This is a genomic window from Streptomyces sp. NBC_00425 (genome assembly GCF_036030735.1).
GTDB lineage: Bacteria > Actinomycetota > Actinomycetes > Streptomycetales > Streptomycetaceae > Streptomyces.
Genome location: NZ_CP107928.1, coordinates 4,756,901 through 5,666,839, shown reverse-complemented (window position 1 = coordinate 5,666,839; position 909,939 = coordinate 4,756,901). Strand labels below are relative to the sequence as shown.

Here is a 909,939-nt window from a genome sequence, read left to right as displayed (position 1 = left end):
AAGTGGATCATGGAGCAGTTGATCATGATCGATGCGCTGAAGCGGGCTTCGGCGCGTTCGATCACCGTGATCGTGCCGTTCTACGGCTATGCGCGTCAGGACAAGAAGCACCGTGGGCGTGAGCCGATCTCGGCGCGGCTGATCGCCGATCTGATGAAGACGGCGGGTGCGCACCGGATCCTGACCGTGGATCTGCACACGGACCAGATCCAGGGGTTCTTCGACGGTCCGGTGGACCACCTGTTCGCGTTGCCGCTGCTGGCGGACTACGTGGGTCAGAAGGTGGACCGCAACAAGCTCACGGTGGTGTCGCCGGACGCGGGCCGGGTGCGGGTGGCGGATCGCTGGTGCGACCGTCTGGGCGCGCCGCTGGCGATCGTGCACAAGCGGCGCGACAAGGACGTGGCGAACCAGGTGACGGTCCACGAGGTCGTGGGCGAGGTCAAGGGCCGTGTCTGCGTGCTCGTGGACGACATGATCGACACGGGTGGCACGATCTGTGCGGCCGCGGACGCGTTGTTCGCGCATGGTGCGGAGGACGTCATAGTGACGGCGACGCACGGTGTGCTGTCGGGTCCGGCGGCGGACCGTCTGAAGAACTCGAAGGTGAGCGAGTTCGTGTTCACGAACACGCTTCCGACGCCGGGTGAGCTGGAGGTCGACAAGATCACGGTGTTGTCGATCGCGCCGACGATCGCGAACGCGGTGCGTGAGGTGTTCGAGGACGGTTCGGTGACGAGCCTGTTCGACGAGCAGTGACGGCTGCCGTCGGAAGCAGGGTCTAGATCGATTTCGTGTACGGCCTTCCCGCTGCGTAAACTGTGACAGTTGCTCGGCGAGGGAGGCCGTACGCGTGTGTGTGTGGCGCGTGTGTACGGCGGTCCGTTATCGACGCGCTCTTCGTAGCAGGCCGATGGTTGGCCGGGTGACCACCTTTCCCCCGTTCTACGAGGAGTGAACATGGCTGAGCTGAAGCTTGCCGCCGAGTCCCGGACCGAGTTCGGCAAGGGCGCTGCCCGTCGTATCCGTCGTGCCAACAAGGTTCCGGCCGTGGTGTACGGCCACGGTGCCGACCCGGTGCACATCACGCTGCCGGGCCACGAGCTCCAGCTCGCGCTGCGCACCCCGAACGTGCTGCTCAGCCTGGAGATCGACGGCAAGACGCAGCTGGCGATCCCGAAGGCCGTGCAGCGTGACGCGATCAAGGGCTTCCTGGACCACGTCGACCTGCTGCTCGTGAAGCGCGGCGAGAAGGTCAACGTCGAGGTCTTCGTGCACACCGAGGGCGACCTGGCCCCGGGCGCCTACCTGCTCGAGCACGTGCTGAGCACGCTGACGGTCGAGGCCGAGGCGACGCACATCCCGGAGTCGGTCACCGTCTCCATCGAGGGTCTCGAGGCCGGCGCGTCCATCCTCGCCAAGGACATCCCGCTGCCCAAGGGCACGACCCTGGCGATCGACGAGGACGCGGTCGTCCTGCAGGTTCTGGCCGCTCAGGCGGAGGAGGCTCCGGCGGACGCCGAGGCCGAGGCCACCGAGGCCTGATTTTTCCCGGTACCTCATTTCGTCGGCCGCCGCTCCCTTCGGGGGGCGGCGGTCTGCGCGTATCAAGGAGACATGCAGGTGACGACCGATGCGAACGCGCCGTGGCTGATCGTGGGTCTCGGCAATCCGGGCCCGGAGCACGCCATGAACCGGCACAACGTGGGTTTCATGGCCGCCGATCTGCTGGCGACGCGGCTCGGGGGGCGGTTCAAGCGGGCGGGGAGGGCGCAGGCGCAGGTGGTGGAGGGCCGGATCGGTCCGCCGGGGACGGGGAGCCGGCGGGTGGTGCTGGCGAAGCCGATGTCGTTCATGAACCTGTCGGGCGGCCCGGTGAACGCGTTGCGGGACTTCTACAAGGTGCCTCTGGCGAACGTGGTGGCGGTGCACGACGAGCTGGACATCGACTACGGCGTGCTGCGGTTGAAGCTGGGCGGCGGCGACAACGGGCACAACGGTCTGAAGTCGATGACGAAGGCGATGGGTGCGGAGTACCACCGGGTGCGGTTCGGGATCGGGCGCCCGCCGGGGCGGATGCAGGTGGCGGACTTCGTGCTGAAGGACTTCTCGTCGGCGGAGCGCAAGGAGCTGGACTACTTCGTGGACCGGGCGGCGGACGCGGCGGAGGCCCTGGTGCTGGAGGGGTTGGAGCGGGCGCAAAGCACGTACAACTCCTGACTTGTCACCCACCGAGGTTGACGTTGGTTCAGTGATGGCTGATGATCCCGGCCATGTCTGGCTCTGCAGTCTCGTCGCACCGCCGTGGGGGTCCGTCCCGCAAGCACTCGGCCAAGGGGTCCGCCCGGGGCCGGGGCCGGGGCCGGGCCGTGGGCTCGGGGTCCGCCGAGGGCCCGGCCGCGGCCGGGGGGTCCGGCCGGGGGGCGGCCGGGGGTTCGGTCTCCGTGGCGGTGCTGCGGTTCGGGCGGTTCGTTGCGATGGGCGCGGTCGCGGTGCTGATCCTGGTGGCGGGGGTGTGGGGTTCCTGGGGTTCGGCGCAGCACGTGATGCTGACGAAGGGGCGGGAGCAGGGCACGGTCGAGGTGACGCGGTGTGCCGGGGGGAGTTGTGCGGGGCCGTACTCGCCGTTGTCGGCGGGGTCGACGGCGCGGGCGCGGGTGGTGCTGGATCAGTCGGTGGCGGTGCGCAAGGGGCGGACGTACACAGTGGTGCTGAAGCCGGGCAGTGATCGGGCGGTGCGTTCGGGGCCTGCGGGGGTGTTGTACGCGTGGGTGCCGTTCGGCGGGGCGTTGTTGTTGGCGTCGGTGGTGGTGGCGGGGGGTCTGGGGCGGGTGCGGGCCGGTTGGATGCTGGCGGGGTCGGGGGTGGCGTTGCTGACGGCGGCGTTCCTGACGGTGTGAGCGGTGTGAGCGGGGACGGGTGAGGGGCGCCTCCGGGTTCGTACGAGCCTGGGGGCGCCCCTCGTGGTGCGGGGTGGGTCAGCCGGTGTTGCGCAGGCCTGCCGCGACGCCGTTGACGGTGAGGAGGAGGGCGCGGGAGAGCAGCGGGTCGGGTTCGGCGCCGGCGGCGGCTTCGTCGCGCTGGCGCTTGAGCAGGGTGACCTGGAGGTGGGAGATGGGGTCGAGGTAGGCGTCGCGGATGCTGAAGGTCTGCTTGAGGGCGGGGGTGGCGTCGAGCAGTTCGCGTTCGCCGGTGACCTTGAGGACTTCGGTGACGGTGAGGGCGTGTTCGGCCTTGATGGCGTCGAAGACGTGGCGGAGCTCGTCGGGGACGAGGGTGTCGACGTAGTGCTGGGCGATGCGCAGGTCGGTCTTGGCGAGGGTCATCTCGACGTTGGAGATGAAGTTGCGGAAGAAGTGCCACTGTTCGTGCATCTCGTCGAGCACGGTGTCCAGGCCCGCCTCGCGCAGGGCCTTGAGTCCTGAGCCGACGCCGAACCAGCCGGGGACGATCTGCCGCGACTGGGTCCAGCCGAACACCCAGGGGATGGCGCGCAGGCCGTCGAGGGAGACGCCGGAGCCGGGGCGGCGGGAGGGCCGGGAGCCGAGGTGCAGGTCGGCGAGCTGGTCCACCGGTGTCGACGCGAGGAAGTACGTCGGCAGGTCCGGGTCCTCGACGAGGGTGCGGTAGGCGGCGTGGGCGGCGTCGGAGACGACGTCCATGGCGGCGTCCCAGCGGGCGAGGGACTCGTCGGACTGGCGGGGGGCGGTGTGCAGGGCGGAGGCCTGGAGGGTGGCGGCGACGGTCAGTTCCAGGTTCTCCCTGGCGAGGGAGGGGATGAGGTACTTGTCGGAGATGACCTCGCCCTGTTCGGTGACCTTGATCTCGCCTTCGAGGGTGCCCCAGGGCTGGGCGAGGATGGCGTTGTGGGAGGGGCCGCCGCCGCGGCCGACGGTGCCGCCGCGGCCGTGGAAGAGGCGCAGGCGGACGCCGTAGCGGTGGGCGACGTCGCGCAGGCGGCGCTGGGCGCGGTGGATCTCCCACTGGCTGGTGGTGATGCCGCCGAACTTGGAGGAGTCGGAGTAGCCGAGCATGACTTCCTGGACGTCTCCGCGCAGTGCCACCAGTCGGCGGTACGACGGGTCGGAGAGCATGTCCTCGAGGATGGTGTCGGCGGCCTTGAGTTCGTCGGTGGTCTCCAGGAGGGGGACGATGCCGATCCTGGCCCAGCCGGCGTGCAGGTCGACGAGGCCGGCTTCGCGGGCGAGGACGGCGGCGGCGAAGACGTCGTCGGCGCCCTGGCACATGGAGATGACGTAGGACTCGATGACTTCGGGTCCGAAGACCTCGAGGGCGCGCTTGACGGTGAGGAAGACGCCGAGGGTCTTCTCGCCGGCGGCGTCGACGGGGGCGGGGACGGGGGCGAGCGGGCGGCGGGAGCGCAGTTCCTTGGCGAGGAGCTTGGTGCGGTACTCGCGGGGCATGTCGGCGTAGCGCCAGGACTCCTCGCCGAGGCGGTCGAAGAGCTGGCCGAGGGCGTGGTGGTGGGCGTCGGCGTGTTCGCGGACGTCCATGGTGGCGAGCTGGAGGCCGAAGGCGGCGAGGGTGCGGATGGTGCGGTTCATCCGGCCGTCGGCGAAGAGGCCGCCGCGGTGTTCGCGCAGGGAGGTCTGGATGAGGGTGAGGTCCTGGAGGAGTTCGCCGGTGCCGAGGTAGTCGCGTCCGCTCTCGTGGGGGGTGCCCTTGGCGAGGCGCTGCTTGGTGTTCTCGAGCTTCTGGCGGATGCAGGTGGCCTTGAGGCGGTAGGGCTCTTCGGCGTTGAGGCGCTTGTAGCGGGGGCTGATCTCGGGCAGTTGTTCGAGGTCGGCCCGGAGGGAGGTGAGGAGTTCCTCGGTGGCTCCGGTGTAGCGGATGGAGTTGGAGAGGAAGCCGCGCAGTTCGTCGATGGTCTCGAGGGCGTCGTTGATGCCGTGTTCGTGCTGGAGGATGAGGACGTCCCAGGTGACCTGGGGGGTGACGTTGGGGTTTCCGTCCCGGTCGCCGCCGATCCAGGTGCCGAAGGTGATGGGGCGCGTGTCGTCGGGGAGCTTCACGCCGACGCGCTCCAGTTCCGACGTGAGGTCCTCGAGGACGTCGCCGACGGCGCCGGCGTGGAGTTCGTCGAGGTAGTAGATGGCGTTGCGGGCCTCGTCGGCGGGTTCGGGGCGGACGACGCGCAGTTCGTCGGTCTGCCAGACGAGGTCGATGTTCTCGGCCAGGCGCGTGTCGTGGCGCCGGCGGTCGGACTCGATGACGGGGGTCTCCAGAAGCGCGGCGATGCGCCGGAGCTTGTTGAGTACCGACCGGCGCGCGGCTTCGGTGGGGTGCGCCGTGAAGACGGGGCGGACGTTGAGGTGGCGGACCGTCTGCAGGACGTGCTCGGGGTCGGCGTCCTTGAGGCGGTCGGCGGTGCGGGCGAGGAGGCCGCCCTCGGCGGCGCGGCGTTCGCGCAGTTCGCGGCCCCGGTGGACCTGTTCGGTGACGTTGGCCAGGTGGAAGTAGGTGGAGAAGGCGCGGACCAGCTTGGCCGCGGTCGTAAGTTCGATGCCGCGCAGCAGCTCGGCGGCGGCGTCGCCGTCCTCCCGGGTGAGGCGGCGGACCTTCTCGACCAGGTCGAGGAGCTCGGGGCCCTCCTGACGGACGAGGGTCTCGCCGAGGAGATCACCGAGCCGGCGGATGTCGGCGCGCAGCTCGGGGCTGGTCGTGGTCTGGTCGTCGGCACTGCTCACAGGTGCGGCTCCTTGCAGTGTTGAAGCTCGTCCAAGAGGGAACTCGGACATCCTCCCCGCGGGCAGGCGTCGCATACGGGGTCGGACATCCGGGAAGAAAACTAAGCGGACCGCGCTGTCCGACCGATTCCAAGGATAGGTGTCTACGGGGACGCGCAGGTCGGCGGGCTCTTGCCGCGAGGCGGTGCACTGCCATACTTACGATGCCGTAGGTTACGGGACCGTAGGAAATACCGTGCGGTTCCGGCGGTACGGCTTCTCCCCCATTCCCATACCCCCCAGGGGACGCGCATGACCACAGGCTCCAACGTGATCGAAGACCCTTCCAAGGCACCCGACGACAGCACCGCGCCGCTCGCCACGCTCGGTGGTGAGCAGAAGCGTTCCATCGAGCAGATCACCCTGCTGCTCTTCATCGTCGTCCCGTTCCTGGCAGTGCTGGCGGCGTTCCCGCTGGCCTGGGGATGGGGGGTGAGCTGGCTGGACCTCGGGCTGATGGTCTTCATGTACTTCCTCGGCTGCCATGGCATCACGATCGGCTTCCACCGCTACTTCACGCACGGTTCGTTCAAGGCGAAGCGGCCGCTGCGGATCGCGTTGGCGGTCATGGGTTCGATGGCCGTGGAGGGCCCGCTGGTGCGCTGGGTGGCGGACCACCGCAAGCACCACAAGTTCTCCGACGCGGAGGGCGACCCGCATTCGCCGTGGCGGTTCGGCGAGACGGTCCCTGCGCTGGTGAAGGGCCTGTGGTGGGCTCATATCGCCTGGATGTTCGACGAGGAGCAGACCTCGCAGGAGAAGTACGCGCCGGACCTGATCAAGGACCCGGCGATCCGTGCGATCTCGCGCCAGTTCATCCTCTTCACGTTGGTGTCGCTGGCGATCCCGCCACTGGTGGGCGGTCTGGTGACGATGTCCTGGTGGGGCGCGTTCACGGCGTTCTTCTGGGGCTCCCTGGTGCGGGTGGCCCTGCTGCACCACGTGACGTGGTCCATCAACTCGATCTGTCACGCGGTGGGCAGGCGCCCGTTCAAGTCCCGGGACCGCTCCGGCAACGTGTGGTGGCTGGCGGTCCTGTCCTGTGGCGAGTCCTGGCACAACCTGCACCACGCCGATCCGACGTCGGCGCGGCACGGGGTGATGCGGGGCCAGGTGGACTCCTCGGCCCGGTTCATCCGGTGGTTCGAGATGCTCGGCTGGGCGTACGACGTGCGCTGGCCGTCACGCTCGCGTATCGATTCACGCCGTATCACGGACGGGGACGGCTCCCAGCAGGGGAAGGCGGCCGCCGAGGCTGCATGATTGACGGCGTGGCGACCGATCCCAGCAGTAACTCCAGTCCCAGCAGTGATGTGAAGCCGCGGCGCGCACGACGCACCCGCATGACGGGGGCCGAGCGCCGGCAGCAGTTGCTGGAGATCGGTCGCACCCTGTTCGCCGCGAAGGGCTTCGAGGGCACGTCGGTGGAGGAGATCGCGGCCAAGGCCGGGGTGTCCAAGCCGGTGGTGTACGAGCACTTCGGCGGCAAGGAGGGCCTGTACGCGGTCGTCGTGGACCGGGAGATGCGCCGTCTGCTGGACATGGTCACGTCGTCGTTGACGGCGGGCCATCCGCGGGAGCTCCTCGAGCAGGCGGCGTTCGCGCTGCTGGACTACATCGAGGAGTACACGGACGGTTTCCGCATTCTGGTGCGCGACTCGCCCATCCCCCAGTCGACGGGGTCCTTCGCGTCGCTGATCTCGGACATCGCGACGCAGGTGGAGGACATCCTGGGCCGCGAGTTCAAGAACCGCGGGTTCGACCCGAAACTGGCGCCTCTCTACGCGCAGGCCCTGGTCGGGATGGTGGCGCTGACCGGTCAGTGGTGGCTGGACGTGCGCCGTCCGAAGAAGGCGGAGGTGGCGGCCCACCTGGTGAACCTGTCCTGGCACGGCCTGGACGGCATGGAGGCCAAGCCGCGGCTGATCGGGCACCGCAAGAGCTGAGCAGGCGAGCGGCCCGTACCGGCATGCGGCAGGCCCCCCTTCCCACAGGACGGGGGGCCTGCCGCATGCCGGTACGGGCTCAGTGCTTGAAGACGTCCTTCGTCTTCTCCTTGGCCTGCCGGGCGTCGCCCTTGGCCTGCTCGGCGCGGCCTTCGGCCTCGAGCCTCTCGTTGCCCACGGCACGCCCGACCGTTTCCTTCGCCTTGCCCTTGGCCTGTTCCATCTTCGCCTTGGACTTCTGCTCGCCTGCCACTGTCCATCACTCCCAGTCAGGTCTGCGTGTGGTCTCTCCACTGCGAGTGACCCGCCTGGCGCCCCTCAAACACGCCGGCTTCTCGCACCCCGTGCCGCTCTCACGGCTCCGCGGCCGCCCCCGCCCCGCGGCGGTCGGGTTCCAGGAACTCCAGCCGGTTGCCGACGGGGTCCAGGGCGTGGAAGCGGCGGTGTCCGGGCAGCGCGTCGTCCCACTCGATCCGGACTCCGTGCCGTGCCAGCCGGGCCGCGTACGCCTCGATGCCGGTGACCCGCAGCCCGGGGTGTGCCTTGCGGGAGGGCCGGAAGCCGGGCTCGACGCCCAGGTGGAGCTGGACCGCGCCGGCCTGGAACCAGCATCCTCCGCGTGCGGCGAGCGCCGGCGGCTTGGGGATCTCGGTCATGCCGAGTGCGGCGGTGTAGAAGCTGCGCAGGAGGTCTTCGGAGCCGGGCGGGGCGGCGAGCTGGACGTGGTCGACGGCGGTCAGCATGCCGGCCCGCCTTCCTTCGTGGCTACGGCGAACAGACGGCGGAACGGCAGGACGGTGCCGTAGGGCGTGCTCGGGTAGGCCTCGCGGAGCAGGTCGCGGTAGGCGGCGGTGAAGGCGTCGCGGGCCTCGGGGTCGTCGGCGAGGGCGTCGAGGACGGGGCGCAGCCCGGTGCCGCTGACCCAGTCGAGGACCGGGTCCTCGCCCTGGAGGACGTGCAGGTAGGTGGTGGTCCAGACGTCGGCGGTGCAGCCGGCGCGGGCCAGCCGGTCGAGGTAGACGCCGGGGTCGTGGACGGAGTCCTCGCGGCGCAGGACGTGGCCGAGGCGGCTCTTCCAGCGGGGGCTGTCGGCGAGGCCGCGCATGAGGGTGTGCAGGGGCGCGTCGGTGTTGTGCGGGACCTGGAAGGCGAGGGTGCCGCCGGGGGCGAGGCCGTCCAGCCAGGCGGGGAGGGCCTCGAGGTGGCCCGGCACCCACTGGAGGGCCGCGTTCGACACGAGCAGGCCGTAGGCCTCGGGGGGCGTCCAGTCGGCGAGGTCGGCGTGGGCGAAGGCGAGGCGCGGGCCGGCGTGGGCGGCGGCGTCGGCGAGCATCTGCGGGGAGTTGTCGTAGCCGATGACGTGGGCGGTGGGCCAGCGGTCGGCGAGGAGGGCGGTGACGTTGCCGGGGCCGCAGCCGAGGTCGGCGATGCGGGGCGGGTCGCCGGGCAGGTCGGGGACGCGGGCGAGGAGGTCGGCGAAGGGGCGGGCGCGGTGGCCGGCGTGACGCAGGTACTGGGCGGGGTCCCAGGTGGGGTTGGCCGTCATGCTCGTCACTGTCCCCCGCACTTTATCTTGATGTCAAGATGCTCTACATCAAGAGACTTCATGTCGACAGAACCACTACACTGATCGTCATGGAGGACGAGGTCGATCGGCTGGTCGCAGCATGGCGCCGGGAGCGCCCGGACCTCGACGTGGAGCCGCTCGAGGTACTGAGCCGGGTGAGCAGACTGGCCCGACACCTGGACCGGGCACGCCGGCTGGCGTTCTCCGAGCACCAGCTCGAGCCCTGGGAGTTCGACGTCCTGACGGCGCTCCGGCGCGCGGGGGCGCCCTACCAGCTCTCGCCGGGACAGCTGCTGACGCAGACGCTGGTCACCTCGGGCACGATGACCAACCGCATCGACCGGCTCGCGAAGAAGGGTCTGGTGGAGCGGTTGCCGGACCCCAGCGACCGGCGCGGGGTGCTGGTCCGCCTCACGGACGACGGCAAGGACCGCGCCGACCAGGCGCTCGCCGGGCTGCTCGACCAGGAACGGGCGATCCTGGCCGAACTCTCCTCGTCCCAGCGCGGCGACCTGGCGAGCCTGCTACGCCAGCTGACCGCCCCGTTCGACAACATCCCCGGCTGAGGCCAGGTCCACCGGCCCGACCCCCGCCCGGCGCGCCAGGGCGACCGCGGCGAGTGTGGAGTGCACGCCCAGCTTGCCGAGCACGTTCTGCATATGGGTGCGGACCGTGTGCGGGGAGAGGAACAGACGTTCGGCGACCGCCTTGCGGCCCAGGCCCGCCACCATGCAGCGCAGCACCTCCCGTTCCCTCGGCGTGAGGGACTCCACCAGCCGCTCGCTCTCGGTGCGGTGCTTGCGGGCGGCCGTCAGCTCCCGCAGGACGCCGGTGAGCAGGGCCGCGGGCAGATGCGTCTCGTCGCGCAGCACGCCGCGGATCACCGTCAGCAGGCGCGACAGCGAGCAGTCCTTCGCCACCCAGCCCGACGCGCCGGCCTGCAGGGCGAGGGCCGCGCGACGCGGGTCGTCCTTCTCGGCGAGGACGACGATGCGGATGTGGGGCTGTGCGCCCCGGACGCCCGCGACCAGGGAGATCCCGTCGACCGGGCCGTCCTCCCCCACCTCCTGCACGGGCACCGCGGGCCGTATGCCCGGCAGCCCGCCGCCGAGGTCGGCGTCGACGAGCAGCACGTCGTACCGGCGTCCCTCGGCGACCGCGCGCTCCAGGCTGCGCAGCGCCGCCGGGCCGCTGCCGGCCGCGGACACGTCGACGTCGGGCTCGGCCGCCAGCGCCGCGGCGAGCGACTCGGCGAAGATACGGTGGTCGTCGACGACCAGTACACGGATGCGAACCACGAAACCCCCTTCCCCGAGCTCCTTGGCGGAGCAGGGGATACCCCAAAGGTCCGGAGACGGGAAACGGACGACCACTGCGGGTACGACGCCCCGACGGGGAGTCCAGGACCGCCCGGCCGCCGCCGTGCAGAGACTGCTACCCCCACCACGGGCGTCGTACCCGACTGTCTCGTCCCCTGATCGACACCGGCCCCCACCGGTGCTGTTCACAGGGTAGGGCTGTGGGCGTGGAGCGGAAGGCAAATGGCAGAACTGGTTGGCCAGCGCGTTTATGGTGTGCCGCATGTTTCGTCTTGAGACAGAAGTCGACAGGACCCGGCGCGATCTTCTCCGTTCGCGGCTGCTGGACGCGAACACGGAGAGGTCCCCGGTCCTGCGCGCGCTGCGCGGCACGCCGGCCGGACGCGAGGTCCCGCTGCACGTGTGGGTCTCGGACCGCGAAGGCGGGCTGGCCGGCGGGCTGGTGGGCCACACCTGGACGACGTGGCTGCACGTCGCGCACCTGTGGGTCGACGCCCGGCACCGCGGCGCGGGGCTGGGCTCCCGGCTCCTGGCCGAGGCCGAGCGCGTCGCCCGCGACGAACGGGGCTGCACCCGCGTACGCCTGGAGACCTGGGACTTCCAGGCGCCGGACTTCTACCGGGAGCGGGGCTACGAGGTGGTGTGCGTCATCGAGGACTACCCGCCGGGCGTCACGGAGTTCACGCTGACGAAGCGGCTGACGCCGGAACCGGGGTGATCCGGCAACCGGGAAGGGACGGCAACCGGGGTGCGGCGGGAGACCGCCGCACCCCGGTGACGTGACGCCGAACGGCTCAGCTCAGCCGGCGGGCGCCCGCCGACGGCACCGCCTCGAACACGCGCGGGGCCTTGTACCCGGCGGCCGCGAAGGCCTCCTCGACGGCCTTGGTCAGGGTGTCGACGTCGGCGGCGTCCGCGAGGACGATCGCCGAGCCGCCGAAGCCGCCGCCGGTCATCCGCGCGCCGAGGGCGCCGGCCGCGACGGCGGTCTCGACGACCAGGTCCAGTTCGGGGCAGGAGACCCGGAAGTCGTCCCTGAGGGAGGCGTGGCCCTCGGTGAGGACCGGGCCGACGGCGCGGGTGTCGCCCGACTCCAGCAGCCGCACCACGCGTTCGACGCGCTCGTCCTCGGTGACCACGTGCCGGACCAGCCGGCGGACCTCCTCCTCGTCGCCGAGGCGGGCCAGTGCCGCGTCGAGTCCGTCGAACGGGACGTCGCGCAGCGCGTCGACGCCGAGCAGGGCCGCGCCCTTCTCGCAGCCGGCCCGCCGCTTGCCGTACTCGCCGCCGCTGTGCGCGTGCGTGACCTGGGTGTCCACGACCAGCAGGCGCATGCCCTCGGCCGCGAGGTCGAGGGGGATCTGCTTCTGGGAGAGGTCGCGGGTGTCGAGGAACAGCGCGTGGCCGCCCTCGCAGCAGGCGGAGGCCGTCTGGTCCATGATGCCGGTGGGCGCGCCGACGTAGACGTTCTCCGCGCGCTGGCACAGCCGGGCCAGCTTCCAGCCCGGCAGGCCCAGTTCGTACAGGTCGTTGAGCGCGAGCGCGACCACGACCTCCAGGGCCGCCGACGAGGACAGGCCGGCGCCGGTCGGCACCGTCGAGGCGAGATGGACGTCCGCGCCGGTGACGGGGTGGCCGGCCTCGCGCAGCGCCCAGACGACGCCTGCGGGGTAGGAGGCCCAGCCGGCGTCCGATCCGGGCGTCAGGGAGTCCAGCTCCAGGTCGACGACGCCGCCCTCGATGTCGGACGAGTGCAGGCGCAGCCGGCCGTCCGCGCGCCGGGAGACCGCGGCGACCGCGGTGTGCGGCAGCGCGAAGGGCATCACGAAGCCGTCGTTGTAGTCGGTGTGCTCGCCGATGAGGTTGACGCGGCCGGGCGCCGCCCAGACGCCCTCGGGCTCCGCGCCGTACAGCTCGACGAAGCCGTCCCGTACCTGCTGTGCCCCCATTACCGCTCCCTCGTCGTGCTGTCGGCGATCTGCTGGGCGAACGCCCAGGCGTCCGCGACGATGCCCGCGAGGTCCGCGCGGGACGGGTTCCAGCCCAGCTGTTCGCGGGCGGTGGCCGCCGAGGCGACCAGGACGGCCGGGTCGCCGCCGCGGCGCGGGGCCACGACCTCGGGGATCGGGTGGCCGGTGACCTTGCGGACCGTCTCGACGACCTCACGGACGGAGAAGCCGTTGCCGTTGCCGAGGTTGCAGATGAGGTGCTCGCCGGGCTCGGCGGCGGCGACGGCGAGGAGGTGCGCCTCGGCGAGGTCGGCGACGTGGATGTAGTCGCGGATGCAGGTGCCGTCGGGGGTCGGGTAGTCGTCGCCGTAGACGGAGATGGCCTCGCGGCGGCCCTGCGCGACCTGGAGGACGAGCGGGATGAGGTGCGACTCCGGGTCGTGGCGCTCGCCCTGCGCGCCGTACGCGCCCGCCACGTTGAAGTACCGCAGCGAGACGGCGCCGAGCCCGTGGGCGGCGGCCTCGCCGCTGATCATGTGGTCGACGGCGAGCTTGGAGGCGCCGTAGGGGTTGGTCGGCCTCGTGGGCGCGGACTCGACGATCGGAACCTGTTCCGGCTCGCCGTAGGTGGCCGCCGTGGAGGAGAAGACCAGCTTGCGCACGCCGGCCTCGCGCATCGCGCCGAGCAGCGCCATGGTGCCGCCGACGTTGTTGTCCCAGTACTTCTCGGGCTTCGCGACGGACTCGCCGACCTGCGAGAACGCGGCGAAGTGCAGCACGGCGTCGAAGGAGGCGTCGAGGTGCTTGGCGGCGTCGCGGATGTCGCCCTCGACGAACGCGGCGCCGGCGGGGACGCCCTCGCGGAAACCGGTGGAGAGGTTGTCCAGGACGACGACCTCGTGCCCCGCCTCCAGCAGGTGCTGGGCGACCACGCTGCCGACGTATCCCGCGCCGCCCGTGACCAGATACTTGCCGCTGCTCATCAACTCGCTACCTCTCGCAGTCGCTCGGCCGCGCGCTCCGGCGGCACGTCGTTGATGAAGACGTTCATGCCGGACTCGGAGCCCGCGAGGAACTTCAGCTTGCCGGACGTGCGGCGGATGGTGAAAAGCTCGAGGTGCAGCGCGAAGTCCTCGCGGTTGACGCCCTCGAACTCCTCCAGCGCGCCGAACGGCGCCTGGTGCCAGGCGGAGATGTACGGCGTCTGGGACTCACCGTCGCCGCCCTTCCCCCCGTCCCCCTCGTCGAAGATCCGGTCGAAGCGCCTCAAGAGTTCCAGATACACCTGGGGGAACTCTGTGCGCGCGTCCTCGTCGAGGGCCAGCAGGTCCGGGACCCGGCGTCTGGGGTAGAGGTGCACCTCGTACGGCCAGTGGGCGGCGTACGGCACGAACGCGACCCAGTGTTCACCCTCCAGGACGACCCGCGTGCCGGCGAGTTCACGCTCGAGGACGGCGTCGAAGAGGTTCTCGCCGCCGGTCGCCTCCTTGTGCGCGGCGACCGAGCGCAGCATCAGCGCGGTGCGCGGAGTGGTGAACGGGTAGGCGTAGATCTGCCCGTGCGGGTGACCCAGCGTCACACCGATCTCGGCGCCGCGGTTCTCGAAGCAGAACACCTGTTCCACGGCAGGCAGATGCGACAGCTCGGACGTCCGGTCCGTCCACGCCTCGAGGACCAGGGCCGCCTGCTCCTCGGTGAGGTCGGCGAAGGACGCGTTGTGGTCCGAGGTGAAGCAGACCACCTCGCAGCGCCCGGAGTCGCCGGCGAGGGAGGGGAACCGGTTCTCGAAGACGACGGCGTCGTACGACGAGTCGGGGATCTCGCTCAGCCGGTCGCCCTCGGAGGGGCAGAGCGGGCACTCGTCGGCCGGGGGGTGGTACGTGCGCCCCTGCCGGTGCGAGGCGATGGCGACGGAATCCCCGAGCAGCGGGTCTCGCCGTACCTCCGAAGTGGTGACCGTGCGCTCGAGCGGACGCCTGTCCACCGCGTCGCGCACCACGTCGTCGCGCCGGTCGTAGTAGATCAGCTCACGACCGTCGGCCAGCCGGGTCGAGGTCTTCTTCACCGCGACTCTCCATCCGTACCCCGGGCCCGCGGACCCGGATCAGTACACCTAGCGAAGCTTCAAACAGAACCGAACACATAAAACCATAAACCCCCACGCGAGTCACCGTCACAACCAAACAAAGAACACCAAGCGAAGCGAGCGGTACATGCGAACCCCCACCTCTCTGGCGGCAGAGCTACGGCTCCCCACGAACTGGCTCGACTACACGATCCTCGGCATCTACTTCGTCGTGGTCCTCGGTATCGGCTTCGCCGCCCGGCGCTCGGTGAAGACCACCCTCGACTTCTTCCTCTCGGGCCGCTCGCTGCCCGCCTGGATCACCGGTCTCGCGTTCATCTCGGCGAACCTGGCCGCCACCGAGATCCTGGGCATGGCCGCCAACAGCGCCCAGTACGGCGCGTACACCGTCCACTGGTACTGGATCGGCGCCATCCCGGCCATGGTGTTCCTCGGCCTGGTGATGATGCCGTTCTACTACGGCAGCAAGGTCCGCTCGGTGCCGGAGATGCTGCTGCTGCGCTTCGACAGGGCGGCCCACCTGCTGAGCTCGATCCTGTTCGCGTTCGCCGCGATCCTGATCGCCGGGGTGAACCTGTACGCGCTGGCCATCGTCGTCGAGGCGCTGCTGGGCTGGCCGCAGTGGGTGGCGATCGTGGTCGCGGGCTTCTTCGTGCTGGCGTACATCACGCTCGGCGGCCTGTCCTCGGCGATCTACAACGAGGTCCTGCAGTTCTTCGTGATCCTGGCGGCGCTGATCCCGCTGTCGGTGCTGGGCCTGAAGAAGGTGGGCGGCTGGGACGGCCTGACCGACAAGCTGACCGCGACCCACGGGGACGACTTCGTGACCGCGTGGGGCGGCACGGGCATCGGCAGCGCCAACCCGCTCGGCGCGAACTGGCTGACGATCGTGCTGGGCCTCGGCTTCGTGCTGTCCTTCGGCTACTGGACGACGAACTTCGCCGAGGTGCAGCGGGCCCTGTCGGCGAAGAACCTCTCGGCGGCCCAGCGCACCCCGCTCATCGCGGCCTTCCCGAAGATCTTCATGGTCTTCCTGGTGATGATCCCGGGCCTGGTGGCGGCGGTGCTGGTGCCGAAGATCGGCACCGCCGACTCCGACCTCCAGTACAACGACGCCATCCCGTACCTGATGGAGCGGCTGCTGCCGAACGGCGTGCTGGGCATCGCGGTGACGGGCCTGCTGGCGGCGTTCATGGCCGGCATGGCCGCGAACGTGTCGTCCTTCAACACGGTGTTCACCACCGACATCTGGGCGAAGTACGTGGTGCGGGGACGGGAGGACGCGTACTACGTGCGCTTCGGCCGGCTGATCACGGCGATCGGCGTGGCGGCCTCGGTGGGCACGGCGTTCCTGGCGTCGTCCTTCTCGAACATCATGAGCTACCTGCAGACGCTGTTCAGCTTCTTCAACGTGCCGATGTTCGTGGTCTTCGTCGTCGGCATGTTCTGGAAGCGGGCGTCGAAGAAGTCGGGCTTCTGGGGTCTGCTCGCGGGCACCACGGCGGCGATGGTCAACTACTTCGTCCTCTACAAGCAGGACGTCATCGGCATCCCCACCGACCAGGGCGCCAACTTCGTCTCCGCGATCGCCGGCTTCGTGGCGGGCGCGGTCGTGATGGCGGCGGTGTCGCTGTTCACGGCCCCCAAGACGGACGAGGAGCTGCAGGGCCTGGTCTACGGCACCGTCTCCCCCGGGATGGCCGAGCCGCCCGCGCCGGGCGACGACGCCTGGTACCGCCGGCCCGCGCTGCTGGGCTGGAGCGCGGTGATCCTGGCCGCCCTCTGCTACATCCCGTTCTCGTTCTGAGCCCTCGCGACACCTGCGGGAGGATGGAGACACCATGTCCGAGCACTTCGAACCGTCCGAGCGCGACGAGGCCGCCGAGCGGCTGCGGCGGGCGGGCTGGTCCGAGGCCGACGTCCAGCGCGAGGTCACGGAACTCGAGGAGAAGTCCGCGACCGCGGCCCGGATCTTCGACCTGCGCCGCATCATCGGCGGTCTGTTCGTCGTCTACGGCGTGATCGTCACGATCGCCGGCCTCACGGACGGCGACGCGGAGATCGACAAGGCCCAGGGAATCAACATCAACCTGTGGACGGGCCTCGGGATGCTGGCCCTCGGCCTCTTCTTCCTGGCCTGGCTGAAGCTGCGGCCGGCGGCGCCGGTCACCCCGAAGCTCCCGCCCGAGGCGATGGAGGGGGAACCGCCTCAGGGCGGATAGCAGCGGGGCGGACGGCAGCGGGGCGGCTGCGGGATCCGCGTGCACGGAACCCGGAGCCGCCCCACGTCATGGCCGTGACCGACCGGACCGGTCCTCGGTCCTAGTCGTCCCGGTCGGCGACGTTCACGTTGACGGCGTCGTCGCCGTTGTTGCAGATCTGCTGGGTCGCCGTCTGGTTCGACGAGGAGCCGAGGAGGGGGAGGTTCAGGTTCGGGATGTTGATGAGACCGAACGAGATGTTCTCCACGTGGTTGGCGCACTGCCGGGAGTCGCCGTCGGAGCCGGCGACGCCGGCGGAGGCGATCCCGGCCCCGGCCATGCCGAGGCTGGCGATCATGGCAGCCACGAGAGCGGTCTGGTGAAGCTTGCGCATTTACATTCCCTTTTCGGCTGAGTGGCGTGTTTCGTCACCGAGTGACGCGATCCGTCACTGAACGAAACGGTACGGTTACACACCGTATATGCCGATTGTCCGATTCGCACCTCAGCCACCGCGGATCAGCTCCGTTCGAAGCAGTGCGAGCGGCCGACGACACGGAATCCGCGACGCTCGTACCAGTGGCGTGGCCAGTCCGCCGCGTCCGCGGTCAGGAACCGGGTCCCGCAGCCCTGGTCGGCGGCCATGCGCAGGGCGGTGCCGAGGACGGCGTCGCCGTGGCCGCGCCTGAGGTGTGCCTCCGAGGTGACCAGGTCCTCGATCTGCGCCGTGCCGGACGCCGGGTCCATATAGAGGTCCGCCCAGGCGGCGACCTCGCCCTCCTCCGTGCGGGCGCCGAGGAACCGGACGACGTCGGCCCCGCGGCGACGCGCCTCGCGCCGGTCGACGAGGTGGCGGACGACCTCGTCGTCGACGTCCGGGAGGAAGCCCCGCCAGCGCCGGGCCAGGGGGACCCGCAGCGCGTCGAGGCCCACTTCCCGGGCCGCTCCGCCGCCTGCCGGCACCGGGCCCGTGTGCAGCATGACCAGCAGGACGGAGTGGGTGTACCCGGCCCGGATGAGCGGCTGCGCGCACGCGCCGGCGACGTCGTCGTCGAGGACGGAGATCATGCGGAACGGCAGATGCCCCAGCGCCCGCTCCGCGAGGGCGGGCAGCGCCTCGGGGTCCACGGCCGCGTCGACGACGACCTGGTTGTCCGCGTGGGAATGCGCGAAGGAGTCGTTGTGCACGGCGAACCCGCCCGGCAGGTCGACGACGCGCGCGGCCTGACGGCGGGCGAAGGCCGACACAAAGGCGTGGATCCGCTGCAGTTCCGGGGTGGGCATGGAGAGAGCCTAGACAGCCCCGGACCCGGCCCGCCCCGAATTACCCCTCGCCCGGGCCCCGCCCGGGCGAGGGGGACACCGGCGACGGGGACCCGGGCGTCGGGGACCCTGGCGTCGGCACGAACAGGCACAGCCGGTACGTGGTGGGACGGTCCGAGCGGCCGCACAGCGTGTCGATACGCACCGCCGCCGCGTCGATCCGCGGCTGCGCCGCACGCACGCGCAGCAGCGCCGCGCGCAGCTCGGACCGGTCCCGCGTCTCGAGCAGCACGTCCCAGCGGCCGTCAGTGCGCTGTGCCGGCGCCGGGCTCCGCTGCCGTTTCCGCTTCCGCTGACCCGGCATCGCGGCTCGCCCCGTTCGTCGTCGCATCGGTGCCGCACCCGGCGATCTCACCGCTTCGTGCCGCCGCCACCAGGGCGATCGTCAGGATGACCGCCCAGCCGACGAAGTGCGACGACAGCGGGTAACTCGCCAGGGTGTAACCGTCTCCGGTCAGGAAGGCGACGTACAGCGCCGCGACCGGCAGCCCCGCGGTGAGTGCCGCCAGCAGGCCGCGCAGCGGGGCCCGCGCCAGCAGGCGGCGCGGGGCGATCGCCAGGGCGAGACCGGTGGCCGTGCCCAGGGCGACGCCCACCGCCATGCTGCCCAGCGCCGCGTACCCGCCCGCGGTCGTCAGCGCCCACGCGGTTCCGTACAGGCCGCCGGTCAGGAAGACGAAGGCAGCGACCAGGCACAGCAGGCCGAGCGTCCCCGCGGGCCACGCCCCGATGAGGACGCCGAGGCGTGCGCCCCGCCCGACGACCGTACGTGCTCGCACCGGCCCTACTCCGCTTCCGTCGCACGGTCGCGGGAGGTGTGCGGCAACGGCCCCGCGCGGTCCAGCAGACCCGTGCGCGCCGCGAGCGCCGCCGCCTCCAGGCGGGAACCCACGCCGAGCTTCATCAGGACCCGCTGCACGTGGGTGCGGGCCGTGGACGGGGCGATGCCCATGCCGGCGGCGATCAGCCGGGTGTCCTCGCCGTCGGCTACGCGGACCAGGACCTCCACCTCCCGCGGGGTGAGCATCTGCAGCAGCCGCTGGCCCTCGTCGTCCGGCTGGGCCACCGGGTTCAGCAGTTCGCCGAACGCGCCCTGCAGCAGCTGCGGCGCCACCGCCGCCTCGCCCGCCCGCGCCTTCATGATGGCCCGCTCCACGCCCTCTATGCGCTCGTCATGGCGTACGTAGCCGGAGGCGCCCGCCGCGAAGGCCGCGGCGATGCCGCGCGGGCTCGGCACCGGTCCGAGGACCAGGACCGCCACCTGCGGGCGCTCCCGCTTGATGCGGACCACGGGATCGAAGACGCCCGGTTCGGCCGGCGCCGCCGTGCCCAGCAGACACACCTCGGGCGCGCGGGTGATCACCAGCTCCGCCGCCCCAGCGGTCGGCGCCGCCGCGGCGAGCACCCGGTGCCCCCGCAGTTTGAGCGCCGAGGCCAGCGCCTCGGCGAGCAGGCGGTGGTCGTCGACCACCATCAGCCGCACTCCCATCGAGCAACCCCCCCAGTCCCCCCATGGATGCCCACACGGATCCACGCGGACCCACACGCACCCACGCGGACCCACGCGGACGAACAAAGGGCGCCCCCCGGCACCCCTGTCTTCATGCCCCCGGAAGCTACACGCTTGTTCGACGTTGCGCTCCCCCTACCGGCGAGAACTGCCCGGATCGCCGAAATTCCTCTCACGAGGGCGACGTTGGCGATAAATGAGCGGGCCCCGCCCCCGAGCTCGCATCTGCTCGGGGGCGGGGCCGTCACGGCGATCCGTACGATCAGCTGCCCGCGGTGCCGAATCCGACCGCGAGGTACTCGGGGTCGCCGCCCGAGGAGGCGTCGTCGTCGACGTACACCTCCGACATGTACAGGCGTCCCTGTGCGAAGAGGACCTCGGAGTACTCGGGGGACAGGCCGGTCTCCAGGTCGTGCACCGCGTCCGTGGCCGCGTTCTCCAGCAGCACGGTCTCCTTGAAGGAGCCGCCGTCGACGCTGACGACCTGTCCGCCCTTGTCGTACGGCGGCCTCTTGTACGCGATCAGGTTGCTGCCGTCCATGCGCAGCGGGTAGATCGTGTAGCCGTCGCCGGCGTCCGCGCGCTGACCGGTCTGTTTGCCGGTGGCCAGGTCGAAGGCGACGACCTCGTTCGTCCGGCCGTGGCTGCCGCTGCCGTCGTGCTCCTCGGTGGGCACGTAGATGCGGTCGTTGCCGACGGCCAGGCCCGTGCAGGCCTCGATCCTGGTGATGCCCTCGCAGTCGGCCGCGTACTCGGCCCCCGGCACCGAGATGCGGGTGCGCAGCTTGCCGGTCTTGTTGTCGATGGAGAAGAAGTCCGAGATGCCGCTGCCGTCCCCGGCGCTGTCGCCGACGTCGGCGGCCACCACCAGGGGCTCGGTGGAGACCACGGACGCGTAGTCGATGCCCGTGGCCAGCTTGTACTCGGAGAGCACCTTCCCGGAGACGGGGTCGATGGTCTGGATGTGCAGCTCGGGGTTGTCGTACGCGCCGCACTTGCGCACGGCCACCAGCTTGGGGCCGCCGCCGTAGCCGGCGTCGTAGCAGGTGTCGGCCGGCTTCGGCGACCAGAGCACCTTGCCGGAGTCGACGTCGAAGGCGGCGCCGCCCTCCGTGCTGCCCACGGCGACCGTGTTCGCGCTGACCGTGACGTTGTCGAAGTCGATCGCGTAGTCCCCGGAGGTGACGGTCTTCTTCCACAGCTGCTTGCCGGCGGCGAGGTCGATCGCCGCGATCTGGTCGCAGCGGGCCGTCTTGGCGGTGCTCGACTGGAAGACGACCGCCGTGCGGTGGTCGTCGGTGGCGAACCTGCTGGCCTCGCACACCGGGCCCGGCAGCGCGATCGACCAGAGCTTGGTGCCCTTCGCCGGGTCGTAGCCGGTGATCCCGTTGACGCCCGTCTTCACGTACGCCTTGTCGGTGAGCCAGGAACCCCGGACGCCGACGTTGTCGTCCTTCTTGACCACCGGCATCGCAAGCTTGAAGAGCACGTCGGAGGACGGGTCGGCCGGCGCCTTCTCGCTGCCGCCCGAGGTCGTGCCGCCGGTGCCTCCTCCCGTGTCCCCCTTGTCGCCCCCGCCGCCGTTCGCGCCGCCGGAGCTCGCCGCCTCCTCCTTCTTGCCGCCGCCGGAGTTCGCGTACCAGACGCCGCCGCCGACGATCAGCGCGATCGCGACGACCGCCGCGACGATGATCGCCACCTGTGCGTTGATCTTCCGGCCGGGACCCGCGGGGCCGCCGCTCCCGACGACCTGCGGCTGCATGGGCACGGTCGGCTGCCCCGGGTAGCCGTAACCGGGCTGACCCGGCTGTCCGGGCTGACCCGGATAGCCGTAGCCCGGCGGCTGGCCGTAGGGGTTCGTCTGGGGCTGGCCGTAGGGGTTGGGCTGCGGCTGGCCGTACGGACTCGGCTGCGGGTGGCCGTACGCGGACGGGCCCGGAGCGGGAGCGCCCGGCTGGGCCGGATAGCCGTAACCGGGGCCGGCCGGGGGCGCGGCGGGCCCGCCCGGTCCGCCGGGGGCCTGCGGGTAGCCGTAGCCCGGCTCGGGCTGCGGCGGCCCGGACGGGGCCGGCGGCGGAGGCGTCGACGGCGAGGCCCCAGCCCCCTGCCCCGGGGCCGGGGGTTGGGGCGGGGACTGCGGCTCCGGGGCCTTCGACAGGTTCGGCGCGGGCGGCTGCGGCGCGGCGTTCTGCGGTACGGAGTCCTGCGGTACGGAGTCCTGGGGCGTCGCGTCCTGCGGTGGCTGCGGCGGGCCGAAGCCGCCCTGCTGCGGGGGCTGGTTCGGGGGCTGGTTCGGCGGCGGGGGCGGCGGCTGCGTCATGGTGTGGGTACCTCAGGGGAAAACTCGGGGAGCCCGGAAAGGCGGAGGAAGCGGAGAAGGCGGGGAAACACGCAAGGCGGCCCCGGACGGACGACGGCGGAAGCCGGGAGGGCGGCGGCTCGCCTCACTTGCCGTAGGCGAGCATCAGCTTCTCCTTCGTGTCGTCGTTGCCCGTCAGCCGGGTGGTGGAGATGTAGAAGCGCCCGCCGACCCAGTCGACGGCACGCGAGTAGAAGCCGTTCTCGATCTTGACCGTGCTCTCGGGCAGCTGGAGCAGCTTCGTGGGCGTGTGCGCGGAGCCCGCCGTGGGGATCGCCACCACCTGACCGGGTGCGTCGTACGACGGCTGGACGTACGCCACGAGGTTCCCGCCGTCGACCCGCACCGGCTGCATGGCCTCGTCGGCCGGGGACTTCACCCGCCACTTCTCCTTGCCGGTGGACAGGTCGATCGCCACGATCTCGCCCGGACCGCTCTTCGCGTCGGTCGGCAGGTAGAGCGTGTCGGCGTCGGACGCCGTGCCCTGGCAGCCGGTCAGATTGCGCTGCAGGAAGCTGGAGTCGCAGTCGGGCGCGAAGTCCTCGTCGAAGCCGACCTGCGAGCGGTAGGAGCCGTTCGCCTTGAACGTCGAGATGTTCCAGGAGTTCTTGTCCTTGTTGGTGCTGTAGACGACCAGCGGGTCGACGGAGTACGTCTTGCCGACGCTCCACCCCTTGTCGAACTTCTGGGTCCACTTGACCTTGCCGGTGGCCGGGTCCAGCTCCTGGATCTCGTCGTGCTCGGTGGTCTTGGTCGCGTCGCAGGACGCCACCGAGATGAGCCGGGTTCCGCCCGCGAACGCCGTCGGGAAGCACGCGTCGCCGTACTTCTGCTTGTCGTACAGCTTCTTGCCCGTGCGGACGTCGTACGCCGTGCCGGACTGCGAGCGGCCCACCATCAGCGTGTTGCCGGCCAGCGACAGTTCGACGCTGATGGCGCTGTCGAACAGCGCGCCGTCCGCGACCACGCCCGTCCAGCCCTTGGCGCCGGTGCCGAGGTCGACCTGCTGGAGCTGGTTGCACTTGGCGCGGTCGCTGGTGCCGCTCATGTAGGCGACGACGACCTTGTCGTCGGCCGTCTTCTGCGGGGTGACCGCGCAGATCTTCTGCGGGAACGTGAGGGCGGGCCAGGTCGGCCTGCCGTCCGCCACGTTGTACGCGACGACCTGCTTGTAGGCGGCCTTCACGGCTGCCTTCGGGGTGATCCACATGCCGGGGGCGTCGGCGCCGGAGGCGGGCGCGTCGGGCGCCTCCTTGTACCAGAGCACCTTCGCCTCGCCGGACTTGCGGCCGGCGTTGAAGTCCTGGTCGTCCTCTTCGCCGTCGCCGCCGCCGTCACCGGGGTTGACCGGGGCCGCGCTCGTGCCCTTGTCGTCGCCGCTCGGGCCGGCGACGGGCTTCTTCGGGTCCTTGTCGCCGCCGTTCGTGACCGCGAACACCGCGCCGCCGATGACCAGCAGCGCCACGACCGCGGCCCCGACGACCAGTGCGGGCCGCCCCTTGAACGGGTTGCGTCCGCCCGCCGGGACGCCGGGCGCGCCGGGGAACTGGGGCTGCTGCGGGTAGCCGTAGCCGGGCTGCGGGGCGTAGGGGCCGGCGGCCTGACCGTACGGCCCCTGCTGCCCGTAGGGGCCGGGCTGTCCGTAGGGGCCGGGCTGCTGGGGCTGTTGCCCGTAGGGGCCGGGCTGCTGCGGGTAGCCGTAGCCGGGCTGCGGCGGCTGGGCGGGCGGCCCCTGGGGCGGCTGCGGCGGTATCTGCGGAGCACCGAAGCCGCCTTGCGGCGGCTGCTGCTGCGGCGGCCCCGGCTGCTGGTGCGGCTGATCCTGCGGTGCTCCGAAACCGCCGGGCTGCGGCGGCTGACTGGGCGGCTGGGCCATCGGCGTGTTCCCCCTGGTCACTGATTTTTAGCCACGCCTCCGGGCCAGTGACCACCCGGAGCCGTCCTCAGAAGGTTCTCGGACGGCTCTTTCTATCACCCGGCGCCGACGGCCCCCGGGGCCGCTCCACCCCTGTTCCCAAGGGAGGACCGCCCCGTGATGCCGTCGTTATGCGTCTTCACGCACCCTTCACGCGTCCTCGGCGAGATCCAGCCACCGCAGCTCCAGTTCCTCCCGCTCACCGGCCAACGCGCGCAGTTCGGCGTCGAGTTCGGCCACCTTCGCGAAGTCGGTGGCGTGGGCGGCGATCCGGTCGTGCAGCTTGGTCTCCTTCTCGGAGACCTTGTCCAACTGCCGCTCGATCTTCTGCAGTTCCTTCTTGGCGGCGCGCTGGTCGGCGGCGCTCTTCTCGGGCGCGGCCTTCTGCGCCACCGCCGGGGCGGCGGAGGCGGCCGCGGCCTCCTCCATGCGCTGCCGGCGCTCGATGTACTCGTCGATGCCGCGCGGGAGCATCCGCAGCGCGGCGTCGCCGAGGAGGGCGAAGACGCGGTCCGTCGTGCGCTCGACGAAGAAACGGTCGTGAGAGATGACGATCATCGAGCCGGGCCAGCCGTCGAGCAGGTCCTCGAGCTGGGTGAGGGTCTCGATGTCCAGGTCGTTGGTGGGCTCGTCGAGGAAGAGGACGTTGGGCTCGTCCATCAGCAGCCGCAGGATCTGCAGTCGGCGGCGCTCGCCGCCGGACAGGTCGCCGACCGGCGTCCACTGCTTGTCCTTGTTGAAGCCGAACGTCTCGCAGAGCTGCCCGGCGGTCATCTCCCGGCCCTTGCCGAGGTCGACGCGTTCGCGCACCTGCTGCACGGCTTCCAGCACCCGCAGGTTCGGGTCGAGTTCGGCGACCTCCTGGGACAGGTAGGCGAGCTTCACCGTCCTGCCGACGACGATCCGGCCGCCCACCGGCTGGGTCTCGCCCTCGGTGCGCGCGGCCTCGGCCAGGGCCCTCAGCAGGGAGGTCTTGCCGGCGCCGTTGACGCCGACCAGACCGATGCGGTCACCGGGGCCGAGGTGCCAGGTGATGTGCTTCAGCAGCACCTTGGGGCCGGCCTGCACGGTGACGTCCTCGAGGTCGAAGACCGTCCGGCCGAGCCGCGAGGAGGCGAACTTCATCAGCTCGCTGCTGTCGCGCGGCGGCGGCACGTCCGCGATGAGCTCGTTGGCGGCCTCGACGCGGAAGCGCGGCTTGGACGTGCGCGCGGGCGCTCCGCGCCGCAGCCAGGCCAGCTCCTTGCGGACCAGGTTCTGCCGCTTGGTCTCCTCCGTCGCGGCGATCCGCTCACGCTCCGCGCGCGCGAAGACGTAGTCGGAGTACCCGCCCTCGTACTCGTGGACGGCGCCGCGCTGCACGTCCCACATGCGGGTGCAGACCTGGTCGAGGAACCAGCGGTCGTGGGTGACGCAGACGAGCGCGGAACGGCGCTCGCGCAGATGCCGGGCGAGCCACGAGATGCCCTCGACGTCGAGGTGGTTGGTCGGCTCGTCCAGGACGATGAGGTCCTGCTCCTCGATCAGCAGCTTGGCGAGCGCGATCCGGCGGCGCTCACCACCGGAGAGCGGGCCGATGACGGTGTCCAGGCCCTGCGGGAAGCCGGGCAGGTCGAGTCCGCCGAAGAGCCCGGTGAGCACGTCCCGGACCTTCGCGTTGCCGGCCCACTCGTGGTCGGCCATGTCCCGGATGACCTCGTGACGCACGGTCGCGGCCGAGTCGAGCGAGTCGTGCTGGGTGAGCACGCCGAGGCGCACCCCGCCGGAGTGCGTGACCCGGCCGGAGTCCGCCTCCTCCAGCTTGGCGAGCATGCGGATCAGCGTGGTCTTCCCGTCGCCGTTGCGGCCGACGACACCGATCCGGTCCCCTTCGGACACGCCGAGCGAGATGCCGTCGAGCAGCGCACGGGTCCCGTACACCTTGCTGACGTTCTCGACATTGACCAGATTGACGGCCATTTCACTCCTGCGCATCGGGGTCGGACAGCCTTTAAGCCTACGGCCTGACGGGTGAGGCACCGGGCGCGAGGGGTTGGTCACTCTTTGTGATGACATCGTTCGGGACCGGGCCGCTACCGTGGAGGTCGGGCAGCAGGATCCCGTCCATGGGAGGAACCATGACCGCCGAGTCCGTCAAGCGCCGCGTTCAGTGGCCGGTGCCGCCGCAGGACGGCTACACCGTGGACGACCTGTTCACCCTGCCTGATCTCCCGCCGCACACCGAGCTGATCGACGGGAGCCTGGTTTTCGTGAGTGCCCAGCGCATCTTCCACGCTGATGCCATCGACATGCTGATCAGTGGTCTTAGGCGCACGGCACCGCCCGAGCTGAAGATCAAGCGTGAGATGACTGTCGTGATCGACAGCCGCAACGGGCCTGAGCCGGACATCTCCGTGGTGCGCGCGGAAGCCGTCACCGACCGACGCCAGACCCACTTCAAGGCGTCCGACGTGCTGCTCGCCGTCGAGGTGGTGTCACCGGATTCCGAGGCGCGCGACCGCGACACCAAACCGCACAAGTACGCGGCGGCCGGTATCCCGCACTTCTGGCTCGTCGACATGGCGGGCCAGAACGACCACCCGGTCGTCCAGGTCTACGAACGCGGCGAGGCCACCGGCACCTACGCGCTGACCGGCATCTACCACGACCACGTCAAGGTCAGCGTGCCGTTCGACATCGACATCGACCTGACCTCCATCGACGCGCTCTGAACCCCTGGTGACATCCCCGTGACGCCCCCGGCGAGACCCCGCTGAGACCCCCGGGCGGCGGCCTCAGAGGACCGTCGCCCCGGGGACCGGCCCGGACGCAGTCCGCACCGCACGGCACGTGCCCGACGCCCGCAGCGCCCGTGCCGTCTTCTCCCCCGCCTCCGCGTCCCGCACGAGGAAGGCCGTCGTCGGCCCCGAGCCCGAGACCAGTGCGGCCAGCGCTCCCGCCCCTCGCCCCGCGTCCAGGGTCTCGGCGAGTTCCGGGAAGAGCGAGAGCGCGGCGGGCTGGAGGTCGTTGGAGACGGTGGCCGCGAGGGCGTCGGGGTCGCCCGTGGCGAGGGCGTCGAGGAGCGCGCCGGAGGCGACCGGTTCGGGGACGTCCGTTCCCCGGGTGAGCCGGTCGAACTCGCGGAACACCGCCGGCGTCGACAGCCCCCGTCCGGCCATCGCGAACACCCAGTGGAAGGCTCCGCCGGTCTCCAGGACCGTCAGCTTCTCGCCGCGCCCGATGCCGAGAGCCGCCCCGCCGACCAGGCTGAACGGCACATCGCTGCCCAACTCGGCGCAGATGTCGAGCAGTTCGTCCCGGGTGGCGCCGGTGTCCCACAGCGCGTCGCAGGCCAGCAGCGCGCCCGCGCCGTCCGCGCTGCCGCCCGCCATGCCCCCGGCGACCGGGATGTCCTTGGCGATGTGCAGATGCACGTCGGGAGTACGGCCGTACCGCTCGGCGAGGGCGATCGCGGCCCGCGCCGCCAGGTTCGTGCGGTCCAGGGGCACCTGGGCCGCGTCCGGGCCCTCGCAGGTGACGCGGAGCCCGTCGGCCGGGGTCACCGTGACCTCGTCGTACAGGCCGACCGCCAGGAACACGTTGGCCAGGTCGTGGAAGCCGTCCGGGCGGGCCGCGCCCACCGCGAGCTGCACGTTGACCTTGGCGGGCACCCGTACGGTGACGCCGGCGCTCACACGGAGTCCTTCTGTCGGTGCTCGGCGATCCGGGCGAACTCCTCGACGGTGAGGGCCTCGCCGCGCGCCTGCGGGGACACCCCGGCGGCGACCAGGGCCGTCTCGGCGGCGGCCGCCGACCCCGCCCACCCGGCGAGCGCGGCCCGCAGGGTCTTGCGGCGCTGGGCGAAGGCCGCGTCGACGACGGCGAAGACCTCGCGCCGGGACGCCGTGGTCACGACCGGCTCGGACCGCCGCACCAGCGAGACCAGCCCGCTGTCCACGTTCGGCGCCGGCCAGAAGACGTTGCGGCCGATGGCTCCGGCCCGCTTGACGTCGGCGTACCAGTTCGCCTTCACGGACGGCACGCCGTACACCTTCGAGCCGGGGCCCGCGGCGAGCCGGTCGGCGACCTCCGACTGGACCATGACCAGGGTGCGTTCGATGGTCGGGAACGTCTCCAGCATGTGCAGCAGCACGGGCACGGCCACGTTGTACGGCAGGTTCGCGACGAGCGCGGTGGGGGCGGGGCCCGGCAGCCCGGTCACGTGCATCGCGTCGGAGTGCACCAGCGCGAACCGCTCCGCGCGCTGCGGCATGCGGGCGGTGATCGTCGCGGGCAGCGCGCCGGCCAGGACGTCGTCGATCTCGACGGCCGTGACCCGGTCGGCGGCCTCCAGCAGGGCGAGGGTGAGGGAGCCGAGTCCGGGGCCGACCTCGACGACCACGTCGTCGGGCCGGACCCCCGCGGTGCGGACGATCCGGCGGACGGTGTTCGCGTCGATCACGAAGTTCTGGCCGCGCTGCTTGGTGGGCCGCACGCCGAGGACGGCCGCCAGCTCACGGATGTCGGCGGGGCCCAGAAGGGCGTCGGAAGGGGGGCTGCTGCTCACGGGGACAAGGGTACGGGGCTGCAAGGACGCCCCCGCACCCCCGCCGTCCCCCGTGCCGGGGTGGGCCTGTGCGGTGGGGTCAGCCGTGCAGTCGCCGTCCGCAGTGGGGCCAGGGGCTCGCGCCGCGTCGCACGTACAGCTTCTTCGCGCGGAGCGTCTGCTCCGCCGCCGGGGCGTCCTGGGGCCGTCCGCTGCCGCCGAGGCTCTGCCAGGTGCGGGTGTCGAACTGGTAGAGCCCGCCGTAGGTGCCCGAGGGGTCGACGGCGCCGGGCCGGCCGCCCGACTCACAGGCCGCGAGTGCGCGCCAGTCCAGGCCGTCGGCTCCCTGCACCGACGACGGCAGCGGCTTCGTGCCGACCCTCACGCGTTGCTCGCGCGGCTCGCGCACGATCTCGTCGCTGATCCGCCGGGGCTTCTGCCGCACGCCGTTCACGGACCGCAGGGCGTAGGTGATGCGCCGCAGTCCCGGCTGTCCGGCCCGTTCCACCACTTCCGTGCCCTTGAACAGCGAGGGGTCCTCGGTGCGGCGCACCTCGAACGGGATCTGCTCCTCGCGGACCTCCTGGGAGCCGGTGATCCGCAGCACGGTGACCGTCTGGCCGTCGCGCGGGAAGCTGCCGGGCTCGACGGAGGTGGTGTCCTCGCCGCGCAGGGTGATCCCGGCGGCCGCGACCGCCTCGCGCACGGTCGCCGCGTTGGTGCGGATGGTGCGGGCCCGGCCGTCGGCCATGACCGTGACGGAACGCTCGGTGCGCACGTCCAGCGCCAGCCCCGCGCGTCCGATGCGCTGGGAGCGCGAGACGGACATGTACGCGCCCTCCGCCCGCACCCCGAGCTGCCTGAGCGCCTCCTCGACGGTGTGCGCGGTCGTCCACCACTCGTGCCGCTGCCCGTCCAGGGTGAGCCGGACGGGCCGCCCGTAGTGCACGGTGATCTCGTCGCCGCTGGCGAGGTCCGTGCCCGCGGCGGGTGCGACCACGTCGTGCTCGCCCACCCGCACGCCCTCGTCCGCGAGGAGTTCGCCCACGTCGTCGGCGAAGGTGTGCAGGGTGCGCGGCTTGCCGTCGACGGTCAGCTCCACCGCCTTGTCGTCGGCGACGAACGCGGTGGTGCCGCCGGCCAGGAACGCGACGACGAGGGCCTGCGGGAGCAGCCGTCGCATCGCGGACTCCGGACGCTCGGCGTCACGGGCGCGGCGTCGGCGGTCGGCCCGCCGACCCGTGCCCGGCGCCTGAGCCGGCAGCGCCGGTACCGCGAGCGGGAGAACCGGCTCGGTCAGCTGCAGCGTCCGTGGGGGCTCGGCCGGGGCGGGCTGCGCGTCGTACGCCTCGTCCGCCGCGTACTCCTCGTACGAGGGGCGGTACGTGTCGTCGTACGTCCCGGGCGCCGCGTACACGCCGTACGCGACCGTCTCGGCGTTGTGCAGGTCGACCTGCGTCCCGCCGCCGTACGGCCCGTACTCGAGGTACTGCGAGTTGCTCACGCCGACACTCCAGGGGTGGGGTCCGGATCGGGCCCCCAGAACCTAGCGGAGCGACGGTCACTCTCCAAAGTGGCGCGGCTACCGAGCGTGGTGTTCGACGCGTGTGTGCGGGTCAGTACCCGAACGCACGTGCCGTGTTGGCGGCGAGAGCGGCGGCCAGGACGTCCTCGCCGACGCCTCGCACGGCGGCCATGGCACGCACGGTGACGGGGATGAGGTAGGGGGCGTTCGGGCGTCCGCGGTAGGGCGCAGGGGTGAGGAACGGGGCGTCGGTCTCCACCAGGAGCAGTTCCGCGGGGGCCGCGGCGACGGCGTCCCTGAGGTTCTGGGCGTTCTTGAAGGTGACGTTGCCGGCGAAGGACATGAAGTAGCCGGCGCGGGCGCAGATCTCGGCCATCTCGGCGTCGCCGGAGTAGCAGTGGAAGACGGTCCGCTCGGGGGCGCCCTCCTCCTTCAGGACGCGCAGGACGTCGGCGTGCGCGTCGCGGTCGTGGATGACCAGGGCCTTGCCGTGCCGCTTGGCCATCTCGATGTGGGCGCGGAAGGAGCTCTCCTGGGCTTCCCTGCCCTCGGGGCCGGTGCGGAAGAAGTCGAGTCCGGTCTCGCCGACGCCCTTGACGTGCGGGAGCGCGGCGAGGCGGTCGATCTCGGCGAGCGCCTCGTCGAGCGCCGCCATGCCGCCCGCCTGGCGCACCTCCTGCCGAGACCGGCCTCCCCCGGCCCCTGGGGGCTGGGAGGCGCCACCGGAGTCTCCCTGCACGATCCGCGGCGCCTCGTTGGGGTGCAGGGCGACGGCGGCGTGCACGCTGTCGTGCGCCGCCGCGGTCTCGGCCGCCCACCGGGAGCCCCGGACGTCGCAGCCGACCTGGACGACCGTGGTCACGCCGACCGACGCGGCTTTCGCGAGGGCCTCCGCCACCGTGCCCGACTGCATGTCGAGATGGGTGTGGGAGTCCGCGACCGGCACCCCGAGGGGGGCCGGAAGCGGCGGCGCGGCACTCTTGTCGGCGCGGTCGCCGGCGTTCGAAGACATGCCCCGATCCTACGGAAAGGGCCACGGAGAGGGCCGGGGAAGGGTCCGCCCTCCCCGGCCGGTTCCCGGCTAGCTCGCCTTGCGGAAGGGGTGCAGCAGGTCGGACAGGTGCCAGTGGTGCTGCGGCTGTCCCGCCGGGCGCCCCTCGGGCTGCCCCTCGGCCGCCGTCACCGGCGCCTGGACGGGTCCGGCCGGGGACGCCTTGCGCTGACGGGCGGCGCTGAGCACCGAGGAGACCTGACCCGCCCGCATGATGCGCACGACGTGCCCGTCGCAGTTCTGACAGGCCGGCCGGCTCAGCGGCGACGGCACGACACGCCCGTTCGCCACGTAGAGGACGAACTCGTGGCCGTCGGCGTCGGTGTGGTGCTCGATCTCGTACGACTGTTCCCAGCCGTGCCCGCAGCGCATGCAGGCGAAGGAGTACGACTCGTTGACGACGGCGCTCGCACCGCCGCGGAGGCCGGTCTGCCCTGTGATGTCACTCATGGCCGCTCCCGTGGTCCGCTGGTGGGACGGTTCACGTCCCGTCGTCCAGTGGACGCCTCCCCCACGGCGAATGCACTCGACCTGTGCACTGTTGAAGGCGATTTGGGTGTCCCTTGCCCCAGGACCCGGGGTCCTTTGCCCGCGCATGGGGCGCACGCTCAGACGACATGCGCCCTGCTCAGAGGGGGTGTGAGCCCCTTCACAACACCTCGGTATCAGCCGTCACAGCACGGCCGGGACAGCGGTCACAGCATCGCCGGGACAGCGGTCACAGCACGGCCGGGACAGCCGTCAGAGCGCACCGGAGTTCTTCGCCGCCACCACCGCGTCGAACACCTCGCGCTTGGGGAGTCCGGCCTCCGCCGCGACCGCCGCGATGGCCTCCTTGCGGCGTTCGCCCGCCTCCTCGCGCACCCGCACGCGCCGCACCAGTTCCGTCGCGTCCAGCTCCTCGGGTCCGCGTTCCGGCGCGCCGGTGACGACGACGGTGATCTCGCCCCGCACGCCCTCGGCCGCCCACTCCGCCAGTTCGCCCAGCGGGCCGCGCTTCACCTCTTCGTACGTCTTCGTCAGCTCACGGCAGACGGCGGCGCGCCGGTCCGCGCCGAACACCTCGGCCATCGCGGCGAGGGTGTCGTCGAGCCGGTGGGGGGCCTCGAAGTAGACGAGCGTGCGGCGCTCGTCGGCGACGTCGCGCAGCCGCGACAGCCGTTCGCCCGCCTTGCGCGGCAGGAACCCCTCGAAGCAGAACCGGTCGACGGGCAGTCCGGACAGGGCCAGCGCGGTGAGCACCGCGGACGGCCCGGGGACGGCGGTGACGCGGACGTCCTTCTCCACGGCGGCGGCGACCAGCCGGTAGCCGGGGTCGGAGACCGAGGGCATCCCGGCGTCGGTGACCAGCAGCACCCGTGCGCCGCCGACGAGTTCCTCGACCAGCTCGGGGGTGCGGGCGGACTCGTTGCCCTCGAAGTAGGACACCACCCGCCCCTTGGGCGTCACGCCCAGGGCCTGGGTCAGTCGGCGCAGTCGGCGGGTGTCCTCGGCGGCGATGACGTCGGCGACCGTCAGTTCCTCGGCGAGGCGCGGCGGGGCGTCCGCGACGTCGCCGATCGGCGTGCCGGCGAGGACGAGGACTCCGGGGGCGGTTCGGGGCGTAGCTGTCACGTTTCCATCCTCGCAGGGGGAGAGACACGGGACTCACACAGACGTGTTCCCTACGATGGCGCGGTGACCAGTACCGCGTCCTCCATGGACTCCACGGACTACCGGCAGGACCCGGCGCCGCACGACCGGCGGCCGTCGTGGCAGCAGCGGCTGCGCCGTTTCGGCTACCCGGCGCAGTCCTCCGCCGATGTCCGGGAGCGTCTGCTGCCGCCGTTCGCGCAGCCCAGCCCGCGGCTGTGGCAGGCGCTCGGCGTCCCGTACCGGTGGGCGGACCGGATCGTCCGCTGGTCGTCCTGGCTCGGTCCGCTGCTGGTCACGCTGCTGGCGGGCGTGCTGCGGTTCTGGCACCTGGGCAGCCCCAGGGCGGTGATATTCGACGAGACGTACTACGCGAAGGACGCGTGGGCGATCGTCCACCGCGGGTTCGAGGTCAACTGGGACAAGAACGCCAACGACGCCATCCTCTCCTCGGGCGGTCATGTCACGATCCCGGGGGACGCGGCGTACGTCGTGCATCCGCCGGTCGGCAAGTACGTGATCGGGCTGGGCGAACTGCTCTTCGGGTTCGATCCGTTCGGCTGGCGGTTCATGACGGCGGTGCTCGGCACGCTCAGCGTGCTGATGCTGTGCCGGATCGGCCGCCGCCTCTTCCGCTCCACGTTCCTCGGCTGCCTCGCGGGCGCGCTGATGGCGGTGGACGGCCTGCACTTCGTGATGAGCCGCACGGCCCTGCTCGACGGGGTGCTGATGTTCTTCGTGCTGGCGGCGTTCGGCTGTCTGGTGGCCGACCGGGACCAGGCGCGCGCCCGGCTGGCGGCGGCGCTCGAGCCGGACGCCGACGGCCGCTGCCGCCCGGACGCCCACGTCGCGGAGACGACCCGCATCGGGTGGCGCCCCTGGCGCTGGGGGGCGGGCCTGATGCTGGGTCTGGCCATCGGCACGAAGTGGAACGGCCTGTACATCATGGTCGCGTTCTGCCTGATGGCGGTGTTGTGGGACGTCGGCTCGCGCAAGGTGGCGGGCGCCCGGCGTCCGTACCTGGCGGTGCTGAAGCGGGACACGGGCTTCGCGTTCCTCGCGACGGTGCCGGTCGCGCTGGTCACGTACCTGGTGTCGTGGACGGGCTGGATCCTGTCCGCCACGGACGGCAAGGGCGGTTACTACCGCAACTGGGCGGCCACCGACGGCAGGGGCGGCAGCTGGACGTGGCTGTTCCCCGACTGGTGGCGCAGCCTGTGGCACTACGAGCACGAGGTGTACGAGTTCCACACCCACCTCACGTCGCCGCACACGTACCAGTCGAACCCGTGGAGCTGGCTCGTCCTCGGCCGCCCGGTCTCCTACTTCTACGAGTCCCCGGCGCCCGGCGCGGACGGCTGCCCGACGGACGCGGGCGAGAAGTGCGCGCGCGAGGTGCTGGCCATCGGCACCCCGCTGCTGTGGTGGGCGGCCTGTTTCGCGGTGCTGTTCGTGCTGTGGCGCTGGCTGTTCCGCCGTGACTGGCGTGCGGGGGCGATCGTCTGCGGCATCGCGGCCGGCTACCTGCCGTGGTTCATGTACCAGGAACGCACGATCTTCCTCTTCTACGCCGTCGTCTTCCTGCCCTTCCTGTGTCTGGCCGTGGCCATGATGATCGGCGCCCTCGTCGGTCCCCCGGGTTCCAGCGACACCCGCCGTGTAGCGGGCGCCACGGGCGCGGGCGTCCTGGTCCTCCTGATCGCCTGGAACTTCATCTACTTCTGGCCGCTCTACACCGGCCAGGCCATCCCGATCGACGACTGGCGTTCACGGATGTGGCTGGACACGTGGGTCTAACGATTGCGGAAACTCCCGCCCCGTGCGCCACGTCAGCGCTTACTGTGAGGCTGAGCGCGGTTTTCTGAACGCGTTCAGAAAAGACCCGCGAGGGTCGCCACGGGGAGGACGGGGAGGACGCGGACCATGCGTAAGGGGGCCAAGGCGGCCATAGTCGGCTCGGTGTTCGCCGTGATGGTGGGCGGGGCCGGCTACGGGGCGTTCAACATCGTGAGCGCGCTGAGCGACACCGGCGGGAGCGGCGGGTCGGGAGGCGCGGAGCCGGTGGCCGTGAAGAGCGGACCACCGAGCGACTCCGAGGTGAAGGACACCAGCGCCGCGTTCTTCGCCGCCTGGGAGAAGGGGCAGGCCACCACCGCCGCCGATCTCACCAACAACGCGGCGAAGGCCGGGCCGCTGCTGACCTCGTACGGCCAGGCCGCGCACATCACGGCCGTGAAGATCACACCGGGCAGAGCGGCCGGCGACAGCGTGCCGTTCTCCGTGAAGGCGACGGTGTCGTACGACGGGAAGTCCAAGCCGCTCGCCTACCGGAGCCGGCTGACGGTCGTGCGGGGCGTCACCACCGGCAAGGCGCTGGTCGACTGGCAGCCGTCGGTCGTCCATCCCGCGCTCAAGAACATGGACGACACCCTGGTCACGGGCGACTCGTCGGCGCCGTCGATCGAGGCCGTGGACCGGGACGGCAAGGTGCTGACGAAGGACAAGTACCCCTCCCTCGGGCCGGTCCTGGACCAGTTGCGCGCCAAGTACGGGGCGAAGGCGGGCGGGACGCCGGGCATCGAGCTGGCGATCCGGCACGCCACCGCCGAAACCGCCGACACCCCGCTGCTGACCCTCGCCGAGGGCAAGGCGGGCAGGCTCCCCACGACCCTCAGCGCGAACGTGCAGGCGGCGGCGGAGAAGGCGGTCCAGAAGTACCCCGAGTCGTCGGTGGTGGCGGTCAAGCCGAGCACCGGCGAGATCCTGGCCGTCGCCAACAACCGCGCCGACGGCTGGAACGCCGCGTTCCTGGGCGAGGTCGCACCCGGCTCCACGATGAAGATCGTCAGCGCGGCCACCCTCATCGACAACGGGCTCACCACCGCGAACGGACCCGCGCCCTGCCCGTCCTCGGCCGTCTCCGAGAGCCAGACCTTCAAGAACATCAAGGGCATGAAGCCCGACGAGGGGGCGACCCTCTCCGAGAGCTTCGCCCGCTCCTGCAACACGGCGTTCGTGAAGTTCGCGGACGAGGTGAAGGTCGACTCGCTGACGAACGAGGCCCGGGACCACTTCGGCATCGGCCTCGACTGGCAGACCGGCATCCCGTCGTTCGACGGCTCCGTCCCGGCGGCCGGCGGCCCGGACACTGCGGCCGGCCTGATCGGCCAGGGCAAGGTCCAGATGAACCCGCTGAACATGGCCTCGGTGACCGCGACCGCGATGACCGGAGCCTTCCGGCAGCCGGTGATCGTGCCGCTGGGCCTCGACGGCCGCGACCCGGCCCACGCGAAGGGACTGTCCGCGGGCACCGTCCAGCAGCTGCGCTCCATGATGAACCGGACCGCGACCAGCGGCACCGCGGCCCAGGTCATGGCCGGTCTGAGCGGCCGCATCGGCGCGAAGACCGGCTCCGCCGAGGTCGACGGACAGGCCCGGTCCGACAGCTGGTTCACCGGCTACCGGGGCGATGTCGCGGCCGCCGCCATGACCCAGGACGGCGGCCACGGCGTCGACGCGTCGGGGCCGATCGTCGTGGAGGTGCTGCGGGCCGGCTGACCCGGAACCGAAGTGGCCGACGTCACCTATGACGTCACTCCCCCGCGACGGGACTCTAGGCTGTTGCCGTCGTTGGGGTCGGTGAGGGCAACGAGGGCAGCGGGGCGGGGGGAAGCCCCAGGGGATCCGGAGGATCGCACGCAGTGGGCAAGAGAAGGCGCGTCGAAGAGCAGCGCAGCAAGCGGCGTCCCGCCGTGGCCGGCGGCATGATCGCCGTCGTGGTCGCGGGCGCCGGGTTCGGCGTCTACGCCCTGTACGGCGGCGGGGCGGCGGCCGACGACGGTTCCGCCGCGGCCGCAAACGGCAAGCAGGTGCCGCGGGTCAGGGCCGACCCGCCGTCGGCGGCCGAGGCCAAGGCCGTGGCCGAGCGGTTCCTCACGGCCTGGCAGGGGGGCAAGGTGGCCCAGGCGGCCGCCGCCACGGACGACTCCGCGGCCGCCTCCGCCCTGCTGACCGGCTACGGCAAGGACGCCCACGTCATGGGCGTCGCCCTCGGCGCCGGGGAGGCCAAGGGCGCCAGAGTCCCGTTCTCGGTGAAGGGCACGGTGACGTACAAGGACGTCAGCAAGCCACTGTCGTACGCCAGTGCGCTCACCGTGGTCCGCAATCCGAAGAACGGGAAGGCGCAGGTCGACTGGCACGCCTCGGTCGTCCACCCGGATCTGCAGGACGGCGACCGGCTCGTCACCGGCGCGTCCGGGACCCCGCCGGTCAAGGCCGTCGACCGCGACGGCGGTGAGCTGACGACCGCGAAGTACCCCTCCCTGGCACCGGTGCTGGACGGACTGCGGGAGAAGTACGGCAAGAAGGCCGGCGGCAAGGCGGGCGTCGAGCTCCAGGTCGTCCGAGGCAAGGCGGCCAAGGCGAAGAAGGCCTCCGACAAGACGCTGCTGGAGCTCAGCAAGGGCACGCCGGGCACCGTGAAGACCACGCTGAGCGCGGCCCTCCAGGCGGCCGCCGAGCAGCAGGTGGCGAAGACCGCGAAGTCGTCGGTCGTCGTGCTGCGCCCCTCCACGGGCGAGATCCTCGCCGTGGCCAACGCCGGTCACGGCTTCAACACCGCGTTCAACGGCTCGCTGGCGCCCGGCTCCACGATGAAGGTCGTCACGTCGTCGCTGCTCATCGAGAAGGACCTGGCGTCGGCGGACAAGACGCACCCCTGCCCCAAGACGTTCACCTACGGCGGCTGGAAGTTCCACAACGACGACGACTTCGAGATCACCGGCGGCACGTTCAAGGCGAGTTTCGCGCGCTCCTGCAACACCGCCTTCATCAGCCAGGCGCCGGAGCTGGACGACGACAGCCTGACCAAGCAGGCGCAGCAGGTGTTCGGTCTGTCGATGAACAACTGGGCGATCGGCGTCCCGTCCTTCGACGGTTCGGTGCCGGTGCAGTCGAAGGCGCAGATGGCGGCCTCGCTGATCGGCCAGGGCGGGGTCCGGATGAACCCGCTGAACATGGCATCGGTCGCCGCGACCGTGAAGTCGGGCTCCTTCCACCAGCCGTACCTGGTCGCCCCGTCCGTGGACGACCGCGCGCTGGCGAAGGCGTCACGCACGATGTCGGCGGCCACGCTGTCCCAGCTGCGGGAGCTGATGAACTACACCGCCGCGGCCGGCACCGCCGCCGAGGCGATGTCCGGCCTCGGCCCCGACTACGGCGCCAAGACGGGCTCCGCAGAGGTCGACAACCAGGACAAGCCCAACGGCTGGTTCACCGCCTACCGCGGCGACCTGGCGGCCGCGGGCGTCGTCCAGGCGGGCGGCCACGGCGGGGACACGGCCGGCCCGATCGTGGCGGCGCTGCTGCGGCTGGGCGGCTGACAGCCGGGACCGCGCGAACGGGCCACGGACCCGTTCCCGCGGCGCCGGGGGCCTCGGAAGGCCTCGGGGCACACCGGGGCATCGGGGTGTGCAACGCGCCTAGTGACTGACGGTCTGCTGCCGTGACGTGGCCGAGGCCTTGGCGGCGGTGGCCGTGTAGGTGCGGCGCAGGAACCGCAGCAGCGTCTTCGACTCGAACTGGACGACCGAGACGCCGTGCGCGGAATGGAACTCCACGATCGCCTGGACGCGCCCGCACGGCCAGACCCGGACCTCTCCGGTGCCGGTCGGGGCGCGCAGGCCCTGTTCGAGGAGCGTGCGGGAGAACGTCCACTCGTGGCGGTCGGGCAGTCCGACCCGCACCGAGCGGGGGTCGCTGTCCGGGTCGTAGCGCAGGACGACGGGAACGGCCGTCCGTTCCTCCTCGACCTGGTCGGCGTCGGTGACGATATGGGCTCGCGCGTACTGTTCGACTACGGACATCGGCCGACCCTCTCACGCAGCGTGACCTGTGCGGAAGCTGTGCGTCCACTCCCTTCCAATGTCCCACATTTTCCGCAATACGCTCCTTCGAGCAGGCGTATCTCATCTGTGCGATGCGCTGCGGATCCACTGCGGATCACCGCGGATTCACCGCGGATTCACCGCGGATTCACTACGGATGCCCCGCGACGCGCTCCGGCGCACTGCAACGCTCTGCGATACACAAGGTTCTCGCTCTTGCGAATGGTTCGCATCAAGCCACTATCATCGTCGGGTGCACGTACCCGACGGATTCATCAACGCCCCGACCTCCGCCGTGACCGCAGTCGTCGCCGCCGGCGCCATCGCCGTGAGCCTGCGGGGTGCGCGGCGCGAGCTCGACGACCGGACCGCGCCCCTGGCCGGCCTCGTCGCGGCCTTCATCTTCGCCGTGCAGATGCTCAACTTCCCCGTCGCGGCGGGGACCAGCGGCCATCTGCTCGGCGGCGCGCTCGCCGCGATACTGGTGGGCCCCTTCACCGGGGTCCTGTGCGTGTCCGTCGTCCTGCTCATGCAGGGCGTCCTCTTCGCCGACGGCGGACTCACCGCCCTCGGCGTGAACATCACCGACATGGCCATCGTGACGACGGTCGTCGCGTACGCCGTCTTCCGCGGCCTGGTGAAGGTGCTGCCGCGCGGGCGCCGGTCCGTCACGGCCGCGTCGTTCGTCGCCGCCGCGCTGTCCGTGCCCGCCGCCGCCGTGGCCTTCACGTTCCTGTACTGGATCGGCGGCACCACCGACGTGGCGATCGGCAAGGTCGCCACCGCCATGATCGGCGTGCATGTGCTGATCGGCATCGGCGAGGCCGTGATCACCGCGCTGACCGTGGGCGCCGTGCTCGCGGTGCGGCCGGACCTCGTCCACGGCGCCCGCGACCTGCGGCAGACCCTCCGACTGCGGGTGAACGGCGAACTCGTCGACGCCCCGGCGGCCGACAGGGCGCCCGCCGTCCCGGCGGCGGCGCGCACGTCCCGGCGCACGCTGTGGGCGACGGGCCTGGTCACGTCCCTCGTGCTGGCCGGATTCGTCAGCTTCTACGCCTCCGCGAGCCCCGACGGCCTGGAGAAGGTCGCCGCCGACAAGGGCATCGACGCGAAGACCGGGAAGCACGCGACCTCCGACTCCCCGCTCGCCGACTACGGCGTCAAGGACGTCACGAACGCCCGCCTGTCCGGCGGCCTCGCCGGCGTCATCGGCGTCGGCGCGACCGTCGTCGGGGGCAGCGCGGTGTTCTGGGCGGTGCGCAGGCGACGCGGCGCGGACGCGTCCCCCACGGCCGTAGAGAGCGTCTGACGGCCATGGGAGCAGGTCACGCCCACCGCCTCTACCTGCACGGACACTCGCCCGTGCACGGTCTGCCGCCGCACACCAAGCTGGCCGCCGTCCTCGCGTTCGTGGTCGTCGTGGTGTCGACGCCCCGGGAGGCGATGTGGGCGTTCGGCCTGTACGCGCTGCTGCTGGCCTTCGTCGCGCATCGCGCGCGCGTGCCCGCCGGCCTCCTGCTGAAGCGGCTGCTGATCGAGGCCCCCTTCGTCGCGTTCGCCGTGCTGATGCCGTTCGTGGCGGAGGGCGAGCGGGTGGACGTCCTCGGGCTGTCCCTCAGCGTCGACGGACTGTGGGGCGCCTGGAACGTGCTCGCGAAGGGCACCCTGGGCGTCGCCGCGTCCGTGCTGCTGGCCTCCACCACCGAACTGCGCGAGCTGCTGCTCGGGTTGCAGCGGCTGAGGCTGCCGCCGCTGCTCGTGCAGATCGCCTCCTTCATGATCCGCTACGGCGACGTCATCGCGGACGAGATGCGGCGCATGCGGATCGCCCGGGAGTCACGCGGCTTCGAGGCCCGGGGGGTGCGGCACTGGGGGGTCCTCGCGAAGTCGGCGGGCGCGCTGTTCATCCGCTCCTACGAGCGCGGCGAACGCGTGCACCTGGCCATGATCAGCCGGGGGTACGCGGGTTCCATGCCGGTGATCGACGAGGTGACCGCGTCCCGGGCCCAGTGGTCGTACGCGCTGACCCTCCCGTTCACCGCTCTCGTCGTCTGCGTGTTGGGATGGACTCTGTGACCGATGTGACGCCCTCCCCCGACATGACGGCATCCCCCGACATGACGCCCTCCTCCGACCTGGCTGCCTCCCCCGAGGTGGCGGCCTCCCTCGACGTGGCCGGCCTCGCCTTCGCCTACCCCGACGGCCACCAGGCCCTGTTCGGCGTGGACTTCTCCGTCGCGCGCGGGGAGCGGGTCGCACTGCTCGGGCCGAACGGCGCCGGCAAGACGACGCTCGTGCTGCACCTGAACGGCATCCTGACCGGCGGAGCGGGCACGGTGACGGTGGCCGGACTGCCCGTGGACAAGCGGCACATGGCCGAGATCCGGCGCAAGGTCGGCATCGTCTTCCAGGACCCGGACGACCAGCTGTTCATGCCGACCGTCCGCGAGGACGTGGCGTTCGGGCCGGCGGCCGCCGGACTGAAGGGGGCCGCGCTGGAGGCGCGGGTCGACCACGCGCTCACGCAGGTGGGCATGGCGGAGTTCAAGGACCGTCCGCCGCACCACCTCTCCTTCGGGCAGCGGCGTCGGGTGGCCGTCGCGACGGTCCTCGCGATGGAACCGGAGATCCTCGTCCTGGACGAGCCGTCCTCCAACCTCGACCCCGCCTCACGCCGTGAACTGGCCGACATCCTGCGGGCGTTGGACGTCACGGTGCTGATGGTCACGCACGACCTGCCGTACGCCCTCGAGCTCTGCCCGCGCGCCCTGGTCCTCAGCGAGGGCGTGATCGCGGCGGACGGCCCGACGGGCGAGCTGCTCGCCGACGACGCCCTCATGCGCGCCCACCGCCTGGAGCTGCCCTTCGGGTTCGACCCGCGCTCCGCGACAATGGGCGCGTGACTGACGAGGAACCCGCCGCCGACCGTTCGCTGCTGCTCCTCGACGAGCAGCTCTGCTTCGCGCTGTACGCGGCCCAGCGCGCGGTGACCGCCGCCTACCGGCCGCTGCTGGACGAGCTGGGCCTGACCTACCCGCAGTACCTCGTGCTGCTGGTGCTGTGGGAGCGGGGCGAGACGAGGGTCAAGGACCTGGCGTCGGCGCTGCGGCTGGACTACGGCACTATGTCGCCGCTGCTGAAGCGCCTGGAGGCGGCGGGGCTGGTGCGCCGGGAGCGCGCGGCGCACGACGAGCGCTCGGTGCTGGTGGCGTGCACCGGCCCCGGCGAGGAGCTGAGGCGGCGTGCGGAGCGCGTCCCCGGGGCGCTGCTCGCATCGACGGGACTGGAGACGGCGGAGGTCGCGCGGCTGCGCGAGGAGCTGTGGGGTCTCGCGGAGCGGGCCCACCCGACGGCGGACCGCGCCCGCTAGCCCCCGGCGGCGGTCTGTCCGGCGGGCCGGACACGTCCGCGCCCGGACCGAAGTTACCGGGGGTTACCTGCCCCTGCCCGGGACGCACCTACCTACCGGCCGGTACCTTGTGCACGATGTAATTGGGGAAGATGTTTGGGGAGGGACCGCCGTGACAGAGGGCGCCGCAGCCGGCACGACCGAGACCGCGGGGACGGCCGGCACGGCCGGCACCGCCGACACCCGTCCGACGAAGATCATGTACGTCGCCGAGGCCACCGCGCACGGGGGCCGCGACGGGTTCGTGACCAGTCAGGACGGCCAGATCGAGCTGAAGGTGGCGATGCCGCCGCAGCTGGGCGGCGACGGCAACGGCACCAACCCGGAGCAGCTCTTCGCGGCCGGCTACAGCTCCTGCTTCCACAACGCGCTGATCCTGGTCGGCAACCGCGCGGGCTACGACCTGACGGGGTCGACGGTGGCGGCCAAGGTCGGGATCGGCCCCAACAGCACCAAGGGCTACGGGCTCGCGGTGGCGCTCAGCGTCTCGCTCCCCGTGCTGGACCCGGGCCTCGCGGAGAAGCTGGTGGACGCGGCGCACCAGGTCTGCCCGTACTCGAACGCCACACGCGGCAACATCGATGTCACGATCATTCTCGGCTGACGGGACGAAGGAATCGCAGGCTCGCCCCGGGCGTTCCCCGAGGAGTCGAAGGCGAACTGCGAGAGGATGTGCGGGCGTGGACGTGAGCGGTGCGGTGGCCGAGGGCTTCGAGCCGGTCAGGGAGGCGTTCGCACGGAACTTCGAGGCGCTCGGCGACCGGGGCGCGGCGGTCTCCGTCTACCGGGACGGCCGCAAGGTCGTCGACCTGTGGGGCGGCACGAAGGACGTCGACGGCACGGCCCCCTGGGAGCGGGGCACCGCCCAGATCGTGCGCTCGGCGACAAAGGGCGTGGTCGCCGCCGGCCTCCTGCTGCTGCACCAGCGCGGCGAGCTGGACCTGGACGCGCCCGTTGGGACGTACTGGCCCGAGTACAAGGCGGCCGGCAAGGAGCGCACCCTCGTACGGCACGTCCTCGCGCACCGCGCGGGCGTGCCGGTCCTCGACCGGCCGCTGACGCCCGCCGAGGCCGCCGACCCCGACCTCGGCGCGGCGGCGGTCGCGGCGCAGACCCCGGTCTGGGAGCCCGGGACGGACCACGGCTACCACGCGCAGACCTACAGCTGGCTGACCGGTGAGCTGGTGCGGCGGATCACCGGACGGCCGGTCGGCGAGTGGATCGCCGACGAGATCGCCCGGCCGGTCGGCGCCGACCTGTGGCTCGGACTGCCGGCCGCGCAACGCGGGCGGGCGGGACGCGTGGGCCAAGTGGATGCGCCGGTGCAGGCGGGCGCGCTGAGGACCCGGCCCAAGCCCGCCGTCACCGCCGCCTACGCCGATCCGGCCTCCCTCACCCGGCGCGCCTTCGCCGCGATCACCCCGCTGCCCGACGAGAACGACGCCGCGTACCGGGCCGCCGCGCTGCCCGCGTCCAACGGCATCGCGACCGCCGAGGGCCTGGCCCGCTTCTACGCGTCGCTGATCGGCGAGGTGGAGGGCGGGGTGCGGCTGCTGCGGCCGGAGACGGTGGAACTCGCGCGCGGCGAGCAGTCGTCGGGCCCGGACCGGGTCCTGGTGGTGAACACCCGGTTCGGCCTCGGGCCCATGCTGCACGGCGCCGCCTCCCCGCTGCTGTCGCCCCGCGCCTTCGGCCACCCGGGCCGCGGCGGCGCCCTCGGCCTCGCCGACCCGGAGTCGGGGATCGCCTTCGCCTATGTCACCAACGGCTTCCGCGCGAGCGTGACGGCGGACCCGCGGGCGCAGGCGTTGCTCCGCGCGCTGCGGACGGCGACCACGGCGACGTCGTGACGACGACGGTGGCGGTGGCAGCGGCGGTGGCCGTGACCGCGGCGTCGACACCGATGCCGATGCCGATGCCTGCACCGACGTCGGTGACGTCTACACGTTGATCGAGTGCGACGTCCGCCCCGAGGCGTCGTCGATCTCGGTGTGCGCCTTGGTCAGCAGCTGCATGGCGATCTCGTTGAGCGCGCGGGCGCCGGCGATCTCCTCTCCGACCCGGGGCTGGTCGGCGTCCACGGTGTGCCGGCTGGCGTGCCCCTGGGACCGCACCTCGGTCCCGTCGGGCAGCCGCACCAGCGCGACCGCGCGTGTGTGCCGGTCGTCCTCCTCGAACTCCAGCTCGACATGCCATCCGACGGTCGTGCGCGTTGCGGTGTGCGTCATGACGGTCACCTCCGAAGCCTCTGGTTCCAGGGTGCGCCTCGCAGCGGACGGCCGCACCCAGCGGACGGCCCGGACCGAAGGGCGTCAGCCGGGGTGGAGCATCAGACCGATGCCGACGACCAGCAGCCCGGCGGCGACGAGACGGGGCACCCCGAACCGCTCCTTGAAGAACAGCGCCCCGATGGCGGCCCCGACCAGGACCGACGACTCGCGCAGGGCCGCGACCAGGGCGAGTTCGGCGCGGGTCTGCGCCCACAGCACGAGGGCGTACGCGAGGACGGACAGGGCCGAGCCGAGCAGGCCGAGGGCGGCGAAGGGACGCAGGACGGCGAGGGTCCGCCCGCGCCGGCGGTGGGCGGCGTAGGCCGGGACCACGGCTCCCTGCACGGCCATCAGCCAGGCGATGTATCCCAGGGAGGAGCCGGAGGCGCGGACGCCGAGACCGTCGACGACCGTGTACGCCGCGATGGTCACGCCGGTCGCGAGGGCGGCTCCGATCGCCGCCCGGTCGGGCCGCCGCCCGCGCAGTCCCCAGACGGCGACGCCGGTCAGCCCCGCGCAGGACAGTGCGATCCCGGCGGCCGCCCGGGCGTCGGGCGCCTCGTGCGCGAAGACGGCGGCGAGGACGGTGACGACGAGGGGCGCGGAGCCGCGTGCGAGCGGGTACGCCTGGCCGAAGTCGCCGAGCCGGAACGACCGCATGAGCAGCGCGTAGTAGGCGATGTGGATCACCGCGGAGGACAGCAGGTACGGCCAGGCGCGGGCCGCCGGGAAAGCGGTGAACGGCGCGAGGGCGAGGCCGATGAGCATGCCGCCGCCGGAGATGAGCGCGAACCCGGCGAGCTTGTCGGTGATCCGGTGCGCGATGGCGTTCCAGCCGGCGTGGGTGACGGCGGCGAGCAGGACGGCGGCGGTGACCAGCGGGGTCACGCGGTGCGTTCGCGGACGTCCACGAGGGCCGCGCCGGCGTGGTGGATCAGGGCGTCGGGGGCGATGGGGAAGACGGCGTGCGGATCGCCGGCCGCCGCCCAGACGACGCCGTGCGCAAGGAGGCCCCGGTCGGCGAGGACACGCGTGCGTGTGCGGTGGCCGAAGGGCGGCACCCCGCCGATCGTGTACCCCGTCGTCTCCCGTACGACGTCGGCTGCGGCCCTCGTCACGCGCTGCGCGCCGAGTACCTGCCGTACCCGCTCGACGTCGACCCGGGAGGCGCCGTCCATCAGCACGAGGACCGGCGCGCCGTCCGCCGCGAAGACGAGGGACTTGCAGATCTCGGCCGGTTCGCAGCCGATCGCGGCGGCGGCCTCGGCGGCGGTGCGGGTCGCGTCGGGGAAGCGGCGGACGCGCGGGGTCAGTTCGTCGAGGCCGAGCTCGCTCAGGGCCTGGGCGAAGCGAGGGTGGGCGCCGGTGGTCGTCATGCGCGGCACGCTAGCGAGGGTTGCGCCGGGCACGCGAGCGGGTTTGTCCGGTAAGCGTCCAGGGCTGGGCGGAAATCCCGTCCCTGTTGTCATTGCCATGCCATACGCTGCTGCTCTGCCGCGTTCACGCGCCCGCTGCGGGCGCGAAGGGGGGACGCAGGCGTTTCACCACGCCCGGCGGACACACCGGGCTCTTTTTCCTGGGGGTTCCCATTTCTGTGCGCAGGCGCAGCATCTCGGCCGCGACGACGCTCGCGGTCGTTCTCAGCTCCGCGGTACTCGCCGCGAGTTCGGCGGGAGTGGCCGTGGCCGACTCCGCCACCGTCCTTCCGGTGGAGTCGGTCGGCGACATCGTCGTGGACGGCGCCCACCAGCGCGTCTACGTCTCCGACCCGAGCGGCGGAAAGATCGTCGTCACCGACTACGCGGGCACCGTCAAGGCGACCCTGACCGGGTTGTCCGGCGTGACGGGCCTCGCGCTGTCCGCCGACTCCGGGCAGGTGTACGCGGCCGTCAAGAACGCCAACCGGATCATCGCCGTGGAGACGGGGACGTACAGCGAGACCTCGAGCTACCCGCTGGGCGTGGCTCCGGGCGACCTGGAGGTGGTGGACGGCCGCATCTGGTTCGGCTACGGCTCCGACTTCGGTTCGCTCGACGTCTCGGGCGCCGAACCCGCCGTCCACCTCTCCCAGCGCGGGGACGGCGACTTCTCCGGCACCGCGCTCCTGGGCGCCGACCCGGCCGTCCCGGGCGTCCTGGTGGCCGGCAACGGCGGCCGGGTCGCCGTCTACGACCTCTCGGCCGACGGGGCCACGCTGCGGGCCAAGGGCGACATGGACGGGTCCGTGAAGCAGCTGGACCTGACGCCCGACGGCAAGCAGGTCCTCACCTCGTGGGGCTCGCCCGGCTTCGGCTACGGCATCGGCGCCTACTCGGCCACCGACCTCGCCGAGCAGCCCGGCTACGCCATCGACGCGTACCCGAACGCCGTGCGGGTCGCACCCGACGGCAGCGTCGCGGGCGGCAGCTTCTCCTGGTACGACCCCGACGTCCACGTCATCCGGCCGGGCGCGACGACGCCGGTGCGCGAGTACGACTTCCCCAACACCGGCAACAGCAGCGGCGCCGACACCCTCGTCGACGGCGCGCTCGCCTGGGCGCCGGACAGCAGCCGGGTGTTCGCGGTCTCCGTGAACACCGCGGACGTCTTCACCCTGCGCGCGCTGACGGACCCGACCAAGGAACTGCCGGCGCTGAAGGTGACGGCTCCGGTCAAGGCGGAACGCGCCAAGAAGCTCACCGTCACAGGCCGACTGACCTCGGCGACGCCGCTTCCGGCGGGCACCGTCCTCAAGGTGACCCGGGCGGACCTGGAGTCGCCCGGCGGCAAGGTCCTCGCCCCGGTCAAGACCAAGGCCGACGGCTCGTTCGCCTTCACGGACGTCCCGCCCGCCGGCGGCAAGGTCACCTACCGGGTGTTCTTCGCGGGCGACGCCGGTCACGCGGCCACCGTCGGCTCCGACGTGGTGGCCGTCTCGCGCAAGGCGACCGCGCTCAGCGTCACCAACAACGGCAAGCTGTACGCGTACGGCAAGGACGTCACGTTCACGGCGCACCTGGGCGCGACGTACAGGAACCGCACGGTGGCGATCTACGTCGACCCCGCCGGCTCCGACAAGCCGAAGAAGCTGGTCAAGAACGCCAAGGTCAACTCGCAGGGCAACCTGTCGGTGGTCGTCGACATGACCCGCGACACGGCCGTCACCGCCGTCTTCGCGGGCGACTCGCGCAGCGCCGGCAAGACCGCGAAGTCCACCGCGGGCGCCTACGCGAAGGTGTCGACCACCGTCTCCCGGCACTACAAGACGGGGAGGATCGGCTCCACGACGTACTCCTACTTCCGCAAGAACACCGACCCGTTGTTCACCACGACCATGAACTACTACGCGGGCCGCCAGCAGCGCCTGCAGGTCCAGGTCTACTACCAGGGTTCCTGGTACGACTCCGGGTCCCAGTACTTCCCGGTGGGCGCGAGCGGGAAGTCCGCCGTCACGCTGGAGGCCCCCGGCGAGGCGGGCATCCGCGCCCGGATCCGCTCGTCGTACATCGACGGCTCCTCCGGCGACAACGTCAACGCGACGACGCACGGCGCCTGGAAGTACATCGTCTTCACCAACTGAGCACGGGCCGCGGGAGGATCCGCGGCATGACACGGCGACGCGCCCGCCCCGGAAGGGGACGGGCGCGTCGCGCGTGATGGGGCGGGGTCAGCGGCGGTCGTCGCCGTGGTGGCGGTTGTCCCCGTGGTGGCGGTTGTCCCCGTGGTGGCGGTTGTCCCCGTGGTGGCGGTTGTCCCCGTGGTGGCGGTTGTCCCCGTGGTGGCGGTCGTCGCCGTGGTGGCGGTCGTCGCCGTGGTGGCGGTTGAAGCCCCAGGACTCCTGGTCCACGCGGCGGCCGTGGTCGTCGCGCAGGGTGGCGGTGTCGGAGCGGTTGTCCCACACCTCGCGGCGGCGGTCCTGGTACAGGTCGGTGCGGGTGTCGCGGCCGATGCCGGTGTGGACGCGCACCGTGGAGCGCGGGGCCAGCCGGTAGTTGCGGAAGGTGTACTTGTCGCCGCGGTCATCGGAGAGCGTCCACCCGTCCAGGTTGACGCCGTGACGGGTGGTGTTGGTCAGCTCCACCCACTCCTTGTTCAGGGAGAAGGCCGAGCGGTCGTCCCGACCCGGTGCGTCGTAGTGCACGGCGCTGATCTCCACCTGCGGCCGGTTCGGACGCGAGGCGGCGGCGGCCGACGCCGGCAGTGTCGCCGCTCCGGTCACAGCGGCGGCGACGATCGCGACGGCGGTGAGACGACGGGCGGAAACAGAGGAAACGGACACAAGGTCTCCTTGCTTGGTGCGGTGTGCGGCCCCTCGGCCGCAGAACCAGATTGCCCACCCTGCCCGCCCCAAGTGGCTCAATACCGCTGCACGTTACGAATCATGCACATTCCGGTGACAGTAGCCTTCCATGTCCATCTATGTCCTGAACACACCGGATCCGTTGGGCCACCCGCCCCGTGCGGCCCGAGTGTGTGACGCCGTCACCCGATAGTGGGTCACGAGACGGGTCGTCAAGAAAAAGGCCGGTGAGGGCGCCCCGTCCCCACGGAGCCCTCACCGGCGGTCTTTTCGGACGGTCCGACGTGTCACGGACGGTCCGACGTGTCAGACGCGGACCAGTTCGCGGTCCTCTTCGCCCGCGTCGGAGGGGGTGCGCAGTCCCTCGCCCTCGACGTCCACGTTGGGCAGGGCGCGGTCCAGCCACTTCGGCAGCCACCAGGCCCTCTTGCCGAGCAGCGCGAGCACCGCCGGGACGATCGCCATGCGGACGACGAACGCGTCGAAGAAGACGGCGATCGCGAGGCCGAAGCCGATCGTCTTGATGATGGACTCGCCGGAGCTGATGAAGCCGCCGAACACGGCCATCATGATGATCGCGGCGGCGACCACCACCTTGGCGCTGTGCCGGAAGCCGGTGACGATGGCCTGGCTCGGGCTCTCGCCGTGGACGTACGCCTCCCGCATCCGGGTCACGAGGAACACCTCGTAGTCCATCGCGAGGCCGAACACCACGCCCACCATGAAGATCGGCGTCATCGACATGATCGGGCCGGTCTCCTCGACGCCGATCAGGCCGCCGAGCCAGCCCCACTGGAAGACCGCGACCACGGCGCCGAGCGCGGCGAGCACGCTGAGCAGGAAGCCGAGGGCCGCCTTCAGCGGGACCAGGACGGAGCGGAAGACCACGATCAGCAGCAGGAAGGCCAGGCCGACGACCAGGCCCAGGTACGGGATCAGCGCGTCGTTGAGCTTCTGCGAGAAGTCGATGTTCATCGCGGTGGTGCCGGTGACCAGCACCCGCGCGCCGGTGTCGGCCCTGACGTCGGCGCCCTGGTCACGGATGGCGTGCACCAGGTCCTCGGTCTGGGTCGAGGACGGCTTGGAGCCGGGGATCACGGTGATGGTGGCGGTGTCGCCGGCCTTGTTGAACATCGCCGGGGTGACCGTGGCGACGTCCCCGAGCTTCTTGATCCCGTCGGTCACCGAGGTGGCCGCGGCCTTGGGGTCGTCGCTGTTCGCGGCGTCGACCACGATCAGCAGGGGGCCGTTGAACCCGGGGCCGAAGCCCTCCGACAGCAGGTCGTAGGCCCGGCGCTGGGTCGTGGACGTCGGCTGCGAGCCGTCGTCGGGCAGACCCAGCTCCAGCTGGGCGACCGGGACGGCGATCGCGCCGAGACCGACCACGCCGAGCAGCAGCACGACGGCCGGACGACGGACGACGAAGCTGGCCCAGCGGACGCCCGGCCCGGGCTTGTCCTGCTCGCCCTGCTCGCCCTTCACGGCGGCCGGCCTGCGCTTCTCGCCGGTGGCGCGGACCTTCCTGCCCGCGTAGCCGAGCAGCGCCGGGACCATGGTCAGCGCGATGAGGACGGCGACCACGACCGTGCCCGCCGCGGCGAGGCCCATCTTGGTCAGCATGGGCACGTTGACGACCGCGAGGCCCGCCAGGGCGATGACGACCGTGAGGCCGGCGAAGACGACGGCCGAGCCTGCGGTGCCGGTGGCGCGGCCGACGGCCTCCTCGCGGTCGCGGCCCTCGGCGAGCTCGCTGCGGTAGCGGGAGACGATGAACAGCGCGTAGTCGATGCCGACCGCGAGGCCGATCATCAGCGCGAGGGTGGAGGTGGTGTCGCCGAGGTCGAGCGCCTTGGCGAGGACGGTGATGGTGGAGACGCCGATGCCGACGCCGATGATCGCGGTGAGCAGCGGCAGCCCGGCCGCGACCAGCGAGCCCAGGGTGAGGACGAGGACGACGGCGGCGATCGCGAGGCCGATGACCTCGCCGATCGCACCGGGTTCGGCGCCGGCCTGGAGGGCGTCGCCTCCGACGTCGACGGTCAGCCCGGTGGCCCGTGCCGTGTCGCCCGCCGCCTCGAGGGCGTCCCGGGTCGAGTCCTGCAGCTCCATGCCGGGGACGTCGTACTTGACGGAGGTGTAGGCGACCGTCCCGTCCTTGCTCACGGCGTGCGTCGTGAAGGGGTCGGTGACGGAGGTGACCTCGGAGCCGTCACGGAGGGCCTTGACGGCCTTGTCGACGGTCGCCCGGTTGGCGGCGTCGGTCATCTTCTGGCCCTCGGGCGCCTTGAAGACGATGCGCCCGGTCCCGCCGTCGGCGCTGGCCCCGGGGAAGCGCTGTTCCAGCAGGTCGAAGGCCTTCTGGGCCTCGACTCCCGGTATGGAGAAGGAGGTTGTCCCGGCGGCGGGCGCGGAGGCGGCGCCGACGCCGGCGAGGGTCAGCAGCGCCACCCATATGAGGGCGACGAAGTGGCGGCGGCGGAAGGCGAGCCGGCCGAGTCGGTAAAGGAACGTGGCCACGGAGGCGTACTCCCGGTCAGGTCGTGGTGTAGGGGCCGCGGCTGCGGCACGGGCCCCGGGGGCAGGGTTGACCAACCCGGCGGGGAGGCAGGGGTGATCGGCCCGACGACGTGAGCGGTGACGTCAGGTTGGGCGGACCGTGGGGACGGTCAGGTGGCGGGATTCGGCGCGCAGAGGGCGGGGAGCACCACGGCGTCGATGTACGAGAGGAGGAATTCCTGCGTCGGGGGCTGCTCGTCGAGCAGTGTCCGGGCCGCGAACGCCCCGATCATCATGTGCATCACGAACTCGGCCGCGGGGTTGTCCGCGCGGACTTCCCCCCGGTCGATCGCCCGTGACAGCACCCGGCGGAACTCGGCCAGCTCCGGTTCGATGAGGTGTTCCTTGAACGCCTTCAGCAGGTCCGGGTTGTCGTGGACGGCCATGGCCAGCCCTCGCATGAGCGCGGAGTTCTGCTCCATCTGGCAGTCGTCCGAGCGCAGGGTGAGGGCGTGCAGGTCGCCCCTGAGGGACCCGGTGTCGATCGCGTCGAGGGAGCCGCCCGGCTTGCTGTGCCGGACCGCCTTCGCCACCAGCTCGGGCTTGCCGCCCCACTGGCGGTAGAGCGTCGCCTTGCTGGACCTGGTGCGGGCGGCGACGGCGTCCATGGTGAGGGCGTCGTAGCCGACTTCGCGGAGGAGTTCGAGCACGGCCTCGTACAGCTCGGCCTCACGCTCGGGAGTGATGCGGCTGCGACGCGCCGTCGAGACCTCGGTCATTCCGCTCACCTTCCCACTCCGCACCGCCACAGTCTCCTGTTCGTACACGCCGAATGTAGCGCATCCCGCTGCGAAACGAAACAGTTTCGTACGTGTCCTGGCTCACGCGGTCTCCGGCCGATCGTCCACGTGATCGTCCGCGACGCGCCTTTGTCATAAGTTGCTCCGGTCCATCCCCCGGAAAAGCATGGGGAGGTGAGCTATCTGCGTCTGCCCCATCTCAGCGGTGACCTGTTGTGCTTCGTGGCCGAGGACGACCTCTGGCTGACCCCGCTCGACGACCCCGGGCGTGCCTGGCGGCTGACCGTCGACCGCACGAAGGCCGGGCACCCCCGCTTCTCCCCCGACGGCCGCCACATCGCGTACACGACCTGGCGCAGCCTCGTCCCGGAGATCCACGTGGTCCCGGTGGACGGCGGTCCGGGGCGGCGCCTCACGTACTGGGGCAGCTCCGACACCCAGGTCCGCGGCTGGACGCCCCCCGACCCGGACGGGAACGCCGACATCCTCGCCGTCGCCTCCCACGGCGAGCCGTTCTCCTACTTCACCTGGTCCTACAAGGTCCCCACCGACGGCTCGCCCGGCCGCAAGCTCCCCTGGGGCCCGGTCTCCGACCTCCAGGTCGCCGACCTCGACGGCGAGCGCCGCACCCTCCTGCTCACCGGTACTCCCCCGCACGAGCCGGCCGCCTGGAAGCGCTACCGCGGCGGCGCCACCGGACGTCTGTGGCTGCACGGGCAGCGCCTGCTGGAAGGCCTCGACGGGCACCTCGCCTGCCCGCTCTTCGTCGGCGACCGCATCGCCTTCCTCTCCGACCACGAGGGCGTCGGCAACCTGTACTCCTGCGCCCACGACGGCTCCGACCTGCGCCGGCACACCGACCACGACGCCTTCTACGCCCGGCACGCCGCCGGCGACGGCACCCGCGTCGTCTACCAGTGCGCAGGAGAGCTGTGGATCGTCGACGACCTCGCCGCCGGCTCCGCGCCGCGCCGCGTCGACGTGCGCCTCGGCGGGCCGCGGGCCGGCCGGCGGCGCTACCAGATCCCGGCCGCCCAGCACGTGGACGGCATCTCCGTCGACGAGACCGGACGGGCGAGCGCCGTCGTCGTCCGCGGCAGCCTCTACTGGCTGACCCACCGGGACGGACCCGCCCGGACGATCGCCGACACGCCCGGGGTGCGGGTGCGGCTGCCGGAGATGCTCGGCTCGGGCGGCCAGGTCGCCTACGTCACCGACGCGGACGGCGAGGACGCCGTCGAGATCGCCTACCTGCCGCGCGCCAGCGGCGACCGCGCGCCGCGCCGGCTGGCCTCCGGAAGGCTCGGGCGGGTCCTCGAGATGGTGTCCGACCCGGCGGGCGAGCGGCTCGCGATCGCCTCGCACGACGGCCGGCTGCTGCTCGTCGACGTGAGCGAGGACCCCGAGGGCGGCTCCCCGGCGGAGCCCGGTGAGGACGCGGTCACCGAGCTGATCGCGTCGGTCAACGGTCCCGTCCGCGACCTTGCGTTCTCGCCGGACGGCGGCTGGCTGACCTGGTCGCACCCCGGCATCGGCCGCTCCCTGCGGCAGATCAAGATGGCCCGCGTCCTTGGCGTGGCGAAGGGCGAACGGATGGTCGTCGACGTCACCGACGGACGGTTCGAGGACGAGAACCCGGTCTTCACCCGGGACGGCCGCTACCTCGCGTTCCTGTCCTGGCGCGGCTTCGACCCGGTGTACGACGTGCACACCGGCGACCTGTCCTTCCCGCTGGGCTGCCGCCCCTACCTGGTGCCGCTGTCCTCGGCCACCCCCTCGCCCTTCGCGCTGACCCCGGAGGGCCGTCCGGCCGCCGGCGGCCTGGACCCGCTGCAGGACGGCGAGGGCGGGGAGGCCGGCGACGGGACCGTGACCGTCGAGGCCGAGGGGCTGGAGAGCCGGGTCACCCCCTTCCCCGTGCCGGCGTCCAAGTACTCCGCCCTGTACCCGGTCGCGGGCGGCGGACTGGTGTGGCTGCGCTGGCCGATCTCCGGCGCGCTGGGCGAGACGTTCGCGAACCCGGACGACACCAGCGGCCGGCCGACGCTGGAGCACTTCAGCATCGGCAAGGCCCGAAAGTCCGAACTCGTCGACCACCTCGACTGGTTCGCGCTCAGCGGTGACGGCAGCCGGCTGGTCGTCGTCGACGAGGGCGACCTGCGGGCGGTGCCGTCGTCCGAGACCGGGGACCCGGACTCCACGGTCTGGATCGACCTGCGGCGCATCCTGCACGAGGTGGACCCCGGCGCCGAATGGCGACAGGCGTACGAGGAGGCCGGCCGGCTGATCCGCGCCTACTTCTGGGACCCGGGGATGTGCGGCATCGACTGGGACGCGGTGCTCGACCAGTACCGCCCGCTCGTCGAACGCGTCGCGTCACCCGACGAGTTCGCGGACCTGCTGCGCGAGGTGCTGGGCGAGCTCGGCACCTCGCACGCCTATGTCACCGCCGCCCGCCGCAACGAGGGACCGCCGCACTACCAGCGCCTCCAGGGCCTGCTGGGCGTGAGCCTCGTCCGCCGGGACGCCGGCTGGGCCGTCCGCCGGATCCTGCCCGGCGACTCCTCCGACTCCAAGGCCCGCTCACCGCTGGCGGGCACCGGCATCCGCGAGGGCGCGGTGCTCACCCACGTCGACGGCCGGCCGGTCGATCCGGTGACCGGCCCCTACCCGCTGCTGGCCGGGGCCGGCGGCACCACGGTCGAGCTGACCTTCGCCCCGGCCGAAGGCGAGGCGGGCCGGGCGCGCCGGGTGGCCGTCGTCCCGCTCGTCGACGAACGCCCTCTGCGCTACCAGGACTGGGTCGCCAAACGCCGGGCCGTCGTCCGCGCGTTGAGCGGCGGCCGCTGCGGTTACCTGCACATCCCCGACATGGGCGGCTCGGGCTGGGCCCAGTTCAACCGGGACCTGCGCATGGAGGTGTCCAGGCCCGCGCTGATCGTGGACGTGCGCGGCAACGCGGGCGGCCACATCAGCGAGTTGGTCGTGGAGAAGCTGACGCGCACGATCCTCGGCTGGGACCTCACCCGAGGCGCCCAGCCGGTGTCGTACGCCTCGAACGCGCCGCGTGGTCCGGTGGTGGCGCTCGCCGACGAGGCGACCTCCTCGGACGGCGACATGATCGCGGCCGCGTTCAAACTGCTGAAGCTGGGCCCGGTGGTCGGCCAGCGCACCTGGGGCGGCGTGGTCGGCATGACCGGCCGCCATCAGCTCGGCGACGGCACCGTCATCACCGTCCCGATGAACGCGGCCTGGTTCGACGCCTACGGCTGGTCGGTGGAGAACCGGGGCGTCACCCCCGACCTGGAGGCCCTGCGCACGCCGCTCGACTGGGCCGAGGGCCGGTACGCCCAACTCGACGACGCCGTGAGGCTGGCTCTCGACCTCCTCGCCCTGACACCTCCGGCGACCCCGCCGGACCTCACCGACGTCCCCGACCGGTCCCGGCCGCGACTGCCGCCGCGCGGCGCGCAGAGCTGAGGACGCAGAGCCGAGACGCATCGGCGGCACGCGACGCCGACACGCATCGCCGACACGCGACGCGCTCGGGGCGCCCCTCCGGAGAAGGGCGCCCCGAGTGACCGGCCCGGCCGACTCAACTCGTCAGCGACGACTACATGTCGTAGTCGTGCGCGAGACGATCGTCGTCCTCGCGCCGCATCCGCTCGGTGTCCTGACCGGGACGCTCACCGGGACGCTGACCGGAGCGCTCGCCCGGACGCTCACCGGGACGGTCGCCGGAGCGGTCCGCGGGACGCTCGCCGGGGCGCTCGCCCGGGCGCTGCTTGCTGCCGCGCTGCTGGACCTGCTCCTTGGCCTGCTGGGCCTTCTGCTTGCCCTGCTGCTGCCACTGTTCGGTCTTGTCCTGGAACTTGTCCTTCATACCCATGTGGGTTCACTCCTGTAGGAGATGAGGGGGTTCGAGGCCCCGTGGTGGGGCCTCGACCAGATTCACACGGGCGGTCACGGCACGCATGTCGATCAACTACGCTGCGTAGCCTTCGTCTCCTCGTCGGCGGACCCGCCCGCGCCCACCAGCCCCGTGCGCATCCCCTGCAGCCGGGGCGCGAACCGCCGCATCTCACGCTGTCCTACGGTCCCGATCAGACCCGGCAGATATCCGCGCACGCCCTGCATGCCGCGCAGCCATCCCTGGCCGTACACGTGCGCCGAACGCCGCTCGATGCCGGCCACGATCCGGTCGACGGCCGGACCGAGCGGGTACGTCTTGTTCGCCGGCCAGGGCAGCCGCTGCCGCAACTCCCGCATCACCTCGTCCTGATCGGCCCCGCGCACCATGTCGGTGTCGGTCCACGACAGATAGCCGACGCCCACCCGCACGCCCTGGTGGCCGACTTCGGCGCGCAGACAGTGCGCGTACGCCTCCACGCCCGCCTTGGACGCGCAGTACGCGGTCATCATCGGCGCCGGCGTGATCGCGGCCAGCGAGGCGATCTGCAGGAGATAGCCGCGGCTCTCCTGCAGCAGCGGCAGGAAGGCGCGCGCGGTGACCGCGGAACCGATCAGGTTCACCTCGACGACCCGGCGCCAGACCTGCGGATCGGAGTCGGCGAACGGACCGCCGCCCGCCACGCCCGCGTTGGCGACCACGATGTCCACCTTGCCGAAGCGCTCCTTCACCTCCGCCGCGACCCGGGCCATCGCCTCGTGGTCGGTGACGTCGGCGTACCAGTGGTCGCTGTCGCCGTGCAGCCGCTCGGAGACCTGCTTGAGCGCGTCCGGCTCCAGACCGACCAGCGCGATCTTCGCGCCGCGCGCGGAGAGCTTGCGGGCCAGCAGCTCGCCCACGCCGCGCGCGGCCCCCGTGACGACGGCGACCTGCCCCTCGAGGCTCACCCTGCTCATGCGCCCTCCTTCAACTGCGAGTAAGTGCTGACGAGTTCCCGGATGCGGCCGGTGACGACACCGGGCGCCTCGACCGGCGTCATATGGCCGAGGCCGGGCAGTTCGGTGACGCCCAGGCAGTTCGGCAGCGCCGCGGCGATGCGGTGGGCGTGCACCGGCGGGGTCAGCCGGTCGCCGGTGCCGACGATCACCGCCGTCGGCACGCTCAACTCCCGTACCCGGTGGTCGAGGTCGAGCAGACTCAGCACATGCGACCAGGCGTGCCGCACCTTGCGCGGACAGGCGTGCACGATGCGGGCGCAGGCGTCCACCATGTGAGGGGCCGAACCGGCGCCCATCGTGGCGTACTTGAGGATCCGCTTCGCGACGGGCGTGACCGGTCCGAGGGGCGCCCTCGAGCCGAGGACGTGCCCGGTCAGCCAGGTCCGCAGCCGGCCGGCCCGCAGGGGCAGCACGGTGGACTCGGCGACCAGCCCCGAGGCGCCGGTGCTGCACAGCAGGACCGCCGCCGCATGCTCCCGGAAGGCGTCCCTGGTGGCCGCCGCGAGGACCGTCATGCCGCCCATGGAGTGCCCGGCGATCACGGCCTTCTCGCCGCGCGCGAGCGTCGCGGTGAGCACCGCCTCCAGGTCGTCGGCCAGCGTGTCCGTGCTGCACGCCGGGCTCGCCGGGGTGCGGCCGTGGCCGCGCTGGTCGTAGGCGATGACACGGTGGTCGGCGGCGAGCTCCCGGATCTGGTCCGCCCAGAACGCGGTCGAGCAGGTCCAGCCGTGCGCGAGGACGACGGCGGGCGCGCCCTGCGGCCCGTACACCTCGACGTGCAGGGACGTGCCGTCGGCGGAGACGGCGGTCAGGTCGCGGCGGGCGCTCACACCGTCACCCCGCTGTCGGCCGTGCGGGGGCCGGCCGGGGCCACGGGCGCGCGCAGGACCTCGTACTCGGCGAGGTCCACCCCTCGCGTCGCCCGCCGGAACTCGGAGGTCGTGCCGGGCCAGACGGTGGTGTTGCGGCCGTTCGCGTCCAGGTACCAGCTGGTGCAGCCGCCGGTGTTCCACACCGTGCGCCGCATCCGGTCCTGCACCCGGCGGTTCCAGGCGTGCACGGCGCTCGGGCGGGCGTCCAGGGCCACCCGGCCTCCGAGGACGTCCAGCTGGCGCAGATAGTCGGCCAGGTAGTTCAGCTGGGACTCGATCATGAGGATCATGGAGGAGTTCCCGAGGCCCGTGTTCGGGCCGATGACCGTCATCCAGTTGGGGAAGCCGGCGGCGGAGGCGCCGCGCAGGGCCTCCATGCCGTCCTTCCAGCTCTCCGCCAGCGTCCGCCCGTCGGCGCCCACCACCCGGTCGGCGATCGGCATGTCGGTCACGTGGAAGCCGGTGCCGAAGACGATCACGTCCGCCTCGGCCTCGCTGCCGTCGGCGGCCACCAGCGTGGACCCGCGCACCTCGCTCAGCCCGCTCGCGACGACGTCCACGTTGGGCTGCGCGAGCGCCGGATAGTAGGCGCTGGACAGCAGGATCCGCTTGCAGCCGATGCGGTAGTCCGGGGTGAGCCTGGCCCGCAGGGCCGGGTCCTTGATGACCCGGGCCATGTTCTGCCGGGCGAGCTTCTCGACGAGACCGAGTTGGTTCGGCCGCTTGGTGAACGCCTGGACCTGCAGCTCCCGGATGCCCCACAGCAGCCCGCGGCGCGCCTTCGCGGTGACGGGCAGGGCCCGGTGCAGGGCGCGCTCCGCGCCGCTGATCGCCCGGTCGACACGGGGCATCACCCACGGCGGGGTGCGCTGGAACAGGGTCAGCCGGGAGACGTCGGGCTGCAGGGCGGGCACGATCTGGATGGCGGAGGCGCCGGTGCCGATCACGGCGACGCGCTTCCCGGCGAGGTCGGCGTCGTGGTCCCAGCGGGCCGAGTGGAAGACCTCCCCGGGGAAGGAGTCCAGGCCGGGGATCTCCGGGATCTTCGGGTCGGACAGCGGTCCGGTGGCCGACACGACGACGTCGGCGAAGTAGCGCCCCGCGCTCGTCTCGACGTCCCAGCGCAGCTCCTGCGCGTCCCAGGTCATCCGCAGCACCTCGGAGTCGAGCCGCAGGTGCGGCCGCAGCCCGAACACGTCCGTGACGTGCTCCAGATAGGCGCGGATGTGCTCCTGCCCGGAGAAGGTGCGCGGCCAGTCGGGGTTCGGGGCGAAGGAGAAGGAGTACAGGTGGGAGGGCACGTCGCAGGCGCAGCCCGGGTAGCTGTTGTCCCGCCAGGTCCCGCCGACGCTGCTCGCTCGTTCCAGGATCACGAAGTCGGTGATCCCCTCCCGGCGCAGCCGCACGGCGGCCCCCAGCCCGCCGAAGCCGGACCCGATCACCGCCACCCGTACGTGTTCGGTCATCCCGACACCTCCTGCCGTGCGACTCTCGCGACTCTGCCAGTGACTACTGGCGCAATGGGAGCGTAGAGCAGCTCCGTACTGATGGGTAGGCCCTGGGAAGGAAAGTTACCCGCGGTACAACATAGGCTTCGGCCGTGACGGAGAAGAGGGAGTACCGAACGGAGGAGCTGGCCGCGAAGGCCGGCATCACGGTGCGCACCCTGCGCTTCTACCGCGAACGCAAACTGCTCGCGCCGCCCCGCCGCGAGGGCCGCATCGCCTGGTACGACGACCATCACCTGGCCCGTCTGCGCACCATCGCCGCCCTGCTGGAACGCGGCCACACCCTCACCGGCATCGCGGAGCTGGCGGACGCCCTCGACCAGGGCCGCGACGTCGCCGACCTCATCGGCGTCGGCGGCCCCACCGAGGAGGAGCCGGTCCGCCTCACCCCCGAGGAGCTCGCCGCCCGCTTCGAGGGCCAGGCCACCCCCGAGAACCTCGCCGCCGCCCTCCAACTCGGCTACCTGGGCACCGACGGCGACGAGATCGTCCACATCAGCCGCCGCCTGCTGGACGTCTCCACCGCCCTGGTCCGCGAGGGCATCCCGCTCGCGGAGGTCCTGGCGGCGGGCGTGCGCGTCCGCGCCCACGCCGACGCTCTGGCCGAGCTCTTCACCGAACTGATCCTGCGCCACGCCACCGAACAGGAACTCCCCCGCCTGCGCCCGCTGGCCCGCAGCGTCGTCGAGGCGGAGGTCTCCCTCGCCATGGACCGACGACTGCGCAAGGAGACGCCGGAAGCGAAGGACGAAGGCGGCCGGCCCTGACGATCCCTCGCGCGAGGGAACCGATGCCGACGGCCCAGGTCACGACGGCCTACGTCACGACGCCCTTCCGCCCGGCGGCCGCCTCCCGCCGATGCCGTCGACCACCGCTGCCGTCAACCGCCGCTGCGCCGGAGCACTTTGCCCTTCCCGTCCGCCTCCAGCGTTCCCGTGCCCCCGTCGCCGGTGACCACGATCCTGAGCGTGAGCGACCCGGTGACGCCGTCGGCCGTCAACTGCCAGCTCCGCGGGGAGCCGACGCCGAGGCCGGTCCGGGCCTCCTCGACCAGCGCGGGGAAGCGATCGTAGGGCAGGGAACGCGGGTCGAACCCGGCGCTCTTCACACCCGTGGGGGAGAAGACGACCGTCAGCAGGCGGTCCTGCACGACGACGACGAGTGCCCGGCGCTTGTCCGCGCCCCGCGTCAGCGACTCGACGGCCTGGCGCAGTTCGCCCTGGTCGAGCATCGACCGGCCAGGACCGACGGTGACGGTGCCCGTCGCCGACGTCACGGTCGCCGTGGACGACGAGGAGGAGACGGACGGCCCGGGAGCGCCGCGCTCGCCCTCGTGGGAGTCGCACAGGTCGCCGCGGAAGAGCAGGAGCACGGCCGCCGTGCCGAGCAGCAGACCGAGGAGGACGAGGAGACCGCCGGCACAGCCCACCGGGGTGTCGCTCTTCATGGCCGGACCGGGCGCCGAGTCCACGCGGGCCGCGGCCGCCCGCTCCTCCCACTGCCGCGTCGGCCGCTTCACGATCCGCGTCTTCCACGGCCGGTCCGGCGGATACTCGACCACCACGATCCCGCGCGGCCGGTAGTCGGGAAGCTCGACGAGATTGACGTCCTGCCGCACCTCGACGCGGAACGCGGGCGCGTCGTCCGGCGCCACGGTCAGTTCGAACCGCACCGGTACGTCGCTGCTCTCACCCCCGACGGCCTTCAGGCTCTCGATCATCGCGACCGCCGTGCACGGTACGACGGCCGCCTCACGGGCCCGGCGCGGCAGCGTGGCGAGGAGGAAGAGAAGCCCGTAAACCGCGGGCAGGACCAGCCCCACGACGACCAACGCCACCTTCTCGACGACGCACCCGCCGATGAAGGCCGTCAGCGACGCCCCGGTCACCCCGCCCGTCAGGAACGCCCGGCCGAGCCCGGCGGTGTGCTGTGCGTGGGCGGCGCGCCCGCGGCTGTCGTCATGCGGCCGATTGTTCACGCCGCGGGCGTCGCGGTCAGCGGCGCCCCACGCCCGTCCTCGTCACAGCGCGAACACCACGGTCACCGGGGCATGGTCCGACCACCGTTCCTCATGGCTGGCCGCGCGCTCCACGACCGTCTTGACGGCCCGCGCCGCAAGACCGGGCGTCGCAACGGCGAGGTCGATCCGCCAACCTGAATCGTTGTCGAAGGCCCGTCCCCGGTAGGACCACCAGGTGTACGGGCCCGTCGCCTCCGGGTGGAGTTCGCGCACGACGTCGACGTAGCCGCCGTCCGTCGGGGTGAGGACCCGGGTGAGCCAGGCGCGCTCCTCGGGCAGGAAGCCGGAGTTCTTGGCGTTGGCGCGCCAGTTCTTCAGGTCCGCCTGCTGGTGGGCGATGTTCCAGTCGCCGCAGACGAGGACCTCGCGGCCGTCGGCGGCGGCGCGGGCGCGCAACTCCTTGAGGTACGCGAGGAACTCGCCCATGAAGCGGAGCTTCTCGTCCTGCCGCTCGGTGCCCACCTCTCCGGAGGGCAGATAGAGGGAGGCGACCGTCACACCGGGCAGATCGGCCTCCAGGTAGCGGCCGGACCCGTCGAACTCGGACGAGCCGAAGCCCACGCGGACGGCGTCCGGCTCACGGCGGGTGTAGAGGGAGACGCCGGCGCGGCCCTTGGCGGCGGCCGGGGCATGGGTGACGTGCCAGCCCTCGGGGGCCCGGACCGCCTCCGGCAGTTGCTCCGGCTCGGCTCGCACCTCCTGCAGGCACAGCACGTCGGCGGAGGTGTCCGCGAGCCACTCGACGAAGCCCTTCTTCGCGGCGGCGCGGAGTCCATTCACGTTCACGGAGGTCACGGTCAGCACCCGGGCACGATACCGGCCGCCGGGCGCCGCGCCGGACCTGGTCCCGTTCCCGGCCGTACGGGGACGCCGAAGGTTCGGTTGTGCCTACACGTACTGTGTTCGGCGTGAGAATACGTCCGGTCCCCTTCGACCATCCCGACGCGGTCAAGCTCAACGACGAGGTCCAGGCCGAGTACCACGAGCGATACGGCGACGGCGGCGACGCCACCGTCCTCGCGCCCGCCGACTTCCAGCCGCCGCGCGGCGTCTATCTGATCGCCTACGACGAGGCCGACCGCCCGGTCGCCACCGGCGGCTGGCGCAGCCAGGACGAGAACGGCGAGGGCAACCAGGACGGCGACGCCGAACTGAAGCGGATGTTCGTGGTCCGGGACATGCGCGGACGCGGCCTGGCACGGCGGATGCTCACCGCGCTGGAGGAGAGCGCGCGGGACGCGGGCCGTGTCCGGATGGTGCTGGAGACCGGCACCGAGCAGCCGGAGGCGATCGCCCTGTACACCTCCAGCGGGTACGAGCCGTGCACGAAGTTCGGCTACTACCGCACGTACGACGCGAGCCGCTGCTTCGCCAAGCCGCTCGCCCACTGAGGGCGCGCCTTCTCGGACTTCCTCCGCGCCTGGGGCCGCACCCGCGGCCTCAGGCCCCGACCAAGAAGGCCGGCCGCCGCACGTCACTGCCGTACGACATGGCCAAAGCCCCGGTCGGGAATCCCGACCGGGGCTTTGAGCTGCAGTGGACCTGTGGGGATTTGAACCCCAGACCCCCTCGATGCGAACGAGGTGCGCTACCGGACTGCGCCACAGGCCCTTGCAACGAGTGAAACTCTAGCATCCCCGTCGGCGTGCTTGGAAATCCGTTCCCCGAGGCCGGAGGCGGGGAGCCGGAGATCATTCGTTGGCGGCCCGCGGACGCTCGCCGTCCTCGTACTGGTCGAACAGCGGGGTGCGGCCGCGCTCGCGGGAGCGCCGGGCCGAGGCCGCGCGCCGGGCGTCGCTGCGTTCGCCGTCCTCCGCGCCCCTGTCCTCCGCCGCGGCGTCGTCCCGCGCATGGTCGGGGTCGTCCGATCCGGTGGCCGTCGCGTCCCCGGCGTCCGCCGTGTCGTGCTCGGGGGCGACCGAGCTGGAGCGGGCCGAGCTCCAGGCGTCCGCCGCTCCGAGATCGACGTCGGAGGTCGCCCGGGGCGCGACCGGGGCGGTCACGTACGTCGGCAGCGGCACCGGGACCGGGTCCCAGCTGTCGCCGTGGCCGGGGCGGCGCTGCCGCTCGCGCTGCTGGTCGATCCACTCCGCGTGGTCCGTCTGCTCGACGAGCGCCCTGCGGTCCGCGGCGAGCGCCAGCAGGCCCGGGTCGGTCTCCGGTTCGGGGCCCGCGTGCGGTTCCTCTGCGCCGGCGCCGGGGCCGGGGTCCGCGGACGACGCGTTCGCCGGGGCGGGCGCGCGCCTGCGCGGCTGACGCTCCCGCAGCCGCTGCGCGGCGACCTCGGCGCGCCTGCGGTCCATGTGGAACGCGAAGCGGCGGCGCTCCTGGGCGCGCAGGTATCCGATGTACGCGCTGAGCAGGACGGCGGGCACGGCGGGCGCCCAGAGGAAGGCGAGGCCGCCGACCGCCGCGACGACCGCGCCGATCGTGAAGGCGAAGAAGAGCATCACGGTGGTGCGCCGGCGGCGGGCGAGCGACTTCGAGCGCTGGGCGCGCGCTGCGGCCGCCTGCGCGGAGGCCGTGCGCCGGGCGTCCGGCACCCGCCTGCCGGCGGCAGCGGAGCCGCCGGCCGAGCCCGCGTCACGGGCGGCGGCGGAAGCCGTGCCGTGGGCGGCGGACGCATGGCCCGCGGACGCGTCGTCGTGCGTCTGCCGGGCGTTGTGGTCGCGCTGTTCCCGGGCGGCGACCCTGCCCGCCTGCTCGCGCACCGGTTCGCGCGTCTGCTCACGGGACTGGTCCCGCGCCGGTTCCGAGCGGCCGGGCGCTCTCTCCTGGCCGCGGTCCGCACCGCGGTCCTGGCCGCGCTCGTGGACGTGGGCCGTCACCTGCGGTCGGGTCGGGGGCATGGCGAAGGACCGGACGTCCACCGAGTCGGTGACGGCGTCCGAGGCGTCGGCGACGGGCTCCCCCTCCTCGGTGGAGCGCGACTTCAGGTCCCTGGCGTACCGGCGCTCCATACCCGCCCGTCCGGACAGCAGCCGGATGGCGGTGCTGAAGCGTTCCGTAGGACGGGCCTCGTTCAGCTCGTCCTGCCTACGGAGCCACATAGGCACCAAGTAGGCGGCCCAGGCCCCGACGATGACTGCGTAGATGAGGCCGCTGCTGCTCACGCCTCACACGGTAGAGGGGTTTGCGTGAGGCCATCCGCCAATTGAGTCGGTGTGTCGCACGATCCGGCTGATATTTCGAACTTTTTTTGTGACCGATGCGATCAGCAGGCCGCCTAGGGCGCGAATTCCCCGCCCCAGACGGTCAACCTTCGATCACTTTCGAACATTTATTCAATTTCCCGGACCCTGGCGATTCCCGTCGGCATTCGCCGAGGTGTTCGGGTTCAGCGGTTCGCCGCCAGACGCTGAACGCCGGACGTCCGGCGTCAGACGTCAGGTGTCAGGCGTTGCGGTGGTCGCGGGGGACGCTGGTGGAACGGGTGCGCCGCCACCGGCTCAGCAGACCCTCCGGGACCTCCTCCGCCGTCAGCGCGAACACGAGGTGGTCCCGCCAGGCCCCGTCGATGTGGAGATAGCGCGGCCGCAGCCCTTCCTCGCGGAATCCGAGTTTCTCCACCACCCGGCGGCTGGGCCCGTTCTCGGGCCGAATGCAGACCTCGATGCGGTGCAGTCCGACAGTGCGGAAACAGTGGTCGACGACGAGCGCCACGGCGGTCGGCATCACTCCGCGGCCGGCCACCGACTCGTCCACCCAGTAACCGACGTGCCCGGAGCACATGGAGCCCCAGGTGATCCCCGCGACGGTCAACTGTCCGACGAGCCGCCCCTGGTACTCGATGACGAACGGCAGCATCCGTCCGGCGTGCGCCTCGGTGCGCAGGTGCCGGACCATCTGACGGTAGGTCGGCCGGTGCGCGATCGGTCCGCTCGGCGCGGGCGGCGGGATGGTCGCCTCCCAGGGGCGCAGCCAGTCCCGGTTGCGCCGGTTGACCTCACGCCAGACCCGCTGGTCGCGCAGCTTTATCGGCCGCAGGACGATGTCGCCCTCCACCAGTTCCACGGGCCAGGACGGGCTGTTCAGCTCGCACCTCCCCGGCTCGGTCCGGGGTGGTCGCCGCCCCGGATCTGGTCGACGGCGTGGATCAGCAGGGGTTCGAGGACGGCGAGGCCGTCCTTCACCCCACCGGTCGATCCCGGCAGGTTGACGATCAGCGTGCCGCGCGCCAGACCGGCCAGGCCGCGGGAGAGCGCCGAGGTGGGCACCTTGTCGCGGCCGTAGGCCCGGACGGCCTCGGCGATGCCCGGGATCTCCAGGTCGAGCACCGCGCGGGTCGCCTCCGGCGTGCGGTCGGTGGGCGAGACGCCGGTGCCGCCGGTGGTGACGATGACGTCGTAGCCCGCCTCGACGCCGGCCCTCAGCGCGGCCTCGACCGGGTCGCCGTCCGGCACGACCTGCGGGCCGTCGACGGCGAATCCGAAACCGCGCAGGCCCTCGGCGACCAGGGGGCCGCCCCGGTCCTCGTAGACGCCCGCGGCCGCGCGGTTGGACGCGGTGACCACCAGCGCGCCGTACGGCGCGAGCAGCGCCGGTCCCGTGTCGCCGGCCGACGCGCCGGGGTTCGCGTCCTGTGTCATGTCCGGCTCCAGTCGCCCGACTTGCCGCCCGTCTTCTCCTCCACGCGCACGTCCGTGATGACCGCTCCCTTGTCGACCGCCTTGACCATGTCGATCACGGTGAGCGCGGCGACGGAGACCGCGGTGAGGGCCTCCATCTCGACGCCCGTGCGGTCCGTCGTCTTCACCGTGGCGGTGATCTCCACGGCGTCGTCCGCGACCGACAGGTCCAGTTTCACACCGGAGACGGCGAGAGGGTGGCAGAGCGGGATCAGGTCGGGAGTGCGCTTGGCGCCCATGATCCCCGCGATCCGCGCGGTGGCCAGCGCGTCCCCCTTGGGGACCCCTTCGCCGCGCAGCAGCCCGACCACGCGGGGCGAGACGAGGACGCGCCCACTGGCCCGGGCGGTGCGGGAGGTGACGTCCTTGCCGGAGACGTCGACCATGCGGGCGGCGCCCGCGTCGTCGATGTGCGTCAGTCGGTCCTGCGTACTCATGGTCGTGTGGCGCTCCCGGTCCGGGCCCGGCGCGGTGCGGCGCGGGGGCCTGTTGTGCGCGACACGGTACCCCCAACCAGGAGGCCTCAGCCGAGGAGGACCACCTCGACGTCGGCGCCCGGCTCGACGGACTCCGTGTCCTCGGGGACGACGATCAGCGCGTCGGCGTGCGCGAGGGCGGCGACCAGGTGGGAGCCGGCGCCGCCGACCGGGCGGACGGCGCCGTCGGCGTAGGTGGCGCGCAGGAACTGTCTGCGGCCCTTCGGCGAGGTCAGGGCCTCGTCGGCGGTCAGCTTCGCGCGCGTGGTGGGACGGTGGACGTCCTCGAGTCCCATCAGGGTGCGGATGGCGGGCCGCACGAAGAGCTCGAAGGAGACGTACGACGACACGGGGTTGCCGGGCAGGGCCAGCAGGGGGATGTGGTCGGGGCCGACGGTACCGAAGCCCTGGGGCTTGCCGGGCTGCATGGCGAGCTTGCGGAAGTCGACGCCGCCGCCCTCCTCGTCCTCGTCGCCGACGTGCTCCAGGGCCTCCTTGACGACGTCGTACGCGCCCACGCTGACCCCGCCGGTGGTGACCAGGAGGTCGGCGCGGACGAGCTGGTCCTCGATGGTGGAGCGCAGGGTGTCGGCGTCGTCGGCGACCGCGCCGACCCGGTAGGCGATGGCCCCGGCGTCGCGAGCGGCGGCGGTGAGGGCGAAGCTGTTGGAGTCGTAGATCTGACCGCTGCCGAGCGGCTCGCCGGGCTGGACGAGTTCGCTTCCGGTGGACATCACGACCACGCGCGGGCGCGGGTGCACGCGCACCGAGCCGCGGCCGATCGCGGCGAGCAGGGCGATCTGGGGCGGGCCGAGGACGGTGCCGGCTTCGAGGGCCCGGTCGCCCGCCCGCACGTCGCTGCCCTTCGCGCGGACGTGCGCGCGTGCCGCCGCGGGCCGGTACACGCGCACCTGCCCGGAAGCCTGCTCGGGGGCGAGACTGCGGGCCCGCATGCCGCCGACCGGGCCCTCGCCGAGCCCGCCGTCGGTCCACTCCACGGGGACGACGGTCTCCGCGCCCCCCGGCAGCGGGGCGCCGGTCATGATCCGGGCGGCCTGGCCCGGCCCCACGTGCAGCAGGTCGGCCTGGTGGCCCGCCGCGATGTCCCCGACGACGTCCAGCGCCGCGGGGAACTCCTCGCTCGCGCCCGCGATGTCCGCGACCCGTACCGCGTAGCCGTCCATGGAGCTGTTGTCGAAGGGCGGCAGCGAGACCGGCACCGTGACGTCCTCGACGAGCACACAGCCCTGGGCGTCGGGCAGTTGCAGCTCGATGGGCTCCAGCGGGCGGACGGCGGCGAGGATGTCGTCCAGATGCTCGTCGACCGACCAGAGTCGGTCCTGGCCGGCGGGGCGGGGCGCGGCGGTGCTCAAAGTTGCTGCATCTCCTCGGTGACGTAACGGCGAAGCCAGGAACGGAAGTCCGGACCCAGATCCTCACGTTCGCACGCGAGTCTGACAATGGCACGCAGATAGTCGCCGCGGTCGCCGGTGTCATAGCGGCGGCCCTTGAAGACGACGCCGTGGACCGGACCGCCGACCTTCTCGTCCAGCGCGAGCTGCTGGAGGGCGTCGGTCAGCTGGATCTCGCCGCCGCGGCCGGGCTCGGTCTCGCGCAGCACGCCGAACACGCCCGGGTCGAGCACATAGCGGCCGATGATGGCGTAGTTCGAGGGGGCGTCCGCCGGGTCCGGCTTCTCCACGAGGCCCGTCACCTTGACGACGTCGCCGTCCACGGTGGTCTCCACGGCCGCGCAGCCGTACAGGTGGATCTGCTCGGGGGCGACCTCCATGAGGGCGACGACGCTGCCGCCGTGCTGCTCCCGCACCTCGATCATCCGCCGGAGCAGCGGGTCGCGGGGGTCGATCAGGTCGTCGCCGAGCAGGACGGCGAACGGCTCCTGTCCGACGTGCGGGGCCGCGCACAGGACGGCGTGGCCGAGGCCCCTGGGGTCGCCCTGGCGGACGTAGTGCATCGTCGCGAGGTCGCTGGACTGCTGCACCTTGGCGAGCCGCGCGGCGTCGCCCTTCTTCTGCAGGGCCGACTCGAGTTCGTAGTTGCGGTCGAAGTGGTCCTCGAGGGGGCGCTTGTTGCGGCCGGTGACCATGAGGACGTCGTCGAGGCCGGCGGAGACGGCCTCCTCGACCACGTACTGGATAGCGGGCTTGTCCACGACCGGCAGCATCTCCTTGGGAGTGGCCTTGGTCGCCGGCAGGAACCGGGTGCCGAGACCGGCTGCGGGGATGACAGCCTTGCTGATCCGTGGGTGCGACTGAGTCATGGCGGCAACACTATCCGGTGACTTTGAGAGGAATCTGTGACTCTGCTCAATTAATGATCATATGAACATATTGAAGCTGTGCGGGAGTGCCGCGAGAGCGGTGCGCAAGCGGTGCGGGAGCGACACATGAGCCATCTCGAAGGCGAACCGGAGCCTGACAAACGTACGTTGCGGCGGGGTTTCCTCGCCGCGCGGAACGCGTTGACGACCGACGACGTGCGCACGGCGGCCCTCGCGCTGGCCGAGCACGCGGGAGAACTGCCCGAGTTGGCGCACGCGCGCACGGTGGCGGCGTACGTCTCCGTGGGCGGCGAACCCGGCACCCTGACGCTGCTGGACGCGCTGCACGCGCGGGGCGTGCGCGTCCTGCTCCCCGCGCTGCTGCCGGACAACGACCTGGACTGGGGCGCCTACGCCGGGGAGGGCTCGCTCGCGCCCGTCCGGCACGGTGGCCGGACGGCCCTGCTGGAGCCGGCCGGCGAGCGCCTCGGCCCGGACGCGGTGACCGGCGCCGACGTGGTGCTGCTGCCCGGCCTCGCGGTCGACGCGGGCGGCATGCGGCTGGGACGCGGCGGCGGATCGTACGACCGCGTGCTGGCCCGGCTGGCGGCCGCCGGCGCCCGTCCGCCGCTGGTGGTGCTTCTGTACGACGGCGAGGTCGTCGACCGGCTGCCGACGGAGGCGCACGACCGGCCGGTGCACGCCGTGGTCACGCCGTCCGGGGTGCGGCGCTTCGTCTGAGACGACGACGGGCCCGCCACGCGCGCGTGGAGGGCCCCTCGTCCGCCGGGTCGCTCAGGGTTCGAGCACCAGGGTGTCGACCGTGCTGCCGTCGACCGCCTTCTTGCGGAAGGACCAGTCGAGCAGCTCACCGTCGGCCCACTTGCCGGTCTGGTCGGTGTAGTGGGCGCTGAAGGCATGCCCCGAGGCGCCGGTGAGGTTGATCCACTTCGACTTGTCGAGGTCGGCGAGGTTGACCACCATCCGCATCGACGGCACCCACACCACGCCGTAGCCGCCGGCCGCGTTCCAGCCGGTCGCGTCGACCGTCGCCTCGCCGCCGCCGAGCTTCCAGGGGCCCCGGTTGAGGATGTACTGCAGGAAGCCGGGGCCGCTGGTGCCCAGGGTCTGGTTCTTCAGGAACAGGCGGTGCAGCCGGCCCCAGCTCCAGGTGTCGATGTCCTTGCCGAGCTTGGCGGTCAGCTCCCAGCGGGCGTCGATCATGGCCCGCTCGAACAGCTTGTCCCGGTCGTGGACGGCCTCGGGGCGGGTGCCGACGGCGGGCGTCGTCCACCACGGGCTGTCCTTCTTCTCCACGAGCCGGCGCACCACCTCGAACCAGCGGTCGCCGCCGTCCGGCTGCGCCTGGTCGGCGTCGCGCTGCCCGCACTCGCGGACCTTGTCCGTGTCGTCGACGGGTCCGGTGGTGTTGACCGGGTCGACCCACAGGCACTGGCCCTTGACGCGCAGCTCCTTGGGCAGCTTGTTGCCGAAGGCCAGCTTCAGGATGTTGCGCCAGACCGCGTTGAAGTAGGCGGCGGCGGCCGAGTCGGCGTCCTGGCTGTAGTCCCAGCCCTGCAGGAGGTTCTGCGCCTCACGGACGTCGGGGTCCTTCAGGTTGATCTTCAGCAGGTACGGCCTCAGCAGCTTCGCGATCTGGCTGTCGTCGTCCAGCTGCATCTGGCGCATGTCGTCCGTGGAGATCTTGCCGCCGCCCTTGATCTTGCTCTTGATCAGGTCGGTGATCCGCTGGCTGCGCGCGCCGTAGCCCCAGTCCGTGGTGAGCGTGTAGGGGTACTTGTCCTTGTCGATCACGGCCTGGTTGGCGGTGACGATGTACCCGCGAGCGGGGTCGTACTCGTAGGGCAGCTCGTCGAACTTGATGTAACCCCGCCACCGGTACCTGGAGTCCCAGCCCTCCGCCGGCACCGCGCCGTCCACGCCCTTCGCCCGCGTGGGGATCTTGCCCGGCAGCTGGTACCCGATGTGGTTCTGCCTGTCGGCGTAGACGAGGTTCTGCGAGGGGACGTCGAAGAGCTCGGCCGCCTTGCGGAAGTCCTTCCAGTCCTTCGCCTTGTCCATGGCGAAGACGGCGTCCATGGTGGTGCCCGCTTCCAGCGCGGTCCACTTCAGGGCGACGCCGTAGCCGTCGCCGCGGTCGGGCGCCTCGCCCTCGACGGAGGCCTTCTTCCCGACGTCGACGAGTTCGTCGTCACGGTCGGACAGCAGGGGCATGTTGTCCTCGGTCTGCCGGACGACGATCTTCTTGGAGTCGCCGCCCGCGACCTTGATGGTCTCCTCGCGCGTGCGGAACGGCTTCACCTTGCCGTCGTACTGGTAGCCGTCGTCCCCGGAGAGCTTCTCCAGGTAGAGGTCGGTGACGTCGACGCCGGAGTTGGTCATCCCCCAGGAGATGTCCGCGTTGTGGCCTATCACCACGCCGGGCATCCCCGCGAAGGTGTAGCCGGCGACGTCGTACTGGCACGTGCTGGAGACCTTCCGGCAGTGCAGGCCCATCTGGTACCAGACGGACGGCAGCGAGGCCGACAGGTGCGGGTCGTTGGCCAGCAGCGGCTTGCCGGTGATCGTGTGCGCGCCGCCGACGACCCAGCTGTTGGAGCCGATGCCGTTGCCGTTCACGCCGACGGCGGTGGGCAGGTCGTCCAGGACGTCGTACAGGCCCGAGAGCTGGCTCTGCAGGGCCGAACCCGAGCCGCCCGACGTGCCGCCGCTGCCGGACGCGTCGCCGGGCCCGGAGCCGCCTCCGTCGCCGGAGCCGCTGCCGCCCTCGCCGTCGCCGTCGCTCTGCTCGAACGTCCGGGTCAGCTTGTCGTACTGGCCTTCCTGGACGATCGGCTGATTGGCCCCGTAGCGGTACTCCGGGTACAGGTCGGCGATCTGCTGCGGGCCGAGGCGGCTGGTCATCAGGGCGCGGTCGATCTCGTCCTGCATGTTGCCGCGCAGGTCCCAGGCCATCGCCTTCAGCCAGGACACCGAGTCGACCGGCGTCCACTCGGCGGGCTTGTAGTCGTTGGTGAACCCCAGGGCCGCGTACTCCAGGGAGATGTCCGCGCCGTCCTTGCCCTGGAGGTAGGCGTTGACGCCCTGGGCGTACGCCTGGAGGTACTTCTTGGTGGAGGCGGAGAGCTTGGTGTCGTACTCCGTCTTGGCGATCCGGTCCCAGCCCAGGGTGCGCAGGAACTCGTCGTTGTCGACCTGGCTCTCGCCGAACATCTCCGACAGCCGCCCGGCGGTCATGTGCCGGCGGACGTCCATCTCGTAGAAGCGGTCCTGGGCCTGTACGTAACCCTGCGCCATGAACAGGTCGGCGTCGGAGTCCGCGTAGATCTGCGGGATGCCGTAGCCGTCCCGCTGGACGCTCACGGGCCCGGCGAGGCCCTTGAGCGTGATCGAACCCGTGGTCTGCGGGAAGGACGCGCGGACCGTGCTGATGGACCAGTAGGCGCCGTAGGCGATGCCTCCGATGATGGCCAGCACCAGTACAAGAACGATCAAACGGGCTTTGCGCCCCTTCTTCCTGCCGGACTTGACGGGCTTGTCACCCGATGTGGCGGTGGTGTTGGGGGGCATCGCTGTCCTTGCTGTCCTAACGCGAGCGGCAGGCGGGCTGTCCTTTGAATGAGCGCTGGAGCAACCATAGGCGCAGGGGTTCGCGCCACTTGACGCGGAGTCGGGTACCGGCGCGGAAGGATGTTCGATCTCACGGTCGCGGAGCGTCAAGAAATCGTCAAGAGTTAGGTAAGGTAATGAAGTACCTGGGCCCGGGGCGTGCAGCTTCGTGTCCCATGTGACCAGTGCACATGTGCGCCCGTGCCCGAGGCGCGCGCGCCGGTGAAGGGAACCGCCGCTGACTGTCCACCACCTCAACCAGCTCCTGCTCGTCTGCTCCCTCGTACTGCTCGTCGCCGTCGCAGCGGTCCGGATCTCCTCGCGCAGCGGGCTCCCCAGCCTGCTCGTCTACCTGGGGATCGGCATCGCCATGGGCCAGGACGGCATCGGCGACATCCACTTCGACAACGCCGAACTGACCCAGGTCATCGGCTACGCCGCCCTGGTCGTGATCCTCGCCGAGGGCGGCCTGGGCACGAAGTGGAAGGAGGTCCGGCCGATCCTGCCCTCCGCCACGGCGCTGGCGCTGGCCGGGGTCGCGGTGAGCGTCGGCGTCACGGCCACGGCCGCGCACTTCGTGACGGGGCTGGAATGGCGGCAGGCGCTGATCATCGGCGCGGTGGTGTCCTCGACGGACGCGGCGGCGGTCTTCTCCGTCCTGCGCAAGATCCCCCTGCCCGCGCGCGTGACGGGCACCCTGGAGGCCGAGTCCGGCTTCAACGACGCCCCGGTGGTCATCCTGGTCGTCGCCTTCTCCACGGCGGGCCCCGTCGAGCACTGGTACCTGCTGCTCGCCGAGATACTCCTGGAGCTGGCGATCGGCGCCGCCATCGGCCTCGCGGTCGGCTGGCTGGGCTCCTGGGGCCTGCGGCACGTGGCGCTGCCCGCCTCCGGCCTCTACCCGATCGCCGTCATGGCGATCGCGGTCACCGCGTACGCGGCCGGCTCACTGGCCCACGGCAGCGGCTTCCTCGGCGTCTACCTCGCCTCGATGGTGATGGGCAACGCCAAGCTGCCGCACTGGCCCGCCACGCGCGGGTTCGCCGACGGCCTCGGCTGGATCGCCCAGATCGGCATGTTCGTGCTGCTCGGCCTGCTGGTCACCCCGCACGAGCTCGGGGACGACGTGCTGCCCGCGCTCGTCATCGGCCTGGTGCTGACCATGGTCGCCCGCCCGCTCAGCGTCGTGCTGTGTCTGACGCCGTTCCGGGTGCCCTGGCAGGAGCAGACGCTGATGTCCTGGGCGGGGCTGCGCGGCGCCGTGCCCATCATCCTGGCGACGATCCCCATGGTGAACGGCGTCGACGCCAGCCGCCGCATCTTCAACATCGTCTTCGTCCTGGTCGTCGTCTACACCCTGATCCAGGGGCCGACGCTGCCCTGGCTGGCGCGCAAGCTGCGGCTCGGCGGCGACCCCGAGGCCGCCGACCTGGGCGTCGAGTCGGCGCCGCTGGAGCGACTGCGCGGGCACCTGCTGTCCGTGGCGATCCCCGAGGGGTCGAAGATGCACGGCGTCGAGGTCGACGAACTGCGGCTGCCGGCCGGGGCCGCCGTCACCCTCGTCGTACGCGACGGGACGTCGTTCGTGCCGCTGCCCGCGACCGTCCTGCGGCACGGCGACGAACTCCTCGTCGTGGCCACCGACCCGGTCCGCGACGCGGCCGAGAAGCGGCTGCGCGCCGTCGGGCACGGCGGAAAGCTCGCCGGATGGCTGGGCACCGGCGGCGACACCCGTTAAGTGCATGTTTCGCACCGTTCACACCCCCCGCATTCCGAGGGCGACCGGCCCGGCGGTGCTCCTTTTCACAGGTGGGGAGCGCCTTGATCCCTGTACGATGAAGGCGCACCTTGATCGAACCAACTCTGCCTGACGCAGAGCTGGCGCGACCGTATGGCGGCCGGGACACCCTCGCAGCGGAGACCGGCATCTACCGCAGCACGCGCAAGAGGACAGCTCTCGGCGCCCCCGCACGGGCGCGCTACCAGGCGGCAGAAAGGCACGGCCGTGGCATCCACGGTCACCACCGAGCCGTCGAAGGACTCGTCGGCATCCGCCCGCCCGGGATACGGGCAGCTGCTGCGCACCCGCGGCGCCTGGACGTTCCTGCTGCCCGGCTTCGCCGCCCGCCAGCCGTTCGCGATGCTCACCCTCTCCATCGTGCTGCTCGTGCAGCACACCACCGGCTCCTACGGGGCGGCCGGCGCCGCCGCGGCCGTCACCGGCGTCTCCATGGCGCTGTTCGCCCCCTGGAGCGGCCGTCTCGCCGACCGCTACGGGCAGCGCGCCGTGCTGGTACCCGGCGTCCTCGTGCACACCGTGTCGGGCCTGGCGCTCACCGCCCTCGCCCTCGCCCACGCGCCGCTGTGGGCGGTGTTCGCGGCGGCCGTGCCCACGGGCGCCTCGGTGCCGCAGGTCGGCCCCATGGTGCGGGCCCGCTGGGGCGTGCGGCTGAAGGGCTCGCCGCTGATGACCACCGCGGCGGCCTTCGAGTCCGTCACCGACGAGCTCACCTTCGTCTTCGGCCCGCTGCTGGCGACCGCCCTGTGCACCGCCGTGCACCCGGCGGCCGGTCTGCTCACCGAGGCCTCGCTGACCCTGCTCGGCGGGCTGCTGTTCGCCGCACAGCGGAGCACGCAGCCCCAGGTCGCCGCCGCCGGGCACGCGCGCGTGGAACACTCCTCGGCCCTGCGCGTCCCCGGGGTGCGCGTGCTGATCGTGACCTTCCTGGGCATCGGCTCCGTCTTCGGCGGCATGCAGGTCTCGCTGGCCGCGTTCACCGAGTCGATCGGCGAGCCCGGCCTGAACGGCGTCCTGTACGGCACCTTCGCCGCGGGCAACATGCTCTCCGGCCTGGTCTGCGGCGCCGTCGCCTGGAAGGCCGCGCCGCAGCAGCGCCTGGTCGTCGCCTACGCCGCGCTGGCGCTCGTCGCCTCCGGGCTGTGGGCGGCGCACTCGGTGCTCGTGCTGGCAGGCCTCGGCCTGCTGGTCGGCATGTGCATCGCGCCCGCGCTGATCACCGGCTACACCCTGGTCGAGGGCCTGGTCCCGGCCGGCGCCCGCACCGAGGCGTTCACCTGGCTGACCGGCGCGGTGGCACTCGGCCAGGCGGCCGCCGTCACGATCGCCGGACAGCTGGAGGACCGCCTCTGGGGCGGCTCCGGTTTCCTGGTCCCGATGGGCGGCACCCTGCTGGCCCTGGCCACCCTGCTGGCCCTGCGGTCGCGGCTCGCGGCGCGCCCCCGCGAACGCACCGTCGCACGTGGCGTCGGTCACCGCGTGCCGGTGACAGTGGACTGAACCCGGGGAATGCGTCAAGATAGACCGTCGTTAGCACTCACTGAGTGAGAGTGCCAGGAGGAAGACAGTGCCGACCTACCAGTACCAGTGCACCGAGTGCGGCGAGGGCCTCGAGGCGGTGCAGAAGTTCACCGACGACGCCCTGACCGAGTGCCCCAACTGCGGTGGCCGCCTCAAGAAGGTGTTCTCCGCCGTCGGCATCGTCTTCAAGGGCTCCGGTTTCTACCGCAACGACAGCCGCGGCTCCTCGTCGAGCAGCTCGCCGTCGTCGTCCTCGAAGCCGTCGACGTCCGGTTCCGACACGAAGTCGTCGAGCACGAGCTCCTCGTCCTCCTCGGACTCCAAGTCGTCGAGCAGCGGCACCTCCGCCGGCAGCAGCTCCGCCGCATAGGACGCCTCTCTTACAGGACCCTGTCGTCGTCCGACGGCGGGGTCCTCGGCGTTCCCCCGTGCGGTTAGGGTGCCGTGCATGGCGAACAAGGCGAACGCAGAGATCGGTGTGATCGGCGGCTCCGGTCTCTACTCGTTCCTGGACGACGTGACCGAGCTCCAGGTCGACACCCCCTACGGGCCGCCGAGCGACTCCCTCTTCCTCGGCGAGGTGGCCGGCCGGCGGGTCGCCTTCCTCCCCCGGCACGGACGCGGCCACCATCTGCCGCCCCACCGCATCAACTACCGGGCCAACCTGTGGGCGCTGCGCTCGGTCGGGGTGCGTCAGGTCCTCGGCCCGTGCGCGGTGGGCGGCCTGCGCCCCGAGTACGGGCCCGGCACGCTCCTCGTGCCCGACCAGCTGGTCGACCGCACCAAGTCGCGGACCGGAACCTACTTCGACGGACTGCCGCTGCCCGACGGCACGGTGCCCCAGGTGGTGCACGTGTCGCTGGCCGACCCCTACTGCCCCGCCGGACGGGCGGCGGCGCTCAAGGCGGCGCGCGGCCGTGAGTGGGAACCGGTGGACGCGGGAACCCTCGTCGTGATCGAGGGGCCGAGGTTCTCCACCCGTGCCGAATCGTTGTGGCACCAGGCGCAGGGCTGGTCGGTGGTGGGCATGACGGGCCACCCGGAGGCCGCGCTGGCCCGTGAACTCGAGCTCTGCTACACCACGTTGACCCTGGTCACCGATCTGGACGCGGGCGCCGAGAGCGGCGAGGGCGTCTCCCACGAGGAGGTGCTGCACGTGTTCGCGGCGAACGTGGACCGGCTGCGGGGCGTGCTGTTCGACGCGGTGGCGGCTTTGCCGTCGACACAGGACCGCGACTGCGCGTGCGGGAACGCACTGGGCGGAATGAACCCGGGGTTCGAACTGCCGTAGACGGGAGTGCGCGGGGGCGCGGGGGCGGTGCCGGGACGGCATGAAGGCGGGGGCGGTACCGGGGCGGTACCGGGGCGGCGGCCTGGAGGCGGGTGATGCCGGTTGCTCCAGCGAGGGTCGCGGGGGCGCGGCGGGCACGCGAGGGCCACGGGGGACGGAACTCCTCGTTCGGGCGAGGGAGTTGTCCACAACCCGTGGATGGTCCACCGGCTCCGGCGAGTGGGGGCGCGAAGGGCCATCGTGGCTGTGCAAGCCCGTCCCTCGTCGCAGGTGGTGACCTCGTCGTGTCCCTCACTCCCTTCTCCGCTCCCCTGTCCTGCGCACCGTTTCCCGCCGGGCCCGGCTCCCGGTCTCCGGCCCTGTCCCCGCCCTCCTCGCGACCGCCGGGGGCGGAGGCGCCCGCCAACCGGGAGGTGCCGCCCTTTCCTCCGGTGCGCGTCCGCGGCGGGCGCTACCGGCTGAGCCCGATGGGCGGGCGGGCCCGAGGTCGCAGGCGCGCCCTCGCGGCCGGTCTCGCGGTCACCGCCGTCGCGCTGGTGGCGGCGGGCCCGCGGATCGGCGATCCCGTGCGCGGGCACCCGTCGGAGGGAAGCGGCGCAGGCGCGTCGGCCCGCGCACAGTCGGCGATGCGCGCCCCCGCCCCGAGCGCACGCGCCGCCCGGAAGGTGTCGGCCCCGGTGCGGATCGCCGACGCCGCAGCCGTCCGGTTGCTGCGCCCCGGTGACCGGGTGGACGTCATCGCCGCCGAACAGACGGCGCGGGGGGCCACGGCCCGGGTGGTCGCCCGTGGAGCGCTCGTCACCAAGGTGCCCGAGCCGCTGGACGCCCGGTCCGGGGGCCCCGGGCCGGGCGGTGACGCGGGCGCGCTGGTCGTCCTGTCGGTGCCCCGGTCAACCGCGGCACGCCTGGCCGGCGCGAGCGCCGCTGCGCGACTGTCGGTGACCCTGTGGTGACGTCAAGTCCCCCCTTCGGGGAACCTCGCTGGACGCGCATGCCGAGCGTTGACGTAGGTTGCGGAGCTGTTTGTTCCACAGTCTGTACATGCGAGGAGTGTCCCCGAGGTGAGCGAACAGAAGGCAAGCATCCTGCAGGGTTTCAAAGCCTTCCTGATGCGAGGCAACGTCGTCGATCTGGCCGTCGCTGTGGTGATCGGCGCGGCTTTCTCGAACATCGTCAACTCGATCGTGAAGGGGATCATCAACCCGGTCGTCGGAGCGATCGGCACCAAGAACCTGGACAGCTACTACTCCTGCATCAAGGAGCCCTGCAAGGGGACGGGCGACAGCGCGACCGGTGTCCGGATCCAGTGGGGGTCCGTCCTCGGCGCGACCCTCACGTTCGTGATCACCGCGGCGGTCGTGTACTTCCTGATGGTCCTGCCCATGGCCAAGTACCTGGCGAGGGTCGAGGCCCGCAGGAAGGCCAAGGAGGGCACGCGGGAGATCATCGAGGTGACCGAGCTGGAGGTGCTCAAGGAGATCCGCGACGCCCTGGTCGCCCAGCGGGGCAACGGCCACAGCGAGCGGTAGCGGCGGCGCTGCCGGGGGCCGCGCGACAAGGCGTCCGGCAGGCTGTGCGGGCGGTGTGGCCCGGGCTGCCGGTGCGGCCCTGGCGGCGTCAGATGTGGTGGGGCGGCTTCTCGTCGAGGAACCGCCTGAGGTCGGCGGCGCTGTCGCCGTCGGCGGCCGGGCGCTCGCCCCACCCCTGGTCGGTGTCGTCCGAGGACTGCCGGTCCAGCGGGTCGTCGAAGTTCAGCGCGGCCTTCGGGTCGCGCGGCTCGGAGGCGGAGGGGCTGCTCATGCGTCAAGGGTACGGCCCCGGCAGCCGGCCGCGCCGGGGCCGGATCCTCCGACGGGGAGTCCGCGCGACGGCCCACGACGACCGCCGGCGGGTGGCCCGCGGAGAGGACTTTCCCGCCGTCATCTGCTGTGCTGGGGCCCATGACGCCCCGTACGACTCCGCCGGCCCCTCTCTCCGGCGCACCCTCCCCCGCCCGCAGGAGACCCGTCCGCACGCTCACCTCGCGCGGGAGGGACGAGGCGCATCGGGTGGCCTCGCCGCTCGAGCTCTTCTTCGATCTCTGTTTCGTGGTCGCCGTCGCCCAGGCGGGCGTCCAACTGGTGCACTCCGTGGCGGAGTCCCACGCGGGCGAGGGAATCCTCGACTACGCGATGGTCTTCTTCGCCATCTGGTGGGCGTGGATGAACTTCACCTGGTTCGCCTCCGCCTACGACAACGACGACGTCCTCTACCGCGTCGTCACGCTGGTGCAGATCGCCGGAGTGCTGGTCCTCGCCGCGGGGGTGTCCAGGGCGTTCGAGAGCCACAGCTTCCTGGCCGTCTGGCTGGGCTACGCCATCATGCGCGTGGCCATGTCCTCGCAGTGGCTGCGGGTGGCGCTGTCGACGCAGGGCGCGGAGCGGACGGCCGCGCTGCGGTACGCGGGCGGCGTGCTGCTCTGCCAGGTCGGCTGGCTCGGGCTGCTGATCCTGCCCGAGGGCGGCAGGACATGGCTGTTCCTGGCGATGGCGGTGGTGGAGATGTGCGTGCCGCTCTACGCCGAGAAGGACCGGCCGACGTCCTGGCATCCGCACCACATCGCGGAGCGGTACGGGTTGTTCACGATCATCGTGCTCGGCGAGACGATCGCGGCGGCCACGGTCGCGGTGAAGTCCGCCATCGACGAGAACGACGCTCTGGGCGAGCTGCTGCCGATCGCGGTGGGCGGGCTGCTGATCGTCTTCGCCGCCTGGTGGATCTACTTCGTGGTGCCCATCCACGGCCGTCTGCGCTCCAGCAGGCAGGCGTTCCTGTGGGGGTACGGGCACTACTTCGTCTTCGCCTCCGCCGCCGCGATCGGCGCGGGCCTGGAGGTCGCCGTCGAGCAGGCCATCGGCGAGGCCCGCCTCTCGACCTCGGCCGCGTCGGCCGCCGTGACGCTGCCGACGGCACTGTTCCTGTCGACGGTCTGGGTCCTGCACGCGCGGCACTTCAAGGTGGGCCTCGCCCAGCAGTCGGTGCTGCCCGTCACCGCGTTGCTGGTGATCTGCTGCACCTTCCTCGGCGAGTGGGCGGTCCTGGCGGCGGGCCTGGTGACGGCGCTCGCCGTCGCGACCGGGACGACGCTGACGGCGCGTACGCAGGCACGGGAGTCCCGGACGGCGGGGGAGGCCGCGGAAGCCCGGCAGGGCGCGGAGGAACAAGAGGGCACGGAGGAACAAGAGGGCACGGAGGCACAGGGGAGCCGGGAGGCGGCGGAGAGCCGGGGGGCCTCGGACCGGAAGGCGCCGGACAGCCGGGAGGGCTGACTTCGGCCGGGAGAGGGGCGTGTTGGGCAAGACTGCCCCCATGACAGTTGACGCTCTGACGGACGTCGCCGGCCTGCGGGTGGGGCACGCCACGCGGACGGGCGACGGGTGGCTCACCGGCGCCACGGTCGTCCTCGCGCCGGAGGGCGGCGCCGTGGCCGCCGTCGACGTACGCGGCGGCGGTCCCGGCACCAAGGAGACCGACGCCCTCGATCCGCGCAACCTGGTCCAGCGGGTCGAGGCGATCGTGCTGACCGGCGGCAGCGCCTACGGGCTGGACGCGGCGTCCGGGGTGATGGCCTGGCTGGAGGAGCGGGGCCGCGGGATCCCGGTCGGCCCGGACCCTCGGCACGTCGTGCCGGTGGTGCCGGCCGCCTGTGTCTTCGACCTGGGCCGGGGCGGCGACTTCCGGGCCCGCCCGGACGCGGCCACCGGACGGGCGGCCGTGGAGGCGGCCGCGGCCTGCGAGCCGGGAGCACCGGTGCCGGAGGGCTGCGTCGGCGCGGGCACGGGCGCGGCCGTCGGGGCGATGAAGGGCGGGGTGGGGACCGCCGGCGTCGTCCTCGCGTCGGGGATCACGGTGGCCGCGCTGGTGGTGGCCAACGCCGTCGGGTCGGTGCTGGATCCGGAGACGGGGGTGCTGTACGGGGAGTTGTTCCAGGGGCGCGTGACCTACCCGCGCGCGCGGGTGCACGAGGCCGCGCGCCGTCGGCTGGCCGAGAGCGCGGCGAGGAACGCCCCTGCGCCGCTCAACACGACGCTCGCGGTGGTGGCCACCGACGCGGACCTGTCGAGGGCTCAGGCGCAGAAGCTGGCGGGGACGGCCCACGACGGCATCGCGCGTGCCGTGCGGCCGGTGCACCTGCTCCATGACGGCGACACGGTCTTCACGCTGGCGACGGGCGCGCGTCCGCTCGACGTCGGCAACCCGCTCGCCCTGAACGAAGTGCTCGCGGCGGGTGCGGACATGGTGACGCGGGCGATCGTGCGGGCCGTGCGCGCCGCCGAGTCGGTGGAGGTGCCGGGCGGGACCTGGCCCTCGTACCGGGAGTTGTACGGCGAGGCCTGAGTCCGCACGGTGGAAGCCCCCCTGCCCCGCTCCTACCCGGACCGCGATTGTCCGGGTTCTGTCACGCGACGGCGTCAAGCGGGACCGGAGGGAACCCCGTCCGCCGCCGGGCACCTCCTTGTCCACGTACCGGAGCGGATACCGGAGCGGATCACTCACCTCACACGAAGTCGGAGCAGCCCGTGACAACAGCGGACAAAGCAGCGCGGCGCGCGGTGGGAGCCTGTGCGGCCCTGATCGTCGGGGCCCTGACCCTGACCGCCTGCGGGGGCACCGCCAGCGCCGAGGACGAGAACGCCAAGGGCGGCAGGAACGGCACCGGCGGCACGAGCGCCGTCCGGACGTCCACCGCGAAGATCGTCATCTCGGCGAAGGACGGCTCGACGGGCGCGTCGATCAACGCGACCGGGGTGAAGGTCAGCGAGGGCCGGCTCACCGGGGTGCAGATGACGGTGGCCGGGTCCGGACGGGCCGTCGAGGGCGTCCTGTCGGCGGACGGCGCCGGCTGGAAGCCGAAGGAGCAGCTGGAGCGCGGGACGAAGTACCGGATATCGGCGACCGCGAAGGACGCGGACGGCAGGACGGCCGCCGCCGACTCCGTCTTCACCACGGTCTCCTCGGCCGACAGCTTCATCGGCACGTACACGCCGGACGACGGCACGACGGTGGGCGTGGGGATGCCGGTGTCGTTCACCTTCGACAAGGCCATCGGCGACCGGAAGGCCGTGCAGTCGCACATCACGGTCACCTCCAGCAGCGGACAGCAGGTGGTGGGGCACTGGTTCGGCGCGCAGCGGCTGGACTTCCGGCCCGAGGAGTACTGGAAGGCCGGCTCCAAGGTCACGATGAAGATCGACCTGGACGGCGTGGAGGGCGCGAACGGTCTCCACGGCGTGCAGAAGAAGACGGTCACCTTCACGGTCGGGCGTTCACAGGTCTCCACGGTCGACGTGAACACGCAGACCATGACGGTGGTGTGGGACGGCCGGACGCTGAAGACGATCCCGATCTCGTCGGGCGACGCCGAGCACACCACGTACAACGGCCGGATGGTGATCTCCGAGAAGTTCACGCAGACGCGTATGAACAGCCGGACGGTCGACCTGGGCTCCGAGTACGACATCCCGGATGTTCCGCACGCAATGCGGCTGACCGCGTCCGGGACCTTCCTCCACGGCAACTACTGGTACCGGAAGGGCAATCCGCCCTTCGGGCGCACCGGCACCAGCCACGGGTGCGTGGGGCTCGCCGACGTTCAGGGCGCGCGGGGCGACACTCCCGCCAAGTGGTTCTACGACCAGTCGCTGATCGGTGACGTGGTGGTCGTCGAGAACTCCCCCGACAAGACGGTGGCCCCGGACAACGGGCTCAACGGGTGGAACCTGTCATGGGCGGATTGGACCGCCACAAGCGCGGTCTGACCGTATGACCGGCGGTTTTTGAGGGTACGTCGGGCCGTGCGGGAACCGATCGCGCGGCCCGAGCGTTTTCCTCGACGTACGTTTTCTCGGTTCCCGGACATGATGTCCGACCGAGGGGCTACGGTATGCACCCACAAGGTGACATGCAGCAACGCCGGGAGAAACCTTGAGCGTTCCGTACGAGACCACAGCGTACGAGCCAGCCGAGTCGCCCGAGTCTCCGGAGGAGCACCTCGCGCGACTGCTGGGTCGCGCCCTGAACTCCTTCGAACTGCCCGACGAGGCCCTGCGCCGGCTCGACTGCGCGCTGGCCCACGACAGTTCCCTGCACTCGGCGCACCACAGCGCGGGCCTGCACCGGGAGACCTACCGGCACACCTGGCTGCTGGCCGACGGCTGCGCGCTCACGCTGTGGGAGCTGGTGCACAACACCGCGCCGGGCAGCGAGCCGCAGCACGAGGTGTACGTCGACGAGGAGGAGCTGCGCGCCGCCACCGCCCGGCTGCCGCTGCCGTCGGACACGCCGGACTTCGAACTGCCGGTGCTGGTAAAGCTGTCGCCGGTGCCCGCACCCCGGCACATGTACGTGCCGGACGACTCGGCGGACCACGCGCGCCGACTGCTGCGCCGCGCCGAGAACCCCGACCGGCCCGGTGCGGACACGACCGCGCTGCTGAAGTCGGCGTTCGCGCACCAGATCACCCAGGCCTTCGGGCGTCCCTGCCGTGCGGGCCGGATCGGCCTCGGCTACTCGCTCTACGAGCACGCGTTCCTGCTGCGCGACGGCAGGGAGATCTCCCTGTGGGAGGTCGAGCACACGGCCACGCCCGACGGCCGTCACATGTGCGAGGTGTACGCGTCGGAGGACGCGGCACGCGACGCGATGGAGCGCCGGGCGGCCCAGGTCTCCTGAGGAGCGGGGCGTCCGGCCGGGGTTCAGCGTCCGTCGCCGAGCCTGCGCACGAGGCCCGCGAACGCGTCCTCCTCCGCCACGGAGAGTTCGACGGTCTCCCGGTGGGGTCCGGTCCGCTCCCGGCCCCCAAGGACGGGAAGAGCGGGAAGGACGGGGAGAACCGGAACGGCGTGCAGTGCCGCGTGAGCCGCAGCGCGGGCCCGCATACGGCGCAGGACCCGGGTCAGGACGAGCAGCCAGACGACGGACGCCGCGGCGAGAACGGTCAGGGCCGTCAACTGTGCGGGCGTGAGATGCACGGGCATACCGCCAGTACACACCACGGTCCGGGACTTCGGCCCCGAACCGTGACGTATCTCGCAGGTCACACGTGCAGGCTTCGGTGTGGGCGTTATGCGGCTACCGGTCGCTTCGGCTCCGCCGGCGTCGCGGCCGGGGCCTGCGTCGTCCCGGGTTCCGCCGCCGCCGCACCGGCGAGCGGCTTGCGCAGCCCCTTGAGGACGACGACCACGGCCGTCGTCACGCACACGCCCGCCGCGACGGCGAGCAGGTACAGGAACGGGTCGCCGATCAGCGGGACCACGAAGATGCCGCCGTGCGGGGCGCGCAGGGTGGCGCCGAAGGCCATCGACAGGGCGCCGGTGACCGCGCCGCCCGCCATGGAGGCGGGGATGACGCGCAGCGGGTCGGCGGCGGCGAACGGGATCGCGCCCTCGGAGATGAAGGACGCGCCGAGCACCCAGGCGGCCTTGCCGTTCTCGCGTTCGGTCGGCGTGAAGAGCTTCTTGCGGACGACGGTCGCCAGCGCCATGCCCAGCGGCGGGACCATGCCCGCCGCCATCACGGCGGCCATGACCTTCATCGCGGAGTCGCTGGGGTCCTGAACGGCGATGCCGGCCGTGGCGAAGGCGTACGCGACCTTGTTGACCGGGCCGCCGAGGTCGAAGCACATCATCAGGCCGAGCAGCACGCCCAGCAGGACGGCGTTGGTGCCGGAGAGCCCGGCCAGCCAGTCCGTCATGCCCTTCTGGGCCTCGGCGATGGGCTTGCCGACGACCACGAACATCAGGAAGCCGACGACCAGCGACGAGATCAGCGGGATCACCACCACCGGCATGATGCCGCGCAGCACCGCCGGAATCCTGACGCGCTGGATCGCGAGGACGACGCCGCCCGCCAGCAGACCGGCCACCAGGCCGCCGAGGAAGCCGGCCGCGATGTTGGAGGCGATCATTCCGCCGACGAAGCCGGGGACCAGTCCGGGGCGGTCGGCCATGCCGTAGGCGATGTAGCCGGCGAGGACCGGGATGAGGAAGCCGAAGGCGACCCCGCCGATCTGGAACAGCAGCGCGCCCCAGCTGTCGACCTGGGTCCAGGAGAAGTGCTCCATGACCGAGGGCGCCTTGTTGATCTCCCAGCCGCCGACGGCGAAGCCCAGAGCGATCAGCAGACCGCCCGCGGCGACGAACGGGACCATGTAACTGACGCCGGTCATCAGCCACTTGCGCAGCTTGGTGCCGTAACCGTCGCCGGATTCGCCGGCCCGCTCGACGGGCGTGCCGCCGCCCTTGGCGCTCGCGGTGACCTCTCCGCGCTCGGCCTTGCCGCGCACGTCGGCGATCAGCTGGGCGGGCTTGTTGATGCCGGCCTTCACGCCGACGTCCACGGTCGGCTTGCCGGCGAACCGTTCCTTCTCCCGTACGGGCACGTCGTGGGCGAAGATCACACCGTCCGCGTCGGCGATGACCGCGGGGTCGAGCCGGGTGAAACCGGCGGAGCCCTGCGTCTCGACGACCAGTTCGACGCCTGCCTCGCGGCCCGCGTTCTCCAGGGACTCCGCCGCCATGTAGGTGTGGGCGATGCCGGTGGGGCAGGAGGTGACGGCGACGATCCGGAAGGGGCGGGCGCTCCCCGGAGCGGGGGCGGCCGGGTCCGCGGCGGGAGCCGTGCCGGCGTCGGCGGAGGCCGCCGCCGACGCCGGCACGGAGTCTGCGGAGGCGTCTGCGGCCTCGGCTGCGGGGCCCGCAGCCGTCTCGAAGGCCCCCGACGCGGTTCCAGTGGTCCCCGACATGGTTCCGGGGGGCTCCGGGGTGGCTCCCGGGGTCCCGGGTGTCGTGGAGGCCGGGGCCTCGTCACCGCGGATCAGCGCCGCCGCGGCCGCCGGGTCGCCCGCCGCGCGCAACGCGTCGGTGAACTCGGCGTTCATCAGCTGGCGGGCCAGGGACGACAGGATCGTCAGATGGGCGTCGTCGGCGCCGGCCGGGGCGGCGATGAGGAAGATCAGGTCGGCGGGGCCGTCCGCGGCGCCGAAGTCGACGCCCGCCGCGCTGCGGCCGAAGGCGAGGGTCGGCTCGGTGACGTGGGCGCTGCGGCAGTGCGGGATGCCGATGCCGCCGTCGAGACCGGTCGGCATCTGGGCCTCGCGGGCGGCCACGTCGGCGAGGAAGCCCTCGAGGTCGGTCACCCGGCCGAGGGCCGCCATGCGCTCGGCGAGGGACCGCGCCGCCGCTTCCTTCGTTTCGGCGGACAGGTCGAGATCGACCAGATCCGCGGTGATCATGTCGCTCATCGCGGGCTCCTTCGCACGCGTATCGCCCGGGGCGTGGTGTGGTGGGCGGGAGGGGGGACGGAGAGGTGGGTGGAGACGGGCAAGCGGGTGGAGACGGAGGGACGGGGGGAGACGGAGGGACGGGGGGAGACGGACCGTCGGCGAACCGCGCAGGGCAGTACGGGGAGGCCGGAGGCGGGGCCGGGGAAACCCCGCCTCCGGGGGGTCGCAGGAGGGTTCGGTTCCTGCTTCCCCCGGTCGGCAGGGCGGCTCAGGATGCCCTGCCGACCGTACGGGGCGGCGGGCGACGGGACGCCTCGCCGTTCACGGGCCGGTCCGCCGAGCTCCGCGGGGCGCGCGTGAGTCGTCGTCATGACACCGGCTCCTCGAGTCGACGGTCCACCGGCACCTGTGCCGTGACCGTCACCGCCGCCGGGTCCAGGTCGGACGGGGTCGGCATCACGCTGCCGGGCAGCTGGACGGCGGCCGCGCCGTGCGCGACGGCGGAGGCGAGTGCCGCCGGGCCGCTGCCGCCGGCGACGAGGAAGCCCGCGAGGGAGGAGTCGCCCGCCCCGACGTTGCTGCGCACGACGTCCACGCGGGCGCTCGCGAACCAGGTGCCGGTGTCCTCCACGAGCAGCTGCCCGTCGGCGCCCAGACTGGCGAGCACGGCGCGGGCGCCCATCGCGCGCAGTTCCTCCGCCGCCTTCACCGCGTCGCCGACGGTCGCCAGGGGGCGTCCGACGGCTTCCGCGAGTTCCTCGGCGTTCGGCTTCACCACGTCGGGACGCTCGCGCAGCGCCTCGAGCAGGGCACGCCCCGAGGTGTCCAGCGCGATGCGGGCGCCTCCGTCGTGCGCCCGTGCGACCACCTCGGCGTACCAGGAGGGCATGAGCCCGCGGGGCAGGCTGCCGCAGCAGGCGATCCAGTCCGCGCCGTGGGACTGCTCCCGCACCGTCTCCAGCAGCCGTTCCTGCTCCTCGGCGGACAGCTCGGGTCCGGGCGCGTTGATCTTCGTCAGGACGCCGTCCGACTCGGCGAGGGCGATGTTCGAGCGGGTGGCTCCGGCGACCGGGACCGGCGCGACCTCGATGCCCTGCGCGTCGAGCAGTTCGGCGACGAGCGCGCCGGGCGCGCCGCCCAGGGGCAGCACGGCGACCGTGCGCCGCCCGGTGGCCGCGACCGCGCGCGACACGTTCACGCCCTTGCCGCCGGGGTCCATCCGCTCACCGGTGGCGCGGATGACCTCGCCGCGGTCCAGGGCGGGAACCTCGTAGGTACGGTCGAGGGAGGGGTTGGGGGTGACGGTGAGGATCACGCCCGCGCCGCCGTGGGTGCCGCGGGTGCCCTTGGTGCCGCTCATGCTCGTACCACTTCCGTGCCGCCGCGCTCGACGGCGGCCGCGTCGTCGTCGCTGAGCCCGCTGTCGGTGATCAGCAGGTCCACGTCGCTCAGGTCGCCGAAGCGGGCGAAGTGCTCCTGGCCGTGCTTGGAGGAGTCGGCGAGCAGCACCACGCGACGCGAGGCCGCGACGGCAGCCCTCTTCACCGCGGCCTCGGCGAGATCGGGGGTGGTCAGCCCGTGCTCGGCGGAGAAGCCGTTGGCGGCGAGGAACAGGACGTCGGCGCGGATCTCGCCGTACGCGCGCAGCGCCCAGGCGTCCACGGCGGCGCGCGTGCGGTGCCGTACGCGCCCCCCGATGAGATGGAGCTGCATCCCGGGGTGGTCCGCGAGCCGGGCCGCGATGGGCAGGCTGTGCGTGACGACGGTGAGCTCGGCCTCCAGGGGCAGGGCCGCGGCGAGACGGGCCACCGTCGTGCCGGCGTCGAGGATCATCGTGCCCTCGGCCGGCAGTTCGGCGAGGGCCGCCTTGGCGATGCGGTCCTTCTCGTCGATGGACGTGCCCTCGCGTTCGGCGAGGTCCGGCTCGAAGTCGAGGCGTCCGACCGGTATGGCGCCGCCGTGGACGCGGCGCACCAGGCCGGCGCGGTCGAGGGCCTTCAGGTCGCGGCGGACGGTCTCCGCGGTGACCTGGAACTCCTCGGCCAGTGACAGGACGTCCACCCGGCCGGCGTCGCGGGCGAGCCGCAGGATCTCCTGCTGCCGCTCCGGTGCGTACATGTCCGTTCCCCTCCTGCCGCCACCACGATTTGTGCCCGAACTTGTGGTTTGGTCACGGAGACTACGCCCGGAATTCCGAGAAGTAAACAAGTTCGGGCGTGATTCGGGCACGAACGGGCACGAGCGGGCAGGGGCGGGCACGAACGAGCATGGGCCCGATATCCCCGGAGTCGTTGCCGGGCGTCCATGCGGCGAGGGGCCCGTCACCGTTGCGGTGACGGGCCCCTCGCCGGGAACGTGCGGTCGGCGGGCTCGGTCGGACCCACCTCGGACCCGCCCGGGATCGCCCGGGATCGCCCGACGAACTCCAGCTCAGCCGTACGCTCAGCGACCTGCTCAGCCGGCGAACTCGTGCTCCTTCTCCTGCTCCAGGCCCTCGGAGGAGGCCGCCTCCGGCAGGTCCTCGAGACCCTCCAGGTGCTGCGCCGACCGCTTCGGCAGAGCGAACATCAGCAGGAAGATCCCGAACATCACGAGCGCCACCCAGCCCAGCGCGTGCTGGAAGGCGTTCACGAAGGTGGGTCCGACCTCGGCCGGGGTCAGCCGGTCGCCGATCTCACCGAAGAAGACCACCGCGACCAGTCCGAGACCGAGCGCGTTGCCCATCTGCTGCACGGTGTTGATGAGTCCCGACGCCGAGCCCGCGTGCTCGCGCGGCACCTCCGACAGCACCGCGTCGGTCAGCGGGGCGAAGATCAGGCCCATGCCCGCGCCCATCACGACCAGCGGCAGCGCCATCTGCCAGGGGGCGATGCCGAGGCCGTAGCGCTCGGACTCCCAGATGTAGAGGAGCACGCCGACGGTCATCGTCAGGGCGCCCGCCTGGAGCACCTTGCGCCCGAAGCGCGGAGTCAGCTTCTGGACGGACATCCCGGCGGCCACCGACACCGCGATCGAGAACGGGACACCGGTCAGCCCCGCCTTCAGCGGGCTCCAGCCGAGGCCGGTCTGCATGTACAGCGTCCACACCAGGAAGAAGACGCCGAGGCCGATCCCGAAGACCGTCTGCACGGCGACGCCCGCCGCGAAGCTCCGCACCCGGAAGAGGGAGAGCTCGATCAACGGCGAGCCGTCCCGCGCGCCCTTGCGCCGCTCGTAGGCGACCAGCGCCCCGAAGACGCCCAGCGCACCCGCCATCGACACGTACCCCCACAGCGGCCAGCCGAGCTCACGGCCGCGGGTGAGCGGGTAGAGGAGCATGAGCAGGCCCAGGGTCACCAGGACGACGCCCACCAGGTCCAGCTTCAGCGCCTTCGGGGCCTTGGACTCCGTGATGAACCGGCTGCCGAGGATCAGTCCCGCGATGCCGACCGGCAGGTTGATCAGGAAGATCGGCCGCCACTCCAGCCCGAACAGGTTCCACTCCGTCAGCAGCGCGCCGAGCAGCGGACCGGAGACTGCTCCCAGCCCCACGATCGCGCCGAAGAGCCCGAACACCTTCCCCCGCTCGTGCGCCGGGAAGGTGGCGTGCACGATCGACAGCACCTGCGGGACCATCATCGCCGCCATGCCGCCCTGCAGGATGCGGGAGGCGACCAGCATCTCCGGGTTCACCGCGAAGCCGCACAGCGCGGAGGCGAGGGTGAAGCCGCCGATGCCGATGAGGAACAGCCGCTTGCGGCCGTGGATGTCGCCGAGCCGTCCGCCCGTGATGAGCCCGGCGGCGAAGGCGAGCGCGTATCCGGCGGTGATCCACTGGATCTGGCTCCAGGAGGCGCCCGCGTCCTCCCGGATGGAGGGGATCGCGATGTTGACGATGGTGACGTCGACGAGGTCCATGAAAGCCGCGGTCATCACGATCGCGAGCGCGAACCATCGGCGGCGGTCGCCCGGCGTGCCGGCCTCGCCCGATGTCGTGGCGGCGGTCCCGGAGTCGGTGGCCCGAGCGGCGGGCGCGGCCGCGTTCTCGTTCCCGGTGGAGGTGTCCGTGTCGTTCATAGTGCGACTGTAGGACCGCAATAGGTCAGATCATGTCCTAGTGGTGCGGCATTCTCGATGCATGACGACGGACACTCCGGCTCGGCTGCTGCAACTCCTCTCCATCCTCCAGACGCCCCGCGAATGGCCCGGCGGCGAGCTCGCGGACCGCCTCGGGGTCTCCCGGCGCACCGTCCGGCGGGACATCGACCGGCTGCGCGAACTCGGGTATCCCGTCGAGGCCAGCAAGGGCTCGGACGGCGGATACCGGCTGGTCGCGGGCAAGGCGATGCCGCCGCTCGTGCTCGACGACGAGGAGGCCGTGGCGATCGCCGTCGGCCTGCGGGCCGGCGCGGGACACGCGCTGGAGGGCGTCGACGAGGCCTCCGTACGGGCCCTCGCCAAACTGGAACAGGTGCTGCCGGCCAGGCTGCGCCACCGCGTCTCCACCCTCCAGGCCGCGACCACGCCGTTGACCAGCGGAGACGGCGCGAGCATCGCACCCGAGACGCTGACCGTCATGGCCTCGACGGTCGCCGGGCAGGAGCGGCTGCGGTTCGCCTACCGCGCGAAGGACGGCACCGAGTCGCGGCGGCTGACCGAGCCCTACCGGCTGGTGTCCACGGGCCGGCGCTGGTATCTCGTGGCGTACGACCTCGACCGCCAGGACTGGCGGACCTTCCGCGTCGACCGGGTCCGGGACCCCTTCGCGACCGGCTCCCGCTTCGCGCCGCGCGAGCTGCCGACGGGCAGTGCGGCGGAATACCTCCGGCGGTCCATCCAACGGCGCCCCGACATGGACGAGTACGCGTACGACGTCACCTTCGACGCGCCGGCCGAGCTGGTGACGTCCCGGCTGCCGTCCTGGCTGAGCACTTCGGTCGTGGCGGACCCGCCCGCGGCGGGAGACGGGGAGGACGCAGGCGTGCGCCGATGCCGGCTGCGGGGGACCACGAGCGATCCGGTGGAGTGGCTGGCGGTCCGGTTCGCGATGCTGGGGTACGAGTTCTCCGTCCAGGAGCCGCAGGAACTGGTGGACTGCGCACAGGAGTTGAGCGGACGCCTGGGACGAGCGGCACGGACCGGATCCCCGAGCGACACGAAAGCGGCCCCGGCCGACGGCAAACCGCCCCGGGCACACTGAGCCGACCCGAAACCGGCGAGCCCGGTCGGGGGCGGCGAGCCCGGCCGGGGGCGAGGCGGGCCTGAGGCAGTGGGCCCGATCGAGGGTGAGGCGGGCGCCGGGGGCGTGGGCCCTGTCAGGAGCTGGGCGGGGCGGGACAGGGGCGGGGGGACCAGGATCTGGGGCACGGTCGCGCTGCCCCGTCCGGTGTCACGTCCGCTTCGCCGGGCCCGCTTCCCACGCGAACCCGTGCAGGGCCCGCAGGTTGTGCAGAGCCAGCTCGGCCGGGCCCTGCGGACCGGTCGGCGCGGCGTCGGTCACCGCCCAGCTCTCCACCGCGACCCGGACGGCGGCACTGGCCACGGCGGCGGTGAAGCGCCGGCGCGCGGAGGCCACAGGCGCCTCGGCGGCATCGGGCGCTTCGGAGGCGAGGACACCGGCACCGGACAGGTCGCGGCCCTCGGGCGGGGCGCCGGCGTCGGCATCGGCTGCTGCTGCTGCGACGGCGGCGACCGTCCTGCCGGCGGCGTCGGCGCCGTTCGACGTATGGGCCCCATGCGAAGCGCCGGGCGCGTCAGGAGCGTCGGGGGGTTCCGCGGCGGTCGAGGCGGAGGCCTGCGGGGAGGACGTCCTGGCCTCGGTGGCCGCCGCCCGTTCCGCCAGGACCTCCGCGATCGTCGTCTCCGAGGTGTGGCAGACCTCGGCCCACACCTTCCCGAGGGCGGGGCTGGCGACGGCCAGCCGGATCAGGGTGCGGACCCATTCCCAGGAGGCCGCCGAGACTCCACGGCCGGTGACGAGGGTGTGCCGCACTGCGTGTTCGAGAGCCTGCGGCACCGGCAGTTCGGCCGGGGCCTCGCGCAGCGCCTCCGCCCAGCGCTCGGCGCCCGCCGAGTAGAGGGGGGCGACCGCCTCCTCCTTGGTAGCGAAGTACCTGTAGAACGTGCGCGGGGCGATGCCCGCGGCCTGGGCGATGTCCTCGGCGCGGGTGGCCTTCAGGCCCCGGCTGACGAAGAGGCCGGCCGCCGCCCGGGCGATCTCCATCCGGGTCGCCGCTTTGCGCCGCTCGGTCAGCGAAGCCGGGCCGGCGGAGGGGGTCGAGCTGATCACTTCGGCAGGCTATGCCCATGTGGCACAATCTGCCATTCGGGCGGGCCACCCCGTGGTTCAGGTACGGGGTGCCCCGCCTCTTGGCGTGCCCGCGTGCGCCGTGATCGGGGGCAGGTCATGTGCGCCCGCAACCCCGTGCGCGCCGAAAAGGAGCCGGGCCCGGCGCCTGGGGGGAGAGGCGCCGAAGCCCGGCTCTGGACAGTCCCGGCACCGGGGGATGTGCGTCGGGACTTGGCTCACTCGCGTGGTGCGAAGGTCTCGGGAAGAGCTACAGGGTCCGGTCGGCCCGAACTCCCGTGCTCAGAAGTCTTTTTCCCCGCATCTGCCGGTTGAAGCGGCGTTCCCGCGCCATGTTTGCGCGGTCCCCGCCACCCGGCGCACGCGGGCGGAAACCCCACACCACAGCACGCCCACGGCACCCTCACAGCACCGGACCGCCCTTGCGTGACCGAAGCGATCCGGCCTTCGCCCACGTCACCGACGGCCCCAACCGGCCGGCGCCCGCACCACCGGCCGTCCGGAAGACGTCCGGAAGAAGACGTCACAGCCGCCGGAGCGACCGCACCCGCGCACCCCCGCGGCGCGGCGGCACCGCACCGCGGGGAGGGCAATTCAGCGATCCGCGGTGCCGCCGCAGGCCGCCCCTCGCCCGGCATGCCCGCCCGGCGTCGCCCGGCATGCGCGCCCAGCGGCAACTCCCGTCAGGGCGGAGGCCGGTGACCGGTTACGCCGCCGCCTCGAAGCCCGTGTCGCGGGCCAGCTTCTTCAGTTCCAGCAGGGCGTGCTTCTCGATCTGGCGGATGCGCTCCCTCGTCAGCCCGTGCTCCTTGCCGACCTCTGTCAGGGTGCGCTCGCGGCCGTCGTCGATGCCGTAGCGCATCTTGATGATGGAGGCGGTGCGCGGGTCGAGACGGTCGATCAGGCCGTCCAGCTCCTCGCTGCGCAGCAGGGTGAGGACGGACTGCTCGGGCGAGACCGCGGAGGTGTCCTCCAGCAGGTCGCCGAACTGCGTCTCGCCCTGGTCGTCGACCGACATGTTCAGCGAGACCGGGTCACGGGCCCAGTCCAGGACGTCGGTGACGCGCTCGGGCGTGGAGCCGAGCTCCGCTGCGATCTCGGCGGGCTCCGGGTCACGGCCGTTCTCACGGTTGAACTCGCGCTGTACGCGGCGGATCCGGCCGAGCTCCTCCACCAGGTGGACGGGCAGACGGATCGTGCGCGACTGGTCGGCTATCGACCGGGTGATGGCCTGACGGATCCACCAGGTCGCGTACGTGGAGAACTTGAAGCCCTTGCGGTAGTCGAACTTCTCGACCGCTCGCACCAGGCCCGCGTTGCCCTCCTGGATGAGGTCGAGGAGGGGAAGACCGCTGCGGGGGTAGCGGCGGGCGACCGCGACGACCAGGCGGAGGTTGGAACGGATGAAGACGTCCTTGGCCCGCTCGCTGTCCACGACCAGAGCCTCGAGCTCCTCGCGGGAGGCGTCCGCCCTGGACTCCTCCTCCCCGTCGAGGACCTGCTGCGCGAACACGCCGGCCTCGATGATCTGGGACAGCTCGACTTCCTTCGCGGCGTCGAGCAGGGGTGTGCGCGCGATCTCGTCGAGGTACATGCCGACCAGGTCGCGGTCGGCGATCTCGCCGCCATGGGCGCGAACACTGCGGGCCGCGCTGCTCGTCTCGCCGGTGGCGGACTTGCGGCGGGCGACGGCACGGGTTGCCATGCGTGCTCCCTTGCGATGGAGGTTCGGCGGGTGGCCCTTCAGACGCCCGGTCACTCTCGGAACTTGCGACTCTCCTCGGGTGCCCGGCATCTGATGGAAACAACGACTGGAATCAGGACAGAATTCCCAACCCGCACCCCGATTTTGATGATCTTGCAGTACCCTGTCCGACCACGCGAGGAGGGCCGATGTCGTCGGAACGTACAGAGGTGCAGGTCAGGCCGGGAATCGAGAGTGACCTCGAAGCCCTCACCAGCCTCTACAACCACTACGTACGTGAGACGCCCATCACATTCGACACCGCGGTCTTCAGTCCGGAAGAGCGACGTCCTTGGCTGCTCTCCCACCCTGAAGACGGGCCGTACCGCCTGATGGTTGCCACGGAAACGGACTCACAGGACATCCACGGCGCCTCACAGGCGATCCTGGGTTACGCCACATCCAGCCCTTTCCGCCCCAAGGCGGCCTACTCCACGTCGGTGGAGGTGACGGTCTACGTCGCCCCGGACGCCGGCCGGCGGGGCATCGGCACGCTGCTCTACAAGGCGCTCTTCGAGGCGCTCGCGGGCGAGGACCTGCACCGTGCCTACGCGGGCATCGCACAGCCCAACGAAGCGTCCGCGCGGCTGCACGAACGCTTCGGGTTCCGGCACGTCGGCACCTACCGGGAGGTGGGCCGGAAGTTCGGCCGCTACTGGGACGTCGCCTGGTACGAGAAGGACCTCTGAGCGCCGGCGGAGCCGTCGTCGGATCCGCCGGCCGAGGCGCGCGGGCGCGTCAGCCGAACTGCACCGACCGCTTCGCCAGCCCCATCCAGAACCCGTCGATCACGGACTTCTGCGCGTCCAGCTCGCCGGTCACCTCCGCGGTGCCCATGGTCACGAAGAGCGGGGCGAAATGCTCGGTGCGCGGATGGGCGTACCGGCCGGCCGGGGCCTTGTGGAGGAAGTCGAGCAGACCGTCCCAGTCCCGTGTCTCCAGCGCGCGCCGGCCCCAGTCGTCGAACTCCGAGGACCAGCTGGGCACTCCCCCGCCGGGGTGCCGCAGTGCGGCCAGGTTGTGGGTGAAGAAACCGGAGCCGACGATCAGGACACCCTCGTCACGGAGCGGCGCGAGCTTGCGGCCGATGTCCATCAGCTTCACGGGGTCGAGCGTCGGCATGGAGATCTGCAGGACCGGGATGTCGGCGGCCGGGAACATCTCGACGAGCGGGACGTAGGCGCCGTGGTCGAGGCCGCGGTCGGGGATGTCCTGTACGGGGACGCCCGGAGCGCGCAGCAGCTTGCGCACGCTCTCGGCGAGTTCGGGCGCGCCGGGTGCGTCGTACTTCACCCGGTAGTAGTGCTCGGGGAAGCCCCAGAAGTCGTAGACCAGGGGGACGGGGTCGACGGCGCCGAGGGCGAGCGGGGCCTCCTCCCAGTGGGCGGAGACCATCAGGATCGCCTTCGGGCGGGGCAGACCGGCCGACAGGGCGGCGAGCTCACCGGGCCAGACCGGGTCGTCGGCGAGCGGCGGGGCGCCATGACTGAGGTAGAGCGCGGGCATGCGTTCCTGGGGGAGGGCGCGCTCCTGAGTTGCGGCGGACATGGCAGCTACTCCTTCCAGGGTTCGGACCGAGCCGGGTTGCGGGGACGACGTCGATCGCGATGGTTGATTGAAATCTAAAACGTCAACGGCCATGAGCATATTCCCAAATGATTTAAATTTCAAGGAGCTGACGTCTACAGTGGAGTACATGAAGAAGGCACCCACATCCGTCGACGAGCCGCACCCGCGCTGGCTCACCGCAGAGGAGCAGCTCGTCTGGCGCTCCTACGTGCACGCCACCACCCTCCTAGAGGACCACATGGACCGGCAGCTGCAACGGGATGCGGGCATGCCGCACGTCTACTACGGCCTCCTGGTCAAGCTCGCCGAGTCCTCCCACCGGCGACTGCGGATGACCGAACTGGCCATGCACGCCAAGATCACCCGCTCCCGCCTCTCCCACGCCATCGCGCGTCTGGAGAAGAACGGCTGGGTGCGCCGTGAGGACTGCCCCTCCGACAAGCGCGGTCAGTTCGCCGTGCTGACGGACGCGGGACTGGACATGCTCAAGCGCGCCGCGCCCGGCCATGTCGCCGTCGTGCGCAACGCGCTTTTCGACCGGCTCTCCGCGGAACAGCAGAAGTCCCTCGGCGAGATCATGCAGATCATCGCCGAGGGACTTCAGCCCAACGAAGCGGGTGCGGACCTGCCCTGGCTCCGCTAGACCCGTGGGCGGGTCAGCCGCCCGGGCCGGTGGGACGTCCCGGGCGGGTCGGATGTCCCGGGCGGGTCAGTGGACCATCACCGGGACCGCGTCCTCGGCGTCCTTCGACCCCGAACCCGCGACCGCGCCCATGTCCGGCTTGCCGGCGTTGATGAAGGTGAGGGCGATCGCGGCGGCCGCCACCAGGATGCCGACGGCGAACCAGATGGCGCTGGTGTAGCCGTGCACCATGCCCTCCAGCTGCACCAGCTGCTGCTGGGGCTTGGAGGCGGCGCCGGCGATGTGGTCCTTGATGTACGAGGTCGTCGCGGACGCGGCGATGGTGTTCAGCAGGGCGGTGCCGATCGCGCCGCCCACCTGCTGCGAGGTGTTGACCATCGCGGAGGCGACACCGGCGTCCCGCGGCTCGATGCCGTACGTGGCCAGGGACATGGCCGGCATGAACGCCGTACCCATACCGAGGCCGAGCAGCAGCATCGCCGGCATCAGCACGGCCGTGTACGAGGAGTCGATCTCCAGCCGGGTCAGGAGCAGCATGCCGAGGGCGGCGACCAGGAAACCGGGACCCATCAGCAGACGCGGGGCGACCCGGGTCATCAGACGGGTACCGATCTGGGTGGAGCCGGTGATCATGCCCGCGATCATCGGGAGGAAGGCGAACCCGGTCTTGACCGGCGTGTAGCCCTTCACGATCTGCAGGTAGTAGGTCAGGAAGAGGAACAGGCCGAACATCGAGATGATCGCGAGGCCGAGGGAGAGGTAGATCCCGCCGCGGTTGCGCTCGGTGATCACGCGCAGCGGCAGCAGCGGGGCCTTGACCTTCGACTCGACGATCACGAAGGCGGCCAGCAGGACGGCCGCCGCGACGAACATGCCGATGGTCACGGAGTCGCTCCAGCCCTCCGACTCGGCGCGGGTGAAGCCGTAGACCAGGGAGACCAGACCGAGGGTGGAGAGGATGACGCCCGGGATGTCGAGCGGCGAACGGTTGCGGCCGCCCTCCGGCTCACGGATGACGAAGTACGCGCCGGCCGCGGCGACGATCGCGAACGGGATGTTCACGAAGAACGTCCAGCGCCAGTCCAGGTACTCGGTGAGGAAGCCGCCGAGGATCAGGCCGACGGCGCCGCCGCCACCGGCGATCGCACCGTAGATGCCGAACGCCTTGGCGCGCTCCTTGGCGTCGGTGAACATCACCGCGAGCAGGGAGAGCGCGGCGGGCGCGAGCAGCGCACCGAACGCGCCCTGGAGCGCGCGGGCGCCGAACATCATCGCCTCGTTGACGGCGGCGCCGCCGAGCGCGGAGGCGGCGGCGAAGCCGCCGAGGCCGACGACGAAGGCGCGCTTGCGGCCCCACAGGTCGGCTATGCGGCCGCCGAACAGCAGCAGACCGCCGAAGGCGAGGGCGTAGGCGGTGACGATCCACTGCCGGTTGCCGTCGGAGATGCCGAGGTCCTGCTGGGCCGAGGGCATCGCGATGTTCACGATGGTCGCGTCGAGGACGACCATCAGCTGGGCGAGGGCGATGAAGGCCAGCGCTTTCCAGCGGTTGGCGTCCGGCCCGCCCCCCTTGCCGGGGGCCGGGGCCGAGGCCTTCTGGACTGTTTCAGACATGGGAATACCCGCTTCGGTACTTCGTGACGGAAAAAACGGAAGAAGCTGGAGCCAAGAGACGAAAAGTGGACGAAGAGCAGGTGGAGCGACGTGGCGGCACATCTTCACTGACGGCCGGTCGCCCGCCTTTGTGACGGCCGCGCGGTGCCGAGTTCTCGGCGGTGACTGCTCGGTGATGACTGCTGCTCGGTGATGACTGCTGCGGTACGGGAAACCAATCGGTCAGGGACCGGCCGTCAGAGCCGGCGCAGATCCTCCATGGTCACGGCCGCCCCCGGCAGCACGGAGGGGGCGGGGGCCCGCAGCCCGTCCAGGAACAGCTGCAGGTGGCGGTGGAGGAAGCGGTCGGCGCTCGGGCAGGCCGTACCGGCCGGGGGCCGGCTGAGCTGGGCCACCGCGATCATCACGTCCCCCACGCCGACGTCGGGCCTGAGCTGCCCGGCCGCCCTCGCGCGGTCCATGACCTCCTCGATGATCCGCTCGCACCGTTCGCGGGCGGCCTCGAGGTCGGGGTGGTGCTCGTCGAAGGTGCTGGAGATCATCGGGCACAGCGCGCTGATCCGTTCGTCGGCGGAGACGTGCACGAAGCGCTCCAGCGCCTCGAACGCGTCACCGGTCTCGGCGAGGGCGGTCTGTCCGGCCCGGACCGTGCGGTCCAGCACCGAGCAGACGACCTCGCGGACCAGCGCGTCCCGGTCGGGGAAGTTGCGGTACACCGTGGCATTTCCCACGCCGGCCCGGCGGGCGATCTCGTCGAGCGGCACGTCGGGGCCGAACTCGGTGAACATCTCGCGGGCGGCGGAGACGATCCGCTCCCGGTTGCGCAGGGCGTCGGCGCGGGGCCGGGTCGCCTTGCGCTCTGCGGGGACAGCGGTCGCGGTCTGCACGGCGTACTCCTGTCTGAGGTTCGTGTGACGCGTGGTGCGACACGGACGTCTGTGGCTGCGATCCGGGGAGCGAGTCCCCGTTTCACTCGGACACCTAGCTAAACGGGGACGGCATCCCCGCTTATTTCCCGGACCCGGAAGTTTTCGATGTGACCTGGGCCACACGTCTGCCGACCCCGTTCCACATCCGCTCCACATCCGCTCCACATCCGCTCCGCGCCTGCCCCGCACCCGCTCCGCGGCCGTTCCGCGCCCGTCGCCCCGCCGCTTCGCCGCAGTCCCTTACCTGCCGGTAACCCACGATCGGTCTCCTCCAGCGCGCGCCCGAGTGCGCCCTCAAAGAGGGTGATCAGGAGGTGATCAGGACGCAGCCGGTGACCGGTGGCTGCCCGGAGCGAGAGGCCCCCGCATGCAGCCGCAGTCCGCGCGCACTGCCCGGGACCTCCGCCACCGCCGGATACGCACGCGCCGCGCCGCCGCGCTCGCCTCGGTCACCGTCCTGACGCTCGCCCTCAGCTCGTCCGCGGGCAGCGGGCGCCTCACCCCGGACCCCGGCTCCACGACGGCCGGCGCCGGCCCCCTCACCGTGGCCCCCACCGCCGCCCTCGCCCCGTGCATGATCAGTGGGGGCGCCTCCGTCCAGATGTCCGAAGGGGTGCCCACCGCAGGCGGCTACTCCCGCTCCACCGGCGTCGTCCGCGCCCTCACTCTCATGATCGACTTCTCCGATGCGCACGGCCGGGGCAGCGCGCTGAGCCGCTACCGCGAGTTCTTCCCGCAGACCGAGCAGTGGTTCCGCACGGCCTCCTACGGGCGTCTCGACTACCGCGCCGAGACGCCCGTCCGGCACTGGCTGCGCATGCCCAAGTCGTTCCACGCGTACGGCATAGAGCGCGGCGCACCGTTCGAGCCCGGCTACCGCGAACTCGTCCAGGACATCGTGGGCGCCGCCGACCCGACGGTGGACTTCCGCGACTACGACCTCCTGAACGTGCTGATCACCCCGAATGCGGGCCCCTCCGCGCTGGACACGGTCCTGTCGGTGACGTTCGCCGGGAACGCGGAGGCCCCGGTCGCCGACGGGGTGTCGGTGGCGAACGCCTCGTTCGTGTACTCCCGCCAGGACGACGGCTCCGGTTCCTACGACCGGACCGGCTACCGGGTCCTGCCCCATGAGAACGGCCATGTCTTCGGCCTGCCCGACCTCTACACCCAGGAGGGCGGCGGGGCCGTCGGCCACTGGGACATCATGAGCGAGGACTGGGGGGCCAACAACGACCTGCTCGGCTGGCACAAGTGGAAACTGGGCTGGCTGGACGCCTCCCAGATCGCCTGCGCGGCGACACCGGGCACGACGGAGTACCCGTTGACGCCCCTCGCGCGCGCGGGCGGACCGAAACTCGTCTTCGTCCCGCTCAGCGACCGCACCGGCTACGCCGTCGAAATGCGCGCACGCGGCGGGAACGACGAGGCGGTGTGCCGCCCGGGCGTCCTCATCTACAAGGTGGACGCCGACGTCGACACCGGCATGGGCCCGGTGACGGTCTACGACTCCCACCCCGACAGCGGTGGCTGCACCCGCAGCCCCAACGTCCACGCCGAGCTCTCCGACGCCCCCTTCGCCCCGGGCCAGTCCTTCAAGGACCCGAAGAGGGGCATCCGGATCACGGTCACGGGGACGGACTCCGAGGACGGATACCGGGTGCGGGTGACCCGACGGTAGGCAGGACACGTCCGGTCGGCCCCGGCCGATGAGGGGACGGCCCCGGGACTACCGTAGGGCGGCAACCGCGCGGCGGCAGGCAGGCCGCCCCGCCACCCCCGCAGTGCGCGGCGCCCGGTCCCCCGTACCGGCGCCGCACCCCCGTACCGCCCGTATCGGAGAACCCACCGCATGCCCGCGACCAGGACGCCCGCGCCCGCCCCGTCTCCCGGGGCCGGCGCGCCCGCCTCGTCCGCCGGGGCCGCCGCGCCCGCTCCGGCGGAGGCGGTCACGCCGCTGATCCGCGGAATCGCCGTGCTGCGCCGGCTGACCGACGCGGGCGGCACGGCGAGTCCGAGCGAACTGGAGCGGAGCACAGGTCTGGCGCGTTCGACGGTCGACCGGATCGTCGCGACCCTCGCCCGCATGGGATACGTCCGCCTCGACGGCCGGGACGCCGTGCTGGCCCCCCGCGTCATGGAACTGGGCAACGCCTACCTGGCTGCCCTGCGCCTGCCGGCGCTGCTGTCGTCCCGGGCGGACGCCCTGGCCGACGAACTCGACGAGTCCGTGTCCCTCGCGGTCGCCGACGGCGACGGCATCCGCTTCATCCACCAGGCGACCCGCCGCCGCGCGATGTCCCTGAGCTTCCGCATCGGCGACCTGCTGCCGGCCGAACGCACCGCGCCGGGACCGCTGTTCGCCACCGAGTGGACCGACGAGGAGTGGCGGTCCTGGCGCGCCCGCCGCACGGCGGACCCGGACGACCGGGCCTTCCCGGCCGTCCCGCCACCGCCCCCCGCACTCTCGGACGACGACGGCTTCGCCCGCCGGACGGCCCTGGCCGCGGACGAGGACTGCGCCCTGGACGACCAGCTGATCGAGCCGGGCCTGGTGGCCGTGTCCGTCCCGGTCCGCGACCCGCGCACCGGGCGGATCGCGTGCGTGGCGAGCGTCGTCAGCCACACGAGCCGGCACACGGCGAAGGATCTGCGCGCCACCCTGCTCCCACGGCTGCGGACGGCCGTCGTGGCGATGGAGGACGACCTGCGCAGCGCGCCGGCCGCGGAGTCCGGCCCGCCGCCCGCGGGACTGGCCGTCTGGACGGGGGCGTCGAAACAGGAACTGGGCCGCGAGTTCGTCGAGTCCCTCGCCCGGGGTCTGACCGTCCTGACGGCGTTCGGCGAGGGCAGGGCCGAGCTCACCCTCACCGAGGTCGCGAAGGCGACCGGGCTCGCGCGGGCGACGGCCCGCCGGGCGCTGATCACCTACCAGCACCTGGGCCTGGTGACACCGGCCACCCCCCGCACCTTCGCCCTCACCCCACGGGTCCTCGCCCTCGGCTTCCCGCCGCTCTCCCGCACCTCGCTCCCCCGGATCGCGGCTGCGCACATGGCGGCGCTGGCGGACGAGGTCCGGGAGACGACGTCGCTGGCGGTGCTGACCGCGTCACGCGAGGAGATCCAGTACACGGCCCGTGCCGCCGCGAGCCACGTCATGAGCGTGGACGTCGGCGTCGGCACACGACTGCCCGCCCGCGCGACATCGCTGGGACGGGTGCTGCTGGCGGCGCCCACGGACCCCGCCTCGTCGTACGCCCTGGCGGACGAGGAACTCGAACAGGGGGTGCGGGCGATCGCCGTCCCGATCCACGACCGTGCGGGCCGCACCGTCGCCGCCCTGAACGCGGCCACGCATGTCGCCCGCCGTACGGCCGAGGAGTGCGTGCGGGACGTCCTCCCGGCCCTGCGGTCGACGGCCTCACGCATCGAGGCCGACCTCCACACGGCAGCCCGCTTCACCCACGTCCCGCTGACCTGACGGACCGTCGCTCCCGAACTGCTCCGAGCCGCTTCCGACACGCCTCCCGCTCGCCGCCTCCCGCCCCCTGTCCCCAGCCGCCGCGCGCCTGTGTGCGCTCGGCGCCTCGGCGCGGACGACAGCTCTCGAAAGCTCTCACAGCTCTCGAAAGCTCTCGACGGTGACAGCGATCGAACCGGTTCGACGAACCTAGCACCGGAGCCACCGGCCGACAACACTCCGGACGCGACCCCTCCCACGGGGCCCTCCCACGGGACCCTCCGCCACCGGACGCCGCCCGAGGCCGTCCCTCGCCGACCCTGAGGTCGACCTGAGGGCAGAGCCGGGCCTGGCGGGGCCGGCGGCGAGGGCCGCCCCGACGCCGCCCCCTCTCCCTGACGGCGCCGGGCACCCGCCGGGACGAGGGCTTTTCGCCCGACGGACCATCCCCCGGCCCGGCGGCGGGCGCGGTCCACGCGCTGTCGGATCAGGCCGCGCCCCGCCACCACCGACGTTTCCGGGACGTTACGAGAAATCCGGCGCGAGGCGTTGACACCCGTCCGGGTTGCTCCTACCTTCACTTCACGCGAACCGGTTCGATGAACGGCCACCCGGCCGCGGTCGTTCCCCGGAACAGTCGAACCGATTCGATCAACCCGGCAAGGAGTCCCGTGAACATCGGTGAGATCGCCAAGCGGGCCGGTGTCTCGCGGAGCACCGTGTCGTACGCCCTCAGCGGGAAGCGCCCCGTGTCCGAGGAGACCCGCGACAAGATCCAGCGGGTCATCGACGAGCTGGGCTACCAGCCCAACGCGAGTGCGCGGGCCCTGGCCAACGGCCGGACCAACACCATCGGTCTGGTCTTCCCGCCCGCCGGCAACCACTACACCGGCATGCAGCTGGACTTCATCGGCAGCGTGACGGAGGCCGCCGCGGCCTACGACTACGACGTGCTGCTCTCGCCGAGCGGCATGGACAGCGACCGCTCGTTCCAGCGGCTGCTCGGCGAACGGCGGGTCGACGGAGCGATCCTGATGGAGATCCGGCTGCAGGACGACCGGCTCGACCACCTCACCGCGCTGGACTTCCCCTCCGTCGCCATCGGCCGCACCGCCCACCCGCAGGGCAGCTGGTGGGTGGGCCTGGACCACACGGCGCTGGCGGCGGCCTGTGTGCACCACCTCGCGGACCTGGGCCACCGCAGGGTCGCCTTCGTCAACCGGCCCGAGCAGCTGCTGCGGGCCGGCTACGAATCGGCCCACCGGGGTCTCGACGGGTTCACCAAGGCCGCCGCGGAACGCGGCCTCACCGTCAGGACGTACTGCTGCGGTGACGACGCCGCCTCGGGTCTCGCCTGCCTGGAGCGGATCCTGCACGACGATCCCGCCACCACGGCGCTGGTCACGCTGAACGAGGCCGCGCTCGGCGGCCTCTACCGAGGCCTGGCGCAGGCCGGCCGTCATGTGCCGCGTGACTTCTCCGTCACCGGGGTCGTGGCCGGCCGGTGGGCGGAGACGGTGACGCCGCAGCTCACGGCGGCCGACGTGCCGGCGGAGCAGATGGGCCGCCTGGCCGTCGACCTGCTCGTGGAACGGCTCGACCACCCCGACACACCAGCCCGGCACCACCTCCTCGCACCGCCGATCTCGCTGCGGGCCAGCACCGCACCCGCCGGACCCACCTCCGCCGGACCCGGACCCGCCGGACCCGGCCCCGCCGAAGCCACTCCCGCCGAGCGGGGAGCGGACCCCGCGGCCTCCACGCACCCCTAGCCGTCACCGGGGGCGCCCCGCCGGCGCCCTCCGCTCCACCCACCGCACCCGGCCGTCACCCCGGCCTCCCTCCTCCCTCCTCCCCTCCCCGCCCGGGTTCCGTGAACCCGGCGGCCCCGGATCACCCCTTCCCCGGCACACCCGTGCCGCTCTCACGGCACACCCATGTCTGTGCCGATCTCCCGGGCACATCCGTGCCGATCCCAGGGCACACCCGTGCCGAAAACCATTGAGGACACGCCATGAACAGATCCGCCGGACGGCGTCTCACCGCCGCAGTCCTGACCGTCGTCGCCGTCACCGCCGGCGCCACCGCGTGCTCCTCCGGAGCGAGCGGCACGTCCACGAAGGGCTCGGACGGCGGCACGTTCACCATCTGGGACCCCTACCCCCAGTTCGACAAGAGCTCGGCGTGGGCGAAGCTGCTGGACGGCTGCGGCGCCAAGGCCGGCGTGAAGGTCAAGCGGACCGCGTTCGACACCGGTGACCTGACGAACAAGGCGCTGCTGGCGGCGCAGCAGGGCAACTCCGCGGACGTCCTCATCGTCGACAACCCGGTGGTGTCGACCCTGGCGGAGGCGGGCGTGCTGACCTCCACGGACGACACGAAGCTGGACGTCTCGAAGGTCGACCACAACCTGCTCGCGGCGGGCCAGTCGGGGGGGAAGACCTACGGCACGCCCATCGGCGCCAACACCCTCGCCCTGTACTACAACAAGGCGGTGCTGAAGGCGGCCGGGGTGGACGTCTCCTCGGTCAAGGACTGGAAGTCGCTGACGGCGGCGCTGGCGAAGGTCAAGACGGCGGGCAAGAAGGGCATCACGTTCTCCGCGATCGGCACGGAGGAGGGCAGCTTCCAGTTCCTGCCCTGGTACTGGGGCGCCGGAGCCCAGCTGACCGCACTCGACTCCGACCAGGCGGTCTCCGCGCTGGCGCTCTGGAAGGGCTGGCTGGACAAGGGCTACGCCCCCAACTCGGTGATCAACAACACCCAGACGACCAGTTGGCAGGAGTTCGCGACCGGCGACTACGCGTTCGCGGAGAACGGCACGTGGCAGCTCGCGGGCGCCGCGAAGGCCGGCTTCGACTACGGCGTCATCCCCGTCCCCGCCGCCACCGGAGGAGACGCCGCGGCACCGACGGGCGGCGAGTTCGTCACCGTCCCGGTGCAGGACGACACCGGCCGCTACGCCACCACGCAGAAGCTGGTGTCCTGCCTGAGCAGCAGCCAGAACCTGCTCGCCACCGACACGACGCTGTCCTACGTGGCTCCCACCGCCGAGGTCCAGGCCAAGCAGGTCGCGGCCGACCCCGGACTGGGGCCCTGGGTCGACGCGGTGCACGCCGCCAAGGGACGCACCAGTGACGACCTGGGCACCAAATACCCCAAGATCTCGGAGCAGTTGTGGAAGGCCGTGCAGTCCGCTCTCAGCGGGTCGGCGTCGCCGAAGGACGCGCTGACCGCAGCCCAGTCCGCCGCCGCCAAGTGACCAGGACCCCGGCCAGCCGATGAAGCACACGACAACGTCGCCGGACCGCCGGCCGGTACGCGACCGGAACGGGGCGGCGACCGTCGCCCCGCCCCCGGCCCGCACCCCGGCCCGGCGTCGTCCCGCCTCCCCGCAGTGGGCCGCCTGGGCGTTCCTCACCCCGGTGACCCTCTACCTCGTCCTCTTCTACGCCTATCCGCTCTACCGCAACATCGACCTGAGCCTGCGCCACTACACCGTGCGTTCCTTCGTCCGGGGTGACGCGCCGTTCACGGGCCTGGCCAACTACCGGATCGTGTTCGACGACCCGACGTTCGCTCCGGCGCTGCTGCACACGGCGGCGTTCACCGCGGTGTGCCTGGTCTTCCAGTACGCGATCGGCCTGGCGCTCGCCGTCTTCTTCAACCAGAGCTTCCGGCTCTCCGCCACCTTGCGGGCGCTGTTCCTGGTGCCGTGGCTGCTGCCGCTCATCGTGTCGGCGTCGACCTGGTCGTGGATGCTCAACAGCGACTCCGGCATCGTCAACGCCGCCCTGCACGCCGTCGGCATCGGTCCGGTGAACTGGCTGACCTCGCCGTCCTGGTCGCTGGCCTCGGTGATCATCGCGAACATCTGGATCGGCGTCCCCTTCAACCTCGTCGTGCTCTACAGCGGTCTGCAGTCCATCCCCGCCGGCCTGTACGAGGCGGCCGCGCTCGACGGGGCGAACGCCTGGCAGCGCTTCTGGCGCATCACCTTCCCCCTGCTGCGGCCGGTGTCCGCGATCACCCTCCTGCTGGGCCTCGTCTACACGCTCAAGGTCTTCGACATCATCTGGATCATGACCAAGGGCGGCCCGGCCGACTCGTCCACCACCTTCGCCACCTGGTCCTACCGGCTCGGCTTCGGCAACCTGCTGCCCGCCTTCGGCCCCGGAGCGGCCGTCGGCAACCTGCTGGTCGTCGCCGCCCTGGTCTTCGGCCTGATCCACGTCCGGGTCCAGCGAAAGCAGGCACTGTCATGACGCACGCACGGACGGTCCCGAACCGTCGCCGCCGCACCTGGGTGAAGACGGCCGTCGGCGTGCTGCTGACCGCGGTCATGCTGTTCCCGGTCTACTGGATGCTCAACGTGTCCTTCACCCGCGACCAGGACATGCGCAAGAGCCCGCCGGACCTGTTCCCCGCGCACCCGACCCTGGAGGGCTACCGGGCCGTCGTCGACCAGCAACTGCCCTACCTCGGCACCAGCCTCGTCATCGGCCTCGGCACGGTGGCCCTGACCGTGGCGCTGGCCGCACCCGCCGGCTACGCGCTGGCCAAACTGCGCCCGCGCGGCCGCGGCATCCTCAACTTCGTGCTGCTGGCCGCCCAGATGATCCCCGGCATCATCATGGCGATGGGCTTCTACGCCATCTACCTGCAGCTCGGCATGCTCCAGTCCGTGCCCGGCCTGATCGTCGCCGACTCCACGCTGGCCGTCCCGTTCGCCGTCCTCATCTTCACCGCGTTCATGTCCGGCATCCCCGGCGAACTGCTGCAGGCCGCGAAGACGGACGGGGCCGGACCACTGCGCACGTTCTGGGCGATCGTCCTGCCGATGAGCCGCAACTCCGTGGTCACGGTGTCCCTGTTCGCCTTCCTGTGGTCGTGGTCCGACTTCGTCTTCGCCAGCACGCTCGTCAACGGCGGCGCCCACGAGCCGATCACCCTCGGCATCTACCACTACATCGGCAACAACAACCAGCAGTGGAACGCCATCATGGCCACCGCCGTCGTGGCCTCGCTGCCGGCCGCGGTCATCCTCGTCCTGGCCCAGCGCTACGTCGCCGCCGGCGTGACCGCCGGCGCGGTCAAGGACTGACCCCGGCACCACCCGTGTCGCCGCGCTCCCCACGAGCCGCCGCGCGAGCACCGTCGCCCCGTCCGGCGAACCGCGAACCGCGAACCGCCGACCGCCCCCGCACAAGAAATGAGTGCCGCCTCCATGACCGCCGCACCGGCCGGCCCGGCCTTCTCCGTCCTCGACATACCCTTCAGCACCCACGGCTCCTGGTTCGGCGTCTCCCCCGTGCTGGCGGAGCGGACGCTCGCCGAGGACCTCCACCTCGTCTCGCACCAGAACGGCATGCACGCCGTCCTGCGCCTCGTTCCCCTCGACGCGGCGACGGGCGAGCGGGCGGAGACCTCCGTCGAGGCGACGCCGGGCCTGCTCGGCTGGAGCGGCGCGGCCGGGCGGGTGGACCTCGCCTACGAGTCGCCCGACACCGTGCGCGTGCGGGGCGAGGGACTGGACCTGCGGGTCACCGCGGCGGCGCACGCCCTGACCCCCTTCGGCGGGACCTACTTCTACCGCGATCCGGTGGACGGCGCGCACGTGTTCACCTCCTACGAGACCGGCCGCCGCTACCGGATCACCGTGCTGTCGGGCACGGTCACCGCCGTCTTGGGATCCCAGGCGCTGGGCGACGGCGACCGCGGTCTGACGGTCGCCGCCGGGGCCGACGGCTCGTGGGAGATCGCGATCGAGGAACACGAGACCGCACGACCGCCCTTCCACTCCCCGGCGACGTTCGGCGAGGTCCGGGAGGCGGCGCGCCAGCTGTTCGCCGGCTTCGCCGGCACCGTCGCGCCCTGGCGCTCGGAGGCCACCCCGGCCGCCGAACTCGCCGCCTACGTGGTGTGGTCGGCGACCGTGCTCCCGGCCGGACTCGTCACCCGGCCCGCCGTGCTGATGTCCAAGCACTGGATGGACAAGGTGTGGAGCTGGGACCACTGCTTCAACGCCCTCGCCCTGGCGCCGGGTTGTCCCGAGCTGGCCTGGGACCAGTACTCCCTCCCCTTCGACCACCAGGACGCCGCCGGCGCGCTCCCCGACTCCGTCACCCACTCCGAGGTCCTCTACAACTTCGTCAAACCGCCCATCCACGGCTGGGCCCTCGGCAACCTGCGCCGACGGCTCCCCGAGCCGCTCACCCGAGCCCAGCTGACCGAGGCGTACGACCGGCTCACCCGCTGGACGGACTTCTGGCTCACCGCGCGGCGCGCACCCGACACCGCCCTGCCCCACTATCAGCACGGCAACGACAGCGGCTGGGACAACGCCACCACCTTCGACCCGGGGCGTCTCGCCGTCACCGCCGACCTCACCGCCCTGCTGATCCTGCAACTCGACGAACTGGCCCGGCTGGCCGAGGAACTGGGCTTCCCCGAGGACGCCCGGCGGCGCGCCGCCACCGCCGACGACCTCCAGGCGGCCCTGCTCGACGAACTGTGGGACGGCGAACGGTTCCTGAGCCGCCCGGCCCACGGCGGAGCCCGCACCCCCAGCGCCAGCCTGCTCGACCTGATGCCGATCGTGCTCGGCGACCGGCTGCCCGCCGCGGTCCGCGACCGGCTGGCCGAACGGATCGAGGCCCACCTCACCGCGTTCGGCCTGGCCACCGAACACCCCGGCTCCCCGCACTACGAGCCCGACGGCTACTGGCGCGGCCCCATCTGGGCCCCGGCCACCGTGCTCGTCGAGGACGGCCTGCGCCGCGCCGGGCACGTTCGCCTCGCGGACGAGATCAGCGCCCGCTTCCGCGCCCTGTGCGAGTCCTCGGGCTTCGCCGAGAACTTCGACGCCCTGACCGGCGAGGGACTGCGCGACCGCGCCTACACCTGGACCGCGAGCAGCTACCTCCTCCTCGCCCGGGACCACGAACGTCGCGGCGCGGAAGCCGGGGCGAGCGTCACCACCACCGTCGCCTGACCCTCGGGCGACACCCACCCACACGTCCGGCACGGGGGCCGACGCAGCGACAACCAGCCCCATCCCTGAAGGGACGCAAGCACATGCCAAGACTCGGGCAGAGGCGCTCGGCCAAGAGACGCCTCCTCCACGGCATCACCAGGACGCTGCTCCCGCTGACCGTGGTGGCCGCCGTCACCACCGTGACGGCGACGCCGGCCTCCGCGGCCACCCCCACCCTCACCGTCGACCTCGCCACCTCCACCGGAGCCTTCCGCGGCGGCGCGTCCGGGGCGCTGTACGGCCTGTACGGACCGGACGTGCCGACGAACAACCTCATCGAGGGAATGGGGCTGCAGACCACCAACACCAAGTACCAGGACGGCCAGCAGCACCCCGGCTCGGACGCCCTGGAGGTCGCCGAGCCGTTCGTCGACAGCGGCGGCAGGGACGTCATGATCTACATGACGGACGTGTACCGAGGGGTCTACGAACGGACCAGCTACGCGCAGTACCAGGGGTACATGAGAACCCAGGTCGAGCAGGCGAAGGCCAGCCCCTACGCGAGCCACATCGTCTTCGTGCCCTACAACGAGCCCGACATAGGCTGGTTCAACGGCATGCGCACCAACGCGAGCGCGCTGGCCAACTTCAACGCCGAGTGGCGCCAGACGTACGACTTCATCAAGGGCATCTGGCCCCAGGCGCGGCTGGCGGGACCCAACAGCGCCGGTTACAGCGACTCCTCCCTCAAGGGGTTCCTCACCTACTGCAAGGCCAACAACTGCCTGCCCGACGTGGTGACCTGGCACACCCTGGGCAGCCCGGCCGGCGTCCGCAGCACCGTCGACGCCTACCGCGCGGTGGAGACCGCCGCGGGGATCACCTCTCCCCTCACCGTCAACCTCAACGAGTACGCCCACCGCTACCACCTGACCGACCCCGGCCAGATGGTCCAGTGGATCGCGGCCCTCGAGGACGAGAAGGTCGACGGCAACCTGCCGTACTGGAACATCAACGGCAACCTCGGCGACTCCGCCGCCGCCCAGAACACCCCCAACGCCCAGTGGTGGCTGTACAACTGGTACAGCTCCATGAAGGGCGGCAACACCGTCAAGGTCACCAGTACCGAGGCCGACGCCGCGTACACCCTCCAGGGCGTGGCGAGCCTGGACACGGCCAAGAAGCAGGCCCGCGTGATCCTCGCCGGCGGCGGCACCAGCGGCGCCTCCAGCACGGTGATCAAGAACATCGACCCCGCGGTCTTCGGCAGCACCGTGCACGTCAGCGTGTTCCAGGACCGCTACAGCGGCTACATCGGCGCGGCGGCCACCCCGACCCGGCTCTCGGACGCCGACGTCGCCGTGGGCTCCGACGGCTCGATCACCCTCCCGCTCACCCTCGACGCGATGTCCGCGTACCAGGTGATCGTCTCTCCCGGGGGCACCGGCAGCGCCACCGCCTCCGACAGCACCTGGACCGGCACGTACGAGGCCGAGAACGCCACGCTCAGCGGCAGCGGCTACAACATCAACACCGAGGGCACGACCGGCAACGTCGGCAAGTTCGCCACCTCGGGCACCAAGGACGTCGGCGGTCTGCGCACCGGCTCGACCACGGTGATCTCCTTCCCGGTCTCCGTGCCCACCACCGGCGACTACGACCTGTCGGTGTTCGGCAACAGCTACGCCAAGGACGCCGACGTCAAGGGCCCGACGGACGTGTACATGCGGGTCGACGGCGGCGCCTCGACCAGGATGGACCTGCCGGTGGGCTTCCAGTGGGTGGTCTGGGGGCACAGCGACACCACCGTGCACCTCACCTCCGGCAGCCACACCGTCACCCTGGCCACCACCGGTGACAACGGCGCGAAGACCACCGGCGACGCCCTCGTCGACAAGATCGACCTGAGGTACCGGAACGCCGCGGTCCAGGGCACCACGCTCTACGAGGCCGAGCAGGCCGCCCTCTCCGACAGCGGCACCGCCGCCTACGCCTCCCAGGGCCAGTCCGGCGCGGGCTCGGTCAACCTCACCTCCGGAAAGTCCGCCACGTTCTGGGTCTACTCCGCGCAGGACGGCTACGCCGACCTGACAGCCCGCTACCGCAACACCGGCCGGGCCTCTCTCACGGTCAACGGCGCGAGCGCCGACGACCAGATCCTCTCCGGCACGACGACCAGCGCCTGGTCCACCTCCGGCAACCGGGTCCACCTGACCGCCGGCATCAACAAGGTCCAGGTCACCGGCACCGGCGGCACCCTGACCCTGGACGACCTGGCCGTCACCCCGTTCGGCGCCGGCGACGCCGTCACCACCGGCAACGTCGTCACCTACAAGGCCGAGAGCGGCACCCTCACCGGCGCCGCGGCCGCCGACGCCACCTACAGCCAGGCCGACGGCAAAGTCGTCACCGGCATCGGCAACGGAACCGCCAACTCCCTCACCCTCGCCGTCGACGCGCCCACGGCCGGCACCTACGCCATGACCATGCGCTACGCCAACGCCGAGGAACTGCCCTCCAACCACTACAACCCCGACCTGTACGCCGAGCACGCCGACGTCAGCGTCAACGGCCGCGCCGCCACCCGCGTCAACTTCGCCAGCACCCTGCACTGGAACCAGTTCGCCACCCACACCGTCCCCGTGACCCTGGCCAAGGGCGCCAACACGGTCAAGTTCACCGCCTCCCAGCTCTACGACTACGACGGCACGACCATCGGCGTGGTCTACTCCGGCGGCGGGAGCGACATCGGCCAGCCCATGCGCTCCAGCTCCGCGCCCCACCTGGACGAGATCTCCTTCGCGCCGCAGAACCTCCACACCGGCGCCGCGACCGGCTTCTCCTCCACCGCCGTCGCCCAGCACAGCTCGCTCTGCCTGGAGAACCCCGGCCAGTCCGCCGCCGACGGCACCCAGTACCGGCAGAACACCTGCACGAGCGGCCAGGAGCAGATCTTCGACTTCCACCCCGTCAGCGGCACCACCGACACCTACACCGTCGTCAACCACTCCAGCGGCAAGTGCCTCGACATCTCCCGGATCTCCACCGCCAACGCCGCCGCCGTCCAGCAGTGGACCTGCACCGGCGCCGACAACCAGCGGTTCACCCTCCGACCGGTGACCGCACTCGGCAACAGTCACGACTACCAGCTCGTCGCCGTACACAGCGGCAAGTGCGTCGACGTCAGCACCGTCTCCACCGCCCCCGGCGCCCTCGTCCACCAGTGGACCTGCGACACCGGCAGCACCCTGACCACCAAGAAGAACCAGATCTGGCGCCTGCTCGGCAGGTCATGACCGCCCGCGTGTGACGGCTCCCGACTCCCGTCCCGTCCGAACCGGAGGTGCAGTGGGCTACGCCTCCGGCTCGGGAGGGTGCTCCCTCGTGGCGACACGCGTGCCACACAGCCTGGCCACCCCCTCCGCTCCGATACACCAGCGCCCGTCCGAGCCTCGATCCGGTAGTCTGTTGATCGAGCGCCCCGACGGGCGCTGCGGCGTGTCACGCGGGCTCCGCCCACCGCCTCGCCGCAGCTGCCGCCTCAGGTCGCTCAGGGCTTGACCGAGAGACCTGGCCACGACTCGTGCACCGAGTCCCGCGCAAGGTTTCACCCAAGCCCCGCCTTCGTAGCTCAGGGGATAGAGCACCGCTCTCCTAAAGCGGGTGTCGCAGGTTCGAATCCTGCCGGGGGCACCAGTTCAGAAGGGGTCCACCTCCGATTTTTCGGAGGTGGACCCCTTCTGACATCCAGATCTGACATCAACGACAACGGTCACTGACGACCGGGGCGCCTCTTCCGCAGCAGCCGGTCCATGTGGCTCATGGCTTCCCGTTGCGTGTCCTGCACGACGTGCGTGTAGACGTCCATGGTGATGCTGATCTGCGAGTGCCCGAGGATCTCCATCACGACGCGCGGTGCGACCCCGGCCGCCGTGAGGAGCGTGGCGGTGCCGTGCCGGGCGTCGTGCAGCCGGATCACGCGGAGGCCGGCGGACTGGGCGACGCGGGTGAAGGAGCGGTAGACGTTCCGCGGCTCGACCTGACGACCGGTACGGGTGGTGAAGACGTAGCCCGACTCCTGCCAGGTCTCCCCCGCCTTGGCCCGAGCCGCCGCCTGCCGCATCCGGTGCCAGCGCAAGGGCGCGATGCAGAGCGCGGGCAGCGGGACGACACGACGACGGCGGCTCTTGGGGTCGTCGTCGTAGAGGACGCCGCGACGGCGCTGGGTCTGCTGGCGGACGTAGAGGACGCGGTTGTCGAGGTCGAGGTCGGACCAGCGGAGACCGATGATCTCGCCCCGCCGCAGGCCCATGGCGATGGCGAGGACGAAGGCCGCGTAGAGCGGATCCTTACGAGAGGCCGCGAGGAAGTCGAGCGTCTCGTCGAGGCTCCAGGCTGCAACTCCCGATTGTCCGTGCGCGGCGGCTCGACGAGCTTGGCGACGTTGCGCGTGATGAGTTCCTCACGGCAGGCGGAGGTCAGCGCCGAGCGCAGAACCCGGTGCGACTTCTTGGCGGTTGCGGCGGTCGTCTCCTTCTCCAGGCGCATGAGGAAGCGGCGGACGTCGGCGACGCCGAGGCTTTCGAGCCGCTTGCCACCGAGGAGAGGCACCAGGTAGAGGCGGACGTGCGCTTCGTACTTGTCGAAGGTGCTGAGCTTGCGCCGGGGCTTGATGACGTTGTCCAGCCAGTACGGCAGCCACTCGGAGAGCTTGGCCGACTTGGTGGGCACGGCCACGCCCTGGTCCACCTTGTCGAGCAGCTCCCGGCGCTTGGCGTCGCACTCGGCCCATGTCTTGCCGTAGGCGAACTTGCGGGCGCGGGTGCCGTCCGGTTGGAGCACGTAGACCACGCACTGAAAGCGGCCGTCCTTGCGCTTGGTGATGGTGCCGGCGCCGTTCGGATTGCGCTTGCGCTGACTGGCCATCAGGCAGCCTCCTCGATCTGGCCGAGGACGAAGTCGGTGACGGCGTGGGCAGGGATGCGGCGGGCGCCGTCGATCTTGATGGAGGCGAGGCGGTGCGAGTCCGTACTGCCAACACCGTCCCTGCTGCCACCAGGGGCTTCGACGCGGGCAAGAAATTGAAGGGCCGCAAGCGGTTCATCGTCGCCTACACCCTCGGCCTGCTCCTGGCCGTCCACGAGACCAGCCCGGCCCACGACCGCTTGTGCGGCAATCCTCGTAGACAGTCCGCCAGCCCCTCGCCGACGGCAGCCGTTGTCGGTGGTTCGCCTCAAACAAGCCCAGGTGTCGCTCCGGCGCAGGTGCATGCTTTGCCGTTGGGGTGCAAGCTGGAAGAAGACCCAGCTGGAGTCGAATCGGCTGTGAGGGATGGAAATGTCTAGGCTGAATCCACCGACTCGAGAAAATGCCTTAAGTGCGAGCGATGTGGCCCAGCGGCAATTTGACACCTATAGACGCCTTTATCGAGAGGCCCCGTCACTCTCCGATACATTTCAGGTGAATAGTGCGGCGTTCGAATACTGCCGCAGGGTGAATCATTTCTCTCTGATCGTTCCATATGTAATCGACCATAGAATCCTGGTCGAGAGGATATTTATGAATGAAGGCATATTGTGGACTCTTTTGGGTGAGGGCCTGAGGCAGGATGCGCAAGAAGACTTCATCGTTGCGGCCAATGAGATCGCCCAGGAGGCATTGTCGGGCGTCCAGTTGGCCGATATTGTTCCTATTGCTTTCTTGTCTCATGTCTTTCAGTGCGAGGGGCGCGAGTGGACCCATAAAGGCATTGCTTTTATGGGTAGGATACGGGGTCGAGACACCGATCAGAAGTTGCGAAGCGTGAAGCGAACTCGCGCTCAGCTCGTCGATATCGACACCCCTCTCGGTTCGGTCACCCCTTTGCAGAACGCGAAGGTTTTGGGCGTGGCGCAAGAGTGCCTGGCAAGTAAAGAGCGGGGCCGGATTCCATTCCATGACAATGAAATATCCCGGAATGAGCTATATCGAAACCGGTATCAATTTCATGACACGGTCGTCAAGCCAGTCATGCGCGCCGCATCTGAATATGTGTGCGAGCAGAGTCTTGGCGATGTGGCCAAGGTGATTGACGAGGCCATACGGGAAGTTAGTCCGCATTCGATAATCGATGTAGCATGCGGCGAGAATGGGCTATGTAATGCGCTGGCAGAGAGGGGGGATATTCCGATCGTGGTCGGAAACGATGTGGCGTGGAGTCAGATCGAATTGATTCGAAAGACGCGCAGCTTGCCGCACCCAGCATCCTCGCTGCTTTACACAAACCACGACGCCACGGATCTCCCTTTTGCCGACAAGACATTCTCCGTCGCCATCTGCAAGAATGTTTTGCATCATATGGCTTCGGCGGAGGCTGTGAGGGAATTGATTGGCGAGTGTATCAGAATTGCCCATCGGGCGATAATTATCGAAGTTGCGGATCCAGTCGCCGAGCATTTGGGGAGTCGAATCATGCGCCACTACTATATTGACTTCCTCAGGGATGGAGCGGTCAAGTTCTATTCGAGACGGGAGCTTGAAGAGTTCACGGATAAAGATGAGCTTCGTGAGCGATTCCTCATGTCGACCGTTCAAGGCGTATATCAGTTTGCTGTATTTGACTCTTAGGCCATCCGGCAGATACCCAACCCCAGAACCACTCACGCGGGGCTCATCGCCCCCACCCAGCCCGGGATACGGCAGATCTCAAACGCAGACTCAGGAAGAGCTACTCACAGGAGACGCACATTTCGGAGCTGGGGCGGCTGGCGGCAAGGGGATCAATCGAGTCTCAACTCATCGCTTCAGGATCCTCTCTGCGCGCACGAAGCACTTCAATATCGTCAACGAAATCAAACATGTCCTTGCGTTCTTCTGGGTCATGCAAGGGATACATGACTACATGCCCGAAACTAGGACGCACTTCTGTTGACCGCAGTCGCATGCTGAGGTGTTTGGTGTCTAGCTCAAAACCAACCAGATTCAAATCTCGCGCATAGAGTTCAGCCAAGGGCTTTGCAGACGCCTGCGGGAATGTCTTTTTTAGCTGCACGTTATAAGGGGGTTGAAAATACTTAATCAAGCACCCTTCCAGGAAGTCGACGATCATCTCCTCTCTAAGCGGGCCGCTCAGGGCTCGCTCTAGGTGCTGATCATCTTCCAAGTCCGCAGCATCACCTCTTTCACCAGATGGCACAATCGACGTGAAGAGTGTTTGCGAGTCGCTATTTAGCAGAACAATCCAGGCTTCCATATCCCGAGGAAGTTCAGTCAGAATCCTCTGGAGTGTACTGTGCGACTGAAGCCGGGTTATCGCCCCTCGACTACCTTCCGCACCGTAGGCCTTCCCCACGTAGTCGACCATCAGATCTAGAAACTGGGAATCTACTGGAATCCTTTCCATGTCCGAATCTGTCTGGGCCATGGCATAAGCCAGAAAATAACTGGCGTTCCCTCTCGCGATCTGACGCCCCGAAGAGTCCTTCATCTTCAGCACATTGTGCGGCCAGTCCGATTCAATACTTACAGCACCCGACAATCCCGGCTGCCTCCAGAAGCACTCCACGATCGCATCTTCGGACTGTTCATAACTAATGAATCGTGCCGTGATTAGATCGTCATCCACGCTGAGCGAGTCAGGGTCAACGACAGTAAGCGGACGATGCCCGATCAGATAGAGATGACACTCATTCGCGTATTCGAGCAATTCTTTCGGAATGCTCTCATCGCGCAGTGCACGAGGCTCAAGCATGATTGACCTGGTGAGTTCGGCGACCATGCCGAACTCTGTGATGCGTCGCTGAGGGGTCACGACTACAGGTTGTCACGGCGCCTAGACCCAAGTAGTCAAGTCGTTGAAAATAGCAGGTCCCCGACCGCGGGGGAGCACGGTGGGTACAGCCCAGCCCGACGCCACGGACCGACCGTTCGCCCAGGTCAACGTCCAAGCTGGCCGTAGTTGATTGCAGCTCCCCAAGCTGGGAGCTCGCGCACCATCCTCACGGGGCCGACCGTCGTGGCCCGCTCTGGTCGACGACACAAGCCAGTAACGTGGCTGAGGCCAGTGGGGGCGCAGCGAGGCACACGCGTGCGTGGTCGGCTGGCGCACCCGCCGTCGTGGCGGACTGTCGTCGGCTGATGTTCGTGCCACTGTCGTGCCAGATGCAGGGGTCAGCCACGGTCAACGGGGGTGTCTCGCGGTCGAGTTCTCGGCAGGCTGACCAGGTATCGAAGCTCCAGGTCAACGCCCACACTCACCCGCCTCTCTCCTAAAGTGGTGCTCCAGAAAACACCAGCGCCTTCTGAAGGTGCGGTCGCTAGGCTCGGCTCGTGAGCGCAGAAGCCCAAGTCATGGCGAATCACCGTGTCCACGTCGTACCTGTGGTCTTGGCTCTGGCCAATCCACCGTGGCAGCGGGACGTGTGGCTCGACCCTTCGGAGTTCGAGAACATCGACCACGTCTTCCACGCGCTCTTCGATGACTTCTGTGACGCCGATGAGCCTGAGCGGTTTCTCGGCATCAGCTTGAGAACGGAGGAAGAGGTAACTCTCATGCGGGCCCTCGGCGTCGCGCTCAACGCTGCCGCCGCGGAGGCACCCCACGACACCGACGCTGAGTACCTTCAGGCATCAGCCTGGCCCGAAGTCGTGGCCATCGCCGGACGCCTCGCTCAGGTCATGGTCTCGAACGACCTGCGCTTGCTGAGCTGTGGGCAGCATGCGTGAGTGTCTAACTGCGTGACAACGCCAGCAGACAGCGGCGGACGAGCGCGGACGCTTACGGACCATCAGCACAGGTGCGCGGCACACCAGCCCAAGGCGCAGACATCGCCCAAGTTGCTTCGGGACGAAGAAGTCGTCACCCATGTCTCGCCGTACAGTTCTCGCCGTCGCGTCCGGCCCGGAGTACGCGATGCTTGGAGTATGTCCCCTAAACCCAGCGCTGCTCCGTCGATGACCACTCACGTGAGTGCGGCGACCGATGGAGTCACCAGAGTTTTCACGTGGGAGGAAGGCGCACGCATCGAGGTCCGCAACCTGGGCGGTGAGATCGTCATAGAGGCAAACGCTGCCGGGTTGAAGACCCTGGCCGGCCACCTCCTCACGCTCGCCCAGGATGGCACGCCGGACGGTGCTCATCTCCACTTGGAGGAGAACAACGGGCTCGAAGAGGGCTCCGTAGGCCTGGTCTTGGAGCGGTGTGACGACGAATGACTCGTGCCAGACGCGTGCCAGATCGTGCGGGGAATCACGGGGAACAGCGGGGAACTAATCGGCCGTCCACCGCACGTCTGCGTCCCGCCGCCGCAGGTCAGGCCTGGAGCAAGCCCCAGACGCCCTGAGCTTCCCAAGCTCAGTGCTCTACGCCCTCGTTCCCGCGGGTCCCTGTGTAGTGCTCGCCGTCGTCCCCGACGAGGTTCGCTGCCAATTCTGCTGCGAGGTCGGCCAGGGAAGCCCGGTCAACATCAGGGGCATGCGCGCCGGACAGCGTCACACTTCCCTCGTACCAATGGAGCCCGACAGAGGCACCCCCCGGGCTGCTCCAAGTGAAGCCCGGCTGCCGACCGACGTCGACCAGGTCGAGGTACCCATCCTCGCGGAGCCCTGGGCAGCCCCGAGCGAACGCGATCCACTCATCGAACGCGATCGGGTACTCCTCGCTGTCCATCCAGTCCGATGCCCGCGTGATGTGAAGCTCGTATCCCATGCCAGGGATCATTCACCATGGGTCTGACAAGGCACGCTGTCCGCCGGCCGCCGTCTCAGTTTCCGTCTCATTCAGCTCCGTTCACGACGGTTCAGGCGAGACCCCGAGCCGTCCCCGCCCGGACAGCCAACCGCTCATGAACGCAGGTGAACGCTTCTGCACAGAGCTCAACGCCCCACCAACACAGTTGGAAAGCGTGCGCCCCCAAGCAACCTCCCTGGGCCGCCGTGCACCGCTGCGCGGGGCAGTGCACCTTCCATGGAAGACATGTGCACGGCAATCCTGCACTGGTCCGCACAACGGCCGAGACCGGAGGTGGGAGACGTGGCTCCTACGCAGTCCAGGTGTGGAGCGCTCACGGAGAAGGGCACTCGGTGCCGGCGGCTGGCGATGGTGGGTGCGTCGCGATGCAACCTGCACCGTGGCGAGTGGTCGTCGTACACCATCGAGAAGCGCAAGGAAGCCGAACGCAAGGCGAAGGCACGCAGGCGTCGAAAGTGATCCCCAGTCTGTGTGAGATGACGTCCAGGGCTGACATCAACGACATGATCCCCTGACCGCTGCACAGCAACGGAGTACAGCAACCACCGAAACCTCAGCTGACCGCTAACGCCCCTCCGTGGCCAGCTGACCACCCCACCAGACCTCAATGACCCTCCAGCCGAGAGTTCGGGACGAAGAGGTCGCTCCGCAAGGGAGCCGAGGCCAAAACGGCAATCAGCTGGCCAGGAAGTCTCGTTGCTCTCACGATGAGTGCATGGACCGATTGCAGGACAGCGCTTGGCGGTATGTGGCGGAGATACTCCCACCCGAGGAGCTCCCGATGCTTGCTGCTCATGCACTCGTCGACGGGCGTGATTCCCCCGCCCTGCGTTCACTGGCCGGCCTGCCACGCAGGAGCGACGAGACCGAGATCCGTGAACTGTACGTCCAAACCCTGCACGAACTCGGCGTACCCCTTCCCGACGATGAGACGGCCGGCCGCTGGCTCCTCGTAAGCCTCGCGGTCGGTCTCGCGAATGCCGAGCTGAGCCCCAAGGACGTGGTCGACCGGCTGTCGATGACAGTCGCAGCCCGCACCCCGGAGGAGACACAGTTCCTCTCCATCGCAGCGGGCTACAGCAAATGGATGGACGCGGACGAACTCCCGGGATGGGAGAACGGTCTCAGGGCCGCGGCCCACTCGTTGACCGCCTCCACCGATCTCAGATCCGGTATCGGCGTGCCAGGGCCGCGGCGCGACTGACTAACCCGCCTGAACGCGCCCCGTGCCAGACTCGTGCCAGATACTGCGGGGAGCCACGGGGAACAGCGGTCACCCACTCAGAGACGCCCCCAGGCCATGACACGGATCGACAGCAGGTCAGCGGGATTGTCGAGCCCGTAGAACCCAAGCTTCCCAAGCTGAGGGCTCAGGCGGCGTCGTAGGTGGGCCGGAGCGTGCTGTCGCGCTCCTCGAAGGCGACCGGTGTACGAGCTCGTGCTGGGTGGCGCCGCGAAGCCTGCGGGTGACCCTGGCGATCGGGTGCCTCGCCGGTGTGGCGTCAGCTCGTTTCGGTGTCTGTCGGTTGCCATGGACCAGGTGAGGAGCAATACAGGCCGTGGAAGACCGAGTCGGATCGCTCGCAGTCGCGCGGTCGGACAACGGCGCCGCAGCCGCAGTGCGGGCATGCAGGGTGCCGGCGGCTTGGGCCGGGCCCAATGGCTCGGGCTCATGGTGGCCACCTTGCCTGGCCTGGCCGCAGTGCTGGCGCTGCTGTTCACCTGGCGGGAAGTACGGGTCGCCGAACAGGCACAGCTCACCAGCCGGTTCAACGACGCGATCACCAACCTGGGGTCGCCGTCGTTGGACGTGCGCTTCGGAGGGATCTACGCGCTGGAGCGCATCATGCAGGACTCGCCTCGCGATCAGCCCAGGATCATCTCGGTCCTGTCGGCGTACATGCGAAGCCACGCACCCGTACCGCCCAGCGGCTTCGTGAAAGAGCCCAAGGACCTTGCGGTGGCACTCAAACGTCGACCGTCCACTGATGTGGCAGCCGTGATGAATGTACTGGCCCGCCGCCCACCTGGCCACGACAACGGTGCGCAGCTCGACTGGAACCAAACGGACCTGCGGGGCCTGACGCTGTCCACCTGGGACATCAAGGACATCGCGAAGATCTCCAAGGGCGGCGAACTTCCCCGCACGCGTTCCTCATTCAGTTACGCGATCATGGAGGGTGCGGACCTACGGCATGCAGTGGTTGCGGGAGTAGATCTGCGCAACGCGTTCGCTGGCGAAGCCGACATGAGCGGAGCGACATTCCTGCGCGTAAGCCTGGCCAATGCCCAACTGTACGGAGCAGACCTGACCGGCGCGGGACTTGTTGAGACGGACCTGACCGGTGCAGACCTCAGCAGCGCGAACTTGCACGAGGCCGAGCTGGGGCGACGACCGGACGCGCCAATCGGCACCGAATCGTCCAATCTCACCAATGCTGTTCTCTGGGACGCGGATCTCACAGGTGCAAGCCTTCAAGGAACAAACCTGACCGAGGCAATCCTGGTTGATGCCAACCTGCAGGGCGCGGACCTGACCGGCGCGAAGCTGCACGGCGCGAAGCTCAGCGCTGCTGACAAGTCACTACAATCCAAGATCATCTCTGGTGCCGTCACGGACAGCGCGAATCTGTCGAACGCCAACCTTAGCGGCGCCGACCTAACAAGTGCTGACCTACGCGGTGTGAACCTGACCGGAGCAAACCTCACCAATGCCGACCTGCGAGGGGCGCGGCTCACCGGAGCCAAGCTCACCAGAGCCAAGACCCACGGGGCGCGCGGACTGCCACCCTCGTCCTCCCCGAACTGATCTTGCCAGCAGTGTCCTATCCGTGGCCTCGTCCGGCCTGCACTGCCCCGTGCAAACCCGTGACCTGCTGCGTTGCCCAAGACCCAAGCCCCGGAGCTGTGTGTTCTTCAGCCTGCCGCCGGAAGGCTGGCCCACGGCCACCGAAAGCGTGGCTGAGGTCGGTGGGAGTGCAGCGAGACATACGCGCGCCTGGTCGGTCAGTCGGCGCACCCGCCATTGTGGCGGACTGTTGTCGGCTGAGGCGCAAACGCTGTGGGGAGGGGAGCCCAGGTTGGTGCTTGGGCTCCCCTCCCCGCTTGGAAGGACTGTCCTCGGTCAACGCCGTTTCGCGTCGGCCCCTCAGATCCCCTGCAGTTCGCTCACCGCCAGGAGGTGACCGCGGCTGGTCGCGACGCGGAGGACGTCACACAGAGCTCCGGTCAGTTCTGTTGCCAGGCGCCGTGTCTCATCCGGGTTCGCGTCTGGGTCGTCGAGGGCTTTCGAGGCCTGTTCCAGCAGATCGGCCGCAGCGCCGAGTTGGGCCGCTTCGATGTTGTCCGCTAGGCGGGAGATGTAGCCGCCCCGGTCGTCGGTGCTCAGGTAGCAGGGCTTTCCTTCCGGACCCGCCCACGGGAGAAGCCGCAGTTCATTCGGCGCCGTCATCCTTGAGTCTGCCTTTCATCGATCACGTGGTGGGTGGTGAAGACCGCGTCGACGCGATCTCTTGGGAAGGCCAGGAGCGCGGCTTCGACGACGCGGCCAGTGGAGTCGGTCGCGATGCGGGTGATCGCGAGGACGACTGCTGCGGGGCTGATCCGGAGAGCTGCGGCTTCGTCCGGCGTCGCTGGGCGGGCGCACACCGTCTCCCGGACAGCGGCCGGCGGAGGGCCGAGGACGGCGAATCTTGTGACTGCCTCTTGGCACGCGGAGTCGTCGTCGAGCACTCCGGCCGGAGCCAGGTCACGCGGCAGGTAGATGCGGGCCAGCCCGTGCGGTGACTCCCCTTCGAGGCTGAGGCAGAAGAACTCTGCGAGAGGGCTGCCCGTGGGCACCTTCAAGAGAGTCGTGAGGTGCCCGTCGGCCTGAACGGTGTTGCTGCGAACGGTGACGCGCAAGGCCGGGCTGGCCGCGGTCCACGGGTCCAGCGTTCCCCAGCCCCCGACGTACATGATCTTGCGAAGAGGGCGGCGGACGAAGTTGCCCTTTCCGTGGATCTTTTCGACGAGGCCTTCGCCCTGGAGCATCGCGAGAGCATGCCGCAGCGTCACTGTGCTGACCGCGTACCGGTCGGCCAGGACGCTTTCGGAAGGAAGGCGTTCGCCGGGTTGCATGCGCCCGCTCGTGATCTGGTGGCGCAGGTCGTCGGCGATGTCTTGGTGGCGGGAAGGCATGGGCCCGGTCACCGCCTTCTCAGTGTCCGCACGGCTACGAGCCGGGTGCGGGTGTGTATGGTCAGCAACTCTCCCGACTCGAAGACCAGTTGCTTTGCTCCCTGGGGGAGTTGGAAGAGGTCTCTCACCCGACAGGCACGACCGCCGAGTTGGATGATGTCGCCGCGCTGCACGGTGGTCGCGGTGACCTCGATGTTGGAGACCAGTGCGCCGCCGAAGGCCCGGTTGCTCACTGCGTCACCCCCTCGAGTGTGGACCGGTCGGGCAACAAGTGGCACGGGCAGTCGCACACTTCGTAGACCACCGGGAGGTCGTCCGGTACCGAGGCCGGCGAGGACTCCGCGCAGGCGAGGTGCGTGCCGATCCGGCAGGCCGTCGAGCGGTAGGGGACGGCCGAGGTGTCCGTAAGGTGCGGCTGTCGACGAGGCGGCATCAGCTGACCCCCGCGAGGGCCGACCAGGCGTCGGCCGACAGGTGAGGGGCAACAACCACCGCGCGGGTCCGCACGCGGCTTTCCCAGGCCAGCACGTACGGGCGGACGAGCGCGACGTCCTCCCCCGTTAGCACGGGTCGATGAGCCGCGTCGCCAGCGGGGGCCCGGCTCAGGACGGGGGGCGACACGTCAACGGGGGCGGGAAGGAGCGCCGGAGGCGTGGAGGGCGTTAACGGGCGGCGGTGCTTGCCCCTTGTGGAGTTCCGCACCCTGGTGAGGGAGAGGGCACGGCGGATACGGTTGAGCACGCTGTTCAGCTCCTATCGCTGAAGGCTCGGTCCCCCGACATCGCCCGTCGTGGGGACCGCTTTGCGTACGACCGCCCAGAGGGTGCGGCCGTTCAAACTGGTGGCCAGGAGCCCGAACCGGTCGGCCTCAGCCATCACGTCCAGGACCTCCCGCCATGACTCGGCGGAGAGCGCGTCCGGCACCTCCGCTTCCACCGACGTGTGCCGGGGGTGTTCCTCCACTCGCGTGTGCAGCCCGAGGGCGGACAGCCGGGCGGCGATGGCCGCCGCGCTAACTCCCGAAGCGGGCACAGGACAGCCTCCGTCACCAGCGATCACTTTGAGTGAAGCTAGTTAACTAGATTAGAGCTAGTGGACTAGATTTTCCATATGCCTGAGCAACCGCCCTATCTCCGTATCGCCGAGGAACTCCGGCGGCGGATCGTGGAGCACGTCTGGGAGCCGGGAGACCGCCTGCCGTCCCGCGCTCAGATCGGCCAGGAGTGCGGCGTGGGCGAGAACGTGGTCCGTCGGGCCCAGGAGTTGCTGATCTCCCAGGGCGTGCTGGAGGGCCGCGCGGGGTCGGGCACGTACGTCGCCGAGCCCCGGCAGCGCGTGCGAGTCGTCCGCTCCTCGGCGCGCGAGCAGCCAGCCGGGTCTCCGTTTCGCACGGACATGAAGGCGGTAGGCAGGCAGGGCGATTGGGAGAGCCGGACCGACGCCAAGGTGCCGGCTCCGACGGAGATCGCGGCGCGTCTCGGTATCGCCGAGGGCGAGCTGTGCGTCCGCACGACCTACGAGTTTCTGGCCGACGGCAGGCCGGTGCAGCTTTCGACGAGCTGGGAGCCGTACGACCTCACCGCTGGCACTCTCGTCGTCCTGCCCGAAGGAGGGCCCCATGCGGGGACAGGCGTCGTGAACCGCATGGCCGCGATCGGAGTCACCGTCAGCCACGCCGTGGAGCAGCCCGAGCCGAGGCAGGCGAACGCCGAGGAGGCGTCGCTACTCGGCATCCAGAAGGCCGCACTCGTCACGCACATCCGGCGGACGTATTACAGCGACGAGGGCCGTCCCGTGGAGACGGCCGACATTGTGGTGCCCGCCGCCCTGTGCGAGGTCGTCTACGAGATCCCCATCAATCGGTAGCCCATAGGCAGGCAGCACATGCGCAACGAGCGGCACGAGGAACGGTTGTCCGACGAGGAACTGGAGCTGTTCCTTCAGTACCTGCATCGGTTCGCGAACCATCACCTAGATCTGTTCGCCCTCATGGAGGTCGGCGACTTAAAGCACCCCGCTTACGTGACCTTCGGTAGGACGCCTGAGCATGGCGTCGACGCCTCTGCCTACCATCGGCCCTAGAGAGGGCGGATGGGGTGAACGAACCTGACATCCAACGCTGACATCAACGAGGCCGGACGGCGGCACACACCAGCACCCCCGCACGACCGTCGGACCAGCCGACGACGGCCCCAGGGGCGGGCGTAGATCGAACTCCTAAAGCGGGTGTCGCAGGTTCGAATCCTGCCGGGGGCACAGAGGAAAGGGCCAGCTCAGGAGGAGTTTCCTCCCGTGCTGGCCCTTCTTCGTTTCCCACCCCGTGCCACAGGCGTGCCACATCATCCGGCAGAGGGCTCGTCGCCCCGGCAACCGCTCAAGGGCGACACACCATCCGTCCCGCCGCCACAGGTCACTCTGCGTCCACCGGCTGCTCCGCGATAGCGCGACGCCACCGATAGGCCTTCTGCCGACAAGCAGCGGAACAGTAGCGGCGAGGCCGTCCACGAGGCCGAGAGAGCGGAGCGTCTCGGCAGAGGACGGCTTCGAAGTCGACGTGCGTCACTCTCGTCGGCAAGGCGTGGTCACACCACTCGCACCATGGCGCCCAAAATTCCACCATGCTTCGCCGGATCAAGCGCCGTAGCTCCTCGTCAACCAACAGGGTGCCGCCGCGCCCCTTCAGTTCCTCCTCAAGGAGCCGGTTGAGACTCGCGTACGTTCTGGCGATCTGCTGGTCAACGGCACGCCCGTCTCGGCGCAAGCGCGCGGCTATGTCCCTGGTCGAGTAGCCGTACAGGACATGCATCAGGAAGGCCACCAGGTCACCTGTGCTCAAGCTTCCCAGCACCGTACTGAACAGTTGCGTGCTCGCAGTTGGGCACTCCTCGTTCCTACGCCTTGTCACCCGTCGGCCCTCTCCCCGGCAACTAGATTCCTAGCACCGTTGGCCTGCATGACTACGACGATGCCCGTACTGGGTGCAGAACCGGACTCGGTTGCCGACAACTGCGGGGGTGAAGACGGCCGCCCCCACGGAAGGAGGCCACACATGGACGAGATGACGTGACTCAGCCCGAGAAGCACTTGGGAGAGGTCTCTGCGATCAGCGCGTCGCACCGCCAGACAGCCAATGAAGGCGGCCAGCAGTAGCACGGCCAGCAAAGCAAAAACAGCGAGCGCCAGCAGCCAAATCGGCAGGCCGAGAGCAGAAGCCGATACGAAAGTGGGCAACAGCAACCTCCTATATGACGAAGGGCCCCCGAACAGGTTTCGGGGGCCCTGGGGCACGAAAAAGGGCCCCTGCTCCTTGAAGGAGAAAGAGACCCATACTCGAACTGGGCGCACTTGGCGCCCAGTTGAGTGCATCATAGCACGCGCTCCAGACCACATCAGTCACTAAAATTCGCAGGTCAGAGCCCTGGCCATCCAGTCAAATGTTTTCGTCACAGCAGCTGATGCAATATTACGAGCGGTACGTTGGAGAGCCCTGTCTGGCTCCTCCGTGTCTGGCTCTGTGGTGCTACTTCGATACTTCCAGATCAGACGAGCCTGATGGCTCTTCCACGCTTCTGCGGATCATGGCTCCGAGCCGATCAGCGATGGCCCGGTCACGGTCGCTGGTCATGTGCTGATAGATCAGCGCGGCGCGCGAGCTGCTGTTGCCCATGCGGGTCATCAGCTCACGGGTGCTGGCACCGGCAGTCGAGGCCAGCGTGTTGCCGGTGTGGCGGAGATCGTGAGAGTGGAGTTCCGACGTGATCCCCGCGGCCTTCCTGGCCGACACCCAGTCGTCACGGAAGTTGCTCCGCCGGAGCTGGCCGCCCTGCGGACCGACGAAGACATGCCCGTCGCGGCCAGACGCGGCGAACTGATCCAGGTGGCGTGTCACGTCGTCGAGCAGCTCGGCGGGGAACGAGATGGCACGTACCCCGGCAGCGGTCTTCGGCGCTTTGTCGAAGAGCCGGCCGTCCTGCAACTCGGCTTGAGAACGACGGACACTGACGGTCAGCCCCTCCAAGTCGATGTCCCGACGACGGAGGGCGGCGAGTTCACCGAAGCGCAGAGTGGTGAACGCGGATAGGAGGACGAGCAGCCGGTAGCGCGGCGCAATGGCGTCGGCGACGGCGAAGACCTCGGCGACCGACAGGACCGGCCGCTCGGGCACGTCATAGCGATCGGCGCCCTTGATGCGGCACGGCTTGCGCCGGATCAGTTCGTCGTCCACGGCCGTGTTCATCAGGGCCCGCAGCAGTTGGTACGCCTTGACCACCGTCGGCTCACCGACGCCGGCCGCGAGGAGCTTTCCCCGCCAGCTCCGCACACGAGTCGTCGTCACGTCAGCCATGGTCCCGGCACCGAAGATGGGAAGGATGTGCAGCCGCACGACGGACTCAGACCGCTCACGGGTGCGGTCGGCAAGCTTCCGGTCTCGCAGCCATGCCGTGGCGTACTCCGCGAAGTTCACCGCCCCGGCGTCCGGGTCCGACCACTGGCCGCGCGTGATGTCGGCCTCGATCTGGGCAAGGGCGACTTGGGCGTCGCTCTTGGTCGGATAAGTCTTCTCGGCCGGACGAAGTAGCCCCGTCTCGGTGTCGCGGTAGCGGACCTGCCAGCGACCGGACTTGAGCTGTCGGACCGACCCGAAGCTTCTGCGCTGCCCCTTCTTGTTGGCCATCGGGCAACCCTCCGCAGCGAGCCTCGCCGGTGGCTGATCGGCTGCACTGTGTTGGCGTCGATGAACGCGCTCAGCTCACGCTCCGGGATGCGGACGTGACGGCCGACCTTGACGAACGTGATGCGTCGTTCGGCGATCAGACGGCGCGGGAAGCGCTCCGTGGTGCCGAGGAGTTCGGCCACCTGCGCCACAGTGAGGTAGCGGTCAGCCACGAGTCGGTTCTCCTTCCGTTCCGGGGGCGGGCTCGATGGACGCAGCCAGCCAGGCTTCGGCGTCGGAGAGGCCGGTTCCGGCGAAGACCCAGTGCGCGAGTACGTATGTCGTCTCGGGAGTGGGTTCGCTTGCTGCTGCCTGGGCTCGTCGCCATTCGGCGCGGGCGTCGCGGAGTGCGCCGAGGGTGGTGGAGTAGCGGTGGGACTTGGTGGAGAAGTGGCCGCGGAAGCCGAGCATGTGTGCCCAGGCGCGCAGGCGGAGGTGTTCGAGGTCCTTGCGTGCGCCGAGCGCCCAGGCGGTTCGGATCAGGCGGCGCGCGTGCTCGCGAACGCGCCGTCGCCGCCTATGTCGCCGAGGGCCGTCTTCGCGGAGGCTTCGTCATTGACGCGGTGGCGGACGCGGCCGGTCAACTGGGCCCGGAGCATGGTCGCGCCCTTGCCCAGTTCAGCGCCGAAGCGCTGCCCGCAGACCTCGAGGTAGATGCCGGCCGCGCGGCCGAGCTGGGCGAGGCGGATGAGCTGGGTGACCATCTCGTCGCGCCGTTCCTCGTCCTTGCGGGTGGCGATCAGGAAGAGCTCGGCCACCTCGTCGACGAACAGGACGACGGGCACAGGCCGTTCACTCTCTTGCAGGCCCCAGATGTCGGAGGTGATCTCTTCGTCGGGGAGATCGGGGGCGATGCCTTGCCTGACCTTGATCAGGTCGTATCGGTCCTCCATTTCCTTGATCAGGACGGGCAGCAGTTCGGCGGCTTCGTCCCGGGTCGGTGGCGAGCGCGGAGAGTCGCGGGGCGAACGGGGCCAGTTCGACACCGCGCTTGCAGTCGATGCCGACGAGGGCGACGGGCTGTCGGGCGAGTCCGGCGGCCAGGTGACGGAGGTACATGCACTTGCCCGACAGCGTCGCGCCGAGGGTGAGTTGGTGCGGCACGGCCCGGTAGTCCCGCACGAAGGGCATGGCGTCCTCCCGCAGCGCGACCGGCACTTTCCAACGGGCCGTGCACCTCGGTAGCGCGAGGACACCGGTCCCGCAGCCGATGTCCAGAACGCGGCGAGCCCCGACCCCCTCCGCCATCCGGAGGTAGGGGTCGAGGTCGCCGCGATCGGGGTCGAGGGCGTCGTAGATCTCGGCGAGGCGTGGATTCCCGAAGCATTCGTCAGGTTCGTCAGCCATGCCATGGAACCTACGGGAGGACCTGTGTCAGGAGGTATGCCTTCAGGATCGTCACCGTGTACGTATTGCCGGTGGTGTCGGTCAGGGTGGCCTTGAAGGAGACCGACCTGGCCGTCTTCGGGTGGGTCAGGGTGAGGGTCCTCTTGCCGTTCCTGGTGGTGACCGGGGCGTTGGACCAGGTCGTTCCGCCGTTGTAGGAGACCTTCACCGCGAGGGACTTGAGGTGGGTGGCGGCCGGGCCCTCGATGGAGAGGGGGACCGTGGTGCGGTGGCCGGCGCGGGCCGTGCCGGCCGGGGTCAGCTTCGGGTGGAAACGGACGGTGGAGAGGGGCATCGCCTTCGAGTCGGCCGGCTGGGCGGGCTGCTTCGAGGTGAAGGTCCAGGCCGCGGTCAGACGGCTGGTGGTGCCGGCGACCGTGGCCGGCCGGGTCAGGTCCGTGCCGATCGTGTAGCGGGTGGACGCCGCCGGGAGGTTCTCCACCGTCTGGCAGAGGTCGCCGTCGTTGTCGAGCAGGGTACGGCCGCCCGCGGTGACCGTCGTGTGTCGTGCGGCGACGGAGGACGCGGGGTGTCCGGCGCCGTCGACGAGGTCGGGGACACACAGGTCGAGGGTGTCGCCGACCCGCTGCGCGCCCCACCCCTGGCCGACCATGGGGCTGAAGACGCCGACGTTGTACGTCGACTCGTACGTCCGGCCCGCCTGGTAGGACACCCGTTGGTCGTCGTAGAACACGTCGGTCTCTTCACCGGCGGCGTTCAGCTGGCCGACGTTGACCGTCCACCGGAAGCCCTTGGGCGTGGTGACGTACGTCTTCGCCGTCGTCGGCAGCGGGAACGGGTCGCTGATCGTGCCCAGCCCCAGCTCGGGGCCGTACCACAGGGCGTTGACGGAACCCTTGCGGTGCGCGACGGAGGAGCCGATGTTCCGCTTCAGCAGGGCCAGTTCGCTCATCCGCGCCGTGTGCTGGTAGCCGGTGGGGAAGCGGTCGGGCAGGTTGTAGAGCAGGTTGTAGGTGGTGCTGCCCTTCTGCCACAGGCCGCTGAGCTGGGTGCTGAGCCTCCCCGCGGCGGGCGCCGGGCCCAGGCTCGCGGTGCGCAGGTCGGTGAAGGAGTCCGAGAACAGGAGGGTGGTGTTGTAGCGGGTGCCGCCGGTTTCCATGCGGTAGTTGAGGTAGCCGGCCGACATCTTCGCGCCGCCGGGGGCGGTGATCCGGACCGGCTTGGTCTTACGGGCGTCGAAGGTGACCGTGGCGTCCTTGGTGAGCGAGAGCTTCGGCCGGACGAGCGCCGAGGTGCCCTCGCTGCCGCCGTCGCCGATCAGCGTGTCCAGGACGTAGTCGCCGCGCGGGACGCGCACCTTGTAGACGCCCTTGGCGATCTGCTGGGAGTCCTCCAGGACATTGGTCTCGTACTCACCCGAGTAGCCGATGATCTCGGTCAGCGGCGAGCTGACGGGCCTGCCGCCACGGTCGAGGAACTTCAGGGTGAGCTCGTACGCCTCCGCCTCGCGGATCACGCCGAAGGAGGTCCGCACGGACCTGCCGTCGCCGTCGCCCTGCGCGGTGGCGGCGACCGTGCCCGAGTACGCGCCGTCCGCCGCCTCGGTGCGGGTGTCCGAGGTGAGGTCGACGCTTGCGGTGCCGCCCGCGGGGACGGTGAGCTGCCGTGTGCTGAGCGTGAACATGCCGTCGGGAGCGGCGCTGCCCCCGGGGCCGGTCGCGGTGGCCGTCAGGTCCAGGGTGACGGGGCGGTCGCCGTCGTTGCGGTAGGTGACCCGCCGGGTGGCCGGCCGGTCGTCGGTGTGGGGCCACAGCTGCTTGCCGAAGGACACCGACATCTGCTCGCCGACCACGCTCTGGCCGAGCGCCCGGGCCACGTCGAGCCTGCCGGTGCCCTGCTGGTAGCCGGTCAGGCCGGCGGTCGGCGTGGTGGACGCGGTGAGTGCCTGCTTGATCCGCGCCCCCGTCCAGTCCGGGTGCCGTTGCGCCAGGATCGCGGCGGCGCCCGCGGCATGCGGTGTCGCCATCGACGTACCGGACATGGAGACGTAGCCGTCGGCGGCCGGGTCGCCCAAAACGCCGTTCGCCGCCTTCGCCGCGACGATGTCGACGCCCGGCGCGGTGAGGTCCGGCTTCAGCGCGCTGTCGGCGGTCGGGCCGACGCTGGAGAACTCGGCGATCCGGTCCTCGCCGTCGACCGCTCCCACGGTGAGCGCCGACTCCGCGGCGCCCGGGGAGCCGACGGTCCCGGCGCCCGGGCCCTCGTTGCCGGCCGCGGCGACGGTGAGCATGCCGGTGCTCTCGGAGAGGGCGTTCACGGCCGTCTCCACCGGGTCTGCCCCCGGGGCGTCCGTCTGGCCGAGGCTGAGGTTGGCCACCTCGGCGCCCTGCGCGGCGGCCCACTCCAGGCCGGCGATGACGCTGGAGTCGGTGCCCTCGCCGTCGTCGTTCAGCACCTTGGCGTTGAGGAGCCGCGCGCCCGGTGCGACGCCCTTGTAGAGGCCGTCGGATCTGGCGCCCGAGCCGGCCACCGTCGCCGCGACGTGCGTGCCGTGGCCGACCCTGTCGTCCGTGCTGCCGGTGCCGCTGAAGTCCTTCGACTCCGTCACCACCGAGGCGAGGTCCGGGTGCGTGGTGTCGATGCCGGTGTCCAGGACGGCGACCTTGACGCCCTTGCCGTCGTACCCGGCGTTCCAGGCGGTCGGCGCGCCGATCCGCGTGACGTTGTCGCTGACCTTGTCACTGTCGCCCTGAACAGCAGCCGCTTTGAACCGGCCGTCCAGCCAGACCCGTTCGACGCCCGGTGCGGATGTGAGGGCCTGCCAGGTGTCCTCGGCCTCCTCCTTGCGGACGCTGAGCGCGGCGCCGTCCACGCTGGGCAGTTCACGGCGGACGGTGACGGCCCCTTGTCCGTCCGCGAGCAGCGACCTCTGGGTGTTCCTGCGCTGGGCGGCCTTCCCCTCGTACGACACGATCAGGGGGAGTGTGCCGCGCCGGGTGTCGTCGTAGCCGGCCCGTATCAGACCGCTGACGTCGAACAGCCGCTTGTCCAGGACGCCTTGGCCGATGAGGGCGGCGGCGTCGGCGGGGATGACGTACTGGTCGTCGCCGAGGCGGCGCACGGACAACGGGACGTGTCCACGGCCAGGGGCCCGCCGGACGCCGGTCACCTGGCCCCAGGCATCCAGTTGGACCCGGTCGCCGGTGACGAGGGTGACGTACCGGGCCGGGGAGCCGGTGTCCGGCCGGGCGGCGGTGGCCGCCGCGGCGGTCCGCACGCCGAGGCCGGAGCCGGTGGCCGACACCGAGACGCCCGTCATCACTCCCGCGACCAGCAGGGCGGCCAGCGCCGCCGAGGAGGAACCGAGGCGCACGTCAGCTCGCCTTCCCGGGGACCTGCTTGTTGGCGTCGACGACCGCGCGCTGGGTGATCGCGGAGGTGAACAGGACGGTGCCGGGCTTGAACTCCCCGTCCTTTTCGGCTTTGACCTGGACGGTGCGGTCGCCGAGCAACTGGAGGGTCTTCTTGTCGAAGATCCACTCGGTGCGCTGGCCGTCGGTGTCGTTCTGCCGCGCGATGGCGACCCCGTGGCGGCCCAAGGCGTCGACCGCGTCGTCCACCGCGACGACCCCCGGGATCTTGGCGGCGGCCTTGTACAGGGCGACGGCCACGTCCGCGGGCGGGTAGCTCTCGTTCAGCAGATCGCCGATGGCGACGAAGGCCGCCTGGTCGCGGGGGACTTCGGGGTCCCGGACGGCGTCCGACTCCTTGTAGATCTGCTTCAGCAGTACGTCGGGGTCGGTGGGCAGCTTGACCAGGCTGTCGTACGCCCCGGTGAGCGGGGTGGACCCGGCCAGGGTGATGTCCTCCTCGCCCGCTTCGATCAGCCAGCCGTCCTTCCCGTCGGTGGACATCCAGACCTGGCGGGAGTGCAGCTCTTTGCTGACGATCGTGGTCTTGTCGTCGACGGTCTTGGAATAGGTGCTGGCCACCTTCGAGGCGATGTAGATGTACTGGCCGTCGTGTGCCGTCGGTCCGGAGGTGTCGGCGGCGGCGAGCGAGATGCGGTCGAGCAGCTGGGGGGCGCCCTTGGTGTCGACGGCGCCGATCTGGGTGGTCAGGGCGGGGCCGGTGGCCACGGCGGTCCTGCCGCCGTCTCCGTCGCCGCCGGACAGGGCTAGGCCGGCCACGACCGCGCCGGCCACGGCGAAGGCGGCAGCGGGCACCAGGATCGCGCGGCGCAGGAACGGGTTGCGCTGCCGCTGCGGGGCGGGGGTGCGGCTGCCGCGGAGGTCTTCGTGGATCTGGGCCATCATGTGCTCCTTGTGGAACTGGTGGCGGCCCGCCGGCAGATCCCGCTCGACGGAGGGCAGGAGGTCCTGGGTCTCCGTCCACTCAGCCGGGTGCGGCTGGGAGGGGCTGGCGTTCATCGGTTTCCTTCCTGTGCGGACCGGATCACGTATCCGCGATCACCTGTTATCTGCCGGTCTGTGCGGGTGAGTTCCGTTTTTTTCCCGCCGAGTTCGCTTTTTTTTCGGAGCAGTTCCGCGTCGGCGAGTTTTCGCAGCTTGCCGCGGGCGCGGGACAGCCGGGAGCGGACGGTGCCGACGGGGATGCCGAGGGCGCGGGCGGCCTCGGCGTACTCCATGCCCTCGCACAGGCACAGGGTCAGGACCTCGCGTTCGGGGCGCTTGAGCGAACTGAGGGCGGTGAGCGTGGCGCTGATGCGGCGCCGGTCGTCCAGCCGGCCTGCGGTCTCCTCGGCGTGGTCCTCGACGTGCTCGTCCGCGGCGTTGGCGGCGGCTGCCGCGCTCGCGGCGTTCCGGTAGCGCCGGTTGCTGCGGTACTGGGCGCGGGCCACGTTGGTGGCGATACCCAGCAGCCAGGGCCGCAGCGAACCCCCTTCGGCCTCGACCGACGCACGGCGCCGCCAGGCCTCCATGAACGTCGTCGACATGACGTCCTCGGCCGCGGACCAGTCGGCGGTCAGCCTGAAGGCGTGGTTGTACACGGCGCGGGCATGGTCGTCGAAGAGTTCCGCAAACGCGTTCGGATCTCCGGTTCGCACCCGGGTTCGCATATCTGTGGTCACGTTATGAACTGACTGTCGGAGCAGGCGAGTTCCGGTGACCTACGTCACATCAGCCCCGGGCGTCCCGTACGTCACCAGGGAAGCGCGCGGGCGTGGACCACGTCCAGCCGGGACACCGCGCGGGTCAGGACGACGTACAGCCGGTTCAGGCCGCGCGGCTCGGCCTCCGCGATGGCCGCCGGTTCGACGGCGACGACATGGTCGTACTCCAGGCCCTTGACGAGGGTGGCGGGGATGACGGTGATCCGCGGGAAGGGGGTGAGACCGGCCGCGTCGAGGGCCTCGCGCACACGGGACGCCTCGGCGTCCGCGGCCACGACCCCTACCGAACCCCCGTGCGCGAGCGCCTCCCGTACGACGGTGGCGACCGGGTCGGCGGCGCCGTCCGCGTGGCGGATGCGCAGGGCGCCGTCGCGGCGGAGCGAACGGGCGCGGGGTACGTCGGTGCCGAGGCGGTCGAGGAGGCGGTCGGTTGCTCGCGAAGGGCCGCCGCCCGCATGCGCAGGAGATCATCAGCAGGAAGCCCTGGTTGTATCCACCCGCAGCGTTGTTCACACGGCTGATGGGTGGCCGGCCTCCGAGGGCGGTGTGGCAGCGATGGCAGTTGTAGCCGTGGAGGAAGTCGTCCAGGGCGGCCGTGCGTTCGTCGTCGCTGGTGCAGGGCCGCAGGTAGGCCCATTCGTCGAGCAGGGTGTGGTTGAAGCGTTCGACCTTGCCGTTGGTCTGGGGCCGGTAGGCGCGCGTCAGCTTTCCGGTCGCGCCGATCTCGGCGAGGGCCTGTTTCCGGGCCAGGCCCTCGCGGCAGGCCCAGGCGTTGTCGGTGAGCACGCGTTCGATGCGGGTGATGCCGTGCGTGTGGAAGCACGCAGCCGCGCGGGTGAGGAAGCCCGCGCAGATGGCGACCTTCTCGTCCGGGTGGTGAGTCAGGGGAAATGGACGTCGCTGTCGAGCAAGGTGATGCGTTCCCTCATCCGGTCCGGGCTCCGAAGGGGGAGCCATCCCGGATTCCAAGTGGATCCCGCTTCCCTCGCCCTCGCGCCCGGGCCATGTGGCGACCCGTCACGAACGTCGTCGGTCCGGGCGAGTGCGGGGCTTCGCTGGATCGGGCTGCCGCGAGGGGGAACTGTTCGGCTCCGTCATACGAGCCATCTCCGCGGTCGGCGCACGTGGTGCCGTACTCGAGCGGTCGCCTTGAGTGCTTCACGTACCCTGCGATGCCTCGGACAGGCGCGCGCCACCACGTTTCTGCTCCGTCCACATCCTGGGACCGGGCGGCTTCGGACCGTCCACCACACGGCGCGAGGACTACACTGCTGCACAGACGTCCCAGACCCCGGCGGCATGCCGTTGCTGAACACAGATGGCTGCGGGGTGCGGACTGTTCGTCTGTCACCCGGCGCATCCCTGGAGGGAACTGGGTGGGTCCTCTGTCCTGCTGCGCAGACTGTCGGACCGGCCGTTGCTCCGCCTCCGCCGAACGTACGCCCCTGCCGGGAGCACGCCCAGGATGCCGGGACTCCGGCACCACCGCGCCCACTGCCGGATGGTCTTCTGAACCGAGGCGTCATGCCCCTTCCCCAGCTCACCGTGTACCGCCAGGACCGAGAGATTCGGGCCCTGGTCACCCTGTCCGGTGAGATCGACCTGGAATCCGTGCCCTTGGTGCGCGCGTCCCTGGAGCGCTGCCTGCGGGACGGTATCCGCGCCATCGACGTCGACCTCGTCTCCGTCACCTTCTGCGACTGCACCGGACTCAACGCATTCCTCCGCGCCGCGCAGCAGGCCACCGTGGTCGGCGGGACCCTGCGACTGCACCATCCGCCACCGACGCTGGCTCGGATTCTCGACGTCGTCGGCTGCGGGTTCCTGCTCCTCGGCCTACCGTTCGGACACCTGCAACCTCCCCTCGTGGACGCCTCGGCCCCGCCCGTTCCAGCCCCGCCGCAGCGGACTGTCCCGCTTGCGCCTCTTCTCTCGGGCGATGTGCGATGACGGCCGAACCCGCGCGGGGACAGTCACGGAAGCCTGCGGAGGGCGATCCCTCCGCCATCGCTCCGGTGCGGTCGCGTCGGCTGAACCGTTGGCCGGTGGAGAGCCTGCGTGAAGAACTGGCGGATCTGTATGTGGAGTCCCGCGTAACGGCGCCGGGTGACGCATACCGCCGTCCCGGCCGCCAGAACTTATCGGCCCGTCCCGCCACGGACATGCGCCGACCGGGATTCGCCATGGTGATCGGCGAGAATGACAGACCGATGGGATGCGCCTTCGGATTCCCGGTGCGCGGCGACGGCTCCTGGTGGTTCGACTTCGAGGGTGCATTGCCGTGCCGCATCGATCAACCCACGGTGTCCGGCGGTGTCTTCGCGTTCGGCGACATCATGATCCGGCCGCACCCGCAGGACCGAGGTCTGGCCCGTCGTCTGCTGGAGCGGCTGCTGACCGACCACCAGGCATCACTCGGCGCCACGCTGGTGGACCGGGCCGATCGCCCCACTCTCGCTGCGCTCCGCTCCTGGGGGTGGACGGACGTCGGAGAGCTTCGCAGGCCGGCCGGTGCCACCACGTTCCGCGCGCCGGCATGTCCCGTCGGGGAACGAACCGGGGCGAAGGTGGACGGCCTTGTCGTGACGCGTGGAGGCGGTGGCCCTGGTGGGGCCTGACAGGCGGTCGGCCCGCATTCGGATGCTGGTGGCCGAGCAGGCGGTCAGGCGTGGTGCCCGGGTCGGTGTGGTGGACGTGTGCACCGCGGCCGTGGCCGCGCTGCCGGTCGGCGGGGCCGGGATGTCGGCGATGTCCCGGTCCGCGCCGAGCCATCCGTTGTGCAGCACCGACGACGTCAGCGAGCAGCTGGAAGAGCTCCAGCTCACCCTGGGCGAGGGACCCTGCGTGGACGCCTTCCTGCACGGCTCGGCCGTCCTGACACCCGATCTGCTCACCCGTGATCTGCAGGACCGCTGGACGGTGTTCGCCGACGCGGCCCTGGAAGCCGGAGCCCGCGCGGTCTTCGCGCTCCCCCTGCAGATGGGGGCGATCAGCCCGGGAGTTCTGGACCTGTACGCCGACGTGCCGACCGCGCTGGACGCGGAGGAACTGGCCGACGCACTGGCGTTCGCCGATCTGGCGACGTTGATCCTGCTCGATACAAGGATCGACGAGACAGGTGCGCCGACCGGCGGACCGATTCCGGAACAGAGCTTCGAGGACCTGGGCGCGTACCGGGCGGAGATCGACCAGGCCAACGGCATCCTGACCGTCCAGCTCGGCGTCGGCATCGAAGAAGCCTTCGTCCGGCTTCGCGCCTACGCCTATGCGCGGGGACGCCGGCTCGCCGACGTGGCCGCGGACGTGGTGGCCCGTCGGCTTCGCTTCTCACCGGACGCGGAGCCGGACCGGACCGATGAGGAAACCTGACGTATGGGTGCCGACCGACGAACATGCCGCACTTCCCGCCCCTTCAGGCAGGGATTAGTCTCAATCGAGGGTGCCCACGATGGATCAACAGCTTCTGGCCAAGACCTTCGTCGAGCTGGCCGACAACCTGGTCGCCGACTTCGACCTCATGGACTTCCTGCGCCTGCTGACCGACCGCTGCGTGGGCATGCTCGACGCGAGCGCCGCCGGGGTGCTGCTCGCCGACCGTGACGGCAAACTCCGCGTCATGGCCGCCTCCGACGAACAGGTGCGGCTGTTGGAGCTCTTCCAGCTCCAGAACGACGAAGGCCCCTGCCTCGAGAGCTTCCACACCGGCGCACCGGTGATCATCCACGACCTGACCCGGGAGATCGACCGCTGGCCACGCTTCGTCACCGCGGCCCACCGCAGCGGCTTCGGGGCAGTCCAGGCCCTGCCCATGCGCCTGCGGGACGAGACCGTGGGCGCCCTGAACCTCTTCCGCGCCGCCCCCGGCCCCTTCGACCCACCCGCCACCCTCATCGCCCAGGCGCTGGCCGACGTCGCCACCATCAGCCTGCTGCAACAACGCACCGTCCACCGCGGCACGGTGCTCAACGAACAGCTGCAGACGGCGTTGAACAGCCGGGTACTGATCGAACAGGCGAAGGGGAAACTCGCCGAACGGCAGGGCATCGACATGGAGCAGGCGTTCACCGCGCTGCGTGGTTACGCCCGCGCCCACAACCGGCGCCTGGCCGACGTGGCCCGCGCATTCATCAGCGGATCCGAACCCCTCGCCGGTCTGGGGGCCTGACCGGCGTCACGGCAGGGCCGCCAGCCTGCACGGCCGCAGGGGCCCGGCCACACTTCGGTGTGCGTCGCCGATGGGCAGTCGGGCGTCCCCGGCACGACTGTTGCGTTGCGCAACCACTGCTGGATGCTACCGGATGCCCGAAATGTGCACCAGACATAGCATGAAAGCGGGTCGGCACACTCTCACGTGCGACCGGCCCGGAAGGGCGACCCCGGTGTGTATACGCCGGGGTCGTTGGAGCACGACGCACGCGGCCGCCGGGGGCAGGGCGTGATCCGTTCCGCCGATGTCCGAAGTGGTGCGACCCACGACGTCGTGGACCCGAAGGGGGCGCAGGATCGGCACTCCGGAAGCGGTCTGCACGAACACCGAACACCACGACCGACCGGCCATGGCCACCGTCTGCCACTTCGGTCGGGACCGGACCCTCACCCTGGCCCGCTCACCGGCCGACGTGCCCAGGTCCCCGTCGAACCGATCCCCTTGTGGTGACTGGCGTTGAGGGGCGACGTGCCGGCCATGACGTGATCGGCGGGGAGCCGGTCAGCGGGCCGGGCGCCGGGTGGAGCGCCAGATGGAGCGGGCCGCCAGGTAGAGCAGATCGACGACGAGAAGCAGTACGCCGGTGGACATCAGGTAGGGCATGCCGCCGACGGCCGCGCCGATGGCGACCAGAGCGATTCCGGCGATGAGCAGGATCAGGAAGAGAACCATGACGGGATGCCTCCTGGAAGGAACCGTGCGAGATCTGCGCGCTCTCTCGGCTACGGCAGGACACGCCGTGCCTCTGCTCGATGTCGCGTCGGCCGAGGGGTGATACGTGACGGCCCCGGCCCAAAGCCGCCGCCAGGGCGCCTCCGCCGACGGCGTGCCCCACCGACGCCAGGGTTCTCAGGGCGATGCCGACGACAACCAAGGCCGGTGTCTTCGCGCACGCCGTCAGCGAAGCGAGTGCGCCGGGCAGCGTGCTGTTGGTTTGATCCTCCGCGTGCCGAAACGCTCGGGTTCCAGGAATCCTGGGCGCCCGCCTCGCAGCCGATACCCCCATGAGGCTCGGCCCAGGGGGTCCTAGGTGGCGCGTTCGGCGCGGTGGCGGACTTCACGGAGTCGGACCTTCGACGGGAGGCGGTCCAGGCCGGCCGAGTCTCGTGCGTGTGCGAGCGTTTCCCGGCTCAGTCGCCTCAGGGTCCGCGCCGGGTCCGCGTGAGGCTCCAGCAGCAGCCGTACGCGTGCGGTGGGAGCGGTACGTCGGCCCGTCAGCCGGACGTGAGCCCGTGAGACCCCGTCCAGGGCTTGTGCCTCTTCCTCGATGACCCTCTCCAGCGTGCGGCCGTTGAGCCGGGCCGGCGCGCCGTCTTCGCTGTCGACGAGGACACGGTCCAAGCGGTGTCTGCGTTGCGCGAGGAGCCACCACAGCAGCAGGGCCAGCAGCACGGCGAGCACCGCGATCACGGTCGGCCACCACCAGTCCTCTTCCCGCCACCGGGTGCGTCCCTCGCTGCCCAGCACCACGTCGTCCGGCCCGCGGAAGGGCCACCAGCCCGGCACGTCGAAATCCCAGTGGCGCTGCAGGTCCAGTGCGCCCAGCAGCACGCCGCCGCCCAGGACGAACAGTCCGAGGCCGAGCAGTGCGAGCAGCACCCGGTTCGCCGTCTTGAGCATCGGATCACCTCAGCCCTTCTTCGGGCGCCGGACGCGCACGACCAGTGCGGGTTGCCGGGCCAGGCCCAAGGACGTCACGGCTTCGCCAAGCTCGGCGTCCAGGTCCGAGCGGACCTCCTCGAGGTCGCGGAAATGTGCCCGTGCCCGGGCTTTGACCTTCCGGCGGCCGACAGCGACCTGTGCCGACTGGACGCCGGGCACCAGCATGGCCCGGTCGCGCAGAACCAGGGCGGCCGCGCGGCGGTCGAGCCCGGCTCGGACGTCCTCTGTCCCAGGGATACCGGTGGGCCGCCGCATGGGCAGCAGCCTGCGCAGTCCCGGCGTGACCGCCAGCAGGAAAAGCCACAGGCCGAGGGCCATCGCCACCGCGGCCCCGACGATCATCCAGACGTCGTCCAGGGGCCGTGTGGCCAGTTCCTCTGCGAGACGCCGCCGCCAGCGCAGCGCATTCCGGCCTGCCCGCACCGCGACCACGTCGTACAGGAGAAATCCGACGGCCGCGGCAGACAGCAGGGCTGCCAAGGCCGCGGGAATCCGCCGCGACGACCAGAAACGGTGCGCCGACCGGCCTGATCCGTCGATCACCTTCGTATTCGTAGCGCCCTCGGCCGCCCCCGGGGTGCCGTCGGCGGGCGGTGCCGCCTGTCCCGGACCGGGGGAGAGGTCGCTGTCACCGGTCGGCTGCCGCGAGGCGTTCGCGCTCATCGCACCCTCTCCCGGTCCGTGTGCCGCGTATGCGCCGAGTGCAGTTGCTCGACCGACACCGCGAGGTCGGACACCTCCATGGCGGCCCATGCCCTGATCCGCTCGGTGACCTCCCGGCGCACCGCGGCGCACTGCGCCCCGATGTCGGACGGGTAGCCGAGCTCGACGGTGATGTCCAGCCGTGCCTCGCCGAGCACCGCCTGCCGTCCGGCGGCGGACTCGGCGGCCCGTCCTGCGCTGGTCCGTTCCGGCGCCCGCCGTACGGATGCGTTCACGTGCGGCGTCCGGCGGCCGGGCGGTACGTGGCCGACCGACTCGGCGAAACGGCTCAGCGCCTCGCGCGCCACCCGGGCCGCGATCTTCGCGACGACCCGGTCGGTGACGGTGGTCGCCCCACGCTCCTCGCGGGGGACGCCCGGACGCTCATCGACTTCTCCGCTCACCGCCCCCAGTCTCCCCGAGCCTGTCGCCGGTCGTCGCGAATCCGATCCTGCCGGTCCCGACGGCGGACGAAGTCGCCCGGTTCGAGATCACCCTCCATGAACCGCCCGATGACAAGACCGACGAGGCCCAGCACGAGCACCAGCAGGAAAGCCCAGAAGTCACCGAAATACGCGGCGAAACCCAGCGCCATTCCGGCCATCAAGCCCACCACGGCCCTGCTCATCACGCGCTCCTTCACTCACGCGGGCTGGTCCGCCCGGCTACTGGATCCGCTGCCGCTCCTCCTCTTCGTCCTCCTCGTCGGGCAGCTTCACGTCGCTGACCGTGATGTTGACTTCCACGACTTCCCGACCCGCCATCCGCTCCACCGCGGAGATCACGTTCTCCCGTACCGCGGCGGCCACGTCCGTGATGGAAACGCCGTAGTCGACGACGATCTCCAGATCGATGGCCGCCTGCAGCTCCCCGACCTCGACACTGACCCCGCGCGTGGCGGATTTGCCACTGCCGGCACCGGGCATCCGCTCTCGCATGGATCCCATCGAGCGGGCGAATCCGCTGCCCAGGGCGTGGACGCCGCGCACGTCCTGTGCCGCCATTCCGGCGATCTTCTCCACCACCACATCGGCGATGGTCGTCCGGCCGCGAGAACCGGGCGCAGCGCCGAGCCTGACGCCGGTGTTCTCAGTCATGGGGTATTCCTCCCTCGCGAGGCCACAGAGCACCCATTACTTGGATTATAGTCTTTTTAGTACCTTTTACCCGGTTATCGAGAGCGAGACGGGGTGGTTCGACGAGTGGCCTGAGGCCCCTGCCCCGAGCTCTCGCGGACACTCCGGGCAGATGGCCGCGGGATGAGAACCGCGGCCATGGAGAAAGAAGGGTGAGAGGCCAGTGACGGAGGCGTGGACGCAGGCAGTACGAAACCAGCTCGAGCTGGGCCGTCTCCTCCCGCTCGGCGGGCCCCACGACGGGACGTGGATCACCGAGCAAGCGGCCGTCCAGGCTCTCGAGCGCGCTACCGCCGAGGTCCCCGGTGTCCGGCTGGAGTCCCTGCGCGTCGGGTCGGCGCCGCTCCAACCCGTGTCCGAGCCGGCCGTCCGTCCGCCGGCCGGCGCCCTGCCGCCTGGCCCGCTCACCATCGAGGCCGCCTTCACCGCATCCCTCGTGCGGCCGCTGCCGGAGACCGCCGACGAACTGAGGAGCACACTGCTGGGCGCGGCCGCTGAACAGCTCGGGCTGGCCACGGTGACGGCTGACATCCGCGTAACGGATCTCCGCGAGATCCCGAAGGCAGGTATGACGTCTCGGACCGCGGCGACGGCCATGAGGCCCACGCCGGAATCTGCGGCCGCGCGGAGCGCGCCCCCGGTGACCGGAACGGGGTCCATGCGGGGACTCGTCAGGGAGCTGGCGGACGTCGCGACGGGCGTGTCGGGCGTAGCCCGCCTCACGGCCGTGCTGGGCAGCCGCCCGGTCAGGGTGGAGGACCATGATGATCCACCCGGCCGACACATCGAGGTTCACCTCGCGGTCGGCCCGGGACACCATCCATTGCACGTGGCCCGCGCCGTCAGGGAGGCCGTGGCCGAGGCAGCCACCGCTGACACCCCGGGCCCGGCCACCGTCGCCGTCCTCATCACGGAAACCGCGGCTGGCGACGGACCTCGCCGGTCACCGTGACGAGTGCCCTCCAGTGATCAGTCGCCCCCCTTCTCCGACCTTCCCGGTTCTTCCCTGAGAGCGCGCGGCCGTCGCTCCGCCAGCCCTGTCGCTGCCACGGTGTGAGACCTGCCTGGCAGGGAACCCGCATGTCGAGAGGGACGACGTCCCTGCTCCTCGCTCGATGTGCATCCGCAACGCCGGAAGCGCATCCCCACCTGTGGCCCGGTCTCAGCAACTCCCGAGGCGGCGCCTGACCAATCTGCCTCCTTCGGAGAGAGTTTCAGCAACATGACCACCGACACCACCGTCCGCCCCCCGCCCTCGGAGACGTCCGGCAGTGACTTCGCCCGATTGTCGAGAAAGATCGCTGATGCCGGCCTGCTGAGACGCCGCCCCGGCTACTACGCCCTGCGGATCACAGTGGTGACCGCGCTCTACGTCAGCGGGTGGGCCGCCGTCGCGCTCATCGGCGACAGTTGGTGGACGCTGACGGTCGCCGGCTTCTTGGCCGTCGTCTTCGGCCAGGTCGCCCTGATCGCCCATGACGCGGCCCACCGCCAGGTGTTCCGTCGACGCCGGGCCAGCGAAGCATCCGGCCGGATCGCCGGCGCCGGCGTCGGGATGGGCTACGGATGGTGGCAGGACAAGCACACCCGCCACCACGCCAACCCCAACCACGAGGAACTCGACCCCGACCTCGACCCCGACCTGCTGGTCTGGTCCCAGGACCAGGCTCGGGCCGCCAAGGGGCTCCCCCGCCTCATCGGCCGCTGGCAGGCGTTCCTGTTCTTCCCGCTCCTCACCCTGGAGGGCTTCAACCTGCACGTGTCGAGCGTGAAGGCGCTGGCCAACCGCTCGCTCAAGCACCGAGCGCTCGACGGCACCCTGCTGTTCGCGCACTTCGCGGCATACCTGACCGTCCTCCTCTGGCTGCTGCCCCCCGGCATGGCGATCGCCTTCCTCGCCGTCCACCAGTGCCTGTTCGGCGTCTACCTCGGCTCCCTCTTCGCACCCAACCACAAGGGCATGCCGATCCTGACGGGCGATGACCACCCGGACTTCCTCCGCCGCCAGGTGCTCACCTCACGCAACGTGCGCGGCGGCCGGTTCACCGACATCGCACTGGGCGGGCTGAACCACCAGATCGAGCACCACCTGTTCCCCAGCATGCCCAGCCCCAACCTGCGCAAGGCCCGAACCATCGTCCGCCGCTACTGCGAGGAACTGGGCGTGGAGTACGTCGAGACCGGGCTGATCACCTCCTACCGGCAGGCTCTCACCAGCCTCCATCGGGCCGGGGCACCGCTCAGGCACCCCCTCGCCCCGGCCTAGAGACGCGCTGCCGCAGCCGTCGGTGCCCGTGATGCGGTGACCGACACGGCACACATCGGTCTCCAGGAGCACGGCTTATCTGGTTCTGCTTGACGCCCAGCGAGGTCACGATCGACCGCTGTGGTAGCGGACCTTGTCGTGCTCGTGACGGGCGTGGTCTTTCACGCCGTTGATGTCCGTGAACAGCACGTCGAAGAGCGAGGCGAGCCGCGGGGTGACCGGCAGCTCCACCGTGGTCAGCGCGTGTGGGGGATGTGCGGAGCCGCACTGCCGGCGTCCATGTCCGGGAGTGCGCGTCGCCTGGCGGACTGGGCGAGTTGCTCGGCGGCGGCCATGGCGCGCATCAGGGGCAGGCGGGCGAGGGTGTCGCGGACTCGGCGCCCGCCGGCAGTCTTGGGCACCATGAGGCGGACGTTGGGTCCGATCTGCTGCTTCTTGCGGACCAAGGGGTTGTGGGCGGCGTGGTAGCGCGCGAAGGCGGTCGCGTGGTCCTCGCGGTGGGCGACGATTTCCCTGGCGAGGTGATACGCCCCGACCAGGGCCAGTTCGGCGCCGGCGCCGGAGGCAGGTGAGGCGCACCAGGCGGCGTCGCCGACGAGGGCGACGCGGCCGGTGGACCAGGTGGGCATGTGGACCTGGCTGAGAGCGTCGAAGTAGAACTCCGGGTCGTCCAGCGCACCGGCGAGGAGTTCGGGCACGCGCCAGAAGGTGTCCCCACCGAACGCATCGCGGAGGAGGCGCTTGTGCTGGGCGGTGTCGCGGCGGTCGTAGGCGAGGGGCGCGGAGCGGAACATGAAGTACGCCTTGGCCTGGGCGTGGTTGCCGGAGCGGTAGACGCCGGTCATCCTGCCGGGGGTGTTGTGCATGGTGACCCGGCGGTTCTCGCCGAGCGCGGAGTCTGCGTCGGCGAAGGCGAAATAGTGGTCCTTGAAGCGGAGGAACCGCTCTTCGGGCCCGAAGGCGAGGCTGCGCACGTTCGAGTGCAGGCCGTCGGCCCCGACGACCAGCTCGAAGCGGCGCGGGGCGGCGTTCTCGAAGGTGACGCTGACACCGTTCTCGTCCTGTTCCAGGCCGCGGACCGAGTCGCCGAAGAGGTACTCGACGTCCGTATTCTCCAGCAGCAGGGCAACCAGATCACCGCGCATGATCTCGATGGCACCCGCGGTGCGGGTGTCGACGCGGGCGGTGACGCGGTCGCGGGCGTCGACGAACTTCATGCCGTGCACGTCGGCAGCCGCCGCCTGAACAGCGGGCCAGATGCCCATGCGGTCGACGACGTCCACCGCCAGGTCGCGCACGTCGACGCCGTTGCCACCCGTCCGCGGGGCGGGAGCGCGTTCTACGACGGTGGGCTGGAAGCCGTGGCGGGCCAGCCAGTGCGCGAGAGTGAGGCCGGCGATGCTGGCGCCGGAGATGAGGATGCGCTCGTTCATGGTGCCCTCCCCTAAGATAATTGGAACCGAGGTTCCAGATGATTATGTGGAAGGTGCGTTCCAGATGTCAACGCCGGGAAAGGGCGGCCTGCGGGCCGACGCGGTCCGCAACAGGCAGCTCGCGTTGGAGGCCGCCACGGAGCTATTGGCCGAGCCGGACACCGTGCTGACGGTCGAGGCGATTGCGAAGCGCGCGGACCTTGGGGCCGGAACGGTCGTACGGGCCTTCGGCGGCAAGGACGCGCTTCTCGACGCCGCCGTGGCCGAACTGCTCCAACCGATCGTCAGGCGCGCACAGGACCTCTGCGAGGGGGAGGCCCCGGATGAAGCCCTCCGCACGTTCCTCGCGGAACTCATCGACTTCCAAGCAGCACACCACGGCATCAACGACAAGCTCACGGACCTGAACCTGCCGTCCACCACAGCACGGCGCGCCGAACTGGTCGCCGCCGTCGAGGAGATGATCGGCCGCGGGCGCCGCGCCGGAGTCGTACGGTCCGACCTCGACGCCGGGCTGCTGACCACACTGGTCGGGCAGACCGCCTTCGCCATCGCACGGACCCGGCCCGCCGTGCGGGAGCTCACCGACGCCTACCTCACCGTGCTGATGGACGGCCTGCGCCCGCGGTCATAGCCCTGCGAATCCGAGCTCCCGCGGCGGCCACCGGCCATAGCCGTGTCGCCGCGTTACGGACCGCGATGCCCGTGCGGGTGACGGGGACCATGAGGGCGGAGGCGGTGGCGACGTTGTTCTGCCGGGGGTCGACGAGCTTGCGGTGCCGGGTCTCGTAGCGCGCGAACGCCGCCTCGTGGTCCGCGGGCGAGGCCGCCAGTTCCTCGGCGAGGGTGCGGGCTCCGGCCATGGCGAGGGTGGAGCCGTCGCCGAAGAGTGAGACCGATGAGGCGGCGTCGCCGAGGAGGGCGATCCGGCCGTTCGCCCAACTGCCGAGGCGAACGCGGCTGACCGAGTCGAACCACAGGTCCTCGGCGGCCCGGACCCGGTCAAGGAGTTCGGGCACGCGCCAGCCGTCGCCGGCGTAGGCATCCTTGAGTGCCCGCTTGTGCTGGTCGAGATCGCCGGGGCGGAAGTCGGCGATGCCCGGGTGGCGGAAGATGAACGCGGCCAGCGCGCGGCCGTGCACGGGATGCAGGGAGGCCATCCGGCCGGGTGCGTTATGGAGGACGACGTCCGTGGGGCTGTCGGCCGGGCCGTCCAGCGACATGGTCGCCACGTACAGGCCCATGTGCTGGACGAAGTCGACCTCCGGGCCGAAGGCGAGGCGGCGGGTCGTCGAGTGCAGTCCGTCCGCGCCGATGACCAGGTCGAAGCGGCGCGGTGCGGCGTCGGCGATCGTGACGTCCACGCCGCCGCCGTCCTGGTGGAGCGCGGTGACCGTGTCACCGAACAGGATCTCGGCGGAGTCGCTGCTCGCCTCCAGGAGGATGCGCGCGAGATCGCTGCGGGTCACCTCCACCTCGCCGCTGTCCGCGGCCCGCTGCAGGGCCCGCGTGTTCACCCGGCCCAGCTGGCGGCCCGAGTCGCTGACGAAGCTGAGCGCGGTGACGTGGGTGGCGACCTCGCGCAACCGCGGCATGACGCCCATGAGTTCGGCCACCTTGACGGCCGGTCCGCGTACATCCACCGGGTTGCCGCTGGAGCGCAGGGCGTCCGTGCGCTCGACGATCGTGGGCCGGAACCCGTGCCGGGCCAGCCAGAAGGCCAGCGTCGTCCCGGCGATCCCAGCGCCGGAGATCAGAACCGTCGGGTGGGGCGCGCTACTCATCGTTCACTCCCGTCACAGGCCGTCCGCCGGGGGGGTCCGGCGGCTGACGGCGTGACCATATGACGAATTTCGAAAGTTGGTCAACAACTTTGTGACTGAATTGCAGATCTGGTCATATGCTTGCCTCGTGACCACATCCACCGGACGACTCCGCGACCCGCAGCAGCGCGCCGAGCGCGCCGCCCGGATCCTCGACACCGCCGCCGACCTCCTGCTCCGCCACGGCTACCGCAAGGTGTCCATCGACGACGTGGCCGCCGGCGCCGGGATCGGCAAGGGCACCGTCTACCTGCACTGGAAGACCCGCGAGCAGCTGTTCTCCGCTGTCTTCGCACGCGAGGTCCTCGCGGCGACCGGCGAACTGCGCGACGCGCTGGCGCGGGATCCGTCGACTTGCCTGCTCCATCGCTTCGCCCGCACGTACTTCCTGGCCGTCATCGACCGCCCCTTGCTGCGTGGCTTCCTTCTGACCGACCCCGATCTGCTCGGCAAGCTGACCAGCGCACCGGACACCGCCCGGGACGAGCGGCACGCCGGCGTGGCACTCGGCTACTTCGAGCTGCTCGCCCGGCACGGCCTGCTGCGCGAGGGCATGAGCGTCGAGGAGGTCGGCTACGCCTACCAGGCCACCTTCGAAGGGTTCCTGCGTGCAGAGGACGGCGCCGACGGCCGTGAATCGCGCGCGGACCTGCTGGCCTGCGTCGTCGAGCGCTCGCTGGTGAGGCAGGAGCGTCCCGAGGAGTCCGTGATGGGCGAGGTCGCCTCCGCGACCGTCGCCCTGCTTGACGGCCTCGTCGACGCCGACCGCGAGGAGTTCGGGATACCGGCGTGACCGCGCCCGCCAAGGCGTCAAGGCCCCGCATGCGTGAGCGGACGGCGGAACAGCATGGCGAATTCCCGGGGCCTTTGACATCCACTTCTGCCATCACCGCGGGCGGTCAGCCACGACGGATCTCCGTCACGACGCGGGGTGCGACTCCGGCCGCCGTGAGGAGGGTGGCCGTGCCGTGCCGTGCCTTGCATCGTGCATCGTGCAGCCGGATGACGGGGGCCGGCGGACTCGGCGACACGGGTGGAGGAGCACCGCCGGAGCGTCCAACTGCCGCCGCACACATCGGGCTTCAGGCATGCCCCCGCTCCCGGGGAAGCGAGCTCAAACCACCCCCGCTCCAGGTGTGTCGGTCGGCGGCAGGCGGAACGGGAGCCGGGGTGAGTGGTGGGTGAGGGAGAGGATCAGCCCTGCCGCGGTTCCCAGTCGGCCACGTCGGACAACCAGAAGCCGAACAGCATCACGACAACGCCGCACACTTTCACCGCCGAGCCGAGGTGCGGCGTGCTGGACACGGAATCGCCAACCAGCTGGATGACGAGTCCGGCAGCCACGGTCAGCTGTGCCCAACCGAACGTGACCGGACGGCGGACGCTGCTGCGGTACCAGGTCGGCAGCCAGCCCCCACCAAGTGTGGCGATTCCCCCGACGAGCAAGACCGTCGCGGCGACCACCTCAACACACTGCCAAAACATGATCGGCCTCCACTTCGGAGCGGGATCCTGGCACACTCCCTGCGAGTTGCCCAGCCGACCGCACGCAGCCCACAACGCACGTGCCGATCCCGTGCCCGTTCAACCGGGCAGCAGCGGAGTCGGTCGTCGGCGGGCAGGCGAGAGTGCCGAGGACAGCTGGGTCATGATGATCCGATGAGCATGGACACGGACGGCGTGGCTGAGGCGATCGCGCGCGAGTTGCAACTGATGAGTCCCGGCGTCCGGACATCGAGGGCACTCGCGGATCAGTTTCTCGATCCGGAATTCGTCGAGGTGGGTGCCTCGGGGCGCAGGTGGAGCCGTGAGGCGATGCTCTCTGCGATGCCGGAGATGCAGGGTGCGGACGAGGATGGTCCGACTTATGAACCCACGGGCATGACCGGCACCGTCCTGGCACCCGGGTTGGTGCATCTCACGTTCGAAACCACGCTCGATGGACGGCGAGCGCGGAGAAGTTCGATCTGGCGGAAGTTGGATGACGCTTCTGGTTGGCGGATGTACTACCACCAGGCCACTCCTGTTCCAGGCGAACAGACACGGGCTGGTGATCGCCGGGCTGGTGGAGCCGTGCTGTCCGTCAAGAACACCCCGAGTGTCTGACGCCGACGCCTGACACCGACAACCGCGTACACCTCCGATCGACACCGAATCACACGGGACGACCTCGGCCGGGCTCGTGCCGCACAGGTGTGCGTCCGTGCGATTCGGTGCTACGTCCTGCGGGCATGATTGCCGTCTGTTCCGGGACAAGTGTCCGGAGCGGGCGCTACATGGCGTTCGGAAGCAGCATCGTCATGCATCAGCCGAGAACGATGTTCGCCCAGCATCCGACGTCCGCACTTCGGATTTCGGATTTCGGATTTCGGACGTCGGGCTTCGGGCCGTGGGCCCCCGGTGTCGGGGGGGGCAGGATCACCCGCGTCGGGTGAGGCCGCGGCGCCTTCGGCGTGCGCACGCTGGAGGCGGGCACCGGACCGGATGCCCGGGCCGCCGGGCGGACGCCCGGAACGGAGGGCGACATGAGCGACATCGGTCAGCACAGCGCGCAGAACTATCTCGCGTACGACTTTCCCCTGCTGAGCGTCTTCTGGAGTGTGCTCTGGCTCTCCCTGTGGGTCATGTGGTTCGTCCTGCTCTTCCGGATCATCGGCGACATCTTCCGCGACGACGACCTGGGCGGCTGGGCGAAAGCCGGCTGGCTGGCGCTCTGTATCGTCCTGCCCTTCCTGGGCGTGTTCGTCTACGTGATGGCCCGCGGCAGGAACATGGGCCGCCGGGAGATCGCGCAGGCGCGTGCGCAGCAGGAGGACTTCAACGCCTACGTCAGGCAGGCCGCGGCCGGCGGCGGGTCCGGCAGCGTCGACGAGCTCGCCCGGCTGTCCGAGATCCGCGCCCGCGGCGACATCACGGACGAGGAGTTCCGCAGGGCCAAGGAACTGGTCCTGAGCGGTCACGGACCGGCGGAGCACCCGGGCTCCGCCACCCTCCCCGCCTCCGGCCGCTGAGCGTCGGGCCGACGACGCTGCCGACGCGGGCGACACCGGGGGCGGACGCGGACGCGTTCTGGGAGCGCGAGAGAAGGGCCGGCGAGCGGGACGACGAAAGGGCGGCAGGTGGGACGACACGTCGGGCACACCGACGGGCCCGGAGCGGCAGGGTCCGGGAGCGTACGCGCGGGCGGTCCCGGAGGCGGCGCCGGATGGGCCCGCCTCGCCCTGCTGGCCCTGCTGGCCCTGCTGGGCAGCATCCTGGTGCCGCTCGTCGCCGCCGGTCTGCGGAGCGCCCTCTGGTTCCTGGTCGGCCTCGCCGGGCTGGCGCTCGCCCGTCGTCGGCGTGTGGTGGGCGCTGGCGCACACCGGCGCAGACAGCGGCTGGACTCGGGCGAGCTGGGCGTGGTGGGCGTGCGGGTCGACAACGCCGCCGACGCGGCGAGCCTGGTGCGCGGTCCGCACGCGCGCCGGGATTCATGCGGCTGAGTGCGAAGGAAGTCGTCGTCGAAGGCGACTCGGCGACCCTGCCGGTCGGCATCGACGGGGAGCACACGGTGCTGACGTCACCCGTCGTGTGCCGCAGCGCGCCGGGATCGCTGCGGGTCCGCGTGCCACGCCGTCGCCCCGGCGGGGCCGGCACGACCGCCGCGTCGGTGAACTGGCCGCGCGCGGCCCGCCTGGCGCTCGGTCGTGCCCGTCCCCGGTCTCTCGCGGCCCGTCACGCCCGTCCCCCTGGCTCGTCCCCCGCCGGCCCGTTCGACGACAGCCGCTGACTTCGGCCGCCGGTCGTCGACGACCCGACCACCGACCACCGACCACCGACCGCCGACCGCCGACCACCAGGTGGGCCGGAAGGGGGCTGCCGGCTCGCGCCCGGGCCGGCAGGACGTCCGCCCCGTACCGCTACTTGAGTTCGGCGGCGGTGTAGTAACCGCCCGCGACCAGCACGTAGTTGTAGTTGTCCTTGTCCACGCTGGTCGGCTGCAGCAGGTAGGCGGACACGGCCTTGACGCCGTTCTTGTAGCCCAGGCGGTTGTTCACCTTCGGCGTCTTGCCGGTGAGGATGTCGTTGGCCATGTCGGCTGCCGCGGAGGCGAGTTGGCGGACGTCCTTGTACACGGTCTGCGACTGCTCGCCCGCGATGATCGACTTGACCGACGCCAGCTCGGCGTCCTGGCCGGTGATGATCGGCAGGGGCTTGCTGTTGGAGCCGTAACCGTCCGTCTTCAGCGCGTTCAGGACGCCGATGGAGATGCCGTCGTACGGCGACAGGACCGCGTCGACCTTCTTGCCCCCGTAGGAGTCGGAGAGGATGCCGTTCATGCGCTTCTGCGCGGTGGGGCCGTCCCAGCGCAGGGTGGTGACCTCCTTGAGCGCGGTCTGGCCGGACCGGACGATCAACTGCTTGTTGTCCAGGTACGGCTGCAGAAGGTGCATCGCACCCTCGAAGAAGTACTGGGTGTTGTTGTCGTCGGGAGAACCGGCGAAAAGCTCGATGTTGAACGGTCCCTTTCCGTCCTCCAGGCCGAGCTTGTCGATGATGTAAAGCGCCTGCAGCCGGCCGACCTGCTCGTTGTCGAAGGAGACGTAGTAGTCGACGTTGGCGGTGCCGAGGATGAGCCGGTCGTAGGAGATCACCGGTATTTTCGCGGCGGCGGCCTGTTCGAGCACGCCGTTCAGCGACTTGTTGTCGATGGCCGCGATGATCAGTGCGTCCACGCCCTGCTTGATCAGGGCCTCGATCTGGGAGACCTGCGTCTTGGGGTTGTCCTGCCCGTAGACCAGCTGGGTCTGGTACCCGTAGCCCTTCAGGTCCTTGACGACGCTCTTGCCGTCGGTCAGCCAGCGCTCGGAGGCCTGGGTCGGCATCGCGATGCCGATGGTGCCGCCCTTGGACTTCTCCCCGCTGCTGCTGGTCTCGCCACAGGCGGACAGGGTGAGGGACAGGGAGGCGACTCCCGTGAGGGCGGCGAGGAAGGCTCTTCGGTTGCGCATGGATCGTTCCTAGTTTCTCGTCGTTGAGGGGGGTGGGTGACGGAGTGTCAGCCGTCGGTGGGGAACAAGCGGTGGGGCGGCGGTGGGGCCGGAGAACGGTCGGCGAGCGGGTCGCGCACGGGTCGCACGCGCCGCACCCGGTCCCGATCCCGCACCCGGTCCACGCGCCCCCGGTCCGGGGGGTGTGCGGGAACGGGTTGCACGGCGGGGGCGCGGCACGGGCGGGCGCCGGGCGCGCGCCCGGCCCGGCCGGGGCGGCGGGCGGAGGGACTTCCGGTGGCGCGGTGCGGCGCGGGCGGGGTGATCGCCGTCCTCGCGGACGCACGCCGCCGCCGAGGTCGTCGGGGTTCGCGGTGCGTCGGATCCCCCAGCCGTGAACGGTCGGCGGATTGCGCAGAAGTCGACCGAAGGGCATGCGGGGCATGAGGAGCGAGAGGTGCGTCAGGGGCCTGACGTGCGCGAGGGGCACGAACGGGGAGGGGAGCGCGAGGGGCGGATCGCCCGGCGGGTCGCGGGAGTCGAATTTCGGACGCCCCGGTGGCCCGCAGTTCGCCGAAAGGTGTCCCGGCGCGGCCCCGCACGCGGATTTCGCCCACTCCAGTCACCGGTTTGCCGATACGCACCTGTAAATACATCAGGCTGGGCCACCGGTTTCCGGTCACGGGTGTGCTGACTCCGGTGATGCGCAGGGCACTTGCCTCTCAGCCGTTCGAAATCTCGTCACCTGGTCAGAATGCTGGCGCGACCTTAAAAGGGGGTGCGCAAGGTGTCAACGGGACGAACGAAACCGTTTTCTGAAGGTGTTTAAAATCGCTTTCGGTCGCCCGTAGAGCTGCCGGAAGATGGCATTCCGGGGACGAAGGGCGATGCCCCCGCCCTGACCGGGAGCGGTCCCGTCAGGCCGCCGCGCGGTCCTGGGCGGCGCCGTCGCGCCGGAAGGCCCAGTCCGCCCTCGGTTCCATCGCCCGGCGCAGGGCCCGTCGCCCGGGCCGGGTGCACAGCAGTGTCACGGTCACAGCCGCAACGAGGGTGACGAGGAGGAGGCCGAGCGGCCGGTGGACCGGGAACCGGTCACCCGGTCACCCGGTCACCCGGTCACCCGGTCACCCGGTCACCCGGTCACCCGCAACCATGGTGCAGACCCCGAGCAGACGTCGGTCGGACGTCGGGTCGGACGTCGGTCGGACGTCGAGCACCGCGACACGAGTGCGCGCCACGGCTTGCCCGAGATACCCCCCAGGGGTATACAGGAGTCATGCCTCAGGACAAGCGCGCCGAGCACGACCAGCACCACCGGCCCGATCAACACCACCGACCCGACCACTCGCCCCGGTCCGAGCAGCACCGCGGCCACGCCTCCTGGGCCATGGCCGTGACGGCGACGCTGCACTGCCTGACCGGGTGCGCCGTCGGCGAGATCCTCGGCATGGTCATCGGCACCGCCCTCGGCTGGGGCAACGTGCCGACCATGGTCGTCGCGATCCTGCTCGCGTTCCTGTTCGGCTACTCCCTCACCCTGCTCTCGGTGCGCAGGGCGGGCCTGGACCTCCGGGCCGCCGTCAAGGTGGCCCTGGCCGCCGACACCGTCTCGATCGCCGTGATGGAGCTGGTCGACAACGCCATCGTCGCCTTCACTCCGGGCGCGATGGACGCCCAGCTGTCGGACGGGCTGTTCTGGGCGACCCTCCTCGGCGGCTTCGCGGTGGCCTTCCTGATCACGACGCCGGTGAACAGGTGGATGATCGCCCGCGGCAAGGGCCACGCCGTCGCCCACACCCACGCCCACGGCTGAGGCGCGATCATCGCTCGGCGGGGCCCGTGCGTGCCGTGAGCCGTTCGCCGGCTCGTCCCGCGGAGTGCAGCGCCAGGGTCACCGCGATCGACGTCAGCGCCGTCGCCGTCATCGCCGTGGCCGGTGAGGTGAGTTGGGCCGCCGTGCCGGCCAGGGCCGCGCCCACGCCCTGCATGGTGAGCATCCCGGACGAGTGCAGCCCCAGGGCGTGGCCGCTGAGTTCGGGCGGGGTGAGCGCCATCAGCCGTTCCTGCTGGACCAGGCTCGCGCCGAAGCCGACGGAGGCGAGGGCGGCGCAGGCGCCGGCGAGGGGAAGCGCGGGATGCAGGGCGAACAGGGCGTAGGGCGCGGCCAGCAGGAGCAGCAGCGGGGTCGCCAGCCGGGTGCGCACCGCCGGCGGGACGAGCCTGCCGATCGCCACGTCGCCCACCAGCATCCCCAGCGCCGCGCAGGCGAACAGGGTGCCCGCCGCGCCGGGGGCGTACGGCACGAACAGGGCCTCGCAGCCGACGACCAGACCGTTGGGCACCCACAGCCCGAGGTAGGTGAGGCGGCGGGGGCGGGAGGACCACAGGACGGCGTTGGTGCGCCGGGTCACGGCGGCGGAGGGGCGGCCGGCGGCGCGCGGTGGGCGGGCGGTCAGCCCCAGCCGGGCGACCGCGGCGGCGACGGCGTAGAGCAGGGCGGCGAGCAGCAGGGTCCGGCGTGCGGAGAGGACCGCCACCAGGACGCCGCCGGCCGCGTATCCGGCGATCTGCATCAGCCCGTGCGCGATGTTGAACAGCGAACGCCCGGGCAGATAGCCGTCCTTGGTGAGGATCTCGTTCAGCAGTCCCCAGCGGACCCCGCCGCCGAGCGAGGCGATCAGTCCCTGCAGCAGGACGACCGCGAAGACGCCGTGGACGGGCAGGCCCGGGGCGGCCAGGACGACCGTGGTGACGGCGAAGCCGAGTGAGATCCCCGTCAGCGCCGCCCTCGGGGGCAGCCGGTCGGAGCCGGAGAGGAGCAGGGTCGCGCCCAGCACCTGGACGAGCGAGGGTCCGAACATGCTCATCGCCGAGAGCAGCGGTGAGTCGGTGGCCCGGTAGACCAGCGTGCCGAGCGCCGGCCCGCCCACCGTCGAGGCGGCGGTGTGCGCGGCGGAGGAGAGGAAGAGGGGCGTGAACTCGGGGGTGTGGAACAGCGGTCGGTAGCGAGGCATGCGCGGAGTCTCGGACGGCGCCCGGCGGGCCGGTTATTGTTTCGCGGTCGTGCGAAAGGTCGTGCGCAGGGTCGTCCAGGACGGAGGGGTCACGTGGGCTGGTGGCAGGTGAACGCGGACACCCTGGCGGGCAGCCGGTTCGTGATCTCGCCGCTCACCGAGACCTTCGCGAGTCTGAAGCTGCTGCACGCGGGGGTGGGGGACCATCCCGGTGAGCGGGAGTGGCTGCGCGCCCACCTCCCCGGCTACCGGGCCGCGCTGGCCGCCGACCCGGTGACGGCGCTGCTGGTGCGGACGGGGCTCGGGAGGAGCTGGATCGCCGACTTCCTCACGCCGACGCCGAGGGACGGCGAGAGCTTCGAGGAGGGCGTGGCCCGGGTGCGGTCGGCCGGCCCGGCGGAGGCCCGGGCCCATCTGCGGACGTCGCTGGGCGGGCCGCTGCCCGCCGCCCTGGACCGGGACGACCTGCCCGAGCGGGCGGCCACGCTGCTGGAACACGTGTGGGAGACGGACGTGCGGCCGGACTGGGAGCGCCGTCGGCGCGTCCTGGAGGCGGACGTCGTCGCGCGGACGGCGCAGGTCAGCCGGGGCGGCTGGGCGGCCGTGCTGGACTCGTTGCGGCCGGGGACGCGCTGGCTCGGCGAGAGCCGCTTCCAGGTGAACCTGCACGAGTATCCGCCCCGGGAGATCTCCGGGGCGGAGCTGCTGTTCGTGCCGGTCACGCCGAAGGCCGGCTGGGTGTCGTGGGAGGGACGGGAGCGGTACGCCGTCGTCTACCCGTGCACCGGCGTGCTCGCCGAGGACCGCCGCGGCCGCGCGCGTGCGGCGCCCGCCGCGCTCGGTGCGCTGCTGGGTCCGGGCCGCGCCGCGGTGCTGGTGCTGCTCGCCGGCCCGCTGAGCACCACCCAGCTGGTCGCCCTGACCGGCCAGGGCCTCGGTTCCGTGGGCCGCCATCTGCGGGTGCTGCTGGACGCGGGCCTGGTGCGGCGGCGGCGCGCGGGGCGGTCGGTGCTGTACTCGCGGACGGCGGCCGGAGACGCCCTGGCGGAGGCGGCCGGGGCGACCGGGGCCGACGGCGGTGCCCGGAGTTAGCATCCGGAGCATGACTACTGATGCCAATACCTCTCCCCTCGACGTCCAGATCGACGCCCTCAAGGGCGGCTCCGCGGAGCTCTCGCAGTACACGGGCCAGGTCGTGCTGGTGGTGAACGTGGCCTCCAAGTGCGGTCTCACCCCGCAGTACACCGGCCTGGAGCGGCTGCAGGAGCGGTACGCCGGGCAGGGCTTCACCGTCCTCGGCGTGCCCTGCAACCAGTTCCTCGGGCAGGAGCCCGGCAGCGCCGAGGAGATCGCGGAGTTCTGCTCGGCGACCTACGGCGTGAGCTTCCCGCTGACCGAGAAGGTCGAGGTCAACGGGGACGGCCGGCACCCGCTGTACGAGCGGCTGGTCGGGTTCGCGGACGGCGAGGGCCACACCGGCGACGTCCGCTGGAACTTCGAGAAGTTCCTGATCGGCCGGGACGGCTCCGTCGTCGCCCGTTTCTCCCCGCAGACCGAGCCGGAGGCCCCCGAGGTGGTCGCGGCGATCGAGAGCCGCCTGGGCTGAGCAGGCGGCTGGGCGGCCGGGCGGCGCCGCCCGGGCACGCGACGGGCCCCCTCGGCTAGGACGGCGATCTGGACGAGAGGGCCCGTGGGTGGTTCTTCTGCAGTTGTGTTCGGTATCCGGCTGAGGGTCAGGAAGTCCTCCGCCCTACGCCTTGACCGACGCCACGAAGTCGCTCCACGCGTCGGCGGGGAAGACCAGGGTCGGACCGTCCTGGACCTTGGAGTCACGGACGAGCAGGGCCTGTACGGCCGGCGACTTGACCTCGACGCACGCACCGTTGCCCGTGGAGTAGGAGGACTTGGTCCACGTGTGCGCGCTGCCCTGACGAATTGCCATTTTTGCTCCGGAGTGCAGTTGTTGAGTTGCTGTCTTCACGCCAACCTTGTTGCTTGATGGCGTGATCGACGCTACTCGCCAACATCGACTGACGAAGCGACTATTCACTCGACCGGATGACATATTCCAGTGGAAACTTCCATACCGGTGGGGTTAACGCGTATCATGCGCCACTTCCCGCCGGACCTCATCGCACATAGCCCTTGGCGATGTCGGCGATGAACTGGCGGGACTGTTCCACGTTCAGGGCCTGGGCGCGCAGGTGCTCGTACATCACGCTGTACTTCTGCACGTCGTTCGGCTTCTCCAGATAGAGGTCGCTGGTGACGCCCTCGATGTAGACGACGCTGGAGTCGGCCGTGTCCGGGAACTCGAGGATCGCGTACTGGCCGTTGAGGCCCGGATGCGCGCCCATCTCGAACGGGATCACCTGGACCGTCACATGCGGCAACTGGGACTGCTCGACGAGGTGTTCCAGCTGGGCCCGCATCAACTCACGGCCGCCGACGACGCGCCGGAGCGCCGACTCGTCCATGACGCTCCACAGCCGCAGCGGGTTCTCGCCCGACGAGACCCGCTCCTGCCGGCGCATGCGCACCTGCACCCGCTTGTCGATCTCCGTCTGCGCGGTCTCCGGCAGCGCGCCCGAGATCAGCGCCTCCGCGTACTGACGGGTCTGCAGCAGCCCGGGCACCACCTGCGGGTCGTACACGCGCAGGCTCGCCGCGTCCGTCTCCAGGCCGATGTAGACGCTGTACGGGACATCGCCGAAGGCGTGCCACCAGCCCTGCTGTCGGGAGTCCTTGGCCATCTCCATCAGCGAGTCGACCATCCGCTGGTCCTCGACCTCGTACACCCCGCACAGGTCGCGGACGTCGCGCTGGCTGATGCTGCGCCGGCCGTTCTCCAGCCGGCTGATCTTCGACTGGGACACCAGCAGGCGCTCGGCCACCTCTTCGGCCGTCATGCCCTTGAGCTCACGGAGCCGGCGCAGCTCCTGGCCCAACCGGCGTCGTCTGACGGTGGGATTGACATTGGACGCCACGGGACGTGCACCTCCGGCTGCGTGTCTGTCTCAAACACTTTGCGTATCTGCTGTTCAGCAGACTGCCACCAAGGCGCTTCGCACCGCTAGAAAACGGTGGATATGCGGCTGCTGCGCGCCAGTTCGGGCGGGACCCCCCAAGGGTTCCCGACGGCTCCCGACACACGTCCGCGCGGGGCGGCAGATGCACCGCCCCGCGCGGGCCGCGTCGGCTCCCGAACAGGTCTCAGGTCTGACGGCTCAGAGGGCCACCACACGCGCCATGGGGTTGCGGTGCGGCTGCGCCGGAACGCCACGGGCGGGTTCCGGAGCGGGCCTGGCTCCCGGTCCGGCCTGCCGGCCGGGGGGCGCCTGGTTGCGGCGCGGCTGTGCCGCCGCGCCGTTCTGGACGTCCATCACGGCGTGCGCCACGAGGCCGCCCATGGGGTCGTGCCTGATCAGGTCCCGCAACCGGGATCGGGACGAGCGTCCCTCGTTACCCGGGTACAGGTGTTTGCCGAGGCCGACCGCATGCGCCAGGGCGGCGAGCGCCGCGGTCCGCGGGTCCGGCGGAACGCCGGTGCGGATCGCGGAGTCCAGCCGGGCCTTGATCTCCCGGCTGATGTCGGTGTCCGTCGCCTGGTAGCGAGTCGTCGGCAGCACTCCGCACATCTGGCCCGCCACGGCATGCACCATGCCGCACCGCTCCAGATGCGAGAGGTAGATCTGGCGCAGCCCGAGACGCGGCCCGCCGATCCAGTGGACAGCCCGTACGGGAGCGCCACGCCTTCGCAGCAACTCCAACGCGCAGTCCAGCGTTGGGTCTCCAGTCGGCCGTGGGGACACCACGGCGATACGATCCCCGTCAGGGGCTATCCGCCCGGCCAGCGCCAGCTCCACTAGCTGTGCTCCGGCCAGACCAAGGTCGAGCGACTGCGGCTGTGCGGTGGTACCCGTGGTCGGGTCCAACGCCAGCAGAAGAAGCTCTTCCGGAATCGTTCTGCGGCTCCTGCCCATCCATGCCTCCCCGCGTGGATGAATGACAGGGTGACCCCTCTCACATTCATCTGTCGAGGGTGCGTGACCTGTTTGTAGTGGAACCAGTAGGTATGTCGTTCTCGTCTACCGCAGGAGCCAAGCCCTCTACACAGGACACTGGTACATGGTTCGGACAACGCCGCGAGGCGGGTCCGGGGCGGGCTGTTCACGGTTCGGCAGGCGCGCTGACGGCGTGCGGCACACGAGGAGGCATCGGTGGCGGGCGAGTCCCCCGACAGGTCGAAGCAGCGCGAGTCGTCGGCAGAACCGACGTCGGGGAGCGCGGGCACGGTTCCCGAGGCACGGGAATCCCGCGAGATCCGCGATCCGCGGGTCGCGGTGGCGCGGGACAGCGAGCCCTCGTCGGCCCGCGGCGGCGTGGACACGGCGACGCGGGTGTTCTCGGTACGGGATCTGAAGACCGAGGACGCCGAGGAGTCCGGGGCCGGGGAGTCCGGGGCCGGGGAGTCCGGGGCCGGGGAGTCGGAGCCCGAGGAGTCCGGGGCCGCGAAGGCCGAAGCCGCGGAGACCGACGCCGACGCCCCCGGGAGCGAAGCCGAGGCCGCCGGGACCGGGTCCGCGCGGACCGAGCCGGCCGGGGAGCCGGAGGACGCCGAGGAGACCCCTGCGGAGACGTCGGGCGGGTCGGACGACTCCGGGGACGCGAAGGACGCCGAGACGGCCCCAGCGGCCGCGCAGACCGCCGACGACGGGGCCGGGGACGGCCCTGAGGGCGCCGCCGAGGCCGGAGGCGTCGCAGGGACCGCCGGGAAGGCTCCCGCGGGCGGCGAGGACCGTCTGCGGGCGGCCGTGGCCCAGTGGGTCGCCACGGCGGACGACAAGAGCCCCGAGGACGGCCCCGCGGCCGGTCCGGCCGGCGGCGAGAAGCAAGAGCCCGCGGACGAGATCGCGGACGCGGTCCCGGACACCGCCCCGGACGACGCCCCCGGCGCCGACGCGGACGCCGACCCGGACGACGCCGACCCGGACGCCACGGACCCGGACGACGCCGACGCGCGTCCGAAGAGCACCGCGAAGGCCGGTGAGCGCCCCGACACCGACGCCGACGCCACCGACGAGCCCGAGGACACGCGGCCCGAGAACGCCGACGAGCCCGACGAGGCCGACGCGTCCGCCGAGGTCGCCGGGTCGCAGGACAAGGCCGAGGTAGACGCCGAGGCCGGGCAGGCCGCCAAACGCGCGCCGAAGTGGGCGTCGGACGCCGGCGAGCCCGAGAAGGCCGACGCCGAGCCCGACGCCGGGCCCGAGGACGCCAAGGCCGACCGCACCCCCGTCGACCAGCCGACCGCCGTCTTCAAGACCCCCCGGCCCAAGCCCGCCGTCGACCAGCCGACCACCATGCTGAAGCTCGGCGACGTCAAGCCCCGGCCGAGCGAGGAGAAGGCCGACGCGACCGACGCGACCGGCACGGCCGACGCGACGGACGAGGCCGGCACCGCCGGGAAGACCGCCCGGGCCGACGAGAAGCCCGCGGCGCCGGCCGAGCGGACGAGCAAGTTCGTCGCGCTCAAGCCGCTCGACGAGCCCCGTCCGCCGAAGTCCGCTGCCCAGCCGGCCGCCGACGTCACCGCTTTCGTCCCGCAGGTCGGCCCCGAGCGGACCACGCAGCAGCCGCTGCCGCCGAAGCCGCCGCTGGACCTGCTGGCCGAGCTGACGAACACCCCGCCGCCCCCGCCGACCCCGCTGCGCACCCTCGGACGGCGGCTCAAGATCTGGACGCCGCTGGTCCTCCTGCTGGTCGTCGTGTTTGCGATCGTGCAGGCCGTGCGGCCGCTGCCGGCGACCGCGCTCACGCTGACCGCGAAGAGCTCGTACACCTTCGAGGGCGGCAGGACGCAGCTGCCCTGGCCGAACGAGGGGCAGGGCCGGATCGACGCCGACGGCGTCGGGACGATGGGCACCTTCGGCAAGCAGACGCCCGTGGCCATCGGCTCCGTCGCCAAGACCATGACCGCGTACATCATCCTCAAGGACCACCCGATGAAGGCCGGGGAGGAAGGCCCGGAGATCGAGGTCGACGCGTTGGCGGAGAAGGAGGGCGGCTACGACGTCACGTCCGGCGAGTCGACGCTCAACACCGTCAAGGCCGGCGACAAGCTCACCGAGAAGCAGGCCCTGTCCGCCGTCATCATCCCCTCCGCCAACAACATCGCGCGGCTGCTCGCTCGCTGGGACGCGGGCTCGGTGGAGGCGTTCGTGAAGAAGATGAACGCCACCGCCAAGGAGCTCGGGATGACGAAGACGACGTACACCGACCCCTCGGGCCTGAAGGAGACCACCGTCTCCACGGCTGAGGACCAGGTGAAGCTCGGCCGCGCGTTCGTGGAGGTCCCGGCCCTCGTCGCCATCTCCAGCGCGGCCAGCTGGGACGACCCGTCCGGCAAGAACTGGCCCAACTACAACGAGCTGCCGTTCAGGATCGGCGCGATCGGCATCAAGACCGGCAGCACCAGCGCGGCCGGCGGCAACCTGCTGTTCGCCTCCCGCAAGAAGGTCGACGGGAAGTCGGTGACCCTCGTCGGCGCGATCCTCGGCCAGCACAAGCGCGAGATCCTCAAGACGGCCAACGTGGTCAGCCAGGCGGCGCTGCTCGCCGCCGAGGACGCGCTCACCTCGGCGAAGATCCTGAAGAAGGGCGACGTCGTCGGGTACGTGGACGACAAGCTCGGCGGCCACACGCCCGTCGTCATCACCAAGGACGTCTCGGCGGCCGGCTGGGCCGGTCTGACGGTGAAGCTCTCGTTCACCGCCGGCGAGGTGCCGCACACGGCCAAGGCCGGCACCCAGGTGGGCACGCTCACCGTCGGCGACGGCTCCAGCAGCGCGGTGAAGGTGCCGGTCGCCCTGCAGACGGACCTGGCCGAGCCGGGCTTCTCGGACAAGCTGACCCGCGTCGGCTGACCCGCGACGCCCGTCCGCACGCCTTCCGCACCCCGTCGGGCAGCCGCCCGACGGGGTGCGTGCTAGCGTCGCGAAACGGGACAGGCCGCCGGTCGCAAGGGCGTAGCCGTGAAGCGGACGCGAACGGTACGCGGCCGAGAACAGAAGACGGGACACGGGGAGTGCCTTCAGGTGGCCACTGCGGAACCGACACGCGCCGACGACGCCGGTCCGGACCGGGACGCCGGCTCGCGCGCCAGGGTGCCCGCACCCCAGTCGGGCGAGCACGACCGTGACCCGGCGGGCGGCGCGATGGTAGACCTCGGCCAGGACCGGGTCCCGGACAGCGTGCGGGAGGACCGTACCGGGCCCGCGCGCGGGACGTCCCGGATACGCGGCGCCCTCGGCCGCCTCGGCGCGCCTCTCGGCCGCCATCTCGTCCTCTCCATGACGGCGCTGTCCGGCGTCCTGCACCTCGTCTGGTTCTTCACGTTCGCGAACAGTGGCGGCGACCTCGCGGCGCAGGACGCCTGGGCCGAGTTCGTCGGCCGGCATCCCGACTCGGCGTACAACCTCGCCTGGTACGGCGGCATGCACCCGGTGTCGTACAGCATGGTGTCGCCGTATCTGATGTCCCTGCTCGGCGTCCGCACGACGATGATGATCGCCGGGACGCTCTCGGCGGGGCTGCTCACCCTGATCCTGCTGCGCTGCAGGCCGGTGAAGAACCCCGTGTGGCCCGCGCTCGCGGGGATCTTCGCCCTGCTGTGCAACGCCGCCTCGGGCCGGGTGACGTTCGGCCTCGGCAACATGTTCGCGCTGGGCGCGGTCGCCGTCGTGTTCTGCTGGCCGCACCGCTGGCGCTACAAACGGTGGGCGAAGGCGCTGTGCGCGGCGCCGCTCGCCGCGCTCGCCACCATGGGCTCGCCGGTGGCCGGGCTCTTCGTGGGCATAGTCGCCGTCGCGATGTTCCTGCAGAAGCGGCGGCCTGGCGCGTGGGCGCTCGGGCTCGCCCCGACGGTGGTGGTCGCCCTCTCCGCCTGGCTGTTCCCGTTCTCCGGCACCCAGCCGATGTCCTTCGGCTCGGCGTTCCTGCCGCTGCTGTCGGCGATCGTCGTCTTCGCCGTCGTCCCGCGCGACTGGAGGACGGTGCGGATCACGGCGGCGGTGTACGGGCTCGGGGTGCTGCTGGTGTGGCTGATCAGCTCGCAGATCGGGTCCAACATCACCCGGCTCGCGATGATGTTCACGGGTGTGGTGCTGATGGCGGCGCTGCCGTTCGCCGTGCCGCGCAGCCGCAAGTGGTACGTGATCGTCCTGTCGTCGCTGACGTTCGTGGGCTGGATCGGCTTCAAGTCGGTCGACGACGTGGTGCGGACGACCCCGGCGGCCTCCTGGGCGCGCGAGCTGGCGCCGCTCGTCAACGAACTGCAGGGGGTCGGCGCGGAGAAGGGACGGGTGGAGGTCGTGCCGGCCCGTTCGCACCGCGAGGCGTCCGCGCTCGCGCCGTACGTCAACCTCGCCCGCGGCTGGAACCGGCAGGCCGACATGGAGCGCAACCCGCTCTTCTACGACGACACCCTCAACTCCGCGAACTACCACGACTGGCTGAAGCGGTGGGCCGTGCACTTCGTCGTCGTCCCCAAGGAGGCGCTGGACGGGGACGGCGGCGAGCGGGAGCGGCAGCTGGTGCAGCGGGGGCTGCCCTATCTGGAGCAGATCTGGGGCGACGCCAACTGGCAGCTGTTCAAGGTCGTCGATCCGGCCCCGCTCGCCGAGCCGAACGCGGTGGTGCAGCGGGCCGAGCAGGGCGAGATGACGATCGACGTGAAGAAGGCGGGGCGGATCCTGATCCGGATCCCGTACTCGCCGTGGCTGAGCGTGGTGGACGCGCAGGGCAAGAGCCTGAAGCCGCCGCAGGAGACGCAGGAGTCCAAGGACCGTTCCGACGGCGAGCCGAAGACGTTCGACAACGTCAACGGATGCCTGTTCGAGACGGCGGAGGACGCGGACGGCGACAAGTGGACGGTGCTGCTCGCGCCGAAGGCGGGCACGTACCGGCTGGCGGCGCCCTACCAGCTGCCCCGGGGGACGCCGTGCCCGGACGAGCTGAAGGACCGGCGGTGATCAGCGCAGCCGGTCCACGTGCCGGTCGGTGCCCGGCACCGTGGGGATGAACGGCGCGACCAGTTCCACGCGCCCGAGGCCCGACTCCGCGACCGCCTCCTCCAGACCGGTGAAGTACGGGTCCCAGCAGTCGCCGGGGGCCGTCTCCAGGAACCACAGCAGGGTCAGCCGGGTGTCGACGCCCTCGACCTGCTTGACGTAGGTCATGCGGTCGCCGGGGAGCGGGGTGGGGCGAAAGACGGTGACCATGGCGGCCGGGGAGCCGGCCAGCCGGCGCGGGAGGTGGCGGGCGCGCAGCCAGTGCAGGAGTTCGGCGCGCTGCTGCGCCGAGTCGGCGTCGATCACCTCGACGACGAGGCCCGCGTAGGGGTGGTCGAGGGCGTGGAAGTCCCTCGGGCCCGCCGCGCCGTCCCGGTAGACCGTAGTCGCGTGGTCCTGGAACGCGGTGAACACGTGGGTGCGGTCGTGGTAGACGCGGGCGTCGCGGTTGAGGCGTTTGTTGATGGCGACCGTCCACTTCATGTGGTCGCCGTGGCGTCCGTCGGTGATCCAGTAGGTGGAGAGGTAGCAGCCGGCGGTGACGGGCTGGGCGACCGCCGACTTCTCGGGGTAGCGGAGCAGTTGCAGGTCGCGGGTGGCCACCCATCTGCGGCCGGCGTACATCCACGGCATGGCCATCGCGCCGGCGTAGTAGTGGTCGTCCTCGTACCAGCGGTTGTAGGCGTACTCGTGGCCGGGGTGCGGTTCGACCATGGTGATCAGGGCGTGCCCGGGGTGGACCCCGTAGGGGCCGACGGCGGCCAGTTCGGCGTACGTCTCGCTGTGCGTGCCGCCGTGCTTGTCGCGGTGCGTCTCCTCGCTCATGCTCTTCCCCATCCTCGGTGACTGGCCCATACTCTGACGCTCCGTCAGATAGAGCGGAAGAGGCAGGGAGGCCCTATGTCATCGCTCGAGGGCAGGACCGTGGTCGTGTCGGGGGTCGGCGCCGGGCTCGGTCACCAGGTCGCCGCCGCGGTCGTGCGGGACGGCGGGAACGCCGTGCTCGGGGCGCGGACCGAGGCGAACCTCGCGAAGAGCGCCGCCGAGATCGACCCGGCGGGGGCGCGCACCGCGTACCGGGCCGCCGACATCACCGACGAGCAGAGCTGCGAGGCGCTGGCCGCACTGGCGCGGGAGCGGTTCGGGGGGATCGACGCGGTGGTGCACGTGGCGGCCTGGGACTCGTACTTCGGCGGGGTCGAGGACGCCGACTTCACCACATGGCAGTCGGTGCTGGACGTCAACCTGCTGGGCACGTTGCGGATGACGCGGGCCTGTCTGCCCGCGCTGAAGGAGCGGGGCGGGTCGGTCGTCTTCATCGGGACGCAGTCGGCCGTGGCGGCGCCCTCACAGGTGCGGCAGGCGGCGTACGCGGCCTCCAAGGGGGCGCTGACGAGCGCGATGTACTCGCTCGCGCGGGAGCTCGGGCCGCACCGCATCCGGGTCAACACGGTGCTGCCGGGATGGATGTGGGGGCCGCCGGTGCAGGCCTATGTGCAGTTCACCGCACAGACCGAGGGGGTGCCCGAGGAGGAGGTGCTGGGGAGGCTCACGGGACGGATGGCGTTGCCGGAGCTCGCCACGGACGGGGACGTGGCGGATGCGGCGGTGTTCCTGGCGTCGGACCGGGCACGGGCGATCACCGGGCAGTCGTTGCTGGTCAACGCCGGGGAGCTGATGCGCTGAGTTCATATGAGTGAACACAAGACATCATACCGAATTCTTTTACCTCCCTTTGACCTCGCGGTTACTTGTCGTGTCCACGCATGAGCGCCCACGATGAGCGCCGGGCTGATCCCTGGGAGGGCGCACATGAACGGTCTCGACTGGGCCGTGCTCATCGGCTATTTCGGCGTGATGGTCGCGATCGGCGTCTGGTCGCACAAACGCGTCGACGACGTGAGCGACTTCTTCACCGCCGGCGGCAAGATGCCCTGGTGGCTGTCCGGCATCTCGCACCACATGTCGGGCTACAGCGCGGTGATGTTCACCGGGTACGCGGGCATCGCCTACACCTACGGCGTCACCTCCTTCGTCACCTGGTCCTTCCCCATCGCACTGGGCATCGCGATCGGCTCGAAGCTGTTCGCGCCGCGCATCAACCGGCTGCGGTCGCGGCTCCACGTGGCGTCCCCGCTGGAGTACCTGAAGAACCGGTACGACCTGAAGACCCAGCAGGCGCTCGCCTGGTCCGGGATGATGCTGAAGATCGTGGACGTGGGCGCCAAGTGGGCTGCCATCGCGACCCTGTTGTCCGTCTTCACCGGCATCTCCCTCAACCAGGGCATCCTCATCACGGGCGCGATCACCGCCGTCTACTGCACCATCGGCGGCCTGTGGGCGGACGCGCTGACCGAACTCGGCCAGTTCGTGATCCAGTTGCTGGCCGGCATCGCGATGTTCGTGGCCGTCGTGCTGAAGCTGAACGACAAGGGCATCGGGTTCCTGGACGCCTGGGACCAGCCGGCGCTCCAGGGCCACGACAAGCCGCTCGTCGCCCAGTACGGCACGGTGTTCCTGCTCGCGTTCCTGTTCATCAAGCTCTTCGAGTACAACGGCGGCATGCTGAACCAGGCCCAGCGGTACATGGCCACGTCCGGCCCGAAGGAGGCCGAGCGCTCCGCTCGGCTGTCGGCCGCGCTGTGGCTGGTGTGGCCGCTGGTGCTGTTCTTCCCGATGTGGATGTCCCCGCTGCTGGTGACGTCGAACAAGCCGGACGGCTCCGACTCCTACGCCCTGATGACCGAACAGCTGTTGCCGCACGGCCTGCTGGGGCTCGTCGTCGTCGGCTTCTTCTCCCACACGATGGCGATGTGCTCCTCCGACGCGAACGCCATCGCCGCGGTCTTCACCCGGGACTGCGCGCCCGTCATCTGGGCCAGGGCCAGGGAGTGGAACCAGCGGTCGGGACTGATCGCGGCGCGCGTGACGACCGTCGTGTTCCTCGGCCTGTCCATGGCGGCGGCCACCCAGGTCAACTCCCCCGCCTTCAAGGACATCATCACGGTCGTCATCAAGTGGGTCGCCGGCCTGATGGGCCCGATGGCGATCCCGATGATGCTGGGTCTGCTGCGCCCGTTCCGCCGCTCCGGTCCGACGGCGGCGCTCGGCAGCTGGTCGATGGGCCTGCTGGCCTTCTGGCTGGTCAACTACCCGATCAACTGGAACGTCGACGGCGGCGTGCCGCTCCAGTACCAGGTGTCGATCCCGCTGGCCGTGTCACTGGTCCTCTACATCGTCATCGGGTTCGTCAAGCCCGAGGACACCCCGGAGCGCCTCGCGATCATCGAGACCATCAACACCGACGGGGACGGAGACGGGGGCTCGGCGGGAGCGGCCGCGGCGCCGGAGCCGCGGGACACCGTGGAAGGGAAACTCATCAGCCCGTCCGGGGGCGCCCCCTCCGGCGGAGCCTGACGAACCCGCACCCCCACGCGCCCGTACCCCGAGCCGGCCCGTACCCCGAGCCGGCCCCGCCCTCAGCTCGGCCCGCCCCTCGGATACCTGGCCAGCCATCCCGGCGAAGCCCCCGCGGGGCCGTGCAGGGCGGGGCCCTGGGTCATCTCCATGGCGAAGTCGTCGGCGAGTTCCAGGATCGTGGGACGGCCCTCCAGCTCGGCCAGCCAGGCCGGCGGGAGGGCCGTCTCGCCGTGCAGGGCGCCGAGCAGACCGCCGGCGAGGGCCGCGGTCGGGCCCGAGGGCGCGCCGTGGTTCACGGCGAGCCGCAGCCCGTGCCGGACGTCCTCGGCGACCAGCGCGCAGTAGACCGCTCCGGAGAGCACCGCCTCCGCGGTCCCCGCCCCCGCCAGCTCCTCCACCCGCGCCGGACCCGGCAGCCCCTGCCGCACGGCGCCCAGCGCGCGTTGCAGCGCCTCCGACACCGGCTCGTGCCCGGGCCGTGCCGCCAGCAGCGCGAGCGCGTGCTGCACCGCGCCGTCCAGGCTCTCGCCGCGCGCCAGCGCGTGCACGGTGACGGCGTACGCGCCCGCCGCGAGATACGCCGTGGGATGGCCGTGGGTCTGGGCCGCGCACTCCACGGCGAGCTGCACGACGAGCTGCGGCTCCCAGCCGACGAGCAGCCCGAACGGCACCGAGCGGGGCACGACCTCCGGACCGGCCGCGCCGGGGCTCTTGGGCGATTCGAGGGTGCCCATCACGTCGTCGCCCAGCCCGAGCAGCAGGGTGCGGGTCGGATCACGGCGGGCGTACAGCCACTCCTCGCGGGCGAGCCAGCCGTCGTCCTTGCGCCGCAGGTCGGGCCCCCAGTCGCGCTGGGTGGCCGCCCATCGCAGATACGCCCGGTGCAGATCGGTCGGCGGATGCCAGGCGCCGGTGTCCCGCCGCACCTGGGCACGGATCAGGCCGTCCACCGTGAAGAGGGTGAGCTGGGTGAGATGAGTGACCGCGCCGCGCCGCCCGTAGGCGGACACCAGGTCCACCACGCCCTCGGGCCCGTGTCCCTGCCGGATCTCCTCGAGTCCCAGTCCGTCGACGGGCGCGCCGAGCGCGTCGCCTACGGCCGCGCCCAGCAGCGTGCCGCGCACCCTGCTGCGAAAGTCCTGTTGTTCGGCGCGGCCCCAGACGGGCCCGGCAGTCGCACCCACCAAGTCCTCCCGGCCACCGTCCGTACGTACGACGTCCGTCACTGTAATCGAACGCCGCCCGATTCCCGGCCGGTGCGACGGCTGACGGGTGGAGGGGTTGTGAACCGAGTGACCGTGGGCTGCGGGACCCGTCCTACTCGACGACCCTGACCTTCGTGCCCGTCTCGCCGAACGCCCACAGCGCCGTCCCGTCCGCCTTGGCCATCCGGATGCCGCCTGTCCGCGCGCCGGCGGCGGCCGGGGGCGGGGAGGAGCCGTCGACGGCGTTGGAGAAGGCGATGTTGACGCCCGACGCGACGGAGAAGTACATGACGTGCTCGATCTGCACGCCGTCGGACCCCTTGAGGGCGTCCTTGCGGAGCGAGACCGTGTAGGTGCCGACGGCCGGGTTCACCGTGCCGGGCCAGACCGTGAAACTGCGCCGGGCCGTGTCGTCCGCGTCGACCAGCCAGACGCGGTGCTGCCCCAGGGAGTAGACGACCCGGCGGCCCGCGCCCGACTTCGCGGGCACCCCGGCCGCCTGCGGCGAGGCGGACGGCTTCGGCGAGGCCGGCGGTTTCGCGGACGCGGACGCCGAGGCGTTCGGCCGCTTCGCCGCCGACGCCGTCGGGTGCGGGCCGTTCTCGGCCTGTGCCGTCAGCACGACGACCGCGGCGATCGCACCGGCGGTCAGGCCGGTGACCCAGGCCCAGGAGGGAAGCCGTCGGGCAGGCACGGGCACGCATCTCCTCAGCTACGGGACCCCCCGACCACGAGGGGTCCGATCATCGTACTGTGGGGATCCTGTAGGACCGTCCCTCAGTCGAGCACGGGCAGCAGTTCCGGCAGGTGCCCGTCCGACGCCGCCGCGGCCCGCTGCCGCTCCTCGGACACCTCGCCGTACAGCGTCGTGCGCGGCTTCGCCGGACGGCCCGCCGCCTCCGCGACGGCGATCAGGTCCTTGACGGACTTGTACGAGCCGTAGGACGAGCCCGCCATCCGCGAGATCGTCTCTTCCATCAGCGTGCCGCCCAGGTCGTTCGCCCCCGAGCGCAGCATCTCCGCCGCACCCTCCGTGCCCAGCTTCACCCAGCTGGTCTGGATGTTGGGGATGTGCGGGTGCAGCAGCAGCCGGGCCATCGCGGTGACCGCCCGGTTGTCCCGCATGGTCGGGCCGGGACGGGAGATGCCCGCCAGGTAGACCGGCGCGTTGGTGTGGATGAACGGCAGCGTGACGAACTCCGTGAAACCGCCGGTGCGTTGCTGGATGCCGGCGAGGGTCCGCAGGTGCCCCAGCCAGTGCCGGGGCTGGTCGACATGGCCGTACATCATCGTGGACGAGGACCGGATGCCGAGCTCGTGGGCCGTCGTGACGACGTCGATCCAGGTCGCCGCCGGCAGCTTGCCCTTGGTCAGGACCCAGCGGACCTCGTCGTCGAGGATCTCCGCCGCCGTGCCGGGGATCGAGTCGAGGCCCGCCTCCTTCGCCGCCGTCAGCCACTCGCGGACCGACAGACCGGTGCGGGTCGCGCCGTTGACCACCTCCATCGGCGAGAAGGCGTGCACATGCATGCCGGGGACCCGGGACTTGACCGCCTTCGCGATGTCGAAGTACGCCGTGCCGGGCAGGTCCGGGTGGATGCCGCCCTGCATGCAGACCTCCACCGCGCCCAGCTCCCAGGCCTGTTGAGCCCGGTCCGCGACCTGGTCGAGGGAGAGCGTGTACGCGTCGGCGTCGGTGCGGCGCTGGGCGAACGCGCAGAAACGGCAGCCGGTGTAGCAGACGTTGGTGAAGTTGATGTTCCGCGTGACGATGTAGGTGACGTCGTCGCCGACCGCCGAGCGGCGGACGGCGTCCGCGATGCGGCAGACGGCGTCCAGGGCCGGGCCGTCCGCGTGCAGCAGGGCGAGCGCCTCGTCGTCGGTGAGCTTCGTCGGGTCGTCGGCGGCGGTGCGCAGGGCCTCGCGCACGTCGGTGTCGATGCGCTGCGGGGCCATGCCGGGGGCGGCGGCCTCGCGCAGCGCGCCCCAGTCGCCGTACACCTCGTCGAAGTCGTCGCGGCGGTCCGAGGTGCGGCCTTCGGTGTCGATCGAGGCGTGCAGATCCGTACGCCCCGACGACACGAACACCTCCTCCGGCTCCTGCCACGGGTGTCCTTCGACGACGGCGTCCGGCAGGGCGAGCCCGGTCTGCGGGTCGGCCAGCGCGCGTACGTGCGGAAGCAGCCGCGGGTCCAGCCAGGGCTCGCCGCGCCGCACGAACTCCGGGTAGGCGCAGAGGCGTTCGCGCAGGGTGAAGCCGGCCGCCGCGGACTGCGCGGCCAGTTCCTCGATCTGCGGCCAGGGCCGCTCGGGGTTGACGTGGTCGATGGTGAGCGGCGAGACCCCGCCCCAGTCGTCGATGCCCGCGCCGATCAGCCGCCCGTACTCGCTGTCGACGAGGTTGGGCGGGGCCTGGAGGCAGGCGGACGGGCCCATGATGTGCCGGGCCACGGCCACGGTGGCGACCAGCTCGTCGAGTTCCGCGTCCGGCATGCCGCGCATCGCGGTGTCCGGCTTGGCGCGGAAGTTCTGGATGATCAGTTCCTGGATGCCGTGGTAGGCGCGGGAGACCTTGCGCAGCGCGAACAGCGACTCGGCCCGCTCCTCGTAGGTCTCGCCGATGCCGATCAGGATCCCGGACGTGAAGGGGACGGACGAACGGCCCGCGTCCTCCAGCACGCGCAGGCGGACGGCCGGTTCCTTGTCAGGGGAGCCGTGGTGCGGGCCGCCGGGCTCGGACCACAGCCGGGTGGCGGTGGTCTCCAGCATCATGCCCATGGAGGGCGCGACGGGCTTGAGCCGCTGGAAGTCGGTCCAGGACATCACGCCCGGGTTGAGGTGCGGGAGCAGTCCCGTCTCCTCGAGGATGCGGATGGAGACGGCGCGCACGTAGGCGATGGTGTCGTCGTAGCCGTGGGCGTCGAGCCATTCCCGGGCCTCGGGCCACCGCTCCTCCGGCTTGTCCCCGAGGGTGATGAGGGCTTCCTTGCAGCCGAGGGCCGCGCCCTTGCGGGCGATGTCGAGCACCTCGTCGGGGGACATGAACATGCCGTGCCCGGCGCGGCGGAGCTTGCCGGGGACGGTGACGAACGTGCAGTAGTGGCACTTGTCCCGGCACAGCCGGGTCAGGGGGATGAAGACGCTCTTCGAGTACGTGATGACCCCGGGCCGGCCGGCCGCCTCCAGGCCGGCGTCCCGCACCCGGGCGGCCGACGCGGCGAGGTCGTCGAGGGCCTCGCCGCGCGCCTGGAGCAGGACGGCCGCCTCACCGACGTCGAGGGCGACGCCGTCCCGGGCGCGTTTGAGGGCGCGACGCAGGGAGTTCTCGGTGGGGCCGGTGTGCGTACCAGGAATGGAGCCGGGGCCGGTACCGGAGCTCTCGGGAGTCGTCATCCTTTGAGCATACGTTCGGGCTGATCAGAGCCGACGGGACGCCCGGTCCGTCCCTCGCGCGAGGTCATTGCACGGTGTCACTGGCGTCGGACAGGTACGCGCTGTACCCGTCGAGGAGGCCGAGCACCTCCGCCTCGCCGGCGGGCGGAAGCTGGACCACGACCTCGTCGATGCCGAGCTCCGCGTAGTGGGCGAGCTTGCCCGGGGACGGGTGGACGGCGTACGGCACGACCTGGAGCGCGGCCGGCTCGCGGCCCGCGTCCGCCCAGGCGGCCCGCAGGACGGGCAGGGACTCGGAGAGGCCGCGGCCGCCGATCGGCAGCCAGCCGTCGGCGTACTCGCAGATGTGGGAGAACAGCTTCGGCCCGGCGGCCCCGCCGACGAGCGTGCGCGGGCCGGCGACCGGTCCGCGCGGCTTCTGCACGGGCTTGGGGTACGCCGAGCTGGCCCGCACACTGCCGTACTCGCCCTCGTACGCCGTCGGCTCGTCCGCCCACAGCGCCTGCATCAGCCGCATCCGGTCCCGGACCAGCTCGCGCCGCGTCCGCCACTCCACCCCGTGGTCGGCGGCCTCCTCGACGTTCCAGCCGTAGCCGAGACCCAGGGTGAACCGGCCGCCGGAGAGGTGGTCGACGGTGGCGATCTGCTTGGCCAGGTCGATCGGGTCGTGCTGGGCGACGAGCGTGATGCCGGTGCCGAGGCCCAGCGTCTGCGTCACCGCCGCCGCCTGCCCGAGCGCGACGAACGGATCGAGGGTGCGGCCGTACTCGCGGGGCAGGTCGCCGCCGGCGGGATAGGGGCTGGTGCGCTCGACGGGGATGTGCGTGTGCTCGGGAAGATAGAGCCCGGCGAACCCGCGCTGCTCCAGCTCACGGGCGAGGCGGACGGGCGTGATCGTCTCGTCGGTGAGGAAGATCGTGACGGCGATGCGCATGGGCGGGCCTTTCGCTGCGTGCGGCTCTGTCGACGGCGTCGTCGCGGGGTGGCGACCCCCGGGTGTGCGGGTGCGATCCCCATCTGTACCGGGCGACACGACAACTGTCCATACCGACTGGTCGGCATTACCGCTGCGGCCCCACAGCGCCGTGCGCGCCCGAGGCCCAGGGAGCCTCGGGCGGGCGCGGGCTCGGACGTCAGCGCTTGACCTTGGCCTCGTACTGGCCGACCTCCAGGAAGTAGCGCAGTTCCTCCGGCGTGCCGTTGATGGCCTTCTGGGCCGCGGCGCGCAGGGTCTTGCTGATCTTCGGGTCGGCCAGGATGCGCGCGACGGCGACCCGGTCGTCCTCGGCCCTCGCGAGACGGAACCCGGTCTCCAGGAACGTGCGCAGCGCCTCAGGGGTATTGGCGTCCAGCGCCTTGTTGGCCTCCCGGACCACCGCCTTGCCGGAGGTCTTGTCGCCGAGGATGCGCGCGATCGCGACCCGGTCGTCCTCGGCCCGCGCGAGACGGAAGCCGGTCTCCAGGAACGCGCGCAGCGCCTCAGGGGTATTGGCGTCCAGCGCCTTGTTGGCCTCCCGGACCACCGCCTTGCCGGAGGTCTTGTCCCCCAGGATGCGGAAGACGGCGACCCGGTCGTCCTCGGCCTGCGCGAGACGGAACCCGGTCTTCAGGAACGCGCGCAGGGCGTCCGCCGTGCCGGCGTCCAGCGCCTTGTTGGCCTCGCGTACGACGGCCTTGCCGGAGGCCTTGTCCCCGAGGATGCGCGCGACCGCGACGCGGAGGTCGTCCAACGACATGTCGTCGACAGGCGTGTCGGTCGCCGCCGCAGCGGTCGTCGCGGTCGCCGTCGTCGCCGCCGCGCCGGTGGCGAACGCCGGGGTGGCGAGGAGCAGGGCCGGGGCCAGGGCGGTGGCCGTGACGAGCAGGGCAACGCGGTGCTGTCGCATGAGTGTGTTCCTCCGTGAGGTGGCGGTCGCTGCGAGAATCCTCGCCCCCGTTCGCCACGTGATGCACTGCCGGAAACCGGCAGTCCCCGTCGGCTTTCGATGCCGTGTTCGCACATCATCGAACCGCCCGGAGGGAATCTCAACTCCCTTTGGCCACAGCGGGGTTACCCACGACGGGCCGCGGCCGGCCGGGGGGGGTGACCGGGGCGCGGCTCAGCCCGGCCAGACGACGGCCTGCACCTCGCTGTAGGCGTGCAGCGCGTACGAGCCGACATCGCGGCCCACGCCGCTCTTCTTGAACCCGCCGAACGGGGCCTCCATGTTGCGGCCCACGGTGTTGACGCCGACGCCGCCAGCCCGCAGCCGGCGGGCCACGCGGAAGGCGCGGGCCACGTCGGCCGACCAGACGTAGTCGATGAGGCCGTAGTCGCTGTCGTTGGCGAGGGCGACGCCCTCCTCCTCGTCGTCGAAGGGCACGACCGTCACGACGGGGCCGAAGATCTCCTCCCGCACCGCCCGCATGTCGTTCGTGCAGTCGGCGAGGACGGTCGGGGCGACGTAGAACCCGCCTTCCGACGCCGGGCGTTCTCCGCCCACGACGACCACCGCGCCCTCCTTGCGCCCCAGTTCGACGTAGGACTCCACCCGGTCCCGGTGCGCGGCCGAGATCACCGGGCCGACCACCGTGTCCGCCTCCCTGGGGTCACCGACCTTCAACCGGCGTGCGTAGAGCGTGAGTTGCTCCACCAGCCGGTCGTACACCCCGCGCTGCGCCAGCACCCGCGTCGGGGCCGTGCAGATCTGGCCGCTGTAGAAGGAGAACGTGGTGCCGATGCCGGCCACCGCCGACGCGAGGTCCGCGTCGTCGAGGACGATCGCGGCGCCCTTCCCGCCCAGCTCCATCAGCTGACGCCGCATGTCCCGGCCGCACACCTCGGCGATGCGCTGTCCGACGGCCGTCGAACCGGTGAAGCTGACCATGTCGACGTCCGGCGAGGACACCGCCGTCTCGCCGACCGCGACCGCGCGTCCGGAGACGACGTTGACCACGCCGCGCGGGACGCCCGCCTCCTCCAGCGCCTCCGCCATCCGGTAGACGGACAGGGGGTCCTGCGGGGCCGGCTTCACGACAACCGTGTTGCCCATGGCCAGGGCGGGCGCGACCTTCCCCGCCGGGTTGGCCCACGGGTTGTTGTACGAGGTGACGCAGGCGACGACGCCGACCGGCTGGCGCACGGCGAGCGCGCCCATCACGCCCGCCTTCCCCATCGGTCCCGCCTCGTTGATCTGCGGGGCGATCGGCCACTCGGAGGGCTCCACGCGCGCGTACCGGCGGAAGCGGGCCGCGGCCACCCCGACCTGCATCGCGCGCGCCGTCCCGGTGGTGGCGCCGGACTCCGCCTGCGCGAGTCCCGCGTAGGGCAGCAGCCGGGCCCGGATGAGGTCGGCCGCCCGGGCCAGCACGGCCGCCCGCTCCTCCGGCGGGGTGCGCGACCACGGGCCGAGGGCCTCGCGGGCCGCCGCGCAGGCCTCGCGCACCTGATCGGGCGAGGCCTCCGGCGCCAGGCCGACGGTCCCCTCGGTCGCCGGGTCGACGACCTCGTAGTGTCCGCCGTCGGGCTCGATCCAGTCCCCGCCGACGAACAGTCGCTGCGCTGCGCCGGCGACCGGCCTCTGCGCGTCGTTCACCTCGTGCTCACCGTCCTGGTGTCCCGCCCCGAGCGCAGCACCCGTCCGGGCACGGCGCCCGTCACCACGTCGTCGCGGATGGCGGCCACGCCGTTCACCCACACCGCGCGCACCCCGAGGGCCTTGGAGTCCAGCCGCGGACTGTCACCCGGCAGGTCGTGCACCAGGGTGGCCTTGCCCGCGTCGATCCGTTCCGGGTCGAACAGGACGAGGTCGGCATGGAAGCCCTCCTGGATCCGGCCCCGTTCCCGCAGCCCGAACAGCCTCGCCGGGTCGTCCGTCAGCATCTTCACCGCCTGCTCCAGGCCGGCCAGCCTCCGGCCGCGCAGACAGTCGCCGAGGAAGCGGGTGGTGTAGGGCGCCCCGCACATGCGGTCCAGGTGCGCGCCCGCGTCGGACCCGCCGAGCAGGACGTCCTCGTGGTTCCAGGTCTCCGCCCGCAGGGCCCACGAGGCGGGGTCGTTGTCCGTGGGCATCGGCCACAGGACGGTGCGCAGCGCGTCGGCGGCGCAGATCTCGACCAGACACGCGAAGGGGTCCAGGCCGCGTTCGGCGGCGACGTCCCGTACCACCCGTCCGGTGAGGCCCGCGTTGGCCTCGCTGTAGGTGTCGCCGATGACGTACCGCCCGAAGTCGGTCAGCCGGCGGAAGACCCCCGCCTCCTTCGAGTCCGCCCTCCGCAGCAGCTCCGCCCGGACGGCCGGGTCGCGCAGCTGCTCGATGCGCTGCGGGACCGGCAGGGCGAGGACCGGCCCCCAGCCCGGGATCAGGTTCAGCGCGCAGAACGTGCCCAGGGACATGTTCATCGGCGTGAGGATCGGCATGGTCAGCGCCACGACCCGGCCGCCCGCCTTGCGTGCCCGTTCGCTCGCCGTGAGCTGCCGGGGCACCCGCTCCGGCACGGCCGCGTCGACGGTGAGGACGTTCCAGTTCAGGGGGCGTCCGGCGGCGGCGCTCATCTCCGCGAAGAGATCGATCTCGGCGTCGCTGAACTGGTCGAGACAGCCCGCCACGATCGCCTCGATCTGCGTGCCCTCGTGCTCGCCCACCGCACGGGACATCGCCAGCAGCTCCTCGGGCCGGGCGTGACGGGAGGCGACGGGCTGTCCGTCCCCGTCGGAATGGGTAGAGGACTGGGTGGTGGAGAACCCCCAGGCGCCCGCCTCCATCGCCTCGTGCAACAGCTGCACGATCTGCCGCAGTTGCTCCTCGCTGGGCTGCCCGCCCACCGCGTCAGGGCCCATCACGTACCGGCGCAGCGCGCAGTGCCCCACCATGAAGCCGGCGTTGACGGCGATCCGCCCCTCCAGGGCGTCCAGGTACTCCCCGAAGCCGCTCCAGTTCCAGGGCGCGCCCTCCTCGAGGGCGACCAGCGACATGCCCTCCACCTTGGACATCATGCGGCGGGTGTAGTCGGCGTCCTCGGGGCGGTCCGGGTGGAGCGGCGCGAGTGTGAAGCCGCAGTTCCCGGCCGCGACCGTGGTCACCCCGTGGTTCAGGGACGGGGTGGCGTACGGGTCCCAGAACAGCTGGGCGTCGTAGTGCGTGTGCGGATCGACGAACCCGGGCGCGAGGACGAGGCCGGCGGCGTCCTCGGCGGTACGGGAATCCTCGGTGACCGTGCCGACGACGGCGATCCGCCCGTCCCGGATGCCGACGTCGGCCGTGAAGGCGGGCGCACCGGTCCCGTCCACGACGGTCGCCCCCTTGATGACGTGATCGAGCATGAGAGCTCCTCCTCAACTCCGTTGCGGGCAGCACCGCTCAGGGGGGCGCGGGACTGTATCGATGTGCGGCTCCGCCGCGCGGGCGCGACCGGCCGCGACGGGCTCGCGACCGCCGAACGGCCCGCACGCCTACGGCGCGTACACGCCCCGGCCGGTCCGCGACAGCGGCTACGCGCCCTGCCGGAACCGTGTGGTGCGGTGCACGGGATCCGTGTCGATCTTCGGGATCACGTGCTCCCCGATCAGCCGGATCGTCTGCAGCGTCTCCTCCTTCGGCACCCCCACCGGCAGCCCGAAGGACAGCTGGTCGGCGCCCGCCTGTTCCCACCGCTTGCACTGCCGCGTCACCTCGTCGGGGTCGCCGCAGATCAGCAGCTCCTCCTCGATGAGCAGTTCGACGAACTCGGCGTTGTACTCGGGCAGGGTCTCCGGCCAGACCGGGAAGCCCTCGGGCCGCGGGAAGGTGTCGTGGTAGCGGAACACCAGCGAGGGCAGGTAGTGCAGTTCGCCCTCGACGGCGATCCGGATCGCCTCGTCGTGGGTGGGCGCGCAGATCGCCGTCGTCGTCACCATCACGTTGTCGTTGACGAAGTCGCCGATCGGCTCGGCGTTCACGACGGCCGTCTTGTACTGCTCCAGCACCCATTCCATGTCGGAGACCTTCTGGATGCTGAAGCCCAGCACGCCGAGGCCCTTGCGGGCGGCCATCGCGTACGAGGGCGGCGAACCGGCCGCGTACCACATCGCCGGGTGCGACTTCCCGTACGGCTTCGGCAGGATCTTGCGCGGCGGGAGCTGCCAGTGCTTGCCCTGGAAGCCGACGTACTCGTCCTGGAGCCACATCTTCGGGAACTCGGCGATGGCCTCCTCCCAGATCTCCTTCGTGTGGTTCATGTCGGTGATGCCGGGGAGGAAGCCGAGGATCTCGTGGGAGCCGGCGCCGCGGCCTGAGCCGAACTCGAAGCGGTTGCCGGTGAGGTGGTCGAGCATGGCGACCTTCTCGGCGACCTTCACCGGGTGGTTGACCTGGGCCAGTGGGTTGAAGATGCCCGAGCCGAGGTGGATGCGGTCGGTCGCGTGGGCGAGGTAGCCGAGGAAGACGTCGTTGGCGGAGAGGTGCGAGTACTCCTCCAGGAAGTGGTGCTCGGACGCCCAGGCGTACTTGAACCCGGACCGGTCCGCCTGGATGACGTACTCGGTCTCCTCCATCAGCGCCTTGTGCTCGGCGAGCGGATCGGTCTCGGCGCGCTTGCCCACGTATCCCTGTACAAAGAGCCCGAATTCCAAGGAGGTTCACCGTCCCCGGTTCTGAAGTCCACGGATCTGAGTCTGACGGTCCGTCAGATCAGCTGGCCCCGACTGTCGCACCACCCGCAAGGAGGGTCAATAGCTGACGTACAGTCAGATGACGGCGACTCCCGCGAGCCATCCCCCGTCGATCACGAACGGCTGCCCGGTGATGTAGGAGGAGTCCTGCGAGGTGAGGAACAGCGCGAGGCGGGCCACCTCCTCCGGGCGGCCGATCCGGCCCAGCGGGACGAGCTTGCGGTACAGCCCGTCGATGGCCTTCGCGGTCTCCTCCAGGTCGGCGTCCGGGTCCAGCATCGAGGGGTTGGACATCGCGGTGTCGACCGCGCCCGGGCACACGGCGTTGACCCGGATGCCACGCGGCGCGAGCTCCAGCGCGGCGACCCTGGTGAGCCCGAGGATCGCGTGCTTGGTCGCCGCGTACGCGCCCACCGCCGCCATCCCCGTCACCGCGGTGTACGAGGCCGTGTTGACGATCGTGCCCCCGTCGGACATCACCGGCGCGACCGTCTTGACGCCCAGGAAGCAGCCGACCTGGTTGACCCTCACGACCTGCATGAACTCGTCGAGGGGGGTGTCGGTGAGCGCGTTGAAGCGCAGGATGCCGGCATTGTTGACCAGGCCGTCGACGCGCCCGTACGCCTGCTGCACGGCCCGCACGGTCGACTGCCAGGCCTCCTCGCTGCCCACGTCGAGCGGGAGGAACAGGGCGCCGATCTCCTCGGCGAGCGCCCGGCCCTGCTCCTCGAGGACGTCGGCGACGACCACCCGCGCGCCCTCCTCGGTGAAGAGCCGCGCCTCCTGTTCGCCCTGGCCGCGTGCGGCTCCGGTGACGATGACGACGCGACCGTCCAGCTTGCCCTTGCCCATGACTGTCCTCCGTGCCGTCGGGTTCACAGGTGCGGGGCGACCTCGGCCCCGAACGCGGTGATCTGGTCGATGAGTTCGGATCGGTCGCGGCAGCGGAACCGGACCTGGATCTGGTCGACGCCCATCGCCGGGTAGGCGCGCAGCGACGCGGCGAGGGCCTGCGGGGGCCCGGTGAGGGTGCGGCGGCCGACGTTCCAGGAAGGCGTGCCGACGTACAGGGGCTCGGTGATGGCGCCGACGGTGAAGGGCCCCTCGACGCCGGCCTCGGCGCGCAGCCGCCCGATCCGCTCGATCTGCGCGGGGAGCCGGTCGCGCGGGTCGCCCTGGGGCAGCCAGCCGTCGCCCTTGAGCGCGGCGCGGCGCACGGCGGCCGGGGAGGAGCCGCCGACCCACACGGGGACACGGTCCTGGGCGGGCCGGGGCCGCTGCCCGAGCCCCTCGAAGTCGTACGCCTTCCCGTGGTGGGAGGGGAACTCGTCCGGCCCGAGGGCGGCGCGCAGGGCGTCGATCGTCTCGTCCAGGACCGTGCCGCGCCGCTCGAAGTCGGCGCCCAGCGCCTCGAACTCCTCCCGCACGTGTCCCGCGCCGACCCCGAGGACCAGACGGCCCCCGCTGAGGTGGTCGAGGGTCGCATACTGCTTGGCGGTGACGAGGGGGTGGCGCAGGCCGACGACGGCGACGTGGCTGAGCAGCCGGACGCGGGTCGTCACGGCCGCGAGGTGGGCGAGGGTGGCCACGGGGTCGTACCAGACCGTGCTCATGGCCTCGGCCAGCCGGCGCGGGATCGCCACGTGGTCGCAGGCGGCGACGTAGGCGAAGCCGGACCGGTCGGCGGCCCGGGCGATCTCGACGAGGTCGGCGGGGCCGGCGTCGGCCTCCCACGGTTCGGCGAACATCGTCGACTGGGACTGGACCGGGAGCTGGATGCCGTAGGCGGGGCTCACCGGGGGCTCCACAGGCCGTCCTCTGTCAGCCCCAGCAGCTTGATCGCGTTGCCCCGCACGATCCGCTCCACCACGTCCGGGGCCAGGTGTCCCATCTGCGCCTCGCCGACCTCCCGCGACTTGGGCCAGGTGGAGTCGGAGTGCGGGTAGTCGGTCTCGTAGAGGACGTTTCCGGCGCCGACGGAGTCGAGGTTGCGCAGCCCGAAGGCGTCGTCGAAGAAGCAGCCGAAGACGTGGTCGGCGAACAGCTCGGACGGCGGCCGGTGGACCTTGTCGGCGACCCCGCCCCAGCCGCGGTTCTCCTCCCACACCACGTCCGCGCGCTCCAGGATGTACGGGATCCAGCCGATCTGGCCCTCCGCGTACATCACCTTCAGGTTCGGGAAGCGCTCGAACTTGCCGCTCATCAGCCAGTCGACCATCGAGAAGCAGCAGTTGGCGAAGGTGATGGTGGAGCCGACGGCGGGCGGGGCGTCCTCCGACGTGGACGGCATACGGCTGCTGGAGCCGATGTGCATGGCGACGACCGTGCCCGTCTCGTCGCAGGCGGCGAGGAAGGGGTCCCAGTAGTCGGTGTGCACGGAGGGCAGGCCGAGGTGCGGGGGTATCTCGGAGAAGGCGACCGCGCGCACCCCGCGGGCCGCGTTGCGCCGGACCTCGGCGGCCGCCAGCTCCGCGTCCCACAGCGGGACGAGGGTGAGCGGGATCAGCCGCCCCCCGGCCCGGGGGCCGCACCACTCCTCCACCGTCCAGTCGTTGTAGGCGCGCACGCACAGCAGGCCCAGCTCACGGTCGGCGGCCTCGGTGAAGGTCTGTCCGCAGAAGCGCGGGAAGGTGGGGAAGCAGAGGGCGGACTGGACGTGGTTGACGTCCATGTCGGCGAGCCGGGAGGGGACGTCGTACGAGCCCGGGCGCATCTGCTCGTAGGTGATGACCTCCAGCTTGATCTCGTCCCGGCTGAAGCCGACGGCGGTGTCGAGGCGGGTGAGCGGGCGGTGCAGGTCCTCGTAGACCCACCAGTCGCCGATCGGTCCGTCGTCGCCGGGCTCGCCCATGACGGGCTTGAAGCGGCCGCCGAGGAAGGTCATCTCCTTCAGCGGGGCCCGGACGACACGGGGTCCGGTGTCGAGGTACCTCTTCGGCAGGCGGTCCTGCCAGACGGTGCTCGGCTCCACGGTGTGGTCGTCGACGGAGATGATCGGCGGGAGCGGCGTGGCGGCGGGCGAGGCGCCGGACCGGACGGCGGGCGAGACGGCGGATGAGGTGTCCATGGAAGGCACGGTAGCGCCGATCTGACGGTGCGTCAGCTAGCCTGCGGCCGCCGCCTGCCTGCCGACGGTGGCCGGATGTGTGCGCGCGGACCGCGCCCGGCCGGTGGACTCCCGTGCGCCGCACTGTGATCGGCGTCTCGCGCGACTGACGGTTCCGGCATGGACAGGGCAAACTGGGCCTCGGTACTTCGGATGCCTAAGGGGAGCCCTGATGGACGACCGCGCAGAGCACGGCGGCCCGCGTGTGCCGCAGCAGAGGCGCTCCGGCGCGGCCGGGGAGCCGGCCGCGCTGCGCTTCGATGTGCTCGGCCCGGTGCGCGCCCGCCGCGGCGAGCAACAGCTGACCACCGGCAGTCCCCAGCAACGCGCGCTGCTGGCCGCCCTGTTGCTGCGCGAGGGCCGTACCGCGACGGCCGGCGAGCTGATCGACGCGCTGTGGGGCGAGGATCCGCCCTCGCAGGCGCTGGCGGCGGTGCGGACGTACGCCTCCCGGCTGCGCAAGGCCCTTGACCCGGGCGTCCTGGTGACCGAGTCCGGCGGATACGCCGTACGCGGACTGGGCGAGGGCGCCCTGGACCTGGCGGTGGCGCAGGAGTTCGCGGCGGAGGCGGACAAGGCGAGGGCGGCCGGCGACCTGGGCCGGGCCCGGCAGACGTTGAACCGGGCGCTCGGCCTGTGGGACGGCGAGGCGCTGGCCGGCGTCCCCGGACCCTATGCGGAGGCGCAGCGCGTCCGGCTGGAGGAGTGGCGACTGGGGCTGCTGGAATCCCGCCTGGACATGGACCTGGAGCAGGGCTGCCACGCGGACGCCGTGTCGGAGCTGACCGCGCTGACGGCGGCCTACCCGCTGCGCGAGCGGCTGCGCGAACTGCTGATGCTGGCGCTGTACCGCAGCGGCCGGCAGGCGGAGGCGCTGGCGGTGTACGCGGACACCCGGCGGCTGCTGGCCGAGGAACTGGGCGTGGACCCGCGGGCGGGGCTGCGGGAGCTGCAGCGCCGCATCCTCCAGGCCGACCCGGAGCTGGCGGAGCCGTCGGCGCCCGCCGCGGAACCGGCGGTGGTGCGGGTACGTCCCGCGCAACTCCCGGCGACCGTGCCGGACTTCACCGGCCGGGCGGCCTTCGTGGCGGAGCTGACCGAGGTACTGGCGGCGGCCGGCGGCGACGGCGCCGGCGGAGTGATGGCCGTGTCGGCTCTGGCGGGCATCGGCGGCGTGGGCAAGACGACCCTCGCGGTGCACGTGGCGCACCGGGCCCGCCCGGTCTTCCCCGACGGGCAGCTGTACGTCGACCTGCAGGGCGCCGGAGCGCGGGCGGCGGAGCCGGAAACGGTCCTCGGCGCCTTCCTGCGCGCCCTCGGCACCGCGGAGTCGGCGATCCCGGACTCCCTGGAGGAACGGGCCGCGCTGTACCGCTCGCTCCTGGACGGGCGTCGCATCCTGGTGCTGCTGGACAACGCGCGGGACGCCGCCCAGGTGCGTCCCCTGCTGCCGGGCACGGAGGGCTGCGCGGCGCTGGTCACCTCCCGGGTGCGGATGGTGGACCTGGCCGGCGCCCACCTGGTCGACCTGGACGTGATGTCCCCGGACGAGGCGCTGTCCCTGTTCACCCGGATCGTGGGCGAGGAGCGGGTGGCGTCGGAGCGGGAGGCGGCCCTGGACGTGGTCGCCGCCTGCGGCTTCCTGCCGCTGGCGATCCGCATCGCGGCGTCCCGGCTGGCGTCCCGGCGCACCTGGACGGTCTCGGTGCTCGCCGCCAAGCTGGCCGACGAACGGCGGCGGCTGGACGAGCTCCAGGCGGGCGACCTCGCGGTGAAGGCGACGTTCGAGCTCGGCTACGGGGCGCTGGAGCCGGCCCAGGCCCGCGCGTTCCGTCTGCTGGGCCTCGCGGACGGCCCGGACATCTCCCTGCGGGCGGCCGCGGCGGTCCTCGACCTGCCGCCGGAGGAGGCCGAGGACCTGCTGGAGTCCCTGGTGGACACCTCCCTGCTGGAGTCGGCGGCGCCCGGCCGCTACCGATACCACGACCTGGTCCGGCTGTACGCCCGGTCGTGCGCGGAACGGGACGAGCAGGCGGCCGGCGAGCGGGGGGTGGCGATGTCGCGGCTGCTGGACTTCTATCTCGCGACCGCGACGGGCGTCTACGCGATCGAGCGGCCCGGAGAACGGGTGCTGGAACACCTGAGCCGCGGCAGCTACCCGGGTCTGTCCTTCGCCGACCGGGGCCAGGCCCTGGACTGGCTGTTCACCGAGGCGAGCGGACTGCTCGCGGCGGTGCAGCAGACCGGAACGGCGGGCATGCTGCGCCGGGCGGCCGATCTGCTCCTCGCGGCCGTCGACCTCGGAGAGTCGGGGATCAGCTCACGCCAGTACGTGCTGGCCGCCACGGCGGTGGTCGCGGCCGCCCAGCGGACCCGGGACCCCTACGCGGAGGGCCGGGCGCGCCTGATGCACAGTCACATTCTCGGTGTTTCCGGCCAGTTCGCGGAGTCGGACCGCGAGGCGGGCGCGGCGCTGACGCTGGGCCTCGCCGCCCAGGACCCCGTGGTCTGCGCCCAGGCGCCCAACCAGCAGGGCATCATCGCCCTCTACAACGGGCGGCACGACGAGGCCGAGCAGCACCTCACGAAGGCGCTGGCCGCCTTCCGCGCCGACCGGAACACCCCGGGCGAGGCCAGCGCCCTGTGCAACCTGTCCCGGGTCCACCTGGCGACCGGCCGCACCGAGAGCGCCGTGTCCCTGGCCCGGCAGGGCGTCACCATCTACGAGCGCGACGACACCGGCATGGCGCTGCGCCTGGCGAACGGGAAGTACGCGCTGGGGCTGGCCCTGACCAGCGCCGGCGAGATCACGCCGGCGCTCCGCGCGCTCACCGACGCGCTCGGCATGTTCCAGGACGCCCGCCAGCAGCTGTGGCACGGCATGACCCTGTTCCGGCTCGCCGAGCTGCATCTCGCCGACCACGGCCCGGCCCGCGCCGCGGCCTGTGCCGAACAGGCCCTCGCCGTCCTGCACGGCATCGGCGGGGACTGGCGGCGCGCCAACGTCCTCACGGCCCTCGGCCGCGGCCTGCACGGCGTCGGCCAGCTCGACCGGGCGAGGGTGTGCTGGCAGGAGGCGCTGTCGGTGTTCGAGACGCTGAGGTCCCCGGAGGCGGCGGACGTCCGCACGCTGCTGGCCTCGGCGCCGGTGGGGTGACGGACCACAGGGCGGCGCCCGTCCTGCGGGGGCGGTCCGTCCCGCCTCGGGAGTGCCCGTCCGGCCGCCTCGGGGCGCCCGTCCGGCGGTCCGGGGGTCGTCCGCATCCGACGGTCCCGGGGGCTCGTGCGGCGGTCCGGTTCGTCCGTCCGGCGGTCCCGAAACGCGTTCATCGTTTGTTTATCGCCGTCCGGCACTGTCAGTTGCGCCGGACCGTCGTGTCGGGGGGCAGACGGCTCGGTACGACGGCCGCGCCAGTGGGCGGGGGTCCTGTGAATCAGGCCACGGGACACCCCCTAGGGTGAACGGCCTTGCGGGACCCACCCGGCAATCCACGGGGGAACTGCCGGGTGAGTCCCGCCCCACTCCGTTCCATCCCGCTTCACGTTCCTAGGAGTCACCTCATGGCCGACAACACCGGCACCGTCAAGCCCGCCGACTTCCACGCGACGAGCGAGAAGGCCGAGGCCCCGGCGGTCGTCACCGAGTCGAAGCCGGCCGCGGAGGCCGCCGGCGAGGAGATCACCACCAAGGACTTCCACGCCACGACCGAGCCGCTGAACAAGCCGGCCGACTTCCACGCGACCGGCGAGACGGCCTGACACAGAGCCACATCGCACGGGGATCGGCCGCGGCGGCGCGGAGGGGAGCCGCCGCGGCCGAGGCGTGTCCGGAGCCGGCCGGCTGCCCGCGGCAGGTCACGCCACCGTGTAATGCGTGTCCCCGAAGTCCGCGACGATCCTGAGTTCGCCGCCCAGGGCCCGCACATAGGAGCGCAGGGTGGCGACCTCCGTACGATCGATCTCCCCGTGCTCGATCGCCGAGATCCGGGGGGCGGACACCCCCATCGAGTCGGCGATGTCACGCTGGGTGAGATCCTGCTCCCGGCGGAGCTCGGCGAGCTTGTAGGCCCGGACCTCGGCGAGCAGGCGGTCCATGTCGGCCCGCTTCTCTTCCGGGGACCGAACGGGCAGCCCTGCGGCCCGTCGACTCTCGTCCGCCCGCCGCTTCACTTCCTCCCAGCCGACGGTGCTCATTCGTACTCCCTCGTTTCCAGCTCGGCGATGTGCTCGCCGTAGCGCTTCTCGGCGATCGGGATGTTGGACTCGTACCAACCGTTCCGCCGTCCTGCTTTGTCACCGGCGACCAGAAGGACCGCCCGGCGTGCCGGGTCGAAGGCGAACAGAATGCGGATCTCGGTGTTCCCACCGGACCCGGGCCGCAACTCCTTCAGATGGCGCTGTTCCGCACCTTTGATCCGGTCGACGAGAGGCCGGCAAGCGCAGGTCCGAAGTACGAGAGCGCGTCGATGGCGTCCTCCACCTGATGGGCGCTGCCGTCGTCGGCCCGCACCAGTCCGTCGAACCACGCCGCCACTTCGGCGACCAGAACCACTTCCCATCGAGCCATGCCACGGAAATTAATGCAAGCATTAACTCCGCCGGGCGGGTTCCGGGTCTGTTCACTCCTGCGGGGGACGCCGGCGCAGCCCCCGCAGTTCGCCCTTCAGCACCTTGCCGCCGGCGTTGCGCGGGAGCGCGCTCACGAACTCCACCGACCTCGGCACCTTGTAGTTCGCCATCTCCCGCCGGGACCAGGCGATCAGGTCGTCGGACGTGGACACCGCGCCCGGCCGCCGCACGACATAGGCCCTGCCCACCTCGCCCAGGCGGGCGTCGGGCACGCCGATCACGGCGACGTCGGCCACGTCCGGGTGCAGGCCGAGGAGTTGCTCTATCTCCGCCGGGTAGGCGTTGAAGCCGCCGACGATGAACATGTCCTTGATCCGGTCGGTGATGCGCAGGTTGCCCGCCGCGTCCAGGACGCCCACGTCCCCGGTGCGCAGCCAGCCGTCGGGGGTCAGCGTCTGAGCCGTCGCCGCCGGGTCCTCGTAGTAGCCGCGCATGACGTGGAAGCCCCGGACCAGCACCTCGCCGGGCATCCCCGGGGCCGCGTCCACGCGTACCTCGGTGCCCGGGATCGCACGGCCCGAGGTGGCGGCGACGACCGTGGGGTCGTCGCCGCGGCGGCACATCGTGACGACGCCGCTCGCCTCCGAAAGGCCGTACGCGGTGAGGACCGTCTCCACGCCCAGCTCGCCCCGCAGCCGTTCGACGAGCCGCAGCGGCACCACCGCCGCACCCGTCACCACCAGCCGCAGCGCCGAGAGGTCGTGCTTGTCGCGGGAGGCGTGGTCCAGGAGCGACTGGTGCAGGGTCGGCGGCCCGGGCAGCACCGACACCCGTTCCGCGGCCACGTTCGCCAGCACCGTGTCCACGTCGAACACGGGCTGCGGGATCATCGTCGCGCCCCGCATCAGGCTGGCGATCACGCCGGCCTTGTAGCCGAAGGTGTGGAAGAAGGGGTTCACGATCAGGTAGCGGTCGCCGTGCCGCAGCCCGGCCAGGTCGGTCCAGATCCCGTACGCCCGCAGGGTCTGCGCGTGCGTGATCACCGCGCCCTTGGGACGGCCCGTGGTGCCCGAGGTGAAGACGATGTCCGACGGATCCTCCCCGCGCACCGCGTCCGCCCGCTCCCGCACCTGCGCCCGCCCGACCCCCTCCCCGCTCGCCAGGAAGTCCTTCCAGGCCCGGAAGTCGGCCGGGGCGTCGTCGGAGAGGACGACGACCTGTTCCAGGGCGGGCAGTGCGGGCAGCGGGCCGGGCCCGGTGGGCGCCCCCTCGCCCGCCGCCCGGCGCAGCGACGCCACGTACGAGGTGCCGAGGAAGGCGCCCGTCACGAACAGCAGCCGCGCCCCGCTCCGGCGCAGCACGTCCACCGCCTCGACGCCCTTGAAGCGGGTGTTGACCGGGACCAGCACGGCCCCCGCCGACACCGCGCCCAGCGCCGCGACGATCCAGTCCAGCGAGTTCGGCGCCCAGATGCCGACCCGGTCGCCCGCCTGGACCCCGTTCGCCATGCAGGCCGCCGCCGCACGCTCGATCCGGGCGCCGAGCTCCGCGTAGCCGATCCGGGTGCGGCCCTCCACCACCGCCTCGGCGTCGGCGTACCGCTCGGCCGCCGCGCGCACCAGGCCCGGGATGCTGCCCCATTTCACGTCTGCGCGCATCACGTCCGCGTCTTCGCGCATCACGGCCTCCCCGCCATTAGCTGACTACCCGTCAGATTAGCGGTAGCCTGACGGCCTGTCAGCCGCCATTTCGCATTGCGGAGGTGCGTGCAGCGTGACCCTCAAGGACGCCACCGCCATCGTCGGCATCGGCCAGACCGCGTTCGCCAAGCACCTCCCCGAGTCGGAGCGGGCCCTCGCCTGCCGGGCGGTCCTCGCCGCCCTCGACGACGCCGGGATCGACCCGGGCGAGGTCGACGCCCTCGCCTCCTACACCATGGAGGAGACCGACGAGGTCGAGCTGGCGAAGGCCGTCGGCTTCGGGGACCTGACCTACTTCAGCAAGGTCGGCTTCGGCGGCGGCGGTTCCTGCGCCACCGTCGCGCACCTCGCCGGCGCCATCGCCGCCGGACAGGCCACCGTGGGCGTCGCCTGGCGCTCGCGCAAGCGGGGCAGCGGGCCGCGCCCGTGGACCAACACATCCGTCCAACTGCCCACCCCGGCCCAGTGGACGCGCCCCTTCGGCCTGCTGCGGCCGGCCGACGAGATAGCCATGCTGGCCCGCCGCTACCTGCACGAGTACGGCGCCACCCGCGACCACCTGTTCAACGTCGCGCTCGCCTGCCGCAACCGGGCCAACCGCAACCCGGCCGCGATCATGTACGACAGGCCGCTCACCCGCGAGATGTACATGACCGCCCGGTGGATCAGCGAGCCGCTCTGCCTCTACGACAACTGCCTGGAGACCGACGGCGCGCTGGCCTGCGTGATCGTCGGCCGGGAACGTGCGCGGGACTGCCGCAGCACACCGGTCTACGTCCACTCCGCCGCCCAGGGCCTGCCCGCCCAGCACCACGGCATGGTCAACTACTGGAACGACGACCCGCTCACCGGGCCCGCCTGGGCGGCAGCCCGACACCTGTGGAAACACGCCGACTTCACCCCCTCCGACGTCGACGTCGCCCAGATCTACGACGCGTTCACCCCGCTGGTCCCGCTCTCCCTTGAGGGCTACGGGTTCTGCGGTCGGGGCGAGGGCGGCGCGTTCACCGAGGGCGGCGCCCTGGAGACCGGCGGACGGCTGCCCCTGAACACCGGCGGCGGCGGACTCAGCGAGGCCTACGTCCACGGCTTCAACCTCATCAACGAAGGCGTCAAGCAGCTGCGCGGGACCAGCACCTCCCAGGTCCCCGGCGCCGCCACCTGCCTCGTCACCGCCGGCGAGGGCGTCCCGACGTCCGCCCTGCTGCTCCGCAACTGAACGCGCCGAGGAGGCGACCCACGATGCTCACCCCCGTCCCCGACGCCGACGGCGCCCCCTTCTGGGAGTACGCCGCCCGAGGCGAACTGCGGGTCCAGACCTGCGCCGACTGCGGCGAGCCCCGGTTCCCGCCCCGCCCCTGCTGTCCGCACTGCCGGTCGTTCGCGAGCGAGTGGCGGGAGACCTCCGGACGCGGGCGGATCTGGTCCTACGTCGTCCCGCATCCGCCCCTGCTGCCCGACTACGCCGCGCACGCCCCCTACGTCGTGCTCCTCGTCGAACTGACCGAGGCGCCACGGATCCGGCTGGTCGGCAACCTGGTGAGCGAGCCCGGGGCGGCCCTCGGCTCCGTCCCGCCGGACCGCGTGCGCATCGGCGCCCGGGTACAGGCCGTCTTCGACGCGGACGGACTTCCGCAGTGGGTCCTGGAGCGCCCGTGAACGAGCCCGGGAGCGAGCCCGTGAGTGAGCCCGTGAGTGAGCCCGTGAGCGTGCGGCTGGACGTCGACGAGAAGACCGCGGTCGCCGTCGTCACCCTCGACCGGCCGGAACGACTGAACGCCGTCGATCTCGAGACGGCCGACGCGTTCCGGCGGATCTGGCGCGAGCTGCGCTTCGACGACTCCGTGCGGGCCGTCGTCCTCACCGGGGCCGGCGGCCGGGCGTTCTCCACCGGGATCGACCGGGACGCCGTGGTGCCGCAGCCCGGCTCGCCCTTCATGCAGGACGATCCCCTGCTCACCGTCGGCCCCAAGGCGAACGACCTGTGGAAACCGGTCGTCGCCGCGGTCGAGGGGATGGCCTGCGGGGGCGCCTACTACCTGCTCGGGGAGTGCGAGTTCGTCGTCGCGGGCGCCGACGCCGCGTTCTTCGACCCGCACACCACCTACGGGATGGTCAGCGCGTACGAGTCGGTGCTGCTCGCGCAGCGGATGCCGTACGGGGAGGTCGCCCGGATGATGCTGATGGGCAACGCGGAACGGATCTCCGCCCGGCGCGCGTACGAGGTCGGCCTCGTCTCCGAACTCACCGAGGCAGGAGGTGCGCTGCCGGCCGCCGTGGCCTGCGCCGCGATCGTCGCCGGGTATCCGCCGGGCGGCGTCCAGGGCACCGTGCGGGCGCTGTGGTCGGCGAGGGAGGCGGCCCGCGCGACGGCGTTCGCGCAGGCCCCGCATCTCATCGCGCTGGGCAACCTGCCCGCCGGGCGGCAGGCGGAGCTGTTCGCCGGCCGGCGGGCTGCGGGGTTCCGGGTGCGGTGAGCGGCGTCACGTGGCCGGCGCGTACGGGTCCGGGATGCAGTGGTGGACCCGGGCGGCTGTGTCGGCGCCTGACAGGTCCACCCGTACGGTCGTCGTTTCGTAGCCCGCCACGTACTGCTGCGCGCTCTGCCTCTCCAGCCGTGCGGAATCGGCGTCGAAGAAGACGACCGTCACGGTGAAGCGGGCGCCGGCCGCGCGCGGGTTGGTCATCTCGACCGTGGCGTAGGGCCGGCTCGGCGAGGCGCAGCTCAGCAGCTTCACGGTGGCCTCGTGCAGCGTCGTGGACGGGCTGGAGGAGCCGGAGCCGCCGGACGTGCCGGACGTGCCGGACGTGCCGGACGTGTAGTCGTCGTCATCGTCGTAGTCGCGGTAGCGCGAGCCCGAGGTGCCGCCGCTCGACGACGAGGACGAGCTGTCGTGGTCCTGGCCGGAGCTGCTGCATCCGCCGCCGCTGCCGTGACCGCTGCTGTGCCCGTGCCCGTGACCCCGGCTGGTGGAGAAGCCGGTCAGCGCCAGCACCACCAGCACCGCGACCGCTGTGAACCTGAGTTTGCGCCCCCGTCGATCCATCCCGCCAGCCTAGGGGGACGCTGTCACGGTCATGTCACCGCATGGCGACCGGCCGGTCTCCGGCGTAGCGTCCGGGGTGAGAGCGACCGGCGGGCCGCTCCCCGCAGCGACGGCCGCCGTCCGGACCCCTTCCGCACCCCCGGCACGACGGCCGTCCCGGACGCGGGTCGAACCGGCCTGCCGGGGCCGGGGCCGGGCGGGGCGCCGTGGTCAGGCCGTGCGGGCGGTGCCCGTGCCCTTCTCGGCGTCCAGCGCGTACACGCAGCGGTCCTTGCTGCACGCGTACACGACGCCGTCGCGGACCACCGGGGAGCCGGTGATCTCGCCGCCGGTCGCCAGCTTCCAGCGCAGCCGTCCGTCGTCGGCCTTCAGGGTGTACAGCAGGTGGTCGGTGGAGCCGAAGTGGATACGGCCCTCCGCGACCGCCGGGGCGCCCACGATGTCGCCGCCCGCCTGGAAGCGCCACTTGGGGGTGCCCGTCACCGCGTCCAGGGTGTAGAGGCCCTTGCCGCTGCCGACGTGGACATGGCCGGCGGCCACCAGCACGGGGTCGACGGAGGAGCGGGCCTCGGTGGCGATGCGCCAGCGGTCGCGGCCGTCGGCGGCGTCGATCGCGTACACCGTGCCCAGATAGTCGGCGAGGTAGACGCCGCCGCCGGTGACCGCCGGCCCGGGCACGAAGGTCGGCGCGGAGAGGAACACCGCCGGGGCCTCGAAGTGCCAGCGCACCATGCCGCTCGCGACGTCGACGGCGAGCACCCGGGTGCCGGCGGAGAGGTAGACGTGACCGTCGGGGGCGGGGGTGACGCGGACCGGGACGCCGCCACAGGAGGCGGTGTCGCCGATCGGGTAGGACCAGCGCTCCTCGCCGGTGCGGGCGTCCAGGGCTCTGAGCCGGGCGTCCTGCCACACGTAGACCGTGCCGTCGTGCAGCGCCGGGCCGGCCTCCGGGGACTCGAAGTCGGTCTGGCAGCCGGTGATCTCCCAGAGCTTGCGACCGCTGGACGCCTCCCAGGCCTGGACGCCGCCGCCGCGGGTGCCCGTGACGAGCGTCCCCCGGTCGGCCTTGAGCGAGTACACCCAGGCGTCCGTCGACAGCCGCCACAGATCGCCGCCCTCTCGGGCGTCCAGCGCGAACAGGGTGGGGCCGTCGGAGGCGTGCACCCTGCCGTCGGCGACCGCCATCGACCAGGCCACGTCGCGCGTCTTGAAGCGGCGGCGGCCGGTCGCCACGTCCAGGGCGTGCACCTCGAAGGAGGTGACGTAGACGAGGTCCCCGGCGACGGACGGCGTGCCCCACACGTCGTTCGACATGCGGAACCGCCAGGGCCGCCAGCCCGCCGGGGTCTCCGCGGGCGCGTTCTGCGGGGCGGGCACGGTGGTGTCGGCGCCGTTGACGCCGGGTCGCGGGCGGGACCAGCCGGCGACCAGGCCGGGCTCCGCGACCGGCGCCTTCACCGCGGCCGTGGCGCGGACGTCGGCGACCCGGGGACCGGGGCCGATCGGCACCGCCGCGCCTGCCAGCCGGACCGGGCCGGTGTCGGGGGCCCCGACGGGTGCGGGCGCCGGACGGGAGAGGACCACGGGGTCGTGGGAGGGCGGGGGCGGCACGGGCGGGCCGACCGGCCGTGCCATCCCGACGCCTCCGCCGCTGCGAGGGCTCGGGGGTGCGGCCTTCACCGGGGGACGGCCGCCGCGGCGCGTCTCGATGAGGGTGACGGCCTTCTCGGGCAGCCACGCCGACGCCGTACCGCTGTCGTCCGAGCCGGAGCCGAAGAGGTGGGGGGCGAGCTGGGCCTGGAGGTCGGCCGGGTTGGGGCGGGCCGTCGCCTCCATCTGCATACAGGACTCGATGAGAGGGCGCAGCTCGTCGGGCAGGCCTTCCAGGTCGGGGCCCTCGCGCAGCAGCATGAAGACGGTCTCGACCGGGTTGGCGCCGTGGAAGGGCGGGTGGCCGGTGGCGGCGAAGACGAGCATCGAGCCGAGCGAGAAGACGTCGCTCGCGCCGGTCACGCTCCGCGAGTCCTTGGCCTGCTCGGGCGACATGTAGGCGGGGGTGCCGACGGCCACGTTCGTCATCGTCAGGCGCGTGTTCGAGACGCCGGACGCGATGCCGAAGTCGATCACCCGCGGACCGTCCTCGACCACCAGCACGTTGGACGGTTTCAGGTCGCGGTGGACCAGCCCCGCGCCGTGGATCGACTGGAGCGCCTCGGCGACGCCCGCCGCCAGCCAGCGCACCGCCTGGGCCGGCATCGGGCCGCAGTCGTTCACTATCTCCTCGAGGGAGGGCGCGGGCACGTACGCGGTGGCCAGCCAGGGCACGGCGGCACGCGGATCGGCGTCGACGACCGCGGCCGTGTAGAAGCCGGAGACCGCCCGGGCCGCCTCCACCTCGCGCGTGAAGCGCACGCGGAAGAGCTGGTCCTCGGCGAGCTCCGTGCGGACCGTCTTGATCGCCACGCGCCGGCCCGAGGCCGAACGTGCCAGATAGACCAGCCCCATGCCGCCGGCACCCAGCCGTCCCAGCACCTCGAACGGCCCGATCCGCCGAGGATCGTGCTGCGTCAGCTGATCCACCACTTGCCTGCCACCTCCCCGTACGAGCCGCGCCACCCACGTGTGTGCACGGCCCCGTGCAGCGTCTCACCACCGCACCGCCATGGCGGCACGCACCCTGATTCTTCCTGGCCGGGCGGCCGGTTGCGAACCCGGGGGCAATCGGGGTGTCTCATTCCATATCCGAGCAAAAAACACGGCTCAGCGCTGCAGAAGCGCGAACGACGCCCCTTGATTGTCTGTGACGACGGCCACGATTCCGTACGAAGCGGTGAACGGACCCGCCTGCACCCGCCCGCCGAGCCGGCTCACCGCGCCCAGAGCGGCCTCGCAGTCCGTGACGCCGAAGTGGACGAGGAAATGCGCCGGCATGATCTCCGGGAAGACGTCGCCGACCGGCGCCCGCCCGAAGTCGGGCTCGGCCTGCGGGCCGAACAGCGCCTCGTGGAAGAGGTGCCCGTAGAAGGTGTTGGCGGCCTCGGTGTCACGGGCGTAGAGCTGCGCCCACGCGAACGCGCCGGGTCGGTGCCGCACGCCGAAGCCGGGGTGGCCGGCCGCCTGCCACAGGCCGAAGACCGCGCCCTCGGGGTCGGCGGCCAGCGCGGCGGAGCCCGCCCCGTCGACCGGGAGCGGCGCCGTCACGACCTGGCCGCCGGCCCGCTGGATGCGACGGGCGGTCGCCTCCGCGTCCGGGGTGGCGAAATAGACCGTCCAGACGGTGGGCATCCGCCCGTCCGTCTTGTGGGCGAGCCCGGCGACCCGGGCGCCGTCCAGCCGGGCCCACACCGAGGAGCCGTAGGCCTCCTCGAAGTCCCATCCGAAAAGTTCACCGTAGAACCGCTTGCCCGCGTCCACATCGGGGAGCTGCGCGTCCACCCAGCAGGGGACGCCCTCCGCGTACACCGATGCCCTGTTTTCGGCCATGCAGCCAAACTAACGGCGCTTCACGCAAGCCGCAGACCAGGCACAGCCGCCTCCGCACCCCCGTGCACCCCATTTGCAGTCGGCCGAATCGCGCTCCGATCACCCCTCGGTAAGCTGACGGCATGACAGGACAAGTGCGTACCGTCGACGGCCGCGTGGCCGGTCGACGCGGGCAGGCGACGCGGCAGAAGCTGCTCGACTGCCTCAGCGAGATGCTCAGCTCCTCTCCCTACCGGGACGTCAAGGTCATCGATGTCGCCCGGAAGGCAGGCACTTCGCCCGCGACGTTCTACCAGTACTTCCCCGACGTCGAGGGCGCCGTCCTGGAGATCGCCGAGCAAATGGCCGCCGAGGGGGCCGAGTTGACCGCCCTGGTCGAGGGGCGCTCCTGGGTCGGCAAGGCGGGCTGGCAGACGGCCCAGGAACTCGTCGACGGCTTCCTGGAGTTCTGGCGGAAGAACGACGCGATCCTCAGGGTCGTCGACCTCGGCGCGGCCGAAGGCGACAAGCGTTTCTACAAACTCCGGATGAAGATCCTCAACTCGGTGAACAACTCCCTGTCGGACGCGGTCGCCGAACTCCAGTCCAAGGGCAGGGTCGACAAGGACGTGAACCCGGCCGCGGTCGCCGGCGCGCTCGTCGCGATGCTCGCGGCGGTCGCCTCGCACCAGAAGGGCTTCCAGACCTGGGGCGTCAAGCAGGCCGAACTCAAGCCGAACCTGGCGCTGTTGGTACACCTCGGCATCACCGGCAAGAAGCCGACGAAGTAGCCGGCCGGGCCCCGCTTCTCCACGTCACGTCCTGTCTGCCGGGCGGCGGTTCACCCAGGTGAGCTGCCGCCTGCCGCACTCCCCGGCGCCCTCCGGCCCGCGGCACCCGGCCGGACGTGCGCGAGGAAGCCCTAGGCGGGCAGCGCCCGTCCCTTCACCACGTGCTTCATCACCAGCGTCGACGTCAGCCGCTGCACACCCGGCAGCGTCGCGAGCCGCTCGTCGTAGAGCCGCTGGAAAGCCGCGAGGTCGGCGGTGGCCACCCGCAGCAGGTAGTCCGGCTCCCCGAACAGCCGCTGCGCGTCCAGGACGTGCTCCACCTCGCCCACCGCCCGCTCGAACTCGGCGACCGTGTCCCGGTCCTCCTGCCGCATCGACACGAAGACCAGCGCCTCGAAGGTCAGTCCCACGGCGGACGGCTCCACCACGGCCCGGTAGCCGCTGATCGCCCCGGACCGCTCCAGCTCCCGCAGCCGCCGGTGACACGGCGAGACGCTCAGCCGCACCCGTGCGGCCAGCTCGGTCACGGTCAGCCGCCCGTCCTGCTGCAGCTCCGCAAGAATCTTCCGATCCACGTCGTCCATGAGGCAGATCTTCCCCCACAGTGCGAGAGACCGCGAAAACATCGGGAACACTTTCGGCCGCATCGCGCCTAATGTCCCCACCATGGACTCGGGAACCCTCCTCTCTTTCCTCGCCGTGGACCTGCTGCTGGTGTGCGTGCCGGGCGCCGACTGGGCGTATGTGATCTCCGCCGGGCTGCGCGGCCGCTCGGTGGGCGCGGCGGTGGGCGGGCTGGTGAGCGGCTACGCGCTGCACACGGCGCTGGCCGCGGCGGGCCTGGCGGTCCTGGTCGCGGGCTCGCCCGCGGTGCTGACCGGGCTGACGGCGGCGGGGGCCGCCTATCTGGTCTGGCTGGGCTGGAGCGTGCTGCGACGGCCGGGCACACCGGGCGCCGGAGAGGAGCTCGCGGCGGCCGGACCGCGCGTGTTCCTGCGCGGGGCGACGATCAGCGGCCTGAACCCCAAGGGGCTGCTGCTCTACCTGTCGGTCCTGCCGCAGTTCCTCAGCCCCGGCGCCGGACGCCTGCCGGTGGCCGCGCAGACGACCCTCCTCGGGCTGCTGCACATGGCGGCTTGCGCGGCCGTCTACCTCACGGTGGGCGTCCTGGCCCGCAGGCTGCTGGGCGCCCGCCCGGCGGCGGCCCGCGCGGTGACCCGCACCTCGGGGGCCGCGATGCTCGGGATCGGCGCGTTCCTGCTGCTCCAGCGCCTGGCCACCCTGTGACCGGAGCCCGTGGACGACACACGGATCGGGGCGACGGCCGGGGCGTGGATCAGACCGCAACCGGAACGTGGATCAGGCCGACGGCCGGGGCGTGGATCAGGCCGACGGCCGGGGCGTGGATCAGGCCGACGGCCGGGGCGTGGATCAGGCCGACGGCCGGGGCGTGGATCAGGCCGACGGCCGGGGCGTGATCCGGAACAGCCGGATCTCCCGCTCCACCCGCTCCTGGTAGGCGGCGTACGGCGGCCAGAACGTCAGCAGTGTCTTCCAGACCGCGGCCCGCTCCTCCCCCGCCAGCAGCACGGCCGTGACCGGTATGTCCGTGCCCTTCCAGCTGATCTCGGCGTCGGGATGGGCGAGCAGGTTGGCGGTCCAGGCCGGATGCCCGGTGCGGCCGAAGTTGGAGCCCACCAGGATCCAGCTCCCGCCGCCCTTCTCGGGCATGCAGGCGAGCGGCGTCCGCCGCGGCCGTCCGCTCCGCGCGCCGGTGGCCGTCAGGATCACGCCCGGCAGCAACTGGGCGCTGAGCAGCACCTTTCCCCGGGTGAGGCGGTGCACGGCCCGGTCGAGGGCGGGGATGACGTGCGGGGCCACCTTCGCGAACGCCCGTGTCGAGGACACCTTCTGCACCGCTCTGACGCCGATCACACGGTCACCTCCGTCTGTGCGAACAGTCCGGCCCGATCCGCCGCGTGGGCGCGCAGCCGGTGCACGGGCCCGAACAGCAGCTCGTCCCCGGCGGCCCGCTTGAAGTACAGATGCGCCTGGTGCTCCCAGGTGAAACCGATGCCGCCGTGCAGCTGGACGCCCTCGGCGGCGGCCCGGCGCAGCGCCTCCAACGCCTGGGCGAGCGCGAGCCCGCCGACCCGCTCCCGTGGGCCGGACCCACGCCCGTCGCCGCCGTCCCCGCCGGCCGCCCAGGCGGCGTAGTACGCGGCGGAGCGGGCCGCCTGGACCTGCACGTACACATCGGCGAGCCGGTGCTGCACGGCCTGGAAGGAGCCGATCGGCCGCCCGAACTGCTCCCGCTGCCCGAGGTACTCGACGGTCCGCTCCAGCGCCCGTCCGGCCGTCCCGACGGCCTCGCAGGCGAGGAAGGCGGCGGCGAAGTCCCCCGCGTCGGCGAGCGCCCCGGACACGTCGACCTCCTCCGTTCCCAGCAACTCGGCCGACACGTCCCTCAGTTGCACCCGTGCCTGCGGCCGGGTGGCGTCGAGGGCCGTCTGCCGCGTCCGGACGACGCCGGCGGAGTCCCCGGGAACCAGGAACAGCAGGGTCCGCGACCGTACGAAGCCCCCGGTGTGCGCGGCGACGAGCAGCAGTCCGGCGCTGTGCCCGTCGAGCACCTGCGCGGCCTCCCCGTACAGCCGCCAGCCGTCCCCCGACCGGCGGGCCTGCACACCGCCCGCCCGCCCGCCGCCGGACCAGGCGCCGCCGCCCGGCCCGGTCAGCCCGAGGGCCGTGGCGAGGGCGGACGCGGGCACGGCGAGCGCGGCGGTGAGCGTGCCGTCGGCGATCCGGGGCAGCAGGCCGCTCCGCTGGGCGTCGGCGCCGAGGGCGAGGATCAGGGGCGCGACGAGCACGGAGGTGGCGAGCAGCGGGCTCGGCGCGAGGGCCCGGCCGGTCTCCTCGGCGGCGAGGGCGAGGTCGGTGCGGGGGCAGCCGACGCCGCCGTGCGTCTCGGGGAGCGCGAGCCCGGGCAGCCCGAGCTGTTCGGCGAGGGCGGCCCACAGCGCGGGGTCGTGCCCGGCCGGGGCGTCGAGGGCGGCCCGGAGTTCCGCGGGGCCGCAGCGTTTGTGGAGCAGTTCGCGCAGTGTGCGGCGGATCTCGTCCTGCTCGGCGGTGAAGCCGGGGTCCATGGCCGCCCCTTCCAACGGATCTGACGGTCCGTCATATTAGGAGCTCGGCAGCGAGTTGCCCAGAGGAAGGTGGCCCTTCATGACAGTGCGGACCCGGAACGTGGCCGTCGTCGGCGTCGCGCTCTCCGACTGCGGCCGGGTCGACGAGGCGACTCCGCACGCCCTGCACGCCCAGGCATCCCGCCGGGCCCTGGCCGACGCGGGACTGGGGCGGGAGACGGTGGACGGCTTCGCCTCCGCCGGCCTGGGCACGCTCGCCCCGGTCGAGCTGGCCGACTACCTCGGCCTGCGCCCCACCTGGGTCGACTCCACCTCGGTCGGCGGCGCGACCTGGGAGGTGATGGCGGCGCACGCCGCCGACGCGATCGCCGCCGGCCACGCGAACGCCGTCCTGCTGGCGTACGGCGCGACACCCCGGGCCGACATCAGGGCGGGCCGCCGCGCCGGCACCTTCGCCTTCGGGGCACGCGGCCCCCTCCAGTTCGAGGCGCCCTACGGGCACACCCTGATCGCCAAGTACGCGATGGCCGCCCGCCGTCACATGCACGAGTACGGCACCACGATCGAGCAGCTGGCGGAGGTCGCCGTCCAGGCGAGGGCGAACGCGGCGCTGAACCCGGAGGCGATGTTCCGCACGCCGGTCACGGTCGACGAGGTGCTGTCCGGGCCGATGATCGCGGACCCCTTCACCAAGCTGCACTGCTGCGTCCGCTCCGACGGGGGCGCGGCGGTGCTGCTGGCGGCCGAGGAGTACGTGCGGGACTGCCGCACGGCGCCGGTGTGGATCCTGGGGACGGGAGAGCACGTCTCGCACGCCGCGATGTCCGAGTGGGAGGACTTCACGGTCTCCCCGGCGGCGACCTCGGGCCGGCTGGCCTTCGCCCGCTCCGGACTGCGCCCGGACGAGATGGACTTCGCCCAGATCTACGACGCGTTCACCTACATGACGTTGGTGACCCTCGAGGATCTGGGCTTCTGCGCGAAGGGCGAGGGCGGCCCGTTCGTGGAGAAGGGCCGGCTGCGGGTCGAGGGCGGCGCCCTGCCGGTCAACACGGACGGGGGCGGCCTGTCGGCCCAACACCCGGGGATGCGCGGCCTGTTCCTGCTGGTGGAAGCGGTACGGCAGTTGCGGGGCGAGGCCGGCCCGCGCCAGGTGCACGCCCGTGACGGCGGTCTGCCCCGCCTCGGCGTGGCCTGCGGCACCGGTGGCTGGTTCTGCTCCTCGGGCACGGTGGTGCTGGGCCGGGAGTGACCGTGCGGCGAGACCGCGCAGAAGCGCAACTGCGGCCGCCGTCCGGGACGGCCGGAACGCCGAGGCTGACGGCGGCGCGGGAACCCGCGGCCGGGGCGGGAGCGCGGGCCGGGGGACGAATCGGGGGCGCGGGCCGGGGCGAGTCGGGGGCGGCGATCTTTTTCGGGAGGGGCGGCAACCTTTCGTGGGGCGGCGGCCACTGAGGGGACGGAGGCCTTCGTGTTCGGGGGTCTCCGCGTCCGGGAGGGTCGTCTGCCGGACGGGCTCCGCCGAAACGCGTAAGGACTTCTCCCGTGGCAGCTTCCCCGCACCGCCGTTCCCACCGCCCCGAACGGCGCAAGGCCCGCGTCCCCGTGATCACCGTGGTGGCCGTGGCCGCCGTCGCGCTCGTCGTGTCCCTGGCCGTGGCCTTCCGTCCCGGCGGCGGCAGCGACGACGTACGGGAGGCGGCCGCGCCCGTCGCCGGCGCCCAGGTGAGCGGGTCGGCGACGCCGTCGCCGGCGGGGACGTCCGCCTCGCCGTCGCCGTCCACGTCGTCCTCGGCGTCCGCGAGCCCGAGCCCGACCGCGAGCGGGACGACGACTGCCTCCGCCACCCCGTCCAAACGAGCCTCGGCGAAGGCCGCCGCGCCCGCCGCCCGGGCGGCCTCCGGCGCGGGGCTGCTCGCCGGACGGATCCGGCCCGGCGCCTCCTACGACGGCGTCGCCACCGCCTACGACGCCGGCGACGGAAGCGGCGCCTGCTCCTTCGGCCCGACCTCCGACGTGATGACCGCGGCGATGAACACCGCCGACTACGAGACGTCCAAGGCGTGCGGCGCGTATGTGGCCGTCCGCGCGGCGGGCGGGGCGTCCATCACGGTCCGGATCACCAACGAGTGCCCGGCGCCCTGCGCGCCCGGTCAGCTCGACCTCAGCCGGCAGGCGTTCGCCAAGCTCGCCCCCCTCTCGACGGGCCGCATCGCGATCACGTGGAGCCTGCTGAGCCCGGCCACGTCGGACACCATCGCGATCCGCTACAAGATCGGCTCCAGTCAGTACTGGTGCGGCATCCAGGCGATCGGCCACCGCAACCCGCTGGCCCGGCTCGAGGTCCGCAGCGGCGGCTCCTGGGTCAGGCTGGCGCGCACCGGCTACAACTACTTCCTCTCCGAGCACGGCGCCGGCTGCGGCGGCGCGATCCGGCTGACCGACATCTACGGGGATCGGCTGACCGTCGAGGGGATCGCCGTCCGGCCGGACGCGGTGCAGTCGACCCGGGTCCAGTTCGCCCGCCACTGACCGGATACTCGGTGCATGGCCAAGGACCTTCATGAACTGCTGAGGACGCTGCGGGTGTGGGACCCGGAGGTGACGGAACTGCCGCCGTTCGACGCGTCGTCGGCCCCCGACGACCCGCTGTCCCTCTTCACGCAGTGGTTCGCGCAGGCGGTCGCGGCGGGCGAGCGGGAACCGCACACGATGACGTTGTCGACGTCGGACGAGGCGGGCCTGCCCGACGCCCGGATCGTCATGCTGCACGGCGCGGACGCGACCGGCTGGTCCTTCGCCACCCACGCCACCAGCGGCAAGGGACGCCAGCTCGCCGCCCGCCCGTACGCGGCCCTCACCTTCTACTGGCCGGTGCTGGGCCGCCAGGTCCGCGTCCGCGGCCCGGTCACCTCCGCGCCCTCCGAGGAGGCCCAGGCCGATCTGCACGCCCGCTCGACCGGCGCGCTGGCCGCCGCCCTGACCGGACGGCAGAGCGACGTCCTGGCGTCGGCGGAGGAGCTGACGGAGGCGTCGGAGGCCGCCTGGGAGCACGCCCGGCAGCACCCGACGGCAAAGTCCCCGACCTGGACGCTGTACCGGCTGCGCCCGGACGAGGCGGAGTTCTTCCAGGGCGACGCCGCCCGCCGCCACACCCGCCTGCGCTACCGCCGCACGGACGGGACCTGGTCCACAGACCTGCTGTGGCCCTGAGCCCGCCCTCAGGATCGGTCGGTGGCATGCGGGGAGCGGGGCGACACGAACGATCAGGCAGCGCGTTCTTCGAAGACCACCGTGTTGTACCCCTCGGAGGCCACATGCAGATCCACGGTGACGTCCAGCGCCGCGGCCAGCCTGACCAGCAGATCCGCGGTGAGAGGCAGCAGTCCGCCGAGCTCGATGGTCTCCACGTCCTCATCTGTCATCCCGAGCCGCTCGCCCAGGACTCCTCGGGACAGTCCGAGGGCCACCCGACGATCGTGCGCCAACTGGCCCAGCGCGAGTGCCAACCGGATCTGCTCCCGCTCGGCGACGACCTCCGGCGGCTCGACATATCCCTCGGCCGCTCGGCGTGCCCGCGACAGCTTCCAGCGGGTATGACTCACAGGTCCTCCCGGGGAGCCGCGGCGGGGCCATAGTCCCCGGTGTGGTTCCTGGTCAGCGCGGCCAGCAGTTCCGGGGCCGCGGGAACTTCGGCCGTGTGCTCCCAGGCGATGACCAGTTGGGCGACGGAGGCGCTGTTGCCGACGGAGTCCGCGGCCCGCATGGTGTCGACCGGTTCGGCACCGAACGCGTACACGTCGGCCTCCGGCAGGAAGCGGACCCAGGGGAAGGCGTCCGGCAGCATGTCGAGAAGTTCCCTGCTGCCGGGCTCCCGACAAGCCGACGAGACGTTCACTTCAGCGGTGTTTTCCGTGGCCATACGTGCGAACGTACTGAGGAGGCCTTGGTCCCGCCAGGCATAGCCTCCGCCCTCACCCGAACGGGACCAGCGGCTTCCTCACCCGAACGCGTGCACCGCGAAGTCCGTCACCGGGCGGTAGCCGATGCGCTGGTAGAGGCCGTTGCTCGTCGGGTTGGCGAGGTCGGTGAAGAGGAGGACCTCCGCCGCGCCGGAGGCCTGCGCCGCGCGGCTCACCTCGACGGTCGCCGCGCCCGCATAGCCGCGGCCGCGCAGCGCGGGCGGGGTGTACACGGGGGCGACCCGCACCTGGCCGGCGACCTGCGGGGTGGCGCCGGACATGGCGACGGGGGTGCCGTCCGGCGTCTCCCAGAGGGTGATCCCGCCGTAGGCGATCCGGGAGTCGGCCCAGGCGCCGGCGTCCTGGCCGGTGTGTGCGCCCGTGTCGTCCAGGAAGGCGTCGTGCCAGCGGATCAGCAGGTCGCGGTCGGCCGCGACGGCGACCCGCGCCCGGCCTTCCGGAACCGGTCCGGGGGACGTCAACTCACCCAGCCGGTAGAGGCGTTGCCGCTCGACCTGCCGCGACTCGAGGCCGGTCCTCCGGCTCCAGGCGGCCGCGAAGAGGGCGGCGGTGTCACGGTCCGAGGACACCCCGGGGAAGTCGTGTCCGTCGGCGGCCAGCCGCTCGGCGAGGGCCTCGGCCCCCTCCTCGGTCAGAGACGTGAGGTTGAGCCGGTGCGGGGGCGTGCGGAAGAACACCCCCGTGACGCCGTCGCCCGTGTCGAGCGCGCCGAAGAGGGGGTCTTCCGTGCCGTACACGTGCGGGCCCCTGCGGCGCAGACTGTCGACGACGGTCAGCGGGACCGTGTGCAGCGCGGGGCGGGAGCGCAGGAAATCGCCGGCGCGCTCGAGGAACGCGTCGAGGTCGTGGGTGAGATGCCAGTCGTCAGGGCGCATGGCCCATCGTGACGCGAGAGGGCCGCTCCCCGCCTGCCAATTACCGTGCCGTCAGGGGGACTCCGGCTCGGGGTCGGTCGACAGCCGGCCGTGCGCGTGGACGTCCCGGAAGGCGTCCGTGCGTCCGGCCTCCCACATCGCCCCGCGCAGCGTCCCCTCGTACCGGAAGCCGCAGCGCTCGGCGATCCGGCAGGAGGCGTCGTGGCCGAGGGCGTGACCCAGCTCCAGCCGGTGCAGACCGATCTCGGCGAACGCCCACCGGGCCGCGAGCAGCAGCGAGCGGGTGGCGACGTGCCGGCCCCGCGCCTTTGGAAGCACCCAGTAGCCGACGCTGGCGTGGCTCGGCACGCGTTCGATCGCGCTGACGCCGACCTGCCCGAGGATCGCCCCGTCGGCCGCGTCCGTGACGCAGAACGTCATCGAGCGTCCGGCGGCGGCGTCCGCCGTCTTGCTCTCCAGTGACTCCCGCGCACTGGCGGCGTCCGAAACCATCCGCAGCGGCGTGTTCCAGCGCAGGAACTCCGGATCGGTGAGCCCGCGCAGCCAGGCGTCCACGTCGGCTGCGGACTCCGGGTCCCAGACCCGCAGCCGGAGCCCGTGGCCGTCGACGACGGGCGCCGCCGGCAGAGCGGGCGGCGCGGACGGCCGAGAGGGGCCGCCGGGTGACACGAAGGGCGTGGCGGGCGCTGAGGAGGGCTCACGGATCTCGGTCATCCGCTCATTGAACACCTGTCCGGCCCGACGCGGGCGGCCCCTCGGCCACCGCCCGGAACACCGGCGCCCCGTCCCGGAAGACCACCGTCAGCGCCATGCCGGCGCGCGGCTCGGCTCCGCCCACCAGCTCCGTCGACATGCGCGGTCCCTCGGCGAGATCGACCATCGCGGCGACGTACGGCGTGCGCTCCCCGAAGGGCGGCAGGTCGTTTCGGTGGACGACGGACCAGGTGTAGAGGGTGGCCCGGCCGCTCGCGTCCTCCCAGGTGACGTCCTCGCTCCAGCAGTACGGACAGAACTCCCGGGGGTAGTGGTGGGCCCGCGCGCAGGCGCCGCACCGCCGGATCAGCAGCCGGCCCTCGGCGGCGGCGTCCCAGTAGACGCGGGTGAAGGCGTCGGCCTCGGGCAGGTCGTACCGGGCGGCCGCACTCATCGGAACCACCCCAGCGCGCTGTCCAGTGACCACGTCTGCCAGGCCATCCCGCCCAGCGCCACCGCGGAGATCAGCGCCATCATGGAGTTCTGCCCCTGCTCGGCCCAGTCATGGATCATGAGGACGAGGTAGAGCAGGTTGAGCAGCAGGCCCGCGGCCAGGGCGACCGGGGTGAGGAAGCCGAGGACCAGGCCGAGGCCGAGCGCCAGCTCCGCGTAGACGACGACGTACGCCATGACGCGCGGGCGCGGCTGCACCACCACGGCGAACCCGGAGCGGACGGCGTTCCAGCGGTGCTTCGCCGCCACGTCCGCCGCCCAGCCGATGCCGGCGCCGTCTTCGAACCAGGCCTTCTTGTCCTTGTGCCGCCAGCTCTCCAGCCACCACAGCCCGAGCCCGATCCGCAGCACCGCCAGCCACTCAGCCCCGTCGAGCCAGATCGCATCCATGAATCTGACGGTACGTCAGATGGCGTTGCCCGGGAACCCCACGGAAACCCCGCGAGGTCCCGGACGTCGCACACGCATGAGCCACTACATCCGACAGGACGGAGAGCCGCCTCAGAGCAGGTGATCGGCCTTCCCCGCCTTGATGTCGAGGATCATCGTCCGGAGCGCCTCACGGGAATCGACGAGGTAGACGTCCTCGGCGCCGGCTATGGCGATGTAGGCGTTGCCGTCGGGGTCGGTACCGAGGCGGAAGCAGGAGTTTCCCTCACCGCAGAACGGCTCATCCCAGGTGATCTCGCTCATGGGGGTTCTCCTCACAGATCGTTGGCGATGCTGCGGATGAGTTCGCACGACGCCGAGGGCGAAAGAGCGATGCGCTCCATCCAGTCCAGGTGGGCACGGTACTTCGCCAACTGGGTTTCCGCATGGAGGAACTCAGGCCCGTGGGAGCTGTCGAGCTGCACGGTGTCGAGCTGCGGTACGTGTCCCTCCGCGTACAACACGGTCTGCCCCGCCCCGGGGAACCCACCCGCGTCGAACGGGATAACCAGAAGCGTCACGTTGTCCTGCTCGGACTTCTTCAGCAGATGCTCCAGTTGGCCCCTCGCGACCTCCCGACCCCCGAAGCGCATCCGGAGCGCGGCCTCATGCACGATGGCGACGAACACCGGCGGACGGTCGCCGTCCAGCACCCGTTGACGCTCCACGCGGTGGGCGAGCCGCAAGGCGACCTCATGGTCCGGCAACTGCGGGACCACGACCCGAAAGACGGCGAGCGCGTGGTCGGAGGTCTGCAACAGCCCCGGGACATGCATGGAATAGGCGGCGCGCATCCGTACGGCGTGGCCTTCCAGCTCGGCGATGTCGAGCATCCCTTGGGGGAGTGAGCCACGGTACCTGTCCCACCAGCCCCGCTGCCCGGGGCGCGCCATCTCCGCCAGCGCGTCGACGTACTTCTCGTCGCGGCAGTCGCAGTTGCGGGCGAGCGTGCGCACACGTTCGGGGCTGATGGCGCGAATACCCGTCTCGATGTTGGAGATCTTGGCCCGGTCGACGCCGAGCAACCCGGCGGCCTTCTCCGCAGAGATTCCTGCCGAGGTGCGCATCTTCCGCACCTCGACCCCGACTCGCCTCTGACGCTCCGTCGGTGACGTCCTGGCTGCCATGCAGTTCCCTCCGCGTGTGGTCACAAGAAGTGTGCCGTCTACGCACACTGCGTAGCCACTGGGGGGTGAAGTTTCCCTGCTGGGGAACAAAATTGGCCCCACAGCCAGTACATTGGGTAGTGCGTCCACTACAGATGGCAGTCGGCAGTGCACCGCGCGAGCCTGCCCGCACGCTCCTCCCCTGGGAGGGGCGGGCCCGCGCCAGGGAGACGAGCCACCGACTGCGGCCGGAACACGATCACGAACGACAAGGAACCCCCATGCCCACCTCACGCTGTCCCATCGCCCCCACCTTCCCTGCGGACTTCAGCGCCCCCGTCCCCGAAACCCTTGCCTACAGCCTCACGCTCCCCGCGGCCTTGGCGAGCCCTGCCCTGGCGAGGACGACCACACGTGAGCTGCTCAAGGCGCACGGACTGCAAGACATGCTGGACCCGGCGCTCCAGGCGGTGGGCGAACTGACCGCAGTGGCCGCCCAGTTCACGGAGTCTCCGAACTTCTACGTCTCGCTCCGCTACCGGGCCGACACCTTGCGCGTGATCGTCTATGACAGCCACCCCCGCCACACACAGCCCCACCTCACCGCAGCGTGCGACACCCGCCGCCGTGCGGCCCTGCGAGTCCTCGCCTGCGTCTGCCGCTCCTGCGACGGCAGCTGGGGCTTCGGCGAGGCCCACGAACCCGGCGGCGGGACGCGAATGTGGGCGAGGCTGCCGAGGGCGAGCGCAGCAACATACGGCACACACGTCCCGCACACCCCCGCGCAGATGACCGCGTGAACCGCAAGGCCGGCCTGCGAAGGCGTTCCGCCATGAACGCCTTCGCAGGTGGGCGCAGAACCAGCCCCTTGCTGCGCCCGCGACCACGGTCTCCGGCTCCATCAACTACGGCAAGGGCGGAACCCAGACATGGCCGGCCACCGTTCCTCACGGCTCGACCACCTGGGCCTCAGAACCAGCGCACTAGCCCTTTGAATACCCTTAGAACCTTGGCTCCCAGCGAGGCCGACGCGAGCCACTCTCGATCCCTATCAACGCTCGACCGCGTCACTCCGGCCTCACCCCGACTGTTACGAGCAGGGGTCAAATAGCCGCAAACAATTCTCCACCCTACCCGGGCCGCGGAGATTTCCAGGAGCCGAGCAGCGTCATGTTGAGATGCCCACTTCTCATCCGGGCATGAGATCGGAGGATTACTCCACCCCTTCATCACGCGCGGGTATGAACGTTCAGGCATTCCACCCTCAACTCTTCGATCTTGCCGGAATTTATCTCACCTGAGGGAATTTTACGAGACCGCACTTCCTGATGCCCACCAGAGAGTGCAAAGTGCAGAAACCGTCAGAAAAGCCAGTCCTTGAGGGTTCTACCGACTTGATACGAGTACTGGACGGACACCGACCCCATTGTGCGCACCGCGACACCCGGTACCGCAGGCGGCAGCGTCAACGTCACGTTCACTCCGACCAATGCCGGGACCAACCACCTCTACGCCCGCAGCCTGGACAGGGCCGGCAACAAGTCGGACACCACCGACTACCCCTTCTACGCCAACGGACTCAAGACAGCCGACAAGGCCGGAGACATCAACGGCGACGGCAACACCGACGTGTACGGGATAAGCAAGGACGGCACTCTCAACCGCTTCTACGGGGCTGGGAACGGAACCCTGACACAAGGAGCCGAGGCCGCCGCCATCGGGAACTGGACCGGCACCAAAATCACCCGGCGCGGCGACTGGACCGGCGACGGCTACGAGGACCTCATCTCCCTCGAACACGACGCCACCGCAGACACCAACCGCCTGCGGATCCACCCCAACGACGGCTCCGGCTTCGCCTGCACCGACTGCCCCGGCACCGACAACGACGAACGCGAACTCACCGTCTACGACGATGCCAACAACCACTGGAGCAACGGCGTCAAGCAGATCCTCGCCGTAGGCGACGTCGACGGCCCTCTGGACGTCGATGCAGACGACACCCCGGACACCCCCGGCTACCCCGACCTCATAGTCAACGACGGCACCTTTGTCTGGCTCTACTACGGCAACAGCGACGACCGCCTCGACAGCGACCGCGACCCGGTCCTCCTGGGCGGCCCCGACGACCCCCTCGCCAACGGAGACTCAAAAATCAATGAGATCACCCTGGCCGCTCCCGGAGACTGGAACAACGACGGACGAGCCGACCTCGTCGTCCGCTACGACCGCCCTGACGTCGGAGGACTCTGGGTCTTCCACGGCGAGCAAGGCGACAACGGTTATGACATCGGCGTCACCAACCGCACAGGAATCGGCTCCAACTGGAGCACCAGCACTGTGCCCACCTTCACTGCAGCACCCGACGCCGACAACGACGGCAAACTCAACCTCTGGGCAACAACACCAAACTCCAGTCGAGTCCGTGCATTCTGTGACATAACCACCAGCGGCACACAACAGGTCACCGTGGCATCCGAAGCCTTCACCGACTACCAGACCATCAGTTAGCCGACATACGACCAGCACCATCAGCGGACTGACAGGGCCTTCCCGACACTTTCACAGTCGAGGAAGGCCCTGTCAGTCAGCCGCCCGGCGCTGGTGTGGCGGCGAAGAGGCCTCGGGTGCCGAGCCGTGGAAAGCCGCTGTCTACGCGGTGCCGTTCCTGCTCAGGGCGGTGAGGACGTGGTCCAACTCGTTCGGCATCACCGCGACCAGAACGGCGCCTTCAGAGGAGGCGCACTCGACGATCCTGGACCTGCCGTTCATCTTCCAAGCTGCTTCACGCAGCGAAGGAGAACGTACGCCGACCTGGCGCAACCCTGCCGGAAGCAACACTGCCGCGCCACCCCTGCCGCGGTTCTCCCAGGCCATCGAGGTGGGGCCGATCACTATCCGCCCACGGAGCCACCGGCCCTCGAACGCGGGATGCCGGAGCAGACAGGGAACCTTGATCACAACTCCCCGAGCAGCAGCATCCTCACGCTGCTTGACCTTCCTCCAGAGCAACCGAGCTGTCAGTCCGGCCACGATCAGCATCGCCGCTAATTCGATCACTGTTACATTCAAGCAGTGCTCAACTCGAGCGCACCAGACCTTGTTCGGCGCCCCGCGCAGGGTGCCGCGTCCGCGCCCTGTCTCATGCGCGAGGGGGAGCGCGACCGGCGCCTTGAGCTTGTTCTCAGCGCACCGCACCGCTTCGGTCAGCTCGAAGAGCACGTCGGCCCGGACTCTCGATGTCGCGCCCCTCCTTTTCCGTCTACACACAAGCAAGTGGCCTACGTCACAAGTTCCACCCACCTCTCCCCCACCCGTGATCGATCCGCAACCAATTCCGGTCTTGACCGAGACCCATCAACGTCACGCGTGAATACGCTCGCGCTTATGGAAGACTCCGCACCGCGCCCGGCCCCCCAGGCGATCACTGCCGCGAACCCGGCCGACCGCCCCGTCTACGTCATCGGCGGCGGCCCAGGCGGACTCGCCACCGCGTACGCGCTGCGTGCCCAGGGCATACGGGCGGTCGTCGTGGAGAAGGCCGACACGGTGGGCGCGTCCTGGCGACGCCATTACGACCGGCTGCATCTGCACACCACCCGGCGCCTTTCGGCCCTGCCCGGCCTGGCGATACCGCGACGTTTCGGGCGGTGGGTGGCGCGCGACGACCTGGTGCGCTACCTCGAGAAGTACGCCGAGGTCCATGAGCTGGAGATCGTCACCGGCGTCGAGGTCTCCCGCGTCGAGCGCACCCCCGACGGCACCGGCTGGCTGCTGCGCGCCACCGGCGGGCGCGAGCTCGTCGGCTCGGCGGTCGTCGTCGCCACCGGCTACAACCACACCCCGCACCTGCCCCGGTGGCCCGGCCGCGAGGCGTTCACGGGCGACCTGACGCACGCCGCCGACTACCGCAGCGGCAAGGAGTACGCCGGCCGGGACGTCCTCGTCGTCGGCGTGGGCAACACGGGCGCGGAGATCGCCGTCGACCTGGTGGAGAACGGCGCGGGGCGGGTGCGGCTGGCGGTGCGCACGGTCCCGCACATCGTGCGCCGCTCGACCGCCGGGTGGGCCGCCCAGTACAGCGGCATCATGATCCGCCGGCTCCCCGTCGCCCTCGTCGACCGGATCTCCCGGGTGATGGCGAAGGCGAGCATCCCCGACCTGTCCGCGCACGGGCTGCCGCGCCCCGACACCGGTCTCTACACCCGGGCCCGCCAGGGCGCGATCCCGGTGCAGGACGTCGGCCTGATCGACGCCGTACGCAAGGGCCGGGTGGAGATCGTGGCCGCCGTGGAGGGCTTCGAGGACGGCGAGGTCGCGCTCGCCGACGGCTCCCGGATCTCCCCGGACGCCGTCGTCGCGGCCACCGGGTACGTCCGCGCCCTGGAGGGCCTGGTCGGACATCTCGGGGTGCTCGACGACGAGGGCAGACCCGTGGCCCACGGCCCCCGTACCCCGAAGGACGCCCCCGGCCTGTTCTTCACCGGCTACACCACCCCCATCAGCGGGACGCTCCGTGAGCTGGCGATGGACGCGGAACGGATCGCCAAGGCGGTGCGCCGCCGGAGCCGGTGACTCCGCGCAATCTTTGCAGACGCCGATGTAACCACCGGTAACTCCCTTGAATCACCTGCTCGTTACACCTGTGCAAGATGTGGCGAGAGCGTTGTCGTGCGCCCGCTCGCGGAGCCAGAATGTGAGACCTGTTCATCTTTCAGGTTCCACCCCTTCCAGCCCCTCTCGCTCCCGAAGCCCGTCGGAGGACGCACGTGGCAAGTGAAAGCCGGCCGACCCCCAGAATGTCCCGCCGCTCCCTGCTCGGCCGCACCGCGGCCGTGGCCGCCGGCGCGACCGCCCTCACCGCGACCGCCGGCGGCCCGGCCGCCGCGGCTGCCCGGGACGTCGACGTCGCGATCGTCGGCGCCGGACTGGCCGGCCTCACCGCGGCCCGCGACCTGGTGGCCGCGGGCCGCACGGTCGTCGTCCTGGAGGCCCGCGACCGCGTGGGCGGCCGGGTGGTCAACCTCCCCCTGGCGAACGGCGGGGTGACCGAGGGCGGCGGCGAGTTCATCGGCCCGACCCAGGACCGCATCAAGGCGCTCGCCGACTCCCTGGGCGTGGCCACCTTCGCCACCTACAACACCGGCAAGAACCTGCTCTACAAGGACGGCAAGAAGACCCCGTACGCCACGGACGGCCCGCTCGGCTCGGTCCCGCCGGTCGACGTCGCGGGCCTCGCCAACGCGGCGATCGTGCAGGCCTCGCTGGACGACATGGCCAAGACGGTCCCGGTCGACGCGCCCTGGACCGCGGCCAAGGCCGAGGAGTGGGACCGGCAGACCTTCGAGAGCTGGCTGCGCGCCAACGCCGTGGTCCCGTCCGCCAAGTTCCTGCTGGACGTGGCGTGCACCTCGATCTTCTCGGCCGAGCCGCGCGAACTCTCGCTGCTCTTCGTACTCTTCTACATCGCCGCCGCCGGCAACGAGTCGACCCCCGGCACCCTCGAGCGCCTCACCGAGACCGCGAACGGCGCCCAGGAGCAGCGCTTCGTCGGCGGCTCCCAGCTGGTGCCGGTCAAGCTCGCGGCGACGCTCGGCGACCGGGTGGCGCTGAACGCGCCGGTGCGCACGATCAGCCGGTCCGGCGGCAAGTACGTCGTCACGGCCGACGGCCTCACCGTCACCGCCAAGCGCGTCGTCGTCGCCGTGCCGCCGCCCCTCGCCGCGCGCATCACGTACGACCCGCTGCTGCCCGCCGACCGCGACCAGCTCACCCAGCGCCTCCCGATGGCCTCGGTGGGCAAGGCCATCGCGATCTACGACACCCCCTTCTGGCGGGCCGACGGCCTCAACGGCCAGGTGGTCAGCGACACCGGCGTGATCAGCTCGACCTTCGACAACTCCCCGCCGGACGCCTCGTACGGCGCGCTGATGGGCTTCATCGAGGCCGACGAGGCCCGCAAGCTGGACGCGGCGAGCGAGGCCGAGGTCAAGGCGGCGGTCCTGAAGGACTACGTGACGTACTTCGGCGCGAAAGCGGCCTCCCCCACCTCCTTCGTCCTGCAACGCTGGAACAACGAGGCCTACACCCGCGGCGGGCCCGTCTCCATCGGCGCGCCCGGCGTGCTGACCCAGTACGGTCCGGCCCTGCGGCGGCCCGTCGGCGGCATCCACTGGGCCGGCACGGAGACCTCCGTCCACTGGATGGGGTTCATGGACGGAGCGGTGCGCTCGGGCGAGCGGGTGGCCAGGGAGGTGCTGGCGGCGCTGTAGGCGGAGTACCCGCAGGGTGTCGGCGGGGCGTCGGCGGGGTGCGCCGACGGCGCGGCGGGGACGGTCCGGTCCGGACGTCCCCGTTGGTTTCGGTGTGGACGACTGTGTGCACGACCATTCCTGACGGTCCGTCAGGAATGTAACCTGACAGAGCGTCAGTTACTTGACAGTCACCCATGGCAGTCACACAGGAGCGGGCGGACCGATGCTTGGATCAACCCACGGCACCCTCACCACCGACTCCCGCCGGGCCCGGGTCATCGCGTGCGGCGAGCAACCCGGGCCCGCCGTCCACGGCCGGCCGGCCCAGGCGGACGACCTCGACGTCAGCGGCCGTCCCCTCTACGCGGACGTCCCCGACCTGGACCGGTTCTTCCGGCCGGAGTCGGTCGCGGTCGTCGGCGCCTCGGACGCCGAAGGCCGCCCGAACACCGGTGTCACCCGACAACTGGTGGACTGGGCCGAGCGGGTGGGGGCGCGGCTGCATCCCGTGCACCCCACCCGTGCGACCGTCTTCGGCATCCCCTGCTTCCCCTCCGTCGCCGAACTGCCCGAACAGGTCGACCTGGCCGTCCTGCTGGTCGCCGACCCGGTGCCGGTGATCGAGCGGCTCGCCGGGACGAAGGTGAAGTTCGCCGTCGTCTTCGCCTCCGGCTTCGCGGAGACCGGCGAGGCGGGCGCCGCCGAGCAGGAGCGTCTGACGGCGGCCGTGGAACGGGCCGGTGTCCGTCTTCTCGGCCCGAACACCAACCTCAACGCCTTCGAGCGGTTCCGCGACGATCTCACCGGACCGTCGATCGCGCTCATCACCCAGTCCGGGCACCAGGGCCGCCCGGTCTTCGCGCTGCAGGAGCTCGGCGTCCGCCTCTCCCACTGGGCGCCGACCGGCAACGAGGCCGACCTGGAGACCGCGGACTTCCTCTCCTACTTCGCCGAACGCCCGGAGGTCGGGGCGATCGCCTGCTACGTGGAGGGCCTGAAGGACGGCCGGTCCTTCCTTCTCGCCGCCGACCGCGCCGCCCGGCGCGGGGTGCCGGTCGTCGCGGTCAAGGTGGGCCGCACCGAGAACGGCGCCCGCACCGCCGCCACCCACACCGGGAAGCTGACCGGCGCGGACGAGGTCGTCGACGCGGCGATGCGGCAGTACGGCGTGATCCGCGTCGACGGCCTGGACGAACTCCAGGACACGGCCGCCCTGTTGGCGCGCGCCCGGCCGCCACGGGCGTCCGGCGTGGTGATCTACTCCATCTCGGGCGGCACCGGCGCCCACGCGGCTGACCTGGCCACGGCGGCCGGCCTGGAGCTGCCGGCCCTGTCGGCCGCGAAGCAGGCCGAGCTGCACCAGTGGATCCCCGAGTACCTGAACGTGGCCAACCCGGTCGACAACGGCGGTCATCCGGTCGGCGACGCGCGCGGCCGGAAGATCATCGACGCGATCCTCGACGACCCCGGGGTGGGCGTCCTGATCTGTCCGATCACCGGCCCGTTCCCGCCGCTGAGCGACCGTCTCGTGCGGGACCTGGTGGACGCGGCCGAGCAGACCGACAAGCTGGTGTGCGTGGTCTGGGGATCCCCGGTGGGCACCGAACCGGCCTACCGTGACGTACTGCTGGGATCCTCCCGGGTGGCGACCTTCCGCACCCTCGCCAACTGCGTCACGGCGGTCCGCGCCCATCTGCGGCACCACCGTTTCGTGAGCGACTACCGCTCGCCCTTCGACGAGGCCCCCCGCACCCTCTCGCCGTCCTACCGCAAGGCGCAGCTGCTGATGCGGCCCGGACAGCAGCTGAGCGAGCACGCGGCGAAGCAGCTGCTGCGCGCGTACGGCATCCGGGTCCCGCGCGAGCAGCTGGTGACCAGCGCGGCGGCGGCCGTGCGGGCCGCGGGGCTGGTCGGCTACCCGGTGGTGATGAAGGCGTCCGGCGCGCAGATCGCCCACAAGACCGAGCTGGGCCTGGTGAAGATCGGCCTGACCTCGGCGAGCCAGGTCCGCGACGCCTACCGCGAGCTGACCGACATCGCCCGCTACGAGGGCGTCTCGCTGGACGGCGTCCTGGTGTGCCAGATGGTCGAGCGGGGCGTGGAGACCGTGGTCGGCGTCACCCACGACGAGCTGTTCGGGCCGACGGTGACGGTCGGGCTGGGCGGGGTGCTGGTGGAGGTCCTGCGGGACGCCGCCGTGCGGGTGCCCCCGTTCGGCGAGGACCAGGCCCGCGCGATGCTCGACGACCTGCGCGGACGGGCATTGCTGGACGGCGTCCGCGGCCGTCCGCCGGCGGACGTGGACGCGCTGGTCGAGGTCGTGCTGCGGGTGCAGCGCATGGCCCTGGAGCTGGGCGGCGACCTCGCCGAGCTCGACATCAACCCGCTGGTGGTGCTGCCGTGCGGGCAGGGCGCGGTGGCCCTGGACGCGCTGGCGGTGTGCCGGTGAGGTCCGCCGCGCGGACCGGGCCGGACCGACGCCGAGACGAGGGGCGGGGCCGCCGCCCGGTGGTCCGCCCCTGCCGAAACGGAGGACACGCATGCCCGCCCCCTCGATCCTGAGCACGACGGACGACCACGTCACCCGTCTCACCCTCGACCGCCCCGAGGCGCTCAACGCCCTCACCCCGGACCTGCGCGACCGTCTGATCGCGCTGCTCGCCGAGGCGTCCGCCGACCCGGAGGTGCGGGCGGTGGTCCTGACCGGCACGGGCCGGGGGTTCTGCGCGGGGGCGGACCTGCGGGGCGGGACGGCGGCGGGCGAGCGGATCGCCGGGGACGTGGCCCGCACCCTCCGGGTGGGCGCCCAGCGCCTGATCGCCGCTGTCCTCGACTGCGAGAAGCCGGTCGTCGCGGCCGTGAACGGCACGGCGGCCGGTCTGGGCGCGCACCTCGCGTTCGCGTGCGATCTGGTGCTGGCCGCCGAGTCGGCCCGCTTCATCGAGGTGTTCGTCCGCCGCGGCCTGGTCCCCGACGGCGGCGGCGCCTATCTGCTCCCGCGTCTGGTGGGCCCGCAGCGCGCCAAGGAGCTGATGTTCTTCGGCGACGCGCTCGGCGCGGCCGACGCGGAACGCCTCGGCCTGGTCAACCGAGTCGTCCCGGACGGCGAGCTGGACAAGACGGCCCGCGAGTGGGCGGCCCGGCTGGCCGCCGGCCCGACCCGCGCCCTGGCCCTGACCAAGCAGCTCGTCAACGCCTCCCTCGACGCCGACCGCACGACCGCCTTCGCCGCCGAGGCCGCCGCCCAGGAGATCAACATGACGACGGCGGACGCGCAGGAGGGCGTGAAGAGCTTCACGGAACGCCGCGCGGCGGCCTTCCGGGGCCGCTGAGCGCCCGGGGATCCGCGCACATCCGCACACCCCTTCCTATCTGACGAACCGTCAGCTTCAATGGGGATGTGATGGGACATGCGGGAATGGCGGCCGCGGCCGTGCGGTATCTGCGGGCGGAGGGCCGGCCGGTCGAACCGCTGCCGCGGCCCGAGCTGCGCTGTGTCCGGGAGGACGAGCGGGCGCCGGTGGACGCGGGCGAGTTCCGCCGTGTCCTCGGGAGCTTCGCCTCGGGTGTGACGGTCGTGACGGCGCCCGCCGCCGACGGCGACGGCGCCCCCGCCGGCTTCGCCTGCCAGTCGTTCTCCTCGCTCTCCCTCGACCCGCCCCTGGTCGCCTTCATGGTCGGCCGGACGTCCACCACCTGGCCGCGGATCGCCCGCGCGGGCGTCTTCTGCGTCAACGTCCTCGGCGCGGGCCAGCAGGCGCTGTGCCGCGCGTTCGCGGCGAGCGGCACGGACAAGTTCGCCGGCGTCGACCACGACCCGGCGCCGGTCTCGGGCGCTCCCCGCCTTGCCGGCGCCCTCGCCTGGATCGACTGCACCATCCACGCGGTCCACACGGGCGGCGACCACCTCATCGTCGTCGGACGGGTGAACGCCCTGGGGACGGACGGCGCGGACGAGCCGCCGCTGCTGTTCCACCGGGGCCGGTTCCGCTGACCGCCGGCGGGCGGGCCGCTCAGCGCACGTAGTCGACGATCTGCATCATGCCCTCGTCGCCGTGCTGGAGCTGGTGGCAGTGCAGCATCGACCGTCCGGTGAAGTCCTCGGCGCGCAGCCGGAAGGTGATCGAACCGTTCGGCGGGACGGCGACGGTGTCGTGCCAGACCGGTGTGGCCAGCTTGCGGTTGTCGACGGCTGTGAGCAGGAAGTGGTTGGTGTGCAGGTGGAAGGGGTGATGGCTGTGGGCGTGGGCGTGGGAGTCGTTGACGATCGTCCACTCCTCGACCTCGCCCAGCCGGACGCGCTGGTTGACGTAGTCGGCGCAGAGACGGCCCCAGGCGAGGTCGTCACGGCCGGCCCCGGGGTCGGCGGGCGGCGTCTCACCGTCGCCCAGGATCCGGTAGGCGTTCGGGAAGGCGCCTGAGAAGACGTTCTCGTAACTGCGGAAGGTCAGCGTCCGGGTGCGGGTCGGCTCGGGCAGTTCGGTGGGCCGGCCGGGCAGTTCGGCCGGCAGCGACATCGTGCGGGGGGCGCCGGTGACGACGAGCGTGAAAAGGTGGTGGGAGGGACCCCCACCGGACACCTTGTAGGTGCCGGGCCTGCCGCCGCGGACCAGCAGGTCCACCCGTCCTCCCATGGGCAGCGTCACGCCGGTGGTGGCGACGGGTTTCATGAAGGTGACGCCGTCACAGGCGATCTGGTGCATCTCCTGGCCGCCCACGCTGAGGAAGTGAGCGGTAAGGGCTCCGGCGTTGACGACACGCCAGCGCTGGATCTCCCCCGGGGCGATGGTCAGAACGGGGTTCTTCGCCCCGTTGACCAGGAACGTCGAGGGGATGTCGTCCCAGACGCCGTGCGAGGTCAGATCCGGCACCCGTCCGCCGGACAGTTTGAGCTCGCTGACGCAGACGACGACCTCCTTGGCCGCGGCGATCTCGGGGACCTCGTCCACGTCCCCCTCGACGACGAGCACGCCCGCCATCCCGCTCAGCAGCTGGCTCGAGGTGGAGCCGTGAAGGTGGGGGTGGTACCAGAAGGTGCCGGCCGGATGATCCGCCGGGACGTCGACGATGCTGCGGTGGGCGGTCGTGGTCCCCGGAACGGCTGCGGGCTCGAAGGCACGGAAGACGTTGTCCGCCTCACCCGAAGGGTCCACGTGCATGCCATGGGTGTGCAGGTTGAAGGTGTTGAAGTGATGCGGGACATTCATGTCCGGATGTGCTTCCCGCATCGCCTCGGCGTTCGGTGGCAGCGCGTTGACCTGCATGATCTCCAGGGTCTCCCCGGGCCGCACCCGCAGCGTCGGCCCCGGGACCGACCCCTCGTAGGCGCGGGTGAGCACACTGCCCACGCCGGGGACCGCCAGCTCGGTGAACGCGACGGTCAGCCGGGTGGCGAGCCGCCCCGTGTCCGGGTCCGCCCGGCGCGTCTCCGGCTGCGGGAACCCGGCGTCGGCGTCCGCCCGCAGGGCCGACCCGCGCGAGCCGGCCGCGCGCGCGGCCGCCGTTCCGGTCACCGCCGTTCCGGTCACGGCCGCGCCGGCCACGACCGGCAGGCACTTCAGCACGTCACGACGGGCCAACGACGTCATCAATCGCCTCCACGGACAGCGGACGGCGGGACGACGCTCAGCGGCCCGGCCACCCATCACCGAATGTAGCCACACAGTACGCGGAGTAGCCGCCCCGGACCGGTTACGCAGCGCGGACGCCATCATGCTCGGGCCGGCGCCGTCACGCTCAGCCCGTCGCAGGCGTGAGGGCCGCCGTGGCCGGCCGGCGACGGATCACGAGGGCCATCAGCGCCGCCGCCGCGCACAGCGCGCCCGACCCGTACCAGACGACGTCGTACGAGCCGAAGGCGTCCCGCGCCACGCCGCCCAGGAAGGCGACCAGGGCCGCGCCCAGCTGGTGGGAGGCGAGCACCCACCCGAAGACGATGGCGCTGTCCTCGCCGTACTGCTCGCGGCACAGGGCGAGGGTGGGCGGCACGGTGGCGACCCAGTCGAGCCCGTAGAACACGATGAAGAAGACCATCGGCGGATGCACGGACGGAGCCAGCAGCACCGGAAGGAACAGCAGCGACATGCCGCGCAGCGCGTAGTACACCGCCAGCAGCCGGCGAGGCTCGAAACGGTCCGTGAACCAGCCGGAGGCGACCGTGCCGACCACGTCGAAGACGCCGATCACGGCCAGCAGCGAGGCGGCCGCCGTCACCGGCATGCCGTGGTCGTGCGCAGCGGGCACGAAGTGGGTCTGCACCAGGCCGTTCGTCGAGGCGCCGCAGATCGCGAAGGTGCCGGCCAGCAGCCAGAACGGGCCGGTGCGCACCGCCGAGGACAGGACCCGCAGCGTGCGCCGGGCCGCACCCCGCACCGGCGGCGGCTTCGGCGTGAACTCCCGTGCACCGTACGGCTTCTGACCCACGTCCGCCGGATGGTCCCGCAGCAGCAGCCACACGAAGGGGACGACGGTGAGCGCGGCCAGCGCCACCGTGACGGCCGCCGGGCGCCACCCGTACCGCAGGACCGTCCAGGACAGCACCGGCAGGAAGACCAGCTGGCCGGAGGCGGAGGCGGCGGTCAGGATGCCGGTGACCAGTCCCCGGCGCTCGGTGAACCAGCGGTTGGTCACGGTCGCGGCGAAGGCCAGCGCCATCGAGCCCGAGCCGAGGCCGACCAGCAGGCCCCAGTACAGCAGCAGTTGCCAGGCCGCCGTCATCCACACCGTCAGCAGCGAGCCGGCCGCGATCACGGTCAGCGCCGCGGCGACCACCCGGCGGATGCCGAACCGGTCCATGAGGGCGGCCGCGAACGGGGCGGTGAGGCCGTACAGCGCCAGGTTGACCGAGACCGCCGCACCGATCGTGCCGCGCGACCAGCCGAACTCCGCATGCAACGGGTCGATGAGCAGACCGGGCAGCGAGCGGAAGGCCGCCGCGCCGATGATCGTGACGAAGGTGACGGCGGCGACGAACCAGGCGCGGTGGATCCGGGCCCGGCGACGGCCGGACACGCGGCCGTGGGCACGGTCGGACACGGGCTTCTGTTCCCCGGCGGATTCCCGGGTCTCGGTCGTCTGATGCACGCCACCGAGCTTCTGACATCCGGGCGGGACGGACGACTGGCCCGAAGGACAGCGTTCGCTAGGATCGGGCCATGGGTCCTGTCGAGTACGCCCCCCGCCCCCATCGCGTCGTCGTCCTCGCCCTGGACGGTCTGCTCCCCTTCGAGCTGGGCATCCCGCACCGCATCTTCGGCCGCCCCAAGGACGCCCGCGGACGCCTTCTGTACGAGGTCGTCACCTGTTCGGTGCGCCCGCCGGGCCCCGTCGAGACGGACGCCGACTTCGCGATCATGGTCGAGCACGGTCCCGAGGCGCTGGCCACCGCCGACACCGTGATCGTCCCGGCCAGCTATGAGCTCGGCCCGGTCTTCGAGGAGGGCGTCCTGACCGACGAACTCGCCGCCGCCCTCGACCGCGTCAGGCCCGGCACCCGGCTCGCCTCCATCTGCACCGGCGTGTACGTGCTGGCCGCGGCCGGCTTCCTCGACGGCCGTCCCGCGACCACGCACTGGGCCGACGCCGAACACCTCCAGCGGCTCTTCCCGCAGATCAAGGTCGACCCGGACGTGCTCTTCGTCGACGACGGCGACGTGCTCACCTCGGCCGGCGTCGCCGCCGGCATCGACCTGTGCCTGCACATGGTCCGCCGCGACCACGGCACCGCCGTAGCCAACGACGTGGCCCGCCGCACCGTCGTGCCCCCGCACCGCGACGGCGGTCAGGCCCAGTACATCGCGCGACCGGTGCCCGACCCGCAGCAGGCGACCACGACCGGCGCCCGCGCATGGGCGCTCGGCCGCCTGCACGAGCCCCTCCAACTGCGCGACATGGCCGAGCGGGAGGCCATGTCGGTGCGGACGTTCACCCGCCGCTTCCGCGAGGAGGTCGGCGTCAGCCCCGGCCAGTGGCTCACCCAGCAACGGGTCGAACGAGCCCGGCACCTGCTGGAGTCCAGCGGCCTGTCCGTCGACCGGATCGCCCGGGACGCCGGTTTCGGCACCGCCCAGTCGATGCGCCAGCACCTACAGGCCGCACTCGGAGTCACCCCGACCGCCTACCGCCGCACCTTCCGCACGACCGACGCCACCCCGCCCGACACCACCCACTAGAACGTCAGCACTCCGCGCGCCACCCGTCCCGCCTCGGCGTCCGCCGCGGCCTTCTCGAAGTCCTCGACCGGGTAGGTCTGGGTGACGAGTTCGTCGAGCAGCAGCCGGCCCTCGCGGTACAGCTCCGCGTACAGGGCGACGTCCCGCTGGGGGCGCGAGGCGCCGTAGCGGCAGCCCAGGATCGACTTGTCCAGGAACAGCGAGGAGACGCGGAAGGACGCCTCGGCCGTCGCCGGCGGCACTCCGAGCAGCACCGCCTGACCGTGCCGGTCGAGCAGGTCGACGGCGGTCCGGATCAGCTCGACCCGTCCCACGCATTCGAAGACGTGGTCCGCGCCCGTCGGCAGCACCTCCCGCACGCCGTCCGCCGACGTCAGGAAGTGCGTGGCCCCGAACCGCCGGGCCGTCGCCTCCTTCGCCGGGTTCGCGTCGACGGCGACGATCCGCAGCGCGCCCGCGATCCGCGCGCCCTGCAGCACGTTGAGCCCGATCCCGCCTGTGCCGATGACGACGACGCTCTCGCCGTGGCCCACGCGCGCGCGGTTCAGCACGGCCCCGACGCCGGTCAGCACCCCGCACCCGATCAGCGCGGCGGACGTCAGCGGGACGTCCTTGGGGATCGGCACCGCCTGCACGGCCTTGACCACCGTCCGCTCGGCGAAGGCGGAGTTGGCCGCGAACTGGAAGAGGGGGCGCCCCGCGCGCGTGAACGGTCTCCCGGGCCGCCCGATGGCCTGCCGGCACATCGTGGGGCGGCCCCGGTCGCACTCCGCGCAGGCGCCGCAGTTGGCGAGCGTGGACAGCGCGACATGGTCCCCGGGCACGACATGCGTGACCCCGGGGCCGACCGCGGCCACGACGCCCGCGCCCTCGTGCCCGAGGACGACCGGCGCGGGGAAGGGGATCGTCCCGTCGACGACCGACAGGTCGCTGTGACACAGCCCGGCCGCCGCGACGGCGACCAGCACCTCGCCGGCTTCCGGGTCCCGCACCTCCAGGTCGTCGACGACCTCGACCCGCTCACCGTCGAACACCACGCCTCGCATCACACTGCTCCCCTCTGCCTCATCCCTTGGGCTGCCTGGGCAGGCCGAGCACGCGCTCGGCGATGATCGTGCGCTGGATCTGGTCCGAGCCGCCGTAGATCGTGTCGGCCCGGGAGAACAGGAACAGGTGCTGCGCGTCGTCGAGTTCGTACGGCGCGGCGGGCGTCCAGTCGGCCGGCCCGACGCTCGCGGCCGCGCCCCGCACCTGTACGGCGACCTCTCCCAGCCGCTGGTGCCAGCCCGCCCACAGCAGCTTGGCCACGCTCGGCGCACCCGGCCCGCCCGTGCCCCCCAGCGTCCGCAGCGCGTTCCATCGCATGGTCCGCAGCTCCGCCCACAGCCGCACCAGACGCTCGCGCACGACGGGATCGCCGGCCGCTCCCGACTCCACGGCGGCGTGCACCACGCGCCCCAGCTCCTGTGCGAAACCGATCTGCTGGGCGAGGGTCGACACCCCGCGCTCGAAGCCAAGCAGGCTCATGGCGACCCGCCAGCCGTCTCCCGGCGCGCCGACGACGTGTTCCGCGCGCGCGTGCGCCCCGTCGAAGAAGACCTCGTTGAAGTCGCTGGTGCCGGTCAGCTGCCGGATGGGCCGTACCTCGATCCGGCCCGGCTGGTCCATGGGCACGAGGAGGAACGTCAGGCCGTGGTGCCGCCGCGCCTGCGGGTCGGTGCGCGCGAGGACGAAGCACCAGTCGGCCTCGTGGGCGAGGGACGTCCAGATCTTCTGGCCGGTGACGCGGTACGACCGTCCGTCGGGGGCGAGTTCGGCCCGTGTGCGGACGCCGGCGAGGTCGGAGCCGGCGCCGGGCTCGCTGTATCCCTGGCACCACAGCTCGTCGCCGGCGGCGACCGGCGGCAGGAAGCGCGCCTTCTGCTCGTCCGTGCCGTGCGCGAGCAGGGTGGGCGCGAGCAGGTTCTCCCCGATGTGCCCGGAGCGCGGCGGGGCTCCCGACCGGGCGTACTCCTCGGCCCAGGCGACCTGCTGGGTGAGGCTTCCGGTCCGGTTGCCGTACCCGCTCTGCGGCCAGCCGAGCCCGATCCACCCGGCCGCCCCGAGAGCCCGCTCCCAGGACCGCCGGCCGGCGGCCCGCGGCGCGTGTGCGGCCAGCCATTCCCGTGCTTCGACGCGGAAAGAGTCGTCTGCCGAGGTGAAACCGAAATCCACGCTGACCTCCTCGAGAAGGGGCGACCGCACGTACCTCAGGGGCGCGGGCCGTATCGACATCCCGCTCCGCCGCATGAGCGCGACCAGCCGCGACGGACCCTCACACGCATCCGCGCCGCACACGCGCCCACATCGGCATCCGCATCCGCATCCGCATCCGCCGATCCACGCGCACCCCCGCGCATCCCCGCGCTACCGGGCGTTGGGCCGGTTCCCCTCCCGGGCGGCGCGCGCCATCTCCTCGAGCCGCGCCAGCATCGGCATCGGATCGACCCCCACCGACGCCGGCAGGGACTCAGCGATCCGTTCCGGCGTCCAGGAACCCCCCTCCGCGTAGACCGAACGGAGTTCCCTCGGCTGTGCCCACACCGCGATCTTCGGCCCGGCGACGGTGTACACCTGGCCGGTGATCCCGGCCTCGCGCGCGCGGTCCGACAGCAGGTAGACCACGAACGCGGCCACGTCCTCCGGTTCGCCGATCTCCGAGAGTTCCGTCGGCACGCCGGCCGACATGCGCGTACGCGCCACCGGGGCCACCGCGTTGGCGGTCACCCCGTACTTGTGCAGGCCGAGCGCGGCGCTGCGCACGAGCGAGATGATCCCGCCCTTGGCCGCGCTGTAGTTGGCCTGCGACACGGACCCCTGATGGTTTCCGCTGGTGAAGCCGATCAGCGTGCCGCCGCGCTGTTCGCGCATCACCGCCGAGGCGGCGCGGAACACGGTGAAGGTGCCCTTCAGATGGGTGGCGACGACCGGGTCCCACTCCTCCTCGGACATGTTGAACAGCATCCGCTCGCGGAGGATGCCGGCCACGCACACGACCCCGTCGAGCCGCCCGTACGACTCCACCGCGACGTCGACCAGCCGTCGGCCGCCGGCCATCGTGGAGATGTCGTCGGCGACGGCGACGGCCTCCCCGCCGGCCGCCTCGATCTCCTTGACGACGGCCTCGGCGACCTCGCTCGTGGGCGCGGCCCCGTCCACGGCCACGCCGTAGTCGTTGACGACGACCCGCGCGCCCTCCGCGGCGGCGGCGAGCGCCACCGCCCGCCCGATGCCTCGTCCCGCACCCGTGACGGCGATGGTCCTGCCGGCCAGGAAGTTCCCCATGCCCAGCCCCCTCCCGCAGTTTCTGACGGTCCGTTAGATTTTAGCCGCGAGGACCAGATTGACCTGTCGGACAGTCGGGGACAAGCCCCAAGGAGGCACGGAATGACACTGCCGGCCGCGTTCCACGACATCGCGAAGCGCGTCAACAACTGGGGGCGCTGGGGGGCGGGCGACGAGATCGGCACGCTGAACCTCGTCACCGACGACGTCGTCCGCGCGGCGGCGGCCGAGATCCGCTCCGGGCGTCGCGTCCCGCTCGCCCTCCCGCTGCGGGAGGACGGGGTGCAGACCGGTCTGATCCCGGGACGGATCAACCCGCTGCACACGATGGTGCAGATCAACCAGGAGATCTTCGGCCCGGGGACGGTGGCGTGCAGCGACGACGCCGTGACGATGGGCCTGCAGGCGGGCACCCACTGGGACGCGCTGACCCACGTGTCGCACTCGGGCAAGCTCTACAACGGCCGTCCGGCGGCCAGTGTCACCGCGCACGGCGGAGCCGAGTTCGGCGGCATCGACAAGGCGCGGCACGTCGTCTCGCGCGGGGTGCTGCTGGACGTGGCACGCGCGCGTGGCGTCGACCGGCTGGCGGGCGGACACGCGGTGACGCCGGAGGACCTGGAGGCCGCCGAGGAGCTGGCCGGCACCCGCGTGCGCGCCGGCGACATCGTGCTGGTGCGGACCGGGCAGGTCCAGGTCTATCTGGCGGGCGACCGGCAGGGGTACGGGTTCCCGTCGCCGGGGCTGTCGGTGCGCACGCCGGAGTGGTTCCACGCGCGCGACGTGGCGGCCGTCGCCAACGACACCCTCACGTTCGAGGTCTTCCCGCCGGAGATCGACGACCTGTGGCTGCCCGTGCACGCGCTCGACCTGGTCGAGATGGGGATGCTGCAGGGCCAGAACTGGAATCTCGAAGAGTTGTCCACAGCCTGTGGAGAAGCGGGCCGCTACGCGTTCCTGCTGTCGGCGATGCCCGAGCCGTTCGTCGGCGGGACGGGGACGCCGGTGGCCCCGGTGGCGGTTCTCTGAGGTCCGGCGGACACGGACACGCGTCGGCCGACGGCGCGCGGCTGCCCGCCCCGAGCACGGCACCGCGCACCGCCATCCGACTTCGGCGTGTCTCCCCGCCCTCGGCTGCGCCCGGGCGGAGGACCCCCGTCGACTCCCCTCGCCCCCCGAGGGAGCCGACGCCGAATCACGATCCGCGCCCGGCAAGGACCTCCGCCACCGAGGCCCTCGCCGTCCCCTCGCGGCGAATCGCTGACCACAAGCGTGATCAAACGGACAACGGACGTCAACACCCGGAAGGGGATTTATTACTTACGCCCTGTTCATGACGGGCGCGCACGGAAGCACGGACGGGCGCACCGATCCAGGACCGGCCCTGACCGACAGCGCTTTCTGCGCCCGCGCCCCACCGCTGCCGGGACATCCGCACCCGTGCGCCGTACGCCGTGAGCCGTGCGCCGCCGTCGGTCCGTCAGACCGCTTCGTAGGCCCGCCCGCCGTACGCGGGCCGGGGCTCCTTGCGGACGCCTCCCGCGCGGTCGGCCACACCCATGCATTCGGCCGCGCCGCCGCGGTCCACCGCCACCTCGGCCGGGGCCGCACAGCGGTCGAGTTCGCACCAGATGCGCTTGCCGGCGCCCTCGACGCTCCACCCCCAGCGATCCGCGAGGCCGTCGACGAGGGCCAGGCCGCGCCCACCGGTCGCCTCGTCACCCGCACAGCGGGGCACCGGGGCCCGGTCGCTGGAGTCGGCCACCTCCAGCCGGACGATGGACGGGTCGGCCGCCCCGCCCGGCAGGGAGAGCCGCAGCACGGCCGGACAGCCGGTGTGCACCACGGCGTTGGTGACCAGCTCGGAGACGAGCAGGATCAACGTCTCGGCGAGCGGCTCCTCGTCCCCTATCCCGGACCCGACGAGGCGCGAACGGGCCCACCTCCGGGCGCGCCCCACCTCAGCGGGGTCGGGCCGGATCTCCAGCTGCACTTGAAGCACCTGCACCGCTCACACCATCCGAACCGGCGGACACATGGCCGTACGCCACGCCAGCCACGCTAGCCGCGTGTGCACCATGACGACGGGGGCCACGATCGTAGCCATTTTCTGCATGACCAGAACAACGGTCAGAGGCAGGGTGACGGAACGTGAATCCCTTACGAGACAGCTTGGTTGACGTACAGTCACCTCAACAAGCGCTTCGGGCATATTCCAGCGCGAAGGAGTACCCGTGCGGCATACTGTGCGACGCTCGTTACGGGGAGTCGAACAGGCGGGGGCCGTAGGCCCGTCCGCCCAGCGAGCGGCGGCGCGCACCGCCGGATCCGGCATCGCCCCAGGGGCACCGCCGGCATGGCTCATGCTCGGAACCACTCGCATCCCACAGAAGGTACCGGAGCGGCCCGCCGACTCCGGGCCGTGACGGGTCACGCATCGGACACAACCCGATATCAACGCTCCGTGATTCCGGTATGCCACGATCCGCGACACCAGGGCGGCCTTCCGTCCGCCACGTCGGCCGTCCGCGCAGGCGAGGACGGCTAGCGGTCCGCCTCGGCCAGCAGATCGGCCGCGAGCAACTCCTCACTCTCCGTGACACCGCCCGCACGTCGCGTGCGCACCCAGGCCCGTTTCAGCAGCAGGTGGACGTCCGCCTCCCAGGTGAACCCCATGCCGCCGTGCACCTGGAGACAGTCGCGCGCACCGCGGACGGCGGCCTCGTCGGCCAGCAGCCGGGCCGCCGCGATATCGGCCGGGTCGGCGGTGACGGCGGCCGCGTAGACCGCCGCACGGGCCGTCTCGACCCGCACGAGCAGTTCCGCGCAGAGATGTTTGACCGCCTGGAAGGCCCCGATCGGCCGACCGAACTGCTCACGCGCCCGGGCGTGTTGCACGGCCAGTTCGCACGCGCGTGTGGCGGTGCCGAGCTGCTCCGCCGCGGTGAGGAGGACGGCGGCGGGATCGGCCGTCCCGCGCGCGGGGACCGCGTGCAGCGGCGTCAGCGGGTCCACCGACCGCAGCGGCACGGCCCCGTCGGCGTCCCCGCGCACGACGTCCGCCTGTGCCAGCCATTCCACCAGCCCGCCGCCGTCGGCGGCCGCCACGACGGTCTCGCCCTCGGCCGCGCCCGGCACGTGCCCGGCCGCCAGGTGCGTGGCCACCAGCGGGCCCGGCAGCAGCACCCGGCCCGCCTCCTCGAAGACCAGCACCGACTCGGGCAGCCCGAGTCCGACCCCGCCGTCCGCCTCGGGCAGCCGCAGCGCGAAGAATCCGGCCTCGCCCAGCTCCCGCCACAGGGCCCGGTCCAGCACCCCCGGCCGGTCCACGGCCGCCCGCAGCGCCGCCCGGTCGAACCGGCGCGCCAGCAGCTCCCGCACCCCGCCGCGGAGCGCCCGCTGGTCCTCCGTCAGTCGAAATCGCATGACGGACCGTTCACCTCCCCTTCGGCAGACCCAGAATCCGCTCGGCCACGATGTCGCGCTGGATCTGCGACGTGCCGGCCGCGATGGTGTACGACAGCGACGAGAGCCGGTCGGCCGTCCACGGCCGGTCGGCGTCGAGGGCCGCGTCGCCGAGGACCTCGGCGGCGGCGTCGTACAGCTCCTGGCGCGCCTGCGAGTACCGCAGTTTGAAGACCGACCCGCCGACGCCGGGCACCCCGCCGTGCGCGGCCTCCGCCGCGCTCACGTTCCACTGCGTCAGCCGCCACAGTGCCCGGAACTCGGCGTTGAGGGACCCCAGCCGGCGCCGCAGGACGGGGTCGTCCCAGCGTCCGGTGCGCCGTGCCCGGCGCGCGAGTTCGCCCAGCACGCGCCGGCAGGCGACGACCTCGCCGACGAAGGCGGTGCCGCGTTCGAAGGACAGCGTCACCATGGTCACGCGCCAGCCGTCGTTCTCGGCCCCCACCCGGTTGCCGACCGGCACCCGCACCTCGTCGAGGAACACCTCGGCGAACTCGGCGGACCCGGCGAGGGTGCGCAGCGGCCGGACCGTGACGCCCGGCGCGTCCATGGGCATGGCCAGCCAGCTGATGCCCCGGTGCTTCGGCGCGTCCGGATCGGTGCGGACCAACAGCTCGCACCAGTCGGCGACTTCCGCGTGCGAGGTCCAGATCTTGGACCCGCTCACCACATAGGCGTCGCCGTCGCGCCACGCGCGCGTGCGCAGCGCCGCGAGGTCGGACCCCGCGTCGGGCTCGCTGAAGCCCTGGCACCACACCTCCTCGCCGCGCAGGATGGGCGGCAGCCAGCGGGCCCGCTGCTCGGGCGTTCCTTCGGCGGCGATCGTCGGGCCGGCGTGCAGCAGCCCGACGAAGCCCGCGCCCACGTAGGGCGCGCCCGCCTTCTCGGTCTCCTCCAGGAAGATCAGGCGCACGCCCGGCGAGGCCTGCCAGTGCACGTCGGCGTATCCGGCGTCGTGCAGCGCCCGTTGCCAGCCGAGGTCGTAGGCGCGGCGGCCCGGCCAGTCGTCCGGCGACGGCTTCGGCGGGAGCGTGGGGAGCACCTTGCCCAGCCACTCGCGCAGCCGGGCCCGGAACTCCGCGTCCTCGGGGCTGTCCGAGAGGTCCATGTCCTGATCCCCCTGCCTGGTCCTGATCGCTGCCCGGGTCCCGGGTCCCGTCCCGGCTACTTGTCGAGGTCCAGGTCCAGCATGCGGATCGCGTTGCCGCGCATCAGCTTGTAGACCGTCTCGTCGTCGAGGCCCTTGACGTGGTCGAGGGCGATCTCCTTGGTGTGCGGGAAGGTGGAGTCGACGTGCGGGTAGTCGGTCTCGAAGGTCGCGTTGTCGCGGCCCACCGCGTCCAGGGACGCGACGCCGTGCTTGTCGCGGAAGAAGCAGCAGAAGATCTGCCGGTAGTAGTAGGTCGACGGCGGCTCGGGGACGAGGTCGCGGACGCCGCCCCACGCGCGGTGCTCCTCCCAGACGTCGTCGGCGCGCTCCAGGGCGTACGGGATCCACCCCATCTGCCCCTCGGAGTAGGCCAGCTTGAGGCGCGGGAACCGCACCAGGACGCCGCTGAAGAGGTAGTCCATCATCGAGGCCATCGCGTTGTTGAACGACAGGGACGCCTGGACGGCCGGGGGCGCGTCGGGTGAGGCGGCCGGCATCTGCGAGGACGAGCCGATGTGCATGTTGACGACCGTGCCCGTCTCCTCGCACACCGCGAAGAACGGGTCCCAGTAGCCCGAGTGGATCGACGGCAGGCCGAGGTGGCTCGGGATCTCGGAGAAGGTCACCGCGCGCACCCCGCGGGCCGCGTTGCGCCGGATCTCGGCGACCGCCAGGCCGACGTCCCACAGGGGGATCAGGCACAGCGGGATCAGCCGGCCGCCGCTGCCGCCGCACCACTCCTCGACCATCCAGTCGTTGTAGGCGCGCACGCAGGCCAGCGCGACCTCCTTGTCGTGCGCCTCGGCGAAGGTCTGCCCGCAGAAGCGCGGGAAGGACGGGAAGCACAGCGAGGCCTCGACGTGGTTGAGGTCCATGTCCGCCAGCCGGGCCTTCGGGTCCCAGCAGCCGCGCCGCATCTCCTCGCGGGTGATGCCCTCGAGGGTCATCTCGTCGCGGTCGAAGCCGACGGCGGCGATGTTGCGCTTGTACGGGAACTTCAGGTCCTCGTAGATCCACCAGTCGGTGGGCGGCCCGTCCGGGTCCATCGTGATCTGGTACTTCCCGGCGACGTAGGCGAGCTCGCCGATCCCGGCGGTGAGGGGCTGCGGTCCCCGGTCCCGGTACTTCTTCGGCAGCCAGGTCGCGAAGAGGTGCGCGGGCTCGATGACATGGTCGTCCACGCTGACGATGCGCGGCAGTTCGGTGCTCATGGCTTCCCCTCCGCCTGGCGGAACGCCGGTTGTCCGATGGACGGCCCGACGCATTATCTGATGGGTCGTCAGATCTGCTCTCCCCTGCAGGCTAGCCCGCACCCCCTGGACCGACAAGGCGACCGGGCCTACGCTCTGCCCAGATCTGACTGTCCGTCAGCTACGCCAGGGGGCCGACGTGAACGACACCGACACCGCCCACCAGCTGAGCGCCTCCCGCACCCTCTGGGAGCTGCTCGCCCGCCGCGCCGACCTCACCCCCGGCCGCCGGGTCCTCCTGCAGGGCGACCGCTCCCTGACCTTCGGCGAGCTGCGCGAGCGCGCCGAACGAACGGCGGCCGGGCTCCACGACATGGGCGTGCGCCCCGGCACCGTCGTCGCCTGGCAGCTGCCGACCCGCCTCGAGACGGCCGTGCTGTCGTTCGCCCTGGCCCGCCTCGGGGCCGTGCAGACCCCCGTCATCCCCTTCTACCGCGACCGCGAGGTCGGCTTCGCGCTGCGCGAGTCGAAGGCGGAGTTCTTCGCGACGCCGGGCGTCTGGCGCGGCTTCGACCACACCGAGATGGCCCGGCGGCTCGGCGCGAAGGGCGTCTTCGAGGCCTACGACGACCTGCCCGAGGGCGATCCCGCGGTGCTCCCCGCCCCGCCCGCCGACGGCGGCTCGGTCCGCTGGATCTACTGGACCTCGGGCACCACGTCCGACCCCAAGGGCGTCCTGCACACCGACCGTTCGCTGATCGCGGGCGGCTCCTGTCTCGCCCACGCGCTGCGCCTCACGGCGGACGACGTCGGCTCCATGGCCTTCCCGTACGCCCACATCGCCGGCCCCGACTACACCGTCATGCTCCTGCTGTACGGCTTCCCTGCGGTGATGTTCGAGCACTTCGCGCTGCCGGACGCACTGGAGGAGTACCGGCGGCACGGCGTGACGGTGGCGGGCGGGTCGACGGCGTTCTACTCGATGTTCCTCGCCGAGCAGCGCAAGCAGCCGGGCGTCCCCGTGATCCCCACGCTGCGACTGCTCGCGGGCGGCGGCGCGCCCAAGCCTCCGGAGGTGTACCACGCCGTGGTGCGCGAGATGGGCGTGCAGCTCACCCACGGCTACGGCATGACCGAGGTGCCGATGATCACCATGGGCGCGCCGGACGACACGGCGGAGAACCTCGCGACGACGGAGGGACGGCCGCCGGAGGGCATGGAGATACGCGTCGCCGGGGACGGGGAGGTGCGGCTGCGCGGCGAGGCCGTGTGCCGGGGCTATCTGGATCCGGGCCAGAGCGCCGAGGCGTTCGACGCGGACGGCTTCCTGCGCACCGGCGACCTGGGGCGGCTGACCGGCAGCGGGCACCTGGTGCTCACCGGACGGCTGAAGGACGTCATCATCCGCAAGGGGGAGAACGTCTCCGCCAAGGAGATCGAGGACCTGCTGGCCGCCCACCCCGGTGTCGGGGACGTCGCCGTGATCGGCCTGCCCGACGCCGAACGCGGGGAGCGGGTGTGCGCGGTCGTCGAACAGCCGCCCGGGGCGCGGGCGCTGACCCTGGAGGCGGTCACGTCGTATCTGCGCGCGGCGGGCCTCTCCACGCACAAGCTGCCCGAGCAGCTGGAGCTGGTGGACGCCCTGCCGCGCAACGACACGCTCCGCAAGGTCCTCAAGTACAAGCTGCGCGAACGCTACTCGGGCACGGTGAAGTAGCGGGCGAACGCCGGGACGATCTCCGCCTCGCCGACCTTGCCGTCGGCGTCGGCGTCCAGCACCGCGGCGGCTCCCCGGGCGACCTCCTCGGGCGCGCCGAGGGCGCGGAGCACCCGGACGGTGTCCTCGACCGTCGCCCGGCCGTCGCCGTCGGCGTCGGCCACGTCGAGGGCCGCGTGCAGGAAGGGTCGGGCGATCTCGGCGAACCGGTCCGGATTGTCGCGCAGGCGCTTGACCGCGCCGGTCACGAACTCCTCACGGGTGATGCGCTGGTCGCCGTCGCGGTCGGCGATGCCGGCCATGCCCTGCCAGAACGCCTCGGCTCCCCCGTAGACGGCCTGCCCCTTGTCGGAACGGGCGGCGACGCCGAACTCGGCGAGGACCGCCTTGGCCGCCGCGGCGAAGTCCGCGCGGTCGATGTAGCCGTTGCCGTCCTGGTCGAAGGTGGCGAACCGGGCGGCGATCCTGCGTTCGTACTCGCTGTTGACCATGTCTTCTCGGGCCGCCTTACGTCGTCGCGGAGGTGCTGTGGGAGATGCGGTGGAAGGCGCAGCGAAGAGTGCTTCCGGCAGGGAGCGTACGACGCGGACGGCGTCCGGGCAGCGGGAAGGGGGCACCTGTGCCCGGACCGGGGACGATTCGGGACGAGTGTGTGGCGAAACGACGGCTTCACGCCGACAGCGGTTCCGTCCCGTCGTCCACGGCGTCCGCGAGATCGGCGTAGACGTCGAAGAGACGGCGCACGCCGAGCGCGCCCAGCACCCGGTTCACGTGGGAGCCCTCCGCCGCACCGCGCGCGGGCAGGATCAGCCGCAGCCGTCCCCGGCAGGAGCGGATGAGGCGGCGGGCGGCGATGAGCACGCCGACACCGCTGGAATCGCAGAAGTACACCTCGGAGAGGTCGAGGACGAGACGGTGCCGGCCCTCGGCCACCTCGTCGTGCACCCGCTGCCGCAGCACCGGCGACGTCACCAGGTCCAGCTCGCCCGACACCTGCAGCACGGCCCATCCACCCTGCTCGCCGCTGGTCACATTGAAGGCCACCACCACGCCTTTCGCTCGCTGTTGCCAGCCGTAGCTCGCAGTGAACGGAAGCGGTCCCTTCGCTTCCTTGCAGCGCGGCTGCCCAGCGGCCGTGCCCCGAAACTCCGAAGCAAAAACAGAAACCAAGAGAAAGAGGCTTGTTTCTGTCATATGCAGTCCGGTTCGATCCATGTCTGTCGGGTAGGTGCGGGCCCATACCACCCTTCCGCGGACAGGGGGCGCACATTGAAACAAAGGGGCGTGCGTCGTCCTGCGTGCCGACTACATTCGAGGTGACGGTGGACGCACGCTGAACACGAGCATCGGGCACGAGCACGCAGGTACGGGACGCACACGGGTGAGGGGGACGCATGGCGAAGAGGGACGCACCGCCCCGCTGGGACCGCAAGATGCAGCAGCGGCTCGCGCGCGGTGAGGCGGCCGCCCTCGGCGAGCTCTACGACAGGTTCGCTTCACTCGTGCACGGTCTCGCCCACCGCGTGCTCGAAGACGAACGCGCGGCGGACGGCGTCACCCGCGAGGTCTTCGCCCACGTCTGGGAACACCCGGACGACTACGACCCCGGCCAGGGCCCGCTGCGCACCTGGGTCGCCGCAGTGACCCACCGGCTCGCCGTGCAGCGACTGCGCGCCACCGAGACCGCCGCGCTGGCCGAGACCGGCCACGGCTGCGCGGAGGCGACCGAGGAACTCGAGCGCAGAGTGCGGCACGCATCCGTCGCCGCCCGCGCCGACTACATCGTCCAGGCCATGCCGGCCCCGCTGCGCGCCGCCCTGGAGCTGGCGTACTTCCAGCGCCGCGACTACCGCCAGACCGCGGCCGACCTCGGCGTCACCGAGGACGAGGCCCGTCGCCGGCTCCGCCTCGGCCTGCAGCTGCTCTCCACCGCCCACGACATCGCGGCCCCCGGCGCGCCCCCCGGGTACGGAGGTGCGGCGTGAGCGACGTGGACGACTTCGAGCCGCACGGCGGCGAGGACGAGAAGGACAGGGGCAGGGACAGGGGCAGGGGCAAGGCCAGGGACGGCAACAGGGACAGGGACAGGGAAGCCGAAGACGCGGCAGGCGCGGCAGACACGGCAGGCACGGAGAAGACGGGCACGGGCGCGGGGAGCACGCAGGACGTGGGGAGCACACCGGACGCGGGCAGCGCGGGCGAGGCGGCCGCGAACGCGCGCGCCGAGGACGCGCCCCCGCCCGCCCTCCGCATCCCCCTCCCCCGTGTCTCCGTGGAGGACGGCGGGCTGCCGCTGCCCGCCCTGGAGGAGCCGGCCGGACCGGAACCGGTCAGGCTCGAGCATCCGATCCTCAAGTCGCTGCTGGGCGCCTGGGCGCTTGCGGCCTGCTCGGCCGAGGAGACGGACGCCGTCGAGATGCATCTCGGCGACTGCGGTGCCTGCGCGGACGAGGCACGGCGACTGCGCGAGGCCGTCGGACTGCTCCACCGCTCGGAGTCCCTCGACCTCGACCCCGCCCTGCGCACCCGCGTCCTCGACGGCTGCCTGGAGCGGCGTCCGCCGCGTATCCCGGTGCCCGACTGGGCGGCGTCGTACGACGCCGAGACCGCGCGACTGGACGCCCTGCTCCAGGACTTCGGGGACGCCGAATGGCACGCGCCCGTGCGGCTGCGCTGGTTCCGCGACGAGAGCGCCGCGAGCCGCCGGACCACCGTCGCCGGGGTCATCGCCCATCTGCTGGCGGTGGACGGACTGATCGCCGTCGCCCTGGGCCTGGACGACCCCCTGGCCCCGGGCGCGGGCGACGGGGCGGAGCAGCAGGACGCGGCGGGTGGGTCGAAGAGGCGGACGCGGACGCCCGCCCAGCGCACCGAGGCCTTCTGGGCGGGCGCGCACTTCCCGCCCACCCGCTCGGTGCGCGGCCCGTGGCGCGAGCAGACCCACGCCCTGGTGCGCACGGTGTCCTTCGCCGGGGGAAGCCCCGGCGGGCTGCCGGTGTCGTACGGCGGCTTCGAACTCCCCCTGCGGGACGCGATGCTGGACCGGGCCTTCGAGTGCTGGGTGCACGCCGAGGACATCGCGGAAGCGGTCGACTACCCCTACGCCCCGCCCGCGCCGCGCCATCTCCACGGCATGATCGACCTGGCCGCGCGGATGCTGCCGGAGACGCTCGCCGCCCGTCGTCGCGCCGGACTGGCCTCGCCCGCACGCACCCGGCACCTGGTGACCGCCGGCCGGCCCGGCCGCAGCCTGCGCCTGGAGATCGAGGGCTCGGGCGGCGGCCAGTGGCTGATCCCGCTGGACTCTCCCGCGCGGCCGGTCGCGGCCGGGCCCGGGGATTCCCGCGGCGCGGCGGGCCCCGCCGACGACGAGGTGGCCCATGTGGCCATGGACGACGTGGAGTTCTGCCGCCTGGCCGCCGGCCACGTGTCCCCGGAGGAGGCGGCGGCGGGGCAGGTCGGCGACCGGGACGCGATCAGGGACGTGCTGTTCGCGGCGGCGAGCCTCAGCCGAATGTAGTGCGGGCTGGGCGGGTCCCGCCACTGCCCGCCTTATCCGGGGTGCGGGGGGTGCGGGCGGGGAGGGGCTGTCAGGGGAAGACGACCGTCCGCCGCCCGTTGAGCAGGATCCGGCGCTCCGCGTGCCACTTGACGGCTCGCGCCAGCGCCTGGCACTCGACGTCCCGTCCGATCGCGACCAGCTGGTCCGGCGTGACGCCGTGTCCGACCCGCTCGACCTCCTGCTCGATGATCGGCCCCTCGTCGAGATCGGCGGTCACGTAGTGCGCCGTCGCCCCGATCAGCTTCACGCCCCGCGCGTGCGCCTGGTGGTACGGCTTCGCGCCCTTGAAGCTCGGCAGGAACGAGTGGTGGATGTTGATGATCCGGCCGCTGAGCTGCTTGCACAGGTCGTCGGAGAGGACCTGCATGTAGCGCGCCAGGACGACCAGTTCGACGTCCCGTTCCCGCACCAGCTCCAGCAGCTGCGTCTCGGCCTGCTGCTTGTTCTCCTTCGTCACCGGAATGTGGTGGAAGGGAATGTTGTACGAGCCCACCAGCTCGGCGAAGTCGGTGTGGTTGGACACCACGGCCGCGATCTCCACCGGCAGCGCACCGATGCTGGCGCGGAACAGCAGGTCGTTCAGACAGTGCCCGAACCTGCTGACCATGAGGACGATGCGCATCTTCTCGTCGGCCCGGTTGATCTGCCAGTCCATGTGGAACGAGTCGCCGATCGCGGCGAAGCTGGCCCGCAGCTTGTCCACCGTCACCGGGGACTCGGCCGAGAAGTGGACGCGCAGGAAGAACAGACCCGTGTCGTGGTCGCCGAACTGCTGGCTGTCCTCGATGTTGCAGCCGGTCATGAAGAGGTAGCTCGACACGGCGTGCACGATGCCCTGCTTGTCGGGGCACGACAGGGTGAGGACGTACTGGTCGGCGGGGGTCGCCGCGGCTCGGGCGGGCTGCGCGTTCATGCCCGACAGGGTCGCACACCGCCTCCCGCCCTTGGCAATCGTTCCGCGGACCGGAACACGCCGGCCGTGCGCTCCGGCCGCAACCGCCGCCGTGGCCTACGCAGCCCGCGTCATGATCCGGAGCACTTCGAGGGTGCGCGGCGGCGCGTCCGGGTCGTCCCCGTCGCTCGCCGCCATCCGCACGTGCGCGTCCCGCGCCGCCCGCACCGCGTCCGGCCAGCCCTGGTTGTCGACGTACGCGGAGACCGGGGCGTCCGGCCCGACCTGGTGCATGATCCGCAGGACCCGCAGCACGGCGGTGTCGACGAGGGCCGCCTCCTGCGAGTCACGGAAGATCGTGCCGACGTACTTCTCGGCGGACCAGTTGTCGAGCCAGGTGTCCTCGACGAGGCGGTACACGGCGTCGGTGACGTCCCCGTACCCCTCGACGCCGGCCAGCCAGACGTTCTGCTGGAACGCCGGGTCGGAGAGCATGTGCAGCGCGGAGCGCACATTGCTGCGCCAGCGCCACCACGGCATGTCGTTGAGTGGCATGCCGCCCATGGTGGGGGAGCGACGGCCGCGACGGGAAGAGTTCTCCGAACCTTGCACGGTCACCGATCGTACGTTTCCGCGCCTCGCGAGCGTCATGGACCCCCGCAATTCACCTGCCGGTCACCCAGCGTTGAACGAAGGTCACTGCGAGGTTGGTCATGTGACGGAATCGTGCGTGTCCATGACTGGCAGGCGACGCACGTCCACGCGAAGCACCTTCCTCCCCCGACCCTTCCGCTTCACCGGGTCCGTCAGAGCGACCGCCCTGTCCGCGGGGGCCCTCGCCGCCTGCGCGTCGCTCGCCGTCGCCTGCGGGGTGGTCCCCGGGGCCACCGGAGGCTCCGGGGACGGCCCGATCATCGTGATGACCTGGGCTCCCGAGGGGACGTCCGCGACCAACAAACCCGGCATGCCCGCCTTCGCCCGCGCCTACGCCCGCTGGCTCAACGCGAACGGCGGCCTGAACGGCCGCGACCTCAAGGTGCTGACCTGCAACGACCGCGACGACACCGTCGCCGCCGCGCAGTGCGCCCGGCGGGCCGTCAAGGAGGGCGCGGTCGCCGTCGTGGGCTCCTACAGCCAGCACTCCGACGCCTTCTTCCCGCATCTGGAGGGTGCGGGCATCCCGTACATAGGGGGCTTCGGCGTCACGAACGCCGAGTTCACCAGCCCGCTGTCCTACCCCGTCAACGGAGGCCGGTCCAGCCTCCTGGCCGGCCTCGGCAAAGAACTGGCCCCGCAGTGCGGCCGGGTCTCCCTCGTCCGCCCCGACACCATCGCGGGCGACTCCCTGCCCGTGATGCTCGACGCCGGGCTGACGGCGGGCGGCCACGACCCGTCCGCGGACCAGCCGGCCCCGGAGGACGCCACCGAGTACACGACCCAGGCCGAGGACGCCCTGAAGGCGGCGACCAAGGACGAAGGCCGGTCCAGGAAGGGCCGCGGATGCGTGGTGACCGAGCTCGGGGACCGCACCGGCACCTTCATGGACTCCTTCCGGCGCAGCCGCGAGGACTACCCCGGCGTGCGCACCGCCACCATCCTCGGCAGCGTCGACCAGACGGTGATCAACGCCGCCGGCGCCGGTTCGGGACCGTTCGAGGGGGCGTACGTGACCGGCTGGTACCCGGTGGCGAGCGACCCCGCCTGGGCTCCGATGAAGAAGGTGATCAGCGAGAAGGCGTTCTCCGACACCCGCATCGACCCGGCCGACACCGGCGTGCAGACCACCTGGATCGCCTACAACGTGCTCCGGCAGGCCGTGGAGTCGCTGGACGGCGGCGCGGTGACCGCCGACACCGTGCGGCACGCGCTGGACGACGGACTGCAGATCGACACGGGCGGGCTGACGCCGGCCCTGCGCTGGCGGTTCACCGACCGCCTCGCCTCCATCGGCTTCCCCCGCCTGGTCAACGCCGACGTCACCCTCCAGACCGTGCGCAAGGGCCGTCTGGTGGCCGCCGAGCGGGGCTTCGTCGACGTGACGGGAACCCTGGAGAAGGCACACGTCGACTGACGCCGGCGGCGGCCCGCGCCGCTACAGCTGGGTGGGCTGCCGCTCGGTCAGCCCGTACTTGCGGGCGATCGCGTTCCACAGCTTCGCGGCCTGCGCCTTCTGGGCGCTCGCGGTGCCGCTCGCGCGGTTGCCGGCCTGGGTCTCGCCGGTGGTGCGGGCCGAGCCCCTCTTGCAGTTCTTCTTCTTGTTCCCGGCGACCTGGTCGGCCCAGGCCGCGTAGTGGTCGTCGGCGGACGCGGACGCCTGCCACGCCTTGGTGAGCGCGGCGGTCAGCGCGGTGTGGTCGTCGAGCCGGTCGACCTTCAGCCCGGACAGCCGGGTGACGAGGTCGGTGCGCTGCTTCGCCGCGTCCCGCAGATCCGTGGCCGCCCCGGCGAGGTCGCCGCACGCCTTGACGTCGGCGACCGCGCTGATCACGCTGGCGCGGCTGCTGCCGCTGTCCGCCAGCAGCTTGTCCAGTTCCGCCGCCTGCTCCCGGGCCCCGTCCGAGGACGCCGACCCGGACTGCCCGGTCGTCGGCGCCGACGCGGCCACCGTCTTGTTGTCGTCGCCCTTGTCCGAGCCGCCGCCGCCGAGCATCGCGCCCGCTCCGACGCCGACGACCGCGAGCGCCACGCCGATCGCCGCGAACAGCGGCACCCGTGAGCCGGTGCCGTCTCCCCGGCCGCGACCGCCGCCGTCGTCGTCCCGCGCCCCGCGTCGGCCTCCCGCCGACGGGTCGCCGGGCGAGATGTGGACGGGCGGGGCGTAGCCGTTGCGGGCGGAACGGGCGGCGGGACCGCCGTGGCCCGGCTGGCCGCCGGTTACGGGGGCGTCCGGCTCGTCGAAACGCGGCAGCAGCTGGGTGGAGCCGGCCGGGCCGTCTCCGGCCGGGGCGTCACGGAAGAGGCTCTCGAACCCGGCGGGCGGCTGCTGCCGGTCGCCGCCGGCCTGTGCGGCGACCGGCGGGATGTACTGGGTGGCCTCGGCGTCGGGATGCCCGCCCGGCACGGGGCCGGGAGCGCCCTGCGTGTGCCGGGGGTCCGGGTGCTGCGGCGTGCGGCCCAGGAAGTGGGTCGACTCGGCCGGGGCCTCGGGCGGCAGCGCGCCCGGCACGACGGGCGGCAGGTACTGCGTCGCGCCCTCGTCGGCGGGCGCGGCCGGGACCGGCGGCAGGTACTGGGTGGCGCCCTCGTCGGCGGACGCGGCCGGGACCGGCGGTATGTACTGCGTGGCGCCCTCGTCGGCCGGGGCGGAGGCGGCCGCGACCGGCGGCAGGGGCGCGCCCGGTCTCCCCTGGCCGTACGCCGGGGCGGCCGGGGCCGGTGCGCCTTCGGGCGGGAGCGGCCCGGCGCCCGTCTGCCGGCCGCCGTCCCACGGGTCCTGCTGCGGGACGCCCCACTGGCTCTGCTGGGGCCGGTGCTCGTGCCGGTGCTGGGGCTGAGCCTGGTCCGGGGGCAACGGCCAGCTCTGGTCCGGCTGCTGCGGGGCCGGCGACTGCTGTTCCGGGCCCCAGGGCTGCCCCCAGGTCTGTCCGCCGGCCGGCGCCTGCTGCCCGTACTCCGGCTGCTGCCCGTGGTCCCGCGGTCCGTAGGACTCCTGCCCGTCGAGCTGGGCGTACGGCTGGTACGGCTGCTGCCCGTCGGGCTGGGCGTACGGCTGGTACGGCTGCTGCCCGTCGGGCTGGGCGTACGGCTGCTGACCGTAGGACTGCTCTGCCTCCGCCCGGCCGTAAGGCTGCCCTCCCGCCGGCTGTCCGTACGGCTGCTGCCCGTACGGCCCGCCGTCGTGGCCGGGGTGCGGCTCGGACGCCGCGCCCGGCTGTGGCTGCGGCCGGGCCGGCGGACGCCGCACGTCCGGTGTCATTCCCGGCAGCAGGGGTTCCCCGCCGTCGGAGGGCAGCACGATGCCTTCGCGCGCGGGCTGCGCCGAGGGCTCCTCGCCCTGTCCACTCTGCGTCACCGGGACTCCTACGAATGGGGGACCTTCGGAATCGTCGGTTCACGCTACCGGGTCCCCGGAACCCCGTGCCACGCAGCTCAAGAACGTGATCTCCCTCCCACCGGGATCGCCGGTGACGTCCGTGACCGATCCGGAGCGTCGTGCGCCGCGTTCGTCGCCTCCCGTGCGGGACCTCGTCTTTTCCCTCCGTTCACGCGGGAGCGCCCCCGTGTTCACGCCCCGGCTCACGCCGCGGTCTGCAACTCCAGCCGCGCTCCGAACTCCCTTACCACCGACTCGTCGCGGAACGGTTGCAGCCGCAGCTGGAGGTCGTCGAGGTACTCCGCGCCCCGGTTGGAGCGGAGCGTCTCCAGCAACTCGACCGCCTTCATGCCGGTGTTGCAGGCCTGTTCGATCTCGCGCTGCTGCACCTGCGCGGTGGCGAGGAGCACATAGCCGATCGCACGCCGGCGCGCACGGCCCGGCGGATGCCCGGCCAGGGACTCCTCGGCGCAGCGCGCCGCCGCCTCGGCCTGGCCCAGGTCGCGATGGCAGTGCGCCAACTCGTCTGCGAGATAGGCCTCGTCGAAGTGGGCGATCCACGCCGGGTCGTCCCCGGCGGACGGGTCGGCGGCGTCCAGCGCGGACACGGCCCGTCCGGCCGCCGCCTGCGTGCTCCGGGCGTCGCCCAGCAGGGCGTGTCCGCGCGCCTCCGCGGCGAGGAACATCGCCTCCGCGCGCGGAGTCACCCGTCCCCGCGCGCCCTCCTGCGCGGCCCGCGCCAACTGCGCGATCTCGCGCGGGTTCCCGAGCTGCGCGGCGAGATGACTCATGGAGGCGGCCAGCACGTATCCGCCGTATCCCCGGTCGCCCGCCGCCTGGGCCAGCCGCAGCGCCTGGATGTAGTAGCGCTGGGCGAGGCCGGGTTGGCCGGTGTCGACGGCCATGTACCCGGCGAGCTCCGTCAGTCTCGCGACGGCGGCGAAGAGTTCACGGCCCACGGCCTCCCGGTAGGAGCCGGCGAGGAGGCCCGAGACGACGCTGTTGAGGTAGTGCACGACGACCGGGCGCACATGCCCGCTGCCGTACTGGTGGTCGAGGTCGACCAGCGCCTGCGTCATGGCCTTGACGGCCGCCACGTCGGACAGCCCCACCCGGGGCCCCGCGGACCGCGCGACCTGCGCGTCGGGCGAGGAGATCAGCCAGTCACGGCTCGGCTCGACCAGCGCCGAGGCGGCCACGGACGAGCCGGACAAGAAGTCCCGCCGGCCCACGTCGCTGCGCCACAGCTCGCAGACCTGCTCGATGGCCCCCAGTACCGTCGGCGAGAACTGCAGCCCCACGCCCGAGGCGAGGTTCTTGCCGTTGGCCATGCCGATCTCGTCGATCGTGACCGTACGGCCGAGCTTGCGGCCGAGCGCCTCCGCGATGATCGCCGGGGCCCGCCCCCGCGGCTGCTGTCCGCGCAGCCAGCGCGCCACGGACGTCTTGTCGTAGCGCAGGTCGAGGCCGTGTTCGGCGCCGCACATGTTGACGCGGCGGGCGAGCCCGGCGTTCGAGCACCCCGCCTCCTGGATGAGCGCCTGCAGCCGTTCGTTCGGCTGCCGCGCGACTAGCGGCCTTGCGGCCATGGGCACTACCCCCTGTGGCTGCGGTGACCGGGGCGGCGGGTGCCTGCCCACACACCGAGTTGACGTGTCTTCCACCGAAAAGTTCCGGCCGAGAAGATCGATGCCCCACGGTTGCACCGAAAATGCGAGGCATGAGCGGATTGCTGATGTTTGCCGAGCAATACGGGAATTGCCGGGTTACTGGCGGAAGCCGCCCCCCTCACCCTGGTTACCCGCTCCCGCGCCCGTTCCTCCCGCGCGCCCCCGCTCATGCACCCATGCGCCCCGGACGCGGAATCGATGCTCCTCCCCCGCGCATTCGGGCAGGCGTAACCCCTGGTGACCGCTAGAGTTGTGTTCATCGTGGAAGAGACCATCGCGGGCGCCGACGCCACTCAAATCCCGAAGCAGCGCGGGGAATCGCTGCTCGAGACCGCTGTTCGCTACGCCGAGGAACGTCATTGGGACGTGTTCCCCGGCGCCTGGCTGGAAGCCGTCGGAGGGATGCAGCGCTGCTCCTGCGGCGAAGCGGCCTGCGAGGCTCCGGGCGCACACCCGACTCGGCCGGACTGGGCGACGCAGGCCACCGGGAGCGCGACCGTCGCGCGCCGGATGTGGCAGAAACAGCCGACCGCCTCGATCCTGCTGCCGACCGGGCGGACGTTCGACGCGATCTCCGTGCCGGAGACGGCCGGGTTCCTCGCGCTGGCGCGGATGGAGCGCATGGAACTGACGCTCGGTCCGGTCACGTCGACGCCGGACCGCCGGATGCAGTTCTTCGTGCTGCCGGGCGCCACGGCGAAGGTGCCGGACCTGGTGCGCAAGCTGGGCTGGTCGCCGGCCGCCCTCGATCTGGTGACGCTCGGCGAGGGCACGTACGTCGCCGCGCCGCCCACCCGGTTCGGATCGCGCGGGGCCGTGCAGTGGGCCTGCCGGCCGACCGCTGCGAACCGCTGGCTGCCGGACGCGGAGGAGCTGATCTCGCCGCTCGCCTACGCCTGCGGCCGGGACCGGTAGCCCGCGGCGTCTCCCGCCCTCGTCGGCCGCCCCGCTCACCGTAGGGTTCGGGCATGACGTCCGTACGCGTGCGTAACCTCTGGAAGCGGTTCGGCCAGCAAGTCGCCGTCGCCGGGATCGATCTCGACCTCCCCTCGGGGAAGTTCATCGGCCTCGTCGGCCCCAACGGGGCGGGGAAGACGACGACGCTGTCCATGGTGACCGGGCTGCTGCGGCCCGACCAGGGGTCCGTCGAGATCGTCGGGCGCGACGTGTGGCAGGACCCGGTCGAGGTGAAGGCCCGGATCGGGGTGCTGCCGGAGGGTCTGCGGCTGTTCGAGCGGCTGTCGGGACGTGAACTGCTCGGCTACAGCGGTCGGTTGCGGGGGCTTCCCGGCGCCGAGGTCGACAAGCGGGCCACGCAGCTGCTCGACGTCCTCGATCTGGCCGGCGCCCAGCACAAGCTCGTGGTCGACTACTCGACCGGTATGCGCAAGAAGATCGGCCTCGCCGCAGCCCTGCTCCACAACCCCGAAGTGCTCTTCCTCGACGAGCCGTTCGAGGGCGTCGATCCGGTCTCCGCGCAGATCATCCGGGGCGTGCTGGAGCGGTACACGGCATCCGGGGCGACGGTCGTGTTCTCCTCGCACGTCATGGAGCTCGTGGAGTCTTTGTGCGACTGGGTGGCGGTGATGGCGGCGGGACGGATCCGGGCGCACGGGACGCTGGAGGAGGTGCGCGGGTCGGCGCCCTCGCTGCAGACGGCGTTCCTCGAGCTCGTCGGGGCGCAGGGCCGGGACACCGGCTCCGACCTCGACTGGCTGGGCGGCGGGGCGGGCCGGTGAGCGAGCTGACCCCCGAGCCGGCCTCCCCCACTCCGGCCTCCTCCGCGGCCTCCCCTGCTCCCGCCTCCTCCGCGGCCGCCCCTGCTCCCGCCTCCTCCGCGGCCGCCCCGGCCCCGGCCGCCTCCGCTCCGGACCTCGTCGCCACCGTCGTACGGCTGAAGCTGTCGCTGCTGCGCAACGGGCTGCGGCAGTCGGGCGGGCGGCGGGCCGCGTACGTCGCCTCCGCCGTCGTCACCCTGCTGTTCGCCGCGTTGCAGCTGCTCGGACTGATCGCGCTCAGGGGGCACGACCACGCCGTCTCCCTGGTCGTGCTGCTGGTGGCGGTGCTGGGGCTGGGGTGGGCGGTGATGCCGCTGTTCTTCCCGAGCGGTGACGAGACCCTGGACCCGACCCGGCTGGTGATGCTGCCGCTGCGGCCCCGGCCGCTGGTGCGGGCGCTGCTGGCGGCCTCGCTGGTGGGCATCGGACCGCTGTTCACGCTGCTGCTGCTGGTGGGTTCGGTGATCTCGGTGGCGCACGGGGCGGCCGCCTGGACGGTCGGGGTGCTCGCGGTCCCGCTGGCGCTGCTGGTGTGCGTGGCGTTCGCGCGGGCCGTGGCCGCCGCCAACATCCGGTTGCTGAGCAGCCGCAAGGGCCGCGATCTGGCGGTGCTGAGCGGTCTCGTCGTCGCGATCGGGGCGCAGGCCGTCAACTTCGGGGCGCAGCGGCTCGGCACGTCCGGGCTGGGGCAGCTCGAACCGGTCGGGGAGGTGCTGCGATGGCTGCCGCCCGCCTCGGCGCTCGGCGCGGTCGACTCGGTGAGCGAGGGGGCGTACGGGGTCGCCGTCGCGCAGCTCGCCGTCAGCGGCGCGGCGCTGGTGCTGCTGGTGACGGCGTGGTCGCGCAGCCTGACGCGGCTGATGACCGCGCCCGACGGCTCCACCCTGCAGGCCGCCGAGCCGGCCGCACGCGAGCGGCGGAGGTCGGCGGGGCTGGCGCGGCTGCTGCCCGGCGGGCGCACCGGCACGGTGATGGAACGCACCCTGCGCTACATCTGGCGCGACCCGAAGACGAAGGCCGCGTGGGTGACCTCGCTGGCGATCGGGCTGATCGTGCCCGTCTTCAACGCGTTGCAGGGCACCGGCTCGATCTACTTCGCCTGCTTCGCCGCGGGGATGCTCGGCATCCAGATGTACAACCAGTTCGGGCAGGACACCTCGGCGTTCTGGATGGTGGCGATGACCATCTCCTCACGCCGGGACGCCTACGACGAGCTGCGCGCACGGGCGCTGGCCCTGCTGGTGATCACGCTGCCCTACGCGACGCTGGTGACCGTGCTGACCACGGCGATGCTCGGTGACTGGCCGAAGCTCCCCGAGGCGCTCGGCCTGTCCTTCGCGCTGCTCGGCGCGATGCTGGCGACGGGCGCCTGGACCTCGGCGCGCTTTCCCTACTCGATCCCTCAGGAGGGCTACAAGAACGTCGCCCCCGGCCAGGCCGGTCTCGCCTGGATCGCGATCTTCGGTGGAATGGTCTCGGCCGCGCTGCTGTGTGCGCCCGTCCTCGCGGTGACGATCTGGCTGCACGTCACCGAGGGCGGCGACGCGTGGACCTGGCTGCTGCTGCCGGGCGGCACGGCCTACGGCGCCGCCGTGACCCTGCTGGGCCTGCGACTGGCGGCGCCGCGCACGGCGTCCCGTCTGCCGGAGATCCTGACGGCGGTGAGCAAGGGCTGACGGTGGCGGGGGTGCGCGTGGGCGGCGGAGCGGTCAGGCCGACTCGGCGAGCACGGCGTCCAGGAACGGCTCGATGGCCGCTCGCCACCCCTCCGGCTGGTCGTAGTGGACCAGGTGCCCCGCGTCGGGCACCTCCGCGTACTCGCCGCGGGGCAGCACCCGGACCATCTCCTGGGCCTCGGCCCGGCCGAGCTCGCCGTCGAGGCCGCGGACGACGAGTACCGGGCAGCGGACCTGCGTCAGCTCCTCCCAGTGCGCGTCGTAGACCCAGGTCTCGCGGGACTTGAGCATCTGCTCGGGCTCGAAGACGGGACGCCAGCCGTCGGACGACTCCTGCATCACCTCGGCGTAGAACTCGCCGCGGGAGGGGTTGGGCCGCTCCACCCAGGGGTCGTCCTCGCCGAACCACTTGCGGACGTCGGCGAGCGTGGCGAAGGGGACGGGCCACGAGGCGAACCAGTCGCCCCACTCGCGTTGCGAGGCCGCGCCGAGCGCGGAGGCCCGCATGTCGCAGACGACCAGGCCGCGCACCAGGTCGGGACGCTTGGCGGCGAGCTGCCATCCGGTGAGCGCGCCCATGGCGTGCCCGACGAGGACGGCCGGGGCGAGTCCGAGCTGCTCGAGGGCCGCCTCCGCGTCCTCGACGTAGGCCTCGCGGGTGAAGGCGGCCTGCGGCGGCTTCTCGCTCTGCCCGTGGCCGCGCTGGTCCAGGGCGACCGCGCGGTGCCGTTCGGAGAGCCAGCGGGCGGTGGACGCCCAGTGCGAGGCCCGGCCCATCAGGCCATGCAGTAACAGCACGCCGGAGGCCTGCTCGGACTCGGCGCGCTCCGCCCGCCCGCCGGTGGACTGCGTCGGGATCCCCTTGGGCGGGTCGCCGAACTCCCAAGCCGCCAGACGTACGCCGCCCGCCCCGGTCACGTCGATGCGTCGCGCCATAGGTCCTGGCACCCCCCTAGCCGTCGTACCGCTGCGCTGCCGATGCCTTCGTACTGCCTTCAATCACCTCAGGCTATCGAATGCCCTTTCGAGAATTGCACTCTCCGCGCACAACACCGCTCGTTCGAGTGACCATTCTCAGGGAATGATCCCCGCCGCCGAGGGGAGATTCTCACCGGGAGGCGGACCGCTCGGGGAAAACGGTCCGAGGGGAATGACCCTGGGAGCTCGGGGCTCCGGGTCAGCACAGGGGAGGACAGGCCCCGGCGCCGTACGGCGCCGGGGCCCTCCGCTGCTCCGCGGCACATCATCCCGCCCCCTCAGGTCATATGCCTCACGCGACAGCCTGGCACGGGATGCGTCGGAGCGCTGCGATTCGACACAGGCAATCTCCGATTCGGCGAGATCGACACCGCGCCACAACTGCCCCACGCGTCTCGGGAGTTGGCCAAAGCTCACCGTTGAGCGACGATCACCGGCCGCCCCGGCGACCGCGGCGCTCCGCTCAGCGCTTGGCGACGAACACGTGGGACGCGACCTCCGCCTGCAGCTCGGCCGCCTCGCCGCCGCTGCCGACCAGCACCCCGCCCGCCGACTCGGTCACGCTCACCACCGAGCCGGGCTGCACTCCCGCGCGGCGCAGCGTGTACATCAGCTGCGCGTCCGTCTGGATCGGCTCGCCGATGCGGCGGACGACGACGGTCTTGCCCTCCGCGCCCGGGTCGAGGTCGGCCAGCGAGACCATGCCCGCGTCCAGGAAGGGGTCGGCGCCGTCCTTCTCGCCCAGCTCCTCCAGACCCGGGATCGGGTTGCCGTACGGCGACTCGGTCGGATGCCGCAGCAGCTCCAGCACGCGGCGCTCGACCGCCTCGCTCATCACGTGCTCCCAGCGACAGGCCTCCGCGTGCACCTGCTCCCACTCCAGGCCGATCACGTCGACCAGCAGGCACTCGGCGAGGCGGTGCTTGCGCATCACGCGCGTGGCGAGCCGCCGGCCCTCGTCCGTGAGCTCCAGGTGCCGGTCGCTGGCGACCGAGACCAGGCCGTCGCGCTCCATGCGCGCCACCGTCTGGCTGACCGTGGGTCCGCTCTGGTCGAGGCGCTCGGCGATCCGGGCACGCATGGGGACCACACCTTCCTCTTCCAGCTCGAGGATGGTGCGGAGATACATCTCCGTGGTGTCGATCAGTCCGGACATTGATGCCCCTCGATTAGCTCTGCCGAAGGCTCCACGGCACATCGGCGCGTGCGCTGGCCCTGGACCCAATTCTGCCGGATACCACTGACAAGCGTGCCGTGCCGTCGAAACCGGACGGTTGCCTCAGGACGACCGACACCGGAGAGAGCCGGGCGCGCCGCCCCCGCAGGCTCCCGTCACCCGCCGTATTGACACCGCACTGGTCCAGACCGCACCGTGATCCGCGGCACGGACATCAACCCGGACAGCGCCCCGGACACCCACCCGGGCGCCGACACGGCAAAGGGGCCCCTCGGATGAGCGACCGCAAGCTCGCCGCCCAGTTCTTCGACGCCGCGATCACCCTGCTGCAGCGGGCCCGCGACGAGGAGGCCGACGCCGTCGAGGCGGCCGGCGCGCTGCTCGCCGACACCGTGGCCGCCGGCGGCCGGCTCTTCGCCTTCGGCGCCGGCCACTCGTCGCTGGCCGCCCAGGACGTCGTCTACCGCGCGGGCGGCCTCGCCCTGATGAACCTCCTCGCGGTGCCCGGCGTCGAGGTCACGTCCGGCCCGCTCGGCTCGACCCTGGAGCGGGTCGACGGCCTCGCGAGCGCCGTCCTGGACACCTCGCCCCTGCGCGCGGGCGACGCCCTCGTCGTCGTCTCGCTGTCCGGGCGCAACGCGCTGCCGGTGGAGATGGCGAGGAACGCCCGCGCCCTGGGGGTGAGCGTCATCGGCGTGACGTCCGTCGCCTACGCCTCGCAGACGGGCTCCCGGAACGCCTCCGGGACGTTCCTGAAGGACCACTGCGACGTCGTCCTGGACTCGAAGATCGCGGTCGGCGACTCCGAGCTCACCCTGGACACCGTTCCCGCGCCCTTCGCCCCCGCCTCCACCGTCGTCACCTCGGCACTCCTGCAGGCCGTCATGGCCACCGCGGCCGGCGCCCTCGCCGAGCGCGGCATCGAGCCGCCGCTGCTGCGTTCCGGCAACGTCGACGGCGGCCTCGACTGGAACGCCCGGATCATGGAGGAGTACCGGGACCGGATCTTCTACGGCCGCTGACGGGCCCCGCGGACGCCGCAGGCTGCGCACGCGCGCGTGGCTCAGCCGCCGGCCGTGTCGCCCCGGCTCGCCGCCTTCGCCGCGTCGGCGGCCAGGTCCGCCAGGTCCAGGGCCGCCGCCATCCGGCCGGCGACGTCCTCGGCGTACGTCGCGTCGGTGCGCTCGAACGCGGAGCGGCCGGCGCCGCGCAGGAACGTCACGACTCCCAGGGTGCGGCCGCGGCTGCGCAGCACCGCGCACAGGGCGTGCACCGTGCCCTCCGGCCACTGGCGGGCCCGGGCCCACTCCCGCGCCTCGTCGGCCGGCGCCGAACCCGCGCCGGCCCGCACGGAACCGGCCCGGGAGACGCACTGCAGCGCCGGGTGGCCCTCGGCATAGCGCAGCGGCAGGCCCGCGTGCCCGGTGAGGACACTGGGGCCGGGACCGCCCGTCGGCGTGGCCGCGACCCGCATCAGCCGCAGCCGGCCGGCGGCGTCCGGGTCGGCGGACGCACCGCCCATCAGCCGGTCCACCAGCGCGTGGTCGGCGAACCCGGCCAGCGCGAAGTCGAGATGGACGGTCGCCGCCTCGGACGCGTCCTCGCACTCGGCGGCCGCGCGGGCCGCCCGGTGCAGCTGGTTGGCGCGGAAGCGCAGCAGCGAGGCCTCCTGCTCGCCCTGCTTGGCCTCCGTGACGTCCTGGAAGATCCAGCCCACCCCCAGCGGCACCGGCTCCTCGGCGAGCGGCGAGGCCAGCCGGAGGAAGCCGCTGCGCCAGCAGCGCCGTTTCTCGCCGTCCGGGGTGCGCACCCCGACCCACAGCTCGGCGGGCGCGGGCGGGGCGCCTTCGGCGAGGACGTGCGTCAGCGCGTTCTCCAGCTCCTCCGCGCCCCGGGTGAGGAGTTCGCCGAGCGGGCGGCCAAGGACCGCGGTGCGGCCGGCGCCGAGCGCGCGGGCGGCGTGCACGTTGACGACGGCGGGGCGCAGGTCGGCGTCGACGAGCACGACGCCCCAGGAGGCGTCCTCGAAGAGGGCCTCGCTGAGCGCGATGGAGCGTTCCAGGTCGATCTGGGCGTGCACCTCGCTGAAGGCGCAATACAGTCCGGCGGCCTTGCCGTCGGGGCCGGGCACGGCGGCGGACTGGGTGCGCACGAGGACCCGGCCGCCGTCCTTCGTCACCAGCGCGAACTCGTGCACCTGGCGGCCCGGCGCATGCATGGCGGACATCAGCCGCCCCTCGATGTCGGCGGCGTCGGCCTCGCGCACGGCCCAGCCGGCGAACCCGTGCCGGCCGACGGCCTCGGCGGCGCTCCAGCCGAGGATGCGTTCGGCCTCGCGGTTCCAGTGGGTGACGACCCCGTCGCCGTCGAAGGCGCACAGCGCCGCGTCCATCCCGTCCAGCAGCGCGGCGAGCAGATCGGCGCCGTCCGGGCCTTCGGGGGCGGCCTCGTCCGGCGTGCCGTCCGGGGTCTTCGGGCCGTCCTCGCCCGACCGCCCGGGCTGCTCGGGCTCGTCCGGCCCCAGCTCGTCGGTGGTCCCACTACGCCGGGAAGCACTCACCTGGACCCCCTGCAGGTTCGCTCACTTGCCCTCATTCAACTGGAACGTGACGCAGCCCACATATGATTCCCGCAAGATTGCCGGGGAATCGTCGCACCGCCGCCCGGTCACCTCGGGGCAGGAGCCGCAGGTCCGCCCATTCCGCCCGCCGGACCGGCGCCGTCGCCGCCGTCCCGGAAAAACGCTTGAGCCTGCCGGGCGGGCTTCTTAGAGTGGCTGCACTTCGGAAAGGAGGTGGTTCGGCAGATGTATGAATACCGGACGGAAGAGGTGACTGCGGGCTAGCAGCCCGTCGTCGTACTCGGTTCGGCGCCGGACCCGCGTGTGCGCGATGCACGCAGCCGGCCAGACCAACGCAGTCACCCGACCCGCGAGTCGCCGGTACGTCCGGCCGGCCCCTCCTCGGAGAGGACCAGACTCGCGGGTCGCCTGCGTTCGCGCCCTGCCCGGAGCGGGTCGCCCGGGTTCGCGCTCCGGCCGGAGCGGGGCGGCGCGTCGGCCCCGTTCCCGTAAGTCCTTCGACGTGTGATCCACGCCACGCACGGATTTCCCGTCGCGCAGTACTCTGGCGCCATGCTTTCGCTCGTACGACGCCGCCACGTGGACTACGTCCGCGTCACGAGCATGGGCTGTCGACGCTCCCTCTGAGCCTTCCGGCCCCGCGCGGTTCCCACCGCCGCCCGCGTTCCCGCGTTTCTCGCTGTTTCTCCGCGTTTCTCCGCGTGCTGCGCGGTTCTCCGCGGTTCTGCGTTTCCCCGTCTCTGCCCACCTGGCACCCATGGGCCGGCCCACCCCACGCCGGCCGCGGGCCCCGTACACCCACGGACGCACCATGACGAGCGTGACCCCCCTCCCGCACCGCGCCGACCAGGCCGAACCGTCCTACCGGCAACTGCCGGTCATCGATCTCTCCGCCGCCGACCGCGGACCCCGGGCGCGGAAACTGCTGCACGCGCAGCTGCACGGCGCCGCGCACGACGTCGGCTTCTTCCAGCTGGTCGGCCACGGGGTCGGCCGGCGCGAGACCGAGGATCTGCTGACCGCCATGCGGGCCTTCTTCGCGCTGCCCGAGGCCGAGCGGCTCGCGATCGACAACGTGAACTCGCCGCACTTCCGCGGATACACGCGGACCGGCGACGAGCGGACCGGCGGCCGACAGGACTGGCGGGACCAGCTCGACATCGGGGCGGAGCGGCCCGCGCGGGCGCCGGGACCGGACGAGCCCGCGTACTGGTGGCTGCAGGGACCCAACCAGTGGCCCGGCGGGCTGCCCGCGCTGCGCACGGCGGCGCTCGCCTGGATCGAGCGGCTGAGCGCCGTCGCCGAGAAGTTGCTGCACGAACTGCTCGCCGCCATCGGGGCGCCCGCGGACTTCTACGACCCGGTCTTCGGGGAGCGGGCCCATCCCCATCTGAAGCTCGTGCGGTATCCCGGGAGTGCGGGGGACGGGGCCGGTCAGGGGGTGGGAGCCCACAAGGACTACGGGTTCCTGACCCTGCTCCTCCAGGACCGGGTGGGCGGACTCCAGGTGCAGCGCGAGGACGGACGCTTCCATGACGTCCCGCCGCTGGACGGGGCCTTCGTGGTGAACCTCGGAGAGCTGCTGGAGGTGGCGACGAACGGGTATCTCCTGGCCACCAACCACCGGGTGGTGTCGCCGCCGAGCGCGGTCGAGCGGTACTCCGTGCCGTTCTTCTACAACCCGCGCCTGGACGCCCGCGTCGAGCCGCTGCCCTTCCCGCACGCCTCCACCGCGCGCGGGGTGACCGACGACCCCGCCAACCCGCTCTTCGCCGAGTACGGCTTCAACGAGCTGAAGGGCAAGCTGCGCGCCCACCCACTGGTGGCCGAGCGGCATCACGCGGAGCTGCTCAGCCCCGCGTGATCACCGGCCCGGCCCGGCCCGCACCGCGCGGCAGGGCGGGGCGCCCGGCCCGGCTCAGTTCGCGATGTCGCCGTAGCCCTCGATCTCCCGCGGGTTGCGGGAGCCCGGGCCGATGTAGCGGGCCGACGGACGGACCAGACGGCCGGTGCGCTTCTGCTCCAGGATGTGCGCCGACCAGCCGGCCGTGCGGGCGCAGGTGAACATGGACGTGAACATGTGCGCCGGGACCTCGGCGAAGTCCAGCACGATGGCCGCCCAGAACTCGACGTTCGTCGCGAGGACCCGGTCCGGGCGGCGGGCGTGGAGCTCGGCGAGTGCGGCCTTCTCCAGGGCCTCGGCGATCTCGAAACGGGGTGCGCCGAGCTCGCGGGCGGTGCGGCGCAGCACGCGCGCGCGGGGGTCCTCGGCGCGGTAGACGCGGTGACCGAAGCCCATCAGGCGCTCGCCCCTGTCCAGGGCCTGCTTGACGTAGGCGTCGGCGTCGCCGGTCCGTTCGATCTCCTCGATCATGCCGAGGACGCGGGAGGGGGCGCCGCCGTGCAGCGGACCGGACATGGCGCCCACGGCGCCGGAGAGCGCGGCGGCGACGTCGGCGCCGGTCGAGGCGATCACCCGGGCGGTGAAGGTGGACGCGTTCATGCCGTGTTCGGCCGCGGACGTCCAGTAGGCGTCGACCGCCTTCACGTGCTTGGGATCGGGCTCGCCGCGCCAGCGGATCATGAACCGTTCGACGACGGAGCGGGCCTTGTCGATCTCCCGCTGGGGGACCATGGGCGTGCCCTGGCCGCGCGCCGACTGGGCGACGTAGGAGAGGGCCATGACGGCGGCGCGTGCGAGGTCCTCACGGGCCTGCTCGGCGTCGATGTCGAGGAGGGGCTTGAGTCCCCAGACGGGCGCGAGCATGGCGAGCGCGGACTGGACGTCGACGCGGATGTCGCCGGAGTGGACGGGGATGGGGAACGGCTCGGCGGGCGGCAGCCCGGGGTTGAAGGCGCCGTCCACGAGCAGGCCCCAGACGTTGCCGAAGGAGACATGGCCGACCAGGTCCTCGATGTCGACGCCCCGGTACCGCAGGGCGCCGCCCTCCTTGTCGGGTTCGGCGATCTCCGTCTCGAACGCGACGACTCCTTCGAGTCCGGGTACGAAGTCGGACATCAGGCGGCTCCTCGTGAGTGTGCGACGGATGGCGCCGGCGGATCCGCGGTCCGGGACGCGTCGAGACGGGTCGACGTGCGGGGACTCGCGGTCCTGGCGCTCTCCCCAGTGATGCCCCGTAGGGCCGGCGGTCACCCGACCGGGGTGGCATCTCACCCTATCCGCGAGTGCCACCTTTGGGGAGTGTCAGCGGCACTCAGTGCCATTCGGTGCCGGCCCGGGTGGGTCGTCCGCCTCGGCGGGCCATGCGGCAGGATGGCCGTGTGACCGACGCAGACGCCGCCTCCCCCGGACCGGTCCTCGGTGCCGGTCCCGGTCCCGCGCTCGACCCCGCCGCCATGCGCAAGCAGTACCGGGTCGAGGGAATCGCCGAGGCCGAGCTGGCCGCGACGCCCGTGGCGCAGTTCGCCCGTTGGTTCAAGGACGCGGCCGTGGAGGCCCACCTCTTCGAGCCGAACGCCATGGTCGTCTCCACCGCGGACGCCGAGGGCCGGCCCAGCTCGCGCACGGTGCTGCTGAAGCAGTTCGACGAGCAGGGCTTCGTCTTCTACACCAACTACGACTCCCGCAAGGCCCGCGACCTCGCCGCGAACCCGCACGTCTCGCTGCTCTTCCCGTGGCATCCGATGGCCCGGCAGGTCATCGTGCAGGGCGTGGCGCGGCGCACCGGGCGCGACGAGACGGCGGCGTACTTCCGCACCCGGCCGCACGGCTCCCAGCTCGGCGCGTGGGCCAGCGCCCAGTCCTCGGTGATCGCCTCGCGCGACGGTCTCGACGCCTCCTACGCCGAGCTGGCGGCCCGCTACCCGGAGGGCGAGCAGGTGCCGGTGCCGCCGCACTGGGGCGGTTTCCGGGTGGCGCCGCGGTCCGTGGAGTTCTGGCAGGGCCGTATGAACCGTTTGCACGACCGACTGCGGTACGTGGCGCAGCCGGACGGCACCTGGCGCACGGAGCGACTCAGCCCCTGACCGGCCGCGCCCCGGCTCTCGGAGCCTGCCGAGCGCCCCGGCCTCTGAGCATGGCGAGCCTCTCGGCCGCTGAGCGTGAAGGGCGGCCCGGCCGCTGAGGGTGGCGAGCGACCCGGCGTCCGTGGCGGCGCGATCCGCACGACACCGCTCTCAGCCGAGCGCCTCGTCCAGCAGTGCCGCCCACTGCGCCACCACCCGCTCGCGGCGCGGCCCGTCGTCGGTGAGGAGGTTGGCGAGGCCGAGGCCGCGGGCCATGTCGAGGAGTCCCTGGACCCTCTCGCGGACCCCGGGCAGGGACTCGTCGGCGTCAAGGAGCTCCACGGCTATGCGGTGGGTCTCGCGGCCCACCCGGGCCTCCAGTTCGGTGACCCGCGGGCGCAGCTGCTCCTCGTTGGAGGCGGCCACCCACAGGTGCAGGGCGGCCCGGAAGAGGGGGCCGGTGTAGAGGTCGACGAGGGCGGAGACGACCGCGCGCCGGTCGCCGGCCGCGCCCTGCGGGAACAGGGCGCGCAACGCGGTCGAGCGTTCCTCGGCGACGTACTCGACGGCCGCGGTGAACAGGTCCTCGCGGGTGGGGAAGTGGTGCTGGGCGGCTCCGCGGGAGACGCCCGCGCGTTCGGCGACGACGGAGACCGTGGAGCCCGCCCAGCCGCGCTCGCCGAGGCAGGCGACGGCGGCCTCCAGAAGCCGCTGCCGGGTGGCCCGGCTGCGGTCCTGCTTGGGGACACGGTCGCGGTCCACCGCGCTCACAGCGCCCATGCGGGATCCCGTCGTTCGAGGAAGGCCGTCATCCCCTCGCGGGCCTCGGCGGTGGAGAACAACCGGGCCGAGAGTGCGGTGAGACCGGCGGCATCCCGGTCGAATGCCTCCAGCACCCTAGCCGTGAGCAGCCGTTTCGTCTCGGCCAGCCCCTGCGGGGCGGATCTGCGGAGCCCCTCCAGGACGGGGTCGAGGACGGCGTCGACGTCGTCGCCGGCCGCGGTCAGCAGGCCGATCCGGGCGGCCTCGGGGGCGTCGAAGCGCTCGCCGGTGAGGTAGTAGCGGGCGAGGGCCCGCGGGTCGGTGCGCGGGAGCAGCGGCAGGGAGATCACCGCCGGCGCCACCCCGATCCGGACCTCCGTGAACGCGAAGGACGACGCGGTGGAGGCGGCCGTGACGTCGCAGGCGGCGAGCAGCCCGAGCCCGCCGGCCCGGACGTGCCCGGCGACACGGGCGACGACCGGCTTGGGCAGGGCGACGATCCGGCGCAGCAGGCCGACGAACGCGTCCGGGCCGGGCGGGTCGCGCAGGTCGGCGCCGGCGCAGAACGTGCCGCCGGTGTGGGTGAGGACGACCGCGCGGACGCCGGGGTCCTCGGCGCAGTCCGCGAGGGCGTCGGTGAGGGCGCCGACGAGCGCCGAGGAGAGGGCGTTGCGGGTGGCGGGCGCGTCGAGGCTGAGCGTCTCGACGCCCCGCGCGCGAGTGCGTCCGATCAGGGGCGCCGTGGCCGTCGTCATGCGCGCTCCCGCAGCCGGCGGCGGAGGATCTTGCCCGAGGCGGCTCTGGGCACGGCGTCGACGAAGGTGACGTGGCGGACGCGCTTGTAGGGGGCGACCCGTTCGGCGACGTACATCGCGACCTCGCCCGCGGCGAGTTCGGGTGCGGTGGGCCGGCGGACCACGAAGGCGTGCGGGACCTCGTTGCCGTCGTCGTCGTAGACGCCGATGACGGCCGCGTCCGCGATCTGCGGGTGGGTGAGCAGCAGTGCCTCGAGTTCGGCGGGGGCCACCTGGAAGCCCTTGTACTTGATGAGCTCCTTGACGCGGTCGACGACGAACAGCCAGCCGTCCTCGTCGACGCGCCCGACGTCGCCGGTGTGCAGCCAGCCGGCGTCGTCGATCATGTCGGCGGTGGCGTCGGGGCGTCCCAGGTAGCCCTTCATGACCTGCGGTCCGCGGATGAGGATCTCGCCGGCCTCGCCGACGCCGAGATCCTTGTCGGGATCGTCGAGGGAGACGATCCGCATCTCGGTGCCGGCGATGAGCCGGCCGACGGTGCCGCCGGGCGCCTCGCGCATGGCGGACAGCGGGACGACGTGGGTGCCCGGCGACAGTTCCGTCATTCCGTAGGCCTGGCCCACGGGCGGGAGGTTCAGGCGCTCGGCGCAGGCCGCGGCGAGGGCGGCGTCCAGCGGTGCGGCCGCACTGATCACGTACTTCAGCGACGTCAGGTCGTAGGCGGCGACCGCCGGGTGCTTGGCGAGGGCGAGGACGATCGGCGGGGCCACGTACAGGCCGGTGATGCGGTGCTTCTGGATGGCGGCGAGGAACGTCTCGAGGTCGAAGCGGGGCAGGACGACGACGGTGGCGCCCTGCCGCAGCGGGGCGTTCATCAGGGCGGTGAGGCCGTAGATGTGGAAGAAGGGCAGCACGGCGAGGATGCGGTCGCCGGGTCCCGCGGAGATCGCCGGTTCGAGCTGGGCCAGGTTGGTGGCGATCTGCCGGTGGGTGAGCATGACGCCCTTGGGCACGCCGGTGGTGCCGGAGGAGTACGGCAGGGCCGCGACGTCGGCCACCGGGTCGATGGTCACCTGCGGTTCGGGGGCCGCCGAGCCGAGCATGTCGACCAGCGAGCGGTGCCCGGGGGCGGTGTCGCAGACGAAGATCTCCTCGACGCCGCCCGCGAGTTCGGCGGCCCGCCGGGCCGTCTGCAGCAGCGGCGAGACGGTGACGATCCAGCGGGCGGCCGAGTCGCCGAGCTGTTTGGCGAACTCCTCGGCGGTGGCGAGCGGATGCACCGTGGTGACGGTGGCGCCCGCGCGGGTGGCCGCGTAGAAGGCGATCGGGAACGCGACGGTGTTGGGGCTGTGCAGGGCCAGCACGTCGCCCTTGGCGACGCCGGCCTCGGCGAGGGCAGCGGCGACCCGCCGGTGGAACCGGTCCAGCTGGTCGTACGTGAGGGTGGTGCCGTCCGTGCCGTCGACGAGGGCGGGCAGCTCGCCGAACTCGGCGGCACGGCCCAGCACGACGTCGTGGATGGGGAGTTCTATGGGCGGGACGTCTGCGTACGCGCTGCGGAACATGGTTCCTCCTCGGGCGCCGGGCACGTCGGTGTGCCGGTTCGGGCGCTTCGGGCCGGTGCGGCCGGTGAGACGGTTCAGTACGACTTGGGCAGGCCCAGGGTCTGGTGGGAGACGTAGTTGAGAATCATCTCCCGGCTCACCGGGGCGATACGAGCCACGCGGGAGGCCGTTATCAACCGGGCGAGGCCGAACTCCCGCGTGAGGCCGTTGCCGCCGAGGGTGTGGACGGCCTGGTCGACGGCCTTCACACACGCCTCGCCCGCCGCGTACTTGGCCATGTTGGCGGCCTCGCCCGCGCCCGCGTCGTCGCCCGCGTCGTACAGGTGGGCCGCCTTCTGCATCATCAGGCGGGCCAGTTCGAGGTCGATGTGGGCCTGTGCGAGGGGGTGCGCGATGGCCTGGTGGGCGCCGATGGGGGTGTCCCAGACGGTGCGTTCGCGCGCGTACTCGATCGCTCGGGCCAGCGCGTGCCGGCCCATGCCGACAGCGAAGGCGGCCGTCATGATGCGCTCCGGGTTCAGACCGGCGAAGAGCTGCAGCAGCCCGGCGTCCTCGTCGCCCACCAGGGCGTCGGCCGGGAGCCGCACGTCGTCCAGGACGAGCTCGAACTGCTTCTCCACGCTGTGCAGTTCCATGTCGATCCGGCGGCGGGAGAAGCCGGGCGCGTCGCGCGGGACGATGAACAGGCAGGGCTTGAGGCGGCCCGTGCGCGCGTCTTCGGTGCGGCCGACGATCAGGGTCGCGTCGGCGATGTCCACGCCGGAGACGAAGACCTTGCGACCGGTCAGCAGCCAGTCGCCGCTCGCGGGGTCGCGGCGGGCGGTGGTGGTGATGCGGTGGCTGTTGGAGCCGGCGTCGGGTTCGGTGATGCCGAACGCCATGAGGCGGCTGCCGTCGGCCAGCGCCGGGAGCCACGTCTGTTTCTGGGCCTCGGTGCCGAAGCGGGCGATGACCGTGCCGCAGATCGCCGGGGAGACGATCATCATCAGGAGCGGATTGCCCGCGGCGCCCATCTCCTCGAGGACGAGGGAGAGTTCGGTGATGCCGCCGCCTCCGCCTCCGTAGGCCTCCGGGAGGTTGACGCCGATGTAGCCGAGTTCGGCGGCCGCCCGCCAGAGGTCTGCGGTGTCGGTGTGGGCCTTGGCGAAGGAGGTCACCGCCGCGCGGAGTGCCTTGTGCTCGTCGGATTCGATCAGGGTCGTCACTGTGGCTCCTTTGACTGCGGGTTCGTCGTGGCCGGTCGCGCTCACGCGGCGGAGCCGCATGTCGATGCAGCCCCGCGCGCCCCTAGGTGTCCTGCACCACGGCCAGCAGGGTGCCGACCTGGACCTGCTGTCCTTCCGTCACCCGGACCTCCGTCACGGTTCCCGTCGCCGGGGCGGAGATGAGGTGTTGCATCTTCATCGCTTCGAGCCACACCAGTGGTTCACCCGCTTCGACACTCGATCCGGTGATGAGACCGGGCGCGAGCTTGACGACCGTGCCCGGCATCGGGGCCAGGAGGGAACCGGGGGCGTGCTGGGCCTGCGGGGCCGGGAAGCGCGGGAGGGCCGTGAGGGTCTCACCGTTGACGTGGACCTGGTCGCCGTAGCGGGCGATCTCGTAGCGGTGGCGTACGCCGTCGGACTCCAGGACGACCAGGGACGGGCTCGCGTGGACGACCTGGACGCCCTCGGCCGTGAGCCCGGACCGGCCGTGTGTGTACGCCACCTCGATCTCCTCGCCGCCCACCGCGTACCGCTTCGTCTGCGGCGCGGACGGCACGTTGCGCCAGCCGCCGAACGGTGAGCGGGTGCGGGCCTCGGCGAGGGCGGCGGCCAGCGGGGCGTACGGGTCGGTCGCCGGGGCGGTGAGGTCGCCGAGGTGCCGGTCGTAGAAGCCGGTGTCCATGCGGGCGGACGTGAACTCCGGGTGCCGCAGGGAACGGACCAGCAGGTCGCGGTTGGTGACCGGCCCGTGCACGACCATGCGTTCCAGAGCGCCCGCGAGCCTGCGGACCGCCTCCGCGCGCGTGGGGGCGTGGGCGACCACCTTGGCGAGCATCGGGTCGTAGTGGACGCCGATGTCGTCGCCGTCGCCGTAGCCGGTGTCCAGCCGGACGCCCCCGGGGACGGACAGACGGTGCAGGACGCCGGTCTGCGGGGTCCAGTCGGCCGCCGGATCCTCCGCGTAGAGGCGGGCCTCGACGGCGTGACCGCGGGCGGGCGGCGGCTCCGGGGCGAGGGCGGCGCCCTCCGCGACCCGGATCTGCTCGGCCACCAGGTCGAGCCCGAAGACGGCCTCCGTGACGGGGTGTTCGACCTGGAGGCGGGTGTTCATCTCCAGGAAGTGCGGGCGGCCGTCCGCGACGAGGAACTCGACGGTGCCGGCGCCGACGTAGGAGACGGCCCGCGCGGCGCGCACGGCCAGCGCGCGCAGTTCCTCCGCCAGGGGCTCGGCGAGACCCGGCGCCGGCGCCTCCTCGATCACCTTCTGGTGGCGCCGCTGGAGCGAGCAGTCGCGGGTGCCGAGCGCCCACACCGTGCCGTGTGCGTCCGCGAGGATCTGCACCTCGACATGACGGCCGTTCTCCACGTACGGCTCGACGAACACCTCGCCGTCGCCGAAGGCGCTCGCGGCCTCGGCGCGCGCGCCCTCCAGCGCGGGGCCCAGCTCCGTCAGGCGGCGCACGACGCGCATGCCGCGCCCGCCGCCGCCCGCCGCCGCCTTCACCAGCACGGGCAGGTCGGCCTCCGTCACCTCGTCCGCGGCCAGGGCGGTGAGGCCCATGAGCTGTTTGGCGCGGGTCTTGGAGGCCATGGCCTCGATCGCCTCGGGGGGCGGCCCGATCCAGACGAGGCCCGCGTCCAGGACGGCGCGCGCGAAGTCGGCGTTCTCGGACAGGAAGCCGTAGCCGGGGTGCACGGCGTCCGCGCCCGCGGCGACGGCGGCCTTCACCACGAGGTCGGCGCGCAGGTAGGTGTCGGCGGGCGAGCTGCCGGGCAGCCGCACGGCCGCGTCCGCCACGCGCGTGTGGAGCGCGCCGGCGTCGGCGTCCGAGTGCACGGCGACGGTGCGGACGCCCGCCTCCCGGCAGGTGCGGAAGACGCGGCAGGCGATCTCGCCGCGGTTGGCCACCAGAACGGAAGTAATCATGAGCCTCACATCCGGAAGACGCCGAAGCCGCCGCGGGCGCCCTCGTACGGGGCCGTGTGCACGGCCGACAGGCACAGTCCGAGGACGGTGCGGGTGTCGCGCGGGTCGATGACGCCGTCGTCGTACAGGCGCCCCGACAGGAACATGGGCAGGGACTCGGACTCGATCTGCTGTTCCACCATGGCGCGCAGGGCGGCGTCGGCGTCCTCGTCGTAGGGGTGGCCCTTCGCGGCCGCCGACTGGCGGGCGACGATCGACAGGACGCCGGCGAGCTGCTGCGGGCCCATCACGGCCGACTTGGCGCTCGGCCAGGCGAACAGGAACCGGGGGTCGTAGGCGCGTCCGCACATGCCGTAGTGGCCGGCGCCGTACGACGCGCCCATGAGCACCGACAGGTGCGGAACCTTCGAGTTGGACACCGCGTTGATCATCATCGCGCCGTGCTTGATGATGCCGCCCTGCTCGTACTCCTTGCCGACCATGTAGCCGGTGGTGTTGTGCAGGAAGAGCAGCGGGATGTCGCGCTGGTTGGCGAGCTGGATGAACTGGGCGGCCTTCTGCGACTCGGCGCTGAACAGGACGCCCTGGGCGTTCGCCAGGATGCCGACGGGGTAGCCGTGCAGGCTCGCCCAGCCGGTGACGAGGCTCGTCCCGTACAGCGGTTTGAACTCGTCGAAGTCGGAGGCGTCGACGATCCTGGCGATGACCTCGCGCGGATCGAAGGGGGTCCGCAGGTCCCCTGGCACGATGCCCAGGAGCTCTTCCTCGTCGTACTCGGGAGGGACGGCGGGGCCCGGGTCCGGGTACGCCTTGCGGTGGTTGAGGCGGGCCACCACGCGCCGTGCCTGACGCAGCGCGTCCCGCTCGTCGACGGCGAAGTGGTCGGCGAGGCCGGACACGCGCGCGTGCATCTCGGCGCCGCCCAGGGACTCGTCGTCGCTCTCCTCCCCGGTGGCCATCTTCACCAGCGGCGGCCCGCCGAGGAACACCTTCGCCCGCTCCTTGACCATGATCACGTGGTCGGACATGCCGGGGACGTACGCGCCGCCCGCGGTCGAGTTGCCGAAGACCACGGCGACGGTCGGGATGCCGGCGGCGGAGAGCCGGGTCAGATCGCGGAAGACGGCCCCGCCCGGGATGAAGATCTCCTTCTGGGAGGGCAGGTCGGCGCCGCCGGACTCGACCAGGCTGATGCAGGGCAGCCGGTTGGTGAGCGCGATGTCGTTGGCCCGCAGGGCCTTCTTCAGCGACCAGGGGTTGGTGGCGCCGCCCCGCACGGTCGGGTCGTTGGCGGTGATCAGGCACTCCACGCCCTCGACGACGCCGATGCCGGTCACGAGGGACGCGCCGACGGCGTGGTCGCTGCCCCAGGCGGCCAGCGGCGACAGTTCCAGGAACGGCGTGTCGGGGTCGAGGAGCAGCTCGATGCGCTCGCGGGCGAGGAGCTTGCCGCGCGCGCGGTGCCGGGCGACGTACTTCTCGCCGCCTCCGGCCGACGCCTTGGCGTGCTCGGCCTCGAGGCCGGCCAGCTTGTCGAGCATGGCCTCGCGGTGGGCACGGTGGTCGGGGCCGTGGATGTCGAGGGCGGACGTGATGACCGTCAAAGGAGGGCCTCCGGGATGTCCAGACAGCGGGAGCGCAGCCATTCGCCGAGCGCCTTGGCCTGTGGGTCGAAGCGGTGCCGGTCGGCCACGCCGGCGCCGAGCAGGCCCTCGACGACGAAGTTCAGGGCGCGCAGCCGGGGCAGGGCGTGCCGGGTGACGGTCAGGGTGCGGCACTCGGGGAGGAGTTCGCGCAGCCGGTCGGTCGTCAGCTCGTGGGCGAGCCAGCGCCAGGCGTCGTCCGTCCGCGCCCAGACGCCGACGTTGGCGTCGCCGCCCTTGTCGCCGCTGCGGGCGCCCGCGACCAGCCCGAGGGGTGCGCGCCGCACGGGGCCGGGCGACAGCGGTTCGGGCAGGTCGGGTTCCGGCGCCGCCTCGAGCGGGCGGGTGCCGTCGGCCGGCGGCGCGGGGACGGTCAGGCGGCGGCCGTCGTGCAGGACGGCGACGTGCTCGACGTCCCCCTGCGGGACGGACGAGGCCTCGAACACGCCGTACGGGGAGCCCTTGCCGGGGGGCGCGAGGAGATGGAAGCCGGGGTAGCTGGCCAGCGCCAGCTCGACGGCGGCCCCGCTCAACGCCCGCCCGACGACGCCCTCTTCGGGGTCGCGCGCGACGAGTCGCAGCAGCGCGCCGGCGGTCTCCTCGGTGTCGGCGTCGGGTCGGTCGGTGCGGACGAGTTCCCAGCGGACGTCCGCTGGGGGCGACTCGGCGAGCGCGTCGGTCATCTGCTCGCGCACCAGTGCCGCCTTGGCCTCGATGTCGAGGCCGGTGAGCACGAAGACGACCTCGTTGCGGAAGCCGCCGAGGCGGGTGCGGCCGACCTTGAGGGCGGGTGGCGGGGCCTCGCCGCGCACGCCGTCGATCCGGACCCGGTCCGGGCCGTCCTGGGTGAGCCGCACGGTGTCCAGCCGGGCGGTGACGTCGGGGCCGGCGTACCGGGCGCCGCCCGTCTCGTACAGCAGCTGGGCGGTCACCGTGCCGACGTCGACGAAACCGCCCGTGCCGGGGTGCTTGGTGATGACGCAGCTGCCGTCCTCGTGGATCTCGGCGAGCGGGAAGCCGGGCCGCCGCAGGTCACGGCCGGCGCCGCCGTCGGCGAAGAACGCGTAGTTGCCGCCCGTCGCCTGTGTCCCGCACTCCAGGACGTGACCGGCGACGACCGCGCCCGCGAGGCGGTCGTACTCCCGCGGCCCCCAGCCGAAACGGGCGGCGGCGGGGCCGGTGACCAGGGCCGCGTCGGTGACCCGCCCGGTGACCACGACGTCCGCGCCCTCGCGCAGACAGGCGGCGATGCCGAAGCCGCCGAGGTAGGCGTGGGCGGTGAGGCTGCCGGGGAACGCGGGGCCGAGGTCGTCGCCCTCGACGTGCGCGACGCGCACCGGGATGCCGAGCCGGTCCGCCGACGCCCGCACGGCGTCGGCGAGCCCGGCCGGGTTGAGGCCGCCGGCGTTGGCGACGATCCGCACCCCGCGCTCGTGGGCGAGGCCGAGGCACTCCTCGAGCTGCCGCAGGAAGGTGCGGGCGTAACCGGCGGCGGGATCCTTCAGCCGGTCGCGGCCCAGGATCAGCATGGTCAGCTCGGCCAGGTAGTCGCCGGTGACGACGTCCAGCTCGCCGCCGGTGAGCATCTCGCGGAGGGCGTCGAAGCGGTCGCCGTAGAAGCCGGAGGCGTTGCCCACGCGCAGCACGCTCACGACGCCGTCCCCTTCGGCGGACGGCCGCTGCCGGGCGGGCCCGCGAAGGCCTGGGCGACGTCCAGCCAGCGGTCGGCGTCGGGGCCCTCGGCGCGCAGACCGAGGTCGGCGCGGTGGGCGCGCTGGGTCACCAGGAGGCAGAAGTCGTAGGCGGAGCCGGTGACCCGGTCGGCGGCGTCCTCGGGACCGTACGTCCACGACTGCCCCGAGGGGCTCCGCAGTTCCACACGGAACTCCTCGAAGGGCGTGGGCAGGCCGTGCACGCCGAACGCGAAGTCACGGGTGCGGACGCCGAGGCGCACGATGTGCCGGAGCCGGTCGGTCGGCACGGGCTCCGCCCCCAACGCGTCCGCCACGTCCAGGCCGTGGGCCCAGGTCTCCATGAGTCGCGCGGTGGCCATCGAGGCGGCGGCCATCGGCGGCCCGTACCAGGGGAAGCGCGCACCCGCCGGGGCGGCGCGCAACGCCTCCTGCAAGGCGTCGCGCCCGGTCCGCCAGTCCGCGAGGAGCTGCCCGGGCGGCTGCGCGGCCCCCTCCTCGGCGCCGTTGTCCACGAAGTCGCCGGGCGCGGCCAGCGCCTTCTCGACCTCACGGGCGAAGGCGTCCCGGTCGGTCACGGCCAGCACGGAGGAACGGTCGGTCCAGGCGAGATGCGCGATCTGGTGCGCGACGGTCCAGCCGGGCGCGGGCGTCGGCAGCGCCCACTGCGCCGCTCCCAACCCGGCCACCAGCCGGTCGAGTTCGTCGCTTTCGGCACGGAGGTCGTCGAGCACGGGGATGGGGTCGGCCATGGGAGGGAGCATGGCAGCGCCCCCAAAAACAATCAAGCATGCTTGCATAATTTCTGCCCGGGCATTCCGGCAGGCATTCCGGCAGGCATTCCGGCCGGGACCGCGGCCAGGGTCACGGCGGTTCTGCGGGATCGAAGAGCCGGCGCACGCGCCTGCGAAGTCGCTCTCACGCCTCCGGGACAGCCGCCTTGCCCCGCCCGACCTGGGTCCGTACCGCGCCCATGCTTGCTGCCACGACCAGGGCGATCGCAGCCGCCTGGACCGTGGTCAGGGCCTGGTCGAGGATGAGGAAGCCCGCGGTGGCGGCGATGGCCGGCTCCAGGCTCATCAGGATCGCGAAGGTGGACGCGGGCAGACGGCGCAGGGCGAGCAGTTCGAGGGTGTAGGGCAGGACCGAGGACAGCAGGGCCACCGCCGCGCCCAGGCCCAGCGTCACCGGGTCGGCGAGCTTCGCGCCCGACTCCACGAGGCCCAGCGGGAGGAAGAGCAGCGCGCCCACCGCCATCGCGAGGGCGAGCCCGTCCGCCTGCGGGAACCGTCGGCCGGTGCGGGCGCTGAAGACGATGTACGCCGCCCACATCGCGCCGGCGCCCAGCGCGAACGCGACGCCCGCCGGGTCGAGCGCCCCGAAGCCTGCGCCGCCCCCACCGCCGCTGAGCAGGAACACGCCCACGAGGGCCAGCGCGGCCCACACCAGGTTCAGCGCGCGACGCGAGGCGACGACCGAGAGGGCCAGCGGGCCGAGGACCTCCAGCGTCACCGCCGGGCCCAGCGGGATGCGGTCCAGCGCCTGGTAGAACAGGCCGTTCATCGCGGCCATCGTGACGCCGAAGACGACGACCGTGCCCCAGTCGGCGCGCGAGTGGCCGCGCAGCCGCGGCCGGCAGACGACCAGCAGCACCACGGCGGCCACCAGCAGCCGCAGCGCCACCACACCCAGGGCGCCCGCCCTCGGCATCAGGGTCACCGCGAGCGCGCCGCCGAACTGCACCGAGATCCCGCCGGCGAGCACCAGGCCGACGGGACCGAGGGAGCCGAACCGGCCCGGGCCGGCCGCGGGAGCGCCGGGAGTCAGCGGTGAGGCGGCAGGGACGGGGGTGGCGGCGGCTGTGTCGGGGGTGGTCACGGGCGGTCCAGGTGTTCGGCTCGGCGAGTTCGACGCGGCGTGTTCATCTTGATGCACTGCCGAGTCCAGATTAGTGGACCCCGACAGGTGTGTGAACCCTTTATGCCTCTGTCTCAGGCTGCGAGACATCGAGGCCGGAGTCGGGGAGCGGAGGCCGGGAAGCGAAGTCGGGGAGCGGAGGCCGGAAGGCGGAGGCCGGGAGCGGAGGCCGGGGCCGGGGCCGGGGGCCTATCGGCGGCCCAGGTACAGGTGCAGGGCTCTGTGCAGCAGCTTGTTGAGGGGGAAGTCCCACTCGCCCAGGTACTCGACCGCCTGGCCGCCCGTGCCCGCCTTGAAGCGGAGCAGGCCGAGCAGGTGGTCGGACTCGTCCAGCGTGTCGGTGATCCCCCGCAGGTCGTAGACGGCCGCACCCTGCTCGTACGCGTCCGTCATCATGCGCCACTGCATGGCGTTGTTGGGCTGGACCTCGCGTCTGCGGCCGGTGGAGGCGCCGTAGGAGTACCAGACGTGCTCGCCGACGGTCAGCATGGTGGCCGCGGCGAGGACCTCCCCGTCGTGGTGCGCGAGATAGAGGCGCATGCGGTCGGGCCGCTCGGCGTTCAGCGCGCTCCACATCCGCTGGAAGTAGGACAGCGGGCGCGGCACGAAGCGGTCGCGTTCGGCGGTCTCGGTGTACAGCCCGTAGAACACCGGCAGGTCCTCGGCCCCGCCCCGGACCACCTTCACGCCCGCGTTCTCCGCCTTCTTGATGTTGCGCCGCCACTGCTGGTTCAGACCGCTGTGGACGTCGTCCAGCGACCGCCCCGCGAACGGCACCTGGAAGACGTGGCGCGGCTGGCCGGCCGCGAAACCGTCCTCGCCGCCCCGCTCGGCCTGCCGCCAGCCGGCCCGGCGCAGCCGATCGGCGATGTCCTGGGCGCCCTGCTCGTACGAGGTCGGCTCGACGTCCCCCAGCCGGTGGAGGTCGGGGTCGGCGACGGCCGCCTTGACGGCGTCGGCGCTCCAGCGCCGTACGACGACGGGCGGACCCATCCTCACCGAGAACGCCCCCCGCTCCCTCAGGTGCGCGAGCATCGGCGCCAGCCAGCGCTCGGCGAGATCCGGCGCGTGCCAGTCGACGACCGGCCCCTCGGGCAGGTACGCCAGATACCTGCGCAGCCTCGGCAGCGGCCGCAGCAGCACCAGTCCGGCCCCCACGAGCGCACCCGTCCCGTCGGTCCACCCCAGGCTCTCGGCCCGCCAGTCCGGCTTCACATCGCCCCACGAGGGGATCTGCAGGTGACTGACGGAGGGACGTCCCGCGACGAACGCCAGGTGCTCGTCACGGCTGATGGACCGGACACACAGACTCATACGCGGAGCTCCTCCGAGGGACCGTTCAGCCGGCCGTACGACCGCTGCGGCCACCCTAGGAGCCCGTCGCCGCCCTCCCGCGGCCCTGACGCCGCCCGCGTCCGCGTGTCCCCGTGCTCTACGCGCGCGTGGGTGCACCCTCGCCGTCCGAAAGCCCCGCCGGCGCCTGCGGCAGGGCCTCCGCCAGGACCTCCGCCAGGTGCCTCCCCCGCACCCCCGCCAGCTGCTCCAGCTGGGTGCGGCAGGAGTAGCCGTCGGCCAGCACCAGCGCGTCCTCGGGGGCGGTCCGCACGGACGGCAGAAGCCTCTCCTCCGCGCAGGCCGCCGACACCTCGAAGTGACCCGCCGTGAAGCCGAAGTCGCCCGCCAGGCCGCAGCAGCCGCCGCTCAGGTCGCCGGTGAGACCCGCGGCCGCGCGCAGCCGCCGTTCGGCCGCGTCGCCCAGCACCGCATGCTGGTGGCAGTGGGTCTGTCCGACCGCCGGACGGTCCAGGCGGGGCGGGGTCCAGTCGGGGGCGTGCCGTTCCAGGGCCTCCGCGAACGTGAGGACGCGGGCGGCGAGAAGGCCCGCGCGCGGGTCGTCGTGCAGCAGCTCGGGCAGGTCGGTGCGCAGGGCGGCCGCGCAGCTCGGCTCCAGGACGACGACCGGGGCGGCCGTCTCCAGCACCGGTTCCATCAGGTCGAGCGTGCGGCGCAGCACCGCGCGCGCGTGGTCGAGCTGACCGGTGGAGACGTACGTCAGCCCGCAGCAGACCCGGCCCCGGCGGGCGGTCAGCAATGCGGCCGCGCTCCGGGACCGTCCGTCGCCCACCGGCCGCCCCCGCATCCGCAGTGTGGGCGGCAGCGCCACCCGCAGCCCGGCCGCCTCCAGCACCCGGACGGCCGCCCGGCCCACGGACGGCGAGAGGTGCTCGGTGAAGGTGTCGGGCCACAGGACGACCAGGTCGCCCGGTTCCCGGCTCGCGGGCGCCGACCCGCTCACGGGCCCGCCTCCGGCCCGCCTCCCTCGCCACCACGCGCTGAACGTCTCGCGCGCCAGCCGCGGCAGCGCCCGCTCCGGCGCGATCCCGCCCAACCGCTTCGCGAGCCGGGCGGGCGGTCCCACGGAGGCCAGCGCGTTCACGGCCGCCGCCGCGCGCAGCCGCGCCGCCCACCGCAGCCACACCGGCAGCCGCCCCATGCTGTAGTGCGCGGCCGGGCGGCGGCGGCCCGCGTAGTGGTGGTGCAGGAACTCCGCCTTGTAGGTGGCCATGTCGACCTCGACCGGGCAGTCCGAGCGGCAGCCCTTGCAGGACAGGCACAGGTCCAGCGCGTCCCGGACCTCGGTGGAGCGCCAGCCGTCCGTCACCAGCTCGCCGGCCAGCATCTCGTGCAGCAGCCTGGCCCGGCCGCGCGTGGAGTGCTCCTCGCGGCCCGTGGCCCGGAACGACGGGCACATCACCCCCGCCTCCCCCGCCGCACCGGGAGCACCCGCGGGTCCCGTCGCCCCCGCCGTCGTGCGGCACTTCGCGACCCCCACGCACCGGCGCACCGCCGCCGCGAAGTCGCCGCCGTCAGACGGGTAGCCGAACTCCACGTCCACCGGCTCGCGCGGCAGGACGGAGAAGCGCAGGCCGGTGTCGAGGGGCGCGGGGCGCACCAGCATCCCCGGGTTGAGCAGGTCGTCCGGGTCCCACACGCCCTTGGCCCGCTCGAACAGCGCGACCAGCTCGGCCCCGTACATCCGGGGCAGCAGTTCGGCCCGCGCCTGCCCGTCCCCGTGCTCGCCGGAGAGCGAGCCGCCGTGCGACACGACCAGCTCCGCCAGCTCCTCCGAGAAACGCCGGAAACGGGCGACGCCGGCCTCCGACAACAGGTCGAAGTCGATACGGACGTGGATGCAGCCGTCCCCGAAGTGCCCGTACGGCGTGCCGCGCAGGCCGTGGCGCGCGAGCAGCCCGCGGAAGTCGCGCAGATAGCCGCCGAGCCGGGCGGGCGGCACCGCGCAGTCCTCCCAGCCGGGCCACGCCTCGCCGCCGCCGGGCATCCGGGTCGCCGTGCCGGCGGCGTCCTCCCGCACCCGCCACAGCACCCGTTGCCCGGCCGGGTCCGTCACCACCCGCGCGTCCAGGGCGTCGGCCGCGCGCACGATGGTCCGCGCACGCGCGTGTGCCTCGTCCGCCGACCCGCCGCCGGTCTCCACGAACAGCCAGGCGCCGCCGCGCGGCAGGGCGACCGACGTCGCCCGCGGCACCAGGTCGGCCGCCATGCCCTCCACCGTCAGCGGCCCGAACGGCAGCAGTCCGGCCGCGGCCTCGGCGGCGGCGCCCTCGTCGGCGTACCCGAGCACCGCGAGCGCACGCGCGCGTGGCGCCTCGACGAGACGGACGACGGCCTCCGTGAGCACGCCCAGGGTGCCTTCGCTGCCGCAGAAGGAACGTGCGACGTCGGCGCGGTTCTCGGGCAGCAGCGCGTCCAGCGCGTATCCCGAGATACGGCGGGGCAGGTCGGGGAAACCGGTTCGCAGCCGCGCGAGGTCGCCGTCCACCAGCGCCCGCAGCCCGTCCGGCGCACCGGCCCACCCCCGTCCGAGCCGCAGCCGGTCCCCGCGCGCGGTGAGCACCGACAGCTCGCGCACGCTGTCCGCCGTGGTCCCCCAGGCCACCGAATGGGACCCGCACGCGTTGTTGCCGATCATCCCGCCGAGCGTGCACCGGCTGTGCGTGGACGGGTCGGGGCCGAAGCGCAGCCCGTGCGGGGCCGCGGCCTCCTGCAACCGGTCGAGCACCAGCCCCGGCTGCACGACGGCCGTACGCGCCCCCGCGTCCAGCGACACCAGCCGGTTCATGTGCCGGGTGAAGTCCAGCACCACCCCCGTCCCCGTCGCCTGCCCCGCGATGGACGTGCCCCCGCCGCGCGCGACGACCGGCGCCGCGTGCGACCGGCACACCTCCAGGACGGCCGCCACGTCGTCGGCGTCCCGCGGCGCGACGACGCCGAGCGGGACACGCCGGTAGTTGGAGGCGTCCATGGTGACCAGCGCCCGGGCCGTCACCCCGAAGTCCACGTCCCCCCGGACGACCCGCCGCAGCTCACCCTCGAGGTCCTGGAGATCCGTCATGCGTCCAGCAAACCAAAACGGCGCCCCGAAAACGCGTCTCACCCGACGGACGAGGTTTCACCCAGGTTTCCCGCACCGGCTAACCTCCCTTCCGTGGCTGAGATCCAGATTCCTGCTGACATCAAGCCCGCCGACGGTCGATTCGGCGCGGGCCCCTCCAAGGTGCGGGTGGAGGCGCTGGACGCCCTGGCCGCCACCGGCACGTCCCTCCTCGGCACCTCCCACCGCCAGGCCCCGGTGAAGAACCTGGTCGGCCGGGTGCGCGCGGGCATCGCCGACCTGTTCCAGCTCCCGGACGGGTACGAGGTGATCCTGGGCAACGGCGGCTCGACCGCGTTCTGGGACGTCGCGACCCACGGCCTGATCGAGAACAGGTCGCAGCACCTCACGTTCGGCGAGTTCAGCTCGAAGTTCGCGAAGGCCGCGAAGCTCGCCCCCTGGCTGGCCGAGCCCACCGTGATCTCCTCCGACCCGGGCACGCACCCCGAGCCGGCCGCCGAGGCGGGCGTCGACGTGTACGCGTTCACGCACAACGAGACGTCCACCGGTGTCGCCGCCCCGCTCCGGCGCGTCCAGGGCGCCGACGAGGGCTCCCTGGTCCTGGTGGACGCCACCTCCGGCGCGGGCGGCCTGCCGGTCGACATCGCCGAGACGGACGTCTACTACTTCGCCCCGCAGAAGTCCTTCGCCTCCGACGGAGGCCTGTGGATCGGCGTGTTCTCCCCGGCCGCGATCGAGCGCGCCGAGCGCATCCACGCGTCCGGCCGCCACATCCCGGAGTTCTTCAGCCTGCCGACGGCGATCGACAACTCCCGCAAGAACCAGACGTACAACACCCCGGCGCTGGCGACCCTCTTCCTGCTCGACCAGCAGCTGGAGTGGATCAACGGCCAGGGCGGCCTCGCCTGGTCGACGGCCCGCACCAAGGACTCCTCGAGCCGCCTCTACGGCTGGGCCGAGGAGTCGAAGCACGCCACCCCGTTCGTCACCGACCCGGCCAAGCGCTCCCAGGTCATCGGCACGATCGACTTCGCGGAGGAGATCGACGCCGCCGCGATCGCCAAGGTGCTGCGCGCCAACGGCATCGTCGACACCGAGCCCTACCGCAAGCTCGGCCGCAACCAGCTGCGCGTCGCGATGTTCCCGGCGATCGACCCGTCGGACGTCGAGGCCCTGACCAAGTGCGTCGACTACGTGATCGAGAAGCTCTAGCGCAACACGGCCTAACCGCTCCGCACACGAAGGAAGGGCGCCCGGTGACCGCACCGGGCGCCCTTCGCGTTCGGTTCCGCGGCAGGTCGGTCAGCCGCGGACGCCGAGCAGCCCGTGCAGGGTGTCGGCGGAGCTCACGGCAGCCGGCTGCTGACCCGCGGCCAGTGCGGACCGCGCCGCGGCCGCCGGCTGGGGGTCGGCGGTCTTCTTGCAGACCGCGTCGGCCACTCCGGAGCCGCGCGGCACGGTGCCGTCGGTGAGGTACTTGGCCAGGTACTTGTCGAGGCAGGCGTTGCCGCTCAGCGTGATGCCGTGGTTGCCGCCGCCCTGCTCCACCACCAGGCTGGAGTGCTTGAGCAGACGGTGGACCGCGACGCCGCCCTGGTAGGGGGTGGCCGCGTCGTTCGTCGCCTGGAACAGCAGCACCGGCGGGAGCTTGCTGTTGGCGACGCTCACCGGCTTCATCGTCTTCGTGGGCCAGTACGCGCAGGGCGCGTTGTACCAGGCGTTGTTCCAGGCCATGAACGGAGCCTTCTTGTACACGGCCCAGTTGTCCTTGCGCCACTGGTTCCAGTCGCGCGGCCAGGAGACGTCACGGCACTGCACGGCGGTGTAGACGCTGTAGCCGTTGTCGCCGGAGGCGTCGATCGCCGCGATGCCCTCGTACGCCTTGACGAGCGGGGTGACGTTCTTGTCGTTGGCGTAGGCGGCGAACGCCGTGGCGAGGGTGGGCCAGTAGCCGTTGTAGTACCCGCCGGGGATGAAGGTGTCCTCCAGCTCGGAGGCGCCCACCTTGCCGCCGGCCGGGTGCTTGGCGAGCGCCGCGCGCATCGCGTACCACTTGGCCTCGATCTTGGCCGGGTCCGTGCCGAGCTTGTACGTGCCGTCGTACTTGGCGATCCACGCCATCAGCGCCTTCTGGCGGGCGTCGAAGGCGTAGTCCTGCGAGATGTTGGCGTCGTACCAGACCCCGCCGGGGTCGACGATCGAGTCCAGCACCAGGCGGCGCACCCGGGTCGGATAGAGCTTGGCGTAGACCTGGCCCAGGTACGTGCCGTACGAGTAGCCGAAGTAGTTGATCTTCTGGGCGCCGAGCGCCTTGCGGATCGCGTCCATGTCCTTCACGGCGTTGACCGTGTTGATGTACGGCAGGACGGAGGCGTACTTCGTCCCGCAGGCCTTGGCGAAGGCCCTCGCGCGCGAGAGGTTGGCCTTCTCGATCGCGGCGGTGCGCGGCACGGAGTCCGGGCGGACCGGGTTGAAGTAGCCCGGCTTGCAGTCCAGGGCGGGCTGGCTCTTGCCCACGCCCCGCGGGTCGAAGCCGATGACGTCGTACTGGGACGCGACCGCCTTCGGCAGCGAGGAGGCGACGAACGGGGCGAGCGACAGACCGCTGCCGCCGGGGCCGCCGGGGTTGACCAGCAGCGGGCCCTGGTACTTGTGCGCGGTGTGCGGGACACGGGACAGGGCCAGGGTTATCTTCCGGCCCTGCGGCTTGGCGTAGTCGAGCGGCACCTTCACCGACGCGCACTGCAGCGTCGGGGCGTCGTCCGTGGCGCACTTCTTCCAGGTGACCCTCGTGGCCTGGGCAGCGGCCTGGGCGACGGACTGCGACGTCGTGGCCTCGGCCGGGACGGCCGTGAGGCTCCCGGCCAGCACGACGGTCGCGCCGCACAGTACGGCTGTGCTTCTTCTCATGAAGTTCCTTCACGCCATCGGGAGTTCGACGGGACCGGAAGGTTCACGGTCCCGACTGGATCTTTCCGAAGAAGCCCGGCCGCAAGAAGCGTTTCGGCCGACAATTTTGAACTCGTTTGCTTCACAGGCGCCTCACAGACCGCCGGAACCACGGTCGGGGCGCCCGGCGAACACCTCACCGGGCGCCCCGCTCCCACAACGCCGTGCAGGTCACACTCGTCTCAGGCCGCCGTGCAGGTCACCGACGGCGCGCCGCCGCCCCCCGGCGCTCCGCCGAAGCCGAAGCTCGTCGAACCGCCCGCCGCCACCGTGCCGTTGTGCGCGGCGTTGGACGCGGTCACCGTCGCACCGCTCTGCGTGTACGACGCGTTCCACATGCTCGTCACCCGCTGCGCGCCGCTCCAGGTCCAGGTGACCTTCCAGGACGACAGAGGCGTGGTCCCGGTGTTGGTGACCTTCACCTCGGCGTTGAAGCCGCCGCCCCAGTCGCTGCTGACGGTGTAGGCGGCGCTGCACGCGGCCGTGCCTCCGCCGCCCCCGCCACCGCCTCCGCCGCCGCCCGTGCCGGGGAAGCCGGGCGCCTTGACGCTCGTCAGGTATCCGTCCTTCACGGTGTCCACGGTCTGCCAGTCGTCCTTCAGGATGCCGCCCGTGTCACCGGAGTTGGGGTTCCACGACCAGAAGGTCCAGTGGAAGGAGTCGGCGCCGTACGTCGAGGTCGGACGCAGGTAACTCACCAGCGCCGCCAGCCACTTCTGGTCCACCGTGGACTGGAGCGTGGTGCCGAACTCGCCCACCCACACCGGCGCGATGTTCTGCTTGAAGATGTAGCCCCAGTACTTGTCCCAGATCCCGGGCATGTTCGCCGGGAACGCCGGGTCACTGAACCAGCTCTGCTGGGCGACGCTCGTCGCGTAGTCGTGGGCCGAGTACACGACCCGGTTCGCCACGTCGAGCTGCACCGGGTACTGGCCGACGCCCATCAGGTTGCCGCCCCACCAGCCGGACACCCCGTTGAAGGTCTGCACGCCCTCGACGAAGATCAGCAGGTCGGGGTTGGCCGACAGGACCGCGTTCCCGGCCCGCTGCGCGGCCAGCCGCCAGTCGGTCGCCGTGTCGCCGCAGCCCCAACAGGCCGGATCGTGCGGCTCGTTGTGCAGATCGATGCCGACGACCGCGTCCTGGCCCTTGTAACGGGTCGCGAGGGACCTGAGGTTGGCGATCCACGTCGACTCGGGGACGGCCGCCGTGTACCAGAGGGCCGACTGTCCCCCGGAGTCCGGCCGGTGCCGGTCGAGGATGACCTTCAGGCCGTCCTGCCCGGCGTACGAGACGAGCTTGTCCAGGACCTGGAGCGAGGTGAGGCCCTGGAGGCCGGCGTTCTTGCCGCTGCTGAAGTCGATGCTGTTGGGGACGGTCGAGCTCTTGAAGATGTCGTCGCTGTACGGGATGCGGATCGTGTTGTAGCCCAGCGACTTCATCTGGTCGATCATGCTCTTGTAGTCACGGGACCAGAGACCGTGCACGACGTAGTTGCCGGTCTCGAAGCCGAACCAGTTGATCCCGGCGATCCGGACCGGCTGCCCGGCGGCGTCGAGGATCTGGCGGCCGCTGGTGTGCCAGTAACCGGCCCCGGCGTCGGCCGCACGAACGCCGGCCGCACCGGAGTCGATCGCCGCCCCTGCGGAACCGGCGCCCAGCGGTATCAAAAGCGCGGCGGCAACGCCGCACAGCACTCTTCGCAAGCTGTTGCGGAACATCTCGCTGCTTCCTCTCGGGAGGCGCGGGCCCGGAACGGGATGGGAGCGCTCCCATCCACCGCGCACTCCCCAGGAAACTGACACACCATGACCACGTCAAGAAGTACGGCGGTCCCGTTCGCGCAGAACGGCCCGCCGCCCTCCCCCGCGCCCATCCCACGCCCTCGGGGCCGCCGCGCCCTCAGCGCCGGCGCCGCAGCCGCCGGAAGCCGAAGACGACGGCGCACAGCGCCGCGACGGCGAGCGCGCCGACCTTGACGCCGCCCGTGGCCGACGAGCCGTCGCCGCCGCCGGAGGCACTCGAACCCCCGCCCCCGGACGGCTTCTCGGAGCTCGACGAGGCCCCCGCGGGCGCGTCCTCCGCCACCACCGAACTCCCTGCGCCCTCGCTCCCGTACATCAGCTCGGACCCGTCCGCGGAGTAGCTCACGGACTCCCCCTGCCGTTGCAGCGGCACGTCGAGCCGCCCCTCACGCTTGATCTTCCCGCCGTTCCACGCGTAGGAGATGCCCCCGAAGTAGCCGCGGACGGCGAGCTCGCCGCCGTCCGGGGAGAAGGCGGCGTCGGTGGCCCACAGGTCGACGGGAGCGATGGGCTTGAAGATGTTCGCCCCGGAGGTGGAGAGCTTCGCCGGCCCCTCGTAGAGGTGCCCGCCGTCCTCCTTCTTGTCGATGATGTAGACCCGCCCGGTCCTGGGGTGCACGAGCAGCGACTCGGCGTCGCGGGGCCCGTCGGAGTACTTCACGACGTACTGCGTGGCCTTGACGGTCCGGTCGACCAGCTTCTTCGGCTCGGGCAGCCGGTAGATCCACACGTACTTCCAGGTGCCGCCGAGGTTGTCGCCGATGTCGCCGACCCAGATCTCGTTGCCCGGGCCGATGGAGATCGCCTCGACGTCACGGGGCGTGCCGACGCCGGTCAGGGTGATCCGGGCGACGGTCTTCCCGGTCGCGCTGTCGACGGCGTAGAGATAGGGGCCGTCGTCGCTGTCGTTGTGGGTCCAGTAGATCCCGGGGTGCTGACGTGAGGCGGCGAGACCGCTGGACTCGGTGATGCGCGGGTCCTCGACGGTGAAGCCCTTGTCGCCGTCGGCCGCGAACGCGGCGGGCGCGGTGGACGCGGCGAGCACGCTGAAGGCACCCGAGAGAAGGACTCCGGCGAGCAGGGCTCCGGCCCGGACGGCGAAAGATCGGCGCATGCCCACAAGCGTGCCATCCCGCACCGTCGTTCGAGGCTCCGTGGCAGGCCTCACACCCCCGTGCCGGGCTTCACGCCCCCGCCCACCGCCGTGATCCAGCATCATGAGCGGATGCTCAGGTTCATGCCCGTAGGCGACTCGATGACGATCGGCAGCACGGGCGACCACACCTGGCGCTACCGCATGTGGCGGCACCTGTGCGCTGCGTACGGCGGGCCGTTCACCCTGGTCGGCCCCCGCGAGACCCTTTACGACAAGGCGGCGGACGCGCCCACCTCGTACGCGTACGCCGACCCCGACTTCCCCCGCGGGCATCTGGCGGGCTGGGGCGAGGGCTGGCAGCAGATGGCCCCGCTGATCCGCGAGGCGGTGCGCACGACGCGGGCCGACGTCCTGCTGGTCTCGCTCGGCCTGATCGACCTGGGCTTCTACACGAACGCCGAGCAGACCGCGGCGAACGCGCGCGTCTTCGCCGCCGAGGCCCGTGCCGCGAACCCCCGGATCGCCATGGTGTGGCTGCCGGTCATCCCCAACGTCCGCGCAGCCAACGACGAGCCCTTCGCCGCCCAGGTCGACCTGTTCAACGAACTCCTGGCGAAGACCGCCGCCGACCTGGACGAACGGAACTCCCCGATCCTGGTGGCCTCGATCCCGCCGGCCTGGGACATCGACACCGACACCTACGACGGCACCCACCCGAACGCGAGCGGCGAACACCGTCTGGCGGAGGCCTTCGCGGAGGCGATGCACCAGGGGTGGGAGCTGGGCGGGGAGTACGCGGGCTGACGCCCCGCGACCCCGTCGGTCTCTGGCATATGCGCTCCGCGCCGTGCCCTGGTCACCGTGCGTATCGTTGTACCGCGCGGCTGCACTCGTCCGTGGGGGCGGCCGGGGAGGAGCGCCAGATGACCGTCCTGGAAGACAGGATCGAGATCGACATGGCCGACGAGAACACCAGGCGCTTGGACGAATGGTTCGAGCGGCTTGAGCGGATGCCCGTCCCCGAAGGATTCAGGGTCGAGATCGTCGGGGGCAACGTCCACATGACACCGCAACGGGAAACCCACTGGGAAATCATCTTCCAGATCGCCATCGCCCTGCGCCACAGGTTCGGGAAGGGCGTCAGGGTCTTCTCGGACGTCCGCATCGATTTCCCCGGCCACGAGAACGGGTTCTGCCCAGACGTCGTCAAGCTCTGCGAGTCCGCCGAGAAGGACGACGAAGGGCGCTGGCATTACGAGGACGTGGAGTTCGTCGCCGAGGTCATCTCGAACGGTACGGCGGCCAACGACTACGGCCCCAAGAAGACCGCCTACGCCACCGCCGAGGTCCCCGTCCTCTTGATCGCCGATCCTTACCAGGGCAAGTGCCATCTGTTCACCGAGCCCAAGGACGGCGAGTACCTGAGTGAACTGTCCGTCGCCTTCGGCGCGGAGATCGACCTCTCCGCCCCCCTCGGCCTCACCCTCAGGACCGACGAGTTCCCCCGCGACTGACCCGCCCCCGGCCGTCCCCCTTGCATCGAGCGCACTCCAAGACGTTGGCTTGAGTTCCATGAAGTACACGCAGCTCGGACGCACCGGACTCAGGGTCAGCCGCCTCGTCCTCGGCACCATGAACTTCGGCCCGCAGACCGACGAAGCCGACAGTCACGCCATCATGGACGCGGCACTCGGGGCGGGCATCAACTTTTTCGACACGGCCAACGTGTACGGGTGGGGCGAGAACAAGGGCCGTACGGAATCGATCATCGGGAACTGGTTGGCGAAGGGCGGCGACCGGCGCGACAAGGTCGTCCTCGCCACCAAGGTGTACGGGAACATGGCCGCCGACGGCGACGCCTGGCCCAACCACGACAAGCTCTCCGCGCTGAACATCCGGCGGGCAGTCGACGCCAGCCTCAAGCGGCTGCAGACCGACCACATCGACCTCTACCAGTTCCACCACATCGACCGCGCCACGTCCTTCGAGGAGATCTGGCAGGCCGTCGACGTGCTGGTGCAGCAGGGGAAGATCCTCTACGCGGGATCGTCCAACTTCCCCGGCTACAAGATCGCCCAGGCCAACGAGACCGCCGACCGGCGCGGCGGCACGATCGGCCTCGTCAGCGAGCAGTGCCTCTACAACCTGGCCGAGCGGCGCGCCGAGATGGAGGTGATCCCGGCCGCGCAGGAGTACGGCCTCGGGGTCATCCCCTGGTCCCCGCTGCACGGCGGACTGCTGGGCGGGGTCATCAAGAAGCAGGCCGAGGGCGGTCGCCGCGCCTCCGGGCGGGCCGCCGACGCCCTCGCCGACACCGGCACGCGCGCGCAGATCCAGGCCTACGAGGACCTGCTCGAGAAGCACGGCGTCGAGCCCGGCGAGGCCGCGCTGGCCTGGCTGCTCAACCGGCCCGGCGTGACGGGCCCGATCGTCGGCCCGCGCACCGCGCAGCAGCTCGACTCGGCGCTGCGCGCGGTCGAACTGGAGCTGGGCGAGGAACTGTTGACCGGCCTCGATGAAATCTTCCCCGGCCCGGGACCGTCTCCGGAGGCCTTCGCCTGGTAGGGGGCGGCCCCGCGCCCGCACCGGGCACGGCGCGCTGACGACGGCCGCCGTCGGACGGTCGGCCCGAGATCGCTCAGGTCACTTTCCGACGGCCGCCGCCACCGCCACCACGACGAACAACAGCACGAGCACACCGGCCATGATCCGGTTCCGGGTCTTCGGGTCCACCCGTCGAGCCTAACCGGCCCCGCCGAGCGGCCAGCGCCCGGCCGGTTCGTAGCGGGGCTGCTCCCCGGGGACGCCGGACCTCGGCAGGTTGCTGCGGACCAGCACCAGCTCCCCCACCGTCCAGGTCCGGCCCGCGAAGGCGTCCAGCGCCTCGACGTACGCCCGGACGTCCACCTCGTCCCGGCTGCGGGCCAGGGTCAGGTGCGCCGTGTAGCGGCGGTGCCCGCCCATGTCCAGGCCCGCCTTGCGCCCCGCCGCCTCCGCCCGGTCGGCCAGCAGCCGCAGCGCGGGCACGTCCCCGGCCGCCCCCGCCCACAGCGCCCGCCCGTGCCCGAACGCGCCGCCGCCGCGCACGGCCAGCGGAAAGGGCGCACCGCGGTGCGCGGCCCGCTGCAGCCGTGCCGACAACTCCGGGACGAGGACGTCGTCGACCTCTCCGTAGAAGGCGAGGGTGAAGTGCCAGCCGGCGCGGTCCGTCCAGCGCAGCCCGTCCGCACCGGGCAGCGTGCGCAACCGGGCGGCCTCGGCGGCGAGTTCGTCGGCGATGTCGTCCGGGGGCAGCACGGCGGCGAAGAGTCTCATGCCCCTGATTTTCCCGGCGGGACCGGCAGCGCGCCCGGCAATATGGGCGTCATGCGGATCACCATCAGAGAAGGCGGACCCGACGACGTCCCGGTGATGCTCGCCATGCTCGACAGCAGCGTGGCGTGGCTCGTCGCACAGGGGCGACCCGGCCAGTGGGGGACGAAGCCCCTGTCGGAGAACCCGAAGACGGTCGAGTCCGTGGTCCGGTACCTGGAGGAGGGGTGGGCGTTCGTCGCCGAGGCCGACGGCGAGCCGGCCGCCGCCCTCACGCTCACCGACGCGCCCGGCGCGTACCTCGCGCACCTCCCGCCGCCCGGGGAGCCCGAGCGGTACATCCACTGGCTGGCCTCTGACCGGCGCTTCAAGGGCCACGGCGTGGGCGGCGCACTGCTCGAGCACGCCGCCGAGGCGACCCGGCGGGCGGGCGTCGGACTGCTGCGGGTGGACTGCTACGCGGGCGACGACCGCAGGCTCGTCGCCTACTACGAGGCCAACGGCTTCACCCCGACGCAGGCGTACACGGTCGGGGAGCATCAGTGGCCCGGGCAGGTGCTGGCCCGGAGAGTGGGCCCGCCCGCCACGCCCACCGGCTGACGGGCCGCCCGCGTCCACCGGCCGGCGGGGCGGGCGTCAGGCGACTGTGGCGAGTTCCCGCTCCGCGCGCGGGACGAGGCGCACGCTCGGGTGGCCGTGGTGCCAGCGGACCGACAGGCGCAGGTCGCCCATCCGGGCCAGGACCAGGCCGACGGTGACGGCCGCGGCGGCCGAGACGGCGCCGCCGGCCGCCATGCCGGCCCGCACGCCGTACGCGTCGGTGATCCAGCCGGCGATCGGCGCGCCGATCGGGGCGCCGCCCATGAACACCATCATGTACAGGGCCATCACGCGGCCCCGCATGGCCGGGTCGGTGCCCAGCTGGACGCTGCTGTTCGCGGTGACGTTGACCGTCATGCCGAACATCCCGATCGGGGCCATGAGCAGGGCGAACAGCCACAGGGAGGGGGCCGTGGCGGCCACGATCTCCATCGCTCCGAAGGCCACCGCCCCGGCGACCAGCACCCGCATCCGGGCCGTGCCGCGGCGGGCCGCGAGCAGGGCGCCGGCGAGGGAACCGACCGCCATGAGCGTGTTGAAGAGGCTGTAGGAGCCCGCGCCCGCGTGGAAGACGTCGTCGGCGAAGGCCGAGAGGTAGACGGGGAAGTTGAACCCGAAGGTGCTGACGAACCCGACCAGGACGATCGTCCAGATGAGGTCGGGGCGGCCGGCGACGTACTGGAGGCCCTCCCGCAGCTGGCCCTTGCCGCGCGGGGCGCGTTCGACGGCGTGCAGGTCGCGCGAGCGCATCAACAGCAGGCCGGCGAGGGGCGCGACGAAGGACAGGCCGTTGAAGAGGAACGCCCAGCCGGTGCCGACGCCGGTGATCATCACGCCGGCCACGGCGGGGCCGATCAGCCGGGCCGACTGGAAGTTCGCGGAGTTGAGGCTGACCGCGTTCTGGAGCTGGTCGGGTCCGACCATCTCGGAGACGAAGGTCTGCCGTGCGGGGTTGTCCAGGACCGTCGCGAGGCCGACGGCGAACGCGGCGACGTAGACGTGCCAGACCTGGACGTGACCGGAGAGGCTGAGGACGGCGAGCGCGATGCCGGTGAGGGCCATCGCGGACTGGGTGAACAGCAGCGTGCGGCGCTTGGGCAGCCGGTCGACGAGGACGCCGCCGTAGAGCCCGAAGAGCAGCATCGGCAGGAACTGCAGGGCCGTCGTGACGCCGACGGCGGTGGCGGAGCCGGTGAGGCTGAGCACCAGCCAGTCCTGGGCGATGCGCTGCATCCAGGTGCCGATGTTGGAGACGACCTGGCCCAGGAAGAACAGGCGGTAGTTCCTGACCTTCAGGGAGCTGAACATGGACGACGTGGACGACGTGGATGACTTGGCGGGCTTCCCGGCAAGGGTCTCGTGGGCGGTCGGTGCGGGGGCGGAGTCTGCTCCGGGTCCCGAACTCAAAAGGGTCGCCTCCTCGGCATGGGGTTACAGGTGTGCGAGCTTCTCCAGCACGGGGGCGGCGGCGCGCAGTTTCGCCCACTCGTCCTCGTCGAGGCCGTCGACCAGGGTGGCCAGGAAGGCGTTCCGCTTGGCGCGGCTCTCCGCGAGCATGGCCTCGGCCTGCTCGGTCTTGGTGACGACCTTCTGGCGGCGGTCCTCGGGGTGCGGCTCCAGCCGGACCAGGCCCTTGGCCTCCAGCAGCGCCACGATGCGGGTCATCGAGGGCGGCTGCACGTGTTCCTTGCGGGCGAGTTCGCCGGGGGTGGCGCTGCCGCAGAGGGAGAGGGTGCCGAGCACCGACATCTCGGTGGGGCTCAGTGACTCGTCGACCCGCTGGTGCTTGAGTCGACGGGACAGCCGCATCACGGCCGATCGCAGGGAGTTCACGGCGGCAGCGTCGTCGCCATGGGTGAGGTCAGGCATCTCTTTAGCGTAACTCATTACCCTGGCTAAACAAGCTGGCGCGCAGGGGGATTCCCGTGACCCTGGCCACGGAAACCCCAGCGTCACTCGAAGGAGTGAGTAGGCAGCGGAAAGAGGCCGAGGTGCGGTACGTGCCCGCGACCCTCGTCTCATGGGGACCAGTGTGCTCAGCCTGCGGATAGACGGGGAGCTGCTCGAGCGGCTCCGGCAGCATGCCGCGAAAAGGGGAATGAGCGTCCAGGACTATGTCGTCCGGACGCTCATTCGCGATGACTTCGACGAGCGGTTCCAGACCGCCGTCGACGAGACGGAAGAGTTCTACGGGCGCACCTGAGCCCGGCCGCCGACCCCGCCGTCCCGCTCCCGCGGCTCAGGTGAGGCCGAGTGCCGGCATCAGGTAGTAGAAGACGAACACGGCGGACACTACGTACATCGGCGCCGGGACCTCCCGGCCGCGCCCTGCCGCCAGCCGCAGCACGACGAAGGCGATGAAGCCCATGCCGATGCCGTTGGTGATCGAGTAGGTGAACGGCATCATCACCATGGTGATGAAGGCCGGGACGGCGATGGTGTGATCGGCCCAGTCGATCTCCTTGACCGACCCGGCCAGGATCAGGTAGCCCACCGCGAGCAGCGCCGGCGTGGCGGCCTGGGACGGCACCATGGTGGCGACGGGCGTGAGGAACAGCGCCACGGCGAAGAGCGAGCCGGTGACCAGGTTCGCGAAGCCGGTGCGGGCGCCCTCGCCGACGCCGGCCGTGGACTCGACGAACGCGGTGGTGGCGGAGGAGGAGCTGGCGCCGCCGGCGGCGACCGCGAGGCCGTCGACGAAGAGGACCTTGTTGATGCCGGGCATCTCGCCCTGGGCGTTGGTCAGCTTGGCCTCGTCACTGACGCCCATGATCGTGCCCATCGCGTCGAAGAAGCACGACAGCAGGACCGTGAAGACGAAGAGGACGCCGGTCAGGACGCCGACCTTGCCGAACCCGCCGAACAGGCTGACCTCGCCGATCAGCCCGAAGTCGGGGGTGGCGACGGGGCTGCCGGGCCACTCGGGGGTGGTGAGGCCCCAGGAGGGGATGGTCGCCACCGCGTTGAGGACCAGCGCGAGGACGGTCATCGCGACGATCGAGATGAGGATCGCGCCGGGCACCTTGCGGGTGATCAGGGCCAGTGTGAGCAGCGCGCCCAGGATGAAGACGAGGACCGGCCAGCCGTTCAGGTGACCGTCGGCGCCGAGCTGGAGCGGGACGGTGGTGTGGGCGGCGTCCGGGATGCGGCTGACGAAGCCGGAGTCGACGAGCCCGATCAGCATGATGAACAGGCCGATGCCGATGCTGATGGCCTTGCGCAGGCCGAAGGGCACCGCGTTCATGACGCGCTCGCGCAGCCCGGTGGCGACCAGGAGCATGACCACGAACCCGGCGAGCACGACCATGCCCATGGCGTCGGGCCAGGACATCCGGGGCGCGAGCTGGAGCGCGACCACCGAGTTCACGCCGAGGCCCGCGGCCAGCGCGATGGGCACGTTGCCGACCACGCCCATGAGGAGCGTGGTGAAGGCGGCCGTCACACAGGTGGCGGTGACCAGCTGGCCGTTGTCGAGCTGGTGCCCGTACATGTCCTTGGCACTGCTGAGGATGATCGGGTTCAGCACGATGATGTACGCCATCGCGAAGAAGGTGGCGAAGCCGCCCCGGATCTCCCGGGACAGGGTGCTGCCCCGTTCGGAGATCCGGAAGTGGCGGTCGAGAGCGCCGTGGGCGGACCTGGCTCCCGGCTGTTCAGGGGCGGGGACCTTGGCGGGGGCCGGCGTGGGCATCGTTTCGGTGTTTCCTACGAAGAGAAGTGGTCAGGGGTAAACGGTTTCAGTATGAACATATGAGGTCCGGGTCGGCCATCTCCGCGCGTAGATGTGATGGCCTCGTAAGCTGTCCCCATGGCGAAGTGGACCCCCAAGCACGAGGCGCCGGAGCCCCTGGAGGGCCCCGTGGTCGCCACCATCACCGGCGGCACGATCCTCTGGTTCGTCCTCTTCCTCGTCCAGCTCCCCTTCTACGGCTGGTTCGAGGACCACGACCGCCTGTGGTGGGTGTGGACCTGCCTGGCCGGCGCCGGCCTGGGGCTCATCGGCATCTGGTACGTCCGCAGGCGGGACGCGGCGATCAAGCGGGCCGCGGCGACGAAACAGGCGGACGCCTCCGCCGTGTGACGCCGGGGGGGCGCGCGAAACCTCGGCCCGCGGCTCGCACTTCAGCCCGGGGCGGCTCACCCTCCGGTCGGGGACGCCGTCGGGGACGCCTCGGGGTGGGCACTGCAACCACGGCACTACTCCTGTCCTCCCCAGGTCGGATCTTCGGCGTCCTCGGGGGGTGAACCCCCAAATCCGCACGTACCGTCGGTTCCATGGCCCACACCGACGCCCCCGCCTCAGCGCCGACGGCTACCGGCCTGACCGCAGCGGAGGTCGCGGACCGCGTCGCCCGCGGTCAGGTCAACGACGTGCCGGTCCGCAGCAGCCGCTCCGCCGGCGAGATCGTCCGGGCGAACGTCTTCACCCGGTTCAACGCGATCATCGGCGTCCTGTGGCTGGTCATGCTCGCCGTCGCGCCCATCCAGGACGGCCTGTTCGGGTTCGTGATCCTCGCCAACACCGGCATCGGCATCATCCAGGAGTGGCGGGCCAAGCAGACCCTGGACTCGCTCGCCGTCGTCGGCGAGGCGCGTCCCACCGTCCGCCGTGGCGGCACGGCCGTCGAGGTCTCCACCTCCGGCCTCGTCCTGGACGACGTCATCGAGATCGGCCCCGGCGACAAGGCGGCCGTGGACGGGGTGTGCGTCGAGGCGGACGGCCTGGAGATCGACGAGTCGCTGCTCACCGGCGAGGCCGACCCCGTCGTCAAGCGGCCCGGCGACGCGGTGATGTCGGGCAGCTTCGTGGTGGCCGGCGTCGGCGCCTTCCGGGCCACCAAGGTCGGCCGGGAGGCCTACGCCGCCCAGCTCGCCGAGGAGGCGTCCCGCTTCACGCTCGTCCACTCCGAACTGCGCACCGGCATCTCCACGATCCTCAAGTACGTGACGTGGATGATGGTGCCGGCCGCGATCGGCCTGGTCGTCACCCAGCTGGTCGTCAAGAACCACGACCTCAAGGAGTCCGTCGCCCGTACCGTCGGCGGCATCGTCCCGATGGTCCCGGAAGGCCTCGTGCTGCTCACCTCGGTCGCCTTCGCGATCGGCGTCATCCGGCTCGGCCGCAAACAGTGCCTGGTGCAGGAGCTCCCCGCCATCGAGGGCCTCGCCCGCGTCGACACCGTCTGCCTGGACAAGACCGGCACCCTCACCGAGGGCGGCATGGACGTCACCGAACTGCGCACCCTCGACGGCGGTGACGAGGCGTACCTACGGCGGGCCCTCGGGGCCCTCGGGGAGTCCGACCCGCGGCCCAACGCCTCTCTGAAGGCGATCATCGACGCCTACCCGGACGCCGAGGAGTGGCGCTGCACCGAGTCCCTGCCCTTTTCCTCCGCACGCAAGTACAGCGGCGCCAGCTTCAACGAGGGCGACGGGGAGAGCAGCACCTGGCTGCTGGGTGCGCCCGACGTGCTGCTGGCCGACAGCGACCCGGCCCTCGCCGAGACCGAGCGGCTGAACGAGCAGGGGCTGCGCGTGCTGCTGCTGGCCCGTGCCGCCCGCGACCTCGACGATCCCGAGCCCGCACGCGGGGCCCGGGCCGCCGCCCTGGTGGTGCTCGAACAGCGGCTGCGGCCGGACGCCGCCGACACACTGCGTTACTTCGCCGAGCAGGACGTCCGCGCCAAGGTCGTCTCCGGTGACAACGCGGTGTCGGTGGGGGCGGTGGCGGCGAAGCTCGGGCTGGACGGCGCCACGGTGGACGCCCGGCGGCTGCCGTCCGATCCGCCCGGCATGGCGCGGGCCCTGGAGGAGGGCACGGTGTTCGGCCGGGTCACCCCGCAGCAGAAGCGGGACATGGTCGGCGCGCTGCAGTCCCGCGGGCACACCGTCGCGATGACCGGGGACGGCGTCAACGACGTCCTCGCGCTGAAGGACGCGGACATCGGCGTGGCGATGGGGTCGGGCTCCGAGGCCACCCGCGCGGTCGCGCAGATCGTGCTGCTGGACAACAGCTTCGCGACCCTGCCGTCGGTGGTGGCGGAGGGCCGCCGGGTCATCGGCAACATCACCCGGGTGGCCACGCTGTTCCTGGTGAAGACGGTCTACTCGGTGCTGCTGGCGCTGCTGGTGGTGTGCTGGCAGGTCGAGTACCCGTTCCTGCCACGGCACCTGACCCTGTTGTCCACCCTCACCATCGGCATTCCGGCCTTCTTCCTCGCGCTCGCCCCCAACCGCGAGCGGGCCCGCCCGCACTTCGTCCGGCGGGTGATGCGGTACTCGGTCCCGGGCGGTGTGATCGCCGGGGCGGCCACCTTCGTCACGTACCTGATCGCCCGTCACCACTACACGGGCGCGGGCTCCCTGGAGGCGGAGACGAGCGCGGCGACCCTCACCCTGTTCCTGGTCTCGATGTGGGTGCTGGCGATCATCGCCCGGCCGTACACCTGGTGGCGGGTGCTGCTGGTGGCCTCGATGGGCGCGGCGTTCCTGCTCGTGCTGATCGTCCCCTGGCTGCAGGACTTCTTCGCGCTGAAGCTGGTCGGACCGACCATGCCGTGGACGGCGGTGGGTGTGGCGGCGGTGGCGTCGGCGGCCCTCGAGGTGTGCTGGCGCCGGGTGGACCGCAGAACTGCCGCATGACGCGAACGGCCGGACCTGGCGTGCCCGGTCCGGCCGTTCGTCACGTGCGTGGGGTCTCACCTCACATGCGTGGGGTCACCTCACGTGCGTGGGGTCACTTCACGTCGACGAAGTCGCCCGCGGCGGCGACCGCCGGGGTCGTCGTGGTGCCCGCGAAGACGTAGCGGTAGTAGCCGTCCGCGGACGCCTTGACCGTGGTCTTGAGGGTGCCGGTGGAGCTCGTCTTGACGGTCTTCAGCGTGGTGTAGGTGCTGCTGCCCTTCTTGCGGAACTGCAGCTTCACGGCCTGGGCGGAGTAGCCGGCCCACTTGCCGGTGTCCCAGTTCGCGCGGGCCAGCTTGCCGGTGACGGTGAGGGTCTTGCCCTTCTTCACCGGCTCCGGCGCGGCGTCGGTGGTGAGGGTGGCCGCGCGCTGCAGCTTCGCGCTGCCGAGGTTGCTGCCGGTGGTGAGGCCGCTGTCGTTGACGGCGGCGGCGCCGAGCTTCCACGCGCCCGCGAGGGTGTTGTTCAGGTCGCCGAAGTCGGTGTTCCCCAGCGGACGGAACTGGATCTTGGCGGTGCACTTCAGGACGGTCGCGGAGGACGCCGTGCAGGTGCCGGGCTCGTCTCCGCCCCAGACGTCCTTGTCAGGGGTGTCGATGGTGAGCGTGCCGCCCCGGTAGAGGACCGGGAAGGTGACGAAGGAGTTCGCGTTCAGACCGGCCGGCTTGGTGACGGTGTAGCTGGCCGCGACCGTGACCTTCGTGGTCGGGCCGACGACGATGGTCTTGCCGCCGTTGACCTTCACCTGGGAGAAGGTGACGGCGGGGCCGGCCGGAGCGGCCTGCGCGGCCGGGACGGCGAGGGCGGACAGGGCGAGGGCGCCGGAGGCGGCGACCACGAGGGCGCGTACGCGCATGGGTGTTCTCCAGATGGCGGAGTGAGCTGTGTGAAGGTGAAGCGGGAGCGTGAGGGACGGGAGCGCGGAGGGCGGCCGGCCCCGGAGGTCCGGGACCGGCCGCCGTCACACGCCCGGTGTCACTTCACGTCGACGAAGTCACCCGCGGCGGTGGCCGCCGGGGTCGTCGAGGTGCCCGCGAAGACGTAGCGGTAGTAGCCGTCCACGGACGCCTTGACCGTGGTCTTCAGGCTGCCGGTGGTGCTGCTCTTGATGGTCTTCACGGTGGTGTAGGTGCTGCTGTTCTTCTTGCGGAACTGCAGCTTCACGGGCTGGGTCGAGTAGCCCGCGTAAGAGCCGTTGTCCCAGTTGGCGCGGGACAGCTTGCCGGTGACGGTGAGGGTCTTGCCCTTCTTCACCGGCTCCGGCGCGGCGTTGACGGTCAGCTTGGAGAGGCGCTGGAGCTTGGCCGTGGTCAGCGCCGAGCTCTCGATGAAGCCGACCTTGCTGAAGTCGATGTCGTCCGCGAAGGGGTCGACGTCGTTCCAGTCGACGATGTAGCCGGCCGCCTTCCAGCCGGTGGCGTCGGCGTTCTCCAGCTCCTCGCCCGGGAGGATGTCGATCGTGCCCGTGCAGGTGGCGACCGTGGCCGAGGTGTTGGAGCAGCTCGGGTAGTAGTCACCGAGGAGGAGGTTGGCCGGGTTGCTGTACGAGCCGCGGTAGAGGATCACGTCGAGCTCGGTGTCGCCCGCGGTGACGTCGACGCCCGCGCCGTGCGTCACCTTGAACTTGACGGGGACGCGGACCTTGCCGGACGTTCCCGCCACGATCGGCTTGCCGTTGTTGACGCTGACGCCGGTGAACCTGGCGTCCAGGGCGTACGGGGTGCCCGTGCCGCCGGTCGCACCGGTGAAGGTGCTCCGGCCGGAGGCGGCGGCGTGCAGCGCCTCCAGGGTGTCGAGGCGGTGGTGCGCGTCGCTGCCGACGGCCTGTGCGGCCGGCACGACGAAGGCGGAGAGGGCCACGGCGCCGGTGACGGCGACCACGGTGGCGCGTATGCGCATGTATGTCCCAAGGGGATCAAGGGGCTCTGCGGACGGATGCCTCCGGTGAGCCCGAATGGTTCGGCGAGCCTGCTCGGCTCGCCTGGTCAGATGTCTGAAGCCGGGGAATGGTTGTACGGCCGCCGGACGTCGCGGTGTGTGCCGTCGCGGCCGGCGGTCGTGCTCACTTGACGTCGACGAAGTCACCGGCGGTCGTGACCGCCGCGGTGACCGAGTTGCCCGCGTAGGTGTAGCGGTAGGAGCCGTCCGCCGTCGCCTTGACGGTGGCCTTCAGGCCGCCGGTGGAGCTCGTCCTGACGGTCTTCACGGTGCTCCACTTGGTGGAGCCCTTCTTCTTGTACTGCAGCTGTACCGGCTGGGCGCCGTAGCCGCCGAACTTGAGCGTCTCCCAGTCGGCGCGCGTCAGGGAACCGGTCACGGTGAGCGTCCTGCCCTTCTTCACCGGCTCCGGCGTCGCGTTGACGGTGAGCTTGGTGAGGCGCTGGAAGTAGAAGTGACCGGCCTTCTCCTTCCACACGAAGTCACCGTCGTTGGCGTCGATCCACGCGTCGACGTACCAGGTGCCGGCGTTCTTGTTGCTGAGGTAGTCGGTCCGCGGGTCGACCTTCACCGAGGCGGTGCACGTGGAGGTCGTGGCGTTGACCTTCTTGCAGGTCGGCGTGCCGGTCATCTCGAAGCCGTAGTCGGGGCCCTTGAGCGAGAAGTGCTCGGCGCCCTTGATGCCGGAGTCGTCCGTCGCGGTCACGCTGATGGAGATGGTCTTCGCCGCGTTGGTGGAGACGGGCACCTTGTTGTCGCCGTCGACGACGACCTTCGTGATCCTGACATCGCCGAGTCCGCCGTCGCCCGGCGCCGCCTGCGCGGCGGGAACGGCCAGGCCGGCGAGGGCCAGAGCGCCGAAGGAGACCGCCGCGGTGGCACGGATGCGCATGTGTTTTCCCCCAGTTGAGAAACATCACTCCCTCGAGAAGACTCGTACCCCAGTCCGACGGTTGCACGTTCGATGGGGAAATCACGGAGAAAATGTGAGCGCCCCCGCAGACGTTCCGCGAGGGCGCTCGTCGTCGTGTCCGTGCGGGCGTCAGTCGAACCAGCGGTCGCGGGCCAGTTCCTGAGTCCGGGTCGGGTCCTCCAGCAGGGCCGCGACCTCGAACCGGCGCGGCCACTGCCCGGCCGCCCACGCGAGTCCGGCGGCGACGCCCTCCAGGGTGGCCGCGTGCAGGACGCCGCCGTCCGTCAGCCGCCAGTCGATCTCGACGCCGTCGACGACCAGTTCCTCGTGCTCGACGTAGGTGGCGGGCGTGCGCGGGCCGAGGAGCACCCGCACCGGCTCCGGCACGTCGTGCTCGACGCCCTCGGAGTCGACCTCGCCCGTGACGGACTCGCTCAGCCGCCGCACCTGGAACAGCTCGGCCAGTTCGGCAGCCCGCGACGGCCGCACGGGCAGCAGCGGGACGCCTCCCGTGAAGGGGAGCAGATCGGGTGAGTCGACGACCACGGCGTCGGCCGCGTCCACCACCTCGACCCGGCCGTCCACGACGGCCCTCAGCTCGTCCGGCAGGGTGACCTGCTCCGGATCCAGCTCCGCCAACGCCCCGTACAGACCGTGCAGTTGCGCAGAGGTGACGGAACGGTCGGGATCGCAGAGACGGTCCAGGAGCTCGGCGGCGCCGCCGGGCTCGTCGAGGAGGGCGGCCACCGAGGTGCGCACCCCCAGCGCCCGCAGCACCTGCTCGTCGTCGAAGCCCGTGGCGTCGGCCTCGTCGTACAGGCCGCGCAGCAGCGGGTCGCCGCCGAAGGCCAGGAGTCCGGCCGGCCGGCGGCCGTCGAGAACCGGGTTCCCGCGCAGCCACCAGGCCGTGTACGGACGTACCGTCTCATGCGTGCCGTCGGGCAGCAGGACGCGCAGCGGCTGCACCAGGGCGTCCCGCAGCGGCGGCTGCGCGAGCAGGGCGAGGGCCTGCGGCCAGCGGTCCTCGTCGACGAGGTCGAGATCACGCACGGCGACCAGCTCGGTGGCGACCGGAGGCACCGGGCTGTCGGGGAAACGGTCGAGGACGTCCTCGCACCACACGTCGACGGCGTCCAGCAGCCCCGCGTCGTCCGGCTCGGCGAAGTCCCCGTCCCGGGGCTCCAGTTCGTCCGGGTCGAGGACGACGTCGGTGGCGCGGACGAGCGCGAAGTCGGCGAGGACGCCACAGGCGGCGAGCGGCTGCTCGCCCCACTTCTCCGCCAACTCCGCGTCGACGAAGGCGACTTCGTCTTCCCGGATGACGGAGGCGAACGCACTGCCGGGCAGCACGAGCTCACCGGCGGGCACCAGTTCGCCCTCGTCGTCGGGAAGGGCGAGCGCACCGAGCCACGGCTCGTCGCCGGGCTCCAGACCCGCGTCGCGGACGAGCGCGAGGACGGCGTCGGCGAGCTCCTCCGCGTCCGGGGCGCCCTGGTCGTCCCAGGCGCCGCCGTCGTCGTCCAGCGACGCGGCGACGGCGGCCCGCACCTGAGGGGTGGTCAGGACGGCCCGCGGAGTGGCGGGCAGCGCGCCCAGCTTCTCCAGCAGCGGATGCGCGGCGTCCTCGTGCGCGACCTTCAGACCGAGCCGGCCGAGGACGTCCGCGTCGAGTCCGGCCGAGTCCGGGGTGGGCAGCAGCACCTGGCGCGGACCGATGGCCGTACGTCGTCCACCGCCGCCGCCGAAGGCCTCCACGGCGCCGCCGGCCAGCGGCACGGGCAGCCCGGTGAGCCGGTCCGGGTCGACCCCGGCCAGGCTGTCGTAGAGCCGGTGCCACCAGCCCGGCTCCCTGTCCAGACCGGCCAGCCGGTCGACGACGTCCGCGAGCGGGATCCGCGCGACGCCGAGCGTGCGCAGCTCGACACGCCGCTCGAGACCGGCGGGCAGCAGCGTCGGCAGCACCTCCGCCAGCACCCGCACCGTGTCGGCGCCGGCGCCCTCGACGACCTCGGCGTCCCGGGGACGCAGGGCCTCGGGCAGCCCGACCGCGTCCTCGCCCTCGTCCACGCCCTCCTCCGGCACGGGCGCGACGGCCGGCGGCAGGAACGCGGTGCGCGGCAGCAGCTCCAGGACGGCCTGGCGCAACGCCCCGTCCAGCGCCCCCTTGCCCAGCGGACCGGGCACCAGGTCGATGATCCCCGGCCCCACCGGCCGCCAGCCGGCGAGGAGTTCGGCGTACGCCTCGGCCGCCCGCCGCACCAGATGGTCGGTCAGCGGACCGGGCGCCGCGTGACGGCGGGTGGTGTCGAGCGGGAAGGACGCGATGAGCAGGGCAGGCAGCCCCAGCGGCTCGTCGCTGGGAGTGGGCGCGTGGACGACCGGCGTGGTGCGGGGCGCGACGGGCGCGCCCTCGTCGTCGACGGGCACCGCCCAGGTGACCGACCAGTGAGGACGCAGCCGCTCCTCCACCGGACGGTCGGCGAGCAGTTCGGGACCGAGGGGGCCGTGCGCGGCGGCGGTCCGCCACCGGGTGACGCCCCGCTCGGTGTCGGTGACGACGGTGAGGTCCCCGTCGGCGGAACGGCTCAGGGTGCGCGCGGCGCCGTCCCCGATCTCCACGACGACCTCCTCCAGGCCCGGCAGGGCCAGCAGGAGGGCGTCGTCGACCGCGGTGAGCAGACGCTCGGCGAGATCGGCCGCCGCAGCGTCGCGCAGCGGGAGGATGACGGCCGTGTCGTACGGGTCGGGGGCCGTGCCCTGGGCCGCGAAGGGCAGCCGCAGCAGGGGCACGTGTCCGTCGCGCCGCCGCACCTCGTCACCGAGGCCCGGACTGTGCCGGGCGGTCTCGGAGGCCAGCGACCGGGCCTCCGCCAGATCCCAGCGGACACCACCGTGCCGGCCGACCACGGCCGGCTCGTCGGTGACCGCGAGGACGGCGGCGAAGCCGACGCCGAACCGCCCGACGGCCACGGCCGACTGCCGCTCCTCCCGCTTGGCGGAGGCCCGCAGCGTGGCGAGGGACTCCACACCGGCGGCGTCCAGGGCCGCGCCGGTGTTGGCGGCGACGAGAACGCCGTCCCGCAGGGTGAGACGCAGCCGCCCCGGCACCCCGCCCCGGGCCGCGGCGTCGGCGGCGTTCTGCGCCAGCTCGACGACGAGCCGGTCCCGGTACCCGCCGAGGACGAGATCCTCCTCGGCGTTGGCGTCCTCCCGGAAACGGGCGGGACTGGTGGCCCAGGCGTCCAGCACTCCACGGCGCAGGCGTGCCGTGCCGAACGGATCCGCGCCCTCGGGCGCCGGCCGCACGAACTTGCTCACGTTCACTCTTCTCCTCGGCGTGAGGACGAAGGTACCGCCCGCGGAAGCGACCGCGTCCCCCGCTCCGGCCCGGCCCGGCCGCCGGACAAGGACGAGGCGCTACGAGTGGCCGAGCTCCGCCGCGTCCTCGTCGGCCGCGGTCGGGACCGAGCCCGAGTCGGCGGCCGGGCGCAGCGGGAACGGGTCGACCCGGGTCTCGTCGACCACCGGCGGGGCGGGCCGGGGCGGCGTGGGCATCACCGCAGCCTCCGAGTGGCCGCCGCAGCCGTACGCCAGCGAGACCACCCGGCCGTCGGCCGGGGAGAACTCGTTGGCGCAGACACCGAAGGCCTGCCCCAGCGAGCCGCCGATACGGGCGAGGAAACCGCAGCTCACACAGGACGCGGGGGCCGCCTGGGCCATGGGCGTCTTCGGGCCGAAGCCGTCCTCCCAGCGGTCGGCGGCGGTGTGCAGACCGTAACGGGACAGCACCCGGGCCCGGCGCAGGCCCAGCTCCTCGGCCACCGCGGCGATCGTGCCCCGGACCGGGATCGTCGGCAGCTTCGCCGGCGCGGCCGGCGTCACGTCCGCGTCCTCCGCCTCGGCCAGCTGCGCCATCTCCTCGGAGACGGGCGAGTTCGGCAGCGGCTCGTCCTCCCCGCTGTAGCCCGGCTCCAGGCGCAGATCCTCCGCGTCCGTGGGCAGCAGGTCGCCGGGGCCCATGTCGCCGGGGCGCAGCCGCTCGCTCCACGGCACCCACTCGGGCGCCAGCACGGCGTCGGGACCGGGGAGGAGCACCACCTCGTCCAGGGTGACGATCTTGGCGCGGGACGCCCGCGCCACCGTCGCCGCCCAGCGCCAGCCCCGGTAGCCCAGCTCCTTGCACTCGAAATAGTGGGTGACCACACGGTCGCCCTCCGAGACGACGCCCGCATGCTCACCGACCACGCCGGGGGCGGCCGCCTCCTCGGCTGCGGCGCGGGCGAGGTCGACGGCCTCGGCGCACAGGCGGTCGGGGGTGCGGCTTCGCGTGGTCGCTGCGCTCACAGGTATCGCTTCTCTCCTACGCCGTCTCTCGGTGCGCCCCTCAAGGCGGCGGGTGCGGACGGAGCGGCTGGGGGTACCTCCCAGGCCTGAGGCACTGGGGGAGCGCCGCGTCGACGTCCGCGCCCGATCGCGCTCGGGCGCGCCTGCTGTCATCCATTCTGCGGGATGGCCGGGAGGCGCGCGGCCGAGAACAATCGCCACGGCGCGCTACGCACGCTACCTTCTCGCGGACGCTCGGCCTACACCGACGGGACGTTTCCCACCCACCGGAAGCCCCCGAAGCCCTCTCGAAGCGTTCCCCGAACCCTCCCGAAGCCCTTCCCGAAGGGTTTCCCGAACCCTGTCGAATCCCTCCCGCAGTTCTCCGAAAGCCCCCTGAAGCCTTCCGGAAGCCCTCCCGAAGCCCTCCCGGATGCGCTCCCGGATGCGCTCCCGGATGCGCTCCCCGAGCGTCGCAGGAGATGATTTCCGGGGCGGGCCGACGGGACCGGGCCGCCTCCCGGACGGCCGGGCGCGCCCACCGGCACACGGCCATACGCGCGGTAACCGCACTATGCACGGCTTTCTCGGGGCACTATGACGGGGTGGCAGCCGCGAGAACACCCCAGGGCGCCACCGGGATCGGTGCGACGAAGGGGACCAAGGGGAGGAGCAGAGTGAGCGGTTCGGGCCGGATGAGCGGGTCCGTCCGCGCGATCGGCCGTGCCCTGCACTTCCCGTTCACCGGCACCGCCCGCGGGATCAGGAAGGCGACCCACGCGCACGGCGCCGGCGAGTCCGGCCTCGGCAAGCTGATCGAACTGCACGGGGTGAACGGCGCCGGCGACGTCATGATCACCGTCGCGCTCGCCTCCACCGTGTTCTTCTCCGTGCCCACCGACGAGGCGCGCGGCCGCGTCGCCCTCTACCTCGCCATCACCATGGCCCCCTTCACCGTCCTCGCCCCGGTGATCGGCCCGCTGCTCGACCGGCTCCCGCACGGACGGCGCGCCGCCATGGCCGGCGCGATGTTCGCCCGGGCGCTCCTCGCGCTCGTCCTGTCCGGCGCCGTCGCCACCGGCAGCATCGAGCTGTATCCGGCCGCGCTCGGCGTGCTGGTCTCCTCCAAGGCGTACGGGGTCGTCCGCAGCGCCGTCGTGCCCCGGCTGCTGCCCCCGGGGTTCTCCCTGGTCAAAGCCAACTCGCGGGTCACCCTCGGCGGTCTCCTCGCCACCGGCGTCGCCGCGCCCGTCGGAGCGGGGCTACAGGCGCTCGGCCCGCGCTACCCGCTCTACGGCGCCTTCGTGATCTTCGTCGCGGGGACGTTCCTGTCCTTCTCGCTCCCCGGCAAGGTCGACTCCGCCAAGGGCGAGGACGTGGCTCTGCTCGCCGCCGACGAGCAGCACCTGCACGGCCCTCACCGGCAGCAGCTGAAGCGGCCCGGCCTGCGGACCGTCGGCATCGCCGTCACCCACGCCCTCGGCGCCAACGCGGCCCTGCGCTGGCTGTCCGGGTTCCTGACCTTCTTCCTGGCGTTCCTGCTGCGCGAGCACCCGCTCACCGGGCAGAGCGCGGCCGTGTCGCTGGGCATGGTGGCCGTCTCCGCCGGCCTGGGCAACGCGCTCGGCACGACCGTCGGGGCATGGCTGCGGTTCAGAGCACCCGAGGTGATCATCGTCGCCGTCGTCGCCGTCGTCCTCGGCGCGACGATCACGGCGGCCGCGTTCTTCGGCGCGTTCCTGGTGGCCTGTCTGGCGGCGGTCGCCGGCTTCTCCCAGGCCCTCGCCAAGCTGTCCCTGGACGCGCTGATCCAGCGGGACGTCCCGGAACTCGTCCGCACCTCGGCGTTCGCCCGCTCCGAGACGATGCTCCAGGTGTGCTGGGTGTTCGGCGGCGCGGTCGGCATCGTCATGCCGCTGAACGGCGCGCTGGGCCTGTCGGTGGCCGCCGCGGTCGTCGCGCTGGGCTGGGTCACCACCGCCCGCGGCCTGCTGTCCTCGGCCCGCCACGGCGGCGGCGCGAAACCCCGCGTGGCGTAACCGCGCGGCGTGACACACAGCCACGCCGCACCCCACGTAAAGGGGCGGCCGGGCGCGCCCGATAGCCTTCCGCCATGACCACGATGACCCGCGGCGGAGCCGCTGATGTACCTGGCGCTGTGCGACGCCGCCGCGTCGTCGCCGCCGCCGGCGCCGTTTGTGCCGGACTCCTCGTCCTGTCGGCCTGCGACAAGCCGACGCCGCTGTCCACGATCACCGTCGGCCGCGACTCGGTCAGCGCCGAGGCCACCTGCGGCGGAGAGGGCAAGGCCCTCAAGGCCGCCGATCTGGCGAAGTGCCTCGCGGACAAGGACATCAAGTCCATCAGCGTCGACCCGGACGAGACCGTCCGCTTCGGCGTCGACCCCGACGTGGCCGACAAGCGCTGGACGATCCTGATGAACGGTCAGCCGCTCACCGAGGACAGCGACAAGACCTACCGCACGATCCCGGGCAGCGTGTTCTTCAACGCCCAGTACGGCGCCCAGGGCGACTCCACGCTCGTCACCATCAAGGCGGGCGACGGCAAGAAGCAGAGCCAGGCGGCGACCGGCCTGTGGTCCTTCAAGCTCAAGAAGGACGACTAGTCACGTCCCCCGTACGCGTCCTCGTGGCCACCGCGGTCCCCGCCGAGCGGGACGCGGTGGCCCGGGCGTTCCCCGAGCCCGGCCGTGAGCTGCACCTGCCCGGCGTGGTCCTGCACCGCCTGCACGGCCCGAGCGGGACCTTCGACCTGCTCGCCGCCGGGGTGGGCCCCGCGCTCGCCGCCGCGTCCGCCTCCGCCGCGCTGACCGCCGCACGGTACGAGCAAGCCCCGTACGACCTGGTCGTCTCGGCCGGCATCGCGGGCGGCTTCCTGCCCGGAGCGCCCGTCGCCTCCCTCGTCGTCGCGGACCGGATCACCGCCGCCGACCTGGGCGCGGAGACCGCGGACGGCTTCCTGCCGGTCACCGAGCTGGGCTTCGGCAGGGTCACCCACGTCCCGCCCCCGTCCCTCGTCCGGGTGGCCGCGGACGCCACCGGGGCCGGCGTCGGCACGATCCTGACCGTCTCCACGGTCACCGGCACCGCGTCCCGGGCCGAGGCCCTGCGCGCGCACCACCCCGGCGCCCTGGCCGAGGCCATGGAGGGCTTCGGGGTCGCCGAGGCGGCCGACGCGCACGGCGTCGCCGTCGTGGAGATCCGCGCGGTGTCCAACCCCGTCGGCCCCCGCGACCGGGCCGCCTGGCGCATCGGCGACGCGCTGACCGCGCTGACGACGGCGTTCGGGAAGCTGGCACCCGTCCTCGAGAGTTGGAACCGGCATGACGACCAGTGAGCGGCCCCTGCGGATCGCGTACTCCCCCTGCCCGAACGACACCTTCGTCTTCGACGCCCTGGCGCACGGCCGCGTCCCGGACGCGCCCGCGCTCGACGTGACGTTCGCGGACATCGACGTCACCAACGGCATGGCCGAGCGCGGCGAGTCGGACGTGCTGAAGGTGTCGTACGCGGTGCTGCCGTACGTCCTCGACACCTATGCGCTGCTGCCGTGCGGGGGCGCGCTGGGCCGGGGCTGCGGTCCGCTGGTGCTGACCCGCGAGGACCCCGGGGCGGGGGCGGGGGACGCCGTGCGGCCTTCCGGCGGCGCCGGGCTCAGCGGCCGCACGGTCGCCGTGCCGAGCGAGCGGTCGACGGCGTACCTGCTGTTCCGGCTGTGGGCGGCGGAGCAGGTCCCGGGGGGCGTCGGCGAGATCGTCGTCATGCCGTTCCACGAGATCATGCCGGCCGTGCGCGACGGGAAGGTCGACGCGGGCCTGGTGATCCACGAGGCCCGCTTCACGTACCGGGACTACGGGCTGCACAAGCTCGCGGACATGGGCGAGCACTGGGAGGCCACGACCGGTCTGCCGATCCCGCTGGGCGCGATCATCGCCAAGCGGTCCCTGGGCGCGGAGACCCTCGACCGGCTCGCCGGCTCGATCCGCGCGTCCGTGCGCGCCGCCTGGGACGACCCGGAGGTCTCCCGGCCGTACGTCATGGAACACGCCCAGGAAATGGATCCGTCCGTCGCCGACCAGCACATCGGCCTGTACGTCAACGAGTTCACGGCCGGACTGGGCGAGGACGGCTACGCGGCGGTTCGCGGGCTGCTGACCCGCGCGGCGGCCGAGGGACTGCTGCCGCCCCTCGGCCCGGGTGCGCTCGATTTCCCCTGAGGGACCGGCGGTTGTCCGCTCAGACGTCCAACTGGTCGGCGACGGCGCGCAGCAGACCGGCGATCTTCTTGCCGGACGTCTTCTCCGGGTAACGGCCCTTCTCGAGCATCGGCGTGATGTTCTCGAGAAGGGTGGTCAGGTCCTGGACGATGGAGGCCAGTTCGTCGGGCTTCTTGCGCTGCGCCGCGGCGACCGAGGGGGTCGGGTCGAGGATGACGACGGAGAGCGCCTGGTCTCCGCGCTGACCTGCGACGACGCCGAACTCCACACGCTGACCCGGCTTCAGTGCCTCGACACCGGCGGGGAGGACCGAGGAATGCACGAAGACGTCACCGCCGTCATCGCGGGAGAGAAAGCCGAAGCCCTTCTCACTGTTGAACCATTTGACCTTGCCAGTCGGCAAAGCACACGCTCCCTCGATCGCTCCCGGACTGGCCGGACACCCTTGATCTGCCGTTGAGACAGCCTACCGGGGGTCTCTCCACCTCAACACGCCTTAAAACGAGACTGAGCCCCTGCCAGGGAGCCAAGGGCGCAAAGCGGTGCAGGAAGTGTGAGGGGCTGCCCGATGTGCCGGTAGAGGGTGGCGCGGGAGACTCCAAGAGCCTTGGCAATGGCGGAGACGCTTTCACCCTTGTTTTTCTTTCCCGTCCGGGAGTTCGGTCTGGCCGCGTTCCCGGCGAGCGGCCGGCCGACCACGACGAGCAGGCGGGTGTCAGCGTCGATGACGACCTGGTGGTTGGTGGAGTACCGGTAGTTCTTCGACCGCTCGGCGATGGTGTGATCCCGGGTGTCGTCCGCGAGCTGGCGCAACGTCACGTTCGTTCGCCGGTACGCCGCGACCGGCAGAGCCCGGTCTTCCGGCGGAAGGCTCCACGGCCGCCCCTTGCGGACCGCGTCCGCGCCCTCGCACCGCTGGCGAGGTAGCGCAGACCAGTCGTCGGGAAACTTGTCTCAGCGCTCGGAATCAGCTCTGGAACCGCTCCGGAGAGCAGTCGGGCGGGTCGACCACGACCCGCCGACACCAAGGCCAGTGGTATGCGGGCCGGTGACGAGACGTCCCCCGGTTGTTCCTTCGGGCGGGGAACTACCCTGGTCGGGTGCGTGACAAAACCCAAACGAATTCCGCCGCTCCCGGTGACCGACTGATCCGTGCCGGGGCCATCGTCTTCTTCGTCGGCGCCGTGGCCACCCTTGTCACGGTCGCCCCGCTGTTTCTCGGCACGACGCCCTTTCCGACCTACATGTTCGGGCTGAGCATGCTCATGGGCGTCGGATTCCTGATCGCGGGCGCGGGAGTTCTGCGGTCCGTCGCCGCGGGCCGGCGTCAGGCGCGGGGCGCGGCCGGTTAGGAGTCCGCGTCGTCGAGGTGGCCGGCCAGCCAGGCGGGGAACTCGGTGAGGTCGGCGAGCACGACGTCCGCGCCGGCCGTCCGCAGCTCCTCCGCGCTGATCGGGCCGGTCGGCACGGTCACGGACAGCGCCCCCGCGGCGCGCGCGCCGAGGACGTCGCCGATGTGGTCGCCGACGTAGACGCTCGCGCCGTGCTCGCGCAGGGCCAGGGCCTTCTGCTCGGCCCAGAGGTCGCCGATCAGCGCGTCGGGCCGCAGGTCCAGGTGTTCCATGTGCAGCCGGGCGTTCGGCTCCCACTTCGCGGTGACGACGATCGCCCGCCCGCCCGCCGCCTGGACCGCCGCGACGGCCTCGCGGGCGCCGGGCATCTCGAGGCTGCCGCCGACCGCGAACGCCGGGTAGAGCTCACGGTAGAGAGTGGCCACGGCGGGTATCTCCGGGGCCGGGAACCAGTTCCCGATCTCCTCCTCCAGCGGCGGCCCCAGCCGCGTCACCACCAGGTCGGCGTCGACGTACGTGCCCGTTCTCGCCGACAGCTCCGCCCAGCAGGCCCGGATGCCGGGCCGGGAGTCGATCAGGGTCATGTCGAGGTCGAAGCCGACGGTGAGGGCGGGAGAGACGGTCATGGGGGCCATTGTGCCGGTGGGCCCGAGCGGCACTCGACCTGCCCGGCGCCCTCGCGCGACTTCGGTTGTTTCCCGCGTTTTCGGTTGTTTACGGCGTTTTCGGTGTTCCGCGCGCTCGTCACCGCTGCCGCTGTGAGCGCCAGGCCAGGAAGAGGGCGGAGGCGACGGCGGCGCCCCGGACGACCCAGGGCCAGGTGTCGGCGATCGCGTCGCTCATGTGCCCCTCGGCGACGGGGGCGCCCCAACGTCCCTCGGAGCGGCCCCACAACCAGACGAGGCCGGCGGTGAGCGCGAGGCCGGGCAGCCAGAAGACCGCCGCCTTCGTCTCACGCTCCGTCAGCCGGCGTGAGGCGTAGGCGATGAGCCACCCGAGGATCAGCACGAACCAGTTCCCGAGCACCGCGCCCGCGACCAGACAGCCGGCGGCGATCAGGAGCAGGGGGTTGCTCCAGCGGCGGCCCGGTGCGCCGGCGGTCCGGGGCAGGCGCAGCCGACGGCGGCGGGCGGGGGCGGCGGGGGTGTCGTCGTCGGGGGCGGCGCCTTCCTCGACGGCGTCGGACTCGTCGTCGGCGTCGTCCTCGGGCTTTCGGCGCGGCGGCGGCTTGAGCAGGTCGGGGATCTCGACTCCGCCGACGAACCCGGGAATGTCCTCGCCGGGGCCGAACGGGGTCGGCTCGTTCAGCCACCAGTCGGGGCCTGAGCCGCCGTCGCCCAGTTCGTGCGCGGGCGCGCGGTGCGGCGGGGACGCCGCGTCGGAGGGGACGCCGGCGGGCGGCGGCGTGCCGGTGCGGGGGCGGGGCACGATCCGCCGGATCCCCTTCGGCCGCTCTGGCCGCTCGGGCCGCTCTGGCCGGCGGTCCTGCTTCGGCTGCTCCGGGTCTCCCGTGGGTTCCGGCTGTTTCTCTTGCCGCGGCTGTTTCTGTTGCTTCGGCTGTTTCTGCTGCCTCGGTCGGTCCGGCTGCGCGTCGCGGTCCCGCTGGACGGGAACGGAGGGCGTCGGCGTCCGGGGCACGCCGCCGCCGTCGGCAGCGGCGGCCACGAGGTCGTCGGGGCTGCCGAGGCGGTCGATGATGCGGCGGACGGCCGCGGGCGAGTCGACGGGCGCCTTGGCCCGCCGCCGGTCGATCTCGTTGCGCAGCTCGGAGACGAGCCGCATCCGGGTGGCCGACGACAACTGCCGCTGCTGCGCGACGTCGCCGACGCGGCTCAGATACTCGTAGACGACTTGGTCGCTCTCGATCCCCACGCCGAAGACGCTAGTGCATCGGGGCCCCCAGGTCCGGGGACGGCGGCTCCCGAGGGCGTCAACCGCTACCGTGGGCAGAATGAGCACCGAGGACCAGTCGGCCCCCCGGTCCCTCGCGGAAGCGCTCCGCGCCCGGGACGACGCTTCCCTGGCCGCGCTGCTGCGCGCCCGCCCCGATCTCATCACCCCGGTCCCCACCGACCTCACGCAGCTCGCCACCCGCGCCGGCACCCGTGCCTCCGTCGTCCGCGCGCTCGAGCGGCTCGACCGGTTCGTGCTGCAGACGGCGGAGGCGCTGGCCGTGGCCGGCGATCCGGCGACCCGCGAGGAGCTGTTCGGCCTGATGGCGGGGGACGCCGGCGAGCCGGCCGTGGTCGCGGCCCTCCCGGCGGCGTTGGCGACCTTGCGCGAGCAGGCGCTGGTGTGGGGCGCGGACGACCGTCTGCGGTTGGTGCGCACCGCGCGTGAGCTGCTGGCGCCGTCCCCGCAGCACCCGTCGCCGACAGGGCTCGGGCCGAGTGTGCGGGAGGCGACGGCGGGCATGTCGCCGGGCCGGATCCAGGAGATCGTGGCGACGGTGGGGCTGCCGTCGACGCACGACTCGGTCTCGGCCGTGGGCGCGCTCACCGCTCTGTTCACCCATCGCCGGAAGATGGCCGCACTGCTGGCGGGGGCGCCCGCCGAGTCCCTCGAGGTGCTGGAACGGCTGGTGTGGGGGCCGCCGTACGGTCAGGTCACGGCCGATCCCGCGGCGCGGCTGCGCTGGCTGCTCGACCGTGCTCTGCTGCTGCCGACGGCGCCCGGGACCGTCGTGCTGCCGCGCGAGGTCGCCCTGCATCTGCGCAGGGGCCGCGCGCACCGGGCGCCCGAACCGGTGCCGCCGGCCGTGGAGCCGCTCGTGGTGCACGCGCCGCAGGTGGTGGACGCGACGGCGGCCGGTCAGGCGTACACGGCGCTGGCGACGGTCGAGGAGCTGCTGAAGGAGTGGGACGAGGGCGGGCCCGCGGTGCTGCGGGCCGGCGGGATCAGCGTCCGCGACCTCAAACGGACGGCCGTCGCGCTGGACGTGGCCGAGCCGGTCGCCGCTTTCTGGGTCGAGCTGGCGTACGCGGCGGGGCTGCTCGCCTCGGACGGCGAGGCCGACGAGCGGTATGCGGCGACCCCGGAGTACGACGAGTGGGTGGAGCGGCCGCCGGCCGAGCGGTGGGCGCGGCTCGCCGAGGCGTGGCTGGCGGCGACCCGGACCTCGGGGGTGGTCGGCGGCCGGGACATGAAGGAGCGGGCGCTGTCGGCGCTGGGTCCGGGTCTCGACCGGTCCGCCGCGCCCGAGGTGCGTCATCGGGTGCTGACGTTGCTGGCCGGGCTGCCCGAGGGCGGCGCGCCGGACGCGGAGGCGGTGCTGGCCCGGCTGCGCTGGGAGCGTCCGTTGCGCGGCGCACAGGCCGGCGCACAGGGAACGCCGGGTGCGCACGGCACGCAGGCGGCGCCCGGGTCGCCGGGGTACTCCGGGGCCGCGCAGGCCGGCGCGCAGGGTGACGAGGACCTCCGCTCCCGGCTCGCGCGCTGGGTTCTGGCGGAGGCCGAGCTGCTGGGGGTGACCGGCCGGGGCGCGCTGTCGGCGCACGGGCGCGCCCTGCTCGGCGGCGCGCCGCCCGCCGTCCGGGCCGCGCGGGCCGCCGGGGCCGCCGCTCCGGCCGGCCCCGGCGACAAACTGCCCGCACATCACCGGGCCGCCACCGCTGTCGCGGCCCCGCTCCCGCCGCCCGAGCAGGCCGTGGCCGCGGCGGCCGCGGCGCGGCTGCTCGCCCCGCTGCTGCCGGAGCCGTTGGACCACGTCCTGCTCCAGGCGGACCTGACGGCGGTCGCCCCGGGCCCGCTGCGGCGGCCGCTGGCCGACGTGCTGAGCGTTCTCGCGGACGTCGAGTCCAAGGGCGGCGCGACCGTCTACCGGTTCACCCCCGGGTCCGTCCGGCGCGCCCTGGACGCCGGGCGCAGCGCCTTGGACCTGCACGCGTTCCTCGCCGAGCACTCCCGTACGCCGGTGCCTCAGCCGCTGTCCTATCTGATCGACGACGTGGCGCGCCGGCACGGCCATCTGCGGGTGGGCGCGGCCTCTGCGTACGTCCGCTGCGACGACGAGACGATCCTGAACGAGATCCTCGCCGACAAGCGTGCCGCCGGACTGCGGCTGCGCCGGCTGGCTCCGACGGTGCTGGCGGCTCAGGCCGACCCGGCGACCCTTCTGGACGGGCTGCGGGCGCTGGGCTTCGCACCCGCCGCCGAGTCCGCCGAGGGGGACGTCCTGATCACCCGCGCGCTTGCGCACCGCACGCCGCCCCGGACGGCCCCCGAGCCGGTGCCGGACGGGCCGCCGGTTCCCGACGGCACGCTGCTCACCGCGGCGATCCGGGCCGTCCGGGCGGGTGACGCGGCCGCGACCGCACCGCGCAAGGCGACGGAGGACGCCGCCCCGCTCGCGCCGGGCGAGCTGCCCCGCACGAGTTCCGCCGAGACGCTGGCCACCATGCAGGCCGCGGTCCTCACGGGCGGGGCGCTGTGGATCGGTTACGTCAACGCGGAGGGCTCGGCCAGTCAGCGTGTCATCGCCCCGGTGCGGGTGGAGGGCGGCTTCGTGACGGGGTACGACCACACGGCGGACGAGGTCCGCACATACCCGCTGCACCGGATCACCGGAGTGGCGGAACTGGCAGACGACTGAGCCCCCGACGGCCGTCCCGGCCCACCGGCCCCCGGCGGCCGTCCCGGCGCGCCGACGCCCGGCGGCCCTCGCGCGGTGCAGCAGTCCCCGGCAGCCTTCGCAGCTCAGCAGCCCCCGGCAGCCTTCCCGGCGCGCAGCCCCCGAATGCCGTCCCGGCGCGGCAGCCCCCGACGGCTGTCGTGGGTCAGCAGTCGCCGACGGAGGCGTCCGGGGGCAGGCCGAAGTGGGCGCGGGCCGCGGACTCCAGGGCGGCGGACGGCATCGGTTCGTGGAGGGAGGTCCGGGCGAGGACGCCGAAGTGGGCCTTCGTCCACGGGCCGTACCCCTCGCCGTCCGGCGGCTCCTCCCGGGAGACGACCCGGTAGCCGCCGTCGGCCGCGGCGTCCCGCTGGAGCCGTACGACCTGCGGGTACTGTCCGGCGCCGCACTCCACGAGGGTCTGGTCGTGGACCCCGTACTCGATGCACAGCGTGTTGACGCCGGCCCGTATCTCGCCCGCGTGTTCCTCCAGTTCGAGGGCCTCCGCACGGCAGAACCAGCGTGCCCTCCACGCGGGCACGGTCTCGCCGGGGCCGTCCCCCCGCGAGTCCGCCGCGACGCGGGCCTCGATCACCGGCCGCACCTCGGCCCACAGCGCTTCGTCGACCTCGGCGGGCCACATCACCCAGGTGCCGGTGGCGGCCAGCACCGCCGCGGCTCCGACGCCGACCGCTCCCCTGCGGAACGACAGGACCGACATACCGTGATGCTCCTCACCGCGTCGCGCCCATCGCGCCTGCTCGCCCGGTCAGACCCACGGAGGGTGCGCAGGGTTGCCCGCTCCCCGGGACGGGCCGGACGGCCGCCGGAGCGGCCGACCGCCTCGCGGCACGCCGTCGCGGCACGTCGTACGGCACACTGGAGGTTTGGCCGGTGCGGAAGGGATGGCGTACGTGAACGGACCGCTGATCGTCCAGTCGGACAAGACTCTGCTCCTGGAGGTCGACCACGAGCAGGCGGACGACTGCCGTCGCGCCATCGCGCCGTTCGCCGAGCTGGAACGGGCTCCGGAGCACATCCACACCTACCGGGTGACGCCGCTGGGCCTGTGGAACGCGCGGGCGGCCGGGCACGACGCCGAGCAGGTCGTGGACGCGCTCGTGCAGTACAGCCGCTATCCCGTGCCGCACGCGCTGCTCGTGGACGTCGCGGAGACGATGGACCGGTACGGGCGGCTGACGCTGAGCAAGCATCCGGCGCACGGGCTGGTGCTGACCACCACCGATCGGCCGGTGCTGGAGGAGATCCTGCGCTCGAAGCGGGTCGCGCCGCTGGTCGGGGCCCGGCTCGATCCGGACACCGTCGTCGTGCACCCCTCCGAGCGGGGGCAGATCAAGCAGACGCTGCTGAAGCTGGGCTGGCCGGCCGAGGACCTCGCGGGGTACGTCGACGGCGAGGCGCACCCCATCGAGCTCGCCGAGGACGGGTGGGCGCTGCGCCCGTACCAGAAGCAGGCGGTGGAGAACTTCTGGCACGGCGGCAGCGGGGTCGTGGTGCTGCCCTGCGGTGCGGGCAAGACGCTGGTCGGGGCCGGGTCGATGGCGCAGGCGAAGTCCACGACGCTGATCCTCGTCACGAACACGGTGTCGGCCCGGCAGTGGAAGCACGAGCTGGTGAAGCGGACCTCGCTGACGGAGGAGGAGATCGGCGAGTACAGCGGGACGCGGAAGGAGATCCGCCCGGTCACCATCGCCACCTACCAGGTGCTGACGACCCGGCGCAAGGGCGTCTACCCGCATCTGGAGCTGTTCGACTCCCGGGACTGGGGCCTGATCGTCTACGACGAGGTGCATCTCCTGCCGGCGCCGGTCTTCAAGTTCACCGCCGACCTGCAGGCGCGGCGGCGGCTCGGTCTGACGGCCACGCTGGTCCGCGAGGACGGCCGCGAGTCGGACGTGTTCTCGCTCATCGGGCCGAAGCGGTTCGACGCGCCGTGGAAGGAGATCGAGGCGCAGGGCTACATCGCGCCCGCCGACTGTGTGGAGGTCCGGGTCAATCTCACCGACTCGGAGCGCCTCGCGTACGCGACGGCCGAGGCGGAGGAGAAGTACCGCTTCTGTGCGACGACGGCGACGAAGCGGAAGGTGACGGAGGCGCTGGTGCGGCGGTTCGCCGGGCAGCAGATCCTCGTCATCGGGCAGTACATCGACCAGCTCGACGAACTCGGCGAGCATCTGAACGCGCCGGTCATCAAGGGCGAGACGTCGAACGCGCAGCGCGAGAAGCTCTTCGGCGCCTTCCGGGAGGGCGAGATCAGCGTGCTGGTGGTGTCGAAGGTCGCGAACTTCTCGATCGACCTGCCGGAGGCGACGGTGGCCATCCAGGTGTCGGGCACCTTCGGGTCCCGGCAGGAGGAGGCGCAGCGTCTCGGCCGGGTGCTGCGCCCGAAGGCGGACGGGCACCAGGCCCACTTCTACTCGGTGGTGGCGCGGGACACCATCGACCAGGACTTCGCGGCGCACCGCCAGCGGTTCCTGGCGGAGCAGGGGTACGCCTACCGGATCATGGACGCGGACGAGTTGCTGGCGGAGGAGGCCTGAGGGCCTGGTGGCCGCCCGAGGCGTGAGCCGACCCCGCAGGTCTTCACCTGCGGCGGACGCCGGCCTCCTCGCGGTACTCGCCGAGGACGATCACGTCGAAGGCGGCGCCGACGAACACCTTCACCGCGCGCAGGGCGTCGCCGAGGCGGTGGCGGTGGTGGTCGGACAGGGGGGTCGCGCCGGACGGGCGACCGGGGGCCGGGGTGATGGTCGCTGCACTCATGTCTCCATGGTGCGCGCGGGGACATAAGGGGGGCATCGGTCCCAGGTCCCCATTCGGCGTACTCCCTGGGTACACCTGTGAGCGGGGGTGTCCCCTACGGGACGGAGGCGTGTCCCTCGGGGGCGCCGGGGAAATGCGTTGGCGCGCTTTCGGCGGCTCACCTAGACTCTCCGCTCTTGCCCGCCTCCCCTCGGAGCGCCGCCGTCCGGACGGAAACCGGACGGCAATCGCCGTAGCCCACCCTCAGCCGGCCCGGAGGCACCCCCTTGTCCACGCCGCCCTCGTCCCGCACGTCCGTCGACGACGACCCCCTCGCCCGCGAACGCGGCCATCTCGCGTCCTCCCGCGCGGCCCTGCGCGCGATGCGGGAGGACGTCGAGTCCCTCGACATCAGCGACGTCACCGCGAACTGGGTCAACGCGCAGATCCTGGAGCGGCAGATCGGGGAACGGATCAAGGCGCTGGCCGATCTCAGCGACACCCCGCTGTTCTTCGGCCGCCTCGACTACCTGCACGCTCCGGGCGCGGACCGGGCGGAGGGCGCGGAGGGCGAGAAGTTCTACATCGGGCGTCGCCATGTGCACGACGGCGACGGCGACCCGATGGTCATCGACTGGCGTGCGCCGGTCTCGCAGCCGTTCTACCGGGCGTCGAAGAAGGACCCGCTGGACGTCGGGCTGCGCCGCCGCTTCGGCTACACCCGCGGGGACATCACGGCGTACGAGGACGAGCACCTGTCCGACCCCACCGAGGCCGCCGCCACCAGCAAGCTGCTCCAGCAGGAGATCGAGCGGCCGCGTGTGGGCCCGATGCGGGACATCGTCGCCACCATCCAGCCCGAGCAGGACGAGATCGTGCGCAGCGGGTTGGGCGGCACGGTGTGCGTGCAGGGCGGTCCGGGGACCGGGAAGACCGCGGTCGGTCTGCACCGGGTGGCGTATCTGCTGTACGCCCACCGTGAGCGGCTCGCGCGCACCGGCACGCTGGTGATCGGGCCGAACAAGTCCTTCCTCCACTACATCGAGCAGGTGCTGCCGGCGCTGGGCGAGCTGACGGTCCGCCAGGGCACGGTGGACGACCTGGTGGCCCATGTGGAGGTGCGGGGCGCGGACGACGCGGAGGCGGCGCTCGTCAAGGGCGACGCGAGGATGGCGCAGGTGCTGCGGCGGGCCGTCTACGCGCAGGTGCGGATGCCGGCCGAACCGGTCGTCGTGGTGCGGGGGTCGCGGCGCTGGCGGGTTTCGGCGTACGAACTCGAGGAGATGGTGCGGGAGTTGCTCGGCCGGGACATCCGGTACGGGGCCGCCCGCGAGGCTCTGCCGCAGCGCATCGCGCACGCGGTGCTGGTGCAGATGGAGCGCTCGGGCGAGGCCCCGGACGACCGGGTGCAGGACGCCGTGGCCCGCAACAGCGCGGTGAAGGCGGCCGTGAAGGAGGTCTGGCCGGTCGTCGACCCGGCGAAGCTGGTGCTGCGGCTGCTGACGGACGCGGAGTTCCTCGCCGAGCACGCGGACGGCGTGCTGAGCGAGCAGGAGCAGAAGACGATCCTCGCGGCCAAGCCGGCGCGGTCGGTGAAGGCGGCCAGGTGGTCGGCGGCGGACGCGGTGCTGATCGACGAGGCGAGGGACCTGGTGGAGCGCACGCACTCGCTCGGTCATGTGGTCCTCGACGAGGCGCAGGACCTGTCGCCGATGCAGTACCGGGCGGTCGGCCGCCGTTGCACGACGGGGTCGGCGACCGTGCTGGGCGATCTGGCGCAGGGCACCACCCCGTGGGCGACCCGGAGCTGGGAGGAGGCTCTCGGGCATCTGGGCAAGGCGGACGCGGTGGTCGAGGAGCTGACGGCCGGATTCCGTGTGCCGACGGACGTGATCGTCTACGCCTCCCGGCTGCTGCCGCACATCGCGCCGGGCCTCACCCCCGTCGCGTCGGTCCGTGAGAACCCCGGCTTCTTCGACCTCCGGGAGGTCGCGGACACGGCGGACGTCGTCGAGGCGTGCGAGGAGCTGCTGCGCAACGAGGGCTCGACGGGCCTGATCGCGGCCGACGCCCGGATCCCGGCGCTGGCCGAGGCGCTGGCGGCGGCGGGCGTCCGGTGGCTGTCCCCTGGTGAGGAGACGACGGCCGAGACCCGCCTCACCCTGGTCCCGGCGTCGCTGGCCAAGGGCCTGGAGTACGACTACGTCGTGCTGGACGAACCGCAGGCCGTGGTCGAGGGGGAGCCCGACGAACGGACGGGCCTGCGCCGCCTGTACGTGGCCCTGACCCGGGCGGTCTCGGGCCTCCTCGTCACCCACACCGCCCCCCTGCCCCGACAACTCACCTGACCGGAGCCCCGCCCGGCTCCGGCCTACCCGCCCTGGCCCCGCCCCGCACGCGCCGCCGTCTCGGGGTGCGCCGTGGGCTTGGGGTGCGCCGTGGGCTCGGGGTGCGCCGTGGGCTCGGGGTGCCCGCCGTCCACCGCACTGCGCCACTCGCGGACGGCGTGTGCCGACACCGGGCCGGACCAGCCGTGCGGGCGGGCCGCGCCGCCGATGTGGAACGCGTCGATCCCGGCGGCCCGCAGCCTCGACAGGTGGCCGAGGCGCAGGCCGCCGCCGACGAGGAGGCGCTGTTCATAGCCCTGTTCACCGTGCCGGGCGGCCTCGGCGAGCAGGGTGGGCAGGCCCGCGTCGACCCCGGCCGGGGAGCCGGCGGTGAGGTAGGCGTCCAGTCCGGGCAGGCCGTCCAGCTGCTTGCGCAGGGCGTCGCGGTCGGCGGCGTGGTCGAGGGCTCGGTGGAAGGTCCAGCGGCAGCCGTCCAGCTCGGCGACGACCCGCTCGACGGCGGGAAGGTCCACCGCGCCCTGCGCGTCGAGGAAGCCGAGCACGAACTCCTGCGCGCCGGCCGCCCGCAGGTCGGCGGCGGCCCGCACGAGGCGGTCGACGTCCCCGGCCGCGAAGCCGTCGGACAGCCGCAGCATGACGCGCAGGGAGAGGTCGACGGCGGCCCGGACGGCGGCGAACACCGCGACCGGCGGGGTGAGCCCGTCGGCGGCCATCTCGGTGACCAGCTCGAGGCGGTCCGCGCCTCCGGCCTGGGCGGCGACCGCGTCCTCGGCGTCGAGGGCGATCACCTCCAGAACTGCACGCTTGCTCATGGGTCCCCATTCGTCGGCGTTCGGCGTTCATGGCGTTCGTCGGCGTTCATCGGCGCCGTCGGAGTTCGTCGGCGGTCCGCGGCGCGCGTTCCGCACCCTGGCGCTTTACAGGTCTAGTCCAATTTAAGAATACGCCGGTCGGCGGGACAATGAGGCCATGGCCGATCTCGACGCGCTGCGCACCCGTTTCAGCCACGCACTGGAAGGGGTCCGGGGCCCGGGCGGCGGCGCCGATCCCGCGCCCTACGCCGACGCCCTCCTCACCCGCTGGCAGGAGCCGCAGCGCCGCTACCACACGCTGACCCATCTCACCGACGTCCTCGACCGCGTCGACGTCCTCCAGGAGCACGCCGCCGACCCGGACGTCGTCCGGCTGGCCGCCTGGTTCCACGACGCCGTCTACCTCCCCGACCGCTCCGAGAACGAGGAGCGCTCCGCCCGTCTCGCCGAGCGCGCCCTCGCCGAGGCCGGCGCGCCCGCGGAGAAGACGGCCGAGATCGCGCGGCTCGTCCGGCTCACCGTCACCCACGACCCGGCCGACGACGACCCCGACGGCCGGGTGCTGTGCGACGCCGACCTCGCGGTCCTCGCCTCGCCGCCGTCCGAGTACGCCGCCTACACCACCGCCGTCCGCGAGGAGTACTCCTTCGTGCCGAACGACGCCTTCCGGGCCGGCCGCTCGGACGTCCTGCGCCAACTCCTCGCCCTGCCCCGGCTGTTCAGAACGCCGTACGGGAGCGACCACTGGGAGGACACGGCCCGCTACAACCTGCGGGGCGAGCTGGAGCTGCTGGCCTCATGACCGCCGCCGCGCACCTGCCCGCCGCCCCGCACATTCCCGCCGGGCGGCTCACCCTCGTGGGCGTCTCCCCCACGGTCGCCGCCGGACTGCGGGCGGGCGGCGGCGGGGGCTTCGACTGGCTCGGGGGCTCCCCGTTCGCCGGCACCCGGGACGCCGCCGGAATGCTGACCACGGCGTACGCGGCCGGCGTGCACCGCCCGGAGTTCGGCCTGTACGTCCTCGTACGGCGGTCGGACGGCCTGGCCGTCGGCAGCATGGGCTTCCACGCCGCTCCCGACGACGACGGCCGCACGGAGATCGGCTACGACCTGGTCGAGGCCGCCCGCGGCCGGGGCTACGCGACCGAGGCCCTGCGCGCGCTCGCCGGATGGGCGCTGGCACGGGACGACGTGCGACGCCTGTTCGCGGTCGTCGAACACCTCAACGCCCCCTCGCGGGCCGTGCTCGAACGGGCCGGTTTCGTCCGGGTCGGCGAAGGCGAGGGGGAGTACGCGTATGAGCTGCGCGGCCGACCGCACCTGACGTAGCCGCGGCCGATCTTCGTCGCTTTGCCTCCCGGCCCACGCCCTCCGCTTCGGATAATTCCGACACGGCCGCGCCGCGCGCGGTCGCGCACGCCGGGGGAAACGGGGGAACGCCATGAGCACGACCGGCCCGTCCACACCACCGGACCCTCCCGACCACCACCGGCTGGCCCGACAGAGTGTGCGGTGGGCCATCATCGGGGTCGTCGTCAGTTCGGTGCTCGCCGTCGTGGGCATCTACCAGTCGTCCCACGGCGGCGGGGGCGGCGTGACCGGCGGCTCGAGCTCCAGTTCCACTTCCGGCTCGACCTCCGGTTCCGTTTCCGGCGGCGACTCCGCTTCGGGCTCCACGACGGGCGACGGCGGCACGGACGGGACGACGACGGACGGCGCCACCGAGGGAACGACCGACGGAACCACGGCCGGCGGAACCACGGCCGGAGGGACCACGGCCGGGGGCACCTCAGGCGCCTCCGACTCCGGCGGGACGTCCGGCGGCGCAGGCACCACCGACGACAGCGGGAACGACGGGCTGACCGCGGACGAACGCGCCCTGCGCGACACGCTCAACACCGACCAGTGGTCGCGCGACAGCTGCGCGCACACCGAGTGGCGGGGCGCGGACGCCGCCCTGTACTGCACGGTGACCACCGTCGACCAGTACGGCGTCTCGGGCTCCGGCAAGGCGAGCGTCATCATGTACGGGACCAAGTCCGACCGCGACGCCGTCTTCCAGTCCTACGCCGCCCGACTGCAGCCCGGCGACTGCGAGGCGCGGACCAACGCCTACGGCACCTGGCGCGAGAACAACACCGGCGACTCCGCCGGGGACGTCGTCTGCTTCCTGTCGGACACCGGGCAGTACGTCTTCCTCTGCTCGTACTACGACCGCCCCGCGCTGGTCCAGATCAGCGGCCCCGACCACACCAGCCTCGCGGCCTGGTGGCACACCATGGAACCGGTCTTCAGCAGCTGACGACGCCTTCACCGCGGACCCCGTCCCGGCGGCTCTCATCGCAGCGGCCCCCGTCCCGGCTGCCGTCACCCCCGGCCGTCACCCCCGGCCGTCGCCCCGGACCCGTCCCGGCTGCCGCTCTTGCGCCGGCGCAGGCCGGCCGCCGTCAGCAGCCTCACCACCTCACGGCTGCTCACCTCGACCGCGCCGGCCGCCACCACCTCGTCGTAGCGAGGGGACGGAATGTCGTAGTGGTCGCGTTCGAAGGCCCGCCGCGGGACGCCCAACCGGTCGGCGAACGCCTGCAGTTCGGCATACGAGACGTCGCTGACCAGGTGCGACCACATCCGGCCGTGCCCCGGCCAGTCCGGCGGGTCGATGTAGACGGTCATGAGCGCCTCACGCGGACGGCCCGCCTCCCATGGCCGACCCCAGCGAGCCCACCGAGGCGACCTTCACCCCGGCCTTGTGGCACACCCAGTGCGGGTCGGGGCCCAGCTCGGGCTCGACGTCGAGGGCGTGCGGGTCGCCGGAGCCGCAGACCGGGCACAGCGGCCAGCGCCCGTACCGCTCCAGCAGCGCGTCCTGCACGTCCTGGGCCACCAGACCGGCCACGAACGCCGCGCCGTCCGGCCACTGCTCGACCCACCAGCGGCGCTGCACGACCGAGTCCTCGACCATCGACACCACGTCCGCCGCGGCGACCTCGCCCGAGGCCAGGTCGGCGAGCACCAGGGCACGCGCTGTGTGCAACGTCTGTTCCAGGGGGCTGGTGGGGTCCATGCCCCTATTGTGCGCACTCCCGACCCGCTCCCGGACAGAAAATACGTTTCATGTGCCGCCCGCGCAGGCGTCGCCGGAGAGCTCCGCACCCGGTCCGGCCGCGTCGCATCAGGCGTCGGCCCACCGCCGGCGGTAGATGTTGCAGGGTCCCTGCCGACGAGAGAACCGGAAACTCCATGACCTCCAGTGCCGGCTCCCAGGATCTGCGCACCGCGCTCGACACCCTCACCACCGAGGCCTTCCGCCCCGACCTCGCCGAGATCGACCGCCTCCCCACCCTCGACATCGCCCGGCTGATGAACGCGGAGGACGCCGGCGTCGCCGCCGCCGTGGCCGCACAGCTCCCGCGCATCGCCGCCGTCGTCGACGCGACGGCGACGCGGATGGCGCGCGGCGGACGGCTGGTCTACGCGGGCGCGGGCACCGCGGGACGGCTCGGCGTGCTCGACGCCTCCGAGTGCCCGCCCACCTTCGGCACCGCCCCCGGCCGGGTCGTCGGGGTGATCGCGGGCGGGCCGCCGGCCATGACCGTCCCGGTCGAGGGCGCCGAGGACTCCCCCGAGCTCGCCGAGGCGGATCTCGCCGCGCTCTCCCTCACCCCCGACGACACGGTGATCGGCGTCTCCGCCTCGGGCCGCACCCCCTACGCGGTCGGCGCGGTGCGGCACGCCCGCGCGCGGGGCGCGCTGACCGTCGCTCTGGCCTGCAACGCGGGCAGCGCGCTGGCCGCCGCCGCCGAGCACGCGATCGAGGTGGTGGTGGGCCCCGAGCTGCTCACCGGCTCGACCCGGTTGAAGGCGGGCACCGCGCAGAAGCTGGTGCTGAACATGGTCTCGACGATCACGATGATCCGGCTGGGCAAGACGTACGGGAACCTGATGGTCGACGTCCGAGCCTCCAACGAGAAGCTGCGCGCCCGGTCGCGACGGATCGTCGCGCTGGCGACGGGTGCGCCGGACGACGAGATCGAGGCGGCTCTCGCGGCGGCGGACGGCGAGGTGAAGGCCGCGATCCTGGTGGTGCTGGCGGGGGTGGAGGGGCCGGTCGCCGCCCGCCTTCTGGAGGAGTCCGGGGGACATCTGCGCGCCGCTCTCACCGCGGCGGGCCGCTGAGCCGCACGCTCGGGGGGTGCGCATCGACTCCTCCTCCACAGCCGCCGCGATCCTGCCCCTGGTGGGCGGCCCCGCGAACGTCCTGTCCGTCGCCCACTGCATGACCCGGCTGCGACTGGACCTCGCCGATCCGTCCCGGGCGGACGAGGAGGCCCTGCGGGCGCTGCCCGGGGTGCTCGGCGTCGTGGTGGCCGACGGCGCCTTCCAGATCGTCCTCGGGCCGGGCGTGGTGACCCGGGTGACGGCCGACTTCGAGCAGCTGACGGCCGCACACCGGCTGGCGGCACGCGGCGCCGGACTGAAGGCGCGGCAGCGCGAGCGCGACGCGACCCCGCTGAAAAGCGCCCTGCGCCGCCTCGCCGCGGTCTTCGTCCCCCTCGTCCCGGCCCTCGTCGGCTGCGGGATCCTGGCCGGCGCGAACGGCCTGCTCCTCAACGCGGGCCTGCTGCCGGGTCTCACGCCGGCGCTGACCGCCGTCGCCTCCGGCTTCATGGCGCTGATCGCCGTCTTCGTGGGCCACAACACGGCGAAGGAGTTCGGCGGCACACCGGTCCTGGGCGGCGCGGTCGCGGCGATCGTCGTGTATCCGGGGGTCGCGAAGGTGACGGCGTTCGGGGTGACGCTCGCTCCCGGCCAGGGCGGCGTCCTCGGCGCGCTGGCGGCCGCGCTGCTGGCGACGTACGTGGAGAAGCAGTGCCGCGGCCGGGTACCGGAGACGCTGGACGTGCTCCTCACCCCCGCCCTGACGGTCCTGGTCGCCGGTCTCGGCACCCTGTACGGGCTGATGTACGCGGCCGGCGCGGTCTCGGCGGCCGTCGGCTCGGCGGCGAACTGGCTGCTGACGACGACGGGCGCCTTCGCCGGCCTGCTGCTGGGCGGGCTCTTCCTGCCGCTGGTGATGCTGGGCCTGCACCAGGCGCTGATCCCCGTCCACACCACGCTCATCGAGCAGCAGGGGTACACGGTCCTGCTGCCGGTGCTGGCGATGGCGGGCGCGGGCCAGGTCGGCGCGGCGGCGGCGGTGTACGTCCGGCTGCGCGACGACGTGGCGCTGCGGACGACGATCAGGTCGGCGCTCCCGGCCGGGCTGCTGGGCGTCGGCGAGCCCCTGATCTACGGGGTGTCGCTGCCGCTGGGCCGCCCGTTCCTCACCGCCTGCGCGGGCGGCGCGGCCGGCGGCGCCTTCATCGGGTTCTTCGCGATGCTCGGCGACCGGGTCGGGGCGACGGCGATCGGCCCGTCGGGCTGGGCCCTGTTCCCGCTGCTGGCGGGCGACCGGGGGCCGGGCACCACGGCGGCGGTCTACGCGGGCGGCCTGCTGACCGGGTACGCGGTCGGCTTCGCCGCCACCTACGTCTTCGGCGGCGTCCGGGCAGCGGCCGCGGCCCTGTCCCCCACGACCACGGCCACCGCCGTGGATACCGCTCCCCCGGACAACCTCGGCCCCTTCACTCCACCCGAAACGACCCCCCGGCCCGACCCGGCCACCCCGCCCGCCACCACCACCGCCCCGCCCACGCACTGAGGCCGCCGCTCCCGCATCGAGGCCCGCTCCCGCGGACGCGGCCGGCGAGAGCCGTCGTCCGGCGCGGGCCGTCGTCGGCCGAGAGCCGTTCTCCGGCGAAAGTCGTCGTTCAGCGCGAGCCCTACCCTTGGGGCCATGAACCACGCCCAGCTCACCGCGCTCGGCCGTGCCCTCCGTGTGCTCGGCGAACACGGCGACGCCCTCACCGCGGACACCCCCGACGCCCGGTTGCACGAGGTCAAGGCCGATCTGCGGCGAGCGCTGGAGCTGCTGGACGACAGCGTGGTCGGCGCCGTCCCGACCACCCGATGCGCCGAACACCCGTACGGTCCGGTCGACCAGGCGGCGGCCGACCTGTGCCTGCTGTGCGAGACGCGCCGCCGGACGGCCCGGCGCGCCGAGTTCAACGGCCCGCCGCCGCAGGCGCCCCACACCACCCCCGCACCTTCGCGGTACGGCACCCGCGCCGACCGCCCGCAGCCCCAGCAGCGCTGGCTGGCGGAGCTGTGGAACGGCCAGGAGTGGCAGCTCTGCGGAACACCGCGGCGGGACCGGCGCGAGGCGGAGCTGTACATCGCCGCCCTGCGCCGGGGGTCCCGTCCCGCGATGGCCTACCGGCTCGTGCACGAGTTCACCGACTACGAGGTCCTGCGGATCTGGGGCACCCCGGTGAAGGTGGACATCGAGCCGCTCGGCAACCTCTGAGCGGTCCCGTCCCCCCGGGCGGCAGAGCCGGGTCGAGGCTCAGCTCAGGGTGCGCAGCGCGGCGGCGTCGTAGGGCTTCAGCTCGTCGAGACGGCCGCCCAGCACCTTCGCCGCCCACTCCGGGTCCTGCAGCAGCGCCCGACCGACGGCCACCATGTCGAACTCGTCGCGCTCCAGACGGTCCAGGAGGTCGTCGATCCCCTTGACCGGCGCGCCCTCGCCCGCGAAGCCCCGGATGAAGTCGCCGTCGAGGCCGACCGAGCCGACCGTGATGGAGGGCTTGCCGGTGAGCTTCTTCGTCCAGCCCGCGAGGTTCAGGTCGGAGCCGTCGAACTCCGGCAGCCAGTAGCGGCGGGTGGAGGCGTGGAAGGCGTCGACGCCGGCGGCGGCGAGCGGGGCGAGGAGGGCCTCCAGCTCCTCGGGGGTCTCGGCGAGACGGGCGTCGTAGGCGTCCGACTTCCACTGCGAGTAGCGGAAGATGACCGGGAACTCGGCGGAGACGGTCGCGCGGACGGCGGCCACGATCTCGGCGGCGAACTTCGTGCGGGCCACCAGGTCGCCGCCGTAGGCGTCGGTCCGGCGGTTGGTGCCGGCCCACAGGAACTGGTCGAGCAGGTAGCCGTGGGCGCCGTGCAGCTCGACGCCGTCGAACCCGATGCGCTCGGCGGCGGCCGCGGCCTCGGCGAACGCGCCGATGACGTCGTCCAGGTCGCGCTGGGTCATCGCCTTGCCGGCGCCCTCGGTGCCGTCCAGCCGGATGCCGGAAGGCCCGACGGCGGGCGCGTCCGCGTACGGCGGCTCACCCTGCTTGCGCACCATGCCGATGTGCCACAGCTGCGGCACGATCTTCCCGCCGCCCGCGTGCACGGCCTCCGCGACCTTCGCCCAGCCCTCGAGCTGCTCCGCCCCGTGGAACCGGGGGACCCGGTCGCTCTGCCCGGCGGAGTCGTGCCCGACGTAGGTGCCCTCGGTGACGATGAGACCGACACCTGCGGCGGCGCGGCGGCCGTAGTACGACACCACGTCCTCGCCGGGGACGCCGTCCGGGGAGAACATGCGCGTCATGGGTGCCATGACGATGCGGTTCGGGACGGTCAGTCCGTTGATCGAGACCGGCCGCGAGAGGATCTCGGCGGCGCGCGAGGCGGCAGGCGGGGTGATGCTCACGTGAGGGACTCCTCGGGACGACGATGAACCAGCTGGTATGTGCACACGCATCGAGTGCTCCCCCGCACAACTCCGCCGACCCCCGACCGCATTCCGACCGCCCCGCAGATCCCCGAGTGATCCCGGACACGCTCCCCTCGGGAAGCGGTGCCGCGTTCTGCAGCGGGGGCAGTGGCACCGACTGCCTGGAAACCGTGGCACCGACTGCCTGGAAGCCGCGCCCGGCCACCCCCTGAAACGCCCGAGGGCGGCACCCCCCGTTTCCGGGAAGTACCGCCCTCGGTCCGAAGGACAGGCGATCAACCGTCAGGTCGATCAGAAGTCCATGTCACCGCCCGGCATGCCGCCGCCGGCGGGCGCGGCGGCCTTCTCCGGCTTGTCGGCGATGACGGCCTCGGTGGTGAGGAACAGCGCGGCGATGGAGGCGGCGTTCTGCAGAGCGGAGCGCGTCACCTTCGCCGGGTCGATGATGCCCTCGGCGATCATGTCGACGTACTCACCGGTCGCGGCGTTCAGACCGTGGCCGATGGGCAGGTTGCGGACCTTCTCCACGACGACGCCACCCTCGAGACCACCGTTGACGGCGATCTGCTTGAGCGGGGCCTCGAGCGCGATGCGCACGGCGTTGGCGCCGGTCGCCTCGTCACCCTCGAGCTCCAGCTTCTCGAAGACGGCGGAGGCCTGGATGAGCGCCACGCCACCACCGGCGACGATGCCCTCCTCGACGGCGGCCTTCGCGTTGCGGACGGCGTCCTCGATGCGGTGCTTGCGCTCCTTGAGCTCCACCTCGGTGGCGGCGCCGGCCTTGATGACCGCGACACCGCCGGCGAGCTTCGCCAGGCGCTCCTGCAGCTTCTCGCGGTCGTAGTCCGAGTCGCTGTTCTCGATCTCGGCGCGGATCTGGTTGACCCGGCCCGCGACCTGGTCCGAGTCGCCGGCACCGTCGACGATGGTCGTCTCGTCCTTGGTGATGACGACCTTGCGGGCCTTGCCGAGCAGGTCGAGGGTCGTGTTCTCGAGCTTGAGACCGACCTCCTCGGAGATGACCTCGCCACCGGTGAGGATGGCGATGTCGTTCAGCATCGCCTTGCGGCGGTCGCCGAAGCCCGGGGCCTTGACCGCGACGGACTTGAAGGTGCCGCGGATCTTGTTGACGACCAGGGTCGACAGGGCCTCGCCCTCGACGTCCTCGGCGATGATCAGCAGCGGCTTGCCGCCCTGCATGACCTTCTCGAGGAGCGGGAGCAGGTCCTTGACGTTGGCGATCTTGGAGTTCGCGATCAGGATGTACGGGTCGTCGAGGACGGCCTCCATACGCTCCATGTCGGTGGCGAAGTACGCCGAGATGTAGCCCTTGTCGAAGCGCATGCCCTCGGTGAGCTCGAGCTCCAGGCCGAAGGTCTGCGACTCCTCGACCGTGATGACGCCTTCCTTGCCGACCTTGTCCATCGCCTCGGCGATGAGCTCGCCGATCTGGGTGTCGGCGGCGGAGATGGAGGCCGTGGAGGCGATCTGCTCCTTGGTCTCGACATCCTTCGCCTGCTCGAGCAGGGCGCCGGAGACGGCCTCGACGGCCTTCTCGATGCCGCGCTTGAGAGCCATCGGGTTGGCGCCGGCGGCTACGTTGCGCAGGCCTTCCTTGACGAGGGCCTGGGCGAGGACGGTCGCGGTGGTCGTGCCGTCACCGGCGACGTCGTCCGTCTTCTTCGCGACTTCCTTGACCAGCTCGGCGCCGATCTTCTCGTACGGGTCCTCGAGCTCGATCTCCTTGGCGATGGAGACACCATCGTTGGTGATCGTGGGGGCGCCCCACTTCTTCTCGAGGACGACGTTGCGGCCCTTGGGGCCGAGCGTCACCTTGACGGCGTCCGCGAGCTGGTTCATGCCGCGCTCGAGGCCGCGCCGCGCCTCCTCGTCGAACGCGATGATCTTGGCCATGTGAAGTGGTCCCTCCAGGACTGGGGGTGATTCCTTCGGACCGCGCCCGCGCCCGCGACGGACGGCTCGCCGGCCGTGTGGTTCCTTGCCCCACCTGGCCTGCGGGCCTCACCGACCCGGTCCTTCGTTGTCACTCTCACCTTCAGAGTGCTAACGCCAATGATTAGCACTCGCCCATGCCGAGTGCAAGCGCCTCGGGACGATCCGCAGGTGAACAGGGGGCGCCCGGGCCCGCCGTCTCCGGCCGTCGGGGGTCGAGGAGGACCGCCCCGGGGCTCGGGCCCCTGCCCCCGGGCATGCCGAAGGGCTCGCGCCCCGGGAGGCGCGAGCCCTTCGAAGATGAAACAGAAGAACGACGCTGTCAGTCGGCGCGTGCTTCAGCCGGTCGCGAGACGGACCATGTCCGCCTGCGGCCCTTTCTGGCCCTGCGAGATCTCGAAATCGACCCGCTGACCCTCTTCCAGGGTGCGGTAGCCGTCCATCTGAATCGCGCTGTAGTGGACGAATACATCCGCACCACCGTCGACCGCGATGAAGCCGTACCCCTTCTCCGCGTTGAACCACTTGACGGTGCCCTGAGCCATGCCTAACTCCCCTATTACTGGCCCTTGCACAGATCCACACTTCGTGGATCCGGGTCAGACCTCACCCCCCAGTTGGTTGGGGGCGTGCGCCGGAACGCGTCGACCGCGGCTGAATGTATCTGCCCAACTGCCGTCTGCAACAGGTCACTCGGACGAGAATTCTGGACGTGCGAGATCCGGAATGTGGCGCAAATTCGCCAGAATTCAGGGCAAGTCGGGCCCCGCGAAAGCCACAAAAGCCACGAAAGCAGCGCGTACTTTGGCTGCTTCTTGTCGGGCACGGGCGGAAATAAAAGGCTCCGGAACCGGTGATCAGGACCGGGTTCCCCAACTGTACCGCGCTCAACCACTCTGAATTGCCCCCTCCGCTTCTATCGCGGAGAGGGCAATTCGATGAACTCTCGGTAATCGCTGTTACCGACGGTTACTACCGGCGGGTACTGACCAGCGGTCAGCCACCTGCGACGGCCGGAATGATCGAGATGCCGGCGCCGGCCGGAGTCGCCGTCTCGAGACCCTGCTCGAAACGGACGTCGTCGTCGTTCACGTACACGTTGACGAACCGGCGCAGCTTGCCCTGGTCGTCCAGGACGCGCGCGGCGATGCCGGTGTGGTTCTTCTCCAGGTCGGAGATGACCTCGCCGAGGGTCGCGCCCTCGGCCGAGACCTCGGCCCGGCCGCCGGTGTAGGTGCGCAGGATGGTCGGGATGCGAACAGTGACGCTCATGATGCGAGGCCAGCCTCTCGGAAAGAGTCCAGGTTCGGGCGGATGGTCGCGGTGAGTCCGGTGCCGGCCACCGCGTCCAGGGTCTTCAGGCCGTCGCCGGTGTTCAGGACGACGGTGGTCTTCGTCGGGTCCAGCAGACCGTTCTCGATCAACTTCTTCGTCACGCCCACGGTCACGCCGCCTGCCGTCTCCGCGAAGATGCCCTCGGTGCGCGCCAGCAGCTTGATCGCGTCGACGACCTGCTCGTCGTTCACGTCCTCCACCGCGCCGCCGGTCCGCCGCGCGATGTCGAGGACGTACGGGCCGTCCGCCGGGTTGCCGATGGCCAGCGACTTGGCGATGGTGTTCGGCTTCTGGGGGCGGACCACGTCGTGCCCGGCCTTGTAGGCGACGGACACCGGGGAGCAGCCCTCCGCCTGCGCGCCGAAGATCTTGTACGGCCTGTCCTCGACCAGCCCGAGCTTGATCAGCTCCTGCAGGCCCTTGTCGATCTTCGTGAGCTGGGAGCCGGACGCGATGGGCACCACCAGCTGGTCGGGCAGCTGCCAGCCGAGCTGCTCGCAGATCTCGTACGCCAGCGTCTTCGAGCCCTCGGCGTAGTACGGCCGCAGGTTGACGTTGACGAAGCCCCAGCCCTCGCCCGCCGGGTCGCCGATGAGCTCGGAGCAGAAGCGGTTGACGTCGTCGTAGTTGCCCTCGATGCCGACGAGCTCGCCGCCGTAGATCGCGGCCATGACGACCTTGCCCTGCTCCAGGTCGTGCGGGATGAACACGCACGAGCGGAACCCGGCGCGGGCCGCGGCGGCGCCCACGGCGCCGGCCAGGTTGCCGGTGGAGGAGCAGGAGAGCGTGGTGAAGCCGAACGCGCGGGCGGCCTCGATGGCCTGGGCGACGACCCGGTCCTTGAAGGAGTGGGTCGGGTTGCCGGAGTCGTCCTTGACGAAGAGCCTGCCGACGTCGACGCCCAGCTCGCGGGCGAGGTTGTCGGCCTGCACGAGCTTGGTCCAGCCGGGGTTGATGTTCGGCTTGTCGGCCACGTCCGCCGGGACCGGCAGCAGCGGCGCGTAGCGCCAGATGTTCGCGGGTCCCGCCTCGATGCGCCCCCGCAGCTTCTCCGTGTCGTAGGAGGAGAAGTCGTACGCGATCTCGAGCGGGCCGAAACACTCCTCGCACGCGAAGACCGGACCGAGGGGGACGCGGTGGCCGCACTCGCGGCAGCTCAACGCGGTGGCCGGACCGAGGTCGACAGCGGGGGTCGTGGAGTCCGTGGTGCTTGCAACAGTCTGCGCAGCCATGTGAGGCGAGGCCCTTTCTCCTCATCTTCCTCACGACGCACTTCGCCGTGAGACGGATTTGGCACCTTCCCGAGCCGGGAGCCTCGCTGAACGATCAACACTGATCTACGAGAACCGACTGGAGGGTTGCCGGGGCTTCATCGGGCCGTGTCCCTCTGCCCCTCTGGATGAGCGGTATTCGGTTGTTGATCTGTGTACGCCGACGACCCTGACATGCGATGGTCACCCGCGTTGTTCAAGACTGTAACCGAAGGCCAGGACAGTTGAGATAGTCGTCCGAACCGCGAGATGGATCACGCAGGACCGTACTCGCCGAGAGAACGCAGAGGAGCCGCCGACGTGCTGGAAGAAGTCGAGCGCTGGCTGAGCACCCGTTCCTGGTCCCTGACGGACCGCCCACTGCACCGGATTCTCGCCGCCAAACAGCGCACGGGCCAGTCGGTGAGCGTCGTGCTGCCCGCGCTCAACGAGGAGGAGACGGTCGGCGAGATCGTCGCCGTGATCCGCCACGACCTCATGCAGCAGGTCCCGCTCGTCGACGAGATCGTCGTCGTCGACTCCGGATCGACCGACCGCACGTCCGAGGTCGCCGCGGCGGCGGGCGCGCGTGTCGTCCACCGCGACGAGATACTCCCCCGCCTGCCCGCCGTGCCCGGCAAGGGCGAGGTGCTGTGGCGTTCGCTGCTGGTCACCCGCGGGGACGTGGTCTGCTTCATCGACGCCGACCTGCGGGAGTTCTCCTCCGACTTCGTCTCGGGGATCGTCGGCCCGCTGCTCACCGATCCGGGCGTGGACCTGGTCAAGGCCATGTACGACCGTCCGCTGGGCGCCGCGGCCGGTCAGGGCGGACGGGTCACCGAGCTGATGGCCCGCCCCCTGCTCAACATGCACTGGCCGCAGCTCGCCGGGTTCGTGCAGCCGCTCGGCGGCGAGTACGCGGCCCGCCGGAGCCTGCTGGAGCAGCTGCCCTTCCCCGTGGGGTACGGCGTGGAACTGGGCATGCTGGTCGACGCCCTGCACCTGGTGGGCCTCGACGCCCTCGCCCAGGTCGACGTCGGCGTGCGCAAGCACCGTCACCAGGACGGTCAGGCGCTGGGCCGGATGGCGGCGGCGATCTACCGCACCGCCCAGCTGCGGCTGGCCCGCGGCCATCTCGTCCGCCCCGCCCTCACCCAGTTCGAGCGCGGCCCGGACGGCTTCGAGCCGCACACCTACTCCGTCGACACGGAGGAACGCCCCCCGATGACGGACATCGCGGAGTACGCGCGACGCAGGGTGGCCTGAGCACGACGCACCCGGTCTCGTGCGCAGGGCGGCGGCAGCGGCGACACGGCCGGATACGGCCGGATACGACCCCTCCACGCAGCGCGACCGTACGTTTGAGCGTTTACAGAGCGGGCTAGGTTGAGGCGTATGGCTTCCACGCACGACACGTCTGCCGCCCGGGGTGCCGAGGTGCTGGTCGCGTCCAACCGCGGTCCGGTCTCCTACGAGGTACGCGAGGACGGCTCGCTGCACGCCAAACGCGGCGGCGGCGGACTGGTCTCCGGCCTGTCGGCCATCGGACCCGACGCGGGCGCCCTCTGGGTGTGCTCGGCGCTCTCCGACGGCGACCGCGAGGCGGTCCGGCGCGGGGTCGGCGAGGAGGGCGTGCGCATGCTGCCCGTCCCCGCCGACGTGCACGCCGACGCGTACAACGGCATCGCCAACTCGGTGCTCTGGTTCGTCCACCACCTGCTGTACCAGACCCCGCTGGAGCCGGTCTTCGACGCGGAGTTCCGCCGCCAGTGGGCCTCGTACGAGACGTACAACCGGGCCTTCGCCGAGGCGCTCGCGCAGGAGGCGGCGGACGGCGCGGCCGTGCTGGTCCAGGACTACCACCTGTGCCTCGTCCCCGGCATGCTCCGCGAACTCCGTCCCGACCTGCGGATCGGGCACTTCTCGCACACGCCCTGGGCGCCCACGGACTACTTCGCCCTGCTCCCGCGGGACATCCGTGAGCAGCTGCTGCGAGGCATGCTCGGAGCGGACCGGCTGGGCTTCCTCACCCGGCGCTGGGCGGACGCCTTCACCGCGTGCTGCGAGCAGTCCACCGGGGGCCTGGGCGGCACCGAGGTGGGCGTGCACGGGCTCGGCGCGGACGCAGACTTCCTGCGCGAGCGCTCGCACCGGCCGGACGTCGAGGAGCGCATGGCGTCCCTGCGCGAGGAGATCGGCGAGGGGCGCAAGGCGATCGTCCGCGTGGACCGCACCGAGCTGTCCAAGAACATCGTGCGCGGGCTCCTGGCCTACCGGCAGCTGCTCGACGACCACCCGCAGTGGCGCGAACGCGTCGTCCACGTGGCCTTCGCCTACCCCTCCCGCCAGGACCTCGCCGTCTACCGGGACTACATGGCCGAGGTGCAGCGCCTGACGGACGAGATCAACGCCGGCTACGGCACGCCCGGCTGGACCCCGGTGCTGCTGAACCTCAAGGACGACTTCGCCCGCTCCCTGGCCGCCTACCGGCTCGCGGACGTCGCGCTGGTCAACCCGATCCGCGACGGTATGAACCTGGTCGCCAAGGAGGTCCCGGTCGTCTCCGACGAGGGCTGCGCGCTGGTGCTGTCCCGGGAGGCGGGCGCGTACTGGGAGCTGCGCGAGGACGCGATCACGGTGAACCCGTACGACGTCCTGGAGACCGCCCGCGCCCTGCACGAGGCGCTGTCCATGGCGCCCGGGGAGCGGGCCGAGCGCACGAAGCGGCTGTCCGCCGCGGCGACCGCGCTGCCCCCGGCCCGCTGGTTCCTGGACCAGCTGGACGCCCTGCGCGCGGTTCAGCCGAGCTGAGCGGCCAGCTGCCGCAGCAGCCGTACGACCCCGGCGGGCCCGTCGACGACGAGGTCCGCACGCTCGGCCAGTTCGCCGACCTCCGTGCTGCCGCTGCACACCAGCAGGCCGGGGACGCCGTCGGCGCGCAGTTTCTCCACGGCGGCGAAGGCGGGGAGGTCGCCGAGGTCGTCGCCTGCGTAGAGCACGGACCGGGCGCCCGTCTCGCGGACGTGGTCCAGCAGGGCGACGCCCTTGTCCATGCCCGGCGGGCGCAGCTCCAGGACCATACGGCCGGGTTCGACGATCAGGCCGTGCCGGGTCGCGAGGTCGGTGAGGGGGCCGCGCAGGGCGTCGAAGGCCGCCTGGGGGTCGTCGGCGCGCCGGGTGTGGACGGCGACGGCCCGGCCGCCCTTCTCCTCGATCCAGACGCCGGGCCGGTCGCCGGCGGCCGCGAGGACGTGCGGGAGCCCGGCCCGGACCGCGGCCACGCCGGGGTGCGGCTCGGGGGCGGTGAGGGCGCCGGTGCCGGCGTCCCAGCGCTCGGCCCCGTAGTGGCCGAGCACGGCGAGCCGGCCCAGCCCCTCGACCCCGGCGAATCCGCCGTGCCGTACGGCGACCTCGGCGGGCCGCCCGGTGACGACGGCCACGCCGGCGACCTTCGGGGCGAGCGCGGCGAGCGCGGGGACGGCGTCGGGGTGCGCCCGGGCGTCCTGCGGGTTCTCGACGATCGGGGCGAGGGTGCCGTCGAAGTCGAGGGCGACGAGGGCGGCCCGTGGGCGGCCGACGATCGCGTCGAGCGCCGCGCGGCCCGCCGGGGTGACCGGAACGGGAAGGGGGCCGGGTGCCGTGGAGTGCGTCTGTGGGGTGCCCATACAGGGACGATAACCAGCGAGCGCCGCCGCTAACGTTCCGTCCGCCTCGCTTCTCGCACCCTGCGCAGCCTGTTCACCGTGACCGGGTCGTGGGCCAGCGCGCGGGCGTCGTCGAGGAGGGCGTTGAGGAGCTGGTAGTAGCGCACCGGCGACAGGCCCAGTTCCTCGCGTATCGCCCGTTCCTTCGCGCCGGGTCCCAGGAAGCCCCGCCGTTCGAGGGCGAGGATGCCGCGCTCCCGCGCCCCCAGTCCGTCCGTGCCCGCCCGCCGCTCGTCTGCCGCGCCGCCGCCCGCCTCGCTGCCTGCCTCCATGCCCGCACGGTAACGCCCGCCGGTGACATCGGGCTCGTCCGGCTCATTCGCCGGCGGCGCTCTCCAGTGTCGTCGCGGTGGTCTGCAGGTCGCCGAGCACGTCGGCGGGGCTGCCGTTCGCGGTCACGGCCCGGCCGATCCGCTTCTTGATCTGTGCGCTGACCTTGGCCCACGAGGTCCGCCCGACGGGGTAGCTCTCGGAGAGCGGGAGCTCCGCGAGGAACGGCTTGAGGTCGGCGTCCTCCTTGGCCGAGCCCATGACCAGGGACGCGGAGGTGGTGACCGGCAGCAGGTCGTACTCGTGGGAGAAGTCCAGCACGTTCTTCTCGCTGTAGACGAAGTCGAGGAAGTCGCCGATCTCGTCGCCGTGTCCGCCCCGTTTGAAGGCGGTCATCCAGTCGGCGACGCCCAGGGAGGTCTTGCTGGGGCCGTCGAGACCGGGCATCGGCACCATGCCGAACTCGACGCCCTTGGCGGCGGCGGTCTTCATCAGCGAGGGGTGCCCGTTGAGCATGCCCACGTCGCCGGCGGCGAAGGCCGCGAACGCGGTGGCCCGGTTCAGGCTGCCCGGCGCGACCGGACCGGTCAGGCCCTTGCCGACCAGGTCGGTCTTCAGCCAGTCGAGGGTCTCGACGTTCTCTGCGGAGTCGAAGCTGTAGCTGCTGACCGTCTGGGTGTAGCCGCCCCGGCCGCTGAGCAGCCACTGCAGGGTCTCGGCCTGCGCCTCCTCGGGGCCGAGGGGCAGGGCGTAGGGGTACTTCACGCCGTCCTTCTTGAGCGCCCGCGCGTCCTTCGCGAGCTCGGCCCAGGTGGTGGGCGCGCTGATGCCGGCCCGGGCGAAGAGGGTCTTGTTGTAGAACAGCAGCCGGGTGGAGGAGGCGAACGGCATGCCGTACTGCAGGCCGCGCACCTGGCCCGCACGGGCGAGCTGGGGCACGAAGTCGGCCTCGACGGGTATGGAGAGCACGTCGCCCGCCTTGTACAGCAGGTCGTCGGCCGCGTAGTCGGCGTAGGCGCCGATCTGGGCCATGTCGGGGGCGTCGCCCGCGTCGACCATGGCCTTGACCTTCGCGTCGACGTCGTTCCAGGAGTACACGCTCACGTCGACGGTGACGCCCGGATGGTCCCTCTCGTACGCGGCGACGAGCCCGTCCCAGTACTTCTTCGAGCTGTTGGCGCTGCTGTCGCCGTAGTCGGCGGCGACGAGTGTGAGGGTCACGTCGCCGGGGCCCGAGGTCAGTCCGCAGCCGGTGAGCACCGCTGCCAGGCCGAGGGCGGACACCCCCGCCGCCGTTGTCGTGATCGTTGCTGACTTCCGTGCCCGCCGCTGCACCGCACTGCTCCCAACTGATTGCTCATACCAATGGACCGATATCCGGATCAAGGTCTACACCACGCCATATGGTCCAGACCTCTCCGGGCCTCCGGTCCGGCACGGTACCCCCACAACCGCGAGTGGACTAGACCTCTCGCGGTTCCTCGGTCCACACTGTCCCCCGTGAGACATGTCATCGCCCTGGACGTGGGCGGCACCGGGATGAAGGCCGCCCTGATCGGCGCTGGGGGTCCCCCCTCCGGGGGAGGCGCACTGCTGCACCGGGCCCGCAGGGCCACCGGCCGCGAGCGCGGACCCGACGCCGTGGTCGCCGGCATCCTCGACTTCGCCGCCGACCTGCGCGAGTACGGCGCCCGGCAGTTCGGCGAGCCCGCCGCCGCGGCCGGCGTCGCCGTGCCCGGCATCGTCGACGAGTCCGGCGGCGTCGCCGTCTACGCGGCCAACCTGGGCTGGCGGGACGTCCCGCTGCGCGCCCTGCTCGCCGAACGCCTCGGCGCCCCGGTCGCCCTCGGCCACGACGTGCGCACCGGCGGTCTCGCCGAGGGCCGCATCGGCGCCGGCCGGGGCGCGGACCGCTTCCTGTTCGTGGCGCTGGGCACCGGCATCGCGGGCGCGATCGGCGTCGACGGCCGCGTGGAGGCGGGCGCGCACGGCTTCGCGGGCGAGATCGGCCACATCGTCGTACGGCCAGGCGGCGCCCCCTGTCCGTGCGGGCAGCACGGCTGCCTGGAACGGTTCGCGTCCGCGGCGGCGGTCGGCGAGGCGTGGGCGGCGGCCGTCGGGGACCCGGAGGCGGACGCCGCGGACTGCGCGAAGGCCTTCGCGTCCGGCGACCCGGACGCCGTCCGCGTCTGGCAGGGCGCCGTGGACGCGCTCGCCGACGGCCTGGTCACCGCCCTCACCCTGCTGGACCCGCGCACGCTCGTCATCGGTGGCGGCCTCGCCGAGGCGGGGGAAGCCTTGTTCACACCGCTGCGGGACGCCGTCCGGCGGCGGGTCACCTTCCAGAAGCTGCCGGAGATCGTCCCGGCGGCCCTGGGCGACAGCGCCGGATGCCTCGGCGCGGGCCTGCTGGCCTGGGATCTCCTCAACACGACCGACGGCATGGAGGTATCACCCTGATGGCCACCCCCCCAGGGACGCGGGGAACTGCGCAGTCCGCCACATCTCACCCGCAGGTGCTGACCGGCGCCAAAGTGGTCCTGCCGACGGGCACGGTCCCCGACGGCCGAGTCACCGTCACCGGCACGAAGATCACGTCCGCGGCCCGGCACGGGACCGGGCAGGACACCGCCCACGGGCCCGGCGCATCCGACGTGTCCGGTGCGCTGGACGTGCTCGACGTGTCCGGCCACTGGCTGGTCCCCGGCTTCGTCGACCTGCACAACCACGGCGGCGGCGGAGCCTCCTTCTCCGGCTCGGCGCAGGACGTCCTGAAAGCGATCCGCACCCACCGGTCGCACGGCACCACCACCCTCGTCGCCTCCACCGTCACCGACGACATGGACGTCCTCGTCCGCCAGGCCGGTCTGCTGAGCGAGCTGGCCGAACAGGGCGACCTGGCCGGCATCCACTTCGAGGGCCCGTTCATCTCCCCCTGCCGCAAGGGCGCGCACTCCGAGGCGCTGCTGCGCGACCCCGACCCGGCGGAGGTGCGCAAGCTGGTCGACGCAGCACGCGGCCAGGCCAGGATGGTCACCCTCGCGACCGAACTGCCGGGCGGCCTGGACTCCGTACGGCTGCTGGCCGAGCACGGCGTGATCGCGGCCGTGGGCCACACCGACGCCACCTACGAGCAGACGGTTGTGGCCATCGAGGCCGGAGCCACCGTCGCCACCCACCTCTTCAACGCGATGCCGCCCCTCGGGCACCGCGCCCCCGGCCCGATCGCCGCCCTCCTGGAGGACGAGCGGGTGACGGTCGAGCTGATCAACGACGGCACGCATCTGCACCCGGCCGCACTCGAGCTGGCGTTCCGTCACGCGGGCCCGGGCCGGGTCGCGTTCATCACGGACGCGATGGACGCCGCCGGCATCGGCGACGGCCGCTATCTGCTCGGCCCGCTGGAGGTCGAGGTCAGCCAGGGCGTGGCCCGTCTCGTGGAGGGCGGCTCCATCGCCGGCTCCACCCTCACCCAGGACCGCGCCTTCCAGCGGGCGGTGACGGTCGACCGCCTCCCCGTCGAGGACGTCGTCGCCGCCCTGTCCGCCAACCCGGCCCGCCTGCTGGGCCTGGCCGACCGCGTCGGCTCCCTGGAACCCGGCAAGGACGCCGACATGGTCCTGCTCGACGACGCCTTCGAGGTCAGAGGCGTGATGCGCAAGGGCGTCTGGGTGGTGGCTCCCGACCTGGCCTGAAACATCCGCCCGCACGACGACGGTGGCCGGCCCGAAAACCGGGTCGGCCACCGTTTCCCTCAGCGCGTCACCGCACTAGCTCTTCCAACCCGCCTCGAGCGACAGCTGGTCGAAGTTGGCGTCGCAGGAATTGCCCTGCTCACAGGAGATCTTGATGGTGTTGGTGCCCTTGTTGAGCGTGATGTTCGCCCAGGTGTTGGTCCAGCCCTTGGCGTAGTCGCCCTCGGGGGCGTGGGCGAAGTTCCTCAGGTTCAGCGGACGGGTCTGCGCCGTGCCGTTGATCGTGAGCGTGGCGTTGGCGTCCTTGCCGGGGACCCCGTAGTTCACGTTCAGCGTGTACTTGCCGTCCTTCGGGATGCCGCTGACGTTCCAGGTGAGCGCCGCGCCGGCGACGTTGAAGTTCGTGACGTAGATCCCACCGGCCGCCTTCGCGCCCTTCACGTCGGACGCCGTGGTGGTGCCGCCTGTCAGGCTGACCGCCTTCGCGTCGACCGCCGGCAGCTCGGCCTCGTTCGCGTCGCCGGTGTCCGACGCGCTGGGCGACGGGCTCGCCGGGGCGGAGGCCGGGGCGGAGGCGCCGCCGCCCGCCTTGTCGCCGTCCGTGCCCTTGTCGCCGTTGGCCATGGCCACCGCGATGCCGATCACGACCGCGGCGACCACCGCGACCGCGCCGATCAGCAGACCCTTGGTGTTGGGCCCGCGGCCGCGGCCGCCTCCGCCCTGCACGGGCTGCCGGCCGGTCGAGGGGCCGCCGCCGCCGGCGAAATTCTCCGGCGCGGCGTAGTGCGTGTTCGGCTGACCGTACGGGCCCTGCTGCGGGACCGTGGGCGGCTGTCCGTACTGCGCGGTCTGCTGCTGCTGTCCGAACTGGCGCTCGCCGACGGCACGCACTCTGCTGACCGAGTTCGGGTAGCCGTAACCACCGCCGGAGGGCGGCTGCGCGCCGTTGGCCTGGCCGTCGGCGTAGAGGTAGCCGAACGGGTCGTCGTCCTCGGGCGTGCTCGCGCCGTTATTGCCGGGCGTCATCCCTTCGTACTCCTCAACAGTGCGGGGCCGATGCGACACGCGTACGCGTGTCCATACGTGTGAGAACTGCGAGCCTACCCGGTCCCCACCGCCCAAACGGGTGACTCGGATCGCATCAGCGCGGCGACAGGACCGCTGACCTGGTGATCATCCCGCACGCCTGTGTTGTTTGGGACGAGATCGTTTCTCGACGTACATGCGCTCGTCGGCGGACTTCAGCACTTCGTCCGCGGTCATCCCGCAATGTGCCCAGCCGATGCCGAAGCTGGCCCCCACCCGCACGGCCCGCCCCTCGGCGCGGATCGGCTGGATGATCTCGTTGCGCAGGCGCACGGCGAGGTCGGCGGCGTCGGCGCGGCCGAGGCCGTCGGCGAGGATCACGAACTCGTCGCCGCCGAGCCGGGCGACCGTGTCGCCGTCGCGGACCTGGCGGGAGAGCCTGCGGGCGACCTCGATGAGGACCGCGTCGCCCGCGTTGTGCCCGAACCGGTCGTTGATCGACTTGAAGCCGTCGAGGTCGCAGAAGAGCACCGCGAGCCCCTTGGCGCCGTCGTCGCGTCCGTCCTCGGGGGCGGCGGTGTGCACGTGGTGGTCGAAGCCGTCGAAGGACTCGGCGCCGCCGGGCCGGTAGTCGAAGCCGTGGCCGTTCGCGTCGAAGGCGGCGTGGCCGTAGGCCGTGTCCATGGCGTCGACGGCGGCGGGGTGGGTCGACAGCGGCCGCTGGCAGAGCCGGGCGGACAGCCGCGAGCGCAGTTCGGCCGAGTTCGGCAGGCCGGTGAGGGAGTCGTGGGAGGCGCGGTGGGCGAGCTGCAGCTCGCGGCGCTTGCGCTCCTCTATGTCCTCGACGTGGGTGAGGAGGAAGCGGGGGCCGTCGGCGGCGTCGGCGACGACGGAGTTGCGGAGGCTGACCCAGAGGTAGGTGCCGTCCCGGCGGCCGAGGCGCAGCTCGGCGCGGCCGCCTTCGGCGGAGGTGCGGAGCAGGGTGCCTATGTCCTCGGGGTGGACGAGGTCGGAGAAGGAGTAGCGGCGCATCGCGGAGGCGGGCCGGCCCAGCAGGCGGCACAGCGCGTCGTTGGTGCGGAGTATGCGCCCGTGCTGGTCGCCGCCCATCTCGGCTATCGCCATGCCGGAAGGGGCGTACTCGAAGGCCTGCCGGAAGCTTTCCTCACTGGCGCGCAGGGCCTGCTGCTCGCGTTCGAGCCGGACCAGAGCCCGCTGCATGTTCGCACGTAGACGCGCGTTGCTGATGGCGATGGCGGCCTGGAAGGCGTACATCTGGAGCGCTTCGCGCCCCCACGCGCCGGGACGGCGTCCGTTGCGCGGCCGGTCCACGGACAGGACGCCGATCAGCTCGCCGCAGGGGTCGCCGCTGCCGGGGGCGGCGGGCGTGTACATGGGGGCGAAGAGCCGGTCCGAGGGGTGCCATTCGTCCTCGAACCGGGGTGCGGGCCCGTCGGTGTACCACTGCGGGACGTCGTCGTCGTCGAGGACCCAGCCCTCGGTGTGCGGTATGAAGATCAGGTCGCCCCAGGTCTCGCCCATGCCGAGACGGCGTTCCCAGGACTCGCGCGATCCGACCCGGCCCGTGATGAGGGCCTCGGCGGCCGGGTTGCCGGAGAAGGCGGCGACCACGAGATCGCCGTCGCCGCGCACGAGGTTGACGCACGCCAGCTCGTACCCGAGTGCCGTGACCACGCCGTCGGCGACGGTCTGCAGTGTGTCGGCCAGGCTGCGGGCCGTGTTCATGTCGGCCATGACCTGGTGCAGCTGTCGCAGGGACGCAAGACGGACGTACGGCTCCGACTCGGTCTCCATGTTTCGCCCTCCCCCCGAGACTTCGCAGCGAATCAAGGGTTGTCTTCGGCGTAACGTCGTTTCTGGTGCTTCGTTGTCGGTGTGTGTCTTGTTGTGACGCCTCCGCCACTGAATCACAGCGCGCTGCCCACTCGGTACACAGGGTCAACAATTAATGCGTCTTGTGACTCAAGTCACAGGTGAACGTGAACATTTGAGTGGAGTTTCCGCGTTTTTCCTGTGCGTTTCCTGAACACGGACAGCAGCCGCCGGCACACGGAACGCGGTGATGGGTCCACGGTCCTACGACCCTACTCGGGCGGAGGTCCGATGCGGCGGGCATCACCCGGACACTAGCGTTCCGAGGGTGCCCCCAGACGTGATCGACTCCGTGCCGAAGACCCCCTCCGGGCATGCTGAGGGGGTGAGCAACGACGAGTTCCGCGCCGCCATGTCCCGGCTCGCCGACGGCGTGGTCCTGGTGACCGCCCGGGAGCCCTCCCTGGACCCGGACGACCCCGGGGCGCCCGACGGCGAAGACGTCGGCATGACCGCCACCGCCTTCGTGTCCGTCTCCCTGGACCCGCCTCTGGTCATGGTCAGCCTGCGCAACGGCTCCCGGATGGACGACCTGCTCGACGAACAGCCGCGGTGGGCGGTGTCGGTGCTCTCCGAGAGCCAGCGGCACATCGCCGGCCGCTTCGCCATGAAGGGCCGCATCAGCGACCGCCTGCTCTTCGAGGACATCCCGTACGCGCGCGGCGAGGCCACCGGCGCGCCCCTGGTCGGCGGCGCGCTGGCCACCCTGGAATGCCGCACCGAGCAACGCGTCCCGGCGGGCGACCACACCCTGGTGATCGGCCGCGTCCTGACCGCGACGGCCCCGAGCGCGGACGGCGGCCCGCTGGTCTACTTCCGGGGCCGCTACCGCCAGTTGGGCTGACGGCTGCGCAGACGGGCGCCCGGGGCCCGAAATGCCGTGGCCGCCCCGCGACCGGCCCGCCTAGGGTGCCCGCATGACCCGCGCGACGGAACAGACCGACAGAACCGGCCGGACCGAAGAGACCGACCGGACCGAAGGGACCGCCAGGGCCGGCAGGGCCGGTGCGACGGATTCCGGACTGCGCCTGGTCGAGATCACACCCGACAACTTCGGGGCCGCGACGGGCATTCACGTCCGCCCCGACCAGGAGTTCGCGGTCGCCCCGGTCATGAAGTCCCTCGCCGAGGCCTACGTCCACCCGCCGGGCGTCGCCTGGCCCCGCCTGATCATGGACGGCGACCGTCCCGTCGGCTTCCTGATGGCCTTCCTCGACCTCGACTGGACCGGCGGGACCGGCGACGCCCCCCTCCTCCGCTCCGGCCTGTGGCGGCTGAACGTCGCGGCCGGCGAACAGGGCCGCGGCTACGGCCGGTTCGCCGTGGAGTCGGTCGCCGCGGAACTGCGCCGCCGCGGCGCCCAGGAGATGTACGTGACCTGGCACGAGGGCGAGAACGGGCCGGAGGACTTCTATCTGCGGCTGGGATTCCGCAAGAACGGCGAGAAGAGCGAGGGCGAGGCCGTCGGCGTCCTGCGCCTGGACCAGCCCTGAGGCGACGCCGGGCCCGCCCCGTCGCCGCCCCGACCCCTCTCCTCCCGTCCCGTCCCGTCCCGCCCTCCGAACGAGCCTCGGCGTCGGCGTCGGCCTACAGGAGGGTCACCTGCAGCCGGGCGAGACGTGCGGGCTCGGTCACGACGTCGATCAGGGCGATCCGCCCGCCTCCCACGAACGTGAAACGCACCACCCGGTGCAGGCGGTCGCCGGCCAGCACCGCCACCGCCGTCGCGCCGTCCACCAGAGCGTGCCGGATCCCGAGGTCGGGCCGGGCCGCGAGGGCGAGGCGGTGGAAACTGGACGCACCCGCCGCGACCGCCGCCGCGCCGGCCGTCACCCCGGCCTCGGAGCGGGACACGACGTCCGGGTCGAGCACGGCGAGCAGCCCCTCGAAGTCGCCTTCCCGCGCGGCGGAGAGAAAGGCGTCCACCACCTTGCGCTGGCGGGCCAGGTCGGCCTCGGGCTCCTGCGCTCCGCGCACCCGGCGACGCGCCCTGCTGGCGAGCTGCCGGGCGGCCTCCGGGGTCCGGTCGACGATCGTCGCGACCTCGTCGAAGGGCACCCCGAACAGGTCGTGCAGCACGAACGCCAGCCGCTCGGCGGGTGTCAGGGCGTCCAGGACGACGAGAAGGGCGGCGCCCACGGAGTCCGCGAGCAGCGCGTCCTGCGCCGGGTCCGGCACGGCGGAGGACGGCGCGGGAGACCAGCTCTCCAGCGGTTCCTCGGCACGGGAACGGCGCGAACGCAGCATGTCCAGGCAGACCCGGCCGACGACCGTCGTCAGCCAGCCGCCGAGATTGCCGATCTCCTCGCCCCCGCTGCGCCCCTGGCTCCGGCTGAGCCGCAACCAGGCCTCCTGCACGGCGTCGTCGGCCTCCGCGGCGGAGCCGAGCATGCGGTGGGCCACGGCGCGCAGACGGGCGCGGTGCGCCTCGAAGGACCTGGCCAGGAAGTCGTCGTCAGCCGTCTCGGCCGAGAAGTCGTCGTCGCCCGTCGTCGTCATCGGTTGCATCCTTCGCCCCTCGTCGCGGTGGGACCGTCGATCCCACTCGTCCTACGGAAGACGGACGGGCCACCGGACCTGTGACAGGACGCGGCGGACGAACGCGATCGGGCGCCCCGGCGTCAGGACCAGTCGCGGCCGGTCCTGCCCCGCTTCGTGTCGGACCGCTGCTTCTTCTCCCGCAGCCTGCGCTCGTTGATGCCGCGCGGGATCCGGGTCGGCCGGCGCGGCTTCGGCGGCGGGGCGGTGGCCTCGGCGAGCAGGGCGGCGAGGCGTACGGCGGCGGTCTCGCGGTTGCGCCACTGGGAGCGGTGCTCCGAGGCGCGGACGGTGACCACGCCGTCGACGAGCCGCCCGGCCAGCCGCTCGAGCGCCCGCGCCTTCCACACCTCGGGGAACGCCTCGGTGCGGCCGAGGTCGAAGCGGAGCTCCACCTGTGAGTCGCTGGTGTTGACGTGCTGCCCGCCCGGCCCCGAAGACCGCGAGAAACGCCACATGAGCTCGGCCTCGGGAAGCGAGACGGAGCCGCGGACGACATAGGGACCAGACATGCCCACCATGTTCCCGTCCCGGAGCGGCCCGAGTCACGCGAATATCCCTCGGTAAAGAAAGTAAAGAAACGCGGAGTGGCGGGGAACCTTGAGCACCCTTCGCTGCGTTCATAGGGATAGCTGTAGCTTCGTGCCCGTACGAAGCCCGTACGAAGCCGTACGCAACGAGGGAAGGACTCCCAACCATGGCTGTAAGCCTGTCCAAGGGTGGCAACGTCTCGCTCACCAAGGAGGCTCCGGGCCTGACCGCCGTCACCGTGGGCCTCGGCTGGGACGTCCGCACCACCACCGGCACGGACTTCGACCTCGACGCCTCCGCGATCGCGGTCAACCTGCAGGGCAAGGTCTACTCCGACGGTCACTTCGTCTTCTTCAACAACAAGCAGACGCCGGACCAGACCATCGTCCACACCGGCGACAACCGCACCGGCGAGGGCGCGGGCGACGACGAGGCGATCAACGTGAACCTGGCGGGTCTCCCCGCCGACATCGACAAGATCGTCTTCCCGGTCTCGATCTACGACGCAGAGAACCGCTCGCAGAACTTCGGCCAGGTCCGCAACGCCTACATCCGCATCGTCAACCAGGCCGGCGGCGCCGAGATCGCCCGCTACGACCTCTCCGAGGACGCGGCCACCGAGACGGCCATGGTCTTCGGCGAGCTCTACCGCAACGGCGCGGAGTGGAAGTTCCGCGCGGTCGGCCAGGGTTACGCGTCGGGCCTCGTGGGCATCGCGCAGGACTTCGGCGTCAGCGTCTGATCCACCCGAACGTCACAGAACGTTCGAACAACCGAGGTTTCCCAGGCAACCTCACCGGACCGCCCGCCCTCTACCAAGAGGGCGGGCGGTCTTCGTGTGACCAGCGGCTCGACCAGTCGCTCGACCGTCACGACCCCGAACCTGCAGTGCGACAGACGTCGCGGTGCAGCAGAGAGGTTTGACAGTCCACACGGCAGTGCGACGAGTGAACAGCGCGTGCGCGGACCGTGTGCCGGTGCCAGGGGGGCCTGTTCCACATGTCCGTCGTCAGTCGTCGCAGGGCCATGGGTACGTTCGGGGTGGGGGCGGTCGCCGCCGCCGGGATCGGAGCGGCCTACGCCTACCGCGAGACCCCCGCGGAGCCCCCGTCGGCGTCCCCGCCGACCGTCCGCAAGGCCACCGCCATGGGCGCCAACCCGGTCGTGAACGAGAACACGAACGACGGAACGCCCGACTGGGAGGTCCCTGCGGACGCCCGCCTCACCACCAAGGACCATCTGGGACAGATCCACGGCTACGCGTCGACGACCTCCGTCTCGCCCGGGGAACCGATCTCCTTCCACGTGTCCGTCCGGGTCCCGCAGCCCTTCCGCGTCACCCTCTACCGGCTGGGCCACTACGACGGCGAGGGCGGCCGCCTGATGGCCACCGGACCGGAGCTCACCGGCTCCCGGCAGCCCACCCCCGCCCCGCACCCCGAGACCGGCGCCATCGTGTGCGACTGGCGCCCGTCCTGGACGCACCGCATCCCCAGCACCTGGATATCGGGCGTCTACGTGGCCGTCTTCGAGGCCGAGGACGGCCACCGCAGCTGCACCCCGTTCGTCGTCCGCGAGCAGAACCGCGCGTCGGACCTCCTGGTGGTCCTCCCCTTCACCACCTACCAGGCCTACAACCAGTGGCCCATGGACGGTCGTACCGGCAAGAACCTCTACCGGGGCTACCCCCGCCCCGGAGCGGTCGCGGACAGCGAGCACCGCGCGTTCCAGGTGTCGTTCGACCGCCCCTACTCCGACCACGGTCTGCCCCGGTGGGCCGAGCTGGACGTCGCCTTCACGCGCTGGGTGGAGGCCGAGGGCCACGACGTGACGTACGCGACCAGCGCCGACCTGCACGAGGGCCGGATCGACCCCGGGCGCTACACGGCGATGATCTTCCCCGGCCACGACGAGTACTGGTCGAAGCCCATGCGGGACGTGCTGGAGAAGGCGGTCGACGCCGGCACACACCTCGCCTTCCTCGCGGCCAACAACATCTACTTCCACATCCGGCTCACCGGCGCGGCCGACGGCACCCCGTCCCGCACCGTCGCCTGCTACAAGACCGCCGTGGACCCGTCCCCCGACGCCAACGGCCCCACCGAACGCTGGCGCGACCTGGAGGACAAGCACGGCAAGAAGAACGGGCGGGCCGAACAGGGGCTGCTGGGCGTCCAGTACAACGGCATCCTGGCCAAACCCGCGCCCCTGGTCGTCCGCCGGCCGGACCACTGGTTCTGGGAGGGCACCGGGCTCAAGGACGGCGAGGAGATACCCCACCTCGTGGCCGTCGAGGCCGACGGCTACGACACCAGGATGCCGTCCCCGAAGGGCGCCACCCGCACCCTCCTCTCGGAGTCCCCCTACCGCTACAAGTCCGCCAAGGGCAGCGGCCACAAGCGGCGCATCCAGAACACCGGCCTCACCGAACACGAGGGCGGCACCCTCGTCTTCGCCGCCGGCACCTTCTTCTGGCCCCTCGCCCTCCACGACGAGGACCACCACGACCCGCGCGTCGAACGCGCGACACGCAACCTCCTCGAGCGGATGCTGCTCTCACGCGGCCAGGTCGGAGCAGAATCGGTCGGGGTCTGACCGGCCGGCAGGCCCTACCCTGCGGCCCATGATCCTGACTGCCCTCCCCCTCGCCGCCGACCACGACATCCCCGGCCCCCTCCTCACCGAACTGACCGCCCTCTACGCCTCCAACCGCGAATTCCAGGCCCTCAGCGGCGACTTCCCGGATCCGCACGACATCCGGCCGGAGCAGGTGGCGGCGGCGCTCGCCGAACAGGCGGCGACCGACGGGGTGGAGGTGCTGCTGGCCCGCAGCGGGGGAAGACTGGTCGGGGTGGTCATCACCCTGGCCCGGCACCCCGACCCCGCCGACCCGGACCCCTGGATCGGCCTGCTGATGGTCGACGCGGCCCAGCACGGGCAGGGGCACGGCCGCCGCATCGCCGAGCAGATCGAGGAACGGTTCCGGGCGGACGGCCGCAACGGCCTCCGGCTCGCCGTGCTCGACGCCAACCCCAAGGGCCTCGCGTTCTGGACCGCCCTCGGGTACGAGGTCATCGGCCACCGCCCGGATCGGCAACACGGGCGTCCCTGCGCCGTGCTGCGCAAACCGCTGCCCCGGCTGCGCCGCGCCGCCCGGGTGGCCGTCGTCGACCCCGGCGGCTCCGTCCTCCTCTTCCGGTACGTCAACCCCGACGTCGGCGCGCACTGGGCACTGCCCGGCGGCGGACTCGAGGAAGGCGAGTCGCCCCGCGAGGGCGCCCTGCGCGAGCTGCGCGAGGAGACCGGCTGGAACGACCTGGAGCCCGGGCCCCTCCTGTGCACCTGGGAGCACGACTTCACCCGCTCCGACGTCGTCATCCGCCAGCACGAGCACATCTACGTCACCCCGGGCCCGCACCGCGAACCCGCCGGCCCCGACCTGGCCGCCGCCCACGCCGCCGACGGCATCCTCAGCTGGCGCTGGTGGCCCCGGCGGGAACTGCACGCGTCCGCCGAGCCGGTGTGGCCGTCCGACCTCGCCCGCCTGCTCGACGAACACGAGGCGACGCACCGCACGGCCTGACCCCGACGGCGGCCCCGGCAGCGAGAACAGACCGGGCTCAGGCCTCAGAGGCCTGAGGGGGCTCAGCGGGCTCAGCGGGCTCAAGGGGGCTCAGGGGGCTCAAGGGACTCAGGGGAGCTCCGGTTTTCCCTCCCCGTACAGCCAGTCCGCCCAGATGTCATCGAAGTCCGCGTCCGGAGCCGCCTTCTCGACGTACGCCGTGAAGGCGTCCGTGCCGGCGTTCCCGTGCCGGTGGGCGGCTGCCCAGCCCTGCACGATGTCGTAGAAGGCGTCGTCGCCGACGGTCTGCCGGATGCGGTGCAGCACCATCGCGCCGCGCTGGTAGACAGGGGGGTCGGATACATGGGCGGCGCTCGTCGGCTTCGCGGGCGGGAAGTCCCACAGATCCGCGTACTCCTCGACGCCGTGGTCGTAGAGCCCGGTGAACGTCTGCTCCGCCGTGGCGCCGCCCTCGTCCTCCTCCCACAGCCACTCCGCGTAGGTCGCGAAACCCTCGTTGAGCCACATGTCCTGCCAGCTCTTCGGCGTCACGGAGTCGCCGAACCACTGGTGCGCCGTCTCGTGCACCAAGGTCGGCAGGTCGGGGGCGCCCGGGTAGACGGGACGGTTCTGGGTCTCCAGGGCGTACTCGGCGTCCCCGGGGCGGTCGACGATCGCCCCGGCCGACGAGAAGGGGTACGGGCCGAAGTTGTCCTGCGCCCACTGCATGACCTCGGGCAGCCGGGCGAGCACCGCACGGCTCGCCGCCGCCTGCGTCGGGTCGACCGCGACGTACACCGGCAGACCGTCCCGGGTCGTGGACTCGGTGACCGTGAAGCGGCCGACGGCGACCGTCGCCAGATAGCTCGCCATCGGCTCGGCGGTCCGCCAGGAGAACGTCGTACGGCCCCCGCCCGCCGCCTTCCGGCTCCTCAACTCCCCGTTGGAGACGGCCGTCAGCCCCTCCGGGACGGTGACGGCGATGTCGTAGGCCGCCTTGTCCGACGGATGGTGATTGCCCGGGAACCAGGCCATCGAGCCGACCGGCTCGCCGAGGGCCAGGGCCCCGTCCTCGGTGCGCAGCCAGCCCTCCTTCGAACCGTCCGGATCGGTGATCGTGCGCGGGCTGCCGGAATAGCGAACCGCCACCTCGAAGGTCTCGCCCTCGGACAAGGAGTCCGACGGGCGGACGGTCAGCTCCTGGCCGTCCCGCCGGAACTCGGCCGCCTCGCCCTCGACGGTCACCCCCGCCACCTCCAGGCCCGCGAAATCCAGGCGGAAGGCGGAGAGATCCGAAGTCGCGCGGGCCGTGACGACGGCAGAGCCGCTCAGCCGCCCGCCCTCCGGGTCGTAGGCGAGCGTCAGGCCGTAGTGGGAGACGTCGTAGCCGCCGTTGCCCGCCTTCGGGAAGTACGGGTCGCCCAGACCGGAGGCCCCGTCGGAGCCGCCCCCCGCACCGCCGTCGCAGGCGGTCAGGGCCAGACTGCAGGCCAGCAACCCGGCCACCAAGGGGACACACCGCACGGATCTGGGCATGTCAGTGATCCTATGGGGACGTCCGGCGCGCGCACCGGGCCATGACACCATCGCCTACGTGCTCGACATCGGCTACGCCCTCTCCAACCGCTTCCCCGACCCGCCGCAGACGGACTACCGGCGCGCGGACGTCCACGCCCTGCGCCACGACCTGTTCTGCGGGGACGTCTACCTCGCCGACACCAAGGCGGACCGCGAGGTGTCCACAGCCTGGGGATGGGTGCCGGTGCTGGACTTCGCGTGGGCGCTGTGCGACATCGTCGAGCAGATCGACCAGGACCCGGCGGGCTCCCGCGCCTCCCGCCCGCAGTACGCCGAACTGGACTTCACCGAGTCCACCGACCGCATGCTCTTCGAACGCCGCTTCGGCTGGGTGGACGTCGAGGCCGACTGGATGCCGGCCGAGGAACCCCCGCTGACCTTCTCCCACGCCGAACTCCGCCGCGAGGCAAGGGACTTCCTGCACGACCTGCTCGCCGACCTGATCGACCTGCACGACGACCTGGGCGAGAACCCGGCCGTCTGGACGCTCCAGGCACGCTTCCCCCGCGTGAAATGACCCCCGTCAGCCCTCCACTGTGATGCCCAGCTCACCCGCCAGCACGGGAGCCAGATCCAGCAGCTGGGCCGCGCTGATCACCGCGCCCGACAACCAGCCCACACCCCCCGCGATGCCCAGCTCCACCGCCCCCCGCAGATCCACGTCGCTCAGCGTCGCCGCCGTGAAGTCGACGGACCTCACCGCGCAGTCGACGAACTCGACACGCTCCAGACGCGCACCCCCGAAATCCGGCTCGACCAGCACACACCCCTCGAAGACGACATCCCGCAACCGCGCCTGACGCAGGTTCAGATAGTCGATCTTGCCGCCGCGCACCACCACCCGCTCCAGCACCGCCCCGTACAGCTGCGCGCCGCCCAGACGGGCCTCGAGCACCTCGACGTCACGCAGCGTCGCCTCCGCCAGATCCGTGCCGACACCCCGCAGCCCCGTGAGGACCGAGTCCAGGATCCGGGCCTTGCGCAGCCGTGTCCCGTCCAGCGCACACCCCGTCACCGCGCAGTCCATGAACCGGGCGCCCCCGCCGTCCTGCCCGGTCAGATCCAGCTCGCGGAACTCCACGCCGTCGTAGTCCCCGTCGGGCTCCAGCTCCCCGTCCGCGAACGGCTCCAGCACCGGCAGCCGCACCTCCGGCCGCCGAGCGCCCTTCACCACGCCGGCCCCCCTGCCGCCGGACCCCCTGCCGCCGGCCCCGCCCGCCGCATCCCCCGAGCGCGCACCCCCGCCTACACCTGTGCCTGTGCCTGTCCTCGCCATACCCCCATGCTGCACCCCGCCACTGACAATCGCCGCCACCCCTTGACCTCGACCGAACTTGAGGTTGAACGCTGGAGCAACCCACCCACAACCCACCGGAGGACCCCCATGCACGCCATCCGCCTCCACGCCTTCGGCCCCGCAGAGAACCTCCGCCACGAGGAAGTGGACGACCCCGTACCCGACCCCGGCCAGGTCCGCATCGCCGTCGACTACACCGACCCCGCCTGGCCCGCCGAGGTCCGCGCCCGCCTCGGCGCCCGCGCCGTCACCGTCGTCTTCGACGGAGTGGGCGCGGACGCCGCCCGCGAGGCCGTCGCGCTCCTCGCACCCGGCGGCCGACACCTGGTTTTCGGCTGGTCCGCCGAGGGCATCCGCGACGGCCGGGGCCACTTCGTCGACGGCGTCTCCCGCCCGGTCCTCGGCCCCGTGATGCTCGAGAGGGCCGGCAGCCTCCGCGCCCTCGAACAACGCGCCCTCACCGAAGCCGCCGCCGGCCGCCTCGTCCCGGCCGTACACCCCTTCCCCCTCGCCGAAGCCGCCGCGGCCCACCACGCCCTCGAAACCCGCAAAACCACCGGCAAGGTCATCCTGATCCCGTGACCCCTGACGGCGGACCGCTCATGGCCGGACGCTAACCCGGTGGCACAGCCGCTGTCTCCTTCGGATTCCGCACCTTTCCCCGCCCGCTGACCAGCGGGAAACACCCCAACCCGATCAGCACGGACACGAAATGCCCGAAGTCCGTGAACGTCGGCGCCTCCACGAGCGGAAGACCGTAGAAAACGAGGACACCCACGAGATACGCATACCGCCACGGCGAACGCATCCCGTAGAAGAGCACCGCCACCACACCCGACAGCGCATAACTCACCCCCACGTCCAGGGTCTCCACCGACGACCGCGGAGCAAGCCCCTCCTGGATCGCCACCGCCAGCGCACCCTCGCTGACCAACGTCGCCAGCACATGCGCCGCCGCACACACCGCCAGCCACCGCGCCGTCCCCAGCCAGCGCTCCGCCCGGGCGTGGAACACCGTGTACAGCACCGCGTACGGCACCCAGTACCCCCCGTCGATCCACATCGCACTCGCCACCAGCACCCGCACCGGATGCCTCGACAGCTCGTGGATGTTCGTCGACCGCTGCAGCAGGAACTCCTGCTCGAACTCCGGGGACATACGGTGCAGCGCGACCGTCGTGACGAAGAGGACCGCCAGCCACACATACGTACCGGGCGCACTGCGGACATACGCCCACACCGCCCGCCCGACCCCGGAAAACCCCCTGAGCCCTCTCACCCGGCCCAGTATCGTCCCCGAGGTGATCGACGTTCCGGCCGCACTCGCCGCAGAACAGGTGAAGTACAACGGCCCGGCGGGCCACGCCTTCATCACCGCCCTCCCGGCCCTCGCCCAGGGCTTCCTCGACCAATGGGAACTACGGGTCGACGGCCCCTCCATGCACGGCGTGAGCGCCCTCGTCCTGCCGGTCACCGCCGCCGACGACACCCGGGCCGTCCTCAAACTCCAGATCCTCGACGAGGAGAGCGCCGGCGAACCCGTCGCCCTGCGCCTGTGGAACGGCGACCACGCCGTCCGCCTCCTCCGGCACGACGAACCCACGGGCACGATGCTCCTCGAACGCCTCGACCCGACCCGCATGCTGTCCCACCTGGACGACGTTCACGAGGCGGTCCTCGTCATCGCAGACCTGCTGGCCCGCCTGACGACCCTCCCGGCGCCGAAGGACATGCGCCGCCTGGACGACATCGCCCACGCCATGCTGGATCAGACCCCCCAGGCCCTGGAACACGTCCCCGACCCGACCGACCGCCGCCTGATCGCCGACTGCGCGGCCGCCCTGGGCGAGGTCGTCACCGAACCCGGCGACCGGCTCCTGCACTGGGACCTGCACTACGAGAACGTCCTGGCCGCCGACCGCGCCCCCTGGCTCGCCATCGACCCCAAACCCCTCGCCGGCGACCCCGGCTTCGAACTCCTGCCCGCGATCGCCGACCGCTACGACCCGGCGGACGTGCGGTGGCGCTTCGACGCGCTGACCGCCGCCCTCGGCCTCGACCGCGAACGGGCCCGCGTCTGGACCCTCGCGCGGGTCCTCCAGGACTGCCTCTGGGAGATCGAGGACGGCCGCCCTCCGGAGCCGAGAAGGCTGGAGACCGCCCGCCTCCTGCGAGGCTGACAGCAACGCCGGACAGGCGAGTGACATAAATGAAGCCCAGGTCAGAAACATCCTGACCTGGGCTTTCTCCAGAGCCCCCTGTCGGATTCGAACCGACGACCTTCGCTTTACAAGAGCGGCGCTCTGGCCAGCTGAGCTAAGGAGGCACCGCGCGCAACCATGCCGCACGCGAGGGCGGCTCCACTGTACACAGCCCCCGTTTCGGAAGGCCACGGACTTCTTGCCTCCAACCCGTTCGAGAACTGTGCGTAACCATCCGCGCACGCGTTCGTTGATCGGTCTGACGTGCTGTTCCGAAGATCGGATCGCCAGAGGGAGGGATGCATGGGGAGGACCGCAAAGAGGGCGGGGACGGCGGAGACGACGAAGAAGCCGACGCCGGAAGCGGTGAAGGGGGAAGAGGCCGAGCGCATCAAGCGCGAGGTGCTCGGTGTCGGAGACCGCCGCAAGCACCACACGCGCAAGGCGACGCGTCTCCAGTCCCACGCCAAGGCCGCCGACACCCGTCACCGCGTCTACCGGTTCCGCTTCTACCCGACCGAGGAGCAGGCCGAGCAGTTGGAGCGGACGTTCGGGGCGTGCCGGTGGGTCTACAACGAGGGGCTGGCGCTGCGGTCCGGGGCCTGGGAGCGGCATCGGGTGAATGTGGGGTTCGCGGAGACGTGTCGGGCGTTGACGGGTTGGAAGCGGGCGGAGGGGACGGCGTGGTTGGCGGAGGTGTCGTCCACGGTCCTCCAGCAGTCCTTGCGTGATCTGGATCAGGCGTATACCCGGTTCTTCAGGAGTGAGGCGAGGTATCCGAGGCGGAAGAAGAAGGGGCGGTCGCGGGACACGGCGACGTATGTGCGTACGGGGTTCCGGTGGGTGGAGGATCCGGAGCGGCCGGGTACGGGGTCGATCACGCTGGCGAAGCAGTCAGGGCCGTTGGACGTGCGGTGGTCGAGGGAGTTGCCTGCCGGGGTGGTTCCGGTGCGTCTGTCGGTGTCGCGGGATCGGGCGGGCCGGTTTTTCGTGTCGACGCTGGTGGAGGAGCTGATAACGCCGCTGCCTGCGGTGTGCGTGCCGGGGACGGGGGAGCCGCGGGCGGTGGGGCTCGATCTGGGGTTGGCGTCGCTGGTGACGTTGGATGACGGAACGAAGTTCGATCATCCGCGGCTGTTGAGGCGGTATGGGGAGAAGCTGGCGCGGTTGCAGCGGGAGCTGCACAGGAAGGTGCGGGGTTCGAGGAACCGGGCGAAGGTCCGGCAGAGGATCGCGCGCCTGTATGCGCTGATCACGGATGTGCGCAGGGACATGTTGGATCAGCTGACCACCCGCCTCGTGCGCGAGAACCAAGTGCTCGTGGTGGAGGACCTGTCCGTCGCGTCACTGTCGCGTGTGCGGCGTGGTAAGGGGCGGCGGCGGAAGTCGAGGCTGAACGAGGCGATCCTCGACGCGAGTTGGGGTGAGTTGTTGCGGCAGCTGCGGTACAAGTGCGAGTGGTACGGGCGGGAGCTGGTGGTGGTGGACCGCTTCTTTCCGTCGACGCGTCGTTGTTCTGCCTGTCATGCGGTGGGCGAGCGGCTGGACGTCTCGGTGCGGCGGTGGACGTGTTCCGGGTGCGGGGCGGTCCATGACCGGGATGTGAATGCGGCGGTGAACCTTCGGGACGAGGGGCTGCGGCTGCTGGCCGCATAGATGCGGCCGGTGCGGCCGATGCGGTACGGACCGACGGGCCGTCGGCCGGAAAGCCTGTGGAGCCCTTGTAAGACCGGCCGGGCGCAGCTCACAGGGCTGTGGGTGGTCGGCGGCGGGCCGTGAAGCAGGAATCAAGGTCAAAAGACAGTTGCTCGGGCTCGCTCGAGAATTTCCGCGAAGTTCACATGCCTTCGGGTACTGACAGATCCGATGGACGCGAGGTAGCGTCCTGACCCAGTTCGCTCATGTGGACTACACCAACCACCTTCCTACAACGGATCGTCCGGCACGTTCCTGCCGGTAGAAGGGGGCCTCAGAAGCATGGCCACTGTTACGTTCGACAAGGCGACCCGGATTTACCCGGGCTCCACGAAGCCCGCCGTCGACGCGCTCGAGATCGACATCGCGGACGGCGAGTTCCTCGTCCTGGTCGGCCCGTCCGGCTGCGGTAAGTCCACCTCGCTCCGCATGCTCGCGGGGCTCGAGGACGTCAACGGCGGTGCGATCCGCATCGGCGACCGTGACGTCACCCACCTGCCGCCGAAGGACCGGGACATCGCCATGGTGTTCCAGAACTACGCGCTGTACCCGCACATGTCGGTCGCCGACAACATGGGTTTCGCGCTCAAGATCGCCGGCGTGAACAAGGCGGAGATCCGGCAGAAGGTCGAGGAGGCGGCGAAGATCCTCGACCTGACCGAGTACCTGGACCGCAAGCCGAAGGCCCTCTCCGGTGGTCAGCGCCAGCGTGTGGCGATGGGCCGCGCCATCGTGCGTGAGCCGCAGGTGTTCCTCATGGACGAGCCGCTGTCGAACCTGGACGCCAAGCTCCGTGTGTCGACGCGTACGCAGATCGCGTCGCTGCAGCGCCGTCTCGGCATCACCACCGTGTACGTCACCCACGACCAGGTCGAGGCGCTGACGATGGGTGACCGCGTGGCGGTCCTGAAGGACGGTCTGCTGCAGCAGGTCGACACCCCGCGCAACATGTACGACAGGCCCGCGAACCTGTTCGTCGCCGGCTTCATCGGTTCGCCGGCGATGAACCTCGTCGAGGTCCCGATCACCGACGGTGGCGTGAAGTTCGGCAACTCGGTGGTGCCGGTGCAGCGTGACGCGCTCGCGGCCGCCACCGACAAGACGGTCACGGTGGGTGTCCGCCCGGAGCACTTCGACGTGGCCACCGGCGTGGAGAAGGGTCTCGCGGTCACCGTGAACGTGGTCGAGGAGCTCGGCTCGGACGCCTTCGTCTACGGCAGCGCCCAGGTCGGCGACGAGACGAAGGACCTCGTGGTGCGCGTCGGCGGCCGTGACGTCCCGGAGAAGGGCAGCACGCTGCACGTCGTTCCGCGTGCCGGCGAGACCCATGTGTTCTCGACGTCGACGGGTGCCCGTCTGTCGGACTGACCGGCCCGACGACGTGAATGGCGCCTGATTAAACTCCGGCGATTCACTCTGGTCGGTGAAAAAGGCCCCGCAGCCTGCTGCGGGGCCTTTTTCCGATGCGCGCGAAATCCCCGGCACAGCGGACATTTCGACGTGCGGCCGTCAACGTCCTACCCGAAAAGGAGCAAAGCTCCATCCCCCGTACGGGTGACTCATTGTCGCGGGCTCATTACTGCACGCTACCCTCTCACGCGTGAAGCACTCCGCGAACCACTCCACCACCCAGCGCACGCGCAGCGGCCGGGGCGGCCCAGCCCGCCGGATCGGCCGCTCGCTCGCTCTCGTCCTGCCCGTCGTCATGGTGCTCTCCGGGACCCTCGCGGTCACCCGGGTCAACTGGTCGGGGAACCCCTCGGATTCGGTGCTCACCGCCTCCGACGTCTCCGCCGTGCACCAGTCCTCGCGGAAGGCCGCCAAGGCGGCCCCGCAGGACGTGTTGCGCGACCAGTTGCTGTCCGAGCTCCAGGAGAAGGATCCGGGCGTCGCCCTGACCCATCTCCAGGCCGCCGTGAACGGTAAGCCGTCGTTGGCGCGGCACTGTTCGTCCATCGCCCGCGCGCTGGGCCGCGCGGCGGTCCGTATGTACGGCCCGTCACGGGCACAGTCGTACTCCCGCCCGGTGTGCGACACGGCCTTCGCGTCGGGCGTCCTGGCGGCGCGCGGCTGAGGGGCCACCGGGCCCGGTGCCCGTTCCGGAGCGTGCGGCTCCCCTCCCGCCGGGGGAGCCGCACTCCTGCCTGCGCACGGGCGGCACGTACAGTGCGGTCATGACCGATCCGCACGCCGCGTCCCGTCCCACGCAAGCCGTCATCCTGGCCGGTGGCCAGGGGTCGCGCCTGCGTCCCTACACCGATGACCGGCCCAAGCCGATGGTCGAGATCCCCGGCACGGGGACGCCGATCATCGGCCATCAGCTCGTCTGGCTCGCCGAGGAGGGCGTGACGGACGTGGTCGTCTCCTGCGGGCATCTCGCCGAGGTGCTGCAGGACTGGCTGAAGACGGCCGATCTGCCCGTCGACGTCACGACGGTCGTCGAGACCGAGCCGCTGGGCCGTGGCGGTGGCCTGAAGTACGCGGCCGCGCGTCTCCCCCGTCCCGACCGGCCCTGGTACGCCACGAACGGTGACATCTGGACCCGTTTCTCGCTGCGCGAGATGGCCGACTTCCACGCCGAGCGCGACGCGATAGCGACGCTGGCCCTGGCGCGCCCGCGCATTCCGTGGGGTGCGGTGCAGACGGACGGCTTCGGTCACATCACGGACTTCATCGAGGCGCCGCCGACGACGTACGAGATCAACGCGGGTGTGTACGTCTTCTCGCCGGCGTTCGCCGGGCTGCTGCCGGAGCGCGGCGACCACGAGCGCACGACGTTCCCGCATCTGGCGCGTGAGCGGCGGCTGGCGGGCTTCCCGATTCCGCAGGGGGCGTACTGGCGGGCCATCGACACCGCGAAGGATCTGACGGAGGCGGCGAAGGAGCTGGCCACACAGGGTCGCTGAGGATCGCTGCGGGTCGCCGGGGGTCGCCGGGGGCGGTCTGAAGGTCGCCGGGGCGCCTGTGGGGCGCTGGGGAACGCTCCCCCGGTCCGGGCGCTTCGTGATCGGCTGCCGGCCCGGGCGGTCTGCCGCGGGTCCGGCTGTCGGCGCGGTGGGTCGGCCGGCCGGTCCCCGGGCCCGGGCAACCGACGAAGGGTGCCGTGCGCTGCGAGCGCACGGCACCCTTCGTGTTCTCCGGGGGCGGCGGGGTGGGTGCTGTCCGAGGTCCCACTGTGTGGGCGCGTTCGGACCCTCCCCGCTCGTGGCCGGGCCGGTCGTCCTACCCGAGGAGGCCGCCGACGAGGCCGGGCTGGCCGGAGGAGGTGGAGCCGCCGCCGTTCGAGCCGCCGTCGGAGCCGCCGGAGCTGCTGGTGGAGCCGCCCGAGCTGGGGCCGGAGCTGGTGCTGGGGGCCTGCTGCTGCGGGGCGGAGTGCTCCGGCGGGGCCTGGCCGGCGGTGCCCTGGGTCTGGCTGGGCGCTCCGCCGCCGGCGCCGGAGGTGCCGCTGTCGCGGGACTCGGAGGGTTCGCTGTCGGCGCCGGCCGTCGGGGCGGCCGAGGTGGCGTCCTGGGTGGGTGAGGCGGAGGCGGCCGGCTTGCGCGAGGCCTTGTGCGTGTCGGACTTCCCGGGCAGGGGCGAGCCGGGCAGTTCGTTGCGCGGGGGCTCGCCGGGGCCGGGGACGATCACGCGGTCGGCGTCGCGGACGGCGCCGCCGAGCAGGGAGCCGGTCAGCAGGGTCAGTCCGACGACGATCGCGGTGACGAGGACGCCGCGGCGCAGGACGTAGCGGCGCAGCTCCCAGATGTCGGAACGGGGGCCGAGACGGCGCCAGGCGCCGGCGGCGAGGCGGCCGTCGATGGAGTAGACGGGGGCGCCCGCGATGATCAGCGGCGACCAGGCGGCGAGGTAGATGATGTGGGGCGTGTCGTAGACCGGGGTGGTCTTCCAGCTGACGGTGACGATGAGCGCGGCGGAGAGTCCGGCGCCGACGACCGCGGCGATGCGCTGCCAGCAGCCGAGCACGGTGAGGACGCCCACGACGACCTGGAGGAAGGCGATGACGAGGCCGGAGCCGACGGGGTGGTGGAGGGCGAACTGGCGCAGGGGTTCGGCGACTTCCCAGGGGTGCAGGGTGTTCAGCCACTTCACCATGGAGCCGCGCTTGCCGCCGTCGAAGTAGACCGGGTCGCAGAGCTTGCCCATGCCGGCGTAGATGGAGATGAAGCCGAGGAAGATGCGCAGCGGGAGCAGGACCACGCCGAGGTTCATCCGGCGGCCCGGGAAGTAGGCGTGGCGGGCGGGGTCCTCGCCGTGCCGCCGGGTGCGGGGGGCGGGTGCCCGGTCCGGGTCGGGGCCGGTGTCGGTCGGGCCGAAGTCCTCGAACTGGGCGTCGTCGTAGGCGGGTTCGTCGTAGGCGCTGTCCACGGTGCGCATGTGCGGCAGGATGCGGTGTTCGCCGGCGGCGGGCCGGCGCTGGGCGCCGACGACGGGGGTCTCGAGGGTCTGTGCGGCGAGGGCGCCGTCGTATCCGCGGTCGTCGACGCCGACGCGGGGGATGACCTGGGTGGCTCCGGCGTCGGCGGCGGGCGGTTCGCCGTGGCCGATGCTGCCTGCCCGCACGGCCTGGAGCAGTCGGTGGGCGCCGGTGTCGTCGGGGGCGGACTTGCCGCTCCAGACGACGGCCCGACGGCGGCCCGCGGAGGCGGCGCCCGCTCGGCCCACCGTCCCGACGGCGGCCATGCGCGCGGTGTCATCGATGGCGCTCACATGCCGGGCGATCCGCGGGGATTGGTTACGCCGCGTCGACGCGGCCAGCTGCACGCGGAAGCTCGCGTGGCTGACGATGATCTGCGCCGGGTCGCTCGGCACCTTCACCATGCTCAGCGCGGGAGCGTCGTCGAATCCCGACGAGCGGTCCCCCGTGGGTGTGCGGGGTGTTCTGGTGTCCACACTCATCTAACCGAGTGACGTGTGGTTAGGACACTGCTTTGACCCGCCGGATCTGTCCGGACTCCGTCAAGGTTGCACTACGCGCCGGGATTAACCCGTTCGGGTGAACTCGCGGACATGCGTTCCCGCGTCTTCGAGCGTGCCGGCGGAGACGACAACCGGCGTGTCGCCGGGTGTCGCCGGGCATGTCGTCGAGCCCACCCGAGCCGCGTCAGCTCCTGCGGCGAGCCGCCTCGTACAGCACGATGCCCGCGGCCACACCGGCGTTGAGCGACTCCGCGCCGCCCGGCATCGGGATGCGGACGCGGAAGTCGCAGGTCTCGCCGACGAGTCGGGACAGCCCCTTGCCCTCACTGCCGACGACGATGACGACCGGGCCGTCCAGCGCCTTCAGCGTGCCGACCTCGTGCTCGCCGTCGGCGGCCAGGCCGACCACCGCGATGCCGGCCTTCTTGTAGGCCTCCAGGGCCCGGGTGAGGTTGGTGGCACGGGCGACCGGGGTGCGGGCGGCCGTGCCGGCGGAGGTCTTCCAGGCGCCGGCCGTCATGCCGGCCGCGCGGCGCTCGGGGACGACGACGCCGTGCCCGCCGAAGGCGGAGACCGAGCGGACGACGGCGCCGAGGTTGCGCGGGTCGGTGACGCCGTCGAGGGCGACGATCAGCGGGTCCTCGCCACCGTCGTAGGCGGCGGCCGCCAGGTCCTCGGGGTGCGCGTACTCGTACGGCGGGACCTGGAGGACCAGGCCCTGGTGGTTGAGGCCGTTGGTCATGCGGTCCAGCTCGGGACGCGGGGCCTCCATGAGGTGGATGCCGCCGCGCTCGCCGGCGAGCTGCAGCGCCTCGCGCACCCGCTCGTCGTTGTCGATGAACTGCTGGACGTACAGCATCGTCGCGGGCACGCCCTCGCGCAGCGCCTCGACGACCGGGTTGCGGCCGACGACCATCTCGGACGTGCCCTTGCCGCCGCGGCCGCGCGGCGCGGGCCGGCGCGCGGTCTGCTTCGCCTTGGCGTTCGCGATGCGGTTCGCCTTGTGCTTCTTGCGCATCTCGGCGGGCGGGGTCGGACCCTTGCCCTCGAGGCCCTTGCGTCGCTGGCCGCCACTGCCGACCTGCGCGCCCTTCTTGCCGGACATGCGGCGGTTGTTGGCTGCCATGTGTCTCTCGTCTCCGTGAGCTTCGTACGTATGTCTTATGTGTCTTATGCAGTGTGCCGCCCGGACGGCCGGGCGGCACAGTCGATCAAGGACGGGACTCCTCGCGGAGTCCCGTCGCGGCGCTAGCGCGGGCCCAGTGTCCAGCGCGGACCCTGCGGGCCGTCCTCGATGGACAGGCCGGACTGGGCGAGCTGGTCGCGGATGGCGTCCGCGGTCCCCCAGTCCTTGCGGGCACGGGCCGACTCGCGCTGGTCGAGGACGAGCCGTACGAGGCTGTCGACCACGCCGTGCAGGTCCTCGCCCCGGCTCTCCTCGTCGGCCCACTGGGCGTCCAGCGGGTCCAGGCCGAGGACGCCGAGCATGGCGCGGACCTCGGCGAGGCGGGCCACCGCGGCTTCCTTGTCGTCGGCGGCGAGGGCCGAGTTCCCCTGCCGGACCGTGGTGTGCACGATGGCCAGCGCCTGCGGGACGCCGAGGTCGTCGTCCATCGCGTCGGCGAAGGCGGGCGGCACCTCGGCGGCCGGCTCGACGACCCCGCCGGCCTTCTCGACGACGCGCTGCACGAAGCCCTCGATCCGCGCGAACGCCGACTCGGCCTCGCGCAGGGCTTCCTCGCTGTACTCGATCATCGAGCGGTAGTGGGGCGTACCGAGGTAGTAGCGCAGCACGATCGGGCGCCACTGCTTCACCATCTCGGAGACGAGGACGCTGTTGCCCAGCGACTTCGACATCTTCTCGCCGGCCATGGTGACCCAGGCGTTGTGCACCCAGTACCGCGCGAACTCGTCGCCGAAGGCCTTGGCCTGGGCGATCTCGTTCTCGTGGTGCGGGAAGATCAGGTCGAGGCCGCCGCCATGGATGTCGAAGACGGAGCCCAGGTACTTGTGCGCCATCGCCGAGCACTCGAGGTGCCAGCCGGGCCGCCCGCGGCCCCACGGCGTCTCCCAGCTCGGCTCCCCCGGCTTGACGGACTTCCACAGCGCGAAGTCGCGCTGGTCGCGTTTGCCGGTCTCGCCGTCGCCCGAGGGCTGGCGCAGGTCGTCGAGGTCCTGGTTGGACAGCTCCAGGTAGCCCGGGAAGGAACGCACGTCGAAGTAGACGTTGCCCTCGGACTCGTAGGCGTGACCGCGCTCGACGAGGCCGCGCATCATCTCGATCATCTCGGGGACGTGCCCGGTGGCGCGGGGTTCGTAGGTGGGCGGCAGGCAACCGAGCGCCTGGTAGCCGTCGTTGAACGCGCGCTCGTTCTCGTACCCGATCGACCACCAGGGGCGGCCCTGGGTGTGCGACTTGGCGATGATCTTGTCGTCGATGTCGGTGACATTGCGGATGAACGTGACGTCGTAGCCGCGGTGGGCGAACCAGCGGCGCATGATGTCGAAGTTCAGGCCCGAGCGGATGTGCCCGATGTGCGGGGCGGCCTGCACGGTGGCGCCACAGAGGTAGATCGAGACACAACCCGGTGTGAGCGGGGCGAAGTCACGGATCTGCCGGGCGCTGGTGTCGTACAGGCGAATAGTCACCACTCCAGGGTAGTGGGCGCGGGGCGATGTCCGACACCTCCTCCGGACGGCCGGCTGCCGGTCGCGGGAGCCGGGACGGGCAGTCTCGGGAGCCGGGACAGGCGGGCGAGGGCGCGGGGCGGGGGGTCGGGCCGTCGTCCCGACGCGGCGCCCCATGGCCTCGCCGTGGCCTCGGCCCGGCGCGCTCAGGCCTGTCGCACGACCAGAGCAGTCGCCACCGCCATCAGGCCTTCGCCGCGGCCCGGGAAACCCAGCCCGTCCGTCGTCGCTCCGGACACGGACACCGGCGCGCCCGCCGCCTCCGACAGCAGCTTCTGGGCCTCGTCCCGGCGCTTGCCGATCTTGGGGCGGGGTCCGACGACCTGTACGGCGACGTTGCCGATGAGGAAACCGGCCTCGCGGACGATCCGGGCCGCCTCGGTGAGCAGCGTGACGCCGGACGCGCCGGACCACTCGGGGCGTCCGGTGCCGAAGTGCTGCCCCAGGTCGCCGAGTCCGGCGGCGGAGAAGAGCGCGTTGCAGGCGGCGTGGGCGACGACGTCCGCGTCGGAGTGTCCGGCCAGTCCGGGTCCCTCGCCCTCCCACCTGAGGCCGGCGCACCACAGTTCGCGGCCTTCCTCGAAGGCGTGGATGTCGGTGCCGATGCCCACCCGGGGCAGCGGCACGGCGCCGAAGGGCGGCTCAGAAGCCATCGTTGAGCCTCCTGCGGGCCAGCACCGCTTCGGCGAGGATCAGGTCGAGGGGGCGGGTGACCTTGAAGGCCTCCTCGTGACCGGGGACGACGACGACGGTCAGTCCGAGCTGCTCGACCATGCTCGCGTCGTCGGTGACGTTGTCCGTGACCGTCTCGTGGGCGCGGACCAGCGTGGCGCGGTCGAAGCCCTGCGGGGTCTGCACGGCTCGCAGCCGGGCGCGCTCGGGGGTGGCGACGACCGGTTCGGGGTCGCCCGCGGTCTCGGCCGGCCGGACCTCCTTGACGGTGTCGGCGAGCGGCAGCGCCGGGACGACCGCCGGGGCGCCGTCGCGTACGGCCTCGATGACGGCGTCCACCGTGTCGACGGGGACGAGGGGCCGGGCGGCGTCGTGGACCAGCACGATGTCGTGGCCGGGCGGCAGCGCGTCCAGGCCCAGTTTCACGGACTCCTGGCGGGTTTCGCCGCCGGGGACGACCAGGAAGTCGGTGCGGTCGGGCAGCGCGTGCGCGTCGAGGAGGGACTTCACCTCCGCGGTGCCGTCCGGCGGGGCCACGACGACGACGAGGGAGACCGCGCGGGACGCGGCGAGCGCGCGCACCGCGTGGATCAGCATGGGCGTGCCGCTGAGCGTGCGGAGCGCTTTGGGGGCGCCCGGACCGAGGCGGACGCCTCGCCCGGCGGCCGGAATCACCGCCGCGGTGCGGGTCGGCGCGGGGGAGGGACGCGAATCGTCAGACATCGGTTCCTGTCAGGTTTGTGTGCTGGCCTGGCGTGGGTATGGCCTGGGAAGTGCCGGGCGCGACGCCTTGACCGGACCCTTCCGTGACGCGCCGGTCAGGCGGCAGCCCGGGCCCGGCACACCAAGTATCGGGGGATCTTCACCCTCGTGGGGCGGATCGGCCGACTCGTCGGGCGGTGCGCACCGGGGGAGGCATACGGAGCAGGTGCAGGGCGCGCGGCGGTGTCCGGGCGCGGACATGCCGCAGCGCCCGGCGACGGGAATTACGTCATCGGGCACCGCGGCAGTTCAGTGTTCTTCCGTGTGCTGAGGCCGGTCCAGGCCCGGCGTCAGGACGCGAGAACCTCGTCGAGCAGGGCTTCCGCCTTGTCCTCGTTGGTGTTCTCCGCGAGCGCGAGCTCGCTCACCAGGATCTGGCGAGCCTTGGCGAGCATGCGCTTCTCACCTGCGGAGAGTCCGCGCTCGCGCTCACGACGCCACAGGTCACGCACGACTTCCGCGACCTTGATGACATCGCCGGAGGCGAGCTTCTCCAGATTTGCCTTGTAACGACGCGACCAGTTTGTGGGCTCCTCGGCGTACGGCGCGCGCAGCACCTCGAAGACCCGGTCCAGCCCGTCCTGACCGACCACATCACGCACGCCGACGAACTCCGCATTGTCCGCTGGCACACGTACCGTCAGGTCACCCTGGGCGACCTTCAGGACCAAGTAGGTCTTGTCCACGCCTTTGATCTGGCGAGTTTCGATAGCCTCGATCAGCGCGGCCCCGTGATGGGGATAGACCACGGTGTCGCCAACCTTGAACGTCATGTGACAGGTACCCCTTCCGTGGCTATCCAGGGTAACACGGAAACTGCGGTTCCTGAATGGCGTTTTCGCAGGTCAGGGCATATCTCGGGGCTTGACAACTGCAACAGGAACGTGCTGCGGAGGGTCGCCGGAAGCGGGTATTCGCAGGTCGGAGCCACTGTCCGAGGGGGGTGAAACGCGTACGTTACACGCATCCGGAGTCCCGCCCGAACGGCCGAACGTCCACATATGTCCGCTTGCGCGCGTGCGACTTCCGCTACTCCGTTCGGAGCGCCTGGCCGGTTACCGTTCGTTTCCGGAATTGATCATCGGCCGTTCGGTCGAGGCCGTGATCAATTCCCCGGACGGCCTCGCATTCCTTCACGGAAAATCCGCGAGTGCGCGTCGACCGCGCTTATGTGAATGACGGACGAGCGGGCGGACGACCGGTGAAGCCAAAGTGGCTGACGGGTTGCTTCTGCCTCTTGGGACGAGAGTGACGGAAGTGACGGGGCCCACTCGGGACGGGAGGGACGAACCCCCGTCGCGCGTCGGGTTCGGCCCGAGATCGCCGAAGAGGCGGGTCGGGTGCGGCGGCACGGGAACGGCTCGATAACCTGAGGCCCCTGACTGATCCTTAGGGCGGCTTTTGTTCGGATGAAGGCCGCCCGTGCGTTCAAGGAGTTGCAGCCGCCGTGAGCAGCAGCCTTCGACGCGGCGCCCTCGCCGCTTCCGCCATCGCGTTCTCGATCGCCTCGCTCGCCGCCTGCGGCGCCGGAAACGACTCCCAGACCCTGGAGATCAAGCCGGACAACGCAGCCGCCCAGGTCGGCGAGATCAAGCTGCAGAACGTCGTCGTGATCACCCAGCCCGACCTGGAGTCCACCGGGCCGGCCGTCGTCTCGGCGACCGTCTTCAACGCCGACGACGATCCGCAGACGCTCGACTCCATCACCCTCGACGGCACCGGCAAGTCCGCCGAGCTCAAGCCCGCCAAGGGCAAGGGCGCGCTGACGGTCCCGGCCCACGGCTCGCTCGTCATCGGCGGCGCCGGCAACGCCTCCGCCGTCCTGCCGAACAGCCGTGAGGCCGTCAAGAACGGCGACGCGCAGGACATCACCTTCACCTTCAGCAAGACGGGCGCGGTCAAGCTGGCCGCCTTCGTCGTGCCGGCCGAGGGCTACTTCTCCGGCTGGGGACCGAGCAAGATCCCGACCGCCGCGGCATCCCCCTCCAAGAGCGCCTCGGCGTCGCCCTCGGAGTCGGCGAGCGCGGGCGGCACCGCCGAGTCCGGCTCCCCCTCCCCGTCCGGCTCGGCTTCCGCGAGCGCCTCGAACAGCGCGGCAGCGGGCAACTGAGGCCCGTCCGCACCCCGGACACGCGCGGAGGGCGGCACCCGGTCCGGGTGCCGCCCTCCGCGCTTCACACGGCCGCCGCCGGGCCGCGTACGGCCTACGGCTCGAACTTGTAGCCCAGGCCGCGCACCGTCACCAGGTAGCGCGGCGCGCCCGGGTCCGGCTCGATCTTGGCGCGCAGGCGCTTGACGTGGACGTCGAGGGTCTTGGTGTCGCCCACGTAGTCGGCGCCCCAGACCCGGTCGATGAGCTGCATGCGGGTCAGGACGCGCCCGGCGTTGCGCAGCAGCATCTCCAGCAGGTCGAACTCCTTGAGCGGGAGGTCGACCTTGGAACCGGAGACCGTCACCACGTGCCGGTCGACGTCCATCCGGACCGGCCCGGCCTCCAGGGCCGCCGGCGTCACCTCCTCGGGCTCGCCGCGGCGGCGCAGGACGGCCCGGATGCGGGCGACCAGCTCGCGCGAGGAGAAGGGCTTGGTGACGTAGTCGTCGGCCCCTATCTCCAGGCCGACGACCTTGTCGATCTCGCTGTCCTTGGCGGTCACCATGATCACGGGGACGTTGGAGCGGCCGCGCAGCTGGCGGCAGACCTCCGTGCCGGGCAGCCCCGGCAGCATCAGGTCGAGGAGCACGAGGTCGGCGCCGTTGCGCTCGAACTCGTCGAGTCCATCGGGCCCGGTGGTCGCGACGGCGACCTCGAAGCCCTCCTTGCGGAGCATGTAGGAAAGGGCGTCGGAGAAGGACTCCTCGTCCTCGACGACGAGCACTCGGGTCACGGAAGGACCTCCGGGGCGGAAAGCGTCTGGTACGCGGTCGAATCGGGGGATGAGGCGCGGGACGGGGCCCGGGGCGAGGGGTGGGAGGAGGGGATGGCGACCTCGTCGAGGTCGTCGACGTCGTCGACCTCGTCCGGGTCCGGATACTGGTCCGCGCGGTCACGGGCCGCGCCCGCCTCCGGCAGTCGCAGGGTGAAGGTGGAGCCCTGGTTCTCGGCGCTCCACACCGTGACCTCCCCGCCGTGCGAGGCGGCCACGTGCTTGACGATCGCCAGTCCGAGGCCCGTACCGCCCGTGGCACGGGAGCGGGCCGGGTCGACGCGGTAGAAGCGCTCGAAGATGCGCTCCTTGTCCTTGTCGGAGATGCCGATGCCCTGGTCGGTCACGGCGATCTCGATCTGGTCCCCGCCCGGCGCGCTCACCCGGCGGGCGGCTATGCCGACGCGGGTGCGGGCGGGCGAGTAGTTGACGGCGTTCTCGACGAGGTTGCCGAGGGCGGCGGCCAGCTGGCCGCGGTTCCCCCAGACGCGCAGCCCGAAGGCGTCGTCCTCGAGCGGTACGCCGGACGGGTCGAGCCCTTCGGGCGCGCCCACGTTCGAGGCCATGGTGATCTGCTTGGCGCCGGCCTGGTGCCGGCAGCGGTCGACGGCCTCGGCGACCAGCTCGGCCACGCCGACCGGCTCCGCGTCCTCGAGCGGATCGTCGTTCTGCACCCTCGACAGGTCGATCAGCTCCTGGACCAGGCTGGTCAGCCGGGTGGCCTCGATCTGCATACGGCCGGCGAACCGTTCCACCGCCTCCGGGTCCTCCGAGGCGTCCATGACGGCCTCGGAGAGGAGCGAGAGAGCGCCGACCGGGGTCTTCAGCTCATGGCTGACGTTCGCCACGAAGTCCCGCCGGACCGCCTCGATACGACGGGCCTCGGTGAGGTCCTCCACCAGGAGCAGCACCAGCCGGGAGCCCAGCGGGGCCACCCGGGCGGACACGGCGAGGGCTTCGCCGCGCCCGGTCCCGCGCCGGGGAAGGTCCAGCTCGACCTGGCGTATCTCCCCGTCGCGCCGGGTGTCCCGGGCCATCTTCAGCATGGGCTCCACGCTGAGCCGGCCGCCGCGCACCAGCCCGAGGGCGTAGGCGGCGGAGCTGGCCTTGACGACGGCGTCGGCCTCGTCGAGGACGACGGCGGAGGACCGCAGGACGGACAGGACGGTGTCCACGCCGGGCGGAAGCATGGGGTCCGTGTGCAGCGAGGTGCGTGTGGGCCGCTTCTGCTCCCGCTCGCTCCAGCGGAACGCCAGCACGGCGATGACACCGGTGAGCACACCGGCGATCGCTGCCGCTGCGGCGACCGCCGCGTTCACGTTCATGCCCTCAGGTTAGGCACGCCATCCGTCCTGGCCACAGCTACGGAGGTGCGACCTCGAACACTCGTCGCCCAGAGTTCACCTTGGAGCCAGTGGTGGTTCATTTGGGGTGACGGAAATCGACGCGTACGGGGCGGACCGTGGCACCGTGGGGGCCCGGAGCCCGAGAAGGACCCGGACTTCAGCAGGAGCGGACCCCGGCGAACCCGAGCCCGAACCCGAACCGAACCCCGAGAACGACGTACGAGAGGGAACCCTGATGCGGGACGCGTACCACGAGGAACTGGACTCGATCGGCGACAGCCTGGTGGAGATGGCCCGGCTGGTCGGGTCGGCGATCGGACGCGCCACGACCTCCATCCTCGACTCCGATCTGAAACTGGCCGAGAGCGTGATCGAGGCCGACCAGCGGGTCGACGAGCTGCAGCACGACCTGGAGGCGCGGGCCATAGCGCTGCTGGCCCGGCAGCAGCCGGTGGCGACGGACCTGCGGATCGTCGTCACGTCCCTGCGGATGTCGGCCGACCTGGAGCGGTCCGGCGACCTCGCCCAGCACGTGGCGAAGCTGGCCCGGCTGCGCTTCCCGGGCCGCGCGGTCCCGCACGACCTGCACGCCACGATCCTGGAGATGGGCCAGCTGGCGCAGCGCCTGATGGCGAAGGCGGCCGAGGTCATCATCACCAAGGACGTCGACCTGGCGCTCCAGCTGGAGCAGGACGACGACGAGATGGACCTGCTGCACCGCACGCTCTTCCAGCACCTGCTGGACGACAAGTGGAAGCACGGCATCGAGACCGCGGTCGACGTGACCCTGCTCGGCCGCTACTACGAGCGGTTCGCCGACCACGCCGTGGCCGTCGCCAAGCGGGTGGTGTTCCTGGTGACGGGCGAGCACGCGGACGAACTCCAGCAGGACCTGCCGCCGGAGATCCAGCCGACGGCGGGCTCGGGCGCCACCGGCGCCGACGCCGGGACAGAGGCGTAGGCCGGGGCGGAATCCGGGGCGGCGCGCGGGCGGGGGCGAAACCGGGCGGCGCGCGGGCCGGGGCGGAACCGGGGGCGTGGGCCGGGGCGGGGGTGGCGGGACGCGGGCCGGGGCGTGCCGGATCCGGCTCCGGGCGTGCGCAAGCCACTGTGCGCCGTTGATGCGCCCAGGGGAACGGGCATGCAATGGGCACAGGCCCTACGCCTCCGGGAGGAACCCATGGCAGAGTCCCCCAGCGCTCCGACGTCCGACCCCACCCAGGAACACCCGACCGAGCAGCCCGCCGAGATCAGGAACCTGATGCTGATCGGAGCGTGCGGCTGCGGTTCCGGGTGCGGCTGCGGCTGCCAGTCGGGCAGCCCCTGCCAGTGCGGCTGAGGCCACCGAGCGACGTATGCCGGACGAGGGCTCCGGCGCCGGTCGACCGGCGCCGGAGCCCTCGTCCGTACGCGCGTCCCCCGCGACCCGGCCCGCCTGCCCGCCCGCCGGGGCGCCGGGTCGCCCCGATGGGCGGGCAGGCGCAGCATGGATACGCGGGGGCGAAGAGACAGACCGGTGCGAGATCGGAAGGGGGCGGGCAGTCATGACCCGCTTCATGGACGTCCACCACGGCATGCACGGCATCACGGCCGACCAGCTCCTCGAGGCCCACCGGGCGGACCTCGCCATCGAGGGTGAGGAGAACGTGCACTTCGAACGCGCCTGGGCGGACCCGGAGTCCGGAACCGTGTACTGCCTCTCCGAGGCGCCCTCGGCGGAGGCCGTGCTCCGTGTCCACGAGCGCACCGGTCACATGGCGGACGAGATCCATCCGGTGCCGTTGGTGGTGTGAGGCGGCGCGGCCGGTCGTGCCGTCAGGGCTTGACCGCTGAGACGGCCGTGACGGTCACCGTGTTGTCGCACTCGGCGAACTGACCGTCGTTCAGAGCCACTTGGTGCGACCCGGAACCCGGCAGGCCGACCACGACGGTCGGGTACACGGACGGAACCGCGCCGGACTTGCAGTACCCGTCGCCCTCGCCCTGCACCTGCACGAACGTCAGCTTCGTCCACGCCTTGCCCCCCGGCGCCAGCTTGACCGGCGACGCGGACCCGGTGGGTGTGACGGCGAGCGGGGAGTTGTGCTCGGGAGAGCCGTTGCCGGCGCCCGCGACCGACGGATGCCCCTTCAGCACACACGCCTTCCCGGAGACGTTGACGAACTCGACGATCGCGGCCCCGGTCCCGGTGCCGACCGGTCGCTCGGTGGCCTGCCACGCGGAGACCTCGAGGCTCTTCGCGGCGCAGGCCGCGACGGCGGCGGGCGCGGGCGCGGATGCGGACGCGGCGGGTTCGGTGGGCGCCGTGGTGGCGGGGGCGCCGGGCGCCGAGGCGGTGGGGGTCGCGGGGGTGGCAGGAGCGGCAGGGCTCGATGCGGTGGGCGTCCCGGCGGCGGTGGGGGCGCTCGCGGACGGAGAGGCCGCGGGCGAGGAACCCGCCGGCGCCGGCGCCGACTGCGCGGGCTTCGACGACGACTCGGTCGGCTGGCACGCCGTCACGACGAGAGCGGCCGACACGACGACGACGGCAGCCACGGCCTTCCTGACCCCGCCGCCGCCCGTTCCGCGCTGACGACCGTTCACGCCGTTGCCGTTCTTGACGCCGCCGTTGCCGTTGATGCCGTTGCCGTTCATGCCGTCCCCCGAGGTTTCGGTCGGCGAGGGCGCTCGCCCCAGCCGTACTGCTCAGCGGCACAGACGGGACGGAGGGCTCACCGGGTTCGGTCGGTCGCCGATCTGTGACGCGGCGGTGACGAGATGCCCGCTCGCCGTGGAGATCTGGGACCGGACGGGCCTGGCCCGCACGATGCTGGAGGCCGCCGCCGTGCTGCGCGGTCAGCTGATCTACGTCAACGGACGGGAGCAGGCCCGCATCGACCTCGTGCCGCCCCCCGAGGTGCACGACCCCTGCCCAACCGGCTGACGGCCCACAGACGGCCAAGCCCCACCAAAAAGCCCCCGCCCCGCGATGAACTCGCAGGTCGGGGGCTTGCCGGTGTCGCGTTACTTCTTCTTGCCCTGGTTCTTCACGGCTTCGATTGCTGCTGCGGCCGCGTCGGGGTCGAGGTAGGTGCCGCCGGGGTTGAGGGGCTTGAAGGCGGCGTCGAGTTCGTAGGAGAGGGGGATGCCCGTCGGGATGTTCAGGCCGGCGATGTCGGCGTCCGAGACGCCGTCGAGGTGCTTGACCAGGGCGCGCAGGGAGTTGCCGTGGGCGGCGACCAGGACCGTGCGGCCGGCGAGGAGGTCGGGGACGATGCCGTCGTACCAGTACGGGAGCATGCGGACGACGACGTCCTTCAGGCACTCCGTGCGGGGGCGGAGCTCCGGCGGGATCGACGCGTAGCGGGGGTCGTCCGACTGGGAGAACTCCGTGCCGTCCTCGAGGGCCGGGGGCGGGGTGTCGTAGGAGCGGCGCCACAGCATGAACTGCTCCTCGCCGAACTCCGCGAGGGTCTGGGCCTTGTCCTTGCCCTGGAGGGCGCCGTAGTGGCGCTCGTTCAGACGCCAGGAGCGGTGAACCGGGATCCAGTGGCGGTCGGCAGATTCGAGGGCCAGCTGCGCCGTGCGGATCGCGCGCTTCTGGAGGGACGTGTGGACCACGTCGGGCAGGAGGTCGGCGTCCTTCAGGAGTTCGCCACCGCGGACCGCCTCCTTCTCGCCCTTCTCGTTGAGGTTGACGTCCACCCAGCCGGTGAACAGGTTCTTCGCGTTCCACTCGCTCTCGCCGTGGCGGAGGAGGATCAGCTTGTACGGTGCGTCGGCCATGCGTCCGAGCGTAATCGACGGCTCCGGTCGGTCGTACATCCGCTCATACAGCGGACATACCGGGGGCACGCCGACGACGATTGACCGTTTCTGTTAATCGAGTGGCCTCCTCCCCCGCTTCCCTCGTAAGTTCTGAGAGCCGCCTGCGCCGCTTACATCCGGGGGATCCGCCATGCCCGTCGCCGTCCTGAGACGTGCCGTCCGAGAGACGCTCTCCGGACTGCCCCGCGAGTTCTGGTGGCTGTGGACCAGCACCCTCGTCAACCGGCTCGGCGCGTTCGTCGCGACCTTCATGGCGCTGTACCTGACGCTCGACCGCGGCTACTCCGCCTCCTACGCCGGGCTCGTCGCCTCGCTGCACGGGCTGGGCGGGGTCGTCTCCTCGCTCGGCGGCGGGGTCATGGCGGACCGGCTCGGACGGCGGCCGACCCTGCTCGTCGCGCAGACCTGCACGGCCGCCTCCGTGGCGCTGCTCGGGTTCGTGGAGCATCCGGTCGCCATCGCCGGGGTGGCGTTCCTCGTCGGGATGGCCTCCAACGCCTCCCGCCCGGCCGTGCAGGCGATGATGGCCGACATCGTGCGGCCCGAGGACCGGGTCCGCGCCTTCTCGCTGAACTACTGGGCCATCAACCTCGGGTTCGCCGTCTCCTCCATGGCCGCCGGGTTCATCGCCGAGGTCAGCTACCGGGCCGGCTTCCTCCTCGAGGCGGGGATGACGCTGGTCTGCGCGGTCGTCGTCTTCCTCAAGCTGCCCGAGTCGCGGCCCGTGCCGACGGACAAGGACGTCCGCGACGGCGACTCCGTCGGGCTGGGGACGGTCCTGCGCGACGGGCGGTTCATGAGCGTCGTCGGGTTGTCCTTCCTCGTGGCGCTCGTCTTCCAGCAGGGCGGCGTGGGCCTGCCCGTGGCGATGGGAGCCGCCGGGTTCACGCCGGCCGACTACGGCATGGCGATCGCCGTGAACGGCGTGCTCATCGTCGTGCTGCAGATCCCCGTGACGCGGTTCATCGAGCACCGCGATCCGCGAAGGCTCCTGGTGATCTCGTCGGTCCTCGCGGGGTACGGCTTCGGGCTCACCGCCTTCGCCGGGTCGGTCGGCGTCTTCGCGCTCACCGTCTGCGTGTGGACGCTGGCCGAGATCGTCAACGCCCCGACGCAGACGGGGATCGTCGTCCGGCTCTCCCCCACCCACGGCCGCGGCCGCTACCAGGGCATGTACACGCTGTCGTGGGCGGTGGCGTCCCTGGTGGCCCCGGTGATGTCCGGTGTGGTGATCGACCGGTTCGGCGCGGCGTGGCTGTGGGGGCTGTGCGCGGTCGTCGGGACGGCGGCGGGCGCCGGGTACGCCGTACTCATGCGGCGGCTGCCGGACGAGGAGCCCGTCGCGGCCGACGCCCCTGCGACGAAGGGCTCCCCGGTCACCGGAAGCCAGGTCACCGAAGGTCCGGTCGCCGAACGCCCGGTGACCGAAATGCCTGTGACCGAGAGGCCGGTGGCCGCCGCGAAGCCCGAGGTCGGCGCCGTCTGACGCCGGGGCGCGGCGCACTCGCGGACGTCAGGAGTGCATTCGCGCCCCCTTCAGGGCCTTGTCCACCGCGTTCCTCGGGCCGTACACGGCCAGCCCGACCAGATCCAGCTCGCCGGTGGGGACGGCGCGCACGGCGGCGCGGTTGTCGCGGTCGTTGCCGGTGGCGAAGAGGTCGCTCGTGAACACCGCGCGCGGGAGGGACCGGGAGAGCACGCGCGCGTGAGCGGCCTTCAGGGTCTCCTTGGCGCCCTCGAAGACCAGCACCGGCTGGCGGAACATCGGCAGGCAGGGCACGCCGTCCGCGTCCTCGTACGGCTCCCCGATCACCTCGGGGAGCTCCGTGCCGAGCCCGCTGACCAGGAACGCGGTGACGTTCAGCCGCTGCCAGGTCTCCAGGTCCTCGCGCAGCAGGACGGCGATCTTCGTGTCGAAGCGGATGGGTTCACTGTTCATGCGCTGAGACTGCCGATCGGCGGACGTCCCCGTCTTGTACGTTCTTTGCATGGCAGCTCGGCAGGAGGTCTCCGCCTGGCGTCCGGCCGTACGGGGCGTCGTGGAGGTCTTCCACGCCCACTTCACCGGATACGCCTACCCGATGCACGTCCACGAGGCCTGGACGCTGCTCATCGTCGACGACGGCGCCGTCCGCTACGACCTGGACCGGCACGAGCACGGGACGCCGCACGACACCGTCTCGTTGCTGCCGCCGCACGTGCCGCACAACGGGTCGCCGGTCACGTCGGACGGCTTCCGCAAGCGGGTCCTCTACCTGGACGCCGGCGTGCTCGGCGAGAACCTCATCGGGGCCGCCGTCGACGCACCCGACCTGCGCGATCCCGTGCTGCGCCGACGGGTCGGGCAGCTGCACTCCGCGCTCGCGCGGCCCGGGGACGAGCTGGAGGCCGACAGCAGGCTGGCGTTGATCGGGGAGCGGCTGCGGGTCCATCTGCGGGACCGGCGGCGCCCCGGCCCGCCGCGCCGCGATCCCGGCCTGGCCCGCCGCCTGCGCGAACTGCTCGACGAGCGGGTCGTCGAGGGCCTGGCACTGGAGGCGGCGGCGGGGCTGGTGCGGGCCCATCCGGCGCATCTGGTGCGGGCGTTCAGTGGAGCGTACGGGATCGCGCCGCACCAGTACCTCACCGCCCGCCGCGTGGACCTGGCCCGCCGGCTTCTGCTGGACGGGCGGCCGCCGGGCGAGGTCGCGGCGGCGGCCGGGTTCTACGACCAGGCCCATCTCACCCGGCACTTCCGCAAGTTGGTGGGGGTCACGCCGGGACGGTACGCAGACGGACGGACCTCCTCCGCCCGCTGACGGCGGCCTGTTCCCCGCATCCGCCCCTCACCCCCGTGGCACCGGCGCCGGCCGGCGGGCCAGGTGCCCGAAGGACGGGCCGGCCGGCAGGTCAGGTGCGCAAAGGACGGGCGGCCCGCCGGGTCAGGTGGGCGAAGGCCCGGCCGGCCGGCGGGTCAGGTGCGCGAAGGCGTCCAGGTTGCGCGTCGACTCGCCCCGGGAGACCCGCCACTCGTACTCCCGGCGGATGGCGCTCGCGAAGCCGAGCTCGAGCAGCGTGTTGAACGCGCCGTCGGCCGCCTCCAGGACCTGGCCCATGAGCCGGTCGACCTCGTCGGCGGTGACCGCGGCGAGGGGCAGCCGGGCGGTGACGTAGACGTCGCCGAGCTGGTCGACGGCGTAACTCACCCCGTACAGCTTGAGGTTGCGCTCCAGCAGCCAGCGGTGGACGCCGGACTCGTTCTCGTCGGGATGGCGGACGACGAAGGCGTTCAGGGAGAGGGAGTGTCGGCCCACGATGAGGGAGACGGTCGTCTTGAGCTTGCGGGCGCCGGGGAGTTGGACGACGTAGGACCCTGGCGACGGGCTCTCCCACTCCAGCTCCGCGTCCTTCAGGAAGTCCTCGATGACCTGCGCGGCCGTCTTCTCCACGTCACCCATGCTCGGAGCGTACGCCACGGCGGTGGGCCTGGGCCGCGGCCGCGTAGACGTCCGCGGTGGCGGCGGCGGCGGTGTCCCAGCCGAAGGACCGGGCGTGCGCGGCGGCCGCCGCGCCCATGCGTGCGGGGAGGTCGGGGCCGTCGGCGAAACGCTCGAGCACGCGCGCGTAGCGGGCCGGATCGTGGCCCTGCACCAGGAATCCCGTCTCACCGTCCCGGACGGCCACCGGGAGCCCGCCGACCGCGGCCGCGAGGACGGGGGTCCCGGCCGCCTGCGCCTCTATGGCGACCAGTCCGAACGACTCGCTGTAGGAGGGGACGACCAGCAGCGACGCCGCCCGGAACCAGTCCGCGAGCTGTTCCTGGCCGACCGGCGGCCGGAACCGCACGACGTCGGCGACGCCGAGCCGCGCGGCCAGCTTCTGCAGTCCCTCGGGCTTGGCGAGGCCGCTGCCGCTGGGGCCGCCGACGATCGGCACGACGATGCGGGAGCGGAGCTCGGGACGCTCGTCGAGCAGCACGGCGACCGCGCGCAGGAGGACGTCCGGAGCCTTCAGCGGCTGGATGCGGCCCGCGAAGAGGGGGATCAGGGCGTCCTGGGGCAGGCCGAGGCGGGCACGGGCGGCGGCGCGGCCGTCCGCGGGACGGAAGCGGTCGAGGTTGACGCCGGGGTGCACGACGGCGACCTTGCCGGGGTCGGCCTGGTAGTGGCGGACGAGTTCCTCGGCCTCCTCCGTCGTGTTGGCGATGAGGCGGTCCGCGGCGACGACGATCTGGGTCTCGCCGATGACGCGGGCGGCGGGCTCGGGCGTGTCGCCGTCGGCCAGGTTGGCGTTCTTGACCTTGGCCATGGTGTGCATGGCGTGCACCAGCGGGGCGCCCCAGCGCTGGGCGGCCAGCCAGCCCACATGCCCGGAGAGCCAGTAGTGCGAGTGCACGAGGTCGTAGTAGCCGGGGCGGTGGCCGGCCCAGGCCTGCATCACGCCGTGCGTGAAGGCGCACAGCTGGGCCGGCAGCTCCTCCTTGGCGAGGCCTTCGTAGGGGCCCGCGTCGACGTGCCGGACGAGGACCCCGGGGGCCAGCTCGACGACGGGGGGCAGGCCCCCGGTCGTCGCGCGCGTGAAGATCTCGACCTCGATGTTGATCGCGGCGAGGCGCTGCGCGAGCTCGACGATGTAGACGTTCATGCCGCCGGCGTCGCCGGTGCCGGGCTGGTGGAGCGGGGAGGTGTGCACGGAGAGCATCGCGACGCGACGGGGACGGCGGTGGAGCCTGAGCCGCTGCGGCGCGGTCTGAGAGCGACGCCCGAGCTTGTTGACGTAGCTCACGTGGCGGTCCTCCTCGCTGCGGGCATGCCTGGGGGAGGGTGTGGGGCGCCCTCCACGGAGCTGCAACCCGGAGCAGCACATTCCCATTCCGGCGTGCTCCGCGACGGCGGCGTTTTTTGCCCAGCCATTACCGTCGATCGCTCAACCGTTCGATGGCGTTCTGCGTGGGGAAAGCCGAGCGGCCGCACCGCATACCCTCGTAGGCATGACGTCCCGCGCCCCGACCCGCCCCGTGGGCACGGTCACGCGCGGCACGACGAACCCCAACCGGCTGCGCCGCATGGACCGCTGGATCGCCGCGACCCACGGCCCCGACCTGCGCCGCGCCGCCGATCCCGTCGCCGTCGACCTCGGCTACGGGGCCGCGCCCTGGACCGCCGTCGAGCTGCTGGAGCGGCTGCGCTCCGTCGCGCCACGCGCGCGGGTCGTGGGCGTCGAGATCGAACCGGCCCGCGTGGCGGCCGCGCGGCCGTACGAGCGGGCGGGGCTGGTCTTCCGGCACGGCGGTTTCGAGATCCCGGTCCCCCAGCGACCGCACCTGGTGCGCGCCGCCAACGTGCTGCGCCAGTACGACGAGGGCGAGGTCGCCGCGGTCTGGCGGCGGCTCTGCGCGCGGCTCGCGCCGGCCGACCCGGCGACCGGGTTCCGCGGCGGCCTGCTCGTCGAGGGGACCTGTGACGAGATCGGGCGCCGGCACGTGTGGGTGGCGCTCGGACCGGAAGGACCTCGCACGGTCACCTTCGCGACCCGGCTGGGCTCCCTGCAACGGCCCTCGGACCTCGCGGAGCGGCTGCCCAAGGCCCTGATCCACCGCAACGTCCCGGGCGAGCCCGTGCACGCCTTCCTGCGCGACTTCGACCGCGCCTGGGCGGCCGCCGCGCCGTACGCGTCGTACGGCGCCCGGCAGCGGTGGATGCGCTCGGTGCGGGACCTGACGGCCGACTGGCCGGTGACGGACGGGCCGACGCGCTGGCGTCAGGGCGAAGTGACGGTGCGATGGACGGCGTTGGCGCCGCGGGACTGACGGTCCGTGCCGCCGGACGATCGCCGGACCACCGCCGGGCAACCGCTCGACGACCGCCGAACGCGCCACCGGACCACCGCCGGGCAACCGCTCGACGACCGCCGAACGCGCCACCGGAGCACTGCCGAACGGCCACCGGAGCACCGCCGGACAATCTCTCGACGACCGCCGGGAACGATCTCCGTGAGTCGTTCGTCACACAGGCGGGGAGAGCGAATGTCGGGGCGGACGGGAGGGGAAGGACTGCCTGTGCCGGTTCCGTCGTCACCTCTGTCGTTTTCGGCCGTGACGTGGCACGATCCCCCGAGCGCCCAAGTTACTGACGGTTAATCACACATGGGGGACGGGGTATGGGAACGGGGAAGCGCGGCCTGCTCGCTGCAGCTGTGACCGTGGTCTGCGCGGTCACCGTGCTGGGCGCGCCGGGCGTGGCGTTCGCCAGTCCGAACCCCACGCCGGAACCCGCGCCGTCGGCGAGTTCGTCGGCCCCCGCGCTTCCCTCGACCGCCACCAACAAGGACCTCGAAGCCGTCCGCACCCAGCTCGAAGCGCTCTACCACGACGCCGCGGTGGCCACCGACGCCTACAACGCGGCCGAGGAAGCGGCGCAGAAGCAGTCCGCCGAGATCGTCGAGCTGGCGAAGAAGATCGTCGCGGGCCAGAAGAAGCTGGACGACCTCAAGGACCGCGCGGGCGCCGCCGCTCGCGCCCAGTACCGCACGGGCGGCCTGCCCGACGAGGCGCAGCTGATGCTGAGCGACGACCCGTCGGAGTTCCTCGACGGCGCGGGCCGGGTCCGCCAGGGGCAGCGTGCGACCAAGGGCCTCATCGGGCAACTGACCCAGGCCCAGCAGGACTTGGAGCAGTACTCCAAGGACGCCTCCACCCAGTGGCAGAAGCTGGAGGCGGGCCGCAAGGCCAAGGCGGCGGCCCAGAAGAAGATCGAGAAGCAGATCGCCGCGGCGGAGAAGCTCGAATCCCGGCTGGAGAAGAAGGAGAAGGAGCGCCTCGAGCAACTGGAGGCGCAGGTCGCACAGAAGGCGCAGACCGCCTGGCTGGACACCGGCATCCTCAAGGAGATCGACGGCGCGGCGTCCGTACAGGGCAAGGCGGCCGTCCAGTTCGCCACCGCCCAGATGGGCAAGCCGTACGTGTGGGGCGCCGAGGGGCCGAAGAGCTTCGACTGCTCCGGTCTGACCTCCGAGGCCTGGAGGAGCGCCGGACGGCCGATCCCCCGCACCTCGCAGGAGCAGTGGAAGCAGTTGCCGCACGTCGCCGTCCAGGACATGCGCCCCGGCGACCTGATCATCTACTTCAGCGACGCCAGCCACGTCGCGATGTACGTGGGCGACGGAGCGATCATCCACGCCCCGCGCCCGGGCCGCACGGTCACGCTCGCCGGAGCGGGCACGATGCCGATCCTCGGGGTGGTCCGGCCGGACGCGTGACCTCGCCCGCGCGACCGGGCGCGACGTCGCCCGTATGACCCGCGTGCGACCCCGTCCGTGTGACCCAGTGCACCTCCGTCGGCCGCCGGATCTCGGGGTGACGTGACGTTCGTCATCCCCTCCCGGGTACCGGCCTGTCCAACTGCGGTAGGGATCGCGGCATATGACAGGGGCCAGAGATCAAGCGGCGGGCCTCACGCCATTCCGTTGCAGCGCCTTCTGCCGCTATGGTCCCCGTCGGTGGGTCGAGGTCCCTCGCCCCCGCCATGCCCTCGGGGGGAGGGAAGGAACCCAGACGATGCCCGTACCCGTACCGCGGCAGAGAGCGATCCCGGCCGTGGAGAGTGGTCAGGCGCAGGCCGTGCACGCCGTCGGCGGCCCCTCCGAGGAAGAAGCCGGCCGCCGGGAAGAGCAAGCCTGTCGCACCGAGACGACGGTGGCGAACGACGCCGCCCCCTCCGGCGCGCACCACGACGCGCGCGACGGAGCACACCCGCACGCGCGAGGCGACGCCCGAGGCGACGCGCAGCGCAGCACACGTGACGGAGCGCTCAACGTTGCGCCCGCGGACGGCGTCCACCCTGGCGTGAGCACTGCAGGTGTGGGCACCGCAGGCGTGACCACCGCCGGCGCGAGCACCGCAGGCGTGAGCGCGCCCGGCGTCGCCGTGACCGGCGTCACCGCCCCGGGTGCGGGCGCGACCGGCGCCGGTGCCGGGCACGTCCCTCTCACGCTGCTGCTGATCGAGGACGACCCCACGGCCGCGCCGATCTTCCGCGACCTGCCCGACTCGGACGGCAGGCCGATCCGGGTGCGCACCGCCCGCAACCTCACCGAGGCCGAGCGGCTGCTCACCGACGACGTGCACTGCATCCTGCTGGACATCGCGCTGCCCGTGCCGGGCCGCACGTCCGCGGCCGCCGGCGACGACGAGCTCGCCGTGCTGCGGCACGTACTGCGGCTCGCTCCCCGGCACGCCGTGCTCGCCCTCACCGCCTCCGGTGACGCCGAGCGGGGCGCCGAGGCCGTGCGTGTGGGCGCACAGGACTACCTCTTCAAGGACGAGCTGGACGGCCGTCTGCTGAGCCGCGCGATCCGGTACGCGGTCGAGCGGAAACGTTCCGACACGGCCGAGCGCCGACTGGCCGAGGGCAAGCTGCGCGCGCAGGAGAACGCCCGCCTGGAGCGCGGCCTGCTGCCCACGCCGCTGCTGGAGGGCTCCCCGCTGCGGTTCGCCGCCCGTTATCGTCCCGGCCGCTCGCGCGCCCTGCTCGGCGGCGACTTCTACGACACCGTCCGCACGCCCGACGGCACCGTGCACGCCATGATCGGCGACGTCTGCGGGCACGGCCCGGACGAGGCCGCGCTCGGGGTGGAGCTGCGGATCGCCTGGCGGGCGCTGACCCTGGCGGGCCTGTGCGGGGACCAGCTGCTGAACACGTTGCAGCAGGTGCTGGAGCACGAGCGCGACGACGACGAGATCTTCGCGACGCTGTGCACGGTGGACATCGCGCCCGACGGCCGGCGGGCGGGCCTCTGCCTGGCCGGCCACCCCGCGCCGCTGATCGCGCGCCCGGACCGGCCCGCGCGCCTGCTGCCGTACGACAACAACGGCCCCGCCCTCGGCCTGCTGCCGGGCGCCCGCTGGCCGCGGATGCAGGTCGAGCTGGGCGCGGAGTGGAGCCTGATGCTGTACACCGACGGCCTCATCGAGGGGCGGATCGGCGAGGGCAGGGAACGGCTCGGCCAGGACGGCATGGTGGAGATGATCCGCCGCCAGCTCGCCGAGGGGCTCAGCGGGGAGGCGCTGCTGCGCGCCGCGGTGAGCGAGGTGCGCGAGCTCAACGGGGGCGAACTGACGGACGACGTCGCGGTGGTCCTGCTGGACCGGGTGCCGTAGGAAAGACGTGCGGCGCGCAGCACCGCGCCGCACTGCACGTGCGCGCAGCCGGCGCGGTGCGCTTCTGCCGCTGCGGCTAGCGTCCGCCGTTGTACGGACCGTAGGGGCCGTCGCTGCTGCTTCCGCCGCGCCGGCGGCCCCAGCCGCCGCCCGAGACCTGCCGAAGGGCCGGCCGGACGTCCACGATGAAGACGATCGAGGCGACGAGGCCCGCGAGCTGCAGGAACAGCATCGGCACGAGGAGGTTCACCGCGACCGCGATGCCGAGGATGATCAGCCAGAAGCCCTTGTTCTGCTTGTCGGCGGCCCGGTACGCGTCGTCGCGGAACAGCGCGGCCATCACCAGTGCCACCACGGCGAAGACCAACATGGCGAGGTAGAGCAGCCACATCAGCCCCGCGAAGCCTGCCATCAGCACAACGTCCACCACCTGATTCGACGCGTCTCGTCCCGGACCCGACCTGATCGTGTCCTACGCGGTCACCGTACCCGCAACCGCACTGCCGCTACCCGTACAACGGGCCGGGCACCTCGTCAGTGCCCGGCCCGTGTCCGTATGTCGTCTTCTGCCGTGTCCGTCCCGGCCGTCGGTCTCACTTGGCGGGCGGCGGCGTCTTCTTCGCGGCGGGCTTGCGCACCGGGGCCTTCCGGGCGGCGGGCTTCTTCGCCGCGGCGGTCTCGGACCGGGCCTCGGCCGGAGCGGCCTTCGGCTCGTCGGTACGGAGCTGGACCGGCTCGGCGTTCGGCGTCGTCTTCGGCTCGGCGTTCGGCTCGACCGCGATCGCGAGCTCCTCGATCTCCTCGGCGGCCTCGCCGCGCCAGGTCTTGACGGCCTGCTCGCCGTGCTCGGCGACCTTCTCGTAGGTCTCACGGGCCTTGACGGCGTACTCGGCGGCGACGCCGACACTGCGCAGGGCGAGGTCCTGGGCGGACTCGCCGAGCTTCTTCAGGTCGGCGTCGAGGGTGCTGCCGATCTTCTTGATGTCGCCGTCGAGGGTGCTGATGAAGTCGGTGACCTTGGCCTGGAGCGACTCCTGCGCCTCCTTGGCGCGCGCGGTCGCCTCCTTGGCGCGGGCGGTCGCCTCCTTGGCGCGGGCGTTGGCCTTCTCCTGCACGGACTTCGGGTCGGTGTTGCGGACGGCCTCGAAACGCGCCGGGGCCTCGGAGCGCAGCTGCTCGACCAGGCCCGGCACCTTCTTCGCCTGCTGGAGGGCCAGGTCGGCGGTGCCCGCGGCGAAGTAGAGCGGAGTCGGGTCGCTGAAGGTCTTGCGCAGGTCGTCGGTGATGGCCATGGTGAAGGTCCTCCCGGATTCACATTCGTCTGTGGGTCGTGTGGGGCCGAGTACGCCCGAGTACGTCGTCCTCGGCTGAGGAGTTGCGGTTCCGCGGCGGTGCGGCCGGTCCCCTGGTCCGGTCAACCGGCCGTCTGCTGCGGATCGGCGTCGCTCTCGTGGGCCCGCGGGCCCGCTCCGTCAGCGCGGCCGTCGTCGCTCCCGATCCCGTTCTCCCTGCGGAAGGACTCGTAGATCTGGAGCAGCGCCTGCTTCTGGCCCTCGGTCAGGGTGGGGTCGGCGAGGATGACCGCCCGGGTCTCCACCTCGTCCCGGTCCCGCTCCGCGTCGAGGATGCCGGCCCGCACGTACAGCGTCTCGGCGGAGATCCGCAGCGCCTTGGCGACCTGCTGGAGCACCTCCGCGCTCGGCTTGCGCAGCCCGCGCTCGATCTGGCTCAGATACGGATTGGACACCCCGGCGGCGTCGGCGAGCTGCCGGAGCGACAGCTGCGCGTTGCGCCGCTGCTCGCGCAGGTAGTCACCGAGGTTGCCGACGTTGAGCGATGCCATGCCTCCACCTTGCACCACCCCCGCTAACTTTTGCAAGCACCTGCTTGCAAAAGTGTGCCGCGCCACTCCGCGGACACGCGATCGGCGGCCCGGGCCGCACGTCGATTGACCTGTCTCGCTGAAGGTGAGCCAGTCTCGGTCTATCTGAGTCATCTGGTCTTGCGTCCCGGTCGACCTGGGCCATCTATCGATCCGTCCCGCTCTTTGTGAGCCACCGCTGTGCCCGGCTCCCTACGGTCGTCGTACGTGGTCAGCGCCGAGTGGGGGTGGCTGGTGGAGCCTGAGGACTTTTCACTTGGGTACGTCGACGCGCGCGGTGAGCTACACGAGGGGCCGCTTGAGGTGATGTGGTCGACGCGTTTCGAGGCTGCCGGGCAGGTGCGGGCGTTCCCGTCGTACCAGGGGCAGCGCAACTTTCCCGGCTGGTACTGGGCTGCTACCAGTGGCAAGTTGGTGGGCTTCGAGTCGTGGGTGGAGCTCGGTCATCTGATGCGGCTGGACTCCGAGCCGGACGTGGTGGCCGTCGCGTCACAGCCGTTCCGGCTCATGGCGGCCGGGTGACCGGGCCCGGCGGGTCAGTCATACGCCGGACTACTTCGTGCGCCGTCGGGACGGCTCCGCCGTGGTGCTGGATGTGCGCCCTGATGACCGGATCGAGCCCGAGGATGTCGTGAAGTTCGCGGCTACGGCGACGGCTTGCGCCGTGGTGGGCTGGGATTTTGAGCGGGTTGGCGTGCTCGATCCGGCGTTGGCGGCGAATCTGCGCTGGTTGTCGGGCTACCGGCATCCGCGGGTGCGGCGAGATCCGGTGGCGGCGGAGTTGCGGGCGGCATTCGCCCGGCCTCGGGGGCTGCTGGCGGGGGTGGGTGCGCTGGGTGATCCGATCGCCGTGCTGCCGGTGCTCTTCCACCTGCTCTGGTGCCGGGAGCTGGCGGTGGATCTGGAAGCTGGTCTGCTGTCGGCGGCCACGCAGGTGCGCCCGGTGCCCATGGTCGCGAAGGAGGTGGGCGGGGATGCCGGCGCTTCCGCGGCTGCTGTCGCTTGGTGACAGGGTCCGCTACGACGGGCGGGAGCACACGGTTGCCGCCCTGCACGGCACTTCGGTGCGGCTGGTCGATGACGCCCAGGCCGCCAGTGTCGTGCTGCTGGGACACCTGCTGGCGTCGGAGGGTTTCACCGTGCTGAGCCGCCCGCCGCTGCCGGAGGCCGGCGTCCTGGAGGGACTGCCGGAGGAAGCGGCACAGCGGGCTGAGTGGTGGCGACGACATCTGACCGAGTTGCTCACCGGCCGCCCGGACGGCAATACCGACATCCCGGTGCGGGCCGAGTACGACCCGACGGTGCACTCTCTGCGGCAGCGGGAGCTGACCAAGGTGGCCGAGCTGCGGGACTGCGGTGAGGAGGTGGGGCTGAGCACGCTGCGCCGGATGCGGTCCCGCTTCGAGAACGAAGGGGTGGCGGGCCTGGTGGACGGCAGGCTGCGCAAACCTGCCACCGGAACGAGCCGGGCCGATCCCCGGGTGGTCGAGGCGATCGTGAAGGTCGTGGGCAGCCGGACGGACGAGCCGACCGTCTCCGCGCAGGTGCTGCGGCGCCGCGTTGAACGTCTCCTGGTCGCCGAGCACGGTGCTGGAGTGGTCCGGATGCCATCCCGGGCGACGTTCTACCGCCTGCTGAAGGCGGTCTCGACCGGTCAGCATCTGTTCGGTTCGGCCCGCACCCGCCGCTCGCTGGGCAAGCAGCCGAAGCGGATGTTCGGGCAGCTGACGGCGGCCCGGCCTGGCGAAGTGATGGAAATCGACTCCACACCGCTGGACGTCATGGTCATCCACGATGACGGGACGGTGGACCGCTGCGAACTGACCGGGCTAATCGACCTGGCCACCCGGACACTGGCCGCCGTGGTGCTGCGGCCGTCGACGAAGGCGGTCGATGCCGCGCTGCTGCTGGCACGCGCCATGACACCGGAACCGGTGCGGCCCGGCTGGTCCGACGCTCTGCGGCGTGTCGCGCTCTGTGCTGCCCTATGCCTCCTTGCTGTCGCTGGACGAGCGGCTGGACAAGGCCGCCGCGGTCCCGGTGATCGTTCCGGAGACATTTCGAGCCTGTCCTTTTCCGTCCACTGCCGCGACCACTCAAGCCCTTCCCGCAGGAGACCAAGCACTCGTTCCTGGGCCGACTCGCAGCTGCGAACGCTATGCCTGTCCACCGCATCCAGCAGCCCTCCCGGTGGCTGCCCTCCCGCCTGGACTCGATTGACCAGCTCAGCGTCCTGAGCGGACTGCCGCGCACATCGATCCGGCACGCGATCCCCCAGTGGGAGAAGCAGCCAGGGAACTTTCCGCAAGGACCCCTCGCTGCGACTCCCCGATGGGCCTGCCGACGCTGTGTCGCACGCAGAACCGGCAACCCGGACGAGCGCGTCAAGATCTGGATGTCGAACTATCACCACCAGGTCTGCATCCCGCACCGTCTATGGATCGGCCGAGCCGTCGAGACGCCCTCGAACCAGTTCGACCTCGCCGGCCTTCCCGAGGTCGTCGGCGCCCAACGGCGTCACTACAGGCTCCTGCGCCACTACGGGCCTAACGTACTCAACCCGTGCTACGTGCAGTGTTCTGGTCTCTGGCACGCTCTCCTTCGGCACGGGTATCTGCTCGACGATCGCACTCACCGACTCGCCCGCCTTCGGCCCCGCTCTTCCCGCACCGTTCGCCCCTGGGACTCCGAGCGCTATGCCGCGGTCTATCCGGAGTTCGTCCAAACCATGGTGCTCTACGCCTCTCCCCAGTGGCGCGGTCTGCGGCATCCAGCGACGAGGAAGACTTCCGTGCCTTCCATACTGAGTTCATCCGACGGCTTCCCATCGAGATGCCTCTGCGCACAACGGCCAAACCCTGGTTCATCCACCAGCTCCGCGTCATCGCACGCACCATCCAAGACGCCGCAGAACACCCCACCAGAGGCAACACGGCCCACGGCTCTGCGCCCAGTGGCTCGGGTTGAGAGAGGCAGAGCCCCGAAAGGCGAGAACCCGATGACGTCGAACACGACACTGGCCTAGCGTTCCGCCCATGACCTCTCTGGGCGCCGACACCAACGACAAGGCCAGCGTGATCATCCGCTGCCAGGACAACACCTCCGTCGGCGTGACCTTCTGCGACCGGTTCAGCTCCGACGCGGACTCCGTGCACTATGCCGTCGAGCTGCGGGCCCCGGGTCTCACCGCTCGACGCAACGAGGCTGTCGCCTGGATCTGGGACAGCGATCTCACCGCGTTCCTGGAAGAACTGGCCGCGGACTACCGGGGATGGGACGGCGAACGGAGCTGGCAGACCAACGACAGAGACCTGACGGTGTCGGCCGTCTTCCGGTCCGGCGGCCACGTCGGGCTGACCTGGACCGTGCGACCCTGGCCGCGGGCCGCTGGCGGCTGGAGCGCCTCGCGACCACGTGGCTGGAAGCCGGCGAGCAGATGACTACCCTGGCCGCCGACATCCGGCGCTTCCTCTCCGAGGGGCACCAGTGACATCCGGCATGCGCATCACCTGGGTGCTGGGGACACACGGATGGGCCGACTGCACCCTTGAGGATCAGCACGCCAAGGCCGAGCTCACTGCGTCCTACATCACCAGTGCACCTGAGGAACGACCATCGGCATCCGCACGGTGCACAGCCGGATCCACGCCAGACCTGCGAAGGAGACCGATGAGACACATCAGGGAAATGAGCGAGCGCGAGTACTTCGCCTGCGTCGGCCAGCGTCCCGGCATGTTCGTCGGCACAGCCTCGTCGTTCCACCAGTTGACTGCCTTCCTTACCGGCTACGACCAGCACGCGATACGCCACGGCGGACAGGGGCTCACAGGCTGGCACGAGTGGCTCATCGCCCGCCGCGGCCGCGACTGCAACCATGCCTGGCCCGGACAGGTTCTGCACATCGCGCTCCCAGAGGGCTGGAACAACATCGCCGACCTGCCGCCCGAGGACGAGAAGCACGGAATCAAGATCCTGTTCCAGCTTCTCGACGAGTTCGCCGCCGAACGCGAGGCAAGTCCTGGCGCTCAGAACTCAGATTGAGCGAGATGCCGATCTCGCCTCCGTCTCGCTCAATCTGAACCACCGCTGTTCACAGCCCCCACGTGGTTCACCTTCAGCGAGACGAGTCACCGGGCCGCACGTCGAGCAACCAGGTCCCGCCCGCGCGGCCGCGGAGAAGTGCAGGGTGCGGGTGCGCCGCTTCGAGACCCGCGTAGGGTGCTCGGGTGCTCAATCGGCTTGACATCAGCGTGTTGCCGCCGGGACCTCGATGGGCTGCCCGACTGCAGTTCTGGGTCGACGGCGAGGAAGTGGTCGCGGGGGCGGTCGGCGAGGGAGGCCGCGGCCCGTTCGCGGCGGAGGCGTTGCCCGCCGACGGTCGCAGTCCGCTCTGGGCCACCGGCGAGGGGCGACGGGTGGTGCTGGGGGAGGCCGAGTGCACGGGCGGATGCTGCGGCCACCTGTCGGTGTTCGTGCAGCGGCACGGCGGCATCGTCGAGTGGTCCGACTGGCAGGTGCCCGTTGACCGGGTGCGCCCCCCGGCGTTTCATTTCGATGCCGGTCGGTACGACAGCGAAGTGACCCGGGCACTGGGAGACCGGTGGTGGCAGGTCCGGGTGAGGTGACACGCCGCTCGGGCCCTGCCCTGGACGGCGGGACCGTCGGCGCCGTCGTACCCGGCGGTCAGGACGGCTGGACTTCGTCGAAGAGGGCGAGGGCCTGGGCGGGGTCCGGGCTCACGAGGCGCTCCAGACCGGCCGTCGTGATCTTCGCCCACCTGCCGGCCCGTGCCCACATCCGTTCCTCGAAGGCACGGACGGCATCGTCGAGGTCTCCGACGTCGGCGGCGACGCACTCGGCGAGTTCGGCGCCCTCCAGCATCGCGAGGTTCGCGCCCGCCCCCAGCGGGGGCATCAGATGGGCGGCGTCACCGAGGAGCGTCACCCCCGGGACGTGGGTCCAGGTGTGGGACACGGGCAGGACGTGGAGAGGACGGTGGACGAAGGCTGCGCCGCGGCGGAGGAGGTCGAGGACGGGAGCGGCCCAGCCGTCGAACAGGGCCAGCAGGCCCGATCGCACGGCCTCCACGTCGGCCAGGTCCAGGTGCGCGTGCCAGTCCAGCGGCGCGCGGAACTGGGCGTACACCTTGACGTGGCCGCCGCTGTTGCGCTGGGCGACGAGCTTGCGGTTCACGCCGTACACGGCCACGGAACCGTCGCCGATCACGCGGGCCAGGTCGGGGTGGCGGGTGTCGACGTCGTCGAGCGAGGTCTCGACCGTGGTGACGCCGGTGTAGTGCGGCGTCACCGGTGAGACCGCCGGGCGGGTCCGGGACCAGGCGCCGTCCGCGCCGACCACGAGGTCGAACGTCTCCTGCCGCCCGTCCTCGAAGTGGACCAGTGCGCCGTCCTCGGCCCCCGGCACCACCTGCGTCACGCCGCGCCCCCACTGGACGTCGAGGGGGCCGAGCAGCAGGTCACGCAGTTGCCGGCGGTCGATCTCGGGATTGGCCCGGTCGTCCGGACGGGGTCGCCAGTCGCGCAGGACGGTCCCGGCCGTGTCCAGGATGCGCATGGCCTGCCCCTCGGGGCGGGACAGCTCCTGGAACTCCGCCAGCAGCCCCGCCTTGTCCAGCGCGAGCTGGCCCAGCCCTTCGTGCAGGTCCAGCGTGCCGCCCGGGGGCCGGGCGTCGGGGGCGGGATCGCGTTCGAGGACGGTGACCGGACGACCGTGGCGGTGCAGGACACGGGCGAAGGCAAGTCCGCCGGGACCGCCTCCGACCACTGCGATGCGATGTCTCATGTCGATACACCGTATTGGTACGGGACGATGTATCGCAAGAGTACGGTGTGACCATGACTGTGTGGGACCGGCCGGAGCCGCCGACCCGCCCCGTGCCGCTCGACCGGGAGCGGATCGTCGCCGCCGCCGTCGCGCTGGCCGACGCGGGCGGGCTGGAAGCGGTGTCGTTGCGCAAGGTCGCCGCCCGGCTGAACGCCGGGCCGATGCGGCTGTACGGATACATCTCCACCAAGGAGGAGCTGTTCGACCTCATGGTGGACGAGGTCCAGGCCGAGATCCTGCCCGAGGAGCAGCCCGGTGACTGGCGGGCGGCGCTGCACGTCCTCGCCCACCGCACCCGGCAGGCCGCTCTCCGCCACGAATGGCTGGCCGACCTGCTGGGCGGCCGCCCGGCCCTGGGCCCGAACGGCCTCGCCCTGACCGAGGCCACGCTCACCGCCCTCGACGGCCTCGCCGACGTCGACACCGTCATGCGCGCCGTGGAGACCGTCAGCGCCTACTTCACGGGTGCGATCCGGCGCGAGATCGCGAACCTGCGGGCCGAGCGCGCCACCGGCCTGTCCAAGCACGACTGGCAGCGCGCCTCCGGCCCGCATGTGACGAGGATGCTGGCCACGGGCCGCTTCCCGGCACTGGCCAAGGTCGTGCACGACGGCACGCACGTGGACGCCGAGACATCCTTCGCGACCGGTCTGGACTGGGTCCTCGACGCCGTGGCCGCCAGACTCACCCCGCCGTCCGCGTGACGCTCGGCTGCCGCCGGACACGGGCCCGGCCGGGGTCGGCGTCCAGAGGCCGGCCTGCGGCCCGCGGGGGTCGCGCCGCCACCACCGACACCGGTCCTGCCGACCACCGCCCCTGGTCCTGCCGACCGCCGACGCGCCTTCTGCGAACCGGCGGTTGCGTTCCCGGGGCGACGGCCCGCACCGCGCACGACGCCGGGTCCCGCGTCACCGTTCAGACCGGGGCCGCTCGCTCCGGCGCCAGACCCTTCGGCGCCAGACCCTTCGGGAGGAACCCTGTGGAACGCCTGTGGGAAATAGAGGAAAGCATCGTCGTAAACGCCCCCGGCACGGAGGTCTACGCGGCGCTGTCCCAGCTGCGGAACATGGGGAAGTGGAGCCCGGAATGCTTCTACGTGTGGCATCGCGGCACGACGGCGCGCGAGGGGACCGGGTTCGTGGGGTTCAACCGCAAGGGCCCTCTGGTGTGGTTCACCACCTGCCGGGTCACCGTGGCCGACGCGCCCCGTGAGTTCGCGTTCCGGGTCAGCACCTTCGGCCTGCCGGTGGCCCTGTGGGGCTACCGGCTCGAGCCGGAGGGCGAGGGGACCCTCGTCACCGAGTACTGGCAGGACCTGCGGAGCGGGGCCGGCGCCCGCGTCACGGAGCTGCTCGGGCGCCTGTTCACCGGCACCCGCCCGGAGGCCCGCGCGGCGGCCAACCGGGCCGGCATGCGCACCACGCTGCAACGGCTGAGGCAGGCCGTGACGGTCTGAGGACAGGGCGGGCCGGACGGCGTTCCTCAGTCCTCCGTCTCCCACGGCAGGGCCCGTTCGTGCACCACGTCCAGCCGGGAGACCGCCCGGGTGAGGACCACGTAGAGCCGGTTCAGGCCGCGGCGCTCAGACTCCGCGACGGCCGCCGGTTCGACGGCGACGACATGGTCGTACTCCAGGCCCTTGACGAGGGTCGCGGGGACCACCGTCACCCGGGCGGGCGGGGCGTGCGGGCCGGCGGCCGGGACGCCGGACGCGATGAGGGCCTCGCGGATCCGGTCGGCCTGGGAGTCCGCGGCGATGACGCCGACCGAGCCCTCGCGGGCGAGCGCGTCGCGGACCGCGGCGACGACCGCGGACGGGAGGTCGCCGTCGGCCCGCCGCACGCGCAGTTCACCGTCCCGGCGCAGGGAGTGGGCCCTGGGCACGTCGGCGTCGAGGCGGTCGAGGAGACGGCCCGCGAGGGCGAGCACGGCGGCCGGGACGCGGAAACCCGTGGTCAGCGGCACGATCGTGGCATCCGGCTTGCCCAGGTGGGTCAGCTGGACCCGCCAGGAGGACGCCGCCCAGTCCGTGGTGCCCTGGGCCAGGTCGCCGAGGACGGTGAGCGAGCCGAAGCGGACCCGGCGGGCGACGGCCCGGCACTCCATCGGCGAGAGGTCCTGGGCCTCGTCGACGACGACATGGCCGTATCCCCGCGGATGGTCCAGCAGGCCGGCGATCTCGTCGAGGAGGACGAGGTCGGCGGCCGACCAGCGTGCCGACTTGGGCGTGCGGGGCGGGTGCGGCCGGTGCAGGGCCCGCTGCTCGTCGGGGTCCAGAAGGCCGTCCGCGGCCCGGGCCAGCTCCTGCGGGTCGGTGAGGAGCCGGGCCAGCACCTCCGCCGGCCGCGTCTTCGGCCACACCGCCTCCACGCAGGCGCTCACCGGCGCGGCCCGTTCGATCCGGCGCGTCCAGGAGGCCGGACGGGGCCCGCTGCGGCGTTCCACCTGCTCCTGGATCCGGCGCACGATCCGGGCCCGCACCCGCTCGCGCCCGGTCTCGTAGGGCGGCTCCTCGGCCAGCACGGTGGCGACGATCTCCGTCAGCACCCGGCCGGCGATCCGCCAGTGGCCGGAGCCCTCCGGGACGTGCAGGTCCTCGGCGCGGTCGGCCGCCACCCGCCCGTACACGGCCCGGCGCAGCACCTCGGCCATCCGGGGATCGTGTTTGACGGCGGCGGTCCGCTCGGGGTCCGTGCCGGTCGCCCGGTGGCCGGCGGCGATCTCGTCCTGGAGCGTCGACTGCCGGACGCCGGTCTCGCCGAGCGAGGGGAGCACTTCGGCGATGTAGGAGAGGAAGGCGCGGTGGGGGCCGAGGATCAGCAGGCCGCCGCGCCGGATGCGGCGCGGGTGGGTGTAGAGGAGGTAGGCGGCCCGGTGCAGGCCGACCGCGGTCTTGCCGGTGCCGGGCGCGCCCTGCACGCACACCGATACGGCGAGGTCCCCGCGCACGAGGTCGTCCTGCTCGGGCTGGATGGTGGCGGCGATGTCCCGCATGGGGCCCACGCGGGGACGCTCGATCTCGCGCGCGACGATGCCGCCGTCCGGCCCGCCGGCGGAGAGACCGGCGCCGTCGCGGGACGTGCCCGTACCCTCCGCGGGGTTCGCGCTCGCGTCGCCCCCGTCCAGCCGCTCGTCCTCCAGGCCCGTCAGGTCGGCGGAGTCGCCCCGGCTGCCCAGGGCCCAGCCGAACCGTCGCCGCACGGCCACGCCCTGCGGGTCGCGGACGCTCGCCTGGTAGAAGGCGCGGGCCACGGGGGCGCGCCAGTCGACGACGAGCGGCGGGGCGGCCGGGTGCTCGCTGACGCGGAGCCGCCCGATGTGGTGGGCGAGGCCCTCGTGCACGCCGCCCGTGCCGTGCGCGAAGTCGAGCCGGCCGAAGAACAGCGGGCCTTGCGGCAGTTCGTGCAGGGCTTTGGCATGGCTGCGCAGCTGGTAACCGAGGACTTCGGCGTCGGCGCCGGAGGCGGAGACGTCCTCGCCGGTGGCGACCTGGAGGTCGGCGCCCTCGACCATCGCCGCGAAGGCGGCCCGGCAGGCGTCGTGATGGGCGCGTTCGGCGTGCAGGGCGCTGTCGAGGTCGGATGCCGTCATACGACGAGGATACCGAAAATGTTACTCGGTTACATTTTTTATGTGGTCACGATATCTACTCGGCATGGGATGTCCCGGCGAGCTGCGGCAGCCCCGTTCCCAACGTGTCGAAGGCCCGCTCGGCCGCGGCCACCGCGTCCCCCCGCACGTCCTCCAGCCGCTCGCCCGCCGCGATCCGTCGCCAGGTGTCCTCGGCGAGGATCCGCCGGACGGCGATGATCTGGCCGGCCGCCAGCCGGGCGTCGAGGGCGGTGGGCAGGTCGTCCGCGAGGGCCTCGGCGAGGGCGGCCTCCGAACGCTCCAGATAGCCGTGCAGCCGGGCCACCAGGGAGGGGGTGCCGTAGAGGAGGTCGTAGAAGGCCCGCACCTGGGGGTGGTCGTTGAGGCCGGTGACGGGGTCCTCGGCGGCCAGCCCGTCGAGGAAGTGCCGCCGCAGCGCGGCCAGCGGCGCGACCCCCTCGGCGCGAGCCGCGGTGACCACGCGTGCCGCCTCCCGCTCGTGATCGGCGATCTGGTGCAGGACCAGATCCTCCTTGGCCGGGAAGTACCGGAACAGGGTCGGCTTGGAGATCTCGGCCGCGGCGGCCACCTCGGCGACGGACACCGCGTCGAAACCGCGCTCGAGGAAGAGCCGGACGGCGACCTCCGACACGGCCTTGTACATCTGCTGCCTCTTGCGCTCACGCAGCCCGGTCGCACTCATGGGAGGAGCGTACGGGGCGGCGCCGAGCGGACGACGTGACGCCGAGTCGCCCGGCAGGCCGACCGCCGGTCTACGTGCCGGGACCGCGCCACGGAGGCAGTGCGGCCAGACTCCACAGGTCGTCGAGGTGCTTGTTCCACGCGGCGATCGCGGCCCTGGCGTCCTCCGTCCCCTCCTGTGACCAGACGTTGAGGTCCGTGCGGTAGCCCTTGGGGTCGTAGTACTCCGGGGAGGCACGGCTGAGCACCGTGCGGGCCACGACGTCGTAGAGCCCGTGCAGCACCAGCGCCCGGTTGAAGACGCAGATCTTGTCCCGCGGTATGCCGGGGTAGAGCCGGTACTCGCAGCGGGCGGTGACCCGGCCGCGGACCGTCAGCCGTTCGGCGATCCCGTACAGCGTCTCGTCGAACTCCCGGCACTTGGCTTCCAGGCGTTTGCGGAAGTCGGGGTCGTCCACCGGGAGCCCCTGGGCCCCGACTCTCGACGGCACCGTCATCGACTGCCCGAAGTCGGGGATGAGCACCCGGATGGTGACGTTGCGCGTGGGACCGGGGTCGTCGAGGAGACCTTCCAGGCGGTGGTACAGCTCGTTGTAGAGCGTCTCGCCGGTGTAGCCGAGGAACGCGATGTCCACGGTGCGGGCGCGGAAGGCCTCGCTCACGAAGAGGCCGAGCTCCCGGGAGTTCACCTGCCCGCGCGCGGGCACGCGCAGCGCGGTCGACAGGTCCTTCACCGTGTCGTAGAGCACGTATCCGACCAGGCTGAGGAGGGCGCCGCCGAGGTAGGCCTTCCCCTCCAGGGCGTCCCCGACCGGCTTGACGAACTGGGCCGTCAGGCCGGTGACGAAGATCCCGAGGAGCAGGATCCGGGTGATCGTGGGCTCGAAGCGTTCCTGGTAGCGCCGCAGCGCGTCCCCCACGCCGCCCCCACCCGTCGTTCGGCTCCCCCGCGCGGACATGTCCGACCCCCTCGCGCCTCACGCCCGACGGGCGTCAACTGACCCTGGTCCGACCTGTGTTCGACGTTCGATCAGACCATGGTCGCCCTAGGCCAGGGCCCGGGCAAGATAGGGGTTCGCAGTCGCCGGGAGGGGGAGGCCGAGGGCGGCAGTCGCGGATGCGAGTGTGCCTGCGTAGGAGTTGACGGCCCGGCGGACGTTGGGGGCGTCCAGACTCGACCCCGTCGCCAGGCGGTCGAGGTCGATGTACGCGGAGCGGACCATCTCGATCCGGCGATAGACCATCCAGTCCCTGGCCCAGTCCCGGGTGTACTCCGGGGCCAACCGCCTCTGCCAACGGAGGAACATCCGCTCCCTGATCTCCGGCCGGGTAGGCGTCAGGTGCATGTGCCTGACCAGGTCGTAGAGCGGGTCCCCGACCAGGGCCATCTCCCAGTCGATGATCGTCAGGGCCAGGGCGTCGTCGCGGCGCACCAGATTCCACGGGTTGAGGTCACCGTGCAGCAGGACCTTCGCCCGGCGGCTCACGCCGTATCGGGACAGCAGTTCACGCAGCCGCTGCTCGTCGGGGAGCCCGAGCATGCGGGCCAGTTGCAGCGACTCTTTCGGCAGGTCCCGCACTATGCCGCAGAGTTGTTCCTTCAGCCATACGAGGAAGTCGAATTCTCCCTGTGCCGGGTCCATCGATCGGTAATCCACACGCGCCAGTTCGGCCAGCTGGTCGACGAGGGCGTCTGCCTCGTGCGGCAGCAGACCGTTCACCGGGTGGCTGGGCGGCCGGTCGGCATGCGTGCCCACATAGGTCTGAATGCTGAGTTGGTCGCCCCGGTAACTCTCCCCCAGGGCGAGAACCTCGGGGGCCGCCACCCGGACAGGTGACTCCTGGATTGCCCGCAGGACGGAATGCTCACTCAGATATCTGGGCTCGCGGCGGGAGACGTCGGGCAGCTTGCGACGCACGACCACCGGAGCTGGCATGGCCTGCGTCCAGACCACGGAGTTGAGGTGCGCGGTTCCCTTGAAGACCCGATTCGCGGGAGCGGCGCCCTCTGCGAGCAGTGCGTCCCGCACGGCGGACGCCGGGAAGCGGGGATTCTCGGGAAGCCGCGGATCCGGCTGCCAGCCGAAAGCCTTGTTGATCCAGTCCCGGCCGCTCGCCGCCCCTTCGCCCCGCGACGCCAGCCACCGGAACAGGGCTCGTTCGATCTCGTCGTTCGCCGGAACGCCCCTGAGACGCAGAGGCTCCGCGGCTTCCCGCAGTGCGCGGCCGACCTCCACCGTCGCCTCGTCCAGGCTCTTCTGTGTGAACGACTCCTGCAAGGACCGCGCGGCCCGCATGACGTCGGGATAGAGGGACTGCGCCCTCTCGAAGTCGAGGTAGTGGGGCAGGTCCTTGGCGAAGCCCTTTGCCGCGCTGAACCGGCACTCCTGCATGGTCTCTGCCCACGCCTGGATCACCTCGTCCCGCTGACTGTCCGGGTACTGCATGCGCACCAGATGAGTGGCGAGGTCGTGCAGGGGGTCGCCGTAGGTCGCCAGTTCCCAGTCAACGCAGACGAGCGGCGGAACGCCGTCGTACGAGACGATCAGGTTGTCCCGGTGCAGGTCCGCGTGGAGCAGGCTGTATGGCCGCCGGGTCATGGCCGGCACCCGCTCGGCCAGCCGGAGCAGCGCGTCCTCACTCACGCCCAACGCCTTGAACAGTCCGCCGAACTCCGCCCAGTTGGGCTTGCGGATCTCCTCGTCGGCGAGATGAACAAGGGTCTTCAGGAAGGCCTGGCTGTCGCTGTGGTTTGCGGGCCAGGACTTCGGCAGCTCCGGCAGCGCGGGCAGACGCACCTGGGTCATCTGGACGAGCAGTCCAGCCAGCGCCTTCATCAGCAGGGTGTCGACAGGTTTGCCGTTTCCGCAGATGGTGGAGAGCGGCACGCCCTCCACATAGCTGTGGATGGAGTAGTCCGGCGTCTTCACCAGGCAGGCGGGCGCGTGGGGCAGGACGCCCTGAAGCGCGTCGAGGATCGCCGCTTCGTCCTGCCAGGTCCTGATCACCACGGGCAGCGCGTCCTGTCGGCGGATGCGCACCGTCACGGGCGTGCCCGGCTCGCGGCGCAGGTGTCGCGCCACCTCGTCCGTCAGCGGCAGCACATAGTTGCGATTGTGATGGCCGCTGGACGCCTGCGTGGACTCGGCGGCGCGTACGAAGGCGCGCAGGACGCCGGACGTGTCCTCGGCGGCCCGTTCCCCGAGGCGACGAAGGGGAACAAGGTGGTCGACCACTGGCCGCTCCGGATACTCGCGCAGGGATGGGTAGGGCAAACGGTAGATGCGCCGCACGGCCGGAGCGATGATCGAGTGAGCGCAATGGGTGGTTGCCACTCATCCGCGTCAGGCCGTTCGAGACTGGCTTGTTCGCCCTCTCATACGTGCGGACGGGAGCGATTGCTCGCGCGGTTCGGGCATGCTAGCGCAACCCGACCCGCCTGTTCGGCGGCTTGGTCATTCGGCGAGGAAGCTCCACAAGGACTCGAACCAGGACCGCCAGATCTCGACGAAAACGGTGCCCGACGAGTCCGGATCGGCGTCTTTCACCTGGTGGGTGAGGGTGGCGCCGAGACCCAGCGCGTCGAGGGCGGTGATCTCTTCACCGCATTCCAGTTCGATCTGGCGCTGGATCACCTCGTAGGGGCCGTGCAGCGCCTCCATGCCGTTCAGCAGATACAGCTTGAAGGCCGGCGTCAGCGGCGCGTGCCGGATCTGGACGTCGACCGCGGAAACGTACCTCTCCGTCTTCAGGTCCTTCAGCACCCCGCACAGCGAGTCCGTGTGACGGTCGGTGATGTCGTGCAGCCGGTTGCGCAGGCGGTAGTCGTTCCTGTCGTCCTTGACCCGCGGATAGGGCAGGTCGAGGTCGCGAGAGGGAAGGATCATGCGCAGGCCGATGTGCTCGGGGGCGATCGAGCCGCCGCGGATCCGCTCGGCCTGCAACCTGATGTGCGCGTCCAGCGATTCGGACGTCAGCGTGTAGACGTCCAGGGTGACGCGTCGCTGCTCGAAGGCCTCGCTGAGCAGCGGACCCAGTCTCACGCCATGACGCGACCGGGTGGCTCGGGGCGTCGACGACTGGATCCGCTGAGTCTTGATCACCCGGGAGCCGCTGCCCTGGCGGGACTCGATCCAGCCCTCGTCGGCCAGTTCCCTCAGCACCCGCTGCACGGTGTCGCGGGAGACCCCGTACTCCTCGGCCAGGTCCCGCTGGGAAGGCAGAAAGGAACGCAGCGAGTAGGTGCCGTCCGTCATGCGGGCACGCAGGTCGTCGGCGACCCTCTGGAACTCCCTGCCTCCGCCGTCACTGCCCCGCTGCGCGTCCACACCGCGCCTGTACCGCCGCCCGCCGCCCGGCAAACTCCCGGAGAGCGGGCTCAGGCGCTCCTGACCGCGTCCAGTACCGGTTCCAGGGACGGGACCACGAGTGTCGCGCCCGCGCCCGTGAGCAGTTTCTCCTTGCGTTCGTTACGCGCGTAGCCGAGGAAGGGGACGCCTGCCTCCCTGGCGGCCAGGAAGTCGGAGGGGGTGTCGCCGATCATCAGCGCGGTGCCGGGCGCCGAGCCCATGGCGCGCAGGGCGAGGTTCAGGCAGTGCGGGTGGGGCTTGAGGTGGCGGAGCTCCTGGGTGCGGCCGTAGACGTGGGGCGTGAAACACGAGGTGAGACCCCGGTTCGCGAGGTAGGTGGTGACCACCCGGGGGGAGTTGTTCGTGGTGATCGCCAGCCGCAGGCCGCGGGCCGTCAGGGTGCGTATCAGCGGGTCGGCGTAGGGCGTGGGCATCGCCGTGGCCGTGGCCTTCAGCTCTTCCTGGGTGAGGCGTTCCTCCAGCTCGGTGACCAGGTCGCTGCCCGGGTGCCGGCGGTCCACGGCGCGCAGTACGACGTGCGGGTCGAGCGAGTCCCGCTCGGAATCCGTCAGCAGGTGGTGCAGGCCCCTCCCCTCGAGCCACTCCACCAGGCCGTCGGCCACGACGTCCGCCGAGTGACCGGCGAAGAGACGGCAGATGGGTCCGTCGAAGTCCCAGAGGACGACGCGGGCGCGTCTGATCACCTCCCGCAGATCAGCGGTCTCGGTGTCGGTGTCGGGGGTCACCTGTTGAGTCTGCTGCGTATCAGAGGTCACTAGGAGAGTGTCAGGTCCGTCGTGATGGTTTCCCAGAGGGCGTCGAACCACTTCTGGGATTCCTCGACGAACGCGGCGTCGCGCTGACCGGCCGCCTTCTCGAAGGAGAAGAGGAGCGACTCGGTGCCCAGCACGTCGTACATGTCCAGGGTTCCGCTGTCGGTGGCCTCCTCGCGGCGGGTGACCATGTAGTACGCCATCAGCGCCTCCTGGCCGTTGAGGAGGTAGAGCTTGACCGGCGGGGTGAACGGCAGCGCGCGGAAGGTGATGTTGACGTCGATGCCGTGCGAGCGCAGGGTCTGCAGGTTGTGGCGGAGCACGTGACCCTGGGCGTTGCGCATGGCCAGCCAGCGCTGGTGGACCGGGTCGTCGTCGCCGCGGCCGTCGACCGGGACCGGGAAGGCGAGGCTGATGTACCGCGACGGCAGCAGGATGCGCACATCGATCCTGGCGGGCTTCAGCTGCCCCCCGTGGATCAGTCGCAGCGGTTCGCCCAGGGCTGGGATGAGGCTTTCGGCGGTGAGGCAGGCGGCGTCGACGCGCACATGGGGTGCCGAGAACGCGGCCGTGAGCCGGGGCGCCAGGGCGACCATCGTGGGCTGGGGCTCTTCGCGGCCCGGCGCCGGCGGCTGGGCGATCCGGGGCGGGCTGCCCTTGCTCACGTTGGTGAGCAGCCCGTCGTCCTGCAGTGACCGCAGGGCCTGGCGGACGGCGCCGCGCTCCACGCCGAACTCGTCGGCGAGTTCGGCCTGTGTGGGCAGCCGGTCGCCGGCCTTGAGCTCCCCGGTGCGGATGCGTTCGCGCAGCACATCGGCGATCTGCTGCGGTGAAAGCCTTCCGCTGCCGTTCACTGCCACGTTCTCCTGGGTCACGACCAAACGCTACAACTTCCATCCATCTGACGGGAGTTGTTTAAAAGTTGTTTAGCAGTTGCCACCAAGTGGGGACAACATAGTCATAGTTGGTTGCCAACTCAAGCGAGTTGGCGGAAGGTTTGCCTCCCACTTCCGGACTTCGGTCCCGGATCTCGATCCCGGCCTCGATCCGGGACCTCGTCTCCCAGCCTCCGAAGGGGGGAACCCGCCCATGCCCGCCCTTGTCCTCCTCTGCGCCGCCTTCGTCGTCGGCGTCGAACAGACCATCCAGTGGAAGTACGGCAGCACCGGCGCCGTCGGTCTGCTTCTGCTCAGCGTCGGCGTCAAGGCCAAGAGCCCTGCCATCAGTTCCCTCGGCGCCGTGATCCTCGCCCTCCTGGCCACCGGACCCGCCGTCAGCTCGTGAGCACCAGCTCCGAGCTGATGGTGTCCCACAGCGCGTCGAACCACCGGCGGGACTGCTCCACCAAGGTCGTGTCCCGCGGGCCGGCGCCCTCCTCGAAGGCGAACAGCAGCGACCGCGTGCCCTCGGCGTCGTACAGCTCCAGGTGCTCCTGGTCGATCGTCTGCTCGCCTCGGGTGACCGTGTAGTACGCGAACAACGCCTCCGTCCCGTTGAGCAGATACAGCTTGACGGGCGGAGTGAAGGGCAGCGCGCGGAAGGTGACGTGCACGTCGATGCCGTGCGTGGAACGCAGGGTCAGCAGGTTGTGCCGCAATACCTGGCCCTGGGCGTTGCGGTGGGCGAGCCAGTGGCGCTGCAGCCGTCCGCTGGGCGAGCCGTCCACCAAAGCGGGGAAGGCGAGGTCGATGTCCCGGGACGGCAGCAGGACCCGGACGTCGATCTTGGCCGGTTTCAGCTGCCCCGCGTGGATCTGCCGCAGCGGTTCGCCGATCGCGGCCGTCAGCGACACCGCGGTCAGGCAGAGGGCGTCGACCTCGACGTGCTCTGCCGCGAAGGCCGCGGTGATGCGGGGCGGCAGCCCCACCATCGAGGGCTGCGGCACCGCGCCGGGCCCGACCGGGAGGCCGGCCGCCTCGGACCGCGCCGCGACCGTCGCCGGGCTCCCTTTGGAGACGTTGCTGAGAAGCCGTTCCGACTGCAGAATGCGCAGGGCCTGGCGTACGGTGCCCCGTTCGACGCCGAACTCCTTGGCCAGCTTGGCCTGCGTGGGCATGCGCTGACCCGGCCGCAGCACTCCGGTCCTGATCCGGGTGCGCAACTCGTCGGCCACCTCACGGTGTGACGGCTGCGGCCGCTCCGCCTCCCTCCGCCCCTTGACGGAGGCATGTTCCGGCTCCACGTCCGCACACTACAACTTCTCGCCATCTTCCGGCAGTTCAAAGAGAGATGGTTATAGGACGCTTCCAAGCGGACATAAGTACAGTGAAGTTGGCAGCCAACTTCAACGACATGGTCAAGCTTCTAGACGGTTGGCCGGTGGGCCCCCTTCCGGAGGGGAGCCGGGAGCCCGCACGGCCGGCACCGACGTACAGCCACAACTGAACAGCACCCGCTCAGCCACAACTTCAGAACGACGCACAGCCACAACTGAACAGCTACGGATGAGCGGATCCAGGGGTTCAGGTCCATGGATCCGCTGCCACACCGCACCGACCGCTCACGAGAGGAGCCGTCAGAACATGTCCGGGCACCAAGGCCGCCCGGACGTACGCAGCAGGGCGTCGGCCCCCCGGGCGGCGCCCGCTCGTTCTTCCCGGAGCCGGCCGAGGGCCGCCAGCCGCGCCGCGGACTCGTCGCCCAGCCACAGCGTCGCCAGCTCGCCGATGTCGAGAGTGAGGTCGGCGCTTCGGGTCGTCGGCACGCAGGAGGCGCCGTCGGGGGTCGCGTCCAGCAGGAAGCGGCCGCCGGCCGGGCCGGTCCCGTCGACGACCTCCAGCACCATCGCTCCCGCCGTGTCGTAGGTACGCGCCTCCAGGGCCCGCACGACGTCCAGGATCCGCACCCACAGCCAGTCCGCCTGCGTGGTGACGGCCGCCGCGCGCGGGTCCGGCAGGTAGAGCGGCAGCAGGTCGCCCGGGGAGCGCCGGCCCGACGTCACCCGGGTGATCCAGTCGATGGAGCAGAGGTAGTGCCACAGGGCGCGCTCCGCCGCCGGGGTCACCGCGATCAGCCATCTCACCGACGCCGTGTTCAGCGGCTGCTTGGCGTCGCTCCACTTGTCGTCGGCCTGGTAGGCGACCAGTCCCTCCACCTCGCCGTCCGGGGAGCGGTACACCGCGTAGAAGGGCTCGGTCCAGGGGTCACCGGTCGGGTTCGCCAACCCGGTCTGGACGTCCCACCACCGGTCGCTCCTGCTGACGGCGCCGGGCTGGGCGCGCCGCAGCCGCTCGTGCAGCCCGGGGCCCGTCTTGCGGACCTCGTCGCCGTCGACGAGGTCGATCCGGCCCTCCTCCGGCTGACCCGATCGGCGCGGGTCCAGTCCGGCGCGCGGCACGTCGATCGACCACTCGGTCATCGTGGTGGCCGGACCGAAGCCGTAGCGGCCGTAGATGCGGTACTCGGCCGCGATGAGCGTGGCCACGACGTCCCCGCGCTCCTTCGCGGCGGAGAGGTCGTCGGTCATCAGCCGGGTGAGCAGGCCGCGGCGGCGGTGCGTGGGCGAGACGGTGACGTTGGAGATCGCGTCGGCTGGGACGGCGGCGCCGCCGACGGCGGTGAGCTCCTGCGGGAAGGAGCGGAACGTGGCGACGCAGCGGCCGGCGTCGAAGGCGCCCGAGGTGCGGGATTCCGAGATCGCCGCGCGGCGTTCCGCCAGCAACTGTTCGGTGACGCCCGGCGGGCGCAGGAAGCCCGTGTCCAGGGCCCTTATCCAGTCCGGGAGTTCGGAGTCGGTGATCAGACGGGTGTCGACGGGGAGGCTGGATCGGTTGGCTCGGCTGGTCATGGCGTCACCGTAAGCAGGCCCGGCCGGACGCCGCGCGCGTTTATCGCCGCCGGCCGCGCCCGCCCGTCCACCCGCGGACCGTCCGTCGGCGACCGCCGGCCCCGGGCCACCGGGTTCGGGCCACCGGGTTCGGCACCGGGTGCGGGGGCGGGGCGGTGCTCCCCCCGGGCTCACACCAGCAGGTCCTCCACCTGCGCCTCCCCCTCCCGGTAACGCCTGGTGATCTCCGCGCCGGACTCGTCGGCCGTCCGCTGGAGGTGCTGACGGCGGCCGGAGACCTGCTGCTCATAGCGCACCAGCCGGGCCATCGCCTCGTGCAGCTCGAGGTCCGTACGGGCGTCGAGGTCGGAGAGCTCGACGTCGGCCAGCATGTCGGCGGCCAGCCGTCTGCCCTCCTCGCTGTGCGGGGTGCCCAGGGTGACGTGCCGCGCGGAGGAACGGTGCCGGGCCGGACCGTCCGTGAGGATCTCCGGCAGCCGGTCCACCACGGAGGCCGCGCCCGTGGGCGAGCGCCGGACCAGCTCGGCGCGCAGGATGTCGATCCGTCCCTGCAACAGCCGTCGTACGTAACTGAGGTCGGCCTCGTCCCGCTGGGCGTCCCGGCGCAGGGTGCGCAGTTCGGGCAGGCTCAGCCGGGCCAGCTCCTGCTCGGGCGGTTCGACGGGCAGCACGGGGCTGTCGCTGCGCTGTGCGGGCGGCCGGTGTGCAGCCGACCGCTCGGTACTCGGTGTGCTCATGTGCCTCAACCGTCCCCTCGACCGGCGTGTGGAATGCATCGTGCCACCCCAAGTCGCTTCTTTGTGACCGAGTCCCCCCGAACGGCCCCAGACAGGGGCTTAAGGATCAAAAATGGGCCAGTCGCCGGTCCGCGCCCGCGACCCGGCATCATGGTCCGCATGCGAGCGGTGGTGCAGAGGGTGGACGGCGCGAGCGTCGTCGTGGACGGCGAGACGGTCGGCGAGATCAGCGGCGAGGGACTGTGCGTCCTGGTGGGCGTCACCCATGACGACACCGCGCAGAAGGCGGCCCAGCTCGCACGCAAACTCTGGTCGGTGCGGATGCTGCACGACGAGAAGTCCTGCAGTGACATCGCCGCCCCGCTGCTGGTGATCAGCCAGTTCACGCTGTACGGCGACGCGCGCAAGGGCCGCCGGCCCACCTGGAACGCGGCCGCGCCGGGCCCCGTCGCCGAACCGCTCGTCGACGAGGTCGTGGCGCAGCTGCGTGCCCTCGGGGCCACCGTGGCGACGGGCCGCTTCGGTGCGCGGATGCGGGTGTCGCTGACGAACGACGGCCCGTTCACGGTCCTGATCGAGGTCTAGGGCTGGTCCGGAACTGGTCTGGCACTGGTCCGGGGCTGGTCCCGGCTCGTCGGCGTCCCGCCCGGGGCGGCCGGTCCGGGACCTGCCCGGAACAGCCGGTCCGAGGCCTGTCCGGGACCGGTCCGGGACCGGTCCGGGACGGCTCCCCGCTAGGGCTCGACGACGAGTTCCTGCGCCGCCGCCGTGGAGCCCGCCAGCAGCGGGGCGTCCACCGGGACGTTGCGCTTCACCAACGCCAGGGCGACCGGGCCGAGTTCGTGGTGGCGTGCGGACGTGGTGATGAAGCCGATCTTCCGGCCGTCGGGCGCCTCGTCGGCGACGCGGAGTTCGGTGCCCGCGGCGGGCAGGTGGACCTCGCTGCCGTCGAGGTGGAGGAAGACCAGGCGGCGGGGCGGCTTGCCGAGGTTCTGGACCCGGGCGACCGTCTCCTGGCCCCGGTAGCAGCCCTTCTGCAGATGCACGGCGGTGCCGATCCAGCCGAGCTCGTGCGGAATGGTGCGGTGATCGGTCTCGAAGCCGAGGCGCGGACGGTGCTGCTCGACGCGGAGCGCCTCGTGGGCCAGGATCCCGGCAGGCGGACCGGCCTGTCCGGCGTACGACTCCAGGTCGGCGCGCGGCAGGAAGAGGTCGCGGCCGTGCGCGGTCTCGCGGACCACGACGCCCGGCGGGACGGACGCGATCGACCCGGCGGGCAGATGGACGACGGCGGTGTCCGCGGTCCGGTCGGCGACCTCGACCCGGTAGAAGAACTTCATCGACTCCAGGTACGCGATCAGCGCGTCCTGGGTGCCGGGCTCCACGTGCGCCCAGACCGTCGTGCCGTCGTCGACCAGGTACAGCGCGTGCTCGATGTGACCGTGCGCGGAGAGGATCAGCGCCTCGGCGGCCTGGCCGACGGGAAGGTCGGTGAGGTGCTGGGTGAGCAGGAGGTGCAGCCAGCTCAGCCGGTCCTCGCCGGTGACGGCGACGACTCCGCGGTGCGAGAGGTCGACGAAACCGGCGCCGTCGGCGAGGGCGCGCTGCTCGCGGAACAGGTCGCCGTAGTGACCGGCGACGTCTTCGTCCACGCCCTCGGCGGGGACGGCGCCGGGCAGGGACAGCAGAGGGCTCTTCATGCGGCCAAGCCTACGACCCGGTAGGCGAACCCTTGACGGTCGAACCCTTGAGCGTGCAGTCCTGGCAGCGGCCGAAGATCGCGAAGTGCTTCATGTCGGTCTCGAAGCCGAAGCTCTGCCGCAGCTTGGCCGTGAACTCGGCGGCTACCTGCACATCCGCCTCGATGACGTTGTCGCAGTCCCGGCACACCAGGTGGATGTGGTGGTGCCGCTCGGCGAGGTGGTACGTCGGCGCCCCGTGTCCCAGGTGCGCGTGGCTGACCAGCCCCAGCTCCTCCAGGAGCTCCAGGGTCCGGTACACCGTGGAAATGTTGACCCCCGACGCCGTCTTCCTCACTTCCACGAGGATCGCGTCGGGGGTCGCGTGCTCCAGGGTGTCCACGGCCTCCAGGACAAGCTGGCGCTGCGGCGTCAGGCGGTATCCGCGCTGCCGCAGGTCGCTCTTCCAGTCAGTGCTTTCAGTGCTCACCACACAGAAGAGTCTAGGTCCGTCCGGGACTACTTGAAGAAGGCGATTCCGTCGTCCGGCATGTCGTCGGGGAGGGCCTTCGCCCAGCGTTCGACGTCCTCCGGGGTGACGACCTTCTTCAGATGGGCCGACATGTAGGGGCGCAGTTCGACCTCGGGGGTCTGCTTCTCGCCGACCCACATGAGGTCGCTCTTGACGTACCCGTACAGGCGCTTGCCGCCGGTGTAGGGGCCGGAGGCGGCCGTGCGGGCCACCGCGTCGGTGACGAGGTCGATCTGCGGCTTCTTGTCGGCGAGCTCGCCGTACCAGATCTCGACCACGCCGTCGTCGCGGACCATCGTCACCTCGACCTTGCGGTCGGCGTCGATGCGCCAGAAGCCGGACTCGGACTCCAGGGGACGGACCTTGTTGCCGTCGTTGTCCAGCACCCACGTGTGGGAGTGGTACTCCAGGAAGTCACGGCCGTCGTGCGCGAAGGTGACCTCCTGCCCGAAGTTGCACTTCTGCGATCCAGGGAAGTCGTGCACGCCGGCGCCCGCCCAGCTGCCGAGCAGGAAGGCGAGGGGGACGAGGTCCTTGTGGAGGTCGGACGGAATCTCGATCATGAGTGGCAGTTCCTGGAGGTGGTCGGTCTCAGCGCTGGCCCTGGTACAGCTTCTTCACGGTCAGACCGGCGAAGGCGAGAACGCCTACGCAGACCAGGACCAGCAGGGCTTCGAAGAAGATCTCCACGGGTGCTCCTCGGATGAGCGTGCTTCGGGTACGGACGCCTCGCGACACGTACGACAGGGCCGGGCCCCAGCTTACGCGGCCGGAACCCCGCCCTCCTTGTGAGGTACGCCCTCCACGGGCGTCAGCTCAGCAGCTGACTCTGCAGGGTCACGGTCTGCTGGAACGGAACGGCCGCCGCGGCGCCCTTGCGGGACTGCAGCACGAGGGCGATGACGTCGCCGGCGTGCAGGTAGGCCTGCCGCAGCTGCTCCGCGCCGTACGGCTTCACCTCGTCGTAGGCGTGACGTTTGACGTTCGGCACGTCGGCGACGATGGGGTACCCGTCGTCGAACTCCGTCTCGGCCGCGCCGCGGGCCTCGTGCACCGGGCCGGTGAACGTGGTGAGCGCGGTGTACACGCCGTCGGCGACCACTCCCGTGTCGAACTGCAGCAGGTAGACGCCGGTGCGGGTGCCGTCCGGGGTGGTCCAGCCCCGGGCCGCGATGTGCCGCAGGCCGTTGTCGGTGAGCAGCTGCCCCACGACGGCGCGGTCCTCCTTCGCCTCGAACACCGGCAGGAAGTCCTTGGTGGCCAGCCAGCCGTCGGCGCCGCGCAGCGCCTTGTCCTGCGTCGAGCCCTCGGGCGCGGGAAGAAGCAGCGCCCGCAGGTCCGCGTAGTGGGCGGAGCCCCCGTTCCTGGTGTCGAACGGGCTCGGGCTGCCGGAGGGCAGCGGCGGCCTGGCGATGTCCGGGTAGGCCCAGCGGCCGTCCGACGTGGTGGCGAGCCCGGGCAGGTCCGTGCGCTCCATGCGCGTGATCCCGTACGCGGTTCCCGCCCCGAGCGCGGCGAAGACCGTCACGACGGCGGTCCAGCGCAGGACGGCCCGCAGGACACGGCGGTCCTTGGGGGCGGGCGGGTCCTGCGGGCCAGGGAGGGGGTCGGAAGCTGCGTCCGGGAGGGGGTCGGGAGCTGCGTCGGAAACGGTTTCGGAGGATGCCCCGGAGGCGTCTGTCGGCTCCGGCTGTGACTCCGGCAGCGGCTCCGGGGCAGGCGTCGGTTCCGTAAGCGGTTCCGGCTGCGGCTCCGGGGCCGGTGGCGGCTGCAGGCGGGGGTGCTCGGTGGTCATACGGCCTGTCCCGGGTCGTCGATACGGTCGAGTTGCTTGGCGAAGAACTTGGCGACGAACGTGCCGTCGATCGGTTCGGGTGCGGCCGATGTGACGCTGACCAGCACGTCTCCCACGGCGGCGGTGCACAGCGCCACGCCCAGGTCCTTGGTCTTGCCCTTGGGGCTCAGGAAGCATCGCGCGTCAGGGTGGCCGTCGATCTTCGGACCCTTGCGGAAGACGTCCATGGCGGCGACGAAGCCGTTGAAGGCCGCCGCCGACCGGCGCACGGCGGTCGGGTTCTCCTGCCTCGACAGGGTGACCTCGAAGGTGACCGCCTTGGAGTTGTAGTCCGGTCCGGGGGCGACGTAACTGCGCCTCGCCATGCCCTTGATGCGCTCCTTGTCGACCATCTTCTCCAGCTTTCGGCGTGAGGCGCTGGGCAGCTCCCTGAACGACTCCTTGCGCAGGGCGGTGGCCTGCGCGCCGCTGAACTCGGTGTCCTGTCCGAACTCGTCCAGATCGGGGCCGGGTTGGAAGCCGTCGTCGAACGGCAGCATCAGGGCTCTCAGTCCCGACCCGGCCGCGCCGCCCTTCTTCCCGCCGTCTCTCTCGGCGGACAGGGCGGGGAACTTCCAGGCGGGGCTTCCGGGGTCGCGGTCGGCGTCCTGGACCTTCACGACGGTCCAGCCGATACCGCCGACGACCGCGCAGGCCAGCAGCACGGACCCGGCTACGGCGGCGACCCGGCCGGCGCGGCGGGCGCCGGGCTTCCCCGCGGCGGGCTTGTCGGTCACGGAAACGGCTTCCGCTTCCGCTTCGGCCGCGGTGGTCTCGCCGCTTTCGGCCGCGGTGGTCTCGCTCACAGCTTCCCCACCTGCCGCTCGGCCAGGTCCATGATCGTTCCCTTGGATATCGGCTTGCTGTCGTAGACGCGGATCTCCATGCAGACGTCTCCCCGCCAGGCGTACGCCTCGGCCGAGTACAGCGGGAGGTAGCCGGGCTTGCGTTCGGGTGTGTCGTGCACATAGGCCACGCCGTTGCCGTCCCCGGTGCCGGGGATGGGCCAGTCACGGGTGTCGTGCACCTTCTCGGCCCAGTAACGGCCGTTCTCGGCCCACTCGGACGCCTCCAGCGCGTCCGTCTGGCGGAACTGCACGAGGTTGATCTCGGCGCTGTACGTCTCGCCCACCCGCCACGAGACCGCGGCCGCACGGCGGAACTCGTCGTCGAGGAGGTTGTCGAACACGACAGACGGCTTCGTGTAGCCGCTCGCGTAGGTGACCAGGTCCGCCCAGCCGTCCCTCTCCGTCTGGGTCCCTTTGTCCTTCGCCCCCCTGGGCCGCGTGATCAGCAGCTTGCGCAGGTCGCCGTCGGTCCTGACCCGGCGGTCCTGCGCCGCCGACAGCGGTTCGACCTCGCCCCCGGCCTGTGCCACGACGGGCTGGGAGAGCGGCGGCAGCGCGGTGGGCGCACGGCCGGCCTGGATCACGTACCCGGTGCAGGCCCCGGAGACCACCCCGAGCAGGGCGGCTCCGGCGATCATCAGTGTCGTACGCCCCCGGCGCCGGGTCCCGGGGCGCCGGCTGGACGAGTCGGCCTCATCCGGCCTTTCCGGATCTTCCACAATGTTCCCCCTCATATGTGAAGCGCTTTCGGTAACACGCTTCACAGGAGACCCATGATCAACATCGGCGGTTGTAAGGAACCTGATTACGATTCGGGTATGGCGAAGAAGCTCGTGATCAAGGTGACGGCGGGGGCCGATGCGCCCGAACGGTGCTCTCAGGCGTTCACGGTCGCCGCGGTCGCCGTGGCCAGCGGCGTCGAGGTCTCCCTGTGGCTGACCGGGGAGTCCGCCTGGTTCGCGCTGCCGGGCCGGGCCGCGGAGTTCGAGCTCCCGCACGCGGCGCCGCTGCCCGCTCTCCTCGAATCCGTCCTGGCCGGCGGCCGTCTCACCCTGTGCACCCAGTGCGCGGCCCGCCGGGACATCACGGAGAAGGACGTCATCGACGGCGTCCGGATCGCGGGGGCGCAGGTGTTCGTCCAGGAGGCGCTGGGCGAGGACACGCAGGCGCTCGTGTACTGAACCACCGCCCGGGGCGTTCTACGGGCGGCGTCTCTTGCCGTCGAGTTCGTCCCACCACTCGTCGGACTCGGGGTCGCCCGAGGGGTCGTCCCACCAGCGGTCCTCGGGGCCGCGGCGGTTGGCGACCATCGCCGCGACCGGCGGGATGACCATCGCCACCAGGCACATCGCGACGGCCGCGGGCGTCGACCAGATGCGCACGACCGCCCAGGCCAGGACGAACAGCGTGATGCAGGCGCCCATCATCGCGAAATAGACGTGCCGTCGGCGGGCCAACATACGTCCAGGGTAGGCCGGGACACGGCGAAGGGCCGTGTCCCGGGCGTCCGACCCGTGGGACACGGCCCCTACGTCGTGTACGTCGTGCTCAGACCGCGATCGCGACCTCGGCGAGACCGCCCTGCTGGGCGACCACGGTGCGGTCGGCGGTGCCGCCGGGCACGAGGGCGCGGACGGTCCAGGTGCCTTCGGCCGCGTAGAAGCGGAACTGTCCGGTGGCGGAGGTCGGGACCTCCGCGGTGAACTCGCCGGTCGAGTCCAGCAGACGGACGTAGCCCGTCACCGGCTCGCCGTCCCGGGTCACCTGACCCTGGATCGTGGTCTCACCGGGCTTGATCGTCGAGGCGTCCGGGCCGCCGGCCTTCGCTCCACACATGTGTTTCTCCAGAGGGGTCTGACCAGAAGGTCGGTCGGGTGGGATTACTTGTTGGCGCCGAGCTCGATCGGGACGCCGACCAGGGAGCCGTACTCGGTCCAGGAGCCGTCGTAGTTCTTGACGTTCTCCACGCCCAGCAGCTCGTGCAGCACGAACCAGGTCAGGGCCGAGCGCTCGCCGATGCGGCAGTACGCGATGGTGTCCTTGGCCAGGTCGACCTGCTCGTCGGCGTAGAGCTCCTTGAGCTCGTCGTCCGACTTGAACGTGCCGTCGTCGTTGGCGTTCTTCGACCACGGGATGTTGCGGGCGGACGGGACGTGGCCCGGACGCTGCGACTGCTCCTGCGGCAGGTGGGCGGGAGCGAGCAGCTTGCCGCTGAACTCGTCGGGCGAGCGGACGTCGACCAGGTTCTGGACGCCGATGGCCGCCACGACGTCGTCGCGGTAGGCGCGGATGGCCGTGTTCTGCGGCTTGGCCTTGTAGTCGGTCGTCGCGCGCTCGGGCACCTCTTCGACCAGCTCGCGGGCGTCCAGCTCCCACTTCTTGCGGCCGCCGTCGAGGAGCTTGACGTTCTCGTGGCCGTACAGCTTGAAGTACCAGTAGGCGTACGAGGCGAACCAGTTGTTGTTGCCGCCGTAGAGGATCACCAGCGTGTCGTTGGCGATGCCCTTCGCGGACAGGAGCTTCTCGAAGCCCTCCTGGTCGACGAAGTCACGGCGGACCGGGTCCTGCAGGTCCTGGGTCCAGTCGATCCGGATCGCGTTCCTGATGTGGTTCTTCTCGTACGCGGACGTGTCCTCGTCGACCTCGACAATGGCGATGTCGGCATTGTCGAGGTTGGCCTCGACCCAGTCGGCGTCGACCAGTACGTCGCTGCGGCTCATGCTCGTTCTCCTCCGGGGCAGTTACGGCGGGGGTGTGCAAGAAAAGAGGGGTGCGCGACCGGGACTCGCCGGCAGCCGGCGCACGGATGCCCTCGGAAGAGGGCGGGGGAGACGCGGAAGGCCGGCGGCGCTTCCGCTCAGAAGGGGCGACAGAGCATGGCGGCGACGCGGCACAGGTCTACTGCCCGCCGCTTCGTGAGATCCGCCTGTCGCTGCATCATGCCGTCGATCGTAGGGACGGACAGGCGGCCATGTCATCAACGCTCCGCATAGTGAGACGCGATCGTCCGCATGCTGGGAACGCGGAAGCGCCCGGACCGTGGGGACACGGGTTCCGGGCGCTTGTATCCGTCGTCAGCTCTGCCGCGCGGACGGTCGCGTCTCGCCTGTCGGACGGCCGGCGTCCATCTGCGGTTCATCCGTCGACGGCCCGTCGACCGGCGGTTCGTCGACCGGCGGTTCGTCGACCGGCGGTTCGTCCGTCAGTGTCCAGCCTTACCCGGCCAGCCTGACGTTCGAACCCTTCACCGAGATCTCGACGCCGTCCTTGCCCGCCTGGACCTTGTCGAGCTTGATGCCGCCGGGCAGGTCGTCGATCTTCTGCTGGAAGTCGGTGATCAAGCGCGCCTCGTTCTCGGCGGCCCGCACCCCGCCGAAGCTCGGCAGCGAGTCGGCGTGCACGCGGACGGTGTCGCCCTGCACGGTGACCGTGCTCAGGACGTACACGGGCTGCGGCAGCTTGGTGCCGAGCACGGTGGCCTGGACGGCGACCTTGATCTTGCCGTTGCCCCCGTCCGAGAGACCGACGACGTTCGCGGTGACGCCCCGCACCACCTCGGTCGGCTCGGCCTTGGCCGTCTTCAGCAGCTCGGCGTAGGTGATCGAGGCAGTGCCGGTGGCGCTGGTGGCGGTCGCGGAGCTGTAGTCGCCGGAGAACTCGACGCCCTTCATGTTCGCCTGGAGGTCGCCGATGCGGATCGTCCGACCGCTGGTGCCGGTCGCCGCCTGGTAGTCCTTGATGCCCACCTCGACGTCGTCCAGTGAGCCGCCGACGACCTGGGTGAGGAACGGGAAGCCCTTGATGGACACGTCCGGGGTGGCGGCGAGGCCCTCGTTGGCCTTGAGCTTGTCGGCCACCTCGCCCTCCGCGAAGTTCACGGCGAGACGGTCCGCCAGCACGAACAGGCCGCCCAGGATCACGACGACGACCACAAGTATGCGGAGTGCACGCATGACGGATATTCCCCCACCGGACGACCTGAACAGTTCACTGACAACGGTTCAAGGTAACCCTTGGGGAAAGGCCCGCCGCCGGATTGTCGATCACCTGTGACAGACCCTTACCGCTCTTACCTCCTTACGCCGGCTTCCTACGCCAGCGCCCGCCCCAGCACGTACACCGCGGGCGCCGCCGCGGCCAGCGGCAGGGCCACGCCCGCCGTGAAGTGCACGAAACGGGAGGGGTAGTCGTAGCTCGCGACGCGGTGGCCGATGAGCGCGCAGCCCGCCGCGCCCGCGCCGAGCAGAGCGCCCGCGGCGCCCAGACCGGTCATCCCGCCGACCGCGATGCCCGCGCCCGCCGCGGCGAGCAGGGACACCACGACGGAGGCCGGGGTGGGCAGCGGCAGCGCCCGGGCGAGGACGGCCACGGCCACCGCGGCCGCGCCGACCGACACCGCGTCCGGATCGGCGCCGAGGTGGCCGGTGGCGAGGACGGCCAGCGCACTGGAGGTGACGGTCGCCATCAGGCCGTACATGCGCTCGTCGGGGTCGGCGTGCGAGCGCAGCTGCAGGACGAGGCAGAGCAGGACCCAGACGCCCAGGGTGCCGAGGATGGCGGCGGGCGCGTGCTCCCGTCCGGCGGCGAGGAGCACCGCGTCCGAGACCAGCGCGCCCAGGAAGGCGAGGGCGATGCCCTGCCGGGCGGGCCACATGCCGTTCAGCCGGAACCAGCCCGCGGCCGTCACCGCCTGGAGGACGACGAGCGGGACGAGCAGGGCGTACGAACCGATCGCCGCCGTGCCGGAGAGCAGCAGGCCGAGCAGCGCGGTGAGCGCGGCCGGCTGCATGCCCGGCTCGATGATCGGCGAGCGGCCCTCCAGCCGGGCCCGCTGGGCGTCGGTGACCCGGGCGTTGCCGCCCATCGTGGCGGGGCCGTAGCCCGAGCCGGTGCCGCCCGCGGGCTGGGAGACCGCGACGGCGGGCGCCGGCCCGGCGGACGCGTGAGAGGTGTGAGAGGCGTGAGACGCCGGCCGGGCGGCGGCAGCGTGTCGGCCGTCCGTCCCGTCCGCCGGGTCTCCGTAGGCGGCCTGCGGGTTCCCGTACGCGGGAGCCCCGCCCGTCTGCGGCGGCAGGTAGGCGGTTCGGGCCGGTTCGGCGGCCGTGGCCGGGTCCGCGGCGGTGACCGGCGGCTGGACGCTCGTCTCCCAGGTCTGCCCCTGCCACTGCTGCGTGTACTGGAGGTGCGCCTGCGGGTCGTCGTACCCCTGCTGCTGCCCCGGCCACGCCTGCTGGTGCGCCTGCTGGGGCTGCTGCACCTGCTGCGGCTGCGGCTGCTGGGCGTACGGATCGTGGTCCGGCCGGCCCTGGTACCCCTGGTGGCCCTCGTGGCCGTCGTGGCTCTGGTGGCCGTCGTGGCTCTGGTGGCCGTCGTGGCTCTGATAGCCCTCGTGGCCGTGATAGCCCTCTTGGCCCTGATAGCCCTGGTGGCCCGGGTAACCCTGATGGTCGTACGGCTGGTCGGTCATCTCACCCTCCTGCGAACGGCGGGAGCACCTCGACCGTGCCGCCGTCGGCCAGCCGTACCGTCTCATGTTCGCGGGTGCCCACGGGGTCACCGTCGACGAGGAACGAGCATCGCCGCAGGACACGCACGAGTTCGCCGGGGTGTCGCTCGCGTACGGCGTCGAGCGCCTCGGCGAGCGTCGCCGCTTCCTGCGACTCCTCGGCGATGCCGGCCGCGGCCTTCGCGGCGGCCCAGTAGCGCACCGTGACCTGGGGCATGGGTTCCTCAATCGATCGGCTGTGTACACGGTCAGGCTAGCCCGCCCGGGCGACCGCCCAGTCCCCGATGCGGGCCAGCAGGCCGTCGCCGGCCGCGTGCTCGGCGTGGCCCATGCCGTGCTCCACCCAGAGTTCGCCGTGTCCGGCGGCGGCCTCCGCCAGCATCCGGGGGTGGTCGAGCGGGAAGTAGCCGTCCCGGTCGCCGTGCACGATCAGCAGCGGCGTGGGGGCGATCCTCGGGACCGCCTGCACCGGGGACAGCGGAACCGGGTCCCAGTCACGGCGGTGGATGCGGGTGCGGAAGCCGTAGCGGCCGACGAGGCGGCCCTCGGGGCGGGTGACCATCCAGTGCAGCCGGCGCATGGGGGCCGTGCCGCGGTAGTACCAGCGGGCGGGGGCGCTCACCGAGACCACGGCGTCGACCGTCCCGGGGTGCAGCGCCGCGTGGCGCAGGACCACCGAGCCGCCCATGGAGAAGCCGACGGTCACCACGCGCGCGTGCCCGAGCGCATGCGCCCGGTCGACGGCGGCGGCCAGGTCGAGGACCTCGCGGTCGCCCACCGTCGAGTGCCCGCCGGAGCGGCCGTGCCCGCGGAAGGAGAAGGTGACGACGGCGCCGTACCGGGCGAGGACGGACGCCACCCGCCGTACGTGCGGCCGGTCCACGTCGCCGGTGAACCCGTGTGCGACGACGAACACCGGATGTCGGGCGGATGACCCGTCGGCGTCGTATACGACCGCACCCGGTTCGTATACGAAATCGATGGAAACCCCGTCGGCGGTGGGCAGAAACGTCCGCAATGGTGCGGAGGTGCCCGTCTCGCAATTCGGACGAACGGTGGAACGCACCACATGACCTGCCGGACCGCTGCTCATGTGGGCTATTCTGCTGGACAGAGGACTCGGGCAGCGCAGCCCCCGGGTCCTTTCGTGCTTTCGGACGCGTTGTATACGAGCGGACACCGAGCGGGAAACGCCAGGTGAACGTGGGTGTACGGGCCCCGGGAACGCAGAGCAGTGCCGTGACAGCCGCAGTGCCGCAAGAACTCCCCCACCGCCCCCAAGCGTGGGAGGGACCCCACGCAGGGACCGAGGAGGAACCAGACATATGAGTTCTCTGCTGCTCCTGACCAACGCTCTCCAGCCCTCGACGGAAGTACTGCCGGCCCTCGGCCTGCTGCTGCACAACGTGCGCGTGGCCCCGGCGGAAGGCCCCGCTCTCGTCGACACCCCGGGCGCCGACGTCATCCTCGTGGACGGGCGTCGCGACCTGCCCCAGGTGCGCAGCCTGTGCCAGCTGCTGCGCTCCACCGGGCCGGGCTGTCCGCTCGTCCTCGTCGTGACCGAGGGCGGCCTCGCCGCCGTCACCGCCGACTGGGGCATCGACGACGTGCTCCTGGACACCGCCGGACCGGCCGAGGTCGAGGCCCGGCTGCGGCTGGCCATGGGCCGCCAGCAGATCGTCAACGACGACTCCCCGATGGAGATCCGCAACGGCGACCTGTCGGTCGACGAGGCGACCTACAGCGCGAAGCTGAAGGGGCGGGTCCTGGACCTCACCTTCAAGGAGTTCGAGCTCCTGAAGTACCTCGCCCAGCACCCGGGCCGGGTGTTCACGCGCGCACAGCTGCTCCAGGAGGTCTGGGGCTACGACTACTTCGGCGGCACCCGCACGGTCGACGTCCACGTACGGCGGCTGCGGGCCAAACTGGGCCCGGAGCACGAGTCGCTGATCGGAACCGTCCGCAACGTCGGTTATCGATTCGTTACCCCTGAGAAGGGGGAGCGCTCCACGGACGAGACCACGGCGAAGACGGACCGGCCGGAGCGGGCAAAGACGGACGAGGCAGACAACGTGTCCGCCCTGGACGCCACCGAGGTCTCGGCGGAGGCGTAGGTACCCGCCAGTAGGCCTCACACCTGCTCGGACAGGGCGTTGCTTCCGCAAGCAGAAGGTTCTTCACGCCCTGCCCAGAGCCGGTCCATCCGCGTAGACTCCGCGCGTGGCAAAGGTGACTCGGGATGACGTGGCGCGACTGGCGGGGACTTCGACCGCCGTCGTCAGTTACGTCATCAACAACGGACCCCGGCCGGTCGCCCCGGCCACGCGCGAGCGTGTCCTCGCCGCCATCAAGGAGCTGGGGTACCGGCCCGACCGGGTCGCCCAGGCGATGGCGTCCCGACGCACCGACCTCATAGGCCTGATCATCCCGGACGCCCGTCAGCCGTTCTTCGGCGAGATGGCGCACGCGGTCGAGCAGGCCGCCTCCGAGCGCGGGAAAATGGTGCTGGTCGGCAACACCGACTACGTCGCCGAGCGCGAGGTCCACTATCTGCGGGCTTTCCTCGGGATGCGGGTCTCCGGCCTCATCCTCGTCAGCCACGCACTGAACGACCAGGCGGCCGCCGAGATCGACGCCTGGGACGCGCGCGTGGTGCTGCTGCACGAACGTCCCGAGGCCATCGACGACGTCGCCGTCGTCACCGACGACCTCGGCGGCGCCCAGCTCGCCGTACGTCACCTCCTGGAGCACGGCCACCCGTACGTCGCCTGCGTCGGCGGAACCGCCGAGACCCCCTCCGTCGGCGACCCGGTCTCCGACCACGTCGAGGGCTGGCGGCGCGCGATGGACGAGGCCGGGATCAGCACGGAGGGCCGGCTCTTCGAGGCCCCCTACAACCGCTACGACGCCTACCGCGTCTCCCTCGAGCTGCTGGCGGGCCCGGACCGGCCGCCGGCCGTCTTCTGCTCCACCGACGACCAGGCGATCGGCCTGCTGCGTGCGGCGCGCGAGCTGCGCATCGACGTCCCCGGCGAGCTGGCGGTCATCGGCTTCGACGACATCAAGGAAGCGGCCCTCGCCGACCCGCCCATGACAACGATCGCGTCGGACCGCTCGGCGATGGCCCGGGCCGCCGTCGACCTCGTCCTGGACGACGGTCTGCGGGTCGCGGGTTCCCGGCGCGAGCGCCTGAAGGTGTTCCCCTCCCGTCTGGTGGCACGGCGGTCCTGCGGCTGCGAGCAGCCTGCGTGAACAGCGCCTGGGCCGTGCCCGGGCAGCCTTCATGAGACCTGTCTGAGAGACCTCGCGCCGCCGTCGCGTCCGGCTTTATATCGGGCATACGAGGTTCTGCCGGGCTTCTCAGGGAGCACTCAGGGAGCTCTCATGGTCGAGCGACAAGCTTCCTTCCATGACCGAGAGCATCCGCCGCAGCGGCGAGTACGAGAACCCGTACCAGGCCCCGTACGAGGGCGCCCAGCAGCACGCCTCCTCCCCGGCGGCCCCGTCGCCGGCGACCCCCTCCCCGTCGGCCGCCTCCCCGGTGAACCCGGAGTGGCCTCCCCCGCCCGCTCACCGGCCCGTCGCCGCGCACGACCCGCAGCAGACCGCGCGGCAGCCGGTCCCGCAGCAGCAGACCGCGCAGCAGCCCGCACTCGACCCCGCCGCCGGATGGCAGGCCCCGGCGGCCCCGGGCGGCGACGGACACGGCGGACACCATGGTCACGGCGGCTACGGTGGCCACGGCGGTGGAACCGCTCTTCTCGCTCCCCCGGCCGCCGAGCCCGCTCCGCACGCCAGGAAGAAGCGCACCCGCGGTCCGCTCGCGCTGCTCGCCGCGGTGGCGATCGTCGCGGCCGCCATCGGGGGCGGCACCGCCTACGGCATCCAGGAGCTGACCGGCAAGGACGAGGTGGTCGCCACCTCCACCACCACCAGCGTGGTGCCCTCCAGCAAGACGGGCGACGTGGCCACCATCGCGGCAGCGGTCAGCCCGAGCGTCGTCGAGGTCAGCGCCACGCTCAGCAACGGGACGTCCACCGGGTCCGGCGTGATCATCACCAGCGGCGGCGAGGTCGTCACCAACAACCACGTCATATCCGGCGCGAACTCGATCAAGGTGACGACCAGCGACGGCAAGTCGTACACCGCCAAGGTCGTCGGCACGGACAGCAAGAAGGACCTCGCGCTCATCAAGCTGGAGAACGCCTCCGGCCTGAAGGCGGCGACCCTCGGCGACTCCGCCGGGGTCAAGGTCGGTGACACGGTCGTGGCGATCGGCTCCCCCGAGGGCCTGACCGGCACCGTCACCAGCGGCATCGTCTCCGCCCTGGACCGCGACGTGACCGTCTCCACCGACGAGAGCCAGGGCCAGCAGCAGCAGAGCGGCGGGGACGGCAACTGGCCGTTCCAGTTCGGCGGCCGGCAGTTCAACGGCGACACCGGCGAGTCCACCACGACGTACAAGGCGCTCCAGACGGACGCCTCCCTCAACCCCGGCAACTCCGGCGGCGCGCTCATCGACGCCGCGGGCGACATCATCGGCATCAACTCCGCGATGTACTCCGCCGCGGCCGACTCGTCCTCCTCCGACGCCGGCAGCGTCGGCCTCGGGTTCGCCATCCCGATCAACACCGTCAAGTCCGACCTCGCCACGCTGCGGGCCGGCGGCTCCGACAGCTGACCACCCACCGACCGAGCCAGGGAGCACGTCATGATCAAGCAGGTTTCGCACACGGTGACCGGATTCGGTGCGGCCGACCTCGGCCTGGCCCTCGACGTGGCGTACGAGCTGCACGCCCCGGCCCCGTCGACCCGCGCGCCGGAGGTGGCTCCGCAGCTCACCGGCCTGCGCGCCCCGGCCGGCCGGCCGCACGTGCGCAAGGTTCCGCTGAACCGGCTCGCGGCGATGCGCGGCTGATCACACCCCGCCCGCTCCGACCGCTCCATACGCGCCCGCCGGGAACCGTGCGAGGCTGAGGACGCTCACCACCTTCAGCACGACCTGCCTCCCGTCGTCCCACCGCACCCGAGGAATCCACGCCCATGAGCCCCGCCGAAGGCGACCGTGACACCCAGCGCATCCTGATCGTCGACGACGAGCCGGCGGTACGCGAGGCCCTGCAGCGCAGCCTGGCTTTCGAGGGCTACGACACCCAGGTCGCCGTGGACGGTGCGGACGCGCTCGAGAAGGCGACGGCCTACCGGCCCGACCTGGTGGTCCTGGACATCCAGATGCCGCGCATGGACGGTCTGACGGCGGCCCGCCGCATCCGGGGCGCGGGCGACACCACCCCCATCCTGATGCTGACGGCCCGTGACACGGTCGGCGACCGCGTCACCGGGCTCGACGCCGGCGCCGACGACTACCTGGTCAAGCCCTTCGAACTCGACGAGCTCTTCGCCCGGGTCCGGGCCCTGCTGCGGCGCAGCTCCTACGCGGCGACGTCCGGCGCGGGCGCGGTGCAGGAGGACGACGCGCTCACCTTCGCCGACCTGCGGATGGACCTCGCGACGCGGGAGGTGACGCGGGGCGGGCGGCCGGTCGAGCTGACCCGCACGGAGTTCACCCTCCTGGAGATGTTCATGGCGCACCCGCGCCAGGTCCTCACCCGCGAGCAGATCCTGAAGGCGGTCTGGGGCTTCGACTTCGAGCCGTCCTCCAACTCGCTGGACGTGTACGTGATGTACCTGCGCCGCAAGACGGAGGCGGGCGGCGAACCGCGCCTCGTGCACACCGTGCGAGGGGTCGGCTATGTGCTGCGACAGGGCGGGGCCGAGTGAACAGGGTCGTCCGGCGGCTGCGGACCCTGCCCATCCGGGCCCGGCTGTCGATGCTGGTCGCTGCCGCTGTGGCGTTCGCGGTGGCGGCGGTCTCGGTGACGTGCTGGTTCATCGTCCAGGGGAAACTGTACGACCAGGTCGACACGCAGTTGGACTCAGCCAACTTCAGACTGAACGAAGACCAGGTCACGGCCCTGTTGGCCGCCTGCCCGAAGAGCGTGACCGAGCCGTCCAGCAGTATGCGGCCCAGGGACTACTACATCCAGGTGGTGAAGGCGGACGGCACAGTCTGCGTCTTCTCCGACTCCGCAGGTGTCCTGAAGACGACCACCCACGACAGGCAGGTGGCGGCAGACCCCACGCTGGGAGTGCGCTCGTACCACGACAGCACCGACACCGATGGCAACGAAGTGCGGGTACGCACCGTACCCATCATGGTGGGATTTGGGCCCAACCCCGACGTCTATGCGGGCGCTGCACTCATGGTCGGCGTATCCCTCAAGGAAACCCAGTCCACCCTCAACGACCTCGCCCTCCTGCTCCTCCTCGTCTCCGGTATCGGGGTCGTCGGAGCCGGCGCCGCCGGGCTGGCGGTGGCCCGGGCGGGGCTGCGGCCCGTCGACAAGCTCACCGAGGCCGTCGAACACGTGGCCAGGACGGAGGACCTGAGCATCCGGATCCCCGTCGAGGACGAGACCGACGACGAGATCGCCCGGCTCTCCCGTTCCTTCAACTCGATGACCGCCTCCCTCGCCGACTCCCGGGAACTGCAGCAGCAGTTGATCGCGGACGCCGGGCACGAGCTGCGCACCCCGCTGACCTCGCTGCGCACCAACATCGAGCTCCTGACCCGCAGTGAGGAGACGGGCCGCCCGATCCCCGAAGCGGACCGGAAGGCGCTCCTCGCCTCCGTGAAGGCGCAGATGACCGAGCTGGCGTCACTCATCGGCGACCTCCAGGAACTGTCCCGTTCGGAAGGGCAGCGCGGCGAGCGCGTGCAGGTGGTGTCCTTCGAGGACACCGTGGAGTCGGCGCTGCGCCGGGCCCGGTTGCGCGGTCCTGAGCTGACCATCAGCGCGTCGCTGGAGTCCTGGTACACCCGGGCGGAGCCGGCCGCGCTGGAGCGGGCGGTGGTCAACATCCTGGACAACGCGGTGAAGTTCAGCCCCGAGGGCGGCACGATCGAGGTCCGTCTCGTCGACGGGACGCTGACCGTCCGCGATCACGGCCCCGGCATCCCGGCCGACGAACTCCCGCACGTCTTCGACCGCTTCTGGCGCTCCCCCGACGCGCGGGCCCTCCCCGGCTCCGGTCTCGGTCTGTCGATCGTCGCCCGCACCGTGGAAGAGGCGGGCGGCCAGGTCACGTTGGAGCGGGCGGACGGCGGTGGCACGGTGGCGACGGTCCGGCTGCCGGGGGCGCCGACCCCTCCGCCGGATACGCCGGGAGCGGGAGACGTGCCGGCGACGTCCTGAGGGTCCTCGGCAACCTTTTCCTTCCGTGCGGCGACCATGCCACGACCCGAACCCCCCACGGGTGGTCCCCTCCACGGAACGGAATCCCTCACATGAGCGATATCAGCGGCTCGCCCAGGCGTCGGCACCGCAAGCGCAGCAAGGCCCTCGCGCTGGGCGTCCCCCTCACCCTGACCGCGGCCGGCGCTCTCGCCTACGGCACGGATCTGGGCGCGTTCGGCAGCGCCGTGCAGCACACCGCCTCGGCCGCGACCGCGGCACCCGCCTGGGCGACCGCCTCCGCCGACGGCTTCGCGTCGGTCGACGCCCTGGGGCAGAACGGCACCTACGGCGGCCGGAACGGCAAGACCGTCACCGTGAAGACCCTCGCCGACCTGGAGAAGTACGCGACGGCCAGTGAGCCGTACGTCATCGTCGTGGCGGCCACGATCACCATGAATCCGGTCGGCAAGGAGATCAAGGTCCAGTCGGACAAGACGATCGTCGGGTCCGGGACCTCCGGGCAGATCGTCGGCGGCGGGTTCTTCCTCGGCCAGGGCGTCCACAACGTGATCATCCGGAACCTGACGATCCGGGACGCCTACCAGGGCGTCTGGAACGACAAGGAACACGACTTCGACGGCATCCAGATGGACGGGGCCCATCACGTCTGGATCGATCACAACGACATCCGGCACATGGCCGACGGGCTCATCGACAGCCGCAAGGACACCACCTACCTGACCGTCTCCTGGAACAAGCTGAGCCAGGACAACAAGGCGTTCGGCATCGGCTGGACCGCCAACGTCACCGCCGACATCACGATCCACCACAACTGGGTCCGCGAGACCGAGCAGCGCAACCCGTCCACGGACAACGTCGCCCACGCGCACCTGTACAACAACTTCCTGGAGGACGTGGCGGGGACGGACATCAAGTCGTCGTACGGCAACTACTCCCGCGGCGGGACGAACATGCTGCTGGAGAACTCCTACTTCCAGGGCATGACCAATCCCGTGGTCCGGGACACGACGGCGACCCTCGTCCAGCGCGGCAACCTGTTCTCCGGCACGAGCGGCAAGAACGAGAGCGGCGGGTCGGGCGCGGCCTGGAACCCCAAGACGTACTACCCGTACACGCTGGACAAGACGGCGGACGTCCCCACGCTCCTCAAGTCGGGCACGGGACCGCGCAGTTCCATCGGGACGACGACGTCGGCGGCCACGTCCGACGCCACCACGAAGGCGGCCGCGGCCACCACGCTCACCGTCGCCAAGGACGGCAGCGGGCAGTACACGACCGTGCAGGCCGCCGTGAACGCCGTACCGGCGAACAACCCCTCGCGCGTGGTGATCGCCGTCAAGCCGGGCACGTACCGCGAGCTGGTGAAGGTGCCGAGCAACAAGCCGCACGTCACCATCCAGGGCACCGGGGGCAGCCGCAAGGACACCACGATCGTCTACAACAACGCCTCGGGCACCCCCAAGCCCGGCGGAGGCACGTACGGCACCGGCGGCAGCGCGACCGTCGCCGTCGACGCGGACGACTTCCAGGCCCGCAACCTGACCGTCTCCAACGACTTCGACGAGGGCGCCCACCAGGACATCGCCGGCCAGGCGGTCGCCCTGCGCACCTCCGCCGACAAGGTGTTCCTGGACGGCATCATCGTCAGCGGCGACCAGGACACCCTGCTGGTGGACACCGCGTCCAAGGACAGGCTCGGCCGCGTCTACATGACGAACTCCTACGTGATCGGCAACGTCGACTTCATCTTCGGCCGCGCCACCGCCGTGATCGACAAGTCCGTCATCACGCTGAAGAAGCGCTTCAACGGCACCTCGGCCGGCTACGTCACCGCTCCCAGCACCGCCGCCGGGCGCAAGGGCATCCTCATCGCCGACACCACGATCGGCGGGGACGTCTCCGACCGCAGCTTCTACCTCGGCCGCCCCTGGCACGCCGGCGGAGACGCGAGCCTCGACCCGCAGACCACCGTCCGCAACAGCACGCTGAGCGCCGCGATCAGGACCGCGCCCTGGACCGACATGAGCGGCTTCTCGTGGAAGGACGACCGGTTCGCCGAGTACCGGAACAAGGGCGCGGGCGCCGGCGCGGCCGGCGCCGACCGCCCCCAGCTCTCCGACGCCCAGGCCGCCGGCCAGGAGGTCGTGGACTGGCTCGGCGGCTGGACCCCCAGCGCGTCCTGAACCGTCGCGGCGGGGCCGGCGAACCGGCCCGTACGCCGAAGAGGCGGCCGCGTCGGTGACGCGGCCGCCTCTTGTCACGGCAGAACCGGTGGTACGAAGAGCTGGGTGTCACGAAGAACCGGGTGCCACCGAGAGCCGGGTGCCACCGAGAGCCGGGTGCTACTGCACGATCGTGATCCGGTTCGTCGCCGGCGGCGCGATCGGGCCCGCCGCCGAGGAGTTGGCGAGCAGGTACTGCTCGAGGGCCGACAGGTCGTCGGCGCCGACGAGGTCGTTCGTGCCCTGGCCCAGCGTCGGGAAGCCGTCGCCGCCGCCCGCGAGGAAGCTGTTCGTCGCGACGCGGTAGGTCGCGGCCGGGTCGACCGCCACCCCGTCGACCTTCACGGAGTCCGCGACGACACGGTCCGCGCCGGCCTTCGTCAGGTCCAGCGTGTACGTCAGGTCGGAGGACGGCTGCAGGATCTTCGGCGCGCTCGCGTTCGTGCCGCTCACCTGCTCCTTGAGGACCTGGATCAGCTGGGCGCCGGTGAAGCTCTGCAGGTTCACGGTGTTGGAGAACGGCTGCACGGTGAAGCCCTCGGCGTAGGTGACCACGCCGTCGCCCTCCGCGCCCTTGGCCGCGTAGGTGAGGCCGGCCCGCACGCCGCCCGGGTTCATCAGCGCGAGGTCGGTGTCCGCGTCGAGCTTCTTGCCGTACCAGAGCTGGGCGTCCGCGATCAGGTCGCCCATCGGGGACTCGGTGCCCGTGTTCGGGACGTCCGCCGAGATGTAGCCGATCGCGCGGTTGCCGATCGGCGCCGCCAGCGTGTTCCACCTGCTGATCAGCTCGGTCATGTCGGGCGCCTTGGCGACGGTCCGGGTGACCACGTGGTTCGCCGACTTGACCGCCGTGCGGGCGATGTCGCCGGTGTAGCGGTCGTACGTCAGCGTGGTGTCCGTGTACAGACGGCCGAACGACGCGGCCGAGGTGACCGTGCGCGGCTTGCCCGACGGGTCCGGGATCGTGCAGGCGTAGGCCGCGTGCGTGTGGCCCGTCACCAGGGCGTCCACCGCCGGTGTGACGTTCTTCGCGATGTCGACGATCGGACCGGAGATGCCGGCGCCCGCGCCCGGCGAGTCACAGTTGTAGTTGTAGGCGCCCGAGGCCGGCAGACCGCCCTCGTGGATCAGCGCCACGATCGACTTCACGCCCTGCTTCTGCAGCACCTTGGCGTACTTGTTGATCGTCTCGACCTCGTCCTTGAACTTGAGGCCCTTGACGCCCTCGGCGGACACCACGCCCGGAGTGTCCTCCAGCGTCACGCCGATGAAGCCGATCTTGACGTCCTTCTTCTTCCACACCCAGTACGGCTTCAGGATCGGCTTGCCGGACTTCTCGTTCAGGACGTTCGCCGCGAGGTACGGGAAGTCGGCGCCCCGGAACTTCTTGCCGTTGTAGCAGCCGTCCGTCGGGTGACAACCGCCGTTCTGCAGCCGGCCCAGTTCCCGGGCGCCCTCGTCGAACTCGTGGTTGCCCACGGACGTGACGTCCAGGTCGAGCTTGTTCAGCGCCTCGATGGTGGGCTCGTCGTGGAAGAGGCCCGAGATCAGCGGCGAGGCGCCGACCATGTCGCCGCCGGCCGCGGTGACCGAGTACGCGTTGCCCTTGCGGGCCTCGCGCAGATGCGTGGCCAGGTACTCCACGCCGCCGGCGTCGATCGTCTTCGTCGTGCCGTCCGCCTGCAGCTCGGTGACACGGCCGGAGGAACCGGACGGGGGCTCGAGGTTGCCGTGCAGGTCGTTGAAGGACAGCAGCTGCACGTCCTGGTAGCGGCTGGGCCGCGGCTTGGAGTGCGTGCCCTCGTGAGCGTCCGCCGGAAGCGCGGCGGCGAGGGCCCCTGCGGTGGCGAGAACGGCGGAGGCCGCGACGAGACGGTACGTGCGGCGGCGGCCGCGTCTGTCGCTCGGCTGCGGCTGGGAAGTGGCTGGCATGCGCCCCCCTGTGGATCGGCTGGAATTCAGTGGCTCCCGTCCGGCGCAGCCTAAGGTCAACGCGCGTAGCGCGACAGGGGGTTCGTGGTTACAACCTGGTTTCCCCTTGCCCTGTCCTTTGCCCCCGTTTTGCGGCAACCGCCCTTTACCCTCGACGCATGACCAGCGACGACACCGCACGGCTCCCCGGCTCCCGATCCATCGAGACCCACTCCGCGCTCTCCCCCGGACAGACCGAGGCAGTCCTCGCCCTGCTCGCCGAGGCCGCCCGGTCGGACGGCCAGCAGGCGGTGTCCGAACAGGGACGACTGCAACTGCGCGGCGGGTCCCGCGAGGGCGTCTCCCACCTCGTCCTGACCGTCGGGGACGAACTCGTCGGCTACGCCCAGCTCGAGGACACCGACCCCGTCGAGGCCCCCGCCGCCGAACTGGTCGTGCACCCCTCGCACCGCGGCCACGGCCACGGGCGCGCGCTCGGCTCCGCCCTGCTCGCCGCCTCCGGCAAGCGGCTTCGGGTGTGGGCCCACGGCGGCCACTCCGCGGCCCGCCACCTCGCCCAGGTCCTCGGCCTCACGCTGTTCCGCGAACTGCGGCAGATGCGGAGGTCGTTGACCGACCTGGAGCTGCCCGACCCGGTGCTGCCCGCGGGCGTGACGGTCCGTGCCTTCGTGCCCGGACGGGACGACTCCGCCTGGCTCGCCGTCAACGCCGCCTCCTTCGCCCACCATCCCGAGCAGGGCTCCCTCACCCAGCGCGACCTCGACGACCGTCGGTCCGAGCCCTGGTTCGACCCGGCCGGCTTCTTCCTCGCCTTCCGCGGCGACACGCTCGTCGGGTTCCACTGGACGAAGGTCCACGCACAGGAGCAGCTCGGCGAGGTGTACGTCCTCGGCGTCGCACCCGGCGCGCAGGGCGGCGGGCTCGGCAAGGCCCTCACCACGATCGGCCTGCGGCACCTCGCGGCACAGGGTCTGCCGACCGCGATGCTGTACGTCGACGCCGACAACAAGGCGGCGGTGTCGGTCTACGAGCGTCTGGGCTTCCTGACCCATGAGACGGACCTGATGTACCGCACCGAGACGTGACCCCCGACGACGACCGCCCCCCGAGCCCACGCCCCCCCGAACAGCCGGACCACAAACGGGCCCCGGGTGTCGTCACCCGGGGTCCCCGCACGCGGTCATGGTTCGGGGGCGTCGGACTCAGTCGCCGGTCGGTGCGGGCCGTCTGACGGGTATTCGCGGCCGGCGTCGGACCGGTTCCCGGGTCGCTGTCACGCACACCGTCAGCGTGAGCGCCAGCACGGCCGCCCATCGGAGCTGGGTCGCCTGCCACCCGGGGTCGGCCGGTGTGCCCAGCAGACCCCAGCGGTCGGGGACCAGGAGCGTCACCCCCGCCGCCACTCCCAGCCGGACGGCCGCGCCCTTGCCCACTTCGGCCGCCTCCGTGAAGCGGACGGCGAGGGTGGCCAGGGCGAGGGCCGCGCAGGCCGTGGCCGCGGCTTCGACGGTGGCCGGGGTCAGGGCCGGGCGGCTCGGGGCCGGCACGAGAAGCACGGCCGCCGTCCACCACAGAGCCGCGACGGGCGCGGCGAGAGCCAGGCGCAGGGCGGCCCGGAAGGCCCGGCCCACCGGCGTCGCCGCGGTCGTGCGGCGGGCCGGGTCGTCCAGCAGGAAGGCAAGGCCGAGGGCACCGGTGAGCGCCGTGAGGCGCAGCACCAGCCGGCCAAGTTCGGGATCGGGCGCCCGGTCGGGGAGGCGAACGGTGCTCGCCATGAGCAGGCCCAGCCCGCCGGCCGCGATCAGCGCCCGCCAGGGGAGGCTGCGCCACACCGGGACCGCCAGGGCGCGCAGCGTCACTCCTCGCACGACTGCGCCTCCGTCTCCTGCGGCGCCTCGACGCCCAGCAGCTTCGCCGCCTCGGCCGGGGACGTCGCCGTGGACGTCAGTTCCGCCCAGTGGGCCTTGACCCGGGCGGTCACCTCGGCGCGCGGACGGGCCAGGAGTTCGCGGACCACCGTCGTCTGCGCCGCCGTCATGCTCAGTCCGTTCGTCGGCGCGAGGACCGAGCCCGAGCCCTCCGTGCTGTCGCTCAGACGCACGCGCCGGAAGGTGTCCGACGGCGTCGGGTCGGCGCCCAGGACCAGCCACATGATCGTGACCGGTCGGGCGTCGCGGCACATCTCCTGCTCGGTCGCCGCCTCGGTGCCGGCCACCAGGACGGTCGCGACGCCGACGGCGAACTCCGGGACGCGGTTGCCGCCCCAGCGGGTGCCGACCGTGACCTGGCCGGGAACGGCGGAGGGCGTGAGGGTGGCGTCGGCCTCCACTCCGTCCCGGGCGTCGATGTGCTGGCGGACCGTCAGCGAGGCTTTCGCCGCTTCGCCGCCCGCGAGCGAGCGGACCCGCTCGACGACCCCGGCCCACTCGGACCGCACCCCGTTCCACTCGGGGAAGGCGCAGTACCGCGAACCGTCGTGGGTCGTACACGACTGGACCTTCTGCGGGGAGTCGGAGGCCGTCGTGCGAGCCGCGGCCAGGCCCGCCGTGTCCTGCGAGGACTGGCCGATCGCGCCGGTCACGACAGCCGCCAGCGCGAGGGCCGTCGCCGCCTTGACGGCTCGGGTGCGGCCGCCGGCCTGCAGCAGCGCCGCGCAGGCCAGCACGACGCACAGCGCCGTCACGTACAGCGCGTGCCAGCCGGCGGGGCGGCCCAGCAGATCGGAGGGCACCGGATCGCCGCTCGTGTCGGCCGAGAAGTCCACCGGCGAGAGCCAGCCCGTCGACGTGCCCTCCGGGTTGAGCGACGAGGCCAAGAGCGCGACGACGAAGAAGGCGATGACGAACAGCAGCGGGACGAACGTGGACGGCAGCAGCCGGGCCAGCAGCACCCCGACGACGCCGGCGAAGAGCACGGTCAGCGGGCCGACGGCGAGTTCTCCGAACGAACCGTGCCCGATGGCGCCGGGCTTGTGCGCCTCCCATCCGAACTCGACCGCGACGACGACCGCGGTGAGTGCCACGTACGGCAGCACGGACAGCAGATGCGCGAGGACGCGCCGCCACGGCTCCATGGCCAGGACGCCCAGCTGCTGCACCGTGTCGTGCTTGCGCGAGCGCAGCGCGGCCGCGTTGACGCAGATGAGCACGGCGACGGCGAACAGCAGCGGGGATCCCTGGCCGCGCCGGTCGACCGTGTTGAGGACCGGGTAGGCGTCCATGCCGTCCTTGCTCATCAGCCGCAGGACGACGAGGCCGGCGTACAGGACGAAGAAGACCAGCACCGGGATCTGATACAGCAGTTCGCGGGCCTCGAAGCGGGCGAGGTCGAGGACCGCTCGGGTGCGGCGGGCCTCGCGCGGCGGTTCCGCGAGCGTGCGGGCGGGCTCGTCGAGCGTCGCGGTCGTGGCGCTCATGCCGCCGCCTCCGCGCTCTCGCCGTCGAGGACGAGCAGGTAGCCGTCCTCGAGGGTCGGTTCGACGAGGTCGGCGCCCTCGGGCGGTTCGCCGACGTTGCGGAACGTGCCGGCGCCGGTGCGCCAGCCGGCCAGGGCGCTCGGGTCACGGTGCGTGGCGCTCCAGACCCGGCCGGCGGCACGGGCGGTCAGCTCGGCCGGGGTGCCCTCGAAACGGACCCGGCCGCCGGCCAGGACGATCACCCGGTGGCAGAGCATCGCCACGTCCTCGGTCTGGTGGGTGGACAGCAGAACGGTGCGGCCCTCGCCGGCCTGGGCGATCAGCTCGCGAAACCGCATGCGCTGTTCGGGGTCGAGACCGACGGTCGGTTCGTCCAGCACGAGGAAGCCGGGTTCGCCGACGAGCGCGGCGGCCAGGGCGACGCGCTGCCGCATGCCTCCGGAGAGCCGCTTGAGACGGTTGCCGCGCACGTCGGAGAGATCGACGGCGTCCAGCACGCGCCGCACCTCGCGGTGCCGGGCGGCGCGGTCGGTGAGCTCCTTCAGGATCGCCACGTAGTCGACGAAGTCGAAGGCGGTGAAGTCCGGGTGGAAGCCGGGGGTCTGGGGCAGATAGCCGAGCGTGCGGCGCAGGGCGAGACGGCCGGACGCGGTGCCGGGGTCGTGGCCGAGGGCGGTGAAGCGCCCGCCGTCCGGCGGCACGGCCGTGGCCAGCACCCGCAACAGCGTCGTCTTCCCGGCCCCGTTCGGCCCGAGGAGGCCGGTGACGCCACGGCCCAGCCGCAGTGAGACGCCGTCCAGGGCACGGGTCCCCCCGAAGCGCAGGGACAGATCGACGGCCGTCACGGTGGCGGGCCCGGAAACGGATCCCGGCGCGGGCCCGGAGAAAGATCCCGGGGTGGGGTCGGAGGCGGGGCCCGGGGTGGGCGTGGTGGTCATGCGAGGTCTCCTGGAGATCCGGAGGGAGGTCGGGGACGGGGCTCGACGGAACGGGGGCCGGGTCATCCGACGCCGTCGGCCGGGAAGCCGCCCAGGGGGCGGGTGTCGAAGCGGTCGCGGGTCCGGTGGAGCAGCAGGCCGGCGAGGACGGCCACCGTGGCCGCGGCGCACTGGCCTGCCGTCGTGAACGGGGCGAGCGTGTCGTGCGGGTGCGTCTGGGCCCTGGCCACCGCCAGCACCGCGACCCAGGCGATGCCGACCAGGGAGGGCCCCACGACCGGTCCCAGCCGGGCGGTCAGCGCGAGGCCGGTCGCGGTGATGGCGAGCGCGGGCAGCAGCCACGCCAGTGCCAGCAGCCCGTATCCCGGCAGGGCCAGCGTGGCCAGGCCGTTGAACGCCAGACCCGCCGTGAGCACCGCGACCGTACGGATCATGAGCAGCCGGAAGCCGTGTGTCGGGGCGACGACGGCCATCTCGTAGGTCGGGTCGAGGGAGGGGCCGTACGACAGCGCGACCCCGGCGAGCGGGAGCAGCGGGGCCAGCGCCAGGAACAGTGCCGGCTGGTCCGCGAGGCGCACCGCCAGCACCGTCATGGCCAGGAGGAACAGCACCGACAGCAGCCAGGACCGGCGGAGCACCGGGGTCGCCGCGAGCAGCCTCGCGGTGTGGTCGGCCACTCCGAGCCGCACCAGCAGCCGCTCGAGCAGGCTGGGCCGCGGCGCGTCCAGCTCGGCGTCCAGCCGCTCCCATGCGGCGTCCAGCGCGACCGGGTCGGCGGCTTCCGCCAGGCGGGCCCGGCACCGCGCGCATCCGGTCAGATGGGTGTCGGCCGACCACAGCAGCGGCGGCGCCAGCGCGCCCTGCGCGTAGGCGCGCAGATCCTCTTCTGCCACGTGCCACGTCATGCCCGTGTCTCCCTCGGCCGTTCGTCGCCCGCGCGGCCGCGCAGGTCTCTTCCGCGGACGTACCGCCTCATGCCAGCGCCTCCCGCAGGTGCTTGCGGGCACGCAGGGCCCGCGTCTTGACGGTGCCGGGCGGGATGCCGAGCAGTACGGCCGCCTCCCGGGTGGTGAGACCGTCGATGACGGTCGCCTGCAGGACGGCCCGCAGCTCCGGCGAGAGGCGGGTGAGGGCCCCGGCGAGGTCCCCGTGCTCCACCCCCGCGAGCACGCGTTCCTCCGCCGAGGCCTCGTCCCGGTGGCGCAGACGGGACAGCGCCTGGCGCAGCCTGCCGCGCGCCCCGTCACCGCGCAGGGCGTCGACCAGCCGGCGTGCGGCGATGCGCCACAGCCAGCCGGCGGCGTCGTCGGAGAAGCCCTCCTCGCGATGGCGGGCGGTGCCGCGCCACACCGCGAGGAACGTCTCCTGGACGACGTCGTCGACTATCCCCGCGTCGGCGCAGCGGCCGCGCATGCGCGCGGTCAGCCAGGGCGCGTACCGCCGGTACAGCTCCTCGAAGGCAGGACGGTCCCGGTCCGCCGCGATGGCCCGCAGCAGCTCCCCGTCGCTTCTCGTCTCGCTCACATCACCTCATCGGATCGACCCCGCCGATCGGTTCACGATCCGTCGCACGATTTTCCGCGCACCCCGCCCCGACCCGTTCACAAGTTCACCGTTCACCCGTTCGAACCCTTCCGACCCTCGCGGGCCGCCCCCCGATATCCCGCACGCCATGTCGCCGTAACCGTCGGTTAAGACGACCTTGCGACGCTCGGTCGATGAAGCCCGCCGTGCCCGAGCCTTCGCCGCCTCCCGAGGGACATCAGCCCCGCGGAGGCTCCGTCTCGATCCCGCCAGCACGTTCCGACGCGCCTGTCCCGCTGTTCGCGCGGAACAATGGGTCCATGAGCCAGTCAGACACCCAGGCCGAGGTCCAGCACGCGCAGCCCTCCGTGGGCTCCATAGCCGCGCACCGCCCGCACACCGTGGCTGCCGTCGTCTCCGATCTGGAGCCCGACATCGACGCCGACCTCGACACGTACGAGGAGGCCCCCTACGACGGTCCGGAGCTGCCGCAGGGTCGTTTCCTCGACCGGGAGCGCAGCTGGCTCGCGTTCAACGAGCGGGTCCTGGAACTCGCCGAGGACCCCGACACGCCCCTGCTCGAGCGGGCGAACTTCCTGGCCATCTTCGCCAGCAACCTGGACGAGTTCTTCATGGTCCGGGTGGCCGGACTGAAGCGCCGCATCGCCACCGGCGTCGCCACCCGCTCCGCCTCCGGTCTCCAGCCGCGCGAGGTGCTGGAGATGATCTGGGCCCGCTCGCGCGAGCTCATGGCCCGGCACGCCGCGACCTACCACGAGGACATCGCCCCCGCGCTCGCGGAGGAGGGCATCCACCTCGTCCGCTGGAACGAGCTGACGGAGAAGGAGCAGGCCCGCCTCTTCACCCTGTTCCGGCACCAGATCTTCCCGGTCCTCACGCCCCTCGCCGTCGACCCCGCGCACCCCTTCCCGTACATCTCGGGTCTCTCGCTCAACCTCGCGGTCGTCGTGCGCAACCCGGTCAGCGGCCACAAGCACTTCGCGCGCGTCAAGGTGCCGCCGCTGCTGTCCCGCTTCCTGGAGAGCTCCCCCGGCCGGTACGTCCCCATCGAGGACGTCATCGGCGCCCACCTGGAGGAGCTGTTCCCGGGCATGGAGGTGCTGGAGCACCACGCCTTCCGCCTCACCCGCAACGAGGACCTCGAGGTCGAGGAGGACGACGCCGAGAACCTGCTCCAGGCCCTGGAGAAGGAGCTCATGCGACGCCGCTTCGGGCCGCCGGTGCGCCTGGAGGTCGAGGAGTCCATCGACCGCGAGGTGCTCGACCTGCTGGTGCGCGAGCTGAAGATCAGCGAGGCCGAGGTCTACCCGTTGCCGGGCCCGCTCGACCTCACCGGCCTCTTCCGCATCAGCGGCCTCGACCGGTCCGAGCTGAAGTACAAGAAGTTCATCGCCGGCACCCACCGCGACCTCGCGGAGGTCGAGTCGGCGTCGCCGCCGGACATCTTCGCCGCCCTGCGCAGCCGGGACGTCCTGCTGCACCACCCGTACGACTCCTTCTCGACGTCCGTGCAGGCGTTCCTGGAGCAGGCGGCGCTGGACCCGGACGTCCTCGCCATCAAGCAGACCCTGTACCGCACCTCGGGCGACTCCCCGATAGTGGACGCGCTCATCGAGGCCGCCGAGTCGGGCAAGCAGGTCCTCGTCCTGGTCGAGATCAAGGCCCGCTTCGACGAGCACGCCAACATCAAGTGGGCGCGCAAGCTGGAGGAGGCCGGCTGCCACGTCGTCTACGGCCTCGTCGGTCTGAAGACCCACTGCAAGCTGTCGCTGGTGGTCCGCCAGGAAGGCGACACGCTGCGGCGCTACTGCCACGTCGGCACCGGCAACTACCACCCGAAGACGGCCCGGCTCTACGAGGACCTCGGTCTGCTCACCGCCGACCCGCAGGTCGGCGCGGACCTCTCCGACCTCTTCAACCGGCTCTCCGGCTACTCCCGCCGTGAGACCTACCGACGCCTGCTCGTCGCCCCCAAGTCGTTGCGCGACGGTCTGATCTCACGGGTCGACAAGGAGATCCAGCACCACCGCGCCGGACGGCCCGCACACGTCCGCATCAAGGTCAACTCCATCGTGGACGAGGCGCTCATCGACTCCCTCTACCGGGCGTCGCAGGCGGGCGTGCCGGTCGACGTCTGGGTGCGCGGCATCTGCGCGGTGCGCCCGGGTGTGCCGGGCCTGTCGGAGAACATCCGGGTCCGCTCCATCCTCGGCCGCTTCCTCGAGCACTCCCGCGTGTTCGGCTTCGGCAACGGCGGGGAGCCGGAGGTGTGGATCGGCAGCGCCGACATGATGCACCGCAACCTCGACCGCCGTATCGAAGCCCTGGTCAGGGTCACCGACCCGGCACACCGGGCGACGCTGAACCGGTTCCTGGAGACGGGCATGTCCGACGCCACCGCCTCCTGGCACCTCGGCCCCGACGGCGAGTGGACCCGGCACGCGACCGACGCGGAAGGCGGCCCCCTGCGCAACGTCCAGGAGATGCTCATAGACGCCCGGAGGCGCCGGCGTGGCACAGCGACACCATGACCTGACGGCCTCGGCCTCCGCGGCCGGGCCCGTCAACACGGGGGACGCCCTCGAGGGCTACCTGCGGGCCCAGGCCACGGAGTTCCTCCGTGCGCTGCGCCAGCACCGGGAGGCGGGGAGCGCGGCGTCGGCGTCGCACGGCACGTCGCACTCCCCGGTGAGCGGCGCGGAGGAACGGAACGACGCGGCGCGCGCCCTGCGCCGCTCGGCCCGCCGCATCAGCGGCAGTCTGCACACCTTCCGCCCCCTGCTCGACGCCGAGTGGTCGCAGGCACTCCGGTCGGAACTGTCCTGGCTGTCCGCCACGTTGGCGCTGGAGCACGCCTACGGCGCCCGGCTGGAACGCCTGCTGCTCGCACTGAACCGCCTGTCCGGCGCCGCCCCGCAGCCGACGGCGGCACTGGTACCGCCGCCCGCGGCCGCCCCGGCCGCCCCCAGCACACCGGGCACACCGGGCACACCGGGCGTCCCCGCCACACCGTCGGCGCCCGGCGCTCCCGTCCTGCCCGACCTCCCTCCTCACCCGATCAGCGCGGCGCACGCACCCACCGCGCCCGCCGCGGCCGACGCACGCACCGCGCGGGGCGCGGGCGGCCCGCAGGGCGGGACCCTCACCGCCGCACCGACCGGCACCGACGCCCGCACCACGACCGCCTCGCCCGCCGACACCGCCTCCCGCGCCGACACGGCCCCGCGCGCCGCGGGCGCCCGTCCCGCCGCCGCGCGGCCCGCGACCCCGTCGTCCTCGTCGACCGCCTCCGCGCCCGCCGACCGCGGCAACCTCACCGTCGGTGCGGCGAAGGCCGGCGCCCTTCTGGACCGTCAGCTCACCCTCGCCCGCACGCGGGCCCACTCCACCGCGCTCCAGGCCCTCGGCTCCTCCCGCTTCCACGCCGTCGCGGACAGGGCCGCCGTCCTCGCCAGCGAGGTCCCCCTCACGCCGGCCGCCTCCGCCACCGATCTGCGCCCCTTCGCCGCCGCGGCCGAGGAACGCCTCGCCGACGCCGTCGCCGCGCTGCCGCTGATCACTGCGGGCAGCCCGTACAACGCGGAGGCCCTGATCCACGGCCTCTCCGCGGATGCGGCCCCGCACCCGCAGGACGCGCCCTGGCACCACGTCCGTCTCCTGTTGCGTCTGCACCGGTACGCGTGCGAGGTCCTCGGCGGACCGGACGCTGCGCCGCACGACGTCCGCCTGCCGGCCGCCGGCGCCGCCCTCGACCGGCACCGGGACGCCTCGGAGGCTGCCGCCGCGGCGGCGCAGGCGGCCCGCACGCCCCGGATCGCGCCCGCGACTGCGTACGCGCTCGGCGTGCTGCACGCGGACCAGCGGCACGAGGTGGAGGCGGCACGGTACGCGTTCCAGCGCTCCTGGCAGAGACATCCCGTCACGACCACCTGACCGACCCGACCGCACACCCCCTATCCGACAGGCGGTGACCACCGGTGAGCACGGCGAAGAACCCGGACGACGCCTCCGACGGCCCCGACACCACGACCGTCCGGGCGGCGGGCTGTGTGCTGTGGCGTCGCGCCCCGGCGGACGGCGGACTGGAGGTGTGTCTCGTGCACCGACCCAAGTACGACGACTGGTCGCACCCGAAGGGCAAGCTGAAACGCGACGAGGATGCGCTCACGGGAGCCCTGCGCGAGGTCGAGGAGGAGACCGGTCACCTGGCCGTCCCCGGCGTGCCGCTGCCGTCCGTCGACTACGAGGCGAACGGCCGCCCCAAGCACGTCCGCTACTGGGCGGCGGAGGCGGTCTCCGGGGTCTTCACCCCGAACGACGAGGTCGACCGCCTCCTCTGGCTGCCGCCGCCCGCGGCCCGCGACCGGCTCACCCAGCCGAGGGACCGCACCCTCGTGGACGCACTGCTGCAGGTCCTGCACCTGGCATAAGGGTGTGGAGGCTCACGGCCGACGGCTGATTCCAGAGGTTTCGGCAGCCCACGCCCCACCCCCGCGCCGGTACCGCTCCGTGTCCTCGGCGTGAGCTTTCCGTGACCTCACCGCACCGTCCCCAGGGGTTCACCCCCCGTTCACTCCCGTCCGTGAGCGCCTTCACCTGATCTGCCTAATTTCAGCCTTACCCGGTGCGGCACGCGACCAAGGGGACGCGTCCACACCAAACAGACTTCGCACCCACCGCACGCCGCCGGATTTCAGGACGGCGGCTCCTGGAAGGACCTTCCTCAAGTGAAGCTTCAGCGCATGAACCGGCGGGCTCTCTCCCTCGGTGCTCTCGCGGTCTCCGGCGCCCTGGCCCTCACGGCGTGCGGCTCGGACGACACCGGCACCAAGAGTGGCAGCAGCTCCTCCGCCACCGCGGCCGCCGGGTCCATCAAGTGCGACGACGCCAAGGGCCAGCTGCTCGCCGACGGCTCCTCCGCGCAGAAGAACGCGATCGACGCCTGGGTGAAGAACTTCACGCAGGCCTGCTCGGGTGTCCAGGTCAACTACAAGGGCTCCGGCTCCGGCGCGGGCGTCACCGCCTTCACGCAGGGTCAGGTCGCCTTCGCCGGTTCGGACTCGGCACTGAAGCCCGACGCCGTCGCCGCCTCCAAGTCCGTCTGCAAGGGCGGCCAGGGCATCGACCTGCCGATGGTGGCCGGCCCGATCGCCGTCGCCTACAACGTCTCCGGCGTGGACAACCTCGTCCTCGACGCCTCGACGATCGCCAAGATCTTCGACGGCAAGATCACCAACTGGAACGACGCCGCGATCGCCAAGCTGAACCCCGGCGCGAAGCTGCCCGACCTGAAGATCCAGCCGTACCACCGCTCGGACGAGTCCGGCACCACGGACAACTTCACCAAGTACCTGATCGCCGCCGCCCCGAACGACTGGAAGTACTCCGGCGGCAAGGCCTGGCAGGCCAAGGGCGGCCAGGCCGCGGCCGGCTCCTCCGGCGTCGCGCAGGGCGTCAAGCAGACCAACGGCGCGATCGGCTACATGGAGCTGTCGTACGCCAAGGACGGTCTCGGCACGGTCGCCGTCAACACCGGTGCCGCGGCCCCGGTCAAGCCCTCCTCGGACGGCGCCACGAAGGCCGTCGCCGCCGCGCAGGTCGTCGGCACCGGCAGCGACCTGTCGCTGAAGCTGGACTACAACACCAAGGCCGACGGCGCCTACCCGCTTACCCTGGTCACGTACGAGATCGCCTGCGACAAGGGCAACAAGGCCGACACCCTGCCCGCCACCAAGGCGTTCCTGCGCTACATCGCCAGCGAGGACGGCCAGGGCATCCTCTCGGGCATCGACTACGCGCCGATCCCCGACGCCATCATCGCCAAGGTCCGCACCACCATCGAGGGCCTGAGCTGATCTGAGCGGTGCGGTCCGGCTCCGGGGACGACCCGGTCCGGACCGCACCCGTCCGGTGCACCGCCGCCAGGGGCCGCCGCCCGCGATCCGGCCCCACCCGAGCCGCCCACACCCACAGGCGGCTCCGCAGACCGGAGACCCCCATGGACATAGAGACGCACAAGTCAGACACCGACGACACCCCACGCCCGACGACCCCGCTGGACACGTCAGACCTCTCGACGGCCCCGCTCCTCCTGACGGCCGACGAGAAGCGCGCGGCACGCGGCGCCACCCGGCCCGGTGACCGGATCTTCCTGGCCCTCTCGCGTGGTTCGGGCATCTTCCTGCTGGTGATCATGGCCGCGATCGCGGTCTTCCTCGCCTACCGCGCGAGCCTCGCCATCAGCAAGGACGACGCCAACTTCCTGACGGCCTTCGAGTGGAACACCAGCCTCGTGCCGCCGCAGTTCGGCATCGCGGTCCTCGCCTTCGGCACGGTGGTCTCGTCGGTCATCGCGATGGTCATCGCGGTCCCGATCGCCGTCGCGATCGCCCTCTTCATCACCCACTACGCCCCGCGCCGCATGAGCGGCCCCGTCGCGTACGTGATCGACCTGCTGGCCGCCGTCCCGTCCATCGTGTACGGCCTCTGGGGCGCCCTGGTCCTCGTGCCGCACATGGACGGCCTGTTCGGCTGGCTGGACGACTACCTGGGCTGGACCGGTGTCTTCTCCTGGGACCAGGGCGCCCCGCGCTCGATGCTCACGGTGGGCATCCTGCTGGCCGTGATGATCCTTCCGGTCATCACCAACGTCAGCCGCGAGGTCTTCCGCCAGGTCCCGCAGATGCACGAGGAGGCGGCCCTGGCGCTGGGCGCAACCCGCTGGGAGGTCATCCGCATGGCGGTGATCCCCTTCGGCCGCTCCGGCGTCATCTCGGCCTCGATGCTCGGCCTCGGCCGCGCACTCGGCGAGACGATGGCCGTGGCCACGGTCCTCTCGCCCGACTTCGACATCCACGCCAGCCTGCTGAACCCCGGCGGCGGCACCTTCGCCCAGAACATCGCCAGCAAGTTCAACGAGGCGACGGAGTTCGGCCGTGACGCGCTCATCGCCTCCGGCCTGGTCCTGTTCGTCATCACCCTGCTGGTCAACGGCGCGGCACGCATGATCATCGCCCGCCGCAAGGAGTACTCGGGGGCCAACGCATGAGCCACGCAAGCGCAGTAGCCGACAAGAGCCCCAGCACGCTCCGCGGCGCGAGCCTGCCGACGTGGTCCCCGTGGGCCATCGCGGCCGGCTCCCTCGCCCTCGCGGCCGTCATCGGCCTCGCCGGCGGCCTCGACAGCAAGGTCCAGTGGGGCCTGATCGCCGGCATCCTGTTCGTCCTCGGCACCTACGGCATCGCCGCGAAGGTGGAGGGCCGGCGCCAGGCCAAGGACCGGATCGCGACGAGCCTGGTCTGGGTGGCGTTCCTGCTGGCCGTGGTCCCGCTGGTCTCGCTCCTGTGGACGACGATCATGCGGGGCGTGAAGGTCCTGGACGTCTACTTCCTCACCCACTCCATGGGCGTGGTGGCGGACAGCGAGCCCGGCGGCGGCATCTACCACGCGATCCTCGGCAGCCTGGAGCAGGTGGGACTCGCCACCGCGATCGGCGCGCCCGTCGGCATCCTGACGGCGATCTACCTGGTCGAGTACGGCCGGGGCGGCCTCGCGAAGGCGGTCACGTTCTTCGTCGACGTCATGACCGGCATCCCCTCCATCGTGGCGGGTCTGTTCATCCTCAGCCTGATGCTGATGCTCGACCTGCAGCCGTTCGGTTTCGCGGGCTCCCTCGCCCTGGCGATCCTGATGATGCCGGTGGTCGTGCGCTCGACGGAGGAGATGCTGAAGCTCGTCCCGAACGAGCTGCGCGAGGCCTCGCTCGCCCTGGGCGTCCCCAAGTGGCGCACGATCCTCAAGGTGGTCGTCCCGACGTCCATCGGAGGCATCATCACGGGCGTGATGCTGGCGGTCGCCCGCATCGCGGGCGAGACGGCTCCGGTCCTGCTCCTGGTCTTCGGCAACCCGTTCATCAACGCCAACCCCTTCGAGGGAGCGCAGGCGTCGCTGCCGCTGTACATCTACCAGCAGTACGCGCAGAGCGCGGGTTCGTCGGCGGCCTACGACCGCGCCTGGGCGGCGTCGCTCACGCTGATCGCCTTCGTGATGATCCTGAACCTGGTGGCCCGCGGCATCGCCCGCTGGAAGGCCCCGCAGACCGGTCGCTGAAGCGGCCATGCAGCGACTGATCCATATGACCGGGAAGTGAAGTGGAAGACATGGCCAAGCGAATCGACGTCAGCGGACTGACCGCGTACTACGGATCCCACAAGGCGATCGACGACATCTCGATGACCGTGGAGCCGCGCTCGGTGACGGCCTTCATCGGCCCCTCCGGCTGCGGCAAGTCCACGTTCCTGCGCACGCTGAACCGTATGCACGAGGTGACGTCGGGCGGCCGGGTCGAGGGCAAGGTGCTGCTGGACGACGAGGACCTGTACGGCGCGGGCGTGGACCCGGTGTCGGTCCGCCGCGAGGTCGGCATGGTCTTCCAGCGCCCGAACCCGTTCCCCACCATGTCGATCTTCGACAACGTGGCGGCCGGCCTGCGGCTGAACGGCTCGTACAAGAAGAGCGAACTGGCCGACGTCGTCGAGAAGTCCCTCCAGGGCGCGAACCTCTGGAACGAGGTCAAGGACCGTCTCAACAAGCCGGGCTCGGGCCTCTCGGGCGGCCAGCAGCAGCGTCTGTGCATCGCCCGCGCCATCGCGGTGGAGCCGAAGGTCCTGCTGATGGACGAGCCCTGCTCGGCCCTCGACCCCATCTCGACGCTCGCCATCGAGGACCTGATCGGCGAGCTGAAGGAACGCTTCACGATCGTCATCGTGACGCACAACATGCAACAGGCGGCGCGCGTCTCGGACCGCACGGCCTTCTTCAACCTGGCCGCGGTCGGCCAGCCCGGCAAGCTGATCGAGCTGGACGACACCGCGCGCATCTTCTCCAACCCGTCGGTGCAGGCCACCGAGGACTACATCTCAGGCCGCTTCGGCTGACCGGACCCCTCGCGGTGCTGCATGGCGGTGCCACCGCGAGGCACACGAAAGGGCCCGCCCCTGCTCCCGGGGGCGGGCCCTTTCCTTGCCGTGGGGGCGGGGATCTACAGGAAGGCCAGATCCACGATCCAGAAGGAGCACGCGGCGACGATCGCGGCCGCCGGCATCGTGATGAACCAGCCCAGCACGATGTTCTTGGCGACACCCCAGCGCACGGCGTTGATCCGCTTCGTCGCCCCGACACCCATGATCGCCGAGGTGATCACATGCGTGGTGGAGATCGGCGCCTTGAACAGGAACGCCGTGGTGAACATGATCGACGCGCCGGTCGTCTCCGCGGCGAAGCCCTGCGGCGGGTCCAGTTCGATGATCTTCCGTCCGAGCGTCCGCATGATGCGCCAGCCGCCCGCGTACGTGCCGAGCGACAGCATCACGGCACAGGCGATCTTCACCCAGACCGGGATCGGGGCGTCCGGCCCCTGGACGTCGCCGATGACGAGCGCCATCACCACGATGCCCATCGTCTTCTGCGCGTCCTGCAGACCGTGCCCGAGCGCCATGGCCGCGGCCGACACCGTCTGGGCTATGCGGAAACCCCGCTTGGCCTTGTGCGGATTGGCCCGCCGGAACATCCACAGGATGGCGGTCATCACCAGATAACCGGCGACGAGTCCCACCACCGGCGAGAGGAACATCGGAATGACGACCTTCTCGAGCACCCCGGACCAGATGACCTCCGTCCCGCCCGCCAGCGCGGCGCCCACCATCCCGCCGAACAGGGCGTGGGACGAGGACGACGGCAGCCCGAAGTACCAGGTGACGAGGTTCCACACGATCGCCCCGACGAGCGCGGAGAACAGGATCGCCATGCCCGTGGAACCGGAGGGGGTCTCGATCAGCCCCTTGCTGACGGTGTGCGCGACGCCACTGCCGAGGAACGCGCCCGCGAGGTTCATCACCGCCGCCATGGCCAGCGCCGCGCGCGGCGTCAGCGCCCGGGTGGAGACCGACGTGGCGATCGCGTTCGCGGAGTCGTGAAAACCGTTGGTGTAGGTGAATCCGAGCGCGACGCCGATGGTCACGATCAGAGCAAAGGTGTCCATGAAGGGCTCAGGACTCCTTGACCGCGATGGTCTCCACCGTGTTGGCCACGTGCTCGAAGGCGTCGGCGGCCTCCTCCAGCACATCCACGATCTGCTTCAGCTTGAGCACCTCGATGGCCTCGTACTTGCCGTTGAAGAGATGCGCGAGCAGCTTCCGGTGGATCTGGTCGGCCTGGTTCTCGAGCCGGTTGACCTCGATCCAGTACTCGGTGAGGTTCTCCATGGTCCGCAGGTTCGGCATGGCCTCGGCCGTCAGTTCGGCCGCCCGCGCCAGCACCTCGATCTGCTGCTCGACGCCCTTGGGCAGTTCCTCGACGTTGTAGAGGACGACCAGGTCGACGGCCTCCTCCATGAAGTCCATGATGTCGTCGAGGGAGGACGCGAGGTTGTAGATGTCCTCGCGGTCGAACGGCGTGATGAACGAGGAGTTCAGCTGGTGGAAGATCGCGTGCGTCGCGTCGTCGCCTGCGTGTTCCGCGGCCCGCATGCGCTCTGCGATCTCGGCCCGGCCGGCGGGGTCCGCCCCGAGCAGTTCCATCAGGAGTTTCGAGCCCGTGACGATGTTGTCCGCGGATGCGGCGAACATGTCGTAGAAGCTCGTCTCCCTGGGGGTCAGACGAAAGCGCACGTTGGGGTCCTCAAGATGCATCGGTTTCGGTCAGGCTGATGCTAGGCGCATCATCCGGCCACGGCTAATGGGGCCGCCCCCCAGTGTCGCCCATCGGCCGGAGCGGTCGGCAGGGGGGCGACCGGACCTGTCGGGCCGGGGGCCGGGCTCCCGCCGAAGTTCGGTACGATATACCCAGTAGGGGTATATGTCTGGAGCCGGAGCGCTGGAGGGCACGATGACGACCACCGAGGCCGACGCGGAAGCCCTCTCGGCCCCCGACCCGCACACCCCCACCGCCCCGGAGCACCCGGAGCATCCGGCCGGAGCGGTCCACGGCTACCACGAGCAGAAGGCCGAACACCTCAAGCGCCTGCGCCGCATCGAGGGCCAGATCCGAGGCCTGCAGCGCATGGTCGACGAGGACACCTACTGCATCGACATACTCACCCAGGTGTCCGCCTCCACCAAGGCCCTGCAGTCCTTCGCCCTGCGGCTCCTGGAGGAACACCTGCGGCACTGCGTCGCCGACGCGGCCCTCAAGGGCGGCGACGAGATCGACGAGAAGGTGGAAGAGGCGACGAGGGCGATCGCCCGCCTACTGCGCACCTGAGCCGGCGGCCCCTTCCCTCCCGGCCCGCTCCTCTCCCACCCGCAGCACCTGGTCGATGCTCTCCATACTGAGCCGTTCCTCCCCGGCCGCCGAGGCCGCGATGATCAGCTCCCCGCACAGTTCGATCTCGGCGAGGGCCACGTGGTCCTGAACTGCCGTGCCGCCGCCGCCCGGAGCCACGCGCATCACCTCGTCTCTGCCGTCACCGGCTTCCTAGAGTAGGGAGCGGCCCACACGGCGCGCATGGCACGGACGGGCTAGTCCTTACGACCGCCCTGTGGCCGAAAACACTCGGTCCGGTCGGAGCCCGCTACTCCGCGATCCGCCCGGCGTAGATGTCGGCCGCGGCCGGCAGCCGCACCTGGACGGGAGCGCCGAAGTCGTACAGCAAAGTCGTCGAGGCGACGGCGACGGGTTCCTTCCGCTGCCCGTTCACGAAGCTGAACCGGTGCCGGATCTTGCGGATCCGCCCCTCGTCGTCGAGGTAGACGTCGAACGGCACCCGAGCCGTGGCGAACCCCTTCGCCGCCGCCCGCAGCGCGTCCCGTCCGCCCGCCGACGCGTCCTCGGCGGCCTCCGTCAGATCGGCGGTGCCCCGGTAGTGCCGCACCGCGGTCCCGGCCACCTCGGTCCGCCCCACGTACGTCGCCGTGCGCGTCCCGCGCAGCACCTCGGCGGCGGCGAACGGATCGGTGGCCCCACCGGTCACCAGGTTCCCGTCGGACAGGGTCGCCGTCGCCACCCGCACCCACTTGTCGTCCGGCACCCCGGCTCCCCGGTTCTTCATGAACAGGGCTCCAGGAGCGAGGAGTTCGGTGATCGGGCGGTGCTCACTGGTGCCGGCGGGGTCCTGCGGCAGCAGCACCTTCAGCTGCCCGAGCTGCCTGCGGTAGTCGTAGACGCCCTGCCCGCGGATGGTCACCAGGGTCCCGCCGGTGGCCATCTCCATCGACGTACGGGCCTTCGACGTGCCCGCCGCGACGAGGGCGTCCGCGGCCCGGTGCAGCGTCCGCACGGGGTCGGTCGCCCGCCCGTCCTCGACGGCGGCCGGACCGGCCGAACACCCCGCGGCGCACAGGCAGATCCCGGCCACGATCCCGGACACGATCCCGGACAGGACCGCTCCGCCCGCCTTCCTCCGACCCCGCTCCGCCATGGCCTGCCAACCCCCAGCCGGTACGTCCGTCACGGACCCCCCGTCGCTCCGATTAACGACGGCCGGGTGCCCCCGTCACGCGGCCCGGACCGACGGCGGACCGCCGAGGCTGGGTAACGTTGTCCATGTGACGCAGCAGGACGGCTCGCCCTCCCCCCGCACCGACGGGGAACACCGCACCACGACCGTCGAACAAGGCCGTTTCTGTCTCGCCCGCTGCACCTGCGGGTGGCGCGGCCCGGCCCGCAGAGCAAGAAGCATGGCCAGATCGGACGCGGAGACCCACGCCCACGGCTGACCGGCCGCCGCCGGCTCGCGTCCCGGCCCGCCCGACGGCAGGCCCGCCCGACGGCAGGCCCGTCCGGCGGACGTCACCGTTCCGTCACCGCCGGCGGCCGGCGGAACCTGTGGTCTCGTGGCCCCGTCTCGCTCTGTGAAGCCGACAGCGGCCGAGGGAAGGCGCACGAACATGGAACGGCGTACGTTCATCGCAGGCGGCGCGGCCGCGGTCGCGGCGGCAGCGACCGCGTGCAAGGCGAACGGCGGCAGCGCGAGCGGCGCCGCCTCCGGCACCGGAACCGCCGACGGCGACAGGTCCGACGGGACGACCCTCCTCACGACGACCAGCGTCTCCGCCCCCGCCGACTGGGCCGCCCTGGCCCGCGGCCTGGACGGCACGCTGGTCCGCCCCGGCGAGGCCTCCTGGGCGGCGGCCCGTCAGCTGTACAACACCCGCTTCGACGGCCTGAAGCCCGCGGCGGTGGCCTACGTCGCCCACGCCGACGACATCCGTACGGTCATGGCCTACGCCCGCGCCCACCGGATCAAGGCCGCGATCCGCAACGGCGGCCACTCCTACGGCGGCTGGTCCTCCGGCGACGGCCGACTGATCATCGACGTCTCCAGGCTGAACCGGGTCCGGGCGAGCGGCGGCTCGGCCGTGGTCGGCGCGGGCTCCAAGCTGATCGACGTCTACCGGGCGCTCGCGGCGAAGGGCGTGACGATCCCCGCGGGCTCCTGCCCGACGGTCGGCGTCTCCGGCCTCGTGCTGGGCGGCGGCCACGGTGTGGTCTCCCGCGCCTACGGCCTGACCTGCGACAGCCTCACCCGCGCCACCGTCGTCACCGCGGACGGCAAGCAGCTCACCGCCGACGCGACGAGGAACACGGCCCTCTTCTGGGCCCTGCGCGGAGCGGGCAACGGCAACTTCGGCGTCGTCACCGAGCTGGAGTTCAAGACCCACCCCGCGCCCCAGGCGGTGACGGGCTACCTCACCTGGCCCTGGTCGAAGGCGGCCGCGGTGGTCAAGGCGTGGCAGGAGTGGGGTCCGGCCCAGCCCGACGAGATCTGGTCCTCCCTCCACGTGGCGAACGCCCCCGGCGGCACCCCCACCATCTCCGTCGCCGCGTTCTGCATCGGCACGTACGGTCAGCTCGAGAACGCCGTCGACCGCCTCGCGGACCGGGTCGGCGCCCCCGCGACGAACGTGTCCCTGCGTCGGCGCACGTACGAGGCGGCGATGGAGATCTACGCCGGCTGCTCGTCCTTCACCTCGGACGCCCAGTGCCACCTGCCGGGCTCCACGCCGGGCCGCTCCCCGCAGGGCGCGCTGGGCCGGGAGACGTACGCGGCCCGCTCGGACTTCTTCGACGTCTCGCTCTCGGCGGCGGGCATCCAGACCCTGCTGAAGCAGATCACGTCGGTGCAGGGCGGCACGGGCAGCATCGCGCTGACGGCGCTGGGCGGCGCGGTGAACCGGGTCTCGCCGCTGGCAACCGCGTTCGTCCACCGCCGCTCACGCATGCTGGCCCAGTACATCGCGTCCTGGCGGGCCGGCACGGCGGGGACGGCGGCGCAGTCCTGGCTGAACACCGCCCACCGGGCGATGGCCCCGTACGCCTCGGGCGCGGCCTACCAGAACTACGCGGACCCGACCCTGACGAACTGGCGCAAGGCCTACTACGGCGACGCGCTCCCCCGCCTGACCCGGCTGAAGCAGCACTACGACCCCAACGGCTTCTTCACCTACCCCCAGGCCCTCTGAAGCCCGAGGCCCGAAGACGGCGTCAGGCGGCGAGGTCCCGCTCCTCCGCGGCGACCTCGGGCCGGGCGCCGCGGGCGAACCCCTCCAGGTCGTCGGCCCGAGCCGACCGGCTGCGCACCAGCCGGCCCATCCGGGGCGACCGGTCGACGGCCCTCAGCACCGGGGTGAGCAGCATGGAGGCGACCGGCGACAGCAGCAGCGCCACGGCGGTGCCGAGCGCGAACCCGCCGATCACGTCGGTCGGATAGTGCACGCCCATGTAGACCCGGCAGAACCCCTCGAGCAGGGCCATCCCTATCCCGACGAGCCCGAACCTCCGGTGGGCGACGAACAGCCCCACGGCCATGGCCATGGTCAGCGTCGCGTGGTCGCTCACGAACGAGTAGTCGGTCTTGCCGGAGACGAGCACCTCGAGGCCCTGGTGATCGCGGAAGGGCCGCGGCCGCTCGACGAACCCTCTTATCGGCACGTTCACCAGCACGGCGACGGCGGCGGCGAGCGGCGCCCACACCAGGGCGGCCACGGAGGAGGCGGCCTCCTCGGCCCCGCCCGGCCGGCGGCGCACTCCCCACCAGCACCACACGATCAGCAGGACCATGGCGAGCAACAGCCCGTATTCACCGACGAATTCGACGATGCGGTTGAGCCAGTGCGGGGCGTCCTCGGCCAGCCCGTTGATGTCGTAGAGCAGGTCGACGTCGGGGTTCGACCCGGATTCGGCGAGTCCAGCCATGGTGCTGCGGCCCCTTCATCGTGTTCTGCTCGGCGCGCCTCGCATGCGCCCGCTTCAACAGGAACGCACGGCCCCGGTTGATACGTTCCACTCTCCACTGAATGATCACTCAGACGTTATCGAAGAGAGACAGATCCGCGCAGCTCAGAGCCTGGGTTCCGGCCCGCCTCACACCCTCGTCGGGAGCGCTTTCGCGCCATCTTCGGTGACCCGGGTGGCTCCGAAGTACTCAGCGGTGTCGATGGGGTCGAACCGGATGACGGCCCCCGTGTAGGGCGCGTCGATCATGTACCCGCCGCCCACGTACATCCCGACGTGGTGGATGGCCCGCGAGTTGTTGAGATCGGTGGAGAAGAACACCAGGTCCCCCGGCAGCAGCTCGCTCCGCTTCGGATGCGGCCCGGCGTTGTACTGATCGTTGGCGACCCGGGGCAGGGTGATCCCGACGCTCTCGTAGGCGGCCTTGGTCAGCCCGGAGCAGTCGAACCGTCCTCCCTGATCAGCGGTGCCGTTCCCACCCCACAGATAAGGCGTGCCGAGCTTCTTCTGCGCAAAGTAGATGGCCCCCGCGGCCTGCTTGGACGGATCCACCCGAGAAACAGGAGCAGCAAAGGACTTCTCGAGCGTCGTGATCGTCTTCACGTACGTTCGGGTCTCGCTGTACGGGGGCACACCCCCGTATTTGATGACCGCGTCCGGTCCCGCGTTGTAGGCGGCGAGCATGTTGTGCGTGATGTTTCCCGGGACGGTCTTGACGTACGAGGCGAGCTGGCAGTCGTACGCGGCCGCCGATGGAATCGCGTCATTCGGATCCCAGACGTCACGGTCGCCGTCGCCGTCGCCGTCGACGCCGTGCGTGGCCCACGTTCCGGGGATGAACTGAGCTATTCCCTCCGCCTTCGCCGGACTCTTGGCGTTGGGGTTGAATCCGCTCTCCTGGTACAGCTGCGCGGCGAGCAGCGCGGGATTGATCGCGGGGCAGTGGTTTCCCCACTTCTGCACGAGCGCCTGGTACGCAGCCGGCACGGCCCCCTTGGCCAGACCTACGCTCTTGCCGCCCACGCCGTTGACGATGTTCCCTGCGACGACGTACACGCCGACGACGAGAAGCATCACGAAGCTGAGCCCCGCCCCGGCAAGGGCAGCCGTCAGGAGCCACGCCTTACGCACCGTCAACCGCCCCTCGTCCGCGCGGGATTCTGCCCCCGTCAGTCTATGAGCTTCCCACCCGGAATCCGGTGCAACCGATGCTCTCGTAGTCGGTCGGGCTGCTCTTGACGTGATAGATGACGGCGGTCCAGTCACCCGGGTCGTTGACCACGGGGATCGCCGCCTCGCCTTTGCTCGCGGAGAAGTGTCCCTGGAAGTCGTCGGGGTAGGTCAACTCGACGAACCCGCCTTCCTTCCAGTGCTCGTAGATGTCCACGGGCTTGCTCGTGTAGCCGACGTTCTTGCTCTCCATCATCACCTCGTACGGCTTGCCCGTGTCGGCGTCTATCTCGTGCGGCGGTTTCACGCCCACCGAGACGTAGTACGGGGCCGGCTTCTTGTCCTCGATCTCCGCGTACTTGAAGCGGAAGGTGATTCTCGCGCGTCTGACGACGGTGGCGGAGTCCGGATCGTCGAGGTCGTCCACCGCGTACTGGAGTTCCTTCGGTGCGCTGACGGCGCCGACCTGGGCGCACTTGCCGATGCCGTGCACTGCCTCTGCCGGCTCGGTCGACAAAGTCCAGCGGTCCAGGGAGACCCGGTCGTTCAGGATGTACTCCGGCACCTTGTGCGGCACAGCGCTCGCGGTGGGGGACTCCGAGGACGACGAGCCCCCGCCCGTCCCCCCTGTCCCGTTGTCTTCCAGCATCTTCAGCGTCACGGCTGTTCCCGTCCCCACCACCACGGCGACCGCGAGGGCGACGACCCACGGCGTGCGGCGCGACCGTCGCCGTCCCGGAACGGCCGTCGGCGCCGGGGGCACGAAGGTGGGCACATACCCCGGGAGCGCCGTCGGCACGTAGCCGGGCCCGACGGTCGGCGCGTCCTCCGGCGGTGTCGGCGCTCCATGTCCCGGTGGAACCAGTCCCGCCGCCCTGGCGGCCGGGAGATCCTGCGGCACGGCCTCGATGTCGCTGGTGAGGCGAACGTAGAACGGATCCTCGGCGAGCACGGACGTCACCGCGCAGCGGGTGATCACCTCGGCCGGCCCGGGGCGCCGGGCGGGGTCCTTGGCCACGCAGTCCTGTATGAGCTCGGCCAGATCCGGCTCGACCCCGCCGACGTCGATGTCCTCGTGCACCACCCGGTACGACACCGCGTGCGTGGGGCCCGACCCGAACGGCGGACGTCCCGTCACGACGTACGCCAGCATCGCCCCGAGGGCGAACATGTCCGTGGCCGAGCCCACCTGATTGCTGATCAGCACCTCGGGTGCCGTGTATCCGGGCGTTCCCGGGGCGAATCCGGTCTGCGTCAGGGCCGTGTCCGCCGCCCCGCGGGCGATGCCGAAGTCGATGAGCAGCGGCCCCTGCGGCGAGAGGATCACGTTCTGCGGTTTGAGGTCCCGGTGTGTCACTCCGTACCCGTGGACGGTTGCCAACGCTTCGGCCAGAGCGGCGAACAGCGACCGCGCGCTGTCCGAGGGCAACGGCCCCCGCTCCCGTATCGCGCCGCCCAGCGTCGGCCCCGGCACGTACTCCGTGGCCAGCCAATAGGGCGCCGTGTCCAGCGAGGCGTCGATGAGGTTGGCCGTGTACGCGCTGCGGACCGCCCGCACCGTCTCCACCTCGCGCCGGAACCGGGTCAGCGCTTCCGGATGGTCGACGATCTCGTCCCGGATGACCTTGATCGCCACGAGCCGTCCACCGGGCGAGCGCCCGAGGTAGACCTGCCCCATGCCACCTGCGCCGAGCCGTGCGAGAAGCGTGTGCGCGCCTATCCGCGCGGGGTCCTGAGCCTTCAGTACGTCCACCGAACCGACCTTGCCACATAGATCAGTTGGCCAGGGAGGCGATCCGGGCGTCGTGCGCGCGCCCGGCGGGTAAAGGGCGGACCGGGCCGACGCCAGGCATCGCCCAACGTTCGATCCCGTGATCGTCATGCGGGGCCATGATTCGGCAACACGTGCGACCGCCCAAGGGCTCGGGCATACGTTCCACCCCGTGAATCCTGAAGGCATCCCCCACAGATCCGTCCAGCACCCTCCGGCCGCCACCGCCCGTCGCGCGCTGCTGCGCGGCCTCGCAGGCACGGCGACCCTGGGCGGCCTCGCCCTCGCCGCGGCCCCCGCCTCCGCCGCTCCTCGCGCGACCGCTTCGCGCGGCGGCACCCCGCGCGCCGCCGCGCCCCGGCCCACCACCGCCGACGGTGCGCTGCGGGAACTCGCCGCGGGCAACCGGCGCTGGCGCACCTACTGCGAGCGCCATCCGGACGAGACGCCCGCGGTCCGGACAAGCCTGACGGCAGGGCAGCAGCCCTTCGCCGTGGTCCTCGGCTGCATCGACTCGCGCGTGCCGCCCGAGCTGGTGTTCGACCAGGGTCTCGGTGACCTGATGACCGTTCGCAGCGCGGGCGAGGTGCTCGACGAGGCCGTTCTCGGCAGCGTGGCCTACGGAGTGCTGGAACTGGGGATACCGCTGGTCATGGTGCTCGGGCACCAGTCGTGCGGCGCGGTGAAGGCCGCGGTGCAGGCGGATCTGACCGGTGAGCGGCTGCCCGCTCACATCCAGTATCTGGCGGACCGGATATCCCCGTCCATCGACCGCACGAAGACCGGCGACGCCCGCGTCGACTCGACCGTCGACGCCAACATACGAGCCGTCCGCTCACATCTCGCCGCCGAGCCCGACCTCGCCGCGAAGATCTCGGCCGGCGAGCTGGCCGTCGTCGGCGCCCGCTACGAGCTCACCACCCAGCTCGTGCACCCCATCGCCTAGGGCTCCTGGGAATCGGAGGCCGCCTCCCGGTACAGCTGCGCGGCCTCCGGTCCCAGGACCACGCTGTACGAGACGTCGTCCGTGGATCCGCCCTGCTCGTGACCGCCCAGTATGCCGACGACCTCGCCGTAGCCGTTCACCCACGGGCTGCCGCTGGTGCCGCCGGAGAAGCCGGGGCAGGCTATGCGCTGCTGGGTGCCGGTGTGGGCGGTGGGCTTGTTCACGCACCGGATCGGCGCCTCAGCGGCATTGGGGTATCCCGTGACGGTCACGGCCGTGGCTCCCGTGGCGGTGCCCGGGGCGAACCGGTTGCCGCCGACCACGTCCTCGACGCCCTCGCCGTCCTGCTCCTCGAGCGTGGCGAACGCCACGTCGCTGTCCTCGTCCTGCCCTCGCGTCCACCCGTCGGGCAGGAAGACCTTCGCGACCTTCCAGACGCCGTAGGGGGCCTCGCCGTCCCGGTAGCCGGGGACGAACGCCACGTCGCCTGCGTCGAGCAGACAGTGCGCCGCCGTGACGATGAGATCGCGGTGCGGGCTGTGCACCACGGACGCCGTGCAGACGTGCCGGCCGGCCAGCCTGCCGGCGTCCGCGTCGTCCGCCGCGAACAGCGCGCCGACCTTCGCGGACTGCGGCGTCGACGCGGCCACGGCCGTCACCCCCAGGGGCCCGGGGCCCCCGTCGGCGGCCGCCTCGGAGGCGGAGGTGACGGCCAGCAGCACGACCGCACCGAGCAGCGCTTTTCGGTTCATCGGATCCACTGTGTCCCACGAAGGTGAGAGAAGCGACAGATAGCACTTCCGACGCTACCCGCACTCGGCTCGCACAATCGTTCCTCCTTCGCTCTCCCGTACGGATGCCCCCTGGACGGCAGCACAGACCTGCCCGGGACGCACTCCTCACCCCGCCCGGCGTCACCCCCGGCTCGACGTCACCCGCCGGCCCCCGGCCCGCCCAACCCCGGCCCCCCGGCCAGCCGGCCCGCCCGCCGCCCCCGACCCGCCCGCATCCGCGCGCGGCCGGCGACACCATGCAAGTCGAAGTCCCGCCACACCGAAGCCACTTGACCGCACCGGAGGCCACCTGAGGTCACCGGAGGTCAAGTGACGGCCATCGCCGCACCATCCCCCCGCCATTGATCAGCAATCACCCGCCCCCTCCGGTATGGCGGAAGTCAGGATTCCGCCAGGCATCTTGTTGTCGCGTACTCAACAAAGGAACAGTCGTCGTGGGCCGCCGCCCGCCTCCGGAGACCACGTACCGGTGGCACGCATCACCCCCCACCCGCACCGCCCCTGTCACCCCATCATCAGGAGCTGTCCGTTGCGTACGACGACTTCCCCCGCCTCCCCCGCCAGATCCGGCCGACGCCGCCGCGCCGGCGCCTCCGTCCTCGGCGCCGCCGCCCTCGTGCTCGCCGGACTCGGCACCGCGGCCCAGGCGAGCGCGGCGCCCGCCACCACCGCCAAGACGACGTCCTCGAAGGTCACCTGGGCGGCCACCCCCTGTGCCACCCCCAAGCACAAGGGCGACCTGACCTGCAACTCCTTCCGCGTCACCGGCGGCACCACCGCCTTCCAGAAGGAACGCGCCGCCGACACCGGCCGGACCGCCGGCGTCACCCCGAAGGCGGCCGCCGCGTCCCCCACCGGCTACGGGCCGTCCGACCTCCAGGACGCCTACGGCCTGGCCGACGCCGCCTCCAGCAACGGCTCCGGCGAGACCATCGCCATCGTCGACGCGTACGACGACCCGAACGCAGCCGCCGACCTCGCCAAGTACCGCTCCTACTACGGCCTCCCCGCCTGCACGGTGGCGAGCGGCTGCTTCAAGAAGGTGAGCCAGACCGGCTCGACGACCTCGCTGCCCTCCGCCGACAGCGGCTGGGCCGAGGAGGAGTCCCTCGACCTCGACATGGCCAGCGCGGTCTGCCCGAACTGCAAGATCCTGCTCGTCGAGGCGACCTCCGCCTCCATGACCAACCTCGGCAAGGCCGTGAACGAGGCCGTCACGCTGGGCGCGAAGTTCGTGTCCAACAGCTACGGCGGCTCCGAGTCCTCCTCGGACACCTCGTACGACACCTCGTACTTCAAGCACGCCGGCGTCGCCATCACCGTCAGCGCGGGCGACGAGGGCTACGGGGCCGAGTACCCGGCCGCCTCCAGGTACGTGACGTCCGTCGGCGGCACCGCCCTGTCCACGTCCTCGAACTCCCGCGGCTGGACCGAGAAGGTCTGGAACACCAGCTCCACCGAGGGCACCGGCTCCGGCTGCTCCGCCTACGACGCCAAGCCGACCTGGCAGACCGACACCGGCTGCGCCAAGCGCACCGTCTCCGACGTCTCGGCCGTGGCCGACCCGGCGACCGGCGTCTCCGTCTACGACTCCTACGGCGTCACCGCCGGCTGGTACACCTTCGGCGGCACCAGCGCCTCCTCGCCCATCATCGCCGCCGTCTACGCCCTCGCCGGCACCCCCGGCAGCAGCGACTACCCGGCCTCGTACCCCTACGCGGCCGCCGGCACCTCCGCCCTGAACGACGTCACCAGCGGCAGCAACGGCACCTGCTCCTCCAGCGCGTCCTACCTCTGCACCGCCCGCTCCGGCTACGACGGCCCCACCGGCCTCGGCACCCCCGAGGGGACGGACGCCTTCACCGGATGACCTGACCTCCCGTCACACCGATCAGCCACAGTGGGCCGTGGGGGCCACCCGTGGCGAAAGGGCGAACGGGCCGCGGCACCCAGCCGCGGCCCGTTCGCCCTTCCTCGTGAGAACATCGAAACGTACGCTCACCCGACCGGCCGTCAGAAACCGCACAGGGCCGTGAAGTGGGCTAACGACGGAACCACACCACAGGTTCCGCTCCGGCCTCGTTGCCCGGCGTGACCTGCCGTGATACACAGAGTGACCATACGAGCTATTCGTACGAATCCCGCCTGTCAATGACGCCAAGTCGACATACGACGGCGACTTTGTCGGCGAGAATGAGACGTGACCTCTGCACACCGGCAGAGGGCGGCGGAACTACCCACCAGGGGCGGTGACTTACATGCTGTTCGCGGCCGACAAGGGCGACATCAACACCATCATCGGCGGGATCGCTCCCGACTGGGGGCCCTTCGGCAGCCTGGGCAACGAGGCGAAGGTGATGATCGAGGTCGTGATGGCGGTCGCCATCCTCCTCTGCCTCGGCATCGCCATCTGGGGCGCGGCCAAACAGCGCATCGGCGCGACGGCCCTGCGGGACACCTTCAGTGCGGAACAGGGCAAGGGCCTCATCATCGCCGGGCTGACAGGCGTCTTCATCATCGGTTCCCTGGGGACGCTGTTCACGATCGTGTACGGCATGGCGGTGTAGCTGCGGCCCCGCAGCACCCCCAGTCCCGTCCGGGCACGCCCGGCCCCCCGTCCCCACCCACCTGTCGTGCCCACCGGCTGAGGTTGCGTTTCCCTGATGTCCCTGATGTCGAGTCACCACACCGCGCCCGCGCGGGAACCAGCACGGCTACCGTCGTACTGCTACGCGTTCCGGTACGGCAACGAGGGGGCGTACCCGGCATGACTCCCGGCGACGAGAACGACTACGGCGAACCCACGCGCACCGACGAGGGCCACCGCTACGGCGGAACACGCCTCCGGCTGCCCGAGGACGACCCCTACGGCGGAGCCCGCAGAGGCGCGCGCGGCCCCTCTCGCAGCATGGTGACGGTGGTCGGCGTCGTCGTCGTGCTGATCGCGGCGATCGCCTTCGCGAACCGTGGAGGAGACGATTCCTCTTCCGGGTCGTCCGCTCCGACGGGCGGCGACAAGCCGAACGCCACCAGCACGACCCCCACGGGCACGAAGCCGGTGCAGTCGAAGACGGGCGGCATCCCCTCGGGCTTCGCCCACACCAAGCAGGGAGCGGAGTCGGCCGCCGCCAACTTCGCGGTGGCCCTGGGCTCGACCGGCATGTTCCAGGAGGACAGCCGGCACGACCTCGTCGACACGGTCTACACCGCCACCGCAGCGGCCGCTCTGAAGGCCCCGATGGATCAGGCGTACTCGACCGACTTCCTCGCGAGGATGGGCCTCGACGCCGACGGCAACGCACCGCAGGGCGACACCTTCGTCTCGCGCGTGGTGCCGGTGGGCACGACCGCCCAGTCCTACTCCGCCGCGAGCGCCAAGGTCGCCGTCTGGTACCTGGGCCTCATCGGCATGTCCGGGACGACCTCCACCGACCCGGTCACCTCGTCGTGGAAGACCTGGACCTTCGACCTCCAGTGGACCGACGGCGACTGGAAGATCGTGCACGACACACAGCAGGACGGCCCCGCGCCGGTCCCCGGCGACGATGCCGCCGCCACGTCCGACGAGATCAGCAAGGCCATCGAGGAGTACGGAGGGTTCACGTATGCCCGGTAAGCCGCGCCGCCTGCTCCGGCTCGCCGGAGTCGTGACAGCCGTCCAGACCTCGGCCGTGCTGCTGGCCACCCACGCCTTCGCGGCCCCGTCGCCCACTCCGACACCCGCGCCGTCCGGCACCCTCGACTGCAGTCTCATCCCCGGCGAGGCCAAGAAGTACTGCGAGAGGGGCAACGGGGACTCCTCCACCACCAACCCCGGCGTCTCCGACACGCTCGACCCCCTCTCCTCCCTCGCCAAGGGCTGCGCCGACGCCGCCTCCTGGACCGTCGACAAGCTCAGCGCCGCCGTGAAGGACACGGCGAACGTCGACTTCACCAACGAGCGGTTCCTCAAGCAGTACGCCGTCGTCTTCGCCGCCTCGACGGTCCTGACGCTGCTGCTGTGGCTGCTGGCCGTCGCCAAGCGGGCGGTACGCGGAGTGCCCCTGACCACCGCCATCGGCGAAGCCGTCGGGTTCCTCTGGCTGACGGTCCTGGCCTCCGCCTTCACCCCCCTCGTCCTCTACACCGTCGTCTCCGCCACGGACGGCATCACGGACGTCCTCGCCAAGACGACCGGCAACCAGACCGACACGTTCTTCGGCACCTTCTCGCAGGCCCTCGCCAAGGGCGAGAACATCGGCGGCGGCCCGATCATGCTGATCGTCGTGTCCCTGGTGTCGATCCTCGCCGCCGGCGTGCTGTGGCTGGAGCTCGTCATCCGGGCCGCCCTGCTCTACGTGGGCGCGCTGCTCGGCACGGTCGTCTACGCGGGCCTGGTCGACAAGAACCTGTGGAGCCACGTCCGCCGCTGGGCCGGCATCATGATCGCCGTCATCCTCGTCAAACCGGTCATCGTGATAGTGCTCGGCCTTGCCGGAGCGCTGTCCTCCGCCGACGGACCGGACTCCTTCTCCGCCGTCGTCTCCGGCCTCTCCATCATCCTGCTCGCCATCTTCGCCAGCGCGATGATCTACCGCTTCGTCCCCGGCTTCGGCGACGAGATCGCGAACGGCCGCAACAACCGCATCATGCAGGGAGCCGAGGGCAAGGCCGCCGCCGTCATCAGTTCCCCGGCGAACCTGGTCGCCCAGGGCATCAAGACGCACAGCACCCGCGCGGACAACGGCGGCTCGTCCGGGTCCTCCGGGGGCCGCCCGGCCAACCCGGTGTCCGGCGGGGTCGCCGCACACAGCTCGCGCACCTCGAACGGGGGCGGCGGATCTGTCCCCTCCGCCGCACCCGCGCCCCGCGCGAGCAGCCCCGTCAACACCCCGCACGCAGGCAACACCCGAAACAGCAGCAACAACCGCACGGGAGGTGAAGGGCGTTGACGACTGATTCCCACGTGTCCCACGCGGTCACGCCCCGCCGTACTTATCTGATCGGCCGCGCCCGGCCGAACGCGATCGTCGGCCGCAACCGCGAGTCCGGCGAGATCGCGCTCATCGTCATCGGCGCGTTCCTCGGCATGATGTGCGGCCTCCTCGTCCCCGTCCTCGCCCTGCGCATCGTCCTGCTGAGCGGCTTCCCCATGGTCGCGCTGGCCGCGGTGTACGTGCCGTACAAGCACCGCACGTTCTACAAGTGGTTCGAGATCAACCGCAGCTACAAGCGCACCCTCCGCCGCGGCACCACATACCGCTCGACGGCCTCGGAGGCCGGCACCCGCCTGGACGGCCAGGAGATCGAGGTCGGGCCCCCGCCGGGCATCGGCCGCATCAGCTGGCTGGCCGCACCCTTCGGACCCGACGAGATCGCCGTCCTCCTGCACGCGGACCGGCGCACGGTGACCGCCGCCATCGAGATCGAGGGCCCGGGCGTCGGCCTGCGCGACAGCGAGGACCAGGAAGCCCTCGTCGACCGCTTCGGCACCCTGCTCAAGCACGTGGCCAACGGCGACGGCTTCGTCACCCGGCTGCAGATACTCGCCCGCACCCTCCCCGCCGACCCCGACGCCCACGCCAAGGACGTCGCCGTCCGCGGGGACGAGAAGTCCCCCGACTGGCTGGCCCGCTCCTACGACCAGCTCCAGTCCATGGTGTCCACCAGCAGCGAGCAGCACCGCGCCTACCTCGTCGCCTGTATGCACTACACCCGCGAACTGGCCGCCGAGGCCCACGCGATGGCCCGCGCCGCCCACCCCCGGTCGGGCCGCAAGCTGGACCGCGACGCCGGCCTCGCCGTCGTCATGGCCCGGGAACTGACGGACATCTGCTCACGCCTGCAGGAGGCGGACATCCGCGTCCGCCAGCCGCTCGGCCAGGGCCGGCTGTCCTCCCTCGTCCACTCCATGTACGACCCGGACCACCCCATCGACCACATCCAGGCGATGACCAGGCGCAACGCCTGGCCGGCCGAGCTGGACGCCATGGAGCCGACGTACCTCCAGGCGAAGACCCGCGAGTCGTCCACCCGCGCCCCCTGGTGCCACGCCACGGCCTGGGTGAAGGAGTGGCCGATGACCCCGGTCGGCGTCAACTTCCTGGCTCCCCTGCTGGTCCACACCCCGGACGTCATCCGCACGGTCGCCGTCACGATGGACCTCGAACCCACCGAGGTCGCCATCGAGCGCATGCTGACGGAGAAGACGAACGACGAGGCGGAGGCCAGCCGCGCCGCCAAGATGAACCGCACCGTCGACCCGCGTGACGTCGCCGCCCACTCCCGTCTCGACCAGCGCGGCGAGGACCTGGCGTCCGGCGCGGCCGGCGTGAACCTGGTCGGCTACATCACGGTCTCCTCCCGCAACCCCGAGGCCCTCGCCCGCGACAAGCGGACGATCAGGGCGTCGGCCGGCAAGTCGTACCTGAAGCTGGAGTGGTGCGACCGGGAGCATCACCGTGCGTTCGTGAACACCCTCCCGTTCGCCACCGGAATCCGAAGGTAGGGGCTTCACATGCGGGACCCGATGTCCGTCCTCACCGACGCCTTCACGTCCTTCCTGTTCGGCAAGGTGGAGACGACCCGCCTTCCGGTCCGCACCTCCACCGGCCAGGCCCAGGCGGTCTACCTCCCCACGGCCGCCCCCGGCCTCGGCGACTCCGGCGTCATCATCGGCCGCGAGGTCTACTCCGGGAAGGGCTACATCTACGACCCCTTCCAGCTGTACGGCCAGCAGCTGCCCGCCCCGCACTGGCTCGTCCTCGGCGAGTCCGGCAACGGCAAATCGGCCCTGGAGAAGACCTACGTCCTGCGCCAGCTCCGTTTCCGCGACCGTCAGGTCGTCGTCCTGGACGCCCAGGGCGAGGACGGCGTCGGCGAATGGAACCTCATCGCGCAGGCGCTGGGAATAACCCCCATCCGCCTGGACCCGATGGCCGCCCTGGACATGGGGATCCGCCTCAACCCCCTGGACCCGTCGATCACCACGACGGGCCAGCTCGCGCTGCTGCGCACGATCATCGAGGTGGCGATGGGCCACGGCCTCGACGAGCGCTCCGGCTTCGCGCTCAAGGTCGCCCACGCCTACGTCAACGAGACGATCGTCGAACGCCAGCCGGTCCTCACCGACATCGTCGAACAACTGCGCCACCCCGAACCGGAGTCGGCGGAGGCGATGAACGTCGCCATAGACGATGTGCGGGCCTGGGGTCTGGACGTCGCCCTGGTCCTGGACCGCCTGGTCGACGGCGACCTGCGCGGCATGTTCGACGGCCCGACGACGGTCGGCATCGACCTGGACGCCCCGCTGATCGTGTTCGACCTGTCCCACATCGACCGCAACTCGATCGCCATGCCGATCCTGATGGCGATCGTCGGGGTCTGGCTGGAACACACCTGGATCCGCCCCGACCGGAAGAAGCGCATCTTCCTGGTCGAGGAGGCCTGGCACATCATCAGCAGCCCGTTCGTGGCCCAGCTCTTCCAGCGGCTGCTGAAGTTCGGCCGCCGACTCGGCCTGTCCTTCGTGGCCGTCGTCCACCACCTGTCCGACGTGGTGGACGGAGCGGCGGCGAAAGAGGCCTCCGCCATCCTCAAGATGGCCTCCACCAGGACGATCTACGCCCAGAAGACGGACGAGGCGAGAGCGACCGGCCGAGTTCTGGGCCTGCCCCGCTGGGCCGTGGAGATCATCCCGACCCTCACCCCGGGCATCGCCGTGTGGGACGTCAACGGCAACGTCCAGGTCGTCAAACACCTGGTCACGGAGACGGAACGCCCGCTGGTCTTCACCGACCGCGCGATGACGGAGTCCTCCGCCGACCGCATCGCCGAAGACGACGCGCTGCTCGCCGCCGAGCTGGAACAGGAACGGCGGGCGGCGGCCTTCATGGAACAGCACATCACCGACCTGGACGGCTCGTCCGAGTCGACGGTGGCGTAGAGGGCGGGGTGGTCATGAGACCGGGTGACGAGCATCGCCACGACAGCCACGGCTCCGGCCGGGGCGCCGGGCAGGAAGGCATCCCCGACGGCCTGCTCGTCGGCATACTGGCCTTCCTGCTCGGCATGACGCTCCTCGTCTGGACGGCCACCGGACTGTCGGCCCTCCTCGCCCACGGTTCCTGGCCGTCCGGGGTCACCTTCACGCGCACCCCCCTGGCCATGCGCCACCTCATCGCCGCGCCCCACGACGTCCCCGGCGCGTGGCCCGACGCGGACGCCGCGCAGTTCTCCGGCTACGGCCTCTTCTGGGGCCTGCTCATCGGCCAGTTGATGGTCCTGCTCGTGCTCACGGTGTTCGTGATGGGCACGCTGGCCCGCTGGCGGGCGGTACGCGCACACCGACGGGCAGACCGGACGGCCCCCGTGTACGCCCCGGAGCCCCAGCACCACGAGGTGCCCACCCCCCGCACGGAGGCGACCGAGCCGGCCCCGCGGACGCAGTCCGTCGCCTCGGCCGTCCCGCCGGCGGACCGGCAGACCGTGACGGCCTCCCCGTCCCCGCCCCCGCCCTCTACGGCCGAGCTGCCGCAGCCCGACGACGCCGTCCTGACGCCCGCCCACGGCTGGATGCCCTCCCGCTCCGAAGGCGGGACGGTCCACTACGCGCCCCCCGCCGCCCGGTTCACGCTCGCCTCCCAGGCCGTCCGGGACGCCGAGGGCCCGGCCCTCGTCCTCACCTCCGACCCCGCCCTCTGGCAGGACACCAAGGACGGCCGAGCCAAGCTGGGCCCGGTCCACCTCTACGACCCGGCTCACCGCTGCGACACCCCGGCCCGCCTCCACTGGTCCCCCACTGCCGGCTGCGAGGACAGACCGACAGCGGCCTCCCGCGCAGCGGCGCTCCTCATGCCCGTGCGCCCCACGGCCCGCCTCGACCAGGCGGTGGCCGAGACGGCCGAGACCCTGCTCCGCAGCTATCTCCACGCCGCGGCCATCGACGGCCGCACGGTCCGCCACGTCCACCGCTGGTCCCAGGGCACCGGCGTCCAGGAAGCGGTCCGCGCCCTGCGCACGAACCCCAAGGCCGCACCGGGTGCGGCCGGCGAGCTCGAAGCCGCCCTGACCGCCCATCCCGAACGCCGGGACATCGCCCAGGAACTGACGGCCCGTGCCCTCTCCGCCCTCTCCACGGTGAACATCCGCGAGGCGTGCACTCCCAACCGAACTGATGCCCTCGCCTTGGATTCCTTCGTCGACGAAGGGGGCACTCTTTATGTGCTCGGTGAATCTCTCGAGGACCCCAGGACCAGTCCCGGCGCCATGCCCCTCCTGACGGCCCTCGTCTCCAGCGTGGTCGAGCGCGGCCGGCGCATGGCCGAACGGTCATCCTCCGGTCGCCTCGACCCACCACTGACCCTCGTCCTCGACGATGTGGCGGCCGTGGCCCCGATCCCTCAGCTCCCGGACCTTCTGTCCACCGGAACGGACCGGGGCCTGCCCACCCTGGCTCTTCTGCGCTCCCGCGAACAGGCCAGGGCCCGCTGGCCGCACCACGAACTACCGGTCTGACGCCCCGGGACGCTCGAGGGCGAACTCGTACTCGTTCTCCTGGGACTCCTCGCCCAGCAGCACGGTCCGCCCGGTCGGCACGAACCCCGCCTTGCGGTACGCCCCCTGAGCCCGCAGGTTCCGCTCGTGCACGATGAGCCGCACCCGTTCCAGCCCCAGCTCCCAGGCCCAGTCCGCGGCGGCGTCGAGAAGCGCCTGCAACATCCCGCTTCCCCGCCATTCCTTCCGCACGAAGACCCCGACGACATGCCCCTGCGACCGCTCGACGGGGTGGCCGGCCCAGTCGACGCTGCCCGCCTCCTCCACGAGCACGGTGACCGTCCCCGCCCACTGCCCGTCCTCCGCCTCGGCGATGTACTGCCGTGCCCCGGTGGATCCCTCGGCCGCGCCGGCGGCCCGCTCCTGCCAGAACGAGTCCGGCCGAGCCGCAGCCGTCTCGTACGTCTCCAGAAAGGCGAGCGGCGCCGCCGGATCCTCAAGCGCGAGCAACCGCAGCGCCTTGACCGAGGCCCACTCCTCCGGCCGCACCACCCGAACCACATACGTGTACATGCAAAGCACAGTAGCGCCTGGGCACCGGCTCGGAAATGCCTTTTAAACGCAGAAAACCCCCGTGCCGAATGGCACGGGGGTTTTCGCAATGATTGTTCGGCGGTGTCCTACTCTCCCACAGGGTCCCCCCTGCAGTACCATCGGCGCTGTGAGGCTTAGCTTCCGGGTTCGGAATGTAACCGGGCGTTTCCCTCACGCTATGACCACCGAAACACTATGAAACTGTTTCAGCCGCACCACACCGTGACCATGGTGTGGGGCTGTTCGTGGTTTCAGAACCAACACAGTGGACGCGAGCAACTGAGGACAAGCCCTCGGCCTATTAGTACCAGTCAGCTTCACCCATTACTGGGCTTCCACATCCGGCCTATCAACCCAGTCGTCTACTGGGAGCCTTACCCCATCAAGTGGGTGGGAATACTCATCTCGAAGCAGGCTTCCCGCTTAGATGCTTTCAGCGGTTATCCCTCCCGAACGTAGCCAACCAGCCATGCCCTTGGCAGAACAACTGGCACACCAGAGGTTCGTCCGTCCCGGTCCTCTCGTACTAGGGACAGCCCTTCTCAATATTCCTGCGCGCGCAGCGGATAGGGACCGAACTGTCTCACGACGTTCTAAACCCAGCTCGCGTACCGCTTTAATGGGCGAACAGCCCAACCCTTGGGACCGACTCCAGCCCCAGGATGCGACGAGCCGACATCGAGGTGCCAAACCATCCCGTCGATATGGACTCTTGGGGAAGATCAGCCTGTTATCCCCGGGGTACCTTTTATCCGTTGAGCGACGGCGCTTCCACAAGCCACCGCCGGATCACTAGTCCCGACTTTCGTCCCTGCTCGACCCGTCGGTCTCACAGTCAAGCTCCCTTGTGCACTTACACTCAACACCTGATTGCCAACCAGGCTGAGGGAACCTTTGGGCGCCTCCGTTACTCTTTAGGAGGCAACCGCCCCAGTTAAACTACCCATCAGACACTGTCCCTGATCCGGATCACGGACCCAGGTTAGACATCCAGCACGACCAGACTGGTATTTCAACGACGACTCCACCTGAACTGGCGTCCAAGCTTCACAGTCTCCCAGCTATCCTACACAAGCCGAACCGAACACCAATATCAAACTGTAGTAAAGGTCCCGGGGTCTTTCCGTCCTGCTGCGCGAAACGAGCATCTTTACTCGTAGTGCAATTTCACCGGGCCTATGGTTGAGACAGTCGAGAAGTCGTTACGCCATTCGTGCAGGTCGGAACTTACCCGACAAGGAATTTCGCTACCTTAGGATGGTTATAGTTACCACCGCCGTTTACTGGCGCTTAAGTTCTCAGCTTCGCCACACCGAAATGTGACTAACCGGTCCCCTTAACGTTCCAGCACCGGGCAGGCGTCAGTCCGTATACATCGCCTTACGGCTTCGCACGGACCTGTGTTTTTAGTAAACAGTCGCTTCTCGCTGGTCTCTGCGGCCACCCCCAGCTCATGGAGTAAATCCAATCACCAGTGATGGCCCCCCTTCTCCCGAAGTTACGGGGGCATTTTGCCGAGTTCCTTAACCATAGTTCACCCGAACGCCTCGGTATTCTCTACCTGACCACCTGAGTCGGTTTAGGGTACGGGCCGCCATGAAACTCGCTAGAGGCTTTTCTCGACAGCATAGGATCATCCACTTCGCCACAATCGGCTCGGCATCAGGTCTCAGCCTTAATGTGTGACGGATTTGCCTATCACACGGCCTACACCCTTACCCCGGGACAACCACCGCCCGGGATGGACTACCTTCCTGCGTCACCCCATCACTCACCTACTACAAGTCTGGTCCGTCGGCTCCACCACTTTCCATTCCCCGAAGGGTCCGGAACGGCTTCACGGACTTAGCATCGCCTGGTTCGATGTTTGACGCTTCACAGCGGGTACCGGAATATCAACCGGTTATCCATCGACTACGCCTGTCGGCCTCGCCTTAGGTCCCGACTTACCCTGGGCAGATCAGCTTGACCCAGGAACCCTTAGTCAATCGGCGCACACGTTTCTCACGTGTGAATCGCTACTCATGCCTGCATTCTCACTCGTGAACCGTCCACAACTACCTTCCGGTGCTGCTTCACCCGGCACACGACGCTCCCCTACCCATCACGATCCCCGTTGGGGGTATATATCGCAATGACACGACTTCGGCGGTACGCTTGAGCCCCGCTACATTGTCGGCGCGGAATCACTAGACCAGTGAGCTATTACGCACTCTTTCAAGGGTGGCTGCTTCTAAGCCAACCTCCTGGTTGTCTCTGCGACTCCACATCCTTTCCCACTTAGCGTACGCTTAGGGGCCTTAGTCGATGCTCTGGGCTGTTTCCCTCTCGACCATGGAGCTTATCCCCCACAGTCTCACTGCCGCGCTCTCACTTACCGGCATTCGGAGTTTGGCTAAGGTCAGTAACCCGGTAGGGCCCATCGCCTATCCAGTGCTCTACCTCCGGCAAGAAACACACGACGCTGCACCTAAATGCATTTCGGGGAGAACCAGCTATCACGGAGTTTGATTGGCCTTTCACCCCTAACCACAGGTCATCCCCCAGGTTTTCAACCCTGGTGGGTTCGGTCCTCCACGAAGTCTTACCTCCGCTTCAACCTGCCCATGGCTAGATCACTCCGCTTCGGGTCTTGAGCGTGCTACTGAAACGCCCTGTTCGGACTCGCTTTCGCTACGGCTACCCCACTCGGGTTAACCTCGCAACACACCGCAAACTCGCAGGCTCATTCTTCAAAAGGCACGCAGTCACGAGACGCCAAGCAAGCTTGACGTCCGACGCTCCCACGGCTTGTAGGCACACGGTTTCAGGTACTATTTCACTCCGCTCCCGCGGTACTTTTCACCATTCCCTCACGGTACTATCCGCTATCGGTCACCAGGGAATATTTAGGCTTAGCGGGTGGTCCCGCCAGATTCACACGGGATTTCTCGGGCCCCGTGCTACTTGGGTGTCTCTCAAACGAGCCGTTGATGTTTCGACTACGGGGGTCTTACCCTCTACGCCGGACCTTTCGCATGTCCTTCGCCTACATCAACGGTTTCTGACTCGCCTCACAGCCGGCAGACTGTGAAAGAGAGATCCCACAACCCCGTACACGCAACCCCTGCCGGGTCTCACACGTATACGGTTTGGCCTCATCCGGTTTCGCTCGCCACTACTCCCGGAATCACGGTTGTTTTCTCTTCCTGCGGGTACTGAGATGTTTCACTTCCCCGCGTTCCCTCCACATACCCTATGTGTTCAGGTATGGGTGACAGCCCATGACGACTGCCGGGTTTCCCCATTCGGAAACCCCCGGATCAAAGCCTGGTTGACGGCTCCCCGGGGACTATCGTGGCCTCCCACGTCCTTCATCGGTTCCTGGTGCCAAGGCATCCACCGTGCGCCCTTAAAAACTTGGCCACAGATGCTCGCGTCCACTGTGCAGTTCTCAAACAACGACCAGCCACCCATCACCCCCAACCTGAGCTGGAGTTCACTGGGGCCGGCATCAGAAGGGCAAGCAAAACGCTCGCACCCTCAGACACCCAACAGCGTGCCCGACCCGATCCCGCCCGGAGATCATGCTTTCCACGCTCCGAAGAGCAGTACTCGCAAGCCTCCGACCCGGAAACCGGACCGAATAATCAACGTTCCACCCATGAGCAACCAGCATCGGACGTTCGCCGATGAACTGGCCCCTGGACAACCTTGCGGCTGCCTAGAAGTGCTCCTTAGAAAGGAGGTGATCCAGCCGCACCTTCCGGTACGGCTACCTTGTTACGACTTCGTCCCAATCGCCAGTCCCACCTTCGACAGCTCCCTCCCACAAGGGGTTGGGCCACCGGCTTCGGGTGTTACCGACTTTCGTGACGTGACGGGCGGTGTGTACAAGGCCCGGGAACGTATTCACCGCAGCAATGCTGATCTGCGATTACTAGCAACTCCGACTTCATGGGGTCGAGTTGCAGACCCCAATCCGAACTGAGACCGGCTTTTTGAGATTCGCTCCACCTCACGGTTTCGCAGCTCTTTGTACCGGCCATTGTAGCACGTGTGCAGCCCAAGACATAAGGGGCATGATGACTTGACGTCGTCCCCACCTTCCTCCGAGTTGACCCCGGCAGTCTCCTGTGAGTCCCCATCACCCCGAAGGGCATGCTGGCAACACAGAACAAGGGTTGCGCTCGTTGCGGGACTTAACCCAACATCTCACGACACGAGCTGACGACAGCCATGCACCACCTGTACACCGACCACAAGGGGGCGACCATCTCTGGCCGTTTCCGGTGTATGTCAAGCCTTGGTAAGGTTCTTCGCGTTGCGTCGAATTAAGCCACATGCTCCGCTGCTTGTGCGGGCCCCCGTCAATTCCTTTGAGTTTTAGCCTTGCGGCCGTACTCCCCAGGCGGGGAACTTAATGCGTTAGCTGCGGCACCGACGACGTGGAATGTCGCCAACACCTAGTTCCCACCGTTTACGGCGTGGACTACCAGGGTATCTAATCCTGTTCGCTCCCCACGCTTTCGCTCCTCAGCGTCAGTAATGGCCCAGAGATCCGCCTTCGCCACCGGTGTTCCTCCTGATATCTGCGCATTTCACCGCTACACCAGGAATTCCGATCTCCCCTACCACACTCTAGTCTGCCCGTATCGAATGCAGACCCGGGGTTAAGCCCCGGGCTTTCACATCCGACGTGACAGACCGCCTACGAGCTCTTTACGCCCAATAATTCCGGACAACGCTTGCGCCCTACGTATTACCGCGGCTGCTGGCACGTAGTTAGCCGGCGCTTCTTCTGCAGGTACCGTCACTTTCGCTTCTTCCCTGCTGAAAGAGGTTTACAACCCGAAGGCCGTCATCCCTCACGCGGCGTCGCTGCATCAGGCTTTCGCCCATTGTGCAATATTCCCCACTGCTGCCTCCCGTAGGAGTCTGGGCCGTGTCTCAGTCCCAGTGTGGCCGGTCGCCCTCTCAGGCCGGCTACCCGTCGTCGCCTTGGTGAGCCATTACCTCACCAACAAGCTGATAGGCCGCGGGCTCATCCTTCACCGCCGGAGCTTTCAACCCCCACCCATGCGAGTGGAAGTGATATCCGGTATTAGACCCCGTTTCCAGGGCTTGTCCCAGAGTGAAGGGCAGATTGCCCACGTGTTACTCACCCGTTCGCCACTAATCCCCACCGAAGTGGTTCATCGTTCGACTTGCATGTGTTAAGCACGCCGCCAGCGTTCGTCCTGAGCCAGGATCAAACTCTCCGTGAATGTTTTCCCGTGATCGGGATCGCACACACGAGAGCGGAACGTCGAGCGGAATAAGCCCGGCGTTCACAACGTCCTCGCTGTGTTTGTTTCAAAGGAACCTCATCCTCGGCTATCACTGCCGGGGACGGGGTATCAACATATCTGGCGTTGATTTTTGGCACGCTGTTGAGTTCTCAAGGAACGGACGCTTCCTTCGTACTCACCCTCTCGGGCTTTCCTCCGGGCAGTTTCCCTTCGGTCTTGCGTTTCCGACTCTATCAGACCGTTTCCCGATCCGATTTCCTCGGTGCTTTCCAGGTTTCCCGCTTATCTCGCGGTTTCCCTTTCCGGCGGTTCCGACTCTACCAGACCCTTTCGGTTCTGATTCCCGGTCAGCGGGAGTTGCCTTCCCGGCTGTTGGGCCGTTCCGACGTCTCAAACCTTAGCGGATCCGTTCGGCAGTTGCTAATCGAGCTGCCGGCCCCCGATCGAATTGAATTCGGGCACGCCGAATTGAACCCCGGGGGAGATCGTGCTGATGGTTTGTGTGCCGCTACTGCGGCGGAGGTGCTACCGGAGAACCGTTACGGCTCCGCGGCAACCCGAAGAACTCTACGGATCCGGGATGGGGCTGTCAACCGCCCCTGTCAAGATCTTTTAGGCCGAACGGGCGCGGGCCGTTCAGTCGAGATCGCTGAGCCGGCCGCCCGCATCCGGCTGAGCGTGCTCCACGCGGCGAAGGAGCCTGGTCAGGACCTCGCCCAGAGTGGTGCGCTCCGCGGCGGAGAGGTCCTGGAGGAGATCCTCCTCGAAGACCGTCGCCATGCGCATGGCCCTCAACCATTTCTCCCGGCCCTCGGGCGTCAGCTCCACGATCACCCGGACCCGGTTGGTCTCGTCCCGTTCACGGGTCACCAGGCCCTCGGTGACCATGCGGTCGATCCGGTGGGTCATCGCGGCCGGCGTCAGGCCGAGCCGCTTCGCCAGGTCGCTGGGCCCCAGGCGATAGGGAGCGCCGGAGAGGACGAGGGCCTTGAGGACCTCCCACTCGGCGTTGCTGATGCCGAGGTCGGCGGTCTGGCGACCGTACGCGACGTTCATCCGGCGGTTGAGGCGGGAGAGCGCCGAGACGATCTTCTCTACCTGTGGATCGAGGTCCTGGAACTCGCGCTGGTAGGCGGCGATCTGCTCTTCGATGGTCGGCTCGCTGCCGAGGCCGGTGCCGACCGTGCCGGGGTTGTCGCCCATGGGAACAAGTATCGCACGGGGCGCGTTCGTGTTGAAGTCCTTCGATGTGTACAGTTTAGCTTCGAACTTTAGCTTCTAAGTCTTCGGTCCTAAGTGCTGAAGACTCCTACCTGATTGAGGTGAACGTGACCAGGGCGATGGGCGCAGCGATGCGCCGGATCCACGTGGGCAATGCACTCAGCGCGTTCGGGCTCGGTTTCACCGTCCCCTACCTGTACGTCTATGTGGCGCAGGTGCGGGGGCTGGGAGCCATGACGGCGGGGACGGTGCTCGCCGTCTTCGCCGTCGCCGCGCTGATCGTGCTGCCGTTCGCCGGCCGGGCGATCGTGCGGCGCGGTCCACTGCCGGTCCTGCTCGCCGCCCTGGTCACCGCCGCGCTGGGCGCGCTGAGCCTGGGGCTGGCCGGCACCGCCTCCGCCGTACTGGCCGCCGCGGCCGCGCTCGGGGCCGGGCAGGCCGTGATGCAGCCCGCGCTGGCGACGATGATCGTGGACTGCTCGACCGCGGAGACGCGCTCGCGGGCGTTCGCGACGCAGTTCTTCCTGCAGAACCTCGGGCTCGGCGTGGGCGGCCTGATCGGCGGGCACCTCGTCGACACGACACGGGTCTCGTCCTTCACCCTGCTGTTCGGCATCGAGGCGGCGATGTTCCTGTTGCTGGCCGTGGTGATGTCGACGGTGCGGCTGCCGCGGGCCCCGCGCGTGGAAGCCGCCCCGCAGTCCGCGCGGGGCAGCTGGAAGCAGCTGCTCGGCAACCGGGCCATGGTGCAGCTGTGTGTGCTGGGCTTCGTGCTGTTCTTCGCCTGCTACGGGCAGTTCGAGTCCGGGCTGAGCGCGTACGGGGTCGAGGCCGCGGGCATCTCGACGTCCGCGCTCGGGACCGCGCTGGCCGCCAACACGGCGATGATCGTGGTGGCGCAGTTCGCCGTGCTGAAGTTCGTGGAACGGCAGAAGCGGTCGCGGGTGATCGCGGCGGTGGGGCTGCTCTGGGCCGTGGCGTGGGTCGTGGCGGGATACGCCGGGCTCGGTCACGGGAGCCGCGAGATGGCGACGGCCGCGTTCGTGTCGACGTACGCGCTGTTCGGGCTGGGTGAGGCGATGCTGTCGCCGACGCTCGCGCCGCTGGTGGCCGATCTGGCCCCGGCCGGGATGGCGGGGCAGTACAACTCGGCGTTCGCCCTGGTGAAGCAGCTCGCGCTGGCCGTGGGGCCGGCGGTGGGCGGACCGATGGGGGCTTCGCTGCACGCGCCGTACATCGTGACGTTCCTGCTGTTCTCGCTGGGGATCACCTACCTCGCGCTGCGGTTGGGGCGGCAGCTGACCGCCGTCCAGGACCAGCCGTGGTTGGTGCGCAAGCGGGTGGTGGCCCGGGGTGGGGCCGCCGTGCAGCCCGTGGCCGCGCAGGCCTGAGGCGCTTCGGGCGGATCGCGCCCACCGCACGGGGAGAGGCGGCCGTCGTTCTCGGACGACGGCCGCCTCTCCGTTTCCGTGTGTTCAGCGGACCGCGGTCACCAGGGTCGCCGTGAAGGGGAAGGTGGTCGTCGCGGCGGGGAGCTGCGCGCGGATCGTCTCGGCGGCCCGGGTGAGGGCCTCGTCGCCGCCGGCGTCGACGAGGGCCTGGCCCCAGGGGATCGAGGAGAGGTGGCCGGCGATGTAGTCGTCCAGTGGGGGGAGGTCGATGGCGAAGGTGAGGTCGCGGCGGGCCGTGGAGCGGAAGCCGGCGCGGTCGAGGGCGGCGGTCACCCGGTCCGCGGCGTCGAAGGCGGCCCAAAAGCCCGCCGCGGCGTCCTGGCCGTCGTACTGCTCTAGCGTCCGGTACTGGGCCACGAAGTACGGGGAGTCGTCCAGCCGGGCCCAGAGCGTGGCGGCGAAGCGGCCTCCGGGGCGGGTGACCCGGGCTGTCTCCCTCAGGGCGGCGTCGAGATCGGGGAAGAACTGGGCTCCCTGCTGGCAGAGGACGGCGTCGAAGGTCGCGTCGGGGTAGGGCAGGTCGTCGGCGGGGGCGGCGCTGAACTCGATGTCCGGGTACAGGCGCGGGTGACACGCCTGGGCGATCTTGAGCATGGCCTCGTTGAGGTCCGCGCCGGCGACCCGGCCGGTGGGCCCGGCCTGTGCGGCGGCGGCGCGGGCCGCGAAGCCGGTGCCGCAGGCGAGGTCGAGGACGGAGGCGCCGGGGAAGAGGTCCACGGCGTCCACGAGTGCGGTGACGAAGGGCGCCATGAGGGGCGCGACGTAGTGTTCGTAGCGCTCGGGGGCGCTTCCCTTGAGGTGAAAGCCCGTTGCGTCTGCCATGCAGAGCTAGTAGCACCGGGGGGCGCGTTCGCCTAGGTGCCGCGCGCGGGGAATGCGTGTTCGGCCTTTTTCCGGCGCGCTGTCGTCCCGTCGTCGGGCGTGTTCGTTCCGTCCTCGAGCCTGGTCGTTCCGCCGTCGGGCGTGGTCATTCCGCCGGTTTCGGCAGGACGAACTCGCACCAGACCGCTTTGCCGCCGCCCGGGGTGCGTCTGCTGCCCCAGTGGGTGGCGATGGTGGCGACGATCGCGATGCCGCGGCCGGACTCGTCTCCCGGTTCCGCGCGGCGGCGGCGCGGCAGGTGGTCGTCTCCGTCGGTGACCTCGATGATCAGTCGGCGGTCGGTGCGGCGCAGCCGGAGTCGCATGGGCGGGATGCCGTGCTGGAGGGAGTTGGCGACCAGTTCGCTGGTGGCGAGGACGCCCAGGTCGTGCAGGTCGGCCGGAAAGCGCCAGCTGGTGAGGACGCCCGAGGCGAAAGCACGCGCGCGTGGGGCCGCTTCGACTCCGCCGAGGAGCTCCAGGGCCGCGTTGCGGAACAGTTCTCCGTCGGGTCCGCTGCGCGCCGGGTGCTGGAGGACGAGGACGGCGACGTCATCGTCGTGGTCGGCGGTGACGCCGGCCGAGCGGACGAGGCGGTCGCAGACGACCTGGGGCGTGCCGGTGGCGCCGGCCAGGGCGCGCTCCAGAGCGGCGATGCCTTCGTCCAGGTCTTCGTTGCGGCGCTCCACCAGGCCGTCGGTGTAGAGGACGGCCGTGGAGCCGGGGCCGAGCGGGATCGAGCCGGAGGCGTGCATCCAGCCGCCGGTGCCGAGCGGCGGGCCGGTGGGCTCGTCGGCGCGCAGCACGGTGCCGTTGTCGTCGCGGACGAGGATGGGCAGGTGTCCCGCGGAGGCGTACACCAGCCGGCCCTCGTTGGGGTCGTGGATGGCGTACACGCAGGTGGCGATCTGGTTGGCGTCGATCTCCATGGCGAGGCCGTCGAGGAGCTGGAGCACCTCGTGCGGGGGCAGGTCGAGGCGGGCGTACGCCCGGACGGCCGTTCGGAGCTGGCCCATGACGGCGGCCGCGCGGACGCCCCGGCCCATGACGTCGCCGATGACGAGGGCGGTGCGGCCGCCGCCGAGGGTGATGACGTCGTACCAGTCGCCGCCGACCGCGGCTTCCGTGCCGCCGGGCTGGTAGGTGGCGGCGATGCGCAGGTCGTCGGGCTCTTCGAGCTCCTGGGGCAGGAGCGAGCGCTGGAGCGTGACGGCGGTCTCGCGCTGGCGGCGTTCGCTGGTCCTGAGACGTTCGGCGGCCTCGGCGTGGTCGGTGACGTCGGTGGCGAAGATCAGGACCGCGCCTTCGCCGTTGTCCTCGGCGGCGGGGGTGCAGGTGAAGGTGTAGTGGCGGCCGTCGGGGGCCTTGCGCGACTTCAGGGTGCGGGGCTTGCCGCTGCGCAGGGCCTGGTCCAGCAGGGGCATGAGGCCGAGGTCGCGGAGTTCGGGCAGGGCCTCGGCCGCCGGTTCGCCGCACGGGCGTGCGCCGAAGGCCGCCGCGTAGGCGTCGTTGACGTAGGCGAGGCGGTGGCCGGGGCCGTGGACGAGGGCCACGAGGGCCGGGACGCGGTCGAGGACCTCGCGCACCGGGAGTTCGTCGACCGCGGGCACGGGGGGCGCGCCGGTGAGTTGTTCGGCGCGGGCCGCGGGCACGGAGCCCTCGCTGCGTCGGTCGGCGGTGGTGACCGGGTGCTCGGCCCGCGCGGCGGCGCGGCGCTGTGTTCCGGGGAGCCGGGCGCTCCAGCGCGTGAAGTTCACGAATCCTTGCCTCGTGTAGTCGTCGTCGGCCGGCTCCGTGCCCGGCCTGCTCCGGGGGCCGCGCGGCGGTGGCCGCACATTGTTGCAGCACCCGGGGTGTGGAGCTGGTGGGGACGGCCTGGTGGGTTCGGCGGGAGCCTGCGCCGGCCCGCCGGGGCTCGGGAAGGGGCGGTGAAGGGACTCGGAGGGGACGCGGAAGGGGGTCGGGGCGGTTCGGGCGCTCGGGGTCGGGCTATGAGCAGGGAGCAGTCTGGCAGTGTGGCCGCCGTCCGGGCCGACATTCGTCAGACGTGGGGGCGGCCGGTGGAGTTCCTGTTTCGTTCAGGACGACCCGTTCGGGTCGCCGGAAGACTCCTCAGAAGGCTTTCCACCGGCAGCGAGTTCGAACTCCGCGCGAGGATGTTCGAGTGATCCGAGCGAGACGATCTCCCGTTTGAAGAGTCCGGAGAGGGTCCACTCGGCGAGCACGCGCATCTTGCGGTTGACGGTGGGCACGCGGCTGAGGTGGTACGCGCGGTGCATGAACCAGGCCGGGTAGCCCTTGAGCTTGCGTCCGTAGACGTGGGCGACGCCCTTGTGGAGCCCCAGTGAGGCGACCGAGCCGACGTATGTGTGGGAGTACGTCTGCAGGGGTTCGCCGCGCAGGGAGCGCACGATGTTGTCGGCGAGGACCTTCGCCTGGCGGACGGCGTGCTGGGCGTTGGGTGCGGTCTCCCTGCCGGGCTCGTCGACGGTGACGTCGGGGACGGCCGCGGTGTCCCCGGCCGCCCACGCGTGCGTGACGCCTTCGACGGTCAGCTCGGGGGTGCATTTCAGCCGACCTCGTTCGCTGAGCGGGAGGTCGGTGGCGGCGAGGAGCGGGTGGGGTTTGACGCCGGCGGTCCACACGACCGTGCGGGTGGGGAAGCGGGCGCCGTCGCTGAGGACGGCGACGCGGTCGGCGCAGGAGTCCAGGCGGGTGTTCAGGCGTACGTCGATGTTGCGGCGGCGCAGCTCACTGACCGTGTAGCGGCCGAGGTCGGCGCCGACCTCGGGCAGGATGCGGTCGGACGCCTCGACCAGGATCCACTTCATGTCCTCGGGCTGGACGTTGTGGTAGTAGCGCGTGGTGTAACGGGCCATGTCCTCGAGCTCGCCGAGTGCCTCCACGCCCGCGTAGCCGCCGCCGACGAAGACGAAGGTGAGGGCCGCGTCACGGATGGCGGGGTCGCGGGTGGAGGAGGCGATGTCCATCTGTTCGATCACGTGGTTGCGCAGCCCGATGGCCTCTTCGACGGTCTTGAAGCCGATGGCGTAGTCGGCGAGCCCGGGGACGGGCAGGGTGCGGGAGACGGATCCGGGCGCGAGGACGAGTTCGTCGTACGTCAGCTGCTGGGGGCCGGCGCCCTCCTCCTCGGTGGCGAGGGTGGTGAGGGTGGCGGTGCGTTCGGCGTGGTCGACGGCGGTGACCTCGCCGACCACGACCCGGCAGTGGGGCAGGACGCGGCGCAGCGGCACGACGACGTGCCGGGGGGAGATGGACCCCGCGGCCGCCTCGGGGAGGAAGGGCTGGTAGGTCATGTACGGGTCGGGGGTGACGACCGTGATCTCGGCCTCGCCGCGGCCCAGTTCCTGTTTCAGCCTGCGCTGCAGCCGCAGGGCCGTGTACATCCCGACGTAGCCGCCGCCGACAACGAGAATGCGCGCACGTTCCTTCACCATCCCATGACGCACCCGGCGCTTGCGTTTGTCCACAGCCTCGACAATTTGTGTGACCGCGAGCCGGGTGGCCGAGGGGTTGGCCGAAACACCGGAGTGTGGGACGGATGCGCAGGTCAGGTCGGGTGTACCGGAGTGCGGGAGGGGGCGCAATCGGGACGTATGCCGCTCGTACTCCGATCGGGGGTCGCTCGGTGCGGAACGTGCCCCTTCTGAATTGACTCTCTCTCAACTATGTTCGTCTGACGACGGGGTGTCAGGGGGAAGCGCTCTGCGGGTCTGCGACGGGCGGGCCCGGGGCGGCCGTCCCCTGTGTTTCACGCCCCGGCTTTCGATGGCGGGGAAAGTCTCCGGGGGGAGACGTCATTACCGGGGGATTATTCATGCACATGCAGAGTTCGCATTGGTCGTCGACGTCGTCCACGTCGGCCCTCGCGCCAGGCGGCGCGGTCGGGACGGCACTGGGCGGCGGACGCGGAGAGGGCGCGCGGACAGCGCCGCTGCGCGTGGATGCACAGCGCAACCTGGAACACGTACTGAGGGCTGCACGCGAGGTGTTCGGCGAGCTGGGCTACGGCGCGCCGATGGAGGACGTGGCGCGGCGCGCGCGGGTCGGCGTCGGCACGGTGTACCGGCGCTTCCCCAGCAAGGACGTGCTGGTCCGGCGGATAGCCGAGGAGGAGACCTCCCGGCTGACGGACCAGGCGCGCACGGCGCTCGGGCAGGAGGACGAGCCGTGGTCGGCGCTGTCGCGCTTCCTGCGGACGTCCGTGGCGTCCGGCGCGGGGCGGCTGCTGCCACCGCAGGTGCTGCGGGTCGGCGTCGCGGAGGACGACGTGGAGGGCGTGCCGGTCGAGACGGCGCGGGTGCCGCAGCAGCGGACCCAGCCGGGCTCCGGTGAGCTGCGGCTCGTCCCCGAGGACGGCGCGACGACGGCTGTCGACGACAACGGGGCGACGGCGCTGCTCGAGGTCGTGGGCCGGCTCGTGGAGCGGGCGCGGGAGGCGGGCGAACTGCGCGCCGACGTGTCGGTGTCGGACGTGCTGCTGGTCATCGCGACGGCGGCGCCCTCGCTGCCGGATCCGGCGCAGCAGGCGGCGGCCTCCGCGCGACTGCTGGACATCCTGCTGGAGGGTCTGCGCTCGCGGCCTTCCTGACTCGTGAGGGTGACGGTGGGCGGGGGTCCCGAGCGGCCCCCGCACCCCGCGCACCACGGCCGACGGACCGGGGCCTACGCACGCCGTCACCAACTCCCCTGCACAACAAGGGGGTTGGGCTCAGCCCGTTGAGGGGTGAGACCCGGTGGCGGACCGCGGCAGATCCCCACGGACGCGTGGACGGCCCGTCCGACGGGGCCCTGACCGAAAGCCGATATGGCACTCTGACCCGGTGGTCGGGACTGGTGGGGCAGGCGTCGGGAGTCTTCCGCGATGAGCGTTGACGGTCGGGACGAACAGGTGCCGAGCCAGGGCGGACGCGCGAGCGGCCCGGCGGGCGACCCCGTGGCGTCCCCGCCCGACCCCGCTTTCGAGGGCACGGTTCCGGCCCAGCGGGAGTGGCGGGCCGACGGCGGTGTCCTGCCGCCGCCGCGGGATCTGCCGCCCGCCGACACCGACCTGATCGGCCGGATGCGCTCGGGCGACGACACGGCCTACGAGGAGCTCTACCGGCGCCACGCCGACGCCGTGCGCCGCTACGCCCGTACCTGCTGCCGGGACGCGCACACCGCCGACGACCTCACCGCCGAGGTGTTCGCGCGCATGCTCCAGGCGGTGCGCGGCGGCTCCGGCCCCGAGTACGCCGTCCGCGCCTACCTCCTCACCTCCGTACGGCGGGTGGCCGCCGGCTGGACGCGGTCGGCGAAGCGCGAACAACTCGTGGACGATTTCGCGGTGTTCGCCGCGGGGTCCGCCCGCGCTTCGGAGATGTCCGACGACGACACGCTCGGCCTGGGCGCCGACGTCCGCGCGATGCACGAGGCCGAGCAGTCCATGGCCATGCAGGCCTTCCGCTCCCTTCCCGAGCGCTGGCAGGCCGTGCTGTGGCACACCGAGGTCGAGGACGAGTCGCCGAGCGAGGTCGCCATGCTCTTCGGCCTCGACGCCAACGGCACCCGCGTGCTCGCCAGCCGTGCCCGCGAGGGCCTCAAGCAGGCCTACCTCCAGGCCCATGTCAGCGCCACGCTCACCAGCGACGAGGAGTGCGCCGGCTACGCCGACCAGCTCGGCTCCTACGCCCGTCGCCGGCTGCGCACCCGCGCCGAACGGGGACTGCGCAAGCACCTGGAGGAGTGCTCCAGGTGCCGGCTGGCGGCGCTGCAGATCGAGGAAGTGGCCGGCAGCATCCCCGCCGTGGTGCCGGTCGCGGTCATCGGGTGGTTCGGCGCCGCCGGCTACGCCAAGGCCCTCGCGCTCCTCGGCGGCGCCGGCGCGGGCGCCGCGGGCGCGGCCGCCGCAGGCGGCTCCTCGGGCGGAGCGGGCGCCGCGGGCGGTGCGGCGGTCTCGGAGGGGCTGGGCGCGCCCGTGAAGGCGGGTGTCGCGGCCGGCGTGGTCGCGGTGGCGGCCGCCGCGGTGGCCCTCGCGCTCGTCGGCCACGACGCCCCGGCCCGGCAGCCCGAGGCACGGCCGGCGGCCTCCGCCCCCGCGCCGGTCGCGCAGCCCGAGCAGCCGACGCCCGCACCGACGCGCGCGCGGCGGCCCGATCCGCAACCGCCGGTGATCGTGCCGGCCGCCGCGCCTACGCCGACGGCCGCCTCCGAGGCGGAGGCCTCCCCGGTCCCCGCAGCCACGCCCAGCCCGTCTCCCCCGACCGCCCCGGAGTCGACGCCCCCGCCCGCACCTACGCCCACCCGGACGCCGCCGCCCGCACCGACGCCCGCCCCGACCGTCCATCCGCTGGGCGAGCTGCCCTTCGACGTCGTCGGCGACGGGGCCGGGCCCGAGATCCGGCTCCGCGGGAGCAGCTGGGTGTGGCAGCGGTCCGCGCTGTCCATCGCCGACCGGCGGTACATGGGCGGGGTGACCGTGCACGGCGGCTCCTCCGTCACCGTCGACCTCCACCGTGCGTGCACCGCGTACGACGCGCTGGTCGGCCTCGACGACCTGACGCTCAGACTCGGCGGGGTCGCCTTCTCCGTCTACGGCGACGGGAACCGGCTCTGGACCTCCGGCACGGTCAGGGGCGGCGAGCCGGCCGTCCCCGTCCATGTGGACCTCGTCGGCCGGACGACGGTGCGGCTGGTCGTCGAGCCGCGTGACGCCCTGGGCTCGGTGGCCCTCGCGGACTGGGCCGAGTCCAGGTTCACCTGCTCGTAGAGGCCGGGGCGCCCGCGGTGTCGCCGGCGTCCCCCGGGTTTTCGGCCGGGTCGGCGGACGGGGTGTCGGGCAGGCCGGCGGACGGGACCGGATGGTCGTGGACGGCCTCGGTGATCTCGTGCAGGGCGTCGCCGGACGTCATGCGGGACGCCCGGGCCCGCTCGGCCGCATACCGCTCGGCGCCCAGGGCCCCACGGACCGCGGCCTCGGCATGTTCGGCGCGGGCTTTCTGCGGCATGGGCCGCGGGTGGGGGTCGCGCAGACCGTCGGCGGCGGCGAGGAGCCGCGCGGCGCGCGGGAAGTCGCCGAGCCGGACCAGCAGGACCGCCGCGTCGTCCACGATCGACGACGTGACCGCCTCGGCGCACTGGTCGGCCATGGCCTGCCGCAGCGTGTCGGCGAGCATCGGCAGGGCATGCCGCGGCCCGGCCTCGACGGCCGCCAGTTCCGCGTCGAGCATGCTCAGCGCCGCCGCGAACTGCGGTGGCGGTGTCCCCGCGCCCGCCGCCGCCCGGCCCTCGTCGCAGAGCACGCGCGCGTGGGCCGAGTCCTCCTCCACGTACAGCGCGATGTGGGCGCGCAGCAGCAGGACGAAGGCACGGACGTCCGGCACGCCATAGCGGTCGGCCGCACCGCTCGCCTCGTCCAGGGTGGCCAGGGCGCCGTCCACGTCGCCCGAGCGGTAGGCGATCTCCGCGAGCCGGGCGATGAGGAACGGGGTCTCGGCGTACGCCCCGACCTCGTAGGCGAGCCGCAGCGCCTCGCGGTACTCCTGCTCCGCCTCGGTGAAACGGCTGCGCGCCATCCCCACCTCGGCGGCCGCACCGCACACCTGGGCCCGCATCCAGCGGTCGCCGACGCGCAGGCTCAGCACGCGCAGCTCCGCCAGGTCGTCGTCGACGCCGTGCAGCCCGCCGGGGGAGTCGACGACCATGTGCGTGCGGAACATCAGGGCGCAGCCGAGCTCCCAGTCGCCGCCGTACAGACGGCAGTTCTCGACCGCCCGGTCGAGGATCTCCCGGACGTCCACCGTGTCCCGCATCTGGAAGGCCGTGACCGGCCAGATGAGGCCGGGCATCCGTGCCGCCTGCGGGCCGCCCGGCTCGTAGCGGGCGCGCAGACGGGCCAGGTACTCCGGGTAGCGCGGGTCCGTCGAGGTGTCGGTCGGCTCGGACTCGGACAGCAGGAACAGATGCAGCATCCGCAGGTTCGTCCGCTGCGCGGACCGGGGGCGAACGCCACCCCCGGCACCCCTGGCAGCGCCCTCGCCGCCCGGCACGGCGTCGAGCTCGGCATCAGGCGCGGAGTCGGGCTCGGCGAGGAAGATCCCGACGGGGTCGACGGCGGCCATCCGGGCCGCGAGGTCGGCGGGGAGGCCCGGGGCTATGGCGGAGGCCTCGGTCTCCCGAGCGGTGGAGGTCCGCGTCCCCGGCGGCTGGAGGGAGTCCAGGACCGCGCCGAGGCGCAGGGTCCGGTCGGTCCACTCCGCGCCCTCGTGGCGATAGTTGCGCAGCCACCAGAACCAGCCCGCGGCGAGGCAGACGGCCGCGGCCTCCTCCTCGTCGCCCGCCGTGAGTGAACGGTCGAGGCCCACGCGGATGTTGTCGAGCTCGGTCTCCAGACGGGCGATCCAGGAGAGCTGTTCGGCGGAACGGAGCAACGGGTCGGCACGCTCGACCAGCGCCCGCACCCACGCGTGGTGTCGTCGCTCCGTCGCCGCGCGGGACCGAGGCTGCTCCGCCGCGCGTTCCAGGGCGTACTCGTGGATCGTCTCCAGCATCCGGTAGCGCATGCCGTCGCCGGCCTGCACGGCGTGCGGGGCGGCCACGACCAGGGACTTGTCGACGAGCGCTCCGACGAGCTCCGCCACCGGGCCGGTGCACACGGCCTCGGCGGCCTCGAGGTCCCAGCCGCCCGCGAACACGGACAGTTCGCGCAGCAGGGTGCGCTCGGGTTCGTCGAGCAGGTCCCAGGACCAGTCGACGACCGCCCTCAGGGTCTGCTGGCGGGGCAGGACCGTGCGGCTGCCGGAGGTGAGCAGCCGGAAACGGTCGTCGAGGCGGTCGGCGATCTGTCGCGGGGTGAGCAACCGCAGCCGGGCGGCGGCCAGTTCGATGGCGAGCGGCAGACCGTCCAGCCGTCGGCAGATCTCCGCGATCGCCTCCTCGTTCCGCAGGGCGGTCGCCGCGTCCGGGCGGACGGCGGCCGCGCGCTCGGTGAAGAGGCGGTGCGCGTGGTCGGGGAGGAGGGGCTCGACCGGGCGGACCGCCTCGCCGGGCACTCCCAGGGGCTCACGGCTGGTCGCGAGGATCGTGAGCCCGGGGCAGCGGGTGAGGAGGGTCTCGGCGAGATCGGCTGCCGCGCCGATGACGTGTTCGCAGTTGTCAAGGATCAGGAGATGGCTGCGCGGGGCGCAGTACTCGACGAGCAGAGCGACCGGGTCGTCCTGCGCGGGCGCCAGCTCGGTGGTCATCAGCACGGTCTCGCGCAGGCCGAGGGCGCTGACCACCGCGCCGGGCACCGCCTCCGGCCGGTCGAGCGGCGCCAGCTCGGCCAGCCACGCCTGCGGAAGCCCGGCGGCGGCTTCTTCGGCGAGACGGGTCTTTCCGGAGCCGCCCGGTCCGGTGAGCGTCACGAGACGGGCCCTGTGCAGATCGGAACGGATGGCGGCGATCTCGGGTTCCCGGCCCACGAAAGAGGTAAGTCGCGGACGGAGGTTGCCGGTGCGTTCGGGAAGCCCGGGCGGGAGCGGGGAATGGGGCCCACGCGGCCGGTCTCGCCCGGCACCGGGCCCGGGGGCTCCCTCGGGACCCCCGGGAAGGGGGGACCCAGGGGACTGAGGGGAAGGCGCCGGTCCCGGACGGGCGGCCGACTCCGGGCGGAAGGCGGGCTCCGGGCGAGGACCCGGATGCAGGTCATGGCGCGGCTCCGGGCCGCCACCGGGCTCCGGACCGCGACCGGGCTCCGCGCCGCTGCTCCCGTTCGACCCGTGGGCGGGCTCCCGGTCGTCCAGGTTCAGGAGTCCGGCGTGCAGGGCGCGCAGCTGGGGGCCGGGGTCGGCGCCCAGGCCGTCGGCGAGGGTGCGGCGGGCGGTCTCGTAGGCGGCGAGGGCGTCGGCGGCGCGGCCGGAGTCGCGCAGGGCCCGGATGAGGAGTGCGTGCAGCGGTTCGTCGTAGGGATGCGCGGCGGTCAGTTCCGTCAGGCGGGGCACGGCCTCGCGCGCGCGGCCGAGGAGCAGGTCCGCCTCGAGGCGGGCGCGGGACGCCTCCAGGCGGAGGGCTTCCGGGCGTGCGGCGGGCGTGCGGTCGGGCAGGTCGGCGAGCGCACGTCCGCGCCACAGGGCGAGGGCGTCGTCGAGGGAACCGGCGGCTGCGGAGGCGTCGCCCTGCCGCAGGGCTTCGACGCCCAGGCGGACCAGTCGCTCGAAGACGAAGAGGTCGACGTCGTCCTCCGTCGCGGCGAGCCGGTATCCGCCCGGGGCGGAGGTCACGGCGTCCTTGCCGACGGCGCGGCGCAGTCGGCCGATCAGGGCTTGGAGGGCGGCGGGGGCGTCCTGGGGCGGCGCCTCGGGCCAGACCTCGTCGATGAGGGTCTCCGGGGCGGTGAGGCGGCCGGGGCGGAGGGCCAGGGCGGTGAGGAGGGCGCGGAGGCGGGCTCCGGGCACGGGTACGGCGACGCCCTGGTCGTCCTCGGTCTGGGTGACGCCCAGGATTCTGTACCGCACCGGGTCATTGTGGTCCGGGGCGAGGCGCGGGGCACGCGATTTCGTGACGCGAGGACAACGGCGGTCCGCGCCTCACGGCCCCACGTCCGGCGGCCACGGCTGCGGCTACCGCTACAGCCACAGCCACAGACACAGACACAGCCACAGCCACAGACATCGTCGTGCCCGGCAGGCCCCTTGGAGGACGCCATCCGTCACCCTCCGGAGGAGACCGCCCGTCTCTGGGGAGCGATGCCCGCGGGCACCGCACGCGCGCGTGCCGGGGTGCCGGTCCAGCAGGTGCCCCGGCGGGAGAGCAGCCGGCGGAGCCAGATCTCCAGGGAGATCAGGTCGGCGAGGCCGTCCAGAGGAAGGGGCTCACCCGCGGCCGCGGCGCGCAGGGCCCTGCGGACGACGCGCGCCTCGATCAGCCCGGCTTCCGCGAGCAGCGGGGCCTCGAAGAGGCTGAGGAGAGGGTCGATGGCCATGCGCAGGCCCGCCCGGGCGGCGGCGGACGCGGACGCCTGTGAGGGGGCGCCCCAGCCCGGCGGCAGGTCGGTGACGCCCGCGCCCTTCAGGACGGTGCGCAGGATCGCGGCGCGCGCCCCGGGTTGCACGCGCAGGGTCTCGGGGAGCGCGCGGCAGGCCCGGACGACCTGGTTGTCGAGGAACGGCGCGTGCAGTCGCTGGGAGCGGATCTCCGCGGCCTGTTCCAGGACCCGCAGGTCCATGGCGTGCCGGGTGAGGGCCGCACGCGCGCGGTATTCGCCCGGACGCTGGCCGGGTCCGCCGCCGGTGCGGTGCGCGGCACTCTGCAGGCGAACCGATACTTCAGCGAGCGCCTCGCCTGTCAGCCAGCGCGCGGCGGGGCCTGCTCCGCCCCACGTCAGGGCGGCAAGGGACGCTCCCAGGGCGCCTCCGGAGCCGTCGGTGGCGAACCTGCGCTGCAGAAGCCGTTCGGCGAGACCCTCCACTCCCGCGCGGTACGGCGTGCGGGCCAGCCGCCGGGCCGCGCCGTACACGCGCGCGGGGACGAGCACGGAGCCGTCGGCCTTGGTGAGCGCTGCCACGGGCCGCACGAGGTGCCGGCGTTTGCGGTCCATCAACAGGTCGGCCAGGCGGGCCGGGTGGGCGTCCAGGACCTGGCGGGCGCCGTAGCCCGTGAAGTGGTCCGCGCTGCCCGCCGCGAGCCGTGCGCGGTGCCGGGCGACCGTGACCAGGCTCGGGCCCGGTTCGTCGGTCAGCGGGCCGTCCATGTCTGCGTACGGCAGGGTCTCCTCGGCGCCCGCCGCCACGACGTGGTGCAGGCGGGGGCCGGCGGCGAGGGCGCCGGCCCGCTGCAGTTCGTCCTCGCCTCCGCCGACGGCCAGGTCGTTGAAGGTGACGGCCAGCAGCCGCTCGCCCGCGCCCGTGCCGTGACCGAGCAGCGTGCCCGGCATGCCGGGCAGACCCGCCGCGAGGAGTGCCAGCGTGCCGGAGGCCGGGCCGCCGGAGAGGTCGGCGCCGATGCCGGGCATCGGCATCCCGCGCGCGGCACGCCGTTCGGCGGGTCCCATGCCGGGCACCGGGCCGGGGTCGATGTCGGGGACGTGCCGGGGCGCGGACAGACGCGCGCGCACCGCTTCGACGAGCGCGTCGCGCACGGCGTCGACCGCGCTGTCGGGATCGGCCGGCGGCGCCGCCACGGCGAGCGAGGCCACCGGTTCGTATCCGGCGATCTCGCGCGCCCCGGCGCGCAGGATCAGCGCGTGCCCCGGGGGCACGCGTCGCACGCCGTCGTACGGAGTGGAGTCGTGCAGGGCCGCCGGCACGTCGGGAGCGGCGAGCAGGGCGGCCAGGTGGCCGAAGTCGAGGTTGGCCTCGACGAGATCGGCCAGCGGCAGCGCGGCCGTGGCGTACGCGGTGCCGCCCTCCCAGGGGGTGTGGAACACCGGGCGCACGCCCGCCAGATCCCCGCAGACGGTGAGCCGACGGCCGACCCGCACGACCGCCGTGTAGCTGCCCGGCCAGGCCGTCAGATGCCGAAGTGCCCCTCCGCGCGCGGCGGACAGCCCGACGCGCAGCTGCTCGTCGGTCGCACCGCACGTGCCGAGCACCGCGATCCGGTTCTGCGCGTCGGCCGACACCACCCGCACTTCGTCGGGGCGCCAGTCGCCGACCGCCCACAGCGGATCGGGGTCGCCCCACAGGAGATGGGAGCCGACCGGCTGCAACGTCTCGCCCTCGTAGCCGACTTGGGCTCCGTACGCTGCCGCGTCGCCGTCGTGCCGGCCGTCATAGCCGACGGACCCGCCCGACGCGCCCGCGGCGGTGCTGCTCCATCCCACCAACCACCGCATCGACGCCTCCACAGGCTGTGGACAACCGAGTGCACCGTAAGAACGGTTCACATGCTGCCACGAAGAACGCGCCGCGGACGGGGGCGACGCCGCTCGCGATCCGTGGAATGCGCCAGTGTGAAGACGTCGGCGCCGATGGGTGCGGTGATGTGCACCCTGGTGTCTGCGACGTGAATGCGCCCCCGGTACGCTCCCCCAGAACGCCTTGCGCGCCCTCGATTTCCGTGGTGAGAGGCGTTGTCCCGCACGGAACACGGGGTCGATTTTCGGCCAAATCCCGTCGGCCTTCCTGGCGTTGGAGGCCTTCGGCGCAGGCTCCCGCAACGCTCCGTGCACGCGCGTGCCCTTGCAAACACGCGCCGGCCCGGGAGACGGAAGGCGCCTCCCGGACCGCTCCGCCGCCCGCGGGGATGAAGGCGGCGGTGTCCCCCAGCCCACTGGATCCAGTACAGCGGGCCGACCCACGCACGACCCATGGAACCGCTCCCCCCATGGCCGGAGAAGAGCGCACGGCCGGGCGCACGGCCACACGGGCGGGAGCACGCCGCGACCGTCCGTACCTGCCCCCGCACTTCCGTACGGACCACAATCCCGCCAACCGGAAGAATGCCCCTTAACGCTTGGGATGCGGCGAACTACGCTGGGTTTACGAATGCCGCATGGTTATGCCAGCGCGGCAGCCGTCTGTGTCGAGGGGTGGCGCAATGTCCAGGGAGCAACGCGGGCCGAACGAAAAACTCGGCGCCGTTCTCGCCCTCGCGGGAATCAGCAACGCAGGACTCGCGCGACGCGTCAACGACCTTGGCGCTCAACGCGGGTTGACTCTTCGCTACGACAAGACGTCCGTGGCGCGCTGGGTGTCCAAGGGCATGGTGCCGCAGGGCGCCGCACCGCACCTCATCGCGGCCGCGATCGGGCAGAAGCTCGGCCGTCCGGTGCCGCTGCACGAGATCGGCCTGGCGGACGCGGACCCCGCTCCCGAGGTGGGCCTCGCCTTCCCCAGGGACGTCGGCCAGGCCGTGCGCTCGGCCACCGACCTCTACCGCCTCGATCTCGCGGGCCGCCGGGCCGGCTCGGGAGGCATCTGGCAGTCGCTGGCCGGATCGTTCGCAGTAAGCGCGTACGCAACGCCCGCCTCACGATGGCTGATAACCCCGGCCGACGGTTCGGTCGCCCGCGACGTACACCTGCTGGAAGGGTCCGGCGCACCGCTCAAAGTCGGCCACAGCGATGTGCAGAAGCTGCGGGAGGCCGCCGAGGACGCCAGACGCTGGGACTCCAAGTACGGCGGCGGCGACTGGCGTTCATCGATGGTTCCGGAGTGCCTGCGGGTGGAGGCGGCGCCGCTGCTGCTCGGCTCGTACTCCGACGAGGTCGGCCGGGCGCTGTTCGGCGCGAGCGCCGAACTGACGCGGCTGGCGGGGTGGATGGCCTTCGACACCGGCCAGCAGGAGGCCGCGCAGCGGTACTACATCCAGGCGCTGCGGCTGGCCCGCGCGGCGGCCGACGTACCCCTCGGGGGTTACGTCCTGGCCTCCATGTCCCTCCAGGCGACCTACCGCGGTTTCGGCGACGAGGGCGTCGACCTCGCGCAGGCGGCCCTGGAGCGCAATCGGGGGCTGGCCACGGCCCGCACCATGAGCTTCTTCCGGCTGGTGGAGGCACGCGCACACGCGCGCGCGGGGGACGCGCATGCCGCCGGCGCGGCGCTGAAGGCGTCCGAGGGCTGGCTGGAGCGGTCCCGCGACGGCGACCACGATCCGTCCTGGCTGGGTTTCTACTCCTACGACCGGTTCGCCGCCGACGCCGCCGAGTGCTACCGCGACCTGAAGGCGCCGCGTCAGGTACGCAGATTCACCGAGCAGGCGCTGTCGCAGCCGACGGAGGAGTTCGTTCGCTCGCACGGGCTGCGGCTCGTCGTCTCGGCGGTCGCGGAACTGGAGTCGGGCAACCTGGACGCGGCCTGCGAGCAGGGCGTGCGCGCGGTGGAGGTGGCCGGCCGCATCTCGTCCGCCCGGACCACGGAGTACGTGAAGGACCTGCTGCACCGGCTGGAGCCGTACGGCGACGAGCCGCGGGTGGTGGAGCTGCGGGAGAGGGCGCGGCCGTTACTCATGACCCCCGCGTGAGCGTTCCGCGCGGAGCGGGGGTCCTTGATCGGCCGCATCCGGCCGGCACTCCGGTTCTCGCTACTTTCCGCCCTTTTGCGGAGGTTTGCGCTTCGGGGCCGGCCTCGCGGGTCACCACTCCGTCGAGGAGTGCCGTCCCGCGTCGGGTTTGAAGAGATTGTCAGTGGCGCAGTGCACTATCGAAGCCGGGAGGTGGTGCACGTGCCGAAGATCGCTTACGACTGTGACGTGCTCGTGGTGGGCGGCGGCATCGTGGGTCTGGCCACGGCGTATGCGATCACGCGGGCCGCGCCGGGCACGCGGGTCACGGTGCTGGAGAAGGAGCCCGGAGTGGCCCGGCACCAGACCGGCCGCAACAGCGGGGTCATCCACAGCGGGATCTACTACCGGCCGGGCACCCTGAAGGCGCGGTACGCGGTGCGCGGCGCCGCCGAGATGACGAAGTTCTGCGCGGAGTACGGCATCGCCCACGCCGTCACCGGAAAGCTGATCGTCGCCACGGAGCGTTCCGAGCTGCCCCGGCTGCACGGGCTCGTCCAGCGCGGCCGGGAGAACGGAATTACCGTGCGGGAACTGGGCGCCGCCCAGATCGCGGAGTACGAGCCCGAGGTGCAGGGGCTCGCCGCCATACACGTGCGGACGACCGGCGTCTGCGACTACACGGCCGTCGCCCAGCAGCTGGGTGAGGCGTCCGGGGCGGAGATCCGGTACGGCGCGCGCGTGGTGCGGATCGACCGGCGACCGGAGCGCGGAGTCGCCGTGCTCACCGCCCGGGGTGACGTCGTACGGGCCCGGGTGCTGGTGAACTGCGCCGGGCTGTACTGCGACGAGATCGCCCGGCTGACCGGCGACGAGCCGGAGGTGCGGATCGTCCCGTTCCGGGGCGAGTACTACGAGCTGGCGCGGCCGGAGCTGGTGCGCGGGCTGGTCTACCCCGTGCCCGATCCCGCCTTCCCGTTCCTCGGCGTGCACCTGACCAGGGGCATCGACGGAGGTGTGCACGTCGGACCCAATGCGGTGCCGGCGCTGGCCCGGGAGGGATACGGCTGGGGCGTCGTGAGTCCCCGGGAGGCCGTGGCGACGGCGGCGTGGCCCGGGGTGTGGCGGATGGGCCGCCGGCACTGGCGGTACGGCCTGGGCGAGCTGCGGCGGTCGGTCTCGAAGGGCGCCTTCGTGGACGCCGTGCGCAGAATGCTTCCCGCGGTGGAGGAGAACGACCTGGTGCCGACGGCGGCCGGCGTCCGCGCGCAGGCGGTCCTGCGGGACGGCGGCCTGGTGGACGACTTCCTGATCCGGGAGGGCCCCCGGACGGTCCATGTGCTGAACGCGCCCTCACCGGCGGCCACGGCCTCCCTGCCGATCGGCCGCGAGGTGGCCCGCAGAGCCTTGGGGGCACTGGCCGACGCGTGAGGCAGCCGCACGTCGCGCGGAACGCGACCGTCCGACCGGTCCGGAGCGACGGCACCGGCCCCGGAGAGACGGCGCTGACCCGGAGAGACCCCGGACCGGACCCGGAGGGAGCGGACCGGCCCCGGAGGGACCGGACCCGTGGAGTACGTGGGGCCCCGTGCGCTCGCGCGGGCCCCGTAAAATCGACCGCACTGTGTCTGATTCCGTGAGTGTTCCCGATGTCCCCCCGTCCTCCCCGCGTGGTGAGCACCACCCGGGGGAGCCCGTTCGGCATACCCGGGCCAAGGGGGAGCCGCGGTTCCCCGACGGGCCGCGGGCCGATCCCGCCGGCTCCCACTTCGAGCGGCGGATCCGCAGCTTCCAGCCGCGGCGCAGCCGGGTGACGGCCGGGCAGGCGGACGCGCTGCAGCGGCTGTGGGCCAAGTGGGGGCTGGACATCGACGGACATCCGGTGGACCTCGCCGAGCTGTTCGGCGCGGGAGACCGCCCCGTCGTGCTGGAGATCGGTTTCGGCATGGGCGAGGCGACCGCGCAGATGGCCGCCGCCGACCCCGGCACCGACATCCTCGCGGTGGACGTGCACACGCCCGGCCAGGGCAACCTGCTCAGCCTCGCCGACCGCAACGCGCTGGCGAACGTCCGGGTCGCCAACGGCGACGCGATCATCCTGCTGCGCGAGATGCTGCCGCCGGACTCGCTCGACGGGCTGCGCGTCTACTTCCCCGACCCCTGGCCCAAGAAGCGCCACCACAAGCGGCGGCTGATCCAGCCGGAGTTCCTCGACCTGGCCGCGACACGGCTGAAGCCGGGTGCGCTCGTGCACTGCGCGACCGACTGGGAGCCGTACGCGGAGCAGATGCTCGAGGTGCTGACCGCGCACCCCGACTTCGAGAACACCCGGGCCGACGGCGGGTTCGCGCCCCGCCCCGACTTCCGGCCGCTGACCCGTTTCGAGGGCCAGGGGCTGGACAAGGGTCACGTGGTGAACGATCTGCTCTTCCGGCGCGTACAGCATCGCGTCCAGCCCGGGGATCACTGACCGAACAATTCCCTCCACCACAGTCCCCTCCCTCGTTAGGGTCGATGCCGTGGCCATCAGTTCCCCGTTTCCGCCCAGTCCGCCGCAGCCGCCGCATCCCGGCGGCGGGCCCGAGGGCGGTGTCCTCCGGCACGCTCACTGGTGGCAGCACAGGTGGGTCCGGTACGGCGCGCTGATCACCCTGCTCGCCCTGTCCGGGCTGGTCATCCTCGCCCTGGTCCGCGAACAGACCGGCACCGAGGGTCTCCTCGTGGGGCTGGGGCTCGCCGTGCTGCCCGTGCCGCTGCTCGTCGCCGCCTTCCGGTGGCTCGACCGGGTCGAGCCCGGCCCGTGGCGGAACCTGCTCTTCGCCTTCGCCTGGGGCGCGTGCGCGGCGGCGCTGATAGCCATCATCGCCAACAGTTTCGCGACCAGATGGATAGCCACCGCGACCGCGGACCCGTCCGGCGCGGACACCCTCGGCGCGACCGTCATAGCGCCGATCGTCGAGGAGTCCGCCAAGGCCGCGGCCGTCCTGCTCGTCTTCCTCTTCCGCCGGCGGGACTTCACCGGGATCGTCGACGGCGTGGTGATAGCCGGGATCACCGCCACCGGCTTCGCCTTCACCGAGAACATCCTCTACCTCGGCACCGCCTTCGGCACCGACCAGCTCACGGGCGACAGCGGCATCGCCTCCGTCACCGCCGCGACCTTCTTCGTGCGCGTCGTCATGTCGCCGTTCGCGCATCCCCTGTTCACCGTCCTGACCGGCATCGGCTTCGGCGTCGCCGCGCTCTCCGGGGAGCGTCAGCACACGCGGCGCGTGCTGCTTCCGCTGTCCGGGCTGCTCCTCGCGATGGGCATGCACGCCCTGTGGAACGGCTCCTCGTCCTTCGGCGAGCTCGGGTTCTTCGCGGTGTACGCGGCGATCATGGTGCCCGCGTTCGGACTGCTGACCTGGCTGGTGGTGTGGACGCGCCAGCGCGAGCTGCGCACGGTGCGCGAGGAGCTGCCCGCCTACGCCGCCGCCGGCTGGATCACCCCGGCCGAGCCGTTCGCACTCGGCTCGATGCGGGCCCGGCGGCAGGCCCGGGTGTACGCCGGGCGTCACCTCGGCAGGCCTGCGGCGCGTGCCGTGGCCCAGTACGAGGCGTACGCGACATCCCTCGCGTTCCTGCGTCACCGCGGCCGGCAGGGGCGGGCCGGCGCCGATTTCCTGGTCCGCGAACGGGAGTTGCTGAACGAGCTGTGGCGGCGCAAGGACGTCGCCCGCCCCGCTCTGGACCACGCGGCCCGCATGACGGCCCCTCCGGTACGGATGCCCCCGCCGCCCTGGCCGGCGTACGGGGCCTACGGGTACGGCCAGGGCCAGGGCCCGGGGTACGGCCCCCCGGGCCAGCCGTACGGCCCGGCCCAGGGATACGGGCAGAGGCCGCCGTACGGCCAGAGCCCCGCCTACGGGTCAGGACCGGTGTACGGCCAGAGCCCGACGTACGGCGGCCGGCCGCACTCCCCCGGAAACGACCACAGGAACGGCCACACGCCCGGGTACGGGTACGGGTACGGATACGAGCCCGGATACGGGCACGGCTACGGGTATCCACCGGGCCCCCACCCCACGGCCGACCCCCACCAGTAGAGCCGCCCGCGTCACGCACCCGCGGCCGCCCACGTCACGCGGGTCGGCAACCCGGGCGCGTCGAATCGGTCAGGAGTCAGGACGACAGGCCGGGCGCACCGAATCGGTCAGGAGTCAGGACGACAGGCCGGGCGCGCCGATCAGTTCATGCCGACGCCTGGGTCAGGCGGGTGACCTCCGCCTCCGTCAGTTCCAGGTCCGCCACCGCCAGCAGCGCCGGGAGCTGCTCGACCGTGCGGGCGGAGGCGATGGGCGCGGCCACCGTCGGCTGCGCGGCGAGCCATGCCAGGGCGACCGTGGCCACCTGGGCGTCGTGGGCGCCGGCGATCTCGTCCAGCGCGGCGAGGACGCTGCGGCCCCGAGCGGTGTCGAGGTGCTTGGCGGCGCTGCCGGCGCGGGCGCTCTCGACCGTGGCGCCGGGCCGGTACTTGCCGGTGAGGAAGCCGGAGGCCAGCGCGAAGTACGGGACGGCGGCGAGGCCGAAGCGGGCGGCGAGATCCTGGAGGCCGCCCTCGTAGGTGTCGCGCGAGACGAGGTTGTAGTGGGGCTGGAGGGCGACGTACCGGGCGAGTCCCTCGCGGTCGGAGAACTCCAGGGACTCCCGGAGGCGTTCGGGCGAGATGTTGGAGGCGGCGATGTGCCGCACCTTGCCCGCCTTCACCAGCTCGTCGAGCGCGCCGACGATCTCCTCGACGGGCACCTCGGTCTTGTCGAAGTGCGTGTAGTAGAGGTCGATGTGGTCGGTGCCGAGGCGGCGCAGGGAGGCGTCGGCGGCGGCCTTGATGTTGTCGGCGGACAGGCCGGGGAAGTCGGGGTGCTGGCTGACCTTGGTGGCGATCACGACGTCGTCGCGGTTGCCGCGGGCCTTCAGCCACTTGCCGATCACGGTCTCTGACTCACCGCCGCTGTTGCCCTCGACCCATGCGGAGTAGGAGTCGGCGGTGTCGACGAAGTTGCCGCCCGCGGCCGTGTAGGCGTCGAGGACGGCGAAGGAGGCCGCCTCGTCCGCGGTCCAGCCGAAGACGTTGCCGCCGAGGGCGAGCGGGAAGACCTTGAGGTCGGAGGAGCCGATGGTGTTCAGGGAAGTCATGCTTCGTCTCAACGGACGCGGCGGGCGCCCCATTCCTCGCGTGGCACGAAGAACAGATGAACAAGCGGCAGCCCTGACGTCGGGGGTGGCCGTCAGGGCTGCCGTTGCTCGATGGTCCTCAGAGCTCCTCGAGAGACGACTCAGGCGTCCTCGAGGGACGGCTCAGGGGTTGAGGCCCTTGCTGCGCAGCCAGGCCGCCGGGTCGATGCCTTCGGCGTTGCCGTTCGCGTGGACCTCGAGGTGCAGGTGCGCCCCGGTGACGTTCCCGGTGGCGCCGACGCGGCCGATCACGTCACCGGTGGCGACCTTCTGGCCGACGCTGACGCTGATCGACGACTGGTGGCAGAACCAGAGTTCGGTGCCGTCGTCCAGGGTCATGATGGTGCGGTAGCCGTAGGCGCCGGCCCAGCCGGCCTCGGTGATGGTGCCGCTGTGGACGGCCTTGATGAGGGTGCCGGTGGGCGCGGCGAAGTCGAGTCCGGTGTGGTAGCCGGAGGACCACAGAGAGCCGGCCTGGCCGAACGTCGAGGTGATGGTGTACGAGGAGGTCGGCAGCGTGTACTGCTTGGCCAGCTCGGCCAGGCGCGCGGCCTCGACCTTGGCGGCGGCCTCCTCGGCGGCCTTCTTCTTCGCGGCGGCGGCCTTGGCCTCCGCCTCCTTCTCGGCCTTGACGACGGCGTCGGCCTTCGCCTTGGCGGCCGCCGCGGCGGCCTTGACCTCGACCTGGGTCTTCTGCGACTCGGCCTGGGCCATGATCCGGCTGCGCAGGGCCTCGCCGGCGTCGGCGACGCTCTGATCGACGCCGGCGCCGGCATCGGTGTCGACGGCGGTCTCGGAGCCGAAGCTCGCCAGGGCGGGCGCGGCTTCCGGGGCGGGCGTGTCGTCGGAGATCAGCGAGCCCACGCCCGGCAGGTCCGGCATGGAGATGGAGACCGGGGCCTTGCCGGTGTTGGCGCTGGCCATCCCGCCCGCGCTCACGGCGGCTATGACGCCGACACCGAGGACGGTGGAGCTGCGGGCGAATCCGCCGCCGCGCTGCTTGGCGACGCGGTGCTTGCCGCGCACCGGGCGAATGGACTCCGCGGTGGGGTTCCATTCCTCCCAGGGGCCCTCGCCGGTGCGGTAGCCGCCATAGCCGAAGGTCTCGGTGGAGGGCTGGGCCGGCGCGTACGGGGCCTCGGGGGCAGGCGGGTTGGACGCCACGCGGGCGCACTCCTTTCCTTCCGTCGCCTACCGGGTTAGCTGACGGGTTCGGAGTCGGAAGGTCTCCTACGCGCGTATACCGGCCGTGGACTCTGCGAGTTCACGGAGGCTTCCGCGTGATTCACCCCAAGGTGGTGGTTCCCCGGTTCCCTTGCGGGATTCGGCGCGTGCGCACGGAGACGACTCTGGTGTCGGCTGGGACGGCCGCGCTGCGTTATCGAACGTTAATAGACCCGGGGGTGCGTTTCCAAGCCGTTCTGCTTGATCAACAACATTTCTGGCCTGGACTTTCTGGCCAGCAGCGGTGAAAAACGGGCGAGTTGACCCTCGTCCAGGACACCACACCCGTCACACGCGTAGACACGGCGGCTCGGACCCGGCGCACAGGGCGGCCGAACGGTCACGAAGGGTCACGAAGAGCGGGGACGCGCCACGAGGGCGAACGCACCGAGGGCCGGAACCCTTTCGGATTCCGGCCCTCGGCCTTCAGTAGCGGGGACAGGATTTGAACCTGCGACCTCTGGGTTATGAGCCCAGCGAGCTACCGAGCTGCTCCACCCCGCGTCGTTGTGACTCCAGTGTACGTCATCCGGGGGACGCCCAGCACCAGGCTTTGTCGCGCCCCCGCCGCGCCCCCGGCCCGGGCCCCGGCTGCGGCCTCACACCAGGTGTCGGTTCGGGGCCTTCGCCCGCTCCTCGCACTCCGGCAGCACGAGGACGTCGACGCCCGCGGCCGCCAGCAGGCCGGTCCCGTCCGCCGCCGTCACGAAGGTGTCCGGCTCGCGCCACGCCGTGACCACCCGGCGCACGCCGGCGTCCAGGATGAGGCGGGCGCACGGGGCGGGGCGGGAGGAGCGGCGGGCGCAGGGCTCGAGGCTGCTGTAGACGGTGGCGGCGAGGAGCCGGGGGTCGGCGGGGTCGAGCTTCGCGAGCGCCGCCTCCTCGGCGTGCACGACCGGGTCGCCGGCCTCGCGGGAGTGCCCGCGCGCCAGCTCCGTCCCGTCGGCGGCCACGATCACCGCGCCGACGCTGAACGCCGTGTCCGAGGGCGGGCACTGGGCGGCCAGCTCGCAGGCGAGGGCCAGCCAGTGCCGGTCGGCCGCGGCGGCGAGCGGTCCGGCGCCGGGGGCGGTGGGCTCGTAGCGGTGCAGGACGACGTCCTCGATGCGCCGTGTCTCCACCAGCCGCAGCCGGCCGCCCTGGTAGGCGCCCGGTCCGAAGAGGCGGGGCGCGTCCGGGTCGCCCACGAACAGCGGGGCGAGGACGAGCTGGAGTTCGTCGGCGAGCCCCTGCTGGAGCAGCTGAGTGTGGACGGTTCCGCCGCCCTCGACCATGAGGCGCCGGACGCCGAGCTCGTCGTGCAGGTGCGCGAGGAGGAGGCGCCAGTCGAGTTCGGGGCCGAGCGGGACGACGTCCGCGGCGATGCCGAGCGCTCGGGCCCGTTCGGCGCCCTTCTCGGTCGTGTACACGACCTTCTCGCCGCCCGTGTGCCAGAAGTTCGCCGCCGGGTCGAGGTCGCCCGAGCCGCTGACGGTGACCTTGAGCGGGTAGGCCGGCCGGCCTGCGGCGACCCGGGCGGCGCGGCGCTCGGGAGAGTTCACCAGGAGCCGGGGATTGTCGGCGCGGATGGTGCCGGCGCCGACGAGGATGGCGTCCACGGAGGCCCGCACCGCGTCGACCCGGTCGAAGTCCGCGGGGCTGGAGAGCAGCAGGCGTTCGGGCGTGGTGTCGTCCAGGAAGCCGTCGAGGGAGACGGCGGCGGACAGCAGGACGTACGGGTACGGCATCGACGTGCTCCCGGACTGGGTCTTCCGACGGGGATCTTGGTTCAAGTTTGAAACAAAACTACACTGGGGTCATGACGACCCGCTGGCTCACCCCCGAGGAGCAGCGCGCCTGGCGCGCGTACATGGCCGGCTACCTCCTCCTCGAGGACGCCATCGACCGGCACCTCCAGCAGGAGGCCGGCATGCCCCACCTGTACTACTCCATCCTCGCCAACCTGTCCGAGAGTCCGGAGCGGCGGCTGCGGATGACCGATCTCGCCGAGCGCCTGAAGATCACCCGCAGTCGGCTGACCTACGCGGTGACCCGCCTCGAGAAGGACGGCCTGACGCGGCGCGAGGAGTGCCGCTGGGACAAGCGCGGCAGCGTCGCCGTCCTGACGGACGAGGGCCTGGCGGTGCTGGAGGACGTGGCGCCCGGCCATGTCGAGACGGTCCGCGCCACCCTCTTCGACCGGCTCACGCCCGAGCAGGTGGGGCAGCTGGAGGAGATCTTCACCCAGGTCGCCGCCGGCTTCCAGGGCGAGGGTGGCGGCGAGGCCTCCCCCGAGGACCTGCCGTGGCGCCGGCGCTCGTCCCCCTGTTCCGGCTCGGGCTCCGGCTCCGGCTCCGGCTCCGGCTCCGGTCCAGAGTGAGCCGGGTGAGGCGCGCCACAAAGCAGTTGCTTCAACTTTAAAGCATGGGTAGGGTCACGTTTCACTGGAACTGCTTCAAATCTGAAGCAGACAGCGGCCAGGCATCACCCGGCTCACGCCCGGCGACGCCCGGCCCACCGCCCTCCGGACCCGGGAGACCCGCATGCCCGACACCCCCGCCGCCACCCAGCGCGCCCGCGTCCGGGTACCGCTCCGCTTTCACGACGGCTACTCCGTCGACGCCGAACTGGTCACCTTCCACGGCCTCGTCGACGGCCAGGAGCACGTCGCCGTCGTCATCGGCGAGCCGGCCCCGGGCTCGGTCCCGCTGGTCCGGCTGCACTCCGAGTGCCTGACCGGCGACGCCTTCGGCTCCGCCCGCTGCGACTGCGGCCCCCAGCTGCGCGAGGCCGTCGAGCGCATAGCCGCGACGGGCGGCGTCCTGCTCTACCTCCGCCAGGAGGGCCGCGGTATCGGCCTCTACAACAAGCTCGACGCGTACGCCCTCCAGGACCAGGGCCTCGACACCTACGAGGCCAACGCCGCGCTGGGCCTGCCCGAGGACGACCGCGACTACACGTCGGCCGCCCAGATGCTGCGCGCCCTCGGCATCACGAGCCTGGACCTGCTGTCCAACAACCCCGACAAGGCAGAGCAGTTGCGGGATCTGGGCATCGACGTCCAGCACCGCGTGCCGACCGGCGTCTTCACCACCCCGCACAACGTCCGCTACCTGCGCGCGAAGGTCCTGCAGACCCAGCACACACTGCCGCTGGCCTCCCTCACCGGCCTCAGCGCGGTCTGACGCCTTCGGCCTCCGGTACGGGCAGGCGCATGCCCCGGGACTCCGCGACGCGCAGGGCGTCGGTCAGGCACTCGGCGAGCCGGAGACCGGCGTAACGGACCTCGGTGTACGGCGACGCGGGGTCGTCCAGCAGCGGGCGGGCGAGGCCGAGCACATCCTCGGCGGCGGCGAGCTGCCGGGCCTCCAGCTCGTCGGCGAGACGGGAGAGGCGGCTGCCCCGGTCGTCGGTCACCAGGTAGCAGGGTTTGCCGTCGGGGGACGGCCAGGGCAGGAGCCGGGGGGACGAGGAGAAGGCGGGCTCCGTCATGCGGCCACCTCCTGCGCGCCGATCAGGTGCCCGTCCAGGTCGATCCCGAAGTCGGCGGCCAGGACGAGGGCGAGGCGACGACGCTGCTGGAGCGCGGACTCCCGGTCGTGCGCGGCGAGATAGGGGCGCACGAGAACGGAGTCGGCGCCGTCGAGGGAGCCGCCGAGACCGTACGGGGATCGGTGGAGGGGGAGTTGCGAGGCTGCTGGGGCCAGGTCGTGCCGTACTGCGGTGAAGTGCAGGCAGAGCCTGGGCCGTTGACGGTGGATACGACGCCGCTTCCCGGTGCCGGGCGCGAGAAGAAGACGCATCCATTCGAGGGTGCGACGGATAAGGTCGTGCATGTCGACGCTCCTATTCAGCGTTGGCCATGCCCCGGGAGGTCTAGCTCACCTCGCCGGGGTCCTTTCATCCTGGAAGCTACACCGGTCTATAGCCCTCTACATACAAGTAGAGAGGGATCCACACGATCGTGCACATCATTACCGCTCTACGTTGGACAGATGAGCGATACAGAAGAGTCGGACGCCGTCTTGGACCCGATGAGCGCGCGGCCCCTCTACGTGCAGCTGGCCGACGTCATCGCCAAGAAGATCGGCGCTGGGGAGCTGGCTCCGGACAGGCCGATCCCCTCGGAGAACCACCTCGCCGACGAGTACGGCGTGGCGCGGCTCACTGCACGGAGGGCCGCACAGGAACTCCGCGAGCGCGGACTGATCGTCACAGTGCGCGGCAAGGGATCCTTCGTCGTCGAGCAGCCGTCCGGCGACGCGCCCGAGGAGGGCGAACCGGACGCCTGACGGGACCGGGTCCGCCACCGCACTCCCAGCTGACCGTCACTGGAGGCGGGCCCGGAGAAGGCGGGCCGTCCGGTCGGCCTGGTCGGGCGTCACCCACTCCGCCTCGGGTCTCCGGAGCAGCTCGAAGACGCCCGGCCCACGGTGTTCCGGCGGCAGATCCGCCATGCGCGGGACGATGTGGAAGTGCACGTGCGCGAAGCCTTCGGCTTCGGCGAACTGGACGACGTAGGTCTTGGCGCAACCCGTCAGGCCGCGGAGCGCCCGGGAGAGCTTGACCTGCCACATCCCCAGAGCGGACGCCTCCGCGTCGGTGAGGTCGTGGACCGCGGCGACGTGTCGCCGGGGCAGCAGCACCAGCCAGCCGGGGACCGCCGTGTTGAAGGAGTGGGCCACCCGCCAGTGCTGGTCGTGCACGACGCACTCGCGTGGCGGAAGGTCGTCGAACTGCTCTTCCTTGCTGCAGGTGAAGCAGTCGGGAGTCGTCATGAACCGAGAGGGTAGAACAGCGGCGCCCGGGTCGGCCGAAGCCGATCCGGGCGCCGCTCGGCAGGTCAGAGGGGGTGTCCCCTCCCCCGCACCGGTAGGCCCTGTGGGACTCGAACCCACAACCAATGGATTAAAAGTCCACTGCTCTGCCAATTGAGCTAAGGGCCCCGGTGATGTTGCCTCCCTGAGCATAGCGGGACGCGGCCGGGTCTCCGATCGGGTATCGGGGACACGGCCGCGTCGAAGGACGGGAACCGACCTGGATCGGTCACGCGTTGGGCGGTTTGCCGGGTGTGCTCGCCCGTGCCGCCTCTCTGGCGAGGGTCTTCTCGTGCCCCGGGTTGAGGAACCAGTCGCGCGCCGACAGCTGCCACCACCCGCCCGCGAAGCCCAGGACGACGAGGACGGCGATCGGGGCGTAGTTGAACGTCTCCCAGGTGACCGGGGAGACCTGGGGCAGCATGAACAGGACGGTGATGACGGCCACCCAGGCGACCGACACCACGCCGATCGCCTTCGACCAGCGGCCCAGGTGCCACGGCCCCCGCGCGAAGGCGTCGCCCTTGCGGATGCGCAGCAGCGTCGGGATGACGTACGCGATGTAGAGGCCGATGACGGCGATGGAGGTCACGGCCGCGTACGCGGTCACGTTGATCAGGTAGGGCAGGCCCAGCACCAGCGCGCCGCCGGCGGCCAGCCACACCGCCGCGACGGGCGTGCGGGTGCGTGGGCTGACCGTGTGCCAGATGTGGGAGAAGGGCAGCGCTCCGTCGCGCGAGAAGGCGTAGATCATGCGGCTGTTGGCGGTCACCGACGCCATCCCGCAGAACAGCTGGGCGCCGATGACGACGAGCAGCAGCAGCTTGCCGGCGGTCGCGCCGAGCGCGTCGAGCAGGATCTGCGCGGGCGGCGCGCCGGTCGGGGAGGCGAGGGCGGCGTCGTAGGACTGGATGGCGTAGGTGAAACCGAGCAGCAGGACGAAGCCGGCGATCCACGAGGTCCAGATGGACTGCACGATGCCCTTGGGTCCGGCCGTCGACGCGTCGTGCGTCTCCTCCGTCATGTGGGCGGAGGCGTCGTAGCCGGTGAAGGTGTACTGGGCCATCAGCAGGCCGAGCAGGACGACGTACACCCCGCTGCCCCAGCCGGTGTTGTTGACGAACTCGCCGAACACGAAGGACGTCGACTGGTGCTTGTCGGGGACGAAGGCCAGCGCGCCCACGATGACGCCCACGCCGAGCACGTGCCACCACACGCTCACGCTGTTGAGGAGGGCGACGATGCGGACCCCGAAGGTGTTCAGCAGGCCGTGCAGCAGCAGGATGCCGGCGAAGAGCAGGACCGTCCGGCCGGGCGTCACCTCGAAGTCGAACTGGAGGTTCAGGTAGGCGCCGAGGAAGGAGGCGGCGCCGAAGTCGATGCCGGCGGTCACCGCGACCTGCCCGAGCACGTTGAACCAGCCCGTGAACCAGGCCCAGGCCGCGGCCGAGCGTGCGGGCGCCAGCCGGTGCGCCCAGAAGTACAGGCCGGCCGACGTCGGGTACGCCGAGCAGATCTCGGCCATCGACAGGCCCACGAACAGCGTCATGAGGCCGACGGCCACCCAGCCCCAGGTGATCACCGCCGGGCCGCCGGTGTTCATGCCGAACAGGTACAGCGTCAGGCAGCCCGACAGGACCGAGATGATCGTGAAGGAGACCGCGTAGTTGGAGAACGCCGACATGCGGCGGGCGAGAACCTGGGTGTAGCCGAGCTGAGCCAGCCGCTCTTCGTCCGAGAGGTTCCCGGGAGAGCTGCCGCCCACTGTGCCGTCATCTGTCATGCCCCCAGCAATTCCCAAGCCGGGGTCGTGACACACGTCACAACTTGGCCAGAAAATGCCCTTGCAGCCCTGCCGGCCGTCGGACGCACGAAAACGCCGTGGCCCCCACCGGTCGGTCGGTGGGGGCCACGGCGTTCACGCGGGTGCGCCGGCGTCAGCTGGTGCGTCAGCCGTTGCGCTTCCAGCGGGGCTTGTCGTCGCGACGGCCGGCGCCGGGCGCGGTGCCGCGGTGGTCGTCACGACGGCCGTACGGACGCTCGTGGCCACCGGAGCGGAAGCCCGGGCGGTCGCCCTGACGGTCACGGTTGAACGGACGGTCGCTGCCGCGGTGGGTGGACGGACGCTCGTCACGACGGTCGCGGTTGAAGCCGCCCGACTGACGGTCGTCACGGCGGAAGCCACCGGAGGGACGCTCGTCACGACGGTCGCGGTTGAAGCCGCCCGAGGGACGGTCGTCACGGCGGAAGCCGCCGGAGGGACGCTCGTCACGACGGTCGTCACGACGGAAGCCGCCCGAGGGACGGTCGTCACGGCGCTCGAAGGAACGGCCGCCACGGTCGTCACGGTTGAAGCCGCCGCGGTCGCCGCGGTTGTTGTCACGGTCGCGGTTGAAGCCACCGCGGTCGTCACGACGCTCGAAGGAACGGCCACCGCGGTCGTCGCGACGGTCGTCACGGCGCTCGAAGGAACGGCCGCCACGGTCGTCACGGTTGAAGCCACCGCGGTCGCCGCGGTTGAAGCCGCCACGGTCGTGGTCGCGACGCTCGAAGGAACGGCCACCGCGGTCGTCACGACGGTCGTCACGGCGCTCGTAGTTGCCCCGCTCGTCGCGGCGCTGCCGCGGCTCGTACGCGGGACGCTCCGCGGGCTGCTCGGTGACCACGGCCACCGCGGCCTCGGCCGGCGCCTCCACCACGGCGTCCTGCTCGACGACCGCCTCGGCGGACGCGACGACGGCCGCCTCCGGGTCCTCGCCGCGCTCGCGCGCCACGCGGGCCACCAGCCGGTCGGCCTCCTCGCGCAGCTCGGTCGCCCGGCGCTGCGCACGCTCCAGCTCCTTGGTGAGCTCGGAGACCTCACGCTCGGCCTGCTGCGCCGCGTTGCCCGCGGACTCGGCCTGGACCTCCGTCATCGAACGGGCGCCGGTGATCTCGGCGACCGCCGGGTCGAAGGCGGCGCCGCCCTGGATGATGTGACGCCCGGCGTCGACGCCCGCGTCCTCCATCAGACGGAAGATCTGACGGCGCTGGTGCGGCAGCGAGAGCGAGACGACCGTGCCGGTGCGGCCGGCGCGCGCCGTGCGGCCCGCGCGGTGCAGGTAGTCCTTGTGGTCGCCGGCCGGGTCCACGTTCAGGACCAGGTCGATGCCGTCCACGTGGATGCCGCGGGCGGCGACGTCGGTCGCGACGAGCGCGTTGACGTAACCGTCCTTGAAGTCGGCCAGCGTGCGGGTACGCGCGCCCTGGGTCATGCCGCCGTGCAGCGCGTCCGCCTTCACACCGGCGTCGCGCAGCTGCTCGGCGATACGGTCGGCGCCCAGCTGGGTGCGGACGAAGATGATGGTGCGGCCCTTGCGCGAGGCGATCGCGGAGGTGACCGGCGCCTTGTCCTTCGGCTTCACGATCAGGATGTGGTGCGACATGGTCGTGACGTTGCCCTGGGCGCTGTCGACCTCGTGCGTGACCGGGTTGCTCAGGTAGCGCTTGACCAGCGTGGAGATCTCGTTCTCCATCGTGGCGGAGAACAGCATCCGCTGGCCGCCGCCGGGGATCTGGTCGAGCAGCTCGGTGACCTCGGGCAGGAAGCCCAGGTCGGACATCTGGTCGGCCTCGTCGAGGACGGCGATCTGCACGTTCTCGAGGGAGCAGGCGCCGCGGTTGATGATGTCGCGCAGTCGGCCCGGGGTGGCGACGAGGATGTCGACGCCGCGCTCCAGGGCGTAGATCTGGTTGCTCATCGACGTACCGCCGCAGACGACCTTCATCTTCAGGCCGAGGACGTCGCCGTAGGGCTGCAGCGCGTCCGCGACCTGCATCGCCAGCTCACGCGTCGGCGTGAGGATGACGGCGCGCGGCTTGCGCTTCTCGGTGTGCCCGCCGGCCAGCGTGGCCAGGGTCGGCAGACCGAAGGAGAGGGTCTTGCCGGAGCCGGTGCGGCCACGGCCGAGGATGTCCTTGCCGGCCAGGGCGTCCGGGATGGTCGCGGCCTGGATCGGGAAGGGGCTGGTCACGCCGTTCTGCGCGAGCTTGCGCACGACGCCCTCGGGGAGACCGAGGTCGGCGAAGGTGAGCTCGGGGGTCTCGACGGAGGCCTCGGCGGCCTCGGTGACCTCGATCGCCGCTTCGTCGATCGTCGCGCCGTCGTTCTCGGGCATGACGGCGTGATCAGTACTGGAAATGGACATGCGAATGCGAAACCTTCCGGAGTCTCTTCGGCACGCGCCCGTCAACTCCGTGTTCGCATTGCAAGGACCGCCTCTATGCGGTCAGCCACGGCAAGGGAGAGTACGCGCCACACGGCGCGCTCTGCAGTGGCGCCGGGCAAATGGGATCAAACGATCTACTACCATACGCACCCCGGCCGCGGAAGGCAAACCGAGGTCATCGTCGCAGCTCAGCCGCCCGGCCGAGCGGGACCGCGGGCCGCGGGGCTGCCGCCGCACCGAGGCCCGCGTACCCCCGCCGAGGACGGCGAACCGTTCCCGTCACGGCACGACCTAGACCGGCGCACCGGCCTGCGGCGCCGGCTCCCGGTCCAGCAGCTGGGGCGCCGTCCCGCCGCCGTCCTCGTGCGCCGACGCCGAGGGCTCGGCGACCGTCGGCTCCGGCGTGGGGGACGGCGGCTCCGGCGTCGGCACGGGCGGCACCGGGTCCGGCGACCGGGTGGGCGCGGGCGGCTGCGCCCCGCTCTGCGTCGGCGCTCCCGGCCCGGCGGTCCGTCCGGGACCGACCGCCCCGGGCGAGGCCGCGGCGCTCCCGCCCGCCGACGGCGAGGCTCCCGCGGACGCCGAAGCGCTCGCCCGCCCCCCGGCGCCCTTCCCGTGCCCGTGCCTGCCGTCGCCGCCCGCCGCGCCCACGCCGAACCCGCCGCCCGCGCCCCGCGAGTCGCCGTCCCCCGCCTCACCGCCGTGCCGGCCGGCCGAGTGCGAGGGCTTCGCCCGGCCGCCGTCGTCGTCCCCCACGCTCATACAGCCGGCGGCCGCGGCGACGGCCATGACCGTCACAGCCAGACGGACGGGAAGGTACAAGGGGCGCACAGGGCCACCTCCGGGGCAGACGTAACGAGTCACGGTGCCCAACTCCCGCCGCCCGCAAGAGGACACGCCCCGGTCGCGCGCCCCTGCGCCGGACGGCTCAGCCGTACCCGAGGGCGTGCAGCCGGGCGTCGTCGATGCCGAAGTGGTGGGCGATCTCGTGCACCACCGTCACCTCGGTCTCCGCGACCACCTCCGCCCGGGACTCGCACATCCGCAGCGTCGGCCCCCGGTAGATCGTGATCCGGTCCGGCAGCACCCCGGCGTACCACTCACCGCGATCGGTGAGCGGGGTCCCCTCGTACAGCCCGAGCAGCTCGGGATCGTCCGCCGGCGGTTCGTCCTCGACGAACACCGCGACGTTGTCCATCAGCCGCGTCAGCTCCGGCGGAATCCGGTCAAGCGCCTCGGCCACCAGTTCCTCGAACTCCTCGCGCGTCATCTCCAGCACAGGCCCATTGTCGGGCACGCCGCCTCCGGGGGGAGGTGCGAACGGCCCGCATATCCGCGCCTGGACCGGGGCATACGCCACCAATGGTCCGTGTCCGCCTCCCCACCGCAGCCCTGCGGCGCCTCGAGCCCGCCCGGCGCCGGAACACCGTCCCCGAACTCGCCGCTCCCCCACGGCCCTGGCTGCGCGCCTTCGGCCTGACCGCCGTCGTCCTCGTCGGCGCCTGGCTCGGACTGCTGGTCGTCGGGAACGTCCGCGTCCCCGTCGGCCCCATGGACACCACGATGACCCTGCGCCCCTCCTTCACCGGCGGGACGAAGATCAACATCTCCCCGCTGGGCGCGCTCAGCCTGGACAGCCACCTCGCGCCGGTCCGCCTCGACGTGAACGTCGACCAGCTCGACCCCGCCCGCTCCCAGGCCCTGGTCGACCACCCCGAACGCCTCTCCGGTCTCCAGGACGAGGTCGCCCGCGACGTCGAGCACGGCACGCTGGACCTCGCGGTCCGCTCCTGCGTCGCCGTCGTCTCCGGCGCCACCGCCCTCGGCCTCGCCGTGTACCGCCGGCCCCGCCGCGCCCTCGCCGCCGGCGGCCTCGCGCTCACCCTGCTGGCCGCCTCGGGCGCGACCGCGTTCGCCACCTGGAACCCCAACTCGGTGCTGGAGCCCCGGTTCTCCGGCCTGCTGTCCTCCGCGCCCTCGCTCGTCGGCAACGCGCGCAGCATCGTCACCGAGTTCGACGTCTACCAGCAGGAACTCGCCCGCCTGGTCACCAACGTCACCAAGCTCTACGACGTGACCTCCACGCTGCCCGCCTACTCGCCGGACCCGACCACGGTGCGCGTCCTGCACGTCTCCGACATCCATCTCAACCCCGCGAGCTGGAAGATCATCTCGTCGCTGGTGGAGCAGTACAAGGTCGACGTCATCGTCGACTCCGGCGACACCATGGACCACGGCAGCGCGGCCGAGAACGGCTTCCTGGACCCCATCGCCACGCTGGGCGCGCCGTACGTGTGGGTCAGGGGCAACCACGACTCCCTCGTCACCCAGCGCTATCTGCAGGGCATGAAGAACGTGCACGTCCTCGACGCCGGCCGCGCGGTCAGCATCGCCGGCCTGCGTTTCGCCGGCATCGGCGACCCGCAGTTCACGCCCGACCGCTCCACCGCGCCGGGCGCCGCCGAGTCGCAGGAGACGGCGGGCGCGCGACTGGCCGAGGCCCTGCGCGCGCAGCGGGCGGCCGGCGCCCCGGCCGACGTGGCCGTGGTCCACGAACCCTCCGCCGCCCGCGGCACCGACGGCGAGGTGCCCCTCGTCCTGTCCGGCCACCTCCACCACGAGCAGACGGAGGTCATGAGGAAGGGCACCCGGCTGCGCGTCGAGGGGTCGACCGGCGGCAGCGGTCTGCGCGCCGTGGAGGGCAAGTACCCCGACCCGATCGAGGCGTCGATCCTCTACTTCGACCGCGGCACCCGCCGCCTCCAGGCCTGGGACGAGATCAAGCTCGGCGGCCTGGGCCTGACGACGGCCGAGGTCAGCCGCCACCTCCCGAAGGAGAACCAGCCGGGCGCCGCGCCGTCCCCCGGCCCGTCCGGCCCGTCCCCCGGCTCGCCCTCCGGCCCCTCCCCGAGCCCGTCCGCCGTCCCGTCCGGGACCGCCTCCCGGAAGGCCCCGTAAACCGTTTTGGCGATACCCCCCGGCATCCCATATGCTCATGACGTCCCCGACGCGCTGAGAAGCGCCCAGGCGGGCCGATAGCCCTCATCGTCTAGCGGCCTAGGACGCCGCCCTTTCAAGGCGGTAGCACGGGTTCGAATCCCGTTGGGGGCACGCAACACCGTGTGCGACACTGTCGTACGCAACAGCTTGGTCCTGTGGAGCAGTTTGGAGTGCTCGCCACCCTGTCAAGGTGGAGGCCGCGGGTTCAAATCCCGTCAGGACCGCTGAGGTTTCACATGAAGCCTCGTGGCTGGGTAGCTCAGTTGGTACGAGCGATCGCCTGAAAAGCGATAGGTCGCCGGTTCGACCCCGGCCCCAGCCACCAGAACGAAAACCCTCTCCGGGCTCCGGAGGGGGTTTTCGTCATGATGCGCCGCGCGGCCGCGGCCAAAAGCGCTCGCCCCTTCTTCGGCCGGGATGAGATCCTGGACCGCGTATGTCTACGCACCCCGCCCCCGGCGCCTCCACTCCGGGCACTCCCGCCGCCGACGGCTTCGGCGGCCTCGCCTCCCGTCTGGCCGAGCTGTCCCTGCGCGACGCGCACCGCCTCGGACGCAGGCTCGAAGGCGCACGCCGGATCCGCAAGCCGGAGGCCCGTGCCGCCGTCCTCGCCGAGATCGGGGCGGAGGTCGCACAGGTCGAGGAACGGGCGGCCCTGCGACGCGGCCGCGTGCCGGCCGTGTCGTACCCCGAGCAGCTTCCGGTCAGCCAGAAGAAGGACGAGATCGCGGCCGCCATCCGTGATCATCAGGTCGTCATCGTCGCCGGTGAGACCGGCTCCGGCAAGACCACGCAGATTCCCAAGATCTGCCTCGAGCTCGGGCGCGGCGTCCGCGGCATGATCGGGCACACGCAGCCCCGTCGTATCGCCGCCCGCACCGTCGCCGAGCGCGTCGCGGAGGAACTGCGGACCCCGCTCGGCGAGGCCGTCGGCTGGAAGGTGCGGTTCACCGACCAGGTGAACCCGGACGCCACCTTCGTGAAGCTGATGACGGACGGCATCCTGCTCGCGGAGATCCAGACCGACCGCGAGCTGCGCGCGTACGACACGATCATCATCGACGAGGCCCACGAGCGGTCCCTCAACATCGACTTCCTGCTGGGCTATCTCGCCCAGCTGCTGCCCCGGCGGCCGGACCTCAAGGTCGTCATCACCTCCGCGACGATCGACCCGGAGCGCTTCTCGCGGCACTTCGGCGACGCCCCGATCGTGGAGGTCAGCGGGCGGACGTATCCGGTGGAGGTCCGCTACCGGCCGCTCCTCGAAGAGGACTCCGAGGACGCCGACCGCGACCAGATCACCGCCATCTGCGACGCGGTCGAGGAGCTCCAGGCCGAGGGGAAGGGCGACATCCTCGTCTTCCTCTCCGGCGAGCGGGAGATCCGCGACACGGCCGACGCGCTGGAGAAGAAGAAGTTCAGGTTCACCGAGGTGCTGCCCCTCTACGCCCGGCTCTCGCACGCCGAGCAGCACCGGGTGTTCCAGCAGCACACGGGCCGCAGGATCGTTCTGGCGACGAACGTGGCCGAGACGTCCCTGACCGTCCCGGGCATCAAGTACGTCATCGACCCCGGCTTCGCCCGCATCAGCCGCTACAGCCACCGCACCAAGGTCCAGCGCCTGCCCATCGAGCCGATCTCGCAGGCCAGCGCCAACCAGCGCAAGGGCCGCTGCGGCCGCACCAGCGACGGCATCTGCATCCGCCTGTACGACGAGGACGACTTCCTCGCCCGTCCCGAGTTCACGGACGCGGAGATCCTGCGCACCAACCTGGCGAGCGTCATCCTGCAGATGACCGCGGCCGGCCTCGGCGACATCGAGAAGTTCCCGTTCATCGACCCGCCGGACCACCGCAACATCCGCGACGGCGTCCAGCTGCTCCAAGAGCTGAACGCGCTGGACCCGGCCGAGAAGGACCCCCGCAGGCGGCTCACCCAGACCGGCCGCAAGCTGGCCCAGCTGCCGGTCGACCCGCGCCTCGCCCGCATGGTCCTGGAGGCCGACAAGAACGGCTGTGTGCGCGAGGTCATGGTGATAGCCGCCGCGCTGTCGATCCAGGACCCGCGCGAGCGCCCGGCCGACAAGCAGACGCAGGCCGACCAGCAGCACGCACGCTTCCGGGACGAGACGAGCGACTTCCTCGCCTACCTCAACCTGTGGCGGTACGTCCGCGAGCAGCAGAAGGAGCGAGGCTCCTCCTCCTTCCGGCGTATGTGCAAGCAGGAGTACCTGAACTTCCTGCGCATCCGTGAGTGGCAGGACATCTACACGCAGCTGCGCACGGTCGCCAAGCAGATGGGCATCCACCTGAACGAGGAGGACGCGCCCGAGCAGAGCGTCCACGTCTCCCTCCTCGCCGGTCTCCTCTCCCACATCGGCATGAAGGACGTGAAGACCGCCGCCGGGGAGGGTGGGAAGAGCACGGCCAAGAACGAGTACCTGGGCGCGCGGAGCGCCAAGTTCGCGATCTTCCCGGGGTCGGCCCTCTTCAAGAAGCAGCCCCGGTTCGTGATGTCCGCCGAGCTGGTGGAGACGAGCCGCCTGTGGGCCCGCGTCAACGCGAAGATCGAGCCGGAGTGGGTCGAGCCGCTCGCCGGGCACCTCCTGAAGCGGACGTACAGCGAGCCGCGCTGGGAGAAGGACCAGGCGGCCGTGATGGCCGACGAGAAGGTGACGCTGTACGGCGTCCCGATCATCGCCCAGCGCAAGGTCAACTACGGCCGGATCGACCCGGAGACCTCCCGCGACCTGTTCATCCGCAACGCCCTGGTCGAGGGCGACTGGCGCACGCACCACAAGTTCTTCGCCGACAACCGCCGGCTCCTCAGCGAGGTCGAGGAGCTGGAGCACCGCGCGCGGCGCCGGGACATCGTGGTCGACGACGAGACGCTGTTCGACTTCTACGACCAGCGGGTGCCGGAACACGTCGTGTCGGGGGCGCACTTCGACTCCTGGTGGAAGCACGAGCGGCACGAGCAGCCCGACCTCCTCGACTTCGAGCGCGAGATGCTCATCCGGGAGTCGGCGGAGGCGGTCACCAAGGCCGACTATCCGGACTCCTGGCGGCAGGGTCCCCTGAAGTTCCGGGTCACGTACCAGTTCGAGCCGGGCGCGGACGCCGACGGCGTGACCGTCCACGTCCCCCTCCAGGTGCTCAACCAGGTCACGGACGAGGGCTTCGACTGGCAGATCCCCGGGCTGCGGGAGGAGGTCGTCACGGAGCTGATCCGTTCCCTCCCCAAGCCGATCCGGCGCAACTACGTGCCGGCGCCGAACTTCGCGAAGCGTTTCCTGGACCAGGCGGTCCCCTTGCAGGAGCCGCTGACGGCCGCCATGGCCCGGGAGCTCAAACGGATGGTCGGCGTCCCCTTCGAGGCCGACGACTTCGACTGGTCGCGACTCCCCGACCACCTCAAGATCACGTTCCGGATCGTCGACGAGCGGCGCCGCAAGCTGGCCGAGGACAAGGACCTGGAGTCCCTGAAGCTCCGGCTGAAGCCGAAGGCCAGGCAGGCCATCTCCCAGGCGGCCGCGGCCACCGCCGAACGCCAGGGCGGCGAGTCCCTGGAGCGCTCGGGTCTGACGGACTGGACGATCGGCACCCTCACCCGCGTCTTCGAGACCCGCCGCGCCGGACAGCCGGTGAAGGCGTACCCGGCGCTCGTCGACGACGGACCGGCGGCGAACACCGTCTCCGTACGCCTCTTCGACACGGAGGCGGAACAGGCCGAGGCGATGTGGAAGGGCACCCGTCGGCTGATCCTGCGGAACATCCCGGTCAACCCGGCAAAGTTCGCATCCGAGAAGTTGACGAACGTTCAAAAGCTGGCGCTGTCCGCGAATCCGCACGGCTCCGTCCAGGCGCTGTTCGACGACTGCGCGATGGCCGCGGCGGACCGGCTGATCGCCGACTTCGGCGGGCCGGTCTGGGACGAGGAGTCGTACCGCAAGCTGTACGAGAAGGTGCGCGCGGAGATCGTCGACACGACCGTGCGGGCGGTCGCCCAGGTGCAGCAGGTCCTCGCGGCCTGGCAGTCCTGTGAGCGCCGACTGAAGGGCGTGCGCAGCCCCGTGCTGCTGGCGAACCTGGCGGACGTGCGCACACAGTTGGACGCGCTCGTGAAACCCGGCTTCGTGACCTGGGCGGGGCTGCGCCGGCTGCCCGACCTCATGCGCTACCTGGTGGCCGCGGACCGGAGGCTGCAGCAGATGCCGACCGGCGCGCAGCGGGACACCGCGCGCATGGAGAAGGTCCACGAGATGCAGGACGAGTACGCGTGGCTGCTGGAGCAGCTGCCCGCGGGCCACCCGGTTCCCCAGCAGGTCCTGGACATCCGCTGGATGATCGAGGAGCTCCGGGTCAGCTATTTCGCCCACGCGCTGGGCACGGCGTACCCGGTCTCCGACAAGCGGATCGTGAAGGCGATCGACGCTGCGGCGCCGTGACGGGTTGCGTACGGAGAGTGAGTTCGACCACCGGGCTCACCCTCCTGTACAGTCCTTCTCGCAGCACAACGCAGCATCAAGTGCCGCAAAAGCAAGGTCCTGTGGAGCAGTTTGGAGTGCTCGCCACCCTGTCAAGGTGGAGGCCGCGGGTTCAAATCCCGTCAGGACCGCAGTGAACGAACGAGGCCCGCTTCCCGGCAAGGGAAGCGGGCCTCGTTCGTGTGGCGCCTGCGCCGACCGCCGGCCGTCCGACCGGAGCCCGGATCTTGCGGATCCGGGCTCATTCGCGTGCGCCGGTCGGCGCGCACCCGGCGGCGCCCTTGACGGCGTCACATTCGGCCGGTACCCCAGAACTCAGGGCCCGTTCCCCGCGGCGCCCGCGTGGAGGTGGGGCATGGCGGCATCGGTCAGGCACGAAACGCGGGCCCTGCTCCGCGCGCATCTGTCGGCCGCGTCGTCCTACCGCCATCTGACCCGCCACTGCCCGATCTGCCACCGCTTGCTGAAACTGGCGATGGACGGCGCGCCTTGGGGCGCCCAGGCCCCCGAGGGGGCCACGGAGGGCGAGAGCCCCTCCCCCCGCGACATCTCCCGCCGCGACGCGGACACGGCCGGCGCCGCGAACCCGGCGGGCCCCTCGGAGACGGCCGACCCGACGGGTGCCACCGATTACCGCCCGACGTGACGCCGTGGGCCGCGGACCGTACCCACAGCGGGACTCCTGTGGCACAGTGAAGTTCAATCGTCTACTAGCGCACGTGACTCGCCGGTAACAAGCCCTTTGGTATGTGACGGGTGTCACTGCATGAGTTTTGAAAACCCGGGTTCTTACCACTCTCCTACAAGTGGTCAATTTAATATGTGCAATTGCACCACTCCGGAGGATGCCCCCCGGAACCCTCCCAGAGCCTCCCCAGACTCCGACAAGGTCGCTCACAGAGCCACCTGATACCACCCGAGGAGTGACCCCAAGTGCGCTCGAGCGCACAAAAAAGATCGCGCCGGACTCGGCGGAGTCCGGCGCGATCGACGACGCTGCCCTAGGAGCGAGGGGCCTGTTGGGGCAGGACCCACGTCGTTTGATGCCTGGTTTCGGGCGTGCGCTCAGGTGGGGGAACCTGACGGATTGCCCGATATGCGGTTGTCAGGCCTCGCTGCGCTGCTGCGGGATACCCGCGAGCAGTGCGCGGACCTCAGCCTCGCGATAACGGCGATGCCCGCCGAGCGTGCGGATCGACGTGAGCTTGCCGGCCTTCGCCCACCGCGTGACCGTCTTGGGGTCGACGCGGAACATCGTGGCAACCTCAGCCGGGGTCAGCAGCGGCTCAGCATCAGGGGTGCGAGCGGTCATGAGCGGCCTCCTCGGGAGAACCGAACCTTCTCGGTTCTTTCCTCTAAATTCTGCACCTTGACCCGCGTTGCCCGAAATGGCGGATGCGGGTCGAGTCGGTTATAGGACGAACGGCTTGTCCTCGGCACTACAACTACACCATCCGTCCAGCCGCGTCGGCCAAACCGATGGAATTGCCCCCCAGGTGTTCATCGGCGACGGAAGCCGATGGACCATGCCATAGCGGACAGTCACACCGTTGTGACGATCAGTCACAGCGGTGATCACGAGCCACCTGACCCCGCAAAGCGTGCAATGCTGAGATTTCCCCCCACGGTGGAGCATAAGTAGGCGGACGGAGTCCTCCCCGGACTCCTTGTCCTATTTTGGCACGAGGAGGGGCAACCGGCGCAAGGGCCGTGTACGTGCGGTCCGTCACCCTTGCGACAAAAGCCCGGATCGGGACCTACGCCCCGTCAGTTCCGTGAAGTGCCGCCGACCGTACGCTGTTCGACCGCTTCAGGGCCGTGACGTACGTCACTAATGAAGCGCTGTCGCATCTGTCACATCGTCAGTTCACAGCAGGTTCACGGCACGGTCGGGTCACAGCACGGCCCGTTCACGGCACGGTCAGTTCGCCGAACGCCGGTCTCGTACCGACCGCCACCGCTCCACGAGCCGCGCGTACGCCTCGCCGGCCGCCGCGCCGTCCCCGGTACGCAGTGCCTCGATGCCCTCGGCCACGTCCCTCGCCGAGTGATCGTCCTCGAGATCGCCGGCCGGCAGCACGTGCACCAGGCCGCCGTAATCCAGTTCCACCAGCGAACGCGGATGGAACTCCTCCAGCCAGCGGCCCACGTCCAGCAGGCCCTCGATGAGCGGCCCCTCGTCCATGGAGTCCTTCAGCGTGCGCAGCGAGCGGGCCACCCGTCGGCGCGCCTGCACCATCGGCGTGCGGTAGCGCAGCACCGGGGCGACCTCCCCGCTCTCCTTCTCGTACGCGCGCTCCTCGTCGGAGACCAGCACGAACCAGTGCAGCGGCACCTGCCAGACCGCCGTGCGGATCCACGGGCGGGCGTCCGGATTGCTCTCCAGCCAGCGTTCGTGGTCCCGGGCGGCCTGCATACGCACGACCTCGGGGAGCGCCGCCTCCAGCACCGGCCGGGGCAGCTCGTCGTCGACTTCCGCCAGGGCCAGCCAGCCGCGCAGCCGGGTGCGCCAGGGGCAGACGCAGAGCACGCCGTCCACCTCGGTGACGAACGCGTCGCCGCTCTCGTGCACCGGTGCCGCGACCGGCGGGGTGGGCAGCAGTCCGGCCAGCGAGCGGCGCAGCTCGTCCTGGTAGGAGGGCAGCTCGGGACGGCGGGCGTAGCGGGCCCAGTGGGTGCGCTCGGGCTCAGGGAAAGCGGCCAGCGGCTCGTAGACGCGCAGATAGACCGCGTACGGAACGATCACCGAGGACACCTTGGGCACGCCTGCTCCCTCCCCTTTCGGCCGACGGGGAAACCCCTGCGAATCGTCGCACGGCGGTACTCCGCGAGAAGGTGATCCCCCGCACTGCGAGATCGGCGGGCCGTGCAGGCTCTACGCTCAGGACACGGGCCCCGCCACCCTTACGGTGCCCGTGTCCCGACCGCCGCTAGTTACCCGGGAGTCACCACAGTGACCGACGTATCCGGCGCACCTGCTGATGTACTGCGCACCCTGTTCCACTCGGACCAGGGTGGTCATGAGCAAGTCGTGCTCTGCCAGGACCGTGCGAGCGGCCTCAAGGCCGTCATCGCCCTGCACTCCACCGCTCTGGGCCCCGCCCTCGGCGGCACCCGCTTCTACCCGTACGCCACCGAGGCGGAGGCCGTCGCCGACGCGCTGAACCTCGCCCGCGGGATGTCGTACAAGAACGCCATGGCCGGGCTGGACCACGGCGGCGGCAAGGCCGTGATCATCGGTGATCCCGACACGATCAAGTCCGAGGCGCTGCTGCTCGCGTACGGCCGGTTCGTGGCCTCCCTCGGCGGTCGCTATGTGACCGCGTGCGACGTCGGCACCTATGTCGCCGACATGGACGTCGTGGCGCGCGAGTGCCGCTGGACGACCGGGCGCTCGCCGGAGAACGGCGGCGCGGGCGACTCCTCCGTACTGACGGCCTTCGGCGTCTACCAGGGCATGCGGGCCTCGGCACAGCACCTGTGGGGCGACCCGTCGCTGCGCGGCCGCACCGTCGGCATCGCGGGCGTCGGCAAGGTCGGCCACCACCTCGTGCAGCATCTGCGCGAGGAGGGCGCCCAGGTCGTGATCACGGACGTCCGCGAGGACGCGGTGCGCAGGATCCTCGAGCGGCACCCGGAGGGCGTGACGGCCGTGGCCGACACCGAGGCGCTGATCCGGGTGGAGGGTCTCGACGTCTACGCCCCCTGCGCTCTCGGCGGGGCGCTCGACGACGACTCCGTGCCGGTGCTGACGGCGAGGATCGTCTGCGGTGCGGCCAACAACCAGCTCGCCCACCCGGGCGTGGAGAAGGACCTCGCCGACCGCGGGATCCTCTACGCGCCGGACTACGTGGTGAACGCCGGCGGGGTCATCCAGGTCGCCGACGAGCTGCACGGCTTCGACTTCGACCGGTGCAGGGCGAAGGCGGCGAAGATCTTCGACACCACGCTCGGAATCTTCGCACGTGCGAAGGAGGACGGGATTCCGCCGGCCGCCGCGGCCGACCGGATCGCCGAGCAGCGAATGCACGAGGCGGCTCGGGCGCGCGGCTGGTGATCTTTCGGCGGGGCCTCAGGGCGTCCCGTCCGAGGGTTTCGGCGGTACCGACCGGTGGAAAGTTAGAGAGAACTCTCACTCCTCCCGGCGGGTCGCCCGCCGATAAGTGGTTAAAATCGCCACTGACCAGCGAGGACGGGGCGCTCGAAGGGTGCTGCGCACACGCGCGTAGTACGGGCGACGTACCGTACGGGCGTGGGCTCAGGTACCGTGGGAGCCCTACGACGGGCTCTCCATGGAGAGGCCGTCCTGGATCATGAACGCGTGTCAACCTGGGGCCGTCGAGCCCCGTCGTTGAGGGGGTCGAGCCATGGGGCGCGGCCGGGCCAAGGCCAAGCAAGCGAAGGTCGCCCGCCAGCTGAAGTACAACAGCGGCGGGACAGATCTCTCGCGTCTGGCCGAAGAGCTGGGCGCATCGCCATCGAACATTCCACCGAACGGTCAACCGTTCGAGGATGATGACGATGAGCAAGACGACGACCCGTACGCCCGGTACGCCGAGCTGTACGGGGACGATGACGAGGATGACGGCGAGGACTCCTCGCAACACCGTCGCGGCGCTTGACCTTGTACTGAGCACTCACCCGGTCGGTGACTTCGGTCACCGACCGGGTCTTGTGCTGCCTGCGTGGCCGCCGGCTCTCCGGCGGTCCTAGGCGGCGTAGTCCCCGACCAGCTCCGCGCCGGTCTGGTGCTCGCCGCGCTCGGTGATCTCGCCGGCGATCCAGGCCTCGACGCCGCGGTCGGCCAGCGTCGCGAGCGCGACGTCCGCCGACTCCTCGGGCACGATCGCCATCATGCCGACGCTCATGTTGAGCGTCTTCTCCAGCTCCAGGCGCTCGACCGAACCGGTCCTGCCGACCAGGTCGAAGATCGGGGCCGGGGTCCAGGTGGAGCGGTCCACGACGGCGTGCAGCCCGTCCGGGATCACGCGGGCCAGGTTGGCCGCGAGACCGCCTCCCGTGATGTGCGAGAAGGCGTGCACGTCCGTGGTGCGGGTGAGGGCCAGGCAGTCCAGCGAGTAGATCTTGGTGGGCTCCAGGAGCTCCTCGCCGAGCGTGCGGCCGAGCTCGTCGATCCGCGCGTCCAGGGACAGGCCGGCCTGGTTCAGCAGGACGTGCCGGACCAGCGAGTACCCGTTCGAGTGAAGGCCGGAGGCAGCCATGGCGATCACCGCGTCACCCGTGCGGATGCGATCCGGGCCGAGCAGCCGGTCGGCCTCGACGACGCCCGTGCCGGCGCCGGCGACGTCGAAGTCGTCCTCGCCGAGGAGGCCCGGGTGCTCGGCCGTCTCACCGCCGACCAGGGCGCAGCCGGCGAGCACACAGCCCTCGGCGATGCCCTTGACGATGGCGGCGACGCGCTCGGGGTGGACCTTGCCGACGCAGATGTAGTCGGTCATGAACAGCGGCTCGGCCCCGCACACCACGATGTCGTCCATGACCATGGCGACCAGGTCGTGGCCGATGGTGTCGTAGACGCCCAGCCGGCGGGCGATGTCGACCTTCGTGCCGACGCCGTCGGTCGCGGAGGCGAGGAGGGGACGCTCGTAGCGCTTGAGGGCGGAGGCGTCGAAGAGGCCGGCGAAGCCGCCGAGGCCGCCGAGGACCTCGGGGCGCTGCGTCTTCTTCACCCACTCCTTCATCAGCTCGACGGCGCGGTCGCCCGCTTCGATGTCGACGCCCGCAGCTGCGTAGCTGGCACCAGTTGTCTCAGACATGACGGTGAGAACTTTCGTGTCGTACGGCAGGTGTGACGGACTGTCTACGGGCGGCGGATCGCGTCGGCCGCGGCCGTGGCGGCCGGACCGGCGGCCAGCTCCGTCTCCAGGAGCTGCTTGCCGAGCAGTTCGGGATCGGGGAGCTCCATCGGGTACTCGCCGTCGAAGCAGGCGCGGCAGAGGTTCGGCTTGGCGATGGTGGTCGCCTCGATCATGCCTTCGATGGAGATGTACGAGAGCGAGTCGGCGCCCAGGGAGGTGCCGATCTCGTCGATGGTCATGCCGTTGGCGATCAGCTCCGCGCGCGTGGCGAAGTCGATGCCGAAGAAGCAGGGCCACTTCACGGGCGGCGAGGAGATGCGGATGTGCACCTCGGCCGCGCCCGCCTCACGGAGCATGCGGACCAGGGCCCGCTGGGTGTTGCCGCGCACGATCGAGTCGTCGACGACGACCAGGCGCTTGCCCTTGATGACTTCCTTGAGCGGGTTCAGCTTCAGGCGGATGCCCAGCTGCCGGATCGTCTGCGACGGCTGGATGAACGTCCGGCCGACGTAGGCGTTCTTCACCAGGCCGGCGCCGAAGGGGATGCCGGACGCCTCCGCGTAGCCGATGGCGGCGGGGGTGCCGGACTCCGGTGTCGCTATGACGAGATCGGCGTCGACCGGCGCTTCCTTGGCGAGCTTGCGGCCCATCTCCACCCGGGAGAGGTACACGTTCCGTCCGGCGATGTCGGTGTCCGGACGAGCCAGGTACACGTACTCGAAGACACAGCCCTTGGGCTTCGCTTCCGCGAACCGCGAGGTCCGCAAGCCGTTCTCGTCGATGGCGACGAACTCGCCCGGCTCGATCTCGCGGACGTAGCTCGCCCCGCAGATGTCGAGCGCGGCGGACTCGGAGGCGACCACCCAGCCACGCTCGAGCCGGCCGAGGACCAGCGGGCGGATGCCCTGGGGGTCGCGGCCCGCGTAGAGCGTGTGCTCGTCCATGAAGACGAGCGAGAAGGCGCCCTTGACCTGCGGGAGGACCTGATGGGCGGCCTCCTCGATGGTCAGCGGCGTGCCGTCCTCGTCGACCTGCGCCGCGAGGAGCGCGGTGAGCAGGTCGGTGTCGTTGGTCGCCGCTACGCGCGGGGTGCGGCCCTCCTGCTTGGGCAGGTCGGCGACCATCTCGGCGAGCTGGGCGGTGTTGACGAGGTTTCCGTTGTGACCGAGCGCGATCGAACCGTGCGCGGTGGCGCGGAACGTCGGCTGGGCGTTCTCCCACACGGAGGCGCCGGTGGTCGAGTAGCGGGCGTGACCGACCGCGATGTGACCCTGGAGCGAACCGAGTGAGGTCTCGTCGAAGACCTGGGACACCAGGCCCATGTCCTTGAAGACGAGGATCTGCGAGCCGTTGCTGACCGCGATCCCCGCGGATTCCTGACCTCGATGCTGTAGGGCGTAGAGCCCGAAGTAAGTGAGCTTGGCGACCTCTTCACCGGGAGCCCAGACACCGAAGACGCCGCATGCGTCCTGGGGGCCCTTCTCACCGGGGAGCAGATCATGACTGAGTCGACCGTCACCACGTGGCACGCCACCGAGTGTAGGCGAGATCGACCACTGGTCCGAATTGGCGATACCCGCCGGTAACTGGATCACCGGTCGGCCACACCACCCATGATCAACGTGTTTACGCTGGTCAGGGACAGGTTTTGGTGATCCACTCCGGGATCGGGCGGGTCACGGCGGCGGCCGGGCGGGCGGCCGCCACGCGGGCATGAGTGAGCTGTCGCACACCAATAGGGGCCCCGGACGCCGGCCGGGTCTCATTTTCCGGTCAGTCGGACCTGGTCGCCGTCGGCCGTGCCGAGGGTCAGCGTGGCGCCGTCGACCTCGGCGGTGAGGGTCCCGTCGGCGAGCGTGGCGGCCAGCGTGCGCTCGAACGCCATGGGCTGCTTCTCGCAGGCCATCCTGGTCGACCGCGCCTCGCTGAACCGGACGCGGTCGCCCTGCACGGCGGCCTTCGCGGTGAAGTGGTTGCAACCGTAATTGCCCGTCGCCCTGCCGTCCTCGATCTCGACGTACGCGCCGGACGGGGCCTGCTGGACGGCCCCGTCGACGCTCACGCTGTCGACGTTCCACCGCACCCCGGCGACGGGCTGCTCGGCGCGCAGCTCCCCGCTGCCGGGCTGTTCGCCCGCCTTCTCGCCGCCGCAGGCCGCGGCGAGCGGGACGAGCAGGACGGCGGCGGCCAACGCCGTGCGGCGCCGGTACGGGTGCGCGTGCGTGGGGCTGTGCGTCTGCCTGGACATGCCGGTTCGACGGGACGGGTGGGGTGGTCGGTTCCGTCCCGGGCCGGGTTCAGGCCATCAGGGGGAGCAGCGCCGCGAGGTCCGCCCGCTCGCCGCTCGCCGCGACCTTCGCCTGCTGGACGGCGTCCTCCCAGGTCGTCCGGCCGGCGGCCAGCCGGATCCAGGTCAGCGGGTCGGTCTCGACGACGTTGGGCGGGGTGCCCCGGGTGTGCCGGGGGCCCTCGACGCACTGCACGACGGCGTACGGCGGGATCCGCACCTCGGTCGCGCCGCCGGGCGCCTTGGCGGCGAGGGCGTCGGCGAGGAGCCGGGTGGCGGCGGCGAGCGCCTGGCGGTCGTACGGAACGTCCAGACCGGGGACGGCCGCGTTCAGGTCGTCGGTGTGCACGACCAGCTCGACCGTGCGGGTGACGAGACAGTCGGCCAGGCTCATGGCGCCGGTGCGGGCGGCCAGCAGCCGGTCCCCGGGGACGGCGGCGAGGGCGGCGGCGAAGCGCTCCTCGGTGCGGGCGAAGAGGGCGTCCAGATCGGGTTCGGCCGCGGCGAGCTCCCGGGTGCCGTCGCCGATGTCGGCGGCGCGGGCGGCGGTGGCGAACGGCCACTGCAGGAGCGTGAGCTGCGCCTTCGCCGGTTCGTCCCGGTCGATGTTGCGGCTGACGGTCTCCACCGCCATGGTCACGTGCGCGGCCAGCTCCCGTACGGTCCAGCCCGGCAGCCGCGTGGGCAGCGCGAGCTGCTCGGGCGTCAGGGAGCCCACGGCCCGCCGCACGTTCCCGAACTGGGCCGTCACCGCGGAACGGGTCCTGGCGGGGTCGTAGGCGCGGGCGCGCTTCTTGGCCGGAGGCATGACGGCGAGCCTAGCGGCCGCCGCTGACACCGGGGCCGCCCCGGCCCGCGCGCGGGTGCGCCACCTCGCTCCGGCCACGGGGAAGGCCCCGCCCGTGGGAACGGGCGAGGCCTTCACTCGTACGGGTGCCGCAGGTGCTTACGCGAAGAGCGCCGGGAGGGTGTCCTCGTGGGCCTTGCGCAGCTCCTCCAGGGACAGCTCGAACTCGCCCTGGAGCTCGACCGTGTCGCCGTCCACGACGCCGATGCGGGTGACGGGCAGACCGCGCGCCCCGCACATGTCGTTGAAGCGGAGCTCCTCGGACCGCGGGACCGCCACCACGGCACGTCCCGCCGACTCGGAGAACAGGAGCGTGAAGGCGTCGAGCCCGTCCGGGACGACCAGCCGCGCACCCTTGCCGCCGAGCAGCGCCGACTCGACGACCGCCTGGACCAGACCGCCGTCCGACAGGTCGTGCGCGGAGTCGATCATGCCGTCACGGGAGGCGGAGATCAGGATCTCGGCGAGCAGCCGCTCACGCTCCAGGTCGACCTTCGGGGGCAGACCGCCCAGGTGGTCGTGGACGACCTGGGACCAGGCCGAGCCGCCGAACTCCTCACGGGTGTCGCCGAGGAGGTAGAGCAGCTGGCCCTCCTCCTGGAAGGCGACCGGCGTGCGCCGGGCCACGTCGTCGATGACGCCCAGGACCGCCACGACCGGGGTCGGGTGGATGGCCGCCTCGCCCGTCTGGTTGTACAGGGAGACGTTGCCGCCGGTCACCGGGGTGCCCAGCTGCAGGCAGGCGTCGGCGAGGCCGCGGATGGCCTCCGCGAACTGCCACATCACCGCCGGGTCCTCGGGCGAGCCGAAGTTCAGGCAGTCGGAGACGGCGAGCGGCTTGGCGCCGGTCGTCGCCACGTTGCGGTACGCCTCGGAGAGGGCCAGCTGCGCGCCCGCGTACGGGTCGAGCTTGGCGTACCGGCCGTTGCCGTCGGTCGCGATGGCGACGCCGAGGCCGCTCTCCTCGTCGATGCGGATCATGCCCGAGTCCTCGGGCTGCGCGAGGACGGTGTTGCCCTGCACGAAGTGGTCGTACTGCGAGGTGATCCACTTCTTGGACGCCTGGTTCGGGGAGGACACCAGCTTCAGGACCTGGTCCTTCAGCTCCTCGCCCGTGGTCGGCCGCGGCAGCTTGTTCGCGTCGTCGGCCTGGAGGGCGTCCTGCCAGTCCGGGCGGGCGTAGGGACGCTCGTAGACCGGGCCGTCGTGGGCGACGGTGCGCGGGTCGACGTCGACGATCTTGCCGCCGTGCCAGTAGATCTCGAGGCGGTCGCCGTCGGTCACCTCGCCGATCACGGTGGCGATGACGTCCCACTTGTCGCAGATCTCGAGGAACCGGTCGACCTTCGCCGGCTCGACGACCGCGCACATGCGTTCCTGCGACTCGCTCATGAGGATCTCCTCGGGCGAGAGCGTGGAGTCGCGAAGCGGTACGTCGTCCAGCGTGACGCGCATGCCGCCGGAGCCGTTGGAGGCGAGCTCGGACGTGGCGCAGGACAGACCGGCCGCACCGAGGTCCTGGATGCCGACGACCAGCTTCTCCCTGAAGGCCTCCAGGGTGCACTCGATGAGGAGCTTCTCCTGGAAGGGGTCGCCGACCTGGACGGCCGGGCGCTTCGACGGCTTGGCGTCGTCGAAGGTCTCGGAGGCCAGGATCGACGCGCCGCCGATGCCGTCGCCACCGGTCCGGGCCCCGTAGAGGATGACCTTGTTGCCCGCGCCGGACGCCTTCGCGAGGTGGATGTCCTCGTGCCGCATCACGCCGATGGCGCCGGCGTTGACCAGCGGGTTGCCCTGGTAACAGGCGTCGAAGACGACCTCGCCGCCGATGTTCGGCAGGCCCAGGCAGTTGCCGTAGCCGCCGATGCCCGCGACGACGCCCGGCAGGACGCGCTTGGTGTCGGGGTGGTCGGCCGCGCCGAAGCGCAGCGGGTCCACGACCGCGACCGGGCGCGCGCCCATCGCGATGATGTCGCGCACGATGCCGCCGACGCCGGTGGCCGCGCCCTGGTAGGGCTCCACGTAGGACGGGTGGTTGTGCGACTCGACCTTGAAGGTGACCGCGTAACCCTGGCCGACGTCGACGACGCCGGCGTTCTCACCGATGCCGACGAGCAGCGCGTCCGACTGCGGGGCCTTCTCGCCGAACTGGCGCAGGTGCACCTTGGAGGACTTGTACGAGCAGTGCTCGGACCACATGACGGAGTACATGGCGAGCTCGGCGCCGGTGGGCCGGCGGCCGAGGATCTCCACGACGCGCTCGTACTCGTCCTTCTTCAGGCCGAGTTCGGCCCAGGGCAGCTCGACGTCGGGGGTCTCGGTCGCGTGCTCGACCGTGTCCAGAGGCGTCCGGCTCATGCGTTGACCAGCTTCTTGAGGATCGAGGTGAAGAACGGGAGACCGTCGGTGCGGCCGGACCCGACGAGGGGTTCCACGGCGTGCTCCGGGTGCGGCATCAGGCCGACGACGTTGCCGGCCTCGTTGCTGATGCCGGCGATGTCACGGAGCGAGCCGTTGGGGTTGCCCCGCTCATCGGCGACTCCGTCGCGGGCCAGGTAGCGGAAGGCGACCCGGCCCTCGGCCTCGAGCTTGTCGAGGGTGTACTCGTCGGCGACGTACCGGCCGTCCATGTTCTTCAGCGGGATGTGGATCTCCTGGCCGGCCGTGTAGTCGGTGGTCCAGGCGGTCTCCGCGTTCTCCACCCGCAGCTTCTGGTCGCGGCAGATGAAGTGGAGGTGGTCGTTGCCGAGCATCGCGCCCGGGAGCAGGTGGGCCTCGGTGAGGATCTGGAAGCCGTTGCAGATGCCGAGGACCGGCAGACCGGCCTTCGCCTGCTCGATGAGGGGCTCCATCACGGGGGAGAATCGCGCGATGGCGCCCGCCCGCAGATAGTCGCCGTAGGAGAAACCGCCGCACAGCACCACGGCGTCGACCTGGTGGAGGTTCTTGTCCTTGTGCCACAGGGCGACGGGCTCGGCGCCCGCGAGGCGGATCGCGCGCTGGGTGTCCCGGTCGTCGAGGCTGCCGGGAAAAGTGACGACGCCAATACGAGCGGTCACTTCGCGGCCCCCGCGACGGCTTCTTCCGACTCGACCCGGACCGTGAAGTCCTCGATCACGGTGTTGGCGAGGAAGGATTCCGCAAGATCGTGGATGCGGGCGAGGGCGGCCTCGTCGACCGGCCCGTCAACTTCCAGTTCGAATCGCTTTCCCTGACGTACGTCGGAGATGCCTTCGAAACCCAGCCGCGGCAGTGCGCGCTGCACCGCCTGGCCCTGGGGGTCGAGGATCTCCGGCTTGAGCATGACGTCGACTACGACGCGTGCCACTGGCACTCCCGGTGGTGTGGTGCTGAGCAGGCTCCTGCAGGTGTCTCCAACAGGTGTCTTCAGACTACCCGTACAAAATTTCTACGCGAGTAGAGTTGTAGGAAAGTACGTGAGCGCCATCACGATCAGGTATCGGACCAGTGCCTTCGTGAAAATTTCAGGGAAAGATCCGGGGTGCGTCCGCGTTCCCTATTGCCCCGGGACACGCGGACAGATTTAGTCGGGCTTCACATTGCAATGCCGGGCACTGTACAAATGAATTGTCAATAGCCGATACTTTGCCCCATAACAGGCGAACAGTCGACATCTCCGTGGCGTCTTGGCACGTCATCGCAGAGCTGTCGCACGAAGGGACCGATATTCGTGGCGCAGAAGGTCGTGGTCACTCTCTTTGACGACATCGACGGCTCGGAAGCGGCGGAAACGATCGCCTTCGGGCTCGACGGCAAGTCGTACGAGATCGACCTGAATGAAGGCAATGCCGAGAAACTGCGTAAGGCGCTCGCGCCCTACGTGGACGCCGGCCGCAAGCGGTCGAGGTCCGGCAAGGCGTACAAGCAGACGGAGGTCGCCCCCGACCCCGCCGCCGTCCGCGCCTGGGCCCAGGCCAACAAGATGGACGTGCCGGCCCGCGGCCGCATCCCCAAGAAGGTCTACGAGGCGTTCGCCGACGCTCAGTGAGCTCCGCCCCGAGTGCTGGGCCGACGGCCGGTCACCCGCCCTCGGCGGGAACCGACTTGCGCTGCACCCCTCCCGGTCAGCTAGAGTCTGGAGCACGCCGCCGGGCGAGGCCGAAAGGCCCAGCTCACGGAGTACACGCGGGTGTAGTTCAGTAGTAGAACATCCCCCTTCCAGGGGGAAGGCGCAGTGTGCAATTCCTGTCACCCGCTCTGCACCGCCGATCCGACCACTGTTGTGGATCAGGTAGGCTGGTGCTCGCGCCGATCGGTGAAAGCCGGTCGGAGGCAATGCGGACGTAGCTCAGTTGGTAGAGCGCAACCTTGCCAAGGTTGAGGTCGCGAGTTCGAGCCTCGTCGTCCGCTCCATCGAAAAGACCCCGGTCCAGTGGACCGGGGTCTTTTCGTGCGCCCCGGCCGCCCGTACCGCCGTGGGCGCCGCACGGGCCGTCTGACATTTGTCATACGCACTGGTGACACCTCGCACTGCCCGGCCCTCCCCTGCGCGGGGAGGCTCGGGACATGGACACGAATGAGCACGTGATCGAGGCCACCGGCCTCCGGCGTGTGTACGGGGGCGAGTTCGAGGCGGTCCGTGGAATCTCCTTCCACGTGCGCCGCGGGGAGGTCTTCGCGCTGCTCGGCACCAACGGGGCCGGGAAGACGTCGACCGTCGAACTGCTGGAAGGACTCGCGCGTCCGGACGGCGGACGGATCAGGGTCCTCGGCCACGACCCGTACGCCGAACGGGCCGCCGTGCGGCCGCGCACCGGCGTGATGCTCCAGGAGGGCGGCTTCCCCTCCGAACTGACCGTCGCCGAGACCGCGCGGATGTGGGCCGGCTGCGTGAGCGGCGCCCGTCCGGCCGGGGAGGCGCTGGCGCTCGTCGGACTCGCCGAACGGGCGGACGTCCGGGTCAAGCAGTTGTCCGGCGGCGAGCGGCGACGCCTCGACCTGGCGCTCGCGGTGCTCGGCGACCCCGAAGTCCTGTTCCTCGACGAGCCGACGACCGGCCTGGACGCCGAGGGCCGGCGCGACACCTGGGACCTGGTGCGCGCTCTGCGCGACGCCGGTACGACGGTCCTTCTCACCACGCACCACCTGGAGGAGGCGGAGAACCTCGCCGACCGGCTGGCCATCCTGCACCGCGGCCGCATCGCCGCCTCCGGAACGCCCGCGGAGGTGACCGGCGCCCAGCCCTCCCGGATCGCCTTCGAGCTGCCCGAAGGGTACTTCGTGGGCGACCTGCCGCCGCTGGGGGAGCTCGGCGTGTGCGGCCACGAGGCCGACGGTCGCCTCGTACGGCTGCGCACACGGGAGTTGCAGCGGGCGGCGACCGGACTGCTGGTGTGGGCCGACCGGGCCGGAGTGACACTGCGCGGGCTCGACGTGCGGTCGGCCTCACTGGAGGAGGCGTTCCTCGGCATCGCCCGGGAGGCGTCGGACGATCCCGAGAGTCACCTCGGCGTCGGAGGCGGCCCGGACACGACGGTCGCGGTACGAGGGGGGCGAACGGCATGAGCGAGGCGCGCGGGACCAGCGGAGCGAGTGGTGTGAGCAGGGCAGGCAGGGCGAGCGGAGCGGGCGGAACGGGCGATATGAGCGGGGCGGGCGAGGCGGGCGGCACGGGTGGGACGACAGTGCCCGGCGGCACGCGTGGGACGACGGTGGCGGGGGTCGCCGGTCGGGCGGTCACGCGTGCGGTCACGACGCCGTCGGGACGGATCGCCGCCCTCGGCCGGGCCGAGCTGACGCTTCTCGGGCGCAGCAGGAGCACACTCGCCCTGGCGCTCCTCGTGCCGCTCGTGCTGCCGATCGGTCTCGTCTCGGTGGTCGACGGCATGGACGTCGCGGACGTCGGGCTCACCGCCGGTCTGGTCCTGCTGCCCGCCGCCATCGGCTTCTCGCTGCTGTTCGGGGTGTACCAGGCGCTGTCGTCCGTCTACACCGCCCGGCGCGAGGAGTTGGTGCTGAAGCGGCTGCGCACCGGTGAGCTGCGGGACGCCGAGATCCTCTGCGGATCGGCGCTGCCGGTCCTCGCCACAGGGCTGATGCAGTCCCTCGTGCTGGTGGCCGGCTCCACCGTCGTGCTGGACCTGCCGGCCCCGAAGGCGCCCCAGCTCGCGGTCCTGGGGCTGTTGGCGGGGCTCGCGATGTGCGCGGCGCTCGCGGCGCTCACCGCGGCCCTGACCCGGACCGTGGAGAGCGCACAGGTCACCACGGCGCCACTGGTGCTGGTGTCGATGACCGGCTCCGGCATGGCCGTCCCGCTGGAACTGCTCCCCGACCGGCTCGCGTCCTTCTGCCAACTGCTTCCGCTGTCCCCGGTGATCACCCTGATCCGGGGCGGCTGGACCGGGAGCCTGTCCGCCTACGAGGCCCTCGGCGCACTGGCGACCGCACTGGCCTGGACCCTGCTCGCGGTGTTTGCTGTACGGCGGTGGTTCCGGTGGGAGCCGAGGCGCTGAGGAGCGGTGAAACGGTGTTCGGCTGGATACGGGGATGGCACGGACGCCACTGGCGCGAACGCAGCAAGGCGGAGCGGGTGGAGCTGCAGAGCGTGCTCACCTGGTACGTCACGACCTGGTTCTTCTCCCTGTCCTGGCTGGCGCTGCCGCTGGTCGGCACCGTCGACCGGCGGCCCCTCCCGCTGGCCCTCGGCGGGTTGCTGCTTTTCGCAGGCGCCCTGAGCTGCGTGGAGGCGAACCGGCTCACCCGGCCGGCGCTCGACCACTACCTGGGCCGGACCGAACTCCCGTCCCGCGCGCTGCGCCCCTCCGCCGTCCTGCTGGCCCTGGAACTGGCGCTGATCCTCGCTCTCGCCGCGCAGGGCGGCACCGACGCGGTGGCGGTCAGACTGTTCGTCGGAGCCGTGCTGCTGCCTCTCGGGCTGCTGTACGGGCTCGTCGTCCCCGTCACGGTGTTCCTGCGGCGGTCTCTCGTGCTCTCCGTGGTGCTGACGGCCGTGTTCGCCTGGACCGAACCGGACCTCCCCGGGATCCTGGCGATCGGGATGCTCACCGCGTTCGGAACGCTCTTCTCGCTGCTGGCCGGCCGCTGGGGCGCCTGGACCCTGTCCGTGCTCTGGGAGGCGGAGCGCGCCCGTGAGGTCGAGGCCCGGCTCGCCGTCGCCGAGGAACGGCTGCGGTTCGGGCGGGATCTGCACGACGTCATGGGGCGGAACCTGGCGGTGATCGCCCTGAAGAGCGAGCTGGCCGTGCAGCTGGCCCGCCGCGGGCGGGCGGACGCCGTGGAGCAGATGATCGAGGTACAGCGCATCGCGCAGGAGTCGCAGCGCGAGGTGCGCGACGTCGTCCGGGGCTATCGGGAGGCCGACCTCGGGGCCGAACTCGCGGGAGCGCAGGGGGTGTTGCGGGCGGCGGGGATCGCGTGCGAGGTGAACGGGGACGCCGGGGCGCTGCCCGCCGAGGTGCAGTCGGCGCTCGGCTGGGTGGTGCGGGAGAGCACCACGAACGTGCTGCGGCACGGGGCCGCGGAGCGGTGTTCGGTGGTTCTGCGGAGGACGGAGGGGTGCGTGGTGCTGACGGTGGAGAACGACGGTGCGCGGCCGGACTCGCCACCGGCCCCACCGGCCCCACAGCGGAACGACACCGACCGGGACGACACCGTCCGTGAGGACAGGAGCCGGGAAGACAGGAGCCGGGAAGACAGGGGCCGGGGCGGGTCGGGGCTCGCCGGGCTGCGGGAGCGGCTGCTCAGGGTCGACGGGACGTTGCAGGCGGGGTTCGTCGGGACGGGCGGGTACCGGGTGGTCGCGCAGGTGCCGCTGAACGGGAAGGGCGCTGTGAAGGAGGTCACTTCATGACGGTGCGGGTGCTGCTCGCCGACGACGAGCACCTCATCCGGGGCGCCCTGGCCGCGCTGCTCTCCCTGGAGGACGACCTGATGATCGTCGCCGAGGCGGCCACCGGGCCGGAGGCGCTGGCGATGGCCCTGGCCCACCGCCCGGACGTCGCCGTCCTGGATCTGCAGATGCCGGGCGCGGACGGTGTGAAGGTCGCCACATCCCTGCGGACCGAACTGCCCGACTGCCGGGCGCTGATCGTCACGAGTCACGGACGGCCGGGGCATCTCAAACGGGCGCTTGCGGCAGGTGTGCGCGGGTTCGTCCCCAAGACCGTGAGCGCCCGGCGGCTCGCGGAGATCATCCGCACGGTGCACGCCGGGAACCGTTACGTCGACCCGGAGTTGGCCGCCGACGCGATCTCCGCCGGCGACTCGCCGCTGACCGCGCGCGAGGCGGAGGTGCTCGAACTCGCCGCCGACGGGGCTCCCGTCGCGGAGATCGCCGAGCGGGCCGCGCTCTCGCAGGGCACGGTACGGAACTACCTGTCGTCGGCCGTCTCCAAGCTCGGGACGGAGAACAGGCATGCCGCGGTGCGGCTCGCACGGGAGCGGGGTTGGGTATAGTTGGCGTCGCGCCACAGAACGTTCACACCGGCGCACTGCGGACGTAGCTCAGTTGGTAGAGCGCAACCTTGCCAAGGTTGAGGTCGCGAGTTCGAGCCTCGTCGTCCGCTCCATCGAAAGGCCCCGGTCATCGACCGGGGCCTTTTCCGTCACTCCCAGCCGACGCCCGTGAGGCGCTCGTAGGCCTCGACGTACTTCGCGCGGGTCGCGTCCACGATGTGCTGGGGCAGCGGCGGCGGGGGCTGCTCGCCGTGCCGGTCCCAGCCGGACTCGGCGGAGGTCAGCCAGTCGCGCACGAACTGCTTGTCGTACGAGGGCTGCGCGCGGCCCGGCTGCCACTGGTCGGCCGGCCAGAAGCGGGACGAGTCCGGGGTGAGGACCTCGTCGGCGATGACCAGGTCGTCACCCTCGAAGCCGAACTCGAACTTGGTGTCGGCGAGGATGACGCCCCGGTCCCGGGCGATGTCGCGGGCGCGGCCGTAGACGGCGAGGGTCGCCTGGCGGAGCTGGGCGGCGGTGTCGGCGCCGACCTGACGGGCCACCTCCTCGTAGGAGACGTTCTCGTCGTGCTCGCCGACGGCCGCCTTGGTGGCCGGGGTGAAGATCGGGGCGGGCAGTTCGCTGCCGTCGACCAGGCCCTCGGGGAGGGCGAGCCCGCAGACCGTGCGGGACTCCTTGTACTCGACGAGGCCCGAGCCGGTGAGGTAGCCGCGGGCCACGCACTCGACGGGGACCATCCGCAGCGACTTGCAGACCAGGGTGCGACCGGCCCAGTCGGCGGGGGCGCCGCCGGGCAGTTGCGTGCTGAGGACGTGGTTCGGGACCAGGTCGGCGAGCTGGTCGAACCACCACAGGGAGAGCTGGGTCAGGATGCGGCCCTTGTCGGGGATCTCGGTCGGCAGCACCCAGTCGAAGGCCGACGTTCGGTCACTGGCGACCATCACGAGGTCGCCCGCCTCGTTCTGGTACAGCTCGCGCACCTTGCCGGTGTGCAGATGCACCAGGCCCGGCACCTGGAGGGGCTCGGGCTTTTCTACGAATCCGGACACGGTTCCTCCCCGTGGTTCTGTCTCAGTGGGCCGATTGTCCCGTACATCGGGATCGGCCGAGGACAGCGGGGTGGGGCGAGCGGGGACACCGGTGTGGGCGAGCGGGCCTCACGGATGTCAGTCGCGCTTGCAGATGCGGTCCAGGAGGTTGGCGGTGGCCCGCTGGATGCGGGGATCCGCGTGGCCGGGGCGGTCCAGGGCCGGGGACCAGGCAAAGGTGCCGGAGGCGAAGACCAGGGCGCCGGAGGGGGCCCGGTAGAGGGAGGTCTCCTGGTGGCGCGAGACGCCCTGACTGTCGCTGTACGGGGAGTGGGCGAGGAGGATGCGCTCCTCGTGGGGCGGCAGCGCGGTCCGCGGGAAGTAGCGGTCGGCCTCTCCTGCGACCAGGTGCTCGATGCCGTCGCCCTCGACCGCTCCGGTCGCCTCCCACAGCCAGTGTCCGGCGTTGCGGACGATCAGCGGGTGCGGCTCGGGCACCCGCCCCGCGTACTGGATGCCGATCAGCTGCTGCTCGGCCCGATCGATCTCACGCCACAGCACGGGCCGCCCGGGCCCCCGGCGTTTGCGGCAGGTGAGCAGACGGCCCGGGACGCCCGACGGCGACGGGCCCAACTCGACCTGCCAGTAGAGGGAGTTGGCGGAGAGGAAGACCAGCGAGGTGCCGCTGTCGCGGGCGAGCTCCACGGTGCGGCGCATACGCGTCGACCAGTACTCGTCGTGTCCGGGGAAGACCAGGCCGCGGTAGCGGGTGGGATCGACTGCGCCGACGTGCAGGTCGCGGGCGTCGGCGTAGGCGACGTCGTAGCCGTAACGCTCCGCCCAGCGGATGAAGTCGTAGGCGTGGCCGACGTGCAGCGGAAGGCCCGCGCCGGCGTACGGACGGTCGAAGGAGACCGTGGTCGCCGCGTCGGCCTCGCCGAGGAGCCGCCCGTCGTCGTCCCACGCGTGGTAGAGGCTGGCGCCGGTGCGGCCGTCCTCGGGATACAGGTTGTAGGCCTGCCAGGTGACGTCGGGGAGCACGAGGAGCAGGTCGGCGGGACGATGGTCGCGGACCGTGAAGGGCACGTGCGACCGGTAGCCGTCGACGGTGGTGAGGACGGCGACGTACGCGCCGACGTTCCAGTACGACGGGACCTGCAGCCGCCAGGAGAGCCACCAGTGATGGCAGGAGACCGTGCGGTCGGCGGTCAGCGGCGGAGGCTGGACGATCCCGGAGAGACGCGGACTGGTGGTGATCTTGGCCGCGCCCTCGCCGTCGTAGTGGCCGATGCGGTAGACGTCGACGCTGAACTCCTGGGGCGGGTCGACGGTGACGTGGAAGTCGACTGCCTCGCCCGGGGCGACCGCGCCCGTGGAGACGAACCCCTTGATCTGTCGGCGGACGTCGTCGGCGGACCGGGGAGTGCCGGAGCCGGGCGCGCTGCGCGGGGCGGGGATGCGGGGACCGTCGGCGCCCTGTGCTGCGCCGGGGACCGGGTTCGGGTCCAGGTACCAGGGGACGACCTGACCGGTGTCGTCGAAGTACGTCTCGCTGCCGCGCAGCCAGGGGACGGGGCCCTGGCCGAAGGGGTCCGTGACGGCGTGGGCCAGCGCCCCCGACTCCCATCGGCGGGTGTGCTTCGGTCCTGGTCCGGGTCCCATGGTGCTCCCCTCCCCTGTGCCCCGTGATGGCTCGTGATGGCTCGTGGTGACTCGTGACGGCTCTTGGCGGCTCTGGCGGCTCTGGCTGCTACTGGTGGGCTCTTGCGTACCTGAGCGCGGTGCGCGTCGCCGGGTGCTCGGCGGAGGTCGGCAGCCCGCCGCCGGTCAGCCCACCGCCGCTCGTCGTCCGCCGCCCGCCCCCGCGCGGCTTGTCCTATGTCCCGCGCCCTTGCCATGGGCTCGTTCGATCCCAGCACATCACATAACGCGCGCAGACAGTCACGATTCGTTGCGGATTGGCCGAAAGTGGAAGACGGTGCTCCGGCTCCGGTGTGGTCCTGCCGGGCGGTGCGCTGCGCGCCTCGCCGCGCTCAGCCCAGCCGCACCGGCTTCTCGGGGCGTATCCCCAGCTCCACCAGCCAGGTCCGCAGCGGGACCGCGTCGCCGTCCTCGACGAGGCTGAGGACCCGGGGAGCGAGGTCCGCCACGCGCTCGCCGTCGACCAGGAGGGTCGGGCCGTCCAGCCAGTCCAGACCCGGGGTCGCGCCGACGGTGTCCATGGCCGCGCAGCACACCATCGCCGTGACGTGGTCGGCGAGGAGCTCCCGGTCGGTGCGCGGCGGCTGGAGGGGGAACAGGGGGAGCGCGTCGTCGTCCCAGAGGGCCGCGTCGGGCCCCTGCCCGGACGCCGGAGGGCCGACGGGAGCCGCGTCCCCGGTAGCCGCCTCCTCCTTGCCGACCTCGGCGCCGATGCGTGCGGCGAGGGCGGCGCTGCGCGGGTTGGAGGCAGGCGGCTCGTCACCGTCGGGACCGGCCTCGGGACGCGTGGCCGCGTCCGCCGGCGGGACGGTCCCGGGAGCGGAACCGGCAGCGGAGCGGGCAGTGGAGCGGGCAGCGGCGTCGGCGGTGTCCTCGTCGGCTGATTCGGTGCCGGAAGGCGCGCCGGGGGCCTCCGTCAGCGGCAGCGCGGGGGAGCCGTCCGCCGACGCGGGTGCGGGCGCCGGGCGGAGGGTGTCCGCCGCGAGACGGCCGTCGGCCGGGAGCACCGTGTCGGTCAGATGGTCCAGGACGCGGGCCAGGGTGGGCCCGCCCGCGTGGGCGGCCGCCGTGGGATCGGGGGCCCGGCGGACTCCGAGGGCGTCCAGCACCCGGTGGAGGCGGGCCGCGTCGGTGCGCCACTTACGGTCCACGACCTCGTCCGGGTAGTCGTCCCAGGCCACCGGCGACCAGTGCGGGCCGGGCTCCGCGGGACCGCCGTGGAAGAGGCGGGCGGCGAGCAGCGACGCGGCCTCGTCGACCACGCCGGGCTCTTCCAGCAGGTCGCACGCGGGGCGCTCCCCGAGACGGGAGGCGAAGCCTTCGGCCAGCCGGTCGCGGCGGGACAGCTCGGTGAGGGCGGCGACGACTCCCGCGTCCAGCCGGGAGGGCCAGCGGCCCATCCGCCAGGCGGGCAGCGCCACGCGCGTGAGGAGCCGGTCCCAGCCCGCGTACGCGAGGCCCACCTGCTCCTGGGCGACGATGCGCAGCCCGTAGTCCACCGCCTGTGCGCGCTCGGCGGCCGCGGCAGCCACCCCCCGCTCCATCTCACCGGCGTGGACCTGGCAGCCGCGCAGCATCAGCCGCGCGACCCAGCCGATCCCGGAACAGAAGGGGCGCAGGACCGCACTCCGGCCGGCGCGCTCGGCGCAGACGGCCACCGCGGCGTCCAGCCCGCGCACGTACCGTCGGGCCGCGGCTATGTCGGGGTGGGCGGAGGGGCCCGTGCCGGCGACGACCGGGGCCAGGACGGCCCGCAGCTCTCCCACCCGCATCCACCACAGGAACGGGGAGCCTATGACGAGCACCGGCGCCACCGCCGTACGACGGTGCACGGGGCCGCGGGGGCCGGCCGGGCCGGCTATCTCGTCGGCGCCGCGGGGCGGCGGCGAGCCGTGGGCCCGGTGGGTGCGGTCCTCCAGCCAGCTGTCGCAGTCCGGTGTGAGGGCTATCGCGGAGGGCGCGGGGACGTCCAGCCGGTCGGCGAGGTCGCGGACCAGCCGGTAGAGGTCGGGGGCCGCCTGCTCGGCGACGGCGACCGTAGGGCTGACGGCGGGCCGGGCGCGGGCGACCACCAGCGCGATCACCCCGGCCGAGAGCAGCACGACGAGCGCGACGACGGACACCGCCCAGCGCGCGGCGTCCCAGCCCGCGCCCACGAGATGTCCGGTGGTGCCGCCCACGAGCAGGATCACGGCGGCGGCCGCGGGCAACAGCGCCAGGGCGAGGGCGCGGCTGCGGATGCGCAGCACGGCCAGTGCCCGGGCGCGCGCCGCCTGCGCACCCAACTCCACACCCATACCGGTCATGACCGGAGCTCACCCCCTCCCTGCAGTCCTGTGTCCCCCGGTTGTCTTCGCAGTGCTCACTCCCCCACTGTGGCACCGCCCACCGACATCGCAATGCCGGTGGGCCAAGTGCCGGAACGACGACCGGGACGCTTGCGCCGCACCCTAGTTGGCGCTCCGGCCCCCGTCAGCCGGATAGCGCAGCGCTCACTCGATGGAATGGCTTTGGGGAAAGGTGTATGACGCAGGGCAACGATCAGGCCCCGGGTTCCACGGCCCCTCGGTGAGGGGTCCCGTGGCGGCCCGGGGCCTGGATTCCGTCGGGAAGTCGCCTGGTGGGACGCGTAGGAGGCGCAGGAGGCGCAGGACGCGTCGGGCGGGCCCGAGCGGGGCGTTACGCGCCCGCCACCCTCGCGGCGATGTCCGTACGGTGCTGGGAACCGTCGAGCCCGATGCGCGCGACCGCCCGGTACGCGCGCTCGCGCGCCTCACCGAGATCGGCGCCGGACGCGGTGACGGACAGCACGCGTCCGCCGGCGCTGACGACCGCGTCGCCGTCCTGCTTCGTGCCGGCGTGCAGCACGTACGCGTGCGGGGCGTCCTCGGCGGCCACCTCGGCGAGGCCGGTGATGGGGTCGCCGGTGCGCGGGGCGTCCGGGTAGTTGTGCGAGGCGATGACGACGGTGACGGCCGCGTCGTCGCTCCAGCGCAGGGCCGGCAGGTCGGCGAGGTCGCCGGTGGCGGCGGCCTTCAGGACGCCGGCCAGCGGCGTCCTCAGACGGGCCAGGACGACCTGCGTCTCGGGGTCGCCGAAGCGGGCGTTGAACTCGATGACCCGGACGCCGCGGCCGGTGATCGCCAGACCCGCGTAGAGCAGCCCGGAGAACGGGGTGCCACGGCGGCGCATCTCGTCCACGGTCGGCTGCAGAACGGTCTCCAGGACCTCCTCGACCAGCTTCGGATCGGCCCAGGGCAGGGGCGAGTACGCGCCCATGCCGCCCGTGTTGGGGCCCTCGTCGCCGTCGAGCGCGCGCTTGAAGTCCTGGGCGGGCTGGAGCGGGACCACGCTCACACCGTCGGTGATCGCGAAGAGGGAGACCTCCGGGCCGTCCAGGAACTCCTCGATGACGACGCGGTCGCAGGCGGCCGCGTGCGCCGAGGCGACCTCCAGGTCACCGGTGACGACGACGCCCTTGCCGGCGGCCAGACCGTCGTCCTTGACGACGTACGGCGGGCCGAACGCGTCGAGCGCCTCGGCCGCCTCCTCCGGGGTGGTGCAGACGTAGGAGCGGGCGGTCGGCACGCCGGCCGCCGCCATCACGTCCTTGGCGAACGCCTTGGAGCCCTCCAGCTGCGCGGCCTCCTTCGAGGGGCCGAAGACCGGGATGCCGGCCTCGCGCACGGCGTCGGCCACGCCGGCGACCAGCGGCGCCTCCGGGCCGACGACGACCAGTTCGGCGCCCAGCTCGACGGCCAGCGCCGACACGGCCTCGCCGTCCAGGGCGTCGACCTGGTGCAGCTCGGCGACCTCGGCGATGCCGGCGTTGCCGGGCGCGCAGTACAGCGCGGTGACGGCGGGGTCGAGGGACAGTGAGCGGCACAGGGCGTGTTCGCGGGCGCCGCTGCCGATGACGAGGACGTTCACGGGGCTCAGCCTAACGGGCGGAGCACGCGACGCTTTGTGCGGGCTTCCGAAGGGCGGGGGCGTCCGGGCTCGTGCGTTCCTCCAGGAGCCCGCTACTCGTTGGTGAACTCCTCCACCACCGTCGCGCCCAGTTCGCGCACGATCAGTTCGTAACCGGAGAGGGCCGACTCGTTGAGGTCGGGGTCGTCGTCCTCCGGGGTGTCGTCCTCGGGGGCCACCGGTTCGTGGACGGCCGGGCGGGACGGCGCGGGTCTGGAGGCGTCGGCCGCGGGGCCCGCCGGCCCGGGAGAGGACGCCTGGCGAGCGGGACCTGCGGACGCGGCCGGCGCCGGCGACGCGGCCGACGCCATCGCCGACGGCCCTGTCGAACCGCCACCGCCGTAGCCGCCCGGACCGCCGGAGCCGCCGGGCCCGCCGGGCCCGCCGTACCCACCCGGGGCGCCTCCGGCGGCGGCGCCGCCTCCGCCGAACCCTCCGCCGAACCCTCCGGCGGCCGGGGGCGCCGAACCGCCGGACGGGTCGACGACCGCATCGATCTTCCACTGCACGTTGAACTGCTCGGACAGCGCCTGCCGCAGGACGTCCTCACTGCCGCTGCTCGCGAAGTTGTCCCGGGCGCCGGCGCTGACGAAGCCGACCTGCAGCGTCGTGCCGTCGAACCCGGCGACGTGCGCGTTCTGGCTGAGCAGGATCCAGGTGAACCGGCGGCGGTTCTTGACCGCGTCCAGGATGTTCGGCCAGAGCATCCGGGGATCCGGACCGCCGACGGGCGGCACGTGCCCGGCGGGCGCGGCGGCCGGCGCGGCCGGCACGCCCTGCGCGGCGGCCGGGGCGGGCGCGGCCGGGGGAGCCGGAGGACGACCGCCGCCCCCTGCGGGCGTGGCCGTGGGCCAGCCACCGGGCCGACGCCCGCTGCCCGCCGCGGTGGCGGTCGGCCAGGCGCCGGGGGCGGGCTGGACGGGGGCCTCCTCCACGGGCGGCGCGGCCGCCTCCGGAACCGGCGGCGGAGCAGCAGGCTGGACGGCGGCGGATGTGGCAGACGGCGCGGGCGGGGCGGCCTGAACGGGCGCCGGCACATGAGCGCCGGCCCCCTGCCCAGCCCCCTGCGACTGTCCCTGTCCCGGGCCCTGCGGCTGTCCCGGCGCCTGCCCCTGGCCGCGGACGGCCGCACGGGCCGCCGCGGCCCCGCCACCGTGCACCTCCGGCCCCGGCACGTATCCCATGGCCGGTGTCGTGGACGCCATCGTCGTCATCGGCGCCGTCTGCACGGCGGGTGCGCCCTGCATGACGGGTGCGCCCTGCGCCGCCGCCTGCACCCCGCGCTCGATGCGGTCGAGGCGGGCCATCACCGATCGTTCGTCCCCATAGGCGGCGGGCAGCATCACGCGCGCGCAGATCAGCTCCAGCTGAAGACGGGGCGAGGTGGCGCCGCGCATCTCCGTGAGGCCTTCGTTGACGAGGTCGGCGGCCCGGCTCAGCTCGGCGGCGCCGAAGACGCCGGCCTGTGCCTGCATGCGCTCGATGACGTCGACCGGGGCGTCGATCAGGCCCTTCTCCGCCGCGTCCGGGACCGCGGCGAGGATGACGAGGTCCCGCAACCGCTCCAGCAGGTCGGCGACGAACCGCCGAGGATCGTTGCCCCCCTCGATGATCCGGTCCACGACCTCGAAGGCGGCGGCCCCGTCGCCGGTGGCGAAGGCCTCGACGACGGAGTCGAGCAGCGAGCTCTCCGTGTACCCGAGGAGGGAGGTGGCCATGGCATACGTCACACCGGCCTCGTCGGCGCCGGCGAGCAGCTGGTCCATGACGGACATGGAGTCACGCACCGACCCGGCGCCGGAGCGCACGACGAGCGGCAGCACGCCGTCCTCGACGGGAATGCCCTCCTGTCCGCACACCTCGCCGAGGTATTCCCGCAGGGTCCCCGGCGGGACGAGCCGGAACGGATAGTGATGCGTACGGGACCGGATGGTCCCGATGACCTTCTCGGGCTCGGTGGTGGCGAAGATGAACTTCAGGTGCTCCGGCGGCTCCTCGACGACCTTGAGAAGCGCGTTGAAGCCGGCCGACGTGACCATGTGGGCCTCGTCGATGATGTAGATCTTGTAGCGGCTGCGGGCCGGCCCGAAGAAGGCCTTTTCCCGCAGGTCACGCGCGTCGTCCACACCTCCGTGCGAAGCGGCGTCGATCTCGATGACGTCGATGGATCCCGGCCCGTTCCTCGCCAGGTCCTTGCACGACTCGCACTCCCCGCACGGGGTCGGCGTGGGCCCCTGCTCGCAGTTCAGACACCTGGCCAGGATCCGCGCGCTGGTGGTCTTCCCGCACCCACGCGGCCCGCTGAACAGGTACGCGTGATTGACCCGGTTGTTCCGCAGCGCCTGCTGCAGCGGGTCGGTGACATGCTCCTGCCCGATGACCTCGGCGAACGACTCCGGGCGATAGCGGCGGTACAGCGCGAGAGACGACACGCATACGAGGTTATAGGCGACCGCTGACATCGGACCCACGCCCAGTGCCCACGCGGCCCCGCCCGCCCCCGGAAACGAGAGCGCCCCCCACGCACCCGCCAGAGCCGACCTACCCTTGCTGCCTTCCGGCCCTGGGGGAGTTCAGTCAGATAGCGCCGCGTGAGGGGCTGCGCACAGGCTACAGGATCCGAGCGGGGGGAACGAGTTCGCGAGCACTCCTCAACGTCTTGTATTGTTTGCCGCGGAGGATTCGCCTAGTGGCCTAGGGCGCACGCTTGGAAAGCGTGTTGGGGGCAACCCCTCACGAGTTCGAATCTCGTATCCTCCGCCAGTGCCTCACCGGGCACGATGTCGAAGGGCCCCACCGCAAGGTGGGGCCCTTCGTCGTTGTCCTCGGCTCCCGTTGTTCTGGCGGCATCCGCGGGGCATGGAACTGCGCCGTCCTTGACCATGGCGGTCGGAGCTGGGGCCGCTCGTGGCCTGGCACCGTCCGCTCGCCGACGATGCCTCGCCCGAGGACACGGCACCGTTCAGCACCGTGATCCGCGAAGGCGAACTGCTGGGCGTGCCGGCACGGGGTGCGCTGTCCCCACTCGGTGCCCACCTGGTGGCCCACGCCGACGAAGAGCTCGACAACACGGCCCGGCGGCTGCTGCCACCCGCGACCACGACGGCCCGGATCGCAGCTCGCCCCGACGGTCCTGGTCAGCGGCAGCCCACCTGCGACGACTCTCGCCGCGCTCCGTGCTGCGGGTTACGCCCCAGTCGCCGAGACCTCCGAGGGAACGGTACGCATCGAGAGTCGACGTCGTGCCCTGGCTCTCGCTCGGCTGCGGGCCGCGGCCGGGGACGGCGCATTCGATCTGGAGTTGTTCGAGAGCAAGGGGAACACCGCCGGTGAACGCGGCCCAGTTCCTGATCGACACCAGCGCGCTCGCTCGGTTCATGCGCGAGGACGCGGAGCAATACGGCTGGGACCAGGCGGCAGCAGCCGGGCTCATCGCCACCTGCGCGATCACCGAGCTCGAGTTCTTCCACAGCGCCCGGTCAGCCGCCGACAGGGCGCGCGGCATCGAGGACATGCGCATGATCTTCGGTTGGGTTCCCGTCGACGACCGCGCCTACGACCGCGCCTGGCAGGTCCAGGAAGCACTCACCAAAAAGGGAAAGCATCGCAGTGCGGGTGCGGTGGATCTCGTCGTCGCCGCGACGGCCGAGCTGCAAGGGCTCACCCTCCTGCACCGCGACCACGACTTCGCCTGCATCGCGGCAGTGACCGGCCAGGCTCTCCAGTGGTACGGCCCGGAGAGCGGCAAATAGGCCGACGATGGTTGCAGTTCTGGCCGCATTCACGTCAGTGCAGCACCGTTCAGGAGCCCCACCCGCCACAGCCGCACCGCAGGTCAGAACGCTCCCGCTGCTCGATGACTTCCTCTCGGAGCGAGAACAGGAGACCCACACGCCCTGACCTCTCGGCGTCTTCCGAGACGCAACGCGGTTGCCGGGGCCACGACGCCGACGTACGGACGAAGGGCGTTCGTACGCCGCCGTCGCCGGGGCTGCCCGGCGCGGTGTGTGCTCAGGGGGTGCGTTCGGCGAGGAGGGTGAGCTCGTCGAGGAAGGCCTCCGCCAGCAGTTCGGCGTCCTGGCTGCCCGAGTTGGTGGCGACGCTCAGCGTGTGCCCCCGGGTGCAGCCGCCCAGCGCGAAGGTTGCCGTGTCGGCCGGCGGCACCATGGGGACGATGGTCAGGCGGCGCAAGGGTCGTCCGGCCAGGGTCTGGCCCTGTTCGCGCAGGTGGACGTAGGAACAGGCGGCCGGTGCGTATGCGGGCGCGAAGATCTTCCCGCCGGCCAGGGCCATGGTCGCCCCGGGTACCGCCGCGAGCGTGCTCTCGAAAAGTCTCTCGGAGGTCCGCCGGGGCCGGGTGACGGGGGTCAGCAGACCGGTGCACGCGGCCAGCCGGGCCGCGGGGTCGGACAGCGTCACCGGCGCGGGCACGCGGACGTTGGCGAACGCGTTGCCCAGGAACTCACCGCAGTCGTCGGGGCGTTCGTCGACGGGGACCGACAGCCAGACCTGCCCCGGCTCCCGGCTCCTCTCCCGCCCCCGCTCCTTCGCCCGAGCCCGGTCGCCGTGGCCGGTCCAGTCGCCGATCCGGTCGCCGTCGGGAACCGCACCGGCTGCCGGATGGGCGGCCTCCGCGGCGGACAGGCACGAGCGCAGGACGCCCGACACCGTCGCCAGGAACACCTCGTTGGTGGTCGCCGTGCGGGCGGAGGCGGCCTCCCGCGCGGCCCGCAGCACGTCGGCCCGCAGCCGCACGACCGTGTAGGCCGGCTCCCGCGCCCCCTGGTGCGGCAGGGGGACCGCGCGTCCCGCGGTGAGCAGCCCGGGCGGGCCCCCCGCGGCCGGGGCCGGCCGGACCGTCCGTCGCCGGGGGCCCGGCACCGCCAGGGAGGCGGCGCCGTCCAGTGGGCCGCCGTCGTCGAACAGGGCCCGCAGCAGGGTCGTCAGCGAACGGCCGTCGAGCAGGCTGTGGTGCATCCGGAAGAGGAGGGAGAACTCCCCCTCGGCGGAGCCCCGCAGCAGGTGCAGGCTCCACGGGGGCCGGTCGGCGGGGAACGGCGTGTGGAACCACAGCCGCACGGCGTCCCGCAGGGTGCCGTCCACCTCGTCGACCTGCCGGCCCAGATCGTGGCCGTCCCGTCGCGCCCAGCGATGCCGGCCGGTCCACCAGGCGAGGCCGGTCCGGGGACCGCCGGGGGCGACCAGGGTCTGGGTGAGCCGGGGCAGCGCCTTCCAGCGGTCGCCGACCAGTGCCCGCAGCTCGTCCGGCTCGGGCGGGACGCCCGTGAATTCCAGGGCGATCCCGGCGTTGGGCGGGCCGAACGGCCAGCGGGCCATGCCCTCTTCCATCAAGGGCAGATGCGATCCGGGCATGAGACTGCTCCTGTCGTGGGCGTCCCTGGCGGGGCCTGCCCCGCGCGGGGCAGGCCATCGGAGGACGAGGTCCTGTCCCTCCAACGGCCGATCCGGGCGGCGGTCACGTCCTGTGCGGCCCGCGGGTGTCAACGCACCGCCGTGACGGCTCCCTGATGGGGTGACACTGCAGCAGGTTTGCGGACGCGGACCGTGTCGGAGCGCCTTTAATCGGGACTCCGCGTCCGCCCTCGGGCGCCCCGTTCCAGCCCACCGCCCCGGCCCCGCGCCGGACAGGAGTTGTCTGTCGTGCCTGGTCCTCAACCGCATCCCGCGCACATCGCCGTGTTCAACGTTCCGATGCACGGGCACGTCAATCCGACGCTGGGGGTCGTCGAGGAGCTCGTACGGCGGGGACATCGGGTCACCTACGCCGTCACCGAGGAGTTCATGCACCAGGTGAAGGCGGCCGGCGCCGAGCCCGTGCTCTACCCGGACGCGGGGGACGGCTCGGAGGCGCCGGAGGAGATGGGCGAGGGGTTCGACCGGGTCGTCGACACGGCGCTGGCCTCCCTTCCCGCCCTGACCCGGGCCTTCGACCGGGACCGTCCTGACCTGGTGCTGTGCGACGTCTACGCCTTCGCCGGGCTGCTGCTGGGGGCGAGCCGGCAGACGCCCGTCGTCGTGGCGTCCCCCACCCACCTGGCCTACGACGGCATCGTCCCCGAGTTCTTCGGCGTGCCCGGGCTGCCCCAGATCCCGGGCTTCGGGAAGCTGACGGCCGCCTTCGCGGAGCACGGGGTGGACAGCGCGCGCATCCTCGAGCTCGTGCACCCGGAGCACGCCGTCGCGTTCTTCCCCCGCGCCTTCCAGCGCAGGGCGGACACCGTGGCGGCACGCAATGTCGCGTATGTCGGGCCGGCGCTCGGAGACCGGTCCTACCAGGGTTCCTGGCAGCCCCCGCGGCCGGATCTGCCGGTCCTGCTGGTGTCGCTGGGCTCCCAGTTCACCCGGCGGCCCGACTTCTACCGGTCCTGCGTCCAGGCCTTCGCGGAGCTGCCCTGGCACGTGGTGATGTCCGTCGGCCACGCCGTCGCGCCGGACGAGCTGGGGCCGCTCCCCGACACCGTCGAGGTCCATCCGCACGTGCCCCAGCTGGCCGTGCTCGCCCACGCGGACGCCTTCGTCACCCATGCCGGGATGGGCGGCACGATGGAGGCGCTGCACTACGGCGTGCCGCTGGTGGCGGTGCCGCAGATGGCCGAGCAGCGGGTCAACGCGGCCCGGATCGAACAGCTCCGGCTCGGCGTCCACCTGCCGCGCGAGACCGTCACGCCCGAGGCGCTGCGCGAGGCCGTCCTGCGGGTGTCGTCCGACCGGGACGTCCGCGCGGGCGTGGCCGCCATGCGCCGGGAGATCACGGAGGCCGGAGGCGCGGGCGCCGCGGCCGACCTGATCGAGCGGGCCCTGTAGACCGCAGTCACCGCAGGCCCTCGGTCCTCACCGGGGCCCGCCGTCCCGGCAGCCGCGGCGCCGGGACAACACGCCGGCCCGGGAGGCCGGGACCCTGTTCCGAGGAGCGACCCCTTGATCCACACCCTGGCGTCCGACGTCCGCCGCCCGAGCACCGCACGCCCGCCCCACGACGCGCCGGACCGTCGGCCGCACCTGTATCTCCGTCAGGTCCGCATGAGCGACCTGGACTCCATGCAGCACGTGAACAACGCGCGGTTGCTCGAGATGATCCAGGACGCCCACATCGACCTGTTCTACCTGCGTCCCGGGCTGCCCGGGCAGGAGATCCGCCCGCGGTTCGTGTACGCGCGCCACGAGCTCGACTACACCGAGCCGCTCGTGCTGGAGCCCGAGCCGGTCACCATCGTCACGACCATCGGCGACCTGCGCCGCTCGTCCTTCCGGGTCACCAGCCGCGTCACCCGTGACGCGCGGGTGTTCTGCACCTGCGTCAGCACGGCCGTCGCGTACGACCCCGACGCGCGCTGCTCGCGCCGTCTCGAGGAGGAGGAACTCGCCCTGGCGGCCCGCCACGCCACTCCGGAGCCGGGGCGCTGACGCCGGACCCGAGGTGCGCCCCGGGGCGGCGCCGGCGGCCTCAGCGCTCGATGCGGACCGGCTTCGTCACGCTCACCTGGTCGACCTCCGACACCCGCACCGTCACCTTCATCTCCCAGTTCCCGGGGATGGGCAGGTTCACGGCGTCGGCGCCCCAGTAGCCGCCCTTGTCGGTGACCTTGGCGTCGAGAGGGCCGACGTCCTGGTCGGGGAGGGTGAAGGAGATGCGCAGTTCGGGCACGGTGACGAAGCCGCCGTCGGCACCGTAGACCACGGCCTGCAGGTTGTTGTCGCCCACCCGCCCCGGGTCGAGGGTGACCTGCGCCTTGCCCCGGACGCTGCTGACGCCCGGTGAGCCGAAGGAGAAGGGGACGTCGATCACGGAGGCCACGGGCAGTCCGGCGTCCTGCCCGGCCGCCGCCGCCTCGGCCGCCGCCCTGCCCGGCAGGGTGCCGGTGAGCACGGTCGTCAGGACGAGCACGACGACCGCGACGACGACCTCGACCAGCACGGAGCGGCGCAGCGACCGGCGCGGGTCGACCGGAGTGCGGGCGGCGACGGAGACACGGGCCGCCCCGGCGGAGGAGCCGGCGGAGGAGTCGGCAGAGGGCGGCTCGTCCGCCGGGAGCGCGGGCTGCGTCGGCCCGTCGCCCGTCGAAGCCTCGCCCGTCGGACGGCTTCCCGTGTCGCCGTCGCCCTGAAGCCGGTCCGGGTCTCCGTCCCCGTCCCCGTCGACGTCGGCCCGATGGGGGGCGCGGTCCGCCTCGGCGCCGTCCGCCGCGGCCGTCCGACCTCCCACCGGTTGCGGCACCCGGGCCTCCCGTTTCGCGGTCGCCTCCGTCGCCTCCAGAGCATCGGTCGCCCCGGCAGCCCCGGCCGTGACGTTCCCCGGTGTCGTCGCCGTACTGGCCGCACTGGCCGTCTTTGCCGTACTGGCCGCACTGGCCGTCTTCGCCGACGTCGCGTTGCGGACCGTCCGTCGCGACCACGCCCCCGCCATCAGCAGGACCGTCACCGCGGCGAGCTTCGCGAGCAGGACCCGGCCGTACGTGGTGTCCGTCAGCGCGGACGTGGAGCCGAGGCCGCGCCAGGACTGGTAGACGCCGGTGACCACCAGGACGACGACCGAGAGGCCGGCCGTCCGGGAGAAGCGGGTGACCACGTACGAGGGGACGGAGGCGCGATGCAGCAGGGTGAGCAGGGCCGTCAGACCGCCCAGCCAGGCCGCCATCGCCAACAGGTGGAGCACCGAGGACGTCATCGCCGCCGGGACCTGGATGCCGGCCGACGCGTGTTCTGCGGCGGCCCAGGTCAGGGTCAGGGCCACGGCCAGCGCGCCGCCGGTCACGAGCGACGCACGCGAGGGCCGTTCGCCCTGCGGGAGCGCGCGCTGCCGCAGGAGCAGCGCAGCGACCGCCGCCAGCAGCACGAGCCGCGCCACCAGGGCCAGGCCGGGACGGGTGCCCAGGGTGCGGGTGAGGCCGGAGAGGTCCAGGGCCTGTACCGGCCCGGCGCCGGTCTCGTAGGGGGCGCGGAGCAGGAGCAGGAACACCGTCGACCCGGCGAGCGCCCACCAGCCGGCCAGCAGCAGCCTGCGCAGGGGGCGGACGTCCGGCGGACCGCAGACGGCGACGAAGACGCCGGTGCCGATGAGGAGGGCGGCGGCGATGTAGGCGAGGTAGCGGCCGATGTTGAACAGACCGCTGGTGGCCGGGTCCTCCACCGAGGTGCTGGGCAGGGCCGGCGGGACGGCGGACGGCTTGCCCACGGAGAAGGTGAAGGCGCCGGCGATCGGGTGGCTGTCCGCGGACACGACGCGCCAGGACACCGTGAACGTGCCGGTGCCGAGCTTGCGGGGCAGGGTGACGCGCGCGGTGTCGGTGCGGCCGTCGGCGTGCCCCGCCCGGCCCGTCTCCACCCGCCGGTTGTCGGGGTCGAAGACGCGGAAGGAGTCGTCGAGCAGGCCCACGGACTCGGTGAAGGTGAGGGTGATCGAGCCGGGGGACGTCTTGACGACGCTTCCGTCCACCGGATCGGCGCCACGGAGGGCCGCGTGGGCCGAGGCCGGTCCGCCGCCGAGGCCGAGCAGGAGGAGCACGGCGCCCAGCAGCACCAGTGCCTGCAGCTGCCGTCGACGACCGGCACGCGGCACGGCGCCGAACCGCCGCCCACCGCCGGTCCGTCCGCGGCGGGAGCGGCCGAGGGGCCCGCCGGTCGGTCCGCCGTGGCGTCCGCCGTCGGGTGCGGGCCCGTCGCCGTGCCGGCCCTGGGGTCGCCCGCCATCGCGCCCTTCGCTCACGTCACCGCTCCGTCTTGCTCGAGACTCGAGACCCGCGTACTCGCGGATACGTACGCGTGCACGGGCCATCCGGTTCACCGTGAGGCCTCAAGGGGTGGGCGGGGCCGTCACGCGGGGAAGGCTACCTCCCGGCGCAGAAAGGCCAGCTGGGCCTTCTTCTCGGGCAGATACACGTCCGGCAGGTCGATCTCGGGCAGGGTGACGACCGGGCCCGCCTCGAAGCCCTGCCGCAGGAAGCGGGCGATCGCCTTCTCGTTGCGCACGTCGGGGTCCACCACGACCCGCGAACGGTCGAGGCCCAGCAGGACGTACGAGGCGAGCACGCCCATCAGCGCCGACGACCAGCCGCTGCGCACGCCCCGGGCGCCCGCCGGCGCGAGGAGCAGATGGATGCCGAGGTCGCCGGAGGCCACCTCGTAGCAGTCGCCGACCCGGTCCGCGGCCGGCTCGTAGGTCTGGAGGAGGGCGACCGGGGCGCCGTCCAGCTCGACCAGGAACGCGTGGTGGGTGTCGAGGCCGGCCATGTGCGCGTAGATGTCGGCGACCTGGTCCCGCGTCAGGCCGTTCATGCCCCAGAACGCGGCCCGCTCCTCGCGGACCCACCCGTGGACGACGTCCGCGTCGGCCTCGGCGTCGACGGGACGGATGCCGACGACGCCGAGCCCGCCGGCCGTCTGCCGGTGGACGTACGCAGGTGCGGGGGCGGCCCCGGGGGCGTCTCCGGGCGCGTCCTCCACCACGGAACGGTTGCCCTCCACCGCGAAACGGTCAGCCATGGTCGCTCTCCTTCTTCAGCTGCGCCCAGTCGGTGACGACCGGAGCCAGCTCGCCCTCGAGCCACAAGGGGAGCTGATCGTGGTGGTGGGGATGGCCGGGGACGCCGGACGCTCCGTGCGGGACGACCCACAGGCTGTCCTCGCGGCGGGCCAGGTCCCACACGTAGCGGGCGGCGGGACCGCGGGCGGCGAGGTCGGTCGCGCCGGGCACGGACGAGGTGCACAGCACGCAGTCGTGGTCGCCGGCGAGGGCCGGTCCCCTGTACGCGGGGTCGGGCAGGGCCCGCCAGGGGGCGAGGCGGTGGGTGTCGCCCCAGCGGAGGGCCGGCTGCCGGGCCGTCTCCTCGAGGGCCTCCCGCACCAGCCGCGGCCGGTCGACGCCGTACAACTCCTCGGCGCTCAGCAGGTGTTCGAGGGCGTATCCGATCCGCGGGAGGAGCGCCAGCCAGGGCAGGAGGACGTCCGGGTAGGCGGGCGGGGCCGTCAGGGCGGCGAAGGCCGGATGTGCGGCGAGCCGGCGGACGACGGCGCCGCGCAGGGCCGCGTACCGGCCGGCGTCCTCGCTGCCGGCGTCCATCCGGCGGTCCCAGCGCAGCAGGCGCTCGCGGAGTGCGGTGGCCGGGCCGGTCAGGCCGTCGAGTGCGGACACGTGTGCCAGCAGGGGCTCGGCGGAAGCGAGCCGGGTGTCCGTGTGGACGGCCGCCATGTCGGACGCGGACCACTGCCGCCGGCGTGCCAGCAGCGTCCGGATGCGGTCGGCGCGGTGCGGCGCGGCGAACTCGACGCCCAGCCGCGCCGCCGGACCCCGCTGGTTGGCCATCACCGCGACGCCGTCGGTCAGTCCCGCGCGGGGCGTCTCGTGCCAGCCGGTCCATTCGTGGCCGGGCTCCCAGGCGGGCACGACGCGGGTGCCGTTGGCCGCGGCTCGGCGCGGCACCCGGCCCGCGACCCGGTGCAGCAGACCGCCCTCGGTGTCGGCGGCCTGGACGACGTTGACGGGCTCGGCCCACTGGTCGAAGGCCCGGTCCACGTCGGCGACCCGGCGGGCCCGCAGCAGCGGGAGCAGGGCCTGGAAGCCGAGGTCGGAGGTGACGCGGGGCGGATAGCGCAGGCTCACCGCGAGCGGAGGGGCACCGGGAGCGTCGGGACCGTCGTCGGGGGTGCCGGAGGGCCAGTCAGACGGACCTGGGGTGCCGGAGGAGCCGGAGGAGCCGGAGGCCCGAGAGGAATTAGGGGAGCCCGGGGAGCCGGAGGACTCGGAGGAACCGGGGGGGCTGGAGAAGCCGGGGAAGCCCGGGGAGCCGTTGTCGAGGCCTTCCGGTCCTCCGGCGATCACGGGGCCCCGTTCGGTCTCGAGCACCTCCACCTCGACCGGCTCCTCCCCCGCCACCCGCACGAGTTCGGTGTGCCGGGCCACCCGCCGCCAGCCGCCGTCCGGGCCGAGCGCCTCGACTGCCGCGCCGGTGCGGCGCAGGCGTTCGCGGTAGAGGTCCTGGTAGTCGGCCATGGCGTTGGTGATGGCCCAGGCGACCGTGCCGGTGTGCCCGAAGTGCGCGATGCCCGGGACGCCCGGCACCGCGAGGCCGACGACGTCGAACTCGTCGCAGGCCAGGCGGATCTGCTGGTACACGCCGGGCTCCTCGACGAACCGGTGCGGGTCGCCGGCGATGACCGGCTGCCCGGTGACCGTGCGGTCGCCGCTGACCAGCCAGCCGTTGCTGCCGGAGGTGCCGGGCCCGTCCGTGGCGAACAGCCCGACCGCCTCGGGGCCGAGATGCCGGGCGGCCTCCTCGCGCCACAGCTTGGCGGGGAACCCGGCGAACAGGATGTGCGTGGCCAGCCAGACGGCCAGCGGCGTCCAGGGTTCCCAGCGGCCGGGCACGAGGCCGACGCGCGCGAACTCGGGGGCGAGGCCCGCGCGGGACGTCTCCCGCAGGCCCTCGTTGACGCCGTCGACGTACGCGCGCGTCCAGTCGGCCGTCTCGGGGTCGCGCCCGTCCAGGTCGTCGAAGCAGCGTCGCGCCGTGTCGTCGAGGCGGGCGCGGCGCACGAGGAGGTCCCAGGAGAGGGCGTCGGGTCCGAGGAACGACGCCGAGGAGCCCCGCGCGCGGTGCCGTTCGACCTCGAGCTGCCAGGCGCGGTCCCGCGCGGTCACCAGTCCCTGGAGGCGGGCGAGCGACAGGGCGTCGTCGGCGCGCAGATGCGGGACGCCCCACGCGTCGCGGTAGATCTCGGTGGTCACCCTGCGGCCCAGCTTTCCCATAAGGTTAGGCTTCCCTAAGTACTTGCGGCGGAATCGTACGTGAAAGGTGAAGAGGGCATGGCACAGGGGCGGGGCTGGGAGGGCGCGGTCCTCAAGTTGATGCGGGCGAAGGACTTCACCCTCACCGTCACGGGCGCGGAGGACGTCACCGGCGACTACCGCCGGCTGCACCTGTCGGACGGCGGACTGCTCGCCGCGACCGGCGTCCACCCGACGCTCTGGGTGCGGCTCTGGTTCGACAACGCGGGCCGACCGCACCAGCGGGCCTACACGTTGGTCGACCCTGACCCGGCGGCCGGCGCCTTCGGCCTGGAGTTCGCCCTGCACGACGGCGCCGCCAGCGACTGGGCCCGGGCGGCCGTGCCCGGCGACACCATCGAGGCGACCGTCCAGGGCACCGGCTTCGCGCCGCCCGTCCCCGCTCCCTCGCACGTCCTCGTCATCGGCGACCCGGCGTCGCTGCCCGCCATCAACTCGCTGCTCGGGGAGGGAGAGGGCGCGCTCGGCCCCGTCCCGGCCACCGTCTGGTTCGAGGGCGAGGCCGACGGCCTGCCCTTCCGGACCGACCCCGCCCGCCACGAGATACGGCACGTGCCCCGGCGCGACTCCGGCGCCGAGCTGGTGGAGCGGGTCAGGGCCGAGCTGCCCGGACTGCTGCGGGCCACCCCCGACCCGTACGTGTGGATCGCCTGCGACACCCACACCACCAGGACGTTGTCGGCGTACCTGCGCAAGGAGCTGGGCGTCCCGAAGGAGCGGGTGCACGCCCTGGGGTACTGGCGCGCGGACTGACCGCCCAGGCGGGATCATCGACCCATGGACGTCACCCTTCACCTCTCCCAGGATGCCGAGGCCGACGAGCTCCTCGGGCGGTCCCCGCTCGCCGCGCTGGTCGGGATGCTGCTGGACCAGCAGGTCCCGATGGAGTGGGCGTTCAAGGGCCCCCGGACGATCGCCGACCGGCTCGGCGCCGACGACCTGGACGCACAGGACATCGCCGTCCGGGACCCGGAGGCCTTCGCCGCGCTGCTCTCCGACAAGCCTGCGGTGCACCGCTACCCCGGCTCCATGGCCAAGCGCATCCAGCAGCTCTGCCAGTACCTCGTCGAGCACTACGACGGGGACGCGGCCGCCGTCTGGAAGGACGTCGGCACCGGCAAGGAACTGCTCGAGCGCCTCGAGGAGCTGCCCGGGTTCGGCCGGCAGAAGGCGCAGATCTTCCTCGCGCTGCTGGGCAAACAGCTCGGCGTGCGGCCCACGGGCTGGCGGGAGGCCGCCGGCTCCTACGGGGAGCCGAAGTCGTTCCGCTCCGTCGCCGACATCACCGGCCCGGAGTCACTGGGCAAGGTCCGGGCGCACAAACAGGAGATGAAGGCGGCGGCGAAGGCGGCGAAGGCCGGGAAAGCCGCGAAACCGGCGGGGAAACAGGCTCCCACCGGCTGATCCCGGCGGCTGCCTCCCTGCCCCCGCGGCCCCGGCCCGTGGCCCGTGGCCCGTGGCCCGTGGCCTGTGGCCCGTGGCCCGTGGCCCGTGGCCCGTGGCCCGCCGGTAGCGCCTTCGCATCTCGCTCCTCCGCATCCCCCTCCCCCCGCATCCCTGCTCCGAACAGGTGATTCTCCCGCCCGGCATGCTGAGCTCCGGGCGTGTCGCGGGGAGATGACCTCTCATGAGCACCGCACGAAGGCACCCGCGCAGCCACACCTGGCTGCGCGTGCTCGTCGTGCTCGTCGCCCTGCTCGCGCCGGCCGCTCCCGCCGGGTTCGCCGCGCCGCCGGCCGCCGCCTCGGAGACCGTCGAGTACGACGTCCTCGACACGCCGCTGCGCCCTGCCTCCTGCCCCCACCGCTCCACCGCCCCGCTGCGGCCGGCCCCCCTGCCGCCGGGCGACCCGGCGACACGGCCGCTCTCCTCGTCGGCACGGGCTTCGCACCCCCAGCATCCCCAGCATCCCCAGCACCGCTTGTCCGCCCTGCGCACGGTGATCCTGCGCTGCTGACCGGCGCCGTCCCCCGGAACCGTCAGCAAGCATCCCTGCACCTGGGAGGAATCACCATGCCCACAGACCCGTACGCCGTCCTGCGCGCCCTGCTCCGCGCGGAGGCCGCCCGCACCGCTCCCAAGCCCCCCGCCCGGCAACCGGCGCACCCGCAACGGCCTTCGAGCGAGCAGGAGCGGTAGCGGTAGCGGTAGCGGTAGCGGTAGCGGTAGCGGTAGGCGTATCAGCAGGTGTCGGCTCCGGCCCGGCCCCGGTTGCCCTGTCAGGGGTCAACGCCTTCTGCGGGTCGTCCCGAAGAGGGAGCGGGTGATCTCCCGGCCGAGCTGGGTGCCGACCGAGCGGGCCAGCGACTTGAAGACCCCGCTGCCGACCACCTGTTCCACGACGGAGGGGTCGTGGCCGGCCGAGGCGGGAACGGGGGCGGGGGCCCGCTTCGGCTCGGGCGGGTGTTCCCGCCCGGCTGCCGGGCGGCGGCGGACAGCCTCTCGAACGCCGACTCTCTGTCCACAGCCTGTGCATCTCGCCCGTACAGCGCGGACTCCCGCACCGCCCGGTCCAGGGCAGCGCCGTCGACCGGCCCCATCAACGACTCCGGGGCACGCAGCCGGGTCGCGGCGACCGGCGTCGGCGCCTCCCGTTCGCTGAGGACGGTCACGACCGCGTCGCCCGTACCGAGCCCGGTGAGCAGCTCGTCCAGGTCGTGGGAGGACTCCGGGAACGTCTTCACGGTGGCCTCGAGGGCCTTCTGGTCGTCCGGGGTGAAGGCCCTCAGGGCGTGCTGGACACGGTTGCCGAGCTGGGCGAGGACGTCGCCGGGCACGTCCTTCGGGGTCTGCGTGACGAAGAACACGCCGACGCCTTTGGAGCGGATCAGCCGGACCGTCGGCGTGATGGCGTCGAGGAACGCCTTCGAGGCGTCGGCGAAGAGCAGGAGGTCGAACAGCTCCAGGCCCTTCTGGTCCGCGTAGTGGAAGATCAGGCCGAGCGACTGCTCCTGCGTCCGATTCAGCTGGAGCACCTTGGACAGCAGCACCGGCCCGAAACCGGTGACGGTGGCCCGCACCGGGACGCCGTGCCCGAGGCCGCCGAGGGCGTAGAACTCGGCGGGGAAACCCGTTGCCGTCCATTTCTGGCCGACTTCCGCCGCCCGCCCCCGCACCCGGTCGTCGGCCTCGCCCGGCGCCGAGATCCCTGACAGGTCACCCTTGACGTCGGCCAGGAACACCGGCGCCCCCTGCGCCGAGAGCTGTTCGGCGATCAGCTGGAGCGTCCTGGTCTTCCCCGTGCCGGTGGCGCCCGCGACCAGACCGTGCCTGTTCAGCATGGGGAGGGGGATGCGGACCGGGGCGTCGGGCAGACATCTCCCCTCCCACAGCAGGGCGCCCAGGTCGAGGGCGGGTCCGCTGAAGGCGTACCCGGCGGCGATGTCATCGGCGCTCGTCGGCTCGCTCACCGACAGCCCCTCGTTCCGTTTTACCCCTGTTCATCATGTCTTTTCCAGCGTCGCACTCCGTCTCCATGGCTGCGCCCGGAACGTCGGGACCGGTAGGCTTTCCGTGTGATCTTCAAGCGCATCGGAAACGGCCGGCCGTACCCCGACCACGGCCGGGAAAGCACCCGGCAGTGGGCGGACGTCGCGCCGCGCCCGGTCCGCCTCGATCAGCTGGTGACCACCAAGCAGCAGCTCGACCTGGAAACCCTGCTCGCGGAGGACTCCACCTTCTACGGCGACCTGTTCGCGCACGTCGTGAAGTGGCAGGGCGACCTGTACCTGGAGGACGGACTGCACCGCGCGGTGCGGGCGGCGCTCCAGCAGCGACAGGTGCTGCACGCCCGCGTCCTCGAGCTGGACTGAGCCCCGCCGGGCCGCCGCCCGGACCTCCGCCGGGCCGGCGTCGCGCCCAGGCCCAACCTCCGTCAGGTGCTTTCGGACCGCCGCCGGGCTTCGTCGGACCTCCGCAGGGGCCTCGACACGGGTTGCGGCGGCCTCCGGATTGACCCTTTCGGGTTCTTTCTCGCGCCCGGCACGGTGTCGGATGATCGTTTATTAGTCACGGCCGCCCGGGCGCACTACGCTGCGCCCATGAGCATGCTGACTCCCCCCGGCATGGGCGGCAAGTACCGGATCACGGGGGACAAATACCCCCGCATGCGTCCCCATCGTCGACGCGGCCGGCTTGCCGTCGTGGTCGTCGCCTGCGGCGCCGCGCTCGGCGTGGCGGGCTGGGGCACCCTGCAGCTCATCGACGTCTTCACGGGCGGCGGGGGCACCGCCACGGCGGCGGACGGCTGCCCGAAGAACACGACGAAGGCGAGCCCCGCAGCCTCCGCGTCGGCGTCCGCCGCCACGAGCGGAGGCGCCGGTACCGGTGCGGGCGCCGCAGCGGGTGCGGGCGCCGGCGTGAGTGCGGTGCCCAAGCCCGCGCAGATCACGGTGAACGTCTTCAACGCCACCACCCGCAGCGGCCTCGCGAAGACGACCGCGGACGAGCTGAGGAGACGCGGCTTCAAGATCGGCCAGGTGGGCAACGCCGCCAAGCAGTACGACAAGAAGGTCGCCGGGACCGGGATGCTGCTGGGCCCCGCGTCCTCGCTCAACACCTCGCTGCCGGTCCTCGCGACGCAGCTCGGCACGGCAGAGCGCCGCACCGACGCGGCCCGCACGGGCACGGCGGTCGACCTGATCATCGGCAACGGCTTCAAGGCCCTGACCGGCCAGGCGGAGGCGACCAAGGCCCTGACGGCACTGACCGCCCCGCACCCCTCGGCAGGCGCCACCACGAAAAAGGGCTGCTGACCGCCGACTCACCGGCCGTCAGCACGTCGGGGCGCCGATGTGACGTCGGCGCTCTTCCCCTCTTCCCCTGCCGATTGATCGTCAGGGGCCGGGCCTCCGGTGCCGGAGGCCCGGGCGGGAGCCGCAGCGCGACGGCTACTCCGCCGCCCCGTACAGCCGGTCTCCCGCGTCGCCCAGACCCGGGACGATGTATCCGTGCTCGTTGAGGTGGTCGTCGACGGCCGCCGTGACGACGGTGACCGGAGAGCCCGCGAGCTCGCGCTCCATGATCGCCACGCCCTCCGGGGCGGCGAGCAGCACGACGGCCGTGACGTCGTCGGCGCCGCGCCGGATCAGCTCGCGGATCGCGGCGACCAGCGTGCCGCCGGTGGCCAGCATCGGGTCCAGGACGTACACCTGGCGGCCGGAGAGGTCCTCCGGCATGCGCGTGGCGTACGTGGACGCCTCGAGCGTCTCCTCGTTGCGGATCATGCCGAGGAAGCCCACCTCGGCCGTCGGCAGCAGCCGGACCATGCCGTCCAGCATGCCGAGGCCGGCGCGCAGGATCGGCACGACCAGCGGGCGCGGGTAGGAGAGCTTGACGCCGGTGGTCGCGGCGACCGGCGTCTTGATGTCGACCTGTTCGGTGCGGACGTCCCGCGTGGCCTCGTAGGCGAGCAGGGTGACCAGCTCGTCGGCCAGTCGGCGGAAGGTCGCGGAGTCCGTGCGCTGGTCGCGCAACGTGGTGAGTTTGTGGGCGACCAGAGGGTGGTCGACGACGTGGAGACGCATGTCGACAACAGTAACCGGGCCCGTCCTGCCCGGCGTCCCCACACTCGGTGAACCTTTCCCCCGAACTTTTCCCCGGCTTCCGCCGTTCGCTGGCGTCGCACCGCCCGTCGGAGGGAAAGTGGGAGGCAGGTATGGAGACGGACCGGGGTACCCGGGGTGGTGTGCTGATGCCTGACCTGCCCGACCCGACCGACGGCGACTCGCCGACGAGGCCGCCCGAGACCGACGCGGAGCGCCGCCGGCGCCGTGCCCGGTTCCTGCGCGAGCTGGCCGAGGCCCGTGAACTGCGCGACCGGGTCCAGCCGCGACGCGCCAAGACCGCCCGCCTGCGCCACGCGATGCGTATGCGCACGTTCCGCTGGTAGACCCGTCCGTGCGGCGGCCGTACCGGACTTGGGGCATACGGGGAAGATCACCACCGTCACGGGTGTCACGCGGGGTGTCACGTGGGGCAGGCGTGCGTGGCCGCGCGGGAAAGCCGCGTACGATCCGCTCGTGGCGGCAACGAGTGCGCTGGTGAGTCGCTCACGGACGTGACCGCGGACGTGCGATCAAAACCACCGGACACAGGGAGCCGAAGACGTCCCCTGAACGCCTTGTTTCTGCCACGATTCCGAGTGGGTGGGGCTCGGAGCCTGAGCTTTCCGCCCGTAACCTCCGCCGGGGGGACCCCCAACCGGCACGCCTAGGACCAGTGGGAGAGTCACGGTGTACTTCGCCGCACTGCTCGCGCGCACCGAAGACGGGTGGGAAGCGAGCGACACAGAGCTCGACGATGTGGAGACCCTGTCGGATCTGGCCGACCTGGCCCGGGAGGCCTCGCCGGACGAGGACACGGTGCTCGTGCTGATCGAGCAGGAGGACTCCTGGTTCGGGGTCGTCCGCATCGACGGCGAGGAGGATCCTCGCATCTACGTCTCCGACGCCGCTGCCGCCGCCCGCAGCTCGTACGGCGAGATCCTGCTCACCGACGAACTGCTCGGAAGGGATCCGGATGACGACGTCCTGGACGCCCTGGATCTCGACGGCACCGAGGACGGTGAGAACGAGGACGACGACGAGGACGAGGGCTCCGGCGGCGCCACGAGCGGCGGCTCCGCGGAGGCCGTGCCGCACGGCCCGGTCGGTGACGCCGGGATCCTCGACGACCTCGGCGTCACCGAGAAGGATCTGAAGGCGCTGTCCGACGACGCGCTCACCGAGATCGCCGACGCCCTGGGCGCGTCGGCGGTCCTGGAGACGGTCCGCTGACCGCACCGGAGGCCCCGGCCGACCCCGTGCGCGACCCCTGGCGGGCCGCGATGCGGCTCGCCCTGGACGAGGCCCGGACGGCCGCCCGGGACGGAGACGTCCCGGTCGGCGCCGTGGTGCTGGCTCCGGACGGCACCACGGTCCTCGCCAGGGGTCACAACGAACGCGAGGCCGGCGGCGATCCGACGGCCCACGCGGAGGTGCTCGCCGTCCGGCGGGCTGCCGAGGCGACGGGCGCGTGGCGGCTGTCCGGCTGCACGCTCGTCGTGACCCTCGAACCGTGCACGATGTGCGCGGGCGCCCTCGTGCAGTCGCGGGTGGACCGGGTCGTCTACGGCGCCCGCGACGACAAGGCCGGCGCGGCCGGCTCCCTCTGGGACGTCGTCCGCGACCGACGGCTCAATCACCGGCCCGAGGTGATCGAGGGCGTGCTCGCGACGGAGTGCGCGCAACTGCTCACGGACTTCTTCCGCGAGCGCTGATCCACCCGCCGCAGAACCGATTTCAAACCGGGCCGTACCTTGCTGTAAGGTCTCCCTCGGTAGCGTGTCCGAGCGGCCGAAGGAGCTCGCCTCGAAAGCGAGTGTGGCGCAAGTCACCGAGGGTTCAAATCCCTCCGCTACCGCTCTCACACCCTCCTGATCAGTGGAAACACGATCAGGAGGGTGTTTTGCGTGCGCCGACGCCCGCATTCGGCCCTTCGTCGGCGGCATCCCCGGAACAGTTCATGAACGCGCCACAGACGATCAAAAGCAGTGTGTAAATCGCACTTACAGATACACTCGCCGCCGTCAGCGGGGGCCCGAGCGGCCACATACAGGGGAGGCCAGGTGGCGGTGAACGCCAAGAAGATCGCCGTCTACGTACTCGTGGTGTTCGTGCTGTACGTGATCATCACGGACCCGGCGAAGGCGGCGGACTACGTCCAGATAGGCTTCGAGGGCATATCGGACGCGGCCCAGGCCATCGGCGACTTCTTCACCTGGCTGGCCGACGGGGCGCGGTAGCCGAGACCGTCGCACGTACTGGGAGTGCCCATGATCCGCCACCTGGTCCTTTTCAAGCTCGACGAGGGCGTCGAGCGCGACGACCCCCGGGTGGTGCAGGGCGAGGCGGCCTTCCGGGCCCTGGGCGGACAGATCGACGAGCTGCGCTTCTGGGAGCTGGGCTGGAACATCAGCGAGCGGCCCATCGCCTACGACTTCGCGATCAACTCGGCGGTCGAGGACGCGGACGCCCTCAAGCGGTACCTCGAGCACCCGGCCCACCAGGCGGGCGTCGCGCTGTGGCGGGAGTTCGCCACCTGGGTGGTCGCCGACTACGAGGTCTGAGCCGCCCTCCCTGCCGAACGGAGCCCTCCGCCGGACCGGCGGGGGGTTTTTGCGTGCCCTCGTTCGAGGCCGCCGCCCTCTCCGACCCTCAACACGGTGTTATGGGGTGCTTGCACACAGTGCACATGTCTTGTGATGCTATGACCGCTTTTGACGGATGAGTTGACCGATGTTGACCTGACGAAGAGGTGGCGTTGACCTTGTCGGCCAGTACTGCGCCGCCTCAGACAGAGGCGCCCCCGGCACCCGCCACGGCGCCGACACCCGCATCCGTTCCGGGCCCGGTCGCGGCCTCGACCCCGGCGCCCGCCCCGGCGCCCGCCATGGAGGCCGTGGAGGCCGCGGAGGCCTCGCCGGTCGCAGAGCCCGCGGAGGCCGCTCCGGCCCCGGAGCGACGCCGCGGCGCCGACACCCGGGCGCTGACCCAGGTGCTCTTCGGAGAGCTCAAGGAACTACAGCCGGGCACGCCGGAGCACAACCGCGTGCGCGGGGCGCTCATCGAGGCGAACCTCCCGCTCGTGCGCTACGCGGCCGCCCGTTTCCGCTCCCGCAACGAGCCGATGGAGGACGTGGTCCAGGTCGGCACCATCGGCCTGATCAACGCCATCGACCGCTTCGACCCGGAACGGGGCGTGCAGTTCCCGACGTTCGCGATGCCCACGGTCATCGGCGAGATCAAGCGGTACTTCCGCGACAACGTCCGCACGGTGCACGTACCGCGCCGGCTCCACGAGCTGTGGGTGCAGGTCAACAGCGCGACCGAGGACCTGACGACCGCCTTCGGCCGCACCCCGACGACGGCGGAGATCGCCGAGCGGCTGCGCATCGGCGAGGACGAGGTGCTCTCCTGCATCGAGGCCGGCCGCTCGTACCACGCCACGTCGCTCGAGGCCGCCCAGGAGGGCGACGGCCTGCCCGGGCTGCTGGACCGCCTCGGATACGAGGACCCGGCGCTGGACGGCGTGGAGCACCGCGATCTCGTCCGCCACCTCCTGGTCCAGCTCCCGGAGCGCGAGCAGCGCATCCTCCTGCTGCGCTACTACAGCAATCTGACGCAGTCCCAGATCAGCGCGGAACTCGGCGTCTCCCAGATGCACGTCTCCCGCCTCCTGGCGCGCAGCTTCCAGCGACTGCGCTCCGCCAACCGCATCGAGGCCTGACCCCTTCGGCGCCGCCCGACACGTAGCTCGATGGGGTATCGCAAGCACGACCGACACGTCACCGCTGGGAGCGAATCGCTCACCTCGGCCCTTCCCGTCCGATCTCCGCTGAAAAACCGTCACACCCCCTTTTTCCAGGGCTGATTCGTCACTCACATGTCGACATGTCACTACAGCGTGTTGCCGACATGTGACATTCTGCCGGAAGAGCGTTTGCCGGGGCTTCGGCTCCGGTATTCAGGTGAAGGCTGACGTTCCTCAAGCGGGGGCGTCACGCCGCGACCGTCCCGCGACCCAAAGGGGGTGGCATGTCCGCAGAACAGGGCAGCTCGAAGGTGCTCACGCTCACGCTCACGCCGAGCGAGTCCGCGCCCGTCGCGCCTGTCGAGCCCGACGTGCTCGACGACGTCACAGCCCCCGAGGCCCCCGCGGCCCCGGCTCTCACGGCCACGGGGGCCATCGACACCCGCACCCTGTCCCGCTCCCTGTTCCTGCGACTGGCCACTCTCGCCGAGGACAGCCCCGAGCGCGTGTACGTCCGGGACACGCTCATCGAGCTCAACCTCCCGCTCGTGCGCTACGCGGCGGCCCGCTTCCGCTCGCGCAACGAGCCGATGGAGGACATCGTCCAGGTCGGCACCATCGGCCTGATCAAGGCGATCGACCGCTTCGACTGCGAACGGGGCGTGGAGTTCCCGACGTTCGCGATGCCGACGGTCGTGGGCGAGATCAAGCGCTTCTTCCGCGACACGTCGTGGTCGGTGCGCGTCCCGCGTCGCCTGCAGGAGCTGCGGCTGGCACTCACCAAGGCCAGCGACGAGCTCTCGCAGAAGCTGGACCGCTCCCCGACGGTCGCCGAACTCGCCGCGGTGCTGGGCGTCTCGGAGGAGGACGTCGTCGACGGACTCGCCGTCGGCAACGCCTACACGGCCTCCTCGCTGGACTCCCCGGCTCCGGAGGACGACGGCGGCGAGGGCTCCCTCGCCGACCGCCTCGGCTACGAGGACACCGCGCTCGAAGGCGTGGAGTACCGGGAGTCGCTGAAGCCGCTGCTGGCCAAGCTCCCGCCGCGTGAGCGCCGCATCATCATGCTGCGCTTCTTCGCCAACATGACCCAGTCCCAGATCGGCGAGGAGGTCGGCATCTCCCAGATGCACGTCTCCCGTCTCCTCACCCGGACCCTCGCTCAGCTGCGCGAGGGCCTGATCTCCGACTAGGGCCAGACCGGTCGGCGCACGCAGAGGGGTTCCTCACTGACGGTGCGTCGGACACACTGGCGCGATGCGCAGTCCGACACGGGCACATGGCCGCCGGGGCGCCCTCTGGGGCGCGTCGGCGGCCGCCGTCCTCGCGGTGGGAGCGGCGGGCCTCCTCGCCGGGTGCGGCGGGGACGGCGGTGGGGGCGACTACGTCGCTCTCGGCTCGGCAGGTGACCCGGCACGTCCGGGCACGGGCGGTCCAGGGGCGCCGACGGGTGGGATACGGCTCTTTCCGCTGGACGGCGGGAGCGGATCCCCCAGCGCACACCCGGGCCCCGGTTCACGTCATCGTCCAGGCACGACGGACCAGGCTCCCGGCACCCGCAGCGGTGCCGGCACCGGGGGAGACCAGGCGGCGGGCACCTCGGGCGTCTCGGGGCCGGACGCTCCGGAGGGCTCCGTGCCGCTGCCGCCCCGGGCCTCGGGCAGCGCGGGCGATCACGCCGGCGGCACGCCCCCGAATCCACCCTCGGCTCCGTCCTCGCCCGGGCCCACGGCCCCGTCCGGGCACTCGTCCACCGAACCGGCCGTCCTCACCGTGAGCGAGCCGGTCCGCGTGGGCACGGAGCAGCGGTGGTGCGAGGACGTGACCCTCGTCTTCCACAACTCCGGTGGCAGAGCGGTCGGTTCGGGCACGGTCGCGTTCGGCACCCACGTCGTCGACGGACTCGGCATCGACTGGGCCACGCGTGAGTCGACGGTCCCGCTCCCGACGCCGATCGGCGCGGGCGCACGGAAGGAGAAGACCTGGACGGTGTGCGTCGACGCATGGCGCGTACCGCTGGGCATGCACATCGAGACCCGGGACGTCTCGGTGCGGTGGCACTGACGCAGCTCCGGTGCGGGATGCCCTTGCGGGGGCCCTGACCAAGCTCCGGTGCGGGATGCAGCACCGGGAGCACTGCCCCACGCCCAATACGGGATGCCGTAACGGGGGGGCGCTCGCCCAGCTCCAGTACGGGATGCCGTAACGGGGGGCTCGCCCAGCTCCGGTGCGGGGCGCTGAAACGGCAGCGCAAGGCGAGCCGCCGGGGTCACCCGACGGCCGGGCCGTTCGTCGGCCCCGCCGGGCGGCCCCGCGTCCGGCCGGGTCTGCACCCGTCCGTCAGGGCCGCCGGGACGGCGGGGGCCGTGCACCCGGCGCGCAGGTGCACGGGAAGGCTCGGGTTACTTCAGCGCCAGCCAGGCGACCGCAGCGACGATCACCAGCGCGGCGACGACGCCCACGATCAGGCCGATACGGGAGCCGGCCGGCGCGGGGGCCGGCGCGGCGGCCCGGGGAGCGCCCTCGTCGACGAACGCGCGGAACATCTGGGTGCTGCCGGCGGGGTCGTGGTTGCCCTGGGGGCCCTGGGTGTTAGCCATGGGCCGAGACACTAGCGAAAACGGGCGGTCGGGCCCAAGTGGGGGTCGCGCGGAGCATCTTGCCGCAGCAGGTTGGGCCGGGTGGGACCGTTACGGCCGCGCCGCGCTGCATGGGCTCCGACCTGCCGATTTACCAACGCAACACTTGCCTTTGCCAACTTTTTGCGGCACCGACGGCCCAGTTTATTTGCCTGCAGCAACCAATCGATCCTATGGTTGCCCCAAGCAACGAATCCGGGAGGTGTGATGGCCGAGCAGGCGCAGTTCCAGGAGCTGGCGCATCAGCTCAGTGCCGTCGGGGCCGTGAAGCGTGACCTCGGGCGGATCCTGCCGCAGGACTGCTCGGCCGGCTCGGCCGCGGTGCTGACGCTGCTGGGTCGCCACGGCGACATGCGCATGAGCAACCTGTCCGAACTGCTCGCCGTCGACATGTCCGTGACCAGCCGGCACGCCGCGCATCTGGCCGAGCGGGGCTGGATCCTGCGCTCCCCCGACCCGGCGGACAAGCGCTCCCGCATCCTGCACCTCACCCCCGAGGGCCACGCGATGCTCGCCGACCTGTACCGCCGCAGCACGGACCTGCTGGCCGAGCGCCTGGGCGACTGGACCGACGCCGAGGTCGGCCAGCTCGTCGGGCTGCTGACCCGGCTGCGCGCCAGCTTCGGCGAATGCAGGACCGTCACGCACCGGCCGCCGTCCCCGCCCGACCCGCCGCCGCCGCCCGCGGCACACCGGCCTCCCGGCCCCCCGATTCCCGTTCGCGAAGACGAACGGATGCAGACCACCCGTACACCCGCACAAGCGATGTAGGAGAAGAAAGCTCATGGCAACGACCACACCAGCCGGTGTGCGGGCCCACGCGAAGCACGGCGGAGGGTCCCACGGCTCCGCAGCGGACGCTCCGATGACCCACCGGCAGATCATGGAAGCCCTCTCCGGGCTGCTGCTCGGGATGTTCGTGGCGATCCTGTCGTCCACGATCGTCTCGAACGCCCTCCCCGAGATCATCGGCGACCTCGGCGGCGGACAGTCCGCCTACACCTGGGTCGTGACCGCCACCCTGCTGTCGATGACGGCGACGACCCCGCTGTGGGGCAAGCTCGCCGACCTGTACAGCAAGAAGGCGCTCGTCCAGATCGCGCTCGTCATCTACGTGCTGGGTTCGGCGGCCGCAGGCCTCTCGCAGAACCCGGGCATGCTGATCGCCTGCCGTGTCGTGCAGGGCGTCGGCGTCGGCGGCCTCTCCGCCCTGGCGCAGATCGTCATGGCGGCGATGATCTCCCCGCGTGAGCGCGGCCGTTACTCCGGCTACCTGGGGGCCACCTTCGCCGTGGCGACCGTCGGCGGTCCGCTGCTCGGCGGCGTCATCACGGACACCTCCTGGCTGGGCTGGCGCTGGTGCTTCTACGTCGGCGTCCCCTTCGCCGTCATCGCGCTCATCGTGCTGCAGAAGACACTGCACCTGCCGGTCGTGAAGCGGGACGTGAAGGTCGACTGGGCCGGCGCGTTCTTCATCTCGGCCGCGGTCTCGCTGCTGCTGGTCTGGGTCACCTTCGCCGGTGACAAGTACGACTGGCTGTCGTGGCAGACGTACACGATGATCGCGGGTTCGGTCCTGCTCGCGCTGCTGTTCGTGCTCGTCGAGAGCAAGGCCACCGAGCCGATCATCCCGCTGCGTCTGTTCCGCAACCGCACCATCACGCTGTCGTCGATCGCCTCGATGTTCGTGGGCGTGGCGATGTTCTCCGGAACCGTTTTCTTCGCCCAGTACTTCCAGCTGGCCCGGGACGAGTCCCCGACGATGTCCGGCATCATGACGATCCCGATGATCGGCGGTCTGTTCGTCTCCTCCACCGTCTCCGGGCAGCTCATCACCCGCACCGGAAAGTGGAAGGCCTGGCTGGTCAGCGGCGGTGTGCTCATCACCGCGGGCCTCGGCCTGCTGAGCACGATCCGCTACGACACGGACTACTGGAAGACCGCGGTCTTCATGGCGCTGCTGGGTCTCGGCATCGGCATGATGATGCAGAACCTGGTGCTCTCGACGCAGAACCAGGTGGCCCCGTCCGACCTCGGATCGGCCAGCTCCACGGTCACCTTCTTCCGTTCGCTCGGCGGTGCGATCGGTGTCTCGGCGCTCGGCGCCGTCATGGCGAACCGCATCACCGACTACGCCAAGGACGGCATCGCCGGCCTCGACCCGAAGTACGCCGCACTCGCGTCCGGTTCCGGCTCCTCCAGCCAGATCCCGGACATGGACAAGCTGCCCGTGCCGCTGCGCACGGTCATGGAGAGCGCGTACGGCCACGGCATCGCGGACGTCTTCCTGATCGCCTCGGTGCTGGCGCTGCTCGCCTTCCTGATCACCCTGTTCATCAAGGAGGTCCCGCTGCGGACCAAGGGCGCGCTGGCGCAGGCGGCGGAGGGCGACACCCCCGCCGCCACCGCGGAGACGCCGGCCACCGCACAGACCCCGGCCGCGGGCACGGCTGCCGCGGCTCCGGCCCGCGAACCCGGCCGGGAGAGCGGTCCGCAGGCTGCGCAGCAGCTCTCCGCCGTCGCCACCGTCGAGTCGCCGGTCGCCCCCTCGGGCGGCATCCCCGTGCACGGCTTCGTCCGCGGCGCCGAGAACGCTCCCGTCCCCCAGGCCGCCGTCACCCTGATCTCGCTGACCGGACGGCAGCTCGGCCGGGCGGTCGCGCAGACCGACGGGTCCTACGCGGTGGACGCGCCGGGCACGGGTTCGTACGTGCTGATCGCCTCCGCGGACGGCTTCCAGCCCCAGGCCTCCACGATCGTCGTGAACGGCGCGGAGCCGGTGGCGTACGACATCCTGCTCAGCGGGACCAGCGGGCTCACCGGTGTGGTGCGGGCCGCCGAGTCGGGCGAGGGCGTCAAGGACGCGATGGTGATCGTCACCGATGTGCGCGGTGATCTGCTGGCCACCGGAACCACCGGTGAGCAGGGCGATTTCTCCTTCGCGGAGCTGGTGCCGGGCGCGGTGACCGTGGCGGTGAACGCCGTCGGGTTCCGGCCGCGCGCCCTGCCCGTCGAGATCGGCGTCACGGGCGTGACCCGTGCGGAGGTCGTCCTCGACGCGGGCGCCCAGCTCCAGGGCGTCGTCCGGGCGCCGCACGGACCGCTGGCCGACGCACGCGTGACGCTCGTGGACGCGGCGGGCAACGTGGTCGGCACCGCCACCACCGGCGCCGACGGGGCCTATGCCTTCGCCGACCTCGACGGCGGCGACTACACGGTCATCGCGACCGGCTACCCGCCGGTGGCCACCGCGCTGACCGTCGCGGGAGCCGGCGTCGACGGCCACGACATCGAGCTCGCCCACCCCGGCGAGTAGTCGCGGGCGGGGGCCGGGCGCAGGCCGAACGCAGGTCGGGTGCAGGACGGACGCCGACGGGTGCCTGGCCTGCACCGGGCAGGCAGGCAGCCAGGCAGGCGCCGGGTAGGCAGGCGGGCGAGCAGGCACCTGGCCATCGGCCGCAGGCACCTGGCCATCGGCCGCTGATCGGACACCGGCCGCGCACCGCCGTCGAACGGCCACCGAACGGCCGTCGATCGGCCGGTTGTCGCAGATATCGCTCCGGCCCGGTGCGGGGGTACACCCCGCACCGGGCCGGTTCCAGTCGAGGAGTGCATGAGATGGGACTGACCGCGAAGATCCGCACCCGGGACGGGTGGGCCGTGTCGCACGCGGTCGTCACGGTGACCGACATGACGGGCGGCCAGGTGCTGCGCGCCGAGGCCGACGCGGAGGGGGCCGTGCGGGACGCGACCGAACTCGCGCCCGGGGCCTACACGGTGATCGTCACCGCCGTCGGGTACGCGCCCGCGGCCTCCAGCGCGATCGTCACGGCGAGCGGAAGGGCGGAGGTCGGGACAGTGACCCTGGCCCGGCAGGGCGGCTCGGAGCTGCCCCCGCCCGGCCCCTGGACCGTCGACCCGGCACACTCCGCCGTCGGGGCGGTCGCCCAGCACCTGGGCATCTCCAGCGTGCACGGCAGGTTCACGGAGTTCGCGGCGGCCGTCGAGGTCGCCCCGGACGACGTCACGAAGTCCCGGGTCGAGGCCGTGATCCGGGCGGCCTCCATCGACACCGGCAACGCCGTGCGCGACGCCCATCTGCGCTCGGCGGACTTCCTGGACGTCGAGCGGTACCCGGAGATCGTCTACCGCTCGGGCGGACTGACCCTCGCCGGCCCCGACCGCTGGACGGTCCACGGCGAGCTGACCATGCGCGGCGTCTCCCGTCCCGTGGAACTGGACCTTGCCTACCTCGGCACCGGCTCCGACCCCTGGGGCGGCACCCGCGCCGCCTTCCGGGCGACCGCGCAGCTGCGGCGCGAGGACTTCGCCATGAACTACAACCAGGTCGTCCAGGCCGGCATCGCGGCCATCGGGACGACGCTGAAGGTGGAGTTGGACGTCCAGGCGGTGCAGGGTGACGCGCTGCCGCAGCTCGGGGCTTAGGGACGGCCGGCCGCAGGCAGGGCGACGGCCACGGGCACCGCGACGGCCGCAGGCGTAGGCACAGCAGGGTCGGCCGGACGGGGCGTCCCGCGGCCTAGGCTGAGGGCATGGCACCGAACATCGCGACGAACACCAAGGTCTCCCTGGACGAGCTGCTGGACTTCGTCCGTCCCCGCCACCGGGCGATCCTGCTGACCCGGCGTGCCGACGGCAGCCCGCAGGCCTCGCCGCTGACCTGCGGGGTCGACGACTCGGGGCGCATCGTCGTCTCCACGTACCCCGAGCGGGCCAAGACGCGCAACGCCAAGCGGGACACGCGCGTCGGCGTCCTCGTGCTCAGCGACGACTGGAACGGGCCGTGGGTCCAGATCGACGGCGCCGCCGAGGTGATCGACGCCCCCGACTCCGTCGAACCGCTCGTGGAGTACTACCGCAACATCGCCGGCGAGCACCCCGACTGGGACGAGTACCGGCAGGCCATGCGGAAGCAGGGCAAGTCGATCATCCGGATCACGCCGGAGCGCTGGGGCCCCGTGGCCACCGGCGGCTTCCCCGCACACCTGGTCGCCGGCGTCGACGAGTAGACCGCACCCCGGCCCGAGGGGCGACGGGGCGCCGCCGCGTGCGGTCCGTCAGCCGCAGTCCGTCAGCCGCGGTCCGTCAGCCGCGCTCGGCCATCGCCTCGATGCCCGCGATCAGCAGGTCCAGAGCGAAGTCGAAGTCGCGCTCCCACATCTCCTCCACCGTGTCGCCGCCGCGGGCCGCCATGATGTCTCCGGCCTCCTTGACCACGTCGGCGGCCGGGGGGACCTGGCGGACCTCGCTCATCGCGTGGCGGAAGTAGTCGTCCGGGGTCATGCCGACGGCCGAGCAGCGGGCGAGGAAGTGGCCCTCGATGGTGCCGAAGCCGTACACGAACTGGAAGACGGCGGCGACGGCCGCCCCGAGGCCGCGCGTCGGGATGCCGGTGCGGCGCACGACGCGCTGGACGACCCGGGTGAAGGCGAGGTGGTCGGGGCCGACGTTGAGGAACGTGCCGGCCAGCGGCGACAGCCAGGGATGCCGGACCAGCAGGTCTCGGTAGGCCCGGGCGAGAGCGCGCAGCTGGTCGCGCCAGTCCACGTCCTCGTCCGCCGGATCGGGCAGCAGCTCCGCCAACTCGCCGAAGGCGGCGTCCAGGGCGAGTTCGAGCAGGTCGTCCTTGGTGTCGACGTACCAGTAGACGGACATCGCCGTCACGTTCAGCTCGGCCGCCAGCCGCCGCATGGAGAAGCCGGCCAGCCCCTCGGCGTCCAGCAGCCGCACGGCGGCCCCGGTGATCCGGTCCCGGTCGAGCCCGGAGGGCTGGCCCCCACCGCGGCCACGGCGACGCGCCTTGCCTTCCAGCCACACGCTGATGTGTGCGGCGGGATCCTTGGCGGTCTCGGCCATCGCGCGGCACCTTCCTGAACTCCCGGTCACTGAGGACGATGCTAAGCGGCGGCCTGCACTCCGCAGGGGCCCCACCCGGGCTGCAGCCCCACCGACCCGGAAGACGGCGACAGGGCGGTGGCTCGGTGCCACCGCCCTGTCGGACGAATCCCGCGACTGCGAGTTCGTCCACGTGCCCGTCTACGTACCCGTCTTCGAGACTGCCCTCAGGGGCGTCCGCGGGACCCTCGTCAGCTGCTCGCCTTCTGGGTCAGGTCGTAGAAGGTGGACGAACCGACCGTCACCTTTTTGAAGTTGGCCTCGACCCAGGAGGTGATCTGCGAGGACGTGCCGTTGTTGCCGCCGCCCATGCCGCCGCCGGACCCGCTGCTGATGAAGTAGTGGATCTCACCGTCGGCCACGTACTGCTTGAACTGCGCCAGCGTCGGGGACGGGTCGGTGCCGTTGAAACCGCCGATCGCCATCACCGCGTCGCCCGTGGCGAGCTGGTAGCTGGCGGCGTTCTGGGCGCCGATCGCCGCCGCGGCCCACGTGTACTTCCCCGAGTCGGTCTTCAGGAGCTCCTTGGCCTCGGCGGAGACGCTCGCGCCGTTCAGCAGGCCGCCGACGCCACCGCCGCCGGGCATGCCGCCCTGCTGGTTCCGGCCCTGCCCCTGCGTACTGCCGTTGCCGTTCTGGGTGGTGCCGTTGCCGTTCTGCTGGTTCTGGCCCGGCATGCCGCCACCGGGGAAGCCGCCCGTGCCACCACCCTGCTGGTTCTGGCCCTGGCCCTGGTTCTGCGTGGTGCCGTTGCCATTGGCGTTGCCGTTCTGCCGGCTCTGGCCGCCGGGGCCGCCGCCGTTGCCGCCGAAGCCGCCCCGGCCACCACCCCCCGGACCGCCGCCCATCATGCTCGCGCCGGCCGGACCAGCGGTGACGATGGAGCCGGTGTGACCTTCCTGCAGCGTGCTGACGGTGTACGCCGTCGGTCCGGCCAGCGCGGCCACGAGGCCGACGGAGGCCGCCGCCAGGGCGAGCTGCCGGTTGATGCGGCCCGCGAAGACCAGGCCGAGCGCGGCGGTCAGCCCGCCGAGCAGCACGAGCCACTTCAGCCAGGGCAGGTAGTCGGGTGTGCGGTTGAGCAGGACGTAGCTCCAGGCCGCCGCCGCCACGACCGAGGCCGCGAGGGTCAGCGAGGCCCAGACCTCGGACCGCTTCTCCCACAGGACGCCGGCGCCCATGCCGATCACGGCCGCCATGTAGGGGGCGAGGGCCACCGTGTAGTACTGGTGGAAGATGCCCGCCATGTAACTGAAGACGGCCATCGTGATCAGCAGGGAGCCGCCCCAGACCAGGAACAGGCCCCGGGTCGTCGACGTCCGCTTCAGCTTCCGGGTCGCCACCAGACCGCCGACGAGCAGGACCAGCGCGGCCGGCAGCAGCCAGGAGATCTGGCCGCCGATCTCGGAGTTGAACATCCGGTCCCAGCCGGTCTCGCCCCACTGCCCGGTGTTCCCGCCGCCACCGCCGCCGCCGACGCTGCCGGTCTCCTCGCCGTTGAGGCGGCCGAGGCCGTTGTAGCCGAAGGTCAGCTCCAGGAAGGAGTTGTTCTGCGAGCCGCCGATGTACGGGCGGGAGGAAGCCGGCCACAGCTCGACGATCGCCACCCACCAGCCGCCGGACACGATCACCGCGCCCGTGGCGACGGCCAGCTGGCCCAGCCGCTTCTTCACCGGCACCGGCGCGCACACCGCGTGGACGAGCGCGAGGGGCGGCAGGATCAGGAACGCCTGCAGGGTCTTGGCGAGGAACGCGAAGCCGATCGCGACCCCGGCCCACACCAGCCACCTCGTCCGGCCGTCCTCGACCGCGCGGGCCGTGAAGTAGCAGGCCACAGCCATCAGGAGGGCCAGCATCGCGTCCGGGTTGTTGAACCGGAACATGAGCGCGGCGACGGGGGTCAGAGCCAGCACCGCGCCGGCGATCAGACCGGCCGCGGGGCTGAACCGGCGGCGCACGGAGGCGTAGACGACGGCGACCGTGCCGACGCCCATCAGCACCTCGGGCGCGAGGATCGCCCACGAGTTCAGGCCGAAGATCCGCACCGACAGCGCCATCGGCCACAGAGAGGCCGGGGGCTTGTCGACGGTGATCGCGTTGCCCGCGTCCAGCGAGCCGAAGAACATGGCCTTCCAGCTCTGGCTGCCCGCCTGGACGGCCGCCGAGTAGAAGGAGTTGGCATAGCCGGAGGCGCTCAGGTCGTAGAGGTAGAGGAGAAGCGTGGCGGCCAGCAGGCCGAGGAACGCGGGGCGGGCCCAGCGCGGGTCCTCGGGGCGGCCTCGCCACAGTCTGCGGTGCAGGGGCTGCTTCGGCTCACCCGGGTCGGGGGCCGGGACGACGGTTTCGCGCGCGGACGCCGGGGAGCTCTCGGGCGGCGCGCCCCAGGCGGCCGACGGCTGGTCGAGGTGGGTGGTCATCGGGCGTCCCCCGGCTCGGTGTCGTGGGGGCGCACCGGCTGCATCCGCAGGGTGGCGTCCCTCCAGGTGCCGTCCGCGGCTTCGCCGGCGCGGGGGTGGGTCGGGGTCGGGGTCGTGGTCGGGGCGCTGGCGTGCGGACGGGTGACCGGCCGCTGCGGCGGGCCCGAGCGCTGGGGCAGCGGCCCGAAGCGGTCGCCGGTCTGCGCGGAGGTGGCCGTCCGGTGCGGGGTCTGTGTGCCCGGCATACCTGGCGTGCCCGGCGTGCCCGGCGAGTACGTCGTCGGGCCCGCGTTCGCGGTCGGGTACGCCGCTGCGGACGGGCCCGCGGGTGCGGCGAAGGTCTCGGCCGGGGCGGGGGCGGTGGCCCCGGTCGTCGTCGCCGGGTCGTCACCCTCGCGCCGGTCGGAGAACACCCACACGCGGAAGAGCAGGAAGCGCAGCACCGTCGCCGCGAGGTTGGCGGCGACGAGGACGGCCAGCTCGGTGGCGTGCGCGGGGTCGGAGGTCGCCGCGTTCAGCGCGACGAGCGAGCCGCTGGTCAGCGCCAGGCCGATGCCGAAGACCACCAGGCCCTGCGCCTGGTGTTTGACGGCCCCGCCGCGCCCCCGCACTCCGAAGGTGAGACGCCGGTTGGCGGCGGTGTTGGCGACCGCGGACACCAGCAGGGCGAGCGCGTTGGCTATCTGCGAGCCGCCGAACTGGCGGAAACCGCTGTAGAGAACGAGGTAGAAGAGCGTGGACAGACCGCCGACGACGCAGAACCCGACCAGCTGACGGGCCAGGCCCCCCGGCACGTCCTGGATGTCGCGGTCGCGCGGGTCGTCGCCGAACGGACGGCGGAGCCGGTCGAGGGACAGCGAACCGGTGGCCAGGGCCTTGCCCACGCGCCACACCCCTTTCAGGTCGTCGGTCGCCGTCTTCACGATGTGCACCGTGGAGTCCGGGTCGTCGACCCAGTCGACCGGCACCTCGTGGATACGGAGGCCGGCGCGCTCGGCGAGCACCAGCATCTCAGTGTCGAAGAACCAGCCGGTGTCTTCCACCAGGGGGAGCAGAATCTGTGCGACGTCACGCCGGATCGCCTTGAACCCGCACTGCGCGTCCGAGAAGCGGGCCTGCAGCGAGCCGCGCAGGATCAGGTTGTAGGCGCGGCTGATGAACTCCCGCTTCGGCCCGCGCACCACACGGGAGTCATGGGCGAGCCGGGAGCCGATCGCCAGGTCGGAGTGGCCGGATATCAGCGGCGCCACCAGCGGCAGCAGCGCGTTGAGGTCGGTGGACAGGTCCACGTCCATGTACGCGAGGATCGGGGCGTCCGAGGCGGACCAGACGGTCCGCAGGGCTCGGCCGCGGCCCTTCTGCTCGAGCCGGAAGTTCCGCACCTCAGGGATCCGCGCCGCCAGCCGGCGCGCCACCGAAGGGGTCGTGTCGGTCGACGCGTTGTCCGCGATCGTGATCCGGAAGGAGTAGGGGAACGTACGCGTCAGGTGGTCGTGCAGTCTCTGGACGCAGGGCTGGAGGTCCTTCTCCTCGTTGAAGACGGGGATCACTACGTCCAGGACAGGCGTACCGGCTGTGGCGGCCGGGAGGTGCTCCCGCGCCGGCAGCGTGCCGGGAGAAGAGTCGGTTCGCATGTCGTCGACTTTCGTCAGGCGCCCTGTTGCACCCATGTGGTGGCACTGTGCTCGACCTGTGAGTCGAGTTGCCAGTTCGTTTCCGGGGCGGGCTTGGGCAGGGCCGGGCCGAGCGCGGGCAGGTGCACGGTGAACACGGTCTGTCCGGGGACGCTGTCGACGGTCACGGCGCCGCCGTGCGCGGTCGCGACGGCCTGGACGATGGCGAGGCCGAGGCCGGTCGAGCCGGACACGCGGGAGCGCGAGGAGTCGCCGCGCGCGAACCGTTCGAAGACGTGCGGCAGCAGGTCGGGCGGAATGCCCTGCCCGTCGTCCTGGACGTCCACGCACAGCCACGGCCCGCGGCGCTGCACGCGCGCGGTGACGGTGGTGGCGGGCGGGGTGTGCGTCCGGGCGTTGGCGAGCAGGTTGACGAGGACCTGCTGAAGCCGCGCCGAGTCGGCGGAGACCAGGGCGGGCTCGTCGGGAAGTTCGAGGCGCCAGACGTGCTCGCTGCCGGCGACGCGGGCGTCGCTGACGGTGTCGATGACCAGCGGGACGAGGTCGGTCTGCTCGAACTGCAGGGGGCGGCCCGCGTCGAGCCGGGCGAGCAGGAGCAGGTCCTCGACGAGGAACGTCATCCGGCCGGCCTCGGACTCGATACGGCCGAGCGCGTGCTTGGTGTCGGGCCCGACCTCCTCGCGTCCGCGCCGGGTCAGCTCGGCGTAGCCGCGGATGGAGGCGAGGGGCGTCCGCAGTTCGTGACTGGCGTCCGCGACGAACTGCCGGACCCGCATCTCGCTCTCCTGGCGGGCGTGCAGCGCGCCGTGGACGTGGTTCAGCATCCGGTTCAGCGCCGCGCCGACCTGCCCGACCTCCGTGTGCGGATCGGTCTCCGTCTCCGGCACCCGCTCGCTGAGGTTGACCTCGCCGGTGTGCAGGGGGAGTTCGGAGACGCGGGTGGCGGTGGCGGCGACCTTCCGGAGGGGGCGGGTGGCGACGCCGACCATGACGGTGCCGGCGAGACCGGCCGCGAGAAGCCCGGCGACGGTGAGGCTGATCTCGACGATGATCAGGGTGTTGATGGTGTTGTCGACGTCGGAGGTGGGGACGCCGACGTAGTAGTCGCCGTTGTTGCCGTTGATGTACTGGACCCGGTAGGAGCCGAGTCCGGGAATGTCGACGGTGTGCTGCTTCTGGTCCTGGGCGACCGAGCCGAGCGCCTTGATCTGGGTCTCTTTGAGGTTCACGGGGGTCATGTCCGTGTAGCCGGCCGCGTTGTTCTTCTTGTTGCCGACCTTGGCGCTGGTGATCAAGCCGTTGACCACCGTGGCCGCGAGCGTCTTCTGCGGCCCGGGCCCGGTGACCAACTTGTCGATGCCGTAGATCTTCTGCACGGGCGGGGTGCTGCTCCCGGCGGTGTTTCCGTTCTCGGCGGCGTCCCGGCCGCCGGGTCCTCCGACCGGCCCGCCGGAGGCGCCCATGGCGGCCTCCTTCAGGGAACCGTCCAGCTGCCCGTAGAGGTGGTCCCGCAGCACCAGAGTGGTCACCGTGCCGATCACCGCGCAGACGACGGCGATCAGGGCCACGGACACGACGACGAGCCGGGTCCGCAGGGTGCGCGGCTTTCCCGCTCGTCTCTTCTGCGGACGCGGCCGTCGTCGCCCGTTCATGACGCGGCGGGCTTGATCAGATAGCCGGCTCCACGACGGGTGTGGATCATCGGCTCACGGCCGGCGTCTATCTTGCGCCGCAGGTAGGAGATGTACAGCTCGACGACGTTGGCCTGACCGCCGAAGTCGTACGACCACACCCGGTCCAGGATCTGCGCCTTGCTGAGCACGCGCCGCGGGTTGCGCATCAGGAAGCGCAGCAGCTCGAACTCGGTGGCGGTGAGGTGGATGTTGGCGCCGGCCCGCGAGACCTCGTGGCTGTCCTCGTCGAGGGTCAGGTCGCCGACGACGAGCACGGAGTCCGAGCGCCGGTCGGCGGCGCCGGAGCGCCGGATGAGCCCTCGCAGCCGGGCCACGACCTCTTCGAGGCTGAACGGCTTGGTGACGTAGTCGTCGCCGCCGGCGGTGAGCCCGGCGATACGGTCCTCGACGGCGTCCTTGGCCGTCAGGAACAGCACCGGGACGTCCGGCAGATCACGGCGTAGCCGCCCCAGGACCGTCAGCCCGTCCATGTCCGGCAGCATCATGTCGAGGACGACGGCGTCGGGCCGGAACTCACGGGCGGTCTGGATCGCGCCCGTGCCGTCACCGGCACTCCGGATCTGCCATCCCTCGTAGCGCAGGGCCATGGAGAGCAGTTCGGTGATCGACAGCTCGTCGTCCACCACAAGCACGCGGACGGGGCTCCCGTCCGGCCTCAGCAGTTCGGTGCGCCCCTGGGGCGAGGTCGTGGTCATGGTGAACACCCTGTCGGGGCCCGCTGAGAGCACTCTTTCACTTGTCTGTGATTTCCCTGAGAAACGCACAGGCGCCTCTCAGGCAACGCTTGGGAAGCGCTTGCTCCACTCTCACCCGAGGGCGCGGGTTGCCCGCGAATGCCCTGGTGTACGGCGTCACAGCGCGACGTCCGGGCCACGTTCCCCGGAGGTCTCGCGGGCCTCGGGAGGGGAGCCCGGCTGTGATCCGCCTTGGCGCCGCACAGGAGACGCGGCGCACAGGAAACGCGGCGCACTGGAGACACGGAGCGCTGGAGACGCACGCCGCGCACATGTGCCGGCAGGGGGCCGGGATCGCCGCCCGAAGTCCGGACGTCCGTCGGAAGCACACCCTTCGGGAGGCATGACCGCCAGGAGGACGGCTGTCAGAACAGGCCGTCCTGGCGATGCTCCGCCACCCTGAACTGCCGGACCGGGAAGCTCACTTCACCGTCCTCCGCGGGAACCAGCCGCCACCCCCGCATCAACCGTGTGTCGAGTACGACCACCCCTCGCCGCCCGGTGGAAGGAGCGCCGGCATCAAAAGCGGGGCCGACGGCCGAAGGAAGGCCTGTGACCGAAGCAGGGCCGAGGGCCGAGGGCAGGCCGAGGGCCGAGGGCAGGCCGAGGGTCGAAGGCAGGCCGAGGGTCGAAGGCAGGTCGGTGGCCAGATGCAGGTCGGGGCCGACGGCCGCCACCAGCTCGCCGCTCACCGAGCCGCCGGGCACGAGTTCGCTCACCTCGCCGAGCGCGGCCGGAGCCCCGGCGAGCCCGAAGGCCCGTACATGATCGACCGGTTGGAACGGCTCGCGCTCCAACGACTCGGGCCAGCCGCTCAGTTGCACGGCCCGGCCGTACACCTCGCGCAGCTCACCCGCCCGTTCCTCCTCCCCCGCCGGCAGCGTGGACCGCACCGCCCGCTTGACTGCGTACGGCACCCGGTCCGGCACGCGCAGCGCGGCCCGCAACAGTTCCTCGGTGCGGCGGGCGGCCATCAGCGGCCCGACCCCGAGCCAGCTGAAGCAGACCGCGCCCTGCTCCAGCAGTCGCACGGGCCCCCGCTCGGCCGCCGTGATCCCCACCTTGACGAGCCCGGGCCCGAACCAGGCGAGGTACACCCGGTAGGGGCGGGGGTCGTCGGCGATCCCGTCGGCCGCGACGGAGTGCGCCCGGTCCAGTCGCGCGCACTCCTCGCACCGGGCCCCCGTGCTCCTCCCCGACACGGCCGCCCGCACCGGACACGGGTGCCCCCGAGCCCCGGCACACTGCCGCACACCGCCCGCGACCACACCGAACGAGACCCGCTTGCCCCAGGTCAGCGGGCTAGGACGGGCCCCGTCCCACATCAGCGCGGGGCCCTCCGCCGACGACCACCGCAGCCCCGCGCACTTCCATGCCTGTGCCATCACCCGCAACGGTAGGCCCCGGCACCGACAACGCGGTGACGGTCGTGCGCCCCCGCCCGGCGAGCCGGCACCCGACGCACCCCGGATGACCGTCCCGGGCCCACGGGTCCCGCACCCGCATCCCCCATTCCGACCGTGGGCGCACTCCTGGCGGCTTGCCCCACCCGGCGAGGTGCAGACCCCATGTGACCAGCGCGCTCAACCCGAGGACGACGCCGCCGCCGACCACCGCGAGCGCCGAGCCGACACACACGCCGACGCCCATCGCGGAGCCCCCGACGGCCACGATGGCCACGCCGGTCCATCCGGCGATCGTGTGCCCCTCGTCGTATCCATGCCCGGCCATGAATCCCTCACGATCTAAGAAGTTCAGATTGGAAACCTCTTACAAGGTAAGACAAACAGAAAGCAGATAACAAGGACCCAGCACGAACCCACCGCCCAGCCCACCCGCGACCGCCCACCGGGCGTCAGCCGCCGGCCACCGGCCGCCGGCCGCCTGTGATCAGCCCGCACGACACCGTGCGGCCCACGCACGCACCCGAAACGCCCCGGAGAGGAACCGGCCCCCGCGATGACACCCGAGCCGCCGCCTCCGTCCCCGCACCCGTCCCCGCACCCGTCCCCGCAATCGCCCTCCCGCCCCGCCGCGACCCCCGCCCAAGCGCTCTCCGCGATGGACGACCTCATCGCGGCCAGCATGATCGGGCAGCAGGAGATGGCCCAGCGCCTGGGCCTGAACGTCACGGACCTGACCTGCTTCGCCTACGTCCTCCAGGCCGGCGAGGATCTCCTCACCGCCGGGGACCTCGCGGCGCGCGTCCAGGTCACGACGGGCGCGGTGACCGGCATCCTCAACCGCCTGGAACGCGCCGGCTACGTCACCCGCAGGTCCGACCCCCAGGACCGGCGCCGGGTCCGCGTGGCAGCCGTCCCCTCGGCAGTGGCCAGGGCCTACGCCCTCTACGAGCCGCACTACGTCCGCCTCAACGCCCTCTTCGCCGACTACTCGCCGGAGGAGATCGCCGTCCTGACGGACTGGTTCACCCGCGCGACCGCCCTCGCCAACTCCTATCGCGAGGAGCTGCGACTCCGGCACGACCCGGGCGAATGACCCCACTTTATTCAATGATGCGATTAGTCATTTTCTTGAGTATCCTGGCGGAGGAGGCGTAGGCGGACGGAGAAGGAGGGGGCTGCTTCGATGGCCTTGCGACATGCCGTGCTGGCAGCGCTGCTGGACGGCGAATACAGCGGGTACCAACTGGCGAAGGCGTTCGACGTCGGCGTGGCGAACTTCTGGCATGCGCTGCCCCAGCAGCTGTACACCGAACTGGCCAAACTGGAGAAGGAAGGGCTGGTCGCGGGGCGGCAGGTGATCCAGGAGACCCGGCCCAACAAGCGGCTGTTCCACGTCACGGACGCCGGTCGCGCCGAACTGGAGGAGTTCGCCGCGGCCGTGGCGAAGCCCTCGTTCATCCGCGACGATCTGCTGGTCAAGGTCCAGGTCGCCGACCGCATCGGCACCGCGTCGGTGATCGCACAGCTCGAAGAGCGGGCGGCCGCGGCCGAGGCCAAGATCGAGCTGCTCGGCAAGCTGCTGCGACAGCTGCGCGGCGACGCGGACGAAGAGGATTTCCTTCGCCGAGGCGAGCGGATCGGGCCCTACCTGACCTGTCTGCGCGGCCTCGACTTCGAGCAGGGCCACCGGGACTGGTGCCTGCGGATCGCGACCGTCCTGCGGGAAAGGCGGGCGGCTCATGCCGAGCGGTGACTACGTGCGCTACGTGGCCCTGGGCGACAGCCAGACCGAAGGACTGGGCGACGGGGACGACACCGTCGGCCTGCGCGGCTTCGCCGACCGGCTCGCCGAGCACCTCGCAGCCGTCAACCCCGGTCTCCGGTACGCCAATCTGGCCGTACGAGGACGCACGGCCGGCCAGGTCCGCGCCGAACAGCTGGGGCCCGCCCTGGCCCTGCGCCCCGACCTGGCCACCGTCGTCGCCGGCGTCAACGACCTGCTCCGGCCCCGGTACGACGCCGAGGAGGTGGCGGGACACCTGGAGGACATGTTCGCCGCGCTCACGGACGCCGGGACCCACGTGGCGACACTGACCTTCCCCGACGTCGGAAAGATCGTGCCGCTGGCCCGGCCCGTCAGGGCCCGCGTGTTCGACCTCAACACCCGTATCCGCGCCGCGGCCGCCCGGCACGGGGTCACGGTCGCCGAAACCGGCCGGCATGCCGTCACCACCGACCCGCGGATGTGGACCGCGGACCGCCTCCACGCCAGCTCTCTCGGCCACGAACGGATCGCCGCGGCCCTCGCCCGGGCCATCCACCTGCCCGGAGCCGACGACGACTGGACCCTCCCCCTCCCGCCACAGCGGGTCCCCTCGCGCCGGCAGGCCGCAGAAGCCGAACTGCGCTGGGCGGCCGCATACCTCGGCCCCTGGCTCGGACGCCGTCTGCGCGGCCGGTCCTCCGGCGACGGTCGCACCGCCAGACGCCCTCAGCTCCTGCCCGTCGGCCCCCCGCCCGGCTCTGCCGCCAACAACGCTCGACGGGAATCTCCGTAGCGACGGCGTCCCCCGGGCGGGCAATCGCCGTCCCCGCTCTCGCCGCTGATTCGAGACGACTCGTTCCACTCCCTGCCGGACTCCGTCGCTACTGACGGTGCCGACGCGTGCTCTGTCGCGGTGGCAGGGTCAGGGTGATCTGACGGACGAGCTGTTGGAAGCAGGCGAGGGACGCGAGAGCGGGAAGGGAAGCCCCGGCGATTCCGGTGAAGGTTCTGTCCGCCTGCGCGATGCACAGCATTATCGCCACGGAGGAGAAGAGCAGAACGATGAACCACGAGTGGACGGCTCGGCGCTGATGCAGAGCGGTCCGGAGAATGGAGAGAGAGGCCACCATCCAGGGGCCGTACACGAGGAGAGGCCACGACGGGACCATTCCGTGGTCCGATCCGGACGTGATGTTCTGCAGTGGCCGGTAGGCCACCATGCCGCCGAAGACGCTGACCATCGCCACGATGACGGCGACGAGTGCCACGATCACGAAACTGCCGGTCCGCAACCACTTGAGCCGGAGTTTTCGACCTGAGATCTTGCGATGACCTGCGGAAGACCTTCGGGGTGGCGGCAGCTGAGCGGTGATCTGCGCGAGGCTCTCCATCGGGTCGATGAAGTCGCCGCCGGGCGTGGGCTCGCCGCGAGGCGGCGGCACCCTGGCCGCCTGCTCCGCCGTGACGGCCTCCTGCATGAGATAGGCGAGTTCTTCCACCGGATCCCAGCCCGGGTCGGCCGCGGCCAGGGGAACCCCCGCCTGGACGCTGTCGGCAGGTCCGCCGTTCCATCCGGCGCCCGCCCCATAGGCGTACGCGTCGGAATAACGATCACGCCGCGCGAAGGAGGGTTCCTCGTAGTCAGGATTCACAGGAATGCGCCCGTCGGGCGTGGTCCACGTCACGGCCGGCCGAAGAGTTCCTGGCCGTTCCACCGCGAATTGAGTTCCTTCTGGATTCCCTCCAGCAGGGCAAGGAACTCGCGGAGGAGCGACTCAGCAGCCTGCCGCTCGACCCACGCACCGTCTTCGATCACCACGCTCTGCGCCGCAGCCGAAGAGTATGTCACACCGGGCGAAAAGCTGCATTTACCCACTGCCAGATCATGGCCCGCAGTCGGATCATCTGTCCTCGCGTTGCGTTGAGGCAGACCCTGGGTTCTTGCTGTCGTCATATTCCGCTAACGGCGCCACCCCTCCTCCAGATGCGCGGCAAATGAGTGACCGCACCATAACGGAATTACTGGGGAGAACGTTTCGTCATTAATGTCATTCACGCACTCCACACGTTATGGGCAGAACGAATTTTCCTCTCAGCCCCCCGATCGGAAATATGATCCGCCACCCACAGCGCTCAGGAGCGGACGCATGCCCGTCCGCTGTCCGTCGTCGGTCGTCGGTCGTCGGTCGTCGGCGGTCACTGTCGAGCAACCTCGGACGGCGCGGGGACGGCCCGGGGACGGCCTGGTCGCGGATCACATGAACGGCCTCAGCCGAGGGAGGCGGCTCGCCACTGCGCGGTGACACAGCCTTCTTCCATGTGCCACCACTCCTTGGCCACCCCGTGGTTGAGCAGCTTCCGCACCTTGGCGATGTCGGCGGCGGGAGGGACGTCCAGGGCGACCATGCGGAACCGTTCTATGCCCTCACCGCAGACTCCCAGTTCGTGGAACGCGTTGAGCACGCTCTGCCGTGCGGCTCCCGAACCGCCGTCCCGCAACACGACGAGGCGGATGGTGCAGTTCTCGGAACGCCGAACCACCTCGCCGGCCCATCGAACGCCCTCCTCGTCGGGCTCCGTGGCCACGATGTCCCCGCAGGCGATGGACCGGACGAACCAGGGAATGTTGTCGAGCCGCGCGGTGCCGTCCCCTTGGTCGACCGCCCACAGACTCTCCACCGACGCCGGGGGCCAGTCGTCCTCGATCTCAAGCCGGAAATGCACCTTCACATACGGGCCCTCGGGGTTCGCCATGGCACCCAGAATGCAACCCTCCGACACACCGGCCACAGCCGGGTGCCCCGAACGACGGACACGGCAGCGCGGCGGGCCGGCATCACCGTCCTGAGGAGTGATCCTCAGGGCCTCTGGCCGGCTGCGCACTCGGCAGAATACAAACGACGCGGAGGATTGCTGGGCTTGCGGTATCCGGCTGCTGTACCGCAGGATCCCGGCGGGGAGGGGTGACCATGGAACGGCATGTGCTGGAACAGCTGTTGGCCGGTGACGACGAGGCGTCCGTGGCTGCTCTGGCGGCCCTCCGCAGCGGCACCACCGTCCGAAGGCTCGACCAACGCATCAGGCCCCATGCCATGCGCCCAACCTCGAGTTGGGCCCCGGCTGGGGCCTGCTTCGGTTTGGCGCACCAAGTGAAGCAGGCGGGTTTTCGGTCCCCTGTCACGGTGGCCGGGTCACTCGGTCGTCGGTGAGGGGGCCCCGGGGGAAGCGGGCTCGGCGGCAGGCATCGTGCCTTTCCGCACTGTCGGGAGCACGACTCGACGCGTCGCGCCGGGCACACGGCCCGGCCCGCCTTGCACAGGTACGGCTCCGGGGCCTGCCGCTGGTCCGGGCCACGGCCTGCTGCTGTCCGTCCGCCGCCCCGCGCGTCGGCAGAGGTGGGGCAGGAGGGTGTAGAAGCGATCGGGAAGGAACACGGCGTCCGCGACGATCATCGCACCGGAGAAGAGAGGCAGCCCCATCAGCACGGCGATGCCGATATGCATGCCCAGGAGCATGGCCAGAACGGGATACTTGAGCCTGCCGAAGAGCACGAACGGGAAGGCCACCTGTAGGAGCACGGTCATGTAGCCGAAGACGGCGACCACGAGCGTGTGCTCGTCGACGAAGGCCGAGATGGCGGGCCAGGGCTGGAACAGTTCGAGGTTCAGGACGTAGTGGAGCGCGGTGCCGCCGCCCCAGAAGGCTCCCTGGACCTTGTACAGGCCGGCTGATCCGTAGAGGAAGCAGACCTGCGCCGCGATGACGAACATGCCGCAGTTGTGCATCGCCGTGATCAAAGTGGTCCTGGCATCGCAAAGTTGCCGGGCGAAGGCACTCCCGACCGGTTCCGGCGCACTGCCCGTACGGGCCGCCTTCAGCATGCTTCTGCGTGCGTCCAGGGACCAGCGTCGGCCGCAGGCGGTGAGGACGAGGTAGAGGGACATCAGCAGGACCAGGTTGTCGCCCCCGTCCGTCATGAAGATCGCCCGGCCGTGGAACGAGGTCACCACGACTGCGAAGAGGACCGACAGGACACGGGTTCGCCAGCCCAGCATGAACAGTGCGGCCGTGACGAGCGCCAGCACGTAGCAGAGCTCGAAGTAGGCACGACTGTTTGACAGGGCCAGAACGCTGAACCAGCCCGTCTGCTCGAAGAGCTGGTGTGCCAGGGCGGGCGTCCATGCAGAACCCGGACCCCAGATCTCGTCCCGGTGCGGGAACTCGCGCAGCAGAAAGATCAGGTAGAGCAGTCCGTAGCCGATGCGCAGCACCGACGCCGCGTACAGGGACACCGGACGCCCGGTCAGGAGGTCCCACAGGCCGGTGATCCGGCCGGCGAGCCACCGGTCGACGCCGACGGACGCGGACCTCTGCGCCTCATTTTCCATGGCGGGTCACCTTCCACCAGGGCAGGAGCCGGTTCTCGGCCGGCGTCGGCGGGCGATTGCCGGCGGCGGGGCCGGGCGCGGGGATGGACAGTGCGACGACGCGGAGCTGGATGAAGTCGAAGGGTCCGTTCTCGCGGGCGGCGGCGCGGTCCGCGGCGATGTTGCTCAGGTACTTCTGCATCATCAGGGCACGTTCGGTGCGCGCGTTGTCGTCTCCTCCGTGAGAGTCGACGTAGCCGGCCCAGGCGCGGCGCAACATGTTCTGTGCCGTGTGGCTCGGGAACGGATCATGCACGACCGCGGAACGGTCCACGGCGGTCAGGTCGAACCAGGGACTCACCTCGACCGATCCGTCGGAGCCGGTGTGCGCGGTTCTCGCCAGAATCTGCCGGTTGACGGATTCGGGGTCCGGAGCGAAAAGCCGCCAATTCTGTTCGAAGAAGGGGTACACCCATGAATTGATCAGCGGACTGTACCGCTTGGAGATGGTGTTGGCCGGTGCCACGTGGAGAAACACGAGAAGCACGTGGAAGACACTCGCCATCAGGCACAGGACCACGGTGGCGCACAGTCCGCATTTCAGCACACGGGCGCCTCTCGGCAGCTTGGGCGGCGCAGCCGTCGCGTCAGGCCGTTCCTGCACGACCGGACCGGCTTCGGAGTGCTGGAATTCCTTCACATCCGCTGAGTCAATACCGCTCGACACCACGCACCCTGTCTTCCTCGTTTCAACGGCTGCGCACCTGCTCTCCGCGTCAGGGCCCCGACGGCGCGCGGCGGATTCGATGAGAATTCCGCCGCGCGCCGTCATCCGGTGAGCGGACCGACCGCAGTGCGCTGCCTAGCCCTCGTAACCCTGGGAGTGGTCGTCGCCCCCGTGGCTCTCGGGCACGTCTTCGTAGCCGAAGTTCTCGCCGGACTGCTTGCCGTGGTCGTCCTGGCCGTGGTCGTACTTGCCGTGGTCTTCCTGACCGTGGTCGTACTTGCCGTGGTCTTCCTGACCGTGGTCGTACTTGCCGTGGTCTTCCCGGCCGTGGTCGTACTTGCCGTGGTCTTCCCGGCCGTGGTCGTACTTGCCGTGGTCGGGCTTACCGGGGTGGATGTACTGCCCGAGGTCGAGCTTGCCGCCGTGATCATGCTTTCCGTTGCCACCGTGGCCCGGTCCGCCCTGTCCGCCTGGCCCATGGCCGTTCCCGCCGGGGCCGTTGCCACCGGTGGTGTTTCCGGCGCTGTTGCCTGCGGTGTTCCCGCCGGTGGTGTTCCCGGCGGTGTTGCCCGCGTTGTTCCCGGCGGTGTTGCCCGCGTTGTTCCCGGCGGTGTTGCCCGCGGTGTTTCCGGACGAGTTACCGGCGGTGTTTCCCGAGGTGCCGCCGGTCCCGACGATGGGCCCGCCCAGGACGCCACCGGTGACGAGGCCACCGCTGACGAGGCCGCCGCCGAGGAGTCCTCCACTGGTGGTCGTGCCGGTGGTGGTGCCGGTGGTCGTTCCCGTCGTCGTTCCACCAGTGGTGGAGGCCGCGCACCCGCCGAGGAAGATCCTGTTGTTGTTGAGGGTCACAGAACCCACTTGGGCCAGCAACCGGCCCTCGACGTTCGTTCCCTGGTTCACGGTGATCGAGTTCTCGGCCATGAGCGTGCCCACGAAGGCGGTGGTGACGCCGAGCGACGCGTCTTCGCCGATCTGCCAGAACACGTTGCACGCCGAAGCGCCGTTGGTGAGGAGAATCCGGCTGGAGGTTGCCGTCGTCAGGGACTCAGGAATCTGGAACACCCAGACCGCGTCGGAGCTGCCCTGACCGTCCAGGACCAGGTCGCCGGTGATGCCGACACCGGCTGTGGCGTGGTAGACGCCGGGCAGAAGCGCCGGACCTCCGCCGATTCCCGCCGGCAGCGCGAAGTCCACGGCCTGGCCGGCGGCGTTGTTGTACGCCACGAGCAGGTCCGCCTTGGCCTGGAGGGCCGCGGCGTCCGCAGGGTGGATGGCGCCTCCCACCTGGCCGGGGGGAAATCCGGTGATGGCCGGGTTCGGGTGCGTCCCGAGGTCGTGGGCGAGCACCGAGTTGCCGGTGTTGGTGACTCCCTGACCCGCCAGAACGGAGTAAGTGGCGGCGGTGCCCAGCGGTACGGGCAATGCGATCGCCGACGCGGCCGTCGGTGTCAGGAAGACCATCGCAGCGGAAACCGTCGCCGCGAGGGCGGAGGCCAGCAAGCCGGACAGAGTGCGGCGGTCAGCTGGTTTAGGGATCTTCAGCTTCATCAAAGCCATTTTCTGTGGGGGCCGTGGCGTACCGGGCCCTACCGATCACCCGGAAGCCTTTTCACTGCTGCCGCATATTACGCAGAAATATCCTTGCCCCGGCATCAACGAAACAGGGGAAGTTCTCTCTCATTCAAACAGCGGACAGTGCTGCATTAATACTCTGATTAACACTTCCGACTATGCGCAATACCCCTGAATACGTGGCGCCGTCGGCAACGCAATGACCCTCGCCGGGCGCCGCACTGAACGGTGTCGGTCAGCCGGGCCGCCGGACGGCGCCGGTCAGCCGCCGCAGAAACGCCTCCCGGCCCCGAGACCCTCGCCGGGCTGCACGCCCTGCCGGGAATGTCGACCTGCGTCTCGTCGCCCCGTCCCCGGGGCCGCCCGCCAGGTCGCCGAGGTTCTCCGTCGCTGCTTCGCGTGGTCCGAGCGGCGCAGCTGTCCCGTCGGCACGGTGGCCGGCGGAACCCGCGTGGCCGGGATCCTCGAGCCCCCCTACGACGTGGCCGGCGACAAGTTCGGGGCAGGGTCATCGATGAGCAGTTCGGCCCCGACCGCTTCGTCCCCGCTCAGATGATGATCCTGGACATCTCGAGCCCTCCTACGACGTGGCCGGCGACAAGTTCGGGGCAGGGTCATCGATGAGCAGTTCGGCCCCGACCGCTTCGTCCCCGCTCAGATGATGATCCTGGACATCACGACAGGCCGGCTGCAGTGGGCCAACGCCGGCCACCCGGCTCCGCTCCTGATCCGTGACCGCGTGGCGGTGGACCGGCTGGAGAGCCCGACCACGTTGCCGGTCGGCTTCGGCGGTGAGGAGCCGGTGGTCAGCGAGCGGATGCTGCAACCCGGGGACCGGTGAAACAGGAACGCGGCGGCACCACGACCGACGACGCGACGATCTTCCTCATCGAGTGGGCGAGGCGGCGACGCCGATCACCTCGCCACCCTCGATTGAGCCCGCCGACGACGCACCGGCTCCCTCGCCGAAGCCTGCCGCTGACCCGTGGTCCGTACCCGAGGTCGCTCAGGACGGGATCGGCGCGTCGACGTACGTCCTGGCGGTGTCGGTGATGAAGTCGCGGCTGCTGTCCGGGGTGAGGGCCTGCGCCTGGAGGTGGTCGTACATCACGTTGTAGTGCCGCACGTCGGACGGCTTCTCCAGGCAGAGATCGCTGGCGAACCGTTCCACGTGCACCACCCCCGCCTCGGGACTGTCGGCGAACCGCAGGATGGTGAACTGTCCTGACAGACCCGGATGAGCGCCGGCCGTGTAGGGAAGGACCTGCACCGTGATGTGCGGCTCCGCGCTGAGTGCCTTCAGGTGCTCCAGTTGTTCACGCATGACGTCCGGGCCGCCGACGACGCGGCGCAGAGCCGATTCGTCGATGATGACCCACAGGCGCAGCGGGCAGGCCAGGTCGTAGATCCGGTGCTGTCGGCGCAGCCGGACCTTGAGCTGCGTGGCGGCCTGTTCGGCAGTGAGCCGAGGGATGGTTTCCCCGATGACAGCCTGGGCGTAGCCAGGGGTCTGCAGCAGATCGGGCACCATCATGGGCGCGTGGATGTGCAGGGAAGCGGCGTCGGTCTCCAGGCCGATGTAGACGCTGCCGGAGAGCTCGCCGTAGGAGTGCCACCAGCCCCGCTCACCGGATTCCCTGGCCATCTCCATCAGGGAGTCGATGACTTGCTGGTCCGTCACTTCGTAGATCACGCACAGGTCGCGCACATCACGGGGGCTGATGGCGCGGTTGCCGTTCTCCAGATGACTGATCTTGGGCTGAGAGACCATGAGCCGCTCAGCCACTTCTGTGCTCTTCAACCCACTGAGCACGCGGAGCCGACGCAGCTCGGCGCCGAGACGGCGTCTCCTGACAGTGGGATTGGTCTTCGCCGCCACGCGCGGTGTACCTCCGGCTCCAAATGGGTGTGTCGGCAGGCAGGTTGTCATGGCACGAGGGCTGCCGATGATGCGCAATGCCGCTGTGATCGTCAGCGGCCGAAACGGACTCTTACGTTGGCAATTGCCATGGTGAAAGACCTCCCGCGGGCAAGCAACCGGCGTCCCCCCTGTCGGGGAGAAGGAACCCGAGAGCCGGGCTGCGAGAGCCGGAGCGGCATGTCAGGACGACCGAACCGAGGGGTCTGATCCGCCCCGCAGCCGGTTGCCGTCAAACACTGCCGTCAAGGCAAAAGCCAGAGGCCTCAAGGAATGATCCTTGGGGCCTCTGGTCAGCTGTGCACTCGGCAGGATTCGAACCTGCAACCTTCTGATCCGTAGTCAGATGCTCTATCCGTTAAGCTACGAGTGCTTGTTATTCGGTTTTTCTGTCTTCGCTTCCCGGCCCTTCCGGCCCGCTCGCGGCGACAGGAAGAACATTACATGACTGCCGCCGACATGTGAAATCCGTTAGTCGTACCCCTTGCGACCTGCGGAAACGGCCTGAACGGGCCCTGTGAACGAGGTCGGGAACGACGAAGCCCCGGTCGCGTGGACCGGGGCTTCGGTGATCGAGCGGAGGCGGAGGGATTTGAACCCTCGATGGGATGTAAGTCCCAAACCGCATTAGCAGTGCGGCGCCATAGACCGGACTAGGCGACGCCTCCAGCACAACCGCTCGCGTGCGTGCGAGTGGTGCGTGCAGATGATGACACAGTCGAGCACCGCGTCACCAATCGACGTCCACGGTACTAGGCAGTCGGGCCGCAGGGCAAAGCACTTCCCCGGCCGCAACGTCACCGACGGCGTGGCGTTAGTCCCGGCATGTTCCAGGTCACCCCGCTTCGACGCCTCGTCGTCACCGCCCTTGCCGTCTGCGCCGCCGTGATCGCCTCGTCGGCCGCAGGCCCCGTCAGCGCGTACGCCGCGCGTCCCGGGAGCGCCGGCACGACGGCGGGCGTCCCCGCCACGGCCGGCGGACGTGCCCCGCTCGCACCGCCGCCGGTCCGGGAGGAGGACCGGATGAGCGGCGATCACCTCATGGTCACCGTCCGGCACGCCGGCGGACGGACAGACGGGACGTTCGAGGTGTACTGCCACCCCGACCGCGGCAGCCACCCGGACCCGGTCGGCGCCTGCGGGACCGTGGACCGCAACACCCGGTGGGGCCGGGACGCCTTCGCGCCCGTCCCCGGGGGCGAGCTCTGCACGATGCGCTACGGCGGCCCGGCCACCGCCCATGTCACCGGCCGCTGGGCCGGACGTCCCGTCGACGCGACGTTCGACCGCAGCAACGGCTGCCAGATCGAGCGGTGGGACCGGTTCGTGCCGCTCCTCCCCGACCCGCGTCCGGCGTCGGCGGCCCCCGCCGGCTGACCGGAGGCGGCAGCCGCCCGTCAAGGCCGGCACGGCGGGAACGGCGGTCATGGCGGTCATGGCGGGCATGGCGGAAGCACCAGTTCCGTAAAGGTCGCGCGGAGGTCCCGCGAAGTCGAGGCGGCGCCGGGAGCGGGACTCGCAGCGTGCCGACGTGCGCGGGGACCGGTCAGGGCGGGCCAGGACATACGTTCTGGGGCACTTCGTCGTGCGAGCTCGCTCTCATCCGGCGTCATCGGCGGGACCCCAGCCCTTAGACTCCCTCGCGTGACACGCTGCGGACCGGTTGGCAATATGGCCCGAGCGGTCGGCAGAGTGCGGTAACAGGGAGGAAGCGACTCGTGAGCAGCAGGCCATCCCGAGGCGCTGCTCGCCTCGCAGCCATACTCGACGCGCTTCCCGACGCGTTGGTGCTGGTCAACGCCAACGGGACGGTCGTCAACGCGAACACCATCGCGCTCGAGGCCTTCGAGACGCCGGGTACGGCTCTGGTGGGGCGGGGGCTGCTCGATCTGCTGCCGCAGTTCGACTCCAAGCTCATCCCGGGGTCCATGCGGCGCCCCGACCACATGGACCCGCGCGGCCGGACCAAGCCGACCCGGATGATGGCCCGCCGCACCGACGGCACCGAGTTCCCGGTCGAGGTCACCAGCGCCAACCTGGAGAACGGCCAGCAGGCCTACGACGGCTACGGATACTCCTCCGCCTCCGACGAGCTGCTGATGCTCGTCGTGCGCGACCTCTCCGGCACCGTCGACACCGAGGCCGAGCTGGCGCGCTCGCAGCGGCAGACCGAGATGATCCTGAGGGCCGCGGCCGAGGGCGTCGTCGGCACCGACACCGACGGGCGGATCGTGCTCGTCAACCCGGCCGCCGCCCAGATACTGGGTTACCGGGCGAGCGATCTCGGCGGCAAGGAGCTGCACACCCTCGTGCTGCACTCGCGCGCAGACGGCTCGCCGTTCCCGTACGACGAGTCGCCGCTCGCCGACACGCTGCGCTCCGGGCGAAAGCACCGGGTGCGCGGCCAGGTGCTGTGGTCCAAGGGCGGTGACCGGGTCTCGGTCGACCTGACGACCGCGCCCGTACGCGACGGCGACCAACTCGTCGGCGCCGTCATGACCTTCACCGACCGTCGGCCCTACGACGCCCTGGCGGAGGAGAAGGAGTCCGTCGAGCAGCGGCACGCGAAGGAGCTGGAGAAACTCTCCGAGGAGCACGCCTCCGACCTCACCGCACTGCGCCAGCAGCACGTCGCCGAGCTCGAGGAGCTGCGCGAGGTGCACGAGGAGGAGATCGCGGCCGGCGAGGAGCGCTACGCCGCGCTCGGCGAGCGGGAGAAGGACCGGTACGAAGCGCTCGCCGGGCGGCACGAGCAGCTGCTCACCTTGCTCGGGGGTTCCCTGCGCGGACCGCTGGACGAGCTGCGCCGGGAGCTGGCCGCGCTCGCCGCGGACGACGCCGGACAGCTCTGGCCGGAGGCCAACCAGGTGCTGCACCACCTGTCCGCCGGCTATTCGCGGATCACCACGCTGATCGACAACGTGCTCGGATACCAGCGGCTCGACACCGGGGCGGAGACCGTCGTCCGGACGAAGGTGATGCTCGACGCGGTCGTCGCCGCGGGCGTCGAGGGCGCGGTGGAGCTCATCGGGCCCGGCCGGGTCCAGTTCGCCGTGCACGCACCGCCCATCGAGGCCGAGGTCGACGTCCGGCTCCTCGCGACCGCGCTCGCGCATCTCGTCGCGGACGTCGCCGGCGTCGACGCCACCGGCAACGCGCCCGTCTCGGCGGGCGGTTACATGGACAACACGGTCGTGGTGGCGGCCGCGCAGCGCGGCGAGGTCGTGCGCATCGAGGTGCGCGGACCGTACGCCGGCGGCGACCCCGTGCACGAGCCGATCGTGCGGGGGATCGTCCGGGCCCACGGTGGCGTGCTGCAGACGCACGAGGTGCCGGGCATGAGCGGCAGCGCGTACGTGCTCGAGGTGCCGTTGGGCGGTGGGGCGGGGGCCGTCGCGGCTCCACCGGCCGCCGCGCTGCCCGCCCTGCCGGTGGGCGACGGCGCCGTGCAGCACGACGGCCGGGAGGAGCAGGCTGCCGGTGGTCGGCGGCGTGCCCGGCGGTCCTCCGTGGACGCCTTCCTGGAGAGCGACGTCCCCGAGCCGGAGGGCGCGGCCGACTCCGACGCGTCGGTTCCGACCGGACGACGGCGCAGGCGCGGCGCGCCGGCCCTGGAGACGCCGGGCGAGTTGCCGCCGGCGGTGACCGAGGCCGAGGGGCCGGAGGGCTCCGGCGGCACCGGACGGCGGCGCGGGCGTTCCGCCGAGCTCGCCGTGGCGGGGGCCGACTCCGGCGTGAGCGAGGGCGCCGTCGTCATGGCCGCGGAGCACGCGTCGGGGACGGCGGCTTCGGGGACGGGACTCGGCGGCACCGTTCCGCCGCAGGGCGTACCGGCTCCGGACGGACGACGGGCCCTGCACGCGCCAGACGGTCAGCAGCCGCAGAACGCCCTGCCGCCCGCGCTGCCGGCCCTCGCGGGTCCGCCGGCCGAGGCGGCCCCCGGGGCCACCGGCGCACAGACGACCGGCGCGGACACGACGGGTACGGGTACGGGCTCACAGGGCGACGCCGAGGGGGAGGGCGGACAGCCGACCGGGCGCCGTCGGCGTGCCCTGGCCGCCGCGAACGAGCGTGCCGCCGCGCAGGAGGCGGGGCCCCGCACGGTCTTCGCCCTGCCGCCCGCGGAGGCGGACCGGACGACGGACGTTGCCGAGAACGTTCCCGGCACGGTTTCCGGCCCTGTTTCCGGCATGGACCCCGCTTCCGGCTCCGGCTCCGGCTCCGTTGCTGCTCCCGTTACCGGTCCGGTCGCTGGTCCCGTTTCCGGTGGTCCCGTTTCCGGTGTTTCCGGCACCGGCCTCGCCGACGGTTCCGGCATGCCGCCGCACGCGATCGGACCGGCTCAGGGGCAGGTGCAGGCCCAGGGACAAGGGCAGGCCCAGGGACAAGGGCAGGCCCAGATCCCGGTCCAGGCACAGACCCAGCCGGCTGGGCCCGTCCCGGTACCGGTGCCGGGCGTGATGCAGGCTCCGGGCATGGTCCAGGCGCCCGGGCAGGCGCCGCCGGTCGCGCAGGCCCCGGTTCCGGCGCAGGCCCAGGCGCCCGCGCCGGGTTCCGGTCCCTTCGGGGACTCCGGCGCCGACCACGGACGTCACGACGCCGTACCGCACGACCAGGCCGACGACCACACCCCGCCCCAGCCGCACCCGACCAGCGCGCCCACCGGCCGCCGGCGACGGGCCGTCGGCCAGCCCGCGGAAGCCGTCCCGGCCCAGCTCCAGATCCCACCGCAGGCCCAAGCGCAGGCCCAGGCGCAGGGTGTGCAGGCCGCTCCCGTCGCGCAGCCGGCGCCCGGGCAGGGGTTGCCGCTGCCCGCCGAAGCGCCTGCCACGGCGTCCCCGGCCGTGCCGGTCATGTCGACCCCCGGCACCGGCACCCCGCTTCCGCCCGAAGCCGTCGTCGGACAGCCACGGGCGGCGCAGCCGTTGCCCGCCGAGGCCGCCGCGGCTGCCGCCGCCGCGCCCATCGACCCCAACTCGACACAGGGCCGGGCCATCAGCGTGCGGACGCTGGGGCAAGGTGTGCCCTTCACCCGGCAGGCCGCCCAGGTGCAGCAGGTCCAGCACGCCCACCAGGCCCAGCCGGCGCAGCGCCTCCAGCCCGGCCTGCCGTCCCCCCAGCCGACCGCCACCCCCGCCCCGCACACTCCGGGCGGGTCCGGTCGGCGCCGCAAGCTGGGGACTCCGCCCGACCCGGCGACCCGTCCGGAGCAGACGGCCCGGCCGCACCCGTCGGCCGAGCAGGGTGCCGTCCCGCAGCCCGGCGTTCCGCAGAGCGCCGTTCCGCAGCCCGGTCTGCCGCAGGCCATGGGGGCTCCGGCTCCGCATGCCGTCGCGGCGCCCGTGCCCTCGCCGGCGCCCGCTCCCGTCCCGCCGGCGCAGCCGTCCCAGCAGCCCCAGCCGTCCCAGCAGCCGCAGCCGTCACTCGCGGGTCAGTCACGGCTCGTGGCCGGTGGCACGGGCACGGAGGGGGCCGGACGGTCGTACGCCATAGGAGCCCCGGACGAGAACGCCGCCGAGGGACCCGAACCGCTGGACGGGCCCGGCGGGGCCGTCGAGGTGGCGGATCCGCCGCGACCGCAGCCGCTGGACGACGAGTTGCCGCCGGAACCGCTGGACAACCCGCGTCGGCTGCTGGTGTGGCCGGCTCCCGACGTCAGCACACAGCAGGAGCTCAGCGACCGCGGCTACCGTCCGGTCATCGTGCACTCGCGCGAGGAGGTCGACGCGCAGATCGCCGCGTTCCCCGCGGCGCTGTTCGTGGACCCGCTGACCGGGCCGATCACCCGCACCGCGCTGCAGTCGCTGCGGACCGCCGCCGTCGCCGCCGAGGTGCCGGTGCTGGTCACGGCCGGGCTCGGGCAGGCGACGCGCGAGGCGGCGTACGGCGCCGACCCCGCCGTCCTGCTGAAGGCGCTCGCGCCGCGCGACAGCGAGCAGCATCCGCCGCGGGTGCTGCTCATCGAGGAGCACGCCGAGATCGCCCTCGCGCTGACCTCGACGCTGGAGCGGCGCGGAATGCAGGTGGCGCGCGCGGCGAGCGACGCGGACGCCGTCGCGCTCGCCGGACAGCTGCGGCCGAACCTGGTGGTGATGGACCTGATGCAGGTGCATCGTCGGCAGGCCGGGATCCTGGACTGGCTGCGGGCGAACGGTCAGCTCAACCGCACCCCGCTCGTCGTCTACACAGCGGCTGTCGACCAGGCGGACCTGCCGCGGCTCGCGTCGGGGGAGACGGTCCTCTTCCTCGCCGAGCGGTCGACCAGCCCGGAGGTGCAGACCAGGATCGTGGACCTGCTGGCCCGGATCGGCACGAACTAGCCAGGACCGGTCCGGCCTCTCTCGTCGACGCCGCGGGGTGTGGCCGGCGCCGGGCTTGGACGACGTCGGCCGTCCGCGGGTGAACACGCCTTTGACCCGCCGAGCCGCCGGACGGGCGGATCAGCGGGTCTGGGGTTGAGGGTCAGGGATCAGGGATCAGGGCTTCAGCCGTCCAGCCGTCCACAGAGGACGCGTATCCCCTGGTCAGAGGCGCGTGACGTCCAGGTCGCCCTCGGCGTACTGCCTGCGGAGCACCTTCTTGTCGAACTTGCCGACGCTCGTCTTCGGGACGGCCTCGATGATCGTCCAGCGCTCGGGGAGCTGCCACCTGGCGATGCCTCCCTCGGCGGCGAGGAAGGCGCGCAGGGACGTGAAGTCGGCGGTGGAGCCCTCCCTGAGGACGACGGTGGCCAGCGGGCGCTCGCCCCACTTGTCGTCCGGGACGGCCACGACGGCGGCCTCGGTGACATCCGGGTGGGACATCAGCGCGTTCTCCAGGTCCACCGACGAGATCCACTCGCCGCCGGACTTGATGACGTCCTTCGCACGGTCGGTGAGGGTGAGGAAGCCGTCGGGGGAGATGGTGCCGACGTCACCCGTCTTGAGCCAGCCGTCCTCGCTGAACTTGTCGGCGGGGCGCAGGGGTTCGGCGTCGGGGCCGTTGTAGTAGGCGCCCGCGATCCAGGCGCCGCGCACCTCCAGCTCGCCCGCGGACTCGCCGTCCCAGGGCAGGCGTTCGCCGCCGGGGCCGGTGAGCCGGGCCTCGACGCCGGCCGGGAAGCGGCCCTGGGTGAGGCGGTAGCCGAACTCCTCGTCGGTGCCGACCGCGTGGGCCGGCGGACGGGCGATGGTGCCGAGCGGGGAGGTCTCCGTCATGCCCCAGGCGTGACAGACCCGCATGCCCAGCCCGTCGAAGGCGGTCATGAGGGACGGCGGGCAGGCCGAGCCGCCGATGGTGACCTGGGTGAGGCTGGAGACGTCCCGCGGCTTGGCGGTGAGCTCGGCCAGCAGGCCCTGCCAGATGGTGGGGACGGCGGCCGCGTGCGTCGGCTTCTCGCTCTCGATCATCTCGGCGAGCGGCGCGGGCTGCAGGAAGCGGTCCGGCATCAGCATGTTCACGCCGGTCATGAAGGTGGCGTGCGGCAGGCCCCAGGCGTTGACGTGGAACTGCGGGACGACGACGAGCGAGGTGTCCTGGTCGGTCAGGCCCATCGACTGGGCCATGTTGACCTGCATCGAGTGCAGGTAGATCGAACGGTGGCTGTAGACGACGCCCTTGGGGTCGCCCGTGGTGCCCGAGGTGTAGCACATGGAGGCGGCCTGGCGTTCGTCCAGCTCGGGCCAGTCGTAGACGGTGGACTTGTCCGCGACGAGGTCCTCGTACTCGTGCACGCGCGCGTGGGAGCCGTCGAGGAGGGAGCGGTCGCCGGGTCCGGAGACGACGACGTGCTCGACCGTCCTGAGGTGCGGGAGCAGCGGGGCGAGCAGCGGCAGCAGCGACCCGTTGGCTATGACCACCCGGTCGGCGGCGTGGTTGACGATCCACACCAGCTGCTCGGGGGGCAGGCGCAGGTTGAGGGTGTGCAGCACGGCGCCCATCGCGGGGATCGCGAAGTAGGCCTCGACGTGCTCGGCGTTGTTCCACATGAGCGTGGCGACCCGGTCGTCGCCGGACACCCCGAGGTCGTCGCGCAGGGCGTGCGCCAGCTGCGCGGCGCGGTCGCCGATCTCGGCGAAGGAGCGGCGGTGCGGCTCGCCCTCGCCCGTCCAGGTGGTCACCTGTGACGAGCCGTGGATCGTGGCCCCGTGCGTCAGGATCCTCGAGATCAGCAGCGGTACGTCCTGCATGGTGCTCAGCACGGCGTCCTCCCAGGGCGGCGACATTGCCTACGCGGTGGTAACGGTTGTGCTGATTCTGCTCACATACCGCGCGGTATGTCACTAGGAGGCGGTGATCGATCAGGTCACGTTCAAGCCCTGGTCAAAACACCACGTCGGCCCGCTATCGCACAAGCCCCAGTTCAGGGTCCTCGCGCAGCTTGCCGAGCGCCCGCGACACGGCCGACTTCACGGTGCCCACCGAGACGCCGAGCACCTCGGCCGTCTGAGCCTCGCTGAGGTCCTCGTAGTACCTGAGGACGACCATCGCGCGCTGCCGCGCGGGCAGCTTCATGATCGCCTGCCACATCGCGTCGTGCAGCGCCTGCTGTTCGGCCGGGTCGTCCCCGCCGATGACCGGCTCCGGCTCCGGCAGCTCGTCGCACATGAACTCGTCGACCTTGCGCTTGCGCCACTGCGACGTGCGCGTGTTCACCAGGGCGCGGCGCACATAGCCGTCGAGCGCCCGGTGGTCCTCGATCCGCTCCCACGCGACGTACGTCTTGGCGAGCGCGGTCTGCAGCAGGTCCTCCGCGTCGTTCGGGTTCGCCGTCAGCGACCTGGCGGTGCGCAGCAGCACCGGCTGACGTGCTCTGACGTACGACGCGAAGGACGGATACGGTGCGGGCCGCGTCCTGCCGTTCGACGCGCTGGTGCAGACGAGTGTGGTCATGGCTCCCACGCTAGGTTCGCCTGCCCGGCGGGCGGATCGGCCGCAGGTCCCTAAGACGCGTCCCTCTCAGGTTGTAGGGGTGGCGCCTGCCCCACCTCCTACAGGTGGACGAGCCGTCGCCACCCGTCAGGGATGACCCCGGGTGCCCGGCGGTCGCCCCCGCACTCCCGACCGGGTTCTCAGCCGTCCGAGGTCAGTACCAGGCCCGAGGTCGGCACGCCGGTTCCCGCCGTCACCAGGGCCCGCGCGGCGCCCGGAACCTGGTTCACGGACGTGCCCCGCAGCTGCCGTACGGCCTCCGCGATGCCGTTCATCCCGTGCAGGTAGGCCTCGCCGAGCTGGCCGCCGTGGGTGTTCAGCGGCAGCCGGTCCTCCGCCACGAAAGCCGCGGCCTCGCCCGGAGCGCAGAAGCCGAACTCCTCCAGCTGCATCAGCACGAACGGGGTGAAGTGGTCGTACAGGATGCCGACGTCGACGTCGGCCGGCGCCAGCCCCGAGGTCCGCCACAGCTGACGGGCGACCACGGACATCTCCGGCAGGCCCGTCAGGTCGTCGCGGTAGAAGCTGGTCATCTGCTCCTGGGCCCGGCCCGCCCCCTGCGCCGCGGCGGCGATCACGGCGGGCGGGTGCGGCAGGTCTCGGGCCCGCTCCACCGAGGTGACGACCAGGGCCTGACCGCCGTCGGTCTCCTGGCAGCAGTCCAGCAGCCGCAGGGGTTCGGCGATCCAACGGGAGGCCGCGTGGTCGGCGAGCGTGATCGGCCGGCCGTGGAAATAGGCGGCCGGGTTGGCCGCCGCGTGCCGACGGGCCGTGACGGCCACCGGGCCGAAGGCCTCCTGTGCGGTCAGCCCGTACGCGTACAGGTACCGCTGGGCCGCCATCGCCACCCAGGACGCGGGGGTGAGCAGCCCGAACGGCAGCGACCAGCCGAGCGCCGCCCCCTCCGCCGACGGCTCCCGGTGTTGCACCCCCGAGCCGAAGCGGCGGCCCGAACGCTCGTTGAAGGCGCGGTAGCAGACGACGACGTCGGCCACGCCCGCCGCCACGGCCAGCGCCGCCTGCTGCACGGTCGCGCAGGCCGCCCCGCCGCCGTAGTGGACCCGCGAGAAGAAGGACAGCTCGCCCATCCCGCAGGCCTGCGCCACGGTGATCTCGGGACTGGTGTCCATCGTGAACGTCACCATGCCGTCCACGTCGGCCGGCACGAGCCCCGCGTCGTCCAGTGCGGCCCGTACCGCCTCGGCCGCCAGCCGCAGTTCGCTGCGCCCCGAGTCCTTGGAGAACTCCGTCGCCCCGATCCCGACGACGGCGGCGCGTCCGCCGAGCCGATCGCGCTCCCGCACGCTCATCGCGCGCCCGCCGCCGGCACCGTGAGCGTGACCGTGCCGGTGACATGACGGCCGACGCCGTTGTCCCCGGTGACCCGCACCACGACGGTGTCCCCGTCGACCTCCTCGACCCGGCCCCGCAACACCATCGTGTCGCCCGGGTGGTTGGGCGCCCCGAGGCGGATGGCCACCTTGCGCAGCACGGTCGTCGGCCCGAACCGGTCCGTGAGGTAGCGGCCGACCAGGCCGTTGGTGGTGAGGATGTTCATGAAGATGTCGGGCGACCCCTTCTGCCGGGCGAGTTCGGGGTCGTGGTGGACGTCCTGGTAGTCGCGCGAGGCGAGGGCGCCGGCCACGATCAGGGTGCGGGTGACCTCGATCTCCAGCGGCGGCAGCACGTCACCGGCCTTCATACGGCTCATACGGCTCCCTCCCGCGCGCGGAACACGGGCAGCGTCAACTCGTCGTCGTACGTGCGGAACTCGAGCTCCACGGGCATGCCGACCCGCACCTTGTCGTACGGGACGTCCACCACGTCGCTGACGACCCGGACGCCCTCGGCGAGCTCGATCAGCCCCACCGCGTAGGGCGGGGAGAACGCAGGGAAGGGCGGGTGGTGCATCACGACGTACGAGAAGACCGTCCCCTCGCCGCCGGCCTCGACGACGTCCCACTCGGCCGCGCCGCACGCGTTGCAGCCGGGCAGCCACGGGAAGCGGAGGGTGTCGCAGCCGGCGCAGCGCTGGATGAGGAAGCGGCGGTCGCGGACGCCCTCCCAGAAACCGGCGTTGTCGCGGTTCACGACGGGGCGTGGGCGGCGTTCGCGCGGTCGCGGAGTCCGCTTCGCCGGGGCGTACTTGAGGATGCGGAAGCGGTGCGTGCCGACGAGCGTCCCGGCCACCCGCACGTCGGTCCGGGTCGTGACGAAGTGCCCGGCGCCCAGCTTGGTGGTCTTGCGCGGCGACACCGACTCGATCACCGTGTCGAAGGCGACCTCGTCGCCCGGCCGCAGCGGACGGAGATACTCCTGCTCGCAGTCGGTGGCGACCACCGCGGTGCAGCCCGCTTCGTCGAGCAGGGTGAGGAGCTCGTCGTAGGCCTGCGCGCGCCCCTGGTGACCGCTCAGGCCGCCCATGATCCACGCCTGCAGCATGGTGGGCGGGGCGATCGCGCCGGGGCCGGTGTACGCGGGGTTGCGGTCGCCCATCGCCTCGCACCAGTGCCGGATCATGGGCGCGTTGACGGGGTCCCGGCCGGTGCCGGCGACCGCGGCAGGGCGGCCCTCGTAGGCCTTGAGCCGCGCGTGCAGATCGTCGTCGTCCACGACCGCACTCCTTCCAGGACCGGGACGGGAGAGGCGAGAGGACTGCCCGTGACCGAACGGTTTCTGACTGTCCGTCAGATCCAGGGCCCTGTCAAGGTCACCGGCCCGGGGCGTCCCGCCCGCGCCCTCTTCCCTATTTCGAACATGCGTACGATGATGGAAGTATGGCCACTACCGACCGGTTCCCCCGGCAGGCCACCACGCTGGCCCTCGCCCACGCCCTGTCGGCCGCCGAACGCGGCCTGGCCGTCATCCCCCTGTCCAGGACCAAGCTCCCGGCCCTGCGCTCCCCTCACCGCGACGAACACCGTGCCGAGCATCGCGCCGAACGCGGTGCCGAGCATCATGCCGAACGCCGCGACGAACGCCGCGACGAGCATCGGGACGGCCCCGCGGACGGCCCCGCCGCCCCGCCCTGCCACGGGGAATGCGGCCGCCCCGGTCACGGCGTGTACGACGCCACCACCGACCCCGCCCGCATCCGCGAACTCTTCGCCGCCGCCCCCTGGGCCACCGGGTACGGCATCGCCTGCGGGCTGCCCCCGCACCATCTCGTCGGCGTCGACCTGGACACCAAGTCGGGCACGGACTCCACGTCGGCCCTGCGCGAACTGGCCCTGCGGCATCTCTTCACGATCCCGCCGACGGTCGTCGTCCTCACCCCGTCCGGCGGACGCCACCTCTGGCTCACCGGCCCGCCGGACGTCGTCGTCCCCAACTCGGCGGGCCGGCTCGCCCCCGGCATCGACATCCGCGGCGCCGGCGGCTACCTGGTCGGCCCCGGCTCCCGCACCGCCCACGGCGTCTACGCCGCCGACCCCGGCAGCGCCCACCTCCCGCCGGCGCCCTGCCCGCCCTCGCTGCTGCGTCTGCTGGTCCCTCCGCCGCGCGCCGCCCGCCCGGGCAGACAGAGCCCGGCGGGCGGCGCGCACGGCCGGGGGCTGATCCAGTTCGTCCTGGCCGCCCACGAGGGGCAGCGCAACACCCGGCTGTTCTGGGCGGCCTGCCGGGCCCACGAGAACGGCATCGGCACCGAACTGACCGAGGATCTCGTCACTGCGGCCGTCCACACCGGTCTGACGGCACGGGAGGCCCGGGGGACGATCGCGTCGGCCGCCCGGATGACGGCACACCGCCCCGCCCCGTGAACCCGCCCGCGCACCGGCGCCGCGACGGTCAGCCTCCGGAGCGCTGCCCCTGGACGGCCGCCCGCCGGCGCAGCGCGAGGACGATGCCACCGCCGACCACGACGAGCCCCGCAGCGGTACCGGCGATCACCGTGGTCCCACCGCCCCCACCGGTCTCGGCGAGCCGGACGCCGCCGCCGGCCGGCGACACGGCGGTCACGGGAGCGGCCGAGGCCGAGGACTCCGAGGACGCCTCGTCGGACGGCGCGGCGGACGCCGAGGACGACGCCGAGTCCGGAGCCGACGCAGATGCGGAGGGCGACGCCGAGGCCGACACGGACGCCGAGGACGACGCCGATGGACCGGCCGGCGCACAGGTGTCCTCCTGCACGACGACCAGGGGCTGGACGTCGTCGTCGACCAGGTTGCCCGCCTTCACATGGATCCGGAACGTCTCCCCGGCGTACCAGGATTCGGGAACGAAGTCGACGGTGGCGCCTCGGGCGGTCGGGCGGGCGAGGGTCTTGGTCTCGATGAGCCGCTGGTTGTTGATCGGCTGATTCAGCTGGAGGTACAGGTCGATGCGGGCCGGCGTGCCCGAGGCGTCCTTGTCGGTGACGCGGATGACGCCGTGGCCGCCCGCGTCGCAGACGGCCACGGCGGAGAAGTCACCGATGCTGCACGCGAGCGCCGCGTGCGCGCCGCCGATGGCGAGAGCGGCCGCGGCCGCGAGAGTGCCTATGCCGCGGGCAGCCATGGCGGCGTGGGATGAACGAGACACGCTTGTCCTTCACGATCGATCACGATGCGACGAAACGGCTCCCTCGGAGCCCCTCCCAAAGGAACATCGCCCCGCGTCAAGCCAGACCGAACAACTGGTCATGATCAGGTGCTCACCTGGTCAAGAATCAGCCGAGGAAGGCTCGTCACCCCGACCCCACTGGAGAACACCATGCCTCGATGGGCAATCGTGATGGCTCACGGAGACGCGGAATCCTCTCGGTACTACATCCAGAACGAACTCGAAGGGACCGAGAGCGAAGCCCTGGCTGCGTTACAGACCACCGTCGACGCCTTCCAGAAGGCTTCCAGAGCAAAATCGATCAAGCGCCAGAGGCGACAGGTCTTCCGCGTCTCCGAGCGCAGCTACTTCGTCCGCGTCATGCACCGGGGCTACTCGGGCCAGGCCCACTTCACCCTCGCCGAACTCGTAGCCGACACCCACGACGACGACCTTCCCGACACCGTCGCCGACCTGACGGCGGAGCCGTGAACAGGGTGAGACACGGTCACGCCGAAGGGGTGCCGCTCCGGAGAGTGGCACCCCTTCTGACCTGCAACGCTTCTGACCTGCGCGGTGGGTGTGGGATTTGAACCCACGGTGACATCGCTGCCACGACGGTTTTCAAGACCGTTCCCTTAGGCCGCTCGGGCAACCCACCCGCGCCCCGGCCCACCTGGGACGGAGCGGGTACAGAGTACCCGGCGCGGGCGGGTCTCGGGGGGCGTGGTCCACACGGGGTCCACTGGGTCCGGTCCGCTCCTCTGCTGCACCGCTCCAATCAGCATTCCATCTGGGTCACACGCCCCGGTCCTGGAGGCGTAGACACCGCCCTGGTCGGCGGATCGCCGGTAGCCGATGAGGGCTCCGGCGGTGACGACGACGCACTGCTCGGGCCCGCAAGGCAACCCGGGCAGTGCCGATTCCGCCGGTTCTCGTGCGCCCGGTCCGCGAGCACATCAAGGAGTCGGCACTGCCGAGGATGGCCGGCTCTTTCGCGCGCCCCAGGGCGGCCACCTCTTGTCCAAGGAGTACGGAGAGGCGTGGAAGATCGCCCGGCTCGCGGTACTGACGCAGTCCGAGGCAGCCTCGCCGCTGGCTGACGTCCCGTACTCCATGCGCCACGCGGGCGTTTCGCTCTGGCTTGAGTCCGGCGTCTCTCCAGCCGAGGTCGCACGCCGGGCGGGCCACAGCATCGCAGTCCTGTTCCGCTTCTACGCCAAGGCGATTCACCGCAACCAACAGCGCTCGAACGACCAGATCGAGCGGGCTTTGAAGGCTGCTGAACGAGCATAGACAGAGCGCAGTTCGCCCAACAGGTGCCGTCCTCACCCCCATGACGGGGAGAGGAGGGCACCTTCTTGCGATCGCCTACGCCCGGTGTTCCGCACGATCTGGAGCCCTTGGAGCAACGCCTAGCGGCCCGGCTGGCACTCCGCCAGCCCCCCGAACAGTTGATCGGCAACCCTCAATGCCCCCGGCGTTTGGCGGGGAGCATCAAGCCCGTTTCAGTGAAGTTGAGTTGATCATGTCACGGGACCGTTACGGCGTCGTCTTGGATCAAGGACCGAGGCATCCGCTCGGATCCTGCGCCCCTCATAATGATCAAGCACGTGCCGAGGGACGCCCGCACCTCAGCCCCAACCAGTAGATCACGCAGGGGAACTGACACATGATCCGCAACCGCCGCAAGGCCTTCCTCGTCTCCGCCGCGCTCCTGGGCGGCACCCTGCTGATGACGGCGTGCAACCAGAGCGACGCCGACAGCTCCTCCGGCAAGGCCGACGCGTCTGCAGCGGCGAGCAAGTCTGGTGCCACAGGCGTCAGCGGTGCCTCCGCATCCCCCTCCGGTTCCGGGAACACGTCCGGCGGCAGCACGTCCGGTTCCGGGAAGACGTCCGGCGGCAGCACGTCCGGCGGCAAGACGTCCGGTTCCGGGAACACGTCCGGCGGCAACACGTCCGGTTCCGGGAGCACATCCGACTCCGGCGAGACCGTCGTGGAGGGCCTCAACAAGGGCAAGGGCGTCAGCGGCACCTGGTACGGCATCGTGCGGTACGTGGCGCCCGGCAAGTACCTGGTCGACGGTCCTGCAGCCAAGGGCTCCGGCGGTGAGCAGCAGGCGTTCTTCCTCGCCGAGGACACCGTGATCCTGGGCGGGGGCCAGATCTGCGGCACCGCCGGCTCGAAGGTGGACGCCCCCTGCGAGGAGGCCGACCTGGAGAAGGCCGCCAAGAAGGGCGTGGAGGCCGAAGTCGTGGTCAAGAACGGCATAGCCACTCAGATCACCGACGGTGCGCTCCTGTGATCCGATAGCTCGCAACGAGCAGAGGCGGTCTGCCGGAAGCCACACTTCCGGCAGGCCGCCTCACTCATTGCGGCGTCTCGGCACTTCTGGCCTCACGCGGTTCTGGGCAACGGTCCAGGCTCCAGACCGCAAGGGGTGCTGACCAGCGGGTACGTGGTTCGCTTGTGCCGGACTGCGGTCCACGTCTGGTCCACACGCACTGAGTCACACCGTGACAGAGCCTGATCAAGGTGAGACAGCTCGCACGCGGAAGGGGTGCCCCCAGTGAGAGGGACCCCTTCTGACCAGCACGTCTATGACCTGCGGAGTGGTCGACATCCGGGCCCACCGGAACGCTGTCACGCTCTCGCGTTTTTCAAGACCGTTCCCTTAGGCCGCTCGGGCAACCCACCCGCGCCCCGGCCCACCTGGGACGGAGCGGGTACAGAGTGCCCGGCGCGGGCGGGTCTCGGGGGGCGTGGTCCACACGGGGTCCACTGGCTCTGTCCACACCCATGCCCAATGCGCCGATCACCAGCCCCCGGCCTCCGCGTCACCCAGCCGACGCGGGCGAGCCTAGGGGCTGTGCTGGCCCTGTTTGCATCCCCAGAGCGTCCGTGGCTACCGAGTTACGACTTTCCCTACTGATTCATGGTGGCTCGCTCCGCTCCGCGTCCGCGGCCCGGCCCCCCGGTCGACCTGCGCTCAGGTCTCCGCCCCGCTCCAGCCCGGCCGGCGTCCGGGCCGCACGCTCAGCAATCGGCCGCCTGATGCTGGAGAAGGGATATGCCGTGGCTGGGGCTGCCCGCTCCAAGGCCCTACGCACCCACTTGGCGCGAGCCTCGAAGATCACGACCCCAGCGTCGTGCTCACCGGGCAGGCCCGCAGGCTCCCAACGCGCCGGAGGCTTAAGGGGCCTGATCACTCCTGCCGAAGCAGCTCCAGCCCGAGCCGCTACGCCGGCCTTGCTCGCACTCACGGCAGCCGTGCTCGTCCACACCTGAGCCGATACCACCTACACCGAACGGGAAAGGGCCGAACCCGGAACGGCCCGTCTGAGCCGGTCGGTGCGGCTTTGAAACGGCCGACGCCCCGGCCTCCCGAGACCAAGCCGATGGCTCGGAATCAAGCAGCGACACCACCGGCAGGGTGAAAAAACGCGCCCCCTTACCCCCCTTCAGCCTCTTATCTTTATGTACTTTCATAGGCTTATTGCTAGTTTCCGATCGGTAAGTGATGTTTCATCACCTCATCTGCAAGCACTCGCGCCGCGGACCTCTATTTGCGGCTGAGGCCGCAGAACCTCGACACGAGACACGACTTCTGGCCTGACCGGAACTCACTACGAGAGCTCGGAACCCCTTTGCCGGGGCGACTGAGCTCAACGGCGACAAGAAAGGTCACCCCCCATGGCAGTGGTTGCCAACTCGTCCCGTTCGCCAGGCAAAATCCGCATACTCCATCGCCTCAAGACACGTCTTTCACTCTTGCCCGGTGTAGCGCTGTTGGCCACGGCCACGGTCGCGCTCACTTCAGGCGTCGCGCACGCCGCAGAAGCCCCCGTCGAACTGGGGACGGCCAAGAGTTACTCGGTCCTGGCCGGTTCCACGATCACCAACACCGGCCCCACCGTCATCAACGGCGACGTGGGACTGAGTCCGGGCTCTTCGGTGACGGGCTTCTCATCGTCGACGCCCTCCGGCCCCGGGCAGATCTTCGGCGACCTGCATGTGGCCGACGCCGAGGCCGCTCAGGCAAAGACGGATCTGACCACCGCCTACAACGATGCGGCCGGCCGAGGCCCTGGAGCCGCTATCACGGCCGATCTCGGCGGACAGGTATTGGTCCCCGGCGTCTACACGGCCTCGACGTCAATGGGACTCACCGGAGCACTCACCCTCAACGCCAAGGGTGACCCCAACGCCGTCTTCATCTTCCAGGCCGGATCGACACTGACCACCGCTTCGGCCAGCAGCGTCATCCTCGTCAACGGTGCACAGCCCTGCAACGTGTTCTGGAAGGTGGGCAGCTCCGCTACTCTCGGGACCAATTCCACCTTCGTGGGCACCATCATGGCCGACCAGTCGATCACGGTGACAACGGGCACCAAGATCCAGGGCCGTGCCCTTGCGAGGATCGGCGCGGTATCGCTGGACGACAACGTCATCACAACGCCGATCTGCGCGACTGGCCCCACCGGGCCCACCGGGCCCACCGGGCCCACGGGGCCCACGGGTCCCGCCGGACCTGCCGGACCCGCCGGACCTGCCGGACCTGCCGGACCTGCCGGACCTGCCGGACCCAAGGGGGACACCGGACCTGCCGGACCCACGGGAGACACCGGACCTGCCGGACCTCAAGGTCCTGAAGGGTCCCAAGGACCCGCCGGACCTGCTGGATCCACGGGGGACACCGGACCTGCCGGACCTGCCGGACCCAAGGGGGACACCGGACCTGCCGGACCCACGGGAGACACCGGACCTGCCGGGCCTCAAGGTCCTGAAGGGTCCCAGGGACCCGCCGGACCTACTGGATCCACGGGGGACACCGGACCTGCCGGACCTGCCGGACCCAAGGGGGACACCGGACCTGCCGGACCTCAAGGCCCTAAGGGTCCCAAGGGGGACACCGGACCTGCCGGCCCTAAGGGCCCTAAGGGGGACACGGGCCCTGTCGGTCCTAAGGGCCCTAAAGGCCCTAAAGGACCCCAGGGTCCTGCGGGACCTGGCGGTGAAGGTGATCACGGGCACCACAACCAGCACGGCGACCACGGCGACCACGGCGACCACAAGCCCGACTGCCAAGAGCACCAAGGCAAACAGCCCTGGCGGCACGACGGGAAGCGCGTGTCGCTGACGTCCCCGGCGGTGTGCAGGGACTAAGCGAAACCTCGTCTGCCTCTCCTTGAGGCGAAGGTCAAGACGAGTAAGGGGCGCCTTCCTCGAAGGCGCCCCTTACTGACGTTGACGAGCCAATCTGGCGGCTGCATCGCAGTCCTGTTCCGCTTCTACGCCAAGGCCATGCACCGCGACCAACAGCGCTCGAACTGATCGACGGCAGGACGGGCGTCTAGGCGGCCCGGTCATGACCTCGCACGCGCGCGTGAGGCCGCCGGCGTCGAAGCCGGGGTGTCACCGCGCGCGTGCGTCCGGGGGCGTCCGCAGGGATCAGTTGTCGCCCTTGCGGGAGCCGAGGGTCAGGTCGACGGTGTGGGACTTGCCGCCCCGCTCGTAGGTGATCGTCACCTTGTCGCCGGGCTGGTGGGTCCAGATCTCGCCGATGAGGGTCGGACCGCTGTCGATCACCATGTCGTCGAGCTTGGTGATGACGTCGCCGGGCTTCAGGCCGGCCTTGGCCGCCGGACCGCCCGCCTCGACCGCGGACGCGCCGCCCGCGGCCGTGTCCGTGATCTTCGCGCCGCCCGAGGAGTCCTGCAGGGAGACCGACGCCCCGATCTTGGCGTAGACGGGCTCACCGGTCTTGATCAGCTGCTGGGCGACGTACCTGGCCTGGTTGATCGGGATCGCGAAGCCGAGGCCGATCGAGCCGGACTGGGTGGTGCCGCCCAGGCCACCGCCGCCGGTGGACTGGATCGCGGAGTTGATGCCGATGACGTTGCCCGAGGCGTCCAGCAGCGGGCCGCCCGAGTTGCCCGGGTTGATGGAGGCGTCCGTCTGCAGGGCGCTCATGTACGAGGCCGAGCTGCCGGTGCTGTCGCTGGAGGCCACCGGACGGTTCTTCGCGCTGATGATGCCCGTGGTGACCGTGTTGGACAGGCCGAAGGGCGCGCCGATCGCGATCGTCGAGTCGCCGACCGCCACCTTGTCGGAGTCGCCGAGGGTGAGCGGCTTCAGGTCCGAGGGGGCGTTCTTGAGCTTGATGACGGCGACGTCGTAGCCCTGGGCGTGGCCCACGACCTCGGCGTTGTACTTCTTGCCGTTCGGGAAGGTGGCCGTCACCTTGCCGCCGTCGACCGCTTCGGCGACCACGTGGTTGTTGGTGACGATGTGGCCCTGGGTGTCGAACACGAAACCGGTGCCGGTGCCGCCCTCGCCGCTGCTGGACTCGGCCTGGATGGTCACCGTGCTGGGCAGGGCCCTGGCGGCGACCCCGGCGACGGTGCCCGGGTCGCGCTTGACCTCACCGCCGTTGGTGGAGGAGGAGACGGTGGTCGAGCCGGTGTCGTCGTCGTTCTTGGCCAGCGTGTAGCCGAGGCCGCCGCCGAGGCCGCCCGCGACCAGCGCGGCGACCAGGATCGCCGCGACGAGCCCGCCACGGCCCCGGCCGGACTTCGGTGCGGGCTGCTGGTAGGACGCACCCCAGACGGTCCCACCGGCACCACCGGCACCGCCTGCCCCGCCCGCGGCCGCGGAGCCGTTGTCGCCGTACGTGTGCGTGCCCGCACCGCCGTCGCCGTACGCGTGCGTGCCCGCGTCGGCGTACACCGGGGTGACGGGGGCCGGAGCGGGGCCGCCGGGCCAGTCGCCTTCGGGGGCGGCCGGAGAGCCGTGCGGGGCGACGGCGTGCGGGGCAGCGGCCGTGTGCGGCGCCGGGGGCGCCTGCGACGGGGCCGGCGGCGGCCAGTCGCCGTCCGTCGGCGCCGGTGCGCCCTGCGGCGCGGTGGGCGGCGGCCAGCCGGCGCCGGGAGCGCCCGCCGCGTGGGCCGGCGCCTCCGGCGCCTGTACGGACGTCGCCGGGAGCTCGGTGGTGGGCGCGCCCGCGTCCGGCGCGGTCTGCTGCGCGGAGGCCGAGGGAGAATCCACCGGCACGGGGGGTGCGGACGGGGCCGGGGGAACCTGGGTGCCCTCGTTCTTGCCCTCGTTCTCGGTGTTCACAGCTCTTCTCCTCGATCCACGGCTGTTGTCGTCGGTCGTACTCAGGTCACGCTCGTCGCGCGCTGAAGCAGTACAGGTGTTCCTGGTGTACGTCTCAGCTTTTCCCACGGGCCGTCAGAGCACCATAAGCGGTGGCTGTGGGTCCTTGACCATTCTTTATAAGGGGTATTACGCACAATAAGCGCGCATCTTCGAAACATCTCAGAGGGTTCTCAGACGACTGCGTGCCGGTGGCACGATGACGCGGTGACTCACGCACGGCAGCACCACATTCAAGTCGTCGCTCACCGAGGCGCTTCCGAGGAGGCCCCCGAGCACACCCTGGCCGCGTACAGGAAGGCGATCGAGGACGGCGCGGACGCCCTCGAGTGCGACGTACGGCTGACCGCGGACGGCCATCTCGTCTGCGTGCACGACCGCCGCGTCAACCGTACGTCCAACGGCCGCGGCGCGGTCTCCGCCCTGGAGCTCGCCGACCTCGCGGCGCTGGACTTCGGCTCCTGGAAGACGAAGGAGGCCCGTGAGGCCTGGCAGGCGCGCGAGGAGGACCCGGACTGGGAGGTCCGGCCGGAAGACCGCGAGGAGACCTCCGTCCTGACCCTGGAGCGACTGCTGGAGCTCGTCTCCGACGCGGGACGCCGGGTGGAACTGGCCATCGAGACCAAGCATCCGACGCGGTGGGCCGGACAGGTGGAGGAGCGGCTGCTGGCGCTGCTGAAGACGTTCGGCCTGGACGCGCCTGCCTCGCCGGCCGAGTCCCCGGTGCGGATCATGAGCTTCTCGGCCCGCTCGCTGCACCGGGTGCGCGCCGCCGCTCCCACCATGCCGACCGTGTACCTGATGCAGTTCGTCTCGCCCCGGCTGCGCGACGGACGACTGCCCGCGGGCGTCGGGATCGCCGGCCCGTCGATGCGGATCGTGCGCAGCCATCCCGCCTACGTCCAGCGGCTGAAGAAGGCCGGACACCAGGTGCACGTGTGGACGGTGAACGAGCCCGGCGACGTCGACCTCTGCGTCGAACTGGGCGTGGACGCCATCATCACCAACCGCCCGCGCGCGGTGCTCGGACGACTGGGCCGCTGATCCGGGAAGGGAGGCCGCGGGCCCCACGCCTCGCCGGCTCGCGCCCTCTTCAGCCCGCGCCTCCCCCTCTCCTGCCTCTCCCTCCCCCCGCCCTCCTCTCCCCTCCGGACGAGCCGAAGTCCGTTCGGAGAAAGTCACAGAAGTCCCACAAGCCCCATCCACACCTCTTGACCACACCGCGCGCCTACAGCATTCTCCGTTCCAGCCATACCGTCCAAATTCAGCCACGCACTGAACAGGCGCTCACAAGGAGTGCTCCGGCGCGTTCGCTGCGTGTTCGGTCGTTCCGAATGCGTCGCCGGACCTGCATTGGCCGGTTTCCGGTACAGGCCAATGGGGCATCCACTCCGTGGCGTGGGGCGAAGGAGGTCTCGGGGGTGGCGTTGGTGGTGGCACAGGAGGTGCCCGCGTCGTCGAGCATGGCCGTATCCCATGGCCCTGCGGGCGTGGGCAACGCGAGACACCGCATGCGTGATCAGCTGCGCAGGGGCGGGGTGTCGGAGTCGGTCATCGACGACGCCGTACTGATCCTTTCCGAGCTCCTGAGCAATGCCTGCAAGCACGGCAGACCGCTGGGCGACGACCTGGCCGGGGACGGCGACGTCCGGGCCGCGTGGCGGGTGGACCCGGGCGGCCGGCTGGTGGTCGAGGTGACCGACGGCGGCGGCCCGACCCGCCCGGCGCCGGCCACCCCCTCCGTCACCGCCCACGGCGGCCGCGGGCTCAACATCATCACGGCGCTGTCCGACGACTGGGGCGTGCGCGACGACGCCCGCGGCGAGGTGACGGTGTGGGCCGTCGTCCACGCGGACGTGTACGACCCGGACGCCGGCTGTCGACGCGACGACTTCGCGAGCCGGGTCGCCGCCCCGTCGGTGGCCTCGATCCCCGGCCTCGACTTCACCGACGCCTTCGACGACCTGGACTAGGGACGCGAGGAACCGGTCGCCGCGCGAGCCCGGATCGCCGCGCCGGGCGTCGCGCGCGACTGCCGCGTCGTCCACAGGTTCCCGTGACGGAGCGTACGAACGGCTAGGCTCCCGCCGTACCAGACGAGCCGTAACCGGGAGACACCCAGATGGCCAAGAAGCGACCCCAGACGACGGCCAAGCGGCCGCAGCCCACCGACGCGGACATCCCGGTCGTCGGCGCGCGGGAGCCCTGCCCGTGCGGCAGCGGCCGCCGCTACAAGGCCTGCCACGGAAGGGCCGCCGCGCACGCGGTGACCGAGCTGGTGCAGCGTCCCTTCGAGGGCCTGCCGGGCGAGTGCGACTGGGTGGCGCTGCGCGAGCTGGTGCCGGCCGCCACGGTGGAGCTGACACTGAAGGGCGGTCTGCCCGAGGGCGTCCCGTCCGTCACGCTCGCCACCGTCCTGCCCATGGCCTGGCCCGCCCTGCGCCGCGACGACGGCTCGGTGCTGCTCGGTCTGCAGAACGACACGCCGTCGGGCGACCTCAGCCGTGACCTGGCGGACACCCTGCAGAGGGCGCTGGAGGCGGACCCCGGCACTCCGGTGCAGGCGCGCCGCGCCCCGGCGGACGGTCCGCGGATGCAGGATCTGCTCGACGCCGAAGGCGTGTTCGAGCCAGTTGTGCACAGTGGCTTCGAGTTCTGGGTCCCGGACCCGGAGAACGCCGCCCCGGAGGTGGCCGCCTCCCTGGAGCGCGCCAACGCCGCGGCGATCCCGACCGTGAAGCTGACCGGCGTCGACGCCGCGTACTGGTGCGAGACTCCGGACAAGAACCACCTGCGCTGGGTCATGCCGCACCCGGAGGAGCGGCTTCTGGACGCGCTCGCGCGGCTGCACGCGGCGGGCCGCTCCGGCCTCGGCGAGGGCACGCGCCTGGTGGGCTCGTTCCGGGCGCACGGCGTGCTGGTGCCCGTCTGGGACCTGCCGAGCGCGGTCACCGCGGACGACGTGGAGAAGCCGGCCGCCGAGTTCGCCGAGCGCCTCGCCGAGGCGCTGGCCTCGGACGAGCCGCTCAGCGCCGACGAGCGTCGCGCGCGTGGCGGCCTGACCAACCGACAGGTGACGCTCAGCTGACGCACAGGTCCGGGAAAGGGCCGCGCTGACCGGCCGGTCAGCGGCCCGGACTCCGGCGGCCGGCGTGAGCCCGCTCACAACTGCCCCCGAAACAAGGCGAGTCGGCACCCGAAGCGCCGATTCGCGGGTGTCCGGAAAGCCGACGAAAACAAGAGATCGAATTTGCGTAGCGCCGATCTCTTGTTACCGTTCGAGTAGCCCGGTTGCTGGTGCATCCCCCGTCGCCAGCAACCGGGTTCTTCTTTTTCCGGCCTCGCTCACCCGCCGACACCGCACGTCAACTGCCCGTGTCCGAGGGGAAGTTGCTGCCCGAGCGCAACAGCAGCGGACCGTCTGCGATCGCTTCGGCGAATTCCGTGACCGCCGTGTACGCGGCCGCTTTGCCGCGGCTCGGCTCGTGCGGCGTCTCACAGGACTGCGGCTCGTCCTCGGCGGCCACCGTGCACCTCGTCTGCACGGTGCGGCCCGCGGGGCCCATGAGGCTCAGGAAGGCGTCCAGAGCGCGCCCCGTGGCGTTGCGGTAGTAGGTGCGCGCCCAGGTGTCCTCGCCCCGGGAGAGCACACAGGTCTGCGCCTCCACGCCGTCGGGGGAGGTCAGTTCGGGGCCGCAGCGGGCGGCCGTGGCCAGACCGAGCCCCAGCAGCAGCGGCGACCTGGAGGGCGCCTCGGGGTCCGCACCGTCGTCGCCGCGCCCGGCGGTCCCGTCGGTCGCGCGCCCTTCGGCTACCTCGGCCTGCTGGGCTCCTTCGGCCTGCTGGGCTCCTTCGGCCGCACGCGGATCGCCCGCTGCTCCGGCGGCGCCCGTGCGCCGGTCCGCCGCGCCGGCAGCCCGCTCGCCGGCCGCGCCGAAGGAGCGCCCGCCGCCCGCGTGCACGTCACCCCGGCCGGACGCCTGTCCCTCCTCGCCGGCCGGCCCTGCGGACGCCATGGCCAGGGGCAGGGCGATCGCACAGGCCACGACGCCCCCTAGGGCGAGCAGACGAAGGTTCATGTAGCGGAAGATAGAGGGCGAACGCGGGCGTCCCGGCCGGCGCGCGCCCGACACCCCTACAACTCGGGGGCGCTCACACCCGTACGAGTGAGGGCGTCCACGACGGCGTCCACCACGGCCTCGACGTCGGGCACCCAGGGCGAGGCCGAGCCGGGCAGGGGAGCCCGCTCCCAGCGGATGTCCCCGCTCCCCGTCACCGACGGGGGCAGGGCGAGGTAACCGCCCTCGCCGTGGAAGCGCAGGGAGCCCGGCACGAAGTCCTTGGCGTAGAGCAGCTCACCCAGCTGCTCCATCGAGTACGGCCGGACGAGGACGGACCAGCGCGTGGGCGAGGCGACGACCGGCCCGAGACGCATGCCCTGCTCGTCGAGCGCCACGAGCGCGCGCGACGCCGCGAGGGCGGGGAGGCTGACCGCGCAGGGGGCTACGCCCCCGGTGGCCAGGATGATCGGTGCGGCCGGCCGGTTGCCCCACCACCAGCGCACCATGCGCGCGTCGCAGGTGGCGGCGAGAAGGCCGGGGTCGAAGGGGTGAGCACCGGGGACCGTGCACTCCGGGTCGGGACAGGTGCAGCGGGACGTGCTCCGCTGGTCGGCCGCCGCGCCCGGGAGGACGGGCCACTGCCAGTCCGTCGCGAACGTCAGTGCCGAGTCGATCAACTCAGGTCCCGCGTCGCCGGACTGGGACAGGAGCCTGCGTCGCTTTCCGAGGATCTCGCGCATGAGCGCTCGTTCCTTTCCGTTGCACCGCTGGCAACACCGTGGGCCACATCACACCATGTGTCGATCACTTCACTGTGCGTACCTTTTGGCGCATCACACCCCTGTCCTGGACAAGGGGAACCCCTCAGGGTCGAGCGGTGGCTGCTCGCGCGGCCACTCGGTCCGACTCGCGTCCATCTAAATACTGGGCGTGGCGTGGGGTGGCGAAGTCTGGCGTTTAACGTCGCACGTATTTCTCTCCGCCTCCGCCGCGGGAGGATGGGGCACGGTCGTCGATGACTATGACGCCCGGTGCGGTCACCAGGTTCCGGAGGCTCCCCATGAGCTCCCGACGACCCCTGGCCCTTACCGAGTACGTACCCATCACGACCGCTGTGACGCTCCGTGGAACAAGGCCAGTCGACCGCAATCAACCTTTACCCGAGGCAGTTTTAAGCCAATCTTGCAATTTCGCAAGGGAGCCGGAAGAACCGTGCGCGATTCTCCCAAAGACCCCGTGGACACCAGCGACCCCGGCAGGACAATGCTGGACATCCCCTCACGAGTGCGTGTACATGTGGAGACACCGCTAGCGGCGCAGAATGACATGGGGGTTTGCGATGCTTTTGAGCAAAACGCTCCGGTCCGAGAGCCGGACGCCATGAACGCCCCTCACCCTCCGAAAGTGGCTGGAATCGATCCCACGGTTCCCTCGCCCGCACACACTGTCCCGCCCGCGCCCGCCGTCCCGGGCGTCTCCGCCGTCCCCGCGGCCGCCTCCGTCTCCCCGGATCCGTCGTCCGGCCCGCCCGGCATGTCGGGCCCTGGAGCCCTGCTGACGGACCGGCTGGCCGGCTGGGTCTCGGACCTCACCACACTGCACGAGCTCACCGAACGCCTGGCCCGCACGGTCGTGTTGCAGGACGCCCTCCAGGAACTGCTGCACGCCGGAGCCGCCCTCGTGGGCGCCCGCCGCGGCCTCGTCGTCCTCGAACCGGCCGACCGGCTGGGCCCCGACACCACCATCGGACTGGGCCTCGGCCGAGCCGACCTCGGCCATATCGAGACCGTCCCGCGCAGCGCCCTGTCCTACGGCCGCATCCTCGACGGGCTGCCCGGCGGCGAAGGCGAGATCACCGAACCCGACCTGCTCTCCGGGGACGGCCTGGACCCCCGGCACCGCGAGGTGGCCGCCCGGCTCGGATACGCCGCCAGTTACGCGCTGCCGCTGGAGCCGGACGGCGCGTCGGGCCGGCTGGGCGCGGCCGTATGGCTCTACGACGAACCCGCCGAGCCGGGTGAACGCCGGCGCCACCTGATCGGCCTCTACGTCCGGTACGCCGCCGAGCACCTGGCGCGGCTGGTGGAGCTCGAGCGCACACGCGCGTGCATGAGGACCATGTCCGAGGAGCTGCTGCCGTCCCGGCTGCCGCGCGTGCCCGGCGTCCAGCTCGCCGCCCGGCACCGCACCGGCCCGCTCGGGGGCGGCGACTGGTACGACGCGCTGCCGCTGCCGGACGCCGCACTGGGTCTGGCCGTCGGGTCCGTCACCGGGTCCGGGCCGAGCGCCGTCGCCGCGATGGGCCGGCTGCGCGCCTCCCTGCGGGCGTACGCGGTGATGGAGGGCGAGGACCCCGTCGCCGTCCTGTCCGATCTGGAGCTGCTGCTGCGGCTGACCGAGCCCGCACGGTCCGCCACCGCACTGTTCGCCTACTGCGAACCCGCCCTGCGCAAGATCACCCTGGCCGGCGCGGGACACTGCCCGCCGCTGCTGGTCGGGGAGCGGCGCACGGAGTTCGTCGAGACCACCGTCTCCGCGCCGTTGGGCATGCTGGCCTGCTGGGAAGCGCCCAGCGTCGAGCTGGAGGCCGAACCTGGCGAGACGGTTCTGCTCTACACCGACGGACTGCTGCACCGCACCGGCGACCCCGCCGACCGCGCCTTCGCCCGGCTGCACGCGGCCGCCGCCGGGGTGCCGAAGCCGCTGCGTCAGGATCCCGGGGCGGTCGCCGACCACGTGCTGCGCACGATGCTGCCGGACGGCCTGTACGAGCAGGACGGCGACGAGGACGTGGTGCTGCTGGCGGCCCGTTTCGAGTAGGGCCGCGACGACCGCGGGTAAGAGGTCATTCGGGCCTGGGCCCCCTTCCGTACGACCGTACGATGGAGGGGGTCCAGTGCCGTATCTAGGAGGATGACCATGGCCGACGAGCCCACCCCGGCTGCGCCGGATGACGCTGCCACCGCAGCGGGCCCGGAGACTGAGCCCGAGGAGCCCGTCAAGCAGCGGAAGAACGGCCTGTACCCGGGCGTCTCCGACGAGCTGGCCGAGAGCATGAAGTCCGGCTGGGCGGACACCGAGCTGCACGACCTGCAGCCGATCGCCCAGGCCGGCGAGACCGCCGCCCGCCGCGCCGCCCTCTCCGCGCGTTTCCCGGGCGAGCGACTGGTGATCCCGGCGGGCAACCTGAAGACCCGCTCCAACGACACCGAGTACGCCTTCCGGGCCTCCGTCGAGTACGCGTACCTCACCGGCAACCAGACCGAGGACGGCGTCCTGGTGCTGGAGCCGGCCGACGACGGTCACACGGCCACGATCTACCTGCTGCCGCGTTCCGACCGGGAGAACGGCGAGTTCTGGCTGTCCGGCCACGGCGAGCTGTGGGTCGGCCGCCGGCACTCGCTCACCGAGGCCGAGAAGCTGTACGGCATCCCGGCCTCCGACGTGCGCGAGCTGGCCGACCGGCTGCGCGAGGCCACCGGTCCGGTACGCGTCGTGCGCGGTCACGACGCGGGCGTCGAGGCGGCCCTGACCGACAAGGTCACCGCCGAACGCGACGAGGAGCTGCGCGTCTTCCTCTCCGAAGCCCGTCTGGTCAAGGACGACTTCGAGATCGGCGAACTGCAGAAGGCCGTCGACTCCACGGTCCGCGGCTTCGAGGACGTCGTGAAGGTCCTCGACACCGCCCGGGCCACGAGCGAGCGCTACATCGAGGGCACGTTCTTCCTCCGCGCGCGCGTGGAGGGCAACGACGTCGGTTACGGCACCATCGCCGCGGCCGGCCCGCACGCCTGCACCCTGCACTGGGTGCGCAACGACGGCCCGGTCCGCTCCGGCGACCTGCTGCTGCTCGACGCGGGCGTCGAGACGCACACGTACTACACCGCCGACGTCACGCGCACGCTGCCCGTCGACGGCCGCTTCACCGAGATCCAGAAGCAGATCTACGACGCGGTGTACGAGGCCCAGGAGGCCGGCATCGAGGCCGTCCGGCCGGGCGCCAAGTACCGCGACTTCCACGACGCCGCGCAGCGCGTGCTCACCGCGAAGCTCGTCGAGTGGGGCCTGGTCGAGGGCCCGGTGGAGCGCGTCCTCGAGCTCGGTCTGCAGCGCCGCTGGACGCTGCACGGCACCGGCCACATGCTCGGCATGGACGTCCACGACTGCGCCGCCGCGCGCGTGGAGTCGTACGTCGACGGCACGCTGGAGCCCGGCATGGTACTCACCGTCGAGCCCGGTCTGTACTTCCAGGCCGACGACCTGACCGTGCCGGAGGAGTACCGGGGGATCGGCGTCCGCATCGAGGACGACATCCTCGTCACGCAGGACGGCAACCGGAACCTGTCGGACGGTCTGCCGCGCCGCTCCGACGAGGTCGAGGCCTGGATGGCTTCGCTGAAGGACTGAGGTCGGGCGACGGCCGGGTACGGGGCCGGGTACTGGTGAGTGCCCGGCCTTTCCCGTGTCCGGGCCTTCCCGGGCCCGGACAACCGCACCGTCCGGGGGATTTCATGTCCAGGGGGGACTTGGTGAACGATTTCTGGTCCGGGGTCGGCGTCGATCTGCATCTCGAGCCCGACAGCGGCGAGGGGCGGCGGAGCGGGCTGGAGCGGGCGCTGCGGGACGCCGTGCGCGAGGGACGGCTGGCGCCCGGGAGCCGGCTGCCGGCCACCCGGCGGCTCGCGGCCGAGACCGGCATCTCCCGCAACACCGTGAAGGCCGCCTACGACCAGCTGGTCGCCGAGGGCTATCTGACGGCGCGGCAGGGCTCGGGCACCCGCGTCGCCGTCCTGCCGTCCGCCGTGGCCGACCCGCTGGGCGCCGCCACACGCGCGCGTGAGCCGCTTTTCGACCTGCGCCCCGGCAGCCCCGACGTCGGGACGTTCCCGGCGGCGGCCTGGCTGCGCGCACTGCGCCGCGCCATCGCGACGGCGCCCTCGCTCGCGTACGACTACGGCGACCCGCGCGGCCGCATCGAGCTGCGCACCGCGCTGTCGGAGTACCTGGGGCGGGCCCGGGGCGTCATCGCGCCGCCCGAGCGGATCGTGGTCACGTCGGGGTACGTGCAGGGCCTCGCGCTCCTCACGCGCGTGTTGGACGGAGGCCGGGTCGCGATGGAGGACCCGGGGCTGCCGTTCCACCGCGAGGTCGTCCGGCGCAACGGCGGGACGGTGACGCCGGCGCCCGTCGACGAGCAGGGGGTGTGCGTCGCCGGCCTGGGCGACGCGCGGGCCGTGGTCGTCACTCCCGCCCACCAGTACCCCACCGGCGTGACGCTGGCCCCGGGGCGGCGGCGGGCCCTGACCGAGTGGGCACGCGCGGGCGACGCGCTGATCGTCGAGGACGACTACGACGGCGAGTTCCGCTACGACCGGCAGCCGGTGGGCGCGCTCCAGGGGATGGCGCCGGGACAGGTCGCCTATCTGGGCACCGCCTCCAAGACCCTCGGGCCCGCGCTGCGGCTCGGCTGGATGGTGCTGCCGCCGCAGCTCGTCGACGCGGTCGCCGACGCCAAGCTGCACAGCGACCACCACACCGAGTCGATCGGCCAGCTGGCGCTCACCGAGCTGATCGACAGTCACGCCTACGACCGGCACGTCCGCGCGTCCCGGCTGCGCTACCGGCGCCGCCGGGACCTGCTGCTGGAACGGCTGGGAAGGCGCCGGGGCGTACGCGGGATCGCGGCCGGACTGCACGCGCTGGTGGACGTCGGCGACGAGGAGGCGACGATCACGCGGGCGGAGGCCGAAGGGCTGGCGGTGGGCCGTCTCGGCGATCACTGGCACACACCCGGCGCCGGACCCGCGCAGGGGCTGGTCGTCGGGTACGGCACCCCCCGGGAACGGCTGTATCCACAGGCGCTGGACGTGTTGGCGAAGGTGCTGGACGGGGAGTGATTGGACCACTTTTCCGGGCCCACATTGGTGCTGTCGAGAGGCCCAACCGGGTTCTAGCGTCATGGGTATGCCGAAGACTCGCGCCCAGCGGACCCGCCCTCACCGGACCGGCCCCCAACGCCTGCTCGCGCTCGCCCAGCTGAGCAACTCGGTCGGGGACGGGGCGTACTACACGACGTCGGCCCTGTACTTCACGCAGATGATCGGTATCGCCCCCGCGCGCGTGGGGCTCGGTCTCACCCTCGGGTGGGCGGTCGGCTCGCTGGCCGGGGTGCCCCTGGGCCGACTGGCCGACCGACACGGGGCGCGGGGGACGGCGGTGCTGCTGGCGCTGGCGACGGGGCTGGCCGTGGCGTCCTTCGCCCTCGTGCGCGGGTTCGTGCCGTTCGTCCTCGTGGCGTGCGGCTACGCGACCGCCCAGTCGGGGCTGGCGGCGGCCCGGCAGGCCCTCCTGGCGGGGCTGGTGCCGGCCGGGGAGCGGACGGGGCTGCTGGCGCGCCTCCAGGCGACGCTGAACGCGGGGCTGGCCGTGGGCGCCGGGCTCGGCGGCCTCGCACTGCACGCCGGCACCCGGGCGGCCTACCTCGGTGTGTTCGCCGTCGACGCGGTGAGCTTCCTGGTGTGCGCGCTGCTGCTCGCCTCACTGCCCCGCGTGGCGCCCCGGACGCTCCGCCCGAGCGGAGGCGGGGGTGGGAGCGGGAGCAAAAGCGGAAGCGGCCTGGGTGTGCTCCGGGACCGTCCCTATGCGCTGGTGGCGCTCCTCAACACCGTGCTGCTGCTGCGGATGCCGTTGCTGAGCCTCGTGCTGCCGTTGTGGATCACCGAGCGGACCGGGGCGCCCGCCTGGCTGGTCTCCGCGCTGTTCGTCCTCAACACGGCCGCGGTGACGGTGTTCCAGGTACGGGCGGCGCGCGGGGTGACCGGGCTGGAGAGCGCCACGCGCGCGGTGCGGCGTGCGGGCTGGGTGATGTGCGCCGCCTGCGCGGTGTTCGCCCTGTCCGCGGGGGCGTCCCCGTGGGTGGCGGCGGGCGTCCTGGTGCTCGGGTCGGTGCTGCAGGTGGCAGCGGAGATGGGGCAGTCGGCGGGTTCCTGGCAGCTCTCCTTCGACCTGGCCCCGGCCGACCGGGTCGGCGAGTACCAGGGCCTGTTCGGCACCGGTGTCACCGTGGCCCGCACCCTCGGCCCGCTGGTCCTGACCTGGCTGCTGGTCGAGTGGGGCACGCCGGGCTGGCTGCTGCTGGGCGCGGCGATGGTGGCGGCGTCGTACGCCATGGGCCCGGCGGCGCGAAGGGCAGCGGCTGGACGGGACGCCGCAGGACGGTGGGCGGAGACGGCCGGGAGGTCGGCGCCGGTGCCGGCACCGGCCGAGGGGGCGCCGGAGCCGACCGCTCCGGTGACGGTTTCGGCGACGGCTCCGGCTTCGGCTTCGGCTCCGGCTCCGGCTCCGGCTTCGGCGACAGGGTGACGCCGTGCCCCCGGGGCGGGGGCGGGACCGGTTGCGTCCGCGTCACGCGGCTCCCGTCAATACGGCTCCCCTCGGTGCGGTGACCGGGAGGGCGTCGACGAAGAGGGCGCCCGACAGGAGGCCCGCGCTGCCGCGGGGGCTCCACGCGCGCGCGTGGAGGTCGGCGTCGAAGGCGACCAGGGCTTTCGCGCCCGGTTCCGTCGACGTGCCGCCCGCTTCGAGGACCTCGCGGGCGCCCGCCTGGACGTGACGCAGGCCCAAGGGTCCGACGGTGTGCAGGAGTTCGGTGTCCTGGAGGGTCGACATCACGGTGAGCAGGGCGTCGAGGCGGGCCTCGGCCTCGTCGGCGCCGGCCGTGCGCGCCCGCGCCAGGGCGTCCAACGCCCGGCGCACATGCGGGAACCCGGCGCGGGCCTCGCCGCGGGCGCCGGCCGCGCCGTACTTCGCCGACACCGTCGCGCCCCGCGAGGGCCGCCGCGGGGCCGCCCGGTCGGGGTGCGCGGCGATCCGCTTGGCGGTCGCGGCGACCTCGACGCCCCGCGCCCGGGGGTCCAGGGCGGCCGCCGCCACCAGCAGGCCGAGCGTCCACAGGGCGCCCCGGTGCCCGCCGCCGGCGAGGCCCACCGAGTGCTCGGTGCACCGTCCGATCGCGCCCAGCTCCGCGCGGAGTCCGGGCGTGGGCTCGCCGGTACGGCGGGCGGCCGCGGCCATCGCCGCGAGTCCGGGTGCGAGCGCCTTGGCGGACCAGCGCAGCCCGCGGTGGTCCCTGCGGGTGACCCGGGCGGCCAGGTCGCGGGGATCGGGCAGACCGGGTTTGGGCGCCAGTGCCAGCTGGCCCGTCAGCGCGGCCACCGCGGCCCGGGCGAGCGCCTCGTCCTCAGGGCTGGGCATGACCTGCCCTCAGGAGGACGCGGACGCCGTCGGGGCGTCGCTCGGCGGAGCTCTCGTGGGGGCGCCGCTCGGGGGCGTGCCGCCCGCACGTGATGTCCTTGCGCACCAGGGCGCCGTCCAGGCAGTAGGGCCCCTTCGTGACGCTCGTCATCAGGGTCATGCAGGTGGTGCCGGTCGAGCCGACGGAGGCCGACACGGTCGCTCCGGACGTCGTGCCCGCTGTCGCCCCGGCCGTCGTGCCCGCTGTCGCCCCGGCCGTCGTGCCGGTGTCGGCGAAGGCCGCCTGGTAGCCGGCGGCGGCGAGTCCGCCGGCCGCGACCGTGCCGCCGGTGACCGCGAGGGCGCGCCGCCGGGTGATGGAGGTGTCCTTGCGAAGTCCCGTCATGGACATGAAAGTAGGAACGCCGGCCGTCAGCGGGCTGAAAGCCCGCTGAGAGGAACCTGTGAGTGCCGGGAGGTCGGAAGCACCGGTCCGCCGCGTGGGTCTGACGGTCCGAAGGGCGGACGCCGCCTGCGCACCCGGACGCTGCCCACCCACGGCGCTGCCGGCTCACGGCCCGGACCACACGACGCCAGCGGCTCACACGGCGCGGGCGGCTCATCGCGCAGTCGGCTCACACGGCCATCAGCGGGGCGTCCTTGCGCCATTTCAGGATCTTGTCGAAGCTCACGACCGCCCCGCCGCGCCCCGGCTTGTTGCCGATGTGGACGTGGTCGGCGAGCTCCTGGATGAGGAACAGGCCCCGGCCCTGCTCGGCGTCGGTGTTCGTGCGCACCGGCGCGGGAGCGGGGCGCTCGCCGGTGAACCCCGGGCCCGAGTCGGCGACCTCGATGCGGCACGTCTCGCCGTCGAGGTAGGCCGTCACCCGGTACGCCTCGGAACAACCGCCGATCGCGGTGTCCCCACCGTGCTCGACGGCGTTGGCGCAGGCCTCGCTCAGGGCGACGGAGAGGTCGTAGCTGACGTCGGGATCGACGCCCGCCGTCTCCATCGTGCCGAGCAGCAGGCGGCGGGCGAGCGGCACGCTCGCGGCTTCGCGCCGCAGATGGAGTGACCACCAGATGCTCATGCTCCAGCCTCCTGGCTGCGGCTCGACATACCGATACGTATTGCCGCCCGCAGCCGTATGTAAGCGTGAATTCCGCGTGATGCCGCCCATATGGGGGATGCCCGCAGGCAGAAAATCGGTGTATGTGGGACGCAGAAGCATCAGTCACACCACTCACCACAGAAGATGATCTTCCGCATCGTGCGGATCGTGTGGACCTGCCGTAGGAGGGCGGTAAGGCCAGTGCGATGATGAGCCCGCCATGACTGCCCCCTCCAGCGAGCGCTCCGGTCGCGATCTCCGGCTGCTGCGGGCCGCGGTGTTCGCCGCGGTCTGTGTCGTGCTGGCCGCGGTCGGGCACACGGCGGCCTCCTGCGCCGCCGTTCCGCTGTGGACCCTGGGCGTGGGCTTCCTGGCCGTGCTCGCGGTGGCGGCGCCGCTCGCGGGACGCACCCGCTCGCTGCCGGGCATCGCCGCGCTTCTCGCGGTCGGACAGACCGTGCTGCACGCCCTGTTCGGGCTCGGGCAGCACACCGCCTCCGTCTCGGCCGCCGCTTCGACGTCCGTCTCGCGTTCGGTTTCCTCCGCCTCCGCCTCCGCCGCGCTGTCCGCGTCCGACGCCTCGCTCGTCGAACGGGCGGCCCGGCTGGTCTGCGGGGCCACGGCGGCGCCGATCAGTCCGGCCCAGGCCCAGAAGATGCTCGTCGACGCGCGGCTCTACTCCCCCGGCACGGGCGGCGGCGGCACGGGCGGCGCCGGCATGAGCGGCATGAGCGGCATGACCGGGATGAGTTCGATGCAGCATCCCGGGGACGCCCTCGCCACCACCGGCTCGGCGATGTCGTTGCTGCCGTCCCTGCCCATGCTGCTCGGCCACGTCCTCGCGGCCGTCGCCGCCGGGTGGCTGCTGCGGCGCGGCGACACGGCTCTGCTGCGCCTGCTCGCCCTGTCCGCGCACGGCGTCGCCGAGGGGGCGCTCGTGCGGTCCCTGCGCGGAGCGCTCGCGCTGGTGCGCGCCCTGCTCGCGGGGCTGCCCACCGCGCCGGGCACGGGAGTGCGCGTCCCGCGCACCGCACTCCTCACGCCGGAATCACCCCGCGCCATCGCGCTCCAGCACTCGGTGGTCAGACGAGGTCCGCCGGACGTACCCGTACTCGTCCTCGCTGCCTGACGCGACACGACCTGCACTCCACTCCCGGGGGCGGCCGCCGTCGCGCGGCGCCCGCGCGTGCGCACCGGCGTGCCCGCGCCTCATCCTCACCCTCGGAACCACTCAGAGTGGAGTGCTCGCTGTCATGAAGGCCTCACGCATCGCTTCCCGTAACGCCTGCCGGGTCGCCGCCGCTGCCGCTGCCGCCGGTAGCGCCGTGCTCGTCCTGTCCTCGCCCGCCTTCGCGCACGTCAGCGTCGCCGCCGAGGGCTCCGCCGCGAAGGGCGGTTACGCGGTCGTCGACTTCAAGGTCCCCAACGAGCGGGACAACGCCTCGACCATCAAGCTCGAGGTCGCCTTCCCGAGCGACCACCCGCTGGCCTCCGCGATGCCGGAGCCGATCAACGGCTGGACGATCCAGGTCACCAAGGCCAAGCTCGCCAAGCCCATCGAGCTGCACGGCAAGCAGATCTCCGAGGCGGTCTCCAAGATCACCTGGACCGCCGCCGGCGACGGCGTGAAGCCGGGCTTCTTCCAGAAGTTCCCGGTGTCCGTGGGCGCGCTGCCCGAGGACGCCGACGAACTGGTCTTCAAGGCGATCCAGACGTACTCCAACAAGGAGGTCGTGCGCTGGATCGAGGTCCAGGCGGACGGCGCGGAGGAGCCGCAGAACCCGGCCCCGGTGCTCGCCCTGACCGCCGCCTCCGAGAACGGCCACCATGGCGCCGCCGCCAACGCCGCTGAGGAGTCCGACGACGCCAAGGCCGCCGCCAAGACGACGGCGGCCGCCTCCGACGTGGACGGCAGCGACACCACCGCCCGCGTCCTCGGCGTGGTCGGCATCGTCGTCGGCGTCGCCGGTGTGGCGTACGGCGTGCTCGCCGGCCGCCGGCGGACCACGACCGAGGCCTGAGCCCCCGGCCGGCGCGGGCGGCCGCCACCGCCCGCGCCGGCTCCTCGACGGCGCGCAACCCGGGGTGCACGGTTCATCCGGCGCTCTCGCCGTACACCCGGGACCAGCTCGAATTCACATATCTGGGACATTTCTCTATGCGCAAGAAGACGTTCGCCGTGGCCGCGCTGCTCTCCGCCGCCACTCTCACCCTCTCCGCCTGCAGCAGCGACGACGGCACGAGCCCCGTGGCCGTGGTCTCCCAGGAGGGCAAGCAGCAGGCCGCGACCGTGCTGGACCAGCCCTTCGCCAAGCCCGCCCTGGTCCTCACCGACACCCGGGGCGCCTCCTACGACCTCCGCAAGGAGACGGACGGCCACCCGACGCTGGTCTACTTCGGCTACACCAACTGCCCGGACGTCTGCCCGCTGACGATGAGCAACATCGCCGTCGCCAAGAAGCAGCTGCCCAAGGCGGAGCAGGACGAGCTGCGCGTCGTCTTCGTCACCACGGACCCGGACCGTGACACCCCGGCCGCGCTCGGCACTTGGCTCAAGGGCATCGACCCCCAGGTCGTGGGCCTGACCGGGAAGTTCGCGACGATCCAGGCAGCCGCCCGCTCGCTCGGCATCTCCGTCGAGGCACCGCACAAGGACAAGAACGGCAAGATCGTCTCCACCCACGGCACCCAGGTCGTCGCCTTCTCCCCGAAAACGAACGGCGGATACCTGCTGTACGGCGAGGACGCCAAGGTCGACGACTACATCAAGGACCTGCCCAAGATCATCAAGGGCGAGAACCCGTGAGCTCGGCACTGCCGCGCCGGGAGATGCCCGGCCTTGAGATGCCCGGCCTGGAGAGGTCCCGCCGGGCGGGGCGGGCGCGGTTGCTGGCCGCGTCCTCCGCGGTCGTCACCGGGGCGCTGCTGCTGACGGCGTGCGGATCGGACGCGGACGGCCGGGCGGAGCTGTCCGTCCGCGCCGCCTACATTCCGCAGCCCGTCTCCGCCACCATGGCCGCCGGTTTCCTGACCGTCGTCAACAAGGGCGGTGCCAAGGACGAGCTGACGTCCGTCACCAGCACCGCGGCGGGCAGCGTCACCCTCCACGAGACCGTCGGGTCGTCGATGGAGGAGGTCACCGCCCTCGACGTCCCCGCCCACGGTCAACTCGTGTTCAAGAGCGGCGGAAACCACCTGATGTTCGAGAAGCTGAAGAGCAAGCCGGTACAGGGCGCAACGGTGACCGTCGAACTCCACTTCGCCTCCTCCGGCCCGCTCGAGGTCGAGATCCCGGTGAAGTCCGCCACGTACGACCCGACGACCGGCCACTGAGGGAGGGACCACCTTGACGCAGACCATCGCCCCGCGCGTCCGGATGCTCGTGCTGCTGTTCCTGGCGGTCGCCGGCGCGCTCCTCGCCGGCGCCGGACCCGCCACCGCGCACGCCGCGCTGACCGGCAGCGACCCCGCACAGGGGGTGGTGGTCGACAAGGCTCCCACGCAGGTGACGCTGACCTTCTCCGAGACCGTCTCGACGAACGACGACTCGTTGCGCGTCCTCGACCCCAAGGGCGCCCGGGTCGACGACGGCAAGCCGTCCGAGATCAGCGGCACCACCTACGCCGTCCAGCTGCACTCGGGGCTGCCCGACGGCACGTACACCGTGACCTACCAGGTGGTCTCCGCCGACAGCCACCCGGTCGCCGGCGCCTACACCTTCTCGATCGGCTCCCCCTCGCAGACCAGCGTCTCGGTGTCCGCCCAGGAGGCCGGCGGCGGAGTCGTCGGCCGGCTGTACGGCTTCGGCCGGTACATGTCGTACGCCGGGTTCATCGTGATGGTCGGCGGGGGTTCCTTCGTGCTGGCCTGCTGGCAGCGCGGCACCGGAGTGCGGTCCCTGCAGCGGCTGGTCGTCGGCGGCTGGCTCGCGATGACCGCGGCCACCCTGTTCCTGCTGCTCCTGCGCGGCTCCTACAGCCGCTCGGGCACGCTCGGCGACGTCTTCGACCTCGCGCTCCTGGGCGAGGCCCTGCAGACCAAGACCGGCGCGGCCCTGGTCTCCCGGCTGCTGCTGCTCGCCGCGGCCGCCCTGTTCATCGCCGTGCTCTTCGGCGCCTACGACAAGCGCGACGACGACGAGAAGCGGGACCTCACCTTCGGGCTCGCCATCGGCGGAACCGTCGTGGCAGCCGGACTCGCGGCGAGCTGGGCCATGGCCGAGCACGCCTCTACCGGACTGCAGCCGGGCATCGCGATGCCGGTCGACGTGCTGCACCTGCTGGCGGTCGCGACCTGGCTCGGCGGGCTCGCCGCACTGCTCGTCGCGCTGTACCGCGCGCCCGCCGACCGTCCCGTCGACGCCGCCGCCGTCCGGCGCTTCTCCCAGGTCGCCTTCGGCAGCGTCCTCGTCGTGGTCGCCACCGGCGTCTACCAGTCCTGGCGTCAGCTCGGCTCCTGGTCCGCGTTCACCGACACCCGCTACGGACAGCTGCTGCTCGTCAAGATCGGACTCGTGGCGCTGCTGGTCGGCATCGCCTGGACCTCCCGTCGGTGGACGGCTCGGCTGGCGGTTCCGGCGGCCACCGAGGCGGGGGTGCGCACGTCCGCCTCCAAGGCGTCGGCCGCAGGGAGGTCCGCCGCCGGGAAGTCCGTGCGCGGGAAAGAGCGCGTCCCAGCGGCGGCTGCCGGGGGAAGCGGCGAGGCGGCCGGGGCGGCCTCGGGCGACACCGGGAGCGTCGAGGGCCACAAGCCCGCCAAGGGCTCCAAGGGCTCCAAGGACTCGCACTACCCCAAGGCCCCCGAGGACTCCCAGGACTCGAAGGACTCCAAGGCCTCCACCGGCAAGAACAAGAAGGGGTCCGGGGGCGGAGAGCGGGCCGCGCAGCTCGCCCGGCAGCGGGCGGCCGTGGACGCCGCGCGGCAGAAGCGGCTGCGGAACGCGGACGACGATCGCTTCGGGCTGCGCCGCTCGGTGCTCGCCGAGACCGGGGTCGCCGTCGTCCTGCTCGCCGTCACCACCGTCCTGACGTCGACCGAGCCGGGCCGTACGGAGCAGGACGCCGCCAGGGCCGCCCGGTCCTCCTCGTCCTCGGCTTCCGCGGCGGACTCCGCCTCGGGCGCCCTGACCCTGGACATGCCGTTCGACACCGGCGGCGCCGACGGCAAGGGCGTGGTGAGCGTCGACCTCGATCCCGCCCGCGCCGGTGCCAACGAGATGCACGTGTACGTGACGCGGCCCAACGGCCGTGCCTTCGACGTGCCCGAGGTGAAGGTCGCCTTCACCCTCGAGGCCAAGAGCATCGGGCCGCTGCCCGTCGCCCCCGACCACATCACCACCGGCCACTGGTCGGCGAACGGCGTGCAGATCCCCATGGCCGGCGAATGGAAGATCGCCGTGACCGTGCGGACCTCCGACATCGACCAGGTGACCGTCTCCAAGAACGCGCAGATCGGCTGACCCCCCATGCCCGACCAGTCCCTCCCCGAGGCCCCCACCCCCGTGTCTCGTTCCACCGGGGCCCGCGCCCCGGAAACCCTTGCTCCGGCCCCCGCCCCGGCCGGCGAGAGCGCTGAGCGGCCCGCCTCGGCGGAGTCCCCCGTCAAGGACCTGACCCGACGCCGGCTGCTCGGCGCAGCCGGCGCCTCGGGACTCGTCCTCGGCGCGGCAGGCGTGGCCGTGGGGTACGCGGCGGCGCCCGCCCAGGCGACGCCGTTGTCGTCGGTCGGGGCGGGGCAGGCGATGTTCCACGTGAAACATCAGCCCGGCATCACCCAGGGCCTCCAGGCCCGCGGCCATCTCATCGCCTTCGACCTCGCGGCCGGCGCCGGGCGCAAGGAGGCCGCCGCGCTGCTGCGTCGCTGGTCGGAGACGGCCCGGCTGCTGATGGCGGGCGAGGCGGCCGCACACGACGACACGGATGTGGCCCGGGACGCCGGACCGTCCTCACTGACGGTCACCTTCGGTTTCGGCAACAGCTTCTTCGCCCGCACCGGACTGGAGAAGCAGCGCCCGGTCGCCCTGGACCCGCTTCCCGCCTTCTCCTCCGACCATCTCGACGCGACCCGCAGCAACGGCGACCTCTGGGTGCAGATCGGCGCGGACGACGCCCTGGTCGCCTTCCACGCCCTGCGGGCCGTCCAGAAGGACGCGGGCGGTGCGGCGAAGGTCCGCTGGCAGATGAACGGCTTCAACCGGACGCCGGGCGCGACGGCCCACCCCATGACGGCCCGGAACCTGATGGGCCAGATGGACGGGACCCGCAACCCCAAGCCGGCCGAGGCCGACTTCGACCAGCGCATCTTCGTCCCGGCGGACAGCGGGAAGGACCCTGCGTGGATGGCGAACGGCTCCTACGCCGTCGTCCGCCGGATCCGGATGCTCCTCGACGACTGGGAGAAGCTGTCGCTGAAGGCGCAGGAGCAGGTCGTCGGGCGCCGGAAGGCGGACGGAGCGGCGCTGTCCGGGGGCACCGAGACGACCGAGATGGACCTGGAGAAGACGGACGCGAACGGCGACCTGGTCGTCCCGATCAACGCGCACGCCCGTATCACCCGCCCCGACCAGAACGGCGGCGCGGCGATGCTGCGACGCCCCTTCTCCTACCACGACGGCATCGACCCGGACGGCACTCCGGACGCGGGTCTGCTGTTCATCTGCTGGCAGGCGGACCCGCTGCGCGGCTTCGTCACCGTGCAGCGCAAGCTCGACCGCGGGGACGCCCTGTCGCAGTACATCCGCCACGAGTCGAGCGGGCTGTTCGCGGTGCCGGGCGGTGCGGCGAAGGGCGAGTACGTGGGGCAGCGACTGCTGGAGGCGTGAGACGGGCGGCGGTCCGGACCCCGCACGACGAGGGCACACCGCGACGGACGGTGCCGTGCCGATGCCGTGCCGTGCCGTGCCGTGCCGTGCCGTGCCGGTGGATGGTGGCGGCTGCGGGAGGTTACGCCTTCGCGGGCGGATTCATTCCTGCGAGGGGGAGTCGTGAGACGCGTGCGCCCCGCCGCACAAGGGCCATTAGGGTGAGGTCATGCCAGCGAGCTATGCGTATCTCGGCCCCGAGGGCACCTTCACGGAGGTCGCCCTGCGCACGCTTCCGGAGGCGGCCACCCGGCAGCTGATCCCTTACGTGTCGGTGCAGTCCGCGCTCGACGCGGTGCGCACCGGCGAGGCCGAGGCCGCGTTCGTGCCCATCGAGAACTCCGTCGAGGGCGGGATCACCACCACGCTCGACGCGCTGGTCGCCGGCACCCCGCTGATGATCTACCGCGAAGTGCTCCTGTCGATCACCTTCGCGCTGCTCGCCCGGCCCGGCACGGCGCTGTCGGACATCAAGACGGTCTCCGCCCACCCGGCGGCGCAGCCGCAGGTGCGCAACTGGCTGAAGGCGAACCTGCCGGACGCCGTGTGGGAGTCGGCCGCCTCGAACGCGGACGCCGCCCGGCTGGTACAGGAGGGCCGATACGACGCCGCCTTCGCGGGCGAGTTCGCGGCCGCCCGGTACGGGCTCACCGCCCTGGAGACGGGGATCCACGACGCCGAGAACGCGCAGACCCGGTTCGTGCTGGTGGGCCGGCCCGCCCGGCCTGCCGCGCCGACCGGTGCGGACAAGACGTCCGTGGTGCTGTGGCAGCGGGACGACCATCCCGGCGGTCTGCGCGACCTGCTGGGCGAGTTCGCCACCCGGGGCGTCAACCTCATGGTGCTGCAGTCCCGGCCGACGGGCGCCGGTATCGGCAACTACTGCTTCTGCATCGACGCCGAGGGGCACATCACCGACCGCCGGATGGCCGAGGCGCTCATGGGGCTGAAGCGGATCTGCCGCGAGGTGCGCTTCCTGGGCTCGTACCCGCGTGCGGAGGTGAGCGCTGCGGACGTCCCGGCGCCGCTTCCGGGGACCTCGGACGCCGAGTTCGTGGCGGCCTCGGACTGGGTGGCGCGCTGCCAGGACGGCCGTTTCTAGCCAGTCCTACCTGCATATCTTCGTTATCCACAGAAGTTATCCACAGGCCTGCTTCTCGACCTGGGGACAAGTCGACAACGAAGTACCACGCAGTCGACAAATCGGCCCGTGTCCCCTCAGGGCGGCTCGCAACCCGCACGTCACCCTTCGTCCACCTGTTTCCTTCGATCAATCCTTTGGAGCGACGCAATTCCACCCGAAAGTGGCTGCGAGTGGCGTTCGGGCAAGGAATTCGACCCAGGGCGGCCAGGCCTTGGAATGATCCATTCCGATGTCCACAGACCTTTCGCACACCCTGTGGATAACTCACACGAGGCGCGGACCCCTGTGGACAACTCCGCCCCCAAATCCCGTACACCGCAAGGAAATCGAGTCAATGAGACGCCCGTCACATAGTCCGTCCCAGGGAGTGAGACGCGTTTTATTGACACGCTGGGCAATTCACTCATAACGCAACGTAAGTCGCGATTCGGAAGTCCGGACGGCGGACTCGGAATGGGAGTCGTGAGCGCCGACCCCGCACGGGTAGCCTTGGCCGCGTGATTGACCTTCGCCTGCTCCGTGAGGACCCCGACCGTGCGCGCGCCTCCCAGCGCGCCCGTGGAGAGGACGTCGCGCTCGTCGACTCCCTCCTCTCTGCCGACGAGCGGCGCAGGTCGTCCGGCGTCCGCTTCGACGAGCTGCGCGCCGAACAGCGGTCGCTCGGCAAGCTCATCCCCAAGGCCTCCGCGGACGAGAAGGTCGAGCTGCTGAAGAAGGCGAGCCAGCTCGCCGCCGACGTCAAGGCCGCCGACGCCGAACGCGACGCGGCTGTCGCCGAGACGCAGGAGCTGCTCCAGCGGCTCGGGAACCTCGTGCACCCCGACGTGCCCGTGGGCGGCGAGGAGGACTTCGTCACCCTCGAGACGCACGGCACGATCCGTGACTTCGGCGCCGAGGGCTTCGAGCCCAAGGACCACCTCGAGCTCGGCCAGATCCTCGGCGCGATCGACGTCGAACGCGGCGCCAAGGTCTCCGGCTCCCGCTTCTACTTCCTCACCGGCGTCGGCGCCCTGCTGGAGCTGGCCCTGGTGAACGCGGCGATCGCGCAGGCCACGGCGGCCGGCTTCACGCCGATGCTCACCCCCGCGCTGGTGCGCCCGCAGTCGATGGCCGGCACCGGCTTCCTCGGCCAGGCCGCCCAGGACGTCTACCACCTCGACAAGGACGACCTCTACCTGGTCGGCACCTCCGAGGTCCCGCTCGCCGCGTACCACATGGACGAGATCATCGACGCGGACAAGCTGCCCCTGCGCTACGCGGGCTTCTCGCCCTGCTTCCGCCGCGAGGCCGGCTCGCACGGCAAGGACACCAAGGGCATCTTCCGCGTCCACCAGTTCGACAAGGTGGAGATGTTCTCGTACGTCGTGCCCGAGGACTCGCAGGCCGAGCACCAGCGCCTGCTGGCGTGGGAGAAGCAGTGGCTGTCCGCGCTGGAGCTGCCGTTCCGGGTCATCGACGTCGCCTCCGGCGACCTCGGTTCCTCGGCCGCCCGCAAGTTCGACTGCGAGGCCTGGATCCCGACGCAGGGCAAGTACCGCGAGCTGACCTCGACGTCGGACTGCACCGAGTTCCAGTCCCGCCGCCTGTCGATCCGCGTCCGCGAGGGCAAGCAGGTCCGCCCGCTGGCCACGCTGAACGGCACGCTGTGCGCCGTCCCGCGCACGATCGTCGCCATCCTGGAGAACCACCAGCAGGCCGACGGTTCCGTGTACGTGCCCGAGGTGCTGCGCCCGTACCTCGGCGGCCGGGAGGTCCTGGAGCCGGTCGCCAAGTGAGCACCGAGCCTGGCACCGGACGGTTCCCCCACCGGCTGATCGCGACCGACCTCGACGGGACGCTCCTGCGCTCCGACGACACGATCTCGCAGCGCACCCGGGACGCCCTCGCCGCGGCCACCGCGGCGGGGGCCGTGCACATCGTCGTGACGGGCCGCGCGGTCCCGTGGACCCGGCACATCCTCGACGACCTCGGCTACGACGGCCTCGCGGTCTGCGGACAGGGCGCCCAGGTGTACCACGCGGGCGAGCACCGTCTGCTGACGGCGGTGACGCTGGACCGGCAACTGGCCGGCGTGGCCCTCGCCAAGATCGAGGCCGAGGTCGGCCCGCTGCACCTGGCGGCCAGCCGGGGCGGTCTGGACGGGGAGGTACTGGTGGGCCCCGGCTACGCGCTCAGGGGCACCCTGCAGTCGACCCCGCTGACGGACGCGTCCGACCTGTGGTCGGCCCCGCTGAACAAGATCTTCATCCAGCATCCCGAACTCTCCGACGACGCGCTGGCCGAGGCGGCCCGCAGGGCCGCGGGAGGTTTCGTCACGGTCGCCGTGGCCGGTGCGGGCATCGTGGAGCTGCTCCCTCTGGGGCTCTCCAAGGCCACGGGCCTCTCACTGGCCGCCCGCCGCCTGGGTCTCAAGGCCGCCGACACGATCGCCTTCGGCGACATGCCCAACGACATCCCGATGTTCGCCTGGTCCGCCCGCGGCGTGGCCATGGCCAACGCGCACGCGGAACTGAAGGCGGTGGCGGACGAGATCACCGCCTCCAACGACGCCGACGGCATCGCCACCACCCTGGAAGCCCTCCTCCCCTGACCCCCGGGAACACCCGGGGGGGCGCGGCCAGGGAACACGGGGAACGGCGCGGGCATGACCTCAGGCGATCAGCGGCGCAGACAGGTGCGCGGGGAACCGCACAAAGATCGCCGCAGGCGATCAGGGGGCGCGGGGAACTGCGCGACCAGCCCCCACCGGCCCGCAGGACCGAACCTGCCCGCAGATTCAGCGCGTTGGAGGGCACACCCAGGGGACACCCCTCAAGAAACCCTTGCGCCGAACCTCGCCCGGTCCCGGTGACAACGTCTCGCGGAGGATGCACGGATCGAACGTGCGCGGGGGGTCACCCCGACCACGGCTCAGCAAGCCGGTGCCTTGCCTCTCGGCCAATCCTCCGGGTGGGCGGCCCACGCGAGAGCGACATCGCGTGCTCGAAGCGGCCGCCCCGGGCAGCTCCCGTATGCGGTGCGGTTCGTCGGAGGGGTAACTACTCCGGAACCTGCCGCCGGCTGCCCTGAAGGGAGTTCGACGCGCCGTGCATGGACATCGTCGGACTCCTCTCCCGGTCTGGTGACGCCGGATCCCCTCCGGCCGTCCGCGCTGCGGGCCTTGCGGCCTTGCGCGTACGACCACTCTGCCCTGGGCGTGAGCCGGACGCCACCGAATAAAACACCCGTGCGAAAACAGTGCCCGGGCGGGCGGTCCGGAGGCCCAGGGCGCGTGCCAGGCGTCGCCCCCGCAGAGGGGACTTTCGAAACACGCCTAGCGGCGGCGCCACCTGCGCCGCCGCGCCTTGCTGAAGAACCAGCCCGCGGGCGGCTCGTCCGACCGCCAGGGCTGGGGCTCCGGCTCCTCGGCGCGCCATCGTGCGGCGAGCATCCGGGCCCGGGCGGACGGCTCGGAGGTCCCGGCGGCCCGAACGAAGTCCTCGTCCAGGACGAGGTCGTCCCAGACCTCGCCCTCCCCGGACCGTCCGCGGGCGTCGTCCGCCGCTATGTCGTCCGCCATCCCGTCCTCCTGCCGTGTCCTGCCGTGTCTGCGGTGTGTCATGTCGAGCCGTGTCATGTCGAGCGGGGCCGGGCCGAGCGGTGTCCGCCGTTCGGCCCGGTGTGCGCAGACGCCGGTGAAGCCGCCGTCAGGAACGCCCCGGGCACCCCCGGCGGGCGCCGCTCACTCCTCTCCCGCGAGCGTCAGCGTCCGCAGCTTCTGGCCGGCGTACCAGGTGGCCAGCACGGTCACCGCGACCAGCAGCACCGTGGCCGTGGTCAGTCCGACGTCCGAGGTGACGAGGTCCCCGCCGGCCACCTTGTGGGCGACGGCCAGCGACCACTGCTGGACGCTGAGCGTGCGGGCTCCCGGCACCAGGGAGCCGAACAGGGCCTCCCAGACGAGGGCGTAGACCAGACCGAAGACCACCGCGTGCCGGGACACCGTGCCCAGCAGCAGGAACAGGGCGGCGTAGGCGATGGAGGAGACCAGCGCGGCCACCGTGTAGGCCACGGCGATCTGCTGGCCGTTGCCGTTGAGGATGAAGCCGGCGATCAGCGTCGGCAGGGCCGAGAAGACCATCGTGACCGCGATCGCCACGATCAGCTTGGTGAAGATGATCGTGGGCCGCTTCAGCGGCTTGGACAGCAGATAGACCACGGAACCGTCGTCGATCTCCGGGCCGATCGCGCCCGTGCCCGCGATGACGCCGATGATCGGGACCATCGTGGCGAGCGCGAGCCCGCCGAGCAGGTCCGACGCCGTCTGGTCGTCGGCTCCGGCCAGGCCGCGCACGACCACGGAGATCGCGATGAGCAGCAGGGGCAGGGCGCCCAGGATGAGGGCCCGGCGCTTGCCGAGCAGAGCCCGGTAAGTGAGCCGGGCGACTGTGGGGTCGTACATCTCCAAGGCCTCCTACGCCGCGACCAGGTACGAGAAGACGGACTCGAGGGACTCGTCGGACGGCGAGACCGTGAGCAGCCGGATGCCGTGGTCCCTGGCGACCTTGGGCAGCAGCGTGGTGAAGCGGCCGAAGTCGACGGCCTGGACGCGCAAGGCGCCCTCCGCCAGGTCGACCTCGATGCCGGAGGTCGACGGGTCGGCGATCAGCGCGGCCGCGAGAGCGCGGTCGTCGCTGGAGCGCACCAGGTAGCGGTGCGGCCGGTCGGTCATCAGGCGGCGGATCTTGCGGAAGTCGCCGCTGGCGGCGTGCCGGCCCGCGACGACCACCTCGATGTGCCAGGCGAGTTGCTCGACCTCTTCGAGGATGTGCGACGAGAACAGCACGGTGCGGCCTTCGTCGCCCATGCGCCGCAGCAGGTCCATCAGCTGCATGCGCTGGCGCGGGTCCATGCCGTTGAACGGCTCGTCGAGGAGCAGCAGCGACGGGTCGTGCACGAGGGCGCTCGCCATCTTCACGCGCTGGCGCATGCCCTTGGAGTACGTGGCGATCTTGCGGTCCTGCGCGTACTCCATCTCGACCGTGGCCAGCGCCTTCTGGGCGGCCTTGGCCCCCAGGCCGTGCAGTTCGGCGTTGGCGACGACGAACTCGCGGCCGGTGAGGAAGTCGTACATCGCCTCGCGCTCGGGGACGACGCCGATGTGCCGGTAGATGTCCTCGTTGCGCCAGACGGGCTGTCCGTCGAGGGTGACCGTGCCGGTGGAGGGCGCCAGGAAGCCGCCCATCATGTTGATGAGGGTGGACTTGCCGGCGCCGTTGGGTCCGAGCAGGCCGGTGACGCCGGGGCCGATCGTCATGGTCACGTCGTTGACGGCGACCACGTTGCCGAACCAGCGGGAGACGTGGTCGATGCTGAGCGTGGTCACAGGCCCACCTTCCGGTAGCGGCGGATCAGGAGGCCGTAGCTCGCGGCGATCAGGCCGAGGAGGACGAGGACGTAGACCACGCCCTCTCCGTTCGTGGGACCGATCCCGCCCGGGAAGGCGGAGGTGGCGCCGAGGAAGGCCGACTGCACGCCGTCGACCAGCGTGACCGGCGAGAAGAGGCCGATCCAGGCGATGGAGCCGGTGCTGTTCTGGGCCTCGGCGATGGCCTGGAGCGTGGAGACGGCGCCGTAGGAGATGGTCAGTACGGCGATGACGGCGGCGATGCCGAAGCCGCGCCGCGGCGTCGCCGAGGCGATGACCAGACCGATGCCGGCGAAGAGCAGGGAGAGCAGTGCCACGGAGACGAGTCCCTGACCGAATCCCTCGGTCTGGTCGGCGAAGTCGAGCTTGGCCAGCAGCGCGCCGACGTACAGCACGAGCAGCGGGGCCGCGGTGAGGACGAACAGCGCCGAGGCCAGGGCGGCGAACTTGGCGCGCACGTAGTCCGCGGTCTCGATGGGCCGCGAGAAGTACAGCGGCACGGTCTTGAAGCGCAGGTCGCGGGAGACGGACTGGGGCGCCTGCGAGGCGACGTACAGGCTGATGACCGCCTGCATGATGATCGCGTATCGCGTGTAGTCGACCGGCAGTTCCTTCGCCTTGGTGGCGACGGCCACGGCGACCATGATGGCCGCGGGCACGCAGATCACCACGAACAGCAGCATCGGCAGCACCTTGGACTTCACCGAGCGGCCGAGGCCGTAGGCGCCTCGCAGGGACTGCGAGTACAGGGAGCGGCGGGCGTAGGCGCGGCCGAGGCGGGGGCCGTCGTAGCTGCGGTAGCCGATGTTGTGGATACGGGTCTGGTCGCCCGAGGGGGCGGTGACCGGGTGCTCAACTGCCATGGCCGACGGCCTCCTTCCGCTGCTGGTCGCTGCTCGCGTCGCTGTCCTTGAAGACCTCGGAGATGTGGTGCCTGCGCTGTTCCATGCGCACCAGGCCGAGCCCGAGGTCGGCGACCGCGTCGCGGACGACGTCGTAGGTCTCCTCGCCCTGTGCGGTCAGCAGCAGGACGTGGCCGGCGCCCGGCAGGCCGCTGCCGGCCTCGGCGACCTCCACCCCGCGCGCGTGGAGCGCCTCGCGGATCGCGCGGGTGCCGTCCGGGTGCTCGTCGGTGTCGGTGACCTCGATGGCGAGGGTGGTGGTGGTCTGCGTGAAGTCGGTGGTGGAGCTGGAGCGCAGGAGTTTGCCGCCGTCGACGACGACGACGTGGTCGCAGGTGCGCTCGAGTTCGCCCAGCAGGTGGGAGGTGACGAGGACCGAGATGCCGAAGTCGGTGTGGATGCGGCGGATCAGGCCCAGCATCTCGTCGCGGCCGACCGGGTCGAGGCCGTTGGTCGGCTCGTCGAGGAAGACCAGCTGCGGGTCGTGGACGAGGGCCTGGGCGAGCTTCACGCGCTGCTTCATGCCGGTCGAGTAGCCGCCGATGGGACGGTAGCGCTCCTCGTACAGACCGACGTGGCGCAGGGTGTCCGCGGTGCGCTCGCGCGCGGCGGTGGGCGGCAGGCCGGACATCCGCGCCATGTGCACGACGAACTCGGTGGCCGAGACGTCGGGCGGCAGGCAGTCGTGCTCCGGCATGTAGCCGACCCGCTCGCGGATGGCGGCGCCCTTGGTGGCGACGTCGAGGCCGAGCACCTCGGCGCGGCCCTCCGTGGCGGGCGACAGACCCAGCAGGATCTTGATCAGTGTGGACTTGCCGGCCCCGTTGGCTCCGACGAGCCCGGTCACACCGGGCCCGACGTCCACGGAGAGCCGGTCAAGAGCGGTCACCCGGGGGAACCGCTTGCTCAGGCTTTCGGTCGCGATCACAGTCACGTCCATAAAATTAGTGACGCACGCCACGAATTTCGTCAGACTTCAGAGCCGTCTTCGCCTCAGACCTCAGATGTACGGGCCCGTAGGGGATCCCCTGCCTGAGAGCTACGGAACGTGGCCGCCACGGCTCGAACCCGCCCTGTTGACGACTTCTCTAACAAGTGCCAGATTCAGCCTGGTCGGGATACGGGCGCGGACGACGGGCTCGGACGACGGGCGCGTGCGGCGGTCGGCGCCGCGGCCGGGGCGGAGGGGAAGTGACGATGCTGGAGGGCGCGCGCGAGCGCCGGGTGCGAACCGGCGGGATCGAGCTGTGCGTCGTCGAACTCGGCGATCCGCGGCAGCCGACGGTGGTGCTGCTGCACGGCTACCCGGACAGCAAGGAGGTGTGGTCCGAGGTCGCGTCCCGGCTGGCCGCCCGCTTCCACGTGGTGCTGTACGACGTCCGGGGCCACGGCCGGTCCGAGGCGCCGAAGCCGCTGCGGGGCGGGTTCACCCTGGAGAAGCTGACCGACGACTTCCTGGCGGTCGCGGACGCGGTCAGCCCGGACGGGCCGGTGCATCTGGTGGGGCACGACTGGGGTTCGGTGCAGGCCTGGGAGTTCGTGACCGTCCGGCGCACCGAGGGCCGCATCACGTCCTTCACCTCCCTGTCCGGGCCGTCCCTCGACCACTTCGGCCACTGGATCGCCGCGCGGGTGAACAGGCCGACCCCGCGCCGGGTCGGTCAACTCCTCGGCCAGGGAGCCAAGTCCTGGTACGTGTACCTGCTGCACACCCCCGCTCTGCCCGAACTCGCCTGGCGCGGACCGCTCGGCAGGCGCTGGCCCGGCATCCTGCGGCGGATGGAGAAGGTTCCCGCCGACGCCTATCCGACGCCGTCGCTGCCGTCGGACGCGGCCAACGGCGCCTGGCTGTACCGGGACAACGTCAGGACCCGGCTGCGCCGTCCGCGCGCCGACGCGCACGCGCACGTGCCCGTGCAGCTCATCACGCCCCTCGGCGACCGCTTCCTGTCGGAGCGCCTGTACGACGAACTCGAGCACTGGGTCCCGCGGTTGACGCGTCGCACCCTGCCGGCCGGGCACTGGATCCCGCGCACCCGACCCGACCGACTCGCGTCCTGGATCGACGACTTCGTCACGTCGGTCGAGACCCGGGGGAACGGAAACGGCGGGGAAAGCAGCCCCGGAGCCGGCCTTGACGCGGGCGACGGGGCCGGCGCGGCGGCCGGGGCGTCCGGCGCGCTCGAGACGGCCGGGAGGCGCCGGAGGAACGGCGGCGGCCCGCGGCGGGGGCGCGCCGCCGATCCGTATGCCGAGCGTTTCGCCGGGCAGTTGGTGCTCGTCACCGGTGCGGGCAGCGGCATCGGGCGGGCCACGGCGCTCGCGTTCGCCGAAGCGGGCGCGCGCGTCGTCGCCGTCGACCGGGATGCGGACAGCGCGGCCCGCACCGCCGAGCTGTCCCGCCGGGTCGGCGCAACCGCCGCATGGGCGGAGGCAGTCGACGTCTCCGACGAGCAGGCGATGGAGAAACTCGCCGCGAAGGTGCACACCGACCACGGCGTGCTGGACGTCCTGGTGAACAACGCCGGCATCGGTCTGTCGGGGTCCTTCTTCGACACGACGTCCGACGACTGGCGTCGGGTGCTGGACGTCAACCTGTGGGGCGTCATTCACGGTTGCCGACTCCTCGGCCGGCCGATGGCCGAGCGCGGGCAGGGCGGTCACATCGTCAACATCGCGTCGGCGGCGGCTTTCCAGCCCTCCAGGGCACTGCCGGCCTACAGCACCTCCAAGGCCGCGGTGCTGATGCTGAGCGAGTGCCTGCGTGCCGAACTGGCGGGCCGGGACGTCGGGGTGACGGCGATCTGCCCCGGTCTGGTGAACACCGGCATCACGTCCACGGCGACCTTCGTGGGAGTCGACGCGGAGGAGGAACGGCGTCGGCAGAAGCGCGCCGCCCGCCTGTACGGGATGCGCAACTACCCTCCGGAGAAGGTCGCGAAGGCGATCCTGCGCGCGGTGGTGCACGACGAGGCGATGGTCGCGGTCACTCCGGAGGCGAAGACCGCGCACGCGCTGTCTCGTTTCCTGCCCAGGGCGTTGAGGGCGCTGGCGCGGGTGGGTCCGCCCCTGTGAGAAGCCCGCACGGCCGAACAGACCCTGTTCACCGGGGTGCTGGCCGGCGTGCCCTCAAGTGACGTGGAGTCACCTTTGTGTTGGGGAAATCCCCTTCGAGGAAAGTCGGTTGTCCACAGAATCGTCAAATAGCCTGTGGATAACCGTAGTTGCTTGTGGATCAAACCTCGGCGTCAAAACTGAATGCGTGATGCGCGTCTCTCCCGTCATGCTGAGCGGATGAACGAAAAGGACGGACCTGCCAACGGCGGGGACGACAGACGCACCGTGAAGGTGTCGAAGTACCTCTCGAAGCACCTGCGTCATCAGCCCGAGCGCATCGGTCTCACCCTCGACGCGGCCGGCTGGGTCGAGATCGACGAGCTCATCTCGGCGTGCGCCGAGCACGGCTTCCGCTTCACCCGTGACGAGCTGGACCATGTCGTCGCGGCGAACGACAAGAAGCGCTTCGCGATCGACGGCACCCGGATCCGCGCCAGTCAGGGCCACAGCGTCGAGGTCGACCTCGGGCTGGAGCCGGCCGTCCCGCCGTCGTACCTCTACCACGGGACCGGGGCCCGCTCGCTTGACGCCATCCGGGCCGAGGGGCTGCGGCCGATGAACCGGCACGACGTGCACCTCTCGGCCGACCGGGAGACGGCGACCAGGGTCGGCGCCCGCCGGGGCCGCCCCGTGGTCCTCTCCGTCGACGCGGGGGCCATGCACCAGGACGGTCATGTCTTCCATCTCAGCGCCAACGGCGTGTGGTTGACGAAGTCCGTGCCCCCGCGGTACCTGCGGTTCCCCGAGCGCCACTGAAGCGCGGTCCGGGTCCCCGCGCCGGACGGTTCTGTCGCCGCGCCGGACGGTTCTTGGGCATGATCACAGGTATGGACCACTTGCCCACCACCGAGGCGGCTGTCACCGTCCTGCGTGCCCTCGCCGCCGAGTACGCGCTGGAGATCGAGGTCACCCATGACATCGGCGCCGATCAGACCTCCCGCCGCTCCGCCGCCGGCGTCGGCGTCACCGCCGATCCCGACGGCTCGCTGCCGCACGAGGCCTACGTAGAACTGGGCGGGCGGCCGAGCGTGAGTGTGCGGCTCTATCCCGACGACGACGCTCTGATCACCGTCGACGGCGTCGAGTGCCCCGACGTCCAGCGCGATGACGTCCCCGCGTTTCTCCGTGCCCTTTACGACGGCCACGCCTGGGTGAAGGTCCGGCGCTTTCCCCCGGCCCACTTCCTGATGGTGCCGCTGCCGCGGGACCGGGTGCACAAGGAGTTCATCCTGGTCGGGCTCAGCCCGTGGCTCGGCGGGCGCGCACGCTGACGGTTTCACGTGAAACCGCCACGGGATGGTTTCACGTGAAACCGTGCGTGCGTCAGTGGTCGGTCAGCCGCCAACCCTGAAGACCGGGCCGGGACAGGATGTCGGCGGCCATCCGGGTGGCCTCGGACGGGGTGGTTCCCGGCGGGGCCGTGATCCGGAGACGGGCGAGGTCGCCCTGGAACTCGCCGACCTCGGCATGCCAGCCCTCCGGGAGGAGGGCCACAAAACGGATCACGGCGGTCTCTGGTGGCGCCCCGGACGGACCGGTGATCGACACCTGGTGGGAGAAGCTCATGGACGGCTCCGCATGACGAAGTGAAGGGAGGGTGGTGGGGCAGGCTGCCGTCCCCCAACCCCCGGGGGTCCGTGCGCCGACCGTGATCCGGGGTCGGCCACCTGGGTACGGCCGGCCCCGGACGAGGAGTCGCATCGTCGGTCAGTCGGACGAGCCGCCCTTGGCGAGCCGGCCGACCACCACGAGGATCCCGACGGCGAGTGCCGCGCCGACGCCGTAACGGACGCCGTCGGAGGTGTCGCTGCTGATCAGCATCACCTCCACACAGGCGAGCACGGCCAGGAGGGCGGCGAACGTGGTGCGGGAACGAGAGGCGGTCATCGGAGTTTCCTTCCGGTTGAGGTGGGGTGTTTCGCAGTACGGGCAGACTGAGCAAGTGGTGCGGGTAGTACGAGTGGTGCGATGGCGCAGGTGAGGCGGTGGCGCGGATGGCGCCGGGCGGTCAGTCCGTCAGCTTCATGGCCTGGCGGAACGAGAGCTTGCGGTCGGTCTGCAGGAGCGCCCGGCGGTACACCCGGCTGCTCACCCCGACGATGAGCACAGCGGCGGCGATCGACAGACCGAGCGCGGCGGCCGGCTCCCACCAGGCGGTCTCGCCCGCGAGGACGCGGGCCGGCATGGTGACGGTCGAGGTCAACGGGATGAAGGAGAGGATCTCGCGCACATTGCCGGTCACGGTGACGCCGACGATGAACACCAGGGCGGTGATCGCGTTCACCGGGGTCGTGGTGGACTGGATGTCCTCGCTCCGGGTGGCGAGCGCGCCCGCGGCGGCGAACAGGCAGGCCAGGACGGCGATGCCCACGACGTAGAAGACGAGGAACCAGCCCAGTCCCGAGCTGATGTCGGCGAGGAAGTCCTGCTCGCCCGTGGCCACCAGGCCGCCGATGCCGACCAGGCAGAACAACGCCATCTGGGCGAGCGCCAGCAGCGTGGAACCGACGATCTTGCCGACGAGCAGCGACCGCAGCGGCACGGAGGAGGCGATGAGCTCCACGATGCGGTTCTGCTTCTCCTCCACGACGCTGGTCGCCAGCGCGGCCCCGAGCAGGACCGCGGCCAGGTAGAAGAGGAAGCCGAAGAAGTAAGTCGTCATCCGGACCGCGCCCTCGGGCGTCTTGTCGGCCGACAGCAGGACGTGCTTGACCTCCGCCCCCTGGCTGAGGGCCGTCAGGCTGGTTCCGGCGGCCTGCGCGTTCTCGGCGAGGGCCTTCGACTGCACGGCGGCACCGATCCAGGTGGCGGCGATGTCGTTCTGCCCGGTGTCACCCAACAGGACCCAGCGACCGCCCTCGAGCAGGAGCCCGGCCTCGGCGTCGCCGGACCGCACGGCCTCGCGGACCTGATCGGCGGACGACTTCTGCCGGACCGTGATCTCGACGTCCTGGTCCGCCCGCACGGCCAGTTGCTCGGCCTGGGCGGCGATCCGGCCGGCCTGCTGGTCGGCCACCGCGACGGTGATCTTCCCCATCGAGTCCGCCAGGTAGAGCTGCAGTCCGATCGCGCCCACGATCAGGGCGAGGGTGACCAGTGTCGACAGCAGGAAGCCGCGGTTGGTGAGCTTCACCGAGATCTCGCGGGCGGCGACGATCCGCCAGGCGGCCGCGGTGGCCGTACGGGGCGGGGTACCGGAAGCCGCGGGCGTGCCCTGCGGATCGGGCGACGTCTCGGACCGGTGCGCGGGGTTCGAGGTCACGGTGCTCATGCGGAGGTCATCTCCCGGTAGACGTCGGCGATGCTGGGAACGACAGGGGTGAAGGCATGCACGGGTCCGCGGCGCAGGGCCTCCGTCAGGAGCGCGCCGGGATCGGCGTCGGCGGCGAGCTCGACGTGTGCTCCGTCGGGCAGTTCCTCGACGTCGGTCACACCGCGGACGTCGCGGGCCCAGCCGGCCGGCGCACCGGTGACCAGGTGGTACCGGAGCTTGTCGCGGTGCCGGAGCTCGTCGGCGGTGCCCTTGCCGACGACATGACCGGTGGCCATGATCACCAGGTCGTCGCAGAGCCGCTCGACCAGGTCGAGCTGGTGGGAGGAGAAAAGCACCGGGGTGCCCGCGGCCGCGTACTCGCGCAGCAGCTCGGCCATCGTGTCGACGGCGTGCGGGTCCAGCCCGGAGAAGGGCTCGTCGAGGACGAGCAGCTTGGGGGAGCCGAGCAGGGCGGCCGCGATCTGCACACGCTGCTGGTTACCCAGGGACAGGGACTCCAGCCGGGCCTGGCTCTTCTCCGCGAGACCGAGACGGTCGAGCAGTTCGAGGATGTGGCCGCGGGCGTCGGCGGCGCCCTGGCCTCGGAGCCGGGCCAGATAGACGAGCTGGCTGAGAACCGTCTGCTTCGGGTAGAGACCCCGCTCCTCCGGCATGTAGCCGAAGTCCCTGCGGTCGGCGGCCGTGACGGGAACGCCGTCCCAGCGGATCTCGCCGCCGTTCGCAGCCAGTACGCCCATGATCATGCGCATGGTGGTGGTCTTGCCCGCGCCGTTCCCGCCGACGAATCCGGTCAACCGGCCTCTGGACACCCGGAAGGAGACCCGGTCGACGGCACGGTGATCGCCGAAGTCTCGTACGAGTTCTTCCAGTTCCAACATCTGTGTCTTCTCTCAGCTCGGTTGATCGGTTGCTCTGGTGGGGGGATTCGAGCGGCGGCGGACCGCCGTCGGGTCAGGGCAGCGGGTGCGGGGCCGCTTCGCATGGGTCGTCCAGCCCGGCGGCGCAGCCGGTGCGCTCGGGCGCGGACTCCAGTCGGGGCAGGTGCCAGCTCCACAGGTGCGTCTCGTCCATCCGCAGGCCCTGGTAGCCGGGCGCCAGCACCTTGACGACATGCCAGCCCATGGCGGCGACCGCCGACGGGAGGCGCGGCGTGAGGTCCACGGCGAGGAGACCCGCTCCGTCGGCGGTGAGGGCCCGCCGGATGTCCTCCGCCTCCAGGTCACGCGCGGGCGGGGGAGCCGGCAACGGTTCCGGCTCCCGGAAGCCCGCGACCCAGTCGCGCACGCTCTCGTACGCGGTGCCGGTGAGCATGTGGCGGAGCCGGTCGTGCTCCGTCACGATCGGGGCGAGGCGCCCGGTCTCGCCCTGGCCGCGCAGCGCCCGCAGCGCGGCCCGTACCTGCCACGCCTCCTGGAACGCCTTGACGGCGGCCTCGGCCGGCCGCGTCGACGCCTTCATGCCGACGGCGGCCAGGGCGCCCGGTCCCTCCGGATCGATCAGGAAGCCGGTCATGCACCAGAGTCCGGGCACTGCCGTGGGAATCCGGGCGAGGACGGGGGTCAGCCCCTCCTCGCGCGCCCGCCGCCACATCGCCGAGAGCCCGGTGTCGGCGGGCGACGGGACGTACGTCGGCAGACGCAAGCGGCGGCCCCAGGCGACGGTGAGGGCGTCCCGTTCCGTCACCTCGATCATCGCCGCGGCGAGAGCGGTCTGGTGGCTCGCGCCGGCCGCCGCCCCGGACGGGCTCGGATCGAACAGGTCGGCCCGACGCGCCGGCCAGTCGACGAGGTCCGCGGGGACCAGGACGGGCGCGCCGGTGTCCAGGTCCCGGGCCTCGTACCAGTACAGGTCGGCCGTCTCGGCGTCCGGGTGCGACAGGGCGTGGTCCGGGTGGTGCGCGTACAGCGTCGTGGCGGCCAGGCCGGCGGCGTTGCCGAAGCGGGCGGGGTGCGCGGCCGAGGGGTGCAGGGCGCGCCGCTCGACGGCCTCGCCCGCTCCGCGCAGCAGCGCGTCGACCCGGGAGGCGCCGCTGGCCCCGGCGAACCGGGCGGACAGCGGGAGGTCGCAGACGCCGGCGTCCGGCCCGGCGGGGGCCGTGGCCGTGGCCGTGGCCGTGGCGGAGCGGGTCGCAGCGGTGGCGCCCGGACGAACGCCCCCGGCGCCCCCCGCTCCCACGGAGCCCGCCGCTCCCACGGAAGCTGCGGAAGCGAGGGAGCCGACGATCGCCTCGAACCCGTCCACCGGCTGGAGTTCGACCGCGCTGCTCCACAGCGGATCGCCGTCGTGCGGCGGGGTGACCGCGTACCTCAGGGCGATGCCCGAGGCCGGGTCGAGGGTGGTCGGGATGTCGATCACCGTCGCGCCCCGGCGGCCGAGGGGGCGAGGAAGGACAGGGCCGGGGCGCCGTCGCGCAGGGCGGCGAGGGCCAGCAGGACTCCCGCCGAACCGGTGCCCAGGTCGGTGGAGAGGCGGTAGCCGTAGTTGCCGAGGAAGTCGACGCGTCCGGGCTCGGCGGCTATCGCCTCCCAGCCGAGGGCGTCCAGGTGGAAGCGCAGGACGTCCCGCTCGATCTCGCTGCCACCGTCCGCGAGGGCGAGGAGCTCACCGCCGCGGCCGTGCAGAAGGCCGCACGAGGTGGCGAAGCCGCCGCGCCGCAAGGTCCGCAGCCGGTCCACGGCGGCACGTATCCGTATGTCGTCGGGGGTGTGCCGCAGTGCGGCGCGCAGGGCGATCAGGATGCCCGCGGAGCCTTCGAGTCCGGCGCTGAGGAAGCGGTCGTCGAAGTCGTCGCCGCCGATGCGCTCCAGTTCGGCGTGGAGTTCGGCCAGGGCCCGCTCCAACAGGTCGGTGCGGCCGGTGTGTTCGTACAGGCGCAGCAGGAGGAGAGCGCGGCCGCAGCGACCGTGCAGCAGTCCCACGCGCTGGGGCGCCGGGGTGTCGGGCAGCCGCTCGGCGAGTTCGAGCGCCTGGCGCAGGCGCCGGTCGTCACCGCGCCGGACGGACAGGTGCAGCGCGGTCAGACCGAGGCCGGAGAGGCCGGTCGCCAGGGTGGACCCCACGTTGGCGTCGCAACCGGCGAAGGCCCGGTCCATGACCGCGTCGGCGGCGTCGGGACGACCGAGCTCCTCCAGGGTGTACGCGACGCCGGCGAGGCCGGTGAGGAAGCCGGGGCCGTCGCCGGCGACCCGCTCGGACCGGTCGAGGAACCACTGGACGTGTTCGGCGGGCGGCTCGGCGCCGGCGCGGTGCAGCGCCCAGAGGACACCCGCCGCCCCGTACGCGAAGGTCACGCCGCCGTCGTCGACCATGAACTGCGAGACGTCGCCCGGGTAGAGACGGTCGGTCCGCTCGGGGGTGGCCGCCTCGACGATGGAGCCGGCGATGTCCGCGATCAGGCTCCCGGTCTCCTCCCCGGCGGCGGGCCAGCGCACGCCGTACTCCGTCCGCGCGCCCAGGACGTCGTCGCCGAGACCGCGCTCGATCTGCCGGACGAAGGACTCGGGAAGGGGGAAGTCACGGGCGGCCACGTCGATCAGGGTGCGGATCTTCTCGGTGCCCCACGGCACGACGTGCGGCATGGGGACGAACATGGTCAGCCGGAGCACGTCGAGCGCGAACAGGTCGACGTCGGGACCCCGGAGGTGGTCGGGGGCCCGGAAGCCGAGGGAGCCCATGGCCTGCGCGCGCATCTCCTCGGCGGGGGTGGCGGTCTCCATGTCGATGAAGGCGACGGTGTCGTCGGGGCGGACGAGGACGTTGCCCGGGTGCAGGTCGCCGAAGACCACACCGCGCTCGTGCATGGCGGCCACGCCCTCGGCGACCTGGTCCAGGATGTGCAGCGTCCAGGCCGTGTACTCCGCGCGGGCCCGCGCCGTGTTGTCGGTGGTGCCGAAGGGGTGCCGCAGGCGGACGAGCTCCGTGAGCGGAGTGCCGTCGACGTAGTCGCGGGCGAGGAAGAGGTGTTCGTTCCCCTTGCGCACGTCCCTCAGGGTGGGCACGGACGGCAGACCGGAGAGCCGGGACAGCGCCCAGTGCTCGCGCTCGAGGCGGGTGACGGCGTCGTCGCCGGCCGCGTCGAGACCGGCGAGCGGACGGGCCTCCTTGAGCAGGACCTCGGTTCCGTCGCGCTTGTCGACGGCGCGGTAGACGCCGCCTCCGTTGGAGAAGTGGAGGGCCTTGTAGACGCGGAAGGGGAAGTCGGTGAGGGTGCCGCGGCGCCGCTCGTCGGCCGCCTCCTGGAGGAAGGAGGGGAGGGTGACCCAGGCGGGGGGACGGAAGCCGGGGCGCCGCTCGTCGGGGACGAGTTCGCCGTTCGGCGCGGTGATCGCGGGTGCCAGGGTGCCATCCTTGAGGCGGGTGGTCTTCAGCACGAAGCCACCGTAACGCACGTACAACGGCCCCTGCTTCCAACGGAGATCGCTCAGCACGGAGGGTGCGGGCGTCCCTCCGACGAGGCCGTCGAGGTCGTCGAGGGCGGTGCGCAGAGCCGTCTCGTCGACCGGGTAGACGGTGATGAACTTCCCGCTGGCGGTGCGGTCCCCGTACTTGCTGCCGCGCCGGCCGAGCGTCTCCAGGTCGGAGATGTACTTGAACATCAGCCCGTGCTCGACGCAGTACGGGACGACCGCGTCGAGGAGTTCGGCCGCGTTGTCGGGGGAGGCCGCGACGTGGATCTTCCAGCCCTGGTCGGGGATCCGGGAGTCCGGCGGGACGCAGACGGTCCACTCCCGTCCTCGAGTGGCGGTCCAGCCCTCGGGCAGGGTCCGGCCCTCGTGGAAGTCCGCGCCGGTGGATTCGGCGGCGGGGGCGTCGTAGAAGAGCGAGTCCGCGCGGCAGAAGTTGATGAACCGGGTGTCGAGCACGGTGTCTCCAGAGTCAGAAGGGCAGGAACGGGAGCACGTAGGTGCGGTGGAGGGACTTCCACAGGGGCACGCTGCCCAGCTCGACCTCGGCGGTGCCGGTGGCCGGCGTCGGGGTGCGGTCGAGGTCCAGGGAGAAGGCCGTCGAGTCCATGCCCACGGCGCTTCCGAGGTCCACGGGGAAGTAGGTGGAGACCGGAACCTCGGTCTGCGCGGCCGGAGCGGCTCCCACCCGGGCGGTCGCGACGTCGTCCTGCAGCACCAGGCCGTTCGTCTTCAGCGTCACGCGCTGCCCGGCGTGGATCAGTTCGGCCGACGAGCCCTGCGGCAGGACGAGCCGGGTGCCGGAGGCGTCGGTGACGTAGGCGGCGGCCACCGTCTGCTGCACGGGCAGGAACAGCGCGGCGCAGACGGCGGCGGCCAGCGCGCCGCAGACGGCCCCGGCCCGGGCCCGGCGGACTCCGGCGGCCTTGACCTCGGCGGAGAGCCGAAGGGCGCCGCGGACCAGCATCCACACGATGTACGAGAGCCCGGAGGCGGCCAGGAGGAGTCCGACCCAGCCGACCCGCTGGAGGGTGCCGAGCCAGGTCTGCAGGGCGGTGCTCAGGAAGTACACCGGGAAGGCGAGGCAGGCGAAGCCGTACACGACGGTCCAGCGGGTGGGCAGTTCGCGCTGGTACGTGCCGCCGAACAGGAAGCGGGCGAGGGCGCGGCGAGCGTCGGCCATGGCGCGGTCGCGCAGGTACGGAACGTCCACGTGGCTCATCAGCGCGATGTAGCCGTCGAGTTTGATGAACGGCGTCAGGTTGAGCAGGGCCGTTCCGTAGCTGGTGACGGCGAAGAACAGCAGGCAGGTCTTGGCGGTGCCGTCCGCGAGGGGCCAGGCGGCGAGGGCCGAGGCGGCCGCCAGGGAGGTCTGGACCGCGGGCCCGGCGAGCGCGGTGTGCACCCGCTGCCGGCGGTCGGGGAGGCGCCAGGCGTCCGAGACGTCGCAGAAGAACGCCGGCATCAGGTAGAAGAGCATGACGCCGATGCGCGAGGGCCGGCCCCCGTAGCGGATGAGGACGGCGGCGTGACCCAGCTCGTGGAGGGAGACGCCGAGCAGCAGCGCGACGAGCACTCCGGTGAACGAGACCGCGGAGAGCGGGCTGTTCAGCGTGACCGCGACGGCGTCGCGCTGCGCGATCAGAGCGCCGGCGCCGAGCAGGACGCAGAGCATCCCGGCCGCCACCGCCCCCCGGGAGAAGAGGCGGGCGAACACGGGGCGCAGGGCCTGCATCGTGCGTCCCGGCCGCAGCAGCGTGAGCTGGAGGGTCATCGGGGGGACGATCTGGAATCGGGGGGCGACGGCGGGCGCCTTGGTCTCGCCGTCGTCGAGCAGTCTGAGGGAGTCGAGCCGCGAGATCGCGCTGCCCACCCGCTCGGTGCTCCAGGCTCCGCCCAGCCGTGCGGCGAGGGTCGCGTGGTCGCGCTCCCCGTCCAGCTCCTGGACGAGATCCGCGACGTGTTCGGTGATCCGTACGTAGCGGGCGCCGTGCTGGAGAACCCAGTCGCCCTGTCCGTCGGCGGGCGAGTGGACCTCGGCGCTCGGGGCGAGGCGGGGGTGCCTCGTGTGGGCCGGGACGGTGGGTGGCGGGGGGCTCGTGACAGCGCTCACTGGCGTTTCCTTTGCGGGACGGCGGCGGGGAGGAGGAGAGCGCGCGGCACCCTTTCGGTGGTCCGGCCGGCCGAAGCCGGCCGGACCACCGCAGATCCTCGGTCTCACCCGAGTCGGGTTCCGAGGTGCGGAAGGGATCCGGCTACTCCGTCTCCCACCGCGTCAGTGCGCTCGCCGGTGTCGCTCTCAGGTGAGGGTGATCGAGGTGGCGACGGAGGCGCTGATGGCGGTGCCGATGGAGACGCCGGTCCAGAAGCCGGGGGCCTCGAGGGTCTCGAGCTCCTGCATCTCCAGCTCGACGAGCTCGGCGTTCTCGATGGCGCCCAGGTTCTCAGCCATGGTGGTGTCCTCTCAGAGGTGTTCTACGGGTTGGGTCGGTGCGGGTGGTGCGGTGGTGCGGGTGGTGCGGTCGCACGAGCAGTGCGGATGGTGCGGGCGGTACGGCTCAGGTGAGGGTGACGGAGACGCCGATCGAGACGCCGGCGGAGAAGGCGGCGCTGATGGTGCCCCAGCCCGGGGCCTCCAGCGCCTCCAGCTCCTGCATCTCCAGCTCGACCAGGTCGGCGTTGTCGAAGGACTCGACGGTGCCCGGGTTCTCGCTCATGTCGGTTGCCTCTCTCGGTGGTTCGGCGGGTGTCGGGACGGTGCGGAACGGATCAGGTCAGCGTGATCGAGACACCGACCGAGACACCGGCGGAGAAGACGGCGCTGATGGTGCCCCAGCCCGGGGCCTCCAGCGCCTCCAGCTCCTGCATCTCCAGCTCGACCAGGTCGGCGTTGTCGAAGCTCTCGACGGTGCCCGGGTTCTCGCTCATGTCAGTGGCCTCTCTCGGCTGTTGCGGCGGATGTGGTGCGTGCTGACCCGGGGTTCCGGGGTTCCCCCCGGCTGCCACGCGGCTTACGGAGCCGTGCGGCAGCCGTCGGGGGATGTCCTGCCGTGCGCGGGGCACGGCACGGCGGATCGGACGGCCGGAGCCGGCTCGATCAGGTGAGGCTCCAGGCGACGGAGACGATCGAGATGCCGACGCTGACGCCGACGCTGGTGGCCCAGCCCGGGGCCTGCACGGCCTCCAGCTCCTGCATCTCCAGCTCGGTGCCGAGCTCCTGCAGCTCCTGCTCGACCAGCGTGTGCTTCGTCATGACGTTCTCCTTGTGTTCGGTGCGCCCGGCTTCTCCGGGACGCTGTCCGGTGGGTGGTGCGGGTGGTGCTGTGCTCCTCCCGGTCGGCGCTCAGGCCGCCGGGAGGGGTTCGGGGGAGCCGGCCGGGAAGGCGCTCGGCTCGGTGGCCTCGGCGAGGAGCGCGACGACGTCGTCGGCGCTCAACCCGGCGAGGGTGGGAAGTCCGGCGCCCCAGGCGCGCACACTGCGCAGGGCGACGTGGTGGCGCAGGTGCGGGGCGAGGTGCACGGTGCGGTCGATCCGCCAGCGGTGCATCAGCTGTTCGAGGCCGTCGTCGGGCCGTGGCGCGAGCCACGGGGCCCGCTGCCCCAGGCGCTCCCACAGGCGGTGGACGCGGTCGGCGCTGCCGAAGCGGGTGTCCCCCCGCAGGGCCTGCCGCCACACGACCGGCCACAGGGCGGCGACCGCGCGCATCTTGGCCAGTCCCAGCGTGGTGGAGAGCTCGTTGGCGAGGGCCCAGCACTTCACCGCGTAGGGGCTGCGTCCGACGTTGATGGCTCCGCGCTGACTCTCGGCGCTGAGCCGGGCGACCCGCAGCCGCTCCGGCGCGGGGGCCGGCCGGCCGGCGGCGAGGTGCCGGGCCAGTTCGTCGCCGGCCGTCAGCAGTTCTCCCGCCAACTCCTCCACGGCGGCGTCCTGTTCCGGAAGGTCGAGGGTGTCGCTGCTGTACGGGATGACGGTCCTGAAGACCGCTTCGAGGACGCCGTCCAGGACGAGCGGCCCCGGGAGGGTCTCGGTGGCCTCGGGCACCCGGAGGGCGGCACGGGGGCGCAGGCACTCCCCCATCGCGATGCGTTTGCCGTCCTCGTGCGGGAAGCAGGCCACGGGTCCCGCCTCGCTGCCGGTGCCCAGGGTGGTGGGGACCGCGAGGACCTCGGCGTGCTCTCCCGCCGTGAGCGGGAGCGCCACGAGGCCGCTGCGCTGTGCGGAGGTCAGGTAGCGCAGGAGTCCGGGACGGCGGCCGACGGCGGCCGAGAGCTTCGCGAAGTCGAGGGTGCTGCCCCCGCCGACGCCGACGACCAGCTCACCGGGCGAGAACCGGGAGGCGTGGGCCTCCACGGCCCGCATCCCGCCGTCCGCCGGGGTGACCGCGACGGTGGGCGTGAACCCGGCGCGGACGATCTCGGCGGTGACGTTCCGGGTGACGGCGTGGTCGGCCACGGCCGGGTCGGCCAGGACGGTCACGCCGGTGGGGCGCAGTTCCCGCAGCAGTCCGGGAATCCGGTCGTAGGCGTCGAGAGAGACGGGCATGGGGTCAGCTCCTCGCGGCCAGGGCGGTCGCCGGCAGCAGGCTGTCGAGGCCCTCCTCGACACAGGTCATGAGCTCGGCGACCTCGTCACGGCTGTACGTCAGGGAGGGCACGAGCTGGATGCCGGAGGGACCGGGGTGGACGAGGGCGCCCGCGTGCCGGATCCGGGTGATGAGGTCGGCGACGTCCGTTCCGGCCAGGGCGCGGCCGTCGGGGTGCGTCAGGTGCAGGGTGCGGAAGCAGCCGACGCCGGTGGCGTGCGTGGCGAGCGGATGCCGCTCGACCAGTTCCGCCAGACCCTGCTGGAGCCAGGCGGCGACGTCGCGGCCGGCGTTCACCGCGTCGAGGCGCTCCATCTCGGCGATGGTGGCGCTGATCGCGGCGCAGGCGAGTGCCGTCGCGCCCTGGGTCTCGGCGTGGGCGAACACCGTGTCGTGCTCGACGAGGGCCCGGGTCACCCGGTGGGACATCACCAGGGCGGCGGCGGGGCAGGCCCCGTTGGTCAGGCCCTTGGACGTGACGAGCACGTCGGGCAGGCCGGGCCAGCTCTCGGAGGCGAAGTAGCTTCCGGTGCGGCCGAAGCCGGTGGCCACCTCGTCGGCGACCAGGAGGAAGCCGTGCTCGTCGCGCAGCCGGCCCAGTTCGGCCACGAACGACTCGTCGAGCGGGACGGTCCCGGTGCCGACGACGGGTTCCACCACCACTGCGGCGACCTGGCCGCCGAGGGCGGTCATCAGCCGGCCCAGTTCGGCGGTGTCGTTCGGGGTGACGTGGCGGATCAGCCGCTGGTCCACTCCGTAGACCCGCTGCCCGAGGTCCTCCCCGGTCAGGGCGAAGCCGCCGAAGGTCAGTCCGTGGAAGCTGCCCCGCAGGGCGACCACCAGATTCCGTCCGGGCCTGCCCTGTACGGCGTGGTAGATCCGCGCCAGTTTCATGACCGCGTCGTTGGCGACGCCGCCGCCGGTGGAGAAGAGCACCCGGGCGTAGTGGTCGGGCCCGCAGACCCGCAGCAGGTCCTCGGCGGCGCGGCGGGCGTAGCTGTTCTCGAAGCGGAAGGCCCCGAGGTAGGAGGCGTGTGCGGCGGCTTCGGCGACGGCCCCGGCGATCGCCGCGTTGCCGTAGCCGAGGTTCACGTTCCACAGTCCGCTGTCGGCGTCGAGGGCGGTGCTGCCGTCCGCGAAGGTGACGCGGTGGCCGGCCGCGCCGACGGCGCAGAGGCTGTCGTCGCCGTGACTGGAGGGCGGTATGAGGTAGGGCCAGAGCGCGGTCATCGGGAGGCTTCCGTGGTCAGGAGTGTCACGCGGTGACGCTCGTCGGGCGGCGAGAGGAGCCGGCGGGAGGTGACCGTCAGGCCGGACGCGGCGAGTTCCTCCTCCAGGCGGGGCAGGTCGAGGACGGCCACGCGGTCCGTGCAGACGATGACGGGGCTGTCGTCCTGCGGCGGGTCGGCGGGGAACAGGGTGACGGTGCGGCTGTCGGCGCCGGCCGGCCAGTGCTCGTACAGCTCGTAGACGGTGCCGCCGGCCCCGGTGGCCCGGACGACCGTCTCGTCGGGGCCGTCCGCGTCGCCCCGTTCCAGGACGGTCAGCAGGAACCGGCCGCCTTCGGCGAGGTGTGCCAGGACGCTGCGGTACAGACCCGCCCGTCCGTCCTCGTCCAGGAGCGAGAGCGAGGTGGTGCCGAGCAGGATGTGCGGGAAGGTCCGCCCGAGGGCGAACCGGGACATGTCGCCCTGCACCACGGTGCAGCGGGCCCGCATCGACGCCGGGGCCCTGTCCAGCTGGGTCCTCAGCAGCGCCAGCATGTCGGTGGACAGGTCGAGGGCGGTGACCTCCCGGCCGGTGGCGAGCAGCGGCAGGGTGAACCGTCCGGAGCCGGCCGCGAGGTCGAGCAGAGGGCCGGGCGTCGTCCGCACGGCGGTCAGCAGGGCCCGGGTCTCCGGGTCGTCGTAGGTGGCGAGGTCGTGGTAGACCGGCGCGCCGAGGGCGTCGTACAGGCCGCAGACGCGGGCCCTGCCGCCGAGCTCCGCCTTCCGGCGGGCGGCGAGGACGCCCCCTTCGGTCGTCGTGGCCGCTTCCGCTGTCGTGGTCGCTGCGGTCGTCGTGAGGGGCATGGCCGGGGCGCTCATCGCGTGACCGCCGGGACGCGCAGCGGTACGGGCAGCGCCAGGCCGTGCGAGGCGAGCAGTTCGGCCAGCTGGTCCACGTGGTGGGCGGGGACGCGGTCGCCCGCCGCTCCGGAGGTGGCGAGCAGGCACTCCAGGGTCCGGGCGGCCCGCCGGTCGACGGCGAACAGCCGGCTGCCGGCCACGACGTAGGAGTCCTCGTCCCCGTACAGCACGATCGGCAGCGAGGGGTCCGCCAGGTCGTCGCCAAAGACGGCGAGCCCGGGCGTCAGCCGGGAGCCGAACCCGGAGACCTTCAGGCCGGTGGCTCCGCGTGCCATGAGGCTGCGCAGTGCGGCGACCGCCGCGAGGTACCGGCCCAGGAAGGGGCGGCCGTGCAGGGCTTCGGCCCGGGTCTGCGCCGGCAGTGCCGCGTCGAGTGCGGCGGCGGCGTTCCCGGCTCGGGCGAAGCTCTCGGCGAGGGCGTCGAGGCTGTCGTCGACAGTGCCGAGCACCGCTCCCGTCGGGCTGGTGGACACCTGCCCGTTGCGGTCGGCGTACAGACGCAGGGCCGGTCCGTCGGCCGGGTCGTCAGCACCGCTCAGGGCGGCCGGGTCGGCCAGCAGCACCGAGGAGGTGAGGAGGAACTCGGGGAAGACGCCCTCGGCGAGCGCCCGGTCGGCGTCGGCGAGGAAGACCTCGAAGTCGTGTCGGTCGAAGACGCGGACGACGGTCGGCCCGAAGACGGTCATGAAGGGGCTGGCGGCGTAGGCGTGGGTCTGCAGGAAGAAGTCCTGGCCGTTGGAGAACTCGTCGCCGGGCTCCGTGAGGCTGCCCTGGTAGCCGACGGCGGGGGCGAGGTCGCGGGTGCCGTCGTCGGGTGCCAGGAGGAGGGTGCGGGGGCCGACGAGTCCGGCGGCCGTGACGGCGGGGAGGTGCGCCGCGTCGGCCAGGACGAGCGTGCCGACGCCCGCGCCGGGGGGTCCGGCGAGCGGGGAGGCGGTGGCCCAGGAGATGAGGTGCTGCTTCAGACGCCCACGAATGGTCATGTCCATGCCAGTTGTTCCTTTACTGGTCTGCTTCCCCCTCTGCCTCGGGCAGCAGGGAATCGGGTGCGGCGCGGGGGTGCCGGTCACGAGGTGACCGGGCGACGGCGACAGCCGGGGACGAGCGCTTGTCGACAGCGTCGACAGACGGTCGGCCGGGACAGCCGACGGCGAACGGTCGGCGGCCGGCACAGGGCCGACGGCGAGCGGTCGGTCAGTGCGGTGACGCGACGGACCGCAGGATCGCCGACAGGTCCGCGAGCGACTCCTGGGCGCCGAAGAGCTTGCACACGGCGGTGGTGTTCAGGACGATCTCGTCCACTCCCACGTCTTCGTAGACCCGGAGCGCCTTGACCACCTGCGGCAGATCGCCGCCCGCGAACGCGCCGGTCTCCACGACACCGCGCGCCACGTCCTCGAGCCGCCCGGAGCCCACGTCGACTCCCGCCCGGCCGAGCATGTCCCGGTAGTGCGGGGCCTGCATGTGCGCCGCGTTGCCGGCCAGCGCCAGCCGCGCGGGCCCGGCGCCCTCCCGCCCCTCCTTCTCCAGTCCCGTCGGGACCATGGCGACGACCCGGGGCAATGACGTCCGCCCCGCGCGTTCGGCGCCCTCGGCCACCGCGGGCAGGATGACGTCCCGCAGATACCCGGGCGGCGTCAGCCAGGTGATCACCACGTCGGCCACCTCGCCCGCCAGCCTCGCCATCGCCGGCCGCAGCACTCCCAGACCCACGTCGACCCGGGGCGCCGCGACGGGGGCCAGCTGCCCCCGGAAGGTCAGCTGCGGACCGTCCATGACGACCGTCTCGCCGTCGAGCAGGCGGCGCACCGCCGTCACGTACTGCCGTGCCACCTGGAGCGGTTTCTCGTACGGGGCCCCGAGGATGTTCTCCTGGAAGGCCGTCGATCCGGGACCGAAGCCCGCGATCACCGGTTCCCCGGTGGCCAGCGCCACGGACCGCGCCTGCAGGGCCGCCTCGTACGGGTGGCGCAGGGGCATCAGCGTGACGCCGAAGCCGGTCGGGACCCGGAACCCGGCCCCGGCCAGACCGGTGAAGGTCTGATGAGGCTCCATCACCATCGCCTGTCCCTGCCAGAGGCGGCTCGCCCCGGTCCACCGGACGAGTCCGGCGAAGGGGAGTGCCTGCTCCAGACGGCGGGGGACGCAGGGGAGGAGCACGGAGTAGTCGGTCATGGCTTCGGGTTCTCCTCGGTCGTCGTCGGGTCGGGCCGGCCGCGATCGCGGTAGCGGGCTACTGCCAGTCGTTGTTGTTCTTCGGCAGCGTCACTCCGTCGGGCAGCAGACCGCCGAGGACGTGGAGCCACCCGAGGGGGCCGAGCCCGGCGGCGGGCGCCGCCCCGTTACCCGTCCCGTTCCCGGTCCCGTGCGCCGCCACGGTCTCCGTCGCCGTCCGGCTCTGCGCCGGCTGTTCGGCGGCGGCGGCCGTTCCCTGGCCGGCGAGGGCGATCGTCACGGCGGTCAGCAGACCGACGACGACGTGTCCACGGCGACGGGACGACAGCGCGCTACGGGACGTGGAACGGTTCACAGGATGTCTCCTCGGATGCTCGATGCGGCGTTCGTTCTGCGGTGTTCGTGCTTCCTTGCGAGAACGACTCTGCCGTCTGGCGGGGGCCGCCACGAGGCCATCTGCGCGCAGCTTGCTGCACCCGCGGATTCCTCAAGCTGCAGCGCTCTCCCGCCCCGCCGGGCCCACCCCCGACACGAGCCCGCATCCGATCCGCAACCAGGGGGACGTATGACGTCAACCCGTCGTTGACAGTCGAGTACAGGCGTCTCAGGATTCCAGGGACCGCGGTGTGATCGATCATCAAACAGGGGGAAAAACATGGGCAATCTGCTCGCATTCCTAGGCGTGAACGACGAAGAGGAGCGGTTGTACCGCGCTCTGCTGCGTCGCGACTCGTCCGCGTCCGGCTCCCGGGAGCCCGGTGAGGACGAGGCCACGCCGTCCGAGCAGTCGGCCCTGGACAGGCTGGTGGCGCTGGGGCTCGCCACCCGCAACACCCACGGTGCGATACGCCCGGTCCCGCCGCCCCGGGCCGTGGACGCCCTGATCGACGGCCGCCTGCGCCGTCTGCGGGAGGACCTGGAGAGCGAGGCGACCCGGCACGCGGTCATCGAGTCCCTGTTCCGGGAGCGCTTGACGGCCGCTCCCTCACCCCGCGCCGACACGGACGACCACAGCCGGATGATCACGCAACTGCACGGGATCGAGGCGGTCCGGGAGGCCATCGACGAACTGACCTTCTTCGCCCGGACCGAGGACCTGACCACGGAGCCTATGGGCCGCCTCACCGAGGAGTCGATCGCCGTGTCGCACCCGATCAACATGCGGTTGCTGCGCCGTGGCGTGCGTATGCGCATGATCATGGGGTCGGCGATCCTGCAGCACGAGACCACGCTCACCTACATGCGTGACCTGGTCTCGCACGGAGCCGAGGTGCGGATCTCCCACCACCCGATCGAGCGGGTGATCATCGTCGACCGGTCGGCCGCGCTGACCCCCATCGACCCGGCCCACACCTCCGTGGGTGCGCTGCTCGTGCGCGAGCCCGGCCTGGTGGCCACCCTGGTCACCCTCTTCGAGCGCATGTGGGCCGCCGCGGAGGAACTCCCCGGTGAGGACACGGACCTGCCGTCCGACATCGAGCGCGAGATCCTCGTCATGCTCAGAGAAGCCGACAAGGACGAGACGGCGGCGCGGCGCCTCGGCGTGTCCGTGCGCACCTACCGCAAGCACCTGGCGGTCATCATGCGCCGCCTCGGCGCCGCCAACCGGGTGGAGGCGGCGCTCATCGCGCTCGAGAAGGGCTGGCTGAAATGACGGCCGCGGCGTGAGAACCCCGCCCGGCCGAGGCCCGTCGACCGGTACCCGAAGTCACCGGTCCGCGGGCCTCGGCCGGGCGGCGCCGCCGCTCAGCCCAGCCGGGTGAGCGCTTCGGTCGCGATGTCCTCGAAGACGGCCTGGTCCGCGGCGAAGTCGGAGTCCGCGATCGGCCAGTGGACCACGATCTCGGTGAAGCCGAGCTCGCGGTGACGCCCCGCGAAGTCGACGAAGGCCTCCACGGACTCCAGCGGCCGGCTCCGGTCCGGCGTGAACCCGGTCAGCAGGATCCGGTCCAGCTCCGCACCGTCCCGCCCGACGTCGGCGCACGCCTTGGCGAGCTTGTCGAGCTGGCCGCGCAGGGCCGCGTCCGACTGCTCCGGGGTCCCCGCCTCGTACAGCTTGGGGTCGCCGGTCGTCACCCACGCCTGCCCGTACCGGGCCGCCAGCTTCAGCCCGCGCGGCCCGGTCGCCGCCACCGCGAAGGGGAGCCGGGGCCGCTGGACGCACCCGGGAATGTTGCGGGCCTCCTCGGCGGAGTAGTGGGAACCCCGGTGGCTCACCGCGTCCTCGGTGAGCAGACGGTCGAGCAGCGGGAGGAACTCGCCGAAGCGGTCCGCGCGTTCCCGCGGCGTCCATGCCTCCTGTCCCAGCACCTGGGCGTCGAAGCCGTTGCCGCCCGCGCCGATGCCCAGCGTGACCCTGCCGCCCGAGATGTCGTCGAGCGAGATCAGCTCCTTGGCGAGGGTCACCGGGTGCCGGAAGTTCGGCGACGTCACCAGGGTGCCCAGGCGCAGGCGCTCGGTGGCCGTGGCGGCAGCGGTGAGGGTGGGCAGAGCCCCGAACCAGGGGCCGTCCCGGAAGGACCGCCACGACAGGTGGTCGTAGGTGTACGCGGCGTGGAAGCCGAGCTCCTCGGCGCGTCGCCACTTGGCCCTGCCTCCCTCGTGCCAGCGGTCGACGGGCAGGATCACGGTACTCAGCCGCACGTTCATGCCCCCGAGCCTACGTCGCGTCCCGAGCTGTCCCGCCGCGCCCCCGGAGCGTCACGGCCGCCGACCCGGCCGAAGCCGCCTGAGCATCACGACCGCCCACCCGGTCCGGGCCACGGGATCCTCGCAGCCGGGCCGGCCGTGCCGCAGCGGCCCCGCAGGTGCGCGGGCCCTCGCACGGCCGTGCGGGCATATGCGGGAGAATGGCCCGGTGACCTCAGCGACCCGACAGCCCGAGACCCCGGCCGCCGCCCTCCCGCCCCGGCTCATCGCCACCGATCTCGACGGCACACTGCTGCGCGACGACCAGTCCGTGTCGCCGCGCACGGTCGCCGCCCTCGCCGCGGCCGAGGAGGCGGGCATCGAGGTCTTCTTCGTCACCGGCCGCCCGGCCCGCTGGATGGACGTGGTCAGCGACCACGTCCACGGGCACGGCCTCGCCATCTGCGGCAACGGCGCCGCCGTGGTCGACCTGCACGGCGGCCCCGGCGCCCACCGGTTCGTCAAGGTGCGCGAGCTGGCACGGGACAACGCGCTGGACGCGGTCCGGCTGCTGCGCGAGGCCGCGCCCGGGACCATGTACGCCGTCGAGCAGACGTACGGCTTCTACCAGGAGCCGGAGTACCCCAAGATGCACATGGAGATCCCCGACCACCTCGCTCCGGCCGAGCAGCTGCTCGCCCCGGACGCGCCGGGTGCCGGTGAGCCGGTGCTGAAGATCCTCGCGTTCCACCCCACGCTCGACCCCGACGCCTTCCTCACCGTCGCCCGGCTGGCCATCGGCGACCGTGCCAACGTCACCCGCTCCAGCCCCAGCGCCCTGCTGGAGATCAGCGGCCCCGACGTCTCCAAGGCCAGCACGCTCGCCCTGTGCTGCGCGGAGCGCGGCATCTCCCACGAGGAGGTCGTCGCGTTCGGGGACATGCCGAACGACGTCGAGATGCTCACCTGGGCGGGCAGGTCGTACGCGATGGGCAACGCCCACCCGGACGTGCTCGCGGCGGCCTCCGGGCACACCGTCGCCAACAACGAGGACGGGGTCGCCGTCGTCATCGAGCGGCTGCTCGCCGAGCGGGGCTAGCCCGGGCCGCGTGCACCCACCCGACGGCACGGCTCCCGTGCCGTACCCCCGGTACTGCCGTTGCGGCCGGTACCGACGGCGGCCGCACGGACAGTCCGGCCACGGCCAGTTCGACCACGGACTGTCCGACCACGGACCCTTCGGCCGAAGCATCCGTTCACCGCGCCGCCGCCAGGACCTCCGCGGCTTCCTCCCGCTCCGTCATGCGGCGCAGCGGGCCCGCCACGGCGGTCAACTCGGCGTACCGGCCGCGCTGCACCACCCGCCCCTCGTCCAGGACGACCACCTCGTCGACCGCCTCGAGGCCGGCCAGCCGGTGAGTGATGAGCAGGGTCGTACGGCCCTCGGTGGCGGCCAGCAGATCGTGGGTGAGCGCGTCGGCGGTCGCCAGGTCCAGATGCTCGGCGGGCTCGTCGAGCACCAGGACGGGGAAGTCGGCGAGCAGTGCCCTGGCCAGCGCCAGCCGCTGCCGTTGTCCGCCGGACAGCCGGGCCCCGTGCTCGCCCACCAGGGTGTCGAGCCCGTCGGGCAGGCCGTCGGCCCACTCCAGCAGCCGGGCCCGCGCCAGCGCGTCCCTCAGCTCCGCCTCACTCGCCCCCTTGCGCGCCAGCAGCAGGTTCTCCCGGACCGAGCTGTCGAAGAGATGCGCGTCCTGGGCGCACAGCCCCACGAACCGGCGCACGTCGTCGCCGTCCAGCGAGCGCGCGTCCACCCCGGCCAGCGTGTACGAGCCGGCGCCCGGGTCCAGGAACCGCAACAGCACCTGCGCGAGCGTGGTCTTGCCTGAGCCCGAGGCGCCCACGACGGCGATCCTGCGCCCCTGCGTCAATGTGAGGTCGACGCCGGTGAGCGCGTCCCGGTCCTGTCCGGCGTGGCGGGCCGCGAGCCCCCGCACCACGAGCGGGAACGGCGACGCGGGCGCACTGCCCGGCCGCTCGGGTTCGCGCACCGGCTCGGGGGAGTCCAGCACCTCGAACACCCGCTCCGCGCTCCGGCGCACCCGCTGGCGGTACCGCACGGCTGCGGGCAGTCCCAGGACGGCCTCGAACGCGGCCAGCGGGGTAAGGACCACCACCGCCATGATCACGCCGTCCAGCCGCCCGTCCGCGACCGCCCGGGCCCCCACGAGTGCCGCGGCCGTCACGGTCAGCCCGGACACGAGCGCGGTCAGTCCGTCGCCGAGCGCGGTGGCGGTCGCGGTGCGCGAGGCGATCCGGGTGAGCACGGAGTCCGCCGCGCGCACCCCCGCGGTACGGGAGGGCAGGGCGCCCGCCACGGTCAGCTCGGCCGTGCCCGTGAGCAGGTCGGCCGTACGGGCGGCGAGCGCGCCCCGGGCGGGGGCCAGCCGACGCTCCGCCCGGCGCGCCACCGTGCCGGTGACCAGCGGGACGCCCACCCCGGCCGCCAGCAGCCCGGCGGCGAGCACGGCGCCGGCCTCGGGCAGCAGCCACGCCGTGAAGGCGACGGACCCCGTCGAGACGACGACGGCCGCGCCGACGGGCAGCAGCCAGCGCAGCCAGTAGTCCTGGAGGGCGTCCACGTCGGCGACGAGTCGCGACAGCAGGTCGCCGCGGCGCGTCGTGCGCAGCCCGGCGGGGGCCAGCCGCTCCAGTCGCCGGTAGACGGCGACCCGGGTGTCGGCCAGCATCCGCAGTACGGCGTCGTGCGACACGAGCCGCTCGGCGTACCGGAACACCGCCCGTCCGATACCGAAGGCACGGGTCGCCGTCACGGCCACCATCAGGTACAGCACGGGCGGCTGCTGCGCGGCCCGTGAGATGAGCCAGCCGGAGGTGGCCATGAGGCCCACCGCGCTGCCGAGAGCCAGGCTGCCCAGCAGCAGCGCGAGGGTGAGCCGCCCGCGCCGCGCCCCGGCCATGGCACGAATCCGGGCGAGCACGCCGTTCCCGTTCCCGTCGCCGTCGCTTCCACCGTCGCCGTCGCCGTTGCTTGCGCCGTTCCCGTATCGGTAGGGCCCCAGTGCACCCGGGCCGGCCACGACCGCCGTCTCCGCCGGAGGGACGTGATCGTTCTCGGGGGCGGCCTCCAGAGGTCCGCACCCCTCCTTCCAGGCCGCCGCCTCCGGTCCGGCTCCGAGGCCTGCCCCGGTCCCGGCCCCGGTGTCGGCTGTGGTGTCGGTCTGGGTCCCGGCCGGCTCGAGCCGCACCACACGGTCCGCCACCGCGAGCAACGCCGGCCGGTGCACGACCAGCAGCACGGTCCGGCCGGTTGCCAGCCGCCGTACGGCCGCCACGACCCCCGCCTCGGTCTCCCCGTCGAGCGCCGCCGTCGGCTCGTCCAGCAGCAGCACAGGACGGTCCGCGAGGAACGCCCGGGCCAGCGCGAGCCGCTGCCGTTGCCCGGCGGACAGTCCGGCACCGTCCTCACCGAGCACGGCGTCGGCCCCGGCGGGCAGGGCGTCGACGAACTCCAGCGCCCCCGCGTCCGCCAGCGCCCGCCGCACGTCCGCGTCGTCGGCATCGGGACGCGCCAGCCGGACGTTCTCCGCGATCGTCCCTGCGAAGAGGTGCGGCCGCTGGGGCACCCACGCGACCCGTGACCGCCACTGCTCCAGGTCGGCCTCCGCCAGGTCGACTCCCCCGGCCAGCACCCGGCCCTCGGCCGGCCGCACGAAGCCCAACAGCGTGTTCAGCAGGGTCGACTTGCCCGCGCCGCTCGGTCCGACGAGCGCGACCGTCTCTCCGGGCCGGACGGTGAAGGACGTGTGCGAGACGGCGTCGGCGGTCCGCCCGGGGTAGCGGACGGTCACTCCCTCGAAGGCCAGGCCGCCTCCGGTCACCGCGACCGTGCCCGGCTCGGACACCGTCGTCTCCAGCACCTCGAAGATCTCCTCGGCGGCTGCCAGACCCTCGGCAGCCGCGTGGTACTGCGCTCCGACCTGCCGCAGCGGGAGGTACGCCTCGGGGGCGAGCACGAGGATCACCAGCCCTATGTACAGGTCCATCTCGCCGTGCACGAGCCTCATGCCGATCGTCACGGCGACCAGGGCCACCGAGAGCGTCGACAGCAACTCCAGCGCGAACGACGAGATGAAGGCGATCCGCAGCGTCCGCATGGTCGCCTGCCGGTACTCACCGGTGATGCGGCGGATCGACTCGGCCTGCGCCTTGGCCCGCCCGAACACCTTCAGCGTGGGCAGGCCTGCGACGACGTCCAGGAAATGTCCCGACAGTCGGGACAGCAGTCGCCACTGACGGTCCATCCGCGACTGTGTGGCCCAGCCGATCAGCATCATGAAGACCGGGATCAGCGGCAGGGTCCCGACGATGATCGCGGCGGACACCCAGTCCTCGGTCACGATCCGCGCCAGCACCGCGACCGGCACCACCACCGCCAGACCCAGCTGCGGCAGATAACGCGAGAAGTAGTCGTCCAGGGCGTCCACACCACGCGTGGCGAGGGCGACCAGCGAGCCCGTGCGCTGCCCGGCGAGCCAGCCTGGTCCCAGGGCGGTGGCGCGTTCCAGCAGCCGGCCCCGCAGCTCGGACTTCACGGCGGCGCTGGCCCTGTGGGCGGCGAGTTCGGTGAGCCAGGCGACCAGTGCGCGGCCGACCGCCACCGCCGCCAACAGCACCAGGGGGGTGCGCAGTTCGGCGACGGTCATACCGTGCTGGAAGGCGCCGACCACCGCCTCGGCGATCAGCATCGCCTGCGCGATGACCAGCGCCGCCCCGACAGCGCCCAGGCCGACGACCGCCACCAGGAAGAGGCGGGTGGCCCCGGCGTACCGCAGGAGACGCGGGTCGATCGGTTTCACGTGAAACACCCTCTTCTCGACGGGCGTGTTTCACGTGAAACACGCCCTCTCTTCCCGTAGGTGGTGTTACACGTGAAACACCACCTACGTCAGCCTGAGTCGAACTCAGTGCACCGGCTCGGCGAGGTGCTGTGTGCCGATCCGCTTGCGGAACACCCAGTACGTCCAGCCCTGGTAGAGCAGGACGAGCGGGGTGGCGACCCCTGCACACCACGTCATGATCTTCAAGGTGTACGGACTCGACGAGGCGTTGGTCACCGTCAGGCTCCAGTCCTCGTTGAGCGAGGACGGCATGACGTTCGGGAAGAGCGACAGGAAGAGCATCGCCACGGCGGCCACGATGGTCACGCCGGAGAGGGCGAACGACCAGCCCTCCCGCCCCGATCGGTTCGCCACGAGGGCCGCGATCAGGGCGGCGACCGCCACGACGAGGGCGACCAGACTCTTGGCGTCACCGCTGTCGATCTGCGTCCAGGTCAGGAAGACCAACGCGAGGACGGCGGTCACGACGCCGACCTTCGACGCCAGCTTCCGTGCCCGCGCCCGGATGTCACCCACGGTCTTCAGCGCGGTGAACACCGCTCCGTGGAAGGTGAACAGCGTCAGCGTCACCAGGCCGCCGAGCAACGCGTACGGGTTGAGCAGGTCCCAGAAGCCGCCCACGTACTCGAAGTTCCGGTCGATCTTGACGCCTCCCACGATGTTGCCGAAGGCGACGCCCCACAGGAACGCCGGGAGGAGCGAGGTCCAGAAGATCGCGGTCTCCCAGTTGCGCTGCCAGTTCTCCTCCGGCCGCTTGGCCCGGTACTCGAAGGCGACGCCGCGCACGATCAGGCAGACCAGGATGAGCAGCAGGGGCAGGTAGAAGCCGGAGAAGAGCGTGGCGTACCACTCGGGGAAGGCGGCGAACGTCGCGCCACCCGCCGTGAGCAGCCACACCTCGTTGCCGTCCCAGACCGGCCCGATGGTGTTGATCAGCACCCGCCGCTCGGGCCGGTCGCGGGCGAGCAGCCTGGTGAGGATTCCGACCCCGAAGTCGAAGCCCTCCAGGAAGAAGTAGCCGGTCCACAGGACGGCGATGAGGACGAACCAGACGTCGTGCAGTTCCATGACTGTGCAGCTCCCTCGGCCTAGTAGGAGAAGGCCATCGGCTTGTCGGCGTCCTGGGAGTCGCCGCCGATCTTCGTGGGCGGGTTGAGGTCGGCCTCGGTGAGCTCCGGCGGGCCGGCCTTCACGTACTTGGCCAGCAGCTTGACCTCGACGACGGCGAGGATGGCGTACAGCGCGGTGAAGACGGTCATCGAGAGAAGGACCTCGCCCTGGGAGACCCCGGGGGAGACCGCGTCCCGGGTCTGCAGAACGCCGTAGACCACCCAGGGCTGGCGGCCCATCTCGGTGAAGATCCAGCCCCAGGAGTTGGCGATCAGCGGGAAGCCCAGGGTCCAGATCGCCACCAGCCAGTAGAGCCTCGTGAGCTTGGGGCCGAGCGCCTTCTTTCCGAACAGCACCACGTGCGGCACCTCGTCCTCGCCGACCCTCAGGTGCTGCGGCAGCAGGAACTTGCGGCGGGTGAGCCAGAGTCCGGCCAGTCCGATCGTGAAGGAGGCCATGCCGAAGCCGATCATCCAGCGGAAGCCCCAGTAGGCGACGGGGATGTTGGGCCGGTAGTCGCCGGGCCCGAACTTCTCCTGCTCGGCCTTGTTCACGTCGTTGATGCCGGGGACGTACGAGCTGAAGTCGTCATTCGCGAGGAAGGACAGCAGTCCCGGGATCTCGACGGCGACCGTGTTGTGGCCCTTCTCGACGTCGCCGTAGGCGAAGACGGAGAAGGGAGCGGGCGCCTCGCCGTCCCACAGTGCCTCGGCTGCCGCCATCTTCATCGGCTGCTGCTTGAACATCACCTTGCCGAGGGTGTCGCCGCTGACCGCCGTGAGCAGACCGGCGATGACCACGGTGATCAGGCCCAGCCGCAGCGAGGTCTTCATCACCGGGATGTGCTTCCTGCGGTACAGGTGGAAGGCGGCGATGCCCACCATGAAGGCGCCACCGGTCAGGAAGGCCGCCGACAGGGTGTGGAAGACCTGGGCGAGCGCGGTGTTCTGGGTGAGCACGGCCCAGAAGTCGGTCAGCTCGGCCCGGCCCTTCTTCTCGTTGATCCGGTAGCCCACGGGATGCTGCATCCACGAGTTGGCCGCGAGGATGAAGTAGGCCGACAGGATCGTGCCGATCGAGACCATCCAGATGCAGGCCAGGTGGATCTTCTTCGGCAGCTTGTCCCAGCCGAAGATCCACAGGCCGATGAAGGTGGACTCGAAGAAGAAGGCGATCAGGGCCTCGAAGGCGAGCGGGGCGCCGAAGACGTCGCCGACGAAGCGCGAGTAGTCGGACCAGTTCATGCCGAACTGGAACTCCTGCACGATGCCCGTGACGACGCCCATCGCGATGTTGATCAGGAAGAGCTTGCCCCAGAACTTCGTCGCCCTGAGGTACTTCTCGTTCTCCGTGCGCACCCAGGCGGTCTGCAGTCCGGCGGTCAGGGCCGCCAGGGAGATCGTCAGGGGGACGAAGAGGAAGTGGTAGACGGTGGTGATGCCGAACTGCCAGCGCGCCAGGGTCTCCGGCGCCAAAGCCAGGTCCACGTCGCCGCTCCTTACTCCACGCTTGTGAATGCGTTCACATTCACAAGCCATTATGCCGCACGGACTTTCGACATGCGAAGGGGGGTCCCCGCTCTGCCGCGGAGACCTCCCACACGTCACCTGACCAGCAAAAACGCTCCGGCGAACGGCGACAACCACCCGCAGCGGGAGTTACTGCTCCTGACGGAACCCCTCCGCCGCCTTCAGGAAGATGTCGTTCGCCTCGTTCTCGCCGATCGTCACCCGCACGCCCTCGCCCGGGAACGGCCGCACCACGACGCCGGCCTGCTCGCACGCCCCCGCGAAGGCCGCCGTCTGCTCGCCCAGCCGCAGCCACACGAAGTTGGCCTGCGTCTCGGGCACCGTCCAGCCCTGCCCACGCAGGGCCTCGACCACCCGCAGACGCTCGCCCACCAGGGAGCCGACCCGGCCGAGCAGCGCGTCCTCGGCGCGCAGCGAGGCGATCGCCGCCTCCTGGGCGAGCTGGCTGACGCCGAACGGCACCGCCGTCTTGCGCAGCGCCTCCGCGACCGGCTCGTGGGCGATGGCGAAGCCCACCCGCAGGCCGGCCAGGCCGTACGCCTTGGAGAAGGTCCGCAGCACGCACACGTTGGGCCGCTTGCGGTAGAACTCGACGCCGTCCGGCACCTCGGGGTCGCGGATGAACTCGCGATAGGCCTCGTCGAGCACGACCAGCACGTCCCGCGGCACCCGGTCCAGGAAACGTTCCAGCTCGGCACGCCTGACGACGGTACCTGTGGGGTTGTTGGGGTTGCAGACGAAGACCAGCCGCGTCCGGTCGGTGATCGCGTCGGCCATGGCGTCCAGGTCGTGGACGTCCCCCGGCGTCAGCGGCACCTGCACCGGCCGTGCGCCGTTGATCTGCGTGATGATCGGATACGCCTCGAAGGACCGCCACGCGTAGACGACCTCGTCGCCGGCGCCCGCGGTCGCCTGCACCAGCTGCTGGGCCACGCCGACCGAGCCGGTGCCGGTGGCCAGATGGGCGGCCGGGACGCCGAAGCGCTCGGAGAGCTCGTTGACCAGCGCCGTGCAGGCCAGGTCCGGGTAGCGGTTGAAGGCGGCGGCCGCGGCCGTCACGCTCTCCATCACCCCGGGCAGCGGCGGATAGGGGTTCTCGTTGGAGGACAGCTTGTAGGCCACGGGACCGCCCGCCGCAGCCGGCCTGCCCGGCTTGTAGGTGGGGATACCCTCCAGCTCGGCGCGCAGCTTGGGGCTCGTCTCGCTCACCGCAGTCCTCCTCGTGACACCACCGGCTTCAATACTGCTCACCTTATGAGGATTCGGCCCCGGTGCGTACAGGTGAGGAGCCGGCGAGAAGTCGGTCTGGGGAGACGGGGCGGAGCGAGCGGTCCGCCCGGCCGCCCCGGGACGCGGGGAGCTCCGCGACTTCTGGGGACGAAGACGGACGAAGGGGCGGACACCCGGGGGCGCGCCGCACATATATCTATGCGCCGGTGGCTCGCGCCGTGGCGCGCATCCCTCGTGCAGGTGAGTTGAGACCTCTTCGAAACATCGGTGCGTTGGCAGGCTCATCCGTGCCGACACGTCACGTCCTGGGGTTGAAACCGCCAACTGACTTTGTTTCTAGTGCACTTGACCCCCTGTTGCCTTGCAGAAACGTGCCTGTCAATGCGTGCATATGCGTCCGCCCTACCCCACCGAATGAGCCCTACTATCGGCTCGCCATGACAGCAGCAGGGAAGCACCAGGTGAGCCGCGCGGAAACCTCACGCCGAGGCAGCCGGCCGGGCCGGGCGGGCATCAGGGACGTGGCCGCCGCCGCCGGAGTGTCCATCACGACCGTCTCGGACGCCCTCAACGGCAAGGGCAGGCTCCCCGACGCCACCCGACGCCATGTCCGCGAGGTCGCCGACCGACTGGGCTACCGCCCCTCCGCGGCCGCCCGAACCCTCCGTACCGGCAAGTCGGGCCTCATCGGCCTGACCGTGACCACGTACGGGGATGAACCTTTCACCTTCACCGAGTTCGCGTACTTCGCGGAGATGGCGCGCGCCGCCACGTCGGCCGCGCTGGCCCGCGGCTACGCGCTCGTCATCCTCCCCGCGACCTCGCGCCACGACGTGTGGTCGAACGTCGCCCTGGACGGCACGGTCGTCATCGACCCCTCCGACCAGGATCCGGTGGTCAGCGAGCTGGTCCGGCAGGGTTTACCGGTCGTCTCCGACGGCCGCCCGGCCGGCACGCTCCCGGTCACCGCGTGGGTGGACAACGACCACGAGGCGGCCGTCCTCGACATCCTCGACCATCTGGCCGACGCCGGCGCCCGCCGCATCGGCCTGCTCACGGGCACCACGACCGACACCTACACCCACCTGTCGACCAGCGCCTACCTGCAGTGGTGCGAGCGGGTCGGCCAGGACCCCGTCTACGAGGCCTACCCCGCCCACGACCCGTGTGCGGGCGCCGTGGCCGCCGACCGGCTGCTGGCCCGCCCGGACCGCCCCGACGCCGTCTACGGCCTGTTCGACCCCAACGGCACCGACCTCCTCGCCGCCGCCCGGCGCTACGGGCTGCGCGTGCCGGAGGAGCTGCTGATCGTCTGCTGCAGCGAGTCCATGGTGTACGCCAACACCGAGCCGCCCGTGACCACGCTCTCCCTCAAGCCGCGCCGCATCGGAACGGCGGTGGTGCAGCTCCTCATCGACGCGATCGAGGGCGTGGAGTCGGAACGGACGGTCGAGCAGGTGATACCGACCGAGCTGATGGTGCGCACGTCGTCACAGCGCCGCCCGCCCCGCACGACGGTCAGCCCGCCCCGGGCGCCGGAGAAGGGGTGAGCGGGGCGACCCGCTCGTGGACGGGCACTCCGAGGGGATGAACCCACCCGGGGACGCCGAGGGGAAGCCAGGGGGTGCGGTGGCGTCGGGGCTCGGTGGTCGGGGCAGGGGCTCGGTCCGGGGCGGACCGCGTCGCGTCAACTCCGGTGAGCGGGCAGCACGTACGGGCGATTTCCGCCGGACGGGGAACGGCTCGGGCGACCGGGGTGCCCGAGGCCCTTCGGGCGCCGGACACGGTCCCGGCCGTCGGCCGCGGCGGACGACCGGCAGCACCCCCGCGCTTCGCGTTCGTCCACTGCAGTCACCGAAGTCACACGCGCCCCGGCCGACTCGACGCCCCTCACCGGGTCCCCGGCCGGCGCGCACCCCGCCGACCGGCGGGAGTCCTCCGGTGGTGCGGTGGTGCGGACACGGTGTGCGTGGGATGGGCGGGGACTGCCGAAGCCCGGTCCAATCGGGGCGAAAGCCGCGACGAACCGGAGCCCCGCCTCGATTCCCCACCCCTGGGTCATCACACGGCGCGATCCGCATTCCTATGATGGGCGCACGGCACCCCGGGCCGCTGCGACCAGGCAGCCCGAAGGGTGCAGATGCGGCGCGATGGTGGAGGGGTCTGATGACTCAGGGGGCCGGTCAGGGACCCGAGGTGGAGCGGACGGCGACGTTGCGTGACTTCCGGGTGCCCGCGTACGTCAACGAGACCGGTCCGTACGACCACGACACCCATCCCGGGAACGCCGCACCGCCCCTCGAGGAGCCGCTGGAGCACCCGGACGGCTACACGCCGACCCAGCGCGACCTGCCCGTCATCAACCGTCGCGGCGACACCCTCCAGGTGGCCGTGGACCCGGCGGTCGTGCAGGCGCCGGTCACCGTGACCGGCCCGGGCCCGCTCTTCGTCGTCGGCGACGTGCACGGCTACCTCGACGACCTGGTGGCCGCCCTGCGCGAGAAGGGCCTGGTCGACGCGGCCGGCAACTGGTGCGCGGGCACGGCCCGCCTCTGGTTCCTCGGCGACTTCACCGACCGCGGCCCGGACGGCATCGGCGTCATCGACCTCGTCATGCGGCTGTCCGCCGAAGCCGCCGCGGCCGGCGGGTACTGCAAGGCGCTCATGGGCAACCACGAACTGCTGCTGCTCGGCGCCAAGCGGTTCGGCGACACCCCGGTCAACTCCGGCGCGGGCACCGCCACCTTCCAGGCGGCCTGGCTGCTCAACGGCGGCCAGAAGTACGACATGGACCGGCTCCAGGACCACCACCTGCAGTGGATGTCCCGTCTGGACGCCATGGAGGAGGTCGACGGCCATCTCCTCGTCCACTCCGACACCACCGCCTACCTCGACTACGGCGACTCGATCGAGGCGGTCAACGACACCGTCCGCGAAACGATCACGCGTAACGACGCGGACGAGGTGTGGGATCTGTTCCGCAAGTTCACGAAGCGTTTCTCCTTCCGTGACGAGGGCGGCGCCGACGCCGTGCGCTCCCTCCTCGATACGTACGGCGGCACCCGCATCGTTCACGGCCACAGCCCGATTCCCTACCTGCTCGGCGAAGTCGGCTCCGAGGAGGGCGAGGACAACAGCGGACCGCACGTCGAGGGACCGCACGTCTACGCCGACGGGCTGGCCATCGCGATGGACGGCGGCGTGACGATGGCCGGGAAACTCCTGGTCCAGCAATTGCCCCTGAACATCTGAGCGTCACCGGATGACAGCGGGGCGTCACCCGCCCCGCTCCGGACCCGTCGTCTGCGCCGCAGGCCAGGGGCCAATTTCGGCAAACCCCCTGTCACGCCATGCCGTCGCCGCTCTACCATCGGTTCATCCGTAGCAGGCTCCCCTCCGTTTCTGCCCGACGGCTCGTTGGCATGCGAGCCCCAAGCCCTACGGAGCATCGGGGGATGCACATGAACAGCGTTCCGCAGCACCTGCACAGCGAGGACCGCCAGGAGTACGAGCGGATCCTCGACGAGGCGCTGCGCTCCGCCCCACACCACCCGGAACTGGCCGCTGTCGGACAGCGGCTGAACCCCGAACAACTGCGCACCATGGCCCTCAACGCCTCCGCGCTCATCACGGTGGCCGCGGCGGCCGAGTACCAGCACTACGTGAAGATCCGCGAGGAACTGCGCCATCCCGCACCGGCGAACCCGACGGCCGCGTCGGGCCCCTCGTCCACCGCCGGGACCGGCCCCGCGGAACCGGGCGCGACCGCGATGGGCATCGCCACCAGCATGGGGGAGGCGGCCCAGGCCGCCGAAGCCGCCGGCGCCGGCGCGGTCGCCGCCGTCCTCACCCCCGTCCTCGCCGCGACCGCCGCGGCGATATTCCTCCTCGTCGGCTACATCCTCAGAGTGCTCGACCCCCAACAGGCGTTCGCCCGGACGATGCTCACGGCGGGCTGGGCGTTCGGGGCCGTGGCCGCGGCCGCGATCCTCGTCGCCACCGTCGCGCTGCTGCTCACCGCCCTGCGCAACCGCCCCTCCCTGGAAGCCGGGCCGTACGGCGAACTGAGCGAAGAGGTGGACCAGGCCAGGGAAGCCTGGCGGGAAGCCCTGCTGGAGCGCGGCATCCTGCCGTTCCTCCGGGAGGCCCTGACGGCTCCCGGCGCCGTGACCCCCGTGCACAGCGACCCGGTACCGCCCGCTCCCGTCAGCCGTCTCCCGAAGATCGGCTACGACCGCCCGGGCTTCAGCAGCCCCGACGACGGCCGCACGGCCGGCTCACGGCCCAGCTTCAGCAGCCCGGACTACTCCAGCCCGGACTTCGGCGGGCCGGACCACCAGCCGGAATAGGAGTCCGGCCTGCGCCCCTGCCACCGGCCACCGGCTACTGGCCACCGGTCCGACAGGTCCGCTGCCCGACGCCGGGAGCGCAGACCGAGGACGGCGCGGCGCCCCGAGGGCCGGGTCTCCGGCTCCGGTCTCGGGCCTCGGGCCTCGGGTGAGGCAGGGTGCCGAGGGGCGAATGCGGCGGCCCGTGCCGAGGCTGGGCTGCAGCCTGCCCTGTCCCGGACGACGAACGGCGGGGAGGGATCGGGGCACGTCCGACGGCCGGACGGCCCGTCAGAGGATGCCGGCCTGCCCCGCAGCCCTGATCCAGCTGGGGAACTCGGAGAGAAGCCGGTCGTAGAGCTCCTGGTCCGGGACGCTGCCGATGTCGTCGACGGCGAAGAAGCCCACGTTGTCCACCCGGCGGCCGGGCAGCGTGTCGAACCGCTCCAGGACCCCGTAGTCGGACCTGCCGAGTCCCACGAACTGCCAGAAGATCGGCTCCTCGACCGCGGCCCGCAGCTCCCGCTCGATCGCCGCGTCCCGGTAGACCCCTCCGTCGGAGAAGAACAGCACCAACGTCGGAACAGGCGCCGGATTCTCCTGAACGTAGGACCTGACCTGCGCGATCGCCTTCTGCTCCTCGTTCTGGATGCCGACCGCGCGCATGTCGACCTGCCCGGGCTCCATCCCCTTGCGAGGCTTCTTGCCGCGCCGGAACAGGCTCATCTCTCCCCCGCGCACATGCAGCCGCAGCCACTCGGGCAGCTCCCCCAGACGCAGGTCGGGGAGGCGAGCGGCTTCGCTGGCGAACGTCCAGGCCTGCATCTCGCCGTCGTCGTCGAGCTGCGCCACCACGGCCGCCATCCGCTCCACGACGTCCGCGACCACCCCCCGGGAGTACAGGAACGCCATGGAACCGGAGGCGTCGAGGACGAGCACGACCCGCGCGGTGATCCCGGCCGCTCCCCGCTTGCTCAGGCTGACGGCCACCTGCTCCTTGCGCAGTGACAGGCGCTTGCGCATGTCCACGGGGAGCCGCTCCTCCCCCTTGGTCAGGCGGGGAACCGTGGGCCCGGTGCCCACCGCACCCGTCCCCACCGCGCCCGTCCCCGGCACGCCCGGGCGCACGGGTGTCGGCGAAATCGGCGGGATTGTCGGCGAGGTCGGCGGGACGGTCGGGGGCATGCCCGGGCTGCCGGCCCGGGGCGGGTCCGGGCGGACCTGAGGCGGCCTGCCCGGCCGAGCGGCCGTCTCCTCCTGCTCCTCGTCGACCGTGATCCCGAAGTCGGTGGCCAGCCCCGCGAGTCCGGACGCGTACCCCTGCCCGACCGCCCGGAACTTCCAGCGGCCTTCGCGCAGGTACAGCTCACCGCCGATGAACGCCGTCTCCGTGTCTGCCCGCATCTCGAAGCGAGCCAGTTCGGATCGCCCGTCCGGGTCCAGCAACCGCAGCGTCAGACCGGTGACCTGTCCGAAGACCCCGCCGTCGGCCGACGCACACAGCACCACCCGCGTGATGACGGCCTCCAGCGCACCGAAGTCCACGTCCACCGTGTCGGTCGTGACGTCGCCGGCGCGCTGCTTGCCGAGGTGCCGCACGGCGCCGGACGCGTGGCGGGGCTGGTTGTAGAAGACGAAGTCACCGTCGCCCCGCACCCGTCCGTCGGCGGTCAGCAACAGCGCCGAGGCGTCGACGTCCGGCCCTCCGGCCCCCTCGGACCAGCTGAGTTCCACACGAACGGCGGGCGAGTCGACCGCCAGGTTGGCGCCCTTGCTCATGGATCGCGCAGTCATGAGCACAGTCAAGCACCGCGGTCCCGGTCCCAGCCCCGGCCCCGGCCGGGTGAGCCTCCCCGACCGGGAACTTCGGTGAACCGCACCCGAGCCTCAGGACGGCCCGGGTCGTACGTCGACCACCGCCGTCAGGTGGCGAGCGGCAGATAGACCCGGTTCCCGCCCTCCGCGAACTCCTTGGACTTCTGCGCCATGCCCTCCTCGATCTCCGCCCTGTTACCGCCGTGAGCCCGACGGATGTCCTGGGAGATCTTCATCGAGCAGAACTTCGGCCCGCACATCGAGCAGAAATGCGCCGTCTTCGCGGGCTCGGCCGGAAGGGTCTCGTCGTGGAACTCCCGTGCCGTGTCCGGGTCGAGGGCGAGATTGAACTGGTCCTCCCAGCGGAACTCGAAGCGGGCGTCGGACAGCGCGTCGTCCCAGTCCTGCGCGCCGGGATGCCCCTTGGCGAGGTCGGCGGCGTGGGCGGCGATCTTGTAGGTGATGACACCGGTCTTGACGTCGTCGCGGTTGGGGAGACCGAGGTGTTCCTTGGGCGTGACGTAGCAGAGCATCGCCGTGCCCCACCAGGCGATCATCGCGGCGCCGATGCCGGAGGTGATGTGGTCGTACGCGGGCGCGACGTCCGTCGTCAGCGGGCCGAGCGTATAGAACGGAGCTTCATCACAGATCTCCTGCTGAAGGTCGATGTTCTCCTTGATCTTGTGCATCGGGACATGCCCCGGGCCTTCGATCATCGTCTGTACATGGAAACGCTTGGCGATCCGGTTGAGTTCCCCGAGCGTCCTCAACTCGGCGAACTGCGCCTCGTCGTTGGCGTCCGCGATGGATCCCGGCCGCAGCCCGTCGCCCAGCGAGTAGGTGACGTCGTAGGCGGCGAGGATCTCGCAGAGTTCCTCGAAGTTCTCGTAGAGGAACGACTCCTTGTGGTGGGCGAGGCACCAGGCGGCCATGATCGAGCCGCCGCGCGACACGATGCCAGTCTTGCGGTTGGCCGTGAGCGGGACGTACGGAAGACGGACGCCCGCGTGGACCGTCATGTAGTCCACGCCCTGCTCGGCCTGTTCGATGACGGTGTCCTTGTAGATCTCCCAGGTCAGCTCCTCGGCGCGACCGTCGACCTTCTCCAGCGCCTGATACAGCGGCACCGTGCCGATGGGGACGGGGGAGTTGCGCAGCACCCATTCGCGAGTGGTGTGGATGTTGCGACCGGTGGACAGATCCATGACGGTGTCGGCGCCCCAGCGGGTCGCCCAGGTCATCTTCTCGACCTCCTCCTCGATGGAGGACGTCACCGCCGAGTTGCCGATGTTGGCGTTGACCTTCACCAGGAACCGCTTGCCGATGATCATCGGCTCGATCTCCGGGTGGTTGACGTTGGCCGGCAGCACGGCCCGTCCCGCAGCTATCTCGTCGCGCACCACCTCGGGCGAGACGTTCTCCCGGATGGCCACGAACTCCATCTCGGGAGTGATCTCCCCCCGGCGCGCGTACGCGAGCTGAGTGACGGCCTTGCCGTCCCGGCCACGACGCGGCAGACGCGGGCGGCCCGGGAACACCGCGTCGAGATTGCGCAGACCTCCGCGCGGCGAGGTGTGCTTGATGCCGTCGTCCTCCGGACGGACGGGACGGCCTGCGTACTCCTCGGTGTCGCCACGAGCGATGATCCAGTTCTCGCGCAGTGGCAGGAGTCCCCTGCGCACGTCCGTCTCGACGAGCGGATCGGTGTACGGGCCGGACGTGTCGTACAGCGTGACCGACCGGCCGTTGGTGAGGTGCACCTGTCGGACCGGCACCTGGAGGTCGGGGCGATCGCCCTCGACGTACCCCTTGTGCCAGCCGATGGACCTCCCGCCCTCCACAGCCTCGACGTCGACCGCGTTGTCGCTGGTGACGTCCTGCATGGAGGCAGGCGTGCGTGCGTCCTTGTTGGTCATGAGACCTACTCCCTACGCCGGCATTACCCGGTAACAGGTTCGGCGGTCGACGCAGCGGCTACCGTCTCCCGACGCTCATGGGAAACATCACTCGATTCGAGAGACGTTTCACGTGAAACATCGCGAAGACGGAGGTCAGCGTCCTCTCAGCCCGGTGCTCCGAGCTCCCGCGTGTGCAAAAGGTGGCTCCACGCTAGCGGCTCATGTGGCGCGGTGAACAGTGGGCCTCTTTCGTTCTTGCGATGATCGGGCGGTGACGACACACCAGCCCCCGTACCCGCCGCCTGAGCCGCCCCGCCGGCCCGCCGCCGGAAACGGTCCCGGCAGTGGCCCGGGCGCCGGTGCCGGAAACGGCTTCGGACAAGGCCCCGGCCACGACCCCGGCGAGGACCGCAGTGTCGACCGCGGTCGCTTTCAGGAGCGCCCTCACGGCTCCAGCCCTGATCGGCCTCCGGGATACGCCGGCGGTCTGGGAGGTCTGCGTCGTCAGGCTCGTGGTGCGGCTCCCGGCGGCCAGGACAGAAGTCCCGGCGGAACTCCTGCGCAGGGGTCCGGGCCCGCCCAACGCGAGCGCGGCAACCCGCCGGGGCAGCCGCCCGGGTACGGGCGAGGGCACCAGCCCGGCGACGGCCGCGACCCGTTCCCCGACGCGCCTCGTCACAGCGGCTGGGGGAACAGCCCCGGCGAGGGGCACGACGACGGCCACCGCCACGACAACGCTCAGAGGTCCGGCCGCGCCGACGCTCAAGGACCCCGCCGCGTAGACACACAAGGGCCCGGCCATGGTCACGGCCATGCCTCCCGTCACGGTCACGATGCCGACCACGGGCACGATGCCGGTGCCGGTGCCGGTGCTGGTCCCGGTGCCGTCGGCGACGGCACCGGCGGCGGGAACGGCGGCGGCGGACATGGGCCCGGGCCCGGGCATACGCACGGTCACAGCCACAGCCACGGACCGGCCGCCCCCGTCTCCCGGCATCTGCGCAAGGTCATCGCGGCCATCCTCATCCCGTTCGGCGCCGCGGTGCTGGTGGGGCTCGTGGTGTTGTGGCCCGGCGGGGCGCCCGCGCACGAGCGCACCGGCGTCGGCTTCGACCGCCAGACCCAGCAGGCCACGGTCACCAAGGTGCTGCGCGTGAGCTGCGCGTCGGTGAACGCCTCCGGCGAGACCCCCACCGGGGACACCTCCACGGCCGAAGGGTCCTCCGCCCAGCAGCAGGCGGGCGGCACCTGCAAGAAGGCCACGATCCGGGTGGACACCGGCGACGACAAGGGCCGCACGTTCACCGAGATCGTCCAACCGGACCAGTCACGGCAGTTGGAGCAGGGCGAGAAGGTCGTGGTCGCCTACGAGCCCTCCGCGCCGAAGGACCTGCAGTACTCGGTCGCCGACGTGAACCGTCGTGTTCCGATGGCGTTGCTGGCCATCATCTTCGCGGTCGCCGTCGTGGTCGTCGGGCGGCTCCGCGGCGTCATGGCGCTGATCGCGCTGGCCATCAGCTTCATGGTGCTGAACTTCTTCGTCCTCCCCGCGATCCTGCAGGGTTCCAACCCGCTGATCGTGGCGGTGGTCGGGTCGAGCGCCATCATGCTGATCGCGTTGTATCTCTGTCACGGCCTCTCGGCCCGGACCTCCGTCGCGGTGCTCGGCACGCTCATCTCACTGCTGCTGATCGGCGTCCTCGGCTCGCTGTTCATCGACTGGGCCTTCCTGACCGGCAACACGGACGACAACACGGGCCTGATCCACGGCCTGTACCCGTCCATCGACATGAGCGGACTGCTGCTCGCCGGCATCATCATCGGCTCGCTCGGTGTCCTCGACGACGTGACCGTCACCCAGACGTCGGCGGTCTGGGAACTGCACGAGGCCAACCCGGCGATGGGCTGGCGCGCCCTGTACCGCGCCGGCATCCGCATCGGCCGGGACCACATCGCCTCCGTGGTGAACACGCTCGTCCTCGCCTACGCGGGCGCGGCGTTGCCCCTCCTGCTGCTCTTCTCGATCGCGCAGAGCAGCGTGGGGACGGTGGCCAACAGCGAGCTGGTCGCCGAGGAGATCGTGCGGACGCTGGTGGGCTCGATCGGCCTGGTCGCCTCCGTGCCCGTCACGACGGCTCTGGCGGCCCTCGTGGTCGCCGCGGACCGCCCGTCCCCGCCGGCGGTGCCCACGTCGCCGCGGAGTGCGTCTCCGGCCGCATCGACGGCTTCGGCGGAGGCGGTGCCCGTCGGTTCGGCCCCGGCCCCGTCCCGTAGCGGCCGGGGCAGACGACGCAAGCACTGATCACGCAGGCTGGGCGGTGCCGACGGCTCGGGCGGTACGGGCCGCTCGGGCGGCACAGGCCGCTCGGGCGGCGCGGCCCGTACGCAGGCAAGGGCGTACGGGCGGCGTCGAACCGGCAGCACTCGCGGCCGTGAACGTCACCGCCAGAGACGAAGAACCGTTCCTGCGCAACGCCGTCCGGACCGAGGCACCCAAGTTCGGCACCGCCCGCCACCGTCACCTCAGCCGGCGTTCTGCTCTTCCGCCAGAATGCGGTTCAGCGCCTCGTCGAGATGCGCGTCGAAGTCGGCGAGCGCACCCTCCTGGCCGAGCGGGACCACCTTGTCGGTGCGGTCGAGGAAAGCCACGAGCGGGGCGGCCGACGAGCGGAACAGCGCCTGGTCGCAGCCGACCTGAAGCCGGATCAGCACTTCGCCCAGCACGTCCGGTTCCACAGGTGACACCCGGACGTCTCCCTCCCCACAGGGCCTGCCCACCCCGTCGATGAGCAGCTCGCGCCCGAACGCCCAGGTCACCGGGGCGTCGCCGGGCAGATGGAAGGTGAGCCGCACGGCATAGGGATCGCACGACTCGTACCCCAGCTCCACGGGGATGCGGAACGAGAGCTCCTCGGAGACGAGGAAGCTCATCATGACCTCTGCCTGTACTGCCTGCACGGACTCGCGCATCGCCTTACCCCGTCATTTGCCGTCGACTGGCCGGGAATGGACCATCTGACTGCACGCATCTTGCAGAAAGTACACGACAGATCACAAGGAGTGAGTTTTCAGATACTGATAGAGATCGCGAGCGACCCCAGCAGTCGCCCCACCTCGTTCTGCAACTCCCGGGCCGCGGGCAGCAACCGGTCGGCGTGATGGGCGGGCAGGGAGATCGCCATGGTGGCGGCCGTGGTGCCCACGGTGATCGGAATCGCGGCGCAGACCGTGCCCAGCGCGTACTCCTGCCGCTCGATGACGGGGTCCATGCGCCGCATGCGTTCCAGGCGCCGCAACAGTGCGTGGTTGTCCCGCACGGTGTACGGGGTGATCGACTGCGCCGGGTAGCGGCCGAGATGGTCGCGGCGCGTGTCCTCGTCCAGCTGGGACAGCAGGCACTGGCCGATGGCGTGCGCATGTGCGGTCTCGCGGAAGTCGGCCCATTCCTCCACCGCCGGATTACCCGGGGTGTCGGAGACGCACATGATCTCGATCTCGCCCTCGCGGTAGCGGGCGTAGTACACGGGCACACCGATCGAATCGCGCCATTGCGCGAGAGTGTCGGCGACCGTGCTGCGACGTTTCTGCGCCGCTCCGCTGCTGCCGAGCCGCTCAGCGGCCTCGCCGAGGAAGAACAGTCCCTTGTCCCGGCGCAGATAGCCCTCGTGCACCAGCGTGCGGAGCAGGTGGTAGGCCGTGGGCAGCGCCAGACCGGTCTCCCGGGCCAGTTGCTTGGCCGGGGCTCCGTATGCGTGTTCGGCGACGGACTCCAGCAGCCGCATGGCGCGCTGTACCGAGCCGATCAGGGTGGCCGCCGCCGGATGCGGCTGCTCGGGAACCCCGGGGTTCGGGGGTCGTTGGAGGGGTGGCGCCGGTGGGCGCGGCTGGTCGGGAGGCGCGTGCGGCTCTGCGGATGCGGTGTCAACCATGGCCAAGGGTCACTCTCGAAGGGCGAGGGGCGGTCCGTGCGGGGGGTGTGCGCCGCTCGCGGGGGCGTCCCCGCGTCGAGTTCCGGACTTTAACCGGCTGCCACCGCATGCAGACGGGCTGTCAGGAAAACTTCCCCCGGGCGAGGGAACCAGCGAATCGTGTTACCGACCACCGGTCGCCCGCGCCCCGCACCGCCTCACCAGTCGCTGCGCGAGGAGGAACTCGAGAGGAACTTCCGCACCACGTAGATCAGTCCGCCGACCAGCGCGACGAAGACCAGCAGCTTGAACAGCAGGCCGATCACGAACCCCACGACGCTGGCTATCAGCCCGCCGAACACGACCAGGGCGATGACCGGCACCGCAACCCACTTCACCCACCACGGCAGTCCCGAGAAAATCTCCTGCATCGCCCTGGTCCTCATCCTCTTCGGTCGAAGTCCGGCACCCCTGTCGGGCCGGATCCTTTCGATGTCCTGCCGTCGATGCTAGGGCCGGGAGGGGTGCCCGCGGGGGCCTCGCACCCCTTGTCCTCCCCTGACCGATCCCCTAGGGAACCCCGAGGCCTGGACTCGGCTGCGAGACGGAGACGGTCAACCCTCCGGCGGCGAGAACACGACGAGGACCCGCAGGTCCTCGCTGATGTGATGGAACTTGTGGGCGACGCCCGCCGGGACGTACACCACGCTGCCGCGCGCCACCTGCGTGGTCTCCAGGCCGACGGTGATCGACGCCCGTCCGCTCACGACGAAGTACACCTCGTCCTGGTTGTGCGGGTTCTGTGGATCATGCGTGCCGGCGTCGAGCGCGTACAGTCCGACCGACATGTTCCGTTCGCGCAGAAACTGCAGGTAGGCACCGTCGTTGGAGGCGCGTTCCGCCTCGAGTTCATCCAACCGGAATGCCTTCATCGACCTAGTCCGCCCTCGTCCGGTGCTCGTTGCCGATCTCTCTGCCACGATCAGACACATGAAGAATTTCGTAGTCAAGACGATCGCCAACGCAGGCGCCCTGGCGGTCGCCGTCTGGCTGCTCGACAAGATCACCCTGACCGGTGACAGCACGGGCAAGAAGATCGGCACCCTCATCCTCGTCGCCCTGCTCTTCGGCCTGGTGAACTCCCTGGTCAAGCCGATAGTCAAGGTGCTGACCTTCCCCCTGTTCATCCTCACGCTCGGTCTGATCACCCTGGTGGTCAACGCGCTGATGCTGCTGCTCACCTCATGGCTGGCCGACACGTTCGACCTGAGTTTCCACGTCGACGGATTCTGGACCGCGGTCCTGGGCGGTCTGATCATCTCGGTCGTCTCCTGGGCGCTCAACGTCGTCCTGCCGGACGGGGACTGACCGGTCGATGACCTACCGCGTCTGTTTCGTCTGCACCGGCAACATCTGCCGCTCGCCGATGGCCGAGGCGGTCTTCCGCGCGCGCGTGGCGGACGCCGGTCTCGAGGCGCTGATCGACGTCGACAGCGCCGGCACGGGTGACTGGCACGAGGGCGAGAACGCCGACCCGCGCGCGCTCGACGTCCTGGAGGGGCACGGCTACGCCCTCGACCACAGGGCCCGGCGGTTCGAGCCGTCCTGGTTCGCCCGCCTCGACCTGGTGATCGCCCTGGACTCCGGCCACCTCAGGGCCCTGCGCGGGCTCGCCCCCTCGCCGAAGGACGCGGCGAAGGTACGGCTGCTGCGGTCCTACGCCCGCCCGGAGGCCGGCCGTCGCCCGGCGGCCGGTTCACCCCCTTCCTCCGAGCCTGCCGACGGCGACCTCGACGTCCCCGACCCCTACTACGGGGGCCGGGAGGGCTTCGAGGAGTGTCTTGAGATGGTGGAGGAGGCGAGCGACGGTCTCCTCGCCGCCGTACGGGACGACGTGGAAGGACGAACGGCATGAACGATTCCGCTGGGAACGGGGGCTCTCCGGGAGGCGACGGCGAGGGCACCCGCGCGGTGCGGGCCGGGGTGCCCGAGCCCGTGAAGTACGAGCCGACCCTCCCCGGTCCGGTGTTCGCAGCCCATTTCCACCTGCCGGGCGAGCCCACGGGGCCCTACACCTACGGACGCGACGAGAACCCGACGTGGACGCACCTGGAGCACGCCATCGGCGAGCTCGAGGCGCCGGGGCAGGACGGCGTCGAGACGCTCGTCTTCGCCTCCGGCATGGCCGCGATCTCCTCGGTGCTCTTCTCCCAGCTGCGCGCCGGCGACGCCGTCGTGCTGCCCGGTGACGGCTACCAGGCGCTGCCCCTGGCACGCACACAGCTGGAGGCGTTCGGCATCGAGGTGCGCACCGCGCCGACGGGCGGTGACGCGCAACTCGCCCTCCTCGACGGTGCGAAGCTGCTGTGGATCGAGTCCCCGTCGAACCCCGGGCTCGACGTGTGCGACATCGGCCGGCTGGTCGAGGCGGCGCACGCGCGCGGCGCGCTGGTGGCCGTCGACAACACGCTCGCCACCCCGCTCGGCCAGCGGCCGCTGGTCCTGGGCGCCGACTTCTCTGTGGCCAGCGGTACCAAGCAGCTCACGGGACACGGCGACGTTCTCCTCGGCTACGTCACGGGGCGCAGCGGCGAGGCGATGACGGCCGTACGACGCTGGCGCAAGATCGTCGGGGCGATTCCCGGGCCCATGGAAGCGTGGCTCGCGCACCGGTCGATCGCCACCCTGCAGCTGCGTGTCGACCGGCAGAGCGCCGGCGCTCTGGCCGTGGCCGAGGCGCTGCGGGGGAGGCCCGAGGTGAGCGGGCTGCGCTATCCGGGGCTGCCGGACGATCCCGCGCACGAGGTCGCCTCGCGGCAGATGCGGCGTTATGGCTGTGTGGTCTCCTTCACGCTGCCCACGCGCGCGCGTGCCGAGCGTTTCCTCGAGGCCCTGCGCCTGGTGGACGAGGCCACGAGCTTCGGCGGGGTCCGCTCCACCGCGGAGCGGCGTGGACGCTGGGGCGGGGACGCGGTACCGGAGGGGTTCATCCGGCTGTCCGTGGGCGCCGAGGACACCGAGGACCTGGTGGCGGACGTGCTGCGTGCGCTGGAGGAGTCGGAGCGATGACCAGGTCAGGAACCCCCTGCGGGCGTCCCCCGACCGCGACGGACGGTCCGAGCCTCCCCCCTCGTGGCTCGGACCGCCCGCGGTTCTGCGCGCGAAGAACCGCGTCCACAAGGCTAGTTGACTCTGTGTCAGTGTCCAATCACTCTAGCGGCAGAGACCTATCGACTTATTTATAGTTGAGCCCTGCCTCGGAGCCGGGAGGGAGTCGGGAAAGAGGAGGAAGCGCCATGGATCTGGCCTTGTTGCGCACGTTCGTGACCGTGCACCGGGCCGGCTCCTTCACCCGCGCCGCCGCTCTGCTGGGCCTGTCCCAGCCGGCCGTCACCTCTCAGATCCGCACCCTGGAGCGGCAGTTGGGACGCCCCCTGTTCCTGCGTCAGGCTCGCGGCGTCACCCCGACCAGCATCGGCGACGAGCTCGCCCACAAGGCCGCTCCGCATCTCGACGCCCTGGCGGAGATCGCCCAGACCGGCCTGGACGACGAGTCCGCCGAGCGCACGCTGCATCTGGCCGGGCCTCCCGAGTTCACCGCCGAGCGGGCCCTGCCGGCGCTCACCGGACCGTCCCTCGACGACGGGCACGGGTTCACCGTGCGCGCCGCCTTCGGCAACGCCGAAGAGGTCCTGGAGGGCCTGGCCGCCGGGCATCACGACCTGGCCATCAGCACGGTCCGGCCACGCGGGCCACTCCTGACGGCCACCCCGCTGTGCGACGAGGAGCACGTCCTGGTCGCCGCCCCTCGATGGGACGAGCTGATCGACGCCGGGAAGCTGTGCCGCAAGGGCGCGACCGCGCTGGAGAACCTGCCCGTCATCGAGGTTCATGAGTCACTTCCCCTGGTGTCCCGCTACTGGGCCGCGGTCTTCGACTCCGACCCGGCGGCCTCGGGCGCCGTCATCGTTCCCGACCTCCGCGCGGTGCTCGCCTGCGCGATCGCCGGAGCGGGCCTGGCGGTGTTGCCCCGCTATCTGTGCGCGGCCGCTCTCGAACGCGGTGAGGTCGTCGCGCTGCATGAGCCGGCGGTGCCTCCACTGCGCACGTACGTCCTGGTCGTGCGCACCGGAACACTGGCCGTGCCCCAGGTGGCAAGGGCCCACGAGCGCTTGCTGGCGGCCGCTGCAGCGTGGTGCTGACGCCGTTTTCGGGCGATGTCACAGTCTGGCTCGGTCTGGTCACGCATCACGATGTTTCACGTGGAACCAGCCGGGCCACATTTCTCCCATGACCGTCCGACCCGTGGTCAAGCGCACCGCACGAGCCGTACTGCTTGATGGCGACAACCTGATCCTGATCAAACGCACCAAGCCCGGTGTGGATCCCTACTGGGTCACGCCCGGTGGCGGGGTCGAGCCGGACGACGCGACCGTCGTGGACGCCCTGCACCGCGAAGTCCACGAGGAACTGGGCGCCAAGATCACTGATGTGGTCCCCTGTTTCGTGGACACCGTCGAGCACATCGGCGACGACGGCGGTGCGACCGGCGTGAAGGTGCAGCACTTCTTCGTCTGCCGTCTGGAGTCCATGGACCCGGCACAGCGACACGGCCCCGAGATCGAGGAACCGGCCGGCGAGTACGAGATCGTCCGTGTGCCGTTCACCCGCGTCGGGATCGCCTCCGTCCATCTGGTGCCGCTGTCACTGCGGCACTACCTCGACGGCAACATCGAGGGCGTCCGTGCCATGCACGCACCCGACCTCGGCTGACGTCCAGATCCTCCAGGGCGCGACACCGGGTACCGGCGTGCAGCGCTCGGGCTGGGTCCCGGTCCACGTTTCACGTGAAACACCTCTCGCTCAGCATCCGAGTAGCGGGGTGGCCAAAAGCACGTGCGCTCGAGGGGAAACGAGTGGACGCCAACAGCGCTGTTCGGACAGCCTGAGCGGCGTGCCGACTCCTTCCCTCACTGATCTGCCCATCCGCCGTCTGACGCACCGCGATCTCGCCGCCTGCGCCGACTTGTCCGAGGATCGGGGGTGGCCACGCGAGGAGCACAAGTGGGGCCTCCTCCTGTCAGCCGGGACGGGTTACGGCATCGACGACCCGGACGGAGGCCTCGTCAGTGCCTGTGTCGTCACCGAGTACGGCCCGTACGGCCGCCCTTCCTTCGGGGCCGTCGGCATGGTGCTGGTCGCCGAGCGGCACGCCCGGCGAGGCGTCGGCCGACGCCTCATGCGGCACATCGTCTCCCTGATGGGCACCACGCCCTTGACCCTGCACGCGACACCGAACGGGCGTCCGCTCTATGAGGAGCTCGGCTTCAAAACCACGGGCCGGGCGGAAATGCTGCGCGGGCGTCTCACCCTGGGCGTCCCGGCGCCGGACGTCACGACCCGCGCCGCCACGGCCGAGGACCTCCCCTCGATCCTGCGCCTCGACGAGGAGGTCTTCGGGGCCGACCGCACGCATGTGATCACCCGCCTGCCCGCCTTCGCCGACCAGTTCCGGGTCGCCGAGGAGTCCGGCCGGATCATCGGCTACTCGGCGACCTGGCCCAACATGGACACGCAGGTCGTCGGTCCGTTGATCGCCCGGGACACGAAGACCGCGCAATCCCTTCTGGCCTCGCTCGCGGACCGCACCGACCGGCCGCTGCGCACGGACATCGACGTACGGCACGAGGAGCTGCTGTCGTGGGCGAAGGCCGGAGGACTGGAGTCGGTCGCCTTCAACTCCGTGATGACCTACGGCATCCCGGAGTTGCCAGGGGACTGGCGCCGGCGCTTCGCTCCACTGACCGTGGCCGCCGGCTGACGAAAGCGCCTGACGACAGCTGAGGAGCGGGCGAACTGAGGCACAGGCGTACGCCGGCTGATCAGTGTCGGGCAGCGGCCCGCCGCCCGTCGCCGGCGCCCTCGGCGACCAGGAGACCGGGTCGGCCGGCGGTGCCGCCACGGCGCTCCAGGGCAGCGGAGACGACGGCGAGGACGAGCGCGCCCGCGGCGAGGGTCGCTCCCACCCAGTTCGGCGCGGTGTAGCCCAGACCGGCGGAGATGACCATGCCTCCGAGCCAGGCGGACAGCGCGTTGCCCAGGTTGAAGGCGCCGATGTTCACCGCCGACGCGAGCGTCGGAGCGCCGTGCGCCTGGTCCAGGACGCGTTTCTGCAGCGGCGGGACGGTGGCGAAGCCGAGAGCGCCGATGAGGACGACGGTGACGGCCGCGAGGATCTTGTGGTGAGCGGTCAGGGTGAACAGCCCCAGGACGACCGCCAGGGCGCCCAGGGACACGTACAGCAGGGGCATCAGGGCACGGTCGGCGTACCTGCCGCCGACGAGGTTCCCGCCCACCATCCCGAGCCCGAAGAGGACCAGCAGCCAGGTGACGGACCCGTCGGCGAAGCCCGCCACGTGGGTCATCATCGGCGCGATGTAGGTGATGGCCGCGAAGACGCCGCCGAAGCCGAGGACGGTCATCGCCATGGCGAGCAGGACCTGGGCGTTCTTGAAGGCGGCCAGTTCGTGCCGCAGGTGTACGCCTGCGGTCCGCGGCATCTCGGGCACGAGCCGGGCGATGCCCACGAGACCCACGACGCCCAGCGCGGCGACGACGGCGAACGTGAACCGCCAGCCGACGGTCTGGCCGACCAGCGTGCCCAGCGGGACGCCGACCACGTTGGCGACGGTGAGCCCGGTGAACATCATCGCGATGGCGCCGGCTTTCTTGTCGGGGGCGACGAGGTCGGCGGCGACGACCGATCCGATGCCGAAGAAAGCCCCGTGCGCCAGAGAGGCCACGACACGGCCTGTCAGCATCACGGCGAAGGTCGGGGCGACGGCGGACAGCAGGTTACCCACGATGAACAGGCCCATCAGCACCATCAGCATCCGCTTGCGGGACACCTTGGTGCCGAGAACGGTCATCAGTGGAGCACCGAACATGACGCCGAGGGCGTAGCCCGTCACCAGGAGGCCCGCGGTGGGGATGGAGACACCGAAATCACCTGCGACCTCGGGCAATAGCCCCATGATCACGAATTCGGTCGTTCCGATCCCGAAGGCCCCGACCGCGAGAGCCAGAAGCGCGAGAGGCATGAGAGGCAGCCCCTTCCAGATGATTGCAGAAGCACTTAACGCTTGCCTACAATAATTGCATACGCGGGCTATCCGCAAACGCCGACTGTCTCGGTACTGGCCTATCCTGGTGTCAGCCGCCCGGGACGGAGGAGAACGCCCATGACTGCGACGGACCCCGCGCTCACTGCTCTCGCCCAGGGCTGGTGCGCGCTCTCCCTTCTGCACGGGAGAATCGAGGCCCACATCGAGCGCGCCCTGCAGGCCGGGCACGACCTGAGCGTGCGCGAGTACTCCCTGCTCGACGTGCTCAGCCGACAGCACGACGGCGACGGAGGGCATCTGCAGATGAAGCAGGTGGCCGACGCGGTCGTTCTCAGCCAGAGCGCCACGACCCGGCTCGTCACCCGGCTCGAGGACCGCGGGCTCCTCGAGCGTTACCTCTGCCCCACCGACCGCCGGGGCATCTACACCAACGTCACCGAAGCCGGCCTGACACTGCTCGCCGCCGCGCGTCCGACCAACGACGCCGCCCTGCGTGAGGCCCTCGACGAAGCCGCCGAGACCCCGGAGCTGGCTCCCCTGGTCCGGGTCGTGGAGTCACTCAAGGCACCTGCTGCCGCCGCATGAACCTAGGGTGGCGCCATGGGAGATCTTGAAATACGAGCCGCGGTCGCTGAGGACCTTCCCGCGATCGTCGGCATGCTCGCGGACGACCCGCTGGGCGCGCAGCGCGAGTCGCCGGACGACCTGGGTCCCTATCTGGCCGCTCTGGAACGGTTGACCGCCGACCCCAACCAGCGATTGGTCGTCGCCGTACGCGAGGGACGCGTCGTCGGCACGCTGCAGCTGACGATCGTGCCGGGTCTGTCCCGGCGGGGTGCGACCAGGTCGATCATCGAAGGGGTGCGCGTACACGCCGACGAGCGCGGCAGCGGTCTGGGCACCCGGTTCATCGAGTGGGCGATCGAAGAGTCCCGCGGGGAGAACTGCCAACTCGTGCAGTTGACCTCGGACACCACTCGCACCGACGCCCACCGGTTCTACGAACGACTCGGCTTCACCGCCTCACACGTCGGCTTCAAGCTGCAACTCTGAGACCCGGGAGCGGAACACCAGGCCGGAGAGGCGCCCTGTTTCACGTGAAACAGGGCGCCTCCCTTCGTCGGCATCCGGCCTCCCGCCCCGTTCCGCCCGCAGGCCGGTCAGGCGATCCCCCGCCATCCCCCCGGGGCGACTCCACCGGGCACTGCGGCCCCCTCGTCGTACGGCTGGCGCGTGAACACGAACGACCCCAGGTCCAGGTGGTCCACGCTCCCGTCGGGCCGCCGTACGGCCTTCAGGGGCTCTCCGGCGTAGTAGCCCTCCAGGCCGGTCCAGGTACCGTCCCCGTTCGGCCGGAACCGGGAACGCCGGCCGCCGTCGGACAGCGGCCCCAGGGAGACGAGCCCGTCGGCCGTGACCCGCAGAGCGAAAGCGCTCGTGCCCCAGTACCACTGCCCCGCCAACTCCAGTACGGCCGCGTCGACTTCCGGCAACGGGCACCAGGGCTCGGGGATCCGCGGCTCGGCGTCGGCGACGATGCGTACGAGATCGGACGCCACCTGGGACACCATGAGGCCGGATGTGCAGTTGGCGAGCACCACAGCGGCCACGTCGTCCGCCACGCCGATCGTGAGGGACGCAAGGAAGCCCGGCACCGACCCTGAGTGCCCCACGAGCAGGCGGCCGTCACGCTGCTGGATCTGCAGCCCGAGACCATAGGTGGCTCCCTCGGCCAGATCCCCCGGACCGGCGGGCGCGGACGGCGTCTGCATCTCGCGCAGGGTCTCCACGCCGAGCACCCGGTCGTCGCCGTGCGCCAGAAAGGCGGCGAAGCGTGCTAGGTCGCCGGTCGTGGACCAGAGCTGTCCCGCGGAGGCCATGCGCCCGAAGTCCTCGACGGGCTCGGGCTGCATGACGTCGGCCCACGGATGCACCGCCCAGCCTCCCGCCGCCGGCGCCTGCGGCCGGACACCCGTGCGCGACAGCCCCAGCGGTTCGATCACCTCGCGCCGCACCGCCTCTTCCCAGGGGACCCCGCGGAGCTTCTCCACGAGGGCGCCCAGGAGGGTATAGCCGACGTTCGAGTAGTGATACCGACGTCCGGCAGCGCAGGGAGCGGCCTGATCACCCAGGACGTCGGCGAGTTCGGGGCGCAGCGAGCCCGGAGTGCGCTCCCACCACGGGCCAGGCGACTCGGCGGCCAACCCGGCGGTGTGGGAGAGCAGTTCGGCCACGGTGGCCTCGCCCGCGCCGGTGCCGGGCAGGTGCTTCTCCAGCGGGTCATCGAGGCCGAGCGCACCCTCGTCACGCAGCCGCAGCACGAGGACGGCGGTGAAGGTCTTGGTGATCGAGCCGATCCGGTACTGCACGTTGTGGTCCGGTGCGTGTCCCTCGACCGAGGTCCGCGACCCGTGCCACACGGCCTGCCCGTCCCTTACGACCGCGGCGACGAGCGACGGGGCCCGGCCCTCCGACTGGGCCACGGCGATCCGGTGCAGCAGCGCCCGACGGGTGCCGGCCAGCAGGCCTTCCTGAGGTGTCGTCATGGGCCCAGTCCACCCGCCGGAACCCTCGGCGTCGAGTTCATTTGGCCCGGGGCTCGCCGATCAGGTCTGGGCCATGTCCACGAATCGTGAGTAGTGGCCCTGGAAGGCGACCGTGATCGTGGCCGTCGGACCGTTACGGTGCTTGCCCACGATGATGTCGGCCTCGCCCGCGCGCGGGGACTCCTTCTCGTACGCGTCCTCGCGGTGCAGCAGGATCACCATGTCGGCGTCCTGCTCGATGGAGCCGGACTCACGCAGGTCGGACACCATCGGCTTCTTGTCCGTGCGCTGCTCGGGGCCACGGTTGAGCTGCGAGAGCGCGATCACCGGCACCTCCAGCTCCTTGGCCAGCAGCTTGAGGTTACGGGACATGTCCGAGACCTCCTGCTGACGGCTCTCGGAGCGCTTGGAGCCACCGGCCTGCATCAGCTGCAGATAGTCGATGATCACGAGCTTGATGTCGCTGCGCTGCTTCAGCCGGCGGCACTTGGCGCGGATCTCCATCATCGACAGGTTCGGGGAGTCGTCGATGTAGAGCGGCGCCGAGGAGACCTCGGGCATCCGGCGGGCCAGCCGGGTCCAGTCGTCGTCGGTCATGGTGCCGGAGCGCATGTGGTGAAGGGCGACGCGGGCCTCGGCGGACAGCAGACGCATCGCGATCTCGTTGCGACCCATTTCGAGGGAGAAGATGACGCTCGGCAGGTTGTGCTTGATCGACGCCGCGCGCGCGAAGTCCAGCGCGAGCGTGGACTTTCCCATGGCGGGACGGGCCGCGATGACGATCATCTGGCCCGGGTGCAGTCCGTTGGTGAGGGAGTCGAGGTCCGTGAAGCCGGTGGGCACGCCCGTCATCTCACCGCTGCGCGAGCCGATCGCCTCGATCTCGTCGAGAGCGCCCTCCATGATGTCGCCGAGCGGCAGGTAGTCCTCGCTGGTGCGCTGCTCGGTGACGGCGTAGATCTCCGCCTGGGCCCGGTTGACGATCTCGTCGACGTCGTCGTCGGCCGCGTATCCCATCTGGGTGATGCGGGTGCCGGCCTCGACCAGTCGGCGCAGCACCGCCCGCTCGTGGACGATCTCCGCGTAGTACTCCGCGTTGGCGGCCGTCGGCACCGTCTGGACGAGGGTGTGGAGATAGGAGGCCCCGCCGACCTTGTTGATCTCGCCGCGCTTGGTGAGCTCGGCCGCGATGGTGATCGGGTCGGCCGGCTCGCCCTTGGCGTAGACGTCGAGGATCGCCTGGTAGATCGTCTCGTGGGCCGGCTTGTAGAAGTCATGGCCCTTGAGGACCTCCACCACGTCCGCGATGGCGTCCTTCGACAGGAGCATGCCGCCGAGGACGGACTGCTCGGCGTCGAGGTCCTGCGGCGGCACCCGCTCGAAAGGCGTCCCGCCGCCCTCCCAGTCGCCGCTGTCCCGGCCCCGCTCGTGCTGCTCCTCACGTCCACGGCCCCCGTCACCTCGGCGGCGGGAGGCGGGCAGACGATCACTGGGACCGCTGTCGGCCCACGGGTCGTCCAAGGGCTCGGAAATGCTCACCGAGCCACCTCCTCCCGTCCGCCGAGCGGACCTCGCCGTGCATCTGTTCTACGGCACGACACTGACAATTGAGATGCCCAACTCCGCTTGTGATGCGTCGGTTTTGTGAGCTTTCACCGGCCGACGGACGGAGCGGGCGCCGGACCACGGTAGGCCCGCGGGCACCGTCAGCCAATCTGGTTATCCACAGGCCATGTGGACGACGGCCCCGATGCTGTGGAGAACTCCGCCAAACCTGTGCACGACCCGGTGGACAGGCCTGTGAACAAGCCCTCGATTTTTCTCGACCACCCCTCCTGAGCTGCGACTTCCCCGTCCACCGGCTGTGCAGAAGAAAAAGTTGCCCGGTCGGACCAAGATCCCTTCGAACGACGCGCGAGAAGGAGTGGGACGCAACGCCGAGTAAGGGTCACAACACAATTGCGTCTCTTACCTGTGGACGATTAGATTAGTGCTCATGACACAGGCTCCCGCGCCCGCCAAGGCCCCCCGGCGACGGCATGATCGCGAGATCCTCGCACTGGCCGTGCCGGCGTTCGGCGCACTCGTCGCCGAGCCGCTCTTCGTCCTGGCCGACAGCGCGATCGTCGGTCATCTCGGCACCGCCCAACTGGCCGGACTCGGCATCGCCTCCGCCCTCCTCACGACCGCCGTCAGCGTCTTCGTCTTCCTCGCCTACGCCACCACCGCCGCCGTTGCCCGCCGCGTCGGCGCCGGTGACCTCCCGGCCGCCATCCGGCAGGGCATGGACGGCATCTGGCTGGCACTCGTGCTGGGCACCGCCGTGATCATTACCGTCCTGCCCTGCGCCCCGTCCCTCGTAGGCCTCTTCGGCGCATCGGACACGGCCGCACCGTACGCCACGACCTATCTGCGCGTCTCGGCCCTCGGCATCCCGGCCATGCTCGTCGTCCTGGCGGCGACAGGAGTACTGCGCGGACTTCAGGACACGAGGACACCTCTCTACGTCGCCGTCGGTGGATTCGTCGCCAACGCCGCACTGAACGTGGCTCTCGTCTACGGTGCGGATCTCGGCATCGCCGGATCCGCCTGGGGCACCGTCATCGCCCAGTGGGCCATGGCCGTCGTCTACCTCGCCGTGGTGGTCCGGGGAGCCCGCCGTCATGGTGCGTCACTGCGGCCCGACGCCGCCGGAATCCGGGCGTCGGCGCAGGCCGGAGCCCCCTTGCTCGTCCGAACGCTGTCCCTGCGAGCGATTCTGATGATCGCCACCGCCGTGGCCGCCCGCCTCGGGGACGACGACATCGCGGCCCATCAGATCGCTCTGGGCCTGTGGAGCCTGCTCGCCTTCGCCCTCGACGCCATCGCCATCGCCGGACAGGCCATCATCGGGCGCTACCTGGGGGCCGACGATCCCCAAGGCGCCCGGGACGTCTGCCGCCGCATGGTCGAGTGGGGCATCGCCGTGGGTGTGGCACTCGGCCTGCTGGTCGTCGTCACCCGGCCGCTCTTCCTTCCGCTGTTCACCGGCGACCAGGCCGTGAAGGACGCCGCGTTGCCCGCTCTGCTCCTGGTGGCACTCGCCCAGCCCCTCTGCGGGATCGTGTTCGTACTGGACGGAGTGCTGATGGGTGCGGGAGACGGCCCCTATCTGGCCTGGGCGATGGTGGCCACGCTGGCTGTCTTCACCCCCGTGGCACTGCTGGTGCCGGTCCTCGGCGGTGGTCTGACCGCGGTATGGGGAGCGATGACGCTGATGATGGCCGTGCGGATGCTCACCCTCTGGCTGCGGGCCCGCTCAGGGCGCTGGGTCATCACCGGTGCGACCCGCTGACCGTTTCACGTGAAACCGAGGGTTGTAGTCGCCCAGCCGGGTTTCACGTGAAACAGGCAAGCGGAAGGGGCCGCACCCGATGGGTACGGCCCCTTCCCAGCTCTCAAGCCCCAGCTTTGCGAGCCGGGCGAGCGCAGCGATCAGGCCGCGACGACCTCGATGTTGACCTTGGCGGCAACCTCGGGGTGCAGACGCACGAACGTCTCGTGAGCGCCCAGGGTCTTGATCGGCGAGCCGAGCTCGATGCGGCGCTTGTCGACCTCGGGGCCACCGGAAGCCTTGATCGCCGAGGCGACGTCGGCCGGGGTGACGGAACCGAAGAGACGACCGGCGTCGCCGGAGCGGACGGCCAGACGAACCCTGACGCCCTCGAGCTGGGCCTTCACAGAGTTGGCCTGCTCGATGGTCTGGATCTCGTGGATCTTGCGAGCACGACGGATCTGCTCGACGTCCTTCTCGCCACCCTTGGTCCAACGGATCGCGAAGTTCCGCGGGATCAGGTAGTTGCGAGCGTAGCCGTCCTTGACGTCGACGACGTCGCCCGCGGCGCCGAGGCCGGAGACCTCGTGAGTGAGGATGATCTTCATTTGTCGGTCACCCTTCCCTTATCGCGCCTGGGCGGTGTAGGGCAGCAGCGCCATCTCACGGCTGTTCTTGACGGCCGTGGCGACGTCACGCTGGTGCTGCGTGCAGTTGCCGGTCACGCGACGGGCACGGATCTTGCCGCGGTCGGAAATGAACTTCCGCAGCATGTTCGTGTCCTTGTAGTCCACGTACGTGACCTTGTCCTTGCAAAAAGCGCAGACCTTCTTCTTAGGCTTGCGCACAGGCGGCTTCGCCATGGTGTTTCTCCTGTGTGATCAAGAAGTTGGGATACGACCCGCCTTCGACCCGATCGGGCCCGGACAACCGGGCCCGAAGGCCTAGAAGGGGGGTTCGTCCGAGTAGCCGCCGCCGCTGGCGCCGCCGGAGTTTCCACCCCAGCCGCCGCCACCCTGGCCGCCACCGCCGCCCTGGTTGCCACCGGCGGGAGCGCCGGTCGCCCAGGGGTCTTCGGCGGGAGCGCCGCCGCCGCCCTGCTGGCCGCCGCCGGAGTTTCCACCCCAGCCGCCGCCACCCTGGCCGCCACCGCCGCCGCCGTAACCACCCTGGCCGCCCTGGCCACTTCGGCCGGAAGCCTTGGTGACCTTGGCCGTGGCACTGCGCAGGCTGGCGCCGACTTCCTCGACGTCCAGCTCGTAGACCGTGCGCTTGACGCCCTCACGGTCCTCGTAGGACCGCTGCTTCAGCCGGCCCTGCACGATGACGCGCATGCCTCGCTGGAGCGACTCCGCGACGTTCTCCGCCGCCTGACGCCAGACCGAGCAGGTCAGGAACAGGCTCTCGCCGTCCTTCCACTCGTTCGTCTGACGGTCGAAGGTGCGGGGAGTGGACGCGACACGGAACTTCGCGACCGCCGCACCGGAGGGGGTGAAGCGCAGCTCGGGGTCGTCGACAAGATTGCCGACGACCGTGATGACGGTCTCGCCTGCCATGGGGGAACCTCTCGGCGGGTTTGCTGCTGGCTGCTGGTGCTGCTACTCGGAATCCCGAGATCAGCTGAGCGTGAGCTCAGTGGGTCTCGGGGCGGAGGACCTTGGTCCGGAGGACCGACTCGTTCAGGTTCATCTGGCGGTCGAGCTCCTTGACGACCGCAGGCTCGGCCTGCAGGTCGATGACCGAGTAGATGCCCTCGGGCTTCTTCTTGATCTCGTACGAGAGACGACGACGGCCCCAGGTGTCGACCTTCTCGACCTTTCCGTTGCCCTCACGGACGACGGAGAGGAAGTTCTCGATCAGCGGGGAGACAGCGCGCTCCTCGAGATCGGGGTCGAGGATGACCATCACCTCGTAGTGACGCATGTGGAACCCACCTCCTTTGGACTCAGCGGCCACGGTCGATCCGTGGCAGGAGGGTTGTGATGCGTACGCAACGGTATCGGCCGCCACTGACAATCGGGGGTCGGCTGGCGACATCCTCGATCTGAGCTGGGCGGACTCCCTGGCATGGCCTGGGCAGACACCGGTGCAGAGGGTACAGACTACCTGCACACACGCTTCCGGTTGAAATCCGGCGTGGGTGACCGTCAATCTGTACACGTCGGGTGTGTATGGCGCTACGATGCGCCGCCTTCCGCAGGAGGTGCCGTATGGCACAGGCATTGCGACCCAATACCGCCGGATCTCTCTTCGCCACCGACGGCAGACCCCATCCGCTCCAGGACGCGCTGCTCGCGGTGACGCTGGTGCTCGGACTGACGGCCTTCATCACGTCGTTCTTCCACAGCCTGCATCTGCTCAGCTCCTGGACCGGCCTGGTCGGGATCCTGACGGGCGCGTACGGGCAGTGGGTCTCAGAGACCACCCGTGAACGCTTCGGTCTGATCCTGGGTCTCGGCGCCGCGGGCTTCGGCTTCTTCATCGGCATGGCGCACGGCGGCCTCTTCGGCGGACTCTGGTGACCCGGCCGGCGCCGCCGGTCGCGGCGCCCCGGGTCCCCTGCGTCCCGTAGGACACCCGGAACACCCACGAACCCACACGGAACGCCCCGGCCGCGCACGGGCCGGGGCGCAGGTTCCCTACGCCCAGTCAGGCCGCTCGAAAGGCGCAGTAGGCTTCGGCGCGAGAGCCGGAGCCCCTGAACGGATGGGGACACACCAGCCCGAGGAGCGCCCCGAATGAGCCTGACCCTGAGGACGATCAGCCGCGAGCAGCATCTGGCATACATCCAGAGCCTGCCGTCGGCGAGCCACATGCAGGTTCCGGCCTGGGCCGACGTCAAGGCCGAGTGGCGCTCGGAGAGCCTCGGCTGGTTCGACGAGCGGACCGGGGAACTGGTCGGCGCGGGTCTCGTCCTCTACCGCCAGCTGCCCAAGATCAAGCGCTACCTGGCCTATCTGCCCGAGGGCCCGGTCATCAACTGGTACGCGCCGAATCTCACCGAGTGGCTGGAACCGATGCTGGCGCACCTCAAGCAGCAGGGCGCGTTCTCGGTGAAGATGGGTCCGCCGGTGATCATCCGCCGCTGGGAGGCCACCTCCATCAAGGCCGGCATCCAGAGCCCGGACGTGAAGCGGCTGCGCGACATCGAAGCCGACTTCATCGAGCCGCGGGCCTTCGAGGTGGCCGACAAGCTGCGCCGCATGGGCTGGCAGCAGGGCGAGGACGGCGGAGCCGGTTTCGGCGACGTCCAGCCGCGCTACGTCTACCAGGTGCCGCTGGCGAACCGTTCCCTCGAAGAGGTCCACAAGAACTTCAACCAGCTGTGGCGCCGCAACATCAAGAAGGCCGAGAAGGCCGGCGTCGAGGTCGTCCAGGGCGGTTACCACGACCTCGAGGAATGGCAGCGGCTGTACGAGATCACGGCCGTGCGCGACCACTTCCGGCCGCGCCCGCTGTCGTACTTCCAGCGCATGTGGACGGCCCTCAACTCCGAGGACCCCAACCGGATGCGGCTGTACTTCGCCCGCCACAACGGCGTGAACCTCTCGGCGGCCACGATGCTGATCGTCGGCGGACACGTCTGGTACTCCTACGGCGCCTCCGACAACATCGGCCGTGAGTTCCGTCCGTCGAACGCCATGCAGTGGCGCATGCTGCGCGACGCCTACGCGCTCGGCGCCACCGTCTACGACCTGCGCGGCATCTCCGACTCGCTGGACGAGACCGACCACCTCTTCGGCCTGATCCAGTTCAAGGTCGGCACCGGCGGCCAGGCGGCCGAGTACCTCGGCGAGTGGGACTTCCCGCTGAACAAGCTGCTCCACAAGGCACTCGACATCTACATGTCGCGCCGCTGACGTCAGTCACGTTCAGTGCTTGCATGTCTTCGACACCTCTGACACCTCTGACGCACTTCCCCCACAACCGCAGCCACGAGAAAGGTCCCAGGTCCGGCCATGGCGCTCACGCTCTACGTCGACACCGCGCGCTGGCGGGCGCACCACAAGCACGTGCAGGAGCAGTTCCCGGGGCTCGTACCGGTCTGCAAGGGCAACGGCTACGGCTTCGGGCACGACCGGCTGGCGGAGGAGGCCACCCGGCTGGGTTCGGACGTCCTCGCCGTCGGCACGACGTACGAGGCCGCGCGCATCAAGGACTTCTTCGGCGGCGACCTCCTGGTGCTGACGCCCTACCGGCGCGGTGAGGAGCCCGTCCCGCTGCCCGACCGGGTCGTGCGCTCGGTCTCGTCGGTCGACGGCGTGTACGGCCTCGTGGGGGCCCGTGTGGTCATCGAGGTGATGTCGTCGATGAAGCGCCACGGCATCAGCGAGCAGGACCTGCCGCAGCTGCACTCGGCCATCGAGAACGTCCGGCTGGAGGGCTTCGCCATCCACCTGCCGCTGGACCGCACCGACGGCTCCGACGCCGTCGAGGAGGTCATCGGCTGGATGGACCGGCTGCGGGCGGCCCGTCTGCCGCTGCACACGATGTTCGTCAGCCACCTCAAGGCGGACGAACTCGCCCGGCTGCAGCAGCAGTTCCCGCAGACCCGCTTCCGCGCCCGGATCGGCACGCGGCTGTGGCTCGGGGACCACGACGCCACCGAGTACCGCGGCGCGGTCCTGGACGTCACCAAGGTCGCCAAGGGGGACCGCTTCGGCTACCGGCAGCAGAAGGCCGCCTCCGACGGCTTCCTGGTGGTCGTGGCGGGCGGTACGTCGCACGGGGTGGGCCTGGAGGCCCCCAAGGCCCTGCACGGCGTCATGCCGCGCGCCAAGGGCGTCGCACGCGCCGGTCTCGCCACCGTGAACCGGAACCTCTCGCCGTTCGTCTGGGGCGGCAAGCAGCGCTGGTTCGCCGAGCCGCCGCACATGCAGGTGTCCATCCTGTTCGTGCCGTCGGACGCGCCGGAGCCGCACGTCGGCGACGAGCTGGTGGCCCATCTGCGGCACACCACCACCCAGTTCGACCGGCTCGTGGACCGCTGAGCGGCCTACGGACAGCACAGAGGCCGTACGCGGAACCACCGCGTACGGCCTCTGTCACGTCCACCCGGCGCGATGTTCGCTCACGGCGAACTGTCGATGACCTCCTGCTTGCCCCAGTCCACCTGGGGGCCGTCGAAGTGGGAAGCGTGCCGGGGCGGATGGGCCGCCGAGCCCAGGACGAAGACGTCCTCCGCTCCGTCGAGCACCCCGCCCGAGGGATCGTCGTCGCCGCCCAGACGCACGACGTCCCGTTCCGGCATCAGGATGTCGCGCACCACCACGCCGCACAGATAGAGCGTCCCCAACAGGTGGACGCCGATGGCCCAGTGATAGCCGTCGGTCGGCAGGCCTTTGTGGGCGTCGCCGCTGGTCGTGTACGCGAGGTACATCCAGATGCCCAGGAAGTACACGACCTCGCACGCCTGCCAGATCAGGAAGTCCCGCCACTTCGGCCGGGCGAGCACCGCCAGCGGCACCAACCACAGGACGTACTGCGGTGAGTAGACCTTGTTGGTCAGGATGAAGGCCGCGACGATCAGGAAGGCCAGCTGAGCGAAGCGGGGCCGGCGCGGCGCGGTCAGCGTGAGCGCCGCGATGCCCACGGCGCACAGCACGACCAGGAGCGTGGCGAGCGTGTTGACGCTGTCGGTGGTGAGCGGGTCGCTGGAGTTCTGGGCCAGGATCAGCCAGAAGGAGCCGAAGTCGACGCCCCTCTCCTGGCTGAACCGGTAGAACTTGGACCATCCCTCGAAGGCGAAGAGCATGACCGGCAGGTTCACCACGAGCCAGGCCACGGCGGCGCCTCCCAGCGCCTTGCCGAAGTCCCGCCACTTCCCGGCACGCCAGCACAGGACGAACAGCGGACCGAGCAGGAAGACCGGGTAGAGCTTGGCGGCTGTGGCGAGCCCCAGCAGGAGGCCGAACGCCAGCGCCCGCCCCCGGGACCACATGAGCATGGCCAGGGCCGTCAGGGCGACCGCCAGCAGGTCCCAGTTGATGGTCGCGGTCAGCGCGACGGCGGGCGCCAGAGCGACCAGCAGGCCGTCCCACGGCCGCCGCGCGTGCGTCCGGGTCACACACACGGCGATGACGGCGGCGCACGCCATCAGCATCCCGGCGTTGACCATCCAGTACCACTGCTCCTGGTGCTGGATGCTGCCGCTGCCCGGCGTCAGCCAGCCGGCCACCTCCATGAACACACCGGTCAGCACCGGGTACTCGAGGTAGTCCATGTCGCCGGGGAGCTTGTCGAAGTACGGCACGAGTCCGTCGGCGAATCCGCGCCCCTGGTAGAGGTGCGGGATGTCCGAGTAGCAGGCGTGCGTGTACTGGGAGCTGGCGCCGAAGAACCAGCCGCCGTTGTAGCAGGGCGCCTTCTGGATCAGTCCTAGGGCGAACATCCCGATCGCCACGAGCGCGATGATCCGCACGGGCGTCCACCAGGACGTCCCCAGCAGGGCTCGTCGGCCGAGGGGGCCGCCGATCAGCTCACTGCCGGCCGCGGCCACCGGGTCGTCGCTGGTCGGCTTTACCGGATCGGGCTCATTCACGCGGGCCGGCGTCGATTCTGCACTGGGCATGGGCGACATCCTGCCGTACAGACCTAGGTAAACGCCGAGGGCCGCTCCACCTGGTGCGGTGGAGCGGCCCTCGTTTCACGTGAAACATGCGCATGTTTCACGTGAAACACCCAAGCCGGACTGCGCGCCGGCCGATCTACGGCTAACCGGCTGGGCCGCCGAAGAACCCGGTGCCTCTGTTGTCGCCTTGGGTCTCCGACGTGGTCGGCGATGGGCTGTTACCGCCGTTACCGCCGTTGCCGCCATTGCCGCCGTTTCCGTTCCCGTTGTTCGTCCCGCCGTTGCTTTCGCCGTCGCAGCCGAAGAAGCGGTTGCAGGTCTCCGACGTGGAGGGCGAGGGTTCGATCGAGGGCTCACTGGGCGACGGCGACGGCGACGGCTGCTCTTCCTCGGTTTCGGAAGCCGACGGCGACGGCGACGGCGACGGCTCCGCGTTCACGACCTCGCCGATGGGCTCGGGCTCCGGGAAGTCCTTCGCCGGGGTGCCCTTCAACGCTTCGGCCATGTAGTCGTGCCAGATCTGCGCCGGGAACGAGGCACCGTGGATCTTCTTCTGGCCACCCGTTCCGAACATCTTCAGGAACGTACGGTTCTTGTTCGACTCGTCGTCGTCGTAGCGGAACATGCTCACCGCGGTCGACAGCTGCGGGGTGTAGCCCACGAACCAGGCCGACTTGTTGCCGTCGGTGGTACCGGTCTTGCCCGCGACCTCTCGGCCGGGCAGCTGGGCGTTGGTGCCGGTGCCCTTCTCGACCACGGTCTTCAGCACGTCCGTGACGTTGTTGGCGACCTTGTCGGTGAATGCCTGATTCGTCTCGTTCTCGTGCGTGAAGATCTGACCCTTCTCGCTGGTGACCTTCTCCACGGAGTACGGATCGCGCTGCTTGCCACTGGCGGCGAAGGTGGCGTAGGCGCCCGCCATCCGGATCGCGCTCGGGTCGGAGATGCCGATGGAGAACGACGGGAAGCCGCTGTTGGTCAGGCTGGACGGCTTCAGACCCGCCTTCATCGCGGAGTCCTTCACCTTCTCCAGCCCGACGTCCATGCCCAGCTGCACGAAGGCGGAGTTCACCGACTCGCGCATGGCCTCACGCAGGTCGATCTTGAACTTGGGCGGAGTACCGAGGGAGACGTTGCCGTCGTTCGTCTGCAGCCACTCCTCGCCCTTCTCGTTCTTCCAGACCGTGCCGTCATAGTTCTCGATCTTTAGCTTGTTCTTGCCGCTGAACAGGCTCTTCGGCGAGACGATGGTGCGCTCGTCCTGCGCCTGCGACGACCCCTGATCCGGATCGCGCACGCCCCAGGTCATCGCGGCCGCCAGCACGAACGGCTTGAACGTCGAACCGACCTGCGCGCCGGTCTGGTCGGCGTTGTCGGTGAAGTGCTTGGTGGCGTCCTCACCGCCGTAGACGGCCCGGATGGCGCCTGTGGACGGTTCCACGGACGCCCCGCCGAACTGCACGTGGGTGTCGGTGTCCGGGCGTTGCTTCGGCTTGATGTTGTCCTTCTGGACCTTCTTGACCGCGTCCTCGAGCTTCGTGACCTTGTCCTTGTCGAAGGTCGTGTAGATCGAGTAGCCGCCCTGCTGCAGCGAGTCCTGGGTGATCCCGGTCTTCTTGCTGTTGGTGACCAGGTATCCGTTGGCGAGGTCGACGAGATAGCCGACCTGGCCCTTGAGGTCGGTGTTCGACCGGGGGTTCTCCCACGCGGGCAGGGTCATGTACTTGGCCCGCACCGAAGCGTCCAGATGGTCGTACTCGACCATCTTGTCGAGCGTGTCCTGCATCTGGCGCAGGGCCCGCTTGCTGTTGGCGGCGGGCGTGGCGCCGACCGGGTCGACAGAGGTGGCGCCGGCCGGGTCGTAGTACGTGGCGCCCTTGAGCATTGCGGCCAGGAAGGCGCACTCACCCGGGTTGAGCTTGATCGCGTCCTTGTCGAAATAGGCGCGCGCCGCGGCTTGGATGCCGTAGGCGTTGCGCCCGTAGTACGCCGAGTTCAGGTAGCCGGCCATGATCTGGTTCTTGTCGACCTCGGCGCCCACCTTGATGGACACGAAGATCTCCTTGAACTTGCGGGAGATCGTCTGCGACTGGTCGTTGAGCATCGCGTTCTTGACGTACTGCTGGGTGATCGTGGATCCACCCTGCGTCTGTCCGCCCCTGGCCATGTTGAACACGGCGCGGGCGATGCCCTTGGGGTCGATGCCGCTGTCGTCGTAGAAGGTCTTGTTCTCCTGCGAGATCACCGCCCAGCGCATCTCCTCAGGGATCTGCGAGAGGTCGATGTTCTGCCGGTTCGTCTCCCCACCGGTGGCAACCATCTGGCTGCCGTCCTTCCAGTAGTAGACGTTGTTCTGGGCCGTCGCCGTCTTGGCGATGTCCGGGATGCCCACCATCGCGTACCCGATGCCGGCCACGGCCACGAGGCTGCCGACGAAACCGACGAACAGTCCGGTGACGAGCTTCCAGGACGGCACCCAGCGCTGCCAGCCGTCCTTCCCGGCGCGCGGGTAGTCGACCAGACGCTTCCGGTCGGGCGTGGCACGCCCTCTGCCCCGGCCCGGGCCGGTGGAGCCGCCACGGCGGCCTCCCGCGGGCTCGGCTGCTCTACGCCGGCCGCCCGCGTTCCTCTGGGGCGCGCGCCGGGCGTCGGCGCGGCTGCCGAACGGCTGCTCCTCGCCTCCGGCCCCTTGCCCCAAGCCGTAGTCGGAGGGAGATCCGGTGGCGCCTCGCGGTGCCGCGCGGCGGCCGGAGGACGGACCGGACTGGCCGCGTCGGGCCGCGGCACGTCCGCCTCCCTGCGGCTGCGGCGGTTTGCGACGGTGCTCGCTCATCGAACGATTACTCCTCGGGCAGGCGCATCCGTGCGCGCCTGGAAAAGGCGGCTGGTTTCCTGTCCCCCCAAAGTACGGACGCGGTCGGTCGCGCATTCACCCGTACTGCACCGAGGACCTCGACGCCCCCCGGCGTCTCATCGGTCCCGGTGGTCTGCATGGCGCACAGACTACGCACCGCCAAAACCTACCCAGCCCCAAAGTTCAGCCCAAATCAGACAACCTGCCTCCAACTAATCGGGGATGTGATCCCGTTCACCGTTTCTCCTCTTGTCCCTTCCGGAAGGCCGTTCTATCGTCGTGATGTATCGAGTCGATACATCAGAGCGAGATAAGCCGAGGCGGACCGAGGGGAGGCGACGATGAGCCGGCGTTCCGGGATTCTCGAGTTCGCCGTCCTCGGGCTGCTCCGCGAGTCCCCGATGCACGGCTATGAGCTGCGCAAACGGCTCAACACATCACTGGGCGTGTTCCGTGCGTTCAGCTACGGCACGCTCTACCCCTGCCTCAAGACGCTGGTCGCCAACGGCTGGTTGATCGAAGAGCCGGGGCACACCTCCGAGGACGCCCTCGCCGCTCCCCTCACCGGGCGGCGCGCCAAGATCGTCTACCGGTTGACGGCGGAGGGTAAGGAGCACTTCGAGGAACTGCTCTCACAGACCGGTCCCGACGCGTACGAGGACGAGACCTTCGCCGCTCGTTTCGCCTTCTTCGGGCAGACGTCACGTGATGTGCGCATGCGCGTGCTGGAGGGCCGCCGCAGCCGGCTGGAGGAGCGTCTCGAGAAGATGCGCGCCTCCCTGGTGCGCACACGGGAGCGCCTCGACGACTACACGCTCGAGCTCCAGCGCCACGGAATGGAGTCCGTGGAGCGCGAAGTGCGCTGGCTGAACGAGCTCATCGAGAGCGAGCGGGCCGGACGGGACCTGAAGGGTTCCGACTCCGGGGGGCCCGCTCAGCAGAACACCACATCTGGATCGACGGGCGTCCTGCCCCGTCCCGGGGACACCCCCGGGGCGGATTCGCCCGACGACACCGCCACGTGAGCGCCCACTCAGGGCCTCACACGTACACACAGGGAGCAACCGGAATGGGTTCGGTTCGCGTAGCCATCGTCGGCGTGGGCAACTGCGCGGCATCGCTGGTGCAGGGCGTCGAGTACTACAAGGACGCCGACCCGGCGACCAAGGTGCCGGGCCTGATGCACGTGCAGTTCGGGGACTACCACGTCGGTGACGTCGAGTTCGTCGCGGCTTTCGACGTCGACGCGAAGAAGGTCGGCCTCGACCTCTCGGACGCCATCGGCGCCAGCGAGAACAACACCATCAAGATCTGCGACGTCCCGAGCAAGGGCGTCACGGTCCAGCGCGGCCACACCCTGGACGGTCTCGGCAAGTACTACCGCGAGACCATCGAGGAGTCCGCCGAGACCCCGGTCGACGTGGTCCAGATCCTCAAGGACCGGCAGGTCGACGTCCTCGTCTGCTACCTGCCCGTCGGCTCCGAGGACGCGGCGAAGTTCTACGCCCAGTGCGCCATCGACGCCAAGGTCGCGTTCGTCAACGCCCTCCCGGTCTTCATCGCCGGCACCAAGGAGTGGGCGGACAAGTTCACCGAGGCGGGCGTCCCGATCGTCGGCGACGACATCAAGTCCCAGGTCGGCGCCACCATCACGCACCGTGTGATGGCGAAGCTGTTCGAGGACCGCGGTGTCCGACTCGAGCGCACCATGCAGCTCAACGTCGGCGGCAACATGGACTTCAAGAACATGCTGGAGCGCGACCGCCTCGAGTCCAAGAAGATCTCGAAGACGCAGGCCGTCACCTCGCAGATCCCCGACCGCGATCTGGGCGAGAAGAACGTCCACATCGGCCCCTCGGACTACGTGGCCTGGCTGGACGACCGCAAGTGGGCGTACGTCCGCCTCGAGGGCCGTGCCTTCGGTGACGTCCCCCTGAACCTCGAGTACAAGCTCGAGGTGTGGGACTCCCCGAACTCCGCGGGTGTCATCATCGACGCCCTGCGCGCCGCGAAGATCGCGAAGGACCGCGGCATCGGCGGCCCGATCCTGTCGGCGTCGAGCTACTTCATGAAGTCCCCGCCGGTCCAGTACTTCGACGACGAGGCCTACGCCAACGTCGAGAAGTTCATCCGCGGCGAGGTCGAGCGCTAGTCCGACCCCGCACGGAAATTCGCTCCTGCCAGGGCTGAGAAGGGTCCCCGGGTCATCCGACCCGGGGACCCTTCCCTTGTGTGAAGCTGTGCCCATGGCCGTCGTCCGTGATCTGCGCGTCCTGCTGCGCTTCGGGAACTTCCGTCGCCTGCTCGCCGTGCGGTTGCTCTCCCAGAGCGCGGACGGCGTCTACCAGGTCGCGCTCGCCACCTACGTCGTGTTCTCCCCGGAGAAGCAGACGTCGGCCACCGCGATCGCCTCCGCCATGGCGGTCCTGCTTCTGCCCTACTCACTGGTCGGCCCCTTCGCCGGCGTCCTCCTGGACCGCTGGCGACGTCGGCAGGTCTTGCTCCACGGCAACCTGCTGCGCGCTCTGCTGGCGTCCGCGACCGCCGCCCTGATGGTCGGCCAGGTGCCCGACTGGCTCTTCTACGCCTCCGCGCTGTGCGTCACCGCGGTCAACCGCTTCGTCCTCGCCGGACTGTCCGCGGCCCTTCCGCGCGTGGTCGACGGCGAGCGCCTGGTGATGGCCAACTCCCTTTCGCCGACGGCCGGGACGCTGGCAGCCGTCGCGGGCGGTGGTCTCGCCTTCGTCGTCCGGCTCGTGGTCGCGGACTCCGATGCAGCGGTGGTGCTGCTGGCGTGCGCGCTGTACCTGTGCGCCGCGCTCATGTCCCTGTCCATGGCAGCGGATCTGCTCGGGCCCGACCGTGCGCCGGCCCGGCCCCCACTGGCCGCCGCGCTCAGAGGCACCGTCCGCGGCTTCTCGGCCGGCGTGCGGCATCTGTCCGAGCCGCGGCGCAGCGAGGCCGCATGGGCGCTCGTCTCGATCTCATTGATGCGGTTCTGCTACGGCGCACTGACCGTCATGGTGCTGATGCTGTGCCGGTACGCCTGGTCGTCCGACCCGGACGACGGGCTGGCCCTGCTGGGGGTCGCGGTGGGCGTCTCCGGAGCCGGCTTCTTCGTCGCGGCGGTGGTGACGCCCGCGGCGGTGGGACGGCTGGGCCCACTCCGCTGGATCGTCGTCTGCTCCGCGGCGGCCATGGTCCTGGAACCCCTGCTGATGCTCCCCTTCGCCCGGACCGCCGCGTTCGTCGCCGCGTTCGTGCTGGGGCTGGCCACCCAGGGCGCGAAGATCGCCACCGACACCGTCGTCCAGTCCCGTGTGGAGGACGGCTTCCGCGGCCGGATCTTCTCTTTCTACGACGTTCTGTTCAACGTCGCGTTCGTCGGCGCCGCCGCAATCTCCGCCCTGATGCTGCCGCCTGACGGCCGTTCCGCTGCGCTGGTGGTCACGATCTCCGTTATCTACGGAGCAAATGCTTGCGCTATGGCCCGCTTTGTACGTCGCCGTGTGTCACATGAATGACACAGACTCCCCCTCAGGTACGGCGTTGTCAGTGGGGCCCGGTAACTTACGTGCGTCTTACTTCGCGAGTGATTTCGCGCCACACCTAAGTTTCTAGGGGGACCCCCAAGTGTCGACTCCGCCGCCCCAGGGCCAGAACCCGTTTGCGCAGCAGGGCCAGCAGCCCTACGGCCAGCCCCAGGGCCAGGCGCCCTACCCGCCGCAGGGCGGCTACCCCCAGCCGGGTGCTGCTCCCTACGGCGCCGTTCCTCCCGAGCCGCCGCGCCGCAAGGTCAGCTTCAAGCTGATCAAGAACATCGTCATCGTGGTCGCGGTCATCGGTGCGGCCATCTTCGCCTACATATCGAGCCAGGACGACGCCAACACGGCAGCGGTCGGCGACTGCATGCACCGCGGCAGCAGCAGCGACAACGACCCCGACCTCGAGGTCGTCAAGTGCGACTCGTCGCAGGCGCAGTACATCGTGCTCGCGAAGGTCAAGGGCACGTTCACGGAGCTCACGGCCGACAGCAAGTGCAAGGCCGAGGCCAAGGACTTCCAGTACTCGTACACGGAGACCGGCGACGGCAGCAACTTCCTGCTCTGCCTGAAGGACTACGCGAAGAAGTAAGGCAGTGCACGAAGGGGCGGTGTTTCACGTGAAACACCGCCCCTTCTCACGTCCGGCGGCCAGACCGCTCCGGGTCATGTTTCACGTGAAACATGACCCGCGTCGCGATCTCAGCCCTGCTCGGCCCACCACTGCTTGAGGGCGTTCACGGCCGCGTCGTGTTCCATCGGCCCGTGCTCCAGGCGCAGCTCCAGCAGATGCTTGTACGCGTTGCCGATGGCGGGGCCAGGGCCGACGCCCAGGATCTCCATGATCTGGTTGCCGTCGAGGTCGGGGCGGATCGCGTCCAGCTGCTCCTTCTCCTTCAGCTGGGCGATGCGTTCCTCCAGTCCGTCGTACGCCCGCGAGAGCGATACCGCCTTGCGCTTGTTCCGCGTGGTGCAGTCCGAGCGGGTCAGCTTGTGGAGGCGCTCCAGGAGCGATCCGGCGTCCCGGACGTAGCGACGCACCGCGGAGTCCGTCCACTCGCCCATGCCGTACCCGTGGAAGCGCAGGTGGAGTTCGACCAGCCGTGAGACGTCCTTCACCAGCTCGTTGGAGTACTTCAGGGCCGTCATGCGCTTCTTCGTCATCTTCGCTCCGACCACCTCGTGGTGGTGGAACGAGACGCGGCCGTCCTTCTCGAAGCGGCGGGTGCGCGGCTTGCCGATGTCATGCAGCAGCGCCGCGAGCCTCAGCACGAGGTCGGGGCCGTCCTCCTCCAGGTCTATCGCCTGCTCGAGGACGATCAACGTGTGCTCGTAGACGTCCTTGTGCCGGTGGTGCTCGTCGCTCTCCAGCCGCAGGGCGGGCAGCTCGGGCAGCACATGACCGGCGATGCCGGTGTCGGCCAGCAGGGCCAGTCCCTTGCGCGGGTGCGCGGAGAGGATCAGCTTGTTCAGCTCGTCCCGTACCCGCTCGGCCGAGACGATCTCGATACGGCCGGCCATCTCCGTCATCGCCGTGACGACCTCGGCAGCGACCTCGAAGTCCAGCTGGGCGGCGAATCGGGCGGCGCGCATCATGCGCAGCGGGTCGTCCGAGAAGGACTCCTCCGGCGTGCCCGGAGTACGCAGAACCCGGGCCGCGAGGTCGCCGAGTCCGCCGTGCGGGTCGATGAACTCCTTCTCGGGCAGCGCGACAGCCATGGCGTTCACGGTGAAGTCGCGCCGAACGAGGTCCTGCTCGATGGAGTCCCCGTACGACACCTCGGGCTTGCGCGAGGTGCGGTCGTACGCCTCCGAACGGTAGGTGGTGACCTCGATCTGGAAGCACCGGTCGACGCCTTCGACGCGGGCCTCCTTCTGAAGCCCCACGGTGCCGAAGGCGATCCCGACCTCCCACACGGAGTCCGCCCAGGGGCGCACGATCTTCAGGACGTCCTCGGGCCGGGCGTCCGTCGTGAAGTCCAGATCGTTGCCGAGCCGGTCGAGCAACGCGTCCCGGACCGAGCCGCCGACCAGGGCGAGGGAGAACCCGGCCTCCTGGAAACGGCGGGCGAGATCGTCGGCGACAGGGGCGACCCGCAGGAGTTCGCTCACCGCACGGTGCTGCACCTGGCTCAGGGCGCTGAGGTTGTCTTCGTTGGCGTTCGGCACAACAGAAGAGGGTACGTGGCCCGGCGAGCCTAGGCCGCCCTGTTTCGGTGCCGCCGGACGTACCCTGGAGTAAGGGTGCAAACCCGGTTTTTGCTGCCTATAAGCCTCTCCAAGAATGTCCGACTGCATACCGGCACACAGCGGACGGCCCACCGTTCTTTCACGATCTTGTGGCGCACTCCGCGGCACTTCCCCTCAGCGCGCATCGTTACCATGCGTGGACGCACATTCCGACGACCACTGACGACGACGAGGGACGGACGAACGCGTGGCCGAGGCGGCAGACTTCCCGGGGATGCATCCCTCACCTGCCCGCCGGTGGCTGCGGCGCACCGGCGCACTGCTCGCCGGGGCGCCTCTGCTGGCCGGTCTCCTTCAGCTGCCCGCGCAGGCCGCCGGCCAGTCCGTCGCCAAGGACTCCTCCGACGCGGGAACCGTCGCCGTCGCCGTCGACTCGCTCACCCCCGCCGCTCCCGGCGACGGGGACACGGTGACCGTCTCCGGCACGGTCACCAACAAGGGCAAGCAGGCGGTCACCGACGCCCACGTGGGCCTGAGCGTGGGTTCACCGCTCACCACCCGCTCGGCGATCGACAGTGCCGCCGACCACGCGGACGCCCTCCCCGCCGACGGCGCCGAGGTGGGCGGCAAGTACGTCGCCGCGTTCGCCGAGCTCGCGCCGGGCGTCGCCGAGCACTTCACCATCGCCGTCCCGGTCGACAAGCTCGACCTCGACAAGGACGGCGTCTACCCGCTGAGCGTCACCCTGTCCGGCGAGACGTCGGCCAGGCGGTGGGAGCAGGTGCTGGGCGTCCAGCGGACCTTCCTGCCGTGGCAGCCCGACGCCGCGGACACCCGCACCCGGACGACCGTGCTGTGGCCGCTGACGTCCAGCGTCCACATGACGGCGGAGACCGGCTCGAACGCCCAGCAGACGCCGGTCTTCCTCAACGACGACCTGGCCCGTGAGATCGCTCCCGGCGGCCGCCTCGACCAGCTCCTGAGCCTCGGCAGGGACCTCGACGTCACCTGGGTGATCGACCCCGACCTGCTGGCGTCCGTCGACGCCATGACCGGCAGCTACCGGATCCGCGGCGAGGGCGACACCACCACGGCCGGCACCCGGCAGGCGGTCGCCAAGCAGTGGCTCGCCGATCTGCAGAGCGCGGTGACCGGCAAGGAAGTCGTGGCGCTGCCCTTCGCCGACCCCGACCTGGCCTCGCTCGCGCACAACGGCACCGGCGTCACCGGCTCGCTGAACCAGCTCAAGGCCGCCACCGACGTCGCCGCCACCACGGTGGAGACGGTGCTCCACGTGACCCCGAGCACCGACTACGCCTGGCCGGTGGAAGGCGCCGTCGACCCCTCGATCGTGAAGGTCGCCACCTCCGCCGGGGCCGACAAGGTGATCGCGCGCAGCGACAGCCTGACGGACGGCGACCTGTCGTACACGCCGTCCGCGGCCCGGCCGATCGGCGGCGGCATCACGGCGGTGGTGGCGGACGCACGGCTGTCGACGGCGTTCCAGGGCGATCTGACGAGGGCCTCCGCGACCACGCTCGCCGTGCAGCAGTTCCTCGCCCAGAGCCTCGAGCTGAACCTGCAGACGGACAAGCAGCGCAGCATCGTCGTCGCCCCGCAGCGCATGCAGACCGCCGCCCAGGCCCGGGCTCTGGCGCAGGCCCTCACGACGCTCCAGACCGGCACCTGGTCGCAGTCCCAGCCGCTCACGGCGGCCGCCAAGACCAAGCCCGATCCGCGCGCCAGCACCACGGTCCCGCCGAAGAAGGCGTACCCCTCCGCGCTGCGCAAGCAGCAGCTGCCCCGGTCGGCCTTCGAGCAGATGGCCGAGACCCAGGAAGAACTCGACAACTTCAAGGTGATCCTCGCCCGGGAAGCCCGCGTGGTGACCCCCTTCGGGCGGGCCATAAACCGCGAGATGTCCACGTCCTGGCGAGGCCGCAGCACCGCCGCGAGCGCGTTCCGGCAGAGCGTGCGGGCGTACCTCGACACGCTCACCGGCCAGGTGAAGCTGATCGACAAGTCGGACACGAAGCTCTCCGGGCGCAGCGCCACCATCCCGGTGACCGTGCAGAACAACCTGGTGCAGGGCGTCGACCACCTGATTCTGCGGCTCACGTCGACCAACCCGACCCGTCTGGAGATCGGCGGCTACGACTACGCCGAGCAGCGCGTCACCGTCTCCGGCGGGCACACGTCGACGGTGAAGTTCCCCACGTCGGCCAACGTCAACGGCCAGACGCGGGTGATCGCGCAGCTGTACACCGAGGACGGACAGAAGTACGGCAAGGCGGTCGCCTTCGAGGTGAAGGTCACCGAGATCACGGCCACGGTGATGCTGGTCATCGGCGGCGGCGTCCTGCTCCTCGTGCTGGCGGGCTTCCGCATGTACACCCAGCGCAAACGCGCCGCGGCCCGGCGGGCCGAGCAGCCGGGCGAGGCCCAAGAGACCGGTGAGGCCGGCCCGGACGCCGGTTCCGACGCGTCGGGCGAGCCCGCCGCCGGCCCGGAGGATCCCGGGGATTCCGTGGGTCACGCCGGCGAGGACTCCGGCGTCCCGACGGGGGCGGACGGCCCGCAGCAGCCGAGTGACGGGACCCCGGACACCGCAGCGGAAAGCGCGGACCCGCCCGGCACGGGTGAGAGAGTGGACCGTTGAGGATGTCGTGGCCGGTGGGCCCGGGACGATGAGGTGGGGTAACCATGAACGCGCCGTACGAGGGTGACCGCGGCCAGGCCGCGGGCGGCTCGGGCCCTCCCGAGGGCATGCCGCCCGAGAACGGGCAGGTGCCGCCGCAGCACCCCGCGGACATGTACCTCCAGGACGCCTACGACCAGGATCCCTACCGGTCCCAGGACCTCACCGCACAGGACCCGGTCGCCGAGGCCCTCTACGACCGTGCCGCGCACCCGCCGCCGCCCCCGGGCGCCCACCAGCCGCCCCAGCCGCTGTACGGCACGCCTGCGCAGTCCCCGTACGCCCCCGATCCGCGTATGTGGGCCCAGACCCCGGCGCCCGAGCCGGAAGGCCCCACCCAGTACCTGCCCTACGGCGACGACCCTCGCACCACCCGGTTCGTCGGCGTCGACGACCTGGTGACGCACTCCGGCGAGCAGCAGCACCAGCCCGACGCCTTCGCCCACCTCTTCCGGGACCAGCAGCACAGCGGTCCCCCGCAGCAGGCCGGCTCGGCGGAGCCCCCGGCTGTGCCGGGCCCCGCCCAGGCGCCCGGCGGCCCGTCCGCGGCTGCCCGCTACCAGGCCCCGGCGTCCCCGTCCCCCGCGGTGGACCAGACGATGAACCTCACCGCCACGCCCGACGCCGCACCCGTGCCCGACACCGCGGCCGCCTCGAAGAAGGGCGGACGCGCCGCGGGTCTGCTGAAGTCCAGCGCCGTCATGGCGGCGGGCACGATGGTCTCCCGCCTCACCGGCTTCGTCCGTTCCGCACTGATCGTCTCCGCACTGGGCGTCGGTGTCCTCGGCGACACCTTCCAGGTCGCCTACCAGCTGCCGACGATGATCTACATCCTGACCGTCGGCGGCGGACTCAACTCCGTCTTCGTGCCGCAGCTCGTGCGCGCCATGAAGGAGGACGAGGACGGCGGCGAGGCCTTCGCCAACCGGCTGCTCACCCTGGTCATGGTGGCGCTCGGCGTGCTCACCGTCGCCGCGATCGCCGCCGCGCCCGTCCTGATCCGTCTGCTGTCCGACTCGGTGGCCAGCAACCCGGCGGCCAACGAGGTCGGCGTCACCTTCGTCCGCTACTTCCTGCCCTCGATCTTCTTCATGGGCGTCCACGTGGTGATGGGTCAGATCCTCAACGCGCGCGGGAAGTTCGGCGCGATGATGTGGACGCCGGTCCTCAACAACATCGTCATCATCGTGACGCTGGGCATGTTCATCTATGTCTACGGCACCTCCGCCGACTCGGGCATGAAGGTCACGACCATCCCGCCGGAGGCCGAGCGGCTCCTCGGCGCAGGAATCCTGCTCGGGCTGGTCGTGCAGGCCCTCGCGATGATCCCGTATCTGCGCGAGACCGGGTTCCGGCTGCGGCTGCGCTTCGACTGGAAGGGCCACGGCCTCGGCAAGGCGGCGACCCTCGCCAAGTGGACCGTGCTGTTCGTCCTGGCCAACCAGGCCGGCGCGCTCGTCGTCTCCCAGCTGTCCACGTCCGCCGGCGAGGACTCGCCGGTCGACGGCACCGGCTTCGCCGCCTACGCCAACGCCCAGCTCATCTGGGGTCTGCCGCAGGCCATCATCACCGTCTCCCTGATGGCCGCGCTGCTGCCCCGCATCTCCCGCTCGGCCGCAGAGGGCGACGGCGGCGCCGTCCGCGACGACATCTCGCAGGGCCTGCGCACCACCGCGGTCGCGATCGTGCCGATCGCGTTCGGCTTCCTCGCGCTCGGCATCCCGATGTGCACGCTGATCTTCGGCTCCTCGGGTACCCGTGAGGCCACGAACATGGGGTTCATGCTGATGGCCTTCGGCCTCGGCCTGATCCCCTACTCCGTGCAGTACGTCGTCCTGCGCGCGTTCTACGCCTACGAAGACACCCGCACCCCGTTCTACAACACGGTCATCGTGGCCGCGGTCAACGCGAGCGCCTCGGCGGTCTGCTACTTCGTCCTCCCCGCCCGCTGGGCGGTGGTCGGCATGGCGGCCTCCTACGGCCTGGCGTACGCCATCGGCGTCGGCGTCGCCTGGAACCGGCTGCGCAAGCGGCTGGGCGGCGACCTCGACGGCTCCCACGTCCTGCGCACGTACGCCCGTCTGTGCATCGCCTCCGTACCGGCCGCCCTGATCAGCGGCGCGGCCTGCTACGCCATCGGCCACAGCCTCGGTCAGGGTGTCCTCGGCTCGTTCGCCGCGCTGCTGGCCGGCGGGGCGCTGCTGCTCGGCGTCTTCTTCGTCGCCGCCCGCCGCATGCGCATCGAGGAGCTCAACTCGCTCGTCGGTATGGTGCGCGGACGCCTGGGTCGCTGAGACAAGGGGTAGTCGCACAACCATCGCCCGCCGCCGCGTGTCGTGCATAGCGGCGGACTGTGGGCACAATTGGGTTCGGCGTCGGACGGCGCGCACGGGGTCGGACGGCGCGCAATGGATGGGGAGGCAGGAACGACGGTGGCGGAACGGAGCACAGCTGCCGTCGACGTGGCAGACAACAGCGGTGACGAGCCGCTGACCGCACAAGCGGACCAGTCCACGGCCGACGGGGTGGTCAAGAACGGGGAGCAGGACACGGACAGCGACGAGGCACAGGGGAGCGGCGGGACGGAACATCCCGGAAAGGCCTCACCGCCAGAACTGCACAGCGGTCACAAGCTCGCCAGACGCTACCGCCTCGAAGAGTGCGTCACCCGTCTGGACGGTTTCAGCAGTTGGCGTGCGGTCGACGAGAAACTCCGCCGGGCCGTGGGCGTCCACATCCTGCCCGCGGACCACTCACGGGCTCGTTCGGTGCTGGCCGCGGCCCGCTCCTCCGCCCTGCTCGGCGATCCGCGCTTCGTCCAGGTGCTGGACGCCGTCGAGGAGAACGACCTCGTCTACGTGGTCCACGAGTGGCTGCCCGACGCCACCGAACTGACCGCGCTGCTCGCGGCCGGTCCGCTGGAGCCGCACGACGCCTACCAGATGGTCAGTCAGATCGCCTCCGCGATGGCCGCGGCACACCGCGAAGGCCTGTCGCATCTGCGGCTGAACCCCAACGCCGTGCTGCGCACCTCCTCGGGGCAGTGGCGCATCCGCGGCCTCGCCGTGAACGCCGCCCTGCGCGGCGTCGCCACCGACACCCCGCAGCGCACCGACACCGAGGCGATCGGCGCCCTGCTCTACGCGGCGCTCACCCAGCGCTGGCCCTACGAGAACGACGCCTACGGGCTGTCCGGCCTGCCGAAGGACGTCGGGCTGATCGCCCCCGACCAGGTGCGCGCCGGCGTCCACCGCGGGCTGTCGGAGCTGTCCATGCGCGCGCTCGTCAACGACGGCGCGACCGCCTCCCGGCACGAGGCCGCCTGCACCACGCCGGAGGAGCTGGTGAAGGCGATCGGCGAGATGCCCCGCATCCGCCCGCCGGAGCCGGCGTTCACCGCACCGCCGGAATACCAGCGCACGACGTACCAACAGGGCACCTACGGCCGCCCCGCGCCGCACCCGGGCGCCACACAGCGGGTGCCGGTGCCGCCGCCTCCGCTGCAGAGCCGCGCCGGCAAGGCCCTGAAGTGGGCGGTCTCCGCCCTCCTCATCGCCGCGCTCGGCCTCGGCAGCTGGCAGCTCGCGGACGCCCTGATGGACCGGAGCAAGCCCGACGACACCAACCAGACCCAGACGACGGACGAGGGCGACAAGTCACCCCAGAAACCTGTATCCGGTAAGCCGATCGCCATCACCGGTGCCCGCGATTTCGATCCGTTCGGCCCCGATCATTCGGAGAAGCCGGCTGAAATAGGGAAGACCTATGACAGCAGTGCGGCCACTTACTGGCAGACGGACCACTACCTGAGCTCACGCTTGGGCAACCTGAAGCCGGGTGTCGGTGTCATTCTGGATCTCGGCAAGGTTCAGAAGGTCGGGAAGGTGACCGTGGCGTTCGTGGGCGACACCTCAGTCGAACTCCGTGCGGCCGACTCGGCGACAACCTCGGAACCCACCTCGTTCGATGCCTATCCCAAGGTGACCGAGGGGTCTGGTTCCACCGTCACACTCAAACCCGGCAAGTCCCTCATGACCCGGTACCTGCTCGTGTGGCTGACGAAGCTTCCGTTGGACGACGAGGGGAAGTACCGGGGGAGGGTGGGCGACATCAAGGTGTCGAGCTGATCCAACGCGTTGCCGGACGGCAAGCGGCGTGCGGTTCGTCGTCCGGCAACACCCTTCCCAGCCGACGGAGCGCCGGAGCGCACGCTCAGAAGGACGCGAGAGGGCCCTTGCGGCTCGCCCTCACGTCCTTCCCGGAATCAACCGGTGTCAGCGGTATTGCCAGTCGCAGTATCCGCTGACGAGTTCGTGGTCACCTTCGAAAACAGCGACATTGATCGTCGCCGATGCGATTCCCGACGAATCGGTCGCGGAGGTGCTCCAGGAACCGTCATCGCCCAGGCCACCGTAGACGTGGTGCCAAGGCCACCACTTATAAGCTCCCGCATTGTTCCTGGTCACGAGTTGGACAGCAGGATGATGCCCGTCAGCCAGGACATCGGTGACAGAGAGCACCAGTGGCTTCAACGTCGTACTGCTCGACCAGCTACCGGACCAGCTGCCCCGTGCTCCTTCGACGGTGCAACCGGTGCCCGCCGCAGATGCGGTCGGCGCGGAGGCCATGAGCAACCCCGCCGATATCGCAGCAACGGAAAATAAAACCGACACTTTTCTCATGTTCGACCTCTCTTGAATTGACCGCTGAATAGCGTATGTTCACCCGCCCCTCCCGGCAAGAACACATGTTCGATATTTCCTTTTTAGTTCACCTTTGCCGCCCAGAATCCAAGCGAGTATGTTGAGCGGATCGTTGCTGTAAGGGGGAACGGCGTCAGATTGGAGGGGCGTGGGCACCGAGGATTCCGATACCCGCCTCCTCGCTCTTCACGTCGAGGGGGATCCGGACGCCTTCGGGGAGCTTGTGCGGCGTCATCGTGACCGCCTCTGGGCGGTGGCCCTGCGTACGCTGGGAGACCGCGAGGAAGCCGCTGACGCCGTCCAGGACGCTCTCGTGTCCGCCTACCGGGCCGCGCACACCTTCCGAGGCCAGTCAGCCGTCACGACCTGGCTGCACCGCATCACGGTCAACGCCTGTCTGGACCGAGCCCGCAAGGCCGCTTCACGCAAGACCTCGCCGGTCGACGACGCCGAGCGGCTCGAGCAGTTGCTGGAGCCGCACGAGTCCGCATCCGCGCCTGCGGAACGCAACGACCTGCACCGCCAGCTCATCGAGGCGCTCGGCACCCTGCCGCCCGATCAGCGGGCCGCGCTGGTCCTCGTGGACATGCAGGGCTACCCCGTCGCCGAGGCCGCCCGCGTGCTCGACGTGCCGACAGGGACGGTCAAGAGCCGCTGCGCCCGTGGCCGAGCGAGACTCCTGCCCCTGCTCACCCATCTACGGCCGGGCGGCGGTGACGCCGACAGGAATCCCGAGGCCGGCGGAAGAGAAAGCGGTCCAGGACGGAACCGGGCGCAGGGGGCATCCGTCCCACCGGCAGCGGAACCTCACGTCGAGGGTCCGGACAGCGCCGGGACGGGCGATTCAGCTGCTGTGAAGGGCGGAGGTGGGCGGGCGTGACATCGACGACGGACACGACCGGGCACCCGGATGTCGCGGAGATCTCCGACCTCACCGAGGGCCTTCTCGATCCCGCCCGGAGCGCCGCGGTCCGCCGGCACCTGGACTCCTGCACCCTCTGCGCGGACGTCCACGCTTCGCTGGAGGAGATCCAAGGCCTCCTCGGCTCTCTGCCCGAACCGCCGCGGATGCCGGACGACGTCGCCCGCCGTATCGACGCCGCCCTCGCCTCCGAGGCCCTGCAGAGCGCCGCGCCCCCCGGTGACCGTGCCGACGATGTCCACGAAACGCCCGCCTCCGTCACCGCCGACGCAGAAGCGGAAGGGGAAGGGGAAGGGGAAGGGGAAGCGGCCGGTGTTTCACGTGAAACAGCGGCGGCGTCGGGCCGCCCCTCGGGGCATGCCCGCAGCGCAACCACGGGGCCGGGCCGGAGACTTCACAAGGGCCAGGAAGGCCAGAGGGACCGCAGGAACCGCAAGCGGCTCGGTCGCCGCCGGGCAGCCGTCCTCGGCGCGGTCTTCACCGCTGCGGCGCTGGGACTCGGCTCGGTCCTGGTGTCGTCCTTCATGGACGGCGGGAGCCCAGGCACCTCGGCGCAGCAGACCGCCGGGCCGGACACCTTCTCCACGAGCAAGCTCGAGGGCCAGGTCGCCGCTCTCCTGACCAAGGCCGGAGTCTCCCGCACCCCGCAGAGCATGGGCATCCACGGAGAGACCGACAGCGAGACCGGCAGCGGGACCGGCAACGGGTCGCCGCGGGTCCTGCGACAGCCCACGGTTCCGTCGTGCGTACAGCAGGGGATCGGACGCAGCGACACGGCTCTCGCCACCGAAGAGGGCACCTACCACGGGACGGCAGCTCTGCTCGTCGTGCTTCCCGACGCATCGGACAGCACACGGGTCGACGCCTACATCGTGGACAAGGCCTGTGCGACTCACCCGTCGGCGGGTCCGGCCGACGTTCTCCTGACGACCTCTTACCCCCGTCACTGACACGGATTTCCCGCCTCACCGGCACCCGCTGTCCTGCAGCGTCTCTCCGTCGGCGTTCCCTGCGGTCTCATCCCTCCGTGTGCCCGGACACACCGGGAATGCGCGCCCCTTAGGATCCGTTGGGTGGGGTGAGAGTCCAAGTGGCTCCCACCGCTCGACCGATGCAGTCCCCAGAGACGAGGAATCCAGCCGTGAGCGACGTCCGTAACGTGATCATCATCGGCTCCGGTCCTGCCGGCTACACCGCCGCGCTGTACACCGCGCGTGCGTCGCTGAAGCCGCTGGTGTTCGAAGGCGCCGTCACCGCGGGCGGTGCTCTGATGAACACCACCGAGGTCGAGAACTTTCCCGGCTTCCAGGACGGCATCATGGGCCCCGAGCTCATGGACAACATGCGCGCCCAGGCCGAGCGGTTCGGTGCCGAGCTGATCCCCGACGACATCGTCTCCGTGGACCTCACCGGTGAGATCAAGACCGTCACGGACACCTCCGGCACGATCCACCGCGCCAAGGCCGTCATCGTCACCACCGGATCCCAGCACCGCAAGCTCGGCCTGCCGAACGAGGACGCTCTGTCCGGCCGTGGCGTCTCCTGGTGTGCCACCTGTGACGGCTTCTTCTTCAAGGACCAGGACATCGCCGTGATCGGCGGCGGTGACACCGCGATGGAGGAGGCCACGTTCCTCTCGCGCTTCGCCAAGTCCGTGACGATCGTCCACCGCCGTGACACGCTGCGCGCCTCCAAGGCGATGCAGGAGCGTGCCTTCGCCGACCCGAAGATCAAGTTCGTCTGGGACAGCGAGGTCGCGGAAATCCACGGTGACCCGAAGCTGGCCGGGCTGAAGCTGCGCAACCTCAAGACCGGCGAGCTGTCGGATCTGGCGGTGACCGGTCTGTTCATCGCCATCGGCCACGACCCGCGCACCGAGCTCTTCAAGGGCCAGCTCGACCTCGACGAGGAGGGCTACCTGAAGGTCGCCGCCCCGTCCACCCGCACCAACCTCACCGGTGTCTTCGCCGCCGGCGACGTCGTGGACCACACCTACCGCCAGGCGATCACCGCAGCCGGCACCGGCTGTTCCTCCGCTCTCGACGCTGAGCGCTACCTGGCCGCGCTCGCGGACGAGGAGCAGGCCGAGCCCGAGAAGACCACTGTCTGACCCCCCGCCCCGCCCCACCGCACAGAGAAGTAAGGAGCCCCCTGTGGCCGGCACCCTGAAGAATGTGACCGACGCCGACTTCGAAGAGGTCGTCCTCAAGAGCGACAAGCCCGTCCTGGTGGACTTCTGGGCCGAGTGGTGCGGTCCGTGCCGCCAGATCGCTCCCTCCCTCGAGGCGATCGCCGCCGAGCACGGCGAGAAGATCGAGATCGTCAAGCTCAACATCGACGAGAACCCGGCCACGGCCGCCAAGTACGGCGTCATGTCGATCCCGACCCTGAACGTGTACCAGGGCGGCGAGGTCGCCAAGACGATCGTCGGTGCCAAGCCGAAGGCCGCGCTCGTACGCGACCTGGAGACCTTCATCTCCGAATGACGCTCTGCGCGTGAGACATCGCGAAGCGGACACGTGAAACGTGTGTGGGCCGACCCTGAAGGGTCGGCCCACACACGTTTCACGTGAAACATCAGCTCGCCAAAGCCCCCCGGGCCTCGCGACGGCGCGCTACAGAGGCCGCAACGCGGGCTCCTTCTGGACCGCCCCCAGCAGCCGGTCCAGTGCCATCTCCACGTCTTCCTTCCAGGACAGCGTCGTCCGCAGCTCCAGCCTCAAGCGGGGATGCGCGGGGTGCGAGCGCATCGTCTTGAAGCCCACCGCCAGCAGATGATCGGCAGGCAGCACACAGGCCGGCCCGGACCAGTGGGCGTCGCCGAACGCCTCGATCGCCTTGAAGCCCCGGCGGAGCAGATCCTTGGCGACCGTCTGGACCATCACACGGCCGAGTCCCTGCCCCTGGTACCCCGGCATGATGAACGCCGTCATCAGCTGCACGGCATCCGGCGACACGGGGCTCGTGGGAAAGGCCGTCGAGCGGGGCACGTAGGCAGGCGGAGCGTAGAGAACAAACCCCACAGGGATGTCGTCGACATAGACGACCCTGCCGCACGATCCCCAGTCCAACAGGACGGCGGAGATCCAGGACTCCTTCTCCAGGGCGGATGTCCCCGCCTTTACCGCGGCCTCACCCCTGACGGGATCCAGTTCCCAGAAGACACACGAGCGACAGCGTCTGGGAAGGTCCTGAAGGTTGTCCAGTGTGAGCGGTACGAGCCGACGCCCCATGAAGGCTGTTCCTCGCTTCCTTCGCCCGCGGCTTCGCGAGCGGCTGTCAGAGCGCCCCGTTCCCTGAGCAGACTGCCGACGAATCCGCCGACTGCCCCCAGTCCCAGTCCTGCGCTCACCAGTCCGGTCCGGCTCATCGTTCGCATGCCCTCGCCTCCCGCTCCGAGGTACTGCCAGGTGAATGCGCCACAACCCCTCCGCATCGTATCCACCATGCGAGACCATCGACACTGCCCGCAAGCAAAGAGCGAGCCGTGTTCCGGTAGACAACCGGACACGGCTCGCTCACCGGCTCCTCAGCCCCACACTGCCCGGGCCAAGACGCCGCTCAGTCTTCCGTCTCCTCCACGCCGCCGTCCGTGACGCCCTTCGGCAGCACGGGCCCCTCTCCGGGAGCAAGCGTGCCGAGGATGCGCTCGAGGTCCTCCATAGAGGCGAACTCGACGGTGATCTTGCCCTTCTTCTGTCCGAGATCGACCTTCACCCGCGTCTCGAAACGGTCCGAGAGGCGAGTCGCGAGGTCGGTCAGCGCCGGCGACAGCCGACCGCCGGCGCGCGGCCCCTTGGCCCGCTGAGCCGTCTGCGGACGCGAGCCCATCAGGGTCACGATCTCCTCGACCGCTCGCACCGAGAGCCCCTCGGCAACGATGCGGTGGGCCAGCCGGTCCTGCTCCTCCGAGTCATCGACCGAGAGCAGCGCCCGGGCGTGACCCGCGGAGAGCACCCCGGCCGCGACCCGGCGCTGAACCGCCGGCGAGAGCTTCAGGAGGCGCAGAGTGTTGGAGACCTGCGGACGGGACCGCCCGATACGGTCCGCCAACTGGTCATGCGTGCAGTTGAAGTCCTTGAGCAGCTGGTCGTAGGCGGCCGCCTCTTCCAGCGGATTCAGCTGAGCCCGGTGGAGGTTCTCCAGGAGGGCGTCCAGAAGCAGCTTCTCGTCGTCCGTGGCTCGCACGATCGCCGGGATGGCCTCCAGGCCGGCCTCACGGCAGGCCCGCCAGCGCCGCTCGCCCATGATGAGCTCGTAGCGCCCGGGGCCGAGCTGACGCACCACGACCGGCTGGAGGAGACCGACCTCCTGGATGGAGGTGATGAGCTCATGCAGGGCATCCTCGTCGAAGACCTCACGCGGCTGGCGCGGGTTCGGCGTGATCTGGTCGAGGGGGATCTCGGCGAAGTATGCGCCGACGGGCGGCGCAGGTGTGTCGAGGACGCTGCTCGCGGACGATTCCTCTGTTTCACGTGAAACAGCCGGCAGTGTGGCCACCTTCGCCGCAGCCACCCCCCGGTCGGTCGTCAGCACCGGCACCGCTGCGGGGGAGGTGGACCCTCCGCCGACCGCGGCTTGAGCCGGCGTCTTCTCCGTCGGGGCAGCGGGGATCAGCGCACCAAGACCACGGCCCAACCCCCTCCGTCGCTCACTCACTGGACGCCCTCCACCATGTTCGGGTTGTTCTGAGCGCCGATATGGGCGTGCGTGGCGTCATAGCTGACCCCTACGCCCTTCAGCGCGAGCTCTCGTGCTGCCTCAAGGTAGGAGAGGGCGCCGCTCGATCCGGGATCGTAGGTCAGCACCGTCTGCCCGTAGCTCGGTGCCTCGGAGATGCGGACCGAGCGGGGAATGCTCGTCCGCAGCACCTCCTCACCGAAGTGGGTGCGCACCTCTTCGGCGACCTGCGACGCAAGGCGCGTCCGGCCGTCGTACATGGTGAGCAGAATGGTCGACACATGCAGGGTGGGGTTGAGGTGCCCCCGCACCAGGTCGACGTTGCGCAGCAACTGTCCCAGTCCCTCCAGTGCGTAGTACTCGCACTGGATCGGGATCAGGACCTCGGCACCGGCAACGAGCGCGTTCACCGTCAGCAGGCCGAGGGAGGGCGGACAGTCGATGAGGATGTAGTCCAACGGCTGCTCGTACGCCTGGATCGCTCTCTGCAGCCGGCTCTCACGGGCCACCAGGGAGACGAGTTCGATCTCCGCGCCGGCCAGGTCGATCGTGGCCGGGGCACAGAAGAGGCCTTCCACATCGGGGACGGGCTGCACAACCTCCGCAAGCGGGCGGCTGTCCACCAGCACGTCATAGATGGACGGAACCTCGGCGTGGTGATCGATCCCCAGCGCCGTGGACGCGTTGCCTTGCGGGTCGAGGTCGACCACCAGGACGCGACCACCGTGCAGGGCCAGCGACGCGGCAAGGTTGACGGTCGTCGTCGTCTTGCCCACACCGCCCTTCTGGTTGGCGACGACGATCACACGGGTCTGCTCAGGGCGTGGCAGACCCTCGCCGGCGCGGCCCAGAGCCTCCACCGCGAGTTGGGCAGCACGACCGATCGGGGTGTCATCCATCGGAGGCGGTGTTTCACGTGAAACATCCTCCCCGAACGACTCGGTACGGGGACCGGGGACCGGATCGGTCATCGGTCCCGCGATGTTGGCGTCGGACCGCAAGGCTTCACTCTCCTCGACTTCAGGCTCGCAATGAACAGAGCCTCCCATGTCTTCGGGGTCGTGAACCAGTGAGGCCTGGTCTTCTGTGGAGAAATCCGCCTCTGTGGGCAACTCGCGCACCTCATCGAGTGAACCGAGAGGCTTGCGGTCGCGGGGTTCGGCCGCGGCGCGGCCGCGACTGATGATGCCGTGGAGCAGTGAGCGACGTTTCACGTGAAACACGATGCACAGCGCCTGCGGCCGGACCGTTGCGACACTCCGCGACGAGGAGGATGGGCAGCTTGTGTGGAGTAGGCCTCAGCGGCGTCGCCGGGTCCGGCCGGTCCGCGCGGCCTTGGCCCGCTTGGCCGCGAACCGCACGCCGCCCGGGCTCTCGCCGACCTCGACCCGCACCACCGTGGACAGCGGATCGACCACGCCTTCACCGACCTGCAGGATGGAGGTGCCCACCGCGCCCAGCTTGCTCAGGGCGGTGGCCGCGCTCTTCAGCTCCTCCTCGGCGGTGTCGCCCTTGAGGGCGAGCATCTCGCCGTAGGGCCGCAGCAGGGGGATGCCCCAGGTGGCGAGCCGGTCCAGGGGCGCCACAGCCCGGGCGGTGACCACGTGGACCGATGGCATCGAGCCCATGACCTCCTCGGCGCGGCCGCGGGCGACCGTCACATGGTCCAGGCCCAGAAGTTCGACGACCTCGGTGAGAAAGTTGGTGCGGCGCAGCAGTGGCTCGAGCAGGGTGATCTTCAGATCCTCCCGCACGAGCGCCAGGGGGATGCCGGGCAGCCCGGCACCCGAGCCCACGTCGCACACCGTCACACCTTCCGGCACGACCTCGGAGAGCACCGCGCAGTTCAACAGGTGCCTCTCCCACAGGCGAGGCACTTCGCGCGGGCCGATGAGCCCGCGCTGCACACCTGCCTCAGCCAGCAGCTCGGCGTATCGGACCGCATCATCGAAGCGATCGCCGAATACCTCGCGTGCCACATCGGGCGCAGAGGGGAGCTCCGCTGCCTCCGTCACGGGGACCGTCCTTCCGTACCGCATCAGCGCTTCGAGCGCCGACCACCAGAACTACCAGGCTGACAAAGACCGGCCCCGTCTGCACAACAGACGGGGCCGGGGTGATGTTCGTACCGAATCAGTTGGGCAGCACGACGACGAAGCGCTGCGGCTCCTCGCCCTCGGACTCGCTGCGCAGGCCGGCGGCCTTGACCGCGTCGTGGACGACTTTGCGCTCGAAGGGCGTCATCGGCTTCAGCCTCACCGGCTCGCCGTTGTTCTTCGCGTCGGCGGCCGCCTTGGCGCCCAGCTCCGAGAGCTCGGCGCGCTTGTTGGCACGGTAGCCCGCGATGTCCAGCATCAGCCGACTGCGGTCGCCGGTCTCCCGGTGCACGGCCAGGCGCGTCAGCTCCTGCAGCGCCTCCAGCACCTCGCCGTCGCGGCCGACCAGCTTCTGCAGGTCACGGGTGCCCGCGTCGCTGATGATCGACACAGCGGCGCGGTCGGCCTCGACGTCCATGTCGATGTCGCCGTCGAGATCGGCGATGTCCAGCAGACCCTCGAGGTAGTCCGCCGCGATCTCGCCCTCCTGCTCCAGGCGGGTCAGGGTGTCTGCACCCTCGGCGGCGGCGGAGGTGGTGCCTTCCGTCACGGGATGGGCTCCTTCTACTTCTTGGACGGGGACTTGGGGCGCTGCGGGCCGCCCTTGCGCTGCCCGGACTGTGCCTTGCTGCGGCCGGCGCTGCCGGGCTTGGGCGTGGCCTGCTTGGCGTCGCCGGCGGCCTGGGAGGGCTTGGTGTCCTCCGGCTCGTCGGACTTGGTCAGCGAGGTGGTCTCACCGGCCGCCTTGGGGGCCGTGGACTGACGCTGGGACTTCGACTGCCGCTTGGGCTGTTGGCGCTTGGCGACCGCGCTCGTCTGCGCGCTGTCCTCGGCCTGCGCGGCGGCCTGGGCCTCGCTCTTGACCACGGCGCCGTCGGCCTGGGCGGCGAAGCCCACCTTGGTCAGAGCGTTGATGAACTTGCGCTCGGCGTCGTTGCGGTCCCGGCCCTTGGCCACGATGGCCTTGACGATGGCCTTCTCGCTGCGGCTGCGGGTCTTGCCGTGCTGCGTGACGTGCTTGTACAGGCGCTCCAGGTACGCGGCCTGAGCCTTGGAACCCGGCGTCGGGTTGTTGCGGATCACGTACATCTGCTGGCCCATGGTCCACACGTTGGTGGTCAGCCAGTAGACGAGGACACCGACGGGGAAGTTGATGCCGAAGACGGCGAACATGACCGGGAAGACGTACATCAGCATCTTCTGCTGCTGCATGAACGGCGTCTTCACCGAGGTGTCGACGTTCTTCGTCATCAGCTGGCGCTGCGTGAAGAACTGCGAGGCCGACATCAGGACGATCATGATCGCGGTGACCACGCGGACGTCCGTCAGCGAGGCGCCGAGCGCCTCCACCTTCGCCGAGCCGTCGGTGAACTTCGCCGCCAGCGGAGCGCCGAAGATGTGCGCCTTACGGGCGCTCTCCAGCAGCTGCTCGTTGATGACGCCGATCTTGTCGCCCGTCGCGATGCCGTTGAGCACGTGGTACAGGGCGAAGAAGAACGGGGACTGCGCCAGGATGGGAAGGCACGAGGAGAGCGGGTTGGTGCCCGTCTCCTTGTACAGCTTCATCATCTCTTCGGACTGACGAGCCTTGTCGTTCTTGTAGCGCTCCTGGATCTTCTTCATCTCGGGCTGGAGCGTCTGCATGGCCCGCGTCGACTTGATCTGCTTCACAAAGAGCGGGATCAGGCAGATACGGATCAGGATCACCAGAGACACGATCGACAGGCCCCAGGCCCACCCGGTGTCAGGGCCGAAAATCGACCCGTACACCTTGTGGAACTGGACGATGACCCAGGAGACAGGTGTCGTGATGAAGCTGAAGAGGCTGGCAATCGTGTCCACTAATCATGCTCCTTGGGCATGGGACGGTGTCTCTGCGGCCGGGCTCGAGGCAGTCGGGCCTTGTGTGGCCGTTTCGGCGGCGGAGGTCCCGCCCCTGCGTGCACGCCAGGCGTCACGCAACATTTCGTGCCACCGCGGGCGCTTGCGCGGCGGAACATGGTCCACGCCGCCGAGCGACCACGGGTTGCACCGCAGGATGCGCCAGGCGGTGAGAGCCGTTCCCTTGATCGCACCGTGTCGGTCGATGGCCGTGTAGCCGTAGTGGGAGCACGACGGGTAGTACTTGCACACCGGCCCGAGCAGCGGACTGATCGTCCACTGGTAGAGCTTGATCAGAGCCAGCAGCGGGTACTTCATCGCGCGCCCCCTCCCAGTAGCCGTACGAGGGCGGCATCCAGGTCTTGGGCCAGCTGTGCGTGATCGGCGTCGCCCGCCCCGGGCAACGCCCGTACGACTACCAGGCTACCGGGGGGAAACCGGGTGACTCTCTCGCGCATCAGGTGACGCAGTCTGCGCTTGACCTTGTTGCGCACGACCGCGCCGCCCACAGCCTTGCTCACGACGAAACCCGCACGCGTCGGGGGAGCGCTCTCCCCAGGCGCGTGCGGGTCCGTGGCACCGCTTCGAAAATGGACCACGAGGGTCGGGCGGCCGGCCCGACGACCTCGTCGTACCGCGGTCGCGAAGTCCTCGCGCCGCCTCAGCCGATGCTCGGTAGGCAGCACGACGTCATGACCTGATCAGGCTCAGGCGGACAGGTTGGCGCGACCCTTGCTGCGGCGGTTCGCGAGAATCGCGCGACCGGCACGGGTGCGCATCCGCAGGCGGAAGCCGTGGGTCTTGGCACGACGACGGTTGTTCGGCTGGAAGGTGCGCTTGCTCACTCGGGGGCTCCAGAAATCAATCGGTGGTGGCGGGGTGCCGTCCTGGCTGTCACCGTGCGCCCACGAGGTAGCTCGCGGTCAACGCCCGAGTGCACCGCTTCCCGATCACCTGACGCGATCTGTGCCCATCGGAGGCAGGCGGCAGCAGCCATCGACAACTCGACCTGGTTACGGTACGCGCGGCTACGCCATCCGGTCAAACCGGCGGTCACAGGGAGACACTGTCCACAGCCTGGGGACAACAACTTGAACCGTACCCGTCGGCCTGACTACCGTGGCTGAACTCCGATTCGTTCCGTTGTCCCTGCCCCGCCCGATATGAATCCCGACCGTCCCACACTCACACGTTCGTGGGACCCACGAGAGAGCGTGCCCTGTGGCTGACGTGCCTGCCGATCTTGCCGCAGTGTGGCCACGAGTACTGGAGCAGCTCCTCGGGGAGGGACGTGCCCAGGGCGTCGAGGTGAAGGACGAACGCTGGATCCGCCGCTGCCAGCCGCTCGCGCTGGTCGCCGACACCGCCCTGCTGGCCGTGCCGAACGAGTTCGCCAAGACCGTTCTGGAAGGCCGCCTCGCGCCGATCGTCAGTGAGACGCTGAGCCGCGAGTGCGGCCGCCCGATCCGTATCGCGATCACCGTCGACGACTCGGTCGGCGAGCCCGCGTCCCCGCCGGCGCCGCCCGCACAGCAGCACGCGCGCTACGACGAGCCGGAGCTTCCCGCCGGGCCCTACGACGGCCAGGACGGCCGGTACGAGTCCGGGAACCAGTCCGCGTACGAGGGCCGTTACGAGGGCTACGGCCGGCACCGCGCCGACCAGCTGCCCTCGGGGCCCGGCGACCAGCTGCCCGGCACGCGCCCCGACCAGCAGTCCGGTTCCCGCCCGGACCAGCTGCCCACCGCGCGCCCCGCCTACCCGTCGGAGTACCAGCGCCCCGAGCCGGGCGCCTGGCCGCGGCCGCAGCAGGACGAGTACGGCTGGCAGCAGCAGCGTCTCGGCTTCCCGGAGCGCGACCCCTACGCGTCGCCCTCGTCCCACGACTCCTACGGCGGGCCCCCGGCCCAGGACCCGTACGGCTCGCCCTCGCAGGACTCCTACGGCCCGCCGTCCCAGGACTACCGTCCCCAGCCTGTGGACCGTCCGCCGTACGACCGCAAGCGCGCGGAGTACGAGCCGTCGCGCTCCGACTACGACCAGCGCGACCCCGGCCGGCGCGAGCTGTCCGAACCCTCTGCCGGTCCCGGGCACCCGCACCGCGGCGGCCCGGCCGGCCCCGGCCAGGGCGGCGCGGGCGGGTCCACGGGCTCGTCCTCGCACTCGCCGGCGACAGCCGGTCCCGGCGAGCCGACCGCGCGGCTGAACCCGAAGTACCTCTTCGACACGTTCGTCATCGGCGCCTCCAACCGGTTCGCGCACGCGGCCGCCGTCGCTGTCGCCGAAGCGCCCGCCAAGGCCTACAACCCCTTGTTCATCTACGGGGAGTCGGGCCTCGGCAAGACGCACCTGCTGCACGCCATCGGGCACTACGCGCGGAGCCTCTATCCCGGCACGCGCGTGCGGTACGTGAGCTCGGAGGAGTTCACCAACGAGTTCATCAACTCCATCCGCGACGGCAAGGGCGACAGCTTCCGCAAGCGGTACCGCGAGATGGACATCCTGCTCGTCGACGACATCCAGTTCCTCGCGGACAAGGAGTCGACGCAGGAGGAGTTCTTCCACACGTTCAACACCCTCCACAACGCCAACAAGCAGATCGTGCTCTCCAGCGACCGGCCGCCCCGGCAGCTGGTGACCCTCGAGGACCGGCTGCGCAACCGCTTCGAGTGGGGCCTGACCACCGACGTCCAGCCGCCGGAACTGGAGACGCGCATCGCGATCCTGCGCAAGAAGGCGGTGCAGGAGCAGTTGAACGCCCCGCCGGAGGTGCTGGAGTTCATCGCCTCGCGGATCTCCCGCAACATCCGCGAGCTGGAGGGCGCGCTGATCCGGGTGACGGCGTTCGCGTCGCTCAACCGGCAGCCGGTGGACCTGGGCCTGACGGAGATCGTCCTCAAGGACCTGATCCCCGGCGGCGAGGACTCCGCCCCCGAGATCACCTCGACGGCCATCATGGGCGCGACGGCCGACTACTTCGGCCTCACCATCGAGGACCTCTGCGGCACCTCGCGCGGGCGCGCGCTGGTCACGGCGCGGCAGATCGCCATGTACCTGTGCCGTGAACTGACGGACCTGTCGCTGCCGAAGATCGGCGCGCTGTTCGGCGGCCGTGACCACACGACCGTGATGCACGCGGACCGCAAGATCCGCAATCTGATGGCCGAGCGGCGTTCCATCTACAACCAGGTCACCGAGCTGACGAACCGCATCAAGAACGGCTGACACGGGGCAGAGCACCATCGCGTGCCGCGCCGGGAGAGCGGCGTGGCCCGCTCGACGAGAAGCGCCCCTGGAGAAGCCTCCGGGGGCGCTTCTCGTCGTTCCGCGGGCCGCCCGGGAACCGCCGGGCGTCCCTCCGGGGCCCGCTCCGCGACTGCCCGCCGTCCCTCTTAGGCCCGCCCCGCCACCGTCCGCCGCCCCTTCGCCGCCCCTTCGCCGCCCCTTCGCCGCCCCTTCGCCGCCCCTTCGCGGCCCCCATGACGACCGTCCGCGCCCCTTCGCGGGTCGATCGGGGGCCGTCCGCGGTCCCTCACGGCACATCCGCCCGTCGTACGCCGGCCGTACAGCGCTCACCTGCTGTTCGAATAAGGGCCCGGGTTACGGCCTCTCTCCACAGATTCGGCGACTTTCTCCCGTCCACACCCTGGGGACCGGGAAGTTGTTCAGACTGTGTCCACAGGCGAACGGGGTGCGGGAGGATCTCACCAGGTCACCTGGTTGTGGATTCGTGGACGAAGGATGTCCACAGGCTGTGGATAAAAAAATGATCCACAGCCTGTGCACGGAGTTGTCCACCGACTGCCCACAGGCTGCGGCCGGTTGTCCCCAGCGATCTTCGGCTTCTCCACATGTCTGTCCACTGTTCGGCAACCCGCCGCGCGTTCTCACCGGGTCGAGTGAAAGGCGTCACACGAAGGTGCCGAGGCACCCTGTGGGAAACGGCGCCGAACCTGGGGACGGACCTGGGGAGAACTCGCCCCGTCCTGTGCACGGCGTGTGCAGAACTTTCTGTTCTCCACAGAAGACCCCGGTTGTCCACCGGCTCCGCCCACAGGGTCGGTGGACAAAATATCGCCTCTGAGCTGCGGAAACGCGGTTATCCACTGTATCCACAGCCCCTACTACTACTCCCGACTAGAGAGAGCGAGAAATCCGTTTAGAAGGGGGTCCTGTGCACAACTCGCTCTTCGGTGCCCGTCTGCCCCTCGTCACGACTTGACCCCGAGGGGCACCTACTGTCAGTGCGGTGCGTCAGACTGGTCCCGGTGGTCCTGCCCCGCACCGGGGCCGACCACACCGAGACAGCGACGAAAGCCAGGCAGGGCGAGAAGCGCCGGCAACAGCAGGAGGCGGCAAGAGTGAAGATCCGGGTGGAACGCGACGTACTCGCGGAGGCCGTGGCCTGGGCGGCGCGCAGCCTCCCGGCCCGCCCGCCGGCGCCGGTCCTCGCCGGCCTGCTGCTGAAGGCGGAGGACGGGCAGCTGAGCCTGTCCAGCTTCGACTACGAGGTCTCCGCCCGGGTCTCGGTGGACGCCGAGACCGAGGAGGAGGGCACGGTCCTCGTCTCCGGCCGGCTCCTCGCCGACATCTGCCGTGCCCTGCCCAACCGCCCGGTGGAGATCTCCACAGACGGTGTACGGGCGACGGTGGTCTGCGGTTCCTCGCGGTTCACCCTGCACACGCTGCCGGTGGAGGAGTACCCGTCGCTGCCGCAGATGCCGAACGCGACGGGCACGGTCCCCGGCGAGGTCTTCGCCTCCGCGGCCGCCCAGGTCGCCATCGCCGCCGGGCGCGACGACACGCTGCCGGTGCTGACCGGCGTGCGCATCGAGATCGAGGGCGACACCGTCACGCTGGCCTCCACCGACCGCTACCGCTTCGCCGTCCGCGAGTTCCTGTGGAAGCCGGAGAACCCCGAGGCGTCCGCGGTCGCCCTGGTGCCCGCCAAGACGCTCCTGGACACCGCCAAGGCCCTCACGAGCGGCGACAGCGTCACCCTGGCACTGTCGGGCGGCGGTTCGGGCGAGGGTCTGATCGGTTTCGAGGGCGCGGGCCGGCGCACCACGACGCGCCTGCTGGAGGGCGACCTCCCGAAGTACCGCACGCTGTTCCCGACCGAGTTCAACTCCGTCGCCGTGATCGAGACCGCCCCCTTCGTGGAGGCCGTCAAGCGCGTGGCGCTGGTCGCGGAGCGCAACACCCCGGTGCGACTCAGCTTCGAGCAGGGCGTGCTCATCCTGGAGGCCGGTTCCAGCGACGACGCACAGGCTGTGGAGCGGGTCGACGCCCAGCTCGAGGGCGACGACATCTCGATCGCCTTCAACCCGACCTTCCTGCTGGACGGCCTGAGCGCCATCGACTCGCCGGTCGCCCAGCTGTCGTTCACGACGTCCACCAAGCCCGCGCTGCTCAGCGGCAAGCCCGCGCTGGACGCGGAGGCGGACGACGCCTACAAGTACCTGATCATGCCGGTGCGGCTGAGCGGCTGAGCGGTCGGCGGCCCGGTCGCCCTAGGTCGTCCACAGGCTGTGGCCGAACGGTCCACGGACTGTGGACGAAGCCGCAGGTGAGCGGCGAGATGGGTGGTACGTCTGAGCGCGTATGCCCACAGGTGTGCGTGAGGGTCCGGGTCTAGGCTCGGACCCGGGGCACGAGGTGTCCCACACGTCACACAGCGACCTAAGGAACAACTGATGGAGCTCGGTCTCGTCGGCCTCGGCAAGATGGGCGGCAACATGCGCGAGCGGATCCGCCGCGCCGGCCACACCGTCGTCGGATTCGACCGCAACCCGGACCTCGCCGACGTCCACAGCCTCGAAGAGCTGGTGGGCAGGCTCACGGGTCCCCGGGTGGTCTGGGTGATGGTTCCGGCGGGCGCCGCCACCCAGTCGACCGTCGACGAGCTCGCCGAGCTGCTGGAGCCCGGCGACGTCGTGGTGGACGGCGGCAACTCCCGCTGGACGGACGACGAGAAGCACGCCGAGGAGCTCGCCGCCAAGGGCATCGGGTTCGTCGACTGCGGTGTCTCCGGCGGCGTCTGGGGCCTGGAGAACGGCTACGCGCTGATGTACGGCGGCGAGGCGGAGCACGTCGCCAAGGTCCAGCCGGTCTTCGACGCGCTCAAGCCCGAGGGCGACTTCGGCGCGGTGCACGCGGGCAAGGTCGGCGCCGGCCACTTCGCCAAGATGGTCCACAACGGCATCGAGTACGCCATGATGCAGGCCTACGCCGAGGGCTGGGAGCTGCTGGAGAAGGTCGACTCGGTCACGGACGTGCGCGAGGTCTTCCGGTCCTGGCAGGAGGGCACGGTCATCCGCTCCTGGCTGCTGGACCTGGCCGTCAACGCCCTCGACGAGGACGAGCACCTCGACAAGCTGCGCGGCTTCGCCCAGGACTCCGGCGAGGGCCGGTGGACGGTCGAGGCGGCCATCGACAACGCCGTGCCGCTGCCCGCGATCACGGCCTCCCTGTTCGCGCGGTTCGCCTCCCGGCAGGACGACTCGCCGCAGATGAAGATGATCGCCGCGCTGCGCAACCAGTTCGGCGGCCACGCCGTCGAGAAGAAGTAATCCACAGGGTCGCCCCGCGATCCACAACCCTGGGGGAGGTCGGGACACGACCATGCACGTCACGCATCTGTCGCTGGCCGACTTCCGCTCGTACGCCCGGGTCGAAGTTCCGCTCGACCCGGGCGTCACCGCCTTCGTGGGCCCCAACGGGCAGGGCAAGACGAACCTCGTCGAGGCCGTCGGCTACCTCGCCACCCTCGGCAGCCACCGGGTCTCCTCCGACGCGCCGCTGGTCCGCATGGGCGCCGACCGCGCCATCGTCCGGGCGCAGGTCAGACAGGGCGAACGGCAGCAGCTGATCGAGCTGGAGCTGAACCCGGGCAAGGCCAACCGGGCCCGTATCAACAGGTCGTCGCAGGTCAGACCCCGTGACGTGCTGGGGATCGTACGGACCGTGCTGTTCGCGCCGGAGGATCTCGCGCTGGTCAAGGGCGACCCCGGCGAGCGGCGCCGCTTCCTCGACGAGCTGATCACCGCGCGCTCCCCGCGGATGGCCGGGGTGCGCTCGGACTACGACCGGGTGCTCAAGCAGCGCAACACGCTGTTGAAGTCGGCCGCGCTCGCGCGCCGGCACGGCGGCCGTTCCATGGACCTGTCGACACTCGACGTGTGGGACCAGCATCTCGCGCGCGTGGGCGCCGAGCTGCTCGCCCGGCGACTCGACCTGGTCGCCGCCCTCCAGCCGCTCGCCGACAAGGCGTACGAGCAGCTGGCGCCCGGCGGCGGGCCCGTGTCCCTGGAGTACAAGCCGTCGGCGCCGGGTGAGGCGCACACGCGTGACGACCTCTACGAACAGCTGACGGCAGCCCTCGCGGAGGCCCGCAAGCAGGAGATCGAGCGGGGCGTCACCCTCGTCGGGCCGCACCGGGACGATCTTCTGCTCAAGCTCGGACAGCTGCCGGCCAAGGGGTACGCCTCGCACGGCGAGTCCTGGTCGTACGCGCTGGCGCTGCGGCTGGCCTCGTACGACCTGCTGCGGGCGGAGGGCAACGAGCCGGTCCTCGTCCTGGACGACGTCTTCGCCGAGCTGGACGCCCGCCGGCGGGAGCGGTTGGCGGAGCTGGTCGCGCCCGGCGAGCAGGTGCTGGTGACGGCCGCGGTCGACGACGACGTGCCCCAGGTGCTCGCGGGGGCGCGGTACACGGTGTCCGAGGGGACGGTGGAGCGCGTATGAGCGCCGCCGACGAGCCCGCCCCGAAGCGGGCGCCCGAGCCGTCCGGCGTCGACCTCGCGCGTGTGGCGCTCAGGGCGGCGCGGGAACAGGCACGCGCGCGCGGGGACGCGGCGCAGCAGAAGAAGCAGGTCCGGCGCGGGGCCGGGCTGCGCTCCGGGGCGCGCGCGGACGGCCGCGACCCGATGGCGCTGGGCGCCGCGATCAACCGGCTGCTCAACGAGCGCGGCTGGGAGGCGCCGGCCGCGGTGGGCGGCGTGATGGGCCGCTGGCCGCAGATCGTCGGCGAGGACGTGGCGAAGCACTGTGTGCCCGAGAGGTACGACGACGAGGAGCGGACGCTGATCGTGCGCTGTGACTCGACGGCCTGGGCGACGAACCTGCGGCTGCTCGCCCCGACGCTGGTCGCGCGGCTCAACGAGGATCTGGGGCACGGCGCGGTGCGGTTGATCAAGGTGCTGGGCCCGGGCGGCCCCGTGCGCCGCTACGGGCCCCTGAGGGCCCCCGGAAGCACCGGTCCGGGCGACACCTACGGGTGAGGTGCATCACGTCTTCGCATGGCCGGGCGGTCCCGACGGGACCGCCCGGCCCTCGTTTCGCGCGCCCGCCCGCGGGGGCGCGCGGCGACCTGACTCCCAAGTAGCCAAGGGTTGACACCCGAAAGCGCTGAGTGCCGCTGTGAGCCTCTTGGAGCCCCCTTCCGTATATCGGGACCCGGAAGACGCCGGTTGAGGGCGGCACATGCGGACTCAGGTACCGGCAAACCCCCATCAGTGTCAGTGCTACCGGTAGACTGGAAGCCAATCCCGCCCCGAACGTGGGGACCGCCCGGGAGAAGTCGAGCAACGCTGATCAAGGCTGACCAACGCAACATGCCGCAGCCGCTCCGGCAACCCTCCCCGGAGGGGTCCCCAGAGCCTGGCTAGTGCTGTGCCAGAAAGGGCGCTTCGTGGCCGATTCCGGCAACCCCAACGAGAACATCCCGTCCACCGACGCCGGCGTGAACAGCGAGGCGAGCACCTCGAGCCACGAGGTCACCGCCTCGTACGACGCCAGCGCCATCACCGTCCTCGAGGGTCTGGACGCGGTCCGCAAGCGACCCGGTATGTACATCGGCTCGACCGGCGAGCGCGGTCTGCACCACCTGGTGTACGAGGTCGTCGACAACTCGGTCGACGAGGCCCTGGCCGGCCACGCGGACACCATCGACGTGACGATCCTCGCCGACGGCGGGGTGCGGGTCACCGACAACGGCCGAGGCATCCCGGTGGGCATCGTGGCCTCCGAGGGCAAGCCGGCCCTCGAGGTCGTCCTGACCGTGCTGCACGCGGGCGGCAAGTTCGGCGGCGGCGGCTACGCGGTCTCCGGCGGTCTGCACGGCGTCGGCGTGTCCGTCGTCAACGCCCTGTCCAGCAAGGTCGCCGTCGAGGTCCGCACCGACGGCCACCGCTGGACGCAGGACTACAAGATGGGCGTCCCCACGGCGCCGCTGGCCAAGCACGAGGCCATCGAGGCGACCGGCACGTCGGTCACCTTCTGGGCCGACGCCGACATCTTCGAGACCACCGAGTACTCCTTCGAGACGCTGTCGCGGCGCTTCCAGGAGATGGCGTTCCTCAACAAGGGCCTGACGATCAAGCTCACCGACGAGCGCGAGTCGGCGAAGGCCACCGCCGGGGCGGACGAGGCGGGTGCGGACGAGAAGGACGAGGTCAAGACCGTCACGTACCACTACGAGGGCGGCATCGTCGACTTCGTGAAGTACCTCAACTCCCGCAAGGGCGAGGCGGTACACCCGACGATCATCGACCTGGAGGCGGAGGACAAGGAGAAGAGCCTCTCCCTCGAGGTCGCCATGCAGTGGAACAGCGGTTACAGCGAGGGCGTGTACTCCTTCGCCAACATCATCCACACGCATGAGGGCGGCACCCACGAGGAGGGCTTCCGCTCGGCGCTGACCAACCTGGTCAACAAGTACGCGCGCGACAAGAAGCTGCTGCGCGAGAAGGACGACAACCTCACGGGCGACGACATCCGCGAGGGTCTGACGGCGATCATCTCGGTCAAGCTGAGCGAGCCGCAGTTCGAGGGCCAGACCAAGACCAAGCTGGGCAACACGGAGGCCAAGACCTTCGTCCAGAAGGCGGTCTACGAGCACCTCAACGACTGGCTGGACCGCAACCCGGTCGAGGCGGCGGACATCGTCCGCAAGGGCATCCAGGCGGCCACCGCGCGCGTGGCGGCCCGCAAGGCGCGCGACCTGACGCGCCGCAAGGGCCTGCTGGAGTCGGCGTCCCTGCCGGGCAAGCTGTCCGACTGCCAGTCGAACGACCCCACCAAGTGCGAGATCTTCATCGTCGAGGGCGACTCGGCCGGCGGCTCGGCCAAGTCCGGCCGCAACCCGCAGTACCAGGCGATCCTCCCGATCCGCGGCAAGATCCTCAACGTCGAGAAGGCGCGGATCGACAAGATCCTGCAGAACCAGGAGATCCAGGCGCTGATCTCCGCCTTCGGCACCGGGGTCCACGAGGACTTCGACATCGAGAAGCTCCGCTATCACAAGATCATCCTGATGGCGGACGCCGACGTCGACGGCCAGCACATCAGCACCCTGCTGCTGACCTTCCTGTTCCGCTTCATGCGGCCGCTGGTCGAGGCCGGTCACGTGTACCTCTCCCGTCCGCCCCTCTACAAGATCAAGTGGGGCCGGGACGACATCGAGTACGCGTACTCCGACCGCGAGCGCGACGCACTGATCGAGATGGGCCGTCAGCGCGGCAAGCGGGTGCGCGAGGACTCCATCCAGCGCTTCAAGGGCCTCGGCGAGATGAACGCCGAGGAGCTGCGCATCACGACGATGGACCAGGAGCACCGCGTCCTCGGCCAGGTCACCCTCGACGACGCCGCCCAGGCCGACGACCTGTTCTCGGTCCTCATGGGCGAGGACGTCGAGGCGCGCCGCGCCTTCATCCAGCGCAACGCCAAGGACGTCCGCTTCCTCGACATCTGAGTCGGTCTCAGCTGACCGCGTCAGAAAGGATTCCCCCCAGCAATGACCGACGAGAACACCCCCGTCAGCCCTGAAGAGGGCGGCGACATCGTCATGCGCATCGAGCCCGTCGGGCTCGAGACGGAGATGCAGCGCTCCTACCTCGACTACGCGATGTCCGTGATCGTCTCGCGTGCGCTGCCGGACGTCCGCGACGGCCTCAAGCCCGTCCACCGCCGCGTCCTGTACGCCATGTACGACGGCGGCTACCGGCCCGAGCGCGGCTTCTACAAGTGCGCCCGCGTGGTCGGCGACGTCATGGGCAACTACCACCCGCACGGCGACAGTTCGATCTACGACGCGCTGGTGCGCCTCGCGCAGCCGTGGTCGATGCGCATGCCGCTGGTGGACTCCAACGGCAACTTCGGCTCCCCGGGCAACGACCCGGCGGCGGCCATGCGGTACACCGAGTGCAAGATGGCGCCGCTGTCGATGGAGATGGTCCGCGACATCGACGAGGAGACCGTCGACTTCACGGACAACTACGACGGCCGCTCCCAGGAGCCGACCGTCCTGCCGGCCCGTTTCCCGAACCTGCTGATCAACGGCTCGGCCGGCATCGCGGTCGGCATGGCGACCAACATCCCCTCGCACAACCTGCGCGAGGTCGCCTCCGGCGCCCAGTGGTACCTGGAGAACCCGGAGGCCTCGCACGAGGAGCTCCTGGACGCGCTGATGGAGCGCATCAAGGGTCCCGACTTCCCGACCGGCGCGCTCGTCGTGGGCCGCAAGGGCATCGAGGAGGCCTACCGCACGGGCCGCGGCTCGATCACCATGCGGGCGGTCGTCGAGGTCGAGGAGATCCAGAACCGCCAGTGCCTGGTGGTCACGGAGCTGCCCTACCAGGTCAACCCGGACAATCTCGCGCAGAAGATCGCCGACCTGGTCAAGGACGGCAAGATCGGCGGTATCGCGGACGTCCGCGACGAGACGTCCTCGCGCACGGGCCAGCGCCTGGTCATCGTGCTCAAGCGGGACGCGGTCGCCAAGGTCGTGCTGAACAACCTGTACAAGCACACCGACCTGCAGACGAACTTCGGCGCGAACATGCTGGCGCTCGTCGACGGCGTCCCGCGCACGCTGTCCCTGGACGCGTTCATCCGCCACTGGGTGGCGCACCAGATCGAGGTCGTCGTCCGCCGGACGAAGTTCCGGCTGCGCAAGGCCGAGGAGCGGGCGCACATCCTGCGGGGCCTGCTGAAGGCCCTGGACGCCATCGACGAGGTCATCGCGCTGATCCGGCGCAGCGACACCGTCGACATCGCGCGCACGGGCCTGATGGAGCTCCTGGAGATCGACGAGATCCAGGCCAACGCCATTCTCGAGATGCAGCTGCGCCGGCTGGCCGCCCTGGAGCGTCAGAAGATCATCCAGGAGCACGACGAACTCCAGGCGAAGATCACCGAGTACAACGCGATCCTCGCCTCGCCGGTCCGTCAGCGCGGCATCGTCAGCGCCGAACTCGCCGCGATCGTCGAGAAGTACGGCGACGACCGCAAGACGATGCTGGTGCCCTACGACGGCGACATGTCCATCGAGGACCTGATCGCCGAGGAGGACATCGTCGTCACCGTCACGCGCGGCGGTTACGTCAAGCGCACGAAGACGGACGACTACCGGGCGCAGAAGCGCGGCGGCAAGGGCGTACGGGGAGCGAAGCTCAAGGAAGACGACATCGTCGACCACTTCTTCGTCTCCACCACGCACCACTGGCTGCTGTTCTTCACCAACAAGGGCCGCGTCTACCGGGCGAAGGCGTACGAACTGCCGGACGCCGGGCGGGACGCGCGCGGTCAGCACGTCGCGAACCTGCTGGCCTTCCAGCCAGACGAGGCGATCGCCGAGATCCTCGCGATCCGCACCTACGAGGTGGCGCCCTATCTGATCCTGGCCACCAAGGGCGGCTTGGTGAAGAAGACGCCTCTGAAGGATTACGATTCGCCGCGTTCCGGTGGGGTCATCGCGATCAACCTCCGTGAGACGGAGGACGGTTCCGACGACGAACTGATCGGAGCCGAACTCGTCTCGGCGGACGACGATCTGCTTCTGATCAGCAAGAAGGCACAGTCGATCAGGTTCACGGCCACGGACGAAAGTCTGCGGCCCATGGGCCGTGCCACCTCGGGTGTCAAGGGCATGAGCTTCCGTGAGGGAGACCAGCTCCTCTCGATGAATGTTGTTCGACCCGGTACGTTCGTGTTCACTGCCACAGACGGCGGGTACGCGAAGCGGACCGCCGTCGACGAGTACCGCGTCCAGGGTCGCGGCGGCCTCGGCATCAAGGCCGCCAAGATCGTCGAGGACCGTGGCTCCCTCGTCGGCGCGCTGGTGGTCGAGGAGACCGACGAGATCCTCGCCATCACGCTGGGCGGCGGTGTGATTCGTACGCGAGTCAACGAGATCAGGGAGACGGGCCGTGACACCATGGGCGTTCAACTGATCAACCTGGGCAAGCGCGATGCCGTCGTCGGCATCGCCCGTAACGCCGAGGCGGGGCGCGAGGCGGAAGAGGTCGACGGCGGGATCGCCGTGGACGACACCGCCGAGGCGGCCACGACCGCCGGCACGGACGAGGGTGAGTCGCCCTCGGCCGAGTAGCACGAGGAGAGAGTCATCGTGAGCGGAGCCACGGGCGCCGGTACGTCTGCCGGCACGGGCAAGAACGGCGGCGGCCGTGGCTCCGCCGCGTCGGCGGGGGACGCGCGGACGACCGACGCGCGGGGCGCGGGGGATGCCGAGGGGCGTGCGGCCGACACCCACACCACCCAGCTGAAGGCCATCAAGGCCCCCGCCGCCGACTCGCCCTCGCCCTCCACCGGCCCGCGGCCGCCCAAGGGATCCCCGGGATCCTCCGGCGGGCCGGCCGCCCAGACCTCTCAGGCAGGATCCAAGGGCCCTCAGGGGACTCAGGGGGGAACCGTGACGGACACCCGAGGCGCGCAGAGCAAGCAGGAGGCATCGCCGCTTCCCGGCGAACGGCAGCCGCAGCAGCCCGCGGGGCCCTACCACCCGCCGCAGGCCTATCCCACCCAGGCGCCTCCGGCGGCCGACACGGTGCGCCGGCCGCGGACGGGCGCCCGCACCACGCCCCGCGTGCGCAAGGCGCGGCTGCGCGTGGCGAAGGCCGACCCGTGGTCGGTGATGAAGGTGAGCTTCCTGCTCTCCATCGCGCTGGGCATCTGCACGATCGTCGCGGCGGCCATGCTGTGGATGGTCATGGACGCCATGGGCGTGTTCTCGACGGTCGGCGGCACCATCTCGGAGGCGACCGGCTCGAACGAGTCGAACGGCTTCGACCTCCAGTCGTTCCTGTCGCTCCCCCACGTCCTGATGTTCACGTCGATCATCGCGGTCATCGACGTCGTCCTCGCGACGGCCCTCGCGACGCTCGGCGCGTTCATCTACAACCTCTCCGCGGGCTTCGTCGGCGGCGTCGAGCTGACCCTCGCAGAGGACGAGTGACCTCGCTCGTCAGCACGGTCCCGCAGCCCGGCCGAGGCCCCGTGACTATCGATTTTGGGACTGCCCGCGTCGTGCGCTAATCTTCAGGAGTCAGCGCGCGGGACACACTCCGCAGAGCGCGGCGGGGCTATAGCTCAGTTGGTTAGAGCGCATCCCTGATAAGGATGAGGCCACAGGTTCAAATCCTGTTAGCCCCACCAGCACGAAGACCCCCAACCGATCTGGTTGGGGGTCTTTTGCATGGATGCAGTGCCGGCGGATCAGATGATGGTGCTTCGGCGTTCGATCAGCTTCGCCGGCTCGGCCGCCCGGACGTCGTCCAGGGGTGCGGCCGCCAGTCCGGGACAGCAGCCGGAGGCGCCGTCGACCTGGCAGATCATCAGGCGCTCTTGCTTCGACATGCGTCTATGTTGACGGATCTCGATCCAAGGGGCAAGCTCGATATCGGCAGACATCAATGCAAGCAGTCGGGAGCCCCGTCATGTCCCGTGCTCAGCTCGCCCTGCGCGTCAGCGACCTCGAAGCGTCGATCACCTTCTACGCGAAGCTGTTCGGCACCGGACCGGCCAAGCGGCGCGAGGGCTACGCCAACTTCGCCATCACCGAACCCCCGCTCAAGCTCGTGCTCATCGAGGGCGAGCCCGGCGAGGAGACGCGCCTTGACCACCTCGGCGTCGAGGTCGAGTCCACCGACCAGGTCAACGCGGCCACCACGCGGCTCAAGGACGCCGGCCTGGCCACCTTCGAGGAGAACGACACCTCCTGCTGCTACGCACTCCAGGACAAGGTGTGGGTCCACGGTCCGGGGCGGGAGCCCTGGGAGGTCTACGTGGTCAAGGCGGACGCCGACACGCTCGGCGAGAGCGCCGACCCCGACGGCGCCGGTGACGGCTGCTGCACCGGTCAGGCCACCGCGGAGGGCGCCCCGGCGAGCGCAGGGTGCGCCTGCCGCTGAACCCGCCGTCCAGGGCCGGGCCGTTGCCCGGCACGGTCGGTGCGGCGCGCAGGGACGGCGCGCAGGGATGGCGCGCAGGGGCGGCGCGCAGGGTGGGGAAATCGGTGGAGGGGTGGCCGGGGAAATGGGGTGGGGAAACGGGGCGGGGGCGCGGCGAAGGCCCGGTGGCTCCTGGGGAGCTGCCGGGCCTGCTCGTGCGGGCTGTACGCAAGTTCGCCGTCACGTCGGGGTGTGGCAGGGGCTCAGTTCTGCTGGGGGACAGCCGGTGCGGCGGGGTCCTCGGGGGTGCAGGACGTCGTGTGCTCGGCTGCTTCGGTGTCCGGCTGGCCGTGGTGGCGGCAGCTGGGGGACTTGCCGTGCGCCTCGGCGCGGATGCGCTGTTTCATCGTGGGGGGCAGGGAGCGGGCCTGGGACCAGAGCCAGGTCGACGGCGACGCCGTCGTCCGTGTCGGCTCCTGTGCGGCGCCGGCGCTTTCCGCGCTGCGTGCCGGCCCGGTCAGGGCCGCGGCCGTCGCGGCGGTCGTCGTGATGAGTCCGAGCGCCGTGCACAGCGCGAGGAAGGCGGTGACGATGGCGGTCCACAGCTTCATGACGCGGTTGTCGGTCATGGCCCCTCACTTTCAGGTTGGGCGATTTGCGTACTTTCCTCATGATGTGTATGGAGGCCGCGAAGTGGTGGACCGACGCTCGCGGCGTGGCGTTGTTCCGATGAACACCACCCGGATGGGCGCAAGAGCGGAGAAAGAGGCAGGAAAGGCAGTCGACAGGTATGAGCCGGGGCAAAAGTAACCCCCTGTGGAGATGTGATCACCCTCCGATCGGAGTGGTCCGATCCGCTTCTACTGGGCTGCCGAAGGCGGGAGTTGAGGGGCGGACGCAGGTCACCGATCGGTCTCGGCCGGTGTGTATAGTCGGGCGCCAGAGATCCCCTACGCCAAGGAAAGACGAGGTAGCGCGGTGAAGAAGCTTCTCCTGGTCGCACTGGCCGCCATCGGCGGGCTCCTCGTGTACCGCCAGATCCAGGCGGACCGCGCCGAGCAGGATCTGTGGACGGAGGCGACCGACTCCGTGCCCACGGGTTCCTGAGCACCGATACCGAAGACCGAGCAGACCCCGGCCGCAGCTCGCGGTCGGGGTCTTGTGTTGCGGAACCCCCGGACTGCGGATACGGGTAGCCGAAGACGGTCTTTTCGGACGTCCGTACGCAATGCGCGGGTGCCACGCGCGCGTGCCGGGCAGGATGGCCCACGTTCGGTCCAAGGGGAGGGAGCGGCGTTGATGACCCGGCGTGCGGGGCGTGGAAGTGCCGGGACGGTCCGGTGGCGGCCCGCCGTGCGGGCCGCCGTGCGGACCGCCGTCGTGGGAGCGGTGCTGTGCGCGGCCCCGGCGGCGCTTCCCGGACCGGCTGCGACGACCGCGAGGGCTGCGACGAACGCGCCGGACGCGCCTGCGGCGCCGGACGCCCCGACCTACGCCTTCGCGGACGACGTCCGCTCCGCACCCGCGGCCACGGGCACCACCGGCGCCGTGGGCCTGGAACCCGGCGCGACCTACCGCAGCTCCCTCGAGAGCCGGGAGAAGGCCTACTACCGCCTGGAACTCGACGGCTCGGTCAACGCGTACGTCGCCGTCACGGCAGTGCCCCGCGCGGACACCGTCCTGTCCGTCGGCGACGGCATCAGCGTCTCCGTTCAGAACGCCGACGGCGCGTCCTGCTCCCGCGACACCGCGACCGTCGGGGCGTCCAAGAGCCCTCAGCCGATCACCGCGTGGGGCGCGCGCGAACTCCTCCCGGGCAGGGGGCTGTGCCAAAAGGCCGGGACGTACTACGTGGTCGTGGAGCGCACCGGCGTCCACCCGGACAACGGCAGCGGCAGCGGCAGTGGCAGTGGCAGCGATGGCGGCGGCATCGGCGCGGGCACCGGCGGTGAGGGGACGGGTTCCGCCGCCGTGCCCTGGGAGCTGGAGCTCGCCCCCGTCTCCGAGCCCGCCCTGCGGAAGGCGGCCGCCACGCGCGTGCCCGAGGCGTGGGACTCCGCGACGCCCACGCCACCCGTCGCCGAGCCGGTGGCAGTTCGGGGCGGAGCCGGCTTCACCCGGGCCACCGCCGTGCGGCAGGGCGTCTGGCGCGACGAGATCGTCCCCGGCCAGACCCTCTTCTACAAGGTGCCCGTGGACTGGGGCCGCCAGGTGTCCGCCGCGGTCGACCTGGGGAGCGCCGACAAGGACTCCGGCTATGTGGTCGACGCTCTGGACATGACGCTCTACAACCCGGTGCGAGCCGAGGTCAAGGGCACCGCCGCGGGGTACGGAGGCACCCAGAAGTCGACGGCGCTGCCCCCGCTCCCGCCGGTCGGGTACGCCAATCGCTTCGCCTCCGCCACTTCCACGAAGGCCCTGCGGTTCGCCGGCGCGTACTACCTCGTGGTGCACCTCGCGGCCCAGGTGGGCGACCGGTTCGGGGACGGCCCCTACGGGCTGACCCTGCGGGTCCGGGTCGGCGGCCGGACACAGGACGGGCCGGGGTACGCGTCGCGGTCGGCGCCGCGCGGGGTCTTCGACGTCGGCGCCCCGGACCCGGAGCCGGAGGCGGCCGGGAGGGCGAACACGGTCGACGTGTCGCGCAGCGGGACGCCGGGCGGTGACCCGGCGATGAAGGCGGTGGCGGTCGGCGGCATCGGCGCCGGCAGCCTGCTGCTCACGGTGCTCGGGGTCTGGACCCTGACCGCGCGGCGCCGGGCCGCGGCTCAGATGCGGGCCAGCGCCCAGAACCCCACCGCGTAACAGGCCAGCGCGAGCAGCAGCAGGGGCACCGCGACCTGCATCGGCGGCCCCGGTCGTCCCCGGCGGGCGGCGCGATGCCCCCGGCGCCCGGTCTGCGGCGAAGCCGCCTGCGCCGCAGGTGCGTGCTGCACATGGTGCGGGTGCTCCACGTGCTGGGGGTGCTGCGGGGTCCGGGAGTCCCGCGCGGTGTACGAGAGGGTCGAGGAGGTGTCGGCCCGCGGCTCGCGAGTGGGCAGGGCGAACGTGGTCTCGTACGCGGGTTGATACGTGGGCTGATGCGTGGGTTGATGCGTGGGCCGGTACGCAGGTCGGTACGAGGGCTGGTGGTACGCGGAGGCGGGGGAGACGGGCGGTGGCGTGTGGCCGGGAGGACGGGGCCCGGGGGACTGCGCGGACGTCTGATCGGACGTCGGCGCGGAGGGGAACGAGCCGGTCGTCGGCTGCGGAGGCGGCAGCGGGAAGCTGCCGGTGTCCGACATCGACGGCGAGTGCGACGGCGAGTGCGACGGGGTCGGGGTGGGCTCGGGAGCCGGGCCGGCCGCGGCAGCGGACCCCGGCACGTGCGAAGGATCCGGCACGTGCGAAGGACTCGGAACCTGCGGGGGACCGGGAAGGTGCGTGGGGCCGGGCGGCGGGGCGGCGGGGCGGGGCGGCGTCTGAGCAGGCGGGGTGGACGGCCGGGACGGCACCGACGCGGCGCTCGGGCGGGCGGTGTCCGGTGGGCCGGCGGTCCGGGACGCGGCGTTCTCGGGACGGGTGGTCGAGCCGTCGGACCGGGGCGCGGGACCTTCGGGACCGAACCCCTTGGGCAGCGGCCCGAGTTGGTCGAATATCTCGATCAGCTCGTCGTCCGGTCCCGGCTCCGGAAGGAGTTCGGCGGCCGCCGCGAGGGCCTTGCGAGCCCCCGTGGCCGTACGGAAGCGCGCCTGTGGGTCCGGCTGCAGGAGGGTGGCCACGACCTGCCACAGCGGCTCGGGGACGTTCTTGGGCGCGCCCGGCGTTCCGTGGTCCGCGAAGTACTCGACCAGGGCCTTGGCGTCCGGCTTGGCCCCTTCGAGCAGGTACAGCGCGACCAGTCCGACCGCGAACAGGTCGGCCGGGAAGTCCGGGTCGGCGCCCAGCATCTGCTCGGGTGCGAGGTAACCCGGCGTCCCCACCACGAGGTCGGTGTCGGTCAGCCGGGGCTCGCCCAGCCGCATCGCGATGCCGAAGTCGGAGAGTCTGAGGCGCGGCCGGGCCGTCCCGGTGGCCTCCAGCAGGATGTTGGCGGGCTTGATGTCGCGGTGCACGACGCCTTCCGCGTGGACCGCGGCGAGCCCGGAGAGGAGCTGGTCCAGGAGCGTGCACACGAACACCGGCGGCAGCGGCCCGTAGTCGCCGACCAGGTGGGCCAGCGAACCGCCGGCCACCAGGTCCATGGTGAACAGCACCTTGTCGTCGTCGGCCGCCCAGCTCGCGGGCGCGAGCACATGAGGATGGTCGATCCGCAGCGCCTGTTCGCGCACGAAGCGCAGCAGCGCGTGCGCGTCGCTCTGCTGGAGCACCTTGGCGGCGACGTAACGGCGGCGGCGATGGTCCCAGGCGCGCCAGACCGCGCCGACCCCTCCGCGGCCGATCGGGTCGGCCAGTTCGTACCGTGCGGCGAAGACCTCACCCATGGCAGTGCGTCGCTCCTCCCCCTCGCCCCTACGGGTTCTCCCCCTTGCTACCCCTGTGGCGGGCGATACGACCCCCGTGTCCCCCGTGGACTTCACGAGCCCCGTACGTCCCGCGTATGCCCCGTGCCCCCGTGCCCCCGTGCCCCCCGTCACGTGGTGCCGTTCCCGGTGCTTCCCGGTGCTGACCTGCAGTGTCGGCTGCCGCCCCCGCGAGCGGCCGACCTCCCGGCTGCCGAACCCCCTTCGGCTACCGGGGTCCGCGCTCAGCTCTGGTGGGACTGGTAGTGCGTCACGGCGTCGGAGGTGCGGCCGGCGCCGTACACCCGGAGGAACTCCGCGAGTTCGGGGTGGGTCGGGGCGAGCGTGTCGGCGGCGTCGATGATGTCGCCGGCGGCGGCCACCGAGCGCAGCAGCGACTGGATCTCGCGGACCACCCGCTTCACCGTGGGCGCCCCCGAACTGGTCGTCGACTGTGTGGCGTTGCTGAGCACCGATCCCCCCTGCGACCGTTTGATCTCGTCCATGCGCTCGGTCGCCTCGGCGGCGCTGACGCTGCCGTCCGCGACCTGTGCGGCCAACTCCTGGAGCAGCTGCACCCGCTGCACCACGGCCGGATTGCCGATCTTCGCCCGCTGACCGCTCATCAGCTGCGACAGCATCGGCGCCGACAGTCCCAACACCCCCGCGAGACGAGCCTGGTTGAGGCCAAGATCGTCGATGAGCTTACGGAAGAGCGCCCCCAGCGGCTCCCCGTACCAGTTCCGCTGCAGTTCCCGCGCTCTCGCGGTCGCTTCCTGCTGTGCGGCGTCCATTGCGTCTCCCCATCGCTTCCCCAGAAACCGCGGTTCGCTGTAGCGAACCACGTCCGAGCATCTTACGGAGAGTGGTCATCCGCGGGGACCCCCAATCTTTTTGGGAGATACCCCCCGTGACCCGGTACTCTGGTCTGCGGCGCCCGCCGGGACGAGCTCGATCCGGCCGGACGTCACTTTCCGGGGCCTTAGCTCAGTTGGTAGAGCGCTGTCTTTGCATGGCAGATGTCAGGGGTTCGACTCCCCTAGGCTCCACAACAAAGACCCCTCCCACCTGCGGTGACGCAGATGGGAGGGGTCTTTTGGCGTACTGGGGCGCGGTGCCGGGGCCGGGTGGCGACCGCCGGCCGGCCACCACCCGGTGGTCGGCCGGCGGTCGCCACCCGGCTACCGGACGGCGGTCCGCTCAGCTGCGGTCGTCGCGGTCAGCGGCTTCCTCCTCGGCCTGCTTGGCCTGGACCTCGGGGTCCAGAACGGCCGGATCGACACTGCCGTCCACCGAGGTCAGGGTGGTGCCCGAGGCGGGCACCTCCGTGGCCGCCGGCGGCTCGACGAGCCAGTCCGGGTTGGCCTGCTTGTCCCACCAGCGATAGGCCGCGTACGCGCCGCCGGCGACGGCGCCCAGCACGGCCAGCGCCTTGGCGAGCTTGCCCGCCCTGGCACGTCGCCGGTGCTTGCGCACCAGCTTCTCGATCTCCTTCGGCGTCACCTGACCGCGCAGGGCGGCCAGCGCGGCGGTGCCACGGGCGGCGGCTTCGTTCTTCACGGGGCCGGCCGCGGCGACCGCCTGTTCGATCTTCGGCCGGGAGTAGTCGGCCGCCTGCCGGGAGTAGTCGGCCGCCTGCCGGGCGGCCAGGCGGGTGCGGGCGGCCGCTTCGTGCGCGGCCAGGTCGACCTTCGGCGGGACGTGCGTCAGAGCCTGCTCCAGGCGCGGGGCGACGTGGGTGCCGTACTGCACGCGGGCCTGTTCTGCGGCCAGCGACACCTTGGGCGCGAGCCGTACACGGGCCTCCTGCGCGTAGAGCGCGGCCCGTTCCTTGGCCGTGTCGGCGTAGGGCGCCACCACTTCCGCGGCGTGCAGCACGCTTCCCTTCGCCGAGCCGGTCGCGGCGCGCACGCTGTCGATGCGGGTCACGGGTTCCTCCTCCTCGGTGGCGTACGGTATTTCGACTTTCCACCCTTTTACGGATCATGCCTGCCGAGTGCGATCGCGGCATGTGCGGGCGGGCATACGGGTGCCGATCACGTGCGATAGCTGACGTATTCAGGACACATTCGGGGCAATGGCAACAGAGGCTCGACAGGGCGACAAAACAGACGATGCCACGGATCGGCCCCGCTCGCCCCCGTCCCGGAGGACTCGGACGGGTTTTCCGTACCGGAAGCGTCGGTTGCGGACCGGACGGACCCGGACGGACCCGGACGGACCCGGGCCGGACCCGGACGGACACTCGAGACGGACGCCGATGGACCCCGATGGACCGTCCTGGGCACCGTGCGGACCAGGACGGCCCCGGGAGGACCCGGGAGGACCCGGGGTCGGCGGTTCGGCTTCCGCCGCCCCGGACCGTGCGAGGATCTGGGGGTCACAGGAAGACGACGGAAGGCAGATCAAGATCGTGGCCGAGCACCTGTACGCCACCCTGAAGACCAACCTCGGCGACGTCGAGATCCGGCTCTTCCCGGACCACGCCCCCAAGACGGTCAAGAACTTCGTGGAGCTCGCCACCGGCGAGCGCGAGTGGGTCAACCCCAAGACGGGCGTGAGGTCCTCGGCCAGGCTGTACGACGGCACCGTCTTCCACCGGGTGATCAGCGGATTCATGATCCAGGGCGGCGACCCGCTCGGCAACGGCACCGGCGACCCCGGCTACCAGTTCGCGGACGAGTTCCACCCGGAACTGCGATTCGACCGGCCCTACCTGCTGGCGATGGCCAACTCCGGCCCGGGCACCAACGGCTCGCAGTTCTTCATCACGGTCTCCCCGACGGCCTGGCTGACCCGCAAGCACACCATCTTCGGCGAGGTCACGGACGCGGCCAGCCAGAAGGTCGTCGACGCCATCGCGACGGTCCAGACCAACCCGCGCACCGAGCGTCCGCTGAAGGACATCGTGATCGACTCGGTCGTCGTGGAGCGCCGCACGACCTGAGTCCGGACGCGCGGTGGGCCTTCGGGAACCAAACGCCCTGCTGGTCCGTAAGGATGAGCAGGGCGGTTCCTCCACCTGCTCCGACGACTTCAGACCACCCACTGGGAGCCCACATGGACCAGGCGTCCGGCAGCCGGCAGGACGACGCGCACAGCGGCCTGCCCGTCTGCTACCGGCACCCCGACCGGGAGACCGGCGTGCGCTGCACCCGCTGCGAGCGCCCGATCTGCCCGGAGTGCATGGTCAGCGCCTCCGTCGGCTTCCAGTGCCCCCACTGCGTCCGGGAGGGCTCCGGCACCGGTCACGCCCCGAGCGCCTCGCAGCCCCGCACGATCGCGGGCGGCGCGGTGGCCGCCGACCCGCACCTGGTCACGAAGATCCTCATCGGCCTCAACCTGGCGATGTTCCTGGTCGTGCAGGTGCGTCCCTCGGTGCTGGAGAGCCTTGCGATCATCGGGCAGTGGCCGCCCGCACCCTTCCATCCGACCGAAGGTGTGGCCGAGGGCGAGTGGTACCGCCTCCTCACCTCGATGTTCACGCATGAGGCCATCTGGCATTTCGCCTTCAACATGCTCAGCCTGTGGTGGCTCGGCGGCCCCCTCGAACGGGCTCTGGGGCGGACGCGATACCTGGCGCTCTACTTCGTCTCGGGCCTCGCCGGTAGCGCCCTGGCCTATCTTCTCGCCTCGCCCGGTACTGCCACCTACGGCGCTTCCGGAGCCATCTACGGCCTCTTCGGAGCCACCGCGGTTCTGATGCGTCACCTGCGGTACGACATGCGACCGATCATCGCGCTGCTCGTGATCAACCTGATCTTCACCTTCAACCCTGGCATGAACCTCTCCTGGCAAGGGCACATCGGCGGTCTGGTCGCCGGCGTCGTTGTCGGCATCGCGATGGTGCACGCGCCGCGCGAGCGCCGCGCCCTCGTTCAGTTCGGGACGTGCGCGTTGATGCTGGGTGTGGTCCTCGTCGTCACCCTCCTGAGGACTGCACAGCTCACCTGAGCGCGCTGTTGTCCACAGTCTGTGGCGAATCTTGTGCACAAAGTGCGGGAACAGCTGCGCCCCCTGTCGTCGACCCGAGTTTCCGCAGGTCAGACAGGGGGCGAACAGCCTTTCGAGTGAAGGTGGCGGCCGGTAGTTACGTCACACCGGCGTCAACCTCCGAGAGGTTATCCACAGATCGTCGTTCTTTCCCCAAGTGTGGAAACCGCTGTGGATAACTCTGTGGAGAGCCGTGGGCAGAGCTGGTCGGGGCCTTGGAGCGCCCGTCACTTCCACTGCGTGGAGACGCCGAACCCGGCCGCGATGAACCCGAAGCCGACCACGATGTTCCAGTTGTTCAGCTGGTCGATGGGCAGCGTGCCGTCGGTGACGTAGAAGACGACGATCCAGGCGAGCCCGATGATGAACATGGCCAGCATCACCGGTGCGACCCAGGCCCGACTGTTCAGCTTGATCGCGGTCGCCTGCTTCGCCGGAGGCGGCGTGTAGTCGGCCTTCTTGCGGATACGTGACTTCGGCACGAGGGTCTCTCCTGTCGATGCGCTGCGTGGCCGCGCAGGTGCTGGGTCGGGCTCGGGGGCTGCGTACTAGGGGGCTGCTGGGCTCCCCCGGGCGTCCGTTAGCGTAGTGCTTCTACGGCGCTGAAGGAGATAAGGGTACGTTGAGCAATTCTGCCGACTCCCCCCGGACGGGATCAACGGGTTCCGCGCCCGATCCCGGACACGTTTCTCCATCGAATTCCCCGGCGGCCCCGGACGCGGCCGCTCCGCCTGCCTCGCCCCCTCCGTCCACCCCCTCACCCGGCCGCAGGGGCGGCTTCGGCGGCTTCCGCCCGGTGCGGCTGCTCACGATGGGCGTCTTCGCCCTCGCCGGCCTCCTCTTCTTCACCAGCTTCACCACCGCCAAGGGCACCAACATCCGCACGGACGCCTCCCTGCTGAAGCTGTCCGACCTCATCCAGGAGCGCAGCCAGAAGAACGGCGAGCTGGACGAGACCAACGGCGCCCTGCGTGACGACGTCGAATCGCTGGCCGAGGCCGACGACGGCAGCACCCAGGCCCAGGACGACAAGCTCGCCGGACTGGAGAAGAGCGCCGGCACCCAGAAACTCAAGGGCCGGGCGGTCACCGTCACGCTCAACGACGCCCCGCCGAACGCCACCGCCAAACTCCCCGGCTACCCGGAGCCGCAGCCGGACTACCTGGTCATCCACCAGCAGGACCTCCAGGCCGTGGTGAACGCGCTCTGGCAGGGCGGCGCCCAGGGCATCAAGGTCATGGACCAGCGGCTGATCTCCACCAGCGCCGTCCGCTGCGTCGGCAACACCCTGATCCTCCAGGGCCGCGTCTACTCCCCGCCGTACAAGATCCAGGCGGTGGGGGACCCGGAGAAGATGCAGCAGGCGCTCGCGGACTCCCCGGCGATCCAGAACTACATGGTCTACGTGAACGTCTACGGCCTCGGCTGGAAAGTCACCGAGGACGGGACGGTGACTCTGCCGGGCTACTCGGGCACAGTGGATCTGCACTACGCCAAGCCTGTGAAGTAGCGGAGCAGCGGCCCCGGGGGGCGCCTGTGTCGGTGCGGGTGATCGTCAGGACGTTCAGCGAGCTGTGCGTCACCGTGGGCGCCGTCATCGTCCTCTTCGTGGTCTACGTGCTGTTCTGGACCGGAGTGCGGGCCGACCGGGCCATGGACGACCAGATCGACGCCCTGCACGAGCAGTGGGACCGGCAGACCGCGGGACCCGCCCCGAGCGCGAGCCCCACCGGCGCCGCGCCGCAGCCGTCCTACCGCGGCGGCCGCCCCTTCGCGGTGATGTACATCCCGCGTCTTGGTTTCACGTGGAACAAGCCGGTCCTCGAGGGCACGTCGACCGGCACGCTCAAGAAGGGGCTCGGCCACTACGCGGGGACGGCCCGGCTAGGGCAGACCGGGAACTTCTCCGTCGCCGGCCACCGCCGCACCTACGGTGACCCGTTCAAGGACTTTCCCGAGCTCAGACGGGGTGACGCCGTGGTGCTCACGGACGGGACGACCTGGTTCACGTATCGGATCGACAAAGGGCCCTACAAAACAGTGCCCTCGGACGTCGAGGTGATCGACGCTGTGCCACGTAAGTCGGGGTACACGCGTCCGGGCCGGTACCTGACGTTGACCACGTGCGATCCCGAATGGGGCCACAGTCACCGGCTGATCGTCTGGGCGCACCTGGACTCCACACGGCCCGTGGAGGCAGGCGAACCGGAGGCTCTGCGCCGCTAGTCTGGTGGGGTACGGCGTGAGTCAGGTGCCGTGGTGCGAAGGAAGGGACGGCATGTACGGCTGGATCTGGCGGCATCTGCCGGGAAACGCGTGGCTGAAGGCGCTGATCTCGATCGTGCTGGTGATGGCCGTGGTGTACGCGCTCTTCCAGTACGTCTTTCCGTGGGCCGAACCGCTGCTTCCCTTCAACGATGTGACGGTGGACAACCAGTGAGCGCGCGCATTCTCGTCGTCGACAACTACGACAGCTTCGTCTTCAACCTGGTCCAGTACCTGTACCAGCTGGGCGCCGAGTGCGAGGTCCTGCGCAACGACGAGGTCTCCACGGCCCACGCGCAGGACGGCTTCGACGGCGTCCTGCTGTCCCCCGGGCCCGGCACGCCCGAGGAGGCGGGCGTCTGCGTCGACATGGTCCGCCACTGCGCGGACACCGGCGTCCCGGTCTTCGGCGTCTGTCTGGGCATGCAGTCGATGCAGGTGGCGTACGGCGGGGTCGTGGACCGCGCCCCGGAGCTCCTGCACGGCAAGACCTCGCCGGTGGAGCACGGGGGCAGGGGCGTCTTCGCCGGTCTGCCGTCGCCGTTCACCGCGACCCGCTACCACTCGCTGGCCGCCGAGCCGGGGACGGTTCCCGCCGAGCTCGAGGTCACCGCCCGCACCCACGACGGCATCATCATGGGCCTGCGTCACAGGGAACTGCCCGTCGAGGGCGTGCAGTTCCACCCGGAGTCGGTGCTGACCGAGCACGGGCACCGGATGTTGGCCAACTGGCTGGTGGAGTGCGGCGACGAGGGCGCGGTGGCGAGGTCGGCGGGGCTCGCCCCGGTGGTGGGCAGGGCCACGGCGTGACCGCGCTGCGGCCCGAGCGCGAGGATTCGTACGGCGCCGCGTCGTACGAGTCCTTCGGCGGTGAACCGTACGGCGCCGACCCCTACGCGGAGCAGGCGTACCGGCCGCCCGCCGACGAGGAGACGGTGGCGCTGCGGATACCGCCGTCGGCCGCGTTCGGCCGTGGGGCCGTACCCGCCTCTGGGGCCTCAGTCGGCGCTGTGGCCCCCGGAACCCCCGCGGGCGGCCGAGCGGCCCGCAGGAAGGCGGCCAAGGGGCGCCGTGGGCGTCATGGCGCCCCGGGTGAGGCGTCCGAGTCGTACAACGGGGCCGACGCGCCCGCGCAGGACGAGCGGCCGCTGTCGCGCGTCGAGGCGCGCCGCAGGGAACGGGCGCGCAAGCCGAGCCCGGCGGTGGTCGCCAGCCGGGCGATCGGCGAGGTGTTCATCACCACGGGCGTGCTGATGCTGCTGTTCGTGACCTACCAGCTGTGGTGGACGAACGTGCGGGCCCACGCGCAGGCGGACCGGGAGGCGAGCAGCCTCCAGGACGACTGGGCCAGCGGCAAGCGTGCTCCCGGTGCGTTCTCGCCGGGGCAGGGCTTCGCCATCCTGCACATCCCCAAGCTGGACGTGGTGGTGCCGATCGCCGAGGGCGTCAGCAACAAGAAGGTCCTCGACAAGGGCATGGTCGGCCACTACGGCGAGGCTCCGCTGGCGACGGCGATGCCCGACGCGAAGACCGGGAACTTCGGGCTCGCGGGCCACCGCAACACGCACGGCGAACCGTTCCGGTACATCAACAGGCTGCAGGCGGGCGACGCCATCGTCGTCGAGACGCAGAACGAGTACTTCGTCTACAAGATGACGTCGACGCTGCCGGTGACCGCGCCGAGCAACACGAGCGTCCTCGATCCGGTGCCGCCGGGCTCCGGGCTCACCGGGCCGGGCCGGTACATCACCCTCACCACCTGCACGCCGGAGTTCACCAGCAAGTACCGCTTGATCGTCTGGGGCAAGATGGTCGAGGAACGGCCGCGCAGCAAGGGCAAGCCGGATGCGCTCGTCGAATAGGCGTGCGGTCCTGTAGGCGTGCGGTCCGTAGGTGTGCAGCGAGTAGGGGCAGATGAACGTGGCAGCGACCACCGGCGACACCGAGCATGGCGACACCGAGCACGAACAGCACGCGCGCGTGGACGCGTCCGGGCCGGCGCCGCGGCGCAGGGGCGGGCGCGTCGCCCTGGCCGTGAGTGTCTTCGGGGAGCTCCTCATCACGGTCGGCCTGGTGCTCGGCCTGTTCGTCGTCTACTCCCTGTGGTGGACCAACGTGGTCGCCGACCGGCACGCGGACCGGCAGGGCGACCGGGTGCGCGACACCTGGGCGCAGGAGCCCACCGGCCCGGGGGCGCTGGACACCAAGGACGGCATCGGGTTCCTGCACGTCCCCGCGATGAGGAACGGGGAGGTGCTGGTCGCGAAGGGCACCTCGTCGAAGATCCTCAACGAGGGCGTCGCCGGCTACTACACGGACCCGAGCAAGGCGATGCTGCCGATGACGGGCAAGAAGGGCAACTTCACCCTCGCCGCCCACCGCGACGGCCACGGCGCGAAGTTCCACAACATCGACAAGCTGGAGAAGGGCGACCCGATCGTCTTCGAGACGAAGGACAAGTGGTACGTCTACAAGGTGTACGACATCCTCGACGAAACCTCGAAGTACAACGTGCAGGTCCTCGCCCAGGTCCCGAAGGAGTCGGGGAAGACGAAGGCCGGCCACTACATCACCCTGACGACCTGCACACCGGTGTACACGTCCCGGTACCGGTACGTGGTGTGGGGGGAGCTGGTACGGGTCGAGAACGTCGACGCGGACCGCACCCCGCCGAAGGAACTGGGCTGACAGTCCTCCTCGACGGCGATCCGCCGCCCGGCACGACGAAGGCCCGAAGCCGCGCGTGCTCCGCGCGGCTTCGGGCCCTTTCACGTGTGCGGCGGCTTCGGGCAGCAGCAGCCGCTGTCCGTCACCCCCAGTCGACGCAGGAGTTCAGCTTGGTGTCGCCTTCGAAGCGGGCCACCTCGGCCCCGATGTCGAAGATGCCGGAGCTGTCCGTTGCCGTGGTGGCGGCGTACTGGTGGTCTCCCTTGCCGCCCGCGGCCTTGTGCCACGGCCAGTAGTGGATCGTCCCGTCGTGCTGCTTGGACAGGAAACGGATCCGCGCGTGGTGGCCGTCCGCCAGTGTGTCCGTGATGTGCCATTCCAGCTTGAGCGTGCTCGTCGCACCCTTGAAGCTGGGGACGTAGGCGAAGCCGTCCGCGCCCGTCGTGGTGCAGCCCGGGCTGAAGGCGTTCGCCTGGGCGGGGCTCGTGGCCAGGGTTGTCACGAGCAGGGCAGTCGCGGCCACCCCGAGCATTTGGGCTGTCCTCTTCAACAATCTTCCCCCTTGCGGCATGTGTGAACTCGCCGTGCAGGCCCGTGAGTTGTGGTCATGGCCTCACATGCGGCGCGCTCTTTACATGAACATGCTAGTGCTTTGCGATCACCGGCGCACGGAAAAAGGTGCCGGCCCCGCTCACGCGGGGACCGGCACCTTGTCGCCTGCGGTGACCGTCAGTCCTCCGTGCGGGCCGAGGTTCCGGTGACGCCGCCGAAGAAGCCGCCGCCGCCGCCGTTGTTGTTGTCGCCGTTGTTGTTGCCGTTCTTGAAGGCGACCAGGTTGACCGTCTGCCCCTTGTTGACCGTGCTGCCGGGGGCCGGGTCGGAGTTGATGACCTGGGCGTCGTCGTCCTGTGAACCGGCGATGTTGCCGACGTTCAGGCCCGCGTCCCGCAGCGCCTTCTTGGCGTCCTTCAGGGACATGCCCTGGAGGTTGCCCGGCACCTGCGTCTGGGTGCTCTTGCCGATCTGGATCTGGACCTTGGAGCCCTTGTCGGCCTGGGAGCCGATCGACGGCACGGTCTGGATGACCTTGCCGACCTGGTTCTGGTCCTGGGTGTCGACCTCGACGCACTCGCCCTTGAGGCCGTTCTGGTCCATCTGGGCCTTGGCCTCGTCACAGCTCTTGTTGGAGACGTCCGGGACGGTGGACTTCTCCTGGGCCTTGGCGACGGTGAGGGTGATGGTGGCACCCTTCTCCACCTGTGCGCCGAGCTTGAGGTCCTGGTCCGTGACGGTGCCCGCCTCCTCGGTGGACACCTCTTCCTTCGTCTCGACGTTGAACTGGTACTGGTCGCTCTCCAGGAGCTTCTTCGCCTCGTCCACGCTCTTGCCGAGCACGGTCGGGACGACCACCTTCGGCGCACCGGTGGAGACGACGAGCTTGACGGTGTCGCCCTTGTTGACGTTCTTGCCGACCACCGGGTCCTGCGTGCAGATGCTGCCCTTGGGCTGGTTCTCGCAGGCGGCTTCGGTGCTCTCCACCTTCAGTTCCACGTTGTCGGCCATCGTCTTGGCGCTGGCCAGGGGCTGGCCGACGAAGTTCGGCACCGGGAACGGTTTGGCCGAGGCGCCGTCGCTGACCACCCACTTGCCGATCAGGACCGCGCCCACCAGTACCAGCACGGCGGCCACGACGAGCAGGATCGTCGAGGTGTTCGACTTCTTCTGGCGGCGCCGGTCCGGCCGGTCGTCGTAGCCGTAGCTGCCGTCGTCCGGGTTCATGGGCGGCAGCATCGACGTGGCGCCGGCGTCCGCCGAGCGCATCGCCGTCGTCGCGTGGTCGTCGCCGTACCCGCCGTAGCCGACCGAGCCCATCGCCGCCGTGGCCGCGACCGGCTGGCCGTCGAGGCAGGCCTCGATGTCCAGGCGCATCTCGTCGGCGGACTGGTAGCGGTAGTTCGGGTCCTTGACCAGCGCCCGCAGGACGATCGCGTCCATCTCGGGGGTGATCTCGGGGTCGAAGACGCTCGGCGGCTGCGGCTCCTCCCGGACGTGCTGGTAGGCCACCGCGACCGGGGAGTCCCCGACGAAGGGCGGCCGCACCGTCAGCAGCTCGTAGAGCAGACAGCCGGTGGAGTACAGGTCGGAGCGGGCGTCGACCTGCTCGCCCTTGGCCTGCTCCGGCGAGAGGTACTGCGCCGTGCCGATGACCGCCGACGTCTGCGTCATCGTCATGCCCGAGTCGCCCATGGCGCGGGCGATGCCGAAGTCCATGACCTTGACCTGGCCGTTGCGCGTCAGCATGACGTTCGCCGGCTTGATGTCGCGGTGGACGATGCCGGCTCTGTGCGAGTACTCCAGGGCCTGGAGGATGCCGATGGTCATCTCCAGCGTCCGCTCCGGCAGCAGCTTGCGGCCGGAGTGGAGCAGCTCGCGGAGCGTGGAGCCGTCGACGTACTCCATGACGATGTACGGGATGGACACTTCGCCGATGTAGTCCTCGCCCGTGTCGTACACCGCCACGATCGCGGGGTGGTTGAGCGAGGCGGCAGACTGGGCCTCCCGGCGGAACCGGGCCTGGAAGGAAGGGTCGCGCGCGAGGTCCGCGCGCAGCGTCTTCACCGCCACGGTGCGGCCGAGGCGGGTGTCATGCGCGAGGTAGACCTCGGCCATGCCACCACGGCCGAGCACGTGGCCCAGCTCGTACCGGCCGCCGAGGCGACGCGGCTCTTCCATAGCTACCTACCAGCCCTCTCCGTCGGTCCCGCCCGGCACACATGTGCGGACGGAGGCTGCCGTCCGGGCATACCGTACCCGGACGGAGCTGTGTGACCTGGCCAAGCCCGTCACCCGATACGAGACCGGTATCGCAACGTGCACCGATGTGTGAGCGACGTGATGGGGGTCACTTCTTGCTGCCGATGACTGCCTTCATCACGTCCCTTGCGATCGGGCCGGCGAGACCGCCGCCGGTGATGTCGCCGCGGTTGGCCGCGCCGTCCTCGACGACGACGGCGACCGCGACCGGCGCACTGCCGTCGGACAGCTTGGCGTACGAGATGAACCAGGCGTAAGGCTTCTCGCTGTTGTTGAGGCCGTGCTGGGCGGTACCGGTCTTGCCGCCGACCTTGACGCCGTCGATCTTGGCCTTGCCACCAGTGCCCAGCGGGTCCTCGACGACCGTCTCCATCATCTTCTGGAGGGCCTGCGCGGTCTTCGCCGAGACGGCCTGGGACAGCTGCTGCGGCTCCGTGGTCTCCAGCGGGTCCAGCTTCGCCCAGATCTGGTCCACCATGTACGGCTTCATCAGCTTGCCGTCGTTGGCGACCGCCGAGGCGACCATGGCCATCTGCAGCGGGGTGGCCCGGTTGGAGCCCTGGCCGATGCCGTCCAGCGCGTTCTGCGGGGCGTTGTCCTTGGGGTAGATCGACTCGGCGGCGCGCACCGGGGTGTCCAGTTCGGCCTCGTTGAAGCCGAACTTGGTCGCCTGGTCGATCATCTTCTCGTTGCCGACGTTGTCGGCCATCTTCGCGAAGACGGTGTTGCAGGACACCATGAGCGCATAGCGCAGGGTGGCGTTCTTGCACTCGCCGTGCTCGTTGGTGAGCTTGTTCGAGGACTGCGGCAGCGGGAACGGGTCCGGGGTGTCGGTCTTGTCGTCGATGCCCGAGGCCTCGCCGTTCTCCAGCGCCGCGGCGGCCGTGACCACCTTGAACGTGGAACCGGGCGGGTAGGTCTCACGCAGCGCGCGGTTGAGCATCGGGTCGTCGCGGTCGTTCTTCTTCTGGACCTTGTTCCACTCCTCGGCGTCCTTGTTCGAGGATCCGGCGAACTTCGAGGGGTCGTACGACGGCGTCGAGACCAGCGCGAGGATCTTGCCGGTGGACGGCTCGATCGCGGCGACCGCGCCCTTCTTGTCGCCCAGGCCCTGGTAGGCGGCCTTCTGCGCGGCGGCGTTGAGGGTGGTGACGACGCTGCCGCCCTCCTTCTCCTTGCCCGTGATCATGTCCAGGGTATTGCGGAAGAACAGCCGGTCGTCGTTGCCGCTGAGGATGCCGTCCTCCAGCTTCTCCAGCTGGTTGGCGCCGAAGGCCTGCGAGGAGTACCCGGTGACCGGCGCCCACATCGGGCCGTTGGTCCAGGTGCGCTTGTACTTGTAGTCGCCGGTGGTCTCCACCGAACCGGTGATCGCCTTGCCGTCGACGATGATGTCGCCGCGCGGGGTGGCGTACCGCGTGATGTTGACGCGGCGGTTCTTGGTGTCGCTCGCGAGGCTGTCCGCCTTGACGTACTGCAGGTAGTTGTCCCGCAGCAGCAGGGTGAGGACCAGCAGGCCGCAGAAGATAGCGATCCGGCGCAGGGGCTTGTTCATGACGGGCGGACCACCTGGGTCATCTCGGCGTCGGGGGTGGAGGCGGGCGCGGGCGCCGGACGGCGCGCGGTGTCGCTGATCCTGATCAGGATGCCGATCAGGGCCCAGTTGGCGATGACGGACGAACCGCCGTACGCGAGGAACGGCATCGTCATACCGGTCAGCGGGATGAGCCCCATCACACCGCCGGCCACGACGAACACCTGCAGGGCGAACGCGCCGGAGAGACCGATGGCGAGCAGCTTGCCGAACGGGTCACGGGCGGCGAGGGCGGTGCGCACGCCGCGCTCGGCGATCAGGCCGTACAGCAGCAGGAGCGCCATGATGCCGGCCAGGCCGAGCTCCTCGCCGAAGGTGGCGAGGATGAAGTCGGAGTTGGCGGCGAACTTGATCAGCTCGGAGTGGCCCTGACCCCAGCCGGTGCCGAGGGTGCCGCCGGAGCCGAACGCCCACAGTGCCTGCATGGCCTGCTCGGAGTGGCCGCCGATACCCGCCTGGGAGAGCTTGTACTCCTTCATCGGGTCGAGCCAGGCCTGCACACGCTGCTGGACGTGGCTCTCGAACTGGGCCACGCCGACCGCGCCGACCGCGGACATCAGCAGACCGAAGACGATCCAGCTGGTCCGCTCGGTGGCGACGTACAGCATGATCACGAACATGCCGAAGAACAGCAGCGAAGTGCCGAGGTCCGTCTCGAAGACCAGGATCAGGATCGAGATGAACCAGACGACGATGATCGGGCCGAGGTCGCGGCCGCGCGGCAGGTACAGGCCGAGGACGCGGCGGCTGGCCAGGGCGAGCGCGTCGCGCTTCACCATCAGATAGCCGGCGAAGAAGATCGCCAGCACGATCTTGGCGAACTCACCGGGCTGGATGGAGAAACCGGCCACCGAGATCCAGATCTTGGCGCCGTAGATGTTCTGCCCGAGGCCCGGCACGAGCGGCAGCAGCAGCAGGAAGATCGCGCCGACCATGGAGATGTAGGTGTAACGCTGCAGGACGCGGTGGTCCTTGAGGAAGATCAGTACCACGATGAACAGGGCGATGCCCAGGGCCGTGTACAGCAGCTGCCGTGGCGCGGCCGTGCCGGCCTGGTGGGCCTGCTGGAGGTACTTGGACTGGTCGAGCCGCCAGATGGCGACCAGCCCCAGCCCGTTCAGCAGCGTCGCCAGCGGCAGCAGCAGCGGGTCGGCGTACGGCGCGAACTTGCGGACGACGAGATGCGCGACGCCGGCCAGCAGACCGAGGCCGAGCCCGTAGCTCAGCAGCCCGGACGGCACCTGCTCGTTGATCGCCAGGCCCACGTTGGCATAGGCGAACACCGGGATGACGACGGCGAACACCAGCAGCGCGAGCTCGGTGTTGCGCCGGCTCGGTGTGCCGATCGAGCCGATCGTGGACGTGTGGTGCGTCGGCGAGTTGGTAGTACTGCTCATCGTGTGACGGGGCCTCTCACGGCTTGCCTACTGCTCACCGCACCGCGAGACGACCTTCTGCTCCTCCTCCGAAAGGCTCGGACCGGGGGTGGGAGTGGGGGTCGCGGGTACGGACGGGGACGCGGTTGCCGAGGGGCTCGGCGATGCCTTGGACGTGAGGGAGACGGACGTGGTTCCCGTGGTGCCGCCGCCCTGGCCCTCAGCGGTCTTCGAACCGTTCTTGGAACCGGTCGTCGCGCCGGTCTTGGAACCGTTCTTGGAACCGGTCTTCGAGGAGGTCTGCGAACCGGTGGCGCCCGCGGCGGTGCCACCCGCCTGCTTCCTGCACGCGGAAGCCTGGACGGCCAGCTCGTCGATCTTCTTCTGGGCGTTCGGGAGGCTGCCCTCGGCGATCGTCGCCTCCACCAGCTTCTGCTGGTACTGCGGGAGGTACTTGAGTTCGATCTCGGGGTGGTCTTTCTCCACCTTCGACAACGACACCCACGCCAGGTCCTGGCTGATGCCCCGGTACAGGGCGACGTGCTCGCCGCTGGTGCCGACGTAGTACTGCGTCTGCGTCCAGCGGTAGCCGCCGTACAGGCCGCCGCCGATGACGGCGAGCGCGAGCACCCCGTAGAAGGATCTCTTCAGCCACCGGCGGCCCTTGCGCGGCTTGACGAAGTCGTCGTCGGTGTAGTCGGCGAAGCCGTCGGTGGGGATGAAGCCCGTGATGTCGCCGCCGGAGCCGGGCGGACCGAACTGGCCGCCTCCGCCGTGGCCCTGCTGCCTGCGACCGAGCCCGGAGGCGCGGCCCGCCGGGGTCTGCATGATGCCGTTGTCGTGCAGCTGGAGCTGGTTCTCGGCGACCGCGCCGACCACGACGGGGACGTCGGACAGCTGCCCGGCGAGGGTGTCGCCGGTGTCCAGGTCGAGGACGTCGGCGACGATCACCGTGATGTTGTCGGGGCCCCCGCCGCGCAGCGCGAGCTGGATCAGCTCCTGCACGGTCTCCTGCGGGCCCTGGTAGCTGGCGAGGGTGTCCTCGAGCGTCTGGTGGGACACCACGCCGGACAGGCCGTCGGAGCAGATCAGATAGCGGTCGCCGGCCCGCACCTCGCGGATCGACAGGTCGGGCTCCACGTGCTCACCGCTGCCCAGCGCCCGCATCAGCAGCGACCGCTGGGGGTGGGTGGTGGCCTCTTCCTCGGTGATGCGGCCCTCGTCGACCAGGCGCTGCACCCAGGTGTGGTCCTGTGTGATCTGCGTCAGCACGCCGTCCCGCAGCAGGTACGCGCGCGAGTCGCCGACGTGCACGAGACCGAGACGCTGGCCCGTCCACAGCAGCGCGGTGAGGGTGGTGCCCATGCCCTCGAGCTGAGGGTCCTCCTCGACCAGCGAGCGCAGCTGGTCGTTGGCCCGCTGGACGGCCGTGCCGAGCGAGGTCAGGACGTCGGAACCGGGCACGTCGTCGTCGAGGGCGACGATGGTGGAGATGGCCTCCGAGGAGGCGACCTCACCGGCGGCGGCGCCACCCATGCCGTCGGCGATGGCGAGCAGGCGCGGACCGGCGTAACCGGAATCCTCGTTGCCCTCCCGGATCATGCCCTTGTGCGATCCGGCGGCGAAACGCAGTGACAGACTCATGCGCACCTCGCCCGTCGGCTCCGGGTACAGCCGGTCGTGTCGAGCCACACTGCCCACCCTCCGGTCGGGAGCACACCGGGGCCCTGAGTGCCGGCCGCCGCCGTGTGCTCGCTCCGCTCGCGCTCACTCATGATGCAGCACTACTTCCGAAGCTCGATGACGGTCTTGCCGATACGGATCGGCGCGCCCAGCGGAATCGGTGTGGGAGTCGTCAGCCGCGATCGGTCGAGGTACGTGCCGTTGGTGGAGCCCAGGTCCTCGACGATCCACTGGCCGTCGCGGTCCGGATAGATCCTGGCATGGCGGCTGGAGGCGTAGTCGTCGTCCAGCACGATCGTGCTGTCGTGCGCCCGGCCCAGCGTGATGGTCTGGCCCTGGAGCGCGACGGTCGTGCCGGTGAGGATGCCCTCGGACACCACCAGCTTCGTCGGTGCGTTGCGACGCGTGCGGCCAGCGGCGGCGGGCTGCTGGCGCTGCTGCGGAGGCGCCTGCTGGCGCTGGGCCTGCTGTTGCGCCCGCCCGGCCTCCCGGCGCGAACCGCGCTGGGTGACACGCGTACCGAACAGGTCGCTGCGGATGACCTGCACGGCCACGATCACGAACAGCCACAGTACGGCCAGGAAACCCAGCCGCATGACCGTGAGGGTCAGCTCTGACATTGCCCCCGCTTCACCCTTCGGCTTGCCGGTAAATGATGGTGGTGCTGCCCACGACGATCCGCGAGCCGTCGCGGAGCGTAGCGCGGGTGGTGTGCTGCCCGTCCACCACGATGCCGTTGGTGGAGCCGAGATCCTGGACAGTCGAGGGCGAACCGGTCCGGATCTCGCAGTGCCGGCGGGAGACGCCGGGGTCGTCGATCCGCACGTCGGCCTCGGTGCTGCGGCCCAGCACGAGCGTCGCGCGGGAGATCTGGTGGCGTGCGCCGTTGATCTCGATCCAGTGGCGGGTGCGTGACCCGGGCTGCGGAGCCCCGGCCAGGCCGCCGCCTGCCGCGCCGGGACGCTGTGCGCCCGCGGCGGGCGGGTAGCCGTAGCCGCCGGGACGGGCGCCTGGGGCGCCGGGCGGCGGTGCGGACGGCATCGGCGGAGCGGAAGCCGCGCCGGCGCCGGGATAGGCGGCGCCGCCCGGCCCGGCCGAGCGCTGCCGGCCGTCGGCGGCCGGTGAGTCCGGCATCTGGCTGCTGGACGAGGCGAGCGTACGGCTGCGCACCCGGTACAGACCCGTGTCGAGGTCGTCCGCCTTCTCCAGGTTGACCTTGATCGGCCCCATGAAGGTGTAGCGCTGCTGCTTGGCGTAGTCGCGCACCATGCCGGCCAGCTCGTCGCCGAGCTGGCCGGAGTAGGGGCTGAGCCGCTCGTAGTCCGGCGTGCTCAGCTCCACGATGAAGTCGTTGGGGACGACGGTGCGGTCGCGGTTCCAGATCGTGGCGTTGTTGTCGCACTCGCGCTGGAGCGCACCCGCGATCTCGACGGGCTGGACCTCGGACTTGAAGACCTTGGCGAAGGTGCCGTTGACCAGACCCTCGAGACGCTGCTCGAACTTCTTCAGAACTCCCATGGGGCACCTCCTCCGTCGTGGCTGCTGTCCCGTGCCGTGCTGCTTGCCTGGTCCTGCTTACCTGTACTGCTTACTGATCGTATCCACGCGCCGGTGAATCGGCTGGTTCCCCCTGTCGGCCCCGTCGACCGGTGTCGACGGCCCGCTCCGCACCTGCTGCACACGCTTGCGTCTGCCCAGGATCGTAGAGGCGGCCCGGGACCAGTGTCCCGCACCTGGCTGTGCTCCTCGTCCGGCTCCTGGGGAGACGGCCGCCATAGGTACGAGGTTGATACGTGAACCAGTCCTTGCGGAGACGTACGAGGACGCGCGGGGTCGCCCGACGGCCTCCCACCTGCTCCCTGCCCGCCCGGAAGGGATGTGAACGCACCCTGGCGCGCGTGCTAATGTTCTGCATGTCGGAAGGCGACAGGCCGAAAAGCCCACAAACCCGAAGACACACCCAATGCGCGGGTGGCGGAATAGGCAGACGCGCTGGATTCAGGTTCCAGTGCCCGCAAGGGCGTGGGGGTTCAACTCCCCCCTCGCGCACCAGTCGAAAGCCCCGCAGGTCTCAGACCTGCGGGGCTTTCGCGTTTCTCCGGCCAGGCGGGTTCCGGCTGGGCGGCCTTTCGAAAATCGGGTCGCAGACTGCTGAGCGCGAAGCGAGTCAGTGATCGCTCACCGTGTGTGATGAACGTCTCAGGGGTCGACCGGTGGGGGGCGAGGGTGGGGGCCGGGAGTGTTTCACGTGAAACATGCCGGTTGTCGGCGGCTGACCCCCGGCGTCCGTACCGAGGCAGTTGTCCACAATCCCGAATTTGTCCACAAGGCCTGACGACTTTCGGCCAGCAGCTGTACGGTCTGCACAAGTTGATGTTCGGCTCGTCGGGCTCGTCACAGAGCCGCTGAGCGTACGTGTGCGGGGGAGGCGGTCATGATGACCGGGACCGGTGGTGCGGAGACCGGAACGAGCGGGTCGACCGGGACGGGCGAAACGGTCGGAGTGCGCAGGATTCCCCAGGTGCGCGGGTTCGCCGAGCGACCTGGCGAGTCCTCCGACGCACGGTCCGGCGTGGGAGAGAGCCCCAAGGAGAACGGCCGGGCCCTGCGCGGCCGGGTGCCGCGGTCGGCGCATGCCCAGCTCGACCTGGACGCCGCCCGGCCGGACGCGGTGGCCGCGGTCGAGGAGTCCAACCGAGGCCGCATCCCCGAGCTGACGCCCATACGGGTGGGCCGGATGGCGGCCACGCCGTTCGCGTTCCTGCGGGGCTCCGCGGGACTCATGGCGTACGACCTGGCCCGCACCCCGATGACCGGCGTCCGCGCCCAGATCTGCGGTGACGCCCACGCCGCCAACTTCGGCTTGTACGGCGACGCGCGTGGCGGACTGGTCATCGACCTGAACGACTTCGACGAGACCGTCGACGGCCCCTGGGAGTGGGACCTCAAGCGCCTCGCCGCCTCCCTCGTGCTCGCGGGCCGCGAGGCCGGCGCGGACGAGGACACCTGCCGCAAGGCGGCGCACGGCGCGGCCGGTTCCTACCGCCGCACCATGCGGCTCCTGGCCAAGCTGCCCGTGCTGGACGCCTGGAACGCCATCGCCGACGAAGAGCTCGTCTCCCACGCCGACGCCCACGATCTGCTGGGCACCCTGGAACGGGTGTCGGAGAAGGCGCGGGCCAACACCAGCGGGCGGTTCGCGGCCAAGTCGACCGAGGCGACGGAGGACGGCGGCCGGCGCTTCGTGGACGCTGCACCGGTGCTGCGCCGGGTCCCGGACGCCGAGGCCGCGGCGGTGGCCGCGTCCCTGGAGTACTACGTGACCACCCTGACCGAGGACCGCCATCCTCTCCTCGCTCGCCACGCGATCCACGACGTGGCCTTCCGCATCGTGGGCACGGGCAGCGTGGGGACGAGGTCCTACGTGGTGCTGCTGCTCGATCATCGCGGCGAGCCCCTGGTCCTCCAGGTGAAGGAGGCCCGCGCCTCGGCGCTCGTCCCGCACCTGCGGAGCGCCGGCTTCGAGACGCCGGAGGCGGACCACGAGGGCCGCCGGGTGGTGATCGGCCAGAAGCGCATGCAGGTCGTCAGCGACATCCTGCTGGGCTGGACCACCGTCGAGGAACGCCCCTTCCAGGTACGGCAGTTCCGCAACCGCAAGGGCAGCGTCGACCCGGCCGCCCTCGCCGCCGACCAGATCGACGACTACGGCCGTATGACCGGCGCGCTGCTGGCCCGCGCCCACTCGCACAGTGCCGACCCGCGCCTCGTCGCCGGATACTGCGGCAAGAACGAGGAGCTCGACGAGGCGATCGCCGGGTTCGCCGTCGCCTACGCCGACCGCACCGAGGCGGACCACACGGACCTCGTCGCGGCGGTACGTGCGGGACGCATCCCGGCCGAGACGGGAGTGTGAGACGACAGGGTGAGGGTGGGGGTGGAGTGAGCGGGGTGGGGGTGTCAGGGGGACGCGCCGAGTGAGGAGGGTGCAGTGAAGTACGTCGAGCTGGACGGACAGGTCGGGGACGTCACCGGCGTCATAGACCCCGGGCCCTACCTGGAGCGGCTTCCCGTCCTCGCGGAGCGGCTGCCACCCGGCGCCCGTGCGTTCGCCACCGACCCGGACCACTACGCCTTCTCGGGCAAACGGTGCGTGAAGGACCTCAAGCCCGGCGTGGCCCGCCGGCGCGGCGACGACGGCATCGAGATCCGCTTCGCGCACAACTGCTGGAAGCACGACGAGGATCTGGTGGTCCGCTACACCGGCGTCTCCCGGTTCCAGGCCGACGTCCTCGACGTCTGCGCCCTCGACGACCTCGGCGACGTGATCCTCGACGAGATACTCCCCCACCCCGACGGCTGCACCCACGAAATCGCCTGCCGCCCAGGGACCCTGGTCGTGGTCTGCCAGGACCTGCAAGCGAAGTGGGTGGCAGTGGACTGCCCGGAGGGACGGGAGCGGGGGTAGGGGACGGGGGAGAGGGGGAGGGGGAGGGGGAGGGGGGAGGGGGGAGAGGGGGAGGGGACCCCCCACTGGAGGCGGAGGGCGGGTCTTCCGTGGTCGATGTGCGCCGACGGTTCGTGGGGCTTGGCCTAGGCTGGTCGGGTGACGACCCCCGAAGCTGAGCAGCCCCGGCCCGAGGCGCGGCTGGAGCAGGCCGTGCGGGCCGCCGAGCAGGCGTTGATCGAGTTCGAGATCGCGGTGGAGACCTTCCGCGTCGAGGTCGAGAACTTCTCGCGGCTCCACCACCAGAAACTCGGTCCGATGTACGCCCGGCTCGACGAGTTGGACGCGCAGATCGCCGAGGCCCGTGCCGCCCGTACCGGAGATCCCGAGGATCTGCGCAAGGCCGCCGAGGCACGCGCCCGGGTGCTGCCGATGCCGGGGGTCGAGGAGCTGTTCCACGGCTGGATGGACGGGGAGGGGCTGTTCCCGGAGGCCGCGGCGATGCTGACGGACCGGTCGGTCAGGCCTCCGGAGCGGGTGCGGCCCAGCGAGGAGGCCCGCAAGCTGTATCGCGAGCTGGCTCGCAAGGCGCACCCGGATCTGGCTCAGGAGGACGCGGAGCGGGCCCGGCGTGAGGAGTTCATCACCCGTGTGAACGCGGCGTACGCCCGTGGCGACGAGGTGCTGTTGCGTGAGCTGGCGGAGGAGTGGGCGGCCGGTCCGGCGCCCGCGGAGCGCAGCCCGAGCCCCAGTGAGGAGCTCTACGCCCGTCTCGAGTGGCTGGCCCAGCGCAAGGAGATGCTGACGCTGGTGGCCAGGGAGCTGGAGGACAGTGCGATCGGCTCGATGCTGCGGATGGCTCCGGACGACCCCGACACCCTTTTGGACGAGATCGCCGAGAAGCTGCTCGCCGACGTCGCCGCGCGTGAGGACGAGCTGGCCGAGCTGGTCGGTTAGTTCCGCTTGCGGGTAGCGTCGGGGCATGAGTTTCGGAGCTGGTGTGCCCACGGTCGAGGTCGGGGACCTCAAGGACGATGACTTCCTGGTGGACGTCCGGGAGGTCGACGAGTGGCAGGCGGGTCACGCCGAGGGGGCGCTGCACATTCCCATCAGCGAGTTCGTGGCCCGTTACGGCGAGCTGACCGAAGCCGCCCCCCAGGACGGGCGGGTGCATGTCATCTGCCGTTCCGGCGGTCGTTCGGCGCAGGTGACCATGTATCTCGTGCAGCAGGGCATCGACGCGGTGAACGTGGACGGCGGCATGCAGGTGTGGGCGGCCGTGGGGCGTCCGGTGGTCACGGACGAGGGCAAGCAGGGCTTCGTCCTGTAGTCGGCAGGTCGGCATGTCGGCCGGGTCGGCAGGTCGGCCGGGTCGGGTAGGCGGCGCTCTTGTGGTGCCGTGCGTACTTTCTGTTCGGTCCGGTGGTCGGGTTGTCCGGTCCGGCGGTCGGGTCGCCGTCCGGTCAGGCGAGGGGGTGGGCGGCCAGGAGGTCGCCCAGGGCCTCCTCGTGGGCCGCGGCCGGGCCGAGGGAGAGCTCCAGGTGTTTGGCCCAGGCGTGGTACCGGTGCAGGGGGTAGTCGACGTCGGCGCCGAAGCCCCCGTGCAGGTGCTGGGCGGTCTGCACGATCCGGCGTACGCCCTCCGAGGCCCAGATCTTGGCGAGGGCGACGTCCCCGGAGGCGGGTAGGGCGCCGGGTGTTCCCGAGGCGATCCGCCAGGCGGCCTGCCACAGGGTGACCTCCATCGCGCGGAGGTCGATGTAGCGGTCGGCGGTCTGGACGGCGACCGCCTGGAAGCTGGCGATCGGGTGTCCGAACTGCTCGCGTTTGCCGGCGTAGTCGCTGGTCATGGCCAGGACGCGGTCGCCGAGGCCGAGGGCCAGCGCGCAGGTGCCGGTGGCCAGCAGCGCTCGCAGCCCGTCCCACGCGCCGTCGGCGGTGATGACGTCGCGGGCCGGGATCCTCGCGGACTCCAGCCGTAGTTCCGCGAGCCGCTCGCCGGTGGTGGAGATCTGTGGGGCGAGCTCGACGCCGTCCTGCCCGCGGGCGACCACGGCGAGGACGCTGCGGTCGTCGGCGGTGTGTGCCGGTACGAGAATGTGGTCGGCCTCGTAGGCCCAGGGCACGGCCGTCTGCACGCCGTCCAGCACCCAGGTTCCGCCGGTTCCGGCGTCGTTCGTGGGCGCGCCGCTCGGGTCGTCCTGCCGGGCGGTGACGGCGAGTTCGGCGGCGTCGTGGCCGGTGCGGCCGCTCGCGGCGACGGTCAGCACCGTCTCGCCCCGTCCGGCGCCGGCGAGCAGCGCGGACCTCAACTCCGGTCCGCCGTAGGCCTGTACGGTCGCGGCGGCCGCGCTGGTCTCCAGGAGGGGTACCCGGGCGAGCACCTTGCCCGCCTCGCGGAGGACCAGGCACAGGGCGACCGCGTCCAGGCCCGCCCCGCCGGACGTCTCGTCGAGCAGCAGGCTCAGCAGGTCCGCCGCGGCGAGCTTGTTCCACAGGTTGCGGTCGAGGTCGTCGGCGACGGCGGCGCCCTGGGTGAGCGCGGGGCTCGGGACGCCGTCGGGCGCCACTCCGGCGAAGACTCCGCGGGCCGCCTCGGCCGCGGCCTGCTGCTCCTCGGTGAAGGTGAAGTCCACAGCCGGTCCTCCCGACGGGTCAGCCGATCTGACAGGGCTGGCAGATCTGACGGAGCGTCAAGATAGAACAGGTTCTAGGAGAAGGGAACAGCAGTCGGGTTCCGAGAGGCCCGGCGTCTCATCGGCGTCTCATCGGTCGAAGTCCACCTCGACCGCCTCGGTCAGCGGGTGCGACTGGCACGCCAGCACATAGCCGGCCTCCGTCTCCTCCGGCTCCAGTGCGAAGTTGCGGTCCATGCGCACCTCGCCGCCGACGAGGAAGGCCCGGCAGGTCCCGCACACTCCGCCCTTGCACGCGTAGGGCGCGTCGGGTCGGTTGCGCAGCACGGTCTCCAGGACCGACTCCCCGTCCCGCACCGGCCAGCTGCCGCCCCGGCCGTCGAGCCGGGCGGTCACCGTGGCGTGGGCCGGCGTGGTCCGGGGGGCCGTGGGCGCCGCGCCGTCCACGTGGAAGATCTCCTCGTGGATCCGGGTGCGGCCGACCCCGAGCTCTCTCAGTGCCCGTTCGGCGCCCTGCACCAGTCCGTACGGGCCGCACAGGAACCATCCCGCCACGTCCGCGACCGGCAGCAGGGCCGGCAGCAGGGTGGTCAGCCGGTCCTGGTCCAGTCGTCCGGACGGCAGACCCGCCTGCTGTTCCTCGCGGGAGAGCACGGTGACGAGGTGCAGCCGCTCCGGGTACCGGTCCTTCAGGTCGGCGACCTCCTCCAGGAACATCGTCGACGCGGCGGTCCGGTCGCTGCGGATGAGACAGAACCGGGCGCGGGGCTCGCGGGCGAGCAGGGTGGAGACGATCGACAGGACCGGTGTGATGCCGCTGCCGCCGACGATCGCCGCGTAGAGGCCGGGGGCCGGGGCGAGGGTGAACCGCCCGGCTGGCGTCATCACCTCGAGTTCGTCCCCGATGTCGATCTCTTTCAGGGCGTAGGTGGAGAACGCTCCGCCCTCGACCAGCCGCACGCCCACGCGGAGTGTGCGCGGCCCCTCGCCGGAGGCGTCGGGCGCGGGCGAGCAGATCGAGTACGTCCGCCGGATCTCGGCTCCGTCGGCCAGGCGACGCAGCGCGAGGTGCTGCCCGGGCGCGTGCAGGTACTCCTCGCGCAGCGCCTCGGGGACGGAGAACGTGAGGGCGACGGAGTCGTCGGTCAGCCGGTCCACCGCGGCCACGGGAAGCCGGTGGAAGCGGGCCATCACAACTCCTTGAAGTGGTCGAAGGGTTCGCGGCAGGACAGGCAGCGGCGCAGCGCCTTGCACGCGGTGGAGGAGAAGCGGCTGAGCAGTTCGGTGTCGGCGGATCCGCAGTGGGGGCAGTGCAGCGGTTCCGCTTCGGAGGCCTCGGCCGCGTGAAGGGCGCGGGTCGGCCCGAGGGCCAGCGGTACGGGTCCGTGCTCGCGTACGGCGCGGGGCGGTGCGATGCCGAACTCCCGTAGTTTGCGACGCCCTTCGGCGGTGATGTCGTCGGTCGACCAGGCGGGCGTGAGGACGGTGCGCACCGTCACTTCGCGCATGCCGTGCTCGTGCAGTGTGCGTTCGATGTCCAGGGACATGGCCTCGACGGCGGGGCAGCCGGTGTACGTGGGGGTCAGTTCGACCTCGACGGTGTCCGTGCCGTGCAGGCGGACGGCGCGTACGACGCCCAGCTCATGGAGGGTGAGCACCGGGAGCTCGGGATCGGGGACCGAGCCGGCGATCTCGAGGAGTTCCGCCTCCAGCGCGGTGGTCGTCGTCACCACGACGCCCCCGGGTGGCTGCGGTGCAGGTGCTGCATCTCGGCGAGCATCGGCCCGAAGGGCTCGGTGTGCAGGCCCTCGCGGCCGGCCCCGGCGCTCCAGGCGCCGGTGCGCGGGCCCTCCGGGACCGTCAGGCCGGCCCGCCCCAGTACCTCCCGCACCGACTCCAGCCAGGCCGACTCCAGGCCTGCCCGGTCGAGGTCGAGGCCGTTCACGGGGTGGAACATCTCTCCGGTGAACCGCCACAACGCGGTGCACGCACGCTGCATCCGTTCGTGGCTGACGTCGGTGCCGTCGCCGAGGCGCAGGGTCCACTGTTCGGCGTGGTCGCGGTGGTAGGCGACCTCCTTGACGGCCTTCGCCGCAAGCCCGGCGAACGGGCCGGTTCCGGCTGCCAGTTGCGCGTACAGCAGGTGCTGGTAGGTGGAGAAGTACAGCTGGCGGGCGATGGTGTGGGCGAAGTCGCCGTTGGGCTGTTCGACCAACTGGACGTTGCGGAAGGCGCGTTCCTCGCGCAGGTACGCCAGTTCGTCCTCGTCGCCGGCCATCGACAGCAGGATCCTGGCCTGACCGAGCAGGTCGAGCGCGATGTTGGCGAGGGCGACCTCCTCCTCCAGCACGGGCGCGTGGCCGATCCACTCCCCCAGGCGGTGGGAGAGCACCAGGGCGTCGTCCCCGAGGGCGAGGGCGGCGGTCCGCGTGCCGTCGACGGTGGTGTCGGCGGCGGTGTGGTCGTGGGTGTCGACGTCGCTGTGGGTGTGCGCGGTCGTGGTCGCGGGCGTGGTCACAGGTGCTTCACCCCCTCCGGGATCTCGTAGAACGTCGGGTGCCGGTACGGCTTGTCGGCGGAGGGTTCGAAGAACGGGTCCTTCTCGTCGGGCGAGGACGCGGTGATCGCCGAGGACGGCACGACCCAGATCGAGACGCCTTCACCGCGCCGGGTGTACAGGTCGCGTGCGTTGCGCAGGGCGAACTCGGCGTCCGGCGCGTGCAGGCTGCCGGCGTGGGTGTGGGAGAGGCCGCGCCGGGAGCGCACGAAGACCTCCCACAGGGGCCAGTCGGTGTGGGTCATGCCTGCTCCGCTTCCGTCGTCCGGGGAAGGCGTTTGGCCGCGTGGGCCGCGGCCGCCTCCCGTACCCATGCGCCTTCGTCATGGGCGCGCCTGCGTTGGGTGATGCGCTGTTCGTTGCAGGGGCCGTTGCCCTTGAGGACTTCCTTGAACTCGGTCCAGTCGATCGGGCCGAAGTCGTGGTGCCCGCGCTCCTCGTTCCACTTCAGGTCCGGGTCCGGGAGGGTGAGGCCGAGCGACTCCGCCTGGGGGACGCAGATGTCGACGAAGCGCCGGCGCAGTTCGTCGTTGGAGTGGCGCTTGATCTTCCAGGCCGTCGACTGCGCGGAGTGCGCGGACTCGTCGTCGGGCGGGCCGAACATCATGAGCGACGGCCACCACCAGCGGTCGACGGCGTCCTGCGCCATCGCGTGCTGCGCCTCGGTGCCCTGGCTGAGGGCGAGCAGCAGTTCGTACCCCTGGCGCTGGTGGAAGGACTCCTCCTTGCACACGCGGACCATCGCGCGCGCGTACGGGCCGTAGGAGCAGCGGCACAGGGGGACCTGGTTGGTGATCGCCGCGCCGTCCACCAGCCAGCCGATCGCGCCGACGTCCGCCCAGGTCAGCGTGGGGTAGTTGAAGATCGAGGAGTACTTCTGGCGACCGGTGTGCAGTTTGTCGAGGAGGTCGTCGCGGCTGGCGCCGAGGGTTTCGGCCGCACTGTAGAGGTAGAGCCCGTGGCCCGCTTCGTCCTGGACCTTCGCCATGAGGATGGCCTTGCGGCGCAGGGAGGGGGCGCGGGTGATCCAGTTGGCCTCCGGCTGCATGCCGATGATCTCGGAGTGGGCGTGCTGCGCGATCTGGCGTACCAGCGTCGCCCGGTAGGCGTCGGGCATCCAGTCGCGTGGCTCGATGCGTTCGTCCGCGGCCACGGTGGCGTCGAAGAGGCGCTGGTACGCCTCGTGCGCCGCCTCGTCGGCCGGCCCGCCGTCGTGGCGCGGGGCGTCTTCCTCCGTGCGGGCCGTCTGGTGGGCGGCTGCTGTCGCCATGCGGTCCCCCTTGACCTCGGGCCTCGGCTCCGTGCCTTGGCCTCGGCTCTGCCCGAGCCTTCTCCCGACCGATCGTTCGGTCCGTGCGATTCCATGGTGGGACGGCCGTCGTATGGTGTCAACCGCTGTGGATAACCTGCGGGAGTTCTCCGCGGACGATCCGTCCCACGCCCGGCCGGGGTCCGGGCACCGCGGGGGAGGGCTGGGCCGGACGGGTGAGGCTGAGTACCGTTCGCGATTGCGCGACGCAGCGCGCGAAGAGGACCGGTATCGGGGAACGGGGCGGAATGGACGCGTACGACGGAGGCTCAGGCGCTCCACGGCGGGCGGACACGTCAGGCGGACCGACCTCGTCGGAGGGGCGGGACATGGCGGAGGGGCCGGGCCTGTCGGAGGGCGCGGATCCGTCGGACGGGCCTCATCCCTCGGACGGGCCGCAGGCGTCGGACGGGCCGCAGGCGTCGGGCGGGGACCCCTCGGGCGGGCAGCCTTTGAGTGTCGCGGACGCTTCGGGCGGCGCAAGCCTGTCAGGTGGGCCGGTGGCGGAGTCGTCGCCGGTCAAAGGCGCAGTGCCCGCGCCGCGCGCCGAACTCCGGGGCTCCGCGCCCGTCCGGGGTACGGAAGCAGCCGGCGACCAGGCCCCCGGCCTCGACGCCGACGCCGACGTCCACGCCGGGCCGGATGCCGACACTGCCCGCCGCCCGGACGCCGACCCGGCCTCCCACCCGGATGCCGACCCCGCGTACTGCCCCGGCCCCGGCGTCGGCCCGGATGGCGACCCCGGTCCGGACCCCGGCCCCGGCCCCGCTTCCACGACAGCGCCCCGTCACCTCCCGCCCCGTACCGGTGTGGCCGCGCTTTCGCCGCGTTACCAGGTCGGGGCCGCGCTGGCGCTGGCCGTCGTCGCGGTCGCCGTGTGCGTGCACGTCGGGATCGTGTTCCTGCACGTCGCGCCGTCCAACACCGTCACGAAGGCGCACGGCAAGGCGATCGACGACTGGATCTACCCGGAGTTCGAACAGAACTGGAAGCTGTTCGCGCCGAACCCGCTGCAGCAGAACATCGCCGTCCAGGTCCGCGCCCAGATCCGCGGCGCGGACGGCGGGTCGCGGACCACCGGCTGGTACGACCTGTCCGCGCAGGACGGCCGCGAGATCGACGGCAACCTGGTGCCGAGCCACACCCAGCAGAACGAGTTGCGCCGTGCCTGGGACTTCTTCACCGCCACGCACGACGGCTCCGCCCGGCCCGTCGGCCTGCGCGGCGCCCTCGCCGAGACGTATCTGCGCCGGGTCGTGGTGATGCGTCTGGAGCGCGGCGCGGTCCACGGGGGCGAAGCCGTGGAGCGGGTCCAGGTCCGCTCGCGGACCACCAACGTGCCCCCGCCGAAGTGGAGCACCGACAAGGTGTCGACGAGCCCGGTGTACCGCGTACTGTCCTGGTGGTCCGTGCCGGACGGCGCGACCGAGGGAGGCACGAGGTGAACCGCTTCTCCCTTTCGGTCTCCGCGTTCATCGCCCGTCTCACGGAGTCGGCGCTCGGGCCGTACCAGAGCGCCGTGGTCCGGATCGGCTTCAGCGGTACGTGGCTGCTGTTCCTGTTGCGGGAGCTTCCGCACCGTCAGGAGCTGTACGGCCCCGACAGTCCGTGGGACTGGGAGCTGGCCCGGCAGCTGATCGACAGCAACGGGGCGTTCACCGTCCTGATGTGGTCGGACGGGCAGGCCTGGTTCGAGGCCGTGTACGCGCTCGCGCTGGTCTCCGGCGCGCTGCTGCTGCTGGGCTGGCGCACGCGCGCGATGTCGGTGCTGTTCATGGTCGGCGTGCTCTCGATGCAGAACCGCAGTGTCTTCATGGGCGACGGCGGGGACAACGTCCTGCACCTGATGTCGATCTACCTGATGTTCATGCGCTGCGGTCAGGTCTGGTCGCTCGACGCCCGGCGGGTGCGACGTGAGCAGGAGGCACGCGCGCGGGGCGAACGGATCACCGATCGGGTCGGCCCCGTCCTGTGGGCCGTGTCCGGGACGGCGCTGGTCACGGCGACCGTGGCGGACCGTTTCCACAGTGAGTGGACCATTCCCGCGCTGCTGTGGGCGGCGTGGGCCGCGCAGGGCCTGTGGTGGGCCGCCGGACGCTTCGGGAAGTCGCCGCAGCCGCGGATCCTGCTCGACGTGATCGGCAACGTCCTGCACAACGGGGCCCTTGTCGTGATCATGGTCGAGGCCTGTCTGATCTACGCGACGGCCGGCTGGTACAAGATCCAGGGCTCGCGCTGGCAGGACGGCACCGCCGCGTACTACCCCCTGCACCTGGACTACTTCTCGCCCTGGCCCGGGCTCGCCGATCTGCTCGCCGCCAGCGGCACGATGGTCCTCCTCGCGACGTACGGGACGGTCATCGTGCAGGTGGCCTTCCCGTTCACCCTCTTCAACCGGCGGCTGAAGAACGTGCTGCTGGCGCTGATGATGGCGGAACACGCGGTGATCGCGGTCCTGCTCGGGCTGCCGTTCTTCTCGCTGGCGATGATCGCGACGGACTCCGTCTTCCTGCCGACGCCGTTTCTGCACCGGGTCGGCGGATGGGCGGCACGCGTGCGTGAGGCGCTGCTCCCGGACCGCGGACAGCCGGCCCCCGACGGCGCCCCGACGGAGGAGGCCGAGCCGCGGGCTCAGGGGGACCCGGACAACCCGGAGCTCCCGGCCCCCGAACAGGCGGCCTCCGCGGCTTCCACGCCGGGCACGAGCGCGTAGGACCCACGCCGGGTACGAGCGCGTAAGACCCATGCCGGGCAAGCGCGCAGGACCTGCGTCGGGCACGCGCGCCCAGGTTCCACGCCGGGCACGCGGCAGGTAGGGGGCTCGCGCCAGGCGCGTCCGGCGCAGGTCCGGCAGGTCCGGCGCAGGTCCGGCGGCTCCCGGCGCAGGCCCGCGCCGGGAGTGCCCACGTAGGGTTCACGGCATGACCGACCCCGTGACCGCAGGTCTCGACCCGCTCGGCCGATGGCGCCGGCTCGCCGACGACACCGTCCTGCTCGACGGCTTCCATGCCCTCAAGCACGCCGTGCGCTTCGGGGCGGAGGTCCCGGTGGCGGTCGCCGTCGACCGGGCGGCGGCGCTCGCCCTGGCCGGGGAACTCGCCCCCGACGTGCGCGAGACGCTGGCCGGGCTCCTGACAGAGGTCACTGGGGCGACGTACGCGTCCCTGGTGCCGCGTCCGCATCCCACCGCGGTCGCCGCCCTGGCCGTCCGGCCCTCACGGGAGGCCCACCTGGACAGGCTCGGGCAGCCGGCCCGCGCCACCCCGGTCGTGGTTCTGGACAACCCGCGCAACCTGGGCAACGCGGGGGCGGTGATCCGGCTCGCCGCCGGATTCGGGGCGACCGGGGTGGTCACCACCGGCACACTCGACCCGTGGCATCCGACCGTCGTGCGCGGCGGGGCGGGGCTGCACTTCGCGACGGCCGTGGAGCGGTTGACGGTCGACGAACTGCCGGCCGGGCCGGTGTTCGCCCTCGACCCGGAGGGCGACGACATCCGGGGCGTCGAGCTCCCGGACGACGCGCTCCTCGCGTTCGGCTCGGAGCGCAGCGGACTCTCCCCCGAGCTGCGCGCACGGGCCGACCGTCTTCTCGCCCTGCCGATGCGCCCCCAGGTCTCCAGCTACAACCTCGCGACCAGTGTGGCCATGACGCTGTACCACTGGAGTGCCGCCGGGGGCGCCCCGCACCTCTCCGGAGCCTCCGCCCCGTAGGTTTTGGCCCCGTGGGCGCCCCCTTGTGCCGACGGGGGCGCCCGGAGCGTCTCCTAGGCGTCCCGGCGGACCTCGACGACGCGGAAGCGGTTCGCGACGAAGGCGCCGTCGGTGAGGGCCGCGTTGGCCGCCGGGTTGCCGCCCGAGCCGTGGAAGTCGGAGAACGCGGCCGTCTGGTTGACGTAGACGCCGCCGGTGAGGTTCAGGGAGAGCTGGGCGGCCTCGTCCAGGCAGACCTCCTGGACGGCCTGCTCGACCTGGTCGTCGGTGGTGTACGCGCCGACCGTCATCGCGCCCTTCTCCCGCACGGTGCGCCGCAGCAGGGCCACCGCGTCGGCCGCGGAGTCGACCGCGACGGCGAAGGAGACGGGGCCGAAGCACTCGCTCATGTAGGCGGCCTCGTCGTCCGGCTTGGCTCCGTCGAGCTTGACGATCACCGGGGTGCGCACGATCGCGTCCGGGAACTCCGGGTTGGCGACCTCGCGGGAGGCGAGGGCGACCTCGCCGAGGCCCGCCGCGGCTTCCAGACGGGCCTTGACGTCGGGGTTGACGATCGCGCCGAGCAGGGCGTTCGCGCGCGCGTCGTCGCCGAGGAGACCGTCGACCGAGCGGGCGAGGTCGGCGACGACCTCGTCGTAGGACTTCGGGCCCTCGTCGGTGCGGATGCCGTCGCGGGGGATCAGCAGGTTCTGCGGGGTGGTGCACATCTGGCCGCTGTACAGGGACAGCGAGAACGCCAGGTTGGCGAGCATGCCCTTGTAGTTCGCGGTCGACTCCACGAGCACCGTGTTGACGCCGGCCTTCTCGGTGTAGACCTGCGCCTGGCGGGCGTTGGCCTCCAGCCAGTCGCCGAAGGCGGTCGAGCCGGTGTAGTCGACGATCCGGATCTCGGGGCGGGTGGCCAGCGTCTTGGCGATGCCCTCGCCGGGGCGCTCGGCGGCCAGCGCGACCAGGTTCGGGTCGAAGCCGGCCGCGGCGAGCACCTCGCGTGCGACGCCCACGGTCAGCGCGAGCGGCAGCACCGCGCGCGGGTGGGGCTTGACCAGGACCGCGTTGCCGGTGGCCAGCGACGCGAACAGGCCGGGGTAGCCGTTCCAGGTCGGGAAGGTGTTGCAGCCGATGAGCAGGGCGACGCCGCGCGGGACGGGCGTGAAGCTCTTGGTCATCGCGAGCGGGTCGCGCTTGCCCTGGGGCTTGCTCCACTCCGCCGTGCCGGGGGTGCGGACCTGCTCGGCGTAGGCGTACGCCACCGCTTCCAGACCGCGGTCCTGGGCGTGCGGGCCGCCGGCCTGGAAGGCCATCATGAAGGCCTGGCCGGACGTGTGCATGACGGCATGGGCGAACTCGTGGGTGCGGTCGCTGATCCGCTTGAGGATCTCCAGACAGACCAGCGCGCGGACCTCCGCGCCCGCGTCCCGCCAGGCGCGCTGTCCGGAGCGCATCGCGGGCAGCAGGGTGTCCACGTCCGCGTGCGGGTAGGAGACGCCGAGTTCGGGGCCGTACGGCGAGACCTCGCCGCCCACCCAGCCGTCGGTGCCGGGCTGGCCGAGGTCGAGACGGGTGTTCAGGACGGCGTCGAAGGCGGCCTTCCCGGCTGCCGCGTCCAGGCTGCCGTTCTCCCCGTAGGCCTTGGGGTGTTCCGGGTGGGGGGACCAGTACGCGCGCGTGCGGATCGCTTCCAGGGCCTGGTCGAGGGTGGGCCGGTGCTGGGCGATCAGAGCGTGCGCGGTCAGTTCGGCGGCGGCCATGCGGGACCAACTCCTCGTCTTGAGAACTCTCCGTCGAGCTCATGACCTGGCGGAAACCTGGGCAGGAACAGCCAGTCACGGCTAGAGTAACCGAACGATCGGTCGGGACAAGGGGGCCTGCCGCATCTGTGGAAATCCCCGTGCGGGAGGATCGCGCACATGACAGGACTCGACCCCAGCAGCGCCGTCGCCGTCGTCGGCACCGGCACCATGGGCCAGGGCATCGCCCAGGTCGCCCTGGTCGCGGGACACCCCGTGCGGCTGTACGACGCCGTTCCCGGCCGTGCCCGCGAGGCGGCCGCCGCGATCGGCGCACGCCTGGACCGGCTCGTCGAGAAGGACCGCCTCGCCGCCGCCGACCGGGACGAGGCACGCGCCAGGCTGCGGCCCGCGGAGAGCATCGCCGACCTCGCGGACTGCTCCCTGGTCGTGGAGGCCGTCGTCGAGCGGCTGGACGCCAAGCAGGAGCTGTTCCGGCAACTGGAGGACGTCGTCGGCGAGGACTGCCTGCTCGCCACCAACACCTCCTCCCTGTCGGTGACCGCGGTCGCCGGCGCCCTGCGCAACCCGGGGCGCTTCGTCGGCCTGCACTTCTTCAACCCGGCGCCGCTGCTGCCGCTGGTCGAGGTCGTCTCCGGGTACGCCACCGACGTCACGTCGGCCACGCGCGCGTACGAGACCGCCCGGGCCTGGGGAAAGACGCCCGTCGCCTGCGCCGACACCCCCGGCTTCATCGTCAACCGCATCGCGCGGCCCTTCTACGCCGAGGCGTTCGCCGTCTACGAGGCGCAGGGCGCCGACCCGGCCACCATCGACGCGATCCTGCGCGAGTCGGGCGGCTTCCGGATGGGCGCCTTCGAGCTGACCGACCTGATCGGACAGGACGTCAACGAGTCCGTCACGCACTCCGTGTGGCAGTCCTTCTTCCAGGACGTGCGCTTCACGCCCTCGCTCGCCCAGCGGCGCCTCGTGGAGTCGGGCCGCCTCGGCCGCAAGAGCGGCCAGGGCTGGTACGACTACCGGGAGGGCGCCGAACCGGCCGAGCCGCACACCGCGGAGAAGGCCCGGCCGCCCGCGTACGTCGTCGCCGAGGGCAACCTGGGCCCCGCGTCCGAGCTGCTCGCGCTGATCCGGGAGGCGGGCATCCAGGTCCGCGAGGAGGACGAGGACCACGGCACCCGCCTGGTGCTGCCCGGCGGCGGCCAGCTCGCCCTCGCCGACGGCCAGACCTCCGTGGAGTTCCGCGACGTCGTCTACTTCGACCTCGCCCTGGACTACCGCAAGGCCACCCGCATCGCGCTCGCCTCCTCCCAGGACACCTCCCCCCAGACCATGTCCGAGGCGGTCGGCCTGTTCCAGGCGCTCGGCAAGGACGTCAGCGTCATCGGGGACGTCCCCGGCATGATCGTCGCCCGCACGGTCGCCCGGATCGTCGACCTCGCGCACGACGCGGTCGCCAAGGGCGTCGCCACCGAGGAGGACGTCGACACCGCCATGCGCCTCGGCGTGAACTACCCCCTCGGCCCGTTCGAGTGGAGCCGCCGGCTCGGCCGCACCTGGGCCTGCGCCCTCCTCGACGACCTGCACGAACGCGACCCCTCCGGGCGTTACGCGCCGTCCCTCGCGCTCTACCGGCACTCCTACGCCACGGAGAAGCGGGAGGGCGCCTCGTGACCACCGCCAAGCGCGACACGTACACCCCGGAGAGCCTGCTCTCCGTCGCCGTCCAGGTCTTCAACGAGCGCGGCTACGACGGCACCTCCATGGAGCACCTCTCCAGGGCGGCCGGCATCTCCAAGTCGTCGATCTACCACCACGTCGCCGGCAAGGAGGAACTCCTGCGGCGTGCCGTCAGCCGGGCGCTGGACGGACTGTTCGCGATCCTCGACGAGGAGCACGCGCGCGCGGGGCACGCCTCGGAACGCCTCGAGTACGTCGTGCGGCGCATGGTCGAGGTCCTCATAGGTGAACTGCCGTACGTGACGCTGCTGCTGCGGGTGCGCGGCAACACCGACACCGAGCGGTGGGCCCTGGAGCGGCGCCGGGACTTCGACCACCGGGTCGCCGAGCTGCTGAGGGCGGCCGCCGCCGAGGGGGAGGTGCGCGGCGACATGGAGGTGCGCCTCGCGACCCGCCTGGTCTTCGGGATGATCAACTCGATCGTCGAGTGGTACCGGCCCGGCGGCCGCGGGATGGTCGAGAGCGAGGTGGCGGACGCGGTGGTGCGGCTCGTCTTCGAAGGGCTGCGCACGGCCCCTTAGGGCTCAGCCCTGGGGCTCCAGGTCCTCCTCCTCGAACACGAGCAGGGTGCGGGTGCTGAGCACCTCCGGGATCGCCTGGAGACGGGTGAGGACCACCTCGCGCAGCGCCCGGTTGTCGGGTGTGTGCACCAGGAGCAGGACGTCGAAGTCGCCCCCGACGAGGGCGATGTGGGAGGCGCCGGGCAGCCGTCTGAGCTGCTCGCGCACGGTCCGCCAGGAGTTCTGCACGATCGTCAGGGTGATGTAGGCGCTCGTGCCCTGTCCCGCCCGCTCGTGGTCGACGCGGGCGCCGAAGCCGCGGATGACGCCGTCCTCGATGAGCCGGTTGATCCGCGCGTAGGCGTTGGCCCGCGAGACGTGGACCCGTTCGGCGACCGACCGTATGGAGGCGCGGCCGTCCGCCTGGAGCATCTGCAGGATGTCCTGGTCGATGGCGTCGAGCGGGCGCGGCGGCGGCAGCGGGGCGCCGGCCGACGGCGAAGGGCCGGTCCCGGTCCCGGAGGACGGCGGAGGGCCTCCCGGCGGCTGGGGACCGCTCGGTGCGCAAGCGCCCGAAGGCTGCGGACTGCTCGGTGCGGAACCGCCGGAAGGCCGGGGGCCGTCCGACGCGAAATCGCCCGTCGGAAGCGCGGCACCGCTCTGTGGCCCTTCGGCCATTTGTTCAGGTGCCATGTCCCCCTGCCTCTCCCGTATGGACGTACTGCACCCATCTCAGGCTGTGGAGAACCGTTTGTCCACAGCCTGAGGGGCCCTGTAGCCAAAATGTGCCGACGACCGAACAATCGGTAGGTGAGGCGCATCACAACCGACGCGCCGCCCGTAGCCACTCCTCCGAGGAGGTGCCGTCATGACGGTCATGGAGCAGCGGGGCGCGTACCGGCCGACTCCGCCGCCGGCCTGGCAGCCCCGTACCGACCCCGCGCCGCTGCTGCCCGACGCGGAGCCGTACCGCGTCCTCGGCACCGAGGCGGCCGCGCAGGCCGACCCGGAGCTGCTGCGCAGGCTGCACGCGCAGCTGGTGCGCGGTCGTCGGTACAACGTCCAGGCCACCGCCCTCACCAAGCAGGGCCGACTCGCCGTCTACCCGTCCAGCACCGGCCAGGAGGCCTGCGAGGTCGCCGCCGCGCTCGTCCTGCAGGAGCGGGACTGGCTCTTCCCCAGCTACCGCGACACCCTCGCCGTCGTCGCACGCGGTGTGGACCCGGTCGAGGCCCTCACCCTGCTGCGCGGCGACTGGCACACCGGCTACGACCCCTACGAGCACCGGGTCGCGCCCTTGTGCACCCCGCTCGCCACCCAGCTCCCGCACGCCGTCGGCCTCGCGCACGCCGCCCGCCTCAAGGGCGACGACGTGGTCGCGCTCGCCATGGTCGGCGACGGAGGCACCAGCGAGGGCGACTTCCACGAGGCGCTGAACTTCGCCGCCGTCTGGCAGGCGCCCGTCGTCTTCTTCGTGCAGAACAACGGCTTCGCGATCTCCGTGCCGCTCGCCAAGCAGACCGCCGCCCCGTCGCTGGCCCACAAGGCCGTCGGATACGGCATGCCGGGCCGGCTGGTCGACGGCAACGACGCGGTCGCCGTGCACGAGGTGCTGGCCGACGCCGTGCGCCGCGCGCGTGAAGGCGGCGGGCCGACCCTCGTGGAGGCGGTGACGTACCGCATCGACGCGCACACCAACGCCGACGACGCGACCCGCTACCGCGCCGACGCCGAGGTCGAGACCTGGCGTGAGCACGACCCGATCGAGCTGCTGGAGCACGAACTGACCGCGCGCGGGCTGCTCGACGACGACACCCGGCGCACCGTGCGCGAGGCCGCCGAGGAGATGGCCGCCGACCTGCGCGCCCGGATGAACCAGGACGCGGTCCTCGACCCCATGGACCTGTTCTCCCACGTGTACGCCGAACCCACCCCGCAGCTGCGCGAGCAGCAGGATCTGCTGCGGGCGGAGCTCGAGGCCGAGCAGGAAGGCGCGCACTGATGACGACGGTCGCCCTCAAGCCCGCCACCATGGCGCAGGCACTCACGCGCGCGCTCCGTGACGCGATGGCCGCCGACCCGGCCGTGCACGTCCTGGGCGAGGACGTGGGCGCCCTCGGCGGGGTGTTCCGGGTCACCGACGGGCTCGCGAAGGAGTTCGGCGAGGACCGCTGCACGGACACCCCGCTCGCCGAGGCCGGCATCCTCGGCACCGCCGTCGGCATGGCCATGTACGGCCTGCGCCCGGTCGTGGAGATGCAGTTCGACGCCTTCGCCTATCCGGCGTTCGAGCAGCTCATCAGCCATGTCGCGCGCATGCGCAACCGCACCCGCGGCCGGATGCCCCTGCCGATCACCGTCCGCGTGCCCTACGGCGGCGGCATCGGCGGCGTCGAGCACCACAGCGACTCCTCCGAGGCGTACTACATCGCGACGCCGGGCCTGCACGTCGTCACGCCCGCCACGGTCGCCGACGCCTACGGCCTGCTGCGCGCCGCCATCGCCTCCGACGACCCGGTCGTCTTCCTCGAACCCAAGCGCCTGTACTGGTCCAAGGACTCCTGGAACCCGCAGGAACCGCAGTCGGTCGAGCCGATCGGCCGTGCGGTCGTGCGGCGCCCGGGCCGCAGCGCGACCCTGATCACGTACGGGCCGTCGGTGCCGGTCTGTCTCGAGGCCGCCGAGGCGGCGCGGGCCGAGGGGTGGGACCTCGAGGTCGTCGACCTGCGGTCCCTGGTGCCCTTCGACGACGAGACGGTCGCCGCGTCGGTGCGGCGCACCGGCCGCGCGGTCGTCGTCCACGAGTCGGGCTCGTTCGGCGGCCCGGGCGGAGAGATCGCGGCCCGCGTCACCGAGCGCTGCTTCCACCACCTGGAGGCGCCGGTGCTGCGCGTCGCCGGGTTCGATCTGCCGTATCCGCCGCCGATGCTGGAGCGCCATCACCTGCCCGGCGTCGACCGCATCCTGGACGCCGTGGCGCGGCTGCAGTGGGAGGCCGGGAACTGATGGCACAGGTGCTGGAGTTCAAGCTGCCCGACCTCGGAGAAGGGCTCACCGAGGCGGAGATCGTCCGTTGGCTGGTCCAGGTCGGCGACGTGGTCGCCGTCGACCAGCCGGTCGTCGAGGTCGAAACGGCCAAGGCGATGGTCGAGGTGCCCTGCCCCTACGGCGGCGTGGTCACGGCCCGCTTCGGCGAGGAGGGCACGGAACTGCCCGTCGGCGCCCCGCTGATCACGGTCGCGGTCGGCGCCCCCGCTTCCGGCGACGCGCTCGGGCCCGCCGACCCGCCCGGACGGGGTGGACCGGCCGGCGCGGCCGAGGGCTCGGGCAACGTGCTGGTGGGGTACGGCACGTCCGAGGCCCCGGCACGGCGCAGGCGGGTGCGGCCGACGCCGCCGGCCGCCGCTCCGATGACGAGGCCTGGCGTCGCTCCGGCGACGACGCACTCCCCCTCCGAGGCCGCGACGGCTCCGGCGGCGGCGCCGCTTGCCCCGTCCGGCGCCGCTCCGGCTCCCGTGGCGGTGCCGGTCGAGGCCGGTGCCGTCCGCGCCCCGCACCCGGCGCCCGACGGTCCCGTCCCTGTGATCTCTCCGCTGGTGCGTCGCCTGGCGCGGGAGAACGGCCTGGATCTGCGGCAGCTCACCGGCTCCGGACCCGAGGGGCTGATCCTGCGAGCCGATGTGGAGAACGCCCTGCGTGCTCCTGCCGCGCCGGTCGGCTCCCAGTCCGCGCGGTCCCTGCCGGACGCCGACGTGACGCCCGCGCCGGGCACCTCCGCCGACGGCCTTCGTATCCCCCTCAAGGGCGTCCGGGGCGCCGTCGCCGACAAGCTCTCCCGCAGCCGGCGGGAGATCCCCGACGCCACCTGCTGGGTGGACGCCGACGCGACGGAGCTGATGCGCGCCCGCGCCGCCATGAACGCGGCCGGCGGACCGAAGATCTCGCTCCTCGCGCTGCTCGCCCGGATCTGCACCGCGGCCCTGGCCCGGTTCCCCGAGCTCAACTCCAGCGTCGACACGGCGGCCCGCGAGATCGTCCGGTTCGACCACGTCCACCTCGGATTCGCCGCGCAGACCGAGCGCGGACTCGTCGTCCCGGTCGTCCGCGACGCGCACGCCAGAGACGCCGAGGGCCTCACCGCGGAGTTCGCCCGGCTCACCGAGGCCGGCCGTGCCGGACGCCTCACCCCGGCCGATCTGACCGGCGGCACGTTCACGCTGAACAACTACGGCGTGTTCGGTGTCGACGGATCCACGCCGATCGTGAACCACCCCGAGGCGGCCATGCTCGGCGTCGGCCGCATCGTGCCCAAGCCATGGGTGCACGAGGGCGAACTGGCCGTGCGGCAGGTCGTCCAGCTCTCGCTCACCTTCGACCACCGGGTGTGCGACGGAGGCACGGCCGGCGGTTTCCTGCGCCACGTGGCGGACTGCGTGGAGCAGCCGGCGGTGCTGCTGCGCACGCTGTGAGCCCGGACGGGCCCGTGCGCTCCCCGTGATCCAGGGGGACCGGCTGCCCCGGGCGGACCGCATACTCGTGGGGTGACCTCGAACGAGTCCGCCGTCTACGACGCCGTCGTGCTGGCCGGCGGCGGCGCCCGCAGGCTGGGCGGCGCCGACAAACCGGGTGTGCGGGTGGGTGGGCGCGCGCTGCTGGACCGGGTGCTCGCGGCCTGCGTCGACGCGCGCGCCACCGTCGTCGTCGCCGCCCACCGCCCCACCGACCGGCCGGTGCGCTGGGCGCGCGAGGACCCGCCCGGGGCGGGTCCCGTCGCCGCGCTCGACGCCGGTCTGCGTCACACCGCGGCGGACGACGTCCTCGTCCTCTCCGCCGATCTGCCGTTCCTCACCGCGGACACCGTGCGGCGGCTGCTGGGCGTCCTGCGCGCCGGAACGGGCGAGGGCGTGCTGCTCACCGACGGCGAAGGCCGCGACCAGCCGCTCGTCGCCGCGTACCGTACGGCGGCCCTGCGCCGCGAACTGGCGGTGCTCACCGCGGACCGGGGCGGTCTCGCCGGGCTGCCCCTGCGCCGGCTGACCGCCGGACTCGAACTCACCCGCGTCCCCGACCCCGTCGCTTCGTTCGACTGCGACACCTGGGACGACATCGCCTCCGCCAGGGCACGGATCAGGGAGCATGACCACGTGTTGGATGAATGGATCTCCGCAGTCAAGGACGAACTGGGCATCGACCTCGACGTCGACACCGGCGCCCTGCTCGACCTCGCGCGGGACGCCGCCCACGGGGTGGCTCGGCCCGCGGCCCCGCTGACCACCTTCCTGGTCGGCTACGCGGCCGCGCGGGCCCAGGGAGGCCCCGAGGCCGTCGCCGAGGCCGCCCGCAAGGCCACCGCCCTCGCGCTGCGCTGGGCCCAGGAGGCGCAGACCGAGCAGGACCGAGCCGTCGAACCCACCGGCACGGAACCGACCGGCACCGTACCCACCGGCACGGAACCCGTCGGCGGGGACACCACCGGCGCCGAACCCGCCGGCACCGACACCGCGGGCGCGGAGCCCACCCGCTCCGGACCGGACGCCGGATGACCCCCGGCGGCACGGGACAGGGTCTCGACGCCGAGGACCTCGACGTCGAGGAGGCGCTCGCCCTCGTGAAGGACGGCAACAGCCCCGCCCGCCCGACCGGTGACCACCGTCCGGGACGGCGTGCGAGCGAGGGCGCCCCGCCGTCGCGCACCCCGGAGACAGGTCGTCGGACCCCCGCACAGGAGCACCACCACCGGGCGACCCCCTGGCCCGAGGCCCGCACGGTCGCCGCCCGGGCGGCACGGCCCCTCGCAGCCCGCCGGACCCCCGTCTCCGTGACTCTCGGCGACGCCCTCGGTCTCGTCCTCGCCGCCCCGCTGACCGCCCTCACCGACCTGCCCTCGTTCGACACCTCGGCGATGGACGGCTGGGCCGTCGCCGGCCCGGGCCCCTGGCATGTCCGGGACGAGGGTGTGCTGGCCGGCAGCACGGCCCCCGCGCCCCTCGCCGACGGCGAGGCCGTCCGGATCGCCACCGGAGCCCGCATCCCCCCGGACACCACCGCGGTGCTGCGCAGCGAGCACGGGCGCACCGACGACAACGGCCGGCTGCACCCCACTCGCGAGATGCAGCACGGCCAGGACATCCGGCCGCGGGGCCAGGAGTGCCGCAGCGGGGACCAGCTGCTGCTCGCCGGAGCGGTGGTGACGCCGGCCGTGCTCGGTCTCGCGGCTGCCGCCGGATACGACACGCTGACCGCCGTCCCCCGGCCCCGGGTCGAGGTGTTCGTCCTCGGCGACGAACTGCTCGCCGAGGGACGCCCGCGCGACGGACTCATCCGGGACGCGCTCGGCCCGATGCTGCCCCCGTGGCTGCGGGCGCTCGGCGCCGACGTCATCGCCGTGCGCAGGCTCGGCGACGACGCGAAGGCCCTGCACAAGGCGGTCACCGGCTCGGGCGCCGACCTGATCGTCACCACCGGAGGCACCGCCGCGGGCCCCGTCGACCATGTGCACCCCGTCCTGCGCCGCATCGACGCCGAACTCCTCGTCGACGGCGTGAAGGTACGCCCCGGCCATCCCATGCTGTTGGCCCGCACCAAGGACGACCAACACCTCGTCGGTCTGCCCGGCAACCCCCTCGCGGCCGTCTCCGGCCTGCTCACGCTGGCGGAACCGCTGGTGCGGACCCTGGCCGCCCGCCCGGCGCCCGAGCCGTACGCACTGCCGTTGCGGGACACGGTGCACGGGCATCCGTACGACACCCGGCTCGTCCCGGTGTCCCTACGAGGGGACCACGCCGTTGCGCTGCACTACAACGGGCCGGCCATGCTGCGCGGCATCGCGGCGGCCGACGCCCTCGCCGTCGTGCCGCCGGGTGGCGCGCGGGCAGGTCAGGAGGCCGAACTCCTCGACCTGCCGTGGGCGACGGCCGGGGTCGGCGCCTGTTTCACGTGAAACAGGCGGTCTCTCACGAAGCGGTGATGACGAAGCGTTCTTCCACGAAGCGTTCTCTCATGACGTGTTCTCTCATGACGCCGTGTTCACGGCGCGGTGTTCCGCGACGCGGTGTTTCACGTGAAACTTCCCTGCTCGTCGGAGACCGGTGCGGCCCGGCTGACGGTGATCACACGGTCCCCCGACCGGAGACGGGCGAGCCGGGGGTCGGTGTAGTCCAGGAGCTGCTTGCCCCGGACGACGGCCACGATCAGATCCGCGCAGGAGCGCGGCTCCTCTCCCACCTCGGCCGTGGAGACCGGGCGTTCGATGAGGTCCAGGCCGCTGCCGAGAGTCATCAGGTTCTCCAGCGTCTGGGCCACGGTCGGGCTGACCATCGACACGCCGAGCAGCCGGCCGGCGGAGCTGGAGCTGGTGACCACGGTGTCCGCGCCGCTCTGTTTGAGCAGTGGCACATTCTCGTCCTCGCGGGCGGCGACGACGATCGTGGCGCGCCGGTTGAGCTGACGCGCGGTCAGGGTGACGAGGGCCGCGGTGTCGTCGCGCTGGGGAGCCACGATCACCTGGGAGGCGTTCTGGACCTCGGCCTTCACCAGGGTCTCCGAGCGGGTGGCGTCTCCCGTCACCGACACCAGTCCGTCGTCGCCGGCCGCGACCGCGGACTTGCGCTGTGCGTCCACGATGACGATCTGGTCCTTGGAAATGCCGTTCCCGACCAGCGTCTGCACCGCGTGCCGGCCCTTCGTGCCATAGCCGACGACCACGATGTGGCCGCTGGTGCGGACCCGCCAGCGGTGGATGCGGACCTGCTGCCGGGTACGTTCGGTGAGCACTTCGAGGGTGGTGCCGACCAGAATGATCAGGAACAGGACGCGCAGCGGGGTGATGACGAGGATGTTGATGAGCCGGGCCGTGTCGCTGACCGGCGTGATGTCGCCGTAGCCGGTGGTGGAGAGCGTGACGGTGGCGTAGTAGGCGGCGTCCAGGAGGCTCACGGAGCCGTCCGAGTTGTCGTTGTAGCCGTCGTGGTCGGCGTAGACGATCAGTGTGGTGATCGCGAGCACCAGCAGGGCGACGCTGAGGCGGCGCAGCACCTGCAACAGCGGGGGCGCGCCGATCCGTACGGGCATCGTGATGGAGCGGCCCGCCTCGGCGTCGTCCCGGGCCTCGGTGCGTGAGCGGTACCAGAGGGATCTGAAGAGGGACAGTCTGGCCGGACGTGCCGGTGGTCGTTCGTGGTCCTTCAACCCGTGCCCCCTGTGATGGTGATCCGAACGGTGGGCACCATGGTTCCCGGCGGGCCCGCGCCCGTCATGCTGCAACACGTGTCCATGAGCCCGCAGATGTCCATGATCCCGGAGGTCCCCTTGCGCGACCACACTGTCGTCGTCGGCTTCGGAACGAAGGGGCGGTCCGCCATCCGGACGGCCTGTGCCTCCGGGCTGCGCAAGGAGCAGGTCGTGGTGATCGACCCGAGCGCGAAGGTGATCGACGCGGCCCGGGCGGAGGGCTACGAGGGGGTCGTCGGCGATGCCACGCGCAGCGACGTGCTGCGGCGGGCTGAGGTGCAGCGGGCGGGGCGGATCGTCATCGCGACCCAGCGCGACGACACGGCGGTGCTGGTGGCGCTGACGGCCCGGCAGCTCAATCCCGGGGCGAAGATCGTGGCGGCGGTCCGTGAGGAGGAGAACGCGCCGCTGCTCCGGCAGTCCGGCGCCGACGAGGTCATCACCAGTGCCGGAGCGGCCGGCCGGCTCCTCGGTCTGTCCGTGCTCAGCCCGGCGGCGGGCAGCGTCATGGAGGACCTCATCCGGCAGGGCGACGGGCTCGACCTCGTGGAACGGCCCGTCACCAAGGCCGAGGTCGGCCGGGGGCCCCGGGAGACGGCCGACCTGGTGGTGAGCGTCGTCCGCGGCCACCGGGTGCTCGCCTACGACGATCCGGCGATCGGGGTGCTGGAACCGACGGACCGGCTGGTCGCGATCGTGCGGATCGGCCCGGGCCCCGGTCGGGCCCCGCTCGGGACGCCGGGCATGCCGGGCATCCCGCCGCTCCCGCCGGCCTGAGGCGGGCCGGCGCGTCGGCGGGCCGCGCGCCGGCCGCATGGCCGCGGAGCCGCGGAGCCGCAGGGCCGCCGGATTCGGCGCGGGCGGGCTTCGGTGCGGCGGCGGGGAGCGCCGGCGCCGATGCCGGCTCACGGCTCGCGCTACTTGCGGTTGTACAGCCGCATCGTCACCGGCCCGAAGACCAGCACGAACAGCCCCGCCCAGCCCAGCGTCCAGGCGATCTCGGCGCCCGGCCAGTCGCCCGCCATCAGCCCGCGCACCGCCGAGGCGAGATGGGTGACCGGGCTGTTGTTGACGAACGCCTGCAGCCACCCCGGCATGGTGTGCGGGTCGACGAACACGTTGGACAGGAAGGTGAGCGGGAAGATCACCATCATGCTGACGCCCATCACCGACTTCTCGGTGCGCAGCAGCAGCCCGAACATCGTCCAGATCCACGAGAACGCGAACGAGAAGACGATCAGCAGGGCGATCCCGGCGACGACTCCCGCGACCCCGCCGTCCGGCCGGTAGCCGAGCACGATGCCCACGGTGAGCATGACCACGGATGCGATCGCGTAGCGCAGGGCGTCGCCGAGCAGATAGCCGACCATCGTCGACGGCCGCCAGATCGGCAGCGACCGGAAGCGGTCGAAGACGCCCTTCTCGATGTCGGTGTTCACCGAGACGCCCGTGTACATGGTGATCATCACGACCGACATCACCAGGATGCCCGGCAGCAGGAACTGGATGTACTTCTCCGGGGAGCCGGCCAGGGCGCCCCCGAAGAGGTAGGTGTACATCAGCACCATCATGATCGGGAAGGCGGTCACGTCGAAGAGCTGTTCCGGGACGTGCTTGATCTTGAGGATGGCCCGCCAGCCGAAGGTCAGGGAGGCGGACAGCGCGCTCGGCCGCGACGGCCGCTCCTTCATGACGAGGAGGGCGGCCAGTGACTCGGCGCTGACGGGCGCGAGGGCCTGGACGTCCGTCGTGGTGGTCGTGGTGCTCATGCCGCCTCCTCGCCTTCCCGAGCCGCCGGGCTGCCCGTGTCGGCCTGTGTGTCGTGTCCGGTGAGGGCGAGGAACACCTCGTCCAGGCTGGGCTGGCCCAGGGAGAAGTTGTCGACGGTGACGCCGGCCCGGGCGAGTTCGCCGAGGGCCCGGGCGGCCTGCTCGGCGGCACCGTCCTGCGCGGCGGCGCTCAGCCGGGCGGTCAGCGCCACGGGGTCCGGCTCGGGCTGGACGTCTGCGTCGAGGGTCAGCCGCAGCACCTGCTCGGCCGTCGTCCGCTGAGCGGCGTCGCGCAGCCGCAGATGGACGGAGCCGGCGCCGACGGACGCCTTCAGTTCGCCCTTCGTGCCCTCGGCGATGACCCGGCCCCGGTCGATGACCGCGATCCGGGACGCGAGCTGGTCGGCCTCGTCGAGATACTGCGTGGTCAGCAGCACGGTGGTGCCCTGGGCGACCACCGCCCGCACGATGTCCCAGACCTGGTTGCGGCTGCGCGGGTCGAGTCCCGTGGTCGGCTCGTCGAGGAAGAGCAGGTCGGGCGTGCTGAGGATGGAGGCGGCGATGTCGATGCGCCGCCGCATGCCGCCCGAGTAGTGCTTGACCTGCTTCGCGGCGGCTTCCGCGAGCCCGAACGCGGCCAGGAGCTGGGCGGACCGCTCCCGCGCCGCCTTCTTGCCGTGTCCGAGGAGCCGCCCCAGCAGCACCAGGTTCTCGGTGCCCGTGAGGTCCTCGTCGACGGAGGCGTACTGGCCGGTGAGGCTGACCCGGCCGCGTACCTCGTCGGCCTCCCGGACGACGTCGTGACCGAAGATCCGGGCCTCACCGCCGTCCGGCCGCAGCAGGGTGGCGAGCATCTTGACGGTGGTGGTCTTGCCGGCGCCGTTCGGGCCGAGGAGACCGTAGACCGTGCCGGTGGGCACGGTGAGGTCGACGCCGTCCACCGCCCTGGTGCCGCCGAACGTCTTCACCAGGCCCACGGTCTCGATCGCCGGGCCGGCGGGGTGATCGCTCATGGGGTTCCTTCCGCGTACTCGGGCTACGCATGGGGAGACCTTTACCTTTGCCGGAACTCATCGGTGATCGCACGTGGATTTCCGCCGGAGGCCCCTCGACCGGAGGCCCCTCGACGCCGGCCGCAGATCATGACTGGAGCAGGCCGGACCCTGACCGCAGGAGGCCGGACCCTGACCGGAGCAGGCCGGACCATGACCGGAGGAGGCGGACGGGGGAGGAGTAGCGTCGCCCTCATGCATGCGATCACGATTCCCGAACCCGGTGGTCCCGAGGCGCTGGTCTGGGACGAGGTCCCCGATCCCGTACCCGGCGAGGGCGAGGTCCTGGTCGAGGTGGTGGCCAGCGCCGTCAACCGCGCCGACATCCTGCAGCGGCAGGGCTTCTACGACCCGCCGCCCGGGGCCTCCCGCCACCCGGGCCTGGAGTGCTCGGGCCGGATCGCCGCGCTCGGCCCGGGGGTGTCCGGCTGGAACGTCGGCGACGAGGTGTGCGCGCTGCTCGCGGGCGGCGGATACGCCCAGCGGGTCGCCGTGCCGGCCGGCCAGCTGCTGCCCGTGCCGCAGGGCGTCGACCTGCGGCAGGCCGCCGCGCTCCCCGAGGTCACCAGCACCGTCTGGTCGAACGTCTTCATGATCGCCCACCTTCGGCCGGGCGAGACGCTGCTGGTGCACGGCGGGTCCAGCGGCATCGGCACGATGGCGATCCAGCTGGCCAAAGCCTTCGGCGCGACGGTCGCCGTCACCGCGGGCACCGCCGAGAAGCTGGTCCGGTGCGCCGGGCTGGGCGCCGACATCCTGATCAACTACCGCGAGCAGGACTTCGTCGCAGAGCTGAAGAAGGCCACCGACGGCGCGGGCGCCGACGTCGTTCTCGACAACATGGGCGCGAAGTACCTGGACCGCAACGTGCAGGCTCTCGCCGTCAACGGCAGGCTCGCGATCATCGGCATGCAGGGCGGCGTCAAGGCGGAGCTGAACATCGGCATGCTTCTCGGGAAGCGGGCCGCCGTCAGCGCGACGTCGCTGCGGGCCCGGCCGCCGGGAGAGAAGGCCGCGATCGTGGCGGCCGTGCGCGAGCACGTCTGGCCGCTGCTCGCGGCCGGCCATGTGCGCCCCGTCGTCGACTGCGAACTGCCGATGAGCGAGGCGGCCGCCGCCCACCGCGTCGTCGAGGAGAGCGGCCATGTCGGCAAGGTGCTGCTGATCGCCCCCTGAGGACGGCCCGCCCGTGCGGCCGCGGCTATCCGCGCCGCAGCCGCAGCGCCGCGAGGGCGAGGGCGATGCCGAGGCCGATGAGGACGAGGCCGCTGCCGAGCGGCAGGATCTGCAGCACGGGACCGTCGGACCGCTCCCCCTGGGCGGCCGCCTGCCGTACGTCGTCCCGCGGCGCGGCCGGTGTCGCGGGAACGGCGGCCTCCGGCGACGCGGTCGCGGCGCTGTCGTCGCCGGTGTCGCCGTCCCCGGCCTCCGCGTCGCCGGCGCTCGCCTCGTCCGGTTCGTGGGGCAGCGCGCCCACGCCGGAGGCGTCGTCCGCCGCCTCGGCCTCGTCGGCCGCCCGCCCGGGGCGCTGCCGGCCTTCGCCCGCCCGGCTGCCCGCCCGGTCCGGTTCACGGGAGGAGGCGGACGGGGACGGGGAGGCGGACCGCGGCGCGACGGCGTGCGCCGGGGCGGCCGCGTACGACGCGCCGCCGACCGGCAGCAGCAGGCACACACCCGCCAGGGCCACCGCCCCCGTCGCCGTCGGCGTCCGCACGAGCGTGGCCGTGCGCCGTGTCCGCTTCCGTACGCGCACCGTTGCGCACCCTCGATCGCCGGTACGCGTCGCGCCCGACGTCCGCTGCCATGGAGTCACGTCCGTGACCCCCTCCCAGTACCCGGCCGCCCGGAGGAGACCTAGTCGCCAAGAAAGGACGCGACAAGCCTCACATTCGTGAAATGGGGCCGCATTACGGAATCCGCCGAACGGGAACTCGGGGCGTCTGTCGCGGGGGCGGCACGGTGACCGGGCGGAGCGTGCGCGAGAATGGCGGCATGGAGATGTCGAGGAACGAACGGTCGCCGGAGAACGCCCAGAAGATCCTGGTCGTCGGCCAGGACGGCATGGCGCTGGGCGGCATCGACGCCGACGAGGACTCCCGTGAGATCCCGGTGACGGAGCAGGTCGAGCAGCCCGCGAAGGTGATGCGCATCGGCAGCATGATCAAGCAACTGCTCGAGGAGGTGCGCGCGGCTCCTCTGGACGAGGCGAGCCGGGCCCGGCTGAAGGAGATCCACTCGAGCTCGGTGAAGGAGCTGGAGGACGGCCTGGCGCCGGAACTGGTCGAGGAACTGGAGCGGCTCTCCCTGCCGTTCAACGAGGAGTCGACCCCGAGCGACGCGGAGCTGCGGATCGCGCAGGCCCAGTTGGTCGGCTGGCTCGAGGGCCTCTTCCACGGCATTCAGACCACCCTCTTCGCGCAGCAGATGGCCGCGCGCGCCCAGCTGGAGCAGATGCGGCGCGCCCTGCCGCCGGGAGTCGGCCACGAGGGCGGCGACGACCCGCGCGCGGGCGGCCGCACCGGCGGACCGTACCTGTAGGACCCGACCACCCGAACCGACGGCACGAGGAGAGGGGCCCGGCGTCCATGACGCCGGGCCCCTCTCCTCGTACTGCGCTGCCGTGCCCCGCGCCTTGTGCGTCAGGAAGCCGGGTTGCCGGAGGACACCCGCAGCTGGATCTCGGGCATGTCCTTCGGGTCGACGTCCGTCCCCGCGGCGGGGAACTGATCCATGATCGCCCCGTCGCCGTACGTGTTCTCGTCCACCTTGATGATCTTGTACTGCCAGCTGGCGGCCTGGAAGCACTCCTTGACCGAGCCGATGTACTTGAACTTGAAGTCCGGGACCTGGATCTTGTCGGGGTCGTTGTACGACTCCCGGGGCTCGGAGCACTCCGTGGCCTCGATCGTCTTGCTGGGGTCGGGCGCGCGGTAGCCCGCGGCCTTGGTCGCCGAGGGCGAGGCGCTGGTCCCGCCGCCCTTGGCGTCGTCGCCGTCCCCGTTCGTGGCGAGGCTGCCGATGAGGCCGCCGACCGCCACCACGGCGACCACGGCCGAGCAGATGGACACGGCCTTGCTCCGGCGGCGGCTGTCGCCCGGGGCCACCGCGGCCGACGCCTGCGGGCTCAGGTGGTACCCGGGCGGGGTGGGCGGCTGCTGGTGGTTGTAGGCCGGCGCCGGCGTCTGATAGCCGCCCTGCTGCGGGTAGCCGTAGGAGGGTGACGGCGTCGGGGTGCCGTACGGGTTCGGGTTCGGCGCGGGCTGGTAGGGCGTCTGGACGTTGCCCTGAGGTGCCGGGGTGTTCTGGCCGACCGGCGGGAACACCGCGGAGCCGACTCCCGCGCCGCTCGCCGTGGGCGCGCCCGGGACGATGCTCGGCGGGGCCGGCTGGAAGGACGCGGCGACGCGCAGGCACTCGTCGCGCATCGCGACCGCGGTCGGAAAACGCTCGTTCGGGTTCTTCTTCAGCGCGCGGGCGACGAGCGCGTCGACGGCCGGCGGCAGCGCTCGGTTGATCGACGAAGGAGCCACCGGCTCCTCCTGTACGTGCGCGTACGCGATCGCAAGCGGCGAATCCGCCTCGAACGGCAGCCGACCGGTGACCAGCTGGAACAGCATGATGCCGACCGAGTAGAGGTCGGACCGGGCGTCCACGCCGCGCCCCAGGGCCTGTTCGGGCGAGAGGTACTGCGGGGTGCCGACCACCATGCCGGTCTGCGTCATCGAGGTGACGCCGGACTGCATCGCGCGCGCGATGCCGAAGTCCATCACCTTGACCACGCCACGCTTGGTCATCATCACGTTGCCGGGCTTGATGTCGCGGTGGACCAGCCCCATCTCGTGGCTGATCTCCAGTGCCGCCAGCACGTCCGCGGTGATCTTCAGCGCCTTGTCGGCGGGCATCGCGCCCTGCTGCCGCACGTCCTCGTCGAGCACCGAGCCGAGCGGGCGGCCCTCGACGTACTCCATGACGATGTACGGAGTCGTCAGTCCTTCGACCTCGTCCTCTCCGGTGTCGAAGACGGAGACGATGTTGGTGTGCGTGAGCTTGGCCACGGCCTGGGCCTCGCGGCGGAACCGCTCGCGGAAGGCCTGTTCGCGGCCCAGCTCGGTGTGCAGGGTCTTGACCGCGACCTGCCGGTCGAGCACGGCGTCGTAGGCGAGGTGCACCGAGGCCATGCCGCCCTCGCCGAGCAGGTCGCGCAGCTGATAGCGGCCGGCGGCGAGCGCCCGCCCCGCGTACCGGCCTTGCCCGCCGTCGTGGCTCATCTTCTGCGTCCCCCGTAGGCCTTCGGCACCGTTGACTGCCGTTGATCCAAAGTGCTATTCCCGGCCAAGTCTGCCGCAGGGCACCGACACGTCAAGTTCGGTGCCCGTTCCGTGACCCTACGAGAAAGAAGCGTCGCGGAAGCGTTACAGCTGCCGTACGGCAGGTACACAGGATTTGCACGCCGGCACGGGGTGCGGGTTGCATGACCCGTCCGTCCCGGACCCGCGCCCGGGCCGGTCCGGGGCGTCATCATGGCGATCGTCCCGGACCGGAGGATTGCGCGGAGGCTGTAGCGTGGCCGACGGAGACCGTGACAACACCGCGCGCACCGCGGGCAGAAACGACGGCGAGGACTGATGGCACAGCAGCGCGCTCAGGGCCCGTCCGACCCCGAGGCGACTGGCGGCGGTATGTCAGATGCGCCGGAGAACTGGGGCAACGGAGGGCTCGTCGGAGACGGCCGGTACCGGCTGACCCGCAGACTCGGCCGGGGCGGCATGGCCGAGGTGTTCGCAGCCGAGGACGTGCGTCTGGGACGCACCGTCGCGGTCAAGCTGCTGCGCGCCGATCTGGCCGAGGACCCGGTGTCCAAGGCCCGCTTCACGCGTGAGGCGCAGTCGGTGGCCGGTCTCAACCACCACGCGATCGTCGCCGTGTACGACTCCGGCGAGGACTTCGTGGGCGGCCAGAGCGTGCCGTACATCGTGATGGAGATCGTCGAGGGACGCACCATCCGCGACCTCCTGCTGAACGCCGAGGCGCCCGGGCCCGAGCAGGCCCTGATCATCACCTCCGGTGTGCTCGAGGCGCTCGCCTACTCGCACCAGCACGGCATCGTGCACCGTGACATCAAGCCGGCGAACGTGATCATCACGCACAACGGCGCGGTCAAGGTGATGGACTTCGGCATCGCGCGCGCCCTGCACGGCGCGTCCACGACGATGACGCAGACCGGCATGGTGATGGGCACGCCGCAGTACCTCTCCCCGGAGCAGGCCCTCGGCAAGGCCGTCGACCACCGCTCCGACCTGTACGCGACGGGCTGCCTGCTGTACGAACTGCTCGCGCTGCGTCCCCCCTTCACCGGTGAGACGCCGCTGTCGGTGGTCTACCAGCACGTCCAGGACATCCCGGTGCCGCCGTCGCGCACCTCGGGCGGCGAGTGCCCGCCGGAGCTCGACGGCCTCGTCATGCGCTCGCTGGCGAAGGACCCCGACGACCGTTTCCAGACGGCGGAGGAGATGCGCGGCCTCGTCCAGTACGGGCTGCAGATGCTGTACGACCAGGGCGGGCACACCGGCACCTGGAACACCGGACCGGTGGGCGTCGCCGACGGCCGCGGCACGCCGTCCGGCGGTTTCGCGAGCACCACCGTGCTGCCGCACGGCGCGGACGGCTCCCACACCTCGCAGATCCCGCAGCCGATCCTGCCCACCGGCTACGGCGGCGGTGACGACGGCGGCTTCGAGGGCCACGGCAACAAGGGCAGCGGCCGCGGCAAGCTGTGGATCCTCGCCGTCTTCGCGGTGATCGCCATCGCCGCGGGCGTCGCGCTCGCGCTGAACAACAAGAGTGACGGCACCGGCGGCGGCGGGACCAGCACGTCGCCGTCCGTCTCGCCGACCGCCTCGGACGCCTCCCCGAGCGCGGAGCCGAGCGACGAGGAGACCGACACGTCCACGGGCGACAGCACGGACGACGGCACGGGATCCAACGACAACCACAACTACTCGCCGTCGTACAAGCCTTCGCGCTCGGCGTCCTCCTCGCCGTCCGAGTCCGCCAGCGACGAACCGACGGACGACGAGACGGCCACCCAGCCGTCGGACAAGCCGTCCGACCCGCAGACCGATCCGAGTCCCCCGGCCTCGCCGGATCCGACGGGCGGCGCGGACCAGGGCACCACGACCCTCGGCGGCGCGGGCCTCGGCAACTGAGCGACGTGGGACGACCGGCGGTGGCCCGTGGGCGGCGCCGGTGTCCCGGTCACCCGGTGAACGCGCAGCGGACCGCGTCGTACTCCCGGGTCCACCAGACGGCCAGCGCGGAGGCCGCCGGGAACTGCGGGTCCGCGCGGGTGTCGCCGCGCTCGTAGCGCCAGCGCAGCATCCAGAAGTCGTTGAGGCGCTCCCACCAGACGCGGTGCACGGCCGCCGCGAGTTCGCAGGGAGCGGCGCCGGCCGCACGCCGGTACGCGCGTGCGTACGCCCTCGCCTTCGGCAGGTCGAGCGTTCCGTCGGGCCGGACGAAGAAGATCGCGGCGGCGCGGACGGCCTCCTCCGCGCGGGGCTGTACGCCGAGCCGGTCCCAGTCGACGATGGCGGCGGGCGCGTCTCCGCGGTAGAGCAGGTTGAAGGGGTGGAAGTCCCCGTGCACCCAGCCGACCGGCCCGGTGTGCGGCGGCCGTCGGTCCGCGTGCCGTTCCAGCAGCATGCGGCGCTCCAGGAGGCGGTGGCGGGCGAGCTCGTCGAAGGCGTCGGCGGGGCGGCGGCGCTGCACGCGCGCGAGGAGGTCGTCGATGAGGACGAAGGTGTCGGCGGGGTCCGCGCTCGGCTGGGCGGACGCCTGGGGACCGCGCGCCGGAGCGCGTTGCGCGCAGGGAGCGCGATCCGGCTCGCGCGCCGTGCGCATCACGTGCTCCAGGCTGGCGTGCACCACCCCCAGCAGCGCCCCCAGACGGCCGCACTGGCCTGCGGTGAGCTGGGCGCCGTGGCGGTGCCGGCCCTCGACCCAGGGGTGCAGGGCGTAGACGCGGCCGCCGACGACGGAGACCGTGCGTCCGTCGTGGGCGGGCAGCGGGGGAGCGACCGGCACGCCGAGGTCGGCCAGTCGCTCGGTGACCCGGTGCTGACGGGCGACACGGACGGGATCGGCGGTGTCGGGGTCGAAATGGTGCTTGAGGAAATAGCGGCCTCGGGTGGTGCGCAGCCGGTATCCGCGGTTCAGCAGGCCTTCGTCAACGGGTTCGCAGGCGAGCGCGGTACCGGCGGCGTACCGGCGGAGCAGAGCGCTCAGAGGGGGCGCGTGGGGCATGGGCGGTGGTACACAAGAGCGCGGCACGCGCCCGATGCTAGGGCACGGGACGAGGCCGTGAGCTGGGCGTTGTCACAGAAAGTCACGAGCTGTCACCTGAGGTCAACACATGTCACAGGTGGTCGCCGGTGGTCGCCTCGGGGCGTGCGCGGGTGGCATCCGGCGGCGTTCGACGGCGCCCGGAAGCGCCCGGCGGAGCCCGTTACCCCACCCGGTCTCACATACTGACTCTTCCCGTGGCCTGGGTGGGCGGGTTAACGTGCCGTTGCTCCGGCCTCCTGCAAGGCTGTGACCAGGGTCCTTCCCGACTTTGCCGATTTACTTGGAAATCCAAGCAAAAACGCAGGTCAGGAGGGGTTTCACAAGTATGTGGAGCACTGGGTAACGTGATGACTGCAGGGCGCTCGCCGGGGCACCTGTCACGCCTGTTCCGGCCGAGCGGCACCCACCCCGTGCACGGGTGTCGGAAACAGGTGAGCCGCTCCCCCAGGCTCCCAAAGAGCCGGGGGACCCCCAGCCACCCGGCAACCCCGGGGGCCGGAACGACGGAGGAGCACACGTGACCGTGGAGAGCACTGCCGCGCGCAAGCCGCGACGCAGCGCCGGAAGCAAGGCCGGCGGCACCGGCACCGGGCGCACCACCCGCGCCGGCGCCGGGAAGAGCGCCGAGCCCGAGCTCGTGCAGCTGCTGACGCCGGAGGGCAAGCGGGTCAAGAACGCGAAGAACGCCGAGTTCGCCCAGTACGTCGCCGGCGTCACCCCCGAAGACCTCCGCGGCCTGTACCGCGACATGGTGCTCACCCGTCGCTTCGACGCCGAGGCCACCTCCCTGCAGCGTCAGGGCGAGCTCGGTCTGTGGGCCTCGCTGCTCGGCCAGGAGGCCGCCCAGATCGGCTCCGGCCGGGCCCTGCGCGACGACGACTACGTCTTCCCGACCTACCGCGAGCACGGCGTCGCCTGGTGCCGCGGCGTCGACCCGACCAACCTCCTCGGGATGTTCCGCGGCGTGAACAACGGCGGCTGGGACCCCAACGGCAACAACTTCCACCTCTACACGATCGTCATCGGCTCCCAGACGCTGCACGCGACCGGGTACGCGATGGGCGTCGCCATGGACGGCGCGGACAGCGCGGTGATCGCCTACTTCGGCGACGGCGCCTCCAGCCAGGGCGACGTCGCGGAGTCCTTCACCTTCTCCGCCGTCTACAACGCCCCGGTCGTGTTCTTCTGCCAGAACAACCAGTGGGCGATCTCCGAGCCCACCGAGAAGCAGACCCGCGTCCCGCTCTACCAGCGCGCGCAGGGCTACGGCTTCCCGGGCGTCCGCGTCGACGGCAACGACGTCCTCGCCTGCCTCGCGGTCACCAGATGGGCGCTGGAGCGCGCCCGCAACGGCGAGGGCCCCACCCTCGTCGAGGCGTACACGTACCGCATGGGCGCGCACACCACCTCCGACGACCCCACCAAGTACCGGGCCGACGAGGAGCGCGAGTCCTGGGAGGCGAAGGACCCGATCCTGCGCCTGCGCCGCCACCTCGAGGCGTCGAACCACACGGACGAGGGATTCTTCGCGGAACTCGAGGCGGAGAGCGAGGCGTTGGGAAGGCGAGTGCGCGAAGCGGTCCGCGCCATGCCGGACCCGGACCACTTCGCCATCTTCGAGAACGTGTACGCGGACGGACATGCGCTCGTCGACGAGGAGCGCGCGCAGTTCGCCGCGTACCAGGAGTCGTTCGCGACGGAGTCCGACAGCGGCTTCGCCGCGGGTACGGGGGGAAACTGACATGGCGGACAGCGTGAGCACCAAGAACCTGGCCCTGGCCAAGGCGATCAACGAGTCGCTGCGCCGCGCCCTCGAGACGGACCCCAAGGTCCTCGTCATGGGCGAGGACGTCGGCAAGCTCGGCGGCGTCTTCCGCGTCACGGACGGTCTGCAGAAGGACTTCGGCGAGAGCCGCGTCATCGACACCCCGCTCGCCGAATCGGGCATCGTCGGCACCGCGATCGGCATGGCCCTGCGCGGCTACCGCCCGGTCGTGGAGATCCAGTTCGACGGCTTCGTCTTCCCGGCCTACGACCAGATCGTCACCCAGCTCGCGAAGATGCACGCGCGCTCGCTGGGCAAGGTCAAGATGCCGGTCGTCGTCCGCATCCCCTACGGCGGCGGCATCGGCGCGGTCGAGCACCACTCGGAGTCCCCCGAGGCGCTCTTCGCGCACGTGTCGGGCCTGAAGATCGTCTCCCCGTCCAACGCCTCCGACGCGTACTGGATGATGCAGCAGGCCATCCAGAGCGACGACCCGGTGATCTTCTTCGAGCCGAAGCGGCGCTACTGGGACAAGGGCGAGGTCAACACCGAGGCCATCCCGGGCCCGCTGCACAAGGCCCAGGTCGTCCGTGAGGGCACGGACCTGACGCTGGTCGCCTACGGTCCGATGGTGAAGCTCTGCCAGGAGGTCGCCGCCGCGGCCGCCGAGGAGGGCAAGAACCTGGAGGTCCTGGACCTGCGCTCGGTCTCCCCGCTGGACTTCGACTCGATCCAGACGTCGGTGGAGAAGACCCGCCGCCTGGTCGTGGTCCACGAGGCGCCGGTGTTCTTCGGATCGGGCGCGGAGATCGCCGCCCGGATCACGGAGCGCTGCTTCTACCACCTGGAGGCGCCGGTCCTGCGGGTCGGCGGCTATCACGCCCCGTACCCGCCGGCGCGCCTGGAGGAGGAGTACCTGCCTGGCCTGGACCGGGTGCTCGACGCCGTCGACCGTGCCCTGGCGTACTGAGGAGAGGGTCGTGACGACGATGACGGAAGCGTCCGTACGCGAGTTCAAGATGCCCGACGTGGGTGAGGGGCTCACCGAGGCCGAGATCCTCAAGTGGTACGTCCAGCCCGGCGACACGGTGACGGACGGGCAGGTGGTGTGCGAGGTCGAGACGGCCAAGGCCGCCGTGGAACTGCCCATCCCCTACGACGGGGTGGTGCGCGAGCTGCGCTTCCCCGAGGGCGCCACGGTCGACGTGGGCATGTCGATCATCGCGGTCGACGTGGCGGGCGGGTCCGGCGGCGCCGCCCCGGCTGCCGCCCCGGCTGCCGTCCCGGTCGCCGAGGTGCCCGCGCAGGCCGCCGTGCAGACGCCCGCCGCCCCGCAGAAGCAACCCGAGGCGCAGCAGGCGCCGAAGCCGGTCGGCTCGGGCCGTCAGCCGGTGCTCGTCGGGTACGGCGTGGCCGCGTCCTCCACCAAGCGCCGTCCGCGCAAGGGTCCGGAGATCACGGTCGCACGGGTCCCGGACACGCTCCAGGCCGAGCTGAACGGCCACGGCGCGGCGCCGGCCCCGAAGGAGCGACCGCTGGCCAAGCCGCCGGTCCGCAAGCTCGCCAAGGACCTGGGCGTCGACCTCGCCACGGTGGTCCCGTCCGGCCCGGACGGCGTCATCACCCGCGAGGACGTCCACGCCGCGGCAGCACCGGCGGCTCCCGTGGCACCGGTCGCACCGGCGGCCGGGCCCGCGTCGCCGCAGCCGCAGACGCAGGCTGCGGTCACCGCCACCGCGCCGACGACGGCCGTGCCCGCGCCGTCGTACGACACGGCTCGCGAGACCCGGGTCCCGGTCAAGGGCGTCCGCAAGGCGACGGCGGCGGCGATGGTCGGCTCGGCGTTCACCGCGCCGCACGTCACGGAGTTCGTGACGATCGACGTGACGCGCACGCTGAAGCTCGTCGAGGAGCTCAAGCAGGACAAGGACCTGCACGGCCTCAGGGTCAACCCGCTCCTCCTCATCGCCAAGGCCCTGCTGGTCGCCATCAGGCGCAACCCGGAGATCAACGCCTCGTGGGACGAGGCGGCGCAGGAGATCGTGGTCAAGCACTACGTCAACCTGGGCATCGCTGCCGCCACGCCGCGGGGGCTGCTGGTCCCCAACATCAAGGACGCCCACGCCAAGACCCTGCCGCAGCTGGCGGAGTCGCTGGGCGAGCTGGTGTCGACGGCGCGGGAGGGGAAGACGTCCCCCGCCGCCATGCAGGGCGGCACGGTGACCATCACCAACGTCGGCGTCTTCGGCATCGACACCGGCACGCCGATCCTGAACCCCGGCGAGTCCGCGATCCTCGCGGTCGGCGCGATCAGGCTCCAGCCGTGGGTCCACAAGGGCAAGGTGAAGCCCCGCCAGGTCACGACGCTGGCGCTCAGCTTCGACCACCGCCTGGTCGACGGCGAACTGGGCTCCAAGGTGCTGGCCGACCTGGCGGCGATCCTGGAGCAGCCGAAGAAACTGATCACCTGGGGCTGAGCGGCAGGGCCTCGACGCGCGGAGCCGCGTCCCGGACACCCGGGGCGCGGCTCCCCGCGCGAGAGGCCGCAAGGGCGGCCGAGCCGTCCTCAGGCCGGCACGTGCACCGTCTCCACCCGGCTCGCCACCAGCCGTTCCCGCTCCCGCCGGTGCGCCCGCCCGCGCAGCCGCAGGATCTGACTGACGCCCAGGGCCTGCAGGACGAAGACGAAGGAGAAGGCGATCCGGTAGTCGTCGCCTGTCGCGTCCAGCAGCACGCCGACCGCGAAGAGCGTCGTCATCGAGGCCACGAAACCGCCCATGTTCGTGATGCCGGACGCGGTGCCCTGCCGCTCGGGCGGGTTCGCCGGGCGGGCGAAGTCGAAGCCGAGCATCGACGCGGGGCCGCACGCGCCGAGCACCGCGCAGAGCACGACGAGCAGCCACATCGGCGCCCGGTCGCCCGGGTAGGCCAGCGTGCTCGCCCACATCAGCGCCGTCGCGCCCACCGTGCCCAGGGCGAGCGGCAGGCGCGCCCCGTGATGCCGGGCGACGATCTGCCCGTACACCAGGCCGACGACCATGTTGGACAGGACCACCAGCGTGAGGAGTTCGCCGGCCGTCGCCCGTGACAGCCCCTGTGCCTGGACCAGGAACGGCAGGCCCCACAGCAGCAGGAACACCATCGCAGGGAACTGGGTGGTGAAGTGCACCCACAGGCCGAGGCGGGTGCCCGGCTCGCGCCAGGACGCGGCGATCTGACGGCGGACGTACGCGGCGCCCCGGTGCGGGAAGGGCTCCGGCTCGTGGCCCTCGGGGTGGTCCTTCAGGAAGAGCAGCAGGAGCACCAGGACCACCGCACCCGCCAGCGCGCTGCCCGCGAAGGCCGCCGTCCAGCCGACGCCGTGCAGGAGCCGTGCCAGCACCAGGGTGGAGACGAGGTTGCCCGCCATGCCCACCAGGCCGGCGAGCTGCGCGACCATCGGTCCGCGGCGCGCCGGGAACCACCTGCTGCCCAGCCGCAGCACGCTGATGAACGTCATCGCGTCCCCGCAGCCGAGCAGCGCGCGCGAGGCGAGGGCCGTGCCGTAGGAGGGGGAGAAGGCGAAGCCGACCTGGCCGGCCGTGAACAGCACGGTGCCGATGGCCAGCACCTTCCGCGTGCCGAGCCGGTCGACCAGCAGGCCCACCGGTATCTGCATGCCCGCGTACACGAGGAGCTGGAGGATCGAGAAGGTGGACAGGGCCGAGGCGTTCACCTGGAAGCGGTCGGCGGCGTCGAGGCCTGCCACCCCCAGGGACGTGCGGAAGATGACGGCGACGAAGTAGACCGAGACGCCGATCCCCCAGACGGCCATCGCGCGCCGTCCACCGGGAGGGTCACCCGGAAGAGTGGAGTTCGGGCCGCGGGCCGCGGTGCTCATCGGACCTCCCCGCGGGCCAGGTGGGAGAACCAGCCGATGTGCCGGTGCACGATCCGCACGGCCGCGTCGGCGTCGCCGGAGCGCAGTGCCCGGAGCAGCTCCTCGTGCTCGGCGAGGGACTTGGCGATCCGGTCCGGGTGGGAGTGCAGCACGGCGACGCCCATCCGCAGCTGGCGGTCCCGGAGTTGGTCGTACAGCCGCGACAGGATCTCGTTGCCGCCGCTGCGGACGATCTCGGCGTGGAAACAGCGGTCCGTCACGGCGGCCGCGGCCAGGTCGCCCGCCGCCGTCTGCTCCCGCTGCCTCTCGACCAGTTCTTCCAGGCGCGCGATCAGTGCGGCCGGCGCGGGCACCGCCTTGCGCGCCGCGTGCTCCTCCACCAGCAGCCGGGTCTCCACCACGTCCGCGATCTCCTGCGCGGAGACCGGTAGGACCAGGGCCCCCTTCTTCGGGTAGAGCTTGATCAGCCCCTCCACCTCCAGACGCAGCAGCGCCTCCCGTACGGGAGTGCGCGAGACGCCCACGGACTCGGCGAGCTCTCCCTCGGTGAGCAGGGCTCCGCCCTGGTAACGGCGGTCCAGGACACCCTGTTTGACGTGGGCGTACACGCGGTCGGCGGCGGGCGGCTGCTTGACGGGAGCGGGGACGGGGAGGGCGGCGGGCGGAGCGGCGGACTGCATGCCCACAGGATAGATACAACACGTACGCAACGAGGGGCGGGTCCAGGATGCGGACCCGCGCACACGGCCGGTCGCCAGGGTCCGGGTAAGGAATGGATCAAGTAATCGGAAATTCTGCCCGGCGGGCGCACAACTTTGTGTGCTACTTACGTGTCACACATGTGCGGCCCATCTCTTTCCCCTTGAACTTGGCCGCACCGCAGGGGCATTCGACGTAATCGGGGTATTTCAGTTGATAACCGCCATCAAGGGCATTCGAGTCCGCAGGGCCGCTGCCGTTGCCGTCACCGCCGGCGCAGTGCTCGCGACCGGAGCCCTCACCGCGGCACCCGCGCAGGCTGTCGCCACGCCCACGATCGCCGCCAAGACCGGCTTCGTGATGAACAACGCGAACGGCGCGACGCTCTACAACAAGGGCATGGACACCAAGCTGTCCACCGGCTCCACCACGAAGATCATGACGGCCAACGTCGTGCTGTCGCAGCCGAACCTGAACCTGGACGCCAAGGTCGTCATCCAGAAGGCGTACAGCGACTACATCGTCGCGAACACCGCGTCCTCCGCCCGCCTGATCGTGGGCGACAAGGTGACGGTCCGCCAGCTGCTCTACGGGCTGATGCTGCCGTCCGGCTGTGACGCCGCGTACGCGCTGGCCGACAAGTTCGGCACGGGCACGACGCGCGCCGCCCGCGTGAAGAGCTTCATCGCCAAGATGAACAGCAAGGCGAAGACGCTCGGCATGACGAAGACGCACTTCGACTCGTTCGACGGCATCGGCAGCGGGGCGAACTACTCGACCGCCAAGGACCTGACGAAGCTCGCCAGCAACTCGCTGAAGAACGGCAACTTCCGCGCGGTCGTCAAGACCAAGTCGTACACCGCCAAGACGATCACCAAGACCGGTTCCGTCCGCACCATGGGCGCCTGGACCAACACCAACACGCTGCTGAGCAGCTACAGCGGCGCCATCGGCGTGAAGACGGGCTCCGGCCCGGAGGCGAAGTACTGCCTCGTCTTCGCCGCCACCCGGGGCGGCAAGACCGTCGTGGGCACGGTGCTGGCCTCCACCAGCGTCACGGTGCGCGCGACCGACGCGACGAAGCTGCTGAACTACGGCTTCGCCCGGCTCGGCTGACCTCCGGTCAACCACTGAGCACGGAGAACGGGCCCGTCGTGACGATCACGACGGGCCCGTTCTCGTCGGGTCCCGCACCCGGCCGGCGCCGGTCTACCGGGTGACCGCGAAGTTCCGCAGGATGGCCGCCGTCAGCTCCGGCTCCCCCTCCGCCTTCACCCGGTCGGCGACGGCGTCCGCCGACACCCGGCCGCAGGCCAGACGGACGAACGTCTCCCAGTCGAGGGTGAACGCGGCGGCGGGGCCGAGCGCGGGCGCCGTCTCCAGGGTGCCGCGCCCCTGGATGTCGACGCGGATGGTGCGCAGGAACTCGATCGGGCCGTGCACGTCGAAGACGACCGCGGAACTGCGCGGGGCGTCGGCCTTCTCGGCGACGACCGCCGGGAGTTCGGCCAGCAGCGCGTCGCGGGCGATGTGCGCGCCGGGGGAGTCGAGGTTGCCGGGCCGGCCGAGGGCGGTGCGCAGATCCTGCTCGTGCACCCAGACGTTGAACGCGTGGAGCCGCATCGACTCCTCGAGCGTGAGCTCGGTGCCGAGCGGACCGCGCACCGTCGTGTGGGGCTGGCGCATCTCGTTGCGCAGCTGCCGGTTGCGGCGGATGACCGTGTACTCCAGCTCGGACGTCATCTCCGGCGCCGTGTGGTGACGGCGGACGTCGACCTGCATCTCCATGTAGCGCTGGAGGTCGTTGGTGACGTGGAACAGGTCGCGCGGGAGGGTGTGGATCGGGCGCGGGTCGCCGTACATCTCGCAGTCCAGCCCGATGACGTGCGACACGATGTCGCGGACCGACCAGCCCGGGCACGGCGTCCGGCGGTTCCAGTCCGCCTCCACCAGAGGCTGCACCAGCTCGGATATCGCTTCGATGGAGTGGGTCCAGGCGTCGGCGTAGGGCTGGAGGGTGGGATGCAGACTCACGGAAACGGGACCCCTCGGCGGTCGGTACTCGGGTGGGCTGTGGCGGCGTTGCCAGCGGGAGGTGGCGGGTGTCGGCAGGTGTCGGCGGGTCTCTACGGAACGCTAAGTTACGCTGCTGTGAGGCACCCCGGCAGTGCTTTCGTGTGACGATCGTAGGCCCGTGTGGACTACTCGAATGCCAGGACGGTGGTAGTGTGCGCGCCTCTCTCCTCCAGATCGCCGTAGATGAGGACGAATCGGTCGAAGCGCGACGGTTGCGGGCCGCCGCGCTGGTAAGAGAACAGGCCGCGGCCGACCTCGTGGTGCTGCCTGAGCTGTGGACGACCGGCGCGTTCGCCTACGAGCGGTTCGCCGACGAGGCCGAGCCGTTGAACGGCCCGACGTTCGAGGCGATGGCGAAGGCGGCGAGCGACGCGGGCGTGTGGCTGCACGCGGGCTCGATCCCGGAACGGGCGCCGGCCGCGACCGGCTCCGCCGGGGACGAGGGGCCCCTCTACAACACGTCGCTCGTCTTCTCCCCCTCCGGTGAGCTGGCCGCCGCCTACCGCAAGATCCACCGCTTCGGCTTCGACAAGGGCGAGGCCGTGCTGATGAGCGCGGGCGAGGACCCGGTGACGGTCCGCCTCCCCGAGACGACCGTGGGCGTCGCCACCTGTTACGACCTCCGTTTCCCCGAACTGTTCCGCGCGCTCGTGGACGCCGGCGCGGAGACCCTCGTCCTCTCCGCGGGCTGGCCGGAGCGCCGGCGGGCGCACTGGACGCTGCTGGCCCGGGCGCGGGCGGTCGAGAACCAGGCGTTCGTGCTCGCCTGTGGAACGGCCGGGACGCACGCCGGAGTCCTGCAGGCGGGTCACTCGGTCGTGGTCGACCCGTGGGGTGAGGTGCTGGCCGAGGCGGGCCCCGGCGAGGAGGTCCTGACCGTCGAGTTCGACCCGGCCGCCGTCCCCACGACCCGCGAACTGTTCCCGGCCCTCAAGGACCGCGTCCTCGGCCTGCGCACCCCTACCCGCTGACCCGCCCGGTTGACCGGTTGACCGCCTGACCGGCTGACCGGCTGATTCTCAGTCGTCGTGCCGCTCCTTGTCGGCGAGGTGGATCACGCACACCGCCACCGCGATCAGCAGCGCCGGGTCCGCGTCCTCGCGCACGACGTCGACGCCGTACGTCTCGCGGACGTGCAGCCAACGCCGTGACACGACGGCCAGGAGTTCGCCGTCGTACTCGACCGCGAACTCCCGGTCGAGGATCTTGCCGCTGACGTCGAGCTCGGTGCGGCCGTCCGCCAGCGCCACCCGGTAGTGGTTGCGCAGCAGCGACAGCCGCTTGCGCCGGATCGTGGCCAGCGGTTCGCCGTCCCGCTCGATCACCATGGTGTCCCGCAGGGCGAACATCTTCTGGTGGATGTCGATCAGGATCCGCCCGCGGGTGTCCTTCAGCTCGAAGGTGTCCCGCAGCCGCATCGCCTTGCCGTCGACGAGGTAGACCTTTTCGCCGCGGTCGTCCTCGATCCAGTAGTCGTCTCCGAGCCCGAGCAGCCGGTCACGCACGAGAAATCTCATACCGTTACCGCTTCCCCGGTCCGGCGGGACCTTCCCGGCCCGGGCGGGAAAAGCCGCGAGGAATGACCCGACTGCGGCGGCGACCGGCGGAAAGGGGGCCGGGGCGTGACTGTCGGTGGCCGGTGGCACCCTTGAGGCATGACCGACTCCTCACCGGCCCCGGCCCCCCGTCGCCTCCGTGTCCGTGCCCCCGAGCTGATCGGCAAGGGCGGCTGGCTGAACACGGGCGGGCGGCAGTACACCCTCGCCGAACTGCGCGGACGCATCGTCGTTCTCGATTTCTGGACGTTCTGCTGTGTGAACTGTCTGCATGTTCTGGACGAGTTGCGGGAGTTGGAGGAGAAGCACCGGGACACGGTGGTCGTGGTCGGTGTGCACTCGCCGAAGTTCGTGCACGAGGCCGAGCACCAGGCGGTCGTCGACGCCGTCGAGCGGTACGGCGTCGAGCATCCGGTGCTCGACGACCCCGAGCTCGCGACCTGGAAGCAGTACGCGGTCCGTGCGTGGCCGACGCTCGTCGTGATCGACCCGGAGGGGTACGTCGTCGCGCAGCACGCCGGCGAGGGGCATGTGCACGCCATCGAGCGGCTGGTGGCGGAGCTGGAGGCCGAGCACGCGGCGAAGGGCACGCTGCGGCGCGGGGACGGGCCGTACGTGGCGCCGGAGCCCGAGCCGACCGCCCTGCGCTTCCCGGGCAAGGCTCTGGTGTTGCCCGGCGGGAACATCCTGGTCAGCGACACCACGCGGCACCAGCTCGTGGAGCTCGCGGAGGACGGGGAGACGGTGGTGCGCCGGATCGGGTCCGGTGCGCGCGGCCTCGCCGACGGCACGGCGTCGAACGCCGCCTTCAACGAGCCTCAGGGCCTCGCCCTGCTCGACGACTCCGCCGTGGTCGTCGCCGACACCGTCAACCACGCCCTGCGCCGGCTCGACCTGGACTCGGGGGCCGTGACGACCCTCGCCGGGACCGGCAGGCAGTGGTGGCAGGGGTCGCCGACGTCCGGCCCCGCGCGTGAGGTCGACCTCTCCTCGCCGTGGGACGTGGCGCTGTTCGGCGGCCGGGTGTGGATCGCCATGGCCGGTGTGCACCAGCTGTGGGCGTACGACCCGGCCGACGGCACGGTGGGCGTCGTGGCGGGCACGACCAACGAGGGGCTCGTCGACGGACCGGGAGCCGAGGCCTGGTTCGCCCAGCCGTCGGGTCTCGCCGCCGCGCCGGGCGGGGAGCGGCTGTGGGTCGCCGACTCCGAGACGTCGGCGCTGCGCTGGGTGGACCGGGCGGGCGTCGTGCACACGGCCGTCGGCACCGGGCTGTTCGACTTCGGGCACCGCGACGGCGCGGCAGACCAGGCGCTGCTCCAGCATCCGCTGGGCGTCACCGTCCTGCCCGACGGCTCGGTCGCCGTCAGCGACACCTACAACCACGCCCTGCGCCGCTACGACCCGGCGACGGGCGAGGTCAGCACGCTGGCGACGGATCTGAGGGAGCCGAGCGACGCCGTCCTGGCCGGCGAGGACATCGTGGTCGTCGAGTCGGCCCGGCACCGGCTGACCCGGCTGCGGCTGCCGGAGGAGGCCGTCACGGTGGACGCGGTGGCCCACCGCACCCGGCGAGCGGCGACCGAGGTCGCACCGGGCCCGCTGCGTCTGGACGTGATCTTCCAGGCGCCGGCCGGTCAGAAGCTGGACACGCGATACGGTCCGTCGACGCGGCTGCTGGTCTCCGCCACCCCGCCCGAGCTGCTGGTGAAGGGCGAGGGCGCGGGCACGGACCTGACCCGCGCGCTGGAACTCGATCCCGCGGTGCCCGAAGGGGTCCTGCACGTGTCCGCGATGGCGGCCTCGTGCGACGACGACCCGGCCAACGAGTACCCGGCCTGCCATGTCCACCAGCAGGACTGGGGGGTCCCGGTCCGCCTCACCGAGGGTGCGGCGGACCGGCTGCCGCTGGTTCTCGCCGGTCTGGACCCGCAGGCCTGACCTGCGGCCCTGCGGCCCGGCCGGGGTCACGGTCGCCGGTCACGGCGGCCGCGGTCAGGCGCCGTAGCCGTCGCTGTAGCCGTCGCGGTGGTGGTGCCGCTCGGTCTCGACCACCGTGGTCGAGGCGGGAGGCACCATCACACGGCGGCGCCGGGCGATGCTGCTGAAGGTCGTCACGCCGATCAGGCCGACGATCATCAGGATCACGCCGACCAGGTCGAGGTTGACGCCCTGCATGTCCCAGTCGGTCGCGAACGTGAGGATGGCTCCCACGGCGATGAGGATGATGCATCCGCCGAGGCCCATGGTGTTGCCTCCTGTCCGGTGTACCGGCCGTTCCGGTCCACCACCGGAATCCGGGTACCCGGACGGTCGACTCCCATGCGTCGGGGGCGCGTTCGCCGACCGGCCGCTATCCCCGCAGGAACGCCGTGAGCGCGTTGGCCAGCAGGTACGGGTCGGCGTCGCCGCACAACTCCCGTGCGCTGTGCATCGACAGGATGGCCACGCCGATGTCGACGGTGCGGATGCCGTGCCGGGCCGCGGTGATGGGGCCGATGGTCGTGCCGCACGGCATGGAGTTGTTGGAGACGAAGTTCTGGAACGGCACGCCCGCCTTCTCGCAGGCCGCGGCGAACACGGCCCGTCCGGTGCCGTCCGTCGCATAGCGGTTGTTGACGTTGACCTTGAGGATCGGCCCGCCGTTGACCCGCGGGTGGTGCGTCGGGTCGTGCCGCTCCGCGTAGTTGGGGTGCACGGCGTGCCCGGTGTCGGAGGAGAGACAGACGGTGCCCGCGAAGGCTCTCGCCCGGTCCTCGTACGAGCCTCCGCGCGCGAAGACCGAACGTTCCAGCACGCTGCCGAGCAGCGGGCCGTCCGCGCCGGTGTCGGACTGCGAGCCGTTCTCCTCGTGGTCGAAGGCGGCCAGCACCGGGATGTACGGGGGCTGCGCGCCGCCCGTCGCCACGGCGGCCAGCGCCGCGGTGCCGGCGTGCACGGACAGCAGGTTGTCCATGCGCGGGCCGGCCACCAGCTCCTGGTCGCGGCCCAGGTAGGCGGGCGGCTCCACGGAGTGCGCCATCAGGTCCCAGCCGGTGACCTGGCCCGGGGTCAGCCCGGCCTCCTCCTCCACGAAGGCGATCAGGTCGCCGTCGCGCACGTCGCCGCCGAGGCCCCAGACGGGCTGGAGGTGACGCTGCTTGTCGAGCTTGAGGCCGTCGGCGTTCACCGACCGGTCGAGGTGGATGGCGAGTTGGGGGACGCGCAACAGCGGGCGGCCGATGTCGACGAGGCGCGTCGTGCCGTCCCGCAGGGTCAGCCGGCCCGCGAGGCCGAGGTCGCGGTCGAGCCAGGAGTTGAGCAGCGGGCCGCCGTAGATCTCCACGGCCACCTGCCGCCAGCCCTGCGTGCCGGTGTCGGGCAGCGGCTTGACGCGCAGGTTCGGGGAGTCGGTGTGCGCGCCGATGATCCGGAACGGCGTGTGCGGCGCCGCCCCCTCGGGCACGTACCAGGCCACGATCGCGCCCCCGCGCAGCACATACCGGCCGCCGCTGCCGGAGGCGGAGACGCCGTGCGTCTCGGCGTCCCAGGCGTCCGTCTCCGAGACCTGGCGGAATCCGGCCTTCTCGAGCCGCTCGGCCGCGTTCGCCACGGCGTGATACGGCGACGGGCTCGCCGTCAGATACGTCATGAGGTCGTCGGTGTGGCCGCGGTCGAAGCGGGAGGGTTCGCTCATGGTGTTCACCTTAACGACGTACGAGGGCCCGCTCCCGGGGATGGGAGCGGGCCCTCGTGAGGACCGTGTGGAGTGCTGCGCGGTTGTCCTGGTGAGTCCTGGTGAGTCCGATTGCGTCCTGGGACGGACCCGGAGCGGTGGCCCCGGAGAGGACCCGGAGAGGACCCGGAACGTGGCCTTCGGGGCGTCCCGGAGCGTGACCCCGAAGGCGCCCCCGACCACGGCCTTGACCACGGCCCGGAGCGCGTCCCGGAGGTGACCGGAACGCGTCCCCGGGGTGGGTCCGGAGGGCGTTCTAGAACGCGGCCTCGTCCAGCTCCATCAGGTCCAGCTCGACGTCGGCGGCGATCTTGCGGGCCAGGGTGACGCCGGGCAGGACGTTGGCCGCGAAGAACTTCGCCGCCGCGATCTTGCCGGTGTAGAACGGCCGGTCCTTGGCGGAGGCCGTCTCCAGCTTCTCGGCGGCGATCGCCGCGCCCTTGAGGAGCAGGTAGCCGACGATCACGTCACCGGAGGCGAGCAGCAGGCGGGTGGTGTTGAGGCCCACCTTGTAGATGTTCTTGACGTCCTGCTCGGTGGCCGCGAGGTCGGTCAGCATCAGGCCGACGATGGCCTCGAGCTCGACGGCCGCCTTGGCCAGGTGCTCGCGGGCGCCGGCCAGCTGCTCGCCGCCGGTGCCGAGCGCGAGGAACTTCTTGATGTCCTCGGCGAGGGAGTTCAGCGCCGCGCCCTGGTTGCGGACGATCTTCCGGAAGAAGAAGTCCTGGCCCTGGATCGCGGTGGTGCCCTCGTAGAGGGTGTCGATCTTGGCGTCGCGGATGTACTGCTCGATCGGGTACTCCTGGAGGAACCCGGAGCCGCCGAAGGTCTGCAGCGACTGGGCGAGCTGCTCGTAGCCCTTCTCGGAGCCGTAGCCCTTGACGATCGGCAGGAGCAGGTCGTTGAGCGCGTGCTCCGTCTTCGCGTCCTCGCCGTTCGCCTCCTTCACGGCGATCGCGTCCTGGATCGAGGCCGTGTAGAGGACGAGGGCGCGCATGCCCTCCGCGTACGCCTTCTGCGTGATCAGCGCGCGGCGCACGTCGGGGTGGTGGGTGATGGTGACCTTGGGCGCGGCCTTGTCCATGAAGTTCGCCAGGTCGGGACCCTGGACGCGCTCCTTGGCGTACTCGAGCGCGTTGAGGTAGCCGGTGGAGAGCGTGGAGATCGCCTTCGTGCCGACCATCATGCGGGCGAACTCGATGATGCGGAACATCTGGCGGATGCCGTCGTGCTTGTCGCCGATCAGCCAGCCCTTGGCGGGGTGCCGGTCGCCGAAGGTCATCTCGCAGGTGTTGGACGCCTTGAGGCCCATCTTGTGCTCGACGTTCGTGGCGTAGACGCCGTTGCGCTCGCCCAGCTCGCCGGTCTCGAAGTCGAAGAGCGTCTTCGGGACCATGAACAGGGACAGGCCCTTGGTGCCGGGGCCGGCGCCCTCGGGGCGGGCGAGGACGTAGTGGATGATGTTCTCCGACATGTCGTGCTCGCCGGACGTGATGAAGCGCTTGACGCCCTCGATGTGCCAGGAGCCGTCCTCCTGCTGCACGGCCTTGGTGCGGCCGGCGCCCACGTCGGAACCCGCGTCGGGCTCGGTGAGGACCATCGTCGAGCCCCACTGCTTCTCGACGGCGATCTGCGCGATCTTCTTCTGGACGTCGTTGCCCTCGTCGAAGAGGATGCCCGCGAAGGCCGGGCCGGAGGAGTACATCCAGACGGCCGGGTTCGCGCCGAGGATCAGCTCCGCGAAGCCCCAGATCAGGGACGGCGGGGCGGTGGTGCCGCCGATCTCCTCGGGCAGACCGAGCCGCCAGTACTCGGAGTCCATGAAGGCCTGGTAGCTCTTCTTGAAGGAGGCCGGGACCGGCGCGGTGTTGGTCTCCGGGTCGAAGACCGGGGGGTTGCGGTCGGCGTCCGTGAACGACTCCGCCAGCTCGTTCTCCGAGAGGCGGGTGAGCTCCTCGAGGATGCTCTTCGCGGTCTCGGTGTCCAACTCCTCGAACGGGCCGGTGCCGTACAGCTTGTCGCGCCCGAGCACCTCGAAGAGGTTGAACTCGATGTCGCGAAGATTCGACTTGTAGTGCCCCATGGCGACGGCTCCCGGAATCCGTTGGAGAGATGGGCGAGGCACTGGATCCTCGCGCTGATTCACATACCGACAAGTAGCAAGTACCTACGATGATGCTACCCGCCGGTAATAAGTTGCAACCCCCGCCGGCCAAGTGTGAGAAGGGTCTACCTGGCTCCGCCGTCGGCGCGCCTCGGTACTCTTGCGCTCATGTACGGATACGGCCAGCCCATGGACGGCGGTGCTGCGCAGCAGCAGTACGCGTCGCCGCAGCAGCAGATGCCCGGCGGCCATGGCGGGTACGGCCAGCAGCCGCCCCTCTATCCGGAGCCGTCCCCGCCGTCCCTCGCGGACGCGGTGCGCGCGTTCACCACGGGGCAGCTGGCCGCGGAGGACTTCCAGCAGGTCTTCGCCACCTCCAAGGTCTACTGCCCGCGCGGCGACAATCCCGGCTTCCTCGCCCTGCACAACACCCAGCAGCCGGTGATCCCGATGTTCACCAGTCTCAAGGAGCTGCGCCGGTACGCGGGCAAGGAGTCCAAGTACTTCGTGATCACCGGCGCCGAGGTGATCGACCTGCTGCCCACCGGCTACGGCTTCGTCCTCGACATGGAGGGCGAGCACCGGATGGTGTTCGACGCAAAGGCCGTGGAGCAGATGGTCGAGTTCGCGATGCGTCGGATGTACGGCTGAGACGGATCACCCGTGCGGTGCGGCCCGGAGGGAATGCCCTCCGGGCTTTCGCCGTTATGGGTGGCAGGAAGTTCAATGCTCAACTAAAATGACACGTACGCCGCCCAAGGAGGTACGGACATGCCCGCAGTGACCGTCGAGAACCCGCTGACCCTGCCGCGCGTCACCGCGCCGGCCGAGGCCGTGGCACGCCCCGTGCTCGCCGTCACGACCGCGCCCAGCGGTTACGAGGGCGAGGGCTTCCCGGTGCGCCGCGCGTTCGCCGGGATCAACTACCGTCACCTCGACCCGTTCATCATGATGGACCAGATGGGCGAGGTGGACTACGCGCCGGGCGAGCCCAAGGGCACCCCCTGGCACCCGCACCGCGGCTTCGAGACCGTCACCTACATCATCGACGGCATCTTCGACCACCAGGACAGCCAGGGCGGCGGCGGCACCATCACCAACGGCGACACCCAGTGGATGACGGCCGGCTCGGGTCTGCTGCACATCGAGGCGCCGCCGGAGTCGCTGGTCATGTCCGGCGGTCTCTTCCACGGCCTCCAGCTGTGGGTGAACCTGCCGGCCAGGGACAAGATGATGGCCCCGCGGTACCAGGACATCCGCGGCGGGCACGTACAGCTCCTCACCACCCCCGACGGCGGCGCGCTGCTGCGGGTCATCGCCGGCGAGCTGGACGGGCACGCGGGGCCCGGCGTCACCCACACCCCGATCACCATGGTCCACGCGACCCTCGCGCCGGGCGCGGAGCTCACTCTTCCGTGGCGCGAGGACTTCAACGGCCTCGCGTACGTCCTCGCGGGCAAGGGCGCGGTCGGCGCGGAGCGCCGCCCGATCCACCTGGGCCAGACCGCGGTCTTCGGCGCGGGCTCCTCGCTGACGGTCCGCGCGGACGAGAAGCAGGACGCGAACACGCCGGACATGGAGGTCGTGCTGCTGGGCGGACAGCCGATCCGTGAGCCGATGGCGCACTACGGCCCGTTCGTCATGAACACCAAGGACGAGCTGCAGCAGGCGTTCGAGGATTTCCAGAAGGGCCGCCTGGGCACGATTCCCGCCGTGCACGGGATGACGGCTGAGGGCATCTAGCCTCGCATTCAGCCCTCCTGCCCGCCGGAATCCCGGTACGGTACGACAAGGCCCGAAGCCGCAACATCGGTTTGCGACTTCGGGCCTGTCTCATGTCACCGGGCGGCTACGGCAGTACGTAGACCGGCGCTCCGTCGGCGGAACAGCCGGTCTGCCGCAGACACGCCCGCTTGAGCAACACCGCAGGCAGTCGTGGACCCGGTCGAGCGGCAGCCCCGTAGGCGAGGCGATCTCCTCCACGCGGTAGCGGGCTTCGCCGCGCACCAGCGCCGGGGCGAGGACGGCGGCGACCGCGATATTGCGCAGAGTGGAACCGATGTGTGCGTAGCCCAGGTTCTTGCACACGTCGACTGCCGGGAACCAGTGCGTGCCGTCCGGAGTGGTGAGCCTGCGCACCCGTGCGCCGGTCGCCGCGAACACGAAGTCGTTCACGTCGATCGCGTCCTGCTGGGCCGCCGACTGCTTCGGCGGCGGTGTGTTGTTCTGCTCGTACATCGAGCATCACCCCCGTCTCGGGCGGTAGGCATATGCCGGGGCAACGGGCAGCGCTGGCAAGGATGTTCACCCTTGAGGAGCGGACGTTCGAATTCTGAGTCCGAGTCATGTCCGTTCACCCGGGCGGCCGTCCGGTCAGGACAAGTCGGCGGGGCCGTGATCCGCTGGGGCCGTGCACCTGCTCCCGCTTCCCGCCCGCCGCTTCGCGGCCTGGTGTGCCGTGGTGCTGCTCGCGTCGGGCGTCGGGTACGTCGGGATCCGGCTGTGCGCGGAGTTGCGCACAGCCGTCACCCCCGTGCTGCTCGCGCTGCTCGGGACCGCGCTGCTGCGGCCGTTGCACCGGCGGATGGTGGCGGCCGGGGTGCCGCGGTCGCTGTCGGCGGGGATCACCTGTGTCGCCGTCGTCGCCGTGGTCGGCGGGGCCGTGTACATCGTCGTCGCCGCGCTGATCGACAGCGGCGACCAGATCGTCGCCGCGCTCAGGTCGGCGGGGCGCAGCATCGCCGACCACTTCGGGGCGGCCGGGACCTCGCTCGACGACCTCGCCGCCAACGCGAAGGAGCTGCTCACCAAGTTCGGCGGGACGGCTGCCTCCAATGTCATCAGCGGGGTGAGCGTCGTCGGCGAGACCATCGCCATGGCGGTGCTGGCGCTGCTGCTCGTCTTCTTCTTCCTGCGGGACTCCCACCGGGCCGTCGGCATCCTGCGGTCCGTCGCTCCGGGCGGCAGCGCCGACACCCTCGAGGCCATGGCCCGGCGGGCCTTCCGCGCCGTCGAGGGGTTCATGCGGGGGACGACGTTCATCGCCTTCATCGACGCCGTGTGCATCACCGTCGGGCTGCTCGTCCTCGATGTGCCGGGGGCGGTCGGGCTGGGCGCCCTCGTCTTCGTCGGGGCGTACATCCCGTATCTCGGCGCCTTCCTCTCCGGAGCGGTCGCGGTGCTGGTCGCGCTCGCCGACCGCGGGTTCGTCATCGCGTTGTGGGCGCTCGGCGTGGTGCTCGCGGTGCAGGTGCTGGAGGGGCATGTGCTGCAGCCGGTGATCCAGAGCCGGACCGTGCAGATGCATCCGGCGGTGGTCATGGTCGCGATCACGGCCGGGGCGTCCGTGGCCGGGATCCTCGGCATGCTGCTCGCCGTGCCCCTGACCGCGGCCGGCTTCGGGATCCTGCACGAACTGCGCACGCGCTACGAGACCGTCGCCGACGGTTCGTAGAGCTCGAACCAGATGCTCTTGCCCTCGCCCCGCGGCGCCACCCCCCAGGTGTCGGCGAGCAGCTCGATGAGGACCAGGCCGCGGCCGGAGGAGGCCAGCTCGCCGGGGCGGCGCATGTGCGGGAGGTCGTCGCTGGTGTCGGTGACCTCGATGCGCAGCCGGCGTTCACCGGGCGCGCCGGTGACCTCGGCGACCAGCAGCGCGTCGGCGTCGGTGTGGACGAGGACGTTCGTCAGGGTCTCGGAGACGAGCAGGACGGCCGAGTCGACCTGGTCCTCGCAGGTCCAGTCGTGCAGCAGTTCGCGTAGTTGCTGCCGGGCCACGGCGATGCGCTCCGGTTCGGCCTGCGCGACCGTCAGCATCGAGCGGCGCACGGGCTGCCGGGCGGGCAGCGGCGTGGCGCTCGGACCGCAGCCGCCCTCGCCCTGGCGGCAGAGCAGCAGAACGGCTATGTCGTCCTCGCGGCGGTCGGCCAGCGGGCCCGTGGTGTGGTGCGAGGAGGGGCCGTGCACCGCCTGGACCAGGGCGTCGGCCAGTTCCTCGAGGTCGCCCTCGTGCGCCTCCAGGATCTTGCGGACGCGCCGCCAGCCGGTGTCGAGGTCGTGGCCCCCGGTCTCGAGCAGGCCGTCGGTGCACAGCATCAGGGCCTCGCCGGGTTCCAGGGCGAGCCGGGTGGTGGGGTAGTCGGCGTCCGGGTCGATGCCCAGGGGCAGTCCGCCCGCGGTGGCGCGGACCAGCACCGTGCCGTCGGCCATCCGGACCGCGGGGTCCAGGTGGCCGGCCCGGGCGGCCTCCAGTACCCCGGTCACCGGATCGACCTCGATGTACAGGCAGGTGGCGAAGCGCAGATCGGCGCCGCCGTCCGCGTCGGCGAGACCGTGCAGGAATCCGGAGGCACGGGAGAGGACCGCGTCCGGGCGGTGGCCCTCGGCGGCGTACGCCCTGAGCGCGATGCGCAGCTGCCCCATGAGACCTGCCGCGCGGACGTCGTGGCCCTGGACGTCCCCGATGACCAGGGCGAAGCGGCCGCTCCCCGGGTTCGTCCGGGACGCGCCGCCGGGCAGCGGGATCATGTCGTACCAGTCGCCGCCGACCTGGAGACCGCCGCCGGTCGGTATGTAGCGGGCGGCGAGGGTCATGCCCGGTATCTCGGGGCCGAGGGTGGGGAGCATGGAGCGTTGCAGGCCGTCGGTCAGCTCGCGCTGGGTCTCCGCCGCGCTCGCGCGGGTGAGGGCCTGGGCGAGCATCCTGGCGACCGTCGTGAGCACGGACCGTTCGTCGGGGGTGAACGCCACCGGGTAGGTGAAGCCGGCCATCCAGGCGCCCATCGTGCGGCCGGCCACCGTCAGCGGCAGAAACGCCCAGGAGTGACGGCCGAAGGGCGCGGCCAGGGGCCAGGTGAGCGGATAGCGCTCCTTGTACTGCTCGGGCGAGGACAGGTACACGGCGCGCCCGGTGCGCACGACCTCGGCGGCCGGATAGTCCGTATGGATGGACATCTGGGTGAAGGGGTCGTCGTCGCCCGACTGGTGTCCGTGGTGGCCGATGATCGTCAGCCGGTCGCCCTCGACGCCGAAGACGGCGAGGCCGTCCGGTGAGAAGCCCGGCATCGACAGTCCGGCGGCGACCCGCAGCACCTCCGCGGTGGACCGCGCCTCCGCGAGCGCCCGCCCCGCGTCCAGCAGGAAGGCCTCCCGTGAGCGGCGCCAGTCGCCGGTGACGGCGGTCCGGCCGGCCGGGGTGCCCGGCGTCGGCTCGGTGACCTCCTGGAGGGTGCCGATCAGTTCGTACGCCTTCTTGGACGGGTCGAAGGACGGCTTGGAACGGCTGCGGACGACCCGGACCACCTGCCCCCGGTCGTCCATGATGCGGATCCGCACCTCGGCGAGAGTGCCCTCGGCGACGGCGAGCTGGATCACTCCGGTGATCTCGTTCCAGTCGACCGGGTGCAGCCGGGCCCGGGTCTGGGCCTCCGTGAGGACGGTCTCCTCCCGGGGCAGCCCGAGCAGCCGGGCCGCCTCGGCGTCGACCGTGACCAGCCCGGTGGCGGTGTCCCAGTGCCACAGGCCGGTCGCGAGGGCGGCGAGAACCTCCCCCACGGCGGGCAGCGGCTCGCCAGTGCGCATTGCCCCACTTTAAGAAGACGGGAACGAAGAGTGCCACTGATCCTCGACGGTTCCTGCCGCGACCGGGCCGTCGCGGGTGCCCGGTAATGGGGGTAAGCGCGCATGGCGTGCCCGGTACCCTGGGGGTTGTTTCACGTGAAACACCCTGAAACACAGCCCCCGATCCGCGAAGACTGGATGAACGACGATGCATCGGTACAGGTCCCACACCTGCGGCGAGCTCCGCGCCTCTGACGTCGGCACCGACGTCCGGCTGAGCGGCTGGCTGCACAATCGGCGCGACCTGGGCGGCATCCTCTTCATCGATCTGCGCGACCACTACGGCATCACGCAGCTCGTCGCCCGTCCGGGCACGCCCGCGTACGAGGCACTCGACAAGCTGACCAAGGAGTCGACGGTCCGCATCGACGGCAAGGTCGTCTCCCGGGGCGCCGAGAACGTCAACGCGGACCTGCCGACCGGTGAGGTCGAGGTCGAGGTCGGCGAGGTGGAGCTGCTCGGCGCGGCTCAGCCGCTGCCCTTCACGATCAACGCGGAGGACGGGGTCAACGAGGAGCGGCGTCTGGAGTACCGCTTCCTCGACCTGCGCCGTGAGCGCATGCACCGCAACATCATGCTGCGCACGTCGGTCATCTCGGCGATGCGGCACAAGATGACGGCGCTGGGCTTCAACGAGATGGCGACGCCGATCCTGTCCGCGACCTCCCCCGAGGGCGCCCGCGACTTCGTCGTCCCGTCCCGGCTGCACGCGGGCCGTTTCTACGCCCTGCCGCAGGCACCCCAGCAGTTCAAGCAGCTGCTGATGATCTCGGGCTTCGACCGCTACTTCCAGATCGCGCCCTGTTTCCGTGACGAGGACGCGCGCGCGGACCGTTCGCCGGGCGAGTTCTACCAGCTCGACGTCGAGATGAGCTTCGTCGAGCAGGAGGACGTCTTCCAGCCGATCGAGAAGCTCATGACCGAGCTGTTCGAGGAGTTCGGCGGCGGCCGCCACGTCACCTCGCCGTTCCCGCGCATCCCGTTCCGCGAGTCGATGCTGAAGTACGGCTCCGACAAGCCGGACCTGCGGGCTCAGCTGGAGCTCGTCGACATCACCGACGTCTTCGAGGGCTCGGAGTTCAAGGCCTTCGCCGGCAAGCACGTCCGCGCGCTGCCGGTGCCGGACGTCGCCGCGCAGTCCCGGAAGTTCTTCGACCAGCTCGGCGACTTCGCGGTGACGCAGGGCGCGAAGGGCCTGGCCTGGGTCCGCGTGGCCGAGGACGGCTCGCTGACCGGCCCGATCGCGAAGTTCCTCACCGAGGAGAACGTCGCCGAGCTGACCAAGCGCCTGTCGCTGGCCGCCGGTCACGCCGTCTTCTTCGGCGCGGGCGAGTTCGACGAGGTCTCGAAGATCATGGGCGCGGTGCGGGTCGAGGCCGCCAAGCGCGCCGGGCACTTCGAGGAGAACGTCTTCCGCTTCTGCTGGATCGTCGACTTCCCGATGTACGAGAAGGACGAGGAGACCGGCAAGATCGACTTCTCGCACAACCCGTTCTCGATGCCGCAGGGCGGTCTTGAGGCCCTGGAGACCCAGGACCCGCTGGACATCCTCGGCTGGCAGTACGACATCGTCTGCAACGGCGTGGAGCTGTCCTCCGGCGCGATCCGGAACCACGAGCCGGAGATCATGCTCAAGGCGTTCGAGATCGCGGGCTACGACCGGGAGACGGTCGAGGACAAGTTCGCCGGCATGCTGCGCGCGTTCCGCTTCGGCGCCCCTCCGCACGGTGGGATCGCGCCGGGCGTCGACCGCATCGTCATGCTGCTGGCCGACGAGCCGAACATCCGCGAGACCATCTCCTTCCCGCTCAACGGCAACGCCCAGGACCTCATGATGGGCGCGCCGACGGAGCTGGAGGAGGCCCGGCTGAGGGAGCTGCACCTGTCGGTGCGCAAGCCGCAGCCGAAGTAGGCGGCGGCAAAGCCTGGCGGCAGCAAAGGCAGGCGGCAGCCGGCCCGAGCGGCCAGGGCGGACGGAAGCAACGGGAGTGGCCCGGAACCGACATCGGTTCCGGGCCACTCCCGCATTGCGCGCATCCCCCGCATGCCCCGGGTCCCCCGGCGACCGGCCGCTCTCGCCGGTGCCGCACAGGAGAAAGGCCGCCTGTCGGGCAAGTCCGGCGGGCCGGTCACCGACTGGAGGACCCCCGTCCGGGGTACTCGCCACTCGGACGCCCGACGCCCGCCCCCTCCTGAAAGCCTCACCGGGGCCTCACAGGAAGCTCCCGGGGCGGGCACAGCGGGCCGCCGGATCATGGAGGAGAAGAGACCGGGCCAGGGCCGGCGAGGGCCGGGACGGGAAGGAGTCGGGATGGATTCCACGGGGTTCGCGATCATGTTGTCGGTGCTGCTGATCGTCGGTGCGGTGGTGTGCGTGCTGGCCCAGCGCCGCGACCGGCGGCGTACCCCGTCCGGCCTGGACGCGGAGGCCGAGGCCAACCACTGGCTCGTGCGGCTGGCCGGAGGGCTCGTCCCGCCGGACGTGCGGGCCTGGTCCGGGGCGGACGTGGCGGCGGAGCGCTCGCTGACGCACGCGGCGGAGTGCCACCGGGCGGCCCGGACCCGCCTCACCACGGCCCGCACCGCCGCGGAGTACGAGGAGGCGACCCGGCTGGCGAAGGCGGGTCTCGAGCACCTCGCGGCGGCGCGCGCGGGTCTGGGACCGGGCCCGGCCGCACCGGCCAACCGCCGGGCCTCGGCGTTCGCGGCCAAGTAGCGGCCAAGTAGGGGCTGAGTCGGGGCCCACATGGGCCCAGATGTGGCCCACATGGGGTCCATATCAGCGGCCGCACCGGCGGTCGCACGGGCGGCCATGTAGGGCGGGGCGCGTCGGTCTGTTTGCCGTGAGCAGGCCGAAAACAGACCCGTGTGCCGTTGTCCTTTTGCCTGACCTTGCCGTTGCACAGGTCGTTCCCATGTCCCTGACAGCCCCGGTCCCTACCTTCGCGGCCATGACGGGAAACCACGAGAACAACGCGAGCAACGAGGATGTCACCGGCGGCCCGAGCGCCGCGGCCGGACGGCAGGGGCCGCGGCACAAGCGTGATCTGACGCGCCGCAAGGTGGTCGTGGCCGGAGCGGGCGCGGTCGTCGCCGTCGGCGCCGGCGGGGCACTCGCCGCAGGCGCCTTCGCCGGCGAGAAGAAGCCCGCCAAGGGCGGCGCCAAGGCCACGGCCTCCGCCGGTTCCGCCGAGGCCTGCTACCTGCTCACCTCCGAGACCACCGAGGGCCCCTACTACATCGACGCCGACAAGATCCGCCGGGACATCACCGAGGACAAGGAGGGCATCCCCCTCACCCTCGACCTGAAAGTGATCGACTCCGAGACCTGCAGGCCCGTCGCCGACGCCGCCGTCGACATCTGGCACTGCGACGCCCTCGGCCTCTACTCGGGCTACGAGAGCCTCTCCTCCGGGGGAGGCGGCGGCGCCCCCACCGGATCCCCCACCGACGCCCCGACCGGCACGCCGTCCGACGCGCCCACCGGCGCTCCGACCGGTGAGCCGCCCTCCGGCGGCGGTGGGGGCGGCGGCCACGAGGAGCCGACCGACGACAAGCGCTATCTCCGCGGCACCTGGAAGACCGACCGGCAGGGCCGCGTCACCTTCAAGACGGTGTTCCCGGGCTGGTACCGCGGCCGTACCGTCCACATCCACACCAAGGTGCACGTGGACGGGAAGTGGACCGACGCCGGGTACGAGGGCGGGCACGCCTGCCACACCGGGCAGTTCTTCTTGGACGAGGCGTCCGTCCTCGCCGCGTCCGCCGTGGCGCCGTACTCCACCAGCACCACCGAACGCACCACCCTCACCGAGGACACCATCTACGACCAGAGCGGCACCCAGGGCGGTCTGCTCAAGCTGAAGTACGACAAGAAGAACATCGCGCGGGGTGTGGTCGGCTCGATCACCATGGCCGTCGAGCCGGACGCCACCCACGACGGCACGGACGCCGGCGCCCAGCCGAGCGCGTCGGCCTCGTAGTCCGCGTCAGGCTCGACGGCGTGTCGGCCCTGTCGGCCGTGTCGGCCGTGTCGGCCGTGTCGGCCGCGTCCGGCTGACCCTCGGTCGCGCTTCAGGGGGCGTCCCGCTCACTCGTCCGGTGACGCCCCCTCCTCCAGCAGCCGTTCCGCGATGTCCGTCGACCAGGCCTGGGCCCACGCCCGCAGGTCCGTGAGCTGGTCCTCGGCCAGGCCGTACGCCTTGAACGCCGAGTCCGGGAAGTGGTCGGTGCCTTCCAGACGGGTCTGCAGGGCGGCCAGGTCGAAGTCGTCCCGGGCGTGACGGCGGGCCAGTTCCTCCAGCTCGGGGTGGGTGAAGCGGGCGGACGCCGCCCTCGCGTCGATCAGGTCGACGGCCAGTCCCCGGTCGTAGAGCGCCCGGATCTTCGTGCCCACCGCGTCCCCCAGCGCGAGCGCCGGCCCGTACGGGGTCACGACGGGCGGGCTCCAGAACGTCTCCTTGTGCAGGGCCAACCGGAGGACCGTGTCCGCGTCGACGTCCGGCACGGACAGGTGCGCGGACAGCGGGTCCCTGTCCTCGAGCGTCACCTCGTGACGGCCGGCGGCGGTGAGCGCCGCGCTCAGCGACTCGGCGAGCCGGGGCATCGGCACCGCGCTCTCCGTCGCCAAGTCCACGTTGGCGTGCGGGCGTTGGATCAGGTCGTGCGCCTGCAGGGCGTAGCCGCCCGCCAGCGCCCAGGGGGCGCCGGGGACGGCCGTCCCGAAGACCTCGGCCAGCAGACGGAGGTGGGGTCGGAGAAGGTCCACCGCGTAGTCGTACCAGGCGACCGGGCCGAGGGCGCTACTTCGCCACGAACTGCGTGAGGATCGCCTGGACTTCGTAGATGTCGACGCCCTTGGTGAAGGTCTTCTCGATCGGCATGGACGAGCCGGAGACCCAGATCTTCAGCTCGGCGTCCAGGTCGAAGGTGCCGGCGGTCTCCACGGCGAAGTGGGTGATGCTGCGGTACGGGATGGAGTGGTACTCGGTCTTCTTGCCGGTGATGCCCTGCTTGTCGACGAGGATCAGACGGCGGTCCGTGAACAGGATGGTGTCGCGGATCAGCAGGAACGCGGCCTGCACCTGCTCCCCCTGCCCCAGCAGCCGCGCGTAGTCCTGCTGGGCCTGCGCGGGGTCGATGGGGTGCGCGTTGCCGAAGAGTGCCATGTGGGTCCCCCAGGTGGTGTGTGCCGGTGTGCCGGTGCGTGGGTGTGCCGGTGTGCGGTCGTGTCGGATGTGCGGGCTTGTCGGATGTGGGCGTGCCGCCGTGTCGCGTGAGCCCCCTCGCCCCGGGGGCAGGGGCCGCCGGTCTACGGTGATCCCTCCCCCGTGGGGGCCGTTCGCCCCCGATGCGCACCTTAAGGGGGTGGTGAGGGGATCGTGAAGGCGTTTGATCGCGCGGCGTGCGGGCCTGCCGAAAAAATTCTCGATCAGCGGCAACTCTTCACCGCACGGCGACCACTGACCGGTCGTAAGCCCGCTCCTCCCCGTAAGGATCCCCCGTGCCAGCTGCCTCCCACCGCCGGTCCCTCCGCTCGCGCCGCGCCCTCGTCGTCACCGCCGCCGCCGTGACCGCGGGTGTCGGCGCCGGTGTCGTCGTGATGAACGCGAACGCGTCGCCCGTCGACCTGTTCCACCAGACGCTCGCCGCCAAGGACGGCTGGGCCTCCTCCGGCGCGGGCACCACCGGGGGAGCCAAGGCCGACGCCGCGCACACCTTCACCGTCTCCACCCGCGCCGAACTGGTGAAGGCGCTCGGCTCGGCGACCGACACCGCCCCCCGGATCATCAAGGTCAAGGGCACGATCGACGCCAACACGAACGACGCCGGGAAGAAGCTGACCTGCGCGGACTACGCGGCGGGCACCGGCTACTCGCTGTCGTCGTACCTCAAGGCGTACGACCCCGCCGTGTACGGTCGCTCGAAGCTGCCTTCGGGCACGCAGGAGAAGGCCCGCGCCGCCGCCCAGGCCAAGCAGGCGAAGAACGTCGTCTTCAAGGTGCCCGCCAACACGAGCGTGGTCGGTGTGCCGGGCACGGCCGCCGGGATATCCGGCGGGATGCTCCAGATCCAGAACGTGGACAACGTCATCGTCCGCAACCTGAACTTCGCCGCCACCGAGGACTGCTTCCCTCAGTGGGACCCGACCGACGGCTCCACCGGCAACTGGAACTCCAACTACGACTCGGTCTCCCTGCGTGGCGCCACCCACGTCTGGGCCGACCACAACACGTTCACCGACGCGCCCCACCTGGACAGCGTCAACCCGAAGTACTACGGCCGCGAGTTCCAGATCCACGACGGCTCCCTCGACATCACCAAGAGCTCCGACCTGGTGACCGTCTCGCGCAACCAGTTCACCAACCACGACAAGACCATGCTGATCGGCAGCAGCGACAGCGAGCCGGCGGGCAAGCTGCGCGTCTCGATCCACCACAACGTCTGGAAGGGCATCGTCCAGCGCGCCCCACTGGCGCGCGTCGGCCAGGTCCACATCTACAACAACCTGTACGACGTGACGCCCCTCAACGGCTACGCGACGCAGTACAGCATCAACTCCCGCGCCAAGGCGCAGGTCGTCGCCGAGAACAACTACTGGAAGCTGCCGTCCGGCGGCAAGGTCGCGAAGCTCCTCAGCGGCGACGGCACGGGCGCGGTCAAGGGCTCCGGCAACCTCGTCAACGGCACGGTGACCGACGTCGTCGCCGCCTACAACGCCGCGTCCTCGAAGGACCTCAAAACGACGGTCAACTGGACCCCGACCCTGACGGCGGGCCTGGAGACGTCGGCGAAGAACCTGCCGACCTCCCTGGCGACGACGACGGGCGCGGGCGTCCTGAAGTAGCACCCCCCTCAATACGCGCGAGGGCCGGGAGACCACGAGCCCCCGGCCCTCGCGTCCCCACCTGCCACGCATGATCGTGTCCTCCATGGGGTGCCCCGGCCGGAACATCCGCAGCGGCCGGACCGGTCAGGCGGAGCTGGAGTTCCTCTGCCAGCCTGGCGGCCGGGGCGTATTCGCGTGATGCGGCCAGGCGGCTCGCGCGGTGTTCGGCCTCGATTTCCTCGTCGTCCCGGTCCTCGGTACCCAGTGCGTCGAGGAGACGCGCGGCATTCTCCGCCTCGGCGGGATCGTCCTCCCCGAGCGCGCGCCTGCGCTTGCGCCAGCTGTCGCCGGTCACAGTCGCACCTCCAGCTGACCGGCGGACCGGGTGTCGGGGCGGCACTCCGTGTTTCGGGGGTGGCGAGCCGGTTGGGAGTCGTGGTTACTCGTCCGCGAAGACGTCCTCGGCTGTCGGAGCGGTGACGGATCGGGCGAGCCAGCGGCCGAGGGTTTCCGGGTCGTCGCAGTCCGTGATGCGTTCACGGATGTCCTCGGGCACGTCGATGCCGCGCTGTTCCAGGACGAGCAGCAAGGCTTCGGCGCGGCCCTGGGCGCGGCCCTGGGCGCGGCCCTCGTCCCGGATCTCTTCCGAGATGTACGACTTGTAGAAGGAGAGGTCCACAGCCACCAGTTTCCTCCAGATCTGCTGCGCCGGGCGCTTGCCCAGGCCCTGTGCGGTGAACTCGACGATCGGGTCGGCGATGTCCTCGGGGACACCCCGCAGAGCGGTGGACAGGGATTTTGGCACCGATGTCCGGGTCGGCAGCGTGCGTGATCGCGGACAGAGCGGCCAGCGCGAGGTCTGCTCGGGCCTCGTCCGGATCGGTGATCACGGGCATGTTGTGAGGGCCCACTACCAGGGGCTTCATGGTGAGCGTGGGTAGTTGTGGCGGCCCACTGGTCACCGGTTGCTGAGCCCACCGCGCTGTCGCGTGGTCCTGGCACACGACCATGAGCGCCGTGGGGATCCGGTACTTCGTCCACACGTACGAGGTGTAGTACGCCCAGCTGGCGGGCTTGGCGGGGTCCTTCTTTCCTTGCGCCTCGATGGCCAGGATGAAGGGGCCGTACTCCGGGTTGTCCAGACGGAAGAGCGTGTCCACACGGCGTTCGACGGGGCTGGCCTCGGTGAGGTCGGTGGGCAGCACGGTGATCTTCACGGGGGTGGGGAGCCCGAGCCCGAGGATGCGCGAGACGCGACCGAAGAGTTCGAGATCGTGTTGGAAGATCCGGTGCATCGCCTCGTGCGGGGAGCTGACCATGGGGCGGGTTCAGGCCTCTCGTCAGGCGCTGGGGCGCTGGGGTGCTGGGGTGCTGCTCAGGGCTTGCAGGTTCGGGGCGGGCGGATGGGCGCGGCAGCTGTCGCAAAGGCCCGGTTCGGGGCCTCGGAAGGCGAGGTCGCAGGTGTCGCAGTTTTGGAGGGGGTGCTTGATGGGCGGGGGTTGTTCGGGGGCGCGGTAGGGCGGCAGGGGTGGGAGCTGGGCGGCAAGGCGGTGGGCCAGGAAGGCGGCCGGGCGGTGCAGGGGCTCGAGCGGCAGGTCGCTGCTCAGGGCGCGGCTCACGGCGTTGGGGGGCACCTCGCGTTCCAGCCAGGCGGCGACACCGGGGGCGAGGTGTTCGGCGTCGGTGACGGAGAGGAGCAGGCGGGGGTCGCGGCGGCGGAGGCCGGCGAGGACGTCCGTGGCGGTCTGGAGGAGGGTGGGGGAGGAGTACCCGGGCTGCGGTACGGCGGGGAGGGCGCGGCGCGGGGGCTTCTTCTCCGGGCGTCGCTGCCCGGCGGGCGGAGGGTTGGGGGCGTCCGGCGATGCGCTGCCGTGTCGGCTCGGCGCTGTGTGGGGCGCTGTGCTGCCACGACGGCCCGGCTGATTGCAGGAGATGGTGCGCGTGACGATGCGGCCGCTCTCGGTGCGTTCGCGGGGACGGCGCAGATAGCCGTGGGTCTCCAGTTCGCGCAGGGCTGCGGCGATACGGGTCGTGCCCTCGGGGAAGCGGGCGGCGAGGGTCTTGATGTCGACCTTGGTCCCGGAGGGGAGGGACTGGATGTGCACGGCCAGCCCGATGGCGAGCCCCGAGAGATCGGGGTGCTGCGCGAGGTGGTTGCCGATCACCGTGAAGCGGGTGGTGTGGCGGGCGTTGTCGTGAATGACTCCGCTGGGGTGCGCTGCCGTGAGGGCGTCACCGGGAGGGTGGTTTTCTTCGAAGGTACCGGGCTCGGTGTGCGGGGGCGCGCTAGGGTTTTGGGTGTCCATCGGGAAGGGTCGACTTCCTTGGTGGGTGTCCATCGGGAAGGTGTTGCTTCCTAGGTGGTCAGGCCCTCGCAAGGGATGCCAGTCCCTGCGAGGGCCGTCGTATGTCTGGGGCATGTGCGTTGTGCTGTGTCGCGCTGAGCGTAGAGCAGGCAACCGGTACCGAATCCAGCTGAGTTGGTGATGTTCACTCGCGAGAGTGAGCATGCGCCGTGGGCGGGAGGGGTGGGGCTTGGTGGGGTTTCTTTCTCCCCGGTGGTCCTTGCAAAGAAGACGGCCGACGGCACCGGAACCCACGTGGTCGGGTTCCGGTGCCTGTGTTGTTTCCGCTGGTCAGGCGGGTGCGGGATCGATTTATCCCGTACGGTGGGTGGACTTTTCGCCGTTCACGCGGCCGGGCGTGGCCGCACGTGCTTACCGTGAACCGTGACAGCGCTGATACGCAGGGTTACTGTCCGGAGCTTGTCGGCCGCTGTCCGGACCGCCGGAACCGGGCCTGCGGGTAGGGGCGTCACGGCACGGCGGGACGACAGAGGGGTGCGGTATGTCGGTGGACGGCGAGGCGGTACGGCTGCGGACCGAGGCGGACGAGCCGGGGTGGGAGGTGGACCCGGACGACGAGTGGGGGGTGGCCGTACTCGCCACGGTGGGGCGGCAGTTGAGGCTGCGCCGGGAGTCGGTGGGGATGCGCGCCGCCGACTTCGCGGTGGCGGTCGGATACGGGGAGGACCTCGTCTACAAGATCGAGGGCGGGAAGCGGATCCCCCGGCAGGAGTACCTGGACAGAGCCGACGAGGTGTTGCAAGCGGGCGGGCTCGTTGCGGCGGCCTGGGAGGACGTGAAGAAGGTCCGGTATCCGAAGAAGGTTCGAGAGCTGGGCAAGTTGGAGAGCAACGCGGTTGAAATCGGTATCTACGAGTGCAACAGCATCCATGGGCTGTTGCAGACACCGGAGCACGCCCGCGCCTTGATCGAGGCTGCGCAGCCGCCCTACTCCTCGGACGACGTGGAGCGCATGGTGGCAGCCCGTCTGGCTCGACAGACCGTGTTCGAGCGCGACCCGGCGCCCTCCCTCCACTTCGTCCTGGAAGAGACACCGCTGCGCCGACCAGTCGGAGGCACAATGGCGTGGAAGCGTCAGCTCGAACGTTTGCTGGGGGTGGGGCGGTTGAACCACGTCACGCTTCAGGTGATGCCGACGAACACGGATGCCCACCCGGGTGTGGACGGCAAGATCGAGTTGCTGAAGTTCCCGGACGGTACGGCCGTGGGACGTAGTGACGGTGCGTTCAACGGCCGACCGACGGCTGAGCCCAGGGACCTGCGCATCCTTGAACTGCGGTATGGCACCATCCGGGCGCAGGCTCTCCCGCCGAGAGAGTCGCTCGCCTTCATCGAACAACTGCTGGGAGAGACATGATCCGCAAGGCCTCCACCGAGGACGCCTCTGAACTGGACTGGTTCAAGAGCAGCTACAGCAGCGGCACGGACGGCAACTCCTGCGTCGAGCTCGCTCTCGCTCCCGGCACCGTGCACGTCCGTGACTCCAAGAACGTCGAGGGTCCGCGTCTGGCTCTCACGCGCGGCGCGTGGGCGGACTTCGTGGCGCACGCCTCGAAACGCTGACCCGGCAACGGCCCGCCCGGACGATGTGCGCCGGGCCGGCTCACGTGTCGTAGGTGCCGTCCCAGGGGGCGGCGAAGGCGAGGCGGTCCGGGTAGAGCTCCGCCCAGGTCTCCGGCTCGCCGTCGTCGTCCTTGTCCTCACGGATCACCAGGCCGAACAGGACGTTCTCGTACGTGAGGTGGAAGGGGCGGACGGCGATGTCCGTGTAGGAGCGGCGGGGCAGGCTGCGCAGCAGGGTGGCCAGGCGGACGCGGGCGCGGGTGAGGACCGAGTCGTCGCCGTGCGGGTTGCGCTGCTGCTCGGCCCACGTGCCGGCGCACCAGATGTCCGAGTCGCGGTAGCGGCCCTCGGCGTCGAAGGTGTGCAGCACGGTGTAGAGGCGTTTGTGCTCTTCCCAGCCGTCGTCGAGCCGGAAGCCCTGGGGGAAGGCGTATGTGACCGACGCGAGGAACTGACCGTCCGCGTACCGACCGATGGACTCGGTGCGGTGCCTCGGCTGGTAGGCGATCGGAATGACCTCGGGGACTGCCATGGCGGAAACCATACGGCTTGGCGAGAACATGCCGAAGAGGGGGGAACCTCTTCGCCTTTTCCTCTACATCTTCTCCGTTGTGGCTTCTCCTGCGGACGCCCGGGGAGGGACGCGGAACGTCCCTCCCCGGGCGCGGCGCGTCACTCCTCGGTGCCGCCGAAGCGCTCCTTGTATGCCGCCAGGTCCTCGTCCTGGAGCTTGGCGAACAGGACCGGCGGGACGGTGAAGGCGGTGCCGGCGGGGACGGAGGCGAGGGCGCGGGCCTCGTCGGCCGTCACCCAGGTCGCCGTGTCGTCGGCGAGGGAGAAGGCCTCACGCATGATCTTCGCCGTCGCCGGGATGAACGGCTCGGAGACCACCGCGTAGAGGTGGATCAGGTTCATCGCCGTGCGCAGCGTGAGGGCCGCGCCGTCCTGGTCCGTCTTGATCTCCAGCCACGGGGCCTTCTCCTCGAGGTAGGAGTTGCCCGCCGACCACAGCGCGCGCAGCGCGGCGGCCGCCTTGCGGAACTGCAGGGCCTCCATCTGCGACTCGTACTCGGCGAGCAGCTCGGCGATCTGCTCCCCGAGCCTCGTCTCCGCCTCGCCGGGCGCGTTGCCCGCCGGGACCTCGTCGCCGAAGCGCTTCTTGGAGAAGGACAGGACGCGGTTGACGAAGTTGCCCAGGGTGTCGGCCAGGTCCTTGTTCACCGTGGCCGTGAAGTGCTCCCAGGTGAAGGAGGAGTCGTCCGACTCGGGGGCGTTGGCGATCAGGAAGTAGCGCCAGTAGTCGGCCGGCAGGACGTCCAGCGCCTGGTCGGTGAAGACACCGCGCTTCTGGGACGTGGAGAACTTGCCGCCGTAGTACGTCAGCCAGTTGAAGGCCTTGACGTAGTCGACCTTCTTCCAGGGCTCGCGCACGCCCAGCTCGGTGGCCGGGAACATCACCGTGTGGAACGGGACGTTGTCCTTGGCCATGAACTCCGTGTAGCGGACCGGGTTCTCGCCGGCGTCGGCCTCGTACCACCACGACTTCCAGTCGCGGGTCTCACCGGCGGGGGCGGCGTCCGACCATTCCTTCGTCGCGGCGATGTACTCGATCGGGGCGTCGAACCAGACGTAGAAGACCTTGCCCTCGGCGGCCAGCTCCGGCCAGGTGTCGGCCGGGACCGGCACGCCCCAGTCCAGGTCGCGGGTGATGGCACGGTCGTGCAGGCCCTCGGTCAGCCACTTGCGGGCGATGGAGGAGGCCAGCTGGGGCCAGTCGGCCTCGTGACGGGAGACCCACTCCTCGACCTCGTGCTGCAGCTTGGACTGCAGGAGGAACAGGTGCTTCGTCTCACGGACCTCGAGGTCCGTGGAGCCGGAGATCGCCGAGCGCGGGTCGATCAGGTCCGTCGGGTCCAGGACGCGGGTGCAGTTCTCGCACTGGTCGCCGCGGGCCTTGTCGTAGCCGCAGTGCGGGCAGGTGCCCTCGACGTAGCGGTCCGGGAGGAAGCGGCCGTCGGCCGGGCTGTACACCTGGCGGATCGCCCGCTCCTCGATGAAGCCGTTCTCGTTGAGGCGGCGGGCGAAGTGCTGGGTGATCTCGACGTTCTGCGGGGAGGAGCTGCGGCCGAAGTAGTCGAAGGCCAGCGCGAAGCCGTCGTAGACGGCCTTCTGGGCGTCGTGCGCCTGCGCGCAGAAGTCGGCGACCGGGAGGCCCTGCTCCTTGGCGGCCAGCTCGGCGGGGGTGCCGTGCTCGTCCGTCGCGCAGATGTAGAGGACGTCGTGGCCGCGCTGGCGGAGGTACCGGGCGTACACGTCCGCCGGGAGCATGGACCCCACCATGTTGCCCAGGTGCTTGATTCCGTTGATGTACGGAAGGGCGCTGGTGATGAGGTGTCGAGCCATCGGAGGCTGCTCCCAGTCGGTCGTTCTTCGGCGGTCCTCTTATGGGCCTTGAACTTGAAATCGTAGCCGACACGGGTGGGCCGCCCGCCTCCCGTTTTACGGGGTGGGAAGCGGGCGGCCGGGGGTACGGGCGGGGCGACGGCCCCGGTCGGGCGGGCCGTCGGGCGGGTCAGGGGCGCCAGGTGGCGAGGACGCCCTCGTACAGCTCGGCGTCCGTCAGCTCGCGCGGGGTCGGGCCCGCGTGGAAGAAGGACGTGTTCGGGGTCTTCAGCTTGCGGAGGTAGTCGAAGGCCTTGTTGTCGTGCTCGCCGAAGGCGACGAAGGAGAAGAAGACGGCCGGGTGGTTCTCCGCGGCCTCCGTGAGGGCCTGGGTGGCCGGGGTCTTCGCGTCCGGGGCGCCGTCCGTCTGGAAGACCACCAGAGCGGGGGTGCCCGGGGCTTCCTTCCCGTGGCGGGCCAGGACTTCCTCCACGGCCGCGTGGTAGCTGGTACGGCCCATGCGGCCGAGGCCGGCGTGCAGCTCGTCGATCTTGTTCTCGTGCTCGGCAAGGGTCAGCTCGCCGGTGCCGTCGAGTTCCGTCGAGAAGAAGACCACGGGGACCGTGGCCGCCGGGTCCAGGTGGGCGGCGAGGGCGAGGGTCTGCTCGGCCAGGGCCTGGGCGGAGCCGTCCTTGTAGTACGCGCGCATGCTCGCGGAGCGGTCGAGCACGAGGTACACCTTGGCCCGGGCGTCGGCGAGGCCGACGTTGCCCAGGGCGGTGGCGGCGGCGGTGTACGCGGTGCGGAGGGTTGCGGGTACCGCGGCGCGGGGCTCGGCCTCGCCTTCGGCTTCGGCCTCGTCGTTCCCACCCGCACCACCCGTGCGGCTCTCGTCGTCGGGTGCGGGTGGCCCCTGCGGGGCGTCCTCGCCGTCGGCGGCTGCGGCTGCGGCTGCGGCTGCGGGCTGGGCTGCCGCCGCGGCGGGTTCGGGTGCCGGCTCGGCCTCCGCCTCCGTCTCGGCCTCTGCCTCCGGTGCGGCGTCCTGCTGCGGTGCCGCGTCCGCGGTCGGCTCCTCGGCGGGACCGCCCTCGGCGGCCTCCGGCTCCGGCTCGGCCGGGACCTCGGCGGCGGGCTCGTCCGCCACTGCCTCCGGCTCGGCGGGAACCTCGGCCGCGGGCACCTCTTCGGCCTTCGGCGCCGCCTCGGGCGAGGGCTCCTCGGCGGTGGCCTCGGCCTTCGACTCGGCCTCCACCTCAGCCTCGGGCTCATCGGCGGCGTCCGCCGAAGGCTCCTCGGCGGGTGCGTCCGCCTCGGCCGGTGCCTCGGCGGTGGCGTCGGCCTGCGGCTCGACCTCGGTGTCGTCTGCGGTGGCCGGCGTCGCCGCCTCGGGCTCGGCGGGCGTGTCCACCTCGGCGTCGGGCTCGGCGGCGGTGGCCTCGGCCTCCACCTCAGCCTCGGCCTCTGCCTCTGCCTCCGCCTCGATGACCGGCGTCGTCGCCTCGGGCTCCTCGGCGGGTGCGTCCGCCTCGGCCGTGTCCGCGGCTTCGTCGGCCGCCGTCTGCGGCTCCGTCTCGGCCGCGGTCTCCGGCTCGGCGTTCGCCGCGACGTCCGCCGTCGGCTCCGCCGGGGTTTCGGCGACCTCGGTGGACGCGTCGGTCTCGGGCTCGGCGTCGGCGGTGGCTTCCGGTTCCGCCGCGTCGTCGGTGTCGGGTTCGGCGGGGGCCTGCGGCGTGGCCGTGGCTTCGGGCTCGGCGTCGGCGGTGGGGGAGGTCTCGGTCGGCGTCGTTCCGGGGGCGGTGGACGCCTCCGGCTCGGCGGCCGTGTTCTCCTCGGACCTCGTCGGCTTGGGGACCGTGACGTTGTCGAAGGCCGCCGCTACCAGGTCGTGTTCGTTCGTGGACTCCGTCCGGGGTTCCGGGACCTGGGCCGTCGGAGTGGGCTCGGGAGAGGGGGAGGGGAGTGTCGGTTCCTGCGCCCGCGTCGGTGTCGACGTCGGCGCGGACGGCTCCGCGGCGGCGGTCTGTTCCTGCGAAGGAACCTGTTCCGCACCCTCTGCCTCGGCCGTGCGCCCCTTGCGGGACCTGCCGAATGCATTCCGCAGGAGAGTGAGAATGCCCATTTGCGCAACCCTTCGCATGAGTTGTAGCCGTCAATCCCTGGCCAGGACGGACACGTAAGGTTAGCGGCCCCTGGCGGTGATCTTGGGCAGGGGTGAGTGCACGGAATGCGGGTGTGTCAACACCGCCTCGAAAGCCCGCCGTGCTGTCGTGCCCGCCGTGCTGTCGTGTCGCTGTGTCGCCGTCACGTGGTGGGTGAGGTGATGGCTCGTGCCGCGGCGATCTCCTGGCGCAGCGGCTGCAGGACGCTGGCCGGCGGTCCGGTGAGGTCGGTGCGGACGGGATACAGGACCTCCGTGTCCCGCAGACCCTCGGCCAGCTCGGCCAGCTGCAGCGTGACCTGGGCGACCTCCTGCGCCGACGGCGGTGCGGCCCCGTGCTTCACCCGGACCCGGGCCGCGGTCGTCGCGTCCACGATCCGCTCCACCGCCACGACCAGCGGCCACCAGGCGGCCGCCCGGCGTCCGGTCGGCGGCGGCTCGGTCAGCGCGCGCTGGAACTCCGTGCGGACGACCGACAGGTCGCGGTAGAGGCGGCGGCGCATACGGGCGCGGGCGGCGGGGTCGACGTCCGGCCCGAAGGCCGCGTCCGCGTACCGGGCGGTGTCGGCGACCGCGTCGGCCAGCTTGGCGCCGACCCTGGTGTGCCAGCTCTCCGGCCAGAGCAGATATCCGGCGACGAGGGCGATGCCGCAGCCGATCAGGGAGTCCGCCAGGCGGGGCAGCAGCAGGGCGGCGCCCTGGTGGTTGAGGGTGTCCGACAGAAGCAGGATCACCGGGGTGATCGCGGCGGTCTGGTAGCCGTAACCGCGAGGGGTGAGCGCGGGGATGAGCGGGGCGAGCACGAGCATCACCGGCACGTCCCACCACCCCCTCGGCACCTGTGAGAGCACGGCTGCCGCGACGACCAGTCCGGCCACCGTGCCCAGCGCCCGTAGCAGCGCCCGGGAGAACACCGAGCCGAAGTCGGGCTTCAGGACGAAGGTGATGGTGAGGGCGACCCAGTAGGAGCGGGCCACCGGGACCGTGGAGACGAGGACCTGGGCCAGCCCTATGCACAGGGCGAGACGCAGGCCGTAGCGCCAGGACGCGGCGGACAGGGCGACGTCCCGGGCGGCGCGGGCGGCCCGTGACCGCAGCCCGGCCGGACGGCCCAGCCGGTCGTCCGGCGCGCCGGCGCCGGGGCCGGGGCCGCCGGGTTCGGCGTCGGGGGCGGCGACCACTTCGGCGGCGTGCCGCAGGGCGTGGTCGACGGCCCGCGAGGTCTCCGAGTCGGGGGTGGGCAGCCGCAGGTCTATCGGGCCGGTGAAGCCGGTCTCGACCGCCCGCGCGAGGTGCAGCACCGCCGCGGGGACCTCAGGGGGTAGCGGGCGGCCGGCCAGATGGGCTGCGGGTGCCGCCTCCACGACGGGGGTGACGGCGTTCAACTGGGCTACCAGCCTGGTCAGTTCGGGGCTACGACCGTGGTGGCGGGTGCGGCGGGCCAGGATGAGGTCGTACGACTGGTTCAGCGACTGGGTGACGGTGTGCCGGGCGTCCTCGTAGGCGTCGGGGACGTCGCTGCCGCAGGCCGCCAGGAGGTCGGCGACCGTGCGGTAGGCGGCGGCGACCGCGCTGCGCTCGGGGACCCCGGAGCGCAGCGGCCAGGCCAACAGGGCGAGCAGGAGCACGAGCAGTCCGCCGCCGGTCATCAGCAGGGGCGCCAGCCACCAGGGGCCGGGCATGGGCAGCCCGGCCCCGACGACGCAGTTGAGCAGGAGCAGCAGTCCGGACACGGACGCCACGGCCCCGATCGTCGAGATCATCCCGGAGACCAGGGCGACGCCGGTGACGGTGGCCACCGCGGGCCAGCCGAGCCCGTACACGGCGGAACCCAGGGTCACGCCGACCGCGCCGAACAGCTGAGGGATCGCGATGTTCAGGATGCGCATGCGGTAGGCGTCGGCGGTGTCGCCGATGACTCCGGAGAGGGCGCCCATGGAGGCGAGCGCGCCGTACGACGGTTGTCCCACGGCGAGGCCGATCGCCAGTGGCAGCGTCATCGCGAGCGCGGCGCGGGCGACGGCGGGCCGGTTCACGGGGGCCGCCCGCTGCGGCTGGAGGTTCCGCACCAGCCAGTCGGGAGGGGTGAGGCCGATGGGGAACTCGCGGGACATGCGCTCATTATGAGCGCGCAGGCGACGGCGGGGACGGGCGCGGAGGCGACGGCGGAGGACCGGCGCGGCGGCGCCCCCCGGGGGGACCGGCGCGCAGGTGACGGCGGGTGGCCGGCGTGGAGGCGACGGCGGGGCTACGGCTCCACGGTCGCCAGGAACCGTGCGAGGGCCTCGTTGAAATCCGTCGGCCGTTCCAGGTTCGGCAGGTGGGCGGCGCCCCGGACTACGTGCAGCACGGAGTGCGGGAGCAGGGCGTGCATCGCCTCCGCGTCCGACACCGGCGTGTACGCGTCGTCCTCGCCGACCACGACCAGGGCGGGGACGGCGACCCGGGTCAGCAGGGGCCGGTAGTCGGGGCGTTCGGCCCGGCCGCGCAGGGCCGCCGCGGCGCCCTCCGGGTCGGTGGACGTCATCATGCGGTGGACGTGCGCCTTGACCTCGGGGGGTGCGGTGGGGGCGACCATCTTCTCGAGCACCTCGTCGGCGTAGCCGCGCATGCCCTCGGCGAGCAGACGGTCCGCCATGTCGTTGCGCGCCGTCCGGCCGCCGGGGGTCTCCGGGGCGGGGGAGGTGTCGGCGAGGACCAGGCCGCGGACGCGGTCGCCGAAGCGGGAGCAGCACTCCATCGCGATCTGGCCTCCCATCGACAGCCCGGCCAGGACGAACGCGTCCGCCTTCAGGTCGTCGAGCAGTTCCTCCAGGTCCTCGGCGAAGCGGGAGAGCAGGGTGACGCCGGGGACCACCGGGGACGCGCCGTAGCCGCGCAGGTCGGGGGCGATCACCCGACGGGTGGCGGAGAACGCCTCGATCTGCGGGGTCCACATGGTGCGGTCGAAGGGGTGGCCGTGGACGAGGACGAGGGGGAGCGCCTGAGGCGTATCCGCTCCTTTGTCCTCGTATGCGAGGAAGGGTGCCATGTGGCGACGGTAGGGCGGTCTCGCCGCTCGGTGCAATAAGATCTTTGCTCTCGGTGCAATGAGGCCGATGACGTCGCCGGCGTCACAGGCGCCCTCTCGTGGAAGGTCCGTGTTCCGATGGCCGACTTCCGGTCGATCGCCGACCGCATCGCCGACGACATCGCCGCCGGGCGGCTGCGTCCCGGCCAACGGCTGCCCCCGCAGAGGTGGTTCGCCCGACGGCACCGCATCGCGCCCTCGACGGCCGGGCGGGTGTACGGCGAACTCGTGCGGCGCGGCCTGGTGGTGGGCGAGGTGGGGCGGGGCACCTTCGTGCGGGCCGCGCCGCCCGCCGCGCAGGGACGGGCGCTCGTCGAGGCGGCCACCGTCGCACCCGTCAATCTGGAGCTCAACTACCCTTCGGCACCTGGGCAGTCGGAGCTGCTGGCGCCCGTGCTCGCGCCGCTGTTGCGGCCCGACGTGCTGGCCGAGGCCCTGCGGCCGGGTGCCGCCGACGGCACGCCGGCCGCCCGCGAGGCCGCCGCCCGGCTGCTCGCCGTCCCCGGCTGGCGGCCCGAGCCGGACCGGTTCCTCTTCACCGGCAACGCCCGCCAGGCCATCGCCGCAGCGCTCGCCTCGCTGGTCCGGCCGGGCGGCCGGGTCGGGGTGGAGGAGCTGACGTATCCGCTGGTCAAGGAGATCGCCGCGCGGCTGGGTGTGGTGCTCGTGCCGCTCGCCGGCGACGCGGAAGGCGTGCGGCCCGACGCGATCGCCGCCGCCCACCGCGCGGCGCCCCTCTCCGCGCTCTACCTCCAGCCGACGCTCCACAATCCGACGTCCTCGACCACGGGCGACGGCCGCAGGCGCGAACTCGGGCTGCTCGCGGTCGGGTTGGGGCTGTCCGTCATCGAGGACCGCATCTGGTCGTTTCTGCGTCCGGACGCCGTGCCGCTCGCCGTCCACGCCCCCGGGCTGGTCCACGTGGTGGACGGGCTGTCCAAACGGGTCGCGCCGGGGCTGGCCGTCGGCTTCCTCGTCGTGCCGGAGCACCGGGTCCGGGAGGCGGCGGCCGCGGTCCGGTCCGGCGGGTGGAGCGCGGGCCGGTTCGCCGTGGAGGCGGCCGTGCGGTGGACGCAGGAGGGTGTGGTGCGGCGGCTCGTCGAGGAGAAGCGGGCGGACGCCGCACGTCGGCAGGCGATCCTCGCCGAGAGCCTCGACGGGTTCGCCGTCCGCACCGATCCGCGCGCCTACTACGCCTGGTGGGAGCTGCCCGCGCCGTGGCGGGCGGACGCCTTCACGGCCGCGGCGGCCGCCCACGGCATCGCCGTCACTCCCGGCGCCGCGTTCGCCGTGGACCCGCACCGCACCCCGGACGCCGTCCGGCTCGGACTCGCGTCGGCGACGGAACGCGAACTCGCGCGGGCGCTGCGGGTGCTGGCCGGCGTCGCGGCGGGCGGACCTGCGGCGCACGGCGTGGGCTGAGCCGGACCGCCGCGGGCACGTTCACCTCACCGGGGGCGGCCCGATCCACCTCACCCGGGGGCGGCCCGACCGCCGCCTCGCGCCTTGTGGTCCGGGGTGGTGTGGCCTCGGGTCTTGTGACCTCCGGTCGTGTGTCGTCCCGAACCTTGACGCGTCGCGCGGGGCCGCGTCGCGCGGGGCCGCGTCGGCCCGCGCCGCGTGGCGTCGCCCGGAGTCGCGCCGCCCTCCGGTCGGGGACCGTCGCGCTTCGGACCGTCAGGCCCTGACGTGTGTCGGCTCCGGAGGGGATGTCGGAGCCGGCGTCGCGGCGGGGGCCTCGGGGTGTCGCCGGTGTCGCAGGAAGCGGGCCAGCGGGGAGCCGGGGCCGCTCAGCCAGGTCGCCGCGGCCACCGTCAGACCCAGCGCCAGCAGCAGCCAGGAGGCCGTGCGCAGGGTGGCGGTGAGGGCGTCGTAGACCGCGCCGGCGGCCGGGCGGTGAGCCCCGTCGGGGAGGTCGTCGAGGGTCAGACGGCGGCCGAGGGCGACCGCGAGGCCCAGGAACGCGCCGCCGAGCGCGGTGCCGAGGGCGGTCGCCGTGACGGCCCGGCGGCGGCAGGCCGCCACCGCGATGCCCGCCACCCCGAACACGACGGCCGCCAGAGGCAGCCAGAAGCCTGCGACGTCGAGCACGTGGTAGCCCTTCCGGAGTGCGGCCAGGTCGTCGGACGGAAGCAGTGCCACCTGTGTGTGCTCGATGGGGATGCGTGCGGCGAACGGCACGTGATCCACCGTCAGCTGCTGCTTGAGGGGCGTGGTGACGGTCGCCAGGTCCACGGTGACGGGACGTCCGTCGCGGCCGGCCCGGTCGTCCTGGAGCGCCCGCATGACCGCGGTGTGCGCCGCCTCGTTGCCCGCGTCCCACGCGGTGCGGTAGGCGCGGGTCGCGGTGAACGAGCGGAACGCGTCGCGCAGGAAGAGCGGGTTCATCCCGGCCTCGCGCGCCACCCCGTCGCCCACGGTGTCGGCGATCGCGTCCCGGACGTCGGGGTCGGAGGCGAGCGGCGCCATCGTGGTGACGTAACTGCGCGTGTCGGTGAGGCCGTACGCGGCCCACGCCGCTAGTGCGCCGAACGGCACCAGCAGGCAGCACAGGGCGATGAGGGCGGCCGAGAGAGCGGTCCGCAGGCTTCGGGACACGTCTCCAGGCAACGGGCCCGGGGCGGGGAGCGCGAGCCCATGACGGCCGTACGGGTGGCGTCCCGGTCACGCCCTCCGGTGGAGGGTTCCCCCGAACGGGTGTTTCCTGGTTCTGGGGAGAAGGAGGCCGATCATGCGCACCACTGTGGCCCTGCGGACCCTGGCCGCGGCCCTGCTCGCCGGCGGCTCCCTGGCCGTCGCGGCGAGCGGCGCCACCGCCGCGCCCGCCCCGTCCACCGGCAACGGCGGCGACGATCCGGTCCGGGGCACCGTCGTCTCCCGCACCGAGCTGAACGTGCGACAGCAACCCACGACCCACGCGCCGGTCGTGGCGGCGCTCGCGCCCGGCAGCCATGACCTGGTGCAGTGCATGGTCAAGGGGCAGAGCGTGAACGGCAACCCGGACTGGTACTGGCTCTACGGCGCCCAGGGCTGGGCGAGCGCCGCCTTCGTGGACGTCGGCCGCGCACACGTGCCCGCCTGCGCCGACCCGTGCCCGCGGTGGAAGGACGGCGACTGGACGAACTGGAACGACCCGTTCACCGACAGCTCGTTCGCCGCGTCGGGCTCCGGGTCGTTCAGCTTCTCCGGCACCTGGAGCTTCAGCGTCTCCGGGACGTCAGAAGCCTCGTCGGACGGCTGGGAGTGGGTTCCGGCCGGCCGGTGAGTGGAGGGATGAGGGAAGACCCGGGCCCCGGCGGAACACCGCCGGGGCCCGGGTGCGGATGCGTCCCTCCTGGGGCCTAGCGGATGCGGTTTCCGTCCGCGTCCTCACGCGCGTAGAAGCGGAAGAACAGCGCCGCGAAGGTGGACGCCGCGACCGCCAGCGCCCAGCCGGTCGACCGCAGCACGCTCGCGCCGGTCTCGCTGTACATGAAGCCGAAGGCGCAGCCTGCGAACATCGCCCACAGCCCGGCGTGCAGTTCGCGCCGCAGCCGCGGGGCGACGGCGTGCACGCCCAGCCAGAGCACCGCGAACGCGAACGCGCTCACGAAGCCGAGCAGCAGGTTCCAGCCGGTGATGGGGCCTCCGGCGCGGTTGTTGGCCGCGACCCAGTAGCCGTAGACGAGGCCCAGCCCCACGGCTGTCGTCCACTCCGCGGCCCGGTGGGTCCGTTCGCTGAAGACGTCGGGGGTACGGGTCGGTGCCGACCGGGTCCGTACGCCTGACGCGGGTGCCGCATGAGCCATGAGAGGACTCCTCTCTCCTCGCCCCTGCCTTCCAGGGCACACCTGGGCGGGGGCGGTGGCAAGTCGGATGCGCGGATTGCGTGCGGAAGTCCGGCGACGGCGCGCCCGGTCCGCGGTCCGCGAAGGGCGACGAAGGCCCCGTAAGGGGAGGTTTGCAGTCCTGAGGCTCCCCTTTGCAGCAGCAGCGGTTACGGTGCTGAGGTACGTGATCGACAGGGGAGGGGACATGCGGGAGGGGACCATGCCCGGAACCGTGCTGCTGCTCGCGGCCTCGCCCAGGGGCAAGGGGTGTCTGGTCGACGCGGCGTCCGTGCTCCCCGTGCTGGCGGCCGTGCCGCCTCCCGTACTGGCCGGCGCCGACACCGCGAACGTCGTCGAGCTCGCCGATCCGCTGGAGCCGCAGGCCGTGCTCACCCGGCTGCGGGCCGCCGCGACCGCGCCCGGCCCGCTGACCCTGTTCGTCACGGGGCAGCTGCAACTCGACCGGCGGCAGCGACTGCCGCACCTGGCGCTCGCCCGGACGACGCCCTCCACCGTGCGCTACACGGGCTTCCCCTGGCATTGGTTCCGGGAGGAGCTGCGGCTGCGGGCGGCCGGGACCACGACGGCCGTGCTCGATCTGCGCGCGGACCCGGAGACCTGGCAGTGGCTGCGCGGCAACCCGCTGGACTGCGGGCCCGCGACCGCCGTCTACGGGCGGATCGCGCCGCCGCCGGGCCGGCGGGAGGTCGCCGTGCCGACGTACATGAAGGCGGTCGCGACGATACTGCGCAGCGGGGGCCGTCCGGCGGTCGAGCGGCTGCACCAGGCGGCGCTGACCCGGATCGCCGGGGACGGTGAGGTCGGCGACCTGGTGCTCTCCGGCTCAGCCGCGCAGGTCGCCGCCCCGCTCGCCCCGGTCCGGCCCACGTCCGCCGTGGCGCCGCCGGCCGCGGCGGTCCCCGCGGTCGCCGGCGTTCCCGCCCCGCCCGCGTTCTCCGTCGCACCGCCGACCACGGCCGCAGTCCCGGCAATCACAGGAGCCCCCGCGGGCCCCGGCGTACCTGACGCTTCCCGATCCCCCGCGGGCCCCGGCGTACCTGACGGTTCCGTCGTTCCCGGCGCGCCTGTCGTTCTTGGCGGTTCCGTCGCGCCCGTCCCGCCTGTCGTACCGGCCGCTTCCGTCATATCCGTCGGCTCTCACGTGCCCGCTGCCGTCGTCGTCCCGAACGGCCCGCTCGTCCCGAACGGCCCGCTCGTCCCGAACGGCCCCGTCGTGCCGGTCGACACGGTCGTGCCCGGCGCCCCGGGTCTGCCCGTCGGCCCTGCCGCGCCGGTCGTGTCCGTCTACGGCAGGCCGGCCGACGCGGTCGTGCCCGCCGCTTCCGCGGCCGGGGCCGCCTCCGCCTTCGTCGGGCCCGCAGCCCCGGCGGTGCCGGCCGCCTCGGCCTCTGCCGGGCCTGCCGCGCCTGCGGCGTCGGCCCCTTCCTCGTCCGTTCCCGCCTTCGTCGGGCCCGCAGCCCCGGCGGTGCCGGTCGCGCCCGCGGAGTCGGCCGCCGCCCCGGTCCCGATCGCCTCCGCGGCTCCGGCCGCGCCTCCCGCCGCCACCCCTGCCGCACCTCCCGCCACCGCCATGCAGGACGGGGACCCCGTCCCCGTCGGCGTGCGGCCCCGGGTGCCCGGGCCGGCGGCGGCCTGGGACGGGGTGTCCCGGGGTGGGCGGGAGAGGCGTGACCTCGATCCGCACGAGGCCATCTCCACCGCCGTCCGGTCCGGACGCCACGCCGACGCCGACGTTCTCGCCGCAGGGCTTGAGCAGGCCGCGGCCGCGTCGTACGGGCCGGGGTCCGAGGACGCCTTGCACTGGTCCGAGGTGCGGGCGGACCTGGCGATGTTCGCGGGGGACGCCGAGCGCAGCTGCCGCACCTGGATGACGGTCGCCTTCGCCCGGCTGGAGGCCGGGCAGCCGGTCGACGCGCCCGCCGTGGAGGCGGCGGCCGACCGGGCGCACCACCAGTGGGGGCGGATCCCCGACGTGACGCGGGCCCGGGCGCTGGGGCAGGCGATCGCGGAGTTGCGGGCCCGGGTGCCGGGTCGGCGCGAGGGCGCGCTGGACCACGTCCGGCAGCAGTTGCGGCAGCTGCAGACGACCCGGGGCTGAGCCCGGCTCCCGCCTGGCCGGCGTCCGGCTCCCGCCTGGCCGGCGTCCGGCTCCCGCCTGGCCGGCGTCCGGCTCTCGTCCGGCTTCCGCCCGCCGCCGCCCGCGGCGTCGCCCGGCTTTCGGTGTCAGCGGTGGCCGGCCGCGTCCTGTTGGGCCGTCGGCGAGGGCGGAGCCGTGTCGGTGGTGGCGGTCGGGCCCGCGTTGGCGGCGGCGACCAGGGCCGTGACCGTCAGGAGTGCCGCCGCAAGGGCTCTCGCATAGGGCGCGGAGGGGCGTGCCGAAGGGTGCGCGGAGGGGTTTCCGGACACGGCTACCTCGCAACGTCGGCGACTGCGATACTCGCGTCAGCAAGCGGTTAAGCGTGCTTAACTCACTGTTTAACCTAGGGGCTGGGATGCTCCAACGGCAAGAGCTGCAAGGGCGGTTGGGGGATCCGGGAGTGGTGGAGCGGGACGAGCCGGAGGTCGTCGGACGCCGGGTGCAGCGGTTGCGCGTCGAGCGGGGACTGACCCAGCGCCAGCTGGCCGAGCCGACCTACACCCCTGCCTACGTCTCCACGCTGGAGGCAGGCCGGGTGCGGCCCTCGGACGAGGCTCTCAGACACCTCGCCGAGCGGCTCGGCGTCGACTTCGAGGAACTGGCGACCGGCCGGCCCGCACGTCTCGTCACCGATCTGCGGCTGCGGCTCACCGAGGCCCAGCGCGCGCTGGCCACCGGGGAAGCCGAGGAGGCGGCACGGCAGTACCGCGCGCTGCTGGCCGAGGCGGAGCAGCACGTGCTGGACGAGGAACAGGCCACCGCGCTGCTCGGGCTCGGCGAGTGCGGGATCGACACCGGGGACCTGGACGCGGCCCGCGACTTCTTCGAGCGGGCCGAGAGCCGTCTCGCCGACGCCCCGCTGACCGCGCGCGTCCCCGCCCTGCGCGGCCGCGCCGTCGCCCACTACCTGGCCGGCGAACTGCGCTATGCCGTCTACCTGTTGGAGTCCACCCTCGACGAGCTCAACCGGGGCGGACTGCACGACCCGGACGCGCTCCTGCTCCTCTACGCGTCGGTCATCGGCCCGTACATGGACATGGGCGCGGCGGCTCGTGCGGCGCAGGCGGCCGAGTTCGCCCTGGCGCTCGCGCCGCAGGTCGCCGACCCCGCACTGGTCGCCCGGATGCACCGCTCGGTGGCCCGCACGCTGCTCGCCGAGGGGCGTCTCGCGGAGGCCGACGCCTCGCTCGCGAAGGCCGCCGAGCTGTACCGTCAGCTCCAGCTGCGCACCGAACTCGCCAACTGTCACTGGATGCGCGGTTACGTCTACGCCCAGAACGGTGAACTGGGGCGTGCCGAGGACGAGTTGAGGCAGGCTCAGGCCATGCTCTCGGCTCAGCGCGCCGCCCTCTACAGCAGTCAGGTGGCCGTGGAGCTGGCCGACGTGCTGCACCGGCGCGGCAGGTCGGAGGAGGCCGCCGCGCTGCTGCGGGAGGTGCTCGGTGACCTGTCCCCCGAGCGTGGCGCCGTGCACGCGGCGGGCGCCCACCGTCTCCTCGGCATCATCGCCGAGGACGCCCGCGACACGGAGGCGGCCGAGGAGCACTATGTGCGTGCGCTCAGTCTGCTGGAGCGTGCGGGCGCGGCCGGGGACCTCGCCGACCTGTGCCGGATGCTGGGAGACCTGCTGCGGCGTACGGGGCGGGTGGAGGCGGCGCTCGACGCGTACCGCACGGGCCTCGGCCACCGCACGGCGCCCGGGACGACGACGCTGGGCCCCGCCCCGGCGCAGCCGCCCTTGTAGCTCTCCGGCGCAGTCACCTCGGTGACTCCCCCGCCCGGGTGCCCCGGGGCCTCCCGCCGACCATCGCCGTGACACCTGCTGAGAGACCCGCTGTGGCACTCGCTGCGAGATCCGCTGTGGGAGCCGTTGTGGCGCCGGTTTTCGCGGTGGGTCCTGGGTACTCGGCGGACGGAGCGCACGTCGGGCGGACGGCCGGGCGGACCTGCGGACGGAGGTGACGGCCGTGACCGACCGGGAGCGGGACCGGATCGCCGACGTCATCGCCCGGGAGACGGTCGACGCCGTCGCCCAGGACGTGCCGCAGCGGCTGTGCGACGCCGTGCTGAAGCTGCTGCCGGTGAGCGGTGCGAGCGTGTCGCTGCGCGGCGTGGGGATGCCCGTGCCGCTGGGAGCGAGCGGGGAGGGCGCGGCCTACGTGCTGGAGATGGAGGTCACGCTGGGGGACGGGCCCGGTCTGGAGGCCGCCGAGACCGGCGCCGTGGTCGTCGCCCCCGACCTGACGTCGAGCCGGGACGCCGGACGCTGGCCGGTGTTCGCGCAGCAGGCGGCGGCCGCCGGGGTCCGGTCGGTGTACGCGCTGCCGTTGGGCGACCGCGCGGTGTGCGTGGGCACCCTCGACCTCTACCGTGACGTCCCCGGCGAGCTCACCGTCGAGGACGTGCACACCGCGCGAGTGGTGGCCGACGTCGTGACGGCGGCGCTGCTGACGCTGCCCCGGGACGAGCAGGACGGCCGGGACGGCGCCGGTCTCTGGCTCAGCCCGCTGGCCACCGACCACGGCGAGGTGTACCGGGCCGTCGGCATGCTGATGGCCCAGCTCGGGGTCACCGCGGACGAGGCGCTGGCGCTCCTGCGGGGACACGCCTTCGCGGGGGACCGCACGGTGCTGGAACTCGCGCACGACGTGGTCGCGCACCGCACGCGGTTCGACGACCCGGACTTCTGAGGGGGCCACCGCCGCGGAGCGTCCCCGGCGGTGACCCCGGTTGCTCAGATCTGCGCCCTCCCCTGCTTCCTGACATCCGCCAGCCGGCGCACGCCCAGTTGCACGGCCGCCTGGGTCGCGGCGTTGGGGGCGTCGTCGAGACCGCCGTTGGTGAGGGCGAAGGCGTCCTCGCCCGCCCGTACGGCGGCGACGTCCAGGGTGAGGACCGTCGGGTCGCCGCCGGCGTTCTCGGCGGGGGCCTGTCCGGCGTCGTCCCGGGTGGTCTCCCCGGCGCCCGCCCAGCGCGTCAGCGTGACCCGGAGCCCCTGCCGGACGTCGCCCACCTCCGGCAGGGGCAGCTCGGATACCTGCACGTCGAGCACGGCGTCGCCGGCCGCCTCGGCGGTGAACCGGGCGCACGTCTGCGGCAGCGTCCTCAGCCGGGCCAGGCTGCGGTCCACGTCCGCCGGGCGGCTGCCGGTGAGCTGGTAGCGGAGCTGGGCGCCGGAGTCGGGATCGTCGAGCGCGACGACCGCGCGGGCCGGTCCGCCGAGCAGCTCGTCGGCGTAGAGGTCGTCGAGGAACCGTTGGCAGTCGGCGGGCGAGGCCGTCGCCTTGAGCATCCCGTCCCGCCAGGTGGCGGCGCCGCGGGTCGGGGTCCACGGCGCGCCGAGGTCCCGCTCGGTGATGAGGGCGGCCTGCGCCTGAGCCTTGGTGAGTCCTGCCGACGCGGGCGGCGCGGACGGCTTCGCCGACGACCGCTCGACGGTGGGGGTGGCGGGAGCGGCGGTCGGCGGATGCTCCAGGCCGAGGGTGGCGCAGCCGGAGGTGAGGGCGGTGACGGCGGTGAGCAGGAGCGTGGAGGCCAGGAGGGGGCGGCGGGTCATCGGGGTGCCTCCAGGAGTGGGCGCGGGCGCCGGGGCCGATGCCGGCGCCGGGCGATCCGAGGTGCTTTCTCCCACGTCAGCACCGGTGCACCGGGGCGACCAGTGCGGCGGTCCGTACGGGTTACCGGCGTTGGTGCGGGCGGGTGGGCGACGGCGGGAAAGGGGAGGCGCGGGCAGCGGGAGGCGGGCAAGGGGGAATGGAGGCGCGGAAAAAGAGATGGCGTGCCGTGGTTCGCCGTCGTTAGGGTGGCCGGCATGAAGCGCGCCCAGCCGTCCCGCACGACGACGCCGGAGAACGTCCCGGCGCGCTGATCCATGACATGACTGGATGTCCGAAGCCCCGGGGTGAGTGCCCCGGGGCTTCGCCGTTCCCGGTTCCGCCTCGCCCCGCCCCGAGCGAGGGAGCCCCCCGTGAACGACAGCCACTCCGCCCCCGGTCACGCCTGTCACGCCTCCGACGACCGCCTCGACCCCGGTCACGGCCTTGGCCCCGGCCACGGTCCGGGAGGGGAAGGCGAGGGACCCGACCCCGGTCAGGAGCGGGACCACCGCCGTCTCGGCCGCGCACTCGGCCTGTTCGACACCGACCCCCTGATCGGCGCGGGCCTGCCGTACTGGCTGCCGGACGGGGCGATCGTCCGGCACACCCTGGAGGAGTACGTCCGGGAGACCGAACGGGCCGCCGGCTACCGGCACGTGTACTCGCCGGTGCTCGGCAAACGCGAGCTGTACGAGATCTCCGGCCACTGGGCGCACTACAGCGAGGACATGTTCCCGCCGATGGAACTGGGGGCCGAACAGGTCGTCCTGCGGCCCAGTCTCTGTCCCCACCACGCGCTCATCTACCGTTCCCGGTCCCGCAGCTACCGCGAACTTCCCCTGCGTATCGCCGAGTTGGGCGGCATGTACCGCTCCGAGCCGTCCGGTGTGCTGGGCGGTCTGACCCGCGTGCGGGCCATCCAGCTCAACGACGCGCACGTGTTCTGCACCCTGGAGCAGGCGGTCGACGAGGCCCGCGCGGCGCTCGCCCTGATCGCCCGCGCCTACGCCGACCTGGGCATCCGCGCCTCCCGTCACCGGCTTTCGCTGCCCGGCGAGGGCGGCAAGTACGTGGCCGACCCGGAGCTGTGGCGGCGGGCCACCGCGCTGCTCAGGGAGGTACTGGACGGCGCCGGCGTCGCCTACGAGGAGGCGGAGGGCGAGGCCGCCTTCTACGGCCCGAAGATCGACGTGCAGATCACCGACCGCGCCGGCCGCGAGGCGACCCTCTCCACCGTGCAGATCGACTTCCACCAGCCCGAACGCTTCGACCTGCACTATGTAGGCGCCGACGGGGCGAAGCACCGCCCGGTGATGGTGCACCGCAGTGTCGTCGGCAGTGTGGAGCGGGTCGTCGCCCACCTGATCGAGGAGCACGGCGGGGCGTTCCCGGTCTGGCTGGCGCCGGTGCAGCTGGTCGTGCTGCCGGTGTCGGAGGCGCAGCGGGACGCGGCGGCGGACCTGGTGGGCCGGGCGTCGGCCGCCGGGCTGCGGGCGGAGCTCGCGGGCCCCGAGCAGGGCAGCCTCGGTGCGCGGGTGCGGGCGGCGCGGCTCGCGCCGTACCAGGCGGTGATCGGGGAGCGGGAGGCCCGCGCGGAGCGGGCCGCGCTGCGGCTGCGCGACGGCCGCCGGCCCGGTGAGCTGCCCGTCGGCGACCTGGTCGGGCGGATCGCGGAGCGGGCGGCGGCCCGCGGAACCGCGCTGTGGGACTGAGCGCTCCCGCATAGGGTCGTGGACGACGGTGGTGCGGAAGGAGTCCCTGGTGACCGAGGAAAGCAAGCCGACCGAGCGGAACGCGGTGAACGAACTGTCCGAACAGCCCATTCCCGTGATCATCGACTGCGACACCGGAGTCGACGACGCCCTCGCCCTGCTGTTCGCCGTACGCCATCCCGGCCTGGACGTGCGGGCGGTGACCTGTGTGGCGGGGAACACCGACGTGGACGGGGTGGTCCGCAACACGCTCACCGTGCTGGAGCACGCGGGCGCGGGGGACATCCCGGTCGCCCGGGGCGCCGAACGGCCGCTCATCGAGCCCGTCCGCACGGCGTCGCACGTGCACGGTCAGGACGGCATGGGCGACCTGGGCCTGCCCGCGCCCACCCGCCGTCCGGTCGACGTGGACGCGGTGACCCTGTTGCGCCGCGAGATCCTGGCCTCCCCGCGCCCGGTCACCCTCGTCCCCACCGCGCCGCTGACGAACATCGCCCTGCTGCTGCGCACCCACCCGGAGGTGACCCGCAACATCGAGCGGATCGTGTTCATGGGCGGCGCGGTGACCACGGGGAACGCCACGCCGGTCGCGGAGTTCAACGTGTGGCACGACCCGGAGGCGGCGGCGATCCTGCTGACCGCGGGCGTGCCGATCACGATGTACGGCCTGGACGTCTTCCAGCGGGTGCTGGTCCCGGCGGCGGACGTGGCACGGCTGCGGGCGAGCGCGGAGCCGCGTCTGAAGCTCGCGGGCGCACTGCTCGCGCACCGTGACCCGGCGAGCTCCGGCGACCCCACGCCCACCGGTGGCCTGGGCGACGCGGGCGCGCTGTGCGCGGTGGCCGACCCGGCGGGCCTGACCACCGAGCTGCTCCCGGTCGAGGTCTCCCTCGCCCCCGGCCCGGCCCGCGGCCAGACGGTCGTCGACCGCAGGCCGCGCCCCGGTGAGTCCGAGATCCACGAGGGCGTGCGCGAACAGACCCTCGTGGACGTGGCGTTGGACGTGGACGTGGAGCGGTACGTGAAGCTGTGGCTGACCGCGGTGGAGGGCGTCTAGGAACAGCGGAACGGCCGTCCCGTCATCCGGTACGGCCGTCCCTTCACCCTGTGCCCGCCGGTGCGTCAGGCGCGCGTGGCCTTGCGGCGCCGCGTGGCGACGACGATCGCCGCGCCGCCCGCCAGCAGCGCCGCAGCGCCGCCCGCGATCAGGGGCGTGTCGCTGCTCGCGCCGGTCTCGGCGAGGTCGCCGCCGCCGCCGCCGTTGGGCGTGGGGGCGGGCGCGGTGGTCGACTCGGAGGCGGACGGGGTCGGCGAGCCGCTCTCGGAGGGCGAGGCGGACGGCGACGTGGTGTCGCTCCCGGACGGGGTCGACGGCGTGGCGGAAGGGGAGCCCGACGGGCTGGCGGACGCACTGCCCGACGGCGCGGTCGGCGGGGTGTTCGGCGGCTGCTCGGTGACCGTGCAGTCCTTCGTGCCGCCGTTCCAGGCGGCGATCAGCTTGTCCTTGATGACCGGACGGTTCGGACCCTTCGGCAGGTCGCCGTGGACGAAGCCGTCCTTCGCGTCGAGCTTGCCGTCGAACTTGACCGCGCCGCGGTAGAGGTCGATCTGGGCGAAGCAGCCCGCGTCGGGCACGGCGATGTCGAGGCTCTCGGTCTGGCCGGGCTTGACGGTCACGGTGTCGAAGTCGACGAAGACCTGCTCACCGGAGGTGCCGAAGCTGGAGCCGTGGGCGAGGTAGGAGGCCAGGGAGGCGGTGCACGTCGTCGCGTCGCCGGCGGCGCGGACCTTGACGTGGATCTTGCCGTCCTGGGTCGGCTTGAGGTTCTGGTCGTCGACGCGCACCGAGTCGAAGAACTGCGTTCCGTCGAGCGAGAACTGGCAGCGGTCGGTCTGCGTCTCGGTGCCCGCGCCCGTCCCCGGCCGGTAGTGTCCGCCGGACTTCCAGCCGTCGCCGCCGGGCGTCCCGGTGTCCGCGAAGGCCATGGAGGCGGCGGCGACGGAGGCGGCGCACAGGGTGAGCGACACGGCGCCCGCCCCCAGCAGGCGGCGCACGGTGACAGTTCTCGCTATGGACATAGGGATCCCGTTCTTGGCGAGTTCGCCCGGGCTGACCGGTCGGATCAGAAGACGGCATCAGCCCAGGGCGTCAGAAGAGCAGCGGAGCAGAAGGGCAGAGAAGCGGCGGAGCAGGAGGACAGCGGAGATGAAGGACAGCGGAGAAGAGCAGCGGAGAAGATCGCCGGGCTCATCGGTCACGGCTGCCACGAAGGCCACACGTGTCACAGAGGCCACAGCGTGTGCCCATCGTCGTGTGCATGCCGGATGCCTGTCAACCTGCGTCAAACCCTGGGGAGTTCAAGATTCCGCCACATGTTCCCCATGTACGGAATGATCTGTTCCGAAGAGTCCGACGTTCACTTTTCGGGCACAGTGGACAGACTTGGGTGCATGACCGTTTTCTCCCCGCACCGCCCCGACTGGTGGCGTCAGGCCGTCGTCTACCAGGTCTATCCGCGCAGCTTCGCCGACGCCGACGGGGACGGCCTCGGGGACCTGCGGGGCGTCACCGACAGGCTCCCCCATCTCGCCGCCCTCGGCGTGGACGCCCTCTGGCTCTCCCCGTTCTATCCGTCCGAGCTCGCCGACGGCGGATACGACGTCGCCGACCACCGGGACGTCGACCCGCGCCTGGGCTCCCTGGCCGACTTCGACGCCCTCACCGCCGAGGCCCACCGGCTCGGCCTGAAGGTGATCGTCGACCTCGTGCCGAACCACACCTCCCACCGGCACCCCTGGTTCCAGGAGGCGCTGGCCGCCGGCCCCGGCGCCCCCGCCCGCGACCGCTACGTCTTCCGTGACGGTCGCGGCCCGGGCGGCGCGCTCCCGCCCACCGACTGGCGGTCCGTGTTCGGCGGCAGCGCATGGCAGCGCGTCCCCGACGGCCAGTGGTACCTCCACCTGTTCGCCCGTGAGCAGCCCGACCTGAACTGGGACCGCGAGGAGGTCCGCGAGGACTTCCGCACCACGCTGCGCTTCTGGTCCGACCGGGGCGTCGACGGCTTCCGCGTCGACGTGGCCCACGCCCTCGCCAAGGACCTGGCCGAGCCCCTGCGCGACCTGGGCGCGCCGGAGCTCAGCGGCGACGCCGGCCTCGCCCGGCTGGCTCCGGGCACCCACCCCTTCTTCGACCGCGACGAGGTCCACGAGATCTACCGCGACTGGCGCCGCGTCCTCGACGCGTACACCCCGCCCCGCACGGCCGTCGCCGAGGCATGGGTCCCGGGCGACCGCCGTGCCCTCTACGCCCGTCGGGACGAACTCGACCAGGCGTTCAACTTCGAGTACCTGCAAGCCGGCTGGGACGCGGAGGAGATCCGCGCGGTGGTCACGGACTCGCTCGCCGCCGCACGGGCCGTCGGCGCCTCGGCCACCTGGGTGCTGTCCAACCACGACGTCGTGCGCCACGCCTCCCGGCTCATGCTCGCTCCGGGCACGGACCACGACGCCTGGCTGCTGTCCGGCGGCCGTGCCCCGCGCGTCGACGAGCGGGCCGGTCTGCGCCGGGCGCGGGCGGCGACGCTGCTCATGCTGGCGCTGCCCGGTTCGTCGTATCTCTACCAGGGGGAGGAGCTGGGCCTGCCCGAGGTCGCCGACCTGCCCGAGGACGTCCTCCAGGACCCGGTGTGGGAGCAGACCGGCCGGGTCCGCAAGGGTCGCGACGGCTGCCGGGTGCCGTTGCCGTGGACGAGGACGGGCCCGTCGTACGGCTTCGGGGCGGCCGGCGCGTGGCTGCCGCAGCCGCCGTCCTTCGCACGTCACTCGGTGGAGGCGCAGGACGGCGTGGCCGGTTCCACCCTGGAGCTCTACCGCACGGCGCTGCGCCTGCGCCGCAAGCTGCTGGAGGGCGAGGAGCTCAGCTGGGCGCCGGAGACCCCGCCGGGCGTGCTGTCCTTCACCCGCCGCGACGGCTGGCGCTGTGTGGCCAACCTGTCGGACGCGCCCGTGCCGCTGCCGCCGGGGGAGGTGCTGCTGAGCAGCACCCCGCTGCCCGGCGACGGCCGGCTGGATCCGGACACGACGGTCTGGCTGGCGTAGTCCGCCCCGACCGGGGCGGCGGGCGGGACGGCTACTGGCTGGTGCCGGGCTGCCCGTTGCCGGGCTGTCCGTTGCCGGGCGGGACGTTGCCGTTCACGACGCCACTGAGGTCCAGCGGAGTGGAGGTGGCGGTCGGCGGCGGATTGAGGACGACCATGGGCTGACCGGCCGGCGGGACCGGAGGGGTCATGTCCGACTGGGGCAGCTTGGGCGGCGTGGTCTGGTTGAACAGCGTGGTGTCGAAGTCGACCAGACCGGTCTTCTCCATCACCGTGATGTGGTCCAGCACGGTGTCGTTGGCCTGGTCGGCGAGGGCCCTGACGAGCGTGTTCTTCGTCGTGGACCGGATCTTGGCGATCGTGTTGAAGATCGAACCGTGCGTCATGCGCAGGATGTTGGCGAAGTCCGTGTCGAACTGCTTGCCGCTCTCCGCCTTCAGCTGGGTGACGAAGCCCTCCTGCTGCGGGCTGGCCACGTTGGGCAGCTGGATGTTCAGCATCGGCGCGATCTTGCGGCAGCTGGTGTCCAGCGCGCCGTGACCGTCGATCAGGTGGTTGCTGGCGGTGCGGACGGCCGGGGTCTGGCTCTTCTGGAGCCCGATCTGGCCCAGCGGGTACTCCCACAGTCCGGCGGCCCGGACCTTCACCACGAAGTCCCTGTCGCTCTCCGTGAGCGGCCCCCACTGGGTGTTGGCGATGATCCGGTCACCCGAGGTCGACACGGTGTCCAGGCCGAGCATCGACGGGTACGCGAGGGCGCTGAGCGTCAGGGTCAGCGCGCCCCCCACGAAAATAGTTCCCATCATGTTGCGCGAAAGTGCCACCGTTCCTCCTGCCCGTCGGGGAATCCGCCGTCGTGTCGTCGCCCGGTGGGGACCCGGACGAAGAGAGATACGCGCGCGGAGCCGTTCGGACTCATCCGGTCCGCCAGAAAGTTGATGGACGGTGCACCGGACCGTCCAGTAAGTTCCCACAAGGAACTCACTGGACCGAGAGGGGACCTGCCGTGCAGCAGACCTGGACCGCCGTCGACGCCTACTTCAACGACCTGCTGGTGGAGGAGGACGACGCGCTGCGCGCGGCCGGCGCGGGCAGCGAGGCCGCCGGTCTGCCGCCCCATCAGGTCGCGCCGAACCAGGGCAAGCTGCTGCACCTGATCGCCCGCATCCGGGGCGCCCGCACGATCCTGGAGATCGGCACCCTCGGCGGCTACAGCACCCTCTGGCTCGCCCGCGCCCTGCCCGAGGGCGGCCGCCTGGTGACGCTGGAGGCGGACGAACGGCACGCGGAGACGGCGGCGTCGAACATCGCGAGGGCGGGCCTGCGGGACGTGGTGGACCTGCGGGTGGGCAAGGCGGCGGACACGCTGCCGCTCCTCGCGGCGGAGCTCGGCGACGAGGGGTTCGACCTGGTCTTCATCGACGCGGACAAGCCCTCGAACCCGCTCTACCTGGAGTGGGCGCTGCGGCTGACCCGGCCCGGCGGCGTCATCGTCGGCGACAACGTGGTGCGCGAGGGCGCGGTGACCGACGCGGCGAGCACCGACCCGCGCGTCCAGGGAGTCCGCACCTTCACCGAACTGATCGCCCAGCACCCGAAGTTGACCGCGACGGCGGTTCAGACGGTGGGCGAGAAGGGGTACGACGGCTTCGTACTGGCACTGGTGACGGACTGAGACGCGACGGGACACGGAGGGCTGGGACATGGGGGGCGGGGACATGGGGGGCTCGGGGCGCATGGGGACGAGCACGGCACGACTCACGGAGATCACGTACTACCCGGTGAAGGGCTGCGCGGGGACGACGCTCACCGAGGCGGCGCTGACGCCGACCGGCCTGCCGCACGACCGCGCCTACGCGATCGCCGACGAGAAGGGCGAGCTGCGCTGGCAGGGGGGAGACCCCCGGATGGCGCTGATCTCCCCGGAGTCGAGCGACGGCGAGGTGACGTTGCGCGCACCGGGCCGGGACCCGGTGCGGGCGGACAGTCCGGACGTGCACACCTGGCTCACGGAGTTCCTGGGCGTCCCCAGCACCCTCGTCCGGCCGCGGGCGGGCAACGCCCACCGGCTGCACGTCGTCTCGCGCGCCAGCCTGGACGCCCTGAACCGTCGCCTCGCCGCCCGAGGAGTCGGCCCCCTCCCGATGAACCGCTTCCGCCCCAACCTCGTCGTGGACGGCTGGGACGACGCCCACGCCGAGGATCGCGCCGCCCGCCTCGCCGTGGCCGGGGTCGAACTGGCCTTCACCGAGGAGACGATCCGCTGCGCCATCACCATGGTCGACCAGCGCACCGGCCGCCGCGCCGGTCCGGAACCCCTGCGCACCCTGGCGGACTACCGCCGGACGGACGCCGGCGGCATCGCCTTCGGCGCCTACTTCCAGGTCCGGCGGGCGGGGAGGATAGCGGTCGGCGACGAGGTGGCGGTGTGTCCCGGGACGACCGCCGGGCCGTGACCCGGACGGCCCCGGATCTCCTAGACGCCCTCGGCGTGCCGGACGTGCTTCGTGCCGTCCATGGCCTTCGTCTGACGGCGTTCCCGGAGGGCGCGGTTGATGGTGTGCACGCGGATCGCGGTGAAGAGGACGACGGCCGCTCCGATGGCGGCCATCTGCCACTCGCCGTCCCGGACGGCCGCGTAGAAGAGGAAGCCGCTGAAGACGACGCCGAAGACGACGAGCAGGGGTTCGCGCACCCAGAACGGGAGCACGCGGATGACGAGACCGATCATCCGGCTACTTCAGCACCCCCGGCCCGCACCTGCTGTGACGGACGCCACAATTCCGGTAGTGCATGTGTGCGTGATGTGAAGGCGGTTGGCGAACCGTTGACCGCCCCGGTGAAACGTTGACCGCTTCACGGAGGAGTCCGGACGAACGTGAGGGCGAGTCATGAGGATCCCCCGACCTACATTCGCTGCATGTCCATGCCACAGCGGCCCCGTCAGTCCGCGAGGGCTGCCGCCACACTCCCCGTCCTCCCCTACCGCAAACCCACCAGGGGCCGGGACTACTGGGTGATCGACGACGTCTTCCCCGAGCCCGACGCCGCCGCGATCCGTGCACGCTGTCTCGCCAAGGACGACTGGGTCAAGGGACACCCCTACACCTCGGAGAGCTGGCCCGGACTGCGCACCATGCCCGGTCTCGAACCCGGTGAACTCGACCGGGTGGAACGGCTGGTGCGCGGGGCGACGGGGGCGCGGAAACTGTGGGTGCAGCAGGCGCCCGGCGGCGGCACCCTGAACCACAACTGCGTCCAGGTCGTCGGTGAGGGGGAGAGCGCCCCGCGCCCGCACTCCGACTCGCGGGCGCTGTGCCGCTACGCGGCCGTGCTCTACCTCAACCCGGCCGTGCCCAAGGACTGCGGCACCAGCTTCTACCGGCAGTCACTGCCGGGCGGGCGGCTCGGCGGCAACGTCGTCCAGGCCCCGCACAACAACCTCGTCGAGGCGCTCGGCACCCGGTTCGTCGCACCGGACGCCTTCGAGGAGGACGTCCGGGTGCCGCACCGGCACAACCGTCTGCTCCTCTACAACGCCAACCTCGTGCACAGCGCGACCGGTTACTCCGGCACCACGCTCGAGGAGAAGCGCATGACGGCCGTCTTCTTCTGGATGGCCTGACGCGTCCGCCCGCCGGCGCCCTGCCGGTTCACGTCACCGACGGCGACGGTCCCCGTGCCCGCGCCTGCGCCCGTGGTGATGGCTGTGGCGGCGCCACAGCCACACCGCTCCCGCCGTTGTGGACGCCGCCGCCAGGGCGATCGTCAGCGACTGCCATCTGCCGCCCGCGATGCGCAGGTCGGTCGCCAGCAGGCCGAGAGTGACGGCGATCGGCACGAGCAGGGAGAGAAGCGCGCGGGCCGCGGAGGTGAGGGCGGCCGGGTCGAGGCGGCGACGTGGGCGGGACGGACCGACGTCGTCCGGCGCGTCCGGGAAGTAGAAGCGGACGGCGCGGGCGGTGAGGCGGGTGGTGGCGCGGTCGTAGTTGGAGGCCATGTACGGGAGCCAGACCAGCGGCGCGACCAGGCCCACCAGGAACACCGCCACGAGCAGCAGCCAACGGGCGGTCTGGGCCGCCCACCGCGGCCGGGAACCCGGTTCGGCGGGGACGAGGAGACCGAGCAGCCGGGCCATGCGCATGACCAGGGCCCACAGGACGGCCGTGCGCCGCAACCGCCCGGGCGTGGGCGCCGCGTCGGCGCCGGCGGCCTGTGCGGCGAGGGCGGCCCGGGCGGCCGGGACGTCGTCGTGGACGCCCTGCAGCACCAGGAGTTCGGCCGCGCGGTCGAGCTCGGTCGGGGTGTGGCCGGCCAGCGCGGCCAGTTCCAGGACCGTGCGGGCCTGGCGCAGCAGCGCCGCGCAGAACGCGAAGGGGACGAACAGGAGGAACGGCCCGCCCACGAACGCGCCTTCGGCGACCGTGGCCCGGTGGCCCCGCCGGATCACCGCCGCCCGGCCGGGCGGCGGCTCGGTGCTCGTCGCGCGCCGGGCCACCGGTCCCAGGCGGTGGACGGCGAACCGCGCGAGGAGCTCGGGGAGATGGCGCGGGGCCGCGGCGATCTCGCGCAGCAGCGGACGGACCAGGAGCGGTTCGGCGGGCGGACCGGACGTCTCCCCGGACCGCGTCAGTACCGCACCGCCCGGGCCGCCTCCGCCTTCACCTCGCCGGAGAGCGCGCGGTGACTGCGGGCGATGGCCTTGGCGGACTTGCCGGCCGGGACGTCGGTGACGGTGACGAGCACGGAGTCGAGCAGCTTGCCGCCGGAGTCCTTGAAGTCCACCTCGACGCCGAAGGACTTCGTCGAGTCGACGCTGTTGGTGACGGTCACCTCGACCGCGCTGCGGTCGCCGTCGGCGGTCGGCGTGCCGAGCTTCACGTCGCCCTTGGCGTCGACGCCGCCCTCGATCCCGTCGAGCTTGCGGCCCACCTCCGCGGTCGCCGACGAGAACGCCTCCGAGGCCTCCGAGGCGAGGGAGGAGGCGGCGGCGGTGGCCTGCGCGCCCACCGACTGCGCGGCGGAGGCCGCCTTGCTGGCGACGGAGGACGGGCTGTCGTCCCCCGAGCAGCCGGTGAGCGCGGTGAGCGCGGCGAGCCCCGTCAGCAGGGCCGCGCCCCGCACCGCCGCCGGACGGAGCCCCCTCTTCCGGCTTCTGCGGTTCGCTGCCATCACGCCTCCAGATCGTTCGGGGGTCGTTCGCGGGTCGGTCGCGGACCCAGGTCCCCGGAATCTCCAGTGAAGGCGCGGACCGTCCCGCCCGCATGCCGGCCCACCCGAACGGCCCACCCCCCGTGGTGGCGGCCACCACCCGGACGGATGGTCGAGGGACAGTCGCCGACACAGAGACGGGGTCACCCCATGAGCGACCAGCCGCACTCCCAGCCGTCGTCGCACGGGTCCCCCGTGTGGGACCCGTCCCACCAGGGCACCGGCACGCCGGCCTGGGCCTCGCCCCCGGCCGGCGGTGGACTGGCCGCCGGCGGGGTCGTCTTCGGCGGCGTGCTGATGTTCGTCAGCGGTGTCCTCGCCGTCTTCCAGGGCATCGCCGCGATCGCCGAGGACGACGTCTACTCCCGGGTCGGCAGCTACGTCTACGAGATGAACCTCACCGGCTGGGGCTGGGTCCTGCTGATCGTGGGCATCGTGGCCACGGCGACCGGCTGGGGGCTGCTGATGGGGGTGGAGAAGGCGGAGTGGGCCCGGATCAGCGGCATCGTGCTGGCGTCGCTGAGCCTGATCCTGCAGTTCCTGTTCCTGCCGTACGCACCGGTCTGGGCGGTCATCCAGATCGCCATCGACGTCTTCGTCATCTGGGCCCTGGCCTCCTACCGGCCGCTCCAGGCGTAGGGTGCGTTCCGCCCCGGGGCGGGCGCCCGTGCGGCGCGGTGGCCACGGGACCAGGGGAGCGCCGGCGCCCCGGACACCTGCACGGACTTACGGCGCAGCCACGGCAGGGGCGGCACCTGGGACCCCAGGTACGGGGTGATCCGCACCTCGAAGTGCAGATGCGGTCCGGTCACGTTGCCGGACGCGCCGGACAGCCCGAGGCGCTGGCCGGCGTCGACCCGCTGGCCCCGGCGCACGTCGATGCGGGACAGGTGGGCGTACTGCGTGAAGTAGCCGTCCCGGTGCCGCACGAGGACCTGGTTGCCGAAGCCGTCCCCGCAGGTGGTGACGTGTACGACGCCGGAGCCGACGGCGTACACCGGGGTGCCGGAGTCCACCGCGAAGTCCTGGCCGGTGTGGCGGCGGGCCCAGCGGGAGCCCTTCGCGGCGTAGCCGGCGGAGAGCCAGTAGCGGCGGGTCGGGGCGGTCCAGGCAGAGGAGCGCTGTTCGGGAGCGCGGCTGCGGTCCCCGAACGGACAGTGGCCCGCGCGCCCGGACGGGTCGACGGCGACCGGGTCGCCGGTCTCCCTGGCCCCCGCCCGCAGCAGGTCCCACAGGCCGGCGCGGACGGTCTTCCGGCGCTCTTCGGCCTCTTCGACGGCCGCGGGGAGGGCGTCGGCCTCGCGCAGCCGGTCGACCCGTTCGCGCGCCTGCTCGTGGACGCGGACGGCACGGACGGCCCGGTGGCGCTGTCCGTCGCCCCCCGCTGCTGCGGGCACGGCGGCGAGCGCCGTCAGCAGGAGGGCGAGGAAGGCGGCCCCGGTCGCGGCGCTGAGGCGCGCCCGCGTCCGCGGGAAGCGCGCATGATGTTCTCGTCCCATTTCCGGATCATCGGACCGGTGGTGCGTCCAGGGGCGGCACCCGGCCGGACGGGCGCGCCAGGTTCAGCCGAACGGCCCCGCTTCCTCCCCCGCCCCGGCCCCCGCCGCCGTCCTCGCCCCTGGCTCCACGCCCACCCTCGACCCCGCCCCCGCCCCCGCGCCGACCAGGGCGCGGTAGACGGCCGAGGACCGAGGGTTGTCGGCACACCGCCACACGCCGTGCGGACAGTAGTCACTGATGGTCTGGTAGAGCGGCCGGTGCGCGGCGAACCAGTCGAGCATGCCGCGCATGTACGCCGGGTCGTCGCCGTTGCGGAACAGCCCCCACTCGGGATACGAGACCGGCTTGCCGTGCGCCCGCGCGAACCGGACATGCGCGGCCAGGCCGTAGGGCTCGGCGACCTGCTCCGCGAAGGACATGCCGGCGGGCTGGTCGTAGGCGTCCATGCCGACGACGTCGACGTGCGCGTCGCCCGGATAGCACGCGGTCCAGGGGACGGCGTCGCGTCCCCGGCTGGGCGTGAACTCGAACCGGAACAGCCGCCCGCCCGGCACCGATCGCACGGCTTCCACGATCCTGACCCAGTACCGCTTCCAGGCCTGCGGATCGGGCCCGCACCGATGGGTGTACGTGGTCCCGTTCATCTCCCAGCCCAGCACCAGCACCGTGTCCGGCAGTCCGAGCCCGACGAGCCGCCGGGCCAGTGCCCGGAAGTGCCCGTCGTAGTCGCCGCGCGCCCCTCTGCGCAGCTCCTCCCGCACGGCCGCGTCGGACACGTGCTCCTCGGTCCCCTCCAGCATCGGCACGTTGAGCACGAACATCCGGTCGGCGCGCTCCTGCCGCCACCGCGCCCAGTACTCCAGGTATCCGGGCGCCCCCTCGATGTTGCTCCACCGGTCTCCGGGCAGATAGGCGTGCCCCACCCGGGGGGTGGCGACGCCCAGCCACTCGTCCAGCCCGGCGATCCGCCGCACGCCGGCGTCGTCGTACCCGACGTACGCCCCGAACGCGCCGGTCGCCGCGCCGGTCCCCCTCCCGACGGGCACGCACGCGGGACCGGCCAGCAGCACGAGGGCGGCGAGCAGCGTGGTCAGGACACGGAGGGGGCGCGGGGAGCGGAACACCGGCACAGGATGACGCTCCCGCCCGCCCCCCATCCCGTACTCGCCCCAGAACCACCCGGACGGGACACCGTTCCCGGGCGTCCTTTCCACCCGGCGGCAACTCACGAACGAACGAACGGCCGACCGGATCGGCCGACCGGAACAGCCGGCTGACCGACCGGCTGGTCAACCACTCCGAGCGCAGCACGCCGTGCACCGCCGTCATCGGCTGGACACCGGCCCCGACCTGCTGCGATGCTCCGCCGATGACGCTCGCCGACCTCCTCGCCTCCGTCGCCCTGACCGCCCGCCTGGGCCCGGTGCACATCGGCGCCTCCTGGGACGACGTCACGGCGGCCCTGGGCGAGCCGCGCGAGGTGGTCCCGATGAGCCGCCGCGGCCGTCGCCGGCCCCGCCTCTACGGCTACGGCGACCTGGAGGTGCTCGTCTGCCCGTGCCGTGAGGTGCGGATGGCGTCCGTACAGACCTGGACCGACACGGTCGACCTGCCCGGCCACGCGGGCACGTTCCCCGGCGAGCCGACCTACGCGGAGGTCGTGGCCGCCCTGGACCGCGCGGCCTGCCCCTGGGAGCCGGAACCCGGCCTCACCTTCCGCGACCAGCGCACCCTGCGGGTCCCGTCGACGCGGGCTGCCTTCACCTTCGTCGTCCCCGCGGACGGTGAGCCGACGCTGCACTCGCTGGGTCTGCCGGACGACGGTCACACGTGCCCGGAGCCGAGCCGTCCGGCCTCTTGACGGCAGCGCCCTGGCGGGCGAGGCAACCGGAAGCGGGGAGTTGGGGGTCTTCTGAGGCGACAGTGCCTTCTCGGACGTATTCCTGCACGTGTGTAGGGTTCCGACGTTCGGCGGCGATCAACGCCGGCGATCCGAGCACGGTGTACGGGTGGAACGGCCGAGGCGGAGGGGCGAGCGCCGGTGAGCGGAACGAGAAGGCGTGGACATGAGCCGGTGCGGGCGGCCGGCCGGGGGAGAGGTCCGGCGGGCGGGTCCGGCGGGACGCGCCTGACCCGGCGCGGGCGCGTCGTCGCCTGGAGCGCGGGGGTGAGCGCCCTCGTGCTCCTCGGGGCCGGCGGGGCCGGCGCGTGGATCTGGTACGACCTCAACGACAACATCACCTCCGCCGAGGTGGACGACAAGCTGGGCGGCGACCGGCCGCAGAACCTCAGCCCCGGCTCGAAGAACATCATGGTCGTGGGGTCCGACAGCCGTGACGGCGCCAACGCCAAGTACGGCAAGGACCTGACCACCATGCAGTCCGACACGCTGATGGTGCTGCACATACCGGCCGACCGTAAGTGGGCCTCGGTCGTGTCGTTCCCGCGCGACTCGTGGGTCGAGATACCCGGGTGCGAGAAGGGCGACGGCACGTCGTCCTCGCCGCACCACTTCAAGATCAACGAGGCCTTCGCCCTCGGCGGCAGCAACGGCAAGGTCGGCGAGGCCGCCGCGTGCACCATCAAGACCGTCGAGGCCAACACCGGTCTGCGCATCGACCACTTCATGACGGTCGACTTCTCCGGCTTCAAGGGCATGGTCGACGCGCTGGAGGGCATCGAGGTCTGCCCGAAGCAGGCCATCCACGACGAGAAGGCCCATCTCGACCTGGAAGCGGGGTGCCAGACCGTCAAGGGCGAGAAGGCGCTGGGATACGTCCGCACCCGCTACAGCGTGGGCGACGGCTCCGACATCGGACGCATCGGGCGCCAGCAGGAGTTCATGGACGCGCTGGCCAAGAAGGCCAAGTCCAAGCTCACCAGCCCCGACGCGATGTACGGCTTCCTCCAGTCGGTCACCAAGTCCCTCACCACCGACCCCGACATGGCGGGCATCAAGCCGCTGTACGGGCTCGCCGACGAGCTCAAGGGCATCCCGAGCGACCGGCTGAGCTTCCTCACCGTGCCCAACTACGGGCGCGTCGCCGACCAGCCCACCGACAAGGCGAACGTCGTGTGGCAGTACCCGCAGGCCGCCGATCTGTTCACCTCCCTGGCCAAGGACAAGGAGGTCACCAAGGCGCAGTTGGACGCGTCGAAGAAGAACGTGGTGTACGCCTCCAGCGTGCGGGTCCAGGTGCTGAACGGCACCGGCGTCTCGGGGCGCGCGGCGGCCGTCGCGGAGAAGCTGAAGAAGGCCGGCTACACCGTCGTCGGCACGGGCAACGCCCCCGGGACGGTGGCCAGGACGACGGTCACCTATCCGGCGGGCCTCGAGAGCAAGGCCGCCGTCCTCGCGTCGCGGCTGCCCAACCTGCGCCCCACGGCGGACGGTTCGGCCGCCGCGGGTGTCGTCACCCTGGTTGTCGGACCGGAACTGAAGATCGAGGACGTCGCCTGACCGTTTCGCGGCTGCTCTTGGTCAACAGGACTCCGGAAATGGGGTAAGGTTGATCTTGAGCCGGTCACCGGAGAGAAAAACGGTGAACGACCTCTGCGTTGGTGGTCCAAGGAAAGACGCCCCGCTTCCTGCGGGGAAATGCAGGTGCAAGGCCTGCCCGGCGCTCCATCGGTACGAGCCTCATCCCGTGTCCCACGGGGTGGGGCTCGTTCTCGTTTCCCCTCCCGCCGGGGAAGCTGCCGAACTCGTGTGGTGCACAAGCAGCTACAGCGGCGGCACGAACGGCGACTCCTGCGTCGAGATAGCCCCCACTCCCGTCGCCGTGCACGTCCGGGACTCGAAGAATCCTCAGGACGGTCCCCGGCTCGCCCTCGCCCCGGGTGTCTGGGCGGACTTCGTGGCGTTCGCCGCACGGTGATCAGGCAGGAGTGACACAGGTCGCGTTCGCGCTGGTCGCGCACACCTTGGCGGAGGGCGCCCGGGTATGAGCGCGGCCGGCGGCCGGGAGCGGCCGGCCGGCCGCTCCCTCAGCGTCCGCCCGTGCCGTTGCCCTTGGCGGGCGAACGGCGGCGGCCCTGTGCGGGCCTGCGGGGGCGGGAGGCGGTGCCGCCCTGCTCGGTGCCGCCGCGCTCGGAACCGCCCCGCTCGGAGCTGCCGCGCTGGGCGCCGCTTCGCTGGGCGCCGCCCCGCTGGGAAGCGCCGCGCTGGGAAGCGCCGCGCTCGGAACCGCCCCCACGGGCCGGGTTCTTGCGGGCGGGCCGGGCTTCCGCGGTGGGCGGCGGGGTGAGCACGACGGGCACGCCGGACGGCGTCTGCGCCCCGGTGATCCGGCTCAGCTCGGTGCCCCCGGAGCGGACCTGGGTGGTCTGCGGGGTGATGCCGGCGTCGGCCATCAGGCGGGTCATCTCACGTCGCTGGTGGGGCAGGACGAGGGTGACGACGGTGCCGGACTCGCCGGCGCGGGCGGTGCGGCCGCCGCGGTGCAGGTAGTCCTTGTGGTCGCCGGGCGGGTCGACGTTGACGACGAGGTCGAGGTTGTCGACGTGGATGCCGCGGGCGGCCACGTTCGTCGCGACCAGCACCCGTACGTGTCCGTCCTTGAACTGGGTCAGCGTGCGGGTGCGCTGCGACTGGGACTTGCCGCCGTGCAGGGACGCCGCCCGGACGCCGACCGCCAGCAGCTTCTTGGCCAGCCGGTCCGCCGCGTGCTTGGTGTCCAGGAACATGATCGTCCGGCCGTCGCGGGCGGCGATCTCGGTCGTCGTGGCGTGCTTGTCCTCGTCCTCCACGTGCAGCACGTGGTGGTCCATCGTGGTCACCGCGCCCGCGGACGGGTCGACGGAGTGGACGACGGGGTCGTGCAGGTAGTTGCGCACCAGCCGGTCGACGTTGCGGTCCAGCGTCGCCGAGAACAGCAGGCGCTGCCCGTCGGGGCGCACCAGGTCGAGCAGCCGCGTCACCTGCGGCATGAAGCCCATGTCGGCCATCTGGTCGGCCTCGTCGAGGACGGTGACGGCGACCTGGTCCAGCCGGCAGTCGTCCCGGTCGATGAGGTCCTTGAGGCGTCCGGGCGTGGCGACGACGACCTCGGCGCCGCCGCGCAGGGCGCTCGCCTGCCGGCCGATGGACAGTCCGCCGACGACGGTGGCGATGCGCAGGCGCAGCGCGCGGGCGTAGGGGGTGAGGGCGTCGTTGACCTGCTGGGCCAGTTCCCGGGTCGGGACGAGGACGAGGGCCAGCGGCTGGCGGGGTTCGGCCCGCTGTCCTGCGGTGCGGGCGAGCAGGGCGAGGCCGAAGGCGAGGGTCTTTCCGGAGCCGGTGCGGCCACGGCCCAGGACGTCCCGGCCGGCCAGCGAGTTCGGCAGCGTCGCGCCCTGGATCGGGAACGGCGTGGTGACGCCCTCGGCGTCGAGCGCGGCCAGCAGCCGCTCGGGCATGTCGAGTTCGGCGAACGCCTCGACCGGCGGCAGCGCCGGGGTGAGGGTCACCGGCACCGCGAACTCGCCGCCGGACGCGGCGGGTCGGCTCCCGCGTCCGCTCCGTCCGGCTTTGGCCGTACGGGAGGGCGCGCCCTGGCGCCGGTCCGTACGGGAGCGGACCGAGCTGTTGCGGTTCATCCGGTGCCTTTCTCGAAAACTGCCGGACGCCATGAACCGGGGCCCGCACTCAGGAGTGCGGGCCCCGGTCGTGTCGTCCGCTTGAAACAGACTCAGACGACGGTTCAGGCGGGGAGGATGTTCTCCGCCTGCGGGCCCTTCTGGCCCTGCGTCACGTCGAAGGTGACCTTCTGGCCTTCCTGAAGCTCACGGAAGCCGGACGTGGCGATGTTCGAGTAGTGGGCGAAGACGTCCGGGCCGCCACCCTCCTGCTCGATGAAGCCGAAGCCCTTTTCCGAGTTGAACCACTTCACGGTGCCAGATGCCATGCTGTATCTCCTTTGGGGCAATGCCCGGTGCCCGCACCTTGCGGAACCGGTGTCGCAGCATCAGAAAAGCCCCAAAAACAAAAAGAGTGCCCGTCGACGGAAGGTCGAAAGAGCACTCTGAAGTCTCTGGTAACCGAAACTGCCACTTTTCTCACGGTAGCACAGGTCGGGATGAGGGGCCGGAACAGTTTTCCGGGCTCCCGTGCGCGTCGCGTTGAGTACGCGTACTCAGGAGGCGAGGGCCCTTCTCGCGGCAGGCTGAGCGCACACCAGCAGCCACATCTTCGGCGTCAGAGGAGTCCACCGTGGGGCAGACCGGCATTCGATTGCGTGTTCGAGCGAGTCGGGGACTCGTGCTGGCCGGAGCGGCCGCGGCGGTCGCGGTGGCCACGGCCGGGCTCACCGGCTGCTCCCTGCAGATCGAGGAGGCCGTCTGCGGCGGCGGTCAGTACCCGGTGCTCGCGGTGAACAGCGGCGGCGGCGACTGTGTGCCGGACGGCGAGGAGCCGGCGCAGGGCTGGGCCCGCTATCCGGAAGGAAAGGTCCCGGAGAAGGTCGGCGACAAGTGGGATCTGTACTGGAGCACGCGCACACTCGACGGGAAGGGCGCGATCGTGGAACTCCCGGAAGGCGAATAGGGCCGGGAGAAGGCCTCCGTGCGCCGGACGGGTGTCGTACGGGTGTCCGTTGTATAAACAGATCATGATCTATCACGTCGTGCACCCGGACGAGTGGAACGCCGGAGCCGACCGGCCCTACGCGCCCGCCTCTCTCGCCGAGGACGGGTTCGTGCACTGCTCGCCCGACGCGGAGACCACGCTCGCGGTCGTCAACGCGTTCTACCGCACCGGCCCGCGGCCCCTGCTGGCGCTGGTCCTCGACGAGGAGCGGCTCGCCGCGAGGTGTGCGTGGGAGGCGGCCGACCCCGCGCCGCCGCCCGGGGTCTCCCCCGGCACCCTGTTCCCGCACGTGTTCGGACCGCTGGACCGGGAGGCCGTGGTGCGCGTCCTCGAGGTCCGCTGGGACGCGGACGGCCGGGCGACGGGCCTGACGGACGCCGGCTGACGCTGTCTCACCCGACGCCCGACGCCCGACGTCTGCCCTCGGGCCGGTACGGATCAGAGGTCGAACTCGTGCGGTGGGAGGCCGAGGGTGAAGCACGCCTCCCGCATCGGGGCCGGACCGCTGTCCGCGCCGCCGACAGCGCAACAACGTCCACAGCGACAGCACTATGGCAACACCTTCAGCACCGTGGAGACTCACGGCCGTCGCGATTGGTTCCGGCTCCGGTGCGGGCCCTCCGGGACAAGGTCAGCCGAGGCAGATCAGGCCCAGCAGACAGACGTCGGACGGCGAGGTGGCCGCCGTGCCGGACCCCGTGCCGGACCCCGTCCCGGACGACGAGGACGACGAACCCGAAGAGGCGGACGAGGACGACGAGTTCGAGCCCGTGCCGGAGGCGGAGCCCCCGTCGGAGCCCGAACCCGAACCCGAACCCGAGGCCGACGTCGAGGAGCCCGCACCGCCGGTCGTGGCCGAGTCGGAGGACTGCTGCCCGGCCGCGCCGGTCAGGGCGCCGACCGTCGAGCCGTGGGCCGGCGATCCTTGACCCCGCTGCTGACCCGAGGACGCCGGCGCCGAGAGCGCCGTCGTGCCGGCGGGCGGCGCGGCGGAGTCCGTGCGGGCGCCGGACCGCGAGTCCTGCTTCGGGGCGGCTCCGGTGGCCGGCGACTGTGACGGGGAGGAGGCGGACGGTGCGTTGCGGTGCCCGTCGGACCGGCTCACCGTGGGGACGGTGTGCTCCAGGGTCGGTTCCTCCCCGCCGGCGGCGGTGGGGGTCTCCGGCGCCGAGGCCGCCTGGGCCCGGTCGCCGTTCTGCCGCTCCAGCGCGGCGACCGCCAGCCCGCTGACGAGCGTGACGGCCGTCACGACCACGGCCCGCCGCTGGTTCTTCTTCCAGCGGGCCAGCTGCCGCCGGCGTGCCGCCCGGCCCTGCGGCGCCGCGGACACCGCCGCGACGGCGGATGAGGCCGTCTCGCCCGTGAGGTCGACGTCGAGGTCGTCGTCGTTGTCGGCATCGAGACCGAGGGCGACGTCGAGAGCCCGGTCGGGAACGCGCTCGGGAACGCGTTCGGGGAGCGGGCCGGCCGACATCGCGGCAGTGACGGGCGCGGGGGTGGAAGACGCGGGGACGTAGGGCGCGGGCGTGAAGTGCGCGGTGGGCGCGTACGGGGACACCGCCCGTGCGGTCCCGGCCCGGACCGTGTGTCCGTGGGTCGGGATCGGGGCGATGTCCGGGGCGTAGGCGCCGCACCCTGGACACACCAGGGCTCCGTTGAGATGCCGACGACACGAGGAGCAGTAGTCCATCTGCGGTCTTCCTATTTGACGTGCCGTCGCTCCGTCCTGGCCGCGACCTGATCACGTTCGCACGGGGAGTCGAACGGCCAGCAACGCTAACGAGTCGTGCGCAGGACTGTGTGCAGCCTGTGTGATGCTCCTGCGCGAATGTGTCGAGGGATGTCGGCACGTGGTGCGCGCACGCCCCGGCCGTGCTGCACGCGGAGCCGACATGAGGCTTTTGCGCCGTCCCTGCCGCTCAGGCTGTACATCCATGTGAACAGAAATCAAGTACGCGTCTATTGACGTGCTCAGGGCGACACCCCTAGCTTCCCGGAGAAAGCGCTTTCCGTACCTCTGGCAGACGACCCGCACCGTCCTGGAGATGGAGAGAACGACATGCTTGTGAGACCCGTCATCGCCTGTGCCGGCCTGGTGGCAGGCGCGCTCGTCGCGTTGTCCGGCACCACGGCACAGGCCGCCACCACCCGCTATGAGGCCGAGGCCTCCCCGGCGGTCTGCACCGGCACCATCGACTCCGACTGGACCGGGTACTCGGGCAGCGGTTTCTGCAACGGAGCCAACTCGACCGGCGGATATGCCCAGTTCACCGTGAACGCGGCCACGGCCGGCACCGCGACGGTCACCGTCCGCTTCGCCAACGGCGCCGCGGCCGCCCGCCCCGCCTCGCTGGTCGTCAACGGCACGACCGTGCAGACGCCGTCCTTCGAGGCCACCGGCGCCTGGTCGACGTGGGTCACCAGGACGTTCACCGTGTCGCTGGTCGCCGGCGCCAACACGGTCCGGCTCAGCCCCACCACGTCCGCCGGACTGCCCAACGTCGATTTTCTCGACGCCGACGTGACGGGCTCCACGCCACCGCCGGCGGGCTCCGCCCTCTACGTGGCCCCGGGCGGCACCGACGGCGCGGCCGGCACGCAGTCCGCGCCGACCACCCTCACCTCGGCGATCAGCCGGGTCGCCGCCGGCGGAACCATCTACCTGCGCGGCGGCACGTACGCCTACGGGTCGACGGTCACCGTCCCGGCCACCAGCAACGGCACCGCGTCCGCCCGCACCACGCTGGCCGCCTACCCGGGTGAGACTCCGGTGCTCAACTTCTCTGCGCAGAGCGAGAGTTCGGCCAACCGCGGGCTCCAGCTGTTCGGCTCGTACTGGCACGTCAAGGGTCTCGTCGTGGAACACGCCGGGGACAACGGGATCTACGTCGGCGGCAGCGACAACGTCATCGAGCGCACGGTGACCCGCTACAACCGCGACACGGGACTTCAGCTCGGACGGATCGCCTCCACCACGCCCGCCGCCCAGTGGCCGGCCCGCAACCTGATCCTGAGCGCCGAGTCGCACGACAACGCCGACTCCGACGGCGAGGACGCCGACGGATTCGCCGCGAAGCTCACCACCGGAACCGGCAACGTCTTCCGGTACGCCGTCTCGCACAACAACATCGACGACGGCTGGGACCTCTACACCAAGACCGACACCGGAGCCATCGGCCCGGTGACCGTCGAGGACTCCCTGTCCTACGGCAACGGCACCCTCTCCGACGGGACCGTGAACTCCAACGGCGACCGCAACGGCTACAAGCTCGGCGGCGACGACATCGCCGTGAACCACGTCGTGCGGCGCAGCATCGCCTTCCACAACGGCAAGCACGGGTTCACCTACAACAGCAACCCGGGCTCCATGGCGGTGTCGAACAACCTGAGCGTCGACAACGCCCAGCGCAACTACTCGTGGGACGCGGGGACGTCGGTCTTCCGCGGCAACACGTCCTGCCGGTTCTCGGTCAGCGGTTCGAACGACAAGACCGTCGGCGACGCGGACAGCTCCAACCAGTTCTGGGCGGGCTCCAACGGCAGCCGGTGCGCCTCGTACTCGGGCGCCCTCGGCTGGTCCTTCGCCTCGGACGGCCGCCTGGTCGTGACGCTGGGAGGCAGGCAGGTGACGCTGTAACGGGCACGGCCGGCGCCGTCTCCATGCACGGATCAGGCCCGGGTCGAGGGGGACCCGGGCCTGATCCGCTGTTCCGGAAACCCGCGGGGCTCTCCTGTGACCCCCTCCAGCCGGACGTCGCGCAGGACCGCGCGCTCGAAACGGGCTGCGGTGAGATCGGTGAGGCCGTGCGGGGGGACGCCGGTGTTCACCGATCCGAGCACGGCGCCGGTGAGATCGGCGTCGCGCAGGTCGGCGTGGCTCAGGTCGCAGCCGGCCAGGCGCGCCCCGCGCAAGGACGCGCCGCGCAGGTCGGCATGGCTGAGATCGCAGAACTTCAGACTGCAGCGGCTCAGGTCGGCGTGGCGCAGGTCGGCTCCCGCGAAGGAGCAGCGGGTGAACCGCAGGGGGGCCAGGAGGACGGAGATCAGGTCCTGGCCGGCGAAGTCCTCCGCGGTGAGAGCTGCGGAGCGAGGCAGTGCCGCGAGTCGGTTCCTCGCGCTCGGGCGGGTGGTCATGGAGGCCAGCGTGCCGGACGGAGGGGCGGGCCGGCACGCGGATTTGCCGTCAGCCGGCCGAAGGGGCGGCGGTCGGGCCGGTGTGCGACCCGGCCGGTCCGGGGTACGGGGCCGCCAGGGTGGACAGTTCCGCGTCGAAGAGCAGGGCGGCGTCGAAGCCCATTCCGGTGAAGTGGCCCGCGAGTTCCAGGGAGAGGACCCCGTGCAGCCGGGTCCAGAAGGTCAGGGCCCGGTATGCGGCGGCGGCGGGGGCCGGGTGGCCGTGCGCCCACTGGTGGCCGAGCCCTTCGAGACGCGCGGCGAAGGACGTCGCCGGGTTGTCCGGAGCGGCTCCGGCTTCCCCTTCGGCTCGGGCTCGCCCTTCCGCGGCGCAGGCGTCGAGCAGGCTCGCCATGATCTCGGAGGCGATCGCGGTGATGTCGTCGGGTGCGTGGTAGCCGGGGACGGGTGTGCCGTAGACCAGGAAGTACCGGTGGGGATCGGCCAGGGCCCAGGCGCGCAGCGCCCGCGCGATTGCGGGCAGGCCGGCGTCGGCCGCCGGGGCGGCGCGAAAGGCGTCGGCGAGGCTGCGATAGGCGTCCCTGATCAGCTCGGTGATCAGCTCGTCCCGCCCGGCGAAGTACCGGTACAGCGCGGGTCCGCTCATCCCCATCTGCTTGGCGATCGCGTTGAGCGAGAGCGCGGACGCGCCCGCCGTGGCGATCTGCTCCCATGCGCGCTGCTTGATCTCCGCACGCACCTGGGCGCGGTAGCGCTCGCGAGGAGACTTCGCGGCCGTGTCCGCACCCGTCTCGGCACCCGTTTCGGTGCCGGTGCCCGCGTTCCTGTCCGCCATCCGTCGGCCGCCTTCCCGCTCCGCGCTCAAGTCCGTTAGAGGGTATCACCAACGTTATTGACACTCGCTCGTTGGTTGCGTTACAACTTCTAACGAACACGAGAGCCGGTAACGAACCGGCGGGACTGGAGGTCGTCATGAACGCCGGAGAACTGGTCGAGGTCGTCCTGCCGGGCAAGGTCGAGCCGGAGGGCCTGCAGATCCGGCACGGCGTGATCCCCGCCCCGGGGCCCGGGCAGGTGCTGGTCCGCGTGGAAGCGACCGGCGTGTCCTTCGCCGAACAGCAGATGCGCCGCGGCCGCTACTACGACCAGCCGCCGTTCCCGTTCGTACCGGGCTACGACCTGGTCGGCACGGTCCTGGCGGCAGGCGAGGGCGTCGGACCGGAGCTGACCGGCGTCCGGGTGGCCGCTCTGGTCAAGGTCGGCGGCTGGGCGAGCCATGTCCTCGTCGACGCGGGCGACGCGGTGCCGGTGCCGCACGGCGTCGACGCGACGGAGGCGGAGACCCTGGTGGTCAACGGCATCACCGCCTGGCAGATGCTGCACCGCAAGGCCCGGGTCCGGGCGGGGCAGACCGTCCTGGTGCACGGCGCCAACGGCGGCGTCGGCTCGGTCCTCGTCCAGCTGGCGCGGGCCGCGGGGGTGAAGGTGATCGGCACGGCGTCCGCCCGTCACCACGATGCGCTGCGTCGGCAGGGAGTCGTCCCCGTCGACTACCGCACGGAGAACGTGCCGGCGCGCGTCCGCGAACTCGCCCCCGCGGGCGTGGACGCGGTCTTCGACCACGTCGGCGGCCGGAGCGTCGTCGACTCCTGGGGCCTCCTCGCCCCCGGCGGCACGCTCGTCGCGTACGGCACGGCCTCCACACGGGACGACGAGGGTTCCAGGCAGTGGCCCGTGCTCAAACTGCTCTGCCGGCTGTGGCTGTGGAACGCCCTGCCCAACCGGCGCCGCGCCGGCTTCTTCAACGTCTGGGCCGGCCGCGCCCTGGCCAGGAACGCCTTCCGGGCCCGTCTGCGCGACGACCTCACCGAACTCTTCGACGCCCTCCAGCGCGGCGACGTCACTCCGCAGATCGCCGCCCGGCTGCCGCTCACCCAGGTCGCCGAGGCACTGCGCCTCGCCGAGTCGGGCACGGTCGCCGGCAAGGTCGTGCTGAACCCCTGACACGGGTCCGGGCCTTCGGCGCCCGTCCCCCCGGCTTGCCCGACTGCCCGCCCTGCCAGGTCGCCCAGGGCCGGTGAGGTGCGTGACATCCGAGGCGACGGTGGAACCCCGGACATCTGTTCGTCGTCAAGAAAGGCGAACCACACGAACAGATGAACGCACGGAACTACATGGGGTGGGCGCGCGGTGGACAGGCGGATCAGGGGGGCGGCGCTGGCCTGCCTCCTCTTGACGGCGGGCCTGGCGACGGGCTGCACGACCGAATCCCGCGCGGACTCCTCGGCCACCCCGGACGCCTCCGCGTCGTCCAAGCGGGCCGGCCGGGGCGAGGCGGGCGCGCGGGCGGGCACGGAGGCCGACACCAAGGCGGCGACCGCCGCCGCCTACCGCAAGTGGGGGCTCGAACCGCTCGCCGCGCCGCCGGCGCCGCCCGCGACCAAGCCGTCCCGGCCGGCGGCCGAGGGCGGCGGGGTGCCGGTGATCAGCGAGATACCCACCCAGCAGAAGATCGTCTTCCTCACGTTCGACGACGGGGCCGAGAAGGACCCGAAGTTCGTGACGATGATGCGGGAACTGAAGATCCCCTTCACGATGTTCCTGACGGACGCCGCCATCCGCGCCGACTACGGCTACTTCAAGCCGCTCCAGCACTTCGGCGACGGCGTCCAGAACCACACCCTGACCCACCCGAACCTGCGCACCCTGGGCGCGAGCGCCCAGAAGCAGGAGATCTGCGGCCAGCAGACCAAGCTCAAGGCCGAGTACGGCACCACGCCCAGGCTGCTGCGCCCGCCCTACGGCAACTGGAACGAGGACACCCGGGCCGCGGCGGCGTCCTGCGGCCTCGAGGCGATCGTCCTGTGGCGCGAGTCCATGCAGATCACGAACATGCAGTACCAGCGAGGCGACAAGAAACTCCACCCGGGCGACATCATCCTGGCCCACTTCCGCGGCCCGTCCGAGCTCAAGGGCACGACGATGACCGAGATGACGGCGAACATGCTGCGCCACATCCAGGAACAGGGATTCACCGTCGCCCGCCTCGAGGACTACCTGTAGGACCGGATCCAGGACCGCCGCGCCAGGAGCGCCGGACCAGGACGGCCCGGCTGCCCTGTCCGGGCTCAGCCGACTGAAGGCGTCCGCCGTGCGGTGCCGCAGGAAGTGCACCATGCCGAGGGTCCCGCCGCGTGCGCGCAGCGGGACCAGCATCAGCGAGTGGATCATGCACTTCGAGACGGACTCGACACGGACTCGACACGGACTCGGCGCGGGCCTCGGCCGGCCGCCCCGTCGGCGGTTCGGCCTAGAATTCTGGTCATGCCCCTGACCATGAGCGACGTGGACCGGTTCGAGGCGGCACGCCCCCGTCTGGGAGCCATCGCCTACCGCCTTCTCGGCTCGGCGAGCGAGGCGGAGGACGCCGTGCAGGAGACCTTCCTGCGCTGGCAGGCCGCCGACGTCGAGCGCGTCGAGGTCCCCGAGGCCTGGCTGACGAAGGTGCTCACCAACCTGTGCCTCAACCAGCTCACCTCGGCCCGCGCACGGCGGGAGACCTATGTGGGCCAGTGGCTCCCCGAGCCGCTGCTCGCCGGGGACCCGATGCTCGGCCCGGCCGACACGGCCGAACAGCGCGAGTCGGTGTCGTACGCGGTGCTCGCCCTGCTGGAGCGCCTCTCCCCCAACGAGCGGGCCGTGTACGTGCTGCGGGAGGCGTTCGACTACCCGCACCGGGAGATCGCGGCGATCCTCGACCTCACCGAGTCCGCCAGCCAGCAGATCTTCCACCGCGCGAAGAAGCACGTGGCGGACGGCAGGACCCGCACCGAGATCGACGAGGCCACCGCCCGGCGGATCATCGACGAGTTCCTGGAGGCCGCGACCAGCGGCCGGACCGAGCCGCTCGTGCGGCTGCTGACCCAGGACGCCGTCTCGATCGGCGACGGCGGCGGAAAGGTCCCGGCCCGCGCCACGCCGTTCGAGGGCGCCCTCGCCGTCGCGAAGTTCCTGCGGGGCCTGTTCACGCCCGGCAAGGCCAAGCGCGCCCTGGTCGGCGGATCGCCCGGGATGTACGCCGCGACCGCCAACGGCGGCCCCGCCGTGGTGGCGGTCCTCGACGGACGGGTCATCGGCGTCATGTGCCTGGAGGTCACCCCCGAGGGCATCACCGCGTTCCGCAACCAGGTGAACCCCGACAAGCTCGAACGCGCGACCGAGCGGTGGGCGGCCGCGGACCACGGCGAACCCCTGGTCGTTCCCTTCTGACGCCCACCACGTCGATGTGAGGTGCTTCACATCCCGTATCTGTCAGGAAACGGCGGGCCGTCCGGTTCAGGAGTCGAATCCGCTCAAGACAGGAGCAGGGATATGCAGCACCGCATCATCGTCCTCGGAGCCGGATACGCCGGAGCCATCGTCGCGGGCCGCCTCGCCAGGCGGCTGCGCCCGGAAGACGTCGCCGTCACCCTCGTCAACGCCGAGGCCGACTTCGTCGAGCGCGTCCGTCTGCACCAGCTCGCGGTGGGCCAGGATCTTCCGTCCCGGCCGCTCGACGAGATGTTCGCGGGCACGGGCGTCGAGCTGAGGGTCGCGAGGGTCACCGGCGTCGACGTCGACCGCAGGGCCGTGACCGTCGTCGACGCCGACGGCGCCGGGGAGCTGGCCTACGACACCCTCGTGTACGCCCTCGGCAGCGGCTGGAACGACCAGGGAGTCCCCGGCGTGGCCGAGCACGCCCACCAGATCGCCGGCCGCCCCGGCGCGCTCCGGCTGCGTGAGCGCCTCGCCGGGCTCACCGCCGGACAGCCCGTGGTCGTGGTCGGCGGCGGACTCACCGGCGTCGAGGCCGTCACCGAGATCGCCGAGGCCCGCCCCGACCTCGACGTGGCCATCGTCGCCCGCGCCGGCCTCGGCGACTGGCTCTCGCCCAAGGGGCGCGGGCATCTGCGGAAGGTCTGCGACCGGCTCGGCATCACCGTGCACGAGCACGCCGCCGTCACCGGCGTCGAGGCCGACCGCGTCACCACCGCTGACGGCGGGTCGGTCCCGGCCGCGGTCACCGTGTGGACCACCGGCTTCGCCGTCCACCCGATCGCGCAGGCCACCGCCCTGGAGGTCACCGACACCGGCCGGATCGTGGTCGACGGCACCATGCGCTCGGTCTCGCATCCGGACGTGTACGCCGTCGGCGACGCGGCCATGGCCAAGGGCGTCGGCGACAAGCCGCTGCGGATGTCGTGCGCCTCGGGCGTCCCCATGGCGTGGCAGGCCGCCGACGCCGTCGCGGCGCGCCTGACCGGCGGGAAACTCTCGGACACGCCGCTGCGCTACTTCAACCAGTGCATCTCGCTGGGGCGCAGGGAGGGCCTGATCCAGTACGTCACCGGCGACGACCGCGCTGTGCGGGCGGCCCTGACGGGTCGGCTCGCCGCCGTCTACAAGGAACTGGTCTGCAAGGGCGCGGCCTGGGGTGTGGCCAACCCGCTGCTCGGGCCGTCCCGCCGCCGCCACGTGGTACGGGAGACCCTGCGGGAGCAGGCGGCCCCGGCGAACCCGGGAGCCCCGGCGGGCTCGCCCGCCTCGACCTTTGCGGCCGACCCGAACGGCCCCGTGGAGTCGACGGACCCGGGGGTCAAGGCGCCGGCGTGACGCGCACCCGGACCGGGCGTCGTCGATATCCGGGCGGCGCCCCGGCGGAGAGGTACGCATGGACGCCGGGGTGTTCCGGGGAGCGGGTCGCGGGGAGCGTGTTCCGGGGGGTGGGCGTCCCGTCGGCGGTCGGCGCCCGGACGATCAGTCGGCGCCGCCGGGCGCCCGGTTCGCGGCCCGGTGGTACTCGGCGTTGATGCGCTGGGCCTCCTCGAGCTGGTCCTCGAGGATGACGATGCGGCAGGCGGCCTCGATCGGCGTCCCCCGGTCGACGAGTTCGCGGGCGCGGGCCGCGATCCGCAGCTGGTAGCGCGAGTACCGGCGATGTCCCCCCTCCGAGCGCAGCGGGGTGATCAGTCGTGCCTCACCGAGGGCTCGCAGGAACCCCGGGGTGGCTCCGATCATCTCGGCCGCCCGGCCCATCGTGTATGCGGGGTAGTCGTCGTCGTCCAGACGATCACCGAGAGGGTTGTCCGTTGTCATGTCACCTCGCTGTGCAACGCGTCGAGGGGCCCCGGCGCCGTACGGCACCAGGGCCCCGGGGGAAATTCAACACCATCTGTCGGCCTTGCCGCTGTGCCGACCTTCGGTTACCGCCGGTCGCCCCGGCGCGGGAAGCGCGGCGGGGCGCCGGTGGGCGTCGCTCGTGAGGCCCTGGAGAAACCCCGCCGACCTGCGAGGAGAGCTCTCCTGCGGTGGGCGGGCGCGGGGGCGGGCGCGGGGCGGACGGTGCCGCCGCGCCGCCGTCCGGTCGGCCGCCGCCCGGTGCGGTCCGCGCCGTCCGGGCCACGGGTTCACGACCGTGGGGCGGTAGGCGGACCGGCGACTGCATAAAATGTGCTCTCATGTCGAACCCCGATGAGCTGCTCGTCGCCATCTCCGCCGCGGTGGAGTCCGAGCCGAGCAATCAGATGTCGCTGACCGTGGTCGTGGGCGGCGCCGTCATCACCGGCCGGCTGGCGCCGGAAGCCGTGTGGAGGGAGCGGGTCGCGGAGGTCCTGAAGGACTCCGACCGGCTCGGCCCGTTCTCCGAGATCTTCGCCCGTGCCCCGCGGGAGGGCGGGACCGGCGGCGAGGCGCCCACGCACCTGCACTTCCATCTGGCCCGCATCCTGCAGGGCAACCTGGGGATCCCCGAGGCGGGAGGCATGTACCGGGTCGCGATCAAGGACGTCGGCGCGTGGACCGTGGGCGACTTCAGCTACTTCGACCGGTGAGACGCCGGCCCGTCCGCGCGTCCTGAGGCTCGCGGCGGCGGCCGGCGGTCACGGAGAACCACGTACCGGATCAGTGGGAGACGGCGAGTCCGCCCGGGGTCCGGGTGTGCTCGACGGGATCGCAGGGTCGGACGCCGGACCGGATCCCGCGCGATCGCGGCGATCCGTCCAGGACGTCCCGCAGACGGATCCGGTCCGTGTACGTGGAACCGCCGCGGAGGGCGGCGAGCCGGGCCAGGGTGACCACGCCCGTGCTCTGGTCGTCGCCGTCGCACACGGTCAGGTACCCGACCCGGGCGCCCGCCATGACGGCCAGGGCGACCTCGACGGTCATGTCGTCACTGACCCGGGGAGTGTGCGCGTCGACGCCGTCCGCCGTGTCACCGGCTCCGGCCGGCAGCCCGGCCATGGCCGCGGGGGCGGGGTGTGCCGTGCGGTACTGCGTCTGAGCCGGCGTCAAAGGTGCCTCCTGCGGTGAGGGGTTCGGGTCGTGTGCGAGAGAGTGCCGTGGGCATGCCGGGGCCCGGGGAGAGCACTGCCTCCCCGGGCCCCGGCATGGCACAGGTCTCAGGCGGCCGAGTCGAGGTCGGGCCGCCGCGGCGTCCGGCGGCGCACCGCCGAGCCGACCGGCCGGCCCTGGCCGGCGCGGCCCCGGCGGCTCCGGGACGGCGACGACGGGCGGCGCGGACGTTCCACGGCCGGTGCGGTGATGACGACCGGCACGCCGGACGGCGTCTGCGCTCCGGTGATCCGGCTCAGCTCCGCCTCGCCCGACCGGACCGGGGTGACGCGCGCGCGGATGCCGGCGTCGGCCATCAGGCGGGTCATGCCGCGTCGCTGGTGGGGCAGGACGAGGGTGACGACGGTGCCGGACTCGCCGGCGCGGGCGGTGCGGCCGCCGCGGTGCAGGTAGTCCTTGTGGTCGCCGGGCGGGTCGACGTTGACGACGAGGTCGAGGTTGTCGACGTGGATGCCGCGGGCGGCCACGTTCGTCGCGACCAGGACCGTGACGTGACCGTCCTTGAACTGGGCCAGGGTCCGGTTTCGCTGCGACTGGGACCTGCCGCCGTGCAGGGCGGCGGCGCGGACGCCGCTGCCGAGCAGGTGGTCGGTCAGCCGGTCCACCGCGTGCTTGGTGTCCAGGAACATGATCACCTTGCCGTCCCGCGCCGCGATCTCGGTCGTCGTGGCGTGCTTGTCCGCGTCGTGGACGTGGAGCACGTGGTGCTCCATCGTGGTGACGGCGCCGGCCGACGGGTCGACGGAGTGGACGACGGGGTCGGTCAGGTAGCGGCGGACCAGCAGGTCGACGTTGCGGTCCAGGGTGGCGGAGAACAGCATCCGCTGCCCGCCCGGAGCCACCTGGTCGAGCAGGGCGGTGACCTGCGGCATGAAGCCCATGTCCGTCATCTGGTCGGCCTCGTCGAGGACGGTGACGGCGACCCGGTCCAGCAGGCAGTCACCGCGGTCGATGAGGTCCTTGAGGCGTCCGGGCGTGGCGACGACGACTTCGGCGCCGCCGCGCAGGGCGTGCGCCTGCCGGCCGATCGGCATGCCGCCGACGACGGTGGCGATGCGCAGGCGCACCGAGCGGGCGTAGGGGGTGAGGGCGTCCGTGACCTGCTGGGCCAGTTCCCGGGTCGGGACGAGGACGAGAGCCAGCGGCTGGCGGGGTTCGGCCCGCTGTCCTGCGGTGCGGGCGAGCAGGGCGAGGCCGAAGGCGAGGGTCTTTCCGGAGCCGGTGCGGCCACGGCCCAGGACGTCCCGGCCGGCCAGCGAGTTCGGCAGCGTCGCGCCCTGGATCGGGAACGGCGTGGTGACGCCCTCGGCGTCGAGCGCGGCCAGCAACGGCTTCGGCATGTCGAGTTCGGCGAACGACTCCACGGCCGGCAGCGCGGGCGTGATCGTCTTCGGCGGCGCGAACTCGGCCGGCGCGGCCTGCCGGTTTCCGTAGCCGTGGGAGCGGCGCGAAACACCGGAGCGGCCGGTGGCGGCGCCTCCTCCGGAGCGGCCGTATGTGCGGTTCGTGCGGTCGCGATTCATGCGGGATCTCCTCGATGCGGGCACGTATCAAGGGATTTCCGCAGCAAAGTGAACGGCGCTGAAAATCGCGAGAACGAGCCGGTGATGACAGGACGGAATCGCCCTGGAAAACAAAACGAGCTGGGGCCCGCACCCCTAGGTGCGGGCCCCAGCTGCAAAGAACGCGTCTGTGCCGGTGTCAGGCGATGACGATGTTCTCGGCCGTCGGGCCCTTCTGGCCCTGGGCGATGTCGAACGACACCTTCTGGCCCTCGAGCAGCTCACGGAAGCCCTGGGCAGAGATGTTGGAGTAGTGGGCGAAGACGTCGGCGCCGCCGCCGTCCTGCTCGATGAAGCCGAAGCCCTTTTCGGCGTTGAACCACTTCACGGTGCCAGTAGCCATTGTGTTTCTCCTTCGGAGACGGTGTCAGGAATGCGCCCTGTGCGGATTCCGTGTCGCCGTGATGATCAGCCGTCGGAAAAACCTTCTGGCAACCACACCTGCAACTGACAACGACAGTAGCACGTCGTGATCGGACCTGTGCGGCGAATAACTTCGAGCCGTTGGCGGCCCCAGAAATATTCCCCGGGCGCTGCGTCCATTTCTCATTTCGCGAAAACAGATATTGCTCGTTCGGGCCGTGACGTTGCCGGTCACGGCTCACGGACGGTTCGGGAGCCGGCCCCGCTGGACGGCGCGTACGCCGGCCTCGAAGCGGCTGCGCGCGTCGAGGCGGTCCATGGGTTCGGAGGCGATGCGCCGGGCCGTGCGCGGGGACACGCCGAGCCGCTCGGCGATCCCCTCGTCGGCGTGGCCGTCGGGCGAGGTGAGCGAGTCCACGCCGGGCCGGCCGCTGGACTTCAGGACGGGGCGGTCCCGGTCGAGCCACGCCGTTGATCTTGTAGCGGAGCGGCCGGCCGTCCGAGGTCGGGGCGACGATGCGGTCGTCGCCCGCGGCGGCCGGCGTCTTCAGGGCGAAACCGGTGTCGATCATGACGTGCCGGCCTGTGCGGGCCGACCCGGAGGGCTTGGCCTGCGGGACCAGGTACTGGTGGAGCTGACCGTACTGGTGGAGCTGACCGTCGACCGTGCCGTAGATGGACACGGAGCCGGTGCGCGAGGCGACGGCCTGCGCCGCTCCGCCGGTCACGGCGGCGAGCACGAGGGGCATCGCGCCTACGGCGAGGGCGGCGGACGTAAAGATGACGCCCGAAATGACGACCGAAACACAACCCGGCGAAGTCCGTGCACCGCTCCGATAACATGTTCGAACTCGCGAGGAACGCCCCTCCTTGTCCGTCCCCTACCGCAAGGGCACGCCGTCCAGCGCGAAAAAGTACCTGTTCAGCCCGCATCTCACACACTGGTCAGACAATTGATACCTATGTCATCACGGGTGTTCTCGCGAATAAAGGGTCCGAAGGCCGTCCTGTGGGCGGCGGCCGGTGTGGCGGCGCTCGGGCTCTTCGTCATGCTGGAGATCGTCGCGCGGCACTACGGTCTGCCGGGCCCGATCACCAGCCAGGCGCGCGAGGTGATATTCCCGCCCAAATCAGGCGGTCTGCTGTACGCCAGCATGGCGTTGATGCTCGTGGTGGTGGACTGGCGGCAACGGTTCATCGCGGTCGGCGCCGCGATCGGCATCGACCTCGGCTTCCTGCTGGTCCGGTGGGCGGCCGGCATCAAGGTGACGGAGGGCCACCCCTTCGGCAACGGGGCGCTGTGGGTGACCCTCGGCTGTGTGGTCGTCGCGCTCACCCGCCGCACCGGCCGTGACCGCGCCCTGCTGCTGAAGGGCGCCGGGCTGGCCCTGCTGCTGATGGCCGGCCGCAAGACCGGGGACACCTGGCTGCTCATCACCTCCGCGACCCGCCCGATGGTGCTCGACCAGTACGTGGCGATCGCCGATCACGCGTTGGGCAACCCGTCGTGGCTCGTGGGCCGCGCCGTCACGGCCACCGGGGCGATCGGCTTCAACGTCCTCGACTTCGTCTACGGGCAACTGCCGGTGGCCGCGGTCCTCGTGGCGCTGTACCAACTCCGCAACGTCGCGGCCGAACGCCGTTTTCCGCGCCACCATCTGGTGCGCACGTTCCTGGCGATCGGGCTCCTCGGCCCCGGCATCTACATGATCTTCCCGGTGGTCGGACCGATCTTCGCCTACGGCGACGGCACCGAGCACTGGACCGCGGTCAGCCTGTGGCAGGAGTCGCACTCCAGCGTGCAGTGGGCGGTGGCCGATCTGTGGCCGACGACTCCGCCGCCGATCAGCCCTCCGCACCCGATGCCGTTCGACGGGGTCACCCCGCGCAACTGCATGCCCAGCCTGCACACGGCATGGGCCACCGCGATCTTCATCCACACCCGAAAGGGTCCGCGGACGTTGCGCTACGCCGGTGCGTTCTGGCTGGTCGCCACGCTCGCCGCGACGCTGGGATTCGGCTTCCACTACGGCGTGGACATCCTCGCCGGCGTGGTGTTCACCCTCACGATCGAAGGAGCCCTGCGCGCGCACGACCGCGGCTGGGCGCAGTCGGGCATCCGGCTGGTCGCGTACGGCACGACGGTCTTCGTCGCGCTCCTGCTGTCGTACCGCTACCTGCCGCTGGAGATGGCCGGGCATCCGTGGTTCTACGGACCGCTCCTCGTCCTCGCGACGGGCTCGGTCGTCTACGCCTATCTGCGGACCACCGCGGCGTGGGAACCGAAGCCGGTGCTGCCCCGTCAGGCGGAACCACAGCAGCACGCCTCCGCGGTGAAACCGCTGTAGCCCCGCTCGGGCCCGGCGCGCGGGGCCGGGCGCCAGGGGCCTGAGGTCACAGCGGGTGCCAGACCGCGCCGTCGCCGGCGCCGTGTGGCCGTACCCGGCCGAAGACCACGTCCGCGAAGTGGATGCCGAAGCCGAGGGTGTCCGGGCGCAGGAGCTCGGCGATCAGGCCGCGGCGGCGGCGCCCGGACCCCGCGGGGTCGGCGTCGGTGACCGCGGACCACTCGGGGTGCCGGATCTGGAGCGAGGAGAGCAGGGCGTCGCCGAAGGCGAGCAGGCGGGCGCCGTGCGAGGCGATCACGAAGCCGGTGTGCCCTGCGGTGTGGCCGGGCAGGGCCAGGGCGTGGACTCCGGGGAAGATCTCCTCGCCGGGGGCCACCGGCCTCGTCCGGGGTTCGAGGGCGGTGAGCGCGGGGTCGCGATGGTCCCACTCGGCCTTGGGGATCACGAAGGCCGCCCTGGTGAACAGCGGGGGGTCGACGCAGGCCCGGCCGACGTGGTCGCCGGTGCAGGTGGGTGAAGGCCACCGTGTCGATGTCGTCGGGCGACCGGCCGAGCAGGGCCAGGTTGCCGGGCAACGACCCGCCGTGCACCACGCCCCGGTCGGGGTGGGCGGGGTCCTCCGGTACCGCGCGGCCCGAACCCGGCGTCGATCAGCAGGGCCCGGGCGCCGTGCTCGACGAGCAGGCCGCCGGTGTTGGCGTCGAGGCGGCGCGTGTCGTTGAGGTACGGTCCGCTGCGCACCGGGGACGTCGAGCTCCAGGTCACCGAACCCCCGCTGGCCGAGCCGGATCTGACGCTGGGTCCGGTGCTGGTGTCGCAGCCGAGGGTGCTGCTGATGTCGTCCGGGCACCCGTTCGCGCGGCGGGCGTCGGTGGGCGACATCGGTCCCGGCGCCACCCTCGCCGGCCTGACGAAGCGGACCCTGCCGCAGGTCCCGTCACCGCGCTTCGCGGTCCCGGCCCCGCAGGCGGCCTGACGACCGCACGGCCGTCCGGCCGTACGGCAGTATGAGGCCCTGTGACCGGCATCTCGGAGACCCGCGGCACCGCCGCCGACCCGCTGCGGATCCGGACGGCGGCGGCCGGCGCCGCGGTCCTGACCGTCGGCGCGGGGCTCGGGCTCCGGGCCGTGGCCGCCGGTGACGTGGCCAAGTACGGCGGGGACGCGCTGTACACCGTCCTGCTGCTCACGCTCGTCGTCGCCCTCGCGCCGCGGGTGACGCCCCTGACGGCCGCCGGCGGCGCGCTGGCCGTCAGTTGGGCCGTCGAGTTCCTCCAGCTCAGCTCCGTGCCGGCGGACCTCTCCCGGCGCAGCGCCCTCGCCCGCCTCGTGCTCGGCTCCACCTTCGATCCCCCGGACCTGCTCTGGTACGCGGTCGGCGCGGTGGCCGGCTGGGCCGTCCACACCGCGCTGCTCGCCGGCCGCGCGGGCGGAGGCCCCGGGGCCGGCTGAGGCATCCGGCGAGCTGCGTCCGCTCCGCGAAGACGCCCGGAGCGGCCTGGTCTCAGCGCAGCGCGCTCTTCTGCTGCCATTCGGCCCACGAGAGGTTCCACGTGCCGAAGCCGTTCCCGGGCGCGACCACGCCCTTGGTCTCCTTGCCGGTGATCTCGAACGGGTCGCCCGGCCGCACCTGCCCGTACAGCCAGGCCGCGTTCGCGTCGCTCATCCCTATGCATCCGGAACTGTGGTTGGCGGAGCCGAAGAAGCGGGCGTTCCACGGCGCGGCGTGCGCGTACATGCCCGACCAGGTCAGCCGCATCGAGTAGTCGACCATCTTGTCGTAGGCGTTGCCCAGGCCCACCGTCTCGGAGTTCATGTTGATCGTGCCCTCCTTGGCCATGAGCACGGCGGTGCCGCGCCAGGAGCGCTTGTCGCCGCCGGGCGTCCCGCCGGAGACCGGTATGCGCCGCACCGTCTCGCCGTTCCGCTCGAGGGTGAGCTGATGGCTGTCGAGGTCGACCTTGACGATCTGCCGGGCGCCGACGGTGAAGGCGGTCGTGTAGTCGCGCACGAACCAGCCGCCGTCCGGGCCCGAGTCCGTGCCGTTCAGCTCCGCGTTCAGCGTGACCTTGGTCCCGGGCTTCCAGTAGGCCTCGGGCCGCCAGTCCACCCGGTCGCCGCCCGACCAGTCGCGTATCCACCCCCAGGAGCCCTTGGTGCCGTTCGAGGTGGTGACCTTCAGCTGCTTCTCGACCTCGGCGCGGTTCTTGACCGGACGGTCGAAGACCAGGGAGACGGGCTGGGCGACGCCGAAGGTGGCGCCGGCGCCCGGTCGCCAGTCGACCTTGTTGACCTTGCCGGCCGGAGCCGTGGTGAACGCGGCCCTGGTGCTCCTGTCGGTGCCGCCGTCGGTCCGGGTCGCCGCCGTCACCGAGTACGCCGCACCGGGCACGGCCTTGCGGTCGGAGACCCACGAGCGGCCGTCGGCGGCGACCTTGCCGGCGAGCCGGTGGCCCTCGGCGTCGGTGACGGTCACCGAGGTGAGTCGGCCGCCCGTGGCCGTGACCGTCACGGGCCGGCCCGCCGGGACCCTCGTTCCCGTCGGTGTGACGGTGACCGTGACCGGGCGGTCGGCGGCGCCCGACGGTCCCTTGGCGTCGGGGCCGCTCGGGCCGGCGCTCGACGAGCAGGCGGCGAGCGGCGCCAGCAGGGCGGCCACGACGGCGGCCCGGACGCGGGCATGGGTGAGTACGCGTATACGAGGCAACGGGACCTCCGAGAAGGACGCGAACGGCGTCGGTGAGTCGGCGATGACGTGACTGTAGAGCGGGAAAACCCGAGGTCAGCCGCTATGGAGCAATGTGACGGCGACTGGTGAGGAACGGTCATGGTCCGGTCACATTCACCGTGCGGAGCGGTCATGGGCCGCTGTGAGCATCTGCTGTGTCCCCGCGACAGGTCCGGGGAGAAGGAGAGGCTCAGACTGTGTCAGCGCTGCTCGTGCCGCCCAGCCGTGTGTGCCAAGCCCGGGACCGGGGCGTGACGTTGCGTCCGATCACCGCCGAGACCTACCGCGCCTTCCTCGCGACGCCGGACGGCGCGGCCCTCGGCGCCGGCTTCCTCCAGTGCCCGTCCTGGGCCGACGTCAAGGAGGGCTGGCGCGCCCGACTCCTCGGCTGGGGACCGGATCCGGAAGCGGGGGCGCTGACCGGCGTGGCCCTGGTGCTGCTGCGGCAGTTCCCCGGCACCCGCAAGTACTTCGCGTACCTTCCCGAAGGGCCCGTCGCCGACTGGAACGACCCCGACGTCGACGGCTGGCTCGACCCGCTCCTCGAACACCTGCGCCGCGCGGGCGCGTTCGCCGTGCGCATCGGCCCGTCGCCCGCCTACCGGCGCTGGGACGCCGCCCTGCTCAAGCCGCTCACGGGGCCGGGCCGACGCCTGGGCGACGTCCTCGCCAGCGAGGTCGACCCGCTCGGCACCGCCGTCGCCGAGCGGCTGCGGGCCCGGGGCTGGCGCCGCTGCGGCGGCGACGGAACCGGCGAGGACGGTGACGCCCAGCCCCGGCACGTCTTCCAGGTGCCGCTCGCCGGACGTACCCAGCAGGACCTGTGGTCCGGGCTCAACCAGGAGTGGCGACGCAATGTGCGCCGGGCCCGGAAGGAGGGCGTCGAGGTGGTGGTCGGCAGCGCGGCGGACCTCCCCGAGTTCCACCGGTTGCTCGGCGTCACCGAGCGGCGCGACGGCTTCCGGCTGGGCCGCTCGCTCGCCTACTACGAGCGTCAGTACGCCGCGCTCAACGCCGAGGAACCGGGCCGTATGCGGCTGTACCTCGCCCGTCACCGGGGAGAGGTCCTGGCCGCCCACACGCTGATCACGGTCGGCCGGCGGGCCTGGTACCAGACCGGCGCCTCCGCCGACCACCGTCGCGAGGTCCGGCCCTCCAACGCCCTGCAGTGGCGGATGCTGCTGGACGCCCACGCTCTCGGCGCCGACGTCTACGACATGCGCGGGGTACCCTCCACTCTCGATCCCGACGAACGTGCGTACGGACTGCTGCGCTGGAAGCTCGGCACCGGCGGACACGTCGTCGAGACGCTGGGGGAATGGGAGAGACCGATGACCGGCAGCGCCAACCACGCGCTCCACCGTGCCTTCCAGGCATACCTGAACCGCCGATGAAGCGAACGCCGATACCGGCCGACGCGGCCGACGCCGGGAGCGCGAAAGCGACGGAGGCCACGGAAGGGACGGCGGCCACGGAAGCGACGCAGGCCATGGGCGCGACGGAATCCACGGGCGCGGCGAAGGCGGCGAAGGAGGCCTCCGCGGGACGCAGCACCGCCGTCATGGCCGCCGGGTCCGTCGTCTCCCGGGCCACCGGCTTCGTCCGGTCCGCCGTGGTCGCGGCAGCGGTGGGCACCATCGGGCGGACCGCCGACGGTTACGCCGTCGGCAACGCCCTGCCCACCATCGTCTACATGCTGCTCCTCGGCGGCGCGCTGAACGCCGTCTTCGTGCCCGAACTGGTCAAGGCCGCCAAGGAACACGACGACGGGGGCGCGGCCTACACCGACCGGCTGGTCACCGTCTGCGTCGCCGCCCTGCTGGCGCTCACCGCGGCCGCGGTGTGGGCGGCTCCCGCGATCGTCGACGCGTACACCGACTACACCGGCCCGCAGGCGGCCATGACCACCGCGTTCGCCCGCTACTGCCTGCCCCAGATCTTCTTCCTCGGACTGTTCACACTGCTCGGTCAAGTCCTCAACGCGCGGGGCCGGTTCGGCGCGATGATGTGGGCGCCGGTCCTGAACAACGTCGTCGTCATGGCCGTCTTCGGCGCATACCTGGCCCTGGCCCTCGGAGGCGGGGACACGCTCACCGCGACCGAGACCGCCGTGCTCGGCTGGGGCACGACCGCCGGCATCGTCGTCCAGGCGCTCGCCCTCGTCCCCGCGCTGCGCGCGGCCCGCTTCCGGTGGCGGCCCCGCTTCGACTGGCGCGGCAGCGGACTGACCCGCCCGCTGCGCTCGGCCGGCTGGCTGGTGCTGCTGGTGCTGGCCAACCAGGCCGCGTACTGGGTCACCACCCGGCTGGCCACGACCGCGGGCCTCGACGGCGGCCCCGGATACGGCGCGTACAACAACGCCTATGTCCTGTGGGTCGTCCCGCACGGCATCGTCACCGTCTCCGTGGTGACCGCGCTGATGCCCCGGATGAGCGCGGCCGCCGCCGACGGGGACACCGCCGCCGTGCGGCGCGACGTCTCCCACGCCCTGCGCGTCAGCGCCTCGGCCGTCGTCCCCGCCGCCTGCGCGCTGTTCGCGCTGGCCCAGCCGGTGATGGCCCTCGTCTTCGGGTACGGCAGGACCAGCGCCGCCGACACGGTCGCCATGGCGGGAATCCTCATGGCCTTCGCGCCGGGACTCGTCGCCCTGTCGGGCCAGTACGTCCTGTCCCGCACCTTCTACGCGCTCTCCGACACCCGGACGCCGTTCCTGCTCAACCTCGTGATCGTCGCCCTCAACGCGGCGCTCTCCCTGGCCGCCGCACACCTGCTGCCGGCCCGCTGGGCGGTGACCGGCATGGCGGCGGCGTACTCACTGGCGCTGTGCGCGGGCTGGGCGGTGACCGGCCGGGTGCTGAGCCGCCGGCTCGCCGTCGCCCACCCCCTGCGCTCGTCCGCCGTCGGCGCCCACGGACGGCTGCTGCTCGCCGCCGTCCCCGCCACCGCGCTCGGCCACCTCGCGGCCCTGGGCGCGGCGGACGCGGGCGCCCTGGTCGCCGCAACTGCCGGCGCGGTCGTCGTCGTCCTCACCTTCGCCCTGCTCGCCCGTCCGCTGCGGCTCGCCGAACTCGACACGCTGCTGCGCGGGCTGCGCCGGCGACCGGGCCGGACCTGACCACGACCCGACCACCACCGAGGGAGAACCGCCGATGCCCCGCGTGCTCCTCATCGAGGACGACCCTTCCGTACGCGAGGGGGTCGAACTCGGTCTGCGCCGCCGCGGCCACGAGGTACGGGCGGCCGCGACCGGCGAGGCCGGCCTCGCCGCGCTCGCCGAGTTCCGCCCCGACCTGCTGCTGCTGGACCTGATGCTGCCCGGAATGAACGGCGTGCAGGTCTGCCGGCAGGTCCGCGAGCGCAGCCAGCTGCCGATCATCATGCTCACCGCGCGCGGGGACGACTTCGACGTGGTCATCGGCCTGGAGGCCGGCGCCGACGACTACATCGTCAAGCCCGCCCGCACCGAGGTGATCGAGGCCCGGATCCGAGCCGTGCTGCGCCGCCTGGACGACGGCAGCCCGGGCCGCCCGGCCATCGAGGTGTACGGCGCGCTCACCGTCGACCGGGTCGGACTGACCGTCGCCAAAGCCGGCCGGCCGCTCGCCCTCGCCCCCTCGGAGCTCAAGCTCCTGCTGCACCTGTGCGCCGCCCCCGAGCAGGTCTTCAGCAGGCAGCAACTGCTGGAGCACGTCTGGGAGCACAGCTACCACGCCGACGCCCGGCTGGTCGACGCATGCGTGGCACGGCTGCGCGGCAAGATCGAGGACGAGCCCGGCAGCCCCCGTTACGTGCAGACGCTGCGCGGCTTCGGGTACCGCTTCGGACCGCTGTGATCACCGCCCTCCGGCGCGGCAGGCCGCGCCGCGGCGACGACGCGGGACGAGGCGGCACGTCCGCCGAGGAGCGCTCGCGGGTCAGGGCGTTCGGTCTGCGTACGCGGCTGCTGCTCGCCTTCCTGCTGGTCGCGGCCGTCAGCGCCGGCACGACGGCCGCCCTGACCTACCGTGAGGCCCGCAACGCGCTGCTGGAGACCGCCCAGGACACGGCGGTCACGTCGTTCCGCGACCAGGTCCAGCAGACGGGCTTCTCCCTGCCGGTGCGGAGGGAGGGCCTGGAGGAGGTGCTGCGGGACATCGCCCGCAAGGGCAAGCCGCACCCGTGGGTGGTGTTCGCCGAGTACGGCTCGCTGCGCGCCTCCTCGGGCGAGAACCCCGTCTCCACCGTCATCACGCCCGAACTGCGGCGCGCCGCGGTGGCCGACCCGCACGGCAGCTTCGAACGGGTCGTCAAGGACGGCGTCCCCTACCTCACCATCGCCATGCCCACCGTCTTCAAGGCGAGCGCGTCGAGCGTGCTGCCGAGCGGTCTCGTCCTGTACGCCGTCATGCGGATGACCGACGAGCAGCTCAACGTCGACGCGCTCCTCACCGCCGCCCGGGACGGCGCCGTGCCCGGCCTCGTCGTCGCGCTGATCCCCGCCCTGCTCGCCGCCCGCAGCGTGCTGCGCCCGGTGCGGGAACTGAGCCGGGCGGCCCGCAGCATGGGCAGCGGCCGACTCGACACCCGCATTCCGGTGCGCGGCAGTGACGAACTGGCGGACCTGGCACGCACCTTCAACGAGTCGGCGGCGCAACTCGAGCGTTCCGTACGGGAGTTGCGTGAGGCCGAGGAGCGCGCCCGCCGGTTCGCCTCCGACGTCTCGCACGAACTGCGCACCCCGCTCGCCGGGATGCTCGCCGTCACCGAGGTCCTCGACGAGGACGCGGACGACCTGGACGCCGACACCGCGCGGGCGGTCCGGCTGGTCAGCGCGGAGACCGGGAAGCTCGCCGTGCTCGTCGAGGACCTGATGGAGATCTCCCGCTTCGACGCCCGCGCGGCCGAGCTGAACACCGACGAGGTCGACGTCGCCGAGGCCATCGGCAAGACGCTGCAGCACCGGCACTGGACCGACGGCCGGGTCCGCGTCGAACTGCCCGGCGGCATCCGGGCCCGCCTCGACCCGCGCCGCTTCGACGTGGTGGTCGCCAACCTCGTCGGCAACGCCCTGCGGCACGGCGGCGCACCCGTCACGGTGCGCCTGCGCACCGAGGAGCGGCCCCCGGACGTGCCCGTGCTGGTCACCGAGGTCGTGGACAGCGGTCCCGGCATCCGTCCCGAGTCCCTCCCGCACATCTTCGACCGCTTCTACAAGGCCGACGCGGCCCGTACCCGTTCGGCGGGCAGCGGCCTGGGGCTGGCGATCACCCAGGAGAACGTGCGGCTGCACGGCGGAACGATCCACGCGGGGAACCTGCCCGGCGGCGGCGCCGTCTTCACCGTCGAGATACCGCTCCACGTGGAGGAGGCCGGCGGATGAGCGTTGCGCGGATACGCCGGCGTGCCGCGGCCGTCGCGGTGGCCCTCGTGCTCGGCGCTCCCCTGCTCGGCGGCTGCGGCATCCCGGAGACCGACGTCATCGAGGCGGGCGGCCCCGCCACCGTCCAGGCCTTCCTCACCCACAGCACCGACGTGGTGCTCTTCTTCCGCTCCCCCGACGGCCGGGTGCGCCCCGTGATACGGACGCCGAAGGTCTCGACCGTGACCGTCGGGGACGGCTCGGCGGACGAGGGCTCCGGCACGCCGGCGGCACCGGTGGCGCCGGAGAAGGTCGTCATGATGTTGCTCGCCGGCCCGCACGAGGAGGACCGGGCCGCCGGCCTGGACACCTCCCTTCCCGCCGCTCTCCCCGGCGTGACGGTGCGGGTCGGGGCCGCCACGGCCGGCAGGGTCACGACCCGCGTGCCCCTGGTCCTGAACGGACTGGACGACACCGCCCTGCGTCAGCTGACCTGCACGATCGCCTACAGCCTGGACGTCGACGGCCGGATCGTCGTGGATATGACGGGACAGGACGGCGCGTCGAGGTCCGGCACCTGCGGGCTCGCCCCCGGCAGTGCCGGAGCCGATGCCGTCACCCGTTGACGGGCACGGCGGCGGTCACCGCTCGTCGGTGGACGGTCCCCCGCCCGGGGTGGAGCCGGGGTCGGAATCGGGTGCGTCGGGGGACGTCCACCGCGCCCCCGTGCACGGGCCGTCCTTCCGTTCTGCCCCGCCGCCCGCCCCGACCGTCACCAGGACGGGCCGGGTCAGCACCGACTCCCCGCGCGGACGCGGCCTGCGGCGCATCAGCCCGGGGCTCTCCCGGTCGAAGCCGAGCGCGAAGCCGAACGAGGCGTTGACCACGAAGTGGATCCACAGCACCTGCGGCGGGGTGAACGGCTCACCGGCGGCGATGTCGAGGACGGTGGCCCCGAGGAACGTCAGGACGAAGGTGACCAGCAGGAGCAGGACGAACCGGATGTACTTGGTGAGGTTGTCGTAGATCCGCCGGCCCTGCTCCACGGCGTAGACGATGGTGGCGAAGGCGTCGTCGGAGAGGATCATCCGTCCGGCGTTCTTCGCCACGTCCGTGCCGCTGCCCATCGCGATGCCGATGTCCGCGGCCTTGATGGCGGGCGCGTCGTTGACGCCGTCCCCGGTCATCGCCACGACGTCGCCCCTCTTCTTGAGCGTGTCGGCGAGCAGCACCTTGTGCTCGGGTGCGACGCGTCCCACCACGCCGATGTCGTCGATGCGGGCGAGCTGTTCGTCCTCGCTCAGGGCGGCGAAGTCGGCGCCGAGGACCGCTTCACCGGGGATGCCGAGCTGCCGGGCGATCGCCGCGCCGGTGGTGACGTCGTCACCGGTCACCATGCGGACCCGGATGTGCCCCGCCTGGGCGCCGGCCACGGCCGCCCGGGCGTCCTCGCGGGGCGGGTCGACCATGCCGACGAGGCTGGTGATCCGCAGCTCGGCGACGTGGGCGAGGAGGTCGCCGTCGGGGTCGAAGCCGGCCGGGTCCAGATCACGGGTGGCCGCGGCCATCACCCGGCGGCCCTCGCCGCCCATCCGCCGTGGTCGGTCCGGGCCTCCGGGCGGTTACCAGGCCAGGGCGTCCGCCGCGTTGTCCTGCCAGTAGGTGACGGTGGCGGCGCTGTTGAAGAAGACACCGCTGTTCGGCAGGTTCAGGGTCTTCTCCTGGTCCGTCGCGTCGCCCTTGCGGTCGGCGAGGAACACGCCCAGGGTCTTCACCGTGGAGCCCCCCTCGCCGTCGGGGGAGTACGTCAGGATGCCCGCGTACGCGCTCTGGCCGGGCTTGAGCGTCACCACGGACTGCGGCGTGGTCTCGTCGGCCCACGCCATCACGGCCTGGGCGTCGGCGCCGGCCCGCAGATAGGGCGCGCTGTACGCGTAGCAGGACTTGGTGCCCGTGTTGGTGGCCTTGAGCAGCAGGTGGTTGATCGGGCGGGCCGCCTCGGTGACGGTCAGCCTGGTGTTGGCCGTGGTGCAGGTGACGATCGAGGAGGCCTCCTTCGTGGCCGCGGTCGCGGTCTGCGCGGCGGCCTGGACGCCGACGAGCCCGAGGGCGGCGGCCACGACCATGGAGGAGGCGGCTGCGCGGGAGACGGAACGAGGGGCGGTACGCATGGAGGAACTGCTTTCTCTAGTGCGCGGCGTGCAGGTGGGCGCGCCGGAAGTGCGTTCTGCGCAAGCGGAGTTGCACGGGCCCGATCACCGGGTCCGGCGAGGCGCCGTGCTTGGATGACACAAGCCTGTGCCGTGCGGCGTCCCATCCGCCATGCCCTGGGACGTTTCGGGACGACGGGATGCGCGAACCGGCTCTCACCTGGAGAAACGTGACCCTCCCGGGATGTCGAACGGAATGGAGGACTGGTGAAGGCGGCGGAAGAGATCGCTGAGTTCGCTGCGCTGATGCGCGCGTTGAAGCAGCGATCGGGGCTGAGTTACGAGGCCCTGGCGAAACGGGCGCACATGAGCACCTCGACGCTGCACCGGTACTGCAAGGGGGAAGGGGTGCCGGGTGACAACGCGGCCGTCGCCCGCTTCGCCCGCGTGTGCCGGGCGACCCCCGAGGAGCTGGGCGAGTTGCACCGGCGCTGGGTCCTGGCCGACGCGGCACGGGAGCGCGCCCGGCGCGCGACGGCGGACACGGACCGGGACTCGGCGGACCGGGACTCGGCGGACCGGGACTCGGCGGACCGGGACTCGGCGGACCGGTCCGCAGCGACCACGCCGGACCCGGGCCCCGGTCCGGCCTCCCGTCCGGCCGCACCCGGGTCCGCCGCCGAAGCGTCGTCGCGGCCGTCCGGCCCCGCTCGCCGCACGCCGGCGCTCCTGTTGACCGCCCGCAGGCGATGGGCCCTGATCGCGGCGGGCACCGCCGCGCTCGTGGCCGTGACGACCGCGCTCACGCTCGACCTGAGGGGCGCGGGGAGGGGACCGGCGGAGAACGGCCGGCGGGCCGACGCCGTGACCTCCTCCGGACCGCGGTCCGCCGCCGGCTCCCCGGCACTCCCGTCGGCGCGGCCGAGCCCTTCCCAGGACCCCTCCGCGACCACGCCACCTGCGACGGCCGGCGCCACGCCGTCCTCGGACCCGGGCCGCGACGCGGTCCCGCTGACGGTGAGCACCCGCACCTATGCGTGGGAAGACCCGCAGTGCGAGGGGAAGTACCTGAGCGCCCGGCCGCCCGCCGAGGTCTCGCCGCCGGTGATGGGGCAGGACGTGCCGGGCTGGGTGAAGGCGCACGGAGCCGTCGCCGCCGACGGGCAGCGGGTGGCGCTGACCGTTCAGGGCACCGGGGACGACACCGTCGTCATCGAGTCCCTGCACGTCCGTGTGGTCGACTCGAGCGCGCCCCCGGCCTGGTACGCCTACCTGGGGTCGTCGGGCTGCGGCGGCGGCGTGGAGACGAGGTCGTTCGCCACGGACCTCGACGCCCCCCACCCCGTCATCGTGCCGAGGGCCGGCCAGCGCGGTGTCCCCTACAAGGTCAGCCGGACCGATCCCGAGGTGCTGTACGTCACCGCCCGGGTCCGTGCCCACGACGTGAAGTGGTACGTGGAGCTGCAGTGGTCCAGCGGCGGCCGTCAGGGCACCGTACGGATCGACGACCACGGGAAGCCGTTCCGCACCAGCGGCAGCCGGGGCCGTCCCCTCCACGAGTACCTGGTCGGCGGCACCGAGTGGCTGCGCGTGGCGGAGAACACCGACGCGGACACGCCCTAGGAGGCCCCCGGGCCGGCGGATGCGGCGGTCCAGGCGATGTGCGGGGGTTCGACCCGTGCGCACAGGGGCCCGCCCTGCGCGTCGGTCAGGCCGAGCCGTCCGACCAGCAGTCCTTCGCGTGCCGCGGCGGCGAGGACGTCGGCGGGGACGGCGTCGAGCATGAGCTTGGCGCGGCGGAACATGGTGAAGACGCCCGCCTCGTCGACCGTCCCCCACGACAGATAGACGAACCGCCGGCCCAGACGGTGCTGGACATACGGCCCCACGACCTCGGTGCCGGCCGGCGTGGCGCTCGCGGTGCACTCCAGGGTCCAGGTCGCGGACGACGCGTCGCCGGGCTGCGGGTCGAGGAGTTCGGCCGGACGGTCCCGGCGCTGTACGGCGACATGGATGTTGGCGTAGGCGGGCGTTCGGCCGTCGGCGGAGGCGGGACGGGTGAGGCCGGGCAGGTCGACGGCGTCGATGCGGATACGCATGCCGCCCATCCTCCCGCCCACGCCCCCCGCGGGGCGAGGCCGACCCCGCGGAGACGGACTCCACCCGGCCCGGCGGCGGAGTCGGCGTCACCGGCGAGCCCCACGGCGTCACCCGCGAGGGCGCGGCCCTGGACCCCGCCGTGCGAGGTCGCGTCGCGGGGTGATGCGTGCTGTCCTGGACATATCCGCAGGAGTACACGCCGATGCGTCACATCCGGAGTTCCGCCCTCGCACCCGCCCGGTCGCCCGCGCCGACCGGCGCGGGCGGCGGGCTGTTGCCGGCGCGGGATCTCGCCGTCGCCTGGCTCCTGGTCGTCCTGATCGCGGTGCCCGCCTGGGCGCTCACGATCGCGCAGGCGCGGGACATGGGGGTCGAGGCCGGCACGATGGGGATGGCGCTGCCGCTGTTCCTGCTGCTGTGGGTGACGATGACGGCGGCCATGATGCTGCCGTCCATGGCGCCGGTGGCCCTCACCTGGGTGCGTGGCATCGGCCGGCAGTCCTCCGGCTGGACGCGGACCGGGCGCACCGCCGAGTTCGTCTGCGGCTATCTGCTGGTGTGGACCGCATTCGGCCTGCTCGCCTACGCGGCCCTGGCCTTCACCGGCGGCCTCGTGGACGACCATCCGACCGCGGGACGCTGGATCGGCGCGGTCGCCTTCCTGCTGGCGGGCCTGTATCAGCTCGGCCCCCTCAAGAACGTCTGTCTGCGCCACTGCCGCGACCCCATGGCTCACCTCGTGCGCTACGCGGGATTCCGGCAGCCGGCCCGCGATCTCCGCGTCGGCTGCCACCACGGCGCCTACTGCGTCGGCTGCTGCGCGGGACTGATGGTCGTCCTGATCCCGCTCGGCGTGATGAACGTGGCGGCGATGGCCCTGCTGGCCGTGGTGATCTTCGTGGAGAAGCTGTGGTCCCGTGGCGCGCTGCTCGGCCGCGTCGTGGGCGTCGCGTTCCTCGTCCTCGCCGTGCTCGCGCCGTTCCAGGACTGGCTGCTGCCCGGGCTGCAGGCGTCGACGCCCTCGATGGACGGCATGTGACGCACCCGGCTCCGCGAGCCGCCGGCCCCCACGACGGCAGGTCCCGCTACGGCGGCAGGTCCCGCAAGGACCGACCGTGACCGGCCGCGGTGGCCGGGGACGCGCGACGGCTCCGCCTCACTCAGGACCGCTCCAGTCGAACCTGAAGTGCTTGCTCGACTTCCCCGAGCGCTCCCAGGAGAAGCCGAAGGCGTCGGCGTGGTCGGCAGTGGCCCGTCCCCAGGTGGCGACCTGGCCGGGGCCGACCTCGGCGCCCGGGGCGTTGTGGACCTGGACACGCGCGCCGTCCGGAGTCGTCGGGCCGGTGAGCGCCTCGGCGGCGGCCGTGACCCGGCCGGGAATCTCCGCCCGCCAGGCGGCGAGGTCCTCGTCGATCTCCACGTGGATGGGGGCGACGTCCATGCCGCGCATCTCGGGGTGCAGCATCGCCCCGAACTGCGCCGGCCATCCGCCCGCCTCACCGCCGAAGATCGCTCCCAGCGCACCGCGTTGTCGCTCGTCGGCGCGCTCGTCGAGGAAGACCGCGGCGTACGGGTCGGTGTGCGTGCCGGCCCAGGGGTTGCCGACGAAGGAGCCGAGCATCAGGACGTTGAGACCGTCGAGCGGCACGTCGCCGAAGCTGCCTTCCCGGATGTGCCAGACCAGCACGCCTTCGCAGTCGCCGTAGGTCGGGGGCTGCGCGAACGTGCAGGGACACGGTATGGCGCACTTGCACACATCGAACCAGTCACCGGCCAGGCGCCAACGTGTACCGGTGGTGACCTGCTCTGTCATCTCGCTTCCCTCCTGCCGAGCCCTGAAGGGCCCACTCGGAGTGGCGAGACCGCGTCGTCCCGAGCCCACTCCCGGGATCGGGAGGCGGCCTCCCTTCCAGCTTGCACCTCACGCTCCGGCAGGGGAACCCGGTGCGTTCGGGGGCCACCCGCCGATCAGCCGCGTGCACCGCCCTGCGGGTCGATCACCTGGGGCCCGCCGTACGCCGCCACCACCACGATGTCCTGCGCCACCCGGCAGCACGAGCGCCGGCTGCCCGCTGCCCGTTGCCCGGACGGGCAGGGGACCGCAGGTCTCCGCCGCGCTCTGCTCACGGATCGGGCGTGGCGTCGCCGTCGCCATGCCGGGTACGGCCCTGGCGGCCCGGCCTGACTGCGAGGACGTCGCGCAGTCAGGCCGGGGTCCGGTTCGCCCGGCATTGACCAGCCCGCCGGTCAGCCTTCACCGCCCCGCAACCGAGCAGGACCGCCGTTCGAATCCCGGGCTCGCCGCTGTTAGGCTGCGCCCCCGTTGTTGTTAAATGTGCAATCAAATCGCGCATCATGGCAAGGAGAGGGCGACCGGGGGATGGTCCTCGATGACGCGTCCGCGGAGTTCCACGAATTCTTCGAACGCCACTACGCCGAACTCGCCCGTCTGGCACACCTCCTGACCGGCGAGACCGACGCGGCGGACGACCTCGCGGCGGATGCCCTGGTCGCCCTGTGGCAGCGCTGGGACCGGTTGCGACAGGCCGACCACCCGCTCGCCTACGCCCGCGGTGTGGTGACCAACCTGGCGCGGGGACGGATCCGCAGCACGGTGCGGGAGCGACGCCGGATCACGCTGTTCTGGTCCCGCAGCCCCGAGAAGGTGGAGGGGCCGGACACGGCGGCCGTGCTGGACGTCCGCGCGGCGCTCGCCCGGCTGCCGTTCCGCAAGCGCGCCTGCGTGGTGCTGCGGCACGCCCTCGACCTGTCGGAGAAGGACACGGCGGCAGCGCTGGGCATATCGGTCGGAACGGTGAAGAGCCAGACCTCGAAGGGAATGGCCGAGCTGGAAAGGATACTGGGCGCACGAGCGGCCGGGGATCTGGTGCCAGGGAGGAGGAACCGGTGAACGAGAAAATCGACCGTCGGCTGCGCGAGGCCGCCGAGGCCCACCTGCCCGACCGCGCGCGGATGCTGGCCCGGGTGGAACGCGGCATGGCCGGCCCCGCCGTCCGTCACCGCGCGCGACCGTTCGCGAGGTCCGGGACCAGGGTCGCCCTCGCCGGGCTCGCCGCCGGCGGCATCCTGACGACCGGCGGCCTCGCCGTCGCCGCCATCGTCGCGACCCCGTCGCCGCCGCCCACCGTGACCACGCCGGCCACCCCGTCCCCGACCGTCAGCTCCCCGCACCCGACCGTCAGCTCCCCGCACCCGACATCGGCCCGCCCCACCCCTGTCGCGCCGGCCCCGGTCACCACCCCGGGCAGCGTGCGCCCGACTCCGTCGGCCACCGGTCCCTCGCCGGCCGCCGGCGAGAACCAGAACGGGCCGCTGTGGTCGGCCGGCTCGCTGGATCCGAAGAGCACCGTCTACTGGACGCAGAGCAACCTCGTCCTCAAGACGACCCAGCCGCTCACCTCGCTCACGGTCGAGATCCGGATCGTGCAGACCGGCGGGGCGAAGAACACCGGCACCTGGCAGACCCTGCCGGGTGGTGACTTCACCGTCACCGTCCAGGAGGCCGGCGGCGCGCTGGTCTACCGCTGGGTCCTCAAGCCGGGCCTGACCGTGCCGCCGGGGAACCATGAGTTCGCCGCGCAGTTCAACAACGGCACCGGCGTGCGCGGTGCCGCGGGCGACGGCTACCGCGTCGACGCACAGGGTTCGGGCGGCTCCGCGTCGGTCCGGGGAGGGTTCGTCCCGACCCGGTGAACACCGCTGTGCGGCAAGGCGACGACAGCGGCCGTGGGAATGCCTCCCTCGCTCGCGGCAACCTTTGTGTGCGTGGCGGCAACTGGCGGGTGAACCGAGGCCGGATCAAGGCCCGCTGTGCCAGAAGGACATGCCGTTGTCAGATCAGAACCGCTCTCATCGTCGCCGTCCGGCCACCCGCCGCGTGATCGCCGCCTCCGTGGTCCTCGCCGCCGCGGGCGCCGCCGTACCGCTGGTCGCGCTGGCCGCACGCACGCCGGAGGCCCGCACGCCGACCACGGCCGCCGACGCGGCGGCAGGCAGCGGCCGCTACTTCGGCACGGCAGTGGCCGCGGGCAGGCTCGGCGACTCCACGTACTCCGCCCTTCTCGACCGGGAATTCAAGATGATCACCCCGGAGAACGAGATGAAGTGGGACGCCGTCGAACCCTCCCGCGGATCGTTCACCTTCGCGGCCGCCGACTCGATCGTCAGCCACGCCTCCGCGCACGGCCAGCGCCTGCGCGGTCACACCCTGGTCTGGCACTCCCAACTGCCCGGCTGGGTCAAGTCCATCACCGACGCAAACACCCTGCGCACGGTGATGAAGAACCACATCACCCAGGAGATGACCCACTACAAGGGCAAGATCTACGCCTGGGACGTGGTCAACGAGGCCTTCGCCGACGGCGGGAGCGGCCGGCACCGCAGCTCCGTGTTCCAGGACGTGCTGGGCGACGGTTTCATCGAGGAGGCCTTCCGCACCGCCCGGAACGCCGACCCCTCCGCCAAGCTCTGCTACAACGACTACAACATCGAGAACTGGTCCGACGCCAAGACCCAGGGCGTCTACCGCATGGTCAAGGACTTCAAGGCACGCGGCGTGCCCATCGACTGCGTCGGCTTCCAGAGCCACTTCGGCGCCGGCGGCCCACCCGCCGGCTTCCGGACCACCCTGTCCGACTTCGCCGCGCTCGGCGTGGACGTCCAGATCACCGAGCTCGACATCGCCCAGGCGCCCGCCACCGCGTACGCCAACGCCGTCCAGGCGTGCGTGAACGTCGCTCGCTGCACGGGCATCACGGTCTGGGGCATCCGCGACAGCGACTCCTGGCGCACCGGTGAGAACGCGCTGCTGTTCGACGCGGGCGGCAACAAGAAGCCCGCCTACAGCGCGGTGCTCACCACTCTGGGCAGTGTCGGCAGTACGGGCAGCACCGGCAGTGGTGGCACACAGGCGGGGGAGATCACTTCCGGCACCGTCTACACGCTCTCCAACGCGGCCGCCGGACGCGTGCTCGACGAGCCCGCGGGACAGAACGACAACGGCACCCCGCTCCAGGTGTGGGACGCCAGTGGTGCCTCCAACCAGCAGTGGCGGGCGGGCCGGAACAGCGACGGCTCCTACACCCTGACCAACATCGCCAGCGGCCGGGTACTGGACGAGCCGGCAGGCCGGACGGCCAACGGCACGAGGCTCACGGTCTGGGACGACAACGGCGGCGCCCACCAGCACTGGAAGGCCCAGCGGAACAGCGACGGCTCCTACACGCTCACCAACGTCGCCGGCGGCCGGGCGCTGGAGCTCCCCGGCGGTCGGACCGCCAACGGCACTCCCGTCCAGATCTGGGACACCAATGGCGGCGGCGCCAACCAACGCTGGACCTTCCGGCCGACCGCGGCACCGAAGAGCGACACGACCGCGGCACCGAAGAGCGACACGACCGCGGCGCCGAAGAGCGACACGTGCGCTCTTCCGTCGACCTACCGGTGGACCTCGACGGAGGCGCTGGCGCAGCCCGCGAACGGGTGGGCCTCGCTGAAGGACTTCACCACCGTGACCTACAACGGCAAGCACCTGGTCTACGGGTCGGACTACTCGGGATCGTCCTACGGCTCGATGGCGTTCAGTCCCTTCACGAACTGGTCGGACATGGCGTCGGCCCGCCAGACCGGCATGAGCGAGAAGGCGGTGGCGCCCACACTGTTCTACTTCGCGCCCAAGAAGATCTGGGTGCTGGCGTACCAGTGGGGTCCGTGGCCCTTCAGCTACCGCACCTCCAGCGACCCCACCGACCCGGGCGGCTGGTCCGCGCCGCAGCAGCTGTTCACCGGCAGCATCCCGCGCACCGACTCCGCCACCGGCCCGATCGACCAGACCCTGATCGCCGACGACCAGAACATGTACCTGTTCTTCGCCGGTGACAACGGCAAGATCTACAAGGCGACCATGCCGATCGGGAACTTCCCGGGCAGCTTCGGCTCGTCGTACACGACGGTCATGAGCGACACGGTGAAGAACCTGTTCGAGGCACCGCAGGTCTACAAGGTCCAGGGCCAGAACCAGTACCTCATGATCGTCGAGGCTCGCGGCGCGAGCGAGCAGCGCTACTTCCGCTCCTTCACCGCCACCGGCCTGAACGGTCCGTGGACCCCGCAGGCCGCCACCGAGGCCAACCCCTTCGCGGGCAAGGCCAACAGCGGCGCCACCTGGACCAACGACATCAGCCACGGCGACCTGGTCCGCAACAACCCCGACCAGACCATGACCGTCGACCCCTGCAACCTGCAGTTCCTCTACCAGGGCAAGTCCCCCGACACCCCGCCGAACACCTCCTACGACAACCTGCCGTACCGCCCCGGCATCCTCACCCTGAAGCGCTGACCGCCTGATCGGTACTCACCAGCCCGACGAAGACGACGAAAGGCGCCCCCATCGAAGAGATGGGGGCGCCTTTCGTGTGGCGTGCTGCACTGCTACTTAAGCGCTGTACCGCCCGAGTTGTGAAGGGCGATCGTCTTGTTGATCAGGTTTCCGCCGTCGGTCTCGGGCGTCGTCTGCTCCGACCATCCCGCACCGAACAGCAGCCCGGCGATGTGCGCGTTCGCCACCTGGTCCATGTGCGAGAAGAACCAGTCCACCTTGTCGTCCTTGAAGTGGCCGGGAGTGTTGTTCCCCGCCATGTTGCCCACGGGGATCTGCCACAGGACGACCGGCTTGCCCACGGACTCGGCCATCGTCTTCCAGAACTTCAGCGAGGCGGCGGCCTTCTGGTCGTTCCAGAAGGTGTCACGGCTGCCGTGGGCCGGCTGTGCGTACCAGCCCGCGTCGCGGTCCGACACATCGCTGACCAGGAAGTCGGCGTTCTTCGCCCCGAGGTCCGCGTAGTCCTTGACGCACTTCTGGATGTCGCTCTCCCAGTCGAAGCAGGAGAGGTGCAGCCCCACGGCGGTGTTCGGCGCGTACTTGTGCGACATCGAGATCAGGCACTGGGCGAGTCCGGAGGCGCTGTTCTCCTGCGATCCGCAGTCCGTCGGATTCGAGGCCTTGACCTGCGCGGGAACCTCGTGCAGGTTGCCGAGCGAGCGGGCGAAACCCCAGAAGTCGGGCTCGAGGTCGATCGCGTCGTGCGACGTGCCGATCTTCTGGAGGAAGAAGCGGTAGTCGTTCAGGTACTTGGTGAGCAGGTCGGTCCGGTTGATGGCCTTGACCTCGCCCGGGCCGTCACCCTCGCCTGCCGCGTCCCCGAGGTCCCGCAACGAGTACCAGGTCCACAGGTACTTCTGCGGTCGCGACTTGCCCTGGTAGGTCGCCTTGGCCGCCACGCTGTCCTGCCAGGTCACCTGGTTTCCGGGCGCCGTGCTGGTGCCGCCCCAGCAGCCCCACCAGCCCGACCACTCATCCTTGCAACGCGACGCCGTATAGGCGGCCGACGAGGGCGCGGGCTGGCTGTGTATATAGGCGTAGCGCACGTCGAACGGCGCGGCGTTGAACGAGGTTTCGGACATCGAGCCGCCGATGAGCACCTTGTCACTGCCCATGAAGCTCTTCGCCGACGTGCCGTTGGCGGGGGGCGGAGACGCCGACGGAGACGCCGGGGTGCTGCTCGGAGCCTGGCTCGCCGGAGCGCTGGCGCCGGGCGTGGGCGTGCTGCCGGAGTTCCCCGGGTTCCCGGTGCCGCCGACGCTGCCGGCCGCGACGAGCTTCCACTGCAGGTTGGAGCCTCCCTGGTCGCGGTTCTGGACGACGTTGCCGCCGTCGGCCTTGGCAGCGTTCTTGACGCCGACAGCCATGCCGCTGAAGCGATTGACCAGACGCACATAGCCGTTCGACGACTTGGCCAGCTTGAACTGCTGGTTGGTGCCGTTCAGGTCTTTCCACTGCACGAGGGCGGAGCCGGCGGTCTTCGACCAGCCGAGGTCGTCCAGCACCTTGCCGGAGGTCCGGTTCTGCAGCCGGTAGTACCCGTCACCCGAGTCGATGAACCGCCACTGCTGGTTGGCGCCGCCGTGACGGCTCCACTGCACCACTGCCGCGCCGTCGTTCTTGGCGGAGCCGCGGTCGTCCAGCACCTTGCCGCTGTCGCGGTTGACCAGCACGTACCACTTCTTCAGGTCCAGGGTCTTCTGGTCCGCCGAAGCCTGGCTGACCACGACGGCCGAGCCGGCCACGACCACCATGGCGAGACCTCCCCAGAGCCCCCGGCGCGCGAGCAGCCGACGACCACGATGCTTCGGACGGCCACCGCGCGCGCCGCCGTCGTCGGCACGGTGGCCGCCACGGGACGCCACCGATGGCGTGGGCAGACCGGGGACATGTCTGCGCTCTCGTTCCTGGGACATGCCTGTGCTCTCTTTCAACTGTTGCATGTGACCGGACCACTTGGTCGGACACCACTTAGTGGCCAGAGAGGCCGAAAAGGTTGCCGCGAAGATCCACAGAACTTTTTCTGCGTGCCGAACGGTCACCCCGGATCTCGACGGCGTGGAGAAGAAGCGGCACCGCCGCCCGCCCGTCCACGAAAGATCAGCGAGCTGCTGCAACGGCTGGTCGCCGGCTCCAGGAGACCGTCAGCTCGTACACCGTGCTCGTCATGCATACGGAGATCACCGCGGACGGCCCTCGGCCTGGCCCCACGGTGTACTTCCACGACGCCGAAGACTGATCCGGGCTTCACCCGGAGCGCTTCGCAGAGCGGTTGGGGCTGTCCCTGGTGTGGCGGAGGATGGTGCCCATGTGCGCTCTTTTCGACCCCCCTGAGCCTCGCCGCGTCCCGCCGGGCGAATACCCCCTGTGGGAGCAGGCTCTCGCCCTTGTGAACCGGGACCTGAGGGTGACGCTTCCCCGGCTGGAACCCCTGCAACTGCTGGCCCTTCCGTCCTACGACGCGGGTGAGCCGGAGAACGTCTACGTCGCCATGGCCAACGGCGAGTGGCACGGCAACCCCCTGCACCCGAACTCACAGGACAGCCTTGCCTCCGCAGTGGCGAGCGTCGCCGATGCCGCGCAGGAGACCGTCGTGGAGCTTCTGTGGCAGGCGTGGCCCCTGTGCCCCGAGCATGGCCTGGGCATGCATCCGACGGAGGACGCAGAAGAGCGACTGTCCTGGTGGTGCGCGGGAGAACGGCCGCGTGGCGGCTCGGCTCATACGCACGGGGCCGTGGGCGCACTCGACGCTTTGGGAACGCCGACCCGTACACGGCTCTGAAAGCCCTGTCGTGGCAGTGATGCCACCGTGGGTTCACATGCCACCGCTTCCGCAGCGTCATCGTGTACCTCCGAGGAATCCCCGTCCTTCAGGGCAGGGAGGAATCGGACCCCTGCGGAGCAGGGCAGGGTGCGGGGTTTCGCCGCCAGGGCGAAAGACCGTGCTCTGACCCGCAGGTTTGATCTTTACTGCCGTGACGCTAGTTTGTGAGCGTGACCACGGCGCATGTGAAGCGGGCGTTCAAGTACCGCTTCTACCCCACAAACGAGCAGGCAGCCGAGCTGTCGCGCACGTTCGGCTGCGTCCGCAAGGTCTACAACCTGGCACTCGCCGCCCGCACTCAGGCGTGGGCGCGGCAGGAGCGGGTGAACTACAACGCCACCTCGGCCATGCTGACGGTGTGGAAGAAGACCGAGGAACTGGCGTTCCTGAACGAGGTCTCCTCCGTACCACTTCAGCAGTGCCTGCGGCACCTGCAAGTGGCGTTCACCACTTCTTCGGCAAGCGGGCCAAGTACCCGCGCTTCAAGTCGAAGAAGAAGTCCCGAAAGTCCGCTGAGTACACCACCAGCGGTTTCCGTTTCCGCGACGGCTCGTTGACGCTGGCCAAGATGCGTGAGCCGCTGGACATCGTCTGGCACCGGCCGCTCCCTGAAGGCGCGAAGCCGTCCACGGTGACCGTGTCCCAGGACGCGGCCGGGCGCTGGTACGTCTCCCTGCTGTGCGATGACGCGTCCGTGAAGCCGCTCCCCGCCACCGGTAGCGCCGTGGGCGTGGACGTCGGACTGGACCACCTGCTGACTCTCTCGACCGGGGAGAAGATCGCCAACCCCCGGCACGAGCGCGAGGACCGCGCCCGCCTCGCCCTGGCTCAGCGCCGCCTGGCGAAGAAGGCCAAGGGCGACGGAGCCAACCGGGCCAAGGCCCGGCGCAAGGTCGCCAAGGTCCACGCCCGGATCGCCGACCGCCGCCGTGACGGGCTGCACAAGCTGACCACTCGACTCGTTCGTGAAAACCAAACGATCGTGATCGAGGACCTGACCGTACGCAACATGGTCAAGAACCGGAAGCTGGCCCGCGCCATCTCGGATGCAGCGTGGTCGGAGTTCCGGAACATGTTGGAGTACAAAGCCGCCTGGTACGGGCGGGACGTGATCGCGGTAGACCGCTTCTTCCCCTCCTCCAAGCTGTGCTCCCACTGCGGCACCTTGCAGGAGAAGATGCCGCTGCACGTCCGCACATGGACGTGCGACTGCGGGACGACCCACGACCGCGACGTGAACGCGGCGAAGAACCTTCTGGCCGCCGGACTGGCGGTGTCGGCCTGTGGAGCCGGCGTAAGACCTCAACGGAGTTCTCCGGGCGGGCAGTCGGCTGTGAAGCAGGAAACTTCCCGGCGTGAGCCGAGAAGCCCCCGCCTTTAGGCGGGGGAGTGTCACGACTCCACCATCCAACGGCGGCGGCCGGAACCGCATCGCATCCCGGCCGACGGCTCAGGGCGCCGTACGGGGCCACGAAGGCGTTGAGCGGCGGGTAGGCGCAGACGGTCGACCAGGCCCAGTCAGGACGCGGGTCTGGACGCGGGTCTGGACGCGGGCGTCAAGGGAAGGCGGAACCAGAGGGTCGGCCGGCCGAGCTCCCTCAGGGCCTCGTGCAGGATGAAGCGCGCCCTCAGCCAGGGCGGGGCCGCCGGCCGTTGTGGCAGCGGCCCCGCTCGGGCGTCGGGGTCAGGACGGGTCGCCGTACTGGAGGCCGCGTCCGTTGGTGCCGATGTAGACGCGTCCGTAGGTGTCGGGGTCGCCGGTGATGATGCCCAGGCTGCCGATGGCGCCCCACTGGTGGGCGTCGTCGTTGACGCGGAGCCAGGTGGCGCCCTTGTCGGTGGAGCGGAAGACTCCGGTGACGCTGTCGACGGTGCCGATCAGGTAGAGGGCCTGGTAGTCGGCGCCGGGTGCGGCCTTGCCGAAGCCGAGGGCCGAGGCGGACTTCACCGACCCGAGCGTGGTGAAGCTGCGGCCGCCGTCGGTGGAGTGCAGCAGCCCGTTGCCGCCGCCGGCGATCCACAGGTCTCCGTTGATGCCGGGGACGGCGGTGAGCCTGCCGGAGGGGAGGTTGGTGGCGCGGGGGGTGAAGGTCGCGCCGCCGTCGGTGCTGGCGTTGAGCGTGCCGCCCGTGAGTGCGTAGAAGGTGTTGGCCGAGGAGCGGTCGGCGACGACCACGGCGTCGGTGCCCAGGCCGCTGACCTTCGACCAGCTCGCTCCCTTGTCGGTCGAGCGGTAGGGGGCCTGGCCTGATTCGGCCCAGACGATGGTGGAGCCGTCCGCGGCGAGGGCGACATGGCCGCTGTTCGCGCTGGGGACCGGTTCCGCGGTGAAGCCGTTCCAGGTGCTGCCGCCGTCGGTGGAGTAGGCGCCGTCCTGCGCGCCGCCAGTGCCGACGCGGACCATCACCGTGGGGGCCGACTGGGCGAAGTCGATGTCGGTGCTGCTGCTCATCAGCGGGTTCGTCAGCCGTCCGGCGGGCACCTCGGTCAGGGAGTCGTGGCGGAAGCCGCCCTGGTCGCCCATGGAGGTGATGACGGTGGCGCCGCCGGGAGGGGCGATCGCGTCCGCCAGCGAGGTCTCCTCCAGCCCGCGGGCCCCGGAGACCCAGTGGCTGGTGCCACCGCTGTCGGAGGCATTGGCGTCCTTGCTGCGCCAGATGGCGTTGCCGGTGCCGTACAGCACGTGCCCGGCGTCGAAGGGGTCGATGGCCAGCGCGGTCATCCAGTGCCCGGTGTGGGTACCGACATACGGAGCGCCGGAGGCGTCACGCTGCGACTTGTCGGCCAGGGCCTTCCAGGTCGTGCCGCCGTCGGTGGTCCGGTAGATCTCGTCCTCGGGCCACCACCGGTCCAGGGTGGTGACCATCACCGTGGACGGCTTCTGCGGATCGACGGCCAGACCGGAGAACCCGTAACCGCCCTGCGAGGGGGAGATGTTCTTCCACGCGCCGCCGGCCGGGGTGTACTTCCACACCGAGCCCGCCGTCGCGTCCATGGGGCCGATGCTGTTGCTGTAGGACAGGTACAGCGTCCCGTCACCGGTGACCACACCGTGCTGCGGCATCTGGCCGGTGGGCTGCCCGGAAACCGCCTGCCAGCTGCTGCCGCCATCGGTGGAGCGGTACAAGGACGTGGACGTGTCGTTGACGCCGACGTACACCGTGTTGCTGCCGGCCGGGCCGTACGTCACGAAGGAGATGCCCGCGCCGGTGCTCGCCCCGCCCTTGACGGGGAAGGAGGAGACCTGGCTCCATGTCACGCCGTAGTCGGTGCTGCGCCACAGGCCGTTCTTGCGGGTGCCCAGCAGCAGGGTGGCGTGGTTCGCGGGGTCGATCACGAGCCGTTCGCCCGCCCCGCGGCCGGGTTCGTTGCCGCCCAGCTTGAACGGCAGATCGGTGCGCTGGAAGGTACGGCCCCGGTCGGTGGAGCGCAGGATCGCGCCGTTGCCGGCCCACTCGTTGGTGTAGGTGCCCGTCGCGAGGTAGAGCCGGCCCGGGTCGACGGGGTCGGTGGCCAGCGCGTCGATGCCCAGGAGGTTCCAGTCCTTCTCGCCGAGCCAGTCGGTGAGCGGGATCCACTGCTCGGCCGCGGTGTCCCAGCGGTAGGCGCCGCCCATGTCGGTGCGCGCGTACAGCAGGCCCTTCTCCTTCTGGTTGAACACCAGCCCGGTGACGTAACCGCCGCCCACCACCTGGGCGTTCTTCCACACATACGGTCCGGCCGCGGCCGTGGTCTGCGCGCCGGTCCCGGCCGTCCGGGTCTCGGCCGTCTTCACCAGCTTCCACTGCTGGTTGGTGCTGCCCCTGCTGGGATATTGGATGACCGGCGCGCCCTGGGCCGTGGAGCCTCCGGAGACGTCCAGGACCTGGCCGCTCCTGCGGGAGGTGAAGGTGACGGCGTCGGAACCGCTCACATCGTCGATCCGCCACTCCTGGGAGGTGGAGGAGCTGTCGGTCTGCTGCTCGGCCGCGGCCGCCTGGGCGGTCGAATCGCCCGCTATGCCGAGCACCTTGCCGCTGTTGCGGTTCACCAGTTCGTAGTAACCGTCTCCGGTGGGCTTCAGCTTCCACTGCTGGTTGGCGGTGTTCTGGTCGGTCCACTGCTGGATACGGGTGCCGTCGGCAGTGGACATGCCGTTGACGTCCATCACCTTGCCGCTGCGCACGGAGACCAGTCTGTAGTAGGCGTCACCGTCGACCGTCGCGGCCTGCGAATCCTCCTGGGCGAACAGGAGATACGGCACGACGGCGAGGGGCACGCCGAGCAGCAGAGCAGTTGCGGTCCAGCGACGGCGGTGACGCCCGCGGCGCCCACCGTTCGTGGGGTTGTTCATGGGGAGGTGCTCTCCTTGCATGCCGTTCACAGGAAGTTCGGATCCAGACACCGAAACTGGCCGGATCCGCTCCCTTGTGGTCACAGGCTCCGCAAAAGGTTGCCTCGAGCCGGGGACTCTTTCAGCTCGACGACGCCGGGACTGTCGTGGAGCATCGCAGCGCCTCGGCGGTGGACCTCGTCATCGCCGCCACCGCCGCCCACCACGGCCTGGCCGTCCTCCACGGCGACGCCGACTACCGGGCCATCGCCCGGCACGCAACCGATCTGCTCCAGCACAATGTCTACGACATCACCTGAGGTGCTTTCCCCCACAGGTTGTGGACGGGAACCTGTGAAGGTCGGCCATCGGGGCCTGAAGCGTCACTTGACGTGTATGGCGTGCCTGGCGATGCGCCAGCGGTCATCGGTGCGCCGCAGTTCGTCCTCGTAGACGGCGCTGATGGCGGCGCCGCCGTCCACGACGCGCAAGCCCTCGGACCGGACGCGGACCTTGTCGCTCGGCCCCTCCGACACGACGACGCGTCGGCGTGTGGCGAGTTCGCGCGTGTCTCGCCCGTGGATGGTGAAGAGCGGCACTCAAACCTGCTCCTGACAACAAACAGGCACCACGGGGCGCCTCAGGCCCAAGTCACTGGTTCGGGGCGGTTCTCTGGGACGGGAAGGCAGGCGGCAGGCTCTCCGCCAGCGTGCGGTCTCTCCCCACGGCTTCGAGGCTCCCCGGCAAGCAGACCCCAGGTCAGCGCTTCTTGAATCATGATAATTCGGTGTTCAAGTTGATCTCCTTCGCGGTCAAAGATCGTTGACACAGGCCCGCCACTGTTCAGACGCCGGCCGCGCGGCCTGTCCTCCCTCGGCGAATTCCCGGGCGGCCCGGCTCGGAACTCGGGACCGAGCCAGGCGGCTGTCGACAGGCACCAGGGGCAGGGCGGACTGACGGGCTACCCGCCAGGGGAGTCCTCGCGCAGCGAACGAGCGACTTCGGAGACGTGTCGCGCCTGGACAGCAGTCAACCGTCGGGCGTCACAAACGGCCGCTCGGCTGGCTGCCCGGCTCCCGGCGACGGGGCGTGCGGCCTCGAGGAGTGGGTGCGGCGTTGGCACACCGGCGACGAATGGTGGGACTGACCGCTCCGACGTGCACGGCTGTAGGCCGCCGACCGTTCGAATCCCTGGTGCCCCGGAGTGGTGACCATCGGCTGCCCGTTCGCAGTCTCTGGGGAGCGCTTCTCGGCGCGTATGGACTGCTGGCCTCCTGAGCGGCGCCTGGTCGGAGATGCGTCGGTGCATGAGCAGACGGATCGGCTGATGGCCAGCGGCGGGCGGGCAGCCCGCGCTCTGCGTGGGAAGCGGGTTGCCGTCCCTGGTGCGGAGGACACGGAGGGACGGCTGACCGGTCTCGGTGGACAAACGGGCGGTCGCCCCACCGCATCACCGCTGCGTAGTTGAGGTTGAGACCGTCCGATCGCGGAGCGGGTCTGCCGAACGTGGGGCTGGCTCGGGGGTGCCGTGGGCTGAGCACCTGCCGTGGTTCTCCCGGAGCAGCGTGGATCTCCCCTGAGTGGCCGCCCGGCGGAGGAGACCGGCAAATGCATCGACCGCCGAGTGCCGGGTGTCGGGTGCCACACGCGGTCAGGGCCTGATCGCGAACACCATGCCTATGTCGCCGGCCTGCTGCACCGGGTTCTGCTCGGTGCTGACTGTGAAGCCGTGTGTGAGGAGGGTCGCGCAGACCGCGTCACGGTTCTGCCGCCAGCGCTCCACCTCCACCACGGCCTGGCGGACCAGCGGCCAGTGTCGTTGCTCGATGCCCCTGAGTACCTCGAGTTCGGCGCCTTCCACATCGATCTTGAGCAGGTCGATGCGGTCGATGCCCTGCTCGTCGAGCGCCGATGACAGGGTCCGGACCTTCACCCGGTGCGTCTCAAGGCGCCGCATCACCCGCAGCTTGCGGCCGACGAGAACAGTGAGAATGGGGAGGGGTACGCGGCGCAGGACCGGTCCCAGGCCGCCCTGACTGATCATTTCGACGATGCTTGCGGTGACCCGGCGCCGCTCAGCCTCGATGTTCCCCTGATCTCGCGAGGAAGAAGAGAAGATCGTGGCGGCCGGAACGTAGCTGAAATCGAGCTCGTCCTCGCGAGACGCCAGGCCGTAAGGGAGCGGGGTCAGGCGCCCGTTGAAGAAGTCGCGAGCGTTGCGCTCAAGTGTCGCGTGGAGTGGGGGCAACGGCTCGAAGGCATAAATCCGCACGTCCCCGTCCAGCCGTTCGTACACGGCCGCCGAGAACACGCCGATGTTGGCGCCCACGTCGAGTACCGTCGCGCCCGGCGTGCACACGATGCCGTGGGTGAAGTAGCCGCCCACCTCCTCGCGCAGGAAGGACACTTCCCAAGGATTGATGCTGTGAAGTTCCATCACATTCATGGCCATGACAACGTCACTATCAGCACTGGGAAGGCGATCCAACCCGTGCGGTTCACTTCGGCTGATTCCCTCGCCTGGCAGTGCGGCCGTGTCGGCCACGGGCGCCGGCTGCCGAACACCCGCCACGAGGTTCGTCCGTCCGGCCTGCGACCGGCTTGAGATCGAGCATCTGCTGGTCACCGCCGACGCGCGTGTCCGGGCCGTCGTCCTCCCCGCCTCCCTCCACAAGGCGGTGAAGCAACACCTTGCTCACGGCTGGATCTGTTTCAGCAGCCAGGAGGTGACAGCGCGGGCGGCGCCGGAGACGCTGATCCTGCGTATCCCATCAGCTGCTTGGTGATGTGCGTCCTCCCGCCCTCGGGCTCTGCCGGCACGTGGCTGCCGGATCCACCGCAGGGCAGGGGCACCGTCCGCGACTCGTGCGACCGGCGCGGGCGATGCCCCTTCCCTTGCCGCCCGGTCAGCTGCGGCGGTGTCCCAAGGGCTGGACGGTGCCGGCCGCCCGGGCGTTCTCGGCACAGGCGTCCGGGTTGCCGTGCTGTGCCACGTCGGCGGTCCGCGCCGCGCCGGTGCTGGTCTGCTGCTTGGGGCGGCGCAGCAGAACGACCGCGCAAGCCGCGGCTATCAGGGCCAGGACGGCTGCCACGACGAGGCACAGGCGCATGCCGTCGAGGAGGGAGTCGCCCAGGGCGCCGTAGACCTGGTTGGCCGTGGAGCCGAGGTTCATCCCGGCGACCGCGCCCAGGCCGCCCTCCTTCGCCGTGGCGACGATGGTGTGGGCCTGGGTTCCGGTCACGCCGGCGTCGGCGAGGTGGCCGGGCAGGCTGCCCACGGCGCGGGTGGACAGCAGGGCGCCCAGGACGGCCGGGCCGAGCGCGCCGCCGACCTGACGGAAGGCGTTGTTGGCGGCCGAGGCCATGCCCGCCAAATGGTGCGGCACTGCGGCCACCGCGGTGGCCGTCATCGGCGTGGTGACCAGGCCCATGCCCAGGCCCAGCACGATCAGACGCCAGGCGATGGAGCCGTAGGAGGTGGCGGCGTCGATGTTCGTCAGGGCCAGCAGGGAGGCGGCGCTCAGCAGCAGTCCGGTGGTGATCATGAGGCGGGCGGAGACGCGGTGCATCAGCCGTCCGGCCGGGGCTCCGCCCACGATCGCCGCGACCGGCACGAGCAGCAGCCGCGCGCCCGCCTCCAGCGTGCCGAGCTGCTGCACCATGCCGAAGTACAGGCTGAGGACGAAGAAGAAGCCGATCAGCCCGAGGAAGGTGATCAGGGCGATGAGGGCGGTGGCGGTGAAGGCCGCGCTGCGGAACACCGCCAGGTCCAGCATCGGGCTGTCGCTGCGCTTCTCCGCCACGACGAACGCGATCAGCGTGACGACGCCCAGCGCCAGGGCGGCGATCACCTTGGGGGCGGTGAAGGAGTCGGCGCCGCCCTCGATCACGCCGTAGACCAGGGCGGTGACGGCGACGGCCGCGGTGATCTGGCCGGGCCAGTCGAGCTTGCGTCCTCCCGCACTCTCGGCTCCGCTCGAGCGGGGGGACCCCCATGGGGCGCGCGAGTCGGTGAGCAGCGGGGCGGCGACGGCCATCGCGACCAGCGCGAGGGGGACGGACAGCAGGTAGATCCAGCGCCAGGAGAAGTGCTCGAGGATGACGCCGGCGATGACCGGGCCGACGGCCAGGGCCGCGAGCATGGCCATGGCCCACATGCCGATGAACTTGCCGCGCTCGCGGAAGTCGGGCGCCGCGTGGCTGATCAGCGCCAGCGTGGTGGGCAGCAGTGCGGCCGAGCCCAGACCGGCCAGGGCCTGCCCGGCCCACAGTGTCTGGATGTTCTGCGCACACAGGGCGACCGCCGCCCCGGCGGCACAGCAGAACAGGCCCGCCTGGAAGACCTTCTTGCGGCCGTGGACGTCACCGAAGACGCCGGCGGTCATGATGAACGCGGCCATGGGCAGGACGAACGCGTCCTGGACCCAGGAGAGTTGGGCGGTCGAGGTGTGCAGTGACCGCTGGATCGCGGGCAGACTGACGGCGACCGTGGTGATCGGCAGGTAGGCGACGAACACGCCGAGGCAGGCCATGACGATGGTGGCCGCCCGCCGGTCGGTCGACCTGATCGCCGTTGTGGTGGCGTTCACGGAGATTCCGCTTTCTCCCGTGCGGCGTGGTGTGCCGCGGTCGGTTGGATGGGACAGGGGTCGGTGCACGGGGGCCGCCGTGCCGGGGGCGGGCAGCCCTGACCTGCGGGATGTTGCCGGTGGCGTCCCGCAGGCGTCGGTGGGTGGGGTTCTCCGCGGCTTACGCGGCCGGTCCGGACCCGGCCCGGAACGCGGCCAGGTGGGCGTGGAGCTCGGCGCGCGAACGGACGCGTTTGAAGGGGGCCTTGGCGACGGTGGCCCGGATGCGCTTGACCGGGTCGCCGGGATTACCCCAGACGACGTCGACCTGCGTACCGATCTCGGCGTCGGCGACGTTCAGCACGGCCAGGGAGAGCATCTTGCGGAAGTAGTGGCTGTAGCCGCGCGAGGTGGCCGCGCCGACGAGGATGCCGTCGCGCTCCACCCGGTCCGTCCACAGGTGGCCGCGCAGGTCGCGGGGCATGTCCATGAAGGTGGGGTGCGGGCCGTCGCCGTACAGCGAGCGGTGCACGTCAAGGACGTCGTCGCTGTTCCACACCAGGGTGCGCAGCACCCGCGCGGGCTTGGCGAGCCGCTCCTTGAGGACGGCATCGCCGAGGAAGGTGTGGTCGAAGCTGATCTGCCTGGTCCAGCCGAGCTCGACCGGGTCGCGGTAGTAGTCGCGAAGCGAATCGCCCTGGAAGCTGCCGGCGATGAACGCCCGCGGGATGTGCCAGGGCGAGCTGAGCAGGTGGGCGAGGAAGTCGGCCTGCTCGGGCTCGTACAGGGCGGGCAGGTAATCCAGGTTCCGGGTGGGAACCGCGTTCTCCAGGTGGTTGATGGGCGCGGCCCGGTTGCCCAGGCGGCGGATGCCGTACTTCTGCCCGGCCTGAACGACCGCGTCGTACACGGCGCCGCCGATCTCGCGCGGGCCCTGCAGCTCGAACCCGACCTCGCCGGCCATGCCCTGGCGCAGAGCCCAGACGCGGTGCCCGGCGAGGGTGGTGGGCACCGCGTGCATGTACGGGGTGTCCAGCAGCCGATCGTCGCCGGTCAGATCCAGCAGCAGCGGGATCGAGGCGGGGCCGCAGACCTGGTACACGAACCAGTCCTCGTCCTCTGCGGTGGCCTTGCAGTCGCCCTGCTCCAGGTTGTACCGGGCCCAGTCGCCGCCCGGCCCGTGAAAGACGTAGTCCTCCTCGTCCAGCCGGGTCAGGATGCCCTCGCTCATGACATGGCCGTGCGTGTTGGTCTGCACGACGTGCTTGGAGGCGCCCAGGGGGAACTTTCGGAAGGAGTTGACCGAGATCCCCGAGAACAGCTCGAGCACGCCGGGGCCGCGGAAGAGGGTCTGCGGCAGGAACGACCAGTCGCCGATGTAGCAGGTCTGCTTCCACGACAGGCTCTCGTCGAGCCAGTCGGTGTGCTCCGGCTGCCCGAAGAGCTTGGCGAGGATGTCGAACGGGGGTGTCGAGCGGAAGGCGTCGACGGTGAAGTGCACGGGGACGGATGCCTCTCTGATGATCAGGCGCTACTCGTGTGTCGTGGTGCGGTCGGCTCGTCGGCACAGCGCCGCTTCATGGCCCGGAGCACCCGGCGGATGCGAGGAGGACACTCCGGGCCGGTCAGGGAGCGGCAGCGACACCCCGCCGGACAGCCGACCGGCAGACGCCCGTGAACACAGCCGCCGGCACCGGAGCCACGTCACCGACAACCCGCTGGATGCGGGGGGCACCGGTGCACGACGCCGTCTGGCGGGGTCGCCCCACACCCGCCGCGGTCAGGTGCATCAGCAGGACGAACGTGCCGAGGCAGACCACCGGCGGTACCCACCGCGTGCTCATGGGAGTCACGTCCTTTCAAGGAGACGCCCCAGCATCCGCCTCGCCGCCTGTGACCATGAACTTTGCAGCCCGAGATGAACAAAAGCCTCCACTGCAGTCCCGGTGGATGACAGACTCCCCCCGTGAACGACGATGTGGACAGGAAAATCCTCCACGCACTCCAATGCGCACCCCGCGCCCCGTTCCGGCGCATCGGCGAGGTGACGGGCGTGTCGGAGCAGACCGCTGCCCGCCGCTACCACGCGCTGCGCCGCAGCGGAGTGATGCGGGTGATCGGCCTGGTCAACCCTGCGGCGTACGGGCAGGCCCATTGGGTGGCCCGCATTCGTTCCCGCCCCGATCGGGTCGGCCCCCTGGCGGACTCCCTGGCCAAGCGGCCGGACATCGCCTACGCCAACCTCGCTTCCGGCGGCTCGGAGATCATCTGCATGATCCGCTCCCCCGTCGAGGCTCACCGCGACGACGTCCTGCTGCGCCAGCTGCCCCGCTCGGCCTCCGTCCTCGACGTCAGCATCGACCTGCTCCTGCACCCCTTCGGCGAGACCGGCACCAGCGAATGGACCGGTTACGGCGCCGGCCTCACCCCTGACCAGGTACGGCAGCTCACCGGTGACCGGCCACCCACCCCCGCGGGGCCGCCGCGGCCCCCTACGGACGAGGACACCCCGCTGCTGGACGCCCTCGCCGAGGACGGCCGCACCACCCACACCCGCCTCGCCGAGCTCACCGGCTGGTCCAACGCGCGAGTCGCCCGTCGCCTGGAGGCCCTGGAGACTTCCGGCACGCTCTTCTACGACGTGGAACTGCTGCCCGAGCGCCTGGGCCACACCCTCAACGCCACCCTCTGGCTGCGCGTCGCCCCCGCCCGCCTCAAACAGGCCGGCGAGGAACTCGCCCGGCATGCCGAGGTCGCCTTCGCCGGCGCCATCAGCGGCCGGCACAACCTGATGGTCAGCGTCATCTGCCGCGACGCCGAGGACTTCTACCGCTACCTCACCACCCACGTCGCCGCCATCGACGGCATCGACGCCTACGAGGTCAGCATCCGCGTCCGCCGCCTGAAACAGGCCGCCTCACTCATCTACCACGGCCGCCTCGTACATCTGACGCCCGCGTAGGAGACCTCACAGCGGGTGGGGCGCACTCCCGCTCTGCGGCATGTGACCCTCTCCGACCAGCCGATCCCGTTTTCCGACGCCGGCAGCCCCCTCCTCGCTTCAGGACCGCTGGACAAGGCCGTGCTGCTGTCCCCCGACACGGTCCTGTTGCATCTGGTGGACTGACGGACGGCGACGGGGCCACCCCAGCCGACCACCCCCGCGCCCAGCGGCGCCCGAATCCGCCAGGGCCTGTCCGGTGTTCACTCCCCGCCGACCGGACAGCCCGGTGGCCCAATAGCGGGCGGCCGAATGCACCTCCAGGCGCCCTGTGATAAATCAGCGCGGCCCCGCTGACACGGGACCTGTACCGGTACCTCCTCGACAAGCACCTGTTCGCCTTCGCGGACTTGGACCTGGACCTGGACGAGATCAACGTCCCGAAACGGGGACGGTGCCGGGCTGGCGATGCTGCTGGACGTCGCGCTCACCGGGTGGGGAGCAGGAAGTCGCCGCCGGCCTCGATGCCACCGTGCGGAAGGCGCGGGCCGCCGCGGCCGGGAGGGTCCCGGACAAGCCTTCTGGCACGAATCTGGCACGCGGCGAGTGATCGCAGAGCACAGCACAAAGGCCCGGGTCTCTGACCTGGGCCTTCTTCATGGAGCGGGTGACGAGAATCGAACTCGCGCTCTCAGCTTGGGAAGCTGCGGGCACACCGGCCCCGCTGCTGTCCTGATCTGGTCGCCCGGCTGGTCCGCGGCGTCGCTGAAGCCGGTCGACCTGACCGTGGTTCCCCGCAGTTTCCCGCCGCATCTGGTGCGCTTGTGGTGCACGGGCGCGATGGCGTCCCGCCGGGTGGTATAGCCGATCCTGCTTGGGATCTTGGCAGCGCTCAGCTGCCTGCGGATCGCAATGGCGGCTTGGGTCGACGTCTCGGGCTGTCGGGGTGTCAGTCCGAGAAACGGCCCCAGTAGCCCCGAATCCGGTTGTGAACTGCGTTTTTGCCAGCTTGATTGGCTACACCACTTCATGGTCGGGGGACTGCCGCGGTGGCCTGCTGTTCGGCACCGCTTAGTTCGTCAGATTGCGGTGACCTTGACCATGGGGCCGTAGGCGTTGACGTGGACTTGGTCGGGGGTCTTGTACGCGACGCGCCAGGTGCCGGAGCGGGTGATGGTGGGGTGAGCGGCGAAGTAGCCGGTGCTGCTGGTGTGGGCGCTGGTGATCAGGTGCCAGGTGCTGCTGCCGGAGGGGCGGAAGAGGATCTGGACGGTGGCCTTGGGCAGGGGGGTCCAGTAGCCGTAGCCGTTTTGCTTGAGGGTGCCGCTGATGGTCACGGTGTGGCGCTTGGTGACCCGGGTGCTGCTGGGCTTTCCGCCGCTGATGGCGGTCTGATAGCGGACGGCGTGGACGACCGGGCTGTAGGCGGCGGTGAAGCCGGGGGCGCCGGGGTAGTAGTAGCGCCAGTAGCCGTGGGGGTTGGTGACGGTGAGCACGGAGGCGGCGAAGCCGTCGGCGGAGGTGTCGATCGTGGTGGTGCCGATGTTGGTCCAGTCGGTGTGGCCGTCGTTGGACTGCTGGATGTAGACCCGTCGGCTACTCGGCCCCGGGACGTCGGGGACAGTCAGGTGTCCGGAGATGTGCAGGCGGGAGTTGGCGTCGACGGTCGGCTTGTTGACGTACAGGGACACCTTCGCGACGGGGTTGGCGACGGTGTATCTGACGCTGGCAGGGGCGAGGAACGGCCCGGTGTCGCTGACGGTCCAGATCGTGGTGTAGTTGGTGACGGTCATGGTCTCGCTGAACCGCCCGGTGGCGTCGGTGGTCGCCCTGGCGGCTCGTGTGCCCGTGTCGTCCTGGATCGGGAGCGGGCTGTTGGCGAGTGGCACCCAGGTGCCGTCCTCCTCCTGGCGTTCCGCGGTTCCGCTGATGACCTCCGTGCTGCCGATCAGGGCGCCGGTGCTGCCGGTGCGGTCCAGGGTGATGCGTACGGGGGAGTCGACGGAGGTGACCGGCTCGGAGTCCGGGCCCTGAGCGTATGTCGTTGTGGCTGGGACGAAGACGTGAAGGGTGGTGTTCTGCACGTTGCCGGGGTGGACGGTGAAGGTGAAGGTGCCGTCTGCTGCCGTTGCGTTGCGTGGCGATGTGTGCCCGTCCCAGGTGACGAAGACGCCGGTGGCGGCGGTGGTCTGCCACGGGGTTCTGGTGTCGCCGCTGGCCGGGTCGTACTCGGTCAGCCGGCCGGTGACGTTGATGTCCTGGTGCTCGAAGCTGAGGGCCGTGGGCTCGTAGGCGGTGTCGTGGAAGACCGGCGTGGGGCGGTAGTCGAGCATGCCGCGGCCGGGAAGGGAGAACGTGCCCTGGCTGTCCTGCGCAGTGATGGCGACCCGGTACCCGGCGTAGATGTCGAGTCCCAGTGCGCCGCTGCTCTGCCAGGTACCGGAGGTGGCGGTGCCGGAGACGAGGTGGAAGTCGGTGACCGTGCTGACGAAGGTGTCGGGCACGTTGGCCGTGCCTGCGGTGATGGTGGCCGTCACGGAGGTGACGCCGGCCGGGGCGTCGATGTCGGCGGTGAGCTCGAGCCCGGTGTCGGTTCGGATCTTGCCGATCTCCGAGACCACGGGCCCGGTGGTGTCGGCGCTTGCCTGACCGGGGGCTGTGACCATGCCGGCGAGTATCGCGGTGCTGATGGCCGCGGCTCGCGCGGCGTTCTTCAAGATCACGGGACTCGTGGGCGTGACCTGTCTATGCATGTGCTTCCTCAAGTAGAGATGAGGGCCCGCCGTGCTTTCTCCACGCCGGACCGAGCGATTCGATCAACCTCTTGACCTGCGTGATCAGATGACCTGCGCAGCAGGATGGTTGTACGTCGGCAGCCAAGTCGACGCTCGACGTGTGTCCCTAGCTGCGAACTATGTGCACGGTGGTCACTGAGGTCTGTCAGGCACACCAGGCGGTCGCTCCCGGCCGGTGGTGGTCGGGGCTGGTCGCGATGGTTGCTGTACTTCGCTGTTGTACAGCCACCCGACCACCATTTTAGGAGAGAGGCGGGGGAGCGCAGGCGCTGACCTGGAGCTTCGATACCTATTAGGTTGCCGAGCACGTGACCGAGAGACACCCCCGTTGACCCTGGCTGACCGCTGCATCTGGCACGGCAGTGGCACGAACCTCAGCCGACGACAGCCAGCCACGACGGTGAATGCGCCGACCGATCACGCACGCGTATGGTCCACCGGTGCTCCGGCGTCGTACGCTCTGTCGCCATGCTTACCGACTGCGAAGCCTCATCCCAGCTGACGTGGTCACCTTCTACAACAGCTTTGGTGGTGGGGGCGGGCGTCGGCAACTGCTCCTTACTCGATCCGGCGAGGGACCTCGAAGGGGGCCAGCCCTGGATCTGGGCTGGCCCGCTTCGATGAACTCGGCTGGAACCGTGGCTGTTGCTGATATCTACGTCGGTTACCCGATCGATGTCTACGCTGAGCAGGCTTTCACGCTATGGAGTGAGTGAACGCTGACGGCTGACGCGCATCAAAGGAATCGGTTCTCAAGCGGATCGATTCTCGCCGCACAGCACAGTTAATGCTGCTCAGGCGGGTCAGGATCCCAGCCAACCGCGAAAGACCACTTGACCTCCTGTTCTGCCGCGAACTGGAGCGAGGCGGTGGCGCGCCCCTTACTGATGTGGATTTCGTTCATCGTGGGCAACACCTTCCCTTTTTCGCACAGGAGGGGAAATGAGATCCCTGTCGGCGGCACCTGAACCCGAAGCCGCCCCGGGCCCTGGCAGTTGATGGCGATCGCCAGAGTCTTCCCTGCTTTCATTCCACCAGGGATCGGGTAGATGGCGCTGCCCGTGACTCGAGTACCGGAGGTCAGCACGGTGATGCCGTCAGAGGCAAGTTTCGGTGCTGTCGCGACCGACAGACCGTGCCCCTGAGTGGTCGCCTTGGGCGATGGCGCGCTCGCAGCAGCGCTTGAAGAACTGGGGGCGGTGGCGCTGCTCCCGTGGGAGCCACAGCCAGTTACAGCCATGGCAGCGGTAAGTGCGCATATCGCTCCGCGGAGCGACGCGCCAGTGTGTGGCATCAGTTCGTCTCCCACATGTACCAGCCGACGTAGTGGGGGGTGTAGCTGGTGATGGTCTTCTTTGCCGAGGTCTGGCAGTTGCTATAGATCACATAACTCGTACCCTGGCTGCGCAGACGGTAGACGCCGTAGGTCGCGTGTGTTGTCTTGTGAGCCGGGGTGTCGACCTGAAAGTTGTTGCCCAATTTGGCCGTCAACGAAGCGGACAGGTCAACGTTGTATTTCTGCTCGATCTTGCCGATCATTGCCTCGATGGTGATGGAGAGACCCGCGCTGATAGAGATGCCCACGGTCCCGGACGCCTCGGCGGTGAACGACGACCTGGCCGTGTGACTGGTTCCGTTGTGGTTGGCGTTGGGGGCGCCGATACCTACGTGGTAGTCCTTGCCCTTAGCGGTCGGCGTGTAGACGGCGGTCCGGTCGCAGATCTGGCCGCCTGGGTGGTTGCCGGGGCCGCTGTCGCCGTTACCCGGGATGTCAGGCTCGGCATTGACCTGACTCGCAGGAACGTCGACAACGTCCGTGTCAGCCGGTTCCGTTGCCCGCGGCGGTTCGGTGTTGACTACGACACTGGTGTCTGCCGGTATGTCGTCGGCCGAAGCAACGCCGCCCCCCAGGCCGAGTACGAGCAATGCCGCCGTGGTGGTTGCTGCGGCACGCTTTACATCGAGATGCACGTTCATCCCTTCACTGCCCCCTCCCCCGATGAGAGCTGGCATGTCCAGAACACTCACTCAGGTTCGATCGCCAGGTCAAGCGAATCATTCCGAATTGAGGAGCCCCAGAGGTTCGCGTAATTTTTCAATAAAGGGCAAGTTTCGTGGTAGTAAATTCGACGCTTTTTTGATGATTGCATGCCATTCAAACGGCGTCGAAACGGCCTTTCTGAAGGTCGCCCCACTACCCCGGAGCTCAGAGCTGCGGAGATCAGTACCCAGGGTCTTTGAGAAGTCGCGAGGTGGACGGTTCGCCTGTTGAGCGCAGGATGTGTTGGTTTATCGGCTTCGTTCCGGAGTGACCCTGGATATCAGGACAGACATGGCCGCTGGTGATCATGTGGGTGTCGAGTCCGTACGAGCACCGAGCGAGTCCATGCCAGCGCGCCCATCTTCCCGGATGCCGTTATGCCTGCAGCAACTGGGGACTCCTCCAGCCCTATCCCGCTGGAAATGGCCGCTGACCTGCGGAGGTATCTGGCCTTGGTGCCCGACCCGCGGGCTTGTCGCGGTATCCGTCACCCGTAGCCGGCTCTGCTGGCCGCCGCAGCCGCCGCCGTTCTGGCCGGCGCCTCCGTCACGGCGATCGGCGAGTGGATCGCCGACGCGCCACAGCGCGTCCTGGCCTCGCTCGGGTTCCGCACCGATCCGCTGACCGGTCTCATCCGGCCGCCCCATGCCACAACTGGATGCGACGCGCAGAGCACCACATGCCAGGCCTAGATGCACGCTTTCCAACTGTGGTGGCGGGGCGGCGGGGGGTGTGCAGGGGCGTTCACCTGCGTTCGTGGGCGGTTGCCCCGTGACGCGAGCTCGGCACGCGGTCCTCGATGAACGGCCGTGAACGGGGCTGAATGAGACGGAAACTGAGACGCCCGGGCGAGTCGGACTGGTTAGCATCTCCGAGTCGAGGAGGAGCCATGGCACTGGGCCGCAAGGGATCGCGACGCATCGTCGTCGACGGTACGGCTTACCGCTGGCGATTGCGACGCAGGCCAACCTATTTCCAGGCTCTTGCCTGGACACCGTGCGCGTTCGCGGTCGAGCACGCAGACGTCCCCGGGACAACGCTCGTGGCCACGACCGACCAGCCGCACCCGAGCAACTGGTTCCGGCGCGAAGCCAAGCCCGTACTGCCATCCGACGTTGCCCAGACCATCCAGCTTGCTCTTCGTGAGGGCTGGACCCCAACGGCTCCGGGCTCCCCTTTCCACCTGGACCTTTCCGCTGGCTTCACGCCCTCGCCCTGAGCGCAGCAGAGGGTGAGCACCGCTTTAGGAGTTCGCTTCACCGGCCACCCGGGAGCCTTGATGCCCTCGCTCGCCCTGCGCGTCCGGCCGCTCAAGGTTGCCTGTGTACGCCGTCGTTGATGTCAGGTCGGATGGTGTGATGGAGCGCGTTGAGGCAGAACTGTTCACTGATGGTGGCAACGATGCTGTGGTTCGCCTGCCTGGCCGGAAGTTCCCGGGTGTGTTGATGCAATGCGACTCCCTTCAGATCCTTCGTAGTGACCTGGCCGAGGTGGTGGAAGCGTGCGGGCGGGGCGACCTGGTCGACGCGCGGGACTCAGCCGGCCTGCTCCTGGTGGGCCTCGACGCTCTGCTGACGCGTTACGAGGACGCACTGCAGCAGCACGAAATCCCTCGGCCGTACTGAATAGCGGGGTCCATGACCTCTTCGTCCGAAGCAACTTGGGCGAGGGCTCTGCCTTGGGCTGCGACGCGGTTCACCTGTGGTGATGGTCCGTAGACGTCCACGCTCGTTCGCTGCTGTGCGTGGGTGTTGTCACGCAGTTAGACACTCACGGATGCTGCCCACAGCTCAGCAAACGCAGGTCGTTCGAGACCATGACCTGAGCGAGGCGTCCGGCGATGGCCACGACTTCGGGCCAGGCCGATGCCTGAAGGTACTCAGCGTCGGTGTCGTGGGGTGCCTCCGCGGCGGCAGCGTTGAGCACGACGCCGAGGGCCCGCATGAGGGTTACCTCTTCCTCCGTTCTCAGGCTGATGCCGAGAAACCGCTCGGGCTCATCGGCGTCACAGAAGTCATCGAAGAGCGTGTGGAAGACGTGGTCGATGTTCTCGAACTCCGAAGGGTCGAGCCACACGTCCCGCTGCCACGGTGGATTGGCCAGAGCCAAGATGACAGGTACGACGTGGACACGGTGATTCGCCATGACTTGGGCTTCCGCGCTCACGAGCCCGAGCCTAGCCTCGATTCGACCGCCCTCCCGGCCGGCCAACTCCTCATCCGCTGCAACAACCGCCGCGCTACCCGCTGCCCCGCCTGCGCCGAGACCTACCGCCGCGACACGTACCACCTGATCACTGCCGGACTGCGCGGCGGCAAGGGAACGTCGGACCAGGTCGCCACACACCCGCGCGTCTTCGCCACCTTCACCGCCCCCGGCTTTGGCCCGGTCCACAACCGCCGCACCGACGGACGACGCCGCCCGCGTGGGCGACGGCAGAGCTCCTGACAGACGCCATCCAGGCAGCAGCCACCGCCGCCCGCGTCGACGGCCCGACCATCGACGGTCGCGCACACGCCTTCGCCTTCGGCCGCCAACTCGACGTCCGCACGATCCGATCCGCCGACTTCGACGACGGCCAGGAACTCACCGAACGAGCCGTCGCCTCGTACATCGCGAAGTACGCCACCAAGGGTGCCGAGACGGCGACCGGCACTCTCGACCGCCCGCTCAAGTTCCTCGCCGAGCTGGCCCAAGCACGCATCTCCGACCACGCCCGACGCATGATCCGCGTGGCTTGGACCCTCGGCGCGCGCCCCGAGCTCGCCGAGCTCCGTTTACGCGCCTGGGCGCACATGCTCGGCTTCCGCGGCCACCTCTCCAAGTCCCGCCGCTACTCCACCACCCTCGGCGCGTTGCGCACAGCTCGTGCGGACTGGCGTCGCGCACAAGTCGCTGCGCCCGTCGAGACGGAGCCGACGGAAACCACCCTCGTCCTCTCGCACTGGGTCTTCGCCGGAACTGGCCTCGCCCGTGCCGAGGCCTGGCTGTCCGCATCACTCGAACCCGCCCCCGGAACGGAAGGAGAGCCGACCACATGAACGACCGCTACCTGTCCGTCGACCAGGTCGCAGAGCTGCTCGGTACCTCCGCCCGCTTCCCCCCGGCGACTCATCGAGGAACGGCGCATCCGGTACGTGAAGGTCGGTCGCCACGTGCGCATCCCGGAGAGCGCGGTGGCGGAGTTCGTCGACTCGCACACGGTGCAGCCGCTGAGGCGACCCCGTGCCCGCTACGGGAGGGCTGCCTGATGGCGAACGACAAGGGGCGGCGGCGTCGCTTCGGTGCGATCCGTCGGCTTCCCTCCGGCCGGTACCAGGCGCGCTATCCCGGCCCGGACGGCGTCATGCGGCCAGCTCCGTTCACCTTCGAGACGAACGCCGATGCCGACGACTGGCTTGCCGAGAAGCAGACGGAGATCCGCCGGGGAGACTGGCGGGACCCCGAAGCGGGCGCGGTGAGCTTCCGGGCCTACGCGGACAAGTGGGTGGAGGAACGCGAACTGGCCCCGCTGACACGGGACCTGTACCGGTACCTCCTCGACAAGCACCTGTTCGCCTTCGCGGACTTGGACCTGGACGAGATCACCGCCCCGCGCGTTCGTGAGTGGCGTGCAGACCGGCTGCGGGTCACGGGTGCCAAGACGATGACCGCCAAGGCGTACCGGCTCCTCAAGGCCGTCATGGAGACGGCCGTGGACGACGAGCTGATCCAGCGCAATCCGTGCCGGATCAAGGGCGCAGGCAAGGAGAGGGCGGCTGAGCGGCGTATCGCCACTGTCGCCCAGGTCGACGCGCTCGCCGAAGCGGTGGGGATGCGATGGCGGCTCATGGTCTACCTCGGTGCCTACGGTCCGATGCGGCCGGAGGAGCTGGCCGGCCTGCGCCGCCGTGACGTCGACCTCGACAACCTCCGCGTCCGCGTACGCCTCGCCGAGCCAGAACGGATGAACGGGCGACGCGTCCAGGGCGACACCAAGTCGGAGGCCGGGACCCGGACTGTGATTCTTCCCGCGTTCCTCCACCGGGAGCTCCGTTGGCATCTGGAGTCATTCGCGGAGCCGGGGCCCGACGGACTGCTGTTCGTGGGGGAGAAGGGTGCTCCCTTCCGGCGCAGCACTTTCGGGCGAAGGTGGCGGAAGGCTCGGGAGACCGTCGGTATGCCCGAGGGCTTCCGGTTCTACGACCTCCGCCACACGGGGCACACCCTGTCCACCCGATCCGGTGCCACGCTCAAGGACACGATGGTCCGCGCCGGCCAGTCCTCCGAGAAGGCCGCGCTGATCTACCAGCACTCCGACGACGACCGACAGCAGGAAGTCGCTGCCGGTCTCGACGCCACCGTACGGAAGGTGCGGGCCGCCGCGGCCGGGAGGGTCCCGGACAAGCCTTCTGGCACGAATCTGGCACGCGGCGAGTGATCGCAGAGCACAGCACAAAGGCCCGGGTCTCTGACCTGGGCCTTCTTCATGGAGCGGGTGACGAGAATCGAACTCGCGCTCTCAGCTTGGGAAGCTGATGTTCTACCATTAAACTACACCCGCGTAAGACGTCGGTCTGAACCGGCGTCGGAACGCTCCGTCACTCTACCTCATGCCGGGCCCCGGGCGATGAAGCCTCGGGGTCCGCCTGCGTTCCGGGGGAGGGATCGGTGTGTGGGCGACCGGAGTTGGGGCGTACGGTGGTCGCGTGGAAGTGGGGTCGGGCGGGGTCGGAGTGCCGCCTGGAGGGTCGTCCCGTTCGTCCCGTAATGTGGCTTTCGGTGTCCGGCGAGCAGCAGCCGGACGCGGCTCTTGGGGAAGGGACTCATGGACTTGATGGAGCGCACCGTCGTCCGTTGTGCCGACGGGCACGTGTTCAGCACCGCTTCGTTCCCGATGCAGCAGGCCGAGCGGCTCGGTCCCGGACGGCTCGTCCGGTGTCCTCGGTGTGCCCGGTTGCGCAGTGCCGTGCCGGTGACGCTCGAGAAGCGGTAGCGGCGGGCGGAGAACGGCAGGCCCTGGCGCGCGGAGTCGTCCGATGGTGGTCGCTCCGCGCGCCTTGCGTATCCTCGGGACGTGCTTCTCTCAGACAAGGACATCCGGGCCGAGATCGACGCCGGACGGGTACGGATCGATCCCTACGACGAATCCATGGTGCAGCCGTCGAGCATCGACGTGCGACTCGACCGTTACTTCCGGGTGTTCGAGAACCACCGCTACCCGCACATCGACCCGTCCGTGGAGCAGGCCGACCTGACCCGGCTGGTGGAGCCCGAGGGCGACGAGCCGTTCATCCTCCACCCCGGGGAGTTCGTGCTCGCCTCCACGTATGAGGTCGTCAGCCTTCCCGACGATCTCGCCTCGCGACTCGAGGGCAAGAGTTCGCTCGGGCGGCTCGGGCTGGTCACCCACTCCACCGCGGGGTTCATCGACCCCGGTTTCTCCGGGCACGTGACGCTGGAGCTGTCCAACCTCGCCACCCTGCCGATCAAGCTGTGGCCCGGTATGAAGATCGGGCAGCTGTGCATGTTCCGGCTCAGCTCGCCGGCCGAGTTCCCGTACGGCAGCGACCGCTACGGCTCCCGGTACCAGGGACAGCGCGGGCCGACGGCGTCCCGGTCGTTCCTGAACTTCCACCGGACCCAGGTGTGAGCGGCGGTCCGGACGGCGCGGAGCCGGCGCGCGAGAACCTCACCTACGAGCAGTTCGGGACGGCCGTCCGGGAGCTCGCGCAGACCATCGCGGACGACGGGTTCGTCCCGGACGTCGTGCTGAGCATCGCCCGTGGGGGCGTCTTCGTCGCCGGCGGGCTCGCCTACGCCCTCGACTGCAAGAACCTCCACCTGGTGAACGTCGAGTACTTCGGGCTGGCTGCTTAGCACTCAGTGACTGACCTCGGCAAACGGGCAGATGAGGTGGCCTGTAGGGTTACTTTAATCTTGCTGCTCGTTTGCGTTGATTGTCACTGATCATGGTCCGTGTGCTGAGTAGGTGCTGACCCCTAGATGCCCTCTCGTCGTGACTTGGGGGCTCTGGGTACGGTCGTGCTTGTGTCCGGTGTACGCGGGGTTGGTCACCCCTGAGCGTGCGCCGGTTGATCGCGCGCGACTAGGGGAGCTGGTACGGGCATGGCGGCTGACGCTGCTCGAACGCAAGAGGGGTTCACGTCGGCGAGGGCAACGCGAGTGATGGTTACCGCGTGCCGGGCTGCGGGGCTCGACGACAGAGGTGCAGAGCTGATCCGCCTCGGAGAAAACGCGTTGTTCCGGCTTTCCTCCGTTCCAGTCCATCGTGCGGGTGGCGCGGGGGGAAGAGTGGCTGCGTACGGCCCGCACAGAAGTGGCGGTGTCGCGCTGGCTGGCCGCGGAGGGGTTCCCGGCTGCTCGCATCATCGACGACCTGGAGCAGCCGCTTTTGATCGATGGCCACCCGGTGACGTTCTGGCATCTGATCATCGAGGGCGACCGCAAGGCGACGTATGGAGAGCTGGGCGGGATCCTGCGGGATCTTCACTCACTGACTGTCCCTGATGGGCTCGTACTCCCGTCCTTCGCACCGTTCGACAAGCAACAGCTGCGGCTCGACCGGGCCGTGATTCCGGACGACGACAGGACCTTCCTGCGGAAGCGATGGCGGGAGCTTCAGGACCGGTACGCCGAGTTGCGGTTCGAGACGCGGAAGGGGCCGGTGCATGGGGATGCCCACGTGCAGAACCTCATGGTGGACGAT

796 protein-coding genes, 22 tRNA genes, 3 rRNA genes, 1 other RNA gene, 26 pseudogenes and 2 riboswitches (2 of these 850 only partly in view) are annotated in these 909,939 nt (G+C 71.4%); of the genes and pseudogenes, 400 read left to right on the top strand and 448 right to left on the bottom strand.

The window, feature by feature from the left end; translation table 11 throughout:
* The 4 genes from OHS82_RS24625 to OHS82_RS24610 all read left to right on the top strand — a co-directional run.
* Positions 1-759 carry the 3' portion of a ribose-phosphate diphosphokinase gene (locus OHS82_RS24625; protein ID WP_057578665.1) on the top strand. It extends 216 nt beyond the left edge of the window, so only the last 759 of its 975 coding nucleotides appear in the window; its start codon lies beyond the left edge, outside the window; its stop codon occupies positions 757-759.
* A 201-nt stretch (positions 760-960) separates the two neighbouring features.
* Positions 961-1,545: a 50S ribosomal protein L25/general stress protein Ctc gene (locus OHS82_RS24620; RefSeq protein ID WP_057578666.1), complete on the top strand. Its 585-nt coding sequence runs from the start codon at positions 961-963 to the stop codon at positions 1,543-1,545.
* A gap of 72 nt (positions 1,546-1,617) precedes the next feature.
* Positions 1,618-2,220, top strand: a complete 603-nt coding sequence (gene pth, locus OHS82_RS24615; RefSeq protein WP_057578667.1) for an aminoacyl-tRNA hydrolase — start codon at positions 1,618-1,620, stop codon at positions 2,218-2,220.
* Between the two features lie 53 nt (positions 2,221-2,273).
* Entirely contained in the window at positions 2,274-2,900 is a 627-nt protein-coding gene (locus OHS82_RS24610) for a hypothetical protein (RefSeq protein ID WP_443061798.1), read from the top strand.
* A 78-nt stretch (positions 2,901-2,978) separates the two neighbouring features.
* On the opposite strand, the gene ppc is transcribed toward OHS82_RS24610, so the two are convergent.
* On the bottom strand, positions 2,979-5,708 hold the full coding sequence (ppc, locus tag OHS82_RS24605) for a phosphoenolpyruvate carboxylase (protein WP_057578669.1): 2,730 nt from the start codon (positions 5,706-5,708) through the stop codon (positions 2,979-2,981).
* A 291-nt stretch (positions 5,709-5,999) separates the two neighbouring features.
* On the opposite strand from ppc, the gene OHS82_RS24600 reads away from it, so the two are divergent.
* Together OHS82_RS24600 and OHS82_RS24595 are read left to right on the top strand one after the other, a co-directional pair.
* On the top strand, positions 6,000-7,010 hold the full coding sequence (locus tag OHS82_RS24600; RefSeq protein ID WP_057578671.1) for an acyl-CoA desaturase: 1,011 nt from the start codon (positions 6,000-6,002) through the stop codon (positions 7,008-7,010).
* Positions 7,007-7,693, top strand: a complete 687-nt coding sequence (locus OHS82_RS24595; protein ID WP_057578673.1) for a TetR/AcrR family transcriptional regulator — start codon at positions 7,007-7,009, stop codon at positions 7,691-7,693. Before OHS82_RS24600 ends, OHS82_RS24595 begins: the two co-directional genes overlap by 4 nt.
* A gap of 79 nt (positions 7,694-7,772) precedes the next feature.
* On the opposite strand, the gene OHS82_RS24590 is transcribed toward OHS82_RS24595, so the two are convergent.
* The 3 genes from OHS82_RS24590 to OHS82_RS24580 form a co-directional block, all read right to left on the bottom strand.
* Positions 7,773-7,946 (bottom strand): CsbD family protein, encoded by a 174-nt coding sequence (locus OHS82_RS24590; RefSeq protein ID WP_189920762.1) that lies wholly within the window; start codon positions 7,944-7,946, stop codon positions 7,773-7,775.
* Positions 7,947-8,046: 100 nt separating this feature from the next.
* A complete protein-coding gene (locus OHS82_RS24585; protein WP_057578675.1) occupies positions 8,047-8,436 on the bottom strand; it encodes a VOC family protein in 390 nt (129 codons plus the stop codon).
* The gene (locus OHS82_RS24580; protein WP_328434483.1) at positions 8,430-9,239 is read right to left on the bottom strand and encodes a trans-aconitate 2-methyltransferase; all 810 of its coding nucleotides are present in this window, start codon (positions 9,237-9,239) and stop codon (positions 8,430-8,432) included. The genes OHS82_RS24585 and OHS82_RS24580 overlap by 7 nt, the downstream gene beginning before the upstream one ends.
* A gap of 89 nt (positions 9,240-9,328) precedes the next feature.
* On the opposite strand from OHS82_RS24580, the gene OHS82_RS24575 reads away from it, so the two are divergent.
* A complete protein-coding gene (locus tag OHS82_RS24575) occupies positions 9,329-9,826 on the top strand; it encodes a MarR family winged helix-turn-helix transcriptional regulator (protein WP_057578678.1) in 498 nt (165 codons plus the stop codon).
* Here OHS82_RS24575 and OHS82_RS24570 read toward each other — a convergent pair.
* Positions 9,785-10,558 (bottom strand): LuxR C-terminal-related transcriptional regulator, encoded by a 774-nt coding sequence (locus OHS82_RS24570; protein ID WP_057578681.1) that lies wholly within the window; start codon positions 10,556-10,558, stop codon positions 9,785-9,787. The genes OHS82_RS24575 and OHS82_RS24570 overlap by 42 nt on opposite strands.
* 271 nt (positions 10,559-10,829) lie before the next feature.
* Here OHS82_RS24570 and OHS82_RS24565 point away from each other — a divergent pair, with 271 nt between their 5' ends.
* Entirely contained in the window at positions 10,830-11,297 is a 468-nt protein-coding gene (locus OHS82_RS24565) for a GNAT family N-acetyltransferase (protein WP_079041255.1), read from the top strand.
* Between the two features lie 76 nt (positions 11,298-11,373).
* Here OHS82_RS24565 and galK read toward each other — a convergent pair whose 3' ends face one another.
* The 3 genes from galK to galT are packed head-to-tail and all read right to left on the bottom strand — an operon-like array spanning position 11,374 to position 14,593.
* Positions 11,374-12,528, bottom strand: a complete 1,155-nt coding sequence (gene galK / locus OHS82_RS24560) for a galactokinase (RefSeq protein ID WP_328434482.1) — start codon at positions 12,526-12,528, stop codon at positions 11,374-11,376.
* On the bottom strand, positions 12,528-13,511 hold the full coding sequence (galE, locus tag OHS82_RS24555) for a UDP-glucose 4-epimerase GalE (protein ID WP_057578685.1): 984 nt from the start codon (positions 13,509-13,511) through the stop codon (positions 12,528-12,530). The genes galK and galE overlap by 1 nt, the downstream gene beginning before the upstream one ends.
* Positions 13,511-14,593, bottom strand: a complete 1,083-nt coding sequence (galT, locus tag OHS82_RS24550; RefSeq protein WP_057578687.1) for a galactose-1-phosphate uridylyltransferase — start codon at positions 14,591-14,593, stop codon at positions 13,511-13,513. Before galT ends, galE begins: the two co-directional genes overlap by 1 nt.
* A 148-nt stretch (positions 14,594-14,741) precedes the next feature.
* Between galT and OHS82_RS24545 the strand changes: the two genes are divergently transcribed.
* Complete coding sequence (locus OHS82_RS24545; protein WP_057578689.1) at positions 14,742-16,421, top strand: sodium:solute symporter family protein; 1,680 nt, start codon at positions 14,742-14,744, stop codon at positions 16,419-16,421.
* A 34-nt stretch (positions 16,422-16,455) separates the two neighbouring features.
* Complete coding sequence (locus tag OHS82_RS24540) at positions 16,456-16,836, top strand: hypothetical protein (RefSeq protein ID WP_057578694.1); 381 nt, start codon at positions 16,456-16,458, stop codon at positions 16,834-16,836.
* A 100-nt stretch (positions 16,837-16,936) separates the two neighbouring features.
* Here the strand turns inward: OHS82_RS24540 and OHS82_RS24535 are convergent, their stop codons facing one another.
* The 8 genes from OHS82_RS24535 to OHS82_RS24500 form a co-directional block, all read right to left on the bottom strand.
* A complete protein-coding gene (locus OHS82_RS24535; protein ID WP_057578696.1) occupies positions 16,937-17,209 on the bottom strand; it encodes a hypothetical protein in 273 nt (90 codons plus the stop codon).
* A 125-nt stretch (positions 17,210-17,334) separates the two neighbouring features.
* Positions 17,335-18,099 carry a GNAT family N-acetyltransferase gene (locus OHS82_RS24530; RefSeq protein ID WP_057578698.1) on the bottom strand — a complete coding sequence of 255 codons (765 nt, stop codon included), beginning with the start codon at positions 18,097-18,099 and terminating at the stop codon, positions 17,335-17,337.
* Between the two features lie 40 nt (positions 18,100-18,139).
* On the bottom strand, positions 18,140-18,370 hold the full coding sequence (locus tag OHS82_RS24525; RefSeq protein WP_242433150.1) for a hypothetical protein: 231 nt from the start codon (positions 18,368-18,370) through the stop codon (positions 18,140-18,142).
* Between the two features lie 13 nt (positions 18,371-18,383).
* A complete protein-coding gene (locus OHS82_RS24520) occupies positions 18,384-18,917 on the bottom strand; it encodes a hypothetical protein (RefSeq protein WP_057578702.1) in 534 nt (177 codons plus the stop codon).
* Positions 18,918-18,922: 5 nt separating this feature from the next.
* Complete coding sequence (locus tag OHS82_RS24515; protein ID WP_328434481.1) at positions 18,923-19,627, bottom strand: helix-turn-helix transcriptional regulator; 705 nt, start codon at positions 19,625-19,627, stop codon at positions 18,923-18,925.
* 283 nt (positions 19,628-19,910) lie between these two features.
* Entirely contained in the window at positions 19,911-21,968 is a 2,058-nt protein-coding gene (locus OHS82_RS24510; protein ID WP_328434480.1) for an outer membrane protein assembly factor BamB family protein, read from the bottom strand.
* Positions 21,969-22,092: 124 nt separating this feature from the next.
* Complete coding sequence (locus OHS82_RS24505) at positions 22,093-23,883, bottom strand: outer membrane protein assembly factor BamB family protein (protein WP_328434479.1); 1,791 nt, start codon at positions 23,881-23,883, stop codon at positions 22,093-22,095.
* Between the two features lie 189 nt (positions 23,884-24,072).
* Positions 24,073-25,881, bottom strand: a complete 1,809-nt coding sequence (locus tag OHS82_RS24500) for an ABC-F family ATP-binding cassette domain-containing protein (RefSeq protein WP_057578707.1) — start codon at positions 25,879-25,881, stop codon at positions 24,073-24,075.
* Between the two features lie 158 nt (positions 25,882-26,039).
* Here OHS82_RS24500 and OHS82_RS24495 point away from each other — a divergent pair, with 158 nt between their 5' ends.
* Positions 26,040-26,633: a Uma2 family endonuclease gene (locus OHS82_RS24495; protein ID WP_057578708.1), complete on the top strand. Its 594-nt coding sequence runs from the start codon at positions 26,040-26,042 to the stop codon at positions 26,631-26,633.
* Between the two features lie 63 nt (positions 26,634-26,696).
* On the opposite strand, the gene OHS82_RS24490 is transcribed toward OHS82_RS24495, so the two are convergent.
* From OHS82_RS24490 to rsmI, 6 genes are all read right to left on the bottom strand, one after another.
* Positions 26,697-27,596: a 4-(cytidine 5'-diphospho)-2-C-methyl-D-erythritol kinase gene (locus OHS82_RS24490; protein WP_328434478.1), complete on the bottom strand. Its 900-nt coding sequence runs from the start codon at positions 27,594-27,596 to the stop codon at positions 26,697-26,699.
* On the bottom strand, positions 27,593-28,468 hold the full coding sequence (gene rsmA, locus OHS82_RS24485; protein WP_057578711.1) for a 16S rRNA (adenine(1518)-N(6)/adenine(1519)-N(6))-dimethyltransferase RsmA: 876 nt from the start codon (positions 28,466-28,468) through the stop codon (positions 27,593-27,595). The genes OHS82_RS24490 and rsmA overlap by 4 nt, the downstream gene beginning before the upstream one ends.
* A gap of 79 nt (positions 28,469-28,547) precedes the next feature.
* Positions 28,548-29,951 (bottom strand): resuscitation-promoting factor, encoded by a 1,404-nt coding sequence (locus OHS82_RS24480; protein ID WP_057578714.1) that lies wholly within the window; start codon positions 29,949-29,951, stop codon positions 28,548-28,550.
* A 112-nt stretch (positions 29,952-30,063) separates the two neighbouring features.
* A complete protein-coding gene (locus OHS82_RS24475; RefSeq protein ID WP_057578715.1) occupies positions 30,064-30,984 on the bottom strand; it encodes a TatD family hydrolase in 921 nt (306 codons plus the stop codon).
* Between the two features lie 69 nt (positions 30,985-31,053).
* Positions 31,054-31,473, bottom strand: a complete 420-nt coding sequence (locus OHS82_RS24470) for a hypothetical protein (protein ID WP_057578717.1) — start codon at positions 31,471-31,473, stop codon at positions 31,054-31,056.
* A 291-nt stretch (positions 31,474-31,764) separates the two neighbouring features.
* Entirely contained in the window at positions 31,765-32,637 is an 873-nt protein-coding gene (rsmI, locus tag OHS82_RS24465) for a 16S rRNA (cytidine(1402)-2'-O)-methyltransferase (RefSeq protein WP_057578719.1), read from the bottom strand.
* 63 nt (positions 32,638-32,700) lie between these two features.
* Between rsmI and OHS82_RS24460 the strand changes: the two genes are divergently transcribed.
* From OHS82_RS24460 to OHS82_RS24450, 3 genes are all read left to right on the top strand, one after another.
* On the top strand, positions 32,701-34,452 hold the full coding sequence (locus OHS82_RS24460) for a dolichyl-phosphate-mannose--protein mannosyltransferase (RefSeq protein ID WP_328434477.1): 1,752 nt from the start codon (positions 32,701-32,703) through the stop codon (positions 34,450-34,452).
* 126 nt (positions 34,453-34,578) lie between these two features.
* Positions 34,579-36,213: a penicillin-binding transpeptidase domain-containing protein gene (locus tag OHS82_RS24455; RefSeq protein ID WP_328434476.1), complete on the top strand. Its 1,635-nt coding sequence runs from the start codon at positions 34,579-34,581 to the stop codon at positions 36,211-36,213.
* A 143-nt stretch (positions 36,214-36,356) separates the two neighbouring features.
* Positions 36,357-38,036 (top strand): penicillin-binding transpeptidase domain-containing protein, encoded by a 1,680-nt coding sequence (locus OHS82_RS24450; RefSeq protein ID WP_057578749.1) that lies wholly within the window; start codon positions 36,357-36,359, stop codon positions 38,034-38,036.
* A gap of 99 nt (positions 38,037-38,135) precedes the next feature.
* Here the strand turns inward: OHS82_RS24450 and OHS82_RS24445 are convergent, their stop codons facing one another.
* Positions 38,136-38,519, bottom strand: a complete 384-nt coding sequence (locus OHS82_RS24445; protein WP_057578750.1) for an SsgA family sporulation/cell division regulator — start codon at positions 38,517-38,519, stop codon at positions 38,136-38,138.
* Positions 38,520-38,793: 274 nt separating this feature from the next.
* On the opposite strand from OHS82_RS24445, the gene OHS82_RS24440 reads away from it, so the two are divergent.
* From OHS82_RS24440 to OHS82_RS24415, 6 genes are all read left to right on the top strand, one after another.
* The gene (locus OHS82_RS24440; RefSeq protein WP_057578752.1) at positions 38,794-39,852 is read left to right on the top strand and encodes an energy-coupling factor ABC transporter permease; all 1,059 of its coding nucleotides are present in this window, start codon (positions 38,794-38,796) and stop codon (positions 39,850-39,852) included.
* A 5-nt stretch (positions 39,853-39,857) separates the two neighbouring features.
* Entirely contained in the window at positions 39,858-40,619 is a 762-nt protein-coding gene (cbiQ, locus tag OHS82_RS24435) for a cobalt ECF transporter T component CbiQ (RefSeq protein ID WP_057578754.1), read from the top strand.
* A gap of 41 nt (positions 40,620-40,660) precedes the next feature.
* The gene (locus OHS82_RS24430) at positions 40,661-41,446 is read left to right on the top strand and encodes an energy-coupling factor ABC transporter ATP-binding protein (protein ID WP_057579355.1); all 786 of its coding nucleotides are present in this window, start codon (positions 40,661-40,663) and stop codon (positions 41,444-41,446) included.
* Positions 41,443-41,913 (top strand): MarR family winged helix-turn-helix transcriptional regulator, encoded by a 471-nt coding sequence (locus OHS82_RS24425; RefSeq protein ID WP_057578756.1) that lies wholly within the window; start codon positions 41,443-41,445, stop codon positions 41,911-41,913. Before OHS82_RS24430 ends, OHS82_RS24425 begins: the two co-directional genes overlap by 4 nt.
* 238 nt (positions 41,914-42,151) lie before the next feature.
* A complete protein-coding gene (locus tag OHS82_RS24420) occupies positions 42,152-42,556 on the top strand; it encodes an organic hydroperoxide resistance protein (RefSeq protein WP_057579357.1) in 405 nt (134 codons plus the stop codon).
* A gap of 76 nt (positions 42,557-42,632) precedes the next feature.
* The gene (locus OHS82_RS24415; protein ID WP_328434475.1) at positions 42,633-43,802 is read left to right on the top strand and encodes a serine hydrolase domain-containing protein; all 1,170 of its coding nucleotides are present in this window, start codon (positions 42,633-42,635) and stop codon (positions 43,800-43,802) included.
* A 90-nt stretch (positions 43,803-43,892) separates the two neighbouring features.
* On the opposite strand, the gene OHS82_RS24410 is transcribed toward OHS82_RS24415, so the two are convergent.
* From OHS82_RS24410 to OHS82_RS24400, 3 genes are all read right to left on the bottom strand, one after another.
* The gene (locus OHS82_RS24410; RefSeq protein WP_057579358.1) at positions 43,893-44,180 is read right to left on the bottom strand and encodes a DUF1876 domain-containing protein; all 288 of its coding nucleotides are present in this window, start codon (positions 44,178-44,180) and stop codon (positions 43,893-43,895) included.
* 84 nt (positions 44,181-44,264) lie between these two features.
* A complete protein-coding gene (locus OHS82_RS24405) occupies positions 44,265-45,110 on the bottom strand; it encodes an EamA family transporter (protein ID WP_057578760.1) in 846 nt (281 codons plus the stop codon).
* On the bottom strand, positions 45,107-45,598 hold the full coding sequence (locus tag OHS82_RS24400; protein WP_328434474.1) for a YbaK/EbsC family protein: 492 nt from the start codon (positions 45,596-45,598) through the stop codon (positions 45,107-45,109). Before OHS82_RS24400 ends, OHS82_RS24405 begins: the two co-directional genes overlap by 4 nt.
* A gap of 218 nt (positions 45,599-45,816) precedes the next feature.
* Here OHS82_RS24400 and OHS82_RS24395 point away from each other — a divergent pair, with 218 nt between their 5' ends.
* Positions 45,817-47,781, top strand: a complete 1,965-nt coding sequence (locus OHS82_RS24395) for a YncE family protein (RefSeq protein WP_328434473.1) — start codon at positions 45,817-45,819, stop codon at positions 47,779-47,781.
* 87 nt (positions 47,782-47,868) lie between these two features.
* On the opposite strand, the gene OHS82_RS24390 is transcribed toward OHS82_RS24395, so the two are convergent.
* The 3 genes from OHS82_RS24390 to OHS82_RS24380 form a co-directional block, all read right to left on the bottom strand.
* On the bottom strand, positions 47,869-48,480 hold the full coding sequence (locus OHS82_RS24390; RefSeq protein ID WP_328434472.1) for a lamin tail domain-containing protein: 612 nt from the start codon (positions 48,478-48,480) through the stop codon (positions 47,869-47,871).
* A 327-nt stretch (positions 48,481-48,807) separates the two neighbouring features.
* Positions 48,808-51,018 (bottom strand): MMPL family transporter, encoded by a 2,211-nt coding sequence (locus OHS82_RS24385; protein ID WP_057578768.1) that lies wholly within the window; start codon positions 51,016-51,018, stop codon positions 48,808-48,810.
* Positions 51,019-51,167: 149 nt separating this feature from the next.
* On the bottom strand, positions 51,168-51,776 hold the full coding sequence (locus tag OHS82_RS24380) for a TetR/AcrR family transcriptional regulator (RefSeq protein WP_057578770.1): 609 nt from the start codon (positions 51,774-51,776) through the stop codon (positions 51,168-51,170).
* 195 nt (positions 51,777-51,971) lie between these two features.
* Between OHS82_RS24380 and OHS82_RS24375 the strand changes: the two genes are divergently transcribed.
* A complete protein-coding gene (locus tag OHS82_RS24375; RefSeq protein ID WP_328434471.1) occupies positions 51,972-55,277 on the top strand; it encodes a S41 family peptidase in 3,306 nt (1,101 codons plus the stop codon).
* A 133-nt stretch (positions 55,278-55,410) separates the two neighbouring features.
* On the opposite strand, the gene OHS82_RS24370 is transcribed toward OHS82_RS24375, so the two are convergent.
* The 4 genes from OHS82_RS24370 to OHS82_RS24355 all read right to left on the bottom strand — a co-directional run bounded on the left by OHS82_RS24370 (position 55,411) and on the right by OHS82_RS24355 (position 59,043).
* Complete coding sequence (locus OHS82_RS24370; protein ID WP_063894266.1) at positions 55,411-55,686, bottom strand: hypothetical protein; 276 nt, start codon at positions 55,684-55,686, stop codon at positions 55,411-55,413.
* A gap of 92 nt (positions 55,687-55,778) precedes the next feature.
* Positions 55,779-56,663 (bottom strand): SDR family oxidoreductase, encoded by an 885-nt coding sequence (locus tag OHS82_RS24365; protein WP_057578776.1) that lies wholly within the window; start codon positions 56,661-56,663, stop codon positions 55,779-55,781.
* The gene (locus tag OHS82_RS24360; protein ID WP_328434470.1) at positions 56,660-57,535 is read right to left on the bottom strand and encodes an alpha/beta fold hydrolase; all 876 of its coding nucleotides are present in this window, start codon (positions 57,533-57,535) and stop codon (positions 56,660-56,662) included. The genes OHS82_RS24365 and OHS82_RS24360 overlap by 4 nt, the downstream gene beginning before the upstream one ends.
* Positions 57,532-59,043, bottom strand: coding sequence for a flavin-containing monooxygenase (locus OHS82_RS24355; protein ID WP_057578780.1), 1,512 nt, complete (start codon positions 59,041-59,043; stop codon positions 57,532-57,534). Before OHS82_RS24355 ends, OHS82_RS24360 begins: the two co-directional genes overlap by 4 nt.
* 134 nt (positions 59,044-59,177) lie before the next feature.
* Between OHS82_RS24355 and OHS82_RS24350 the strand changes: the two genes are divergently transcribed.
* Complete coding sequence (locus tag OHS82_RS24350) at positions 59,178-59,852, top strand: MerR family transcriptional regulator (RefSeq protein WP_057578782.1); 675 nt, start codon at positions 59,178-59,180, stop codon at positions 59,850-59,852.
* 113 nt (positions 59,853-59,965) lie between these two features.
* Here the strand turns inward: OHS82_RS24350 and OHS82_RS24345 are convergent.
* Together OHS82_RS24345 and OHS82_RS24340 are read right to left on the bottom strand one after the other, a co-directional pair.
* A pseudogene (locus OHS82_RS24345) lies at positions 59,966-61,047 on the bottom strand (hypothetical protein).
* A 58-nt stretch (positions 61,048-61,105) separates the two neighbouring features.
* Entirely contained in the window at positions 61,106-61,909 is an 804-nt protein-coding gene (locus OHS82_RS24340) for an exodeoxyribonuclease III (protein WP_057578786.1), read from the bottom strand.
* Between the two features lie 104 nt (positions 61,910-62,013).
* Between OHS82_RS24340 and OHS82_RS24335 the strand changes: the two genes are divergently transcribed.
* Positions 62,014-62,496, top strand: coding sequence for a GNAT family N-acetyltransferase (locus OHS82_RS24335; RefSeq protein WP_057579362.1), 483 nt, complete (start codon positions 62,014-62,016; stop codon positions 62,494-62,496).
* A gap of 146 nt (positions 62,497-62,642) precedes the next feature.
* Here the strand turns inward: OHS82_RS24335 and OHS82_RS24330 are convergent.
* From OHS82_RS24330 to galU, 7 genes are all read right to left on the bottom strand, one after another.
* Positions 62,643-62,716: transfer RNA gene (locus OHS82_RS24330), tRNA-Ala, on the bottom strand.
* A gap of 80 nt (positions 62,717-62,796) precedes the next feature.
* Complete coding sequence (gene sepX / locus OHS82_RS24325) at positions 62,797-64,218, bottom strand: divisome protein SepX/GlpR (RefSeq protein ID WP_328434469.1); 1,422 nt, start codon at positions 64,216-64,218, stop codon at positions 62,797-62,799.
* 280 nt (positions 64,219-64,498) lie between these two features.
* Complete coding sequence (locus tag OHS82_RS24320; RefSeq protein ID WP_242433174.1) at positions 64,499-65,110, bottom strand: GNAT family N-acetyltransferase; 612 nt, start codon at positions 65,108-65,110, stop codon at positions 64,499-64,501.
* Positions 65,111-65,136: 26 nt separating this feature from the next.
* Positions 65,137-65,694: a MogA/MoaB family molybdenum cofactor biosynthesis protein gene (locus tag OHS82_RS24315; protein ID WP_079041259.1), complete on the bottom strand. Its 558-nt coding sequence runs from the start codon at positions 65,692-65,694 to the stop codon at positions 65,137-65,139.
* Complete coding sequence (moaC, locus tag OHS82_RS24310; protein WP_057578792.1) at positions 65,691-66,170, bottom strand: cyclic pyranopterin monophosphate synthase MoaC; 480 nt, start codon at positions 66,168-66,170, stop codon at positions 65,691-65,693. The genes OHS82_RS24315 and moaC overlap by 4 nt, the downstream gene beginning before the upstream one ends.
* Positions 66,171-66,256: 86 nt before the next feature.
* Positions 66,257-67,582 carry a molybdotransferase-like divisome protein Glp gene (glp, locus tag OHS82_RS24305; protein WP_057578794.1) on the bottom strand — a complete coding sequence of 442 codons (1,326 nt, stop codon included), beginning with the start codon at positions 67,580-67,582 and terminating at the stop codon, positions 66,257-66,259.
* Positions 67,579-68,490, bottom strand: a complete 912-nt coding sequence (galU, locus tag OHS82_RS24300; RefSeq protein WP_057578796.1) for a UTP--glucose-1-phosphate uridylyltransferase GalU — start codon at positions 68,488-68,490, stop codon at positions 67,579-67,581. The genes glp and galU overlap by 4 nt, the downstream gene beginning before the upstream one ends.
* A gap of 126 nt (positions 68,491-68,616) precedes the next feature.
* Between galU and OHS82_RS24295 the strand changes: the two genes are divergently transcribed.
* Positions 68,617-69,231: a 5-formyltetrahydrofolate cyclo-ligase gene (locus OHS82_RS24295; protein WP_328434468.1), complete on the top strand. Its 615-nt coding sequence runs from the start codon at positions 68,617-68,619 to the stop codon at positions 69,229-69,231.
* 54 nt (positions 69,232-69,285) lie between these two features.
* Here OHS82_RS24295 and OHS82_RS24290 read toward each other — a convergent pair whose 3' ends face one another.
* A complete protein-coding gene (locus tag OHS82_RS24290) occupies positions 69,286-72,081 on the bottom strand; it encodes a penicillin acylase family protein (protein ID WP_328434467.1) in 2,796 nt (931 codons plus the stop codon).
* Positions 72,082-72,358: 277 nt separating this feature from the next.
* On the opposite strand from OHS82_RS24290, the gene OHS82_RS24285 reads away from it, so the two are divergent.
* The 6 genes from OHS82_RS24285 (at position 72,359) to mscL (ending at position 78,259) form a co-directional block, all read left to right on the top strand.
* A complete protein-coding gene (locus OHS82_RS24285) occupies positions 72,359-73,858 on the top strand; it encodes a potassium/proton antiporter (protein WP_107105214.1) in 1,500 nt (499 codons plus the stop codon).
* 267 nt (positions 73,859-74,125) lie between these two features.
* Positions 74,126-75,418, top strand: a complete 1,293-nt coding sequence (locus OHS82_RS24280; protein ID WP_328434466.1) for an MFS transporter — start codon at positions 74,126-74,128, stop codon at positions 75,416-75,418.
* 67 nt (positions 75,419-75,485) lie between these two features.
* Positions 75,486-75,809 (top strand): FmdB family zinc ribbon protein, encoded by a 324-nt coding sequence (locus OHS82_RS24275; RefSeq protein WP_057578806.1) that lies wholly within the window; start codon positions 75,486-75,488, stop codon positions 75,807-75,809.
* 78 nt (positions 75,810-75,887) lie between these two features.
* Positions 75,888-76,730, top strand: a complete 843-nt coding sequence (locus OHS82_RS24270; RefSeq protein ID WP_057578807.1) for an S-methyl-5'-thioadenosine phosphorylase — start codon at positions 75,888-75,890, stop codon at positions 76,728-76,730.
* 284 nt (positions 76,731-77,014) lie between these two features.
* The gene (locus OHS82_RS24265) at positions 77,015-77,683 is read left to right on the top strand and encodes an RcpC/CpaB family pilus assembly protein (RefSeq protein ID WP_443041902.1); all 669 of its coding nucleotides are present in this window, start codon (positions 77,015-77,017) and stop codon (positions 77,681-77,683) included.
* A gap of 108 nt (positions 77,684-77,791) precedes the next feature.
* Positions 77,792-78,259 (top strand): large conductance mechanosensitive channel protein MscL, encoded by a 468-nt coding sequence (gene mscL / locus OHS82_RS24260; protein WP_057578811.1) that lies wholly within the window; start codon positions 77,792-77,794, stop codon positions 78,257-78,259.
* Between the two features lie 88 nt (positions 78,260-78,347).
* Here mscL and OHS82_RS24255 read toward each other — a convergent pair whose 3' ends face one another.
* A complete protein-coding gene (locus OHS82_RS24255) occupies positions 78,348-78,530 on the bottom strand; it encodes a hypothetical protein (protein WP_057578813.1) in 183 nt (60 codons plus the stop codon).
* 140 nt (positions 78,531-78,670) lie between these two features.
* Here OHS82_RS24255 and OHS82_RS24250 point away from each other — a divergent pair, with 140 nt between their 5' ends.
* From OHS82_RS24250 to OHS82_RS24235, 4 genes are all read left to right on the top strand, one after another.
* On the top strand, positions 78,671-80,038 hold the full coding sequence (locus tag OHS82_RS24250; RefSeq protein ID WP_079041261.1) for a low temperature requirement protein A: 1,368 nt from the start codon (positions 78,671-78,673) through the stop codon (positions 80,036-80,038).
* Positions 80,039-80,078: 40 nt separating this feature from the next.
* Positions 80,079-81,107: a P1 family peptidase gene (locus OHS82_RS24245; protein WP_057578815.1), complete on the top strand. Its 1,029-nt coding sequence runs from the start codon at positions 80,079-80,081 to the stop codon at positions 81,105-81,107.
* 182 nt (positions 81,108-81,289) lie between these two features.
* The gene (locus OHS82_RS24240) at positions 81,290-82,528 is read left to right on the top strand and encodes a L,D-transpeptidase (protein WP_328434465.1); all 1,239 of its coding nucleotides are present in this window, start codon (positions 81,290-81,292) and stop codon (positions 82,526-82,528) included.
* A 166-nt stretch (positions 82,529-82,694) separates the two neighbouring features.
* Positions 82,695-83,441 (top strand): DUF6227 family protein, encoded by a 747-nt coding sequence (locus OHS82_RS24235; protein WP_057578819.1) that lies wholly within the window; start codon positions 82,695-82,697, stop codon positions 83,439-83,441.
* A 23-nt stretch (positions 83,442-83,464) separates the two neighbouring features.
* Here OHS82_RS24235 and OHS82_RS24230 read toward each other — a convergent pair whose 3' ends face one another.
* The 5 genes from OHS82_RS24230 to OHS82_RS24210 form a co-directional block, all read right to left on the bottom strand.
* Positions 83,465-83,746 (bottom strand): hypothetical protein, encoded by a 282-nt coding sequence (locus OHS82_RS24230; RefSeq protein WP_057578821.1) that lies wholly within the window; start codon positions 83,744-83,746, stop codon positions 83,465-83,467.
* 86 nt (positions 83,747-83,832) lie between these two features.
* Positions 83,833-86,010 (bottom strand): PTS fructose transporter subunit IIABC, encoded by a 2,178-nt coding sequence (locus OHS82_RS24225; protein ID WP_328434464.1) that lies wholly within the window; start codon positions 86,008-86,010, stop codon positions 83,833-83,835.
* 349 nt (positions 86,011-86,359) lie between these two features.
* A complete protein-coding gene (pfkB, locus tag OHS82_RS24220; RefSeq protein ID WP_328436100.1) occupies positions 86,360-87,307 on the bottom strand; it encodes a 1-phosphofructokinase in 948 nt (315 codons plus the stop codon).
* Positions 87,308-87,348: 41 nt separating this feature from the next.
* Positions 87,349-88,110: a DeoR/GlpR family DNA-binding transcription regulator gene (locus OHS82_RS24215; protein ID WP_057578825.1), complete on the bottom strand. Its 762-nt coding sequence runs from the start codon at positions 88,108-88,110 to the stop codon at positions 87,349-87,351.
* A gap of 336 nt (positions 88,111-88,446) precedes the next feature.
* Entirely contained in the window at positions 88,447-89,904 is a 1,458-nt protein-coding gene (locus tag OHS82_RS24210; RefSeq protein WP_277922393.1) for an MFS transporter, read from the bottom strand.
* A gap of 205 nt (positions 89,905-90,109) precedes the next feature.
* Here OHS82_RS24210 and OHS82_RS24205 point away from each other — a divergent pair, with 205 nt between their 5' ends.
* Positions 90,110-91,171, top strand: coding sequence for a helix-turn-helix transcriptional regulator (locus OHS82_RS24205; RefSeq protein WP_057578830.1), 1,062 nt, complete (start codon positions 90,110-90,112; stop codon positions 91,169-91,171).
* A 189-nt stretch (positions 91,172-91,360) separates the two neighbouring features.
* On the opposite strand, the gene OHS82_RS24200 is transcribed toward OHS82_RS24205, so the two are convergent.
* Positions 91,361-92,194: a TetR family transcriptional regulator gene (locus OHS82_RS24200; RefSeq protein WP_328436099.1), complete on the bottom strand. Its 834-nt coding sequence runs from the start codon at positions 92,192-92,194 to the stop codon at positions 91,361-91,363.
* 790 nt (positions 92,195-92,984) lie between these two features.
* On the bottom strand, positions 92,985-93,983 hold the full coding sequence (locus OHS82_RS24195) for a sigma-70 family RNA polymerase sigma factor (protein WP_057578832.1): 999 nt from the start codon (positions 93,981-93,983) through the stop codon (positions 92,985-92,987).
* 188 nt (positions 93,984-94,171) lie between these two features.
* On the opposite strand from OHS82_RS24195, the gene OHS82_RS24190 reads away from it, so the two are divergent.
* Entirely contained in the window at positions 94,172-94,711 is a 540-nt protein-coding gene (locus OHS82_RS24190) for a GNAT family N-acetyltransferase (RefSeq protein ID WP_328434463.1), read from the top strand.
* Between the two features lie 49 nt (positions 94,712-94,760).
* Here OHS82_RS24190 and OHS82_RS24185 read toward each other — a convergent pair whose 3' ends face one another.
* A complete protein-coding gene (locus OHS82_RS24185) occupies positions 94,761-95,570 on the bottom strand; it encodes a dioxygenase family protein (RefSeq protein WP_199863787.1) in 810 nt (269 codons plus the stop codon).
* Between the two features lie 148 nt (positions 95,571-95,718).
* On the opposite strand from OHS82_RS24185, the gene OHS82_RS24180 reads away from it, so the two are divergent.
* Entirely contained in the window at positions 95,719-96,234 is a 516-nt protein-coding gene (locus OHS82_RS24180) for a MarR family winged helix-turn-helix transcriptional regulator (protein ID WP_057579371.1), read from the top strand.
* Between the two features lie 66 nt (positions 96,235-96,300).
* On the opposite strand, the gene OHS82_RS24175 is transcribed toward OHS82_RS24180, so the two are convergent.
* Entirely contained in the window at positions 96,301-97,848 is a 1,548-nt protein-coding gene (locus tag OHS82_RS24175; RefSeq protein ID WP_057578836.1) for an MFS transporter, read from the bottom strand.
* A gap of 236 nt (positions 97,849-98,084) precedes the next feature.
* Complete coding sequence (locus OHS82_RS24170) at positions 98,085-98,735, bottom strand: TetR/AcrR family transcriptional regulator (protein ID WP_057578837.1); 651 nt, start codon at positions 98,733-98,735, stop codon at positions 98,085-98,087.
* 409 nt (positions 98,736-99,144) lie between these two features.
* On the opposite strand from OHS82_RS24170, the gene OHS82_RS24165 reads away from it, so the two are divergent.
* From OHS82_RS24165 to OHS82_RS24125, 9 genes are all read left to right on the top strand, one after another.
* Positions 99,145-100,458 (top strand): M6 family metalloprotease domain-containing protein, encoded by a 1,314-nt coding sequence (locus OHS82_RS24165; RefSeq protein WP_057578840.1) that lies wholly within the window; start codon positions 99,145-99,147, stop codon positions 100,456-100,458.
* Between the two features lie 171 nt (positions 100,459-100,629).
* On the top strand, positions 100,630-102,258 hold the full coding sequence (locus OHS82_RS24160) for an IclR family transcriptional regulator domain-containing protein (protein ID WP_328434462.1): 1,629 nt from the start codon (positions 100,630-100,632) through the stop codon (positions 102,256-102,258).
* A gap of 650 nt (positions 102,259-102,908) precedes the next feature.
* Positions 102,909-104,009 (top strand): LacI family DNA-binding transcriptional regulator, encoded by a 1,101-nt coding sequence (locus OHS82_RS24155; RefSeq protein WP_242433153.1) that lies wholly within the window; start codon positions 102,909-102,911, stop codon positions 104,007-104,009.
* A 242-nt stretch (positions 104,010-104,251) separates the two neighbouring features.
* Entirely contained in the window at positions 104,252-105,499 is a 1,248-nt protein-coding gene (locus OHS82_RS24150) for a sugar ABC transporter substrate-binding protein (protein ID WP_057578844.1), read from the top strand.
* A gap of 19 nt (positions 105,500-105,518) precedes the next feature.
* On the top strand, positions 105,519-106,502 hold the full coding sequence (locus OHS82_RS24145; RefSeq protein WP_328434461.1) for a carbohydrate ABC transporter permease: 984 nt from the start codon (positions 105,519-105,521) through the stop codon (positions 106,500-106,502).
* The gene (locus OHS82_RS24140) at positions 106,499-107,341 is read left to right on the top strand and encodes a carbohydrate ABC transporter permease (RefSeq protein WP_057578848.1); all 843 of its coding nucleotides are present in this window, start codon (positions 106,499-106,501) and stop codon (positions 107,339-107,341) included. The genes OHS82_RS24145 and OHS82_RS24140 overlap by 4 nt, the downstream gene beginning before the upstream one ends.
* Positions 107,342-107,464: 123 nt before the next feature.
* A complete protein-coding gene (locus OHS82_RS24135; RefSeq protein WP_328434460.1) occupies positions 107,465-109,231 on the top strand; it encodes an amylo-alpha-1,6-glucosidase in 1,767 nt (588 codons plus the stop codon).
* Between the two features lie 83 nt (positions 109,232-109,314).
* A complete protein-coding gene (locus OHS82_RS24130) occupies positions 109,315-112,509 on the top strand; it encodes an RICIN domain-containing protein (RefSeq protein ID WP_328434459.1) in 3,195 nt (1,064 codons plus the stop codon).
* Between the two features lie 324 nt (positions 112,510-112,833).
* A tRNA-Arg gene (locus OHS82_RS24125) sits at positions 112,834-112,909 on the top strand.
* 76 nt (positions 112,910-112,985) lie between these two features.
* Here the strand turns inward: OHS82_RS24125 and OHS82_RS24120 are convergent.
* A pseudogene (locus OHS82_RS24120) lies at positions 112,986-114,139 on the bottom strand (tyrosine-type recombinase/integrase).
* Between the two features lie 131 nt (positions 114,140-114,270).
* Here OHS82_RS24120 and OHS82_RS24110 point away from each other — a divergent pair.
* Together OHS82_RS24110 and OHS82_RS24105 are read left to right on the top strand one after the other, a co-directional pair.
* Positions 114,271-114,363 (top strand): annotated as a pseudogene (locus OHS82_RS24110) (IS5 family transposase); the annotation flags it as partial.
* Between the two features lie 409 nt (positions 114,364-114,772).
* Positions 114,773-115,819, top strand: a complete 1,047-nt coding sequence (locus tag OHS82_RS24105) for a class I SAM-dependent methyltransferase (RefSeq protein WP_328434458.1) — start codon at positions 114,773-114,775, stop codon at positions 115,817-115,819.
* A 163-nt stretch (positions 115,820-115,982) separates the two neighbouring features.
* Here the strand turns inward: OHS82_RS24105 and OHS82_RS24100 are convergent, their stop codons facing one another.
* Entirely contained in the window at positions 115,983-117,002 is a 1,020-nt protein-coding gene (locus OHS82_RS24100; RefSeq protein ID WP_328434457.1) for a hypothetical protein, read from the bottom strand.
* 518 nt (positions 117,003-117,520) lie between these two features.
* Here OHS82_RS24100 and OHS82_RS24095 point away from each other — a divergent pair.
* Together OHS82_RS24095 and OHS82_RS24090 are read left to right on the top strand one after the other, a co-directional pair.
* On the top strand, positions 117,521-117,916 hold the full coding sequence (locus OHS82_RS24095; RefSeq protein ID WP_328434456.1) for an SCO4402 family protein: 396 nt from the start codon (positions 117,521-117,523) through the stop codon (positions 117,914-117,916).
* A 240-nt stretch (positions 117,917-118,156) separates the two neighbouring features.
* The gene (locus OHS82_RS24090; RefSeq protein WP_242433102.1) at positions 118,157-118,405 is read left to right on the top strand and encodes an Imm32 family immunity protein; all 249 of its coding nucleotides are present in this window, start codon (positions 118,157-118,159) and stop codon (positions 118,403-118,405) included.
* Positions 118,406-118,544: 139 nt separating this feature from the next.
* Here the strand turns inward: OHS82_RS24090 and OHS82_RS24085 are convergent, their stop codons facing one another.
* On the bottom strand, positions 118,545-118,898 hold the full coding sequence (locus OHS82_RS24085; protein ID WP_057577858.1) for a hypothetical protein: 354 nt from the start codon (positions 118,896-118,898) through the stop codon (positions 118,545-118,547).
* Between the two features lie 757 nt (positions 118,899-119,655).
* Between OHS82_RS24085 and OHS82_RS24080 the strand changes: the two genes are divergently transcribed.
* Both OHS82_RS24080 and OHS82_RS24075 read left to right on the top strand, forming a co-directional pair.
* The gene (locus tag OHS82_RS24080; protein ID WP_328434455.1) at positions 119,656-120,144 is read left to right on the top strand and encodes a hypothetical protein; all 489 of its coding nucleotides are present in this window, start codon (positions 119,656-119,658) and stop codon (positions 120,142-120,144) included.
* A gap of 423 nt (positions 120,145-120,567) precedes the next feature.
* The gene (locus tag OHS82_RS24075; RefSeq protein WP_328434454.1) at positions 120,568-121,749 is read left to right on the top strand and encodes a pentapeptide repeat-containing protein; all 1,182 of its coding nucleotides are present in this window, start codon (positions 120,568-120,570) and stop codon (positions 121,747-121,749) included.
* Positions 121,750-122,088: 339 nt separating this feature from the next.
* Here the strand turns inward: OHS82_RS24075 and OHS82_RS24070 are convergent, their stop codons facing one another.
* The 4 genes from OHS82_RS24070 to OHS82_RS24055 form a co-directional block, all read right to left on the bottom strand.
* On the bottom strand, positions 122,089-122,391 hold the full coding sequence (locus OHS82_RS24070) for a hypothetical protein (RefSeq protein ID WP_328434453.1): 303 nt from the start codon (positions 122,389-122,391) through the stop codon (positions 122,089-122,091).
* A complete protein-coding gene (locus OHS82_RS24065) occupies positions 122,388-123,119 on the bottom strand; it encodes a GntR family transcriptional regulator (RefSeq protein ID WP_443061834.1) in 732 nt (243 codons plus the stop codon). The genes OHS82_RS24070 and OHS82_RS24065 overlap by 4 nt, the downstream gene beginning before the upstream one ends.
* Positions 123,120-123,127: 8 nt before the next feature.
* On the bottom strand, positions 123,128-123,352 hold the full coding sequence (locus OHS82_RS24060; protein ID WP_328434451.1) for a hypothetical protein: 225 nt from the start codon (positions 123,350-123,352) through the stop codon (positions 123,128-123,130).
* A gap of 520 nt (positions 123,353-123,872) precedes the next feature.
* Positions 123,873-124,151, bottom strand: a complete 279-nt coding sequence (locus tag OHS82_RS24055) for a hypothetical protein (protein WP_328434450.1) — start codon at positions 124,149-124,151, stop codon at positions 123,873-123,875.
* A gap of 78 nt (positions 124,152-124,229) precedes the next feature.
* On the opposite strand from OHS82_RS24055, the gene OHS82_RS24050 reads away from it, so the two are divergent.
* Positions 124,230-124,985: a GntR family transcriptional regulator gene (locus tag OHS82_RS24050; RefSeq protein WP_328434449.1), complete on the top strand. Its 756-nt coding sequence runs from the start codon at positions 124,230-124,232 to the stop codon at positions 124,983-124,985.
* Between the two features lie 544 nt (positions 124,986-125,529).
* On the opposite strand, the gene OHS82_RS43550 is transcribed toward OHS82_RS24050, so the two are convergent.
* The 10 genes and pseudogenes from OHS82_RS43550 to OHS82_RS24005 form a co-directional block, all read right to left on the bottom strand.
* Positions 125,530-125,967: a sigma factor-like helix-turn-helix DNA-binding protein gene (locus OHS82_RS43550; protein ID WP_443061797.1), complete on the bottom strand. Its 438-nt coding sequence runs from the start codon at positions 125,965-125,967 to the stop codon at positions 125,530-125,532.
* Positions 125,968-126,639: 672 nt separating this feature from the next.
* Positions 126,640-127,794 carry a tyrosine-type recombinase/integrase gene (locus OHS82_RS24045; RefSeq protein ID WP_328434448.1) on the bottom strand — a complete coding sequence of 385 codons (1,155 nt, stop codon included), beginning with the start codon at positions 127,792-127,794 and terminating at the stop codon, positions 126,640-126,642.
* A 2-nt stretch (positions 127,795-127,796) separates the two neighbouring features.
* A pseudogene (locus OHS82_RS24040) lies at positions 127,797-128,006 on the bottom strand (excisionase family DNA-binding protein); the annotation flags it as partial.
* A pseudogene (locus tag OHS82_RS24035) lies at positions 127,999-128,337 on the bottom strand (replication initiator); the annotation flags it as partial. The pseudogenes OHS82_RS24035 and OHS82_RS24040, both read right to left, overlap by 8 nt.
* Positions 128,316-128,994 (bottom strand): annotated as a pseudogene (locus OHS82_RS24030) (FtsK/SpoIIIE domain-containing protein); the annotation flags it as partial. The pseudogenes OHS82_RS24035 and OHS82_RS24030, both read right to left, overlap by 22 nt.
* A 196-nt stretch (positions 128,995-129,190) precedes the next feature.
* Entirely contained in the window at positions 129,191-132,553 is a 3,363-nt protein-coding gene (locus OHS82_RS24025) for a S8 family peptidase (protein WP_328434447.1), read from the bottom strand.
* 1 nt (position 132,554) lies between these two features.
* Positions 132,555-133,610 (bottom strand): CU044_5270 family protein, encoded by a 1,056-nt coding sequence (locus OHS82_RS24020; RefSeq protein ID WP_057578856.1) that lies wholly within the window; start codon positions 133,608-133,610, stop codon positions 132,555-132,557.
* Positions 133,607-134,272, bottom strand: coding sequence for an RNA polymerase sigma factor (locus OHS82_RS24015; protein ID WP_057578858.1), 666 nt, complete (start codon positions 134,270-134,272; stop codon positions 133,607-133,609). The genes OHS82_RS24020 and OHS82_RS24015 overlap by 4 nt, the downstream gene beginning before the upstream one ends.
* A 71-nt stretch (positions 134,273-134,343) precedes the next feature.
* Positions 134,344-134,742, bottom strand: a pseudogene (locus OHS82_RS24010) (AAA family ATPase); the annotation flags it as partial.
* Between the two features lie 58 nt (positions 134,743-134,800).
* Positions 134,801-135,184, bottom strand: a pseudogene (locus OHS82_RS24005) (integrase core domain-containing protein); the annotation flags it as partial.
* A 654-nt stretch (positions 135,185-135,838) separates the two neighbouring features.
* Between OHS82_RS24005 and OHS82_RS24000 the strand changes: the two are divergent.
* The 4 genes from OHS82_RS24000 to OHS82_RS23985 all read left to right on the top strand — a co-directional run bounded on the left by OHS82_RS24000 (position 135,839) and on the right by OHS82_RS23985 (position 138,479).
* The gene (locus OHS82_RS24000; protein WP_057578862.1) at positions 135,839-136,264 is read left to right on the top strand and encodes an STAS domain-containing protein; all 426 of its coding nucleotides are present in this window, start codon (positions 135,839-135,841) and stop codon (positions 136,262-136,264) included.
* Between the two features lie 95 nt (positions 136,265-136,359).
* A complete protein-coding gene (locus tag OHS82_RS23995) occupies positions 136,360-136,932 on the top strand; it encodes a hypothetical protein (protein WP_242433154.1) in 573 nt (190 codons plus the stop codon).
* Positions 136,922-137,683 carry an ANTAR domain-containing protein gene (locus tag OHS82_RS23990; protein WP_328434446.1) on the top strand — a complete coding sequence of 254 codons (762 nt, stop codon included), beginning with the start codon at positions 136,922-136,924 and terminating at the stop codon, positions 137,681-137,683. The genes OHS82_RS23995 and OHS82_RS23990 overlap by 11 nt, the downstream gene beginning before the upstream one ends.
* A gap of 79 nt (positions 137,684-137,762) precedes the next feature.
* A complete protein-coding gene (locus OHS82_RS23985) occupies positions 137,763-138,479 on the top strand; it encodes a GAF and ANTAR domain-containing protein (RefSeq protein ID WP_057578864.1) in 717 nt (238 codons plus the stop codon).
* A gap of 543 nt (positions 138,480-139,022) precedes the next feature.
* Here OHS82_RS23985 and OHS82_RS23980 read toward each other — a convergent pair.
* The 6 genes from OHS82_RS23980 to OHS82_RS23955 form a co-directional block, all read right to left on the bottom strand.
* Positions 139,023-139,193, bottom strand: a complete 171-nt coding sequence (locus OHS82_RS23980; RefSeq protein WP_199863788.1) for a hypothetical protein — start codon at positions 139,191-139,193, stop codon at positions 139,023-139,025.
* 354 nt (positions 139,194-139,547) lie between these two features.
* Entirely contained in the window at positions 139,548-140,141 is a 594-nt protein-coding gene (gene amaP, locus OHS82_RS23975; protein ID WP_057578865.1) for an alkaline shock response membrane anchor protein AmaP, read from the bottom strand.
* 9 nt (positions 140,142-140,150) lie between these two features.
* Positions 140,151-140,846, bottom strand: coding sequence for a DUF6286 domain-containing protein (locus OHS82_RS23970; protein ID WP_328434445.1), 696 nt, complete (start codon positions 140,844-140,846; stop codon positions 140,151-140,153).
* Positions 140,843-141,289: a hypothetical protein gene (locus tag OHS82_RS23965; protein WP_057578869.1), complete on the bottom strand. Its 447-nt coding sequence runs from the start codon at positions 141,287-141,289 to the stop codon at positions 140,843-140,845. The genes OHS82_RS23970 and OHS82_RS23965 overlap by 4 nt, the downstream gene beginning before the upstream one ends.
* The gene (locus OHS82_RS23960) at positions 141,286-141,513 is read right to left on the bottom strand and encodes a hypothetical protein (RefSeq protein WP_057578871.1); all 228 of its coding nucleotides are present in this window, start codon (positions 141,511-141,513) and stop codon (positions 141,286-141,288) included. Before OHS82_RS23960 ends, OHS82_RS23965 begins: the two co-directional genes overlap by 4 nt.
* A 37-nt stretch (positions 141,514-141,550) precedes the next feature.
* Positions 141,551-141,982, bottom strand: a complete 432-nt coding sequence (locus tag OHS82_RS23955; protein ID WP_057578874.1) for an Asp23/Gls24 family envelope stress response protein — start codon at positions 141,980-141,982, stop codon at positions 141,551-141,553.
* A gap of 202 nt (positions 141,983-142,184) precedes the next feature.
* Here OHS82_RS23955 and OHS82_RS23950 point away from each other — a divergent pair, with 202 nt between their 5' ends.
* Both OHS82_RS23950 and OHS82_RS23945 read left to right on the top strand, forming a co-directional pair.
* Positions 142,185-142,973 carry a hypothetical protein gene (locus tag OHS82_RS23950; RefSeq protein WP_057578876.1) on the top strand — a complete coding sequence of 263 codons (789 nt, stop codon included), beginning with the start codon at positions 142,185-142,187 and terminating at the stop codon, positions 142,971-142,973.
* 270 nt (positions 142,974-143,243) lie between these two features.
* Positions 143,244-144,287: a fatty acid desaturase family protein gene (locus OHS82_RS23945; protein WP_057578878.1), complete on the top strand. Its 1,044-nt coding sequence runs from the start codon at positions 143,244-143,246 to the stop codon at positions 144,285-144,287.
* Positions 144,288-144,392: 105 nt separating this feature from the next.
* Here the strand turns inward: OHS82_RS23945 and OHS82_RS23940 are convergent, their stop codons facing one another.
* Together OHS82_RS23940 and OHS82_RS23935 are read right to left on the bottom strand one after the other, a co-directional pair.
* The gene (locus tag OHS82_RS23940; protein WP_328434444.1) at positions 144,393-144,518 is read right to left on the bottom strand and encodes a hypothetical protein; all 126 of its coding nucleotides are present in this window, start codon (positions 144,516-144,518) and stop codon (positions 144,393-144,395) included.
* A gap of 5 nt (positions 144,519-144,523) precedes the next feature.
* Positions 144,524-145,720 (bottom strand): FAD-dependent monooxygenase, encoded by a 1,197-nt coding sequence (locus OHS82_RS23935; protein WP_328434443.1) that lies wholly within the window; start codon positions 145,718-145,720, stop codon positions 144,524-144,526.
* Positions 145,721-145,784: 64 nt separating this feature from the next.
* On the opposite strand from OHS82_RS23935, the gene OHS82_RS23930 reads away from it, so the two are divergent.
* Positions 145,785-146,354 carry a TetR/AcrR family transcriptional regulator gene (locus OHS82_RS23930; protein WP_328434442.1) on the top strand — a complete coding sequence of 190 codons (570 nt, stop codon included), beginning with the start codon at positions 145,785-145,787 and terminating at the stop codon, positions 146,352-146,354.
* Here OHS82_RS23930 and OHS82_RS23925 read toward each other — a convergent pair.
* Positions 146,317-147,504, bottom strand: coding sequence for an FAD-dependent monooxygenase (locus OHS82_RS23925; protein WP_057578886.1), 1,188 nt, complete (start codon positions 147,502-147,504; stop codon positions 146,317-146,319). The genes OHS82_RS23930 and OHS82_RS23925 overlap by 38 nt on opposite strands.
* Before the next feature lie 127 nt (positions 147,505-147,631).
* Here OHS82_RS23925 and OHS82_RS23920 point away from each other — a divergent pair, with 127 nt between their 5' ends.
* On the top strand, positions 147,632-148,336 hold the full coding sequence (locus OHS82_RS23920) for a TetR/AcrR family transcriptional regulator (protein ID WP_328434441.1): 705 nt from the start codon (positions 147,632-147,634) through the stop codon (positions 148,334-148,336).
* Positions 148,337-148,737: 401 nt separating this feature from the next.
* Here the strand turns inward: OHS82_RS23920 and OHS82_RS23915 are convergent, their stop codons facing one another.
* On the bottom strand, positions 148,738-149,007 hold the full coding sequence (locus tag OHS82_RS23915) for a hypothetical protein (protein ID WP_157876366.1): 270 nt from the start codon (positions 149,005-149,007) through the stop codon (positions 148,738-148,740).
* A 195-nt stretch (positions 149,008-149,202) separates the two neighbouring features.
* On the opposite strand from OHS82_RS23915, the gene OHS82_RS23910 reads away from it, so the two are divergent.
* From OHS82_RS23910 to OHS82_RS23895, 4 genes are all read left to right on the top strand, one after another.
* A complete protein-coding gene (locus tag OHS82_RS23910; RefSeq protein ID WP_328434440.1) occupies positions 149,203-149,649 on the top strand; it encodes a nuclear transport factor 2 family protein in 447 nt (148 codons plus the stop codon).
* A 419-nt stretch (positions 149,650-150,068) separates the two neighbouring features.
* Positions 150,069-150,554 carry an SHOCT domain-containing protein gene (locus OHS82_RS23905; protein ID WP_057578893.1) on the top strand — a complete coding sequence of 162 codons (486 nt, stop codon included), beginning with the start codon at positions 150,069-150,071 and terminating at the stop codon, positions 150,552-150,554.
* 108 nt (positions 150,555-150,662) lie between these two features.
* Entirely contained in the window at positions 150,663-151,025 is a 363-nt protein-coding gene (locus OHS82_RS23900) for a hypothetical protein (RefSeq protein ID WP_328434439.1), read from the top strand.
* Positions 151,016-151,312, top strand: a complete 297-nt coding sequence (locus OHS82_RS23895; protein WP_328434438.1) for a hypothetical protein — start codon at positions 151,016-151,018, stop codon at positions 151,310-151,312. Before OHS82_RS23900 ends, OHS82_RS23895 begins: the two co-directional genes overlap by 10 nt.
* 130 nt (positions 151,313-151,442) lie before the next feature.
* On the opposite strand, the gene chvE is transcribed toward OHS82_RS23895, so the two are convergent.
* A complete protein-coding gene (gene chvE / locus OHS82_RS23890) occupies positions 151,443-152,534 on the bottom strand; it encodes a multiple monosaccharide ABC transporter substrate-binding protein (protein WP_057578899.1) in 1,092 nt (363 codons plus the stop codon).
* A gap of 1,255 nt (positions 152,535-153,789) precedes the next feature.
* On the opposite strand from chvE, the gene OHS82_RS23885 reads away from it, so the two are divergent.
* Positions 153,790-154,326: a DUF4396 domain-containing protein gene (locus OHS82_RS23885; protein ID WP_057578900.1), complete on the top strand. Its 537-nt coding sequence runs from the start codon at positions 153,790-153,792 to the stop codon at positions 154,324-154,326.
* A 7-nt stretch (positions 154,327-154,333) separates the two neighbouring features.
* Here OHS82_RS23885 and OHS82_RS23880 read toward each other — a convergent pair whose 3' ends face one another.
* Complete coding sequence (locus OHS82_RS23880) at positions 154,334-155,527, bottom strand: hypothetical protein (RefSeq protein WP_057578902.1); 1,194 nt, start codon at positions 155,525-155,527, stop codon at positions 154,334-154,336.
* A 93-nt stretch (positions 155,528-155,620) separates the two neighbouring features.
* Here OHS82_RS23880 and OHS82_RS23875 point away from each other — a divergent pair, with 93 nt between their 5' ends.
* Together OHS82_RS23875 and OHS82_RS23870 are read left to right on the top strand one after the other, a co-directional pair.
* A complete protein-coding gene (locus OHS82_RS23875; protein WP_328434437.1) occupies positions 155,621-156,619 on the top strand; it encodes an ArsR/SmtB family transcription factor in 999 nt (332 codons plus the stop codon).
* Between the two features lie 10 nt (positions 156,620-156,629).
* Positions 156,630-157,133 carry a glutathione peroxidase gene (locus OHS82_RS23870; RefSeq protein WP_328434436.1) on the top strand — a complete coding sequence of 168 codons (504 nt, stop codon included), beginning with the start codon at positions 156,630-156,632 and terminating at the stop codon, positions 157,131-157,133.
* Between the two features lie 144 nt (positions 157,134-157,277).
* Here OHS82_RS23870 and OHS82_RS23865 read toward each other — a convergent pair whose 3' ends face one another.
* The 3 genes from OHS82_RS23865 to OHS82_RS23855 all read right to left on the bottom strand — a co-directional run bounded on the left by OHS82_RS23865 (position 157,278) and on the right by OHS82_RS23855 (position 159,510).
* Positions 157,278-157,469: a DUF397 domain-containing protein gene (locus OHS82_RS23865; protein WP_057578908.1), complete on the bottom strand. Its 192-nt coding sequence runs from the start codon at positions 157,467-157,469 to the stop codon at positions 157,278-157,280.
* Positions 157,470-157,656: 187 nt separating this feature from the next.
* Positions 157,657-158,514: a helix-turn-helix domain-containing protein gene (locus OHS82_RS23860; RefSeq protein ID WP_057578910.1), complete on the bottom strand. Its 858-nt coding sequence runs from the start codon at positions 158,512-158,514 to the stop codon at positions 157,657-157,659.
* Positions 158,515-158,754: 240 nt separating this feature from the next.
* Positions 158,755-159,510 carry a GOLPH3/VPS74 family protein gene (locus OHS82_RS23855; protein ID WP_057578912.1) on the bottom strand — a complete coding sequence of 252 codons (756 nt, stop codon included), beginning with the start codon at positions 159,508-159,510 and terminating at the stop codon, positions 158,755-158,757.
* 237 nt (positions 159,511-159,747) lie between these two features.
* Here OHS82_RS23855 and OHS82_RS23850 point away from each other — a divergent pair, with 237 nt between their 5' ends.
* Both OHS82_RS23850 and OHS82_RS23845 read left to right on the top strand, forming a co-directional pair.
* Positions 159,748-162,453 (top strand): D-alanyl-D-alanine carboxypeptidase, encoded by a 2,706-nt coding sequence (locus OHS82_RS23850; protein ID WP_328434435.1) that lies wholly within the window; start codon positions 159,748-159,750, stop codon positions 162,451-162,453.
* Between the two features lie 171 nt (positions 162,454-162,624).
* A complete protein-coding gene (locus OHS82_RS23845) occupies positions 162,625-164,559 on the top strand; it encodes an MFS transporter (protein ID WP_057578915.1) in 1,935 nt (644 codons plus the stop codon).
* Here the strand turns inward: OHS82_RS23845 and OHS82_RS23840 are convergent, their stop codons facing one another.
* Positions 164,560-165,423: a hypothetical protein gene (locus tag OHS82_RS23840; RefSeq protein ID WP_057578917.1), complete on the bottom strand. Its 864-nt coding sequence runs from the start codon at positions 165,421-165,423 to the stop codon at positions 164,560-164,562. It abuts the gene before it with no gap.
* Positions 165,424-165,498: 75 nt separating this feature from the next.
* On the opposite strand from OHS82_RS23840, the gene OHS82_RS23835 reads away from it, so the two are divergent.
* Together OHS82_RS23835 and OHS82_RS23830 are read left to right on the top strand one after the other, a co-directional pair.
* Positions 165,499-166,284, top strand: a complete 786-nt coding sequence (locus OHS82_RS23835; protein ID WP_057578919.1) for an SDR family oxidoreductase — start codon at positions 165,499-165,501, stop codon at positions 166,282-166,284.
* 126 nt (positions 166,285-166,410) lie between these two features.
* Positions 166,411-168,015 carry a sodium:solute symporter family protein gene (locus OHS82_RS23830; protein ID WP_328434434.1) on the top strand — a complete coding sequence of 535 codons (1,605 nt, stop codon included), beginning with the start codon at positions 166,411-166,413 and terminating at the stop codon, positions 168,013-168,015.
* A 62-nt stretch (positions 168,016-168,077) separates the two neighbouring features.
* Here OHS82_RS23830 and OHS82_RS23825 read toward each other — a convergent pair whose 3' ends face one another.
* The 11 genes from OHS82_RS23825 to OHS82_RS23770 all read right to left on the bottom strand — a co-directional run bounded on the left by OHS82_RS23825 (position 168,078) and on the right by OHS82_RS23770 (position 182,311).
* Positions 168,078-169,202, bottom strand: coding sequence for an ADP-ribosylglycohydrolase family protein (locus OHS82_RS23825; protein WP_328434433.1), 1,125 nt, complete (start codon positions 169,200-169,202; stop codon positions 168,078-168,080).
* A gap of 133 nt (positions 169,203-169,335) precedes the next feature.
* Positions 169,336-169,923, bottom strand: coding sequence for a hypothetical protein (locus OHS82_RS23820; RefSeq protein WP_328434432.1), 588 nt, complete (start codon positions 169,921-169,923; stop codon positions 169,336-169,338).
* A 77-nt stretch (positions 169,924-170,000) separates the two neighbouring features.
* Positions 170,001-172,616, bottom strand: a complete 2,616-nt coding sequence (locus OHS82_RS23815) for a bifunctional FO biosynthesis protein CofGH (protein ID WP_057578926.1) — start codon at positions 172,614-172,616, stop codon at positions 170,001-170,003.
* 64 nt (positions 172,617-172,680) lie between these two features.
* Positions 172,681-173,550, bottom strand: coding sequence for an LLM class F420-dependent oxidoreductase (locus OHS82_RS23810; protein ID WP_057578928.1), 870 nt, complete (start codon positions 173,548-173,550; stop codon positions 172,681-172,683).
* A 199-nt stretch (positions 173,551-173,749) separates the two neighbouring features.
* Positions 173,750-174,502, bottom strand: coding sequence for an ALF repeat-containing protein (locus tag OHS82_RS23800; protein ID WP_443061796.1), 753 nt, complete (start codon positions 174,500-174,502; stop codon positions 173,750-173,752).
* A gap of 213 nt (positions 174,503-174,715) precedes the next feature.
* Positions 174,716-176,191, bottom strand: coding sequence for an aldehyde dehydrogenase family protein (locus tag OHS82_RS23795; protein WP_057578930.1), 1,476 nt, complete (start codon positions 176,189-176,191; stop codon positions 174,716-174,718).
* Entirely contained in the window at positions 176,188-177,918 is a 1,731-nt protein-coding gene (locus OHS82_RS23790; protein WP_057578931.1) for an N-acyl-D-amino-acid deacylase family protein, read from the bottom strand. The genes OHS82_RS23795 and OHS82_RS23790 overlap by 4 nt, the downstream gene beginning before the upstream one ends.
* Positions 177,919-178,086: 168 nt before the next feature.
* Positions 178,087-179,205: an LLM class flavin-dependent oxidoreductase gene (locus OHS82_RS23785; protein WP_079041266.1), complete on the bottom strand. Its 1,119-nt coding sequence runs from the start codon at positions 179,203-179,205 to the stop codon at positions 178,087-178,089.
* 114 nt (positions 179,206-179,319) lie between these two features.
* The gene (locus OHS82_RS23780; RefSeq protein ID WP_328434431.1) at positions 179,320-180,096 is read right to left on the bottom strand and encodes an SDR family NAD(P)-dependent oxidoreductase; all 777 of its coding nucleotides are present in this window, start codon (positions 180,094-180,096) and stop codon (positions 179,320-179,322) included.
* A gap of 23 nt (positions 180,097-180,119) precedes the next feature.
* Positions 180,120-180,992, bottom strand: a complete 873-nt coding sequence (locus OHS82_RS23775) for an LLM class F420-dependent oxidoreductase (protein ID WP_079041295.1) — start codon at positions 180,990-180,992, stop codon at positions 180,120-180,122.
* A gap of 44 nt (positions 180,993-181,036) precedes the next feature.
* Complete coding sequence (locus OHS82_RS23770; protein WP_057578937.1) at positions 181,037-182,311, bottom strand: amidohydrolase family protein; 1,275 nt, start codon at positions 182,309-182,311, stop codon at positions 181,037-181,039.
* Positions 182,312-182,522: 211 nt separating this feature from the next.
* On the opposite strand from OHS82_RS23770, the gene OHS82_RS23765 reads away from it, so the two are divergent.
* Together OHS82_RS23765 and OHS82_RS23760 are read left to right on the top strand one after the other, a co-directional pair.
* On the top strand, positions 182,523-185,507 hold the full coding sequence (locus OHS82_RS23765; protein WP_057578939.1) for an AfsR/SARP family transcriptional regulator: 2,985 nt from the start codon (positions 182,523-182,525) through the stop codon (positions 185,505-185,507).
* 404 nt (positions 185,508-185,911) lie between these two features.
* Positions 185,912-186,109 carry a hypothetical protein gene (locus tag OHS82_RS23760; protein ID WP_057578941.1) on the top strand — a complete coding sequence of 66 codons (198 nt, stop codon included), beginning with the start codon at positions 185,912-185,914 and terminating at the stop codon, positions 186,107-186,109.
* 96 nt (positions 186,110-186,205) lie between these two features.
* Here OHS82_RS23760 and OHS82_RS23755 read toward each other — a convergent pair whose 3' ends face one another.
* The 4 genes from OHS82_RS23755 to OHS82_RS23740 are packed head-to-tail and all read right to left on the bottom strand — an operon-like array spanning position 186,206 to position 188,577.
* Complete coding sequence (locus OHS82_RS23755; protein ID WP_057578944.1) at positions 186,206-186,544, bottom strand: XRE family transcriptional regulator; 339 nt, start codon at positions 186,542-186,544, stop codon at positions 186,206-186,208.
* Positions 186,541-186,732, bottom strand: coding sequence for a type II toxin-antitoxin system RelE/ParE family toxin (locus OHS82_RS23750; RefSeq protein ID WP_328434430.1), 192 nt, complete (start codon positions 186,730-186,732; stop codon positions 186,541-186,543). The genes OHS82_RS23755 and OHS82_RS23750 overlap by 4 nt, the downstream gene beginning before the upstream one ends.
* A gap of 5 nt (positions 186,733-186,737) precedes the next feature.
* On the bottom strand, positions 186,738-186,917 hold the full coding sequence (locus OHS82_RS23745; protein ID WP_328434429.1) for a hypothetical protein: 180 nt from the start codon (positions 186,915-186,917) through the stop codon (positions 186,738-186,740).
* A 52-nt stretch (positions 186,918-186,969) separates the two neighbouring features.
* Positions 186,970-188,577, bottom strand: a complete 1,608-nt coding sequence (locus OHS82_RS23740; RefSeq protein WP_057579381.1) for a FadD3 family acyl-CoA ligase — start codon at positions 188,575-188,577, stop codon at positions 186,970-186,972.
* A 115-nt stretch (positions 188,578-188,692) separates the two neighbouring features.
* Here OHS82_RS23740 and OHS82_RS23735 point away from each other — a divergent pair, with 115 nt between their 5' ends.
* From OHS82_RS23735 to OHS82_RS23725, 3 genes are read left to right on the top strand one after another with little or no spacing between them, the layout of a single operon-like run.
* Positions 188,693-189,838: a lipid-transfer protein gene (locus OHS82_RS23735; protein ID WP_057578945.1), complete on the top strand. Its 1,146-nt coding sequence runs from the start codon at positions 188,693-188,695 to the stop codon at positions 189,836-189,838.
* Between the two features lie 23 nt (positions 189,839-189,861).
* Positions 189,862-190,278, top strand: a complete 417-nt coding sequence (locus OHS82_RS23730; protein WP_328434428.1) for a Zn-ribbon domain-containing OB-fold protein — start codon at positions 189,862-189,864, stop codon at positions 190,276-190,278.
* Positions 190,279-190,322: 44 nt separating this feature from the next.
* The gene (locus tag OHS82_RS23725; protein WP_057579383.1) at positions 190,323-191,096 is read left to right on the top strand and encodes an enoyl-CoA hydratase/isomerase family protein; all 774 of its coding nucleotides are present in this window, start codon (positions 190,323-190,325) and stop codon (positions 191,094-191,096) included.
* A gap of 6 nt (positions 191,097-191,102) precedes the next feature.
* On the opposite strand, the gene OHS82_RS23720 is transcribed toward OHS82_RS23725, so the two are convergent.
* The 3 genes from OHS82_RS23720 to OHS82_RS23710 form a co-directional block, all read right to left on the bottom strand.
* Complete coding sequence (locus OHS82_RS23720) at positions 191,103-191,666, bottom strand: hypothetical protein (protein WP_057578949.1); 564 nt, start codon at positions 191,664-191,666, stop codon at positions 191,103-191,105.
* Positions 191,667-191,876: 210 nt separating this feature from the next.
* Positions 191,877-194,249, bottom strand: a complete 2,373-nt coding sequence (locus OHS82_RS23715) for an outer membrane protein assembly factor BamB family protein (RefSeq protein WP_057578951.1) — start codon at positions 194,247-194,249, stop codon at positions 191,877-191,879.
* A gap of 177 nt (positions 194,250-194,426) precedes the next feature.
* Positions 194,427-195,149 carry a VOC family protein gene (locus tag OHS82_RS23710; RefSeq protein WP_057578953.1) on the bottom strand — a complete coding sequence of 241 codons (723 nt, stop codon included), beginning with the start codon at positions 195,147-195,149 and terminating at the stop codon, positions 194,427-194,429.
* Between the two features lie 134 nt (positions 195,150-195,283).
* Between OHS82_RS23710 and OHS82_RS23705 the strand changes: the two genes are divergently transcribed.
* Entirely contained in the window at positions 195,284-195,919 is a 636-nt protein-coding gene (locus OHS82_RS23705; RefSeq protein WP_057578955.1) for a TetR family transcriptional regulator, read from the top strand.
* A 131-nt stretch (positions 195,920-196,050) separates the two neighbouring features.
* On the opposite strand, the gene OHS82_RS23700 is transcribed toward OHS82_RS23705, so the two are convergent.
* The gene (locus OHS82_RS23700) at positions 196,051-196,503 is read right to left on the bottom strand and encodes an Lrp/AsnC family transcriptional regulator (protein ID WP_057578957.1); all 453 of its coding nucleotides are present in this window, start codon (positions 196,501-196,503) and stop codon (positions 196,051-196,053) included.
* Positions 196,504-196,585: 82 nt separating this feature from the next.
* Here OHS82_RS23700 and OHS82_RS23695 point away from each other — a divergent pair, with 82 nt between their 5' ends.
* Positions 196,586-197,206 carry a LysE family translocator gene (locus OHS82_RS23695; RefSeq protein WP_057578959.1) on the top strand — a complete coding sequence of 207 codons (621 nt, stop codon included), beginning with the start codon at positions 196,586-196,588 and terminating at the stop codon, positions 197,204-197,206.
* Positions 197,207-197,374: 168 nt separating this feature from the next.
* On the opposite strand, the gene OHS82_RS23690 is transcribed toward OHS82_RS23695, so the two are convergent.
* Together OHS82_RS23690 and OHS82_RS23685 are read right to left on the bottom strand one after the other, a co-directional pair.
* Positions 197,375-197,854, bottom strand: coding sequence for a nitroreductase/quinone reductase family protein (locus OHS82_RS23690; RefSeq protein ID WP_328434427.1), 480 nt, complete (start codon positions 197,852-197,854; stop codon positions 197,375-197,377).
* Complete coding sequence (locus OHS82_RS23685) at positions 197,851-199,065, bottom strand: acyl-CoA dehydrogenase family protein (protein ID WP_057578961.1); 1,215 nt, start codon at positions 199,063-199,065, stop codon at positions 197,851-197,853. Before OHS82_RS23685 ends, OHS82_RS23690 begins: the two co-directional genes overlap by 4 nt.
* Positions 199,066-199,144: 79 nt before the next feature.
* On the opposite strand from OHS82_RS23685, the gene OHS82_RS23680 reads away from it, so the two are divergent.
* The 3 genes from OHS82_RS23680 (at position 199,145) to OHS82_RS23670 (ending at position 202,278) form a co-directional block, all read left to right on the top strand.
* Positions 199,145-200,317: a thiolase C-terminal domain-containing protein gene (locus OHS82_RS23680; protein ID WP_057578963.1), complete on the top strand. Its 1,173-nt coding sequence runs from the start codon at positions 199,145-199,147 to the stop codon at positions 200,315-200,317.
* A 293-nt stretch (positions 200,318-200,610) separates the two neighbouring features.
* Positions 200,611-201,597: an expansin EXLX1 family cellulose-binding protein gene (locus OHS82_RS23675; protein ID WP_328434426.1), complete on the top strand. Its 987-nt coding sequence runs from the start codon at positions 200,611-200,613 to the stop codon at positions 201,595-201,597.
* Positions 201,598-201,612: 15 nt separating this feature from the next.
* Positions 201,613-202,278, top strand: coding sequence for a pyridoxine/pyridoxamine 5'-phosphate oxidase (locus OHS82_RS23670; protein WP_057578966.1), 666 nt, complete (start codon positions 201,613-201,615; stop codon positions 202,276-202,278).
* Between the two features lie 53 nt (positions 202,279-202,331).
* Here the strand turns inward: OHS82_RS23670 and OHS82_RS23665 are convergent, their stop codons facing one another.
* The 8 genes from OHS82_RS23665 to OHS82_RS23630 all read right to left on the bottom strand — a co-directional run bounded on the left by OHS82_RS23665 (position 202,332) and on the right by OHS82_RS23630 (position 206,685).
* Positions 202,332-202,670, bottom strand: coding sequence for a helix-turn-helix domain-containing protein (locus OHS82_RS23665; RefSeq protein ID WP_057578968.1), 339 nt, complete (start codon positions 202,668-202,670; stop codon positions 202,332-202,334).
* Positions 202,667-202,987: a hypothetical protein gene (locus OHS82_RS23660; protein WP_328434425.1), complete on the bottom strand. Its 321-nt coding sequence runs from the start codon at positions 202,985-202,987 to the stop codon at positions 202,667-202,669. Before OHS82_RS23660 ends, OHS82_RS23665 begins: the two co-directional genes overlap by 4 nt.
* Positions 202,988-203,065: 78 nt before the next feature.
* Positions 203,066-203,923, bottom strand: coding sequence for a GNAT family N-acetyltransferase (locus OHS82_RS23655; protein WP_328434424.1), 858 nt, complete (start codon positions 203,921-203,923; stop codon positions 203,066-203,068).
* A 51-nt stretch (positions 203,924-203,974) separates the two neighbouring features.
* Positions 203,975-204,637: a GNAT family N-acetyltransferase gene (locus OHS82_RS23650; RefSeq protein ID WP_328434423.1), complete on the bottom strand. Its 663-nt coding sequence runs from the start codon at positions 204,635-204,637 to the stop codon at positions 203,975-203,977.
* Between the two features lie 4 nt (positions 204,638-204,641).
* A complete protein-coding gene (locus OHS82_RS23645; protein ID WP_328434422.1) occupies positions 204,642-205,070 on the bottom strand; it encodes a Zn-ribbon domain-containing OB-fold protein in 429 nt (142 codons plus the stop codon).
* A complete protein-coding gene (locus tag OHS82_RS23640; protein ID WP_057578974.1) occupies positions 205,067-205,519 on the bottom strand; it encodes a DoxX family membrane protein in 453 nt (150 codons plus the stop codon). The genes OHS82_RS23645 and OHS82_RS23640 overlap by 4 nt, the downstream gene beginning before the upstream one ends.
* Positions 205,520-205,630: 111 nt before the next feature.
* Positions 205,631-205,822 (bottom strand): hypothetical protein, encoded by a 192-nt coding sequence (locus tag OHS82_RS23635; protein ID WP_328434421.1) that lies wholly within the window; start codon positions 205,820-205,822, stop codon positions 205,631-205,633.
* An 11-nt stretch (positions 205,823-205,833) separates the two neighbouring features.
* Positions 205,834-206,685 (bottom strand): helix-turn-helix domain-containing protein, encoded by an 852-nt coding sequence (locus OHS82_RS23630; protein WP_328434420.1) that lies wholly within the window; start codon positions 206,683-206,685, stop codon positions 205,834-205,836.
* A 260-nt stretch (positions 206,686-206,945) separates the two neighbouring features.
* On the opposite strand from OHS82_RS23630, the gene OHS82_RS23625 reads away from it, so the two are divergent.
* Both OHS82_RS23625 and OHS82_RS23620 read left to right on the top strand, forming a co-directional pair.
* Complete coding sequence (locus OHS82_RS23625; RefSeq protein WP_328434419.1) at positions 206,946-207,464, top strand: ATP-binding protein; 519 nt, start codon at positions 206,946-206,948, stop codon at positions 207,462-207,464.
* Positions 207,465-208,092: 628 nt separating this feature from the next.
* Positions 208,093-209,175 (top strand): FG-GAP repeat domain-containing protein, encoded by a 1,083-nt coding sequence (locus tag OHS82_RS23620; protein WP_328434418.1) that lies wholly within the window; start codon positions 208,093-208,095, stop codon positions 209,173-209,175.
* Between the two features lie 141 nt (positions 209,176-209,316).
* On the opposite strand, the gene OHS82_RS23615 is transcribed toward OHS82_RS23620, so the two are convergent.
* Complete coding sequence (locus tag OHS82_RS23615; protein ID WP_328434417.1) at positions 209,317-209,886, bottom strand: hypothetical protein; 570 nt, start codon at positions 209,884-209,886, stop codon at positions 209,317-209,319.
* Positions 209,887-210,051: 165 nt separating this feature from the next.
* Between OHS82_RS23615 and OHS82_RS23610 the strand changes: the two genes are divergently transcribed.
* From OHS82_RS23610 to OHS82_RS23590, 5 genes are all read left to right on the top strand, one after another.
* A complete protein-coding gene (locus OHS82_RS23610; RefSeq protein WP_057578976.1) occupies positions 210,052-211,239 on the top strand; it encodes a flavin-containing monooxygenase in 1,188 nt (395 codons plus the stop codon).
* A gap of 224 nt (positions 211,240-211,463) precedes the next feature.
* Complete coding sequence (locus OHS82_RS23605) at positions 211,464-212,936, top strand: flavin monoamine oxidase family protein (protein WP_057578978.1); 1,473 nt, start codon at positions 211,464-211,466, stop codon at positions 212,934-212,936.
* Positions 212,937-213,141: 205 nt separating this feature from the next.
* On the top strand, positions 213,142-215,367 hold the full coding sequence (locus tag OHS82_RS23600; protein WP_266720986.1) for an acetate--CoA ligase family protein: 2,226 nt from the start codon (positions 213,142-213,144) through the stop codon (positions 215,365-215,367).
* 91 nt (positions 215,368-215,458) lie between these two features.
* Positions 215,459-216,250: an enoyl-CoA hydratase/isomerase family protein gene (locus OHS82_RS23595; protein WP_057578982.1), complete on the top strand. Its 792-nt coding sequence runs from the start codon at positions 215,459-215,461 to the stop codon at positions 216,248-216,250.
* A gap of 71 nt (positions 216,251-216,321) precedes the next feature.
* The gene (locus OHS82_RS23590) at positions 216,322-216,912 is read left to right on the top strand and encodes a flavin reductase family protein (protein WP_242433157.1); all 591 of its coding nucleotides are present in this window, start codon (positions 216,322-216,324) and stop codon (positions 216,910-216,912) included.
* Positions 216,913-216,931: 19 nt separating this feature from the next.
* Here OHS82_RS23590 and OHS82_RS23585 read toward each other — a convergent pair whose 3' ends face one another.
* Together OHS82_RS23585 and OHS82_RS23580 are read right to left on the bottom strand one after the other, a co-directional pair.
* Complete coding sequence (locus OHS82_RS23585; protein WP_328434416.1) at positions 216,932-218,506, bottom strand: multicopper oxidase family protein; 1,575 nt, start codon at positions 218,504-218,506, stop codon at positions 216,932-216,934.
* A gap of 148 nt (positions 218,507-218,654) precedes the next feature.
* The gene (locus tag OHS82_RS23580; RefSeq protein ID WP_057579389.1) at positions 218,655-219,953 is read right to left on the bottom strand and encodes an MFS transporter; all 1,299 of its coding nucleotides are present in this window, start codon (positions 219,951-219,953) and stop codon (positions 218,655-218,657) included.
* A gap of 119 nt (positions 219,954-220,072) precedes the next feature.
* Between OHS82_RS23580 and OHS82_RS23575 the strand changes: the two genes are divergently transcribed.
* Positions 220,073-221,089, top strand: coding sequence for a GlxA family transcriptional regulator (locus OHS82_RS23575; RefSeq protein WP_057578988.1), 1,017 nt, complete (start codon positions 220,073-220,075; stop codon positions 221,087-221,089).
* Here OHS82_RS23575 and OHS82_RS23570 read toward each other — a convergent pair.
* The 3 genes from OHS82_RS23570 to OHS82_RS23560 all read right to left on the bottom strand — a co-directional run bounded on the left by OHS82_RS23570 (position 221,086) and on the right by OHS82_RS23560 (position 224,413).
* The gene (locus OHS82_RS23570) at positions 221,086-222,135 is read right to left on the bottom strand and encodes a Zn-dependent alcohol dehydrogenase (RefSeq protein WP_057578990.1); all 1,050 of its coding nucleotides are present in this window, start codon (positions 222,133-222,135) and stop codon (positions 221,086-221,088) included. The two genes, OHS82_RS23575 and OHS82_RS23570, sit on opposite strands and share 4 nt — an antisense overlap.
* 19 nt (positions 222,136-222,154) lie before the next feature.
* On the bottom strand, positions 222,155-223,303 hold the full coding sequence (locus OHS82_RS23565) for an acyl-CoA dehydrogenase family protein (protein WP_057579391.1): 1,149 nt from the start codon (positions 223,301-223,303) through the stop codon (positions 222,155-222,157).
* A gap of 192 nt (positions 223,304-223,495) precedes the next feature.
* Positions 223,496-224,413 (bottom strand): SDR family oxidoreductase, encoded by a 918-nt coding sequence (locus OHS82_RS23560; protein ID WP_057578992.1) that lies wholly within the window; start codon positions 224,411-224,413, stop codon positions 223,496-223,498.
* Positions 224,414-224,515: 102 nt separating this feature from the next.
* Between OHS82_RS23560 and OHS82_RS23555 the strand changes: the two genes are divergently transcribed.
* Positions 224,516-225,442, top strand: coding sequence for a cyclase family protein (locus OHS82_RS23555; RefSeq protein ID WP_057578994.1), 927 nt, complete (start codon positions 224,516-224,518; stop codon positions 225,440-225,442).
* Positions 225,443-225,893: 451 nt separating this feature from the next.
* On the opposite strand, the gene OHS82_RS23550 is transcribed toward OHS82_RS23555, so the two are convergent.
* From OHS82_RS23550 to OHS82_RS23535, 4 genes are all read right to left on the bottom strand, one after another.
* The gene (locus OHS82_RS23550) at positions 225,894-226,406 is read right to left on the bottom strand and encodes an ATP-binding protein (protein ID WP_328436097.1); all 513 of its coding nucleotides are present in this window, start codon (positions 226,404-226,406) and stop codon (positions 225,894-225,896) included.
* Between the two features lie 551 nt (positions 226,407-226,957).
* Positions 226,958-227,839, bottom strand: coding sequence for an acyl-CoA dehydrogenase family protein (locus OHS82_RS23545; protein ID WP_328434415.1), 882 nt, complete (start codon positions 227,837-227,839; stop codon positions 226,958-226,960).
* Between the two features lie 10 nt (positions 227,840-227,849).
* Positions 227,850-228,986 (bottom strand): acyl-CoA dehydrogenase family protein, encoded by a 1,137-nt coding sequence (locus OHS82_RS23540; RefSeq protein WP_057579000.1) that lies wholly within the window; start codon positions 228,984-228,986, stop codon positions 227,850-227,852.
* Positions 228,987-229,042: 56 nt separating this feature from the next.
* Positions 229,043-230,239, bottom strand: a complete 1,197-nt coding sequence (locus OHS82_RS23535; protein WP_057579002.1) for an amidohydrolase family protein — start codon at positions 230,237-230,239, stop codon at positions 229,043-229,045.
* A 178-nt stretch (positions 230,240-230,417) separates the two neighbouring features.
* On the opposite strand from OHS82_RS23535, the gene OHS82_RS23530 reads away from it, so the two are divergent.
* Positions 230,418-231,935 carry a class I adenylate-forming enzyme family protein gene (locus OHS82_RS23530; protein WP_057579004.1) on the top strand — a complete coding sequence of 506 codons (1,518 nt, stop codon included), beginning with the start codon at positions 230,418-230,420 and terminating at the stop codon, positions 231,933-231,935.
* Here OHS82_RS23530 and OHS82_RS23525 read toward each other — a convergent pair.
* Complete coding sequence (locus tag OHS82_RS23525; protein ID WP_057579005.1) at positions 231,914-232,426, bottom strand: EF-hand domain-containing protein; 513 nt, start codon at positions 232,424-232,426, stop codon at positions 231,914-231,916. The genes OHS82_RS23530 and OHS82_RS23525 overlap by 22 nt on opposite strands.
* A gap of 178 nt (positions 232,427-232,604) precedes the next feature.
* Entirely contained in the window at positions 232,605-232,985 is a 381-nt protein-coding gene (locus OHS82_RS23520; protein ID WP_057579007.1) for an STAS domain-containing protein, read from the bottom strand.
* Positions 232,986-233,329: 344 nt separating this feature from the next.
* On the opposite strand from OHS82_RS23520, the gene OHS82_RS23515 reads away from it, so the two are divergent.
* Together OHS82_RS23515 and OHS82_RS23510 are read left to right on the top strand one after the other, a co-directional pair.
* Complete coding sequence (locus tag OHS82_RS23515; RefSeq protein WP_057579010.1) at positions 233,330-233,920, top strand: RNA polymerase sigma factor; 591 nt, start codon at positions 233,330-233,332, stop codon at positions 233,918-233,920.
* Complete coding sequence (locus tag OHS82_RS23510) at positions 233,917-235,455, top strand: maleylpyruvate isomerase N-terminal domain-containing protein (RefSeq protein WP_328434414.1); 1,539 nt, start codon at positions 233,917-233,919, stop codon at positions 235,453-235,455. Before OHS82_RS23515 ends, OHS82_RS23510 begins: the two co-directional genes overlap by 4 nt.
* 70 nt (positions 235,456-235,525) lie before the next feature.
* Here the strand turns inward: OHS82_RS23510 and purU are convergent, their stop codons facing one another.
* Together purU and OHS82_RS23500 are read right to left on the bottom strand one after the other, a co-directional pair.
* A complete protein-coding gene (gene purU / locus OHS82_RS23505) occupies positions 235,526-236,410 on the bottom strand; it encodes a formyltetrahydrofolate deformylase (protein WP_057579012.1) in 885 nt (294 codons plus the stop codon).
* A gap of 96 nt (positions 236,411-236,506) precedes the next feature.
* Positions 236,507-237,007 (bottom strand): SCO4402 family protein, encoded by a 501-nt coding sequence (locus OHS82_RS23500; RefSeq protein WP_079041271.1) that lies wholly within the window; start codon positions 237,005-237,007, stop codon positions 236,507-236,509.
* Between the two features lie 118 nt (positions 237,008-237,125).
* Here OHS82_RS23500 and OHS82_RS23495 point away from each other — a divergent pair, with 118 nt between their 5' ends.
* The gene (locus tag OHS82_RS23495; RefSeq protein WP_328434413.1) at positions 237,126-238,460 is read left to right on the top strand and encodes an ABC transporter substrate-binding protein; all 1,335 of its coding nucleotides are present in this window, start codon (positions 237,126-237,128) and stop codon (positions 238,458-238,460) included.
* 21 nt (positions 238,461-238,481) lie between these two features.
* Here OHS82_RS23495 and OHS82_RS23490 read toward each other — a convergent pair whose 3' ends face one another.
* A complete protein-coding gene (locus OHS82_RS23490) occupies positions 238,482-240,401 on the bottom strand; it encodes a hypothetical protein (RefSeq protein WP_328434412.1) in 1,920 nt (639 codons plus the stop codon).
* Between the two features lie 224 nt (positions 240,402-240,625).
* Positions 240,626-242,011, bottom strand: coding sequence for a hypothetical protein (locus tag OHS82_RS23485; protein WP_057579017.1), 1,386 nt, complete (start codon positions 242,009-242,011; stop codon positions 240,626-240,628).
* A gap of 333 nt (positions 242,012-242,344) precedes the next feature.
* Between OHS82_RS23485 and OHS82_RS23480 the strand changes: the two genes are divergently transcribed.
* The 3 genes from OHS82_RS23480 to OHS82_RS23470 are packed head-to-tail and all read left to right on the top strand — an operon-like array spanning position 242,345 to position 245,546.
* Complete coding sequence (locus tag OHS82_RS23480) at positions 242,345-243,007, top strand: bifunctional DNA primase/polymerase (protein WP_107105218.1); 663 nt, start codon at positions 242,345-242,347, stop codon at positions 243,005-243,007.
* Between the two features lie 53 nt (positions 243,008-243,060).
* On the top strand, positions 243,061-243,831 hold the full coding sequence (locus tag OHS82_RS23475) for an ABC transporter ATP-binding protein (RefSeq protein ID WP_057579019.1): 771 nt from the start codon (positions 243,061-243,063) through the stop codon (positions 243,829-243,831).
* Positions 243,832-243,836: 5 nt separating this feature from the next.
* Positions 243,837-245,546 (top strand): transporter, encoded by a 1,710-nt coding sequence (locus OHS82_RS23470; protein WP_443061833.1) that lies wholly within the window; start codon positions 243,837-243,839, stop codon positions 245,544-245,546.
* Positions 245,547-245,579: 33 nt separating this feature from the next.
* Here OHS82_RS23470 and OHS82_RS23465 read toward each other — a convergent pair whose 3' ends face one another.
* Together OHS82_RS23465 and OHS82_RS23460 are read right to left on the bottom strand one after the other, a co-directional pair.
* A complete protein-coding gene (locus OHS82_RS23465; RefSeq protein WP_057579020.1) occupies positions 245,580-246,482 on the bottom strand; it encodes an alpha/beta fold hydrolase in 903 nt (300 codons plus the stop codon).
* Between the two features lie 505 nt (positions 246,483-246,987).
* Positions 246,988-247,680 carry a metal-dependent transcriptional regulator gene (locus OHS82_RS23460; RefSeq protein ID WP_057579021.1) on the bottom strand — a complete coding sequence of 231 codons (693 nt, stop codon included), beginning with the start codon at positions 247,678-247,680 and terminating at the stop codon, positions 246,988-246,990.
* A 296-nt stretch (positions 247,681-247,976) separates the two neighbouring features.
* Here OHS82_RS23460 and OHS82_RS23455 point away from each other — a divergent pair, with 296 nt between their 5' ends.
* On the top strand, positions 247,977-248,723 hold the full coding sequence (locus OHS82_RS23455) for an SIS domain-containing protein (protein ID WP_057579023.1): 747 nt from the start codon (positions 247,977-247,979) through the stop codon (positions 248,721-248,723).
* A 41-nt stretch (positions 248,724-248,764) separates the two neighbouring features.
* Here OHS82_RS23455 and OHS82_RS23450 read toward each other — a convergent pair whose 3' ends face one another.
* Positions 248,765-250,261 (bottom strand): PAS domain-containing protein, encoded by a 1,497-nt coding sequence (locus OHS82_RS23450; RefSeq protein ID WP_328434411.1) that lies wholly within the window; start codon positions 250,259-250,261, stop codon positions 248,765-248,767.
* An 832-nt stretch (positions 250,262-251,093) separates the two neighbouring features.
* Between OHS82_RS23450 and OHS82_RS23445 the strand changes: the two genes are divergently transcribed.
* Positions 251,094-252,146: an isopenicillin N synthase family dioxygenase gene (locus OHS82_RS23445; protein ID WP_057579026.1), complete on the top strand. Its 1,053-nt coding sequence runs from the start codon at positions 251,094-251,096 to the stop codon at positions 252,144-252,146.
* Between the two features lie 54 nt (positions 252,147-252,200).
* Here the strand turns inward: OHS82_RS23445 and OHS82_RS23440 are convergent, their stop codons facing one another.
* Complete coding sequence (locus OHS82_RS23440; protein ID WP_057579028.1) at positions 252,201-253,301, bottom strand: citrate synthase 2; 1,101 nt, start codon at positions 253,299-253,301, stop codon at positions 252,201-252,203.
* Positions 253,302-253,546: 245 nt separating this feature from the next.
* Here OHS82_RS23440 and pdxH point away from each other — a divergent pair, with 245 nt between their 5' ends.
* Complete coding sequence (gene pdxH / locus OHS82_RS23435; protein WP_328434410.1) at positions 253,547-254,269, top strand: pyridoxamine 5'-phosphate oxidase; 723 nt, start codon at positions 253,547-253,549, stop codon at positions 254,267-254,269.
* Positions 254,270-254,419: 150 nt separating this feature from the next.
* Here pdxH and OHS82_RS23430 read toward each other — a convergent pair whose 3' ends face one another.
* From OHS82_RS23430 to OHS82_RS23380, 11 genes are all read right to left on the bottom strand, one after another.
* Entirely contained in the window at positions 254,420-255,028 is a 609-nt protein-coding gene (locus OHS82_RS23430) for a TetR/AcrR family transcriptional regulator (RefSeq protein ID WP_057579031.1), read from the bottom strand.
* Positions 255,016-255,765: an enoyl-CoA hydratase family protein gene (locus OHS82_RS23425; RefSeq protein ID WP_057579033.1), complete on the bottom strand. Its 750-nt coding sequence runs from the start codon at positions 255,763-255,765 to the stop codon at positions 255,016-255,018. Before OHS82_RS23425 ends, OHS82_RS23430 begins: the two co-directional genes overlap by 13 nt.
* The gene (locus OHS82_RS23420) at positions 255,762-257,330 is read right to left on the bottom strand and encodes a 4-coumarate--CoA ligase family protein (RefSeq protein ID WP_328434409.1); all 1,569 of its coding nucleotides are present in this window, start codon (positions 257,328-257,330) and stop codon (positions 255,762-255,764) included. The genes OHS82_RS23425 and OHS82_RS23420 overlap by 4 nt, the downstream gene beginning before the upstream one ends.
* Positions 257,331-257,404: 74 nt before the next feature.
* Positions 257,405-258,535: an acyl-CoA dehydrogenase family protein gene (locus OHS82_RS23415; RefSeq protein WP_057579037.1), complete on the bottom strand. Its 1,131-nt coding sequence runs from the start codon at positions 258,533-258,535 to the stop codon at positions 257,405-257,407.
* An 82-nt stretch (positions 258,536-258,617) separates the two neighbouring features.
* Entirely contained in the window at positions 258,618-260,465 is a 1,848-nt protein-coding gene (locus OHS82_RS23410; RefSeq protein WP_057579039.1) for an acetyl/propionyl/methylcrotonyl-CoA carboxylase subunit alpha, read from the bottom strand.
* Between the two features lie 5 nt (positions 260,466-260,470).
* Positions 260,471-262,069 carry an acyl-CoA carboxylase subunit beta gene (locus OHS82_RS23405; RefSeq protein ID WP_057579041.1) on the bottom strand — a complete coding sequence of 533 codons (1,599 nt, stop codon included), beginning with the start codon at positions 262,067-262,069 and terminating at the stop codon, positions 260,471-260,473.
* Positions 262,066-263,760 carry an acyclic terpene utilization AtuA family protein gene (locus tag OHS82_RS23400; RefSeq protein ID WP_057579043.1) on the bottom strand — a complete coding sequence of 565 codons (1,695 nt, stop codon included), beginning with the start codon at positions 263,758-263,760 and terminating at the stop codon, positions 262,066-262,068. The genes OHS82_RS23405 and OHS82_RS23400 overlap by 4 nt, the downstream gene beginning before the upstream one ends.
* Complete coding sequence (locus tag OHS82_RS23395) at positions 263,757-264,551, bottom strand: TIGR03084 family metal-binding protein (RefSeq protein ID WP_057579045.1); 795 nt, start codon at positions 264,549-264,551, stop codon at positions 263,757-263,759. The genes OHS82_RS23400 and OHS82_RS23395 overlap by 4 nt, the downstream gene beginning before the upstream one ends.
* A gap of 166 nt (positions 264,552-264,717) precedes the next feature.
* Complete coding sequence (locus OHS82_RS23390) at positions 264,718-265,677, bottom strand: EamA family transporter (RefSeq protein WP_057579046.1); 960 nt, start codon at positions 265,675-265,677, stop codon at positions 264,718-264,720.
* A gap of 228 nt (positions 265,678-265,905) precedes the next feature.
* Complete coding sequence (locus tag OHS82_RS23385; protein WP_328434408.1) at positions 265,906-267,030, bottom strand: lipid II:glycine glycyltransferase FemX; 1,125 nt, start codon at positions 267,028-267,030, stop codon at positions 265,906-265,908.
* Positions 267,031-267,148: 118 nt separating this feature from the next.
* Entirely contained in the window at positions 267,149-270,130 is a 2,982-nt protein-coding gene (locus tag OHS82_RS23380) for an FAD-binding and (Fe-S)-binding domain-containing protein (protein WP_328434407.1), read from the bottom strand.
* Between the two features lie 93 nt (positions 270,131-270,223).
* On the opposite strand from OHS82_RS23380, the gene serC reads away from it, so the two are divergent.
* Positions 270,224-271,342 (top strand): phosphoserine transaminase, encoded by a 1,119-nt coding sequence (gene serC / locus OHS82_RS23375; protein WP_057579049.1) that lies wholly within the window; start codon positions 270,224-270,226, stop codon positions 271,340-271,342.
* 90 nt (positions 271,343-271,432) lie between these two features.
* On the opposite strand, the gene OHS82_RS23370 is transcribed toward serC, so the two are convergent.
* From OHS82_RS23370 to OHS82_RS23360, 3 genes are all read right to left on the bottom strand, one after another.
* A complete protein-coding gene (locus OHS82_RS23370) occupies positions 271,433-273,040 on the bottom strand; it encodes an alpha/beta hydrolase (RefSeq protein WP_057579050.1) in 1,608 nt (535 codons plus the stop codon).
* A 221-nt stretch (positions 273,041-273,261) separates the two neighbouring features.
* Positions 273,262-274,800, bottom strand: coding sequence for a cellulase family glycosylhydrolase (locus OHS82_RS23365; protein WP_057579052.1), 1,539 nt, complete (start codon positions 274,798-274,800; stop codon positions 273,262-273,264).
* A 181-nt stretch (positions 274,801-274,981) separates the two neighbouring features.
* The gene (locus OHS82_RS23360; protein WP_328434406.1) at positions 274,982-275,998 is read right to left on the bottom strand and encodes a WD40 repeat domain-containing protein; all 1,017 of its coding nucleotides are present in this window, start codon (positions 275,996-275,998) and stop codon (positions 274,982-274,984) included.
* Between the two features lie 111 nt (positions 275,999-276,109).
* On the opposite strand from OHS82_RS23360, the gene OHS82_RS23355 reads away from it, so the two are divergent.
* The 3 genes from OHS82_RS23355 to OHS82_RS23345 all read left to right on the top strand — a co-directional run bounded on the left by OHS82_RS23355 (position 276,110) and on the right by OHS82_RS23345 (position 278,545).
* The gene (locus OHS82_RS23355; protein ID WP_328434405.1) at positions 276,110-276,784 is read left to right on the top strand and encodes an SGNH/GDSL hydrolase family protein; all 675 of its coding nucleotides are present in this window, start codon (positions 276,110-276,112) and stop codon (positions 276,782-276,784) included.
* 119 nt (positions 276,785-276,903) lie between these two features.
* Positions 276,904-277,494 carry a Uma2 family endonuclease gene (locus OHS82_RS23350; protein WP_057579058.1) on the top strand — a complete coding sequence of 197 codons (591 nt, stop codon included), beginning with the start codon at positions 276,904-276,906 and terminating at the stop codon, positions 277,492-277,494.
* 58 nt (positions 277,495-277,552) lie between these two features.
* Positions 277,553-278,545, top strand: coding sequence for an aldo/keto reductase (locus tag OHS82_RS23345; protein ID WP_057579059.1), 993 nt, complete (start codon positions 277,553-277,555; stop codon positions 278,543-278,545).
* Between the two features lie 177 nt (positions 278,546-278,722).
* Here OHS82_RS23345 and thpR read toward each other — a convergent pair whose 3' ends face one another.
* Positions 278,723-279,295 (bottom strand): RNA 2',3'-cyclic phosphodiesterase, encoded by a 573-nt coding sequence (gene thpR / locus OHS82_RS23340; protein WP_328434404.1) that lies wholly within the window; start codon positions 279,293-279,295, stop codon positions 278,723-278,725.
* 51 nt (positions 279,296-279,346) lie between these two features.
* Between thpR and OHS82_RS23335 the strand changes: the two genes are divergently transcribed.
* Positions 279,347-279,892, top strand: coding sequence for a GNAT family N-acetyltransferase (locus OHS82_RS23335; protein ID WP_328434403.1), 546 nt, complete (start codon positions 279,347-279,349; stop codon positions 279,890-279,892).
* A gap of 36 nt (positions 279,893-279,928) precedes the next feature.
* Here the strand turns inward: OHS82_RS23335 and OHS82_RS23330 are convergent, their stop codons facing one another.
* Positions 279,929-281,200, bottom strand: a complete 1,272-nt coding sequence (locus OHS82_RS23330; RefSeq protein ID WP_057579062.1) for an MFS transporter — start codon at positions 281,198-281,200, stop codon at positions 279,929-279,931.
* A 123-nt stretch (positions 281,201-281,323) separates the two neighbouring features.
* Positions 281,324-281,761: a MarR family winged helix-turn-helix transcriptional regulator gene (locus OHS82_RS23325; RefSeq protein WP_057579065.1), complete on the bottom strand. Its 438-nt coding sequence runs from the start codon at positions 281,759-281,761 to the stop codon at positions 281,324-281,326.
* A 151-nt stretch (positions 281,762-281,912) separates the two neighbouring features.
* Here OHS82_RS23325 and OHS82_RS23320 point away from each other — a divergent pair, with 151 nt between their 5' ends.
* On the top strand, positions 281,913-282,095 hold the full coding sequence (locus tag OHS82_RS23320; protein WP_057579068.1) for a ribbon-helix-helix protein, CopG family: 183 nt from the start codon (positions 281,913-281,915) through the stop codon (positions 282,093-282,095).
* Between the two features lie 36 nt (positions 282,096-282,131).
* On the opposite strand, the gene OHS82_RS23315 is transcribed toward OHS82_RS23320, so the two are convergent.
* Positions 282,132-283,583 carry an NCS2 family permease gene (locus tag OHS82_RS23315; RefSeq protein ID WP_057579070.1) on the bottom strand — a complete coding sequence of 484 codons (1,452 nt, stop codon included), beginning with the start codon at positions 283,581-283,583 and terminating at the stop codon, positions 282,132-282,134.
* Between the two features lie 117 nt (positions 283,584-283,700).
* Between OHS82_RS23315 and OHS82_RS23310 the strand changes: the two genes are divergently transcribed.
* Together OHS82_RS23310 and OHS82_RS23305 are read left to right on the top strand one after the other, a co-directional pair.
* On the top strand, positions 283,701-283,973 hold the full coding sequence (locus tag OHS82_RS23310) for a DUF2530 domain-containing protein (RefSeq protein ID WP_057579073.1): 273 nt from the start codon (positions 283,701-283,703) through the stop codon (positions 283,971-283,973).
* Between the two features lie 194 nt (positions 283,974-284,167).
* Positions 284,168-286,534, top strand: a complete 2,367-nt coding sequence (locus OHS82_RS23305; RefSeq protein WP_057579074.1) for an HAD-IC family P-type ATPase — start codon at positions 284,168-284,170, stop codon at positions 286,532-286,534.
* A gap of 94 nt (positions 286,535-286,628) precedes the next feature.
* On the opposite strand, the gene OHS82_RS23300 is transcribed toward OHS82_RS23305, so the two are convergent.
* The 5 genes from OHS82_RS23300 to OHS82_RS23280 form a co-directional block, all read right to left on the bottom strand.
* A complete protein-coding gene (locus OHS82_RS23300; RefSeq protein WP_057579076.1) occupies positions 286,629-287,432 on the bottom strand; it encodes a hypothetical protein in 804 nt (267 codons plus the stop codon).
* 119 nt (positions 287,433-287,551) lie between these two features.
* Positions 287,552-288,475 carry a hypothetical protein gene (locus OHS82_RS23295; RefSeq protein WP_057579079.1) on the bottom strand — a complete coding sequence of 308 codons (924 nt, stop codon included), beginning with the start codon at positions 288,473-288,475 and terminating at the stop codon, positions 287,552-287,554.
* Positions 288,476-288,638: 163 nt separating this feature from the next.
* Positions 288,639-289,406, bottom strand: coding sequence for a hypothetical protein (locus tag OHS82_RS23290; RefSeq protein WP_057579082.1), 768 nt, complete (start codon positions 289,404-289,406; stop codon positions 288,639-288,641).
* 150 nt (positions 289,407-289,556) lie between these two features.
* Entirely contained in the window at positions 289,557-292,745 is a 3,189-nt protein-coding gene (locus OHS82_RS23285) for a sacsin N-terminal ATP-binding-like domain-containing protein (RefSeq protein ID WP_057579403.1), read from the bottom strand.
* A gap of 99 nt (positions 292,746-292,844) precedes the next feature.
* Entirely contained in the window at positions 292,845-293,771 is a 927-nt protein-coding gene (locus OHS82_RS23280; RefSeq protein ID WP_057579084.1) for a DUF3027 domain-containing protein, read from the bottom strand.
* 584 nt (positions 293,772-294,355) lie between these two features.
* Here OHS82_RS23280 and OHS82_RS23275 point away from each other — a divergent pair.
* From OHS82_RS23275 to OHS82_RS23260, 4 genes are all read left to right on the top strand, one after another.
* Positions 294,356-295,789 carry an MFS transporter gene (locus OHS82_RS23275; RefSeq protein ID WP_199863792.1) on the top strand — a complete coding sequence of 478 codons (1,434 nt, stop codon included), beginning with the start codon at positions 294,356-294,358 and terminating at the stop codon, positions 295,787-295,789.
* Positions 295,790-295,863: 74 nt separating this feature from the next.
* Positions 295,864-296,376, top strand: coding sequence for a DUF2771 domain-containing protein (locus tag OHS82_RS23270; RefSeq protein ID WP_199863793.1), 513 nt, complete (start codon positions 295,864-295,866; stop codon positions 296,374-296,376).
* 23 nt (positions 296,377-296,399) lie between these two features.
* A complete protein-coding gene (locus OHS82_RS23265; RefSeq protein ID WP_242433159.1) occupies positions 296,400-297,107 on the top strand; it encodes a futalosine hydrolase in 708 nt (235 codons plus the stop codon).
* Positions 297,094-297,987 (top strand): 1,4-dihydroxy-6-naphthoate synthase, encoded by an 894-nt coding sequence (locus OHS82_RS23260; protein WP_328434402.1) that lies wholly within the window; start codon positions 297,094-297,096, stop codon positions 297,985-297,987. The genes OHS82_RS23265 and OHS82_RS23260 overlap by 14 nt, the downstream gene beginning before the upstream one ends.
* Before the next feature lie 19 nt (positions 297,988-298,006).
* Here OHS82_RS23260 and OHS82_RS23255 read toward each other — a convergent pair whose 3' ends face one another.
* Positions 298,007-298,390, bottom strand: coding sequence for a cold-shock protein (locus tag OHS82_RS23255; protein WP_057579095.1), 384 nt, complete (start codon positions 298,388-298,390; stop codon positions 298,007-298,009).
* Positions 298,391-298,578: 188 nt separating this feature from the next.
* Positions 298,579-298,919, bottom strand: a pseudogene (locus tag OHS82_RS23250) (IS5/IS1182 family transposase); the annotation flags it as partial.
* Between the two features lie 168 nt (positions 298,920-299,087).
* On the opposite strand from OHS82_RS23250, the gene OHS82_RS23245 reads away from it, so the two are divergent.
* A complete protein-coding gene (locus OHS82_RS23245; protein ID WP_057579097.1) occupies positions 299,088-299,339 on the top strand; it encodes a hypothetical protein in 252 nt (83 codons plus the stop codon).
* Here OHS82_RS23245 and OHS82_RS23240 read toward each other — a convergent pair.
* Both OHS82_RS23240 and OHS82_RS23235 read right to left on the bottom strand, forming a co-directional pair.
* Positions 299,336-299,974 (bottom strand): HAD family hydrolase, encoded by a 639-nt coding sequence (locus OHS82_RS23240; RefSeq protein WP_057579099.1) that lies wholly within the window; start codon positions 299,972-299,974, stop codon positions 299,336-299,338. The genes OHS82_RS23245 and OHS82_RS23240 overlap by 4 nt on opposite strands.
* Positions 299,975-300,083: 109 nt before the next feature.
* Positions 300,084-301,211, bottom strand: coding sequence for a hypothetical protein (locus OHS82_RS23235; RefSeq protein WP_057579101.1), 1,128 nt, complete (start codon positions 301,209-301,211; stop codon positions 300,084-300,086).
* Positions 301,212-301,290: 79 nt separating this feature from the next.
* On the opposite strand from OHS82_RS23235, the gene OHS82_RS23230 reads away from it, so the two are divergent.
* Complete coding sequence (locus OHS82_RS23230; protein WP_328434401.1) at positions 301,291-303,930, top strand: helicase-associated domain-containing protein; 2,640 nt, start codon at positions 301,291-301,293, stop codon at positions 303,928-303,930.
* Positions 303,931-304,114: 184 nt separating this feature from the next.
* Here OHS82_RS23230 and OHS82_RS23225 read toward each other — a convergent pair whose 3' ends face one another.
* Entirely contained in the window at positions 304,115-304,669 is a 555-nt protein-coding gene (locus OHS82_RS23225) for a hypothetical protein (RefSeq protein WP_328434400.1), read from the bottom strand.
* Between the two features lie 193 nt (positions 304,670-304,862).
* Here OHS82_RS23225 and OHS82_RS23220 point away from each other — a divergent pair, with 193 nt between their 5' ends.
* Complete coding sequence (locus OHS82_RS23220; RefSeq protein ID WP_057579409.1) at positions 304,863-306,509, top strand: DNA repair helicase XPB; 1,647 nt, start codon at positions 304,863-304,865, stop codon at positions 306,507-306,509.
* A gap of 43 nt (positions 306,510-306,552) precedes the next feature.
* Here OHS82_RS23220 and OHS82_RS23215 read toward each other — a convergent pair whose 3' ends face one another.
* Positions 306,553-306,732: a hypothetical protein gene (locus OHS82_RS23215; RefSeq protein ID WP_199863795.1), complete on the bottom strand. Its 180-nt coding sequence runs from the start codon at positions 306,730-306,732 to the stop codon at positions 306,553-306,555.
* 266 nt (positions 306,733-306,998) lie between these two features.
* Here OHS82_RS23215 and OHS82_RS23210 point away from each other — a divergent pair, with 266 nt between their 5' ends.
* The gene (locus OHS82_RS23210) at positions 306,999-309,059 is read left to right on the top strand and encodes a HelD family protein (protein ID WP_057579107.1); all 2,061 of its coding nucleotides are present in this window, start codon (positions 306,999-307,001) and stop codon (positions 309,057-309,059) included.
* Positions 309,060-309,082: 23 nt separating this feature from the next.
* Here OHS82_RS23210 and OHS82_RS23205 read toward each other — a convergent pair whose 3' ends face one another.
* The gene (locus OHS82_RS23205) at positions 309,083-309,871 is read right to left on the bottom strand and encodes a copper homeostasis protein CutC (protein WP_328434399.1); all 789 of its coding nucleotides are present in this window, start codon (positions 309,869-309,871) and stop codon (positions 309,083-309,085) included.
* 157 nt (positions 309,872-310,028) lie between these two features.
* On the opposite strand from OHS82_RS23205, the gene OHS82_RS23200 reads away from it, so the two are divergent.
* The 3 genes and pseudogenes from OHS82_RS23200 to OHS82_RS23190 all read left to right on the top strand — a co-directional run bounded on the left by OHS82_RS23200 (position 310,029) and on the right by OHS82_RS23190 (position 312,173).
* A complete protein-coding gene (locus tag OHS82_RS23200; RefSeq protein ID WP_057579109.1) occupies positions 310,029-310,673 on the top strand; it encodes an HD domain-containing protein in 645 nt (214 codons plus the stop codon).
* Positions 310,674-310,705: 32 nt separating this feature from the next.
* Positions 310,706-311,200: pseudogene (locus tag OHS82_RS23195) on the top strand (GNAT family N-acetyltransferase); the annotation flags it as partial.
* Positions 311,201-311,312: 112 nt separating this feature from the next.
* Complete coding sequence (locus tag OHS82_RS23190) at positions 311,313-312,173, top strand: hypothetical protein (RefSeq protein ID WP_328434398.1); 861 nt, start codon at positions 311,313-311,315, stop codon at positions 312,171-312,173.
* A gap of 65 nt (positions 312,174-312,238) precedes the next feature.
* Here the strand turns inward: OHS82_RS23190 and OHS82_RS23185 are convergent, their stop codons facing one another.
* Together OHS82_RS23185 and OHS82_RS23180 are read right to left on the bottom strand one after the other, a co-directional pair.
* Positions 312,239-312,544, bottom strand: coding sequence for a DUF4031 domain-containing protein (locus OHS82_RS23185; protein WP_057579115.1), 306 nt, complete (start codon positions 312,542-312,544; stop codon positions 312,239-312,241).
* 7 nt (positions 312,545-312,551) lie between these two features.
* Positions 312,552-312,935 (bottom strand): hypothetical protein, encoded by a 384-nt coding sequence (locus OHS82_RS23180; protein ID WP_266720854.1) that lies wholly within the window; start codon positions 312,933-312,935, stop codon positions 312,552-312,554.
* 176 nt (positions 312,936-313,111) lie between these two features.
* Between OHS82_RS23180 and murQ the strand changes: the two genes are divergently transcribed.
* The 3 genes from murQ (at position 313,112) to OHS82_RS23165 (ending at position 316,277) form a co-directional block, all read left to right on the top strand.
* Positions 313,112-314,047: an N-acetylmuramic acid 6-phosphate etherase gene (murQ, locus tag OHS82_RS23175; RefSeq protein ID WP_057579119.1), complete on the top strand. Its 936-nt coding sequence runs from the start codon at positions 313,112-313,114 to the stop codon at positions 314,045-314,047.
* A gap of 16 nt (positions 314,048-314,063) precedes the next feature.
* On the top strand, positions 314,064-315,572 hold the full coding sequence (locus tag OHS82_RS23170) for a PTS transporter subunit EIIC (RefSeq protein WP_107105220.1): 1,509 nt from the start codon (positions 314,064-314,066) through the stop codon (positions 315,570-315,572).
* Positions 315,573-315,707: 135 nt separating this feature from the next.
* Positions 315,708-316,277 (top strand): hypothetical protein, encoded by a 570-nt coding sequence (locus tag OHS82_RS23165; protein ID WP_057579121.1) that lies wholly within the window; start codon positions 315,708-315,710, stop codon positions 316,275-316,277.
* Between the two features lie 39 nt (positions 316,278-316,316).
* Here OHS82_RS23165 and OHS82_RS23160 read toward each other — a convergent pair whose 3' ends face one another.
* The 5 genes from OHS82_RS23160 to thrC all read right to left on the bottom strand — a co-directional run bounded on the left by OHS82_RS23160 (position 316,317) and on the right by thrC (position 321,988).
* Positions 316,317-317,444 (bottom strand): NADH:flavin oxidoreductase, encoded by a 1,128-nt coding sequence (locus tag OHS82_RS23160; protein WP_057579122.1) that lies wholly within the window; start codon positions 317,442-317,444, stop codon positions 316,317-316,319.
* Positions 317,445-317,759: 315 nt separating this feature from the next.
* Entirely contained in the window at positions 317,760-319,382 is a 1,623-nt protein-coding gene (gene groL, locus OHS82_RS23155) for a chaperonin GroEL (protein WP_057579125.1), read from the bottom strand.
* A gap of 377 nt (positions 319,383-319,759) precedes the next feature.
* A complete protein-coding gene (locus OHS82_RS23150; RefSeq protein WP_007493268.1) occupies positions 319,760-319,966 on the bottom strand; it encodes a cold-shock protein in 207 nt (68 codons plus the stop codon).
* A gap of 451 nt (positions 319,967-320,417) precedes the next feature.
* Entirely contained in the window at positions 320,418-320,693 is a 276-nt protein-coding gene (locus OHS82_RS23145; protein ID WP_057579127.1) for a MoaD/ThiS family protein, read from the bottom strand.
* Complete coding sequence (thrC, locus tag OHS82_RS23140; RefSeq protein ID WP_328434397.1) at positions 320,690-321,988, bottom strand: threonine synthase; 1,299 nt, start codon at positions 321,986-321,988, stop codon at positions 320,690-320,692. The genes OHS82_RS23145 and thrC overlap by 4 nt, the downstream gene beginning before the upstream one ends.
* Before the next feature lie 18 nt (positions 321,989-322,006).
* A riboswitch (SAM riboswitch) is annotated at positions 322,007-322,162 on the bottom strand.
* Between the two features lie 165 nt (positions 322,163-322,327).
* Between thrC and OHS82_RS23135 the strand changes: the two genes are divergently transcribed.
* The gene (locus OHS82_RS23135) at positions 322,328-323,272 is read left to right on the top strand and encodes a glucosyl-3-phosphoglycerate synthase (protein ID WP_057579131.1); all 945 of its coding nucleotides are present in this window, start codon (positions 322,328-322,330) and stop codon (positions 323,270-323,272) included.
* 129 nt (positions 323,273-323,401) lie between these two features.
* Positions 323,402-324,817, top strand: coding sequence for an alpha,alpha-trehalose-phosphate synthase (UDP-forming) (locus OHS82_RS23130; protein ID WP_107105221.1), 1,416 nt, complete (start codon positions 323,402-323,404; stop codon positions 324,815-324,817).
* Here the strand turns inward: OHS82_RS23130 and otsB are convergent.
* The 3 genes from otsB to OHS82_RS23115 are packed head-to-tail and all read right to left on the bottom strand — an operon-like array spanning position 324,805 to position 327,315.
* Positions 324,805-325,671, bottom strand: a complete 867-nt coding sequence (gene otsB, locus OHS82_RS23125; protein ID WP_057579133.1) for a trehalose-phosphatase — start codon at positions 325,669-325,671, stop codon at positions 324,805-324,807. The two genes, OHS82_RS23130 and otsB, sit on opposite strands and share 13 nt — an antisense overlap.
* 29 nt (positions 325,672-325,700) lie before the next feature.
* Complete coding sequence (locus OHS82_RS23120; protein WP_057579136.1) at positions 325,701-325,982, bottom strand: DUF3263 domain-containing protein; 282 nt, start codon at positions 325,980-325,982, stop codon at positions 325,701-325,703.
* Between the two features lie 43 nt (positions 325,983-326,025).
* Positions 326,026-327,315, bottom strand: coding sequence for an extracellular solute-binding protein (locus tag OHS82_RS23115; protein ID WP_443041897.1), 1,290 nt, complete (start codon positions 327,313-327,315; stop codon positions 326,026-326,028).
* Positions 327,316-327,480: 165 nt separating this feature from the next.
* On the opposite strand from OHS82_RS23115, the gene OHS82_RS23110 reads away from it, so the two are divergent.
* Both OHS82_RS23110 and nagA read left to right on the top strand, forming a co-directional pair.
* Entirely contained in the window at positions 327,481-328,440 is a 960-nt protein-coding gene (locus tag OHS82_RS23110; protein WP_079041275.1) for an ROK family protein, read from the top strand.
* A complete protein-coding gene (gene nagA, locus OHS82_RS23105) occupies positions 328,440-329,675 on the top strand; it encodes an N-acetylglucosamine-6-phosphate deacetylase (RefSeq protein ID WP_328434395.1) in 1,236 nt (411 codons plus the stop codon). The genes OHS82_RS23110 and nagA overlap by 1 nt, the downstream gene beginning before the upstream one ends.
* A gap of 75 nt (positions 329,676-329,750) precedes the next feature.
* Here the strand turns inward: nagA and OHS82_RS23100 are convergent, their stop codons facing one another.
* The gene (locus OHS82_RS23100) at positions 329,751-330,701 is read right to left on the bottom strand and encodes a CBM35 domain-containing protein (RefSeq protein WP_328434394.1); all 951 of its coding nucleotides are present in this window, start codon (positions 330,699-330,701) and stop codon (positions 329,751-329,753) included.
* A 147-nt stretch (positions 330,702-330,848) separates the two neighbouring features.
* The gene (gene cdgB / locus OHS82_RS23095; protein ID WP_057579143.1) at positions 330,849-332,516 is read right to left on the bottom strand and encodes a diguanylate cyclase CdgB; all 1,668 of its coding nucleotides are present in this window, start codon (positions 332,514-332,516) and stop codon (positions 330,849-330,851) included.
* Positions 332,517-332,946: 430 nt separating this feature from the next.
* Between cdgB and OHS82_RS23090 the strand changes: the two genes are divergently transcribed.
* Both OHS82_RS23090 and OHS82_RS23085 read left to right on the top strand, forming a co-directional pair.
* Complete coding sequence (locus tag OHS82_RS23090; protein WP_443041904.1) at positions 332,947-333,438, top strand: flavin reductase family protein; 492 nt, start codon at positions 332,947-332,949, stop codon at positions 333,436-333,438.
* A gap of 73 nt (positions 333,439-333,511) precedes the next feature.
* Positions 333,512-334,087 (top strand): GNAT family N-acetyltransferase, encoded by a 576-nt coding sequence (locus OHS82_RS23085; protein ID WP_079041276.1) that lies wholly within the window; start codon positions 333,512-333,514, stop codon positions 334,085-334,087.
* Positions 334,088-334,181: 94 nt separating this feature from the next.
* Here OHS82_RS23085 and OHS82_RS23080 read toward each other — a convergent pair whose 3' ends face one another.
* Positions 334,182-335,093, bottom strand: a complete 912-nt coding sequence (locus OHS82_RS23080) for a sigma-70 family RNA polymerase sigma factor (protein WP_057579149.1) — start codon at positions 335,091-335,093, stop codon at positions 334,182-334,184.
* A gap of 122 nt (positions 335,094-335,215) precedes the next feature.
* Positions 335,216-335,653: an alternative ribosome rescue aminoacyl-tRNA hydrolase ArfB gene (gene arfB, locus OHS82_RS23075; RefSeq protein ID WP_057579152.1), complete on the bottom strand. Its 438-nt coding sequence runs from the start codon at positions 335,651-335,653 to the stop codon at positions 335,216-335,218.
* Positions 335,654-335,829: 176 nt separating this feature from the next.
* On the opposite strand from arfB, the gene OHS82_RS23070 reads away from it, so the two are divergent.
* From OHS82_RS23070 to OHS82_RS23060, 3 genes are all read left to right on the top strand, one after another.
* Positions 335,830-336,405 carry a TerD family protein gene (locus OHS82_RS23070; RefSeq protein WP_057579155.1) on the top strand — a complete coding sequence of 192 codons (576 nt, stop codon included), beginning with the start codon at positions 335,830-335,832 and terminating at the stop codon, positions 336,403-336,405.
* Between the two features lie 257 nt (positions 336,406-336,662).
* On the top strand, positions 336,663-338,258 hold the full coding sequence (locus tag OHS82_RS23065) for a N,N-dimethylformamidase beta subunit family domain-containing protein (RefSeq protein WP_057579157.1): 1,596 nt from the start codon (positions 336,663-336,665) through the stop codon (positions 338,256-338,258).
* A gap of 28 nt (positions 338,259-338,286) precedes the next feature.
* Positions 338,287-339,246, top strand: coding sequence for a bifunctional GNAT family N-acetyltransferase/NUDIX hydrolase (locus OHS82_RS23060; protein ID WP_328434393.1), 960 nt, complete (start codon positions 338,287-338,289; stop codon positions 339,244-339,246).
* A gap of 108 nt (positions 339,247-339,354) precedes the next feature.
* Here OHS82_RS23060 and OHS82_RS23055 read toward each other — a convergent pair whose 3' ends face one another.
* Positions 339,355-340,761: a M1 family metallopeptidase gene (locus OHS82_RS23055; RefSeq protein ID WP_328434392.1), complete on the bottom strand. Its 1,407-nt coding sequence runs from the start codon at positions 340,759-340,761 to the stop codon at positions 339,355-339,357.
* Positions 340,762-340,819: 58 nt separating this feature from the next.
* Between OHS82_RS23055 and OHS82_RS23050 the strand changes: the two genes are divergently transcribed.
* Positions 340,820-341,320, top strand: a complete 501-nt coding sequence (locus OHS82_RS23050) for a hypothetical protein (RefSeq protein ID WP_057579415.1) — start codon at positions 340,820-340,822, stop codon at positions 341,318-341,320.
* A gap of 6 nt (positions 341,321-341,326) precedes the next feature.
* Here OHS82_RS23050 and OHS82_RS23045 read toward each other — a convergent pair whose 3' ends face one another.
* Positions 341,327-342,079, bottom strand: coding sequence for a pentapeptide repeat-containing protein (locus OHS82_RS23045; protein WP_328434391.1), 753 nt, complete (start codon positions 342,077-342,079; stop codon positions 341,327-341,329).
* A gap of 201 nt (positions 342,080-342,280) precedes the next feature.
* Here OHS82_RS23045 and OHS82_RS23040 point away from each other — a divergent pair.
* Positions 342,281-342,682, top strand: a pseudogene (locus tag OHS82_RS23040) (zinc-binding dehydrogenase); the annotation flags it as partial.
* Between the two features lie 31 nt (positions 342,683-342,713).
* On the opposite strand, the gene OHS82_RS23035 reads toward OHS82_RS23040, so the two are convergent.
* Positions 342,714-343,340, bottom strand: a complete 627-nt coding sequence (locus OHS82_RS23035) for a rhomboid-like protein (protein WP_443061795.1) — start codon at positions 343,338-343,340, stop codon at positions 342,714-342,716.
* A 49-nt stretch (positions 343,341-343,389) separates the two neighbouring features.
* On the opposite strand from OHS82_RS23035, the gene OHS82_RS23030 reads away from it, so the two are divergent.
* Positions 343,390-344,280: an aminoglycoside phosphotransferase family protein gene (locus OHS82_RS23030; RefSeq protein ID WP_443041079.1), complete on the top strand. Its 891-nt coding sequence runs from the start codon at positions 343,390-343,392 to the stop codon at positions 344,278-344,280.
* 72 nt (positions 344,281-344,352) lie between these two features.
* Here OHS82_RS23030 and OHS82_RS23025 read toward each other — a convergent pair.
* Positions 344,353-344,426: transfer RNA gene (locus OHS82_RS23025), tRNA-Thr, on the bottom strand.
* A 178-nt stretch (positions 344,427-344,604) separates the two neighbouring features.
* Here OHS82_RS23025 and OHS82_RS23020 point away from each other — a divergent pair.
* The 4 genes from OHS82_RS23020 to OHS82_RS23005 all read left to right on the top strand — a co-directional run bounded on the left by OHS82_RS23020 (position 344,605) and on the right by OHS82_RS23005 (position 348,902).
* Positions 344,605-345,957: an RNA-guided endonuclease InsQ/TnpB family protein gene (locus OHS82_RS23020; protein ID WP_328434387.1), complete on the top strand. Its 1,353-nt coding sequence runs from the start codon at positions 344,605-344,607 to the stop codon at positions 345,955-345,957.
* Between the two features lie 321 nt (positions 345,958-346,278).
* On the top strand, positions 346,279-347,364 hold the full coding sequence (locus OHS82_RS23015) for an ABC transporter ATP-binding protein (RefSeq protein WP_057579169.1): 1,086 nt from the start codon (positions 346,279-346,281) through the stop codon (positions 347,362-347,364).
* 232 nt (positions 347,365-347,596) lie between these two features.
* Positions 347,597-348,070: a hypothetical protein gene (locus OHS82_RS23010; RefSeq protein ID WP_057579173.1), complete on the top strand. Its 474-nt coding sequence runs from the start codon at positions 347,597-347,599 to the stop codon at positions 348,068-348,070.
* 100 nt (positions 348,071-348,170) lie between these two features.
* A complete protein-coding gene (locus OHS82_RS23005; RefSeq protein WP_057579422.1) occupies positions 348,171-348,902 on the top strand; it encodes a nucleotidyltransferase family protein in 732 nt (243 codons plus the stop codon).
* Positions 348,903-349,218: 316 nt separating this feature from the next.
* On the opposite strand, the gene OHS82_RS23000 is transcribed toward OHS82_RS23005, so the two are convergent.
* The 6 genes from OHS82_RS23000 to OHS82_RS22975 all read right to left on the bottom strand — a co-directional run bounded on the left by OHS82_RS23000 (position 349,219) and on the right by OHS82_RS22975 (position 355,808).
* Complete coding sequence (locus tag OHS82_RS23000; protein WP_328434386.1) at positions 349,219-350,892, bottom strand: DoxX family protein; 1,674 nt, start codon at positions 350,890-350,892, stop codon at positions 349,219-349,221.
* Between the two features lie 205 nt (positions 350,893-351,097).
* Positions 351,098-352,039 carry a 23S rRNA (guanosine(2251)-2'-O)-methyltransferase RlmB gene (gene rlmB, locus OHS82_RS22995; RefSeq protein ID WP_057579177.1) on the bottom strand — a complete coding sequence of 314 codons (942 nt, stop codon included), beginning with the start codon at positions 352,037-352,039 and terminating at the stop codon, positions 351,098-351,100.
* A 122-nt stretch (positions 352,040-352,161) separates the two neighbouring features.
* Positions 352,162-353,562 carry a cysteine--tRNA ligase gene (cysS, locus tag OHS82_RS22990; protein ID WP_057579424.1) on the bottom strand — a complete coding sequence of 467 codons (1,401 nt, stop codon included), beginning with the start codon at positions 353,560-353,562 and terminating at the stop codon, positions 352,162-352,164.
* A gap of 185 nt (positions 353,563-353,747) precedes the next feature.
* The gene (gene ispF / locus OHS82_RS22985; protein ID WP_057579178.1) at positions 353,748-354,254 is read right to left on the bottom strand and encodes a 2-C-methyl-D-erythritol 2,4-cyclodiphosphate synthase; all 507 of its coding nucleotides are present in this window, start codon (positions 354,252-354,254) and stop codon (positions 353,748-353,750) included.
* Entirely contained in the window at positions 354,244-354,996 is a 753-nt protein-coding gene (ispD, locus tag OHS82_RS22980; RefSeq protein WP_328434385.1) for a 2-C-methyl-D-erythritol 4-phosphate cytidylyltransferase, read from the bottom strand. The genes ispF and ispD overlap by 11 nt, the downstream gene beginning before the upstream one ends.
* A gap of 329 nt (positions 354,997-355,325) precedes the next feature.
* Positions 355,326-355,808, bottom strand: coding sequence for a CarD family transcriptional regulator (locus OHS82_RS22975; RefSeq protein ID WP_003953493.1), 483 nt, complete (start codon positions 355,806-355,808; stop codon positions 355,326-355,328).
* A gap of 674 nt (positions 355,809-356,482) precedes the next feature.
* Between OHS82_RS22975 and OHS82_RS22970 the strand changes: the two genes are divergently transcribed.
* Positions 356,483-357,145 carry a hypothetical protein gene (locus OHS82_RS22970; protein WP_057579184.1) on the top strand — a complete coding sequence of 221 codons (663 nt, stop codon included), beginning with the start codon at positions 356,483-356,485 and terminating at the stop codon, positions 357,143-357,145.
* Positions 357,146-357,239: 94 nt separating this feature from the next.
* Here the strand turns inward: OHS82_RS22970 and OHS82_RS22965 are convergent, their stop codons facing one another.
* Entirely contained in the window at positions 357,240-357,920 is a 681-nt protein-coding gene (locus OHS82_RS22965; protein WP_015659563.1) for a response regulator transcription factor, read from the bottom strand.
* The gene (locus OHS82_RS22960; RefSeq protein WP_057579185.1) at positions 357,917-359,284 is read right to left on the bottom strand and encodes a sensor histidine kinase; all 1,368 of its coding nucleotides are present in this window, start codon (positions 359,282-359,284) and stop codon (positions 357,917-357,919) included. The genes OHS82_RS22965 and OHS82_RS22960 overlap by 4 nt, the downstream gene beginning before the upstream one ends.
* 256 nt (positions 359,285-359,540) lie before the next feature.
* On the opposite strand from OHS82_RS22960, the gene phoU reads away from it, so the two are divergent.
* The 3 genes from phoU to OHS82_RS22945 all read left to right on the top strand — a co-directional run bounded on the left by phoU (position 359,541) and on the right by OHS82_RS22945 (position 361,098).
* A complete protein-coding gene (gene phoU / locus OHS82_RS22955; RefSeq protein WP_057579187.1) occupies positions 359,541-360,266 on the top strand; it encodes a phosphate signaling complex protein PhoU in 726 nt (241 codons plus the stop codon).
* Between the two features lie 219 nt (positions 360,267-360,485).
* Positions 360,486-360,644, top strand: a complete 159-nt coding sequence (locus tag OHS82_RS22950) for a hypothetical protein (protein ID WP_199863797.1) — start codon at positions 360,486-360,488, stop codon at positions 360,642-360,644.
* A gap of 205 nt (positions 360,645-360,849) precedes the next feature.
* Positions 360,850-361,098 carry an SCO4226 family nickel-binding protein gene (locus OHS82_RS22945; protein WP_057579189.1) on the top strand — a complete coding sequence of 83 codons (249 nt, stop codon included), beginning with the start codon at positions 360,850-360,852 and terminating at the stop codon, positions 361,096-361,098.
* A gap of 22 nt (positions 361,099-361,120) precedes the next feature.
* On the opposite strand, the gene OHS82_RS22940 is transcribed toward OHS82_RS22945, so the two are convergent.
* Positions 361,121-361,939 carry a DUF4232 domain-containing protein gene (locus tag OHS82_RS22940; RefSeq protein ID WP_328434384.1) on the bottom strand — a complete coding sequence of 273 codons (819 nt, stop codon included), beginning with the start codon at positions 361,937-361,939 and terminating at the stop codon, positions 361,121-361,123.
* A 115-nt stretch (positions 361,940-362,054) separates the two neighbouring features.
* Between OHS82_RS22940 and OHS82_RS22935 the strand changes: the two genes are divergently transcribed.
* Positions 362,055-362,228 (top strand): hypothetical protein, encoded by a 174-nt coding sequence (locus OHS82_RS22935; RefSeq protein WP_328436185.1) that lies wholly within the window; start codon positions 362,055-362,057, stop codon positions 362,226-362,228.
* Positions 362,229-362,308: 80 nt separating this feature from the next.
* Here the strand turns inward: OHS82_RS22935 and OHS82_RS22930 are convergent, their stop codons facing one another.
* The gene (locus OHS82_RS22930; RefSeq protein WP_057579203.1) at positions 362,309-363,070 is read right to left on the bottom strand and encodes a phosphoglyceromutase; all 762 of its coding nucleotides are present in this window, start codon (positions 363,068-363,070) and stop codon (positions 362,309-362,311) included.
* A gap of 172 nt (positions 363,071-363,242) precedes the next feature.
* Between OHS82_RS22930 and OHS82_RS22925 the strand changes: the two genes are divergently transcribed.
* The gene (locus tag OHS82_RS22925) at positions 363,243-364,598 is read left to right on the top strand and encodes an MFS transporter (protein WP_328434383.1); all 1,356 of its coding nucleotides are present in this window, start codon (positions 363,243-363,245) and stop codon (positions 364,596-364,598) included.
* A gap of 27 nt (positions 364,599-364,625) precedes the next feature.
* On the opposite strand, the gene OHS82_RS22920 is transcribed toward OHS82_RS22925, so the two are convergent.
* Positions 364,626-365,051 carry a DUF2000 domain-containing protein gene (locus OHS82_RS22920; RefSeq protein ID WP_057579206.1) on the bottom strand — a complete coding sequence of 142 codons (426 nt, stop codon included), beginning with the start codon at positions 365,049-365,051 and terminating at the stop codon, positions 364,626-364,628.
* A gap of 49 nt (positions 365,052-365,100) precedes the next feature.
* Here OHS82_RS22920 and OHS82_RS22915 point away from each other — a divergent pair, with 49 nt between their 5' ends.
* On the top strand, positions 365,101-365,910 hold the full coding sequence (locus OHS82_RS22915; RefSeq protein ID WP_328434382.1) for an AraC family transcriptional regulator: 810 nt from the start codon (positions 365,101-365,103) through the stop codon (positions 365,908-365,910).
* A 123-nt stretch (positions 365,911-366,033) separates the two neighbouring features.
* Here OHS82_RS22915 and OHS82_RS22910 read toward each other — a convergent pair whose 3' ends face one another.
* Positions 366,034-366,549 carry a YbjN domain-containing protein gene (locus OHS82_RS22910; protein WP_057579210.1) on the bottom strand — a complete coding sequence of 172 codons (516 nt, stop codon included), beginning with the start codon at positions 366,547-366,549 and terminating at the stop codon, positions 366,034-366,036.
* Positions 366,542-367,876: a D-inositol-3-phosphate glycosyltransferase gene (mshA, locus tag OHS82_RS22905; RefSeq protein ID WP_057579212.1), complete on the bottom strand. Its 1,335-nt coding sequence runs from the start codon at positions 367,874-367,876 to the stop codon at positions 366,542-366,544. Before mshA ends, OHS82_RS22910 begins: the two co-directional genes overlap by 8 nt.
* Positions 367,877-368,081: 205 nt before the next feature.
* On the opposite strand from mshA, the gene OHS82_RS22900 reads away from it, so the two are divergent.
* The 3 genes from OHS82_RS22900 to OHS82_RS22890 all read left to right on the top strand — a co-directional run bounded on the left by OHS82_RS22900 (position 368,082) and on the right by OHS82_RS22890 (position 372,248).
* Positions 368,082-368,900 (top strand): SAM-dependent methyltransferase, encoded by an 819-nt coding sequence (locus tag OHS82_RS22900; RefSeq protein WP_107105223.1) that lies wholly within the window; start codon positions 368,082-368,084, stop codon positions 368,898-368,900.
* Between the two features lie 350 nt (positions 368,901-369,250).
* Entirely contained in the window at positions 369,251-370,348 is a 1,098-nt protein-coding gene (locus OHS82_RS22895; RefSeq protein WP_328434381.1) for a C40 family peptidase, read from the top strand.
* 298 nt (positions 370,349-370,646) lie between these two features.
* Positions 370,647-372,248: a PP2C family protein-serine/threonine phosphatase gene (locus tag OHS82_RS22890; protein ID WP_057579216.1), complete on the top strand. Its 1,602-nt coding sequence runs from the start codon at positions 370,647-370,649 to the stop codon at positions 372,246-372,248.
* A gap of 76 nt (positions 372,249-372,324) precedes the next feature.
* Here OHS82_RS22890 and OHS82_RS22885 read toward each other — a convergent pair whose 3' ends face one another.
* From OHS82_RS22885 to OHS82_RS22875, 3 genes are all read right to left on the bottom strand, one after another.
* Complete coding sequence (locus tag OHS82_RS22885) at positions 372,325-372,660, bottom strand: DUF2516 family protein (protein WP_370444136.1); 336 nt, start codon at positions 372,658-372,660, stop codon at positions 372,325-372,327.
* Positions 372,661-372,841: 181 nt separating this feature from the next.
* A complete protein-coding gene (locus OHS82_RS22880; RefSeq protein WP_328434380.1) occupies positions 372,842-373,540 on the bottom strand; it encodes a hypothetical protein in 699 nt (232 codons plus the stop codon).
* A 122-nt stretch (positions 373,541-373,662) separates the two neighbouring features.
* Positions 373,663-374,091, bottom strand: coding sequence for a helix-turn-helix domain-containing protein (locus tag OHS82_RS22875; RefSeq protein ID WP_057579222.1), 429 nt, complete (start codon positions 374,089-374,091; stop codon positions 373,663-373,665).
* A 246-nt stretch (positions 374,092-374,337) separates the two neighbouring features.
* Here OHS82_RS22875 and OHS82_RS22870 point away from each other — a divergent pair, with 246 nt between their 5' ends.
* From OHS82_RS22870 to OHS82_RS22860, 3 genes are all read left to right on the top strand, one after another.
* The gene (locus OHS82_RS22870; RefSeq protein ID WP_242433163.1) at positions 374,338-374,652 is read left to right on the top strand and encodes a hypothetical protein; all 315 of its coding nucleotides are present in this window, start codon (positions 374,338-374,340) and stop codon (positions 374,650-374,652) included.
* A 61-nt stretch (positions 374,653-374,713) separates the two neighbouring features.
* On the top strand, positions 374,714-375,139 hold the full coding sequence (locus OHS82_RS22865; RefSeq protein ID WP_328434379.1) for a TnsA-like heteromeric transposase endonuclease subunit: 426 nt from the start codon (positions 374,714-374,716) through the stop codon (positions 375,137-375,139).
* Complete coding sequence (locus tag OHS82_RS22860; protein ID WP_328434378.1) at positions 375,105-376,367, top strand: helix-turn-helix domain-containing protein; 1,263 nt, start codon at positions 375,105-375,107, stop codon at positions 376,365-376,367. Before OHS82_RS22865 ends, OHS82_RS22860 begins: the two co-directional genes overlap by 35 nt.
* A 197-nt stretch (positions 376,368-376,564) precedes the next feature.
* Here OHS82_RS22860 and OHS82_RS22855 read toward each other — a convergent pair whose 3' ends face one another.
* Entirely contained in the window at positions 376,565-376,855 is a 291-nt protein-coding gene (locus OHS82_RS22855) for a hypothetical protein (protein ID WP_328434377.1), read from the bottom strand.
* A gap of 310 nt (positions 376,856-377,165) precedes the next feature.
* On the opposite strand from OHS82_RS22855, the pseudogene OHS82_RS22850 reads away from it, so the two are divergent.
* The 3 genes and pseudogenes from OHS82_RS22850 to OHS82_RS22840 all read left to right on the top strand — a co-directional run bounded on the left by OHS82_RS22850 (position 377,166) and on the right by OHS82_RS22840 (position 378,755).
* Positions 377,166-377,620 (top strand): annotated as a pseudogene (locus tag OHS82_RS22850) (DUF6228 family protein).
* A 197-nt stretch (positions 377,621-377,817) separates the two neighbouring features.
* On the top strand, positions 377,818-378,171 hold the full coding sequence (locus OHS82_RS22845; protein WP_242433166.1) for a hypothetical protein: 354 nt from the start codon (positions 377,818-377,820) through the stop codon (positions 378,169-378,171).
* A gap of 185 nt (positions 378,172-378,356) precedes the next feature.
* Positions 378,357-378,755: a hypothetical protein gene (locus tag OHS82_RS22840; protein ID WP_057579224.1), complete on the top strand. Its 399-nt coding sequence runs from the start codon at positions 378,357-378,359 to the stop codon at positions 378,753-378,755.
* A 58-nt stretch (positions 378,756-378,813) separates the two neighbouring features.
* On the opposite strand, the gene OHS82_RS22835 is transcribed toward OHS82_RS22840, so the two are convergent.
* A complete protein-coding gene (locus tag OHS82_RS22835; protein WP_057579226.1) occupies positions 378,814-379,932 on the bottom strand; it encodes an FAD-dependent oxidoreductase in 1,119 nt (372 codons plus the stop codon).
* A 53-nt stretch (positions 379,933-379,985) separates the two neighbouring features.
* Between OHS82_RS22835 and OHS82_RS22830 the strand changes: the two genes are divergently transcribed.
* A complete protein-coding gene (locus OHS82_RS22830; protein WP_057579227.1) occupies positions 379,986-380,678 on the top strand; it encodes a TetR/AcrR family transcriptional regulator in 693 nt (230 codons plus the stop codon).
* Positions 380,679-380,953: 275 nt separating this feature from the next.
* On the top strand, positions 380,954-381,430 hold the full coding sequence (locus OHS82_RS22825; RefSeq protein WP_057579229.1) for an SRPBCC family protein: 477 nt from the start codon (positions 380,954-380,956) through the stop codon (positions 381,428-381,430).
* 26 nt (positions 381,431-381,456) lie between these two features.
* Here the strand turns inward: OHS82_RS22825 and OHS82_RS22820 are convergent, their stop codons facing one another.
* From OHS82_RS22820 to OHS82_RS22790, 7 genes are all read right to left on the bottom strand, one after another.
* Entirely contained in the window at positions 381,457-383,565 is a 2,109-nt protein-coding gene (locus tag OHS82_RS22820; protein WP_328434376.1) for a HelD family protein, read from the bottom strand.
* Positions 383,566-383,620: 55 nt separating this feature from the next.
* Complete coding sequence (locus OHS82_RS22815) at positions 383,621-384,268, bottom strand: TetR family transcriptional regulator (protein WP_057579233.1); 648 nt, start codon at positions 384,266-384,268, stop codon at positions 383,621-383,623.
* Between the two features lie 70 nt (positions 384,269-384,338).
* Positions 384,339-385,187, bottom strand: a complete 849-nt coding sequence (locus OHS82_RS22810) for a hypothetical protein (protein WP_242433167.1) — start codon at positions 385,185-385,187, stop codon at positions 384,339-384,341.
* A gap of 126 nt (positions 385,188-385,313) precedes the next feature.
* Positions 385,314-387,503 carry a phosphotransferase family protein gene (locus tag OHS82_RS22805; RefSeq protein ID WP_057579237.1) on the bottom strand — a complete coding sequence of 730 codons (2,190 nt, stop codon included), beginning with the start codon at positions 387,501-387,503 and terminating at the stop codon, positions 385,314-385,316.
* Between the two features lie 219 nt (positions 387,504-387,722).
* Entirely contained in the window at positions 387,723-388,595 is an 873-nt protein-coding gene (locus OHS82_RS22800) for a winged helix-turn-helix domain-containing protein (protein WP_328434375.1), read from the bottom strand.
* A 50-nt stretch (positions 388,596-388,645) separates the two neighbouring features.
* On the bottom strand, positions 388,646-389,392 hold the full coding sequence (locus OHS82_RS22795) for an HAD family hydrolase (protein ID WP_057579242.1): 747 nt from the start codon (positions 389,390-389,392) through the stop codon (positions 388,646-388,648).
* Complete coding sequence (locus tag OHS82_RS22790; RefSeq protein WP_199863799.1) at positions 389,392-390,270, bottom strand: winged helix-turn-helix domain-containing protein; 879 nt, start codon at positions 390,268-390,270, stop codon at positions 389,392-389,394. The genes OHS82_RS22795 and OHS82_RS22790 overlap by 1 nt, the downstream gene beginning before the upstream one ends.
* Before the next feature lie 208 nt (positions 390,271-390,478).
* Between OHS82_RS22790 and OHS82_RS22785 the strand changes: the two genes are divergently transcribed.
* On the top strand, positions 390,479-390,673 hold the full coding sequence (locus tag OHS82_RS22785; RefSeq protein WP_057579244.1) for a hypothetical protein: 195 nt from the start codon (positions 390,479-390,481) through the stop codon (positions 390,671-390,673).
* On the opposite strand, the gene OHS82_RS22780 is transcribed toward OHS82_RS22785, so the two are convergent.
* The 3 genes from OHS82_RS22780 to OHS82_RS22770 form a co-directional block, all read right to left on the bottom strand.
* Complete coding sequence (locus OHS82_RS22780; RefSeq protein ID WP_057579246.1) at positions 390,663-391,571, bottom strand: GntR family transcriptional regulator; 909 nt, start codon at positions 391,569-391,571, stop codon at positions 390,663-390,665. The genes OHS82_RS22785 and OHS82_RS22780 overlap by 11 nt on opposite strands.
* A 333-nt stretch (positions 391,572-391,904) precedes the next feature.
* Positions 391,905-393,176 (bottom strand): GNAT family N-acetyltransferase, encoded by a 1,272-nt coding sequence (locus tag OHS82_RS22775; RefSeq protein ID WP_328434374.1) that lies wholly within the window; start codon positions 393,174-393,176, stop codon positions 391,905-391,907.
* A gap of 170 nt (positions 393,177-393,346) precedes the next feature.
* On the bottom strand, positions 393,347-393,913 hold the full coding sequence (locus OHS82_RS22770; protein WP_057579249.1) for an RsiG family protein: 567 nt from the start codon (positions 393,911-393,913) through the stop codon (positions 393,347-393,349).
* Between the two features lie 159 nt (positions 393,914-394,072).
* Here OHS82_RS22770 and dtd point away from each other — a divergent pair, with 159 nt between their 5' ends.
* Positions 394,073-394,498, top strand: coding sequence for a D-aminoacyl-tRNA deacylase (dtd, locus tag OHS82_RS22765; RefSeq protein WP_057579432.1), 426 nt, complete (start codon positions 394,073-394,075; stop codon positions 394,496-394,498).
* A 149-nt stretch (positions 394,499-394,647) separates the two neighbouring features.
* Here the strand turns inward: dtd and ygfZ are convergent, their stop codons facing one another.
* The 6 genes from ygfZ to OHS82_RS22735 form a co-directional block, all read right to left on the bottom strand.
* Positions 394,648-395,613, bottom strand: coding sequence for a CAF17-like 4Fe-4S cluster assembly/insertion protein YgfZ (ygfZ, locus tag OHS82_RS22760; RefSeq protein ID WP_057579254.1), 966 nt, complete (start codon positions 395,611-395,613; stop codon positions 394,648-394,650).
* A gap of 10 nt (positions 395,614-395,623) precedes the next feature.
* Positions 395,624-396,085 (bottom strand): Fur family transcriptional regulator, encoded by a 462-nt coding sequence (locus OHS82_RS22755; protein ID WP_199863800.1) that lies wholly within the window; start codon positions 396,083-396,085, stop codon positions 395,624-395,626.
* Positions 396,086-396,111: 26 nt separating this feature from the next.
* The gene (locus tag OHS82_RS22750; RefSeq protein WP_057579256.1) at positions 396,112-396,687 is read right to left on the bottom strand and encodes an FABP family protein; all 576 of its coding nucleotides are present in this window, start codon (positions 396,685-396,687) and stop codon (positions 396,112-396,114) included.
* A 248-nt stretch (positions 396,688-396,935) separates the two neighbouring features.
* On the bottom strand, positions 396,936-397,919 hold the full coding sequence (locus OHS82_RS22745; RefSeq protein WP_443041872.1) for a hypothetical protein: 984 nt from the start codon (positions 397,917-397,919) through the stop codon (positions 396,936-396,938).
* The gene (locus tag OHS82_RS22740) at positions 397,916-398,764 is read right to left on the bottom strand and encodes a hypothetical protein (RefSeq protein WP_328434372.1); all 849 of its coding nucleotides are present in this window, start codon (positions 398,762-398,764) and stop codon (positions 397,916-397,918) included. Before OHS82_RS22740 ends, OHS82_RS22745 begins: the two co-directional genes overlap by 4 nt.
* Complete coding sequence (locus OHS82_RS22735; protein WP_057579259.1) at positions 398,761-399,444, bottom strand: hypothetical protein; 684 nt, start codon at positions 399,442-399,444, stop codon at positions 398,761-398,763. The genes OHS82_RS22740 and OHS82_RS22735 overlap by 4 nt, the downstream gene beginning before the upstream one ends.
* A 180-nt stretch (positions 399,445-399,624) precedes the next feature.
* Here OHS82_RS22735 and OHS82_RS22730 point away from each other — a divergent pair, with 180 nt between their 5' ends.
* Positions 399,625-399,987, top strand: a complete 363-nt coding sequence (locus OHS82_RS22730) for a DsrE family protein (protein WP_057579260.1) — start codon at positions 399,625-399,627, stop codon at positions 399,985-399,987.
* Positions 399,988-400,005: 18 nt separating this feature from the next.
* Here OHS82_RS22730 and OHS82_RS22725 read toward each other — a convergent pair whose 3' ends face one another.
* From OHS82_RS22725 to OHS82_RS22695, 8 genes are all read right to left on the bottom strand, one after another.
* Positions 400,006-400,266, bottom strand: coding sequence for a DUF3099 domain-containing protein (locus OHS82_RS22725; protein ID WP_328434371.1), 261 nt, complete (start codon positions 400,264-400,266; stop codon positions 400,006-400,008).
* 88 nt (positions 400,267-400,354) lie between these two features.
* Entirely contained in the window at positions 400,355-400,642 is a 288-nt protein-coding gene (locus tag OHS82_RS22720; protein WP_004986406.1) for a DUF1416 domain-containing protein, read from the bottom strand.
* A gap of 44 nt (positions 400,643-400,686) precedes the next feature.
* Positions 400,687-401,526 carry a sulfurtransferase gene (locus tag OHS82_RS22715; protein WP_107443282.1) on the bottom strand — a complete coding sequence of 280 codons (840 nt, stop codon included), beginning with the start codon at positions 401,524-401,526 and terminating at the stop codon, positions 400,687-400,689.
* 137 nt (positions 401,527-401,663) lie between these two features.
* Positions 401,664-401,744, bottom strand: a complete 81-nt coding sequence (locus OHS82_RS43545) for an Ms5788A family Cys-rich leader peptide (RefSeq protein WP_351335063.1) — start codon at positions 401,742-401,744, stop codon at positions 401,664-401,666.
* 277 nt (positions 401,745-402,021) lie between these two features.
* Positions 402,022-402,759 (bottom strand): LmeA family phospholipid-binding protein, encoded by a 738-nt coding sequence (locus tag OHS82_RS22710; protein ID WP_057579266.1) that lies wholly within the window; start codon positions 402,757-402,759, stop codon positions 402,022-402,024.
* Positions 402,760-402,896: 137 nt separating this feature from the next.
* A complete protein-coding gene (locus tag OHS82_RS22705; RefSeq protein ID WP_328434370.1) occupies positions 402,897-404,273 on the bottom strand; it encodes a hypothetical protein in 1,377 nt (458 codons plus the stop codon).
* Between the two features lies 1 nt (position 404,274).
* Complete coding sequence (locus OHS82_RS22700) at positions 404,275-404,529, bottom strand: MoaD/ThiS family protein (RefSeq protein WP_057579267.1); 255 nt, start codon at positions 404,527-404,529, stop codon at positions 404,275-404,277.
* A 36-nt stretch (positions 404,530-404,565) separates the two neighbouring features.
* Positions 404,566-405,405 (bottom strand): alpha/beta hydrolase, encoded by an 840-nt coding sequence (locus OHS82_RS22695; protein ID WP_079041287.1) that lies wholly within the window; start codon positions 405,403-405,405, stop codon positions 404,566-404,568.
* A 232-nt stretch (positions 405,406-405,637) separates the two neighbouring features.
* On the opposite strand from OHS82_RS22695, the gene OHS82_RS22690 reads away from it, so the two are divergent.
* The 7 genes from OHS82_RS22690 (at position 405,638) to OHS82_RS22660 (ending at position 413,754) form a co-directional block, all read left to right on the top strand.
* Entirely contained in the window at positions 405,638-406,426 is a 789-nt protein-coding gene (locus tag OHS82_RS22690; protein WP_057579271.1) for a response regulator transcription factor, read from the top strand.
* Positions 406,427-406,532: 106 nt separating this feature from the next.
* Positions 406,533-407,564 carry a LacI family DNA-binding transcriptional regulator gene (locus OHS82_RS22685; RefSeq protein ID WP_079041288.1) on the top strand — a complete coding sequence of 344 codons (1,032 nt, stop codon included), beginning with the start codon at positions 406,533-406,535 and terminating at the stop codon, positions 407,562-407,564.
* 157 nt (positions 407,565-407,721) lie between these two features.
* Positions 407,722-408,993 carry a S1C family serine protease gene (locus tag OHS82_RS22680; RefSeq protein ID WP_057579275.1) on the top strand — a complete coding sequence of 424 codons (1,272 nt, stop codon included), beginning with the start codon at positions 407,722-407,724 and terminating at the stop codon, positions 408,991-408,993.
* A 30-nt stretch (positions 408,994-409,023) separates the two neighbouring features.
* Positions 409,024-409,230 (top strand): hypothetical protein, encoded by a 207-nt coding sequence (locus OHS82_RS22675; RefSeq protein ID WP_057579277.1) that lies wholly within the window; start codon positions 409,024-409,026, stop codon positions 409,228-409,230.
* Between the two features lie 125 nt (positions 409,231-409,355).
* Complete coding sequence (locus OHS82_RS22670; protein ID WP_057579280.1) at positions 409,356-410,093, top strand: response regulator transcription factor; 738 nt, start codon at positions 409,356-409,358, stop codon at positions 410,091-410,093.
* A complete protein-coding gene (locus OHS82_RS22665) occupies positions 410,090-411,568 on the top strand; it encodes a HAMP domain-containing sensor histidine kinase (RefSeq protein WP_057579282.1) in 1,479 nt (492 codons plus the stop codon). The genes OHS82_RS22670 and OHS82_RS22665 overlap by 4 nt, the downstream gene beginning before the upstream one ends.
* A 92-nt stretch (positions 411,569-411,660) precedes the next feature.
* On the top strand, positions 411,661-413,754 hold the full coding sequence (locus tag OHS82_RS22660; protein ID WP_057579284.1) for a pectinesterase family protein: 2,094 nt from the start codon (positions 411,661-411,663) through the stop codon (positions 413,752-413,754).
* Positions 413,755-413,913: 159 nt separating this feature from the next.
* On the opposite strand, the gene OHS82_RS22655 is transcribed toward OHS82_RS22660, so the two are convergent.
* The gene (locus OHS82_RS22655; RefSeq protein WP_057579286.1) at positions 413,914-415,725 is read right to left on the bottom strand and encodes a bifunctional metallophosphatase/5'-nucleotidase; all 1,812 of its coding nucleotides are present in this window, start codon (positions 415,723-415,725) and stop codon (positions 413,914-413,916) included.
* A gap of 158 nt (positions 415,726-415,883) precedes the next feature.
* Here OHS82_RS22655 and mshD point away from each other — a divergent pair, with 158 nt between their 5' ends.
* Positions 415,884-416,810 (top strand): mycothiol synthase, encoded by a 927-nt coding sequence (mshD, locus tag OHS82_RS22650; RefSeq protein ID WP_057579289.1) that lies wholly within the window; start codon positions 415,884-415,886, stop codon positions 416,808-416,810.
* Between the two features lie 117 nt (positions 416,811-416,927).
* Here the strand turns inward: mshD and OHS82_RS22645 are convergent, their stop codons facing one another.
* The 5 genes from OHS82_RS22645 to OHS82_RS22625 all read right to left on the bottom strand — a co-directional run bounded on the left by OHS82_RS22645 (position 416,928) and on the right by OHS82_RS22625 (position 421,602).
* Positions 416,928-417,593, bottom strand: coding sequence for an ABC transporter (locus OHS82_RS22645; RefSeq protein ID WP_328434369.1), 666 nt, complete (start codon positions 417,591-417,593; stop codon positions 416,928-416,930).
* Positions 417,581-419,140 (bottom strand): ABC transporter permease, encoded by a 1,560-nt coding sequence (locus OHS82_RS22640; RefSeq protein ID WP_328434368.1) that lies wholly within the window; start codon positions 419,138-419,140, stop codon positions 417,581-417,583. The genes OHS82_RS22645 and OHS82_RS22640 overlap by 13 nt, the downstream gene beginning before the upstream one ends.
* Positions 419,137-420,078 carry an ABC transporter ATP-binding protein gene (locus OHS82_RS22635; RefSeq protein WP_079041289.1) on the bottom strand — a complete coding sequence of 314 codons (942 nt, stop codon included), beginning with the start codon at positions 420,076-420,078 and terminating at the stop codon, positions 419,137-419,139. Before OHS82_RS22635 ends, OHS82_RS22640 begins: the two co-directional genes overlap by 4 nt.
* A gap of 62 nt (positions 420,079-420,140) precedes the next feature.
* Positions 420,141-420,983 (bottom strand): zf-HC2 domain-containing protein, encoded by an 843-nt coding sequence (locus OHS82_RS22630; RefSeq protein WP_328434367.1) that lies wholly within the window; start codon positions 420,981-420,983, stop codon positions 420,141-420,143.
* A 67-nt stretch (positions 420,984-421,050) separates the two neighbouring features.
* On the bottom strand, positions 421,051-421,602 hold the full coding sequence (locus OHS82_RS22625) for an RNA polymerase sigma factor (RefSeq protein ID WP_057579299.1): 552 nt from the start codon (positions 421,600-421,602) through the stop codon (positions 421,051-421,053).
* 320 nt (positions 421,603-421,922) lie between these two features.
* Here OHS82_RS22625 and OHS82_RS22620 point away from each other — a divergent pair, with 320 nt between their 5' ends.
* The 7 genes from OHS82_RS22620 to pstB all read left to right on the top strand — a co-directional run bounded on the left by OHS82_RS22620 (position 421,923) and on the right by pstB (position 430,559).
* Positions 421,923-424,154: an RNA degradosome polyphosphate kinase gene (locus OHS82_RS22620; protein ID WP_057579301.1), complete on the top strand. Its 2,232-nt coding sequence runs from the start codon at positions 421,923-421,925 to the stop codon at positions 424,152-424,154.
* A complete protein-coding gene (locus OHS82_RS22615) occupies positions 424,135-425,556 on the top strand; it encodes a CHAD domain-containing protein (protein WP_328434366.1) in 1,422 nt (473 codons plus the stop codon). Before OHS82_RS22620 ends, OHS82_RS22615 begins: the two co-directional genes overlap by 20 nt.
* Before the next feature lie 44 nt (positions 425,557-425,600).
* Entirely contained in the window at positions 425,601-426,053 is a 453-nt protein-coding gene (locus OHS82_RS22610; protein ID WP_328434365.1) for an NUDIX hydrolase, read from the top strand.
* 297 nt (positions 426,054-426,350) lie between these two features.
* Positions 426,351-427,478: a phosphate ABC transporter substrate-binding protein PstS gene (gene pstS, locus OHS82_RS22605; RefSeq protein WP_057579308.1), complete on the top strand. Its 1,128-nt coding sequence runs from the start codon at positions 426,351-426,353 to the stop codon at positions 427,476-427,478.
* A gap of 143 nt (positions 427,479-427,621) precedes the next feature.
* The gene (pstC, locus tag OHS82_RS22600; protein WP_328434364.1) at positions 427,622-428,671 is read left to right on the top strand and encodes a phosphate ABC transporter permease subunit PstC; all 1,050 of its coding nucleotides are present in this window, start codon (positions 427,622-427,624) and stop codon (positions 428,669-428,671) included.
* A complete protein-coding gene (gene pstA, locus OHS82_RS22595) occupies positions 428,668-429,732 on the top strand; it encodes a phosphate ABC transporter permease PstA (protein WP_057579310.1) in 1,065 nt (354 codons plus the stop codon). Before pstC ends, pstA begins: the two co-directional genes overlap by 4 nt.
* A 50-nt stretch (positions 429,733-429,782) precedes the next feature.
* Positions 429,783-430,559 carry a phosphate ABC transporter ATP-binding protein PstB gene (gene pstB, locus OHS82_RS22590; protein ID WP_057579312.1) on the top strand — a complete coding sequence of 259 codons (777 nt, stop codon included), beginning with the start codon at positions 429,783-429,785 and terminating at the stop codon, positions 430,557-430,559.
* 104 nt (positions 430,560-430,663) lie between these two features.
* On the opposite strand, the gene OHS82_RS22585 is transcribed toward pstB, so the two are convergent.
* Both OHS82_RS22585 and OHS82_RS22580 read right to left on the bottom strand, forming a co-directional pair.
* Positions 430,664-431,662 (bottom strand): inorganic phosphate transporter, encoded by a 999-nt coding sequence (locus tag OHS82_RS22585; protein ID WP_057579314.1) that lies wholly within the window; start codon positions 431,660-431,662, stop codon positions 430,664-430,666.
* Positions 431,663-431,669: 7 nt separating this feature from the next.
* Positions 431,670-432,290: a DUF47 domain-containing protein gene (locus tag OHS82_RS22580; protein ID WP_057579445.1), complete on the bottom strand. Its 621-nt coding sequence runs from the start codon at positions 432,288-432,290 to the stop codon at positions 431,670-431,672.
* A 217-nt stretch (positions 432,291-432,507) separates the two neighbouring features.
* Here OHS82_RS22580 and OHS82_RS22575 point away from each other — a divergent pair, with 217 nt between their 5' ends.
* Positions 432,508-432,882 (top strand): metal-sensitive transcriptional regulator, encoded by a 375-nt coding sequence (locus tag OHS82_RS22575; protein WP_328434363.1) that lies wholly within the window; start codon positions 432,508-432,510, stop codon positions 432,880-432,882.
* Here the strand turns inward: OHS82_RS22575 and OHS82_RS22570 are convergent.
* Together OHS82_RS22570 and OHS82_RS22565 are read right to left on the bottom strand one after the other, a co-directional pair.
* Positions 432,868-433,068: a hypothetical protein gene (locus OHS82_RS22570; protein ID WP_057579447.1), complete on the bottom strand. Its 201-nt coding sequence runs from the start codon at positions 433,066-433,068 to the stop codon at positions 432,868-432,870. The genes OHS82_RS22575 and OHS82_RS22570 overlap by 15 nt on opposite strands.
* Positions 433,069-433,192: 124 nt before the next feature.
* Positions 433,193-434,038: a hypothetical protein gene (locus OHS82_RS22565; protein ID WP_057579318.1), complete on the bottom strand. Its 846-nt coding sequence runs from the start codon at positions 434,036-434,038 to the stop codon at positions 433,193-433,195.
* Positions 434,039-434,507: 469 nt separating this feature from the next.
* On the opposite strand from OHS82_RS22565, the gene OHS82_RS22560 reads away from it, so the two are divergent.
* A complete protein-coding gene (locus OHS82_RS22560) occupies positions 434,508-436,082 on the top strand; it encodes an FAD-binding oxidoreductase (RefSeq protein ID WP_328434362.1) in 1,575 nt (524 codons plus the stop codon).
* Positions 436,083-436,104: 22 nt separating this feature from the next.
* On the opposite strand, the gene OHS82_RS22555 is transcribed toward OHS82_RS22560, so the two are convergent.
* From OHS82_RS22555 to OHS82_RS22545, 3 genes are all read right to left on the bottom strand, one after another.
* Entirely contained in the window at positions 436,105-436,815 is a 711-nt protein-coding gene (locus OHS82_RS22555; protein ID WP_057579321.1) for a phosphatase PAP2 family protein, read from the bottom strand.
* 168 nt (positions 436,816-436,983) lie between these two features.
* Entirely contained in the window at positions 436,984-437,991 is a 1,008-nt protein-coding gene (locus tag OHS82_RS22550) for a C40 family peptidase (RefSeq protein WP_277922392.1), read from the bottom strand.
* Between the two features lie 37 nt (positions 437,992-438,028).
* Positions 438,029-439,777: a serine/threonine-protein kinase gene (locus tag OHS82_RS22545; RefSeq protein ID WP_057579322.1), complete on the bottom strand. Its 1,749-nt coding sequence runs from the start codon at positions 439,775-439,777 to the stop codon at positions 438,029-438,031.
* A gap of 190 nt (positions 439,778-439,967) precedes the next feature.
* Here OHS82_RS22545 and OHS82_RS22540 point away from each other — a divergent pair, with 190 nt between their 5' ends.
* Positions 439,968-440,741, top strand: coding sequence for a carbonic anhydrase (locus OHS82_RS22540; RefSeq protein ID WP_057579324.1), 774 nt, complete (start codon positions 439,968-439,970; stop codon positions 440,739-440,741).
* Here the strand turns inward: OHS82_RS22540 and OHS82_RS22535 are convergent.
* Positions 440,738-441,493 (bottom strand): trypsin-like serine peptidase, encoded by a 756-nt coding sequence (locus OHS82_RS22535; protein ID WP_057579326.1) that lies wholly within the window; start codon positions 441,491-441,493, stop codon positions 440,738-440,740. The two genes, OHS82_RS22540 and OHS82_RS22535, sit on opposite strands and share 4 nt — an antisense overlap.
* 571 nt (positions 441,494-442,064) lie before the next feature.
* Between OHS82_RS22535 and OHS82_RS22530 the strand changes: the two genes are divergently transcribed.
* From OHS82_RS22530 to OHS82_RS22500, 7 genes are all read left to right on the top strand, one after another.
* On the top strand, positions 442,065-443,405 hold the full coding sequence (locus OHS82_RS22530; protein WP_057579328.1) for a S53 family peptidase: 1,341 nt from the start codon (positions 442,065-442,067) through the stop codon (positions 443,403-443,405).
* Between the two features lie 388 nt (positions 443,406-443,793).
* Complete coding sequence (locus OHS82_RS22525) at positions 443,794-444,102, top strand: hypothetical protein (RefSeq protein WP_003991275.1); 309 nt, start codon at positions 443,794-443,796, stop codon at positions 444,100-444,102.
* Positions 444,103-444,302: 200 nt separating this feature from the next.
* On the top strand, positions 444,303-445,151 hold the full coding sequence (locus OHS82_RS22520; protein WP_328434361.1) for a hypothetical protein: 849 nt from the start codon (positions 444,303-444,305) through the stop codon (positions 445,149-445,151).
* Positions 445,141-446,466 carry a hypothetical protein gene (locus OHS82_RS22515; RefSeq protein WP_328434360.1) on the top strand — a complete coding sequence of 442 codons (1,326 nt, stop codon included), beginning with the start codon at positions 445,141-445,143 and terminating at the stop codon, positions 446,464-446,466. Before OHS82_RS22520 ends, OHS82_RS22515 begins: the two co-directional genes overlap by 11 nt.
* A complete protein-coding gene (locus OHS82_RS22510; protein ID WP_057579331.1) occupies positions 446,463-448,022 on the top strand; it encodes an SCO6880 family protein in 1,560 nt (519 codons plus the stop codon). Before OHS82_RS22515 ends, OHS82_RS22510 begins: the two co-directional genes overlap by 4 nt.
* 9 nt (positions 448,023-448,031) lie before the next feature.
* Positions 448,032-449,459 carry an ATP-binding protein gene (locus tag OHS82_RS22505; protein ID WP_057579333.1) on the top strand — a complete coding sequence of 476 codons (1,428 nt, stop codon included), beginning with the start codon at positions 448,032-448,034 and terminating at the stop codon, positions 449,457-449,459.
* Between the two features lie 14 nt (positions 449,460-449,473).
* The gene (locus OHS82_RS22500) at positions 449,474-451,030 is read left to right on the top strand and encodes a type IV secretory system conjugative DNA transfer family protein (protein ID WP_328434359.1); all 1,557 of its coding nucleotides are present in this window, start codon (positions 449,474-449,476) and stop codon (positions 451,028-451,030) included.
* Here the strand turns inward: OHS82_RS22500 and OHS82_RS22495 are convergent.
* The 5 genes from OHS82_RS22495 to OHS82_RS22475 all read right to left on the bottom strand — a co-directional run bounded on the left by OHS82_RS22495 (position 451,019) and on the right by OHS82_RS22475 (position 458,076).
* The gene (locus OHS82_RS22495) at positions 451,019-451,582 is read right to left on the bottom strand and encodes a GNAT family N-acetyltransferase (protein ID WP_057579335.1); all 564 of its coding nucleotides are present in this window, start codon (positions 451,580-451,582) and stop codon (positions 451,019-451,021) included. The genes OHS82_RS22500 and OHS82_RS22495 overlap by 12 nt on opposite strands.
* A 94-nt stretch (positions 451,583-451,676) precedes the next feature.
* Positions 451,677-451,793: ribosomal RNA gene (gene rrf, locus OHS82_RS22490) — 5S ribosomal RNA — on the bottom strand.
* Between the two features lie 91 nt (positions 451,794-451,884).
* Positions 451,885-455,008, bottom strand: a 23S ribosomal RNA gene (locus tag OHS82_RS22485).
* Between the two features lie 315 nt (positions 455,009-455,323).
* A 16S ribosomal RNA gene (locus tag OHS82_RS22480) occupies positions 455,324-456,849 on the bottom strand.
* Together the 16S, 23S and 5S rRNA genes form the textbook arrangement of a ribosomal RNA operon.
* A 660-nt stretch (positions 456,850-457,509) precedes the next feature.
* Positions 457,510-458,076, bottom strand: a complete 567-nt coding sequence (locus OHS82_RS22475; protein ID WP_057576278.1) for a MarR family winged helix-turn-helix transcriptional regulator — start codon at positions 458,074-458,076, stop codon at positions 457,510-457,512.
* A 119-nt stretch (positions 458,077-458,195) separates the two neighbouring features.
* On the opposite strand from OHS82_RS22475, the gene OHS82_RS22470 reads away from it, so the two are divergent.
* Positions 458,196-459,485, top strand: coding sequence for an MFS transporter (locus tag OHS82_RS22470; protein ID WP_079041056.1), 1,290 nt, complete (start codon positions 458,196-458,198; stop codon positions 459,483-459,485).
* Positions 459,486-459,569: 84 nt separating this feature from the next.
* Here OHS82_RS22470 and OHS82_RS22465 read toward each other — a convergent pair whose 3' ends face one another.
* The 3 genes from OHS82_RS22465 to OHS82_RS22455 form a co-directional block, all read right to left on the bottom strand.
* Positions 459,570-460,367, bottom strand: coding sequence for a class I SAM-dependent methyltransferase (locus OHS82_RS22465; RefSeq protein ID WP_328434358.1), 798 nt, complete (start codon positions 460,365-460,367; stop codon positions 459,570-459,572).
* A 145-nt stretch (positions 460,368-460,512) separates the two neighbouring features.
* The gene (locus OHS82_RS22460; RefSeq protein ID WP_057576284.1) at positions 460,513-462,162 is read right to left on the bottom strand and encodes an ATP-binding SpoIIE family protein phosphatase; all 1,650 of its coding nucleotides are present in this window, start codon (positions 462,160-462,162) and stop codon (positions 460,513-460,515) included.
* A 321-nt stretch (positions 462,163-462,483) separates the two neighbouring features.
* Entirely contained in the window at positions 462,484-463,863 is a 1,380-nt protein-coding gene (locus tag OHS82_RS22455; protein ID WP_057576286.1) for an NAD(P)/FAD-dependent oxidoreductase, read from the bottom strand.
* 380 nt (positions 463,864-464,243) lie between these two features.
* On the opposite strand from OHS82_RS22455, the gene OHS82_RS22450 reads away from it, so the two are divergent.
* Together OHS82_RS22450 and OHS82_RS22445 are read left to right on the top strand one after the other, a co-directional pair.
* Positions 464,244-465,017: a TetR/AcrR family transcriptional regulator gene (locus OHS82_RS22450; RefSeq protein ID WP_057576288.1), complete on the top strand. Its 774-nt coding sequence runs from the start codon at positions 464,244-464,246 to the stop codon at positions 465,015-465,017.
* A 273-nt stretch (positions 465,018-465,290) separates the two neighbouring features.
* Positions 465,291-467,174: a sigma-70 family RNA polymerase sigma factor gene (locus OHS82_RS22445; RefSeq protein ID WP_328434357.1), complete on the top strand. Its 1,884-nt coding sequence runs from the start codon at positions 465,291-465,293 to the stop codon at positions 467,172-467,174.
* Here the strand turns inward: OHS82_RS22445 and OHS82_RS22440 are convergent.
* Positions 467,161-470,898 (bottom strand): AfsR/SARP family transcriptional regulator, encoded by a 3,738-nt coding sequence (locus tag OHS82_RS22440; protein WP_328434356.1) that lies wholly within the window; start codon positions 470,896-470,898, stop codon positions 467,161-467,163. The two genes, OHS82_RS22445 and OHS82_RS22440, sit on opposite strands and share 14 nt — an antisense overlap.
* A gap of 194 nt (positions 470,899-471,092) precedes the next feature.
* The gene (locus OHS82_RS22435; protein ID WP_266720609.1) at positions 471,093-473,216 is read right to left on the bottom strand and encodes an asparagine synthase-related protein; all 2,124 of its coding nucleotides are present in this window, start codon (positions 473,214-473,216) and stop codon (positions 471,093-471,095) included.
* 704 nt (positions 473,217-473,920) lie between these two features.
* Between OHS82_RS22435 and OHS82_RS22430 the strand changes: the two genes are divergently transcribed.
* From OHS82_RS22430 to OHS82_RS22415, 4 genes are all read left to right on the top strand, one after another.
* The gene (locus tag OHS82_RS22430) at positions 473,921-475,345 is read left to right on the top strand and encodes a hypothetical protein (RefSeq protein WP_057576296.1); all 1,425 of its coding nucleotides are present in this window, start codon (positions 473,921-473,923) and stop codon (positions 475,343-475,345) included.
* 192 nt (positions 475,346-475,537) lie between these two features.
* Positions 475,538-476,755: an L-2-hydroxyglutarate oxidase gene (lhgO, locus tag OHS82_RS22425; RefSeq protein ID WP_057576298.1), complete on the top strand. Its 1,218-nt coding sequence runs from the start codon at positions 475,538-475,540 to the stop codon at positions 476,753-476,755.
* 193 nt (positions 476,756-476,948) lie between these two features.
* Complete coding sequence (trmB, locus tag OHS82_RS22420; protein WP_199863704.1) at positions 476,949-477,794, top strand: tRNA (guanosine(46)-N7)-methyltransferase TrmB; 846 nt, start codon at positions 476,949-476,951, stop codon at positions 477,792-477,794.
* 49 nt (positions 477,795-477,843) lie between these two features.
* Positions 477,844-479,412: a PrsW family intramembrane metalloprotease gene (locus tag OHS82_RS22415; RefSeq protein WP_443041873.1), complete on the top strand. Its 1,569-nt coding sequence runs from the start codon at positions 477,844-477,846 to the stop codon at positions 479,410-479,412.
* Between the two features lie 145 nt (positions 479,413-479,557).
* Here the strand turns inward: OHS82_RS22415 and OHS82_RS22410 are convergent, their stop codons facing one another.
* The 4 genes from OHS82_RS22410 to OHS82_RS22395 form a co-directional block, all read right to left on the bottom strand.
* Positions 479,558-480,502: an aldo/keto reductase gene (locus tag OHS82_RS22410; RefSeq protein WP_057576302.1), complete on the bottom strand. Its 945-nt coding sequence runs from the start codon at positions 480,500-480,502 to the stop codon at positions 479,558-479,560.
* Positions 480,503-480,664: 162 nt separating this feature from the next.
* Positions 480,665-481,705, bottom strand: coding sequence for a M23 family metallopeptidase (locus tag OHS82_RS22405; RefSeq protein WP_328434355.1), 1,041 nt, complete (start codon positions 481,703-481,705; stop codon positions 480,665-480,667).
* A 9-nt stretch (positions 481,706-481,714) separates the two neighbouring features.
* Positions 481,715-481,881, bottom strand: a riboswitch (cyclic di-AMP (ydaO/yuaA leader).
* A 314-nt stretch (positions 481,882-482,195) separates the two neighbouring features.
* Positions 482,196-482,269 (bottom strand) — tRNA-Met (locus OHS82_RS22400).
* Positions 482,270-482,364: 95 nt separating this feature from the next.
* The gene (locus OHS82_RS22395) at positions 482,365-483,492 is read right to left on the bottom strand and encodes a dihydrofolate reductase family protein (RefSeq protein ID WP_057576306.1); all 1,128 of its coding nucleotides are present in this window, start codon (positions 483,490-483,492) and stop codon (positions 482,365-482,367) included.
* Between the two features lie 71 nt (positions 483,493-483,563).
* Between OHS82_RS22395 and OHS82_RS22390 the strand changes: the two genes are divergently transcribed.
* Positions 483,564-484,124: a MarR family winged helix-turn-helix transcriptional regulator gene (locus OHS82_RS22390; RefSeq protein ID WP_328434354.1), complete on the top strand. Its 561-nt coding sequence runs from the start codon at positions 483,564-483,566 to the stop codon at positions 484,122-484,124.
* 163 nt (positions 484,125-484,287) lie between these two features.
* Positions 484,288-484,929, top strand: coding sequence for a GTP cyclohydrolase II (locus OHS82_RS22385; protein ID WP_057576310.1), 642 nt, complete (start codon positions 484,288-484,290; stop codon positions 484,927-484,929).
* Here the strand turns inward: OHS82_RS22385 and OHS82_RS22380 are convergent.
* Together OHS82_RS22380 and OHS82_RS22375 are read right to left on the bottom strand one after the other, a co-directional pair.
* Positions 484,916-485,236: a hypothetical protein gene (locus OHS82_RS22380; protein WP_057576312.1), complete on the bottom strand. Its 321-nt coding sequence runs from the start codon at positions 485,234-485,236 to the stop codon at positions 484,916-484,918. The two genes, OHS82_RS22385 and OHS82_RS22380, sit on opposite strands and share 14 nt — an antisense overlap.
* Positions 485,233-485,580, bottom strand: a complete 348-nt coding sequence (locus tag OHS82_RS22375; RefSeq protein ID WP_328434353.1) for a hypothetical protein — start codon at positions 485,578-485,580, stop codon at positions 485,233-485,235. The genes OHS82_RS22380 and OHS82_RS22375 overlap by 4 nt, the downstream gene beginning before the upstream one ends.
* A 159-nt stretch (positions 485,581-485,739) precedes the next feature.
* Here OHS82_RS22375 and OHS82_RS22370 point away from each other — a divergent pair, with 159 nt between their 5' ends.
* Entirely contained in the window at positions 485,740-486,036 is a 297-nt protein-coding gene (locus OHS82_RS22370) for a GntR family transcriptional regulator (RefSeq protein WP_328434352.1), read from the top strand.
* A 36-nt stretch (positions 486,037-486,072) separates the two neighbouring features.
* Here the strand turns inward: OHS82_RS22370 and OHS82_RS22365 are convergent, their stop codons facing one another.
* The 6 genes from OHS82_RS22365 to OHS82_RS22340 all read right to left on the bottom strand — a co-directional run bounded on the left by OHS82_RS22365 (position 486,073) and on the right by OHS82_RS22340 (position 492,048).
* On the bottom strand, positions 486,073-486,522 hold the full coding sequence (locus OHS82_RS22365) for an HIT family protein (protein ID WP_057576319.1): 450 nt from the start codon (positions 486,520-486,522) through the stop codon (positions 486,073-486,075).
* Positions 486,523-486,617: 95 nt separating this feature from the next.
* A tRNA-Lys gene (locus tag OHS82_RS22360) sits at positions 486,618-486,690 on the bottom strand.
* 100 nt (positions 486,691-486,790) lie between these two features.
* Positions 486,791-488,344: an amino acid permease gene (locus OHS82_RS22355; RefSeq protein WP_057576321.1), complete on the bottom strand. Its 1,554-nt coding sequence runs from the start codon at positions 488,342-488,344 to the stop codon at positions 486,791-486,793.
* Positions 488,345-488,510: 166 nt separating this feature from the next.
* Positions 488,511-490,748, bottom strand: coding sequence for a DEAD/DEAH box helicase (locus tag OHS82_RS22350; RefSeq protein ID WP_328434351.1), 2,238 nt, complete (start codon positions 490,746-490,748; stop codon positions 488,511-488,513).
* A 312-nt stretch (positions 490,749-491,060) separates the two neighbouring features.
* Positions 491,061-491,600 (bottom strand): hypothetical protein, encoded by a 540-nt coding sequence (locus tag OHS82_RS22345; protein ID WP_057576325.1) that lies wholly within the window; start codon positions 491,598-491,600, stop codon positions 491,061-491,063.
* A 97-nt stretch (positions 491,601-491,697) separates the two neighbouring features.
* On the bottom strand, positions 491,698-492,048 hold the full coding sequence (locus tag OHS82_RS22340) for a metallopeptidase family protein (protein ID WP_057576326.1): 351 nt from the start codon (positions 492,046-492,048) through the stop codon (positions 491,698-491,700).
* 83 nt (positions 492,049-492,131) lie between these two features.
* Between OHS82_RS22340 and OHS82_RS22335 the strand changes: the two genes are divergently transcribed.
* From OHS82_RS22335 to OHS82_RS43540, 7 genes and pseudogenes are all read left to right on the top strand, one after another.
* Positions 492,132-493,727 carry a metallophosphoesterase gene (locus tag OHS82_RS22335; protein WP_328434350.1) on the top strand — a complete coding sequence of 532 codons (1,596 nt, stop codon included), beginning with the start codon at positions 492,132-492,134 and terminating at the stop codon, positions 493,725-493,727.
* 80 nt (positions 493,728-493,807) lie between these two features.
* Positions 493,808-493,880: transfer RNA gene (locus OHS82_RS22330), tRNA-Glu, on the top strand.
* Positions 493,881-493,918: 38 nt separating this feature from the next.
* A tRNA-Asp gene (locus OHS82_RS22325) sits at positions 493,919-493,993 on the top strand.
* Positions 493,994-494,017: 24 nt separating this feature from the next.
* Positions 494,018-494,094, top strand: a tRNA-Phe gene (locus tag OHS82_RS22320).
* 111 nt (positions 494,095-494,205) lie between these two features.
* Positions 494,206-498,216 carry an ATP-dependent RNA helicase HrpA gene (hrpA, locus tag OHS82_RS22315; protein WP_057576328.1) on the top strand — a complete coding sequence of 1,337 codons (4,011 nt, stop codon included), beginning with the start codon at positions 494,206-494,208 and terminating at the stop codon, positions 498,214-498,216.
* A 95-nt stretch (positions 498,217-498,311) separates the two neighbouring features.
* Positions 498,312-498,386: transfer RNA gene (locus OHS82_RS22310), tRNA-Asp, on the top strand.
* A gap of 224 nt (positions 498,387-498,610) precedes the next feature.
* Positions 498,611-498,793 (top strand): annotated as a pseudogene (locus OHS82_RS43540) (DUF6274 family protein); the annotation flags it as partial.
* A 567-nt stretch (positions 498,794-499,360) separates the two neighbouring features.
* Here OHS82_RS43540 and bldC read toward each other — a convergent pair.
* The gene (gene bldC, locus OHS82_RS22300; protein WP_003949541.1) at positions 499,361-499,567 is read right to left on the bottom strand and encodes a developmental transcriptional regulator BldC; all 207 of its coding nucleotides are present in this window, start codon (positions 499,565-499,567) and stop codon (positions 499,361-499,363) included.
* A 609-nt stretch (positions 499,568-500,176) separates the two neighbouring features.
* A complete protein-coding gene (locus tag OHS82_RS22295; RefSeq protein WP_057576330.1) occupies positions 500,177-501,019 on the bottom strand; it encodes a hypothetical protein in 843 nt (280 codons plus the stop codon).
* Between the two features lie 189 nt (positions 501,020-501,208).
* Here OHS82_RS22295 and OHS82_RS22290 point away from each other — a divergent pair, with 189 nt between their 5' ends.
* Together OHS82_RS22290 and OHS82_RS22285 are read left to right on the top strand one after the other, a co-directional pair.
* The gene (locus tag OHS82_RS22290; protein WP_057576332.1) at positions 501,209-502,312 is read left to right on the top strand and encodes a Leu/Phe/Val dehydrogenase; all 1,104 of its coding nucleotides are present in this window, start codon (positions 501,209-501,211) and stop codon (positions 502,310-502,312) included.
* Positions 502,313-502,622: 310 nt separating this feature from the next.
* Complete coding sequence (locus OHS82_RS22285) at positions 502,623-502,877, top strand: DUF3073 domain-containing protein (RefSeq protein ID WP_057576334.1); 255 nt, start codon at positions 502,623-502,625, stop codon at positions 502,875-502,877.
* 87 nt (positions 502,878-502,964) lie between these two features.
* On the opposite strand, the gene purM is transcribed toward OHS82_RS22285, so the two are convergent.
* From purM to purS, 7 genes are all read right to left on the bottom strand, one after another.
* Positions 502,965-504,032: a phosphoribosylformylglycinamidine cyclo-ligase gene (gene purM / locus OHS82_RS22280; RefSeq protein ID WP_328434349.1), complete on the bottom strand. Its 1,068-nt coding sequence runs from the start codon at positions 504,030-504,032 to the stop codon at positions 502,965-502,967.
* Between the two features lie 44 nt (positions 504,033-504,076).
* Positions 504,077-505,603, bottom strand: coding sequence for an amidophosphoribosyltransferase (purF, locus tag OHS82_RS22275; RefSeq protein WP_057576338.1), 1,527 nt, complete (start codon positions 505,601-505,603; stop codon positions 504,077-504,079).
* Between the two features lie 233 nt (positions 505,604-505,836).
* On the bottom strand, positions 505,837-506,322 hold the full coding sequence (locus OHS82_RS22270) for an META domain-containing protein (RefSeq protein WP_057576340.1): 486 nt from the start codon (positions 506,320-506,322) through the stop codon (positions 505,837-505,839).
* 49 nt (positions 506,323-506,371) lie between these two features.
* Positions 506,372-507,169: a maleylpyruvate isomerase family mycothiol-dependent enzyme gene (locus OHS82_RS22265; protein WP_057576342.1), complete on the bottom strand. Its 798-nt coding sequence runs from the start codon at positions 507,167-507,169 to the stop codon at positions 506,372-506,374.
* 138 nt (positions 507,170-507,307) lie between these two features.
* Complete coding sequence (gene purL, locus OHS82_RS22260; protein WP_057576344.1) at positions 507,308-509,566, bottom strand: phosphoribosylformylglycinamidine synthase subunit PurL; 2,259 nt, start codon at positions 509,564-509,566, stop codon at positions 507,308-507,310.
* Entirely contained in the window at positions 509,563-510,267 is a 705-nt protein-coding gene (gene purQ / locus OHS82_RS22255) for a phosphoribosylformylglycinamidine synthase subunit PurQ (RefSeq protein ID WP_057576346.1), read from the bottom strand. The genes purL and purQ overlap by 4 nt, the downstream gene beginning before the upstream one ends.
* Entirely contained in the window at positions 510,264-510,536 is a 273-nt protein-coding gene (gene purS, locus OHS82_RS22250; RefSeq protein ID WP_057576348.1) for a phosphoribosylformylglycinamidine synthase subunit PurS, read from the bottom strand. Before purS ends, purQ begins: the two co-directional genes overlap by 4 nt.
* A gap of 363 nt (positions 510,537-510,899) precedes the next feature.
* Here purS and OHS82_RS22245 point away from each other — a divergent pair, with 363 nt between their 5' ends.
* From OHS82_RS22245 to OHS82_RS22210, 8 genes are all read left to right on the top strand, one after another.
* Positions 510,900-511,217: a histone-like nucleoid-structuring protein Lsr2 gene (locus tag OHS82_RS22245; RefSeq protein ID WP_057576350.1), complete on the top strand. Its 318-nt coding sequence runs from the start codon at positions 510,900-510,902 to the stop codon at positions 511,215-511,217.
* Positions 511,218-511,354: 137 nt separating this feature from the next.
* Positions 511,355-511,426 (top strand) — tRNA-Gly (locus tag OHS82_RS22240).
* 80 nt (positions 511,427-511,506) lie between these two features.
* A tRNA-Gly gene (locus OHS82_RS22235) sits at positions 511,507-511,582 on the top strand.
* Between the two features lie 153 nt (positions 511,583-511,735).
* Entirely contained in the window at positions 511,736-512,734 is a 999-nt protein-coding gene (locus OHS82_RS22230) for an ABC transporter ATP-binding protein (protein ID WP_057576352.1), read from the top strand.
* The gene (locus OHS82_RS22225; RefSeq protein WP_328434348.1) at positions 512,731-513,681 is read left to right on the top strand and encodes an ABC transporter permease; all 951 of its coding nucleotides are present in this window, start codon (positions 512,731-512,733) and stop codon (positions 513,679-513,681) included. The genes OHS82_RS22230 and OHS82_RS22225 overlap by 4 nt, the downstream gene beginning before the upstream one ends.
* Before the next feature lie 14 nt (positions 513,682-513,695).
* The gene (locus OHS82_RS22220) at positions 513,696-515,039 is read left to right on the top strand and encodes a sensor histidine kinase (RefSeq protein WP_328434347.1); all 1,344 of its coding nucleotides are present in this window, start codon (positions 513,696-513,698) and stop codon (positions 515,037-515,039) included.
* A complete protein-coding gene (locus OHS82_RS22215; protein ID WP_266722445.1) occupies positions 515,036-515,644 on the top strand; it encodes a response regulator transcription factor in 609 nt (202 codons plus the stop codon). Before OHS82_RS22220 ends, OHS82_RS22215 begins: the two co-directional genes overlap by 4 nt.
* 37 nt (positions 515,645-515,681) lie before the next feature.
* Positions 515,682-515,757, top strand: a tRNA-Gly gene (locus tag OHS82_RS22210).
* A gap of 36 nt (positions 515,758-515,793) precedes the next feature.
* Here OHS82_RS22210 and OHS82_RS22205 read toward each other — a convergent pair.
* From OHS82_RS22205 to ffs, 6 genes are all read right to left on the bottom strand, one after another.
* Positions 515,794-516,693 (bottom strand): phosphoribosylaminoimidazolesuccinocarboxamide synthase, encoded by a 900-nt coding sequence (locus OHS82_RS22205; RefSeq protein ID WP_057576358.1) that lies wholly within the window; start codon positions 516,691-516,693, stop codon positions 515,794-515,796.
* 117 nt (positions 516,694-516,810) lie between these two features.
* Positions 516,811-518,334, bottom strand: a complete 1,524-nt coding sequence (locus OHS82_RS22200) for a N,N-dimethylformamidase beta subunit family domain-containing protein (protein ID WP_328434346.1) — start codon at positions 518,332-518,334, stop codon at positions 516,811-516,813.
* 371 nt (positions 518,335-518,705) lie between these two features.
* A complete protein-coding gene (locus OHS82_RS22195; protein WP_328434345.1) occupies positions 518,706-520,679 on the bottom strand; it encodes a hypothetical protein in 1,974 nt (657 codons plus the stop codon).
* A 373-nt stretch (positions 520,680-521,052) separates the two neighbouring features.
* Entirely contained in the window at positions 521,053-522,303 is a 1,251-nt protein-coding gene (purD, locus tag OHS82_RS22190; protein WP_057576362.1) for a phosphoribosylamine--glycine ligase, read from the bottom strand.
* A gap of 92 nt (positions 522,304-522,395) precedes the next feature.
* Positions 522,396-524,774, bottom strand: a complete 2,379-nt coding sequence (locus OHS82_RS22185) for a DNA polymerase III subunit gamma and tau (RefSeq protein ID WP_328434344.1) — start codon at positions 524,772-524,774, stop codon at positions 522,396-522,398.
* 73 nt (positions 524,775-524,847) lie between these two features.
* An RNA gene (gene ffs, locus OHS82_RS22180) (signal recognition particle sRNA small type) lies at positions 524,848-524,946 on the bottom strand.
* A 71-nt stretch (positions 524,947-525,017) separates the two neighbouring features.
* On the opposite strand from ffs, the gene OHS82_RS22175 reads away from it, so the two are divergent.
* Positions 525,018-525,105: transfer RNA gene (locus OHS82_RS22175), tRNA-Ser, on the top strand.
* Between the two features lie 566 nt (positions 525,106-525,671).
* Entirely contained in the window at positions 525,672-526,094 is a 423-nt protein-coding gene (locus OHS82_RS22170; RefSeq protein ID WP_328434343.1) for a PIN domain nuclease, read from the top strand.
* 259 nt (positions 526,095-526,353) lie between these two features.
* Here the strand turns inward: OHS82_RS22170 and OHS82_RS22165 are convergent, their stop codons facing one another.
* Positions 526,354-527,715: a wax ester/triacylglycerol synthase domain-containing protein gene (locus OHS82_RS22165; RefSeq protein ID WP_328434342.1), complete on the bottom strand. Its 1,362-nt coding sequence runs from the start codon at positions 527,713-527,715 to the stop codon at positions 526,354-526,356.
* 288 nt (positions 527,716-528,003) lie between these two features.
* Here OHS82_RS22165 and OHS82_RS22160 point away from each other — a divergent pair, with 288 nt between their 5' ends.
* Both OHS82_RS22160 and OHS82_RS22155 read left to right on the top strand, forming a co-directional pair.
* The gene (locus OHS82_RS22160) at positions 528,004-529,167 is read left to right on the top strand and encodes a macrolide family glycosyltransferase (RefSeq protein ID WP_242433019.1); all 1,164 of its coding nucleotides are present in this window, start codon (positions 528,004-528,006) and stop codon (positions 529,165-529,167) included.
* Positions 529,168-529,281: 114 nt separating this feature from the next.
* The gene (locus OHS82_RS22155) at positions 529,282-529,767 is read left to right on the top strand and encodes an acyl-CoA thioesterase (RefSeq protein ID WP_057576370.1); all 486 of its coding nucleotides are present in this window, start codon (positions 529,282-529,284) and stop codon (positions 529,765-529,767) included.
* A 40-nt stretch (positions 529,768-529,807) separates the two neighbouring features.
* Here the strand turns inward: OHS82_RS22155 and OHS82_RS22150 are convergent, their stop codons facing one another.
* The 3 genes from OHS82_RS22150 to OHS82_RS22140 form a co-directional block, all read right to left on the bottom strand.
* Entirely contained in the window at positions 529,808-531,880 is a 2,073-nt protein-coding gene (locus OHS82_RS22150; protein ID WP_328436095.1) for a copper resistance CopC/CopD family protein, read from the bottom strand.
* Between the two features lie 293 nt (positions 531,881-532,173).
* On the bottom strand, positions 532,174-532,842 hold the full coding sequence (locus OHS82_RS22145) for a GNAT family N-acetyltransferase (RefSeq protein WP_107105139.1): 669 nt from the start codon (positions 532,840-532,842) through the stop codon (positions 532,174-532,176).
* Positions 532,835-535,084 carry a penicillin acylase family protein gene (locus OHS82_RS22140; protein ID WP_328436094.1) on the bottom strand — a complete coding sequence of 750 codons (2,250 nt, stop codon included), beginning with the start codon at positions 535,082-535,084 and terminating at the stop codon, positions 532,835-532,837. Before OHS82_RS22140 ends, OHS82_RS22145 begins: the two co-directional genes overlap by 8 nt.
* Before the next feature lie 78 nt (positions 535,085-535,162).
* Here OHS82_RS22140 and OHS82_RS22135 point away from each other — a divergent pair, with 78 nt between their 5' ends.
* The 4 genes from OHS82_RS22135 (at position 535,163) to OHS82_RS22120 (ending at position 537,283) form a co-directional block, all read left to right on the top strand.
* Positions 535,163-535,897 carry a siderophore-interacting protein gene (locus tag OHS82_RS22135; RefSeq protein ID WP_057576371.1) on the top strand — a complete coding sequence of 245 codons (735 nt, stop codon included), beginning with the start codon at positions 535,163-535,165 and terminating at the stop codon, positions 535,895-535,897.
* Positions 535,898-535,921: 24 nt separating this feature from the next.
* Positions 535,922-536,548 carry an HhH-GPD-type base excision DNA repair protein gene (locus OHS82_RS22130; protein WP_328434341.1) on the top strand — a complete coding sequence of 209 codons (627 nt, stop codon included), beginning with the start codon at positions 535,922-535,924 and terminating at the stop codon, positions 536,546-536,548.
* 223 nt (positions 536,549-536,771) lie between these two features.
* Entirely contained in the window at positions 536,772-537,101 is a 330-nt protein-coding gene (locus tag OHS82_RS22125; protein WP_057576375.1) for a hypothetical protein, read from the top strand.
* A 56-nt stretch (positions 537,102-537,157) separates the two neighbouring features.
* Positions 537,158-537,283: a hypothetical protein gene (locus OHS82_RS22120; RefSeq protein WP_266722468.1), complete on the top strand. Its 126-nt coding sequence runs from the start codon at positions 537,158-537,160 to the stop codon at positions 537,281-537,283.
* An 87-nt stretch (positions 537,284-537,370) separates the two neighbouring features.
* Here OHS82_RS22120 and OHS82_RS22115 read toward each other — a convergent pair.
* Positions 537,371-538,560, bottom strand: a pseudogene (locus OHS82_RS22115) (helicase HerA-like domain-containing protein).
* Between the two features lie 99 nt (positions 538,561-538,659).
* On the opposite strand from OHS82_RS22115, the gene OHS82_RS22110 reads away from it, so the two are divergent.
* Entirely contained in the window at positions 538,660-538,956 is a 297-nt protein-coding gene (locus tag OHS82_RS22110; RefSeq protein ID WP_004943146.1) for a type II toxin-antitoxin system VapB family antitoxin, read from the top strand.
* 228 nt (positions 538,957-539,184) lie between these two features.
* A complete protein-coding gene (locus tag OHS82_RS22105; protein WP_370444081.1) occupies positions 539,185-539,898 on the top strand; it encodes a LytR C-terminal domain-containing protein in 714 nt (237 codons plus the stop codon).
* Between the two features lie 135 nt (positions 539,899-540,033).
* Here OHS82_RS22105 and upp read toward each other — a convergent pair whose 3' ends face one another.
* Positions 540,034-540,669 (bottom strand): uracil phosphoribosyltransferase, encoded by a 636-nt coding sequence (gene upp / locus OHS82_RS22100; protein WP_057576381.1) that lies wholly within the window; start codon positions 540,667-540,669, stop codon positions 540,034-540,036.
* 167 nt (positions 540,670-540,836) lie between these two features.
* Here upp and OHS82_RS22095 point away from each other — a divergent pair, with 167 nt between their 5' ends.
* The 9 genes from OHS82_RS22095 to OHS82_RS22055 all read left to right on the top strand — a co-directional run bounded on the left by OHS82_RS22095 (position 540,837) and on the right by OHS82_RS22055 (position 546,499).
* Positions 540,837-541,034 carry a hypothetical protein gene (locus OHS82_RS22095; protein WP_107105143.1) on the top strand — a complete coding sequence of 66 codons (198 nt, stop codon included), beginning with the start codon at positions 540,837-540,839 and terminating at the stop codon, positions 541,032-541,034.
* 343 nt (positions 541,035-541,377) lie between these two features.
* On the top strand, positions 541,378-541,920 hold the full coding sequence (locus OHS82_RS22090; protein WP_057576384.1) for a tRNA adenosine deaminase-associated protein: 543 nt from the start codon (positions 541,378-541,380) through the stop codon (positions 541,918-541,920).
* Between the two features lie 50 nt (positions 541,921-541,970).
* Complete coding sequence (gene tadA / locus OHS82_RS22085; protein WP_057576696.1) at positions 541,971-542,402, top strand: tRNA adenosine(34) deaminase TadA; 432 nt, start codon at positions 541,971-541,973, stop codon at positions 542,400-542,402.
* 58 nt (positions 542,403-542,460) lie between these two features.
* Positions 542,461-542,545, top strand: a tRNA-Ser gene (locus tag OHS82_RS22080).
* Between the two features lie 205 nt (positions 542,546-542,750).
* The gene (locus tag OHS82_RS22075) at positions 542,751-542,927 is read left to right on the top strand and encodes a hypothetical protein (protein WP_173985603.1); all 177 of its coding nucleotides are present in this window, start codon (positions 542,751-542,753) and stop codon (positions 542,925-542,927) included.
* Positions 542,928-542,957: 30 nt separating this feature from the next.
* A complete protein-coding gene (locus tag OHS82_RS22070; protein WP_328434340.1) occupies positions 542,958-543,251 on the top strand; it encodes a Dabb family protein in 294 nt (97 codons plus the stop codon).
* Positions 543,252-543,439: 188 nt separating this feature from the next.
* On the top strand, positions 543,440-544,411 hold the full coding sequence (locus tag OHS82_RS22065) for an RNA polymerase sigma factor SigF (protein ID WP_370444082.1): 972 nt from the start codon (positions 543,440-543,442) through the stop codon (positions 544,409-544,411).
* Positions 544,412-544,719: 308 nt separating this feature from the next.
* On the top strand, positions 544,720-545,628 hold the full coding sequence (locus tag OHS82_RS22060) for an RNA polymerase sigma factor SigF (RefSeq protein ID WP_057576391.1): 909 nt from the start codon (positions 544,720-544,722) through the stop codon (positions 545,626-545,628).
* Positions 545,629-545,692: 64 nt separating this feature from the next.
* Positions 545,693-546,499 (top strand): hypothetical protein, encoded by an 807-nt coding sequence (locus tag OHS82_RS22055; RefSeq protein ID WP_328434339.1) that lies wholly within the window; start codon positions 545,693-545,695, stop codon positions 546,497-546,499.
* Positions 546,500-546,837: 338 nt separating this feature from the next.
* Here the strand turns inward: OHS82_RS22055 and OHS82_RS22050 are convergent, their stop codons facing one another.
* Positions 546,838-547,035 carry a hypothetical protein gene (locus OHS82_RS22050; RefSeq protein WP_057576393.1) on the bottom strand — a complete coding sequence of 66 codons (198 nt, stop codon included), beginning with the start codon at positions 547,033-547,035 and terminating at the stop codon, positions 546,838-546,840.
* Between the two features lie 246 nt (positions 547,036-547,281).
* Here OHS82_RS22050 and OHS82_RS22045 point away from each other — a divergent pair, with 246 nt between their 5' ends.
* The 4 genes from OHS82_RS22045 to OHS82_RS22030 all read left to right on the top strand — a co-directional run bounded on the left by OHS82_RS22045 (position 547,282) and on the right by OHS82_RS22030 (position 552,104).
* Entirely contained in the window at positions 547,282-547,845 is a 564-nt protein-coding gene (locus OHS82_RS22045) for a MarR family winged helix-turn-helix transcriptional regulator (RefSeq protein WP_328434338.1), read from the top strand.
* 13 nt (positions 547,846-547,858) lie between these two features.
* Complete coding sequence (locus OHS82_RS22040; RefSeq protein WP_328434337.1) at positions 547,859-550,390, top strand: MFS transporter; 2,532 nt, start codon at positions 547,859-547,861, stop codon at positions 550,388-550,390.
* A gap of 302 nt (positions 550,391-550,692) precedes the next feature.
* Positions 550,693-551,520, top strand: a complete 828-nt coding sequence (locus OHS82_RS22035; RefSeq protein WP_328434336.1) for a YceI family protein — start codon at positions 550,693-550,695, stop codon at positions 551,518-551,520.
* A 107-nt stretch (positions 551,521-551,627) separates the two neighbouring features.
* Entirely contained in the window at positions 551,628-552,104 is a 477-nt protein-coding gene (locus OHS82_RS22030) for a PPOX class F420-dependent oxidoreductase (protein ID WP_057576401.1), read from the top strand.
* Positions 552,105-552,180: 76 nt separating this feature from the next.
* Here the strand turns inward: OHS82_RS22030 and OHS82_RS22025 are convergent, their stop codons facing one another.
* The 7 genes from OHS82_RS22025 to OHS82_RS21995 form a co-directional block, all read right to left on the bottom strand.
* Entirely contained in the window at positions 552,181-552,951 is a 771-nt protein-coding gene (locus OHS82_RS22025; RefSeq protein ID WP_328434335.1) for a TetR/AcrR family transcriptional regulator, read from the bottom strand.
* 230 nt (positions 552,952-553,181) lie between these two features.
* Positions 553,182-555,407 (bottom strand): ArnT family glycosyltransferase, encoded by a 2,226-nt coding sequence (locus OHS82_RS22020; RefSeq protein WP_328434334.1) that lies wholly within the window; start codon positions 555,405-555,407, stop codon positions 553,182-553,184.
* The gene (locus OHS82_RS22015) at positions 555,404-557,041 is read right to left on the bottom strand and encodes a bifunctional glycosyltransferase family 2/GtrA family protein (RefSeq protein WP_328434333.1); all 1,638 of its coding nucleotides are present in this window, start codon (positions 557,039-557,041) and stop codon (positions 555,404-555,406) included. Before OHS82_RS22015 ends, OHS82_RS22020 begins: the two co-directional genes overlap by 4 nt.
* A 14-nt stretch (positions 557,042-557,055) precedes the next feature.
* Entirely contained in the window at positions 557,056-558,693 is a 1,638-nt protein-coding gene (locus OHS82_RS22010) for a HAMP domain-containing sensor histidine kinase (RefSeq protein WP_328434332.1), read from the bottom strand.
* A complete protein-coding gene (locus OHS82_RS22005) occupies positions 558,690-559,430 on the bottom strand; it encodes a response regulator transcription factor (protein WP_057576699.1) in 741 nt (246 codons plus the stop codon). Before OHS82_RS22005 ends, OHS82_RS22010 begins: the two co-directional genes overlap by 4 nt.
* A 404-nt stretch (positions 559,431-559,834) precedes the next feature.
* On the bottom strand, positions 559,835-560,854 hold the full coding sequence (locus tag OHS82_RS22000) for a DUF2797 domain-containing protein (RefSeq protein ID WP_328434331.1): 1,020 nt from the start codon (positions 560,852-560,854) through the stop codon (positions 559,835-559,837).
* Positions 560,772-561,200: a hypothetical protein gene (locus OHS82_RS21995; protein WP_057576414.1), complete on the bottom strand. Its 429-nt coding sequence runs from the start codon at positions 561,198-561,200 to the stop codon at positions 560,772-560,774. The genes OHS82_RS22000 and OHS82_RS21995 overlap by 83 nt, the downstream gene beginning before the upstream one ends.
* Positions 561,201-561,530: 330 nt before the next feature.
* Here OHS82_RS21995 and OHS82_RS21990 point away from each other — a divergent pair, with 330 nt between their 5' ends.
* The 3 genes from OHS82_RS21990 (at position 561,531) to OHS82_RS21980 (ending at position 563,433) form a co-directional block, all read left to right on the top strand.
* On the top strand, positions 561,531-561,968 hold the full coding sequence (locus OHS82_RS21990; RefSeq protein WP_242433022.1) for a MarR family winged helix-turn-helix transcriptional regulator: 438 nt from the start codon (positions 561,531-561,533) through the stop codon (positions 561,966-561,968).
* Between the two features lie 90 nt (positions 561,969-562,058).
* The gene (locus tag OHS82_RS21985) at positions 562,059-562,628 is read left to right on the top strand and encodes a PadR family transcriptional regulator (RefSeq protein ID WP_057576417.1); all 570 of its coding nucleotides are present in this window, start codon (positions 562,059-562,061) and stop codon (positions 562,626-562,628) included.
* Positions 562,615-563,433, top strand: coding sequence for an SGNH/GDSL hydrolase family protein (locus tag OHS82_RS21980; protein ID WP_057576418.1), 819 nt, complete (start codon positions 562,615-562,617; stop codon positions 563,431-563,433). The genes OHS82_RS21985 and OHS82_RS21980 overlap by 14 nt, the downstream gene beginning before the upstream one ends.
* Positions 563,434-563,521: 88 nt before the next feature.
* Here OHS82_RS21980 and OHS82_RS21975 read toward each other — a convergent pair whose 3' ends face one another.
* The 6 genes from OHS82_RS21975 to OHS82_RS21950 all read right to left on the bottom strand — a co-directional run bounded on the left by OHS82_RS21975 (position 563,522) and on the right by OHS82_RS21950 (position 569,285).
* A complete protein-coding gene (locus tag OHS82_RS21975; RefSeq protein ID WP_242433023.1) occupies positions 563,522-564,325 on the bottom strand; it encodes a DUF2637 domain-containing protein in 804 nt (267 codons plus the stop codon).
* Positions 564,322-564,459, bottom strand: coding sequence for a hypothetical protein (locus tag OHS82_RS21970; protein ID WP_157876302.1), 138 nt, complete (start codon positions 564,457-564,459; stop codon positions 564,322-564,324). The genes OHS82_RS21975 and OHS82_RS21970 overlap by 4 nt, the downstream gene beginning before the upstream one ends.
* A 449-nt stretch (positions 564,460-564,908) precedes the next feature.
* On the bottom strand, positions 564,909-565,394 hold the full coding sequence (locus OHS82_RS21965; protein WP_057576420.1) for a DUF4265 domain-containing protein: 486 nt from the start codon (positions 565,392-565,394) through the stop codon (positions 564,909-564,911).
* A gap of 437 nt (positions 565,395-565,831) precedes the next feature.
* Complete coding sequence (locus OHS82_RS21960) at positions 565,832-567,028, bottom strand: HTTM domain-containing protein (protein ID WP_328434330.1); 1,197 nt, start codon at positions 567,026-567,028, stop codon at positions 565,832-565,834.
* Positions 567,018-567,707: a DUF5819 family protein gene (locus tag OHS82_RS21955; protein WP_057576423.1), complete on the bottom strand. Its 690-nt coding sequence runs from the start codon at positions 567,705-567,707 to the stop codon at positions 567,018-567,020. The genes OHS82_RS21960 and OHS82_RS21955 overlap by 11 nt, the downstream gene beginning before the upstream one ends.
* Positions 567,708-567,869: 162 nt before the next feature.
* A complete protein-coding gene (locus tag OHS82_RS21950) occupies positions 567,870-569,285 on the bottom strand; it encodes an ice-binding family protein (RefSeq protein ID WP_328434329.1) in 1,416 nt (471 codons plus the stop codon).
* Positions 569,286-569,925: 640 nt separating this feature from the next.
* On the opposite strand from OHS82_RS21950, the pseudogene OHS82_RS21945 reads away from it, so the two are divergent.
* Positions 569,926-570,246: pseudogene (locus OHS82_RS21945) on the top strand (SpoIIE family protein phosphatase); the annotation flags it as partial.
* A gap of 69 nt (positions 570,247-570,315) precedes the next feature.
* Here the strand turns inward: OHS82_RS21945 and OHS82_RS21940 are convergent.
* The 3 genes from OHS82_RS21940 to OHS82_RS21930 form a co-directional block, all read right to left on the bottom strand.
* Positions 570,316-571,188 (bottom strand): helix-turn-helix domain-containing protein, encoded by an 873-nt coding sequence (locus OHS82_RS21940; protein ID WP_057576430.1) that lies wholly within the window; start codon positions 571,186-571,188, stop codon positions 570,316-570,318.
* 339 nt (positions 571,189-571,527) lie between these two features.
* Positions 571,528-571,600, bottom strand: a tRNA-Arg gene (locus OHS82_RS21935).
* 204 nt (positions 571,601-571,804) lie between these two features.
* Positions 571,805-571,895 (bottom strand) — tRNA-Ser (locus OHS82_RS21930).
* A 157-nt stretch (positions 571,896-572,052) separates the two neighbouring features.
* Between OHS82_RS21930 and OHS82_RS21925 the strand changes: the two genes are divergently transcribed.
* On the top strand, positions 572,053-572,604 hold the full coding sequence (locus OHS82_RS21925) for an SSI family serine proteinase inhibitor (protein ID WP_057576432.1): 552 nt from the start codon (positions 572,053-572,055) through the stop codon (positions 572,602-572,604).
* 341 nt (positions 572,605-572,945) lie between these two features.
* Positions 572,946-577,547, top strand: coding sequence for a PAS domain-containing protein (locus OHS82_RS21920; RefSeq protein ID WP_328434328.1), 4,602 nt, complete (start codon positions 572,946-572,948; stop codon positions 577,545-577,547).
* Positions 577,548-577,751: 204 nt separating this feature from the next.
* Here OHS82_RS21920 and OHS82_RS21915 read toward each other — a convergent pair whose 3' ends face one another.
* The 5 genes from OHS82_RS21915 to OHS82_RS21895 all read right to left on the bottom strand — a co-directional run bounded on the left by OHS82_RS21915 (position 577,752) and on the right by OHS82_RS21895 (position 582,750).
* Complete coding sequence (locus tag OHS82_RS21915) at positions 577,752-579,431, bottom strand: long-chain fatty acid--CoA ligase (RefSeq protein ID WP_057576435.1); 1,680 nt, start codon at positions 579,429-579,431, stop codon at positions 577,752-577,754.
* A 118-nt stretch (positions 579,432-579,549) separates the two neighbouring features.
* On the bottom strand, positions 579,550-580,098 hold the full coding sequence (locus OHS82_RS21910) for a SigE family RNA polymerase sigma factor (protein WP_057576437.1): 549 nt from the start codon (positions 580,096-580,098) through the stop codon (positions 579,550-579,552).
* Positions 580,099-580,277: 179 nt separating this feature from the next.
* A complete protein-coding gene (locus tag OHS82_RS21905) occupies positions 580,278-581,447 on the bottom strand; it encodes a lipid-transfer protein (protein WP_057576439.1) in 1,170 nt (389 codons plus the stop codon).
* Positions 581,444-581,839: a MaoC/PaaZ C-terminal domain-containing protein gene (locus OHS82_RS21900; RefSeq protein WP_057576441.1), complete on the bottom strand. Its 396-nt coding sequence runs from the start codon at positions 581,837-581,839 to the stop codon at positions 581,444-581,446. The genes OHS82_RS21905 and OHS82_RS21900 overlap by 4 nt, the downstream gene beginning before the upstream one ends.
* 5 nt (positions 581,840-581,844) lie before the next feature.
* Positions 581,845-582,750 (bottom strand): bifunctional MaoC family dehydratase N-terminal/OB-fold nucleic acid binding domain-containing protein, encoded by a 906-nt coding sequence (locus OHS82_RS21895; RefSeq protein ID WP_057576443.1) that lies wholly within the window; start codon positions 582,748-582,750, stop codon positions 581,845-581,847.
* Positions 582,751-582,914: 164 nt separating this feature from the next.
* Between OHS82_RS21895 and OHS82_RS21890 the strand changes: the two genes are divergently transcribed.
* The gene (locus OHS82_RS21890) at positions 582,915-583,898 is read left to right on the top strand and encodes a bifunctional DNA primase/polymerase (protein WP_057576444.1); all 984 of its coding nucleotides are present in this window, start codon (positions 582,915-582,917) and stop codon (positions 583,896-583,898) included.
* A gap of 28 nt (positions 583,899-583,926) precedes the next feature.
* Here OHS82_RS21890 and OHS82_RS21885 read toward each other — a convergent pair whose 3' ends face one another.
* Positions 583,927-584,658, bottom strand: coding sequence for an LAETG motif-containing sortase-dependent surface protein (locus OHS82_RS21885; protein ID WP_328434327.1), 732 nt, complete (start codon positions 584,656-584,658; stop codon positions 583,927-583,929).
* Between the two features lie 171 nt (positions 584,659-584,829).
* On the opposite strand from OHS82_RS21885, the gene OHS82_RS21880 reads away from it, so the two are divergent.
* The gene (locus OHS82_RS21880) at positions 584,830-585,150 is read left to right on the top strand and encodes a hypothetical protein (protein WP_157876303.1); all 321 of its coding nucleotides are present in this window, start codon (positions 584,830-584,832) and stop codon (positions 585,148-585,150) included.
* 82 nt (positions 585,151-585,232) lie between these two features.
* Here the strand turns inward: OHS82_RS21880 and OHS82_RS21875 are convergent.
* Positions 585,233-585,319 (bottom strand) — tRNA-Ser (locus OHS82_RS21875).
* Positions 585,320-585,531: 212 nt separating this feature from the next.
* Here OHS82_RS21875 and OHS82_RS21870 point away from each other — a divergent pair.
* From OHS82_RS21870 to OHS82_RS21860, 3 genes are all read left to right on the top strand, one after another.
* The gene (locus OHS82_RS21870) at positions 585,532-585,954 is read left to right on the top strand and encodes a hypothetical protein (RefSeq protein ID WP_328434326.1); all 423 of its coding nucleotides are present in this window, start codon (positions 585,532-585,534) and stop codon (positions 585,952-585,954) included.
* Between the two features lie 376 nt (positions 585,955-586,330).
* Complete coding sequence (locus OHS82_RS21865) at positions 586,331-586,966, top strand: hypothetical protein (RefSeq protein ID WP_057576452.1); 636 nt, start codon at positions 586,331-586,333, stop codon at positions 586,964-586,966.
* 1,388 nt (positions 586,967-588,354) lie between these two features.
* Entirely contained in the window at positions 588,355-589,827 is a 1,473-nt protein-coding gene (locus OHS82_RS21860) for an ice-binding family protein (RefSeq protein WP_328434325.1), read from the top strand.
* Between the two features lie 285 nt (positions 589,828-590,112).
* Here the strand turns inward: OHS82_RS21860 and OHS82_RS21855 are convergent, their stop codons facing one another.
* Entirely contained in the window at positions 590,113-591,780 is a 1,668-nt protein-coding gene (locus tag OHS82_RS21855) for a S1C family serine protease (RefSeq protein WP_328434324.1), read from the bottom strand.
* Positions 591,781-592,026: 246 nt separating this feature from the next.
* Between OHS82_RS21855 and OHS82_RS21850 the strand changes: the two genes are divergently transcribed.
* From OHS82_RS21850 to OHS82_RS21840, 3 genes are all read left to right on the top strand, one after another.
* Positions 592,027-592,863 (top strand): glycerophosphodiester phosphodiesterase, encoded by an 837-nt coding sequence (locus OHS82_RS21850; RefSeq protein WP_057576456.1) that lies wholly within the window; start codon positions 592,027-592,029, stop codon positions 592,861-592,863.
* A gap of 290 nt (positions 592,864-593,153) precedes the next feature.
* A complete protein-coding gene (locus OHS82_RS21845; RefSeq protein WP_057576457.1) occupies positions 593,154-593,792 on the top strand; it encodes an ATP-binding protein in 639 nt (212 codons plus the stop codon).
* 149 nt (positions 593,793-593,941) lie between these two features.
* On the top strand, positions 593,942-594,907 hold the full coding sequence (locus tag OHS82_RS21840; RefSeq protein WP_328434323.1) for a DUF5926 family protein: 966 nt from the start codon (positions 593,942-593,944) through the stop codon (positions 594,905-594,907).
* A 277-nt stretch (positions 594,908-595,184) separates the two neighbouring features.
* On the opposite strand, the gene OHS82_RS21835 is transcribed toward OHS82_RS21840, so the two are convergent.
* Complete coding sequence (locus OHS82_RS21835; RefSeq protein ID WP_328434322.1) at positions 595,185-595,898, bottom strand: hypothetical protein; 714 nt, start codon at positions 595,896-595,898, stop codon at positions 595,185-595,187.
* Positions 595,899-595,954: 56 nt separating this feature from the next.
* The gene (locus tag OHS82_RS21830; protein ID WP_057576460.1) at positions 595,955-596,620 is read right to left on the bottom strand and encodes a bifunctional DNA primase/polymerase; all 666 of its coding nucleotides are present in this window, start codon (positions 596,618-596,620) and stop codon (positions 595,955-595,957) included.
* Between the two features lie 523 nt (positions 596,621-597,143).
* On the opposite strand from OHS82_RS21830, the gene OHS82_RS21825 reads away from it, so the two are divergent.
* From OHS82_RS21825 to OHS82_RS21810, 4 genes are all read left to right on the top strand, one after another.
* Positions 597,144-598,700: a PP2C family protein-serine/threonine phosphatase gene (locus tag OHS82_RS21825; protein WP_079041067.1), complete on the top strand. Its 1,557-nt coding sequence runs from the start codon at positions 597,144-597,146 to the stop codon at positions 598,698-598,700.
* Positions 598,701-598,793: 93 nt separating this feature from the next.
* A complete protein-coding gene (locus OHS82_RS21820; protein WP_199863706.1) occupies positions 598,794-600,287 on the top strand; it encodes an aminopeptidase P family protein in 1,494 nt (497 codons plus the stop codon).
* 122 nt (positions 600,288-600,409) lie between these two features.
* A complete protein-coding gene (gene pdxR, locus OHS82_RS21815) occupies positions 600,410-601,777 on the top strand; it encodes a MocR-like pyridoxine biosynthesis transcription factor PdxR (protein ID WP_057576465.1) in 1,368 nt (455 codons plus the stop codon).
* Between the two features lie 67 nt (positions 601,778-601,844).
* Entirely contained in the window at positions 601,845-603,242 is a 1,398-nt protein-coding gene (locus tag OHS82_RS21810; protein ID WP_328434321.1) for an MFS transporter, read from the top strand.
* A 42-nt stretch (positions 603,243-603,284) separates the two neighbouring features.
* Here OHS82_RS21810 and OHS82_RS21805 read toward each other — a convergent pair whose 3' ends face one another.
* From OHS82_RS21805 to OHS82_RS21795, 3 genes are all read right to left on the bottom strand, one after another.
* Entirely contained in the window at positions 603,285-604,133 is an 849-nt protein-coding gene (locus OHS82_RS21805; RefSeq protein WP_328434320.1) for a triphosphoribosyl-dephospho-CoA synthase, read from the bottom strand.
* Positions 604,120-604,518, bottom strand: coding sequence for a hypothetical protein (locus OHS82_RS21800; protein WP_443061794.1), 399 nt, complete (start codon positions 604,516-604,518; stop codon positions 604,120-604,122). Before OHS82_RS21800 ends, OHS82_RS21805 begins: the two co-directional genes overlap by 14 nt.
* 229 nt (positions 604,519-604,747) lie before the next feature.
* Entirely contained in the window at positions 604,748-605,203 is a 456-nt protein-coding gene (locus tag OHS82_RS21795; protein WP_057576471.1) for an ATP-binding protein, read from the bottom strand.
* Positions 605,204-605,444: 241 nt separating this feature from the next.
* Here OHS82_RS21795 and OHS82_RS21790 point away from each other — a divergent pair, with 241 nt between their 5' ends.
* From OHS82_RS21790 to OHS82_RS21750, 9 genes are all read left to right on the top strand, one after another.
* Entirely contained in the window at positions 605,445-606,353 is a 909-nt protein-coding gene (locus OHS82_RS21790) for a hypothetical protein (protein ID WP_328434319.1), read from the top strand.
* Between the two features lie 124 nt (positions 606,354-606,477).
* Positions 606,478-607,245 (top strand): YcnI family copper-binding membrane protein, encoded by a 768-nt coding sequence (locus tag OHS82_RS21785; RefSeq protein ID WP_057576475.1) that lies wholly within the window; start codon positions 606,478-606,480, stop codon positions 607,243-607,245.
* Positions 607,246-607,382: 137 nt separating this feature from the next.
* Positions 607,383-608,030: an SCO family protein gene (locus OHS82_RS21780; protein WP_057576477.1), complete on the top strand. Its 648-nt coding sequence runs from the start codon at positions 607,383-607,385 to the stop codon at positions 608,028-608,030.
* A gap of 38 nt (positions 608,031-608,068) precedes the next feature.
* Positions 608,069-608,557, top strand: coding sequence for a copper chaperone PCu(A)C (locus OHS82_RS21775; RefSeq protein WP_057576705.1), 489 nt, complete (start codon positions 608,069-608,071; stop codon positions 608,555-608,557).
* A gap of 13 nt (positions 608,558-608,570) precedes the next feature.
* Positions 608,571-610,682 carry a copper resistance CopC/CopD family protein gene (locus OHS82_RS21770; protein ID WP_328434318.1) on the top strand — a complete coding sequence of 704 codons (2,112 nt, stop codon included), beginning with the start codon at positions 608,571-608,573 and terminating at the stop codon, positions 610,680-610,682.
* A 6-nt stretch (positions 610,683-610,688) separates the two neighbouring features.
* Positions 610,689-612,044, top strand: coding sequence for an iron uptake transporter deferrochelatase/peroxidase subunit (efeB, locus tag OHS82_RS21765; RefSeq protein WP_328434317.1), 1,356 nt, complete (start codon positions 610,689-610,691; stop codon positions 612,042-612,044).
* A gap of 208 nt (positions 612,045-612,252) precedes the next feature.
* Complete coding sequence (gene pheA, locus OHS82_RS21760; RefSeq protein ID WP_057576483.1) at positions 612,253-613,185, top strand: prephenate dehydratase; 933 nt, start codon at positions 612,253-612,255, stop codon at positions 613,183-613,185.
* A 539-nt stretch (positions 613,186-613,724) separates the two neighbouring features.
* Complete coding sequence (gene serS / locus OHS82_RS21755; protein ID WP_057576485.1) at positions 613,725-615,002, top strand: serine--tRNA ligase; 1,278 nt, start codon at positions 613,725-613,727, stop codon at positions 615,000-615,002.
* Positions 614,999-615,817 carry an HAD family hydrolase gene (locus OHS82_RS21750; RefSeq protein ID WP_057576486.1) on the top strand — a complete coding sequence of 273 codons (819 nt, stop codon included), beginning with the start codon at positions 614,999-615,001 and terminating at the stop codon, positions 615,815-615,817. The genes serS and OHS82_RS21750 overlap by 4 nt, the downstream gene beginning before the upstream one ends.
* 271 nt (positions 615,818-616,088) lie before the next feature.
* On the opposite strand, the gene OHS82_RS21745 is transcribed toward OHS82_RS21750, so the two are convergent.
* The 6 genes from OHS82_RS21745 to OHS82_RS21720 form a co-directional block, all read right to left on the bottom strand.
* Positions 616,089-616,174, bottom strand: a tRNA-Ser gene (locus OHS82_RS21745).
* A gap of 366 nt (positions 616,175-616,540) precedes the next feature.
* On the bottom strand, positions 616,541-616,786 hold the full coding sequence (locus OHS82_RS21740) for an SGM_3592 family protein (protein WP_057576488.1): 246 nt from the start codon (positions 616,784-616,786) through the stop codon (positions 616,541-616,543).
* Positions 616,787-616,948: 162 nt separating this feature from the next.
* Positions 616,949-617,668: an ABC transporter permease subunit gene (locus tag OHS82_RS21735; RefSeq protein ID WP_057576489.1), complete on the bottom strand. Its 720-nt coding sequence runs from the start codon at positions 617,666-617,668 to the stop codon at positions 616,949-616,951.
* Positions 617,669-617,680: 12 nt separating this feature from the next.
* Entirely contained in the window at positions 617,681-618,592 is a 912-nt protein-coding gene (locus tag OHS82_RS21730; RefSeq protein ID WP_057576491.1) for an ABC transporter ATP-binding protein, read from the bottom strand.
* A complete protein-coding gene (locus OHS82_RS21725; RefSeq protein WP_057576493.1) occupies positions 618,589-619,497 on the bottom strand; it encodes an ABC transporter permease in 909 nt (302 codons plus the stop codon). Before OHS82_RS21725 ends, OHS82_RS21730 begins: the two co-directional genes overlap by 4 nt.
* Positions 619,487-620,464, bottom strand: a complete 978-nt coding sequence (locus OHS82_RS21720) for an ABC transporter ATP-binding protein (RefSeq protein WP_328436092.1) — start codon at positions 620,462-620,464, stop codon at positions 619,487-619,489. Before OHS82_RS21720 ends, OHS82_RS21725 begins: the two co-directional genes overlap by 11 nt.
* Positions 620,465-620,727: 263 nt before the next feature.
* Here OHS82_RS21720 and OHS82_RS21715 point away from each other — a divergent pair, with 263 nt between their 5' ends.
* From OHS82_RS21715 to OHS82_RS21705, 3 genes are all read left to right on the top strand, one after another.
* Complete coding sequence (locus tag OHS82_RS21715; RefSeq protein WP_443061793.1) at positions 620,728-622,611, top strand: SDR family oxidoreductase; 1,884 nt, start codon at positions 620,728-620,730, stop codon at positions 622,609-622,611.
* A 219-nt stretch (positions 622,612-622,830) separates the two neighbouring features.
* Entirely contained in the window at positions 622,831-623,409 is a 579-nt protein-coding gene (locus tag OHS82_RS21710) for an RNA 2'-phosphotransferase (protein ID WP_328434316.1), read from the top strand.
* Between the two features lie 71 nt (positions 623,410-623,480).
* Positions 623,481-623,924: a hypothetical protein gene (locus OHS82_RS21705; protein WP_328434315.1), complete on the top strand. Its 444-nt coding sequence runs from the start codon at positions 623,481-623,483 to the stop codon at positions 623,922-623,924.
* 52 nt (positions 623,925-623,976) lie between these two features.
* Here the strand turns inward: OHS82_RS21705 and OHS82_RS21700 are convergent, their stop codons facing one another.
* The 17 genes from OHS82_RS21700 to OHS82_RS21620 all read right to left on the bottom strand — a co-directional run bounded on the left by OHS82_RS21700 (position 623,977) and on the right by OHS82_RS21620 (position 639,572).
* Positions 623,977-624,219 (bottom strand): hypothetical protein, encoded by a 243-nt coding sequence (locus OHS82_RS21700; RefSeq protein ID WP_057576499.1) that lies wholly within the window; start codon positions 624,217-624,219, stop codon positions 623,977-623,979.
* A 141-nt stretch (positions 624,220-624,360) separates the two neighbouring features.
* A complete protein-coding gene (locus tag OHS82_RS21695; RefSeq protein ID WP_057576501.1) occupies positions 624,361-624,540 on the bottom strand; it encodes a hypothetical protein in 180 nt (59 codons plus the stop codon).
* A gap of 121 nt (positions 624,541-624,661) precedes the next feature.
* Positions 624,662-625,924, bottom strand: a complete 1,263-nt coding sequence (locus OHS82_RS21690) for an ABC transporter permease (protein ID WP_057576503.1) — start codon at positions 625,922-625,924, stop codon at positions 624,662-624,664.
* Positions 625,921-626,805 carry an ABC transporter ATP-binding protein gene (locus OHS82_RS21685; RefSeq protein WP_057576505.1) on the bottom strand — a complete coding sequence of 295 codons (885 nt, stop codon included), beginning with the start codon at positions 626,803-626,805 and terminating at the stop codon, positions 625,921-625,923. Before OHS82_RS21685 ends, OHS82_RS21690 begins: the two co-directional genes overlap by 4 nt.
* A gap of 73 nt (positions 626,806-626,878) precedes the next feature.
* On the bottom strand, positions 626,879-628,282 hold the full coding sequence (locus OHS82_RS21680; RefSeq protein ID WP_328434314.1) for a YcaO-like family protein: 1,404 nt from the start codon (positions 628,280-628,282) through the stop codon (positions 626,879-626,881).
* On the bottom strand, positions 628,279-630,789 hold the full coding sequence (gene lanKC, locus OHS82_RS21675; RefSeq protein WP_057576510.1) for a class III lanthionine synthetase LanKC: 2,511 nt from the start codon (positions 630,787-630,789) through the stop codon (positions 628,279-628,281). The genes OHS82_RS21680 and lanKC overlap by 4 nt, the downstream gene beginning before the upstream one ends.
* Positions 630,790-630,802: 13 nt before the next feature.
* A complete protein-coding gene (gene mpaP, locus OHS82_RS21670; protein ID WP_328434313.1) occupies positions 630,803-632,443 on the bottom strand; it encodes a daptide biosynthesis intramembrane metalloprotease in 1,641 nt (546 codons plus the stop codon).
* A 186-nt stretch (positions 632,444-632,629) separates the two neighbouring features.
* A complete protein-coding gene (locus OHS82_RS21665; protein ID WP_173985607.1) occupies positions 632,630-632,782 on the bottom strand; it encodes a daptide-type RiPP in 153 nt (50 codons plus the stop codon).
* A 106-nt stretch (positions 632,783-632,888) separates the two neighbouring features.
* The gene (locus OHS82_RS21660; protein WP_266722722.1) at positions 632,889-633,047 is read right to left on the bottom strand and encodes a daptide-type RiPP; all 159 of its coding nucleotides are present in this window, start codon (positions 633,045-633,047) and stop codon (positions 632,889-632,891) included.
* Positions 633,048-633,099: 52 nt separating this feature from the next.
* Positions 633,100-633,258: a daptide-type RiPP gene (locus OHS82_RS21655; RefSeq protein ID WP_266722724.1), complete on the bottom strand. Its 159-nt coding sequence runs from the start codon at positions 633,256-633,258 to the stop codon at positions 633,100-633,102.
* Positions 633,259-633,427: 169 nt separating this feature from the next.
* On the bottom strand, positions 633,428-633,583 hold the full coding sequence (locus tag OHS82_RS21650; protein WP_199863707.1) for a daptide-type RiPP: 156 nt from the start codon (positions 633,581-633,583) through the stop codon (positions 633,428-633,430).
* Positions 633,584-633,673: 90 nt separating this feature from the next.
* Positions 633,674-634,873, bottom strand: a complete 1,200-nt coding sequence (gene mpaC, locus OHS82_RS21645; protein ID WP_057576515.1) for a daptide-type RiPP biosynthesis dehydogenase — start codon at positions 634,871-634,873, stop codon at positions 633,674-633,676.
* 4 nt (positions 634,874-634,877) lie between these two features.
* Positions 634,878-636,143: a daptide-type RiPP biosynthesis aminotransferase gene (gene mpaD, locus OHS82_RS21640; RefSeq protein WP_057576517.1), complete on the bottom strand. Its 1,266-nt coding sequence runs from the start codon at positions 636,141-636,143 to the stop codon at positions 634,878-634,880.
* Positions 636,140-636,985, bottom strand: a complete 846-nt coding sequence (gene mpaM, locus OHS82_RS21635; RefSeq protein ID WP_057576519.1) for a daptide-type RiPP biosynthesis methyltransferase — start codon at positions 636,983-636,985, stop codon at positions 636,140-636,142. The genes mpaD and mpaM overlap by 4 nt, the downstream gene beginning before the upstream one ends.
* A gap of 11 nt (positions 636,986-636,996) precedes the next feature.
* A complete protein-coding gene (mpaB, locus tag OHS82_RS21630; RefSeq protein ID WP_328434312.1) occupies positions 636,997-638,031 on the bottom strand; it encodes a daptide biosynthesis RiPP recognition protein in 1,035 nt (344 codons plus the stop codon).
* Between the two features lie 205 nt (positions 638,032-638,236).
* On the bottom strand, positions 638,237-639,217 hold the full coding sequence (locus OHS82_RS21625; RefSeq protein ID WP_057576522.1) for an LLM class flavin-dependent oxidoreductase: 981 nt from the start codon (positions 639,215-639,217) through the stop codon (positions 638,237-638,239).
* Between the two features lie 58 nt (positions 639,218-639,275).
* Positions 639,276-639,572, bottom strand: coding sequence for a hypothetical protein (locus tag OHS82_RS21620; RefSeq protein WP_328434311.1), 297 nt, complete (start codon positions 639,570-639,572; stop codon positions 639,276-639,278).
* Positions 639,573-639,872: 300 nt separating this feature from the next.
* On the opposite strand from OHS82_RS21620, the gene OHS82_RS21615 reads away from it, so the two are divergent.
* Positions 639,873-640,871, top strand: a complete 999-nt coding sequence (locus OHS82_RS21615) for a helix-turn-helix transcriptional regulator (protein WP_063894216.1) — start codon at positions 639,873-639,875, stop codon at positions 640,869-640,871.
* A gap of 92 nt (positions 640,872-640,963) precedes the next feature.
* Here OHS82_RS21615 and OHS82_RS21610 read toward each other — a convergent pair whose 3' ends face one another.
* Positions 640,964-641,866, bottom strand: a complete 903-nt coding sequence (locus OHS82_RS21610; protein WP_057576528.1) for an LLM class flavin-dependent oxidoreductase — start codon at positions 641,864-641,866, stop codon at positions 640,964-640,966.
* A 190-nt stretch (positions 641,867-642,056) separates the two neighbouring features.
* Between OHS82_RS21610 and OHS82_RS21605 the strand changes: the two genes are divergently transcribed.
* Positions 642,057-642,944, top strand: coding sequence for a Cof-type HAD-IIB family hydrolase (locus OHS82_RS21605; protein WP_199863708.1), 888 nt, complete (start codon positions 642,057-642,059; stop codon positions 642,942-642,944).
* A 157-nt stretch (positions 642,945-643,101) separates the two neighbouring features.
* On the opposite strand, the gene cydD is transcribed toward OHS82_RS21605, so the two are convergent.
* The 4 genes from cydD to hisC form a co-directional block, all read right to left on the bottom strand.
* Entirely contained in the window at positions 643,102-646,722 is a 3,621-nt protein-coding gene (gene cydD / locus OHS82_RS21600; protein ID WP_328434310.1) for a thiol reductant ABC exporter subunit CydD, read from the bottom strand.
* A 105-nt stretch (positions 646,723-646,827) separates the two neighbouring features.
* A complete protein-coding gene (gene cydB / locus OHS82_RS21595; protein WP_057576536.1) occupies positions 646,828-647,832 on the bottom strand; it encodes a cytochrome d ubiquinol oxidase subunit II in 1,005 nt (334 codons plus the stop codon).
* Between the two features lie 20 nt (positions 647,833-647,852).
* Positions 647,853-649,361: a cytochrome ubiquinol oxidase subunit I gene (locus OHS82_RS21590; RefSeq protein WP_057576538.1), complete on the bottom strand. Its 1,509-nt coding sequence runs from the start codon at positions 649,359-649,361 to the stop codon at positions 647,853-647,855.
* A gap of 171 nt (positions 649,362-649,532) precedes the next feature.
* On the bottom strand, positions 649,533-650,612 hold the full coding sequence (gene hisC / locus OHS82_RS21585) for a histidinol-phosphate transaminase (RefSeq protein ID WP_057576540.1): 1,080 nt from the start codon (positions 650,610-650,612) through the stop codon (positions 649,533-649,535).
* A gap of 458 nt (positions 650,613-651,070) precedes the next feature.
* Here hisC and OHS82_RS21580 point away from each other — a divergent pair, with 458 nt between their 5' ends.
* The 3 genes from OHS82_RS21580 to OHS82_RS21570 all read left to right on the top strand — a co-directional run bounded on the left by OHS82_RS21580 (position 651,071) and on the right by OHS82_RS21570 (position 654,982).
* Positions 651,071-652,183, top strand: coding sequence for a LacI family DNA-binding transcriptional regulator (locus tag OHS82_RS21580; RefSeq protein ID WP_079041070.1), 1,113 nt, complete (start codon positions 651,071-651,073; stop codon positions 652,181-652,183).
* A gap of 616 nt (positions 652,184-652,799) precedes the next feature.
* A complete protein-coding gene (locus OHS82_RS21575) occupies positions 652,800-653,885 on the top strand; it encodes a metallophosphoesterase (RefSeq protein ID WP_057576544.1) in 1,086 nt (361 codons plus the stop codon).
* 203 nt (positions 653,886-654,088) lie between these two features.
* The gene (locus tag OHS82_RS21570) at positions 654,089-654,982 is read left to right on the top strand and encodes a hypothetical protein (RefSeq protein WP_057576546.1); all 894 of its coding nucleotides are present in this window, start codon (positions 654,089-654,091) and stop codon (positions 654,980-654,982) included.
* A 270-nt stretch (positions 654,983-655,252) separates the two neighbouring features.
* Here OHS82_RS21570 and OHS82_RS21565 read toward each other — a convergent pair whose 3' ends face one another.
* Both OHS82_RS21565 and thiC read right to left on the bottom strand, forming a co-directional pair.
* Complete coding sequence (locus tag OHS82_RS21565; protein WP_328434309.1) at positions 655,253-656,755, bottom strand: VWA domain-containing protein; 1,503 nt, start codon at positions 656,753-656,755, stop codon at positions 655,253-655,255.
* A gap of 128 nt (positions 656,756-656,883) precedes the next feature.
* Positions 656,884-658,692, bottom strand: coding sequence for a phosphomethylpyrimidine synthase ThiC (thiC, locus tag OHS82_RS21560; RefSeq protein ID WP_057576548.1), 1,809 nt, complete (start codon positions 658,690-658,692; stop codon positions 656,884-656,886).
* 1,039 nt (positions 658,693-659,731) lie between these two features.
* On the opposite strand from thiC, the gene OHS82_RS21555 reads away from it, so the two are divergent.
* Positions 659,732-660,976 carry a YibE/F family protein gene (locus OHS82_RS21555; RefSeq protein ID WP_443041061.1) on the top strand — a complete coding sequence of 415 codons (1,245 nt, stop codon included), beginning with the start codon at positions 659,732-659,734 and terminating at the stop codon, positions 660,974-660,976.
* A gap of 221 nt (positions 660,977-661,197) precedes the next feature.
* Here OHS82_RS21555 and OHS82_RS21550 read toward each other — a convergent pair whose 3' ends face one another.
* The 4 genes from OHS82_RS21550 to OHS82_RS21535 all read right to left on the bottom strand — a co-directional run bounded on the left by OHS82_RS21550 (position 661,198) and on the right by OHS82_RS21535 (position 663,514).
* Complete coding sequence (locus OHS82_RS21550) at positions 661,198-661,644, bottom strand: SsgA family sporulation/cell division regulator (RefSeq protein ID WP_057576553.1); 447 nt, start codon at positions 661,642-661,644, stop codon at positions 661,198-661,200.
* Between the two features lie 98 nt (positions 661,645-661,742).
* Entirely contained in the window at positions 661,743-662,603 is an 861-nt protein-coding gene (locus tag OHS82_RS21545; protein WP_199863709.1) for an IclR family transcriptional regulator, read from the bottom strand.
* Positions 662,604-662,800: 197 nt separating this feature from the next.
* Positions 662,801-663,013 (bottom strand): DUF5326 family protein, encoded by a 213-nt coding sequence (locus tag OHS82_RS21540; RefSeq protein ID WP_057576557.1) that lies wholly within the window; start codon positions 663,011-663,013, stop codon positions 662,801-662,803.
* A 183-nt stretch (positions 663,014-663,196) separates the two neighbouring features.
* Entirely contained in the window at positions 663,197-663,514 is a 318-nt protein-coding gene (locus OHS82_RS21535) for a cupin domain-containing protein (RefSeq protein WP_057576559.1), read from the bottom strand.
* A gap of 58 nt (positions 663,515-663,572) precedes the next feature.
* On the opposite strand from OHS82_RS21535, the gene OHS82_RS21530 reads away from it, so the two are divergent.
* From OHS82_RS21530 to OHS82_RS21505, 6 genes are all read left to right on the top strand, one after another.
* Positions 663,573-663,950 carry a phage holin family protein gene (locus OHS82_RS21530; RefSeq protein WP_057576562.1) on the top strand — a complete coding sequence of 126 codons (378 nt, stop codon included), beginning with the start codon at positions 663,573-663,575 and terminating at the stop codon, positions 663,948-663,950.
* A 7-nt stretch (positions 663,951-663,957) separates the two neighbouring features.
* Complete coding sequence (locus OHS82_RS21525; protein WP_057576565.1) at positions 663,958-664,497, top strand: low molecular weight protein-tyrosine-phosphatase; 540 nt, start codon at positions 663,958-663,960, stop codon at positions 664,495-664,497.
* On the top strand, positions 664,494-665,651 hold the full coding sequence (locus OHS82_RS21520; RefSeq protein ID WP_328434308.1) for a cystathionine gamma-lyase: 1,158 nt from the start codon (positions 664,494-664,496) through the stop codon (positions 665,649-665,651). Before OHS82_RS21525 ends, OHS82_RS21520 begins: the two co-directional genes overlap by 4 nt.
* Before the next feature lie 227 nt (positions 665,652-665,878).
* Positions 665,879-666,784 carry a LysR family transcriptional regulator gene (locus OHS82_RS21515; RefSeq protein WP_057576569.1) on the top strand — a complete coding sequence of 302 codons (906 nt, stop codon included), beginning with the start codon at positions 665,879-665,881 and terminating at the stop codon, positions 666,782-666,784.
* Between the two features lie 88 nt (positions 666,785-666,872).
* The gene (locus OHS82_RS21510) at positions 666,873-667,355 is read left to right on the top strand and encodes an NUDIX domain-containing protein (RefSeq protein ID WP_020130685.1); all 483 of its coding nucleotides are present in this window, start codon (positions 666,873-666,875) and stop codon (positions 667,353-667,355) included.
* A gap of 181 nt (positions 667,356-667,536) precedes the next feature.
* Positions 667,537-668,403, top strand: a complete 867-nt coding sequence (locus OHS82_RS21505; protein WP_057576571.1) for a GNAT family N-acetyltransferase — start codon at positions 667,537-667,539, stop codon at positions 668,401-668,403.
* Between the two features lie 61 nt (positions 668,404-668,464).
* On the opposite strand, the gene OHS82_RS21500 is transcribed toward OHS82_RS21505, so the two are convergent.
* Positions 668,465-669,682 carry an MFS transporter gene (locus OHS82_RS21500; protein ID WP_328434307.1) on the bottom strand — a complete coding sequence of 406 codons (1,218 nt, stop codon included), beginning with the start codon at positions 669,680-669,682 and terminating at the stop codon, positions 668,465-668,467.
* 141 nt (positions 669,683-669,823) lie between these two features.
* Between OHS82_RS21500 and OHS82_RS21495 the strand changes: the two genes are divergently transcribed.
* Entirely contained in the window at positions 669,824-670,291 is a 468-nt protein-coding gene (locus OHS82_RS21495; protein WP_057576575.1) for a MarR family winged helix-turn-helix transcriptional regulator, read from the top strand.
* Positions 670,292-670,306: 15 nt separating this feature from the next.
* Positions 670,307-670,759, top strand: a complete 453-nt coding sequence (locus tag OHS82_RS21490; protein WP_057576576.1) for a GNAT family N-acetyltransferase — start codon at positions 670,307-670,309, stop codon at positions 670,757-670,759.
* A gap of 107 nt (positions 670,760-670,866) precedes the next feature.
* Here the strand turns inward: OHS82_RS21490 and OHS82_RS21485 are convergent, their stop codons facing one another.
* Both OHS82_RS21485 and dnaB read right to left on the bottom strand, forming a co-directional pair.
* The gene (locus tag OHS82_RS21485) at positions 670,867-672,252 is read right to left on the bottom strand and encodes a serine hydrolase domain-containing protein (protein WP_057576579.1); all 1,386 of its coding nucleotides are present in this window, start codon (positions 672,250-672,252) and stop codon (positions 670,867-670,869) included.
* Between the two features lie 60 nt (positions 672,253-672,312).
* A complete protein-coding gene (gene dnaB / locus OHS82_RS21480) occupies positions 672,313-673,791 on the bottom strand; it encodes a replicative DNA helicase (protein WP_057576581.1) in 1,479 nt (492 codons plus the stop codon).
* Positions 673,792-674,248: 457 nt separating this feature from the next.
* Between dnaB and OHS82_RS21475 the strand changes: the two genes are divergently transcribed.
* A complete protein-coding gene (locus OHS82_RS21475) occupies positions 674,249-675,586 on the top strand; it encodes an MATE family efflux transporter (protein ID WP_057576583.1) in 1,338 nt (445 codons plus the stop codon).
* 140 nt (positions 675,587-675,726) lie between these two features.
* On the opposite strand, the gene rplI is transcribed toward OHS82_RS21475, so the two are convergent.
* The 4 genes from rplI to rpsF all read right to left on the bottom strand — a co-directional run bounded on the left by rplI (position 675,727) and on the right by rpsF (position 677,488).
* Positions 675,727-676,173 (bottom strand): 50S ribosomal protein L9, encoded by a 447-nt coding sequence (gene rplI, locus OHS82_RS21470; RefSeq protein ID WP_057576585.1) that lies wholly within the window; start codon positions 676,171-676,173, stop codon positions 675,727-675,729.
* Between the two features lie 18 nt (positions 676,174-676,191).
* Complete coding sequence (rpsR, locus tag OHS82_RS21465) at positions 676,192-676,428, bottom strand: 30S ribosomal protein S18 (protein WP_020130672.1); 237 nt, start codon at positions 676,426-676,428, stop codon at positions 676,192-676,194.
* 81 nt (positions 676,429-676,509) lie between these two features.
* Positions 676,510-677,121, bottom strand: a complete 612-nt coding sequence (locus tag OHS82_RS21460) for a single-stranded DNA-binding protein (protein WP_057576587.1) — start codon at positions 677,119-677,121, stop codon at positions 676,510-676,512.
* Positions 677,122-677,197: 76 nt separating this feature from the next.
* The gene (rpsF, locus tag OHS82_RS21455) at positions 677,198-677,488 is read right to left on the bottom strand and encodes a 30S ribosomal protein S6 (protein WP_006604399.1); all 291 of its coding nucleotides are present in this window, start codon (positions 677,486-677,488) and stop codon (positions 677,198-677,200) included.
* 287 nt (positions 677,489-677,775) lie between these two features.
* Here rpsF and OHS82_RS21450 point away from each other — a divergent pair, with 287 nt between their 5' ends.
* From OHS82_RS21450 to OHS82_RS21440, 3 genes are all read left to right on the top strand, one after another.
* Positions 677,776-678,087, top strand: a complete 312-nt coding sequence (locus OHS82_RS21450) for a hypothetical protein (RefSeq protein ID WP_057576590.1) — start codon at positions 677,776-677,778, stop codon at positions 678,085-678,087.
* A 216-nt stretch (positions 678,088-678,303) separates the two neighbouring features.
* Positions 678,304-679,425, top strand: coding sequence for a peptidoglycan bridge formation glycyltransferase FemX (gene femX, locus OHS82_RS21445; protein WP_057576592.1), 1,122 nt, complete (start codon positions 678,304-678,306; stop codon positions 679,423-679,425).
* A 99-nt stretch (positions 679,426-679,524) separates the two neighbouring features.
* Positions 679,525-680,556 carry an alanine racemase gene (locus OHS82_RS21440; protein WP_057576594.1) on the top strand — a complete coding sequence of 344 codons (1,032 nt, stop codon included), beginning with the start codon at positions 679,525-679,527 and terminating at the stop codon, positions 680,554-680,556.
* 80 nt (positions 680,557-680,636) lie between these two features.
* On the opposite strand, the gene OHS82_RS21435 is transcribed toward OHS82_RS21440, so the two are convergent.
* Positions 680,637-682,136: a glycosyltransferase family 87 protein gene (locus tag OHS82_RS21435; RefSeq protein WP_057576596.1), complete on the bottom strand. Its 1,500-nt coding sequence runs from the start codon at positions 682,134-682,136 to the stop codon at positions 680,637-680,639.
* 142 nt (positions 682,137-682,278) lie between these two features.
* The gene (locus OHS82_RS21430) at positions 682,279-684,969 is read right to left on the bottom strand and encodes a transglycosylase domain-containing protein (protein WP_079041072.1); all 2,691 of its coding nucleotides are present in this window, start codon (positions 684,967-684,969) and stop codon (positions 682,279-682,281) included.
* A 362-nt stretch (positions 684,970-685,331) separates the two neighbouring features.
* Between OHS82_RS21430 and OHS82_RS21425 the strand changes: the two genes are divergently transcribed.
* From OHS82_RS21425 to OHS82_RS21410, 4 genes are all read left to right on the top strand, one after another.
* Positions 685,332-686,015, top strand: coding sequence for a PadR family transcriptional regulator (locus tag OHS82_RS21425; protein ID WP_057576597.1), 684 nt, complete (start codon positions 685,332-685,334; stop codon positions 686,013-686,015).
* A 44-nt stretch (positions 686,016-686,059) separates the two neighbouring features.
* Positions 686,060-687,142 carry an inositol-3-phosphate synthase gene (locus tag OHS82_RS21420; RefSeq protein ID WP_057576600.1) on the top strand — a complete coding sequence of 361 codons (1,083 nt, stop codon included), beginning with the start codon at positions 686,060-686,062 and terminating at the stop codon, positions 687,140-687,142.
* 94 nt (positions 687,143-687,236) lie between these two features.
* Positions 687,237-688,514: an MFS transporter gene (locus OHS82_RS21415; RefSeq protein WP_057576602.1), complete on the top strand. Its 1,278-nt coding sequence runs from the start codon at positions 687,237-687,239 to the stop codon at positions 688,512-688,514.
* Between the two features lie 109 nt (positions 688,515-688,623).
* Positions 688,624-689,124, top strand: a complete 501-nt coding sequence (locus OHS82_RS21410) for an LppU/SCO3897 family protein (RefSeq protein ID WP_057576605.1) — start codon at positions 688,624-688,626, stop codon at positions 689,122-689,124.
* 110 nt (positions 689,125-689,234) lie between these two features.
* Here OHS82_RS21410 and OHS82_RS21405 read toward each other — a convergent pair whose 3' ends face one another.
* Entirely contained in the window at positions 689,235-690,701 is a 1,467-nt protein-coding gene (locus tag OHS82_RS21405; RefSeq protein WP_328434306.1) for a CCA tRNA nucleotidyltransferase, read from the bottom strand.
* 268 nt (positions 690,702-690,969) lie between these two features.
* Here OHS82_RS21405 and OHS82_RS21400 point away from each other — a divergent pair, with 268 nt between their 5' ends.
* The 8 genes from OHS82_RS21400 (at position 690,970) to trxA (ending at position 701,531) form a co-directional block, all read left to right on the top strand.
* Positions 690,970-693,381 carry a DUF6049 family protein gene (locus tag OHS82_RS21400; RefSeq protein ID WP_328434305.1) on the top strand — a complete coding sequence of 804 codons (2,412 nt, stop codon included), beginning with the start codon at positions 690,970-690,972 and terminating at the stop codon, positions 693,379-693,381.
* A gap of 44 nt (positions 693,382-693,425) precedes the next feature.
* Positions 693,426-695,714, top strand: a complete 2,289-nt coding sequence (murJ, locus tag OHS82_RS21395; protein ID WP_328434304.1) for a murein biosynthesis integral membrane protein MurJ — start codon at positions 693,426-693,428, stop codon at positions 695,712-695,714.
* A 138-nt stretch (positions 695,715-695,852) separates the two neighbouring features.
* The gene (locus OHS82_RS21390; RefSeq protein ID WP_057576613.1) at positions 695,853-697,547 is read left to right on the top strand and encodes a protein kinase family protein; all 1,695 of its coding nucleotides are present in this window, start codon (positions 695,853-695,855) and stop codon (positions 697,545-697,547) included.
* Positions 697,548-697,926: 379 nt separating this feature from the next.
* Positions 697,927-698,118, top strand: a complete 192-nt coding sequence (locus tag OHS82_RS21385) for a hypothetical protein (RefSeq protein ID WP_157876305.1) — start codon at positions 697,927-697,929, stop codon at positions 698,116-698,118.
* A gap of 153 nt (positions 698,119-698,271) precedes the next feature.
* The gene (gene sigM / locus OHS82_RS21380) at positions 698,272-699,003 is read left to right on the top strand and encodes an RNA polymerase sigma factor SigM (RefSeq protein ID WP_057576615.1); all 732 of its coding nucleotides are present in this window, start codon (positions 698,272-698,274) and stop codon (positions 699,001-699,003) included.
* Positions 699,000-699,995, top strand: coding sequence for an anti-sigma factor family protein (locus OHS82_RS21375; protein ID WP_328434303.1), 996 nt, complete (start codon positions 699,000-699,002; stop codon positions 699,993-699,995). The genes sigM and OHS82_RS21375 overlap by 4 nt, the downstream gene beginning before the upstream one ends.
* 191 nt (positions 699,996-700,186) lie before the next feature.
* Positions 700,187-701,155, top strand: a complete 969-nt coding sequence (gene trxB / locus OHS82_RS21370; protein WP_057576619.1) for a thioredoxin-disulfide reductase — start codon at positions 700,187-700,189, stop codon at positions 701,153-701,155.
* 43 nt (positions 701,156-701,198) lie between these two features.
* Positions 701,199-701,531, top strand: a complete 333-nt coding sequence (trxA, locus tag OHS82_RS21365; protein ID WP_057576621.1) for a thioredoxin — start codon at positions 701,199-701,201, stop codon at positions 701,529-701,531.
* A 129-nt stretch (positions 701,532-701,660) separates the two neighbouring features.
* Here the strand turns inward: trxA and OHS82_RS21360 are convergent, their stop codons facing one another.
* The 9 genes from OHS82_RS21360 to rpmH form a co-directional block, all read right to left on the bottom strand.
* Positions 701,661-702,278, bottom strand: coding sequence for a GNAT family N-acetyltransferase (locus OHS82_RS21360; RefSeq protein ID WP_266722820.1), 618 nt, complete (start codon positions 702,276-702,278; stop codon positions 701,661-701,663).
* A 328-nt stretch (positions 702,279-702,606) separates the two neighbouring features.
* Positions 702,607-703,704, bottom strand: a complete 1,098-nt coding sequence (locus OHS82_RS21355; RefSeq protein WP_057576624.1) for a ParB/RepB/Spo0J family partition protein — start codon at positions 703,702-703,704, stop codon at positions 702,607-702,609.
* The gene (locus OHS82_RS21350) at positions 703,701-704,774 is read right to left on the bottom strand and encodes an AAA family ATPase (protein WP_079041088.1); all 1,074 of its coding nucleotides are present in this window, start codon (positions 704,772-704,774) and stop codon (positions 703,701-703,703) included. Before OHS82_RS21350 ends, OHS82_RS21355 begins: the two co-directional genes overlap by 4 nt.
* Before the next feature lie 249 nt (positions 704,775-705,023).
* Complete coding sequence (gene rsmG / locus OHS82_RS21345; protein WP_057576627.1) at positions 705,024-705,740, bottom strand: 16S rRNA (guanine(527)-N(7))-methyltransferase RsmG; 717 nt, start codon at positions 705,738-705,740, stop codon at positions 705,024-705,026.
* Positions 705,741-705,858: 118 nt separating this feature from the next.
* Positions 705,859-706,371, bottom strand: coding sequence for a Jag family protein (locus OHS82_RS21340; protein WP_057576629.1), 513 nt, complete (start codon positions 706,369-706,371; stop codon positions 705,859-705,861).
* 14 nt (positions 706,372-706,385) lie between these two features.
* Entirely contained in the window at positions 706,386-707,663 is a 1,278-nt protein-coding gene (gene yidC, locus OHS82_RS21335) for a membrane protein insertase YidC (protein ID WP_057576631.1), read from the bottom strand.
* Between the two features lie 3 nt (positions 707,664-707,666).
* Positions 707,667-708,020 carry a membrane protein insertion efficiency factor YidD gene (gene yidD, locus OHS82_RS21330; protein ID WP_057576633.1) on the bottom strand — a complete coding sequence of 118 codons (354 nt, stop codon included), beginning with the start codon at positions 708,018-708,020 and terminating at the stop codon, positions 707,667-707,669.
* Complete coding sequence (rnpA, locus tag OHS82_RS21325) at positions 708,017-708,388, bottom strand: ribonuclease P protein component (protein ID WP_079041073.1); 372 nt, start codon at positions 708,386-708,388, stop codon at positions 708,017-708,019. Before rnpA ends, yidD begins: the two co-directional genes overlap by 4 nt.
* Positions 708,389-708,409: 21 nt before the next feature.
* Positions 708,410-708,547, bottom strand: coding sequence for a 50S ribosomal protein L34 (rpmH, locus tag OHS82_RS21320; protein WP_018846094.1), 138 nt, complete (start codon positions 708,545-708,547; stop codon positions 708,410-708,412).
* Between the two features lie 376 nt (positions 708,548-708,923).
* On the opposite strand from rpmH, the gene dnaA reads away from it, so the two are divergent.
* The 9 genes from dnaA (at position 708,924) to OHS82_RS21275 (ending at position 722,156) form a co-directional block, all read left to right on the top strand.
* Positions 708,924-710,927, top strand: a complete 2,004-nt coding sequence (dnaA, locus tag OHS82_RS21315) for a chromosomal replication initiator protein DnaA (RefSeq protein WP_079041074.1) — start codon at positions 708,924-708,926, stop codon at positions 710,925-710,927.
* A 1,136-nt stretch (positions 710,928-712,063) separates the two neighbouring features.
* Positions 712,064-713,194: a DNA polymerase III subunit beta gene (dnaN, locus tag OHS82_RS21310; RefSeq protein WP_057576638.1), complete on the top strand. Its 1,131-nt coding sequence runs from the start codon at positions 712,064-712,066 to the stop codon at positions 713,192-713,194.
* Between the two features lie 204 nt (positions 713,195-713,398).
* Positions 713,399-714,274, top strand: coding sequence for a phosphogluconate dehydrogenase (NAD(+)-dependent, decarboxylating) (gene gnd / locus OHS82_RS21305; protein ID WP_328434302.1), 876 nt, complete (start codon positions 713,399-713,401; stop codon positions 714,272-714,274).
* Between the two features lie 52 nt (positions 714,275-714,326).
* A complete protein-coding gene (gene recF, locus OHS82_RS21300) occupies positions 714,327-715,448 on the top strand; it encodes a DNA replication/repair protein RecF (RefSeq protein ID WP_057576717.1) in 1,122 nt (373 codons plus the stop codon).
* Complete coding sequence (locus OHS82_RS21295; protein ID WP_057576640.1) at positions 715,445-715,984, top strand: DUF721 domain-containing protein; 540 nt, start codon at positions 715,445-715,447, stop codon at positions 715,982-715,984. Before recF ends, OHS82_RS21295 begins: the two co-directional genes overlap by 4 nt.
* Before the next feature lie 410 nt (positions 715,985-716,394).
* Positions 716,395-718,455 carry a DNA topoisomerase (ATP-hydrolyzing) subunit B gene (gyrB, locus tag OHS82_RS21290; RefSeq protein WP_199863710.1) on the top strand — a complete coding sequence of 687 codons (2,061 nt, stop codon included), beginning with the start codon at positions 716,395-716,397 and terminating at the stop codon, positions 718,453-718,455.
* A 42-nt stretch (positions 718,456-718,497) separates the two neighbouring features.
* On the top strand, positions 718,498-721,092 hold the full coding sequence (gyrA, locus tag OHS82_RS21285; protein WP_057576644.1) for a DNA gyrase subunit A: 2,595 nt from the start codon (positions 718,498-718,500) through the stop codon (positions 721,090-721,092).
* 18 nt (positions 721,093-721,110) lie between these two features.
* Positions 721,111-721,956, top strand: coding sequence for a DUF3566 domain-containing protein (locus OHS82_RS21280; protein ID WP_057576646.1), 846 nt, complete (start codon positions 721,111-721,113; stop codon positions 721,954-721,956).
* A 123-nt stretch (positions 721,957-722,079) separates the two neighbouring features.
* Positions 722,080-722,156, top strand: a tRNA-Ile gene (locus tag OHS82_RS21275).
* 60 nt (positions 722,157-722,216) lie between these two features.
* Here the strand turns inward: OHS82_RS21275 and OHS82_RS21270 are convergent.
* Positions 722,217-722,357, bottom strand: a complete 141-nt coding sequence (locus OHS82_RS21270) for a hypothetical protein (RefSeq protein ID WP_157876306.1) — start codon at positions 722,355-722,357, stop codon at positions 722,217-722,219.
* A gap of 80 nt (positions 722,358-722,437) precedes the next feature.
* Between OHS82_RS21270 and OHS82_RS21265 the strand changes: the two genes are divergently transcribed.
* Positions 722,438-722,911, top strand: a complete 474-nt coding sequence (locus OHS82_RS21265) for an ArsI/CadI family heavy metal resistance metalloenzyme (protein WP_328434301.1) — start codon at positions 722,438-722,440, stop codon at positions 722,909-722,911.
* Between the two features lie 242 nt (positions 722,912-723,153).
* Here OHS82_RS21265 and OHS82_RS21260 read toward each other — a convergent pair whose 3' ends face one another.
* Complete coding sequence (locus OHS82_RS21260; protein WP_057576650.1) at positions 723,154-723,519, bottom strand: DUF6344 domain-containing protein; 366 nt, start codon at positions 723,517-723,519, stop codon at positions 723,154-723,156.
* A 349-nt stretch (positions 723,520-723,868) separates the two neighbouring features.
* Between OHS82_RS21260 and OHS82_RS21255 the strand changes: the two genes are divergently transcribed.
* The gene (locus OHS82_RS21255) at positions 723,869-723,997 is read left to right on the top strand and encodes a DLW-39 family protein (RefSeq protein ID WP_003999697.1); all 129 of its coding nucleotides are present in this window, start codon (positions 723,869-723,871) and stop codon (positions 723,995-723,997) included.
* Between the two features lie 192 nt (positions 723,998-724,189).
* On the top strand, positions 724,190-725,695 hold the full coding sequence (locus OHS82_RS21250; RefSeq protein WP_328434300.1) for a hypothetical protein: 1,506 nt from the start codon (positions 724,190-724,192) through the stop codon (positions 725,693-725,695).
* Here the strand turns inward: OHS82_RS21250 and OHS82_RS21245 are convergent.
* Positions 725,659-727,353 carry a protein kinase domain-containing protein gene (locus OHS82_RS21245; protein WP_328434299.1) on the bottom strand — a complete coding sequence of 565 codons (1,695 nt, stop codon included), beginning with the start codon at positions 727,351-727,353 and terminating at the stop codon, positions 725,659-725,661. The genes OHS82_RS21250 and OHS82_RS21245 overlap by 37 nt on opposite strands.
* Before the next feature lie 263 nt (positions 727,354-727,616).
* Positions 727,617-728,165: a helix-turn-helix domain-containing protein gene (locus OHS82_RS21240; RefSeq protein WP_057576656.1), complete on the bottom strand. Its 549-nt coding sequence runs from the start codon at positions 728,163-728,165 to the stop codon at positions 727,617-727,619.
* Positions 728,166-728,347: 182 nt separating this feature from the next.
* Here OHS82_RS21240 and OHS82_RS21235 point away from each other — a divergent pair.
* Positions 728,348-728,420: transfer RNA gene (locus OHS82_RS21235), tRNA-Ala, on the top strand.
* Positions 728,421-728,571: 151 nt separating this feature from the next.
* Here the strand turns inward: OHS82_RS21235 and OHS82_RS21230 are convergent.
* Entirely contained in the window at positions 728,572-729,300 is a 729-nt protein-coding gene (locus tag OHS82_RS21230) for a DUF5324 family protein (RefSeq protein ID WP_057576657.1), read from the bottom strand.
* A 484-nt stretch (positions 729,301-729,784) separates the two neighbouring features.
* On the opposite strand from OHS82_RS21230, the gene OHS82_RS21225 reads away from it, so the two are divergent.
* Together OHS82_RS21225 and OHS82_RS21220 are read left to right on the top strand one after the other, a co-directional pair.
* A complete protein-coding gene (locus OHS82_RS21225) occupies positions 729,785-730,318 on the top strand; it encodes a peptidylprolyl isomerase (RefSeq protein WP_057576659.1) in 534 nt (177 codons plus the stop codon).
* Positions 730,319-730,431: 113 nt separating this feature from the next.
* A complete protein-coding gene (locus OHS82_RS21220; protein ID WP_328434298.1) occupies positions 730,432-731,325 on the top strand; it encodes a rhomboid family intramembrane serine protease in 894 nt (297 codons plus the stop codon).
* 266 nt (positions 731,326-731,591) lie between these two features.
* On the opposite strand, the gene crgA is transcribed toward OHS82_RS21220, so the two are convergent.
* Positions 731,592-731,846, bottom strand: a complete 255-nt coding sequence (crgA, locus tag OHS82_RS21215; protein ID WP_057576664.1) for a cell division protein CrgA — start codon at positions 731,844-731,846, stop codon at positions 731,592-731,594.
* A gap of 140 nt (positions 731,847-731,986) precedes the next feature.
* Here crgA and OHS82_RS21210 point away from each other — a divergent pair, with 140 nt between their 5' ends.
* From OHS82_RS21210 to OHS82_RS21185, 6 genes are read left to right on the top strand one after another with little or no spacing between them, the layout of a single operon-like run.
* Complete coding sequence (locus OHS82_RS21210) at positions 731,987-732,874, top strand: DUF881 domain-containing protein (RefSeq protein WP_443041876.1); 888 nt, start codon at positions 731,987-731,989, stop codon at positions 732,872-732,874.
* Between the two features lie 32 nt (positions 732,875-732,906).
* On the top strand, positions 732,907-733,590 hold the full coding sequence (locus tag OHS82_RS21205) for a class E sortase (RefSeq protein ID WP_057576718.1): 684 nt from the start codon (positions 732,907-732,909) through the stop codon (positions 733,588-733,590).
* A gap of 52 nt (positions 733,591-733,642) precedes the next feature.
* Positions 733,643-733,804 (top strand): hypothetical protein, encoded by a 162-nt coding sequence (locus OHS82_RS21200; RefSeq protein ID WP_199863711.1) that lies wholly within the window; start codon positions 733,643-733,645, stop codon positions 733,802-733,804.
* Positions 733,801-734,439, top strand: coding sequence for an aminodeoxychorismate/anthranilate synthase component II (locus tag OHS82_RS21195; RefSeq protein ID WP_057576667.1), 639 nt, complete (start codon positions 733,801-733,803; stop codon positions 734,437-734,439). The genes OHS82_RS21200 and OHS82_RS21195 overlap by 4 nt, the downstream gene beginning before the upstream one ends.
* Complete coding sequence (locus tag OHS82_RS21190) at positions 734,436-735,491, top strand: class E sortase (RefSeq protein ID WP_057576669.1); 1,056 nt, start codon at positions 734,436-734,438, stop codon at positions 735,489-735,491. The genes OHS82_RS21195 and OHS82_RS21190 overlap by 4 nt, the downstream gene beginning before the upstream one ends.
* 52 nt (positions 735,492-735,543) lie before the next feature.
* Positions 735,544-736,317 carry a class E sortase gene (locus OHS82_RS21185; RefSeq protein ID WP_079041079.1) on the top strand — a complete coding sequence of 258 codons (774 nt, stop codon included), beginning with the start codon at positions 735,544-735,546 and terminating at the stop codon, positions 736,315-736,317.
* Positions 736,318-736,438: 121 nt separating this feature from the next.
* Here OHS82_RS21185 and OHS82_RS21180 read toward each other — a convergent pair whose 3' ends face one another.
* From OHS82_RS21180 to OHS82_RS21150, 7 genes are all read right to left on the bottom strand, one after another.
* Positions 736,439-736,828: a hypothetical protein gene (locus OHS82_RS21180; protein ID WP_057576671.1), complete on the bottom strand. Its 390-nt coding sequence runs from the start codon at positions 736,826-736,828 to the stop codon at positions 736,439-736,441.
* Between the two features lie 197 nt (positions 736,829-737,025).
* Entirely contained in the window at positions 737,026-739,029 is a 2,004-nt protein-coding gene (gene pknB / locus OHS82_RS21175; protein ID WP_057576673.1) for a Stk1 family PASTA domain-containing Ser/Thr kinase, read from the bottom strand.
* Positions 739,030-739,198: 169 nt separating this feature from the next.
* Positions 739,199-740,665: a peptidoglycan D,D-transpeptidase FtsI family protein gene (locus OHS82_RS21170; RefSeq protein ID WP_057576674.1), complete on the bottom strand. Its 1,467-nt coding sequence runs from the start codon at positions 740,663-740,665 to the stop codon at positions 739,199-739,201.
* Positions 740,662-742,101 (bottom strand): FtsW/RodA/SpoVE family cell cycle protein, encoded by a 1,440-nt coding sequence (locus OHS82_RS21165; protein ID WP_057576676.1) that lies wholly within the window; start codon positions 742,099-742,101, stop codon positions 740,662-740,664. The genes OHS82_RS21170 and OHS82_RS21165 overlap by 4 nt, the downstream gene beginning before the upstream one ends.
* A gap of 27 nt (positions 742,102-742,128) precedes the next feature.
* Positions 742,129-743,724 carry a Stp1/IreP family PP2C-type Ser/Thr phosphatase gene (locus OHS82_RS21160; RefSeq protein ID WP_057576722.1) on the bottom strand — a complete coding sequence of 532 codons (1,596 nt, stop codon included), beginning with the start codon at positions 743,722-743,724 and terminating at the stop codon, positions 742,129-742,131.
* 140 nt (positions 743,725-743,864) lie between these two features.
* On the bottom strand, positions 743,865-744,383 hold the full coding sequence (locus tag OHS82_RS21155; RefSeq protein ID WP_057576678.1) for an FHA domain-containing protein FhaB/FipA: 519 nt from the start codon (positions 744,381-744,383) through the stop codon (positions 743,865-743,867).
* A gap of 10 nt (positions 744,384-744,393) precedes the next feature.
* Complete coding sequence (locus OHS82_RS21150) at positions 744,394-745,281, bottom strand: FhaA domain-containing protein (protein ID WP_057576680.1); 888 nt, start codon at positions 745,279-745,281, stop codon at positions 744,394-744,396.
* A 447-nt stretch (positions 745,282-745,728) separates the two neighbouring features.
* Here OHS82_RS21150 and OHS82_RS21145 point away from each other — a divergent pair.
* The 5 genes from OHS82_RS21145 to OHS82_RS21125 all read left to right on the top strand — a co-directional run bounded on the left by OHS82_RS21145 (position 745,729) and on the right by OHS82_RS21125 (position 749,540).
* Positions 745,729-745,815 (top strand) — tRNA-Leu (locus OHS82_RS21145).
* Positions 745,816-746,200: 385 nt separating this feature from the next.
* Positions 746,201-747,679: a DUF2252 domain-containing protein gene (locus tag OHS82_RS21140; RefSeq protein ID WP_370444085.1), complete on the top strand. Its 1,479-nt coding sequence runs from the start codon at positions 746,201-746,203 to the stop codon at positions 747,677-747,679.
* 75 nt (positions 747,680-747,754) lie between these two features.
* Positions 747,755-748,231 carry a hypothetical protein gene (locus OHS82_RS21135; RefSeq protein ID WP_057576684.1) on the top strand — a complete coding sequence of 159 codons (477 nt, stop codon included), beginning with the start codon at positions 747,755-747,757 and terminating at the stop codon, positions 748,229-748,231.
* 138 nt (positions 748,232-748,369) lie between these two features.
* Positions 748,370-749,167 carry a J domain-containing protein gene (locus tag OHS82_RS21130; protein ID WP_057578079.1) on the top strand — a complete coding sequence of 266 codons (798 nt, stop codon included), beginning with the start codon at positions 748,370-748,372 and terminating at the stop codon, positions 749,165-749,167.
* Between the two features lie 43 nt (positions 749,168-749,210).
* A complete protein-coding gene (locus tag OHS82_RS21125; RefSeq protein ID WP_057578074.1) occupies positions 749,211-749,540 on the top strand; it encodes a rhodanese-like domain-containing protein in 330 nt (109 codons plus the stop codon).
* A gap of 133 nt (positions 749,541-749,673) precedes the next feature.
* Here the strand turns inward: OHS82_RS21125 and OHS82_RS21120 are convergent, their stop codons facing one another.
* The 6 genes from OHS82_RS21120 to paaA form a co-directional block, all read right to left on the bottom strand.
* Complete coding sequence (locus OHS82_RS21120; RefSeq protein WP_057578073.1) at positions 749,674-750,846, bottom strand: acyl-CoA dehydrogenase family protein; 1,173 nt, start codon at positions 750,844-750,846, stop codon at positions 749,674-749,676.
* 129 nt (positions 750,847-750,975) lie between these two features.
* Positions 750,976-752,037, bottom strand: coding sequence for a 2Fe-2S iron-sulfur cluster-binding protein (locus OHS82_RS21115; RefSeq protein WP_057578071.1), 1,062 nt, complete (start codon positions 752,035-752,037; stop codon positions 750,976-750,978).
* Complete coding sequence (paaD, locus tag OHS82_RS21110; protein ID WP_057578190.1) at positions 752,037-752,576, bottom strand: 1,2-phenylacetyl-CoA epoxidase subunit PaaD; 540 nt, start codon at positions 752,574-752,576, stop codon at positions 752,037-752,039. The genes OHS82_RS21115 and paaD overlap by 1 nt, the downstream gene beginning before the upstream one ends.
* On the bottom strand, positions 752,573-753,241 hold the full coding sequence (paaC, locus tag OHS82_RS21105; protein WP_057578188.1) for a 1,2-phenylacetyl-CoA epoxidase subunit PaaC: 669 nt from the start codon (positions 753,239-753,241) through the stop codon (positions 752,573-752,575). Before paaC ends, paaD begins: the two co-directional genes overlap by 4 nt.
* A 119-nt stretch (positions 753,242-753,360) precedes the next feature.
* A complete protein-coding gene (gene paaB, locus OHS82_RS21100) occupies positions 753,361-753,648 on the bottom strand; it encodes a 1,2-phenylacetyl-CoA epoxidase subunit PaaB (RefSeq protein ID WP_057578069.1) in 288 nt (95 codons plus the stop codon).
* Positions 753,645-754,673 carry a 1,2-phenylacetyl-CoA epoxidase subunit PaaA gene (gene paaA / locus OHS82_RS21095; RefSeq protein WP_057578068.1) on the bottom strand — a complete coding sequence of 343 codons (1,029 nt, stop codon included), beginning with the start codon at positions 754,671-754,673 and terminating at the stop codon, positions 753,645-753,647. Before paaA ends, paaB begins: the two co-directional genes overlap by 4 nt.
* 539 nt (positions 754,674-755,212) lie before the next feature.
* On the opposite strand from paaA, the gene OHS82_RS21090 reads away from it, so the two are divergent.
* From OHS82_RS21090 to OHS82_RS21080, 3 genes are all read left to right on the top strand, one after another.
* Positions 755,213-756,157 (top strand): DUF5819 family protein, encoded by a 945-nt coding sequence (locus tag OHS82_RS21090; protein ID WP_328434297.1) that lies wholly within the window; start codon positions 755,213-755,215, stop codon positions 756,155-756,157.
* Positions 756,154-757,425 carry an HTTM domain-containing protein gene (locus OHS82_RS21085; protein ID WP_328434296.1) on the top strand — a complete coding sequence of 424 codons (1,272 nt, stop codon included), beginning with the start codon at positions 756,154-756,156 and terminating at the stop codon, positions 757,423-757,425. The genes OHS82_RS21090 and OHS82_RS21085 overlap by 4 nt, the downstream gene beginning before the upstream one ends.
* A 208-nt stretch (positions 757,426-757,633) precedes the next feature.
* Positions 757,634-758,425, top strand: a complete 792-nt coding sequence (locus OHS82_RS21080; protein ID WP_057578065.1) for a TrmH family RNA methyltransferase — start codon at positions 757,634-757,636, stop codon at positions 758,423-758,425.
* Positions 758,426-758,478: 53 nt separating this feature from the next.
* Here the strand turns inward: OHS82_RS21080 and paaN are convergent, their stop codons facing one another.
* Positions 758,479-760,173 (bottom strand): phenylacetic acid degradation protein PaaN, encoded by a 1,695-nt coding sequence (gene paaN, locus OHS82_RS21075; protein WP_057578064.1) that lies wholly within the window; start codon positions 760,171-760,173, stop codon positions 758,479-758,481.
* A 159-nt stretch (positions 760,174-760,332) separates the two neighbouring features.
* Here paaN and OHS82_RS21070 point away from each other — a divergent pair, with 159 nt between their 5' ends.
* A complete protein-coding gene (locus tag OHS82_RS21070) occupies positions 760,333-761,847 on the top strand; it encodes a 3-hydroxyacyl-CoA dehydrogenase (protein ID WP_057578063.1) in 1,515 nt (504 codons plus the stop codon).
* Positions 761,844-762,434, top strand: coding sequence for a TetR/AcrR family transcriptional regulator (locus tag OHS82_RS21065; RefSeq protein WP_057578062.1), 591 nt, complete (start codon positions 761,844-761,846; stop codon positions 762,432-762,434). Before OHS82_RS21070 ends, OHS82_RS21065 begins: the two co-directional genes overlap by 4 nt.
* Positions 762,435-762,437: 3 nt before the next feature.
* On the opposite strand, the gene OHS82_RS21060 is transcribed toward OHS82_RS21065, so the two are convergent.
* Positions 762,438-762,893 carry an Lrp/AsnC family transcriptional regulator gene (locus OHS82_RS21060; RefSeq protein WP_057578187.1) on the bottom strand — a complete coding sequence of 152 codons (456 nt, stop codon included), beginning with the start codon at positions 762,891-762,893 and terminating at the stop codon, positions 762,438-762,440.
* Positions 762,894-763,281: 388 nt separating this feature from the next.
* Here OHS82_RS21060 and pdhA (OHS82_RS21055) point away from each other — a divergent pair, with 388 nt between their 5' ends.
* From pdhA (OHS82_RS21055) to OHS82_RS21035, 5 genes are all read left to right on the top strand, one after another.
* Positions 763,282-764,415 carry a pyruvate dehydrogenase (acetyl-transferring) E1 component subunit alpha gene (gene pdhA / locus OHS82_RS21055; protein ID WP_057578061.1) on the top strand — a complete coding sequence of 378 codons (1,134 nt, stop codon included), beginning with the start codon at positions 763,282-763,284 and terminating at the stop codon, positions 764,413-764,415.
* Positions 764,415-765,419, top strand: a complete 1,005-nt coding sequence (locus OHS82_RS21050) for an alpha-ketoacid dehydrogenase subunit beta (protein WP_057578060.1) — start codon at positions 764,415-764,417, stop codon at positions 765,417-765,419. The genes pdhA (OHS82_RS21055) and OHS82_RS21050 overlap by 1 nt, the downstream gene beginning before the upstream one ends.
* Positions 765,419-766,882, top strand: coding sequence for a dihydrolipoamide acetyltransferase family protein (locus OHS82_RS21045; RefSeq protein WP_328434295.1), 1,464 nt, complete (start codon positions 765,419-765,421; stop codon positions 766,880-766,882). Before OHS82_RS21050 ends, OHS82_RS21045 begins: the two co-directional genes overlap by 1 nt.
* Before the next feature lie 72 nt (positions 766,883-766,954).
* Entirely contained in the window at positions 766,955-767,956 is a 1,002-nt protein-coding gene (locus OHS82_RS21040) for an NTP transferase domain-containing protein (RefSeq protein ID WP_328434294.1), read from the top strand.
* Positions 767,953-769,353: a molybdopterin molybdotransferase MoeA gene (locus OHS82_RS21035; RefSeq protein ID WP_057578058.1), complete on the top strand. Its 1,401-nt coding sequence runs from the start codon at positions 767,953-767,955 to the stop codon at positions 769,351-769,353. The genes OHS82_RS21040 and OHS82_RS21035 overlap by 4 nt, the downstream gene beginning before the upstream one ends.
* Before the next feature lie 116 nt (positions 769,354-769,469).
* Here the strand turns inward: OHS82_RS21035 and OHS82_RS21030 are convergent, their stop codons facing one another.
* Positions 769,470-770,600, bottom strand: a complete 1,131-nt coding sequence (locus tag OHS82_RS21030) for a potassium channel family protein (protein ID WP_107105195.1) — start codon at positions 770,598-770,600, stop codon at positions 769,470-769,472.
* Positions 770,601-770,720: 120 nt separating this feature from the next.
* Between OHS82_RS21030 and OHS82_RS21025 the strand changes: the two are divergent.
* Positions 770,721-771,419: pseudogene (locus OHS82_RS21025) on the top strand (potassium channel family protein); the annotation flags it as partial.
* Between the two features lie 140 nt (positions 771,420-771,559).
* Here OHS82_RS21025 and OHS82_RS21020 read toward each other — a convergent pair.
* Both OHS82_RS21020 and OHS82_RS21015 read right to left on the bottom strand, forming a co-directional pair.
* Positions 771,560-772,411 carry an ABC transporter permease gene (locus tag OHS82_RS21020; protein WP_328434293.1) on the bottom strand — a complete coding sequence of 284 codons (852 nt, stop codon included), beginning with the start codon at positions 772,409-772,411 and terminating at the stop codon, positions 771,560-771,562.
* Entirely contained in the window at positions 772,408-773,424 is a 1,017-nt protein-coding gene (locus tag OHS82_RS21015; protein WP_057578055.1) for an ATP-binding cassette domain-containing protein, read from the bottom strand. Before OHS82_RS21015 ends, OHS82_RS21020 begins: the two co-directional genes overlap by 4 nt.
* A 234-nt stretch (positions 773,425-773,658) precedes the next feature.
* On the opposite strand from OHS82_RS21015, the gene OHS82_RS21010 reads away from it, so the two are divergent.
* Complete coding sequence (locus tag OHS82_RS21010) at positions 773,659-774,639, top strand: NAD(P)H-quinone oxidoreductase (protein ID WP_057578054.1); 981 nt, start codon at positions 773,659-773,661, stop codon at positions 774,637-774,639.
* Positions 774,640-774,664: 25 nt separating this feature from the next.
* Here the strand turns inward: OHS82_RS21010 and OHS82_RS21005 are convergent, their stop codons facing one another.
* On the bottom strand, positions 774,665-775,216 hold the full coding sequence (locus OHS82_RS21005; protein ID WP_157876339.1) for a hypothetical protein: 552 nt from the start codon (positions 775,214-775,216) through the stop codon (positions 774,665-774,667).
* Positions 775,217-775,455: 239 nt separating this feature from the next.
* Between OHS82_RS21005 and OHS82_RS21000 the strand changes: the two genes are divergently transcribed.
* Entirely contained in the window at positions 775,456-776,001 is a 546-nt protein-coding gene (locus OHS82_RS21000) for a bacterial proteasome activator family protein (RefSeq protein WP_057578052.1), read from the top strand.
* Between the two features lie 101 nt (positions 776,002-776,102).
* On the opposite strand, the gene OHS82_RS20995 is transcribed toward OHS82_RS21000, so the two are convergent.
* The gene (locus OHS82_RS20995; protein ID WP_328434292.1) at positions 776,103-777,731 is read right to left on the bottom strand and encodes a Stk1 family PASTA domain-containing Ser/Thr kinase; all 1,629 of its coding nucleotides are present in this window, start codon (positions 777,729-777,731) and stop codon (positions 776,103-776,105) included.
* A gap of 354 nt (positions 777,732-778,085) precedes the next feature.
* On the opposite strand from OHS82_RS20995, the gene OHS82_RS20990 reads away from it, so the two are divergent.
* A complete protein-coding gene (locus OHS82_RS20990; RefSeq protein ID WP_328436089.1) occupies positions 778,086-779,669 on the top strand; it encodes a protein kinase domain-containing protein in 1,584 nt (527 codons plus the stop codon).
* Between the two features lie 49 nt (positions 779,670-779,718).
* On the opposite strand, the gene OHS82_RS20985 is transcribed toward OHS82_RS20990, so the two are convergent.
* Positions 779,719-780,765, bottom strand: a complete 1,047-nt coding sequence (locus OHS82_RS20985; RefSeq protein ID WP_057578049.1) for a phosphotransferase — start codon at positions 780,763-780,765, stop codon at positions 779,719-779,721.
* A 559-nt stretch (positions 780,766-781,324) separates the two neighbouring features.
* Between OHS82_RS20985 and pdhA (OHS82_RS20980) the strand changes: the two genes are divergently transcribed.
* From pdhA (OHS82_RS20980) to OHS82_RS20970, 3 genes are read left to right on the top strand one after another with little or no spacing between them, the layout of a single operon-like run.
* On the top strand, positions 781,325-782,548 hold the full coding sequence (gene pdhA, locus OHS82_RS20980) for a pyruvate dehydrogenase (acetyl-transferring) E1 component subunit alpha (RefSeq protein WP_057578048.1): 1,224 nt from the start codon (positions 781,325-781,327) through the stop codon (positions 782,546-782,548).
* A 1-nt stretch (position 782,549) separates the two neighbouring features.
* Positions 782,550-783,542, top strand: coding sequence for an alpha-ketoacid dehydrogenase subunit beta (locus tag OHS82_RS20975; RefSeq protein WP_057578047.1), 993 nt, complete (start codon positions 782,550-782,552; stop codon positions 783,540-783,542).
* Positions 783,543-783,552: 10 nt separating this feature from the next.
* The gene (locus OHS82_RS20970) at positions 783,553-785,049 is read left to right on the top strand and encodes a dihydrolipoamide acetyltransferase family protein (protein ID WP_328434291.1); all 1,497 of its coding nucleotides are present in this window, start codon (positions 783,553-783,555) and stop codon (positions 785,047-785,049) included.
* Between the two features lie 89 nt (positions 785,050-785,138).
* On the opposite strand, the gene OHS82_RS20965 is transcribed toward OHS82_RS20970, so the two are convergent.
* Positions 785,139-786,386: an MFS transporter gene (locus OHS82_RS20965; RefSeq protein WP_057578045.1), complete on the bottom strand. Its 1,248-nt coding sequence runs from the start codon at positions 786,384-786,386 to the stop codon at positions 785,139-785,141.
* Positions 786,387-786,448: 62 nt separating this feature from the next.
* On the bottom strand, positions 786,449-787,132 hold the full coding sequence (locus OHS82_RS20960; protein ID WP_057578183.1) for a GntR family transcriptional regulator: 684 nt from the start codon (positions 787,130-787,132) through the stop codon (positions 786,449-786,451).
* A gap of 232 nt (positions 787,133-787,364) precedes the next feature.
* Between OHS82_RS20960 and OHS82_RS20955 the strand changes: the two genes are divergently transcribed.
* Entirely contained in the window at positions 787,365-788,267 is a 903-nt protein-coding gene (locus tag OHS82_RS20955) for a D-alanyl-D-alanine carboxypeptidase family protein (protein WP_057578044.1), read from the top strand.
* Between the two features lie 93 nt (positions 788,268-788,360).
* Here OHS82_RS20955 and OHS82_RS20950 read toward each other — a convergent pair whose 3' ends face one another.
* Positions 788,361-789,185: a maleylpyruvate isomerase family mycothiol-dependent enzyme gene (locus OHS82_RS20950; RefSeq protein ID WP_057578043.1), complete on the bottom strand. Its 825-nt coding sequence runs from the start codon at positions 789,183-789,185 to the stop codon at positions 788,361-788,363.
* Between the two features lie 194 nt (positions 789,186-789,379).
* Here OHS82_RS20950 and OHS82_RS20945 point away from each other — a divergent pair, with 194 nt between their 5' ends.
* Positions 789,380-790,198: a carbon-nitrogen family hydrolase gene (locus tag OHS82_RS20945; RefSeq protein WP_057578042.1), complete on the top strand. Its 819-nt coding sequence runs from the start codon at positions 789,380-789,382 to the stop codon at positions 790,196-790,198.
* Positions 790,199-790,246: 48 nt separating this feature from the next.
* Here the strand turns inward: OHS82_RS20945 and OHS82_RS20940 are convergent, their stop codons facing one another.
* Positions 790,247-790,744, bottom strand: a complete 498-nt coding sequence (locus OHS82_RS20940; protein WP_057578041.1) for an LURP-one-related/scramblase family protein — start codon at positions 790,742-790,744, stop codon at positions 790,247-790,249.
* A gap of 138 nt (positions 790,745-790,882) precedes the next feature.
* Here OHS82_RS20940 and OHS82_RS20935 point away from each other — a divergent pair, with 138 nt between their 5' ends.
* Entirely contained in the window at positions 790,883-792,724 is a 1,842-nt protein-coding gene (locus tag OHS82_RS20935) for an NHL domain-containing thioredoxin family protein (RefSeq protein ID WP_328434290.1), read from the top strand.
* Between the two features lie 54 nt (positions 792,725-792,778).
* Here OHS82_RS20935 and OHS82_RS20930 read toward each other — a convergent pair whose 3' ends face one another.
* From OHS82_RS20930 to OHS82_RS20920, 3 genes are all read right to left on the bottom strand, one after another.
* Positions 792,779-793,030, bottom strand: a complete 252-nt coding sequence (locus tag OHS82_RS20930; protein ID WP_057578039.1) for a DUF6458 family protein — start codon at positions 793,028-793,030, stop codon at positions 792,779-792,781.
* 106 nt (positions 793,031-793,136) lie between these two features.
* Entirely contained in the window at positions 793,137-794,459 is a 1,323-nt protein-coding gene (locus tag OHS82_RS20925; RefSeq protein WP_057578038.1) for a M18 family aminopeptidase, read from the bottom strand.
* 295 nt (positions 794,460-794,754) lie between these two features.
* Positions 794,755-796,581 (bottom strand): acyl-CoA dehydrogenase, encoded by a 1,827-nt coding sequence (locus OHS82_RS20920; protein WP_057578036.1) that lies wholly within the window; start codon positions 796,579-796,581, stop codon positions 794,755-794,757.
* A 189-nt stretch (positions 796,582-796,770) separates the two neighbouring features.
* On the opposite strand from OHS82_RS20920, the gene OHS82_RS20915 reads away from it, so the two are divergent.
* Together OHS82_RS20915 and OHS82_RS20910 are read left to right on the top strand one after the other, a co-directional pair.
* On the top strand, positions 796,771-797,253 hold the full coding sequence (locus tag OHS82_RS20915) for an SseB family protein (protein ID WP_057578035.1): 483 nt from the start codon (positions 796,771-796,773) through the stop codon (positions 797,251-797,253).
* Between the two features lie 120 nt (positions 797,254-797,373).
* Positions 797,374-798,345 carry a pirin family protein gene (locus OHS82_RS20910; protein ID WP_057578034.1) on the top strand — a complete coding sequence of 324 codons (972 nt, stop codon included), beginning with the start codon at positions 797,374-797,376 and terminating at the stop codon, positions 798,343-798,345.
* A 318-nt stretch (positions 798,346-798,663) separates the two neighbouring features.
* On the opposite strand, the pseudogene OHS82_RS20905 reads toward OHS82_RS20910, so the two are convergent.
* Positions 798,664-798,840, bottom strand: a pseudogene (locus OHS82_RS20905) (BRO-N domain-containing protein); the annotation flags it as partial.
* 172 nt (positions 798,841-799,012) lie between these two features.
* Between OHS82_RS20905 and OHS82_RS20900 the strand changes: the two are divergent.
* Complete coding sequence (locus OHS82_RS20900; protein ID WP_057578032.1) at positions 799,013-800,056, top strand: AI-2E family transporter; 1,044 nt, start codon at positions 799,013-799,015, stop codon at positions 800,054-800,056.
* Here the strand turns inward: OHS82_RS20900 and OHS82_RS20895 are convergent.
* On the bottom strand, positions 800,029-802,182 hold the full coding sequence (locus OHS82_RS20895; protein WP_057578031.1) for a SpoIIE family protein phosphatase: 2,154 nt from the start codon (positions 802,180-802,182) through the stop codon (positions 800,029-800,031). The genes OHS82_RS20900 and OHS82_RS20895 overlap by 28 nt on opposite strands.
* A gap of 187 nt (positions 802,183-802,369) precedes the next feature.
* On the opposite strand from OHS82_RS20895, the gene aspS reads away from it, so the two are divergent.
* The 3 genes from aspS (at position 802,370) to OHS82_RS20880 (ending at position 806,204) form a co-directional block, all read left to right on the top strand.
* Positions 802,370-804,133, top strand: a complete 1,764-nt coding sequence (gene aspS, locus OHS82_RS20890) for an aspartate--tRNA ligase (RefSeq protein WP_328434289.1) — start codon at positions 802,370-802,372, stop codon at positions 804,131-804,133.
* 399 nt (positions 804,134-804,532) lie between these two features.
* A complete protein-coding gene (locus tag OHS82_RS20885) occupies positions 804,533-804,937 on the top strand; it encodes a hypothetical protein (RefSeq protein ID WP_328434288.1) in 405 nt (134 codons plus the stop codon).
* Positions 804,938-805,172: 235 nt separating this feature from the next.
* Complete coding sequence (locus OHS82_RS20880; protein WP_370444099.1) at positions 805,173-806,204, top strand: intradiol ring-cleavage dioxygenase; 1,032 nt, start codon at positions 805,173-805,175, stop codon at positions 806,202-806,204.
* A 107-nt stretch (positions 806,205-806,311) separates the two neighbouring features.
* On the opposite strand, the gene OHS82_RS20875 is transcribed toward OHS82_RS20880, so the two are convergent.
* Positions 806,312-806,989 (bottom strand): hypothetical protein, encoded by a 678-nt coding sequence (locus OHS82_RS20875; RefSeq protein WP_328434287.1) that lies wholly within the window; start codon positions 806,987-806,989, stop codon positions 806,312-806,314.
* Between the two features lie 34 nt (positions 806,990-807,023).
* Positions 807,024-807,389 carry a PH domain-containing protein gene (locus OHS82_RS20870; RefSeq protein ID WP_057578027.1) on the bottom strand — a complete coding sequence of 122 codons (366 nt, stop codon included), beginning with the start codon at positions 807,387-807,389 and terminating at the stop codon, positions 807,024-807,026.
* A 335-nt stretch (positions 807,390-807,724) separates the two neighbouring features.
* Between OHS82_RS20870 and OHS82_RS20865 the strand changes: the two genes are divergently transcribed.
* Positions 807,725-809,068, top strand: a complete 1,344-nt coding sequence (locus OHS82_RS20865; protein ID WP_057578026.1) for a pectate lyase family protein — start codon at positions 807,725-807,727, stop codon at positions 809,066-809,068.
* 421 nt (positions 809,069-809,489) lie between these two features.
* Here the strand turns inward: OHS82_RS20865 and OHS82_RS20860 are convergent.
* Positions 809,490-810,369: pseudogene (locus OHS82_RS20860) on the bottom strand (hypothetical protein).
* Positions 810,370-810,390: 21 nt separating this feature from the next.
* Entirely contained in the window at positions 810,391-811,356 is a 966-nt protein-coding gene (locus OHS82_RS20855) for a helix-turn-helix domain-containing protein (RefSeq protein WP_328434286.1), read from the bottom strand.
* 541 nt (positions 811,357-811,897) lie between these two features.
* Between OHS82_RS20855 and OHS82_RS20850 the strand changes: the two genes are divergently transcribed.
* Positions 811,898-812,773 carry a helix-turn-helix domain-containing protein gene (locus tag OHS82_RS20850; RefSeq protein ID WP_057578024.1) on the top strand — a complete coding sequence of 292 codons (876 nt, stop codon included), beginning with the start codon at positions 811,898-811,900 and terminating at the stop codon, positions 812,771-812,773.
* Complete coding sequence (locus OHS82_RS20845) at positions 812,770-812,979, top strand: DUF397 domain-containing protein (protein ID WP_057578023.1); 210 nt, start codon at positions 812,770-812,772, stop codon at positions 812,977-812,979. The genes OHS82_RS20850 and OHS82_RS20845 overlap by 4 nt, the downstream gene beginning before the upstream one ends.
* Positions 812,980-813,019: 40 nt before the next feature.
* Here OHS82_RS20845 and OHS82_RS20840 read toward each other — a convergent pair whose 3' ends face one another.
* The 5 genes from OHS82_RS20840 to OHS82_RS20820 all read right to left on the bottom strand — a co-directional run bounded on the left by OHS82_RS20840 (position 813,020) and on the right by OHS82_RS20820 (position 820,550).
* The gene (locus tag OHS82_RS20840; RefSeq protein WP_057578022.1) at positions 813,020-813,511 is read right to left on the bottom strand and encodes a hypothetical protein; all 492 of its coding nucleotides are present in this window, start codon (positions 813,509-813,511) and stop codon (positions 813,020-813,022) included.
* 140 nt (positions 813,512-813,651) lie between these two features.
* A complete protein-coding gene (metG, locus tag OHS82_RS20835) occupies positions 813,652-815,382 on the bottom strand; it encodes a methionine--tRNA ligase (protein WP_328434285.1) in 1,731 nt (576 codons plus the stop codon).
* 169 nt (positions 815,383-815,551) lie between these two features.
* Positions 815,552-817,480: a VWA domain-containing protein gene (locus tag OHS82_RS20830; protein ID WP_328434284.1), complete on the bottom strand. Its 1,929-nt coding sequence runs from the start codon at positions 817,478-817,480 to the stop codon at positions 815,552-815,554.
* A 182-nt stretch (positions 817,481-817,662) separates the two neighbouring features.
* Entirely contained in the window at positions 817,663-819,633 is a 1,971-nt protein-coding gene (locus tag OHS82_RS20825; RefSeq protein ID WP_328434283.1) for an FUSC family protein, read from the bottom strand.
* A 134-nt stretch (positions 819,634-819,767) separates the two neighbouring features.
* Entirely contained in the window at positions 819,768-820,550 is a 783-nt protein-coding gene (locus tag OHS82_RS20820) for an alpha/beta fold hydrolase (protein WP_057578018.1), read from the bottom strand.
* 117 nt (positions 820,551-820,667) lie between these two features.
* Between OHS82_RS20820 and OHS82_RS20815 the strand changes: the two genes are divergently transcribed.
* Positions 820,668-822,011, top strand: coding sequence for an aminotransferase-like domain-containing protein (locus OHS82_RS20815; protein ID WP_057578017.1), 1,344 nt, complete (start codon positions 820,668-820,670; stop codon positions 822,009-822,011).
* Positions 822,012-822,266: 255 nt separating this feature from the next.
* Here OHS82_RS20815 and OHS82_RS20810 read toward each other — a convergent pair whose 3' ends face one another.
* On the bottom strand, positions 822,267-823,187 hold the full coding sequence (locus OHS82_RS20810) for a hypothetical protein (protein WP_057578016.1): 921 nt from the start codon (positions 823,185-823,187) through the stop codon (positions 822,267-822,269).
* 133 nt (positions 823,188-823,320) lie between these two features.
* Between OHS82_RS20810 and OHS82_RS20805 the strand changes: the two genes are divergently transcribed.
* On the top strand, positions 823,321-823,854 hold the full coding sequence (locus OHS82_RS20805; RefSeq protein WP_057578015.1) for a hypothetical protein: 534 nt from the start codon (positions 823,321-823,323) through the stop codon (positions 823,852-823,854).
* A 76-nt stretch (positions 823,855-823,930) separates the two neighbouring features.
* Here OHS82_RS20805 and OHS82_RS20800 read toward each other — a convergent pair whose 3' ends face one another.
* Positions 823,931-824,377, bottom strand: coding sequence for a hypothetical protein (locus tag OHS82_RS20800; RefSeq protein WP_057578014.1), 447 nt, complete (start codon positions 824,375-824,377; stop codon positions 823,931-823,933).
* 241 nt (positions 824,378-824,618) lie between these two features.
* On the opposite strand from OHS82_RS20800, the pseudogene OHS82_RS20795 reads away from it, so the two are divergent.
* Positions 824,619-825,239: pseudogene (locus OHS82_RS20795) on the top strand (hypothetical protein); the annotation flags it as partial.
* 1,403 nt (positions 825,240-826,642) lie between these two features.
* On the opposite strand, the gene OHS82_RS20785 reads toward OHS82_RS20795, so the two are convergent.
* Entirely contained in the window at positions 826,643-826,825 is a 183-nt protein-coding gene (locus tag OHS82_RS20785; protein WP_107105192.1) for a hypothetical protein, read from the bottom strand.
* A gap of 131 nt (positions 826,826-826,956) precedes the next feature.
* Between OHS82_RS20785 and OHS82_RS20780 the strand changes: the two genes are divergently transcribed.
* Both OHS82_RS20780 and OHS82_RS20775 read left to right on the top strand, forming a co-directional pair.
* Positions 826,957-828,300, top strand: coding sequence for a helix-turn-helix domain-containing protein (locus OHS82_RS20780; RefSeq protein ID WP_057578013.1), 1,344 nt, complete (start codon positions 826,957-826,959; stop codon positions 828,298-828,300).
* Positions 828,301-828,523: 223 nt separating this feature from the next.
* Complete coding sequence (locus tag OHS82_RS20775) at positions 828,524-829,246, top strand: GAF and ANTAR domain-containing protein (protein ID WP_057578012.1); 723 nt, start codon at positions 828,524-828,526, stop codon at positions 829,244-829,246.
* Positions 829,247-829,290: 44 nt separating this feature from the next.
* On the opposite strand, the gene OHS82_RS20770 is transcribed toward OHS82_RS20775, so the two are convergent.
* Positions 829,291-830,112, bottom strand: coding sequence for a hypothetical protein (locus tag OHS82_RS20770; RefSeq protein ID WP_057578011.1), 822 nt, complete (start codon positions 830,110-830,112; stop codon positions 829,291-829,293).
* Positions 830,113-830,523: 411 nt separating this feature from the next.
* Between OHS82_RS20770 and thrS the strand changes: the two genes are divergently transcribed.
* Both thrS and OHS82_RS20760 read left to right on the top strand, forming a co-directional pair.
* Positions 830,524-831,864, top strand: coding sequence for a threonine--tRNA ligase (gene thrS / locus OHS82_RS20765; RefSeq protein ID WP_079041191.1), 1,341 nt, complete (start codon positions 830,524-830,526; stop codon positions 831,862-831,864).
* 94 nt (positions 831,865-831,958) lie between these two features.
* Positions 831,959-832,921, top strand: a complete 963-nt coding sequence (locus OHS82_RS20760) for a nucleoside hydrolase (protein WP_057578177.1) — start codon at positions 831,959-831,961, stop codon at positions 832,919-832,921.
* A gap of 65 nt (positions 832,922-832,986) precedes the next feature.
* On the opposite strand, the gene OHS82_RS20755 is transcribed toward OHS82_RS20760, so the two are convergent.
* Positions 832,987-833,943 carry an LAETG motif-containing sortase-dependent surface protein gene (locus OHS82_RS20755; RefSeq protein WP_057578010.1) on the bottom strand — a complete coding sequence of 319 codons (957 nt, stop codon included), beginning with the start codon at positions 833,941-833,943 and terminating at the stop codon, positions 832,987-832,989.
* A gap of 372 nt (positions 833,944-834,315) precedes the next feature.
* On the opposite strand from OHS82_RS20755, the gene OHS82_RS20750 reads away from it, so the two are divergent.
* The gene (locus OHS82_RS20750; protein ID WP_057578009.1) at positions 834,316-835,962 is read left to right on the top strand and encodes a glycoside hydrolase family 13 protein; all 1,647 of its coding nucleotides are present in this window, start codon (positions 834,316-834,318) and stop codon (positions 835,960-835,962) included.
* Positions 835,963-835,993: 31 nt separating this feature from the next.
* Here the strand turns inward: OHS82_RS20750 and OHS82_RS20745 are convergent, their stop codons facing one another.
* On the bottom strand, positions 835,994-836,764 hold the full coding sequence (locus tag OHS82_RS20745) for a DUF4142 domain-containing protein (protein WP_063894255.1): 771 nt from the start codon (positions 836,762-836,764) through the stop codon (positions 835,994-835,996).
* A gap of 203 nt (positions 836,765-836,967) precedes the next feature.
* Here OHS82_RS20745 and OHS82_RS20740 point away from each other — a divergent pair, with 203 nt between their 5' ends.
* A complete protein-coding gene (locus OHS82_RS20740; RefSeq protein WP_057578007.1) occupies positions 836,968-837,636 on the top strand; it encodes an O-methyltransferase in 669 nt (222 codons plus the stop codon).
* Positions 837,637-837,697: 61 nt separating this feature from the next.
* The gene (locus tag OHS82_RS20735) at positions 837,698-838,417 is read left to right on the top strand and encodes an MOSC domain-containing protein (RefSeq protein ID WP_063894254.1); all 720 of its coding nucleotides are present in this window, start codon (positions 837,698-837,700) and stop codon (positions 838,415-838,417) included.
* Positions 838,418-838,437: 20 nt separating this feature from the next.
* On the opposite strand, the gene OHS82_RS20730 is transcribed toward OHS82_RS20735, so the two are convergent.
* Entirely contained in the window at positions 838,438-838,692 is a 255-nt protein-coding gene (locus OHS82_RS20730) for a hypothetical protein (RefSeq protein WP_057578005.1), read from the bottom strand.
* Positions 838,693-838,881: 189 nt separating this feature from the next.
* Between OHS82_RS20730 and OHS82_RS20725 the strand changes: the two genes are divergently transcribed.
* Positions 838,882-839,586 carry a DUF6445 family protein gene (locus tag OHS82_RS20725; protein ID WP_199863759.1) on the top strand — a complete coding sequence of 235 codons (705 nt, stop codon included), beginning with the start codon at positions 838,882-838,884 and terminating at the stop codon, positions 839,584-839,586.
* A 33-nt stretch (positions 839,587-839,619) separates the two neighbouring features.
* Here the strand turns inward: OHS82_RS20725 and OHS82_RS20720 are convergent, their stop codons facing one another.
* Together OHS82_RS20720 and OHS82_RS20715 are read right to left on the bottom strand one after the other, a co-directional pair.
* Positions 839,620-840,459, bottom strand: coding sequence for a hypothetical protein (locus tag OHS82_RS20720; RefSeq protein ID WP_057578004.1), 840 nt, complete (start codon positions 840,457-840,459; stop codon positions 839,620-839,622).
* A gap of 131 nt (positions 840,460-840,590) precedes the next feature.
* Positions 840,591-841,133, bottom strand: a complete 543-nt coding sequence (locus OHS82_RS20715) for a hypothetical protein (RefSeq protein ID WP_057578003.1) — start codon at positions 841,131-841,133, stop codon at positions 840,591-840,593.
* Between the two features lie 189 nt (positions 841,134-841,322).
* Here OHS82_RS20715 and OHS82_RS20710 point away from each other — a divergent pair, with 189 nt between their 5' ends.
* The gene (locus OHS82_RS20710) at positions 841,323-841,811 is read left to right on the top strand and encodes a DUF7144 family membrane protein (protein ID WP_057578002.1); all 489 of its coding nucleotides are present in this window, start codon (positions 841,323-841,325) and stop codon (positions 841,809-841,811) included.
* Here OHS82_RS20710 and OHS82_RS20705 read toward each other — a convergent pair.
* A complete protein-coding gene (locus OHS82_RS20705; RefSeq protein ID WP_079041190.1) occupies positions 841,790-842,671 on the bottom strand; it encodes a M23 family metallopeptidase in 882 nt (293 codons plus the stop codon). The two genes, OHS82_RS20710 and OHS82_RS20705, sit on opposite strands and share 22 nt — an antisense overlap.
* 63 nt (positions 842,672-842,734) lie before the next feature.
* Positions 842,735-843,796 (bottom strand): glycoside hydrolase family 26 protein, encoded by a 1,062-nt coding sequence (locus OHS82_RS20700; RefSeq protein ID WP_370444098.1) that lies wholly within the window; start codon positions 843,794-843,796, stop codon positions 842,735-842,737.
* A gap of 245 nt (positions 843,797-844,041) precedes the next feature.
* Between OHS82_RS20700 and OHS82_RS20695 the strand changes: the two genes are divergently transcribed.
* The 3 genes from OHS82_RS20695 (at position 844,042) to OHS82_RS20685 (ending at position 846,550) form a co-directional block, all read left to right on the top strand.
* On the top strand, positions 844,042-844,533 hold the full coding sequence (locus tag OHS82_RS20695; protein WP_057578001.1) for a hypothetical protein: 492 nt from the start codon (positions 844,042-844,044) through the stop codon (positions 844,531-844,533).
* A gap of 213 nt (positions 844,534-844,746) precedes the next feature.
* Positions 844,747-846,132 (top strand): LCP family protein, encoded by a 1,386-nt coding sequence (locus tag OHS82_RS20690; protein ID WP_079041189.1) that lies wholly within the window; start codon positions 844,747-844,749, stop codon positions 846,130-846,132.
* Positions 846,133-846,379: 247 nt separating this feature from the next.
* Entirely contained in the window at positions 846,380-846,550 is a 171-nt protein-coding gene (locus OHS82_RS20685; RefSeq protein WP_242433117.1) for a DUF397 domain-containing protein, read from the top strand.
* A gap of 109 nt (positions 846,551-846,659) precedes the next feature.
* Here the strand turns inward: OHS82_RS20685 and OHS82_RS20680 are convergent, their stop codons facing one another.
* Positions 846,660-848,249: a DEAD/DEAH box helicase gene (locus OHS82_RS20680; protein ID WP_328434282.1), complete on the bottom strand. Its 1,590-nt coding sequence runs from the start codon at positions 848,247-848,249 to the stop codon at positions 846,660-846,662.
* Positions 848,250-848,353: 104 nt separating this feature from the next.
* Positions 848,354-848,557: a cold-shock protein gene (locus OHS82_RS20675; RefSeq protein WP_057577999.1), complete on the bottom strand. Its 204-nt coding sequence runs from the start codon at positions 848,555-848,557 to the stop codon at positions 848,354-848,356.
* A gap of 353 nt (positions 848,558-848,910) precedes the next feature.
* Here OHS82_RS20675 and OHS82_RS20670 point away from each other — a divergent pair, with 353 nt between their 5' ends.
* Entirely contained in the window at positions 848,911-849,195 is a 285-nt protein-coding gene (locus tag OHS82_RS20670) for an SCO0607 family lipoprotein (RefSeq protein WP_057577998.1), read from the top strand.
* Between the two features lie 64 nt (positions 849,196-849,259).
* Positions 849,260-849,622 carry a DUF952 domain-containing protein gene (locus OHS82_RS20665; protein WP_266723023.1) on the top strand — a complete coding sequence of 121 codons (363 nt, stop codon included), beginning with the start codon at positions 849,260-849,262 and terminating at the stop codon, positions 849,620-849,622.
* A 246-nt stretch (positions 849,623-849,868) separates the two neighbouring features.
* Here the strand turns inward: OHS82_RS20665 and OHS82_RS20660 are convergent, their stop codons facing one another.
* On the bottom strand, positions 849,869-850,927 hold the full coding sequence (locus OHS82_RS20660; protein WP_443061792.1) for an SCO2400 family protein: 1,059 nt from the start codon (positions 850,925-850,927) through the stop codon (positions 849,869-849,871).
* A gap of 369 nt (positions 850,928-851,296) precedes the next feature.
* On the opposite strand from OHS82_RS20660, the gene OHS82_RS20655 reads away from it, so the two are divergent.
* A complete protein-coding gene (locus OHS82_RS20655; protein ID WP_057577995.1) occupies positions 851,297-852,874 on the top strand; it encodes a carbohydrate-binding protein in 1,578 nt (525 codons plus the stop codon).
* A 32-nt stretch (positions 852,875-852,906) separates the two neighbouring features.
* Here OHS82_RS20655 and OHS82_RS20650 read toward each other — a convergent pair whose 3' ends face one another.
* A complete protein-coding gene (locus OHS82_RS20650; protein WP_057577994.1) occupies positions 852,907-853,371 on the bottom strand; it encodes a pentapeptide repeat-containing protein in 465 nt (154 codons plus the stop codon).
* A gap of 49 nt (positions 853,372-853,420) precedes the next feature.
* Positions 853,421-854,206 carry a TetR/AcrR family transcriptional regulator gene (locus tag OHS82_RS20645; RefSeq protein ID WP_079041188.1) on the bottom strand — a complete coding sequence of 262 codons (786 nt, stop codon included), beginning with the start codon at positions 854,204-854,206 and terminating at the stop codon, positions 853,421-853,423.
* Positions 854,207-854,343: 137 nt separating this feature from the next.
* Here OHS82_RS20645 and OHS82_RS20640 point away from each other — a divergent pair, with 137 nt between their 5' ends.
* The 4 genes from OHS82_RS20640 to OHS82_RS20625 all read left to right on the top strand — a co-directional run bounded on the left by OHS82_RS20640 (position 854,344) and on the right by OHS82_RS20625 (position 859,023).
* Positions 854,344-855,375: a medium chain dehydrogenase/reductase family protein gene (locus OHS82_RS20640; RefSeq protein ID WP_328434280.1), complete on the top strand. Its 1,032-nt coding sequence runs from the start codon at positions 854,344-854,346 to the stop codon at positions 855,373-855,375.
* Positions 855,376-855,561: 186 nt separating this feature from the next.
* Complete coding sequence (locus OHS82_RS20635) at positions 855,562-856,434, top strand: polysaccharide deacetylase family protein (protein WP_328434279.1); 873 nt, start codon at positions 855,562-855,564, stop codon at positions 856,432-856,434.
* A 261-nt stretch (positions 856,435-856,695) separates the two neighbouring features.
* Complete coding sequence (sigJ, locus tag OHS82_RS20630; RefSeq protein WP_057577991.1) at positions 856,696-857,640, top strand: RNA polymerase sigma factor SigJ; 945 nt, start codon at positions 856,696-856,698, stop codon at positions 857,638-857,640.
* 102 nt (positions 857,641-857,742) lie between these two features.
* The gene (locus OHS82_RS20625; protein ID WP_057577990.1) at positions 857,743-859,023 is read left to right on the top strand and encodes an NAD(P)/FAD-dependent oxidoreductase; all 1,281 of its coding nucleotides are present in this window, start codon (positions 857,743-857,745) and stop codon (positions 859,021-859,023) included.
* A 144-nt stretch (positions 859,024-859,167) separates the two neighbouring features.
* Here the strand turns inward: OHS82_RS20625 and OHS82_RS20620 are convergent, their stop codons facing one another.
* Positions 859,168-859,506, bottom strand: coding sequence for a helix-turn-helix domain-containing protein (locus tag OHS82_RS20620; RefSeq protein WP_057577989.1), 339 nt, complete (start codon positions 859,504-859,506; stop codon positions 859,168-859,170).
* Between the two features lie 362 nt (positions 859,507-859,868).
* On the opposite strand from OHS82_RS20620, the gene OHS82_RS20615 reads away from it, so the two are divergent.
* Positions 859,869-860,240, top strand: coding sequence for a hypothetical protein (locus OHS82_RS20615; RefSeq protein WP_057577988.1), 372 nt, complete (start codon positions 859,869-859,871; stop codon positions 860,238-860,240).
* 70 nt (positions 860,241-860,310) lie between these two features.
* On the opposite strand, the gene OHS82_RS20610 is transcribed toward OHS82_RS20615, so the two are convergent.
* The 4 genes and pseudogenes from OHS82_RS20610 to OHS82_RS20595 form a co-directional block, all read right to left on the bottom strand.
* Positions 860,311-860,700: a CBS domain-containing protein gene (locus OHS82_RS20610; protein ID WP_443061791.1), complete on the bottom strand. Its 390-nt coding sequence runs from the start codon at positions 860,698-860,700 to the stop codon at positions 860,311-860,313.
* Between the two features lie 107 nt (positions 860,701-860,807).
* Entirely contained in the window at positions 860,808-862,283 is a 1,476-nt protein-coding gene (locus OHS82_RS20605) for a DEAD/DEAH box helicase (protein WP_328434278.1), read from the bottom strand.
* A 178-nt stretch (positions 862,284-862,461) separates the two neighbouring features.
* Positions 862,462-862,665 carry a cold-shock protein gene (locus tag OHS82_RS20600; RefSeq protein WP_057577987.1) on the bottom strand — a complete coding sequence of 68 codons (204 nt, stop codon included), beginning with the start codon at positions 862,663-862,665 and terminating at the stop codon, positions 862,462-862,464.
* Positions 862,666-862,923: 258 nt separating this feature from the next.
* Positions 862,924-863,082: pseudogene (locus OHS82_RS20595) on the bottom strand (helix-turn-helix transcriptional regulator); the annotation flags it as partial.
* Between the two features lie 565 nt (positions 863,083-863,647).
* Between OHS82_RS20595 and OHS82_RS20590 the strand changes: the two are divergent.
* Complete coding sequence (locus OHS82_RS20590; RefSeq protein WP_057577985.1) at positions 863,648-865,033, top strand: phosphatase PAP2 family protein; 1,386 nt, start codon at positions 863,648-863,650, stop codon at positions 865,031-865,033.
* A 46-nt stretch (positions 865,034-865,079) separates the two neighbouring features.
* On the opposite strand, the gene OHS82_RS20585 is transcribed toward OHS82_RS20590, so the two are convergent.
* Positions 865,080-865,478: an MBL fold metallo-hydrolase gene (locus OHS82_RS20585; protein WP_057577984.1), complete on the bottom strand. Its 399-nt coding sequence runs from the start codon at positions 865,476-865,478 to the stop codon at positions 865,080-865,082.
* A 267-nt stretch (positions 865,479-865,745) separates the two neighbouring features.
* On the opposite strand from OHS82_RS20585, the gene OHS82_RS20580 reads away from it, so the two are divergent.
* Both OHS82_RS20580 and OHS82_RS20575 read left to right on the top strand, forming a co-directional pair.
* A complete protein-coding gene (locus OHS82_RS20580) occupies positions 865,746-866,009 on the top strand; it encodes a hypothetical protein (protein WP_057577983.1) in 264 nt (87 codons plus the stop codon).
* A gap of 41 nt (positions 866,010-866,050) precedes the next feature.
* Positions 866,051-866,485, top strand: coding sequence for a ribosomal maturation YjgA family protein (locus OHS82_RS20575; protein ID WP_242433112.1), 435 nt, complete (start codon positions 866,051-866,053; stop codon positions 866,483-866,485).
* A 52-nt stretch (positions 866,486-866,537) separates the two neighbouring features.
* Here the strand turns inward: OHS82_RS20575 and OHS82_RS20570 are convergent, their stop codons facing one another.
* Complete coding sequence (locus OHS82_RS20570) at positions 866,538-867,740, bottom strand: L,D-transpeptidase (RefSeq protein WP_328434277.1); 1,203 nt, start codon at positions 867,738-867,740, stop codon at positions 866,538-866,540.
* A 218-nt stretch (positions 867,741-867,958) separates the two neighbouring features.
* On the opposite strand from OHS82_RS20570, the gene OHS82_RS20565 reads away from it, so the two are divergent.
* The 5 genes from OHS82_RS20565 to OHS82_RS20545 all read left to right on the top strand — a co-directional run bounded on the left by OHS82_RS20565 (position 867,959) and on the right by OHS82_RS20545 (position 873,725).
* Positions 867,959-869,155 (top strand): lipid II:glycine glycyltransferase FemX, encoded by a 1,197-nt coding sequence (locus tag OHS82_RS20565; protein ID WP_057577981.1) that lies wholly within the window; start codon positions 867,959-867,961, stop codon positions 869,153-869,155.
* Positions 869,156-869,250: 95 nt separating this feature from the next.
* Positions 869,251-870,876, top strand: coding sequence for a murein biosynthesis integral membrane protein MurJ (murJ, locus tag OHS82_RS20560; RefSeq protein ID WP_057578165.1), 1,626 nt, complete (start codon positions 869,251-869,253; stop codon positions 870,874-870,876).
* Positions 870,877-870,910: 34 nt separating this feature from the next.
* The gene (locus tag OHS82_RS20555) at positions 870,911-871,594 is read left to right on the top strand and encodes a response regulator transcription factor (protein WP_057577980.1); all 684 of its coding nucleotides are present in this window, start codon (positions 870,911-870,913) and stop codon (positions 871,592-871,594) included.
* On the top strand, positions 871,591-873,120 hold the full coding sequence (locus tag OHS82_RS20550; protein ID WP_443061790.1) for an ATP-binding protein: 1,530 nt from the start codon (positions 871,591-871,593) through the stop codon (positions 873,118-873,120). Before OHS82_RS20555 ends, OHS82_RS20550 begins: the two co-directional genes overlap by 4 nt.
* Entirely contained in the window at positions 873,117-873,725 is a 609-nt protein-coding gene (locus OHS82_RS20545; protein WP_057577979.1) for a hypothetical protein, read from the top strand. Before OHS82_RS20550 ends, OHS82_RS20545 begins: the two co-directional genes overlap by 4 nt.
* Before the next feature lie 129 nt (positions 873,726-873,854).
* Here the strand turns inward: OHS82_RS20545 and OHS82_RS20540 are convergent.
* A pseudogene (locus OHS82_RS20540) lies at positions 873,855-874,694 on the bottom strand (HAD-IC family P-type ATPase); the annotation flags it as partial.
* Between the two features lie 27 nt (positions 874,695-874,721).
* Entirely contained in the window at positions 874,722-875,270 is a 549-nt protein-coding gene (locus tag OHS82_RS20535) for a DUF4232 domain-containing protein (RefSeq protein WP_057577977.1), read from the bottom strand.
* 246 nt (positions 875,271-875,516) lie between these two features.
* Here OHS82_RS20535 and OHS82_RS20530 point away from each other — a divergent pair, with 246 nt between their 5' ends.
* The gene (locus OHS82_RS20530) at positions 875,517-876,872 is read left to right on the top strand and encodes a helix-turn-helix domain-containing protein (RefSeq protein ID WP_328434276.1); all 1,356 of its coding nucleotides are present in this window, start codon (positions 875,517-875,519) and stop codon (positions 876,870-876,872) included.
* On the opposite strand, the gene OHS82_RS20525 is transcribed toward OHS82_RS20530, so the two are convergent.
* A complete protein-coding gene (locus tag OHS82_RS20525; protein ID WP_057577976.1) occupies positions 876,869-877,348 on the bottom strand; it encodes a DUF5990 family protein in 480 nt (159 codons plus the stop codon). The genes OHS82_RS20530 and OHS82_RS20525 overlap by 4 nt on opposite strands.
* Before the next feature lie 203 nt (positions 877,349-877,551).
* Here OHS82_RS20525 and OHS82_RS20520 point away from each other — a divergent pair, with 203 nt between their 5' ends.
* On the top strand, positions 877,552-878,388 hold the full coding sequence (locus OHS82_RS20520; protein ID WP_057577975.1) for a DUF2182 domain-containing protein: 837 nt from the start codon (positions 877,552-877,554) through the stop codon (positions 878,386-878,388).
* Positions 878,389-878,505: 117 nt separating this feature from the next.
* On the opposite strand, the gene OHS82_RS20515 is transcribed toward OHS82_RS20520, so the two are convergent.
* Positions 878,506-879,162: a DUF1326 domain-containing protein gene (locus OHS82_RS20515; protein WP_057577974.1), complete on the bottom strand. Its 657-nt coding sequence runs from the start codon at positions 879,160-879,162 to the stop codon at positions 878,506-878,508.
* Between the two features lie 567 nt (positions 879,163-879,729).
* Here OHS82_RS20515 and OHS82_RS20510 point away from each other — a divergent pair.
* The 3 genes from OHS82_RS20510 to OHS82_RS20500 all read left to right on the top strand — a co-directional run bounded on the left by OHS82_RS20510 (position 879,730) and on the right by OHS82_RS20500 (position 883,707).
* Positions 879,730-880,260, top strand: a complete 531-nt coding sequence (locus OHS82_RS20510) for a SigE family RNA polymerase sigma factor (protein ID WP_057577973.1) — start codon at positions 879,730-879,732, stop codon at positions 880,258-880,260.
* Entirely contained in the window at positions 880,257-881,063 is an 807-nt protein-coding gene (locus OHS82_RS20505) for a hypothetical protein (protein ID WP_328434275.1), read from the top strand. The genes OHS82_RS20510 and OHS82_RS20505 overlap by 4 nt, the downstream gene beginning before the upstream one ends.
* Before the next feature lie 130 nt (positions 881,064-881,193).
* Positions 881,194-883,707: a non-reducing end alpha-L-arabinofuranosidase family hydrolase gene (locus OHS82_RS20500; RefSeq protein ID WP_328434274.1), complete on the top strand. Its 2,514-nt coding sequence runs from the start codon at positions 881,194-881,196 to the stop codon at positions 883,705-883,707.
* Between the two features lie 92 nt (positions 883,708-883,799).
* Here OHS82_RS20500 and OHS82_RS20495 read toward each other — a convergent pair whose 3' ends face one another.
* Positions 883,800-885,665, bottom strand: coding sequence for an RICIN domain-containing protein (locus OHS82_RS20495; protein WP_328434273.1), 1,866 nt, complete (start codon positions 885,663-885,665; stop codon positions 883,800-883,802).
* A gap of 491 nt (positions 885,666-886,156) precedes the next feature.
* Here OHS82_RS20495 and OHS82_RS20490 point away from each other — a divergent pair, with 491 nt between their 5' ends.
* A complete protein-coding gene (locus tag OHS82_RS20490; RefSeq protein WP_242433108.1) occupies positions 886,157-886,531 on the top strand; it encodes a hypothetical protein in 375 nt (124 codons plus the stop codon).
* A gap of 212 nt (positions 886,532-886,743) precedes the next feature.
* A pseudogene (locus tag OHS82_RS20485) lies at positions 886,744-887,954 on the top strand (RNA-guided endonuclease InsQ/TnpB family protein).
* A gap of 303 nt (positions 887,955-888,257) precedes the next feature.
* Here OHS82_RS20485 and OHS82_RS20480 read toward each other — a convergent pair.
* Positions 888,258-890,906, bottom strand: a complete 2,649-nt coding sequence (locus OHS82_RS20480) for an RICIN domain-containing protein (protein ID WP_328434272.1) — start codon at positions 890,904-890,906, stop codon at positions 888,258-888,260.
* Positions 890,907-891,052: 146 nt separating this feature from the next.
* Here OHS82_RS20480 and OHS82_RS20475 point away from each other — a divergent pair, with 146 nt between their 5' ends.
* Positions 891,053-891,205, top strand: a complete 153-nt coding sequence (locus OHS82_RS20475) for a hypothetical protein (protein ID WP_370444095.1) — start codon at positions 891,053-891,055, stop codon at positions 891,203-891,205.
* Between the two features lie 63 nt (positions 891,206-891,268).
* Here OHS82_RS20475 and OHS82_RS20470 read toward each other — a convergent pair whose 3' ends face one another.
* The 4 genes from OHS82_RS20470 to OHS82_RS20455 form a co-directional block, all read right to left on the bottom strand.
* Complete coding sequence (locus OHS82_RS20470; RefSeq protein ID WP_328434271.1) at positions 891,269-891,484, bottom strand: nuclear transport factor 2 family protein; 216 nt, start codon at positions 891,482-891,484, stop codon at positions 891,269-891,271.
* Positions 891,485-892,536: 1,052 nt separating this feature from the next.
* Positions 892,537-893,337, bottom strand: a complete 801-nt coding sequence (locus tag OHS82_RS20465; protein WP_057577967.1) for an FkbM family methyltransferase — start codon at positions 893,335-893,337, stop codon at positions 892,537-892,539.
* A gap of 454 nt (positions 893,338-893,791) precedes the next feature.
* Complete coding sequence (locus tag OHS82_RS20460) at positions 893,792-895,474, bottom strand: MFS transporter (protein ID WP_443061789.1); 1,683 nt, start codon at positions 895,472-895,474, stop codon at positions 893,792-893,794.
* A gap of 160 nt (positions 895,475-895,634) precedes the next feature.
* A complete protein-coding gene (locus OHS82_RS20455; RefSeq protein ID WP_079041187.1) occupies positions 895,635-896,954 on the bottom strand; it encodes an aminomethyltransferase family protein in 1,320 nt (439 codons plus the stop codon).
* Positions 896,955-897,419: 465 nt separating this feature from the next.
* Between OHS82_RS20455 and OHS82_RS20450 the strand changes: the two genes are divergently transcribed.
* Complete coding sequence (locus OHS82_RS20450) at positions 897,420-898,415, top strand: Lrp/AsnC family transcriptional regulator (protein WP_057577965.1); 996 nt, start codon at positions 897,420-897,422, stop codon at positions 898,413-898,415.
* Between the two features lie 15 nt (positions 898,416-898,430).
* The gene (locus OHS82_RS20445; protein WP_157876338.1) at positions 898,431-898,580 is read left to right on the top strand and encodes a hypothetical protein; all 150 of its coding nucleotides are present in this window, start codon (positions 898,431-898,433) and stop codon (positions 898,578-898,580) included.
* Between the two features lie 893 nt (positions 898,581-899,473).
* Here OHS82_RS20445 and OHS82_RS20440 read toward each other — a convergent pair.
* Together OHS82_RS20440 and OHS82_RS20435 are read right to left on the bottom strand one after the other, a co-directional pair.
* Complete coding sequence (locus OHS82_RS20440; protein ID WP_328434270.1) at positions 899,474-901,060, bottom strand: hypothetical protein; 1,587 nt, start codon at positions 901,058-901,060, stop codon at positions 899,474-899,476.
* 1,422 nt (positions 901,061-902,482) lie between these two features.
* On the bottom strand, positions 902,483-903,166 hold the full coding sequence (locus tag OHS82_RS20435) for a hypothetical protein (protein WP_057577963.1): 684 nt from the start codon (positions 903,164-903,166) through the stop codon (positions 902,483-902,485).
* Positions 903,167-904,119: 953 nt separating this feature from the next.
* Between OHS82_RS20435 and OHS82_RS20430 the strand changes: the two genes are divergently transcribed.
* Together OHS82_RS20430 and OHS82_RS20425 are read left to right on the top strand one after the other, a co-directional pair.
* Entirely contained in the window at positions 904,120-904,449 is a 330-nt protein-coding gene (locus OHS82_RS20430; protein ID WP_328434269.1) for a hypothetical protein, read from the top strand.
* A 103-nt stretch (positions 904,450-904,552) separates the two neighbouring features.
* On the top strand, positions 904,553-904,855 hold the full coding sequence (locus tag OHS82_RS20425) for a DUF6959 family protein (protein ID WP_328434268.1): 303 nt from the start codon (positions 904,553-904,555) through the stop codon (positions 904,853-904,855).
* A gap of 145 nt (positions 904,856-905,000) precedes the next feature.
* On the opposite strand, the gene OHS82_RS20420 is transcribed toward OHS82_RS20425, so the two are convergent.
* Complete coding sequence (locus OHS82_RS20420; RefSeq protein WP_328434267.1) at positions 905,001-905,396, bottom strand: SCO4402 family protein; 396 nt, start codon at positions 905,394-905,396, stop codon at positions 905,001-905,003.
* A gap of 15 nt (positions 905,397-905,411) precedes the next feature.
* Here OHS82_RS20420 and OHS82_RS20415 point away from each other — a divergent pair.
* The 3 genes and pseudogenes from OHS82_RS20415 to OHS82_RS20405 all read left to right on the top strand — a co-directional run.
* Positions 905,412-906,271: pseudogene (locus OHS82_RS20415) on the top strand (replication initiator); the annotation flags it as partial.
* Positions 906,268-906,481, top strand: a pseudogene (locus OHS82_RS20410) (excisionase family DNA-binding protein). The pseudogenes OHS82_RS20415 and OHS82_RS20410, both read left to right, overlap by 4 nt.
* Positions 906,481-907,650 (top strand): tyrosine-type recombinase/integrase, encoded by a 1,170-nt coding sequence (locus tag OHS82_RS20405; protein ID WP_328434266.1) that lies wholly within the window; start codon positions 906,481-906,483, stop codon positions 907,648-907,650. Before OHS82_RS20410 ends, OHS82_RS20405 begins: the two are co-directional and overlap by 1 nt.
* 49 nt (positions 907,651-907,699) lie before the next feature.
* On the opposite strand, the gene OHS82_RS20400 is transcribed toward OHS82_RS20405, so the two are convergent.
* Positions 907,700-907,773: transfer RNA gene (locus OHS82_RS20400), tRNA-Gly, on the bottom strand.
* A gap of 513 nt (positions 907,774-908,286) precedes the next feature.
* Here OHS82_RS20400 and dcd point away from each other — a divergent pair.
* The 3 genes and pseudogenes from dcd to OHS82_RS20385 all read left to right on the top strand — a co-directional run.
* Entirely contained in the window at positions 908,287-908,862 is a 576-nt protein-coding gene (gene dcd, locus OHS82_RS20395) for a dCTP deaminase (protein WP_057577958.1), read from the top strand.
* Positions 908,859-909,074 (top strand): annotated as a pseudogene (locus tag OHS82_RS20390) (phosphoribosyltransferase); the annotation flags it as partial. The gene dcd and the pseudogene OHS82_RS20390, both read left to right, overlap by 4 nt.
* A 264-nt stretch (positions 909,075-909,338) precedes the next feature.
* Positions 909,339-909,939: pseudogene (locus OHS82_RS20385) on the top strand (phosphotransferase enzyme family protein) (it continues 315 nt past the right edge of the window).

Excerpts from the sequence above, each read along its gene's own strand:
- OHS82_RS24620 (WP_057578666.1), top strand. The coding sequence starts at position 961 with ATGGCTGAGCTGAAGCTTGCCGCCGAGTCCCGGACCGAGTTCGGCAAG.
- pth (WP_057578667.1), top strand. The coding sequence starts at position 1,618 with ATGCAGGTGACGACCGATGCGAACGCGCCGTGGCTGATCGTGGGTCTC.
- OHS82_RS24610 (WP_443061798.1), top strand. The coding sequence starts at position 2,274 with ATGTCTGGCTCTGCAGTCTCGTCGCACCGCCGTGGGGGTCCGTCCCGC.
- OHS82_RS24600 (WP_057578671.1), top strand. The coding sequence starts at position 6,000 with ATGACCACAGGCTCCAACGTGATCGAAGACCCTTCCAAGGCACCCGAC.
- OHS82_RS24595 (WP_057578673.1), top strand. The coding sequence starts at position 7,007 with ATGATTGACGGCGTGGCGACCGATCCCAGCAGTAACTCCAGTCCCAGC.
- OHS82_RS24585 (WP_057578675.1), bottom strand. The coding sequence starts at position 8,436 with ATGCTGACCGCCGTCGACCACGTCCAGCTCGCCGCCCCGCCCGGCTCC.
- OHS82_RS24580 (WP_328434483.1), bottom strand. The coding sequence starts at position 9,239 with ATGACGGCCAACCCCACCTGGGACCCCGCCCAGTACCTGCGTCACGCC.
- OHS82_RS24575 (WP_057578678.1), top strand. The coding sequence starts at position 9,329 with ATGGAGGACGAGGTCGATCGGCTGGTCGCAGCATGGCGCCGGGAGCGC.
- OHS82_RS24565 (WP_079041255.1), top strand. The coding sequence starts at position 10,830 with ATGGTGTGCCGCATGTTTCGTCTTGAGACAGAAGTCGACAGGACCCGG.
- galK (WP_328434482.1), bottom strand. The coding sequence starts at position 12,528 with ATGGGGGCACAGCAGGTACGGGACGGCTTCGTCGAGCTGTACGGCGCG.
- galE (WP_057578685.1), bottom strand. The coding sequence starts at position 13,511 with ATGAGCAGCGGCAAGTATCTGGTCACGGGCGGCGCGGGATACGTCGGC.
- OHS82_RS24545 (WP_057578689.1), top strand. The coding sequence starts at position 14,742 with ATGCGAACCCCCACCTCTCTGGCGGCAGAGCTACGGCTCCCCACGAAC.
- OHS82_RS24540 (WP_057578694.1), top strand. The coding sequence starts at position 16,456 with ATGTCCGAGCACTTCGAACCGTCCGAGCGCGACGAGGCCGCCGAGCGG.
- OHS82_RS24535 (WP_057578696.1), bottom strand. The coding sequence starts at position 17,209 with ATGCGCAAGCTTCACCAGACCGCTCTCGTGGCTGCCATGATCGCCAGC.
- OHS82_RS24530 (WP_057578698.1), bottom strand. The coding sequence starts at position 18,099 with ATGCCCACCCCGGAACTGCAGCGGATCCACGCCTTTGTGTCGGCCTTC.
- OHS82_RS24515 (WP_328434481.1), bottom strand. The coding sequence starts at position 19,627 with ATGGGAGTGCGGCTGATGGTGGTCGACGACCACCGCCTGCTCGCCGAG.
- OHS82_RS24510 (WP_328434480.1), bottom strand. The coding sequence starts at position 21,968 with ATGACGCAGCCGCCGCCCCCGCCGCCGAACCAGCCCCCGAACCAGCCC.
- OHS82_RS24505 (WP_328434479.1), bottom strand. The coding sequence starts at position 23,883 with ATGGCCCAGCCGCCCAGTCAGCCGCCGCAGCCCGGCGGTTTCGGAGCA.
- OHS82_RS24500 (WP_057578707.1), bottom strand. The coding sequence starts at position 25,881 with ATGGCCGTCAATCTGGTCAATGTCGAGAACGTCAGCAAGGTGTACGGG.
- OHS82_RS24495 (WP_057578708.1), top strand. The coding sequence starts at position 26,040 with ATGACCGCCGAGTCCGTCAAGCGCCGCGTTCAGTGGCCGGTGCCGCCG.
- OHS82_RS24475 (WP_057578715.1), bottom strand. The coding sequence starts at position 30,984 with ATGTCTTCGAACGCCGGCGACCGCGCCGACAAGAGTGCCGCGCCGCCG.
- OHS82_RS24470 (WP_057578717.1), bottom strand. The coding sequence starts at position 31,473 with ATGAGTGACATCACAGGGCAGACCGGCCTCCGCGGCGGTGCGAGCGCC.
- OHS82_RS24455 (WP_328434476.1), top strand. The coding sequence starts at position 34,579 with ATGCGTAAGGGGGCCAAGGCGGCCATAGTCGGCTCGGTGTTCGCCGTG.
- OHS82_RS24445 (WP_057578750.1), bottom strand. The coding sequence starts at position 38,519 with ATGTCCGTAGTCGAACAGTACGCGCGAGCCCATATCGTCACCGACGCC.
- cbiQ (WP_057578754.1), top strand. The coding sequence starts at position 39,858 with ATGGGAGCAGGTCACGCCCACCGCCTCTACCTGCACGGACACTCGCCC.
- OHS82_RS24430 (WP_057579355.1), top strand. The coding sequence starts at position 40,661 with ATGACGCCCTCCTCCGACCTGGCTGCCTCCCCCGAGGTGGCGGCCTCC.
- OHS82_RS24420 (WP_057579357.1), top strand. The coding sequence starts at position 42,152 with ATGTACGTCGCCGAGGCCACCGCGCACGGGGGCCGCGACGGGTTCGTG.
- OHS82_RS24410 (WP_057579358.1), bottom strand. The coding sequence starts at position 44,180 with ATGACGCACACCGCAACGCGCACGACCGTCGGATGGCATGTCGAGCTG.
- OHS82_RS24400 (WP_328434474.1), bottom strand. The coding sequence starts at position 45,598 with ATGACGACCACCGGCGCCCACCCTCGCTTCGCCCAGGCCCTGAGCGAG.
- OHS82_RS24380 (WP_057578770.1), bottom strand. The coding sequence starts at position 51,776 with ATGACCGAGGTCTCGACGGCGCGTCGCAGCCGCATCACTCCCGAGCGT.
- OHS82_RS24370 (WP_063894266.1), bottom strand. The coding sequence starts at position 55,686 with ATGGGTATGAAGGACAAGTTCCAGGACAAGACCGAACAGTGGCAGCAG.
- OHS82_RS24365 (WP_057578776.1), bottom strand. The coding sequence starts at position 56,663 with ATGAGCAGGGTGAGCCTCGAGGGGCAGGTCGCCGTCGTCACGGGGGCC.
- OHS82_RS24355 (WP_057578780.1), bottom strand. The coding sequence starts at position 59,043 with ATGACCGAACACGTACGGGTGGCGGTGATCGGGTCCGGCTTCGGCGGG.
- OHS82_RS24315 (WP_079041259.1), bottom strand. The coding sequence starts at position 65,694 with ATGACACAGGACGCGAACCCCGGCGCGTCGGCCGGCGACACGGGACCG.
- moaC (WP_057578792.1), bottom strand. The coding sequence starts at position 66,170 with ATGAGTACGCAGGACCGACTGACGCACATCGACGACGCGGGCGCCGCC.
- galU (WP_057578796.1), bottom strand. The coding sequence starts at position 68,490 with ATGACTCAGTCGCACCCACGGATCAGCAAGGCTGTCATCCCCGCAGCC.
- OHS82_RS24295 (WP_328434468.1), top strand. The coding sequence starts at position 68,617 with ATGAGCCATCTCGAAGGCGAACCGGAGCCTGACAAACGTACGTTGCGG.
- OHS82_RS24290 (WP_328434467.1), bottom strand. The coding sequence starts at position 72,081 with ATGCCCCCCAACACCACCGCCACATCGGGTGACAAGCCCGTCAAGTCC.
- OHS82_RS24270 (WP_057578807.1), top strand. The coding sequence starts at position 75,888 with ATGGCGAACAAGGCGAACGCAGAGATCGGTGTGATCGGCGGCTCCGGT.
- OHS82_RS24255 (WP_057578813.1), bottom strand. The coding sequence starts at position 78,530 with ATGAGCAGCCCCTCCGCCTCCGAGCCGCGCGACCCGAAGGCCGCGCTG.
- OHS82_RS24250 (WP_079041261.1), top strand. The coding sequence starts at position 78,671 with ATGACGCCCCGTACGACTCCGCCGGCCCCTCTCTCCGGCGCACCCTCC.
- OHS82_RS24245 (WP_057578815.1), top strand. The coding sequence starts at position 80,079 with ATGACAGTTGACGCTCTGACGGACGTCGCCGGCCTGCGGGTGGGGCAC.
- OHS82_RS24230 (WP_057578821.1), bottom strand. The coding sequence starts at position 83,746 with ATGCCCGTGCATCTCACGCCCGCACAGTTGACGGCCCTGACCGTTCTC.
- OHS82_RS24225 (WP_328434464.1), bottom strand. The coding sequence starts at position 86,010 with ATGAGCGACATGATCACCGCGGATCTGGTCGATCTCGACCTGTCCGCC.
- OHS82_RS24215 (WP_057578825.1), bottom strand. The coding sequence starts at position 88,110 with ATGTACGCACCGGAGCGGCAGCAGGAGATCCTGCGGCTCGCCCGCGAC.
- OHS82_RS24210 (WP_277922393.1), bottom strand. The coding sequence starts at position 89,904 with ATGACCGCGGCTTTCATGGACCTCGTCGACGTCACCATCGTCAACATC.
- OHS82_RS24205 (WP_057578830.1), top strand. The coding sequence starts at position 90,110 with ATGACGACGGACACTCCGGCTCGGCTGCTGCAACTCCTCTCCATCCTC.
- OHS82_RS24200 (WP_328436099.1), bottom strand. The coding sequence starts at position 92,194 with ATGGAGATCGCCCGGGCGGCGGCCGGCCTCTTCGTCAGCCGGGGCCTG.
- OHS82_RS24195 (WP_057578832.1), bottom strand. The coding sequence starts at position 93,983 with ATGGCAACCCGTGCCGTCGCCCGCCGCAAGTCCGCCACCGGCGAGACG.
- OHS82_RS24190 (WP_328434463.1), top strand. The coding sequence starts at position 94,172 with ATGTCGTCGGAACGTACAGAGGTGCAGGTCAGGCCGGGAATCGAGAGT.
- OHS82_RS24185 (WP_199863787.1), bottom strand. The coding sequence starts at position 95,570 with ATGTCCGCCGCAACTCAGGAGCGCGCCCTCCCCCAGGAACGCATGCCC.
- OHS82_RS24180 (WP_057579371.1), top strand. The coding sequence starts at position 95,719 with ATGAAGAAGGCACCCACATCCGTCGACGAGCCGCACCCGCGCTGGCTC.
- OHS82_RS24175 (WP_057578836.1), bottom strand. The coding sequence starts at position 97,848 with ATGTCTGAAACAGTCCAGAAGGCCTCGGCCCCGGCCCCCGGCAAGGGG.
- OHS82_RS24165 (WP_057578840.1), top strand. The coding sequence starts at position 99,145 with ATGCAGCCGCAGTCCGCGCGCACTGCCCGGGACCTCCGCCACCGCCGG.
- OHS82_RS24160 (WP_328434462.1), top strand. The coding sequence starts at position 100,630 with ATGCCCGCGACCAGGACGCCCGCGCCCGCCCCGTCTCCCGGGGCCGGC.
- OHS82_RS24150 (WP_057578844.1), top strand. The coding sequence starts at position 104,252 with ATGAACAGATCCGCCGGACGGCGTCTCACCGCCGCAGTCCTGACCGTC.
- OHS82_RS24145 (WP_328434461.1), top strand. The coding sequence starts at position 105,519 with ATGAAGCACACGACAACGTCGCCGGACCGCCGGCCGGTACGCGACCGG.
- OHS82_RS24140 (WP_057578848.1), top strand. The coding sequence starts at position 106,499 with ATGACGCACGCACGGACGGTCCCGAACCGTCGCCGCCGCACCTGGGTG.
- OHS82_RS24135 (WP_328434460.1), top strand. The coding sequence starts at position 107,465 with ATGACCGCCGCACCGGCCGGCCCGGCCTTCTCCGTCCTCGACATACCC.
- OHS82_RS24130 (WP_328434459.1), top strand. The coding sequence starts at position 109,315 with ATGCCAAGACTCGGGCAGAGGCGCTCGGCCAAGAGACGCCTCCTCCAC.
- OHS82_RS24105 (WP_328434458.1), top strand. The coding sequence starts at position 114,773 with ATGAATGAAGGCATATTGTGGACTCTTTTGGGTGAGGGCCTGAGGCAG.
- OHS82_RS24085 (WP_057577858.1), bottom strand. The coding sequence starts at position 118,898 with ATGGGATACGAGCTTCACATCACGCGGGCATCGGACTGGATGGACAGC.
- OHS82_RS24080 (WP_328434455.1), top strand. The coding sequence starts at position 119,656 with ATGGACCGATTGCAGGACAGCGCTTGGCGGTATGTGGCGGAGATACTC.
- OHS82_RS24075 (WP_328434454.1), top strand. The coding sequence starts at position 120,568 with ATGCAGGGTGCCGGCGGCTTGGGCCGGGCCCAATGGCTCGGGCTCATG.
- OHS82_RS24070 (WP_328434453.1), bottom strand. The coding sequence starts at position 122,391 with ATGACGGCGCCGAATGAACTGCGGCTTCTCCCGTGGGCGGGTCCGGAA.
- OHS82_RS24065 (WP_443061834.1), bottom strand. The coding sequence starts at position 123,119 with ATGCCTTCCCGCCACCAAGACATCGCCGACGACCTGCGCCACCAGATC.
- OHS82_RS24050 (WP_328434449.1), top strand. The coding sequence starts at position 124,230 with ATGCCTGAGCAACCGCCCTATCTCCGTATCGCCGAGGAACTCCGGCGG.
- OHS82_RS24045 (WP_328434448.1), bottom strand. The coding sequence starts at position 127,794 with ATGGCCAACAAGAAGGGGCAGCGCAGAAGCTTCGGGTCGGTCCGACAG.
- OHS82_RS24020 (WP_057578856.1), bottom strand. The coding sequence starts at position 133,610 with ATGAACGCCAGCCCCTCCCAGCCGCACCCGGCTGAGTGGACGGAGACC.
- OHS82_RS24000 (WP_057578862.1), top strand. The coding sequence starts at position 135,839 with ATGCCCCTTCCCCAGCTCACCGTGTACCGCCAGGACCGAGAGATTCGG.
- OHS82_RS23985 (WP_057578864.1), top strand. The coding sequence starts at position 137,763 with ATGGATCAACAGCTTCTGGCCAAGACCTTCGTCGAGCTGGCCGACAAC.
- OHS82_RS23980 (WP_199863788.1), bottom strand. The coding sequence starts at position 139,193 with ATGGTTCTCTTCCTGATCCTGCTCATCGCCGGAATCGCTCTGGTCGCC.
- amaP (WP_057578865.1), bottom strand. The coding sequence starts at position 140,141 with ATGCTCAAGACGGCGAACCGGGTGCTGCTCGCACTGCTCGGCCTCGGA.
- OHS82_RS23970 (WP_328434445.1), bottom strand. The coding sequence starts at position 140,846 with ATGAGCGCGAACGCCTCGCGGCAGCCGACCGGTGACAGCGACCTCTCC.
- OHS82_RS23960 (WP_057578871.1), bottom strand. The coding sequence starts at position 141,513 with ATGAGCAGGGCCGTGGTGGGCTTGATGGCCGGAATGGCGCTGGGTTTC.
- OHS82_RS23955 (WP_057578874.1), bottom strand. The coding sequence starts at position 141,982 with ATGACTGAGAACACCGGCGTCAGGCTCGGCGCTGCGCCCGGTTCTCGC.
- OHS82_RS23945 (WP_057578878.1), top strand. The coding sequence starts at position 143,244 with ATGACCACCGACACCACCGTCCGCCCCCCGCCCTCGGAGACGTCCGGC.
- OHS82_RS23935 (WP_328434443.1), bottom strand. The coding sequence starts at position 145,720 with ATGAACGAGCGCATCCTCATCTCCGGCGCCAGCATCGCCGGCCTCACT.
- OHS82_RS23930 (WP_328434442.1), top strand. The coding sequence starts at position 145,785 with ATGTCAACGCCGGGAAAGGGCGGCCTGCGGGCCGACGCGGTCCGCAAC.
- OHS82_RS23925 (WP_057578886.1), bottom strand. The coding sequence starts at position 147,504 with ATGAGTAGCGCGCCCCACCCGACGGTTCTGATCTCCGGCGCTGGGATC.
- OHS82_RS23910 (WP_328434440.1), top strand. The coding sequence starts at position 149,203 with ATGAGCATGGACACGGACGGCGTGGCTGAGGCGATCGCGCGCGAGTTG.
- OHS82_RS23905 (WP_057578893.1), top strand. The coding sequence starts at position 150,069 with ATGAGCGACATCGGTCAGCACAGCGCGCAGAACTATCTCGCGTACGAC.
- OHS82_RS23895 (WP_328434438.1), top strand. The coding sequence starts at position 151,016 with ATGCGGCTGAGTGCGAAGGAAGTCGTCGTCGAAGGCGACTCGGCGACC.
- chvE (WP_057578899.1), bottom strand. The coding sequence starts at position 152,534 with ATGCGCAACCGAAGAGCCTTCCTCGCCGCCCTCACGGGAGTCGCCTCC.
- OHS82_RS23885 (WP_057578900.1), top strand. The coding sequence starts at position 153,790 with ATGCCTCAGGACAAGCGCGCCGAGCACGACCAGCACCACCGGCCCGAT.
- OHS82_RS23880 (WP_057578902.1), bottom strand. The coding sequence starts at position 155,527 with ATGCCTCGCTACCGACCGCTGTTCCACACCCCCGAGTTCACGCCCCTC.
- OHS82_RS23870 (WP_328434436.1), top strand. The coding sequence starts at position 156,630 with ATGACTACTGATGCCAATACCTCTCCCCTCGACGTCCAGATCGACGCC.
- OHS82_RS23865 (WP_057578908.1), bottom strand. The coding sequence starts at position 157,469 with ATGGCAATTCGTCAGGGCAGCGCGCACACGTGGACCAAGTCCTCCTAC.
- OHS82_RS23855 (WP_057578912.1), bottom strand. The coding sequence starts at position 159,510 with ATGGGCAGGAGCCGCAGAACGATTCCGGAAGAGCTTCTTCTGCTGGCG.
- OHS82_RS23840 (WP_057578917.1), bottom strand. The coding sequence starts at position 165,423 with ATGAGCGAGGAGACGCACCGCGACAAGCACGGCGGCACGCACAGCGAG.
- OHS82_RS23835 (WP_057578919.1), top strand. The coding sequence starts at position 165,499 with ATGTCATCGCTCGAGGGCAGGACCGTGGTCGTGTCGGGGGTCGGCGCC.
- OHS82_RS23830 (WP_328434434.1), top strand. The coding sequence starts at position 166,411 with ATGAACGGTCTCGACTGGGCCGTGCTCATCGGCTATTTCGGCGTGATG.
- OHS82_RS23815 (WP_057578926.1), bottom strand. The coding sequence starts at position 172,616 with ATGACGACTCCCGAGAGCTCCGGTACCGGCCCCGGCTCCATTCCTGGT.
- OHS82_RS23810 (WP_057578928.1), bottom strand. The coding sequence starts at position 173,550 with ATGCGCATCGCCGTCACGATCTTCCTCACCGACGAGACGATCACGCCC.
- OHS82_RS23800 (WP_443061796.1), bottom strand. The coding sequence starts at position 174,502 with ATGCGACAGCACCGCGTTGCCCTGCTCGTCACGGCCACCGCCCTGGCC.
- OHS82_RS23790 (WP_057578931.1), bottom strand. The coding sequence starts at position 177,918 with ATGCTCGATCACGTCATCAAGGGGGCGACCGTCGTGGACGGGACCGGT.
- OHS82_RS23780 (WP_328434431.1), bottom strand. The coding sequence starts at position 180,096 with ATGGGCAAGGGCAAGCTGGACGGTCGCGTCGTCATCGTCACCGGAGCC.
- OHS82_RS23775 (WP_079041295.1), bottom strand. The coding sequence starts at position 180,992 with ATGTTCGCCGAACCGTGGGAGGCCGACGCCGGCCCCGCCGACCTCGTC.
- OHS82_RS23770 (WP_057578937.1), bottom strand. The coding sequence starts at position 182,311 with ATGGACACCTCATCCGCCGTCTCGCCCGCCGTCCGGTCCGGCGCCTCG.
- OHS82_RS23765 (WP_057578939.1), top strand. The coding sequence starts at position 182,523 with ATGGACGACCGCGCAGAGCACGGCGGCCCGCGTGTGCCGCAGCAGAGG.
- OHS82_RS23760 (WP_057578941.1), top strand. The coding sequence starts at position 185,912 with ATGGCCGACAACACCGGCACCGTCAAGCCCGCCGACTTCCACGCGACG.
- OHS82_RS23755 (WP_057578944.1), bottom strand. The coding sequence starts at position 186,544 with ATGAGCACCGTCGGCTGGGAGGAAGTGAAGCGGCGGGCGGACGAGAGT.
- OHS82_RS23745 (WP_328434429.1), bottom strand. The coding sequence starts at position 186,917 with ATGGCTCGATGGGAAGTGGTTCTGGTCGCCGAAGTGGCGGCGTGGTTC.
- OHS82_RS23740 (WP_057579381.1), bottom strand. The coding sequence starts at position 188,577 with ATGCGCGCAGACGTGAAATGGGGCAGCATCCCGGGCCTGGTGCGCGCG.
- OHS82_RS23730 (WP_328434428.1), top strand. The coding sequence starts at position 189,862 with ATGCTCACCCCCGTCCCCGACGCCGACGGCGCCCCCTTCTGGGAGTAC.
- OHS82_RS23720 (WP_057578949.1), bottom strand. The coding sequence starts at position 191,666 with ATGGATCGACGGGGGCGCAAACTCAGGTTCACAGCGGTCGCGGTGCTG.
- OHS82_RS23710 (WP_057578953.1), bottom strand. The coding sequence starts at position 195,149 with ATGGCCGAAAACAGGGCATCGGTGTACGCGGAGGGCGTCCCCTGCTGG.
- OHS82_RS23700 (WP_057578957.1), bottom strand. The coding sequence starts at position 196,503 with ATGGACGACGTGGATCGGAAGATTCTTGCGGAGCTGCAGCAGGACGGG.
- OHS82_RS23695 (WP_057578959.1), top strand. The coding sequence starts at position 196,586 with ATGGACTCGGGAACCCTCCTCTCTTTCCTCGCCGTGGACCTGCTGCTG.
- OHS82_RS23685 (WP_057578961.1), bottom strand. The coding sequence starts at position 199,065 with ATGGACCCCGGCTTCACCGCCGAGCAGGACGAGATCCGCCGCACACTG.
- OHS82_RS23680 (WP_057578963.1), top strand. The coding sequence starts at position 199,145 with ATGACAGTGCGGACCCGGAACGTGGCCGTCGTCGGCGTCGCGCTCTCC.
- OHS82_RS23670 (WP_057578966.1), top strand. The coding sequence starts at position 201,613 with ATGGCCAAGGACCTTCATGAACTGCTGAGGACGCTGCGGGTGTGGGAC.
- OHS82_RS23660 (WP_328434425.1), bottom strand. The coding sequence starts at position 202,987 with ATGGCCACGGAAAACACCGCTGAAGTGAACGTCTCGTCGGCTTGTCGG.
- OHS82_RS23655 (WP_328434424.1), bottom strand. The coding sequence starts at position 203,923 with ATGCGCCCTGACGACTGGCATCTCACCCACGACCTCGACGCGTTCCTC.
- OHS82_RS23650 (WP_328434423.1), bottom strand. The coding sequence starts at position 204,637 with ATGACCGAGATCCGTGAGCCCTCCTCAGCGCCCGCCACGCCCTTCGTG.
- OHS82_RS23645 (WP_328434422.1), bottom strand. The coding sequence starts at position 205,070 with ATGAGTGCGGCCGCCCGGTACGACCTGCCCGAGGCCGACGCCTTCACC.
- OHS82_RS23640 (WP_057578974.1), bottom strand. The coding sequence starts at position 205,519 with ATGGATGCGATCTGGCTCGACGGGGCTGAGTGGCTGGCGGTGCTGCGG.
- OHS82_RS23635 (WP_328434421.1), bottom strand. The coding sequence starts at position 205,822 with ATGAGCGAGATCACCTGGGATGAGCCGTTCTGCGGTGAGGGAAACTCC.
- OHS82_RS23630 (WP_328434420.1), bottom strand. The coding sequence starts at position 206,685 with ATGGCAGCCAGGACGTCACCGACGGAGCGTCAGAGGCGAGTCGGGGTC.
- OHS82_RS23625 (WP_328434419.1), top strand. The coding sequence starts at position 206,946 with ATGCCCACCTCACGCTGTCCCATCGCCCCCACCTTCCCTGCGGACTTC.
- OHS82_RS23610 (WP_057578976.1), top strand. The coding sequence starts at position 210,052 with ATGGAAGACTCCGCACCGCGCCCGGCCCCCCAGGCGATCACTGCCGCG.
- OHS82_RS23605 (WP_057578978.1), top strand. The coding sequence starts at position 211,464 with ATGTCCCGCCGCTCCCTGCTCGGCCGCACCGCGGCCGTGGCCGCCGGC.
- OHS82_RS23600 (WP_266720986.1), top strand. The coding sequence starts at position 213,142 with ATGCTTGGATCAACCCACGGCACCCTCACCACCGACTCCCGCCGGGCC.
- OHS82_RS23595 (WP_057578982.1), top strand. The coding sequence starts at position 215,459 with ATGCCCGCCCCCTCGATCCTGAGCACGACGGACGACCACGTCACCCGT.
- OHS82_RS23590 (WP_242433157.1), top strand. The coding sequence starts at position 216,322 with ATGGGACATGCGGGAATGGCGGCCGCGGCCGTGCGGTATCTGCGGGCG.
- OHS82_RS23585 (WP_328434416.1), bottom strand. The coding sequence starts at position 218,506 with ATGACGTCGTTGGCCCGTCGTGACGTGCTGAAGTGCCTGCCGGTCGTG.
- OHS82_RS23575 (WP_057578988.1), top strand. The coding sequence starts at position 220,073 with ATGGGTCCTGTCGAGTACGCCCCCCGCCCCCATCGCGTCGTCGTCCTC.
- OHS82_RS23570 (WP_057578990.1), bottom strand. The coding sequence starts at position 222,135 with ATGCGAGGCGTGGTGTTCGACGGTGAGCGGGTCGAGGTCGTCGACGAC.
- OHS82_RS23560 (WP_057578992.1), bottom strand. The coding sequence starts at position 224,413 with ATGGGGAACTTCCTGGCCGGCAGGACCATCGCCGTCACGGGTGCGGGA.
- OHS82_RS23555 (WP_057578994.1), top strand. The coding sequence starts at position 224,516 with ATGACACTGCCGGCCGCGTTCCACGACATCGCGAAGCGCGTCAACAAC.
- OHS82_RS23545 (WP_328434415.1), bottom strand. The coding sequence starts at position 227,839 with ATGCGATTTCGACTGACGGAGGACCAGCGGGCGCTCCGCGGCGGGGTG.
- OHS82_RS23540 (WP_057579000.1), bottom strand. The coding sequence starts at position 228,986 with ATGGACCTCTCGGACAGCCCCGAGGACGCGGAGTTCCGGGCCCGGCTG.
- OHS82_RS23535 (WP_057579002.1), bottom strand. The coding sequence starts at position 230,239 with ATGAGCACCGAACTGCCGCGCATCGTCAGCGTGGACGACCATGTCATC.
- OHS82_RS23525 (WP_057579005.1), bottom strand. The coding sequence starts at position 232,426 with ATGGTCAACAGCGAGTACGAACGCAGGATCGCCGCCCGGTTCGCCACC.
- OHS82_RS23515 (WP_057579010.1), top strand. The coding sequence starts at position 233,330 with ATGGCGAAGAGGGACGCACCGCCCCGCTGGGACCGCAAGATGCAGCAG.
- purU (WP_057579012.1), bottom strand. The coding sequence starts at position 236,410 with ATGAACGCGCAGCCCGCCCGAGCCGCGGCGACCCCCGCCGACCAGTAC.
- OHS82_RS23495 (WP_328434413.1), top strand. The coding sequence starts at position 237,126 with ATGACTGGCAGGCGACGCACGTCCACGCGAAGCACCTTCCTCCCCCGA.
- OHS82_RS23485 (WP_057579017.1), bottom strand. The coding sequence starts at position 242,011 with ATGGCCGCAAGGCCGCTAGTCGCGCGGCAGCCGAACGAACGGCTGCAG.
- OHS82_RS23475 (WP_057579019.1), top strand. The coding sequence starts at position 243,061 with ATGACGTCCGTACGCGTGCGTAACCTCTGGAAGCGGTTCGGCCAGCAA.
- OHS82_RS23465 (WP_057579020.1), bottom strand. The coding sequence starts at position 246,482 with ATGGCGCGACGCATCGACGTGACCGGGGCGGGCGGCGTACGTCTGGCG.
- OHS82_RS23460 (WP_057579021.1), bottom strand. The coding sequence starts at position 247,680 with ATGTCCGGACTGATCGACACCACGGAGATGTATCTCCGCACCATCCTC.
- OHS82_RS23455 (WP_057579023.1), top strand. The coding sequence starts at position 247,977 with ATGAGCGACCGCAAGCTCGCCGCCCAGTTCTTCGACGCCGCGATCACC.
- OHS82_RS23445 (WP_057579026.1), top strand. The coding sequence starts at position 251,094 with ATGACGAGCGTGACCCCCCTCCCGCACCGCGCCGACCAGGCCGAACCG.
- OHS82_RS23440 (WP_057579028.1), bottom strand. The coding sequence starts at position 253,301 with ATGTCCGACTTCGTACCCGGACTCGAAGGAGTCGTCGCGTTCGAGACG.
- pdxH (WP_328434410.1), top strand. The coding sequence starts at position 253,547 with ATGCGGCAGGATGGCCGTGTGACCGACGCAGACGCCGCCTCCCCCGGA.
- OHS82_RS23430 (WP_057579031.1), bottom strand. The coding sequence starts at position 255,028 with ATGGGCGCTGTGAGCGCGGTGGACCGCGACCGTGTCCCCAAGCAGGAC.
- OHS82_RS23425 (WP_057579033.1), bottom strand. The coding sequence starts at position 255,765 with ATGACGACGGCCACGGCGCCCCTGATCGGACGCACTCGCGCGCGGGGC.
- OHS82_RS23420 (WP_328434409.1), bottom strand. The coding sequence starts at position 257,330 with ATGTTCCGCAGCGCGTACGCAGACGTCCCGCCCATAGAACTCCCCATC.
- OHS82_RS23410 (WP_057579039.1), bottom strand. The coding sequence starts at position 260,465 with ATGATTACTTCCGTTCTGGTGGCCAACCGCGGCGAGATCGCCTGCCGC.
- OHS82_RS23395 (WP_057579045.1), bottom strand. The coding sequence starts at position 264,551 with ATGGCCGACCCCATCCCCGTGCTCGACGACCTCCGTGCCGAAAGCGAC.
- OHS82_RS23385 (WP_328434408.1), bottom strand. The coding sequence starts at position 267,030 with ATGAGTCTGTGTGTCCGGTCCATCAGCCGTGACGAGCACCTGGCGTTC.
- OHS82_RS23380 (WP_328434407.1), bottom strand. The coding sequence starts at position 270,130 with ATGACGGATCTCCAGGACCTCGAGGGTGAGCTGCGGCGGGTCGTCCGG.
- OHS82_RS23370 (WP_057579050.1), bottom strand. The coding sequence starts at position 273,040 with ATGAGAAGAAGCACAGCCGTACTGTGCGGCGCGACCGTCGTGCTGGCC.
- OHS82_RS23365 (WP_057579052.1), bottom strand. The coding sequence starts at position 274,800 with ATGTTCCGCAACAGCTTGCGAAGAGTGCTGTGCGGCGTTGCCGCCGCG.
- OHS82_RS23360 (WP_328434406.1), bottom strand. The coding sequence starts at position 275,998 with ATGCGCCGATCTTTCGCCGTCCGGGCCGGAGCCCTGCTCGCCGGAGTC.
- OHS82_RS23355 (WP_328434405.1), top strand. The coding sequence starts at position 276,110 with ATGCTCAGGTTCATGCCCGTAGGCGACTCGATGACGATCGGCAGCACG.
- OHS82_RS23350 (WP_057579058.1), top strand. The coding sequence starts at position 276,904 with ATGACCGTCCTGGAAGACAGGATCGAGATCGACATGGCCGACGAGAAC.
- OHS82_RS23345 (WP_057579059.1), top strand. The coding sequence starts at position 277,553 with ATGAAGTACACGCAGCTCGGACGCACCGGACTCAGGGTCAGCCGCCTC.
- thpR (WP_328434404.1), bottom strand. The coding sequence starts at position 279,295 with ATGAGACTCTTCGCCGCCGTGCTGCCCCCGGACGACATCGCCGACGAA.
- OHS82_RS23335 (WP_328434403.1), top strand. The coding sequence starts at position 279,347 with ATGCGGATCACCATCAGAGAAGGCGGACCCGACGACGTCCCGGTGATG.
- OHS82_RS23330 (WP_057579062.1), bottom strand. The coding sequence starts at position 281,200 with ATGTTCAGCTCCCTGAAGGTCAGGAACTACCGCCTGTTCTTCCTGGGC.
- OHS82_RS23325 (WP_057579065.1), bottom strand. The coding sequence starts at position 281,761 with ATGCCTGACCTCACCCATGGCGACGACGCTGCCGCCGTGAACTCCCTG.
- OHS82_RS23320 (WP_057579068.1), top strand. The coding sequence starts at position 281,913 with ATGGGGACCAGTGTGCTCAGCCTGCGGATAGACGGGGAGCTGCTCGAG.
- OHS82_RS23315 (WP_057579070.1), bottom strand. The coding sequence starts at position 283,583 with ATGCCCACGCCGGCCCCCGCCAAGGTCCCCGCCCCTGAACAGCCGGGA.
- OHS82_RS23310 (WP_057579073.1), top strand. The coding sequence starts at position 283,701 with ATGGCGAAGTGGACCCCCAAGCACGAGGCGCCGGAGCCCCTGGAGGGC.
- OHS82_RS23305 (WP_057579074.1), top strand. The coding sequence starts at position 284,168 with ATGGCCCACACCGACGCCCCCGCCTCAGCGCCGACGGCTACCGGCCTG.
- OHS82_RS23300 (WP_057579076.1), bottom strand. The coding sequence starts at position 287,432 with ATGCGCGTACGCGCCCTCGTGGTCGCCGCCTCCGGCGCCCTCGCCCTG.
- OHS82_RS23295 (WP_057579079.1), bottom strand. The coding sequence starts at position 288,475 with ATGCGCATACGCGCCACCGTGGTCGCCGTCACCGGCGCCGTGGCCCTC.
- OHS82_RS23290 (WP_057579082.1), bottom strand. The coding sequence starts at position 289,406 with ATGCGCATCCGTGCCACCGCGGCGGTCTCCTTCGGCGCTCTGGCCCTC.
- OHS82_RS23270 (WP_199863793.1), top strand. The coding sequence starts at position 295,864 with ATGACCACGATGACCCGCGGCGGAGCCGCTGATGTACCTGGCGCTGTG.
- OHS82_RS23260 (WP_328434402.1), top strand. The coding sequence starts at position 297,094 with ATGACGACCAGTGAGCGGCCCCTGCGGATCGCGTACTCCCCCTGCCCG.
- OHS82_RS23240 (WP_057579099.1), bottom strand. The coding sequence starts at position 299,974 with ATGGCCCCCATGACCGTCTCTCCCGCCCTCACCGTCGGCTTCGACCTC.
- OHS82_RS23230 (WP_328434401.1), top strand. The coding sequence starts at position 301,291 with ATGAGCACCGAGGACCAGTCGGCCCCCCGGTCCCTCGCGGAAGCGCTC.
- OHS82_RS23225 (WP_328434400.1), bottom strand. The coding sequence starts at position 304,669 with ATGTCGGTCCTGTCGTTCCGCAGGGGAGCGGTCGGCGTCGGAGCCGCG.
- OHS82_RS23215 (WP_199863795.1), bottom strand. The coding sequence starts at position 306,732 with ATGAGTGCAGCGACCATCACCCCGGCCCCCGGTCGCCCGTCCGGCGCG.
- OHS82_RS23205 (WP_328434399.1), bottom strand. The coding sequence starts at position 309,871 with ATGAGCAAGCGTGCAGTTCTGGAGGTGATCGCCCTCGACGCCGAGGAC.
- OHS82_RS23200 (WP_057579109.1), top strand. The coding sequence starts at position 310,029 with ATGGCCGATCTCGACGCGCTGCGCACCCGTTTCAGCCACGCACTGGAA.
- OHS82_RS23190 (WP_328434398.1), top strand. The coding sequence starts at position 311,313 with ATGAGCACGACCGGCCCGTCCACACCACCGGACCCTCCCGACCACCAC.
- OHS82_RS23185 (WP_057579115.1), bottom strand. The coding sequence starts at position 312,544 with ATGACCGTCTACATCGACCCGCCGGACTGGCCGGGGCACGGCCGGATG.
- OHS82_RS23180 (WP_266720854.1), bottom strand. The coding sequence starts at position 312,935 with ATGGACCCCACCAGCCCCCTGGAACAGACGTTGCACACAGCGCGTGCC.
- murQ (WP_057579119.1), top strand. The coding sequence starts at position 313,112 with ATGACCTCCAGTGCCGGCTCCCAGGATCTGCGCACCGCGCTCGACACC.
- OHS82_RS23165 (WP_057579121.1), top strand. The coding sequence starts at position 315,708 with ATGAACCACGCCCAGCTCACCGCGCTCGGCCGTGCCCTCCGTGTGCTC.
- groL (WP_057579125.1), bottom strand. The coding sequence starts at position 319,382 with ATGGCCAAGATCATCGCGTTCGACGAGGAGGCGCGGCGCGGCCTCGAG.
- OHS82_RS23150 (WP_007493268.1), bottom strand. The coding sequence starts at position 319,966 with ATGGCTCAGGGCACCGTCAAGTGGTTCAACGCGGAGAAGGGGTACGGC.
- OHS82_RS23145 (WP_057579127.1), bottom strand. The coding sequence starts at position 320,693 with ATGAGCGTCACTGTTCGCATCCCGACCATCCTGCGCACCTACACCGGC.
- thrC (WP_328434397.1), bottom strand. The coding sequence starts at position 321,988 with ATGGCTGCGCAGACTGTTGCAAGCACCACGGACTCCACGACCCCCGCT.
- OHS82_RS23130 (WP_107105221.1), top strand. The coding sequence starts at position 323,402 with ATGGCTTCCACGCACGACACGTCTGCCGCCCGGGGTGCCGAGGTGCTG.
- otsB (WP_057579133.1), bottom strand. The coding sequence starts at position 325,671 with ATGGGCACCCCACAGACGCACTCCACGGCACCCGGCCCCCTTCCCGTT.
- OHS82_RS23120 (WP_057579136.1), bottom strand. The coding sequence starts at position 325,982 with ATGGAGGCAGGCAGCGAGGCGGGCGGCGGCGCGGCAGACGAGCGGCGG.
- nagA (WP_328434395.1), top strand. The coding sequence starts at position 328,440 with ATGGCCACCCCCCCAGGGACGCGGGGAACTGCGCAGTCCGCCACATCT.
- OHS82_RS23100 (WP_328434394.1), bottom strand. The coding sequence starts at position 330,701 with ATGACGCCCGGCAATAACGGCGCGAGCACGCCCGAGGACGACGACCCG.
- cdgB (WP_057579143.1), bottom strand. The coding sequence starts at position 332,516 with ATGGAGACCGAGTCGGAGCCGTACGTCCGTCTTGCGTCCCTGCGACAG.
- OHS82_RS23090 (WP_443041904.1), top strand. The coding sequence starts at position 332,947 with ATGTCCCGGCTCGCCGACGGCGTGGTCCTGGTGACCGCCCGGGAGCCC.
- OHS82_RS23085 (WP_079041276.1), top strand. The coding sequence starts at position 333,512 with ATGACCCGCGCGACGGAACAGACCGACAGAACCGGCCGGACCGAAGAG.
- OHS82_RS23080 (WP_057579149.1), bottom strand. The coding sequence starts at position 335,093 with ATGACGACGACGGGCGACGACGACTTCTCGGCCGAGACGGCTGACGAC.
- arfB (WP_057579152.1), bottom strand. The coding sequence starts at position 335,653 with ATGGTGGGCATGTCTGGTCCCTATGTCGTCCGCGGCTCCGTCTCGCTT.
- OHS82_RS23070 (WP_057579155.1), top strand. The coding sequence starts at position 335,830 with ATGGCTGTAAGCCTGTCCAAGGGTGGCAACGTCTCGCTCACCAAGGAG.
- OHS82_RS23065 (WP_057579157.1), top strand. The coding sequence starts at position 336,663 with ATGTCCGTCGTCAGTCGTCGCAGGGCCATGGGTACGTTCGGGGTGGGG.
- OHS82_RS23060 (WP_328434393.1), top strand. The coding sequence starts at position 338,287 with ATGATCCTGACTGCCCTCCCCCTCGCCGCCGACCACGACATCCCCGGC.
- OHS82_RS23055 (WP_328434392.1), bottom strand. The coding sequence starts at position 340,761 with ATGCCCAGATCCGTGCGGTGTGTCCCCTTGGTGGCCGGGTTGCTGGCC.
- OHS82_RS23045 (WP_328434391.1), bottom strand. The coding sequence starts at position 342,079 with ATGGCGAGGACAGGCACAGGCACAGGTGTAGGCGGGGGTGCGCGCTCG.
- OHS82_RS23020 (WP_328434387.1), top strand. The coding sequence starts at position 344,605 with ATGGGGAGGACCGCAAAGAGGGCGGGGACGGCGGAGACGACGAAGAAG.
- OHS82_RS23015 (WP_057579169.1), top strand. The coding sequence starts at position 346,279 with ATGGCCACTGTTACGTTCGACAAGGCGACCCGGATTTACCCGGGCTCC.
- OHS82_RS23005 (WP_057579422.1), top strand. The coding sequence starts at position 348,171 with ATGACCGATCCGCACGCCGCGTCCCGTCCCACGCAAGCCGTCATCCTG.
- OHS82_RS23000 (WP_328434386.1), bottom strand. The coding sequence starts at position 350,892 with ATGAGTGTGGACACCAGAACACCCCGCACACCCACGGGGGACCGCTCG.
- rlmB (WP_057579177.1), bottom strand. The coding sequence starts at position 352,039 with ATGGCAGCCAACAACCGCCGCATGTCCGGCAAGAAGGGCGCGCAGGTC.
- ispF (WP_057579178.1), bottom strand. The coding sequence starts at position 354,254 with ATGGCTTCTGAGCCGCCCTTCGGCGCCGTGCCGCTGCCCCGGGTGGGC.
- ispD (WP_328434385.1), bottom strand. The coding sequence starts at position 354,996 with ATGTCTGACGATTCGCGTCCCTCCCCCGCGCCGACCCGCACCGCGGCG.
- OHS82_RS22975 (WP_003953493.1), bottom strand. The coding sequence starts at position 355,808 with ATGACGTTCAAGGTTGGCGACACCGTGGTCTATCCCCATCACGGGGCC.
- OHS82_RS22960 (WP_057579185.1), bottom strand. The coding sequence starts at position 359,284 with ATGAACGTGAACGCGGCGGTCGCCGCAGCGGCAGCGATCGCCGGTGTG.
- phoU (WP_057579187.1), top strand. The coding sequence starts at position 359,541 with ATGCGGGACGCGTACCACGAGGAACTGGACTCGATCGGCGACAGCCTG.
- OHS82_RS22950 (WP_199863797.1), top strand. The coding sequence starts at position 360,486 with ATGGCAGAGTCCCCCAGCGCTCCGACGTCCGACCCCACCCAGGAACAC.
- OHS82_RS22945 (WP_057579189.1), top strand. The coding sequence starts at position 360,850 with ATGACCCGCTTCATGGACGTCCACCACGGCATGCACGGCATCACGGCC.
- OHS82_RS22940 (WP_328434384.1), bottom strand. The coding sequence starts at position 361,939 with ATGAACGGCAACGGCATCAACGGCAACGGCGGCGTCAAGAACGGCAAC.
- OHS82_RS22930 (WP_057579203.1), bottom strand. The coding sequence starts at position 363,070 with ATGGCCGACGCACCGTACAAGCTGATCCTCCTCCGCCACGGCGAGAGC.
- OHS82_RS22925 (WP_328434383.1), top strand. The coding sequence starts at position 363,243 with ATGCCCGTCGCCGTCCTGAGACGTGCCGTCCGAGAGACGCTCTCCGGA.
- OHS82_RS22920 (WP_057579206.1), bottom strand. The coding sequence starts at position 365,051 with ATGAACAGTGAACCCATCCGCTTCGACACGAAGATCGCCGTCCTGCTG.
- OHS82_RS22915 (WP_328434382.1), top strand. The coding sequence starts at position 365,101 with ATGGCAGCTCGGCAGGAGGTCTCCGCCTGGCGTCCGGCCGTACGGGGC.
- OHS82_RS22910 (WP_057579210.1), bottom strand. The coding sequence starts at position 366,549 with ATGGGTGACGTGGAGAAGACGGCCGCGCAGGTCATCGAGGACTTCCTG.
- OHS82_RS22900 (WP_107105223.1), top strand. The coding sequence starts at position 368,082 with ATGACGTCCCGCGCCCCGACCCGCCCCGTGGGCACGGTCACGCGCGGC.
- OHS82_RS22895 (WP_328434381.1), top strand. The coding sequence starts at position 369,251 with ATGGGAACGGGGAAGCGCGGCCTGCTCGCTGCAGCTGTGACCGTGGTC.
- OHS82_RS22890 (WP_057579216.1), top strand. The coding sequence starts at position 370,647 with ATGCCCGTACCCGTACCGCGGCAGAGAGCGATCCCGGCCGTGGAGAGT.
- OHS82_RS22885 (WP_370444136.1), bottom strand. The coding sequence starts at position 372,660 with ATGGCAGGCTTCGCGGGGCTGATGTGGCTGCTCTACCTCGCCATGTTG.
- OHS82_RS22880 (WP_328434380.1), bottom strand. The coding sequence starts at position 373,540 with ATGGCCATCACCGACGACCTGCGCAAGACCTTCAGCGACCCGACTCCG.
- OHS82_RS22875 (WP_057579222.1), bottom strand. The coding sequence starts at position 374,091 with ATGGCATCGCTCAACGTCGGCAACCTCGGTGACTACCTGCGCGAGCAG.
- OHS82_RS22860 (WP_328434378.1), top strand. The coding sequence starts at position 375,105 with ATGCCGGCGCTTCCGCGGCTGCTGTCGCTTGGTGACAGGGTCCGCTAC.
- OHS82_RS22845 (WP_242433166.1), top strand. The coding sequence starts at position 377,818 with ATGAGCGAGCGCGAGTACTTCGCCTGCGTCGGCCAGCGTCCCGGCATG.
- OHS82_RS22835 (WP_057579226.1), bottom strand. The coding sequence starts at position 379,932 with ATGAGACATCGCATCGCAGTGGTCGGAGGCGGTCCCGGCGGACTTGCC.
- OHS82_RS22830 (WP_057579227.1), top strand. The coding sequence starts at position 379,986 with ATGACTGTGTGGGACCGGCCGGAGCCGCCGACCCGCCCCGTGCCGCTC.
- OHS82_RS22820 (WP_328434376.1), bottom strand. The coding sequence starts at position 383,565 with ATGACGGCATCCGACCTCGACAGCGCCCTGCACGCCGAACGCGCCCAT.
- OHS82_RS22815 (WP_057579233.1), bottom strand. The coding sequence starts at position 384,268 with ATGAGTGCGACCGGGCTGCGTGAGCGCAAGAGGCAGCAGATGTACAAG.
- OHS82_RS22785 (WP_057579244.1), top strand. The coding sequence starts at position 390,479 with ATGCCCGCCCTTGTCCTCCTCTGCGCCGCCTTCGTCGTCGGCGTCGAA.
- OHS82_RS22775 (WP_328434374.1), bottom strand. The coding sequence starts at position 393,176 with ATGACCAGCCGAGCCAACCGATCCAGCCTCCCCGTCGACACCCGTCTG.
- OHS82_RS22770 (WP_057579249.1), bottom strand. The coding sequence starts at position 393,913 with ATGAGCACACCGAGTACCGAGCGGTCGGCTGCACACCGGCCGCCCGCA.
- dtd (WP_057579432.1), top strand. The coding sequence starts at position 394,073 with ATGCGAGCGGTGGTGCAGAGGGTGGACGGCGCGAGCGTCGTCGTGGAC.
- ygfZ (WP_057579254.1), bottom strand. The coding sequence starts at position 395,613 with ATGAAGAGCCCTCTGCTGTCCCTGCCCGGCGCCGTCCCCGCCGAGGGC.
- OHS82_RS22750 (WP_057579256.1), bottom strand. The coding sequence starts at position 396,687 with ATGATCGAGATTCCGTCCGACCTCCACAAGGACCTCGTCCCCCTCGCC.
- OHS82_RS22745 (WP_443041872.1), bottom strand. The coding sequence starts at position 397,919 with ATGACCACCGAGCACCCCCGCCTGCAGCCGCCACCGGCCCCGGAGCCG.
- OHS82_RS22735 (WP_057579259.1), bottom strand. The coding sequence starts at position 399,444 with ATGATCGCCGGAGCCGCCCTGCTCGGGGTGGTCTCCGGGGCCTGCACC.
- OHS82_RS22730 (WP_057579260.1), top strand. The coding sequence starts at position 399,625 with ATGGCGAAGAAGCTCGTGATCAAGGTGACGGCGGGGGCCGATGCGCCC.
- OHS82_RS22725 (WP_328434371.1), bottom strand. The coding sequence starts at position 400,266 with ATGTTGGCCCGCCGACGGCACGTCTATTTCGCGATGATGGGCGCCTGC.
- OHS82_RS22720 (WP_004986406.1), bottom strand. The coding sequence starts at position 400,642 with ATGTGTGGAGCGAAGGCCGGCGGCCCGGACGCCTCGACGATCAAGCCC.
- OHS82_RS22715 (WP_107443282.1), bottom strand. The coding sequence starts at position 401,526 with ATGAGCCGCAGCGACGTACTGGTCGACGCCGACTGGGTCGAGGCCAAC.
- OHS82_RS43545 (WP_351335063.1), bottom strand. The coding sequence starts at position 401,744 with ATGCAGCGACAGGCGGATCTCACGAAGCGGCGGGCAGTAGACCTGTGC.
- OHS82_RS22710 (WP_057579266.1), bottom strand. The coding sequence starts at position 402,759 with ATGCGTGCACTCCGCATACTTGTGGTCGTCGTCGTGATCCTGGGCGGC.
- OHS82_RS22705 (WP_328434370.1), bottom strand. The coding sequence starts at position 404,273 with ATGACCGACCAGCCGTACGACCATCAGGGTTACCCGGGCCACCAGGGC.
- OHS82_RS22700 (WP_057579267.1), bottom strand. The coding sequence starts at position 404,529 with ATGCCCCAGGTCACGGTGCGCTACTGGGCCGCCGCGAAGGCCGCGGCC.
- OHS82_RS22695 (WP_079041287.1), bottom strand. The coding sequence starts at position 405,405 with ATGAGCAGCGGTCCGGCAGGTCATGTGGTGCGTTCCACCGTTCGTCCG.
- OHS82_RS22690 (WP_057579271.1), top strand. The coding sequence starts at position 405,638 with ATGAGTTCTCTGCTGCTCCTGACCAACGCTCTCCAGCCCTCGACGGAA.
- OHS82_RS22680 (WP_057579275.1), top strand. The coding sequence starts at position 407,722 with ATGACCGAGAGCATCCGCCGCAGCGGCGAGTACGAGAACCCGTACCAG.
- OHS82_RS22675 (WP_057579277.1), top strand. The coding sequence starts at position 409,024 with ATGATCAAGCAGGTTTCGCACACGGTGACCGGATTCGGTGCGGCCGAC.
- OHS82_RS22670 (WP_057579280.1), top strand. The coding sequence starts at position 409,356 with ATGAGCCCCGCCGAAGGCGACCGTGACACCCAGCGCATCCTGATCGTC.
- OHS82_RS22660 (WP_057579284.1), top strand. The coding sequence starts at position 411,661 with ATGAGCGATATCAGCGGCTCGCCCAGGCGTCGGCACCGCAAGCGCAGC.
- OHS82_RS22655 (WP_057579286.1), bottom strand. The coding sequence starts at position 415,725 with ATGCCAGCCACTTCCCAGCCGCAGCCGAGCGACAGACGCGGCCGCCGC.
- mshD (WP_057579289.1), top strand. The coding sequence starts at position 415,884 with ATGACCAGCGACGACACCGCACGGCTCCCCGGCTCCCGATCCATCGAG.
- OHS82_RS22640 (WP_328434368.1), bottom strand. The coding sequence starts at position 419,140 with ATGAGCGCCACGACCGCGACGCTCGACGAGCCCGCCCGCACGCTCGCG.
- OHS82_RS22635 (WP_079041289.1), bottom strand. The coding sequence starts at position 420,078 with ATGACCACCACGCCCACCCCGGGCCCCGCCTCCGACCCCACCCCGGGA.
- OHS82_RS22630 (WP_328434367.1), bottom strand. The coding sequence starts at position 420,983 with ATGACGTGGCACGTGGCAGAAGAGGATCTGCGCGCCTACGCGCAGGGC.
- OHS82_RS22620 (WP_057579301.1), top strand. The coding sequence starts at position 421,923 with ATGAGCCAGTCAGACACCCAGGCCGAGGTCCAGCACGCGCAGCCCTCC.
- pstC (WP_328434364.1), top strand. The coding sequence starts at position 427,622 with ATGGACATAGAGACGCACAAGTCAGACACCGACGACACCCCACGCCCG.
- pstA (WP_057579310.1), top strand. The coding sequence starts at position 428,668 with ATGAGCCACGCAAGCGCAGTAGCCGACAAGAGCCCCAGCACGCTCCGC.
- pstB (WP_057579312.1), top strand. The coding sequence starts at position 429,783 with ATGGCCAAGCGAATCGACGTCAGCGGACTGACCGCGTACTACGGATCC.
- OHS82_RS22585 (WP_057579314.1), bottom strand. The coding sequence starts at position 431,662 with ATGGACACCTTTGCTCTGATCGTGACCATCGGCGTCGCGCTCGGATTC.
- OHS82_RS22575 (WP_328434363.1), top strand. The coding sequence starts at position 432,508 with ATGACGACCACCGAGGCCGACGCGGAAGCCCTCTCGGCCCCCGACCCG.
- OHS82_RS22570 (WP_057579447.1), bottom strand. The coding sequence starts at position 433,068 with ATGCGCGTGGCTCCGGGCGGCGGCGGCACGGCAGTTCAGGACCACGTG.
- OHS82_RS22565 (WP_057579318.1), bottom strand. The coding sequence starts at position 434,038 with ATGGCGGAGCGGGGTCGGAGGAAGGCGGGCGGAGCGGTCCTGTCCGGG.
- OHS82_RS22560 (WP_328434362.1), top strand. The coding sequence starts at position 434,508 with ATGGAACGGCGTACGTTCATCGCAGGCGGCGCGGCCGCGGTCGCGGCG.
- OHS82_RS22555 (WP_057579321.1), bottom strand. The coding sequence starts at position 436,815 with ATGGCTGGACTCGCCGAATCCGGGTCGAACCCCGACGTCGACCTGCTC.
- OHS82_RS22535 (WP_057579326.1), bottom strand. The coding sequence starts at position 441,493 with ATGAACCGAAAAGCGCTGCTCGGTGCGGTCGTGCTGCTGGCCGTCACC.
- OHS82_RS22525 (WP_003991275.1), top strand. The coding sequence starts at position 443,794 with ATGCTGTTCGCGGCCGACAAGGGCGACATCAACACCATCATCGGCGGG.
- OHS82_RS22520 (WP_328434361.1), top strand. The coding sequence starts at position 444,303 with ATGACTCCCGGCGACGAGAACGACTACGGCGAACCCACGCGCACCGAC.
- OHS82_RS22515 (WP_328434360.1), top strand. The coding sequence starts at position 445,141 with ATGCCCGGTAAGCCGCGCCGCCTGCTCCGGCTCGCCGGAGTCGTGACA.
- OHS82_RS22505 (WP_057579333.1), top strand. The coding sequence starts at position 448,032 with ATGCGGGACCCGATGTCCGTCCTCACCGACGCCTTCACGTCCTTCCTG.
- OHS82_RS22500 (WP_328434359.1), top strand. The coding sequence starts at position 449,474 with ATGAGACCGGGTGACGAGCATCGCCACGACAGCCACGGCTCCGGCCGG.
- OHS82_RS22495 (WP_057579335.1), bottom strand. The coding sequence starts at position 451,582 with ATGTACACGTATGTGGTTCGGGTGGTGCGGCCGGAGGAGTGGGCCTCG.
- OHS82_RS22475 (WP_057576278.1), bottom strand. The coding sequence starts at position 458,076 with ATGGGCGACAACCCCGGCACGGTCGGCACCGGCCTCGGCAGCGAGCCG.
- OHS82_RS22465 (WP_328434358.1), bottom strand. The coding sequence starts at position 460,367 with ATGGCAGACGCAACGGGCTTTCACCTCAAGGGAAGCGCCCCCGAGCGC.
- OHS82_RS22455 (WP_057576286.1), bottom strand. The coding sequence starts at position 463,863 with ATGGTGAAGGAACGTGCGCGCATTCTCGTTGTCGGCGGCGGCTACGTC.
- OHS82_RS22450 (WP_057576288.1), top strand. The coding sequence starts at position 464,244 with ATGCACATGCAGAGTTCGCATTGGTCGTCGACGTCGTCCACGTCGGCC.
- OHS82_RS22445 (WP_328434357.1), top strand. The coding sequence starts at position 465,291 with ATGAGCGTTGACGGTCGGGACGAACAGGTGCCGAGCCAGGGCGGACGC.
- OHS82_RS22435 (WP_266720609.1), bottom strand. The coding sequence starts at position 473,216 with ATGCGGTGGTTGGTGGGATGGAGCAGCACCGCCGCGGGCGCGTCGGGC.
- OHS82_RS22430 (WP_057576296.1), top strand. The coding sequence starts at position 473,921 with ATGTCCAGGGAGCAACGCGGGCCGAACGAAAAACTCGGCGCCGTTCTC.
- OHS82_RS22410 (WP_057576302.1), bottom strand. The coding sequence starts at position 480,502 with ATGACTTCCCTGAACACCATCGGCTCCTCCGACCTCAAGGTCTTCCCG.
- OHS82_RS22395 (WP_057576306.1), bottom strand. The coding sequence starts at position 483,492 with ATGCCGTACCCGTACGTCCTGCTGTCCGCCGCCGTCTCCCTCGACGGC.
- OHS82_RS22390 (WP_328434354.1), top strand. The coding sequence starts at position 483,564 with ATGACGACCCGCTGGCTCACCCCCGAGGAGCAGCGCGCCTGGCGCGCG.
- OHS82_RS22385 (WP_057576310.1), top strand. The coding sequence starts at position 484,288 with ATGCCCGACACCCCCGCCGCCACCCAGCGCGCCCGCGTCCGGGTACCG.
- OHS82_RS22380 (WP_057576312.1), bottom strand. The coding sequence starts at position 485,236 with ATGACGGAGCCCGCCTTCTCCTCGTCCCCCCGGCTCCTGCCCTGGCCG.
- OHS82_RS22375 (WP_328434353.1), bottom strand. The coding sequence starts at position 485,580 with ATGCACGACCTTATCCGTCGCACCCTCGAATGGATGCGTCTTCTTCTC.
- OHS82_RS22370 (WP_328434352.1), top strand. The coding sequence starts at position 485,740 with ATGAGCGATACAGAAGAGTCGGACGCCGTCTTGGACCCGATGAGCGCG.
- OHS82_RS22365 (WP_057576319.1), bottom strand. The coding sequence starts at position 486,522 with ATGACGACTCCCGACTGCTTCACCTGCAGCAAGGAAGAGCAGTTCGAC.
- OHS82_RS22355 (WP_057576321.1), bottom strand. The coding sequence starts at position 488,344 with ATGACAGATGACGGCACAGTGGGCGGCAGCTCTCCCGGGAACCTCTCG.
- OHS82_RS22350 (WP_328434351.1), bottom strand. The coding sequence starts at position 490,748 with ATGTCCATTTCCAGTACTGATCACGCCGTCATGCCCGAGAACGACGGC.
- OHS82_RS22335 (WP_328434350.1), top strand. The coding sequence starts at position 492,132 with ATGGTCCGTGTCCGCCTCCCCACCGCAGCCCTGCGGCGCCTCGAGCCC.
- hrpA (WP_057576328.1), top strand. The coding sequence starts at position 494,206 with ATGTCTACGCACCCCGCCCCCGGCGCCTCCACTCCGGGCACTCCCGCC.
- bldC (WP_003949541.1), bottom strand. The coding sequence starts at position 499,567 with ATGACCGCTCGCACCCCTGATGCTGAGCCGCTGCTGACCCCGGCTGAG.
- OHS82_RS22285 (WP_057576334.1), top strand. The coding sequence starts at position 502,623 with ATGGGGCGCGGCCGGGCCAAGGCCAAGCAAGCGAAGGTCGCCCGCCAG.
- purM (WP_328434349.1), bottom strand. The coding sequence starts at position 504,032 with ATGTCTGAGACAACTGGTGCCAGCTACGCAGCTGCGGGCGTCGACATC.
- OHS82_RS22270 (WP_057576340.1), bottom strand. The coding sequence starts at position 506,322 with ATGTCCAGGCAGACGCACAGCCCCACGCACGCGCACCCGTACCGGCGC.
- OHS82_RS22265 (WP_057576342.1), bottom strand. The coding sequence starts at position 507,169 with ATGCCTCCGGCCAAGAAGCGCGCCCGCGCCTACGACCCCGCCAGGACC.
- purL (WP_057576344.1), bottom strand. The coding sequence starts at position 509,566 with ATGAGCCGGACGCCTCTGGACACGGTCGAGCACGCGACCGAGACCCCC.
- OHS82_RS22230 (WP_057576352.1), top strand. The coding sequence starts at position 511,736 with ATGGACACGAATGAGCACGTGATCGAGGCCACCGGCCTCCGGCGTGTG.
- OHS82_RS22225 (WP_328434348.1), top strand. The coding sequence starts at position 512,731 with ATGAGCGAGGCGCGCGGGACCAGCGGAGCGAGTGGTGTGAGCAGGGCA.
- OHS82_RS22215 (WP_266722445.1), top strand. The coding sequence starts at position 515,036 with ATGACGGTGCGGGTGCTGCTCGCCGACGACGAGCACCTCATCCGGGGC.
- OHS82_RS22200 (WP_328434346.1), bottom strand. The coding sequence starts at position 518,334 with ATGGGACCCGGACCAGGACCGAAGCACACCCGCCGATGGGAGTCGGGG.
- OHS82_RS22195 (WP_328434345.1), bottom strand. The coding sequence starts at position 520,679 with ATGACCGGTATGGGTGTGGAGTTGGGTGCGCAGGCGGCGCGCGCCCGG.
- OHS82_RS22165 (WP_328434342.1), bottom strand. The coding sequence starts at position 527,715 with ATGCCCGGATCGCATCTGCCCTTGATGGAAGAGGGCATGGCCCGCTGG.
- OHS82_RS22145 (WP_107105139.1), bottom strand. The coding sequence starts at position 532,842 with ATGGCTGACCGTTTCGCGGTGGAGGGCAACCGTTCCGTGGTGGAGGAC.
- OHS82_RS22135 (WP_057576371.1), top strand. The coding sequence starts at position 535,163 with ATGGCACAGGGGCGGGGCTGGGAGGGCGCGGTCCTCAAGTTGATGCGG.
- OHS82_RS22130 (WP_328434341.1), top strand. The coding sequence starts at position 535,922 with ATGGACGTCACCCTTCACCTCTCCCAGGATGCCGAGGCCGACGAGCTC.
- OHS82_RS22125 (WP_057576375.1), top strand. The coding sequence starts at position 536,772 with ATGAGCACCGCACGAAGGCACCCGCGCAGCCACACCTGGCTGCGCGTG.
- OHS82_RS22120 (WP_266722468.1), top strand. The coding sequence starts at position 537,158 with ATGCCCACAGACCCGTACGCCGTCCTGCGCGCCCTGCTCCGCGCGGAG.
- OHS82_RS22105 (WP_370444081.1), top strand. The coding sequence starts at position 539,185 with ATGAGCATGCTGACTCCCCCCGGCATGGGCGGCAAGTACCGGATCACG.
- upp (WP_057576381.1), bottom strand. The coding sequence starts at position 540,669 with ATGCGTCTCCACGTCGTCGACCACCCTCTGGTCGCCCACAAACTCACC.
- OHS82_RS22095 (WP_107105143.1), top strand. The coding sequence starts at position 540,837 with ATGCCTGACCTGCCCGACCCGACCGACGGCGACTCGCCGACGAGGCCG.
- tadA (WP_057576696.1), top strand. The coding sequence starts at position 541,971 with ATGCGGCTCGCCCTGGACGAGGCCCGGACGGCCGCCCGGGACGGAGAC.
- OHS82_RS22070 (WP_328434340.1), top strand. The coding sequence starts at position 542,958 with ATGATCCGCCACCTGGTCCTTTTCAAGCTCGACGAGGGCGTCGAGCGC.
- OHS82_RS22060 (WP_057576391.1), top strand. The coding sequence starts at position 544,720 with ATGTCCGCAGAACAGGGCAGCTCGAAGGTGCTCACGCTCACGCTCACG.
- OHS82_RS22055 (WP_328434339.1), top strand. The coding sequence starts at position 545,693 with ATGCGCAGTCCGACACGGGCACATGGCCGCCGGGGCGCCCTCTGGGGC.
- OHS82_RS22050 (WP_057576393.1), bottom strand. The coding sequence starts at position 547,035 with ATGGCTAACACCCAGGGCCCCCAGGGCAACCACGACCCCGCCGGCAGC.
- OHS82_RS22045 (WP_328434338.1), top strand. The coding sequence starts at position 547,282 with ATGGCCGAGCAGGCGCAGTTCCAGGAGCTGGCGCATCAGCTCAGTGCC.
- OHS82_RS22040 (WP_328434337.1), top strand. The coding sequence starts at position 547,859 with ATGGCAACGACCACACCAGCCGGTGTGCGGGCCCACGCGAAGCACGGC.
- OHS82_RS22035 (WP_328434336.1), top strand. The coding sequence starts at position 550,693 with ATGGGACTGACCGCGAAGATCCGCACCCGGGACGGGTGGGCCGTGTCG.
- OHS82_RS22030 (WP_057576401.1), top strand. The coding sequence starts at position 551,628 with ATGGCACCGAACATCGCGACGAACACCAAGGTCTCCCTGGACGAGCTG.
- OHS82_RS22025 (WP_328434335.1), bottom strand. The coding sequence starts at position 552,951 with ATGGCCGAGACCGCCAAGGATCCCGCCGCACACATCAGCGTGTGGCTG.
- OHS82_RS22020 (WP_328434334.1), bottom strand. The coding sequence starts at position 555,407 with ATGACCACCCACCTCGACCAGCCGTCGGCCGCCTGGGGCGCGCCGCCC.
- OHS82_RS22015 (WP_328434333.1), bottom strand. The coding sequence starts at position 557,041 with ATGCGAACCGACTCTTCTCCCGGCACGCTGCCGGCGCGGGAGCACCTC.
- OHS82_RS22010 (WP_328434332.1), bottom strand. The coding sequence starts at position 558,693 with ATGAACGGGCGACGACGGCCGCGTCCGCAGAAGAGACGAGCGGGAAAG.
- OHS82_RS22005 (WP_057576699.1), bottom strand. The coding sequence starts at position 559,430 with ATGACCACGACCTCGCCCCAGGGGCGCACCGAACTGCTGAGGCCGGAC.
- OHS82_RS22000 (WP_328434331.1), bottom strand. The coding sequence starts at position 560,854 with ATGGCACAGGCATGGAAGTGCGCGGGGCTGCGGTGGTCGTCGGCGGAG.
- OHS82_RS21995 (WP_057576414.1), bottom strand. The coding sequence starts at position 561,200 with ATGGCCGGGCATGGATACGACGAGGGGCACACGATCGCCGGATGGACC.
- OHS82_RS21990 (WP_242433022.1), top strand. The coding sequence starts at position 561,531 with ATGGACGACCTCATCGCGGCCAGCATGATCGGGCAGCAGGAGATGGCC.
- OHS82_RS21985 (WP_057576417.1), top strand. The coding sequence starts at position 562,059 with ATGGCCTTGCGACATGCCGTGCTGGCAGCGCTGCTGGACGGCGAATAC.
- OHS82_RS21980 (WP_057576418.1), top strand. The coding sequence starts at position 562,615 with ATGCCGAGCGGTGACTACGTGCGCTACGTGGCCCTGGGCGACAGCCAG.
- OHS82_RS21965 (WP_057576420.1), bottom strand. The coding sequence starts at position 565,394 with ATGGCGAACCCCGAGGGCCCGTATGTGAAGGTGCATTTCCGGCTTGAG.
- OHS82_RS21960 (WP_328434330.1), bottom strand. The coding sequence starts at position 567,028 with ATGGAAAATGAGGCGCAGAGGTCCGCGTCCGTCGGCGTCGACCGGTGG.
- OHS82_RS21950 (WP_328434329.1), bottom strand. The coding sequence starts at position 569,285 with ATGAAGCTGAAGATCCCTAAACCAGCTGACCGCCGCACTCTGTCCGGC.
- OHS82_RS21925 (WP_057576432.1), top strand. The coding sequence starts at position 572,053 with ATGTTCCAGGTCACCCCGCTTCGACGCCTCGTCGTCACCGCCCTTGCC.
- OHS82_RS21915 (WP_057576435.1), bottom strand. The coding sequence starts at position 579,431 with ATGTCGCCGCCCTGGGAGGACGCCGTGCTGAGCACCATGCAGGACGTA.
- OHS82_RS21910 (WP_057576437.1), bottom strand. The coding sequence starts at position 580,098 with ATGACCACACTCGTCTGCACCAGCGCGTCGAACGGCAGGACGCGGCCC.
- OHS82_RS21905 (WP_057576439.1), bottom strand. The coding sequence starts at position 581,447 with ATGAGCGTGCGGGAGCGCGATCGGCTCGGCGGACGCGCCGCCGTCGTC.
- OHS82_RS21900 (WP_057576441.1), bottom strand. The coding sequence starts at position 581,839 with ATGAAGGCCGGTGACGTGCTGCCGCCGCTGGAGATCGAGGTCACCCGC.
- OHS82_RS21890 (WP_057576444.1), top strand. The coding sequence starts at position 582,915 with ATGGCCACTACCGACCGGTTCCCCCGGCAGGCCACCACGCTGGCCCTC.
- OHS82_RS21880 (WP_157876303.1), top strand. The coding sequence starts at position 584,830 with ATGCCTCGATGGGCAATCGTGATGGCTCACGGAGACGCGGAATCCTCT.
- OHS82_RS21865 (WP_057576452.1), top strand. The coding sequence starts at position 586,331 with ATGATCCGCAACCGCCGCAAGGCCTTCCTCGTCTCCGCCGCGCTCCTG.
- OHS82_RS21860 (WP_328434325.1), top strand. The coding sequence starts at position 588,355 with ATGGCAGTGGTTGCCAACTCGTCCCGTTCGCCAGGCAAAATCCGCATA.
- OHS82_RS21845 (WP_057576457.1), top strand. The coding sequence starts at position 593,154 with ATGCGTCGCCGGACCTGCATTGGCCGGTTTCCGGTACAGGCCAATGGG.
- OHS82_RS21840 (WP_328434323.1), top strand. The coding sequence starts at position 593,942 with ATGGCCAAGAAGCGACCCCAGACGACGGCCAAGCGGCCGCAGCCCACC.
- OHS82_RS21835 (WP_328434322.1), bottom strand. The coding sequence starts at position 595,898 with ATGAACCTTCGTCTGCTCGCCCTAGGGGGCGTCGTGGCCTGTGCGATC.
- OHS82_RS21830 (WP_057576460.1), bottom strand. The coding sequence starts at position 596,620 with ATGCGCGAGATCCTCGGAAAGCGACGCAGGCTCCTGTCCCAGTCCGGC.
- OHS82_RS21825 (WP_079041067.1), top strand. The coding sequence starts at position 597,144 with ATGCTGGACATCCCCTCACGAGTGCGTGTACATGTGGAGACACCGCTA.
- OHS82_RS21820 (WP_199863706.1), top strand. The coding sequence starts at position 598,794 with ATGACCATGGCCGACGAGCCCACCCCGGCTGCGCCGGATGACGCTGCC.
- OHS82_RS21810 (WP_328434321.1), top strand. The coding sequence starts at position 601,845 with ATGCCGAAGACTCGCGCCCAGCGGACCCGCCCTCACCGGACCGGCCCC.
- OHS82_RS21805 (WP_328434320.1), bottom strand. The coding sequence starts at position 604,133 with ATGCCCAGCCCTGAGGACGAGGCGCTCGCCCGGGCCGCGGTGGCCGCG.
- OHS82_RS21800 (WP_443061794.1), bottom strand. The coding sequence starts at position 604,518 with ATGACGGGACTTCGCAAGGACACCTCCATCACCCGGCGGCGCGCCCTC.
- OHS82_RS21795 (WP_057576471.1), bottom strand. The coding sequence starts at position 605,203 with ATGAGCATCTGGTGGTCACTCCATCTGCGGCGCGAAGCCGCGAGCGTG.
- OHS82_RS21790 (WP_328434319.1), top strand. The coding sequence starts at position 605,445 with ATGACTGCCCCCTCCAGCGAGCGCTCCGGTCGCGATCTCCGGCTGCTG.
- OHS82_RS21785 (WP_057576475.1), top strand. The coding sequence starts at position 606,478 with ATGAAGGCCTCACGCATCGCTTCCCGTAACGCCTGCCGGGTCGCCGCC.
- OHS82_RS21780 (WP_057576477.1), top strand. The coding sequence starts at position 607,383 with ATGCGCAAGAAGACGTTCGCCGTGGCCGCGCTGCTCTCCGCCGCCACT.
- OHS82_RS21775 (WP_057576705.1), top strand. The coding sequence starts at position 608,069 with ATGCCCGGCCTGGAGAGGTCCCGCCGGGCGGGGCGGGCGCGGTTGCTG.
- efeB (WP_328434317.1), top strand. The coding sequence starts at position 610,689 with ATGCCCGACCAGTCCCTCCCCGAGGCCCCCACCCCCGTGTCTCGTTCC.
- pheA (WP_057576483.1), top strand. The coding sequence starts at position 612,253 with ATGCCAGCGAGCTATGCGTATCTCGGCCCCGAGGGCACCTTCACGGAG.
- OHS82_RS21740 (WP_057576488.1), bottom strand. The coding sequence starts at position 616,786 with ATGGCGGACGACATAGCGGCGGACGACGCCCGCGGACGGTCCGGGGAG.
- OHS82_RS21735 (WP_057576489.1), bottom strand. The coding sequence starts at position 617,668 with ATGTACGACCCCACAGTCGCCCGGCTCACTTACCGGGCTCTGCTCGGC.
- OHS82_RS21725 (WP_057576493.1), bottom strand. The coding sequence starts at position 619,497 with ATGGCAGTTGAGCACCCGGTCACCGCCCCCTCGGGCGACCAGACCCGT.
- OHS82_RS21710 (WP_328434316.1), top strand. The coding sequence starts at position 622,831 with ATGAACGAAAAGGACGGACCTGCCAACGGCGGGGACGACAGACGCACC.
- OHS82_RS21705 (WP_328434315.1), top strand. The coding sequence starts at position 623,481 with ATGGACCACTTGCCCACCACCGAGGCGGCTGTCACCGTCCTGCGTGCC.
- OHS82_RS21700 (WP_057576499.1), bottom strand. The coding sequence starts at position 624,219 with ATGAGCTTCTCCCACCAGGTGTCGATCACCGGTCCGTCCGGGGCGCCA.
- OHS82_RS21695 (WP_057576501.1), bottom strand. The coding sequence starts at position 624,540 with ATGACCGCCTCTCGTTCCCGCACCACGTTCGCCGCCCTCCTGGCCGTG.
- OHS82_RS21690 (WP_057576503.1), bottom strand. The coding sequence starts at position 625,924 with ATGAGCACCGTGACCTCGAACCCCGCGCACCGGTCCGAGACGTCGCCC.
- OHS82_RS21685 (WP_057576505.1), bottom strand. The coding sequence starts at position 626,805 with ATGTTGGAACTGGAAGAACTCGTACGAGACTTCGGCGATCACCGTGCC.
- OHS82_RS21665 (WP_173985607.1), bottom strand. The coding sequence starts at position 632,782 with ATGGCTGAGAACCTGGGCGCCATCGAGAACGCCGAGCTCGTCGAGCTG.
- OHS82_RS21660 (WP_266722722.1), bottom strand. The coding sequence starts at position 633,047 with ATGAGCGAGAACCCGGGCACCGTCGAGTCCTTCGACAACGCCGACCTG.
- OHS82_RS21655 (WP_266722724.1), bottom strand. The coding sequence starts at position 633,258 with ATGAGCGAGAACCCGGGCACCGTCGAGAGCTTCGACAACGCCGACCTG.
- OHS82_RS21650 (WP_199863707.1), bottom strand. The coding sequence starts at position 633,583 with ATGACGAAGCACACGCTGGTCGAGCAGGAGCTGCAGGAGCTCGGCACC.
- mpaC (WP_057576515.1), bottom strand. The coding sequence starts at position 634,873 with ATGCCCGTCTCTCTCGACGCCTACGACCGGATTCCCGGACTGCTGCGG.
- mpaD (WP_057576517.1), bottom strand. The coding sequence starts at position 636,143 with ATGACCGCGCTCTGGCCCTACCTCATACCGCCCTCCAGTCACGGCGAC.
- mpaM (WP_057576519.1), bottom strand. The coding sequence starts at position 636,985 with ATGCCCCTCACGACGACCGCAGCGACCACGACAGCGGAAGCGGCCACG.
- mpaB (WP_328434312.1), bottom strand. The coding sequence starts at position 638,031 with ATGGACATGACCATTCGTGGGCGTCTGAAGCAGCACCTCATCTCCTGG.
- OHS82_RS21625 (WP_057576522.1), bottom strand. The coding sequence starts at position 639,217 with ATGACCGACTACTCCGTGCTCCTCCCCTGCGTCCCCCGCCGTCTGGAG.
- OHS82_RS21615 (WP_063894216.1), top strand. The coding sequence starts at position 639,873 with ATGGGCAATCTGCTCGCATTCCTAGGCGTGAACGACGAAGAGGAGCGG.
- OHS82_RS21610 (WP_057576528.1), bottom strand. The coding sequence starts at position 641,866 with ATGAACGTGCGGCTGAGTACCGTGATCCTGCCCGTCGACCGCTGGCAC.
- OHS82_RS21605 (WP_199863708.1), top strand. The coding sequence starts at position 642,057 with ATGCGGGAGAATGGCCCGGTGACCTCAGCGACCCGACAGCCCGAGACC.
- cydB (WP_057576536.1), bottom strand. The coding sequence starts at position 647,832 with ATGGAACTGCACGACGTCTGGTTCGTCCTCATCGCCGTCCTGTGGACC.
- OHS82_RS21580 (WP_079041070.1), top strand. The coding sequence starts at position 651,071 with ATGACAGCAGCAGGGAAGCACCAGGTGAGCCGCGCGGAAACCTCACGC.
- OHS82_RS21575 (WP_057576544.1), top strand. The coding sequence starts at position 652,800 with ATGACTCAGGGGGCCGGTCAGGGACCCGAGGTGGAGCGGACGGCGACG.
- OHS82_RS21570 (WP_057576546.1), top strand. The coding sequence starts at position 654,089 with ATGCACATGAACAGCGTTCCGCAGCACCTGCACAGCGAGGACCGCCAG.
- OHS82_RS21565 (WP_328434309.1), bottom strand. The coding sequence starts at position 656,755 with ATGACTGCGCGATCCATGAGCAAGGGCGCCAACCTGGCGGTCGACTCG.
- thiC (WP_057576548.1), bottom strand. The coding sequence starts at position 658,692 with ATGACCAACAAGGACGCACGCACGCCTGCCTCCATGCAGGACGTCACC.
- OHS82_RS21550 (WP_057576553.1), bottom strand. The coding sequence starts at position 661,644 with ATGCGCGAGTCCGTGCAGGCAGTACAGGCAGAGGTCATGATGAGCTTC.
- OHS82_RS21545 (WP_199863709.1), bottom strand. The coding sequence starts at position 662,603 with ATGGTTGACACCGCATCCGCAGAGCCGCACGCGCCTCCCGACCAGCCG.
- OHS82_RS21540 (WP_057576557.1), bottom strand. The coding sequence starts at position 663,013 with ATGCAGGAGATTTTCTCGGGACTGCCGTGGTGGGTGAAGTGGGTTGCG.
- OHS82_RS21535 (WP_057576559.1), bottom strand. The coding sequence starts at position 663,514 with ATGAAGGCATTCCGGTTGGATGAACTCGAGGCGGAACGCGCCTCCAAC.
- OHS82_RS21530 (WP_057576562.1), top strand. The coding sequence starts at position 663,573 with ATGAAGAATTTCGTAGTCAAGACGATCGCCAACGCAGGCGCCCTGGCG.
- OHS82_RS21525 (WP_057576565.1), top strand. The coding sequence starts at position 663,958 with ATGACCTACCGCGTCTGTTTCGTCTGCACCGGCAACATCTGCCGCTCG.
- OHS82_RS21520 (WP_328434308.1), top strand. The coding sequence starts at position 664,494 with ATGAACGATTCCGCTGGGAACGGGGGCTCTCCGGGAGGCGACGGCGAG.
- OHS82_RS21515 (WP_057576569.1), top strand. The coding sequence starts at position 665,879 with ATGGATCTGGCCTTGTTGCGCACGTTCGTGACCGTGCACCGGGCCGGC.
- OHS82_RS21510 (WP_020130685.1), top strand. The coding sequence starts at position 666,873 with ATGACCGTCCGACCCGTGGTCAAGCGCACCGCACGAGCCGTACTGCTT.
- OHS82_RS21500 (WP_328434307.1), bottom strand. The coding sequence starts at position 669,682 with ATGCCTCTCGCGCTTCTGGCTCTCGCGGTCGGGGCCTTCGGGATCGGA.
- OHS82_RS21495 (WP_057576575.1), top strand. The coding sequence starts at position 669,824 with ATGACTGCGACGGACCCCGCGCTCACTGCTCTCGCCCAGGGCTGGTGC.
- OHS82_RS21490 (WP_057576576.1), top strand. The coding sequence starts at position 670,307 with ATGGGAGATCTTGAAATACGAGCCGCGGTCGCTGAGGACCTTCCCGCG.
- OHS82_RS21485 (WP_057576579.1), bottom strand. The coding sequence starts at position 672,252 with ATGACGACACCTCAGGAAGGCCTGCTGGCCGGCACCCGTCGGGCGCTG.
- OHS82_RS21475 (WP_057576583.1), top strand. The coding sequence starts at position 674,249 with ATGACACAGGCTCCCGCGCCCGCCAAGGCCCCCCGGCGACGGCATGAT.
- rplI (WP_057576585.1), bottom strand. The coding sequence starts at position 676,173 with ATGAAGATCATCCTCACTCACGAGGTCTCCGGCCTCGGCGCCGCGGGC.
- rpsR (WP_020130672.1), bottom strand. The coding sequence starts at position 676,428 with ATGGCGAAGCCGCCTGTGCGCAAGCCTAAGAAGAAGGTCTGCGCTTTT.
- OHS82_RS21460 (WP_057576587.1), bottom strand. The coding sequence starts at position 677,121 with ATGGCAGGCGAGACCGTCATCACGGTCGTCGGCAATCTTGTCGACGAC.
- rpsF (WP_006604399.1), bottom strand. The coding sequence starts at position 677,488 with ATGCGTCACTACGAGGTGATGGTCATCCTCGACCCCGATCTCGAGGAG.
- OHS82_RS21450 (WP_057576590.1), top strand. The coding sequence starts at position 677,776 with ATGGCACAGGCATTGCGACCCAATACCGCCGGATCTCTCTTCGCCACC.
- femX (WP_057576592.1), top strand. The coding sequence starts at position 678,304 with ATGAGCCTGACCCTGAGGACGATCAGCCGCGAGCAGCATCTGGCATAC.
- OHS82_RS21440 (WP_057576594.1), top strand. The coding sequence starts at position 679,525 with ATGGCGCTCACGCTCTACGTCGACACCGCGCGCTGGCGGGCGCACCAC.
- OHS82_RS21435 (WP_057576596.1), bottom strand. The coding sequence starts at position 682,136 with ATGCCCAGTGCAGAATCGACGCCGGCCCGCGTGAATGAGCCCGATCCG.
- OHS82_RS21430 (WP_079041072.1), bottom strand. The coding sequence starts at position 684,969 with ATGAGCGAGCACCGTCGCAAACCGCCGCAGCCGCAGGGAGGCGGACGT.
- OHS82_RS21425 (WP_057576597.1), top strand. The coding sequence starts at position 685,332 with ATGAGCCGGCGTTCCGGGATTCTCGAGTTCGCCGTCCTCGGGCTGCTC.
- OHS82_RS21420 (WP_057576600.1), top strand. The coding sequence starts at position 686,060 with ATGGGTTCGGTTCGCGTAGCCATCGTCGGCGTGGGCAACTGCGCGGCA.
- OHS82_RS21415 (WP_057576602.1), top strand. The coding sequence starts at position 687,237 with ATGGCCGTCGTCCGTGATCTGCGCGTCCTGCTGCGCTTCGGGAACTTC.
- murJ (WP_328434304.1), top strand. The coding sequence starts at position 693,426 with ATGAACGCGCCGTACGAGGGTGACCGCGGCCAGGCCGCGGGCGGCTCG.
- OHS82_RS21360 (WP_266722820.1), bottom strand. The coding sequence starts at position 702,278 with ATGGGGCGTCGGCTCGTACCGCTCACACTGGACAACCTTCAGGACCTT.
- OHS82_RS21350 (WP_079041088.1), bottom strand. The coding sequence starts at position 704,774 with ATGGGAGGCTCTGTTCATTGCGAGCCTGAAGTCGAGGAGAGTGAAGCC.
- yidD (WP_057576633.1), bottom strand. The coding sequence starts at position 708,020 with ATGAAGTACCCGCTGCTGGCTCTGATCAAGCTCTACCAGTGGACGATC.
- gnd (WP_328434302.1), top strand. The coding sequence starts at position 713,399 with ATGGAGCTCGGTCTCGTCGGCCTCGGCAAGATGGGCGGCAACATGCGC.
- recF (WP_057576717.1), top strand. The coding sequence starts at position 714,327 with ATGCACGTCACGCATCTGTCGCTGGCCGACTTCCGCTCGTACGCCCGG.
- OHS82_RS21295 (WP_057576640.1), top strand. The coding sequence starts at position 715,445 with ATGAGCGCCGCCGACGAGCCCGCCCCGAAGCGGGCGCCCGAGCCGTCC.
- gyrA (WP_057576644.1), top strand. The coding sequence starts at position 718,498 with ATGACCGACGAGAACACCCCCGTCAGCCCTGAAGAGGGCGGCGACATC.
- OHS82_RS21270 (WP_157876306.1), bottom strand. The coding sequence starts at position 722,357 with ATGTCGAAGCAAGAGCGCCTGATGATCTGCCAGGTCGACGGCGCCTCC.
- OHS82_RS21265 (WP_328434301.1), top strand. The coding sequence starts at position 722,438 with ATGTCCCGTGCTCAGCTCGCCCTGCGCGTCAGCGACCTCGAAGCGTCG.
- OHS82_RS21260 (WP_057576650.1), bottom strand. The coding sequence starts at position 723,519 with ATGACCGACAACCGCGTCATGAAGCTGTGGACCGCCATCGTCACCGCC.
- OHS82_RS21250 (WP_328434300.1), top strand. The coding sequence starts at position 724,190 with ATGACCCGGCGTGCGGGGCGTGGAAGTGCCGGGACGGTCCGGTGGCGG.
- OHS82_RS21245 (WP_328434299.1), bottom strand. The coding sequence starts at position 727,353 with ATGGGTGAGGTCTTCGCCGCACGGTACGAACTGGCCGACCCGATCGGC.
- OHS82_RS21240 (WP_057576656.1), bottom strand. The coding sequence starts at position 728,165 with ATGGACGCCGCACAGCAGGAAGCGACCGCGAGAGCGCGGGAACTGCAG.
- OHS82_RS21220 (WP_328434298.1), top strand. The coding sequence starts at position 730,432 with ATGGACCAGGCGTCCGGCAGCCGGCAGGACGACGCGCACAGCGGCCTG.
- OHS82_RS21200 (WP_199863711.1), top strand. The coding sequence starts at position 733,643 with ATGTACGGCTGGATCTGGCGGCATCTGCCGGGAAACGCGTGGCTGAAG.
- OHS82_RS21185 (WP_079041079.1), top strand. The coding sequence starts at position 735,544 with ATGAACGTGGCAGCGACCACCGGCGACACCGAGCATGGCGACACCGAG.
- OHS82_RS21180 (WP_057576671.1), bottom strand. The coding sequence starts at position 736,828 with ATGCTCGGGGTGGCCGCGACTGCCCTGCTCGTGACAACCCTGGCCACG.
- pknB (WP_057576673.1), bottom strand. The coding sequence starts at position 739,029 with ATGGAAGAGCCGCGTCGCCTCGGCGGCCGGTACGAGCTGGGCCACGTG.
- OHS82_RS21170 (WP_057576674.1), bottom strand. The coding sequence starts at position 740,665 with ATGAACAAGCCCCTGCGCCGGATCGCTATCTTCTGCGGCCTGCTGGTC.
- OHS82_RS21165 (WP_057576676.1), bottom strand. The coding sequence starts at position 742,101 with ATGAGCAGTACTACCAACTCGCCGACGCACCACACGTCCACGATCGGC.
- OHS82_RS21160 (WP_057576722.1), bottom strand. The coding sequence starts at position 743,724 with ATGAGTCTGTCACTGCGTTTCGCCGCCGGATCGCACAAGGGCATGATC.
- OHS82_RS21155 (WP_057576678.1), bottom strand. The coding sequence starts at position 744,383 with ATGTCAGAGCTGACCCTCACGGTCATGCGGCTGGGTTTCCTGGCCGTA.
- OHS82_RS21150 (WP_057576680.1), bottom strand. The coding sequence starts at position 745,281 with ATGGGAGTTCTGAAGAAGTTCGAGCAGCGTCTCGAGGGTCTGGTCAAC.
- OHS82_RS21140 (WP_370444085.1), top strand. The coding sequence starts at position 746,201 with ATGACCGGGACCGGTGGTGCGGAGACCGGAACGAGCGGGTCGACCGGG.
- OHS82_RS21115 (WP_057578071.1), bottom strand. The coding sequence starts at position 752,037 with ATGGCCCGCTTCCACCGGCTTCCCGTGGCCGCGGTGGACCGGCTGACC.
- paaB (WP_057578069.1), bottom strand. The coding sequence starts at position 753,648 with ATGACCCACACCGACTGGCCCCTGTGGGAGGTCTTCGTGCGCTCCCGG.
- paaA (WP_057578068.1), bottom strand. The coding sequence starts at position 754,673 with ATGGCGACAGCAGCCGCCCACCAGACGGCCCGCACGGAGGAAGACGCC.
- OHS82_RS21080 (WP_057578065.1), top strand. The coding sequence starts at position 757,634 with ATGACCGACCCCGTGACCGCAGGTCTCGACCCGCTCGGCCGATGGCGC.
- paaN (WP_057578064.1), bottom strand. The coding sequence starts at position 760,173 with ATGGCCGCCGCCGAACTGACCGCGCACGCTCTGATCGCCCAGCACCGG.
- OHS82_RS21070 (WP_057578063.1), top strand. The coding sequence starts at position 760,333 with ATGACAGGACTCGACCCCAGCAGCGCCGTCGCCGTCGTCGGCACCGGC.
- pdhA (WP_057578061.1), top strand. The coding sequence starts at position 763,282 with ATGACGGTCATGGAGCAGCGGGGCGCGTACCGGCCGACTCCGCCGCCG.
- OHS82_RS21050 (WP_057578060.1), top strand. The coding sequence starts at position 764,415 with ATGACGACGGTCGCCCTCAAGCCCGCCACCATGGCGCAGGCACTCACG.
- OHS82_RS21045 (WP_328434295.1), top strand. The coding sequence starts at position 765,419 with ATGGCACAGGTGCTGGAGTTCAAGCTGCCCGACCTCGGAGAAGGGCTC.
- OHS82_RS21035 (WP_057578058.1), top strand. The coding sequence starts at position 767,953 with ATGACCCCCGGCGGCACGGGACAGGGTCTCGACGCCGAGGACCTCGAC.
- OHS82_RS21020 (WP_328434293.1), bottom strand. The coding sequence starts at position 772,411 with ATGAGCACCACGACCACCACGACGGACGTCCAGGCCCTCGCGCCCGTC.
- OHS82_RS21015 (WP_057578055.1), bottom strand. The coding sequence starts at position 773,424 with ATGAGCGATCACCCCGCCGGCCCGGCGATCGAGACCGTGGGCCTGGTG.
- OHS82_RS21010 (WP_057578054.1), top strand. The coding sequence starts at position 773,659 with ATGCATGCGATCACGATTCCCGAACCCGGTGGTCCCGAGGCGCTGGTC.
- OHS82_RS21000 (WP_057578052.1), top strand. The coding sequence starts at position 775,456 with ATGGAGATGTCGAGGAACGAACGGTCGCCGGAGAACGCCCAGAAGATC.
- OHS82_RS20995 (WP_328434292.1), bottom strand. The coding sequence starts at position 777,731 with ATGAGCCACGACGGCGGGCAAGGCCGGTACGCGGGGCGGGCGCTCGCC.
- OHS82_RS20985 (WP_057578049.1), bottom strand. The coding sequence starts at position 780,765 with ATGCCCCACGCGCCCCCTCTGAGCGCTCTGCTCCGCCGGTACGCCGCC.
- OHS82_RS20975 (WP_057578047.1), top strand. The coding sequence starts at position 782,550 with ATGGCGGACAGCGTGAGCACCAAGAACCTGGCCCTGGCCAAGGCGATC.
- OHS82_RS20965 (WP_057578045.1), bottom strand. The coding sequence starts at position 786,386 with ATGGCCGTCTGGGGGATCGGCGTCTCGGTCTACTTCGTCGCCGTCATC.
- OHS82_RS20960 (WP_057578183.1), bottom strand. The coding sequence starts at position 787,132 with ATGCAGTCCGCCGCTCCGCCCGCCGCCCTCCCCGTCCCCGCTCCCGTC.
- OHS82_RS20940 (WP_057578041.1), bottom strand. The coding sequence starts at position 790,744 with ATGAGATTTCTCGTGCGTGACCGGCTGCTCGGGCTCGGAGACGACTAC.
- OHS82_RS20935 (WP_328434290.1), top strand. The coding sequence starts at position 790,883 with ATGACCGACTCCTCACCGGCCCCGGCCCCCCGTCGCCTCCGTGTCCGT.
- OHS82_RS20930 (WP_057578039.1), bottom strand. The coding sequence starts at position 793,030 with ATGGGCCTCGGCGGATGCATCATCCTCATCGCCGTGGGAGCCATCCTC.
- OHS82_RS20925 (WP_057578038.1), bottom strand. The coding sequence starts at position 794,459 with ATGAGCGAACCCTCCCGCTTCGACCGCGGCCACACCGACGACCTCATG.
- OHS82_RS20920 (WP_057578036.1), bottom strand. The coding sequence starts at position 796,581 with ATGGGGCACTACAAGTCGAATCTTCGCGACATCGAGTTCAACCTCTTC.
- OHS82_RS20915 (WP_057578035.1), top strand. The coding sequence starts at position 796,771 with ATGTACGGATACGGCCAGCCCATGGACGGCGGTGCTGCGCAGCAGCAG.
- OHS82_RS20910 (WP_057578034.1), top strand. The coding sequence starts at position 797,374 with ATGCCCGCAGTGACCGTCGAGAACCCGCTGACCCTGCCGCGCGTCACC.
- OHS82_RS20895 (WP_057578031.1), bottom strand. The coding sequence starts at position 802,182 with ATGCGCACTGGCGAGCCGCTGCCCGCCGTGGGGGAGGTTCTCGCCGCC.
- aspS (WP_328434289.1), top strand. The coding sequence starts at position 802,370 with ATGCATCGGTACAGGTCCCACACCTGCGGCGAGCTCCGCGCCTCTGAC.
- OHS82_RS20885 (WP_328434288.1), top strand. The coding sequence starts at position 804,533 with ATGGATTCCACGGGGTTCGCGATCATGTTGTCGGTGCTGCTGATCGTC.
- OHS82_RS20880 (WP_370444099.1), top strand. The coding sequence starts at position 805,173 with ATGACGGGAAACCACGAGAACAACGCGAGCAACGAGGATGTCACCGGC.
- OHS82_RS20870 (WP_057578027.1), bottom strand. The coding sequence starts at position 807,389 with ATGGCACTCTTCGGCAACGCGCACCCCATCGACCCCGCGCAGGCCCAG.
- OHS82_RS20855 (WP_328434286.1), bottom strand. The coding sequence starts at position 811,356 with ATGGACACCCAAAACCCTAGCGCGCCCCCGCACACCGAGCCCGGTACC.
- OHS82_RS20850 (WP_057578024.1), top strand. The coding sequence starts at position 811,898 with ATGTCGGTGGACGGCGAGGCGGTACGGCTGCGGACCGAGGCGGACGAG.
- OHS82_RS20845 (WP_057578023.1), top strand. The coding sequence starts at position 812,770 with ATGATCCGCAAGGCCTCCACCGAGGACGCCTCTGAACTGGACTGGTTC.
- OHS82_RS20840 (WP_057578022.1), bottom strand. The coding sequence starts at position 813,511 with ATGGCAGTCCCCGAGGTCATTCCGATCGCCTACCAGCCGAGGCACCGC.
- metG (WP_328434285.1), bottom strand. The coding sequence starts at position 815,382 with ATGGCTCGACACCTCATCACCAGCGCCCTTCCGTACATCAACGGAATC.
- OHS82_RS20830 (WP_328434284.1), bottom strand. The coding sequence starts at position 817,480 with ATGGGCATTCTCACTCTCCTGCGGAATGCATTCGGCAGGTCCCGCAAG.
- OHS82_RS20825 (WP_328434283.1), bottom strand. The coding sequence starts at position 819,633 with ATGTCCCGCGAGTTCCCCATCGGCCTCACCCCTCCCGACTGGCTGGTG.
- OHS82_RS20820 (WP_057578018.1), bottom strand. The coding sequence starts at position 820,550 with ATGGCACCCTTCCTCGCATACGAGGACAAAGGAGCGGATACGCCTCAG.
- OHS82_RS20815 (WP_057578017.1), top strand. The coding sequence starts at position 820,668 with ATGGCCGACTTCCGGTCGATCGCCGACCGCATCGCCGACGACATCGCC.
- OHS82_RS20805 (WP_057578015.1), top strand. The coding sequence starts at position 823,321 with ATGCGCACCACTGTGGCCCTGCGGACCCTGGCCGCGGCCCTGCTCGCC.
- OHS82_RS20800 (WP_057578014.1), bottom strand. The coding sequence starts at position 824,377 with ATGGCTCATGCGGCACCCGCGTCAGGCGTACGGACCCGGTCGGCACCG.
- OHS82_RS20770 (WP_057578011.1), bottom strand. The coding sequence starts at position 830,112 with ATGACCCGCCGCCCCCTCCTGGCCTCCACGCTCCTGCTCACCGCCGTC.
- OHS82_RS20755 (WP_057578010.1), bottom strand. The coding sequence starts at position 833,943 with ATGTCCATAGCGAGAACTGTCACCGTGCGCCGCCTGCTGGGGGCGGGC.
- OHS82_RS20750 (WP_057578009.1), top strand. The coding sequence starts at position 834,316 with ATGACCGTTTTCTCCCCGCACCGCCCCGACTGGTGGCGTCAGGCCGTC.
- OHS82_RS20745 (WP_063894255.1), bottom strand. The coding sequence starts at position 836,764 with ATGGGAACTATTTTCGTGGGGGGCGCGCTGACCCTGACGCTCAGCGCC.
- OHS82_RS20735 (WP_063894254.1), top strand. The coding sequence starts at position 837,698 with ATGGGGACGAGCACGGCACGACTCACGGAGATCACGTACTACCCGGTG.
- OHS82_RS20730 (WP_057578005.1), bottom strand. The coding sequence starts at position 838,692 with ATGATCGGTCTCGTCATCCGCGTGCTCCCGTTCTGGGTGCGCGAACCC.
- OHS82_RS20725 (WP_199863759.1), top strand. The coding sequence starts at position 838,882 with ATGTCCATGCCACAGCGGCCCCGTCAGTCCGCGAGGGCTGCCGCCACA.
- OHS82_RS20715 (WP_057578003.1), bottom strand. The coding sequence starts at position 841,133 with ATGGCAGCGAACCGCAGAAGCCGGAAGAGGGGGCTCCGTCCGGCGGCG.
- OHS82_RS20710 (WP_057578002.1), top strand. The coding sequence starts at position 841,323 with ATGAGCGACCAGCCGCACTCCCAGCCGTCGTCGCACGGGTCCCCCGTG.
- OHS82_RS20705 (WP_079041190.1), bottom strand. The coding sequence starts at position 842,671 with ATGGGACGAGAACATCATGCGCGCTTCCCGCGGACGCGGGCGCGCCTC.
- OHS82_RS20695 (WP_057578001.1), top strand. The coding sequence starts at position 844,042 with ATGACGCTCGCCGACCTCCTCGCCTCCGTCGCCCTGACCGCCCGCCTG.
- OHS82_RS20680 (WP_328434282.1), bottom strand. The coding sequence starts at position 848,249 with ATGAACCGCAACAGCTCGGTCCGCTCCCGTACGGACCGGCGCCAGGGC.
- OHS82_RS20675 (WP_057577999.1), bottom strand. The coding sequence starts at position 848,557 with ATGGCATCTGGCACCGTGAAGTGGTTCAACTCGGAAAAGGGCTTCGGC.
- OHS82_RS20665 (WP_266723023.1), top strand. The coding sequence starts at position 849,260 with ATGATCTATCACGTCGTGCACCCGGACGAGTGGAACGCCGGAGCCGAC.
- OHS82_RS20660 (WP_443061792.1), bottom strand. The coding sequence starts at position 850,927 with ATGGACTACTGCTCCTCGTGTCGTCGGCATCTCAACGGAGCCCTGGTG.
- OHS82_RS20655 (WP_057577995.1), top strand. The coding sequence starts at position 851,297 with ATGCTTGTGAGACCCGTCATCGCCTGTGCCGGCCTGGTGGCAGGCGCG.
- OHS82_RS20650 (WP_057577994.1), bottom strand. The coding sequence starts at position 853,371 with ATGACCACCCGCCCGAGCGCGAGGAACCGACTCGCGGCACTGCCTCGC.
- OHS82_RS20645 (WP_079041188.1), bottom strand. The coding sequence starts at position 854,206 with ATGGCGGACAGGAACGCGGGCACCGGCACCGAAACGGGTGCCGAGACG.
- OHS82_RS20640 (WP_328434280.1), top strand. The coding sequence starts at position 854,344 with ATGAACGCCGGAGAACTGGTCGAGGTCGTCCTGCCGGGCAAGGTCGAG.
- sigJ (WP_057577991.1), top strand. The coding sequence starts at position 856,696 with ATGCCCCTGACCATGAGCGACGTGGACCGGTTCGAGGCGGCACGCCCC.
- OHS82_RS20625 (WP_057577990.1), top strand. The coding sequence starts at position 857,743 with ATGCAGCACCGCATCATCGTCCTCGGAGCCGGATACGCCGGAGCCATC.
- OHS82_RS20620 (WP_057577989.1), bottom strand. The coding sequence starts at position 859,506 with ATGACAACGGACAACCCTCTCGGTGATCGTCTGGACGACGACGACTAC.
- OHS82_RS20615 (WP_057577988.1), top strand. The coding sequence starts at position 859,869 with ATGTCGAACCCCGATGAGCTGCTCGTCGCCATCTCCGCCGCGGTGGAG.
- OHS82_RS20605 (WP_328434278.1), bottom strand. The coding sequence starts at position 862,283 with ATGAATCGCGACCGCACGAACCGCACATACGGCCGCTCCGGAGGAGGC.
- OHS82_RS20600 (WP_057577987.1), bottom strand. The coding sequence starts at position 862,665 with ATGGCTACTGGCACCGTGAAGTGGTTCAACGCCGAAAAGGGCTTCGGC.
- OHS82_RS20590 (WP_057577985.1), top strand. The coding sequence starts at position 863,648 with ATGTCATCACGGGTGTTCTCGCGAATAAAGGGTCCGAAGGCCGTCCTG.
- murJ (WP_057578165.1), top strand. The coding sequence starts at position 869,251 with ATGGGCGCGACGGAATCCACGGGCGCGGCGAAGGCGGCGAAGGAGGCC.
- OHS82_RS20555 (WP_057577980.1), top strand. The coding sequence starts at position 870,911 with ATGCCCCGCGTGCTCCTCATCGAGGACGACCCTTCCGTACGCGAGGGG.
- OHS82_RS20545 (WP_057577979.1), top strand. The coding sequence starts at position 873,117 with ATGAGCGTTGCGCGGATACGCCGGCGTGCCGCGGCCGTCGCGGTGGCC.
- OHS82_RS20535 (WP_057577977.1), bottom strand. The coding sequence starts at position 875,270 with ATGCGTACCGCCCCTCGTTCCGTCTCCCGCGCAGCCGCCTCCTCCATG.
- OHS82_RS20525 (WP_057577976.1), bottom strand. The coding sequence starts at position 877,348 with ATGCGTATCCGCATCGACGCCGTCGACCTGCCCGGCCTCACCCGTCCC.
- OHS82_RS20520 (WP_057577975.1), top strand. The coding sequence starts at position 877,552 with ATGCGTCACATCCGGAGTTCCGCCCTCGCACCCGCCCGGTCGCCCGCG.
- OHS82_RS20515 (WP_057577974.1), bottom strand. The coding sequence starts at position 879,162 with ATGACAGAGCAGGTCACCACCGGTACACGTTGGCGCCTGGCCGGTGAC.
- OHS82_RS20510 (WP_057577973.1), top strand. The coding sequence starts at position 879,730 with ATGGTCCTCGATGACGCGTCCGCGGAGTTCCACGAATTCTTCGAACGC.
- OHS82_RS20500 (WP_328434274.1), top strand. The coding sequence starts at position 881,194 with ATGCCGTTGTCAGATCAGAACCGCTCTCATCGTCGCCGTCCGGCCACC.
- OHS82_RS20495 (WP_328434273.1), bottom strand. The coding sequence starts at position 885,665 with ATGTCCCAGGAACGAGAGCGCAGACATGTCCCCGGTCTGCCCACGCCA.
- OHS82_RS20480 (WP_328434272.1), bottom strand. The coding sequence starts at position 890,906 with ATGAACAACCCCACGAACGGTGGGCGCCGCGGGCGTCACCGCCGTCGC.
- OHS82_RS20465 (WP_057577967.1), bottom strand. The coding sequence starts at position 893,337 with ATGGCCATGAATGTGATGGAACTTCACAGCATCAATCCTTGGGAAGTG.
- OHS82_RS20440 (WP_328434270.1), bottom strand. The coding sequence starts at position 901,060 with ATGGTCACAGCCCCCGGTCAGGCAAGCGCCGACACCACCGGGCCCGTG.
- OHS82_RS20435 (WP_057577963.1), bottom strand. The coding sequence starts at position 903,166 with ATGAACGTGCATCTCGATGTAAAGCGTGCCGCAGCAACCACCACGGCG.
- OHS82_RS20430 (WP_328434269.1), top strand. The coding sequence starts at position 904,120 with ATGGCACTGGGCCGCAAGGGATCGCGACGCATCGTCGTCGACGGTACG.
- OHS82_RS20405 (WP_328434266.1), top strand. The coding sequence starts at position 906,481 with ATGGCGAACGACAAGGGGCGGCGGCGTCGCTTCGGTGCGATCCGTCGG.